This is a genomic window from Paenibacillus sp. FSL E2-0201, assembly GCF_037963325.1.
GTDB lineage: Bacteria > Bacillota > Bacilli > Paenibacillales > Paenibacillaceae > Paenibacillus_AQ.
Genome location: NZ_CP150154.1, coordinates 4,728,667 through 5,651,412 on the forward strand (window position 1 = coordinate 4,728,667; position 922,746 = coordinate 5,651,412).

Genomic DNA, 922,746 nt, shown 5'->3' on the forward strand with positions numbered 1-922,746 from the left:
AATCATAATCAGAAATAGCAAGATGAGCTGCTGCTTGACGTTCAGCTTTCGAATCAATCTAATCAGCCTAGACAACACTATAGTCACACCTCCGGGTTAAATAACTATATCAAAGGGATAAACGCTTACATATGTTCATTTTAAAGTTTTTTATGGTCATTTGTATGTAGTTTTTTTCTGTTATGCGGATTATAAGAGCATGGTGATATAGACGTCACTGCGTGGAGCGTTTGGGCTTACGATCGCTGTTATCCTCAGATTCCCTGATTTTATACCGCTTTGCGGTAGAAATCCGAGGATAAAGGCGACCACTTCGTTTCTCCAGCTCCAAACCTCCACTCCGCAACTTCATCACCGAGATTCTTAAAAACCGAAAACAGAAAAAGTGAGGGCGCGCAGGGACCACTGCGTGGGGCTTTGGGACCCGATACTCCCCTGAGCTTCTACCGAAATTCTGAGCTTCTTGAGTCTTTTGAGTATAATAGCTTTCCAAGCTGCATCATCACGTTGAGCCATCGGATGCACGTTAGTTTTTTCGAGCAGCTGATCTTGTCAACTGAATTCAGAGTGTGAGCGCAGGAATTCAGAATAAAGAAGAAAAAAAAGACCGACCCCACAGTAGCGTCAACTACTTGGGAGTCGGTCCCCTGTTCAATTATCCTTAGTCTGTCAACAACTCATACAATCCTTTTACAACCATATCAGCTTCCTTCAACACTTCCGGCTTACCTATGCCCACTACCTTCATCCCTGCTGCCTTACCAGCTTGAACGCCTGCTTCCGCATCCTCAAACACGACACATTCATCCGGCTGAAAGCCTAGCTCCTGACCAGCGATCAAGAACACCTCCGGGTCCGGCTTGGCAAGTGACACTTTGTTACCGTCAACTACGGCATCGAACAGATCCGTAATATTCAGCTTATTCAAAATAAACTCTGCATTCTTACTAGCTGAACCTAACGCAATTCCAATCCCGCGCGTTCTCAGTCCAGTTAAGTATTCTTTGACCCCAGGTAGCAGTTCCGACTCCTCAAGCTTAGAGATGTACTCTACATATAGGCGGTTCTTCTTCTCCGCCATCGCAAGCTTCTCCGCTTCTTCAAATTGTAGGCTCCCAACCTCCAGAAGAATATCGAGCGATCTCATCCGGCTCACGCCCTTAAGACGTTCGTTATCCTCTTCTGTAAATGTAAAGCCTAGCTCGTCAGCAAGACTCGCCCAAGCTAAATAATGATATTTAGCTGTGTCTACGATTACGCCATCCAGATCAAAGATGGCGCCTTTCATATTTTGCAACATGGATTTACTTCCTCTCCGTTGTTAGTTAATGTCTATACTGTTGTTTCGGCCAACGTTAGCCGCAAGCTCTCACCTGCACCACAGGACTTTCCTTCTCGCCCTTGTACCGAGAACACCAGAGTCCCGCTGTAGTCGGCTGCTGTGGTAACTGTAACTTCATCCTTGCTGATCCGCAGTTTAAAGGTATCTCCCCGAAGCGTAACCGGAAGCTCAACAGACTGCCAATGTTTAGGCAGTGAAGGTTTGATATGGACAGTTCCGCCATCGTAATCCAACCCTGCAAAACCAAGTACTGCAGCCATCCAAGCACCGCCGTTAGCGGCTGGGTGGGTACCACCGATATAGAGATCCCCTACATACTGCTTAGATTCTCCCGTAAGATCTACAGTAGCCGTGCGCATAAAATATGGATATCCCCAATCCGGCGAACCAATATCGGCAGCTACCAACGCGTAGATACAAGGACTAAGACTTGACCCATGCTCGGTGCGCGGTTCGTAGAATTCCCAATTCGCTTGTTTCACTTCCTTGGTGAAGGAATGTTTGAATAGATTTAACATCAATACGACATCCGCTTGCTTCAGTATGGTTGTAGTTGTGGCTAATCCATTACCGCCACCCAAATACTCATTTTTGTTAAGTACACGGGATTTCAATTCTGGCAGCTCGATATCCTCTAAGGTGAAGTAACGGTCGAATTGTTCGATGACAAGGCTGGCTGGGTCTGGCTGCGGAACATAGAAGCTATCCAGCATAGCTTTGAACTCTGTCAGAAACGGACCTTCACTAAACTCTGTAGACAGTTGGCTGTATACTTCCGGATACTTATCTTGCAGCAATTCTGCTGTACGCAAGGCAATCTCCAGTGTCTCCTTAACCAGAGCATTCGTAAAAGCATTATTGTTCACACGCTCATGATATTCGTCTGGACCTGTTACATCTAGAATCTCAAAGCGTTCTTTTACTGAATTATAGTAAGCATAAGAGTAGAAGAACCGGGCACATTCCCAGATCACTTCCGCCCCTCCGCTAGTCAGCAGACTCTCGTCACCTGTAAATTGAATGTATTTCCAGATCCCGTGTACAACATCCCCACTGATATGAACCTGCTTATCGCGGAAATAAGTGCGCATTGGTCGACCGGTAAACACATCATTCACATTAAACAAAGTACAAGCATCGTCTCCTGTATCCTGACTTTCCCAAGCATAGAATGCTCCCAAAAAACCATATTCCGCGGCCTTCCGGCGAGCTCCGTCCAAGGTATGAATCCGGTACATCATCAGGTTGCGAGCAACCTTTGGATCCGTATGCAGGAAGAACGGCAACATAAACATCTCTGTATCCCAGAATACGGCCCCTTTATAGACCTGACCCGATAAACCACGAGCCGGGATAGAAACCTTTTCCGAAACCGTAGGTGCAATAATTAACAGCTGATAAATACTGTATCTTAGAGCAAACTGGGCATCCTCATCGCCTTCGATAATGACATCGCTAAGTGACCATCTTTCTTCCCATTGCTGGCGATGAGCCTCTAATAACTCGTCATAACCGAGCGTTTCAGCAGCTTGGACAGACTTTACTGCTTCTGACTCCGGTGCACTAACATCAAGACCAGTATATACCGCAACGTACTTAAACCATTCATAGGTCTCACCCGCACGCGCTTCAAAAGAAATCCGGCGAATACTAGCGCCCTCATCCAGTTGCTGATCTCCAAAATTAAATACGGCTCTCTCCGCTACAACTACCGGAATGTTCAATTCTCCACTCGTGGAGGAATAGACGAGTACCTCGTCCTGTGACTGTACCTTTTGACCAAAGAGGTGAGGACCATTGATATCCCATACATCTACGTCAATCCCGGTCTCAATCACAATTTGGCAATCTTGTGTACTATGGATAGAGTATTTACTAACGAGCAGATGAAGATTGTCCTGGCTTACAAAACGATCTGCTGTGAACGTCAACGTTCCTCCGTCAGATATATCATACTCAGTATTCCGATGATGAATCGCACTGCGGATATTCAGCTCCTGCATATGAGAGCTCGGTTCAAGCTCTAGCACACTTAAAGGCTGACCGTTACAGACAACCTTGGTCCATAATCCATTCGGAGCATTGACAGGTTCTCTCCACTTATTTCCCGCTTTGTCATATAGACCGGCTAAAGTTACGGCAACTAACTCAGTTTTACCGAATTCCTCCAGTGTGCCGCGATATCCCATATAGCCATTACCTATCATATATTTGTTCCCGTTCGTCGTCACCAGTTGCTTGTCGAAATGACTATCCCTAACCGCCCAGCTCATCGGGCCAACATCCCTTCACCTAGCGGAAGCGTCGTCCCGGAAGCATCCACCGTAATGGACTGGCCGTACACGATAATATCCGTGCTACCCCCATGAATTGCTGTGAGCGTTACTGAAGTTTTGTTTACCAAAATACGTAGTAATACCCCTTCGTACATCACTTGGAAACTATACTCGTTCCAGCGTTCAGGTAATGAAGGTTGGAAGGACAACCGCTCTCCATCTGAACGCATACCGCCAAAGCCATATACAATATTCATCCAAGCGGCTGCAATCGAAGTCGTGTGAAGCCCTTCACGTGTATTACGGTTGTAATTATCTAAATCCAGTCTTGTCGCAAATTCAAAGAACGAATAGGCTTCTTCCGGCTTACCAATTTCGCTTGCCAGTATGGAATGGATCGAAGGTGAAAGTGAAGATTCATGAATACATCTAGACTCGTAATATTCATAGTTGGCCAGCTTCGCTTCTTTAGAGAATTGTCCATTATATAAGAACATAAACATAAGGACATCCGGTTGCTTAATCATGTCATAACGGTACAGACGATCATATGACCAGTTCGAATAGAGCGGAAACTCCGTTACAGGGATGGAATGAATATCAATATGCGGCATATCGAAGAATCCATCATGTTCTTCAAATACTCCTGTTACTTCGTCAACCGGAATTTTCATATGGTCTGCTTTATTTTTCCAATCGGTAAGCTCTTCGTCACGAAGCCCTGTCTTTTCTACAACCGTCGCAAAAGCCGTTGGTGCCTGTTCTTTCATCTCTCGCAGGGTATCCAGGGTGTATTCAAATGATTTTTGGGCCATCAGATTAATATAGCAGTTATTATTCACCATCAATTGGAACTCATCAGGACCCATTACGCCAAAATATCCATATTTCCCGCTTTGTTGACCCCATTGACCGCGTGTAGCGTAGAATCTACTAATCTGAACCAGCATCTCAGCGCCTTTACTGTGCAGGAATTCTTTATCGCCAGTATTTTTGACATAATGCCAGATACCATAGGAAATAGCAGTCCCTACATGAAGCTGAAGATTCGAATGCTGCCAAAGATCACAGCTCTCTGTTCCATCTATAGTAGCAATAGGGTAACATGCTCCCTCGCAATCAACATCTTTAGCACGTTGCATAGCCTGAGGTAACGTCTTATATCTAAAGTCCAGCAAGCTCCGGGCGGCCTTAGGATTATTGAACATATAGAAAGGCAAGCAATACGATTCTGTATCCCAGAAAGCCAACCCACGATATACTTCTCCCGTCAGCCCTTTAGCGCCGATGTTGAACCCAGGATGATCACCATGATAAGTCTGATAAAGTTGGAAAATGCAAAAGCGAATGCCCTGCTGATTCTCAGGATCGCCTTCGATCCGAATATCACTTGTCTCCCAGATACCATTCCAATAGGCTGTCTGATCCGCGAAAATTTGAGTATCTTTCAGTTGACTCGCACTTTCAGCAAGAGCTAGCCCTTTGCTCCACAGCTCTTCAGCTGTATGTGCAGATTCACTATCTGAATAGTTGATAACCAGCTTTGTAAAATGAGTCGATTCTCCTTGAGCAAGCTCCAAAGTAAAGCTTTGCCCTATAAATTTATCATGTTCAGTTCGGGTAAGCTGAAGCGGCTGCGAAGATTGTAAAGTAAAGCTGGAGAATAGCTTGTTAGCTGTGTTCACTGTTCTCGCCATAATAGCAGTGGTAGCTCCTTGTTCTCCGCTGCGGAGACTACTCCACATACATTCGCCGCGTTCCTCATGAATAATGCTGAAATCAAGACCCGCACAAATGTCTACGCTGCCCGAGAAATTAAGTGGCTCAAATTCCACCCGTTGTAGTCCCAGATGAGACATCGTCATGCTGACTAAGCGTGTAAAGACAACTTTTAAGCTTTTTCCATCATTTAGGTGCCAGATCAGCTCCCGCCGGTAGGTTCCACTACGAAGATCAAGTTTACGTACATAATCCGATATTTTACTTTTTGCCAGATCCAGCTGTTCACCATTCACAGTGATCCGCGTATACAGCCAGTCCACCGCATTCACCATGTATCTCAGCGAGCGAATGATTCCTTTATAATGATTACCAATGTCCAATTGTTCATTTAGCCCGTTGAAATAACTACCTTGCAGGGAATCTCCGGAGTAGCCTTCCTCAGCATACCCCCGCACACCCATATACTCATTTCCTAGTGAAAAAATAGATTCCGAGGTCCGATTTCGTTCTGGATCAAAGCCCTCTTCAATAATTGCCCAAGGATCTACCTTAAGATATTTGTCAGCCACTTTAGCCATGTATGATTTCCCCTTCTCCTGGTTTTTGCTCCATTCTCAGGATATCGTTCCATACCCGTTGCGCCAATGTCTGACCTTAATGAAGATGTGTGCGTTTATACGGAGTTGAAATCGAACGGATTTCTATATCATGAATTTTTGCAGTATAATATGTAGAATCTAATAAGAACCCCAAAAAAACAGCGACAGACCCATTATTTGAGAATAATGGATTGCCACTGCTGATATATAAAGAACATATACTTCTTACTCCTTTTTAGTTAAAAATCATATTACATCTAGCACTTTTGAAGTGAAAATAATCACAATGTTGAAAATTCGACACTTTTAAATGGTTTTTCTTACCCAAATTGAAGATTAAAGAGGTATAATTAATTTAAAATTTACTGAAAAACTGAGGGAATAAAGGGGATGTCGATTATGCTAAAAGAACATTACAATGTCATCGAAGCCCACGGAAATACAAACTGTTTCTCCGAACAGAATTTCAACAGACTTCTTGTTACTATGAAAGAGCGCGTTGTTCCAGAGGGTTCACATCTTTTCTGGGAAGGCGACTACTCGGATAAATTGTTTTATATCAAACGTGGACGTGTGAAATTAACTAAATCAACGGATGAGGGTAAAGAACTTATTCTTTATATGTACCAAGCCGGCGATATGGTAGGTCAAGCGGATCCATTCTTCAGCACCAAGCACAGCTTTACTGCAGAAGTGATTGAAGAAAGTGAAGTAGGCGTCATCGAGCAAAAGGATTTAGAAATTCTCATTTGCCAACATTGTGATTTTGCCATCGACTTTATGAAATGGATGGGCATTCATCACCGTCTAACTCAAACGAAATTCCGTGATTTGATGATGTATGGCAAACCAGGCGCATTGTGCTCCACACTCATTAGACTTGGCAACACCTATGGTGAGAAGAGCAGCGATGGTGAGAACATCCTCATCAACAAAAAAATTACGCATACAGATCTATCCAACATGATCGGCGCCACTCGTGAGAGTGTAAACCGGATGCTGAGTGACTTGCGTAAAAAGGATGCGGTTGAGTACGAAAACGGCATGATTGTCATCAAGGATCTTGGTATGCTGCAGGAAATTTGCCACTGCGAAATGTGTCCAAACGAGATCTGCCGAATTTAATTCCATTATCATATACCCTCTATTCACCTCAATGAAACTTATATGACCCAATTATTCTGCACATTATAAAATAGAGTGGTCCAAGGCGCCTAACATAGGCGTCTTTTTTTATACCACAAGACAAGCAAAAACGCCTTCGGCGTCCCTAATGGACGGTAAGCGTTTATGCGAGAAATATAAGGATAATTTATAGCGTGAAACTTATACTTTCTTATATTTAGAAAAAGAGCTGGACCCGAAATTGGGTCAGCCCTATAACCATAAATATTCTCTTAACGTTTAGTCTGAGTACTTCGCACGGGAGAGATCATCCAATAGGCCATACCAACAAATACGCCACCGCCAATTATATTTCCTAGTGTAACGGGTATCATATTGTGTATCCATCCGGCAATCGTAACGGTGTCTGGGTGATTCGGGAGCAACACAGCAACGCTCAGTAGGGTCATATTAGCCACGCTGTGTTCATAACCACTCGCAATAAAGGCGAACAAGCACCACCAGATCAGAACCAGTTTGGCTGTTTCACTTTTAGCGCGTGAAGCCATCCATAGCGCTAGACAGACCAACCAGTTACAGAGAATCCCACGGAAAAAGAGCTCCGAAAACGGAAGGCTCATTTTCTTAGCTGCAGCTGCGAAGATCAGATGCTCTGGGGGCGCCGCACTGAATAGTCCAGTTCCTCGAATTAATAGTGCTAAAATCACTGCCCCTGCCACATTCCCTACAAACACAAGCACCCAGTTCTTGACGGTATCCCAAATACTTGTTCTGCCAGCTAGTGTGCTAACCGTAAAGAACATATTATTTCCGGTAAACAGCTCTGATCCAGCAAACACAACAAGAGTCAAGGCAATACCGAAGGATGCACCCATAATGAGAGGTTGGAAAGGTGATTTGGCAGCCGCTAGAGGCGCCCCCAGCGAGAAAATAAGAATAATCCCAATGCCCACATATGCCCCGGCCAAGAGGGCTGCTAGAAAATATCTTGGTAAACTTTCATTCATTTGGTCTCGCTTGCTGACTGCCGCCTCGACAATGTTCTCCACACTTTGTGTAAACATAATACTCCACCCCACCGTTTTCTATTTAATCCTTTACTACAACCTTCGGTGTCTACAAGCTCACTGTCACAATGTCTCCACTAAGGGAGACAGGATAAGTCACAACACTACCTTGATCCGGTGCTTGTACTTCACCCGTGCGAAGATCTATTTTCCAATCATACAGTGGATCATAAAGAAAGTGTCCCGAAACGATCCCTTCAGCAAGCGGACCCCCTTTGGGATGAGGGCTCCGATTCTCCAGCGCATAGATCACTCCGTCAGAGGTACGAAATACAGCCAGCTCCATATTTCCAGCCACAACTACCCGGCCGATCTGTAACAGGAAATCCTGTACAGTTCCTATCGTATATGTCTGTGTTGCCATTTTCATTGTTTTTCTCCCTTCTGTTTGTGTAATCTATCCGTTAAAGTCTTGTTTCTTCAAAAAGTGCAGCACGTGTGCTGTTATCATTCAGTATTTTTTTCCAAGGATCTGTGACCTGAGTTAAGGCAAAATCAATCCGCGCCGCAAGCTCTTTACGATTCTCTTCATTGTTGAGAATGACCGTTTGAATCTGTTCTAGCCCCATACGCTCAACCCACTCGGAGGTTCTCTCCAAATAATTTCCGGTTTCACGGTAGTATTGCATCACAGCCGAGCACACTTCAATTAACTCTTCATCGGTCTTCACCTTGCAGAAGGCGTCCGCTATTCGCGGTTTAATACCGCCGTTACCACCGATAAATACTTCCCAACCGCCATCATTACCGACGATACCGATATCCTTCGTGCAGGATTCTGCACAATTACGAGGACAACCGTTAACAGCCATTTTAAACTTCGCCGGAAAATCAAGACGCTCATACTTACGCTCCATAAGAGCGCCCATTCCCATCGAATCTTGTGTGCCAAAACGGCAGAACTGCGAGCCCACACAAGTCTTAACCGTACGAAGAGATTTGGCATAACCGTAACCTGAAGGCATATCCAGCTCTTCCCATACCTTAGGTAAATCCTCTTTTTTCACACCGATCAGATCCAGGCGTTGCCCGCCAGTCACCTTCACAACTTTCACATCATATTTAAGCGAGACATCGGCGATTTTCTTCAGATCCTCTGGTGTTGTTACCCCGCCGTACATGCGTGGTATTACAGTGTAGGTTCCATCCTTTTGAATATTGGCACCCATTCTTTCATTTACAAATCGGGATTCTTTCTCATCTTGATGAGTATCAGGGTTGATCATCCCTAGATAATAGTTAATCGCCGGACGACACTTGGAGCAGCCTTCCTCTTGTTTCCAACCGAGTACATTCATGACCTCTTTTGTTGTTTTAAGACCTTTAGCTGTGATTTCAGCAACAATCTCATCACGGCTAAGCGTTGTACAGCCACAAATACCTTGCTTGGCAGCTTGCTGGAAACTGTCACCCAAGACAAATTGCAGGATTTGTTCTACTACGGGTTTGCAACCCCCACAAGAGCGAGTAGCGCCAGTGCAAGCTTTAATCTCATCCACAGTAGTAAAACCATGTTCGGTGACGGCATCTACGATCGCTTTTTTAGTTACACCGTTACAACCGCAGACAATTTCTTCGTCCGCCATCGTCTCTACGGAAGCACCCTTCTTAGCTCCCCCACCGCAGCATCCCGTTCCCATGACCTCTGTATAAATTTCATCGGTCATTACCGCGCCTTGTTTTACTAACTTTTGCAGATTCGCGGACTCCGTCACATCACCGAACAAGACCGCACCGACAATTACATTATTTTTGAGCAAAATTTTCTTATAGGTTCTCTTCCATTCATCTTTGCTTGAGATCACCGTGTGTTCAGGAGAATCCAAAAACTCACCTGCAGAAAATACATCCACCCCAGATATTTTAAGCTTCGTGGAAACAATGGAACCTTCATAAGGCTTCGTTTCACTACCACATAAATGTTTAGCTAGAACCATGCCTTGCTCAAATAGCGGGGCCACCAGTCCGTAACACACTCCACGATGCTCGGCACATTCGCCGATGGAATATACGTTCTGCATGGAGGTTTGCAGATAATCATCCACTACGATCCCACGATTTACGGAGATTCCGCTTTCTTTTGCCAACGTTACATTCGGTTTAATTCCGACGGCCATTACCACAAAATCTGCAGCAAGCGTACTGTCATCACTGAACCGCAATCCACTTACTCTCTGTTCCCCGGTCAATTCTACCGTTTGTTTGCCCATAGCAAATTTCACACCTTGACGCTCTAGCTCAGCTTGCAGCATCGAGGAGGCATTCCGATCAAGCTGGCGCTCCATCAGGTCTTCCATTAAATGAACTACAGTAACGTCCATACCTAGGTTCACAAGACCTTTTGCTGCTTCCAGCCCAAGCAATCCCCCGCCGATTACAGCCGCTTTACTATATTGTTTGGCCGCTGCCAGCATCGCATCACAGTCGGAAATATCTCGAAACCCAACCACGCCCTCTTTATCACTGCCAGGCACAGGTAAAATAAAAGAATTCGAGCCTGTCGCAATAATTACTTTGTCGTATGGCACTGACAACCCGTTATCTGCAACAACTTGTTTGGACTCTTCATCAATTCGTGTCACTGTAGTACCCGTGTGCAGGGTAATATTATTGTCTTCATACCAATTCCAGTCGTTTAGGATGATATCATTAAGGGTTTTGCTACCTTCAAGAACATAAGACAACATGATCCGATTGTAATTGGGATGAGGTTCACTTCCAAAGACCGTGATGTCATAAGCTCCACCCAGCTTCAAAATCTGCTCTATCGTACCTATGCCCGCCATACCGTTGCCTACTAACACTAAATTTTCTCTCTTCGCTGTCATGGTTAGGTGCCTCCTCAAGCTTATGAGTACATGCTCAATTTCTCTTCTACATATTGGAATTATACGGTTCAAATTCAAGTCGTCATTGTGATTGCGGTCACTTTAATTGTGAATGTTTTCACACTTTAGTTCGCTAATGATTGTTAGGTATTTTCAAACATAAAAAGCCAGACCAACGATTCTGAAGAACCGTTAATCTGGCTTTGATGTACTATTTTTAGCGTAAAGTTAATAGAATCTCTAAGACATCATGAGGCATAAGCTTCATATCCATCCCATTATCGAGCAGTAGCTTTCCGTTCACCTTCAGCTTCCAGACTTCATTACTTAGCGGGGTATAATCATTAACAGAAAGCACGCTTCTACTACCATCATCCATCTGCACCATACCGCAGCTCTTTAGCAATTCTCTTACAGTTAAATCCTCTTTAAATAACATAATATATGAATGCTGCAAATCTACTTCTACACTTCCGCCGTTCAAAGTCAGCATTACAGTTTGAAGTGGTTCTTGATGGTCCTTAGATTTCGCTGTGAAGACTAGCTGTGAATCATATCCTACAACATTATTCCAATCCGCTTTCCCAATGATTTGACCGTCCATCTGAAGCTCCCAAACCATTCCCGACTCTAGTGAAAAATCCTTTACCGAAAGAATACTTGAGTTATCCTCAGCAAATGTGGCAATATTACTACCTTTCAGTAACTCCATTATTGATATTCCATTTCTGTAGCTCCCACTGAGTGACCTGTCCGATGGTTTGGTAAGCAGTTCTTGATCACCAATCTTAATCGATATCATCGGCCCCTCAGATCCTGCTGCACCATTATTATCATTACTATTAGCATCAGTCTGAGTGGAGCATCCATTTATTATGAATACGATGATTAAGCCTAGCATCAACTTCCACAAATTTCGCGTGGGCATCCTGGCACCGCCTTATCCCGCCTAATGACCCTATAGCGTCTCAGGCTTGTAAAGTTATGTATACTATCTATTTAAGAATAACTTAAACAAGCCTTGTTCTCAAATAAGTAAAAATTCTAGATTCCCTAGAATAGAGTTCTTCTCGAAAATTATATAAACATAGAATTCCTCTATATAGATTATTTTTCTACGCAATACATAATTTTTACATCCCTAGAACAAAAACCGCACACTTGCAGGCTTCCCTTCTTTTGCTCATTCGGCGACATTTCGTTCTCCGCGTTTAAGCATCCTTCCACAACTGGCCAACCTGCCTTCAATTAATCTTAACCATATTTTTCAGGATCATTTCATCTACCTTTTTCAACGGAGGTATCCTCATTGCTTTGCATTGTATAATTTCCCAATAAAAAAAGCCCCCTAAGGGACTCTTTAGAGCTCTATTCGTCTTCACTGGTATCTAGGGAACAATATATTATTCTCCAGATGTACATGTTCAAAAGTCATACTCTCCAGCTCTTCCAGCCGAGCATATGTTAATCGATAGGTCGTACAAGCATGCGCCGGTGGAGTGAAATCATCTGTAACACTACGTATTTTTCTCAAAATATCGCCCGCACCATCATGCTCATTCTCCAGCTCAGACAATGACTCGCGGATTGCTGTCAAGCCTTCTTCAGTAGGATTAGCATCGTACGTCAACAGCTTAGGAAACTCATCTTCTTCTTCTTTAGCCGTATGCGTAAGTAGTTCTTCCTTTAGTGTGTTAAACAAGTCATATAACTCAGCCAGATGAGGAGAATCGCCACCATGCACTCGATACACCTTAGTTACATTTTGGCTAATGAGGGGTAGCTCTTCACGGAGATAACGGTGATGTTTGTTTATGATATGGTCAATTAACTCTTCAGAAGGTGCAGTATTCCAAGCGATTTCCTCTCCGGGTACTGGATACTCTTCGAACAGCTTGTTAAGATCACTGATGATTAGCTCTTGATCCAGACCACGTTCAGCCGCCGCTTCAGCAAGAGGTTTAGCTCCACCGCAACAGAAATCAATCCGTTTTGCCTTGAAATAATCTGCTGCTTTAGGGAACTGCAATACAATATCTCTAACTAGCGCATCTGGGGTAAACCCAGCTTGTACCGATTGTGCTTGCTTCGAATCCGAAATACTATCATTAAGTTGTTTAGTTTCCATTATAGCTCCTCCTTGGGTTATGGGATTAGGTTTTGAATAAATCTTATCCACTTCTTCACCTTAACCCTGAAAGGAACTTTGACTTGTGATTGTACGCACGGAAATTGTATCTTATTTTTGAACGAAATTGGAGATTAATGCACATGCAAAATAAACGCAAAAAAAGCACCTTTACCTACAAAGGTGCTTGTTCAACTCTCTTTATTGCACATAAGCCTGCATATACGTCCGCTGTCCCTTTGAATCCTTCAAATAAGGTCCCAACCCGGCAAAACGCGAGTGATCCATATAGACACCGGTCATCCATCTTCCTTCCGTCAAGCCCCCATTCCATTTAAGGACAAGATCAGGCGCGGAAATCCATTCCTGAAAGACTCGGATATTCTGATCTTTGTATTCTTTACATGGCTTAGACCGCTCAATAAGGTGAAACTCATTAAGATATGTTGGAACGAAATAAGAGGATATCGTATGCAAATCATCATCGTCAAAAAAAGGCTCATCGCCTAAAAAGGGCTTGAATAATACGGTGTTCTCGTACATGGACCAAATTACTGCTTGCAGCACCATGCTCTGGCGAATGCCGTTATGAAACTTATATTGTCGCTCTTGATTCACCGCATTTTCCTCTTCGAGAGGTTCCGTCGACTCCAGACAGTGCCGTTCACAGCCAATACATTTCCAGCCGGTCGGACTCTGAATCCATTTTTGAAAAATAGTTCCGCTATCATTGTTCCCTTTGTAGAGTGAAGAGATAATGCTGTAAGGCACGCCAATCCACGCATCCCATAAGGAATCAGGAAGATGGCTATGCAGCATGAACAACGTCTTGTCATAGATGAGCTGTACTTTGATAGAAGCATTCTCTAGCTCAGCAACATCCTTTTTTCCATACGTTATTTCCCGGGAAAACAGGGTCGTCTTCGTCTTCATCTCCCTCGCCTCCTAATAGTTTTGCTATGCCTGTACTCCAGCTGAGTAGTTTTGAGCAAAAACCAAATACGCGAGCGCTTCCATTCAAGGATCATACAATGTTTTTCTATTATATTACAATTATTTTTAAACTGTGCAAGTTTTTTTCAAGCATAAAGGATTGGAACAAAACTGTCACTGTCTAATATTTAGAAATTGAAAAGCCCTTTTTCCACCATTTCGGAAAAAGGGCCACAACATTACTGTGAATTTTAGTCTACCCAGCTCTCAGCCCAAGACTGAATTTGCTGCATAACAGGCTGCAATGCACGGCCTTTATCTGTTAATTCATACTCAATACGTACGGGTGTCTCTGGGTATACATGCCTAACCAGGATACCCTCACCTTCCAAATCCTTCATCCGCTCGGACAGCATCTTATCGCTCATTGAAGGAATGAGGCCGGAGATATCTTTAAACCGCTTCGGTCCACTCATCAATGTCTGAATAATAAGTCCATTCCAACGTTTGCCTAAGAAAGAGAAGGCTGTTTCAAATCTGGGACACATCGCAAATTGATGTTCTTCCATTGTTCTCACCTCTCACTAGCGAAACTTACTATTAGTTAGTATATATAATATTAACACATTTTAACCTTGATGAACATCGTTTACCAAAAAAAGTTCATCTGACTCTATTATTATATCCCCAATGTCAATCCCCCACAGGTCCTTTAGATCCCCGCCCGGCAATCGCTTCGGTTACGATTTGTGCCAAGTCGTCATTTCCAAATAACGAAAGCACACCCAGGACTGTATCATCAGAAATGTCCCCTGCTTCCTCCGCAGAAACCGTGAGGGAAAGCGCATGACGCAAAGCTTCATTCCCTTCTTGCTGCGGATAGGCCTGCAAATAAAGCGCATGCGGATCGAGGCCTTGATTGACGCACCACTGAGCAAAGACAAGGATCATCATCTCTTCTTCGCGCTTATAGCTTTCGATGATCTGTTCCTCCACTAATTTACGGTTATCCTCCATATATTCTTCTCCTTTCTCGAAGACCTCATTCAGCAAGCTGTGCCGCCAGCATATGACTAGGCAGTACCGCTGAAGCAGCAATGCTGCATTGCTCCGGTGTATTTATATTGCTAAGAAAATCGTTCACCACTCCACTAAAACCTCTTCTATCCAGCACAGTATCCCAGCTTCCAAAGCTTTGAATTTGCGGCTTGGCATCCTTTTTATAAAGAACAGCCTTGTCCAGATCCACCACTTCCACTGATCTGCCATATCCATGTAGCTCAAGCTTCTCCACATCCACGCCAGCTTCACGAATCATACTGTACATCCCTACTGCGCCATGTTTCCAGCTGAGCATTCCAGATGCCTGTAGAAGACGACCTGCTTCATTAGATTGAAGATGATTACGAAGCCGTTCATAATGATCTCCACACAACCACAACAGCAAATCAAGCATATGGATCAAATCATCATGCACAGTTTCGCGGCTGGTACCCGTCTGTAGCTTCGTTCGATGTTTTATCGCACTACAATGGCTAATCCCACCGACTTCCTCAAGCCATTGCTTAGCGGTAACATACATAGGGGCAAAACGGCGATTAAAGCCCACTCCTAGCAAAAGCCCTTTATCTTGTGCTAACTCCGCCATCCTTCTGGACTCTTCAAAATCATAAGACAGCGGCTTATCTACATATACCGAAATCCCATGTTCGAGACATTTTGTTACTATATCATAATGTGTAGTCGTTGGGCTATGTACAAATACTGCATCCAGATCCCAAGAAAACAGCTCATCCAGATTCGTCGTACCTTTAGGAAAACGGTAAGTTTGAACGGCCTGCTCCACCGTTGTCGGTGAATGACTAAGAACACCAACTACCTCCGCATGTTCATGCTGAGAGAGCAATGGCAAATATACTTTGCGGGCGATATTGCCGATTCCTATTATGGCGACTCTTTTACGTTCAGATGCAATCATTGATCTTCCCCCTCTCAATACTTCAATAACTCGTTCATTCTCTCTTTGTTCTCTACAAATGCTATTATACCTGCTTCTCATTCTCTGACAATTGATCTTTACTTCAATATTCACTTCTTTTCCCTTATGATGAGATGAATGAGTGGAAGAAGGGGCATATTATCTATGAAGAAATGGTTCTCGATTATTCTTTATGTTTCGGCCACAATCCTTGCGTTTATCTACAGATATGACATCCTGAGCTGGATGAAAGAGGATCATAATCTTTTCAGTTCCATAGGGATTGCAACTTTACTGGCTTTGTTTCCAGTTGTACCTTACAAAGCTGTCATCGGGTTCTTCGGTTATGCTTACGGGAGTTTAGCGGGTGCTATAATCTGCTGGCTGGCTACAAATCTTGCTGCGGCAATCCTTTTTGGCGTTGTAAAATACTTATTTCAAAGCCAGGCAAGAGCTTACTTAGCCTCCATACCCGCGCTCGAAAAGTTCACAGCCGGCATAGAACGACGGCCTTTCGCTTCAATTGTCCTTGCTCGTCTCGTGCCGATCATTCCCCAAACAGCGGTCAACATCTACGCCGGAGCCGCTGGTCTGCCTTTTTGGAGCTATATTGCAGCTTCTGGCATAGGAAAAATACCGGGGATTGCCTTATACGCCTTTCTCGGAGATCATCTGCTGCAGAATCCCGGAAGTGCAATTACAGCCATCATTGTGTATGCCGCAGTACTGATTATTGCTGGACTGAGTTTGCGTCCCCGCTCTCAAGAAGTGAAGAATCATCGTTAGTGAAGAACTATTTGCTCGCAAACTGGCAGGCAGTTAGTATTTGCTTTATAATTAAATTGTGATCTATTTAATTGCATTATGTGAAATGGAGGGATATCAATGAGTGAACATCAGACTAACCATATAAATACCAAGACAGAAAAAGCAACCTTTGCAGGCGGATGCTTCTGGTGCATGGTCTCGCCGTTCGAAGAATTGCCAGGTATCATTAGTGTCGTCTCTGGCTATACCGGCGGTCATACTGTAAACCCGACCTATGAAGAGGTTTGTTCGGAAACGACAGGACATGTTGAAGCTGTACAAATTACGTTCAACCCAGATATTTTCCCTTATAGCAAGTTACTTGAGCTGTTCTGGCAGCAAATTGACCCTACCGACGCAGGTGGACAATTCCATGATCGCGGGACTTCTTACGGAACAGCGATCTTTACCTATTCGGAGGAACAAAAACAACAAGCAGAAGCTTCCAAGGCAGCTCTGCAAGCAAGCGGTCGATTCTCTAGTCCGATTGTAACTCCGATTCTCCCGGCAACCACCTTCTATCCCGCCGAAGAATATCATCAGGGCTACCATCGTAAGAATCCCGGCCACTACAAACGTTACCGTAAAGGTTCCGGCCGAGAAGATTTTATCGAAACTCACTGGACACATAAAGAGGACAAACAAAGCTTGAAAGAACGTCTAACACCACTTCAATATGAAGTCACTCAGAATAGTGCAACAGAATCACCTTTTCGAAATGATTTCTGGGATCACCATGGTGATGGCATTTATGTAGATATCGTATCTGGTGAGCCGTTATTCAGCTCGCAGGATAAATACGATTCCGGTTGCGGCTGGCCAAGTTTTACCCGTCCGATCAGGGACTACGCTGTGAAGGAAAAGACAGACCTCAGTCATTTGATGGTTCGCACAGAAGTACGCAGCAAAGTAGCAGACTCTCACCTAGGTCATGTCTTCGACGATGGTCCCGGAGAAAACGGGCTACGCTACTGTATAAATTCAGCAGCATTGCGATTTGTACCTAAAGAGGATCTAGAGAAAGAAGGTTATGGAGAGTATCGCGTGCTCTTCCAGTCTGCCTAATTTTCAATCTTCTGCACAAAAGAAAAAATATCGTCCTTTTATTAGAAAAGCCCTCAATCCATGTAATACCTTTGAAGTGCACCCCTTAGAATAGACATTGGAAAAAACCCCTGGTTTATCCGATGAAATTCTAGGGGGTGCATTTTTATGGCGATTAAAGGACAGAAGTTTAAAAATTACTCAGATGAGATTAAAAAAGAGGCCATTCGTTTACATGTGGAGGAAAGATGGACTTATCGGAAAATTACGGAGCATTTTGAGATACAAGATCAAGGACGGGTAAAGAGATGGATGAAGAAATACCGAGAGCTAGGGGAATTTGGGCTACTAGATCAACGGGGGCGTCGTATTGAATATATCGATCAAGATAGGTATGTTCAAAAGCTCAAACGGGAAAATGAAATGCTAAAAAAGTGTTTGGAAATCTGGATGCAGGAGGTGAAACGCACAAATATAGAGTCATTGAGAACGCTGCAAAAGAGTATGCCGTTAGCAACCTGTGTAAACTCTTTAGGGTCTCTAGAAGTGGATACTACGCTTTCATGAAGCGCAAAGGAACAGATCGGGATCAGGAAGCAAAGGCGCTCATTCAGAAGGTCTATGAAAGGTATGAAGGAGTCTACGGTTATCGCCAAATTCAATTGTTCTTGCTACAAGACCACGGGGTTTGGATGAATCATAAGAAGGTACTCAGAATTATGCAGGATTTAGGCATTCGTTCGAGGATCCGCCGAAAACATCGTTGTAATTATGCTACTTCTGAAGGAGACCGTGTGGCGAAAAATATTTTGAAACGGGATTTCAAAGCGGATGCTCCCAACCAAAAATGGGTGACAGACATTACGCAATATCGTGTAGGCGAAAAGTGGCTCTATCTTTCTGCGATTAAAGATTTATTCAATAACGAAATTATCGCTTATCAAATGAGCGCTAGGAACGACAACGAACTGGTTCTCCGGACCTTTGAGCAGGCGTGGAGTCAGCAAAAAGACGTGACTGGACTGATCGTTCACAGCGATCAGGGATTCCAATACACGTCTCATGCATACCACGACATGCTGCCAAAGGTTGGGGCCCGAATCAGCATGTCTCGCCGAGGCAATTGTTATGACAACGCCTCTATGGAGAGCTTCTTCTCGCATCTCAAAACGGAAGGACTCTATCCTTATGATATCCGAAATATGGATGAGGCACAAAGGAAAATTGAAGATTACATTCGATTTTATAACCAACATCGGCCACAACGAAGGTTAAATAAGCTGCCTCCGGTAGAGTACCGGAAACAGCTTATTGCCTAGGGTCTTTTTTCAGTGTCTATAAAATGGGGGCTTGACCACTTGGATTGAGGGCTTTTTAATTTCATAGCGCCTACTCTTTCTCTGAGTCCTTATTAGCCTTCAGATCATCTTCTGAAGCTGCCTCCTTGATCTCTTTTGCCGCAGGAATGATTTGCTCTCTGTTCAGCTCCTTATTTCGTTGACGCATCCTCTCGGTCTGCTGCTCCCGACGCTCGCGAATATTTTTGCGGGAAACTAGAACGACAGCTAGGATAATGGCTACTCCAATTAGTATCGGTAACGCTCCTGCAAGGATAACGACAATCCACTGAAACATAACAGATAGTGCATTCAAGCTTCCTTTTAGAGCATCTGAAGCACGTTCCAGTAACGGTCCTTGCTCTTCCTTCTCTTTGACAGCAATGCTTTCATCCGTCTGATACACTCTCAGTTCTACTGTAGAGAAGGATACATTCTGATTAATATATCGCATTCTACCTTTAATCTGCTCAATGGTTTCCTGAATCGAGCCAAGCTCGTTCGCGAAGGCGACCAGATCCGTGGATTTCGTTGCTTTTTTCATAAACTCTGTATATTGTGCTTCCATTAACTGCTTGGCCTTCAAACGCGACTCCAGATCAACATACTCTTCAGAGACATCTTGTCCTTGAATGCTGCGCTGTAGAGATACGTGTTTTACTTGTTCTAATTTATTCAGAAAAGGGGAGAATCCGGAGGCAGGCACCTTAAGGATAAACGTCCCACCTTGCTCGTACTGCGACATATTTTCATTAAACTCAATAATATATCCATTTGCCATGGTTACTAAATTACGTATTTCAGTCTGTGCTTTTCCATAGTCTTCTACTTCCATGTTAAGATTCGCTTTATAGATCAGCTTCTTGTTCAAGCCCGCTACTACATCACTACCAGTAAATCCTGCACTTGCTTGAACTGTATTGTCTGGTGTGGATCCCTTTACAGCCAAGTTCTCGCCGCCACCTGTTTCTGTCTCAGGAGCTGCCGCGGTACTCTGGTCCGCAGATGAGGCCATCGAGCTTTGCGTTTGTACCTCTGCTGCTGCATTGTTACTCATACTACCATTTTCTTTTGCCGAACTATCTGCCGCTGAATTCCTATCCGCTGAGCCACATCCCGCCAAGACCACCGCAAGAATTAATAAACATAAGTAATGCAGACCCCATTTGCGCATTCTCATTCCTCCAAAAATGTAATAGATACCGCTTGCACGGATCATAATATCGTTACGGAATGTCTTGTTCTAAGCAGATCTCTTCCGTCCCTCTATACTATGACGTTCCAAAACTTGGAAGGTTGCACTTAAAAATGGAACGAAAAACAGTTTCTTTTGAGTTATGCTCTCTAAACAGAACAAAAGCCGCATTTCTGCGACTCTTTTAGTTTAAAGCTATTAACCTGGGTTAGAAGCACTTTGTTTAATGACATACACGCCATCTGGTAGCGATCCGCTTAATAATCTCGCCGTGTAAATATCAACATCATAACTATTAGTACTTACAAGAACTGAAGAACCCTGAACATTAACATAATTCTTCTCTGTGATTACACCAAAAGAGTTATTCATAATAGGTGTGTATTCCATCCAAGCATAGTTGTACGGATTCACTGATGCAGTTGTCGTGTTACTGCCACCATAAGTAATGGACCATGATGAACCACCTGTAATACCAGCACTTACAGCTGTTTGTTTTGCGGTTACACCAAAGCTTGTATTCGCAATATAGCCTTGAGATACTGAATAGCTAATGTTTAACAATGAATTTACAGAAGCACTGTTATATACAGGCTGAGAGATTCTTCTAGTCAACCCACTTCTAGTAACATAGGAGACATAACCATTTTGTTGATAGGAGTAGATCGTAGTTTGGTAAGCATCTCTAGGTGCAATAGCAGGGGCACTTGCAAAGGAAGAATCCGTTTTGAACAGAGGTACACTTGCCAACAGCCCCTCGTTAGCAGCCTCTACAGCTTGTCCTTGCGCAAGAATGTCATTGTACTCTTCTACTGAAATTTCTGACAATCCCATATCTGAGGCTTTATAGACTTTTATGATATCTGATTCACTATTTTGAGGAGCTTCGTCATTATGTAAACCTTCTGCACCTGCATAAAACGGTAAGCACAAAATGAACATTAGGGCAAAAGGGAATAATAAGAACTTTTTCAATATCTTTATCCTCCAATATTTCAGATTAGGATCGGCCGTTCTCCACTGAAAATATTAACAGAATATTTTTGTAATAATATAGATATTTAGGATTATTTTCTATTTTTAGACTTGTAAGCAATAGATGTCTTTTGTGTTTTTTTATATTTATTTGTATAAGTTTGTCGTACTTCCGTTATTGATTAACCCATTTGCTTACATACGTTTTATTTGATACAATTACCACGTCTAATCAAACAGAAAATACCAAATACCCTCTATTCATAATGAATGAGGGCGCGGCATGGTTCTGTTCGGACAAGCTCCACCTTGCTGAACAGAGCAGTTCATTTCATGATGCTGTCTATCACACCAAGGGGAGGTGAACCCTCATGGCAAAAGACGTAATTTGCGAAGTTAACTCCTGCACCCACTGGGCAGAAGAGAACAAATGCAGTGCTGATTCTATCTTTGTAGCTTTCCACAGCTCCCAAGAACCTACACGTGCAGAAGAAACAGATTGTAAGACTTTCGAAAGCAAATAAGGTGATGATTTGAAGGGACCCTCCACGGTTCCTTCTTTTCTTTTCTCATTCTATCAAGAATGAGAATTATTATCAAGTGGCTGAAATAAAAAGCCAGGGAGAAGTTCCCCGGCTTAAATTTATTGTTTTACTCTTTCGCTATTAGGAGGCGGTAACTCCTGCCTTTTCTCTTGCAATAGCAGCTGCTCTTACCATGTTACGCAGTGCATCCTCTGTCTCCTGCCAGCCGCGTGTCTTAAGACCGCAATCCGGATTAATCCAGAACTGTTCTGGGTCCAGCACCCGCAAAGCACGATCAATATTAGCTGTCATTTCTTCTACAGCAGGAACACGTGGACTATGGATGTCATACACACCAAGACCGATTCCTTTATCATATTCCTGCTCCTCAAAGCTGATGATCAGTTCCCCATGGCTACGGGAAGTCTCAATAGAGATGACGTCCGCATCCATCGCTGAAATGGAGTCAATCATGTCATTAAATTCGCTATAGCACATGTGGGTATGAATTTGTGTCGTAGCCTTCACATGATTCGTAGCGATACGGAACGACTTCACCGACCAATTCAAGTATGCCTCATGATCTTCAGCTTTCAAAGGAAGTCCTTCACGGATAGCAGGTTCATCTACTTGAATCATCTCTATGCCTGCATCCTCCAAAGCTTTCACTTCATGGCGGAGTGCTAAGGCAATTTGATTGGCTACTTCTTCCCGACTAAGATCATCACGTACGAAAGACCAATTGAGAATCGTAACCGGACCTGTCAACATGCCTTTAACAGGAAGGGAAGTTAAAGACTGAGCATAGACACTTTCTTTAACAGTCATTGGCTCAATAAAAGCTATATCCGCATAAATAACCGGCGGCTTAACGCAGCGGGATCCGTAGGATTGAACCCAGCCATTACTGGTAAATAAGTACCCGTCCAGCTTCTCCCCGAAAAATTCCACCATATCGGTTCTTTCGAACTCACCGTGCACGAGTACATCCAGACCCAGCTTTTCTTGGAAGGTGATTGCATCTGCAATCTGCTCACGAACGAACCCGTCATACCGCTCCTGATTCCATACACCTTTACGCCATTTCAACCTTGCCTGACGTACTTCTACGGTCTGTGGAAAGCTTCCGATCGTTGTCGTTGGCAGAAGTGGTAGCTGCCATTTCTCCCGCTGCACCTTGAGGCGCTCTGCAAAAGGCAGACTGCGTTGGTCTGGTAAATCTGCAAGTCCGAGAACTTGCTCTGCTACATCCTTACGGCCGCGCTCGGGAAGTGCACGGAAGGCTGCAAGAGCTTCGCGGCTGACTGTCAGCGCAGCAGTAGCTTCTCCAGTACCCTCTAAGGCTGCAGCAAGCAGGCTAAGCTCTTTAAGCTTCTCATCAGCAAAAGCTAATGCAGCCTTGACGGTTGCCTTCAGCTTCACCTCACCCTGAACAGTAACCGGAACATGCAGCAAACTGCAAGAAGGCTGTAGAATAAGACGATCAAGTGGTACATGTACACTCAGCTTCTCGATTAGCTGCAGCTTAGCATCCAGATCCGAGCGCCAGATGTTGCGTCCGTCAATAATACCCGCTCCCAGCCACTTATCCTCAGGCCAGCCAAGGCGCTCAATCGATGCCAGATTCGTTCCGCCATCATGGACAAAATCAAGACCTAAACCTTGTACCGGAAGCTTTAACAATGCCTCCAATGGTTCAGCAGCTTCAAAGTAAGTCTGCAGAATAATATTTAATCCAGGCACGGATTCAGCAATTTCTGTGTAAATCGAGTTAAGTAATGATAGTTCTGACTCATTTATTCCTGTAACAATCGCTGGTTCATCGATTTGTACCCAGCTTACTCCTTCTTGCTTCAGTTCCTGCAATAGCTGAACGTAAACCGGAAGAAACCGAGCGGCAATCTTCGCAATATCCGCAGATGCAAAACCTTTTGACAGCTTAAGGAAGGTATAAAGGCCTAAAACCACAGGTTTCCCCTCAATTCCCGCTTGGGACTTGGCGAAACGGTATGCTTCCAGTGGTTTATTCTCCGTCAGGCGCGGCGTTTGTGCACCGATCTCTGGAACGATATAGTGATAGTTCGTGTTGAACCATTTCGTCATCTCGCAGGCGGTAGCCTCAGCGTTCCCTCTAGCCATCGCAAAATAAAGATCAAGCCCAATGTCGCCACCATCATACGCATAACGCGGAGGTACGATCCCGAACATTACAGCCGTATCCAACACATGATCGTAGAATGTAAAATCATTTACCGGAATTAACTCAATGCCTGCCTCCTGCTGAGTCTTCAAATGCTGAAGTTGAATGCCTGCCATTTCAGTACGGAACTCTTCCTCATTTATTTTACCTGCCCAGAAGGCTTCCAACGTTTTCTTCCACTCGCGGTTTTTTCCGATTCTTGGATAGCCAAGATTACTTACTTTTACTTTGTTCGTCACTTTGCAGCTCCCCTTCTCCATCTTCTTATTTTGGCTTGAAACCATAACATCCCTATAAAAAAGAGCGCCCTTCCCTAAAAAAGTCAAAGGGAAAGACGCCCATAATATACCTATGGTTCACGTCTAACACCTTCCTATCCTCCGTAGGTGAAGCAGTGCTGTTGAAACAGGCAGGTCTCCTGGCTAGCGGTGTCAGCATCCTTAGCAGTCTTCCCAGCAGTAGTAAATTGCCAGTGACGTATATTGCTATGGACTCTTCCGTTACAGTGGCGGGACCGCATCGGCCTCGAACCGAATTTCCCTATTAAGCCTACCGAATTACTAATTCCCGGCAAGCACCTGTCTCCGATATTATCAAGCTAAAACGCCTTCGGCGTCCTTTTATGGACGGTAAGCGTTTATGCGAGAGATATAAGGGTAAAGTGAACTTTTACTTTATCCTTATAATTAATAAACTGAGTGTCTTAATCTGATGTCATCATACGTGAAAGCCCCCGTCATCTGCAATAGATGACGGGGGCTTCTGTTATATCGATTCCTTATAACGGATTTAGAAAAACACGAAATATACTACAGCGGCAAGTATTATCCGGTATATAGCAAATGGTAAAAGCTTAATCCGGTTGATCAATTTCAGGAAGAATCGCATCGATAACAGCGCAAATACAAAAGCACTGATAAAGCCTGCAATGAAGAACGGCAGGGCATCGATGGTGAAATATTGCCAATTCTTCATCAGTGAGAGGAGACTGGCCCCTGCCATGATTGGAACAGCCATAATAAATGTGAAATCAGCAGCAGCACGATGACTCATACCAAGAAGGACACCACCGGAAATCGTCGACCCGGAACGTGAAAATCCTGGCCATAACGAGAAGCATTGGACAAGACCAACACCTAGTGCCTGCTTATATGTAATCTGATCGACACTCTCTGTTTGGATCTTCTTGGGTCCAAATAGATCCGCAATAATCATTAACACCGCACCAACTACTAGACCGATTAACACGGTGGATGTAGAGAATAAATGCTCATCAATATAATCATTAAACAGAACGCCCAGCACACCTGCCGGAACTAAACCTACAAGCACCTGTGTAAGTTTAAGATGTCCACCCTTTTCGAGCGGTGGTTGTTCTTCAGTTACAGGGTCCAACTGTTTACGACTGAAACGCTTTAAGCCCAACAGTTCAATGAACCTATTTCTAAAAATAACAACAACTGCTAAGATTGACCCCAGTTGTATAACCACTTTGAAAGTATTGGCCGTATATTGCCCAAATAACTCTGTCGATTTTAACCACATATCATCAACAATAATCATATGACCTGTGGAGGATACCGGAGCAAACTCGGTCAATCCTTCAACAATCCCCAAAATAATAGCTTTAATAATCGATAATAGCTCCATTTGTTCTCCTCCTTTTTAATCATAACTTTTATCTATAAGTCCTTCTTCGCTCAACCTTCGGTGTTCATTCTCCGGCTACGCTTGCGGAAGTACAAATACCCCAAAACCGCTAATCCCCCAGCAATAAGTACGTACACTACGTTGGAGTACATATCCATATACATGGCAATGTCTTCCCAGTTTTCACCCAATGCTGCGCCAATAAGCACTAGCAGTAGATTCCAGCCCAGTGTACCAATCGTTGTGAAGATCATAAATACGCCAAATTTCATACCGGACATCCCTGCCGGAATCGAAATCAAACTACGCACTAGTGGAACCATCCGACAAAATAATACGGTCCAATAGCCATATTTATCAAACCAAGCGTCAGCCTTGTGAATGTCTTTTTTGCTGATTCGGAGTAGACCGCCCCAGCGTTCAACGATCTTTTCCAACCGATTTACATCCAGCAAACGACCGATATAATATAGAATCACTGCACCCAGCAAAGAACCAAGCGTAGCAGCAATGATTACACCAGGGATGGTTAAATTCGTTGTGGTTGTCATGAATCCGCCAAAAGGAAGGATCACTTCGGAAGGAATCGGCGGAAAAATATTTTCAAAAGCGAGCATCAGGAAAATACCGAAATAACCAAACTGCTCCATAAACTCTGTAATCCATGCTTGCATTTCGTAACCCCCATTATTCAAATCAAGTTCTTCTTCAAGTTGCGTAAATAACGGCTGCGAATAAAAAAGAAGTAAAGTCCCTGGACAGCCAAATAGCCCATCAATACAGCCCCTGTCTCCACAGCAATTGATAAGTAGAACAACCGCTGAAGCGCAATAAAGGCAAACACACTATGCAAAATAGCAACCCCAACTGGCACAAAAAACAACAACGACAATTGAATCGTTACAATTCGGTTTAGCTCTTGATCTGTAAGTCCCATTTTGGACAATGTAGAATATTGATGACGATCATGATCTAGATCTGTATATAGCCGGAAGTAAAGGAAACTGCCTGCTGCAATGAAAAAGACAGTACCCACCAGTAAAGAAGCGAATAGCATCGTGTTATACAGTGTTCTCTGTATTTCAAACAGCGTGCCGCTAACCACAATCGCGTATGGAGAGTTACTTTCATAGGATCGTTTGCCTTTATGGGCAAGATCCGCCGCTATACCAACCGTTCGCGGGAAGTCATCCATATAAAATCCTGTATACAAATCAGTCTGTACGGGATCAATAGCCTTGTATAGCTCATCGCTGATCACAACTCCGCTGAAGTCTCCTCCATCCCTTCCATCAAGCTCCGGCAAGAGATATTCGGCTATCGGAACATGCTGGGTATACCCCGTTTCACGAATGGAAAGACCTTGCTTCAGGGTGTAGACCTGCTTCGCTCTACCCGCTGTCAGACTCCGATCTCGTTGCGAACCGATCATCACCAGTCCTTCATCTCCACTAAGAGGGCGCTCATCCGTCGTAAACCCTGCACGAAGCAGAGCAAGCTTATAATCACTGTAAGCAATCAAGGGAAGCCTTAACGTGCGATCTGGCCCAGTCTGAGATTCCACCTCTGCGTATTTGATAGGAATACTAAGTGTCTCATAAGGTAAGGCGAGCGTTGTAAGCTCATCTTTAATTTCTTCCAAATGCTGCTCAAAAAGTACCGGTGTCTGATCGCCTTTGGCTACATAACCAACAGCTGCCGGATAATCCAATTTCAGCTCTCTGGAAAGCGTATGGATCGATGCGAATACCCCCACTGAAGTAAAAGATACTGCGGACACAATCGTCACCATAAAAAACATTCGGGCATTCTCTTTCCAGCGGTAGGACAAACCCGATAATGTAATCATATTGGTATGGTTCCAATACAAGCGCCGAATCGTCTTAAGCAATTTAACAACATAAATACTAAGCTGCGTATAAAAGAGATAAGTTCCTGCCACCGTAATCACAACAACGGGAAACATCACCTTTTCAACCGAAGCCGCTTTTGCAGTAGCAGCCAAATAATAACCCAGTAGCAGTAATACAGCAGAGATCATAGATAACACGAGGGATACCTTTGGTTCCTCATCTGCTTTTCGCTCTCCCTGAAACAGCCGCATTAGCGATTCATTCCCTATAAAGGCGAAGGTGCTCAGCGAGATTAACATAAATAACAGTGCAAAGCTGCATATCGTAAGTACTAGTGCCTGCCAAGGAAGATGAAACGTTAAAAGAGGTATCCCTAGAAAAGTAGATCCGATCATCAAAAACAACTTACCCAGAATCAACCCTAGTAAAGTACCTGTTAGGATGGCTGAGGTGCCGATCATCATATTTTCCAAAAATACCATCGTGTTGAGCTGTTTCTTCGTCATTCCATGCATCAATAAAATCCCAAATTCCATCTTCCGTGACTGCAGAAACGATCCGACCGATACGAGAACAAACAAGGAGCAAAACACATAAATAATGGCTTCCGCCGCCATCATTGTATGAGCCGCCGTACTATAAACCAAACTCTTAGAAATATCCGGATGATAGATAAACAAAGCGCACACAAAAAAGATCATCACTGAAAAAGCGCTGACGACAAAATAAGCCGCATATTTACGCTTGTTACGTGTAACATTTCTATAAGCGAATTGCCGAAAGGTCATGGCTAGTTCCCCCAAGCAAAGACAACATATCAATAATACTTTGGAAGAAAGCGCCTCTACTGCTTCCCCTGTACATTTCACTATAGAAACGTCCGTCTTTAATAAAGATGACTCGGTTACAAAAGCTCGCGGCCACTGCGTCATGTGTGACCATCAGCACGGTTGCCCCTTCTTCCTTATTCACCTCTGTCAGCATATTCATGACTTCGCCTGAAGCTTTGGAATCCAAATTCCCTGTAGGCTCATCTGCTAAAATCAGTGCAGGACGATGAATCATCGCCCGGGCGATGGCGGTCCGCTGCATTTGTCCACCTGAAATCTCGTAGGTTCTTTTTTGCAGCAAATGCTCAATGTCCAGCATGCTTGCTACTTCTTTCAACCTGCTCTCCATTTCCGTTACACGGACACCAGCAAGCGTGAGAGGCAGCACAATATTCTCCTCTACAGTGAGCGTATCCAGCAGATTGAAATGCTGAAAGACGAAACCAAGCTCATGGCGGCGAAAGAGTGCCTTTTCTTGTCTGCTAAGCAGATTGGGATCTCGGCCGTTGATCAGAATCTGACCGGAGGTCGGCTGGTCGATGGTGGCGATCGTGTTGAGCAGTGTTGTTTTCCCACTCCCCGAAGGTCCCATTACGCCAACGAACTCCCCTTTTTCAACAGAAAAGCGGATATGATTCAATGCCTGAGTGGACACTTTACCCTCATATATTTTTGATAAATTATGAACATCTAGAATGGGCAAGTGTTACCTCTCCTTCTTTCGACTGGATTGCCTTCATTATACAAAGTGTATACACAGGCTGCCATTTATCAAACTTACAATGACCTTACATATTTGTAAGGTAGGACTCCCTAAACACTATCCGCACGGTCGTACCCTTACCTTCTTCTGAGCAAATGCTCACCTCGTGACCAAGCTTTCCGCAGATCTGTTTCACAAGATATAGACCCATCCCCGTGGATTCTTGAAAGGTTCGTCCATTTACACCTGTAAAATAAGGATCAAACACACGCGGCAGATCACCTGCCGGTATGCCAACTCCTTCATCTCGTATCTCCAGAACTGCTCTCTTTTCCTCTTGTATGTACCCATAGAAATAAACATGTTTGCCGATTTCCGTCGTATAACGTATCGCATTTGTAATGATCTGTGTCAGCACAAAACTTAACCATTTCTCATCTGAGGTTACGGTGATTCGCTCATCTATTTTAATAGTAGGAAATATACGGTTACGTATAAACAGACGTTTCTGCTCTGAGGTTACACCACGTACTAAGGTTTCCAAATCCAAACGTTCCACATAAAAGTCATGCTCAAAAGTATCTAGCCGAGCCGTATAAAGTACGGTATCCAGTCCTTTTTTCAGACGATCCAGTTCATCACCTATCGCTGTAAAAGGCGGTCCGTCCTTATCTTGGATCATCAAATGGATGACAGACAAGGGTGTCTTCATCCCATGCACCCACTGATTAATAAAATGAATATGTTCTTCCAGCTTGTGGCGGTAGCTGTGTAAATCATTTTTGTAGAGGCGGAATTGTGACCCTAGTAGTCCTCGTAAACTCACGGCAAGCGGAGAATCCTGAGTAGGGCCACCGGCTTCATCTAGAGAGGAGGGAACTGTCTCCAGCCGTTCATAGAATGTACGATTGCTGATATACCGATAAGCGAGGTAGCCAAGCAGCAGACAAGTGCTGAGAAGAGCTGCGTACAGACTTACGCTCACACCACTGCCTCCATCCAGCCGATAGACTAGTGTGATCAAGATGAGCTGCGCTAGGTAGACTATAATTAAAGGGATCTGCTCCCGTAAAAATAGCTTCATTCCTCATCCCCCCAGTTCGGAATCAAGCGGTAGCCTTGGCCTCGAACGGTTTGTAGGCCGTCCGTAATCTCTAGAGCGGCGAGCTTTTTACGTACACGAGTGACATAGACATTAAGTGTATTCTCATCTACGAAAGCTTGATCATCCCAGATTTTCTCGAGCAGTCTGTCGCGGGTAACGATGGTTCCCGACTTTTGCATTAGCTCATCTAGTATTTTGGCTTCGGTGTGGCTTAAGTCCACCTTGACTTCTCCTCGAGTAAGAATTAGTCGCTCCACATCCAGTGTCATTCCGGCAACGGTTAGGGCACGATCATTGTTGCTTCCCGCATAAGTGCCGTAGGCGCGTCGTAGCTGGCTTTTGATTTTGGCCATCGCAATTTCATAATCAAAAGGCTTTGTGATATAATCGTCCGCTCCGTTCTCCAGCGCCATCACCTGATCCATTTTGCCGTCTCGGGCAGATATAAAAAGGATAGGGCAAGTGGAAATCCCGCGAATCTGACGGCACCAGTAATACCCATCGTATTTTGGCAAATTAACATCTAATAGAACCAAGTGCGGAGCGAACGCTTCAAACTGAGTGCGAACCCTCTCGAAATCATTCACCGCCTGTGTCTCATATCCAAATTTATGTAAATAATCCTGTAGCAGAGCCACCAGTCCACGGTCATCTTCTATGATAAATATTTTGAACATATCATGCCTCCGGTCACAGCCTTAACAATATAGGGGTTTGCCAAATAATATATACATCATGGAGAGAGTTAGTCAAATCGTTAGGGGATTGTGCGACAAATCGTCATGCGTAAAGCGAGGCTGATCGTCATGCGTAAAGCAAGGCTGGTATTTAATGGTTATGACTTAAACTATCCCAAGTCCAATCTCTAAAAAAAGACCCGTGAATGAACATAATCATTCAAGGGTCTCACTATATAGTTAGTTGCAGATACAGTAGCAGTGGACATCGCAGAGTCGATAATAAAAACGTCAAACGGCGATATCACATCGAACATAAGTAACCAATGGTTTGTTGAAGGAAACTGAACCGGAACGTTAAGGGTGCTAGGATCGCTCGATTTGGTGGCTGGATTTGCTCATATCCTACAAATCTGGGGGATTTATACTCCTCTTTTGCCCCATTTGGGCTAATTCGCACAAAACTAGGGGATTTATACTCCTCTTTCGCCCCATTTGGGCCAAGACAGACGAATCTAGGGGATTTATGCACCTCTTTCTCCCCATTTGGGTCAAGTCGCACTAATCTGGGGGATTTATGCACCTCTTTCTCCCCATTTGGGCCAATTCGCACTAATCTAAGGGATTTATGCACCTCTTTCTCCCCATTTGGGCCAATTCAGACGAATCTAGGGGATTTATACTCCTCTTTCGCCCCATTTGGGCCAAGTCGCACTAATCTAGGGGATCACTCTACCCATCACCCTCGCCCAAACCTATCTGCCATCCAGCAGATTACCAAGTCCCCCAAGCACGCTGCCTTCTTCTTTGCGTCCGTTGTTACCGGCTGCGGACAGAATGCGATCAGCCATTCGGCTGAATGGTAACGACTGCACCCAGACCTTACCGGGACCGCGCAGCGTAGCGAAGAATAGACCCTCGCCGCCGAATAGCGCGGTTTTGACCCCTTTTACAAACTCAATATTATAATCCACCGAAGACGTCATAGCGACTAGACAACCCGTGTCCAGCTTAAGCGTCTCTCCCGGTTGAAGTGTGCGTTCCATAACATAACCACCAGAGTGTACGAATGCAAGGCCGTCACCCTCCAGTTTTTGCATAATAAAACCTTCTCCGCCAAAAAAGCCCGTACCCAGCTTACGCTGAAATTCAATACCGATCGAGACGCCCTTCGCCGCACAAAGGAATGAATCCTTTTGACAGATCACTTTTCCAGCGTATTGCTGAAGATCAAGCGGGATGATTTTGCCTGGATATGGAGCAGCAAAGGTGACACTTTTTCTTCCATAAGAACCGCTGTGTGTGAATACGGTCATGAACAAGCTTTCCCCTGTCAACAGACGTTTGCCCGCGCCCATCAGCTTGCCCATTAATCCGCTACCGCGCGTTCCCCCACTACCATCACCAAAAATCGTCTCCATCGTAATTTCCTGATCCATCATCATGAAGCTTCCAGCTTCGGCAACTACACTCTCTCCGGGGTCAAGTTGTACCTCCACACACTGAATTTCCTCGCCCATAATGACATAATCAATCTCGTGAGCACTCATCCCGCAGTTCCTCCTTATTATTAAAGTCACGATGTGACTCTTCGAATGAAAATTAATACGTGCGTTGTGATTCACGGTTTCGCCAATCATGACTACCCATGTTATTCGCCTATACCCAGCAAAAAAGTCAACCAAAATTCTGGCTGACCTAAATCGTAGTATCCCCGAAAAATGCAGTTTATACCAGTCGCCATCATGTATAAATTGTTTCTTTAACAGGCATATAAATGAGTGATCACGCCAAAAAAACTACATCCAACATGATGAATACAGTACCTACTTTGACTCCCACATCCACTGATCAGCAGCGACAAAATATCAGCTCATCCACTCGCGCCGCCACTTCGCAGATTAATCCCCCATATGCATGATGATTCAGACATATTCATTACGCTGTTTTTCTTATTAATATCCAAGTTTTAACCATTACCAATTCAAGAGTATCTTTTTCAAGTCTTGATAATATGTTACAATACTTTTTATACTTAAACGTTTATTTAGTAGTCTAATTCTAATGATAAAGGTGAAAAGAATGAAACCACAATCGGAATATGCAATTCTGCTATACTATAAATTTGTAAAAGTGCCGGATGCAGAACAATTCGCTCAGGAGCATTTGGCTTACTGCAAAGAGCTTGACGTAAAAGGACGAATTCTCATCTCAGATGAGGGCATCAACGGGACACTGTCCGGAACGATTGCCCAAACCGAGCAATACATGAAGGATTTGCGCGCAAATCCGCTGTTTAGCGATATCGTCTTCAAGATCGATGAGGCTGATGGTCATGCCTTCAAAAAGATCTTCGTTCGTTATAAAAAGGAACTCGTGACGTTCCGGGTCGAGGATGAACTGGACCCTAACGTGATCACTGGAGAGCATCTGGCGCCTAAAGATTTCTATGAAATGATGAAGCGCGATGATGTGGTAATTCTGGATGGTCGTACCGGCTACGAATTCGATCTTGGTCATTTCCGCGGTTCGATCCGCCCTGAAGTAGACAGCTTCAAAGAATTCCCGGACTGGATTCGCGAGAATATGAGCGAGCTAAAAGATAAACCAATCCTGACCTACTGTACAGGCGGAATCCGCTGCGAGAAATTAAGCGGGTTTATGATGAAGGAAGGCTTCCAGCAGGTGTACCAGCTGGATGGCGGCATAGTAACTTATGGTAAAGACCCTGAGGTACAGGGCCAACTGTTTGATGGAAAATGTTATGTCTTCGATGAGCGGATCTCCGTACAGATTAACCATACCGACGATGATATCATTGTTGGTCGTTGCCATCACTGCGGTCAGCCAGCTGACCAATTCATCAACTGCGCCAACGATGCTTGCCATCTACAGCATATTTGCTGTGAGGACTGTGAAACACAGCACAGTGGTCATTGCTCGGACGAATGCGAAGCTATCACGAATGCCGTGGGCTAAATAAAAGGGACAAGCTGGTCGCAAATGTCTCTACACGATTCAAAGGCGAGCACAAAAGAGTCTTAAATTAACTAAAAGGTGGCGTACAGGATTTTCACTGTACGCCACCTTTTGTTATGAGCGAAACGTCCGAGCAAACCCTGAAAGCTGCTGCAACCCCTTTAAATTACGTCACTTATCCAACAAAAAAAAGTCAACCAGAAATTCTGGCTGACCTTAAGCGTAGTATATCCCCGAAAAAAGCTGTTTATACCAACCTTCTTCACATTACTGTTCCATCATGCGGCTTGCGCATCGTAGACTGAATCTTTGGCGCCTTTACTAACTTTGGTTTGCCTAAAGAGGTTGTAAAAGTGATCACATAGCCAGCTACGACTACCGCCATCACGGTATACATTGTTTCCTTAACAGGCATATAAAAGAGTGATAATGCCAGAACGATGACATCCAACATGATGAATACTGTACCTACTTTAATTCCCTTCCATTCACTGATCAGCAGCGACAAAATATCGTCTCCACCACTTGCGCCGCCGCTTCGCAGAATAATTCCCGCGCCTAAACCTGTCAGTACGCCAGACAAAAGGGCTGCTAATGCCAAATTGCCCTGCAAGTTAATGACCAAATCGGAATAACGTTCCATGAGTCCGTAAAAGATTGTAAAAGCTCCTACAGAAACAAAGGTGTTGCACACGAACGCTTTCCCTTTGAACATCCATGCAATCAAGAGTACTGGAACGTCTAGAAGCAGAGTTGAAATTGAAGGTGATATTCCTAATACGTATTTGCCGAGCAGCGATAATCCTACGAATCCGCCCTCAGACAAATGGTTCTGAAAATTGATGTGATAATAAGCAAATGCAAGCAAAAATGTTCCAAACAAAATGACTGTCAACCGGAGCAGTACATTCACTCCGTGATTGTGGTTCCTCATACAGGTCTCCCCTTATCGTATATGGCGGCTAAACGTCCCACCAACCTCTACGACGGGTAAAACCGGAGGTGTTGCTCCTTCGCATATATATACTCCTTCCCCTCGCAGAGGCGGTTCGTCGAGTAACAACGGTTCACGCACATTCTACAGGGAAGCTAAGTATAAGACAGATCATAACGTTTCCAAATCGTCCTTTGGGGAATCGTCCTTCGGGGACACATGGTATCCTGATCCTTTCTCTAATTTAATAAGTTCTGAATACATTATACCACGGAGATCCCCCACTCTAAACACTTTGCTATAAAAAAGCAGGAGTCACTCTACACTCCGTAGCAATCGATTGATTGTTTCTCGCCTCACACCGATCAATTGTCCTATTTCTTCCTGTGTCAATAACTCTGTTAGCATTGCGCCATGTGAGTAGTCATTGAACCATCGGGTAAGCAATTCCAGGCGCTCTGCAGGGGTACCTACGGTAAGGTGATCCAGGCGTGTCTGCATAAAACGTACCTTCTCTTGGAGCAGCCTGGCGATTTCCATCGCTTGACCCGGATCTTCACTCAACTGTTGATACCATGCCGCTGAAGGGACTGCCTCCACCTCGCTCTTCATCATCGCAACTGCTGTTCCATGCGCCTCCTTTGGCGAAATGAGTGAATGATGGGGAACCATCTCTCCGGGATACAAGATGTTGAACAGCACCATGTTCCCATTTTCATGAAGTCTTGTTACCTTGAACAGCCCACTTTTCACCTTGTATAAGAATTCGCAGCTGTCCCCTTGACGGAACAAGACTTCCCCCTTATGCAGTATCATCTCGCTCGCTCCTTTGCCCTCTTGTTATATATATTTTCAATTATACAAAAATAAACCCCATGTAAGGAGATTATTCTTGCATGGGTTAAGGGAAATACGTGGTCAAGTTAAGAAACGCCTTCAGCGTCCTCTCAGGGAAGATAATCGTTTCTGCGAAAAATAGAGGGGTAGTTTTTAGAGTAAACATACAAATTCTTATATTCAAAAAAACTGCCGAGCACCAGAAGAAGCGTCCGGCACCCAGCAGTTCAAATTACTTATTTTATTATTTTGCCTCAAGAGGTTTCTTCCATAATCCGAGCATTAATCCGGAAATAACAGATCCGATCAGAACAGCCAACAGGAACAATAATGCGTGGCTCGAAAGTGCTGCTACAAAGATCCCGCCATGCGGTGCTGGAACGTTGATATTCCAAAACTGAGTGAGACCACCAGCTACGGCTGAACCCAGGATACAAGAGGTCAGAACACGCAATGGATCGGCAGCGGCGAATGGAATCGCCCCTTCTGTAATGAACGATAATCCCAATACATAGTTTGTTAACCCTGATTTACGTTCTGATTCTGTAAATTTATTCTTGAAGAAGGTAGTAGCAAGCGCTATTGCAAGTGGAGGCACCATACCGCCTGCCATTACAGCTGCCATCATGAATCCGTTAGTATTTCCACTGGTAGTGAATACCCCGATGGCAAAAGTGTAGGCCGCTTTATTGAAAGGACCTCCCATATCAATAGCCATCATTCCACCAAGAACGAGACCCAGAATTACTGCATTAACGGTTCCAAGATCGTTAAGCCAATTAATGAGCCCTACGTTCATCCAGCTAAAGATCGGATCGAACAGGTAATACATCAATCCACCGGTAATCAATAGACCAAATACCGGATATAACAGAATCGGCTTTAATCCGTCGAGCGTTTTTGGCAGACCTGCAAACACTTTGCGCAGACCGATAACAACATAACCAGCCAAGAAACCTGCAGCCAAACCGCCGAGGAATCCAGCATTGGAATTCAAGGCCATATAACCGCCGACCATACCCGGCATCAGGGCTGGACGATCACCAATACTAATCGCAATAAATCCTGCAAGGACAGGAATTAGGAAATGGAAGGCACCATCGCCGCCACCAATTGTCTGCAGTAACTGGAATAGTGGATGATCCTCTCCGCCGACTTGTTCAATCAGGAAGGAGATCGCCAGCAGAATACCACCGCCGACTACAAACGGCAACATGTGGGAGATACCGTTCATCAAGTCCTTATATATTTTACTGCCGATACTACCTGATTTCTCTTTTGATTCTCCATCATCGCCACTGCGGCCTTCATTATGGTAGATCGGTGCATCGCCGTTCATTGCTTTGCGAATGAGTTCTTCCGATTTACGAATACCATCACTAACCGGTCTCTGAAGCACATGCTTACCATCGAAGCGAGCCATTTCCACCTGTTTATCCGCTGCGACAATTACACCACTTGCACGCCGAATCTCATCGGGTGTTAAGACGTTCTTGGCTCCCTCAGAACCATTCGTTTCTACACGGATATTAACTCCCATTTCCAGAGCCTTCTTCTTGAGCGCATCTTCAGCCATAAAGGTATGCGCAATTCCGGTAGGACAAGCTGTAACAGCTACGACGAATGCTTGGGAATCCGGGTTGCCGACGATTAGCTTTTCAGGTTCTGACTTCTTGGCAGCTTCAGCAGCTTCGCTCTCTTTCTCCTTGGCTTCTCCTTCCGCCTGCTTCGCATCGAACAAGGCGGATACCTCATCTGGCGTTCGGGTATTCATCAGCTGTTCAATGAATTCACTATCAATCAACAGTCTGGACAGCGAGGCCAATGTACGAAGATGCATGTTGCCCGCTCCTTCTGGGGCAGCAATCATAAAGAAGATCCGAGCCGGCTCATCATCAAGCGATTCGAATTCGACGCCCGTCGCACTCTTGGCAAACACAACTGTCGCTTCATTCACCGCTTTAGTCTTAGCATGTGGCATTGCGATACCGCCACCAATTCCAGTACTGGATTGCTCTTCACGCTTCAGAATCATCTCTTTAAATAGAACAGGATCATTGATACGACCACTTGCGGCAAGACTGGCAATCAATTCATCAATTGCCCCTTCTTTAGTGGTTGCTTTTAAATCCATAATCATTGTGTCTTTTATCATTAAATCCGTAATTTTCATGTCTTCCAACTCCCTTGAGTACTTTGAATGCTGTTTGCTTACACTTCTGAGATGTCGATCAGCGGTCTAAGTTTCTCTATAAATTCTCTATTTGCCAGGTCATCTGAGAACGCCGTTGCACTTCCTGAGGCAACACCTGCTCGGAACGCCTCCATCAAATCTCCAGTCAAGGATAATGTACCTACGAATCCAGCAATCATGGAATCCCCTGCGCCTACAGAATTCTTTACTGTTCCTTTTGGAGCATTGGCGTGGTATACCCCCTGATCCGTTATGAATAAGGCACCTTCACCTGCCATTGAAACCAGCACATGCTTCGCGCCTGCTTCCAGCAGCTTACGCCCATAAGTAATGATTTCTTCCTTAGTCTGTATCGTAACGCCGAATAGCTCTGCAAGCTCATGATGATTGGGCTTAACGAGCAACGGCTGATGAGGAAGTGCCATTTTCAGCGCTGACCCTGTAGTATCAATTACAAATTCGGCCCCTCTCTGCTTGCATACAGATATCAACTTGTCATAGAAGTCTGCGCCAAGCGATGGGGGAACACTTCCCGACAAGATCACAACATCAGCCTCGTTCAAAGCGGACAGCTTCTGCAACAGCGCATCAGCCTCCGTATCATTGATGACAGGCCCTGCACCGTTAATCTCTGTCTCTTCTCCATGCTTAAGCTTGATATTAATTCGGGTATCATCAGAAACAAATACGAAATCACTAGAAATTGATTCTTTCCGTAACCATTCCTCAATATATCGCCCGGTGAATCCACCAAGGAAGCCTATAGCCTTATTCTGAACCTCAAGCTGATTTAACACGCGGGATACGTTAATCCCTTTTCCACCGGGAAGCTTCAAATCACGTTTCATCCGGTTCAAATCACCTAGTCTCAAATCTTCAACTTCCACGATGTAATCAATGGAAGGATTTAGCGTTACTGTATAGATCATTGTTATCCCTCAATTATTTTGGTTTTCTAAGCCATTAGATTACCGCTTGAACATGCGGCAAATGTAATTTCTCCAAACGATCTTACGATGATTCCTTACCACTCAAATTAAGGCAGTTTCTATCCATAAAAATATCATCTGTCTAGGGTCATACCAGAGAGACGTCAACGCCCATTTGCGTGAGCTCACGGATGAACTTGTCAGATGCACCAGAATCAATAATGCAGTGGTCCATTTCCATCACATCGGCAACCTTGCAGAAGGATACCTGACCCAGTTTGCTATGATCAGCGAGCAGAATCACTTGCTTCGCAACCGAGATCATTTTGCGCTTAGTCGCAGCCTCAAGCATATTTGGAGTCGTGATGCCTTCTCGTAGGTCCAATCCGTTAGTTGCAAGAAAGGTTTTATCCACTCGCACCATTTCTAAAGAACGTTCTGTCATCGGTCCTACAAAAGCCAGTGTATCGGGCCGCAGCATACCACCTGTAATCGAAACTTCTATATTCCGGCAATCCCTCAACTCATTGAGCGCCATGATTGAATTCGTAATCACCTTGATATTAGAAAAAGTCTTTAATTCTTTGGCAATCTGCAGCGTTGTTGTTCCAGCATCCAGCAGAATAGCATCGCCTTCCTCAATCATCTCTACAGCCTTGCGTGCAATCCTCTGCTTCTCATCCAACAAGCGATCTTCCTTATCTGGATAGGACGCCTCAAAGTTGACACTCTGCAGGGAAACTGCCCCGCCATGTGTTCGTTTCAACAACTTGGCTTCTTCAAGCTCTTTCAGGTCACGGCGTACAGTGGACTCAGATACACCCAGCTCCTGACTTAGCTCTTGGACCGAAGCTCTTGAATTCTTTTCCACAAAAAGCACGATTCTTTGTTTTCTCTCTTCCTCAAACAACATCGTGGTTCGCCCCTTTAAGTTACAGCGCCATCCCATCTATGCATTGCGCTTATCTTTGGAAATTCATGATCATTAATTGATTATTTATGACTGTTATTGATCGTTTGTGCTCGTTTATGATTTTAACAGCGTTTTCATCATCTGTAAAGCGCTTTAACATTAAAAATAACACTCTAACAAAATGTAATAAATGGAATGATCTCAGCTTATCTTCAAGGTTGGACAGCCCCCTCAGAAAATTAGATACCAGTCGCCTATCTCCTTAACGGTCTTTAAATCATATTAATATTACATATAGGGAAAAGCGGGTGATCAGAAATGGCCAACGGAAGAAATAACAAAAAAACGGGCAGTAGCAGCAATGCTAAAAGCAATGGAAATAACAATGGGAACGTAAATCAGGAAGAAACTGCAGAATTAAGCGCTGAAGATTATGAAATCATCGCTGCCGCTCTGGCCACTTTAGGGGAATTTTTTGCTTTTTTATCTCTCGTCAAGGCAAGACAGGTTACAAAGGAAAGCGGAGGAGAGGTTATAGTGCCAGAAATATTCACCCTATCCACGAGAAAATCCTCTAGACGGAAATCAAGATGATCTACGAAGCCCCTAAGTGATTGAAATGATGATGTTATGGTTATAAATTGTGAACCTCTTACTTGGCGTAGCCTTAGTCTAATGGTCATCCTCCACGGATATGCCAAGAACTACCGACCGGAGAGTATCCACTCTTTTGAATCAAGACATGTGAATTAGGGTTATTAAACTACATAGATTATTATTTTGAAACTGGGGGATGTTTCTATTGCAACAACAGAAGTATTTTCGGACAAGTCTTGCTATTATCGCTTTTTTACTTATTTTGTACTTAGGCTCTAAAGTAATGTTTCTATTCGCACCACTGGCTGCCATTTTCAGATTATTACTCGTTCCCATGGTACTATCAGGTTTCATGTACTACCTGTTACGGCCGTTAGTAAGGCTTCTTGAAAAAAGAAAATTAAACCGCACACTCTCCATCCTGCTCATTTATTTCCTATTTGCGGGATTGTTCATTCTCTTCTGGGTTCTAGTCTGGCCGACGCTGCAAGAACAAATTCAGAACTTTATTGATAACACCCCTTATCTCGTTCAGGGATTACAAGATCAGTTCAATGCATTAAGGGACAATCCGTCATTGTCACGTTTTTTCCAAGGAGACTCTGACATAGCTGCCCGTATATCAGAATATCTAAGCGATGCTATTACTTGGGTGACCAATTCGATGTCCAATTTGATCGGCGTAGTTTCCAGTATTGTTATTCTAATCGCTACCTTGCCCATCATTCTGTACTACATGCTGAAAGATGACTATAAGCTATCCCCTAAATTACAGAGTCTGATCCCGAAAAAATACCGTAAGGAAGGCAAAGAGATGTTCGGGGATATCGACAGCGCACTGAGCAGCTTCATTGTCACACGTGTGGTGCTAAACGTCGTACTCGGTATTATGTTATATATCGGATTCCTTATCATCGGACTGCCTTACTCACTGCTGCTCGCAGTAATTTCTGTACCGCTCAATTTCATTCCTTATGTGGGTTCTTTCCTTGCGGGAATACCAGTAGTTATTGTTGGATTCATTGAGTCACCTACGATGGCAATATGGTCTTTGGTCGTCATATTCATTGCTCAGCAAATCCAAGATAACGTACTCTCACCGATCATTTACGGAAAATCATTAGATGTTCATCCACTAACTACTGTTCTTCTTGTTCTTATAGGCGGTGATTTCTACGGTATTATTGGCGTGCTAATTGCACTGCCCGTCTATATGATTGCCAAAATTATTTTCCTGCGAGTGTATGAGATAATTGTTGCAGATCGAGAGGAAGAGGCTGAGCCTCTGAAGAATGAACAGCTATAACGTTTTGCTAAGACGTTATGCGAACTGTCTGAGTTACATAAATAAAAAGGTACGCCTCCAATTGGAGACGCACCTTTTTATTTTTCTTAATAGAGGAACTAAAATAATTACCCCCGTAAAGAACGAACTACAAAGACGTGATTGCCCTTCATAAGGTTCTGTCCATCCTGTAGTGTAACTGAACCCTTTGTATGCGAAACGATGGTCGTGTTCAGAGCAATCAGCCGATCCTCTTTCCACACGCTCACTGCCGATTTAAAATATACTGCGTTATCAAATTGCTGCCGTTCCCTCATCACATAACCCACAGAATGCAAGACTGGAGGCAGCGCTCTTTCTCTAGGAGCCAAAGCCTTGATGACCACAATATCCTGGAACGGCACGGCAATTTCCTGATGACCGATAACCGCTACAGAAGCAGAAAGATCCCATTTGCGCAGAATGCCCTTCATGATTGTGTAAGGTTCTTCACCGCAATACATGATAACCGGTTTACCTACCCAATGCTTCATAGCCCCTCCTCCTTCCCAACATCCCACTAGCTATAAGTCCGAAATGAACCAATCGATCCCTTTCATTCCCTTCGACTCCAAAAACTGATTGACCTTCGAAAAAGGACGACTACCAAAGAATCCACGATAGGAAGAGAGCGGACTCGGGTGTGGAGACTGAATAACCTCATGTCGACTTTGGTCTATAAAGGCGCCTTTTTTTTGTGAGTGACTTCCCCATAAAATAAAAACTATCGGTGTAGTTCTTTCATTTAACTTCTTCATTATAGCGTCTGTGAATGTCTCCCAGCCTAAACCTTTATGAGAATTCGGTTCTCCCTCTCGTACCGTTAGTACTGAGTTGAGCATAAGCACTCCCTGTTCTGCCCATCTCAGTAAGGACCCATGGTTAGGAATCGGTACTCCGACATCCTCCGTTAGCTCCGTATAAATATTACGCAGTGACGGCGGTACACGCACGCCCGGATTTACAGAGAAGCTTAAGCCGTGAGCTTGTCCCGCACCATGGTAGGGATCCTGACCCAGAATAACAACCCGTGTCTCACTATATGGCGTAAGCCTTAACGCCGTGAATAGCAATTCTTTTGGCGGATAGACCGTATGATCCTTATATTCACTTTCCAGATTAGCCATAAGCTCCAGAAAATAAGATTTTTGCATTTCTTCCTGTAATATCTCATCCCAATCGTTGCCGAACATCCTGTTTCTCCTCCTCAAGCCGAAACCCAGAACCTTACTGCACCTATTTCCGACCGTAATCTGCCTTGATTTCGCCCCACTCTTTGGTCTGCCATTTCAGCACTTTATTGTCATACGTATTGGTTTGTAACCAACGTTCTGCCCGGTCAATAAGCACCCAAATTTCCTCTGTTGAAGCATCGCGCGGCAAAGTTGTCGCAACCTTTTTCTGCTTTACCCATTTCATTGCATTCACAGAGTCACTGTAGACCGTCTTCTTACTTCCCTCTTTCTTCAGCAGCGCCAAGGCATGCACAATCGCTAAAAATTCACCTAGATTATTAGTTCCTTTTTTAATCGGCCCACAAGAGAAAATGATATCTCCGGTTTGTGTATCCACGCCTTTGTATTCAACTGGACCCGGATTGCCACGAGTTCCTACATCTACTGATATGCTGTCGTAATCAATTTCTGCTGAGGTCTCTACTGATGCGCTACGTTTAAAAGAACTTGTCCCCTTAGACTTAGCCGCGCCAGATGCAGATGCCCCTGTTCCCCAATTGCCTTTCCAACCTGCTGTGTAAGCCGCATCAGCCGCTGCTTTAGTTTCATAAGATTTATATTTGGCTCCGGTATAGTGATCGGTCTGTGCCTGACATTCTGCCCAAGTGCTGTAGACTCCCGGTTGCTTGCCTTCCCATACTACATAATACTTCTGTTTAGCCATTGGTATAGCTCCTTTTTCACCTTAACTTATTGTAATCCAAAATGCTTCTTCATCGAAAGTAGATTGTTATTTTTCGCAAATTTCTCCGTATAAATTACACTTTTCAGTTCATACTATACGCCAGAGATGTCCAGGCCTATATTACCATTTGTAGAATGATCGGTAAATATTATTGTGTCCACAAGCAAAGCACCACATTAATATTAACTAATCAGTCTATAGTAAGCTCGAAGGATATCAGTACTATTACTCAGGGAGGTTATACAGATGAGAAAGATAGCAAGCGTAGCCGCAGTATTTGCAATTGTGCTATTGGTCGGATGCGGAAACTCAACCAATAACAATGCCAACGTCACCCCCACCGCCACCACTACACCTGGCAACGCCAATAACGAAGGTACCGCTAATACCCCAAATAACACCACAGATGCTGTAACCTCAGCTTCAGTAGTGGACAATGAAGAGGCCTTTAAAAAAGCTATCAGTGCAGACGGTACTTGGATAGCTGCTACACTGAAAGACTTAACCTTCACCGAGGATCTCGTACTGGACGGACAATTCACGAATAAAGATGAACCCGCCCGTAAAATTGCTCTCTACACACAAGATGCAGAGCACAATATCACTAACTCCTATAAACTGACTGCACCAAAACTTACGATCAAGAGTAAAAACGCTCGTATTCAAGGCGGCACATTTATTGGTGATGTATACGTAGAAGCGGATGGCTTCAGCTTAGTAAATGCAACGGTTGAAGGGAATGTTTACTTCGCAGATGCTAAGTATCAATCCACCTTCGATACCTCCGATCAAGGAAAAGTAACTGGTGTTACTGAAGTGAAAAAATAAACAAAAGGTGCTCTCAAGTCTATATTGAACTGCACCCCGTCAAGTAGACAGTACAAAAAATAAAAGTAGTTTAAGCGGCCTTAGTCCTAAATTCAATGGGACTGAGGCCGTTTAATTTTGCCTGCAACCGTTCGTTATTGTAAAAGTGAATGTAGGTATCAATATCTGTTTGGAGTTCTTCAAAGGTCTGGTAGGTATGTAAGTGGTACTTCTCACATTTCAATGTTCCCCAGAAGGATTCCATCGGCCCATTGTCAATGCAACAGCCTACTCGGGACATGCTTTGCTTCAGTTGTGAATCGTCCAGCATCTTCTTAAAATGCAGAGAGGTATACTGGAAACCGCGGTCGCTATGGAGTAAGGTTCGGCTCTCCGGCGCTGCCTGTAATGCTAATTCCAGCGTGTTAAAAACTAGCGAATTATTATTGGAATGGCCCAGAACGTAAGCAACAATGGAATTGTCATACAGATCTTTTATTGCACTTAAATACGCCTTCTTACCCTTGCCGTATTTGAATTCAGTTACATCCGTTACCCATTTTTGGTTTGGAGCTTCCGCCTCAAAATTACGGTTTAGCACATTCTCCGCGACCTGCTGAGGCGTGGAGCCTACATACTTCTTTCTCTTTCTGCGGATGACAGACTGGATACCTTGGCGTCTCATGAGTCGGTATACTCGTTTTGCGTTAATAGATTTGTTCATTTGTCTGCGCAAATGCAGGGTCAATTGACGATACCCAAAGGTTCGTTCCACCTTCTCATACAAGAGAAGCATAGCCTCTGTCAGTTTCTCGTTTTCGGTCTCTCGGGAACTAGGTTTGCGATTCAACCATTTATAGTAACTTGACCGTGAAATCCCTACGATGTCACACATAAGTCGAATGGAGCAAGACTGTTCCTGTTGAACGGCTTGAATGGCCAGGTAGATGTTCTCCTGGCGAATGGTTCTTAACGTCTCCTCCTTTCGAGTTCCTCTAACTTTTTTAGAAAAGCATTCTCCGCACGCAGGCGTGCATTCTCGTACTCCAGCTTTTGCATCGCGAGTTTGTGGCGAGCTGCTTCCGTAAGTTCTTCGGGCGCTTTAGTACGTCCTCTGCCGTCACGTAACGCCTCTTCACCGCCTGCTTCGTACTTCTTTACCCAGCTATATATTTGTTGGTAAGACACGTGGAAATGGCTTGCCGCCTTCGTGTAGTCTTCTCCGTTCGAAAGGCAGTACAGCACGATATCTATCCGTTCCTGCCAAGTGGTTACGCGTCCTTTGGTCATAGCTTTAGATCCTCCTGAATGAGCTGTTAAGCTGTTGCTATGACCATTATACTTCCTAATCCAGTTAGCGAGTTGGGTTGAACTTGCAATCTTATACTTGCAGATGATTTGGTTTTGTGACAATCCTCCCTCGAGATAATCCTTAACGGCATGGAGTTTAAGTTCTGCGGAATACGTACGGTTGTGGCTTCGAACTTCCAGCCCTTCGTACCCATACAATTGATAACGTTGCCGCCACTTCACTATAGAGTTTTTGGATAATCCATACTTTCGGGCCGCAGCTTTCAAACCAATGTCGCCCCGTTCAATTTCTTGGAGAACCGTTAATTTTTCGAGTGCCGTATACTTCTTTTGTTCCATAAAAATACTCCCCATACAGCAGCAGGTTTTTATTATTTCGCCTGTCTACTATATGGGGAGCATATCAATATGACCTGAGAACACCTTTTTTTCATGCCTTCATTATTCCTGATAAAATCCATTTTTGAAAAAAGTATACCATCCATCGACTTTTTCTACCGGCATAACCTTTAACTTCTTCAAGATTTCCCTTGTAAATTCCAATGCAGCCGTGCCATTAGCAGTAATGATATCATCACTCGAAACGGTCTGTTTTTCTATAAAATTCGCATGTCCTTTATAATTTGGAGCGTACTCTTTTAAGTAATCCAATGAATTTCCAGTATGAGGAATGTGATCTAAATAACCATGTTCTGCTAAAAAAGTGGTTGCGTCACATATAGCAGCTAAAGGTGTCCTATCTTGTATACATTGTTCTACAACTGGAATAATCGCAGAATTATCTTGCCAGCCTGTCCCCCCAATTAAAATTAACATTTCAAACTGGGCGGGTAAACTATCAATAGTATAGTCAGGTACAACAGTAAATCCGCCCATAGAGTGTACATTCTCGCCATTTAAAGAAACTGTCCTAACTTTGTATTCACTTTCTGGCTTGTTTAGTTCGGCACTTATATAGCCAGCTTCCCAATCGGCATATCCATCAGAAATAAAAATCAATACTTCTTTTTTCATTTACTCATCCCCCTCAAGTTTCAGCACCGTATTTGCTACTTCCCGCCCGTTAACCAACAACACTATCTGATGTTCCCCGGGATAATGACGGCGAGTGGTTAAATCCGCCCAGCGATGCGTCCGTTTGCCAGACAGAATTGTACCCCCAGGTACTGTTTTATCTGATAGTAAGAAAGATTTACGAGAGGTTCGACCTGTAGCCTTCACGAAATAGATGCCATATTCTATTCGAACACGGGAAGGAGTTCCTTCACAAACTTGAAGCTCGTATTGTAATTCGGAGCTTTCTCCAATCCGCAGGATGGAAGGATCAATCGTGATAGAAGCACTCGTTATGAGTGGTGTTGCTTCGTCTGCTTGCTCCGCATATCCAAATAAAGCCATGATCTCCGGATTAGCTTTACGGATTAAAGAACGACAACCATGCCGCACAATCCAGTCTGTGAGGGGATCTGTACCTATCCAGCGGCGTGCGGTCTCAAGTACCACTTCTGGGTGATCCTTCGCAATATCGTTCAAATTGTTGGCCACGCTCTTGCGCACATATAGGGAGGAGTCTGTCTTCAGTTGCTCAAGTACAGGCAGCACAGGGGCTGGATCAAGCTTAAACATCGGGAGCGCCTGTCCCCATGGTAGACGAGGGCGACAACCCTCACTTGCTAACCGGCGAACATGCTCATCAGGATGCTTCGACCATACTAGCATTTGCGCCATCATCCGCTCCGGTTCACGAATGAGAAACGGTCTAACCGCAAATTCTGCCGACGATTTCGATGTGAACCTTTCCAGCGCCTGCATGGACAACTCCCAATGTTCAGCTCCTTGCCCGAATACCTCTACAAAATCCGGAAAGATCAAGTATGGAAATCCTACACAATCCTCAGTAATGGCGAACAATATCGCCAGTGCTTCCTCATAGGGAAGCTGTAAATGACTTCCCAGTGTCTCCGTAATCCGTCGCATCCTTGCCTTCAGTTCGAGCGCATCCCAGGGTTCCGACATAGCCGAAATTACAAATGCATCCGTGTCGAAAACACTATATACACTGCGAATCTTTTCGCCGAAATTATGCAGAAATTGTTCATTGTACATCGCTTTTAAAGGTTCAGCCATTGAATATCCCTCATTTTCTTCTATAGATCTTCAGAGTCAATCTGTTATGAAATCGTAGCACACCCAATTTGACAACAGTATGTCAACTTCAGCCGCTCCTTAATCTAGAACATCAACCTGCTTTGTCTCGAGATTAAGAATGCGACTTCTCGTATCATTGCTCGAAATATAAATAGGTTCTCCAGTAGAATTGATCCAATAAGAGATGGGAATCGAAATTCCGCAATTTCGGTAAGATCCGTCAGCATGGCTTGTCCCAATGATCATCGTGTTATATTTAATGGCAATCCTAGTGGCTTCCTCGATCCATAATGTAAACTGTTCTTCGCTAAACATGCCCACCCCAATCGGATGCGCGATGAAATCTAACGACTCTGCTTGTCCTTCCAAACCTATGTATCCCTGCAGCAGCTCAACACACAGCAAATAACCAATACGGAGACTATCCGCTTCCGCAACTGAAGGGCGATACAGCTGTTCATCCATCGGTGATTTCGCTCGTTCCAAAATGATATCCCCCGAAGGATGAATCATCAGCGCTCTATCCTTGTTATTGCTGTTCCTATATCCTGTAATGATCAGCTTCTTATATGTTTTGGCGAGTTCACATAAAGTCTTCACACTGACCTCATCTGCTACATAACCTTCCGGATACAACACCGCGTCAAAAGAATCCTGCCTGCTCATTTCTTTGAGCAAATGCTCCAAATGGGGTTCGTGATTGGGTTGCGCTACGAGTAATCTCATATTTCCCCTCCAACGGTTAATTAATCAGTACCTTCACCTGTTCCATACTTTGCTCTGCACGACTGTTCAAAGCTCTTTTATCTTTAAGACCAAGCGCCTTAAGATCATGTCCAGGGTCAATGACCAGCGGCTGAGAAATTACATTTTCGAGGATTTGCACGGCAGCCTTACAGGCCTCAAATAACAGTTCTTTTGAGATCACTTGTTTATGAGAGCCAATGATTTCAACCAGTTTCTCTGCGTAGATTAATCTAACCAAACTGTCCGCACTCATCATATTCCGCAAGGCAAAGGAAGATACCTTCTCCACAATCCAGCTGTCTTGATAGTTTCTCGATAAAGCGTCTAGTGCAGTAATCGCATCCCAATCCCGGATCGACAACTGCTCGGCGTACTCCAAGGCTAATTCATTCAGCCATTCTAATTCTTGTTCTCTAGGAATTTCAAAACTCTTATACTCTTTAAGCAAACCTGCCTTATGCATATTTAAAAAATGACCCAGAAATCGTGTGTATAACTCCTTGGCTCTTTGAATCTGTTCTGTCATTTGGCGATCATCCTTTCATTACACAAATCATATCCGTCCGCAGGATTCTTTTCAAACCAGAATGTAAAAAAAAGGGTAGACAGCGAAACAACTTCGCTACCTGCCCACGGATGATCTTCGGATAATATATATAATTACAACCAAATTTCGCATATTTTTGACCAAAACCAAGTAATTCCTCCTCAAAATCATCAGCAAAACGTGGTAAAATAGTTCCTTAGGATTATATATTCATACATGTTGAAGATATCACCGGAGGGAATACCATGCCACATACACTTAATAAAAATATTGATTTTTTTATAGCCGCTTTATCCCAAACTTATATTTCTGCTCTACAGCTTGACCCTGATGGAATGTATTCAGAGGTAGCCTCAGGAATTGTGGAACAGTTCTCCGATGAACAGGTACGTTTAAGAAGATATGACGGCTCCGTATCGCACTATGCTAGGGACAATACAAAATTCCAGCGCAAATAAGGATAGACGAAAATACAGGCCAAAAAGACGTGCCTGGAGGAATCATCTACAATGATCTATCCTCCAGGCACGCCTATCCATGTTCTATATCCTGTTAGTTAAGTGCAATCCATTCCCCTTCGGCATTCGCTGACTGTACTTCCGCCTCTATGATCTCCACAGATTCTGCTGCACTCTCCGGCGTACATATAACAATAGGCTTCTCTTGAATAATCGCATCCAGGAAGTAAACCAACTCTCTGTAGTAACCCGCATCCGGGGAAAGCTCTACCGTAAAGCCTGCTCCATCATTGGGATTCAGCTTGACTCCACTACCATCAAATACAACATTTCCTCGTTCGAAGTTAACCCTGTACCCCATGTAGAAACCAAAGTCGCCCTCCAGCGTCCAGTCCACCTGAGCATTGATCACCTTTGCATCCTTATAAAAATAGTGTGTAGAAACAATATCGTATCCACTTTCTGGGAGAACATTCCTTCCTAAAGTCGATACTTTATCCGGTCTGCCGAATAGATAATTAATCATATCCGTATCGTGAATATGCATATCCAGGATAGCTCCGCCGCTTAGCTTCTCATCCAGAAACCAATCTTTAGGAGCTCCTGAACCACGGTAGAAATACCCTTCCGTTACTTTACCAAATTGCTCAGTTTCCACAACTTCTTTCAAATATTCATACCCTGGCCAAAAACGAAGGCACTGTCCGATCATCAGCTTCTTTCCACTGCGCTCCGCGATTTCTACCATTTTCTGCGCTTCTACTGAAGTTCTAGCCATCGGCTTCTCACAGAAGACATGATATCCACGTTCTAGCAGCGAACAAGCCATTTCAGCATGCAGGTAAGTAGGAACTGCAATATCGATCATATCCAGTTCCTCACCCGCAATCATTTTCTCCAGATCATCATAGAGATTGTAAGCTGTTAGATCATACACTTCTTGAGCGGTACTCATATTGCCGTCCGCTTTACCGTCTTTTAGTTCCTCAATTCGCAAATCACAAATGGCTTTAAGGGCGATGGGATGCCCCTCTTCCATTAAGCGAACATAATTATCAAAATGCATCCGTCCCATAAATCCAAAGCCAATCAAACCTATTCTTAACATAGTGAATCCTCCCCCGCTAAATGAAAAATAATCAATCAAGTGCTATCCAAGCACCTTCCAGTGTCCAATCTGCCTGTGCATTGACCGCGCCGCCTCTACCATTTTCCAAGCCTCGGCAGAGTGTCTGGCCATCGGTTTCTCACAAAATATATGGTACCCTTGCTCTAATTATCAAAGTTCATTCGGCCCAAGAAACCAAGCCTACCAGTCCGACTCTAAATATTACTTTTCCTTCCCTACTCTAAGCTTTGAATGCGGTGCGTCCAAGGATGGCATCCATAGCTGCGGAAGTATTAAAAATAATTTGCTCTGTATAATGTGTGTACGACGGTATCATTTCACCTGTAACATAATTGTTGTATCCAATTTCATCAAGCGCTTTCATGACTGCCGGATAATCCACATCCCCAGCGAGCAAATCAACGAATCCGTGAAGCCCGCCAGCCGTACGACGGTAATCTTTGAAGTGCACCTTTTTAATTCTGTGACCTAGAATCCGTATCCACTGCTCTGGATAACCGGAATGGACGATATTCCCAACATCAAGATAGGAACCTACATAACTGGAACCCACCGTATCAATAAAAGTACGTAATTCAAGCGGAGACAGCAAGAATTTATTCCATACATTCTCAAGTCCAATGGAAACGCCTGCTTGCTCAGCATCCTTGGCTAAATGACTAATCGCTTCCAGTGCTCTATCATAAGCTTTTTCATAATCAACAACCTCACAGCCCTCGATAAAATCCACACCAACAGCGCCAGGGATGACAAGAATCGTATCTACACCAAGCGCAGCCGCGAGCTCCAGTTGCTTTTTACATACGTCGATTGCCTTAGTTCGATTAGCTTCAGATTCACTTGTCATCGCATAAGACCAATACAGCCCAGTTGCCAGTCCCGCAATCTCTAGACCCGTTTCATTAATAGAATCACGAAGGATACGTGCTTCCTTCTCAGTGGTTTGCAAGCCAAGTTCACCTGTCTCATTTAATGACAGTTCGATACCCTCAAATCCAGCCGCTTTGGCCAGACGTACGCATTCTTTAATTTCTGTTCCCTCTCGAAACGACCAGATGTTGATTCCCTTTTTCATTTGGACCCTCCTCATATTTGTTCTTTTCCGTTTTCGACGTTATAGACTTTTATAGACTTAGATACACTTTGTATCCTTTATTTAATTATATTATAATAGATTATAAGTTCGATTTATTTAGGCGAAGAAGAGACTTTTTGCATTATTCCGGTCTAATCTATTAAACATTCAGGAGGCAGTGCCATGTCTGACAAAGATCCGTCTTATCCATTGAGAAAGCAGGTACCCTCTCGTGATTGGTCACCCGGAATTCACTATGCACAATTGCAGACACTTCCCACTTGTACCTTTCCAAGAAGAAGACTATATGACTTCGAGCTACTATATGTTCGCCAGGGCAAATTATTAACAAAGATGGATACGGAGGAATATATACTGCACGCTGGGCAGCTAATATTCCTCTCATCCGGGGTATATCATCAGAATGCTATTCTGTCAGATTCAGATACCAAGCTTATTGGAATCCATTTTGATTTCTTTGGGGAATCCATTATTACACATGAAGAAGATATGGTAGTGAAAGAGGATGAAGTAATGGACGATAAATTCGCTTTTGAAGCCGTAACCGCTCCTTTCATGCCATTGTCACAAGAACCGATCTACTCCCCACCTCCCGAATGTGTTCATGCCATGGAACAACTCGTTCATGAATTCACCATGCGGCCTGCCGGTTATGAGTGGGTCTGTCGAGGGCTGCTGCTTGGAATTCTGACTTCGCTGCTCCGATCGCAAAACTCCCGAGATGCAGCTAAATCTTCTGTTCACACCGAACGGATCAGAGCATTAATAGAGGAGATAGAAGAGCGGTTAGCAGAACGCTGGACCAACAAATCTATGGCTGCGGCCATGAATATGCATGAAGACCATTTTGCCAAGCTCTTTCGTGAGGTCGCCGGTATGCCCCCCGGAGAATACCTCCGTTCGATCCGGCATAGGGAAGCTCGTAAACTGTTGCGAGAAACAGATTGGCCGATTGAAAGGGTAGGCGAGCAGGTCGGTTATCCCGATATTCATTATTTCAGTAGAGTATTTTCGGCGAATGAGGGGATATCTCCACGTGCGTATCGTAAGTTGTCTCGGATTCTCTAAATCTATAGATGCGATAATCTCAGGGACTGATCGTTCTATGCGGACGCTACGCGAACGGACCGTCTCTTTCAGCATGATCTGGCTCAATCTCTTCAAGCGCAAAAAAACTTCTCAGGTAAAAATGGAAGTACACACAACCATTTAAACGAAGAAGTTTCTTTACCTGGATCTATAGTTTTTTAGTGGCACTTCCTACTAACCGGCGGAGTGAACAGACTGATTGTAGAGACCCATATCAAGAATGTCCTGTGATAGACTCGTGCCATCACTGACATGTCGAATAGCCAATGGATAAGAAGATCGGCTTGTTCTCAGCCTGCGCCTTGGCAAAAGCCTCCTCTCCCCATGGATACCAGTCCGCGGGGTTGTAGGCGTGCTGCAGCAAATATGGGGACTTTTTTATAAATTAGTCGAATAGGCTGTTGGCCTTCTTCAATCTCATTTCTGTAACCTCCTTATGCGGAATGTGCCATTGTTAGTATTACCCAATGATATGCCAAAAAACACTAGCGAGGGGTTTGTCCTGTTTGAGAGTAATTATTATTCACTTAATAGAGCAGCCCTAAGAATAATGTTCGGACGACTTACTTAAGCGAGGAAATTCTATTTATTAATGAACAAGATTTAACGATTATAAAAATATAAAAGATATCCCATAAGGTAAATGATAAAATCGGAATAGCTGTGGCATACAATAGAGGCTAGAATACTTTTTGTTTTCAAATAAGTGACCGTATAATAAATTCCTAGAATAAAGGCAGTTATCAGCTGAATCACATCGTATTTCAAATAAAAGGGAGACCAATTTATAAAGATGTGTCCTAGCATAAAATAAAAAGAAGACAAAAAGACCATCATGTTTATACCATTTGGACTCAGAGAGTTAAAACGTTTGAACCAAAACAACAGAAAAAATTGAATAACGAAAATCCGAAAGAATGGTTCCTCACTTAATCCAGGTAATGTACCAAATATCATAATATCTTTTACAGCATATATTACATTTCTACCTTCATATTGTTCAATTAAAGGTTGAAGACCAAGAGTTGAATAAATTAGTGCACAGCATATAACGACAACGAAAGGAAATATCAATATAAAATACTTGATGTACTTCATGCTAAGCTGCAGATTTAATGTACTAAAACCGACTTCCTTTATTCCCTTCCGTAAGAAATAATGAATGAGCAAGCAGGTAATCAAAAATTGAACAAGATACCAAGAAAATGCACTTATAAAATCTGTATTGTTAGCTAATCTCTCTGAATGGCTCATCATCCATGTCATTGGCCCGTTTATATCATAAGTAAGAAAGTTAAATACATACTGCAGAGAATAAATAATGACGATTAAAATACAATTAAGAATCAAAAATTTGAGTGCTTTAGATAAGGTCATATAGTTACCTCCAAAAACTCTCTTCGGAGCGCCTTTATTACTCATTGCTTCTCCTCAACAAATCTTCTAAATTATACCATAAATTGTATCCAGAAGTACTTTAAGCTATTGGGGCCGCTACAAAATATAGGACATACAGATTAGTAGCTTTGTTATTGGAGATGAAAGCGGACAATTAAGTAAGAGGGGCAATAAATTAATCTAAGATAATGGAAGGTTGAGGAATTAAAATAAAATATTAGGAACTAAGGTTGTGGATTCTACTCTAGTGGAATTCGCCGACATCCCACCACTGTCACGTACAGCAGCTACGCCCCTTCCTATCGCATAAGGAACCATGATATAAGAAGCTTGAAGAAAGATACAGGCCATATAAATATTAAGAATCATTTTTGAACCCCAAAACTTAAATCTCGTTAATACATAAGCTATAGGGACCACAAAAATAACTAGAATCGAAGTGGAAAGCACCACTAGAAAGACCTTTGCTGTAGATCAGCAAAGGTATCTTTTTGGGTATTACATCACTTTCCCAAACAATTCTTTGTTTAATCGCTCCAGCTGCAGAAGATGATGACGATAGTGCATCTCAATAAGCAGGAACCATTCCTCCGCTCATAGTCCACCGAATCGCGGGTGAGATACGGTATTAAGCTTGAACGATTTTTCAAGAGACGGTTCAATCTCTCTCATTCTTTGAATGACTGTGTGCAACCCTTGAATTAATTGTTCTTTGCTCTCCTGCTGCTCCGGCGTATATTGGGCAGAAGGCGGGACCTGAATACGAATGGGCGGAAAGCTGCCTTGTGCAAATATAGCCGCACCATCCTCGGTTTTCCCTACATGAGATACTAAGGGATCTTGGCTTAGCACCAGACATTGATCAATATTGCGAAGCTGCATATACAGTGCCGAGTTTATGAGATGTTGAACCATCTGTCCGATGGACCACTCGTTTTCACTTGGCTTTTGCTTCAGCTGCTCCAGATTGAATCGCTCTAATTCCTGAATATAGTATGTCGCAGTTTCTTCAAAACGTTGTAAGGCTTCTTTTGTTGTAGTCATTATATATCAGCTCCTGTGTCATTGATTATCCAAGTATATAAAAACGCTACTGACAGCGTTATGTCAGTAGCGTTTTAACATTATTTCTATTTCATTTCTAACTTGATGGCGAAAAGATTCCGGCTCTAGCACAACGATGCCGCCTCCCCAGCCCAGCACCCATTGCAGCAATTCCGCCGGCTCTCGAACTCGAAAAGTAACCAGTAAGCCTTCCGCATGCTCCTCTATAGTTTCCATATAGAAATTGTTCGATTCCCTTACCTTATCAGCTATATCAGAATGGACTAAGATACGCACATGAACGTTGCGATCATCAGGAGGTTGGTATACCTCCAATTGAAAATCCGCTGGCAGTATAAATTTATCTTCCAGATCAATAAGCTCCCTCATTCGGGATAACCGGAAATGACGGATGTCTTGACGCAATTCACACCAAGCGACGAGTACCCATGATCCTTGATGAAGCACAAGTCCGTAAGGAGCAACCGTACGAATACTTTGACGGTTCCCATCAGCTTCGGCGATTCTTTTAGAATAACGAAATCTTATTTTCCTTTCCTCCAATATCGCTCGACGAATGGCTTCCAAACATGCCTTTTCTTGTATTGGTGCTATTTCTGCTGCGGATGCAAATAAACGAAAACTTTTGCGGATCTGTGATGCTTCACTGCGGATGGCTTCTGGCAGGATAGCTTCTATCTTTGCTTTAGAACTTCTAGCCTTATTGCCGTAGTGGGCATCAAACCACTGCTCGATAAAGTCAGTCCCGATAAGTAATGCCACTGCTTCGTCCAGCGTGAAACTAACGGGCGGCAGGAAATACCCCTCGATTAAGGAGTAACCCTGCCCTGGCGCTCCTATTATGGATACGCCCGCTTCACTCAGTGCCTGAATATCCCGATAAATAGTTCTCACACTCGTTTCAAACGTAGCCGCCAAATCCTCCGCTCGCAACACTTTATTACGCTGCAGTTCAAGCACTATAGCTAACAAACGGTCCATTTTGTTCATACGACTCTCCCTCCCCGAAAAATTATTTTTCTATCTCAAACGGCAATGTTTAATATCATCCAATATCTCATCCACAGCTCGTCGATACCCACCCGAATCCCGATTTACCGTTAGGTCTAAAGCAGGATTACAAAACACTTCGTAAGTGGATTAAAGCTCCACATCGCATTTTCCTCCACCTGAGATAAAAGCTTGTACAAATTTTTGTTTAGTCTTTTTTATCTATAAACTGTTTTTATATTAGATATTATAAACATTAATTTTACTTATATCGCTCTAAAAGGGTATAGTAATATAGGCTTTACAACCATTTTAATTATATAGAGTATACCCTTACAAGAGGAGAGATCATATTGGAAAGAGTAGTTGGAACAGTGGTACGTGGACTCCGCGGGCCCATCATTAACAATGGGGATAACATTGAAGAAATCGTAGTTCAAACCGTATTGAATGCTGCAAAAGTCGAAGGTTTCTCGATCGAGGATCGTGACATTGTAACCGTAACCGAATCCATTGTGGCTCGGGCACAAGGTAACTATGCGACGATTGACCATATTGCTGCTGATATTAAAGGGAAATTCGGCGAGGAAACCGTGGGTGTTATTTTCCCAATCCTTAGCCGTAACCGATTCTCTAACTGCTTACGCGGTATTGCCAAAGGGGCAAAAAAAGTAGTCTTAATGCTAAGCTATCCAGCTGATGAAGTGGGCAACCATCTTGTAGACATCGACGAATTAGATGCTAAGGGTGTTAATCCATGGACGGATGTGTTAACAGAGGCTCAATTCCGTGAGTTTTTCGGCTATATTAAGCACCCATTCACAGGTGTTGACTATATCGAATATTATAAAGGTTTGATTGAAGCTGAAGGTGTGGCTTGCGAAGTCATCTTCTCTAATAATCCAAAAACTATTCTAAACTACACAAAACATGTATTAACTTGTGATATTCACACACGGTTCAGAACAAAACGTATTCTCATGAGCAATGGTGCTGAAAAAGTGTTTGGTCTGGATGATATTCTTACACAAGCCATTGATGGCAGCGGCTTTAACGAAGCTTATGGTCTGCTGGGATCCAATAAAGCAACAGAAGAAAGCGTGAAGCTATTTCCAAATAACTGCCAACCTATCGTGGATGGTATCCAAGCAAAAATCAAAGAAATTACAGGTAAAACTGTAGAAGTTATGGTTTATGGCGATGGTGCATTCAAAGATCCGGTCGGTAAAATATGGGAACTGGCAGATCCAGTTGTATCCCCTGCTTACACTGCAGGACTTGATGGAACACCAAATGAAGTGAAATTGAAATATTTGGCAGATAACAACTTCTCTCATCTTCGTGGTGAAGAGCTGAAACAAGCCATTTCTAAATACATCCAGAATAAAAACGATGATCTGGTTGGTGCAATGGAAGCACAAGGGACTACTCCTCGTAGATTAACAGACCTTATTGGATCACTGTCTGATTTGACTTCTGGCAGTGGAGATAAAGGAACACCAATGATTTATATTCAAGGTTATTTCGATAACTATACAAAATAAGATTAGTACAGCATAGGGATAGGAAGTCTCTAAACGAGGCTCTCTTTTTTACTTGCTGGGTTATAATAAAGCAAACAGCGGTAAGCGGAGGATCCTATGAACATAAGAAGGATTAAATATTTTATTGATCTCGTTGAATGCAGAAATTTTACCGAAACAGCTAAAAAGAACTATGTATCGCAGACCACCATTAGTCAACAAATCGCCGCGCTTGAAGAGGAATTCAACATTCAATTGATTGACAGAAAGCAGATCCCTATCGAGCCAACCAAAGCCGGATGGCTTTTCTATGGCGAAGCTCTCATCCTCTGGAAGCAATATAACCATATGAAGATGAGCATGGAAAACTTTCAAAAGTATAATACGCAATCCCTGAGTATCGAATATGCGGCGATGACGGATATCCAAAGCTTGTTGAAATTGATTCCCTCGTTTCAGGATCATCATCCGAATATTAAGCTGGAACTGAATAAAGTATTGCTAAAAGATATTGCAGAATACTTGCTAAAAGGGATTTACGACGTAGCTATTGCCTTTGACTCCGAGTTTCATGGAAAAGAGGATATTGTAACCTATCCCTTATATAAGGGACGTTATTGTGCGGCTGTGAGTCATCGCCATCCTCTTTTTCATCATGAATCTATCGCCAAAGAGGAGTTATATGAACATCCACTAGTCATGCTGAATCCAACAGCTATTGGAAACTCTTATCATCTAATGATCCAGCATGCCATTGAAGACGGCTATCAGCCGAATATCCTTCGAACCGCAGATGATGTGGAGACAGAATTGTTTTATATCATCACGGAGAATTTGATTGGCTTTTTTCCGGATAACTATCAGCTCGCCTATCTTCAAGATAAAGTCCGGTTAATCCCATTAGACGATTCACACCATACCTTTGCTATCGAAGCAGGATATCTTAAAAACAATACAAACCCTGCCCTGCCCTCCTTCCTTCAGCAGATCCAAATTGGTTTTAGCAATCGACCATAAGTTTTATGTGTTAGACTATGTTCTTTTTTTCACATACCATAAGGATATAATTCATATCCACAAGGAGTGACGATGATCATGGGTAAATTATTGTTGACGGGTGTCGATGGAAATCTAGGGAAACAAGCTGCAGAATATTTGTTGAAACTGGTAGATAAAGATCAAATCATTTTTTGCGCCTACGATCCAGCCTGTTTGAAAGAATATGCGGAACAAGGGATTGAAACACATGTGACCAACTTTAATAACAAGGAAGGCCTTACCGAAGCTTTTGCTCATGCTGATAAACTTGCTCTGATCTCCATGCCTTTTGTTGGGGAGAAACGCCAAAATGCACACAGAAATGTGGTTGATGCAGCCAAAGAAGCCGGTGTCAAACAGATCATTTATACTTCTCTAGTAAACGCGGCTGATGAAACCAATCCAAGCGTTGAGAAAATTGATCATATTTATACCGAACATTATGTTCAAAGCGTAGGGCTCGATTATATCTTCCTTCGGAATTCCCAATACGCGGAAGCGATGATTACCAATTACTTCACGTATGTGAAGGGTGACGGGGTATTAACGAACAATCAAGGTGACGGTAAAATGGCTTATATCTCGCGGAAGGATTGCGCAAAAGCCGTTGCGTATGCCTTAGCCTCCAATAATTATCAGGAAGCGATTCTAAATATCAACGGGCTTGAATTGATGACAATTACCGACTTCATTAAGATTGGTAATGAAGTAACGGGTAATCATATCACCTACAAAGAAAACACGGATGAAGAGAATTATGCCGTATTCGAAGCAATGGGCGTGCCTAGAACCACCGATGGGGCATTTAAAGATGGATCGGAAGCGCCGTATTCTTCTGAAGGTATGGTTACTTTTGGACAGGCAATCCGTGAAGGAAAAATGGATATTTTTACAGACGACTTTAAAAATTTGACGGGGCAAGATCCACTGACCGTGAAATACATGTTTGAACATGCCGATGAATTTCAGGTTGGCGAAAGACATGCTAAAGACAATTAATAAGTGGCACCTTATACCTCTTAGACTAAATCACCCCCGTTTAATAAACGGGGGTGATTCCTTTTATACTGAGGATGGCACAAAAACAACCCGTTTTCCAAGGTCAGAAGGAGCATTCCAAGCTTTCTCTACTTACTGAACACACACAATTTTCTGCCATTGCAACCACAATCGTGGGTAACTCAGCAAGTGCCGCTATTTCCAAATTAATTCTCTGTCTCTCTGCTCCGTAAAGCTCAATCATATGCTCGTCTGGAGATAATTAGGGAATTCCTCCCTTATTATCAGAGGATTCTGGTCATCAGACTAATAATTAGGGAATTCCTCCCTGAAATTCGACTGATTTGACGGTAAATCTTGATTCCACTCTGTTTTTTAGGGAGAAATTCCCTAATTTCATTCACTTAGAGTAATTATCGGCTTTTATTAGGGAGGTTTTCCCTAATTACTCTCAATTCACTGGTATAGTGTAAACTAGCCAAGAAAATTCACGTATTCACTCTATATCAAAAAACACCTTAAACCGAGCGGATGAACATCCGTACGGCTTAAGGTGTTTTTTCAACTGTTAACTTATATTAATTCCAGATCTCTTCAGCAATCTCTTTGATATAAGCAAGCTTGCGCCATTGCTGCTCTTCTGTCAGGTGGTTGCCTTCTTCCGTGGATGCGAAGCCGCATTGTGGGCTCAGGCAAATCCGGTTTAGATCGACATATTGCTTCGCTTCCTCAATACGCTTCAAAATATCTTCTTTGCTCTCCAACTCACCAAATTTAGAAGAGAACAAACCAAGCACGACTTGCTGATTCTCTTTTAGGAAGCGTAATGGTTTGAAATCGCCTGCCCGTTCTGTATCAAACTCCAGATAGTAACCTGAATAGTTATTGATGTTCAGAAGCGTTTGTGCGATAGGTTCATAACCTCCACCAACGCCAGCATAAGTTGAAACATAATTTCCTCGGCATACATGTGTTGTTACAACGAGATCTTCCGGCAGACCAGATACAACTTCCTCGTTCAATTGCGCAAGCTCGTTCGCATATTCAGCTACATTCACACCAATCTGATTCATAAAAGCTATAAACTGTTCGTCGCATAGCGCTCCCCACGTGCAATCGTCGATTTGAATGCTGCGGCAGCCCGCTGCATAAAAGGCAAGAATCGACGCTTTATATGCTTTAGCAATATCTGAAATTAACTCTTCACGATTTGGGTATATTTCATTTGTGCTTTCCTTATTTTCTGCCCGGTCTAGCTCGAACAGGAATTGCGCAGCTGCAGGAATCGATTGACGAGCTACAACGTCCTCACCAGCAGCGCCTTTTAAAAATTCATAATGCGATACAAAAGGATGGCTGCTATAGCTTATTTTTCCGGTCAATCGGGCTGTTTCTGGTCTCGACTTCGCACCGTTAAATTGGTAGCCTTGATCAATAATCGTCCGCTCTACACCGTCAAAGCCCCAAAAGAAGTCAAGATGCCACCAAGAGCGGCGGAATTCTCCGTCGGTTACAGCTTGAAGACCTACTTCTTTTTGTTTCTGAACCAGCTTAACAATTTCGTTGTTTTCCACTTCCTTAAGCTGCTCAGCGGTAATTTCCCCGTTCTTGTATTTTAATCTAGCTTCTTTCAATGCCTGAGGGCGCAGGAAGCTTCCTACAATATCATATCGAAATGGGGTAACGGTTCGCTTTTTAGGTTCGGTTTGAATGCTCATATATTAATCTCCTCGTAAAAAATTATTAGAATTAATATAGCATATCCGATGGCTTATACCGTTACACCAATGAGCTATGGCAGGCTATAAGTATTAGCTATACCTAAAGAATAAACGAATGCGTGTGCTAATATTGTCCCAGAAGGCCTTTCTTCATGGCTATTTTCTCACAGCGATCAAACACAACGAGTCCTAGAATCAAATAAACCAGCGAATTTAATATTAATACGCCATAATCTGATAAAGGTATATCCGTTAACGTTAGATTCTCCAGCATCACCGTTCTGACCATATTCACTCCTTTAACGAACGGGGCAAAGGCTAAAAACGGAGCAACAGTTATCGGAACAAATACAAGTCCCATCAAAACGAATTGAAAAATCTGCAGAAATGCTTGAATTTGTTTCACAATAATAGCTAATCCAGCAATCATAAAGCTAACGCCTACCATACTTATCATAGTAACAATAATGATTGGGATCGTTGTCATGGGGTTAAGACTCAACCACTGTCCGGAGGTTAGCATCGCACCAAACAGCAACAGGATCATAATAACAGACTGTAAGCCTAACTGACTGACGATCCGCGTGAGCATAATTTTCCATACCCCCATGGGAGACATATATAACTGCTCTAACGTTCCACGCGTCGCTTCCGTGATTACCGAATAACCAATAAAGTTCATCGTCATCATCGTTAAGCTCCAAAAGACTACACTTATAATGGAGTATTGAACATTCATATCAAAGCTGGCTGGATCCCCAATGAACATAATGCCAAAAAATGCACCTAGAAATATAATATAAAACGTGGCTACTAAGGCAATCGTGTTCGGCAGATAACGTTTCATCTCAATATATTCCTTACGAAAATTCGCATTAAATAAATGGAGCCATTTCATGCGTTTTACCTCCCTTCACAATCTGGATAAATACTTGTTCAAAATCAATAGTTATACGATCAATACTTTCTACCATTGTTTCTTCCTCTTTTAGAAGATCAAACAGCTCGTAGATGTCCTGACCATGCTCTAAATTCACTTCCACGATGTTTTCATGGGAGCCTGCTTTATAAGTACTTAAAGGGAATCTACTTAAAGGTTTATTCTCCTGCTTTAGGCTTAATTGCTCACCCAGCTTAATGGAATATGCCCTTGTATCAAATAACTTAAGTAAGTTCTCTACCCTGTCGTCAATCACGACTTCACCCTTGTTAATGATAATGGCACGGTCACACAGCTCCTGAACGACGGGCATATCATGTGAGCTGATAATGATCGTACGTTTTTCTTCCCTTACTATTGTTTTTAGAATATTTCGTAATTCATAACTAACCTCAACATCCAAACCGAGCGTTGGCTCATCCAGTAAAATGACATCCGTGTTAGCCAATAATGCCACAGCGATAGCTAGCTTTTGTTGCATCCCCCGAGATAATCCATTGACCAGCTCATTTTCCTTTTCTTTAAGGTTGAATTGCTCTAATAATTTATCCGCTCGATCGGCAACTTGCTTTCGTGAGTACCCCCGATTACCTGCAAAATATTCTAGGTTTTCACGAACGGTAAGACGCCAATATAAATTTCGGTTTCCCTCTAATACAGCACTAATATGCTCAAGCGCTTTAAGTCTCTTCTTACAAATATCTAGGCCATTAATGGATATAGAACCCCCATCCGATTCCAACAAACCACAGAGCATCTTTATCGTTGATGTTTTCCCAGCACCATTTGGCCCTAGTAAACCTAGAACCTCTCCACGATTCACATGAAAAGAAACATCACGAACGGCATGGATCTTCTCTTTCGTCTTTCTTTTCTCGTACACCTTGCTAATCCCGCGTACCTCTATAATTTTCTCCACCTAATAACCATCCTCTCCCGTACGATTTATATAAGTAATTCCATTGATAAATTTAATTTTATTTTAGTATCTAGATTTAAATAACTGGCTTCAGATGGAAACTTCCTCCGTCTGAGGAATGAGATTTGGGTATGGGGTATGTTTTTTACAAATACGACGAAAAGACACATCTCTTGAGATGTGTCTGGAATTTTATTTTCTTCACGAAAAAGAACTTCTACTGTCATGCAGTTATTATCCAAAAATGCGCTTAATTCCTTTAGCGATTTCATTCATACAATCCTCCGCTTGTGGATAAATACCGATTTTATCCATGAACGCGTGGTCCACTCCATTATAGCGGATATACTGTGTATTAACGCCTGCACGTTGTAGCTTTCTAGCGTAGGCTTCGCACTCAAGTGTCAAATAATCATACTGTGCAGTAATAATTAACGTGTCAGGCATACCGCTTAAATCTTCTACTAATAAGGGAGAAGTATAAGCGCTTGTTGCAGGAACCTTACCTTGTAAATAAATATTGTCCAGCATAGATGTCATATCACCCATACCCATCAATAGCCCCTTGATCAGCTCATGGTGATTGTTAATCGTGTACTCTTCGATATTCCATTCGAAATCATCTGTCGCTGCCCCAGCCATGTTCACCGTCGGATAAAGCAATGCTTGGAATTTAATCATACCTGTTCCTAAATCTCTATCCTTCATCGCGCATACCGTTGATAAGTTCCCGCCTGCACTATCGCCACATACTACGATTTGATTCGGATTTACATTTAGTTCTGCTGCATGCTCATATACCCAGCGAACAGCATCGAAGCAATCGTTAAATCCTGCAGGGAACGGATGCTCAGGTGCAAGGCGGTAATCCACCGAAACAACAACTGCATTTGCTTTCTCAGCAATTGCTTTACAAGGATTCTCCACTACATCCAAAGTACCTCCTAGGAAACCGCCACCATGGAAGAAGACTACCGCTGGGACATTCGAGCCTTCAGCTGGAGAATAGATCCGAACTGGGATAGAGCCCTCTGAACCTTCTATATCTCTCGATTCTGTACGAATATCCGTTGATGTTACATCTGTATTCGGCCAGCCCATCATTGCGCGCATCCCCTGAACCATTGCCATTAAATCGAACTCTCCCTCAGGTGGCTTGCCCATCGCAGCCATCTTTTCAGCACTTTCTATTGTTGTCTGCAACACGCGAGCGTCCATTTCTCCCTCAGCATCTGAATCCGGAAGCTTTTTAATCATCATATCTAGACCTTTCACGTTCTTAACCTCTGTCCGTCTTTCTAGTTCCGCCAATAGATTTTCATATATATTTTTTTCCATGATATGCTTCATCTCCCTAGTTAAATTCTTTGGTTTTATCAATTATTTGGAATAGATCATCATGTGTTTGCAATGTAAAATGTGATCTCCCTCATTCATTCGCTTCTAAAACCATTACAATTTAGTCTCCCAATAGGTACAGAATGGATCTACAGGATTTACCCCTTTGAACGGCGAGCGTCCTAACAACTTCTCCACCAATGCTTCATATACATACTCACTTGAAGAGTACGTATTAATAAATGTTTTCACCTGTGGTACATCTTGTAAATGGTAAGGACTTGCTGTGGAAATGAACAAGGTAGGTAACTCTTGTAAGAACCACGGCATATCAGCACCCATAGGCGGTGCCCAGTTAATTCGCACGACCGTTTGATTACTCATCGTTACGATATTGGCACAATAAATAGCTAGATCATATTTATCTGTTAAACTTTTAATGGAAGTCATCATCCAACTAAAGTCCAAATTTTCTCTATTAAAGATATCAACTACAAATCCCTCACGCTCTAGCTGCTCCACCAAAGTACGATAGGAAACTTCACTGCTATAATGCCCTACCTCATCGCCAAGTGAGAAGAATAATATGCGCTTATGACGTTCTGGACTAATGGGTAGTAGAGACTGTGTATCTTTCACTAGTGTAATAGCTTGGTCTGCACACTCCTGTGCCCACTTCTCATGCTCTTCACATTTCATCACTGAAAGTGCGTCCAGACCTAGAACAAGCTTATCTTCTTGTTGCTTACGATGTAAACCAAGAGAAGCTTTAAGTGCTAGAATACGTGTAACTGCTTCATCGACTCGCTTCATCGTCAAAATTCCATTCTCGATTCCTTCCTTCATATACTTATAATCTTCAGGCATGTTGCGGTTAAAAAGAAACATATCACAACCTGCAGCAATCGATTTAGGAACTGCGATTTCACGTTTCATCGCCATCGTGAACCCTGCCATTGTAGCAGCATCCGTCACGATCATCCCATTAAAGCCAAGCTTGTCACGCAGTAATCCGTTTAACAATTCAGGTGACAATGTCGCAGGCATTAACTCTTCATCACGAATGTCAGGCGAGAGTGCTCGTGAATAAGCTGGCAACATAATGTGACCAATCATCACCGTCATTGCGCCTTCATCAATCAATCCCTTATATACCATGCCGTATGTTTGATCCCAATCCTCTACTGAAAGCGAATTGATTGAAATGTGTAAATGTTGATCCCTATCATCCACACCATCCCCAGGGAAATGCTTAATGGATGCAGCAACGCCGTTCTCTTGTACCCCTTTAACATAAGCCTTACCCATACGTAAGACCCTCTCAGGATCAGAGCCGTAGGTACGTATATTTGTAATCGGATTTCTAAAATTCATATCGATGTCTACAACGGGCGCGAATGCCCAGTTGCAACCTACTGCTTTCCCTTCCCGCCCTGCAATCTGCCCAAGGCGGTACCCCATCTCTTCGTTGTCAGTTGCTGCAACCTGCATTTGCTTACCAAAGTAGGTACCTTCAGAAGCGATCCCATTACCTCCAGCTTCCAAATTCGCCGATACAAGCAAAGGTATTCGAGAATTTTCTTGCAGATAACGATGAGTGGATTGAACGCCTACACCCTCCCCAGGCCGATACATAATACCACCTGGCTGATAGTTCTCAAGCATATCTTGTAATTCAGTTTGATCATCATTCATCCCTAGGGGGCAGAATAGCTGCCCAACCTTAGCATCCAAATCCATTGACTCCAGCGTGTTCTTAACCCACTGAATATCCTCATTTTGTAAATAAAATGGCTTTCCCTTCAAGTCCATTATGATATACCCTCCACTTTAATTAATTATAATTCTTATTTAGGCTTCAATTCCCGTGTTGCCTCTACGAGCTGTCAAGTCACTAATCATTTGGGGCTCATCTTTATCTAGCTTATAGAACAGGAATAATAGAATAACAACGATATTCGCAATTAAGGGTAACCATACAAAATTGAATTCAATTGCTAGCAAAGCCGATGGCGCTTGCACTTGATTCGGTGCATATTTCCCTAAGGCTAGAACCCAAGCTGCAATCGCACCCCCGAGCCCCATTCCGAACTTAGCACCAAAACTGCTTGCGGCAGATAGTAAGCCTGGTGCCCTTACTCCTGATTTCCATTCTCCATAATCAATCGTGTCAGCAATCATCGCGAACAGTAGACCAAATGCAAAGCCCCCACCAAAATTACTGATTATGACACCCGTTAATGCAACAGGAACAGACATCATCTGTGCACCTAGATAGATAATGACTTGCCCCACGATACCAATGCTCATACCTATAAAGACCGCATTACGTTTACCTAATTTCTTACTTAAGAAAGGAACTAGTACAATCGCAAGCAACATTAGAACATTAAGGCCATTAACAAGCGGAATTAAGTCTTCTCTACCTAGGTTATATTTAAAGTAATAAATCGTAGCAGGACCCTTTGCTGTAACTCCGATAAATACGAACAGCCCAGTAGCCAAAAGGATCCACCAAGGTGTGTTCCCTTTAATTGCTTTTATTCCTTCTTTAAAAGGGACTGGACGATTGCCGTCAATTTGAACACGTTCCTTTACATTTTTAAATGTAATCAGAAAAAATACGACCGCTACACCAGCATAGATCATCATCGTTAACATAAAACCCTGTTTTTGATTGCCTTTTCCTAACGCATCAACAAGAGGCAGAGTCGCAATACTGACAAATATAGCGCCTACTTGCGCCAGAATCATACGAACCGATGACACTACCGTTCTTTCCTGTGAATCACTTGACATGCTTGGCAAAATCGAAGTGAGTGGCAAGTTAATACCTGCGTATAAAACATTCAGTAGAATATAGGTAACATACGCATAAGCCAATTTTCCTGTATCCCCGAAATCCGGCGACAGAAATGCAAGAATTGCAATTGCCGCGAACGGAAACGATAACCAAAGGAACCAGGGTCTGGATTTCCCATATTTTGAAGTCGTACGGTCAATCAACACTCCAAATATCGGTCCGTCGAACGCATCAATAATTCTCGCTAAAAGGAATAAGGTTCCTACAGCTGCGACATTCAACCCATATACATCTGTGTAGTAAAACATTAAATATAAGGTAACCGTTTGGAAAATAAGATTAGAAGCCGTATCTCCTAGACCATAGCTAATTCTTTCTTTCCATGAAACTTGTTTATTCATACACATACCCCCTGTAAATATCATAGTAAGGAAGCTTCGAGAACCGTAAATGTAATCCCTTACATTTGTGATTATAGACAATTTTTATCCATTCAACTTTCCGTTTCTTAATCAAAAATAGACCAAATTTCATGATTTTTTTATCAGTAAATTAAACGCTTTCAATAAAATCATAAAAAAGGGCTGACCCAAATCCATGAAATGGATTGCTTGGGTCAGCCCTTTCTGAGTGTAATGATTAAAAGTACTATGCATCATACACAGGCCATAGTTCATATAATCGAACCTCATGAGGGTTCAATTCACATTTAATATCAAGCGAGCCTTGGATATCAATCGTCTTCCTCACTTGATTGGGTACAGCCTTACGATTCAAATAGGCCACTTCATCTGCATCTAGTGAACTTGGAGCACCCATCTCAAGCCATGTATCATAGGCGCTGCCGTGATCCCGATTTATAGTAGTTTGACGAAGCTTGTATATACCACTTGGTATTCCTTGGATTGCAAAACTCATCTCTAAATTATTCGTGTCTCTGAAGACGTGATATCGATTCAAGGCGTCAATTCCTAGTGAATCAGACGTACCATACAATCGATCAAAATGACAATAATGGTAGACCATCAATTGATAGCCTTGCGACGATTTAGTGAGACAATATCCAGCGCCAAGCTCCATTAGGCGATCACCAAGCTTACCTAACAACTCATAAGCATAATAACCTGGCTTTTGGATTCCATTGCTCGTTATTAAGCCTAATCCACCATGAAACGTTTCCTCTGCTGGTGGCAGCTCCTCCAGTAAGTCCGTCAAGGACCAGTAAGCTAAGCTCTGCAGTTCATCTAGATTCTCAAGTACATTCTTCACAATATAAGCTGCTTTATAACAGGTATCATTCGTCAAATCGCGATGAAATGGTGTTGAATTCCATTCCGTTACATGAATATCAGGCAGGTGCGAGAGCTTTGCTTTCAGTTTATTTTTTAACAAATGAATCGTTTCATTCAAATAATTATCATTACTTAAGTGTATCCAAGATATTGGTTTATCTATTAATCGCTGCTCTCGTACTGGATAACTGTGAAACGAAATAACGTCGGGAATACAATGATTTGTGATACAGAAATCTAAATAATGATCTAACCAAGACTCTTGATATACCGTTTCTGAAAAAAGATCTGGCCCCCCCATTTGGAATTTAGGGCAGCTCACTTTAACAGCTTGATAAGTCTGAATATACATTTCTCCATAATCCTCAAATGTATCCGGCCAAAAAATTTGCAGATCAGGTTCATTCCAGCATGCAAAATACCAATGCTTCATCTCTTCTTCGCCATACCGGTTTTTACAGAACAAGAGTAATTGTTCCACGAGCTTTCTCCACTTTCCTATATCCTTGGGTTTACTTAGATTACTCTTCTTATAGAAGAAAGAAGACTCACTACTCGCTAAATCTTTAGGCATGAAGCCAAATTCAATATAAGGGCGTAGTCCAATGCTTCGTATGAAATCTATTAATTGTCCGACATAGAAGAAATTAAATATCGGATTGCCTTGTGTATCCTCACGATAGACCATCATCTCATCATCAAATATCCCATGAAACCTAATATGACTAAACTGGACCTTTCCCTGAATCAACTTTAAATGGGATTGCACTTCACTCATTAAAATTTCCTTCGCCTTGCTTATCGTACATATTTTTCGCCAATAAGGTTTAAACACCTTACTCTTACCGGAGAGCTGCACCCTAATTTCTTTTGTGACTACACCTTTTTCAAGCGTCTTATCGGCGATTTGCTGACCAGATGAAGGTAAATACTTGAACAACGCCTCATACGCATTCTCACGATCAAAATCCAAGTAAGTTGCATAATCATTTGAAGTCAGACTCTCATGCGCTTCATGCCTTTGCAAATCCTTACGGTATTGGATCGGTGTTATTTTATAAACTTCCTTAAACACCTTGTGAAATGACTTCAAACTCGGAAATCCATGGTCCATAGCAATTTGAGTAATGGAATGATCCGTGTAAGTAATATCTCTGACAGCATGCCTCAATCGAAGCTGATTGACATACTGACTAAAGGACTTCCCCATACTTTTTTGAAAAAAACTAGATAAATACGGAACCGATAAGTGTTCCTGCTCCGCAATATCGAACAAGCTAAGTGATTTCATATAGTTGCCTTGGATATAGTTCACAATACTTAACATACGCTCTGTATACTTGGAACCAATTCGACTACTACTATCTTCGCGACTCTCTCTGAATTTCCAAAGCAGTATGTATATTAGCTGCAATAATAACGACTTAATTTTGATCTCATAGCTATAATTTTCTTTGTTATATACCCACATCATTTCGGCTAATAAAGTGCGAATTTCATTAAATTTCTCTTGTTCTTCCTCTCCATATAGAAAGGATTTGCATAGGAACCTAACTTGATCGATTTCTGCAAATTCAGTTTTAATGAATGAAATGGGAATTTGCAAGGCAAGTACCAAATTATTCTCATGGGATTGGATGGAATGAACTTCATTGCTGTTGATGATCAAGACATCTTCTTCTTGTAGGGTAAATCTTTTCTTTTCAATATAGACATCGACTTTCCCTTTCAGAACGAACAGTAACTCAATGCTGTCATGCCAGTGGTCCTCCACAAATTGCGCATTATGAAGAAATATATTAATTGGCAAATCATTGTTCATTTGAATGCTTTCATAAACGTAATCCAAAGCCACCGTTCACCTCTCTTCATCCGATGCTCGTAAATTCATTTTTATATAATAGCTTTTTTTAATTTGGATATATAAGTACATCTCACATTCATACGAAACACGAGAAAATACGCCTTAATTTTGCTTAAAAAATGGATATTTTGAATTTGATCCCCTCGATATAATTACAATGTTAACGCTTTCAAAATAGATAGTAAAGGGGATATATGTATGAACAAGCGTTTATCTAAGTTATTTACTGTCATGATGGCTTTCTTCGTTTTAAGTTCATTTAGTGTAGGCAATGTAGGTGCAAATGCAGATAATACCGCTAAAAAAGAAGACCAAGAGATTACTTTCTATCTGGTACGGCATGGAGAAACGATATTTAATGTACAAGAACGTATGCAAGGGTTCTCCGACTCTCCTCTAACAGAGAAAGGAATTGAAGTAGCCGAGAATCTAACCAGAGGCTTGAAGAACATTCCGTTCGTTGCCGCGTACAGCAGTACGAGCGAACGGGCAAGCGACACGGCCGATATCGTTCTTGATGGCCGCAATCTCAAGCTGATCAAAGACAAGCGGTTGAGAGAAATCAATTTCGGTGACTTAGAAGGCGCTTATCAAGCAGATGTTATGAAGCATACAAACGTTGCTTCGTTCAAGAAGTTCGATTATACCTCGGTGAACGGCGAGAATATGCAAGGCGTGTTCGAGCGGGCTAAAGCATCGCTGGATCAAATGGTTGAAGCAAACAAAACAAAAGGCGGGAATGTGCTTGTCGTTTCGCATGGCATCACCATTCTCGATTTGGTCATGGGTCTCGACCCGAAAGCCTGGGATATGAGCAAGGGCGGCTTGCCGAATTCCAGCGTAACGAAGATTCAGTGGAAAGACGGCAAATATGCGGTGCAAAAAGTCGGCGATCAGAGCTATGCGGAAAACGGTCAAAACAAGCTCACGTTCTACTTCGTTCGTCACGGCGAAACGCTGTTTAACGTGCAAAAAAGGATGCAGGGCCTCTCGGATGCTCCGCTCACGGAAGAAGGCATCAAGGTAGCCGAGGACCTGGCACGAGGCTTGCACGACATTCCGTTCAGCGCAGCTTACAGCAGCTCTAGCGGACGTGCGATAGATACGGCCGATTCCATTTTGGAAGGCCGAAACATGATTCTGAAAACGGATAAACGCTTGAGAGAAATGAACTTCGGTGACTTGGAAGGCGCTTATCAAGCAGATATTATGAAGCATACAAACGTTGCTTCGTTCCAGAAACTCGATTACACCTCGGTGAACGGAGAAAACATGGCTCAGGTTTTTGTCCGGACAAAAGCGGCAGTAGACCAAATCATTGCCGATAACCAAGGGTCAAAAAAGAATATCATTGTCGTTTCCCACGGCATCACCATTTTGGATTTGGTCATGGGTCTTGATCCTAACGCTTGGGATATGAGCAAAGGTGGTTTGCCGAATTCCAGCGTGACGATCGTGGAATGGGAGAACGGCAAGTTTACGGTAGGAAAAGTCGGTGACACCAGCTATTTGGAAAAGGGCAAGGCACTTTCACATTAAGAAGTAGAACTGGTGCACACCTGTCTGCACAAGACAGGTGTGCACCAAATTAAAGGGAGGGGGCAGTTAGACTGCCCCCTCCCTTTACCCTTCCCACTGAATTGACTTCCTGTTCATTTGAATAAAGATCTCAAGGAAATGAATTGGGGAACATGGAAATTACGGTAGCTTCAGGTGGTATATTCGGAGCTATCCTTCAACCTATGGCAGGTAACTTAATCGCTAGCGAAGGCTGGAGATATACCTACATCTTTTTGGGCATATTAGTAATGGCAGTTGTTATTCCAACAGTTATCTTTTAATTCGTTAGGAGAATATAAAATGAGAAGATTAGATAATAAAGTGGCTATTATTACAGGTGGGGCTTCCGGTATTGGTGAAAGCATGGCAGATCTGTTTGCTCAAGAAGGTGCTATCGTTATTGCCGCAGATATCAATGAGGCAGCGCTAGAGAAAGTAAGCCAGAAACAGAATGTTTATGGAATGAAATTGAATGTTGCCTCAGATGAGGATTGGAAAGTGCTGGCAAAGGAAGTACATGATCGTTTTGGTAAGATTGATATTCTTGTCAATAACGCAGGCATCTCTTCTGAAAAACCATTTGATCAAATCGATATTGAGGATTGGCAGAAAATCAATTCCATCAATGGTTATGGCCCGTTCGCTGGGATTAAACATGTCACGCCTTATATGGCAGCTCAAAAGAAAGGTTCGATCATCAATATTTCTTCTTATACAGCTCTGATCGGTCAAGGCTTTAATCACTACTCGGCATCCAAAGGCGCAGTTCGCGCATTATCTAAAGCGGCTGCTACAACCTTCGGCCGTCAAGGTGTACGGGTAAACACTCTATTCCCTGGAATTATTGAAACGCCAATGACTCAAGCTTTAAGTACTTCAAAGGATTTGCTAGACCAATTGATTCAGTCAACACCTTTGCAGCGTTTGGGTCAAGCCATCGATATTGCCCAAGCGGCGTTATTTCTGGCAACAGATGAATCTTCATACATTACAGGTTCGGAAATAGTCATCGACGGAGGATACTCAGCTCAATAACGATAATGACAGCCCTCAAGATAAATGAGGGCTGTCATTTTTTCATTACAAGACCATTAGAAGATCCATATGAGTAAGAAAATAACTGCAATTATTGCCACCACGATGAACAGATTGATTACCTCGCTCCAAAATCCCGGAACACCTTGTGTATGATATTTTTGCGCATTGACATCATGGTTTGCTTTATGACCGCCAGGGTCCGTCACATTCGGATTAGGTCCTGGATCAAAAAAGTCAGACATAGAAATCAACACCTTTCTCGATTATAAACCATATTATACCAGTTAATTCCCTTTTTAAAAATAATCTCCATTGCTCAAATCATTTGAGAATAAAAATAAGGTAAGTGTTTCATTGATAGAGCTTTTTCGATTAGTTCTTGATCGTAGCCATATTTTTGCAATGCAGTAATAATCGCTTGTGTCCTGTCTGATCGTTGTCTTCTTAAATTTGATTCTAGCTGTATTTCTAGAGGAACTGTAGGAATAGTATACCGTCCGATTGTCACATTCCTAAAATGATTCCAAATGAATTGTCCACCTTCCCATATTCCATCGCCATCCATAGAATCAGGAATGCCCGCTGAATTGGAGATATGAACGACTTCCACTTTAAACCCATCGATGATCCAACTCCCCTTTGTCCATGAGAAGCCCGAAGAAAAGGTCTGAGTGTATGCAGGTTCTTCTAAAGAGGATAACCAGTTCTCCCCATGAGGGAATTCACATTTATCCAGCAAGGAATATTCCTTCAGAAGTTCTGCAAATTGTGCAATCCCTTCTTTATTTTTTGTATAAATATCAACGTCTCCCGGAGTCATTTCACAGCCCTGTAATACCGAACCCACTGAGCCCACCAAGATCCATTCTAATTTTGAATTTACCTCCGGTGAAAAATAAAGCTCACATACCTTTGACAATGCTGTTTCCCAGCTATTCATAATTCCACCCCAAATTGACTAGTAAGTTCGAGTACATGAAACCTCAATAACCTCAGGTGCGTTAAAGAACTATACAAATTCACAGGAGGTTTTTAAAATGAGATACAGTGCTGCAGGCGCGCGAATAACCTGTCCTTGTTGTCAAAACGATACCTTTGATCTGGATTATAAACTGCTTAACACAAGCGGAGCATCCTTTCTAGGATTTGACTGGGCGAATAAAAACGCTGCTATACTTATTTGTAAGAGATGCACCCATATCTCATGGTTTATGGAAGAACCAACATCAGATAAATAAACACTACCAGATTTTTCTACATCTTCATTATAAAATATTTCTATAGACTATACCTCCTTGAGCTGGATGCAATTGTTCTTTTGCATCCAGTTAAATACCTCTCGATACCCATTCCCAATTGTCTTAAACCTCTTTGGATAACGATCCGAAATATTCTACAACAACCTCACGAAATTCCAAAGCAGCCCGAGAAATGTACCGACTCTTGTGCCATATTAAAGCAATTTCCCTTACTAATTCATGATTCTCTATTTGGAGATATTTGATGTCTTCCCGTGAATTTCTTGCTGTGCTTGGTATGAAGGCAAGACCAATCTCAGCTTCCACAAGCGTGATCAACCTTGCAGGTTCATCCCCCTCATACACATATTTAGGCGTAAATCCAACCGATTGGCACACAGAGTCTATTAAATCCCGAGTTCCGTAACCACTCTTAACCCCGACGAACCATTCATCTCTGAGCTCTATCAAAGATACACTGCTTCGATCTGCCAAACGATGTCCCTTAGGAACCGCTACAAGGATAGGGTCGATAAACACGACTTGGCATTCAATGTCGTCCCCTTCTATAGGGGGTGAGGACAAGCAGAAATCCACCTCTCCTCGATCCAAAAGTGTAACCATTTCCTTGGTAGTCAGCATCTGCACGTGAAATTGAATATCAGGTCGCTTTTTCCGAAACTCGCGAAGGATATTGGGTAATGTACTGGCGGTGGTCACCGCTAATTCGAGCATGTTATGTTCCGGGTGAGATAAATCGCTAAGCTCCTGCTTCCCCTGTTCCAATTCAAACAAGGCTCTTTCTGCACGGCGAAGGAATCTGCTTCCGAACTCATTCAGACGCAGGTTCCGCCCTACTCGATCGAATAAAGGGACCCCTAGATCCTCCTCCAAACGCTGGATTGTTTTGCTGAGTGATGATTGAGTAACGTGCAGATTCCGGGCAGCTTCTGTCACATGTTCCAGTCGAGCTACCGCGAGAAAATATTGCAGCTGTAGAAGTTCCATTTCGCACCCCATTCATTCCTTTAAGTCAATGAGAATATAACATAAAATGCGTTGGAATGAATAATTAAAATCAAGTAGGATGACATTAATACGCTTTAGGGGGACCCAAAATGAGTGTTCGGAATTGGTGGTTAATGATTTCAGTGGGTCTAGGGATACTATTGAACCCATTAAATTCTTCAATGGTTTCTGTGGCTATTCCAAGATTGCAAAATGTATTCCAACTTGACTATACAGGTGTTTCCTGGATTATTTTTTCTTTCTACATTGCTAGTAGCATCGCTCAACCTGTCATGGGAAAGGCCAGCGATTTATTTGGTAGGAGAAAAATATTTCTTTCCGGGCTTATAGTAGCCTTCATTGCCTCATTATTAGCTCCATTCGCACCAAGCTTCGCGTGGCTCATCGTGTTCCGCATTGTGCAAGCCATCGGAACTAGCATGATGGTTGCCGTTGGGATGGCCATAGTGCGAATTCATGTAACGGAAAAACAAGCGACAGCGCTGTCTGTTTTGTCCATCTTCCTATCCGGTGCGGCAGCCATCGGCCCCTTTATTGGCGGGGTTATCATACACTGGTGGGGCTGGCCTGCTATCTTTTTCGTCAATATTCCATTTGTGGTAGTGAGCTTTCTATTGTCTTGGAGAAATATTCCTAAGGAACACTCGTCATTAACCGTTTCATCGGGCATGTCCCTTCGCAAATGGTTCAATTGGATAGATGGATCAGGGATCCTGTTCTTCACAGTGGGACTGGTTGCCCTGCTCATTGGATTACTCTCAGCAAAATCATCCGGGCACATCGCTGTAGGAAATGTCGTTGTTTCACTGATAGGACTTGCTCTGCTAGGGGTATTCGTACGACATGAGTTAAAAGCGGCTTCGCCTTTTATCCCTTTACGCACATTCGCCAAATATCCTGCGATGACTTGGGTTAATTTGGAGTTCATGCTCGTTAACGTACTTTATTACTCACTCTTTTTCGGAGTTCCGTCCTACTTGCAAGTGGTTCGCCATGTCAGCGAATATCAAACAGGGATACTTATGCTAACCTTAGGCCTATGCTCTCTAGTTACTTCTCCAATAGCAGGACGATGGATCGATAAATCCGGACCAAGACCGGCATTGCTAGTGTCTGCAATATTGATGACTGCGGGATCGGTATGGCTTGTGACATTAAATCAATCTTCACCGGTTATTAGCGTGTGCCTGGCGTTGGCTGCATTCGGGATTAGCAATGGGTTGAATAATGTAGGCATGCAAGCAGCTTTGTTCCAAAGTTCACCCAAAGAAATCATCGGAGTAGCATCCGGATTATTTAATACATCAAGATATCTGGGAACCATTCTCTCTTCCTTATTGATAGGAATCATAATGAGAGGTAAGTTCAGCTTTGAGGGATTTCAAGTCCTTGGGATTATTCTCACGATCATTGCATTGGCTTTGGTATTCATGAGTCGGCGGCGCCGGAAGTCTGGGGATATGCGGGAGCAATTCAATTGATTAACTTTAACTATTAATAAGTTTGCGAATTTCTTTATAATCTTCCTCCGTTATCAGTCCATCATAACTTGAGAAATCTAAAGTGAATCGCTGACCATCTGTGTATTCATATTGAATAATATACAATCCAGAGCCTATGTCCTTGCTGGCGCCTAAAATACTAATCACTTCTTCATAAGTCATTTTAGCTGTCACTTTGCTTAATTGCTCTTTTGTAGCTGTTTTTATTTCAGTGGGTTCTGATGAATTTTGCTGTACCGGATTCTTTGAATTTTGACAGCCAACCGTGAACACCGCGAGCATTAGTAATACCATTGTTGCAGTTAATAAAACTCTCATTCAAACACCTCCGGATTGTGGGGCTTCCATAGGACTAATATATGCGAAAATAGCTTTTTAATAAAGAAAGTCCCTATGACCAATCTGAACTGTGACCCGTAAGATGGAAACTTTGAAAAAAGTGACCCTCTTACGGGTCATTTTGTGTTTTAATCGAAATATCGAAATAACGGAGGAAGCCTTCATGAATAACAAAACAAGAGGAAGCTCAAGGATATTCAACGAAAATGAGATCAAACAACTAGAGAACAATCCAAATGTAGAGAACGTGACGGAAAAGAGTATTACCTATTCACCAACGTTTAAGTTGGCTGCGGTTAAGGCCTATAAGGAAGGCCAAGCCCCAATGGAGATCTTCCTTAGCGCGGGATTTAACCTAGATATTATCGGTCGCAAGAAGCCTAAGCATTGCCTAACCCGTTGGCGTAATACGTATAATGCTCTGGGAGAGGCTGGACTACTAGAGGAACAACGAGGAAAAGGATCCCCGGGCAGACGACCGGCAGGGGAACTTTCTACCGAGGAAAAGTTAAAACGTGCAGAAGCACGAATCAAGCTTCTGGAGATGGAGAACGACTTCTTAAAAAAGCTGGAGGCGCTCGAAAAGCAGAAGATGCAGAGGAAACGTTGACCCCCTCCGAGCGCTACGAAATTATTAACCAAACGATACGTAAGCACGGTCTGCAGCGAATGACGCGTTATTTGTGTAAGCTAGCTTGTGTGAGCTTAAGCGGATATTACCGTTGGCAAGTCGCTGAGGAAGCAAGACAGTTGCGAGAGAAGGCAGACGAACGAGACGCTTTCCTTATCAAGAAACACTATGACGCTTTGAATGGTAAAGCTGGAGCATTGGTCGTGAAGATGTGGCTGGAACGGGAGAATGGTATCATCATGAATCATAAAAAGATTCGAAGATTAATGCGAAAATATAAGCTTGTTGCTACGATCCGGCAAGCAAATCCCTATCGCAAGATGGCAAAAGCCACACAAGAGCACCAAACGTGTCCCAACCTACTCAAGCGCCAGTTTGACCAAGGAGAGCCTGAGAAAGTTCTGCTGACGGATATTACCTATATGCATTATGGTAATGGACAATGTGCTTATTTATCCGTGGTGAAAGACGGGGCTACGAGACAAATTTTAGCTCACTACCTCTCTTCTTCATTGGCTATGCCAATTGTAGAACGAACACTGGAGAAACTACTTGAACGACTGGATGGCAATATTCATCCAGAAGCCCTTTTACATTCGGATCAAGGAATGCACTATACTCACCCTAGATTCCGCCTTCTCGTACGCGAAGCTGGGTTTACACAGTCCATGTCACGGAAAGGGAACTGCTGGGATAACGCCGCCATGGAGAGCTTTTTTGGCCATATGAAGGATGATTTGGAGTACAAGACATGTATGACTCTCTTGGAATTACGAACAAAGGTTGATGACTATATCGCCTACTATAACTCCGAGCGATATCAATGGACATTAAAAAAGATGACTCCCGATGAATTCAGGAGTCACCTATTAATTGCTTCTTAAAGGTCTTCTTTTTTCAACTTTCCACAAATACGGTCACAGTTCAATCACATCATAGGGACTTTCTAATTGCATTCTTTTTAGTTGTTCCACACTTACATATTCAACGCAACGGGATCTTTAATCACGATGTCCGTATTCATCGCCCTCTTTCACCTGCTGCACTTGTTTACCTGAGAGGTCAATAGACTCTGGTGTAGTCGCATTGAATGCGGAGAGCTGAACATCCACACTAGCAGCCAAAGTATGGGAGGCTCCTTGCGCATCCTGACCCACAAACGTTAGATCTAACTGTTGGTGCTGAAGCTCATTAGCCGGAGTGATATCAGCATTCAAACGGATGCTTTGAATCTGTACACCGTTCGTCAGAGCAATTGCTTGGAAATCAAACAGGTTATGCTGAATTAAATCCTCTGGATCATTTGAATCGACAATCGTTTCTTTACTGGACTCATGATCTTTCTCTTCCCAAAGATCTTGAACAGAACTGGGGCTAACGCTGCACCACTGCCGGGATTTGTGCATTGTCAAGATGCATCGAGATATGCTTGGACCGTCTTTATCGGTAGTAGAGGTGATCTCATTCTTCAAATTGCCGATCAAAGCATCCATGATCGTCTCTTCTTGGCTGCTAAGCCAAACTGCTTCCTTCGGTTCTGCTCCTGTTTCCTGATCCTTCTTATCCTTAATATCCTGCTTTACGTAATAAATATCGGAAGCATCGCTCTTCCAGACCTGTCCGTCAGGCTGACTATAGAGGTTAAGTTCATGGGAACCTTGTGACCCACTAATCTTCACAGCGCCTCTTACGGCTTCATTCGGCAAGCTTACTTTTATACTTCCTTGTGCCTGACTCAGAATACTCCCGTTATCTTTAAGCATCGCATCAGCTTGTACGGTAACAGTTTGCATATTCTCTGCAGTATTCTTAAATGCGGCTTTGTAATCGTCATACCCAGAGGTTCCCGCAAACGCCGTCATTCCGGTAATCAGCATGATCGCCCCGCTAATCCCTGCTGCACCTCCGGTAAGTAGCCATTTCTTCTTCATTTTTGTTCTTCCCTTCATTACTTATTTAGTCTTGTATATTAAGCTTAGGTGCAATTCCTAAATTCGTTGTGAAGAGTCTATTAAATAAATCTTAACTACGATACATTTGGAAGCTTCTCCATCCCTCTGTTTCTGTGAATAAATAATCGGGCGGGGGATAGCAAGTAGACAACACTAATCAATCCAAACAAACAGGCACTGACTTGAAAAGGCAGCAATTGATTCCCTGTGCTTCCCAGCCACCCTCCAATTAGAGGACCAATAACCACCCCTAAACCTTCTATGGAAAACAATAATCCCCAGCTGATCCCCACGGAATCTTCGGGAATGTAACTGGCCATTAACGCATTCCATGAAGGAAGCAAAGCAGCATAAGCACACCCCAGCAGAAGCGCGAGCCCAATGGCAGCGGAGAAGGAGTTAATAGAAGTTAGACCGAACAAGGCAAGCGCAAACACGCCGAATCCAACGACAAGGAACCATTTGCCTCCAACTTGATCAAACCATTTTCCCATAGGGACAAGAAATAGAACTACACCTGCTCCTCCCATAAATAGCACGATAGACAGCTGTGAATGAGACAAACCCAGATGTGAGATCGCAAAGCTTGTTAAAAAAGGGACCAATATCCCGCCCGCTGTAGTCTGCAGCAGCATGCCGGGGACCAAAAATCCCCCCTTCTTCACTTTGTTCCATAGAGATACAAACTGCCCGCCTACAGATATATTCACACTCTGCACCGAGACATTTTTCATCTTTACAAGACCTACCATAATCCAGCCCGCTACAAAAAATAATCCAATGACAGCAAGGGACAGCGACAACCCGCCGCCAATTAATAAATTCATCATTACAGGACCCAGACCTAAACCAGCCATCCAGTATACGTACAGGGTTCCCATCTGCTGTGCTCGTTTTTCTTCTGATACCTGGCTCATACATAAGATCCAGATCGGTGAGAATCCGGCACCCAAGCAAGCAGAGGCTACAATAAGCATCCAAGAACTATGCGTTGTCACCATCACTAACAGTCCAACGAATCCAAGAAAAAACCCTCCATGAAGCACGGTGCGCCCAGGATATCTATCCAAGAGATAGCCGATGAAGCTTTTGATCAAGCTGTCCGTTAAATAGTGCGCGGAGACCGCAACGCCGACTACTGACGTTGTAAGCCCCCAGCTCGTCAATATATAAGTGGGTAAGAACGTGATTAGGACAGCCCCTCTTATCCACTCTATAAAAAAGAGAATCATTGCGAGGCGGGTAAACGTCTGCTGTTGTCTTTCTTTCTTCCTAATAATATCCATGAATCGTCTTCGCCTGCCCTTCAACAAGCATGGATTTTGCTGCGGGAACAGAGGGCTGACGCAATTTAATAGCCTCTAAAGCTTCGGTAACGATAGCATCCGAGGCTGATTTCCGCGAAAAGACCTTCATATGCTGTTCCCTTTCATCTCTGTACGCCGTATGCTCCAATCGCTGAAGCTGCTCTACTAACTGCTCCTCATTTCGTGCAATCTCTATCAAATGCTGCCCAGATAACCATTCTGCATTACCTGCCTCCTGACCCGGGAGTGGTCGATAGACGATAACTGGAAGTGTTTGAGCCATCGCCTCAGTCAAGGTAATCCCGCCAGCCTTGGTCAATAAACAGGAAGCTATGCACATCAGCTCCTGCATTTCTTCGGTATATCCCAAAATGTGAACTCGAGGGTTCTCTTGAAAAAGCTCCCCCGTAGCTGCTCGAAGCTTATGATTATTCCCGCACAATACGATGACATCGAAGCTCGATTGAAGCAGTACTCGTTTTATTAAACTGCTAATGTCACTTAATACGCCGTAAGCTCCTGCCGCCAGTAGTAGATATTGACGATCTCCGCTTAACCCATGTTTGCGTAAAAGCGCTTCACGATCCTGAGTCTGCTCAAATGCCTCACGAATTGGAATCCCACTGACCACAAGCTTCTCTTCAGCGACCCCTGCCGACATCAGCGTTGTCTTCATGTCTTCTGAAGCGATAAAATATTTTGTCGTTTGTGGATGAAGCCACCTGCCATGAACTACATAATCCGTCATAACTGTGAACAAAGGCATTCTACTACCTGTTGTGGATGCTAGCTCAGCAGCAGCCAAATAAGGAAAGGTATGAATAATAATATCCGGCTGTATCTCGTTGATGATCCTTTGCACTTTTCGTTTGCCCATAGAATGTATGAGTCTGCCCATGAACTGTTCTGGTCTCATCTTGCTCGTCATTGTGTACAATAATCCATAAAATTCTTGCGTATACCCCGTGTTGTTTAAATAGAACCTTCGGGATAGCTCATTCAAGGCAGGGTGAACTACAGCGAATAGATCTAAGGTGGTAATCCGACTGATCCCTCTACGTCTAAATGAATTTTCGATGGCTTCAGCGACTTTCATATGCCCGTCTCCAAATGCCGACGTAACAATAAGTACTTTAGGATCTGTGTTCATGACAAAGCTCCTTTTTCTCATGGCCTCCTTTAACTCTAACTCTGAATCGTAAACGGATAGTGAAGGGATTCTTAACTGAATATTAATTTCAATATTTTCTAAAAAGAGACCTCGTCACAGCCAGTTTTTGCCCACAAAAAAAACGATGACCTTTGGCAAAATAGCCAATAGTCATCGCTTGATATACGCTACTATGATTTAACACTACCTCTCGTGCACAATAACCCCTTTAGAAACACGCAGATTCGTATACTCCTCCATGATTTCTGGAACATCTTTCAACGAAAACCGGTGGCTAATCAATGACTCAATCTGAACGATCCCCTTCTCAATTAACGCAATCGATTCCTCATGTGTATAAGGATTAATAAAAGATCCCATGATGACCAGCTCTTTCGTGAAAATTTCGAATGGGGAGACTTGAATACATGTGTCAGGGGAAGCAACACCAAACATTAATACTTGTCCACCCTTACGTGATGCCTTAACCGCCAGCTCCATGGAATCCGCCCGGCCTACACATTCAATCACAATATCAAATTGATGATGAAGAGCTTCCATCACACCTGCTGCTGCAGGAGAAACCGCTTCATCCGCACCTAATTCGACTAATCGGTCATGTTTGAACATTTCCGGCTCACTGACAATGATCCCTTTAACACCCGCAGCTTTTACGAGCTGCAAGAACAATTGACCAATAAAACCACCACCGATAATCAGGACTTGGTGAGCTCTACGAATGTCGAGCTTCTTATAGCCATGAAGAACACAACCTAGAGGTTCAATCATCGCCCCTTCGATCCAGCTCATTTCATCAGGTAACAAGTAACAGTTCGCGGCAGGAACTACGCAATATTCGCCCATGCCTCCATCACGAGTTACTCCAACAGCCTGCAAGTTATCGCACAGATGCACTTTTCCATTCCGGCAAAAATAACAGTTCCCACAATAGATGTTAGGATCCACGGATACACGGTCCCCAACCTGAAGAGCCGTAACCTCGTCACCCACAGCAACCACTTCCCCTGCGAGCTCATGCCCTAACACAACCGGAGCGTTCACCTCCGCAGACCCAGGATATCCATGATAAATATGCTGATCTGTACCACAGATCCCGCAGCATTTCACACGAAGTTTAACTTCTTTGAGGTCTACAGCTGGAGCTTCCCATTCCATAAAATCAATGCGCTTATTTCCCTGAAATACGGCCGCCTTCATATTAGTACATCTCCTTCAGTTCTAAGCTTCTGTATAGATGCATCATTCATCGCCGTCACACGTAGGGTTTCCCAAGGAAGTTCCCCTGCAGCAGCATGATGTACATGAACCGTCTTCTCCTCACCTGGGATCAGATCAAAGAAATTATCATCCATGATCACCCAAGGAGCATCCAGTTCAATCATCACCATCCGGGCAACACGATCCGAGATCAAACGGATATGTCCTTTTACTTCATCCACAGAGATCTGAATATGTGCTTCTTGATAATCCATATCTTTATAATCTCTTTAATAGAGAACATACTCTTCTGTCACCTGTTTCTTCGAACGAAGCACGGCCACAACCTCGCGCGGACTATGCTGTTGCAGTACCTCAGCCTCAGGTAAATTGGCAAAATTCATTTTACCGTTTGCTTCAACAGTCACATCGAATGCACGCTGATATACAATCGTACCATCCATCCGATAGATTGTTAATTCCGCCTCATCCTCATAAATCTCACGCCGATCATTAACAGCCCATAACTGCAGCTGCCCATTCGGATCATGATCTACACATAAGAGTACCGGTGCAAAGAATTTACGCGCATAGTGATAGCTTGCTTTTGGCAAGCCATAGTAATCGATGACAGACCAGCTTGTTCCCGGCCAGCAATCATTAAACTGCCAGAACAAAGCCCCGCTCGTATCCGGCTTATTACGGCGATAATGCTCAATACCATATCTTAACCCTTCTGCCTGGGTAAGCATCGAGAATTGAATATATTCATAGATATCCTTCGGAATTCCAGTATAACCTTCCATGAGCATAATACCCTTTGGATAATGGACATCTTTATTACGGTATTTCATTTCATCGCTATCCCAGTAGAACTGATTGTCCGGCATGTTCTTCGCTAAAGTATAACGATTGGAAGCGGCATGCAGTCCGAATTCACTGGCGAATTTCGTAAAATCTGACTTGAATCGTTTGAACGATATCCCTTCAACACTATAATCCTGTGTCTGTGGTTCACCAAATTGACGAGGCTCATTATTCCCATGCCAGACTTGCCAGTTATGTGTATCGCCCACATCACGCGAATTATGATCATTTCCACCAAAAGGGGAACTAGGCCAAAACGTTCGCGTTGGATCGAGCTGCTCCAACACCGCAGGCATGAGCTCATGATATATTTTCTCACCATAAAAAGGATGTGTAATCTCGCCGCTAGAGGAGAGTGCCTCATACAACCAATCATTCTCGTTATTCCCGCACCATAAGGCAAGACTCGTACGACTGCGAAGACGTTTTACGACCTGCTCAATTTCTCGGTGAACATTATTCATGAAATTACGATTATAATCAGGATACAACGCACAAGCGAACATGAAGTCCTGCCAGATTAAGATTCCTAACCGGTCACATTCATCAAAGAAAATATCCCGCTCATAAATGCCTCCGCCCCAAGCGCGAATCATATTCATATTGGCAGCCTTGGCCATTTGAAGGAGATGCGTATATCGGCTATCCGGTACGGTCGCAATAAAGCTATCAATAGGGATCCAATTTGCACCTTTGGCAAAAACCTTTACACCGTTCAATACAAACGTAAAAGCATGGCGCCCCTCTTCATCAAGCTGCATTAACTCGATCTTACGAATCCCAAATCGCTGCTCATAAGTATCGATTGGCTCCCCATCTGCAAATAACGTAACACGTAATTGATATAAGAAAGGCGTTCCTAGATCATGCGTCCACCATAGCTTCGGATCTATCACCCGCAAAGTAACTGAATGATGAAGCGTGCGTGCTGTAATCGCCCCGTCAACCGTAATCCCTGAAGCTCTGTCTAAAGAGACATACGCTTTCGCAACGCGCTCTGTACCTTCTAAGAGTTCCACACACGCCGTATATGAACACTCGCGATCAAAGGCATGTGCGCATAAATCCACATCAACGATACCTACTTGATCCTGGATCGAAGTTGTTCGAGCAAACACATGATCTAAATGTGCATGACGGCGTTTAATTAAATGCACCTCTTTCCAAATCCCTGCACAGACCAGACGTGGACCCCAGTCCCAGCCAAAATGACTCTGCGCTTTACGTGTCCAGATCCGCTTCTTGCTATAGCCCGACCAATAATATTGGACCTTATCGCCTGCGTGTACATGAATAGGATCAAATTTTACGGCAAGCGTATTCTTCCCTTGATTTAATTCACGGGTTACATCAAAAGAATGGCTGATGAACATATTATCCGTTGATCCAAGCTCCACACCGTTAAGATATACGGTCGCATAGGTATCTAACCCTTCGAACAAAAGCTCCATCTTCTCACCAGGTTGAGGATCAGAATCGTATGAAAAGATCGTTCGATACCACCATACCTTTTCTTCAACCCAACGGCATTTCTGATCTTGGTGGCCAAAGAAAGGATCCTCAATGATGCCTTTCTCCCGAAGCGTCGTATGGATGTCATCGGGCACTGTGGTGGTCATCCAGAAATAATCAATGAACTCTGGGGATGCAACTTCAAGATCCCGGACTTCCCCGACATTAAAATCACGAAGTTTCCAGTTTTCAGTTAATTTGATATTCATTATCTACGTCATCTCTCCCAAATTAAAACGCCAAAACCACTACGGTTTTGACGTTTTATTGTTATACGTATACCAAGCTGTCTAGAATTTCTTGTACACTAAGTTCTGCGCAAGCCATTGATGTATCCGCAACTCCGTAATACATTTTGACGACATCGCCTTCCACAAGTGCACCGCAAGAGAATACAACATCTCCGAAGAATCCATTCTTCTCATAATCCGCTTCCGGCTCCATAATCGGAGCATTGGAACGCGCAATCACTTTCGAGGGATCATTTAGATCTAACAAGACTGCCCCCATGCAATAGCGATGTTCCAGTGTTGCCCCGTGATACAACTCCAGCCAACCTATATCGGTCTTGAATGGAACCGCACCGCCGCCAATCCGGCCACTATCCCACATCCCGTCACGCAAACCGATCAGATGCTTATGATTGCCCCAATATAATAAATTGTCCGATTCTGCAATCCATATTTCAGGATTTCCCGTGCTTTTCGTCGTTGGACGGTGCAATGCATAATATTTGCCGTTAATTTTCTCTGGGAAAATCAATACGTCTTTATTATCCGGCCCAAAGATCATGCCGTGATGAGTTACATTCACGAAATCTTTAGTTGATACCAGCGATTCTCCAACGCCCACAGGGGAGACTGCCGAGAAATATATATAGTAGGTATCCCCAATTTGGGTTACGCGGGGATCTTCTACCCCGAAGGTTTCCAGTGAATTGCTAGGGTACACAAATGGCTTCTCATCCACCGTAAAATGATGTCCATCCTTACTTCGAGCAATTCGGATATAAGATAATGAAGTCAAGTACTGGAATGTAGCACTGGCGGATCTATTCTTGATCACACGCGGATCAGAGAAATCGAAACGCTCGTCATCCGTATTCAGATCCAAAATATCTAATTCATTGGTCTCCGGATTATAAATCGGAGCTTTCACAATTTTAGGGTCCTTACTGATTGGACGTTCTGCTACTCGAAGAAACATTAATATTTCACCATTATAGCTAGCGATACCGGCATTAAATGCACCGATCACTTCAAAGTCCTCGTGATACGGCTTGACGTCCGCCGGTGTAATCAGCGGATTTTGTTCATAACGATAGATTTTCATGTTGTAATAACTCCCTTAACCAAATGGATTTCATGCTATAAAATTTCAAATTGAGCAAATGGATCAGGGATTGTCGCACGTTGTGCTTCAGCATCGCTGATTCCTGCATATATGTGAGCTGTGCCGTCTTGATGACGTACGAGCCCGCCGCTGAATACGACATCCTCTAAATCAGGACGTTTGGAAACGCCTGGCAAGAACTGATTGCGTACAGCGATTAATTGAATATCCGAATATTCACCTGTTTCCGGATCGATAGCGAACACCATGGGGTAGTAGTGACGATCACCCGCCTCATCAAAAGATGCGATATGCCCAAGGACACCGAGAAGCCCGTTCTTCAGCAAGTGTGCTTCATTCGCGCCGCCCCACTCTTCATCAACGAACTGCTCTTCCAACAACAGTGTTTCTTCGATCAACGGAATGGATAACGCCTCCAACGAGGCAATGCGGGTAAAACCGATTTTCCCGCGTCCTCCTTTATCTCCTTGAGGGCGGGTCAGCACTCCAATGCTATCTTTCAGGTCAACCAGCCGCAAATCTTTCATACCATCCGGACCAATAAAGAATAACTCTAAGCTAGCGATGTTCTTCCCGCGGTAGAATACTGTACGCCACATTAAGGCATCAGCTTTTACCGGATGCGGGTAAATTTGAACACCTCCAACAATTAATTCGCCATTGATTTTCGTAAAAAACGGATCTTGAAGTTTAAGAATAGGCGCTCCTTCACGAGGAGCCCACTGTCCATCACGCTCGACGAAAAAAACGACATTGGAATGCTCGCTGTCACGGGCTTCAACCCGACCTGCTATCACCCATTCACCTTCATCTTGGAAAGGTGCTGTAATGTTATAGACATCTTTGTGATCTACACCGGTGAAATTTAATTTCTGCGTATCTGTTACGATCACGTCTTTCATCGCGTATTCCATGAGCAATTGTTCACATGTTTTCACAGCAGTTTTGTGCAGCTTCATAATAATAACGTTCCTCTCTAATCAAATAATAGCGGCTCGCACATCCATATTGCGGCTTCATTCGGCAATAGAGTGACCAAGTCTGTGCCACTCACTGTCTCTCGGCGGCTTGATAATATACAGGCTGCTTGCCCATCCAGCAACATACTAGGATCAATCTGTACGCTTTGCTTGTCAAAATTCAAAGCTACGAGTGCTCTAGTATTGAGTGTTTTCAACGTTCTTACATATAAAATAAGATTGCCTCTGCGTTCCAGCACGTCATACTCTCCAAACTGAAACACGTCCTGTGTATTGCGCAAGCGGAGAAGCTTTTTATAATAATGAAGTAATGAATTCGGTTGACTTGATTCGGACTGCACGTTTAATTGCTCATAATTTGGGCCCATGTCAATCCATGGTTTCCCTGAAGTAAACCCGCCCTGGGGACCTGCGTTCCATTGCATCGGAGAACGGGATGCATCTCTTCCCTTCGCATTCGCAATTTCCAAGGCTTCTGCCCGGGTAGCCCCCCGCTGTAGTGCAATTTCATATGCGTTTAATCCTTGGATATCCCGCATATCCTCCAGCTTATGGGCTACGAAATTCCGCATCCCAATCTCTTCACCGAAATATAGGAAAGGTACCCCTTTTGCGGTCAAGGCCAGCGTTGCCATCAGACGAGCCCGTTCCTCCTCAATCTCCGCATCTCCTTCGCCAAAACGCGAAATCACGCGATCCATATCATGACTGCCGAAGAATAACGTTGGAATCTGATCCTCACGGTGTACCTGCTCCATCGTCTTAAGCTCAGCGAATAAATTTTCCGGACTAAATTCCTTCTGGCTTCCCAAATTGAAATTAAAGACTACATCCATCTTACCCGCTCCGCTGTAATGCCTCAGCATGTCCATGTCTTCAGATCCGACCTCACCTACCATGAACATCCCGCTATGCGCATGAACAAACTCACTAATTTCCTCGATGGCCTCTATAATTCCATTTTGATTCTGGTCATGCACATGCTTTTGTTCACCCGTTAATTCATCCATCGGATTATCCGGGAATTGATCGGACACCGACAAGAAGTTGATCACATCTAGCCGGAAACCGCAAACGCCTTTGCCTAGCCAATAAGCCATGACATCCTTCATCGCTTCTTTTACTTCCGGATTCGCCCAGTTCAAATCGACCTGTTCTTTCGCAAACCCATGATAGTAATACTGTTCCGTAGCAGCATCCCATTCCCACGCTGTTCCGCCAAAAAAAGACTCCCAGTTATTTGGAACCCCGCCGTTCACAGCGTCCTTCCAAATGTACCAATCCCGCTTCGGATTTGTTCTTGAGGATCGGGATTCCTTGAACCACGCATGCTCTGAAGACGTATGATTCAAGACAAGATCGGCAATCACTCTGATTCCGCGAGTCTTTGCTTCCTGAATAAAGCGTTCAAAGTCTTCCATCGTTCCATAATCCGGGTCAATCTGGTAATAATCCGCAATATATAAATAGGGGAATACCATAATCACGAGCAGTACGATCGCAATCAGATAGCGGATCGACAGCCGGAGCTTGATGTTTGAATTAGACCCAACCATTGCGCTTACCCCACATTTCCAGAATTTTTCGGATTACGAATATAGATATAAATGTCGCAACCGCAGCCATAATCGCTATAGCTGATGCGTAACCTGCCTGCAGGTTCTTAAATGCTTGACTGTATATTTCCATTTGCCATGTATTCGTTGCATAATTTGGTCCGCCGCCTGTTAATTGGTAGACCTCAGTAAAGATACCGAATGTTGCACCAAAGGATAAAATTAAGGTTGTATAAATCGCAGGGTACAGCAAAGGCAACGTAATTTTCCAGAACCTTTGGCTGTCCTTCACGCCATCAATTGCCGCTGCTTCATATACTTCCTGATCAATACTTTCTAAACCTGAAGTAAGAATTAACGCATAGTAACCTGTAAATTTCCAAGCCATAATCATCGCAACGACGAACAATGCCGAAAAAGATCCGCCGAGCCAGTCAATATCAAGACCTAACCGTTCCCTTAGAAACGTCTGAACAGGACTTGTATGTGACAAAAAACCTTTAACAATAAGGGATGCAACAACCCCTGATGAAAGATATGGCAAAAAGAATCCAATAAGAAATACGGTTTTTAATTTAGGTAAGCCCTTTACAATTACCGCTACAAAAAGCGACATTGCTGTGACAATCGGTACAAATATGATCATAAATTTGTACGTTACCCAAAATGCCGATTTTACCCCTGGTGTGCCTAATGCTTTGGTAAAGTTCTTGAATCCTACAAAATCATAAGTTGGTGAAATCAAGTCCCAGTTAGTAAAAGACAAGTATAGAGACCAAATAAGCGGGCCCAAGAAAAACACAGTCGAAAAAATAAGGTAAGGGCTGGCAAAAAGCCAGCCTAACCGATTATTATTTTTTTCAATCATTATTGAAGTTCCCCTTCAATCGCCTTCTTCATATTGTCCCAACCCGTTTTTGGATCAATCTCACCACGAACGATTTTATTAAAGGCCTCTTGACCAATAAAGGTTTGCAATTCGTTGAATTTTGGATTGTCCATGGATGGAACAGCATTCGGGATTGCTTTTGCATACTCTTGCAATACAGGCGTTTTTTCAAATACAGGTTTAAATGCTTCATTCGTACCTACATCATCACGTGCTGGAGGCAAGTTCGTTTCTTGGAAAAAGGCAACATCGTTTTGAACATCCGAGTATACCCACTTGATGAATTCTATTGCAGCAGCCTGTTGCTCTGGGCTTGCCGATGCATAGATAACAATTCCTTTAGCATCCGCAAAAGTTTTCGCATTTGCTGGATCCATACCGTCCGGAACAGGAGGCAATGTGACTTCAAAGTTCTTTTTGTACTCAAGTTCCGGATATTTCTCAGCCCACATGTTAAATGTCCAAGGACCGATATCCGTAAATACACCCACGCCATTTTCGAAAGGTTCCGTTACGTTCTGAGTCAAGAGCCCTTTCTCCTTACGAAGATTGTCCACGTAAGAAAGTACGTCTATACCAGCTTTTTCATCGCCAACAAATTGGCTACCCTCAATGAATTTGTTACCATCAGATGCTGCATTGTACAGCATAAAGAAGTCGAACCATCTTTTCCATGATGTAGGATCTGCTAAGTCTGGTTTCGCCCAAAGATATTTATCCGGGTATTTTGCTTTTAATTTTTTCGTTGCCTCAATCACTTCACTGTATGTTCTCGGAATTTCGTTCACACCAGCTTCTTTCAAGATATATGGAAGAATATTCATTACACTTCTTATTAGAAAGGACGTATCTTCGCATGAAGGTGAAGGTAACTATGCAAGATATCGCCGATCGATTAAATATATCTAAGAACTCTGTTTCTCAGGCTCTGTCTGGTAAAGACGGTGTCAGTGAAGAAACGAGGCAATTAATTATCGATACAGCGAATGAGATGGGTTACATCTATTCGCGAGGGCGTAAAAGCACTGAAGAAGAAGTAGGAACCTTTGCCATCTTGGCATCGGAATTTGCATTTTCCAAACGCAACTTTTTTGGAGAAATTTATTTAAGCATTGAGAAGGAAGCAGCGAAGCGAAACAAGCGTATGGTTATTCAATCTATTGATAAGCATTCTTCTGAGAATTTAATCCTGCCTCCTATTTTATTGGATCAATCCGTTGAAGGGATCTTGATTCTGTCCCATATTACGAACCCTTATATTCAGGCAGTGACCAATACAGGTATTCCCACCGTGTTAATTGATCATCATCATCCTGATCTTATGGCCGACAGTATTCTCACTAATAATCGCTATGCCGCTTATACAGCCGTGCAGCATTTAATTGAATTGGGACATACTCATATTGGTTTTATCGGCAATATACAATTCTCTCCCAGCTATTACGAGCGCCTGGAGGGTTATCGCCTGGCCTTATACCAGGCTGGAATTGAATACAACCCGATGTGGGTAATTGATCGTGTAACAGAAGAAATGGATGATGTATTCAACGCTGTACAAGCGCTCGATAAGCAGCCTACGGCATGGTTCTGTGTCAATGACGGATTTGGATTCTTGATCAATTCCGTTGTTTACAAGCTTGGGTATCGTATTCCCCAAGATGTATCCATTGTCAGCTTCGATAATGGACAATTGTCACGAATAACCACACCGTTGACTACAACGATGAATGTAGATTTGTCTTACTTTGGACGTAAAGCTGTTGAACAGCTCTTCTGGCGTATTGACCATCCTGATGAACCTTTTGTTGAAATTCTCCTTCCGTCTAATCTGATCGTTCGGGAATCCACACAACATCCAATTGGATAGAGATAATACATCAATCTAGTAAAAACGTATAATATAAATAACCTCACCCAATCCAATTCGAATGGGTGAGGTTTTTCAGATGCTTTGGAAGCGTGAGTGATAGAATATCTTAAACAAGCAGAGAGTACAGCCATCACACAATAAAGCAGGACCCCTTCCTCGATTTTATTGAGGAAGGGGTCCTGCTAATAGGTTATGCAGGAATCATTAATCGCTAAAAGCGAAACAATCAGAAAATCCGGAGACAAAAGCGGCTGGAAATTTGATTGCCTTCGGCTAATCTTTATAGCTGGAGATCAGCAATCCCAAACAGTTCACTTAAAGTCACGAATCGATAACCCTCGGCATCAAGCTCTTCCACCAATACCCGGACAGCTTCAATGGTTTGAGCTCGTTCGCCATACCCGTCATGAAACAAGAAAATGCTTCCGTTTTCGATGGTTGGTCTCGTATGGTCCAGAATAAAATCGACACCGGGCTGTTCCCAATCCTTGGCCTCACCGTTTACAGCGCCAATTGAATGGTATCCAAATTCTGCAGCAAGCATAAGAATATCATCGTTAACACCAAAAAAAGGTGGTCTAAAGTTCAATACATGCTTTCCCGTCACTTTACGAATCGTATCATCCGCCCGCTGTAATTCAGCTCTTGCTTCGTCTAAAGTCAGTGTTGTCAAATCAGGATGGGAGTAAGTATGATTGCCAATCTCATGTCCGGCCATATGAACCTGTGCTGCGATAGCCTCGTACATATTGAGCTCTTCACCGATCATAAAAAAAGTCGCTTTACCATTATGTTTATGGAAGATATCCAACAACTCTTTCGTATATAATGGATGCGGCCCATCGTCGAACGTAAAAGCGACTACCTTTTCCTGAGTTGGGACCTTATGAACTAATGATAATTTAGCCATTATATTACTCCTTCCGGTTCACATCCTATAAATGCTCATGTACATCCATTATTGCTGCGGTATAATGCCATGTCAACGCGCATCTAAGCGCACAATCCTTAATTGAGTGTCAACACGACCACGGACATCGGCGGCAGCGTTGCCAGTAAACCGTCGTCACTTACACTCGTAACGCCGTTAAATGACTGTGGCTTCACCCTCTCCGGTTGCCCAAATGTGTTGTGAGCATTCATATCTGTATGCGTCAGTACCCGGCCGCTAACATTCAACATTCCTCCCAACCCACGTAACCCTAGAGATATATCTACTTGGTGATGGGGGTCGATGTTACAAAGGCTGATGTCGATCGTTCCATTAGGTCGCTTCGAAGCCGATGCACTGACTTGCGGAAGAGATTCATCGCCCACACGGTATTCGCCAATCTCCAGGTGAATCGCGAGCGCCTCTGCATCCTGGTGCACCTTGAACATTTCGAACACGTGATAGGTCGGCGTCAGCAACATCTTATCACCTTCCGTTAGAATCATCGCCTGTAGCACGTTGACTGTCTGGGCAATGTTCGCCATGTGGACACGGTCGCAATGACGGTGGAATACGTGGAAATGCAGTCCCGCAACAAGCGCATCACGCAGCGTGTTCTGCTGATACAAGAACCCAGGATTTGTACCCGGTTCTACTTGGAACCAGGTACCCCACTCGTCGACAATTAAGCCCACACGTTTCTTCGGATCGTGTTGATCCATGATCGCCGTGTGTCGGGTAATGAGCTCGTCCATGTGGAGCGCGAGCTGCATGGTCTCGAACCATTCCGCTTCATCAAAGCCAGTCGCCGGCCGCTTGATCTCAAATCCTCCAGGCACCGTGTAGTTGTGCAGACTGAGACCATCCATAAGTCCACCGGCTTCACGTATTAACGTCTCCGTCCAGTGGTAATCATCAACGTTAGCACCGCCAGCGATCTTATAGACTTGATTATGTCCGTAATTACGGACATACGTTTGGAAACGGCGGTATTCGTCGGCATAGTACTCCGCCCGCATGTTGCCGCCACAACCCCAATTCTCATTTCCGACGCCAAAATATTTGAGCTTCCAAGGCTTCTCCCGGCCATTAGCCTTCCGCCATTTAGCCATAGGTGATTCGCCGTCAAAGGTCATATACTCCACCCACTCCTGCATCTCCTGAACGGTGCCACTGCCAACATTTCCGCAGATATAAGGCTCCGTGTCCAGCAGTTCACAAAGGTCGAAGAATTCATGGGTACCGAAGTGATTGTTCTCCACAACACCTCCCCAGTTCGTATTAACCATATGCTTGCGCGCCTCACGTGGACCAACGCCATCCTTCCAGTGATACTCATCAGCATAGCACCCGCCCGGCCATCTGAGCACCGGTATGCTAAGACCTCGCAGCGCCTCTAGAACATCATTCCGAATACCACGGGTATTAGGAATCGGCGAATCCTCGCCTACCCAGATTCCTTCGTAGATACAACGTCCAAGATGCTCGGCGAAATGCCCATAAATATGACGACTGATCGTACCGCACGACTGATCAGTGTTGACAGTAATAGTAGCATTCATTAAAAGATCCCCCTTCTATTTTTCAACCCTTATCCCTTGATTGCGCCTGCGATCATACTCTTCTGTACCTGTTTGTTGAGCAACAAGTAGATTACAATCGTTGGAATCGTAGCAATCATGAGCCCCGCCCCAATAATCCCCCACTGTGTGATGTAGGTCCCCACCATGGACATCATACCCACTGTTAAAGTCTGATAGAGTGAGTCATTGATAAACGTAGTCGCAAACATCAGCTCGTTCCAACAAGATAGGAATGTAAATATCGCAACCGTTGCAATAGCAGGACTTATAAGCGGCAACATAATGGAAAAGAACGTTCTGTAAATGCCGCATCCATCAATGACCGCTGATTCTTCCAATTCACGGGGAAGTCCCTTAAAGAAGCTACTGACGATGAACACGGCCAAAGGGATACCGAAAGCAACATAAGGAATAATCAAGGACCAATAAGTATTCAGCAAATGTAAGTTCTTCAGGACCATAAACAGCGGCAGCAGGGCCGCATGAATCGGCACCATCATCCCTAGGAGGATCAGGGTCATCGTTAATTCACTGAATTTCCAGTTCATCCTCGCGACGGCATAACCAGTCATAGAAGCAAGAATCAGTACCAGAATAATGGATACAGACGTTACCAACACGCTGTTAAAAAAATAAGTTAATACATTACCGTCTGATAAGGCTTTAACATAGTTGCTCCAGAGAAATTCCTTAGGAAGGCCTACGACATCACCACTGAATATTTCACTATTATCTTTAAGCGAGAAAAATGCCAGCCAGATAAGGGGGTAAATTTGTACGATAGCCACAATGATTAGAAACACTTGCAGTAGTATTTTCCCAAAAAAATTCGACCTTTTTCGCAACACCACTTTTGCAGTACTCACTTTCCTCACCTCTATTCAGTCTTAAAAAATTTATTAATAACTACTGTAAACACTAAACATTCCAGAATTATGAAAACAGATACCGCACTACCATATCCATATCTGTAAGTGTCAAAAATAGTTGTATACATCAACGTGCTCGGTACTTCAGTGGAGAATAAAGGACCTCCGCCCGTCAATACATAAATTAGATCGAATACCTTAAAGGCACCAATGACTGAAAAGACAAGACATACTTTCAGAATAGGCCTCATTAGTGGAATGGTAATGGAGAATGCAGTTCTTATACGGGAAGCTCCGTCAATTTTCGCTGCTTCGAGAATATCTTGTGAAACGGACTTTGCCCCAGCATACATCAGTAACATATGATAGCCGACATACTGCCAAAGCGTTGGAATAAAGGACGCCACAAGGGCGGTATCTTTTTTACCAAGCCAATCTTGTGCCAGATTTGAAAGACCCACGCTTTCCAGTAACCAATTCAAAAGTCCGTAATCCGCATTATAAATTTTAGACCACAGTTGCGCGATTACAACGGTTGAGATAAGCACTGGAATGAAGTATATTGCACGATAAAATCCTTCACCCTTGACCGAAGAGGCCAATATAAGAGCAAGTAAAAGCGATATAGGCAACTGAATGAAAATTGATGCTGCCGCGAACAGCATAGAATTTTTTATGGAATTTAATGCTCGTGAGTCTGTGAACATTTCCACATAATTGTCTAGTCCGATAAACGTACCTTTACCGATGCCATTCCAATCTAATAAACTATAGTAACTGGAGATAAAGATCGGAACTAATACAATGGAACAAAATATGAGGAGGGTAGGCAGGACAAATATAGCAATGGCCCTCTTGTTCGAAAATACAGAGTTCATCAGGGTTCTCCTCTCAAAAATGTGGCCAGAGACAGTCTCTGACCACATCTCGCTTCATTTTTTTCACAGATCAGAGGCTTAATTCCGTTGGTTTAAGCTGTGCCATCTGTTTACAGAATTCATCAGGAGTGATGTCTCCTGCCAAGAGTTGCGCGATTAAGTTCTTGTGAGCTTCCGCAGAATCAGCCGGGAGAATATTGTCCCACCATGCAATAAAAGAAGTTGCTGTTTTCATAATATCTGCTGCTGATTTATCAAGTGTGGACAGACCAGAAGTATCAAGAGCGTCAATGTTCCAGCTAGGAAGCCCTGCTCCGGCAAGGAAGCCCTGTGTACCGAGCTGCTCGCTTAGATACATAAGAAACTCAACGGCTTCTTTGGGTTGCTTCGTGGTATTGCTGACATAAAAGCCATCCACCGCTCCTCCGAAAATTTCAGTACTCTTTCCCTTACCGTCTTCAAATACCGGGAATGGAATCACCTTGACCTTGCCTTTGACGGCCGAGGATGGATCTTCGATACCTGCATTTACCCAGTTGGCTTGAAACATCATAGCCCCTTGTCCTGCATTAAACGCTCCAAGCATTTCATCATAGCTCATGCTGAACATACTGCTATTGAAGAAGCCTGTTTTTCCAAGTTCCTGCATTTTAGTAGCTGCAGCAACGAAATCTGGTGAATTCCATTTGGAAGGATCCTTAAATGCCTCAATAACAGCATCATTTCCTGCCTGGCGCATCGCAATCATATCGTACCAATACATACCGGGCCAGCGGTCCTTCTCTCCAATGAGAGCCGGGGTGATCCCCGCTGCCTTTAGTTTCTCTCCCGCATCGAGCAGCTCTGAATAGGTTGTCGGAATTTTGGCTCCTGCTTTATCGAACAACTCCGTATTTACAAAAAGATTAGCGATATGGGTATAGACAGGCAGTGTATAGATTTTTCCATCAACCTCGATAGCTTCAGACATACCTGGAGCCATCTTCGATTTAATTTCGTCCGTTAAATAGCTGCTAATTTCAAGCACATTGCCGGATTCGATATAAGGCTGCATGAAGCTGCCTCCGCCCATTCCATAAAAAATGTCAGGTGCTTCACCTGCGGCAAGTGAAGTCTTAATTTTGGTTTTATACTGCTCGCCAGTCGTTCCTGATCGTACAACTTGAATTTCTGGATGCTCTTTGTTCCACTTCTCAACGATTTCCGGCAATAATTTTGCAGATGGATCAGTATTACCTACGGATTGGTCCCATAATGTCAACTTAACACTTCCACTTTTAGACTGAGTTCCTCCAGATGATTCGGATGAACATGCAGTTACACTACCTACGATTCCTATAGCCAACGTTATGCTCATCGTCTTTCTTAATAACGCTTTCATCAATAAACCCCCCAAATGAAATTTGTTCTTTCTAGTATTAGTTTAGGGAAGATACCATGATAACTCCATTCAAAATACCAACATGTACCTTTCATTATTCGAACATATCCTCTTAATCATTTACCGTTTCTGTACTGATTCATCGACATCCCCGTAAATCTCTTAAACAAGATGCTAAAATAGTGCGCATCCTTGATTCCAACCTGCTCACCAACCTCGTATCCTTTTAAATCCGTATTCTTCAGCAGGCTTTCCGCCTTTTTCATACGTATGTTCGTAAGATACTCCACAAAGGTCTGCCCTGTTTCTTTCTTCATAAGTCGTCCCAAATGACCTGGACTGACGAAGAAAGTCCCAGCTGTACTAGCTAATCCTAGTTTGGGATCATCCAAATTCTTCTCGAGATACTCTTTCACCTGACTGATGAGGTCCCCTTCTTTTGTTTGGTTTTTTGAATATATAATTCTTGATACGTGTAGGACATAACTCTCCAATAGGTTCATTAATTCCGGTAAATTGTCTGCTGTGAGAATAGAGACCCATGTTTCTTTATTGGACACTTCTTCATCCTCGACCTGTTGCTCTATCGCGGCACGTTGGCATTCATTGATCACATCCATCGCTGCTAGACGAAACTGAGCTATACTGGAGAAAGCAACATCAAAGATCTGCGTTAGACTTTGAATTGCCTGCTCGCCCGAACCGACGCTGATGTAGAACTGCAGCTGCTGAAGACGATCTGGATTCGACTGGTAATGCGCCTCCCTGTTTCCTACAATATCCTCGAAGCAAACAACCTGATTATTCCCAACAAAGACCTTGTATTGCACCGCACGACATGCTTCCTGATATCCAAGGTGCGCTTCTTCTATATGTATACGTTTGCGCCCGATCCCGATGTTAACATAGCATTTGTAGGATTCGCACAGATTGGTTATAAGTGATTCACAATCGCTGACAAGATTCGTAGCTTGGTTAAATGAAATGACTACAATTTGGTTTCGGGTATCTGTTAAAATAATCACTTGATTGTCGTTCTGGAAGAACGATTCCACTTTGTATCTGCATTCCATTCCCAAGAGAATCAACTGTTCTTCTGATTGCTTTACGGATGCTGAGGTAATTTCTAGAATAGCGATTTGAAAGGCCTCTTTGCTTAGGAACACCGGCAGTTTAAAATAGTCCGCTTTTTCATGAATCTCTTCTTTGGAAAGATCGCCCTTTAACCACTGATATAAATATTTTTCTCTGAGATATGGAAAATTCCGCTCTAAATCTTCTTTCAATCTCTCTAATTCCTTATCTCGCGTACGCTCCTCGTATATTTTATTTTTCAGCTTATCAATCACATTGAGCAGATCTGAAGCACGAATCGGTTTTAGAATGAAATCAGATATTCCCATTTTGATGCTCTGATGTGCATATTCAAATTCATCATGACCTGTAACGATAACAATTTTTATATCCGGATACTTTGCTAAAACTTCCCTGCTAAACTCAATTCCGTTGATAGAGGGCATATAAATATCTGTAAAAATGATGTCCGGTCTCTGTTCATCCACCATATCCAAAGCTTCGTGTGCATTGGAAGCTTCTCCTATAATGGTTAGGCCTTGCTTTTCCCAGTCAACACGCATCCTAAGCAGGTTCCTTATCAAATATTCATCATCAACAATCAAAACCTTTAATTTTTCCATTGCGTATCTATCCCTTCGGTATAATTATCGTTATCGTCATCCCTTTTCCTAATTCGCTTTCGATTTTAATACAGTTTTTATTTCCATAAAAAATACGCAAGCGCTCCATAGTTCCCCACAATCCAAAGCTCTTTAATTGATCCTTTCTTTCAAGAATTTGCATAATCTCTTCTTCCAACATCCCAACACCATCATCAGATATGGATATTCTCACTTCATCCTTCATACTTCGCGCGCTGATTGTAATCGTTCCTTTCGTTCCTTTAGGCCGGATACCATGATAAAGCGCATTTTCAACCAATGGTTGTATAACCAGCTTGGGTATAGGATATTGAAGGCAGTCTTCATCCACGTCGAACTGAGCCTCAAAGACATCCTGATAACGTATATTTTGGATTTTCAAATAATTACGAACCATTTCAATCTCTTCACCGACCGTGATAACGTCTAAGCCCTTGCTGACACTCATACGATAATAGTTTCCCAATGCCTCAATCATTTCACATAGCTGATCGTTTAATCCAGACAACGCCAACGAAGTAATGGAGTCCAGCGTGTTATATAAAAAATGCGGTTTGATCTGGGATTGCAGTGTATTCAATTCAGCTTTACGAATCATCTTCTGCTCTTCAACGATTCGGGTCAGAAGCTGATCCATTTCCTCAATCATGTGATTATAACCGTTAAACAACTGTTCGAATTCATAAATATTGCGTTCTACTTTTACTTTCATAAAATTACCCCTAGGAGCTTTGTTCATGGATCGGAGGAGCTTATGTATCGGATTAATAATACTGCGCGAAATGATGAAGGAACTAAAAAAGAAAATACTTCCGTTGATAATCAATAGAAGCAATGCCAAGAGTACAAGCGATTTATTCCGCGAATCAATCGTATTGTAGGGTGTAATACTTACAAATTTCCAATTAAATTCTCCACCTGAGAGATAAGAGATTCTATACTTCTGTGAACCAGAATTCAATGTAAGAGATCCTGAGTTGCTTTTCTGAAATTGTTGTTCCAGGCTCTCTCTGTTTGTCATAAGGATCTCTTTATAGACTGCATTATGTTGATCTTGGGTGGAATCGGATACGATGATATGATTATTTTCATCTAAAATAGCAATTTCAAAGGAACTCTGATTCAGCAGATTGGAATACGCCTGTACAAAGGCGTCGTCTTTGATATTAATGACCAACACCCCTAGGGGAGAAGTGTTATCAATATCCCGAATTAATCGTATAAAAGATACGAAATTTTCATCGGCTCCCATTCTTGAAAAAGCTCCGCTGCCATTTAATCTTAGAATATATTTCCCTTTATTACTTACAACTTGCTCATACCATGAGGCATCCTTTATGTCCGCTTCCATAAAAGTTGGTAATTCCTGTGTTCCGACGGAAAAACGATGCCCCGTATTGTCGAAAATATTAACAGAATCAATTATAGGAACCGCTTGCATAAGATTATACAAATAGGCGCTAACTTTAGATTGTGTATCCAGATTGGAATACACCCCTCCCTGCCTTAACAAGTTTTGCAGATTACGATCGGAAAATATCATTTTAGAGTAGTTGTTTACGTTTTCAATCATTAAATCGACGTTTGTCTGTATAGAAGTAATCGTTTGCAAAGAAGCCTCGTTAATTTTCTTTTGGGCTGAATTAGTAGATATTTGATTCAACACCCCATAACTGAAACCCACCGTAAGCAAAATGACCAAAAAATAAGCGAATGGTATTTTAAATGCTAATTTTTTTGAGTTAGTGTAAATTAGAGACTTTATACTTCTTATAATCCGTACCATCAACGTTTGATCCTCCATTTGTATATCGTAATCTATCATTACTATTCTCCTTGCACCGATAAGCAATAATATAACATATATTTATCCGGAGCTAGCACTAACTCATTTCGTGTAATCTTATATAGAGTAAGCTCTAGCGGTTCGAATGGGAGGTCCTGCATTGCGGACAATATCCAGGCAATCGTTGTTCTGTAATTCTTCATGAACAAAGGAAATTTACGATATCATTTATTTGTCCTAGCATATTGCTTAGAAAGCTTCCGAATCGCCGCTTGAAATTAGTACACCCATCGTACAACAAAGAAGCCCCTTCCTCGGATTATCGAGAAAGGGGCACTGCTAATAGGAAATGACGGGCTCCATTGACCGCATTTCTAATATAACTTTTCTTAAAAATAACATAGAAGTAGAGTTGCAAAGAGACCACTTGGAACAGCAGGAGCATAGCGACCGCCTAGTTAGCTTTCCGTAAGAAGGAAAGCTTGCTTCGAAAGCTTCCATCGAATAGGTGAAATTTTGTGGATGCTTTGGAAACGTGCGTGTTAGAAGCTCATACTACCAATAGCCTCGGATGCCGGTCTGCATGCGGATCAATGCTTCTAAATAATAATAATCTCCCCAAATCATATGACCATCAGGCACGCGTCCGCCTCTGACATGATAGGACCCATGCTTTAGAAGTCCCTCCGCCTCTGGATCTTCAGATGTCGCATAATGTTCCACCAGAGATTTCATGCTGCGGAGTAATGCCTCTTCATAAATAGCGCGGTCCGGGTCATCTGCGTCCAGAATGTCCAGCAGTTCCAAGAGGCCGGATGCCGCGATCGCAGAAGCTGAGCTGTCACGAGGGGTCCCCGCTTCCACAGGCACATCGAAATCCCAATAAGCCACACTATCCTCCGGAAGATGGCTTATAAAATAATGAGCCAGGCTTTTGGAAGTAATAAGAAAATCCTCATTCTGCGTATAGCGATACGCCAGCGCAAAACCGTATATTCCCCAGGCTTGACCACGAGTCCAGGTCGATCCATCCTCATACCCTTGATGAGTTCCTCCACGAATCGCACTCCCCGTAGCCGGATCAAAGTAAAAAGTATGATAAGAGGAATCATCCCCGCGCACAAGAAATTTTCGGCTCTTTAACGCATGCTGAAGGGCTATATCATAGTAGCGATTGTCCCCCGTTTCCTCCGCAGCCCAGAACAGCAGAGGCAAATTCATCAAACAGTCAATAATGATACGCCCCCCGTTCTCAGGATCACTCTCTAGACCCCAAGCCTGGAGGATTCCAGCTGTTTCACGCCAGCGTTTACACAACGTATCTGCAGCCTGCAGACCGACAGCCCGCGCCGCTTCACTGCCTGTTATTTTCCACTCCGCTACTGCAGTTAGTGAATACAAAAAGCCAATATCATGATGATCTAAGGCGATGTGCTGATCCAAACGATGCTTGAAGTCCCCTAGCCATGAGGCTGCCGCCTCCTTAAAGAATGAATCTTTACCATATTCGTAGGCAAGCCACATCATGCCCACATAGAACCCCTCTATCCAATCATCATTGTCTCCCCATTCGTACTGTTGCCCCTCGGCGATATGGGGCAGTTTGCCCGGATGGTTAGTAATGTTACTCCCAATTTTGTGAATCGCATCCTCAATGGCCTTAGTCCACATCTTTGTTGCTCCTTTCCAATAAATCAACAGTATGTAAAAGTGCATCGTTACTAGGATCGTATACAGCAACCCTTCCGTCTGACTGCCACTGAATAAGCGGCGGCGAAGCCAGACTGGCCTGATTCTCCGGAGTATTCGTTGCTCCAAAGACAGCAGATATCAGTACTTGATCTCCCGGATCCAGTCTGGAGCATAAGCTTGGAAGAAACGTCCGCGGCTTCAGCAGATTGGTATTCGGCTCGGGCTCTACACATTCCCCCCGGTCAAAACCGCTTAGCATATGTATGGCACTGATTCCCCAGGGCAATTGCACCGAGACAGCAGTGTTAGATACATGAATGGTTTCCCGTTCACTACGGGTGAAGCCGGCAGACTGGCCAATGGCAAATCCACCCTCCGCTACGTCGAGACACCGGGCGCTGTGAATGCTGTGAATACGGACATGCCACAGACCTGCTGGAATAATCCACGTCTCCACATGTACATCGCTCCAGGGATGCCAGCGTGAATATACATAATTCTCTCCAATTTCCCACGTCTCGCAGAATCTGCGTACCCGGTAATATTCATCGCATTCACACAGCGCTAGTGTGGAGTCATAAGCACCTTGAACTAAGCCATAGCCCGCCTTCGGCACACTGAAGCCGAACAGCGTGGAGTAAGCAAACTTGGAATATTTAGCCCCACTATGGGCCATATCAAAGTTAGCCATCTGACCAGAGGTATAGGCAATAACATGCTTATTCCCTTCCGGACGGCTCACCAGCATACGTGCCTCTTCGAGTGGCAATAGCTCTTTCAATACAGGCAGTGGTTCTTCTTCCGCTTGCCAAAAAGGATGATCATCTGGCAAGGCAAGAATAAGCATAGCTTTAAAGGCCCAATACGGTGATCCGGGGGCGTTGTAGTTCTCTGTCATTACTAGGTTCGGATACGCATATCCGATACTTAGAAGTCCGTCTATTCCCACAATAGGTTTATCAAACCACCAACGAAAATGACGCATTATAATTCCTTTGAGGACGCCATATGAAAAAGGAAGTACATCGGCATATACCAGCGCACTCCAGAAAGAGACCTGTGCAAAACGATAGGTCAGACTACGTCCGAAAGGAATTGCACTTCCGTCCTCAGCAAACCAATAAATAAACTCTTTGGCAAATTGCGCGGCTCTTTCCCGGTAGACTGCAGCCCTCTGAGGATCTTCATCCGCCATCAATTTAGCATAAATCAACGTGTAATAGTGCATAGCAAATGCAATATAATAGTCCCTCTGATCGGTCAGCCCATCGGAATACCAGCCATCACTCAAGTAGTAGGTATCAATCTTGTCCAAATAATCATCCATTATCTCTTGATCGTAGGGCAACCCAAGCTTCTTAAAGCCCACATTCACAAGTACCGTGAACATTAGCCAGTTATTCGGGTTAGATCGATCGACATGGTTGATCTGATTCAACCAGTTATACACATTTCGTTTCTGTACATCACTCAGTGGCTCCCACAGCTTATGCGGTGCAAGAGCAAGCCCCAGTCCCAGTACGGCTTGCTCTACCATTCGCTGATCTTTAGTCGAGAATTCACCCCAATATTCATCATGCTCTGGGTCTGTCCCGTTAATGATCCCTTCGAGGAACATCGGCCAAAGTACACTTTCACCGCCGCCGCTAGCATGGGGGACAAGCCCCCATAAAGGACGGGCAAAGGCTTCCATAAGTGCGGTAGCTTCATTGTAAATAGATCCTGTAGCCCCCATCTCAATTCCTGCACATCCAGCAGTAAATCGACTCTCTAGCGGAGCATATAGATCATTTAGGAACATCTGTAATTCTTTTTTAGTACCCTTCATTTCCACAGCTGGGTCCCTCCTATCCACACTCAATGCCAAGCTGCATATTCACTCGGCCTCATGCCCATTTCCCGTTTAAACAACTTAATGAAATAACTTTTATTCGCATATCCCAGATACTCGGAGATTTCTTCGACAGTCTTTCCTGACTGATTAAGCAGCTCTTTTGCCTTCTGAAGCTTTAGCATATTTACATATTCAATGAAATTCTGGTTTGTTTCCCTTTTGAAGAGGCGGCTGAAATAGCTGGCATTCAAGTTCAGGCGTCCGGCCATGTCTTCTAGTGTTATTTTCTCCGTTACATGACTAATCACGAACTGCTGGGCTTTGATAACCTCACTCCGTTTGGACTTAATGGAGAATATACTAATTTTCCGAGCTAATTCCTCCAAGTACTGAACTAACCAATCTTCCAAATGCTCAAGAGTTTCAATGTCACCCACCACGTTAAACAGCTTCTCTTCAGCCATAGGCAGTGGTGATTGCAGCAGTTGTTTCGTCTTCATCTGCAAATCCATCAGCAAGCGGAGTACACATTCCTTGACTTCATTTGGATGGAATTTTTGCGAGGCCACCCATTCTCTCCATTCCTTGATATGAACGCGAAGCTCCGTGTCCCTGTTCAGAGCAATATCATCATTGATAACAGCGTACACACTTCCATACTCGGCATAAATATCTTCCTTTGAAAAGCAAATCTCTTCAAAACGGTGGATTCCTGCCGTAGGAAGATAAAAGCGTTGAATCTTCTCCCTTAGCATCCGCTGCAGCGTTCCTCGAATCTCTTCAGGACTGCGCGCCTCAGCGCCAAAGATGCAAGAGACGGACAGCTTGAGATATTTCTGCACGGCAGAAGCTGCATTTTGAATAGAATGATAGATTGCTTGGTGGTCTTTAGATGGCTTGTCACTGCAAAAGAGAATGACAATTTCCTTATTACTGTATCTCGAAATAAATAGACTGTGATCAGCCTCAAGCACTTCCTGCATGATATTCTCAACTGCAAAAGAAATCGTATATTCACTCATCCGGCGTACCCTTGAAACTTCCTCCGGACGGTCAATCACAATAACCAGCGGAATATAATTTTTGGCATGGATCATAATTCCGTTTGACCGGGCCTGTTCGATCCAAGCCTCCTTGTCCCAGAATTGATACAGTGTATCTTTTAGAAACTTTTCCTTAAGTGCGGCACGGTTTTGAGACTGCTTTTGCTTATAAACGAGCATCTCTGTATGCTGCTGCCTATTCAGACCCACTTCCGTCACAAGCGTTCTGAGTGCTTGCACCAACTGATCGATATCCAGTGATTCCTTTAAAATATATTCTCCTACGTTTAATTTCAGCGCCTGCTGAGCGTATTTGAATTCGTTGTGGCAGGACAAAATAATCGCTCGGATTCCAGGATTCACTGCTCTGAATTTCTCAAGCATCTCCAGTCCGTTCATCTTGGGCATACCAATATCGGTAATAATCAAATCCGGTGGATTCTGCTGTGCTTTTTCCCAAGCCTCAAGACCGCTATAATAACTTCCTATGAGTTCAATACCGATCTCACTCCAAGGTACGGCCTGCGACAAATAACGGATAACCGGATAGTCATCATCCACCAAGATTGCCGTCAGCATTCTCCACACCTGCCTTTCCATCATCCAGAGGAAACTCCAAACAAATCTCCGTACCCACATCAGGTTCGCTTTGGATATTCAGCTTGAAAGAAGCGCCATAAATCATACTGAGACGTTGAGCCACATTGCGTAAGCCTATACCGGAGAAACCTTTTCTGTCTTCTTCTGCTATTTGCTCGCTGCTGTATGCGGTTTCACGAAGTCTTTTTAAATTTTCCGGTGACATGCCGATGCCATTATCCTTAATCGTGATCACCAGCGTTCCTGTAGTTGCAATTATATGAGCACCAATGTAAATCTCACCACCAAACTGCTCGAAACCATGAATAATAGCATTCTCGATCATAGGCTGAATCATAAACCGGGGTACCAGCGCTTCAGCACTTCCATCCGCTAAATTCATCTCGAGCCTGACCTGATTCGCGTGGCGAAAATTCATCAACGTCACATAATGAGATATCGTGTCTGTCTCCTCGCGAAGCGGGATAAATTCATTGTCCCTGTTAAAGGTCATACGGAGTAAAGACGACAGCGAACCAATCAGCTCAGCGTTCTCCTTGTCTCCTTGCATCAAAATATTTAACCGGATCGAATTCAGTAAATTAAACATAAAGTGCGGATTGATCTGTGCCTGCAGCATTTCTAGCTCGGCTTTTCTTTTTCCCATTTGCTCATAAGTGATTTGTTCAATCATAGACTCGATACGGTCTAGCATTTGGTCGATGGTGCGGGCAAGCTGCGCTGCCTCATTCTTCCCTCGAATGAAGGAACGTTCGTCCAATTGACCACGACCTATTCCCTTTACAAAAGCACTTAATTTTACGATAGGCTGAGTTAGTTTAGAGATAAGGACGGTTAAGAGCACGGAAAACAAAGTAAAGAAAAGAATCTGCACAGCCAAGCTGATAAATAAAATCTGCTTATTCTTCGACAAAGCAGCCTTCATTGGAATAATGCTTACCATCCGCCATTTGTTGCTGCTCAGTTCCTGGTCAACATATAAGAATTTCTCCCCATCGATTTCGACAGTGTCAAGCCCGCCATCCTTCTTCCACCATGTCGTCAATTCACCAATTCGGGCCTTGTCAGCATGTGACACGACAGTACCTTTATCATCTAAAAGCATCATTTCTTTACCGTTATCATTATTTAGATAAGGGCGGAGTTTACGCTCATTGATGTTAATAATCATATATCCGATCGTACTGCTGGAAGTTGATTGAATGGGTCTCGCAATGGTTACCCAATTAGTTGAGCCCTTATCCGAGTAATTATAGTAAGTATCGTGTTCTGCTTTCCAATAGGTCGAGATAGGTTGAATTTGTTTCATCAGCGACATCCAATGCTCGTTATAAAAGGTTGTCGGATTAAAGTCACTATAAGGATAGCTGGTATAAATAAATCCATTTTTTCCGATTAGCGTCACTTTCAAATATTCGGTTAATACGAACATATCATCCAGCATCCGCGACATACGGTTATACTGGATGATCTCCTTCGCTGAACGTAGCGTCTCTGGATCGGCGGACATCATCTGCCTAATTTCATTGTTCTGGAGCACGAAATTGGACTGCTCTAGCGTCTGTTCAAAAATGGCATTCATATTGGCACTGGACGCATTGAGGGATTCCCTAGCGCTGCCAACGGCCTTCTCCAGAATCAGATCCCGAGTTAAATAATCTGTAACCATGTAAATACAGACCAGTGGAATCAATACGCAGATCAGTGAAGACCAGACAAGTTTCATTCGAAGTGATTGATGCTTTCTAAACACGGATGACAGGCCCCATATCTGTTTGAATTTGGAGCAGGAGGCAGAAATGCTTTCCTGCCCCCACATTATAAGCCCCCTTGGGGAAGCGTACAATCAGTCTCCGCCTACTTTCCGCTGTTGTTCTGAACGACTTCCGAGATTTTTTTATCAATATTGTTAACTGTCACATCCAGATCCTGTTGGCCAAGGAGATACATCTCTGCTTCTGGAATAACGTTGTTCTTAGCTTCATCCGCATATTTAGCGGGAACTTGCGTCGCACCAGGTGTCGAGTTCTCCATCGTAAATTTCAGGGAATCGACATCAATCTTAGATGGATCCTTGGAACCATTCACAATCGTATCCACCAATTTATTCGTATCTGATTTCGCCCAGCCAGAGAAGACACGCCCTCCAATTTCCAGTCCTTCTGAGGTATACCAGCGCACAAAGGTATAAGCAGCTTCCTTATTCTTCGATTTAGCAGCTATCCCCATATAAGTCGGCTGCACAGGTGAGTAATGTTTGCTTTCACTATCCAATCGAGGGATTGGAGCAAACGCTGTAACGAAAGTTGCCGGAATAGCCTCCGTTCCTCCCGATTCCGCAACCATCCAGTCTCCCATCGGAAGCATCGCTGCTAAACCATTGAAATACTGATTCCTGTAGGCAAGCTTCTGCGAAATAATATCTTCATAAGGAGTGGCACTCTTATCTTCGTACATCATTTTCTTCATCATCTGCAGATTTGCCTTAAACTGCGGGTCTAGCGCATTCGAGGTTCCGTCAGCTTTTAGAAATGTATTATCCTCAGGCTTACTCATCAGCTGGAGCTGGAAATAATCCGGCCAATTATGCAAATATGCGCCAAAACGCTTCGTTGCACCCTCACCCTTGGTCAATTTCTTCGCATACTCTTCGAAATCAGCCCAAGTCCAGTCCGTCGGAACCGGCAGACCAGCCTCATCTAGCATTTCTTTGTTAAGGAGCACGAACCAGCGCTGCATAGAAGACGGCAACGCATAGATTTTGCCGTTGACCGAAGTGTCCACCAGATATTCATCGGAGAGCTTATACCCTTCTTTCTGAATATATTCGTCCATCGGCGCTAACAAACCGATATCTGCACGCTGCGAATAGTTGGTATAAGGCAGTTCGACAATATCCAGCGGGTCACTTGCAGCAGCCATCAAGTCCAGCTTTTGCATGGAGGCTACAGAATCACCTTTTTCATTCAGTAGATCTACTTCTACATGTATGTCGGGATGCGCCTTCTCAAACTCTGCGATAATCGTGCTCCATTTCGCTTTCGCTTCCGTCTGCCAGGTACTCAGCTTCAGCGTAACCTTCTCTGCTGCAGGCTCTTTATTCCCACCAGCTTCAGGCGCATTTGTTGCCCCTGCATTATTGGTTTTCGCATTTCCACCGCATGCGGCCAATGACAACGCCATCGATGAGATAACAAGCACGGATAATAATTTCTTTTTCATATAGACCCTCCTATAAATGTGTTGGGTATACCTCGCTTTACAGCTAGTGCTATGTAACTGCTTACAAGAACATCCTAACATGCGGGATAGACGAGGAAAGTTCTCATATTCTACCGAAGAGAAACTATTTTGACTTTTATTATCCCTTCACGCCTCCGAGGGCAATTCCCTCAATAACTTGCTTCTGTCCGAGAGCAAAAATAATTAACAGAGGCAAAATTGCAGATACCGCACCAGCCATCATGAGTGAATAGACATCGCCGTATTGATCCCCAAACAACCGAATACCTAACTGAATCGTAAACAGCTCTTTAGATTTCAAAAAAATGAGTGGATACTGATAGTCGTTCCAGGTCCAGATAAACCGCAAAATAGCATAAGTGGCTACAGCCGGACGGATTAACGGGAATGCAATTTGTAGAAAAGAGCGAAAATGACCTGCTCCATCCATCCGCGCCGATTCAAGATACTCGTTGTTTACCCCCATAAAAAACTGCTTGAGCATAAACGCACCGATAATACTAAAGCTGTTAATTAAGATCAATCCTATATGCGTATCAATCAGATTCAGCCAGTTAAACAGTAGAAACTGTGGAACTAACGAAGCCTGCGGAGGTACCATATAAAGGGCTAATACTACTACAAACATCGCATCTCTACCCGGAAAACGCAGCTTGGAGAATCCATAAGCAGCAAGTGCGCATATCAGCACATTAATTATAGTCGTCGCCAGGGTAATATAAATGGAATTTCCGTAATAACGAGCGAAATCACCTGACCACACCTGTTTGTAATTCTCAATAAGATTCCACTGCTGCGGCAGCCATTGTATTGGAAAATTAAACACATCTTTCTCCAGTTTAAAGGAAGTAGATAACATCCATAGAAACGGTAAAAGAAATGCAATACCTAGCAGTCCCATTGCGATTGTCCAGAAGGTTCTGGATAGAAGCTCTTTTCTCACTGTAAATTCTCCTTTCTGCCTTTAATAATTGACCCATTTTTTTTGCGCTAACATCTGCAGGGCTGTAATGATCAGGCAGATGAGGAACAGGACAAGTGCCATACTAGAGGCATAACCCGTCTTCAACTGGTTGAAGGCAGTGTCATATAGCTCATATACGATAACTGTCGTAGAGTTAGCAGGTCCACCTTGTGTCAGTACTTGTATTAGATCAAAGATCTTAAAGGAGCCAATGACTCCAGTAACCAGCAAGAAAAAGGTGGTCGGCGAAATGCAAGGCACTGTGATATTGCGAAATTTCCGCCAGACATTGGCGCCATCAATATCAGCCGCTTCATAAAGATCCCTTGGAATACTCTGTAAACCCGCGATAAAAATAATAATGTTATACCCGAGCTGAATCCAAATTTGGATCAGCATAAGTGACGGCAGAGCATAATGAATATCAGCCAGCCATTTCGGCGGATTATCCCATCCCAGCGACATCAGAAATTGATTAACAGGTCCCAGCGAGGGATGAAACATAACCTGCCAGACCATAGCAATAGCAACTACACTGGAGATGTATGGAAGGAAATATATTACTTTAAACAAATCCTTCAGGAACACCTGTTTATCAATCAGGATAGCCAGCAATAGCGCAACGATGATCGTAACCGGAACTGTGATAATAAAGAGCAGATTGTTCATCAAGCTTTTCATAAAAGCATCATCATGAAACAGCCTTATGAAATTATCCACGCCCGCGAACTTAATCCCCCCTAACCCAGCCACAAAGTTCCAGTTCGTGAAGCTTAACAACAGTGAGCCCAGCACCGGGATCAATGTCAAGATGATCAGCCCCAACATCAGTGGAGCGACGAATAAATACCCGGCGATCGCTTCGCGCGTATCCATTTTAAGATGAAATTTTCGTATCATAGTTCTCCTCCTTTACTTATCCATAATTGTAGAAAAAGTAAGCCTTAATCATAAGAACTATAATTGTTCATTTTGGAACTAATTTTACCGATCCTTTAGTTGCAAAACCTTTTAGACAACCAAGTAAAAACACCTTTGGCGTCCTTATAAGGACGCCAAAGGTGTTTATGCGAGAAATATAAGACATAAAGTATATTGTAAAACTTATACTTTCTTATAATTGCAAAAAAAGCGCGAGCCAAGCTCCCGCCATCCACTACATTTCTATTTTTCCACGCACAGTAAGATCGTTTTACACGGACGCAACCTCTACAACACCTTTTCCATCCCCACCCGTACTTTTCAGCTTTTTACTAAAAATAATAAACAAGATAACGCCCATCAAGCTCGTTATAACTTCTGTTATGGTCATAGACCAGATCACGCCGTGAAGTCCAAAGACAGAATGTAATACGATAATCATAGGGATAAACAGTACGCCTTGTGTGATGGCCATAATGTTAGTTGGAATCCCCTGTCCGGTCGCTTGAAAAATACTCATGAACAAACCCGTAAATCCATTAAATAAAGCAGAAATCAGCATGGCTACCAAAATATAAGTTCCCATACTTAACACCGAAGGATCATTAGAGAAGAAATGTAGAATCGTTCCTCTGAACAAAAATACTAGACCTACAAATACAACAGCAATACCTCCGATATAGGCAAAAGCATGTTTAATCGTTGATTTAAGTCTCGCCATATTTTGACTAGCAAAGTTAAACGCAAACAGTGGAATCAATCCTAAGAATAAACCCATTGATAAAAATTCCGGAACCTGCACAATTCTTAAGGCCACACCAAACCCAGCAACCACATTCTCTCCATATTGAATCGCAAAGTTATTTAACAAAAGCGTGCTCACAATCACAAAACTAAATTGCAATAACTCCGATACACCTATTTTGTACACTTCTAATTGATCTCGAACAGATATCTTGAAATGCTTCAAAAATCCTCTTAAGTGCTCACTTTTCGTTTCTAAAAAATAGACATAATAAATCGCGGAACCCACATTCGCTAAAACCATTGCCAACGCAGCACCTGCCACATGCCAGTTCAACACCAGAATAAAGAGCGGATCAAAAATTAAACTTAAAGCCGTACTGATGAAGATGCCATACATCGATTCCTTCGAGGCACCTTCCGAACGGACTAGCTGCTCCAAGGCAAAATTAAGCACAATGGCGAATCCACCGGCAAAAAGAGTCAAAGCATAAGCCTTAGTAAAGTCTAGAGTAGCAGCATCTGCCCCCAGCAATCGTGTAATTGGATCAATCGCTAACATCGCCATTAGAGCAATAAGAATACCCACTATAATGCTTCCATAAAAAGTGTATCCGGCAACCTTCTTTCCCTTCTCCGTATCTTTTTGCCCTGCCAGCCTTGTAATAAATGTTCCTCCGCCTACGCCAAGCATATTCCCAAAGGCCATTAAGACTGTGAAAATGGGCAGACCCAGCGTAATGGCCGTCAGCATACTAGTATTGTGGAGTAAGCCAATGAAATAAGCATTGATTACATTATAGATGGTACCTACAGACATCCCGATCATCATAGGAATAGATAAATGAGCAATTGCCTTCTTGATCGGCGCCGATTCTAAATAATATTGATTTGAACCTTCTGTTTCCATGATTCTTCCTCCAAACTTTTATAGACTTGAATTAACTTTTTGCAGTAAAGACTTTAAGGTTGCAGTTTCTTCCGGACGGAGTGCTTTTGTAATGCTTGCTTCTACCTCAGAAAAAATCTCATTGAACTCCTCGACCAAAAGAGCACCCTTTTCCAAAACAAAAATACTCTTCTGTCGTTCATCATTCTCAGGTGTGACACGCTTGATATAGCCTTTCTTTTCTAAACCTTGGAGCATGCTGGTGATACTTGCCCCTTTTCTATTAAAGACCTCCGCCAAATCCTTTTGAATAACACCTTTTTCTTGATGCTCAAAAATATAGCCGATCATACGCCCTTGCTGTGAATTCAGACCTAACTCATTTAGTCTGGCATCAGCTGTACTTTTTAGTTTCATCCCGATCTCTCGAATCAAATTAGAAAAGGGTGTGTTTTCAACGTGTTTGTTCATAATTATTTCCTCCTCAACCGAATTAGTTAGAACTCTAAGTAACATCATTATCATAATAGTTAGAACTCTAACTGTCAATATTCTAACTAAATAAGCTGATTTAATTCTTCTTTTAAGGTAAGTACGTGATTGCAGTGAATATTTGGACTTCCGGCCATTTTTCCTTTGAAGAATGTTTTTTAGTTCACCTTATTAAAAAACGCCCCTCTCCAGCACATGCCCGTAGACATGTACTGAAAAGGAGCGATTAGAGAAACTCACTTCACAAGTTCTTCCAGCTTTCCGAATAAAGCGGTTTTCGATTTCAGCTTGGACGCGTTGCCGACCACAGCGAAATAATTCTGTTCCGTCACAGCCTTAAGTAAGTCGGTGTACTGTCTGATGTCTTCCGGTGTTGTCGACAAGATTTCATCCCGTTCTTGCTGGAGTTCAGCCTCCGTCACCTGTTCGAAATAATGCCGGTCCGCCCGCCGTCCCTGAGCACTCGGACTTAGCGGCTGGTCCAGCATGGACAAGGTGCCGATAATTGCTTTGGTCATCTCGTCGGCATCTGCTTCATACCCTTCAGCAAAACGGTACGCCTGATCATACACCTCCAGCGTCTCCTGCAAATTCGGATCACGGTAGGAAGTAAACATCATTATCCCGTCTCTGCGCAGAATCAGATTTCCGCCGTAAGCACCACCCTTCACACGCACCGCATTCCATAGATAGGTGAGGCTCAAGATTTTTTTGAGCACCTGCATTTTGCCTGAATATGTGAATCCTAGCTTAGTGAAGTTGTATCCCTTGACCACATACTGCACCTGACTGGAAGACATGAATCCTTCATTGTCCGCATGACCTTGCGCCGTAATCTTAGGCATATCCACTACCGGTTGGTCCTGGATATCTAGCTTCGCAACATTATTGGCGAATTCCTCATACAAATCAGTTGTTCCGGTCACGCTGATGATCAAATTCTTTTTATTAAATAAAACCGCACAGATATTCTTCAGTGTGTCTGCTAGCTGAGCTCCCTGCTGATCAAACGTCTCGGCAAGCTCGCGGATAAAGCGGTAATAAGTTACGCCGCCCTGTTGTTCCTGATACGCTCCCATATCCGAGAAATAGGACATCAGGCGGCTGGCCGCAATATCATTCCCTCTTTGGTTCAGAATCGATTCCATCTGCGAGGCTTCCCGGCGGACGATTTCCTGCAGCTTAGTCAGATTATCGAGCGCACTAGTATAAAGCATCTCTCTCAGCAGATCCAGCGACTCACCAATATGCCCTGCCATTACTTTCACCAGCGCACTGAATTTGGGCTGATAGCTTGCCCCGTTGGTTTTTGCTGCGCCAAAGATCTCATTCCTGAAGTAAATGCCCCCAGTTTTGATCCCGATCTCACTGGTGAGCTCCTCGATGCTGTAGGACGCAGTCTCCATTTGACCTAATACCTCTGCCAGAAGTACTAAATAAGGGATTCGCTCTGGAGCGACAACACTCGTATCCCAATAAAACTTGCAGTAGGCAATCTTCTGGGTAGCTACCTCATGATGAATCACCGTTATGTCCTGATGGGAATGTTCATAGGTAGGTACTTGCGGTTCTATACTTCGGTTAATATCCTGTAGGGACAAGCTTGGCAGCTTCTGCAAATCCTCGGCGACATCTGGACGGCTCTGCCGTGCCAAGAGGTTCTGTGTACGCTGAACCAGCTGCGCCAACTGATCTGGTTGCAGTGACGCTTTGTATTCACTCAATTGATGCTGAGCGGATGCTTCCTTTTCAGCGGCGATCGTCTTGGACGGGTTCAGCACCACCACACTGCAATGATCACTATTCAACAAATAGACTTCAATCAACTTCTCAAAATAACGATCCGCCAGCTTTTCCCGTATAGCAGTGAACGCCTCTTCATATCGCATATGATTGGTAGGCTGACCGTCATAGAGCCAGGACTTCATCACTTCGATATTGTAAGTAAGACCTTTCGGATACTGATTAAAGTCCGCTTCCCGCAGTTCAAATTCCTTGCTATTGACTGCTGCCAGCACGAGCTTCTCATCTAGTCCGTCCTGAGCCAAACGCTTTAATGTAGTCTTCACCAGCTCAACGAAGGCATCTTTGGAGGAGGCATTGGAATGCGTCAGCGTAATGCCAAGCAGCGGCTGAACCATACTGTCGGAATAAAAAGCAAACGCATCCTTACCCAGTCCGCTTTCGAGCAGGGCTTGCTTGAGCGGAGCTGCGTTGCTGTCCATCAGCATGCTTTTTAAAATATCAAAAGCCAGGTTCAATTCCCGATCTGTAGAGGTTCCAATCACATAATTCAGACTCAGGTAAGTCTTATCTGTGGCAGATTCTCCTTCCAGGATCGGATAATCCGCTACCAGCTCCGTCATTCCAATCGGCTTTTGCAGGGGGATGGATGTATCAAAGCTGTTTCGTTCATAAGACCCAAGATATTCCTGATCTATAAATTGCAGCTTCTCTTCAATATTAACGTCTCCGTAGAGATAAAAATAACTGTTCGACGGATGATAATAATTGCTGTGCGCCTTAAGAAACTGCTCATAGGTTAGTGCTGGAATCTCCTGTGGATCTCCGCCTGAAGAATGACGGTAGATCGTGTCCGGATACAATGACTTTTTGATTCTATCCATCAATACCGTTGTCGGTGAGGAATAAGAACCCTTCATCTCGTTGTAAACCACGCCTTTATAGATAAGCTCATCTTCGGGATGCTGAAGCTCGTAATGCCAGCCCTCTTGCTCAAAGATTTCTTGCTGCTTATAAATATTCGGCTGAAAGACACTATCCAGATATACCTCCACCAAGTTGGAGAAGTCTTGATCGTTCCGGCTCGCCACTGGATACATCGTCTTATCCCCAAACGTAAATGCGTTCAGGAACGTCTGCATCGAGCCTTTCAGTAATTCTACAAAAGGTTCCTTGACCGGATATTTCTCCGACCCACATAATACGGAATGCTCTAAAATATGAAAAACACCCGTGCTATCCTCAGGCGGAGTTCTGAAGCTTACGCTAAAGACCTTGTTGTCATCCTGATTCTGCACGAACAGCAGCCTGGCGCCACTCTTCAAATGTTCCATCGTGAATACGGCGGAATCGATCTCCTTAATAAATTCCTCATTAATGACCTGAAATCCATAATAAATGTTCCCTGTGATCAAACGACTCATAGATTTCCCTCCTCTGTTTAGGGATATGTAACTCTACATGAGCTTATCATATCCCTGGACATTAATTCCATCAGTAGAAGGGTTCCGGGATTAATTTCTGTAATCTGATTAAAATTGCCGCCGCTTGCTCACGCACCAGAATCTGCTTTGGATCAAAGCGACCTCCGCTGCCGGTCATCACTTCATGTTCATTCACAGCCTGAATCGCATGGCGGCTTGCCTCTGGTAAGCCAGCCGTATCAGTAAACTTCACACGGTCTGGGCTACCGTAGGTAGCTAGCCGTACGGCTTTAGTAACCATAACTGCCGCTTCTTCCCGTGTAATACCACGGTCCGGTTCGAACTTGCCAGATGAAGGGCTAACGACGCCCAGTTCCACAGCCTTGGCGATAGTACCGCTGTACCATTTGCCTGCCTGGACGTCCTTAAAGCTGGAGACGGCCTTGGCATCGGGAAACTCATGCAATAGCCGCAATAGCAAGGTTAGGAATTCAGCTCGGGTCAGCTTCTGCTTAGGAGCAAGTACATTCCCACTGGCACTCACGCCCTGAATATATCCGCTGCTAAGCGCCATCGCGATATCCACGCGTGCCCATTCCGCGACTTTCCCCGCATCAGTAAAGCTAGCTAGTTCAGGGGAAGAGACATGCAGCGCAAACGTTCGTTTGGATAGCGCTGGTGCGTCATCTTTGCGATATTTGGTGACTAGCACAGGATAGACACCGGGCTTCATTCCGGCAAAAGACACCATCCCCGTGCTGTCAGCCACTACGCTTTTTCCTTGAAGGGTCACGGTAACACCAAAGGCTGGAAGACCGCCTAGTTGGTTGTTTGACTTGGTGATACGGAGGGAAAAAGGCATATTGGCACTTGCGTATCCCCCCATTTCCTGACCATTCTTGTCTTTCCATTTCACTTCCATCCGATCAAGCAGCTCTGTATCATTCGCGTAATAGACGAGCAGCTTGTCTCCATCACCAATCGTCAGCCTAAAAGGACTATTCTCGGGATATAACCACGCACTGCCCCCGCTGAATACAGCAATTTTCCATTCTCCGCGCCCATTGTACCGCCCGTTCTGAATCCCCTCTATAGCGGTGAAGGCTGGTTTAGCTGCATCCCCATTTAGCTTATAAGCAAGACCTTTCATCTGTAAAAAAGCTGCGGCTACCTTCACTGCATCACCACCGGCAACACGCCCCTCAGCAAGGGTGCCGCCACCAGGACCTTCAACTTGAATCGTTGCCCGGTCAAGGCCGGTATGATGCAATCCGCTGTACAGCAATCCAGCCTGCTTGGATAATAGCTTATACGAGGTCAGGGCTAGATAGGCTTGCGCAGTCGCAGGACCCTCTTTCCCCCCACCTTCTATCTGTGCAAAACCGCCACCTGAAAGATTCCGCTTCATTAAATGCTCCAGCAGCGAGACCCCTTTTTCCTTGGCGAAACCCGATGCATCAACTCCCAGCGACGATAAAGCAACAATCACCTGCGCCGTCGTTACAGTCTTACCGTCGAATCCACCGTCTAGCTGCTGCTTATCTTTCAGCCACTGCAAAGCCTTCTGAACAGGCTGCGCCGTTTGTTCCGAACCCATTTCCGAAGCGAGTGCCGTTAACGCTAAGGCAGTTGCTACCGGATCGCCTTGCTTCTGCCCAGCCAGCGGCCAGCTGCCATCCGCCAATTGCATAGCGAGCAACTGAGAAAAGAGCATATCGGGATAACGGTTCGTCCACTCCATTGAATTGGAAATAGAGTTTTTCGAGGTAATATAGACGGCTGCCAATGCGGCTGCCCCTTCCGAATCGATTCCCGCATGGTTCATCAGGAATGGATATAAATCAATACCAGCGATATTGTTCATGTTGCCACCCGCAGCACTATAAGCTAACGCTGTCCGGGCTAAATCGGCCACTTTGGCGAACTTCCCCCGCTGCTCCAAAATCTTGTCAGCCGTCTGCCCCAAATACCCATCAGGCAGACTATGCCCATTCTTAAAGAAGCCTACGGCTGCTTCGTCCGGGAATGGCTGTATCGTCAACAGCACATTTTGAGCCCCTTCCAAGGCTCTCTGCATCTCCGCAGTGAACAAAGCAGTTGTCTTCTGAACCGTAGACGGCTCTGCCATTACCCTGCCATTCAGCAGTATAAGTGATAGACACAATGCGATAAGCGTAAACTTCCTTATCGTCCGGTTTAGTTGTGTTGCTCCCATATCCATTCTCCTCCAGTGCAGCTTGTTAGAACCCATAAAGATTAGACGCAGCTAAATGGAATTTTGTTACTATTACTATCTTGTTGATGAGATTCACCAAAGCGTTTACACTTAAGTATAACGTGATTTCTCTTTAGTAAATTATTGATCTATACTCAAAAGTCTTTCTGGAAAGGAAAGCTGCTAATGTTACGTTCCTCCTACACCTTTCGCTCAGAAGAAGAAGCATCCATGCTTCTGTTTGATTCTATCGGCTGGGAACAAGTTGATTCATCTGCCTATTCATTCAACGGCCAGAATCGGACGGAGAGAAGCTGTGTAATTTTTCAGTACACCTTATCGGGAGAGGGTAGAATTGAAATAGATGGGGTTGTTCATCGATTAACGAAGGGCAAAGCTTTTCTAGTGACTGTCCCCAGTATACACAGGTACTATTATCCGGAAGATGGCACCGAGCCTTGGGAATTTTTATGGCTCAATCTGCGGGGTCCTTTAGCGATTTCACTGTGGAGCCAACTTGCCGCTCATTGCGGTCCAATTATTGAACTCCCCCAGGAATCAGTTTCGATAGATTTATTGTGGAGCATTTTCAAGGACATACAGGTTCATGAAGAAAGGGATTTGCATCTTTTAACGGGAAAAGTCTTTCAATGGATCTTGTCCGTGGAGAAATATCTCAAGAAACCTAACATGTTAACCACCTATATAAAAAATGACAAGCTTCACGCCGCTATTCAATTTATGAAAGAGGATCTGCATAATAATAATCTAAGCTTAGATGATGTCGCCGCGCATGTTGGCGTTTCTAAACATCACCTTTGCAGACTGTTTCAAAAAAATATCAATCTTTCACCCTTTGAGTATTTAAAAAGAAGGCGGATTGAGTTGGCAGCATCTAAACTTAAAACAACAGATTTGAGCATCAACCAGATCGCCACGGAAACAGGATTTGACAATGCCAGCTATTTCGGAAAAGTTTTCCGTTCCTATTTCGGGGTCAATCCCTCGACGTATCGAGAACAGGATCTAGAGTTCCTAACCAAACATGTGTTTTTTGAAAATTAATCCATATAAAAAAGGAGCAAGCCAGTGGCTTACTCCCTTTTTTTATTAAACCTCTTTGAGTACGAATAGTAAGCTTTTGAAATCGCCCTCAAGCTGTGGAAGTGAGATTCCGAAGTGCATCAGCTCATCCCCTCTGTATACTTCACCGTTAAGCTCAAGTTTGTAGTTTTTAGCAGGGTCGAGTCCTTTCAACCGCAATCTGCGGAGAGGTGCATTAGGCTCAGCCAGCACTCTGAAGTACGTGGCGAAGGCTTCTTTTTTATCATCCGAAACAAACATCCACGCCGTCTGATTACCCTCAAACGGACTAAGCAGTCGATAGAAATCACCGAATTGAATCAGCATTCTCAGTTCCTTGTACTCAGAAACCTGCTTGCGGATATCTTCGCGTTCAGCTTCAGTGAGTTTGGTCATATCTAGTTCATAGCCGAAGCTACCCGACATCGCGACATGACCACGGGTTTCCAAAGGTGTGATACGGTGCACCTGATGGTTAGGGACAGCCGATACGTGAGCGCACATAGAACTTGAAGGATACACAATACTTGTTCCATATTGGATCTTCAATCTTTCAACCGCATCTGTATCATCGCTAGTCCAGGTCTGTGGCATATAGTACAGCATGCCTGGATCAAATCGTCCACCACCGCCGGAGCAGCTTTCGAACAAAATGTGTGGGAAACGGGTGACGATTCGTTCTAGCACATCATAAAGTCCAAGAATGTAACGGTGAGCCGTTTCGCGTTGACGTTCCGCTGGCAGAAGAGCAGATCCAATCTCCGTCATATTCCGGTTCATATCCCATTTCACATAAGTAATCGGAGCCGATGACAGCACGGAGCTAACCGAATCCACAATATAATCACATACATCCTTACGGGATAAATCCAGAACAAGCTGCTGGCGAGCTAACGTTCTTTTGTGCTCCGGTACATGAAGACACCAATCCGGATGCTCACGATAAAGATCACTTTCCGGCGATACCATTTCCGGTTCGAACCATAGTCCGAATTCCATGCCCATTGCCGTAATATCTTCTCCGAGTTTTCCTAGACCTTCTGGAAGCTTGCGGCGATCCTCTACCCAATCTCCGAGAGAGCTATCATCATTGTCTCGCTTCCCAAACCAGCCGTCATCTAAGACAAACAGTTCAAGGCCGAGATCTTTGCCTGCTTGAGCAATTTCTTTGATTTTATCTGCATTGAAATTAAAATAGGTTGCTTCCCAGTTGTTGATGAGAATAGGACGCTTACGATCACGGAACTCGCCTCTACATAACCGGGTCCGATACAGACGGTGGTAAGTTCTTGATAATCCACCAAGTCCTTCACTGGATCTTACCAGCACAGCTTCAGGAGCTTGGAAGGATTCTCCCGGTTCAAGCAACCATTGAAAATTAAACGGTTGAATACCGATGCCCACTCTGGAAATTCCATATTGATCCACTTCCGCTTGCGCAAGAAAGCTTCCGCTGTACACAAGACTGAACCCGTATACTTCACCGTGATCCTCTGTTGCATCTTTTGCAAGCAAGGCCATAAAAGGATTCTGTTGGGAGCTACTAGCGCCGCGCTTACTGTCAATTCGTTGGATACCAGGTACGAGAGCTCTTTTGTGGATATGACGTTCTCTTGTCCAAGTACCAGATAATTGCAGCATGTCATAATCAGAATCATGGAAGTCAACATTTGCGCTTAACACACGCTTCAGCACCACATTGTCTTTCCCTTGATTCTCAATTCGCACAGAACGTGTGATCACATCCTGATTATTAAATACAGTGTAGCTCAATACAGCGATCAGTCCGGTTTTGTCATCCTGAAGAAAGAGTTCCAGTGTATCTGCTTCTTCTTCACTTTCAACATAGGTGGATGGCAGCCCCTTTAATGCAGGCTTTCCTTTATTGATCTTATAGCTCTGATAAAGGAAGTCCGTAACGGTCGTACCGTCTACCAAATGAACCTCAAGCGCCGGTTCCCGGAAATCACCATTCCCATAAGACGGAAACTCACTTGGAATCGTGTCGAGGGAGATCTTTTTGTCCTCCATTGTGTAGGTCGGGCTAAAGGAACAACGCTCCACCAAATGCAACGGCTGCTTGATTCCTTCTAATTTAGGTCCCCAATAGACATGCGCTGGAAGCTCACCTCTAACAATTTCAATCACGTAGCTGGATTGCTGGGACTGTAAATGAAATACCTTGCGGCTGTCATCATAATAAATACTCATAATATCCTCCTACTCTTCTTATCAGATCTTGTTGTAATGTAATCGGCTTAATTTATCTCGTTGTTTGAAGTCTATTTTAAAGATAATTGGAAGGGGATACAATCTGAATATCTATACCTTTAATAGTAAAATATTGACCTATTATATTTATCACATGTGAGATTAAGTTCTAGCAAAACATAAAATGATTATTAACGGCTATAGTAAAAAAAATACATACAAAAAAGAGCCCCACTAGGGAGACTGGGGACTGACCCCCGTTTGTGAGACAGGGATCAAAACACCTTACAAGTTTAAGTAGCCAGTCGCCGGAAATCCATCGGTGACTGGTTATTTAGTTTCGCTTGAATTCGAAATGAGTTATAGTAAATGATGTAGTCTCGAATGGTCTCTACAACGATTGCAGTCGTTGTAGATGTGAGATCTTCGAGGTAGAACGTTTCAGACTTTAGGGTGGAATGAAACGATTCAATGGGGGCATTATCAGCGGGCGTTCCTTTACGGGACATGCTCATGGTAATGCCTTTTCCTTTTACAGCTTCCTGGTACGCAAAGGACGTATACACGCTGCCCTGGTCGCTATGCAGCAACATCTTTTCCTGCTTTGGAAGTTGATTTAACGTATCCAACACCAAAGAGGTATCTTGTTTATCTGCTATACTGTAAGCCACAATCTCACCATTGTACAAGTCTAGAATGCTGGAGAAGTACAACATCTTCCCGCCAAATGGCAAATAGGTAATGTCCGTGACGAGTTTTTGCAGAGGTGCTTCTGCATGAAACTGTCGCTTGAGCAGATTTTCAAAGGAGTGTACAGATTGCCCAGTCACCTTTCGTTTTTTCATCCTCACGCGGCACTGAAGCCCCTCACACTGCATGATCCGCTGGACTCGCTTGTGATTTATACTCTGCTCTATCCGAAGGAGCGCCGTGATTTTCCGGTACCCGTAGCGGAATTTATGACGGATGCAAAGCTCCCGGATTTTCTCCACCACTTTGTCTGTATGCTTTGTCCCCACAGCTGCTTTCCAGCGGTAGTAAGTCGTTCTTGCGATTCCGAGCCATCTACAAGCCTCAGACACCGTCACTTCGTTTCGAATGGATTCGATCCAGGCAATAACGGCCTCTGGTTCCACCTCCTCTCCAACTCCTCGTACTTTTTTAGCAGTTCTAATTGTTGTTTTAAGAATCGGTTCTCTGCCTTTACTCTTTCGAGCTCCGAAGAGTCCTCCGGACCTTTTCCATAGCTGTACTGTTTACCCACCGGCTGCTGCAAACGATGCCGTTCACCATTTCGATTCCATCTCATCCATGTCTTTAGCTGTGTCTTATTCCGTATTCCGAGCTGCTCCATAACCTCTTTCACAGGTACGCCTGCTAATCTCATTTCTATAGCTTTCATCTTTATTTCCACGGGATAACTTACTCTGGTTGCCAATGCAAAAACACCTCCAAGATGATCTCCTTATCTTACGACAAGGTTCCATTCTTTTGAAGGTGTTTTGATTTGTCTCACGTTATGGGGTCAGTCCCACTCTTCCTCAATACTTCCTGCTTAAATGTCAAAAACGGAGCGTATAGTAAGCTGTGCACGCAGTTCCTCGGCCGTGGCTGGCTTATCGAGGTCTTTTTTAGCGATTGTAACGGATCTTGTTGTATCTCCCGACATATCGAAATAGTTGTCACTGAAGATGGCATCTCTTTCCCTGAAGTCTAAGCCGACGAAACGAGCATAGGCCTTCGCCTTCACAGTAATTACAAATTGCTCTTCTTCCTCAATGAGTACGGCTTCAAGCTCAGGGTCAATAAAACTAAAATGCTTCGGCTTAACAAATAGGACCGTTCCACCACTCTTCGCCTTGCCGTCTACCTTAAAAGCGTATTCCAGATAAGTCTCACGTTTCTTCCTTTTCGTATCCAGCATGTGGGTGAAATCAAGCTGTTCAAACTCAGCAGTACTTAACGCGGCAATTTCCACCGGCTTTGTGCCTTCCAGCAAGACCTCCGATGCCCGATTGAGCAGTCTCCAACTCAGTTCACCAATAACCTGTTCTCTACTTTCATTGGACACATGAAGGGAGACCCTCGTTCCTTCATCATGGGCAGAAACAAGAATCGGCGCGAAGAAATGTTTAGCCGCATAATGCATAGCCTTCCACCGGCCATAATAGTCAATACTGGACCAAGAAGCTACCGGCCAGCAGTCGTTCAACTGCCAATACAATGCCCCCATACAGCGACCTCTATGTCTACGCCAGTGCTCAACGCCGCAGCGCATCCCTTCTGCTTGGATCAATTGCGAGGCATATAGCACAGACTCAAAATCTTTCGGATATTTGTAAGTCTCCCCGATATAGTAGAGAATTTTCTCATTCCCGGTATTGTTCTTCTGATGGGACTCCATGACATAAGAGAAGATATTCCGATCCTCCGGCAGCGTAAACGACTCGATAGTCTTCAAGCTCGGAAAAGACTGCAATCCGAATTCAGACATATAACGCGGATATAGCTTCCGGTAATCGGTAAACGGTTCTTTCCCATGCCAGACCCCCCAGTAATGCATATCTCCGTAATTCTCGTCATTTGGCTTGTCAAAGCTACCCTTGGAGGAGGGTGAAGCACGCCAATAGAAGGTATTCGGATCAATTTCTTTAGCGATTGCTGGTAGAAGCACCTCATATTGCTTAATATAATCTGCCTTAAGCTGCAGGGAGTAATACTTCTCCCAGTCCCATTCATCCCAAGCCAGCTCCTGCTCGTTGTTACCGCACCACAAGCCTAGCGAAGCATGATGGCGAAGACGCTTCATGTTATCGATAGTCTCGTGCGTGATGTTCTCCTCGAAAGCTTCTGTAAGAGCATAGATGCCGCAGGCATACAGATGATCCTGCCAGACGATAAGACCATATTCATCGCAAAGGTCGTAGAAATAATCATCTGGGTAATAACCACCACCCCATACGCGAATTGTATTGAAATTGGCAGCCACACAGCTTTGGAGCAAGCGATCTGTACGTTCTCTAGTCACGCGAGGCAGAAGATTATCTTCCAGAATATAGTCGGCACCTGTAGAGAAAATAAGCACACCGTTGACTTCGAAAGCAAAAGATTCTCCCCATTGGTCTTCTTCCTGCTTCACAGTAATGGTTCTTAGTCCAATCCGCAGTTCTCTACGATCTATCTCCTCCGCCTTTTCCTCAAGTACAACCTCTACATTGTACAGTGGCTGAGCACCGAGATTATTCGGCCACCACAGCTCTGGCTCATTAATTTCAAGTGTAATATGATGATCCGTTCCAATTGTCTCAGACACACGATGCTCAAGACTTTGCCCTGCTGGGGTATGAATTTTGACCACGATTTCCCGATCAGCTTTCTGCCAGCTCTCCGTTCTTACTCGAACATCCAGCTTGACCTTATCCTTCTCATGGAATTGTGTAATATAAACATCGTCAAGACGAGCAGAGTGATAGCCCTGAATGGAGAGACTACGCCAGATTCCCAGATCGGGCAGCTTCGGACCCCAATCCCACCCGAACATGGAGTGCGCTTTGCGCAGATGAGAGATCCCCTCTACTGCATCAGCACATCCGCTAAGCGGCAATTCCGCTTGCTTCCTTAATGTAAATTCTACCGGGGAGCGAAAAATCGCGTGAATGATATTCTCACCAAGTGTCAATGCAGACTTGATATCTACTTCATATGTCCGATGCATATTGTCACTGTTCAGAATATTCGTTCCATTCAAGTAAAGCTCACAAAGCGTATCGAGCCCTTCACATAACAGAAATACGCGGTCATGCTCTAGCACTCCATCCTCCAGCTGAAAGCTACGCTGATATTCGTAATCATATTTGGACAGTTCCAGAACCTCATACTCCTGCTCCCGGTAGAACGGATCTGGCATTTCTCCGGCATTCAACAAATCATGGTAGACAGAGCCTGGCACGCTGGCCTCCAGCCATTTCGGATGATCAAGCCGTTTCATTTGCCATTTCCCGTTAAGATTGACAAGTTGCATTCTTCCGCCTCCACACATGTTCTATTTTGGCTTCTTGTATTAAAATCTTAACAATAATATGTATATTTTTCTTCTATTGTGTTCACGAAAATAGTGTGCTATTTTAACATCATCAAATGCTGGAGGAAGAGCATGATCAAATACACCGAGGCAAGCCACATTAATCCCGAATTGTTAGCTGATCCCTTCTGGGTCGAGTCCCTAAGTCAGGTATCCCCAGAACATACACATGACTTTTATGAATTTTTTATACTCACTGAAGGCCGATGCCGGCATATCGTTAACGGGGCTACCCAACTTCTCCAATCTGGCTGTCTTGTCTTCATCCGCCCCGATGATACTCATCGATATGAAGCTGATGGGGATAGCGATTGCCGCTTTCTCAACATTCCCTGCCGAAAAAGCCTCATTAATGACGCCTTTAGTTACCTGAATGAAGAAGAGTTCCTGCATAGGCTATTAAATACTCCGATTCCTAGCATCGCTATGCTGTCTCAACTGGAGATGGATGATTTCATTCGTTCTTTCGAACGCATCCGAATGCTCTCTGCCTTAGACAAAGTAAAGTCCAGGATATATCTGAAAGGAATACTCGTAGATACGCTTACCCAGCATTTTTTCTCTCCTGAAACCATCGAGCAGCCAGAATTCCCGCTGTGGCTCGAGCATGCCGTTTCCAAGATGCATCTAAAAGAAAACTTAAACAAAGGCCTTCATGCCTTGTACGAGTTGTCGAGCAGAAGTGTCGGTCATATCAACCGGGCCTTCCGCCAATATTTAAACCAGACACCGACAGAATTTATCAACCAGCTAAGGCTCAACGTGGCGCGTAATCTGCTACTTACTACTGAACTGCGTGTGGTCGAAATCGCCCTGGAATCCGGCTTTGAGAATGTCAGCCATTTCTATCATCAATTCAAAAAATACTATCACCAAGCCCCGCTAGATTTTCGCAAAAATACGCATGCCAATAGACTAGTTTAACTGTTCATAAACATAGCAAAAGGGCTCCCTCTCTGCCTAATACAGAGAGGAAGCCCTTACATATCAAGATATTGAACTTATTATCCAGCAGTGCTTATTTTGAATTCCACAGCTCCATACGTTCTGCGTGCTTCTGGTTAATGATTTCTTCTACTTTTTCATCCCCAGCCTTTTTCATATCCGCAAGCATCTTATCGAATGTAGCGTTGGCTTCGGCTTCAGAAGGAGCAATGATTACTCTAGTAATGCTTTGATCCATAATATCTTTTACCTTCTGTGCAGTCAGTGCTTCAGGTGTTCCGCCGTCAGGGCTCAAGTTGTCATATTCCGCAGTATCCCATACAGAATCTCCAAGGCTCTTAATTGCCATCTGATCTACTTCACTGCGTTGATATTTAACTGCCATATCGTAAGGCTGTTCATTTGCATCTAGACCATTCTTAATAAACCACAACCATTTACGAACACCGCTCTTCTTCACTGTGTCGTCCCAGTTTTCCTTGAAGCTATCCAAGAATGCAGGATCCGGTTGTCTCTTACCATCTACCATAGTGTATTGAACGCCTTCTTGGCCCCACAGCAATAAATGCTGTCCTTCATCGCTTGCCAAGAAATTGAATAGCTTCATTGTTTCTTCAGGGTGCTTGTTGTTCTTAGTAATAGCGATGGCATCCCATCCAAGTGAGCTTCTTGGTCCAAATGTCGTTTGGGCAGGGTCTACTCCAGGGGCAACAACCTTGTATGGGAAGAGCTGATTATCTTCTCCGCCATCCTTCTTCAAAGTTCCGTTCCCGTTACCTGGATCCCAGTAAGCGCCTGGTGTGGAGAATACTGCACCGGTAGCCAGCTTTTGAATCCAAGTTTGCGTTTTGCTAATCGCAAATTCCTTCTCAATCAGACCTTCTCTGTATAATTTATTTACGTAGAGCAACATTTCACGATACTTTGGATCCTTAACATCATATTGCAATGAACCATTGTTATCGTAATAAGTTTTCAGACCCCACATGCCTTTGAACGTTCCCAGGTTGGCGCCCATATTCTCACCGTTCATGGTCATTGGAATGGATTCTTTTCCATCAATCGTCTTATTTTTTGCTTTAAAATCCTTCAGAATGGCTTCTAATTCATCCGTTGTGAGCGGTGTTGTGCCATCTGCTTTGTCTGGAGCCAGATCTGCAAGCAGATTTTTTCTCATCAGCATCCCGAAGACTGGATCACTATCTAGTCCGTACCAGTTAGCCAAATAATAGTTCTTTCCGTCTTTATAACGAGTCTTGGTCAGTGTATCGCCATACATTTCCTTGATATCTGGACCATTCTTCTCAACCAACTCATCGAGTGGAATGAACGCGCCGCTTGTAATGTACTTATCGAGGGAAGCATCCCCACGGCTCATCACGACCACATCCGGATAGTCACCGCTGGCAAGCATCAAGCTTAGCTTCTCTGTCGGATTTCCTGTTGGCTGCTGTATGGAGATCTCAATGCCAGTCTTTTTAGTGATTTCTTGAGCGACAGCATCAGTAAAAGGCTCTCCCTTTGTATTTGAATCAAACCATGTAAGTGTAATCGGCTCTTTTTTTGTATTGTCTCCAGCCGCAGTATTTGTATTGTCTTTTCCATCATTAGAGGAGCATCCCGCTAATACACCAACGGCCAATGCAGTAGTAATACTTACGCTCAATACTTTGTTTTTCTTTATCATAGACACCCTAATTCCTCCCATTAAGTTAGTTACTTTATAAATTCACCAAGCAACCAAAAACCAAGCAAGTCTATCCGCTCACCCCCCTTCAGGGCCGCCTGCCGGACAAGTCATCTCCAGCAGGCGTTCGGGTATTTAATCATATTAACTCTTAACAGCGCCCAAAGTCATACCTTTAACAAAATACTTTTGCAGGAACGGATATACAAGAACGATAGGCAATGTTGCTACCATCGTCGCCGCCATCCGGATCGTATCACTTGAAACGGCATTCCGTTTGGCGGAGTTTGCCAGCATTTGCGATTGCGATACCATACCTCCGGTCTGGAATTGGCTCAGTATTTTGACGAGTACAGCTTGTAAGGTTTTCAAGTCTGAACTATAAGTGAACGCATAGGAGTCAAACCACGCATTCCAATGCGATATGGCTTGAAAGAGTCCCACTGTCGCGAGTACTGGTGTTGTTAACGGCAGCACAATCCGGAAGAAAATCATTAAGTCGTTCGCTCCGTCTACCTTTGCTGACTCCTCAATCTCACCAGGTAATCCCTCCATAAAGGTACGGACGATAATCATATAGAAGACATTCATCAAGCCTGGCAAAATAAATACGGAAAATGTGTCAATCATGTTTAACGCTTTAAGCACCATGTAATAAGGGATCAGCCCGCCTCCGAAATACATCGTAAAGACGAAGTAAAGGTTCCAGCCCTTGCGCCCCACCAGATTCTGGCGGCTTAGTGGATAAGCTAGCATCGTAATCACAAAAACCGACAGTGGCGCACCAATTACGGTTCGTTTTACAGTGACCCATATCCCATTCATAATTTCGGTATCTTTCAAAATTTGGTTGTAGCTATCAAAGGTGATATCTCTGGGCCAAAAGTAGACGCCACCTCGAACCGTATCCTCCGCAGCATTTAATGAAAGTACGAGAATATTCCAAAAAGGTAAGAAGGTAACTAGCAACACAAGAATAAGAATCAAATATACAAAAGACTTAAAGATATGATCTCCGTATCTGTTCAAAAACATCTCAAGCGCTCCTCTCCATTTTGTTATTTAGAACAACGCTTGGTCGTTCACTTTTCTAGAAATTCGATTCACAATCACAACAAGAATGAAGGCAATAACGGATTTGAATACCCCCACGGCAGCCCCGTATGAGAACATGCTGTTTTGTAACCCGTATTTGTATGCATAAATATCGATAACTTCCGAGTACTCAAGTACAGTGTTATTTTGCAACAGATATTGTTGTTCAAAGCCGGCATTCAAAATCCCTCCGACTGCAAGAATGGCCAATATCACAATAGTTGGACGTAAAGCAGGGAGCGTAATATTCCACATTTGCTTGAATCGGCTAGCTCCATCTACTCTTGCGGCTTCGTAAAGCTCCGGATTAATAGCGGATATTGCAGCTAGGTACATAATGGCGCTAAAACCCATTTCTTTCCACATATTAGATAAGGCGATAATCCACCAGAATAAAGGTCCGTTTTGTAGAAAAGCTACCGGTTCGTCAACAATCCCGAGCGTTACTAGAAGATTGTTGAACATCCCATCGGAAGCTAGCAGCGTAATTACAATGTTAGCGGCGATAACCCATGAGATAAAATGCGGCAGATAAGAAACCGTCTGTGTAAAGCGTTTGAAAAATCCCTGTTTTGCTTCATTCAGCACAAGCGCGAGTATGATCGGCGCAGGAAACCCGAATAACAAGGTCAAGAGGCTTGTCGCAAGCGTATTACGCATTACACGGTAGAAGTCTCCTGTGGTAAAGAAATATTCAAACCACTTAAAGCCAACAAAGTCAGCATGGAAAAATTGTTGAAAAAACGTTCCTCCACCCGGTTGATAGTTTGTAAATGCCATATACATACCAAACATAGGTCCATAGGAAAATAGCAATGTCGCAATTATGGCAGGCAGCATCAGCAAAAATAACCATTTCTGCTCTTTTAATCTGTACCAAAGATTATTGCCCCTGACTGTTTTGATAGCGCTTGCTTTATGCATCAAATACCCTCCCTTTTTATTTAGTGCAGCATGCCCTGCTACATCTCGACTCAACTTCTCTCCTATTCATCTTAAGTCCGCATAGGGCTCCTTTCTATACTTCAATCCTCCGAATGATAGCGCTTTTTAAAGGAGTTTCGGAACATTCGAGCATTGGATTTTGATATTTAGTCTGATATGATAAACTTGGCTTTCCGTGAATTCACAGTAAAGAAGGGACTTCTACGATGCGTCATTTTTACAAAAAGTATATTTATATGCCTTTTATTGACCTTAGCTTTCGCTCCAAGCTGTTCCTCGTGTTCGTTCTGGTCACCATTATTCCAATGATGCTATTTGTCTATTTTTCATTTGAACTTACAAAATCAAAATTAACCGATCAAATTTACATCAATATGATGAATTCGACGGCTCAGATCAACAAGAACCTGGAGAACAAACTGGACAGCTATGAGCATATTTCTGCTTCTATTTACTTGGATAATAGACTGGCCACTTATCTCACAAGCGAATACCAGGATGATCCATCCTATCTGGACGTCTATCAATATATTGGCAATCGAATAGATACGGTAATGGCTGCTTATCCCGATTTTGGTAGCGTTTTCATTTATTCCGACAATCTATCACTGCCCAAAGATAATTACTATATCAAGCCGGTTACACCCGAAGTGAAGGAGACAGAGCTGTACAAGCAGCTGATGCAGTCTCACGGAAATATTATTCATCTGTCTTCACCACAGTCACAAGATAATCCCGCAATGTTTACACTGGCTAGGTTACTGAACAATAATCGCAACCAATATCCTTACGGTATTCTGGTCTTCGAAATATCCGAATCGGTGATCTATTCTTTAATGGAGAAAGAAGCAGGCGGCAAAGATATTTTTATCGTTAATGACAAGGGCCTTATTTTATCAGCCGCCGACAAACAATTATTAAATACAAGTCTGCCGGAAATGCTTGATCAGAACTTTGATGAATTGCCTTCTGGCAGATTTGATACTACATATAAAGGGGAAAAGGCTTTCGCCGTCTATAACACGCTCACCAATGGATGGAAAACCGTCTCTATATTCCCTTATGACAGTATCATTCAGGACGCGAAATCACTGTCAGAGCTCATCACTAAAATTTCTTTAGCTTTTATAGTTGTCGCATTATTGCTGATTTACATTACTGCGTCGCTGTTCAGTAAGCGTATTCGAACATTAATCCGAATGATCCGGCGGCTAGAACGTGGTGACTTCAATCCTACGAATGATGAATATTTAGGCAATGATGAGATTGGTCAGCTTCATTTTGCCTTCAAGCAAATGACTACACGCTTAAAGAGTCTAATCACCGAAGTGTATCAGAAGGAGCTACAGAATAAGGAGGCGGAGCTTGACCTGCTTCAGGCCCAGATCAACCCCCATTTTCTGTACAATACACTGGGCTCCATTTCGTCTCTTGCCCTGAAACATCAAGATACTCGCATTCAGGATTTGGTGCTTCATCTCGCCAAGTTTTATCGCATCTCCCTGAATAAAGGGAAGAGCATTTTGACTATTAATGAAGAATTGAAGCTGACGCAAAGCTACAATGCCATTCAGCTGATCCGATTCAAAGGACAACTGAACATCACCTACAATGTAGATGAAGCAATCTTACCTTACTCTACAGTCAAGCTAGCCTTGCAGCCTTTTGTAGAAAATGCGGTGCTTCATGCGGTGTGGAATCAGGAAAGCCCGCTAAATATTCATATCAAAGGCATAGTCGAAAATAGCGATATTATTCTATCTGTAATTGATGATGGCATGGGGATGAGTCGTGAGACACTTCACACTTTACTTGACGATAAACCTGGACGAGGTTATGGGATTTCAAACGTAGATCGACGGATAAAACTGAGATTTGGTGAGCATTATGGCGTTACAGTGTTTAGTAGGCTCGGAATAGGAACCACTGTGCAAATTCGTTTGCCGCAAAAGGAAATGTAAGGAACGACGCATCTGAATAACTGCAAAGCTTATTGAGAAATCAGAAATATTGATTAACAATTAGGGAAATCCTCCCTAAAATTAGGCGATTTTTGCTCATTATACTGATAATCAGGGAAATCCTCCCTGATTATCTGCTGATTTGGAGGTAAATTCAGAATTCTCCCGATTATTAGGGATGATTTCCCTAATTACATTGCATCCAGGAATTTCCCGGCTATTTTCAGGGAGATTTTCCCTAATCGCTCTCATCTAGCCTAGTTGCCACGAGCTTGCCACGAGCCCCTCGATATAACCATTATCATTAGGACGCTAGCTACTTAATAAAGCTTCAGTGAACACCAAAAACGAAGGAGCTAAGCATCTAGAGATCGCTTAACTCCTTCGTTCATTTGTATATTTGCAATGTTTTACTTCATAATCAAGTTATAGATCACTTGGGTCGCTTCTGCTCGGGAAGCGATCCCTTTTGGTGCAAATAGACCTTCACTTTGACCTTGAACCAGTCCTAGGCTGGCTGCTCCCTTTACAGAAGCGGCTGCCCAAGAGGAGACCTGCTTCATATCTTTGAATGTCACATCAGTTGAAGCAACAGTTACTTTGCCATTCTTCAGCTCATAGGCTTTCATTAACATGACCGTGATTTCTTCACGGGTAATCTGTGCAGCCGGCTCGAACTTGGTCGCACTTCTGCCGCTCACGATGCCCGCCTTGTAAGCGATAGAAATGGACTCCGCGTACCAAGCAGACGGAGCCACATCAGCAAAGCTAACATCTCCCCTTGTGGTCAACCCAAGGGAATGTACGAGCATAGAGGTGAACTCGGCACGTGTAATCGCACGGTTAGGTTCAAACTTGTCTTTGCTAATCCCTTGTACATACAGCTTCGCCGCCAGCTCTTGGATTGCAGGACTAGCCCAGTGATTGGCTGGCACATCTACAAAAGTCCGTTTGAGCTCCAGAACAGCATATTTGCTGAAGTGATTAACTTCTGCTGTCAATACACCGCCAGCATAATTCGCAGGGATATATTCCAGCTTACCGTTATCCGCAATATAGTAAATGCCTCCACGTCTCAAATCAAAACCTTCTCCCACTGTCAGACTTAGCGTAATGGGTTGATCAAACGTAGAGAGCGTTTCTATTGTGCCAGTTTTCGTGGTCACTGACAGACTGAACTCATAGACATCCCCCATGAGTCTAACCTGTGCATGAGTAGTTCCCGCCGCTGCTGCAATGATCTCATTAGCCTTATTGCTAAGTGGTACTAATTTCAGGGTAATTGTGCTATCATCTCGCTGAGCTTCCGGTAGCTTGTTCTGCAACTGACGGAGCAAATCCGCAGGCACCTTTATGGAGAACTTACCGGACTTCAAAACCAGCGTATGATTCGCCAACTGACGAACTACATCAGAAGATAATTGTATTTGCTGTATGTCTCCCTTAATCTCCACGTTTACTTCACCAGACACACTATCCACTTTCAGCATCTCTGACGTAAGAAGCAAGGTTCCTGTAGCATTATAATGACCTGCATTGCTACCAGGAGTACCGTTGTTGTTACCCGGATTACCTGGTACTTCTGGATTTCCCGGTTCTACAGTGGGGGCTGCTTTGACTGTAACTTCTGCCGTAGCTGTGAAGCCGCCGTCTACTGTTTCCACAGTAATTGTGGTTTTCCCAGCATTTACAGCCGTTACCGTTCCATACACTACGGTAGCTACAGACGTATCGCTCGAAGTCCAGTGTACTGCTTTATTCGCCGCCTCTTCCGGAGATATCGTAGCCGTCAACTTTCCGGTTTCACAAGCGGTTAATGTTAGCTCTGTCTTATCTAGCGATACACCTGTTACTTTCTTAGGTGCAGCTGTTAATTTTACCAATTTTGATTCAGTCGGCTGCAAGGACAATGCGAGTGTTCCTGAAATCGTCGAAACCTCTCCTGTCCAAAGGTCTTGCATCGTGTACGTTTCTGCTGCATCCAGTCCAGCGCGACCGAGATTCACTGCTTTGTCTGCCGCGGCATTGGCACTGTAGTTGAATACGGCCATATAATAATCGTTGCCGTCTTTCATAACAAAAGTATCCGCTGCATTCGCATTCGTATTTCCTTCTAGCGGCTTGAACACTTTACCTTTTAACGCTAATTCGAGAACCTCCTTGTTGTTAAACAAAGCAGTCATATATTCTTGTGCCTTTGGATCGTTAACATCATCAGAGCCGAGAAGTACAGTACCGGCGATAACGCCAGAGTTCATGCGGCTACGAGCTTCAGTTAAGCTGGAAGCACGGGCCAATGCCAAATGATCGGGATCCGTATAGGTGTAGATCGTGCCATTTTGCCAGAAGCCATAAGTTAACGAATTCAGCATGTACTCCGTTTCATTGATCTTACCGTAGGTGTCGCAGGAAATACGTCTGCTGTGTGCATATTGGCTTGGAAAGATTGGCGCAATAGATGCGCTAATGAACATTGTTCCGTCCAGACGTTCTTTCACATAACGCATTCCTTCATTATAAGCTTGGATTCCTGTCGTTACGGTTGGATCGAAATGTTGCCCCTCAAGCGAACCATGCGTCAAGAAATCTAATTTGATGAAGGTAAAGCCCAGATCCTTAAATTTATCCAAAAAATAATTCATGCGTAGCTTAGCACCTGGATGTGTCACATCCAAAGGAAAAGCTCCATCCAGCGTAGGCAGAGGTTTACCCTCGGCATCCTTGAGGACAATGTCACCATACGTATACTTATTGTCGGTTCCCTCTACAAACTGGCTCATATTGTTGCCCCAATAGACAAATGGAGCCCAATAGATACCTGCATGCTGTCCATTGCCCTTAATTACTGATACAGCGTCAGCAAGCTGCTTATCATTCAAATTATCCCAATAGGAATCCATATTAATAAATACATTACCATTATTGTTGAAATCTTTTAGGTGCTCCTTATAGTAATTGGAGACATCCACAACGTCTTGGTATGAAAGTGTACCTTCGTAAGCTCCCCAGCTGTTAAAGCCAACCGGTACGCCTTGCGGCAACTCAGGATTCAGCTCCAGCGGAGGTGTGATGATCGCATTAGCTTTTCCGTATTCCTCAAGCCCTGTACGGTAATCGCTGAATGCCCCTACCATAATCATCGGCGAAGACAATTCCGCGCCTGTAAGAATGCCATGAGGCTGGGTATCCCGTGTAACGTCGCTGGCTGCTCCGCCATAAACCGCTAGCTCATTCAGCCGATTAGAAGAGCCCTTCCAGTCAATTCCGGTCTTCCAGGTATCATGAGTGACCGACCCGAGCACAAGACCGTTTCGTGTCGAGTTATTAAAGATAGTCGTCATTTCATAGCTGGTATCCGCACGGTTCATAGATTGTGATTTATAACGAATCCAAGCATCATTGTCAAAAGGAACGGTCAGTACTCGGTTATCTGCACTGGCACCGATATCCACACCACCAGAACGTTTTAAAGTAATAGGTGACATATAATTCGTCTGCAGCGCCGTATCGCTAACGGCATCCAGACGAGTTAAGAAATACTTCTGATCGTCATAAAACTTGTAAACCTGCTTGAGGGTCGGCTGTCCAACAGAAGTGTGGACAAATGTAAGCTCCACGCCTTTGCCGAAGCCATCCTGAATTTCTACCGGAGCACCAGCATTTGCATGATTCTCATAGCTTTTAGTCTCGATAAGAGTATCACCGAGTTTGATACTGCTATAAATGCCATGCAGCTTCTGACCATCCGTCCACTTGTAGCTTGCGTATCCAGACTTGGTATTAAAGGACACTTCATAGGGTCCATTAGATACGAGTGTTCCATAAGTATATTCGGTAACAGTGATGGCCCCGTAGTTATTTGAAGTCCCCGGTGTCCCCAGATCACCATCCTCTTCAACGGGAGGATTAGGATCTGTACCCATTGCCGGTTCTACAATGATGCGATCCAGATCTGGCGCATACCAATTGCCGTCTGAGAATTTGATTGTATTCTCACCTTCGTTCAGGGGCAGTGTAAGCTCATATGTGAGAGCCGTATCCCAGTCTGGTGTCTTGGGCAGTTCATAATACTGCTCTGCCCCACCATTAGCGCTGACGTATAAGCTGCGCGGGTCACCTGAGAAATAAGCTACCGTGATTCGATAATCCCCTGTCATAGGAGCCATAATCTTATTGAAAGTTAAGGAACTGCCACCATTCAGATACCCTACCTTCTGACCACCGGAAGCATTCGGGCTATCGCCAACTCGTGCTTCTCCAGTTAAATCATTGACCGGAGACTCCGCTTCATAACTGATCGTATACGGAATGACTTCAATCCGGTCGAAATCTGGAGAGTACCAGTCATGATCTGAGAAAGTGATCTTATTCAACCCTTCTTGCAAGGAGACTTCCACATCATAAGTTCCTACCGTATCCCAGCTTGCCGTCTTTGGCAGATCAATCAATTCATCCAGTCCATCATTCACCTGCATATAGACAGGACGCTGGTCACCGGAAATATAGGAAATACGGATCAAATACGTTCCCGCTGCCGGCACAGTGACATTTGTGAACTGTAAAGTACTGTTTTTATTCATATCCTTTACAATTTTCCCGCCGGAAGCAACACTGCTGTCCGCTATCTTGGCGTTGCCTGTAATTATATTTTCAAGCGCTTCAGCTTCGATGACTGTTCCATGAAGCTGCTCTTTCCAGTCGCCTCCAGATCCTTCACCTGGGTCGCTGTCGTCCAGTCCACGAATTACAATCTTGTCGATGTCTGGAGAATACCAGTTGTTGTCATCAATCAGGATGCTGTTCTCTCCAGCATTCAGCGGAAGAGTCACATCATAAGTTCCCACCGTATCCCAGTCCACTGTCTTGGGTGGTTCTTCAAACTGCTTATCGCCGCCATTGGCGCTGATATTGAATGGCCGCGAGTCGCCAGAAATATAATACACTGTAATTTTATAATTCCCACTCTCACTTACAGTCACATGATTGAACTGCAAAGTGCTTCCTTGATACATGCCTCCGACTTTCTGCCCCCCGGAAGCCGTTGGGTGTTCAGAAATAGAAGCATTGCCAGTCATAGTATTTCCATCAGCTTCAGCTTCATAGATAGTTGCCGTATCATCGGCATAGACGCTTCTGGCGAACTGGCCACCGCTGCCCATTACCAAGCAGATCATGACAAAGAACAAGAATCCTCTTTTCATTGCTTTCCCAAACATTTAATCCCTCCGTTTGTAGGTCTCCTTGCACATTGGTGATATTCGGGCTGTAGCTGTCCATCAAGTCATCAAAGGGGTGAAGCAACATCTTGAAAGCGCTACCGATTTTCGATGAACTAAAGCTCCTTTGATTGCCTTGATGGATGAAGCCCCTCACATGTGCTGAGTTATATTACATGCCTAATTGTAAAAAGCAGAGGGGCGAATATCCATATCGCAAGTTTATTATTCGTAAGGGAAAGTGACTTTTATTTCATATTACCGTACTGAAGTGCTGGCGCACTCACAGACTCTTCCTATACTCGTTAGGGGTAACGCCTTGGTTCTTTAGAAATAGGGAAATAAAATAAGACGTGCTTTCGTAGCCGACTCTTTGGGCGATATCGTATCGATGGCCGGATGCAGCTTATAGCCAACCACTTGACTTTGTTGCCAAACGTATCGAGTTTAACTCCCCAGTTGGCATTGCCGGTGAGTTCGCTTTTTCGCATAGGTTTTTTTCTCGTAGGCGTGAATGGCTGCGCTTTCGATTGCGACATGAATTCCGACCACGATTCCTGCTTCTTGTCACTGAGAGACAAGATCCTCAAACAACTGCATGACAAGTTTTTTGCGAGTCGCTCGGCAAATACTGCTTAACGTAGAAATCGAAGGAGCGGGCATGTCCAGCCGAAGTTCACATTGGTAATGTAAGCGAAGGTCAAACTCTAGTCTGCGCGGTGAAGGATTACTCAATTGTCTCGCATACGACCGTAAGTCCAGTCCGCTGAACAAGAGGGCAATCGCTCTTTCGATCCTTTTATTTGAAGCTCATCAAAGGAAAAGAGACTTTCTTGGAGAATATACAAAGGGGACTTCCTCCTCTGAGTGTTTTGGTGTCGTTACCAAAAAACTTCTCCAAGTTGGGGTGAAATCCTTTTTTTATGCTCGAAAAACCGTTGTGTAACAAGGACTTAGTGCAAAATACTCAGCTTAAAAATTATTATAACGTTAGATATCAATTTCTTTATTTTCTTCTCAACTACACTCGTTAACCCTTTGGAACTAAATAATTCATCATGTGAAATATAACCTTTAGCAAACTCATAACTCTTCTCCAAATGTTAACTATTTTCATACATTAATTCGACCTGAAATGCGCAACTAGTTCCTCATACTCCAGATTAATATATTTTTGATTACTTTCTTTATCCTTGACAAATTTCAATGATCTATCTTTTGATCCATTAACCGCCATTACCCTTCCTTTAATCCCTTAAATTGACCACATATCCTCTAACTGCTGTTCAAATAATATTTAAGATATTTTCTATTTTCACCCATTCTGATTGATCCCTAATATTTCTAAATTCAATTTGTTGCAGTTGATAATCAGCAGTCATTACAATACCGTGTAGCACTCTATCATAATTTGTATAAAATACTTTTAACCATAAGGGGCTATGATCTTCAATAGATTTATTTATAGCGCAAATAATTACTTGTAATTCAACCACAGAAAGTTGTGGTTTTGATCGTACTACAATACTTTTATTACCAACTTGACATTTTACTTTCTTTAATAAATTTTTATCTACTTTTCTTATCATTTATTGTCCTCCTGATAATTTATACAGAAGTCCAGCAAAACATATCTATGAACAAGAATATGTAGAGGACTATCATTAATTATTATGAACTCACTAAAGAATATTTGTTTGTATTATATATAAGTGAACATCTCTTAGCAATAATCAACTTAATAGTATGAGAGATAATTAAATTAATCTTTAATAAGACAAAACAAAGACTGCAAACTCAACAAAGAGTGTACAGTCTTTACTTTACCCGATCTACAATCTTTAAACATTGTACTTCCTTCTTAAGACTGACAGCTTAGATTTCGGGATGATTCAATCCACATCTAACAAAATAGTGTTAATTCAAATTTATAGTTTATGCTTACCCTCTCATTTATCTACCTAATTTGTTAATGAATTTGTGTACGAGTTGTTCCATTCTATCTGATTTTTGCCTACAGTACTAAATTGTCAAGTGAGTCATTAATTCATTCTCCGTCTTTAATTCGTAATATTTACTACCATAATTAACGATTAAATACTAATCATAAGGTTTAAACTATAGATACTTAATAAGTCTAATATACCAATTAGTACGGACAACTTTAGAATGGAGGAAATAGATGAACCAGAATGTATCCTTAAAATTTCTTTTTCCAGTCCCTAAAGTCTTCTATTCTTTTCCTATCCATTTTTTGCGAATCGCTTCCTCAAATACGTCCAATAAAGGCATTTCCAGAATTCTTAATTCACTCTTGGAAAACGAATATATGACAATTGATGATGTAGTTAACAGTACCATGAAGGAACTAACTCAAAATCGGAATTTCGGAAAAAAAGGGCTGCTTATATTATTAAATTTACTAGAAACTATTTCTCATAAACCTGAGTTGATTCTGGAAACGAAGACTCTTGAACAAGGATTACGAGATGAAATAGAACTGATAATACAGGAGCCTCTCATTAAAGAGCAGCTCCTTGAGTTAGGTATTAATATTTAAAAAAATTAACCCGTAAAACTTAGGGTCGGTGGTAACATTACTGGTCTAAGTATCAAAAACGATGAGCATCGGTCATTACACCACTTTGAAATGAGCAAAAAGAGGGGAAGCGGCACAACTCCATAGACCTGTGTTTGGCCACATTGCGAGTTTCCATGCATCATGAATATAGCAGTCGCAGGGATAGTCATTCCCATTCTGCTCCAGCGCCAGCATAGTGCTACATCTGGAGCGTTATACACAGTTAGTGTATTCTTATCAAAGAAGCGGACAAGGTCCGCGACTGGCTGTTACCTCTCCGCTTATAGAATTGACTAGTTCCCTGGCCTTGATAAAGTCCCCCCAGTGAAGCACTATAAGGATGTTGAACTCAACCCTGTACCACCGTATGCGGTTTTTGCCCTTATTCACTTGGACTCCCAGACCGCGTGAATCCACCTGTGCGCATCATGGAAGTCGCGGGGACCATCGATGCTAACGCCGTTAATAAACCGGTATTTCCGAAAAAAGCCTCCCTTTCGTGTACAAAGCGTTGCGGATCGCCGTATGCGGAGGAGCGTAGGCTACCGAAGGGCCAACACCTCCTCAAAGAAATCCAGTCCGGCCAACAACGGTTCCCTGCTCATCTCCAAATATTCACGGATAAATTTCTCCAGCACGGCGGAAGAAATTACGCTCGTTGTCCTGAACTGGATTAAACGCATTGCAGAAACCGAAAACTGACTGCTTTACGTCAATTTCTGGGGCCAAAATACGGCTTATCGCGCTCTGTATACTTTCGGTAAGCAGTTCCCTTTCACCGATAAGCCACTGCCATCCTAGCTGTTTGAAAAGGTGCTGAAAGCCCATAATGGAGATAGGCTCGCACAGCGCGAGCGAAATCGATATATATATCAACTAGCCCAGTACACTTGCACCAAACCTGACATGAGTAGATATGGAAAAATAACCCTTCAAAAAAAATCGGTTCCCCCTAAAGTTGTAGTTACCACAGCCACAACATGAAATAGGAGGAACCTTGAATCAAATTATAAATTTCAAGACCGTGGCTGGTCAACTTTTAAATTGGATTCCGGTGGACAAAAGGCATCCGGTGCACGACCATCGTGTCCCCAAATTAACAACGTACCGAACCATTTTCTTGTTTCTTTTCGCCTTGCTCCAAAATCAACCGTCTTTGTCTGAGTTTTCTGCCTACTTTCGTAAAGCAAAATGGTTACAGCAGATCGTGGGCTTCTCTTCCATTAGTGACTCGGCGCTCAACCGACGGCTTCAGCGCATCCCTCTTTTTCTCCTTCAAGAGTTCTATACCGACCTGATGGAGGCGCTGATTCAGTGTCAGCTTAAGCAAGATCGTTTTCCGGACATCGGGGCGTTACGCGTCATCGACCCCACTCAACTTTCGCTTACGGCTCACGGGGAGCACTGGGCGTTTACCCAAAAGGGGCAGGTTAAGGTCAAGCTTCATCTTGGGTTGCATGTCTACAATGAGCAGAATGTGCACCCTGGACGAGCGGTGTTCTCGACGGCCGGCGTCGCGGATCACGATCCGGAAGTGCTCGATCGGCTGCTTCAACCCGATCGGGAGAACTCTACGTATGTCATGGATCGCGGCTATCCCGGATACCACCAGTTTTGTGAATGGGACCAGGCGGGCCTTCGGTTTGCCGTTCGGATAAAACAGAACAACCGACTGACGGTGACGCGCCTGCGGCCACTCCCTCCAGAGTGTGGGATTGTGGAAGACGCTGAGGTGCTGGTCCCAAGCTCGAAGGGGGAACCCCATCGAATGCGGCGAGTAACCTATCCGTATGTGAACCGGAAGGGAAAGGAGTGTCTCAGCGTTGTACTCACGAACCGGTGGGATGTGGAGGCACCAGTAATTGCACAGATTTATAAGCTTCGCTGGCAAATCGAGACGTTTTTCAAGACCTTTAAGCACCGAATGAATGGGGCGCATTTGTACACCAATCAAGCAGAAGGCGTGACGCGTCAAGTCCTGCTTAGCCTGATTGCTTATGCGTTTATGGAATGGATACGAGTGATTGGGGCTCCCGAACAAACAATTCAGCGGGTCTTACAGCTATTCCGTTTGTACGCCGATGCCGAACCTTGTGACTTTCGGGAAGCCTTAGAAGGGAAAAAGACCCGCACGAGTAAGGGCAGGCGAAAAAAGCCAAAGATCGGTCGCCCCCGGAAACACCCACTCGTGCCAAAGCCAAGCGAATAGTCGTTGTTTTTTAAGTGAATAAGCTATTCCAAATCCATTTAAAAAAATGTGCTGTGGCTGGTGTAGATTTCGTGCGGCCTTTTTTAGATAAAATCGAGTCTGTTCACCCTCCGATATCTTCCGTTGATCTAATGTTAGGTTTCTTGCAAGTGTACTGCAACTAGCCACAAGAGAATCCCCCATTCCCGAAAAAACCACAGATATTAACGGCCTCAGCAGATGTTCGACTACTTTGACAAGGGGATTCGCTACATGGACGGCCATAGCGGCCGGATTTTGAAATATTGAAAGTGCAAGAGGTGATGTACGAGACCGTTATCAACCAGAAATGTATAGAATTAAAAGAATTCCTCTTTGAGTATCAAAATAAAAACGGATTGCCACCCGAGCCAGCCTCAACCCTTTTTTTGTACTGGTCTATGAACTCACTATAATTGAATTGTTAATCAAGGTTAATAGAATTGACCTTTTAACCGACGCTTATGCCGATATTGTAAAAATATTATTATGATGGTGACCATACATATATTTTAGATGAGATACCTGTAAGGTATGTAGCGTATATTTTAGCAGCAAATGTAGGATCTTCTATCGGGGTTTTAGTCCAGTGGATCAAAAATAATATGTATGAATCTCCGGAGGATCTAGTTACTAATGGATTTTTTCACCTGAGAACTCATTCCTTGCAGATCGTCTTTGAAACGCAAAAGAAACCCAGTGTCTTAAATAATCTGGGTTTCTCGACAATCTGAATGACTTTTTCTTACCAGAAAAGTCATTGTTTTTTATTAAATTAAGTACACCATACAGGTTTGACTTTTCGTATTATCGGTGTAAGTGCCTTAATCGATTTGAATGATCATAATTGCAATCCTTTGACCGTTTCTTCAAACCAAACACAGAAAGGTTCATTTATTGCTGCATGGAGAAGAAATAGCAATATCTTTAAGTATAGTTTTATCTACTGCGGTGCACTTGTTGATTGGCGAACGATCAGTTTTGTATCCTGTATTAGTTTTGGCACAGCAAAATTCCCGTTCTCTTTTTTCGAAATCATCTCTAAAACTAATTGGGCAGCGGAAGCCCCCATCTCATAAAAGTTCTGCTGTATAGTTGTAAGTGGAATGTCGAAGACCTCCCCGGCTTGCAAATTATCGAAGCCCGCAATCGACAGCTTCCCGGGAACCCCGACTCCGGCCAAATTCGCGGCTTTCATAAGCTGAATCGCCGTTTTGTCATTAACGGCAACAATGGCTGTTGGCTGATTATCAAGACGGAGTAGAGCTGAATGGGCTCACGGCGTATCTCCGCCCCTGAACCCCCTTGCGCCAGAGTCAGCGATATGTTCAACTCATAACCCTTGCGGTAGACGGCGGCCGGCACAGAATCTCCGGCATGCGGATACAACGCGTACGTAAACCGGTGGACAGCACGGTCCGCGACCGGATCGGGAGAAGCGGGACTTCTCAGCAAATTCAGATCCATTACATGTCCTCGAACGCTATGCCCGTATTTGGAGTCGTTCAGCAGCGCCACTCCATAATCCGGCTGGGACAAATCGATATAGTGATGTGCCGCCACTTCATCCTTCGCGAACTCGATCATGCTGTTGCGCGTCGCGGGCTGCTCGATCCGGCCGAACTGAATGTCGGAGGTGAAGTGTTCACTGGCAATGTTTACGGGAAAGGACACCCGCAGCATTTTGTCTGATTCATTCCAGTCCGCAACGGTTTGAAACTCGATCCGGTCCGAATCCTCGGATAGGATAATCTTCTGAACGAGGGTAGACTCACCGTATTGATAATGCTGTTCCATAATGGCCTGCGGACCATTGATACGGAAGATGCTGCTCATCAGCTTCAGAGTTCCGGCAACCGTTTCGCGGTAGTCATGCGGGAAATCCCAGACATCCCCGTTGTCTTCATAGACTGTGAATACATTTGCTGTCGCGTTCGGATAAATGGCTTCTCTCTTCTTCTCCGCCAAAGCGTCCTACAACGACTTCCTTCTCCCGTTCATCCAGAATATCTAGGTTACGGTATATCTTGCTCTTCTCAATCTTAAGATCGACTTCCTTAATTACGTCATCGGCTTCAGAGCCGAGAATATCAATCAGCGTGATCTCGTTACCTTCCTTGTATGTTCCAATCGGATCGTGAAGGGATACGTCCTTTCGAGTCTTTTTCAGACCGAAGGTGCATTAGGATTTCATTTTCAATGCATCGTGCTGCAAAAGTAGCCAACGTCGTCCCTATGTGCCGAATCTGCCTCCCCCAAATACTAAAGAACACAGATTTATAAACACTTTTATAGCTTATGGCTTACAGAATTCATCCTAACATAGAGCAGATTTTTTAGTATTTCCGGCGAAAATACATTTTTTGAGCCTTTTTTTCTAATCATCACAACAATTTGAGGCTAATGCAATCGCTCCTGCCAGCCCCGCATTATCACCTAAATTGGGAGGAACAACATAATTGTGAATTTCATTGTTTAATAAAGGGTGCGCTATATAGCCGTTAAGCAACTCATGCAGTTTATTGCGAATAAGAGGGAAGAGCTGGCCTTGCTTCATAACCCCGCCACCCATTATGATTTTATGGGGAGCTAAAATCAGCACATAATTCATTAAAGCGTGGGCTAAATAATGAGCCTCCATAGCCCATGCGGGATGGTCTTTGCCAAGCTCTACAGCGGATTTTCGCCATCGTGCGCCGATCGCTGGTCCAGACGCCATACCTTCGAGACAGTCTCCATGGTATGGACAACAACCTTTGAACGTATCATCTGACAACCGCCGAACATAAATATGTCCCATTTCAGGATGAGAAAGTCCATGAACGATTTCTCCCCCCACCACCGCGCCAGCACCAATCCCTGTCCCTATCGTTATATATAGGCAACTGTCTAATCCTTTCGCAGCACCCCATTTGTATTCCGCCAGCGCTGCTCCATTAACATCAGTATCAAAAGCAATCGGTAGAGCCAAACGTTCCTGAATGGCTCCCACTATATTGTACTGGCCCCAATGCGGCTTGGGCGTCGTTGTAATAAAGCCATATCCGGAACTGGAGGCAATGGGATCAATCGGTCCGAAAGAACCGATTCCAATAGCCTCAATTGACTTTCCTTCAAAATATTGAAAAACTTGAGTCATGGTTTCTTCGGGTGTAGTAGTCGGGAAACTGGTTCGATCAATAATTTTCCCATCCTCATAACCGATCCCGCATACGAATTTAGTTCCTCCTGCTTCGATTCCACCTAATAGTTTCATTAGTCCTGCCCCTTCTCGATTCCCATGTTATGTTGCAGGCTACTGAATAGCAAAATCAACAATAAAAGTTTTAATCTCATAGGGATTTAACCGGAATGCAATGGTAGACGAGTTCTGCTTGCCTCCCTGTCCGCGTTCCAGCAGGTCACATTCTTCCCAGCCCTTGATCAGATAATCGCTGGATACCTCGACCTGGCTGCGGGAGCCGGCATATTCATGTAGGCGGATGATCACACCTTTTCCATCTTCCGCCTTTTTGACCGTATCGACAGCAACCCCCTTGGCCTGGGTATGGAAAAGTGATTTGCCCGTATTTGCAGCACTGCCAAAATAGGAAAATAACGGATTATTCAGCATCCAAGCTTCTTCCGCAGTCCGCGCTTCCACCCAGTCTCCGTTATGGGGCAGCAGCGAGTACGTAAAATGATGCTCTCCTTGATCTGCGTTCGGATCTGGATGGATTGCCGATTTGAGCAGAGACAGCCGGATTACGTTGTCCTTAATGTCATGGCCGTACTTGCAGTCATTCAGCAGACTGACCCCGTAGGATCGCTCTGACAAATCGACCCATTGATGACCTACCGATTCAAATCTGGCCATATCCCAGCCAGTATTCCAGTGCGTCGGCCGTTTCACATTGCCGAACTGGATATCATAGGTTGCTTCCGTTGCGCGCACAGCGACAGGGAAGGCCGTCTTCAGCAATTGCTGGCGCTCCTGCCAGTCAATAAATGTCGCGAAATCGATGCGGCGATTAGTGTCATAGACAGTCATGTCCTGCACGATGACAGAATTCATGTAGTTCCATTTAAAGCGGACCGTAGAGAGAAGCGGGCCGTTAACCAGCATTTCCACAGATTGCAAATCCCTGATCTCACGGACTTTCTCCTGATAATAAATATCTATATCCCAGGCATCATGCGCCATTGGCTTATCCTCAAACACCTGCAGAATATTGCCGCATTTCCCTTCAGCCAGAACCTCCCGCTCCGCATCACGATCATAAATAGACGTAAGCTGCCCAGCTTCGTTCCATTCGAGGACATAATAAGGTGTAACCAGACAGGAATCTCTCAGGTTAAATGGGCCCGCCCCTTCCTCACGCTGCTTCACACTTTGCGGCGTAAACCAAATAGTCTGCTTGCCAAGTGCAGGGAGCTTCTCTACGCGCACTTTCCATGCTTCGTCCTCGCGCTGGGCCTGCAGTAATTTTCCCGCCGCATCCTGCCATACTCCTTCTTCCATACCTGGCTCAAGCGAAATAGTAACTGTATCTGTGCGCACGAATGACGCGCTGTTAAATATCTCTACAGCGGCCTTTGCCGAAGAAGCTGAAGCATCGAGCGTTTGGCTCTCAGCCGCCGAAGTTCTCGCCTCCTCCCCGATAAGCTCTGCCTCTGCATACTCCACGCGTGAGTCCTCATAGACCTCGCCTATGGATGAACCTGGAATAATATCATGGAATTGATTGCGCAAAATCGTCTGCCAGCCCTCAAGCAGTTTGGCTTGTGGATAAGCCTCCCAGCTTCCACGCTCGACAGCATTCAGCGTCTGAAGCCATTCCGCTTCCCGGTACAACAGCTCCAGCTTGCGATTCATCCGTTTATTATAGGCCTGGCTCGTGTAGGTTCCCCGATGATATTCCAGGTAGAGCTCACCATCCCAGGTATGAATGTACTCATCCGTTGTTTTTACCGTTTGCTGCAAGCGTTCAAAATATTCATCCGCCCTGCCGGTTACGACATTCGGCAGACCGGGCATATTCTCCATCCGCCGCCGCATCTCCAGCATCTCCCGGTTCACTCCGCCGCCTCCATCGCCGTAGCCGTAGGACAACAGCAATTGCTGATTGAGTGACTTGTCGCGATACTGCTCCCAGATACCTTTTACTGAAAAAGGCTCTATCACACCATTGTATGTATAGAACCATCCCTTAGGCTCGGCAGTCTCCGGTGCTGTGACAAAATGCGTCAGCACTTCAGAACCGTCAATTCCGCGCCATTTAAAGGTGTCATGCGGCATCCGGTTATATTGATTCCAGCTGATCTTGGTAGTCATAAAGGTATCAATGCCCGATTTTTTGAGAATCTGTGGCAAGGCCCAGCTGTACCCGAATACATCGGGCAGCCATAAGTACCGGCAATCCGCACCAAACTCCTCGCGGAAAAACTTTGTCCCATAAAGAATCTGCCGGACAAGCGACTCTCCGCTGGTCAGGTTGCAATCAGCCTCCAGCCACATCGCGCCGCCGGCCTCCCAGCGGCCTTCCTTCACCCGCGCCTTGATCTTCTCATAGATTTCCGGATAATCCGCTTTGATATAAGCATACAGCTGCGGCTGAGTTTGCAGAAATACATACTCGGGAAACTGCTCCATCAGTTGTAAGACAGTAGAGAAGGAGCGGGCTGCCTTCTCTCTCGTATGCGTCAGGCGCCACAGCCAGGCTACATCTATGTGGGTATGCCCGATGGCTGTCACAGTAATTTCTGATACTTGCCTCATACCCGCCAGACGATCCGCAAGCTCCTGTGCTGCTTCTCCAACAGAGGTGTAGAAGCTCTCCGAACCCGGCCGGGACCAATCGATTCGCAGATAGGCAGAATCCAGCGTTTTCAGGAGTTGGTGCTTCTCTGGCCGGTCCTCCGGCAACAACTTGACAGTGTCAAGTATAGCGCGTCCATTATAGTACAAATCATCTGCTGCCCCATCAAGCCAAGCCAGTTCAGCACGCTTTAACTGATGCTCCTGTTCGGCTGGTTTCCCGCCTCCCTCCAGCCCGGACCATAACCGGAAATCAAGGGCTACCTCTCTTCCCGTATATTCGGCTGGTAGAAACACCTCCTGATGGTTGGAGTCAACCCCCTGAAACGGTTCTCCCTCCAGATACAATAAAGACTCGAATCCGGAATTGTTGCCGCCGCCCGTCTTCCCAAAGTCGAAGATACCGACAATCCGGCGCTCTTTCCACTCTGCAGGAATGGATATTTTTTGGGAGAGCCAGACATACACATCTCGTCCCTTCCAGCGGTCTCCCGTGTTTACCTTGGTATTCCCTTGCAAATCAGGGACGCAGCGGACTCCGCCCGCTTTCTCCTCATCCACTTGAAATAACCATTCCTCCAAGCGGATAGCCTCACGATAACGGTAAGCTGAAAGCTCATTAATCCTTAATTGAAGCTTTTCCAATGTGTAAAACATAAAGACTGACACCCTTTCATTAGCACGTGTTATTTACCCCTTAATTCCTGCATCCGCAAATCCTTCTACAATATATCGTTGCAGGAATAGGAAAATAAGAACAGGCGACAGCACTGACATTGTGGAAAGCGCAAAGATCAGAGGATAATTGCGGTCTCTCACCTGCTGCAGGGAAGCTACCAGAGTGCCAACATATCATTTATTTAGTAATACCCGAATGCTTTTTATCTCAAAAGGAGTGAATTCCAGCTCGACCTCTGCGCTATGCTCCTGCAGCAGACGAATCGGACGCTCCATCAGATCGCATTCCTCGATGGACAGGCAATCCAGTCCAAGGCTGATCGCTGTCCGTGCCCGGGTTCCGCATGTTTCATACAGGCGGAAAATGAGATAATCACTGTCTTCCGCTTTTTTGACGGATTCCAGCATGACAGCAGGATGCCCGATCTGAATGAGCTGAATGGGCTCACGGCGTATCTCCGCCCCTGAATCCCCTTGCGCCAGAGTCAGCGGTATGTTCAGCTCGTATCCTTTGCGGTAGACGGCGGCTGGCACAGAATCTCCGGCATGCGGATACAGCGCGTACGTAAACTGGTGGACAGCACGGTCCGCGACCGGATCGGGAGAAGCGGGACTTCTCAGCAGATTCAGATCCATTACATGCCCACGAACGCTATGCCCGTACTTGGAGTCGTTCAGCAGCGCTACTCCATAATCCGGCTGGGACAAATCGATATAGTGATGTGCCGCCACTTCATCCTTAGCGAACTCGATCATGGTGTTGCGCGTCGTAGGCCGCTTAATCCGGCCGAACTGAATGTCTGAGGTGAAGTGTTCACTGGCAATATTCACGGGAAAGGACACCCGCAGCATTTTATCTGATTCTTTCCAGTCTGCAACGGTTTGAAATACGATCCGGTCCGAATCCTCGGCCAGAATAATCTTCTGAACGAGAGTAGACTCACCGTATTGATAATGCTGTTCCATAATAGCCTGCGGGCCATCGATGCGGGAGATGCTGTTCGTCAGCTTCAGGGTTCCGGCGACCGTCTCGCGGTAGTCATGCGGGAAATCCCAGGCATCCCCGTTGTCTTCATAGACCGTGAATACATTCGCTGCCGCGTTCGGATAAACGGCCTCTCTCTTCTGTTCTGTATCGTATACGGAGAGAATATGTCCCGCTTCGCTGAAGCGGACCGTCAACCGTGAATTTGCAAGCAGTCCGTCCGCCGCCGCCAATCCTTCGATCACCTTGTCTCCGGTGGCATCTGCAAGTCTCAGATAGCTCATACCAGGGACAGTTACCCAGAGCCATTCATCTTCCACACGAACCCATTCTTTCCGCTCCCAAGGCAGTGAATTGAATACGGCCGTCTCTCCGCTCCAGCCGGACAGTCCGGCGATCTCCGCATAAGCCTTGCTAATCATGGCATACACTTCGTCATACAGCTTGGCGTAACGCTCCAGCGATTCGTCATAGACTCTCGTTATGGATGATCCCGGCAAAATGTCATGGAACTGATACAGCAGCACTTCTTTCCAAATCTCCTCGAGCTTTGTCACCGGATAGGAAGAGCCTCCCAGGCCATGCAGCAGAGAGGAAGCATATTCAAGCTCCCGCAGCGCCTTTTCCAGCTTGCGGTTATACCATTTATTGCGTGCCTGCGTCGTCAAGGTCCCCTGGTGCTTCTCCAGATACAGCTCGCCTTTATAGGTCTCGAAGCGGGCGGCTTCCTGCTCCAGTCGCTGGAAGAAGAGCAGTGAAGACTCCTGGATCACCGGCGGCAGACCGGAAAGATTATGCTCCCGGGCCAGCCGCTCCAGATGCTCCACTCCGGGCCCGCCGCCACCGTCGCCGATGCCGAACAGCATCAGTGCATGGCTGGACACATTCCGCTCCAGATAATCATGCTCAATCTTGACAAGCGACCGCGGCGCCGCAGGACTGTTGTAGGTATCCTCCGGCGGCAGATGCGTCAGCACCCGTGTTCCGTCGATTCCCTCCCAATAGAAGCTGTGATGCGGGTGGTCATTGTATTCACTCCAGGACAGCTTCTGGGTCATCATATAATCGACGCCGGACTTCACCAGAATTTGCGGCAGGCTGCCCGTATAGCCGAAGACGTCCGGCAGCCACAGCACCTTCATTTCCTGGCCGAATTCCTGTTCAAAGAAACGTTTGCCGTACAAAATCTGCCGGACCAACGCTTCGCCGCCGGAAATATTGGTATCCGGCTCCACCCACATCGCGCCCTGCGGCTCCCAGCGCCCTTCCTCAATCCGCTCCTTAATCTCCTGATACAACTTAGGATAGCTGTCCTTCATCCACTGATAGAGCTGCGGCTGGCTGGCTCCAAAGATATATTCCGGATATTTTTCCATGTTGCGCAGCACCGTCGAGAATGTGCGGGCGCCTTTGCGGATGGTCTCCCGGATCGGCCACAGCCAGGCCAGGTCCATATGTGCATGTCCGATGGCGCTGACAGTCAGATCGGGATCGCCGCCTTGCTTGACAAGCTCCCGTGCAACAATGCCCGCAGCCTGGCTTACCCGCTGGCCATCGATCGTGGATAAATGATTGGAGGCATCGTACAAGGCCTGAACAATCCGGGCTTTGCGGGCGCTGTCCTCCGCCAGCCGTTCTGCCAGCTCCAGCAGCACTTCGAAGTCGTAATACAGGCTGCGGATATCGTCATGACAGACGGCAATCACCGCTTCCTTCAACGTCCCGCTCCGGTAATGGCCGAACAGGTCGTTGCAGCCCGCATCTCCCCACAGCTCAATCCGCTCCCCGCCTGCCGCCTCAGGCAGCAGGTCCACCACACGCTTGCCTGGCAGGCCAAGCGCATACTCGAATTCGGAATTGATATTGGTCAATCCCTGGCGCGGTGATCCCGACTCGTCTACCAGACACAGCTCGCCGTTCACGTCGATGAGCAGCACAATCCTGGCTCCGGCCGCCTCAGCCGGTACAACGCCCGCGAAGTGGAACCACGCGCAATCCCAAAGCTCACCCCAGCGCTCACCCGCGCTGAGCTTGACATAGCTTCCTGTCGTTTTTTCGGTGTAGGCCACAGGCTCCTTGGTCACCCATGCCTCAACCTCCAGCAGGCCAACCGTATGATACATCGCCTCGTTCAACTTTTCCTTCACTCTCTTTATCTTCTTAAGCTTAACTTGATCTGCTTCGAATGGCATTCTCTCACTCCTAACTAATTCTTACCGTGCAGTTGATAAATGAATGCGGCAAACAGACTGTTCGACCATGCGAACCAGGGCCGTGTATATTCAGCCGGAGCATCCGGATTAAACCCTTCGTGCATGTAGCCCGTATTCCCGTCAGTGTTGGTCATCATGACCAGAATCCCGGCAATCTCCTCAGGATCCAGTGAGGTCAGCCCCTGCATGGCCAGCCCAATATGCCAGATATATCCCGGCGGAGTATGAGGGCTTCCGACACCACGGGCATATTCCCCTTCAAAGTAATACGGATTGGAGCGGCTTAGCACAAAGTTTCTCGTATTCATATACAGAGGATCATCTGCAGCGGCATAGCCTAAATAAGGAATCGACAGCAAGCTGGGTACATTGGCGTCATCTATAAGATGATGGTTACCAAATCCATCGGTCTCATAAGCATATATTTCGCCGAATTCAGGATGAATCACCGTGCCGTAGGTCCTGATACCATAATCGATTTCTTCTCTCAATTTGGCAGCGCGGCACGCCGTCTCTGCATCGTTGTAAACCGTGTGGAGAATTACCTCTGCGTATCCCAGTACGACAGAGGCAAACATATTGGCTGGAATCAAATAACCGAATACGCAGGCATCGTCACTTGGGCGGAAGCCGCTCCAGGTCATCCCCGTATAATTAACCGGCATCGAGGCGCCGTTGTTTCTAAGCGTATCGCCCGGAGGACAGTTCAATCGCTCAAAACGGTATGGAGACTGCTCGTGATGTCTTTGCTCCACCGTCCACAAATCGATAATGCGCTGTACCGCCTCCTTGAAGGCATCATCAAAAATATCGATGCTCCCCGTCTCCCGCCAGTACATGTAGGCCAACTCAACGGGATAGCAGAGCGAATCAATCTCGTACTTGCGTTCCCACACCCAGGGGCCGGATTCGGTTAAATCCCCCTCCCAATGCCCATGGTCATTCGGTTCCTTATTGAAGGCATTCGCATAAGGATCTTCGTTTATACAGAAAATTTGCTTGCGGATCAGCCCTTCTATCACTGCCTGCAGTTCGGGCAATTCGCTGACAAAGGGAATATAATGCTTCACTTGAGCACTAGAATCCCTCAGCCACATCGCTGGAATATCGCCTGTGATTACAAACACAGAACAGTCTTCCAGATATTCAACCGTTGTCTCAAGAGTACTCATGAAGCAATTGTTAAAAAGAGTGCCCAGCTTCTTTCTATCCACAGCCAGCTTGGAAAAATAGCCCTGTCCCTGTTCTATAGCGTCTGTAAGTTCTTTCCATTTGACTGAATCCTGGAAATTGATGATTGGTTTATTCAAATGCGTCGCCTCTTTTATTATGCTATTGCCGAATCTGAATCCATGTATCTTCCTGCTGATGAACATACCGGACAAGCAGCGTGCGGGATTCCCCATCCCATTCCCAGTGAAGCGCCTCTACACGGCTATCCGTATCCAGGATTACCTCTGCCGGCTTGGCCGCACAGCGGATTCTTGCCGCCGCAAGTACCCCGATCGGCCCCCGAACCGTAAAGCGGACGCCGCCGGGTTGCTTGATCACATTTTCGATTCTGGACGAACTGGCGATAACCTCGATTCCTGCTGAAAGTTCTGTGCCTCCACCCGGAGCAGAGTAATCCAAATCGTATAAGAATGCCTGCTTGTCAGGCTCAATGCTGACCCTATTCCGGATGGACAGCTGCGGATCAAGAAGATCCACGTAATGGCCCGTCAGCTTCAGCGGATCGGAATGAATGGATTCCCGCATGACGGATGCAATCACGTACGGTCCCCGGCGGAGCATGAAATAATTCCGCGGGCTCCAGCGCAAAAGCGGATCGTTTAGACCCTCGATAGCCTGCTGGACCACATTACGTAGCATTTCAGCCCCTTCAGGACTCTCCGCCAGCCGCTCGGGATGAACCGGCAAATACATAAGCAAGCCACGTCCAATCTCCGCTGCGCCTTCGGGCATTCCGGCATCCACTCCCAGAGTCTCAAACAGGTGTTCGCGCGGAGATTGATACCTGCGTTTCCCCTGATTCCACCATTCTCTGACCTGGTGATACGTATCACTGTCATCGCCGACATAAATGAGCGCTCCCCCGTCCCTGACCCATTGCGCAAGTGCATAATGGATGTCAGGGTTCTCCGGCTTCATGAACTCGTAGCTGACAATGAGCACCCGGTAATCGTCCAGATAATTCGCGGAGCGTCTGATGTTGTCCAGTTGAACCGGCCGCACGGGAATGCCATGCTTGACCAGAGGGAGCGTCAAGCCGTAAAAGGAAGAGAAATTTAGCAGCTGTACCGCATGCTCGTCGGTCAGTTCTACCTCGTTCGTTCCGTCATACTTCATCATAAACCCGGCTGTTGCAGCCCCGGGCGTCTTCCGCTGATACATTGCCGAGTCGGAGAGCAGAACACCAAGCGGGATACCGCCTCCCGGCTCGGCAATAACCGGCTGGTCCATATGCTCCAGCGTATGCATCACATTAAGCAGCATCGTGGCATAATCGGCTGGAATCCGCTCCTTGCCGTGACCGTCTTCCGCCGGATATTCCTCTTCAAAAATACGGCGCGGCCATGGGGCAACCTCATAGCGGCTCACTTCCGGATGAAGCAGCGACGCAGTCAGTGTCTTGATATAATTAAACCGGTAATCCTCCCAGGTATGCTTGGGATCATCCTCAATCGGATCATGCAGGAACCACATCTGGCGGTCTGTCCCGCGAACAAGCTCCTGCATAATGCCGTATTCAAGAAAAGCAGTCTCAAATGTGCGTTCGGAACGCACACCCTCATAGACATTCGGCGTACGAGAGGTTCCGGTCCAGATTTGAGCGATATAGCCGTTGATGGAGGGCACATCAAGCAGTCTTGATTCAGGACTTACAATCCGCCACTGTGCGTAATTGATCAGACTGTGCGTCGGTACGTAGAAACGCAGCGGTCGGCCGTAGCGGACCAGCGAATATTCTTTGAGTGCCGAGCACAGGTGGTCCAGACAGCGGGTATACAGGTAGGCCTTCAGCTTGGAAGCCCGGTACTGCGCATCCGCCGTTTGCCCCGGATCACTCCAAGGTTCGTTATAATAGTTCTGCCACTCCCGCTTGAACGCGTCGGAGTAGCCCCCTTCCACCCAGAATTCCGGCTCCTCCAAATGGATGGCTTCCACTCCCGCATCCACTGCCGGACGGATCTGCTCCAGCAGATATTTTGAATATGCGATGGTCGGCACCATATAGGGGATATCTGCCGAAGTTCCGTGGATGATATGCTCGCCCGTGCTATACTTTTGTGCTTCATCCCAATGGGAACGTCCATCGAATTGCCCGTCTAAATAGTCCCCATATCTCCCCCAGGATACACCGGTCATAAGATGCACACGATACCCTTTATCCTTCCATTCCCTGATCCGCTCCGGCAGCGACGCATTGACACCGTACACCATGACGAAATCCGTCTGCAAATCATAGGATTCCCTGAATTCGCTGCCTTCCTGAAAACCGGTTCTCTCATTTTCTCTGGCATTCATGCTTCCACTCAGCTCCTTTGTCCTAGCAATCCGTCCCAGCACCTGATGTGAATAGAAAAAGGGGGCAGCATTGGACTGCCCCTTTTTCAGCTATGCCTGTTCCAGTTATTTCGTAAGTTTCTCGGCTTTAGCTTGGGCATCATCAAGAATGCCTTTGATATCTCCGTCGGTCATCAACGCTTTGGTTACAGCATCTCCGAAGAATTGCCATACCTGCGCGTCGCTTTTCGCAAATGTCGGAAGCCCTTGAACATCACCGGACATCGCCAGATAATGCTGATACATTTCCGGGTGGTCCTGCTTGTAGGTATCGGTTTCTGCAACCGATTTCAACACTGGGGACCGGGTGCCGGTGTCGGCAATCAAATTCTGGATTTCTTCACTGTACATTTGACGAATGTATTCAAAAGCCGCCTCTTTGTTCTTTGACCCTGTTGGTACCGAGTTGAAGGCCGCGCCGATCGTAATGTTACTTGCCTTGCCGTCAGCAGAAAGCGGAATAGTAGCCATGCCGTAATCGATGCCGAGCGTCGCACTTTCTCCTGCGCGCCATGGTCCATCAATCAGATAGGCGATTTGCCCTTTCTTGAATGCATCGAAGTATGCGCCTTCACTTTGATTGGCCATCAGCCCTGCTGGATGGACAGCGTTAAGTTCTTTAAGAAATTCTACTGTCTTCACATTAGCTTCGCTGTTGAATACCGGCTGACCCTGGTCATCGGCGAAGCCGCCATTGTTGATCAGCAGCAGTGGTCCATACCGCAGATAACCGCCGGCATTTGGCCCTGCATAGACGCCACCGCCGTAAAATTTACCTTTTCCTGCTTCATTAACCTTCTTCAGATCAGCCAGCCATTCATCCCAGGTTGCCGGTGCCTTGTCGGGGTCAATACCCGCCTCTTTTACAAGCGCCTTGTTCCAGAACAGACTGCTTACACCTGGCTGTGCTGCCAGACCGTAGATCTTCCCATCATATTCCATTGGCTTCCATGCCGCCGGAGCCAGCTTTTCTCTAATTTCGGCAGCCATATCATCCGGGAAAGGCTCAAGTTGCCCCTGCTGGGCAAAGCCCGGCATTTGCGTCTCTCCGACGATAATATCCGGAACGTTGCCGGCGAGGAAGGCTGCCGTTTCTTTCTGGGTCAGAGTATCTCCCCATCCCCAGTCCTCCACGGACACCGTAATATTTTCGGCCTTCAAATTTTCATTGATAATGTCCTGATAAAAGTAACCGAATACATTGGGGTTGCTGACCGCTTGGCCCTGGGTGTAAGTGAAATCCGCTTCCGTTACCCGTGGCGCGAGTGTTTCATCCGCTATAAGGGCTTCTTTTTTCTTGGGCAGCAAATCACTGACAACGCCTTCACCAATACCAATTGAGCCATCCGTCAGCACACGCAATTCCACATTTGCCGGAGCACTGGTGCTGGTGGCAGGTTCTGTCGTTGCTGCCGCCCCCGATTCTGCCGGTCCACTGTTGTTGTTTGAGCTGCATGCCGCCAAGCCAGTCGCCATAGCGAGAATCATTGCCGTGCTAGCCATTTTTTTAAAACGCATTTTTTAGCCCCCTATTAAGAATGTAACTTCAGCTTACGAAATCATTATATCACATATATTAATTATATCAATTATATTTTTCAAAAAAATATTATCAGCCTTTTATCCCCGTGTTTGCCAAGCCCTGCACAATATATTTCTGTAAGAAAAAGAAGATCAGGAGCGCCGGCACAGTAAGCCCCAGACTCAGGGTAATGATTAATGGATAATTGACCAGGCCAACGGTTACGGACACAGAGGATAATCGGGTTATCGCGGAAGTAAGCATCTGCAGATTATCACTGGTCGTATAGAAGTAAGGCGTCAGAAAATCATTCCAGACTGTCAAAAATGTCGTAATTGCTATATATGCCATAATAGGAAGCTGCAAAGGAAATAAAATCTGGAAAATTAAACGGATCGTGCCGCAGCCATCAATTTTGGCCGCTTCATCCAATTCCACCGGCACCTTCTCCAAAGACTGCTTCACCAGGAAGGTACCCATGATGTTGATGGCCGGCCCGCCGATCAAATAGACCCACCAGGTATTCAGAATTCCGGTCCCTCCCGTAAAAATGTCATTGCCACCGGCAAATGGAAACCGGGCATATTCCAGATAGGTTGGAATAATAGCCATTGTCGCCGGAATCATCTGAGTAGCCAACAGGAGCAGGAACAGACCTTCCTTCCATTTGAAATGCAGCCGGGCGAACACATAACCGGCTAAGAATGAGGTCATAATTGCACAGAACGTCATATAAACCGCACGAAGTGCTGAGTTTCGGATGTAGAGCAGAATTTTAGCATCATTACTGCCCACGAACAGTGATTTATAATTTTGAAGCGTCGGGTTTTTCGGAACAGGAAATAGATCCAGTAGCGTGGAGGCAAACTCCACTTTATTAAAAAATGCGACCATAATCATAAAAATAAGCGGATACAGCAGAACAAGCCCTACTGCCAGCAGAATGATATGACCCAGTAAATGGCTCGGCTTAAACTGGCGCTTCAACCTTTGCGTGTATATATCGGACATTTCTTATTTCTCCTTTCTGTGCTTCTTGATAGGGATTGTGTTTTGTTTGTCCGAATTGGTGGACCAGCGGTAATAGAACACAGTAACCAAGATGACAACGGCCGCCATAATCACAGAGGAAGCGCCTGCCATTCCCATGTTGAAATCCCAAAATCCGTCCCTGTAAATCCGGAACACCAGAACCTCCGTTTGGCTGTATGGTCCACCATTGGTGATGAACAGCACCTGTTCATAAATCTGTATTGCCGCAATCACGCTTGTAATCACAATATAGGTTGCAATCGGTTTCAACGACGGCAGCGTAACAGCCTTCAGCTTCTGCCATCTTCCGGCTCCATCAATACCCGCTACTTCATACAGAACCGGGTCTACAGATTGAAGACCGGCCAGCCAGAGCAGAGCGGCAGCCCCTACACCCTTCCAGACGGAGTAGACCACAATCCAAAATATACCCCATCCTACCGAATACTGCCAAATGATCGGATCTTTACCCACGGCCTTCAGAATATTATTGATGACGCCATTGTTCGTATCCAGCAGCATGTTAAACACCTGAGTGGTGGCTACGGTTGAGGTCACTGCAGGAACATACCAAAGTGAGCGATATATCCCCTTGCCCATAAGCGGCATGTTCATTAGCATCGCCCCGCCGAACCCCGAGAGCAGGGTAACAGCCGTTACCAACACCCCAAGCCAGATAGAACGCCATAAAGCACCTGTATAGAGCGGATCTTTAAAGAAGGCGATGAAGTTATCAAACCACACAAATGTAGGTGTGTCATTTAGGCCCACCCAATGAAAAAATCCAAGAAAAAAACCAAAAACCGTCGGAAATCCAGAAACCAATAACCAAAAAGCAAACATTGGAATTAGAATGACAGCGGCGATTATCGCATCCTGATTTCTCTTTTTGCGCCGCTTTACTTTGGTTGAAGCTCCCAGCACCTGAGCAGTTCTCCCCATATCCGCTACCTCCATGTAACTATAAGATTAGACATAACACATCTGCAGACATTTCATGCCTCTAATATAATATATAATCAATATATTATATATGTCAATATAATTAAGATAATTATCCTACCACCAGTACATTGGACTTATTACGCGTAGATGTAATAAATAATAAAAAAACGCTCTACGAATTCCTTCGAAATTGAGCGTTAATGATTATTTGTTTTGTACTATAAAGAGCAGATTAGTTACGAAGGTATTTTGCAGTGGACTGGCGTTCAACAAGCTTTGGCTGCAACAGAATCTTATGATACTTATGATCCTGCTCGGCAGCCTTATCTGCAAGCAGTGTGGTCAGAATGCGCGCCGCTTCCTCACCCATAAGATCTTCTGACTGCGAGATATAAGATACAAAGCCGCTTTCATCCGTTCCCGGAGAGGGGTCGTCGAACGTCAGGATCGAGATATCCTCCGGCACTCTGAGCCCCAATTCCCGGCAAATAGCCATGAGATGAAGCCCCAGCCTGCTGTTCAAGGTAATGAAGGCAGTAGCCATGCGGTTCTTGATGAAGCGGTACAGCGGATGCTCAGGATCGACACCCTTGTACTCCACCAAAAAATCAGTAAGAATAAGCGAGGGATTGATCAGCGCTCCCTTCTGCTTCAGTCCTTCCATGTAGCCGCTGATCCGGTCCTCCACTGTAATCGTTGGAAATGGCGAATCGGAACAGATCGCGATGTCACGGTGCCCAAGATTCCACAGATAATCCACTGCCATTTCGCCGCCAACCAGACCGTCACAACGAACACTATTGGTCTCCACACCATGAAAATAACGGTCGATCAGAACGAATGGATATTTATTCTGCTTCAACGTCAGGACTTCCTCGTTGTAGGTTTCCGTATCGCAGGGGAAAATGATCAATCCTTCCACACCATCCCGAACAAGCTCTAGAATCGTAGCTTCCTCACGCTCAATCCTATTATAGGTCTGTACAATGCAGAGACTGTATTCACTCTTCTCCAGCACTCTATTAATTCCCTGAATGAGACGAAGCGAGAAGTAATCGATTAAATAGGGGACGATCAATCCAAGTCTTTTCGTCTTGTTCTCTGAAGCATTCCTCTCCATCTTATTTCCTAAATAACGACTCTTCGTATTAATCATAACCTCCGGAGCAGCCGGAGGCTTGCTGTCCTCTTCCGTCAAACTTTCTTCGGCTTCCTCCTGATTCCCTTGAACAAAACTCCCTCTACCGGGTACCCGGTAGATCCACCCATCCTTCGCCAATTGCATGAGCGCGTTGGCTACGGTAATACGGCTGACATCGAATTGCTCCATAAGTTCCTTCTCGGACGGAATTTTCTCACCCACCTTCAATTCCGAATTCGAGATCCGGTGGCGAAAATATTCTTGAATTTGTATATAAAGCGGCTGCCTTTCATTCTGCATAAATCATTTCTCCTCATAAACATTATATAAGGATATTATATCATTTATAGCATTTAGTCAAACACAGCCGCTTAAATTATTGGATAGGGACAAAAAAAAATGACCAATCCTGCTCTGAATCTAGGGCAGGATCGGCCGTCCAGGTTCATGGCAGCCGGTACGTAATGATCAGGCCCGGCCGGTTGGCCGTGTTGCCGTTGTTCGCGGATGCGAAATCCTTGGTTCCGGATGCGCTGTTCACAATATTCTCAAGCAGAACGAAGCCGTTGTTCGTCTTGGTGCCGTTTACCCAGCTTTGCACCAGATCCGTTACGTTAAACGTATACCATGCATTTTTGGTGCTGCTGACTGTTGTTTGATCAATCGTGGCAGTCCCATACCCCGGCTTGTTGTTCCAGTTAACGCCTGCCACGGACTGTCCGTCAATCCCCGTTCCCGTCCCTTCGCTCCAAGCAGCGGTTACTTCCTTTACACCCACAGTCTTTTTGACAGTTCCGTTACGCGTTCCGGTTAATTTTACACGCAGTTGCGCGCTGGTAATGATCGCACCAGACGGGATCGAGGACGGGATCGAGAAGCGGATTAACGCTTGTTTCTCGTCCGTGTCAGCACCTGAGTAGGAGGCAATCTCCAGCTCCCCGTTTGCTCCCGTGTTGCGGTCGGGATAATTCTCCAGCACATGCGCATCCCTCGTGTCGGTGTAGCCGGAAACACCTTGCTGTAGAGACACCGTCGTAAACGTATACGGACTCGCCGGCGCAACTGCCACATTGTCGAAAGTCGCGCTGCCGACCTTGCTGTTATCATGCGAGGTTACGGCCAATCCGACATAGATGGTGCCGGTCATTGATACCGTCACGGCGCTTCCGATCTGTGTCCATGAGCTGCCGCTTGCCGAAGCGAACGCCGTGAATGTATTGCCGCTCCGCACAAGTTTCACATAGTAGCCCGTTCCGCCGGATGCCTCGTCCGTATACCCTGTCGTATTGGATAAATTCTGGCCCGTCGCAGGGCGCCGCTGGAAGTTGATTCCGTGAGCAGGCGTGACGACGACATCGGCGAATTTGCTGCCTGGGTCGAGCGATTCGCGAATCATTATTCCTGCTTTTGCCCATTCACTCGTGTTGTCTTGGCTCTTGACCCGGGCTGTAATCGTCACGTCCCCCGCAACCGGCTTATACACGAAGCGGAACTGGTCGGCCGCCGTCCAGATGTCGAATCCGGATGCGCTCAGCGTGAACTGTCCGTTGCGGCTCCCCGCGCTGCCGCTCGCACCCACCGCGCCGATATCCTTGGATGCCCAGCCGGACTCCAGCGGCTCGCGCGAATTCAGATACGCGGCAAGCTGTGCCGGGCGATCTGTCTGAATGAAACCAGCCCCCCTGTTGATGACCCATCCCCAGCCACTGTCCGGATTGCTGACGGACATATCATCGGTGTGTCCGGCGTTAAGGGATGCCCATAAGGTATTAACGAAGACTCTTCTGCCTGCGTTAGCGATTTTATTCACTGTAGTACTGGAGATGACGGCGCTGGATTCGGATTCAAACACCAACTCGTACAGATCCGGGTTCGCACCGGCGATAAGTGCATCCAGATCGGAGAGGTTGTTGTCGGAATCCGTAATGACCGCCTGATACAGAGGACGCGGAGACTTCGAGTCGAGCCAGGAATCCACGACTGTATTAGAGGCCGTACTCTTGAACACCCCCTGGGCGGTCGTCCCGGTGCTGACCAGCACATTCCAGACATCGTCTCGAATATCCCAGCATTTGTCGAGGTTGACCAGCACCTTGCCCTTCGCAAGATTCATCGTTTCCTCAAGTGTCGGCACCGTCTCATTAGTCAGCGCTGCGCCCGATCCCCCCTGCCCTTCACGAAGCTTGAGTGCCTTGATCTGCGCGAGTGTCAGATTCATGACGTCGCCTGTACCGTTTGTTGTCCGATTCACGTCGGGATCGTGCATCAGCACGATCTTGCCGTCCGATGTCTTGCGAACATCGATTTCCACCATCTCGACGCCCATGTCAATGGCGGATTGAATGCCGGACAGCGAATTTTCCGGATGCCCGCGCCAATCGCCCTTGTGAGCGGCAATCATAACCGAACCATCCGGACTCAGCATCTGGGTCAGCAATGCAGGGGCGCTGAGCGCATCTGCTTTCGGTGCGCCAGTCCCCCCCCAGGCGGATGCAGCAATCAGCATGCTGCAAGCATAAAGGAACAGCTTGCGGGAAAACGAATTCTTTTTACGCGTCTTCATGAAAATTCCTCCTTTTGCTACACAAAATAGATACATTACAAAGCAACATTTACGCTTTTCCGGTCGCCGGACCGGCTTAGTCCAGCCTCTCCTGTCTTCTTGGCCGTCTCTGCCTCGCCTCCCTTCCGTTGTTCAACTCCCCAATACGCGTCCCGCCTCAACTCACAGCTGTCAGACTCTATGCCCACGCAAGATCAGGACTGAAAGGTACGGTTCACTTCGACATTCAGGAATCCCGGCTTGCCAGCAACCATCGAAGCAAGCTTCTCTTTGACTTCCCGTTTGCCATTCTTCACGACAAAGTCGATCTGGATGACCGATTCCGCTCTGCTGCGTTCCACCTTCATGGAATGGATTGCGATATGCTCGTCGGATAAAAACCGAAAAAAGGCTTCAATATCCCCATCCTCATCAAGCAGAATTGAATACTCCTCCTTGCGCCCCGCTCTCAACCATTTCTTCTCTATGATGTTCAGGATGAACAGACTGACAAATACGATAACGGTTGTCAGCGCCGACGCATAATAGAAGCCCGCGCCAGTTCCGATGCCGATAGCTGCGACCACCCACAGGGATGCGGCCGTTGTTAGACCCGAAACGTTGCCGCCATGCCGCATGATCGTACCTGCACCGAGGAATCCGATGCCGCTCACCACCTGCGCGGCCAGCCGTGCAGGGTCCATGCGGACATTGGTTTCGTAGGCAAATTGCGCGAAGCCGTAGATCGATGTCAGTGTGATGAGTGTCGAACCCACACAGACGAGAATATGCGTGCGGAAGCCAGCCGGATGTTGACCGCGCTCCCGCTCCCATCCGATAATGCCGCCCAGCAGGATAGAGATAAGAATCCGGAGGCTCAGCTCGTAGATGCTGATATGCCATAACTCCGGATGGTTCGTCAGCACCGTCATGCCCCTCCGCCGCCAGGCTCATGCTCGGGCAGCGAATCCCCCCGGGCAGCCCGGTGCGGTGCCCGCCAAGCTTCCAGCGGATTGAGCGATGCGGCAGCCGCCGCTTCATTGCCCGTCTCAAGCACCCAAATGAGCCGCTCTCCGTCCTCTCCTAGCTCAGCGGCAAGCTCGCGGTACGGAACTGTACCGCTGCCGACGGCCAGATGCTCATCCCGCTCGCCGTGGTTGTCGCCGATATGCATGCCGATCAGCAGAGGTTTGCACTTGCGCAGCTCGGCTATTGCCCGGCCCGGCCCGGCCCGCACAAATGCGCATGCCCGGCATCAAGCAGAATGCGCACTCGCGAGGTGCCTGCTGCGGCAATTGCTTCCAGCAGAAATCCGCAGTCCGAGCCGAAGCGGTCGGGGCGCGGCGGTACGTTCTCCAGCGCGAGCGGTATGCCTGCCTCGCCGCCCGTCTCATTAATCAGCCTTCTTAAGAACAATGCGCAAAGGGAAAGACAATCCGCACGCGCCGCCGCATAGCCGTCCGGATCGGTGGCGACATCCGGGATAGCACGTTTATACTCGCCTGGATGCAGCACTACGTAGGCGGCATCCAGCCTATGCGCGATGCCGATCGCCTGCTTCAGCGTTGCCAGACCCGCTTCGATCGTCTCAGGGTCGGACGCGCAGGCGTTTACCCCATGGATAGGAGCGTGCACCGACCAGGAGATGCCCTCTTCCCTGCTCCAGCGTTCAAGCTCTGTCCGCTGCGTCTCGCTCCAGTCAAGCAGCTCTCGGTGGCCGTCCTCGACCATAATCTCGATATGGCGCCAGCCCGAAGCGGTCAGCCGGTTCAACGCCTCCGTGAGCGGCAGGCCGATCCAGGTCAAAGTCGAAATGCTGTAATCCTTCTGTAGCCATTCAGCCATATTCGTTTCCTCCCACTTATACATTAATGTTTGTCTTCAATTTCCTCACTTGATGCCCGAACTGACGAAGCTGTTAATGAACTTCCGCTGGAAGAACAGGAAGCCGAGCAGCAGCGGTACGATAACGAGCAGCGTCGCCGCACTTGTGACCGACCACTGTGCGCCCGTCTCCGCAGCCTTGGCGAACAAGGCAAGCCCGACGGTGAGCGGACGGTTCTCCACCGAGTTCGTCACGATTAGCGGCCAGACGAAGTTATTCCAGTGATAGCTGACCGATACAAGACCAAACGAGAGGAGCACCGGACGCGCGAGCGGAAAATAGATCGTCCACAGAATACGCCACTTGGAGGCCCCTTCCATCTCTGCGGCCTCCTCGAGATCCGCAGGGATGGTCATAAAATACTGGCGCAGCAGGAAGATACCGAACGCGGAGCCGAAATAGGGAATCATGATTCCAAGCTTCGTATCGAGCAGCGACAGATCCTTCAGCACGGTATACAGCGGGAAGATAAGCACATCTACGGGAATCATGATTTGCACAAGAAAAATCAGAAAGACGACATTCTTACACGTGAAGTGCAGCCGGGCGAAAGCATAGGCGGCCATTGTCACCGTAATCAATTGAACGCCGAAAATGCCGACGACAATAATTAATGTATTGGTGAAATAGGTCGTAAAGGGAGCGGCTCCCCATACATACTTCAGATTTTCGAGCGTGAAGCGGAACGTGAAGCCCGCTGACAACGACAAGTCCTCCGGCCGGAAAGCCATGTATATAACCCATAGCAATGGGATTGCCCAGATGACCGCGATGATATAAATCAAGGCGGAGTAAGATATTTTGCCCAGTGTGGCCATATGTTCTGCCTCCTATCTGTAATGGATCTTTTTGTCCAGCCTGAACTGGAGGACGGTGATGAGCAGCATGAGTATGATCATGACGATCGTGGATGCCGCGGCGACGCCAAAGTCCCAGTAGGAAAACGCCTGCTGGTAGATATAGTAGAGCAGCAGATTGCTCGCATTGTTCGGCCCGCCCTGCGTCATGATAAACAATTGATCGATTGTCTTGAAGGCATTCGTCAAAGCAACGATCAGCACAAACAGCGTCGTCGGCATGAGCAGTGGAAAGGTGATTCGCCAAAAGGCCCGCCATTTGCTGACACCGTCTACCTGTGCCGCTTCATACAGATCATTAGGGATGTTCTGCAGACCTGCCAGATAGAAGATCATAAAGTAGCCGGCCTCCTTCCACACCATCATCACGATGAGCGCCAGCATTACCCATGTCTCTGAGCCAAGCCATGCGGTATAACCCGCATTAAGCGCATCCGACAGCCTGCTGAGCAGACCATATTCAGGCGTATAAATGAACAGCCACACATTGGCCAGAGCGATCATCGGAACGACATTGGGATAAAAAAAGGATACTCGCACAAACCCGCGGAATTTCAGCGCCCTGTTCGCGAACAGCGCGAAGATCAGCCCGAGCGCCAGCGCTCCGGGCACCGTACCGAGCATGTACCAGAAGTTATTGATCATCACTTTGTGGAACAGGGAATCCGAGAAAAGCTGCGAATAGTTATCCCAGCCCGCAAAAACAGGCTCGCGCACTGCCAGATTCTTCGTAAAAAAGCTCTGTACAACGGTGATTCCAATCGGGTAAAACGTAAACACAGCCAAAAACAGCAGGGATGGGGCCAGCAGTCCCCAAGCGAACGCCTCCGATCTCCATCTCTTGCTCAGCAAGCTAAACATGATGATTCCTCCATTCTTATCCTGTGAACCGTTCTATCAGTTTACCGGAATGACTCCAGTGCCTTATCAGCTTCCGCCTGCGCGTTCTTCAGCGCCTGGGACGGTGTTATCTTGCCGTGCAGCGCCGCCTGAATAGCGTCATTCAGCGCCGCTGTCACCTTGCCGCTGTTATGCGTCGACAGTTCGCCTTTTGCGTATTGGAGCTGGTCACGCGCCACAAGCGCAGCAGGGAACTCTTCCGTATATTTCTTCATGGTATCCGTCTCATAGGAAGACTTGCGGACGCCCACATAACCTGTGTCGATGCTCCACTGCGCCGCACGCTCCGGATCAGTCATGAATTTAATGAATTTCCAGGCTGCCTCCTGCCGTGCCTGGCTGATCCCTTTGAAAATATAAAGGTTGCCCCCGCCGGTCGGACTGCCGAACTGCTTATTCTGCGGAAGCATCGCCACCCCGAAATCAAACTTCGCATTCTGACGGACATTGGACAGATTGCCGGTCGTATGGAACATCATGGCCGTCGTCTGCTCCAGAAAGTCGGAAGGCGTCGTCGCCCATTCGATGACATTTTCCGGCATGGCCTTGTCTTTTTTGGACAAATCTACCCAATACTGAAGCGCCGCCACGTTCTCCGGCGTATCAAAGTACACTTCCTTGCCGTCCTGGCTCATCAAGTTTTTGCCGCTCTGAATCGCGAAGGCGGAGAACATCCATGTGGAGGAAGTCGGCGCGGACGATGGAATCTCAATCCCCCAGCGTCCGTCTTTGGTTAGCTGCTTAGCCATCTGCGCAAGCTCGTCCCAGGTGGTTGGCGGCTTTTCCGGATCGAGCCCGGCATCCTTGAAAGCATCCTTGTTGTAATAGAGCAAGACGTTGCTGCGCTGGAAGGGCAGGCTGTAAGTCTTTCCGTCAAGCTGCGAGTTTTCCATGAACGCCGGATAGAAGTCATCCAAGAAATCGTTTCCGCCGTCTTTGGCAATGAAGTCATTCAGCGGCATAATCGAGTCCATATCCATGAAGCTGAACAAATCGGCTGCGAGCAGCACCGCAACATCCGGCGGATTGCCGCCGGCTACGGCTGCCTGCGTCTTCAGTGTTGTGTCGCCGTAGGAACCGGTATAGACGGGCTTGACGATAATACCGGGATTCTCCTCCGTAAACTGCTCGGCCATGCTTTCGATCGTTGCGGTGAGCGCTCCACCGACCTGGATCGGATAATAGAAAGTAAGCTCGACCGGCTTGCCGGAGGCCTGCTCCGGAGCCGTGCTGGACGAAAGCGTTCCGCTTCCCGCTTCATTGTTGCCTCCGCAGCCGCCCACAATGGTAACGAGCGCCGCTAGCATAACAAACCTTTCGATTGATTTTTTCATTTTCATTCTTCTCCCCCTCGCTTTGGATATGTCTTCAGTATATTTGAATCCGCTTTCACAATATAATAGCACTGGTTTAAGATTTGGTACGGTTTTTTAACGGCATTTACAATTCTATTGTCTTTATTAGCGGAAATGGTAAGATCAAAATCAAAGTCTATGCATTGGGGGAATTCATATGCAAACGCTTTATAAGCTTTTTAGGTATAGACATTTTACACTATCCTCCAAAATCCTCCTTATTTTCATCCTCCTTATCTCTGTACCGCTCGGTGTGCAGGGAGTTGTGACGTTTCTTGATTTCTCCAAAACGATTGAGCGGAGAACAGCTGACTATGCCGTACAGATCGTCGTTCAAATCAACACAAGCCTGGATAAAGTATTCACTGAGGAAAAACAGCAGCTGTCCATGCTGCCGCTCTACAATCCGGAGATTGTCAGGCTGCTCAAAAAGTACGGAAATTCTGAATACGCAAACATTCATCCGACAGCGCAGGAACGGTCGCAAATCTTCCACTATCTGGCCGGCTCGTCCTTTTTCAGGCCGGAAATACGCGGAATTCACTTTATTACAAATAACGGCGATGTCTTCACGAATATGGACCCCTATCTGATCAAGCCTCATTATACCGGGGGGAAGCAGGCTTGGTTCCAAGAAGTGATTCACGCAAACGGAGCATGGTTGGCGCTGCCTCAGCACTATCCTGACTATCTGATCGAGACGAAGCCCAAACCCTATGTTTCGCTGGCGCGCGTTATTATCGAACCCGGCAGCATGGAGTCGCTCGGCATCGTCAAGGTTGACTTCAGGCTGGATGTTTTCGAACAGCTTGCCGTCAACTTCAAGTACGACGAGATCGGCAGCCTGCTTGTACTGAATGGAAACAAAGAGCTGTTTTATCAGCAGAATATTGACGGGCTGGCTATAGACGTGTCTGAGCTGCTGAAAGACTCCTCCTTTACCGCCGAAAGCGGGGTATCGAAGACGATGATTGGAGGCAAGACCTTTCTGATTGTGACCCATACCTCGAACCAGACTGGGCTCAAGGTGGTCAGTCTGATCCCGCGCCATAATCTGATCAAGGAGACACTGCCCTTGCGCAGGCTGTCCCTGTGGATCGGCGGCGTCTGCCTGCTTGCTGCGGTCTTAATGGCCTTTTACTTCTCCAACCGGATAAGCCGCCCCCTTACCGAGCTGCGCAACAAAATGAAGCTTGTGCAGCAAGGCGACTTCGAGCAAAGTCTACCCGCAACAAGCCGGGACGAGATCGGTCAGCTCGCCAGGGGCTTTAATCGCATGTCTTCGGAGATTGAGCGCCTGATGAGCGAGGTGTACGAGCTTGGAGTGAAGGAACGGGATACCGAGATCGCGGCGCTGCTGAGCCAGATGAATCCGCACTTTATGTATAACACGCTCGAGTCGATTAATATGAAGGCCATCCAGCTGCAGCAGTACGATATTTCAGATATGGTCTCTGCCTTGGGCAGCCTGCTGCGCTACACCATTGATACTCGTTCAAAGCTCGTTCCGCTGCATATGGAGCTTTCCTTTATCGAGTCCTATGTCTACATTCAGCAGCTCCGCTTTGGTACTCGCCTGCACGTCGTCATTGATGCCGATCCGGCGCTCGGGGGGGGCTATTCATTCCAAAGCTGCTGCTGCAGCCGCTCGTCGAGAACGCAATCTGTCACGGTATTGAGAACCAGCCCGAAGGCGGAAACGTGTGGATTTCGGCGTGCGGGGAGGGCGAGCAGCTTCTATTGACAGTCCGGGACGACGGTCCGGGATTGACGGCACAGGCACTTGCCCGGCTGCTAGACTCGCTAGGCGAGACGATTCAGAAGCCCCTGTCCTCCGCGCAGGAAGGACGGCGAAACGGAGTGGCACTCCGCAATCTCGATCAGCGGATCAAGCTGCTCTATGGTCAACCCTATGGCTTGCGGATAGAAATGACGCACAGTAAAGGAGCCTGCTTCACCATTGTGCTCCCAATCGGAAAGGAAGGGGATTCAATTGCGTAAAGTATTGGTCGTTGAAGATGAGGAGATCATTCGCAAAGGCATTGTTCAACTCGTGCATACCCTGCCGGGTGAATACGCGGTGACAGAAAAGGAGCATGGCAAAGCGGCACTAGAGCATCTGCATGCGAATGTGCCTGATCTGATCATCTCCGATATTCGGATGCGGGAAATGGATGGGTTGACTTTCTTGCGCAGAGCCAAGGCCCTTTACCCTTCCGTTCCTTTAATGATCATTAGCGGCTACGGGGATTTCGAGTATGCTCAGCAGGCTATCCGTATCGGTGTCGGCGAGTTCATGCTGAAGCCGGTAAACCGCAAAGCGTTCCTTCTGGCACTTGAGCGTCTGCTTGACCGGAGCACACCTGTGCCACAGATCCAGAGCGAAACGTCCGGACAAGCCATTATGTTTGAGGAGGGTGCATCGCAGCATGGCGACAAGCATGTCATCACTGCAATTAAATCCTATATCGCAGACAATCTGGACGGTGATCTTACGCTGCAGAGTCTGGCGGAGCTAGTCCATCTGCATCCGGCCTACATCAGTCGTCTGTTCAAACAGTGTACGGAAACAATGGTTTCCGAGTATATTACACAAGCGAGAATAGAGCGGGCCAAGTATCTGCTGTCACAGACGCCGCTCAAAATCTACGATGTCGCTAGCATATGCGGCTACCAGAGTCCGAAGCACTTCATGCTCGTCTTCAAGCAGCAGACAGGACAAACGCCGGGTGCGTTCCGCAACAATTACGACAACAGCCTCAGCCTGACAATAGGCAAGCAGGAGAATCACTAGCCTGGTTAGTGTTGCAAATGATATGGTTAATCATAAATGATATAAAAGTATTATTGACTAATATGTTATTTATATTTATTATTAATACCGTGAGCATGAGTGTGCATGTTCCGACTTCCTGGAGAGGAGTGTTTACACTTTCAATTCAGCATCATGTAAACGGATTCAAAAAATTGAAGGGAGTTTGATTATGCCAAAAAAGGGATTTAGAAATAGGCTTCTCTCAGTCTTCACCATCATACTTGCGGGTACGGGAATATTCGCCAGCGCTTCCCCCGTTTCCGCCGCCGTCACCTGGCCTTCATCACAAATACTGCCGACCTTATCCGCACCGGCATCTACGCTGGATGCTATAGGTCTTAAGACTGATTACTCCTACGGTGCAACAGGATCGCAAATCCAGCATGAGACGGGCCTAGCAGCAACGAAGGATCATCAGGATTACTGGGCAGCCCGCACCTCTATGGACACACCCAACAAGCTGATCGCTTACGGGCCCTATGCTACGGACATTCCGACCGGCATCAATACAGCCTTTTACAATTTGCTCGTGGACAACAATACGGCCAACAACGATAATGTCGTCACGATCGACGTATACGATTATACAGCCAATCAGATTCTCGCAACCCGCACGCTCACCCGCCAGGAATGGACTTCTGCAGGGTCCTTCCAGCGCTTCGAGTTAACCTACACCAACGCCACGGCCGGGCATGCGCTTGAGTTCAGGGTCCGCTGGCTGGGCACCTCCTATGTCGGTCTGTCCAGCGTTGGATCTTCACCGCGCAGTCTGGTAGATGCGTCCAACCTATTCACCTCCCTGAAGGGGCTGCTGGCTAAATCCCAGCCGCGTATTTACACACTCGGCGAGGAAGAGGGGAGCCACACCTGGGCGAACTCGCTGGGACTCGGGTATACAGATGTCGCAGACAAATGGTCGCTTCTAACCAAATATCGCAATGAGATCAGCGGCATTGTTGTCTACGATTACAATGTGCCGGACACGCTTAATCTCGCAGCCACAATTGCCTCTGTACAAAATGGTATCGTAGCGGGTCCTGAGCTGGTCCAGAAGCTGACGTCCGCCCCCTACAACCTGCCGATTCTCGAAGATCTGAGGAATGACTTCACGACCAAGATCCAGGTCTACGAATACTTGAAAGCTAATTACTGGCCGCAAACAACGCATCGGGTGCTGGTCGGCCTCGATCCGAAGCTGCCGGGACATTTGAGAGACTATGCCGCCGCCATGGGAGCCTCCGTCGTTTGGCTCGACCCGAGAATACCCGCAGAGGATGCCCTGCTGCGCCAATTCTTAGCCGATATGCCTGCCGGCACCGTATACATGGGCTGGTGGCCGGATGAAGCCTCCGGTGTGCAGCGTGTATCGGAATACGGCATATCAACGGTTGCCGCCGATTATTCCAACAATTTAACGGTGTTTGCCGGCACATCGCGTACCGTCACCGTCAAGCCCACGCCGAACAAAATACCGCTGGAAAATAAAATCTACGTTTCCTTGATCATGAGCGACGGCGACAACCTGCAATACATGGAACGCCGCTTCCGCAATCTCTGGGACAGTGCCAGCCGTGGTACCGTGCCGTTGGGCTGGACTATCTCACCTGCGATGCTCGATGCAATGCCCGGCGTGCTTGACTATTATTACAACACAGCCACAGAGAATGACGCTTTCATCTCAGGGCCGAGTGGCATCGGATATACCTATCCGAATTTCTGGAGCAACCAGGCCTACCTTGACCAGTTCATAGCCCAATCCGATGATTACATGAAGCGCAGCGGCCTGAAGGTGGCCACAATCTGGAATTTCATCAACGGTGGCATAAATGGCAACGTCGGCAACAGTTTTGCCAACAATGCTCCTTCCCTGCTTGGGCTTACCACGCAGCAAAGCGGAGGTGGCATTGACATTTACAATAGTTTGCTGCCTGCACAAGGTCTCAACGTAAACTATGGCGACTCTGCAAACGCATTAATCCACGAGATCAATCAGGGAATCGCTAGCTGGAACGGCCAGTCGCCGCGTTTCCTTTCCATTCAGGCGAATCCATGGCAGACCAACTACGAGGATCTTGTCACCACAGTAAATAGCTTTTCATCCAATCCAAATGTCGTCTTTGTCCGTACCGATACTTATTTCCAATTAATGAGGGAACAGAATGGTTTGCCGGTTGATCCGGACACACTCGTCGCGCGCCTGGAAGCCGAGAATACGAGCTATGCCGTTTCCCCGTTCAGCCATAGTGTCGGTCGCGCGGAAGACAATGGCTGGACAGCAAACGTTGCTCAGGACAGTCCCGGCTTTATGCTCTGGGGACCGTATGCTTCTACTTATCCTGCAGGCAAGCTGACGGCAACTTACCGGATCAAAATAGATTCACTGGCCGGCAACAACGACAAAGTCCTCACCCTTGATGTGCGGGACAACACAACTGGCGCAGTGCTCACATCGTACGATGTGTATCGCAGCCAGTTCAAGGCAAGCGGCCTACACCAGGATTTCAGTCTGGCATTCAATAATACCACCGGTCACGAGCTTGAGCTCAGAGCCTACTATCACGACAACTCCGCTGTGAATATCGACAAGGTAACGATTACGAAGAACATCGGCAAATACGAAGCTGAAGGCTCCGTAATCAGCCATACCATCGGACGCGCAGTTGAAGGTGGCTGGCAGGCGGACCCAGCACAGGACAACAGCGGCTTTATGCTGTATGGCCCTTATGATGCCAACGTTCCTGCAGGTGCACACAAGATCACCTTCCGCATGAAGGTGAACAACAACAGCACCGACAATGATGTAGTCGCCACAATCGACGTCCGGGATGCGACTACCGGCGAGACCATCATTCAGAGACAGCTTACCCGCCAACAGTTCTCAGCCGCCAATCAATATCAGGATTTCACCCTGGATTTCAACCATACCCAGCCCGGACATAAGCTTGAGTACCGCGTGCGCTTCGAGGACAAGGCGACCTTGACGATCGACAGCGTGATCAATAATTAATATCCGTAAACGGGCAAAACCATAACAGACGGGATGAGGCGGCTTCAACCGCTTCACCCCGTCTGTTTTTGCCGATATGCAACTGTTCCCTGTGAGTCAGTACCTGTCCGGCTTGCAAACACCAATATGCCTTGATTCCCGCCTGCAGGCGAATCAAAGCCTCCAGATCGTAATAATCTCCCCAGTTCATATGTCCATCCGGCACTCGGCACGAATAGCCCAAAAAGGATATCGTTCTGAAAATGGCCCGGGATCAGGAATATCCAATAAAGCCAGCCCCCATAATCTTTCCGGCAGTAGTGACGCCATTTCAAATGATATTAGAAACAAACCCGTTGAGAAAGCGGCTATGCTGTGTGCCCTTTCCATCTTGATTATAGACCTAATGTACTATCTTTTAAGACGGATAGCATAACCCGTAATATACCTTAATATAAATCTATATTTGCATTTACCTCTCTATTCTGACTAAGGAGGTGCCCCTGACTAACCCGTTCATCCTCTCAATTTCCGAAACAAATCAGCAAGACGATTCCATGCTGGGAATGAGGAATTAAGGAGACTAATTAAATGGAGGGTAATCAAGCATGCACAAGCAAAGAGCGGCAAGGAAGAAGTTAAAGGTATTCTTTAGTCTGGTTATGCTGAGCAGTCTGCTGTTTTCCGCAATCGGTTTCGGAGTTGAATCCACGGCAAATGCTGCAGCAGGCTTGGGAAGCGCGGACTTTCTAAAAACGAACGGAACCACTATCCGCAAAGCAAACGGCAGCGGGGAGACCGTTCATTTAAGAGGGACCAATGCGGGAGGCTGGCTAGTCCAAGAAGACTGGATGAATCCAACCAATGCACCTGACCAGAAGACCATGATGGATACATTGAAGTCCCGGTTTGGCGCCGCAGTGAGAGATCAGCTGGTGGCTATCTATGAAGACAACTATTGGACTACGCAAGACTTCGATAATCTCGCAGGCATGGGGATGAATGTAGTCCGGCTGCCCTTTTCTTATATGAATCTGACCGATGATAACGGAAATTTGAAAGCGGATGCATGGAAAAGACTGGACTGGTTCGTAAGCAACTGCAGCCAGCGGGGAATCTATGTCATCCTTGATATGCACGGCGCTTTCGGCTCGCAGAACGGCATGGACCATTCAGGCGAAATTAATGACGGCAATCAGCTGTACGGCAGCCCGTCCAACCGGGAGAAGACGCTCGCGTTATGGGAGAAGATTGCCGAACATTTCAACGGCAATCCCGCCGTTGCCGGTTATGACATTTTGAACGAGCCGGGAATCAAAGCCGCAGCCACCACCAGTCTGCAATGGGATTTCTATAATGAAATCTACAAACGGATCCGGGCCAAAGATTCCAATCACATTGTTATTATGGAATCCTGCTGGGATGCAGGCAATTTGCCTAACCCGAGCCAATACGGCTGGACGAATGTAGTCTATGAATACCACTACTATCCATGGGATGCGGTTTCCAGCACCTCCGGCCAGGCTTCTTATATTGCGAGCAAGGTCGCTGACATCACAAGCCACAACTATGGCGTTCCGACCTATATAGGGGAATTCACCTCTTTTGACCAAGAGGATGCCTGGAAGAATACCATGTCATCCTTCAATCAGCAGGGATGGAGCTGGACGACCTGGACCTACAAAGTAACCGGAACCAACTCCTCATGGGGAATTTACACCCATAATCCGCAAAAGGTGGATATTTATAACGACTCCCAGGATACCATCCGTCAGAAATGGTCAGGCGTCGGCACCTCAAACGCAACCGTGAACGCTAAGATCCACAATGTTATCAAAGCCTATCTGCCTGGAACGGTCAGCCCCGGAACCGGCGACGGCGGTGTTACCTTCTACGAAAACGATAATTATGGCGGGCTTGCCGTTATGCTCGGAGCAGGCTCCTACGATTTGAATCAAATGGTGGCGGCCGGAATTCCTAACGACAAAATCTCTTCAGTCAAGGTGCCTTCCGGGCTGAAGGTTACCCTGTACGAGAATCTGAACTTTGGCGGGGCCCAGCGGGTTCTGACCTCGGATGTATCCCAGCTCAGCGATTTCAATGATAAGACCTCTTCCATTAAGATTGAAAAAGCCGGTGCGACTCCATTCAGTGACGGCGAATATTATCTGACCTCGGTGGCCAATGGAGGCGTGGTTACGGCTGATAATGCTGGGGCGGAACCGCTAGCGGCCATCCGGCCTGCCATTGGTGGCGCATGGGAAACACTCTCGTTGAAAAACAACAGTGATGGAAGTGTCTCCTTCCTGTCGCAAGCCAATCAGAAATATATATGTGCGGTGATTGATGAATCCAACCAGCTACTGGCCCGCAGCACCTCCATCGGCACCTGGGAGAAATTCCAGCTGGTCAGCCTGGGTGACGGCACTTATGGAATCAAAGCCAGCGCGAACGGCACATTTGTGCAGGCCAATATGGATAATGGCGGCAGACTGGAAGCGACCAAGGATCAAGTGAACGGTGCCTGGGAAGCCTTCAAAATCACCAAGGTCGGTGACAGCTCGGGCTTGGTCTATGACGACAGTGTGGCCTCGAAAAAAGCGGAGTTTTTTGTGGATGCGGGCTATCAGGGGAAAGCCGTCCAGCTTGGAGTCGGCACGTATAACTATAACAGCCTGGTCAGCAAGGGGTTGTCCAACGACGCCATTTCATCTGTCAAAGTGCCCAAAGGCTACAAGGTAACTCTATATAATGATGATAACTATAGCGGGGGAACCAAGGTTTTATTTGAGGATGCATCATCCTTAGGGAGTTATAATGATAAAGCCTCTTCATTGAAAATTGAGAAGGCCAGTCTCGCCAACCTTGCTGCCGGTAATTACTGCTTCACCTCGATCGCGAACAACAAAGTCGTCACGGCCGACAACAGCGGCAAAAATCCGCTGGTCGCAAACCGCGATTCCTATAGCGGTGCCTGGGAGACCTTTACGCTCGTGAACAACAGTGACGGCACGGTTTCCTTCCGCTCTGCGGCCAACAACCAATATCTGACCGCTGTCGTTGATGAAGACAGCCAGCTATTGGCGAGAAGCACCACCATCGGAAGCTGGGAACGATTCTATATTGAGAGTATTTCAGGCGGACAATACGGTATCTATGCCGCCGCCAACGGCAAATACATCAATTCAGACCAAAATAAAGGCGGCAAGCTGCTGGCCAACAGCGAAACGATAGCCGGTGCCTGGGAAGCCTTCTGGATTACCCTAGTCAACTAAGAGCAGGAGAATTTGACGGTGAGTTAATATAAGGGCAGCAGCCACTCTGCTATTGCAAAATGGCTGCTGCTCTTTAGGTTTGCTATGAGAAAGTTTGAAGAACTGCTGCAAGCATTGTCTCAAAACACTGCCTTGATGATATTCGATCATTAACTATAAAAGCTGATTTTCTTCACTTTTCACCATATGCTCATCTCTATACTGGCCGGGACTGACGCCTACATGCTTCTTGAACACTTGGCAGAAATACCGCTGGTTATCATATCCTAAATTGGAAGATATTTTTGAAATCTTGAAGCTGCTTTCCCGCAGCATCTTTTTCGCCTGCCGGATGCGCAGCCAAGTGATATATTCCAGAATCGTCTGCCCGGTTGATTTGGAGTATACGCTGCCTACATAGGAAGAATTGAGATCGAACCGCTCTGCCAATTGATCAAGCTGGATATTCTCATGGTAATGGGAGTCCAGATAAGCTTTGATCTCATCAACCACCTTTTCTTTCAGGGAGGTCTTCGTTACATTCAAATAGAATTGCACGCTTAGCGCCAAATCCTGGCACTGCTTCTGCAATGACATCCAATCCGGTGCTTCCAGCATTCTGTCCGTCAGCCGCGTGCGGTCTCCGCTCACCTTCTCAAGCTTGATTCCATAGTCCTCCTCGATCAGATCATGAAACCAGTTAGCCCATTGGATCCCCGCCTTCTTCAGGGCAGCAGGAGCGATCAATCGCCCCGTTCCCCATTCCACCAAGCGTCCCAGCAGCTCTTCGAAATCTTCATGGGCGTAGCGGACGCAGGAATCCACCTGTTCAGACCAGTCGGAGAGCCATCTGCCGGAAACATGACAGATCTTCGTCCACCGGTTCACCTCCATGACCGGCATGCCGAAGAACACAGCAATTTGGCAGGCTTGGTCGGCTAACAAGAAAGAGAGATGCGCCTGCATGATTTCAGTTACAACCTCACCGATTCCGAGGGACAAAGAAATGCCATCCGGTGAGCTTCCGCTCGAAAATGCCCCGGCTGCAGCTACCAGGATGTCCGTTAATACAGCGCAATCCTCCAGACTTGCCATACATAACAAGATGATTTTCTGCTGCTCGTAGAGCAGCTCCACGACAATTCCGCGATCTGCCAGGAAGCTCAGAAGAGCATCTGTAACGTTATTGTTCTTCATACGTTCTACCCAGACCGCTGACGGGCTTCCGATCAGGATGGCCGCAAACTGGTTGTATCGTTCTTATGGCGTTTGGTCAAACGATGGGCTGTCCCCATGAACGATGAGATCGGTAAATACCGCTTGATTGAGTGCTCTGGCGAATCGAAGATCCGGGCGATTTCCCGCTTGCTCTGATTTGCGCTCCAGACGCTAGATCGCCCTTGAGACGGTCTTCGCTACTTCATAACATCCCTCTGACTGAGGAGAGTATAAAACCTGATGCTTACAGTATACCTTCAGTCCAAGGTATATGGGAGATTAACCTTTGGTTGCCCCTGCAGTCATACCGGAAATAACGCTCTTGTTGAAGCTGAAGTACACCAGCATGGTCGGAATCGTCGTGATGCTGATAGCGGCAAAGGTTGCTCCCCAGTCGGTTAAGCCATACTGGCCGATGTAGTCCATCAAGCCAACCGGAATGGTACGCGATTTCAGGTCGTGAATGAACGTATTTGCGAAGATAAACTCATTCCAGACGAAAATCAGATTCATGACGACAACCGTCACATTCGTATTTCGGGACAGAGGGAAGATCATCCGCCAGAACACCTGATAAACGCCGCAGCCGTCCATCACAGCCGCCTCCATAATTTCGTTCGAGATATATTTGTAGAAGCTCACGAAAAGATAGATTGAGATGGGCAGCGCAACCCTACCTGGGGCAGAATCAGCGAGGTGAGCGTGTTAATAATACCCATTTTGTTATAAAGAATGAACAGCGGGATGAGCACCACCTGAATCGGAATCATAATGCCACACAGAAACAGGAAGAGTACGCTTTGGCTCCATTTAAAAGTCATCTTCTCAATCACAAAAGCGGCCATCGCGCTGAACAGGATCACCAGCACAATAGTTGTTACGGCAACGATCAGACTGTTGGAGAAATACGTTCCCAAATTCCCTTTATTCCACACGCTCAGATAATTCTCAAAGGTGAAGTGGCTGGATAGACTAAGCGGATTATCACCGGAAAAATCGGTAGGTGCCTTAAAGCTGGAGATAAACACCCAGACAATCGGATACACTTGAATGACAAGTAGAACAAAGGAAATAGTAACAATCAACGCCTTGGTATAGCCGGTAAATTCATCTTCAGGTCTCCTTACTGTCCATCATCCGTCTGATAAAGGCAACTGCAATGAGGCTTTCTATGACGATACAGACGGCCATCGCGCTGCCATAGCCGAAGTCCAGACTGGAGAATGCGGTTTTGTATATATACGTCGGCAACAATTCCGTAACACGGCCGGGTCCCCCGTTCGTCATGAGATACGGGATGTCGAACCCTTTCAGCGCGCCTGTAGTAGCCATAATGATAGACACCATGAGTACTGGCTTAATCAGTGGCATCTTAATCGAACGAAACAGATGCCAGGAAGAAGCTCCGGGCTCCCGGCTGGCCGTTGGTGCAATTCGGCTATTTGAAATATTTCGGCGCGTTTTCTTTAATGGCCTGATCCATGAGCTCCGCGAATTCCTCCGGGGAATGAACGCCCAGCGCCAGAGCATTCAGCTCGTTACCAAGCAGCTCATTCGTGGCCGGATCAAGGCGGGTATCCCACGGTACCGCGAAGACGCTTCCCGATTTCGCGATTTCCTCTTGAATCTTATAGAAAATTTCCGGCATTCCTTGCGTCTGATCCAGCGAATACATGAAAGGTGAGAACTCGCCTTTCTTCGTATTGGCTTCCGGGTACTTCTCCAGAAGGAATTGGACAAATTCCTTCATCGTATCATCGAAGGTCTCCTGGTTGAAGGCAACACCTATGCCGGAGTTGATGAAATAGTCATTGTCTGCCGTCTTGGCGCCGTCCATCATGGGAAGACGGAAGAATCCAATGTTATCCTTCATGTCCGCGCTCAGTTTATCATTTGCGAAATTCATGGTTTCCCACGAACCCATGTAATAGATACCGGCTTTGCCGCCCAGGAACAGGTCGCGCGCCGCTGTGTAATTCGTTGCCGTGAATCCTTGCTGGAAGTATCCCTTAATGCCCAAATCGCGAACGAAATTAATACCTGCCATGCCGGCCGGGTCCTTGAAGGAGGCTTTGCCCTGCTTCACATTTTCGATGAAATCATTGCCGGTCATGCGGAAAGGCTTGTACGCCAGATACCGGAGTACCGGCCATTTGTCCTTGCCGTCGACAGCAATCGGTGTAATCTCGCCCTGCTTCAGCTTCTCTGCCACCTTCATGAACTCATCGAACGTCTTAGGCGGCTCCAGGCCGAGATCCTTGAACATCTTGATGTTGTACCAGAATACCTCTATCCCGTATTCGAGGGGGAAGGTGTACATGCTGCCATCTGCGAACTGTTGATATTGCAAGGCTACCGGACAGAATTCATCGTATTTCCCAAGCTCCTGCAGCAGTTTTTTCATATCCACAAGCTTGCCCTGCTCAACCAGCTTGGAGGCATAGGCATCCGGATCGGTATCGAACATAGCGGGCATCTCGTTGCTCGCAATCAGGGTCCGCAGCTTCTGCAGATAGGACGGACGATCCCCGGTGCCTTCCAGCACCAGCTCGAATTCCGGATGTGTTTGGGAGAACTCGTCGGCAATATCTTTTACAGTAACCGCCGGAGGGCTGTCCACGCCGCGGGCTACGAACCATTTGTAGGTTTTCTTCTCTGCCTTCGCCGGAGTTGTCGAACCGTTTCCTGCGGCACCGTTATTGTTTTTGCCGCCTCCGCATGCGCTCATCAATGCCACAAGAATAACAAGCGATAACGCCAAGGCCAATCTTTTGATATAACATTTCATCTACATGACCTCCTGTTAGTTGGGAACCGAAATAGATGCCTGCTCGAAATTGGCCCGGCCTTCCTGCACAAAGCAGCCCCAGCTGCCTGCTTTCAAATTATTCAAACGTGTGGTCATAGCAACCTGGCCGCCCAAGTATACGACGCAAACCGAATTCTCCACAACGATCTCCAGATCATACACCGTGCCGGCCCGCAGCTCAGCCGGCACTTCCAACTCTACGGCATGGGGACGGTCTCTGTCGATGTGCCACTGCGCCTCACCCTTTATCTTGCGTGGCCACATGTCGAACACCAGACGGTTATAGAGGGGTTCCAGGCGAATATAATAGGCCTCGTCCATATCCCCGCTTGCGCGAAGCATGATGCCGCAGCTTCGGGTTCCTTTGGTGAAAGACAGCCGGGCCATAATCTTGCAGGTATCCGGCATGGCGCCAGCGGACAGGCAGGCGAAGGTCTCATCTGCCTCCACAGTGACACCGCCCTCAATGTTTCCGTCCATTCCCCAATCCGCAAGTCCCACTTGGCCGCCTGCCGGCTTACGAAATGGCCGGAGACCGTCTCCGGCATATGGACCGTTAACGTCCCATCCTGCTGCTGAACGATTTCGTGCACAACCAGATTTCCCGCCCATTGCCAATCGCCGTAATCATCTTCATTTTCCTTGCTCGGATCCCACCCAAAGGCATATCGCTTGTTTTCGTCGCTCCAGGTTTTGGCGGCGTAGAACGCTCTGGCATCAAACGCGTCGTTTCTTGGCGCAGTCCAAGGTCCGCTCAGTGACTTGCTCATGCGGTAATGAGTGACAAACCGCTCCGAGAACGTCGAGTAAACGAGATACCACCAGTCCCCGATGCGGAATAAGTCCGGGCATTCGTGCGTAACGTACATTTGCGGGTCCCAGAATGGCTTGCGGATCTCCCATTTCTTAAGATCACTGGAAGCGCAGAGTCCGATGCTTCCGCGGCGCCGGGAAGGACCTTGCTTGTTCCTTGCAGCAAGAAGCATCCAGTACTCTCCCGCCTCATCGTTCCAGAACACGAAAGGGTCACGCCAGTCATGTCTCTCGTATTGACTCCCGTCCGAATAGACGGTATCTTCACAAATTTTTCGCCACGATTCCATATCCGTGCTCACAGCGTGCATGACACATTGGAGCGGCACTCCGTCCTCGACGAATTCCGGATTCGGATTGAGACCGGTATAGAACAGATGATATTCGTCTTCCGCTTCGATGATCGAGCCGGTATAGCAGTTCAGGTCCTGCTCACTCGCACCTCCGTGCTTCAGCATTTCGCCTTTTTCTTCGTAGTTCACGAAATCGCTTGTACGGATCTCAAACCAAGAGGTTCCTTATCCATGAATCGCTTTGTTCTCCCTCCAGTCATGAAGATAGAACAAACGGAAGCTGCCGTCTTTGTAAAAAAGAATAAGGTTTCCTACCCAAGCCCCGTTCGGCTTATAAAACAAGTTAGTCAATATTTGTAACCCCTTTTCTTTTATCTTAACTTTATTATATAAGCATCTGAAAACGCTTTAAATTCCAACTTATTTGTCATATGTTCAATATTTTTTGATTTGAATTCAGCTCTCAGCTGTACAGTGGATTCAGGTAATATTAAGGTATTGGAAATATAAGGAGAGGGTTATATAATGAGTTACTTAAGTAATGTTTATATCGAAACAGAAAGTTTGATTGTCAGATCCTTCACCGACAGAGATTTTGATCAATTTAGTAAACTGCTAGTATGAAGGATGGCAACAACAAAAATTCAGGGCATAAGAATTTTTTGACTGACAACTTTCAAATTATGAAAAAATGGATATTGTAACTGGAACCGTATGCTTAGACTCTTTGAGAAGAAAACAAGTGATATTGTAGGACAGATCGCTGCACAAATACATGATGAACTACATGAGCCTGAATTGGCTATGGGTTGCTTCCATTCGCAAGAGGGAATGGTTATGCTAAGGAGGCCGCGAAAGCAACTCTTGGATGGATAGAGAAGCATTATGATATTCCATATTTAATAGGAACCGCAGGGATTGATAACATTCCATCTCAGAAAGTTTTGGAATATTGCGGTTTCCAGCTTATAGCTGAGCATACTTTGCCTGTTCATATTATTAACGAGCAACATGTTTTCAAATACTACAGGTATCATTTAGATAAGTCCTATAGTGTCTGATCAAAAGGCGATGAAATAATTTACGGGCATATTATTATAATGCTAGAGTAAAGGCCTGAGTAAATTCAGCCCCTCCTCATCAAACCGTACGTCAGACTGTCTAACAATTATTTAAAAATCTTCGTTTTCGGCATGAAAATAGAAGACTGTCTTTCGCCGTAGAAAACCTACTTTTGGACAGTCCCTTGCCGCTCGGATTGGCATTGCTTAAGCTCCTACGAACATTTCCGGAAAATCACTTCATTTTCCCCATCCGATAAGACCCACAACCTTGTTTATCACCCGGGAAATGATGATTTCATATCTGCAGTTGTCCTCAGAATGCTCTGCATAATTTCCTATATTCTCAAAAGCATCACAGTTTCAAAAACCATCGATTAACTTCATTAAAAGCATCGGTGTGATACAATAATAAAGCAATATAATCCATTCATAGAGACACAGACGGGAGCAGAGCATGCACAAATTCAAACGATCCCGGTTACTTTTTAAACAGCGTCCTACTTTTATGAAAATCATTATTTATTTCGTCAGCGCCAATGTATTGGTACTAGCTGTTTCCTTTATTGCGCTCTATTCCCTTTCCTCCAAAACGCTGCTTGAGGAAATCGGCGACCACTCCAAATCCTTGCTGATCAACGGCGCCAAGAATACTGCCCAGCTTATGGAATGGTCCATCAATTATGCCTACTCCTCCAGCTCTGACGTGCAAATCGAATCATATGCGCTTTCAGAGAAACATAGCGATCTGGATACCTATGCAGTATGGAGCCGGCTGATGAATGTCAAGAACGGCAATCCGTCCCTGGACTCCGTCTATCTTATTAATGATTATACGCAGCAAATTCTTGACTCCCGGCTGGGCTTAACCGATTTTAACAGCTTTTATGATCAGGAGGTGCTGCAGCGGCTGCGGACCCGCAAGCTGACGGACGGAGCCTTTTTGATCCCTCGCTCCATCCCGCTGCCTTTGGAGTCCGGCAAAGTGAAAAAGGTCATTACGGCAATCATTCCCTATGAGACCGGAAAATCCATTTCTGCTTTTGTCCTGAATGTCGATGCCGACAGCATCATGACCCTGCTTCAGAATAACAGCAATTATCTGGAAACTAGCATCTTTGTACTCAATGATAAGAACGAGCTTGTCTTCAGTACCGTAAAGCTGGATCAGGAACAGATCAGCGAATTCAGCCTGGCCGGCGGGAAGAGCCCGAACGGCTGGCAGATTTTTAAGCCGCAGGGTCAGGAGGACCAGATGCTGGTCTACGCCAACACCTCGATCAACGGTATCCAGAACTGGAAATTTCTTGAGACTATCCCTAAATCTATTATTTTAAGCAAAATAACGTTTCTGCGAAATCTGACGTTGCTGTTGTTTGCCGGCTTATTTGCCACATCGTTATGGGTGATTATTCTGTTATCTAAGCGGGTATATTCGCCCATTCAGGAGCTCGTCCACAACGTTATGGAACAGCATCAGGCGCAGCAACGGGACGGTAAACAGGAGGCTAACGAGCTTGTGTATCTATCACGGGTATTTGTCGCGCAGAATGAAAGAATCCATGAACTGGCCGAACATGGACGGCATAATAAGGTACTGGCACGGGAACGGTTCATACGGGAATTATTGGGGGAACCCTCGCAAACTATTTCAGAGATCCGAAATAGCTGCAATGACCTCGGTATTGAACTCCCGGAGGATAATATAACGATTTCCATCTTCCGTATTGATCATTTCGCAGACTTTAGCCTGCGCTATTCGGATAAAGACCAGCGGCTCCTGCGCTTCGCCATGGCCAATATCATTCAGGAAGCCCTGCAGAACGATGGCGTGTACGGAATTCAGACCGTGGATATGGGCAAAGACCATATTGCGGTACTTCTTCCGGTAGACAGGGGGCAGTCCGCAGCCATCTTTACCGAGAAACTTCGGCAGGCACAGAGGCTCGTAGAGCAGTTTTTATCCATTGGAACCACGGTCGCCTGCGGTAAGTATTTGGAAGGTTTAGCAGAACTGCATGAGGGTTATATGGAAAGCTATGAAATGACCCAGGAACGGTTCAGAATGGGCCATGGGTCATTCATTATTGAGGGGAATTCCGATACAGGGGCTGCAGAGCTGTATCACATGCCGCTTGAGCTTGAGCGCCAGATGGAACAGGCCATCAATAAAACGGATACCCCCTCCTTCCTGGAAAGTCTGTATACCGCGGTCTCTTCGCTGCGGGAACGACCTTATTTTGAATCTAAAATGTCATTGATTACTTTATTTATGGATATCCGCAGGTCGATGCAGGAGGTGTCTCACCAGTCTGTGCTGCCCAGCTCCTGGAGTATGACAACACTGGAGAATCAGATTATCAAGCTGGAAACATTGGAGGCCGTTACACATTGGATGTCAGGCATGGCCGCCCAATTCCTGGATGAGCTTGCCGAAGCGCGCAGCGTTTCGAGGAACGCCGGCCTGGTTGAACAGGTAGACAGCATCATCGAGGGACATCTGACAGATGCCAATCTGTCAGTCAAGATGTTATCAGATGAGCTTGGCCTCTCTGTAAACTACATCAGAAATCTATACAAGAATGAAACCAACCGCTCTATCACGGAGACGATATCCGAGAAGCGGCTGAGTATGATTTGCGGGGAACTGGTAAGCAGCGATGCACCGATTGAGCCAATTGTACTGAAATATGGTTTTTCCTCTTTGAACACTTTTTATATTGCCTTCAAAAGAAGATACGGAGTGACTCCGGCTGTATACCGCAAATCCAACAAATAGATTAGGTTCCGGGAGCGGTAGCCGCTGCGGAGCTTCAGAGATTCGAGTGTATGCTGCTGGACAGTAACAAATATTGCTGCCCTATTGACCATAAAAGGTCTTTAGGGCAGCTTTTTTGCATTTCCTAAAATATGAAAAAGAGACAGATCAAGAAAAATGCTCTTGACCTGCCTCTCGCCCCTGCTCTTAAAACTTCCGCTTAGCTACTCTTTATGCTCAAGCATTCTAAGCAGCATCGTCACAGCCTCGGCTCGTGTCGCTTGTTCGGAAGGGGCGAACCGGCCTGCGCCGCGGCCCTCTAGGATGCCCAGCGCATGGATGCCCTTGACTGCGGCCTTTGCCCATGCCGGAATCTTCGCGTCGTCGGTGAAGCTTGTGCCCGCTGCCGGTTCCAGCGGCAGCCCCAGCGCCTTCGCGATCATAACCGCCATCTCCGCCCGCGTAATTACCGCGTTAGGGCGGAAGCTGCCGTCCTCATATCCGCTGACGATTCCCGCGCTGGCCGCTTGAGCCACTGCTTCAGCTGCCCAGGCGCCAATCTTCTCCTGGTCCTTGAAGGTTGAGGCTGAGCCTGCCGCTCCGCTCTTCAGCGCATTCATCAGCATGACCGTGAATTCCGCGCGTGTCACGGACTTGTTCGGCTGGAAGCTGCCGTCCGGATAGCCCCCGGCCAGCTTCAGGCCGGCCGCACTGCGGATCAGGGTCTCCGCCCAGTGTCCGGCGATGTCCGTGAAGTTCGGCAGCGGCTGCGGTTGCTCGCTGCCCTCCTCTGTCTTCACATCCACGGCCAGTACCGCGAACTTGGTGAAGTGATCCACCTCGGCGGTGATCCGGCTGCCTTCCACCTTACCGCCCACTTCTACCCACACCTTCTGGGCTTCGTCATAATAGAAGATCGCGACCCGCTGGCCTGCCTTCACCGCTGCAGGATCGAACTTCAGCGACAGTGTAACTGGATGCTTGAAGGTTCCGCTCAGATTCTTCAGCACCTCGAACACCTCGCTGACGAGTGTGCCCTGATCCTTGCTCAGCTGGGCAATATCGGCCACCTTCGCGATGGTGATCCGCAGCTCCTGCTCTGCCGCTCCTGCCGGTACCGAGATCGTTACCTGGTCGCCCAGGCTGACTTCGCCCGCCCGGCCCGCCGGAAGGGTAATTGTTCCGGTTGCCGACTTGATGACCGAGTTATCTGTCACCGGCGGCGTGCCTTGGCCCGGACTCGGGTTCGGATTGTCCTCTACCGGAGGCTCCGGCTGCGGCAACACAGGTACCGCAGTCGCTGCCCCGGAGAGTTCACTTGCTCCTTCCGGATTAGCCGCCTTTACCGCGAACGCATAGCTGGTGCCGTTCGTCAGACCGGTGACCGTGTATGAGGTTCCGGTAATCCCTTCCTTCACCAGTACCCAGGCTCCCGGAATCTCCGGAGCTGAAGTGCCCTCATGCTTGTACACCGCGTAACTGACCGTTCCGGCCACAGCGTTCCAGTTCAATGTCACTTGTCCATTGCCTGCCGTAGCGCTGAGGTGGTCCGGCGCTTGTGGCAGCTGTGGCAGGGCTGCCACCGGCGATGCCGCTGCGATGCCCGAGAAGCCGCTTACGCCTCCCGGATTGGCGGCCTTCACCGCAAACACATAACTCAACCCGTTCGTTAGGCCCGTCACCGTGTACGATGTGCCCTGCACAGCCTGGTCGACCTCGATCCACTGAGCCGGATCCAGCGGCGCCTCGGTGCCTTCGAAACGGTACACGGTATAGGTTACACTGCGTGGCATGGCGTTCCAGTTCAGTATCACTTGGCCGTCACCCGCTACTGCGTTCAGGCGGTCCGGCGCGTCCGGCGCGTCCGGCAATACCGCTGTCGGCACCGCAATTACCGCCTGCGAGAATGGACTCTCGCCTGCCGCATTCACTGCTTTCACGGCGAATGCATAACTTGTACCATTCGTCAATCCTTCGATCTTATACGAGGAGCCGGTAATGCCGGAACCGACAGTTTCCCAAACGTTCGGATTATTCGGATCTGTCGGGACTTCATATTGGTAAACCTTGTAGCTCTCCGCATGATCCGCAGGAGACCATCTCAAAGAAACTTCTTGATCGTACGCCATGCCCGTCAGATCAGCCGGGGCTGCAGGAATGGGCGGATACAGAATACAACTGCTTCCGTCCCATTGAATCGTCTGACCCACCTGTGAACGGATAGAAGTGCATGCACCCGGAAGTTTCGTCGCTTCTCCAGACAGCCGGATCACCTCGCCGTCGATGTTTACCTCGAACAGCTTGCCCATCCAGGTCAGTCCGCTGATCCCTCCATTGGCACCGGGCATTCGTACAAATGCCGGAACTCCAAGATCCATACGGTATCCGTTGCTTATCCACAAATTATCGATCAGATGGATATTACCGAAGAGGGAAGGATAGACGCTCCGCGCAATCGGCATGGCGGTAATGTCGTCTGAAGACTTCTGATACACCTCGGCGAATGTCTTGGTTCGTACAATGTCGCGTGTGAAAGCGTTGATCAATACGGAAGCTTCATTAGCCTTCCCCTGATCGAGCAACCCGTAGGTCATGAACTGGGCGTCCGGCGCCTTAAGCGCTTCATTGCCCAGACCTGCAAGTTGAACGGCTGGGTTATATTCTGATTGAAAGCGCTTGATCAGTTCGCCGACATAGTAATCGGGCAGATCGGGCACGTGCAAACCGGTCGATACATACATCGTCAGCCCTGTATCGTCAGAATGACTGCCGTCAAGCCAATGTTTGTACAGCGTTGTCCCTTCTTGCGGAAAGAACCAATCTTTGTAATTCTGGGTCAAACCAGCGGCTGCATTCGTCCATTCAGATACATCTGCTGGCTTATTCAGAACCTCAGCAATCTGCCGCGCATACCCATCATCAATAATCAGCGATACGACGAATTCCGCATCCCGTTCTTGCTCCCCGCCGTCTCCAAAGTTCCAGCGCAGATTATCCGCAGACCAGCGCAAGTGACGGGCAAGGCTATCATAGAGCCCTTCAAGACGAACCTTGTCGCCTGTCACTTGGTAGAGAATCCAAGCCGTCTGTGCCTTGCGTGCGGGAAGTGACTCGCCTCCGAGCGCACCGTTCGCTTCGACTGCCGACATCATACCCTCGAAAGACTCCCATGCGAGTTCCGGATCAATGTAAGCCATGTACTGCATGCCGAACAATGAGTCCCAACTCGCCGAAGCTTCCGCCCCGTGCGGTCCGGATGTGTACATCGACGGCTTGCCTGTCGCGATCTGTCGATGCGAACCGCCACGTTCCGGCGTGGCAGGCAATACGTTCTGATCAAGATCGATCCAAGCCATATAGTACATCTTCTTAACATCTTCAGATGTCACACCAACAGTATCTACATTGCGGATCGCGAAGTCCTCGACCGCTGGAATCTTGGCCAGAAATTCATCCCAGTAATCTTTCCAATCCGCTCTGCTTAACGCTGCATTCTCTAGCGACGCTGCCGACTTTCCTCTTATAACGGCTTCTGCAGCTGCACTCGCGTCTCCCCCGACCGCAAAGCCGACGCCGATAGCATTTGATCCCTGTCCAGGCATGACAGCAGCCCAGTACCCCGACGGAGAGGGAGGCGCCGTTATACTATTCCGCCCTAATCGCATGTCGCTCTCCGAGTTGAAAAACAGCGGAATTGTACCCTGTGGCAAAGCGATAGCACGGGTATACTCTTTATCGTTATCGACGATGATTAATACATTCTTAGCTGTGTCATACGATACCGATCCGGCGTACTCTCCTGCCACTGCGACAGCTCCTTGAGTTAGATTGGAGATGACCGTGCGCGTGATCGAATCTCTGTCGAAGAAAAGATCGGAACCTGTAATTGTCCCGTCAGCGTATTCTCCGTAAAAATCCATTGCTTCAGGACGCCAGGTTGAAGTCGATAATACTGCCGAATTCAACCAGCGGTCGTCGGCGTGAATCGATAGCCGGTCGATTTTTGTCGATGTACCCTTTGCTCCAATCTGATAAAGCTTGATCTTAAAGGTTCGTGAACCCTCCCAGCCTGTAATTCCAGCGAGGTCATACGTAAACACACCAGTTGCAGACGTGTCGGTCTGTAAAACGTAGGCATCCCCATCTTGTCCAGTATTGAGCTTAATCGCCCACTTGCCGGTCGTTGCCGGAATTTTGACGGACAATGAAGGTGTCTCGCTGACATTAACTGTAACTTGGCGCTCCACCGCTCCGTAGCCTGCATCCGATCCCATAATCACGCTGCCCAAGTTGCCGTCAGAGGTTATTGTTACCCCATTGCCGTAACTTGAGGCGGTTGACCACTCTTGGGAGACAAGCCCATCAAAATTGTCCTCGAATCGGATCATTTTGCCATCTGCGGGAAACTCTGCCCCTGCCGGCAAGCTATAAAACTGCAGGGAGTCAAAAAACGCAGTCTTACCGGTTCCCCCGCTGGCAAAGAGCATCACCTTAAAAGACTGCGTACCCGTCAACTCTCTGGTGTCCGCCAAATTCCTGAGGTCATACGTAAATGTTCCTGTAGCCGAAGTGTCATTCTGCACGACACGCTGCCAGTTCTTGTCAATCTTGAGCGCCCACTTGCCTGTCGAACTGGGCACAGTCACAGAAAGATAAGGTGAATCTGTAAGATTTACAGTGATTGTCTTGGAAGAGATGCTTCCCCATCCATCCGGCGTAGTGACTGTGGTTATCGCTTTTCCTTCCTCGGATACGGCGCTTACTCCCGAGGTAATCCAATGATTCGCAGTTAGATTGTCGAACGGCTCATCAAAAGCCACAACTTTATGTTCAGATGAGCTCAATGGAGCCATCCCGCTTGCATGGAATATCTCCAGCAGGCGATCCTGTCCTTTGGCCTTGCCCTCGACATAGTAACCGCTGCCAAGCGGGAAATGCGGCCCGCTGTCCGGATGATTGCCGGGATTCATCACAATGCGTGATTCGGGCACTGAAAGCCATCGTTGTTGAGTCGCGGTATTGTCCGCCAAATCTGATGAAGTAATCGTACTGTCAGCAACAGTGAAGCTGCCAGAAGCTGCGAAAGCGCTACCAAAAATACTCGATAAAAATATTACTGAAAGAATACTAATCGAAAGCACTCTAATCAGCCTTTTTTTCATTACAATATTCCCCCTCCTGATAGTTTAATCCGGTGCCCTATGTCAATGACTCGAGGCACCGGATTTGGTCTTTCATTGCGTAATAGAACTAAATCAGCGGCTCTTCGTAAGACAGGGTATCAAAAATATCCTGGAGCGGAATATCGGCAACAGCCATCACTTCATCCGCTGCCCCGTAATACATCCGGACGGTTTCGCCCAGCAGCAGGGCGCCGCAGGAGAAAACTACGCCTCCGAAGAATCCGTTCAGCTCGTAATCGGCCTCCGGCTGCATGAACGGACGCACCGAGCGCGCAAGCACCTTACCGGGGTCCTTCAGATCGAGCAGAACGGCTCCCATACAATAACGGTGCTTCGTGTCCGCTCCGTGATACAGGGCCAGCCAGCCGCGCTCCGTCCGAAACGGAACGGCGCCTCCGCCCATCCTTCCTCCGTCCCACTCCCCGGGACGCAGCCCCATCAGAAAGCGGTGCTTGCCCCAATGGATCAGATCCTCGGATTCGGCAATCCACATTTCCGGAGCGCCGAAGGAATGGGGAACCGGCCGGTGAAGCGTATAATATTTCCCGCCGATCTGCTCCGGAAAGAGCATCACATCCTTGTTCTCGGGGGCCAGCATAATGCCATGGCGTTTAAACACCTTGAAATCTTCCGTTTCAGCCAGCCCTGCACCCACTCCACGGATGGAGGCCGCGCTGTACGTGATATAGAATTTGCTGCCGATGGCGGTAATGCGGGGATCTTCAATCCCCCAGGACTCCAGCACCCCCTGCGGAAACAGGGCCGGCCGGTCTTCGATCGTAAAATGGATACCGTCGCGGCTGCGCGCAACCCGAAGATGGGACATGGAAGTCAGCATAATCATCTTCCCGTTCTCAGCGACGAAGCGCGAATCGGAGAAATCATACCGTTCATCGTCAAGCGCCAGACGTTCCACCCTGACCTTCCCGTCCGTTTCGTTCAGTATCGGGATGAGCAGCTCGCCGGGTTCAGTGGAGATCGGCGCCTCAGCCACTCTAAGCAGCAGGATGGTCTCATCTCCGCAGCTGGCAACCCCGGCATTGAAAGCGCCGAGCACTTTGAAATCAGGACGGGAAGGCTTGACGTCACTTGTTGTAATAATCGGATTATGCAAACTGCGTACTTCTATCACACGATCTCCTCTTTCAATTCATAAGATTTAAATTTCAGAATTATTGCGCGCTTGTTACAGCATCGATCTGCTTTTGAATTTCATCAATAACCTTTTGTCCGCCGACACCGAGAATTTTATCCTTCAGCATCGTTTTTCCTTTGTCCACAGACACTACGCCTTGGGACAACGGCAGATAAATGGAATCAAAGAATGGGGTAACCTTGGCATATTCCGTCTTCACGGCTTCGGCATTGAAGCTGAATCCGGAAACCGGGCTGAGTGTAAAGGTCTCAGCATCTCTCGACTTCTCGAACCATTCCTGATCGCCGGGCAGCATGTTGTCCGGAGTGCGCACAAGCGTTGGACGCCAAGTCATTACAAAGCCCGGGAACGAATATTCGGACAGCTGCTTGAACCCCAAATCTCCGGAAGCTTCCCAATCCTTGCCTTCCACACCATACTCCAGCAGGTCATGATTTTCCTTGATGGACAGCCAGTTGGCTACATCCATAACGAGTTCGGCGTTCTTGGATGCTTTTGGGATACAGAAGAAATTCCATTGCTGGAAGGTCGAATACGGTTTGGAAGCTTCATCATAAGGAACGACTACTTCAAGCTCGGCCCCGGCATTTTTCAGAACGTCCATATATTTCAGGCCTTCTACACCGTCGCTGGCATACAGGGTAGCGGCGTATTTACCTTGGTTGAACAACGTTACAGCATTTTGCTCCTGGGCAATGTTTTTGGACAGAATGCCGTCTTTGTAATATTTGGTGGAACGGTCAAACGCCTGATCAAACGTTGCGGCATCCCAAGCGCCGACAACCTTCTTGTCGCTATTAGAGTAGTAGAACATCGGAACGGAAGTTTCGATATCGTTCTGTGCTGTATTTGCGGTATCCGAGAAGACGATAGACAGCTTATCCGCTCTGCGTCCGTCGATAATAAACGGCTTAATATCGCTTTCCTTCTCTTTGACGGTGTACAGGAATTTCTCCACATCTGCCACCGTTTTCAGTTCAGGCATGCCATATTTCTCACGCAGGTCCTTGCGGATTACGAACCCGTAAAGTGTTCCTTGCGTGGTTCCAAGTGGAATTCCCATGATTTTGCCGCCAAATCTGTTCGCTTCCCACATTTGATCGGGAATGGATTCCTTCAATTCCTTTCGCGCCGCTACCATATCATCCAGTGGAATAATCGACCCGCTGGCGATCATTTGGGACATGGACAGCCACGGAGCATCCAGATACATATCGAATTCTTCACCGGCGGACATTTTCACGGATACCGAATTTCCGTAGTCGGACCAGGGCAGGAAATTAATATTCAGCGAAGCCCCGACATTGTCGGCTTTCAGCTTCTCATTGACGGCCTTGAGTACATCGTCGAATCCGGTTGGTTTATCGCCAGGGAAAAAGGCTTTGAGCGCCACAACTTCTTTGGGCGTCTCTGCCGCAGTGGTTGGTTCGGCAGTCTGCGGAGCGTTTGTTGCATCGGACGCAGCCCCGTTGTTTCCGTTATTGCCGCCACAGCCGGCAAGCAGCATGGAAAGTGACAGGGTCGCAGCCAGGGTGGTACTTAGAAATTTTCTTTTCATTTTTATAACCCTCCCTAAATGTGTAATGCTTATATGCGATAACCGGAAATTCCGGTTAATGCCGTGATCAGGTCAGCCTTTGACAGCACCGACGGTAAGGCCTTTGACGAAATACTTTTGCAAAAACGGATACAGCAGGACGATCGGCCCGATCGTCAGGACAGTTGTAGCCATACGCACTCCGTAGGTCGGAGCCTGGGTGGCAATCGCTGCGGAAGCCGGAATCAGATTCTTCGCCGCTTCCATGTTGGAGACCATCCGGCGCAGGATCAATTGCAGCGGGAACAGCTTTTCGTTGTCCACGAACATCAGGCCCATAAACCAGTCGTTCCAATAATACAGGGCATAGAACAATCCTACGGAAGCCAGAATCGGCTTGGAGATCGGCAGAATAATCTGGAAGAACACTCTCATCTCATTGGCACCGTCAATCCGGGCCGCTTCCTCCAGCTCCTCCGGCACGGTCCGGAAGAAGCTGACCAGCAGAAATACCAGGAAAGGCTGGCAGAGCAGCGGAAGAATAAGCGCCCAGATGGTATTCTGCAGATGCAGCCATTGGCTGACCACAATATAGAAAGGAATAATCCCTCCTGAGAAAAGCATCGGCAGGTAGCAAAAGAGCAAAAACGGCGTCTGCAGCACATTCCGTTTATTGGCCAGTGAATAGGCGAGCATGGCTGATATGCAAAGTGCGGTCAGTGTGCCGAGGGCCGTAACGATTAGTGTAACACCATAACCCTGGTACAGGGCATCGGAATGCAGCAGCGCCTGATAAGCGGCAACCGAGAATTTTTTGGGAAAGAGCGAATAACCGTTTACAATCAGTTCACCCTCATCGGTGAAGGATCCGATTACCATCAGTAGAAAGGGAAAGATACAGAACAGGGTGAAGAGAACTAGAATAATATAGGCAGCAGCAGTAAAAAAGCGGTCAGACAACGGCTGTTTCATCATTTCCTCCTAGAACAAAGCAGATTCTTTGGACATTTTGCGGGTAACCGCATTGGCGATAATTACAAAGATCAGACCCATAACGGACTGGAACAAGCCTACCGCAGAGGACATTCCGAAATCATGGAGCTGCCTCATCGAGCGGAATACGAAGGTATCGATAACATCGGTGGTAGGGTACAGCAGAGAATTATCCCCGATAATAGCATAAATCATGGCAAAGTCTCCGTTGAATATTTTGCCGACTGCAAGCAGGGTCATGATGGAGATCGTCGGTATCAGCAGAGGCAGCGTAATTTTCATCATAATCTGCAGCTTCGAGGCGCCGTCAATCCGGGCTGCTTCATACAGATCCTCGGAAATTCCGGTGATCGCCGCCAAAAAGATAATGGAAAGGTAGCCTGCTCCCTGCCAGACCCGGATAACCGTCAGAATCCATGGCCACAGCACCGACTCAAACATCCAGTTGACCGGCTCAAAGCCCAGATTCTGCAGCCAGGCGTTTACCGGAGGCGATTCACCGCCGAGAAACGACTGGACAAGCATGCCAATCACAATCCAGGACATGAAATAAGGAAGAAAGATCAGTGATTGCGATATTCTTTTGAAATACTTGTTGCGGATCTCATTGAACATCAGGGCTATCAGAACAGCTGCAAGCGTTGTAAACAGAATAAACAGCACATTAAGCAGCACCGTGTTGCGCAGGATCACCCAAAAATCATCTGATGTGAAAAAATAATTAAAGTTACGGAAGCCTGCCCAGTTACTCCCTGTGATTCCCTTGGAGAAGTCGTAATCCTTAAAAGCAATCATAATTCCGTAAATTGGAAAATAACTGAATACAAGAAAGAACAGTAACCCTGGCACCGCCATCCAGTATAAAAAAGGATTTCGCGCTATCTGCCGCAGCTTGTAGCTCATCCCCCGACCTCGTACATGTTGCATTCCCAAAAGACCTCCTAATTTCGTTGTAATGAGTCATGTCTACTTCTTCTTGTCTGAGCTAACCTTAACAAGACCTTATAAACCCCGCAATTGCGGGATTTAACAGGAATTACTATTTGCATGAATCTCCCGTTTCCCGAAAGCATCAGAACTTCAGAAAGCATCAAAGATTGACGTAATCGCCCTGAAGGCATGCAGAACAGACGGTTTGGCACAGCCGTTTCAAGATCGTTCTCCACTAAGGGGTCACACCATGATTAGCGGTTGCCGCTCCAGCAAAACACCCTAACGGCCGAATTAAGCACTAGCTTATGCGGCCTGTGCAGCGAATGCAGGTTCCTAAGCCACCTCATTATTCAATTCACACTATATCGGGGGGTAGCCCCCGGCGAAATCAAGCGCATTTATGTCCTTCATTTTCTCCTTTGGCCGGCTTCTGGCGAAATCAAGTACATTTATGCCCTTCATTTCCTCCTGTGGCCCGCTTCTGGCGAAATCAAGTACATTTATGCCCTTCATTTTCTCCTTTGGGCCGCTTCTGGCGAAATGAAGCGCATTTATGTCCTTCATTTTCTCCTTTGGCCCGCTTCTGGCGAAATCAGTGGATTTAACCTTTTAATGACTGAGCTTCCGACTTCCGGGGGATTCTGCAGGACACAATGGACGAAAATCATAATTTCCTAAACAACAAAAAAAGGGATCTCAGCAGTCCTGAAACGGCTGTTGAGATCCCCTGCGAGAGCTATATTAGATTAGGCGAATGTAATATGGACCGTGTGAATTTCATAAGGCTTAAAATCGAGGCGGAAGGCCGGACCGGCCACCGCTTCCGCCTCCAGCGGACGCTCCATCAGATCGCAGGCCTGCCATGAGGCGACGGAGTAATCACTGCTGAGCTCCACGGAGCAGCGTGTTCCCGTATATTCATGGAAACGGACGATCCAGCCGCTGCCATCCTCGGCCTGCTTGACGGCATCAATGGCGATGTTTGGAGCATCGGTGGTGATCAGGGATTTGCCGCTTCCGGCAGTATAAGCCCCTTCAGCAGCAAGCAGTGGATTGTTCAGCGCCCATGCCTCCTGCACCGTGCGCGCTGTGGACCAGTCCCCTGTATGCGGAAGCAAAGCATAAGTGAAGCGGTGTTCCCCCTGATCAGCCAGCGGGTCCGGATTGGTTGCCGATTTGATCAGCGACAGTCTCATGGTGTGATCCTTGATATCATAACCGTATTTGCAGTCGTTCAGCAGGCTTACGCCGTATCCCCGTTCCGACAGATCGGCCCACTGATGGCCGACACTCTCGAACCGCGCATAATCCCAGCTTGTATTCCAGTGGGTCGGCCGCTTCACATTCCCGAACTGAATATCATAGGTAGCTTCTGTAGACCGCACAGCCACAGGGAATGCCGCCTTCAGCAGCTGGTGCTGCTCATGCCAGTCGACCAGCGTCTCGAAGTCGATTCGCGCACTTCCGGTATATACCTTCACCTTCTGGGTAATGGAGGAATCCATGTACTTCCAGACAAATTTCAGCACTGCCTGTAGCGGACCGCATTCTACGAGTTCTACGGAGCTCAGATCGCTGACCACCCGCATTTTCTCCTGATAATACAAATCGATATCCCAGGCATCGAACATCTTCGGCTTATCCTCGAATACCTGCAGCTGATTACCGCATTCGCCTGGTGCCAGCACCTCGCGTTCTTCCCTGCGGTCAAAGATCCGGCTCAGCTGTCCGGCCGCGTTCCATTCCAGAATATACAATGGAGTCGTGAGCCGTGAATCCTCCCAGGTAAACGGAACATCTGGTGCAGGATTGCCCTTAGAGGCAGCGGCAGCAGCTCTGATCACCAGGCTGCCCATCGCCGGAACATCCGCCACCTCAACCAGCCACTGTCCGCCGGAGCGCTGGGCTGAAAGCGGGTTGCCTCCGGCATCCGTCCAGACGGCGTTCTCCCCGCTGTAAGGCACGGCTGCCAGCCGGACGCCGTCAAAGAACGCGCTGTTGAACAGCGTATATTCCTGCTGAAGCGCCGAATCCGCCGGTGCAGCCGTACCTGCTGTCTCAGGCAGCTTCACAAGCCCGGCAGCGGCAGCGTCAAGCACAGCCCGGCCAAGGTTCTCCGCCTCCGCATATTCCAGCCGTGAATCCTGATAGACCTCATGGATCGAAGAACCAGGTATAATATCATGGAACTGGTTGCGCAGAATAGTCTGCCAGCCCTCCAGCAGCTGGTCCGCAGGATATTGTGCGAATCCGCCTGTCTCGGCGGCCAGCAGCACCTGCAGCCATTCCGCTTCCCGGTACAGCAGCTCCAGCTTGCGGTTCATCCGCTTGTTATGTGCCTGGCTGGTGTAAGTCCCCCGGTGATACTCCAGATACAGTTCCCCATCCCATGTATGAACATATCGATCCGTGCCTTCAATCGTTTCATGGAGACGCTCGAAGTATTCATCCGCCCGGCCCGGCTTCACCTGGGGAATGCCAGGCATCGTATCGAGCCGCCGCCGCAGCTCCAGCATCTCACGGTTGACGCCGCCGCCGCCGTCACCGTAACCGTAAGCGAGCAGCAGCTCGCGGTTCAGGTTCTTATCCCGGTAATTGTCCCAGATTCCCTGCACGGAATAAGGCTCAAGAACGCCGTTATACGTATAGTACCACTCGCTGGAATTCGGGTTCACCGGTGTGGTAATGAAATGGGTCAGCACCTCGCTGCCGTCGATTCCTCTCCATTGGAAGGTGTCATGCGGCATGCGGTTGTACTGGCTCCAGCTGATCTTCGTGGTCATAAAGGTGTCGATTCCCGACTTGCGCAGAATCTGCGGCAGTGCCCAACTGTAGCCGAACACATCCGGCAGCCATAAATACTTGCAGTCTACCCCGAATTCCTCACGGAAAAATTTCGTGCCGTAGAGAATCTGGCGGACCAGCGATTCCCCGCTGGTCAGATTGCAGTCAGCCTCCAGCCACATTGCGCCTCCGGCCTCCCAGCGGCCTTCTTCCACCCGCTGCTTAATCTCGGCGTAGATCTCCGGGTAGTCCTGCTTGAGATAGGCATAGAGCTGCGGCTGGGTCTGCAGAAAGACGTATTCCGGAAACTGCTCCATTAACCGGAGCACGGTGGAGAATGAACGGGCCGCCTTTTCCCGGGTATGGGTAAGCCGCCACAGCCAGGCAACGTCAATATGCGTGTGGCCGATGGCCGTTACAGTAACCGGATGCTTCTGCTCCAGCCGGGTTATAGCTTCCAGCAGGCACTGCTCGGCCGCCTGGACTGAAGCATAGAATTCCCCGCTGCCGGGTTTGGACCAGTCAAGTTTATTGAACGAACGGTTCAGCGCCATCAGCAGTTCATGCTTCTCTGCCTGGTTGTCCGCGAGCTGCTTGTAGGTATCCAGCGCCGCCCGGCCCGTATAATACAGGTTGTCGGCCGCTTCATCCAGATAGGCAAGCTCCAACCGCTTGATCCGGTGCTCCTGGGGAGTCTGCTGGCCGTCGCCGTTCAGGCCTGACCATAATCTGAAGGTGAAGTCCAGCTCTCTGCCGGCGGCGTCCGCCTCCAGGAATACCTCCTGATGGTTGGAATCCACCCCTTGATAAGGCTTGCCGTCCAGAAACAGCAGTGACTCGAAGCCGCTGGCGTTGCCTCCGCCAGTCCGTCCGAAGTCAAACAAGCCTACTACCCGTTTGCCCTGCCATGCCGCAGGCACCAGCACTTTTCGCTGCAGCCACAGGTATACGTCGCTGCCCGTCCAGTCATCTCCTTGATGCAGCATCTTGTCATCCGCAATCGCGGCCGGATAAACCCCATTGTTCCCGTCCTTATCGTCAGCCACCGACCATTCATTGAGCGGCAGAATCTCGCGGTACCGGTAAGTCTCCAGCTCCTCCAATCTTAAGGCAAGCTTCTCTTCCGTCCAGAACATCTTCATTCTCAATCTCCTCCTCATATATAACACGTGTTATTAGGCGAGGGCAACGGCCCCGTCCCATTAAGAACGGTGCCGCGGCCCCGCAACTACAAGCTGAGCGAAAGCAAGGTTTCATTTGAAACCTTGCCCTTATGCGCTCTCCCCTGCCCTTAGCACAGCCGGCAGCCAAATCTTGTCTGCCTGTACCTCTTCCTTCTGCCCGTTCATCTGCTTCAGGACGCAGCGGACGGCTTCTTCCCCCATGCTGACATAGGGGATTTCTACACAGCTAAGGGAAGGCAGGCTGAGACGATGGCCTTGAATCGTATTGTCTGCAGCCATAATCCGCAGATCTTCGCCGATACGCAGGCCAAGCCTGTGAGCCGCCCGGTACAGATCCGGGACGGCGCTTGACCAGTTGACCAGCAGCGGCGGCAGAGACTGTCCGGTTTGCGTCAGTCTCTGCAGGCAATCCGTCCATTCTTCCCCCCGCTCATCCACCCGCACCACCGATGGCTTCATTCCATGTGCGCTGCACCAGCCGGTATAGGCATCGCGGCGGTTTCGCTCCGCCCAGTTATCCGCGCTGCCTCTGTGGTACACCTCGGCATAGACCGGACCCTGCTGCGGAGTCCCTTCACGCAGCAGATAATTCAGTGCCGTCTCCACACTGCCGGAATAATCGGCCAGCACGGAATATACGCCGGGTACCTCCGCATACCCCTCCACGGAAACATAGGGGATTCCGGCTGCGCCTATCTTCGCAGCCCATTCCTCATCACCATAGCTGGTGTGATCAAGCGTCACAATCCCGTCGATCTTCCGCTGGTGATAGAGCTCCAGAAGCTCCGCGCGGCCCTCGCTGTTCCCTCTGTGGCGCGGGGAGCACAGCAGGATGTGATATCCGCTGCTCTCGCATTCCCGCTGCATTCCCTCCAGCAGACGGGTAAACAACGGATGGCGGGTGTCTCCGAAAGCCGCCAGACTCATGCTTCTCCCGGTCTTCATGCTGCGTGCTCCGGCATCCACATGGTAATTCAGCTCACGGATGGCCTCCAGTACAGCCTCGCGTGTCTCCGGCCCAACCCCGATTCCGGGAGTATCATTCAGCACAGCGGAAACCACACTACGGGATACCCCCGCCCGCTTGGCTACGTCAAAGCTGGTCACTCTTTTTTTTCCCATGTCAGCACCTCAACGACAGTATAACACGTGTTATGAATACGTGCACAGCATTTTTTCGGAAATTTCGCTGCACCCAGGCAGAGACGGCTGCGCCGTCCATAGAAGGATGACGCAGCCGTCTCTGTGTTAAAGATATGGATAATTTATTGTGTGAAGCACAGAAATTTTTGGCTTTTGATAAATACATTGCCGTCAGCGCTTTACCAATACGGCCGCCAGTCCTTGAGCAACCGGACAAGCGCCTCCAGATAGAAATAATCGCCCCACAGATTGCATTCATCGATACCCCAGCCCCGCGGCTTGTTGTATACGGCATGCTTCAGAATTCCGTTCGATTCCGGGTGGTCTTCCGTCGTGTAGTTCAGAGACAGGGATTCCAGCATGGCCAATGCCGCAGCCTCATAACGCTCTCTGTCCGGATCTTCCGGAGACAGCTGCTTGACCAGTTCCAGCAGACCGCAGACCGCGATGGCCGAAGCCGAACTGTCCTTCTCCTGACCGGATTCTTCAGTGAAGATCAGATCCCAGTATACGATGCCGTCCCCGGGAAGCCGTGACAGGAAATAATCGCTCAATACTGTGGACACTTCAATGAACGAAGCCTCCTTGGTATAAAGGTAGCTTAGCAAAAATCCGTACATCCCCCAGGCCTGTCCTCTGGCCCAGCAGGAATCGTCGGAGTATCCCTGATGGGTATTTCCGTATTTTGGTCCTCCGGTCAGCACATCCATATAATAGGTATGATAGCTGGTGTGATCCGGCCGGACCAGATAAGCGGCCGACTGCTTGGCGTGGCTGCGGGCCATATCCGCATACCGGGCATCGCCCGTCACCTCGGTCGCCCAGTAGAGCAGCGGCAAATTCATCAGGCAATCCATAATCATCCGTCCGCATTCCTCCGGATCATTCAAATCTCCCCAGGCCTGGATAATGCCCGCTTTGGGGAAATAACGCTCAGTCAGCAGGTCGGCAGCCTGAAGCGCCATCGCTTTTGCTTCTTCACTGCCTGTGAGCCGGTAAGCAGCTACAGCCGACAGGCTGTACAGAAACCCAAGATCATGGGTGTTCGTTTCAATCTGTTCCTCCACCCGCCGCTTGAAGCTTGCAAGCTGCGCCTCGGCAGCATTCCGGTACTTCTCATCTTCTGTCAGCTCATAGGCCAGCCAGAGCATACCGGTCCAGAATCCCGGAGTCCAGTCTACATTGCCGGTACCTTCATAGATCAGACCTCTGCTGGCCGCCGCCGGAAACTGGCCGTCCAGCATAATCAAGCTGCGGTCCATCCGCTCCAGCACGAACTCAGCCGCCCGTTTGAAGTGTTCCTGATTCATCTTGTAACCTCCATTCATGCTTTAATCCAGGATCAGAGACGGATAGATCCAGGCATAGGATAAATAATAGCCGCTGCCGGAGTTGCGGTTTCCCACGACCGGGCGGTACGGTGCGGCGAAGCGTTCATATTCCGCATCCTGATAGATGACCGCCATCGCATCATACAGTTCTACCGGCCAAGTATCTGCAGCGAGCTCAGGGAAATTCTGATCAGGTGTGAAAGGCCATTCCTCCACACGGCCATCTACATAGCGGAACAGGGTGTCCAGCGCCAGCTTGATGCTCTTGCCATCAGACGAAGTATAGTGGAACAGATCCTCACCGGTTGCTTCCTGCACCAGATAAGCGGCAGCCGTCAGAGGGGCGAGGGCAAAATAGTGATACCACATTCCGTTCTGCCCTCTTTCCGCTTCTTCCGGAATAAATCCCTCTGCGGAGATAGAATGGCCGATATGTGTCTTCAGCTCCGCTGTGATCCGCTTAAGGTTTGCGTTGTCGTCTGCAAAATGATAAAACGCCGCCTGCGCATACAGACTCCAGTTCCACCAGTTGTTCCGGCCCGGAATGCCCGCCCAGGCCGGCAGGCAGATGTCTGTTATCCAGCGGGTAAACCGCTCTCTCGCTTTCTGCTCCCACCCCGGGTAATCCTTGATCCATATCGCTGCCCGGATCAGGCCAACCCCCAGATAAGCGGACACCAGCGGACCGTCATTCTCGGTAAATTCCTGATTGATTGCGGCCCAGCCGTCGATCATTTCCACCGCCTTCTCGGCATAAGCCGTTTTGCCGGTATAGCGATAGGCCAGGGCGGCGGCATACGCCGCCTGCGCATCCGGTTCCATTAACCGCTTGGCCTCCAGATGGCCTTCGGCATCCATATAGAACCCGGGAATTCTCCAGGTTGCAACCGCATGGCAGGATACCGTCAAGCCATGCCCGGCATCCTGCAGAAGAAGCTCCAGTGCTTCTGTCATATGTTTCATCTTCCTTTTCTGTGATTTGGCTGATCTGTCCCCGCAGCGGCAGAGTCTATTTTACGGTCCTTGCGGTAAGCCATGGGACTGATATTGAACGTCTTTTTGAATGCCTTTGAGAAGTAGGACAGATTACTGTATCCCGCTACCTGGGCAATCTCGCTGATAGGCTTGCTGCTGCCCCGCAGAAGCTGCTTGCTCAGCTCCATCTTCCGGGACAATATATATTCGGTAAGCGGCTCGCCTGTCTCTTTTTTGAACAATCTTGACAAATAAGCCGGGTTTAGGTGAACCAATTCCGCCAGTTCCATGCGCTCAATCCGCTCATCCAGATGATAATTGATATATTCCTTCACCTGATGGACAATAGAATCTTCATCCGTCTTCACGGAACGGCCGACCGCTCCAGTCACCTTGATCGCCCATTCCTCCATTTGGCGGATGGTTTTGGGGAACGATGCCGGTTCCAGCACTCCAGCTTCGGCAAAGACCTCCTGCACGGATTTCCCCCGTTTATGAAGCACCAGATAGATGGACTGGAGCACACTGTGATAATACATCAGCAGCGCTTCCGCGTTGCCTCCTTCGAATTTCAAGGCGGCTAGCGATTGATGAATCCGCTCATGCAGCACTTTCTCATCGCCTTGCTCTATCAAAGCGGGCCAGGCGGATAAATCAACGGCGTGCAGCTGGTGCGTTTCTTCATTTTTCGGTTTGTACAGATGGACAGCATGGGATTTGGTAATGTTGTCATATTCCATTTTGAGCAGCGCTTCATAACTTGCTTTCATCCGTTCAATCGCTGTTTGTTCTCCTATATAACAGGAAATTCTGCAGTAGAAATGCCGCCGGCAATATTGAATGAAGGCTTCACACCGCCCCGCAAGCTCATTCAGGTCTGCCACCTTCGCGGCGTCGCAATATAGAATGACAAGATTTGCGCCGATGCGGTCCTGAACCGTACAGCCCGGATCTCCCGCCAGAATGATCTCTTCTGCAACCTTGCGGATCGCGTATTCCATCAGTTCCTCATCGCGTTCCGTGAAGACCTGGGTCCACTGCTCCACGCTGATCAGAACGGGCAGCACTTCCATCCGGTCCGGATTGAACGGAACCATAAATTCCTGCAGCGCCTTGCGCAGCTGATCTGCCGATGCCGGCAGACGGGAACCCAGCACATCCTGCCAGAAACGTTCGAACAGCAGCGGTTTTTTGGTCTCCCAGAAAGCCTGGGCCACCTCTTGGGCCGCCTTCAAATCCCGGTCCTCCGAAACCATGGCGATCAGTCTTTGGACAACTTCTTTCAATTCGGAGAAATTCACCGGCTTAAGCAGATAATCCTGCGTCCCCAGTTGGATCGCACGCTGCGCATACTGAAAATCCGCATGGCAGGTCAGGAAAAGGCTGGCGATATCGGGATCATGGCCACGGATCCATTCCAGCAGCTCGAAGCCGTTGCCCTCCGGCATTTCAATATCGCAGATGACGATGTCAATCGGAACCTGCCGGATGATCTCTTGCGCATCCTTGACATTGTAGGCTTCATAGACACCGGTAAAGCCCAGAGATGACCATGCCACTCCCGTCTTAAGACCTTCAACAGCATAAATTTCGTCATCCACAATCAGCAGATTAAGCATTGCGGAATTCACCTCCCTCATGTTCTCGGCTGCGGATCGGAATCCGGATGGTCACGCAGGCTCCATGCGGTTCCAGGTTAGACAGCATCAATTGTGCTTCTTCCTGGTACACCATTTTTAGACGGTTGAAGACATTCCAGATGCCGATGTGCTCATTTGTAAAAGAACGGTCCTCCATCACTGCGGAAAAATGTTCGACGAGCTCTGCAGGGAATGCCTTACCGTTGTCTGCAATTCTAATTTCACAATAATCCTGTTCTTGTTCTCTCCGTCCATACACTTGAACGTGAACCCGGAAAACATCCTTCCCGGTCGCAAATCCGTGATTCAGGGCATTCTCAACGAATGGCTGAATGGTAAGAGGCGGAATCTGAAATTCTCCCAGCGTTTCTTCGTAGGCGTATTCATATTCCAGATGTTTGGGGAAGCGCAGCTTCTGAATTCCCATATAGTGTCCGATGTTGTCCATCTCATCCCGGATCGAAATCAGCGGTTCTCTCAGCCGGGCAAAAAAGCGCAAATAATCAACCAAATGGGAAGACATCTTCTGAATAAGCTGAAATCTTTTGGTTTCGGCTAAATTGTAAATAATATTAAGCGAATTAAACAAAAAATGCGGATTGATCTGCAGCTGCAGCTGCTTCAGTTCGGCTTTGTGCGAACGGATTTCTTCTTCGTACACATGTATCTTCAAATCCTGAATCTGCGAAGCCATATTGTTGAACGTGCCGCTGATCAAAGAAAATTCATGGGAAAGATCAGTCGACAGCCGGGTATCCAAATTCCCTTTGCTGATCAGCCGCATGCCCTTGATCAAATGATGGATGGGCTTGATCACCAGCTTCTGGAAGTAGATCAGAAGAATGAGCAGAATGGCTCCGGCGGCAAAAGGAATCGCAAAGCTGATCCGCTGAAACAGCGGAACCTGCTGAAGCATTACCTTCTCCGGGATCATCGCGGCGAGACCGAGATCCGAAAGACGCATCTGATGATGAACGAGCAGATACTTGTCTTTCCCCACCACGGTTTGATACAGTCCTGTCTTCTTTTGAATCGCTGCCGTCACTTCTTCCCATGCATCAGGCGGCGTAGAGGTAAGCCAGCCTCCCTTGCTGTCCAGCATAAAAGTTTTCATATGGCGCTCTTCCGATATCAGCTGAAGGGGGACCATCAGATCGTCGCTTTTAATCAAGGCTCCGACATAGGTATTGGTATCCGTCTCCACAATGCGCAGCAGAAACTGTTCATCCCCGATCCGGCAATGCCTCCAGCTGTTTTCGAATAAGCTTAGGCTTGAATCCTTCGCTCTGAAGGAGAACAGATTGCTCAAATAATTCTGTATTTGAACAGATTCTTCATAGGACTTTTGGGTGATCTGAGCTGCAATCAAATCCTCATTGAACGGAATGTAGACAAAATTCAAATAAAAGCTGCTATTATAAGAAAAATCCGCGTACATCTTGTTAATTACGGCTACACGTGTGAGTGTATATTCATCCTCATTATCCAAATTGTACACGAGGGAGCGGATATCCGGCTCCTGGTTGGCCAGCCTGTAGAGATAGCTGTTGTCATTATCCAGCGTCTGATCAATTTGATCACCGTATAGGGTCAGCAATGCGGAATTGTAATTTGCAACCTGTTCCCTGACGACCTGACTGGAGTAATAGTTGGTATACAGCAAAAAACAAACAAGCGGGAGGGTTATTATGCAAAATGCAAGAATCATTTTTATCCGTAAGGTCATAACCTGTCCCCCTCTTTTGCCGCAATTCCGGATTATTCCTGTATCCATTATAAACTAAACAGGGAAGAGCATGAGCCAATTCAGGCTCACGCTCCCAGGCGGATTTATAAGCTTAGTTTACTGATTCGTCTTGGCCCATTCATCCAGTTGTTTTTGCTTCTCGGCAATAATCTTATCCAGGCCGGCATCCTTCAGCTTCTGGATGTACTGTGACATGTATTTATCCGGGTCGATTGCCCCTGTAAACAATGAAGCGTTGAACTCTGCCTTCACATTGGCACAAGCTGCGACTTCGTTCTTGACATTGGTTGGATCCCATACAAAGCCGAGTGCAGGTGATTTGGTCGAGCTGTCGTTAAAGGCTTTGAATTTCTCCCATTTCTGCGGATCTTCATTGTCCCACAGGTAAGTGTTCATTTGATTACCGAACATCCAGGCAGTACCAGGATTATATCCGCTGGTCTGGGCAGTCACGCCTTCAGGATAGCTGAGGATATTATCCGCACTCTTCACATAATGTGTTCCTTCAATACCGAAGTCGAGCAAATTGATCAGCTCTTTATCTGTATACAGCAGGTTCAGGAACATCATGGCCCGCTCTGGGTTAGCCGAGGTTCTGGAGATCGCCAGCATAGCGCCGGTTGCTTCGCCTGTAGTGGTCTGTGGCTTCAGGAAATCCTTTTGAACCAGCTCCATACCAAGAGTTGTACTCATTTCGGCATCTTTACCAGGTTTCGTCGGTGCTGCAAAGGCAAAGCCTTTACCCGCTTTCATCAGATTATACAGCTGGTCATCCTTGATGGTTGCGGCATCCTTGTTGACATAACCGGCAAGGTTCCATTTCCGCATCAGATTGATCGTATTCTTCACCTTATCGGTTTCCAGCAGGCTGACTACCTTCATGTCGCCTTTATCCGGGTCCAGTACGCCTAAAGTGTCGCTGAGGTTATCCAGGGAATATCCGCCAACCATACCGGTCAGATTCAGGGATCCGGCAGCAACAAGCGGAGTCACACCAGGCTCGCCCTCTTTGATTTTTTGGAAGACAGGAGTCAATTCATCCAGAGTGTTAATGGAGTCCAGATCAATTTGGTATTTATCAACCAGATCTTTTCTGAAGAGTATACCGGCGGATCCGGCAAATTCCTTCAGTGTGGGGACTGCAAAGCTGTGACCGTCAATCTGGCTGCCCTTCAGCCAGTCAGGGCCGAGAGTATCCTTGATTCCCTGACCGTATTGGTCCAGGAGATCATCCAGCTGCAGATACTGTCCTTTGGTTGAATTGGAGTTATAGGCCAGGTAAGAAGCGGTGAAGATTACATCGAATTTCTCATTGGAGGTGAACATGAGATTGGTTTTATCATTCCATGCACCCCAATCAATCGGTTTCAATTCGATCGTTGCATTAATCTTTTCTGTCAGATATTTATTCAGTTCATCCTGGACAAGACCCAGGTCCTTGGCTGTAGAGGCTGGATAGTACATCACCAGTTTATAAGGATCCAATTGGGGAGCTTCAGTAGCTTGTGCAGTCTCCGTTGTAGGGGAAGCGCTTTCGGCAGGCTCCGCAGAGGTTCCCTCCTTATTATTATTCCCTGAACTGCCGCATGCGGTCAAGACAGTCGCCGTGATCATAATCAAGCTTAATAGCGTACCAAACTTCTTTTTCATAAAACTAACCTCCAGCTATAATTTTCATTAATTGTTGCTGACAGACCCCAATTTAATCGTTTACCGCTTCATGCCAATGACTCCCGAATCACCCCCTTTCATACTCCTCTGTTAATGAACGCCTCTTAACCCTTCACAGCACCGACTGTCAAGCCCTGTACCAGATAACGCTGGAAGAAAGGGTAGGCTAGTATAATCGGACCGATACCAATGATCGCCATCGCCATTCTCACTGTTTCAGTAGGAATGGTAGCGAGCAGGCTTGAGGTGTTTCCTGCATTCGATTGCATGGAGATAAACTGGATGTCCATCAGTGTCTTCTGCATCACATACTGCAGACTGTACAGTCTGGAATCCGAGATATAGATCAGGGAATTGAACCAGTCATTCCAGTAAGCAAGTGTGCTGAACAACCCGATGGTGGCCAGAACAGGCAGGGACAGCGGCATAATAATCTGCCACCAGATCCGGAATTCACCCGCGCCGTCGATGGTAGCCGATTCATTCAAGGCCGACGGGATGTTCTGGAAAAAGGTCCGCATAATCAGTACATTGAAGCCGTTCATCAGCAGCCCCGGCAGAATCAGCCCCAGAATGCTGTCTTTGACATCGAGGATGTTCGTGTAAACCATGTACCACGGCACAAGCCCGCCCCCGAAGAGGATGGTGAAAAAGACAAAGAATGAAAACCCGTTCCGCAGCGGGAAATCCCGGCGGGAAATCGGATAGGCATACAAAGAGGTTATCAGCAGCCCTACCACGGCTCCAATGAGCGTCACCGAAAGTGTTATGCCGTAGGCATGGAGAATATTGGCTTTGTCATGCCACAAAAAGGTATAAGCCGCAAAGCTGAATTTCTCAGGTAAGAAGGAGTATCCGGAAATAAAGATGGAATTCTCATCCGATAACGATACCGTCAGCACCAGAACGAGCGGCACTAGGATCAGAATAACCGCAATGATGAACATAATATGAAGCATTACCTGAGTCATCGAATTTCTTTTTTTGAAATGAGCAACCTGACTCCTTGCCGGAGTCAAATTTGTATCCTGCATAACGTTTCTCTCTCCCATCAGAACAAAGCATTTTCCTTGCTTATTTTCCGCACAATCAGATTCACTGTCAAAACAAGGATGAATCCAACCACAGATTGGAACAATCCGGCGGCCGACGACATTCCGATATCGCCCAGGTTCATAAGCGCGCGGTATACGTAGGTATCAATGACATTCGTTGTCTGCAGTATCGAGCCCGAGTTCATGGTCACCTGATAGAACAACCCAAAGTCGGAAGAGAAAATCCGGCCGATCTGCATCAGCGTCATGACAATGATGACCGGTGCGATCAAAGGGAGGGTGATTTTGCTGAACTGATGCCACTTATTCGCGCCGTCAATGACGGCCGCTTCATAATATTCTTTGTCCAGGCCAATAATCGCTGCCAGATAGATGATGCTTAAGTACCCGACACTCTTCCATGTGTTGACAATAATCAGAATATACGGCCACACTTTAGGTTCGTTATACCAGCTCAGCGGCTCAATTCCAAGCCAGGGCAGGACCTTGTTATTCAGATAGCCGTAATCCGCACTGAGAAAGGCGAACACGAGATAGCCGATAATAACGGCGGAGAACAAATGCGGCAGCAGGATCACGCTTTGATAGAAACGGGCAGCCAGCTTGTTCTTAAGCTCGTTCATCAAGGCAGCCAGGCCCACCGCACCGATCAGGTTGATGACGATAAATGAAAAATTATACAAAATCGTATTTCTCGTGATTATGTAAGCATCGCTGGTACTGAACAAAAACTCAAAGTTTTTGAAGCCGATCCAATCGCTGCCCCATATCCCTTTGGCGTAGTTGATATTCTTGAAAGCAATCATTACCCCAAACATCGGCAGATAATTGTTCAAGAGCAGGTAGAGAATTCCCGGTACCATCATTAACAGCAGCACTTTGTATTTTTTGAAAAACTTTCGGACAGGCGTATGCGTCATCGTGGTTGATCACACCCTCTTTTTCTTATTGGTTATGTACTAATGATAGTCCATTGAAAGATGCGCCACACACCGCATCGGTGACCTGAATTTGTACTTTGGTGACATATAACAAAAAGCGGAAGAGGAAGACAAAGTCCTCCTCTTCCCCTTTACACGCGACCAGCGGGTATTACTTCGCGAGCCAGTCGTCAAGAATCAGGCGGGCTACCGCCGCCAGCGCACGGATAGTAATTTCATGCTCGTCGTACATATCTGCCTTGCTGACCTCGCTCCAGTGCGCATCCTGCGGGGTGATGCCGAAGTACCGCGCAATAATGGAGAGATCCAGAAGGGTTACCTGGGTTGTTGCGCCGTCCACCATGGTAATAATCGCCTTGGAGAACTGCTGCAGCCCGCTGCTTAGTGCCGTCTTCGCCTGTGCCACCTGCGCTTCCGTTGCACTAGGCTGATTCACCACAGCCTGCGCTGCCGTAATCGCCGTCTGCAGCGCCGCCTTGGAGCCAGGCGTATATTGTCCCACCTTGCTGCCTTCCACGCTTCGGGCCAGCTGACCGTTTGCAGTGCCGATCAGCGAGGTCAGCTCCGTTTTGTCGGCACCCGGACCTTGCGGTATCACTTGGCCTCTGAAGGTGTTCATTGCGCTCTGCAGGCTGCCGACAGCCCCGCCGACCGCGGCTGCATTTGCATTCGTGTCATCTGCTACTGCCTGGGCTGCATCAATCGCAGTCTGCAGCGCATCTGCTGCCGCTTGCGGATATTGCCCCGGCTGCGTGCCGACGGTGCTTGCTGAGAGCAGCGCATTCGCTTCCGCAATCAGATTGTTCAGCGCCGTCTTGTCGGCAAGCACAATCTGGCTGGTCACTGCCGCTGCGCCCGTGTCCAGTACCGTTGTCTGTCCTTCGGACACGATACTGAATTCGCTCAGGTTGACGGTTGTGCTGCTGGCCGAGGCGTCCGCCTTGACCTTGCCCGACAATTGAAGCAGGCTGCCGTTTTCTGCCGCCGGAGCTTCCCCTGTGCGGACCAGCATAATCCGGATCTGTCCGGCCTCCGGCTTCACCGCTGTGCCCACCACCTGGAAGCCGCTGCGTGTAATCTGCAGTGCCCCCTCCTTGAGCAGGAGATGGCCGTTCGCATCCGTATCCGTCTCAAATTCCAGCACGGCCGGATCATAATTCACGACCAGATCGGCCGTATTGAATCCGGCTTCCGCGCTGCCCAGTCCGGCCAATCCAACCGTCCACTCCGCGTTCTGACCGGCATGGAGGCTGCCCGGTCCCGACAGCAATACCGCCGGTACGTCCGGACCAGACGCCGTACCCACAGTCAGCGTGATGCTCTTCGAATCGGCAGCTCCGCTGTCCGTCCACGCCGTGCCATTCCAAATCTCCTTCCGGAAACTCGCTGTTACCGTGTGGCTGCCCGCTTCCGCCGGTGTGTACACCGATTCCGATACATGGCTGCTTTCGTTAAATGTGAATATTCCTGTTATTCCGCCGTTTTCACCCGCAGACCAGCCTGCCGGCAGAAAACGCTCATCCCCAACGACTTCTCCCGCCGCCTGCTGGCGGTCGCCCAGTGCCTTGAGAGTCACGGCTGCCCCCGGCATTGTCTGCACATCGGACGCGCTCAGGCTGTTGTTCGCAGCCACTGCGGGAATTTTCGCCGCATAACTGAACCAGTCGATATCCCCCACTGCACCGGTGGTTCTGCGGAATACGACATAAATATTCTTGATCCCGCCCACTTCCATGCGGTTGCCGCTGCTGTCTCTGAATACAATATCCATCGTTTTAAAGGTCAGCCAATCCCCTGTTTTTGCAAGTGTCGCGGTGCCAAGCAGCGGACCGGTCGCGCTGCCGTCATGCACTTCAATATTGCTGTCAGTGTATGGCGTCGCATAGCGGACCTTCAAGGAGGAGACACCTGCACCAAAATCCAGGTCCTTGTAAAATAAATAATCATTATTGTCCGTGGAACCGACTTTACGGATAATTTCCGTATTATTTATAGTGACATTGGCCGTAGCAGTCCCGGATTGTCCGGCATAATCCTCCGCTTCGATCCGGATGCTTCTGGAGTCCGATGCTTCCGCAGCGCTGAACCAAATGCTGTACAGCTTGGTTGTAGTCCCGTTCTCTGCTGTAATTCTCACCCTGGCTACCCCGGGAAGAGACGCTGCCTGCTCAATTGAGAATGCCGCTTTGCTGTCAGCGACTGCAGCCGAAATCACCGGAACCGCAGCATCTGCCGGAATCTTCATGGTATAGGTCGTATTAGTGCGGTCAAATTGCTCAAGCTGCACCCCGTTTACTGCCAGCCATGCCAGATTCGCGTTGCTGCTCAGGAGAGGAGGTTCGTTGTCATCCGTTTTATAACTGAACCAGTTGATGTAGGCGACCGTGCCTGAAGATTGTTTGGTAAAGACCAGATAGATGTTCTTAATTCCGCTCGCTCCCGTCAGCGGCACCCGGATCGTCTCGAACTGGGTCCATGATCCTGTGGCCGGCAAATCCACATAACCTAATTCGGGACCCGTTTGGCTACCGTAGCGTATCGAGATTGAGCCGTCTGTTTCGGGGGTTGCGTAGCGGAAATCAAAATAATTAACACCTTTCCCCAGATTCAGATAATTATAAAAAACATAATCCCCGTTATCCGTGGAATTGATCGCCTGCCCGCCGCCTTCATCCGCTGTGGCCACAACGCCGATTTTCTCCCTGCCCGTGTAATCCTCTGCTTCGACCTTGACGTATCCGGGGTCCGGCAGCTCGATAACCGAGGTGCGGAGCAGCGTTGGATACACCCAGGCATGATTATGATAGAACCCCGTATCCCCGTTAATATTGCCGCGAATCGGGCGGTACGGCGATACATAGATTTCGTATTGCGGATCCTGATAAATATCCGCCAGCGCTTCGTACATATTGAGCGGAAATGAATTATTATTTAAAAATGTACTGTATACCTGCTTGCCGCCATATTCATTGGGCCACTCCGAGACATGCCCGTTCGCATAATAGAGCAGATTATCGGTTGCCTTCTTCAGGCTTTTGCCGGATGGAGATTCCCAGTGAAACAGATCCTCCCCGGTCGCATGAAGAACGATTTCCGCCGAAGCCGTCATTGGAGAGAGTGCAAAATAATGGTACCACATTGAATTGGAACCACGCGTTCCCTCGGCAGGCAGAAAGCTTCTGTCGTCAATCGCTTCGTCGATTTTATTTTTCAGCTTGACTACCTCATCGTTGAAGGCAGTTTCATTATCTGTGTAATGATAGAATGCGAGCTTGGCATAACGCATCCAGTCTCCCCAGTTGTTCTCATCCTTGTGCGCGATCCATTTCGGCAGCCAAACCGCACGGATCCAGCTCTGGAATTGCGCCTGTTCCGCTGCGCTCCAGCCGGAATAGTCCTTCAGCAGGTCAGCCGCATTAATCATGCCTCCCCCTACATATGCCGAAGCGAGTGGCGCATCCGTCATCCCCATTGCTTTATTGGTAACGGCCCATGCATTCATCAGCTCCACCGCTTTATCGGCATACTTGGCATCGCCCGTAAACCGGTAGGCCAGCGCTCCGGCATAGGCTGCTTGCGTATCCTGTTCCAGACCGCCCTTGGCGGCAATGTGGCCCGCGGGATCGGCATAAAAACCGGGGACATTCCACGTTGCTACCGCATGGTTCTGCACAAGCAATCCGTTGTCCGCATCCCTCATCATGACATTGTAAGCCTCTTTCCACGGTGAAAGATTGGCGTTGACCTTCGCCTTGATCACAGCAAATTCATCGGCTGTGACTATGCCTCCGGGATGAGAGTACGCCAATGCGCTAACAGCAAACGAAAATACCAGAATAACCGAACATATAGTACAGAACCAAACACGAACCTGTTTCAAATGATCCACTCCTCGTCTTGTCATTTTTTTAAGACGGCTTGCGTTTTATTGAAGTTGTCCGGTGCAAGTAACGTACAGTTCTCTAGTTGGGCTATTTCATTACAGACCGGATTTTTGCAGCAGTCTCTGCACGATTACCGCAGCTTCAGCCCGGGTCAGATTCTCTTGTGGAGCAAGTAGGGTACCGCTTCTTCCCGATACGATCCCGGCCTGCAGGCAATCCGTAATGCCGCTCTCTGCCCATGAAGAGACCTTGCTCTTATCCGTATACGGAAGAAGGGCAGCGGCCGGCGATTGGACAGGAAGCTGGCCCTTTAATCCCGTCTTCTCCATGGCCCTTGCAATCATCACCATTGCCTGTTCCCGTGTAATCAGCAGATCCGCCCGGAAGGAGCGGTCTTCATATCCCGTCAGCAGGCCCGCCGCCTCAGCCGATGCAGCATAGGGACGTGCCCAGGCCGGGATCTTCTCCAGATCCGAGAAGCCCGGATGGACAGCTGCAGGGAGCGATAGCGCCCGGACAAGCATCGACGCGAACTCAGCCCGGCTTACCTGCCGGTCCGGCTTAAACGTTCCATCCCCGTAACCGTTAATAAAGCCCCTGGCTGCGGCTCCGAGAATGTTCATTTCCGCCCAATGATTTTTGATATCGGTAAACATGCTGGTCATTTGCCCCACTTGAATACTCTCCCGGATATCCACCGGATAAGCGGTCATTTCCAGTTTGGAATTGACCAGCTTTACCTCTGCCAGTGACAGCTCTGCAGCTCCGGCCCCAATCCGCTGAAAAAGAAGTGTGGCCAGATCGGCATCTCCGTTCGTACCGGCAACACTGCCGATTTTTGTATGTGCAAGACGAATCCTGCCCCCGTCCACGATAGGCTCGACGCTAAACCCGGACCCTTCGCTCCGGGAATCAATCAGCTTAAGACGGGCAGAATCATAAGTAAACTGAAGATCATACGCGAAGACATCTACTAAATTAACCCCTTTAACAATGACCTGGATATTGCCTTGGCTCTCCTTGACGCTGAGTGTAAAAGTATTGGCGGGGCTGGCGCTTCCGTCTGATTGTGCATAAGACGGACTGCCAAGTCCCAGCAGCAGTATCATCAACGCAAGCACGGATACAGCGTATTTCATTTTGAATTCATCCTCTTCTGAATAGAATGGGAAGAGGATGACAAGATCGTCCTCCTCTTCCCCTTTAAGCACAATCAGCCGAAATTACTTCGCGAGCCAGTCGTCAAGAATCAGGCGGGCTACCGCCGCCAGCGCACGGATAGTAATTTCATGCTCGTCGTACATATCTGCCTTGCTGACCTCGCTCCAGTGCGCATCCTGCGAGGTGATGCCGAAGTAACGCGCAATAATGGAGAGATCCAGAAGGGTTACCTGGGTTGCGCCGTCCACCATGGTAATAATCGCCTTGGAGAACTGCTGCAGCCCGCTGCTTAGTGCCGTCTTCGCCTGTGCTACCTGCGCTTCCGTTGCACTAGGCTGATTCACCACAGCCTGCGCTGCCGTAATCGCCGTCTGCAGCGCCGCCTTGGAGCCAGGCGTATATTGTCCCACCTTGCTGCCTTCCACGCTTCGGGCCAGCTGGCCGTTTGCAGTGCCGATCAGCGCGATCAGCTCCGTTTTGTCGGCACCCGGACCTTGCGGTATCACTTGGCCTCTGAAGGTGTTCATTGCGCTCTGCAGGCTGCCGACAGCCCCGCCGACCGCGGCTGCATTTGCATTCGCGTCATCTGCTACTGCCTGGGCTGCATCAATCGCGGTCTGCAGTGCATCCGCTGCCGCTTGCGGATATTGCCCCGGCTGCGTGCCGACGGTGCTTGCTGAGAGCAGTGCTTTCGCTTCCGCAATCAGATTGTTCAGCGCCGTCTTGTCGGCAAGCACAATCTGGCTGGTCACTGCCGCTGCGCCCGTGTCCAGTACCGTTGTCTGTCCTTCGGACACGATACTGAATTCGCTCAGGCTGACAGTTGTGCTGCTGGCCGAGGCGTCCGCCTTGACCTTGCCCGACAATTGAAGCAGGCTGCCGTTGTCTGCCGCCGGAGCTTCCCCTGTGCGGACCAGCATAATCCGGATCTGTCCGGCCTCCGGCTTCACCGCTGTGCCCACCACCTGGAAGCCGCTGCGTGTAATCTGCAGTGCCCCCTCCTTGAGCAGGAGATGGCCGTTCGCATCCGTATCCGTCTCAAATTCCAGCACGGCCGGATCATAATTCACGACCAGATCGGCCGTATTGAATCCGGCTTCCGCACTGCCCAGTCCGGTCAATCCAACCGTCCACTCCGCGTTCTGTCCGGCGTGGAGGGTGGCCGGCCCCGACAGCAGGGCCGCCAGCTCGCCGGACTGCGGCGCCTCTTGAAGATTATCCACTGCCTGCTGCAGCGCTGCTATAGCATCATTCAGCTGCTGCTCCGTGGTAATTGTGGCAAGTGCCGCTTCTGCTGCTGCAATGGCTTGCTGCAGCGAGGCAAAGGATTCGGCTGTATAATGGCCGTTCGCGTTGTCATACGCCCGGGCGCTTGTGATAAGTGCTTGCAATTCGCTTACATTAATGATACTTCCCTGGGAAACCTTCAAGTTGATCGTCATAGGCGTTGCATCCGTATGCCCGTCATTGGCAGCGAAGGTAACGCTGTAGGTACCCGCCTTGGGATTATTCCAGGTGAATTGACCATTCTCCAGGGAATATTGGGCTCCTGCCGGCAGATCCTTATTGGAAATCGTAATATTCACTTCATCCCGGATCGGGCTGACCACTTTGACCGGGAAAGATACCGGTGCATCTGTCGTTACCGGCAGGGTATAGGTGGAAATGGAGAAATTGTCAAATTCGGCGGACCAGTTATTTCCTCTGACCTTGTCACCCGATACGGCCACACCGGCATATACCGGCGCGTCAGCAGCCAGACCGCTGAAGGTTACCGTACGAAGCGCAGCCGTTCCTCCTTTGCCATTTCCCCAACTGCCGTTGCTGTTTTGGATATAGCTGCTGATTTGAGTGCCCGTACGGACCATTTTCACCCAAAACGGGGTTGTCCTGTTCTTGTACGGTTCATCTTGAGTGGACTCATGACGGTTTTTAAGCACAGCCGTCCCTTCCGTTCTGGCGAAGGAATGAATTTTGAGTGGTCCAAAAATAGGACTGTAACCGTCCGTTGTAAGACCGGTCATCAGTAAACGCGGAATATCATCGGTTATTCTGTCCGTAATCATCACACCCGCGTAGTTTGCCTGCGCTGCATCCGTCAGCCGGGCAATGACCTCTCCGTCCCCGTATAAAGGCACATAGTAGAATATCGGATGCTGCTCATGCGCTTTGGAAGCGCGTGCAAAATCCAGCGTCAATCTGATTTTACCTGTCGCCTCATCCATGCTTGCACTTGATGCTATTGTTCCTTCAGCGGTCGATGCCGATACCGTGTACTGGACCTGGCTGAAATCCACGACTGGCAGGAAGGACAGCGGCATGCTGTCTGTCACAGCTGTAACCGAATTGCTGGCAGGCGACAGATTGCCGGCTTTGTCAAATGCCTTTACATAATAAGTATAAGTGGTTGAAGGACTCAGACCGGTGTCGCTGAAAGAAGGCGTTGCCGAAGTGCCCACTTCCGCCTCTCCGCGATAAATCTTGTAGCCTTCAACACCTACATTATCTGTCGAATTTGTCCATTTCAGATTCAATTGACTGCTTGACACAGGGGTTACAGTGACATTGGAAGGGGCGCTTGGCGCTACCGTATCCGGCGCTGCAACCTGCAGCACAACCGACATCGGCTCTGCCTGATCCAGCCCGTCACTTGCTGCGAAGGTTACTTTATAGGTGCCGGCCTTAGGGCTGTTCCAGGTGAACTGCCCGTTTGTAAAGCTGTAGTCCGCATCACCTGGCAAATTACTTTCAATGATGCTGACAGCCACCGTTTGCCCATCCGGGTCGGCAGTTTTGACCGGGAAGGAGATTGCCTCGCCCTCCGTCGCAGGCACCGGATAGTTCGGAAGCGAGAAGCAGTCAAATTCAGCGGACCATTTACCGCCTCTGGCCTTGTCTCCTGTCATGCCCACACCGGCATAGACCGGGGCACTATTGGCCAGACCGCTGAAGGCAACTGTCCGGAGCGGTGTGCTTGCACCCTTGCCGTTTCCCCAGCTGCCATCGCTGTTTTTAATATAGCTGGATATATTCTCTCCAGTGCGTACCAGCTTCGCCCAGAACGGGGTGTTGACCTGTTTGAACACTGCGTCGGTAGCGGCATCATGCCTGTTCTTGTCAGTTGCCGCATAGGCTTCTGTTCTGGCAAGGGACTGAACTTTGAAAGTTCCCCACTCTGCACTGTAGGCATCGGTGGTCAGCCCTGTCATTAACAATCTCGGAGCATCGTCTGTTACTTTCTCCGCGACCATAACACCCGCAAAGGAAGCCAGCTCTGCACTGGTCAGCCGTGCAATGACTTCACCGCCGTCATGCAGCGGTACATAGTAGAACAGCGGGTGCTGTTCATGCGCGATCCAGGCCGGGGATAAATCCATGGTCAGCGTAATTTTGCCCGTCTTTTCATCCAGAGCCGCTTTGGATACGATATTCCCGCCGACATTCGCTTTGGATACCGTATATTGAATCTGGTTAAAATCTTCGATCGGTAAAAATACCGGAACCGTATTCACCGTCTTAATGGTTGCAGTTTCGCTGGCCGCAGAGAGATTCTGCCTGTCATACGCTTTAACCGTGAAGTCATGCGAGACTGAAGGGGTAACACCGTTATCGGTGAAATCGGTTGTTGTGGTTCTGCCGATCTCCGTGCCGTCACGGTAAATGATATAACCGACCACGCCCACATTATCTGTGGATTTATTCCATTTCACATTGACCTGACTAAGAGAAAGCGCCTTTAAGGTTACACCGGCTGGTGCAGACGGCGCCTGGGTATCCGGTGTCGGTACCGGTGCGGGACTAGGCACAGTACCGCTGAACGGGGATAGCTGAATATAATCAAGCGGAAGCTTGTATCCCGTTGCCGTTACGTTTTTGCCTGTGCTGGTAAACCGGATGAGCTTATCGCCCCCGCCGGCAAACTCAACGTAGCCCAGGTCATAAATCTTGTCATCATCCACGGTGAAATAATAAGCGTCAAATGCATTCCCCTGATTGACCCCGTCTATCGACAGCTGATAGATCCCGTTGCTCAAGGATTTCGGCACTTTGGCCGTCACATGATAGGTTCCGGCCGCAGGCACATTGACTTTATACTCAATATAGTCACCCGCCTTGGTCGCATTGAACAAATCGTATTTGCCTCCGCTGGCCGTTCGCAGACTCCGGGCCTCATGCGTCGAGGTGGAGCTTATCGATTGCACGTTCAAGGCCTCCGCTTCATGAATCCCTGCCGGCAGCGGCGGCATTGAAGCAAGAGTTCCGGATAAATGATCGGTCAGCACGCGCATCTGGATCGCATCCGTCCCGTTCACGGGGTTGAGATTCAGGTTATAGGAATCACCAAATGCCCCTCCCGACCAATAGGTTGCGTCCATGCCGTAGTCATCCAATACTTGGAGGAAATTCTCCAGCACCGGATTCCAGCGCAGATCGTCTTTAGGTGTGCCGAATTCTCCGAAATAACCTCTGACATTATTCTTGTTGCACCAGACGAGAAAATCCATGGTCCGCTGGATGCCGATCATATTCAGATCCGGATTGATGGCGATCTCCTCATCATAGGTTTTTTGATAGGTGCCAGTACGGTCATAATCAAAGTAAATATGGGCCGAATACATAAAGTTGTCGGCCGGATCGGTAATCCAGCTCGTCGGCGAATTGTTGTTGGCCTCCCATTGATAGGAGCTGGACCAGGCCGTGCCTTCAACCATGATCAGTGAGTTGTCACCATTGGCCCGGATGGCTGTAACCGCCGCCTGGGAGATATCCTTCCAGTCCGTGGTTCCCATATCATGGGGTTCATTCATCAAATCGTAGGCATAAACGGCCGGATTGGATTTGAATTCACTCGAAATTTTGGTCCATATATCTGTAAAATGCTCTGTGGTCACCCCTGAGTTTGCATCTCCGATGATTTTGTCATTGTATCTGCCGTAGTTGTGAAGATCGATAATCACTTTCATGCCGGCATTACTGATTCGTCCGACTTCCGCCTTCACATTATTTAAGTAAGTGGCATCAAGCGGACCTCCAAGCACGGGCTGAAGGCGCTCCCATTTAATTGAGGTGCGGACTGTTTCAAATCCCTTGGCACCATAATAGTCAATCATTTCTTGTGAGTTCCAATAGGAAGCATTACCGAATCCCGGTCCTGCCAAATTCACTCCGCGGGAATAGTTTATCGGCGCTGCTTCCGCTGCTGCCGGTTTCGCCGGTACTATTACCATATTCAATCCATTAAGCAGCAAAACAAAGACTAAAGAAAGCACAAGACTTTTTTTCACTTTCAAAAATTAACACCTCCATTGATTTAGATACAGCAAGCTAATCCAGGGGGACAGGTGCCATTTGTTTGTTGGCCTCACCTCCTCATAAGAATACGCTTTCAAGTTTGCTTATTTTTGAAAGGATTTGCCTTAATCCTAAAGCACTGAAAAGTTCGTGACACCCCTCTCCGGTGACCCGATTTTGTACTTTGGTGACCTTTTGGCTTCTAAGCTGATTTTTGCTGACCGTATACAGGGCATCGTCTGGTCAACATTTACAAAAGAGGGCAGAAGCACTCGTAGGTGCTTCTGCCCTCTTTTGTAAATAGTAATCTCTAGCTGGTATGAACGCTTCGCCTTTTAAAATTCATGGTTCAGCTCTAACACTACCTAGACAGCAGGAACTTGGACTGTACGCGGTTGTGTCTTATCTTCATTCGGTAACTGATTGCGGTTACTGCGAATGCGGACAATGCGATACAGGCTGCTATCCAAGGTAAACCTGACAATCCCGCGCTTCCTACAACTAACCCGCCAAGCGCTGATCCGCCTGCTATGCCGATATTGGCCGCCACAGGGTTCAGGGAGGCAGCAAAATCTCTTGAAGCCGGTGATTGTTGAACAGACAGTTCAATTAAATACAATTGGGCGGTCACGTTCAGAATATTCGATACACATGCGCTGAGGATCAAAAAGACCAGCCCTAAGACAGGAACAGGTGCTGCAAAAAAGAAGAGGATATAAATGGCTGTCTGAATCAGAAATACAATCCGCAATCTGCCCAGAGCATTACCGGACGCAACTCGTCCGCCAATCCAGGTGCTGAAGATCGTCGCCAATCCATAGGCCAGAAGAACCCAGCTAACCGAGTTGGCCGGTATCGCCATAACTTTATCCATAAGGGGTCTGATATAGGTATAGATGCTGAACACTGCCGCAGTTCCAAGCACTGGGATCATGAAGGCCAGCACAATACGCCCATTAGTCAGCAGGACGAGTTGTTCTTTAAGTGATCCTTTGGTGTTCGAAAGATGAGCTGGAATAAAGATGGCGTTGAGCACCAAAGCGGCAACTCCCATTAGCGCTGTCAAGATAAAGGAGGCTTGCCACTCCATGTGCTGCCCCACAAAAGTGCCGATTGGCACACCCAGCACGTTAGCAATGCCAAATCCCCCCAGAATGTACGAAACGGAGCTTCCTTGATTGGCCGGTGCCACAACCTCACTTACGGCTGAGAGTGAAAGGGAAATGGCTAATCCGCACAAGACGGCCGTTGCAATCCTGGTAAACATTAGTAAGCCAAAGGTGTCCGAGCCCGCACTGAATAAGTTAAACAAGATAATCAGGACGATGGTCCCCTGAATGGTTTTCTTTTTCGGAAGCCGGCTCGCTATGGTCATTAATATAGGCGTTCCTACGGCATAGGCGATTGCAAAACCGGAGACCAGACTGCCGGCAACAGCCAGCGTAATTTGCAGCGATTCAGCAATTTCTGATAACAAACCCACTATGATATATTCGGTGGTTCCAAGTAAAAAAGCCATAAATGTAAAAGAAAAGACCAAACCGCGTTCATTGACTGTTGTCATAGTTACATCTCCAAAAAATCATTATATATATTGCACAAATAACAGACTATGAGTGTTTTTTGTCTGGGGGTTGTTGTGTAAAACCCACATTTTAACGCCTCCATTCTCTCTCCCCCATCTCAGTTCACCTCTGATAGTATCCAAGCAATTGGTGGCCAAGTTCAGTAATCGCTCAATTTCTCTCCTTTTGCTCCTCTCAATTTTACAAATGAACCGATCGGGGAACAATAAAGGTTATTGTTGTCTTTTAAAAAAATGTGATATATCTTGTCATTAAGAAGTTCACCCAAAAAATCATGTTGGAAAGTAGGGGCCCCATGCCTGAGCGCAACGATTTATTATTAACCCATGCTTCTTCGGCCTTCAACAGCCAGCTGATTTATGCCGGCAAACTAAGTGATAACCCGGAGTGGAAATTTGCGCTTCATAAACATGAAGATTTGCATGAAGTTATTTTCATTGAAGACGGGGTGGGTTCATTTGTGATTGACGGCAAGGCCTATACTGCAACAAAAGGGGATGTGCTGATATATAACCGGGGAATATTGCACCAGGAACAGTCCGATCCTGACAAACCGTTATTTACCTATTACTGCGGATTTCGGTTCAACTCTCCTATTGCCGAGCAACGTGATTGGGTCATTCACCCTGACAAGGAACCGGTCATCCGTTCGAATCCATATTCTAACGAGCTGTCGCTATTGATGCGAACATTATTTGGCGAGTTTTCGCTGCGCAATAGTGGTTACGAACAGATCTCTCAGCATTTATTCGAAGTTATCCTGCTCCTGCTTGAGCGTATGATTCTCTCACAGCATCGCACTGCAAAGGAACAGAAGACTCCTCTTGCCAATCAAATCAAAGGATATTTAGATACAAACTACAGACGTAAGCTAAGCCTTATGGATCTGGCACAACTCTTCCATATCGATACCTATTATCTGGTTCACATATACAAGAATAACTTCGGAATATCACCCATTAATTATTTGATTCAGCGTCGTATGGGAGAAGCCATGAGACTGCTGGCTAGCACGAATAAGAAGGTCTGGGAGATCGCTAAAATGGTCGGATACGATAATCCCAATTATTTCTCCATTCTGTTTACCCGTGTGATCGGTGAATCCCCCCGTAGATTCCGTGAGAATAATCAAAAGGATTTGTATGAGAATACCTGAATGCAAAAGAGGACAGGAGGCGCTGTAAAGTGCCTTTGTCCTCTTTATTTTGATGATATGAAGCTTCTGTGACCTCAGTTTATTTAAATTCCGGCATAAAGCTCCTTAGCGGTTTTAATGAAATATTTGACTGCACTCGTTGATTCATCTAGAGACAAAACGGCAATATTAATTTCGCGGTAGACTTCAGGCTCCAGGTTACGGATAATAACATTCTCCGGTAAAGAGATAATGGACCGTTCTGTCATAAATGTTATTCCCAAGCCTTCCTGAACCATTCTCAGGGCCGTATCCAAATGACTGACTCTATACTTCACGCGTGTGTCCGGTTCAATTCCTGCATCTTTTAGGAGGGTGGAAATTTGGGTTTCATACCCCCCTTTGACAAGCAGCAGCTCCTGCCTCCGGATATCCTCCACACGAATCTGTTCCCTATGGCTCAAAGGATGGTCTGAGCTCACGGCCGCAATCATTTTATCCCTGGCAAGGGGTATGCAATGGAAGTTTTCATTAGGCGGTATAATGATTCCCACATCAACCACACGGTTGTGCAGCCAGTTTTTCACTTCATCAACGCTTCCCTCAGATAAACTGATCTGAAGATTGGGATGCTCTTCCTCCATCCTGCGAATAATTTTCGGCAGAAAGTAAGTGCAGGCCGTAGGATAAGCGCCGATTCGGATTTGGCCGGTCTCCAGTCCTCTTTCTGCGGCTACGAACTCTTCGATTTTAGTAAATTCACTCAGTATATTTCGAAAAGAAATCAAAATGAGTTCACCCAGTTCTGTGAAAACCAATTTGTTTTTACGGTTGCGCAGAATGAGGACCGTATTTAATTCCGTTTCAATAGCTGCTACTGCCCGGCTTACAGCCGGCTGTGTCATATTTAATTTTCCCCCTGCTTTAGAAAAGCTGCCTTCCTCAGATATTCTCACAACCAGTTCAATCTGCGCCTTATTCATACCAAATCTGATATCCCCCATATAACAATAATTCATTTTATTTATACTTAAATAGAATGTATCATAACTAAGAATTTAATTTCAATGTATACAAGGAGGTACACGGATGAATTTCCGCAGGCTTTTATTAATTCTAGCCGTAATACTGGCATCATTAAATCTTAGACCCGCTATAACGTCTGTCAGTCCCATACTGCAATTGCTTACAGACCAGCTGCATTTGAATTCCGCTGCCGCCAGTCTCCTCACCTCCATTCCGCTGCTGTGCATCGGAATTTGCTCACTTTTCGCCGGACGCGTAAGCGGAAGGTTCGGATTGGAGCGGACAATCGCCTTTTTCCTGCTCCTGATTGGCCTGGCAACCTTCCTGCGTTTTTTCATGAACAATTATACGAATCTGCTGCTGACGGCTTTAATAGCCGGCTCCGGTGTCGGTATAGTCAGTCCTTTGATTTCGGGCTTTATCAAACAGCATTTTCCGAACTCCGTTTCACTGATGATCGGCATATATTCTACTTCCATGGTCATTGGTGCTTCCCTGGCCATCGGCCTAACGGTTCCGCTGCAGACCCGGTTTGCCGGCTTCTGGCAAGGGGCCTTGGGATTCTGGAGCCTATTCGCAATGCTGGCGGTTCCGGTCTGGTTGCTGCTAATACGGCGGCCAATGAATCCTCCCCATACCTCTGTACAGAATCAGAACTTTTCCCTTCCGCTGAAAAATAAGCAGGCATGGCTTTTGACGGCTTTTGTCGGTCTGATTACATTTTTATTCTACTGCTTCACCGCATGGATGCCGGCTATTGTGGAGGAAAAAGGCGGGTCAGCTGCCTTTGCCGGCCTTACCGGAACCGTGTTTATGCTTGCCCAGCTGCCGGCTACCCTATTATTACCCGTTTTGTTGAGGGTATTTCCCAGCAGACGGGTCTGGATTACGTTCTTCACGCTGAGCGAGATCGCAGGTTTGTCTATACTTTGTTCCTCCAGCATAACTCCAATCGCTGCTGCTGCATGTCTTGGACTTGGGGGCGGAGGCCTTGTATCTCTTGCACTGCTGCTGCCTATCGACAAAACAGCTACTCCCGCTGAAGCAAGCACCTGGTCAGCGATGACTCAGGCTATCGGTTATACCATTGGAGCCGTCGGCCCCCTCATGGCAGGATTGCTCCACGACCTGTCGCACAGCTTTACACCAACCCTATACTTGCTTATTGCGGTCGCTTGCATTGTGATTGTATTAGGCTGGAGACTCACACAAATGCCGGCTGACGCTTCCGCAGTTAAGCCCAATGCATTGTTGCAGGACTCCTCTATACACGGATGATGCTTCATGGCCTTCCTCCGCAGCATACGGCAAGACGCCCTCCCGCAAGCGGAGAATCCGCTTGCGGGAGGGCGTCATAAATTCCGCATGGCTATTTAATTATGCCGCTGCCGGAAGCTTCACGTTTCCGCTTACTTCGCAGTATAGCTGAACCAGTCGATATCTGCCACAGCCGAGCCGCCTGCACGTTTGAATACAAGATAAATATTCTTGCTGCCTTTGACTTCAAGCGTTCCGCCGCTCGCATTCTGAAAGTTGATATCTGCGGTAGAATAGGTTTCCCAGCCCCCTGTCCTCGGCAGGCTGGCCGAGCCAAGCAGGGTTCCGGTTGCACTTCCGTCGCGCACTTCAATTCTGCTGTCGGTATATGGAGTCGTATAACGCAGCTTGAGAGAGGAGACACCAAGACCAAAGTTGAGCCCATTGTAGTACACATAGTCATTATTGTCCGTAGAACCCACCCTGCGGATAACCTCAGTACCTATTGTAATGTCTCCAACAGTGACTCCGGATTGTCCGGTATAATTCTCCGCTTCCATCCGCACCGTATTGGGATTCGTTGTATAGCTGAACCAGTTAATGTTGGCAACGGAACCCGCAGTTGGTTTGCTGAACACCAAATAAATATTTTTGATGCCGCTTGCACCCGTAAGTGGAACGCGGATCGTCTCATATTTATCCCACCCGCCGGTAGACGGAAGCTGCGTGGAACCAAGCACAGGTCCCGTTGGACTGCCATAGCGTATGGACATCGCCCCATCCGTGGCTGGAGTGGAGTAGCGGAAATCAAAGTACTGGACACCCTTGCCCAGGTTCAAATAATTGTAATACACATAGTCTCCGTTATCCGTAGAGTTGATCATCATACCGCCGCCGGTATCGGTAGTAGCGGCAGTGCCAACCTTCTCTCTGCCAGTGAAGTTCTCCGCTTCAACCTGCACAAAGCCGGGGTCCGGAATCTCAATAATGGAGGAACGGAGCAGGGTCGGATACACCCAGGCCTGATTATGGTAGAACCCCGTATCTTCGTTGATATTACCGCCGACCGGACGGTATGGCGATACATAAATCTCGAACTGCGGATTCTGGTAAACTTCCGCCATCGCTTCATACATATTCAGCGGGAAGTAGTTGCTGTTAATAAAAGTATTGTACACCTGCTTGCCCCCATACTCATTGGGCCACTCTGTATAGCGGCCATTAGCATAATAGAACAGGTTGTCTACCGCTTTCTTAAGGCTCTTGCCGCTTGGAGAAACCCAGGTATACAAATTTTCTCCTGTCGCATGCAGAACGATTTCTGCCGAAGCCGTCATCGGAGACAGCGCAAAGAAGTGGTACCACATTGAATTGGAGCCCCGTGTTGCCTCCGCCGGCAGGAAGCCGAGACTGTCAATAGACTGGTCAATTTTCTGCTTCAGCTTAGTGACCAGGCCATTGAAAGCAGTCTCATTATTGGCGTAATGATAATAAGCCAGCTCGGCATACATCATCCAGTCTCCCCAGTTATTGGCATCGTTGAGACGGGCATTCCATTTGGGCATCAATACGGTTTCTACCCAGTTCTTGAATACGGTCTGATCCGCTGCGCTCCAGCCGGAATAATCTGCGAGCAGATCAGCTGCATTGAGCATGCCTACACCGATATAAGCCGAGGCAAGCGGAGCGTCCGTTCCGCCGTTTGACTTGTTGACCGTGGCCCACGAGTTCATTAACGCAACCGCTTTCTGCGCATACTTGGCGTCACCTGTGAAGCGGTAGGCCAGCGCAGCCGCATAAGCAGCCTGCGTATCCTGCTCGAAACCGCCTTTGGCTGCGATATGCCCTGCCGGATCCGCATAATATCCCGGCACATTCCAATTCGCTACCGCATGGCTGTTCACAAGCAAGCCTTGATTGGCATCGTTCATCATTACAGCATAGGCTTCCTTCCAGGGCGACAAGCCGGCCGTCACCTTCGCCTTGATCACCGTGAATTCACTTGCCGTCACCGTTCCTCCCGGATGGGAGTAGGCCATAACTTCCACTGTCGACGAGAATACCATGACCACCGCAAACAAAGCACAAAACCAGCTACGAATTTGCTTCAATACAATTCACTCCTTTTGGAATAATATAAAGCGCTTACATAAAACTGGAAAAATAACTGCCCGGCAACCTTTTCTCCGGTGAACTATGAAATGATAACCGACTCCTCAATTAAGCGGCTAGACACCTCCCTTCTTGGTTAAATTTGAATTATCCGCTTAGTGCCGGATTCCTACACCAGGTACCGCCGAATAAAATAACTCGGTGTGCAGCTCCAGGCGTGACAATAGCTGTTAATCAGATGGCTTCCGTAAGGCGACAGCTTGTCATCCTCCGGATTGAACACTTCCCAGAAGGTGTCCGCACCTTGCTCCACCATCTTCCCCCAATAAGCATGCATTTGCTGCACGGCCAGTTCCTTGCAGCCCGCAACAAACAGGGCTTCTATTAAATGATGGAACATGTAGGGTGTATTGGGCCGGATCGCCGGTGATTCCGCGAGGAGTCTTTCCAGCAGTCTGTGGTTACCCTTCTGGCCGAGTATTTCCGCGAGTACCATCCATACCTGCGAAGCCCAGGAAATTTGGCGCTGCTCCCCGCTGGCAAACAAGCCTGTCTGTTCATCATACAGCTCCGTGATCGCCGCCTGCGACAGCCGTTCTATCCGCTCCGCGAGCAGATCTGCGGCCTCCTGAAGATCCAGATCCAGTGCCAGCCGGTGCCCTCTTTTCAGGCAATAAATGAATACTCCCTGCGCCGCCGCCTGCTTATCCAGTTCCCCATGCCAATCGATAAAGCTTCTTGCCGCTGCAGCCTCTTCAATGATCCCTGTACTCCCCACCTTCTTATAGGCAAGTTCAAGCTGCTCCCAGGCTAAAGGCCACAGTTCCTGCAGCGTCTCCATATCGCCGGTCGCCTTATAATAATCATGCAGCGTTGCAGTGAAGAACAAGGAATAGTCGAAGAAATACGTATCATCGACATGCGGCCTCGGCTGTTCAAAGATGCAGGCTCCGGCTTCGCCTCCGGCCAATGTCATGCCTCCGAACAGATACAGGCAGCGTTTAACCAGTTCATTATTCCGAAATGTTTCATAATTCACCAGCGCCTGGAGCCGCAAATCCCCAATCCATAATCTCCGGTCCCGTTTGGGTCCATCCTCGAATACCGTCTGCATGCAGTTCTCCAAGGTCCTCAGCGCAATCCTGTCCATCCGGCGCAGCTCCTCCGGCACACTGCCCGGCAGCGGTTCAAGTACGGAAGCATCCGCAGAGGTAACCGCTTCACAGTGAATATCCGGGAACGCCACTTTATATTTGATCGAGGTTTCCAGAACGGTAACCTTCAGGTAGCGGAAGGTATATCTGCGGGGAAGCTTGATTTCACAGGGAAGCACATCAACATTGATGATCTCCTCCTGCAGCCAGGAACGGCTGAGCCAGCCCTCATAATCCTCGAAGCTCTCCCCGATCTCGCAGGGCATTTCCCCGAATACCAGCTTGAGCCGGAGCGGCGCATCCGGGGGGCTGCCGGTCGGTTTGACCGACAGCTGCAGATATCCCACCTGATGACCGCCGAAATCAAGCACAAAGCGGTCATTTTTGCCAAATGACTGTTCTTTCAGACCTTCAATGCTTCCCGTAGCTTGCGTGCTCCAGCCTTGAAAAGCATCCTTGTCTTCCACCACTTCAATAACCCGCTCCGGGTATACAATTTGTCTATGCAGTGCTGGAATCCCTTGCTCTGCCTTTTCCACATATTTGGCTGTAACGCCCATCTTGTTCCCTCCCTGGCTTCTTGCCAAACCGGTTATCCTTTTACCGAACCTGCTGTCATTCCCGACACAATCTGCTTGTTGAACAGGATGAACAACAACAGCATCGGAACAGTAATCAGCAGAATGTTGGTGAACAGCAGGTTCCACTGTGTGACAAATTGACTTTTGAAGTTATACAGTGTAAGCTGCACAGTCACATTCTTTGCGCCCGGGAAGAAATATAACGGGTTCGTAAAATCATTAAAGATAAATACAGACTGCGTAATAATGATCGTTGAGGTTACAGGCTTCAGCAAAGGCATAATGATCGAGAAGAACAGCCGGTACTTCCCGCAGCCGTCGATGATCGCCGCCTCGTCAATTTCCCGCGGAATGGCTGCGATGAAGCTTCTGTACAGCATTACGCAGAACGGAAATCCAAGAGCCACTTCGATCAGCACAATGCCGGTCATCGTCTTGAACAAGCCAAGCCCCTGCAGCAGCCAGATCGTCGGCACGATGGAAGGCGGAATAATCAGTCCGGCCAGGACGAAGAAATTAATCCATGGCGTAGCCTTGCCTACTCTTCGCTGCATTACGAAACCGGCCATCGCACAAATGACTATCAGCAGGACAATGGACAGGATCGTCATCACTGCACTGTTGTAGAACGCCCGCAGCAGGATATAATCGCGGAAGGAGATTACTTCTTTGATATTGCTCCATAAATGATTGACAGATGGCCACTTCATATTGAGCAGTGCTGACTCTTTCTTATCCTTCATCGCATTGACAATAATGAAATAGAACGGAACCCAAAACATCACAATCGATAGCAACACCGCTATTGTCTCTACAGCAAATCCCCTGATTCTGCCGGTCATAGGTCAACCTCTTTTCTGCTCAAATACGTGGACAGAGGATACACCAGCGCAGTTACAAAAATGAACAAAATCACATTCCCTGCAGTAGCCAGTCCATAAAATCCGCCTTGATATTGTTTATATATAATAGAAGCGATCACATCGGTGGTGAAGCCGGGACCTCCTCCGGTCATGGACCAGATCAGATCAAAGGAGCGCAGACCGCCAACAAGTGACAGGATAATTACCGTATTCATGGATGGACGGCTAAGCGGAACAATAATGCTCCAGAACTTGTTGTAGCCGTTACCGCCGTCAATCTGCAGCGCTTCGTAATATTCCTCAGGAATAGACATGATACCCGCGATAAAGATCACGGTGGAGAAGCCGACACCCTTCCAGACATCAACCATTGCCACCGAAAGCAGCGCAATCCGTGTATCTCCGAGCCAGTCCGGGCCGGAAATCCCAATCATCGACAAGGCTTGGTTAATGATCCCGGTGGTCGGATGCATCATCATGCTGAAGGCAATGCCGACCGCGATGGTGCTGACCAGTGTAGGGAAAAAGAGCACGGATCTGAGATAATTCCGGGTCTTGATTTTGGATGTCAGGAATACCCCCAGCAAAAGTCCAAGCACGAGCTTGAGTACACAGGATACCACCGCATAGATCAGTGTATTTCTGAAACCGATATTCAGCGAAGACTCATTGAAAAAAGTAATATAGTTGTCAAACCCGATGAATTCATAGTCGAAAAGTGTCCATCTCGTCATACTGAAAAAGAAAGACAAAAGCGTCGGCAATATGAAGATTACCAGATAAATAATGGCTGCCGGCAGTAGAAAAGAATAGGAATAAATCCGCTTTTGCACCTTGGTCATCTCGAACACTCCTTGCTATCTCTCTAAATTATGCGGCCCTGCCGTTCTCGCACAGGGCCGCATCGTTACGTAATAAGTTTTACCAGCCTTCAAGACCCAGTTGCTGAGCTTGTTTCTTCACGTCTTTGTCATATTCTTCCGCACCCTGCTGGGCGTTTTTGATGCCGGAACCGACTTCAGTCGCGATTTGCGGCAAGTTCGGTCCTTTTACCGGACTGAGGAATTCCAGAGCCGGTGCTGTTATATTTGCATCGAAGTAAGGAAGCATGTCTCTCACAACCGGTGCCACATTATCCGGCAATGCTGCGCCTTTAATCCCCCAAGGGCCGGTTGGCTTGGACTGGCTTCCCCATGCGGCAAGCCCTTCAGGCGTGGTCATGAATTCCAGGAACAGCTTGGCCTGCTCGGTATGCTCACTGTTTTTGTAAATAAATGCACCGCCCGGCATCCATACCGTCAGACCATTTTTGCTCGCATCGTCGCCTGGTTGAGCGAAGAAGCCAATGTCCTGCAGCTGATCCGGGAAGTTCTGTTCAAACACCGGGACTGCAAAGGTCAGCATCGGATAATGAGCGCCCTTGCCTTCCGCCAGCATCGCAATCCCCGCGTCATAGGTTGTGGCCAGAGAGTCGGAATTCATATAGCCCTTGTCATATACCTCCTGCAGCTTTTCAAATCCGCGCAAAGCAGCCGGTGTTGTGGCAAACTTCGCTTTGTTCGCTGTATAATCCTCGGCGAAGGCCGGATTGTCGAGCTGGAGGTTATAGTAATCCGCAAGCACGATCATTTGTGCGGTCCAGTTGTCTTTGTAAGTCCCGATGACCGGAACAATTCCGGCAGCCTTGATCTTTTCATTATTGGCCATCAGATCAGCCCAGGTTTTGGGTACAGACAGTCCCAGATCGGAATACACTTTCTTGTTGTAGAACCATCCGCCGCTGTAGGTAGAGCCGTTAGGCACACCATATACCTTTCCTTCAAAAGAAACGGTTGTCTTGAACGAATCGATTACATTATCCATAAACGGCTCACTGGTAATATCCAGAAAGTTCTGACTCGGATTCAGCGTCTGCATCTGCGAGCCGGAGTTGTAGAAGAATACGTCATTCATGTCTCCGGTTGCGAGCCGAGTTTTGACAAAATTGTCTCCTTCAGCACCGCCCGGGCGAGTTTCACTCTCGACGGTAATATTGGGATATTTGGCTTCGAAGGCTTCAATAAGCGCTTTGCTGGCATTGACCGCTTCCTGGGAATTGTCCGTAAGCAGCGAGATAGTCACTTTTTCATCGGCTGCATTGGAAACGGTTTCGTTAGAAGTGCCGGCTTTATTCCCAGTATTCGTTGAAGCGCTTTCGTTGTTATTTGAATTTCCACAACCGGCAAGCATTCCACTCAGCAGCAGGGCGCCAGCGAGCATTGATGAAACTTTTCTTACGTTTGACATTTAATATCCCCCTTGATCATTCGAAGTGCAAATTAGTGCAGCTTGGATATCTTACAGAGCCCGGTTTCTCTATAGGTTTATTATATAGCCGGCGCCCGTCCGCCGATATTGCCTCATTTTATAGTTTACTGTCCGTTTTTTTTGGATCGCGGATCAAGAATTTCCTGACGTCTCCTTATATTGTCCGGGCGTTTGTCCTGTGAATTTCTTGAATACCTCCGAGAAATGCCTGTAGGTATGGTATCCTACCATTTCACTGACTTCATTTACCTTGAGTCCCTTGCCCAGCAGCTTCTTGGCCAGCTCCATCCGGCAGCGGGTCAGAAATTTGATATAGCTTTCGCCTATCACTTCTTTAAACAGCACACTTAAATAAGCAGGATTCATATTGACATGCTCCGCCACTTCGACAAGCGTCAAGTCGCGGGTAATGTTGCTTTCAATATAGGCCCGCGCCTCCTCGATCGAAACATGCTTGACCCGTTCCCTTGATTCTGCCAATTCATTGGCAAAACGCTTCATCTGCTCACGGAACCAGTCGAGCATCCTGCCTTCCGCGCTCATCTCACGAATCTGGATATGCGGCAGGTAGTGCTTCTCTAGCTCCGCAATCCGGTCCGCTGCCCCATTCTCTTTGTAGGCCCGCAGAGCGAGATATATCAGCTTCAGGATTTGGCTTTCGGCAATTTCCGGGTCCAGCTTCTCGGACTTAAGCCAATCAATAAACTGATCGACCTGTTCCAGCAGCTCCGCTTTGTTGCCGGCGCGGATATTCAGAATAATCGCCTCTTCCCGCTCCGACAGCCCTTCCGGCACAACAAGGAAATCCCCTATTTCCTCAACATGCAGACTGCCCTTGATCTTCAGGAAGCGGGCAGACCGGAGCGCTTTTTGCGCTTCCTTGTAGCTTTGTGAAGCAAGCAGCACCGCAGGATAGGTCCTGCCTATACCGGCCATCGATTCCTCAGACGGGTGTTCGATCATATCCCAGAACCCGCCGGCGGGAAGCTCAAAATGATACACAACCAAAATCCGTTCCTGACCATAGCGGAGCGGAACCGGCAAAAAATCGCCATTTGCAGGCAAAACAAGCTCTTCTGTACAGACAAGGACTGTAATCCCCTGCAGTCTGTTTGCATCAGCGCCAAAGCTGTCCTTCCATTTGGGCAGGGCTTCCTCCGCCGCCAGCAGCAGATCCAGTGTCGCCTGCTCCAGCCGTTCATGCTTGCTGGCATTCCATTTTTGCTGCAGGGTTTTGATTTCCTGCTGTGAATGAAGATGATTCTTCATCTTCCCGATGGCCTTCTCGATACTCTGAATGGTAATCGGCTTCTCGAGATAGTCCTTTACTCCGAGCTGAATCGCCCGCTTCACATAATCAAATTCGTTGAACCCGCTGAAGACAATACAATAAGTATCCGGTGCTTCCCTAAGCACGATTTCAACCAGTTGCAGCCCGTCCAGCCCCGGCATCCGGATATCGGTAAAAATAATGTCAGGCTTCAAGGCCTGAAACAAAGCAAGTGCCGAATGTCCGTCAGTCGCAGTCCCGCACAGTTCAATCCCGTGGCCCGACCAGTCGATCATCGTTTGCAGGCCTTGCAGGACGATATATTCATCATCAAATACAGCAGCTTTAAGCATGATCATTCACCTCTTTCGGCTGGAAATAAAACCGGAATTCAACCCGCGTTCCGCCGCCAACCTCGCTTGTAATCCTAAATGTGCTGGATTCCCCGTAATACATCTTCAGCCGCTCCTTTACATTGCGCAGTCCGAACCCTTGTTCAATGGCCGCCATATCCGCAATGCCTACTCCGTCATCCTCCACCACGAAGGTGATCCAGCCATCCTTCACCTTACCGTGAAGCATAATCTTTCCGGCGCCAACCTTTGGCTCCAGACCATGATAGATCGCATTCTCCACCAGCGGCTGAATGATCAGCTTCAGCATTTCCATCCCCATTATAGCGCTGTCTACATCCTGAATGTATTCGAAACGATTGTTATACCTGATGTTCTGGATCGTCAAATAGTGCTCGATATGCTTCAATTCTTTGTAGACAGGAATCATTTCATTGCCTTTATTCAAACTGAGCTTGAAGCTCTCCGATAAAGAAATGGCCATCTGGGCGACTTCGTGATTATTCTTCAGGGTTGCCATCCAGTAAATCGAATCCAGGGTATTGTATAAAAAATGCGGCTTGATCTGAGCCTGCAGCGCCCTAAGTTCCGCCTCCCGCTCCTTCAGCTCGGTATGAATGAGCCGTTCATTCAGCTCTTCGTTCTCGGAAGCCATCCGTTTAAAGGTCTCACCGATCACACCCACCTCATCCTGGCCAAAGGGCTCGGCGAAATCTCTCCGCCCTTTGGTCCAGTCGATCATCATTTTTTTGAGCTTCAGGAGAGGCTGTGTAATGCTGCCCGAGATAAAGAAAGAAAAGATGATGGCAATGGCGGCAATGAATGACGCAATCACAGCGGTGGCGGTGCCGATTTTGGTGGACTCCTTCAGCAGTTCTTTGGCCTGAATAACATTCAGGAACATCCAACCGGTGGTTTCATTCTTGTAATTCACGATCAGGAAGCCCTGGTCTTCCAGGCGCTTATAAATATCCGGCAGCTTGCCGGTCAGGCTCTTGGCCACCTCTGCGGAGCCGGGGGGATGGATCACCCGAATGTCGCCCTCCGAAGCATCAAGCGCAATAAACTCCCCGCCTCCGGCTCTGTTATCCGCGAATATGGCGCTGAATATGGCCCGGGATACATTCACTACCAGAATACCGGTGGGTGCTCCATTAAGGTCATCGGAATTTCTGAATAATTTGAGCGTCGAGAACGTTTTGGCTGAATCGCCAAAAACATTGTCCGGCAGAAATCTGACCTTGCCCTGAGCCTTCACCACATCCTTATACCATTTGGTTTGCTCTATAATTGCCCGCTTGTCCTTCTGCTCATAAATCCCCAGATTGTCGGAGCGTCCCAGACAATAAGGTTCAAATTCCAGGTCAATCAGACATACTGAGTCCACGTACCTGGAGCTTATAAAATTGCTGTTCATCATTCGCTGCAGCTGCCTTACAATCTCGTCCCGGATTGTATATCTATCAGAGGACGCGACATCCCGAGCATTGCGCAGACTGTCGCGGATCCCGTTGTTCAGGACAATCGATTCATTCATATTCAGGATATTGCGGTACAGCAAGTCTGCGACTTCGCTGGATGTCCGGAGCTGATCCTGATTGTTCTGCGTGTTCGTGGCCATTAGCGTTTCTTTGGAAATATCAAACGAGATATAGCCCAAAATGAACAGTGGAGGGACCGCGAGCAGGATCATCGCGGCTAGAAAGCGATTTCTGATCTTTTGAAATGGTGTTTGCAAGGCAAGTTTGATTTTTATCCAGCTGTTCTTCACAATAGCCCCCTGTGGTCTGAAATGTTGTCAGCACCATGATACTCCATCCTTTGTCCGGATTGCCAGAGGAAGCGTAAAATAACCTCACAAAGTGAGGCTGCGCTTCGATGATTATTCAGGTGATTTGCGGGGACCTCAAAACATATAAATTCTTATGTTAAAAAAGCCGTTCACGGATAAACGCCTCCATAAACGGCTCTATTGGACCCGGATGAACAAATTAACGGATATTCACAGCATCAAGCCAGGCCTTGGTGATCAGCGCATGCCCGGCAGGAGTGGCATGGACCCCGTCATGAGACCAGTAAGCCGCCTCTGCCCTGACGCATGCCTGGGCAAACAAGCCGTCCATCGGGACGAATGCCGTTTTGAATTCGCGGGACAGCTCCCGGACGATGCCGATCTTGGGGTCCAGGTCTTCCCTCCACAGCTTGTACTCAGGATGATTGGGAAATAAGAACGGTTCAATCAGCACAATTTCAGCTCCCATAGCCTTCACTTCAGTCAAGAGGCTGTGGTACAGCGCGTGAAACTCCCCGGCGCTTGTCGGATCATTCTCCGTATAACGCCGCCAGGTGTCATTGACACCGATCAGGACAGATACCAGATTCGGTTGCAACTCTATACAATCTTCCTGCCAGCGTTCCCGGAGATTCCTCGCTCTATCTCCACTCTTGCCGCGGTTGAGGAAGGTGAATTGCCGCTCGGGATACTTCGCCAGCAAGGCAGCCGAGGTCATCAGCGCATAGCCTCTCCCCAGATCGGACAGCTCCTCCCTGCTGCGGCCGGCATCGGTAAGACTGTCGCCCTGGAACAGGACCAAGGCATTTTGTTTAAGACTAATAGACATGTTTAACTCTCTCCTTGTTCAAAAATAGATTTAATAACACGTGTTATAACGCGTGTTTATCCAATTTTGTCATACCTTAATACCTTAAGCCTGCCGGCCGGATCACAGAGGCCAAATATTCACCGGAAGACTCTTCCGCGTTAAGATAACACGTGTAATTCACTTTGTAAAGGGCAAATTCGCTCCGGCATTAGGCTGCACTGTGAGGTGAAAGACACAAATGTACGGAGCGCAGCGTTGCCGCAATAGTTTGTTTTCGGAGGCTTGGGCGGTCTGCGGCTGCAGACGGCGCAGCGCATTTCCTGCGCCCGGCTGCAGCCGGGCTGCTCCAACCGCAGCCAGCGTTGCCATGACTGCGAGCAGAAAAAAAGCGATGGAATAAGCCCCCGCCTTGCTCACCGAGCCGAAGAAAAACCGGGATAACGGCTCTCCGGCGCGCAGGGCGATGGTTGCGGCAGCGATGCCGAAGGCGGCGGCCAGATTCTGCGAGGTGGACGCAAAGGCATTGGCATGCCGCACCTGTTCCGGCGGAACATCGCTGTATGCGATCGTACTGAAGCCGGTGAGCGCGGTGGAACGCGCAATGCCGCTCACCAGGGCAAGCAGCGCAATCAGCGCAATAGGCGTCGCCGCAGTAATAATTCCGCTGAGCAGCATCGTGATGGCCCCGAGCAGTGTCGAAGCGATCAGAACATTGCGAAATCCGAAGCGGTTGAGCAGAGGAGTGGTCGCAGGCTTGATCGCGATGTTCCCTACGAAGATGAACAATACAATTCCGCCCGCAAGCGTAGGGCTCCAGCCAAAGATGTTCTGGAACAAAAGTGTCATCAAAAACGGCGCAGAGCCGACCATAATCCAATACAATGAGCTGCTTAGCTGAGCGGTCCGGAAGGTCCGGATCTTCAGCACCCTTAAATTCACAATGGGATGGGCAGCGCGGCAGAGATGCAGGATGGCGGCTGCCGTAAAGAGTAAAGACACCGCCGACATCATCAGCCCCGAGCTCCATGAGGCCGAAGAATCAGCAAGCATATGCGCCGCATACGTCAGTCCGCCGACGCCGACCCCCATCAGCACCACTCCCGTTCCATCCAGTTTTGGTGCAGAGGAATCCGGGGGGATTCTTATCAGCTTCCAGGCAGCGGCAAATCCGGCTGCCCCGAGCGGAAGATTGATAAGAAACAGCCATTTCCACGAGCCATGGGTCACAATCAGCCCTCCGAGCAGCGGCGCAATGGCAGGTGAGATCAGCCCGGGCCATACCAGATAGGACATGATCTTCATAAGGTCCTTCTTCTCCGTATGCTGAAGGACCACCACCCGTCCGACCGGAACCATCATTGCCCCGCCTGCACCCTGTAATACACGCATCGCGACGAGCCCGGGCAAGCTTGTGGACAGCGCGCATCCCAGGGAAGCGAGGGTAAAAACGGCAATTGCCGCAAGAAATACCCGGCGCGTGCCGAAGTATTCGGCAAGCCAGCCGCTCAGCGGGATTAGAACGGCCAGCGTAACCATGTATGAAGTAATAACCAGACCTATTGCCGAGGAAGAAACTGCAAATGCCCGGCTCATTGCTGGAACCGCTGTAGTAACAATCGTACTGTCCAAATTTTCCATAAAGTAGCATCCGGCCACAAGCAAGGCCATATTGCGAAGCTTGGGATTGATCATTTCATTCTGCTCCTCTGCGGGCCGTTCATTTTTTCCAGCCCATGCTTTTCAGTTTATCGAGATCAAGGGATTCCTGAATATGCTGAATATGATCCCTCATAGCCTGGTACGCAGCCGCTCCATCCTGATTCTGAATGGCAGCAAAAATATTCCGGTGATAAGCTACAGATTCTTCAAAGTGACGGGGATTCGTCGTATATTCGCTGCTGAAGATCCCTCTGCTCTGGCTTACATGGCGGATCGTATCAATAATTTGCAGGAAAAAGTTATTGTGGGCGGCGGCGGCAATTCCCAGATGCACATCGTTGTCATGCTTCAAAACCGTTTCTATAGCCGCCTCATTCCGGATATAGAGCTTTATGCATTCCTCATGCCTCCGGATCGCCTCGCCTATCTTCTCAAGATCGGCGGCCGTCCGGTTCGCTGCCGCTAACTGGGCAGCATCCGCTTCAAGAACTGTTCTGGCCTCGAAAATCTCCTCAATTAACGAGCGGTCGAACAGGCTGTAGGTTCGGATCACCTTGCCGATAGCGCCGGGATTATATCCGCTGACGAAGGTTCCGTCCCCTTGCCTTGCTTCAAGGATGCCCAGCGTGGACAATGCACAAATCGCTTCGCGCAGCGGCACCCGGCTGATCCCCAGCTTCTCGGACAGACTCCGTTCATTCATTAGCTTGTCCCCGGCTTTCAGCTCTCCGCGCTCAATCTCGGAGAGGATATATTCAATGACTTGCTCCCGTACATTAGGTCTGGCCGAAGGGCACATGGAATTCTCCTTAAAAAAATAGATTGGTAATACCAATATTGGTATTACCAATCTATTTTAGATTCGGTGATTTGTCAAGGGATTGTTCCAGCGGTCATTGTACCACCTGCAGGCTACACTGCTGAAAACTAAGAAGCCTTCCTGCAGCAGGAAAAACACAGCAAGATACTATTGTCTGCCGCTTGTGCATATTCTGTCTTGATCGAAATACACGATAGGTGGTGGATAACCCATGAACACTGCGGCAGCCGGTTGCCCTGATTTCAGAGATCCGTCTTTTTTGAAACAGCATATTCTTCATACGGTTAATTTCTATGCTCCCCGGTGCATTGACCATAAGCACGGGGGATATATCAACTGCTTTCTGGATGATGGAACGGTGTGTGATCCTCTGACCAGGCAGCTGGTGGGAATGGCAAGATTTATCTACATTTTCAGTGCTGCCAGCCTGATCGGCGGAACGGAGGCAGAGGGATACCGCGCCGCCGCCGAGCATGGCCTGCGCTTCCTTCAGGAGCATCAGCAGGATCGGGAGCACGGGGGATACAATTGGACTCTATGCGGACAGCAGGTCGTGGACTCCACCAAATTTGCATACGGACACGCTTTTGCCCTGCTGGCTGCAGCCACTGCCTTCAAAGCGGGAATTGCCTGGGCGCAGCCGGTCATCGGGGAAATCTATACAGTGCTTGAAGAACATTTCTGGAGAGAAAATGACGGGCTCTATGTAGACGAAATATCTGCCGATTGGGCTGTCGTATCCCCTTACCGTGGACAGAACGCAAATATGCATATATGCGAAGCGATGATGGCGGCTTACGAGGCCACCGGCGAACGCCATTACCTGGACCGCGCCAGGCGCCTGGCGCACTCCGTCATGTTCAAGCTGCTGCCGCAGTCGGGCGAATTAATCTGGGAACATTATAATGAGCATTGGCAGATTGACTGGAACTACAACAAGGACAATACGAAAAGCGAGTACCGCCCGTACGGCTTTATCTTCGGCCACGATATTGAGTGGAGCAAGCTGCTTCAGCTGCTCTGTCGGCATGCTCCAGAGGCCTGGCTGCTGCCGCAAGCGGAAGCTTTATTCCATGCAGCGCTTGCCAAGGGCACTGACCGCAGGCACGGCGGCATCTTCTATGCGCTGGCCGCCGACGGCTCAGCCATTATCGATTCGGATAAGCTGTATTGGGTTATGGCCGAGGCCATCGGAGCCTCTGCTTTATTCAGCGCCCGGACCGGCCGGCCGGAGTACGGCAATGGGTACGAAGAGATCTTTGCGTATTGCTGGAATGTGTTCATCGATCATCAGTACGGCGGCTGGTATCATCTGCTGGATTGCAAGAACCGGCGATACAGCAATATCAAAAGCCCGCCGCCCAAGACCGACTATCATCCGGTAACGAATTGCATGACTGCCCTATTGGCTTTTGGCGGACCGGATACGGCAGCCACTCTTAAGCTGTAAGTCTATTGTCGCCTGCTGTCTACGTAGTGACCATTTGTCCGCCGTTCACGTGAATGGTCTGGCCCGTAATGTACGATCCGTCGCCGGAGGCGAGCAGAACATAGACGGGAGCCAGCTCATAAGGCTGCCCCGCACGCTTCATCGGCACATCCGAACCCAGGGTTCTTATGGCCTCCGGCGGCTGGGTTGCCGCATTAAGCGGAGTCCAGATCGGCCCCGGAGCAACCGCATTGACACGAATGCCCTGTGTGGCCAGATTGCTCGCCATCGCCCTGGTGAAGCTGACGATCGCCCCCTTCGTGGAGGAATAGTCGATCAGATCTTCCCGTCCGATATAGGTATTCACCGATGTTGTATTCACGATACTGCTGCCCCGGCGCAGATACGGGAGAACCGCCTTGGTAAGGTTGAACATTGCAATGATGTTCACCTCGAAGGTGGTACGCAGCTGCTGCAGACTGATCTCCAGCAGCGAAGGGCGGACGAACTGCACCCCGGCGTTATTGATCAGAATGTCAATGCGGCCGAAGGCTTGCAGGGTGGAATTCACAATGTGCGCAGGGGCATCTTCACATCTTAGATCAACCGGCAGCAGCAGGGCGCGTCTGCCCAGCCGGTTCACCGCTTCGCGGGTTTCCACGGCATCCTGGTGTTCGTTCAGATACACAATCACGATGTCCGCACCCTCCTTGGCAAAGGCGACAGCCACAGCTCGGCCGATCCCGCTGTCGCCTCCGGTGATGATAGCCACCTTGTCCTTAAGCTTGCCGGTGCCTATATATTCAGGATTGTCGAACACGGGGCGCGGCACCATTAAGTATTCCAGGCCAGGTTGTCTGAATTGATGCTGGGGAGGAAAGCTGATAGGGATTTCCTGGCATTTTACTTCTGTTCCAAGGCACGGCTCATTTACATTCATAGGGGTCTTCCTTTCACTTTGGCATTCTAATGAAAGTATATTCCCTCTGGGCGGTTTGGTGCCTAAGCCGGAGCCAGCTGCTTCTTTCAGTTCAAACTCAAACAGCGCGTACCGGTTGGAATACCGGTACGCGCTGTTCGTTTAGTTATGTCAGAAACGGAACCAGTTCACATCCGCGACACTTCCGCTTGCAGGTTTCTTGAAGACCAGATAAACATTCTTAACTCCCGATGCTCCTGTAACCGGAATACTGACGGTATTGAAGACGGACCAGCTCCCTGTGGAAGGCAGAAGGATCGAGCCCAGCAGCGTGCCGGTCGGACTGCCGGAGCGGATCTCAAGCGTTCCGTTTGTATTGACGGTAGCGTATCTGACCTCTATCGCGGACACACCCCCGGAACCGAAATTCACATTATTGTAGCCGGCATAATCATTGTTGTCCGTGGAGCCGATTTTGCTGCCGCCGCCCGCATCCGCTGTAGCCGATACGCTGAGGCCGGATTGCACGGAATAGTTCTCAGCTTCGATGAGGGTCTGTGTGGTATAGCTGAACCAGTTGATATCGGCCACGCTGCCGCTTGTCGCTTTTTTGAATACCATAAAGACATTCTTGATTCCACTTGCCCCCGTGACCGGGATGTTTACCGTATTATAGACAGACCAGCTTCCCGTTGACGGCAGCAGCAGTGATCCAAGCAGCGGACCGGTGGAACTGCCCGTACGGAATTCTACGGTTCCATCCGTATTGGGAGTGGCATAGCGGAGCTGGAATCCGCTTGTTCCGTTACCCAGATTGAGATTATTAAAGTAGATATAGTCGTTGTTATCCGTGGAACGTACCATGCTGCCGCCACCGGTATCGCTTGTGGCCGCTATGCTTATTTTATAGCTGCCCGAATAGCTCTCTGCTTCCACCTTGGCGTAGCCGGGCCCAGGAATTACAGGGATTAAAGCTCGGAGCAGCGTAGGATAGACCCAGGCAAAATGGTGAATCCGCTCTCCGTTCAAGACAGCGCCTACAGGGCGGTACTGGGTAACGAAAATATCATAATCCGTATTCTGATAGATTTCCCCCATCGCCTCATACATATTCAAGGGATACAGATGGGAGTCGTACGTATTGGGGTACCCGGTATTGCTGCTGTACGGCCATTCCGAGATATGCCCGTTGACATAGTAGAAGAGCTTGTCGAGGGCAAGCTTGATGCTCTTGCCGCTCGGGGACACCCAATTGAACAGATCCTCGCCCGTTGCATTCCGGACTACCTCAGCGGCGGCTGTCATCGGCGACAGGGCGAAATAGTGATACCATAGAGAGTTGCTTCCTCGTGTGGTCTCCTCGGTTATGAAACCGTTCGAGTCGATTGAGGTGTCAATTTGGGTCTTCAGATTGGCCACCTCCGCGGCAAAGGCAGCAGAATTATCGGTATAATGGTAGAAGGAGAGCTGTGCGAACAAGCTCCAATCCCACCAGTTGTTACGGCCGTTGATGCTGTCCCATTTGGGCAGCCATACGGCGGTGATCCAGTTCTTAAACTGGGTTTGGTCTGCGCTGCTCCATCCGGGATAATCCTTGATCAGATCTGCGGCCTGAATGAGTCCTACCCCGAGATATGCGGAGGCCAGAGGTCCATCGGTTCCGGTCACAGCCGTATTGGTGTACGACCAGCCGTTAATCAGTTCCTTGGCCTTGTTGGCATATGCGGTGTTGCCGGTGAAGCGGTAGGCCAGCGCTCCTGAATAAGCGGCGGCGGCATCTTTGTCAAGAAGCGCCTTCGCTGCATCATGACCGGCGGCGTCGGCATAGTAACCGGGGATGTTCCAGACAGCGACAGCATGGCTCGTCACCGACAGTCCATTGTTTGCATCCACCATCATGGCGTCATAAGCTTCTTTCCACGGCGAGACCCCCGCCGCCACCTTGGCCTTGATCGTATCCAGTTCACTTGCTGTAACCGTAGAACCCGGATGCGGATAGGCCAAGGCGGTTAAAGAAAAGGTCAACAACAGTACAAGGGAGACCGCGGAGCATAACCAAAGTCGAAAACATTTCATTTGAACAATCCTCCTCCTCTTTGCAATTGAAATACCGACAGCGGGGAAGCGCTTGCATATTACCTTGCTGATCATGATCGATTTGATTATACCGGGAACCCATGGCCGCGCAAATTGAACAATGCATAGAAGCATAATAATTCATTATTGTTCTTATCGTTCAACCTCCTCTCCGCCTTAAATCCGCATCTCTTCCCTTCTGTCTGCCAACAATGCTGGCTTTGTGCACTATTATTGGATTTCTTCACTGTTCCTCCATCCCCCAGCTGTTTATTTAGTGAGAACAGCGTGGAAATCAAGGCGCTTTATCCGCTGATCTTTCGCCTAAAGGTGCCGCTGATCGAAACCGAAGGCCTCATTTTGGTGCTTGATCTGGATGAAGACAAGCTTGCCAAGAAAGGAATCCCTTACAGCGACATCCCGATCTTCCGTTTTATCCTGAATCAGATGGTGGATGAGCTGTCCCAGGAGAATGAATCGGAATTTGTATTCCTGGATACAGACCAAAACACCTGCGTTCTGGTTACAGGCGAAAACAAAAACGATATTGAGGTTAAATCCCGTTCACTCTATGACAAAGTTTCAGCGGCCATGCTTTCGAGCACAGGGATTACCGTCTCCGGGGGTCTGGGAACCTTTGAATCCGAGCTGTTTCATCTGCAGGGCTCTCATGCCACAGCAGTCCGGAATCTAAACCATCGCCTATTCTCGGAGGAGCCCGCCCTCTTCCGGTACTGGAATGAGGAGCTACAGCTTCAGCGCCTTGCCCTGCTCGATCAGACATTCACCTCCATCCAATTTGCGATTATGGATCAGAATGAGGTTGCCTTTTTGATGGCGGTTAAGCACTACTATGAACATATTAAGGATCTCAGCGCCCTTCATATCATGAAGCTCGGCTTCTATCTGGTCCGTAATCTTCCGAGTGGATCGCTTGAACGCAAGAGTGAATTTCTGGACAATGCCTATTATCATCTCCAGCTAGCCTACCGGAATCCACCCGAGTCCACCGAGGCCATAATAGCCCTGTTTCGGGAAATGTTCAATTGCTTGACCAAAGGCGGCCGTGAGGAGCCTGTCCCTGAAAATGAGCAGGACATCGTCAGCAGAGTGAAGGCTTATATCTATTCCCATTACGCGGAGCCGTTAAGCTTAGCCCTGCTCGCCGAGAAGATGGGAATAACTCCAGGCTATTTGAGCAATATTTTTCACAGAACTATGCAGGAATCGTACATTAAGTTTTTGACCCGCGTCCGTATGGAGCAGGCCGCCAAACTGCTGAAGATGCATCCCCCCTTAAAAGTATACGATGTCTCTGAAAGAGTGGGCTATGTCAGCGTAAAGCATTTTTCACATGTGTTTAAGCAATTTTACAATACTCCACCAGGCGAGTATCAGGAAAAGCACATTCCATCCTGACCTGATAACAGCATATCAGTCAGATTCACGTCACTCAGTTGCAGCTTCATCAATCGCTTGCTGAATATCAGCCTTGGCCTCCGCGTCCATCCGTAGTGCGGTGGATGCCGGTTGGATTAAGGGCTCCCTTTAGTTGGAATTAAGTGGATAAACGTCTTTTAATTTTATATATTTCAATTACTCTGATCTATTTTCCCAAAAATAAGTGCTCTTTGCCAGGTTGTCTTCGTAGGTGCCCTCATTGCTGGAAACCGACCTTCTGTCAAACATCTAAGCGCTTACAGCATTGGGTGTGCTGTTTGCTGCCTTCGTACCTGAGCTGGCCGGTTCTGAGCTGGAGTTTTCCTTCGAACCTGCGTTATTGTCCGCGCACCCACTCAGCAGCGTGGCCGCCGCTGTCCCCAGTATACGCCATGCCGTTGGTCAATTCCGTGACGACGATTGGACTGGTGGTGCCTTCCGTTGTTTTGACCTCACCCCGTCTGTCCAAGCAGTGACGGTATACTTAAGGATATCACTGCCGCCGTATCCATTGGCGCAGTAAAGCTCACTTCGGCCGACTTGTCGCTGCCTACAGCATGCACCTCTTCAAGAGCTGCCGGAATGATCGGAGGGGCCGAATACACCTTGAACTCCCACAAGGAAACTCCCCATTGTACCCCTCTTGTTAAAACATACATCCGTACATATCTTGTATTCACCGGTTCAAAACAATATCTTCGATACTTCCTTTGCCGGTTGTGGTTGTGTAAACATTCTCCCATTGATTCCCGTCACTGGATACTTGAGTCTGGTACCCGCTGGCGTACGCTACTTCCCAATTCAAGACCACTCTGTTGGTCTTGTAGGTTTTGCAAGATCGACGTAAATCCATAGATAGTCTTCTCTGAGGTTGTACGTACTCATCTTCATTTGATTTCTCCTCAAGCTGGTAAAGGATATTATCAAGCATATCAATTAATGTCTCTCTTTTTGGACCTTCTCTATTTCTCACAAATTCCAATATTTCTATAATCGCATCCTTTAGTTTATTCCACCTTGCAACAGTGGCCACTATCATTATAGAAAAAATGAATATTACTACGAACAGAGAAATGTTAAGGTTAATAGAGTAATTTCCTGTTTGCTTCATGAAATCCGTTATATTTTCTTCTTAATTATAGTAAGCATAAACGCCAAAAGAACGCCAAAGAGACGTATAATTTACTCCACCCGGTCAGCTGGTAAAGGGAATCTGGCCAATATAGTGTTCTGATATTTAATTAGATTCCAAATAGTTTTGCAGTTGCTTCCGCAGTTCCGCTTTAATCTTCCTTATATCCTGCTGTAATGCTTCATCCACTTCACGGCTCTTCCGCAACTCCGCGTAGCTTGAGGCCGGGTGGTCCACCATTGCCAGTTCATAGGCGAGATCCTCGGCTCGGATTCTGCTGAATTTCGGATTGGCCAGTTCAGCTTGGACAGGTGCCTGGTTGAATACGAAATTGGCAAATGGCGACTCATAATAGGACTTTTCATCGGCCTGGTACAGGTAATATTCAATCAAATCATCCGGCACACTTGCCGACAGGCGGATATAATTCGGGTTCCAGGTCATTAGATAACCGGGAAATGTATAGTTCTGGCTGATATCGGTATTTTCAGGCAGCGTATATTGGTCCTTGCCGACAGGATTCCAGTGTTTCCCCGGAATGCCCAACTCAAACAGGTCATGATGATCCTGGCAGGCAAACAGCCAGTCGAGGAACAAGATGGAACTCTCTTTATTAACCGAAGCCTCTGGGAGGCATAGATAATTCCACGCACGTGAATTGACGGGCAGAAGATCGTTGGGCTGCAGCTTGTCCCTCATCTGGCGTTGCACAAAAAAAATGCCCAACTCAGCATCCGGCACACTGGCCTTCAGTTGAACATTGATCGCTTCGAAATTGGACACTCCTTCGATCATCGCCGCAGCCTTCCCGGACGTGAACCAGTCGCGAGCATATTTGCGAACAATCGGCTCCTCTTCAATGTAACCCTTGTCATGCCATTCCCGAACTGTGACAAGCCAGGAGTCGTCATAGTGGTTATACGGCTCCGGAAAATTCGCAAGCGCCTCATCCTTTTCCCCGCTTAACCCAATCCCCTTGATTTGATGATCCTTCAGAAATACCGATGCAGAGACAGAAGGCCCAAGATTAAGATCCCATATGCCGACCCCCAGTCTGCTAGGGCTATCCTGATTGCCCCAAATCAAATCGTTCGCCCCATAGCTTCCGTCATTCTTCATCACTAGAGGGGTGAGTGTCTTATCATTTGCAAGTACGCAGTCGAAAAAAGCAAGTAAATCCGCATAGGTCTCAATAGACGGTAAACCGTATGCAGCAGCCAAATCTTTGCGGTAATAAAGTGTACTCAGTTCACCCAGATACCGGCTTAGTGGCAGACCGTAGGAGTGATGCTGATTGTCTGGTCCGGTGATTTTGTTATTATCCATGTACATGCTGCTGAACGCCTGCTTCAGCCCCGGGTACTTATCGTTGCCGAAATATTGATCTAGATTTGCATAGCTGCCCTCCGCGATAAAGGTGTTCATGTTCATCCAAGGCGCATCAAACACAATATCGACCTGTTCGCCTGCAGCAAGCTTTAGCTTCAGTTTGTTCACATAATCCGCCTGCGGCGTGAATGTAATGTTCAGCCTCAGATGGAGCGTATCCATCGTCTGCCGCTCGAATTCGGCCACCACCTCGTCGAACTGCTTGGGCTTGTCTCCCCACAGCATAATGTTTAAGGTTACTGGCTCCACCGCTGCAGGCTTCTGTTTGCCACCTTCCTTCCTTTCTGAACTATAACAAGCAGTGAGCAAGCCGCCACTCAGGATAATTAATAATGAAACCAGGAATACGCGTGCTGTGAACTTCTCCATAGACAGCCCTCCAGTTCTTCTTATACACTTTTATTCCCCACCAGTATAGCATGAACGGCTTAGCGGAATCATGATGGATAGGGTTCTTGTATCGCTGCCCAGCGTAAATCCTCATTCCTATCCTCTCAATGACAAATAAAGAGCCGCCGCCGAATATACCGGCGAGCACGCTGTTTTTATGTTACTGGAATTATAGAAACGGATCTAGAAAATGGAATGGGTCTTTATTGCCGATGGGTTAAACATGTACCATTCGGAAAGACTGATTCGAGTGATTGCAGCCATTTCCGACTTAGATGAATCTCTGGGCAAGAAGTGAAAATACGGACTCCTAACGGCCCAAGCTAGTCAGGCTTGCATTCGGTTTGTGGCACTCAACCAAATTGATATCTAGCTTAGCATTTTGGTACGACAGTGTAGCCGACCGTTGGTGAGTGCGCGCACCTTGGCGCCACCATTCTGGCGCGGTGGAGTAGTTGATCACGTCAATTGCGCCGGCGGGTATACGCAGGAACGTACAAGTGCGCAAAACAGTCTAAAGAGAAGTTGTTCCCAGTAACATTCGAGATGAAGCTGACCAAGTGATGAGGTGCTTTTTTAAAAGATGAAAATCTTCGAACTTCTTTTACTGGGGCTATGAATTCGCTTTTTTCGCTGTAAAAACTAGTTTTCAGATATCGTAAAAGAGAAACATGAACTGGGTGAAATCACCTGATTACAACTCAGTTTGATACTAGGAGCCTATATATACATCAACTATAATATGTAAGATCTATCTTTTCAAAAACAAACTTCTTTAGTGAACTACATTAACGCGGGGGCTACCATATAAAGAAGAAACGATATGCTGAACACAATCCCCTTGATCGTAATCGATGCTACGCTGATCCTGACGGAGCGCTGGTCAAAGCTCGGGGGACGGCGCTAACGCTACCGGCACACGAAAAGCTTATGGAGTTCTACCACCTATGCAAGACAGAAAGCTCAAAATGTTAGCAACGGGCGGATCTGCTGCAGTGCTTGAAGATCAATCAACGCTATTGCTGGGATAACCTGACACTTCAGCAACTCTTGTACGAAGCAGTAGCCACTCAGGTCAAAGAATGGTAGAATGTGCTGTAATTCCCGGAAGAATCCCTGAAGATTATTATCGCTATATTATCTGTGCATAATAGAACTCACCCTACAGCAGTAAGGGTTTTATGGTGTGCATAAATAAGAAGTGGGCATAATCAATGAGAATAATGATATGAAAAGATTAAGTTTATTTCTATTTCAAGAGTACTTATTCCACATGTTATATTTTTGCTATAATTCACTATAAGTCGCAGTACTCAATCATCTTCTTATTTAGATTAGATTTGAAGGGTGGTTTTTATTATCAAATTCCCTATAAAGCGCGGAATACATCATGCTCTTATTGCATTTAAGCTTGAAGATTTAAGGAACTACACAGAACGTATGGAGACGGTGTTACAGAATCAAGTGGATGAATTTAATGAATGGTATGAGTTACAAGTTAAAGAGGTTCCAGTAGATGTGTAAACTCCTCTTATTTATCGCTCCAAGATTTTCCGAATAGCTCACCACCATTTGGAGAAAGCTCTAAAACCTTTGTTTCATTTAGTATCTTTTGACTTTCCTTCGTATACGCTGCTTTCTTATCGAATGAGATAAATATTTGTTTATTAATGGTTTTATACTTTTCTAATATTTTTTCTATAGCTTCATCAGCAATTTGTTTTAAGACCACAGAATCATGAATCAACACTGGTAAAGTCGTTAATTCTAAAATACTTAGGTCGTATACTATCATGTTTTTATAAGAGGTGCCTGTACCCGTATCATCAATTGTTTCAAAGTTATATTTGTTTTTATCAAATGAAAGGATAGGTGGCTTTTTCTTTCCAGAGTATATGTAATCGTTTATTTCTTGCATCTTCGTATTTATGACTAATTGCAAATGTAATAATTGCTCTTTTCTCATTTGGTCTCTTCTGACTTTAGTATCATCTCTTGAAGTTTTAAGGCTGCCCAACTTCAAATACGCAGCATTTTCACTTTCCAATACTTCACTCTTTTTTTGTAGCTCTGAGTATTTTTTTAAAATCACCTTTGATAAATTTGGAGTTTGTATTAATTGTTTGATATTTAACTCAATACTATCAATTTCATTTTGCGAAATAGAGAGTATTTGGCTTAATTCTGCTTTCTTTTCCCTCAATTCTTCCCTTAAGACACTTCGTATTTCGTGATGGAATCTTTCAACTTCTTCAATACTCCGCAGACTAACATTGGGAAAGAACCTTAATAAATCTTCATATCGATCAGAACTCAAAGGTGAATTACCTTTTATATTTTCATCCAAAAGTATGAATTGAGAATAATACCTACTTTTTTTCCTTTTTGCAACAGAAAGTCGCTCTTTCAATTTTATTAATTCTTCAGCTTTTACAGAATCTAAATCTAATAATTGACTATCCAAATCTTTTGAAATCCCCTCTTTTTCTGTATCAAGCCCTGATAGTTCTTTAATATTTGCACTGTACTTTCGTTTTCCAATAGATGCTACAAGGTTGAATTTTTGAGCATTCTTAAATGCACTTAGTTCTGCTTCTCTTTGCTTAAGAGAAGCCTCTAATTCTGCGATAACATCATACAGTCCAAATAATTTCAACAGTGCATTAATCGGAGCACCTGCACGTTCATTATGAACAATATCTAAAGGACGCTTTTCATTCAAATTTTCTTTCCCATAAATTCGCGCAAATCTACCTACAATATCACGAAAACTTATATCAGGCAGATTTATTTTATACTGCTCTTTTAAAAATTCACAGTATTGAGTAAGCGTTAAATTTGAGACAAAATTATATTCATTATCACATTCAACCACAGTTTCCAAATCATCAGTATTTCTCAAGAAACAGTATTTGTCTTGATTAAATTTAAAACAAAATTTAATAGTATGACTTCCCACGTTTCTTTGAAGTTCTGAAGATTTCATAACGTAATCCTTACCACCAAAAGCGAAATCAACAATCATTAGGAAGGTTGATTTACCAATAGAGTTAGTCCCTACATCATCCCCTAGAACCGTGTTTAAATTAGGAAAGAACTCGACTCTCTGCTGCTTAAATTCCTCACATATGATTTCATATAGCATAATTGACTCTCCTCGACACAAGACTGTAATCAATTTTCCTTAATGCATACAAACATTCAAGAACTTCTAAAAATTCGGTTATATCCTCTATTTTGTCAATTACCTCTATGTATAACTCAGAAATAGACGTTGCATTACCTTTATCAATAGCATCTAAAATCACAGGGAATTTACTTATTGTACTCTCTTTATAGCTATACAACTTATTAGGCAATTTCATGGAACACCTCGCAACTTTGAACGAAATACGATATTACCGCTTCGCACGCTTCATTTGTGGAATTAACTGATTTTGACTTCATCCATTTTACAAGAGCTTCAAATATCTCACTTTTATTCTCCATTTCCTGTTCACATCTCAAAAAGCTTATTCTGATTTCAGAGGCCACCAGTTCAAAGTTAATTTGCTTTGACTGGTCCAAATTTTGGAATGTTTCCTTTATGAAATTATAATACATGCAAACATTTGTTTCTATCTTCATTTTGAGCATAAAATATGTATCCTCAATCTTGCTGGATATTCTTAAAGCTTGGTACTCTAATTTCATTCTTTGTAGTGTTGAAAAATCAATGTCTGATAAGGAATTAATCACTAAAACTATTTCCTCTTCTAAATCCTGATGTGAGATTGAAATTTTTACTTTTGCAGCCTTTAACAATTTCTTTTTAATACTAATTAGTTTCAAATACTCTTCCTTTGTTTTATGGTCGTCATAGTATCCATGACAATCTTTACATAAAGCAATTTTGTTTTCAAAATCCTCACAGTTATTGCCGAGTCTTTCAAGACCATGGAGTTCTTTTATTTCAGCTGGTAGTGGACTGTTTGGATAAATATGTGCTATTTGATACTTTTTATTCATACGCTTCCCCTTTTGCATTAGCAAATAACTATTACATAAGGGACAGCTTCCTTCTACTTCTAATAAATGTGCATTATCGACATTTTCTGTGATAGCAGTTCTACTTATCAAATAAGGTTCGCTTTGTTCTTCAGACATTCCCAAGACATATCACTCCTTGCAATTTGGCTTAAAATGATTCTTTAAAAAAGTAATCTGTATTAAAAACCATCAAAAACTTACTATTTTACACCAATATACATATTTCGAGCTTTTAATATCTACATCCTTCCAAACAAACGTTCTAATAGACCTTTAAATCTATGAATCATAGAAAAATCCGGTCAATTGAGAGAACCGGATCTGTTCTTTGGATATTTTTTAGTATTAATAAAGAAAATTGAGTAGCATACTACTGTCTGAATTAATTATATTTAGACAAAATTTACAAAGCTTCAGGAAAAGAGTGCCTACACACAATATGAATTATGTTTATTCAGCAACGTTAATAGGTTTTTTATTTCTGAATTAAAGAACAGTCTAAAAGTAGCAACTTTTCCAACTTTCATTTCTTTGACAAAAGCATTAAATATTAAGGTTTCTGAATTTATGAAAATTATGAAAAGAAATATTGTGAGTATATCAAAATGCACACTACATTATAGAGTGCATTTCTTATATTCCCACTTAATAAATATTCATTTCTCTAATGTACATTTTGGAATCTTTTTATATTTATGGATTTATGTTAAAATAATCTATACAAAATTCATAAGGTGGCGAGTGAAAATTAAACCCAAATACTTCACAATTTTAATGATTGCACTCTTAGTACTTTTAACTGGTTGTACAAGTGACGGCTTTGTATTAAAAGGAGAGAGTGATAGTTGGAAGGGTGATTACAGAGTTACCCTAGAAAGCCAAAGAGAAACAAGTAAATTAACTCTTTATTATAAGCACGACAATTGGAAAGATGTGGGTAGATATACTGTGAACGTGAACGACGGAAGTATAATATTAAAAGAAGAAGGCTTATTAAATCGTACAATTACTATTCCAATAAATAAAATGAATAGTACAGTGTCTAAAGATAGTAGCATAAAAATTGATATAAGTTGGGATGATAATTCAGAAACTTTAACATTAAAACAATAAAAAAAAGAGAAAGGATACACCGAACAAGCGGGTATCCCTTCTCTTTTTTACTTAAAATTGAATGTTATTCGGATGACGTAATAACCATTGTTGGGAACCACGAGTTATTGTAACTTCTGTAGTTACCCCCATAATCATGCTTGATGACTCAACTGAACTCCAAGTAGTTGGAGCAGCATAACCAAATGCATTAACTGTTTCCGCAATATCGCCTGACGAATGACTTGCAAAACCACCACCATTTTTGTTCCCTGAGATAGCATATCTTACAATTCTATTTGATAATGATAATGTGCTATCATGTCGGTTCCATCCCCCTGTAACAGAGATAAGTTTATAAACGTAAAGCCCCCCATTGGGTGTTCGGTCAAAATTAACTGTCGAATAAGCAACCACTCCACCATCAAGGATATCTGTTGTCCCATATAGGCTGCCAGCAGACAAAATCCCAATTGAAGTAGTGCTATAAGTTTCTGTAACATCTTCCCCTTTTTGAACTACTTTTAATAGTTGAGTAGTAGAATAAAGCTCAACCTCTTCTTCTAATTTTTGATTAACTATACTTTTTTCTATTAGCGAGTTGTTATTTTCCGATTTCAAAGTCATTTTTTGGTTTTCTGTAGATGTAGACTCCAAATCGGATATACCATTTTTCGCACGTTCTAAAAGCAAATCAATATCAGTGATTTGCTCAGCTTCGTATAAAACTACTTCGGTGTCTTTTGAAACTTCTACTGGTGTAGCAAAGGATACGTTTCCAAATAATATTAAAACAAGTGTAAGAGACAGAAAAGAACCGAAAACTTTTTTCATTTTAAATCTCCTTTTGTTGTTTATTTTTGGTAACCTCCACCCTCCTTCGCAGGGAATCCCCTTCCTTTTTATTCTATAATTTGTATCCTATTGATCCTAGTGACTTATTTACCATTTTTATTACAATTTAAAACATTTAATCGTATTATTCGACATGAAAATTCGAATCAATAAAGTAGTCCAATTCAAAAAACGACATTCCCTAAGATAATTCTTTGGAATGTCGCTTTTATAGTCATATAAAATTCAACTAACCTACTCGTTTAAAATTTACATATATAAATGATGTTTGTCCGCCTCTTCAATATGTGCATTAGTATATAATTCCCCTTACAAATAAATCTTCTTTAGTTTGGGGTTCACTGAACATATTAATACCCTAATATTTATCAATGCGTTACTCATCTTTAAAAAGCTCAGAATACTTTTTACCAAAGCCTAACGAAATCATCATCATATGTAATTATGCACACTCATTTGCATTCAGTATGTTCCACCTATTGCTCGTCCCTTGCTACGTCTATATTTTTTCTATTCTATATTATGCCCATTATTTTCATGCACACTTTTATATAGATAAAGACTAGATTCCCGGTCTTCGCAAATAATATCGCACTTGTAATAGCCAATAACCAAGACGTTGTCCTACTCAGATTAGAACTCCAAACATTCACATAATCTATCCCCTTATATTAATATAATGTATAGTGTCCCGTTTTTCTTATATACTATCCAAAGCCCCGCCAACCATATGTGGTTAACAGGGCCTGATTTTGTATGAGTTGGAGTCTGTATTTAGTATGACCCAAGGATAACTAACTTATTCCATGAAAAGAGCGTCCGCTTTCGACCTACAGCTTGCCACTATCTCATATTTAATCTACTTCAAGTCGAACTGATCCATGTTACCACCTTTTTATGATTTGAAATTGAAATGAACTTTTCTTCACTGACTCTTGAAAGCCAACGAAGACGCCAATCAGTAAAGCTAGAATAATTGCAACGACAACAGTAATTATTCTTTCTTAATTGTAATAATCGCTTTACTACCCTTTAATTATTAATGAATGCACGTTTTTTACATATATATCCTATTATTATGACTTATACTCACGAATATTATCTGACTCGGTTTGCACTTCTCTCCAATCCATCCCGGGACCTGACCCAAGCGGGGTAAGGTTATTTGTGGGTCGATTTCCAGGCTTTATCCCATGCTTTTTATAAGCCTTGGTAAAATCTAAGGTGGTGGAATATTGACCTTCCTGCAGCTCCTGCACCATCCGGCCGGCATCGTCCCCGGAGAAACCCGACGGCGTATCGGTCAACGGAATATTGACGCCAGTTTGCAGCGCCCGATTCGACTGGTCTTTCAGCGGACTCCAGTATGCGGTCACATCTGTAAACGCAGGAGGCGATTCCAGAAATTCGCTGTAGGTCTTAAGGTTCTCCGGCTGCAGCAGAAAGGCAAGGAATTTCTTGGCTCCTTCGGGTGCTTTGATTCGGAAGTAATCGCATATCTGGAATCATCGGCCGACAGCACCACCGGCTTCGTGCCGTTATGGATCAAAGGGTATGGGCTGAATCCGATATCATTCTGCAGATCCGGATTGATCTTGAACAGGTCCCCGAGCGCCAACATGCCTTGGCTGATGATTACGACTGGGCTTGTGGCAAATACTTCCTTCTAGTTATCATATGTTACCGTCAGCGCATCCTTGTTAATCAGGCCGCCGCTCTGAAGCTCCAGCAGCCGCTCCGCAAATACATCCATCGGGCCGTTCTCCTGATCAAAGTTCAGCTTGGCGGAATCATTGTTAATAAAAGCTTCACGGGAGCCATTCATCCCAAGGTTCTGCCTGATGTTGCCATGCGGTAGGAATTCGATTAAATGCCCAGCGTCCAGATTCTATTCCGGCGATAAACATGGGAGTGATCTCCGGTTTTTTCTCCTTGACCATCTCTAGGATGCTTTTGAATGCATCCCAGGTCAGCGCTTCCTTTAATCCCAGCTCACTGAATTTTTTTTGTTGTAAAAGATTCCGGCCATCATTACACTCGTTGCTACCCGGTACTGCTTGCCTTTCTTCACATCCGTCGATAACTCTTGATACTGGGCAGCACGCTGCGAATATACACGACCTCCTGCTTTTACTACGTAAGGAAGAAAATCAAAGTAGACTTTCCACTCTGGAAGCAATCGAGGAATAACATTCTTCAACCAAAATAAAGCTGGTGTACCGTTTAGTAAAAGGATCACCAGCTTGTTTTCTTTATTTTGCTTTATTGATTTGATGTCTCGAAAGACTCTGCCGCAGCCTGTAGTCCCACAGCAGATATCCGGTGGGACTTCAGAATAAAGCAGCTGAGAGAATTAACCCTCTAGTGTGGACAGAATCTCCCCATATCCTTCAAAAGGATAATCGATCACAATTCTTCCGGCCTCGGCATCGCTGATTCCGCTGTACAGATCCGCTTTGCCGTCCTCGCGCATCACAATGCCGGCAGTAAAGGCACAATCGATCAGGCTAGATCTTTTGGCCGGTCCGGCCGGATAGCAAGGACGGGTACCGATGATTTTCTGCTCCTTTGCCTCATGCGTTTCAGGATCAAACACAAAACTGATATTCAGATACACCAGAATTTCCTCGCCGTCTTCGGCCTTGTCCAGATAGCTTTTATGCCCGATGACTCCAACTTTTCCGCTGCTCAACAAGTAAGCCTGGTTGCAGCCGCCCCATTCATCCTTCCCGAACAGGCCGTCAATCACCGGAGCGTTCTCGATCACCTCCGCCGTGAGTTCGTCCAGACTGTTAATGATCGCAAACCCGACGATGGATTCACTGCCGTAAAGCTTGCGGATTTCTTCGCTCCGCGGTCTGGAGAACACCCCGATTCGCTTGTCTTTCAATTGAATGAGGCGGATATCCTTCATATAATCCGGGCCGGTCGTGAAATAGTAGAGATCATTCAGATCCGTGCCTCTGTAAAAATAGCCGTAGTAGGTCTCTCCCTTGCCCTGCTTGTAGCGGACATGGGTGCCTCCCAGAATCATCGTTCCGTCCATGATGCTGATATACGGGTCCTCCAGCTGGTAAATCATGCTGTCTTGAACCAGCGTCCACTCGTCTTCCCCGGTCTGCTCGAACAGTCTCACCCAGGAACGCGCCCACTCCTCGCGTTTTTCCACACGGCCGTAGATATAGGTTTCGCCTTCCCATTGGAAAGGGAGGGAGGGATTGTAGACATCGAACCCCTCGACTCCATGAAATTGCAGCTTCTTGCTGTCATAAATCATTTTGGTCTCTTCGAATTGCTTTCTTTGTTCCTGAAGGTTCATCATTGTTGCCTCGTTTCTTGTAGGATTTATCGCCGGGCGGACAGGGAATAGGGAAGTTCCTTATTCGCTGACGCCAACTCATCCGGTTCTGCGGACAGCTTGAACTCAATCGCTGCTCCCTGCACGAGCTGTTCATGGGAGAAGTACAAGTCTTGGTGCCGCTGCCCGTTCAGCTTGACCTCCTGCACGTAGCAATGGCCTTCCGCCTGGTTCTCCGCCTCAATGCGGATTTCCTTCCCGTTCTCCAGATGCAGGGTGATTCGTTCGAAGACGGGACTGCCGATTACATATTCGGGAACGCCGGGACAGAACGGATACATCCCCAGGCTGGCAAAAATATACCATGCGCTCAGGCTGCCGTTGTCTTCATCTCCGGGCAGTCCATCGACCTCGGCGCTGAACAGCTCCTCTGCCGTTTTTCTCACCCAAAACTGGGTTTCGGCCGGCGAGCCGATCACTGCGAATATATAGGGCAGATGAAAGCTTGGCTGGTTGCTGATGGCAAATTGCCCGAAATCGACAGCAGCCATCTCCGACATCTCGTGAATCTCGATCTCATAGCCGCCGGTCTTGAATTCTGGGGCAGCGGTCATCAGCTCCTTCATCCGTGCCAGAAGCACCTCTCTTCCGCCCATGTGTTCGGCCAGCCCCAGCATGTCATGCTGAACGGCCCAGCTGCTCTGCCAAGGACCTCCTTCACAGTAGGCTCCACCCCACTTCAGAAGATCGAACGCCTCCAGCCAGCTTCCATCCGCTTTCCTGGCCCGCATGAAGCCAAGCTCAGGGTCAAGCAGGGAGGTGTAATTGCCCGCACGGCCGATCAAAAGCTCGTAGTCTTCCTCTCGCCCCAGACCCTTTGCGACCTGGGCAACACAGAAGTCCCCGTACGCATAATCCAGGGTGCTGCTGACGCTTTCATGATAGACCTCTCCCGGCAGGTATCCGTATTTCTCATAGGCCTCGAAGCCCTTTCTTCCGAAACGGGGGTCCTTGGAGGCTTGCAGGGCATGCTTGCGCAAGCCTTCATAGGCAAGTTCCGCATCAAAGCCTTCGATGCCTTTGGCGTACGCGTCGGCGAACACCGCATCAATCAGTGTCCCCGGCATGGAGCTGCGTTCACCGGGTGAGCACCACTTGGGCAGCCAGCCGCCCTCTTGATAGGCATTGACATAGGACTCCAGAATCTCGCCCAACCGGCTTGGAAAGAGCAGGCTGAACAAGGGATACGAGGTCCGGAACGTATCCCAGAATCCGTTGTCGCAGTACATCGGCCCTTTCTCAATCTGTCCGTTATATGGACTGTAATGGACCTGTTGCCCATCCTCCGTAAATTCATGCCACATCCGGGGAAACAGACAGGTCCGGTACAGGCAGGTATAGAAGGTGCGGAGCTTGCGTTCGCTCCGGTCCTCGACCTGAACCCGGCTCAGCGTATCTTCCCAGGCCTGCGCCGCCTCCGCCCGGACAGCCTCGAAGGATTTGCCGCCGATCTCCTGATTGAGGTTGGTGATGGCCTGCTCAATGCTGATGAATGAAGTGCCTACCGTAAGCCCCGCCTCGCCAGACTCCGGCAAGCAAAGGCCGATAAAGGCTCCGACACGTTCACCGGTTCCGCTCAATTGAATAACAGTCGCCCCGTCCCCTGTGAAGGTGCCGCAGGCCTCTACATCAAAGTCGCAGTCGAAATCCATCACGAAATACATAGCGAAGTTCTCGGGAACGCCCTCCGAATTGGCCCGGGTGTACCCGCTCAGTCTTCGGGCTGCAGGGTCGATCGTAACCGAGGATTCGCCTGCAAACGGCACGGCGAGCATTCTCGCCTCCTCACGCTGCGTGAACTTCATGCGAATGCTCGCACAGCGCTCTGTCGGGCTTAGCTCCAGAGAAGCACGATAGCGCCGCAATGAAATACGGAAATAGTCGGGCTTAACCGTCATGTCCTCCGGGCGAAAGGAGGAAGAACGTTGCCTGGCCGGCAGGGCCAGAACTCCGCTCTGCGGCATCAGAACGAGATGTCCATAATCCCTGATCCACGGACTGGGCTGATGGGTCAGGCGAATACCTTCGAAGTGACGGTGATCGGGATGGAAGAACCATCCATGGCCCGCTTCGTCCGTTTGTGGACTCCATGCCGCCATGCCGAATGGCCGGGCAATGAGCGGAAGCGTATTTCCGTTGGAGAAACGGAAGGTGGAGGCTGTCCCCTGCAGAGGATTGACATGCTGTAATAAATTCAAGATCAAACACCAACCTTTTCTTTATGTTCTATTCCTAAAAAAAAGAGAGCCATCTCTTTCATTCCGCATTAGTTGCTATACACTTCAAAATCATAGATCGAATAGGCATATTGTGTTCCTCTCGCCGTTCCATACATTCTTACATACCGTGCATTGACGGGATTAAAGGTTATATTCTGCACCCCGCCTGTTCCCGATGCAGTCGTATACACATCCGTCCAGCTCGATGCATCATTCGAGATCTGAAGCTTGAAGATGCTTGCATAAGCCCCTTCCCAGCGGATCACCGCCCTGCCCACAGACTGTGCCGCTCCCAAGTCCACATAGATCCATTGGGGGTCTCCGGACCCCGACTCCCATCTCGTGGCTGCCGCTGCATCCGTAACGCCGCCTGCCAGATTGCCGTTTGTGTTCGAGCTCGCCGCCGCCTGCTTGCCCGCAGCCAGATCAGCCGGAGCATACACTTCAAATTCATAGATGGAATACGCATACTGCGTGCCTCTTTCCGTTCCATACATTCTGACGTATCTGGCATTCACGGGACTGAATGCTAGATTCTGCACTCCGCCGGTGCCGGACGCCGTGGTATAGACGTCGGTCCAATTCACCGCGTCCGTCGAGACCTGAAGCTTGAACGCTTTGGCATAGGCCGCTTCCCAGTTCAAGGTGACGCTACCGACCGTCTTGGCCGCTCCAAGGTCCACGTAAATCCACTGTGGGTCCCCGGAACCCGATTCCCATCTTGCTGCTGTCGTCCCGTCCGTAACGCCATTTGCCGCATTGCCGTTCGTGATGGAGCTTGACGTTGCGGTTTTGCCGAAGGCCAGATTATTGGATGGGCGGTATCCGACAAACACGTTGTTGACCAGAATCTTGTTTCCGCTGTACGTTTTCGTTCCGTTTGCCGGAGTGAGTACGATGACTGAAGCCGAATCGGCGGCGATGGAGAAAGACTGCGTTCCGCTTACGTTTGCTTTCAGGACCTTGTCGCTTACGGCATCATAGATATCCACAGGGGACGCGCCTACATTGATATTTACCGTTTGACCGCTGGTGTAGGGATTGTAGTACAAATATGAAGGATAGGCCGAATCATGGAAAAAGTCCGTTTTCAACAAATCAAGCTGCAGAATCTGGCTTACATTGGTCGTCTTCACGATTCCCCCGAAAACGCCGGACAACGCTCCGGAGTAGATGCCAAGGTTCGTATTGTAAGGCCAGTTGTAGGTCAGCGGATCTCCCGTTGCGAATGGCGACTTGCTGCTGTCGCCGATCTTCTGATACCGGAGACCTTCATAAGGAATTGCATGATTTGGGTCGCCCGCCCAGGCACTGTCCTGCTGGTCCGCCCCAATCTGATCCCCGTAGAACAGTCTTGCATTGCTTGCGGCATTCAGCATCCATTTGCCGATGCCTCTAGCGTACCGCTGGTCATATCTCGCCACAGGAACAATGCCCATCGCTGCAGCGAACGTATTCATGGTGAAGGCGTAATTCCCACCATTATCGCCTACCGAGCCCATAAGCCCATCCATGGCATGGCTGCCGAAGCTTCCGCTAACTCCGCCCCAGAGCGGACGGTGGGACGAATTCGTATCGAATGCCCAGTTCATCATTTTGGTGACGTCGTAATTGCCGCCTTGCTCTGCGTTTAAGCGGGAGGCGAGCAGCGGACCCCAGTATTCGAGCACCTCATAAGATGGATTGCTGGATAGATTCTGCAGGAAATCCATGCTCCATTTGGCAGCGTTCAGATAGTCGGTCCCACCGAATTTTTTGTAAGCCCAGTATTGCAGCAGGCCCGCACCGATTGCAGCGTCAGGTTCTGTACGGTTTCCGGTAATGGGAGCATCCGCTCCGAAGTCATAACCCAGATAGTTGAAATTCACGCTGCTTCCGCCCATATCGACAATCGCATCATACCAGCTGTTCGCCGTGTTCTGCAAAACGGCATCCATGGCGGCTGATGGGTACAAATAATCAAGCCCGGCGAACATCAGCGTGGGATAAAGTGCGTACCAGAACTCCGTGCCGGCCGAATTCGAACCTGGATTGTTGTTGATGATGCCTTCGGCGGTATAGTAGGTTCTGGTCATATCCGCGAAGTTGACACCAGCGTAGCCATTGCCGGTCTGATTGCCTTTGTCGATGCCGGTCAGCGCTCCCCCCAGCACAGCCGCCATGCCGGCAACCGCTTCCTGGCCACCGTTCGAAATCGGGTTCTTGGGTCCGACATAGGCCGGAAGCTTAAAGGTGGTCGTGGACATATTCAGATGGGTGTCATCCCACAGGGCGATTGGCTTGTATGTTCCGGTGGAGGCAAAGTCGAACACAGCAGCATCAAAATTGCGGGCTCGCTGGTTCCAGTCAATCATGCTGTAATTAACAGGCTGATTAGGGAGTGTATTCACATAAGTAATGCCTGTCTGGGTGACCGGAGCTGCGGCGGCTGCACCCGGAAAGGCCGTAAATACGGCAGAGATCCCTACGCCTGCAGCGAGCAGTCCTGTCAATATTCGCTGATGATTCATTATCCGAAATCCCCCTTATTTTCTTTTTTAATGGTAACGTTTTCAAACTAAAGCGGATAACCAATCTTCATCCAGCCTTCAAGAGCCGGGTTGGATGAAGATTGGCTTACCCTACAATTAAGTTCCCACGGCCTTCAGCCAGGCTTCGGCGATCCAGCCGTTACCCGCCGCCGTAGGATGAACTCCATCCGGCGACCAATATTAAGGGCCGGTTCCGCTGGCCGCTGCCGTGAATAACCCGTTAAGCGGAACATAGGGCAGGCGAAATTCTCCTGCTAGCTGGCGTATAACCTGGATCTTCGGGTCCAAATCCTCCGCCACGTTCTCTGTGCTTCCCGTACGGGAAGCAGGAAAGGTTCAACGAGAACTATGATTACATTTAATTGGTCCTTGGTGACGGTCAGAAGGTCCCGGTATAACGTGTAGAACTGTTCGGTTCTCAGCGGATTGTTCTCATCGTAGCGTCTCCAGGTATCGTTGATTCCCACAAAGATGGACACGAGCGTAGCCTTCAGATCAAGGCAATCCTTCTGCCATCTACGCGTCAGTTCGATGACTCGATCTCCTCCCACATCCCGATTGAGAAAGATGGCTTTATTGTCCGGATGCTTATAGCCGAACTGGGCGGCGATCACCTGGGCGTACCCGATTCCGAGGTCTAATCCGTCCTCCTGGCGGCGCCAGTTCTCGGTGATGCTGTTTCCCTGGAATAAGACAATGCCGTTTGCCGGTAAGGACCATCGTTGATTCACTCCTTGACCTGTGTGGGGATAAGGGTAGCTGTGATGGACGCCACGGACAACTCCGCATAGCCGATGCTTGTGTCACTTGCCCCATAATACATTTTGAGGAGGCCCTCCTCATAGAGTGCTCCGCACGGAAAGATAACGTTACCGAAGAACCCTTCTGTCTCGTACTCTGCTTCCGGGGACATGAGCGGCAAAGCGCTGCGCGCGAGAACCCTCCACGGCTCGTTCTTGTCCAGCAATAAAGCCCCTATCGAGTACTTGTTGTCGCGGTCCGCCCCGTGGTAAATTTCCAGCCAGCCCTCGTCGATCTCCAGCGGCACCAGGCTGGCGCCGATCCGCCCACCGTCCCACTGCCGTTCGCGTACGCCGATCAGCTGTCGGTGATTGCCCCATTGCATCAGATCGGTGGATTCGGCGATCCAGATTTCCGGCTGACCGTAATGGGAGCAAGAAGGCCGGTGAAGGGCATAATATTGGCCCTGTATGCGCTGCGGGAACAGGACGACATCTTTATTATCCGGATGGAACAGATTACCGTGCCGCTTAAAGCCGATAAAATCCGTGGTAGAAATCATTGAGGCACAAATCCCGTACTCCGATATCGCGGAATAGGTGATATAGTACGTATCGCCGATTTGCGTAATCCGCGGGTCTTCGATTCCATAGCTCTCGTATTTCGTCTCCGGCGTAATCGCCGGCCTGTCGTCTATGCGGAAATGAAGACCGTCACTGCTTCGCGCCACCCTAAAGTGAGAAATCGAGGTCAAATAATTCCGCTCTGACGTCTTGACCACCCGGGGGTCGGAGAAATCGTATTCCGGCTTGCGCGGAATGGCATGCAGGATAACTTCGCCCAATTCCACATCATACAGCGGGGTTAAGTATACCGAAGGGTCCCGGTTAACCGCTGTCTCGGCTACGCGAAGCATAAGGATGACCTCATCGCCAAGACGCGCTACCCCGGCATTGAATACGCCGATAACTTCCATCGCAGAACTGGAAGGACGGATATCCGCCGGCTTTATAATCGGGTTAAGTTTTGATCTGTGCACTTCCATGGTCTGAACACTCCTATTCTTTCGTTACGCATAGAAACAAAGCATCATCAGATGCGAATCCAGGTCGAAAGGAACTCATCAGCAGGCCTCCCTACCGCTGCTCGTATTCTAGAAAAGGATCGGAAATCTCTATTCTGTAGGCTTCGGCATCACTGGCCCCGACATACAACTCGGCCAATCCTCCGGTCTTCCGAACCAGGCCGCCGCTGAAAATAACATCCACCAGATCGGCCCGCTTGCTGTCTCCCTCCGGGAAGTCGGAACGCCGCGCAATGATCTTCAGTGGCGTCCGCTCCAAGGTATCCGGGTTGAAGGCGAAGGTGACCGCATAATAATGCCTATGGCCGCTGCCGTCGAAAGAAGCGATATGCCCCAGTACGCCGATCCGGCCGTCTGCCAGCAAATGTGGTTCATTGGCTCCTCCCCATTCCTCCAGTGCAAACTGGTTCTCAAACAGCGGAGCCGCTTCGATGTCTTCCCGTGTAATATCCGCGAGCGAACGCGCTTTATAGAAGCCGATGCTTCCCCGGCCACCCTTGAGCCCCTGTGGTCTTGTCAGCACGCCAATCTCACCGTCTGCCAGTTCAATGAGACGCAGATCCTTCATGTGATAAGGCCCTTTGAGGAAGGCCCGCAGACTGGCGATGTCCTTGCCACGGTAGAATTGGGTTACCCAAGATACGATATGCTCCGGGTATAGCGGATCGGGAATGACCCGCACACCTCCGAAGATAAGCTCCCCGTTGATCAGGGTGAAGAAAGGGTCCTGCAGCTCATAGGAAGGATAATCGGGATGCGGCACCCAGACATCTTGCTCCTGCCGAAAAAAAACAACCTCGGAATATTCCGTCTCCCGGCCCTCCAGGCGTCCGGCAATAATCTGTTCACCCCGGTCGATGAAAGGTGCGGTAATGTTGTATACGTCCTTTCCTCCCGTTCCTTCAAAACGAAGCTTAGTCCCTTTGAGGGCGTTTCCTTTGCCGTATTGCTCCAGTAACGATAAGGTAGTTTGGATATCGTTTTGTTCGAATTGCATAAAGTGCCTCCACCAGGTTTGCAAGCAAACCCTTTCTATATATAAAAATGATGTTCCGGTGATATAATCATACGCTGGGCATCCTCCGGAACGGGATAGAGGCATTTGCCGCAATCACAGGATTTTTTTATCTGCCTGAGGCGGTCAGCACAAAAAAAAGACCCATCCGGCAAAATTTTCTCCTGCCGGATGGGTCCATAGCGGATATTCAGCTTTTTCGGCTCAGCACACGGTACTCAGACGGTGCTACCCCGTTTTTCATGCGGAAGATTTTGCCGAAGTACTTCTCATCCTGGAAACCCGACTGCTCGGCAATCTGGTAGACGGGATAATTTGTGGTATGCAGCAAGTGCTGGGCCAGCCGGATATTGCGGTCCTGCATATAGTTCACGAATGATACGCCCACAATCTCCTTGAAGCATTTGCTGAAATAGCTGATGCTCATATTAATGGCCTTGCAGATATCACTCTGGCTTAATTTATTGCCTTCATGTCGGCTTATGATATCGAGGGAACGGATGATCGAATCAATCACATCCTCCGAATGCATCGTGCCTCGCAGCAGCTTCATCGCCTCCCAGCGGTAGGAAGACAGCCAGCTCTTGAGATCGGCGAACGAGTTCATTTCCGCAAGCTCCGGTTCCCCTGACTGCAGCTTCTCAAGCACCGGACAGATCAGGCTCCAGTTCCGATGAGCAGTAGCAGCGTGATCCCTCCATTCGGAGAGGCTCAGGCACTCCTCGGAACGGCGCATCAATTCCTCAAATTCCGATTCCTTCACCAGCCAGGACAACCCCTTCCATCGCTTGAACAGCTTTTCCTTCTGGCTGGAATCCTGACTTTCCTGAAGCTTCTCACGTTCCTCGGCTGCAAAGGACTGGTGAATCTGCGTCGATACCCTGCCGAGCAACGCATCAACGGATTGATCGTCAAACTGTGTTTTCACCATATAATCCATGGCCCCGAGTCTGAGCGCCTGCTGCAAATAATCAAAATCCTGATGGCAGGTCAAGACGACGGTGCGGACCTTCGGGTGCTTATCCCTCAACACTCGGATGAATTCAAGTCCGTTCATGCCCGGCATGGAGATATCCGTGAATACAAGATCGACATCTTGGCTTCCTATCACAGGGAGCGCTTCTTCTGCGGAGGAGGCATCACCTACCAACTGCATCCCGTACCGCTCGAACGGGAGTATGCTGATGATGCCTCTGCGAACCAGCGGCTCATCTTCCACCAGATACACCTTAATCATTAGAATCCCTCTCTTTCTAAAGTTGCCGGTATGCGGATGGTAATCACCGTACCTTCGCCAATTTTGCTGTTAATGGTCATTTCCGCCCCGTTGCCGTAGTACACCTCCAGCATTTTCCGCACGTATCCCAGTCCGATGCCCATTCCAGATTTCTCGCTCTTGTCTGTATTCAACAACTCGTTCATCCGCTCCTCCGGAATCCCGTTCCCCTCGTCGGCCACCGTTAGCAATATCACCTCCGCTGTCCGACGCACGGTTACACTGATGGAGCCTTGATCGCTCTGCAGTCCGTGGTACAGCGCATTCTCCACGAGTGGCTGAAGCACAAAGCGGGGAATGGGAACCGCTTCGATCTCCGGGTCCAGCTCCACAGGAATATTGAACCGGTGATCATAGCGGATATTTTGCAGCTCGATATAATCCTGAAGCGCATCAATCTCTTCCCGGATGGTCACGATCATATTATTCTTTTTCAGATTATAGTGCAGCACTCGCGTAAAGACTTTAACCAGCTCGAAGATATCCATCTGGCCCTTCTCCAGCGCAAGGAACTGGATCGTGTTAAGCGTGTTGTGCAAAAAATGCGGATTGATCTGGGACATCAACTTCTCTACTTCAAGCTCCGCTTTGCGGCGCTCCTTGTCCTCCACCTCGGCGAGAAGTCCGGTGACTTTCTGTCGCATCTCTTGAAAGCTGTTGAAGAGGGAATTGAATTCCTTCAGGCGGGTGTGCAGCTGGGGCAGTTCCTTCTGATTGTAGCTGAACAGCTTGATCTCCTTGTTTATATGGCTCAAGGGGCGATAGACCATCCGCCAGATAAACAAGACGGTCATGACTGTGAGCGTCAGCGACAGCAGTGCCGTAAGCAGAAACTGAATCTGCCATTGATTCAATTCTTTCGTATACACGCTCTGCGGAATCAGAAACAGCTCCTTCCAACCGTTCACCCCTTCGGCCGAGAAAGACTTATAGGACTGGAGCCGACTGTCTCCCGTCTTAAGCAGGGTTCCCGCCGAAATCTCCTCCACTTGCGAGAACAGCACCTTACCTGCGGGATTGACTATCAATTGGTTAATGGAAGCGCCGATATCCTTCGAGGACAGCTTGATATCCGGGGCAAACCGAGTTTCCAGGTAAATGTAGAACACATTCCCAAGACTGTACTCTATTTTGCGGGTGAGCGAGAAGACCGCTTCGGGATGGCCCACAAACACGGAAGGATGTGGCCCTTGGTAGGAGAGTTGATTGGCCACGTACAGTGTGGGAAATAAGTTTCCCATGAAATGCTCCTTCGAGATCTCGGCCTGCATCGGCGCGGATTCGAATTGGAACGGCGCTTCGCTGTCCGGGAAATAGAAGAGCAGTCCGTTGACAGTGGGGCTGGAAAAAATAATATTGGTCATCGACTTATCGATGGCGAGATACTGCTCCGTCTTCTGCACTGGATCATTATTATGCAGATACTCGATGACGTCATCCCCCATTCCCCCATCGACTACCAACAGCTGCGAGACACTACTCAAATTGGCGAAAACCTTCTCTAGGGAATCCTTACGTGCATTCACCATTGACTGATAATTGGAACTGATTTTCTCCTCCTGTGCCTTGTACATCCAATAATACGAAGTGAACCCGATCAGGATAATGGGCGTGATTGTAACGATCACGAGCAGAATCCACAATCGTCCCTTCAGTGTATCCGGCCAAAAGAGCTTACGCCAAAGCCGCTTCTCCACCATTCTCATTCCCATCGCCAATCCCCCCGGAACCTAAATTATACAATCGCGGGCGGAGAGGCGTTACCTGCTCATTTGTTCTTATACGCGTGTTTTTTTGTCCGCGCTGCCTCTGAAATCCCCATCCCCGCGTATAATCAGTATAACACGGAAGCGCTACACACATAGAAAAGAGGGCATTCCAGCTATTCTCTGAAATGTCCTCTGAAGGGTTTACAGCCTCCTAAGCTCCAGTCTGATAATCAATGACAATCCCGTTGCAGCGCCTAATGCTGCCTTCGTCCGTTAAGGTTCCATCTTGCGGAATGATAACCGCCAGCACCGCCGAAGACGGGGGCAGCTTGAGCTGGCGTGAATCACCGGGAAGCAGCCTGTGCGCCGCCGCGTCGTACACCCGGAGGTCCGCCGCGCCTTGTATGACGTTCACCGTGACAGGAACGTTAAAAGGATTGAAGTACAGATAAGTCGGAAAGGCTTCCTCCCGGTAATAATCCGTGCGTAGGCAATCCAGCTGCAAAATGCCCTCCACTTCGGTCTTTTCAATGATCCCGCCGAAGAGGCCGACATGCGAGGAACCGTACAGGCCAAGATCAATCCCGCCCCAACTGTAACGGATCGGATCTCCCGTGGCGTAGGGGCTCTGGTAATCCCACCACTTGCGCAGCCCCTCATAGGCAATCACGTCATCCTCGTCAGGAATGTAGAACGAGCAGGACTGCTGCTTGCCGGGCAGGAAAGTCGGGTAGAACAATCTTGCCGCGTTCGCCGCATTCAGCATCCATTTCCCGATATCGTGAGCGAATCGGCTGTCGTAGCGCACCAGCGGCACAAGCGCTGCTGCCAAGGAAAACGTATTGGCAGCAAATGCGTAGCCGCTGCGCTCCGGATCATAATCGGCTCCAGCATTTTCCTTCACCGCATCCCAGCGCTGCCCCCAGTCTGTAAGGCTGCCGCATAAGCCGTGGCAATCATAATCGCCCCACCGCTCAGCCACGATACCCCACCCTGGACGGCAGGCACTATCCCCATCGAAGCACCAATTGACCAGCATTTTCATATCGAAGCTTCTGCCGTGCTGCGCATTCATTCTAGCGGCTGCATAAGCGCCGTAAGGCAGCAGGATTTCATAGAACGGATTCTCGCCTCGCTGTTCCAGCGATAGCAGGCATTCTTCTGCTGCCTCAAGCCTCTCCTGCCCGCCCCAGCGGATATAAGCCATCAGCTGAAGCCAGGCGACACCGGCCGCACCCTCCGGTTCCTTCCACCTTCCGTTGTCCACCGGTTGCATTGTCTCGAAGCTAAAGGCGAGATGATTGAAGTCCGGCAGGCCAGACTCATCCTTCAGCGCCCGGCAGGCCGACAGCCATTGATCAGCAGTCTCCAGCATAATATCATCAAGTTTGCCAGCACCGGGATAATAATAGGCCAATGAATAGAGCAGGATATGCGGATAGATCTCGTACCAGAACGTCCGGCCGGATCTTAAATCCGTGCGGTTAAGAAATAAGTGCTCCCCGTTATCCGTATTGAAGTAAGCCTCAAGCATGACCACCCGGTCTGCCCCACCCGTTCTTTTGTCCAGTCCGGTCAGTGTTGCCCCGAGTACCGCCGCGGCCGTATTAACAGCCTCGTGCCGGTCTCCTCCCCGCTTCATTCCGAGATAAGAAGGTAGACCGAAGGTCTCTGGCACGCCGTTGTGCCCGGTTAAGTCCCTCCAGATCAGGGGAAAGAAGTCCCCTTGGCGGTGTTCATCAAATACCAGTCCGTCATATCGTATGCTCACTTGCTTCCAGTCCCGCATGAGATAAGGGCTGGGCATATCCGGCATGTTCTCAACTTTGGTAATCATCGCTACCGCTTATCCTCCTTTGAGAAGCAGCCTGTGAATTATTGAATAGGATTAGCGTCGAGATAAGTCTGAACCTGTTGCTTGACTTCGGCTTTGATTGTTTCGATATCCGCCTGCAGCTTCTTGTTGCTCTCCCATTTCTGCTCCAGCTTCTGCAGCCCTGCTTTAGGATTCTCTACCATCCCCAGGGTATAACTCAGCTTCTCGGTTGCGATATTGGCGAAATCCGGGTTGGCCAGCTGGTTTTTGACCGGTTCCTGGTTGAAGGCGAAGCCCGTTAACGCCGATTTCACGAAGCTCTTCTCGTCCGCCACATAACGGTAGTAGTCAACCAGCTCATCCGGCACATCCGCCGGCAGGCGGATATAATTCGGGTTGTTCGTCAGAAGATAGCCGGAGAAGTTATAGTTCTGCCCGAGGTCAATCCCTTCCGGATACGTGAATTTATCATCGCCTACGGCTTTCCAGTTGGTTCCTTCGATACCCAGCTCGAACAGATCATGATTAGCCTGGCTTTCGAACAGCCAGTTGATGAAGGACATCGCCCGGTCCGCGTTGGCCGACGACTGCGGAATGCAGAGGAAATTCCAGTAGCGGAAATCGCTGATCCAGGCCGGATTAGGCTGTACTTTATCACGGACGGACTTCTGGTACACGTAGACACCTAACTGCGCATTCGGATTGCCGGCCATAAGTTCGGAGTTCAGGGTCGAGAAGTTCGACAAGCCTTCTGTCATAGCTGCAGCCTTGCCTGCGGTGAAGGTTCCTCTCGCATCCTTGCGGACGATCGGTTCCTTCTCAATATATCCTTTGTCATGCCATTCACGAATGCTCTCGAATGTTGAATAATCCTTCACATTCAGTGGCGCCGGGAAATTGGCTTTACTGGCAAACTTGTCACCCGTCATGCTGATATCCGTCACCTTATTGTCTTTGATGATCATGGTAGCTACCATATCCGGCCCGAGGTTCAGATCCCATACCCCAAGTTTCGGCTTATCGGGCTGTTCCTTCTGATCATCGATGATTCCGTTCGCTCCGTAGTTGCCATCATTCTTAATGACAAACGGGATTACATTCTTGTCGTTCTTGAGTACGTTGTCGAAATAAGCCAGCAGATCTTCATAACTCTTAATGTCGGACATACCGTATTTGGCGGCAAAATCCTTCCGGTAATAAATAGCGTTGACATCTCCGAGGTATTGTCCCAGCGGCACGCCGTAGGTATGCAACTGACCGTCAGCGCCGGTGAATTTGTTGTTATTCAGAATTTTGTCGCCGAAGGACTTCTTCAGTCCCGGATAGTTATCATTATTGAAATAGGAATCCAGATTGGTATAGTTGTCCTGTGCAATGAACGTATTCATATTCATCCACGGCGCATCGAAGGCGATATCGACCTGCTCTCCTGCAGCCAGCTTCAGCTTCAGCTTGTTAACATAGTCAGCTTGCGGCGTGAACGTCACATTCAGCTTCAAATTCAGCGTATCTTGGGTCTGCTTCTCAAATTCCGCTACAATGCTATCGAACTGCTTGGGCTTGTCGCCCCACAGCATCACGTTCAGTGTCATTTCTTTCGGCTTCGTATCTGCCGGGGTAGCACTGCTCCCCGCTGCCGTCGGTTCGGCCGTGTTGCCTCCGTTATTTTTGCCCCCGCCACAGCCACTCATCACGGTCATCAGCATGACGACGGCAAGTGCCGTAACTATTTTCTGCTTTTTTTTCATTCTTAACCCTCCCATGAATGTATGCCTCACTCTATGTCAATCGGTCCTATGTCAATAAGAACACTGGCCGAGATTGACCTTTACATTTGACCCCTACATCTAGTTGCCTGCCTTCACCCTTTAACGGCCCCTACCTTCAGACCGCCCACGAAGTAGCGCTGGAGGAACGGATATAAGAAGATGATCGGCCCCACTGTCGCAATCGCCGTCGCCAGGCGCACGGTATACGCCGGTGCGACCTGGCTGGTGGATTGCGCGCCGGCTACGGCGATGTTCTGTGCCATGTCCACATTACGGATAATCTGCATGATGATGTATTGCAGCGAGAACAAATCCGGGTTGTCGATATACAGCATCGCCGGTGTCCAGGACGACCAGTAACCAAGGGCATAGAACAGGCCGATCGTAGCCAATGCGGGCAGCGACAACGGAAGCACAATGGACCTGAGAATGCGGCTCTCTCCCGCTCCCTCCAGCTTGGCCGACTCGAACAGCTCCTTCGGAATTTCATTGAAGAAATTACGCATCAGGAACAGGTTCCAGGGCGACAGCAGCGCCGGCAAAATATACACCCAGATGGAATTCTGCAGATGCAGATATTTGGTCGTCAGGATATAGCTGGAGACCATTCCGCCGCTGAACAGCATGGTAAAGTAGAAGAACATCGCAATGTGGGACGCATAGTACAGTCTCCGCCCGGAGAGCGCATAGGCCGCCATGCTGGTAATGACCAGACTGAGGAACGTCCCGACAACGGTGATGAAGATGGTAACCGTATACGCACGGGGAATTGTACTCGTCGTGAAGATGGCTTTATAAGCCGATACGGACATTACACTGGGAAACAGCTTGTATCCGTCCCGGAGCAGCGTTGATTCATCCGTAAGCGAGCTTGCCAGAACAAGCAGGAAGGGATAGAGACACGCTAATGCGAATACAGCGATGAATACGTAGAAGAACACGGTCATCCATTTGTCGTAGATTGAATTTTTCATGTATATACCCTCTCCTTAGAATAAAGCCGAATCTTTATCGAGCTTCCCGGCAAGCTTATTGGCAACCATCACAATGATGAATCCGACAACCGACTGATAGAGAGCAATCGCCTGGGTCATGCCAAGAGATCCTACCGTGCGGAGAGAGCGGAATACGTAAGTGTCAATGGTGTCAGTTGTCGAGAACAGCAGGGAATTATCGCCGATCAGGGAAAAGATCATTTCGAGATTGCCGCCGAAAATATTGCCGAGACTCAGCAGGAAAAGCATCGAAATGGTGCTCTTCAGCAGCGGCAAAGTGATGAGGAAGATACTCTGGAATCTGGAGGCACCGTCGATTCTGGCTGCCTCATACAGCTCCTTGTCGATTCCGACAATGGCAGCCATATAGACAATTGCGCCGAATCCAGTCGTTTTCCACAAATTCATAATAACGAAGATCGGAGGCCAGACTCCTGCATCAGTGTAGAAGCTGATCGGCTGCATGCCCAGAAAGTCCATCAGCTTGTTGATAACTCCTGTATCCGCGCTGAAGAAGGTAACAGCGAACAGCCCGATAATCGGCCAAGAGATGAAATTGGGCAGAATCATCACGGACTGCATCGTTTTGACCGCAGCGTTCTTGCCAAGCTCAGTCAGCATAATGGCCAGGGTGAGCGACATGACCGTGCCCGTTATGATGAACAGGATGTTAAAGACCACCGTATGCCCGGTGATGACAATCCAGTTCTGTCCCCTGAAGAAGAATTCAAAATTACTGAGTCCGACCCATTTGCTATGAAAGATTCCTTTAAGGGGGTTGAAGTCCTGAAAGGCGATAGCAATGCCGATGAGCGGCAAGTAAGCGAATACAATACTGAACAATACCGCTGGTATGGTCAGCATATAGAGATATTTGTTGCGCAGCAGATCCCGGGGGCCCTGGAACCGGTTGGCCGGTTTCATATTCTGTCACTCCTTCCATAGTTCTTCCCGGCTAATGTCCGGGGAGTACTTCTATTATAATTTCCGAAAGCGCTCTCCCGTTACCTGACGGGTTATCGGGATACGGGGGTTATTTTCGTCCAAAGCTGTCTGCACACAAAAAAAACAGCCAAACTGACGAAGAATTCACTCCGTCCGTCTGGCCGGCAAACCGGCTTGGCCACCCCATGCCTTAGGGTTCCAGGTCATATGATTTTTTCAGTTTACCTAGATACTAGTTTAGAGGCAGACCTTAGGGATGAAGCTGTCCGTCCGGTCCGGTAATTGTATTATTGTCTAGATACATGCCGCTGAAGGCGCGCTTCAGTCCCGGATAGTCGCCGCTCCCGAAATACAGATCAAGATTCGCATAGCTCCCCTCCGCGATAGAAGTCGTTCATGTTCATCCACGGTGCATCAAACACTAAATCTACCTGTTCACCTGCGGCGAGTTTCAAATGGAGCATATCTATCGTCTGCTGCTCGAATTTGGCCATCACCACGTCGAACTGCTTGGCTTGTCTCTCCAAAGCGTAATATTTAATGTGGCAGGATCCGCACTGTCAGCTGTCGATTGCCGTTGTTGTTCCCGTCAGCATTGAAACAAGACTCAGCAGACCTCCGTTTTGTATAATTAAGAACGAGAGCATAAATGAGCGTGCTGTGAACCTTTTCATAGGCAACTCTTCAATTCTTCCAGCATACGTTTTCATCCCTACCAATATAATCTGAAACTGCCTGACGGAAATTTTCCCGGTATGGATACATCCCACGTAAGCACAAGTGGGAACGGCTCTGCCGTCCTTTTTAAGACCGGTACTGTTTCAGTGAGAAATCGAAGGATAATTAATAGCGTTAAGCCTATAAATTCGTATATTTTCAAAAAATCCGCCAGTTGTATTGGCGGATCAAAAATGGATGCAGAGAGAATAACCAGCAGAATGAAAAGAACTACTTACGGATAATTCCTCCACGAAATAAATATCAATACTATTTGACTTTCCTACAAATAGGTTTTCCATAATAACAACTCTATAAAAGGAAGAGGACATCACAAATATATTCATAGGGTATATTTTTCTGACATTATCCCTGTCCGCGCAACTTGACCCATTCAATGCGGCGCAATAGGTCAAGGGGCTGTGAGGAGGGGTTCATGCCTGCCTGGTTGGTTGGCTGGGGCGATAGCTGCCGATATATTTACCTTTATTCTGCTCTCCTTAGGTAGGCTGCTTAAGGCAGGCAAACTAAGCGGCATCAAACGCACCTAAGCCTGAAGTCCCACTGCAGGTATCCGGTGGGACTTCAGAATAGAGCAACTGAGAGAAAATAATTACCCCTTGAGGGTGGACAGAATTTCCCCATATCCTTCAAAAGGATAATCGATCACAATTCTTCCGGCCTCGGCATCGCTGATTCCGCTGTACAGATCCGCTTTGCCGTCCTCGCGCATCACAATGCCGGCAGTAAAGGCACAATCGATCAGGCTAGGTCTTTTGGCCGGTCCAGCCGGATAGCAAGGACGGGTACCGATGATTTTGAGCTCCTGTGCCTGATGCGTTTCGGTATCGAATACAAAGCTGATGTTCAGATACACTAGGATATCCTGGCCGTCTTCGCCTTTGTCCAGATAGCTTTTATGCCCGATGACGCCAACTTTTCCGCTGCTCAGCAAGTAAGCCTGGTTGCAGCCGCCCCATTCATCCTTCCCGAACAGGCCGTCAATCACCGGAGCGGTCTCGATCACCTCCGCCGTGAGTTCGTCCAGACTGTTAATGATCGCAAACCCGACGATGGATTCACTGCCGTAACGCTTGCGGATTTCTTCGCTCCGTGGTCTGGAGAACACTCCAATCCGCTTGTCCTTCAATTGAACAAGGCGAATATCCTTCATGTAATCCGGGCCGGTCGTGAAATAATAGAGATCATTCAGATCCGTGCCTCTGTAAAAATAGCCGTAGTAGGTCTCTCCCTTGCCCTGCTTGTAGCGGACATGGGTGCCTCCCAGAATCATCGTTCCGTCCATGATGCTGATATACGGGTCCTCCAGCTGGTAAATCATGCTGTCTTGAACCAGCGTCCACTCGTCTTCCCCGGTCTGCTCGAACAGTCTCACCCAGGAACGCGCCCACTCCTCGCGTTTTTCCACACGGCCGTAGATATAGGTTTTATCTTCCCACGGAAAGGGGAGGGAGGGATTGTAGACATCGAACCCCTCGACTCCGTGAAATTGCAGCTTTTTGCTGTCATAAATCATTTTGGTCTCTTCGAATTGCTTTCTTTGTTCCTGAAGGTTCATCATCGTTGCCTCGTTTCTTGTAGGATTTATCGCCGGGCGGACAAAGAGTAGGGAAGTTCCTTATTCGCTGACGCCCGCTCATCCGGTTCAGCGGACAGCTTGAATTGAATGGTAGCTCCTTGCGTCAGCTGTTCATGGGAGAAGTACAAGGCTTGATGTTGCTGCCCGTTCAGCTTGACATCCTGCACGTAGCAATGGCCTTCCGCCTGGTTCTCCGCCTCCATGCGGATTTCCTTCCCGTTCTCCAGATGCAGGGTGATTCGTTCGAAGACGGGACTGCCGATTACATATTCGGGAACGCCGGGACAGAACGGATACATCCCCAGGCTAGCAAAAATATACCACGCGCTCAGGCTGCCGTTATCTTCATCGCCGGGCAGTCCATCCGTCTCGGCGCTGAACAACTCCTCCGCCGTTTTTCTCACCCAGAACTGGGTTTCGGCTGGCGAGCCGATCACTGCGAAAATATAGGGAAAATGAAAGCTCGGCTGGTTGCTGATGGCAAATTGCCCGAAATTGACAGCAGCCATCTCCGACATCTCATGAATCTCGATGTCATAGCCGCCAGTTTTGAATTCCGGAGGAGCGGTCATCAGCTCCTTCATCCGTGCCAGAAGCACCTCTCTTCCGCCCATCTGTTCGGCCAGCCCCAGCATGTCATGCTGAACGGCCCAGCTGCTCTGCCAAGGCCCCCCTTCACAGTAGGCTCCGCCCCACTTCAGGAGATCGAACGCCTCCAGCCAGCTTCCATCCGCTTTCCTGGCCCGCATGAAGCCAATCTCAGGGTCAAGCAGGCGGGTGTAATTGCCCGCACGGCCGATCAGCAGCTCGTAATCTTCCCTTCTCCCCAGATCCTTTGCGACCTGGGCAACACAGAAGTCCCCGTAGGCATAATCCAGGGTGCTGCTGACACTTTCATGATAAACATCCGCCGGCAGGTATCCGTATTTCTCATAGGCCTCGAAGCCCTTTCTTCCGAAACGGGGGTCCTTGGAAGCCTTCAAGGCATGCTTGCGCAAGCCTTCATAGGCGAGGTCAGTATCAAAGCCTTCGATTCCTTTGGCATACGCATCAGCGAACACAGCATCAATCAGCGTCCCCGGCATGGCGCTACGTTCACCCGGCGAGCACCACTTGGGCAGCCAGCCGCCCTCTTGATAGGCATTGACATAGGATTGCAGAATCTCGCCCAACCGGCTTGGAAAGAGCAGGCTGAACAAGGGATACGAGGTCCGGAACGTATCCCAGAACCCGTTGTCGCAGTACATCGGCCCTTTCTCAATCTGTCCGTTATATGGACTGTAATGGATCTGCTGCCCGTCCTCCGTGAATTCATGCCACATCCGGGGAAACAGACAGGTCCGGTACAGGCAGGTATAGAAGGTGCGGAGCTTGCGTTCGCTCCGGTCCTCGACCTGAACCCGGCTCAGCGTATCTTCCCAGGCCTGCGTCGCCTCCGCCCGGACAGCATCGAAGGATTTGCCGCCGATCTCCTGATTGAGGTTGGTGATGGCCTGCTCAATGCTGATGAATGAAGTGCCTACCGTAAGCCCCGCCTCGCCAGACTCCGGCAGGCACAGGCCGATAAAGGCTCCGACACGTTCACCGGTTCCGCTCAATTGAATAACAGTCGCCCCGTCCCCTGTGAAGGTGCCGCAGGCCTCTACATCAAAGTCGCAGTCGAAATCCATCACGAAATACATAGCGAAGTTCTCGGGAACACCCTCCGAATTGGCCCGGGTGTACCCGCTCAGTCTTCGGGCTGCAGGGTCGATCGTAACCGAGGATTCGCCTGCAAACGGCACGGCGAGCATTCTCGCCTCCTCACGCTGCGTGAACTTCATGCGAATGCTCGCACAGCGCTCTGTCGGGCTTAGCTCCAGAGAAGCACGATAGTGCCGCAATGAAATACGGAAATAGTCGGGCTTAACCGTCATGTCCTCCGGGCGAAAGGAGGACGAACGCTGACTGGCCGGCAGGGCCAGTACCCCGCTCTGCGGCATCAGAACGAGATGTCCATAATCCCTGATCCATGGACTGGGCTGATGGGTCAGGCGAATCCCTTCGAAATGACGGTGATCGGGATGGAAGAACCAGCCATGGCCGGCTTCGTCCGTTTGCGGACTCCACGCCGCCATGCCGAATGGCCGGGCAATGAGCGGAAGCGTATTTCCGTTAGAGAATCGAAATGTAGAGGCTGTCCCCTGCAGAGGATTGACATGCTGTAATAAATTCAAGATAAAACACCAACCTTTTCTTCATGTTCTATTTCTAAAAAACAGATGAGGCTGAGATTAGATAAACAAAACCTAGAACAGCGATTGGCTGCTAGGTTTTGCTTCATTACTCTTTATCGATTGCTTTGATAATCCTGTATCCGCAGCAGCATCGCTACTGCTTCCGCTCGGCTTGCTGTAGCATTCGGCACGAACTTGCCCTCGCCGCGACCGTTTACGATCCCGAGTTGGTGCATGGCTTCAGCCGCAGCCTTCGCCCACTTCGGAATGGCTGCGCCATCCGCGAAGCTGGTTGCGTCTTGCGCATTCAGCGGCAGCTCCAGCGCTCTCGCGATCATCGCCACCATCTCCGCACGCGTGATACGCTCGTTCGGCTGGAAGTTGCCATCCGGGTAGCCGCTGACGATTCCAGCTGCCACTGCCTCCGTCACCGCTTCCCTTGCCCAAGCGCCGATCTTCGCTTTATCCTCGAAGGCGAGAGTTGAGCCTTCCCCTTTCCAGCCAAGCGCTTTAGCCAGCATCACCGTGAATTCAGCCCGGGTAATCGCAGCGTTCGGTTTAAACGTGCCATCCGGGTAGCCGGTGATCAACTGCTTGCTCACCGCGTTGCGGATAGCATTCTCGCCCCAATGTCCGGCGATGTCCGTGAACGTAACAGCAGGCTGCCCCGGATTCGGTTCGACCGCCTTCTTCCCGACCGACATTACTGCAAATTTCGTAAAGTGGTTCACTACAGCCGTCATCCACTCTCCATTCACGACTCCGCCTACTTCTATCCATTCCCTCTTCTCTTCATTATAGTAGAAAATGGCAGCTCTCTGATTCGCACCTACCTTAGCCGGATCAAACTTCATCGTGAGGATGACCGATTTGCGGAATGGCCCCGGCACATTCTTCGTCATCTCATAAACAGAGCTGATGAAAGCTCCTTGATCGGCTTGCGGTATAGCCGCCGTCGCGAGCTTTTCAATGATCACTCGCAGTTCACTGTTCGCCGCACCTACCGGAAGCGAAACCATCACGTCTCCGTTCAGGCTCACTTCGCCGGATTTTCCGCTCGGGATAACAATGCTGCCATTCGTGGAGATGACCGTAGACAAAGCGCTAGTCCCTGTGCTACCAGAATCACCTCCGTTATCTGGCGTTACCGGAGCAAGCGGAGTCACAACAGCCATGTTCGAGAACGCGCTCTCCCCGGCCGCATTCGCGGCCTTCACCGCGAATGCATAGCTCATGCCGTTCGTCAATCCAGGTACCGTATAAGCGGTGGCCGTAATACCCGCCTCGACGAGTTCCCGTGATCCGGGATCGGCTGAGGCCTTCCCTCCCTTATAGCGGTAGACGGAATAGCTATTCGCCCCAGTGGCGGCACTCCAACTCAGAACCGTGCTTCCATTCCCTGTCGCAGCGCTCAGGTTTCGTGGCGCTGCCGGAACTTCCGGCAATGTCGCACTCGGCACTCCGATGATCACGTTGGAGAAGTCACTCTCCCCGGCCACATTAACAGCCTTCACCGCGAACGCATAGCTCGTTCCGTTGGTCAATCCGATTACCGTGTAAGTGGCCTCCGTTACGCTGGTAGTCAGCTTCCACTCGGCCGGATTGACCGGGGCCGATACACCTTCATACCGGTACACCGCGTAAGTAACCGCATCCGCTGATGCGTCCCAGCGAAGCCGCACTTCTGCGTCCCCTGCCACTCCGGTCAAGTTCACCGGGGCGAACGGAACCGTATGTGCTTCACCGGTGGGAGTCGCAACCACAGCGGGGGAGAAGTCGCCTACCCCGGTTAGATTAACCGCTTTGACTGCAAAGGTATAATTCGTTCCATTGGTCAGTCCCACAACCGTATAGGTCGTCGGTTTAAGGTCCGCTTCTACAAGCTGCCAAGCGCTTGGATCGGCAGGCGCCGCGTCGCCTTCGAAGCGATATACCTGGTAGCTGTCCGCATTCGGAACGGCATCCCAACGAAGCGTGACCTTCCCATCACCCACCAGCGCAGTCAGATTTGCCGACGCTTCCGGAACTTCCGGATTCACATAATCGGTTCCCCATTGAACGGTCGCACCGGTTTGCACTGTGATCGGGGAAAATGCGCCAGGTAGTTTCAGCGCTTCTCCGGATAATTGAATGGTCGCACCGTTAATATCCGTGTCGAAGATCTTCCCCATCCATGTCAGTCCCGCGACTCCACCGGTCGCTCCGGGTAACCGAACAAAGGCGGGAGCTCCAAGGTCCATACGATATCCATTGGCCATCCATACGTTATCGATGAGGTTAACGATTCCAAAGAGAGAAGGATAAATACTCGTCGCAATTGGAATGGCGTTGATATCGTCCGAAGACTTCTCGTATACCTCAGCGAAGGTCTTCGTTCGCACGATATCGCGGGTGACGGAATGAATGAATGAGGAGGCTTCCTCACTTAACCCGTGATCCAAGAGACCGTAAGTCATATATTGAGCGTTAGGTGCTTTAAGCCCTTTGAAACCTGCTAACTGCATCTCCGGGTTATACTCCGAGTGGAAGCGGTCCACCAGCTCATTGACATAATATTCGGGAAGTCCGAGCACATGGAGACCGGTGGCCACAGAACTGGTCTGTCCGGTGAGGTCGGGTCTACTTCCGTCCAGCCAATGCTTATAGAGGGTTGTCCCTTTCTTCGGGAAAAACCAGCTCTTGTAATCCTCGGTCAGTTTCAACCCCGAGTTTGCCCACTCTTCTGCATCGGCCGTTTTGTTGAGGCTCTCGGAGATTTGCCGCGCATATTCATAATCGATAATGAGCGAGATGACAAATTCCCCGTCCCTTTCATTCGGACCGCCGTCGCCGAAACTCCAGCGCAGATTGTTGGCAGCCCAGCGCAGATGCTTGACCAGATTGTCATAGATTCCTGCCAATCGTTCCTTGTCCCCGGTGATCTGATAGAGTATCCAGGCGGTCTGGGCCTTCCGGGCCGGAAGAGATTCTCCTCCCAGCTTACCGTCCGACTCGACACCTGCCATCATCCCTTCGAAGGTCTCCCAGGCAATATCCGGCTCCACATAAGCCAAGAACTGCATACCGAACAGAGAATCCCAGCTTGCCGAAGCTTCTGCTCCTTGCGGTCCGGACGTGTACATCGAAGGCTTCCCGGTGGCAATCTGCCGATGTGATCCCCCACACTCAGGTGTTGGCGGCAGTATATTTTGGGAAAGCCCGATCCATGCCATATAATACATTTGCTTCACATCTTCGGAAGTAACGCCGACTTTATTGACATGGAGAATATCGAAATCCTCAACCACCGGCACCTTAGCAAGAAATTCGTCCCAGTATGTTGCATACTTGGCTCGGCTGGTTGCAGCTCCTTCAAGCGTCGCCGCCGCTGTTGCTCTCTGCGCGGCCGTATCGACGGCGCTCGCGTCTCCACCAACGGCATAGCCGACGCCGACGGCATAATCTCCCTTCCCAAGCAAGGTCACAACCCAATAACCGGAGCCCGAAGAAGGTGTCTTCATCGCGTTGCGTCCCAAGCGCACATCATTTGCCGATGTGAAGAAAAACGGAACCGCATCTTGAGGTAAAGCGATGGCGTACGTGAAATCCCGATCCTTGTCAACGACCGTCAACACGTTCCCCTCGGCTGCAAAGGTTGCGGAGCCGGAGTACTCGCCAGCGACCGCGATAGCTCCGGCAGACAAGTCGGAGTGAATTGTCCGTGTCACCGATTCCGTGTCAAAGAAAAGATCAGAACCTGTAACCGCACCTGCAGAATAGGTTCCGTTATAATCGATCGCCTCGGGGCGCCATATCGTCTGCGACGTAGTTGCCGTATTTAGCCAGCGGTCATCGGAGTGAATAGCTAAATGATCGATTTTCGTCCATGAGCCCTGTCCGCCAACCTGGAAAATCTTGATCTTGAATTTTTTGACTCCCGACCAGCCTGTGATTCCGGCCAGATCGTAGGTAAATACTCCGGTATCCGAAGTGTCGCCTTGGAGGGTATAAGGCTCATACTGCCCGCCGGTATTGAGCTTGATGGCCCACTTTCCAGTGGTCTCCGGAATTTTCACACTGAGCGATGGCGTCTCGCTGAGATTGACAGTCACTTCACGCTCAATCGCACCGTAGCCATCATTCGATCTGATCGTGATTTTGCCCAGCCCGTCTTCATAATTCATAACGGTTTGATTGCCGGCGCTTTCAGCGGTTTTCCACAGTGTGGAAGTAACGGAATCGAAGACATCTTCGAACCCGATCTGCTTGCCCTCATAGGGATCCTTAGTATTTGTTGGCGGAACACCTTGAAATTGTAGGGAATCAAATTCGGCCGTATTCCCGTTTCCGCCGCTAACAAAGAGCATCACCTTGAAGGTCTGGTTGCCCGTCAATTCCTTTGTCTGAGGCAATGTCCTCAAATCGAACAGGAAGGAACCGGTTTGGGTCGTGTCCTGCTGAACATCCCGCTGATAGCCTTTATCGATTTTGAGTGCCCATTTACCGGTTGCTTTCGGCACGGTCACTGACAAGTAGGGCGAGTCTGTAAGGTTCAGGGTGATTTCCTTGGACGTGACGCTTCCCCAATCGCCGGTTGTCGTTACCACTGCGCGTCCATCTGTCGCAGAGGCGGTTACACCGGAAGTCTGCCAATCATTGGCGGAGAGATTGTCAAACGGCTCATTAAAGACGACCGGTTTTTGTTCGACACTGGGAGGCAGCATTCCGCTTGCTTGGAAGGTCTCCAGCAGCCGATCCTGTACCTTGGCTTTTCCTTGTACGTAATAGCCGCTACCGAGCGGAAAATGCGCGCCGCCGTCCGGATGGTTGCCCGGGTTGAGAACAATGCGAGAATCCGGGATGGACAGCCATCGTTGCTGCGTTGCCGAGCTGTCCGCAAGCTGGGCCGAGGTCATTGAAAGTGTCGAAGTCATCCCGCTTTCTTGCACCGGTGATGCGTAAATACGATCAACAAGATTCACAGAAAATAATGAAACGGTCAAAGACAAGGCTAAACAAGCACTTATCATTTTTTTCATGTGATTTTCAACCTCCTGAGTTCAAACTGAAGCCCGCCCCTCTTCTCTGCGGAGCTTCAGGTTGAGATATTTTTAAATCAAGGGTCCTTCGTATGACACTGTATCGAATATATCTTCCAGCGGAATGTCCGCCACAGCCATCACTTCATCGAGCGCTCCGTGATACAGAGTCAGCCAGCTGCGTTCGATGCGGATCGGCACTGTGCCATTGCCCATCCAGCTGCCTTTCCATGCGCCCGGGCGCAGCCCCATCAGGAAGCGGTGGCTACACCTGTGTTTAACTCACAAAGAGGGAAGGGAACGAATTCTCCGCAAAGCGGTAAGCTACATCCTCTTCCCCACAGGTTATCTTTGTTTTTGTTTACTTGGCCGGCATTGCGTCGACTTGCTTCTGAATCTCGTCGACGACCTTCTGACCGCCAACCCCGAGAATCTTGTCCTTCATCATCTTTAATCCTTTATCGGTAGGCAATACACCTTGAGCCATCGGCAAGTACAGGGAATCATAGAAAGGAGAAACCTTAGCATACTCCGTCTTGACCTGATCCGCGTTGAAGGTGAACCCGGAAAGCGGACTCAAGAGAAAGGTTTCGGCCAATTTCGACTTCTCAAACCATTCCTTATCGCTCGGCAGCATACTGTCCGGGGTACGAACTAGGGTAGGACGCCATGTCATGACATATCCCGGGAAGGAGTAATCGGACAGCTGTTTGAAGGACGTATCTCCCGATGCTTCCCAATCCTTGCCTTCAATTCCGTATTCCAAAAGGTCATGATTTTCTTTAATAGAAAGCCAGTTGGCTACGTCCATCACCAGATCGGCATGCTTAGAGGCTTTAGGAATGCACATAAAGTTCCATTGCTGGAATGTTGAATACGGCTTAGCCGATTGGTCGTAAGGTACTACCACTTCAAGCTCGACACCTGGAATCTTGAGCGCTTCTAGGTATTTCAGACCTTCCACTCCGTCAGACGCATACAGCGTTGCCGCGTACTTACCTTGCGTGAACAAGGTTTGCGCGTTTTGCTCCTGAGCAATATTCTTGGACAGGATACCGTCATTGTAAAGCTTCGTGATCCTGTCGAAATTCTGCTGGAGGGACGGATTCTCCCAGGCCCCTACTATCTTCTTGTCTTTCTGGGAGTAATAGAACATCTTAACCGTAGTTTCCACATAGTTATCTTTGCTGGTATTATTGGAATAATCGGTGAAGAGATTCGGCATAGTGTCGGCTCTGCGACCATCGACAATGAACGGTTTGATCGTCGTTTCCTTTTCCTTCACGGTATAAAGGAAATCTTCAACATCTGCAACCGTTTTCAACTCTGGCATGCCGTATTTCTCACGAAGATCCTTCCGGATCAAGAAACCGTTCATCGCTCCTTGAGTTGTGCCCAGCGGAATTCCCATAATCTTGCCTTCGAATTTGTTCGACGCCCACATTTGCTCAGGGATCGAATCCTTCAGTTCCTTGCGGGCCGCCACCATGTCGTCAAGCGGAATAATGGAACCGCTTGAAATCATTTGTGCCATCGATAGCCAAGGAGCGTCCAGGTACATATCAAAATCCTCTCCTGCCGACATCTTGACCGATACGGAGTTGCCATAATCCGACCATGGCAAGAAATTGATATTCAGAGAAGCGCCTACATTGTCGGCTTTCAGCTTGTCGTTCACGGCCCTCATTACCTCCTCGAATTCGTTAGGCTTATCGCCGGGAAAATACGCTTTCAATTCAACGATTTCCTTTGGGGCCTCCGTAGCTGGAGCCGTGCTGGCCGTGGACACCTCTCCATTAGTGGAATTACTCGGGGAAGCATTCTTGTTTCCCCCGCCTCCACAGCCAGCCAGCAGTAGAGAAAGCGATAAGCCGCTGACGAGAATGGTACTGATTGCTTTGTTTTTTTTCATAATTTGACCCTCCTCGAAAAGTAATCATCTATGCGTTAATCCGGTCGCCCGGTTAATGCCGAAATCCATTCATTCAACCCTTTACCGCTCCAACAGTCAGGCCTTTGACGAAATACTTTTGCAGCATCGGATACAGCAGAATGATCGGTCCGATAGTGAGTACCGTCGTAGCCATTCGTACGCCATAGGTGGGGGCTTCTGTCGAGATCGCTGCGGCAGCAGGAATCAAATTTTTAGCCGCTTCCATATTAGAGACCATCCGCCGTAGGATTAGCTGCAGTGGAAACAGTTTTTCATTGTCGATGAACATTAAGCCCATAAACCAGTCGTTCCAGTAATATAGTGCATAGAACAAGCCAACGGATGCTAGAATTGGCTTTGAGATCGGTAGGATAATCTGGAAGAATACCCGCATTTCGTTAGCGCCGTCGATCCGGGCTGCTTCTTCCAGTTCATCCGGCACGGTGCGAAAAAAGCTGACCAGTAGGAAGACGAGAAACGGCTGACAGAGCAACGGCAGAATCAGTGCGCCGATGCTATTCTGCAGATACAGCCACTGGCTGACAACAATATAGAAGGGAATGATTCCTCCCGAGAAAAGCATAGGCAAGTAACAGAACAGGAGTAGCGGTGTCTGCAGCACATTGCGCTTGTTGGACAACGAGTAGGCGAGCATCGCCGAGATGCACAGTGCCGAGAGTGTCCCGATCACCGTAATCAGGATAGTGACTTTGTATCCCTGGGCCAGTGCATCGGAATGCAGCAGCGCCTTATAAGCCGCTGTAGAAAAATGCTTAGGAAACAGGGTATACCCGTTCACGATCAGTTCGCTTTCCTTCGTGAAGGAGCCGATGATCATCAGTAGAAACGGGAAGACACAGAAGATCGTAAACAAAATGAGAATGATGTAGGCCATGGCTGTAAAAGTACGGTCGGATGCCGTCTGTTTCATGATTTCCCTCCTAGAACAATGCGGATTCCTTAGATGCCTTACGGGTGATGGCGTTGGCGGACACGACGAAGATGAGCCCCATGACCGATTGGAACAGGCCCACAGCTGAGGACATCCCGAAGTCGTGTAGCTGTCTCATCGAGCGGAAGACGAAGGTATCAATGACATCTGTGGTTGAATAGAGCAGTGAATTGTCACCGATGATAGCATAGATCATGGCGAAATCACCATTAAAGATACGGCCGACCGACAAAAGCGTCATGATCGAAATCGTTGGGACCAGCAGTGGCACCGTGATCTTCATCATGATTTGGCGTTTAGATGCACCATCAATGCGGGCGGCTTCATAGAGTTCCTCGGAGATTCCGGTGATCGCGGCCAGAAAGATGATCGACAGGTAGCCGGCACCTTGCCAAACCCGGATCACCGTGAGGATGGCCGGCCATAGCTTCGACTCGAACATCCAGTTGATCGGCTCTAACCCGAGATTCTGCAGCCAGGTATTAACCGGTGGCTGTTCGCCTCCCAAAAACGATTGGACGAGCATACCGATTACAATCCAGGACATGAAATAAGGTAAGAAAATTAGCGATTGAGATATTCTCTTGAAATACTTGTTGCTTACTTCATTGAACATTAGTGCGATCAGCACCGCAAAAAAGGTTGTGAACATGATAAACAACACATTCAACCCGACCGTATTGCGGAGAATCACCCAAAAGTCATTCGAAGTAAAGAAATAGTCAAAGTTCTTAAATCCAACCCACTTGCTCCCGGTAATCCCGCGGGAGAAATCATACTCCTTGAAGGCGATCATGATTCCGTATATAGGGAAATAACTGAATATTAGAAAAAACAGCAAACCGGGAATCGCCATTAGGTATAAAAAAGGACTGTGTGCGATCTGCTTCAGCTTCCAGCGTATGCCCCGTCTTTGAGCATGCTCCATGCTCCTACCCCCTTAGTTGTCATTGGTCCGTGCACGGCCGAATGTCTGAAATCACCATATCAGGCCGTGGAGCAGAGAACAATTACAACATGCAACGGTACTTCTTCCTTGCATCCATTCACCGGTTCTTGAATCCATCACTCACCGCAAAATCCATTGATTTGGTTCAGTGAAGATGCTTCTATGGTACAATAAACCCTGCATTCCTAAACAAAAGGAACCGTCCGGGGGAGCTCAATGGAAAATATATTTAATTGGAAACGAATTAAACGACGAACGACTTTTCTAAAAATCCTCATCTATTTTATTAGCGCAACGACATTCCTGCTCGCTGTTTCTTTTGTTGCCCTTTACGGGCTGTCTGCCAAAACCCTCTTAAACGAAATCGGCGATCATACTGAGTCAGCTCTTGTCAATGGCGGCAAGAATACGGCTCAATTGATGGAATGGTCCATCAACTACGCTTACTCCTCCAGCTCTGACAGCCAGCTAGAGTCATATGCACTGGCCGAAGTAAACAGCACTTTTGAGACCTATACGGTCTGGAGTCGGCTAATGAATGTGAAGAATGGCAATCCATCCATTGATTCGGTCTATCTGATCAATGATTACACTGACAGTATCATCGATTCCCGGCTGGGGCTTACTGACATCGACGAGTTCTATGACCAAGAGGTACTGGAGCGGCTGCGTACACGCAAGATTACGGACGGGGCATTTCTGATTCCGCGCACCCCCCATATGCCTCTGAATTCTAGCAAATATCGGAGGGTGATTACGGCCATTATCCCCTATGAAACCGGCAAGTCCATCTCGGCGTTTGTATTGAACGTGGACGCGGACAGTATTATGACACTGCTGCAAGCCAACAGCTTCCTAGAGACCAACCTATTTGTCCTTAACGATAAGAATGAGATGATCTTCAGCACCGATCGACTAAGTCAGGATCAAATACAGGATTTCACCGCAGCCAGCTCGGATAAGATAAATGGCTGGAAGCTCTACAAGCCTGAAAACGAAAGGGAACAGATGCTGGTTTACGCCCAGACCTCGATTAAGGGTATTCAGAACTGGCGCTTCTACGAGACCATTCCCAAGTCTGTCATTCTGAGCAGGATCGATTTCCTGCGTAATATCACCCTGCTGTTGTTCGGCGGACTGCTCCTAGTTTCGCTCGGAGTAGTCGCTCTGCTGTCCCGAAAAGTCTATTCGCCGATTCAGGAGCTGGTGCAGAATGTCATGAAACAGCACCAGTCCGAAAAGCAAGACGGTCTGCTGGCAGCCAATGAGCTTGATTATTTGTCCCAGGTCTTCGTCTTTCAATCGGAGAAGATCCACGAACTGACAGAGGTGGGCCGGCAGCACAAATTCTTCGCTCGGGAACGCTTCATGCGTGAACTGCTCAGCGGTCCGGCGCCTTCTCTTGAGGAGATTCGCCAATCTATCCGCCGGCTGGAGATTGAGCTTCCGGAGGAGAACCTGTCGGTTGCCATCTTCCGGATCGACTACTTTCCGTCGTTTGTCCAGAACTATTCAGATAAAGACCAGCGGCTGCTAAGGTTTGCTATGACCAATATTGTCGGAGAGTCACTGCAGCCCTTCTTCGCCGCCCGAATTCAAACCGTGGATATGGGAGCGGATCATATCGCCGTCATCCTGCCGGTGGACAAAAGGCAGCCTAATGCTATTGCCGACAAGCTGCGGGAGTCGCAGCGGCTGGTGAAGCAGTATCTCTCCATTAGCACAACCGTGGCTTCCGGCAAATGTATGGAAGGATTAGCCGAGCTGCATGAAGGATACATGACTGTATACGAAATGACCCAGGAGCGCTTTCGGCTGGGGCATGGCGCGCTCGTGTCGGAAGAGCAGGCTGATAGTAGTCCGAACGAGCTGTACCATCTTCCGCTTGAACTGGAGAGGCAGATGGTACATGCAATTCAGAAGGCCGACGGCGACACTCTGCTCCCTACGATGGACGCTGCTCTCTCCGCGCTTAGAGAGCGGCCTTATTTTGAGTGCAAAATGTCGCTTATCACCTTTTTCATGCATGTTCGCCGTTCTCTTCAGGAAGCTGCTCCACATTTCATACTGTCCAGCTCCTGGGGACTCACTTCCGTCGAGAATCAGATTATGAAGCTTGAGACCCTCCAGGCATTCGGAGAATGGATGGAGGACTTGTCCAGCCAGACGCTGGCGGAGATCGCCGCTACCCGCAATGTATCCAAGAAGGCGGGACTTGTCCAAGAGGTAGATCAACTAATCGCAGCACATCTGACCAATCCTAATCTGGCTACCAAGCTGCTTGCCGATGAGCTCGGATTGTCGATTAATTACCTGCGCAACCTCTACAAGCTGGAAACCACCCGTTCGATTACCGAAACAATATCCGAACGCAGGCTCGACATCATTTGCGAGGAGCTGCTGGCGAGCGACGAGCCGATTGAGCCACTTAGTCAAAAGTATGGATTCACAACACTGAACACATTTTACGCGGCGTTCAAGAAAAGGTACGGAGTAACACCAGCCATGTACCGGAAAATGAATAAATAGCGGTATGAGACCCGCTTTACCTATCCGGAAGTCTCTAGCTTACAGGTCCCCTCTTCAAGTAGTTATATACTGAAGCCTGTACAAAATCAGACCATAAACAAGATATCAGATTGACTCACCATCCATATGATCACCAGCCAAGTTCAAGCAACGAACCGGTTGGAAAATACTCTTATGGGTATATGCAAGGGAACGTCGCAATTAAGGTGAACGGATACCCTATGATCTATCTGGCCAGCTTGAAAATGGGACATGTATTATCCCCTCCATTGCTGCTGCTCTCCAATAAGACGCTAATTTAATTGATGTTGCAGGCCTTATTCTTACCCATTATTAATAAGAGGAGTTATAACATTTATGAATCTACCTATTTTTTTGCAACCTGTTTTTCAAGAACGCATTTGGGGTGGAACTAAACTCAAGGACTTGTTCAATTATCCCATTCCAAATAACTCGACTGGCGAATGCTGGGCGATATCGGCACATCCTAATGGACAGAGCATTGTAAAAGGAGGAGTCTTTCAAGGTATGTCACTAGGGGAGCTATGGAACTCGAAACCCGAACTATTCGGATCAAGTTCACCAGTGTTTCCTTTACTCACTAAAATTTTGGATGCCTCAGATAATTTGTCTGTTCAGGTGCATCCAGATGATGGCTATGCTGATAAGAATGAGAATGGAGAGCTTGGTAAAACGGAATGTTGGTACATTCTCGATGCTGAGCCTGATGCCACTATTATTTACGGGCACGAAGCATCCTCTAAACAGGAATTAGAATATATGATTCAAAGCGGGGAATGGGAGAAACTGCTCAGAAAGATTCCAGTAAAGCAAGGAGATTTTTTCTATGTACCCAGCGGCACATTACATGCTTTGGGGAAAGGAATTGTCGTACTGGAGACCCAACAAAGTTCAGACACGACTTATCGAGTATATGATTATGGTCGCCGAGATAATAATGGGAATTTACGTGAACTTCATTTAGGGAAAGCCATCGAAGTTACAACTACACCACAGATACATATACCATCTTCATATGTAACTCAAAAATATGACGGACTCTATATAACCCAATTTGTTTCGAATTCGTACTTTACAGTAGAAAAATGGGAAATCACTAATAAAACAAAATTGCCAGCTCATCCGAAATATTCTCTCATTAGTGTGATTGAGGGTAACGGTTATATCTTTATCCAAGACGGCAAGTATAGACTAAATAAAGGTGATCACCTTATTCTACCTGTTGATTGCGGACCTTATGAAATTGATGGAATGATTCAGCTTATTATTTCACATGAATAATTTGCGCCCTTTCGCTTTATTATGCCGATTATAGTAAAAATGTCGAAAATTTATTTTTACATTTCTTATATATTAAATCCAAAGGTTGCCTTTCCCTCTCATCATTCCCATTTAATTAATGAGAGGAGATGGAAATATGCATAATGTTAACAAAGATCAAAAAGCAATTAAAAATGCTTTTAGTAGTTATGTACAGTCGTGTTTACGTCATGCGAGCCGGGATTATTATAAAAAAGCTCTTCGCCATACTTCTCATACTATTCTATTGGATGAAAAAGAATTAAATAACATCAAACCCAACTTTAGTATTTGTTTGTCGTCCTCTACCCGAGTCGAAAATTGTACTACATTGATACAAATTATCGATGAATTGAAATTTAGTACTGTAGAAAAGAGGGTATTGGCCCTAAAGTACTGTAAGGATTTAACTGATAAAGAAATTGCATATAATCTTGGTATCTCAAGGCAAGCAGTCAGTAAAATGAAAGCAAATTTATTACGGAAATTAAAAGAGCACCTCTCTTTATATTGTTAAACTAATAATTCTCTTAACCTTACATTAAATTAAAAAGGGATGGAATCAGTATGCAAGAAATAGGTACACTGATTGAATTGGCTCAGAGTGGCAATCGTGATGCCGAAGCTAGACTAATTTTTCTTTATCAACCACTGATAAATAAATTTGCAAAACAAAACGGGCATATAGATGAGGATTGCAGACAACACCTTACATTAGAGTTCATATTAGCAGTACGTCGTTTTAATCTTAATCGTTATCATTAGAATATGAAGATTGCGTTTTTAAACTATGCATAATAAAAAAGTAATTTTTCATTTCAATGATCTTTAATTGATAGATATTTTTATATTAACTTGTGTGATTAATTTGTAACCCCCTGTTTTTATGGCAGGGGGTATCTTATATTACTTGAGTGTTGCGATTTAACTCAGCAATAAGCTAAGTGGACAGACCTGTAGTGCTATCAGTAAAAACAACGTTTAGGCAGACAGTTTGAAATGTTTCAGGATGTCGAAAAGCGGCTTTTTCTCCAAGGCTTGCTGGTAAACATAGACGATAATCTGCCCGAAGTACTCTTCTCAAATGCGATACACCACATCGCCTAGTGTCATGGATGATTTGTCTCTCATCCATTCCTGCCGCTGGAATTCAAGATAGTTTTGCGTCAGGAATTGAATGGCCCAAAAACGTTGAATGCCGATAAAAGAAAGCAGTTGATATTGGTCAAAGCCGAGCAATTCCTTGAAATAACGATTACCCGTTTCGATGTTCCAACGTACGTGATAATATCGCTGGATGGTAACGAGATCCAGGGACTGATCCGTACAAAGAAGACAAACCTGAGGTTTGCTCAAATCGGTGTAATCATCTTTCCAAGACAGCAACAGCTTGACGTTTTCGATCTCGCTCACGGATCCTTCGTAGGGATAGACCCAGTACATTCCCTGACCTTCCACGGTAACAGAGTGGAGATCAGTTTTGTGAATGTGCTGTGTAGCGAAATCACTAATTTGAATCGGAATGCCGGCTGGACAGATCAGCCGATTTGTTTTTACGGCTGCAATGACATGAAATCCCTTGCGGTTACAGGCGTTGATGACCTTCTCGCTCGTATACCAGCTATCCATAAGGACGTAGACGAGTGCATCATCCTCAGCAGGGAAGGCTTCGATCATTTCCAGAGCCAAATCGTTCTTGCTGCTAAACCTCATTCGCTGCGCCTCACAATACTCTTTCTGGTAATACGGGCGAAAATCCCAAGCGTAGGAGCAACCTTCACTCACCACATGGGAAGTGACAATGCTGTGGCACCAGACAGACTTGCCGTCTTCATGTGAATTCTGAAAGCTGAGCGCCTCCATCTTCTTGGTCGACTTGTCTTTCTTACAACAAGTGTCATCCACAATAAGAAACATAAGAGATCTGGAATCACCGCTTTTCACACGTTTCGCCCGGATCTTTTCCAATGCAAATTGCATGCGTCTACGCTGCATGCGGTTGACGCACCAGGGAGAGTGATTCAAGAAATTGGTCATGCTACTGAGATGACGATCTTGTCTGGTAACGTTACGAATCTGAGTGATATTCTTACGTCCGGCGCAGAGAATGATGCCGTGAACGAGTGTGAACACGTGATTCAGTTGTGGTTTAGATAACTCCAACTTCAGCACTAAAATAAACTTGACGATTATGGACATGTAGAGGGATACCATAAGAGTGGACATCTCCTTTATATGGAAATTGTGGCGTCGTAACCGTCAATTTCTACACAAAGGTTTGATGTCCTTTTTATTTTAAAATCTTCGACGAAAGTTCTAACAAACTTGCTTTAACCGGGTCAAATCGACAGCGTAGTTTTTGCAACACTCAAGTTATATTAGTGAAATCGTTCTATCCCAACAAGTAGAGGAGCAAAAAATAAGTTTAGAATTTTAATTGCTTATTCCTTATCTCATCCCCATTTAAATTATAGGGGCTAAGCTATAAAAAGCCTGCTTCTAAATTCCTTACTTGTTCTTTGATATCTACATATCTTCTGTTCAAGTACTTTCCCATTGCCTCTGCAACAGCAGAAGCGACATAGCGGAAGCGCCAAGAAGGATCGCATGTGCCCTGAGCGACTATCTTTCCGACTTAAATCATCCCATGGTAGGATGAATCGCAATGACCGGTATTGGGGATTATGATACTTCTGCCTGGCCAGCGTCACTGCATTGGGGGCAGCCCGCTCGGATGAGAGGGAGCTTTAAAAAGCTATGATGTCGAGTAACCGTCGGCAGCTTGAACAGATCTCTATGAATTTGTCGAGAATATATTGATTCATAAATAACACCTCCAGCCTCCATATATCTACAAATATTTTCTTCGTTAGGAAGTGCTATAGATGCAAACTGATATAGGACAGCCAGAACTTCAATCTTTACTTCTGCTTATGTATCGTAATTTTCCCGATGTAGTTAACATAGATCAATTGTGTGTTATGTTAGGTAATATAAGCACAAAAACTGCTTACAAACTATTGCAAGCTGAACGTATACAGCACTTTAAGATTGGTAGGATATACAAAATCCCTAAAATCTATATAATCGAGTATTTAGCCACAGTTATAAATGGCACTTCACCCTCTAGCTTTCACACTTTACCGCATTGAACCGTTCTGCTCATACGTGTTATAATTAATGCGTCAATGGTAGGACCAATGCGGGCTGCTATGAAGGAGGTTTTTTCATGGTAGCAGGCCACCTACAAGAAAAAAAGGGTCTTTTTTATATGGTCTTGAATTGCAAGGATGAAGAAGGTAAGAGAAAACCAAAATGGATTCCTACTGGCCTTACGGTAAAAGGAAACAAAAAAAGAGCAGAAGCATTGCTATTAGAGACAAGGAGGGAATTTACTCTTCTTTTAAATGCTACTGAGGAAGAACCAGTTGAAGAAGTTATCGAAGAAATGTCAGCTGAAGAGCCAGTCGATCAAGGACCCCTATTTTCTGTCTTCATGCTTCAGTGGCTAGCAATGATGAAACACCAGGTTGAATTTATCACTTACGCTTCGTATCACAACGTCATTACTAATCATGTTGTACCTTACTTTGAAGAAAAAGGGCTTTTTCTCAAAGAGCTATTACCATGTCATATTCAAGAATACTATCAGTATGAGCTTGAAGAAAATGGAGTGACAACCAACACGGTTCTCCATTATCATGCTAATATTCGCAAAGCGCTAAAACATGCTCTCAAAAATGATTTAATTAACACTAACCCGGCAGATAAGATTGAAAGGCCAAAGAAAAATGATTTTGTAGGCAGTTTTTACAACAAGCAGGAGACAAATATTCTGTTTGAAAAAGTTAAGGGCGAATTGATAGAGCTAGCAGTCATTCTTGCCGCTTTTTATGGATTGCGGCGAAGTGAAGTAGTCGGATTGAAATGGACAGCTATAAATTTTGAAAACAAAACGATTAGTATCAGGCACACGGTAACTCCGGTTTATTTTGAAGGTCAGGAACACATCATTGAAAAGGACCGTGCTAAAAACAAACCGAGCCGCCGCACCTTACCTCTTGTGCCAGCTTTTAAGGATTTACTGCTGCGCATTCGTGAGCTTCAAGCTCTCAATAAAGCCATATGTGGTAAATCCTACTGCACAGATTACGAGGAGTATATCTATCTGGATAAGTTGGGACAACGAATTAAACCGGGCTATATCACACAGAACTTCACTAGAACTCTTAAAAAAAATGGTCTTCGTCATATTCGTTATCACGACCTGCGTCATAGTTGTGCAAGCCTCCTACTCTCCAATGGAGTCAGTATGAAAGAAATTCAAGAATGGCTGGGACACAGCAACTATTCTACAACAGCCAACATTTATTCTCATCTAGAGTACAGCTCCAAAGTATCTTCGGCATCAACAATGAGCGGTGTTTTGGTCTTTTAATAAAAAAAGATCGCACTACCCTCAATATTTCATGAGAGTCATGCGATCTTCTCCTCGTTCTCTCCTTCGGAAAAAGGAGAGAACTGCAGGAGAGAACTCGATAAAAAGTTCTCTCCTAAGCTGTTTCAAAAACCAAGGTTTTTCGGAAAAAACCCTTATAAATCAAGGATGCCGAGGACGGGGGTCGAACCCGTACGGTACTCACGTACCGCAGGATTTTAAGTCTTGAAGTAGTCTTCGTAGACCCTTTTCCATACTATCGAAAAATCGAGCATAAAGCCTTTAGCCATGCGGGTTTAAGACACTTTTTGTGTTCAATACTCTCTATGTTCGAGGATTTGGATATGGAGCCATGTTAGCAAATATGTTAGCAAAATGAAGGGCAGGAGCTTTGCGTTAATACCCTTTTGTTAGAAATCGGACACTTCTCCTATAAAAGCATTCTATCGTTTATCCTAGCCCTACTGAGCCTTTTCTTTCTACTGGCAGAGACTTTTTTGAGTCCTATTACTCTGCGTTCGGTTACATCGAATACTCAGCAGGAAAATGTAGCTACCACTTAGAAGAGCATGTTTCTATATTTTTCTTTTAGAAAAGGAGTCTGAATGGATTGAAACTTTCTTAAGTATTCAATTAAAGTTTCTTTTTGAACAGGATCGTTTAGCTTCACATATACTCCCAAACAAATAGCCTGATAAATTGCGATACAAATGTCACTCTCGATCCCTATGTTAATATCATCCCTTGAGACATTTGGTACAATATCATCCATAACAATATTAATTTTAAATTCCTCAAATCTTAAATAATAAAGCATTTTATTTAGCGTAAGTGCTAGGGATTTTACGTACACCCCTTTAATGTAAAGTTTAAGATCAAAAGATGTCCTTCTGTTTAGCGAATAATATTGTTTTGGTGAATTATCAATCAACTCCAAAAACACATTATTACCAGAAAGATAAAATATATTAAATGAGTCAAAATCAATTAACGTGTGGTTACACATTCTGTCCTGCCCATAATCATATAAAGCACTAAAATTTAATTCATCCATAATAGATTCATGATAAGATAATGTTCCTTCTTTTGCTGTGGCTATCTTTTCATCAGAAGCTAAAATTGTAATATATTCTGTATTATTTTTTTCAATATAATGCTTTAATGCCTCATCTAGATCATCAAAAACCTCAATTATTTTATCTAAACTTTTACCGTCATCAATAATCGGAATATTGATTACCTTAAGTTCTCCATTACTAACTAAATCCAAAATGTTAACCCTGGATTCTGCGAAGTCAATCATTTCATTGTCAAAATAGTAGGCGGTGCCTTTTAAATTAATGTCATCAATATTAGTATTGAATAAGTAATTTAGTGGATTCTTAACTAGAAGTTCTCCTGTTATACCCTCAAGAAAATCTGAAAGATTGATGCCTATATCGTTTATATTAGTGTTTTGTTCAGAAGAGAATAAGTTATTGATAATCTCTATTTTTTCCTCTGAGTTTTTATCTATCAATTCAATTCGGACTCCATCAGATAGAAAGTATAAATTTAGAAACTCTTCTATCTCCGTTATGCCTTTAGGCCAAACTTTCATAAATTGATCATATTTAAGAATTATATCTGTGCCGAAATGTTTAACATCTTCACTTTCTTTTATTGAAACATATTCATCTTCTTTTGATAATTCAACTTCATACCTTGTGGGATTCTCAAAATGCCTTGTTTTTACAGTAACTATGTCAGATAGCATAAAACCAGCCAAAAAACCAATCCCATAATTGCCTATCGGTTTATGTTTTAGACCTTTTAAAAGATAATCATCAGAAGTGTAGTAAGAAGATCCCACATTAAGAAAATATTTTTTTAGTATTTCAATAGTCATACCACTACCATTATCACTAATAGTAACTTGATTTTTATAACTATCTAATATTACTTTAACTACTGGTTCATATACTTCATCACCAAATTCTCTAACTCTATCTTCAATTTCTTTTCTCGTTTTACATGCATCTATAGAATTCTGTATCAATTCTCGTAATCCATTTTTTCTATGCCCATATATTTGTTCACCCATTAATAGATTTGTAATTTGTCGAAAATCAATAATAAATCTTAGATCCGCAAATGTGTACCCTTCAGATTTAATTTCATTGCGTACATGAGATTTAAAATTCACTACATATTGATTTTCCATTTTACTTGTTATTTTATTTATATTTTCAATTTCAGAATTAATCCAATCTATATATTTTAGTATCTTCCTGTGTATAACTGAATCGTTACATTTACCAAATAACTCAATTATCTTGTAACCTCTTGAAGTATCAACAGTTATCTTGTTAGAATTATCCACACTAAAATGCTGCTTCCATTCTTCCTGACTTACACCCGTTGGTTCTAATGTTTTAAACAAACTTGGAGGGGTTCGTTCACTGTCAAAATCTAATAAATCAGCTAATCTTAAAACCATTGCACAGAACTGTGTATTAATTGTATATATTCCCTTTAAAGAATATGTGATTAGATTTTTTTCTATCCAACTTACATCCTCCGTATGCGCTTGGCATATTTTCGAAATTTCCTCAGTAAAATTAGTATTTGGCATTGTCGGAATAATAAGAATTTCCTCAAGCTCATTTTTTATGTATTCTGCGGACCGCAATGCATGAACTCTTCGTATATAATCTTGGATGGCTTTTATGTGATCATTGTGAAATTTTTTCAAAAAAGCTTCATAGCTATAACTATTATAATTAAGTGCCCCTGTCTTAATATTTTCAACCTCACTAGTTGTAGCTCCCATACCTATATCATGAAGCAACGCTGAACAAATTAAGAAAGTAATCTCAAGATCGGAAAGCAACTCTATACTTGGTATAATATCCCCCATATAATGTATTATTCTAAGTGAATGATTCATATTATGCAGTGTATAATCAGGAAAAACTTGTGCAACTCGTGTATCTAATATATCTTTTATTTTGCGATATACTTTGACCACAACTGAATACAAATCATCACTACGTTCCTTTAAAGCTATTAATAAGGCCGGGGGATTAGTTTCAAATTGCAGTTGACTTAGTTCCTTCAATTAAGCACCTCTATTCAATGATAGTCATTATAAATAATATACAAGCTAAACATAAGAATGAGTGTCAGATGATTGATTGATCAAACACTGTTAAAACACCAATGTAACAAGTAAGTTTTTAAGTCTACTCAATATAATCAATTTTCTTTATTTGGATTGCACTTGAAAGTCCATTCACTTAAATCAAAGCATTACCATCTCTCCAATTACCTCGAGTATGCTTTTTAAATTCTTCTTTAATTTCTAATTCTTCTCCATCAACATGATCAACAATTATTACCTGGGGTCTTATACCTGTTAGCTTTTTTATATCATCTACCTCATCAAAAATCGTTTTATACATGGCATTTACGGCGTCAATATCTCTTTGTTTTTTTGGTTCGTCTTCATCAGTAGCCATCACTTTTGTTCCTTGCGGAAAGTAAACTTGACTTGGTTGATCGAAAAACAATAGTAATGGCATTGGTGACTTTTCACTTTGCTTAGCAAAGAATCTTAAAAGGCTTAAGAACAATACGATATGACAAGAAACCCAGTTTGCTCCACTCCCCATTTCACTTAAATAGATCTTATCATAGCCATTAACGTGATACAGATCAAATGTTGACAAATCAAAATTCAAATTAATTGGTTTAAATTCTTCTTCAAAATCAAGTTTCTTTGCCAATCTATTCATCGTTGCCTCTATTTCCAACTTCGCATTTTTTTTCTTTTCTTCGATTTGGAAAGTTTTAATTTTGGCCTCAAGTAAACTTATAGTGTTTTTTAATTTTTCTATCTCTTCATTAGTATCTTCAAATAATCCCTCATTAATAGTTTCTACATAAAATTGAATTTTCGCCTTAGCAAATCCAATCTTTTCTTGTAGTTTATTTAATGTATCTGATTTCAAATATGACCGTTCGATATTTTTAATTTGACCATACACCCGTTTAATTTGAGAAATAATATTAGTCTTTTCAATTTCAATTTTCCTTACATCCTCTAAGAAATTGCTATTATATAATTTTGTGAATTCAATCTCCTTATCAAGCCAGTTTATAGACTCAAGTATTTTGTCATTAAAATGATTTAAAGATTTACACTCTTCTCCACAAAGAGGACAACTATATTCCTTTTTTTTAGGTTGAGAAATATTTGTTTTTTCTTTCAACTCTTCTAGCGTTTCAATGTATTGATAACCCACACTATTTGTGTCTACCAATTCTTTTATTTTAATAGTTAGCTTAGTTTCTTTTTCTCGTAATACTTCAATGTCTTTATTAAGTTTACTGTAACGCTCCACTATGTTTTGTGAAGTGTATTGTGAAATGTCCAGATCAGGTAAATCTTCAGAAAGTTTTTTTAGTTGTACAATAGACTTATCATCTTCAAAATACTTTCCAACAAGAGCATAATAATCTTTAAAAAGAGAACCTAATTCTTTTCTAATCTTTTTATCAATGTTTTCATTTTGCCTTTCGCTTTTTTGTAGCTTTTTCAACTCTTTATTTAAGTTACCTAATTTAATTAAATCCGTATAATATTCTTGACCTATGTATCCAGCAAAAATGGGAAATTGATCAATAGTATCTTGTCTTTTATAAAAATCAGAAAATCTATAAAATAAGGCAAACTTACTTGCCATCAAATTCTGATGTTGGAACATATACGATACCATATTTCTAAGAGATGCCTTTTTAGGCTTTTGGCCTTCATCAATTTCCAAATTGCTAACTTGTAAGCCTAATTCTTGTTCTAAACGATATTGTACATCTTTTACGGAATGTTTCTGTTTATCAGAGAAATAAGTAATCTGCAAATCTTCTATGAGAATTGAATTCTCAACAATAAAATACATTTTTCCGCCGAGTTGCCAACGTTCTCTACCAATAATAAGTGTTTTATTATTAACAACAAATATTAAACAAAAAAGATCACCGAAATCTGTTATTCGTCCTTTTGGGATTGTACAACGAGAACTACAAAGACAATAGTCAATTATTTCAACAAGTGCACTCTTTCCTGTTTTTGAATCACCAGTGATTATATTAACACCTTCGGTAAAATCTACATTTCGTTTTTCTCCGTTTTGGTTGAAGATTACAATAGAGCTAATATAACTTTTCAACTGCTCTTCACTCCTAAATAGTTATCAAGATGTTCTATGGAACTTTTTTTGAAAATAACCCCTAAGTAAAAGCTTGCTCTAAGAGTTTCTTTTATATTTTTATTTGAATAATTTGAATAATTGTCTTTTTCTATCAATATAACAGAATTGTTTATTATAATTTTATTTTCATTCACCAAAATAATAATAGATTCTTTAGTTAAAATTTTTAATTCAATATACCTATCTATGAACCCAGCTAAATTAGCTTTGCCAGATAACTTTAAACCTTCATGAACATCATAGTTTTCTTTTTTCCCAAACAAAGAATCAATTTTACTTGTACTTCTCGCATCTAACAACCTATCTCTTGAATCTTTATTTAGAACTATAGGTAGAACATAAAACAAGAGTTTTATATCAACAGGCGCATTGTATCCTTCTAGAAAACTCTGGATAATTTTACTCATCATATAAGGATTCAAAGATAATCTTTTTATATGCTCAAAGCCCATTTTCATCACCTATATCCCATAAAAAATCTTTATTTTCAATAATGTCATGAATGATCCCTTTTTGAAAAAAAGGCTGATTAGGATTTATTGAACCAAATGGATATGCATTCCATGACATCACTGCACTATATAATTTTTTAGATTCCTTTATTTGAAGATTACGGTCACTTTGTCCATGTTCAATAACATATCCTTCTCTTGTGTAATTTAATTTTTCGGTAAGGTTTGTTTTATAAACTGTGATGTCTTTGTTAAAAACTAAATTGTCTTGATAATACTTTGTTATAGTCATATTACATTTCCAAACATCGCTTATAGCTTTGGGTATTTCCTTATCATATTGAATTTTTCTAATTGCTTTAACAAATTCTTTATCTTGATTTTCCTTTTCAATCTCTAAAGGAAGGGTTAGTTGAATATACTCAGTAGGGAGTGGAAGAAAATGCTCCTGAACATATAAAGGGGTAGTGTCTTGGAGTAGCTTTACAAATGCTTTATATGTTATTTTCCATATGTGAGGCTTCTTTTTGACGTTAGATACAACAATGCCAAGCAAGGTGGCAATAAAATGCTTTCTATTTTTTTGAGGAATATATGGGATATATTTTTCAAATTCGATATCAATTTTATCAATTTTTTCTTGCCTATTTACTATTTCCATTCTGCTTAGAATGGACTTTAAGTTACCTTCGTTATAATTTCCTTGTAAAAAAATATCGTTAAAAAGAGGGCGGAACGTAGTCTCTCTTTTTTTAAGTTCACTACCAATGTTTTTGAGAATATTTAATTTCCGCTCTATGCTTTCCTCATTCCAATTGTACAAAGCAGATTTAGGATCTATCTCCGCTGTTGTAAATAATATTAGCTTTTTATGATCTTTGATTCTGTTAAATTCTTTATACCAGTTTCTAATGGTGTTCCAAAAGTCTACATTTCTATCAATTATGGGAGTCTTTTTTAAATGGTGTTTAATTTCCATTTGAAATGAATCCTTTTTAGATAATTTTGTTACATCTCCGGCAACTTCAAATAATATCGTCTCTCCTTCTTGCATCTTAAAACACTCTAATAACCCGATATATTGTTGATATAAATCACCTAATTTAGAAAGAGTAGCATCGTTACTAGCCCTCTTCATAGAAACACCCCACCCACAAACTTTTTGGTTGTATATATAAAATAAAGCTCTTATAGCTCTGATGATAATGATACCTCTAAAAAACAAAGATAGACTTTAGAACTAAGTCAAAATACATAATTCGTCAATAATCTACCATCTCCTTCCAAACACGCGTTCTATTTAAGGGAATTATGTAAATTTATCGTAAATTTGAAAATTTGAAATTTATATTATATATACAATAATCAGAAAATTAGGAGGTTATACATTATGCAACAAAATAAAGATAATGATTTGAGAAAATTGGTATCTGACTCGTTAAGAGAAAGCAGCGACAGCTACACAATCCAAGAGCTTTTCCAGCGCTTTCCTACAGCCACAGAACTATTGGATGTATCAGAGCAACAGTTAGTATCTATAAAGGGAATTGGCAAAGGAAAAGCCCGGCAAATCACCGCCATGTTAAAACTTGCAAAGGTACTGACCTTACCTAATCAAGATCAACATATCATTCGTAGTCCCAAAGACATTTTCACCCTGCTTGAATCAGACTTGCGTTACGAACAGAAAGAACACTTCATCTGCCTTTTCCTCAATACCAAGAACCGCCTCATCTTCAAAGAGGTAATCTCCATAGGCTCTCTAAACGCCGCTATCGTTCATACTAGAGAAGTATTCCATGCAGCGATAAGACGTTGTAGTGCCTCGCTCATTTGCGCTCACAACCACCCGAGCGGTGACCCAGAGCCATCGATTGAGGACGTGAATTTAACAAAACGACTCATAGCCGCTGGGGAAATCATTGGAATAGAAGTCCTTGATCATATAATTATTGGTGGCAATCGCTTCTACAGTTTAAAGGAGCACGGCTTGATATAATCCAACTTCCAACTGGTTAATGTATGTTCCCCTTACTAAAAACCTCTCCATAAATACCTCTGGCATCTGAATTGCCACACCCTGTATTAATTCATGGTTATAACCACTTAAATCCTCACTATATCCTGTTGAGCATCCTTCCAAAAAATTCTATCGTTTTGTTAGGGGTGAAGGGAATTGAACAACATCGAATTTATCGAAGAAAGCATCCGAATTCTGCGGACTCGTAAAGGACAGGGCCAGGAACAGCTGGCTTTGAATGTAGGAGTAAACACCTCCTATATCGGCCAGATCGAACGCGGAGAGAAGAATTCAACGATAAAAACTTTGGAGAAAATAGCGCTAGCTCTCGAAGTAACCTTACTTGATTTACTTTTACACTCAAATCCGAAGAAAGGAGTAAGTATCCAATCCTTGCAAATTCTTTCCCCGCTAGAATCAAGCAATGCCTGTTGGAAGTACGGTTAATAATCCGCCTCCATTCAAGCCAAATAATAAAGATTCCGCACCGCAAAAAGGCGCATTTCCTGAAAATCTGCTGCACAAAATACAGCAGAATTCGTTTTCAAGCTAATTTAGGAGAAATCTACTGCAGGAAGTGCAATGGATTGAATGAGAAGAACACGGCAAGAGAAACAAAACCAAATTACCTTGGCGGGTGAATAAGGTTCTGGAGGGAACGAAGGCCGTATTTGTTGTACAACATGCAGGATTAGCGCCCATTTGGTGAAGTCACGCCCACATTGTTGTACTTTTCGCAAGATTTTTGTCCATTTAGCGTGCTTAGGTCACATATTGTTGTACAACCTGCAACGTGCAAGATGTTCATCCATCCGGCCTGCTTAAGACATACTATGTTGTATTCCGTACAGGATTTCGAGGATTTCCTTAGAGCGAGAATACTATTATTAAATAAATGGCGGATTAATAAAAAAAGAAGCTCTCTTTCCTCGGAAAGAGAGCCTGGCGTGATTTTTGATTTTTGCGAATTTATTGAGCTCTTCTCGCTTCCAATTCCGCAACAATCTCATGATGGGGTTTGTCCCATCGGTATAGAAAAACCAAAATGAGAATCGCCAATATACATAACAGGATCGGCAGCCAAATAAAACTGATTTCTATCATTCGAAGTGCGGATGGCGTCTGGGTTTGATTGGCAACGTACCCCCCTGCCGCAAGCAACCAAGCCGGAATCGCTCCCCCGAGGCCGGACCCTAATTTAATGGCGATCCCGGAAGCGGTGGAAGCAAGCAAGCCTTGCGCGCGAACGCCCGATTTCCATTCACCATAATCCACCGTATCGGCAATAAGTGCAAACAATAACCCGACAGGTAATCCTAGACCAACGGCACCAACGACTATACCCGTAAGCACCATAGCCGTACTGTCGCCACCGAGATAAATAATCAGCTGACCGATCAGGCTGATGGCCATTCCGGTGATCATCAACGTTTTTTTACTAAACTTCTTGGTTAAGAACGGCACACAGATAATTCCCACCAGGGTCAAAGAGCCGAGCGTATTGGCCGTAGTAACAAGGTCAGGCTGATTCAGATTGTAGGTAATGTAATAAATGCCCGACGACAATTTCACCACGTACAAGATAAAAAATACGACGCCTATTAAAACCCCGGCAATCCATGGCATATTGCCTTTAATCGCTTTGACGCTCTCCCTGACAGGCAATGATTTGCCCCCAGATCTATCTTGAACACGTTCTCTTGTATTGAAAAATGTGATCAGGAACATCACCAGCCCCACTGCGCCAAAAAGAATCATCGTATGGAAGAAGCCTTTTTGCTGATCCCCATTCCCGAAAAATGCGACAAGCGGCAATAACGTCAGATTGACCAGCAATCCGCCCAGTTGCCCGCCAAACATCCGAAAAGAGTTGGCTACCGTTCGTTCTTGAATTTCGCTGGACAAGCTGGGAAGCAAGGTAGTTAACGGATTGTTAACGGCTGTATACAGAATGTTGGAAGCAATATAGAAAATGTAGGCATACACCAGTTTACCGGACGCGCTTAACTCAGGTCCCATAAACAACAGGATCGTCACGATGGTAAACGGAAAGCAGGACCATAAAATCCACGGTCTTGATTTCCCCCATTTGGTATGCGTCTTGTCAATAAGGATGCCGAAAATAGGACTGTCCACCATATCCACAAGTCTTGCAACCAACAATAGTGTACCTACTGCGGCAGCGCCAATGCCATAGACATCCGTAAAATAGAAAGTTAAATAAGTGGTAACCACCGCATAAATCAAGTTTGAAGCCGTATCTCCCAAACCGTAGCTTACTTTTTCCAATAAGGATAACTTTTGATTGGACTCTTCTCTTATCGCCATTGTGCACCCTCCTGTTGGGAACGTTTTCAAGGGAGAAACTAGTGTAAGCTAATGCTTCCCTTGATTAAATCCTTTTCTGCGTTGCAGGTTCCGATGTACACCTCATAGGCCATCTCTTCAAGCTCCCACCGGTTTGCGGCAGGATTAAACCACTTGATTTTTTCAACCGGACAGGCGATCTCAACCTTCTCTTTTTGCCCCGGCTTCAGCGTGATCCGCTTAAACCCGCGCAGCACTTTAACGGGCCGGTCCAACCCGGAGTTGCCGAAACCGACATACAGCTGAACGACTTCGTCGCCCGTTACGTCTCCTGTATTTTCAACCTCGCAAGCTGCGATGATATGATCATCCGCTGCTTTGAAAGAGGCATTGGACAGTGCAAAGCTGGTGTAGGATAAACCAAATCCGTAAGGCAGGGAAGGCTCAATTCCTTCCTTCTCCAATTTGGCATACCCATGATAATAGTCATATTTGATCTCGGTTGCATCCCAATCCACTTGGGGAAGATGACTTTCGCTCGCCGGTACCACAAAAGGCAATTTGCCGCCCGGGTTAACGTCCCCGAACAATGTTTTGGCTATGGCGGTGCCGCCTTCCATCCCCGGATAATAGGCCATCAGGATAGAGGACACTGACTGCTTCCATTCTTCAATCATGATCATATTGCCGCCGATCAGTACAGCAGCAGAGTTGGGGTTAACGGGGCCAACCGCATTAATAAGTTCAATATCCTTCGTATGCAAACCAAGACTGTTTTTACGATCCCCCCCCGCCTTCAAATCGGCATCTTCGTTCGTGACGGATTCCCCCTCATCATCATGGTCATATCCTGCGACAAAAACAACGGCATCAACGGATTTCGCCAATTGCTTCGCTTGCTCCAGATCTTCCCCGCTGTCGAAGACCACCTCGGCATTTGGAAGCAGGCGTTTAATTCCCTCCAGCGGTGTAACAATGTAAGGCGGAAACACCCGGCTTGAGCCATGATCGCCAATGTTTCCTTTGCTGCCGAGTCCACCAATAACCGCGATACGCTTGGTCTCTGTTTTGGAGAACGGCAGGACATGGTGATCGTTTTTCATCAAGGTCATGGACTTCTCGGCAGCTTCCAGCGCCAATGCGATATGCTCTTTGCTTGCGATCAGTTCCTTGCCGTACGTATCCTTGTCCGCTTCTGTAAATGCCAGTAAGGTACGCACAATTCTTACTGCCGACTCATCGATTTTTTCTTCGCTGACTTGACCGTTTCTTACAGCTTCAACCAGCTTGCCGCCAAAAAATTTCGTATGGCACATTTCAACATCCATGCCGCCATTTGCAGCTTCAACCGTATCTTTGATGCCCCAGGCAAAATCACTGATCACAAAACCGTCAAAATCCCACTCATCCTTCAAAACCTGATTCAACAAATAATCATGATGCCCGCAATGAACTCCGTGGTACAAGTTATAGGCACTCATTACACTGCCTGCACCCGCATCTACACAATCCTTAAAGTGCGGCAAAAAAACCTCGCGTTCCGTTCGTTTATCAGCGATGACGCTCACCTTAAACCGGGCCCACTCCATGCTATTGAAAGCAAAATGCTTCACGCAAGCGATTACATTTTCTTCCTGAACCCCTTTTACCAACGAGGAACCCATGACGCCCAGGTGGAACGATTCCTCGCCGTATACTTCCTGGCTTCTGCCCCAACCCGGGTTATACGGGAGGTTAATGCAAACGCCGCCAAAAAAATTGCCGCCTTGCGCGCGGACCTCTTGGCCTATAGCATGTCCAATGCGCTCTTCAAGCTCAGGGTCAAAGGCAGCACCTCTTGCCATGGCTACCGGAAAGCAGGTGCTGTTGCCGGATACGACTCCACGAGGGCCGTCGACAAATTTCAGTTCCGGCACCCCCAAGCGGTCATTTCCGCCGGCGGGATAAGGTCTCCAGTTGTAATGTCTCTCCTTAAAATCTTCCAGCATCTCCTCCATGGAGACTCTTCCGCTCATGAGATATACTTTTTCCTCCAAGCTCATTTGGCTTACAATTTCCTTCGCCTTCGCAGTATATGATAAGCGAACCAGTTTATTGGCCTTCATCCAAAATCTCCTCCAGTCTGTTTTTCAAATCTCCATAAAACCGCTTTCATTAAAATTGTAGTTCAGATCAGTCCATGTTTCCTTCCTATTTCTTGGGCAAGTGATAAGAAGATAAGGGCAAGTGTCCCGGATATCCGCAAAGAAAAAGAAAAAAACCAAAGAATTACCCCCAAATGATATGGGGAATTCTTTGGCTTACTTATAGAACTTATTTAAGATGATGCATTCGACCCCGTGGACCGGAACATGCAAAGTAAGATGAAAATCGCCTGTTAAGGTAAGCTGTTTTAATTGCAGGGAAGGTCTGGATATATTTTTCAAGTAATCCGTCTCTTCATGATTCAGATCAGCATATTCACCCATACGAATCCATTCGTCATAAGCAGATCCATGGTTCCGGTTAAGACTGTATTGTTTGCATTTATAGGTTCCGTAGATATTTTGCAGGTGAATATTTAACAGTAAATCATTGGATTCCTCAAAAATATCATACGAATGCTGATCCGGTTGGTCTCCCTTCATGAACAATTGGTCAGGGTAGGTGTGATTGTAAGCTAATATTTGGATGTTTTCTCCACGTTTGGTCATGATATAATTTTTGCCTTTGGCAAACACCGTGCTTCCCAGCTTAGATAAAAATACGAAGGCATAATACGCGGATTTCTTTATCCCTTCCGTATTCACCAGCCCTGTCCCCCCAAAAAAGGGATTGCTTTTAATATCCCATTCATAGAGAATATCGGAAGCCGATAAAAAACCGATGGCCTTGGCATGGGCCGCTGAGTGATCAAGCATATGATCAATAATAAAGGTGGCCATAAAAGCCGTATCATGAAGAAAATTCGTAACATCCCAGCTAAAGTTCCAGCGCGTTACGATGAATTCAATATCTTCCTTATAGTGAGTTTCCAGCAAGCGATGCATCTTTTCCAACAAATTCCTGGTATGATTTTTGGCTTCATATTGAAACGGAATTAGCTTAATATCGACAGGACTAGTTTGGGACCGCTCCAGCCAATCTTTAAATTTGACGCGGTTATGGTAAATATTGCAGCTGTAAAAATCAAGGGGCACCGCATTTTCCCGGCAAAATCCGAGCAGTTTCTCGGAAAGTTGCTCATCCGTATGGAAATTTTCTGCTGCAGGTCCCACCTTGAGCGATGGAGATATTCCCTTAATGAGCAGCGCCGTTTGCTTATATAATTCGAAGTATTGTACAAGCGTACCGCTCCAATGAATCCCATATGCCGGAAGCTCGGTCCATATTTGAAAATACCATTCGGAAACCGTATCAAGGCCGTAACGGTTTATGCAATTCATCATAAAGGATTGAACCAGGGACAGCCACTGGCTCATTTCTTTCGGGGGCGAGGTATTTCCCTGATAATTAAAAAAACTGGTGCTTTTGCTGGCAAATAAAAGCGGCATATAACTCAGGCAAATAAATGGTTTGAGTTCAAGCTCCCGGGTATAATCCAGAATATTGTTAATAAATTTCCAATTGAATTTTAACCCGTCCCGATCTTTCTGAATCACGTCCAATTCCTGATTAAAAACGCCTTCAAAACGTAAATATTCAATTGGGATTTCTTCCCGCATCTCTTTGATTTGATCGCGTATATTCTGATTCAGCAACGTATTGGCAGATCCAATGTTCATGATTTTGTTCCACACCTGCTTTAATTCGTAACCATCCGCTTGAATATCCTTGACAATGGTGGATTGGATCGTATTTTCCTCTATTGCTTTTAGTTCGAGCGGAAGCGAGGCATAGTGATGAATCAATTGCTCCTTGGAAGAGCCGGTCAAAGCCAGGCCGTCGTGATTCTCCTCCAGATGTTTTTTGCGCAGCTGCAGAGGGGTTAACGAAAACTTATTTTTGATGGCTTTATAGTAACTTTTTTCATCACTGAAGCCTGAGGATAAGGCTATGTTCGTAATTGACGTTTCCTGGTTTTGGAGCAAAAACAATGAATACCTGATCCGGACTTCTTCCAAATAAGCTTTAAACGTAACCCCGACGTTTTTCCGGAAAATGTCAGACAGATAAGATGAATTATAATGCTGTTCCTGTGCAATTTGATTTAACGTAACCTTCCCTTTGAAATCCAGTTCAACCCTGTTCAAGATTTGCTGGACAATATTAAACTCTTTATTCGAAGCACGATTGTCCGGTTCCGGCGAGGATAGCTTTTTACTGAAACGGGACGTTATGTAGCCCAACAGCCGGAGAACATCTTTATTTTCTTCCCCCTTCCCAACCAATCGGCTGAATAAAATACGAACAACATCATACGGATGTTGATTGTCTTCACTATTTTTGATGGATTTCAGATCATAGTTCAAGTTGTAAAAATCGTGATTGTGCTTAAATATAAAAAGGCTGTCCACGTGCAACTGAATAAAGCGGGTATTTAAGGCTTGCGGAACGACGCGATGGGATTCGAAATGGTTAATTAAAAGCAGATTGTTTTCATGTAGATGATAATCATTTTGGCCGATGGTCACCTTCAGTTTTCCAGTAAAGAGCCAGATGATCTCCAGCCCCGAGTGTCGATGCAGCTCTTCGGAATTAGTATCATTGACCTTGACATGGATCGGACACCCCGGCAGATACGGAATCTGAATAACGGAATACTTCAAACCAACACCCCCTTTAATAATTAATTATAACCAACCGGTTTGTTGCCGAGTCAAATAATATACAAGTGGTCGTTATAGAGACACCTAATTATAAACAAAAAGGGTTTCAGCGCAAATGAGCTGAAACCCTTGTTTTAGTGCCGAGGACGGGGGTCGAACCCGTACGGTACTCACGTACCGCAGGATTTTAAGTCCTGTGCGTCTGCCTGTTCCGCCACCCCGGCATATTATGTGTTGAAGCTTCATACGATGTTTACGTATAACGCGACAAGAAATATAATATCATGAATTTCGATAACACGCAATCCCTTTTTGAAAAATAATTTATCACATTAAAAATAACCCGTTCCAGCGTGTGCCGACACGGGTTATTAGGCATGGCGATTATCTGCGTTCGTCACTTCTGCTTCTCATTCCAACTAGGCCCAAAAGTCCAAACAATCCGAGCCAGCCCCAGTTAGACCCTCTGCTGGTAGTCCCAGTATTCGTAGTTGTGCTGGTTGCCCGATATCTACCGTCCGTTGTAGTGTTGGATAGTGGAGTTACCGTATTTCTGTTGTAGTTATCCCGGGTGTAATTTTCTGTATTGTAATTATTGTTGTGATAGTTGTTACGATTGTAATTTTCCCCTGTTCGGATCTTATCTCTCATAATGCTCTCATGCTGATTCATCGTTCCCGTGGTGCCGTTCATTAGATTGCCTTCCGTATTCATCATCCGAGTATTATTCACGGTACCATCCATGCCAGTATTCGCATTTGGGATACCGCCTAAAGCCGCCGACCCGATTGGATTAGCGTAACTAGCTCCCATTACACTCAGTGACAGTACAGTGCAGCATGCAAGGCTTGTTATCAGCTTGTTCACAACGTATGCCTCCCTTTATAGTTAGTGATCACTGATAATTTCCCCTTGGATGGCACTGTCTATACATGAATAGCTTTACTCTTTTACTACATTCACTGTCTTGCTCGCTGCGTCATACGTAACCTTTGCTCCAAGCGCCTCAGCCAGAACCCGCACGGGTACATATGTTATACCTGTATCAAGAACGCCATCCGTAAGCTTGCTGCCATTCAAGGTTATCGATACTTTAACATCCTTATTCACTGCGTCATCCTCCCCGATTATCCTTTTTAAAGCTTCATTGACCTGATCCGTTGTAGGACGTTTACCTGCGCGAAGTTGACTTGTGGTTAAACCGAAGGTCATCTGCAAGTGGGAATAATCTTTAAAAGACGTCCAGTCTCCTCCCCATTCAAGCCCCAGCTGTTTACCCACCTGTACCACCTCTTGCCAGTCCGCTATTTTATCTTTATCCCCATCACGATTCATATCCCAGGAAAGACTATTTCCGTCCGGCAGCAAAAGCGCAAAATCAAACGCAAGGCCATAATTGTGATAGCTGGTTCCACCCTTGGCGTTGGTAACTATTGGCCCCGGCTTACTTCTCCCCTGTGCATACAAGGCATTTTGCTCTGCGATTGAGCGTAATCCCTGGGTAATCACAATCGGCACTCCTTTGGCATAGCTTTGCTGAATCAAAGCCTTCGCTCCTGCTGCCAAAACAGGATGAAGCCCAACAAGACGCGCCGTCGATTTATCCCTTACTTGTTCCAAAGTCAGCATAGAATCACCCCTTGCTATAATCAATGATCCCGACTCCCCATTCGCTTGTACTAATACCCCTGCTTGCCTTAGCATACAAGCATAAACGTCTTCAGCGTCGATATAAGGAAGGACGATAAGCGTTTAAGCGAGAAATATAAGACATAAAGGATAGGTGCATAACTTTCTTATATTAAAAAAAGACCCCGGTATCCCCGAGATCTAACCTGAAAGGTAGCTATTCACGGCTTCTCCACCTTGGATCAATTCCACAAAAAAGGGCAAAATATTAGCGAAAGGTGGGAACACATATGGACATTCATAGCGATAGCTATAGAGTTGCTGCACTCAGCGAACAGGATGAAGCACTCGAAATTATTCGGAATGCCGAAGCTTCTATTGCACATCTAACCGGCAACCCAACCGTGACCCTAATTGCTTATGAAAAAAGTGAAGGCAGCAATTCTTAGCATTAGACGATGTAAACCTCAACAAGGTCATCCACATTGATCCACTTCCATTCCTCCGCCCACTGCAGCTTAAACTCACGCGAGTGGGTGTGAATGGAAGTCACAAAGCCACTTATTGTCGTATTCTCAAAGGGATCAAACAACACAACAGTCACACGCACATGACTCCGTAACGATAAGGCCAGTGTACATTCGATTTCCTCCAGTTTCTGCTCATCCAGAATAGGCTTAATGCGGCGCAGCGTCTCCCGTTCATCCCTAATAATTCTTACCTTGTGCTCCGGCAGCATCATCCGACTGCTTTCCCACAGTCCGTTTTTCTCCAGCTTTTTGCCCATGGTAACCCCTCCCTATCTATACTATCCTATATATACGAACGTATGTTTGTATTATATCCATACCTTCGCTGAATAATCAATAATCAGGAAAAAGATACCACTTTTTATCTTCCTCTTTATCTAAAAGTTGTATAATAATACATATCTGATCGAGAGGAGCTTTCCACTTGAAAAAAAATACTGCACTTCTCATCCTAATCCCTGCATTATTCCTGTGCATATACCCCCTCGTATATCAAAGTAATACACTCTCAGACCTTACAAAAGGAATTGTAGCTGGCTTATTTATAGGATTGGCAGTGTTACCTCTACTTAAGCTCAAAATCGCAGCAAAAAGACGCTGACAGTTAAACTGTACAGCGTCTACATTCCGATCTATTCTTTAACGTTCTCTGTCTCAGTGGTGGACTGACCATCGGCATCGATGAGCCCTGTTGCTTCTCTTGCTTCATTAAGCTTGGATATGCCGTACAGCATCGCTACATCAGCGTTCTGATTCAATTCCTGGAACTGTTCAGCAGTGACCTCTGCGGAATCAGCACCTTGAGAGGCCTGTTCTTTTAGGGCATAGGCACTTTTGAAAGCAATTTTGGACTCCTCAAGCAGCTTACGGATATCTTCAGGCAAGCTAGAGGCGATCTTCACCTTCTCAGCCTGATTGGATAGGTCAGTTGCGGTTTTCTGGAATTCGTTAATCTTCTTCTCCAGCTGTTTGTCCGAAAGCTCTCCTGCTGAATAAGCAGCAATGGCTTCGTTGAACTCCGTTAAAGATGATTTTCCCAATTCATCGAGTTTAGAAATTTCATTGTAGAAGTTTTGCACGGTCTCCTGCACTTCTTCTTCTGAGGCAGGTGCCGATGAAGTTGAATGATTATTGCTGCAGGCGCTAAGGATGACAGTCAACATTAGCGTTCCTATTAGTAACACTTTTTTCATTTATTTATCCCTCCACTTAACAGAATAATGTCGGTTTGTGTAAAGCGCAAATGAAATTTATGTAAAATGACTATTATATTATAATTATTGTAATTGTAATCAAGAAAGGAGAGTATTTATGCCTTATTGCACAGCCTGCGGATCAGAATATAAGCAGGGCGCTAAATTTTGCGGAGAATGTGGAACCGGCATTGACGGCACCGCCCCAGTGACCGCCCGTCATCCATCAGCAAGCTCCAACACTACTCAAGAAGTCGTGCTCTGGAAAGGTAAGCCCGCCAGCATCTCAGACCGCCTCAAAGGCGTCGTACGCCTGAACACTACTACGTACACCATTACAAGCCAGCGTATTATGGTAAAGACCGGACTTATCGGTAAAAATGTCGAAGAGATTGAATTACTGCGTGTACGCGATTTATCCGTAGCACAATCTATCACGGACCGGATGCTCGGCATCGGTACATTAACTGTATTTTCTGATGACGCCTCAGCGCCTCAGCTTCTTTTCCGAAAAATTCGTGATGCCCAAACCGTTAAAGATGTCCTGCGCAAAGCCGTACGTGACGAGAAGATCGCCAACAACATTAGCTATCGCGAACAAATCTAAGACCGTTCGGACGTTAAAAAAGCCCCGGATCCGGGGCTTGCTCCAAACAGATGTTCTTTTATGGCAGATAGAACGCTCCTGCTGGGATAACTCCCTTTGGCTGGCTAGGACTTTCCCACTGTAATACAATCCGCGCGTCACCTTCATTCTCATAATACTCCACTTTTATTTCATGCAGCTTGCCCGCAATCAGATTCACACTGCCTTTACGCTCCTGTCCACTCTGATTCACCCAACTGTCAATGATCAGCATTCCATCAATCCACACCCGCACCCCGTCATCAGAGGAGGAGTAAATGGTATAAGTCTCACTATAAGCTGCCGTGAGCTTCCCGCTCCAACGTATAGAGAATGCATCGACACGAATGGCTGGATCGGGTGAACCCTGTTTCCATGAAAATTGGATGTTCGCATCCGTTCGCGTCAACGCAGGAGTCCCGCTAAGGGTCATATTATTGTAATATTGCCCCCATAGCCCGCTTTGCAGCACACTATCTCCCTTAGCAGCCACAATCGCTGCCTCAGCAGCATATTCATCTCGTGTGAATACATAGCTGTCGTTCATAAAGGCTCTAATCACCGCATCGGTGTTTTTCTCATAAAGAAGCTTGCCCCAGGTCATCTGATAAGACCATTTGGGCTGTGATTTAGATAGTAGCGCAGGGGACGGTAGCTCTCCGTTCTCTCCAATCGCGATCAGCTTTCCCCGGCCAAGATCCCATAGACTATCATAGTGACTTCCCTTGAAATCGCCGTCATAGATGTCTAGCGCTAGCACATCTACTTTGTCACCGCCCGGGTAGTATTCCGCAGGGTCATCACACCATTGATTTTTGGCGTTTGTACTCCATACCCACAATAAATTATGCAGCTTATGATAGCCGGTAAAGCGGTCAAACATAAGATTCCACAGCTTCACGTAGTTGCTCTTCTTTCCCCACCAAAACCATCCGCCATTCATTTCATGATAGGGCCGCCAGAGCACAGGAACACCTGCGTCATTCAGTTTTTTTAAAGAGAGGGCTATCTTATCCAGATCAGCGATCAGTGCGTTGTACTGAGCAGTACCCGGTGTTATATATTTGTCAAAATCAGCGTTGCTTATGCTCGTAGATACGTTAGCCCAAGCCGGCGCTGTTCCTGGCAGCTGAGCGTGATAGCTAATCGTTATGATTCCACCAGCTTTATACCAGCGAATAGCGCTGCTAACAACCCAATCCCGCTGATTGTCTATTAGCGCCGCCGTCTGATTATTGATTGCCCCCAGCTCGTAGCCGTGAAGGGCAGCGTATTGCCCGCTGGTATTTTTCAGCTTCCCATTGAACTCATCCGCGCTCTCCAAATAATCATGTTGTCCACTAATCCATCCTTTTCCTTGCAAAAAATAAAGGGTATTCAACAATTTCTGAGCAGAGGTTACCGTTTCCGAATCTGCCGGAGTCATTTGCAATTTACGATATGCTATTTGCCACTGAACATCGTTCACAAACCTCGATGCCGAATCAACCATATTTCGAAGGTTGCGCTGTTCCATCCACTCTCACATCCTTTTAACTTTTTTAAGTTATAGTATGGGGACAATAGTGACATGAACTCAGCGAATGGACATGAAGCTGTAAATTAATTTAGGACAGTGTAAGGAACTGCTGAATAAATTCACGGCTCAACAAAAAAAGGAGCCTAGGGCTCCTTTATTCCAAACTACCTCGTATATCTCAGCGGTAGTAATTCGGTAATATCATATTTGGCTAACCGGCCTTCCTCAGATACAATAACTTTGCAATCCTTCCCGTAATCAGCAATTAACTCACGGCACATCCCGCAGGGAGAGACTACTTTAATCTCTCTTTCCCCGCTATCCGGATCAGAATGCCTTACGGCAACAATCGTATCAAATTCCTTGTAGCCTTCAGATATCGCTTTTCCAATCACCATCGCCTCCGCACAAACTGTAATCCGCCCCATGCTAGCTTCTACATGTACCGCTGTAAAGATCTCCCCCGTCTTCGTACGGAGCGCCGCTCCAACATGGTGTCTTTCCCATTCATAACGTCTAGTAATAATATCTTCAGCAGAGGCTATAAGCGTCTGATCCTCAATCGTAATTAAATACTCCATATCCAATTCCGTCCTCCTCTTATTTTTCCTAAGTATATTAAATCGCACTGCATTATGATATAAGATATACTATTTTAAGTTCCAAAAAAGGAGGAGCAGATTTGAAAATACAGAAATTACTCACCAGTCTCATCATTGTTGTGTTACTCGCTTTGGGCGGTTACTGGTATGAACAGAACGAAGACCCGGCATCCCCCACATCCGATTCAGAAGTTGTTCAGCTCATCTTCCCATCAGATCGTTATCCTGAGACCGCCAAGCATATTCAGGATGCGATTGCCAAAGGGGAGTCTGCCACATGTACCATTAACCGTGAGCAGGCTGAAGAGAACCGCAAAGAATCCTTAAGAGGGATCCCTACCAAAAAAGGCTACGACCGCGACGAATGGCCCATGGCCATGTGTGATGAAGGCGGCGAAGGGGCCGACATTGAATACATAACGCCAAAAGATAATCGCGGTGCAGGAAGCTGGGTTGGTAATCAGCTAGAAGATTATGCGGATGGAACCCGCGTAGAATTTATGTTCAAATAACGAGCTTCGTAAACAATGTTCCAAAAGAATAGCCCCATCCGGTATACACCGGATGGGGCTACAATGTGCATCAGCTAGCTTAGAATAAGCAAGCTTTAGTGATGATAACCAGCAAGATGAAGAGTACCAGAATAGCTCCCGTTGAAGTAAAAGGACTACACACCGGACCTACGTTTGCTGGGCTTACTACAGGACCTACGTTACAACCACAATGTTCCATTCCCATTTTTAATTCCTCCTAATGATTAATGACTACAGCACAAGATATGTAAAAAGGAGATAAGCCGTTTGGGCGAATTGGCAAACAAAATGCCGAACACCTAATGAATTAAATGGACAGAGTCGATATACAGGATATACACGAAGGAGGTGCAATATGGATATAGCTGCATTATCAATGGCAATGAGTCAAGCATCCTTAGCTCAGAATGTGGGGATACAGGTCATGAATATAGCCAAAAATCAGGCTGAAACCCAGAGTCAAACGATGGTGGAAATGCTGGGGAAAAGCGTTGCTCCGAATTTAGGAAAAACACTTGATATTAGTGTTTAATTGCATTATGCTAAGGACACACAAGAACACTAGTTCTTATGTGTCCTTATATTTTTTTACTTTACATAGCCTTCGGGCTTTTCTTTTGTTCATTTATGCGAACATACGATCCTATAATTGATTTTGAATGAGGTGAATGATGTGGATAACATGAAATCCTATTATCAAATGACTGCACTGGAGAAGTGGACGGAAGATTTATACAAACGTCTAAACCTTACTCAGCCTTCGCAAATTTCGATTGCCTATATTGCAGAACGGCTTAATATTTGGGTTCATTATTTGGATGTAAGAAGCAAGAGTATCGAAGCATCAGCGGGGATGTACACCATGTTTATCGATAACCGGCTTCCAGCTAGCCTGCAGCGGCTAGAGTTTCTCCACGAGCTCTGTCACCTGCTCCGCCATGGTACCAATCATATATTGATGCCAGAACATTTTACGCGGGCACAGGAGGATGAATCCGAGCGTTTTATTCTTTATGCAGCTATGCCCTACTCCATGATCTCCCGTTTGAAATTGCCAGAACAACGAGAGGAAGCCATTAGCTATCTTGCAGCAGAATTTCAAGTGCCAAGCGAGCTGGCTTTACAGCGGATTGATCAGATCCAAAGACGTGTTTTTCAGGGGCAATTATTGGCCGTGATGGGAAGAAACGAAGAACGATTAACACATATTCAATAATGACTGCGGAGATAATAAGGGTAGTCGCAATGAAGTACCATTAATAATTATGATGGAATTTCTCGCAAGGGGGAACGATATGGAAGCCATTAAAGTAATTGAATTATTGATGACTCATCCAGATTATAACGTAGATGCAGTACACCCCGAAATTCCGGATTTTGTTGGGATCGAGTCGATTGAAGTGGATCATGAAACAGGGACCTTCTCCATTTTATTGCAAGAACCCAAAGACGACTGAAGATGATTTGTGTAAGCTCATAATAAAAAGGCAGCAAGTATAGTATACCCAGGCAATTCTTTACCTACACGGGTTTAACTATCGGCGGGAAATTTGCTGCCTTATTTGTAATTATAAGCTCTGTTATGCGACAAATTGAATCAAACCAATAAGAGTTAGAATGAGGAATATACCCACAACACCCCAAATAATAAACCATAAGACTCTTAGCCCTGGCAGTTTTGGACTTGAATGATTCTCTAGTACCTTAATACGTCGCTCCAACTCCTGTATTTTTTCCTCTTGCTGCGTCATCCTCTTTCCTCCCTTCTAATGTGTAAACTAATATATTATCTTATAATATATACATTTTATCTAAATGGAGGAAATTAATGAAGAAAAGAACAAAAATAATTCTTGTTACTCTCATTATTGTATATGGAGTTGCTTCCTTAGCGCTTCACTCCTTCCGAAATCAGATGAACAATGAGATCATTCATTATCTGGTAGATGCTAGAGATTATAAGAATGAAGATCTTTATAAAGTCTATACCCAGATTGGTAAGGCTCCCGTAGTAAGCACAACGGTTATCTTTGCAGATGAACCTAACGCAAGATACTTTTATAGAAAAGAGAAGGATCTGATTTATCAATACAGCATGGCTCCTGTAAAAGGTTCTGATCCAAAATATACATATAAACATATTGAGGAACGTCTCCCGTAAAGGGGGAACTTCTATTATAAAAACGCGATTGTCTCAGCAGTCAGGATTATGGCTACTAAGACAACCGCGTTTTTTTAGATCCTAACCCTTGATCTATATGGCTAACAAAATTTTCTCAGGAACATAATGTGACCAAATGTCGTCCTAAATGGTGTTATAGGTAAAGGGGGCATAGAATCATGCAGCGATCCATGACCCGGCCGGGAAATCATGTGATAAAGAGTTACGAAATCTACGCAGATATGCTGTTCCGTATCGCCTTGGTCCATCTAGGCAGCCGCCAAGATGCCGAAGAAGCTACTCAGGAGACCTTCATCAAACTGATAGAAAAGGCGCCAAAGTTCAAAGATGCTGAACATCAGAAAGCATGGCTGATCCGCGTAATCACCAATCATTGCAAAACATTACTGGGTAGAGGCTGGCGAAAGCGTGAGGTTAAGCTGGAAAGCGCTGAGCCGATTGCGATAGACAACCCCGAAGAATTGGCTCTATTGCAATTAGTTATGGCGATGCCCATGAAGTATAAAACTGTAATCCATCTTTACTATTACGAGGATTATCCCATCCAGGAAATCAGCAAGATTCTGCAGATTAGTCAGTCTGCCGTGAAGATGAGACTTCAGCGGGGACGGCAACTGCTAAAACTAGAGCTGGAAGGAGCGGAATCACAATGAAGGAAGATCAGTTTCGAACATTATATACGAAAGCGGTGGATTCTATGAAACCAGGTGAAGAGATGAAAAAAGAATTGATCGACAAACTGGTGCACCAGCAGGAGCGGAAACGTCCACGCAAAACGGTTTATATCGCGGCAAGTATCGTGCTTGCTGCCGGAATCGGCTTGGCTGCACCGAATATATGGCAGCAGTTGAACGGTCAGAGCACCCAAGGACAGATTGCTCAAGTAACTCCGGGCCCAGGTGATGCAGGCAATCCTAGCACAGATACGTCCAGAAGCATTATCATCCCCGAGCTGGAACTGCCGGATACCAAGTCTGGCGTTAAGACAGATATGATCGCTCTAGTCGTGTATAAAGATAATATTTATACACAGTCTGCAACTCGCATCGACGCCGCCGACGCTGCCGCTCTGCGCGATGACAAGCTGGGACGGACTACAGGCGGCATCGATGAATGGAGCGGTAAAGACAAATATATTGAGCTAGCTTCTAACATCGGAGAGACGGATATCTATTCTGTGAAGGGATATGATTCCAATTTCTTGATTATGTCCTATTCGGAAATCAACGGCGAGGTATTCGCCGAACTGTATGAACATACGAACGGCATTACCGTAAACAGCGGTGCTGATCTGTTCGGCAAGCTAAATCTTGAGGGCAGAATTAATTCAGCTCAGTGGGAAAGCTTCGACAGCTGGAACAATGGACTACAGAAGTACACACCGCTTGCTGTCGACGAGGCGTTTAGCGGCTTCCTGACGGCACTCAACGCGGCTAAACCACTGGCAGCAGAGCCACTTATCGAGCAAGGCATCTACGACAGCGAAGAGCGCAAGATCATCTATCTACAGTTGGAAGACAACGCCCGGGTAGAGCTGACGCTGTTCGGTCAAGGACTTGTACGTTACGGTCAGGCACCGGTATTCTTCGAAGTCGAATCTGGGGCATTCCAGAAGCTCTGGGATAGTATGAAACTATAGGATGTTGGTCGGAAACCCAGCATACAGCGATTGGGACAACGATTACGACAACGTTACGGGCGCTATCCCCATTAGAGAAGTCTAGCTGGATACGCAAAAAGGGCACTGCTTCCAAAGCATTTCATGGCTTTGCGACAGCGTCCCTTTTGTGTTGGCTGTATGGTTTGCATTGCACCATGCCAGAATATCAGATTCTAAATAAAAATCCATATATCGCCAAAAGTTTTTGTGTAGTAGAATGATTTTGTCGATTAATATATGTGTTTAAGAAGGAGTGATTAGATGGGTGCAAAAAATAAAGTTATAGCTGGTGACTATGAAGGTAAAGTAATAATGTCTACTCTCGGAATTGTAAATTTGCAAACTGGTTTTTTAAAAACAATCACACTAGACAAAAACACTGTAGAGGATTATGAGATAATGGACGAAACTCATTCCAAAAGTGCTGTGAGTGCTGTAGGAAGAGGATTAGTGGGAGGATTTCTACTCGGACCGGTTGGTTTGCTTGCTGGCCTTTCAGCTAAGAGCAAAGGGGTTCATATCATTGCAGTTCAGTTCAAGGATGGAAAGAAGAGTTTAATAGAAATAGACGAAAAAATTTACAAAGCTTTTTTGAAGAATTGTTTTTAGAGAAAGTACATAGCGTAAAAGAGCCATTGTAGGTTAATCCTATGATGGCTCTTTTACTTGTTCAATGTTGCTATAACATAGGGAATCAAAAAAGGAACGCCCACCATGGGTGCTCCTTGAATTTGTTATTCGTCTACTCTACAACATTCTAGCTAGTTACGCATTTACACTTTCCGTTTTACGATCCTGTCTAGCATGTAATGTTTTCATCGCAAATCTTGCGATCGGCTGCGCCACCAATAGTTCAATCCAAAATGCTATACCAAAGTTTCTTGGCCAGATGTGAAGGAAGTTTTTAAGTGGTTCTAGGCTAATTTGCTTCGTCCCCACCCACGTGCCGATAATCGATAATAAAATAGATAACACTGTAACATTCAAAAAAGTATTCAACAGCACCCTAGCATTAAATCCATCGGTTTGTCCCATGAATTTCGGCATCACTTTCCCAACAATCGGCCCTGCAACTAATCTTACGGATAAAACTACGATCATCCACATAAACGGAATAACCTTTAGTGTATCTATATACACTTCCTTACTGAAGCCACGTTCCAATCCCACAATAATAGGGGCAATAGTGTTTACTGAAATGATTGAAATAATGAGTAAAAATAATATACCTTCTTTTCCGTTTCTGGGCAGTCTTGTGTCTCCATGCATGTTTGTCATCTCCGTGAATCATATTTCAGATGGCAGACGTATCATGAGACATATATTTTTGGCCCAATAAAAAGACCAATATCTCTACACACTGATTTAATAATTATAGCACTTTCATCAAATGAATGTCAGATTTCTATTTAAGATTTAATAAATCCCTCTGCTCTTTAGTACATTCAAAAGATTTAAACTATCCCTGCGGTAGCGCATGACGATAAATCTTGCATCAGTAAATCTGTTAGCAAACTCGAATTTCGGGCCTTCCTAGTTCTCTTCCCTTTGAATCTATGTGCCTATAGACAGCAAAAAAAACTTACAAAGTAAGGGTTTTTGATAAGTGGGCCCCGAGGGACTCGAACCCCCGACCAATCGGTTATGAGCCGACCGCTCTAAAAAACTGATATAGAGGAAAGGGGTAAATACCTTAAACTCTATTCAGGAATTCTTGTTATTATTGGGATTATCTAATATTGATTAAACTTAATTAAAATGAGTTTGTGACCAAATTCGTGACCAATGTGACCATTGAGTTTGTCCTGGTTTCTTTATGGGCTTTAAGCACAACTACAATCTCAACATGATCACTTCTAAAAAGATAAGTTACAAAGCGCTAATCCTAATACAATAACTCCTACGATCATCACAACAACACCTTTTCTGTTTTTCAAATAGTTATATCCACCAATAGATATGAGGGCTCCACACATCATTACAACCAACAAAGATTGTTGTTCCTCAACATCATAATCATTGAACAATAATGAAATGCCTAGAAGAATTGTTGCCGCACAAAAATGGACACCAAATTCTTTGAAGATTTTCTTCATTACAGCACTCCTATGTATTAGAATACCTGGCCTCATTTTCTCTGCTTTATGTATTTCTTAATCAAATAAAACAATACAAATCCTAACAACACAAAGCCAAGTATGGTGATCCATAGAATCGTTTGATTCCCTACGAAAAAGTATGTATTTCTGTATTGAAAATCTTCATTGTTCATCAGTATAAAAGCTCCTTGTTCTACGAACTATCTATTTCTTCGCAACCCATCGTTTTTCAACTTTGAAGTCCTTCTTAATTACTTTATTATCCCATGAATCCAGTATAATCCTGGGCTCTGACTCAAGGATATCCTTTGCTTTATCAATCTGCCCTGACTTGAAAAAGTTTATAATTTCTATAAGGTCACTTCTACTATGTAATCTTACGGCGTTATAACTAGCAAGTTCTTCACACGCTGAGGTATATTGATTTGAGGATATTACCATGGACTTTTTTGCCCTGTAATATCTCATGGAACTATAGATCTCTTGAACAGCTCCTAACCCTACTGGATAGGAATAACGCTTTGCCTGAACGACATTTCGAACCCCCTCCCCGTCTGTAAACACTAAGTCAGATCCAAAATTTCTGCCTCCTTTCGTTTTATATGCATCACTATAACCCATGGCCAAAAATAAACGATACAGATATTCTACAAAGCCAGTTCCGTCTTCCATTCGGTCTATGTCCTGGATCGTAATCTTAAGTGGATCAATTACAATACTTTGGGTAGGGTAACTCTTCTTTCTTGATAAAACTTTGAATACAAAAACAGCAGTAACGATAACAAGAATAACCAACAAAATTATCATTTTTATCAACCAGCAACCCCCATTAATATAAGAACCTCGCCAATGTCGGCGAGGTTCTTCCAAATTGCAATGCCATTACTCCCAAACTCTATAACCTTAATATAAATTATTTGGAACATTATGTATATGTTACTGGTAAGAAAAAGTCCTAAACTACTGTTGGTTTTTGGACTCACGTTTCCCGTTAGCGTAAGCCCTTGCTAGTCCTGAATATCATTAACTAATGAATACTTGTGTTCTTCTTCCTACTTCAATTCGTTCAGTAAATTTACCTCCTGTATACTCTTCTATTGCCTTTTTCCAAAAGAGTTGAGCGGGCTTGTTGTTATCTATTTGGTAAACTTCCCATTTTCCCTGGTGCATATCAAATATATCTTTAGCAACCAATCTCCCTAATCCCAGCCTACGATACTTCTTCGCAATAAAAAATTCAGCAATAGAAAAATATGCGTCATCTTCTTCCCGATTTTTTAATTTGACTAAGACAAATCCAATAATTTCCCCATTGAGACTGATTAAATATGGATAATTGGGGTCTTTAGACCAATATTCATCAATTGGATAATTACCATATTTACCGTTTGCCTCAAACTGCAACTCCATAAATTCTGAGAAATCATAAATATAGAATTGTAACAGGTTGCTGAGTATTTCTTTATGTTCCAAGGTTGCTATTTTGATTTCATAGTCCATGTTTGATACCATCCCTCTGTAGATTCAACTATCGTTTCCCGTTAGTAAAGTCCCAAACAAACCATGTTGCGATAAATTACTTTATAGTGTCGTGCTCATAGATTTTGGTGGGTCTTCCCCATTCGAAATTATCCAAACCGATTTCTCTGAATCCGTATTTCTCATAGTAACGAATATGGTCAGTCGTTATATAAACCTTCGTATATCCCAATTGCCCCACCATTTTTCTGGCATGCTCCAACAATACTGAACCTAAACCTTGCCCTCGCTCATTCTCGTCAATGAACAAAGGAGCAATCCATGGCGATAAATCTTTTCGAATTATATATTCCTGTTCAATCAATTGATAAAATCCAATTATTTTGTCGTTTTTTAATAGCAGAAATGTTAATGGCAAACCATCTTCAGCCGATAAACTCTCGTCAATTTTAGGGAGTACCACCTTCTGTACGTTTGGCCATTTTTCTTTAACATATTCAACAAACTCTATATGACGCTCTGGACAATCTATTATAGATTTAATAGCTTGCATTAAGTCACTCCTTCATAAATACGGTTCTTGATGAGTATCACCTTCAAAAAAGGTGCTTTCAGATTACACCTTATGTTAACTGCGGGAAACGGAAAGTTTAGTTTAAGTTAAACTATACTGCCTGTTAGCTTGATGAGGCGCCGCCAGTCTATTGTGTTTTCATTGGCAATTTATACTGGAATGAGACGTGGTGAAATCCTTGGACTTCGCTGGGGTGATATGGACTTCGAAAAGAAGGTGTTCCAGACAGCCAACTGGACACGTGATGGTTTAGTCATTCAACGTCCGAAAACGAATGATTCCATACGACGGGTAAAACTTTTTCAGAATATTATTGATGACCTTAAGGAACGCTACCAGCAAATCGAGGCTTATAAAAAAGAATATGGAGACTCATATGAGGATAATGAATTAGTATGTTGCTAGCTGGCGGAGGTTATATAAAGCCAAAACGAATTACTGAAGGTATGTTCATACTTGTTCGTAAAGCAGGTGTCAAAAACATTAGATTCCACGACCAGCGACATACACATGCATCATTCTTATTGGCGATCGGAATAAATCCAAAGGTAGCTGCTGAACGACTGGGTATGACTCCAGCGATGTTCAACGAACGATACTCACACCTACTCCCAATCATGCAGGAAGAGGCCATTGACAAAATTGAAGCAGAACTGAATAATACGCTGAAAAACAGCTCGAAACTGCAGAAAAATAATTCACGTTAGCAAATCCGTTAGCAAACTTAAAATCCCGGCCTTTCCCCATCCTATTTTCGTTATCACTAATCCTATAGACAGCAAAAAACCCTTACAAAGTAAGGGTTTTCTCTAAGTGGGCCCTGAGGGACTCGAACCCCCGACCAATCGGTTATGAGCCGACCGCTCTAACCAACTGAGCTAAGGGCCCGGATCTAAAAATATCCGAATGTACAATTGCTGTTGTAAATAAATTGGTTGCGGGGGCAGGATTTGAACCTGCGGCCTTCGGGTTATGAGCCCGACGAGCTACCGGGCTGCTCCACCCCGCGTCAGAAAAAATATTCAAACAGCGACAATAAATAATATACATTACAAATTGGGTCTACGTCAAGGAAGAATTTATAAAAGTTCTTAAGGCAGAAATCTAACTCCGTACCTTCCCTTACGGGATCGATAAATTTCTACAAAACGCGGGTCATGATAACCGTAAATCCAGCCATCTTGCTCCAATCTTTTAGCCAAACAACCTGCTTGAAATCTGGTCCTGAACAGTTTCGCGAAGTATATCCAATTCATGATGCCCTCTTCTCCTTTTCGCAAATTTATGATACACCGCTCTGAACTTATCATGCCCAAGTTCCACAAAATAAGCCACCAGAAAACTGGTGGCTTAGGGCATATTTCAGAGTCATTCAGCGATCGATTCGAAATAGACCGCGGGATCTTTTTCAAGTGTATCCAGCATGGTATTTCCTTGCTTCTCCCAAGCTTTGAGCGCACTCTCGACCGTTTTCTTCCCCTGATAGACATCAATGAATAATTGCCGCCCAACATCGCTAATTCGGCTAATCCCAGGCTTCTGCATCTGTAGATTGATCAATAAAGGATCCGTTGCAGGTAATGGTCGAAGCGTATAAAAAGCTTCCAAATTTACAGAAGGGGTCTGAGCGGTAATATAATCCTTGCGGGAAGTCAGTTCACTCTTGTTATGGGCTTTAATTTTGGCAACCTCATTACTGTTGACGAACTTAATCAAATCCCAAGCATCTTCTTTATTAGTAGCCGTAGAACTAATAGCCATCATATTCCCAAGCCATGTTCCAATAGCAACACCAGGCTTTTCTTGATAAGTGGGTACATTAACAACCCCCCATTTGAAAGGATGGTAATTCTTGATCTTAGCAGCATTACGCTCCACTACCGCCAGATCATTGAGATAGCCGTATTCCCCAACGACCATTGCCGCTTTTCCTGCGAGGAATAAATCCCCTTGGATTGGACTATAGCTATCCCCTTCTGTTCCTGCAAAATCCAACCCATTTAACCCAGGTACAATTTTCTTTTTAACCAACTGACTGTAAGTAGTCCAAGCCTGATGCCATTGTGTAGTATTTACAGTCATATGCTGACCTTTATTATCGTACATTGTAAGTTCTAGCGGTGCGACGTAGCTCTGCATATCCCAGAATGGATCACTTAAGTAACGGTTCATCGAGAACCCATATATCTGTGTTTCTTTATTTGTTGATCTCTTCGTCACCTTATCTGCCAGCGCAAACAGTTCATACCAAGTCATCTTGTCCGTTGGGTAGCCGACACCAGCAGCATCAAAGATTCCCTTATTATAAAATAGCGCACTAGATGAGAAGGTCGGCGCCAACGCAAAAAGACTTCCTCTTCCTAGCTCACGAACTCCATTCAGCGTTGTAGGCGCTATATTGCTTAAATCATACTGATCACGCGCTATAAGCGGCTCCAGCGATTGGACAAGATTATGATCTACCAAACTCTTCACTAATGCGCTATCACCGACAATCACATCAACAGGCTTATCCCCGCCCATAATCGCACGGATATTCTCTAAATTATCAGAGCTTGTGTCTGTGGAGGTGTTAATGTACCGAAGCTCATTCGTATCTATGGCCGGAATAATCTCCAACTTGATCTCTGGATGCTGCAATTCATACATATCCGTAAACTGCTGACGAAAAAAAGAATCGTCCTCCCCAGACCATAGACTCCCAATACGCAATACACGCTGCTCCGTTGAAGCCTTAGAAGGCTCAGCCCAAGCTGTATTCCACCCATCTGATATTAGTGGTAGTAACAGCGCAGCACATACTCCAAAGCTTAACCAGCGGCGCCACAGTCGCTTATTGTTGTTTATATGATTCATTATTGTATCCTCCTATAAAATACTTGATCCTTCTACAACTTATGGATAAATAATCCATAATGCTAGTAACAGTATAAAGCTTTAATCCGGAGGGGAAGTTACAGGTCGTTTAAAGTTATACTACGATTTCTTCATATTATTCCTATAAAAATGTTACTAGGAGGTTTCAAAAGGTGCCGTTACCTGCACAATTCCACCCTCTGCGACTGGATAGTTGCACTTTCTGCATCTATTAGTGGTGATTAAGTTCTGTTTCTACTTTTAAGTGCACTCTATGCAGTTAAAACACGTTACTAAGAGCTTCCGGCGAATAACTAGCTGATTATAATTGCATAAAGTGCAACTATAGTGCCCGTTCCACTAAGGGAAGTTAGTTTAAGTGCACGAAGTACAACTATTGGTGTCTGAGATGAAGGAGCGATATAAGTGTCAAGACATAGAACAACTGTGCATTGAGCTACTGTGACATAGATCAACGGTATGCAGAGCATCTGTGCAGTTAAAAAAAGCCCCCCACTATAAAGTGAGAGGCTCGCCAAAACAAAACTATACTCAATTTATTTAAAAATTAAACACCAAATGATGACGGATCTTTTCTCCAAGACTTCAGTACTTCTACGTCTGTCGATTCAATTTTGCCTTGTGCAAGAGCCACATCAATCAATGTGCTGTAATTGGACAAGCTTTGTAATGGCATTTCAGCTGCAGCAAAAGCATCCACTGCACGATCCAGCTCATAGCTGAAGATTGCAAGTACTGCTAATACTTCTGCGCCTGCTTCTTGCACGGCCTGAGCGGCTTTAATGGAGCTTCCGCCAGTGGAGATCAAATCTTCAATAACAACTACCTTTTGTCCCGGCTTAATCAGTCCTTCGATCTGATTCTGCTTACCGTGGCCTTTAGCTTTATCACGGATATAAGCCATTGGCAGATTAAGTTTATCTGCTACCCAAGCCGCGTGTGGAATACCTGCGGTTGCTGTACCTGCGATCACTTCAGCGTCCGGATACTCGCTCTTAATAAGCTGTGCGAAGGCATCTGCAATATAGTTACGAACTTCTGGGTAAGCCATAGTCAGACGATTGTCGCAATAGATCGGCGATTTGATACCAGAGGTCCATGTAAAAGGCTCCTGTGGACGCAGTGCTACTGCTCCAATCTCCAACAGATAACTTGCTACTTGTTCGCTTCTATTTAATGTGCTCATGCTAGGGTCATCTCCTCAATAATGTTTAGTGCTGCTTGACGTGGATCTGGTGAAGCTGTAATCGGCCGTCCTACAACAAGGTAATGGCTACCCTGACGAATGGCTTTTCCAGGTGTCATAACCCGGGACTGATCGTCCAGAGAAGCACCTGCAGGTCGAATACCTGGTGTAACCGTGCAAAATGCTGGGCCGCAAGCTTCTGCGATAGCTGCAGATTCTTGTGGTGAAGCCACTACGCCGTCTAGACCTGCATCGGCTGCCAGCTTAGCGTATCTTACCACAGTATCCGCTACCTCACCTGCGATCCCAATTTCATTATTCATCACTTCTTGACTCGTACTGGTTAGCTGGGTAACTGCAATAATCAAAGGCATCTTAAGTGCAGCATTAGCACTGATTGCTGAAACCGCTCCTTCACGTGCTGCCGCCATCATAGCTGTGCCCCCTGCCGCATGTACGTTAAACATATCAGCGCCAAGAGTAGTAAGACTTTGAGCGCCACCTTTGACCGTGTTAGGGATATCATGCATTTTCACATCGACGAACACAGAATAGCCACGAGATTTCAGCTCTTGAATAAATTCAGGTCCTGCCGCATAGAACAACTGCATGCCTACCTTCATATAGCAAGGAATGCCTTCAAGCTTATCGATCAAGGCTCTTGCTCCAGTCACATCAGGATAATCCAAGGCGATCATCAGTCGATTCGCCATTGCTTTCCACTCTACATCTCCAACTCCCATAACCATGCTCCTATCCAGTGCAGACTACATCCACACCCTTTATTTATTAGACCCTAGGCATAGCGGAACGGTCTGCGTAAACGCAAACCGCCCTATGCATCTTTATGAGATTAGTTCAATTGTCCGACAAAAGCAGGCATGGACTGTGACGAGAAGTTAATCGTCTGCAGCATTCTGAGAAGTGCAGTTACTGTATCCAGTGAAGTCATACATACGACGCCATTCTCAACCGCTTCACGGCGGATACGGAATCCGTCACGTTCTGGTGTTTTGCCTTTAGTCAGTGTATTAAAGACGAAGTTGGCTTGCCCGCCACGAATCAAGTCGAGAATGTTTGGCGCACCTTCATCCAGTTTATTCACATTCATTACGTTGAGGCCTGCTTCTTCAAGCGCTTGTGCCGTGCCTCCAGTAGCAATGATTTTGTAACCCATGGAGTGGAAGCCTTTCATAAGTTCTACAGCTTCTGCTTTATCCTTATCCGCCACCGTAACGATGATAGCGCCTGTAGCTGGAATTTTCATCCCTGCTCCGATCAGACCTTTGTATAAAGCTTTGGCGTACAATTTATCACGGCCCATAACTTCACCGGTTGATTTCATTTCAGGTCCGAGTGTAGGTTCTACTCTGCGCAGTTTAGCAAAAGAGAACACCGGCACTTTAACCGATACATAATCGCTTTCCGGCCACAAACCTTCTGTATAACCGTCATCCTTCAGCTTGCTGCCCAGAATGATCTTGGTTGCCAAATGCGCCATTGGGATTCCTGTCACCTTGCTCAGGAAAGGAACCGTACGCGAGGAGCGCGGATTTACTTCGATTACGTACACTTCGTTCTGATAGATAACAAACTGGATGTTAACCAGTCCAATCGTCTTCAGTTCCTTAGCGATCTTGATAGTGATTTCGGCAATTTTCGCTTTCAGACCTTCATCCAGATATTGCGGAGGATATACAGCGATGGAGTCACCGGAGTGAACACCTGCACGCTCGACATGTTCCATGATACCTGGAATAACTACTGTCTCACCGTCACAAATCGCGTCTACCTCAACCTCTTTACCTAACATGTAACGGTCAATCAATACCGGATGCTCTGGATTCACTTTCACCGCTTCTACCATGTAGCTGAGCAGTTCAGTATCGTTATATACAATTTCCATTGCACGTCCGCCTAGTACGTAGGAAGGACGAACCAGCACCGGATATCCAAGGGATTGTGCAGTTTCTACGGCTTGATCCACGTCTGTAACTGTCTTACCCTTCGGTTGAGCGATATCAAGACGAGCCAGCAATGCTTCGAATTTCTTACGGTTCTCAGCTTCATCAATGCTGTCAAGACTAGTTCCGAGAATCTTCACACCAGCAGCACTTAGAGGTGCCGCAAGGTTAATCGCAGTCTGACCACCGAATTGAACGATAACCCCAATCGGATTTTCTTGTGCAATTACGTTCATAACATCTTCGAAGAATAGTGGTTCAAAATACAACCGGTCCGAAGTATTGAAGTCTGTAGATACCGTCTCAGGGTTATTATTGATGATAACCGCTTCATATCCAGCCTTCTGAATAGCCCATACTGCATGCACTGTAGAGTAATCGAACTCAATCCCCTGACCGATCCGGATTGGACCAGATCCCAGCACAATAACCTTTTGCTTGTCAGAATGAATGACTTCGTTCTCAGTCTCATAAGTCGAGTAGTAGTAAGGTGTAGTAGCTTCGAACTCAGCCGCACAAGTATCTACCATTTTGAACACAGGTGTTAAACCTTGCTCCAAACGTAGCGCGCGCACATCCGCTTCTTTAGTAAACTTGCCGTCCGCTTGTCCTTCTGCACGAATCTCAGCAATTGCACGGTCTGTAAAGCCCTTGCGTTTCGCTTGGTATAGAGTTTCCGCAGACAACGTTTCTTCACCGCGAATCACATCTTCAAAGTTAATCAAACCTTCAATTTTGGAGAGGAACCACCAGTCTACGTTCGTAATATCCTGGATCTCTTGCAACCCGTAACCACGACGGAAAGCTTCAGCAATCAGGAACAGACGCTCATCGTCAGGCTTCGCAAGACGTTCACGCAGTACGCTCTCTTCCAATGTCTCTGCACCTGGCAGACGGAAACGGTGTACACCAATTTCCAAGGAACGAATCGCTTTATGAATCGACTCTTCAAAAGTACGGCCGATCGCCATTACTTCGCCTGTCGCTTTCATTTGCGTACCCAGCTTACGGTTCGCGTGAATGAACTTGTCGAACGGCCAGCGTGGAATTTTACTTACGATATAGTCAAGTGTAGGCTCGAAGCATGCATAGGTCTGTCCGGTAACCGGATTGATGATTTCATCCAGCGTGTAACCCATTGCGATTTTGGCAGCCATTTTGGCAATTGGATATCCAGTTGCTTTGGAAGCCAAAGCCGAGGAACGGCTGACACGCGGGTTTACTTCGATTACATAATATTGATAGCTTTGTGGATCAAGTGCGAACTGTACGTTACATCCACCCTCAATATTCAGGGCACGGATGATTTTGAGCGAAGCTGTACGCAGCATTTGATATTCACGATCTGACAACGTCTGGCTAGGTGCCACAACAATACTGTCACCTGTATGTACGCCTACAGGATCAAAGTTTTCCATGTTGCAGACAACGATACAGTTGTCATTAGCATCACGCATAACCTCATATTCAACTTCCTTCATGCCGGCAATACTCTTCTCAACCAGACATTGTCCGATCGGGCTATAACGAATACCTGCTTTGACGGTTTCACGCAGTTCTTCTTCGTTATCGCAGATCCCGCCGCCTGTGCCGCCAAGTGTATAGGCTGGACGTACAATCAGAGGGAAACCAATTTCCTCAGCGAATTTCATTGCTTCATCTACAGTAGTAATAATCGTGCTATCTGGTACAGGCTGTTCCAATTCACGCATTAGATCACGGAACAAATCGCGATCTTCTGCTTTCTCGATGGAATCAAGCTGTGTACCAAGAAGCTTAACATTCTCTTGCTCAAGTACACCTGCACGAGCCAATTCTACAGCCATGTTCAGGCCGGTTTGACCGCCCAGCGTTGGAAGCAAGCCATCCGGACGCTCCTGGCGAATAATCGCAGTTACGAATTCAAGCGTAATAGGCTCGATGTACACTTTATCTGCGATATTTGTATCTGTCATAATCGTTGCTGGATTGCTGTTAATCAGTACGACTTCCACGCCTTCTTCTTTAAGGGCTTGGCAAGCCTGAGTTCCTGCGTAGTCAAACTCCGCGGCTTGACCGATGACGATCGGTCCGGAACCGATCACTAGAATTTTTTTAAGCTTATCGTTCTTTGGCATGTTATAGAGCTCCTTTCACGGCTTCAAGCTGTAAGTTAGTTTTTGGCGCCGTGATTCTGGCGTTTGCCGCAAGTTGTGCTTGACGTGAAACAACAGGTGTCTTAGCTTTATGATCTGCAATCATTTGCAGGAAACGATCAAATAAGTAGCTGCTGTCATGTGGTCCTGGCGCTGCTTCCGGATGATATTGCACCGAAAATGCAGGGTAACGGGTATGTTTAATTCCTTCAACAGTCTTATCATTATTATTAATGTGAGTAACTTCTAGTTCAGTGTTCTTCACAGATTCCTCATTGACGGTATAACCATGGTTCTGGGAAGTGATGAAGCAGCGTCCGCTTTCCAGTTCCTTCACAGGGTGGTTCCCACCGCGGTGACCGAATTTCAGCTTCTCTGTATCTGCTCCGCAAGCCAGCGCAAACAACTGATGACCTAGGCAGATACCGAAGATCGGATATTCGCCAAGCAATTCGGAAATCGTCTTGACAGCATGAGGCACATCTTTCGGGTCCCCAGGGCCGTTAGACAGTAGGATACCATCTGGGTTCAGACGGCGAACTTCTTCCGCTTTTACATCATGTGGTACAACAACAACATCACAACCACGGTCGTTAAGTTCACGTAGGATACCAGCTTTTGCACCATAATCCACAAGCACAATTCTTTCTTTGTTGCCTGGGCTGCTGTACGAACTTGCAGTTGATGTACGAGCTACCTGATTGCGCAATTCCTCAATCGTAGTATTTCCCATCATTTCCATCAGTTCCTCTACACGTTTGTTAGAGGTAGTCAAGATTGCTTTCATTGTTCCGTAGTGGCGAATAATCCGAGTCAACATCCGAGTATCAATCTCGCTGATCCCAGGAATATCGTATTCTTTCAGCAAGTCGTCCACACTATATTCAGCACGCCAGTTACTAGGAACTTCTTCATGACGACGCACTACAAAACCGTGTACGAAAGGTCGAACCGATTCAAAGTCATCCCGTGTAATCCCGTAGTTCCCGATCAATGGGTAAGTCATTGTAACGATTTGTCCGCAATATGAAGGGTCAGACAGCACCTCTTGATATCCTGTAATTCCTGTATTAAAAACAACCTCGCCTGTCTTTTCGCCCTCAGCGCCAAATGCGGTACCTGTAAATAAAGTTCCGTCTTGCAGCAGCAATCTCGCCTGCATTCCATTCCACTCCTTCATGTTTCTGTAGTCTAATGCTTATGCCTTACAAGCCTTCCGGAGTGTACGTATATTCAATCGCTGCATCCATTAAGATCAGCAACTCCGCCCCACCGGTCCGCTAGTTTTTCTCAGTCCATACGGCTTTGCCGTCTACCCATGTCATTACTGGCCAGCCCTTAAGCTTCCAGCCACCAAAAGGAGTATTCCGTCCTTTACTTGCGAAAGATCCTGGGTCTACTTCTTTCTCTTGCTCCAGGTCAATCAGTGTCAAATCTGCAGGAGCTCCGATATCCATCACACCGGTGTTCAGTCTGAATACCCGTGCAGGGTCAGCGGTCATTCTTTGTACTAGTAAGGATAAATCCCATTTTCCGGTTGCTACAAATGCTGTGTACAGTAGTGGGAAAGCTGTTTCGAATCCTACGATACCAAAAGGTGCAAGTTGCATGCCTTTAGCCTTCTCTTCCTCACTATGCGGAGCATGGTCCGTAACGATCATATCTAGTGTGCCGTCAAGCAAACCTTCGATACATGCCTCAACATCGCGGCGGGAGCGTAGCGGCGGGTTCATTTTCCAATTCGCATCTAGGCCGGGAATATCTTCTTCAGAGAGCAGCAAGTGATGCGGACACACCTCAGCAGTAACTTTAATGCCGATTTCTTTCGCTTGGCGAATCAATCGCACCGATTGTTCAGTACTTACATGGCATACATGGTAATGAACGCCTGTCGCTTCAGCCAGCAAAATATCGCGTCCAACATGGATGGCTTCCGACTCATTTGGAATTCCTTTGAGGCCATGCTTTCTTGCGAACTCACCTTCGGCTACACAGCAGCCTTCAACCAGTGAGTTATCCTCGCAGTGAGCAATGACTGGCATATCGAGCGATGCTGCGATGTTCATTGCATCTTTCATCATTTGAGCACTTTGGACGCCCACGCCGTCGTCGGTGTAACCGATAGCTCCAGCTTCTTTAAGCGCCGCAAAATCAGTCAGCTCACGTCCGAGCTCGTTTTTCGTAATGGCTGCATAAGGAAGCACTTTAACAAGTCCTGCTTCACGCGCTTTGTCTTTCACAAATTGTACGATTTCCGGCGTATCTGTTACCGGACGGGTATTAGGCATACAAGCGATGGTAGTAAATCCGCCTTTGGCAGCCGAGCGACTTCCGGTTTCTACGGTTTCCTTGTGTTCAAATCCCGGTTCGCGTAAGTGCACATGCATATCAATGAGCCCTGGAATGAGCAGCTTGCCTTCTGCATCAATGATCTCTCCCGCTTCTGGAGCAGCTTCATTTCCGTCGATTATGGTCGAGATAACACCTTCTTCAAGTACAATATGTTTCCGCTCTAACAAGCCTTCCTCATTCAATACACTGGCGTTTCTAATAATCACTGTCATGATTCTACCTTTACCCTCAGATCCCAGCTGCGGGCCCTCTCATCATTATATAATAAAAATTCATGTTTGTGTATATTTATTAGTCCTTATACATCATCATTCTTAGAAATTTATAGTAAAGCTCTTTCGAGAACTGCCATCCGAACCGGCACCCCATTAGACATTTGCGGGAAAATCCTTGATTGACTGCACTCTACAACTGCATCATCAATCTCGACATTCCGGTTAACCGGTGCTGGATGCATAATGATTGTATCTTTTGCAAGCTTAGCCGCGCGTTCTTCCGTTAAACCATAATGTCTGCGGTAATCCTCTGCGGAAAGTACGATTCCGGAAGAATGGCGTTCCAGCTGCACACGAAGCATCATGACTACATCTGCTTTAAGGGCTTCCTCTATAGTTACATAAGGCGCGTATTCCATAAGCTCAGGAGCCTTCATATTCTCCGGTGCACAGAATTGCACTTTAGCTCCCAGCTTTGTGAGTCCCCATAGATTGGAGCGCGCTACCCGGCTATGCATGATGTCCCCGATAATAGAAACCGTGAGACCCTTTAAATCTCCAAACGTTTTAGTCATGGTGTAAAGATCAAGCAGCGCTTGTGTTGGATGTTCATTGTTGCCGTCGCCCGCATTAATAAGCGGTATGGACACCTTCTCAGCTAACTGCTGCAGCACACCTGCAGGCTTCAAACGCACAACTCCGGCATCGATCCCCATCGATTCCAGTGTGCGTACTGTATCGTAGATCGACTCCCCTTTTTCTACACTAGAAGCTGCAGCCGTAAAATTAAGTACTTGTGCACCCAGTCGTTTCTCTGCCATTTCGAAAGAGAAGCGTGTGCGTGTGCTGTTCTCAAAAAACATGTTAGAAATAAAATGCGAGTTCAAAATGGGAGTTAGCTTCTCACTTTGATTGTCCCAGTACGCTGTTCTATCCAGCAATTGGGTGATTTCCGACCGATCAAGCTCTTTTATACCCAGCAGACTACGTTCCTTTACCTTGGTAAGTGTCATGATGTTATCGTTCCTCCCGGTTTGAAATAATGTAGACCTCGTCTTTGCCGTCGTATTCCTTCAGCGCCACTTCAATCTGCTCATGCTTTGAGGTAGGTACATTCTTACCGATGTAGTCCGGCCGGATTGGCAGCTCGCGGTGTCCACGGTCAGCCAGTACTGCCAGTTGAATCATTCGTGGGCGTCCGCAATCCATCAAAGCATCCATCGCCGCGCGGATCGTGCGTCCGGTGTAAAGCACATCGTCGAACAAAATGACCTTCTTATCATGGATGCCATCACTGCCAGAAGTAATAATGACGTTACTCTTCACTACCGCTTCACTGCCTCCTACTTCACGGTCATCCCGATAATGTGTGATGTCGAGTTCGCCGTAAGGAATCTCGACGCCTTCAATTTCCTTGATACGCTCAGCGATGCGCTGTGCCAGATATACGCCTCTTGTCCGGATACCCACCAGTAGACAATTCTCAATTCCTTTGTTTTTCTCCAAAATCTCATGAGCAATACGGGATAATGCCCGGCGGATCGCCGTTTCGTCCATAATTACATTTTTCTCAGTAACCATAATCTTGTCACCCTCCACTTGTTTCGCCTATTCAAGTTCCCGGAAATCAAAAAACTCCTTGCCTATAACAGGCAAGGAGTGAAATCCGCAGATGAAGAAGATGATGGCCGCGCGCATAAAAAGACAGTCCGGTGTATACACACGGATACCTTTCTAAGAGTCGCGAACCTCGATTCACGTTACCTTGCCAGCCTCACAGGACTGAATTAAAGGCGCTATTCATTTAATGAGAATTATGACAGAACAAACCCTGCATGTCAACTTTATCTGCCTAAACTACAACACTTTCCAAACTTGCTTCTATTAACAACAAGAGGAAGCCATAACGATGGATATTGCTTTTATTTCCGTATTTTCTTCCTGGATTAACTTCTAACATAAAGAAAAGCCGCCCAAGGTTAACCCAGGCAGCTTCAATTTCTAACAATTAATTAAAATTCAAATTCCACATCGCTTAGGCGTCTTTGGATTTCAGAAATGACACGTCTTTCTTCCTCTTTCCCTTTAGCAATAAAGGTAACGGAGAAACGTACAAACGGACCTGCATCATCCCAAGGCACAGTGGAGATTAGCTTCTCACGGATCAGGAATTGCGAGAAATCTTCACCAGATTCAAAACGGCGGCCGCCTTTGACACCTTTTGGCGCAGCAACATAAAGGAAGAAAGAACCCTTTGGTTTCTCAGCTTGGAAGCCGAGGCTGTTCAGTGCATCAACCAACAGGTTATGACGACGAGAATACTTGGCCGCAATCGCTTCAGTAATCTCTGGATGAGCAAGACCGTAAGCCGCAGCTTTTTGAATCGCAATAAATTGACCGGAATCATTATTATCCTTCACATCACTGAAGGCTTTAACAACTAAAGGATTCCCGGCAACAAAGCCAATTCTCCAGCCTGTCATATTGTAGGATTTGGACAAGGAATGCAGTTCCACGCCAACATCCTTCGCACCCGGCACAGAGAGGAAGCTAAGTGGCTTCAAACCATCATAGGTTAAAGCCGCATATGGCGCATCGTGGATAACGACTACATCATATTTTTTAGCCCATGCAACGACTTCAGCAAAAAATTCAGGAGTCGCGCTAGCGCCCGTTGGATTGTTTGGATAGTTCAAGTAAAGAAGCTTAGCTTTATGAGCAACTTCTTCTGGAATTTCGTTGAGATCTGGAAGGAATTTATTCTCCTTCTTCAGTTCTACTGTAAACACTTGTCCACCCAAGTATTTAGTATGTGTACCCAGCACTGGATAACCTGGCACCGTCATGATCGTAATATCTCCCGGATTGATAAAGCAAGAAGGCAACATCGCCAGCGCAGGTTTAGATCCGATAGAGTGAACTACCTCTGTAACAGGATCAATACCTTCCACACGAAATACTTCCCGCAAATATTCGGCAGCGGCTGTCTTAAACTCAGCAATTCCATTGTCCGCATAACCACGGTTTTCTTCCTTAGCTGCTTCTTCAGCAAGCTTAGCCACGATACCGGCATCAGCCATCTCATCCGGCTCGCCTACGCCCATGTCGATCAATTCAATATCAGGAAAATCCTGTTTAGCGGATGCTTTGGCACGTTTGATTTTCTCGAATTTATAAATCGAGGTATCTTTGCCATAGTTCGCACCACCGATGCGGTCTGCAAAATTAGTCTGAATGAAGCTGTCTTGGTATTGTTCAATACTCATACTTTCATCTCATCTCCTGGCTATCTATTCTAATTTCAGAAGAAACGGCTTCGCCGTCCCTTGGATGGCTTATGTTTCTAGAGATCCGTTTCTGTGATAAAAAATAAGGATAAAGAATAAGGCATAACCTTCTCTTTATCCTTATGTTATTAAATATGATGGAAAGCAGAGTTCAATACCATAGACTATTTATCACTTCATTTGTACTTATCTGCTGCGCAATGCGAGTAGAACTTCTTCCATGTCTTCCGGAATAGGTCTGCTGAATTCTTTATATTCACCTGTCGTAGGATGAATAAATCCAAGCACCGCCGCATGTAATGCCTGTCCATTCATAGTTGTTCCCTTGCTGCGACCGTAAACCGGATCGCCCACAAGCGGATGACCTATGAATTTCATGTGCACTCTGATCTGATGCGTGCGACCAGTCTCTAGCTGCAACTCCAGCAGTGTACATTCGCCGAAACGCTCCATCACCGTAAAATGGGTCACAGATTTCTTGCTGTTCTTTTCCGTTACAGTGTATAGCTTGCGATCATGTGGATCTCTACCGATCGGAGCGTCAACCGTTCCTTTGTCATGCGACAAGTTGCCGTGCACAACAGCTATATAGCGGCGTGTTACACTGTGCTCTTTAAGCTGTGCTGCGAGCGATGCGTGACTGGCATCATTCTTAGCCACCATAATAAGACCAGAGGTATCTTTATCAATACGGTGGACAATACCCGGACGAATCTCACCGTTAATACCGGACAGATCCTTGCAATGATACATCAGTGCATTCACCAAAGTGCCTGACGGATGACCAGCTGCTGGGTGCACAACCATTCCACGTGGCTTATTAATCACAATGACATCGCTGTCTTCGTATACAACTTCAAGAGGAATATTCTCTGGGATCAAGTCCGTCACTTCTGCTTCTGGTACGACAATGGAAACTTTATCGCCTTCTGAGAGCTTATAGTTAGCTTTAACCGGTGCCCCATTAACCGTAACATGCCCGCCACTGATCCACAGCTGTACCTGAGAACGAGAAATATCCTCTTCCCAAGATTCCGTAATATATTTATCAATTCGCTCCCGCGCGTTCTCCGCCGAAACGGTCCACTCCGTGACGTCCCTCTCTTCTTCGCTCGTAGATGCCGCTTGGTGATTGACGTCTTTACTCAAATCATTCATTCCCTTCTTTTACTTCCTTTGCTTCTTTTACTTCTTTGATTTCCGTGATTTCTTCACCATTCTTAAGATCGCGGAAGGAGTCCAAAAGTATCAACCCAACCCCAATGACGATACATGAATCCGCAACGTTAAAAATCGGGAAGCTATAGCTTCCAAAATTAAACAGAAGGAAATCGACAACCTCACCACTGATCATCCGGTCTAGGAAGTTACCAATCGCCCCACCCAGAACAAGCCCAAGGGCAACCGATAGCATCTTCCGCGAATGTCTAGTTTTGTTCAAGTACCAAACGATACCTGCAACCACTACAACCGTAACTAAAAAGAAGAACCATTGCTGACCTTGTAGAATCCCAAAAGCAGCCCCGCGATTACGATGTGAGGTAATTAGGAAGAAATTCCCGATCACCGAAATCTGTTCCCCAAGCTCCAGACGTGTGGCAATGAGATACTTCGTTCCCTGATCCACCAAAAATACAATAAGAGCAATCAAATAGTACACCACAGAAGTTGTCACTCCGTTCTTATTTTTCCCGCCAAATGCGGTACGAATACTGTTATAAGACTTGTATATTGTAGCACAGCCCTTAGAAGATCGTCTATTGCGTGACACCTCTCGGGCGCTTAATCTTGGGGACTATTTTCCATCGCTAAAATAACGCCTCTCAGGTCAACCTAACAAAGAACCATCCGGTGCAAATCGGTAAGTCGGAAGGATTCTTAAAAAAGTACAGAAAGGAGCTTACTCATCATGACGCACCTGACAGTACAGCAGCTCTCAGAGCTACGCGCCCGATTAGAAAAAGATCGTGATACTATTCAGCAAAGGCTTCAGAATAATGAAAATTACGGCTTACAGGAATCCATGCGGGATGGCACCGGAGAACTTTCCGAGAATGACAACCATCCGGGGGACGCAGCCACCGATTTGTATAATCGCTCCATGGATATTTCACTGCTTGAGCGGGACGAGCATGAGCTGGATGATATTGAAGCTGCTCTCTCCGCAATGGATGAAGGCACCTACGGGATATGTAAGGCTAGCGGTAAACCGATCCCTTTTGAGCGTTTATCTGCCATTCCTTCTACACTTTACTGTAAGGAGCACGCCCCACGTCAAAATGCACCTTTTACTCGGCCAATTGAAGAAGAATTTTTGTCTCCTCCATTTGGGCGTACCAGTCTCGATGAGCGAGAGGATCAAAACGGCTTTGACGGTGAAGATGCCTGGCAGATAGTAGAAAGCTATGGCAACTCCGATTCCCCCGCTATGGCGGAGGGCAGCAATATTGACTCTTATAACGATATGGAGATTGAAGCGGATGAGCTGGAAGGCTGTGTAGAGCCTTGGGAGAACTTTATCGCCACCGATATTACAGGGAACCATTTAATTGTAGTTCCGGGACGCAGCTACGAACGCTATAAGGATAGCGGCGAGGGAAGTTACATGCTTGATCCGCTCGAAGGCGAAGAGTAAAAGCATTATCCCTACTAGAAAAATGAACAGCGTGCGGTTCCAATTTTATTGTGGAATGCCCGCTGTTTTTTTGTTTTTTTATGCTCTATGTCATTTTGTTAAGAAAATGTTCAGATTCAGATGTTAAACTGATCTAACGCATGATGAAATCGACATACAAGGAGTGTACCGTAGTGAATCACGATTATTTCAAAAATGTACAACAACTCAGTCATGAAGATGACCGACGATATTTATTATTAATGAGAGGCTTACGCATCATACACGAGGAAAATAAGCAGCGCAGCCCTCTCCAAAGATTAAAGAAGGAAAGGTCAGGACTGGGGAAAAACATAGAAGCTCAAGGTTGGGTAAATCCACCTAAGAAAATGGACCGGACTCTAATCTCTCCTACAACCCAAATAAAGACGGCTTCGCCTTAACAAGCTATTTAAATTCCAGCTGACGCTGTACAATCCGTACAATATCCGCAATATAATCTCCGATGATCGGTAGATTCAAGGCTCCAAGCCCCTGAAGGACATAAATGATCGTTGCCGCAAAAAAAGTAAAGCCTAGCGCGATCCCAACTCCACGAGCCGTTCCATATAAGATGTTTCGCCAAATGAGACTCCAAGGTGAATATAGCAGCTCTGTATACTTATAAATTCGTGATTTTTCTAAAATATGGGCCCATTCAAAGGTTAATCGATACATTGTATTCATTTTTTCTTCCAGTGGAATGTCTTCCGGATTACGATGATCTGCTGTTAAACGCTCAGGGTTTGCCTCAGGAATAACCTTTTTCTCCGCTCCCATGTCTGGGCTGTTCTTGTTGCCGGATGTCTTGACGGAGATTCTGTTCTTCTGATCCTCCACAGCCACAGCTCCTCTCATACGTCTATACTCGCCCACAAAGTAAACGAGCCCGGTCAAAGAGAATGAATCTCCTTGAGCACGAGGCTCGTTATTTTTTGCGGGCGAAATATAAAGACTATATTTCCCGCATAAACAGAAGTTCTCCGTTTACACTTGTGCCGCTAGTATATGCTGTTTTGGGACAGGTAATGCAGATTTACGCTCCAATATGGATGCCGATAGATTTACCACCAACATCTACCGTTTCAAAAGCATGTTCTCCGCCAAAATCAACCGTAGTCACAAGTACATTGTCTCGCAATACATTCTCAAAGGCTGTAACTGCTGCTTTAAGCTCATCGTCTACATTCAGCGTGAGTGCGATCCGTTTCTCGATCGGCAGATCCAGACGTTTACGGTAGTCTTGAACCGCACGAATGATCTCACGAACCCAGCCTTCTTGTTCAAGCTCAGGCGTGATTTCGGTATTGAGCGCAACCGTAATTCCATATCCAGAAGCTGCGGCGAAACCTGCTTTGGCTTGTTTTTCAACGAGTAGCTCTTCGGAAGTGATTACGAGCTCTTCTCCCTCTGGCGTCGCAATCGTGATTGAGCCATCTTGTACCGCTTTGCGGGTAGAGTCACTATCCAGAGCTTTCAGGAAGCCTTGCAGGAAGCCAACATTTTTACCATATTTTTTACCGGCAACCTTAAGATTCAGCTTAAGTGTGAAATCCACAAATCCGCTATCGCTAGTCTCCAGCACGATGTTCTTGATGTTGATCTCTTCTTTAATGATCTCTTCATACTCAGACAAATGGAAGTCACGGTTCATCGAAACGATCAGCTCAGACAGCGGTTGACGATTCTTAATGCCTGTTTCGTTACGCACGTTACGCGCCAGCTCAACGATCTGTCTTGCACTTTCCATATCCTCTTCCAGCTCTTTATCGATCAAGCTCTCATCAGCAACCGGATAATCGGCTAAATGCACGCTTTCTCCGCCGCCAAGGTTCGTGAAGATATCTTCAGACAACATCGGCGTAAATGGAGCCATTAAAGAGGCTGTCGTCAAAAGCACATGGGTCAGTGTACGATAAGCATCCAGCTTATCTTCACCTAGACCACTCCCCCAAAAACGGTCACGGGAACGACGGATATACCAGTTACTCAGCTCATCCACAAAGTTCTCAATCGCTTTGGACGTGTTTACGAAGTCATTTACCGCAAGTCCTTTATCTACCAAAAGAATCAAGCTGTTCAGACGGGATAGAATCCAGCGGTCCAGCTTATGTTCGGATACTTTAAAAGGATGATCGGCTGGATCGTAACCATCGATGCCTGCATAAAGCGTCAAGAACGCATGTGTATTCACCAGTGTATCTACAACTTTAGATTTGGTTTCCCCTACAAGACCACGGGAGAACCGTTTGTTGTTCCACGGTGCACTGTCAGACAGAATCGCCCAACGGAAAGCATCCGTTCCGTATTCATTCATGATTTCCCAAGGATCAATAACATTGCCTTTGGATTTGGACATTTTTTGACCGTTCTCATCGAGGATATGGCCTGTAGCGATTACCGCTTTATATGGAGCTTTACCTTTAAACAAGGTAGATACAGCTAGCAAGCTGTAGAACCATCCACGGGTCTGGTCGATCCCTTCACAGATCATATCCGCTGGATACTGATCATTCAGCTTATCTTCGTTCTCAAATGGATAGTGGCTTTGGGCAAAAGGCATTGAACCACTGTCAAACCAAACGTCGATAACTTCCGGTGTGCGAACCATCTCTGCACCTTCACTGAAAGGACTACGTAGCTTGATCTTATCTACAAAAGGCTTATGCAGCTCGATATCCTCAGGCACATCGCCGATTGCCATGGCTCTCAGTTCTTCAATGCTGTGTGGAGCGAACTCTTTGCCCGTTTCTTGACATACCCAAACATTAAGCGGTGTACCCCAGTAACGATTACGGCTGATATTCCAGTCCACCAGTTCATCCAAGAACTTACCAAAACGGCCTTCGCGTACATGCTCAGGGTACCAACTTACGCTGTTGTTGTTAGCAATGAGCTGATCCTTGATCGCTGTAGTGTTGATGAACCAGCTGTCTGTTGCGTAATACAAGAGCGGTGTATCACAACGCCAGCAGAACGGATAGCTGTGCTCGTATTTTTCTTTACCGTAAAGTAATCCTTTTTCAGACAAAGCTTTAACGATATCCAAATCGCAATCTTTTACGAAGCGTCCGGCAAAATCAGACACTACATCGGTATACTTACCGGAATTATCAACCACGTTTACGAAGCTGATACCGTTCTCGCGGCAAGTCTTGTAGTCATCTTCACCATGCGCTGGTGCCATGTGTACGATCCCTGTACCGCTGGAATCTGTAACGAAGGAAGCACCTACGATGACATTGCTTTTCTCTGCTTTGATGTATCCGAAAGGAGGAGCGTAAGTTTTGCCGATGAACTCGGAACCTTTATGTGTCGAAAGGACGGTGTGCTCGCCTTTCATTACTTCTTCCACCAAATTCTTAGCAACGATGTACACACCATCTTCTTGTTGTACACGTACATAATCCATGTCAGGGTTCATGGCTAAAGCCATGTGCGCTGGCAATGTCCAAGGTGTAGTCGTCCAAGCTAGTACGTAGTCTCCACTGTCATCCAGTTTGAACTTTGCAGTCGCACTAAGATCCTTGACGGTTTTGTAGCCTTGAGCTACTTCGTGGGAGCTTAGGGTAGTCTGGCAGCTTGGGCAGTAAGGGCTAACGCGGTGTCCGCGATAGAGCAACCCTTTGTCATGAACCGTAGCCAAGATGTTCCACACGCTTTCGATATATGTGTTATCCAAGGTTACGTAAGGATTATCTAAATCCGTCCAGTATCCGATACCCTCTGTAAACTCGCGCCATTGCTTCTCGTAGCCGAAGACGCTGTCTTTACATTCCTGAATGAATTTCTCTACACCATATTCTTCGATCTCTTGTTTACCGGAGATCCCAAGCTTCTTCTGCACGCCTAGCTCTACTGGAAGACCATGTGTATCCCAGCCCGCTTTACGTACCACACGATAGCCTTTCATCGTTTGGTAACGACCGATGAAATCCTTGATTACACGGCCCAGCACGTGCCCGATATGCGGTGCACCGTTCGCTGTAGGAGGACCTTCGTAAAATACATAGTTCGGACGTCCTTCACGGTTCTCCATGGATTTGCGGAACGTATTTTCGTCGCTCCATTTCTTCAGTATGCGGACATCTCTTGCCCGCGCTTTTTCTCTGACATCTACTTTTTGCATGTGATGGTCAATCCTTTCATGATTTAGTCTCTGAGCGACCTTGCACAGCTGGTCGCACGTGCTTTTGTTCTTGGCACCCGAGCCGCGATCCCGCAGGGCAGCAGGGGCTCGGGGGGCCAATTCGCGATCTTGCGCAGCTGGTCGCTCACCGCTTTTGCCGTGAAGGCCCCGCAGGCGAACCCGCAGGGGAGCCTAAGAAGGGCCGCTCCTTCAGCCACATGAGTCCGTTCGCTTCCACCACCGTACCCATTTGCACGAGGCTTTACTTTGCGGGTGTCCAGAGGGCAGCAGCCCTTGGGGTCCCCCTTAGCAAGGGGGATTTAGGGGGATGGCCCGCCCCGGAACAACAAAATAAGCGTCATCCCACCCCCAAAGGGGCGAGACGACGCTCGCGATACCACCCTAATTCTGCGCATGAGCACATCCTTAAGGGGAGTGTATTCAGCACAATCTCAGTCCCGCGCGTAAATCTCATGCACAGGTCCGGTGTAACGTCCGGCAGACGGCTAAGCTTACGCACGATCAACGCTTCAGCTTAACTTCTAGGGGAAGATTTTCCGGCAGGGTTCGAACAATCGGCTCTCAGCAATCGCCGACTCTCTGGAGAACGTTACCTTGTCGTACTTGTCCCGTCATCGAATACATATAAACATTATACAGATATGTTCTATTTATAGACTTTTTGAGTCTAAATGTCAACAACCGCTTGCCAAATCCGCAAATAGGAGCATACCAACGATGGCGGAAGATCCTTTATTAGGATCGATTTTAACGGAAAATAAAAATAGAGGGAATAGCTCCCTCTATTTAGCCAATTCTGGTTTGAAATTATAAAAGTCCAAAATCCTTCCTACTCACAAACCAAATCAGCATTCATCACAATGATTAGATACGATGTAGAACATCATCCTTAAAAGTTACGTTCTCGCTCGCCTCACGACTCTCCAAGGCATTCCAGTCATCCTGTGACAACAGCTCCAGCTGAGCTTCCACCAATGTCCGGAAACGAGTACGATAGATTGAAGCTTGCTTGCGCAACTCTTCAGTCTCAATAGCAACTTTACGGGATTTGGATAACGCTTCGTTAATAATCCGATCTGCGTTCTTTTCCGCTTCCTTGATAATAAGCTGCGATTCCTTCTTGGAGTTGTTCTTCACATCATCTGCCGCTTCCTGAGCGACTAAGATCGTCTTCGATAAACTCTCTTCAATGTTTACAAAATGATCCAAACGCTCTTGAATGGACAAAAGCTGATTCTGCAGCTCTTTGTTCTCACGGATAACACTTTCGTAATCTTTAATTACTTGATCCAGAAATTCGTTGACCTCGTCCTCATCATAACCGCGAAGTCTCCGAGAGAACTCCTTGTTATGTATATCGAGCGGTGTTAATGGCATGCTGTGCACCTCCTAGAAATTTCGGACCTTCTAAGTCTCTGAACCATACCTGTGCAGCAGACAAAGAAGAAAGACTGTACTTCAAGTAAAGGCAGAGGATATATATCGACGATCCAACTGCCATTCATGGTTCGCCTCTTCTATAAAATATCGGCGTCCTGCTTTAAAAATGTTTGATTCCCTCGAAATAATCAATTTCGACAAGTAAAGCCGGATTCCTGCAAGGGATTCACACAAATTTACCAATCTGAACACGGTATCGGCCCTTTTTCGTCAAACTACCGACTTCTAAAACCTTGAAACGACCGAATCCTTGAATAGATACCATGTCACCATCTTTAAGTCCGCAGGAAGGGTCTTCCTCCACTTTCCAATTTACCCGAACGCGTCCAGCCTTGATGGGAGCAAGAATTTTGCTGCGGCTAAGCCGTGTTACATCTGCGGCAATGCCATCCAATCGTAGGGACGCTACAGTCAAACCCATCATTTCCAGCTTCACCTCACTATTACGCAAGGAAGAAAGTGGCAATACCTCCGTACTCACCTGTATCCGGTGTACTCCGGTTAAATTCATAGCTAAATAATCCGCAATATCTGCAGCTACCACCACATGACAGCCATCATCCAGAACATGAATGTCCCCGATTTTACCGCGTTTTACTCCGAGTCCTAGAATAGCACCCATGTAGTCCCCATGCTCAAGCGCCAGAAACTTCTGTTCACCAGAGGTTATCGCAAGAACCTTCAGCTCCATATCCTCTTGATCCAAATCACGATAATCGGGAGCAACGAGCGCTCGCTTTCGTTCTGCCTCTGCATGCCCCCCCTCCCATCTGACAATTACATCAGGATGGCGGTTGACGAGACTTTGCAGAATAAAGCCTTGGCGCGGGTCTAGAAATTCGGTCAGTTTCGTCTCATGATATTCTCCGGCATGGGTAACCCATTCCCAAGCCTTGTCCACAAATTGTCTTTCATCGGGATGAAAATGCCCGTAAACTTCCGTCTTCATCACTTCTGCCTAAAAAATTAAGTGCAAAATGGATTTGAGTCCACCTGCCGCAAATTCCAAGACGAGTAGTGCAATGATCGGGGAAATATCAAGCGTACCGAAGAGTGGCGGAATAAACCGACGAAATGGTGTTAAATACGGTTCAACAAGCTTGCTTAGCAGTTCTCCAATAAAATTGTCACGAACGTTTGGCAACCACGACATCAGTACATAGAAAATAATCATGTAAAAATAAATATTGAAAAGCATATCAATAATCGAATCAATTTGGAGCAAAGCTCATTCACCTCATTCTGTTATATTCTGGATCGTCACCGAGGATTTCCGTGATAGCACCTTGAATTTCAACGGTATCTGGCGTGCACATAAATATATTGCCCCCAATTTTAGAGATTCCTCCCCCAAGGGCATAAACAGTTCCGCTTAAAAAGTCAATAATTCTCATCGCTTGATCATTGCGGACACGCTGAAGATTGATCACTACCGTCCGGTGAGAACGGAGATGGTCCGCAATTTCCTGAGCCTCATCGTACGAACGTGGCTCATAAAGTACAACTTTTACATTCTTCTGCGAATGGATACTGACAACGTTGCCCCTTTGATTTTTGCGGGTTTCGACAGGGGCTGGCTCATACTCATCCTCTTCGTGGATTTGCTCCCGCTCCACAACTTCTTCTTCCTCCTGCAAGCCCAAAAAACTCATAAATCGGTTCATAACGCTCATCACGATCCCTCCTAATGGCCTACTAACACCGTACCTAGGCGTACCCAGGTAGCTCCTTCCTGTATCGCTACCTCAAAATCATTCGACATTCCCATCGATAGCTCCGTAATCGGCTCAGGTGTCAAAGCAAGTTGATTGAGCTCATCGCGCAGCTCACGAAGTCCGCGAAATACAGGACGGGTAAGCTCCGGATCACCTTCTAAAGGCGCCATTGTCATTAGTCCAATTACTTTTACACGGTCGAGACTAGCAATTTCACGTAAAAATCCAGGTACTGCCTCAGGCGACAGACCAAATTTCGTATCTTCTCCAGAGATGTTCACTTGAAGAAAGACATTCACTTCTTGATCTGCGGCAATCGCCTTTTTGTGTAATTCTTGTGCCAGGGATATCCGGTCCAAAGAGTGTATATATTGAAACTTGCCAATAACGTCTTTAACCTTATTGGTTTGCAAATGCCCGATAAAATGCCATGTCCCTTGGTCCCCTAAAACCTTCCATTTGTGCTCAGCATCCTGCCAGCGACTCTCGGCAATATGCTCTAGGCCTGCCGTAAGTACGGAGGACACCATTTCCAGAGAAACATATTTCGTCACTGCGATTACCTTGACGTCATTTCGATCCCGGCCGCTTGCCGCGCAGGCACGTGCTACACGTTCCTCTACCTCAGCAATTCTCTCCTGCAGTGTTAAAGCCAACTTTCAACTCTCCTTTATTCCGATCCAGCTCGTCATCCTACCTGTAACCCCATTTTCTTTACGATAAGAAAAGAACAAATCCTGATTACAGCTTGTACACCAAGATGTACATTCGATATGAGTCGGCAAGATTCCTGCTTTAATCATAATGCGTCGATTCATTTCTTTCAAGTTTAGCATGTATTTGTTCTTATCTGTGTCAGATGTTCTGTATAGCCCCACAGTGTCAGTTGTTTCTGTCAGCTTGCTCAGCTCATCCTCCAATTGACGAACATGCTCCATCACATAATCATCCACCTCATAACAGCAGTCGCCAATGGACGGTCCGATCGCTGCAATAATGTCCTGCGGATGGCTTCCGTAAATGTTCTCCATTTTACTCACCATGGCGGCTGCAATCTGGGCCACAGTTCCCTTCCAACCGGCATGCGCAAGACCGACGACTTGATGCACTGGATCATAAAAGTAAAGAGGCACGCAGTCCGCATAAAAAGAAGTCAGCAAAACTCCCGGTACATCCGTAAGTAAACCATCCGTTGCCTGAAATGCCGAGGCTCTATCCTTTTGCCCACGACCACGATCAGCTTCCCTTACCACTGCTATTTCTGCTCCATGGGTTTGTTCTCCACAGGTCCAAGCTTCTGGCTTGAAATCAAGCGCTTCAGCAAGTGCCCTACGATTCTTTAAAACATCTTCTGGAGCATCCCCAACATGAAATGCACAATTCAGGCTGTCATAAGGCTCTTTGCTAGCCCCTCCCTGTCTACCGGTAAAACCTGCTGTAATTTCTTTATGCTTCACACGCCAAGGCTCCAGATGGAGCAGCATAAGTGTTTCCTTTCCCTGCACAAACGGTTCCATTTCCTCACCTCCGCCTTAGTGTACCACATGTAAATACCCCCACAAAATGCCGATTAAGCTAGAAAGCTCAATTTATTAACTTTTTAAGCTATGCCATCTCGATCTTTTTATAAAAAAACAAAAAACGCACCTAATTAATAAGTGCGCCGTTCGCTTCGGTCCCCTCGTTCCAGATACATCGTCTCCCGCTCGTCCTGCCCTTGAGGCATTCTTAATTCCTCAATTTTCACAAGCACTACATCAGACCCGATTTTAACAATATTTCGCCATGGAATAATCAGATCTGTTCCACCTCCGAACAATCCCATAAACCGAGTGTATCCGGGAATTACGATGGCATCAATAACACCTCGGCGTAAATCAAGCTCCAAGTCGCTGATTTGGCCCAGCCGCTTACCGTCCACAATGTTAATAACGTCCTTAGTCTGAAAATCAGAGATTTTCATTTTTTTAGCTGATCCTACATAATCCTCGTTCATTTCACCACCCCTGTACAATCAGACCTACAGTCCAATATATGTTATGAAAGCTTGGCCACATGCATGAAAAATCCCCACAAGTATATACTTCCTGAAACCATAAAAAGAGGAGATCACCTAGAATCCTTAAACGGATTCTAGATATCTCCTCATTTCAGACGATTTAAGACTTCACATGCTTTTGCATTTGCTGAATCGCAGATTTCTCTAGGCGTGAGACCTGTGCCTGTGAGATACCAATCTCATCTGCGACCTCCATTTGAGTCTTTCCTTCGAAAAACCGCATGGATAAAATTCGTTTCTCCCGCTGACCTAGCTTTCGCATCGCTTCACGTAAGGCGATTTCTTCGATCCACGACACATCCTTATTCTTATCATCGCTAATCTGGTCCATTACATAAATAGGATCGCCACCGTCATGATAGATCGGTTCGAATAAGGACACTGGATCCTGAATAGCATCAAGGGCAAACACTACATCTTCCTTCGGTACACCAAGCGCTTCAGAAATTTCGAATATCGTCGGTTCCCGCGAATTCTGATTGGTCAGACTATCGCGTACCTGCAGCGCCTTGTAAGCAATGTCTCTGAGTGAACGCGATACTCGTATTGGGTTGTTATCACGCAAGTAGCGGCGGATCTCACCAATAATCATCGGAACCGCATATGTGGAGAACTTAACGTTTTGTGATAAATCGAAATTATCGATGGCTTTCATCAGACCGATGCAGCCCACCTGAAACAAATCGTCAACAAATTCTCCCCTGTTATTAAACCTCTGGATAACACTTAGAACGAGCCTAAGATTACCATTTACCAATTTCTCTCTGGCGGATCGCTCGCCCTGCTGCTGCAGCGAAGTGAACAGTTGCCGCATTTCCACGTTCGTTAGAACAGGCAGCTTAGCAGTATCCACACCGCAAATCTCGACTTTATTTCGGGTCATGATGATTTACCTCCCAAGGAGAAACATTACTGTACATTATCTCCCGGGCTGGCCATTTTATTCCTTGCTAATTTCACCCTACACCATCTTGTTAAACTCCTTACGTAGCCGCTTAATAATTCGTTTCTCCAGACGAGAAATGTAAGATTGGGAAATACCAAGCAGATCCGCCACATCTTTTTGTGTCTTTTCTTCGCCTCCACGCAGTCCGAATCGCAGCTCCATAATGAGTCTTTCTCGTTCGCTCAGCTTTTCCAGCGCCTTCTGCAGCAGCTTGCGATCGACCTGTTCTTCAATGTTTCGGTAAATGGTATCATTTTCAGTTCCTAATACGTCTGAGAGCAGCAGCTCATTACCATCCCAATCAATATTAAGAGGTTCATCAAAAGAAACCTCACTCCGTGTCTTACTATTACGCCGCAAATACATCAAAATTTCATTCTCTATGCAGCGAGATGCATACGTAGCTAGTTTTATTTTTTTCTCGGGATCAAATGTGTTCACCGCCTTGATTAATCCGATAGCCCCTATCGAAACCAGGTCTTCAATATTGATTCCGGTATTCTCAAATTTGCGAGCGATATATACTACGAGGCGCAGGTTACGCTCAATCAGCATCGCACGAACAGCTGCATCACCGCTGGATAGCCGCTGAAGCAGATACTCTTCTTCTTCCCGTGTCAGCGGTGGAGGAAGAGCCTCGCTCCCGCCAATATAATAGATTTCCTGACTCTTCAGCCCCAGTAGAAACAGCATGCGGTAATATTGCAGCTGCAGAGCAATTTTCCATTTGATCATTATTGTTCCTCCTCCAAGAAGTACACGGTTCGCATATGAAGCTTTCAATTCCCGCTTTCAGCCCTCAAAAGTTTAGCTCAGCTAGATTTTAAGATTAGGAAGGTAGTGCTGCATCAGTAGTGCTCTCTCTTTGAGTTAAATCCGGATGAATGATCGCCCGATAGGCCCCATCTCCAGACAGTGTCCCGCCATCCAGCCCAATTAAGACTCTTTTACTATAAAAGGTATCTTCACCAAGCTTTATTGTCACAAGGTCCGGCTTCAGTGCGAGCATAAATGATGACCCTCGGTTAATCCCCCTATAAGGTACTAGCCGCATCCTATCCTGCCAAGCGAACGACTGCCCGTCCGTTTCTAGCAAAAGTCTGTCCGCACCATCCTGAGTGAGTCTCCCTTTCCATGCAGCAGGCAGATGCCCCTCCCATAGCGTCGATTCCATCACCATCACCGGAATGCGAGTCAAAGGATCACAGAGCCGGTTACCTGTGTCTAACAGGCCAGGACAGGAAACACTTACCCCATCAATTTCAACAACCACCTCACCGATATAGGTTTCAAGCTGCTCCCTTCTGATTCGTGAAGATTGCACTGCCTTGAAGCAGATTAACACCAGGGGAAATACCGCAATGACAAACCAAAAGCCGATCTTTAAGCCGTAAGCATGCCCTCCTGAAGCGGTGAACATAATACCATTCCAAATCTCGCTGGAGCTCTGCAGCAAATAGTGAATACCAACGATCCCACCCGCAGCTGCAAAATTGATAATATAGAAAGCTCCCATAGTGCGAAGGTAGCTTTGCAGACTCCCAAAACCAAAGGCAATCCATAACATAACCACCGACAATCCAAACTTAATAAGGAAGGTATACATGAAAGACAGTTCCGGTACAAACATCATCACCACATACAGTGCTCCAACAAGTGCTGAGAGGATTAAACGCCACCATGAGATTCTCAGCTTAACCATCCAGCCTGTCAGCCACAAAAGAATTCCGTCGATCACTAGATTGGCGGCGAATATCAAGTCAATATAAACAACCAGTTCATTCACCTGCTTAATGGCGGAATCTATCCTGTAGCCAAAATGGATCAGGCTCTGTTTTTTGGACGATATGATTAGTATAGAAAGTCTCGCATTCAAAGTCTGTCTAAACTTGGGGGGCATTCTTGCGGTTTTTTTGTCGAGTTATAGCGCGTGAGGATTTATTCCTTCTTTATGGAATTTCTTTAAAACTGCAAATATATAGCTTTATCCTTACTTTTGGCTAGAAATCATTCTCTGGTGCAAGAAAAGCTGCAGATTGGCAGGATTCGCCACCGGACGGCGCTTGGCGGTTTCCAGTTATCGTTAACGTTTAGCCAACCATGGACATCTGTGAGCCACACCATGCTGTTGACTCTCTTGATCGATCCTTACTTACATGTATACAAAAAAACACCGTACCGCCATAGCTAATCAGCTAAGCGATACGGTGTTCTCGTATAATCTTAGTTCTCTTTAATTAATCGTTGTTGCCCCGAGTCCGATTACGCAGGAACGTCGGAATATCGAGCTGGTCAGAAGAACTCTGATTGCCGAAAGGACGTAAATTAGCTGAACTCTTATCCGGTGCTGCCGCAGGCTCGTTATTCGTCGAGACTGGACGACGTCCTGGAGTTTCAGGCGATGGTTTATGTTCAAAGCCAGTAGCAATTACTGTTACTTTGATATCATCCTTCAGGCCTTCGTCAATAATCGCACCAAAGATCATATTCACTTCAGGATCAGAGGCGGATGTAACGATCTCAGCCGCTTCATTAACTTCATATAGAGAGAGGTTGGATCCTCCCGTAATGTTCATGATTACGCCGCGGGCGCCTTCAATAGACGTTTCCAAGAGTGGACTCATGATGGCTTTACGTGCTGCTTCAGACGCACGGTTCTCACCATTTGCAATACCAATACCCATAAGCGCTGAACCGCGCTCTGTCATAATCGTCTTTACATCCGCAAAGTCAAGGTTAATCAGACCAGGAACCTTAATTAGGTCAGAGATACCTTGAACAGCCTGCCGGAGAACATTATCTGCTTCACGGAAAGCTTCCAACATCGGTGTTTTCTTATCAACGATCTCAAGCAAACGGTCATTTGGAATGACGATTAGCGTGTCGACTTTTTCTTTCAAAGCTTCGATTCCAAGCATTGCCTGGTTATATCGTTTTCTTCCTTCAAAAGTGAACGGGCGAGTAACTACACCCACAGTCAACGCTCCACACTCTCTAGCAATTTCAGCTATAACTGGTGCTGCACCTGTTCCAGTACCGCCACCCATCCCTGCAGTAACAAACACCATATCTGCGCCCTTAAGGGTATTAGAGATCAAGTCACGGGATTCTTCCGCTGCCTTCTTACCAACTTCAGGATTAGCTCCTGCACCCAACCCGCGGGTCAGCTTGTCCCCGATTTGCAGCTTGTGCTCCGATTTGGCCATATGCAACGCTTGGGCGTCTGTATTAACCGTAATAAATTCTACACCCTGAACGCCATTTTCAATCATCCGGTTGACAGCATTACTACCTCCGCCGCCTACGCCAATGACTTTTATTTGCGCCAAGCTCTCCATTTCAAAATCAAATTCTAACATATTGTTCCATCTCCCCCTCAATGTGCTTGGATGGCCAGTCCAAGTATATCTGGACTTACACTTATATAAACTCGCTGAACATGTTCTTTAGACGCTCGACAAACCCGGTCTTCTGAACCGTTTCCTGATTTGGAGCAGCGTTCTGCTTACTCCGGTTGACCGTCTTTTTGTTGCTGCTTCCGCCACTACTTCTTCCACGGAAGCTACGGACAACATTATGCAGGATACCGACACCTCCGGTAAACCCAGGGTCCCGCACACCGATATAATCCGGTACAGCGATGCGTACAGATGCGGCCAGCTCAGTCTGAGCCGCTTTTAATACGCCAGGCATCGAGACAGTTCCACCCGTTAGTATATAACCTCCAGGCAGTTCACTGTAACCAAGCCGTTTCACTTCCTGTTTAATCAGATGGAAGATTTCTTGCACCCGTGGCTCGATAATTGCCGCTAAATCCTCTTGGTTAAATTCCTTCTCCACGTTACTGCCAATGCGCAGCACTTTGAAGACAACGTCAGAAGCTGCATCGTCAATCCATGCGCAACCATACTTCAGCTTTACTTTCTCCGCTTGATCAGTAAGTGTACGTAGTCCGTATGCAATGTCATTAGTTACAAATTCTCCTCCGATCGGAATCGTGGAGGTTGCACAAAGGGAACTTTCTTCGTATATGGCGATCGTTGTCGACCCGGCACCGATATCAACCAGAACAGATCCCATCGATTTCTCGTCCTTGGATAGCGCCAATCCACCAGCTCCAAGAGACATCAGCACAAGATCCTTCACTTTTAGCCCTGATTTCTCAACACAGCGTAGTAGATTATGTATTGGCGTCTTAGCACCCGTAATGATGGTTGCGTCAACTTCAAGACGAACGCCAATCATCCCGCGCGGGTCCTGAATACCTTCGAGACCATCGACGATAAATTGTTTAGGAACAACATCAATCACTTCTCGCTCCGGAGGCATTGCGATGACTTCCGCAGCTTTAATAACGCGATCGATATCATCCTCACCGATTTCACGATCCTCATTCTGAACGGCCACGACACCGTGGCTGGATTGCAGGCCAATATGATTACCGGAAATGCCTACATAAACCTCTGATATTTGAATACCCACCATTTGCTCTGCATGATCTATAGCACTTTTGATCGATTGCACAGTTTGGTCGATATCTACAATCGCGCCTTTACGTATTCCTTCCGAATCAGCAGATCCAACGCCAATAATATTAAAGGTTCCATTGGTAACTTCCCCAATTATTGCCCGAACTTTGGATGTACCGATGTCCAAACTAACAATGATGTCATTGTTGCTCAAGTCCTATGGCACCTCCTGTTATAATCGAAATAATTTGCATAACCTTATCCCTGTCCCGGGAAACTTCTCTGTACATATTCAACATACCTAACCCTTTCCCTCTTTTTTCTACAAATTTTTTGAACGGAATAATATTCCAACATCCCTTAATGTGAATAGTTAATCATAAATTTTTATAAGAATGACAAATATCACAAGAAATATAAGCCTTTTTTTTGGTTATTTGAACATTTACAACCACATAAAGCATTATATTTCAAAAAAATCGAAGAAAAAAGAGGGATATAGCTTCTTGCCCGTAAATCCGATTGTAGCATTTTTTCAACTCTATTAGTAGGGACTATTGACCTCTACTCTACTCTTGCACATCTTTTTGTTCATCGCCCTTTTGCTCCTCACTTTCGACCTGAAAAGGAACATACGAGTCGGCTTCAAGCATCGTGATAAGTCCAGGCTCCTTGGTCTCTATTACCTGATTCAAATAGGACACTTTGCTCTTCAATAAAGAGATAGAGGTAATCACCTCGAAACGGGATCTTGTATAGAGCTTGATACGGTCTGGAAATGATAAAGTTGGTGAGGGAACAATCTCAGAAATATCACTTGTCAACTCATTAGCAATACTTCCTAGTGTTTGACATAGGATAGCCTTATTAGGATCGGCTGGATCCCAGTTAGTTAATATAGGCTTCTCTACGGCAATACCAGTCTCATTAATAGACACCGCTGCCCCACTCGACAGAATCGCCTTTAAGACGCCCCCCTGTTCCAGTTCATAGGCCACCGCAGGGAATTCTTCAATCTTCACTGTGATTACCCCGGGGAAATCCTTCTTTACGGTCACATTCTTAACCGTCTTAAGCTCTAACAGAGATTGTTCCACATCCTTCGTAGAAACAGCAAAGAATTGTCCACCTATATGAATTCCACTTTGCGAGAGTAATTCTTCACTAGTAGAATACTTGCTTCCCTGAAAATCTATCACTGTAATGTGACTAATAGACGATCTAAAAAAAATCACAGCAAGAAGTGCAGTGAACAATAGCAGCAGGATCGCCGTAATTTTACGGCTCATTTTTTTCTTAGGCTTGTCCTCTTTAAGAAGAGGTAATCGGGTTGTTGTCATTCTCATATCTCCGTAATAAGGCCCTGTCTCCTTCCTAGCTAGAACTGAAGGAGACAGGGAGCTTTAATTGGCCAAATCAAGTGGATCCGGTATGGGTACCTTGCGGCTTATACGCGCGCCAAGCTTCTGAAACAGCATCTCTATTCCATCATATCCACGGTCAATGTGGTGTGCTTGCTCAACGACTGTAGTCCCTTGTGCAGCGAGACCAGCAATGACCAGAGCAGCACCAGCACGCAAATCAGTAGCTTCCACAGTAGCACCATACAATCTCTGAACACCGCGTATAAACGCACGATTCAAATCGATAGAAATATCAGCGCCCATCCGAGCCATTTCTTCAACATGCTTGAATCGTCCCTCAAACACCGTCTCTTTGATTACACTGAAGCCATCGGCAAGAGACAACAGCACCATGACCTGAGATTGCAGATCTGTTGGGAAAGAAGGATAAGGAGAAGTCACAATTCTCTCAACAGCACGCGGGCGCCCCATACAACTGACATTAATTATATCATTGCACACTGTGATTTGAACACCAGCCCGCTTGAGCACATGAATAAGCGAAGTCAGATGCCCCGCGTTGGCATGTGTCAAAGTCACATTCCCCCGTGTAGCCGCCGCCGCAATCATTACGGTTCCAGCCACAATCCGGTCAGGTATCACCTCGTACGTACAGGGATACAGGTTCTTAACACCTTGAATCGTAATGGTGTCCGTACCTGCACCTATAATCTGAGCACCCATACTATTCAAAAATTGCTGCAAGTCCTGTATCTCCGGCTCTCTCGCTGCCCCCGATATCGTTGTTGTACCCTCTGCCTTTGCGGCAGCCATCATAATATTCTCCGTTGCCCCTACACTTGGATAGTCGAGATGAATATCACTCCCTATAAGCTTAGAGCCTCGACAGAATATTCGTCCATTGCTCTCTTCGATCTCCGCACCAAGCGCCTTAAGCCCTTGTAGATGAAGATCGATTTTACGCTCTCCGATTGCACAGCCCCCTGGCTGATAGATCGTTACCTCTCCAAATCTGGATAACAGCGGTCCCATTAGAAAAATAGAAGATCTCATCTGCCGCATTAAATCCTCAGGGATATGAGATGTCCCGACGGCAGACGTATCTATCGTCACCGTATCCTCTTGATGCACGCACCTGCAGCCCAGCCGATCTAGGATGTCTAGCATAGTCTCGATGTCCAGCAGCTTCGGCACATTATGCAGTGAGTGAACTCCTTCGGCCAGCAGGCTTGCCGCTAGAATCGGCAGCGCCGCATTTTTTGCTCCATGGATACGAATGGTGCCTGACAGGGGATTTCCACCCTCAATCACCAATTTGTCCAATGTATCACCTCCGAGATTACCGCTCACCCACCACAAACACTTCCGTTACAAGCTCATATGAAATGTACAAGTATAAACGTCTTCGGCGTCCTTTATAAGGACGATAGGCGTTTAAGCGAGAAATATAAGGATAATGTATAACGTGAAACTTATACTTTCTTATATTTCAAGAATATCCTGCACTACATCTCAGGTTTGGAAGTGTCCTGGGTGATTGTCACGATTATAGGATTATCCTATGTTCGTTCCTCCAAGTGTGTGACAGAGAGCTGCCAATAAGGAAAACCCATATAGAAAAAGAGGATTTCTTAAGACTTCTTACCTGTAAGTCTTCTGAGCTCGCTTGTGATCACTGCTGCAGAATCTCTTTTGCCGAGTCGCTTGGAAGCCGCGGACATCTGCTCACGCACTGCTTCTCCTCCGATGATTTTTTGAACCACCTCATAAAGAGCCGTGCCGTTTAAATCTTTCTCAAGCAGCACCACAGCAGCACCCTCACGTTCCAGCTGTCTTGCATTCGCTTCCTGATGGTTGTTAGTCACGTTAGGAGAAGGAATGAGTACAGAGGGAATACCCAGCGCTGTAATCTCAGCGAGAAAAGATGCTCCAGCCCGATTAACGATCAAAGAGGTACAAGCCAACACCTCTGGCATATTATGAACATAAGGAAGGACATGCAACCAGTTTGGTAAGCTACCCAGCTTTTGACGCAATTCCACCCGGGTCTCTTCAAAATAGGGTTCACCAGTAACATACACATAATGAACACCATTACCCTTACCCACTAATGGGGCCATTTCAATCATGGCTCTATTAATAGCCTTAGCTCCCTGGCTGCCTCCAACCACCAAAACTACAGTACTGCCATCCGAAATACCCAGCGATGCGAATCCTCGTTGCGGACTTGCTGTAGTAACTGTTGTAGCACGTGGGTTACCAGTATAAATCACATGCTTGCTCCCCGGAAAAGAGGACTCTGTGCCTTCAAAACTTACGGCAACCGTACTCGCATACCGACTCAAAAAGCGATTGGTTAAACCTGGTATAGCATTTTGTTCATGGATCAAAGTAGGAATACCTAACCGGGATGCAGCATAAACAACCGGACCACATACATAACCGCCTGTTCCAATCACAACATCTGGCTTGAATTCTCTTAACATTTCTTTGGAAGCCTTAACACCCTTCAAGAAACGCATCACGGTCTTGACGTTGTCTATGGACAGCTTGCGCCGAAAACCGGTGATGTCAATAGATTTGAAAGGGATATTTTCTTGTGGAACAAGCTTACTCTCTAAGCCACGCGATCCACCTATATACAGGAAGGTAGATTTGCTATCTTCCAACTCCATTTGCCTAGCAACAGCGAGCGCAGGATAGATATGTCCACCCGTGCCTCCGCCGCTTAATACGATACGCATCTCTTTCACCTCGCAAAACGGGATAAGTTCAATAGAATGCCAAGGGAGGTCAGCATCAGTGTAAGCGAAGATCCGCCATAGCTAATCAGAGGAAGCGTGATGCCTGTTACAGGCATTAGACCGATAACAACACCAATATTAATAATGACTTGCACAGCCACCATACAGACGATGCCAACGGCCAGATAGCTTCCAAAACGGTCAGGCAGACTCATCGCCACCTTCATCCCGCGCCAGATTAGAATAAGAAATAGGATCAACACAGCCAAACCACCGATAAACCCCAGCTCCTCGGCCAATATAGAAAAAATAAAATCAGTTTGTGGCTCAGGAACATAACTGTACTTCTGCCGACTCATTCCTAATCCGAGACCACCGAGCCCCCCAGGACCGATCGCATATAGCGACTGAATAATCTGGTAGCCTGCACCAAGGGGGTCGGACCAAGGATCAAGAAAAGCGGTAATCCGCTGCAGTCGGTAAGGCGCTGCTGCAATCAAAGCAACAAACCCTGCCGCTCCAGCTACGCCAAGTGAAAGTAAATGCTTCATTCTAGCCCCAGCTGTGAAGACCATCATCAAGGCTGCACCAAACATAACAGTGCCTGTACCCAGATCCGGCTGCAGCATGATCAGCGCGAAGGCTGACCCAATGAGCGCAAGCGGTGGGAGCAAGCCGCGTGTGAAGGAGGTGATGTCGTATTCCTCTTTTCCTAGCCAGTTGGCTAAGAATAGAATCATCCCCATCTTCATGAACTCGGAAGGCTGAATCCCGAAAGAGCTAATTCCTAGCCAACTGCGCGCACCCCCACGTACTACACCAATACCGGGGATAAGCACAATAACAAGTAAGAAAAAGCAGATCAGAAGTGCCGGCTTAGCCAGCTTTTTCAGCACCCTGTAATCGGTATTCGCCGTAACGAACATCGCGACTAGTCCCAGTCCTGCAAACAAAAGCTGTCTTTTTACAAAGTAAAACGAATCTCCATAATTGCGGAAGCCCAGAACGGACCCGGCGCTGTATACCATCACCATGCCGATCACCAGCAAAGATAGAATAGGAATCAGCAACCAAATATCGGGAGCATGACGAGTTTTGTTCATCAGGAGCACACCTCTTGCATCCGTAGTAGGGATGGGGCTTATCCACCCCCCTACTTAAAGGTTATGCACCGCCTCTTTAAAAATACGCCCGCGCTCTTCATAGGATGTAAACATATCCCAACTTGCACATGCAGGAGACAAAAGAACGATATCTCCTTCTTCCGCCAGAGCGGAGGCTTCCTGCACAGCTTGCTCAAGCACGGCGGCGGCACTCTCCCCATTATCGACGGAGATAATCTGCTTTAATCCTGCCAGCTGCGCTACATTCGTTAGCTTGTCCTTAGTTTCCCCTAACGCTACTAGCGCTTTAACACGACCGCTCAGGACAGGCAGCAGCTCCAAATAATCGGAACCACGGTCTAATCCGCCAGCGATCAGCACTACGGGGCGTTTGAAGGACGTTAATGCCATAATCGTCGCTTTGGAGTTCGTTGCTTTGGAATTATTATAATAAGTGGCCCCAGCCTTATCAGCTACATACTCCAGCCGGTGCTCCACACCGCGAAACGAAGCAAGCACTTCGCCCAATAAAGAAGGGTCAGCTCCAGCAGCAATGGCAATGCCACATGCAGCCAGTGCATTTCCCACGTTGAAACGCCCCGGAAGGCCAATGGAATCTACATCAGCAATGATTGTTTCTTGTTCTGCAGATTCGCGGTAGATGATCCGGCGCTTCAGATCGTCGTCTTGATCCGTAATATAGGACGGGCTAACAAACACACCATGAGTGAGCTCCTCGGACATAGAGAACGGAAGAATAGTAGCCTTCATATATGGCACAAGTTCCCGGCAAAAGGGATCGTCCCAGTTCAGCACAGCCGTATCCGTAGCTACTTGATTAGCGAACAGCTTTGCTTTGGAATCGACATAATCCTTCATGCTCCCATGATAATCCAGGTGGGTCTCCGCAATATTCAACAAACAACCTATTTTGGGGCGGAAAGTTTCCGTACCTTTGAGCTGGAAGCTGCTGAGTTCGACCACCATCCAGTTATCCTCTGTAGCTTCTTGCGCAGCCTCACAGAGAGGCGTGCCAATGTTACCTGCAACAATCGGATTCATACCTGCAGCTTCCAGCATTTGACCTACCCAGGTCGTCGTTGTCGTCTTGCCATTGGATCCCGTGATGCCAATCATCGGCGCTGCACAAAGACGGTAAGCAACCTCTACCTCTGTAACTACTTCAATGCCAAGCTCAAGAGCCTTTTGCACAGGAGGCGCAGAATAAGGAATGCCTGGATTCTTAATGACCAGACTTACACCTTCATGAATCAGTCCATCCGGATGCCCACCGCTTATAACACAAATTCCCAAAGATTCCAATTCGGAAGCTTCGGGACTTATGTTTCTTTCCTTTTTATCGTTCACCGTAACTACAGCGCCTCGATCATGCAGCACTTTAGCAACCTGGACACCGCTTTTTGCGAGCCCAAGAACTACAACTTCTTCACCACGATACATATCTGGATGTTTCATTCGCTACAACCCCTTGCTAATAAATAGTCCAACAGCGGCTAATACCAAACTTACCGCCCAGAACGAAATTACCACACGCCATTCCGACCAGCCACCAAGTTCAAAATGATGGTGAATCGGGCTCATTCTAAATACACGTTTGCCACGGGTTTTGAAAGAGACCACCTGTATCACGACAGATAACATTTCCACCACAAACACACCGCCAATGATAAGAAACAGCAGTTCGCTCTTCGTGACAATAGCAATTGCACCTATCGCGCCGCCAATACCAAATGATCCGGTATCTCCCATGAACACCTTAGCTGGATGGGCGTTAAAGACCAGAAACCCGAGAACTGCCCCAATCATTGCCGCTGCGCACACTCCAGCTGCAATCGAGGTCGCCTGCATAGCTACAACAGCATAAGCCGCCAAAGCAATAGCACTTACTCCTGACAGCAAACCATCTACTCCATCAGTAAAGTTAACAGCATTCGTTACGGCCATCATCATAATGATAATGAATGGATAGTAGAAAAAGCCGCCCCAGTCAAAGCTGAAGTCAGTTCCAGGAACACTGATACTTGTGCTATGTCCAGCAGAAATTAGCAGACCGCACATTACAGCACCTACCAACAGCTGTCCGAACAATTTTTGACGCGCAGTAAGGCCCAACGAACGCTTGAATACGATTTTGATATAATCATCCAAAAATCCGATCAGTCCAAAACCAAGCGTAGCCACTAGTAGTACGTAAAAATCGTTATTTACCACAGAAAATTTCAGATAAGCCAATGTAAAAGCCACGATGATTACGATACCGCCCATCGTTGGCGTTCCCGCTTTCTTTAAATGGGATTGCGGTCCGTCATCTCGCACCTGCTGTCCGAATTTCATCCTGCGCAGAAGCGGAATGAAGAGCGGAGCGGCAATGACCGCAAGGATAAAGGAAACAGCAATAGTCAATAACAATAGTTGATAATCCATGGGTGCACCCCCTCCATTTATTTAGGTCTGTTTATTCTCTTGATTAAGGCTCTGAAGTACTTCCTCAAGCCTCATCCCTCTAGATCCTTTGAACAGAACAATATCCTTAGAACTGCATTTCTCGATAAGAGCAGCTGTTAATTCTGACTTATCTGTAAAAGCCAGCACACGCTCGTTACCGAATCTTTCCTTCGCAGCTTCTGCAATATGGACTGACAATGGGCCATAGGTATATACAAAATCAGTCACTGCGGGGTCAAGGTAGTAGCCAATTTCTTTATGAAACTGTATTTCATCCGGCCCTAGTTCCAGCATGTCCCCCAGTACTGCGATTTTTTTGCCACTGCATTTCATAGTTTGGAGCACGTCAATGGCCGCCTTCATAGAAGTCGGACTGGCATTATAAGCATCATTCAAAAGTGTAAGCCCGGAAGAAGCTCGAATCACTTCAATCCGCATGCCCGTCAACTTGAGCTTACTTAACCCATTCTCTACATTTTGATCCGTTACCTCAAAATGGCGAGCGACCGCTAGTGCAGCCAACGCGTTAACAACGTTATGCTGACCTGGCAGCGGTAATGTAAAAGCATGTTCCTTATGAAGGTTTGACGTAAACGTCATACCACCATTATGGGACATCATCCCTGTCGGATAATCATCATTATCCCCGTTCAGGCCAAAACGAAAGGATACCATCCCCTCCGGAGCCTCAAAAGTGGACTCTTGCATTACCTCAGTCAGCAGCGGTTCATCACCGTTATAAATTAGCAATCCACCGGGCTTTAATCCTTCGACTATCTCCAGCTTGGCACGGGCAATTTCTTTGCGTGATCCTAGTTGCAGCAGATGCGACTCGCCTATATTAGTAATGACTGCAACATCAGGTCTAGCCAAAGAAGCCAGCAGAGCAATTTCTCCCCGCGAGCTCATACCCATTTCAAGAACAGCAATCTCTGTATCCTCAGCCATAGATAGAATCGTAAGCGGAAGACCAATATGATTATTGAAGTTCCCCTCTGTCTTATGCACCTTGTACTGCATTTCGAGCAAGGCCATGATGATGTCTTTTGTCGTAGTTTTTCCGTTGCTGCCCGTGACAGCGACAACCTTTGGAGCGACCTCATTCAAGTACGCAGCGGACAGCTTCTGAAGCGCCTCTAACGTATCTTCAACAATAATGACTCCGCCGCCCTCAGGTGCAGGACCTTTATCACGCTGCCACAAGGTCCCTGCAGCACCAGCAGCAAGAGCTGAAGCAGCATAATGATGACCATCAAATTTGTCACCCGATAGAGGGACAAATAGACAGCCTGTTGTTATCTTACGGGAGTCAGTAACGACGCCCGTAAGAGGTATATTCATAGCTTCGGCAGCAGGAAGTTCACCTGCGCACATCACAGCAATTTGTCCCAGTGTTCTTGTAATCAATAGCTTCGACCCCTTATAACTTCTTTAGCGACGATGCGGTCATCGAAATCGTGAACCACTCCACCAATTAGTTGATAGGTCTCATGACCTTTCCCCGCAATCAATACTACATCGCCAGAGCTTGCCATTTCAATAGCCTTCCCAATCGCTTCACGGCGATCAACAATCATATGATATCGATCAGAGGTAACTCCATCCTCCACTAATCCTGCTTCTATATCCTTCAGAATTAGCCCAGGGTCCTCCGTCCGAGGGTTGTCAGAGGTTACGAACACCATATCGCTATATTTTGCGGCTATCTTACCCATTAAAGGGCGTTTCGTGCGATCTCTGTCTCCTCCACAGCCAAACACAGTAAGCACTTTTCCTGTAGCAAATTCGCAGACCGTTCTTAATACATTTTCCAGCCCGTCTGGTGTATGTGCATAGTCAACGATAACGGCATATTCTTGCCCCTCATCCACTGACTCCACCCGTCCAGCTACCCCATCAATCGCCTCAAGACTAGTCTTGATATCTGACAATGACACATCTTCCAACAGTGCAGCCGTAATTGCTGCAAGTGCATTATAGACATTGAACTTGCCAACCATACGAAGTGAAATGTCCGTCTCACCCTTAAACGTTTCTACATGAAAAAAAGTTCCTTTTGAGGTAATCGATATTTGTGAAGCCCTGACATTAGCGTTGTTATCAATGCCATATGTAATCACTTCCGCCGCAGTTTGGGCTGCAAAATAATGGCTGGCTTCATCATCAGCATTAAGTACTGCATATTTACGTTCTTCTTTCCAAGGGGAGATCACATTTCCTAGTCTAGAGAAGAAGAGACCTTTAACCGCCCGATACTCCTCCATTGTATGATGATAATCCAGATGATCCTGGGTTAAGTTCGTAAATATTGCCGTACGGAAGTCCGCACCCTTCACACGTCCTTGCTGAAGCGCGTGAGAGGAAACCTCCATTACACAACACTCCACACCTTTGGATGCCATATCATGAAGCGAGCGCTGCAGATCTAGCGATTCTGGAGTAGTGCCTGACATCGGATAGCTTTGGCCGTCATAGCGCATTTGAATGGTCCCAATCAGACCCGTCTTCATATTCTGGTCTTGCATAATTCGCTCAATAAGATAAGTCGTTGTTGTCTTCCCATTTGTACCCGTAACCCCGATCATTCTCATTCGGCTGCTAGGTGAGCCAAAGAATGCATTCGACATGACAGACATCGCAAAACGGCAGTCATCCACAACGATCTGTGGAATATCAAGCTCTAGCTTATGCTCACATACGATAGCAGATGCTCCAGAGGCTACGGCTTGCGGCGCAAATTTATGTCCGTCTACGGTGTGACCCGGTAAACAGATAAACAGATCACCCGGACTTACACGGCGGGAATCCGTCTGAAGATCAGTAATCTCCACCTCCCCGTCCCCATATAGACGAGAAGTGGCAAGACAAGCAGATAATTCATTAACTTTCATAGTAATCCCTCACTCTACATTTTCGGATACAAACTGAACCCTTATACCTTTATCATTATTCACTAGAAGCTCCCATATAAATCCTGATGGTTGAGCCCTGTTCTACTCTTGCCCCAGCTTTCGGAGCCTGATTGATGACCGTATTGCCGGAGCCTGAACGCGCCAGATTAAAATTCATATTTAAATCCTCATAGATATCTTGTACGGTTGCACCTGTAAGGTCAGGCACGGTCACAATCGGAGTTTCACCATACTTATAAGTTTTTGGAAGCTGATCACTGCGTTCAGGAACCTTCATATAGTGCAGTGAGTCTTCCAAAATATTTTGCACGATTGGAGCTGCAACTACACCCCCAAATTGAATCCCTTTCGGATTATCCACTGCAGTGTAGACAACGATCTGTGGATCATCTGCCGGCGCAAAACCAATAAAAGAAACAATATGCTCTGTCGGAGAATAACGTCCGTTTACAACCTTCTGTGCAGTACCCGTCTTGCCACCTACACGATAGCCGTCGATAAAAGCCGGCCGTCCCGTGCCTTTGGCAACCACGCTCTCAAGTGCTGCCCGCACCTTCTTGGATGTCTCCTCCGAAATGACCTGCCGCACAAGCTCAGGCTTCACCTCTGATACAGTCTCTCCCGTTTCAGGATTAACCCATGATTTTGTTACATGTGGTTTATAGAGATTGCCACCATTGATAGCCGCGGATACCGCAGCAATCTGCTGGATAGGTGTAACCGAGACCCCTTGGCCGAAGGCCGTAGTCGAAAGCTCCACCGGACCAACTTGACTAAGCTTGAACAGAATCCCATTAGATTCTCCGTTTAGATCAATTCCCGTTTTGCTGCCGAAACCAAAATCACGAATATATTTGAAGAGGGTTTCTTTGCCCAGCCGTTGCCCAAGAGCAACAAAACCAGGGTTACAGGAGTTCTCAACCACCTGAAGAAAGGTTTGGCTGCCATGGCCGCCTTTTTTCCAACAGCGCAGCTTCGCACCCGCCACTTCGATAAACCCAGGATCATAGAAATGATCATTTTGCAGGTCTACCTTACCTTCTTGCAGTGCTGCAGCAAGTGTGATGATTTTGAACGTCGAACCAGGCTCGTAAGTCATCCAAATGGGCAAATTCCGATTATAGATCTGCGGATCATATTCCTTATATAAACCCGGTTCATAACCCGGTCTACTAGCCATGGCCAGAATTTCACCATTTTTCGGATTCATCGCTATAGCCCAAGCACCCTGCGCCTGATATTTTACCATAGCTTGATCCAGCTCACGTTCCATAATGGATTGAATCTGTTTATCAATCGTCAATTGCAGATTAAGTCCATCCTGAGGGGCAGAATACTTCTCCGATGATCCAGGCATGAGTCTTCCACCTGCGTCAGACAAATACGAAATATTGCCTGCTATTCCTTTAAGTAAATTATCGTATATGTTCTCGACCCCGGTAATTCCTTGGTTATCAATACCTGTAAAGCCTAGGATGTGTGCGGCAAGATCGCCGTAAGGATAATACCTTTTGCTATCCTCAGCGACAACGATGCCCGGCAACTGCAAATCACGGATGCTCGCGGCAAGTTCCATCGTAATTTTGCGGCCGCCGGGCTGAAGTTTCACCGACATTGATTTTTTAGTCAGCAAGCTCATCAGCTTCTCCTCGGTCATCCCAAGCAGAGGCGCCAATTGCTGCGCTGTCTTTTCCTTCTCTTTTACCTGCACAGGCACCGCATAAACTGTAGGTGTGCTGATATTATAGGCCAGCGGTATTCCTTCACGATCCAAAATTTCACCACGCTTGGCGGTAAAAGGAATATTGCGGCGCAAGGAATCTTCTACCTTGTCACTTAATTTCTCGCCTTGGGATAATTGCACGTAAGCAAGACGCACGACCAGCGAACCGAATAACACTGCCAGTCCCAGCAGCGTCCACAGCATTCTCCGCCGTGTTACAACTTTCGAAACCTTCATTCCGTTCTCCCCCGCTTTCACCTATAGACATGAGCTCTTATCTTCATGACTATTCGGGACAAACAGGGGTTAGAACAAGCCTATGGCCCGCTCTCCGATTCTGTACCCTCATCAGCAGATGAGGATGCAGGAACATCTTCACTATTATCGTTTAATGGCTTCATCTTCAAGGTTACCAATGTCTTGCCGTTCTTTGTTCCTTCAATCTGTTCCGAGACATATCCTTCGCCTTCTACCGCAATCTCCACTTTTAGTAGGGTTAGAACCTCAAGTGCATCACGCAGAGACTCTCCTTGTAACTTAGGAATAGTAGGTTTGTCCCCTTGCTTGCTTAATAGATATATACGCTGTCCTTGAACAAGTTTGGTTCCAGCCTCTGGATATTGGGTTTCAACAGAAGCTCCTTCACCGACCACTTCAAAATCAAAGCCTTGATCCAGAAGCGTTTCTCTTGCTTCCTTCATCGTTTTCCCCGTCAGATCAGGTGTGGTCCGGAGCGCAGGGGCATCTGTTTTAACTGTTTTTTTACTATCCTTATCGCTAGTTTCAGTTGCCAACTTTGGAACTCCCATGTATTGGAGAGACTGAGATACGATTTCTTTAAATACAGGAGCTGCAGCTTTACCACCGCCAACCTCAACGTTCGGTTCATCAATAATAACAATAACAGCGATTTTTGGATCATTCACAGGCGCATAACCAATAAAGGAAACCAGTACTTTGGACTTCACGTAATCCTTACCTTCAACCTTGATAGCCGTTCCTGTCTTCCCTGCCACACGGTAACCTTCAATATGAGCGTTGCGTCCGGTTCCTTTGACTTGGTCGGCAACAACCTGCTCCAAATATTCACCGGTTTTCTTGGCGCTTGCCTCATCAATCACCTGACGCACTACACTAGGCTGAGTAACCTTAGTGTCTCCGGTGTTTGGGTCCGTAACCTCTTTCACCACATACGGAGTCATCAGTTTCCCTCCATTAGCGATGGCAGATACAGCAACCAACTGTTGAAGCGGCGTGACACCTATTACTCCGTGCCCATAAGCAAGTGTAGCAATTTCAATAGGTCGATTAAGATTCGGATTTACGAACCCCTTTGCTTCTCCTGGCAGGTCAATGCCAGTCTTCTCATTGAAGCCAAAATCATCAATATACTGTAAAAGTCTATCTTGTCCTAGCATTTCATAAAGTTTTACAAAAAGGACGTTACTAGACCGCTTCACACCTTCGAGGAAACTGATTTGTCCCCAACCGGAACGATTAATATCATGTAATGCCTTACTGTATCCCTTAATTCTGATAGATCCTGACAAAAATGTAGCTACAGGATCAAAAAGCTTCTCTTCTACAGCTGCAGCAAGTGTAACAATTTTGAAGGTCGAACCAGGCTCGTAAGTTGATTTAATAGCATGATTATAGAAACCTGCGCCTTCAGCCCCTGTTTTCCAAAATTCATTTGGATTAAAGGTAGGCATATTCGCCATCCCCAAAATCTCCATTGTATTCGGATCAGCGGCAATGACACTCATACTTTTCGGCTTATATTGCGCATATGCCTTTTCCATAGCCTCTTGTATATATTTCTGGATCGTACTGTCGATTGTAAGCTTGAAATTACTTCCATTTACTACGGGTTTATAGGTATCTTTCGAATCCGGCAGCTTAACCCCTTGACCGTCACTTTGATAAAGCAGTTTGCCATCGGAACCCTTAAGCTGTTCATCTAAGGATTTTTCCAGACCCATAATCGCCTTGCCATCCCGATCTGTATACCCTAAAATATGCGCAGCAAGCGAACCCTTAGGGTAATATCGTTTCTGCTCTCTAACCAGACCAATCCCAGTCTCTTGAATTTTATGCTCTTTACCTAGGGCTACATAAAATTCTTTCACCTTATCAGCAAGTTCCTGATCGATCTTCCAGCCTTCGTTACGAACTTCACGGTTCTTGAGGTATTTGCCGTTCTCGTCTTTAGCTTCTATCAGCTTCCGTAGCTCATCTTCCGGCTTGCCGAGTAGCTCATGCAATCCCTTGACGACCTCATCACCGATTCCCTTTTCAGCAATGACTGCCGGATTCACAACCACAGTATAAGCGGGGACATCACTAGCGAGCACACTCCCATTACGGTCAGAAATCGTCCCTCGCTCTGCTTTGATAGTCGAGGTATGCGCCCAAAGTGTAGCAGCCTTTTCTTGCCAATCCGAACCCTCCACAACTTGAATCCAGAACACTCTAGCTATCAAAACAAGAAAAAAGAGGGTAATACACCCTCCTATAAACAGCGTGCGAAGTTTTATTCTCTTTACCATAAGCGAACCTCACAACTTTTTTTATTGCGATCTTGCCAATCGCTCACTAATTATCGCCTTCAGTCGATAGCGGACTCGCCGGAATAAATATGGTAGCATTTTCATCCGGTGCTACGTAGCCAAGATCCTTTGCCTTTTGGGCAACCTTCTGCTCCAAATTTTGCTTCTCCATTTCAAACGTGGAAATCTGCTTCTTAGCACTTGCTATCTCCTTATCTAATTTCTGGGCCTGCAAGTTCAAATCATAAATATGAACGTAACGTGAAATCAGGGTGATAGCCACCAAAACGCATACTCCTAGCGTCAGCATATACAAAAGTTTCTCTTGCAGCGGAAGTACTCTTCGTTTGGTAACTACTTTTGTCTTCTCGCGGTAAAGGGGGTTTACCTCTTCTTTTCTTTTGGGCTGAACTGCTAAATTGCCGCGGGTATAGGCCATCTCTGACTCTCCTTTATCGTCAATTACAATTTTTCTGCAATGCGCAGCTTAGCTGAACGGGCTCGAGTATTAAGCTCAAGCTCTTCCTCAGAGGGCACAAGCGGTTTGCGGTTGATTAACTTAAGCGTGCCTTTCGCGCCGCATACACAAAACGGAAAGTCAGGCGGGCATGTACATCTGCTTAAATAGCTGCTTAGTATTTGCTTGCAAATTCGGTCCTCGAGTGAATGAAAAGTGATAACGGAGACTCTACCTTCTGGTGCAAGGCAACGTACTGCGCTATGTAATCCTTCTTCAAAAGCACCCAACTCGTCATTAACAGCAATCCGTAAACCTTGAAAGCTCCGTTTAGCGGGATGCCCTCCCGTTCTTCGTGCAGCAGCCGGAATACCTTCCTTGATAAGCTCTGCTAATTCTCCGGTGGTCTCCACAGGACTTTCTTCTCTTCTGTCTACAATTTTCTTAGCGATTCTTCGCGAGAACTTCTCTTCTCCATATTGAAAAAGCACACGGGCGATCTCTTGCTCAGACCACGTATTCACAATATCAGCAGCCGTTAAAAGGGCTGTCTGATCCATACGCATGTCCAGCGGAGCATCATGATTGTAACTAAATCCGCGCTCTCCCTCATCAAACTGCGGAGATGATACGCCAAGATCAAAGAGCACTCCATCCACTTGGGGAATGCCATCTTTTTGTGGTACAAAGGGCACATCCTTTAGTACACTCTCCAGATCACGGAAATTGGTCTTAATAAGTACAACCTTGTCTCCGTATTCGGCCAGTCTCTCTTTAGCGTTCTCCAGCGCCCAATCATCTTGGTCCAAACAGATTAATCGGCCTTCGCCGCTAAGCTTGGAAGCAATTAGTGAGCTGTGACCCGCTCCACCGAGAGTGCAATCTACATAGATTCCGTCTTTTTTGATGTGCAGCCCTTCTGTCGCTTCTTCTTTAAGCACCGTGATGTGGTGAAACAAGCTGCATCCCTCCAGGACAGTATTCGATATTGTGTTTTATAGATCAAAATTGAAATCCACCAATTTTTCGGCAATTTCGTTGAACGATTCCTCGGACTGTTCGAAGTACTGCTCCCATAGCTCTTTGTTCCAGATTTCCACCCGGTTCGAAACGCCCAGAATAACACAGTCTTTGTCCAGTTTGGCATACTGCCTTAAATTGGCCGGCAGGTTTACCCTTCCCTGCTTATCCCATACACATTCTGTTGCGCCTGAGAAAAAAAAGCGGCTGAATGCGCGGGCATCTGATTTCATCAGTGAAAGGCTTTTTAGCTTTTGTTCCATGATTGCCCATTCTTCCATGGGATAAACAAATAGACAGGAGTCTAGGCCGCGGGTCGCCACAAAGGAGGTTCCAAGCAATTCACGAAGTTTAGCCGGAATAATGATTCGGCCTTTGTCGTCAATGCTGTGTTGATACTCTCCCATGAACATCCTTTTCCCACCCCTAATCCCCGAATCCCCACTTTGCCCCACTTTTCACCACTTAAGCATAATAGATTCGCCATTAAAAATCAAAAACCTTTTTCTGGCGCAAGGAAATTTTTTCTAAATCAGATAGATCATTACCCGAAAAACATTTCTCCACCTAGCATAAACGCCTGGAGCATCCTAATACGGACGTTTAGCGTCTAAATGTGTAATATAAAAAAAGCCATACAATCGGAATCTTGTCCGTTGCATGGCTTTTCAAGCATAAACGTCCTCGGCGTCCTTTTAAGGACGCGAAACGTTTAAGCGAGAAATATAAGGATAATGTATATCGTGAAACTTATACTCTCTTATATTTTTAAAAAGTTGCTTCAGTTCAAGGTAGACTTGGTTAATACTCTTTATCGTTGTGCGTACCGCAATTAATCGTTTAAATTCCAGCTGTCCAAATAATCCACTTGTGCTGGAGTCAGGCTATCGATGTTAATACCTAGACTTTCCAGCTTATAGCGTGCTACCTGCTCATCCAGCTCATAAGGAACATTCTCAACTTTTACGCCAATGCTCTTATAATTATCATTTACATATTTCAGCGACAGCGCCTGAAGCGCAAAGGTCGTATCCATAATTTCGGCAGGGTGTCCATCCGCAGCACCCAGATTTACAAGTCTGCCTTCTGCAAGCAGATATAGTTTACGGCCGTCGCGAAGCTGGTATTCTTCGATATTTTTGCGAACAGTTCGCTGGGATACGGATCTTTCAGACAATTCAGGCTTATTCACTTCAACGTCGAAATGGCCTGCGTTGCACATGATTGCTCCGTCCTTCATAACATCATAATGCTCCCCGCGAATGACATAACGGTTACCTGTAACTGTAACGAAGAAATCACCGACCTTAGCAGCTTCCAGCATAGGCATCACTTCGAAACCGTCCATATGTGCTTCAACGGCTTTAATGGCATCGACTTCAGTGACAACCACTTTGGCACCTAAACCTTTGGCACGCATCGCAACACCTTTACCACACCAGCCGTATCCGACAACAACTACGGTTTTGCCCGCAACGATCAGGTTAGTTGTCCGAATAATGCCATCCCATGCAGATTGGCCTGTGCCATAACGGTTATCAAACAAATATTTGCAATAAGCATCATTTACTGCGACCATTGGGAACTTCAAAACACCCTGTTTTTGAAGAGCTTTTAGACGAATGATGCCGGTTGTTGTTTCTTCAGCACCCCCGCGAATATTCTCCATCAGATCAGGACGCTCCGAATGTAGCAATGTAGCAAAATCCCCGCCATCATCAATGATCAAATCCGGTTTGCTTTCGAGTGCCTTGATATTCAGAGCTTTGAACTCTTCGGGAGACGGGTTGTATTTAGCAAATACTGTGATGCCGTCCTCAACAAGTGCCGCACATACATCATCCTGGGTGGAAAGCGGATTCGATCCGGTAATAGTTACTTCTGCACCGCCTGCTTTGACAACCTTCGCAAGATATGCGGTTTTAGCTTCCAGATGAAGCGTAATTGAGACTTTTAGACCTTTAAATGGCTGTTCAGCTTCGAACTGCTCACGAATACGGTTCAATACCGGCATATGTTGACGGACCCAGTCGATTTTCAAATGTCCTTCGGGTGCGAGTGACATATCAGCCACGATACTATTTTGATTAGTTGAACTCATAATGAAACCTCCTAAAAGTTTTATGGAGCAATACTTCCATGTTTTACTTCGCAATAAAACTTGCATCGTAAGCATACGCTTTGTTTTATGGAGCAATACTTCTATGTTTTACTTCGCAATAAAACTCGCTTCGTAAGCATAATCCATGTTTTGTGAGCGTTACTACATTGAATATACTTCGTACAAAACTCGCATCGTAAGCATCTGCTTTGTTTTGTGAAGCATTACTTCCCTACATATAAATGATGCGATGTGTCCCACTATAATCCGGTTCTATCGCCATCAGCTCATCCAACCATGGAAGTCCGTAGCGGTTCAAGTAATACATGATATTGTATACTCTTTCTTGCAGTTTACCCAGTGGCATTAACGACAGCTCGATTCGCTCCCATTGTCGGATTGCAGCTTCATTCTGTTTCGCCATTGCATCTTGGGCCTTTGCTTGTAAGAAAGTAATCTGATCCAAAATCTTATCTTTATTGTTATTTCCTAGTTTAAGTAGACCTGCCTGTATGGATCCAAGCTGTTCGATGAGCGGTTCGTACATAGCTGAGAAAGATGCTTTAGTTTCCTCAAATCGACGTTCGATTCCCAGCTCATCCTGTGCAGCCAGCCATTCATGTCTTTTACGATCTAGTCCCTGTCTTACATCCTCAAAGCTTAGTTGATATTTATCCATATGCTTATGAAGCGTACCTTCTACCACAGTGAAAGACATTCTTGGGATGATTAAAGGCATTTGTCCCCCGACCACCTCAAACGCACGATGCGGAATGGCCCAATAAGCAATCTCTCCTTGACCTAGCACCGTTGCTAGAACCGGCAACACATAATCCTGCATAAGCGGGCGTGTCAATACGTTGTTGCTGAAGCGTTCCGGATGTGCTTTTACTTCCTCTAGTAATTCCTCACGGGTAAATGATACCTGGCCCTTGCGATCGGCAAAGACTCCATCCTTCTTGTGAAGCAATAACCGTACACCTTCATGAATATAAAAGAGGTTGGCATTGCCTGCCGTAACGTCGGCTTGAAGTTCATACCCAGCGTTCACGATATCAGAAGCAGAATTCATATACGCTGTTTCCAGTGCATCGTTCTGCATAATTAGCGATGTAAAGAATGGCTCTTCTAACTTGCGTAGATTAGGATCAGCAGAATCAAGCAGGATCAGACCAAATTTACCAAATAAAGAACCCATTAGCTTGGCAAAAGCATCCGTCATACTATCTGCTCTAAACGAAGAAGATCGAATGAATTCCATAATTTGCGGTTTAAAGTCACTATCTTGAAGCATCCCATCCAGCTGTTCCACCACTTGCTGCCAGCTTTCCTCTTCTACACGAATATTACTCACTGAGGAACGTTTCTCCTCTGATTTCTCTATCTTAATCTTTGTGATCTCCTGCGTACGATTCAATACATACGTATGATTCACTTCATCCCAGTCATGATCCTCACCTGCGATCCAGAATAATGGCACTACAGGTCGATCGAGCTGCTCAGCAGCTTCTTTTGCAGCCATAATGGTTGTCATTGCTTTATACACTACAAGTAGTGGTCCTGTAAATAATCCGCTTTGTTGCCCACCAGTAACTACTAACGTTCCCGGCTGTTCCAAAAGCGCCAACGAAGCCTTCACCGCATCATGTGAATTATGCTTCTCATTATATTGACGGAGACATTCAGCAATTTGTGTTCGGTCGGCACGGAGATTCTCACTGCGATCCAGCCACTCTGCCCGAGTGCTTCTACGCTCTTTACTTCGGAAATCCCCACCATACAAATGACTAACCTTTTCAAAATTTTCTATATAGTCGCGCGCGAGTGCAGATCCACCCGGGAGCGGTTCCTTTACAATATTCATTTGCTAGTGCCTCCAGTTCTACTGAGCAGTTATATGTAAACCCAAGTTCGTAAACTCTTTATGATTGTATCCAAAGTCAGAGGCCACGTCAAAAGAAATGCATCCTGCAAAAAAAGCAATGCATTAGCAGCCGTATTATTTTTTCGTACTATAAACTAATTTTTAAATATCCCCACTACATACAAGAGGCGAGAGCATAACGCTCCCGCCTGTCTAATATTCGCTATGGATTTAAGCAAATTTTTTGCTTACCCAGTGTCCTTTTGATACTTCTACTAATTCAAAGTCGCTATCATTGCTCTTTTCGTTAGCGGAATAAATAGGACTACCAAGCTCATCATGTAAGTGAATGCGTTTCTTGTTCACTTCAATTTCCGGATCCGGAATTGGAATAGCTGACAAGAGAGATTTGGTATAAGGGTGGATAGGATTCGCATAAAGCTCTTCACTTTCCGCCAATTCTACCATTTTACCCAAGTACATAACAGCTACGCGATCACTGATATGTTTAACCATGGATAGATCATGCGCGATGAAAAGATAAGTCAATCCCAGACGATCTTGCAATTCTTTAAGCAAGTTAACGACCTGAGCCTGAATGGATACGTCAAGCGCGGAAATCGGCTCATCACAAACGATGAACTTAGGATTTACCGCTAACGAACGGGCAATCCCAATACGTTGGCGTTGTCCACCAGAGAATTCATGCGGATAACGAGTTGCGTGATCGTGGTTAAGACCAACCATATCGAGCAGCTCTTCGATCCGCTTTTTACGTTCTGCACGGCTACCAGCCATTCCGTGAATGTCCAGTGCCTCGCCGATGATATCAGAAACCGTAAAACGCGGGTTAAGCGATGCGTACGGATCTTGGAAAATCATCTGCATGTCACGACGCATAGCTTTCATTTTGTTAGAAGGCAATTTATAAATGTCTGTACCATTATATTTCACACTTCCGGCAGTTGGCTCATACAAACGAAGAATTGTACGTCCAGCAGTAGTCTTACCACAACCGGATTCTCCTACCATTCCAAGCGTCTCGCCCTCACGGATGGAGAAGTTAATATTATCAACAGCCTTAAGAACCTTGCCTTTACCTACATTAAAGTATTTCTTAAGACCTTCTACCTCTATTAGGTTCTTACTCAAGAGTACTGCACCTCCTTGGCCATCGAATGCAGATTCCAGCAACGCGCCATATGCGTTTCGCTGAATTCTGTGGCGCCGGGATCGATTTGTTCGCAAACATGCATTGCTTCGTTGCAACGCGCGGTGAACGGACATCCGATCGGCGGCTTGATCAGATCTGGCGGTGTGCCGATGATCGGAATAAGCGGCTCGCCTTTCTTTTGGTCCAGACGCGGCATTGAGCGCAGCAGACCTTTGGTATATGGATGTTGTGGATTCTTAAAGATTTCCCATCTTGTTCCAGTCTCCACAACTTCACCTGCATACATTACGATAACCCGATCACACATACCGGCAACGACGCCTAGATCATGGGTAATCAAAATAATGGAGGTACCTAGTTTTTGCTGCATCTCTCTCATAACTTCCATGATCTGCGCCTGAATGGTTACGTCAAGAGCCGTTGTAGGCTCGTCCGCTATGAGCAAAGCCGGACGACAGGCCAACGCGATTGCAATCATTACACGCTGGCGCATGCCGCCTGAGAATTCGTGGGGATATTGGTTAAAGCGAGCCTCAGCATTTTTGATACCAACTAAATTAAGCATCTCAATACCTTGCTTTTTCGCTTCGGCCGCTGACATTTTCTGATGTTTAATCAAAACTTCAGTGATCTGTTTGCCCACTTTGATGGTTGGGTTCAAAGATGTCATCGGGTCTTGAAAAATCATGCCAATATCTTTACCGCGAATGGATTCCATTTCTTTCATGCTTTTGTCTAGCAGATTTTGTCCTTGGAAAATAATTTCTCCCTTTTTCACTTTAGAGGGTGGGGAAGGGATCAAACGCATAATCGATTGTGCAGTTACACTCTTACCGCTGCCGGACTCGCCGACGATGGCAACCGTTTCACCTTTGCCAATTTCAAAATTCATACCACGGACAGCTTGTACCTCTCCGCCTTTAACAAAAAATGAAACATGCAAATCTTTGACTTGTAAAATAGGTTCCATCCTTAATCCCTCCTATTTCTTCAGCTTAGGATCAAGCGCGTCACGAAGACCGTCACCGAAAATATTGAAAGAAAGCATGGTTAAACTGATCAGAATGGCAGGGAACAGGAAGCGCCATGGATAGTACAACCAACCGGTGAGTGAATCGTTAATCATAGATCCAAGTGAAGCGATAGGAGCTTGTACACCAAGACCCAAGAAGCTTAGGAAGGCCTCAGCAAAAATTGCATTTGGTACAGAAAGTGTAATGGTTACGATAATCGGACCAACTGCGTTCGGCAGAAGATGCTTGAACAACAGTCTTGCAGAACCAGCACCCATGGAACGGGAAGCCAATACGAACTCGCGATTCTTGAGTTGCATAATTTCTCCACGTACAATCCAAGACATCGTAATCCAGCCTGTTATGGTTAAAGCTAGGATGATTGTACCAAGACTTGGTTCAAGCACGACCAAGAGCAAAATTACAACCAGCAAATAAGGAATAGAGTACAAAATTTCAGAGAATTTGTTCATGATATTATCTACACGGCCACCGAAGTAACCCATAATTCCACCATAGATAACACCAATAAACAAGTCGATGGCTGCAGCAGCTAAACCTACGATCAAGGAGATCCGTGCACCGTACCAAGTACGAACGAAAATATCACGTCCAAGATCATCCGTTCCAAACCAGTGTTCAGAGGAAGGGGGCTTATTGGTGCTCATCAAGTCATTGGAATAATAGTTGTATTTCGAGAAAAAAGGAGCGAAGATCGCTGCAAGCACGATCAAACCTAGAATACCAAGCGCAGTCATTGCCATTTTGTTCTGACGCAACCGTTGCCAAGAATCTTTCCAGGCAGAGAGACTCTCCCGCTGAATTACCTCGGCTTCTTTTTCATCTATACCGACTTTTTGAAAGTCTTCCGGTTTTAGATTCATGTTCTTTAGCAAGTTATTATCACTAGCCACTAATTAGCCCTCCTTTCCTCCACTTAGTTTCATACGTGGGTCAATCAATACATAAGCAATATCAGTAATGAAACGGGCTACCATGAGTAGTACACCATAGAAAATGGTAATCCCCATAATAACGGTATAGTCACGGACACCAATCGCTTCCACGAACTGTTTACCAATGCCCCCAACACCAAAGATCTGCTCGATTACAACCGAACCAGTTACGATGTTAGCTGTCATAGGTCCCATGTAAGTAACTACAGGCAGGATACCATTGCGAAGTACATGGCGGCTCAGAATAGCCATCCAGCTTAACCCTTTAGCCTTAGCCGTTTTGATATAATCCGCATTCAGAACCTCAAGCATACTTGAACGGGTCAAGCGAGCTATAAAGGCTATCGGCTGTGCCGAGAGTGCTGCTACAGGTAAGAAATAATAGATTGGCCCTTTAAATCCTGAAACCGGTACCCAACCCAATTTGAAAGCGAACACATACTGTAATAATGACGCGACTACAAAGCTCGGAACCGCAATCCCCAGAACTGCCAACACCATCGCGGCGCTGTCAAGAAACTTTCTGTGATAGAGTGCCGCTAACATGCCGAGAAGAACCCCAACAATAACCGCCACAACAATTGCGACGAGTCCCAGCTTCAGCGACGCTGAAAAGGTTTGACTGATCAAATGAGATACATCTTGATTCAGGCGTTTCATGGATACACCCAAATCACCTTGGACAATATCACCTAAATACTTAAAATACTGATGAGAGAGCGGCTTGTCCAGACCATATTGCTCCATCAAACGTGCTTTAATTTCTGGCGGTACTTTTTTCTCAGAAGTAAACGGATCCCCTGGAATAGCTTTCATCAAGAAAAAAGTTGCTGAAATCAGTACAAATAATGAAACCAACATATAGAAGAATTTATTTGCGACATAACGAACCATCCCCATCACACCTCCTCCGACAAATTTTTTGAGAGCATTATATTGATTTTATGAAAAAAACGGATTTTTGTCCATTTTCTAAATATGTTATAAATAACAATAAATAACAAATAGACTGGAATACAAAAAAAAGGGATATATATGGAGTTCCACATATATATCCCGAAGTATTGTGTTACTTCAGTCAACTAACTATTCTGTTTAAATTACTAGAGCAAAATCTTAGTGCTCAAGCAAGTATCCACGAGTCAAGTCAATTGCACCACTGAAGTCAAGAGTAACACCTTTAAGGTACTCTTTAGTCAGGGAGTTGTTAGTGTAGTAGTACAATGGAATCAAAACTTGATCTTGCTCGATGAGCAATTTCTCTGCTGCTGCAAACTTGTCTTGACGTACTTTCAAGTCAGTGCTTGCTTTAGCTTCGCTGATCAATTTGTCATATTCAGGATTAGCGTAACCAGTATCATTGTTACCGCCGCCTGTTACCCACATATCAAGGAAAGTCATTGGATCATTGTAATCCGCAGTCCAACCAGCACGTGCAACTTGGTAGTTCAGGTTTTGACGGTTTTCGATAAATACAGCCCACTCTTGGTTAACGGTTTGTACGTCAACACCAAGATTGTTTTTCCACATATCAGCAATTGCCAAAGCAATTTTCTTGTGACCTTCACTTGTGTTGTAAGTCAATGAGAATGTAGGCAATTTGTCAAGGCCTTCTTCTTTCAGACCTTCAGCAAGCAATGTTTTAGCTTGTTCTAGATCTTCAGTGAAGTAGCTATCTTTAACTGCTGTACGGAATTCACCATCAGCACCAGCAATACCTGGAGGTACAAAACCGAATGCTGGGAATTGTCCACCTTGTACTACATTGTCAATCAAAGCTTGACGGTTAATGGACATTGCAAGAGCTTTACGGATTTTTGCGTTAGTGAAAGGTTTTTCAGTGATATTGAATTCGTAGTAGTATACGGAAGCAATACCTTTACGGCTAAATTCTTTTGGAAGTTCTTTTTGTACGATTGGAATTTGTTCTGATGGAATTTCACCAGTTGGTCCACCTGCACGATCGTATTCACCGTTCTTGTAGCTGAGCAACTCAGTTGCACCGCTGTTTACAAGGGAGAAATCGATTTTGCTAAGTTTAATGGAATCTTTATCCCAGTATTTATCGTTTTTAGTTACAACAAGTGTTTGACCTGTAGTCCACTCAGTAAGAGTGAAAGCACCGTTAACGATCATAGTGTCTTTGCTTGTTGCCCATTTTGGATTACTCTCAATGGATTTGTGTACAGGGTAATAAGTGTAGAAGGAAAGCAATCCAAGGAAGTAAGGAGTTGGGGCTTCAAGAGTAACTTCTAGAGTTTTCTCATCAACCGCTTTGATACCTACTTGACTGAAATCAGTAATTTCCTTGTTATAGAACTTTTCAGCATTTTTGATGTAATACAATTGATAAGCGTAAGGTGCAGCGGATGCAGCAGCAGGATCGAGCACGCGTTTCCAAGCGCGAACGAAGTCTTCTGTTGTTACAGGATCGCCGTTACTCCATTGTGAATCACGGAGTTTGAAAGTATATACCAGACCGTCAGCGGAAATGTCCCAGCTTTCAGCAACACCTGGTTCAGCTTGACCAGATTCAGCATTCATGCGAGTCAGACCTTCGTACATTGTTGTCAGGACAGTGTGAGCTTGGCTATCTTGAGCCAATCCTGGATCAAATGTTGGAGGCTCAGAGCTTAGGTTGATTCTCAATGTTTGGTCCGCAGCCAATTTCTCTTCTGTAGCCGCATTACCAGTTGCCGTGTTACCAGTGTTACCAGCGTTACCTTTGTTGCCGCTGTTTGCATTGTTTCCGCCGCAGCCAGCAAGCACTGTGCCGATAACAAGTACTAATGCAAGCATTAGCAATAGACTTTTACTCTTCTTCATCTAGCAGTTCCCCCTAAATAGAATGTGGTATATGGTTTATGATTATACAACCAGTGGTCAAAAAAATCTAGTGGAATGTTTTCAGAAAATTCTTTTTTTATTAAAACTTTAAACTTTTGTGACGTTGCCGCTTCACCGAAGCAGTGGAACATTACATCGCTTGTGATATGTACTTAATTAGCCCTACAAACATAAATAATAAATATCCTACACTCATAAAAAAGAAAGAAAGTCTCCAAACTGCCCGAAATAACCGCTTTCCATCTACCTTTCCTTTCAGTCGATTCTGAGCGCCGCCAATCAATCCAGTGGATATTAATACAATAAGTAGTATAAGATAAAACCCAAAACCGTTATTAAATAAGTTGTTAAATAATGCGGAGACCGATAATAATAAAAAAAATGTAGTTACGTCCATAGCGAGCATAAAAGTTTTCTTTTTATCTTTTTTTAAGCCTCTTCCAATGAAATAAACAATTAAAAACGGTACTATTGGAATCAAGCTCAAAGTAATGACCGAATTCATCAGCAATCCCATAGCTTCACCTCTCCTCCGAGATCATACCTTTATTCCTTCTACTAGTTGACAGATCAAGCGATGTAAAGGAACCAACGTTCCCGTTCTTTCTGCCATATTTACAAGACTTCCATTGATCCATTGAATTTCTGTGGTTCTCGAAGCGAGAACATCTGCCAGCATGGACGCAGTATTGCCAGCCGTATTCCTGCAGACTTTAAGGATGTTATCCCACGCATCGTGATCATAAGCAACTCCGCAGGCATCATATACCATAGTAGCTTCTCTAAAAAGTTCTTTCATTAACTGCAGGCGCCCTTCTGATGCAAGCAGCTCACCATTTGGAACACGCCAAATCGCCGTGAGTGGATTAATTACGGCATTGATTAGGAGCTTCCGGTAAATCATGGTACCCACTTCATTCGACAAAAAGGCGGAGAATCCTGCCAAAATGAGGACTTCTATTAAATATTTCGCTTGTAAATCAGTATGTATGATATGAGCTTGTCCATTCTTTAAGCCCCATCTCCCTATCCACACCTCCCCGGCACCTGCATGAATGACCTCAGTCAAAGATTTGCGCTTCGCAGCTTCTGTTGTAACGGCAGCATATAAATTAGCTTTCGGTAACAAGTCTCTGAGCATCTCCATATGTCCTATGCCATTTTGAAAACAAATGATGTGTGCCTGTTCTTCCCTAAGGGGGGATAGAAATTCAGGTAAAACATTATGTAATATATCCTGTTTAACCGTCACTATGATCCAATCACTTGGCTCACGAAAATACGCATCTGTAAACTCCTCTATGGGTGCGAACGCAAATCGAGCCCCCGAAATCGAAATCGAATCGCGGCCATCTTCATAACTCACAGTTAAGCCCTCGTTCTCTAATTGCCGGCACTGCTCTATCCCTCGACACCACAATCTCACTTTATTCCCGGATGCAATCAGCCTTCCTGCCAAAAGCAGACCAAGTGAACCCGCACCGATTATATCGATTCTCATCTGATCCTCCTGTTGATCTCAAGCGCAATTTTTCTAAGTATAGCCTTAATATACCAAGAAGAAACGTCGTTGTCCTCTTTTATAAGGGGCAATACCCAATCAAAACACCCGCAAATGGCGCTAATAAAGCGAACCACTTACGGGTGTTTTAGTTTGCAAACCGTTTATTCAATACGTTCTAAATTTCCATTCCCATCCATTTTAAAACGAGTCTTCATTTCTTCTTCTTCTTCGTTTAAGAAAGCGAGCCTACGAGCACGATCCATAATCTGAATTAAAGCTTTGTAATCATCGTTGACTACCCGGTAGTCACTTTGAGCAAGATTAACCTCTTTGGACAACCGCTCATTCTCAGATCTTAATTCTGTTAATTCATCTTCCTTCTCGCGCAAATCTCTCTCCAGCATTTTCAGCTGACGTCCTGCTTCCTGGATTGTACCTTTCCATTGTCTCAGGAAACGTATAACCGCATCAATGGATAATGTGTTCTCGCTTAATCCTTCGCCTCGTCCGAATTCCTCGTCGGTATCCCCGAGAATCAGACCCGCTACCTGTGCTCCTCTAACTGACGGTTGCTTTTTCAGGTAACTTCGTTTCTGACGTTGACCTTTTGCGATTCCGATTGCGCCTTCATAGCTTTTTCGAACACAGCTGTTCCAGCGGAATCCGCACGCAGCCGACGTTCTGCCGATTTTCTCGCCCACTTCTTCAAAAGCAGCAAGTTGTGTACTGCCCTCCCGAATGTGACGCAAGGTTACTTCTGCCAGTATTAGATCATCTTCTGCACTCCAAGCATCCTGTCTAACGGCTGTCATCCAACCAAACCTCCTAACAACATCTTGAAATAACCATCTCCATAACCGGCAGCTCTGCCGGGTAGTGAATAGGGATAAAAGCTGCTTACTCCATTTCTATGCTTCTCATAGAGTTCATAGAATCTATTTGATACTAAATTGTATTTCCATTATCTGCTCACATCATACGCTTTAAGTTATAAATTCTCTTTTTTCAATCATTAATCACCTCAGTCAATTATAAAAATCGCATTTTATGAAGATTAGTACATTTTTTTCAATGAATTCGTTTACACATTTTTACTGAACGGGTATAATAAGTCGAAGGAATATTCGTGAGATACATACTGGAAGGGGGACTCTCTCTTGGACCGCATGTTTCGGGTATTAGGTTTTTTTACACTGGCTATTGGATTGATGGCTTTTGCCGGAGGTCTGACAGAAATGGCCTTGCTTTTCTTTTTACAAACCGCTTTTTTTGTAATTCTCGGTTATTTGAAGTTTACTGAAAAAACTTATGTCCTACTTTTTTGGGCATACATGATTTTGACTTTCACCGGTTTCAGCTATTGGACGATCTTTCAAATGGGTCTTCCACTATAAATTGCAGTACTCTCTTGAAGCGGATGAGGTCCTTATCTAATAAGGATCACTTCCGTTTTTTTGTTTATAAGCTAGTATATATATGAGGCCCTCACAAAATACCCGAGTACGCATCGAAGCAATAACGCCTTCGGTGTCCCTAAAGGACGGTAAGCGTTTATGCGCGAGATATAAGGATAATGTATAACGTGAAGCTTATACTTTCTTATATTTGAAGGATAGCCTCACTTTGTGGGGATATTTTTGTATGTATGCTATTTTAGAAGGGTTAAACATATTATTAGTACATACATATATCAATTCAAGAAGAATCGGCTTTGCCGACCCTTTTGGGGACGGTTTCCGTTTCTACGAGAAATAGAAGGATGATTTATGGAGTGAAACAGAAATTTCTTATATTTCAAAAAAAAGGTGGTGGTGTGGTGCGCTCCCGCAATTCCCTAAGCCGCATGATGGCAACCATACTAATTCTCTTCTGTTGTACATTGTTCCCGTTACAATCTACGATGTACCTGTCTGCCGATCCAAGCGGTTCTTTTTTCAATTCCTCTATACCAGATAATGAAGAAACCCGTAAACTTCTGGAGCAGACTTTGTCTTCCGCAGAAATCGAGCGGGAAATCATCAAGATTACAGCCGAACAAAAAGCGCTTGAAGAAAAGGTAGAATCCCTCGAAGAGCAAGCCAGCCAGAAAAAATCTGCCATCGCAAAGCAACAAGAGCGTGCAGGCGCAGTCCTGCGTTCTTATTATATGGGGGATAGAGACGGTCTCATGGCTGCGTTTTTATCCGCGAAAAGTATTAGCAGATTCCTGGCTCTATTCGATTATTATGAAATAATTATTGGAAATGACCGCGACATTCTCACACAATACGAGGATCAGTATAGGGATCTAAAAAAGACCCTCCAAGCTGCACAACGCAGCTCGAAGGATCTTGCGGAGCTACGAACTGCTCTTGAGGAACAGAAAATTCGGGTAGCTGCGCTCAATAAAGAAATTGAAGGCGGGATTAAAGACAGTAGTGACCCTGATAATATGAGCGCTCTTCTTCAAGAATTCACATTATATTGGGAGAATATTGGTTTACGCGAGGTAAAGACCTACTTCAAAGCATTATCATCTGCTATGAATAAGTTACCGCAGTTTGTCCAGAATCGAGAGGGAGTCCTTACTCGTAAGGGGATGACTTATGTTCTAAATCTGAAAGAAGAGGATCTGAACGAATTTCTTCAATCCCAGAATAAGCTATTTAACGATTTCGCTTTTCATTTCAATGACGGATCGATTACTGCCACTGGAAAAAGCGGAGCGTTAGCCCTTTCATTAACCGGTCACTACATCATTCAGGAAGAACCCATCAACGGACTTATATTCCAAGTAGATCATGTTGTATTTAATGGTCTCGAATTACCTGACACCACAAGAAGGACACTGGAAGGGGAATTTGATTTAGGTTTTTACCCTGGGAAAATCGTTTCTTTTCTACGTGCCACAAAAGTAGACAGTAAAGAGGGCGTCCTGCAAGTTAAACTTTCGATCTCATTCTAGACCTTCCTTAATGAAGTCTTTGTACCCTGCCGCATCAATTTTTCCTGTAAGCAGTAAGGATACTGCTTCAGCAATCTTACTCCAGCCGCCTTGGGATTCGACCTCCGGGGCGGTTTCTTCTGTCAGTAATAGTTCGACTCCGAAAGGAAGCTTATATTTAAAAGCATGCTCCGAACGATAAAGGACATCCAGCGCAGGCAAGCTCCCCGTGTTCTCCAGCCAATCCATCTGAGAATCCTCCGAGGTAATAAATGTCAACCAATTCACGGCTTCCTTTGGACTTTGAGATTGCGCCGGAAGCGCAAAGGAACGGCTGTAATAGGATTCAAGTCCTTTCCCGTCACTTGCGGTCAGTGGTGCTTCAGCAACTAAGGATGAATTGCCATGTTTTTGCCACTCTGATAGTGGTAGAGCAGCAACAGCAACGCTTCCGCTCTGAATCATATCCCAAACATCTTTGTTATAGCGACTGGTAAGGTAAAAATAACTGCGAGCATTCTGAGTCCAATTCATCACTTCTTGGTTATCCGATAGCAAGCTGCTGTTCATACTCTCCATGACCGCCGACAATCCATATGGATTACGTGTATCCATTGCGAGCAAATATTTCCCTTGCTCTTTAAGCACATTCTGAAGCAATGTATTCCACTGTTCCAGACTTCTTGGTAAGGTGGTGAATCCCAGTTCCGCAAGACGCTGTGGTGAATAAACAAGGATATAAGGGTCTATATCCAGCGGCACTCCCCAATTATATCCGTTCCATTGCATCCATGGGATCAACTGAGTTAACGGTGCAGTTCCTGGAATGCTCTGATAAACATCCACCGGTAATAAATATCCACGTGTAGCCCAGTCGAGAATACTTCGTCCATCCGCCATGACGATATCCGGACTGTCTCCGATGGTTAGATCATGCTTCAAAACTTCGTCTGCATCCTCGCTATCAATATTTCTTAATATCACCTTTACTCCACTTTCTAAAGTATAACGATTGCTTAGAAGCTCCAGCTCACTGAATTCCTCACTATTTAGCGATACTGTTATACGCAGACTATCTATAGAACCCTCTTCCCCTGAAGAAGGATTTGTAGACTGACTTTGAGGCTTTTTCATAGGATGTGGGTCGTTATTGGTACTCAATTCCATACTGGGCGACAAGCTTGTCAGCGATAGTAGTAAAATTGCAAAAAGCAGCCAATAATTTTTGCGTTTAAGCACGATTTCCCACCTTCCCCATGATTCGTCTCCACTATTTTACCAAACCCGTCGCTGCTTGTCTTTAGAATGTGAAAACGTTCTCTTTCTATTATATAGGTGAAACGACGGAGACAATTAAAAGACTGGGTGATCTTAGCGCTAAAGGCGCTCCGTGTGCGGATTATTCTACCGATCGCTGTTGTCTCCAGATTTATGGATTATATTCCTAAACGGTTCCTAAACGGTATAAATCCGGAGACAAAGGCGAGCGCTAACGCTTCTACAGAACAATTCCTCCCCCTCCGCTGACCGCGCTCATTCTAAAGCACCACAACCGTTAATTCCCTCCTCCGTTTCTGGGCGGGCAGGAAAAAGCCGGGAGTTATGTTTCTCCCGGCTGAAAAGAGGATTGAAGGTTAGAGAAGATCCGCGGCCAATTGGGCCAGACGGGAACGCTCCCCTTTTTCCAAAGTAATATGTCCGCTAATCCCTTGCTGCTTAAACTTCTCAACGATATAACTAAGCCCGTTGCTCGCAGCATCCAGATACGGATGATCGATTTGCTCCGGATCACCCATAAGAATGACCTTACTTCCTTCACCCGCTCTGGAAACAATCGTCTTCACTTCATGACGGGAAAGGTTCTGAGCTTCATCAATAATGATGAACTGTGAAGGGATAGAACGTCCACGGATATAGGTTAAGGCTTCTACCTGTATGCTGCCTAAGCCCATTAATATTTTATCAATATCTCCAGCTTTTTTGGTATCGAACAGGAACTCTAGATTATCATAAATAGGCTGCATCCACGGTCTTAGCTTCTCATCCTTCTCCCCGGGTAAATAACCAATGTCTTTCCCCATGGGAACTACTGGCCGGGCAATGAGCAGTTTTTTGTATTTATGCTCATCCTCAACTTTGAATAGTCCGGCAGCAAGCGCCAATAACGTCTTCCCTGTACCAGCCTTACCTGTAATGGTTACAAGTGGGATTTCATCATTTAGAAGCAGTTCCAAAGCCATTCGTTGTTGAGCATTTCGGGCGCTGATCCCCCAAACCGAATCATTGCCTAGATAGAGCGGCTCTAGACGGGTCGCATCACTATTCACTTTGAGAAGTGCTGATTTGCCCGTGCCGATCTCATCCTTGAGGATCACAAATTCATGAGGGTACAAGGGATACGACAACGCGAGCTGTTTAACCGTTAAAGAACGGTGACTGTAATATTCATCAATCAATGCCGGATGAACCTGCAGAGATTGGTAACCAGTATAAAGTTCATTTAAATCTCCAGTACGATCTGACAAATAATCCTCTGGTGTAATCCCTAGCACATCCGCTTTAATACGGACCAGCACATCCTTACTCACAAGCACTACGGGACGCGGATCTGGCTTCTCCTTCTCTTCGATTAAATAATTGAGAGCTACAGCCAAAATCCGATTGTCGTTAGATACCTCACCAAACATTTCCTGTACCTTCACAAAACTGCGATGGTTAAGTTCTACCTTCAGCTTACCTCCATGCTCCAGTTCCACACCACTATGCAAATGCCCTAGTTCACGAAGTCCATCAAGCAATCGGGAAACTGTGCGGGCATTCCGACCGATTTCGTCAGCGTTGCGCTTTTTGGAGTCGATTTCTTCCAGCACAACCGCCGGAATAACCACCTCATGCTCCTTGAAAGAGAAAATCGAATTGGGGTCGTGCAAAAGCACGTTGGTATCTAGCACAAATATCTTGTTCATATTATCCCCTCCACAGCGCCTGGTTTGATTGATCATACATAACTCTTTCCGCCAAGGGAAAAGATAAGGTACAGAAACGATCTTGGCTGAAAGGAGTAAGCACATATGAGAAAATCAATGTGTCTGTTGCTGGTACTGCTGCTACTGACAAGCTGCGGTATCGCTAATAAAAAGACATCACCCTCTCCTCAGAATAAACAATCAGCGAATGCTGTAAAGGGTCCGGGGAACCATGAGGTTCGACAATTGTCCAATGATGGTGTGACTAATCCTAAGGCCACCTCAAAAGCTGGTCAAGCCGTTAGTGTTAAGGGCGAAAGTGAAATTGCACTTAAGGACCATTTTGAACAGTTAGCAAAAAGAGTCCCTGGTGTGAATGGTGCACACTGTGTAGTCATGAACAAGGTGGCCATCGTTGGTCTTGACGTAGAAGGTTCTCTAGAACGGTCACGGGTAGGAAGCATTAAATATTCTGTAGCGGAAGCTATTCGCAAAGACCCAAGAAGTGTACGTGCGCTTGTCACAGCCGATATGGATCTCTCCAGCAGATTAGCAGACATGAGTCGCCATATCTCCGAGGGACATCCGATTTCCGGATTTTCATCCGAATTGGCTGATATCATCGGTCGAATCATGCCGCAGCTGCCAGAAGATACAAAACCGCGAAAAAATGCACAGTAGAGGACAAAAAAAGCCCAGTGATATTCTCACTAGGCTTTTTTCATGGCAGCAAATACTTGTCCGTCCAGCTTCTCAGCGGCACGTCCATCATAAACCTTCGCATATCTTGGGGCGGATTCAAGCTGCGCTCCATAAAAAAGCGCATTACGCACCGCCATAATTTCAACATCAAAGCAGCACATTTTGAAAGGGACATCCTGAAGCGGATCCTGTCTTACAACGGCAGTGCCGTTAATAGCATGAACAGTTCCCTCACCAAACACAGTAATAGTTACTAAAGGGTTGATCTTCATGTTGTTCACGAGTCTGGAACGATGATCTACAGCCAGACGCACAGTACTAGGACTAACTGCATAAATCCACGATATGGCCGTGGACGTTGGACCTCCTGATTCCGCATCAACTGTGTTGAGAAGAACAAAGGTTTCCGATTGCAGCATCGATAACAAGGTTTCGTTCAGCTGAGCAACGGCTTCGGACATAAGTACTGGCCCCCTATGCGGCGTAAATTCATTCAATTTATTATATTATAGCACAGGCTGAAACTTGCATTCAATTTTAGAGCGAAGTGTTATTAAGGTCTTTAAGGCGCCTCAGTGGATTCCGAAGTGGAGCTAGCAGAAACTCCTGCTAACCGATCCTGCAGGCTTTTCTTGGCAGCCTCAAGCTCCTCATCATTAATATATACATACGGACTTCGCCATGTTCCAGTCACAGGCTTGAATTCGATATCCTCTTTGGAAATCTTCCAATAAGTCGCAATCATATCTTTAATCTGCGAATTTTCGATATCAGTCTGCATGTTGCTGTCCACTGCGTCAAGAACCTTGCCTATTTTTAATACTCCGCCAAGCGATTGCATCTGATCCACCAATGAATGAAGGACCTCATTCTGACGTTTGTTCCGATCAAAATCATCTGAAGCCTTAGTCTTAGGCTTACAATTAGATTTACGATATCGCACATAATCTAGCGCTTTATCTCCATTAAGCTCTGCCGGACCTTTTTTCAGATTGATATTCGTACCGTCTACACTGTCTGTATAACACATATTATCGCTAATGTTGACTTTGACTCCGCCAAGCTCGTCCACCACATCACGGAAGCCTTGGAAATCCAGAATCGTTGTATAATCCACATCAATATCTAGATATTTCCCCATCATGGTCTTCATCTCATCTTCTGCCAAAATACCAGAGGACTTCTCCTTACCTTTGAAGCGAGCATAGAATTCGTTAATCTTCGTTTGCTTGTATCCACTGAGCTCAACTAAGGTATCGCGTGGAAGAGAGACAATGGTTGCTGATTTTGTCTTAGGATTAAGCGCTGCAACCATAATAACATCTGTCAATCTAGATTCATGCTTCGGTCTATTATCCGTACCTAGTATAAGCATCGTCAATGGTTTTTCTGTAGCTGAATGTCCTGGGGCAACCGTTCCTTTGTTCCCTGCGTTAAAGACCCCATTCTCAAGCTTCCAATACAGATAGCCGCCGTAGCCCAATACGCCAAGAATCGCAATAATCAGCAGGGTTAACAAGATTCTAACTAATCTGCCAAAAAAACCTCTTTTCTGCGGTTTCTTACGCTTTTTTTTCTTAGGAGCACCCTTTACAGGCTGTTTTCTATTATTGGGTTGTTGCCCACTTGCTCTTGGAGGTAAACTGCTGTTTCGTGTACTCATAGTAGAATAAAGTCCTCTTCATTTCATTTGGAATTAAAATTGCCACACTTAAATAGACGTTACATAAGCAGTAAAAGTTTCGTTTACTGTCTTTTTGCTGCAGTTGCAGCCTTTCTCTTCTGCCGAGCTTCCATGATATAACGTACTCGTACGAGCAACATCAATCCGACAGCAACCAGCAGACACTGGATGATCGGTAGCTTATCATGTTGAAAAATGAGGAGCATGCCGGAGCCGATCGCCATCATTATGTAGAGCATAATCTCTTTGCCAATCGATAACTTCTGATTCACACGAAATACCTGATTATACACAAATGTAAGCAATATAAAAATAACAATATAAGCGACGATTGGATGCTCAGCAAACCAGACCTGCATAGATACCGCACTCCTCCCAAATTTAAGATACGTTTACATTATATCATCAGTAGGGGAAGTTTTTGTTATAAAAAAAACCGCCGAAAGTTAAACCTCCGACGGCTCTTTACTATGATAAGTTGATCTTACGCGTTTGCTTGTGCCATTTTACGTTGCTTCTCTACACGTTCGCGTTCGCCTTTGTTCAAAATCTTTTTGCGCAAACGAATGGATTTAGGTGTGATTTCACAATATTCATCATCATTCAAATATTCAAGCGCGCCTTCCAAAGAGAAGGTACGTGGTGTCTTCATTTTTACAGTATCATCTTTGCCTGAGGTACGCATGTTTGTAAGTGCTTTTTCTTTACAGATGTTAACGATAATATCGTTATCACGGGTATGCTCGCCTACGATCATACCTTCATAAATTTCTGTACCTGCATCCAAGAAGAGAATTCCACGATCCTCAACACCCACGATTCCATATTGAGTTGTTGATCCAGTCTCACTTGATACAAGAACACCTTGATGACGTCCGCCAACTTGACCAGCAACCAGTGGAGCGTAGCTGTCAAAAGCATGGTTCATAACGCCGTAACCGCGTGTCAAAGTCAAGAAGTAAGTGTTGTAACCAATCAAACCACGTGCAGGAATCAGGAACTCCAGACGTACTTGACCCGTACCGTTGTTAATCATGTTGACCATTTCGGCTTTACGGGTACCCAGACTCTCCATAACAGAGCCCATGCTTTCTTCTGGAATATCAATCATTAGACGCTCAAGCGGCTCCATTTTGACACCGTCGATTTCTTTAATGATTACTTGTGGTTTAGAAACTTGCATTTCATAACCTTCACGACGCATATTCTCGATCAGAATACCAAGGTGAAGCTCACCGCGTCCAGAAACGATAAATGCATCAGGACTATCAGTTTCTTCCACACGCAAACTCACATCTGTTTCAAGCTCTTTAAAGAGACGCTCACGTAGTTTACGGGAAGTTACCCATTTACCTTCTTTACCAGCAAAAGGACTGTTATTCACAAGGAATGTCATTTGCATGGTTGGCTCGTCAATCTTCAGAACTGGAAGTGCTTCAGGGTGTTGTGGGTCAGCAATGGTCTCACCAATGTTGATATCCTTGATCCCTGCGATAGCAACGATATCCCCTGCGCCCGCTTCTTCTGTTTCAATACGTTTCAAACCTTGGAAGCCGAACAATTTCTCAATACGCGCGGTCTTACTCTTACCGTCACGCATAATAACTGTTACAGATTGACCTTGTTTGATTACACCACGGTTTACACGGCCAATAGCAATACGTCCCAGGTATTCATTGTAGTCCATCAAAGTAACAAGGAATTGAAGAGGCTCTTCAACACTTTCGGTTGGAGCTGGAATGTGCTCTACAATTGTTTCATATAGGGAAAGCATGGTATCATCTTGTTTTTCAGGAACCAAGCTTGAAGTACCATTAAGGGCAGATGCATAAACAACAGGGAATTCCAATTGTTCGTCATTTGCTTCAAGTTCGATGAACAAATCGAGTACTTCATCAATAACTTCCTTAGGACGAGCAGCTGGACGGTCAATCTTGTTCACGACAACGATCGGTGTAAGTTTTTGTTCCAATGCTTTACGCAGAACGAATTTCGTTTGCGGCATGCAGCCTTCATAAGCATCAACAACCAGCAATACACCATCAACCATTTTCATGATCCGTTCTACTTCGCCACCGAAGTCAGCGTGTCCAGGTGTATCCACAATGTTGATCAAAAACTCTTTATAAGTAATTGCTGTATTTTTAGCTAGGATTGTAATTCCGCGTTCCCGCTCGATATCGTTAGAGTCCATGGCACGTTCTTGAAGGTGCTCGTGTGCGCTGAAGATCCCCGATTGCTGAAGAAGCTGATCGACGAGTGTTGTTTTGCCATGGTCAACGTGGGCAATGATCGCAATGTTGCGAATATCTTTTCTTGAATGCATGATTTGTATCCAAATCCTCTCATTTATCAAATTAAAACTGTTAAAATTCGTAGCATGTCACGGCAGTCTCACAAAAGAAGCGCCAGGCAGAAAGCCGACGCTTCAACATAACATTAATATTATAGTGAAAGCACTATGAAAAGCAAGTCTTTTTATGAAAAAAACAGTTTCCAATTTTCGTTTTTTTTTAGGATAGAACATCGGCTAGCTTCAATTCCATCTATTCCAGCTGCGTGTTCTGCCCCGTCCAGTAATCAGCCAAATCCCTGCAGCGATAAATACAATACCAATTAGATAGATCACACCAGTTCCCATAAGACTGAAAATACAAAGCGCTATGCTTAGAACGCCTAATATAACAGCAATTGCAGAAATTCCCCCAGTCCGTCTTGGAGAATTGATGGAATATTCATACAGGCCTACGGCAATGCCAAGCAGAAGCACAGGCCATAAATATTTCATAAGCCCCCATCCCCATATATTGCAAAGACCAAACAATAAACCATACACCGTTAATATCCCCGCGGGAATCAATACTGTTGCCGAAGCGCGGCGGCTAAAAAATAACATATGTAGAACCAATCCAGGAAGTAAAATCACTAGCGGCCAAAGGGCACGTCCCAAAAATCCGAAGACCCCCAGCTTACCGAATAAAATCACGATGCCAGCAGCTACAATGAATACTCCTAGTCTAATGTCATTCTTGGAAGACATCTTTCACCCATCCCTTCAAATTCACGTCTACCTCACTACCATGTCATCTCATGCCCTTAAAACGACAGGATTCTTATTCATATCTTATCTGAAATACACTCAAAATGCCATCACTGACCACGCAAATTATCCCCGCAAAGTGACTTTCTGATACGTCAAAAAAAGGACAATTCCAATTTATGGAGATGTCCTTTTAGTATTGCCTTTTATTGCACATTATTAACCTGCAAATGTTGTTCTCCGCTTAATGGCTCCGGTTACAACCACTAATATTCCTAAAGCAATCGGCAGGATGGAATGCGTGGATGGGAGTAAAAAGGATAGCATTGTCCCTAATTTTGCATCCTGAAGCATCATGTCACCTGCTGTAAAGGCTAAAATATACGCGCCGATAAATACGAGTACCGGAAATCTATGCAACCAGCCTACAATGAGGCCACTTCCCCATACTACAATCGGAATGCTGAGTGCAATCCCAATGACAATTAAAGCCAAATCACCTTTGGCTAGACCGGCAATCGCCAAGACATTATCGAGACTCATAATAAAATCAGCCACGAGAATCGTTCGGATTGACTTCCATACGGAGGATACTTCCGCTACCCTGAGATCCTCCTCTTCTTCGAGCAGCAGCTTGAACGCAATCCATAGCAGCAGAATTCCTCCTCCAGCTTGGATATAAGGGATTTTCAACAGTAATACCGCGACAAATGTAAGCACGCAGCGCAAAATAACAGCTCCCGCAGCTCCCCACCATACCGCAATTTTCCGGTGTTTCTCCGGAAGGTCTTTACTGGCCATCGCGATGACCATTGCATTATCTCCACTCAGCACAAGATTGATCATCAATATTTCACCAAGGAGCAATAATGATTCCATTCTCTCTTACCTCCCCGAATCACATGTAACTACATGTATGTTCGGAAGTGACAAGCTATGCTTCCTGTCCAACTTTTTTTTGAGGATGAAAGCATGTATGCCCTTTTTTTTGCGTATACAAAACTAAGCATATCTTCGTGCTGATCTTAACTAACTTTAGGGGTGACTACGCCTTGAATACATCCATATGGGAGTTTGTATTATCACTGCTCAATATTATCTTTCTAGATCTCATTCTGGCGGGAGACAACGCTATAGTCATCGGGCTTGCTGCGCGTAATTTGCCGAACAGTACTCAAAAAAAGGCAATCATGCTCGGGACAGCAGGTGCCGTCGTATTACGGATTTTCGCAACAATTCTGGTCGTGTGGCTATTAAAGATCCCCTGGTTACTACTAGCTGGCGGGATTTTACTTATTCTGATTGCCTATAAGCTGTTAACAGATGAGAACAATTCAGCAAATATCAAGGCTGGCCAAAGCCTATGGTCTGCTGTGGGTACAATCATTCTAGCCGATGCTGCGATGGGACTGGATAATGTCATCGCCATTGCTGGCGTTGCTAAGCACAATATCTCTCTAGTTGTCATAGGACTGTTAATCAGCGTGCCAATCGTCGTCTGGGGAAGTACTCTCTTTATTAAATTAATCAACAAATATCCATGGATTATTTATATTGGCTCAGCTGTCTTAGGGTTTACAGCGTCAAGCATGATTACAGATGAGCAGCAGCTATCCCCATTCTTTGACCAGCATCCGCTATTGAAAGCTCTGTTTATATTCGTGATCATCATTGGCATTTTAATTGGAGGACACTGGAGACGTCAATCCAGTCATAAACAATCAAAAAAGCTGCCTCAGCCGTAAATATTGCTACGAATGAGACAGCCTTTTTTTATAATATTAAAACCATTCTTCCTGTAATCCAGCCTGGGCACTTACTACATCTTTAGGCTTCTCATCTCCATAGGGAGTGATCAGCACGGTCTCCGTGGCTTCAATCGCTGCATCCAGCATTGCAGAATATCCAGGGAGCGTAGCTTCAATTTTATCTACAATCCGTAAATTCGGGTTCGTTGTAGGTGATTTTGGAACGAATAAAGTGCAGCAATCCTCATAAGGAAGGATAGATAAATCATAGGTGCCTATATTCTTAGACAGCTCCACAATATCACTTTTGTCCATCATTACCAGCGGACGTAGGAGAGGAAGATCTGTAGCACGGCCGATCACGTTCATGCTTGGTAACGTCTGACTAGCAACCTGACCCAGACTTTCACCGGTTACGATTGCGAGTGCCCCCTCACGTTCAGCAAGCTGTGTAGTAATCCTCAACATAGCTCGACGCATCAACGTAATAATCAGGTTATCCTGACCTATTCCAGTAAAAGATGTCTGTACCTCTGTAAAGGGCACCAAATGCAGTTTGATGACTCCCGCATATCGTGACAAAACCCTCGTAAGATCAACCACCTTTTGCCGAGCAAGCTCACTCGTATAAGGATAACTATAGAAATGTACGCATTCCACCTCAAGTCCACGACGCATGGATGACCAACCCGCTACAGGACTATCAATGCCTCCGGACAGCAATAACATTGCTTTTCCATTCGTACCAAGCGGAAATCCACCAACACCAGCAATATTTTCACAAAATATATAGGTATGACCTTGGCGAATTTCGACCTTCAGCTCCAGTTGAGGTGATTTTACATCCACAGTAAGTCCGGAGTATCCTTGCAGCAGTGGGGTTGAGACTAGCTTATTCATCTCCATAGAGCCATACGGGAACTCCTTCCATACTCGTCGCGCATTAACCTTAAATGTGGTTCCCGGTGCAGGAGCGATGATCTCTAAAAAATGGCGGCTGACAGCCACAATATCCTCGAGTTCCGACTTAGCCACCTTTACTGGACTGATAGAGGCAATACCAAATACGTTCTTTAGCGCTTCTACCAATTCAGTAGCAGGTTCTCCGTTCAGCTCTACATAAATTCTTCCAAACTCCTTGGTTAGAACTACCTTTGGATAAGGCTTAATCATTTCCTTCACATGACGCAGTACAGTTTTCTCAAATCTGGCACGGTTCTTGCCCTTTAATGTAAACTCCCCGAAACGCAAAAGCAGCATATCGGCATAATCTATACTATTGGCACTGCCTTTAGCAGATTCCTGATTCATCACACTCATTAGTTACTTCATACCTCCTTCAGCAATCTTTAAAGCTCGTACCGCAGTAATTAGTGCTTTCTCAAGTGCCGCGACATCTTCTTCAGTGTGACTATCACCGAAACTGATACGGATGCCTCCTGAAGCAACAGAAACATCTTTGCCCATAGACAATAGAACACGACTAGGTTCTGCCAGTCTGGAAGAGCAGGCCGATCGGGTAGAAACAGCCATCCCTAATTCCTCCAGCTTGCGGGCAAATACCTCACCTTTCATACCTGGGTATGAGAAATGCACAATATGAGGGGCTCCATCCTCTCTGCTGTTTATAACAAATTCAGGAACGCTGTGCAAGAAGCGTAGCAGCCGATCTCGAAGTGGAAGCACTCGAGCATAGAAGGTTTCGCGTTGCTCACCACTCATCCGCACTGCTTTGGACGATGCAACAATCGCAGGTACATTCTCTGTTCCAGCACGTTGCCCCTCTTCATGTGAACCACCTGAAAGTAAAGGGAACAGTTGAATTCCTTCTTTAATATAGAGAAGCCCCGCTCCGCGTGGGCCTCTAATTTTGTGAGGAGACAAGCTGTAAAGATCCGCTTTCCATCCTTTAAGATCAACAGCAAGCTTGCCAAATCCCTGAACGCCATCTACATGAAATAAGGTTCGTGAATTGGCGGATTTAATCAAACTGCCAATCTCCTTTAGCGGCTGCACTGTTCCAATCTCATTATTTACATGCATCACACTTACGAGCACAGTATCACGCCGTACTGCAGCAGCTACTCGCTCTGGATCAATCATTCCAGTACTGTCCGGCGCTACAAAAGTAATCTCCCAGCCATTTCTCTGCAGTTGCAAACAGCTTTCATACACAGAGGGATGCTCTATTTCCGTAGTTATCAGATGACGTCCTCTTGACTGATACTGCAAAGCAGCACCTTTAATAGCTAAATTGTTACTCTCCGTAGCTCCAGATGTAAATAGGATCTCCTTCGGTTGGACAGCTAGCGCAGCCGCGCATACTTCTCGCGAACGCCTGATCAGCTTAGCTGCTTCACTTCCAGCACGATGTAAGGATGACGGGTTAGCATAGTGCAGCTTCATAATTTGTTCCATCGTCTTCACTACATCTTCATAGGGGGGTGTAGCGGCGGCATAATCCCAGTAAAGCATATATCGATTATCTCCTTTACTTCCTTAAAGTACAAAAATCATTCTTTCTTAAATTTCGAAAAAGGATCAAACGGTAATCCCAAATACCAGCCATGTGGTTTAAGGGAACTGCCCGTTTGATCCTTTATATTATACAGCGTATTGCGCGCGAGCGCGTTCTATTTTAGTGATATAGGACTGCGTCTCTTTTGGAAGCAGTGTAAGCTTCTCCAATAATTCCTGATCATTGCTTACCCCAAGGTTAATGACCCTGCCTGGTCCAGCATTGTAAGCCGCTAATGCCATCTTTTCCTGTCCGTCAAAGCGTTTCAATTGATAAGACAGATAGCGTACGCCGCCATCAATGTTTTGAGCGGGGTCAAATGAATCTGAAACCCCTAAACCGCGTGCTGTTCCATCCATTAACTGCATTAATCCTTTTGCACCAGCCGATGAGACAACGTTTGGATTAAAGGATGATTCTGTATCAATTACAGCTTTTATCAAATCAACTGGCACCCCATATTTAGCACTCGCCGTTTGAATTAGATCATCATAGCTCGTTGGTTTAGTATCCGTTATTTCCCCGGAAATTACACTCTCGATGCTTTCCGCTGTCCCACCTATCTGTTGCCACAACAGGCTGCTAACAGATGACGCGTCCGGGAGTGACGTTAAGAAGCTTGTATCCCCGCTGTTAGAGGTGTCAGAAGACAAAGCTTGCAGCATTGCTGCAAATTGAGAAGCAGACGCACCTGACCTTTCAGTTTCATTCGCTGAACTACTCTTGGCGGTTGCACTCTTTAAGCTTATCCATTTAAGCTGCCCTAACCCATTGGTTACAGCGGGATTAATCTCCATACCGGCGCACTCCTTTTATCCTGTTGTATCATATATATTGATCTAACCTTAGATTTCGATGAATTACGGCTTAATATTACATTTTATCCGAGATTATTGCTATATGCTGGAATGAAAAAACAGACTTCAGACCCTGATATTTAGGTCTAAAAGCCTGTTATAATTCAAACTTTACGCTTCTTGTTTAGCGGGCAAAGGGGATCATCACAAAGTAACTAAGTGTGGATACAATCCCTAAACCCATCGCCCATGCCCCAAGCGTTTTTTGTTCTTTGGCATATGCATAATATCCAATTACAACCGATATAGGTCCAAGAATGATGGACCAGAGAAATAAGGAGGCAATACCCATAGCCAGCCCAGTATAACCCATCACTTGGCTGCCACTGTATTCCACTTCTTCCTCCTTAGTTTCACTCGCCACACGCGGTGTTGTATCCCGAACCGGCATCGAAACCGGATTCACCTCTGCGGCATATTCCTCTTGATGTTCTCTGTCCCGGCGAGGATAGTCTACTCTGCGCGGACGCAATATGACTTTTCTCGGACCGGATGGTCCATTGGATGAACTTGATTCATGATCCTTTTCTCTGTCCATTAGGGCGGCCTCCTAGGAGTTCGGCTTAAAAGTTAAACAGCATGTTGCAGACGATGTTGCGACATGATCGTGGTGACCCTCATTCGTCATTTCCTCAGCATATTCTTCTTTAAATCCACTACCCGCATGCTTGTCGATCTCAATAATAATTTCTTCAGCCCGGCATAAATTATGCTCGCCCCAATAATGACAATTGCTCACACTACATTTGACTAATGGCTTTACACTCGACATATTTATCACCTCGGCTTCATTATGTCCGCTCGATTTCCCGCCTATTCGACAGGCAGGTTTCCAGTTGATGTAACGATGCCCACGCAAAATATCCCCACAAAGTGGGGGGATTGCTTCGATGCGTACTCAGGTACTTTGTGGGGGCCCCGAATTTATAAATTCTAATACGTCAAAAAAGGACCAGCCTTCGCCATTATAAATGGACGAAGTGCTGATCCTTTACACGAACAATTTAACTGTTAAACCTGATTTTGCATACGTTTCTCAGTCAAATAGTCGTTCTCATAATAAGTAAGGTCATCGCGTAACTCTTCATAAGTCTTGGTAATTTCAAGAATGATATCACGTGCCGGACGAACTGGCTTTTTACGGAAACGAATGGCATCCTGTCCAGTATAAGCATAACGTCCATCTTCAGAATAGCTTTCATTCTTTGGATAGAAGAAGTTATTCACGCCATAGTGATACACATTATAAAGCGCTTTCTGCGCAAAAGATTCATCGAATGTAGCACGACGAAGCGCAACTCCCAGCTTCTCATAAGACATTTCCGAGAACACTAACAGATGACGAACATCGGACAGAAATCCTTGATAAAAGTGTACAGTTTCCTCATCACTTTCAGTTACAAGTTGAGGCAACGCATGCTCGTTTAGAAAAATTTCCATCTTATCAATTACATCTTTAAGTTTGTCTCTCGTCGATTCACATAATTTCTGCACATTGGCTGCTGACATGGCGGTTGCTCCCCCTTATTATTCCCTGCTCTTGTAGTCAATAAAGTTAATCCTATGAAGAAATAGTCTCTAGACGTATCTCTTTATTCTTGCAATATCAGGATGTAAACACAGAGAAGTCTAACCTTCTGAAAATTAAAAGAACATCTATCGACATATCTCCTGCAATATCAGGATGCGAACTCCAGATGCTTATTCTCTCTGATATTATCATAAAAAACGTAAGGAAGGTATCCTTTTCTAAGATGCATAAAACATAGGCTCTCTTCTAAACCTATAGACATTACAATGTGTAGAGGAGCGGAAATCATGTCACGAAAAAATCTAACGGTTGCAGGTCTGATAACAGCTGCGTTCACAGTTGTTTTACTCACCTTTGCGCTGCGCCCTGCTGCTAATGGGACAACCAGAGAAGTCGCTAATGTCGCTGTACCGAATCCTGCTCCAACTTCAGCCCTTCATTCAGCACCAAATCCTTCACAGGAAAAGTCGTTGAAGAAAACCTCCTTATCTCAAGATGTTGATGCGACGGATCACCTGAATAGAGTCGATGTCAGCAGACATTTGACCAAGCTCCTCTCTGAAACAGATGGAATGACTTCGCTCCATGATAAATCAGTGTATGCGAAACGTTTGCAGCAGAACCACGGATTTATCACCATGCTAATGTGGATCGATTTTCGCAAGCATAAAACGGAAACCTTTAAGTCCTCCTCATTTCCTCAAGGGACCGAACAGGAGAAAGAACAGCTGCAGAAATATCTAAAGACGGCGAAATCAGCGATCCATGGTCATCAATCCTATGAATCTCCAACATTTACAATCGGTAAAGAGAAATATTACTTTATCGCTCAGCGGAACAAAGAAAAAAATGTAGGCATCATCGCACTTATTAACCAAAAGGTGCTTGGGCGTGTGGCAGATCATGAGCTGAAGAACCTGCGTCTTATTCCTTATCCGAAGGAAGGCAAATACCGTGTAGAGTCTGTCCATACCGACAATTTAAAGGATATCACCGTCAAAACTGGTCATGATAACGAAAACGCCAGCCATTTTTATGAGAATGAAATTGTCGTCCGTTTCCGCAACAACTCACCTACACCGGGGCAGCTTCAAACGATAACCGCTGACATCAACGGTAAGAAGCCGCGTAAGCTTGGGTATGCCTATATTTTTCGTTCGGAGAAGATGACTTATTATGAGCTCAAAGATTATTTCACCAATAAATGGCATCCTGAATATACAGAGCCCCACTATATGTATTTAACCAATGATACGATAACTAAAAACGCAGAGGGAACCGTTACTCCAAATGACATGTTATTCTCCACTTATCAATGGAATTTGCCGGCGATAGAAACCGAACTAGGGTGGAACCTTTCTAAGGGTAGTAAAGAGGTTGTCGTGGCTGTGGTGGATACCGGAGTCCAGATCAATCATCCAGATCTAAAGGGTAAGCTTTTGACCGGGTATAATGCGATCACCAACGGTTCCACCCCAGAAGATGATGTAGGACATGGCACACATGTATCTGGAATTATAGGCGCACTGGTTAATAACGGAGAAGGTGTGGCGGGAATTAGCTGGTATAACAAGATCCTTCCGGTAAAAGCACTTGATAATTCAGGAGCAGGTACCACATATTCCGTAGCAGAAGGAATCATTTGGGCAGCTGACAACGGTGCAAAAGTCATAAATTTAAGCCTAGGCAACTACGCCGATTCCCAATTTCTTCATGACGCAATCAAATATGCCTATGACCGAGATATCGTCTTGGTATCTGCTGCAGGCAATGATAATACAGAACGCCCAGGATACCCTGCTGCCTATCCTGAAGTGATTGCAGTAGCTGCAACCAATGCTTCGGGGGAAAAAGCTTCCTTCTCCAACTACGGCGACTATATTGATGTCGCTGCACCCGGAGAAAGCATAGCAAGTACTTACCCTGATAGTCAGTATGCTGCTTTATCCGGAACATCGATGGCCAGTCCTCACGTCGCTGCACTGGCAGGTCTGGTTCGTTCACTGAATCCGAATCTAACGAATACCGAAGTTATGGATCTTATGACCAAAAATGCCGTTGATTTAGGCACTCCCGGTCATGACAAATATTTCGGCTGGGGTCAGGTCGATATCTATAAGACACTGCAAGCCGCTAGCGGCAATCAGGTTCCGCTACAGCTATGGCCACAGCATGTACAACAGCAAATGAATCAATTGAAACAAAGATTAAGTAACTCTAAGTAACACCCCTTAACCGCTCACCCGCAAAAACCGACCAAGCAGACGGAGAAATAACCGTAAACCTTCCTCCATATCCGTTTCATTCATTTGTGAATAACACAAACGGATATGCCGAGAAGGAGTTTCTTCGGAATAACAGACATCACCAGGTAAAAAAGAAATGCTCTCTTGTTCGGCGAGCTCATGTAATCTTGCGATATCGGGAGAAGCTGGTAGCTCCAGCCATAGATTAAGTCCTCCCTCAGGAAGAATATAGTTCACTCCAGGCGGCGCGTAGAGCTTAAGCAGCTTTGCCGCCTTTTCCATGCGACCGCGAAGTGTAATTCGTAATTGAGCAGCATAGGATTCATACTTACCCGCAATAAACGGCAATACTGCCCGTTGCGTGAGGAGAGGACTCCCTAGATCACTTGCAGACTTAGCGGCGATAAGCCGAGACAGAATATTCCTCTCAGCGGCAACACAAGCAATTCTACAGCCGGGTGCTATAACTTTACTGAAGCTCTTCATATAAACTACATGCCCTTGGGAATCCATCGATTTGATTGCCCCAGGCGGAGGCGCATGAAAATATAAATCACTAAATGGATCATCCTCTACAATAAGGCAACGATAACTGCGGGCTAATTCCAGCAGCCGTTGTCTTCTTGCCATGCTCATGGTTACTCCGCTCGGATTCTGAAAAGTAGGGATGGTATAAATCAGTTTAGGCGGTCTCTGATCACACATTCTTGTCAGAAGGTCCACCCTCATCCCTTCACTGTCCGTTGGTACAAAGATCATCTCTGCACCCCGTCCTGCAAAAACATCAATAGCCCCAGTATAACTAGGCGCCTCAAGATACACAGTATCTCCAGGTCCGACAAAGGTACGAGCTACCAGATCAATGCCTTGCTGAGTTCCGCTTGTGATCATCAAATCCGAGGAGGTGAGCGAAATTCCACGTGTTTTCAAATGATCTCTCATGATTCCTCGCAGCTCCAGATCACCTTGGAAGTTCCCATAGGTTGCCATAAGCTCCGGCTGCTGAGTGACTAATGCTGCATAGGAGTCACCGATATTTTTTAGAGGGAGTAGCTCACTATGAATTGCAGCTATATGAAAGGGATACTTTACTTCAGAGTAATCAAAATTGCGCCAAAGCTGAGCTCGCGGCAAATAATCATCATATACATCCTGCCAGCGCCCCTCTTCCTGACGTTTAATATGCCCAGGATTGGCTACAAAGCAGCCTTTACCCTGTCTGCAATAAATAAGCCCTCGCTTCTCAAGCACATCGTAAGCCTTGCTTACAGTAACCTGACTTACTCTCAGAGTTGTAGCCAAACTTCTTACGGAGGGCAGCCGGACACCTTGCTGGAGCAGTCCTGATGAGATCCGCTGATTTAGGGTTTCACTGATCTGATGGGGCAGAGACTTACTGCCGCCTCGAATCAAATCGATATGCATGAACCCTTCACCTCCACTGTTATATTCAACGCTTTACTGTTATACAGTACTCCTATTATGATAGCACCAAATCGAAAGGTGGAGAACTCATTTATGGATATCAAATACTCGGCCGCAGCCAATCATCTAGGATCATCAGCCGTTCGCGAGATTCTAAAAGTTACACAGGGCAATGACATCATTTCACTTGCAGGCGGGCTGCCTGGGGAGGATTTGTTTCCCTTAGAGGCCGTACGGGATGCTTATAACCGTGTACTCTCCAGCGATACCTCAGCACTTCAATACGGACTAACCGAGGGCTTCACTCCACTACGTGACAAAATCGCTGAAAGACTTACTCGGCAAGGAATCCCTGTTTCAGCGTCTGAAATGATTCTGACTACTGGTTCCCAACAGGCCATAGATCTACTATGTAAAATACTACTTGACCCCGGTGATGCTGTCCTTGTTGAAGCCCCCACTTATCTAGCAGCCTTACAGGTGCTTGGCTCCTATCGAGCTGATATTCATACGATCAATAACGACGAGCAAGGCATTCTGCCAGATCACCTGGAGAATCAAATTCAAAAACTACGTCCCAAACTCCTATATGCAGTTCCGACCTTCAACAATCCTTCAGGCGCAACCTGGAGTAAAGAACGTCGTGAGAAAGTGGTTGAAATCTGCCGCCGTTACAATGTTCTGATCTTGGAGGACAATCCCTACGGTGAAATAACCTTTGAGGAAAATAAAGATCTATATCCACCCTCACTAGCGTCCATAGACAGAAGCTATGGCGGCGATTATTGTGTTGCTTACACTGGATCCTTTTCCAAAATCGTAGCCCCTGCCCTGCGTACCGGCTGGATTATCGGTGATTCTAATCTCATCAAGACCATCGCCAAAGCAAAACAAGCAGCTGATCTGCATTCTAGCACTATTGACCAGCGCGCTTTAGATGAACTGCTGCTTCATTTCGATATTGAGCAGCATATCCGTGTCATCTCAAGAGAATATTATTCTCGAATGAAACTTTTATCCGCTGAACTCAGATCACAGAACTGGGAAGGTGCTCATTTTCTAGAGCCACGAGGCGGTATGTTCTTATGGCTTACGCTTTCCCAAGAGATCAACACGAAGGAATTACTTCCGCTAGCAGTAGAGAACGGTGTTGCTTTTGTTCCAGGTGAGGTGTTCTATTCATCACAGCCCCTGAAGAACAAGATGCGTCTGAATTTCACACATACGCCACCTGAACTTATCCCCGTCGCTGTTCAGCGTCTGGAGAAAGCGTTGGTACAATGGCGGGAGAATCAATCCACGGTTCGATCGTAATCATGATCATGATCTAATAACCCGGCTTCTTCATCCTTTATAGGATGGGGAAGCCGGGTTATTTAATTCCCTGCATGCTTAGAGTAATTTACTTCTTAGACACTTCTATGCTATCTTTATTGATCCTAAAATATCCATTTTCAACAAAAGACATGATTCTACTGACACTTACCCCTGTCTGAAGGGATATATTTAATACCATCGTGTCGGGTGAAGTCTCTACGATTTGCCTGATTCTCTGATACATCTCATCACAACTATTGCACATTCTCTTATTGTTTCGTTCATATAAATGTCCGCAGAACCCGCAAATCTGATAATTACCCATGCTACACGTTTCCCACTTTCTACATATCTTCTTGCCACGAGCATAAACACCTTTAGCGTTATAAGGACGGTAAGCATTTATGAGAGAAATATAAGGATAATGTATAACGTGAAGCTTATACTTTCTTATATTTATAAAAAAGCGACGTGATCCGGTTTCCCGAGATACGCCGCTTGTATGGTGTTATTAAAAATGACGTTGCAGTTAGGAAAGTTTGCCGTAAGCCGGGTTCTGTGCTCGTCGTGGTTCGATCGGGAACTACCCTCCCACCATAAGCGACAATCATCTATCTAGGCCGTACATTACTGCACAGCTCCAGCGACCAACCTAGACGCGCCTCAGGCTAAGGCTGCCTATTCCAATAAAGGAATCTGCTGCGTCTCATTAGGTCTTGCTCCAGATGGGGTTTACCAGGAACGAAGTCACCAGCGTTCCTCGGGGTCTCTTACACCTCGGTTCCATCCTTGCCTGTGCCGCCCTAAGGCGGCCATCGGCGGTCCATTTCTGTGGCACTATCCTTCGGCTCGCGCCGACTGGACGTTATCCAGCATCCTGCCTTATGGAGCCCGGACTTTCCTCCCGTGACGTCTTCACGTCACCGGCGATTGTCTGTCAAACTTTCCGAACAACATTATATATTATACAGACATCACATGTCTGGCACAAGCATTATTAACTGGCAGTTTTATAAAAACTTAAATGGCTCTGTATTCACCTGCGAAGCATGTACAGCTGTATCGTACTTATGCTCCACTAGTTTCCCCATCATCCACTCTGCTACTTTCTCTTTCATGATCTTCTCCGCGTTATGTCCCGGATCAATCAGAGTGATACCAGCAAGCACGGCATCCTGTGCTGTATGGTAATCAAGGTCACCCGTAACCAGTACATCCGCACCACGGAAAATAGCACTACTATAATACTTTCCACCGGAACCGCCGAGAACAGCAGCCTTACGAATCGGACGCTCCAAATCACCCACAACACGAACATGGTCTACCTTCAGACCTTTTTTTACCGTCTCAACGAATTGCCCAAGTGTTGTAGGCTCTTTGAGCTTACCTACTCGCCCAAGCCCTAAACTGCGACCTTTAAGATCCATCGTGTACAAATCGTAGGCAACTTCTTCATACGGATGAGCCTTGAGCATAGCCTGTACCACTTTATTGCGGATAGTGTGTGGCACGATCGTCTCAATACTAATCTCTTCGGCACGCTCCAGCTTACCTTTTTCCCCGATATAAGGGTCTGTGCCTTCTCCCGGAATAAAAGTTCCGTATCCCTCGATATTGAAGCTGCAATGACTATAGTTCCCAATTGCCCCTGCTCCTGCATTCAGGATAGCATCCAACACTTTCTGATGGTGGTCTTTTGGCACAAATACCACCAACTTCGACAATTGCTCTGAATGAATGTCTTTGATAGGCACTCCGTTCTCTATGCCCAGAGCTTCCGCCATCCAATCGTTCATTCCACCTTCAGTAACATCCAGATTCGTATGACTGATATATACCGCGATGTCATTTTTGATCAGTTTTTCATACATTCTACCCATCGGTGTATCGGTCTGAATCCCTTGAAGCGGACGGAAAATAATCGCATGGTGGGCTATGATTAGATTACAGCCGAGTCTAATCGCTTCTTCGACGACTTCATCATTAACATCCAGTGCAACCAGCACATTGGTAATTTCTTTCTGTAAGGAACCTAGTTGCAGACCGACTTTGTCCCACTCTTCGGCTAAATGCTTCGGAGCCAGTTGCTCCATATATTGAATTACTGTTTGTCCTTTGGCAAGCATTGCAGCACCTCCGTAATCTCCTTGATCTGATCTCGAATTAATTTCCGTTTATTCTCCGCAGATTCGAGTTCTGAACGTGATAATGATGTTAGAATGCCTTCCAATTTCTGAATCTCTCCCTGCCACTTAGCAAAAAACACTTCATTCGGTGCTTGAATCAGAAAAGGTCCCATCTGTAGCAAGGTATCCCGACCACGAACCATAGCGGAATCGCCTAACGTAACCTCACGATATACATTGGCATTTGTAATTCCCGCACTTGAATCCTCTGGTACAGCGGTCAATACTTCATACAGTTTTCCGTCTTCTTCCAGAATGCTTTCAGCTACAAGAACCCAATCATTATTTAGCAGCCATCGACGCAAAATATCCTCGCCCACATTCGGCTGGAGTACAAGTGTTGTAACATCCTTTAGCTTGCCTTGACTTTGACCACGGTCTAAAATCGAGGCAATTAAAGCCCCTCCCATGCCTGCGATCGTGATACAATTAACTTCACCAGGTTCCAGTACCTCAAGGCCATCTCCTCGCCGCACTGAGATCACCTTCCCTAGTCCGGCCTCTGCAACGCCTTTACAAGCAGCATCAAAGGGACCCGGGTTTACCTCACCTGCTACTGCGAATACAGCCTTACCGCTTTTTACAGCAGCTACAGGAAGCAGAGCATGATCAGAGCCGATGTCTGCCAACCTGCTTCCTTGCGGAATTTGCTCCAGCAATTGCTGAAGACGATCTGATAATTTCACATTGTTCATGTTGCCACCCACGTTATCCATTTTTTTCGAAACAAGAACAGCAGGACCAAGCCTACCGCAATTTTAAAAATCAGCATAAACGAAATCCACTGTGGATAATCCTGTCTGAATAAAAGCGCATCGAGCTCAGGCATGATCCATAGCGATACTCCCACTGCAAAAAAAACACTAGCGACGCCTCTCACTCTGTGATGTAAAAGCCAGCTAAGCCATACCATCATTACACACAATGGTAGCCATAAGAGCTCAAGCTCTAACATCGAAGCCTCAGGGCGTTTACCCCCAAAGAATCCCGCATATAGTAATGCCCAAAAAGCATAACCGCAGTACTGCAGCAAGCCGATCCGGAGTAGAAATCCCAAAATACACCATAACAAGCCACAGGCCCCAATCAGAATCGGTCTCCAGAGCTGGGGATCAAGATCATGCAAAGCAATCAACCATAGTCCAAAACCAAGCGTTAACACACTGCCTAGCCCTGCTAGGATAAGACTAATCACATGATTTCGATCCCTGTAAACCGCTGAGTATCCATAACAAACAATTAATACGGATAGTGCTGTTGCAAGTTGCAAAGGCCAGGGAAAAACGCTAAAATAAAGACTAATCAAGAAAATCAAGGAAATAATTCCAAAACCAAACAGCCAAATTTTGATGTTTCCCTGCTGTAGATTCTTCAGCGAAATTGGATTGTTGTCCTTAGCCGCAGCTTCATCGTCATACAGGTTGGTTAAGAAGTCGCAATATTGCTCTGGAAGCAATCTGTTATTTCTCCAATACTGAATCTCTTTTATAATAATTTCGCGTTTTTCCAAATTCACTGGCTCATCCTTCTTTCCAGATACACAAGGTCAGCACTTTTTAGGGTCGTAATTCAAATAAAAGAACCTCCTGCTACTGAGCAGCAGAAGGTCCAGTTCATGAAATACTATTCAAGGAAATCCTTAAGTCGTTTGCTACGGCTAGGATGACGAAGCTTACGTAATGCTTTAGCTTCAATTTGGCGAATCCGTTCACGGGTAACACCGAACACTTTGCCCACTTCTTCAAGCGTTCTCGTCCGGCCATCATCTAAGCCAAAACGTAGACGAAGTACATTCTCTTCACGCTCTGTGAGCGTGTCCAGTACATCCTCCAGCTGTTCCTTCAGCAGTTCATAGGCTGCTGCATCCGCGGGAGCCAAGGCTTCCTGATCCTCAATGAAATCTCCCAGATGAGAATCGTCTTCTTCACCGATCGGTGTTTCGAGCGATACTGGTTCTTGGGCAATCTTCATGATTTCTCTAACTTTCTCAACCGTCAGCTCCATCTCAGCCGCAATTTCCTCTGGCGAAGGTTCACGTCCCAGTTCTTGCAGCAATTGACGAGAGACACGAATCAGCTTGTTGATCGTCTCCACCATGTGTACAGGGATACGAATCGTACGTGCCTGATCCGCAATCGCGCGGGTAATGGCCTGACGAATCCACCAAGTTGCATACGTACTAAATTTGAACCCTTTGTTATGGTCAAATTTCTCTACCGCTTTGATCAGACCCATGTTACCTTCCTGAATCAGATCGAGGAACAGCATACCGCGTCCAACATAACGTTTAGCGATACTTACTACGAGACGTAAATTCGCTTCCGCGAGACGACGTTTGGCTTCCTCGTCACCATTCTTAATCCGCATAGCAAGCTCCACTTCATCGTCAGCCGACAACAGCGGAACGCGTCCAATTTCTTTCAGATACATACGAACAGGGTCATTAATCTTAATCCCTGGCGGCAGTGACAAATCATCATCAAAGCTGAACTCATCGCCCTCTTTGTCTTCATTGTCCTCATTTGGCCGGAGGCTGTTAACCTCTTCATCGTTCTCGTTTACAACTTCAATCCCCAAATCACTGAGTTGTTCATAGAACTCCTCCATTTGCTCGGGGTCTTGATCAAACGGCGATAATTTCTCCATAATATCTTTGTATAGCAATGATGATCTTTTCTTGCCTTGCTCAATAAGCTGGTCCTTAACCTGATCCAAAGTAAATTCTGCTTCCAATTCAGTATGCTGATCGTTCGCCATAATTCGACTCCCTCCTCCCTAGGTACATCCTGTCAACATTTCATTGTCTCTCTAGGGCTATAATCTCACTTGCTATTTGTGCCGCACGCAAAAAGTCACCTGACTTTTCCGCCTGAATCATCTCTTCACGCTTCTGATCCATCTTGCGCTGCAGTGGGTATTTCCGTACTTCGCGGATACAATCATCCAGCACCTGCATATTCCAGTCTGGAGGTGTATCCATCATGGAAATTGATGTAGCAGTTTTCTCTAGACGATCATCCTGAAGCGATGATAGAAACCGACTAATGCCGGGTGGTTTGCCTTGCGCGTAATAGGCATATAGATAAGCGGCAATTGCCGCATGATCATCGATGTTAAAATCTTCTCCGAGGCGTTCGCCCACATACGTGGCGGCTTCCGGGTCCTGAATCATAAAGGACAGTAGACGCCGTTCCGCGACATGATAAGCGGGCAGCAAAGTTGGTGTCTGCACTTGCCCTTTTTTATGCCTACCATTATTCCACCTTTTGTCGTTATTATCCCCTTCCGGGATGTTTTTTTGCATCGATGCCCTAAGTAAATTACAATCCTGCTTCAAACTATCATATGAAAGTTCCAGCTCAGAAGCGATTTCCCTTAGGTAAACCTCTCTCTCGGTCGAGGAATGTAACGAAGCAATGACCTCCAAAGCTTCTTTAACGTAGGCAATTTTGCCATCTTCCTCTAGGAGTATATGGTTTTTTTTCAGATATATAAGCTTAAATTTTATGGATGAGACCGCTGAATCAATAACCTGATCCATAAACCTTTCTCCACCATGCTTGGAGATGAACTCATCTGGATCGAGCCCGCTTGGCAGTAAGGCGATCTTTACACGCAGACCACTGCCTTCAAGCATAGGAATGGACTTCATAGCAGCTGCTTGTCCTGCCCGGTCACCGTCATAAGACAGTACAATTTCATCGGCCAGACTCTTCATCAGTGCTACATGACTTTCAGTTAAAGATGTTCCCATTGTTGCTACACCGTTATGCACACCTGCTTCCCAGGCCGAAATGACATCTCCGTATCCTTCAAAGAGGACGATTTGCCGCGTTTTGCGGATGGATGCTTTGGACTGGTGCAAATTGTATAAAATCCGGCTTTTGTTAAATAATCTGCTCTCTGGAGAATTCAAATACTTGGGTTGTCCTTCTCCAAGAATTCTTCCGGCGAATGCAATCACCTTGCCTGTGCGGTTCGCAATCGGAAAAATAATCCGACCACGGAAACGGTCTATATATCCTTTGCCCTCGCCTCGAGCAGACAGGAGTCCACCTTTCTCCATCTCAGCAAGATCAAAATTCCGTTTCTCCAAAAATTGTAGCAAAGTATCCCAGCGGTCCGGAGCATATCCGATCTGAAACTGGTCAATCATTTTATCGCTGAAATTCCGGGCTCTTAAATACTCCATTGCGGCTTTGCCGTGTTCCGTATTCTTCAGCAAGTAATGATAAAACTTTGCGGACCATTCATAAGCTTGAATCAACCGATCGCGTTCCGGATCAGGAGGAGACATCAGGCCTCCCTTACCTTCAGGTACGGGAATATCACTTTCTTCAGCCATTATTTTGACGGCTTCGGGGAAGGTTAATCCTTCGATTTCCATCCTAAATTTGATGGCATTTCCACCCATGCCGCAGCCAAAGCAATGAAATACTCCCCGGTCGGGGGTAACTGTAAAGGAAGGGGTTTTCTCCGAATGAAACGGGCAGAGGCCCCATAAATATTTCCCCTGCTTGGACAAATGGACAACCTTACCGACTGTATCGACAATATCATGACGTGCAAGCACGCTTTCGATAACTTCTTCCGGAATATTCCCGTGTCCGCTAGCCACTTCAACCACCTTCAATTCTTAACAAATAAATATAATTCGCTATTGCTCCACATTCTCCTGCAAAAGTATTAAAAGTTTTGTCATTTTATGTTGAAAATATAATTTTTCTTCTGCCGTTATAGGTTTCGGACCCTTAGAATAATGTCCCCGTCTTCGTTCCACGGCCCTGGCATGCCTACCTTCCAACATAAAATCCATTTTGGAATCATCATATTCCTGGCCACGAAAAGAAAGCACACTGCATCGTTTGCCGAGCGCAAGTGCTGCGAGACCATAATCTTGCGTCAATACCACATCTCCTGCATTAATATGATTGGCAATATATAGATCGGCGCTCTGATCTCCCCGGTCCACCTGCACAACCGTTACACCCTCTTCAGCTTTCAGTGCATGGTCATAAGAAGATACCATCAGTACTGGCACACCAAAAGCGCGCCCTACTTCGGCAATTTCTTTTTTGACCGGACAAGCATCCCCATCCACGACTATAGTTCTAGATTGGGACTTCTTCTCCATGATCATCACCAATTTCCCGTGTAATATATATACGCCCTCACCGCAAGAAATCCTTCTTTCTATGCATAAATACGGAACGGATGTCAAATGACGCATTGGCACCGTTCCGTATATTTATACCCCAAACCAACATTCTATACCATAAGACACAAACTTTTCTTATAGATGTTGTTCAAAAAGCTGTTCTTTGATCAAACGTCGAATCTTGAATTCAGCCAGTAACTCCGGTGCTCAGTCGTCTACCAGACGAGCTTGCCAAAATCAGCAAACGCCTTGGAGTCAGCATCAATCCCAGCAAGCAGAGCTAAACGGTTAGCACGTACCTGCTCATCCTCCGCCATAACCATAACCGAATCGAAAAATACTGTAACAGCATCTTTTAGACCCGAAAGAATACGAAGTGCTTCTTCGGCATTATTCGCAGACATCGCTTCAAGATACGGTGTGTGTAACTCCTGCCATGTTTTGTACAGCTGCAGCTCAGCATCTTCCTTAAGCAAAGAAGGTTCAATCACTTCGCTGGTTGCTTTCGCTGCCAGATTACTGACACGAGTGAGTGAATCTACGGTAATTTTGAAGTCTGCCTGCTCTAACACAGCACTCATAAGTGCACGGCTTCTGCCTACAACATCAACCACATCATCAAAGCCCGCCGCTGTAACAGCGTCCACAACATCATAGCGTACATTGTCGGATAAAAGGCGTTTAACACGCAGACCGAAGAACTCGTACAGGTTTATACGTAGTTCATCGTCAGAATGTTTCGAATTCCCTGAATTTTTATGAATTTCTATTGCCGCTTCAAAAATTTCACGCAGCGTAATCGGCAATTTATGCTCAAGCACGATTTGAACGATCCCTGCAGCCTGACGACGCAGTGCGTAAGGATCCTGGGAACCTGTAGGAATTATACCGATGGAGAAGCATCCTACAATCGTATCGATCTTATCCGCAATGCTGACAACCGAGCCGGCATCTGTCGAAGGTACTGCATCTCCAGCGAATCGTGGCTGATAATGCTCGAAGATCGCTTTTGCCACAGTTTCAGGCTCTCCTGCTTTGCGTGCATAATCTTCGCCCATAGTGCCTTGAAGTTCCGGGAATTCATAAACCATTTGAGTCACAAGGTCGAATTTGCAAATATCAGCAGTCCGACTTACTTCAGTGAGGGACCTATCAGACAATCCCAACTTTACAGCAAGACGATCGGAGATTTGGCGAATACGACGAACTTTATCTCCAACACTGCCAAGTTCTTCATGGTAGACGATATTCTCTAATTTGGCTAGTGCATCGTCAATCTTCATCTTTTGATCTTCTTGATAGAAGAATTTGGCATCTGATAGACGAGCACGGAGCACCTTCTCATTACCCTTAGCAATAACATCCAAAGATACTGCATTCCCGTTACGTACCGTTACGAAGAAAGGTAGAAGTTTGCCCGCTGCATCAAATACTGGGAAATACCGCTGATGCTCACGCATCGAAGTAATCAGCACATCCTGTGGAATGTTCAAGAACGATGGGTCAAAGGTTCCAAACAGTACGGTAGGTGTTTCCACTAGGAACAGTACTTCCTCCAAAAGATCCTCTTTGATCGCAATCGTCCAGTTTTTTTCTTCAGCCAATTGGTTGATTTGTTTCAGGATCAGTTCTTCCCGTTCCTTCACATCTACAAGGACATGCTGCGCACGTAAGCTCTCCACATATTGTACAGGCTCCGAAATTACGGTCTCTGTTCCCAGAAAACGATGTCCACGGCTCACATTACCTGCTTTTACATCCGTGATTTCCAAATCAATAATATCTTTCCCAAAAAGAGCAACTAACCAGCGGATCGGACGCACGAATTTAAAATCGTAAGCTCCCCAACGCATGTTTTTCGGAAAAGTCATTGCATTTACGATCCCTAAAAGACCTTCAGAGAGCAATGAAGCTGTCTCTACCCCTGCACTATTTCTAGTAGCATAAATATACTCAACTCCAGCAAGCTCTTTGAATGTAAATTGCTCTGGAGATACACCCTGACTACGGGCAAATCCTAAGGCAGCTTTACTCCAGTCCCCGTTGGCATCCAGTGCGATTTTGCGTGATGGTCCTTTAACCTCTTCGCTAATATCTTCTTGCTTCTCAGCCGCATCCTTAACTAAAACAGCGAGACGACGTGGTGTTGCATAGGCAGTAACTCCAGCATGGGTAATCCGTGCAGAATCCAACCACTTGGATGTTCTATCTTGTAGCTGTTCCATCGCAGCGCGGATAAAACGTGCTGGAATTTCCTCCAGACCGATCTCAAACAGGATATCTTTAGACACGGTCAGCACCTTCTTTCTTCAGCAGCGGGAAGCCAAGCTTCTCGCGTTCCTCAAGATATGTTGCCGCTACAGAGCGGGCAAGATTACGCACTCGGGTAATAAATCCAGTCCGTTCAGTAACACTGATGGCTCCACGCGCATCCAACAGATTAAAGCTATGTGAACATTTCAACACGTAATCGTAGGCTGGGAATACAAGATGTTGCTCCATCGCTCTACGCGCTTCTTCTTCGTACATGTTGAATAGTGAGAATAGCATTTTTACATCAGATACTTCAAAGGTGTAAGTAGAATGCTCAAACTCCGGCTGATGAAAAACATCACCGTAAGTCATGCCGCTAACCCATTCAAGATCGAATACATTTTCTTTATCTTGAATGTAGGATGCTAACCGCTCCATACCGTAAGTGATTTCTACGGCTACTGGATTGGCTTCAATTCCACCCACCTGTTGGAAGTACGTAAACTGAGTAATTTCCATACCATCCAGCCATACTTCCCATCCTAGACCTGCACAACCGAGTGAAGGGTTCTCCCAGTTATCCTCAACAAAACGGATATCATGCAAGAGCGGATCAATGCCGAGTGCTTTCAAACTATCCAAGTAAATCTCTTGAATGTTATCTGGCGATGGTTTGATAATAACTTGAAATTGATGATGCTGATACAGACGGTTCGGGTTTTCTCCATAGCGTCCATCGGATGGGCGACGTGAAGGCTCTACATACGCAACTCTCCATGGTTCAGGACCTAGTGAGCGTAAAAATGTCATAGGGTTCATTGTACCGGCGCCTTTTTCAGTGTCATAAGGCTGTACGATAATACAGTTCTGTTCAGCCCAGAACTGCTGCAGCGTCAAAATCATCTGCTGAAAGTTCATAATACCGTCTCCTTCGCTTTACAAGTTTTTAAAATATAAGAAGTATAAGCATCACACAATACTTATTTCTTATATTTCTCGCATAAACGCTCACCGTTCTTACAAGGACGTCGAAGGCGTTTATGCTTGCCTCTGCTTACTTAAAACTTCTTACCATGGAGGCGGCATTTTTCGCTCCGGACAGCAACAAAAAACCCCCGCCCCCATGCCTGATTAACAGACATAGGGACGAGAGCTTAACTTATTCTCCCGCGGTTCCACCCTACTTGATTCCAACCTTGATTCAGCAAAATTACTGCTAAAGACAAGAACGAAATCCACTTTCATTCGCCATATCCGTACTCCCGGGTGCCATGTTCATGAACATTGTCCCGCCAGGCTCTCACTACCCCCGGCTCGCTGAATCGCGACAAAATCGCTCACTACTTTCCCGATCAATGCACGTTCTCCCAAAATGGAGCGAAACGGCGATAAATCTTATAATTAAACTGATCCTATAGTAACGGAAAAATCAGATTTCGTCAAATCTTGTACTTGTCGAGCTGATCTAGGAAATTCTGTGATTTCAGCTTTAATCCAAGCTGCACATCCATAAAGGCTCGCATAATTTTCTTCAGTTCATCACGGCTGCTTTCTTTAACATCCACATTCCCTAATCTAGTTAGATCAAGTCTGGCGAATAAACGCAACAATTTCAATGCGCGGGCAGAGACCTCCATTGCTGGAGGATCATTATGTTTACAGCTGCGGCATAGTGCCCCGCCCAGGCGAGGGCTTATCAGCAGTTGTTCATCAGGCTTTTCAGCTCCACATATCACACAGGTGTCGAACTCTGGACCATAACCAGCCGCTTGCAAAATCTTCATTTCAAAAACATTAATAATAACTCCAGGTTCCTTATCTTCTTCAAGTGCATTCAAGCAAGCCGTAAGCTGGCGAAACCAGAAGCTCCCCGTTTCCTCATCATGCAGAACTTTATCAAGCAGTTCACAAGCGTAAGACGCATATGCAGCTTTGATCAAATCCTCACGCAAAGGGTGGTGAGACTTCGTGATTTCGCCGGAATTCAGCGTCCCAAGACCTCCGTTATTTCTAAAAAAAACAAATTCCCCGACGGTGAACAGCTGGATCAGGGCAGCATGGCGGCTTTTGACCTTCTTAGCGCCTCGTACCAGAACCCCTACTTTCCCGGCGTTCTCGGTGCAAAGCGTAATGATTGCGTTCCCCTCGCCGTAGTCCATGCTGCGGATGACGATCCCTTCCACCCTGTGTAGCATGCCTCTTCCCCCAACCATTCGGCAAGCAACCAGTCCTTATTGCGCTTCTTCATCACAGACCTTCTCTTCTTCCACTAGCTGTAATCCACTGTCTTCAAGTGGATAGCCAGCTTCCTTGTATAGCAGGTAAGCATCGACGTCTCCTGTCATTGCAAAATACTTCCACGAAAAGTTTCGCATTCGTATTCATCCTTTCTTGGGAAAGACGATGTCTCTTCAAGAATTAGGATGTGCGATGAGCCAGGTTCTATCCTTGCAATTCCTGCCAAACGAGAAATGACGGAAATAGATCTTAAAGGTCTTTATGGAAGCCCAAATCCCGCAGAACGCGGTCCTGATTGCGCCAGTCTTTTTTCACTTTTACCCAAAGCTCCAGAAAAATCTTCGAACCCAAAAGGTTCTCAATGTCTGTCCGAGCCCGTCTGCCAACCTCTTTCAGCAGCGCACCTTGCTTACCGATAATAATCCCCTTTTGCGAATCACGTTCGACAAAAATAACGGCAGACACATGTACCACACCATTCGGCTCAACCCTCATATCTTCGATAGCCACAGCAATGGAATGCGGTACTTCTTCGCGCGTCAAATGCAGAATCTTCTCACGGATTAGTTCTGCGCACACAAATTGTTCAGGGTGATCCGTAATTTGATCTTCTGGATAGTATTGTGGACCTTCTGGCAAATACTTAGCGACTTGCTCTAACAGCGTGTTAACATTGCTGCCCATCTTAGCGGAAATCGGAATGATTTCAGCAAAACTATGCAGCTTGTTATACTCAGCCATAAGCGGGAGCAATGCTTCCGGCTCTATTTTATCGATCTTGTTGAGCACAAGAATAACCGGCGTCTTAAGTCCGTTTAATTGCTCAGCAATGTATCGGTCTCCACCGCCCAAACCATCTGCAGCGTCCACAAGGAACAGCACAGCCTCAACTTCACCCAGCGTGCTCATTGCTGTCTGGTTCATGTAGTCGCCTAGCTTGGACTGTCTTTTATGAATACCTGGTGTGTCCAGGAACACGATTTGCGAATTATTCGTTGTATAGACCCCATGGATTTTGTTTCTAGTGGTCTGTGGCTTATCCGACATGATTGCAATCTTCTGTCCAATAACCTGGTTCATGAGTGTCGATTTGCCTACGTTCGGTCTGCCGATAATTGCGACAAAGCCTGATTTGAATTTCATATTATCTTCCTTCCATACTTTCCTTCTAGTTCAACCTTTTTCAAACATTTATTCTTTTTTATAAAGCTTTTTCGATCCCTCTAAATCCCCCTTCGTCGGGGGATTTAGAGAGCCCCGTCCCGCTGGATACCCGGAAATTGGCGTATCTGCAACGTTTGGCGGGATTAGAGGGACAATGCGCAGGAGCGCTTTCGTCCCCTATCGTGACACGCTTCATTGCTTCTTATCCCCACGGCTCGCACACTTCTGAGTTCACGATGATAAAGAAAGCAGAGATGTAGCTACAGGCAGGTTTATAAGTAACAATGTGCTAGAATTCGCTGGCTCCGTTTACGTATACTAGGAATCGCTAGCGGCTTTGCCGTGGTGCTTACCTCGTAATGTTACTCTAACAACACATAATTTGCATCATTCTAACCTAACTTGATGATGAACGCACACTTTTAATTGTATTTTGTACAGTTAATTCGACTTAGAGCTATGTCTTTGGTGTGTTAGTTGTATTCTGTGCAATTAAATTCTGTCTTACGAACCAACTATGGATTTAAACAAGAAATTAATTGTATTTTCTACAACTAAACATAGATTAATGTGAACTCGGGGCGATTTAACTGTACATTGTGCAATTAAAACAGCAGCCTTCGTTAGTTTAAACTTGATCTGCCTTTACTGGCATAATTCAGACTCTCGTTTTACTCAGGAGCTTGTCCTTGCTTCAGATCTACGGGACCAAATGCGCCTGGGAGTAATTCTCCCACAGTGGTCTCAACGATATCACCCTTCATGTTTCCAAGGATAACCTTCATGTCTGGTGAACACAACTCAATCATAACTTGCCGGCATACACCGCAGGGTGATACAGGACCATCTGAATCGGCAACAACGGCGATCGCCTTAAATGAACCGATAGCATGACCGTCAGCGATAGCACGGAATAAAGCTGTCCGCTCTGCGCAATTGGTTGGGCCAAAAGCAGCGTTTTCTACATTACATCCGTGATGAATATGACCATCCTGATCAAGGAGGGCGGCTCCGACTCCGAATCGGGAGTAGGGAATATATGCCTTAGCACGTGCTTTAATCGCTTCTTGCATAAGAAGAGCGGAATCCATATTGGTTCCTCCTAAAGTTTTGTTAGCGTTACTTCATAGAAATACTTCGTACAAAACTACTTCGAAAGCATTCACTTCGTTTTGTTAGCGTCACTTCATAGAATTATCTTCGTACAAAACTACTTCGGAAGCATTCACTTCGTTTTGCAGAGCGTTACACCGTAGAATTACTTCGTACAAAACTCGCTTCCTAAACATCCAGTAACCAAAGAGGCGGAATCGCAAAACGCGGGTCCGCCTCTCCCCTGAATTGAATTGTAACCTGATTATGACATAAGTCCGCTAATCCAGTCCATCACCGGGTGGTAAAAAACATAGACCCCAACTAAGACAGCAAACACCGCCGTAAGAAGCACAGCTCCTGCGGCGGTATCTTTAGCTCTCTTAGCCAGTGGATGAATCTCCGGCGAGATCAGGTCTACCGTCGCTTCAATTGCCGTATTGAGTAGCTCGGCGGTTAAGACAAGCGTGATTGAAAAGAGCAACAGCATCCAACTGGCCAGTGGAAGTCTGAACACGGCAGCGGCAACAAGTACAACCACAGCCAAACAGCAATGCACCTTCATGTTAAGCTCGGATTTGAATGCCGACACGATACCTTGCGATGCAAACCGAAAAGAGTGCCAGAACTTCTTGTGTCCTACCGCCGTGTTCTTCACCATTAGCGAGTCAACCCAACCTGAGCCAGTACCTTCTCTTGCTTAGACATCATCTCAGCCTCTGAAGCTTCATCCTGATGATCGTATCCTAACAAGTGCAGAAATCCGTGCACGAAGAGGAAACCAAGCTCACGCTCCAGCGAATGACCATATTCCTGCGCTTGCTCCTGAGCACGAGTTACGGAAATGATGATATCTCCCAGTACGTCCGGAACATCTTCCAGCGCTTCGCCTTCTTCTACTTCGTATATAATGTCCAGCTCGTCCTCTCCGCTTTCATTCATCGCAAAAGAAAGTACGTCTGTCGGACGGTCAATTCCCCGGTATTCCAAATTCAGCTCATGAATACGAGTGTTATCGACAAAAGTAAGCGCAACCTCTCCCTGATCGATCCCTTCCGCTTCACCTGCTTTTTGCAAAATGCTCTCCAGCAGCGCTATGAGATCGTCCTTTATCTCGTATTCTTCTTGCTCGTTATCCCAAACGATCTCCAAACTCATGTGTTAGCTGCCCCTTCCTCTTTTTTCGGCTTACGCACATCTTCTGGGTATTCGATCCGTGAATGGAAAATTCCCATGACCGTTTCTTTCAGCGTCCGTGCAATAATGTCCAATTCTTTAATCGTTAAATCACATTCGTCAAACTGATGATCATCCAGTCGACTCTTAATAATTTTTTCAATCATCGTCTCCACCTGTAGGACAGTTGGTTTACGCAATGATCTCACCGCAGCTTCAACACTGTCGGCGATTCCGACAACGGCCGATTCCTTCGATTGAGCCTTCGGACCAGGATAACGGAAATCTTCTTCTGTAAAATCAGGCTCTACACCTTTTTCTTCCGCCAGCTTCAGTGCCTTATGATAAAAATAATGCAGGAACGTAGTTCCATGATGCTGCTCCGCAATATCACGAATCGGCTTAGGCAGCTTATATTCTCGTTGCATTTCCACCCCATCGCGGGCATGGGCCACTATGATAGATTTACTAAGCTTCGGTTCAATAGAGTCATGCGGATTTTCCATGTTATTCTGATTCTCAATAAAATAAAACGGACGTTTTGTTTTGCCGATATCATGATAATACGATCCTACACGGCACAGTAGACCGTCTGCTCCAATCGCTTCCGCGGCAGCCTCCGACAGGTTACCTACCATTACACTATGGTGATAGGTTCCCGGTGTTTCGGTAAGAAGCTTGCGCAGCAACGGATGGTTTGGATTAGACAATTCTACCAGCTTCAGTGCTGATAGAATCCCAAAGGTTGCTTCGAAGAAGGGCATCAGACCAATCACAAGCACCGCAGTCAAAAGTCCACTCGCAAAAGCAAAACCAACGGCATACAGCGTGCTTACATCTTTCCATTCTCCACCAGCTAACAGCATCAGCATAAAGACAGTCACACAACCAAAAAGGGATACCATAATCCCACCCTTTAATAATGTGGAACGCTGACCTGCACGATGAGTGGCAAAAATAGCCACATAACAAACAACTATTGAAAAGAAGCCAAAAGTGAAGTCAAACACCGAATTCTGCTGAACATTCAAAATGATACTGGCGAGTATACTGATCAGAATAGAACAGAAGTACGCTAATGTCATATCCAGAAGCATGGTAATCAGCATAGCACCAATGGCTACTGGAGCCAGATACCCAAGATAGGAATGGACATCCGTCTGCAAAATTGCGGTCAACCGCATAGTGATAATCGTAATAACAAAAACAAGCACCAGCATTAATAACTGGGAATTATTATACTTGAAGCCCGCGGTTCCGCCTGAGTATCGGATAAATACCATCAAACCCGCAGATAGCATGGTAGCAAGTAATAGCAATCCAACCTGAGGCCAATAGTTGACCTCATTACTTAGCAGACCATTCTCATCCAAAAGAGCGTACAGCTCAGGAGTGATTTTTTGTCCTTTAGCCACGAGGACGTCCCCTTGCTCAATGAACACATCAGGTGTGTTCTCACGAGCCTGTACCTTCGCTTCCTTCGTTGCATCTTCGTCATAGAACTTATTGCTTGTAATAACGAGCCTTACTAACTCTTGCACAACCTCACGCGCCGTACGCTGACTCAGTGAGCTGATACTGACCTGCTCCGCCACTTTGGCGCGTGCAGTCTGGGCGTCCGTGATTTGATCATTCATCAGCCTAGTCACAATATCACGGGCGACTGGCTTCATTTCGATAATGTCCTGAGAGGTCAGTCGTGGAATCTTAATGTAAGTTTCATCAGGAATGACATAGGTCTGCTCTTTTATGACAGATTGCATTTCCTCCAAAAGATGATCAGAATAAGTGCCTCCGCCCCGATTTGAGGCTATGAAATTTAAAATAAAATCATTGGCTCTCTGCGGGATCTCATCACGATAAATCTCAGTCTTATCGCTTTGCGAAATCAAATCATCCTGATTGAGGCGATCAATCCGGTCCAGCAGTGAGGTCACAAGATTATCAGCCCTCATCGGGATAATTTTGTACTTAGGTGATACACCTTCGGCAGCTTCTTCCGCCGCTTTTAGCGTTGCCTTCTTGTCCAGAATTTGCTTAGGCGCTGTAATCTCCTTCGCACTGAGCGTATTCTCTTTAATATCATACCGCTTGGGCAGCAGATCGGGCGACAGACTGAAGTAGAACACAAGTCCGAGTAACAGGAAAAGAGCATAGCGTGTCGCCGCGCTATACTTCCACCCATTGTTCGTATATACAAATCCGCTTAATTTAGATGGTTGCTTTGAAGCCATGAAGACAATCCCCTTTATTGGAGGTTTTCGGCAGAGCGGTCATAGGCAACGATTATTTTCTGCACCAGGGAATGCCGTACTACATCCTGTTCCGCGAAGTAGACAAAGCCAAGTTCTTCTATGCCGGATAAAATTGCTTTGGCTTCAATCAAACCGGATTTCTTGCCGCGGGGCAGGTCAATCTGGGTAACGTCACCTGTAATCACCATTTTGGACCCGAAGCCGAGTCGAGTCAAAAACATTTTCATTTGCTCAGGCGTTGTATTCTGCGCTTCATCCAGGATGATAAACGAATCATCCAGCGTACGTCCGCGCATATAAGCCAGCGGGGCAATTTCAATTAATCCCCGTTCAAGCGCCTTAGCCACCTGATCGGGCCCCATAACGTCGTATAAGGCATCATATAACGGACGGAGGTATGGATCTACCTTTTCTTGCAAATCCCCTGGGAGGAACCCTAGACTCTCTCCTGCTTCTACTGCGGGACGCGTAAGAATGATACGCTTAACAGAGCCCTCTTTTAGTGCCGTAACTGCAAGCACCACTGCCAAGTAGGTCTTCCCTGTTCCTGCAGGACCGATTCCGAATACAATATCACGCTTCTTGATCGTTGTCACATAATGCTTCTGGCCAATCGTTTTGACACGGATAGGCTTTCCACGAAAAGTTGTTGTAATTTCCCCTTTGAACAAATCGAGCAATTGATCGACTCGAAAGTCTTTCGCCAGCTCCACAGCGTACTGCACGTCACGTTCAGTAAGTATGTATCCGCCCCGAATGAGGGACAGCAGCACATTAAACAATTGCTCCAGCATGTCTACTTCCCGCTCCGCACCACGTATCGTTAACTCTGCTTCACGGGAATCAATAATAGCGGGAATTTCACTCTCGATGATTTTTAGGAATCCATCCTGCGGGCCGAACAGCGATTGCGCTTCTCCCGCATTTTGCAAAGTTATACGAATGCTTGCAGTCTGTTCTGACAAGTAGCCTCATTCTCCTCAATTGTTTACTATTGGCAGTTCTTCGGAAATTTTCTCTTCTACTTCAAAGATCACTTTCATATAAACTTTACCATTCTCTTTCTTCTCATGCAAAACTTTTTGACTTTTGATTACGCTATCAACGCCATAACGCGCCAAAATATCATTCTTCGCCCGCTCGATTCCCTTTTCAAATCCAGCCTCGGGAGTCAACGTCTCACTCGTTTCACTAATCTCCAATTCTTTCTCAGTCATTAGGCCCAGCGGCAGCTTAATGGACCGCCAGGACAGCGGATCATGCTCAGTAAGCGTCCGTGATTTCTCGAAAAGAGATTCGCCATAACCCCATAGCTGTATAGCCCATTTGCCAAGCACCAGATAGGTTCGATCCTTACGTTCCCCTGTATATGAGCTGTTCGTTGTTGTAAGAGGCACCTCTATATTGTATTCATGCCATACTAGACCTTTAACCTCACCTTTAGCTACCACGTACTGTACATTTTCTTCGTCGCCTAGAGCACCAGAGATCAGGATATCGCCTTTTTTAACCCGAGAGTTTCGAGCCACAACCGGTCTGCCTTGCTCCGCATATATTTCAGTTACCACCGCATCAGTTCTGCTAATCAAATGCCGCTGACTAAGTAGAGGTTTGATATCCGGTTGTTTAGATTCTACCACTTGAATTTTAATGCTCGTCCCCGTCCGCTGCACCCCTATCCATGAAACGCCAGGTAATTGGGCTAGGAGCCCCTTAGAGAGCTTGTCCGGCTCATCCAGACGCCATATCCACTGAAAAGGATACACGCCCTCCTGACGAGCAGCAGCCAATATATCCTCAGAGGCGATCTTTTCATTCCCCTCGACTCTGATGCTCCACACCATCGTAGATAACATAAAGAGCGTAATCCCGAATACCAATATCCCTATGCCAAAAAATTTCCGTTTCCACAGACGCGCCATCAGAAATGGTAGTCCGCTTCTTCCTGTAACGTGCATCCGACAGCCTGTCTTTTTTAAAATCGGACGGAGGACATAAAAATCATCCAGAAGCAGCTTAAGGGAAGCGCCGCCCTCAGCGGGCCTCACATCCCAAATCACTATCCCTGCTTCAGAAATGACATTAATAAATCTCTCCACCTGAGGCCCCGTCACAAGCAGTGTAACGGATCCCCGCAGTGCTGAAAGAGGTGGTTCCTTCATGATTTCCCCTCGCTTTCGTTATATCTGATCTCTCCGATAATGCCTTCTACCGCCAGTTCCTGGCCAAGAATATTGCGGATGACAAGATTCTCTCCCGTGATTTCAAGCGATCCTTTAGCTAACGCGAGCTTAAGCTGGCCTGATGAAAAATGCAGCACGCCGCGATGGTTCTCGATATACAGTTCTTTGTTGCCGATCAGGGTGATCCGGGGCATTTCCTGTAATAAATCCTGTGGTAGATCTAGCACCCCGTTTGTCCATCCCCGCAGCCTGCGGCCAATACGGGTCATAAGTAGACGTTCCCCCTTCCTGCCTTCTGTACACCTTATGCGGCAACGCTTTTGTTTATGAGAAGAAGTAATAAAGGAGCACCTTCCAGGTAAAAAAAATGCAAAAAAAAGCCTTGGCCTCCTATCGCAAAAATAGGAAAACCAAGGCTTAATTGTTACTATGCTCGAAATTACGATCGTCGGGTGGAATGCGGCTGGCGAGCACGCGGAGGTCCTAGAATCTCCGCCCAGACTACACCATTGCGCAGTTCATCCCTATTCCCTGTTCTATTTGACTGAACAGCTGTGTCAGAGGACGAATTCTTCGTCTTCTTCGACTTGGGATCCGCTCCTGCTATTCCATCAAAAGCAGATTGAAGACGCCGCACCTCTTCCTGCATTCTTTGTGTGCGCAGTTCAACTCCGTCATCAGCGTACTCCAAAGACATACCTTCTCCAGTAGAATAATCTGGCGTTGGGATGTAGGCAGGCTCTGGAAAGGCAGGTGATGCGTCATACTCACGGGAGGATGTAGTAACAGGGTTTGGAAAACCACTGCCAGACTGTTCCGGTCGGTCTCCGTTCCCGTCTACATCCTTATTACGGCGGAGAGGATTCCCTTCTCCTCCACCAAAAGTAGGCATTCCTCCGCGTGTAGCACCTTTGGGCTTGTTCTTTGTAGCCTTGTTCACATTGGATACAATCGCGAAGATAATTACCGCAACAATATAGATCCAGCTCATGGAGATTCACATCCCCTTTTATTTGTTATTGTTAGGACGATTATTGTCGTCCTGATCATTCATTTTGCCGAGGGAGCCGCGCATTTGCGTATCCGCCTCAATATTTTTGATGTTCATGTAGTCCATCACACCGATTTGACCATTTCTGAGCGCCTCAGCCATCGCCATAGGTACCTGAGATTCAGCTTCAACAACAAGCGCCTTCATCTCAACTACACGCGCCTTCATCTCTTGCTCATGAGCAACAGCCATTGCTCTGCGCTCTTCTGCCTTGGCTTGCGCAATACGTTTATCCGCTTCTGCTTGCTCGGTTTGAAGATAAGCACCGATGTTCTTACCCACATCGATATCCGCAATATCAATGGATAGGATCTCAAAAGCAGTTCCTGAATCCAGACCTTTGGACAATACTGTACGGGAAATCAAATCCGGATTCTCCAGGACATCTTTGTGTGAATCACTCGAACCCACTGTTGTTACAATCCCTTCACCAACACGGGCAATGATTGTTTCTTCACCTGCACCACCCACGAGACGGTCGATATTGGCACGTACAGTAACACGTGCTTTTACCTTCACTTCAATCCCGTTTTTAGCGACAGCCGCAACAACTGGTGTTTCAATTACACGAGGGTTAACACTCATTTGCACAGCCTGAAGTACATCGCGACCTGCAAGATCAATAGCCGCTGCACGAGTGAATTCTAGAGGAATATCTGCACGTTGTGCTGCAATAAGCGCATTAACAACCCGGTCTACGTTACCACCAGCGAGATAGTGACTCTCCAGTTGATTAATATTCAATCCAAGACCTGCCTTAGTCGCTTTAATCATTGGATTAACGATGCGACTTGGTGTTACTCGACGCAGTCTCATCGCCACTAGTGTAATAATGCTGATTCTTACCCCTGACGCCAATGCTGAAATCCAGAGCATGACCGGGAAGAAGCTTAAAAATACGCTCAACAAAATGATCACGACTACCGCGATGAACAAAAAAGTAATTAAAGATGCTTCCATAACCTTATAACCTCCAGTAAATTATTGTGGAGCTTCAATTCTTCATACCCTTTATCTTTTACCTTATTCCTTAATTTCCTTCACCACAATCCGTCCGCCCTCAACTTTTACAACTGAGACCGGAGCATTAACGCTTATAAAGCTGCCTTCTGTAACGACATCTACCCGCTCGCCGCCAATCATAGCTGTTCCGGATGGACGAAGTGGCGTAATACTATTTCCTATAGCTCCAACTAGGCTTAACTTCTCTTCAACAGGAACAAATCCCTGATCTTTAGAAAGCGTATCCTTCAAAATAAACCTATTCCAAATTCCACGTTCTTTAAATGCGACAGCCACAATCACAATGACTACAATAGCAGCCGCGAATGCGATACCCAGACTAAACAATGCATGTGTAAAGCTGTATGCTGCGCGTACGACACCTGCCACAAGACTCACGGAACCGAGTAACCCCAATATCCCAAAGCTCGGCACGAACAGCTCCAGCACAAGCATGACAAGTCCGATTATGAATAAAAGCCAAGTCTCAGATCCGGCAAACCCTGCTACAGAATTTCCGAAAAAATATAAAACAAAGGCTAATGTTCCAATTATCCCAGGTGCACCAAAGCCCGGTACGATCAACTCAATCACAATACCTGTGATCCCGATGAATAACAGAATCGTCATAATAATCGGATTCGTCAGAAATTGCGACATTTTCTCGGCACCCGTATGCTCCACACGAAAAATGTCATCTGTAGTATAACCTAACCAAGTAATCGCCTCTTCAGGAGTGGTTGTAATTTGATCAGCATAGCCAGCTTTTAAAGCTTCTTCACTAGACAAGGCAATAATTTCGCCCTGCGCTTTAGATACCCCTAGATCCGGCTTATCCACAACTAAATTACTATCGACCATTCCCGCAGCAATATCAGGATCACGCTCATTTAGAGCAGCGGCTCCAATCATTTTCGATTTCCAGTAGGACACCATCTTCGCGTCATCTACTTTCTGGCCGCTACTATCCACGAGAGATGCTGAACCGATCATGCTGCCCGGCTTCATGATGATTGCACCTGCGTTTAGTGCTATGTAACTGCCTGCAGAAGCGGCATCACCTTTAATAAATGCAGCTGTTGGTATGTCACTATCTCTTACCATGGTCCCAATCTGTTCTGCTGAATTCACCAATCCACCCGGTGTATCCACCTCAAGTACAATTAGAACTGCGCCATAATTAGCAGCTTCTGCAAACCCTCTTTCCAAAAAGCTTTGCAGACCTCTTTCAATTTTTTGATCAACCGGAATAATAAACACAGGGCCTTTCTTCATCTCGCCACTTGCAGCTTCCGGCGCTTTTGGAGCTGTTACATCAGCGCTTACATTCGGGATAAACGGTGTTAATAGCAGTAACAGCAAAACAACGGGAATGCTGGCTAACATTATTTTCCGTAATCTTTTCAATGTTTTTACCTCCCTTCTTCAACTTGACCCGGGACACATAAACGTTATTACGCTGAAAACGGATTTACGTTTCAAAACAAGCTAAAACGCCTACAGCGTCCAAATAAGGACGGTAAGCGTTTATGCGAGAATTATAAGGATAAAGTATGGTGTGAAACTAATAATTTCTTATAATTCAAAGAAAAGCACCCCTTTTACAAGGGGTGCTGGCGCTATATTATTGCAGAAATTGTTGAACCGCTTGGTTCACGAGTTTACCATCGGCGCGACCTTTGACCTTAGGCATCAGTGCGCTCATGACCTTACCCATTTCACTTTTCGAAGAAGCACCGGTTTCCTGGATGGTCTGCTGTACAATTGCTTTAATTTCTTCTTCGGAAAGTTGCTCGGGAAGATACTTAATAATAATCTCGATTTCTGCCTTCGTACTCGCGGCAAGCTCATCGCGACCCGCTGATTCAAATTCTTGGAGGGCATCTTTGCGCTGTTTGATTTCACGACTAAGGATATCAAGCACTTCGTTGTCGTCCAATGTTCTCTTCAAATCTATTTCAAGATACTTTATTGTAGAACGAACCATTCGAATCGTGGAGAGCGTGAACTTGTCCTTACTCTTCATCGCTTGCTTCATATCTTCGTTCAATCTCTCGCTAAGATTCATGCGTGGGTAATCCTCCTAAAACTTTCTCTTACGAGCAGCCTCAGACTTCAGCTTTTTCTTAACGCTTGGCTTTTCGTAATGTTTGCGTTTCTTCACCTCAGCCAAGACACCATCTTTTGCGATGGAACGTTTAAAGCGACGAAGTGCAGCATCAATTGTCTCGTTTTTGCGAACTTTCGTTTCAGACACAGTTTCCCCTCCCTCCGACCATACCGTCCAAGAGCATAACACGGTTTATCAAATTCCATTATAGGTCAAACGGAAATAGGGTGTCAACCTTCGTGTTATTCTTTTTTTCTGGCAAGTTCTTCAACATTTAATGATTGTACTTATGCGTGAGAAGCTGAGTTTCCTGTAAGAGCTCCCAGCTTGGCCCCACCGAGCAAGTGATAATGAAGATGAGGCACAGCTTGTCCACTATCCGGACCACAATTATTGATCAAACGATAACCAGACTCAGCAATCCCAAGGTCGATAGCGATCTGTTGCGCTACACTGTGAATTTCTGCAATCAGCGGAAGATCCTCAGGTGTGACATCATTCATGGAAGCAATGAACTTCTTTGGAATGATCAACACATGTACCGGTGCAGCCGGCTCGATGTCGTAGAATGCAAGAATACGTTCGTTTTCAAATACTTTTTTGGAAGGAATAGTACCCTCAATAATTTTGCTGAACACGGTCTCCATAGAGTGCTTGCCTCCTAAAAATTGGTGAAATTTTGCTTCATCATAAGATAATCATACAGGATAATCACCAATTACGAAAGACGCTAGGAGATTCAACATCCACTCTCTAAAACTGTATCTATTACAGAATGAAATTCCTTAACAAATTAAGTCGTTCTATAAAAACACCCGTAGGTCTAAAAAAGGCAAAAAAAAGAGAAACACCCTTCACAGCTTATAAAGCTGATTCGGCGGCGGACGTATGAAAAGGAGTACTTTCCCTGTCATACGTCCGCCGAGGTGTTTCTAAAGTAATGTCGGCTTAGCTGTATTATAACAGCGCGATGATACTGTATCTGTGATATCAATCACACAGTTTAAAATCCTTCACATTTTTTCCAAAAGGATACGAGATCCTCCGCCGCCCTGTTCAGCAGGAACTACTACCAGCTTACGCGGTAATCTTGCACGAAGCTCTGGGACATGGCTGATAATGCCAACCGACAGCTGATCGTTATGCAATCTTTCAAGTGAAGTAATCACTGTATCCAGCAGCTCTGGATCGAGCGTACCAAACCCTTCATCCAGAAAGAAAAACTGCAACGGATATTGTCCGCGGAGCTGGATCTGAGCTGAAAGAGCAAGTGCCAGGGAAAGGGATGTGAGGAAGGTCTCTCCACCAGACAGAGTTGAGACAGGTCTTCTTACCCCGCCGTTCCCGTCATCTCGGATTACAAAGCCGCCACCCAAATCAACCTCCAGCGCATAACGCTGTTTGCTCAGGAAACGAAGCCGCTGAGAAGCGGACTGACACACCTGCATCAACTGCTCCTCCGCAATGTACTCAACAAAGGCATTCCCACGTAAGACGGTCTGCAGTTTGGATAGCTGATCTTGCAAAGAAGCGTGCTCAATCCGCTGACCTTCAAGCTCCATCCAGCGAATATGCCGATGCCGCAAATCCTCCAGATCACGCTCTGCACGTGCTCTAGCTTGTAGAGATATTTCGTCCTCAGTCTTGCTTTCTCTTAAGGTGATCTGGCTTACTTGCCATTCCTCTTCACTTAAGCTGGCCCCATCAAGCTTCTCTTCAATGTTACGTAGCTGCAAGGAGACCTCAGCTTCCTCGGCACGATGAGCACGTACCCTGGAAGAAGCCATTTCCCGTTCTTCGGGTGTGAGCGCTGCCCCTTCAACCTCAGCAGCTGAACTAAACGGTGAAGATGCCAAGCTTTGTTCCCAATGACTGGTAGCTGCTACGTAATGTTCACGCGCAGATTCTGCAGCCTGGCGAGAAATTGCAGCTTCCTTAACCTCATGCTGAGCCTTCTCCGCCGCCGTGAGATGCGATTGCTTACTTGCCTCCAGAGCCGTTAACAATTCCTGCAGACGTCCTTCACACGCCGCTAGAAGAGGAGCTGCCGCGCGACCATTCGTCCACTCCAGTAGACGCTGATCTTTTTCGCGTTGCAATTCTTCCTTCCCTTCGATCTGTGTGATCCACTGGGCCAGCTCTTTGTCCAACCCTGTTATGGTCTCTTGAAGGCTCTGCACTGAAGCACTCTTCTCTTCCAGAAACTTGACGCTGATATCAAGACGCGATCTAATTTCTTCAGCTTGTGCATCCTTCGCAACCAGCTCACGATAGGCTTGTTCTACTTCACCTGGTGCCAAATCCGGGAATTGCTGTGCCCAGTTCTGCCGCATCGTCGTTAGCTGCGCGCTGAGTTCCTCAGCTTTGGCGGTAATTCCTTCCACCCAGCTACGTTCACCATCGACACCTGCTGCTTCTTTGAGGCACAGCTGCTGAACCTCCTGCATTGATTGCTGCCATTGTACCGCAGTTCGGCGCAGTTCACCGGACTGACCCTTTAATGCCAAAAGTGCAGCTTCAAGTTCTGACAATTCTTTTTCCCCGGGAATAGACACATCGGTTGAAGGAACTTCAGCAGTACTGACTTCTGAACCTGCAGCTGCAGGGTGATTTGCCGCTTCAATAACTTCATTTCCAAATACCTGCTCCAGCCATACTTGATCCTGTTCACGAAGACCGCGGAACAGATGACGAGCTTCTAATGCCCGTCTGGATAACGCCCTAACTTGCTGAAGCTTCATTTCCAGTTCCTGTTGCTCTAAGCTATCCTGCAACAATGCAGGTGCAGGATGATGCTCACTGCCGCATACAGGACAAGGTTGCCCTTCTTCCAGCTCCTTAGCTAGTGCAAGGGACAATCTGTGAAGCTCTTGATCCTTCATAGCTGCTTCCAATGCACCAATATGTTGCTCTAGGCGCTCCGCTGCGGTGCGCGCAGCTTCTTCTGCTGCCAGCAGCTTCTCTTGATGCAGCGCCGCCTCGCGGATCAGTTGCCCGCGAGCAGCTTCCTGCGACTCGCGACGGCCCTCGGCCTCCGCGAGTCGCGCCTGCGCAGCCGCCAGGGCAGCGGCACGCTCGAGGCGCTCCTTCTCAGCCTTATCCCACTGGGATTCGGCGGAGTGCAGCCCTTGCAGTCTCTGCATCGCTTCTTGCAGAGACTGCCGCTCCTGGGAGCGGACACCGAGCGGCTGCAAGCTCTGCTGCAGCTCTTGCTGGCGCTTTTGGCCCTTGGCCAAAAGCTCACGCTCCCGAGCCATGCCCTCCCGCAGCTCCGCTAGCTTGCGGGAGGCCTCTTCGCGGCGCTCACGCAGAGCCGCGAGTTCGCGCCGTAGCGCCCCGAGCTCGGACTCGAGCTCGAGCGCGCGGCGGTAGGTGCCGGCCCCCTCCCGGAGGGCCGGCTCTTCCGCCGCAAGCGCGGCCTGCGCAGCAGCCGCGGCGGCAGCGGCACGCGCCGCCTCCTGCTCGGCGGCGGCGGCCAGCACCTCTTGGCCCTCCGCGCGGGCCAATCGGCTCTTAAAGGCTTCTTCCGCGCTGCGCCATGCTTTCAGCGCGGGAAGCCTTGCCTCGGCCTCGTCAGCTTGGCCGAGCTTCTGTTCAAGGAGGAAAATCTCCTCCTCCTTGGCGAGCAGCCCCTGCCGCTGCAATTCGCGGCGGGTGCGTTCCTCTTGGAGCTCGCGAATACGCGCGAAACGCTCCGAGACCTGCAATGCCGCCTCAAGCTTTCGGCGGCATTCCGCAGCATAAAGGGTGGCCTGCTCGAGGCGCTCCGCCGCTGCCTCTACATCCTCTTTGCCTGCGCTGCCAAGCCCCTGCTGCTCAGCGATGAGCGCGCGGAGCGCCGCCTCATTCTCCTTCACCCGTCGGCTAAGCTTGATTGCAAGCTGATCGCCATACTGTTCCAGATGGAACAGGCGCTGCAGCATTTGCCGACGATCTACGCCACGAAGCGATAAGAATTCGGCAAATTTCCCCTGCGGCAATACAACCGCTCGCGTGAAATCATCCATTTTTAGACCGATATGCTCCTCCACGCAGCGCGTAACATCTGCGAGCTTATCCGCCATGACGTTATCCCCGTCAGGTGTAATCTCAATGAAACGGCTAATCGTGTTACTGACGGTTTGCTCACCTGTCCGTTTGAACTTCCGTTCAACACGATAACGATGTGCCCCAGCGGAAGAAGTGAGCTCAAAGGTAAACGCCACGCTGAGTGAATCCTCAGAGTGATTCATAATCCCCTGTGTTCCATTAACAGCGCGCTCCACTTTCCCGTACATCGCCAAAGTAATAGCATCCAGCAAACTGGATTTACCGCTACCTGTTGGTCCAAAGATCCCGAACAGCCCCGTCTCACACAGACTTTCAAAATCTATTTCTTGCATTTCTCTATAACTCTGTAATCCTGCTACTTTTAATAGAATAGGCTTCACCTTAGTTCTCCCCTCCTTCCTCTGGCTGACGCCGTTCTTCTTCGGTTAGCTGTAAGAACAGCTCTATCAAGCTGTCTTCCGGCTCCGCTCCACCTGTCTGACGCTGATAGAATTTACGGAATAACTCTTGCACAGGCATACGCGAACGGGAAATTTGTTCGAGCTCCATCTCCATTTGCGGGTAGATCGGACGAATATGAATGATCCCCTCGCGTGACTTGCGCAAGCGTTGAATATCGTTCATCGACATAGCCTCACTAAGCCGAATTTCCAAATCTATAAAAGCAGAGGCATCTCTGCCTTCATCCAGCCAGGTATATACCTCCTGTAATCCGCCAGTGGAGCTCCATCGTACAAGTGGACGCCCACAACGAAGATAAATTTCTTCGAAGGTCGGTTCACCACCCGGCGCAACATCAATCAGCGTCACCGACTTGGCTTGCCCTGCTTCAGAAAAGCTGTATGCCAGCGGGGATCCGCTGTAACGGATCATTCCTTCCCCCTTAACTCGCTGTGCGCGATGGAGATGACCCAGTGCCGTATATTGCGCTCCACAGGCCAAAGCAGAAGGATCAACAGTATAAGCTCCGCCCACTTGAATTGGACGTTCCGAATCACTTTCCACTCCACCAAGCACATAAATATGGCTCATCGCCAAATTCACGGTCTTTGGTGTGAATTCCCGTCCCAACAGCTGCATGAGCTTGCCTACCCGCGCGCTGTAAGCCAGTCGAAGCTCCTCTTCCCCGCTGTCTCCAGCAAGAAGTTCACCGAGACGTGCCTCCGAGGGATAGGGAAGGGCTGCGATTTTAGCAATCTCACCCGTACGCGCAGCATGAATAGTCACTGGCTCAGAAGTAGGAAGACCCACCAATGTAATCCCCTGTCTTAATACAAGCGGTGAAACAGAAGATACGCGCTCCGGTTGGTCATGATTTCCGGCGATCACAACAAGTGGTCTTCCCCCTGAAGTCAGCCTAGCAGCAGCTTCATAGAATAGCTGTTCTGAAGCCGCTGGTGGATTAACGGAGTCATATACATCTCCCGCCATCAGAATCAAATCCACTTTATGAAAATCGGCGATCTCCACCAATTCATCTATGAACTGCTCTTGCTCCTTCTGCCGGCTTCTTCCTTCCAGCGTTCGGCCGAGGTGCCAATCTCCCGTATGCAATATCCGCATCTTCGTCCTCTTTCCCCGCTCTATGCGGCAATGAATAGATTTATAATTTCACAGCATGTCCGCCGTCAAAAAAGTACAGCCAAATTTCGCTGATCGGTTCTCCCAAAATATCATGTAATGCCTTGCTGTATAACTCTAGCTGAAAACGATATTTTTCCTTAAGCGCTTCTATCCCACCCTGATGTTCTAAAACAGAGTCCGTCTTATAGTCTAGCAGAATGATCCGGTCCTCTTCACGGAACAGACAGTCAATCACCCCTTGGATCAGCACAGCTTCACTAAAGCTTTCATTATGATTCTCTGGGTTTAGCTCTGATACGGCTTTATTCATATAATCGAGCCCTCGATAAGCCTCGTCTGCGGGAACCATATAACTGAAAGGCATTTCTCTAAGCTTCCAAGAAGAATCTATTAATCTACGACCAAGTTCATTCGTATAAAAGGCCTCTATCTGAGCCGGTTCCACCGCCTCCACCTGCTCAGCAGTTAGAATAGCCACTCTCTCTAGTCGTGCTAATGTTTCTTCCACAACCTTAGGGTCAACTGAACCCTCAAGCGGAATATGCTGCATAACTGTATGGTAGGCTGTCCCGCGCTCCGCTGGGGTTAGACTGCGTTTCTCCATAAATTTCGGACGGCGTAAATGAAGACTGTCTGCTCCTGCCACATTTGTACGTTTATTGTTTTCTGTTGAGGTAGCAGGGCGGCCGCCTTCCTCTAGGAGATCATAAGAAGGCTGGTCCTGCATCGACAACAAAGCTTTTAACTCTGTAACAGAGGTTTTGGCAGGAATGCCAGAGGCAGCCGTATACGGATAAGGCCATTCTAGTCTTCTGGCAATCTCTTCGCTATTCTCTGATCTATAAACATTTACAGATGCACCTTTTTGAAGCGCCTTGAGTACAGTTAGACGTTCTTCTGCTTTGTCTTCAGCGTTATCCGCTGGAAGGAATGCCCCTGAATTCAGGTCCGAAGCATTCTGTACAGTGATGCTCCAGTTCGAGATATCGCTGTGCAGCACTGTCGAGACAGTACCTTCTGAACCACCTAGCTTACGAAGAATAGCCGCTGCCGGATGCCGGATCAATGCCGGTCCAACCCAGTCCAAATAGCTACGTCCCCGGGCTAATAAATGATCAGCAAGCAACAATTCTTCCCGATTCTGCACACTGCTCCAGCTAGCGATTTTCCTTGGTAAATCTCTTACGGTACCGACTAGAATCATCTTATCTCTCGGGCGAGTTAAAGCTACATATAATACCCGCATTTCCTCAGCCAATAATTCAAGTCGTGTACGACGATTAATAGCCAAATAAGGAAGCGTTGGGTAGCTGACACGTGTTTCCCGCTCCACAAAACGTGGTCCGAAGCCGAGTTCTTTGTGCATCAGGAATGGAGAGTGCAGATCCTGCCGATTAAACTGCTTCGCCATACCCGCTATAAAAACAACAGGGAACTCCAAGCCTTTGGATTTATGGATGGTCATTATTCTGACCCCATTGCCCTCTTCACCACCACCACCTGCTACACCAAGATCTCCGCCATTCTCACGAAGCCGTGAAATGAACACCAGAAAACGGAACAACCCACGCGCCGCAGTATCATTCTCAAATTGAACCGCCCGATCATATAAAGCCTTAAGATTGTTCTGGCGCTGCGAGCCTCCAGGCAGTCCTCCAACCCACTCCAGATAGCCGCTCTCACCATAAATACGCCAGATCAGCTCACTGAGACTGCCTTGTCTAGCTGCATCTCTCCAGCTATCAAGCTGTCTCAGGAAATTCTCAAGCTTACGCTTCAACTCTGGGTTGATCTGCGGTACAGCTTCACTTTCTGCTCCTACATCATGAACGCCATTGTCAAAAGAGGCCTCATTAGAGAACGTATTTATATCAGCTGTGCTTGCGGATTCCATTTCATGGGCTGAGAAAAGATCGTACTCTTCCTCAGTTGCTTTTACATCTTGCATGTTCACTGCCACTTTTACAGCACGATAGAAAGAACCATGGCTGCACATCCGAACTGTAGCCAGCTCCTCTTCAGATAAACCAACAACAGGTGACCGAAGCACACCAGCGAGTGGAATATCCTGCTGAGGATTATCAACTATTTTTAAGAGTGAAAGTGCAATTTCTACTTCTGTGGCTTCAAAATATCCTTTATTCAGATCTCCATAAGCAGGGATTCCCTCCATCCGCAGCTCTTCGATGATTAAAGGGGTCCATATTCTCGCCGAACGAAGCAAAATCACGATATCACCATAAATCACTGGGCGCATAATCTTAAGCCCTTTATCATAAATCAGCAGCGGGGATCCGCCATTCAGGCCAGTCATCTGTGAAATACGCCGAGCAATCGCCCGTGCTTCCAGTTGCGCAGTCTCACTCTCAATGGCTTCACTCTCCTGAAGTGGAGTCTCACTGTCCTCAGAAGTCTCTTCTACTTTACCTGCTGCCGCTCCGCGATCGATCAATAATAGCTCCGGTGCAAAAAAAGTATCTGGCCCCTTCTCTGCTGCACCCGGGAAATTCGCACCATACACAAGCTCAGCACGTTCGTCATAAGTAATCTCCGCCACAGTCTCGTTCATAATCTGCCGAAAAATCATATTTACGGCATTTACAACCTCCATACGACTACGGAAATTACGTGCTAGATCGATAACCGAACCTCCGGACGATTCATTAGGCTTATCAGATAACTCGCTTAACTCGGATTCGCCTACTGTATTGCTGCCACCTCCGGCATTATTAGAGCCAAAGCTGCGGTATTTATCCAGGAACAGCCCCGGCTCTGCCAGACGGAACCGATAAATACTTTGCTTCATATCTCCGACCATAAATCGGTTACCAGGTATTTCGCGGGAGATAAGCCGCACAATCTCTTCTTGCACACTATTCGTATCTTGATATTCATCTAACAGAACCTCATCGAATTGGGCACGGTACTCCATCGCTGCATCAGAAGGCAGGGAATGGCCCGGTAGAGAATCTGGATGACGTAAAATTTGCAGACAATAATGCTCCAAATCACTGAAGTCGACGAGACCCCGTCCTGCTTTTTCGACTCGGTAACGTTCACCGAACGCTATCACCGTCTCAGCAAGCTCTGCCATAAGAGGAGCCGCCTCATTCAGTTCTCGCAAAAAAACATCCGCAGGACGGCCAAACAATGCCTTCTGAAGATCTAAAATACTCTTCTTCACACTATCGCGCAGTTCTTTAACCATTTCCTGCAGTCCAGGATCTGTCGAATCCTTCTTACAAGCTTTCAATTTCCCAAAGTATACTTCCATGAAAATATCATATAATTCTGCCCATGGCCGTTCATTCACAGCCTCCTGCAATGCATTTACCATCTCAAGATCGGCCGTCAGATTCTCGGCATAAGGCGCCGGACCACCTGGCTGTAGCGCGATCTCTCGGCCTTGGATAAGCTGACTGGCTGCACCCGCAAGGGTCAGCTTCGCTTCTTCAAGAATACTTAGCACCCAAGGAGTCCGACCTAAGCTATCTGTGTCTGGTAATGAGAAATCAGCTGCGGTATCACGAAGCCACTGCTCTGGCCAAGGATGGCTGCGGGCATAATCATGCAGTCGCTGTATGAGCGCATGTACCGCATCATCGCTGCGTTCACCACTGAACCAGTCAGCAAGCTGTACAAATACACTATCCGCGCCATCTTCACCTACTTCACCGTATTTTTCCTCCAGTAGCTCTTGAAGCAGCTCCTGCCGCATCATCTCTGCTTCATGTTCGTTCAGTATACGGAAACCGGGATCTATAGGAATAATCTGATAGTAACGCCGAATCACTTCCAGACAGAAGGAGTGTAGTGTTGTAATCGAGGCTTTCCCGAGCAACGACAGCTGACGGCGTAAATGGTCATTATCTCCATTCTCCTCAAGCTCCCGATCGAGTGCTTCCCTAATCCGCTGGCGCATCTCGGCAGCAGCAGCTTTGGTAAACGTAGCTACTAGCAATCTATCTACGCTAAAGCCATTCTCTTCCTTGCTGATTTTGCGAATAATCCGTTCTACAAGTACCGCTGTCTTACCGGAACCTGCCGCCGCGGCAACGAGGATATCATCACCGCTCTCAGCAATGGCGCGCCACTGGTCATCACTCCATATGCTTCCTTCCGGTTTCGCTTCTATTTCAGACTTAATACTCACGGTGTAGTTCCTCCTTTGCGGGACAGCAGATCCCAAATAACGTCCTTCCCTGGCTTACCCAGATTGTTGTAGCCATTACCTTCCACGGCTTCATCGAACTGGCAGACGGGTCTAAAGGAACAGAATGTGCAGGCTGTCTCCTGCCCAATCCGGTATGGCTCAATCGCCACATCACCTTCCGTAATGCGTGTCCCGATATCCGAGATCGTTCCCCGAACGGATGATAATAAGTGCCCCCATTGCTCTGGTGTAGCTACAGAAGCACTACTATAAAAACTGCCATCAGCTTTTACTGCTACAGGCACGATAGAAGAATACCCTTTGTCTAAAGTCGTATCCATCAAGGATACGACCTCGCGGTCTGCTGTAAGCAGTCCTTTCATCTTGAAGCGTTTCAGCAATTCTTGTTCTGCCTGTTCCTTGTTCATCCCGTTAGATGAGGTTAACAGTGGGTCATGTACGTGAAAATACAGTGTCCCTGCTGGAAGCGCCGGTTGCCCGAGCCATTGCTCCGAGTACGTAAGCAGCACATCCAGATAGGTCAGCATCTGTAGCGATAATCCATAGTACACTTCATGCAGTTTGAGATCTTTTTGAGACGATTTATAATCAATTACTCGCAGAAGAATTCCATTCTCTCCACGGGCCATGTCTACACGGTCAATCCGTCCAACAACCTCCATCACACAGCCATTCGGCAGCGTAATTCTTAAAGGAGGCAACTCCTTATCCGGTCCAAAATCCAGCTCCAGCCCTACCGGCTCAAAGCTACCTCGGCGGGCATGCTCGCCCAGAATCACAGAAGCACGTCCAACAATGTTTTTTAGCTTGCGGGAAATGTATCCGTAACGTTTAGAGCTCATCAGAATTTCACCCTGTAGCATCGGCGATAAACGTTCTACCGTTTCACTTGCCTCACGCCGACATTCCTCTGGAGACAAGCTTCCCCAGCCGCGGCCCTCTTCTTTCAGTCTTACCGCCATGTCACTTAACGCAGCATGGAACAGTTGTCCAATATCAGGTGCTTGCAGCTTATATAGCTGGCGTTCCTTCAATCTAAGTCCATAGGATGCAAAATGGGAGAAGGAGCAAGCAACAAACTTCTCCATCCGGGACACACTGCCACGCAGTGTCGATCCCCCATACAATCGCAGGCTAGTACCTCGCTTTAGCTTCGTTCCCTCATTACGATAAAACAATGAACTGAGCAGACGTTTCAGTTCGAGGCTTCGTTTCTCATCAGACGCAAACCAATTATAAACATCCCACCACAATACAGGTATCTCGGTCCCTTGACGCCACTGGCGTAGCTGCATAATCAATGCACGAAGACTCTGTTCTGGATGACCAATGTAACCCAGGTGAATGGAATCTCTGACTTCATCTGGTAGTCCCGCAGAGGGAAGTGTGGATAGGATGTGCTCTTGAACCCTTGGGAACATTCTATGCAAATGACGGATTACCTCAGACGGAAGAAGAGCCTTGCCCTCATCATCAGCTGTAGCGTAGCTAATCCAGAGCTTTCGACTTCCTGTCGTTAGGGCATTATAGATCAAAAACCGCTCGTCCAGCAGTTTACGAGAAGCACCAGGAGCAAGCTCCATACCGGCGTTCTCAAGCACAGAGCGTTCGCCTTCCGAGAGAATTCCATCTTCCTTAAACTGCGCAGGCACAACACCTTCATTAAATCCAAGCAAAAAAGCGTATTTAACTCCCGTTGGTCGAGTACGATCCATGTTACCAACCAGTACTTGATCGAGCGCGGGAGGAACAAGTCCCATCTTAAGCTCAGCAAGTCCTGTCTCTAGGACTCCGGTGAACACATCAAATTCAAATCTCTCGTTGCCCATCATCTCAACGATCTGATCTAACAGATCAAGCACTGCACCCCACAGCTGACTATGTTCTCTAGCCTTCTCGGGTTGCCCCTTTTCCATAGAATCAACACTAAGTTTCTCCAGCTTACGAGCAACATCCGTCTCATCCAGCAGCTTGTACACGGCGGTACAAAGTTCAAGACCGCTTCTACTCTTCTGTATCCGTTTCTCAAAAGCAAATAAAGGACCCGTTATACTGGCACGGCATCGTTCCATCGTAGCAAGCAGTTCTTCATCCATCTGTCTGCCGCCTTCCAGCGACAAGCTAGGGATCCCTTTCCAAGAACGGCCATCGGTCCAGCGATACCCTTGAATTCCACAAGCCAGCACATAATTCTCTAAATCATCCATATCCTCACGCGTAATACTACCGTCCAGCGGAAGCAAAAGCTCTGTCTTTACGCAGCGGAAAACATCCTCGAAGCGCCAGCGTCGACGCACTATATCCAATGCGGAACGTACAAACTCTACCAATGGATGATGCAGCTCATTTACCTTCTGGTCCAGAAAAAATGGCACTCCATAATCTTGGAACAACGGTTTAATCAGCTGTTCGTAATCTCCAATATTACGCATTAATACGGCCATTTCACCATATTTTGCACCTTCATCTCGTGCCAGCCTGATCATTTCACGCAGCGCTCCCTCAACCTCTGCTCTGTGAGAAACTGCTGCACCTATAGATATTGCTTCATTTGCCAGTTCATCTGCACCAAACCAGACCTTTCGACGGTCATATCCCCTTTCGAGATGAGCAAGAGCAGGACTTTCTTCAAAACGCGGAAGAACCGCTGGCTCCAAAAGCTCGTCCCACACATCCATGCCCAGCTCTTCAGCTATTCCACGCAGTTTAATGTAAGTAACCGCAGTTGGGTGAAATAATTCAAGCTCATTCAACTGATCTCCATAGGGATAAGAGCGATCAAGTGTAAGTGAGACGGTCAACTTCGATGCTTGCTGCATTAATTCTCTAAGCACTACGAATTCCTGCGGGGTAAAGCCATGGAACCCATCTACCCAAATCTCCGCTCCACGAATGTAGGCGGAATCAGGAATATGCTCAGCTAGTTCCGCTAAACGATCCTCTTCATCGATGTAGAGACGCGACATCTCCTTCTCTAAATCGCTGAATACCACCTGTAAATCATCTAGCTTTCCTTCAAGAATAGGGCTTCTTGCAATAGCGCCTCGCATTGCAGACAACTGTTCCTCTAAATCAGTGGAAGCCAAGCAACAACGCTTCATCTCCGTATGCAGTTGATTCAGCCGTTCCACAAAACCCGGTCTGTCTGCTGAGGCACCGAACAATTTTAGTTCCTCTTTGCGACGGCGGATAATTTTATAAATTAACATCTTTTTGCCTTCTTCACTGATAGGCAGGCTAGCGCTACCCCCAGTTTCCTGTTTCACCCGATAGGCAAGCCGAGAAAAGCTTAGTGTCTGCGCCCGAATGCTCCCCTTCACATTCCCTACGGTGAGAAGCCCCCGTTCTGCTCCAAAAGAACCTTGCTCCGGTACTAGAATAATGATCGGTGCGCCAAGAGGTTCCTGCTCTAATGAAGAAGAGATAGACTCCCATATTTTTGTTGTCTTGCCACTGCCTGAGCGGCCTAGTAAAAAGGTTACCGACATAAATGATAGACTCCTTCCGTAGCGGAGAAAATGTATATGATACAAGGTGAAATACTCACCGTGTGATGATGTTCAAATGAAAAAGTTCAGTCGTTCCTCGTCCCATCAGTATAGCATAACTGCACAAATCAGAACATGCGTTTGCTAGTATTTTCTAATGATTTACAATAAAAAAGCTACGAAATAAACAGCAACTAACGTATTTTGTTGACTTGCTGTTTAGTATTTCTAGTTTGTTAATACCCGGTGCGCAACATTCGATACTTTCTGTTTGGAGCGTAGAGTTAAGGTTCGGGTTTCAACACTCAACATTTTCGCTTCTGCTAGCTACATTAATTACTTGTGGGCTCAGGAGTCGTTATTCATGAAATTTCGTGCTGTTTTTGCAACTTTTCGGACTCCAGTGAAGCTATTCGTCGCGAAAGTCCCCCATCTCGGCTAGTTTGAGGTCAATAGCGCCTTTGGAGTCCGCAACGGTCAAAATCTAGGCTTTCTTCGCTGTTTAGTTTCGTTTGAGTCCTATAGCAACTTCTTCCCTATGAACACTCTAAAGACTGGAGTCGTTGATTTAACGCCGTTTTTGAATTGAAAAATCGTTAGCTTTTGAAAAATAAGTCTTAGACTGCCGCTGTTATCGTTGAACTAACGCATACTAATCCTAAGAGGCTTATAGAGTTAATCTGCCAGTTAGGTTAATAGATAACATTGAACTATAGTTAAATATTTATCTAATCGGCGAAGTATAACGTTCTTGTCCTCAGTCAGGGGCAAGAAACGTGATTCCTTAATCAAAAAAAGCCGCTAAATTAGCGACTTTCAATCTAACATGTGCGTTTCTTAATGAACAGTTGTATCTGATAATCCCACTGCAATATTCCAGTCACAATAATGTTATGAAGAACAAAATCTGGACACACATCGTATTCCGTCTTCGCCCTTTCAAGTAACTTTTGTAATACAGCATCCTTATTCTCTTCGGTACAAATTGCACACAGATAGTCCCCTTCTGGTAGTACAGTCAGCCCCTCTAAAGACGGATATTTCAAGCAAACAGCAAATAATCGTGTTATTCCTTCAGTCGTGAACATTCCTGCCATATCTTCAAACAGAAATTCTGAATGTAGAGACGTTTCAATTTGTTGATAGAAATGTCTGTGATAGTCCCATAAATTCTTAAGTGTGGGGCTTTCCATTTTATTCGAAAGCATAATTACCCTTTCCTCTATATGTCTGACAAAGTAATTTTCACTTTGACTATAACCGTCGTGGAACTTATTTTCATAATGTAGATAGGCACGTTTAATTTTCGATTTTGCATACTGTAGACGAGCAATTTTATCGTCTGCTCTTTTTTCTGCTTGTTTTAGAAATGCAATTACTTTAGAGAGATCATTCTGCTGCAAAATATCTTTAATATCCATTAAAGTAAGATCCATTGCTTTAAGCAGTTCAATGGTTTGCAGCTTTACGAGCTCCTGCTCGGAATAGTATCGATATCCCGATAATTCATCTTTATGGCATGGCTTGACTAATCCAATACGATCATAGTGCCGCAAGGTCTCAGTGGTCATCTCTACGATCTCTGCTGCTTGCTTAATTGTAAAATAGTTCTTCATATCTACCCTCTTGACCTTTTTGTAACACAAAAGTTTATGATGATTAAAACATATGCGACTGATAAACGCAACGAAATACAAAATGAATTTATTACCAGAAAGGAAGGCAAACATGAAGAACTAAACCATGTATCAAAGGATTATCAAACATTTATTGCTGTCTATGCAGTCATATTGGTATGGTTGGCTGACAGATCCTACTTTAGTGACTATCATTTTGTGTATTTATTCCAATCTAACCCTTGCAACATATTTGGTAGACTTTTTCAAGATCATTTGTTCAACTCTACTGCTTTGTTGCATATCGGAACTTGTCTGCATAGCAGCTTAAGATTGGCATTGGTAGGACAGGCTATATTTAAAAGAAAAATGATTTAACGAAGGAGCGTTTTATAATGAAAAGTACTGCAAAAAAATCACTAACTACTATAGGCATATTGCTGACACTATTGATATCATTAGCAGGATGTTCCTCCGACTCCACTTCCATGGAGGAAAAAAATTACACCATACCTGCCCAAAAGATTGATACCTTAACAATTGATGTAAAAGATAAAAAAATAAATATCCTCCAATCTAAAGATGAACAAATTCATATTGTTTACTATGAAAGTGAGAAAGATTTTTACAAGATTGATCTATCTGACGATAAAGAACTGTCAATGGTAAGTGACAGTAATAAGGAATGGAACGACTATATCGGAGGAAAAGGCTCGCAAGTAACCAGAACTATTCAGGTATGGATACCTGATGCAACTTTAAAAAATTTGAGTTTAAAAACATCAAATGAAAGTATCGTATTACCAACAATCATGTTTTTAGGGACAGTGGAAGTAAACATAAATAACGGAAATATCCAACTGGACAAATTGAATGTAGGGACGGCTATAACCCTTGAAACAAAAAACGGAAATATTAGCGGTTCAATTTCAGGGTCATATGATGATTTCGCGATCTTAAGCAAGGTAAAGAAAGGTGATAGCAATTTGCCTGCCAATAAAGAGAATGGTTCGAAAAAATTATCTGCTTATACAAATAACGGCGATATTACCTTACAATTTTCTGAGTAGTGATGTACCCGAGGGCCAAAATTAAGCTTGATCGTGACTTCCTTCAAAATAAAGTATAAGCCGCATTACAGCGGCTTATACTTTCTGGATTACATTCGGACTCAGGAGTCGCTATTCATGAATTTCGTGCTGTTTTGGCAACTTTTCGGACTAAGCGGACAAATCTTGTTAATCCCGAATTCAACTTTTTCAGAACATAACAAAAAATCCGTAAAAGGAGACCTCAAATGAGGACTCCTTTTACGGATTAAAATCCATTACCTATATGTGAACAGCCAGCTTATTTCTTACTCCGCACTTCAAAAATTGCAAACTTCAGATAATGCCCTTCGTTAACGCCTAGAATCTGCGGATGGTCTTTCCCTGCGGCACGCCATTCCACAAGTCTCAATACTTTACCAGCATCTTTTGCTGCGTCTGCAATCGTTTCGAGGAATAGGTCCGGCTGCATGTGGTAAGAACAACTTGCGGTAACCAAATATCCACCTTCATTTACCAGCTTCATGCCATGCAGATTAATGTCCTTATAACCGCGGCATGCACCTGCTACTGCACTTTTAGTTTTGGCAAACGCTGGAGGGTCTAGGATAACTACATCCCAAGTTCTGCCTCCACCTGCTGTCATCGGTTTGGAGGTATCGGTTTTGGTTGCTTTGCCCCCAGATTTAGCATTTGTAGTCGCTGCTGTTGATTCTGTTCCGCTTGCAACCGTCGCCCGCTCTGAACGTTCCTCCAGCCCCTTAACCTGATTGCGCAGATAGGCAAAAGCATCATCCACTACAAATTCCACTCGATCACTAAAGCCATTCAGCTCCACATTGACCTTCGCACTCTCTATAGCATGAGCGGAAACATCTAGGCAGGTTACTTTTTTCGCGCCATATTTGCATGCATGCAGAGTGAAGCTGCCTGTGTGTGAGAAGCATTCCAGCACTGTAGCACCGTCCCAATAAGGGAAGGTTACGTGTTTACCACTCTTATTTACCGGCAAATTCTGTAGCGAGCCATCTTCTGCTTCGATTTCTTGCAGTGTTATGCCGCTTCGTCCACCCCAGCCCTTCATGAGTGGCGCAATGGATGCTCTATTCTCACGCTGATCAAAGAAATAACCTGTCTTCTGGCCTTCTTCGATATCTACTACCAGCTTCAAGCCATTCTCACTTACAGTAACATGCCGTGGACATTCCCCGTATAGCACCCCTGTAGTCTGCTCCATCCCTTCCAGCTCGCGCACGCTAACATCACTGCGTTCATAAATACCACGCGGTGCCATAACCTGTACAAGTGCTTCAACAATCTCTGTACGGCGCTTGTCCATTCCGAGTGTAAGCAGCTGCACAACTAGAATATCCCCGAACCGATCCACAATAAGCCCTGGTAAAAAGTCCGCTTCACCATATACCAAACGGTAAGCATCTGCTCCCGGCAGGAACCGATTTCTATGCTGCAGACAATTTTCGAACCGCTCAGCGAAAAAAGCGGTGTCCATGATAGCCAAAGGTCCCTGTGATACAATTCTCACCCGAATTTGTGATGCTGGATTGTAATATCCTACAGCCAGAAACCGACCTTGATGATTAAGGACATCAACCAATCCCCCTGCTTCCGGGTTTCCTTCTACTGATGCCACTTCACCTGCGTAGACCCATGGATGGCCCTGTTCTAGTCTCTTTTTGCGATTGCGTTCTAAAATAACCGATGCCAATGACTTCAACTCCCTGTTTTTCTAAAAATGATTTTATACATGTCCTACACGTTACTTTCATATATTGGTGTACAACCCTCGTCCAAAGGAGTATGCCCTATGTTCCGTGATCTGCTTTTCCCTATCATATATGGTCTTGTCATTTTTCTGGCTGGCATGAAGCTAATGGAAACCGCGTTGTCCAAGCTTGCAGGCCCTCTGTTAACTACAAGCCTGAATAGGGCTACCTCTACACCTATTAAAGGCTTGATCGCAAGCAGTGTATTGTCAGCCCTGCTTCAGAGCAGCACGGCTGTAACTGTGCTCACGATCGGCATGGTGAATGCCGGCCTGCTCACCTATGCCCGTACACTTGGCATTATCTTAGGCAGCAACATCGGCACCACTTTGACCACAGAATTGATCGGACTTCACATCAACTCCATGGCCTCCCCACTGCTGGCTGCCTCGCTGAGTCTGTGGGCAGCAGCCGTTATAGCTGGGGAATTACCGCATACGTCACGAGCGGCAGTACTGTGCCGGAAAATATCAGAACCGCTGCAATTCATCAGCCTGGCTGTATCAGGATTCGCTCTAGTCCTATGGGGAATCGCAGTCATGCAGTCCATCGGCGGGACACTTCAGGAGAGTGGCCTATTCCTCTGGTTCCTGGATCATGCTGCCACAAGTGTCCTGTGGGGACTAGCCGCTGGCGCCTGTCTAACAGCCCTGCTACATAGCAGTGCAGCGGTTATTGCCATGGCAATGAGCATTGCTGCCTCGGGTGCCATGCCCCCAGAGCTCGGCATAGCCATCGTGCTCGGTGCTAACGTCGGCACCTGCGTCACAGCTGTCATTGCTTCCATCGGCGGCTCATCATCTGGTGTCTTCGTCGCTTGGTCGCATGTAGCCCTTAACATTGGCGGAGCGTTGTTATTCCTGCCACTTATCGGGCCCCTACAAGCAACTGCTGCATGGATTGGCGGAGGGGTCGCCTCACAAATCGCCCATGCACAGACTATTTTTAATGTAGTATGCTCGCTAATCGCACTCCCATTATGTTACCTGCCTGTATGGTCAAGACTGGAGAAACGTCTTCAATCGTAACGATATACTGTAACGCCTAAAACCCAAACTTTCCACAACTGTACTATTATACTTCAATCGAAAATATTATAAAACCGCGATCCATCGTAAAATGTAATTACTGTCGAGGATATTGCGATCAGAGCGAATAAGATCAAGGCAATATAATCGTTTTTGGAGAACGGACGACTGCTGTACCAAGTCCGTTTGCTCTTAGTTCCAAAGCCACGTAATTCCATAGCCGTACTAATATTCTCAATTCGCTCAATGCTAGTCAGAATCAAGGGCATAAGAATCGAAATGATATTTTTAAGCCGCTTAGGCAGCTTTTCTTTTCGAGAGATGTCTATTCCTCGTGCCTGAGCAGAGAACGATATATTCTCATAATCTCTTTGGATATCCGGAATGTACCGCAGCGCGAGCGATACAGAATATGCGATTTTATAGTTCACACCAATCCGGTTTAAGGATGCTGCGAATTCACTGGGATTTGTGGTTAAAAGAAACAATAACGCCATAGGAATTACTACTGCATATTTAAGTGCAATATTTAATTGATAGAATAGTTGCTCCCATGTAACGGTATACCGACCTACAAGATGAACAATATCATGACGTGAACCGTAAACCTTCACACCTTCCAAAGGAGAGAAAATAAAGATAGCTATATGATTAAGAATAAAGAATATCAAGATAAAATATAGTACAAAGGCGTAATCCTGAAATTGAACTTTAGAGATTCTAAAGGCAATTAAACTAAATAGCAGCATCACTATCAGACATCTTGTATCATATGTAATCATCCCTGTCACAGACCATACTATAAATAAAATCAGCTTAGTGGCGCCTGTAAGACGGTGAATAGGTGAATCCTGCTTCGTAAAAGTTAACATTGTGGCCTTCATCCGCCCCGGCTCCTCCTATCATATGCAATAAATCTTCTTACAAACTCTTCTGGCTGATCCAATTGGGCCTTCATAGCCAATGTAAATAGTGAGGTTTCCTTTAAGTTAGCATTCCTTACTACTTCTATATTGGTTAATACTCGCTCTGGTCTGTCATCCGCAAGCTTCACTCCATCAGATAACACTACAGCTCTATCAGCATACTCCAGCATAAGATGCATATCATGCGTAATCATAATGACCGTCATTCCCTGCGCCCGCAGCGTGAGAAGGAATTCCATCATTTCGTTATAGTGCCTATAATCCTGAGCTGCAGTCGGCTCATCCAAAATGATGAGTTCCGGCTCTAGAATCATAATAGACGCAATAGTTACACGTTTTTTCTGACCATAGCTGAGCGCCGAGATCGGCCAGCTACGAAAAGCATATAGACCGCATATTTTCAAAACATGATGCACTCGCTCACGAATAAGCTCCTCTGACACGCCTCGTAACTTAAGGCCTAGCGCAACCTCATCATATAAGAGCGTCTTAGAAATCATATGATTTGGATTCTGCATCACGAAACCGATCCGCGCTGCCCGCTCCTTAATCGTATCCTTGGCAATGTCTCTTCCGTTCATCAGTATCGATCCGGAGGTGGGCTTATAAAATCCACAGATTAGCTTAGATACCGTGGATTTTCCTGCCCCATTTCGACCAGCAATACAAAGCATTTCTCCTTTATTGATGAAAAGGTTAAGCTTATGCAGCACAGGCTGATTTCTCACGTATCCAAAAGAAATATCTCGCAGCTCAAGTATAGGTGGACTATCCACCTTATCCTGTCGCGCATTATTGTTGTCATACCAGGTTTTAAGTTTACTTGAACAAGCCTCCAACTGAATATCGTTTATATGCTGTGGATTCATATCTGATGTAATCGTACAACCTGCATACTTTAAAGCCGCCAAATAAAGAGGTTCCCGAATACCTACCTCTGAAAGTAGCTCAGTGCTTAACAGCTCAGCGGAAGGCATATCCGCCGCTACGCGTCCGTCATGGATCACAATAATGCGGTCCACCACACGGTGCAGTACTTCCTCTAGTCGGTGCTCGATAATAATAACTGTCTTGCCGGTCTCTTTTTGCACTCGGTCAATGAGCTCTATCGCTTTTGTGCCGGTATATGGATCTAAGTTTGCCAAAGGCTCATCAAACAGCAGGATGTCCACATCACCAACCAGAACACCGGCTAAGGTTGTTTTCTGCTTCTGTCCGCCGGACAGTTCCTGAGGTGAAGATCCCAAATAATCTTGGATATCCACCGCTGTTGCCGCAACTACTACTCTTTCTTTCATCTCAGCCTGCTGAACCGCTTGATTCTCCAGACTGAAGGCGATGTCCTCTCCAACCGTTAATCCCACAAACTGTCCGTCCGGGTCTTGCAATACTGTCCCTATCTGATCCGACAATGCTGCGATACTTAGTTCTTTCTGCTCCTGACCCATAATTTGCAATGATCCAGACATTTCACCTTTATAGGCAAAAGGGATGAGTCCGTTTATACAATGAGCCAGCGTACTTTTTCCAGAGCCTGAGGGTCCTACGATAAGCACCTTTTCCCCTTCGGCAATCGTTAAGTTGATACCTGTGAGTGTAGGTTCTTGCTGTGCTCGATATTGAAAACTGAAATCCTTAAATTCAATCACTGCTTTTCTCATCCTTGACCTTCCTCTTAGCTTCGTTTGAAGATATTCACAACCATTAGATGTTCAATAGCCATAAAAAAGCCGGTGATCTCCACCGGCTTTTGGTTTGGATTATATGCTACTCAGGCTTCTCTGGTCAAGCTGCCTTGCTTCGTTCTTGTCTTAGCATATGCAATTGCAAGTAGTGAGCCAATCACTGCCACAGTGACTATATTGGATGCTCCGGCGATAAGTCCTTGAGTGAATACTTTATTCGCTGGTTCCGCATAGATTAGAATATCTAGTACAGGTGCTACTAAGAACCAGGCGATTGCATTCGCTACAATCTGAGCCAGATTAAAACGAATCAGTTCCTTTCGTCCGAACTCCCCATCATGAATCCCAATTCTAGCCACCAGCAGACCAATGACGAGACCAACAATTCCAGAAGCGATCACCCAACTGAACCAAGGGGAACCGTAAAAAATTGCATCCTTCAATGTATGGCCGATCAGGCCAATAAGTAATCCGGCAAACGGACCGTACAACAGTGCGAACAATGCTAGTAAAGCGTATGTAGTTTCAATGTTAGTGTTTGGAATTCCGGATGGAATCGAACCGAACCTGCCCAATATAACGAATAAAGCAGAACCGATACCAATCGCTACAATGGTCTTGATCGATAACACCTTTTGTTTTGCCATCTTTTTCATCTCCCCCAACGCGTCTTCTTTATTTTATGTGATTATACATCGGAATAGTCGGAATTACTATAGACTAAAATAAAAAAATCTGCAAAGCAACATGATGTTGGCTTTGCAGACCCCAAGATCTTTAATACAAATAGCTTGCTCTATCTATTTCACCGTAACGGTTACCGTCACTGTCTTGGTGCCAATCTTACCTTTAATAGATGCCGTCCCTTTGCTCACAGCTACAATTTGCCCGCTAGCAGATACTCTTGCTACAGAAGGCTTAGAGCTGGTCCACGCTGCACTTCCAGTAACAATGGCCGTCTTCCCCGTATCATACTGCGCAGTCACAACTGCATTCTGCACAGCTCCCGGAGCCATCTTCAGTCTATTTTCGTTAACAGTCAACTTCATTAGTTTAGGAACTACATTAATTTTGACACTAGTCGCAATCCCTTGATAAGAACCTGATAACGTTGCTGTTCCTTCAGCTATAGCTTTAACGGATGTACTTTTAACCGTTGCAACTGCCTCATTCGAGGACTCCCAGTTCATGCTACTAGAAATATTCCCCGTCTTGCCGTTTGAGTAGTAAGCCGTTACCTTTATAGATTTAGAGCCTTTAATGTTCAGTTCGATCGCATTTGGTTCTACAACAAGCTTAGTAACCTTTTGTTCAATGGTCACCGGGATGCTGATCGTCTTATTAGCGTAGGTTCCCTTTAAAGTTGCAGAGCCCTTTACCAATCCTTTAATTACCTTACCGGAAGCTGTTGTCTTGATAATTGCATTCGTACCAGTAATTTCCCATTCCATAGTGCCAGTAGCATCAAGTTCATTCCCATTTTCCATCACAGCTTTTACTTCAGGAACGGCCTTCTCTTCGCCAGTAACAACCACAAAGTTCTCCTCTGGTCCTAGCAAGATATGTACCTTATCCTTAACTGTAACACTCACTACAACACTTTTATCTCGGATTGCCGCCTTGGAAGAGGTAGGGTTCTCGGATTTTATTTTGCCGACAATATTAACAGTACCAGCTGCTTCAGCAACAAGCTTGCCGTCCTTGATGGTGGCGATCTCATCGTTGGCAGAAGTCCATTCGATTTCTTGACTGAGATCTAGCTTCGTTTCGTCCAGCTTGGTTCCGTTTACCTTTGGCAAACTTACGGAATCCTCTGTGAAAATATCCAGCTCCATCTTATCAGCTTCCAGGTTTGTAATCGTTGGATATACAGTTACTTTAAAGCTCTTACTAACGCCCATATGTTCTGCTTTAACAGTCGAAGTTCCCACTGCTTTTGCAGTGACTGCTGCAGTATCACTTCCCGCAGTAACCGTTACCGCGAGCTGATTGTCTGAAGTCCATACTGCACTACCCGATACATTCGGAGTGGAATTCGCAGCATCCCGAACCTCTGCTTTAACGTTCAAACTCTCACCCATGAACAAGAATTGATCGCCTGATGGGGTTAACATTAATGCCTCAAAAGGAGCACGTACATATACATCCACTGTTTGTGTAATTCCCAGATAAGCTACTGTAATTACAGCTTTTCCTGCAGATAGGACTTTAATTTCTCCCTTATCTACCGTAGCAACACTTGTATTAGAAGAAGACCATTCCGCTTTCGCGGTAATATCATTTGCGATCGATTTTGTAGTCTCTTTGGTATACGCAGCTACTTTCACCGGATTATCGCCAACGAGCATTTCAATTTCCTTAACAAGGATATCATCATCATTCTTAATCTCAATCCCGGAATAAGGCAATTTAACTACTGCTTTGAAGGTTGCTGTTAAGTCCTTGTATTTAGCAGTAATGGTTGAAGTACCTTCACCTGCCAGGGTAATCTTACCTTCTGCAATCGTTAATACGCTTGTATTGGAGCTGCTCCAAGTGGTATCAGCCGTTACATCCTTTGCAGAAGTTGCTGTATCTCCACCAATTGCATTGGCTTTAACCAGCAATTTATCCTCTTCATCACCCAACTTATAGTTCCCCTCGGAGCTATATTCGAGCTTCAATTCTTTGATCGGATGTGAAACCTCTACTTCAATAGTAGCTAACGCATGATTATAAGTAGCTGTAATAATAGCTTTTCCGCTATCTATTGGAGTCAAAAGACCATTTACTACTTTTACAGCGTTAGTGTTAGAAGAATTCCATACCACTGCGCCAGTCACATCTCTTTTGGAGGAGGATCCTTCCACATTCGCATATACCTTCAGTTGCTTTGGCGTTTGTCCAACCGTAAGCTGCACTTTGGCTGAGCTTTCGAATTCGATCGAGTTGATGTCGCCGGTAGCTGCAAAGACACTTACCGGAAAAACCGCAGTAGCTAACAATATCATGATGAGGAGCATTTTCGTCATTTTCCTGTACACAGTCATTTGTTCTCTCCCTTAGGCTATAATGTCGTTTGGTGGTTTAAACCCACACTCTTTTACTTATATCGACAATTGTACACCAAGTGTTTACCCTATAACTCCATAAAGCCAAATTCAGGACTTTCAGACTAGATGAAAAGGTAAGGGTTGATCAATATATAAGGAAGTAATATGCTAGCTACTACATTCTTTATTGAACCAAGGGGGTTACGATGAGTACAGAGAACGTTCAACTAGAGGCAATCCCTTCTCCCAAACAGGAAGATAGCTTCCTTAAAGGGGTAAAAGATTGCATTCCCACACTACTCGGTTATTTAAGCATCGGACTTGCCGCAGGGGTTGTTCAAAAGACTGCCGGGCTCAGCATTGCTGAGATTGCCTTAATCAGTCTGATTCTTTACGCGGGATCAGCTCAGTTTATAGCTGCTGGAATGATAGCCGTAAGCAGCTCGCCTGCGGCCATTATCATTACGATTTTTATCGTTAATCTTCGTCATATTTTGCTTAGCGCAGCTCTTTCACCTTATTTCCGACATCTTACTCCACTGCGAAATATGCTGGTTGGTTCTTTATTAACCGATGAGACCTTCGGTGTAGCCATCAATCAAACCTTGAATAAAGAGCGAATCAGTGAACAATGGATGCACGGACTTAACATCACCGCTTATTTAAACTGGTTTCTTGCAAATATAGCCGGTGCTTTTTTGGCCCAGTGGATTTCAGATCCGGATCAATTCGGTTTGCAGTTTGCGTTACCCGCCATGTTTATCGGCATCCTTGTGATTTCCATGATGGACCGCAAAAAAATAAGACTTGATTTAGTTGTCGCAATCCTTGCAGTGATCATAGCTATAGGAAGCTCCTTCTTGTTCTCCAGTAGTGTTGGAGTGATTATCGCAACAGTTATTGCATCTACAATAGGGATGGTGTTTGAAAAATGGAAGTAAGATGGGATGTTCTGCTGATCATTCTGGGGGCAGCTTTGGTGACCTTCATTCCAAGGGTGGTTCCATTAATGATTCTAAGCCGTTTTGAATTACCTGAATGGGGAATGCGCTGGTTAAATTATGTCCCTATCTCTGTCATGGCGGCATTAATAGGTCAGGAGATCTTCTTGAATGATGGAAAATTCTCACCTATAGCTAATAATATTGAGCTTTTTGCAGCAATTCCTACTTTTTGGATCGCGATAAAAACCCGTAGTTTACTCGGCACTGTACTGGCAGGTGTAATTTCAGTTATGATTCTGCGGATGTTTTTTTGACCATGCAGGGGACCCCAAAAGCCATGAATTGCAGTGGCTGCTGATGCACCCATCTCTTATCTGACTACTTCTTGGCGCTACGCTTAAGAATTCGTTATCAGAAGTAGCTCATTATTTGGTGTTTTATTTGGTGTTTTATTTGGTGTTTTTTGGGTGCGTTTTATGCACTCCATTTGGGTCACTATCGAACCTCCCTTAGTCGCTGTTGGCATAAAAACATCAAATACATCAGAAGTTTCGTAAAAAACAATTTTTCTGCGTAATGATTATGATTCATCATGCCAGTTTCGTCCATAAAAGTGTTAAAAAGATGACGTAGTACAAGTCATTTGTAGTGATAGTAAGCGAGAGCTTCTCTTTTAGCCGTTTCACACCTTTTGGGCGTTATCTGGGGGATTTATACACCTCTTTCAGTCGTTTCGCGCCATTCGGGCCTTATCTGGGGGATTTATACACCTCTTTCAACTGTTTCACACCTTTTGGGCGTTATCTGGGGGATTTATACACCTCTTTCAGTCGTTTCGCACCATTCGAGCATTATCTGGGGAATTTATACACCTCTTTCAGCCGTTTCTCGCCTTCTGGGCCTTATCTGGGGGATTTATACACCTCTTTCAGCCGTTTCGCGCCATTCGAGCGTTATCTGGGGGATTTATACACCTCTTTCAGTCGTTCCGCGCCTTCTGGGCCTTATCTGGGGGATTTATACACCTCTTTCAGCCATTCCGCGCCATTCGGGCTTTATCTGGGGGATTTATACACCTCTTTCTCACATTTCCCACCTTTCGGGTGTTATCTGGGGGATTTATACACCTCTTTTGGTCGTTTCGCGCCTTCCGTGCGTTATCTGTGGGATTTATACACCTCTTTCAGTCGTTTCGCGCCTTCCGAGCGTTATCTGGGGGATTTATACACCTCTTTCTCACATTTCCCACCTATCGGGCGATACGGGCGCAGTTTTGGCTTTTTTTGCAAAATCACTGCTAATATATGTACCACTTTTCCAAGGAAAATTTTCCTTGGGGTCCGAAAGTATGCTCAAACTGATAAAAAGCATGCTAGTAATCCCATAGAGAGCCGCAAGATTAGGAGAGAGCTATGCCTCTCTCATATAGCAGCTATTCCTCGGCTATGCGGTTTCATTCCTCAGCTTACGCCAAAACACAAAGGAGCAATTCTCCATTAACGGGAGAATTGCTCCTTTGCTTTCTTTTAACTAACGTCTATTCCTTAACGAACAGCCTGCTTAAGACCGCTCTGACTTACCCCGATCAATTCTCCTCGGCATTCATTCACACCGGCTTCGGTGATCTTCACATCACAAAGTTCGCCTTGGAGTGAATCCTCACCCTCAAAGAATACTTGTAAATAGTTATCACTGAAACCATGTTGCGTACTGCGACCCGGCGCACCCTTGGCTGATCTTTCTGGAATTACGCTAAGCGTCTGTCCAACAAACTTACGGGCATAAGCTAATTGCATCTCTTCAGATAGATCAATCAGTTCCTGAACGCGTACATTTTTGATCTCCTCGTCGATCTGATTCTCCATCCGTGCTGCAGGCGTACCTGTCCGCTTGGAATAAGGGAATACATGCATCTCGGAGTAATTTATAGCTTTCATGAAATCGTAACCTGCACGGAACATCTCATCGGTCTCACCCGGAAATCCAACGATAACGTCAGTGGTAATTCCCACATCTGGCATCGCCTGGTGGATCAATTGCATTTTGGCGTAATACTCTTCGGTCGTATATTTACGGCGCATCGCCTTCAGCACATCATTATGTCCGGCTTGTAGCGGGATATGCAGATGACGGCACATTTTGGAGGAACGGTTCAGCACCTCAAGCAGCTTCTCATCAATCTGACTAGCTTCGATAGAACTGATACGTACGCGTTCCAGTCCATCCACCTTATCTAGATCCCACAGCAAATCGGAGAGACGGTAATTATCCAGATCATCGCCGTAACCTCCGGTATGAATACCCGTAAGTACAAACTCCTTATATCCTGCTTCTACCAATTGATGCGCTTGAGCGACAATGCTCTTGGGATCACGACTGCGGGACAGCCCACGCGACCATGGAATGATACAGAAGGTACAGAAGTTGTTGCAACCATCCTGAATCTTCATAAACGCACGCGTCCGATCCGCAAAGCCTGGTACATCCATCTCTTCGAACTCACGTGTCTTCATAATATTACGCACAGCGTTAACCGGCTGGCGTGAGGCTTCAATGTTCTTCACATGCGTCATAATCTGATCTCGGTCCTGGTTACCAATAACAAGATCGACTCCAGGAATATCTAGAATCTCCCCAGGCGAAGTTTGCGCGTAACAGCCTGTTACGGCTACGATAGCCTCTGGATTACGGCGCACGGCACGGCGGATCATTTGACGGCTTTTTTTATCACCTGTGTTAGTTACAGTACAAGTATTAATCAGATATACATCGGCGGGACCCTCGAAATCAACCTGCTCGTAACCTTCATTTTTAAATAGCTGCCAAATGGCTTCGGTATCATAGAAATTCACTTTACAACCTAAAGTATAAAACGCTACGGATGGCATCTCTTAAGCTCCTCCCATTTCTCCAGATTCATATAAAATACAAGCAGCAGCAACCATGCCCGCTGTCTCACAGCGCAGAATACGCCGACCAAGTCCTACGGATACTGCCCCGGCTTCCTCTGCCTTTTGGCATTCCTCCGGCGTAAAGCCTCCCTCAGGACCTACTACTACCATTACCTTCCCACCAGTCTCTGGCGAGAGCGATGCTAACCAAGGCGCAACACTGCTACGAAGCTGCAAGCCTTCCTCTTTTTCATAGCAGAAATAAACGGCATCATACTCGCTAAAAGTCTGCAAGAGCTGTTTCCAAGAAAGAGGTGAAGCTACAGCCGGAACGATATTCCGGTGAGCCTGTTCGGCAGCTTCCTTGCAAATTTTACGCCAGCGATCCAGTCGTTTGCTTTCCTTACGCTCGTCGTATTGCACTATTGTGCGTTCTGACAGAAAAGGAACAAAGCTCACAGCACCAATCTCTGTGCACTTCTGAATGACCGTTTCCATCTTATCAGCCTTAGGCAAGCTCTGAGCTACTGTAATTTTAATTCGAGGTTCATGCGTCATCTCCAGAGACTCCAAGATGTTCACAGTGACCTCCCCAATTTCAATCTGCGCAATCTCTACTAATGCCTCACGGGAAACACCATCGCTCACAATAAGCTTGTCCCCTGCCTTACCACGCATCACTTTAGCAATATGACGGGCATCTTCCCCATCAATTCTCACGGTATCCGCACCAAACTGCTCCGGTGTAACGAAATATCGCTGCATCTCATCATCATCCTGTTCATGAATTCAGTAACAAATATAAACGCCTTCGGCATCCTTATAAGGACGGTAAGCGTTTAATCAAAAAATATAAGAAATAAAGTATAACGTGAAACTTATCCCTTATTATATTTGAAGAAACGGCTTAGTCGCCCTTATAAGGACGTCACCCGTTTCTTCAAGAAATATAAATATGGCTCAGGCGAAAATCAACTATCAAATTTTGATCAAATTACATAATACAATGTTTGACAAAGGTTGAACAGACTTCATTCCTTGCCTTAGCTGCCAAAAATTCTTAGTGACAGCTGTACAAATGTTCTCGACATTTCACTAGCCCAGATTGCTAGCGGATCAATCGTATAAGTCCGTAGCCCAGGAATAAACAGAATCAATAAAAAGAGGAATACAGCCCATTGTTCAAACTGCTGTAATTTGCCGCGGATCGAACGTGGCGCGATATCTTCCACAATCCGATAGCCATCCAGTGGCGGCAGCGGAATAAGATTGAACAGAAACAGAAAGAAGTTCCATTGAATGAAGGTGCCAAAGAATAAGTATACAGCCTCGAGCATGCGATCATTCGAGATATTATCTAGAACTCCAGTTGCCGCAAGTGCACCGTATATTATAGCACCAATAATTCCTAAGAGCAGGTTACTGATTGGTCCCGCAGCCGACACGATGACTCCCATGAGACGAGGACGACTAAAGTTATCGCGGTTTACCGGAACCGGACGTGCCCAACCGAAGCCGGCAACTAGCAGGAGCAAAATACCAAAGAAATCGAAATGAACAGCAGGATTAAGCGTCATACGGCCAAGTAATCTTGCTGTTGGGTCACCAAACTTATTTGCGAAATAAGCATGACTGAATTCATGTACTGTAAAAGCAATTAAAATCGTAATCAGCAGGAAAGGAAGCTGATCTAAATCTACTCGAATTATATTTTGTAATATATCCATCTTTACCTCTTTCCGGCTGTAAACGCCACCCAATCTTCCTCACGGGATATTTCAATAATCTCAAAGCCAGACGCTTTCAGCGCGTTCGCCACAAGTCCTTCTTTATCCTTGTAAATACCAGAGGTAATGTACAGCCCCCCAGGTTGAAGCGCGCGGTATACATCATCCGTAAACAATACGATGATTTCCGCCAAAATATTCGCAACTACAATTTGTACAGGCAATGTCACGCCAAGGCTGCCTTCTTGCTCTTGCTTAGCAGGAACGGTTCCTTCTAGTGAGTGACCAGGTCTAGCGGATGGCCACATCTCTCCAGCCGCTGTATCAGCTACGCCTTCCCCGCCCAGCAGCGATAGAAGATCGCTCTCTTTTACTGTTATGGATGATTCAAGCTTGTTAAGGGCTACGTTCTCCCGTGCACTTTCCACAGCCACCGGATCTAAATCTAAGGCCAATACGGATTTTGCACCTAGTAGCATCGCGCCTACAGCCAGAATTCCTGAACCGGTGCCGACATCGATAACTTCTTCACCGCCGCTAATATTCTTCTCAAGTGCACGGAGGCACAGAGCTGTTGTAGGGTGAGTCCCGGTTCCAAATGCCATGCCAGGGTCGATCTCAATGATGGCTTCATCTGGGTTCTCAGGCGTATACTCCTCCCAGGTTGGTTTAATCGTGAGACGCTCCGATACCCGCAGTGGTTTGAAGTATTGCTTCCAAGCATGCGCCCATTCGTCTTCATCCACAGTCTTCCAAGAAATCAACGCTTTGCCTGGATCAATCCCGTACTCATGCAATTCGGCTACCCGTGGAGTCAATTCTTCTATAACAGCATCCATATCTGTGGAATCGGCATAATACCCTTTTATGACCGCTTCCCCTTCAGGAATATCATTCAAAGGTTGGTCGTACAATTCACCATAACGTGTATCCCGTTCTTTATTCAGTGTGCCGGATTCCTCGATAGAAACCCCACCCGCACCAGCTTCATATAAAAAATTCGAAATCATTTCCTGTGCTTCTTCTGTTGTATGTATCGTCACTTCATGCCATAACATCTTTATGTAATCCTCCTAAAGTTTTGTGAGCATACGCTTCACTGATTTACTTCGTGCAAAACTCGCTTCGAAAGCATAGGCTTAGTTTTGTGAGCATACGCTTCACTGATTTACTTCGTGCAAAACTGACTTCGAAAGCATAGGCTTTGTTTTGTGAGCATTTGCTTCATTGATTTACTTCGTGCAAAACTCGCTTCGAAAGCATTCGCTTCATAGTATAACATTTCTTATTGGTGTAACGCCAAACTACAGCTCAACGACCTGCGACGTCCTCTTTGCGCCTGCAAAAGCAGTTGAGCGAATGATCATCCACCATCCCTGATGCTTGCATAAAAGCATAGCATATTGTAGTACCCACAAACTTCATGCCTTTCTTCTTTAATGCCTTACTCATCTCATCAGACTGAACCGTCGAAGCAGGTACATCTGCACGAGTCTTCCAATGATTAATAGTTGGCACACCTCCGACAAAGCTCCAGAGATACTCTGCAAAGCTGCCATATTCCTCGCAAATTTGCAAATACACACCCGCATTACGGATGATAGCATCAATTTTCAATCGATTTCTAATAATCCCTGGATCACTCATTAGCTCTGCAATTTTGGCTTCATCATAATGAACAATCTTATTCGGATCAAATCCGTCAAATACTTTTCTGAAACGCGCCCGTTTTTTTAGTACAGTATACCAGCTCAGCCCTGCCTGCATCCCTTCCAGCATAAGCAATTCAAACAGCATTTGGTCACCATACAGAGGCTTTCCCCACTCTTCATCATGATAGGCAATATATAGAGGATCATCATTGACCCAAGCACAGCGAGTGACTTCCATCATTTTCCCCCTTTAATTATTCATAGCTAAACCTTTACAACGTCTACTCACTGTATACGAAAAAAAGGGAAGAACACAAGGTTCATCCCCTAAAAAAGTTATTCTATTTTCTATACGCTTACGTATTGCCTGCCTCTTAAGGCTGGATCTGCACTCTCGATTCTTTATCCGGATCATCAGTTGTATAGTAGAACATATATATAGTAGCTTCTGTACCTTTGAAATCCTTATACACATCAATGGCCTTATTGTTTCCATCCCCCGCGAAATTGACGGTTATCGGTTTACCTAGAATGCGCTCTTTACCCAGCCCGATATGTGTCTGGTTAATTCCACCGAAGCGTGCATCTTCACTCCCAGTTTCTACGTAAAGATCGGATCCCTGCATATAGTATGTCCACTTCACCGGATACCCGCTGAGTTGCTGGATAATCGTCTGTTTCTTTTGAGAGATATTCGTTAAAAGCAGCGGTATTTTGTCAGCATTATTATTGGTGATTTTATAGCTGCCATGCTGAGTCACCTTATATTTAGCTACAAAGGTAATCGGAGTCTCTTGCGTAATTTCAAGGTCAACTGGCCGTTCGAAACGAAGCACTGTCAGCTCTGGCTCACCTTCTGGAGATCTCCATAAATTTCCCTCAAGCGTCTTGCCTGCTACTTCAAGAGTATACTTTTTATAAGGGAAGCTATTGTCTATATCTTTACTTCTAACAGTGACTCGAATTTGAGTAGGCGACACAATCATATTCTCAAGTGTATAATCAGTTTCACCTACTTCAAGCGGCAGATTAAGACTCGTTTTTATCGTCCCGCTTTCCATCTGCTTTTTGCTTAATTGAAGATCGAATGAAAGTGGTCCATTAACATCCTTTTCTTTCTTCATATATTGCAGCTTATAAGTCATTTGACCGCCGGAAACATCCTCCGCTTTAAAGTATTGCTGCGCTGTATACTCCCCTTTTTCTCCTGGTGTACCGAAAGTACCTCCAGGCAGTGAGTTTATGAGCGTTCCGTTTTTGTAACCGACAATATTTGGATAAGCCCAGCCTTTGGCTTCCGGCTGATCAAAAATGATCGCTGAAGAGAATAACATTTTCTCTTGACCTTGGGTAAACGGCTTCACCTCTATGCTGCGCATCCCCTCCTGTTCAATAGGGAAGCTCTGTGTCTCCTGCGAATGGAGATCCAGCGGTAAATCTAACTCCTGCGTGCTAAAGGCATTCAGATTATCCGCAACCAGCTCCACATTCACGGTGTCCCGTTTGGGTGTCCATTCACTTTCGAAATAACCGTTATAAATTTGGTTTTTCTCGTCCCAGTTCAGATAGTTGTACGCTTCAGAGCTGTTCGCCCCCTCAGTTCCTTTTAGCGTCATCTCATTCACACGCCAAATTTCATTGTCCTGTCGTTGTCCAACATCCAATGTGAATAAGATGACCGTCCGATTCTCATCCACGATGGCTGTATGTAGCTTTAATGTTACTCCACCCTTCGTTATCGATTGATCCAGCTTTTGGCCGAGATTTTGTGCCAGAACGGCTTGAATTCCACCTCTTCCATGGAGCATTGTATCCCAATTATAATGAACTGCCGCATACACCGGCGCCGCCGCTAGAACTACTGAGAACGATGAGACAAGTGCTATTTTACTCCAGTTTCTCCCCCGTTTCTGGTTACTGCTACTCATCCTGGCGTGAAATGAGGTTGTAGTGTTATGTTCAATTCTCTCCCACATGCTTTCAAAATCAGGATATGTTACACTTTGACCCTCATTTAACTGATGCTCCAGCATATTCTCCAACTTTTTCATAAGATTCGCCCTCTTTCCGTTCAATTTGAACCCCAGCCTCCAGTAAAATTCTCCGCAATACCTTTAACCCTTTATGCAGCCTTGATTTGGTCGTCCCGAGCGGGATGGATAGCAGGTCTGATACTTCAGCCAAGCTGAAATCATGCATATACCTAAGTGTAATCACCATCCGAAGTTTGACAGGGAGCTGACTCAAATATTTCGCCCATTCCATGGTCGTCTCCCGTTGTTCAATCAACCGATCTACAGCAATTTCAGGAGATTTTTTAAATAAATAAAGATTGTCTGAGACCTTTTGCTGTAAAGTTCGCTTCCGTTTCAAATGATTCAGGCAATGGTTGACCGTTATTTTCATAATCCAAGCCTTCATATGCTCTACGTTCTCACGATTCGTACGAAATACAGTAATGAACACATCCTGAGTCAAGTCCTCCGCATCAGCCGCGTCATGCACCATATAGTAGCAGGTCCGATATACATCCTTGTTGTAGGCTTCGAATAACTCTCGGTTAGTCTCCAAATCTTGCGCCCTCCTTTCTTTACTGTGATATCTATATGACAACCAGTCTTTGGAAAAGGTTCGTTTTTCTGAGCATAAACTATAGAGGCTGGTAATAACAGATGAAAGATAGCAATTATACTCGCAACACAAAAAGCCACTCCCCATAAATCTGAGAACTGGCTTTCCTTTATATTTTCCACTAACAGCCTACAAAAATTAAATAATATTCATAACCTCTCGTGCTTGTGTATCTAAATCCTGGGCTGAGGAAGAAATATTCTTAAAATCATCTAATGCTATTTGAATCTGCTGTTGACTATCTTCTATATTTTCTTGTACCTGGTTTGTTCCTTTGGAGATTTTATCGATTTCCAGCGTGATGGCATCCACACTATCTTTTACTTGAATGATCGAATCCTGCACCATGGAGGATAGCTTTCGAACTTCTTTAGCAACCACGTCAAAACCTCGCCCAAACTCCCCGGCATGTGCCGCTTCAATAGCTGCATTAAGCGCTAATAGTTGCGTTTGCGAAGCAATATTACGAATAGTTTGTACAATCCCCTGAATCGATACCGCTTGTTTCTCCAGATTAGCTAGAGTCTGTGTATTTTCGATTGATACTTCAGCAATTTTGTCGACGCTCTGCAACAGTTCCTGACTACGTTCAATGCCTTTCTCGGCTCTTTGATTTAAGCTGTCCGACATCTCTTGCATCCGCTGTACTACGACACTCATGTTATTTTGTCGATCCGTGATATTAGTCGCAATCTTAGATACGCCAATGACTTGTTCATTATTTTCATCAAAGACAGGCATATAGGTAGCTTCCAGCCAAACCACATTTCCTTTTGCATCCATACGTTCAATTTTATCCTGATAACTTTTTCCTGAAAAAAGATCCTGCCAGAACAATTCATAGCCTGGACTATTTACAAAGTGAGAAAAGCAAAATTGTTTATGATGCATCCCATACATCTCTTCTTTGTTATACCCCATAGAACTAGCAAAAACGTCATTTACATAAGCCACTCGTCGATCAAGATCGAACCTTATTATAGCTAAATTTCTTTCTAAAGACCGGACGACAAGCTCATCGGTAACTCCTTGAGAATATACCATTCCCATATAATAATTCCTCCTGGATATCTATATGTTATTCGCGTCATCTTGAAGTATATTTCAACAATTATACGCTCTTATTGCGCAGAGAGAAATACATGATTGTTATTAAAATAAATTGAATCCGTGACTAAAAAAGACTCCAGGAGAGTGATCTCTTATATGTACATTTCTTTATTTCTTGGACCCGTAATCCCCCATCTTGATTCCCCACACTGAATCCTTTTGATGAGCTGCGTCTTCTTTTAAACTAGGGAGTCTTGCATCCAGTGGACTATGTCGTTCCAGATACATCACAAAGGCCTGACGAAGCCCAATCTCGGCATCCAGTTTATTAAGTTCGCTCGGGTGTTTCTCCATCTCTGCTAATTCTACTTCCCAACGGTATAAATCGCTTGCCTCAGATCGCTCCAACCGAACTTTTTCAGTCAGCTCCCGCAGCTCACGGTAAGCTTGTTTAACTTTTGAAGAATAGAGTTGCTTCTGATTCATAATAGTTAAGCATGCGATAAGCAGCGCTAATCCGGTCCACAAAATAACGTTATCCATATTTTCCCTCCAGCTTGGGCTATTCTCCTAATTATACACACCAGAACGCAAAAATACCCCACAATGTGAGGTATCTTTCTTAACTTAGTTCCTATTCTTTTTTCATAATTTCATGCAGCTGACGTTTGTCTGCTTCCAGCGCTCGAGCCTGTGCTTCGATATCCTCTAAATCAGCCTCTGCTGCTGAGAATTCCACGTCTTCTGCCTTCGCCTCGTACAGCATTTTCATCTTCTCGGTCTTTGAGAATATTTGTGAGTTCTCTCTATCCATAGTATCGTTATTCTCCCTTCGTCTTATTAATGAAGTAATTATTCAAATCATCCCGCCCGCTTCTTCAATTAAGCGTAATGCCTGATCATGGGACTCTGAATGCAAGATCACCGTAAGTAAAATATCTCTACCCGTCGGTCCTCCATCTCCGCCATGACTCATCCCGCTCGCGCTGGTATCCGCAGCAGCTAGTATCCCTGTGTGTGCACGCTCAGCAGTCAGGGAGTCCATTCTGGCAACATTGCCTGTCACTGGGTTTACCCCTGAGCTAAAGCTCGTGCCTCCATATCTACTGAAGCGATCAATGGAGATTTCAATGGCCCGAAGTGCACGGAGTTTACGAGCAACACCCTCTGCTTCCTCAGGACTTTTAAAATAAGCCAAAATAGATCTTTCCGACATCTTATCCCCGCTCTCGCTTGAAATTCAGATATCTGTTGCATTCCTTTATATTGTCTTCCTTTCGCTCGTTTTATGCCTTTTTTTTCTCATATTCCACTAATCTACTAGGAATTCGACATTTTCTTCAATTCTTCCCTGCAATATAGTACTAAAGTTGTATATTCGATTTGAAGTTATAGCTGTAGAATAAATTTAATTTTCATAATTTTTTACATTTTACGTTGAGGAGGAGAATTACAGATACACACTGCAATATAAAAATTCATTTTGGGAGGATGAACTTATTTGAAACATACCTTAAAACACTCTATTCAAAGATTTGGTATTGGGGCGGCGAGCTTCGGACTGGCTGTTTCTGTCCTTTTTCCATCCGCTGCATTTGCGAACTCATCCCTTGAATCATCAACTAACCTAGTTAATAATGTACAATCTCAAAGTGTGACCCCTCATAACTACGCGGGTGTGCTCAAAGGTTCAGCACCAGTATCCGTAATTGTGGAATTAACTAATAAACCAGTCAGTGTGTATGAAAATGAGGCTAAAACTTCTTCTTTGCGATCCTCAGTCTCCTTACAACGCAGTAAAATTATCTCCGAGCATAAAAGCTTTATTTCCTCAGCGCAGAAAATAGATGCCGACATCGGTTTTGAATACAGTGAAATTTTTAACGGATATTCCATTACTCTGCCAGCCAATCAAGTTAACAAGCTGTTAGAGCTTCCGGGCGTTGCAGCTGTTTATCCAAATGATGAAGTCCATGCGTTAGCAGACAGTGTTGAGGTAGCAACTTTGCCTGTTACACGTTCTTACTCGGACAGCGGCAATCTTATAGGTGCAGATAAACTACATGCATTAGGTTACACAGGAGAAGGGGTACAGGTAGCGGTTGTCGATACTGGCATCGATAAAAATCACCCTTTATTAAAGGATAATTATAAGGGGGGGTACGATGCCTATGATCAGGATAATGATCCGTCAGAAACACCTCCTGACGCTAACTTCCCTCCAAAAAATGGTAGCCCATATGAAACCTCGCATGGCACTCATGTAGCCGGTACAATATTGGATGTTGCACCTGAGGTGGATTTGTACGCGTATCGCGTACTTGGCCCTTACGGTTCCGGTCCAACAGCGGTTGTAATCGCGGGTATTGAGAAAGCGGTCGCTGATGGAGCCGATATCATTAACCTTTCCCTGGGCTCTGATGTCAACCAAAGTTATTCCGCAAGTTCAATCGCGATAGACAACGCCATAAAATCGGGCGTAAATGTTGTTGTTGCCGCCGGTAACGCTGGACCGGATGTAGGAACATTAGGCGAACCTGCTGGATCTCAACTTGCACTTAGTGTAGGTGCTTCTACTACCCCAGTGAATACCCCATTCTTTGATATTGGCGATGTTAAAAAAATTCCAGGGACATTAGCCAGCTACTCCCCGGAATTAATTGAAAACATTGCCGGCAGTAAAATTGCTTACGCTAAGCTTGGGAGTGCTGCCGATTACAAAAATCTGGATGTTAAAGATAAGGTAGTGCTTGTCGATCGAGGCTCACTGAGCTTTTTAGACAAATCTCTTCATGCCAAAGCGGCTGGTGCTAAGCTACTATTGATTGCTAATAATGAACCCGGTGTAATTACCCCTACCCTTGGCGCGCCTGGAGATTACATTCCTACCTATGGAATTAGTCAAGCGGATGGAGATAATATAAAAGCTCAATTGGCTGCTGCTAAAGATATAATCAGTTACTATATAGCGCTTGAAGTAAATCAGTTAGCTAATTTTAGCTCTGTGGGTCCTGGGATGCCGGATTATCTAATCAAACCTGATGTTGTTGCGCCAGGGGTCAATATCAACTCGACGATTCCTAGCTGGACTGGGGATTACGAACATGCTTATGGCTTAAAAAGCGGAACCAGTATGGCAACCCCACATGTTGTAGGAGCTGTCGCTTTGCTACTGAGTGAAAACTCTAACCTTAAGCCAAATGAGATTAAAGCATTGCTGATGAACAATGCGGATCCTATCTTTAAACGTAATGGAGATGCTTACTCTTTGTATCAACAAGGTGCCGGATTAATTAATTTGGAGAAATCAGCAAAAGCTGAATCTATTGCTAAAGTCGGGGAGAGCTTAATTAGTGGTCTTCCAGGTACTGTAGAAATCCCTTATTACACAGGTTCCTTGTCCTTTGGCCTGCTCCCAAAAGGGGCTAGCGTAACGAAATCAGTTTACGTAGAGGACTTTAAAGGGATTGGATCAACCTACACGCTATCCACCGAATGGCTTACAGAAGCGCCTGGTGACATTAGTATTGAAATTGCACCAAAGAGTGTTACCTCCGGTGTAGACCAATATGCACAATTTAAACTGAAGGTATCTGCTACGGCAAAAGACGGTGCATATGAAGGCATCCTGTTCCTAACCTCTGATACAGAAACTCTTCGTCTTCCCTTTAATGCACTTGTTGGCGATAAATTCAATTTAGCGCCTGTTAATCAACTTTCTTTTGAAGATCCACAGATTTCTCCTAATGGGGATGGACGCTTAGACGATACCACCTTTACCTTCTCTGTCAATGAAGAACTGGATGGCATAAGTTTTGTAGCCTCTTCAATAGATGCTCCTGCGACAGTTTTAGGTGCAGTTTATTCTGATGATGAAAAAGTCTATCGTGGCGTGTACGAAATTACAAATTGGGATGGAACGTTAACAGACCTGGAGACCTCCGCCAAGTCCACTTTACCAGACGGTCACTACTACATCACTCCTGTGCTTCCCAATGGGCAGTTGCTCGAGAAACAAAAGATCATGTTCACAATTGATACCGAGAAGCCTTTAGTTTCCGGCATCACACTTGAGGAGTACGAACGTGAGGCGCCAACCGATCCTGGTGCGGCAGAAATTAGTGGGTTCATTGATGATGACCTAATGGCCTATTATATTTCTAATACAAAACCTATTGGAAACTGGTTTACCGTGTACGCCGAAGGTAAACATTATGATGGAAATACTTATAAATTCGGTGGAGTAATTGCAGGTAATGGTGCTTTTTCCATTGACGTTCCGGTTAACGAAGGGCTTAATGAGTACAAAATCTATGTGGTTGATAAAGTAGGTAATGGCGCGGACGACGATGATTATGCTCAGCGACTTCTTTATAGCACAGGGGATGGTATTTTCAATGTAAATCCGTCTCTATCTGCAGCCACTATTGATTTGGGACAGCCGGTAACCGTTGATCTAGGGTATTCCGTGACTGATGAGGTTTATGGCGTCTATGGGGCTTCATTCGCTGTCATCTACGATGGTTCTCTCGAAACACCAGCGATCCAGCCAAGCGTACAACTGGCAACGTATCAAGAGGAGAATTTCTATGGTGTTCCACTTACAGAATTCTCAGAAACCTATAAGCTAGGAGACGGCCGAAAACTGACACAGTATAGCGTCAATCTGTCAGGTGGTGCTTATCACGGCTCCGGCTCACTAGGCAAAATAACCTTCAAACCAACAGTAGAAGGAGCCTATTCCTTCGAGCTGTATGATGTGCAGATCTGGAATGATGCTACAACATCAACAATCCCATCAGGTGTGAGAACGGTAAGCGTAACTGTTAACACACCTGAAACACCGAAACCAACACCAACACCTTATTCGAATGTACCTACGGCAACCAGTGCTCCCGCTTCTGGAATCGCATTGAAATCTGGGAAGCTAGTAGAGACTGCAGATCCAGCAGGTGGCAAGTCTTCAGCGGTGTTCAACATCTTAGACACTGCATTAGCAAATTCGATCCAGAATGCAAAAGATAAAACTTCTGTACTTGATCTTAGCGATGTAAGCTTCAATAAATATAGTCAAGTTGTTGTTACTCTTACCCCGGCCCAAGCCGAGCAGTTAAAGAAATCGGAGAATGCACTCCGCCTAAATGGTAGTGGGTTCAATGTACTCATTCCAGCGGCGACACTTCCGGATTTCATCAACAGCAACGGCTTAACCCTTACGATTAGTCTGACCGATGCGGGCAACACAGCAGTTTTAGCAGGTAGCTCAGCAGCATTAAATATCGGTTCTTCCATTCTCACCATCAGAAATGGTTGGACAACTGGAAAGCCGATCATCCTTCAGCTTAATCTAAAAGCCGCCAGTCTTCATGATGCTCGAAAGACTGCCGCTTATGTAGAATCAAAAGATCGTAAATGGTCCTACCTGCAACCTGGTTTTATCACTAAAGATGGTATTCTTCAGTTTAGCGTTACTGGTGATGGTTCTTACAGCGCAGCATCCAGAAATATAAGCTTTAAGGATATTGGCACACATTGGGCTCAAACCGATATCGAGGTCCTTGCTGCCCATGGTATCATTGCTGGCAAAGGAGCCGATGGCAGCTTTAAGCCTGCCGACACCTTAAATCAGGCAGAGCTTCTAACGCTCTTCGACCGTCTACTTGGAAAAGGTGACACTTGGAGTACTCGCATCAAAGAAAGTGGATCTCGTGATGTGCTAACTCGCGAGGAAGCAGCTCTTGTCATCGCTAAGGCCCTTGGTGCTGATCTTACAGTAGCCAAGATACCTTTAAGCTTTAAGGATGCCGACAGCATCGCTGCGGAAGCACGTAACGCCGTAGCCTATGCTGTAAGCAAAGGTTATCTAAAAGGTGTTACTGCGGACAACTTCAATCCACAAGGTACTCTGACTCGTGCACAAGCAGCAACGATTCTAAGCCGAGTGCTTGAGGATCTGCGTTCTTCGAACAACATCTAGTTGCACTTTAAAAGAAAGCCCCAGCAGCCAATTGAACTGACCCCAAAAACTTGGATATTTAGTGTATTAAGCTGCCTCCAAGGACTGTAGCCGGTATTCTACCGGAGACAGTCCTTGGAGCTTTTCTTTGGTTCTTCGGTGGTTGTAATAATGCATGTATTCATGAAGTTGCTCGATGAAGTCTTCCATAGACTCGAAAGTTTGAATATATAAAAGCTCTGTTTTTAGGATTCCGAAGAAGTTTTCTATGACGGAATTATCCAGACAGTTCCCCTTTCGGGACATGCTTTGAGCGATCCCGTTTTTCGCAAGGCGGTGCTGGTACTGCTTCTGTTGGTATTGCCATCCTTGATCAGAATGAAGGATGAGCTCATGTACCTCTGGGAGCGTCTTGCACGCCTCTCCGAGCATATCCATAACCATGGAAAAGGTTGGCCTAGGGGAGAGAGTGTAGCTGATGATTTCCCGGTTATACAGGTCCATGATGGGCGAAAGGTATAGTTTCCTGCCGAAGAGATGGAACTCAGTTACATCCGTTACCCACTTCTGATTTGGAGCATCTGCCTTAAAATTTCTTTTCAAGAGATTTGGTGCAATCTTTCCGGGTTCCCCTTTATACGAACGATACTTTTTCCTACGAACCATACAATGAAGTCCAAGTTCCTTCATTAACCGCTGGACGGTTTTATGATTGACACGGATTGTTTTACGGACTTCTCGGGTCAACGTGCGATAACCGGCTCGGCGTTTTAGTTCACCATTAAATAGACGTTCCATCTCCGCCTTAACTTCACTGTATTTGTCTGGCTTCTCCCACGTCTTAACATGATAGTAATAGGTACTGCGGGGAATCCCTGCGATTTTGACAAGCTCTTTCACGTTGTATTCCTGCCTTAGCTCGTATATTACATGAGCTTTGTCGTCGTTCGTGATGCGTTTTTCTCCTGAACTAAGGCATTCAATTTTTTTAGGTAAGCGAGCTCCATTCGCAGGGTTTGATTCTCCTTGATTAACGCTTCTATGGACCCTGTAGGGGGTTCTATTTCTATCTGAACCTCTTTATTGGCAACACGACCTCGACGCTCCACATAGAGCCCAGGAGCCCCCTCTTTCAGATATATCTGTTCCCACTTACGGACGGATCTGTCTGGTACGTCATGCTTCTTAGCGGCTGCCTTATAACTCAAACGGTTATTGCGCATGTCTTCGACGATGCTTTGCTTCTGCTCTCCAGAGTAGGTCCTCTTGGTATTTTTTACAGCTATCCCCTCAGCACCATGCTTGGAGTATGCAGCAACCCATTCATTTACTGTGGTGTGACTCATTCCATGTTTACGCGCTGCCTCATTCTCTGATAGCCCATTTTCCAGCACATCCTTGACCACTTTCAACCTTGTATTTCCATTAAATTTCACCATATAAAAAGAACTGCCCCCGTTTCAACTGGACTATTATAACATGTGTCCAAGTTTTGGGGAGCAGTTCAAATGGCTGCTGGGGCTTTTTCGTCTTTAGGTCACATCTGCGTTTCCGAGGCAGCCAGCAAATGACCCTAAACGCAGTCGTGATCTCACGGTTATGGGTTACGTTCTGCATTAGCAAGCAGCCATGACCAAAAAAGCAGAGCAGCGATCCCCAAATAACGGGAGGATCGCTGCTCTGCTATATTATTTATTCAATTAATGAAGTTAGAAATATCAGTCCCCGCGGAACGCACGCTTCACACGATCAAAGAAGGATTGCTCATGCTCATGTGTGTTTTCTCCATTAAGAGAGGCGAACTGTCGCAACAAATCTTTTTGCTCATCATTCAGCTTGCTAGGTGTCACAACAATGACTCTAACATGCTGGTCCCCTTGGCCAGATCCACGTAGACGTGGAACACCCTTGCCTTTAAGGCGGAAGAAAGTACCCGTCTGAGTTCCCGCAGGAATCTTCAGCTTCACTTTTTCCGTTAAGGTAGGGATCTCAATCTCATCGCCAAGTGCTGCCTGTGCAAACGTAAGTGGAACCTCGCACATAATATCGTCGTTCTCACGTACGAAGAAATCATGGGATTTGACACGGATGACAATATACAAGTCTCCAGCAGGACCACCGCGTAAGCCGCCCTCGCCTTCGCCAGTCATGCGAAGCTGTGCACCGTCATCAACTCCGGCAGGGATGCGCACATGGATCTTACGTTGCTTCTTAACTTTACCCTGTCCGCTACAAGTCGTACATTTTTCCTTAATAATCTTACCTGTACCACTGCAATGCGAACATGGACGACGATTACGCATCTGTCCAAGTGGCGTATTCTGTACGAATTCCTGTTGCCCACTACCATGACAAGTGGAACAAGTCTCTGGTTTAGTACCCGGTTTAGACCCGGAGCCGTAGCAGGTATCGCAAGTTTCCGTACGTGGAATAGTAATATCGGTTTCCTTACCGAATACCGCTTCCTTGAATTCAATGGTCATCGTATACTGCAAATCCCCACCGCGCTGTGGTGCGTTAGGATCACGGCGTCCTCCGCCACCAAAGAACATATCAAAGATATCGCCTAGTCCTCCGAAGTCGCCACCGCCGCCTCCGAAGCCGCCCATACCTTGGTTAGGATCAATATGGCCATATTGGTCATATCTAGCTCGTTGTTGACCGTCGCTAAGAACATCGTAAGCTTCTTTTACTTCTTTAAACTTAGCTTCAGCATCATCTGCTTTATTCACGTCAGGGTGATATTGGCGCGCCAATTTCCGGTACGCTTTCTTCACCTCATCGTCTGAAGCATCTCTACTGAGGCCAAGCACTTCATAATAATCGCGTTTATCTGCCACTGCTTTCACCTCCGTACGTTACATACTCAAATTCCTAATTACCTGTCAAAGAAACCATTATACGATAAAACCCTAGGATCTGACCATCCAGTTCCAGCAGATGTTTATTCTTACAATATCAGAAGGCGCATTCGCGAAGAGTGTGCAAACTGATATTACAAAAGGAAAGTCAAAACACGGGATGACCCGGTTTTGACCTTCCCTTCTTAACTATATAAGAATTTATCAGTTACGTCCTATACACTTATCGTTTAAGGTTACCCTTGATTCTTATCTTCGTCAACAACCTCATAGTCAGCGTCAACTACATTGTCTTTCTTAGGAGCGCCTTCAGCGGCTCCAGCGCCACCTTCAGCACCTTGCTCTGCTTGAGCAGCTTGTTCGTACAGCTTCATGGACAACTGTTGTACAATCTCAGTCAATGCTTCTGTAGCTGCATTGATTTCTTCAAGATTGTCAGTTTCAAGTGCTGCTTTCACTTTATCTTTAGCTTCGTTTGCTTTTTCAACTTCGGAAGCATCAGCTTTATCACCAAGATCTTTGATCACTTTCTCAGTAGAATACACGAGTTGGTCAGCACTGTTCTTCGCTTCTACCAATTCTTTACGCTTACGGTCTTCCTCAGCGTGAAGCTCGGCATCCTTCATCATTTGTTCTACTTCTGCGTCGCTCAGACCGCTAGAAGAAGTGATAGTGATCTTTTGGCTCTTGTTTGTACCTTTGTCTGTTGCAGATACATTCACGATACCGTTGGCATCAATATCGAAAGAAACTTCGATTTGTGGTACGCCGCGTGGTGCTGGTGGAATCTCGTTCAGCATGAAGCGTCCCAGTGTTTTGTTGCCGTTCGCCATTTGACGCTCACCTTGTAGCACGTGAATCTCTACGCTAGGTTGGTTGTCAGCAAAGGTCGAGAATACTTGGGATTTACTTGTAGGAATTGTAGTGTTACGCTCGATCATCTTCGTGAACACGCCACCTGCAGTTTCGATACCGAGGGAAAGCGGAGTTACGTCGAGCAATACAACGTCCTTAACATCACCAGTCAATACACCCGCTTGAACAGCAGCACCAAGAGCTACAACTTCATCCGGATTCACACCTTTGTGTGGATCTTTACCTGTAAGCTTCTTAATTGCATCTTGCACAGCAGGGATACGAGTAGAACCACCAACCAGAACGATTCTGGTAAGGTCTGCAGGTGTCATACCAGCATCAGACAAAGCTTGACGAGTTGGTCCCAAAGTACGTTCTACCAGACCAGCAGTAAGCTCATCAAACTTCGCACGAGTTAAGTTGATCTCTAAGTGTTGAGGTACTCCGTCTACTACAGTGATGAACGGAAGAGAAATAGTAGTTGTCAGTACGCCCGACAATTCTTTTTTCGCTTTTTCAGCTGCATCTTTCAAACGTTGTACAGCAGATTTATCTTTGCTCAGATCAATGCCTTGTTCTTTCTTAAATTCAGATACCAGGTAATCCATAACCACTTGGTCAAAGTCATCGCCACCAAGTTTGTTGTCACCGCTTGTAGCTTTTACTTCAAAGAAGCCGTCGCCCAATTCCAGGATGGATACGTCAAACGTACCGCCACCAAGGTCATAAACAAGGATAGTTTGATCTTCGGATTTCTCCAGACCATATGCCAAAGCTGCAGCTGTTGGCTCATTCACAATACGCAAAACTTCCAAGCCTGCAATTTTACCTGCATCTTTAGTAGCTTGACGTTGGCTGTCATTGAAATAAGCAGGAACTGTGATAACTGCTTGAGTAACAGTTTGGCCAAGATATGCTTCTGCATCGGATTTCAGCTTTTGAAGAATCATTGCTGAAATTTCTTGTGGAGAGTAGTCTTTACCATCAATGCTTTCTTTGTGGTTCGTACCCATATGACGTTTTACCGAACTGATCGTACGATCAGGATTAGTAATCGCCTGGCGTTTAGCTGTTTCACCGACGATACGCTCGCCGTCTTTCTTAAACCCTACAACCGAAGGGGTTGTACGTGCGCCCTCTGGGTTTGGAATTACAACGGCTTCGCCGCCTTCCATTACGGCAACGCAAGAGTTCGTGGTTCCTAAGTCAATACCGATAACTTTACTCACAATAATTTGCCTCCTCTTAAGGTATATGGAGCATACGCTCATTTTAATTTTAAAAATACAAGCATAAATGCCTTCGGCGTCCTTATTTAGGACGATTAGCGTTTAAGCGAGAAATATAAGGATAATATATAGCGTGAAACTTATACTTTCTTATATTTTCAAAAAAAAATCCGATTGGTACCACTGGTGGACAGAAACTGCCCGTCCTATATTGACAGACTACATGCTGACTTTGACCATAGCAGGACGAAGAACTTTATCTTTCAGGAGATATCCTTTTTGGACTTCTTCTGTTACGATACCCTCTTCGTACTCCTCGCTCTCCACCTGCATGATAGCCTGATGGTATTCAGGATTAAAAGGCTGTCCTACTGTTTCCATAGCCGTAAGCCCCTCGGACTTCAATACCCCATCCAGCTGACGGAAAATCATATTAACACCCTTCACAAAAGCTTCGGACTCAGGGCCACTAGGAGTAGTGACTAAAGCACGCTCGAAATTGTCCAGTACTGATAGCAGTTCAGTCACGAGCTTGGAGGTGGCATATTGAGCCAACTCTTCTTTCTCCTTCTGAGTACGACGACGGAAGTTATCGAAATCAGCCTGCGCACGCAGCGCACGTCCTTGATATTCATCAGCGAGATCCTGCAGACGTTTTACCTCCGCACCTGTGTCTGAAGCACCTTCACTAACTTCCTCTGCCGTAAATGAGTCGGCTTTCGAAGCTGCATCAGCCTCAGGTTCCTCATTTATCAAATCATCTTTGAATTCATTAGCATCTTGAACTTGTTCCTTTTTCAAGTTGTCTTCACCTCCTTAAAATCATTCACGTAATCAATGTTGACTCTGTTCACTTATACCAGTGTGCCAGCATCGCTGTCAAATCTCGGGATAAAATGCCCAAGATCCCCATCACTCTTGCATATTCCATTCGTGTCGGTCCAAGGATGCCAATGCTTCCCAAGGCCTGCCCATCCAGTGAATAAGTGGCGGTGATCAGACTGCAGTTAGCGAACGCTTCATGATTGTTCTCCGTCCCTATTCGGACCTGAATACCTGTGCCGCCTGTTGTAGGGGCCAGCATTTTGAGCAATGTAGGCGTCTCTTCCAGCAGATCAAGAATGCTCTTCACCTTGTCAACATCCTTGAACTCAGGCTGTGTAAGCATATTCGTGGCTCCACTGAGATAGATACGCTGCTCTTGATCACTTTCCAGCGCAATGTCCAGCACTTGCATTAATTCTTCATAATGTGAGATGTGACGCTGCATTTCCTCGCCAAGCTCGGAATACAGCCGAGTCTTCAGCTTATAGAGTGGTACATTGACCAGCTTACTATTCAGTAGGTTAACCACTTTCTCCATCTCGGAAACGGAAATCTCCGGTGGAATGTTCACCGTACGGTTCTCAACTTGCCCCGTACTTGTAACGATAATCGCTACAGCGGTTGTATCATCTAGCGGTAACAACTGAAAATGACGCAATGATGTATGAAAAACCTCCGGTCCCAGAAGGATGGAAGTGTAATTCGTCATATTGGAAAGAATCATCGCCGCATGTTGGATGACCTGCTCCATCGCATTCAGCTTCTCGGCAAAAAAAGCGCGGATCGTGCCCATCTCTGCCGTTTCGGCGGAATTCCACGGTACCAGATGATCCACATAGTATCGGTATCCTTTATGGGAAGGTATTCTCCCTGCCGATGTATGAGGCTGCTCGAGATAACCCAAATCCTCAAGGTCAGCCATTTCATTTCGAATGGTCGCAGGGCTGTACCCTACATCCCCCCGTTTAGAAATGCTGCGAGACCCTACTGGTTCTGCCGATGAAATATAATCATCTACAATTGCATTTAGTATCATTCTCTGGCGATCAGTTAACATGTTATCCCCTCCTACCCGGCTATTGGCTCCGATTCGTTAGCACTCGACTCAGATGAGTGCTAACCACTAATACAAAAATACCAAACTGACATTGACATTGTCAAGTCAGTTCAGCATCTTAAGTACTGCTATTTCATCGCAGGCATGCTGCTTTTTACAATTCACGCAATCTGTCCATACCTTTTCGGGGAAAATCTCTTTCTCGACAACTTCGAATCCGTTTCTAAGAAAGAAATCTACGGCGTAGGTTAGTGCCATGACCTTAGGGATTTTTTGGTTTCTGGCTTCCTCCACCAGCTTTGCCAAAATCATAGAACCTATTCCTTTTCCTTTCCCCTCGTCATTCAGGCCGATCGAGCGAATCTCTACGAGATCACTCCCGAGCTTGAAGAGCGAACCGCAGCCTACGAATCTACCCTCGATTTCCGCAATTACAAATTGATCGATCTGGCGAGTCAGCGCCTGCCTGGAACGGGGCAACATGATACCGCGCTGTGCGTATTCTTCTATCATCAGATACAACGGCTCAACATCTTCTACCACTGCATTTCTACAAATCACCTGTGCATCTCCTGCTGGAGACGAATGGCGGATCATTTCCGTCTTGGCAAGCACTTTAATTCACCCCTCTGTTGATAATATGAATAAATATACAACAGAGTGAATTACAATTCAAGGGGTATTTTAAAATTAAACTTCTGTCAGCGCGCCTACAAATTCTGCGAAAACATCGTTACCAAAAAGGATCCCTTGCTTGCTGAGCCGGTACGTCCCCTCTTCGTGTTCAAGCAGACCCGCATGCAGCATCTTATGCAGGGATTTCGCAAATACATCCTCTATCGAACGCCCAAATTGCGCCTGAAATGCCGCATTAGAGACACCTTCATGCATACGCAAGCCAACCATCATAAAATCCTCCATCGCTTCTGCTTCAGTGATTGGGTATGCGTCCAATCGTGGCAGGCCTTTACGTGTAGCTTCAACATAAGGATTTACACCCTTAACATTAATATGTCGCTGACGACCCACATATCCATGTGCACCTGCGCCGAGACCATAATAATCTTCATTACGCCAGTAAGTGATATTGTGACGACTCTCCATGCCTGGTTTTGCAAAGTTACTGATTTCGTATTGGTTGTAGCCCGCTTCCTTCATAGAAGACATCAACAAGAGGTACATTTGCAGTTCATCTTCTTCATTAGGTAGAGGAAGTTTGTTCTTATTAAATAGGGTGTGAAAAAGAGTGTTCTCCTCCACCTTCAAGCTGTAAATAGAATAATGGGGTAAATCTAGCTCAAGCGCTTTGCGAATACTTTCAGCCAGCATCTCCACCGTTTGGTTCGGCAAACCAAACATAAGGTCAACCGACAGGTTGTTAAGTCCTACTGCACGAGCATTCTCCAAGCTGCGGTATACATCATCAACATTATGAATCCGGCCAATGCCCGTCAGGAGTTCGTTCTGAAACGCCTGAACACCAAAGCTCACCCGATTCACGCCGCCTTCTTTCATAACCGTCAACTTATCTTTATCCGTAGTTCCCGGATTTGCTTCCATAGAGAACTCGATATCTTTATCCCAATTCGGGAAATGTGTGCGAACAGATTTTAGAAAATAAGCCATCTCATCGGGTTTCAGTACAGTTGGAGTACCTCCGCCGACAAAGATCGTTTTGATGACACCCGGTGGGGTGTTCTTAACGGTCTGCTCCATTTCTCGATCCAAGGCTTCGAGATAATCCATAACCGGCTGATCCTTGAGAACGTAGGAATTAAAATCACAATAAAAGCACTTATTGGTACAAAAAGGTATATGAATGTACACGGCCTCAGGGGGACGGCCATTAGTTTTCGTAGTCATTAGCTGTCTCCTTTATATAAAAATATCGTTTGACTAGTGTAATCTAAAAAACAAGAAAAGGGAAGCCTGACGGCTTCCCTTCGAGGGGCGATCATTTATAAATGATCTCTATTTTAAAATACAAAAAAGTATATATATTTTGTATTTCTCGCAGAAACGGATACCGTCTATGTAAAGACGGCTAAGCCGCTTCTTCTTAATATATCCGCATTTCCACGAGTTCTGCACGTTCTCCTCCGTTAGTTTCATGAATAACGATCCGAACAGTGTCCGTAAGGACAGGCTTATCTAAACGATGTACGTTCTTCCGGCGATGATTGTCTTTGACGCGGAACATGACTTGCCACACGCCATCAATGAGCAACTCTACATCGTAAGCCTTTACTAGTTCAGGAATCACTAGAAATGGCGTTTCATGGTGATGTAGGTTGATAAGATCCTCATTAACATCATCGTTAAAAGTAAAATGAATTTCAGAGACTGAAGCAGCATCCGGGAGACGCGCCTCTACCCACTCCGTTCTACCAGCAGTCATCGGCTCAGAAACCCAGCTATGTGGCCCTGCAAAAGGTCGAACATACCCGTCAGTGACTTTGGATGCAGCATATGCGGATGTTTCTACCGCAAAGCAGAAATGCCTGCGTACAAGCTGTTTCATGCTCCACTCCATCACCGGCTGATCTGGCTGATGATCCTCCAGCGCTGAATCGACTACTGGTTTAACGCCTCGCTCAAATGTAATAACACCTGTGATTGAGGTTTCTGAGATATGCAATTGAATATGCTCATTAGCTCGAATAATAGCGAAGATATTACATTCGCCGATTGAACTCCACTGCTCCTCTTGTACCGGAACATCAATCCATTGCTGCTCTCCAGCTTGTACTAATACAACATCAACCTGTCTACACTCTGCTGGAACGTAATTTTCCGCACGCCCAGTCGTCCATAGCTCAACCGTCAGCTCTGACTGAGTACTTGCTGACACAAGCAGCTTCAACCCAAGGATATTTCCTTCAACCGGAAACAATATTCCTACGTCATGAGAAAGCTCATAAACTTCAGCTGGACGATCCAGTAATATGCCTTTCATCGTACTGGACGCATGAATCTCACTATTTCTCGCGAGGTCTAGCGGATCTTCGTTGCGCAATCCAATAATCGAAGCATCTTGCTTTAACATCACCTGTTGCAATTCATGCATATGCTGATTGCGAATTTCACGAGGGGTTACACCTTTGATGACGGATAATGCTGCACCTGCTCCAGCCGCTTCACCCATGATCGCACAGGTCGCCATGACGCGTGTTGTTCCAAAAGCCACATGAGATGCGCTGATATTCCGACCCGCGAAGAGTAGATTTCGCACATTTTTCGAATAGAGCGAACTAAATGGAATATGATAAATCCCATCCGCATGCAGATGTTTCGAGCCACTCTCTTCTGCGTACATCCCTTGCGGTGGATGCAGATCAATCGACCATCCTCCGAATCCAATCCGGTCTTTAAATTCACGCTGCGCAAGAATATCATTTTGCGTTAAGATCGTATCGCCAATAAACCGTCTGTATTCACGTTTACCCGGAATTGAGCCAACCCACTCCAGCGTCATATTTTCGGCATCAAAATGACCTGAGTTTTTAATGTAATCCCAAATCCCATAAATAACAGAGGATAGCTCATCACGTATACGTTCATTCTCATCCACTGTATCAAGCTCACCACCCCACTCAATCCACCAGTAGTGACACCCTGAATCTCCACTCCGAATGACCCGCCGGATCGGGATCGACGTTGTTGTAATATCCTTCGCGAACGATGGAGCAACATAACGTACCGATTTTCCTGTATCCTGTGTATAAAACAATAATGTACTGCCTAATGTAATGTTATCAGGCACTTCTGGTGCCCATTCCTCATTAAATTCATGGCGGGCTTCACGTCCTAAACGGAAGTCAGCTCCTGCTAGGAAGCCAACCAAACCATCGCCCGTGCAATCGATGAAAGCCTCACTCTTGAACGTAATCAACCGCTCAGATCCCATCATCCAACCAATCACACTGCGAATCGTCCGATCCTCTGCCTCACCTTCCGCTTCCACTTCGCGTACATCGGTATTTAGGAACAGGCTGATATTCGACTCTGCCTTCACGGCTTCGAGTAAGGTTAGATCCCATAAGTATGGATTTCCCTCCGGGTTCCGGTATTGATTCTCGATGAATAACTCACCCATAATGCCTGTCTCACGTGCATATCGATTTACACCATGTCCTGTTGCACCACATACCCATACCCGAACCTCTGAACTCGAGTTACCACCAAGTACAGGACGGTTCTGCACTAGTGCTACCTTTAACCCTAGGCGCGCTGCAGCGATCGCCGCGTTCATTCCTGCAAGTCCACCACCGACCACTGTTACATCGGATTTAACCGTTTCTGTTCTCATGTTAGTACCCCTCCTATAGTTAGCCTTTCACAGCCGAGCTGGAAATCCCTTGAATAATGTATTTCTGACCCACAAAGAAGATAATAATCATTGGAATAATCGCAGCCGATGAAGCAGCCATCATCCCGTTGTAGTCCACATTGTTCTCAAGAATAAAATTCTGCAATCCAAGCGGAATGGTATATAGTTTAGGGCTTTGCAAGAATACAAGCGCATTCTCATAATCATTCCATTGCCAGGAGAAATCGAGAATAGCAAACGTTGCTATTGCTGGCTTCGCTAATGGCAGAATTAAGCGGAAAAATATCTTATAATGCCCCGCCCCATCCAAAAAAGCAGATTCCGTAATTTCCTTAGGAATGCTCATAAAGAACTGCCGAAGCATAAATACACCGAAGATTGAGAACATGGCGGGTAGGATCAGCGCCCAATGCGTATTGTAAATCCCAACCCAGTTAAACATGATAAACTTTGGAACAAAAAGCACCTGAGGTGGAACCATCATCATGGATAAATATATGACAAATAGTCCATCTCGACCTTTGAACGAAGTACGTGAAAATCCGTAAGCGGCAAGGGCAGATAGAAACACAGCCCCCACAGTTCCAATAATTGAAATCTTAAGTGAATTTAAATAATACGGAACAAAATCATGACTTCCTGTCCACACCCGAATATGATTGCTCCAGTTGAGAGATGAAGGCAGCCATTTGTTAAACACCTCGGCAGGTGTCTGAAAGGATGTGCTGAGCATCCATAGGAAAGGCACAATCATAAATAGTCCTAGAACAAACATGATGATCGTTACTGGCAGTTTCACCTTCATGTTTCCTGCTTTTTCATTCATACCGCCTGCTCCTTTAAATTATGGTTTCGGGGCCCCCTGCAAAGCTTTACTTTGTGGGATCATTTAGTAATGAACCCAGCGCTTTTGGCCGATCCACTGAATGACTGTAATGACGAGAATGACGGCGAACAAGAACCATGAAATGGCTGAAGCGTATCCCATATCGTAATAACTGAATGCTGTTTTATAAACGAATAGTGATAAGACCGTCGTACTTCCGCTAGGACCTCCAGCCGTAATGGCTTGAATAATCGAGAACGATTTCATCGTCATAATTAATCCGGTAATCATTAATAAAAAAGTTGTGGGACTAACAAGAGGCCATACAATTTTCCATGTTGTTTTGAATGTGCTTGCGCCATCGATCCGGGCAGCTTCCAGCTGTTCTGTCGAAATTTCCTGTAATGCAGCTAAATATATGATCATATTGTAGCCAAGCATCAGCCAGATTTGTACGATATCAATGGCATACATTGCGGTTTCCGTATCCGCAAACCATCCTGGCGGCGATGTTATGCCAATCCAGCGAAGCATTTCGTTGATGGGTCCCTGTGAAGGCTGAAATAGCAGCATCCAGACAAATGCAACGGCTACTCCACTGGAGATATACGGTAGGAAGAACATTCCACGTAATACGCCTTTAAGATACACACTGCGGTTTAGAAATAGCGCTACAATAAATGCGAGCACCATCGATACTGGAACCGATATCAGGAATATCACCGTATATTTGATCGAGGCATAGAAATTATCGTCATGGAACAATCGTTTGAGATTATCCAGCCCAGTAAATTGCCAATTCGGATTTGAAAATTGATAATTCGTAAACATGAGGACAAAGGAATAGATTGCAGGAATAATAAAGAATAAGAGAATACCAATCATATTCGGAAGAATAAAGGTCATGCCGATCCAGCCTTGTCTGTCCATCCAGCTTCTCCGCTTCACGGTATCGCCGCCTTTCGTATGCTGAAAAATGGGTACACGAAAGAGAAGAACGAAGAAATCTTCCTCCTTCTCTTTTTGTGCTAACTATTTCATTATTTCAATAACTCTTGCGAACGGGTTTGCATATTCTTCATCGTGGTTTCAATATCTTGCTTATTTAAGAAGTATTTTTCATACTCTTCTTTACGTGCATCAATGGCTTGTTGAGTTACATTTAGCTGGAAGGACGGGAATTTGCCGAATACAATTTTATTCATTGAATCTGTATCATATTTGTCTTCCACACCCTTCATGAGAAGGCTCATTGCTTCCTTACTATCTACACTCTTAGAGGCTGGAATACGACCACCGCTTGCCATTGGTAGCATACCGCCATCCGCATACCATTTTGCGAACTCCCAAGCTGCGTCCAGGTTCTTGGATTTCGCATTAAGAGAAAGCATGTCACCCACACCGCCCGAATATTTATAATCCTTTTGATCTTTATTCACTTTTGGAATAGCGGCGAACGCGGTTTTGAAATCATGCGGATAGTCTTTCAAGTTGTTCGCATTTCGGAAAATAAACTCACCTGCTGCCAGCATTGCCGCTTTGCCTTGCAAGAACATGGTGTCAACCGGCATTTTACTTGTCAGTTGCTCGCCATATTCCGGTGTGGATTTGTCCACGAACATCATGTTATGCAATATTTCCAGGTGTTCTTTCCATAGATCATTCCCAAAGTTTGAAGTACCATCCGCCTGTTTCACACCCATTCCAGCAAGCGTACCGTCCATCGTTGTTGAGAAGGAGGAATCTGCCTGCAATAATCCGTACACACCAGGCTTCGTTAGCTTCTTCGCATACTCCTGAAGATCTGACCAGGTCCAGTCCACCGCAGGAATCGGTAATCCTGCTGCATCCAGCATATCTTTGTTCAACCACACAAACGCCATGTTTTTCTTTGTAGGAATCCCATAGTACTTATCATTGATTTTCCACATTGCTGCGTCCTCGCCGATCTGGCTGTCGATATCATAATCTGTCTTCGTGCTTAGATCCAAGGCAACGCCTGCATCCATACGTTTCTGTAAATGAGCAAGATCGTAGTTCATGAAAAGGTCTATGTTTTGATTGGTCATCAAGGCAGTATCCAGCTTTAAGTTTCCAGCATCATCATTTACATTACGGATATACTCGACTTGAATGTCTGGATGATCTTTATTCCAGTTATCAATTACAGCTTGAGGCCCGGCTTCTGCCGGAACTGCCCCCCACATCGTAAGCTTTATTTTCTCCTTTGCTGTTTGTCCATTTGCACTGCCCTGCGCATCATTACTTCCACTAGTACCACAACCAGCCAGCATCGTACCTGCTAATAAGACAGAAAGCACTGCAGGATACCACTTTTTCTTCATCGATATCTTCCCCCTTGGAAGGATTATGTGTTGTGCTCTACGTCTATAACTTTATCATCAGAGCCGATTCTGGGGGATGAACTACATTTGGGAAACTATAGAACGTTTTTTGGTTCTTTGCGAAATTCATTTGGCGTGACGCCACACCACTTTTTGAAAATTTTAATAAAATAATTATCGTTCTCAAAGCCCACCTGTTGCCCAATCTCACTAATTGTTAGCTTCGTCTCTGCAAGCAGCATTTTTCCAGCCTGAATACGCCGCTCTTGAATATAATTCGTCAACGTTTTCCCTGTCTTTTTCTTGAATAAGTCACTTATATAGCTGGCATCCATTCGGATCAACTCTGACATGGATTTGAGCGAGATGTCCTCAGAATAATGCTCTTCAATATAAGCAATTATTTTGTTCATCTCCACATGATCTGTCGGTCCCGTTTGTTGCTTCTCAGGAAACCATTTATCGGCCTTTTTCAACTTCACCATTTGCTCCAGCTCGGCATGAACCTTACCCATGGTCTGCTTCAAACCTTGTAGATCTAAAGATAGCTTCAGAATGTAGTCCGAAGCTCCAAATACGAGCGCTTGCCGAGCGTATTCAAATTCACTCAATGCGGTCAACATTACAAATCGACAGTCGAAGCCTTCCTCTCGCGCAACTTGAAGGAGCTTCACCCCATCCATCACTGGCATATTGATATCCGTCACTACCACATCAGGTCGAAGCTCACGAATCATTTGCAAGCCTACTTCTCCATTCTCCGCCTCACCTATAATTTCAAACGGGATTCCAGCCTTTAAGAATAACTTCCGTATACTTTTAACCGCGGGTTGTTCATCATCCACAATTAACGTTCTCCACATGTGAGCTTACCTCCATCGTAAGGTTTTGAAATAAGAAGTGGAAAATGGATAATCACTTCAGTTCCTGTGTCTGATGATACAATGTCCATGCCTGTCCGTTGATTCTTGAACAACAGCTCTAAGCTCTCCCTAATATTCTGAACACCGATTCCTTTTCGTTTCCGTGCAGCCTTATTCAGCTGTGCTCTATCTATCCCCATTCCGTTATCTTTAACCTGTAGATATAGTTGCTGTCCAGTCACCTTAGCGGAAATATCAATTCTCCCTTGTTTCACAGACTGACCGAAGCCGTGAATCAAGCTATTTTCAATTAAGGGTTGAAGACAGAATTTAGGAATTAATGCGTATTGTAGTTCCTCGTTGATATCATATTGAATCTCAATCCCATGTCCGAAGCGTTGCCGCTGAATTTCCATGTAAGATTCAATTAGTACAATCTCATCCTTTAACAGAATCAAATCCACTTCCGTATTTAAGGTTGTTTCCAATATTTTGCCTAGTGCAACACAAATTCCATAAATTTCATCATCATCTTTATCTAAGGCGATGCTCTTTATCGTATTCAATGTATTTAGTAGGAAATGTGGATTCATCTGCGAAAGTAACACCTGAAATCGAACGAATTGCTTCTGCTTTTCTTCAAGCTGAAGACGCTGCAACAGCTCATTTAAATCATGGATCATTATATTGAAACTCTGAGTCAGCGCCAGAATCTCTCCCCGCCCTTGCTCGGGTAATTTCATTTTGAGATTCGTTTTAGCGGTCATCTCCATCTTCTTCTGCAGCTTCTTTAGCGGCACTGTAATCGTCGATGATATAAAATAAGTTAATAGAACAAATAGCAGTAGTATGACTCCAAATACAGCAAAAAATCGTTGCTTCTGCTTATACACCTCAAGAAATAGCTGTTCTAGCTGCACCTTTTTAACGACATAACCATTCAACTCTTCGATGTAGCTGTATGTGTATAAGCTTTTCTCATTCGGATCGATGATGGATGCAGCACGCTCTGTCTGCCGCTGGTGGTCACTCTTCACAATACTCTGCGCAATATCTGGAGAAAAGGTCTCATCCTTATCCGGATTAAGCATCATTCTCCCTGAGGCATCGAGCAGAAAAAAAGAACCTTCCTGTTTACTCCCTAACGTTGATTTAATAAACCACTCCTCATAATCGATACTTAGTCTTGCATAAGCATAAATGTTAAAACCATTATCACGCATAACCTCATAGAGGCTAAGCATTTTCTTACTTGTCGTACTTTCCCGGACCACATTATTCTTGTCATTCGGATTCCATATATATCGATTCGCTCCTTCTCGCTTCAACGCTTGAACCCAATCTTCCGATTGGATTTCGTCGTAGCTCAAGGTTTCCCTCGGCATAAAGGAAGTGTATGCGTTTCCATGAAGGTCGATTAAAGTATAATACACCGTCGCTCCACTCATGAAGAATGTATTTTCAATCGCTCCAAACTTGTTTTCAACGAGCTTTTTTCTCGTGATTTCATCAGATTGCTCGGGATTCTTCATTATCGATAAAATCGTTGTATCTTGTTCAAGTAATGATCCTGTTTTCATAACGAGACTCATGAGATCAACAAAACCATTCTTAATCCCAATAAGCTGCTCTATGTTCTTCGTTTCCGCATTATCCTGAAGCATTTGTTCTGTCTCTTTGAAGTTATACAGAACGAGCATGGCAATGGGTGTTAGTACCAACAGTAAGAAAGCTAACAGAATCCGATTCTTAAAGGTACTTGGCGTAAGTTTTAAATATAATCGTTTCAAAAGAGGACTCCCCTTACAGTGTATGTGCTTACAATCCTTCCACCCTATTGTAATCTTCTCCTGCTCAAAAAAATAGAGCCGGGATATTCTCCCGGCTCTACCTAATTTCTACTCGTCAATCTTCAGAACGGCCATAAATGCTTCTTGCGGTACCTCGACACTGCCGACTTGCTTCATGCGTTTCTTACCTTCTTTTTGTTTCTCGAGCAGCTTACGCTTACGCGAAATATCACCGCCGTAACATTTAGCAAGTACGTTTTTGCGCATCGCCTTAACGGTTTCACGCGCAACCACCTTCGTACCCACAGAGGCTTGAATCGGCACTTCGAACATTTGACGAGGGATAATCCCACGCAGTTTCTCACAAATGATACGTCCGCGGTTGTACGCACGATCACGGTGAACGATAAAGGACAAGGCATCAACCTGCTCATTGTTAAGCAAGATATCCATCTTGACCAGATTCGAACGACGGTATCCTGAAATTTCATAGTCGTAGGATGCGTAACCTTTGGTACCAGATTTCAGCTGATCAAAGAAATCATAAACGATTTCTGACAGTGGAATCTCGTAAGTAATCGTTACACGATTAGTATCTAGATACTCCATATTTACGAACTCGCCACGTTTATTCTGGCACAACTCCATTACGGTACCCACAAAGTCGTTAGGCACGATGATCGCTGCTTTAACATACGGCTCTTCAATGTAGTCAATCGTTCCGATTTCCGGATAATGTGACGGGTTGTCGATTTGAATCATTTCGCCATTGGTCAGCATAATTCGGTAGATAACGCTCGGTGCGGTAGTAATTAGCGGCAAATTGAACTCACGTTCAATCCGTTCCTGGATAATTTCCATATGCAAGAGACCAAGGAATCCGCAACGGAAGCCAAATCCAAGTGCGCTAGAACTTTCCGGCTCAAAGCTTAGCGAAGCATCGTTAAGCTGAAGCTTCTCAAGGGCCTCACGAAGATCGTTATAATCGGAGGTTTCAATCGGATACAAACCACAGTATACCATCGGGTTAATCTTACGATAACCTGGAAGCGGCTCAGCAGTAGGATTCTTGGCATCGGTAACCGTATCACCGACACGAGTATCCCCAACATGCTTGATACCAGCTACGATAAACCCAACATCACCGATGTTCAATTCATCAACAATGGTCATACGCGGCATAAATGCACCAACCTCAATAACCTCAAAGGTCTTTTCGGTTGCCATCATCTTAATCTTCGAACCTGCGCGGATCTTCCCGTCCATTACGCGCACATAGACGATAACGCCTTTGTAAGGATCATAATGAGAGTCAAAGATCAATGCTTTAAGCGGTTCTTCCGAATTACCGGATGGAGCAGGAACCTGCTTCACCACTTGCTCAAGGATTTCCTTGATACCGATACCGGCTTTGGCAGATGCCATAACCGCTTCACTGGTATCCAGCCCGATAACATCCTCAATTTCCTGCTTTACCCGGTCTGGGTCAGCGTTTGGTAGATCAATTTTGTTGAGGACAGGCAGAATTTCCAGGTTGTTATCCAGCGCTAGATACACATTGGCAAGCGTCTGTGCTTCAATCCCTTGTGCCGCATCTACTACGAGCAACGCGCCTTCACATGCCGCAAGACTGCGGGAAACTTCATAGGTGAAATCGACGTGTCCCGGTGTATCAATCAAATTGAGATAATACTCTACACCATCGTCTGCACGATAGGTTAAACGCACGGCTTGCAACTTTATTGTGATACCGCGTTCGCGCTCCAGATCCATCTGATCGAGTACCTGTTCCTGCATTTCACGCGTGGTTAGTGCCCCCGTGTATTCCAAAATGCGGTCAGCTAGTGTCGATTTACCATGGTCTATATGTGCAATAATCGAGAAATTGCGAATTTGTTGTTGTCTTTTCTGAACGTCAGTCATTCCTTACCCCCACAGACAGCCTGATATTAATCCACTTATTATAACAGTACAAGCTTACTCCATCAATCCCGCCCTTACGTAAAACAGAAGAAACAGCTATTCACGTATCCGTGAAATAACTGTTTCTCCTGAAATCATTGTGATTCTTCCGCCGAATCGAACAATGAAACTACCCAGCGTATGCCCTTCTGAGAAGCCTGCTGGAGAAGGCCCGCCGTTTTATCTGCTATCACATCGACCGTCGGCTTTTGTTCCTCAGGAATCAGAATCTGTTCCGGAGTTTTCGTACTATACCCGTTTACCACCTGCTGAGGAAGATCTGCATTTGGGGCAGGATTGCTATTCTGTGGCAACGGGGAAACAGGCGTATATGCACCTGTGATAGGGTCGATCACCATCGGAACATACACATAAGTCTGCCCACCTTGTGTAACCCCATTCTTTATCGGTTGTGATTGCATGCCCGTCACTTGGCTGGTTGGCGTAGTCGATAGATCAGTCCAGCCTGGCAACAGCTTAGAGACAGTTGCTCCTCCGCTGCCACTAAACTGCATACCTAACAGTATACCGACCCCTGCCCAAATACCGACCATAACCAGTTTTTTACCGAAACGAGACATGTAAGCCACTCCTTTTTAAATACTTGTGTAATAAAGCTGTTTATTCTAAATTAAATGTCTATAGCTTAAGAAGCTCCGTTCGACTTTTGGGGTGCTGTAGCATTGGTTTGTCCCTTGCTCTCTTGTGTTGTGGGACTTGTCACCTTTCCAGCTGCGTTTACCTTCTCCGAGTCATGACTGCTCCAGTACACATCCGCAATAGCATCTGCCAAAATATCAGCCGTTCGCTTTAATTCCTCTGCCGTATTATCAACACCGCCCACCTCAATCAAGACACTATTAGGTGAGAGGGTCTGGTTGTACTCCCCGTTGTTTCCTTTACCCGCAGCTTTTCCCCATATTCCGCGAGATATTCCTGGGTAACTCTTTTCAATCGTTTGATGAATCTTGTTCGCAAACTCTTCGTTCTTCTTCCAATCTTTATTCGCATGTCCAATAATAAAATACACCTGAGCGTAACTTTTCCCATCAATCACTGCAGTTGTTTTGCCATGACGCTGCGAGTCGCGGTGAATGTCGATAAGTTCACTCATTTCTTGGTTTGAGCTCATTGCAGATTTAACCAACATTCGAGAGTATTTGTAGGAAAAATTCCAGTTATAGTCGGCAATTTTAGTTAGAAAATCTTCTTTGGCATGAACTGTACCAATCCCGCGTTGTTCCAATCTTTTCGTAATATATGATCCTACCAGCATTACATTTTTAGAAGAAACCGCCGAGCTTGGATTTTCGTTCGTCACTCCTAGTAGAGGGTTATAGGCCTCTCGAGGATGTGAATGATAGATAAGAACCCGTTTGACCGAGGTATCCTTATCTGTCTCGCCTTGAGGATCACTCTTATCCGTGCCTCCCGTAGCTCCTGATGGCTCAGGAGACGGAGTTATCGTCGCTTCAGGTTGCTGTGATGGGGTATCTTCAGGCTTGTCCACTTCGTCTGGAACAGATGGATCATCCGCTTCCCCTCCACCCTCAGCCAGTTCATCCGTTCCCGGATGATAATCAACAGGCGCTCCTGTAGAACCACCCGAGCCTTTTCGCAATAGAAACGGATCATCCGCTGCCAAACCTGGCACTTCACGAGAGACTAGACTCTTCGGATCACTCGGATTCACACTGGTCAGCAATTGAAATACAAAGGAAGTTACTTTTTCACCTGAAAAAGCGGAAGGCTCTTCCCCCTTCGGTAAATGCGGTACCTCCATCCCCAACAGCTCCATGAAAAATCCACTAGATAGTGAGGCCGCAAGCCCCTTCATAGATGGAATGGGTGAAGAGTTCAACTTCTGTCCGGCCAAACCACCAGCTCCAAGCAGCATAAAAAATACTAGCGAACCTCCGGCCAACAGCAGCATCGTTCTTCCCAGCGATAAAGCATCCAGCACTCTTCCACGTAAGCGGCCGATGTTCCAAAGCTGAAACCATTTTTTATTCATTATATTTATGTCCTCCTCCAGCCCTCTGTAATCTCTTATACTCCAAATCTATGAGTGAACGAGAAATAGTAGAACCGAAAATGAGAGAATAGACATAGAGCCCGTACAGGATACTGTAGATCAGCATCCCGCCGGACTGTGCTAGCTATGATTCAATTAGTGGGTATAAGCACCGACATTCTCAGGATCGACCGCATCATGCAAGGCCGCATTCAAACCACTGGCTACAATATTGGCGATACCTTCAATAAATTCATCGATTTCTTTAGGTGTAACGATCAGATCATGTCCAAGTGGCTCAAGAACTTCCTTCACCAGTGACAATCGCTCCTGCTCGGAAATATCGTCCAACATCCCCATGATTTCTTTAGTGTGACCAGCTCCTTGCCCGAAATGATTCTTCATCATCTCCAGCACATTATTTACAATAGTTGAAGCATAGCAAACTGTAGGAACACCGATGGCAATACAAGGAACACCCAGAATTTCCTGCGTCAATCCGCGTCGTTTATTTCCAATCCCTGAACCGGGATGGATGCCGATATCAGCAATCTGAATTGTCGTATTGATCCGTTCAAGCGAACGGGATGCCAGTGCGTCAATGGCAATGATGAGATCCGGCTTTGTACGATCCACAATCCCCTGTACAACCTCACTTGATTCGATACCGGTCAATCCCAATACCCCGGGAGCAATAGCACTTACCTTGCGATAACCTGGAGAGACCTGATCCGGCACCAGCTCATAAAACTGCCGAGTAATGAGCGCATTCTCCACGACCAGCGGCCCCAATGAATCTGGAGTCACATTCCAGTTACCAAGTCCGACGATCAGCACAGATGCATCCTTACCAATGCCAATCCTAATCAGGAAGTCCTCGAATTCGCGAGCAAAGACTTCAGCTACTTTTTGCTGCAAGCCAGTATCTCCATTGCGCAATGCTGGTACCTCAAGCGTGACATAATTCCCAATCGCGCGACCTATCGCCTGTGATCCGGCAGCGTTAGCCACACCAAGCCGGGTAACTTTTATCCCATCAGACTCTTCCACTTCTTCGTTCACACCAGGGATTGGCGTCCTTTGTGGCCCTTGGGCCATTTCCTTTGCTTCTAACGCCAAGTCCGTGCGTACCGAATATAGCTGCAGATCCGGTTCCATCGTTATACCAGCCTCCTTAAAGGTTTTGTAAGCATACACTTCATTGAGTAACCTTCGACAAAACTTGCTTCGTAAGCGATACTTAGTTTTGTAAGCTTTCGCTTCGTCCTTGAGTTACTTTGAACAAAAACTCAAATTACAAGCTTCTGCCTATGCTCTTTTGTCGATAGTGTGCGAGAGAAAGCCCTTGTTTATGCAGGTTAAAATGGTTTATTTTGAAAGCTTTAAGTATTGCTTTTTACTACCGGTCATGCTAAACTATTTTAAGTTGTGAATCATTTGATAATGATTTCGAATGTCTTACAGGAGGTGAATGCAATGCCAAATATTAAATCCGCGGTTAAACGCGTAAACACGAACGAAAAACGCCGTGCACTGAACGCTTCCCAAAAATCCGCGCTTCGTACAGCTGTGAAAACTGCTGATGTAGCACTGACAGGTACGGAAGTTGAAACTGCTCAAGCTGCTTTCCAAGCTGCTTCCAAAAAGCTGGACAAGGCCGTAACTAAAGGTCTGGTTCATAAAAATGCGGCTGCCCGCAAAAAATCCCGCTTGGCGAAGAAATTGAACGCTCTTAAGGCTCAAGCCTAGGACGACATTCATAATGAGCAATTGAAGAACCTGACCGCTATGTTTCATACGGTTGGGTTTTTTTGTACCAGCAACTCCTTCTGAATCGCATAATCGTGAATAAAAAAAGAGCAAACCCAGCATGATTAGCTGAATTCACTCTTCTTCGCTTGTATTCTATTCTTTCAAGTTCCTTCACAATCTACTAAAGTAACCATCGAACTAGGCTGCAAGCCGCAGCATAAACAGCTCCAGACCAAGCACTTTATCTACAGCCCCTGTCTTCATCTTATAATCTAGATCAGCCAGTGCACTTAAGATTTGCCGCAGACGTTCACTTGAGAACTTGTGAGCCTGCTCCCCTGCAAGCTTAACTGCATAGGGATGAAGTCCGATCTGCGAAGCAATCTGACCTTGCGAATAACTATGTGCTGATAAATCCTTCACCTGCAAAATAATTCGGAACTGCCGCGCAATTAACGCAGCAATCTTAATAGGTTCTTCCCGCTGCTTCAACAGCTCATACAGCGTATCAAGCGCCTTATCCAAACGGAGGTTAGCGATATCTTCCACAAGCGTGAACACATTTTGTTCTGTTCCGCGGTGCACTAGACTCTCTACCGCTTCTGCGTCCACGATTCCGCCCTTCCCAGCGAATAAACAAAGCTTGTCCATTTCCGCAGATAAGCCTTGCAAACCTGTTCCTGCATTGGTTATGAGAATTTCCGCAGTCCCGGGCGCCATCACACAACCTCGTTCACGAATCCCTTTCTCCACCCAGCGCAGCAGTTCTTCTGCTCCGAGCGGGTTAAAGGCTAATACCGTGCCCGCTGATTTAACAGTCTTCACAATTTTCTTACGCTCATCCAGCTTGTCATTATTCACCATAAAGACGATTACACTGAAATCTACAGGATGCTGCAAATAATCACTTAAAATATCTATACGATGCTCAAGTTTGGCATTTTCTTTTCCTGCAGTAAATAACGATGCGTCCCGCACCAGCAATAATTTACGTTCTACCATAAAGGGTACAGTCTCAGCTTCTTCTACCACAGCCTGCACCGGCGTCTCAGAGAGATCAAAGGGAATAACCGCGAAATCACGATCCTCTTTGGCAATCAGCTGGTCTTCCAGCAATGCCGCAAATTCATTCATTCGAAATTTTTCACTGCCGTACAAAAGGTACAGCGGTGAGATTTTCCCTTGTTTGATTTCTTTTATCGCCGTTTTGGCATCCATTCCGCCACTTCCTTTTCCATTCATCTAGCCCAATTTGCCCAGAGTCCTATTGTAGCAAAAAAAACGACAAAAATGCACAAGTATAACCACCTTCGGCATCTTATATGGACGGTAAGCGTTTAATTGAGAAAAATAAGACATAAAGTATAAGTTCCACGCAATACTTTATGTCTTATTTTTCATGCAAAAACGGAGAAACTCTGGCAGCCATGGCCAAAGCTCCTCCGTTTCAGCGGCGCATCTATATAAACGCCGGAGTGAAAAGCCCTAGAAACTTCCCATCCGACGGTCATACCGATGTTCTGCAAATCCAATACTCTCTAGTTCCTGTCCGGTTGCTATAGTATATTCCGAAACTTCGAAAAATGTTCCGGCCTCATATTAATTTGTTGACGAAGCAGCCGGTGTTGCTGATGGCGACGCGGCCGGAGTAGAAGAGGTAATTCCCGCTTTTTGCACAGTGTACACCTTGGTAGTATTAACTCCATCTTTCTCCGTCACATACGTGAACTGCGAGCTATCCGCCGACCATTCTCCGGAAATCCAATTTCCTTCTAATGGATAAGAAGTTACTGCCGTCCTATCTTCCACTGAGCCTTCAGGTGAATTCTTATATATTACAAGCTGTAACCCAGCGAACTCAACCGCATAATGCCCATCAGGTGAAGTCCAAGTCTGAACATTAGAATCCGTAGAATCCGAAGAAATGTTAAAGCCCATAACTTCTCTTCTATAGTCACTAGCAATATCTAATGCTTCCTGCGTAGGTGGCGCTAAATCAGCTGCGCCCCCCTTATCTATAGAAGCGGGTTGATCCTTCTTATCCGCTTTGGGCTGATTATTACTAGTGTCGCTAACATCCGGGGGTTGAACTTTCGTTACTGCATCCGGCTTCGGCGTCATAATCTTCTCAGTAGGATTAGGCTTCACATCTTTAGTTGGTTCCGGTATCGATCGTCCACCCGATCCAGCATTAGTTTCAGTTGGGGAAGGCGGCATCGACGCAGGATCAACCGGTCCCATTGCTCTATCTAATGGGGCGTTACCCTCATCCACACCAGGCGCAGCCGGTAGAGCCCCGGAATCTGTTCCGCTATTAGCAGGCGCAGCCTCATCTAAACTAGCAGATGTAGAAGCTTGAGCTTGCGATTCAATAGCCATATCAGCAGAATCATTGCTGGCTGTATTAGCATTATATTGTAAGCTTTGTTCTACCTCTGCCCCAGGCATTTTATCCGGCATATTAAAAATAGCGATCCCTAATATTACAGCAGCTGCAATAGCTCCAATGCCTGTCCGTGTTGCTATAGAGGTTCCCTTGGAAGCTTTACCGCGGGAGCTTTCACGTGAAAATGGAACTACAACTGGCTCCTCGGTTCTCACAGCGCTTTGTTCACGACTGCTTCGATCCAATTCTGCAAGCTGAGGTAAAATAGAGTCAACCAGACTAAACGGGGGTTTCACGTCTGGCAATTGCTCCAATTCATTGGAGAGAAGTGTCAGCCGCTCAAAGACTTCCGCGCAGGAAGGACAATTATCGATATGACGGAACATTTCAACAATCTCATCTTGGCTCAAATCTTTGTCTAAATAGCGGTGCATCCATTCCATCACCTCCGCGCATTTCATCCCGATACACCACCTTTCTGGTACTCCTGAAGTCTATTCTGCAGCTGCTGTCTGGCCCTAAACAGGTATGATTTCACTGTATTCAAAGGCAAATCCAGGCAGTCTGCAATCTCGTTGTAAGAAAAATCTTGTAAATAGCGTAGGACAATGACTGTCCGATGATGTTCGGGCAATTGATCAATCGCTTCACGTATATCCTCAGCTAAATAAGAGGATAGAACTTCGCGTTCCACATTGTGTTTATCCTGAAACACCATTTCATGTTCATCAATAGAAACTGTAGGTTTAGTTCTTCTGAATTTATCAATGCAAATATTGGTAACGATTCGCTGAACCCACGTTTTGAACTGGGCCTTTTCCTCATATGAACCGATTTTGGTATAAACCCGGATCAAGGCCTCCTGTGATGCATCCAGTGCATCTTGTTCATTATGCAAAATGTAGAAGGCCGTTTTATATACATGCCCTTCAATTTCTCGCAATAGGGTGATTAGAGCGTCGCGATCGCCCGCTTGAGCGGCTCTGATGAGTCCCTGCTCCACCACGAAGGTTCCCCCTCTCTATGCAATCTTACTGACGCGCAAGACTGCGAATTTGTTGCAACCCTGTAATTAATATTTTTAGAATACCAAACTTTTCTTAGAACGTCATGTTAAGCCATCTTTTATAAAGCGCTAACGCACAATTCGCAGCCAATAATTCCTACTAAGCATACAGGGGAAACTTCAATCATTCAAATACTCTTTTGAATAACTTTATAACAAAAATGACACAAGTATAAACGCCTTCAACATCCCTATAAGGACGGCAGGCGTTTAGGCATGAACTATCTCCCATTCCCAAAAGAAAAGGGCTTATCCTCCTGCCGGAAAAGAAGCCGTCAGCAAACAAGAAATGGCTCTAAAATTAAGCACATAACTCTATTTATATAACACAATCTTGCAGAGTAAGAATACTGCGTAGTTGTCCCTAGTTTCGTCATCCACAACATACGCCTCTCCATTCTCAAAAATATGCGGGTTATTGTAATTTCGCTCTAATCTATAGATCTGGCCTTCCGTCACCTTACAACCATGGAATGCCGATGCAATTTCTACGTATTCAGCATCCTCTTCATCAGCTGCTTGATACAACTTTTTATCATGATAAGCAGGCATATACTCACTCCCGGTCCGATAATAAACCATTCCAATTTGTTGACGTCAGTCAAACATCATAACTCTCCTACTTTATAGTTTATTGCCTTTGTCCTCATTCTATACTTTATGAAAAACATATATTGCAAGAAATTGTGATTAGCAAAAAATAAGCATAAAAAAAGCTGTATAACTGACATCCGTCAGCATACAGCTTTCAATAATCGATCCATTTGAATTTATGAGACAAACAAAGTTAAATTCCTTTTACTTCTTTAAACTTCGCCACATACTGAGCCGCAAGATCAGTAATCTGATCATATCGGCCATCCTTCGCTGGTGCAGTCAAATTGCCCCCGATACCTACTGCTATACAGCCGTTGGCAATCCACTTCTCCATATTATTCAGATCCACGCCACCTGTTGGCATAATGTTCACATGCGGCATAGGACCTTTAACCGCTTTCACATAATCCGGACCAAAAGCACTGCCAGGGAATAGCTTAAGCACATCCACTCCAAACTTCAACGCTTCCTTCATTTCATTTAATGTCATGCAGCCAGGCATGTATGGAATACCATAAAGGTTACACATCTTAGCTGTCTCTGCTTCAAAAGAGGGACTAACCACAAATTCCGAGCCTGCAAGAATGGCTATTCTGGCCGTTAATGGATCAAGTACAGTACCTGCTCCAATCACTGCGCGATCTCCGTACTCTGCAACCAATCGTTTTATCGCCACATCCGCATCCGGAGTCGTGAAGGTGACTTCAATATTATTCAAACCGCCTTCAATACAGGCAACGGACATTTTAAAAGCTTCCTCAGCACTATCAGCACGAATAACAGCTACAACTCCAACGGACGCCACATTCTGCAATACTTTCATTTTCTTCATCAGTAGACTCCCTTTCTCTTGGTACGATCGTAGATGAATATGAAATACTAATTTAGATAAACTTTTTTATTAAATTTACTAATTATTGCGACATAATCTATAATGAGATAGTAATAATAATACGGGTAACAGTCAATACAATTTTATATAGATCATGATATATTTTCATCAAATTCACCAATTAACCCTTATAAAATAAGGACTTAAACCTAATTATTTTACTTTTATTAAAAATATGTTTTTGATCAATATTCATTCTTTTATTGTACAAAACCGATTTATGTGATAATTTCAAGTTACACATCATTATACTGGGATAAATTCATTACCCTAGGAGGAACTCAAATGAGTAAACAGCTGGATGCCGTCACTTTCGGGGAGCCGATGGCGATGTTTTATGCGAATGAAACAGGCCCCCTGCATGAAGTCTTTTCATTCTCCAAAGCGTTGGCAGGTGCTGAGAGCAATGTAGCTACGGGCTTATCACGCTTAAATCATCCTACAGGTTATGTTACGAAGCTTGGTGAAGATAACTTTGGTCATTTTATTGCTCAAGCTATGAAGAAAGAGAACATTGATACCGACAACATTACTTTTACTAAAGAAAATTCTACGGGTATGTTAATCAAATCAAAGGTCGTTACCGGCGATCCTAAAGTCGAATACTTCCGCAAAAATTCCGCGGCCTCCAAGCTTAGTCTGGTTGATTTTGACGAGGCATACTTTAATGCTGCAGGACATTTACACGTGACAAGCATCTCCGCCGCCTTATCCAAGAGCTGCCATGAATTCGCTGTTCACGCTATGGAATTTATGAAAAGACAAGGCAAGACTGTCTCCCTAGATCCAAACCTGCGCCCTAGCTTATGGCCGGATACGGAAACGATGGTAAACACGATCAATGATCTGGCTACACGCTGTGATTGGTTCCTTCCGGGACTCGGAGAAGGCAAGATTCTTACAGGCCTAAGCACGCCGGAAGAGATTGCAGACTATTATCTGGCGCGTGGGGTCAGCTTAGTCGTCATTAAGCTCGGACCTGAAGGCGCTTTCTATAAATCCGCTGAAGGAGAAGGCTACGTAGATGGATTTAAGGTAGAAGAGGTCGTTGATACCGTTGGTGCAGGTGATGGATTTGCAGTTGGCGTAATCAGTGCAATGCTGGAAAAGTTTCCGATTGCCGAGGCTGTCAAACGTGGCAATGCGATCGGCGCGTTAGCCGTCATGTCGCCTGGCGATATGGATGGGCTTCCGACTCGTGAAGAGCTTGCGAAGTTTATGCAGCAGGAGGATTAAGCACATAGATTTGAGTCAGCTTTCGCAACATAATCTCAGTAAACTTCTGTAATTCTCATAAATAGCTGAATGCAACCAAATCTACACAACATAGCTGTACTCTATACAACTATATCGAGTCAAAATCGTTTCTTCTCGGCTTTAATTGCACTTTATACATTTAACAACCAGGTGAACATCGCTGTCAGCAATTTCCCGCAGAAATAACTGCACAAAATACTATTAAACTCTTAATCCAGGAAGCACAAACTAAAATAGTTGCAGAAAGTACAATTAACCACAAGATGAAACAACAACGTTGCAGCCTTATAGTCTAGCAGCTTGGGAGTTTTATTATTAAAAAAAGCCGTCTCACAGTTGATCTGTGGAATGGCTTTTTTTGTACTTCTATAGCTTGTAGTCAGTTATATGACTTCACAGATTGCCCTTGTTGTAAGGACGGCGGGAATCGATAGGTGATTGGAACGGAAGCGCCCTTGTCCTCAATACAAGAGAGTATAATTTTAGCGGCTTGCATACCCATTTCGTATGCAGGCTGACGAATCGTTGTAATGACCGGATTATAAATTTGCGCGAACTCCGCATCATCTATCCCGATGACAGACAATTGTTCTGGAATAGCGATGGCATTTCGATTCGCATATTTCAAAATCTCTGCTAGCGTGATATCGTTCGTAGCCAATAGCGCTGTCGGAGGGTCCGGCAATGCTAAAAGGCGCTTCAGTCCTGTAGCTAATTCTTCTTTTGGCACACTACAGATATACTCCTCACGCAGAGGTATGCCGGCTTCTTCCATCGCTTTTTTATAACCACTGATCCGCTCTTTACGAGGGGTAATGGCATGTTCACCTAATGGAAGGGAGACTAGAGCAATTCGCTCATGCCCTTGTTGTGTCAGCTGTCCCACACCTATCTTGGCCGCCATTTCATTGTCGAGCAGCAAACTCTGCGTGGTGATTCCATCTACCAGACGATCCATAAACACTAACGGAAAATCCGCCTCGATCAGTCGGCTGTATGCAGATGGATTGTTCCCCGTCGGAAAAATAATCAAACCGTCCACCTGGCGGGCGATTAAAGTTTCTACGTACTTGCTTTCTTTTTCCGCATTCTCATCGGCATTGCAAATGATTACTTGGATTCCGTGTTGTTGCAGCTCGTTCTCGATCGCCCGAATACACTGGATAGACAGCGAATAATCGATATTAGCAACAATGATTCCGACCATATGCGTCCGATTCTGCTTCAGACTGCGTGCAAGTCCATTTGGTTGATAATTGAGCTCCTCGATCACAGCCTCGATCCGATTCTTCGTCGCTTCACTCATATATTTAAAACGTTTATTCAAAAATTGAGAGACCGTACTCTTCGACACTCCCGCTTTTTGAGCCACATCATCAATCGTCAACTTCTTCATCTCTTCGGCTCCACTCTTCTCAAAAGAAAATACTTTATCAAAAAGTATAGCTTTTATTTAGTGAATTATCTACTAGGGAGTCTGACTCATAAATTCCTGATACAGCTCATTTCGTTGCTCTTCTGATAAAAAGGCCCAATCTTCATCTATCCATCCTAGCCCACCTTTCACAATAATATCCGCTTTGCGTAGTACCCCATCCACTTCATAATCCATGGTTAATGTTTCTCCCTTTATCTCTTTAAACCCTTTGGTTGTTGCAGTTGATCGAATGCTTAAGGTCTCTAGATCATAAAGCACTGTTTTGTCTTGGTATGTCTTATCTACCGGGTATTCTAGGTAACTTATTACGAGATATTCATTCTCCTTATCCACAGCGAATAAATACTTGTAGCTTAACAGTGTTTCATCAAAGTTCGTAAGCTCCATCGGTACCACAGTTTCCCCTGCCGCTGCTTTTTTAACATTTAGCGTAGAAATTCTACCATTCTCCGGTTTGTCTGAACCTAAAGTTCGCGTGGAGGAACTCAGCAGGATATAATCTCCCGCTCCATAGAATCCATTCATATATTGATAAGTACTTGCCCCTCCCGCATAAAGAGGAAATGTATAAATCCTAGTAGCCGAAGAAGCCGATAACTCCGTCTGGTCCTTCGAGCTCAGGTAAAGGGTGAACGGTTCTGTAGGATGTGTATACTTTGGCTTCTTGTAGTCAACCATCGGGGGTGGCGGCGACCAGAGAATTCCCGCTGTTGTCTCAACGGCATATGCTTTAGTCTTATCTCTGCTCATTGGCAAAGGCATATAATATTTCTTACCGCTAATCTCAAACTCTGCCGGACTTGTCGGAGGCTCTAACGCTTTGTCATTAGTAGCAGGAGTAGAAGAAGGTAATATCCCTGCAGCTTGTGACTGCACCGATGAAGATTGGACTGGACCATGACTCTTCCATGCTCCTATAGGCAAGTTAAGTGCACCTATCAACAAAATCATAGCCACACTGGTCAGTAGCACACTTTTGTTAATCCGATAACGTCCATGGCTTTTATTTTTTAGCACAGCAGCCTGCTCAATCCGCATCATCAGCTCAGGTGTAAAGCCATCCTCAATAAAAGGTCTTTTGCCTGCTTGCGCATACCAATCATTCTGTCCGATCATCACTGAGTTACTGTCATCAGCTTTGCCTTTCATTCTCTCTCCTCCTTCTGGATGGCTTGCTTAACCTTCTCCCTCGCTCGCGCGAGACGAGATTTCACAGTCCCCTGTGGTACATTCAGTAAATCGGACATTTCACCGATCGATAGTCCATGCTGAATATCCAGTACAAGCACCTCTCTGTTCTTATCTGGTAGGGTCATAATAATTTCCCAGATTCGGTTCGCATACTGTTTGCCGAGCGCTTCTTTTTCTGCAGACAGAGCAGTTATAGTGACAGGTTGATCCCCAAATGGTATAAATCTGCGCCAAAAGCTATTTTTGCTCCAACTAAAGGCTGTATTTCTAGTAATCGTGAGTAGCCAAGTTTTCATCGACGATTGTCCCCGGTACTTCCCCACATTTTTATATGCCTTCAAAAACACTTCTTGGCTAATATCATTCGCTTGCTCACGGCTTCTACTTAAGAAAAAAGCATAGTTCCACACATCTGATCCATACTCCTCCATCATTTCCCGCAAGGTCATTTCGGACGCATACGCTTCTGCATATGGCATATCTTCGCTTAGCATGTTTCGTCTCACCCCTTGCCTAATAAGACTTTTCAAACTTGAAAAAGTTCCCTTTAAAATAAATAATTAGGTTATATATTACTTAACAGCATAATCTCTATATCTGTCTATTAAAAAACACCACCGATGAACGCGTGAACGTCCATCGGTGGTGCTCGTGTGTCGGATTAGAAAGAATCTACACATTAGGGTTTATCCTCTGGAATCGGGATGTATTGCAGGTGTAATGCACATTCGCATATATCTTATATCTTCAGATAAACTTACTTTCCATGTGGTTTAAATTACTGGCATAATGACCAATCCATCTGCTATGTCTCGGATACATCCGTAAATAGCTTTCTATTGTATTTCGTGCAATAGAAGTAGATTTTTCTACTGTAAAAAGAGATTCTGTTGCACTTCATACAACAGATGCTGCTAAATTTCAGAGAAATAGGCGTTTTTCCTCATTTTGAGTGTACGAAGTGCAATAGAATGAAGATTCAGCTACTTCGACGTGCGTTCTATTGCATAAAGTGCAATGAGAGGCGCTTGGTTCGAATCATTCTATTGGACTTTCTTCGATGAGAGAAGCCTTATGTGTTCTCTTGGACTTTCTTCGATAAGGAAGCTTTATGTGTTCTCTTGGACTTTCTTCGATATGGAAGCTTTATGTGTTCTCTTGGACTTCGTTCGATAAGAGAAGCTTTATGTGTTCTCTTGGACTTTCTTCGATAAGGAAGCTTTATGTGTTCTCTTGGACTTTCTTCGATGAGAGAAGCTTTATGTGTTCTCTTGGACTTCGTTCGATATGAGAAGCTTTATGTGTTCTCTTGTAGCATATTCGATGAGAGGTGACTAGTATGTTGTTTTGTACTTTGGCAATAAGAGGAACTTGGGGCGTTCTGTTGCAGTTTGTGCAATCTTGTGCAACGTAATGTGCTTATGTGTTCTGTTGCAGTTATGTAACGGGAGGAGCTAGGCACCCCGACCTCCCCTTCAATACTCTGTCAGTCCAATACTCCATCCCACTTTCCTTCCTATTTCCCTATTTACCTACTCCCCAATATTCTCCTTTACTTTCACACCTTCTCCTACTTTTCCTATCTCTACCTACCTTCTCTATATCCTATCTTTACTTATCTATTCCCACCCCTTCCTCCCCCAACTTATATCGCACAGCAATCCCCTCCGCCCGCACCCGCATCTGTATCTCCCCCTGCTGATCCGTCCGGAATATAGCTGCATGATGATCTTCCAACCGCTCCAATACCTCAGCTTTCGGGTGACCATACAAATTATTAACACCCGCAGAAATTACCGCTGCTTCAGGATTCCAGAACTCCAGCCAAGCTTCAGCGGTGGATGTTTTACTCCCGTGATGAGCTACCTTTAGCACATCAATGACAGGTCCAGTGCTGATGCCCTTTTGCCGGGCTAGCTCTACAATCTCCTCCTCAGCTTCCAGATCCATATCACCGGTGAAGAGAAAGTTCCTTCCATTCATCTCTAAGCGAAAAGCCACTGAATCGTGATTCTGCTCTTCCAGTAGTGGGACTTCATTCAACGGCGGAGTACCCGACGCCTCTCCACTCCTTCCCTCCGGCCATAAAAAAGACAGCTCTGTCGCATCATCCGGGGTAAGGATCATTCCTTGATGCACAGCATACAGCTGAACATTCCGCTCCAGCGCAGTCCTCATCAATTCCATATAAGACTCGCGATCCGTAATCGTCCCATTAAAAAGCAACGCCGAGACCGGAATATCTTCCACAACAGCTTGGAGTCCTCCGGCATGATCCTGATCTCCATGTGTCAAAATAATCGCATCTAAACGGTGGATGCCGCGTTTTTTAAGCAAGGGCACCAGTACTTTAGCTCCTACCTCGAACGGACTTCGGCGAACGCGCCACTCTTCTTTTTGACCAAAGTTTAAAGTTCCTCCACCGTCCACTAAAATATGGGCTCCGCTCGGTGTAGTTATGAGTATACTGTCGCCTTGTCCGATATCCAGATAACTAATCGTACCTTTCCCTGCCTGACTCTCCGACTGATAACCTTTGTACAGCAAGATCCCCAGTCCAAGTACCGACACCAGAACAATCACTCCGCTCCAATGTACGAGCAAAGGCGCTGCAATATTAAGATACTGCGAATTCCCCATTCCCCCGTGTCCACTACGACCACCATAACCACTGCGCCCAGGGCTGTTCAAACCAACCTCCGCTAATGGTCTCGTCTCATCCTCCATATACTGCGGTGCAGCACGAGCTTCCTTTCTTAGCTTGGCAACATACAACAGACAATACAACAAAACATAGTACACCCCGACCCACAGCAATGATGGCGAGCCCCAAATCAGAACTCCACCAGCGAATCCATTGATCCACTCCACAGCGTAAAAAGTAGCGTTATTAAAAAGCTCAGTTATATGTGCCAACATCCCCGCAGCATCTTCCCACAACCGTCCAAGCAATAGCGCAAGCGTCCCTAGTGGCAAAACTACAAAAGTAATAAAAGGCACAAAGACCAAATTGGCGGCAAAGGACAACAGCGAAAACTGATTAAAGTAATAAATCGTAAGCGGAAATGAGACCAGCTGGGCTACAAGAGTCACAGAGACGGCACCTTTAAGCCAGCGTGGCAGTGCACTCAGAAGAGGATTCATAAGCGGAACGTAGACCATCAAGCCTAAGGTTACTAGAAAAGACAGCTGAAAGCTTACACTGAGCAGCATATAAGGATTCCAGATCAACATAACTAATGCCGATGCCGCCAAAATATTCAGACCATCCTTCAGCATCCCAACCCGTGCAGCAAGCAAGGCAATCATACTCATCAACCCCGCTCGCACAATGGACGGACCCGCACCTGACAAGAGGACATAAACAGGAACGAGTATAAAAGTTAGCGTTAGCGCGGTCTCTTTTGTCAGGCGTAAGCGCCTGAACAGAAATAAAAGAACACCTACATACACAGCCACATGCATACCTGAAATGGCGAGAATATGTGTCAACCCGATCTGAGAAAACTGCTTAAAGGTATCCGGATCGAGATCATCCTGCATACCAATGATTAAACCCTTCATATATCCAGAGTGACGCTGCCCAAAAAGTTGATCCAGTTCTGCCCCAAGGACCGTCCGCGCACTATCATTTAAGCGAAAAATCGTTAACGGACTCCATGAATCTGGAACGGTTACCCTCACATTTTCCACTCCCTGACCCTTCAAAAGCCAGTGAATCTTCTTCGTATGTAAATAGGCACGATAATCGAAGCCTCCAAAATTACGCGCTTCTGCCGGCTCTTCCAGCACACCATTAAGCAGCACTTCATCCCCTCTCCGCCATTCCGCAGTGACAGTAATTTCTTGCTCGGTCAGAAGTTTGATCTGCACTGCGATTAACTCCCCCTGTACTCTTTTCTCCTGTTCATCCGCAGGATCAGATGCTTTCTCTTCATCCTCTGCAAGTAGATCCATATGTGAGAGCTTCATCGTAAAATCAACCCGATCCCCGTCCCGTTCCACGACAGAAACGATCGTACCTCTAGCTTCCACAGGACTCCCACTCAGCTCTGCAGTCGACCTATCCAGTAATTCAGGAATTCCGCTAATGTTGCGAGCTTCGTTCCACTCCCAATATCCAGCACCTAATGAAATGGACAAACACAACACGGCTATGTATTGCCAGCTCATTGTTTCCCACATCATCAGGCTCACCAGTAAAAATATTAATCCAGCCCACGAGAGCAGTAGTCCGCTCCCTGTGCATAAGCAAGCCGCTGCGCTTCCAGCCACCCAGCACACTGTAAAGCCTAATAAGGGTCTTTCCTTCATGTCCCTATCCCTCCTTTCTCAAGCAAAAAAAAGAACCTCTGCATACGCCATAAAAGCGCACGAGAGGTTCTTCCTCAAGTCATCTTATTGAATTAATGTTGGACATTACAGCTACTCCGACACTTTGATCATCGTTTCACTAGGCGGTTCATAATTCTCCAATTGGCGGAAGACGATACCCTTGGCAGCCATCATTGCTTCAACCTTTTCCATATCCTTGCGATAAGGACGATAATACACGATTTCCACTATACCACTGTTCGCCAGCATATTAGCGCATGTCCAGCAAGGCTCATCTGTCACATAGACGGTACTGCCTTCCCGATCGATCCTGTCTGTAAATAGCAAAAGATTCTGTTCTGCATGAATCGTGCGAATACAGCGCTGTTTCTTCACCATAGTCTCTACGCCATCCACGATCTCCATCTCATATTGTTCCGAGAGCATACAGCCTGCCTCCGAGCAATCTGGTACGCCCATTGGCGCCCCGTTATAGGCGGTACCAAGCAGCTTTTTTCCTTGTACCAGCACAGCACCTACATGTCTACGATTGCAGCGTGAACGAGTTGAAACCATGCAAGCAATGTCCATGAAATAAGTATCCCAGTCTTTACGATAGGTAGCAGTCATAATCAATCTCCATATCCTTCTAAATAGTTGTTAACTATTGTAACACATCCCCGCAAGTTTTCACTAGGACAACGGTTTTAGTACATTCAACAGCAATTTCAATACCATCTTATCTTCAAAAAACTACTAACGGCTTTAACTTTTCCAGCATTTTGGGTCCGATGCCCTTGACCTTCCCCAAATCAGACAGATTACGAAAAGCCCCTTCACGGTTGCGGTAATCGATCATAGCCTGAGCCTTCTTCTCTCCGATGCCCGGGAGATCCATCAGCTCCCTAGCTCCTGCAGTGTTCACATTTACTTTACCTTCCTGAGAAGCAGCTGGCGTGGGTACATCCAGCGCTCCCGCTGACGCAGCTGCGTTACCCCCTGCTGGTGTTTGGTCTCCTCCCCCTGTTTGCGTTTGGCCCCCAGACTCCATCCTATCCCCCGCGGCATTCTGCCCAGCAGTTGTCGTCCCCTTTTCATCTGCTGGAGTTGAGGCAGCGTGATCCGCTTGTTCACCATCCTTAACCTTCTCAGCGACATCAGACCTATCACTAGCTTCAGCCTTCCCGGCATTTTTCTTTTGATCCTTCGTCTCTTGACTTCCCTCTTTGCCCACTATCGCCGAAGCTTCATCAGGGTCAGCGATTCCAATCGTTTGTTCCATACTCGCATTCAAGGTTTCCCATCCGGCAATGCCGGAATTTCCCTTACTCCCACCAACCCATAGCAATCCACTGCCCACAAGAGCTACAGCCACTCCGAGCACTATTCTTCCTTTGTTCAAAATGCGCTCCTCCTCACGGAAAATCGTCCTATACTTTTTTCTGAATCTTCATACATTCCTTTAATTGGAATTCCCTTTAATAATTCATACAAAACCTGTCATTTGTCCAAGGCTATCTTGCATACATATAACGAAGAGAATTCATGTCAGTTAGTTAAAAAGCAACGCTAGAAAGGAGGAACCACAGGTGAATGTAGGATTTATCGGAACAGGCAGCATGGGCAGCCTGCTGATCGACGCCTTTCTTTCTTCCGGAGCGCTAGAGCCGTGTGATGTGCTTGCCAGCAACCGCAGCCTGAACAAGCTGCTGGAGCTTGAGAAGCGTCACCCCGGCATTTCCATTTGCGGAAGCAATAGGGAGACAGCGTTAGGAAGTGATATCGTTTTTTTATGCGTAAAGCCACTTGAATTTAAAACATTAACAGATGAGATCGGCTCTTGTCTCCGGAGTGAGCAAATCGTCGTATCCATTACAAGTCCAGTTCAATTGCATCATCTGGAATCCGCTTTGCCGTCCAAAATTGCCAAGATCATCCCAAGCATTACGCATTGCGTCAAGAGTGGGACTTCATTGTGCATATTTGGCAGCAGGCTTAATAAAGAAGACAGGCTTGTACTGCTACAGCTATTGTCTTTCATAGGTGTTCCCTTAGAAATCCAAGAAGCACATACCCGAATCGCTTCTGATTTCTCCAGCTGTGGGCCTGCGTTCTTAAGCTATTTCATTGAGCGCTGGATTGAAGCAGCCGTTGAGGCCACCGGAATTGAAGAGACATTAATCAGCCGACTTGCTGGTGAAATGCTGCTTGGAACAGGCAAATTGCTGACAGAAGGAGAGTTCACCCCTCAAGAGCTTCAAGACCGGGTTGCAGTTCGCGGCGGCATTACCGCTGAAGCACTAAATCACTTGCGTACCAGTCTAGAAGGTGTATTTGAACGCCTCATCACGACTACACATGATAAATATGATGAGGATGTCATTAAGCTTGATGAACTATTCGGACATGAAACTATTAATAAAGGTCCTAAAGAGCGTTAGAACAACAAAGCCCGCAGCACGGATTTCTCCGATGCTGCGGGCAAAATTGCGTTCTTCGCTTAACCCACTACAATATTCACAAGCTTGCCAGGAACCGCAATTATCTTGCGTACGGTTTTACCTTCTACAGCAGCACTCACATTCGGGAGTGACAGTGCATGAGCTTGCATTTCTTCCTGACCCATATCCAGCGGGATCAGTGCGCGTTGTACGATTTTACCATTCACCTGAATAACGATTTCAACCTCAGCATCGACTGTCCATGCTTCATCATAAGTTGGCCAAGTTACGTAGCTGATGCTTCCTTCATGTCCAAGCAGTTGCCACAGTTCTTCAGCAATATGCGGCGCCAGTGGCGACAACATTTGTACAAAGTGTTCCGCAGCTTCGTGGGACAACGTTTCTTGCTTGTAGGCATCGTTAATGAAAATCATCAACTGGCTAATCGCCGTATTGAAACGCAGATGCTCGAAATCCTCAGTCACTTTCTTAATCGTTTTGTGCCAAGTACGTTTGAACTCATCCGTACCGCCATCTGCTGTGATTTTGGAATTGAGCTTCCCTTCCTCATTCACGAACAGGCGCCATACACGGGATAAGAACCGGTGAACCCCTTCCACACCTTTTTCATTCCAAGGCTTGGTTGCTTCCAGAGGGCCCATAAACATTTCATAGACACGCAGTGTATCTGCACCGAAAGCTTCAACAATTTCATCAGGGTTGATGACATTTCCGCGTGATTTACTCATTTTTTCATTGTTATTTCCAAGAATCATGCCTTGGTTAACCAGCTTATGGAAAGGCTCTTTCGTTTCCACTACGCCGATATCATAAAGCACCTTGTGCCAGAAACGTGCATAGAGCAAGTGAAGTACGGCATGCTCCGCTCCGCCAATGTACAGATCCACTGGAAGCCATGCTTTTTGCTTCTCAGGGGAGCATAGCTCTTGATCGTTTTTCGGATCAATATAACGCAGGTAATACCAGCAGCTGCCCGCCCATTGCGGCATGGTGTTGGTCTCACGGCGAGCCTTCATACCAGTCTCAGGATCGATCGTTTCCACCCACTCTGTTACATTGGCAAGTGGAGACTCCCCAGTACCCGATGGTTTGATTGCATCTACATCCGGCAGTACCAGCGGCAGTTGATCAACTGGAACAGTCTTCATTGTTCCATCTTCCAGATGCAGAATTGGAATCGGCTCTCCCCAGTAGCGTTGACGACTGAACAGCCAATCACGCAGACGATAGGTTACTTTACCTTTACCTACGCCCTTCTCTTCCAGCCAAGCAATCATCTTCGCAATCGCTTCTTCATTCTTAAGTCCGTTCAAGAATTCAGAATTGACATGCGGTCCATCTCCGGAATAAGCCTCTTCTTCAATATTACCGCCTCGCACGACTTCCACGATATTCAGACCAAATTGTTTAGCAAACTCCCAGTCACGTGTATCATGACCTGGAACCGCCATGATTGCTCCTGTTCCGTATCCGGCAAGTACATAATCTGCAATCCAGATCGGTGCCTTAGCGCCATTCACAGGATTGATTGCATACGCTCCCGTGAATACACCGCTCTTCTCTTTGGCCAAATCTGTACGTTCCAGATCGCTCTTATGAGAAGCTTTCACACGATATTCTGCAATCGCTGTACGTTGTGCTTCTGTTGTAATGGCATCAACCAGTTCATGCTCTGGTGCCAAAACGCAGTAGCTTGCTCCGAACAATGTATCTGGACGTGTTGTAAACACAGTCAGGCTGGCATCGTGACCTTCAATTTCAAAGTTTACTTCTGCGCCTGTGGATTTACCGATCCAGTTGCGCTGCATATCCTTGATACTTTCAGACCAATCCAGCTCTTCCAGATCTTCCAGTAGACGCTCAGCGTATTCAGTAATTCTCAGAATCCATTGACGCATCGGTTTGCGGACAACCGGATGTCCTCCGCGCTCACTTTTCCCATCAATAACTTCTTCGTTTGCAAGTACTGTACCCAGTGCTTCACACCAGTTAACAGGTACTTCTGCTACATAAGCCAAGCCTTTGTTGTACAACTGGATGAAAATCCACTGCGTCCATTTATAGTAGTCTGGATCTGTAGTACTGATCTCGCGATCCCAGTCGTAGGAGAATCCCAGCGATTTGATCTGACGACGGAAATTATCGATGTTCTTATCCGTAAAGTCACGCGGATGCTGACCCGTATCCATCGCATACTGCTCTGCCGGAAGTCCAAAAGCATCCCAGCCCATAGGGTGCAGCACGTTATAACCACGCATCCGTTTATAACGGGATACGATATCCGTTGCTGTGTAGCCTTCTGGATGACCTACGTGCAGCCCTGCACCTGAAGGGTACGGGAACATATCCAGTGCATAGAAATTCGGTTTGGTTGGATCTTCACCTGTCTTGAAACTTTTGTTCTCATCCCAGAACTTTTGCCACTTGGGCTCAATAGCCTGCGCCCGGTAACCGCCGGCAGGTACACTGTTTGTTTGATTGTCGCTCATTGTCTGCTCCTCCTTGGAGTATTACTATAGATTTCTTAACCAAGCATACCCGCCATCGACATCCTTATAAGGACGGTAAGCGTTTATGCGAGAAATATAAGACATGAAGTATTTCGTGAAACCTATACCCTCTTATATTTACAAAAAAACCTCCCATCCCTAGCGTATTATCGCTAGGGACGAGAGGTTATAATTCCCGTGGTACCACCCTAGTTAGCGGCTGAATATACTTTATTCTGCCACTCACTTTGCACCCTTTATCGGGGGTGAGGCGACGGCGGTTCACCTAGGACTTCCGTTAAGTTTAACGAATATCCTGAAACTTGCGCCGTTACTCCGAGGTGAGTTCACTCCGTTCCGTTAACCGGCTCGCACCTTAGTGCCGGCTCTCTGCAATAACGGTATAGAATTAATACTCCTCATCATCGATCAACTATATGTACTGATTGTTCATCAGTAATATTCCCCAACATTATATACAAAACAGTTGACTATAGTCAATGTTTTAACCCTTTTAAACAGGCTTTCGTTTGATTAAATACGTCATAAAGTGTTGAATAACGACTTTTCCAGCCGCGAAGAACGGTACAGCAAGGATAAGTCCGATCATTCCCGCCAATTCACCGCCAACCAGAAGCGCAAAAATAATGAGCAACGGATGCAAGTGCAGCTTCTTCCCCACCACCTGAGGTGAAATAATGTTACTCTCCACAATTTGGCACACTGTGTTAACCACTGCAACCAACAGCACCAAACGAAAAGAAACGGTTGAAGCCATTACAATGGCTGGCGCAGCCCCCAAAAAGGGACCCATATACGGAACAATATTGAACACTGCCACCACACTGGCGAACAGTAAGGCATATGGCATTCCGATGATGGCATAACCAATATAGGCAAGCACACCTATAATAATGCAGACCAGAAACTGTCCACGAATGTAGTTGCCAAGTGCATCATCGATATCTTTTAACAAGGTTACAATAGACTTACGACGTGCGCGAGGCAGACAAGAGACCACCGTCCGTTCAAACACGTCAAAATCCTTCAGAATATAGAACACTAGAAACGGTACGATAAAAGCATTGAACAGCACATTAATCGTTGTCCCTATATTATCGAGAAAATTAGAAATTCCTTCTGCGAGACGACTCTCCAGTTGAAAAAACCAGTTGTTCATCCCCATCTCGACCCCGGGCGGGATTAGTCTAGAATTCATATGTCGCATTAGCCCTTGGGCTTGCAGGGTCATCTCTGGCAAATGTTCATTTAACTCTTCAAGCTGCTCGATAAACATCGGGATAAGGTTAATTGCAATTACCGCGATCGCCGTTAGGAACACTGCATATATAAGTAGAACAGCCACACTACGCGGCATCTTCCGTCCGGCCAGCATACTAACGACGGGATTCAGCACGTAGGAAATAATCATAGCTGCCAGAAATGGAGCGAGGATTGCCTTCAAAAACACAAATATCCCCTGCAGCATTGGACGAAGTAACCAAACAAAATACAAAATGATCAGGGAGAGCAGCACTCCGATCATCCAGCGGAACCACTTACTTTGGGACCATTGCTCCATGAGTGTACCCTCCTGCGGCTATAGCCTGGACTAGCTTCGTAAATAAGTATATGTATGGCCGCAGCAAAATAACCATCAAGCACACAAAATAACCCCACAAAGTGAGGTGCTTGTCCCAAAAAAAGCGCCAATAACCCTGCAGCTGATTTCAGCTGAAAGGAAATTGACGCTTAAGTACATAGATCATTCTCGCTTACAAAGCAAGATTCATCGTTATGACGACGCATGAATTTGTGGGAAATCCTGAGTCATATCATCCCCGGAGAACAGATCGTCCAGCGAGCTGAGTGTACCGTCTTCTTCAACCTGATACACCGACATTTTCTCACCGTTTACCGTTAATTCAATGAAACAGCCCCAGCAATAGAACTGGTGGGAACCAATTTTTCCGATATCTTTAGAGTTGCAGTTTGGACACTTCATATAATACATTCCACCTATCCGTTAACAATATTAATGGCTTTTTGTAGCCGTTCTTCGCTCATCGCAGGAACCATTAAAGCATTCTCACCAATGGACATCTCATCAGAACAAGGCAGCCATTTGCGGCCTTCGATCAAATCAGTCACAAGCCCGTCACTGATTTCCAGCGCTCCTATTGTGTTTCCCAACTTTTGGTCAAAATAAACATCCGATATTCGTCCAAGTATAGTTCCCGTTGTAGTCAGTACTTTTAAATCCTTAAGTTTGTTCTTTCCAAGTAGAAATGTACAAGGTATATGATCGGCATCTGTCTTATCAATCGACTCTTTACTACGAATCATGACAGCATCCTCGCCGTAGGCCACAATATCTTTCCATGCCACAAATTTCACATGGCCGCCAAAAAAAGATTTGCTTTCCAGTTCAATACCCGTAATATTCCAGTTTGAATCGAGCAGAATATCGACAATCTTGCCGATTTCATTACCCTCTTCAACTTCATATACAGCCAAGCCGATCAGATCTTGAAGTCTCATGGCTGCCTCGTTCCCCTCACTTTGAGTGTACTTACGAGTTCTCAGAAAGCCAAAAGCCCGAATCGCCCCGATACAGATCGAAACCTAAAAGTAACTAGTCTCATTTACGTAGGCGTTTCAAAATGGTTTCAACTTTTTGAGCAACGTACTCGATTTCTTCAGTAGTATTACCCAAACCGATACTAAATCGAATCGCGGACTCTAAAATATTTTGGGGAAGTCCCATTGCTTTCAGAACATGAGATATTTCCAGTGATCCTGACGTGCAAGCCGAACCGCTCGCTGCTGCAATCCCCTCCATATCCAGGTTCATCAGCATAACATCTGTCCCAGCCCCTGGGAAGCTCAAGTTCAGTATACTAGGTAAAAAATGCTCAGAATTACCGTTAAGCGAGTAACTCTCCCGTCCAATCAGAGTATCCAGTGTCTCAAGTAGTGTATTGCGCAGGCGCTTCATATTTTGTTGACGTTCTGAGAGACCCGTAACCGCTATTTCAACGGCTTTGGCGAATCCAGCGGCTCCTGCTAGATTTTCCGTTCCGGCGCGTCTGCCACGCTCCTGAAGGCCTCCATGAAGTCTAGGATGTAGTGGTGCTCCGCTTCGAACGTAAAGACCCCCTATCCCTTGTGGCCCATTGATTTTGTGAGCTGTGAAGCTCATGTAATCTACGGGAAGTTCTCGGAGTTTAATTGGCAGTGCACCTAGAGCTTGTACAGCATCAACATGGAACAGAATGCCTCGTTCTCTAGCGAGCTGACCAATCTCTTGAATCGGTTGAACGGTGCCTACTTCATTATTGGCATACATTACGCTGATCAGCACCGTGTCTTCCTGCAATGCTGCCTCTATGTCTGCTACGGATACCCTGCCCGACGAATCCACAGGAAGATAGGTTACTTTGAAACCTTCCTTCTCTAGCTCTTCGCAGGTATGTAACACTGCATGATGTTCGATCTGGGTGGTGATAATATGTTTTCCTTTATGGGAAACTGCCGCTGCTGCTCCATAGAGCGCTAAATTGTCACTCTCTGTGCCGCCTCCAGTGAACACCCACTCTTCAGATGAACAGCCCAAAAAGGCGGCGATCGAATCGCGCGCCCCATTCAATATTCTTTTAGCTGAACGTCCGAACTGATGTACACTAGACGCATTTCCGTATTGTTCTGTCATTATATTCAACATGACCTTAGCCACCTCGGGATGAACCGGGGTTGATGCGGCGTGGTCCAAATAGATGGATTTCATAATCATTTCTCCGCTTCTAGAGTATAGGAAACTAGTTAATCTAAAATATAGGAAGGTATATATTTCTCGCTTAAACGCTAACCGTCCTAAGAAGGACGCCGAAGGCGTTTATACTTGGAACTATTAAATTATACCGCGCGAGAAGTGAGTTTTCCACAAGCGAAAGAACACAATATTGTAATCATTTCCCTATGAAAGCTAGGATTATAATAACCAGTTCTCTTCAGAGGTTACCTCAATGCCATTTTTCCTAAGTAAAGCTGTAGTAACGCCATTTCCTGCAATTTTCTTCCCCTTGAATTCCCCGTTATAAATCATGGCGCTGCCGCAAGAAGGACTGTTTTCTTTGAGCACTACCATCGTAGCTGAGACCTCTTGAGCTTTTGCAAGCGTAATATAAGCACCCTTTAAATACATATCTGTAACATCTGTTCCTGAACGATCCACTACTTTAGCCGTCCCTGCCAGCACATCCTCGCCATTTCCACCAATGATTTCGGATGGCTCCCTAGGCGTAGAGAATCCTCCTAGTAACTCCGGACACACCGCAATGGCTTTATCCTCATTCAAAAGTTTCTGGATCATCTCGTCCAAACAATCCGTTCCATTATATCTTACCTTCATACCAGCTAGACAAGAGCTTACCAGAATCACCAATGAGCACATCTTTCTTCATTCATTCCGCATCGTTTATAATAAGAAATATTTCGAGCATAACATGCTGAATTTGAGCTGTAAACTGAGCGAACTTCTAATCTACTGAAAGGGGAGTGTAAATCATGTGCGGACGTTACACAATAACCGTTACCATGGAAGAACTGATGGTCAGATATTTTGCGAATGATTCAACCATTATCCACTATGCCCCTAAATATAACGCTGCGCCAATGCAGCAAATTCCGGCAGTCATTAATACAGGCTCCAGCAATAAGTTAGGGGAGCTACGCTGGGGCCTGGTTCCTTCATGGGCCAAGGATGACAAAATCGGCAGTAAAATGATCAATGCCCGGGCAGAATCACTGCTCGAGAAGCCTTCTTTCAAGCGCTTAGTAAGCTCACGCCGCTGCATCATCCCGTCTGACGGCTTCTACGAATGGAAGGTGCAAGGCAGCAGTAAACAACCCATGCGGATCGTGATGCGTGATGGGGGTATTTTCTCCATGGCCGGATTGTATGATATTTGGATGGACCCGGAAGGGAATAAACTAAGTACCTGTACGATTATAACGACTACACCGAACGATCTAATGGCTGAAATCCACAACCGCATGCCGGTTATTTTGAAGCCTGAGGATGAGACAGAATGGCTGGATCGGGGCAATCAGGACACAACCTCTCTAATAAAGCTCCTGAAGCCTTATGATCAAAACCAAATGAGAGCCTACCCAGTTTCCACAGCTGTGGGAAATGTTCGGAATGATACAAAAGAATTAATTAAAGAGGCATAGAAAGGAGGGAGGCTTATCTATAAAGCACACTTAAAAAAGTGGATCGTAGCGATATTAGTGTTTCTGAGTTTATTCAAAAATATATTTTTTATATTAAAGGATGTCATCTTCTCTTATGTCACTCTACCTGATCCTTATAACAATATTATTCAGATGATAGGTATGGCTCTGACCCTCTTATTAGCACTGGTTCTGACCTCACTTTTAATCCATGAAAAACCGTCTTAACTCTGCGGGTTAACCGCAAAGTTAAGACCATCGACGCTCGATCTTTGACCGGCGTCTCATCAATTGATGAGACATCTTTAGAAATCTATCGGCGTACAGCTCGGAAGAAAGGTTTTTTCGGATATGCCATTCTCCATTCATCCTAATGCTGGTCCGAAGCGCTGGATCATGCATTAAGGATAGCGCCGCATTCACAGCTTCATCCAGTTGCCCTCTCGTATATATTTTTCCAGTGTGATTATTAATAACAAGTCTCCGAATGCCATCTGAATCCGTAGTAAGGACAGGACAACGACACAACATTGCCTCAGCCACCGCATACCCAAATCCCTCAAGAATAGAGGTGGAGCAGAGCAGACCTCCCGAATCACCAATAATGCTCATATAATCTGCCATTAGCTCATGAGGGACATTGGAATGCGAGATCAAACGTGAAGAAATTCCGGTTTCCGCTACAAATTGTTCAAAGCTCTCTTTTTGCTCCGGATCAAACAACGTATCGTCCTGAAAAATCCATAAATAAAGCTCGGGATGGATCGCCAGCAGCCTCTGTCCAATTTGAAGAAATTCTCTCCAGTTCTTGTTCGTTTGAATTCGTCCCACCCAGCCGAGGATGGGAAAGCTTTTCGCTGGATAATTGGTATATCCAAATTCTTCGCAATCGATCGGATTATCAAAGCAATACTGCGGAATAGAGGGAAATCCACTTTTGAAAATCGTCTGCAAATGGGAGGTCTCTGGATAGAGCAGTGCATCGGTTAGCTTGTGAATCCGTTCATTAAAATTACTAATAACCTGCTCCGCTTCATCTAAAGTTCCTAACCCTTGCACCTCAAAAACAAGCGGTCCCTTGTAACCAAACCCTCTAAACCTCTCTGCTAAGTAAATATCCGTACACACTACAATCAAATCAAAAGCTTCCCGAGTGAGCAATTCCCTGATCTCGTCATCACTATTCATAATATTGGTTTGAATGTTCGGGATATTTTGCTGTCCTTTTCCAGGGTGCGTGTACAGCAAATGGCACTCTACACCGCGATCACGCAACGCTTGGCAGCGCACTCGATTCAGGGTTTGCATACCTCCACTCGGGTTGTAAAAGGTGAACAAAACTTTCATTACGATCACTCATTCGCATATTATTTTTAGGAAAAGTAAATCTTCAACAAATCATACAAATCTGCGCTTTGAAACAGCTCGTTATAGTAGTGAGTTTTGGTCGATAGGTCATGTCTGTTCCGAAATCCAATCAGGCTGTGATCATCCGTATAATAATTGGAGATCGTGTCCCCACCGGTAGTAATCAAAGCCTCCAGCATGTATTCAATATCAAGTGCTCCTATGAAAATTTTAGGACCTAAAACTATCGTGTAGGGAGTGGACATGTGCTCTAGTGCTCCACAAATCGCGTGCGACTCCACAACTTCTGGCATCCAAACGAACTCGGTTGCAGGATGAGGGATTGAACCCAGAAGAACAGATGGTTGACGCGTAGGCGATAAATCCAGCACCCGACACTCATAATTGCTGTACGTCTGTTCATACAGATTCTCTATCCTCGCTATTTCCTCCGCACCAGCATTTACCACAGGAAATAACACGGTAATCATAGGAGGAATCCCTCTGCGGAAACGCGCCTGATGGCGAGTTAAATGATACGTATATCTCCATCTGCGATGATTTTCAATGGAATGTAACTGTGCGGATACACTAAAGGTTGAATCCACACGATAATTTACAAGCTCTACGGGTATAAAGCGAATATCACAATGTTCAGCCAGTCTCAGCCAGTAATCATAATCCTCCACAGGCTCCATTCCGTACCCTCCAACAAGCTTCGCAACCTGCGATTTGTACATGAAAGAAACGCCAATTAGCGAATAATCCAGCAATCTCTCTTTGGGCTGTGACTGATAATTTCGCTGAGTAGCCAGTTGGTGTTCGTTATGAAGTTGGTTTCCCTCGTTATCTATACTTTGAAAAGAACTGTACACGATCCCTAGCGCCTGCGGCCCCTTCACTAGTGCACCTCGTAGGATCTCGAGGAAGCGGGGTTCATAAACATTATCGCTGGAGACCCAGCTCAGATACTGAATATTGGGTTCGTTAAACAAAAGATCAAAGCCCGTATTCAGCGCATGTGCGATCCCCCTATTCGGCACATAAGAGATAATAGCTACCCTTGGATCCTCCGCTATGATGGACTGCACAAGCGGTTCCATTTCCGGCGCTCCATCAATCACAATGATCAGTCGGAATTCGGTGAAGGTTTGGCGCAGAACAGACTCCAGAGCTTGCCGGAGAAATTCCGGCTTTTGGGTATACAAAGGCATAACTACCCCTACATCCACCATGATTTTTACCTCTCTCTACATTGGAGTATAAGATTAGTATATTTAAATTCCACATTAGTGCCTGTGTGAATGCCTTTATGAGATTTATTACGCCTAAAAAAAAAAGCAACCACCCTGTTTGTATCGGTGATTGCTTCTTGATCTCCCCCCAAAAAAACTTGTTATACAGGTATAGAAAGTGCCGAAATCTCCGTTAATTCAGATTGAAGCACTCTCTGATCGGTAACAAGATTTCCAAACTCGTCCAATCCGTACGTGGAACATACTACATTTGCTAATGGAAAAGAGGTACTTATCTGAACCTCGTAAGCGACATTCCCAGCAATGAAGAACTCTCGGATATCAGAACTCATCGCTGGAACATAATAACCTGTGACATAAAGCGGAGTAAGTGCAAGCGTTGAATACGGAACGCCGAAGATTTCGACGATCACCATTGCGTTTGCATTACTAGTATTACGAACACTAACAGCTACATTACTCGCCGCTGTTCCAGTTGCTCTTGTGTTGGTAATAAGACCGGTAGTAAAAGGCATTTCCATCACTCCTTCCCTCATTTTCTATCAATTTATTCAGGAATAGTTTGTAAGTTGCGAGACAAGAGGAAGGGGAGATTCATGGAATAATAGTATACCTCTCATATTTCCAATTTCCGCAATTTTTCTGATGCCCTTGTCCAAGCACAATGCACCTCAATTCATATATATATAGCAAACTAATATAAGAGGGTGAAGCTCATGGCAAGCACAACAGGTATAATTACGAACGCAGGTACTATCCCAGCAACCAACGTGATCATCAACATCGACAATGACAACCTTAGTTTTTCTTCTAACGTGGTCTATCACATTTACGTATGGAATACTCTTGTTAGTAAGGCTTTAGTCTACTCCAGCTCATTGAATATTAATGCTAACACCAGCCAGTTTCTCGGTTTTAATATCGCAGGCAATTCAGCATATGAAGTACAATTTCTCGTAACTGGAAACGCACCGGCAGACACGATTATTACAGTATTCGGAACGGATTCGTCAGGAAACGTCATCCCTCATCAAAGAGTGCTGCAATCCGAACTTACTTTCATAGCTCAGCTGAACCCGTAAGTGCCGAAAACTCTATGACGAAAGGAGCTTTGTATGGTTAATATTCAACTTTCGCCGAGCACAAGCACTCAATTCGAGCCCACCATCGCGGTAAATTGGCTTAATCCTTCGGTTATGGTCGCCGTGGCTGTAGATCTTCGAACAGGCCCTCCCAATATAGGTTTGTACAAATCTATTGACGCAGGTGCCACTTGGACAACAACGTTATTACCGTTACCCACAGGGTTTGCAGGCATCGAAGCACCACATATTGATTATATTTTTCCGACCACGTTCGTAGTATTGGCTCATGCCTTCGATTCTGACGGTCTCAGCGGCTCGATCGTTTCCTATACATCTGTCGACAACGCATCTTCATTCGGACCGCCAGTCATCGTAAATCAAGGGTTTGGACAGTTTGTGAATGATGACCAGGTGGTCGTTGTCACCGACAAGGCTGGATCAAGTCCCTTTTTTGGCAATGTATATACTGGTTATACGCATGATTACAACACGCAATTCATACCAGGAAATACGATATTCTTCAATCGTTCCCTAGATAGCGGTAATACCTATTCCAGTCCCAGCCTGCTGTCTTCGATCGAAGAATTTGAAGAATTCCCCGGTATAGCCATTACATTAAATGGGATTGTTGTTGTGGGATGGATCAATCAGCCTCCTGGTAATACCGATCTTAAAATTACCACATCTCCAGACGGCGGGGTCACCTTCACCCCTGAAACCAGGGTCGCCAGCGTTGTAGTCCCACCAGATCCATTGCCGGGATATACATTTAGATGCTTGACATACCCTTCCCTCGCAGCAGATATTTCTAATGCACCGACGACGCGAGGGAATGTCTATGCTGTGTGGCAAGATTTTCGAGAAGGCTATTCCGATATATTTATTGCTACTTCCACTAATTTCGGTGTGGATTGGGGTGCACCCATATCCATTACGGGTAGTCCAGTAGGCTCCCAAAACTTTTTCCCAGCCATCACAGTGTCCCCAGCGGATGGTGCAATATTCGTTAACTATTACACGAATCGAGTTAATCCTCTCAACCTTGATGTTTATCTAGCTACATCTAGAGATGGCGGTATGACGTTTATAAACACCCGTATAACGACAACTTCCTTTGACGTCACCGGCATTCCCCTAATTGGGGACTACATCGGCAATGCCATCGTCCCCCAAACAGGCCGTCTAGTGAGTGTATGGACGGACACGCGGACTGGTACAGAGAACATCTGGTTCGGTGATAATCAATAAGCTATGAATAAACCTGTGATGATTAATTAGAAGAGTGTTAAATTAGTACATCCACCTACAATAAAGGATGCCCAACCAATATGGGGCATCCTTTATTTGTGATTTTTCATGTAATTTTTTCATTTAAAAAGCCCCCAAAAGGGGGCTTAGACTTTGATAAACCAAGATTTTAAGTTTTTGTTCTACATACAGTAACTAGATATAGAACATATAATTGTCTGCTAAGCTCTCTTCTTTAAAATTAATCAAGTCATGAAGCGTTGTGGAATCCAGTACGTCTGCAATGCTGTCGCGAATACGCAACCATAAATCACGTTTTGCCGCATCATCTTCTTCAGTGAAATCTACCGGAGAAATTGGACCCTCCAACACACGAATGATGTCTCCTGCTGTAATAGCACTGGCCTCACGTGATAAAATGTATCCACCGTATGCACCACGAATGCTTTTTACAAGTCCTGCGTTACGCAGAGGAGCGATTAGTTGCTCCAGATAATGCTCAGAAAGTCCATTTTTCTCAGCGATACTCTTAAGTGAGGTCGGTCCTTCACCAAATTTCAGTGCAAGCTCCATCATAATTGTTAGTCCGTAACGTCCTTTGGTTGATATTTTCAAAGGGGCACCTCTTTCGGTTTAGTTTCTAGTTATTGTATACTATTGATTTGGTAAGTCATGCGATTGTCATATCAAGGTATTCCGATGATTACTCTTAGTTTATGTTATCATATTCGAAGTCACAAATGAAATGGCAAACGAAACATTTTGCAAAAATGTTCACCCCTGGTGGACATTTTTCTATTTTCAGCCTCTTATTTTAGGGTTTACAGTAGACAGGTATGTTATAATACTTTTTGAGCCGGGTGTTCCATGAATAACCGGTATTTTGGGTACAGAAATGGTGATTACGATGACAAAAGCAAAACAAGACACCCGTGTCGTCGTCGGCATGTCCGGAGGGGTCGATTCCTCCGTCACGGCGCTTCTGCTCAAGCAGCAGGGCTATGACGTCATCGGCATCTTCATGAAGAATTGGGACGATACCGACGAATTCGGAGTATGTACAGCCGAAAGCGATGCAGAGGATGTTCGCCGCGTATGCGAGCAGATTGATATTCCTTACTATACCGTTAATTTCGAGAAGGAATACTTCGACAAAGTATTTTCATATTTTCTCGATGAATATAAGGCCGGCCGGACGCCTAATCCAGACGTCATGTGCAACCGAGAGATCAAATTCGGGGAGTTCCTGAACAAAGCCCTTCAGCTTGGCGCCGATTATGTAGCGACTGGACATTATGCACGCGTTATAGAAGAAGATGGTGTGTACAAGCTGCTCCGCGGTGTAGACAACAATAAAGACCAGACCTATTTCTTGAACGCGCTGGGCCAATATCAGCTCTCTAAAGCAATGTTCCCGATTGGTCATCTTCCGAAACCGGAAGTTCGGAGAATTGCCGAAGAAGCCGGACTCTATACTGCCAAGAAAAAAGACAGTACAGGCGTCTGCTTTATCGGTGAGCGTAACTTCCGTGAATTCCTCAGCCAGTATCTGCCTGCACAATCTGGTGACATGGTAGATATAGCCACTGGGGAAATCAAAGGCCGCCATGATGGTCTTATGTACTATACATTGGGTCAGCGTCAAGGCCTTGGCATTGGCGGATCCGGTAACGGCGAACCTTGGTTTGTAGCCGAAAAAGACCTTAGCCGCAACATTCTTTATGTAGTTCAAGGAGACAAGCACCACAGCCTGTACTCCACTAGTCTAATTGCCTCCGGTGTAAACTGGATTAACGGGCATGAGCTAGGTCCTGAGCCGCTAAAATGCACTGCTAAATTCCGGTATCGCCAGCCTGATCAAGGTGTAACGCTCACCGCACGGAAAGACGGAACGATAAACGTAGACTTTGATGTTCCGCAAAAAGCGATTACGCCAGGCCAAGCCGTTGTCTTCTATCTCGGTGAGCAATGTCTCGGCGGCGGCACGATCGAATATGCAGAAAAGGTCGTTCCTTCAGCGCAAGCTTAAGTGAAGTCTATAACTTACAACATAAACCCTAGAATAAACCTATGAAATAGCTGTATTTAATACAGCTATTTCTTGTTTTTAGAATTTCTTTTTGACTTAGTTGTATGATGTACATCTAAATTCTCCCAATCTCCCTTTTCTGTCTTCACATTCCAAAAATAGATGTATGAACTGCAGTTATACTACATCATCAGCGCTAAAATGAGGTTTTAGTTGTATGAAATACAACTAAATGACTATGGAGCCAGCGATTCAAATAGAAACAAAAAGAACAGCAGTTCAGATATCGCTATCTGAACTGCTGTTCTTTTATTACTAATAGTATTAATTTAATTCCTGCTATTCCTACTTACTGAGCTACTACAGCTTTATCCGCAGAAACTGCAATGTCATTATAGTAAAGTCCAGTTCCATCACCAATTCCATAATTCAGTATACGGTTGTTGACCGGAACTAGGGCCGCACGATAAAGCGTAGGGAATACAGGAATCTCGTTAACCATAAACTGTTGCCATTCTTTATAGATCTCTTTACGTTTATTTACGTCGAATGCATCCTCGGAGACTCCTTCAGCGAGCAACCGATCATTCTCTGCACTCGAGTAACGCGGGAAGTTGTAAATTGCATCTTGCCCGTAAAGACCTGATGGGTCAACGTCATTAGCAACACTCCATGCACCTTGATAAACATCAACGGTAGGGTCGTCGTCACCATTCTGTCCTACACGGTCATAGAAAGTATTAAATTCTACCATTTCCAACGTTACATTCAGACCAATTGCTTTCCAGGATTGTACATAATATTGAGCCAGCGGCTCAGCAATATCTCCACCAGTCATAGAGATGAAATTAATCTTCAGCTCACTACCATCTGGATTCGTTCTAAATTCGCCATTTAGTTTGTAACCTGCATCATCCAAGATTTTGTTAGCTGCTGCTTGATCAAAAGGAACACCTGGATTGGAGGTATCTTGGAATTCTGGATGAGATGGTGGGATTAAAGTTGTCGCACTCCAGCGTAGGCCATTATAGAACTTCTTACCAACCGCATTATTATCAACTGCGGCCCACATGGCTTTACGCAAATTCACATCCGCCATTTTAGCTTTAGGATCGGGAGCAACTATTTTTTTCTCCTTATCCCATTTACCTAGTTTAAAACCAATATACGTATATGCCTTGTCGGTAATACCGAGGAACTGAACATTCGACATCTTTGCATTATCTGGGAATTGATCGACTGGGAAAGAATCCACCAAGTCAACTCCACCAGATTTCAGTTCCTGAACAACTGTAGATGGGTTAATTACCTTTAGGATTACTTTATCCAGTTTAGGTGCTCCGCGCCAGTAGTCTGGATTCTTCACGTAAACTACGGATTCACCTGGAACGATGCTTTCCACTTTAAAAGCTCCAAAACCAATCGGTTTTTGGCGTACTTCTGGGGATGAGGAAATCTTGGCAACATCCATATCACCAAAGATATGTTTAGCCAAAGGGTAAATCCAAATACTTCCTGTTAACAGCGAAGGTGTGGATTGTTTATAAGTGATTTGTAGTTTCTTCTCACTTAATACCTTAATACCGGAGATCGTTTTGGCTGTACCTGCATGGAATTCATCCATACCTTCGATTTGTGTGAAGTCAGAGCCGTAACGAGGGCCATCATAGGCAGGGTTAGCGATCACTTCATGCGCGAATAACCAATCTTCAGCCGTTACTGGCTTTCCATCATGCCAATTAACATTGTCACGAATCGTGAAAGTGAAAGTACGTCCGTCTTCTGCCACTTCATAAGTTGCTGCACCATCATTGGTATATACAAAGTTCGCGTCCCAATCTAGTAGGCCATCATCAAACCACTCTATAACTCGAGCATCCGGAATTCCAGAAGAAAAGTTATTGTTAAGTGTACCTTCAAATGGACTGTCGGAAACTAGTCCAAAAGTAAGTGTACCACCTTCAATAGCTTCACCTTGATTGGTCTTAATGTTAGTGAAATCTTTGATGTTAAACAGTCCGTCTTCTGCTTCAGGCACTGCAGTCGGTGCTGCAGTTGCTTCAGCAGTCGCATTAGCACTAGGAGCTGTTGTTGGTGCTGCTCCTTCGTTGTTGTTCTTTGAGTTACAAGCTGCAAGAACAAACAACATTACAAACATTAAGGATACGAGTAATGCTTTAGTACGAATGGGTTTTCTCATTTAATCATTTCCTCCCTTATTATCCTTTTCTTTGTCTTGCGTCGGTCGCACGTTTGAGCGCTTGACCCACATTATTTATACTCAACATCAATACCAAGATCAGCAATGATGCGGGTAACCAGATCCACCATCTGAACTCAAGCGTTTGCGGATTTCTCGCATAGCTTACTAGAGTACCGAGACTGGGTGTACTTTCCGGAAAACCAAAACCTAGAAAGGATAGGCCTGATTCCAATCCAATATTAGCTGCCAAATTCAAGGTCATCGTTACGATAATGATGGAGCTTAAGTTCGGAAGCACTTGCGTGAACATAATTTTTAGATTGGAGGAGCCTAAGGTCTTAGAAGCCTGAACATAATCCAATTCCTTCTCTTGCAATGTCTTGGAACGAATTAGCCTGGCAATCCCCATCCAAAGAAACGCAGTCATGATAAAGGAGAAGGTTAACGTATTGTATTTAGGTACAGCGCTGACAAAGGCTATAACAATCATTAGAAATGGTAGGATCATGAAGAAATCCACAACACGCATCGCTACATTATCTACCGTTCCACCAAAATAACCTGAGACTAAACCGACTAGAATCCCAATAACGCCAGTAAAAAATGTAACCATAAAAGCAATAGACATAGAGTTTCTTGTTCCTATAATTAATTGACCGAATACATCCCGTCCTCCATAATCAGTCCCCAGCCAGTGCACAGCCGAAGGCTTCTCATATAGGGCGAACAAGTCAACCGTAACAATTTCTTTTTGATCCAAAAATAACGAAATTCCATACACAGCAGCGATAATCGCAAATAGGAAAATCAGTGAGATCAGTGCCAACTTATCACGCACCAATTCCCGCCAAACAATTTTGAAGCCCGATGGACTTTTATCTGAATCCTGCAGCAGAGCTATCTCTGCGCTTGTCTTTGCCATTTCATTCACCCCAAAATGTTTCATCTTCTTATTTAATCCGGATACGAGGATCTACGATACTTAAGATAATATCTGATAACAATGCACCGACGATGGAAGCAACCCCATACAGCAGAACGATGGCTGTTACCACGCTGAAATCCCGGATCGTTATCGAACTGAGGAACAGCAAACCCATCCCTGGATAGCTGAAGATCGTTTCAACGAACACCGTACCACCGATTAGCCCAGTGATCTCGTACCCGAAGAATGCAGCAATCGGCAATAAGGAATTTCGCAAAATATGGCGATTGTATACGCGTGACTCCGAAGCCCCTTTAGCTCTTGCCGTGAGAATGAAATCTTTTTGCTTCGTATCAATGATCTCATTACGCAGATATTGTACGGTCCCAACCGTTGCAATCAGGGCCATGGATAGAGCAGGGAGCAGCAAATGGTATAACTTACTCCAGAAGTGGCTTAGCGTACCCGGAACTTCCCCGGGACTGACACTGCCGCTAGTGGGAAACCAATGAAAATGAAACCCGAAAACCCATACCATTAAAAGAGCAAAAATAAACAACGGTGCAGCAAATCCAATATAGGTATAGCCGGTAATTAAGCGATCCAGCCACGAATCGTTATAACGTCCGCTGGTAATACCAAGCGGGATAGCAATAAGGTATGTAAGAATCAGCGTAACAATGGCTAGCCAAAGTGTATTCATCAGGCGTTGCCCGATCAGCTCTGAGACCGGCATTTTGAAACGGAAGGACTGGCCAAAGTCCCCTTGTATTGCTTTAGTGATCCAATCCCAGTACTGGATGTACCATGGATCATTTAGGCCAAGCTTCTCTCGCATTGCATCAATGGCCGCAGGATCAATATTCGGATCGAGCATCCCTGAGAGTGCGTCGCCAGGCATTGCCTTCGCCATAAGAAAAACAAGAATACTTAATAGAAATACTTGAGGGATCATTATAAGAATTCTACGAACGATAATCTTCCACATATTCTCAACCTTTCTCAGGCAAGGCTACCAGATGAGTCTCGGAAATTGATTTTAATGGATAAGCCATGCCTTCTTCATCAAAATAATTCCGGTGCGCTTGTTCATATTCCTTACTTACTGATTTTCTAAACTCCGTCTGCTTTTCTCTCTGCTTCGGATCAATATCAGGAATGGCAGCAATGAGACGTTTGGTATAAATATGCTGAGGATTGTCAAAAATATCTTTAGCGGTCCCTTGCTCCACATGTCGTCCTTTATACATAATCCCAATGTGATCGCACATATGTCTGATGATCCCGAGATCATGACTGATAAATAGAAAAGTAAGATTCAGTTCTTTTTGAATGTCCTGCATGAAATTCAGCACTTGTGCCTGTACGGAGACATCTAACGCAGATACCGGCTCGTCAGCAATAATAAGTTTGGGCTTAAGGGCAATCGCTCTGGCAATTCCGATCCGCTGCCGCTGACCGCCTGAGAATTCATGCGGATATTTCAGGATGTTCTCAGGGCTCAAGCCTACCTGTAAAAGCAATTCCTGTACTCGACGCTTTTCTTCCCCCGGAGACATTTTTTCGAAATTACGCAACGGTTCAGCAATAATATCCAGCACGCGTTTCTTAGGATTTAAGGAAGAGTACGGATCCTGAAAGATCATCTGAATGTCTTTGCGGACATTTCTTTGCTTACGCACACCCTTCAAGGCCAAATCTTGCCCTTCAAAAATCACGCTACCGCTAGTAATAGAATTAAGTCCAATGATTGCACGACCAGTAGTTGTCTTACCTGATCCGGATTCACCGACGAGACCATAGGTTTGCCCTGCCTCAACGGTAAAATTAACATTATCGACAGCCTTGACTACGCCAACTTCCCTTCGAAAAACACCGCCGTGGATCGGAAAATGAACCGCTAAATTTTTAACCTCAAGAAGTCCCATTGTGGCTTGCCTCCTCGTTAGTATCAGGGAAATGAAAGTTATTATGGCAGGTGCAGCGAACAAAATGCCCGGGGGCTACTTCATGCAGCTGCGGATTCTCCTCGTGCTCCCATTCCGGAATCCAAGGTGTCCGGGCCGAGAAACGGCATCCTTTACGCGGAAGATTCTGTAATGGCGGGACAATCCCCTGAATCACATGAAGTCTAGATTTCTCTTCTTTAACGGTCGGAATGGAGTTCAACAAGGATCTTGTATACGGATGCTTCGGATTAGAGGTCAACGTATAAATATCTGCGATCTCTACGATTTGTCCGGCGTACATCACCGCAACTCGATCAGCCATTTCACTCACAACCCCTAGATCATGAGTAATTAAGATAATGCCTGCTTGCATATCAGTTTTTAATTTTTTTATAAGTTCAAGGATTTGCAATTGGATGGTTACATCTAGTGCCGTAGTCGGCTCATCGGCGATCAAAAGCTTGGGACCATTGGCAATCGCTATAGCAATCACAACCCGCTGCCTCATTCCACCAGATAATTCGTGGGGGTATTGCTGATATGTATGCTCGGGACGGGAGATTCCAACCTTAGTCAGGAGATCAATGACCTTCTCTTTTCTTTGCTTTTTCGAAAGCTTGGAATCATGTAGGATGAGTACTTCTTCAATCTGTGAACCGATAATCATAAGCGGATTTAAAGCGGATAATGGGTCTTGAAAAATCATAGACATTTCTTGGCCACGCAGCTTGTTGAGTGCAGCAGGAGTCATAGTAACGATGTCCTGACCCTTGTATTTAATTTGTCCGTCTATTTTGGCCCTTGTGTGCAATCCCATTATCGAAAAGGCAAGTGCACTTTTTCCCGAACCGGACTCTCCAACAATAGCAAGAATCTCATTTTTGCGAACAGATAGGGTAACATCATCTACTGCGGCATAATAATCATCTACGATCCTGAACGATGTCGATAAATTTTTGATTTCTAATAATTCTTCGCTCAAATTAATCCCCCTAACGGCAAGAGTTTCAAAATCCATACAATGAAATATTATGTAAATTTTGATATAAACAGTATTTATTTTCATGAAACATAACAAAACACATACTGTCATCATTATTAACACCATTAACGATACTATAAGTAATTCAATCGGATTTGAAAAATGATTTCCCGTAACTTTGTAGTTCATTTTAATTAACTTATGGTAAATTATCAATCTTTTCCTATAAAAAATTTTATTTCATGTGATTAAATGTAACGTAGAAAACAAAAAAACGGCTCTAGGCCGCCTTTTTTTGGAATAAATAATATTGTGAATAAAATTTTTTTTTGTTCAATAGGGGAGATTTGGAGGTTGTTGCAGTCACTAGTGGACTATTGTTCGCGTCGGAGTCGTTGATTATGACGAATCTTTATTTCATTCCCTTGCTCTGTAGCTTGATAAAAAACACGTTGAGAAATCTCTTTAGGCAAATACTCCTGTTTCACATAATGCCCCGGAAAATTGTGCGGATATTGATACCCTTCATGCCCTAACGCAGTAGCCCCTTTGTAATGGGTGTCTCGTAAGTGTAGGGGTACCTCGGCAGATTTAATCTCATCCATACTCGCCATTGCATTTGAAATTGCAGTAACAACAGCATTAGACTTTGGACTCTCCACGGCAAAAAGAATTGCTTGTGCAATGTTTAGCCTCGCTTCTGGCCAACCGTTATTCCTATACGCTTCGAGCGCGCTCACGGCTTGGACCATGGCTTGAGGATTCGCCAGTCCAATATCCTCACTGCTAGCCGCAATCAGACGCCGAATAAATGTCATCGGGTCCATCCCAAGCTTTTCTACCGCATATAGAAACCAGAACAACGCAGCATCACTAGAACCACGTATGCTTTTGTGAAAAGCGGAAAGCACATCATACTGCGTCGATTCATCTGCTTTCACAATAGGGCGCCGAATTGACTCTTCCGCCACCTCCAGTGTGATATGCACACTCCCATCTGCCTCCGGAGCGGTAGTTAACGCCGCTAATTCCAGAGCATTTAGTGCCCGCCGAATATCTCCGTTAGCCATCGTAGCGATATGCATTAATGCTTCTTCATCAACTTGAAGCTCCATGAATCCAAGCCCTCTATCCTTGTCCTCTAAAGCCCTGCGCATCGCGATCAGACTATGTTCACTCGTTAATGCCTCCAGCTGAAACAAGGTAGAACGGCTCATAAGCGCCCCGTTAACATAATGGAACGGGTTCTCTGTAGTTGCACCAATAAATGTTATGGTTCCTTTTTCTACCGCCGGCAACAGCGCATCCTGACGTGAACTATTGAACCGATGTACCTCATCCAGAAAAAGTATCGTCTTAGAACCGTATAGTGTTTTATTATTTTGAGCTCGTTCAATGACCTCTCGCACATCCTTTACGGAAGCCTCCACCGCATTCAGGCGTACAAACTCCCCTTGCGTATGATGAGAAATGATATGAGCCAATGTTGTTTTGCCACAACCAGGAGGTCCATAGAGCAAAATTGAAGAGACCTGATCAGCCTCAATCGCTCTTCGCAGTAGCTTTCCCCGGCCTATGATATGTTCTTGACCAATATATTCATCCAGATTCTCCGGTCTCATTCGGTCCGCAAGCAGCCGTCCGCCCCCAGTGTCCTCTCCCATAGAAAATAAATCCATAACTCCACTTCCTTGCTATATTCTTGTAAAAGCACAATGTTGATTCTTCCTTTATCATACCATAGACTATTTTTCGTAAAAAATAAAAAGAGCATGATCTCGTCTTAGAAAGGCGGGAGCCATGCTCTTTTTTCAAAATATAAGAAAGTATAGGTTTCACGCTATACTTTATCCTTATGATTTCTCGCATAACGCTTACCGTCCTTATAGGGACGCCAAAGGCGTTTATGCTTGAATTGTATGCTAGCAGTTTATCGCCAGCCTCATTTTTGATATGATTTTACGAATGCTTTCTTCCGACAGATGATACTTCTTTTGAAGCTCAGCTACGGAATCGCCTTCACGATGACAACTGAAAATTTCCTTATTGCGATTCGCTATCTCTTTCCTCGAACCGCTGTTCTCGCCCCATCTAACCCGCTCTTCCGTTTTCTTCGGGATGTAGAGCAGTTCACCTTGGATGTATCCCTGAAGCTCTTCGAGCAAGCCAGGGGGGAGCACATCCTTCCCATTTACATAACTCAACTTGCATTTCCTCCTTCAACAGGTGTGTCCCTATGCGTCGGTCAACTAAGTTTTTAGTTATAATCACGTCACCTGCCTCCTTTCTTCTCCTCATATTTGGAAAAATCCGTAATTTCATTATATAAAAACCTCTTGGTAGCGTCTACATTCTAATTCATAAATTTCATTTTTATGGATAAGTGTGGTACTTCCTATGTTAGTAATAAGGAGGCCATACGGCCTCCTCGCTTTAAGCGGGTTTCCGTCTTAGACGGAAACCACCTCGTATACTGAAATCATCTCAATCAGCCTCCTTCCAGAAGTGTTCTTGCCCGGCCGGACACTTATTATTAAGCCATACCTATAGGGGAGTTACAAGTTCAAAAACAGTTATAACTGTTCTCCACCAGTCTTAATTCCCCTCAGAATCGCTTTCAGCCGTCATTTGCACATAGGAAGGCATTTCCCCATTATGAAGCAACCAAAGCTCGTGGAGCGCTCGTGTACAGCCTACATACATCAGCTTTGCATCCCATGCTGTCGCCCCGTAATGATCTCGATCGGCATCCGCTAAGATTACCGCATCAAATTCCAAACCTTTAGATAAATACACAGGCAGCACCGATAGTCCACCCTGATATTGCGTCATGCTGCCGTCTATCAGATGTATATCTTCAAAATGCTGCTCCAGCTCAGCGTACAGCTCTGTGGCTTCACGCAAACTACGTGTTAGCACAGCCACAGTACGGTATCCCCTTCCAGACAAGGACTTCAGTGAATTGCTTATTGTCCGCAGACGAGCTTGCTCATCAGCCACCAGTTCCCCCGTATCCTCCCCGTAGGCGATCATTCGCACGGGATCTCCACTACGAAAAACCGGAACAGCAAGCAGTGAGCTTTCCACACCGGAAGATAGAATGCCATTAGCAAAATCTATAATTTCCATAGTAGAACGATAGCTCCGTGTCAGTGCGTGATAAGCCGTGTTCTCAGGGGCAAACAAGGTCTGCATCTCTTCCCAAGCGTGTACGCCTTTATAGGCGTGTATGCCCTGCGACAGATCACCCAGGATCGTAAAGGAATGACCCCGCACATATAAATCCAGCACCGCAATTTGGAAAGGAGAAAAATCCTGAGCCTCGTCAATCACCACATGATCAAAGCGAGTTACACCCTCGTCTCCATTCAAAAGATAATGGATATACAACAGAGGCGGTAAATCCTCTTCGCGTATAATTCCTTTTTTCAGATCTTTTGCCGTTTCCTTCAGCACAGCTACCGGAATATTCTCTGGCGGATTCACAGGCCAATCTTCCGGGACTTTAGCCGCACGGAAGATTTGCTTGTAGATCGTCAACGGATCGTACTTAGGCCATTTTGCACTGTATGCTTTTTCTCGTGCAGCACCTTTTTTCTTGCGATCCTTCATAGCTGCAGCCGATGGACTCTTCTTCAGCTCCATCTCGATCCAGCGATGTATCCGTGCCATTACACGTTCCTTCCGCTTCGCTGGCGGATAAGGAGCGTACTCTTCATTATGCCAACGTAAGATCATCGATCGGCGCAGCACAGCGCCTTCCCACGGGATAAAATCTCCCTCAGGAACAGAACTTGTCTCCAGCAGCTTAATACTTGATTCAATAATACTCATCAGAACCGTAGAGCCCTTGAAACGTCCCGGCGTTTCTTCTGTAATCACAGGCATACCGCCAGAGGTTTCAAACCAGCGGTTCATCGTCTCCGTCGCATCCTGTTCTGGAAGCTCCAGACCTAGTACATTTGCCGCCCAATCCGGAAAGGTGCTCTGAGCAATATTACCTACTCCTAGTTCAGGCAGTACATCTGAGATGTAATCCAGAAACATCCGGTTCGGTGCAAAAATAATCATTTTTTCCGCAGAAACCTGATCCTTGTATTGATACAGCAGAAAGGCTAATCGGTGCAGTGCAACTGTTGTTTTACCACTTCCCGCTACGCCCTGAATGATCAGCGCTGTATTTTTGGCCGCACGGATAATCTTGTCCTGCTCCTCCTGGATGGTAGATACGATATCACGGAGACGATTGTCTTTGTTCTCTCCCAAACGATAGACGAGAAACTCGTCTGATACTACAGGCGCGTCACTCTCCCGATTGTACGTATCTGCGACCCGCTCCAGAATCTGCTTACGAATCACCACGTTGCGTTTGAGGTATACCAGTCCTTCTATCAGTCCCTCAGGAGCTTCATAGGAGGCTGGCTCCGTACCACCGGTAAACGAATAGAACAGGCTTGCTACCGGTGCGCGCCAGTCAATGACTAGCGGACGGTCGCTTACCTGCTCGCGGTCTACGCCGATTTTTCCTATATAGAGTGCCTTCCGCTGCTTCTCATCATTGCCCTGAAAATCAAGCCGTCCGAAATAAGGCTCCTGCCGAAGCTTGGCAAGATCTTTGCGCTTCTGTTCACGGTTCGCTTCTAACACTTGTTCCGTATAATCGTGTCCCGTGTACACCGGAGTCTGGTTAAGCTTCTCCAATAAGGTGTCAATCTCAGTAAGCGCTTGATTCAGCCTGTCTTCTTCCTCTTGATAGGCACTTTGAAAGTTGTCTTCCAATTTCAGTTACCTCCTAAAAGTTTATCGAGCTTAAATTTTCATTCTCCTCATTCCCTCTTCTCACACAAAAAGGATACCCATTGTAGCACAATCAGCACTAAAATACCAAATCTTTCAAGAGAGCCCCCACTATAGCACAGCTTGTAAAATAAAGTTAGCTACAAACAAGCCCGCAATCCCATAGAGTGCAGGAGGCACTTCTTTCCCCTTGCCCACAGCAAGCTTCACGATCGGATAAGTGATGAAGCCAAAAGCCATCCCGTCCACAATACTATAAGTGAATGGAATCATAACCATGATCAAAAAAGAAGGGAAAAGCTCTGTCAAATCGCTCAAGTCCATCTCACGCACATTTTGTACCATAAGGCCACCGATTACAATCAAGATCGGTGCGATAGCACTGTCTGGAATGTAGGAGAGCAAAGGGAGGAACAAGAATGTTGCCCCGAACAAAAGACCTGTCACAAGCGAGGTCAGACCCGAACGTCCACCTGCAGCAATCCCTGCATTGGATTCTGCAGCGGCGACTACAGGACTGCTTCCAAAGAGACCTGCGGCGATATTGGCAATAGAGAGTGCTCGTAAGCTGCTCTTGAAGCGCTCAGGACGTCCAGCCATCATCGTCTGAGAGGCGACTAGCCCAATATTTTCAAATACAACGATTAACAGCAATAGGAATACCGCAATCCAGAATACGAGGCTTACAATACCACCCCAGTCCATTCCAAAAAACAGGCTTCCATAACCCGTAAATACATGGCCTGATGCCTGCTTCTCAGGCGCGTGAGCCGCTCCCAGCAAGTAGGCTAGACCTGTACCAACCAGCATACTGATAAGCAAACCACCGTTGGTCCCGCGGATAAACAGTACTAAAGCGAGTAGCAAGGTTACGCAGGAAGTGATAACTGCAGGATCACTAAAATGTCCTATAGCAACAAAAGTGGTCTGATGTGCGATCACAATTCCGCTTTTTTGCAGCCCTATAAAGGTCAGAAATAGCCCTATCCCGACAGTTATCGCATGCTGCAGGTTTTGCGGAATCGCTTCACTAAGAATACGATAAAGCGAGGTGAAGGCCACGATAGCGAATAATACCCCCGTTATAACGACTACCGTAAGCGCCTCTCTCCAGCCCAAATTCATGGAATGAACAAGTGTGTATGTGAAAAAGGCGTTAATCCCCATACCTGGTACTACGATGATCGGCGTCTTCCCGCCGAAGGCCATTAATAGACAGCCTGTAATGGCAGTCAATAACGTAGCCACCATGGCCGGTCTAAGCGGCATACCAGCGTCATGAAGAATCGTCGCATTCACCATCACAATATATACCGAAGCAAAATACGAGAGGATCCCTGCAGCCCATTCCCGTTTCCATTCATTCTCAGGCGCAAGCCCTACACTATTTCGCCAAAAATTCGATTTCATGTACAAAAACCTCCACTGATATTAAGTTCCGCAGGCGGATATTACCCGGATTATAAGCTTAATAACCAGCGGTTCATCCCGGTTTAGCTATTATGCCTATATGTCGTCTGCATCTTGCAGACTCACCTGCTAACCACAACAAAAGGGCGTACGCAACTGGATTCCAGCTGCTCGCCCTTTTGTCCATTTTATTTACTAATTTCGCTATAATTGAAACAGCTTCAGCTCAGCGGTTCACTTACAAGCTGACGCCTCCAGCCTCAAGCAAATCACGCACGGCAACGCTGACCATGATCAGACCGGCTACCGGTGGAACGAATGCATTGCTGGCTGGTGGTTGTTTCGCTTTACGTCGATCCGGCGCATTCTCCGGAACGATCTTATCTGTAACATCCTGACGCGGCTTCATTGGCGGCTCTGTAGAGAATACCACCTTCACGCCCTTTTTAATCCCTTCCTTACGCAGCTTCTGACGAATGACACGAGCAATAGGGTCATAGGTTGTCTTGGAAATGTCTGCTACCTGGAATCGTGTAGGATCCATTTTGTTGGCAGCACCCATGCTTGAGATCATTGGAATTCCACGGGACAGACATTCTTTGATCAAATGAACCTTATAAATAATCGTATCCGAAGCATCGAGTACATAGTCAGGTTTTAATTTGAACAATTCCTCATAGGTTTCTTCTGTATAGAACATGTTGAGCGCAATCGCTTCGCATTCTGGATTGATCAGCTTCACACGGTCTACCATCAATTCAGCCTTCTTCTGCCCAACCGTTGTGGTGAGTGCATGAATTTGCCGATTCACATTAGTAATATCTACAGAATCCTTATCAATCAGAATCAGCCTGCCGATACCGGTGCGCGCCAAAGCCTCAACAGCCATACCGCCAACACCGCCGATGCCTAGCACCGCTACCGTGCTGTTCTTCATTATCTCCAGACCTTCCGGTCCGATCGCCAGTTCCGTACGTGAGAACTGATGTAGCATGAGGTACAGCCTCCTTCAAAAGCTATAGCGAAGCAGAAATCTGCCTAGCCCGCTTCGATTAGTTAATTATTCTTTTTCTTTCTTCGGTTTAAGAGCCAGCTTAATGTGCAGTTGCTCCAATTGTGAACCATCTACTGGCGAAGGTGCATCCATGAGCAGGTCTGTTGCACTTGCTGTTTTCGGGAATGCGATGGTTTCACGCAGATTCGTACGACCGGACAATAGCATTACTAGACGATCTAAACCGAACGCGATACCGCCGTGTGGAGGTGTACCGTATTCGAACGCATCCATCAGGTAACCAAACTTCTCGTAAGCAACCTCTTGCGTGAAGCCAAGGGCTTCGAACATTTTCTCCTGTACGTCACGTTTGTAAATCCGCATGGAGCCCCCGCCTACTTCATAACCGTTCAGAACGATATCATAAGCTTGCGCACGGATTGCACCTGGATCTGTGTCAAACAGATGCAGATCCTCTTCACGTGGACGAGTGAACGGATGGTGTTCCGCCACATAACGTTTCTGATCTTCATCATAACCAAGGAGTGGGAAGTCAGTAACCCAAGCGAACTTGAATACGTTGTCGTCGATCAGACCGAGTTGACGTCCGATTTTGACACGAAGAGCGCCTAGAACGTCTGCTACAACCTTTTTATTATCAGCAGAGAAGAGGAGAAGGTCGCCTTCTTCAGCGCCTGTACGCTCCTTCACAGCCGCAATTTCTTCTTCGGAGAAGAATTTCACAATCGGCCCTTTGAATTCACCGTCTTTCACTTGAATCCATGCCAACCCCTTCGCGCCATAACGAGCGGCATAAGGTCCGAGGTCATCGATTTCTTTACGAGTCCAAGTGCCACAGCCTTTAGCATTTAGACATTTCACTTCGCCGCCTTTTTCGATTACAGAAGCGAACACCTTCACACCGCTAGTTGCAACAATATCATTCATTTCTACAAGTTCTAATCCAAAACGAAGATCTGGTTTATCAGATCCATATTTGCCCATAGCCTCAGCATAAGTCAAACGTTGGAATGGAAGCTCGATATCTGTTCCTACAGTTTCCTTGAACAGACGCTGCATCAGCTTCTCCATCATACCAAGCAGTTCATCTTGTGATAGGAATGAAGTTTCGATGTCTACTTGAGTGAATTCTGGCTGACGGTCAGCACGCAAATCTTCATCACGGAAACAACGAGCGATTTGGTAATAGCGCTCCACGCCGCCCACCATCAACAATTGCTTGTAGATTTGTGGAGATTGCGGCAATGCGAAGAATTCACCTTCATGCACACGGCTTGGCACCAAATAATCACGCGCGCCTTCCGGAGAGCTCTTAGTCAGGATCGGTGTTTCTACGTCGATGAATCCTTCACTATCAAGGAAATCGCGGAAAATCTTAGAAGCTTTCGAACGAAGCAGCAAGGTTCTTTGCATTTCCGGACGACGAAGGTCCAAATAGCGATATTTGAGACGCAGAGACTCGTCTACTTCCACACCATCTTCGATGAAGAACGGAGGTGTCTTAGCTGCGTTCAGCACTTCAATGTCCGTAATTTGCACTTCAATTTCACCTGTTGGCAGGTTGCGGTTAATGGTTTCAGCATCACGTTTAACAACTTTACCTTTAACAGCCAGGACGTATTCACTACGAACCTTATCAGCAATTTGTAAGGCTTCGCCAGAGTAGTCTGGGTTAAATACAACTTGTACAATACCGCTTCTGTCACGCAGATCAATAAATAGTACGCCCCCAAGGTCGCGGCGAGTCTGCACCCATCCGTTCAAGGTTACCGTCTGTCCAATATGTTCTGGCGTTAATTGTCCACAATGATGACTTCTTTGCATAATTTATCATTCCCCTTCATGGTTAAAAATACATTTTTAATCTTTCTCTATACAGTCACCATAAGACGATGTAGTCAGATGGTCTAAACTAGTGCCTGACCCAGCTCTTCCAGCTTCACGGTGCGCTGCTCCCCGGTATTCATCGACTTCACTGTAATGACCCCATTCTTCAGCTCATCTTCGCCAAGAATGGCAGTATAACGTGCCGACATACGGTCTGCCGATTTCATCTGCGCCTTCATCTTCCGGCCTAAATAATCGCGTTCTGCCGAGAACCCTTGGCTGCGCAGTATATATAGCTGTTTAGAGATTTCGATATCAGCTTCTTCACCGAGAGCTACGAAGTACACATCCAGTGGCTTCGCCGTCTCCAGCTCTACCTTCTGATCCTCAAGAATGAGGAGAATTCGTTCCAGCCCAATCCCAAAACCAATCCCAGGTTGGTCCGGTCCACCAATTTCTTCAACCAAACCGTTGTATCGGCCACCGCCGCCCACGGTATCAATCGAGCCAATACCTGCTGCTTTATATTCAAACGCTGTATGCGTGTAATAATCCAGTCCTCTGACAAGACGAGGGTTTATGGTGAATTCCACTCCCATGATGTTAAGGTGCATCTTCACCTTCTCAAAATGAATTGTGCACTCTTCATCCAGACTATCCAAAATGGATGGCGCATCTGTAAATTTATCCTGATCTACCTTGCAATCCAGCACGCGAAGCGGATTACGCTCAATCCGACGCTGACAGTCACTGCAAAGGGTATCCTTCATGGGTCTTAAGAAACCTAATAGTTTCTCCCGATAAGCTGCACGGCTAGGTGCGTTACCGACAGAATTGATTTCAACTCTTACATCCTTAAGGCCAAGATCCTTATAGAATTGATAGCCTAAAGAAACTACTTCCGCATCAATAGCCGGATCCACGGCTCCAAAAGCCTCAATACCAAACTGATGGAATTGACGATATCTCCCTGCCTGTGGACGCTCATAACGGAACATGGGTCCGATATAATACAGCTTGCTTACATCCGGTTCACCATATAGCTTGTTCTGAACATAAGCTCGGACTACACCTGCCGTTCCTTCAGGACGCAGCGCCAAATCGCGATCGCCTTTATCCTTGAACGTGTACATCTCGCCTTCCACAATATCCGTTGTTTCGCCTACCCCACGCTCGAATAACCCCGTGTTCTCGAACATTGGTGTACGGATTTCACGATAATTGAAACGACGGCACAAATCTCTAGCCTTCCCTTCAATGTACTGCCATTTCTCCACAGTCCCCGGAAGCACATCCTGTGTTCCTGTAGGTTTCTCGAATCTTTCTTTAGCCACAGTCTATCCCTCCTAAAAAATACCCCTCTAAATCTGCTCTCTTCATCACTTCATCATGCTAAACAAAACAAAAAATCCCCCGTCCTGTTTATAAAAAACAGGGACGAGGGATTATCATAACCAATAATACACCCGTGGTACCACCCACATTCCGGATCAGAACCATTCTGAATCCGCTCAAAGCGGTTAACGCCCGCCTACGCGTAACGGCTACTGATCGCGGCAACATCCATTGCCCACTTTCGCCGTACGTTCTCGGGGAGGTCATTCATTCGCTCATCAACAGAATCCTTGCAGCCAAGCGGAAACGATAAATCATCCGTTGTACTGGATGTCATCTGAATCTACAGGGGATTCCTCTCTGGGGTTGTGGGTCCTCGAATTACTTGTTCCCGTCATCAAAACCATATGATAAAATCGTATATTTTTAAATTCTACTGAACTACTGTGCTAAAGTCAAGGCAGTAAATACGAAGCTGAATAAAAATTCGACAACTTTCAACTTCTAACCTTTCATTTGAACCGTTACAAAAAAAATGACCTGCAGCCAAATGCTGCAGGTCCATCATCATATATTATTAAAAAGGGGGTCATGCCTTTATTATAAACACGCTATATTAAGGAAACATGTATGTAATATTACGATTATATTACATTCATGAAAGCGGTTTATTTTAATAGATTATTGTTAATCGAATTGCTCAACAAATGCCCCTTTACCCCGAAGGATTTCTACAACCTCATTATAATTCTCTTCTGCGACACTTAAATCCATCACATAACGCAGTTCACTTAAATCCCCATCTGTAAGCTCGTCATCGGCTACATCCGCACTTACCTGGTCTTCATCTACACTATAATGAGTCTCAGGTTCATCCCGAGTTTCGGAGGCGGCAACATCAGGAGCCAGCATAGCTCCAGCTGCCGGAGTGCTACCCGTTCCAAGCGTCCCTATTGTGCCTGCAGCTAATGTTGTATTACTAAATGGCGCGATGGGAAACAGGATTCTACGATCTTCCCCAATAGGGTCCGTGAGCGGCCAAACTTCCAAGCCATCCACCTTGTAACTAATCAATGCAATTTTAGCACCTTCTGCTTCATTTTCCGTTCTAAAATATGCTTGGATTTTTCTGGTCATTACCATTACCTCCTTTAGATTATAAGACTCAGTGTTATAAATTGCTATTTCAGGACCTTCAATATTTCACGAACGAAGGCAGGCTCATCTTTCGGTGTACGCGAAGTAATGTAATTACGATCAACTACCACTTCTTCATCTTTAAACTCCGCACCGGCGTTCACAACATCATCTTTCAGCGGAGGATAACAGGTGATGGTACGTCCCTTAAGCAAGTCTGCACTAATCAGAATTTGAGGTCCGTGGCAAATAGATGCGATTGGTTTACCAGCTTCATTTGCTTCTTTCACAAACTTCAGAATATCCGCATTTTGCCGCAAGTTTTCGGGGGAAGAACCCCCTGGAATTACAATCGCGTCATAGCTGCCTGCTTTAACATCGGCTATAGCTTTATCAGCTGCGTAAGAGACTTCTTTCTTTTTGCCTAGTAAGGTCTCCCCCTTCTTTAAACCAATAATGTCAGCTTGATGTCCTGCCTTTATAACTTCATCATAAGGAACCTTCATCTCAGAATCTTCAAAATCATTAGCTAGTAAAAACGCAACATTACTCATGTGATAAGTTCTCCTCTCTGCTTGTTCATATGAAAAGGTAGTTATTGTTCTTTCTTGTCGTCTATTACCCTTATCACAATGATTTCTAAACTCTAATCAGAAAATACACCCCGTTAACTGCATCAAAAAGCCGCCTCTACCACCATTTCAGGTACGCGGTAAGAGATTGCGGCTTCTTCCTTTGATCACTTGAGATTCAATTTCTTCTTCTGTCTTTTTGGCTAATGCATAGGCTTCTACAGGACTCCCAGCCGCTAGTGCCGGGATGCTTCTCCATACCCATGCCTTCTGTGATTGTCTCATTACCTAAGCTCCTTGCCTTGTGCGGGATCACTGTCTACCTTTAGTTTATCCAGCTCCAAGTGGCTCTATCCGCGCAAGATTTTTGCCCAAAGCTTAAACACACAAAAAAAAAGATGTCGAAAGTTAGCTCCGATAGAAGCGATTTTCGACATCCTTTTCATTAACTGCGGCTATCTAAAATGAGAGTAACCGGGCCCCAATTGGTCAGCGACACATCCATCATCGCTCCAAATACGCCCGTCTCCACCTGAAGACCTCCGGCTCTAAGCTCTTGGTTAAAGTAATCATAAAGTCGCTCGGCCTCCGCAGGAGCTGCTGCTCCCATGAAATTTGGCCGTCTCCCCTTACGACAATCCCCGTATAAAGTAAACTGGGATACCGAAAGAATTGCTCCCTCAGTCTCCGTGACACTGTAGTTCATTTTACCGGCTTCATCTTCAAAAATACGCAGTCCTGCTATTTTGTCCGCCAAATATTTGGCATCCTTTTCTGTATCCTCATGCGTAACGCCGACTAGCAGCATCAAGCCTTTGCCAATCTCTCCGGTCACTGCACTATCCACGGTTACTTTGGCATCCTTACAACGCTGTACTACAATTCTCATCGTACTACTCCGCTCCTTGCCCTATTGCATAATCCGATTCACTGTATATACATCCTTGACTCGTTTTACTTTATCTACAACGGATTGCAGATGCTCTGTGTTACGGATGAGAATGGTCATATGAATCATTGCCATCTTATTCTTGTCAGAGCGCCCAGTGACCGCAGAAATGTTCGTTTTACTCTCGGAAACCGCCTGCAGCACTTCATTGAGCAGTCCATTACGATCATGACCAGTAATCTCAATATCCACACTGTAGTTCGCTTCCATCGTGCCTTCCCATTCCACTTCAATCACTCTAGCTGCTTCTTCTCCGTCACCTTCACCCGGAATGTTAGGACAATCCTGGCGGTGTACAGATACGCCCCGACCCCGTGTAACATAACCTACAATATCGTCACCCGGTACCGGATTACAACATCGTGCAAAACGGACAAGTAAATTTTCAATTCCCTTTACACTAACACCATTGGTCGGTTGATTACGTTTTTCGCCGGAAGACTTGATCTCCTTCATCTCTGAGGTAAGCTCTAAGTGATTAGCGGCTTCTTCCTGCTCTCTGCGCAGCTTCTCCGTCAAACGGGAAGCAATCTGAGAAGCGGTAATTCCCCCAAAGCCAACAGCAGATAACATATCCTCAACATCGTTAAAAGCGAATTTCTTCGCAGCTTCTAATAATTTCTCATCGGAAATCCACTCAGAAACCTCGACATTCAGACGCTTCAGCTCACGTTCAATCGCTTCGCGACCTTTTTCGACATTTTCCTCACGCTTTTCTTTTTTGAACCATTGCTTAATTTTGCTTCGCGCATGAGAGGATTGGGCAATCTTGAGCCAGTCGCGGCTCGGTCCGTAAGAATGCTTAGACGTCAGTATTTCAACAATATCGCCTGTCTTCAGCTTGTGATCCAGCGGTACGATTCGTCCGTTTACCTTAGAACCGATCGTGCGATTCCCCACTTCCGTATGAATACGGAATGCGAAATCAAGCGGTACAGAACCCGCAGGAAGCTCAATAACCTCGCCTTTAGGCGTAAATACGAACACGAGATCCGAGAAAAAATCCATTTTGAGTGATTTTACGAACTCTTCGGCATCCTTGGCCTCATGCTGAAGCTCCAATATTTCGCGAAAAAAAGGCATCCGGTTCTCCGGATTCACATTATTGCTGGTACCTTCTTTGTATGCCCAGTGTGCTGCGATCCCGTATTCGGCCGTGCGATGCATTTCCCAAGTACGAATTTGCACTTCGGTCGGCTCTCCGCCAGGACCTACCACTGTAGTATGCAAAGATTGATACATATTCGCTTTGGGCATAGCTATATAATCTTTGAATCGACCTGGCATCGGCTTCCAAAGCGTATGAATAATTCCGAGGGTTGCATAACAATCCTTGATATTATCCACAATGATACGGATGGCCAAGAGGTCATAGATCTCGTTAAACTGTTTGTTTTTTGTGCTCATTTTGTTATAAACACTGTAGATATGCTTCGGGCGACCTGAAAGATCACCTTCAATGCCCATTTCATCCAGCTTGGCACGAATACGGCCAATTACGCTGTCGATAAATTGCTCACGTTCTGCCCGCTTCTTATGCACCAGATTAGCAATGCGATAGTACTGCTGCGGATTCAAGTAACGAAGTGCAATATCCTCCATCTCCCACTTAATCGCGGAAATCCCCAAACGATCAGCCACAGGACAGAAAATCTCCAACGTTTCGTAAGAAATACGCCGCTGGCTCTCTTCAGATTGATACTTTAACGTACGCATATTATGCAGGCGATCCGCTAGTTTGATAACGATAACCCGGATATCCTGCGCCATCGCAATAAACATCTTACGGTAATTCTCGTTCTGCTGCTCTTCCTTTGAGCGAAAACGGATGCGTTCCAGCTTAGTTAAGCCATCGACAAGCATCGCACAGGTATCGCCAAATTTCGCGCGGATTTGTTCCAATGAGACCGTCGTATCTTCCACAACATCATGCAAAAGCGCCGCAACAATAGATATAACATCCATTTGCATATTGACGACAATATCTGCCACCGCCAGCGGATGCAGAATGTATGGCTCCCCCGACTTGCGGATCTGCCCGTGATGAGCCTGATCGGCAAATTCATAAGCTTCCCGGATGCGGAGAAGATCTTTATCTTTTATATAGGCGCCAGCCTTATCAATTAATCGCTCTATGCCCATTCTCGTCGTATCCGTTTCCTTTCTATAATAAAATGAACCCGCAATCATTCTAAAATCTGCAGGTTCCAATCATTTCGCAAGCAACTTACGCTCTTGTTCAAAGTTGTCTATAATTATGACGCTTACGAAGGATTACGTCAACACTTGCCATCTCATGGTATTCAAGAAGTAAAAGTTATGAAAATCGGACAAATTAATAACACTTGTGAAAATGTTGTTGTAAAAATGCCCAGTTCTATTTAATCTAGTAAAGGCGGATTTTCGCTGGACAATATCATAGCCAATAAGAAAGAGGAGTGAACTCCATTGCAACGCGAAATTCAAGTTAATGAAAAACTTCCATGGGGCCCCGGTTTTCTATTAAGCCTACAGCATTTGTTCGCCATGTTTGGCAGTACAGTGCTAGTGCCTAACTTGTTCGGGGTTGACCCTGGGATGATTTTGCTGATGAACGGTATCGGCACACTGTTATACATCTGGATTTGCCGTGGTAAAATACCTGCCTACCTAGGCTCCAGCTTTGCATTTATCGCACCAGTCTTATCTGTGCTTGCCGATCATCAAGATGATCATATGAAAGGGTATTCGCTTGCTTTAGGCGCTTTCATCATCACTGGTGTTATCTTTGTACTCGTTGCTTTAATCATCCGTTATGCAGGAACAAAATGGATTGATGTCGTCTTCCCACCAGCTGTAATGGGTGCTATCGTAGCAACGATCGGACTTGAGCTTGTGCCTGTTGCCGCGCGTATGGCAGGACTTATTGCTCCTGAAGGTGTTGCAGTTGCAGACTGGACTCCTGATGGCAAAGCAATCACACTTTCTATGGTAACACTGGGCGTAACGGTAATCGGAGCTGTGCTTTTCCGCGGTTTCCCTAAAATCATTCATATCCTCATCGGTATCGTAACTGGTTATGGTTTAGCTTATATTATGAAAATGGTGGATACTGCTGCCATATCTAATGCAAATTTTTTAGCACACCCTACCATTGTTACTCCATCCTTCGATTGGAATGTAATCCTAACCATTATTCCAGTATCGCTTGTTGTAATTGTTGAGCATATTGGACATTTGCTTGTAACCAGTAATATCGTCGGTAAAGATTTGGCTAAAGATCCTGGACTTGACCGTTCCCTGATGGGTAACGGGATATCAACCATTCTTTCCGGTTTTATCGGTTCTACTCCAAATACAACCTACGGTGAGAATATCGGGGTTATGGCTTTAACTAAAGTTTATTCGGTATATGTTATTGGCGGTGCAGCGGTGATCGCCATTGTGCTTTCGTTCTCAGGGACTTTCTCCTCCGTTATTGCTAACATCCCGACACCTGTAATGGGTGGTGTATCCCTGCTGTTATTCGGCGTAATTGCCGCATCAGGTTTACGGATCTTTGTTGAGCAAAAAGTTGATTTTTCCAAGGCTACTAACATGATCATGGCTACCCTGGTACTTGTTGTCGGAATTAGTGGTACAACCCTTACTATGGGCAACGTAAAACTCAGTGGTATGGCTCTAGCTACAATTGTTGGTATCGTTCTAGCCATATTCTTCAAACTCATTGAAGTTCTTGGACTGTCCAATGATGGTGGGGAAAGCGATAAAGCTGCTCACTAATTTATTTATGAATTAATAATTCAAAAAGACTGCTCTAGATCCATTTTATGGATTAAGCAGTCTTTTTTTTGACTCAAAACTGAAATTTCCGGTTGATCGTTTAAGAAGCATTTTGATCAAAAAATGCAAAACAGCAATTCTCCGCAAGTGGTGACAGAGAATTGCTGTTGTTTGCACTTTTCAACATCATTCGATACATAAATGCCCATTTATTTCCCGGGAAAAGACAAGTTTATCGGATTAATCTTCGTAATCAACTAAAGTAATAACTTCAATTCCAGAAAGCTTATTACGTCCAGCAAGCTCAACCAATTCAATCAAAAATGCTGCGCCTACCACCTTACCACCAAGCTGCTCCACAAGGCTTACCGAAGTAGCTATAGTGCCTCCTGTTGCTAATAAATCATCAGCAATTAATACATTTTGTCCAGGCTTAATCGCATCTGTATGAACAGCAAGTGTGTCTTTACCATATTCAAGATCATACCCAACCTCGATAGTCTCATAAGGCAGTTTCCCACTCTTACGAATTGGCACAAAACCTACACCCAATGCATAAGCAAGCGGTGCACCAACTACAAAACCACGTGCTTCCGGTCCAGCTATTACGTCTATTTCTAAGTGAGCTACAAGAGCTTTCAGTGCATCAATCGCCTGGCGGTAAGCGTCACCGTCTTTTAGCAAAGTGGTGATATCTTTAAAACTAATACCTTCTTTTGGAAAGTCAGGAATCACGCGAATACTATCTTTAAAATCCAAATTTTTCATCTCCTAAAAGTTTTGTTAGCATATGCTACTTTGAGTTCAGTTCGGCAAAACTTGCTTCGTAAGCGTCCGCTTTGTTTTGTTAGCATATGCTTCATTGAGTTCAATTCGGCAAAACTTGCTTCGTAAGCGTCCGCTTTGTTTTGTTAGCATATGCTTCATTGAGTTCAGTTCGGCAAAACTTACTTCGTAAGCGTCTGCTTTGTTTTGTTAGCATATGCTACTTTGAGTTCAGTTCGGCAAAACTTGCTTCGTAATTACGATACGCCTAAACGACGTGATAACATCCAATCCTGTAGCTCAGACAGGCTACCTTCCATGAAGTATTGCTCCATTTCCGCCATCTGCCCCAGTCTAACGAAATGACTTGATGCTGTAAGACTCTTAGCTGCGGGCTGCGTAATAAAGGTCACACTTCCCTGACTTCTTTCAATAAAATCAAGCTCCTCGAATACATCTAACATTTTATTAAGCATTCGAATACTTAATGACGATTGTCGGCTTAGCCGTAGCAGCACTTCATTCTCAGGTTTTGCAACAGCAGTGATTGACGCCAGCAGTTTATAAAGTATTTTAAAATGATCCCGTGTCGGAATGATAAGTCGTTCACGACCATCCTTTATAGAATGCAACAGTGCGATATTATCAGCATTAGGAAAAGCCTTTAGTAACGCGTCAAGTTGTTCAGGCGTCTCCGGCATATCCAGTAGACATAACAATGAGACATGCCCTGATTCCTGAATTGAGTCATCCTTATTAGCGGCGCTAATGCCATCTTCTTTATCATATACCCAGAAGGACATTCCTATCAATTCAGTCTGTGGGGTCATACGTCCGCTCTGAAACACTGCTGCGGCTCGATATGGACCAGCACCGCTATAAGGCAGCAGCAGCTCTCTAATATGCGCAGCTTGCCGTACAGCGTCTGCAGCGCCACGGAGATCGAATAACTGAGCATCTTGAACAGATAAATCCTGGAGCATCAATTGTGGTTTCCTCGAGCCATTCCACTCGTTGATCGACAGTTCTGCCAGCACATTGATTGTGGTGCCCGCAGGAAGGAGTTTAGCCAAATCTCCTTTACCAAAAGCTAAGGCTTCAATTGTACTCTTCCCCTGCTGCAATACAATCTTCAAGTGTTTTCCTTCTTGTCCCATTGTTCGTGTCTCTTTCACGGTAGCCCCGCGAATGATAAACTTTGGCAAAGGATTTGACATCCCGAAAGGTGCAAGCCTTTCTAATTCAAGCGCGGTCTGAAGGGACAAATCAGATATCGACACTTCTGCATCGGCAGAAGTAACAGGAACGAAATGCTCCGGTGTCAACACAGTAGCCGCGTATTCATTTAATGCCGCAGCGAAGGCTTCTAAGCCGTCCTGATGCAGACTCATTCCTGCGGCTGCTGGATGACCACCGAAATGCTCCATTAAGTTAGAACAAGAGGATAACGCCGCATATATATCAAAGCCAGGAATGGAGCGGGCAGATCCTTTGCACATACCGGTCTCTGGATGAATATCCAGAATAATCACAGGCCGATAGTAACGCTCCAGCAGTTTGGAAGCCACTATACCTACCACACCCACATTCCAACCTTGTTCAGCAAGAACAATGATATCTGGTATTTCTCCGCCCTGAGTCATCTGCTCCAGTTTTGCAGTGGCCTCCACTACAATTCTTTCTACAACCAATTGGCGTTCTTTATTGAGCAGATCAAGTTCCCCAGCCAGTTGCTCTGCCTCATCAGCATGCTCGGTTGTAAGTAAAGCCACTGCCCGTCCAGCATGATCCAGACGACCGCTCGCATTGATACGAGGCGCCATTCCAAAAGCGATATTAACCGCACTCACCGTACTCATGGTCACCCCGCTGACACCTAATAAAGCACGAATACCAGGGAATCGAGAGTTTCGCATACTGACTAACCCGTTTCGAACAATCTCGCGATTCTCGTCTAGAAGCGGCATTAAATCCGCTACAGTACCGATAGCGGCTATTTCCTGCCATTCTTCGGGAGTTTCCTCACCTAACATAGCCTGAGCCAGCTTATAAGCTACCCCCACACCCGCCAATCCTTTGAAGGGATATGGGCAGTCGGGCAGCTTCGGATTAATCAGCGTGTAAGCCTCAGGGAGAAGCTCTGGTGGCTCATGATGATCCGTGACGATCACATCGATCCCGAGTTCATTAGCGTAAGCAATCTGATGATAGGCGCTAATGCCAGTATCTACAGTAATAATTAAGGATACACCCTGCTGTAGAGCCCAATCCAAAGCATGATTATGCAGCCCGTAGCCCTCATTCGAACGGTGCGGGATATAAATATCAAAGGAAGCACCCAAGTAACGTAGCAAATGAATCATTAATGCGGTACTGGACACACCATCGGCGTCATAGTCACCGTAAATAAGAATATGTTCTTCTTCTTTTAAAGCCTTTCTAATTCTGGGAACCGCTTCGGCCATTCCTTTTAGGAGGAACGGATCATGCGAAGCTTCCACACCGCCATCCATGAACGATAGAGCCTCATGCGGCGTATTCATTCCTCTAGTCACTAATAGTGAGGATAAGAGCGGAGAAATAGAAAGGCTCCGGGCCATATCCCTTACGATGTCGGGATCGGCTGCCGGAGATTGCCATCTTGTTTTTGAATAAAGCAATAGCGCTCACCTTTCTCTCACCTTGCGAACTACTGAAGCAACGTCGGAATATCATTATCCGCCAATTCATAGTTACTTTTGTATGGATATCCGGGGTCATAAGGAACTACGTCCATGTGTACCTCACCAACATGAACAAACCGGTGTTGTAATAACTTTCTTGCACATTCCGATATATCCTGTGCTTCCATCACCGTTATTCGCGGATTTACACTGATCTTCACATGCAGATTCACATAATTCCCTTGCTCAAGCGCCTTCAAATGTTCCACACGGATAACGCCGTGAACACGTTGTACAGTTTCAATAAAATTAGCTGCCTCCTCAGAAGGTAGCTCCTGCACATTCTTACCATTTACCGTACTAACAATGAGTATATAGCCTTTACGAAGTATTAAGCATCCAGTTAAAAGTGCGGCAATAGGGTCCATATAGAGTAGAGGATGCCAATAGGTCCCTCCCATTGATAATGATATCCCAACTAATACTGTGATAGAAGTATATAAACTGAAACGATGACTATTGGTATAAGCAGCATGACTGCCATCACCTATTTTTTTAAAGTACCGATATTGATATTGAAATACAGCTTCTTTAAATACAATAGATAGCAAGACAGTTACAAGTGCAAGTTCACCGCGAGTAGATGACTGTCCTTCGGTTAAGTCACGGATTGCAGAGAATACGATCTGCAGCCCTCCCATTAGGATTAATACCGAAAAAAGTATAGCTAAAAGCGGTTCCTTACTCCCCCGCCGATCTTCTATCCGTTGCTTGCTCTTTCTGTTCTCTTCAGAGCGCCACGGAAGAATATCCGCCAATTTAGCTGCAGCATCTGCTCCGGAGTATAAAGCATCGCCCATTAATGCCTTGCTACCTGAAATATAGCCAAAACTACCCTTAGCTACTGCCAAAGTAACATCGCTGATGATCCCTGTCCAAGCAACCGTCTTGCTTTGCGGTGATCGTTCTTTATTCATACGAGGCCCCCCTTACCACTAGCAAGTAATCTCATGATGATACAATACACATGACATACTACCCCAAAGATTTCGAAAGCCGCGTCGCATTTGACGCGGCTTTCTTAAATTATAAAGTTGATGTTTTTTTCATTCAAGTGTAGCCATGTTATTTCTCTTGAGACATTAACCTTTAGCTGGGCTACTCTTTACCTTTGTCTTCTCACGCTTCTTAAGCAGTAGCCACACCGGACTTGCAATAAAGATGGAAGAGTACGCTCCGAATAGCAATCCGATAACCATCGCAAGCGAGAACATCTTGATGGACTCTCCTCCGAGAATTAACAGGAAGAACGCCGCAATAAACACGGTAAATGCTGTGTAGAGAGAGCGCATAAGGGTCTGAGCCACACTCTTATTCACAAGTTCTTTCAAGTCTTCATAGGTCTTCTGTTTACCAAAACGTAAATTCTCACGGATACGGTCAAAGATAACGATCGTATCATTGATGGAATAACCGATAATCGTAAGCACCGCTATAATAAACGTCAAATCCACTTCCAAACGGAAGATAGAGAAGATGGCAACGACCATAAAGGCATCATGGATCAGTGAAACGATAGCTGCCAATGCAAACCGCCATTCAAAACGGATGCTTACATAAATGATAATCCCTAGACAAGAAATGAGAACCGCATAGATCGCATTACGTGCAAGTTCTTTAGACATTTCAGTATCCACGGTGTTAATCTCAAACGATGCCTTATCGTCCAGCTTCAAGATCTCTGCTTTAAGCGCTTCATCTTGTTGCTCATCAAGTACTTGATCGTAACGAACGTTGACCCGTTCACTTCCTAACGTAATGCTTGGCTCACTTGAAATCCCAACTTTTTCAACCGCTGAATTAACTTCTTCCAATGTCAAATTCTTTGACAGAGAGATATCAACATTAGATCCTGCTTTGAAATCAACGCTGTAATTCAATCCAAAGGTTGCTAGGAAAATCAAACCTGCCACTGTAAGAGCAATGGAAAAAACATAGAAAAATTTACTCAAATGTACGAAATCAAGCTCTTTCTTAAAGCGCACGAATATCACTCTCCTTAACACCGAAACTCTTCGGTTTGTTCAGCTTACCCGCTTTAACAAGCTGGCTAAGCAACCAGTGGGAGAAATAAAGATTCGTAGCGATACTCAGTACGATTTCCACAATCAGTACCAATGCGAAACCTTTGACTGCACCTGTACCGAAGGCGAACATGACAGCCGCCACAATAACAGTTGTGACATTGGAGTCCATTACTGTCCGGAAAGAGGATTTATTACCTGCTTTAACAGAGGAAAGTACACTTTTACCACTGCGCATTTCTTCCCTTATCCGTTCATTTGTAATGATATTGGCATCGACGGCCATCCCTATACCCAGAATAAACGCGGCTATACCAGGCAATGTCAATGTAAAGTCCGCAAAGACAAAGACCACAATTAGCAACCATGTATGCAAGATCAGTGCAAAACTAGCCAAGAGACCTGGCAAGCGATACATACCGATCATGAAGATAAGGATAATCAAAGAACCTATTAAGCCAGCTTTGATCGTTTGTTCAAGCGACTGTTTACCAAGTGTTGCACCCACACTTTGGGAGTATTTCTCAGTAAGTTTCAGTGGCAACGCACCAAGATTAATAGTGTCAGCCAGTTCACGTGCTTCTTTAATTGTATACTGACCGGAAATAGACGCACTACCATCGGTAAGTACTGCTTGTACCGTAGGGTCCGATAGTTTGTTCTCATCCAAATAAATTGCGAGATTCTTTCCTAAGAGGCGTTTAGTAATCTCTGCGAATTTATCCTTGTCTTTTATTTTGATACTGATGATTGGCTGATTCAGGTTATCCCGTCCAACCTCTGCTGCACCTTCAACAAAATCACTACCTACCAGTTCGATCTTGCTGTAAGTACCTTCAGCGTCACCTTCAGCAGCACTACGGAAAGTCAGAACTGCAGGCTCCTTCATCTTCTTACGAACCTCTGCTTCATCAGTAACGCCCGCAATTTTCAAACGAATACGATCAGTACCTTCAGTTGTAACCTCTGGTTCACTGGTTCCGAGCGCATTAGCCCGTTTTTCCAAACTTTCTGCTGTTTTCAACAGTGAAGCTCGGGACAATGCAGCTCCCGCTTCCATAGGCTCTGCATGGTACAGAATCTCAAATCCGCCTTTCAGGTCAAGACCAAGTCTAACCTTGTCCAGCAGTCCAGGAGTAGTAAATACCATGACGCCTGTCAAAACGAGCACGGTAATAATAAAGCCCATTAGTCTCTTCATGCTCTAGCTAGTTCCCCTTTCATTAACTCAATATTCCTATTATAGCTACACGCGAAATGACCGTCAATTCACAGCATGGACATAGCTATACTCACACAAAGAAACGGCCGCCCCTGCTCATAACAGCAAGACATCCGTTTATATAGGAAATGTGAAGTTATTATTCTCTCACTTTACAGCTTTATGTACCTATTCGCAAAAAGAAACGGAGTGTTTGTTATTCAGTTCAACCCCCGGTAGGCCGCTATAGTCAAATAAGTCATGTAACTATTGGCTTTTAAGGAATAAATATCATTTACCAGCTTATGCAAGGGAGGCATCCCGTCCTTATCATAATTACGACTGATACAATCCCAAATATCCTTGCTGGTTACATACTCATAGCCGAGGAGCCGGAATTCTTCAGCTTTGCTGCGGCACATGGCTTCGATTTCTTCACTATGTTGATCATGATTCCACTGTTCCGATTCCACGTGATGACACCTCCAAAGATCGCTCGTGTGCGTATGCTTACCATAAGTATTCGACCCAAGTTCTCTGCTTTCCTCCTTCCGTCACAAAAAGTTACAACTACTAAAACAAGGCATGCAGGGATAGGGGTACAGCATATCCATAAGAATAGACAAGTTGGCCAGCGTTTCATTTCATTTGGGGAAGAAGGCGTGACCTTTGAGGAAACAGAGCTTTATTCAAGGAACTTTAATCTTGCTTGCCGCCGGCATCATTAATCGAATGCTTGGATTTATACCCCGAATTGCTTTGCCGCGCATCATTGGAGCAGAGGGCGTGGGTCTATATCAGCTCGTGTATCCTTTTTTTCTCGTGCTGGTTACTGTCATTACAGGTGGTATTCCTCTGGCTATTGCTAAAATGGTGGCGGAAGCTGAGGGAGAGAACCGCCCTGAGAAATCGCGGCAAATTTTACGGACTGGCCTTACCCTTAGTGTCGGACTAGGGATCTTCTTTACCATTGTTGCGCTGGTCAGTGCTTCATGGGTCTCCAATGTGCTCTTAACAGACCGCCGAGTTTATTATACTTTTATTGCCATGATCCCAATGATTGGAATTGTTGCTGTATCTGCGATCTACCGTGGTTATTTCCAAGGCAGGCAGAACATGATTCCTTCCGCACTTTCTTCGGTTTTTGAGTCTATCGTGCGAATATTTTTTATGCTGTGGTTCTCTTGGCTTCTGCTACCTAAAGGTATCGCTTTAGCTGCTGCAGGGGCGATGCTCGGTGTAACTGTGGGAGAGATTGGTGGAATGTTAGCCATTCTGTGGCAATATTATGTCATCACGAAAAAAGATAAAAAAACAACCCCCTTCCTAGAGCAGCAGCCGGTCGAACAGGACAGTATACCCTCTAATCCAGAAGCTGTAAAATCAACCTCCCCCATACTGCGGCGTTTACTAGGTGTATCTATTCCTGTAACGGCAAGCCGACTTGTGGGCTCTTTTTCCTATCTACTGGAATCTATAATTACCGTACGTAGTCTTGCATTGGCAGGAATCGCAACAGCCGCAGCGACTGCGCAGTATGGGTCTTTACAGGGAATGGTGATTCCATTACTGTTACTTCCCGGAGCTTTGACCTCCTCCCTTGCGGTGTCTTTGGTCCCATCCTTATCCGAGGCTGCCGCGAGAAAGGACTTGCCTACCATTCACAAACGAATGCATCAAGCCCTTCGACTCGCTCTGGTAACTGGCGCTCCCTTTGCTGTTCTTATGTATGTCTTGGCGGTCCCACTATGTAATTTGTTATACGGCAATGCGGACACCGCTCCAATGCTAAAACTGATGGCCCCTTTCGCTTTGTTCCTCTATGTTCAAGCCCCCTTACAAGCTGCGCTTCAAGCTATGGACAAACCGGGCAGGGCACTCATCAATACCCTTATTGGGGCAGTAGTCAAAATCATTTTGATTGTTATATTAGCTTCACAGCCTGATTACGGAATCTACGGTGCAATCATTGCCATAATTGTGAACAGTGTTCTTGTTACTCTACTGCACGGGTACAGCGTGGTCAGCCTAATTTCATTATCCTTACGAATAACTGATACCATTAAGACCTTATGTGCGATGATCATTATGGGAGCGGGCGTGCGTTATGTATACATCTCCATTCCCATTGCAGATGCACAATGGATTCAATTTTTATTTGCCTCTGCGATAGGAATGGCCCTGTATTTCGGTATCAGTCTATTAGCTGGCCTTATCTCACTTCGTGATTTGGATCGACTGCCGTTCATTAAGCGCTGGCTTTAGAATGGTTATCTGTTATCCAAACGGTCAACATACACTCGGCCTTTATGATCAATGGAGCAAAGAAATACATCCCGGAAATCTGATACTCCCTTTTGGCGAATCTGGGTTCTCAGCCAGAACCTTGTTTTCCCTATCATCTCTAAATTATGATCCTGGACCTTTCCATCCATAATCAGTGGAATAGGAAGCCCTTCATATCTGATTTTGTTCTTTGGCAGCTTTACTTTCTGACTGCTTACATCTGCATCCTCATCGTTCTTATTGTTCTCAGCAACTGAACTGCTATTGCCTGTTTGATTGGAAGATGAAAGTCCTTTGTCTTTTTCAAAAACGGTAAGCTGACCACTGGGCTCCAGAATCGCAAATTCCACATCTGCAGGACTAGCTATGTTCTGACCTCGCAATTGCTGCAGCAGATCATCAATATTGTACCTTTGTTTACGCATCTCTCCCCGGTGCAGCTTGCCTCCAGAAATAAGTATGCTTGGTTTACCGTCCATTAACAGCCGAATCTTTCTGCTCTTAAGACTGAGCTGAGCAACCACAACCTGAATGATAACCAATGTGGCCATCGGAACCAGACCTTCGTAAATCGGGCGATTAATATCCTCGATCACAAAAACAGCAATCTCAGCAATCATAATTGAGATCGTTAGATCAAATACAGATAACTTACCGATTTCCCTCTTCCCCATGATACGCATGCACAGGAATATGAAGAAATACATCAGCACGGTCAAGAAAATATGGGTAGTGATATGCTGGGACATATAGCTTCGCTCCCCTCCACTCTCACCCGCAGACTTGTTTTCTCGGGCGGATTAATGTAACCCTATTCTGACCGCTCAGCACAGGGAACATTCGGAAGCGAACATATTAATTAATGGTAAAAAGGCTGCAATGCCCATTCTTGTACTATTGGGGCAAGCCTCCCCATACAATGAATAATAACTTATGTAGATTATTTTTCTAAAAAAACTTTAGGAGGTTGTACCATGTATTTAATCCGGCGCCTGTTCTCATGGAGAATAGCCAATCCTGTGTTATCTGGTCTATGTCGATCCTTCCTTTGGATGCTGTTTGGCGCGTTTGTCCTCTCTCTTTTATTATGGGGCAGCGGTCTCAAGGAGCAAGATCTCTCAATGTACACTTATATAGTACACGGCATAGCCGCAGCATTCGGAGGACTAACCGCCGGTCGCAGAGCCACGAACAAAGGCTGGTATCAGGGAAGTCTTACAGGAGTCTTTTACGGGATTATCGTTCTGCTAATTGGATTTCTGGCTCTGGATAGCTCACCTTCTGGTGTTGATCTTCTTTGGGTGCTGGCTGCTGCAGCAATTGGAGCGCTTGGCGGAATGTTTGGGGTTAATTTACAGAAAAGCTAAAATTATTATTTCATTAAATTCGAAACATTCCTTGAAAATATGTTAAACTGTGATCATCTGACTTCATAAAGAGAATCAAGGAGGCTTCGAATGCTTTGTTTTACCAATCAATGAACCATATTGTTTTGTACACAGTTGCATTAGTAGTGATATTAGTATGGATTGGCGCTCGTCGTAATCCCATCATGGCATTAGTTGAAATTGGGAGAGAGATGCTGCGATCCTATAAGTTTTTGCTACTGATGGCAGGAATGTTTGGTGTACTGGTCTTGAATAAATATGAACTGCAAATTGAAGAAAAAATGCATCTTGCCTCAGATTATACATCCTTTGTATTTGGATTAGAGGGGCATTTTGTCCAAGCTGTTCAGGATATATTCTATAGTCCATGGCTAACGCCTATCATAGTTTTCTTCTACATTTTCATGCTTCAATCTGTACTAGCAGCTTCTCTAGGTGTTTATCTGTTAGATAAGAACCGTGTGATGCTGTACGCAACCTGCTATGCTATAATCATTAACTATGCCGTAGCGATTCCATTCTACCTATATTTCCCTGTAAATGAGGTATGGTCCTATGTACCTGCAGGTGTTAGGTTTACTATGCTGGATGTATTTCCGAAGTTTGAGCAAGAGTACCGCCCTCTATCCGGTCTCAACAACTGCTTCCCGAGTCTACATACGTCCATTTCCGTTACAATGGCACTACTGGCATTCCGTTCAGGAAACCGCCGCTGGATGGTCATTACGAGTATTTCCGCAGTCGTAATCGTCTTTGGTATTTTCTATCTAGGCATTCATTGGCTTACAGATATGATAGGCGGCACTCTGCTAGCAGTCTTGGCTTCTACAGTTGGTGTTCAGCTTGCCAAATTGACTTTACGGGGACGTGAAGAATCACTCACAGTTCGCAGCCGAATAACGGATATGCGTTAAACGAATAGATCACTTTGAAAAATGAAAGTCAAAAAAGCGGTGTCCCTCATAAAGAGAGACACCGCTTTTTATGTAGTTAATACTGATAAAACTATACTTTCTCCTCCACATCCGTCGCAACGGAGTGACTAATGGAACCGCGATCAAAGGTCAGTTTAGTTACATCATTAACCCGTAGAACCACGATATCATCGGAGATTTCCATGATCGTACCGTGAAGACCACCAATTGTGACGATCTTGTCACCCTTTTTCAAAGCCTTTAACATCGCATTACGAGTTTTGGTCTTCTTTTGTTGCGGACGAATCAGCAAGAAGTAGAATACTACAAACATAAGTACAAATGGACCTACAAGACCTAGTATACTACCTCCACCTGTTGCTGCTGCATATTGAAACATATTTCTCCCCCCTTTCAAAGTACATTAAGGCATTAAATTCAACCTAGAAGCCTTTAAGATTATCATATAATCCGTATTTTGCGAAAAACTCATCGCGAAAATCAAGCAGCCGATCTTCCTTAATGGCTTCACGCACTTTACGCATCAAATCCAACAGGAAGTGCAAGTTATGGTATGTCGTCAATCTTAGTCCGAAGGTTTCATCGGCTTTGATTAGATGGCGCAAATAAGCGCGGGAATAATTCCGGCATGTGTAGCAATTGCACTCCGGATCAAGCGGCCCAAAATCGCGGGCATACTTTGCGTTGCGTACAACGAGTCTTCCCTGACTGGTCATCGTTGTTCCATTTCGAGCAATACGAGTAGGCAGAACACAGTCAAACATGTCCACTCCCCGGATTGATCCTTCCAGCAGTGCATCCGGTGAACCAACGCCCATTAAATAGCGAGGTTTTCCTTGTGGCAGCAGGGGAACTGTATAATCCAGCACTTCATACATTAGCTGCTTGGACTCTCCGACGCTGAGCCCCCCAATAGCATACCCCGGGAAATCCATGGAAGTCAAATCAGCCGCACTCTGACGGCGAAGATCCTCATACATACCACCTTGCACGATAGCGAATAGACCTTGATCATTCGGACGAGCATGACTTTTCAGGCAACGTTCCGCCCAGCGTGTTGTACGCTCCAATGATTTTTTCACGTAATCATATTCAGCTGGGAATGGTGGACACTCATCGAATGCCATCATGATATCAGAGCCAAGTGCGTTTTGAACCTCCATAGCTACTTCAGGAGACAAGAACTTCTTGTCCCCATTTAGATGAGAACGGAAATGAACGCCTTCTTCTGTGATCTTGCGCATGTCACTGAGCGAGAATACTTGAAACCCGCCGCTATCCGTCAGAATAGGACGGTCCCAGTTCATGAACTTGTGCAGTCCGCCTGCTTCACGAACGATATCATGTCCCGGTCTCAGGAATAGATGGTACGTATTACTCAAAATAATATGAGCATCCATTTCTTTCAGTTCTTCAGGACTCATTGTCTTGACTGTGGCTTGTGTGCCGACAGGCATAAATGCAGGTGTCTCAATCACACCGTGTGGAGTGTGGACTCTTCCAAGTCTTGCTCCTGATTGTTTGCACGTTTTGATGTGCTCATAAGTAATTGCTGCCATAAGTTAACCCATCCTCTTACCTTAGTAAATAAACATTGCATCTCCAAAGCTAAAAAACCGGTACTTCTGTTTTATCGCTTCTTCATAAGCAGCTAAAATATGTTCCCGACCTGCCAAAGCACTAACCAACATTACCAAAGTTGACTTCGGCAAATGAAAATTAGTAATTAACGCATTGACTACACTAAACTTATATCCCGGATAGATGAAAATATCCGTCCAACCACTACATTCAACAAGCGGACCGCCTTCACATTGTCTTCCGACCGTCTCAAGTGTCCGACAAGAAGTCGTTCCAACCGCAATAATGCGGCCACCTTGTTCCTTGGTAGCATTTATAGTGTCTGCTGTTTCTTGAGACATTACAAAATACTCTGAATGCATAACATGCTCTTCAACCTTCTCAACAGACATCGGACGGAACGTACCGAGACCCACATGAAGTGTGATATAAGCGATATTTACACCCTTTGCCTCAATCTGTTCCAACAGTTCTTTGGTAAAATGAAGCCCTGCTGTAGGAGCAGCTGCCGATCCCTCATGCTTAGCATAAACGGTCTGATATCGTTCACGATCATCCAGTGTTTCCTTAATATAAGGAGGCAGTGGCATCGTTCCCAGCCTGTCCAAAATCTCTTGGAAAATACCCTGATAAATGAAGCGAAGCGTTCGGCCGCCCATATCAGCCTCGTCCTCGATAACAGCACGAAGCTCATCACTAAAGATGATAACCGCTCCTGTCTTAAGCTTCTTGCCCGGCTTAACAAGCGCTTCCCATCGATCGTCTCCCAAATTCTTTAGAAGAAGCACTTCAGCCTTAGCTCCCGTATCTTCTTTAACCCCAAACAATCTGGCAGGAATGACTCTCGTATCATTCAGAACGAGCGTATCTCCCGGTTGAAAATAATTAATAATATCGGTAAAATGCCGGTGAGCCAGCGCCCCATCCTCCTTATTTACTAGGAGTAGTCTAGAAGAGCTACGGTCAGAGAGTGGTGTCTGGGCAATTAATTCTTCCGGCAAATGAAAATCATATGCGTCTACATTCATGGTCTGTCTTCATTCCTTAACTATAGTAACGTTCTGATAATAGTGTTGCAATATCTGCTTGTAATCATACCCGCTGTCAGCCATGCCTTTTACGCCCCATTGTGACATGCCTAGACCATGACCGTATCCTTGGCCAATGAATAGAAAGCCCGAACTGTTAGTAATCGCTCTGGCTGATGAATCCCCGCCCATCACTACAGTTCCACTGCCGTTTACATTAACCTTACCTGATGCAGAGAGTACACCTGCGCTCTGTGAACTTCCAATCGTGCTAGTAGTACCGTCAGCGCCTAATACAGTATAACTTCCGGCTGGTACAATATCAAACAATGTACTTGGCAATCCATTAAACGCAGAACGGAACATATCAGGATATTTCACATCCAGAGACTGACCATTTGCTTTCACCTGAATCGCTCTTCCAGAAGGACCGCGCTGAGTAACCTGCAAATTAAGAATGCTGGAAGGGAGCGTGCTGGTTGTTTTACCCTGCAAGCTTTTTAGAAGGTCGGCAGAGGTATATGGCCCTTTGATCCAGCTATAGCTGCCGGACTCATAAACTTTATCCAGAACAACTGCATTCTCGCCTGGATTCAACTTACCTACCGCACTTACACTACTTTCAACAGCAGGAAGGGGTCGTACATTGACATCTTTAGTGGTAGCTGTCGCGATGTCCAGTCCCGCTGCAGTTTTATTCCCTGTCAATTTAATGTTATCCTCACGTGCGTATCCTGAGGTGCCATTAGCGAGCAGTAAATAATACCACTTCTTAGCGGTCGCGGTAGCTGCGACATCCTCTTTGCTGGGAACACTGGCGAATGCATCTCCACCATTTCCCCATACCTCCGATGGATCAGCTGTTACACCGCCACTGTTCGAGGAGAACACAGCCTCCACAACTTTGCCGCCACTCATCAACACTTCACCAGCAGTAGCATCCACAGCCTTAATAATGACAGGAGCCTCTGATCCAATTCCGTTATATACCTGACTCAATGTAGAATCTACTACATTCGCTACATCAAAACGGTTGCCTTGCGCCATTGCATAGCTTCGGGCGGCGACAGCCTGAGCCTTTAGAGCTTCATCCGGCCAGCTGGAGGAAACCTCTCCTCCAACCACTGCGTACAAATATTGTTCCAGTGGCACTTCATTGATAACCGCTAGAGAGCCTCTCAAATTACTTAGCTCCATATTTCCACGGTAGGTACGCTTGGATCTTTCTTCGAGCTGAATTCCAGCCTCATTGCCAACTGCCAAAAACTTAGCATCATTTCCGGAAACCATATAATGATTAGCCTGTATTTCATTGCTAAAATCAAGCCCAGCATCTACACGCAACATTAACCCGGGTGAAGTCGCAGCAGATCCAGCCAGCTGCGGCAATGCTGCAGACACTGCAGTCTGAACAGCAGCCAAATCTTTATCGTTCGCAGCTTCGCCAACCCATACTTCATACTGAGCGCTGCCATCACTTCCCGACAATAACACCTTCCATGCATCAAAACCAGCAGCTGTAATACTACTCAGAGCACTATCAGCTTCTTGTTCCGAAGAATAGCGACCCGCCGATAAATGCTTATCGCCTTTCACTGCAGGGGTTTGATCAGCAGGAATACCGAGCCCTGCCTTTGCAACACGGGCAAGCCCATCCTTGGCAGCAGCTTCACTGGCATAGACCCCTGTATACAACTGGTACACATTGGTTCCATTTCTAGAAATCATAAAAATCTGAGGCTTATCAGAAGTAGACTGAAGCTTTTTAGCCGCATCAGCAGCTGTTTTCCAGCTTGAAGTCTCCATTACCTTCACTCTATAACCATCCACACTAACACGAATTCTGCTCTGCGCAGGCACCGATAACAAAGGAGCGCTCCCTGGTTGGTTTGACATCAAAGTAAAGCTTTGTGTTGATTGCATAGTTACTACTGGCACGGTAGATTTATATTTACTACCAATATCGGCATAAAGGGCAACTCGTATCGTACTATTAGAATCGGCATGACTGGCACCCGCAGGGATCAAGAGACTTCCCACAGCAATTGCAGCTGCTAGCAATCCTTTGCTTAGTGGAGCTATACCTCTCCATTTCATCTTCGTATGCTTCATCCAGCATCCTCCTTTTGAATGTAGTTACTGACTCAGTGCTGCTCCGGAGGGAGCGGAAGGCCTAAGTGATGATAAGCGGCCGGGGTTACAATTCTTCCACGAGGACTCCGCTGCAAGAATCCGATCTGCAGCAGATAGGGCTCATAAACGTCCTCAATCGTCTGACTTTCCTCACCAATTGTGGCAGCAATCGTATCCAGCCCTACAGGACCGCCACGAAAGCTTGAAATCATTGCTCTTAACATCTTGTGATCGATGCTATCCAACCCGCGTGGGTCTACTTGTAGCATCCTCAGGGCTTCCCCAGAAATCTCAGGGGTTATAATCCCGTCTCCGCGCACTTGAGCAAAATCACGAACCCGTTTCAATAGTCGGTTCGCAATCCGCGGCGTTCCCCGGGAACGAAGCGCTATCTCTTCCGCCGCATCACCGATAATCTCAATCCCTAAAAGATCTGCATTTCGAGCCACAATGTAGCTCAGCTCATCTATCGTATAGTACTCCAAGCGGCTGACCACTCCGAAGCGATCACGCAGTGGCGCTGACAACAGCCCAGCACGGGTGGTAGCACCTATAAGTGTGAAAGGCGGCAGATCCAATCGTACCGAACGGGCACTTGGTCCTTTGCCGATCATGATGTCCAGCGCGAAGTCCTCCATCGCCGGATACATAACCTCCTCCACCGTCCGGTGCAAGCGGTGAATTTCATCGATGAACAGCACATCGCCTTCCTGCAGGTTCGTCAGCAGGGCGGCTAGATCTCCCGGCCGCTCTATAGCAGGACCGGACGTGGTTCGTAAATTCACACCCAGCTCATTGGCGATAATGTTCGCAAGTGTTGTTTTACCGAGACCTGGAGGCCCGTAAAGCAGCACATGATCCAGCGCTTCACTTCTCATTTTGGCCGCTTCGATATATATTTTCAGGTTTTCTTTTACCTGATTCTGTCCGATATATTCTCCCAGATAACGAGGGCGTAAGCTTAATTCTACGGCCTGCTCGTCCATCATCAAATTTGCGGATATGATCCGGTCATCCATTCCTATCGCTCCCTTTCTTCAGGATGTGTTCGGCTTTATTTAGCAATGTATAACAGCCCCAGTGCTTTCTTCATTAACACATCTACAGTCCCTGTCTCTGCTCCCTCTTTCTTCATAGCGAGCCACACGCGATCCAATTCACTTTCGGTATAACCCAATCCTTTAAGAGCATCTCTAGCTTCTTGCCAAGCTAACCCATCCGCCCTTTCTTCCATCGGCACTGCAAATAATCCCGTTTGCATCGAGGCCATACTGAGTCCGTCCAGCTTATCCTTCAAATCTAGAATCATCCGCTGCGCCGTTTTTTTGCCAATGCCCGGCAGTTTCGTTAGGAAGGTGATATTCTCTTGGTAAATTGCCGAAATCAACTGATCTGGAGTTCCACCTGTCAGTATTCCGAGTGCAACCTTCGGACCGATCCCAGATACCTCTATCAACTTGCGGAACAATCTTTGCTCCTCCCGTGTCGGGAACCCGAACAGCAGCGTAGCATCCTCACGTGTTTGATAGTGAATATAGATCGTTACAGGCCCTTCTACTTTAGCAAAAGTATAAGGGTTCGGGCAGAACACCCGATAGCCTACTCCTTGTACATCCAGCACCACATATTCTGACTCCAAATGAACGACGGGTCCTCTTAAGAAATCTATCATTTTCGCAATACCTCATTTAATTTAGAATTAAGACTGCTCGAATGGGCATGACATACCGCTACCGCAAGTGCATCCGCTACATCATCCGGTTTAGGGATCGCCGATAATTTCAACAACAGCTTCACCATTTCCTGTACCTGCCGCTTCTCTGCCTTACCATAACCAACAACAGCCTGCTTCACCATCATCGGTGTATATTCCGAGACGGGTAGGCCGCGCTGTACAGCAGCTAATATCGTTACTCCGCGGGCCTGCGCTACTGGCAATGCGGTTGTAACATTACGTGCGAAGAACAACTTCTCTATCGCTACAGCATCAGGTTTATATTTATCAATGAGCTGACCCATGCCTTCATAGACATGCAGCAAACGTTCTTCCTCAGGCGTATGAGCCTCAGTCTGGATACAACCATATTGGACCGGAGTCAACTTATGACCTTCCTTATCTACAAAGCCAAAACCGACAATCGCCAGCCCTGGATCAATTCCCAAAATGCGCAAGCACGATCTCTCCTCTATAACAGGCAGTTTATTCCACCGTTTTCATCCATTACTCCGCAATGAAGCGAACATATGTATTCCTTCAAACCATTATAGCAAAAATACCCCTTCCGGGAGAAAAAAAGTTTACCCTTTGATGCGAAATGACAACTTTAGGCCTACAATGGGAACTTTACACTTTCTTATATTTGCAAAAAAAAGCTGCCCTATAGCCATTAATAATGACTTTAGGACAGCTCGTATGCTTTTAATGCTATTGCTTGTTCTGCATTACATGTTCGGCAGCCTCACGCGCATAGTCACTGAAGGTGGACAACACGCTGTTGTACTCCTCTATATCCTGCACACGAATGCCTTCATGAAGCTCTTTCCACATATTTTCCGGTAAAGAGGACTTTAAGGAACCCATATCCATTTGAAAAAAAGTCTTCAAAACCTTTTCCTGCACCGGGGGTCCTTTAAATAATTTCAAATTTCCAAAAGCATCGACACCGATGTAGGCTTCTTTTTTCGTAAGGGTCGAGAGATCATTCACTTTTTGTTCCAGCCACAAATCTCCCTCGCTGCTGATCCAACCGTTCCAAGCAGGGTGTTCGTTAATAATTTTCTTAAGCTGAAGCGGGTTCTTTACACCCGGCAATGTCTGAATTTCTTCCCCGGATACATACGATATTTTTAAATGAACGGTTCTACTGAGTCCGCTTTGAGTGATTGTCTGCAACAGTTGTTCGTTATTTAAAGCAGCCTTCTCTTTCTCCTCACCGCTGTCCACGCCTACTTTAAACACAGCTGCGGCCAATTCACTTTCAGTACTATCCGCCAAGCTAGAATTCGTCAGCAGCCCACTGATTTCCTCAGGCACCTGCATACTGCGCCAAGCTAGTAAAGTAAAAGCCACACAAGCTGCTCCTACCCAAAGCGCTTTTTTCCAACGTCTCCATCGCTGCCAAAGTTGTTTTTTTATGCGCGACACGTTAATCCCTTCATTCTGGTTTTTCCCTATTGTGACCTGAGAAGGGATCATTTATGCGCTTTTCTGTGAATAATCGATATTTTATTACAATTACAAGGTTGACCTTACAGTATAGTTCAGGCGTTAGGAATAACCGGCAGCTTCACATGGCTTGGATATTCACTATTATGGTAAACCGTCTGCAGCACTGTAATCGCCTCTGTATCTTCATACGGGTTACCGCCAGTATTCGTATTAGGGAAAGCAACGAATTTACTGGACGAGGTAATCGAGAAACGAATTCGGTGTCCTACCGCAAATCTGTGAGCAATATTCGGCATGAAAATATCGTATTCCTCCACTTGGCCAGGAGTGAGCAGTTCTGGTGCATCAAACCCGAGACGATATTTTGCTCTGACAATATAGTTAGATAACCTGATAGAGTCTCCTTGTTCATTTACATCACTAAGCGTAACTACCCAATCCGTATCCTTACCTGTGCTGGCAGCGTAGATGATAGCAGACAATTCGCCAGCTATAGTTAATTCTTCTGTCAACACCTCACTAGTGTACACAAGAATATCATTTCGCAGCTCATATTTCCTCAAGTTTTCAGGCTCTCGTTCCCCGCTATCATCCATAGGATCATTTGGGTTATAGACATAAGTATCTTCTGGTGAATGCTCCTCTGGCGCTGTAAGCAGCTTCCCATCTCCTTGTCCTGAATTAGCCCGGCCACCACTGGAAAGGTAAAACGGCGTAGTTGTTGCTTCAACCGGTGTCCAATCCTCCGATGTTCTCCACTGATTCTCACCAACGACATAATAAGAGGCTCTAGGCTCCTGATCTATTCCGTTCGGAATGCCTTTGAGGAAGCGGTCAAACCAGCGCAATACAGAAACATCATAATCATAAACCACTGCATCATTGCCGAAGCTTACACCCTCATAGTCTCTGGCCCGGTTTGGACCATGCTCCCAAGCTCCTAAACGGATTTTGCGATTCGGCACATCGTGTTCAGTCAGCATTCTCCAAGTCTCCGATACACCAGGGCTGTCACCGTCATACCAGCCTGAGATTACATACATAGGGACCTGCACCTGATCCCCACGCTCTGTAAAGGTACAGTTTCTCCAGAAATCATCATACTCCGGATGCTGGCTCCATAGATCCCATGGTCCGGATGCTTTACCGATCATTTGTTGAGGAATCTCCTTAATCGGTCTTGCATCGACGGCCGCTTCTGGGTTCACCGTAATGCCCCCAAAAATATCAAAATCCGTTCGGGTGCCTACAGATTGTGCAAGCGTCCAAGACAAGAGTGGCCAAGAGCAAAGCGTTCCACCCTTACGCGCCGTATCTACAAACGGTGAGCCGACATTCACTTCATCCACAACAGCCTTTAAATTGGGGTGCCCGCTGGTCGCCGCTGAGACAACCACAAAGCCCAGATAGGACGCGCCCCACATGCCAACATTTCCGTCCGACCATTCCTGCGCGATAATCCAATCGATCGTATCATAGCCATCATCCCGTTCATTATAAAAAGGGATCAATTCCCCTTCCGAATCCGCACGGCCTCTAACGTCCTGCGACACCACGGCATAACCTTTGTTGGCCCATCTCATAAAAATCTCTTTTTTCCCGTTACGGTCATAACAGGTTCTTACCAGAATCGTCGGAAGCTTGGTTCCCGGCTGAATGCCTTCAGGTAGAAATACATCCGTCGCTAATCTCACACCGTCGCGCATCGGAATCAGATCCGTACCCAAATCATTCACACCATACTCTGGTTTGGACAAAAGGGGATCATCATAAACAACCAAAGGCGTCAGCTTCTCATATCCTGCTTTAACAATCAGCTCGATGCCATACCGATTCGGCGTAAGAAAAGCAATAATCTCACCGTCCAAGGTCACGATATCCAGTGCCGTCTCATTTCGCAGCGCCCATACTTGTGAAGTAAGCTCACGGCCATCCATTACAGCCTGATACTGAATATGCTTTTGATAAAGATCACCGTTACTTAGAACTACCTCATCATTGACCCATTTTGCTTTAGCATAAGCGTCTATATGTTCATGGATTTTCTGAAATGGAAGAACGGTCTTGAACTGGCTATCCAACACGTTGTACTGCATTTGTGTTCGTCTACGTGGATCAACCTTGGCGAGCATGATCTGTTGTTCCGTAAAATGTATTTTCCCTGAATAAATGCCCGAACAGTAGAAGTTAAATGTAGTTGTGTTCAAATATGTTGTCATCTATTTATCCCCTATCCCCAAATTTCTTCAAATACGCGCAACCAGTTGCTACCCATGATTTTTGCAATATCCTCATCCTTATAACCGCGAGCCACTAGACCTCTAGTAAAGTTGATAAAATAACTATATTTTTCAAGCCCAGCAACGGTTTCAGTAGAAGGTCCGTCTCCTTTGGCGAAACCTAGTTTAGGTGCGATATGTTCTTTAAAATAGATCAAAGACCAGAGCACATCGCTCATCGGCCAATCCGTTCCAATTCCGACATGATCTACGCCTACAAGCTGGATTACATATTCGATATGATCCAGCACATGATCAATAGTTGTATGATTAGGGTCTTCATGAACAAACCATGGCATAGCAAAAATACCGATCACTCCACCCGTCTTAGCGATCGCAATAATTTCCTCGTCACTTTTGCAGCGCATATGCGGATAGATGGCCTCTACACCTGTGTGTGAAGCAATAACCGGAGTCTTAGAATACTGGCAAGCATCGAGCGTGGTCTGTTTTCCGCAATGTCCCGTATCTACAATGATCCCCAGCTTGTTCAGACGCTCAATGAACCTTTTTCCATAATTCGTAATCCCAGCGTTCGACTGTTCTGCACAGCCTGCACCGACCTGATTCTGATTGTTATACGTTAATTGTAGAATTCTCAAGCCAAAATTATGTAACACATCTAATAGATCCAGATTCGTACCTAGACCATCCGTTTCTTGCGCCGTGATAATACCCGCCTTATGGCCATTACGCTTGGCTGCACGTATGTCTCCTGCGGTTAAAGCTTTAACTAACCAATCTGCGGAGTCGAACTGAAGCTGAACTTCAGCCATGCTAGTGATCATGCTTTCAAAGGATTCTAAATGAAGTTCCCGGTTCCCCGCGGTAATTCCTGATTTATACCATTCACTTTTATACTCTGGGATCTCACCGCTGGCCGACAGCTTAGTGATCATTTTAGCTGGCATACTGCTGTATACCATCGGCTCATCTTTATAGGGCTCACACAGCTCTTTAATTTTTTCGGACACAGATTCTGGAATTGCGCTTGGAGATAAGGGACCTTGAAATAGCAAATCAATATTAATGTTCTGCTCATGTAAACGTATGGCCCGCTCTTCTTCTAGCTCCGTCAACTTGAAATCATACAAACCTTCATATGTGCTCATCATGTGGTCGCTCCTTAAAATGCAATTTCAATCCCTTTTTGTAATCTAATTGCTTCATTATAAATGAAGTTAGCTGCTGCTAAATCCTCTATGGCAAGTCCTAGTCCTTTAAAAAGAGTGATCTCATCAGCTGTAGCTCTGCCCTCGATACTCCCGCTGATCAGTTCACCCATTTCACCGATGATATGGCCTGAAGTGATCACGCCTTCGTTCAGCGGAATTAAATAATCCCCCGATTCATTATGCGTGGATTCCAATCGGTCTACATACAACTTAGCTAACCGGACGGCCTCCGAATCCAGCTCACGATCCGCTGGTCTGCACGCTCCAACCGCATTGATGTGAACACCGTACTTCAGCCATTCTCCTTTAAGTACAGGCTCTGTGGATGCTGTTACGGTACAGATGATATCTGCTGGGCTGACTGCCTCTTGTACAGACTCAGCGACAACGATCTCCATACCATATTTACGGCTCATCTCTGCTTGGAAATCTCTTGCTTTTGCAAGTGTCCTACTCCAAACTCTGACCTCACGTATGGATCGAACCAGCAGCATCGCTTCCAGATGGCTTTTGGCTTGTTCGCCCGTACCAAGAATGGCAAGCACTTCAGCATCTTCTCTGGCCAGATAACGAGTGGCTACTGCGCTAACAGCCGCTGTGCGAATTGCCGTAATCTTTAGTCCATCTACTACGGCTTTCAGAACACCGGTAGAAGAATCGAATAGCGTAACAAGTCCTTGATGGGAAGGTAGACCTGAGCCATGATTGCTTGGGAATACACTGATGATTTTGGCTCCTGCTACTTCTTCACCCTGCAAATAGCCCGGCATTAAGCCAATCAGGTTGCCTTGGTGCAGCGGGAGTACTTGTCTTAAGCTCTGTACAGCTTGTCCAGCGGACAAGTCCTTCAAAACAGATTCCATCACTGTGATGCAAGACTCCATTGCTAATAGCTCAGTCACTTCATTTTGATTAATGACTAGCATAAGACAACCCTCCTTTACTTCATTGTGAGAACAAATGTGGGAATGCAAAATTATTCTTTATATCATAACTTATACGCTTTATTTATTCATGTATAAAGCTGGAAGCCATGAATTTGTTTTACCACGAGCCATTAGCTATACTTAATATAGTTGATATTCTATTTTAAGGAGCTGACGATTGATTATGTCTAGTAAAATAACTTTAGGTAGAACAAATTTGCAGGTACTCCCTCTCGGACTGGGTGCCAATGCTGTTGGTGGGCATAATTTATTTCCCGGCTTAAATGATGAGACTGGTAAAAACATCGTTCGCAACGCTCTTGATCATGGGATCAATTTCATTGATACCGCATATATTTATGGTCCAGGTAGATCTGAGGAACTGATTGGAGAAGTACTGAAAGAAAGAGGCGGCCGTGACAATGTGGTCATCGCTACTAAAGGTGCTCACAAGATTACTGGTGATAAGGTTACCATCGACAACTCTCCAGCTTTTCTAAGACAATCTGTAGAAGACAGCCTGAAACGCCTCCAGACCGATTATATCGATCTTTACTATATTCATTTCCCGGATGAAAGCACACCTAAAGATGAAGCTGTTGGCGAGCTTAAGAAGCTGAAAGATGAAGGAAAGATCAGAGCAATTGGGGTCTCCAACTTCTCCATTGAACAGCTGAGAGAAGCCAACAAAGACGGGCATGTAGATGTTCTTCAATCCCACTACAATTTATTGCATCGTGATGCGGAAAAAGATTTGCTCCCTTATACACAGGAGCATGGTATTTCCTTCGTGCCTTATTTCCCTCTTGCATCCGGCCTGCTTGGCGGTAAATATAAGCAAGGTGATACATTCAGCGACATTAGAAAGAACGACCCACTGTTCCAAGGGGAGACTTTTGCTAAAAACTTGGAGAAAGTGGATAAGGTTCGCCAAATTGCCGATGCCAAAGGTGTTGAAGTCGCTCATGTGGTGCTCGCATGGTATTTGACTGTACCTTCTATCGACGCACTTATTCCCGGTGCTAAACGTCCAGAGCAGATCGTATCGAACCTGGAAACGCTAAAGGTTCAACTGTCATCTGAAGAGATCAGAGCGATTGATTCAATCTTTAAGGCGTAATAGCGCCTTATAACTAAAGTAAGGGGTTGTCCCAGAAGTCATGAAATGGCTGCAGGGACAACCCCTTTTCTAAGGAATAGCGTCACTGGAGTCCAAAAGCCTTAATAAATGATCAAGACTCGATTGTGCAGCTAGCCAACAAACAATAATTCAGAGCAGCCAATTCTTATCGAATATCCTAAATTCTTTGTATTAGTAAATATTGTTTGCTATACTTTCTCTGTGTATCAGTAGACTTAAATTTTTATACAAAGGGGAATTCCTTGATGATTATTCAACCTAAAACACGCGGATTCATATGCACAACAGCCCATCCAGAGGGATGTGCCAAACAAATAGAACAACAAATCGAATATGTAAAAGCACAAAAGAAAATTGAGGGACCTGCGAATGTACTTGTCATCGGTGCCTCTACCGGATACGGACTAGCTTCTAGAATATCAGCTGCTTTTGGTGCTGGCGCCAATACCATTGGTGTGTTCTTCGATAAAGCTGCGGAAGGTCAGCGTACCGCTTCTGCAGGCTGGTATAACTCCGCTGCCTTTGAACAACAAGCAGCAGAGCGTGGGCTTAAATCACACAGCATAGTTGGCGATGCCTTCTCTGATGCTATTAAAGAAAAGACCATTGAATTGATTAAAGCTGAATATGGCACTGTCGATTTAGTTATTTATAGTGTCGCTTCACCTCGTCGTACCCATCCTGTAACAGGAGAAACCTTCTCTTCCGTTATTAAACCAGTGGGTACAGCTTATTCGAATAAAACCTTGAACTTCCACACAGGTGAAGTATCCATGACCACCATTGAGCCTGCTAGTGAAGAGGAAGTACGTCAAACAATCGCTGTAATGGGCGGCGAAGACTGGAGAATGTGGATCGATCAGCTTCAAGCAGCTAATGTACTTGCAGATGGTGCTACTACCGTTGCTTACTCCTACATCGGGCCTGAAATCACTCACCCTATCTATCGGGACGGAACGATTGGCCAAGCCAAGCACGATCTGGAACAGACTGCGATCCAAATGAATGACCTTCTTTCAGCAAAAGGTGGACGTGCCTTTGTATCCGTTAATAAGGCGCTCGTAACTCAGTCCAGCTCAGCGATTCCTGTAGTACCTCTTTATATCTCTGCACTTTATGAAGTGATGAAGGAAAAAGGCCTGCACGAGAACTGCATTGAACAAATGTATCGCTTGTTCTCTGAGCACCTATACGGTGAAGGCAAGGCTACTCCTGACGGAAGCTGCTTGATCCGCATTGACGACTGGGAAATGCGTGAGGATGTCCAAACAGAGGTTATGAAACGTTGGGACGAGCTGACAACCGATAATGCAGGGGAGCTAGCCGATCTGGAAGGCTATCGCCAAGATTTCTTCAATCTGTTTGGCTTTAGAACAGATGGCGTAGACTACGAAGCTGATATTGATCCGAATGTCGACATTCCGAATATGTACTAAAAAGATACTGTATACTTCCATATATTAATTATGGTCGTATATATATAAAAGAGGTTGTCTGCAAAAGTAGTGAATTCTACTGATGTGGCAGCCTCTTTTTTTGTGCTTTGCATACTGCCTATCTATACATCGTAGGGCATATTGGCTTAGCCTCCCACTTTGTGATATGGTTTGATAGAATACTGCAAGTTCTACTTACATTCGAAGGAGTGAATCACTCATGGTTAAGAAAATTAGTGTAGCGAATGGTGTACTTGACGTATCCCAAATTTCGCTTGGCTGTATGCGGATTGCGGATTTGTCTGCAAAAGAGGCTGATATACATGTACATAGTGCGTTGGAGCTCGGAATAGACTTTTTTGACCACGCCGACATTTACGCAGCTGGCAAAGCGGAAGAAGTATTCGCAGGGGTACTCGAGAACAATCCTGGTATGCGCGATAAAATGATGATCCAAACCAAATGCGGAATCCGCAACGGTTATTTTGATTTCTCCAAAGAGCATATCCTTCAATCCGTGGAAGGTAGCCTTAAACGCTTGAAGACCGATTATATCGATGTGCTCCTGCTTCACCGTCCTGACACGCTGTTCGAGCCGGAAGAAGTGGCTGAGGCTTTTGACATTCTGGAGAGTAAGGGATTGGTCAAGCATTTTGGTGTAAGCAATCAGAACCCGTTACAAATCGAGCTACTGAAGAAAAATGTAAAGCAACCTCTGCTGTTCAACCAGCTGCAATTGAGCATTATGTTCACTGGTATGATTGATACCGGCTTCAATGTGAATATGACTAATTCCGGTTCAGTTGTCCATGATGGCGGAATTTTGGAGTATAGCCGTCTACATGACATGACCATTCAACCATGGTCACCTTTCCAATATGGGTTTTTTGAAGGTGTATTCTTGGACAACGACAAGTTCCCTGAATTGAATGAGGTCATTAACCGCTTGGCAGCTGAAAAAGAGGTTACCAATACTGCTATTGCCATTGCCTGGGTTCTCAGACATCCGGCAAATATGCAGCCTGTTGTAGGTACAACCAATACACAGCGCTTGCGTGATATTGCCAAAGCATCTGATATTACACTCACCAGACCAGAATGGTATGAAATTTACCGCGCTGCCGGTAATATCCTTCCATAAATATCAAAAGCCACGAAGTACGCTAATATCGTACCTCGTGGCTTTTCTTTATGACTATGATTGAAATTGTTCAGCTCTTATAAAAAAAAGAAACGGCAGAGATGCCGTTTCCTTTAAGGATGGACTCTCAGGGGCTCGAACCCTGGACAAATAGATTAAGAGTCTACTGCTCTACCAACTGAGCTAAGAGTCCACAATATAATAATTTATCTTATAGAACTTGAAAAGCAAAAGCTCTTAGCATAACGCATAAGAGCTTCGCTTGCTAATTGATACCGGTGAGAGGACTCGAACCTCCACGGTTTCCCTCTCGATTTTGAGTCGAGCGCGTCTGCCATTCCGCCACACCGGCAAATTATTGAGTTAAAAGATGGCGCGCCCTGAGAGATTCGAACTCCCGGCCTTTTGATTCGTAGTCAAACGCTCTATCCAGCTGAGCTAAGGGCGCAAAATTTATATGGAGCGGACGACGGGAATCGAACCCGCGACCCTCGCCTTGGCAAGGCGATGCTCTACCGCTGAGCCACGTCCGCATACGGTATGTATTGATGTCCGACTCACTAAAGAAGTGAGCCATGAAGGACTCGAACCTTCGACACCCTGATTAAAAGTCAGGTGCTCTACCAACTGAGCTAATGGCTCATAAAGCAAGAAAAATGGCGGAACCGACGAGATTCGAACTCGCGATCTCCTGCGTGACAGGCAGGCATGTTAGGCCAACTACACCACGGTTCCAAAAGATATAATTGCTTGATGAAAATTGGTTGCGGGGGCAGGATTTGAACCTGCGGCCTTCGGGTTATGAGCCCGACGAGCTACCGGGCTGCTCCACCCCGCGTCATTAAAAAATATTCAACTATCCATTACAATAAGAAAGCTTCATGGTGGAGGCTGAGGGGATCGAACCCCCGACCCTCTGCTTGTAAGGCAGATGCTCTCCCAGCTGAGCTAAGCCTCCATGTAAAGAAGCAACTCAATTATCATAACACAATCTAATCAGTAATGCAACATTTTATTTCAGAAGAACAATAACGTTTTAAAGAAATTGGTGACCCGTATGGGATTCGAACCCATGTTACCTCCGTGAAAGGGAGGTGTCTTAACCCCTTGACCAACGGGCCTTATTGAAAACAAAATGTTTTGACAACAAAAAAGATTATATCATGTATTTCGAAGTATAGCAATACATAAATTAAAATACTTTCACTTCTATTCTAAGCAGGCATTAAAGTAATGCCTAGCTTGAGTGATATAAGCTCCACGACTTCAAGAACAGTCCGGTTATTCGTGTCTAAATGCTCTCGGAATACGTCCTGGTTCAGTCCTGTGATGCATCTGTCGATCTGTTGAACGGCCCATGAGTCCTTCTCCTCACCTCTACTAGTCAATCGCTTAAGCAGCGTCTCTCGTGAGGCACATAAAGTGAAATGATGAACCTCTATTCCTTCATTCATTAGCTTCCCCACAATCTCTATCCAATAATCTGGGTTGACTATAGTCATAGGTACGATAATCGTCCCACTATATTCGCTAACTATGTATTTTAACATGGAATGATTAATTTCACGCCAAAGGTGATAGTCCTGAAAGTCACTTATTGTCATCACATCGGGAATGTTTGCTCTTATGTAATACCCAACATTCTCTGGATCGTATACAAAGGAATTAGGAAGCCTGCGATGTAATTGATATGCAGTTTCTGTCTTCCCCGCACCAAAAGCTCCATTGATCCATATAATCAAGATGATTCTCCCCCATAAATAATCTATATTTTGAGTGGCCAAGACTAGTCTCATTAAGACTCTATTAATCACAATATCATAAGAATCCTTTCATGTAATAATGTATTTAATAGATTTAGTTCTTTTTGTTTTCTTTAAACCCTTACATGCAGGTTCTCTGTATAACAAAAAGACCACTGTCGATTACTCAACAGTGGTCTCGCGTGCTTGGCAACGTCCTACTCTCCCAGGACCCTTCGGTCCAAGTACCATCGGCGCTGGAGGGCTTAACGGTCGTGTTCGGGATGGGTACGCGTGGAACCCCTCCGCTATCGCCACCAAACGGGCATTTGCGGTACAAATGCATTATTCAGGTCTCAGCATCGCCAAATGCTGAAAACAAATTCATCATCATACGGTCACTAGTACCATATGGGTTAGAACTTGATTCCTGAAAACTGAATCCGAATTGAATTTGCGTTCGCCCTTCTTACGGGGCCCCCGGAAAGTACTAGGAATTAGCTTCGCAGCTTCTTCTTCACTTTTTGGGGTATTTTTAGGATAAGCCCTCGACCGATTAGTATTGGTCAGCTCCATGCATTACTGCACTTCCACCTCCAACCTATCTACCTCGTCGTCTTCAAGGGGTCTTACTAATTGGGAAATCTCATCTTGAGGGGGGCTTCACGCTTAGATGCTTTCAGCGCTTATCCCGTCCGTACGTAGCTACCCAGCCATGCTTCTGGCGAAACAACTGGTGCACCAGCGGTACGTCCATCCCGGTCCTCTCGTACTAAGGACAGCTCCTCTCAAATTTCCTGCGCCCACGACAGATAGGGACCGAACTGTCTCACGACGTTCTGAACCCAGCTCGCGTACCGCTTTAATGGGCGAACAGCCCAACCCTTGGGACCTACTTCAGCCCCAGGATGCGATGAGCCGACATCGAGGTGCCAAACCTCCCCGTCGATGTGGACTCTTGGGGGAGATAAGCCTGTTATCCCCAGGGTAGCTTTTATCCGTTGAGCGATGGCCCTTCCATGCGGTACCACCGGATCACTAAGTCCGACTTTCGTCCCTGCTCGACTTGTAGGTCTCGCAGTCAAGCTCCCTTATGCCTTTGCACTCTTCGAATGATTTCCAACCATTCTGAGGGAACCTTGGAACGCCTCCGTTACTCTTTAGGAGGCGACCGCCCCAGTCAAACTGCCCGCCTGACACGGTCCCCGTACCCGATTAGGGCACTAGGTTAGAACCTAGATACGATCAGGGTGGTATCCCAACGGCGCCTCCACCGAAGCTTGCGCTCCGATTTCTACGGCTCCCACCTATCCTGTACAGATCGTACCCAAATTCAATATCAAGCTGCAGTAAAGCTCCATGGGGTCTTTCCGTCTTGTCGCGGGTAACCTGCATCTTCACAGGTATTAAAATTTCACCGGATCTCTCGTTGAGACAGCGCCCAAGTCGTTACGCCATTCGTGCGGGTCAGAATTTACCTGACAAGGAATTTCGCTACCTTAGGACCGTTATAGTTACGGCCGCCGTTTACTGGGGCTTCGGTTCATAGCTTCGGGTTACCCCTAACCACTCCCCTTAACCTTCCAGCACCGGGCAGGCGTCAGCCCGTATACTTCGCCTTGCGGCTTCGCACAGACCTGTGTTTTTGCTAAACAGTCGCTTGGGCCTTTTCACTGCGGCCCCCTCGTGCTATTCACACTACCGGGGCACCCCTTCTCCCGAAGTTACGGGGTCATTTTGCCGAGTTCCTTAACGAGAGTTCTTCCGCGCGCCTTAGAATTCTCTTCTCGCCTACCTGTGTCGGTTTGCGGTACGGGCACCTTCTCCTGGCTAGAGGCTTTTCTTGGCAGTGTGAGATCATGACCTTCGCTACTACAATTTTCGCTCCCCATCACAGCCCAGCCTTAACGATGTGCGGATTTGCCTACACATCAGCCTCACTGCTTAGACGGACATATCCATCAGTCCGCGTCACTACCCTCCTGCGTCACCCCATCGCTCATAGCGGATTACGGTGGTACAGTAATTTCAAACTGTTGTCCTTCGACTACGCCTTTCGGCCTCGCCTTAGGTCCCGACTTACCCTGAGCGGACGAGCCTTCCTCAGGAAACCTTGGGCTTTCGGCGGATCAGATTCTCACTGATCTTTTCGTTACTCATACCGGCATTCTCACTTGTATGCTGTCCAGCGCTCCTTACGGTACACCTTCAACCCACATACAACGCTCCCCTACCCCAGATACATAGTATCTAGCCATAGCTTCGGTGGTGTGTTTAGCCCCGTTACATTTTCGGCGCAGAGTCACTCGACCAGTGAGCTATTACGCACTCTTTCAATGGTGGCTGCTTCTAAGCCAACATCCTGGTTGTCTGTGCAACTCCACATCCTTTCCCACTTAACACACACTTGGGGACCTTAGCTGATGGTCTGGGCTGTTTCCCTTTTGACAATGGATCTTAGCACTCACTGTCTGACTCCCGGCAATAAGTATATGGCATTCGGAGTTTGACTGAGCTTGGTAATCCTTGCGGACCCCGCACCCAATCAGTGCTCTACCTCCACTACTCTTATACCGAGGCTAGCCCTAAAGCTATTTCGGGGAGAACCAGCTATCTCCGAGTTCGATTGGAATTTCTCCGCTACCCCCACCTCATCCCCGCACTTTTCAACGTGCGTGGGTTCGGGCCTCCAGTGCGTGTTACCGCACCTTCACCCTGGACAGGGGTAGATCACACGGTTTCGGGTCTACGTCCACATACTGAGTCGCCCTATTCAGACTCGCTTTCGCTGCGGCTCCGTCTTCTCGACTTAACCTTGCATGTTAAACGTAACTCGCCGGTTCATTCTACAAAAGGCACGCCATCACCCATTAATAGGGCTCTGACTTTTTGTAAGCACACGGTTTCAGGTTCTATTTCACTCCCCTTCCGGGGTGCTTTTCACCTTTCCCTCACGGTACTGTTTCACTATCGGTCGCCAGGTAGTATTTAGCCTTAGCAGATGGTCCTGCTGGATTCATACGGGGTTTCACGTGCCCCGCACTACTCGGGATCCGTCTCGGAGAGAACACAGTTTAGGCTACAGGGCTTTTACCTCTATCGCGGGCCTTTCCAGACCTCTTCGCCTACCATATTCCTTTGTAACTCCATGTGAGACGTCCCACAACCCCTAAGAGCAAGCTCTTAGGTTTAGGCTGTTCCGCGTTCGCTCGCCGCTACTGACGGAATCACTATTGTTTTCTCTTCCTCAGGGTACTTAGATGTTTCAGTTCCCCTGGTCTGCCTCTACACACCCTATGTATTCAGATGTGAGTAACTGCGAATTACCACAGCTGGGTTTCCCCATTCGGACACCCCCGGATCAAAGCTTGCTTACAGCTCCCCGAGGCAGTTTCGTTGTTCGCCACGTCCTTCGTCGGCTCCTGGCGCCTAGGCATCCTCCGTGTGCTCTTATTAGCTTAACCTTGATTTTTCCGCAGGAAAATATCATACGATATCTCTCTTGGAATCATCTCACTAATAACATTTACTTGTTTGCACAAGTTGCTAAAAGATGTTCTAAAACGCAAATTCGTTTCGGTATCCAGTTTTCAAGGATCAAGTCTTACTTGAGAGCTTAAACTCTCAAAACTGAGCAACGAGTGAGTAACAGGCCTAAACCTGAGATTGTGGAAGTTTAACTTCCGATTTGAATGTCTTCATTGCAGAAGACGATTCTCCATAGAAAGGAGGTGATCCAGCCGCACCTTCCGATACGGCTACCTTGTTACGACTTCACCCCAATCATCTACCCCACCTTCGGCGGCTGGCTCCCTTGCGGGTTACCCCACCGACTTCGGGTGTTGTAAACTCTCGTGGTGTGACGGGCGGTGTGTACAAGACCCGGGAACGTATTCACCGCGGCATGCTGATCCGCGATTACTAGCAATTCCGACTTCATGCAGGCGAGTTGCAGCCTGCAATCCGAACTGAGACCGGCTTTGATGGGATTGGCTCCACCTCGCGGCTTCGCTTCCCGTTGTACCGGCCATTGTAGTACGTGTGTAGCCCAGGTCATAAGGGGCATGATGATTTGACGTCATCCCCACCTTCCTCCGGTTTGTCACCGGCAGTCACTCTAGAGTGCCCAACATTACTTGCTGGCAACTAAAGTTAAGGGTTGCGCTCGTTGCGGGACTTAACCCAACATCTCACGACACGAGCTGACGACAACCATGCACCACCTGTCTCCTCTGTCCCGAAGGCCGCTGCTATCTCTAGCAGATTCAGAGGGATGTCAAGACCTGGTAAGGTTCTTCGCGTTGCTTCGAATTAAACCACATACTCCACTGCTTGTGCGGGTCCCCGTCAATTCCTTTGAGTTTCAGTCTTGCGACCGTACTCCCCAGGCGGAGTGCTTACTGTGTTAACTTCGGCACCAAGGGTATCGAAACCCCTAACACCTAGCACTCATCGTTTACGGCGTGGACTACCAGGGTATCTAATCCTGTTTGCTCCCCACGCTTTCGCGCCTCAGCGTCAGTTACAGCCCAGAAAGTCGCCTTCGCCACTGGTGTTCCTCCACATATCTACGCATTTCACCGCTACACGTGGAATTCCACTTTCCTCTTCTGTACTCAAGTCACCCAGTTTCCAGTGCGACCTTAGGTTGAGCCCAAGGTTTAAACACCAGACTTAAATGACCGCCTGCGCGCGCTTTACGCCCAATAATTCCGGACAACGCTTGCCCCCTACGTATTACCGCGGCTGCTGGCACGTAGTTAGCCGGGGCTTTCTTCTCAGGTACCGTCACTCCGATAGCAGTTACTCTACCGGACGTTCTTCCCTGGCAACAGAGCTTTACGATCCGAAAACCTTCATCACTCACGCGGCGTTGCTCCGTCAGACTTTCGTCCATTGCGGAAGATTCCCTACTGCTGCCTCCCGTAGGAGTCTGGGCCGTGTCTCAGTCCCAGTGTGGCCGTTCACCCTCTCAGGTCGGCTACGCATCGTCGCCTTGGTGGGCCGTTACCCCACCAACTAGCTAATGCGCCGCAGGCCCATCCCTCAGTGACAGATTGCTCCGTCTTTCATTCTTTCTTCAGGAGAAAAAAGAAATTATCCGGTATTAGCTACCGTTTCCGGTAGTTATCCCAGTCTAAGGGGCAGGTTGCCTACGTGTTACTCACCCGTCCGCCGCTAAGTCATTTTGAAAGCAAGCTTTCAAAATGACTCCGCTCGACTTGCATGTATTAGGCACGCCGCCAGCGTTCGTCCTGAGCCAGGATCAAACTCTCCAATTAGTATTGAAAAGAGCGATATGCTCATTTTGAAACATCTGACGAGAAAATTAATTCTCACGATGAAATTTCAAAAGCGTAAAGTACGCTGTGAAACTCATCAGTTTTGGATTTCACTTTCGTGATTTCCTACTCACTCGTTGTTCAGTTTTCAAAGATCAAGTTCTCGTTGGCGCCGTTTAATGTCTCAGCAGCAACTCTTATAATATATCATGCTTTCCGATGAATTGCAATACTTTTTTTCAAAGTCTTGTGTAATCTCATCTGGATTAACATTCACCAATCGAAAGTTTATATCTCCTCTTTGCGACTGGATTTATAATGTAACATATAACCCACTCTAAAAACAACCCCTAAATTTTAAAAATTCAAAAAAATACTTTCGCCTCATTCTTACATCTGCTTCATTTCTTCTCATAAAAAACGTGCAAACTCTGATAATCAGAATCTGCACGTTAAAGAGAGATTGGCTTTTAGTTTAAAACTGTATTAATTAGAAATCCACGGATTTCTGCGTTTCTTAGAACTCTCTGTACGACCACCTGCACTTGAACGCTGAGATTTCACAACCGTTTTGGTCTTCTTGCTGCTATTTTGACTTGAGGTCTTTGCTTTTGCTGCCGTTTCCTTCGTTGCATTCCCCTTACTCTTGAGCGAACTACCAGAGCTAGATTCCTCACTCACTGTTCTAGCAACTTCGGGAGTGTCCTGTACAAACGTTTCAGGATCTTGGATTTCCGGAACCCGATTATGCTGCGAATAATTACCTATACCAGGATACTGCGGATTAGACGGAATACTCGACATTATCGGCCCGCCAAAAGCTCCAAGAGGAGAATCTGGGACTATTCCCTGATTAGGTGTTCCTGCTCCATAAGCAGAGAATGCATTGGGGTTTCCATATGCAGGATAGGTATTATATGAGGGCATTTCATATGAATAGGGTTGAACATGCATTCCCCCGCACCCACAAGTAGTTGGCCAAGGAAGGTTCGATGACATCCCATACATCGGGTTCATCCCCGAAGCATTAGCCTCCATATTGTTAGGTGCAGCATTTGGATTCCATTGTTCCGGACTCATATTAGGCCAAGCATTTGGATTCCATTGCTCCGGACTCATATTAGGCCAAGCATTTGGATTCCATTGCTCCGGACTCACATTAGACCAAGCATTCGGATTCCATTGTTCCGGACTCACATTAGACGCAGCATTCGGATTCCATTGTTCCGGATTCACGTTAGGAGCAGCATTCGGATTCCATTGTTCCGGACTCACGTTAGGCGCAGCGTTCGGATTCCATTGTTCTGGACTCATATTAGGTGAATACATGTTTTCTGAAAAGTAGTATGGAGACATGCACTCTGGTCCAAATGCCGCTGGCTGAACATAACTTGGTGCCCAGTTCATATTCATATTAGGGTTATTTTGATAAGAATCATAGAGATAAGGATTTCCACCTAGACCTGGATATCCCATACTGTCACAAGAATTCGCCTTTTCCTCTTTGCAAGCCACTGGCTTCATCTCAGCTTTTGACGCCTCATGTTGTGCTACTGGCTCTTGATTTGGTACTGTAATCTGAACAAACAAGCTCTGCATTTCAATTTCTTGCACAGGAGCAACTTCCATTTGCATATTTGGCGCAGGGTTCGGTGCATTAATTGGAGCTATATTTACCGATGGATGTGGTGCTGAATTGGATTCAGGTGCGATTTTTGGCATTGGTTTAGGTGCAGGTTTAGTTTCTGCTTTTGCCTCAGGTTTAGTTTCTGCTTTTGCTTCCGGTTTAGTTTCTGGTTTAACCTCTGGTTTAGTTTCCGGTTTTGGTGCAGGAACCACCTCAGCAACTGGCTGTTCTTTTGGACCCGTATATTCCTTCCCGCCAACTTGTGTTTTCTCAGAAGCATTAGAAGGCATGTAGCCTGGCTGTACGGGGGAAGCGTTTGATGTCTTTTTAGGAATGTTAACTACTTCCCCTAACATCAATACATTCGGATTCTTTAGCTGGGGGTTTGCTTCAACCATATCCTTTAAGGGGATTCCCCACGCCTTAGATAATTTCCATAAGGTATCTCCTTGTTTAACTGTATGCTTGTAGTAAACTTCACTGTTATCCGGTACGGATACAGGAGCCGTAGGTATTTTTACTTTTTCACCAAGTGCCAGCACATTCGGATTACTGATCTGTGGATTAGCTTCAATAATTTTTTGTAACGGCACTCCGTACTTTTGCGATAATGCATACAGACTATCGCCTTGTTTGACAATGTGTATTTTCACGTAGCATTAACCTCCTAAAAGTTTTGTGGAGTATTGCTTTCTTACAGCTACACAGCAAAACTGGCTTTGAAAGCAAACACCCTTTGGATAGAACATTGCTCTCTTACAAAGTTATATGCGGTACAGCCGCCTCCTTCGTTACTACATCTTATGCAGCCCATGGGCGAATGACATCCCTGAAATAAAAAAAATCCTTTCATGTATCATGAAAAGATCTACCGTAGACTTCCGGACATCTTCTTCATGTATCATGAAAGGATTATTAATGCCTATTTAACACTTTTTACACGACAAGCATGTAAAAGAGCATATTGTACGAGTAACTGTTATTCCCAAACCTTGTAGCCATCTTTGTCAACAACATTGCGGAATTCTTCAAGAAGCTTCAACGTTATTGGACCTGCATGTCCTTCTCCGATGATGCGTCCGTCAATTTCACGCGCTGCAATAACCTCTGCTGCCGTTCCAGTGAAGAATACCTCGTCGGCGATGTAAACATCATGCATGCTGAATGGTTCTTCTTTCAGTTTAATACCCAATTTCTCGCATAGCTCGATGATAGCCTGACGTGTGATTCCTTCGAGCGCACCCAGATAGCAAGGTGGAGTGGTGACCACGCCATTTTTGATGATGAAAATATTATCGCCAGATCCTTCAGTAACATATCCTTGAGCGTTCATCATAATCGCTTCATCGGCTTCTGCCAGATTGGACTGAATTTTCACTAGGATATTATTGAGATAGTTAAGCGATTTAATCTTCGGATTCAGTGCATCCGGAATATTACGGCGTTGGGATACAGAAACAGCACGAAGCCCATTAATGTACGCTTGCTCTGGGTAAATAGCTAATTGTTCAACGATAATGATTACGCTGGCTTTAGGGCAACGGCGTGGATCAAGACCCAAGTTACCAGGACCACGGGATACGATCAGTCGAATATAACCGTTACGCATGTCGTTGAGGCGAATCGTTTCAGCCATAGCTTCCAGCATCTCGTCATAAGTGAGCGGAATGTCCAGCATGATCGACTTCGCCGAATCATAAAGTCTGTCCAAATGCTCTTTACATTTAAAAATATTACCGTTGTAGATACGAATACCTTCAAATATGCCGTCTCCATACAAAAAACCGTGATCAAAAACGGATACCTTTGCATTTTCCTTAGTTACGTGTTGTCCATCCAGATAGATCCATTGTTCAGCCATGAATTTACTGCACCTCCGCTTTCTCTTCCTCATAGGTGTATGTGGGATACGAGCCCAGAATCCGTACCTGGCAGCCTAAAGCATTAATCTCTTCAATAGCCCCTGGCAGCAGGACCGATTCTATCGGTTCCAGCACATCAATATAAAAATAATAAGTACCCAGCTTTTTTTTCGTTGGTCGTGATTCAATACGCGATAAATTCAGCTTTCGCCAAGAAAAGGCAGCGAGAACCTGATGCAAAGCACCTGGAAAATCCTCAGGCAGCGTTACTAGGACACTCGTCTTTACACCATTGCTGCTCCGTGGAAGATCTACCTTCTGCGGACCGACAAGGACAAATCTTGTGTAGTTGTTGTTGTGATCTGTAACTTTCCGATCAACAATCTCCAGTCCATGAGTAGCTGCACCAAGCGCAGTACCGATCGCAGCCCAACCCTTTCCAGGATTGTTCTTAACGATTTCAACAGCTTCAGAGGTACTTCCGACCGACTCCAGTTCAGCCCAAGGTGCATGCTTCCGAACAAATTGCATACACTGTGCCATTGCAACAGGATGCGAAAGGATTTTTTTCACTTTAGTGAAATCCTTATTACCGTTCGTATCTCTGAATTCCAGCGGGTGACCGATGAGATTCTGTATCGATGGAAAGATCCATTCCGCCTGCATAGGTAGATCAACTTCATTAATAAGCCAATCAATATGGAGACTAACCGAACCTTCAATAGTATTCTCAATCGGGATAACGCTGTAATCAGTGGCTCCACCATCCGTAGAGAGAAAGACATCGGAAATTAACTTGTGATGCACAATTTTTACAGGCTCACCGTTAAACAAATGCAGCAGCGCTTCGTGAGATACTGAGCCCTGCGGCAATACCGCTATTGATTTCATGACCGTACTTCTCCTTTTATCATATCCAAAAATGATACGTTTTGCATCTCGTTTCTTTTAAGCAGCTCTGATGTAACACCTGAAGTACAAGGCATCAGCCAGCAAGTCTTAGCAGAGATGCCGTGTTCTTGCATCGTATTCTTCAGAAAAGCCTCAAGCTCACTCTTACGAGTCTCACGGCGATCAACTAAACACAGTAGCGTAGGGCCGGCACCGCTAAGTGCGATCCCTAAAGCACCATGTTTAGGTGCTTCCGCGAGCAGCTTCTCCATGCCTGGAATAAGCGCTGCCCGATAAGGTTGATGCAAACGATCCTGCATCGCTCTACTGATCAGGTCAAGCCGACCTGATGCAAACGATGCCGTCATTAAAGAGGTTCTACTGATGTTGTACACAGCATCACTAACTGAGATTTCTGTTGGAAGCACTCCCCGTGCTTTTGTGGTTTCCAGCTCGAATTCAGGAATAACCACGAGAACCTCAAGGTCTTGAGGTGGATCAAGGCGAACGTAATCCGCATGATCACCGTCCCACACTGCGGTAATGATGCCACCAAATAAGGAAGCTCCTACATTGTCAGGATGCTTCTCAAGCTGGGTAGCCATATCAAACAGCTTCGCATCATCGAGCGGAGAGCCGATCATCGTATTAGCTGCGACCATGCCCCCAATGATGGCCGAGGCACTGCTGCCGAGTCCACGCGTAAGCGGAATCTCAGAGTACATCGAAATAGATATTTCAGGCACCTTAACGCCAGCCTCTGCAAATACCATTTGAGCGACCTTATAGAGTAAATTACTCTTATCCCGAGCCACTCCCTTCATCTCGTCACCATATAGATGAAAAACTGTCTCCTCTGCTTCCTCCATCTCAATCCAGGCATACAGCGGCAATGCCATGCCAAGAGTATCGAAGCCCGGACCAAGATTGGCAGTACTAGCAGGTACTTTAACCCTTGCTACTCCATAAGTACTCATAACAGGTGCAATCTCCTTACTCATTGTTTAAATATAGAAAGTATAGTCCATCTACAGTGCTAACCTTCCACACGATAATGACTCTTGATCCGGTGGATGACTTTCAGTTCCTTAAAGTGGCGCAGCACTTTATTCATACTTGCTTTGCTGGCGTTATGGGTAACAATAATAATCTCCGCATCAGGATTATTTGGATTGGCTTGTTGAACTACCGAATCAAGACTCACATCATACTCGGCAAACACCTGAGTAATCTTGGCCAATACACCTGCTTTATCATCAACGTGTAAAAGTAGGAAGTTTTTATAAAAGATATCCTCATCACTCTTAAGCTTCTTCTGCTTATAAGGTACTTTTTGCTTCAATCCATTAACACCCAGCTTGAGGTTCTTAATAATGGCTACCAAGTCAGCTACTATCGAAGTTGCTGTTGGCATTGCACCCGCGCCCGCACCATAGAACATCGTTTCTCCTACCGCTTCACCATAAACATAAACTGCATTGAAGACACCATTTACGGATGCAAGCGGATGACTTGTTCGAATCAAGGTCGGTTGAACACTGATACTAAATTCCTCATCCTGACGTTCAGCGATACCCAGAAGCTTGATTTCATATCCGAGACGCTTCGCAAAAGCAATATCGGCTTTACTCACTTTTGAAATCCCGCTCACACTTACATCATGTAGCTCCACGTTAGTGCGGAAGCCTAAGGTTCCGAGAATCGCCATTTTGCGGGCAGCATCCAGACCTTCAACATCGGAAGTTGGATCGGCCTCTGCATATCCTAGATCCTGCGCTTCTTTTAACACATCATTGTAGGATGCGCCTTCTTGACTCATTTTGGTTAGTATGTAATTAGTTGTTCCATTTACAATTCCAATAATCTTCATGATCTTATCTGAAGAAAAGCCTTCGATAAGCGTCCGAATAATCGGAATGCCACCCGCAACGCTAGCCTCATAAAAGACATCACATTGCTTCTCTTGCGCCTTAGCCAGAATCTCCGAACCGTGCAGCGCCATCAAATCCTTGTTCGCAGTTACGACATGCTTACCGCGGTCCAAAGCTTCAAGAATATATTCCTTTGTTCCATCGACACCACCCATCACTTCAACGATTACATCAATTTCAGGATCACGAATAACATCCCATGGATCTGTTGTTATTTTGGCAGGGTCAACCTCAATATCACGTGGCTTATTGGAATTATTCACCGCTATGCGCTCAATGAGTATTGGAGAGCCTACTTGACTGCTCAAATCCTCTTGATTTCCTTCCACGATACGAACTACACCTGTACCAACTGTTCCCAGACCCAGCAACCCTACTTTAACCGGCTTCATCTGTATCCTCCTAAAAGTTTTACGTATATAACTTCTCTATCCCTGTCCAACGATTAGGGCGCGCTTCACTCCCGGAATATTCTTCAGACTATCAAGCATCTCTCCGAGCTCCTCATTCAAATGTGAGATTTCCACGGAAATCACCACATTCGCTCGTCCTTGTAGCGGAATACTCTGGTGAATCGTCAGCACGTTAGCCCCATGTCCCGCCACAGATCCTAGAACCTTGGAGAGCATCCCAGATTCATGTTCCAAATCCATGGAGATCGTAACAATTCGCTCACGTTCGAGCTGATGGATCAGGTGAATGCCATCCTTGTATTTATAAAAAGCACTTCGGCTTAATCCTACCTGTTCTACACCCTCATGTACGGTCTTCGCATCCCCGGCCTCAAGCAATTGTTTGACCTGCATTGTCTTAAGTACGGCATCAGGTAATATGTCCTCACGGACCAAATAATAGCGTTCTTTCACGAACGTCCTCACCTCAAAGACTTTTGTGTTTTCTTAGTGGACATTATATCGGAAAAGACTTATAAAATGCAATTACTTTATATGTATACTCTGAGGTCGGGGAGTTCGGTGCAGCAAAACCCCCGGATTCCCGGGGGCAGCAGACAATCGTATGTACACTAACTGTATGGAATCGTCGTCCCGCAATAGTCACAGATTTTATCCTGCCCAGGAAGTACTCTACTCTTAGCACCGCAACTCGAACAAACGATGGATTTCGGCAGTTGGACAGGTGGCTTAGGCCTATTCTCCGGTAATGACTGCCGCCCAGATGATGGCTGGTTCTCTGATGCCGCGGAGGGCTGTGCCCGGTCAGGATGCACAAGATTGGGCGGTTGTTTATCTAAGAGCTTAACACGTCCTTCATAATAGACAAGATCAGAAGCAAGTAACCCCCATCTCACCAAATACCGTAGGTCTCTACGTACATCATCTTCACTTTGTTTCGTGATATCAGCTAAATTACCAATATGTCTAACATCATCCACTATGATCAGCATGAGATACTTCTTGCACAGAAAATCAAAGTTTTCTGTTGCGAAGGTAGCCCTCCCTGCAAAGCTGTCCGCCGGAATTATAAAGATCAAGTAGAGGACCACCAGAATGATCAATAAAGTGAACCACTTAAAATCCCCTTTGTAGGTCCCCACGGCGAAGAGGACGGCAAGTTCCATAAAAGCTCCCATACATACATGATAGAGCAATTTGTAGTTAAATGATTTCCGCTCATTCTTATAATGAGTGCTTACAAAACGAAGCATCGCAAGTACAAACCCAAGCGGAGCAAACAAATAGGCAATCGCCATGATGATTCGATCAAACACTGTCCGGTCTCGCTTGTTACGGTAGCGAAGGTTATTCTCAGGAGCACGCACCAGTGCTTGTGCCCGTTTGGAATAAATAAGCTTCGGCGGCAATTTTACAAATGGATTGTCTACACGTCCTTCATAATAAACAATATCTGGAGAAAGTACTCCCTGATCTTTTAAATATTCCAAAACCTCGCGGACGTTCTCTTCACTGAATCCGCGAATATCGGATAGGCTGCCGATATGCCTTATGCCGTCCACAAGAACCAATGCGATATAGTCATTGCAAAGATAGGTGAATCCCTCTCTCCATCCTACGGCCCTAACCGACAATTTGATGGCAGGAATCCTAAACAATGCGTAGATAATCACCAGCCTGATCAAGAGTGCGACATAATCGATTTGACCGAGTAGCTTACTAATAATGAAATAGATCGCCAATTCTACAAAGGCACCCATACACGCATGATAAAACAGGTTAATATTGCTTGCTTTGCGCTGTCTCTTGGAATGTGTAGATAATAACCGAATGGCAGCCAATATAAAGCCAACCGGAGCAAATATATACGCAAACACAATAGTCGTATAATCAAACGCCGTCCGCTCATATTCATGCTTATACACGGGCTTTCCCGATGTCGGCGGCTGTCTGCGTATATCCAATCCACTCATTTTGTCTTTAATCCCCTTATTTATGTAATCCTATATGCGATGCAGCTAATCTGTTGGTTGACGGCATTAACTATACGATATCATTGTTCCACAATAATCACAGCTCTTGGACTGACTAGGCTGAACCGTGTTCTGTGCTCCGCAGCCCGGACAACGAATGGACTTAGGCAGTTGCGGCGAGGACTGAGGTTGAGTATGAACCTGCTGTCCCGAGGCTTGGGCTCCGAAGCCTGATGGCCTTCCAGGATGAACAAGATTAGGTGCTGTCATGGATGGATCTGGCGTCTGGCGCCCCTCCGAAAGGACAATATCAATATCTAGTAATCCTTTATTCTTTAGATACTGGACATCCCTCCGTACATCACTTTCGCTTATACCTATCCGTTCTGCTATACTGCCGACATATCGGATATTTTTATTTTGAATCAGCTCTATATAAGAAGTGTTAAGTTTAGAAAGTGTATATTTAGCTTTTGCTGTCACACTCGCAAGAATAAAAGCCGGAATCAAAAATATGACTGCAAGGAAAATCTGGATCGTTAATAATTCGGAAGTTCCAGTGTTTCCACTCATGGTATCCACAAACATTGCAATAGAGAGCTCAACAAATCCTCCGATAAATACATGCATGAGCAGATTTAGATTGGTGGGCCTCCGGTAATTTTTATAATGGGTCAGCATCAACCGTAACAATGCAAGGACGAGTCCAATGGGCATGAATAAATAAGCTGCCGCTAGAATGACATAATCAAACCCAGTCCGATCTAATTTAATCAGAGGAACCGCTGCACTCCCCGCTGGGTTCGGTGACGGCTCTTGTATGTTCAATCTGTTCATGTAGTTATTTTCCTCCTATTTAAGTGCCGCTAATTCCCGATTTCGCCGCTCTAGAGTAGCTTTAATACTGTCGGCCATTTCGTTGATTTCAGCTTGCCAGTTCTCATGTGGCTCATTTGTCATGAGCAGCAGCTTCACATGATCATGCAACAGGGAGATCTGCTGATGCATGATATCCTCAGTAGCATATAAAGATGAATCTGAAACAGGATCGCTGAACTTAAATTGATCTTGCAACTTATTGAGCATCTTCACAAGCGTTTCAGATTCGGGATCCTTCCAGCTGCTTGCCAGCGCTCTGATCTCGTTTATTTCACTCTGATGCTGCCGAAATGCTTGTAAGGATCTCCGCAGTTGCTGTTCTTCTGTTCCGGCATTCCATCCATAGATCCCGATCACAGCCAGTGTGATTCCACCAATCAAAAGAATCAGCAGTTGCACGGCAGCATACCACAAAGGAGACATCTCCAGCAGCCAATCAAAAACAATAGCTGATACGAATACGACAGCCGCATAGATTCCCGTGATGAATGCACCACTGAGAAGAACGGGTGAGGTTCTCTGAACACTACCTGCACTACGGAGCCAAAAAATACAATAGCCATACACCACACTCTCCGCCAGCAGAACAGCAACTAGCGAAGTCACGAATCGAAACAGGGATTCAGAGAAGCCTAATCCTATAAAGGAGAACACCGTTAGTATTATAGCAGCAACATAAATAATGGTGATGATACGAATATAGCTTTTACCCTTGTTCATTACGTCCTCCTTCAGCCTGCCTTAGTTCCACACTCAGCACAGAATTTCTGTCCAGGCTTCAGCTCATGCCCACAGCCTCCGCATTTAATAACCAAGCTGTCTCCACAATGAGGACAGAATTTTACCCCTGGCGATACCATTTCTCCACATTTGCCACAGGCCTTAGGCATTTCTTTTCCACAAGAGACACAGGAAGAAGCACCCTCAGGATTATCCGCTCCACAGGTTGGACAAGCTCGATAAGGATTACCACAGCCAGGACAGAACTTGGCTCCAGGTTTCAGTTCATGTCCACACTCCAAACAATTGATCTTATTTCCGGACGGCGTACTTTGCTGAATGCTCTCCAGAGCATGCCCACAGCCGCTGCAGAACCTTCCCTCTACAGGATTCATAACCCCACACTTCGAACAGGAGCGTTCTTGACGTACAACTGTTGTCCCTGAATCAAAACTCATCCCTCGGGTCATACGGTTTACCATATCCATAGCCGGACCAGCGAATCCCATTCCAAGCCCAAGTCCCATCCCAGTGTTCATCATACCTACACCAAGATTGCCAGGATTGCCGGCTGCTTTCTCCATCGTGTTAAAGCCCCGCTCTTGCTGGTAATTGAAACCGATAATATCCATTTCTGCTTTTTTAGCTAAAGCTTCCTTTAATCGAATCGTTGCCGGATCATCATCAGGAATATTGATCGAATCAATATAGAAGTTATTCAGCTCAAGACCATTATCCAGAAAAGTCGATGCTAACCGCCCCTGGATATGCTTTGAGATCTCTGCAACATAAGCATTAATCTCCAGAATACTGATTTGCTTATGTACAAGGTAGGATGAGATCAGTTCATTAATATTCGACATAAGCAAGCCGCGGAAATAATTAACCAGTGTATCGTGATCAAACTGAGGAAGCGTTCCAACGAGCTGCAATAAAAATTTACGTGGATTATCGACCTTTACACCAAACTGTCCGAAGGAACGAACAGAAATCATAATTTTATATTTAGGATCTTGGAGTTGTAAAGGTGCGCTTGTTCCCCATTTAACATTCATCGAGTTAGTCTTGTTCACATACCATACTTCTGCTGTAAATGGTGACTTCCCGCCGAAAGGGAGATTAACGATATTAGATAAAATAGGTATATTGGCGGTGCTTAGGGTATGTCTTCCTGCCGAAAAGGAATCAAGCGCCTGTCCTCCTTTGAACAGGATCGCTTCCTGAGATTCATTAACGATTAGCTGAGTCCATGTTCCTAGCTCTTGGTTAGGATATTTCCATGCGAAAATCCCTGGAGGACCGTCGTACTTCACCACTTCTATAATTGCCATCTGCTATTCCTTCTTTCATCATCTATGATATACGAATAACGTATGTGTTCCCGGTTGGGAATAAGTGTATTTCGATATTTATTGTATACGATATATATCGTGTTTTGGGTTCTTTTCTTGAAAAAAAAATGCTCTGTACGGAAATAAAAAAAACGCCACTTGTGTCTTCCTTTACAGGAGAACACAAGTCGCGCTTTGTAATCAGCTAAATATTAATAGTAACTACTACTCTCTACGAACTCGAATTCGAACTCACCAATACGGACAATAGTCCCCTCTACAGCTCCACGTTTACGAAGCTCTGCATCTACACCCATATGCCGCAAAGTCCGGGCGAGCTTTAGAATCGCATCATGTGTGCTAAGCTGCATACGTTTCAACATTTTCTCGATACGAGGGCTGTTGACCACATATGTTTCATTATCACGTGTAATCGTGAATGAGTTATCATCTTCCGCTTCTAGCTTATAAACCTTACGTTCAGTTGTACCTGATACGTCTTCAACTACCGGTGCCACCGGAATACTATCAAGAATATCCGTTGCACGATATAACAGTTCCTGAACACCCTGACGAGTAAGCGAGGAGATTGGCATAATCTCAAGATCCGGACGCACCTCAGCTACGCGTTCTCGGAAAGCGATGAGATTCTCCTCTGACGCTGGCATATCCATTTTATTTGCAGCCACGATCTGAGGACGATCAATTAGAGCCGCATTATATTGCTTCAGCTCGTCATTAATGAGAACCCAATCCTCGAAGGGATCACGCCCCTCTGAACCAGACATATCCACTACGTGAATAATGATCCGTGTACGTTCAACGTGACGTAGGAATTCATGACCAAGCCCTATGCCTTCACTAGCTCCCTCAATTAATCCTGGCAGATCCGCCATTACAAAGCTTCGTCCATCCCCAACATCTACTACTCCTAAGTTCGGTGTAATCGTAGTGAAATGGTATGCACCAATCTTTGGTTGAGCTGCGGATACGACCGACAGTAGCGTAGATTTGCCTACACTCGGGAAGCCTACAAGTCCCACATCAGCCATAACCTTAAGTTCCATAACAATATACCGCTCTTGACCCTCTTCGCCGTTCTCTGCTAGCTCTGGAGCCTTATTAGCTGCTGTGGCAAAACGAGAATTCCCACGACCCCCACGACCCCCACGGGCAACAACAACTTGCTGACCATGACGAGTCAAATCGGCGATGATCTCTTGTGTATCATCGTCAATTAATATGGTTCCAGGTGGAATCCGCACGATCATATGATCAGCGTTCGCCCCATGCTGACTTCTGTTACGTCCTTTAATCCCTTTGTCCGCTTTAAAATGGCGCTGATAACGGAAATCCATCAGCGTACGCAAGCCCTCATCTACGCGGAAGATAACGTCGCCACCACGGCCACCGTCACCACCTGCTGGACCACCATCCGGTACATACTTTTCCCGACGAAACGCAACGATACCATCCCCGCCGTCTCCGCCCTTAACATAAATCTTAGCTTTATCTACGAACATTAATGTTCACCTTCCTCACATTTCAAGCGGCAACCGCAGTTCTACATAAGCCTTACTAGGCTTAAACTGCTCCGCTTTCATGATTTTTCCTTGTACTATATTATAAATTTGCCCTTTGAGCTGCTCGGGATTGCCATGCTCTCCCTCACCTTCGAAGGAGATAAGAATGTCTCCTCCATCCTGAATAAAGCCAAGACGCAGCTTGCGCGTTTCTCCCTGGGGAGCCAGTCCGTTATATTGATAAGCCCGTACGGTCTGCATAATCACTGAAGTCAGCTCATCACCTGCTTCCCGGTTTAGCTTGTCCTCCAGCTGCAATCCTTCCTCCACTTGAACTTCCAGTTCCAGACTAGTCCGGTAAGTTCGGAAAGATTGGATAAAAAAGACCAATGAAGGAATGCCCAACTTAGCGATACGACTATCAAGCGCTATGCGTTCCTTTATTCTTTCCACACACTCCACGGATTTATCAGGTTTTCCAAGCTGAATATATCCGTAAAGAATCTGCAAATCGTTCATCCAATCATGACGATGATGATTCAGTGTCCGAATCGCCGCCTGTTGCAGTGTGTTCTCTTGTATGCGCAGTTCCCGTTCCCAATGACGCTGATTCCAAATGAAACTAAAGGCAACTATTACCGCTACCCAAATTCCAAGCAACAGACACGTCAAAAGGGAGGTATGCCAATACACGAGTCCTAAAGGAAGCAATACGGATAACATGACTGCCCAGATTGCACTTTTCCAGGATTTCATTCTTTCTCCCCGTCCCTCAGTTCGCAAAATTCATGACTTTGTTTAGAATATTACCTCATCAATTACCATTTCCTAGTATAACACAGCAGTTCCCTGTAGTTCACCAGTGATAACCATGAGTATTTTACATATGTTTAAGGATGTTCATGCTTTCTTAAAACTCTGAAGGTATGTTTCTAAAGTGCTCAAAGAGGTTTCACAAACGATTCTGAATATTCTACAAAAAAGCCTCCGGCACTCATGCCGGAGGCTTCTACATGCAAATATGGTTCCGTAAGCTTACGCTTCCAGTGCCGCTGCTACCGGAGCGACATCAACTGGGTATACGCTCACTTTTTTGCGATCGCGGCCCCAACGTTCGAACTTCACTACGCCATCCACCAATGCGAACAACGTATCATCTTTACCGATGCCTACGTTAGTGCCTGGGTGAATTTTTGTTCCGCGTTGACGAACCAAGATGTTACCGCCGGTTACTGCTTGACCGTCAGCACGTTTCACGCCAAGACGTTTGGAATGGGAATCCCGTCCGTTTTTTGTGGAACCTACACCTTTTTTCGATGCGAACAATTGAAGATTCAATTTCAACATGTTGTCAACCTCCTTCTTTAAATATTTACTTGCTCTATTTGAAGATACTTTCCGTATGATTCTGCGATATCATTTAGCATCACGACCATGGATTCAAGCAACAATTGCACCTTCGCGGAAGTATCGAAATCATCAATGGAACTTAATGTTCCACTTAGGAATCCGTTCTTCATGGATGTATCCATGGAGATTCCGGTCAATGTCTCAATCGAATTGACGGTTCCAACCGTTACGGCCGAAACTCCGGCACATACGATATCTTCGCCACGCTTTGCATAACCCGCGTGCCCTTTTACCTCAAAGCCAACGATAGTCCCTAGATCCGAAGATCGTGTAATCCGTACGTTAATCATTCACGCACCTTCTTACGCTTGAATCTTCTCGATAGTTACTTTCGTGTACGGTTGACGATGGCCTTGTTTCTTGTGGTAGTTCTTCTTAGGTTTGTATTTGTAAACTACAACCTTAGCGCCTTTACCATGTTTCTCGACTTTAGCTGTTACAGACGCGCCGCTTACGAGCGGAGTTCCTGCAGTCAGACCACCTTCGTTAGAAACAGCCAATACACGGTCAAAAGTTACACTTGCGCCGTCTTCAGCTTCCAACTTCTCAATGAACAAAACATCGCCCTCTTGGACTTTGTATTGTTTACCGCCAGTTTCGATAATTGCATACATTTTACTTGCACCTCCTCATGTCTCAGACTCGCCTAGTCTAGGTGGCAGATTCCCGTGGGAACTGCACTTATGTACCCGATCGGAGCGGTTACAGCATGTGCAGGACCGAATGAATCAAACACATACTTGAAGATATTATCATACTTATCGCCTATCGTCAACTCATTCCATCCATTCTCCAACTTTCCCAGTCCCTCCGCAGCACTGACAAAGGATAGGTGCGAAGCTGGCTGAATCATGTCTTGCCTTCTTCCGGGTCATCTCGAGGAGTCCAAGTCTTGTCCAACCGAGAATATGTGTTTTGGTTCGATCCCTGCAGATCACCTTCTCCAGCCGTTCAGTAACCATTTTACGATGTATTTCTTCCTCCATGTCAATAAAATCGACAATAATGATTCCGCCCGTATCTCGCAAACGGATCAGACGACCAATTTCCTCAGCCGCAAGCATATTAGTATTCGTCACCGTCTCTTCAAGCGATGCTCCTCCAATGTATTGGGCAGTGTTAACGTCAATAACGGTGAGCGCCTCCGTTTCATCCCAGATCATTGTTGCTCCGCCCTCCAGTGTGATCTTGCGACTGAAGCTTTTGTGCAGCTGTTCCTGAATTCCATACGCTGTAAAAATGGACTCCGATCCATTATATAAACTTACAGGCTTGTACCCATCAGGTGCCATGTCATCCAGAAATGCCGTGGCTTCTTTAACTGCGGCAGGAGAATCTATAATCAACTGATCTCGCTGCGGATTAAATGCATCTCTAATGAAGCGCTGAACAATACTAAGATCACGATGCAACAGTGCCGGAGCTTCTGCAGTTTGCGCCCGACGTGTAATGTTATCCCATTGTGCACGTAAAAATGAAAGATCACCTTCCACCGCTTCATGCGGCTCGTCTTGAGAGACAGTCCGCATAATAAGCCCTTCTTCTTTCATGCGCAGACGTTCGCCGATTCCTTTGAGCCGGCTACGTTCTGCATCGCGACTTATTTTTTTGGATACCCCGACATAATCAGCAAAAGGCATATACACCATCCAGCGACCCGGCAATGTATAATGTGTGGTTACACGGGCCCCCTTACCGCCACTTGGCTCTTTTCTTACTTGTACAACAATATCCTGACCAGGCTGTAAAAGCGTCTCAATAGAAGGCTTCACATCCGGCTGTTTATCCAAATGAGGGTGCAATACATCATCAACATATAAAAAAGCATTCTTCTTCTGTCCGATGTCAACAAAAGCAGCCTGCATACCTGGAAGTACGTTAATCACACGGCCTTTGTAGTAACTTCCGACCAGCCCTTGCTGCTGATCGCGCTCAGCCGCGTACTCCACAAGCCTTCCGTTCTCCAGAAGAGCCATTCGGGTAATGTGCTGCGTGCAGTGAACGATCATCTGTTTCATGGCTTCACCTCTGGTTTCGTTCATTCATTGATTACTTGCTCATTCTCTGCATAAATACACTACATTCCGAAGTAAGTAGATATTAAGCGCTGTTCCGGCACAACAGCAACAACATTTCCTTTGCCGTTTAATACATAGATAAAATGATATTGATTACGTTTAAATAGACGCAATATAGCATCTAAAGGTTTCGCCGATAAGGCAACAATTGGACGAGCCACACTACCTGTCCGCAAATGATACTCGTAGACAGCCTCCCTATTCATTAAAAATGCAACGAATCGGTACGGTAAATTTCGATGATCCGTAAGATTTGAATACAGCAGAAAGGCACCGATCATGACCATATTCAGCCTGAGTCCTCCACCCGCTCCAAGGGGCAGTAGCGCATAAACAATCACAAGAACACTTGCAGCAACACTAATTCGTCCGCTCCACAGCAAAGTATAGTAATAAGGAAGGAATAGACTCACTGTCGCTTGAAGTACTTTGCCTCCGTCAAGTGGGAGAACAGGCACTAGATTAAAGAGTGCAATAATTGCATTGGCATTTATGAAATAGGTTAAAAATTCCTGATTGCCGTAACCTGCCTGCTGAAGCCCAAGAGCCATAACAATCATGATTCCATTTTGCAGCGGACCGGCAAGTGCAATGCCAATCTCACGACTAGCTGTAAGCCGCCCATGATCTTCAATAACCGCAACGCCACCAAACGGAAGAAGCTGAACCGACTTGACGGTAACACCAACCAGAAGGGCAGCCACCACATGTCCTAATTCATGTATGAGGACGATCGTAAATAAAGTCAGCAGCTCCAGAAATTGTCCTGTGAGTACAGAGAACAACATGATGATTACGAACAATGGATGTAGTGACAAATCGATCCCTAAGATCCTAATCAAACGATACCACTTCTGTAGGATCAATATAAGTCTTGTCTTTCATCACGGCAAAAAACAGCGTTGGTGCTGAGGAGCCCTCTTTCTCCAGCATCCAGCCAAGTGAATCTCCGCTTTGAATCCAGTCATCTATCTCCAGTTTGGTGCCACTTAAATGTCCGTATTCTGCTGTAATTCCTCCAGAATGCTGGACCGCAATTCGAATTCCTCCGTCCAATTCTTTGGATATGGAAAGAACGCGTCCCATGTCTATACTCTTCACCGTCACATTTAAGGTTGAATCGAGTTGAGGCATAATTTCAACACCTTTTAACGTGGATGCAAAAGGCTCCACAATGCTCCCGGCTACCGGAGCGCTAAGCTCATGATGAGCCGCTGCCTTTTGAGCAGGTTCATCTTTATCCCCAAATATCGGTATGAACGCTGGTGCACCGTTAAAATTCTCCTCATACCAGACCCGCACTGCTGTGAAATCCATGTCATTGCTCAAGGCATCACTCACAAAAGCTTGAACTTTATAGGACCATGGCTGGTGAATTGTAAACACTCCCCACACCGCTCCAAACACTAGCACGCTGGCTACGACCCTTCGAATAAAGCCGGAAAAAAAATTAGAACCCCCACCACCAGGTTCCTCCCAGCCCCCACGTCTCTCTTTCCACATTACCTCTGGATCAGGCTCTATAGAGGATTGCTCATCATTCCCCTTAAATCCCGCTCCCCATTCTCTGAAGCTCGTACTCTTTTCGGGCATAACGAATAACGGAGCTGCCTCCGCTGTTTCTATATCTGGGATTTCTTCCAACAAACTGCGAATACGCTCCTTGCGGCGATTCTTGATATCTGATTTCAGATCCATATTTATCCCTCCGGACGGGCTTGTTTTACTTCCATTTTATGAAGCACGGAAGTCTCTTTAGAACAAGCCCGCCCAAGGCGGAGCACTTAAATCCCTGAAACGGTCAAATATTCTTATTTTCCCCAAAATAAATCCCACCCCTTAGATTTCTCAAGTGGTGGGACCGTTAATGCTTCTATAGTAAGATTGCTTGGCAAGCAAAAACGCATTCGGCGTCCTTATAAGGACGGTAAGCGTTTTAGCGAGAAATATAAGACATAAAGTATTGTGTGAAACTTATCTTTCTTATATTTTGCAAAATTAAGCCATACCGAAAAACTTCTTAAATTTCTTAAATGCGCCCGGTTTCCGATCAAGCTGCATCAATGGTACAGCATCGCCTAAAATTCGACGTGCAATATTGCGATAGGCAATAGCTGCTGACGAATCAGGATTCATAACTGTAGGCTCTCCACTATTTGCGGCTTTAATGACCAGTTCATCATCCGGAACAATTCCGATAAGGTCAATATTCAGCACCTGTAAAATATCCTCAATATCAAGCATATCCCCAGACTTTACAAGACCTGGACGAATACGATTTACCACCAATTTTGGGGATTCCACATGCGACTGTTCAAGCAGTCCGATAATCCGATCCGCATCCCGCACAGCAGCATGCTCTGGTGTGGTAACTACGATCGCTTTATCCGCACCGGCAATCGCATTGCGGAAGCCATGCTCAATCCCTGCTGGACAATCAATCAGAATATATTCATATTCCTTCTTCAGTTCGAGAATGATATCTTTTACTTGTTCAGGAGTGACAGACGTTTTATCCTTTGTTTGTGCTGCGGGCAGCATATACAGCTCATCAAAGCGTTTGTCTTTAACGAGTGCTTGATTTAAACGACAACGTCCCTCCGCTACATCCACAAGATCATAAATAATGCGATTCTCAAGCCCCATAACTACATCCAGATTACGCAGTCCAATGTCGGTATCGACGAGACATACTTTTTTACCCTGCAGTGCAAGTGCGGTTCCAATATTGGCTGTTGTGGTTGTTTTGCCAACTCCGCCTTTGCCCGAGGTTACGACTATCGCTTCTCCCATGGAGGCTACACCCCTTTAAACACATTTAAATCCTGACGTACTTTGACTAAATTATGAATTTTATCGATTTGCATAGCTCCGTTCGTTAAATATGCAAATTCCATACTGCTTTCACGGGTTTCCCACTCATCGGGAGGACGACTGATAATATCAGCAATTCTCAGTTGTGTCGGAGACATTAATGAAGCAGCGATAATTGCCTCTTCATTGCCATCTACTCCAGCATGCGCCATACCTCTAAGTGATCCTAGAATATAGATATCGCCTGAACAGGTTATGGTCCCTCCTGGGTTCACATCTCCCAGATATAAAAGATTTCCATCATGGTGCAGCACCTGACCGGAACGAAGAATCCCGCTCATTAGAAACAACGCGTCATTATCCTCACTGCCGGGTACTGGTAGCGCCTCTATGGAACGAATCAGTAGGTTTCCCTGTCCCTTCAGAATCTCCAGCACAGCTTCCTTATCTTCCTCAGTTACGAGACGATTGCCTAGCTTAATGTCCACATGTACAATCGGTCCAGTTAAAATATTTTGATGGCTGTGCTCCAGCTTATAGCGAAGCTCACTCAGAAGATCTTCGAAGGGACATTTGTCGTCTAGCAGGAATATCAGGCCATCCTTGATGCCCTTAATCCTTACATGCTTGGATTTTACTGTCATATGCCTGGCCCCCTATCCTCATTCATTCGTGCCGGGCCTCTTAAATTCCTGCTTTATCAAGAAAGAAATTAGAAGCTCTTTATGCTGCTTCTTCCGTACTCTTCTCTTTCTTGATCAGCTCAAGCTGGCGTCGTAACGGTATGTAGAGGATCAGAGCAATAGCAAAATGAAAGAGCATCGTTGGCAGCATATGATTCAAAATCGCCCAGCTATAAGGCTCCTGATTGAGATTAAATACACTATAAATACCAAATAACACGCTATCCTCTAGCAAGCTTCCGAGCAGAATCACAGTCATCATAAGAGGCAATGGAGCACGCGGGATCTGAAACAGAAGGCCGATTAAGTAAGCCGACAGACCCATCGCAAAGGAATGTGCTCCTAGAATTCTGCCATAAAAAACGACATCATGTATCATTCCGAAGGATAGACCTAATATAAGGGCCGTATGACGATGATGGTATACAGCCACAAACAATAGTACAACGAACACTAGATTCGGAATAATTCGCATCTGCCAAGCATCTGGAATCAGCCAAGGCAGAATGGTTCCCTCCAGAATAAACAAGAGGAACAGTAACAGAACAAGAACAGATCTGCGCATATTCACTATTCAGCACGCTCCTCCGTAAACACAACGATCAGCTGCTTCCAGTCCTGGAATTCTGCTGAAGGCTTAATCACTGCTGTGGAAGTTAATCCAAATTCACCAACCTCAACACTTTCAACCGTACCGATGGTCAAGCCTCGCGGATACAATCCGCCAATACCGGAGGAAACTATAACATCCTTCGGTGCAATCGGATCGCCTGGCGGGATCTTGTTCATCAATAACCTATTTGTCTTAGGATCATAGCTTTCAATCATACCAAAGGTCTTGCCCTCTTTGGAAATAGCAGTTGCCGCAATTGGCGGCTGAGAATTAGGGTCATTCGTATCCATCATAGTCATCAGCTTCACAGTAGAAGTGAAATTGCTGACTTGACTAATAACCCCCACCAAACCATCAACAGAAATCACGGACATATTTGGTCTAACGCCATCTTTGGCGCCTAAATCGATTACAATCGTGCTATTGCTGGGTTCTGTAGTCTGACTAACCACCTGCGCAATATGATATTGATATTTATACAATTCCTCTTGAGCTTTTGTGAACTTCAACTGTTCCTTCAATTGCTCATTTTCTACCTGAATGAAATTGTATTGAGCTTTATCACGCGCATATTGGGCAGCAAGTATCTTCAGCTGCTCATTTTCCTTAGAAAGATCTTTCAGATTTCCGATATCTTCAAACAAGCCCGCTACATATCCAGCGGGCTTGTAGAACATTTTTTGCACGAAACCAGTCGTATCTCTAAGAAAATTCTCCGGCCAGGACAAGGAGCTCCTTGATGCCAAGCTGAAGCCCATCACCACAATGAACAGCACCAGTGTAATCAACAGAATAAACAAACGTTTATTGCTTAAGAGTTTAAACAGTTTCAACACCCTCTAACAACAATATTTCTCCCATAACAGGGGTTGACTTACACAAGTGGCAATACATAGGCTTATCTCTTAGAGCGAAGACTGGAACTGCTGCGGCTCTTGAACAAATGGATATTTTCAAGCGCCTTTCCTGTTCCAATAGCTACACAATCCAGAGGGTTCTCAGCGACAATAACTGGCATTCCAGTCTCACGAGCAAGGAGCTTGTCCAAGTTACGAAGCAAGGCGCCTCCACCTGTCAAAACAATTCCGCGATCCATAATATCTGCCGCGAGCTCCGGTGGACATTTTTCCAAAGTTACTTTAACAGCTTCAATAATAGAATTCACAGTGTCGGACAAAGCTTCACAGATTTCATCGGAAGTGATTGTAAGCGTCTTTGGCAGACCTGTTACGAGATCGCGTCCGCGAATTTCCATAGTCTCAGCCTTCTCAAGCGGAAGAGCAGAACCCACATCCATTTTAAGCTGTTCCGAAGTACGTTCACCAATCATTAGATTGTATTGACGTTTGATATATTGAATGATCGACTCATCCGCTTCATCACCCGCAACACGTACGGAACGACTAGTAACAATACCGCCAAGTGAAATTACAGCAACTTCTGTTGTACCTCCACCGATATCAACAACCATACTTCCTGTTGGCTCCCAAACCGGTAGATCTGCACCGATCGCAGCAGCAAAAGGTTCCTCGATAATGTAAGCTTCACGAGCACCAGCTTGTCTAGTAGCATCTTCTACGGCACGTTGCTCTACAGCAGTAATGCCGGAGGGTACGCAGACCATTACATTAGGGTGACGTTGGAACATGGAACGCTGTTTCTGTGCTTGACGGATAAAATATTTAATCATCGTAGCCGTTGTGTCAAAATCAGCGATAACGCCATCCTTCATCGGACGGATCGCACGAATGTTACCCGGTGTACGACCAATCATCTTTTTAGCGGATTCACCCACGGCTTCAATCGTCTTAGTGTCAGTGTTAATGGCTACAACGGAAGGCTCTCTTACAACGATCCCCTTACCGCGTACATAGACAAGCGTATTCGCTGTCCCCAAGTCAATTCCTAAATCTTTCGTAAAACTACCCAACATGCTAATTCTCCTTTTCCTAAGTAAATCTTCACATTTATATTACATGTGTCCTTTTTCTTTCAAGCTTACAAAGCTGCTATCACCGATAATTAGATGATCTAACACGTCTATTCCGACAATCTCACCTGCTTGAAGCAGTCTCTGAGTCAAGGAGATATCCTCCGGACTAGGCGTTGGATCACCACTAGGATGATTATGTGCGCATATGATAGAGGCACTGCTACATTTTATAGCTGCTCGGAATACCTCGCGAGGATGAACAATCGAAGCGTTAAGACTGCCCATAGACAACGTTTCTTGTCCAATCACGTGATTCTTCGTATTCAGAAACAGGCAGACAAAATGCTCCTTCTGCAAATAACGCAACTGCTCGGTCAGAATCTCTGCAGCGTCCTGAGGACAACGGATAATGACCGGCATGTTAAACCTGGAGTTCGCAAGGCGCCTTCCAAGCTCGATGCCTGCTTTTAGTTGTACGGCCTTGGCAGGGCCAATACCTTTGATTTCGGTCAGTTCTTCGATGCTAAGGTCAACCAGCCCACGCAGGCCACCGATCTTCCCTAGCATCTGCTGAGCAATATGAATAGCCGATTCACGGCGTGTTCCCGTACGCAGCAGAATGGCTAACAACTCCGCTTGACTTAATGATTCCGCCCCATAATGCATCATGCGCTCTCTTGGTCGTTCTTCATGGGGGAGGTCCCGCAGCATTACTGATTGCGACTCCATCCCTATCCCTCTTTCCCAAGCTTCCTACCGGTTCAATACAGCTATACCGAACTCGGACAGCATTTCGCCAAGAAGCGACAGCGGCAATCCGACAACATTGAAATAACAGCCTTCAATTCGTTCCACCAAGGTCGAGCCAAGCCCCTGTATCGCATAAGAGCCAGCCTTATCAGCGGGCTCTCCCGTAGCTATATAAGCAACAATTTCATCTTCAGTCATTGCTCTCATCGTTACGGAAGTAACACGGTGCTCCACTATAGTCTTTCCATGCGGAAGTCCGATACAGGCTACACCCGTGTATACCTTATGATTCCGGCCCTGAAGTCTGGTAAGCATCGATTTGCTGTCCAGCTCGTCCACCGGTTTGCCTAGCACAGTGTTATCTAGCACAACAATCGTATCACTACCAACGATTACTGCGTTACGCTCTCCTGCTGCAGCTACAACGGCCTTTGCTTTACGCAAAGCCAGACTGCGCACGATTTGCTCCGGCGTAAAGTCAGGTGGTGTGCTTTCGTCAGCTTCGCTGGTAATAACCTCAAAAGGCAAGCCCAGTAAAGACAAAAGCTCTCGTCGACGCGGTGAACCTGAGGCTAAAATAATGAGTTGTGAGTTGTCCACGTTGTAAACGTCCCTTCTTGATCAGTAACGAGAGTTACACTCTTCGGTACAGCCATACCGCTGTAATAATACCGATGAGACTTAGCATGCACAATTTCAAATGAATAGTGATGTCATAGGTTATGATGTCCAAATCGGCTCGCGGAGACCACTTAAGCACAGTCGATGTTGTTAGAAAAGAAAGAGCCTTTACCGGCTGCAGTAGCTTGGCGATCCAGGCTCCAGCCAGCCAACCTAGAATTAGAAATAACAGCAGTGTTCCTACATTTTTCTTCTTCATCTCAGTCTTCCCTCGCCATTTTTTGACACCCTAATTATTATACGGTGAAATTGTGATCAATACAAACGTAAAATCCCTTACGGTAATGTTTACCACCATTTGCCCTAAAAGTTGCGGAGGGATACCACCCTCTGTATCCATTTCAGTTTATGTTATATATCGGAATATAGCGAAGTTCCCATCCTATCGCGCCAAAACAGCAAGCCCCAACATCCAGAGGCTTGCTGTTTTTAAAGTCACCCGTTTATTCGTTAATTCATTGCAGACAGTAACTGTTTCTGACTAGTCAAAAAGCTTAGCATCGATTCTTGTACTTCCCAAAGTAGCCCCTGCGCCTTGTTCTTGTTATATTCACTTAATGCTGATATCCCTTGGCTCATTGATTTTTCTAGCGCCGCGCAGATGCTTTTCGCTTCGGGAGACACGCTTTGCTCCAGCACTTTGACGGCTTCACTCCACTGCAGATGCAGATCACTCACAACGGAGGTATTTGCTGCCGTAATCATTTGACCAGCGCTTAATAAAGAAGCAGATTGACTGCTTAGTTCACTGAGCAGCTGCCCGCTTACAGAGAAATAGTTCTTCACTTCTTCTGCTTTACCGGAATAGACAAGCTGTTCTGCCCCGGGAATTGCCACCTCTCTCACATATAGCTCAATCCCCTGATTCTGCAGACCGCTGCTTAGCAGCTTGGCCTGTTCACGGTCCGATGACATTCCGGCATAAACACGATTGCCGTCAGCAGGGTCCATACCCGCAGCCAATCCTGCGGTTAACAACTCCTGGCGAGCCTCTTCAGCGCCTGCTGGTGTACTGAATACTCCGTACTGCAACAGATAATAGCTTTGCGCAGCTACTTGAACTGGGATGGTGTTCTTCCCTGCATTCTCTGTTCCTGTAACCGGCAATCCTGATGTGCCTACACCTGCCGGTTCTTTAGCTCCACTGGACTGCACTGAAGTAGCCGCCATGTCTGCTGTCCCATTTCCAGAGGTGCTGTCCATATTTCCTCCATAGAAAAAAGAAAGCGCAGCATATCCAAGCAGCACCCCTGTGCCGATGGCTCCCGTAACAGAAAGAGCTAGCTTCCACCAATACGAGGGACGCCGGGTATGGTAAGATCCTCCGTAGTTGCCAGTGGATACATGCTCTAATTCATCTCTGCTATCCGAAACCATATCTGAAAGAAGATACGATGGTTGTGTATATCTAAAATCTTTATCCTGTTCGTCCCATTCTTCCTGACGCGGATCTACAGTGCCCGAGTAATAGTCGTAGGAATCTTCCGGCGGTGCCTCACGCGTAGAACGAAAATCAGGCTCATAAATCCATGTCTGCTGCGCTGGGCCAACCTCTTGACGCAGCCCCTCAGCATACTCTTCAGCTGTGCCCAGTCCGCCATTTGACCAGCGCTCCACCACCTTAGGCTTTGGTTTAGGCTCGTCCTTGTTCACGTCAAATCGGAATGTCATTCTTCCGTTATTCAACAGTTACACCTCACCTCATCTAATCTATAAATAATATATGATAGACAATAGAGAGATATGCTATTTTTAAGCGCTAGGAATTATGAAAGATTATGCAGATTCAGTTTACATTACATGTAACTTTTATATACTATATAAAAAGAGCTGAAATTGTACACTATACTAGGTAAACTAGAAATAGTGCTTTAGTTCACTACTGATTAGGAGGGCTTCTTCTGAAACAAAAAATTCAAGCAGCTATTGTAGGCTACGGAAATTTAGGAAAAGGTGTACGTAAGGCTATCAACCAAAGTGAAGATATCGAGCTAGTTGCGATCTTTACGCGCAGAGAACCTGGACAACTGGAAGCCGGAGAAACCGGTGTGAAGTTCGAGCACATCTCTGCCGTCGAACAATATAAGGGAAAAGTGGATGTTATGATTCTATGCGGAGGATCGGCTACAGATCTGCCAGAACAAACACCAGCCATTGCCCGGATGTTTAATACCGTGGACAGCTTTGATACTCATGCCAAAATCCCCGAGTTCTACGAGACCGTTGATGCCGCAGCTAAACAAGGTGGAACACTCAGCGTAATTTCTACCGGCTGGGATCCAGGCTTATTCTCAATGAATCGCCTGCTTGCTGAAGCCATTCTTCCGCAAGGTAAAGAATATACCTTCTGGGGCAAAGGCGTTAGCCAAGGTCACTCCGATGCGATCCGCAGAGTGGATGGAGTGAAAGCCGGTGTACAATATACTGTTCCAGTACAAGAGGTTATTGATGCCATTCGCGCTGGCGAAACACCAGAGCTTACCACTCGCCAGAAGCACCTCAGAGAGTGTTTTGTTGTTGCTGAGGCAGGTGCAGATCAAGAACGCATTCGCGAGGAAATCGTGAATATGCCGAACTATTTTGCAGATTATGATACTACGGTTACTTTCATCACTGAAGAAGAATTGGCAGCTCAGCATAGCGGAATTCCGCACGGCGGGTTTGTTATTCGCAGCGGTGTAACAGGGGAAGGCACAAAGCAGATTATTGAATTTGGCCTGAAGCTGGAGAGCAATCCAGAATTTACAGCTAGTGTTCTCGTGGCCTATGCCAGAGCCGCTCAACGCATGAGTCAAGAAGGACAAAGCGGAGCGCGTACAGTATTCGATATTCCACTTGGAATGCTGTCTCCTAAATCTCCGGAAGAATTGCGCCGCAACCTGCTGTAAAATCATACAAGAATATAAAAAACCGCGTTGGACCCTAAAACGTCCGCGCGGTTTTTTTATATACTGCAGGCACACCCTTCTCGGGCAAACCTTCTATACAAGACTAAGAATCTTATTCTTCACATAATTCACTTCGTAATCCTTCAACAATGTGCGATGCGCCCGATCAGCAATAATCGTTGCCATCTCGGGATTCTTTAACAACGTTATTACACTAGCTACAACATCAACTGAGCTGTTAGCAAGCAAAATATTACGGTTATGCTCACAGTTCAATCGTTCACATACCATAGAGCTAGTAACAACTGGCGTTTTGAGTGCCCATGATTCCAGAATGTTTCTGGAGACCTCACAGCCTTCAAGGATAGGCACTAGAACCGCTTTAGCTCGACGAATATAATCCGCTGACGGTTTCAAAGGTCCAGTGATAACTACTGATACATCTTCTTTTATAAGCGTCAACACTTCCGAATGAACCTCATGACTAGTTATGTAACACTTGATATCAGGCACTTGTTCCTTAATCAATGGGTAGCTTTTCTTAAAGAAGTTTTGAGCGGCTTTAATTCCCTGTCTGGTGTTCATATTCCAGTGCAGAACTATTGAATTTTCTTTTGCAACAGGCTCAGTAAAAGCGTCGTACTCGTTCATTTTTATGAAATGAGGAACAACATGAACCTTACGAGCATCCGCAAAGGATAAGGATTTGAATTTAAGGGCATCCCATTCCGAGGTTGCCAGGAGTACCCCTGTTTTATTCATTAGTCTCCGTTTATGCCGCCGAATCAAAGCTTCATTTAGTTTATGGTAAGGATTACCGCTGTTCGGCCTTCCGATTTCTTTTCCAACGGCAACGCCGCTCTCAAAACGATACGTATCTGTAATAACACTTGCCTCAGGTAGCAGATTCCGAACCATATCTATACAATTCCCAAGCAAGCTATGCGATATAAATACATGTCTATAATTATTCGATCTGCAAAGCTCCATGATGGTGCTCTTCATGTCTTTATCTGCATGACTCCGATTAGTGAAATTCCGTAATATATGTAAGGGACGCAGCATGGATTTCCATGAGGTAATGCACCCGTTAATGTAATGAACCTTTAGTGAAGTTCCATCATTTGTAGACATTTCCTTGTGCGTACTGGAATACGTCAGCAAATCGATATCAAATTTCCCAAGCAAAATCTCGAGAATACTCCCTGTTCTCATTTCTCCTTCTAGATCCTCTGCGCTTTGATTCTGAGCTGATAGGAACAGCATTTTTTCTCGCATGACTCTGGCTCCTTGTATTTTTGTATTAAACCCTCTCCACTTTCCACTGCAACTTTAGATGCAGTTCAATAGTAACTCATTTCATATAAAATATTTGTCGATTTATAGGGGAAGCTTTAAATTTATTATATATTTTCATCCTTTATTCGAAATCCATTGCGATAAACCTTTATAAATCGCCATTTTTTTGATAATCTAACCCAAAAATCTCCTTTTTCCAGAGATTCATGAACATGAATTCTCTAAACATAATTCTTATAGTCGTTAGGTATAATGAACCATTCCATATGCAACAAAAAAAGTGTCTTCCTCGTCTAATGACGAAAGAAAGACACTTTTATATTTCGTAGCTTCTAACGACGCAGTTTCTGCCCTTTTTCTTAGCCTGATATAATGCATTATCACAAAGTTTGTAGAGATTGTTCAGAGAAAAACGCTCGCCTGATTCTATCGTAATGACCCCAATACTTATCGTGTAATGCAGCGGAACACCATGAATCACTGAGCCTAAAACAGCTGTGCGCATTCCTTCAGCAATAACATCACTATTTTTCTCATCAGCTCTATGCAGAAGTACTGCGAACTCTTCTCCCCCAAATCTACCGATCAAATCACCATTGCCAAGCTGTTGCTCGATTTTAGACGCCAGATCAGTCAGTACTTGGTCTCCCATATTATGACCGTAAGTATCATTTATGCTCTTAAAGTGATCCACATCCAGCAGTAAAAAAGAATAGGGCAGCTTCTTCATTGCTGAAGCAGCTATTAAAGGCCGAGCACGCAGAACGAACGACCTGCGGTTCAAAATACCTGTCAACTCATCATAAGTTGCAACCCGCTCCATTTCTGCAAAGGAATCCTCTCTATAAAGCAGCATAATCCCAGCGGTTCCTAAAAACATATACAAATAAATACCGAGATAAAAAATCAAATAAAGGAATTGTGTCACTTGCGTATTGAATCCTAACACAGAATACAGCGGTTCCAAAGCTCTCCCTGCCAACGATAAGATAACAATAAAATATAGCTGTCCCATTATCATTTGTAGTGAGGTCTCCATAACCTTCAAGCATAAAACATAAGCAGGGTAGGCGATAATCAGAACTCCCGCAAGGCAAGCAACGGCAATAACGAGGGAATCCTCTTGCTTAAACAAATACATCAGCACCACAACGATAATCGATACTCCGAATAATATAGAATAATATTTTTCAACCTTATTCCCGAATACTCTTAGAAGCATCAGAAGCGCTAAGCTTTCGAGCGTACCGCCAGCCAAAGCAAGAAGTACTATGATCGGTAGACTAAGTGACGAATCTATATAATCCTTCAGCAATAAAAGGATCAAGACTGCTAATTGCAAATATTTTGCTGTGATAAACAATGAATACGTCTGTTCCTGTGCGTAGCGTAAACGATATACCACGATAAGCAGCACCGTGAACGATTGCCATAGAAAGAGACATACCAGCAGTGTCTGGAGATCCAGATGCATATGAGTGAAGTTCACCTCCCCAACTATTCCTGACTCTTAGTATACATATCGGTATCTGATGATTCTATTTCTTCCCTCTTGTTTGGCCTGATATAACGCCTTGTCGCTTAGCTTGTACAACTTATTTATCGAGATCTCCTGATCTGGCATGATCGTAATTACACCTATACTAACAGTGTACCCCTGGGGAATCTTATGAGTGGAAGCATTCATTACCGCCTCGCGAAGTGTCTCGGCTTTCTGGTCACAGCCTTGTTCATCTATTCCACAGAGTATGACTGCGAATTCCTCGCCCCCTAGTCTGCCAAACAAATCACCATTTCCGAGATGATCTTTAATCGTCGATGCGAATTCTTCCAGAACTATATCACCCGTATCATGACCGTAAGTATCGTTGACCTCTTTAAAATGATCCAAATCCAATAGCAAAAATGAGAAGTACTCCTGCTCTCGAAATGCTTTTTCAAGCTTTATCTCCGCTTCCTGAAGAAATGCTCCACGGTTTAGAATCCCCGTCAAATCATCGTAACTGGCTATTCTTTTTAGTTTGACATAAGAATGTTCATTAGAGAGTAGAATAAAACCGGCCGCCCCCACAATAAATAATAAATACATTCCCAGATAATACAAATACTGCGTAAGATTTGTTGAAAACACATTCATCTCAGGCTCCCAAATCAGTGCAACAAATGCCCGCATGAGCATAATCACTGCAATTACATAAAATAACACACCCAATATTTTTTGAAGAGGGGTAGCCTTTTTATTTACAGTTAGATGATAAGCCGGATAGATTACAAACAATATAGACCAAAGTGATGTACAGGCGATGCGCAGGTTGGAATGATTAAAAAATAAGGCGATGATACTAAAACTGATTGCACTCCATACCGAAAGGATGATGTAATATCGCTTTATTCTTGGTCCCAGTACTCCCATCATCAGCAGTAAGGCTGTAATTTCTAGACAGCACCCGCCGAGAATCAGAGCATTGCTAAGTGGAATGGACAACGTATGAGGGAGGTAATCCCACAGTAATATCGAACACCAAAAGAGCAGCTGTACCCCTTTTGATCGGATGAACATTGTCGAGGCGGTATCTTTAACAGCGGTACTTCGATAATTGGTTATTAGCAGCAACATAAATAAGTTACCAAAAATAAACAAATAAATTAGTGTTCTAATTTCAATCAGGGAGCTCATACGTCACCACCTATGTGAAAATATCCCCACAACTTGAGTCTTTGCTTCTATGCGTACTCAGGTACTTTGTGGGAGCCCCAAATATACGTTAAAAAATCGATCCTCTTCTGACAGCACTATAGCACTTTATAACTATATCAGTAAATACGCTAACAATACCAAAAAAACACTTCCCCCTAAGCTCCCTTCAGATAAACAAATAGATGATCTGAAGGAAATTTGGGGGAAGTGCTATTAAAGAGAGAATTTGAATATCCTCGTATTAGCTACGATCTGTAATATTAATGCTTCTTCAAACCGTCTGCCAGTGCGTATCCGACCTTCCAGATATCGCCTGCACCCATCGTAATCACCAGATCACCTGGAGCAATACGAGGTGTCAGATCAGCAAGAACATCTTCTTTGGTTGGTAGATGTCTTGCGCCTGCATTACTGTTCTTAACGATAAGCTCAACCAGCTTCGCAGAAGTAACACCCTCGATCTGTTTCTCTCCAGCCGGAGAGTAAATATCGGTGATGATGACTTCGTCAGCTTCACTAAAGGCACGGCTGAAAGCATCTAACAGAAAGAAAGTACGTGTATAACGTTGAGGCTGGAATACCGCAATAATCCGTTTTCCTGTAGCCTTGGCAGCACTGATTGTTGCTTGAATTTCGGTAGGGTGATGCGCATAATCATCAATGACCAGAATGTCATCGACTTCTCCGAGCACTTGAAAACGGCGCTTCGCACCATGGAATTTCACAATCGCTTCAGCGATTTTCTCAAAGGAGATTCCTGATTTCAAACAAGCGATTACCGCTGCCATTGAATTATAAAGATTGTACTGTCCGGGAACTGAGAGTTCAATCCGTCCAAGCACTTCCCCATTATGATTCATCGTGTAAGACACCTGACGATCGCCTAGAACGATATCAGTGGCGATATAATCCGCAGTATTCGACTTGATGCCATAAGTAATCACCTTACCTGTTGCTTCAGGTAAAAGAGAAATCACATTCTCGTCATCAGCGCATACTATCGCCGTTCCATCTTCGCGCGTTTGATTCATAAACTGCACGTATGCAGCCTTAAGACGGTTAAAGTCCCCATCGTAATTTTCCAAGTGATCCGCTTCCACATTCGTAACAATCCCAAGCCAAGGGTGATAGTGCAGGAAAGAACCATCACTCTCATCTGCTTCCGCTACTACAAACTCACCTTGTCCTGCCTTTGCATTCGTACCCACGTTCATAATCTCTCCGCCAATAATGTACGTTGGATCAACGTCACATTCTTCCATCACGAGTGCGATCATGGAGGAGGTGGTAGTTTTTCCGTGTGCTCCAGCAACGGCTACCCCTTTACGTTCATTCAATAAACGGGCTAACATTTGTGAACGATGCAGAATTGGAATCTTAAGACGTTCAGCTTCCACCCATTCCACATTATCACTAGACAAAGCCGTAGAGTATACGACTAGATCCGCACCTTTTACTTGTTCCGCAGTATGCCCGATATAAATCTTGGCACCTTTGGCAATCAATTTATCCGTTAATTCTTGGGCAGCCACATCGGAGCCCGTAACTGTATATCCCATTTCCAGCATTACCCGGGCAATCGCGCTCATTCCGTAGCCGCCGATCCCTATAAAATGCACACGTTCAGTAGTATCCAACAGTCGTCACCAGCCTTTTTCAGTATCGGGTTGCTGCAAAAGTGTACCGCGTACGTCAGAGATTAAATACAGCGTACCAGATACGACGGCAAGGTCATCCTCCGCTGTAATCGACTTCAGTAGCTGCAGCGCTTTTCCCCAATTATGTTCTACTATGATTGCCAAGTTTTCCTTGGCATATTTCTCCCGCAGACTTTCTGCGATAACTTGCAGATTCTCCGCGTCCATTTTGTTCTGGAAATCCGGTTCGGTCAGGATGAGCGTATCCACTATAGGCAGTATATGCTTAAAGTAGGATTCATGATGCTTATTTGACAGCATTCCCATAAGTAAATTTAATTTACCGTATTGATAGAGCTGAGGCAGACTTTTTGCAAGACTCTCCGCACCTTCCGGATTATGCGCTCCGTCCAGTACAATCCTAGGAGACTTGCTTACCTCTTCCAGCCTTCCAGCCCAGAATGCGTGGCGCAAACCTTCAAGAACATCTTCATCCTCAAGCATAAAAGCCATATACTGGCGCAGAACTTCAAGTACCATCATGGCAGCCGCCGCATTGCTAATCTGGTGCTCGCCTTTCATCTCAATCCCAAGCTCAAGCGAACGGAAGGGACCCTTAAAATGAAAAGTCTGGGCACCCTCACGGATTCCACTAGCTTCATAACTAAAATCTTCTCCTGCAAGATAAAGAGTTGAGCGGCAAGCCGCTGCTTTCTCTTTCAGAACCGCCACAACCTCCGGCTGAGTTACGCAGCTAACAGCAGGTACGCCTGTCTTGATAATTCCGGCTTTCTCCATCGCTATCTTCTCTAGCGTATCTCCCAAAATATCCATGTGATCATGACCAACATTAGTAATCACAGAAACAATCGGAGTCACGATATTCGTTACATCCAGCCTTCCCCCAAGCCCGGTCTCCCATACGACAACATCAGGACAAGAGACGCCCGCAAAAAATAGAATGGCTACAGCTGTAGTTACCTCGAACATCGTAGGTGAGCCAAACTCCGTTTCCGAAATTTCTTGGACTAGCGGACGTAATTGGTTAACCAGCTCGACAAGCGTTTCTTCAGCAATGTCCGTATTATTGTATTGGAACCTGTTCGTGAACTTAGTAATATACGGAGACGTAAAGGTTCCTACAGAATAGCCGCTTTGTATAAGTGCACTAGTTAAGAAAGCACAAGTTGAGCCTTTGCCGTTCGTTCCCGCAACATGAATAAATTTCAGCCGACGATGCGGATTTCCCAGCTTGTCCATCAACATCTCAATTCTATCTAAACCTGGCCGGATTCCAAAAGGAATTAGGCTCTTGATCCAATCAACCGCTTCGGTGTATGTCGCAAGAGGGGCGGTATTTCCGCCCCGATTTAGGTCATCCATGTCTCTTATCCTCTCAGCTCTGCGATGCGGGCAAGTACTTTCTCACGTTTAGCAGAATAATCTGCCTGCTTCGCCCGTTCCTCTTCGATAACTTTAGCAGGAGCTTTAGCTACGAAGCCTTGATTGCTCAATTTTTTCTCTACGCGTTCTACTTCGCTGTTTAGCGTCTGTACTTCTTTTTCCAGACGAGCGATTTCTTGTTCAATGTCAATGAGGCCCGACAATGGCAGAAGCAGTTCTGCTCCTGTAACTACAGCGGACATTACCTTATCCGGCGTTTGCGGATTCAGGCCAGCTTCGAAAGAAGACGTATTACAGAAGCGTCCAATGTAGTTGTCGTTACGGGTAATAATACTCAGCGTTTCTTCATTACCCGCTTTGATGATCAATTCAACCTTTTTGCTCATCGGTACATTCACTTCCGCACGGATATTACGAACCGCCCGGATTACATCCATCAACAGGTTCATTTCTGCTACCGCTTGTGGGTTCTCCAGAGCAGCATCATACTCCGGCCATGCAGCAAGGGTAATCGTCTCTCCTTCATGCGGCAAGTGCTGCCAGATTTCCTCCGAAATAAACGGCATGAACGGATGAATCAGGCGCATTGTGCGGTCTAATACATAAGCAAGTACAGACTGTGTCTTAGCTTTGGCAGCGGCATCTGATCCGTAAAGCGACAGCTTCGCGAACTCAATATACCAGTCACAGAGATCGTCCCAAATGAAGTTGTACAGCTGGCGACCGGTCTCACCGAACTCGTACGAGTCAATTAGACGCGTAATTTCGCGAGAAGTTTCGTTCAGACGGTGCAGAATCCAACGATCAGCAGTACTTAGCTCACCAGAAATATCAATATTCTCAAAGCTTACGCCTTCCAAATTCATGAGCGCGAAGCGTGATGCATTCCAGATCTTATTGGCGAAATTACGCGCCTGTTCAACCTTTTCCCAGCGGAAACGCAGATCCTGTCCGGCGGTACTGCCGGTAGAAATCATGTAGCGCATTGCATCAGCGCCATACTTCTCGATAACTTCAAGCGGATCTACGCCGTTTCCGAGAGATTTGGACATTTTTTGGCCTTCGGAATCCCGTACCAAACCGTGCATCAATACATCAGAGAACGGTTTTTCTCCGGTAAATTCGAGGGCTGAGAAGATCATCCGCGCTACCCAGAAATAAATAATATCGTAACCTGTTACGAGCACATCGTTCGGATAGTAGCGTTTGAAATCTGCGCTGTTCTCATCCGGCCATCCTAGTGTCGCAAAAGGCCACAGATTAGAGCTGAACCAAGTATCCAATACATCCTCGTCCTGTTTCAGATCGGTTAGACCGCTGATCCGGCGCGCTTCTTCCTCGTCATTTGCCACAACCAGTTCACCAGTAGACTCGGAATACCATGCTGGAATTCGATGTCCCCACCATAGCTGACGGGAAATACACCAATCGCGAACGTTCTCGATCCAATTCAGGTAAGTTCTCTCGAAACGGTCCGGTACAAAGTTAACCCCGTTCCCATCCTTCTGTGCGTTGATGGCAGCTTCAGCCAGTGGCTGCATCTTCACGAACCATTGTGTGGACAAGTAGGGTTCAACAACGGCTCCAGAGCGTTCACTGTGTCCTACTTGATGCACATGATCTTCGATATTGATCAGCACACCTTGCTCCTTCAGGTCAGCAGTAATGGCCTTACGACATACACTCCGGTCTTGACCTTGATAAGGTCCTGCTTCTTCATTCATCGTACCGCTCTCATCCATTACGTTAATCTGCGGTAAGTTGTGACGTTGACCCATCTCGAAGTCATTCGGGTCATGAGCTGGTGTAATCTTAACCGCACCACTACCAAACTCTTTGTCTACATAATCATCAGCGATAATCGGAATCTCACGGCCAATAATCGGCAGGATCAACGTTTTGCCGATCAGATCTTTATAACGATCGTCTTCCGGATGAACAGCAACCGCCGTATCGCCCAGCATCGTCTCCGGACGTGTGGTTGCTACTGTAATAAATCCACTACCGTCTTTGAGCGGGTAACGCAGGTGATACAAGTGACCGTTAACTTCTTTATATTCAACCTCGATATCCGACAATGCTGTGCGAGCCGCCGGGTCCCAGTTGATAATACGTTTCCCACGGTAGATCAAACCTTTATTGTAAAGCTTAACGAATACCTCACGTACAGCCTTCGACAACCCTTCATCCAAGGTAAACCGTTCACGGGAATAGTCAAGGGAAAGCCCCATCTTAGCCCACTGCTCATGAATGGTATTCGCATATTTATCTTTCCAATCCCATACCTGCTCCAGGAACTTCTCGCGTCCGAGATCATGTCTTGAGATTCCTTGTTCACGCAGCTTTTGCTCTACCTTTGTTTGCGTTGCGATACCGGCATGGTCCGTACCTGGTAGCCAAAGCGTGTCGAAGCCCTGCATCCGTTTCGTACGAATCAAGATGTCCTGAAGCGTAAAATCAAGCGCATGGCCAATGTGCAGCATTCCCGTTACGTTTGGTGGCGGGATTACAATGCTATATGCTTTTGCATCTGGACGTCCGCCTGCACGGAAATATCCACCCTCTGTCCAGTAGGAATACCACTTGGTTTCTGCCGATTTCGGATCATACGTTGTTGGCATTTCATTCTTAGTGTCGTTTGCAGCGGCAGCATCTGCCGCTGTATCTTGCAGGTCCGGCAACTCTGCCGCTGTTAGATTGTTTTGGTCAGCCATTCTCTGATACCTCCACTTGGTTACTTGTAGTTTCTTGTAAAAATATAAGAACGATATACAGAGTGAAACTTATACATTCTTATATTTAAAAAACAAAAAGACCCCTCGTCTCAAAGGACGAAAGGCCATTCTTTCGCGGTACCACCTTTGTTTCGCGCCAATGAAAAATAAACCTACACTTCTCTCACCTTACGGTTCAGAAGCTTAGCGCGACACTCGTACAGATAACGGCTGCTACCGGCCACATCCTAACTTATCTCTCATGCCTATGAAGACAAGCTCAGAAGGGCGACTCCGGGGCGACTTCGGTGGCTGTATCCTACGGAATGTCACAGCACTTGCATTCCGCTCTCTGAAGGGCTGACCGCCTACTCTTCCCGTTCCCAGTCTTTACTTAGATATTGCTTACTCCATAATACATTTTGAGTCATCCCTAGTCAACCTGAATAGGCTTCTACAGCGGGACTTTAAGCGGAATTTCGACTTATAGCGTGCATATGTCGAATTTTCATTCGATTCATCACTCTGCGTTGGTTAGATACCCCACTTTCTAACGTTCTCCGGTCACACAAGAATAAACGCCTTCGACGTCCTTTTACGGACGGTAAGCGTTTATTCGAGAAATATAAGGATAATGTATAACGTGAAACTTATATATTCTTATATTTAGACAAAAATCCCGATCTACTATCAGATCGGGATTCACCAATTCATGTGAGTACGCATTGTAACTCGTCTACGGAATGTACAATACTTGCCCTTCTTCTACACTCTGCCCTGACAATCGATTATACATTCCCAGCTCCCGCGCACTTAGCTGATACTTCTCTGCGATCGTATCTAGCGTTTCTTCACGCTGCACGATGCAAAGGCGAACCTTCCGGAACAAGTTAGCGCCATCTGCTCCGGTAATGAATCTGCTCTTCCACTCTGTATTATTTCCCGCTTCTGGAATGATCGCTGCAGCCGATGCAGTTCCTTCAGACTGAAGAGCTTCCTGTTCTTTACGGGAACGACTAGAGCTAAGTAATGAAGAGAAGGTGAGATGTTCTTTCGCTGGAACCTCTGCTTCTTTCTTACTACCTAACGCAATCTTAAGGTCTTGCTTCTCCTCTGGCTGTGGCACCGTCTCTTGAGAAACAAAGGCTTCGTTTGCATTCTCACTGATCGGCTGAGCATTCTCTTCTTGTGCGTGAAGCTCATGGTTTGCCTCGTTTTCTGAAGCGAATACAGCAATGTCCTGCTCTGCCTCAACAGTGGCTGCTGGGACAGCTTTTTCTCTGGAAGCAAAGGTATATTCCGCTTCTTGCTCCTGATCCGCTTCACTCACTTGGCTAACTTGATTCAGCTGTGTAACCTCAGCTTCCTCATTTTGTGACTCAGCTTTAAACCAGTAATCCGCTATACCTGCTTTGGAATTCTCAGTTTGCGAATCCAGACTATGCGTCCGGGCTTTCGCGCCCTTGTCCTTCTCATGAGCGGATGAGAAATTAACTATAGGGGACGATTGACCCGCTCCGCTTGAGACCAGCGGGGCCTCTGTTGCTTCTGCATTCGCTTCTGCATGCTCATGTTCTTCTACAGCAACCTCCGATGCATCCTCACCAAAGGTCCACTGTGAATTTTCATAAAGTGCATCAGTTTCGTGTTCTTGGTTCTCTGCAGATGCTTCGATTACCCTGTCATCACTGAGAGGGGAATAAGCCACTGTGTACTCTTCCTGCTGCCAGGTCGGTTGTGGTTGAGGCTCCGCACCACCGATTCCCCGCAGGGATAATACGCCTGTTATATTCACAGTACGCATCGTGAGCAGATCAATATCAAAATTCTCGATCTCCACCCCAATATCTTCAATCGAGCTGACGCGTGTAAGCGGAACAGTGATTTCAACGGGAATGGCGTGCTCCAGACGCTGCGTTCGGTCATCTTCGCTCCGGTAGAGTCCGGTAAGCAACAGCTGACCATATAACTCGGCACGATCCTCCCGCTGAATCACCTGGATTTCCGGAAGTAGTTCAACCTCCTCCAGCTCAGCTATTCCCGGAAGCTCTTCCGATAGGTGAATGCGTTCATAAATATCAAACCGCAAGCCGTGGGACTGATCAAACACGGGATATGTCCTCCTTCTTGGCATAATCTAACCCTGAGACAGGCCCAGAGCATAAGCCCAAAATGTTACTCCCCACATGTATATGCTTCAAACAGGAAGGCATGACAACTTTGGCAGCACTAACCGGACAGGATGCTAATTAATTTCATAAATTCAGAGGCTAATCGAACTCTCCTTGTACAGACATACCCTGCTCCGCATGAACAAAGTATTATATGCTTCGTTTGCTAATAGGACATAGATAGATGTTTCTTTCTGAAAAAAATTAGAAATTTATTTACTCTGCGAAAAATAAATTAATAAAGCCGTAAAACCAGCTTTTGCTGATTTTACGGCTCTTAGGTATACGTATCGTTAAGGTGCTTCAGCCAGCAGCTCCCGCAGCTGTAGCATATCCTCTGGCCACGGATCACTCACCTCAAGCTGTTCTCCGCTCCAAGGGTGACGAAAGGTCAACGATTCACCATGAAGCGCATGACGGCCGACTGCGCTTGAAGCCCAGACCGGGCCGCCATATAGCGCATCCCCATACAAGGGATGACCCATATGGCTGAGATGGACGCGAATCTGATGCGTTCGTCCGTTCTCCAGCTGCACATGCACCAGGCTCCCGCCATGCAGTGCCTCGCGTCCAATGATTCGAGTCACGGCGGATTGTCCGCCGGGTGAGACTCTTCTCCGCGCCGCATGATGGCGATCGCGCCCAATCGGCGCGTCGATCACTTTAAGCGCAGGCGGAACTGTGCCTTCGACGATCGCGGCGTAAAGCCGCGAGATGCTTTTGTCGCGCATATTCTCGTCTAAGACAAGCTGTGCAAACTCATTCTTCGCATACATCACCGGGCCTGTTGTATCCTTGTCCAGCCGGTGAATATGGCGCACAGCCACACCTTCTCCAGAAGCTATATAATGCGCAGCTACAAGGTGATCCAGCGTTACACCTAAGCCACTGCCGTCTGGATGAACCGCCATCCCTGCCGGCTTGTGGGCGACCAAGCAAAAATCATCCTCATACAGCACCTCAAGCTCTTCCCATACAGGCTCAATACCCGCTTCACGATGAGGGAAAAGAGCCAACCGAAGTCGGTCTCCCTTCCACTGAATGCCTCCCTCTCGGCGCAGACGCAGATGAAGCTTCTCAGGCATCCCTACAGTTTCCAGCAGCCACTTGTCAATTGCAGCTTCAGAATCCTCGGCTCCAGTAATGATTTTGCCGGGTGTGACTTCCAGCCACTCTCCACGTCTAGTCCAAGCTCCACCACCGGTTCGATCTCCGGCTCCGTTACTCAAAGGGCTTTCAGGGCGTTATAATGGCCCTCAATGGTATCATCAATATCCTGCTCACTATGCGCAGCCGATACGAACATGCCTTCAAACTGTGAAGGTGGCACGCTAATGCCTTGGCTCAACATATGACCAAAATAACGACGGAATAGGTCCGTGTCGCTAGTCTTGGCCGTCTCAAAATTGGTAACAGGTCCTTCCGTGAAGAACGGGCAGACCATCGAGCCCACGCGGTTAATGGTCAGCGGAATGCCAGTCTCAATGGAATTCTTTTTCAAGCCTGCTTCCAATCGTGCCCCTAATTGCTCCAACCGATCATAAACTTCAGGTGTTAACAGCTTCAACGTAGTATATCCTGCTGCCATCGCTAATGGATTACCACTAAGTGTGCCCGCCTGATAAATCGGTCCCGTAGGAGCGATTTGCTCCATAATCTCTCTTTTACCGCCATAAGCGCCTACTGGAAGACCTCCGCCGATGACTTTGCCGAAGCAAGTGATATCCGGAGTAATGTTGAACAATCCTTGAGCACAGCCACGGTTGACACGGAAGCCTGTCATTACTTCATCAAAAATAAGCAAAGATCCATGGTCTGAGGTTAACTTGCGAAGTCCTTCCAGGAATCCTGGAAGTGGTGGTACAACACCCATGTTCCCGGCAATCGGCTCCACAATTACTGCGGCAATCTCACTGCCAAAGCGTTCAAAAACAACCTGAGTGGACTCCAAATCATTGTATGGAACTGTGATGGTATTTACTGCTACACCTTCAGGAACACCCGGGCTATCCGGCAAACCTAATGTGGCTACACCGGAACCTGCTTTAATAAGTAAGCTATCCGCGTGGCCGTGATAGGAGCCTTCGAACTTCAAGATTTTGCTGCGTCCGGTATAACCACGTGCCAAACGAATCGCGCTCATCGTTGCTTCCGTTCCGGAGTTAACCATACGTACGATATCTACAGAGGCCACACGTTCAACAACGGTTTTTGCCATCTCTGTTTCGAGTAAAGTTGGTGCTCCAAAGCTTGTCCCTTTTACTGCTGTCTCCTGCAATGCCTTTACAACCTCAGGATGCGCATGACCCATAATCAGCGGTCCCCATGAGCATACATAGTCGATAAAGCTGTTGCCGTCGATATCATAAATACGCGAGCCGACCCCATGATCCACATAAATTGGAGTCAAACCTACGGATTTGAACGCCCGTACAGGGCTGTTCACCCCACCGGGAATATATTGTTTTGCTTCATCAAAAGCCTTACGGGACGCTTCCTCTTTACGCGCCATTGGCACATTACTCATCTATCTTCACTCCTGTTCTGTTCTGTTCTGGGTCTCACAAGTATATAGCAGCTGCTTAGGCAGCGATATCAGTGTGATCGAGATTAACCACGCAGCCAGCGGGCTGCATCTTTTGCAAAATAAGTAATAATAATGTCCGCTCCGGCGCGCTTCATTCCAGTTAGCATTTCCAGCACAACGGCTTGCTCATCGATCCAGCCTTGCTGCGCTGCTGCTTTTACCATGGAATATTCGCCACTCACATTATAAGCCACAAGAGGCAAATCAAATTGATCGCGGATCGTACGAATCACGTCCAAGTAAGCCAGAGCTGGCTTCACCATTAACATATCTGCGCCTTCCAGCACATCGGATTCTGCTTCACGGAGCGCTTCGCGCAGATTAGCAGGGTCCATTTGATACGTTTTGCGATTCCCGAACTGAGGTGCCGAATCCGCAGCTTCGCGGAAAGGGCCATAAAATGCCGAAGCATATTTGACCGAATACGACACAATCGGCACATGCTCAAAGCCATTCTCATCCAGTCCCGCACGAATCGCGTGTACGAATCCATCCATCATATTCGAAGGGGCAATAATATCTGCTCCAGCTTTAGCTTGGGACACCGCCGTACGAGTCAACAGCTCTAACGAAGCATCGTTGATGACATCCCCGTGTACAACACCGTTCACCGTATGCGTATGCACCATCCCGCAATGTCCGTGATCCGTAAATTCACAAAGGCAGGTATCTGCAACGACCAACAGCTCAGGGTACCACTGCTTGATCAAGCGAGTAGCCTCTTGCACAATTCCATCCTCTGCGAAACCGGAAGAACCGATAGCATCCTTCGTTTCAGGAATCCCGAATAACAGCACAGCCGGAATGCCCAGTGCGGCAATCTCGTCCACTTCTGCTTTTAAAGTATCCAGTGAAAAATGGTACACGCCCGGCATCGAGCTAATCTCATTCTTCACACCTGTTCCATAAGTCACAAATATAGGCTGTACAAAATCCAGCACATTCAGTACGGTCTCCCGCACCATACCGCGAATTCCAGCAGATCCGCGTAGACGGCGGTGACGTGTTATTGGAAAGCTCATTTGTTCATCCTCCTGAAAATAAAATATATAACTAAACCCTCGATCGTTGACTAGCTGCGGCATAGTTGTAGTTTGTGCAGTTATTTTGAAGTTTTATCGTAACTGTAAGTTTTAGTTGCACTCTCTACAGTTATTTATTACAAAAGAGCGAAAACCCCTGTTTTAGCGCATATTTAATTGCACATATTACAACTAAAATGGATTTTCGCTAAAATTCAGGGAATTTAAGTGTATAAAGTGCAACTAAACCTCAATCTGACCTAATCCAAGTACCCAATATCTAACATATCAATTAGAGCTACGTGAACTTTATACGTACATAGACTTACTCACCCATACACACCAGTTAGTTTACAACTCAGCCGTCCATCATACTCTGAGCTTTAACAGTAACTACGTTCGGAGGCCAAGCTCATGCTACTTAAGTTACTTACAATAGCGGTGTGAGACTTCCTAGATAGATACAACTTCAGGCGATGTTATAAAGCCGATGTTCGATTGGCGTCCATTCAAGCTTTTTGAAGTTGAGTCTCTGCATTCCAGCGACAGAGCTCCTGCACCAGAGCATTAATAGTAGCTTCTTCAGGAAGTAGTCCCGGAGTAAGCCCCGCCTCCACGGCAGTCTGCTCGGTTAATGGCCCAATGCAGGCTATTTTCACGTTAGCTAGCAGTGGGAGTGGATCTTCCAGCCCCATTCGCTTCAGAATGTGGATGAAATTGCGCACCGTCGAAGAGCTGGTAAAGGTTACTGCGTGAACACGCCCCTCCTCCAGCAGCTTCAACAGCTCGTCATCATCCTCACCAGTCACAACCGTCTCATAGGTATCGACGTCTGTCACTTGAAGGCCAAGCTCTCTCAGCTTGTCCGGCAGCCATTCGCGCGCCAGATCACCGCGCGGCAACAGCACGTTCTGCCCCGGCAGCAGCCGAGGGCCGAACGTCTCAATCAGACCTTCCGCCTGAAACTTCGCCGGAAGTTCTTCAGCAATCACCCCGCGCTGCGCCAGCGCGGCAGCAGTGCCCGGCCCCACCGCTGCAATCCTTGCGCGGTGAAGCCCCCGAATGTCCGCCCCCTGCTCCGCCAAGTGGCGCCAAAAAAACTCCACACCGTTCGGGCTAGTGAAGAATACCCAGTCGTACGATTCCAGCGCGCCAAACGCCGCTGCAATCTTCTCCTTCTTCTCTGCGCCTTCCGGCATAATCGTCTCGATCACCGGGAACTCGTAGGGTTCTCCGCCGAGTTCCTCAATCATATCCACGAGCTCGCTTGCTTGGCTGCGAGCCCGTGTCACTACGATGCGTTTGCCGAATAACGGCATCGCCTCAACCCACTTGAGCTGCTCGCGTTGCAGCACCACGTCGCCGACAACGATCACGGCTGGCGGCTGAAAATCCGCCGCCTTCACCTTCGCCTCAATATCGGCGAGGGTTCCCGTCAGTGTCTCCTGATCTGCGCGTGTGCCCCAGCGTACCAGCGCCACGGGTGTTTCTGGCGGACGCCCATGCTTGATTAGCTGGGCGCTGATATATCCTATTTTAGCTACGCCCATCAAGAATACTAACGTCCCTGTGGCGTTCGTTACTTTATCCCAATGAATGGAATGATCCAGTTTATCTGGACTCTCATGTCCGGTGATAATCGACAGGGAAGAAGCATGATCGCGGTGCGTGACAGGTATACCCGCATAAGCAGGTACGCTGATCGCCGACGTGATGCCCGGTACGATTTCGTAATAGATCCCATTTTTGCGCAGCAGCTCCGCTTCTTCACCTACGCGGCCAAAAATCGTAGGGTCCCCACCCTTAAGCCGCACCACTGTTTTCCCCTGCAAAGCCAAATCAACTAACAATTGATTAATCTCTTCCTGCTTCATCGTGTGGCGATCCGGCAGCTTGCCTACATAAATCTTCTCGCCGCCAGGCTTCATGCATTTCAGCAATCTAGGACTTGCCAGCCGATCGTACACCAGTACGTCGCTTTTTCGAATACACTCGAGGCCTTTTACAGTAATCAGTTTTGCGTCCCCGGGACCTGCACCTACCAAATAAACCTTCCCCGTCAATCCCCTCATCCCCTAACGTCTGACAGTATCTTCTCCGCTCCTCTTGCGATCAGCTTCTTAGCAACTTCTTCGCCGAGCTGTACCGGGTCTACCCCAGTGCAAGTTTCTTTCAAAATCGTTGAACCGTCAGGCGTTCCCACCATTCCGGTTAAGGAGATCACTTTGCGCTCCGCTGCAACAGCTTCGGAAGCTGTGTCAAGCACTGCATGAGCGCCAATCGGCACTTGGCAGCCTCCATTCAGCGCGCCAAGGAACGTGCGCTCCGCTGCCACCGTCAACGCTGTATCGGCGTCGTTGTATAACGCCAACAGCTTCCGCAGATCGGCGTCATCTTCGCGGCACTCTATGCCGAGTGCGCCCTGCCCTACAGCGGGCAGGCAAACTTCCGGCGGCAGGTAGGCGCTCACGCGGTCCTGCCAGCCCATACGCGACAGCCCCGCTACTGCCAGCAGGATCGCGTCGTACTCGCCGCTCTCCAGCTTGCGCAGCCGCGAGTCAATGTTGCCGCGCACGGGCTCAATGACCAGATCAGGCCGCAGCGCAGCTAGCTGGCTGGAGCGGCGTAGGCTGCTTGTGCCTACGCGTGCGCCCGGAGGCAGCTCGTCCAGCGAGACGCCTCCGTTAGAGATCAGTGCATCGCGCGGATCGACACGCTTCGGCACAGCGCCGTTGATCAGCCCCTCCGGTAGCTCGGAGGGCATGTCCTTCATGCTGTGCACTGCCATGTCGATTTCCTTTTCAAGCATTGCTTGCTCGATTTCCTTCACGAACAGCCCTTTGCCGCCGACCTTGGACAAGGTGACATCAAGGATGCGGTCCCCTTTGGTAATAATCTTTTTCACCTCAAAAGTAAAACCAAACCCATGCTCCTCACTAAGTCGCTCCAGATCGGCAATTACATGCCCTGTTTGCGTCAACGCAAGCGCACTCTGTCTACTCCCCACAATAATCTTACGCATTGTCCATTCCTCCTGATAGCGTCTGCCTCTTACTCTTCACCGTAAAACATATATAGTACTTCCGAGGTTGTAGCTCAATTAAGGGGTATTTTTGTCCCTCTTTTCACTGATATGGTCGTTTTCTGCTAATTCAAGGGTATTTATACACCTCATTTAGCTTCTTCGGCGACTATAGCTCAATTCTGGGGTATTTTTGTCCCTCTTTTCGCTGATATGACCGTTTTCAGCTAATTCAGGGGCATTTATACACCTCATTTAGCATCTTCGACGACTATAGCTCAATTGAGAGGTATTTTTGTCCCTCTTTTCGCTGTTTTGCTCATCTCTAATTAGTTCATCAGTACTTTTACCGCTATCTCACCTATCCCGACAGTAGCCTATTTTTCTCATATCATTAATCTAACCTAATTTTGTAATCTTCACAGTGTTCACGCGCACTTTTACTCCGCCCGATGACTAGCAATCCAAGCATCCATATCCTCCGCGCTCCACGCGATAAAGCTACCGTTTCTCATCTCGTTCAACACATCGATCGCCCCGAGCTTCCGCAAAAGCCTTCCGCGAACTTCAGCAGAAGATTCCCTTTCCTTAATCCGGGTTCGCATGGTATGTACAAAATCCAAATAAGGCTCATACGCCGCATCCAGTGCCTCTTCAAGCACAGTTTTAATCCTCGCAACCGCAAGCGGCCCAGCTCCTGAAGTAGATACAGCTACCGTCAAACGACCCCTTCGTATAACTCCGGGCGTGATAAAATTACCCGCTTCCGCATGGCTAGCCACATTCACAGGAATGCCAATTCGCCTAGACTCCTGCGCAACCTCTTCATTAACCGTTCTATCATTAGTGGCTGCATATACGAGAAAGGCCCCACGGAGATCTCCGGGAGCATAAGCGCGGTCATGCCAGGTCATGAGACCCTTTTTTGTTAGAGCGACAAGTGTATCTGTCAAAGAGGGACTAATCACCTTAACCACCGCTCCAGCCTCTAGCAGCCCACTCACCTTCCGTTCAGCCACAGCACCACCGCCAATAACCACAACCAGTTGCCCTTCACAATCCAGCATTATAGGTAAATACCGAGTCATGTCCTTCACTCCCCGCTCCAACCGTGAAAACCAGACAAAGAATTCAACAAAAAATTCAAGATAGTAAAAGCATATCCTAAAATCGCCCAGCGAGCCATACTTACTCCACTTTTCCGCCCGGATTTCTTAAAGATAATATAAAATATGTAAATCCCGAGGCCGATAAGCGTTGTTAATACTTTTAAATCCTTCAATAATAGTGTCCGGCCCTCAGATACAATAGATAAGCTAGCCATCACCAGAGAGATTGCCAGCAAAGGAGTCCCCACCAGAATAGCTGTGTAAGAGTATTTATCTGTAGTCTCTAAGTTCGGCAAACGACGAATTCGGTCACTCCATTGCTTGCTTTTGAGTCTGGTGTGCAGGAATAAATACAAAATTGCAAATACGGTCCCTAGTGTCAGTGCAGCAAAACTTAAGTTGGCCAAAATCACATGCATCGTCAGCCAGCCATACACCGCGCTCCAAGTCTCAAGCGTATGTCCCCCAGCCGTCAGCCACACCCGATTTAGGAGAAAAACACAGAATCCAGCCACACTAAGCAGCAGAATCGTAAACTCCCCACCACGCGTGAAAGCCACCGCAAGCGAAGTCAGAACAATACTAAATGCAAACCAGAACAAGAAATCATAAGGTGTAAAAATGGGCAGTCCCTTCTCCTGAGAGAAACGAATCCCGAGCCCCGCAGCTTGTAAAAGACCCACAACAACAAGAAGCCCCGTGCCTAACCGCTTCCCACTCGGGTTGCGATAAAGGCAATCCGAGAAAACAAACAGCAGGCTCAGGGCATATAGCAGCAGAGCGGCATCATATATTCCGTTCAGCAGTTGCATATCACTCACCTACCCAACAGGCCTGCCGGAGCAAGCACCGTCTTAGGCACAGAAAAATCGCCGCTACCGGCAGTTCGTTCTGCGGAACTAGACTGCTTAACCGGGGCGGAATCTCCGCCATCTGAATTGGATTCGAGCTGTTCCTGCAAGGCAAAGATTTTGGAGAAATAATCAAGCGCTTCATTCCCCTGCTTGCCGCCGGACATCTCTTTAATTACATTGATTGGATCATGCATCATTTGGTTCACAATGCTTTTGGTCAAACGACGAATCACCTTGCGCTGATGCTCGTCCAGCTCAGGCAGCTTATTGAACAGACTCTCCATCGTTTCCTCATGAATTGCATTCGACTTATCCTGAAGCGCCCGGATTACCGGTCTCACGCCAAGCGTCTTCAGCCACAGTTGGAATTCATCCATTTCCTCGCTGATCATCACTTCAATCTTCGCAGCTTCACTCCGGCGCATTTCCAGGTTACTCTCCACAATGCCCTCCAGATCGTCAATATCATACAAAAAAACATCTGGCACATTAGCCGCTGCAGGATCAATATCACGAGGTACAGCTATATCAATCATGAAAAGCGGCCGCGAAGGGCGACGCTTCATAGCATTCGCTACCTGATCTCCCGAGAGTACATACCCATCCGCTCCCGTTGAGCTGATCACGATATCTACCTCATTAAGTGTTTTTAGTGCATCTTCAATCGTGCTCGGCTTACCCGAGAACTTCTCTGCCAGCTCAATCGCACGCGATAGCGTACGGTTAGCGACAATCACTTCCGCCGCACCGCTACTATATAGATGCTTTACAGTCAGCTCGCTCATTTTGCCGGCACCGAGAATCAGCACCCTTTTACCAGTGAACATGCCAAAAATCCGCTTGCCCAGCTCCACTGCCGCATAACTGACAGATACTGCGCTTTCGCCGATTGACGTTTCACTATGTGCTCTTTTGCCCAGCGTCACCGCTTGTTTAAATAACCGATTGAACCAAGTTCCAGTTACACCCTCAGCCTGAGCCGTGAGAAAAGAACTCCGTACCTGTCCCAGGATCTGCGTCTCGCCAATCACCATGGAATCCAGGCCGCAGGTCACGCGGAATAAATGCGCAATCGCCTGCTCGTCTTCATATATATACATATGCTGTGCAAATTGCTCGTTCTTCACTCCAAACCACTGCTCCATAAAGCCGCGGAGGAAATAACCTCCCATATGGAGACGGTCCATGACCACATAAATTTCCGTACGGTTGCAGGTGGCTACTACGACCCCTTCCAGCACCCCCTTCGTCTTCATCAATTGATGAAGCGCTGCCGGAAGATCACTCTCCGCAAAAGCAAACTGTTCCCTAACCTCCACGGGAGCCGTACGATAATTCAGGCCAACGACGACGATGTGCATCGATAGTTCACCATCCTAGTCTCTATTCATTACTGTGTACAGTTATATTAAAGAATATTTTTACATAATATTCACTTTCACAACATCTCAAAACACTGTGTTAAGTATATCACACGAAAATACGACTTTTTACAGATTTTTTGAACGCTTTATGAAATCCAGATAATAATTATTATAAATAAAAAACCGCAGGTTCGCTACCGGTTAGGATGGGTTATTTTGTGATTAATTATTAGTTCACAGTAGATCTAACAACAAAACTGTTCCATATAGAAGTCTTCAACAACTTTTTTTGGGGACAGATCTCGATTTATTTGCAGTCATCTAAACCATATTCATGTGAATATGATAGAAGAAGGGGGGATTAAATTTGTGGTTTGAAAAACTGGCTGATGACAATCAATTATCATTAAAAACAGGTGATTATGCCTCCATTTCAGGAAAAGCTGTATTCAATGCAAACAGATCACGCCGTTATTTTTTAGAAAAACGTTGGGCGCCAGGAGGAAATGTACTAACTGCCGTTATGATGAATCCAAGTAATGCAGCCCACAATCAAACAGATAAGACTGTTGAGCATTTAATAGAAGTTGCAAAAAATCATGGTTGCCATGCCTTATATATTGTGAATGTTTCTAGTTTTATTGGAGGTACGAGTAGCAAGTTAAACAATGCTCAATTTGATTTTGAATTAGCTAATTGGACTTTTATATCTAATGCGACGGCAGCGGCAGAATCAAGTATCGTTTTTCTTGGCTGGGGGTTGAAGGGGCAACAAGGCATACTCAGACATCAAAAAAGAGATGCTACTTTATTCAAAAATACTTTTAAAAATGTATCAAGTAAACTATTTTGCTATGATGTATTGAAATCATTAGATAAAAAAAATATTAATAAATCTATGTACTATTTACCTCATCCAAGACCTCAGCTTGATTCAGAAAAGTATCGTTTCATGCCAATACGACATATTACAGACCTTGAGTTTGAACAACTATTTAACTGCTGACTATATTAATTCAACGTGATTTGGTCAAGCATCCGTTCGTAGATATGGAATACACCTCGCCTGTTACTGAAGTACACCCCTTAGAATAAACATTAAATCTGGGGTGTATTTTTTCTTGCATTCAAATTACATTTTTTGAAAAATTAAGAATATACGAACTCATTTTTATGGAATATACCAATAAAAATTCTAAATTATCCTAGGGGTGATTATAATGTTGGCCATTGTTGCTGGTGTTATGAGTATTCTAGTAATACTTGGATCACAAGTTTCGTATTTAATAAGAGCACGGCAGTAGACATAGCCTTTCTTTCAAGACATCACACAAATATTATTAAAGGAACTGCAATCATCATGATCATGATCTCACATATTGGCGACAATAGCGAGGTTAGAATATTTTCTTCCTTGGGTCCATTGGTGTTGCGATATTCTTAATTTGTTCAGGTTATGGATTACATAAATCATATGAAAAGAAGGGGCTGGATGGATTTTTTAAAAGAAGGCTATCAAGATTCTCATGCCTTATTGGATCGCAGTGGTGTTTTTCTATCTCATTTACCCATAAGAATTTGGTATACAGAATTTCATAAGTAACCTTGTTCTACTACATACATATAACTTCTGGTTGTTCATTCAATTTCTTGTTATGCTATACGTTATGTTTTATTTCGTGTACAAGTTTGTTCCTGAAAGTAAAAGGATTGTTTGGAGCGGTATATTATCCGTAATTTTTTTACTATTTGTCAAAAATAATCTGTGGTCTGGGCAGGCATTTTCATTTCTCATCGGTATTGTATTTGCTAAATATAGTGATCAGAGGATTAAACTTAGTAAAACGTTGTTTATAACGGGAATAGGTCTGCTCATAGGATTACTAAGTCTAGCAATCAAGCAAACAGACTTTATTAGAAATAGTAATTATATAATATTTAACACAAACCAAGTTATTCTTAATTTAGCCACTGCAATTGGAATGATATACCTATTCTACTCCTCACTAAAGCTGAAGATATTACAACTATTCGCCATTGCGGGAGCAGCCTCTTACGAAATCTATCTTATTCATACCCTGCTTATTTTTATAATAAAAAAATAAATTCACAGTTACAAATGTAATCATATACGAAGTAGTGTGTGGTTTAGTGGTTTAGTTATTTTACTTCATGAATAAAAGGATAAGATAAGATCCAAAAAGATTATCCAGTAAATATTTCCCACGGGCATAAAAAAACCGACGAAATTAATCGTCGGTATAATAGCTTATAGTATAACTAGGAGCCAAACCAATTTTTGATTTGTTGAAGAGTACTCTTTGCCTCCGGTCCATTGTATCCAAAGGTGTTTCCGATCATTTTCACATACTCATTGAACGTTGTTTCCCTGCTCTTTCGGTCACTCCACCAGCGCTTAGCATTATATCCTGAGGCAGATCCTATATACGTAAGCTCAATATCTGATTTTTTGAAAACACCAGCAAAAAGAACCTTAATCCGCCGCATGTGAAAATCCGAGGAAACGACAATCGCAGATTTAAAATCGCGTTCCTTCATTATAGGGAGAGTAAATTCTGCGTTCTGGTAAGTGCTTTCCGCTGCGTTCTCGGTATAGATAACATCCTGTGGTATACCGAGATTAAGGGCGGTTTGGAGCATGTCACCCGATTTACTCGTTGACTCTTTGGCATTGGAAAGAATTATATAAGGAGCGTAGCCGGCTTTATATAACTCAACTGCCTGTTCTACACGCCCTTGGCCTCCGCTAAGTACGATGATGGCGTCTGCTTGTTTGGGAGGTTCTGTTAGGGTTAGGAAGCGACCAGCCATGAAGAACAATAAGAAAATCAATAGAAAAAGTATGTAAGTCAAATAACGTCTTTTTCTTCTCTTTTTCAATTTATCTGTATTGTTTTCCATATAATATTCCTATCTCAAATCTTATTTTTAACTATAACAATATCTTTTCATGTGCTCCTTTTGTACAATACGTTATCTGTCACCATAGTACTCTACATACCAATCAGCGAATTTCTGTAACCCTTCCTCTATGGATGTTCTTGGCTTAAACCCTACAGCTTGTTGCAATAAATCTGTAGATGCATACGTTGCTGGTACATCCCCTGGTTTTATAGGCTCAAATATTTTATTAAATATCACTTCTCTACCAGCAGCCTTGCTTAAACATTTTTCTAATGTTTCAATAAACACCATTAATTTCTCAGGGCTATTGTTACCTATATTGAAAACCTTATGAGGAACTGCTTCTTTAGGTGCTTTACTTAGAAGTCTCTCGATCCCTTCTACAATGTCATCTATGTATGTAAAGTCTCGATAAAGATCGTTTTGAAAATCACCGTTATTGAATATCTTAATAGATTCACCAGCAAAATATTTCTGAGTAAATCCGAAATATGCCATGTCTGGACGGCCCATTGGCCCGTAAACAGTAAAGAAGCGGAGCCCAGTAGCCGGTATCTTATAAAGATGACTATAGGTATGCGCCATTAATTCATTCGACTTTTTCGTAGCTGCATAGAGCGATTCCGGATGATCTACAACATCTGATTCTTCAAATGGAACCTTTTTATTAGATCCATAAACAGAACTGGAAGAAGCATACACAAGGTGATCAACTGGATAGTTTCTACAAGCTTCAAGGATGTTGAAAAAACCTATAATATTACTTTGAATATAAACATCTGGATTCTCTATGGAGTATCGCACTCCAGCTTGTGCTGCAAGATTCACTACTATGTTTGGCCTGTATTCTTCAAAGACCTTTGTAATCATATTTTTATCTGAAATATCAGCTTTAATAAATTCAAATTGGCTAAATAAATGAAGTTGTTCTAAGCGAACGTGCTTAAGATTAATATCATAATAATCATTAATATTATCAACACCGATCACCCGATTACCTTGCTCCAATAATCTTTTGGATAAATAAAATCCAATAAAACCTGCTGCTCCGGTAATTAAATATGTTTTAATGTTATCATCTACTGGTATATCGTTCACTAAGCTCGCCCCTTAATGTTATCTTCCGATAGAATAATACTCCACGCCAGCCGCTTGCATATCTTTAACCCCATATAAATTCCTACCGTCATACACCAACGGCGTCCTCATTAAATCTTTATAAACTTCCGGCTCTATTGCTTTAATTTCTCCCCACTCAGTAAATACAAAACAGACATTGGCACCTTCAAGAGCTTCTTTTATGCTCTCAACATATTTGATACTTCCCTTACCGTTCCTACCTTCTGGGTAGTCCTTAGAAAAATTCGCTTTTCCTACAGGATCAAAAGCATAGATTTCTGCTCCCTGATTTAATAACAAAGGTATATTTTCAAGCGAAGCGGCTTCTCTTAAATCATCAGTACCAGGCTTGAATGTCAATCCCAGCACTGCTACTTTTAGACCATTGAAGGTGATAAGTCTTTTAGATGCTTTTTTAAATAGAATTGTCTTTTGACTAGTATTTACATCGATAGCAGCTTTAACTGTTTTTAGCTCATAGCCGTTTTGTCTTGCTAAATACTCTAGTGCTTTTGTATCCTTTGGGAAACAGCTACCTCCATATCCAATACCTGCGTTTAAGAACTTGCTGCCGATTCGTTCATCGAAGGACATTCCTCTTGATACATCCTGAATATCTGCTCCTACCAATTCGCAAAGATTAGCTATATCGTTCATATAAGATATTTTTAGAGCAAGAAAATCATTAGATGCATATTTAATCATCTCTGCCGATCTTCTTTTAACTGATACAACTGGAATATTGAATGGCTCATAAATCTTCATAAGAATATCTTCTGCCCATTTGCTCTCAGTTCCAATTATAATTCTTGCTGCTTGCAGAGTGTCTCTTACAGCCGTTCCTTGCGCCAAGAATTCTGGATTAGACGCTACTTCTACTCTGATGTTTCTACCTACTCCATCACCGTTACCAGTAAGTATCTCGCCTTCACGAGGTAAAAAATCATGTATAAACTGCTGCACCTTATCATTAGTGCCTACCGGGACAGTGGATTTCACCACAACCAGGCAGTCTTTTTCTATTGTTTCTGCTATTTGTCTTGCAACTGTAGCTATGTATGAGAGATTGGCTGATCCATCGGGCTGCTCAGGAGTTCCAACACCTATAAATATCGCATCTGCTTCTTTATAAGCTGACTCATAATCAGTAGTATAGTCAAGTCTACCAGCTGCATAATTCTTTTGCATGAGTTCTTCTAAATCAGCTTCATAGATTGGTGAAACACCCGATTTCATTAGTTCGACTTTGTTTTCATCGATATCCACACAGGTTACATGATGGCCTACCTCTGCAAAACATACGCCTGCTACGAGACCTACGTAACCTGTGCCAGCTACTGCGATTTTCATATTAATTCTCCTTAACATAGAAATACGTCCAACTACCAGTATTCCCCTAGTAGTATTAATAATTAATATTATATATTTCTTTATACCTAATATCCTGTTTCTACCATTACAAAATGTAATCTGTTAATAGTAAAACCTTAAATCTGGGTATTTCCCACTTTAGTTTCATTAAATGATTCGTAAAAGTCTTTCCAAAATAAAGTTCTTCTTTTATCTAGATTAATCCTGGCATAATCCCTTGCAATACTAAAATTACGTTCAGATTGTTTTTTCATCATATTTTTATCTGATAATAGTTTCGAGATATTTTTTGCAAGAGTTATATAATCACCAGGAGCATGCAGACATCCTATTTCTAATAACTCAGGTATACCTCCTGCAGTCGATCCGATTGAGGGACACCCTCTACTCATAGCTTCAATTAATGCACGCGGTAATCCTTCTTGATAGCTAGGTTGTATATATAAATCAATATTGTCTAGCCATTCATAGACAGCAGCACCTGATTGCAACTTACCATCGAAATATACTAGATCATTAACACCCTCATCTTCTGCTAGTTTTCTCCATTTTTCTGTGTCTCCTCCACCTAATACCCTCAATTCAATTGAACAATTGATTAAAGAGAGGGATTTAATTGCCGTATCAATTCCTTTAATATTATTTTTTAACGAACCGATCAAACCGATTATAATTTTTTTTTCTAAATTATAAATATTTTTCATCTTTTTTTCTAATATCTCATTTTCTACGTATGGTATTTCAACATTGGAACAACTTACCTGCCTTCCATAGGAAGGATATTTTCTTTGCAAAGTGTGATTAGTAACATAAAGAGAAAACATACTTTTTGATACTATTTTTTCCATATTTTTTTTTGCAATAGGAGCATATATTTTCCCTTTTAAATTCCCATAATTCCACAAACTATCCCAAGCGCATCCAACAACCTCTACAGCCCACGGTATTTTGTGCTTAACTGCTAATCGCACGGCTAAATTTCCAATCTCACTGGGCAATCTAACTATCAATGCATCACATGTTAATAATTGTCTCGTTAAAATATCTACCGCTTTTTTACGACTAACTATTTTCGAGACTGGACTGCTTAAGTTCGGTACTTCACAAAAAGAAACATTTTCACCACTCGATATATCAAGCCCCTCTGATTCGTTCGAATATCTCATTCTAGATGCTATAACTATTTCATCAAATACTTTTAAATACCGTTGCCAAACATTGTAGTTCAGACTACCTGTAGTGAATATATTTTCGTTATTATTAATAAAGATACTATCATGAGCAAACATTACTTTCATTTATTTTTCTCCAATTCTATTCGTTAAATATATTACTTATGACTTTTTTGAGATTTTCTCTCTCTTTATTAGCTTTAAGAAGATACATATTAATTTTACTCTTTATCTCATTATTATTAGTTTTTAAGCTTTCAAACTTCTCTATTAAAGATTTTGAATTTAAACCTTCTATATTTAATACATATTCATTTAAATTCATATCTCTCATTATTCCTTCTCCTTTGTTTCCTCCGTAAGCAATTGCAATAGATGGTACTCCTGACGACAACGCAAATATAACCGAATGAAACCTAGTACCTATCAAATAATCCATTTCAGCGTATATAGCCTTAATGTCTCTACAATTCAAATCCTCATCATTAATAAAGGTAATTGACTCATTACTTGATTTATTTAAAACATCTCTAATAGCTATTCTGTCATCTTCGTGGTTACTTGGTCCTAATGTTTGTGCAATGAAAACTATATGATAATTATGCATCTTCAAATAAGATACAAATTCAACAACATTATTTATATAATTATCATATTCTTTTATCGGTTCCTCACTTTTCGGAAATCTATATGGTCTCAAAGTAATTCCAACGCATATTTTATCCTTTAGTGGCACTCCCCTTTCCAATAGATATTTTTTCGCAATATTTGGATCGTTCCCTTCTAGAAAAAAACCCAAATCCGGATAAACAGGAACCTCTTTTTTAAGTAGATCTGATAATGCATTAGCTGATATAGTCTCTCTTGCAGTTATTAATTCACAGTTTGAGAGTGAATTTCTTAATATTCCCTTTACAAGATGCCCTTCAAATGGACCAAATGAATTAGGCATTACTAAAACTTTTTTACCCATTTTCTTAGCTAGAAGAATGTGATAGATTGAATAGAAGGTATGATAGATCGAAGTAATACCCCCATAACTATGTATAAATCCTCCTCCTTTTACTATGACCCCCTTACAGTTTTTAATATTTTCCAATGCATCTCTTCTGTCACTTTCGAGAAAGTATCTACCTAGAAACCTTAATTTATCATTTAATAACAAACTTCTAGAACTGCCATCAATTACTGCTCGTGTTCCCCAATTCAATATTTGTTTATATGAATAATAATGTCCATTCTCTTCATTTTTCCCTCTACTTGGATGTGGCAATATGGGTGAAAGGAAACTGTAGCCTTCTTCAATTGTTTGTCTTGATTGCATATAAATTTCTTTTTCTGTTTCACCATTTTTTAATAGAATGAATTCTCCTTCGATTCCTGCATCTTTCACTATTCTAATTGACTCCCATATTAGAGCCTGATCCCCTCTATTTAAATCAGTATTTCCGGGTACGACAATGAAGTTTTTGGACATGCTAATACTCCTTTACATGACTATTTTTTCTATTTATTAACTTTTTTGGTTTTCACAAAATAACAAATCAAAAAGATAAATGTAATCATAATTAAATGTCCTGGAACAAATATAAACGAGTTTCTTAAATTATTTATTAATGTCGACATTACAGCCCCCATTATGCTAAGTCCCCAATATCCAGATGCTCGATCTCCAAAAAAAGTAAGAACCATTCCAATTACTGCAGGAATTAGTATTAAACCAAGTTTTCCAAAGTTAAAATATGCTTCTGCCAACACTGAATATCCCAGACCAGGAACTCTATCTTTAATATAGTATCTATTAGAGATATCTAAAGGTGGTCTTTCATAAAAAGGTAGCTTTCCAATTATTCTTTCTAAAGGTAACAAATAAGTTTTTCCCTTTGCAAATTCTTCACCAGTTCGTACCCATTCAGCAGTAACAACAAAAGGTCGCTGAGTGAGTCCAAATTCAACAAATGGATCGGTAATTCTATATGTGAAATCATTTTTATAGTTAAAGTTAGATAAACCTACACTTCTCATTTGAAATATCATAGGTATAACCAATAGAACCACTATAATTCCAACAACAAAAAACCTAACATTTAATTTATATCCTCTTACAAATAAAACCGAAAATGCTGCTGCTAATGGATACATTACTTCTCCACGATTTCCTGTAATAAGGAATATGAATGTAGGAATCATAAATAAAATAAACCCATATTTAATGTTTTTTTTATTTCCCGTCGCTACAATTAATGTAATACCTACTGCTACAGAAAATATTAACCACGCATATCCAGGAAGTTCGCCCATTGTTTCTCTGTAATCCATATAGTTACCTTTAATATTTAGAGATCCACTTATTAGGGCAATGATTAGGTAAACTGAACCCAAACTTAATAAAACAAATCCCATATACAAAATTTCTCTTGGTCCTTGATTGAATGTTTTTTGTTCGTTTTTCTTCTTTAATGAAGAAATTGACGAAGCAACAATTGCTGAAACAATATAAACAAACATAGCAATACCAGTTAAGGCTATTACATAATTAGTTGAACTCGAAAAGAACCACGATACTCCACCGCGATAATTTCGGAATTTCAAAAGAGCTTCCGAATCTATAATCTGTGAAATTGCTACTCCTAAATGTGCTATGCCTAAATATAACAAGTAAATAAATGTAAATCCAAATCCGATATTCATAAAGATTAAAACTAATCCGGAAATATATATAATAGTTGAGATACTTGTAATAATGCTCTGTTCCCAATTCGGCGTTTTAATCAGATAGTAGGATAAAAGAACTGTACTAACAATTAAAAGTGTGTATAAGGAAATATTTATTAATACCTTTATTAATTCATTTTTAGCTAATGATTTCGATAAGGCTCCACTTCTTACTTCCAAAGAATGATACATGTTCATTCATTCCTCTCAAATCTAGTTATCAATAATCCTCATTATTCCACAGTTTCTTTAGTATACTTACATTATTATTAATTGAGAAAATTGTATCATCAATATTTACATTTACTATTTCTTTTTCAAGGGTTCTGTTTAAAACTTTTGCCCATTCAATATCACTTTGATTAATATCCATTACAGTAGTATTAGGCAATAAAGAAGATATTTCATTGATTCCAGGCAAATCACTTGCTAACACAGGAGTATTTACAGATAATGCTTCCAACACAACACCTGGTAACCCTTCCCACATTGAAGGGAATATTAACAGGTTTGACACACTTAATAACCTAATAACGTCATCTCTTTCACCAGTAATAATAATTTTATTTTCAATTCCATTCATTCTAGCAAAATTCATTATTTCATTTTCGATCGTCTCTTCTCTACGACCAACCATTAAAAGTACAGAATTATTATTATACTTTAAATATTCATTAAAAATCCTTACTACTTTAATGTGATTTTTCTGTTTAACCATTCTTCCAACATGAATTAATACTTTTGTATCCTCACTAATATTAAGTTCATTATAAGTTAACTCTCTGGTTTCTTTCCCTAGTATTTGTTGATTTATACCATTATAAATAACCTTACATCTATTATCGTTTTTCCAATTAGAATGCCATGCAGTCTCCATTGCACCTTCACTTACGGCAAGAATATTCGTTGAGTATTTGTTAATCCATCTCTTCATAATTCTTATCTTCAAATTCCTTATAAGACTCTTCTTCTGACCATCGCTTGTATTTCTAAAATGTGAAATTCTCATATTTATCCCTGCTAACCCAGCAATAAATACCACTAAACCCGACGAATAATGAACATGCGAATGAACAACATCATATTTTTGTTTTTTTAGAAATTTATAAAATTTATAAGGAAATAGATAATTTATTTTACAATAATATGTAGATCCACCCATTTCTTTTATTTTATTATCAAGAACACCTGATTCACCTGAAAGCGCACAAAAATCAAATCCAATTTCTCCACCTAATTTTTCCATCACTTCAATTGTTCTCAACTCAGCTCCACCACGTTGCATTTTACCAAAAACATGAAGTACACGCGTTTTTTTCTTCATATTTGTTATTTATATTCCTCTCTGCATCTTAATGAAGGTCTTTTTTATTATTGAGAAATTGTTTATTATACGAAAATTTTAAAACTATTGACTGACATAAGAGTTTTGTTATTGATGATATGATAAGAGAATATGCCGCACCTTTAAGTCCATAAGTAGGAATAAGTGCGAAAGAAGTAATCAAACCGACTATCATCCAAATAACACCGATTATTGGTTGCAACTTGAAAATCCTTGCTGCAGTCAAACCATATCCTTGAAAAGAACTCATATAAGTGAAAAGACCAGCAAGCATTATTAATACAAACTCATATGAATAATTCGCATAATCAGGAGTATATATTAGAGCCAATAACTCTTTTCCGAAAAAAAATGAAACAACAACTCCAATTAGTCCAATTAGTAAGCCTATTAAACTTAATTTTTTCAATAAATCCTTGAAAGCACCTATATCATGCTTAGCATAATATTTTGCTAATCGGGGAGTAGCAGATTGGCCTAACGCTGTTACTATAGTGTTTCCAGCAGTAATAATATATGCCATAGATACATAATAGCCCAAATATTTAATTCCATAATCCTCCAAAAAATATCGTGGAATATTAGTATTGAATGAATTAATCATCATTACTATTCCAAGTGGAAATGAAATTTTAATGATACTGATCATTAAATTAAATTTTGTTTTTTTAGTGTATTGATAGCTTCTTAAATGTTTAAAATCATATAAAATCAATACTAATAGCCAAGATAACGCCATTCCCGCAGAAGCAATAATAATACTTTTTGTGAAGAATAATAGTCCACCTAAAACAAATAAAGAGAATACCCCCTTCAATATCCTAGATATGGATATCAAGTCCATTCTCTCATTTCTTTGAAACACTCCGAAAATCACATCACTTATTGACTCGATGCCTTTAGATAAACCAATAATTAGAATTAAATAACCTTGTTCTTTGGTATAACCAAACATAAAAGTTATAGTAAAGATAATAATTAGAGCCATTAAAGTTGTAATTATCCTTAAGCAAAAATAGCTATAAAAATCACTACTATCCTTTTGATCAGTTGCTTGAACACTCCTTAAATTTAAATTAAACAGCATCATAATAGGTGCTGTGACTGCTAAAGCAAGAGAAAAGACACCTACCATTTCGGGTGATCCTAATTTGGCTATAAATATCAGCATACCCCATTGTGAAACAGCATAAATAATATTGCTTAAGAAGGTCCAAGAAAAATTTTTTTTTAAAGACAATATATTATTCTCCATCCATCTAATCACCTTTGTATTAAATTGCTTTGTTGCAATTGAAGTATCGCTTAGCGCCTTAGCAAGACATGAAAATAAACATCAACTAAATTACTACTCTAATTCATTGCTATCATGGAGATTATTAAAGATTATTCGAATGATTTGAGGTTGATATTAACTTTTTGTAATTTATCTTCATTTGTTCCATTATAGTTTCTAGTGAATAATTTTTAATTTTTTCTTTATTATTTATTCCATATGTAATTCTTAATTTTTTTGAATGATATAGAGTTTCTATTCCTCCAATAAACTCATTCATTTCATTAAGATTAATTACGATACCATTTCGATTATTTTCAATTAAATCCCTATTACCTCTACAGTCAGATACTACCAAGGGAAGACCTAACGCCATGGCTTCCATTACATTAACAGGCATTCCTTCTTGTTTTGAAGCGGAAACCCCGATATCTGATAAAACCATAAGATTACGAATATCTTTACGATATCCCAATAAAGAAATATGATGTTCTAATTTCAATCTCTTTATTTCCTTCTCATATAGTGAACCTAACTCACCGTCACCTACAAGTAATAGCTTAATATTTGGTATTTTCTTTTTTAATTCAACGATAGATTTAATCAAAAAAAGTTGATTTTTTCTAGGACTTAATTCTGCAACATAGATTAGTAGGAATTCATCTTCTGTAAATCCATATTTAAACCGAAGCTCCTTCTTTTCATCTACACTAGCAATACAGAATTTTTCTAAATCTAATCCAACTCCATTTATATTTATTATCTGTCCAGCTCTAAAATTTCTTTTTGTTGATAAAAAGTAGTCTTCAGTATTCATTGTAAACAGACAATCAGTATATTGGGATAACCACTTTTCTATGGGATAATACAAAAACCAATTAATTAAAGGAGCTCCATTAAAAAAATGGAATCCATGAGCAGTATAAAGAACTTTTGTACCTCTCCTTCTCGCATTCAATGAGGCTAAACGAGTTATTACCCCTCCCATTGGTGTATGACAATGAATCAGCTCAAAATTATTAGAGTTAATAATAGACTTTAACTGATTAAAAGCTATAATATTATTTAATTTGAAAGGTGAGCGTTCAAAGGGGATATTATGTTTTACATGAGTAAATGGTATGTTTTTTTCACCGTTACTAGCTACATGTACTTCATAACCCATTTCATTAAACCACTTAAGAAATGGCAAGTGGAAGTTACATATATGACTATCAACAGTAGCTGTAAATAATACTCTCTTCATATGTGAAATCCTTTTGGTTTATTTTCAGTTATTTTAATAGAATCACTTAAATTATAAATACAATAATCGAAATCTTTGTAAGATGACAACTTCGTTTCATATTTAAGATCGCCAATCACCTTATTTATAGTTCGCGATCTCCTTGCCAACAATATTAAAATTTTACCTAAAAATTCCGAAAAATATATTCGTTTCCCATTATTTATCGCAATTAATTCAACGAGTTTAGAAGTGATTACAAATTCTTTGTTTTGGGGAAACAAAACACCGCTTTCCCTGTTATCAATAACCAGCTTTATAAACTCTGATAAATTATCAATGTAGATCATACTACGTTCGCTAGTGACTTGAGGGAAAATCGGAGTAACTAAAGCAACTTTTCTCAATCGTTGATAATTGCCTGGACAGTCAGCTCCGTAAATCATTGGAGGTCTAATTATAGAAATTGTAAATTCATTATCTTCTAATTTACCCAATAGAATTTCTGCTTCCAATTTACTCTTTCCGTAATATGTATTTGGATGATACGAAGTATCATTTTTTATAATCACTTCTTTACTTGTATTACCATCTAGTCCATAAACAGACATGCTGCTTAGAAATATGAATTGACTAACCTTTTCTCTTTTAGCCTTTAAAGCTACTTCTATCGTCAAGTCTCTATTAATTTTATTATATTCTTCTTTCATTTTAGGAGACTCTTTTTGATGTACCAAAGCTACTAAATGTACAATAACATCAAAAACTGAAAAATCTATGTTCCTCCATTCATCACCACGCAAAGAGAGGAATGTTATCTCATATTTATCAGGCCATTTTAACAACCATTCCCTTAATTTTTCACCTACATAACTACTTTTTCCAGTAATTAATATTTTCATTACTTAAAACTCCCTTATTTCAGTAAAAAATCAAAACTGAGAATCTACTGTGTTAACCCCTTCTTTTAGTCCTTCACTTCGTATTACGGATAAGATTGTTTTCATAAATACAAGTAAATCAAATACAAAACCAATATTTTTAACATACTCCCCATCCAACTTAGCCTTAATATCAATCTCCAACTCATCCCGACCATTAATCTGTGCCCACCCAGTCAATCCGGGCTTAATATCATTAGCCCCGTACTTATCACGCTCAGCAATCAAATCATACTGATTCCATAACGCAGGGCGAGGTCCAACGATACTCATTTCACCTTTGAGAATATTGATAATCTGAGGTAGCTCGTCCAAGCTTGTTTTTCTTAGGAACTTACCAACTTTTGTGATAAAGAAATCCGGATCCTTTAATAAATGAGTTGGCATATCATTAGGCGTATCCGTTCGCATGGTTCTAAATTTAAGAATGTAGAATTCCGATTTATTTTTGCCTAATCGTTTTTGTTTAAATAATACAGGGCCTTTAGAGCTTGTCTTAATCGCGATCGCGATGATCAGGAAGACCGGCCATAACACGATCATCCCGATTAAAGCCAACAGAAAATCAATGGTTTGTTTCACGTAAACATAAGGTCTCATAAGTTCACCTGATCCTTTAAGTTACTATTTTCTATTTATGTACATCATCTCTATGTCGAAGAGACAAAGAGATGATGGTCTTATCATGTTTAATTCGCCATTCCTTCAGCAATTATTTTCCCCTTCTCAAGGGTTGATGCAAATTCGCTTCTATACTGGCTAATAATCTCAGTACCATATCCGTTGCTGTTTAGTTTTTGTTTAGTGTCAGCGATTATACTTTCAAAGTCAGCAGTAAATGAGGCAAGCTGTTGTACACCTTTAGCTTTAATGCTATTCTTACTAGCTTCATCTGAAGCACTAACATATTCAAACGCTGTGCTCATTAATGTGGATGTACTCAGATTTTGAAGTGCAGTTAGTTTAGATTCTGCTTCACTAGTGATAGATTCATAGGACACTTTTGCAGATCCTACACCGCCACCGCCACCACCACCTGCTGCACCTGAGGTGCCCGTTGGTGTTGATGTTGGTGTCGCTGCTGGTGTTGCTGTTGAACCATTGTCGCCAGTGGAATTATTTGTACCTCCTTGCTCTTGATAAGCTTTAGAAGCAGCAGTAATGGTTTTCGTCTTCTGATCCCAGCTAATGTTATGACCTACAGATTCCGATAAAAAACGTAGAGGTACATATAAAGAGCCATTCAGGATAAAGCTGGATTGCCCATTAGGTAATGCCTTAGTTGCACCGTTAAATACATAACTTGCCTTAACTTGATTGAGTACAAGATTCTTAGATACTGCTGAAGCACTATTCCCGTTGGTTGCATTCATTAGGTACTCTTTAATCATAACTAGCTCAGAGCTACTAGGCTCTGCTACAGTAACCTTAATGTTTTTAGCATCCCAAGCTACACTCTTCTGCAATGCGTACGACATAAACCGTAATGGAACATAGGTTGTATTGTTATACATAAACACGTACTGCCCTACTGGTGGTTGAATGCTAACACCGTCAAAAATCATCTTCACATTCATGCTTTGTACTTTGACTGTAGCTGTTGCCGCCTTACTCGTTGTACTAGATACTGCTGCAGCTGATGCAGATATAGGAGCTGATGCCGTTAATGGTGCCAATCCGATGGATGCTACTAGAAGCAATGCTACTGCTGGTAGAGTTGCTTTAGACATACTTATTCACTTCCCTTTTCTTTCGCTTTTGATTGTTCTTCTTCTTTAAGGACTTGATCACGTGTCTTCCCTTGACTCACGCCATACTTCTTAGCAACCTGTGAAAGCTCATTGTATTGTTCTTCGGAAACCTTACCGAGGATGATACTGCGTGCTTCCCGCTTCTCATCAAGCGTTAGGCCACCCTTGGCTAGATCTTTTAGACGGTTGATATCAGATACACTTAGTTGACCGAGCACAATAGCAGCTACATCTGCTTTATCCTTCATCGTTACGTTATCTTGAATTTCTTTAGCTTTATCTGTTGAAACCTGTGCCGTATATCCATCTGAAGAGCTATCTTTCGAATCTGTTGATGGAGCTTTCGTAGGTTCACTAGTAGTAGAAGCTGTTGTATCTTTTCCAGTTTCCCCAGTATCTTTGCTTCCATCATCAGTTGTTGATGGAGCAGGTGTTGCAGAAGCTACAGGTTCGACCTTACCATCTGCTACTGTATCTTCAGGTGCAGTTCCTTGATATTGAACACCATTAACTTGATCCTCAGACTCCAGATCAAAGCCATCTGCCATTGAATTCATCAGCTTATCCACAGCATAATTAGCAGCGAACAGACCCCCAACACCCAGAACTACAATGATTGACAGCGTCCATAAAAGGATCTTTTTCCATCGTTTGTTGAACACTTATGTATCCCCCTTTATGAATAAATTAGCTGATAGCAACTTGAGCAACGGGCTGCATCGGTACAATCTGATTAATCACTTCACGTATAACTTCAGGTTCTTCAGCGAGAACACGTTCCAAGCGTTTAAATTCCAGTTCTAGCTGATTCAGACTTATCACATTAGGTCTACCTATAAAGATTCTTCCGTGATCTGTAGAGCCTAGATTTTCTTCATCCGTCAGTAACTCTTCATATAACTTCTCGCCCTCACGAATGCCGGAGAACTGAATATCAATATCCCTATAAGGCTCATAACCAGAGAGAGTAATTAAATCTTCCGCTAATGTTAGAATCTTAACCGGTTCTCCCATATCCAGAATGAACACTTCTCCGCCTTTGGCAAAAGAACCAGACTGGATTACAAGCTGAACAGCTTCTGGAATCGTCATAAAATAACGGACCATTTCTGGATGAGTAACCGTAACTGGACCACCAGCAGCAATCTGCTGTTTAAAGGCTGGTATTACACTTCCGCGACTTCCAAGCACGTTCCCAAAACGTACAGCAGAGAACTTCGTTTGACTTGTGGTATGCAGACTCTGCACATACATTTCAGCGATTCGCTTAGTTGCACCCATCACACTGGTTGGGTTAACTGCTTTATCCGAAGAAATCATTACAAATCTCTCCGCACCATACTTATCTGCGCAATCCGCAACATTCCTTGTACCGAAGACATTGTTCTTAATGGCTTCCGAAGGGTTGCGCTCCATCAATGGAACGTGTTTATGTGCTGCCGCATGAAAGACAACATGTGGGTGATTGCTACTGAATACGTCCATCATCCGACTGCGATCCTGCACATCTGCGATTACGGTAACAATATTCAGATCTGGATATTTCTTGCGCAGCTCCATCTCAATCGTATAAATGCTGTTCTCACCGTGTCCAAGCAGCATTAACTTGTCCGGACCAAAAGGAGCTATTTGCCGACAAAGTTCTGAACCAATGGACCCACCAGCCCCTGTAACTAACACAGTCTTGTGGTGTACATAACCTAGAATACTGTTCAGATCCGCTATAATCGGCTCACGACCTAGTAAATCCTCAACGCTAACATCTCGCAATTTCTTCACTGATATTTTTCCAGCGATCAGATCGTTAAGCGCCGGTATAATCTTTAGCTTGGCCCCTGTCTTCTTCGCCAAATTAATAATTTCAGAGATTTCAGTACGTGAAACGGAAGGCATGGCGATAATAATTTCATGAATTTCCCGTTCTTTCACAATAGCGGGTATCGCGTAACGATTCCCTAACACGGGCACACCCAATATAGACATATGGTATTTATTGATACTATCATCGATAAAACCTACCAGCTTCGTATGAGCAAAAGACGGACCCATCATTTCCCGAGCAATTAGTATTCCACAATCGCCTGCACCAACAATAAGTGTATGGGTCTGAGTATCTTTATAATTGATTCGATCATTATGGAGCACTCTCCACAAGAATCGAATCCCACCTACTAACACAAGAACAGTCTCCATAGTCCGAACTTCTATTGCTAAAGGTACCCGTTCTGGCAATATAAAATATGCTGCTGCAAATGAGAGTATTGACCCTACTACAATCGCTTTTGAAACGGATATGATCTCTCCAATGCTGGCATATTGCCACATTCTTCGGTATAAACCGAAATAGATCAGACTTCCACCGAATGCAACCGTTGCAATCACACCAAATTGCAGCATCTGTACAACATAATCCTCGATAGGATGATTAGGATACCGAAACAAATAGGATGTTATAATGCTGAACCAGATGATTGCAAGGTCAATAAAGAATAAAAGAACTACTCTAGATTTCGCTGTCATTTTCAGTGCCTCCAAAAACAACATTATTGTTAAAGAACAAATCAATTTCCATAGTAGTAGTAATAGTAACCTTCGCTGGCTTTACGTTTTACATTATTGAGAACCACGCCAAGCATTTTTGCACCTACACGATCGAGGTTAGCTTTTGCTTTTACAGCAATATCCCGTTTTACCTTGCCATAGCTGACGACCATAATGACACCATCACTCTTGGAAGCCATAATCTGCGCATCCGTAACCGCCAATAACGGTGGAGTATCAATAAGAATGATATCGTAACGCTGACGCAAGTCCTGCAAGAGCGTACTCATCCGATTAGAAGCCATCATTTCCGCAGGATTGGGTGGAATCGGCCCAGAGGTCATGATGGAAAGATTAGGAACACCAGAATCTTGGACAGTGTCCTCAAGAACCGCCTGCTGAGACAGTAGCGATGATAACCCAAAACGGTTACTAAGCGAAAAAGTCTTATGTGCTGTCGGTTTCCGCAAATCCGCGTCAATCAACAATACCTTCTTGTCTGCCTGTGCATAAGCCGCAGCTAAATTAGCAGAAACTGTTGATTTACCTTCTTCCGGTCCGGATGAAGTTACCATGATTACTTGAATAGTCTCATCCACAGAGGAAAAATCAATATTCGTGCGCAGCGCGCGAAATGCTTCAGATACAGGGGAGCGAGGGTTCGTAACGGTAATCAGATGACGTTGTTTATTTGGCAGCTGTGACATGTTCGAGTTCGCCCGCCTTTCTGGATGTTTGCGTCTGTGCCTGAGTTGCGCCTTGTTTACTTTCTTCTGTACCCAATCTAGTAATCATAGCTATCGTTGGCAGACCAAGATATTTCTCAATATCTGCTTCAGTCTTCAGCGTATCGTCCATGTATTCCAACAGGAAGGCAATCCCTAAACCAATCATCAAGGAAACGATGAAAGCTATAGCCATATTCATTAAGACATTCGGTTCTACAGGTCTTGGCTCATTAAGTGGATTCACTTTGGCCTCATTCAGAATCGATACGTTCTCCACGTTAAATAGGTTAGGAATCTCGTCCTTGAATACAAGTGAAATGGCATTCACGATTTCAGCGGCTCGCTGATACGAATTATCTCGAACGACAAGTGTCATCACCTGCGTATTATTGACAGAGCTCACATTAACCTTCTTCAACAGTTCTTCTGCAGTAATATTGAACTGCGGATAATCCCTAGTAACAATATCAAGGATCGCTGGAGTCTTAATAATTTCCTTATACGTATTAATCAATTGAATATTAGTATTAATCTGATTCAAATCAAGCTGCGCTGCTGCTGACTGAGTCGGAGTCTGGTTAACAATAATCTTAGTGGATGCTTCATACACCGGATTCTTAATATACAGACTGTACACACCAGCAACACCGCACACCAAAACAACTATGCTAACAATCAGCCATAGTCTCTTCCTGACGATCTGAAAATAATCGCGAAGATCCAATTCTTGTGATGACAAGTGTAATTACCTCCAAGCTATTTCTGAAATATTTCGTTACAATATTCGAACACTTCTCGATTGGCAAAAAAGCGCCTCCTCTCACCTACATGAGAGGAGGCTGTATTCTATACTTTTAAATTTATTTACTTAAAGTTAATGGTACGGTAGATAATTACTGCTGCTTCAGCACGAGTAGCTGTATCGTTCGGGTTGAATTTACCAGCATTTCCGATAACCAAGTTATGATCTGCTGCGAATGCTACGCCATCTCTCAAAGATGCGCTGATCTTAGCAGCATCGGAGAATTGGCTAATTGCCGTTACATTTGTTGTTGCAGCTGGATTCATAGATTTCACTGCGCGGGAAATCATTGTTGCCATCTCTGCACGTGTGATAGTTGCATTAGGATCGAACTTGTCCGCACTGCGGCCAGTAATGATTCCTTTTTCTGCTGCAACAGCTACATATGGTGCATACCAAGCGGCCCCACTTACATCGCTAAAGCTTTGTACAGCTGTTTTATTCTCAAGGTCAAGTGCACGAATCAGCATCTTAGCGAACTCTGCACGAGTTACATTGCTCTTCGGTGCGAATTTGTCTTCGCCCACGCCTTCAATCGCGCCTTTTGCAGCTACGACTTGAATTTGTCTGCCAGCCCATGCTTGTACACTAGCAATATCCGTAAATGTTACTCTGTTCTCAAGTACGGCATAAGAAGAGAACGTATCGCGTGATTCTGCTAAGGTCTTACCATTGTACCGCCCGCCATAGAATTCAAGCTTGCCGTTTATAATCTTCGCTAAGGACAGCAATTCTGTATCAATGCCATCGGTATTATTAACTGGAATTTCAATAGGAATTGGTTTGCTGAATGTACTAGTCGCTACACCATCCACACTGAGTCCGAATTCATATACATCCGAAGCTAATTTCAGTTTGGTAACAGAAGTTACAACTTCTTGATTAGCCATTGTTACGGTCAATGCAATCGCTGTGCTGAACTGACTTACAGGAATCGTTACGGTTACGCCATTAAAGGTTACTGCGATATTTGCAATACCATTCGTCTTAGCTGCTTCAACAATAGCTTTGGACAATGGAACTTCAACAGTAGCAGCCTTCACAGTACCAAGGTCAAGAGTTAACGTAAGGGCTTCTGTTTTACCAGCTGATTTGGCAGCAGCTACCAAGGTATCAAATGCTTTGATGATGTCGGCATCAACCAGCTTCACAGTAGCTTTATCACCTGTAGTCACAACGAGCTTGGAAGCGTCATATTTAGATGCAGCAGCAAATGCTTGATCAGGTGTCAAGGTTACTGTTGTAGAGCCAGAACTCGAATCAGATCCTGAAGTTGGGCTAGGCGTTGGTGTTGGTGTTGGTGTTGGTGTTGGTGTACCACCCAATCCAAAAGCACCAATGTATGCGATAGCCAATATTTGCAATGCAGCTTTATCATTCGTTAGTTTGGCACGTGAATTGTTAAAAACTGTCTTCACATCCGCGGAGCTGACACCCAAATTATTAAGTACAGTACTAATCTTAAGTGCATCTGGACCCGCTGTTTGACTTAGCACTGCATCAATTGCGGAATTAATTAGTTCATCTTGTACAGTGCTGCTAGTAACAAGCTCAAGTAATTGTTCTTTGGTCTTTCCACTAACCAAAGCAACCAATTTCTTCTCCAGGCCACTATCACCAAACACAGCTGCATAAATATCATCAACAGTGAGGCTAGATACGCCGCCCTTCTCAGCAATCACTTTAAGTACATCGATGTACTCTTGATTATTAAGAATGTCCTTCGCATCTGTATATTCAGGATCATAATATAAACTGCTTACATCCTGGAACAAAGCAAACACGGTATCCTCTTGAGTGGTGCTGAGATCAAGTTTGCCGCGAAGTGGTGTGAAGATCTCTTTCAATTCTGCTGATGTAAGCGCTGATACTTCATCGCGCAATGCACGGAGTGTCGCCTTATCGGATTCTTTAGTAATTTGTGCATACAATTTTTCTGCGCGTGCTTTCAAATCTGCGCTTGAATTACTAGTAGCTGCCGATGCTACATTGCCCAATCCTAATTGATCAGCCAGTCCTTTGCTGCTGAGCGGAAGACCCGCTACAGATGCTGCTACCATACTTGCTGCTAATGTCGATACTACTAGTTTCTTTTTCAAAGTCACTAAATATCCACCTCTTTATATGTATTTAAATTCCTTTTGTTACTATAGTCCTAGACTATTTCACCTTATGTCTACACTATTACGTATATCAACGATTCACCCAATAAAACCCATTCTACCACTATTAGGTAGATTAGTCAGCCCTTTCGGGAAAAAATGCCAAACAATTTGTGTCTGTTCCTCCTTTTTTGTACGTGATTACCATGATTAACCTCACCATTTGCCACAATTTGCTGAGAGTTTTCACGCATATAGTCGCGCATCTCAGGACCTAATTCTTTCTCTAAAACCACATAAGCAGCATTTAATCCAAAAGGACGGTGAACACTGTCATGTGCATCAGAGGCCAACACATGTACTGCATTTCTACGACATAACTCCAGGGATAGCTTCTGCAGTTTATTCCCGAAGACGCCTGCAAGACTTTGTGCGGTTACCTGACCTAGTGATCCTAGCTCTATCAATCTTTCTAACTTAGAAGGATCGGCAGCTATTTCAGCATTACGCTCCGGATGAGCAATGACCGGAACGAAACCTTGAATGATCAACTCGTGACAGATTTCTTCCATGTTGCGTGGGACTCGTGAAGAAGGCATTTCTAGCAAAATATACCGCGAGTCTGCAAGACTTAGCAGTTGCCCCCGCTCCAGATCATCCAGTAAATCCCCGTACACTCTAATTTCCTGACCTGGAAGAACAAGCAGTGGATTTCCATGCTGATGAAGTTTCTCATTCATCAATTCCACTGCTTCTCTTATACTGGAGGCATTATTCATATATTGACCGTTGGCGTGATGTGGTGTGGCAATGACGGAAGTAATCCCGTCTCTGTAGGCGTCATGCGCCATGGCGAGAGCGGATTGCCAATCAGCGGCTCCGTCATCCATAAAGGGTAAGATGTGGCAATGGATATCTTTCATATGTTATCTATCGGTCCCTTCTCACAGAAAATTTAGTTTTAACGGCAAAAAAATACAACCATTCCCAAAAGGAACGGTTGCTTGATTGTAAATGAGTTCTGTCTTAAGCTTCAGTAGATTCTTCTTGCTGAGGTTCAATTGCATCTATTTCAGCATCCTCAATATCTGGAGTTTCATCCTTCGAGGAGAGAACATACCCGTCGATTAACCCCCAAAGTTCTTCTTTACCAAGGCCAATCTCTGAAGAGAATGGAATGAAATTATCCCCTGGCAGCACGCCAAGCTCCTGCTTCATGATCTTAATATGCTTTTGCCAGCGAGTCTTCGGAATCTTATCCGCCTTTGTCGCTACTACACACATAGGAAGATCATAATGCTTCAACCAATCGAACATCATCTTATCATTACTGGTCGGCGGATGACGTAGATCCACGATGAGCAGAACAAGCTTCAACGTATCGCGCTCAGAGAGATATTTCTCCACCATCTTGCCCCATGTTGCACGTTGCGTCTTCGACACTTTAGCATATCCGTAACCTGGAAAGTCAACAAAATACATGCTGTCTTCATTGATACGGTAATAGTTCATATGCTGGGTCTTACCCGGGGTGGAGCTTGTCCGAGCCAGATTCTTGCGGTTAATCATTCGGTTAATGAGGGAGGACTTCCCTACATTGGAGCGCCCTGCCAGAGCAACCTCTGGCAAAGCATCATCAGGGTATTGATCAGGGCCAACGGCACTGATTATAAATTCGGCAATATTAACTTTCATAGGACTTCCTTTCTAATGCACACTACTCGGTGGCTCACTGCTAATTTCATTATGATGCTCTACTAATGCATGATGCAAGACCTGATCCATAGTAGATACTGGTATGAACTCCACATCATTACGCACGCTCTCTGGAATTTCTTTTAGATCACGTTCATTGTCTTTTGGAAGAAGGATCTTTTTATATCCGGCGCGGTGTGCAGCGAGAGATTTTTCTTTCAGTCCACCGATCGGCAATACGCGTCCACGCAGGGTAATCTCACCGGTCATCGCTACATCCTTCGAAACATAACGCTTCGTGAGTGCGGAGATCAACGCGGTAGCAATCGTAATCCCTGCAGATGGGCCATCCTTCGGAATCGCACCTTCAGGAATGTGGATATGAATATCAATCTTCTCATAAAAATCGGGCTGGAGCCCCAGCTCCTCCGCCTTCGAACGTGTATAACTGAAAGCAGCCTGCGCCGACTCCTTCATTACATCGCCCAGTTGTCCAGTAAGTGTCAGCTTGCCCGTTCCCTGCACAACCGTCACTTCGATCAGCAGCGTATCGCCACCAACCTCAGTCCAGGCCAGCCCAGTTACTGTACCAATCTGGTCTTCGAGCTCTGCCATACCGTAACGGTATTTCGATGCACCTAGGTAATCCTTGATGTCATCCGGCAGAATGACCACACTTTCTTTTTCCTTAGACACAATCTGTTTCGCGGCTTTGCGGCATAACGCTGCAATCTGCTGCTCCAAATTACGCACTCCGGATTCACGGGTATATTCACGCACGATACGCAATAAACTGTCGTCCTCGATGATCAGTTGATCTTCTGCAAGACCGTGATTCTTCTTCTGCTTCGGCAAAAGATAACGGCTACCAATCTGCAATTTCTCCAGTTCTGTATAACCCGGAATGAACAGCATTTCCATCCGATCGAGTAGCGGACGCGGAATGTTATGCACCACATTTGCGGTAGTCACAAACATAACGTTCGACAAATCAAACGGCAGCTCTACAAAATGATCACTGAACGAGTTGTTTTGTTCTGGGTCCAGCACCTCAAGCAATGCCGAAGATGGATCTCCCCTGAAATCTGCAGCCATCTTATCAATTTCATCTAACAGAATAACCGGATTAATCGTACCTGCCGTCTTCATCCCTTGGATAATTCGGCCTGGCATTGCACCGACATAAGTCCGGCGATGACCACGGATTTCCGCTTCATCACGCACACCGCCAAGCGAAATGCGAACGAACTTACGATTGAGTGAACGGGCGATGGAACGAGCCAGTGAGGTTTTGCCCACACCTGGAGGCCCTACAAGACATAATATCGGACCTTTTAGCTTCTTCACCAGCTGTTGAACAGCTAAATATTCCAATACCCGCTCCTTTGGTTTTTCCAAACCGTAGTGGTCCTCATCGAGTACCTGCTCTGCCTTCTTGATGTCGAGATCATCTTCTGTCTGTTCATTCCAAGGAAGACCCAGCAGCCAATCCACATAATTGCGAATTACGCCGCCTTCCGCTGAGCTTACTGGCATTTTTTCCAGACGATCGATTTCCTTCTCCATCTTCTCTTTTACACGTTCAGGCAAATTCTTTTCTTCCATTAGAGTCCGCAGCTCTTCCGCTTCTCCCACTCGACCTTCCTTCTCACCGAGTTCTTTCTGGATCGCTTTCATTTGCTCGCGCAAATAATATTCCTTCTGCGTCTTCTCCATCTGCTTCTTCACACGTTGATTGATCTTGCGTTCAAGCTCCAGCACTTCACGCTCATTATTAAGAATATCAAGAAGCTTCTCCAGCCGTTTACTAACATCAATCGTCTCTAGAATTTCTTGCTTATCCTTAATTTTTAGCGATAAATGACTCGTAATGACATCCGCAAGGCGACCGGGCTCTTCAATATCGGATACAGCAGCCAGTGTCTCTGGTGTCACTTTTTTGGATAACGTTATATAGTGTTCGAACTGATTAAGTACTGTACGCATCAGCGCATCACACTCTTGATCGCTATCTTCTTCTTCTGGTAGCTCGCGCGCCATGACCTCATAATACTCATCATTATCGATATAATTAATAATTTCGGCTCGTTCTACACCCTCAACCAGTACACGAATCGTACCGTTTGGCAGCTTCAGCATTTGTCGCACATTCGCAACAGTACCGACCCGAAAAATATCGTCCTGACCAGGCTCTTCAATATTCACTTCCGACTGTGAACAAAGAAGAATCAAATTATCTTCAACCATAGCTTTTTCTAGTGCCCGAACTGACTTCTCACGGCCCACATCCAAGTGAAGAACCATGCTTGGGTACACAAGAAGACCTCTTAGCGGTAATAAAGGAAAACGACGACCTTTTGTTTTATTTGTCATCATCGCTTTCGCACCTCCCATGGCTCTCAATTAATCTCATATGAATTCATTCTAACAAAAGCAGCCCCAAAACACCAACAAAGTACTTGCAATTTAAGAATAAACAACCTTATTATCCTTAAAAAACGGCAACGTTTCGCAAAGAAATGTAAGGATTATGGAAAGTGTGAATCTATATTTTAAAAAAGGAAGCAGCAGACACACCTGCAGCTCCCTTTATTTAACAGCGTTAAGTCTCGATTTACTCATTCAAAACTCAATACACCCTAGCTCACATTTGAAGTTATAATTTAAGCTTAGCCCTTTGCAGATTCCCCAGCGGCATCAGCCTTCAGCAGTGAAGGTGCTGCAGAGAATAGCTCGCCAGCTACTGCAGGAAGCCTTACATCTGCTGTATCGGCACCAAACAGATGACGGAACACTTCTTCCACCGTTTCCATAGGTATGACTCGTAGAGGGGCGAGATCAGCGAATAGGGACTGCCAGTTTTCTTTTGGAATAAGCACCGTAGTAGCTCCCGCCTGAAAAGCAGCCTCCACCTTTGCAATTACACCACCAACAGGCTTCACGCGGCCATGTATGCCTATCTCACCAGTGATCGCTACGGTATTGTCCACGGGTAGACCACGAATGGCGGAGACGATAGCAACTGCCATCGCAACCCCAGCAGAAGGTCCGTCAATCGGTGTACCCCCAGGGAAGTTGACATGCAGATCATAACGGTCCGGCTCCAGATTCATGGTGCGTAGTACGGTCAATACATTCTCAACCGAGCCTTTGGCCATGCTCTTTCTCCGAATCGTGCGAGAACCTCCACCGATCTCTTCCTCATCTACTACTCCGGTTACGTTCAGTCTACCTTGACCATTCTGCGCAGGCGCTGCGGATACCTCGATTTCGAGCAAGGTGCCCATTCCTGGCCCATACACTGCAAGTCCATTAACTAATCCAATCTGAGGCGCGGAAGGAATTTTGCGTTCTGTACGAAGTGGAAGCTGGCTACTGCCTGCTACCCATTCTACATCAGCAGCGCTTAGCGTATCTCTTTGCTCAGTTAGCGCTAATCCAGCTGCGAGCTGAATCATATTAACCGCCTCCCGGCCATTTGTTGCATATTGCTGCACTACAGTGACTGCATCCGGGCTTGGCTTCAGTCCGATCTTCTGTATCGCATCACGCGCGATGACTGCAATCTCATCCGGCAATAGCGGACGGAAATAAATCTCCATGCAGCGCGAGCGCAGCGCGGGAGAGATCTCATCCGGGGAACGCGTAGTAGCGCCAACTAACCGGAAATCAGCGGGTAAGCCATTTTGAAAAATATCATGAATATAAGCCGGAGTATTATTATCCTCCGAATTATAATATGCGCTCTCTAATAGCACCTTCCGGTCCTCCAGCACCTTTAGCAGCTTATTCATCTGAATGGGGTGAAGCTCACCGATCTCATCCAGAAAAAGAATCCCGCCATGCGCCTTCGTCACCGCTCCCGGCTTCGGTTGCGGCACACCTGCCACGCCCATAGCTCCGGCGCCTTGATAAATAGGATCATGCACCGATCCGATTAACGGGTCGGCAATACCACGCTCATCAAAACGAGCGGTTGTGGCATCGATCTCTGTGAATTTGGCGTCACTTTTAAAAGGGGAAAGGACATTTTTTTTCGCCTCTTCCATGACTACACGCGCTGCGGCAGTCTTGCCGACTCCTGGCGGACCATAGATAATTACATGCTGCGGGTTAGCGCTGCATAGTGCGGCCTTCAGGGCGCGCAGCCCGTCTTTTTGCCCGACAATATCTCCAATAGAAGCCGGCCTAGTTTTCTCCGACAATGGTTTGGTCAGTGAAATCATTCGCATTTTTCGAAGTTTATCCAATTCCTTGCGCGACTCTCGTTCTACCGCTGTCTTATTTGTCTTTTGACCCCGCAGCAGATTCCAAAAGTATACGCCGATAACCAGCGCGAAAAAGAGCTGCACGATCATCACAACTATACTTAATTCCATAGGTCATCCTCCTGTTTCGTTCAGTCTACCTTTCCACCTTTGGCTACTATTAGGTAGTATAGCCGTTTCGGTAATTAGTAAACGCACAATTGAGGATTTGTTGAATTGAGTATCTCCATGCGCCGAATTCGCTTAGTAGGCAGAGTATCCTTTGGCTTGGAATGGGGATGCCATTGCTTGCTTACCGACAATTGCGGAAATCCTCCCTGATTATTCGTCGCATTTGCTCCCTACGTTGACAATTGCGGAATTTCTCCCTCATTATTCGCTCAGAAGGGCTCAAAATGTGGAAATCGCCCATTAATTAGGGAGTTTTTCCGCAATCTAGCCCATTTCGAGCAATATCAAGCATAGATCAGGGAGAATTTCCCTAATTAGTTGGCGTCCCTCGGTATCCAAACTTTGCTCCATTCTCCATACTCGCTAAGCACGCAAAGTAACCTTCAGATGGGTAAGTACCTTGATTACTCTACAGCCCTCGGTATCCAAACTTTGCTCCATTCATCACACTCACTAAGCACGCAAAGTAACCTTTTGTTGGGTAATTACCTTCATTACTCTACAGCCCTCGGTAACCAAACTTTGCTCCATTCTCCACACTCGCTAAGCACGCAAAGTAACCTTTAGATGGGTAAGTACCTTGATCACTCTACAGCCCTCGGTAACCAAACTTTGCTCCATTCATCACACTTGCTAAGCACGCAAAGTAATCTTCAGATGGTTAAGTACCTTGATTACTCTACAGCCCTCGGTATCCAAACTTCGCTCCATTCATCACACTCACTAAGCACGCAAAGTAACCTTTTGTTGGGTAAGTACCTTGATTACTCTACAGCCCTCGGTATCCGAACTTTGCTCCATTCTCAACACTTACTAAGAACGCAAAGCAACCTTCAGATGGGTTAGCACCTTAATTACTCTACAGCCCTCTGTAACCAAACTTTGCTCCATTCATCACACTTACTAAGAACGCAAAGAAACCTTCAGAATAGTATGCCGATTGCCGATAATTGCGGAAATCCTCCCTGATTATTCGTTATATATGCCCTCTACGCTGACAATTGCGGAATTTCTCCCTGATTATTCGCTCAGAAAGCTCAAAACGTGGAAATCGCCCATTAATTAGGGAGTTTTTCCGCAATCTAGCCCATTTCGAGCAATATCATGCATAGATCAGGGAGAATTTCCCTAATTACTTGTCACTACTTCACACTTTGCTACATTCTGCTCAATCCCAATAATAAAGAACATCACGTGCCAGTTTATACTCAATATTTTTAACACCAACTCCCCTTCTTACTGGAGCCAGCCAGCCTTTTTCGCATAAATTAACTAACATCGTTCGTACAGTCTTGGGATCTAACCCAAAGTAATCTGACACATCTTTTGGACGCACTGTCCCAGCTTTACGGACAACTAAACGGATAATTTCCTTCTCAGCGAGTAGAAGTCTACCGCCCGGTGCACTAACAACCTGATGTCGACTTAGCGCCATAGTCAGCAATGTGATGCATAAATCAGGCCGCTCGTTCACATCATCATAGGCAAATGAAATTACTTGGTACCCCATCCCGTACAGGAAAGTTTCACGATTCAGCTCATTGCTATACTTTTGTCGGTCCATGTCTCGTACATGTGCTGTATAACCCTTGATCTCGAACAACAGCTTCACTGGTCCTGGCAAATACGCAAAGTCAGCAAAGTATGATCGTCCGCGCCAATCCAGCACCTCATACTCCGGATGGAGATCATTGAAATCCCCACGAAGTGGCCACCATACATTCTGTAAAAACATTTCTTCGGCATGTCGATGCCCTCTCTCCAACCTCCTCCGCCTTTCACCTGTCCTGCTTGTTAGATGTCGCTCTATAAATGCTTCATGGGCTTGTTCATAATTCATTCGATGTTCCCCCTATAAAAGTAAGCGTCAAACAGCCCACACCTTGACACCAAGATGAGGGCTCGATTTTAGAATGAGGTTAGGATTTCAATACCCGACAGATCGGTGGCAAAGCGGCTGACCAAGGCAAGAACGGGTCCAGCGCTTCTGGATCTTTCAGATCAGGGAGTTGTGGAAGCTGTTCAAATAGAAACTTCAAGTACTGGAACGGATTCAGTCCGTTTTCTTTTGCCGTTTCCATCACGCTATAGATGACTGCACTAGCCTTGGCTCCGCGTGGGGTGTTGGCAAAAAGCCAGTTTTTGCGTCCAATCACAAACGGTTTAATCGCCCGTTCGCTGCGGTTATTGTCGATCTCCAGGCGTCCGTCCTTCAGGAAAGCGGACAACTTCTCCCATTGATTCAGGCAATAAGTGATCGCTTGGCCCAGGGCACTCTTGGGCAGGACGCGAGACTTTTGCTGACGCAGCCATACTGAAAAAGCATCCAGAATCGGGCGGCTGCGCTCCATTCGGACGTTCTCTCGTTCTTCCGGCGTCGCATCCTTCAGTTCTCGCTCCACCGCGAACAACTGATTGCAGAAGGTGAGTCCCTGCTGCGCAGCCGTTCCAATCCTGGCTTCGGAGGCGGGCAAGGCCTTCAGCGCTTCGTCAAACTTGCGGCGCGCATGGGCCCAGCACCCGACCAGAGTCACCCCGGCTACCTTATGGTAGCCAGGGTATCCATCCACGTGCAGGTATCCCCTGAATCCGGCCAGGAAATTTCGGGGATGCTCCCCGCCACGCGCCTTGCAGTATTCGTACAACACGATGGGCGGTCCACTGCGTCCGGTCCGATACAACCACAGGTACGACTGCGACTCGGCGGACTTTCCAGGCTCCCGCAGCACCTGCAGCGTCGTTTCGTCCGCATGCAAAATCTCCTGCCCTAGCAAATGTTCTTTCATTCGCTCAAACAGCGGCGTCAGCCATTGATCTGCCCCATACATCATCCAATTTGCCAGGGTCTGCCGCGAGAGCGTCAGCCCGAGCCGGGCAAACTGTTGCTCCTGGCGGTAGAGAGGCTGACTCTCCACATATTTCTGGTTCATGACATGCGCCAGAATGGACGGTGAAGCCAGACTGCCGGGATAGACCGATTTCGGCATAGGAGCTGTGACAATTGGAGTCTGAATCGCTTCGCGTTCACACCGGCGGCAGGCATACACCTGCCGAATGTGACGCAAGACTCTGACTTCTGCTGGAATCACGGTGATTTCGTTGCGGGTCTCCGTGCTCATAGGATGAAGGTCTCCGCCACAGCACGCACAAACCTGCTCCTCTTCAGGCAGTTCATAGTGAAGGGTATCGATAGGTAATTTCTCCAGTTTGGCCTCGCGAGTGTCCGTCCATTTCTTGCGGCTGTAGGTAAGGGTCTCGGTTTGCGGCTCTTCGGAAGCCGGGGTCGCTAACACCTCGGCTTCATTGAACAGGTTCATCTCGAGCTGATCCGGATGGGTCTTCTCGCTGGAGGTGCCGAAGCGCTTATGCTGGGCCAGACGGAACTGTTCCTCGTACCACTGAAGTTTAGCGGTCAATTCGGCATTTTGCTGTTCCAGCTTGGCCTTTTGTTGTTGGAGTTCTTCTATTGTAGATGAGGGGTTCGCTTGATTTTCCATACCCTAAAATTTCGACAACACGGATGATTTCCCTGCTACCAGGCCTGCAAAAATGAAAAATCCGTTAAACGACGGTCTGAGCCTTGACCTGTTTATGGGCCTGCCGCTGGTGAAGGGAAAGCCCATCCAAGAGCCAGCGAAGTTCGCGAAAGGAAAGGGCAACCGGCGAGTCGCCAGGGCCCGGCCACTGGAAGGTTCCTCGTTCCAGGCGGCGGTACAGCAGCCAGAAGCCATTATGTTCCCAGTAGAGCATTTTGAGTTTGTCGCGCTGACGGTTACAAAAGACAAACAGACAAGGCGCGAACGGATCGAGCTGAAATCGCTCCTGAACCAGGGCGGCCAAGCCGTCGATGGACTTGCGTAAATCTGTGCTGCCGCCGGCTAAATAGACCTTTTCCGGCAGCGTCAGCATAAGGCCTCCAGCGCTTGAACCACTTGACGAAGCAGTTCAGGAGAAAAACCTGTCTGTACGTCAAGAGAGGCCGGACCGATACGAAGCGTCAAGGAGGAAGACGAGGAACGCGGAGAAACGGTCACCGGAATAAAGGAAGGGGAGGAAGAGCAAGGCTGGCTGGAATCGATTTTGCGGAGCCAATATTTCAATTGATGTAAGGTCAAGCCCTGTGCTTCGCACCAGGCAGACATGGAAAGGCCACTGGTCCGATAGTCCCTGATGCGTTCTGTCCACTCATACTGGCGTTGTTCGGCATTGGTCATCTGGCAGATCTCCTTGATTTAAGATATGCCTATGATCTCATGGCTGGCGTTGGGTTTACAGGTGGGCTAGGTTTGACGCTTACCTATAAAATTAATTTCACGTAAAAAAAAGAACGCCCCGTTCCCACCACCAGATAAACCGGGGTGTAACAGGGCGTTCTTCGCCACCTATTATTAACGAATCATAAATTCGTAAAAGACCAGATTACTTCGATTGCACAGGAGGTGCAAGATTAGCGTGTGCACGGCCTGGAATTTCACCAGTTTCCTCATACGCCACAACAATCGCATCAATTTCCTTCTTCAGCTCGTTCACTAGTTCCGCTTCAGGGACTTTACGAATCATTTGTCCGTAACGGAACAACAAACCTTCCCCACGGGCACCAGCAATACCGATATCTGCTTCACGTGCCTCACCAGGACCATTAACGGCGCAGCCAAGCACGGAAACTTTAATAGGCACCTTAAGCTTCGAAATGTATTCTTCCACCTCATTAGCGATGGAGAAAAGATCGATATCCAGTCGGCCGCAAGTTGGACAAGAGATCAGCGTTGCCGCGTTAGAGATCAGACCAAAGGTCTTCAGCAGCTCGCGTGCCACCTTAACTTCTTCCACTGGATCAGCGCTAAGCGAGATACGCAGGGTGCTGCCGATGCCCATAGAGAGCAGTGCACCGATACCCGCGGAGCTTTTTACTGTACCGGCAAACAAGGTGCCGGATTCTGTAATCCCAAGGTGCAGCGGATAAGGAATGACTTCCGCAGCCTGACGGTAAGCTTCGATGGCCATAGGCACATCGGATGCTTTTAGCGAAACGATAATGTCGTGGAAATCCAGCTCTTCCAGAATGCCAATATGGTATAACGCACTTTCTACCATAGCTTCTGGAGTCGGGTATCCGTATTTCTCCAAGAGATGATTCTCCAAAGAACCGGCGTTTACACCAATCCGAATCGGAATTCCTTTTTCTTTACACGCTTTAACTACCGCTTCTACCTTCTCCCGACGACCGATATTCCCCGGATTAATCCGTACTTTATCGATGCCGTTCTCAATAGCCATCAGCGCGAGCTTATAGTTAAAATGAATATCCGCTACGAGTGGGATATGAATCTGCTTCTTGATCTCCTTAATCGCGGCGGCTGCCTCTTCATTGTTGACAGTAACGCGTACCAGTTGGCAGCCTGCTTCCTCAAGCCGTAAAATTTCGGCTACAGTAGCCTCCACATCAGCTGTTTTGGTTGTACACATGCTTTGAATCGCAACCTCGTTGTTTCCCCCAATAATGAGCCCGCCAACATTGACAGGACGGGTTTGGTGTCTCAAGAACATGATTTTTCTCCCCCATAACGCCAAAGCTCCACCCCTTCGCAACCGCTAGTGAAGCGGGATAAGCGGAAGAAAGGTGGAGACAGTGACATGTATTGTTAAGGTAAGCGACTTACGCGCTTTCCTCTTTCTTCTTATCTTTCTTAAGGTTCAATTCAGGCAAAGCCTTCTCTTGAACGACCTGCTCCGTGATCACACAATCCTTGATATCATCGCGTGAAGGAACTTCATACATCACATCAAGCATGATGCTCTCAATAATCGCGCGCAATCCACGGGCTCCCGTATTGCGTTTGATCGCTTCCTTGGCAATTGCTTCAAGTGCCAACGGTTCGAACTTCAGCGCTACGTTATCCATTTCCAGCAGCTTGATGTATTGTTTCGTGAGTGCATTCTTAGGCTCGGAAAGGATACGCACCAGCGTATTCTCATCAAGCGGCTCCAAAGTCGAGATAACCGGTAGACGGCCTACAAATTCAGGAATTAATCCGAATTTGAGCAAGTCTTCAGGCAATACCATCGACAAATATTCGCCAGGCTTGAGATCCTTTTGTCCTTCAACCGCTGCGTTGAAGCCAATGACTTTTTTACCGATACGGCGTTTAATCATTTGCTCCAGACCGTCAAAGGCACCGCCAACGATGAACAAAATGTTCGTCGTATCAATTTGAATAAACTCTTGATGAGGATGCTTACGACCACCTTGTGGAGGTACAGAAGCAACTGTTCCTTCCAGAATCTTCAGAAGCGCTTGCTGAACACCTTCACCGGATACGTCACGAGTAATGGACGGGTTCTCGGATTTACGTGCCACTTTATCAATCTCATCAATATAGATAATGCCGCGTTCGGCTTTCTCCACATCATAATCTGCTGCTTGAATCAGCTTAAGCAGAATGTTCTCAACATCCTCGCCGACATACCCAGCTTCCGTTAGGGAAGTAGCGTCTGCAATAGCAAAAGGAACGTTGATAATCTTCGCCATCGTCTGTGCAAGCAAGGTTTTACCCGAACCTGTTGGACCAAGCAAGAGAATATTACTCTTTGTCAATTCAACATCTTCGATCTTGCTTTGGCTGTTCACACGTTTATAGTGATTGTAAACCGCAACAGACAGCGATTTCTTCGCTTGTTCTTGACCGATTACATATTGATCCAAAATGTCGCGGATTTCCTTTGGTTTTGGGATATCCTTCAGATCAAGCTCTTCCTCATGACCGAGCTCTTCTTCCACGATTTCCGTGCAAAGCTCGATACATTCGTCACATATATAAACGCCCGGTCCTGCTACAAGCTTACGAACCTGCTCTTGTGATTTGCCGCAAAAAGAACATTTCAATTGCCCTTTTTCATCATTAAATTTAAACATCTAACCACCCCTTTAAGATTTCATCGGTGAAGAAAGAACCTGGTCAATAAGCCCATATTCCTTGGCTTCTTCCGCGCTCATGAAGTTATCGCGGTCTGTGTCCCGTTCGATTTTTTCAAGGGGCTGACCTGTGCGATCTACATAAATTTGATTCAACTTCTGTTTCGTCTTGAGGATCCAATCGGTATGAATCCAAATGTCGGACGCTTGACCTTGAACACCACCGAGCGGTTGATGAATCATAACTTCGCTGTTAGTCAGCGCATATCTTTTGCCCGGAGCCCCAGCTGTTAGAAGGAGCGATCCCATGCTTGCCGCCATTCCTACACAAATGGTTGAAACATCCGGTTTGATATATTGCATCGTATCGTATATACCCATGCCGGCTGTTACTGAACCACCGGGTGAGTTGAGGTACAAGTGAATGTCCTTCTCGGGATCATCTGCTGCAAGGAACAGCAGTTGAGCAATAACCAGATTGGCGACATCATCGTCAATCGCACTGCTTAAGAAAATAATGCGATCCTTGAGCAATCTGGAATAGATATCGTATGAACGTTCCCCACGACTTGTTGATTCCACAACCATTGGTACCAGACTCATGCCACCAACCTCTTTTCTCTATACAGATTAGTCTTATCGTTTCAAAAATATTTTAACACGTTCACGGCTCGATGTCATTTTTTCACTACAGCAGACCTGTCCACTGCTTGTCAATAATGATTGTCACGCCATTTTTTCAATACCATACGCTCATACGAATACCTATGTACTCACATATATCTGTGGCCGAGGATAAAAATAAGGCACGTAACGAAACTTACGTGCCTTATCATATCTGTATGGAGGCCGACTTACTTGGCCGTTCTAGGTAGTGTTAAAAAAATCTTACTCAGCTTTAGTGTCTTCAGCAGCTGGTGCTTCTTCTACTGCTTCAACTTCTACACTGTTGCTAACAAGGAAATCAATGGTTTTGCGCAAAGAAAGTTCTTCGCTCAAGCTGCCCAGGGAACCGTTAGCTGCCAAGATGCTGCGAATTTCTTCAGGAGTACGTTTGTAAGCTTCAGCCATAGTAGCCAACTCTTCGTTAACTTCTTCTTCAGAAACTTCAATGTTCTCTTCTTTAGCGATAACTTCCAGTACCAGGTTGTTGCGAACGCGTTTTTCAGCATCGCCTTTCATTTGGTTCTGCAAGTCTTCACGTGTTTGACCGGAGAAGCTAAGGAACATATCCATGTTCATACCTTGTTGACGAAGACGAGTGTCGAAATCACGAACCATGTTCTCAACTTCACTGTTGATCATTGCTTCTGGGATCTCAACTTCAGCGTTTGCTGCTGCTTTATCAACAACTGCGTTCTCACGAAGACCTTTCAGTTCATCCTGTTTACGGGATTCGAGCTGAGCTTTCAGATCCGCTTTGTACTCTTCCAAAGTTTCGAATTCACTTACATCTTTAGCGAACTCATCATCGAGTGCAGGAAGTTGTTTGCGTTTGATTTCGTGCAGTTTCACTTTGAATACTGCTTTCTTACCCGCAAGGTTCTCTGCATGATATTCTTCTGGGAAAGTAACTTCGATATCTTTGAAATCTCCAGTGGCCATTCCCACTACTTGCTCTTCAAATCCAGGAATGAAGGAGTTGCTACCAAGCTCAAGAGAATGACGCTCAGCTTTTCCGCCTTCGAACGCTACGTCATCAACGTATCCGTCAAAATCGATCACAGCGATGTCGCCGTTAGCTGCTGCTTCTTCTTCAATTACAACGAGTTCAGCATGACGCTCTTGCAGACGAGCAAGCTCAGCGCTCAGCTCTTCTTCAGTCACTTCAGCTTTTTGTACTGGAACTTCCAGACCTTTGTAATCGCCAAGCTTCACTTCAGGTTTAACCGTGATCTTCGCTTTGAAGATAAAGGATTGACCTTTAGCAAATTGCTCAATATCAACTTCAGGACGGTCTACAGGGAAGATATCAGTTTGTTCAACTGCTTCACCGTAAGCTTCAGGAAGAAGAATGTCGATTGCATCTTGGTACAAGCTTTCTACACCAAAACGGGATTCAAAGATCGGGCGTGGCACTTTACCTTTACGGAAGCCTGGTACGTTAGCTTTCTTAACGACTTTGTTAAAAGCTTTATCGAGTGCTGCTGCAACGCGTTCTGCGTCAACTTCTACTTCAAGAACTCCAAGGTTCTTCTCTATTTTTTCCCATGTTGCTTTCATATTATACTTTTCCCTCCAAAATATAGGTTCACAAGTTTACTTCAAAAAATGATACAATCCACGCACAGAATAACCATTATATTATATACAACATTACTTTATTTATCAAGTAGAGAAGTCTTTACAAAACCCTTGATCGCACGATAAGCTCCCTCAAATTGAAAGCGCATGCCGTCTGTAATGCCGTACATTCCACGAGTCTCCTCCTCTTGCCGTGTACCGTTTAAGCTCTCAGATACAAACTGGTGTAACGCCCCTGCCCAAATATCCAGCAGCGCATCTTCTCCATCCAGTAATTTCCGATACTCTTCCGATCCATAAATCGACATGACGAACTGACCCCAGAGCTCCTGTGCAAAATAATACAGCGTAGGCTCGTGTACCTCCGCCTGTTCGGCTACCCGCTCCAGCACCTGACTCACCTGCGGTGGAAAATCCTCGGTCTGCAGCGGCACACTTTCAATCTCTACGATTGCTGTTTCGTGACCACGAATCAGATTGACAGTACCCTGCATCCCACGCCGCCGAAGGGTCTGCAGGGTCCGAAATTGCAGCAGTGGGTGAACATTATCCCCCTGCAGCCAAGCCGTCAGCGCCTCATCGACTCCGCCGCCTTCCAGATAAGAAAGCTGCTCTAGTGCTAGGATTGTCGCCTCTGACAGCGGCTCATTCATTACCCGCTGCAGCAGCTTTTGAGGGTACCCCGCATCCTCGGTCATTTTTGATTTGGCCAAAAGACGGGCCATATCTTCTTCTCTTAAATCTTCGTCTTCGGGGTGAACGGCTCCTTCTGCATCTCCATTCTGGGACGCATAGGGGAACGCCGTTTCCAGCCATTCCAGCAGAGACCGCCATTCCTCGTAATTCCGCTCTTCCTGTCCTTGACACTGCAGCAAAAAACGAAGCAGTTCCATCGCTTCCCCGTACCGTTCACTCTCCAGCATCACCGTAAGCTGGATTTGATAATAGTCCAGTGTTTTGGGAAACAGGACGATATTTTCTTTTGTGGCGGGGGAATCTGAATCTTTAATGAGGGCACCTCCTTATAGCTAATTATGTGAATTGAATTCTAAAACGTCATAAATGTTATTAAGACCTTAAGCTTCATCCGAAACTTAATAATTGTAGATTATAGCATACCCCGTACTCTTTTTAAAAAACAGCTTGAAAAACTTTAACGCATATGATAAGATAAATCCTGCTTGCTTTTCAGCCATCATTCATGTCCCGGTAGCTCAGCTGGATAGAGCATGCGCCTTCTAAGCGCACGGTCAGGGGTTCGAATCCCTTCCGGGACGTCAGTGAAACAGCCTTCCTTCGGGAAGGCTGTTTCTGCGTTCAGGGGATGTGAAGCACCGGGGTCTTCGGAGTGAACATCGAAAACGTCCGCTTCGCGTCAGCCCATTAGGGCTGCATCCCGTACGCGACATCAGCATAACAGCCTTCCTTCGGGGAGGCTGTTATTGCGTTCTGCGGTAAAAACACTCGACGTATATGCTTAAAGAATACTCGGTTCTTCAGACGTAAAATGTAATGCTAATTATCCGACAGGTTGTTGAATAATATGTGGCTGGGATGATAGCGATTGTTGTTATTAGAGGCTTATTAGAAGCATTCTAAGATGCTGTGACGACTAGGTACGCACGATTAACTATATTGGTTGAAGGAACTTGGAACTGGAGTGAGTATGGCCGGCGTTCTTCGGTACATCCTAGGGTACTGTGACGGCGGTACGCTCGATTAACTAGATTAATTGAAGGAACTTGGAACTGGAGCGAGTATGGTTGACGTTCCTCAGAGTATCCTAAGGTGCTGTGACGACAGGTACGCTAGATTAACTAGATTGCTTAAAGGAACTTGGAACTGAGGGCGAGTATGGTTAGCGTTCTTCAAAGTTCTTAAGGTGCTGTGACAGCTAGGTACGCTCGATTAACTAGATTGGTTTAAAGAACTTGGAACTGGAGCGAGCGTGGTTAGTGTTCCTCGGAGTATCCTAAGGTGCTGTGACGACAGCTACGCTCGATAAACTAGAATGATTGAAGGAACTTAGAACTGGGCCGAGTATGGTTGGCGTTCTTCAAAGTATCCTTGAATGTATATATAGATGTGTTACGTTCAACTCATTAGGTTTGTTAAGAAACTCGTGGCTGAAGCTAGTACGGTTGGCGTTCCTCAGAGTATCCTAAGGTGCTGTGACAGCTAGGTACGCTCGATTAACTAGATTGGTTTAAAGAACTTGGAACAGGAGCGAGTATGGTTGGTGTTCTTCAAAGTATCCTAAGGTGCTGTGACGGCTAGGTACGCTCGATTAACTAGATTGGTTGAGGGAACTAGAGGCTCGACGGTGGCGGGTTATGAGCTACTTATTTCGGATTCGCGGCAGTTTAACTGGATGAGGAACTTTCAGTTTTTGGAGCTTACTTAGGGTGGATTTTCCGCAAACAGATCGGATGGGTTATATCCTGCCGATATTATAACATTAGGGAATTTCTCCCTGAAATTCGCCTGTAATCGCTAAAAAACAAACTTTTTAGGGAAATCCTCCCTAAATATTACCTAAAACCCTCTATTTAGGTGTAAATCAAGGATATTAGAGGGAGGATTTCCCTAATTATGCTTCCAAAGACGATAAAGCACTGAATTATAGGGAGATATTCCCTAATTACGAATAAACAACTTCATTCCATTAATGCCCCACCAATAACCCATCAATCCGTCGACAATCTATCAGCAATCCATTAATCATCCATCCTTCAGCAACCCATCAAACCTTACAAACAAATAAAGGCCTACAGGTTCCCCCGTAGACCCTACTTCATTACTTCCGGCGATTTCCCAACCACAGCGGGAATCGAAATACAAAATTGATAAACAAAACTACAAATACAAGTACCGCTGCCGACTTATCAGCAATTTGACGTGCATCTTCTACAATCGCCTCGGATTGTACATACCAGAGGTGTACGGCCAGGGTTTCACCCGGTGAGAACAGATTGAAGTCCCACATTTCACCTGAGGTACTGAGACCGGCGGTAAGGATAATAACCGCAGACTCCCCGAAGGCGCGTCCAGCAACAAGACAAATCCCAGTAACGATGGCAGACATTGCAACAGGTAGGACTACCGTGCGGATCACGTGGAATTTAGTCATCCCAAGCGCATAACCAGCCTCGCGTATATCCCCAGGAACGGCACGTATCGCTTCCTCTGTCACTCGCGCAAGCATAGGTAGATTCAGTAGCGCCAAGCTGACGCCCCCGCCAAGAATCGTAAGACCGATATCGAAATATTCCGCAAAAATCGCGAGTCCGAGCATACCGAACACAATCGAAGGAACCGATGACAGTGATTCTACGCAAATACGTAGTGCCCCTGTAAACTTATTATCTGGCGCATACTCAGCCATATAGATTCCCGCACCCAAACCAATTGGAACAGAAATAATCAGCGAGATAAACAAAATGTAAAAGGAGTTGAACAACACCGGGCCAATCCCACCACCTGCATCAATCTCTTCAGGTTGTTTAATCAGGAAATCGGGCCGAAGTGCCGGTAGACCTTTACTAAGAATCGTGAAGAGCAGCCAGAAGATCAGCAGCATGACTAAAGCCCCTAACGTATAAAACCCGATGGTCGCGATTTTATTGTTTCTTTGGGCACGCGCGGTATGCTTTGTACTTGCGAATCCGTTCACGCTGCATCCCTCCTTTTTCTACCCAACACGCGGATAATCAGAATTAATACAAATGATATTACTAGCAAGAGAAATGCCATCATATGTAGCGCATAGTTCCAAGTAGAGTCAAACTCTACATTAGAAATTTGCATAACGATGTTACTAGTCAGCACCGATGCTGGCGTGAATAACGTCTTCGCCAATTGCGGTGTATTCCCGATAACCATAACTACAGCCATCGTCTCACCCACAGCACGAGTCATACCCAGAATAACCGCAGAGATAATTCCCCGGCTAGCCGCAGGCAGTATTACACGCATGATTACCTGTAAACGGGTAGATCCAAGAGCATATGCTGCATCCCGATATTTGCGCGGCACAGAGACAATGGCATCATCACTGATTCGGCAAATCGTTGGCAGCACCATTAATGCGAGCACAAGTGCAGCTGCTAACAAGCCGTCACCTAAGCTCTCCCCGCTAATCCTGCGCAAGAAAGGAAGTAATACCGTTAAGCCTATATATCCGTAAACAATTGAAGGAATACCTACTAACAAATCTAGCACTGGACGGATGAAAGTCTTCATCCATTTTGGAGCAATCTCTGCACAAAGTACCGCCATCCCCACCGAGATAGGAACTGCGATCAGCAGTGTCAATGCAGTTAGAGAAAGTGTATTTACAATAAAGGCAGCCGCTCCAAAAGAATCCTCTTCCGGCGTCCAATTAAAGGAAAAGAAAAAGTCCGCAGGCGAGAGATGGCCGAACAGAAGCATAGCCGTTTTGCCGATAAATAGAATTACAAGTCCAAGCACGAAACAAAGCGCGAGAATGCTGAATAGAAAATAAAACTTGAACAATTTGTTGCTAAACAAATGTCTACCATGACGTTTGGAGTTAGCGGTAACCTGCGTTACGCTCTCTTTTCCCCTAGTTGCCAAGCCGTGGACTGGTGCCCCCATACTTTCCCTCCTGTAAGCGGCCACCCCCGTATCAAGATCGGAGCTGGCCGCTGTTACCGTTCAATATGATCTTTAGATGATATTAGCCCTTCATTGCTGCGATCGGAATGAATTTAAGCTTTTTCAGGGAACCTTGTTGGAACTTCTTGCTTTGTACGTATTCGATAAATTCTTTTGTTGCGCCAGTAGGTTGGCCCTTAGTCATGTAGTAACCGTAAGCCCAGATCTTATAAGATCCATTGATTACGTTGTCTGTAGTAGCAGCTACACCGTTGTGTTTAACTGCTTTTACGTCGCCACTTACATATACAAGGTCGATATAACCGATAGAGTTAGGAGTTGTGCCTACTGCTGTTTTCATGTCACCGGAAGAACCAGTTTCTTTGTAGTTCTTAGCTTTTTTAACGATTTCTCCGCCATCCAAAGCTTTAGCTTGATAGTTAACGCGTGTACCGGAACCGAAAGAGCGAGTGATAACTACGATATCAGCATCAGAACCGCCTACTTCTTTCCAGTTCGTGATTTTGCCTGCGAAAATGCCTTTAAGTTGTTCAGTTGTAAGGTTATCTACGCCAACATTTTTATTCACGATTGTAGCAAAAGGAATAACAGCTACTTTGTTCGCAACTTGGCCGTCAAAAGCTTTGAAGCCTGGTACGTCGATGCTAGCATCCCAGTCGCAAGCGCCGATATCGGCGATGCCTTTTTTAACAGCTTGAGGTCCAGTTACTGAACCTTTACCTGATGCTGCGATTTTCACTTTAGGGTGCAGCTTTTGGAATTCTTTTGCCGCTTGAAGCGTCAATGGAAGAAGTGCGGTCGAACCGTTAACTGTGATTTTACCTTTTAGTGAATCAGCTGCTGCTGCAACCCCTGCGAAAGATGCGGTTACCGCAATTACAGCCGTTAGAGCCGTTACTGTTAGCTTTTTGAAAATCTTCATTTGTATTATTTCTCCTCTCGGCTCTACGCCGTTAAAATATGATTAGGGATATTTATTATTTCGACAGTTGCAAGGCTTTACCGCCTTGAACTACCCATACACCGCCGTCACTTACGATAGCAAGCTTGCTTCCATCATTCGAAACAGCTACTTCAGATACATCTTCAGTGGAGCGGAACAGCTCAGTCTTAGCACCATTGTTATCAATGGAATAAACTACTGTGCTTCCATCTGCCGCTGAACCTGCCACAACCAAGCCGTTCTTAACGCCAGTAGACCAAGTTACTTCTACATCAAGTGCAATTTTGCTGCTTGTTCCGTCTGCTTTTACAACCTTCAATGTGTTAGCTGCGTTACCTTCAGCATCTGCGCTCAGATAAACCACGCTGCCATCAGCAGAAATTTCAGGGTACAGCTTGTTATCCGGTGTAGTTGTCAGTGCAGCTGGTTTAGCATCTTTTGTAGCCAGGTCTAGCTTGTAAAGCTGCTCTCCAGCAGAGCTGAAGTCTACAGTAAGAGAATCTTCTGTGCTGTCCGCATCGTTCTTAGCAACACCCGTCAAGTTAACGATATAAACGGCACTCTTTTCGTCAGTGGAAATGCGCAGTTCGGATTTATTTTCAACTTTGTCCGCCAATACGGATTTTACATCACCAGTTTCTACTGAGACTTTTGCAATTTTTTCTTGCTTGTCTCCTTGGATGAAGTAAATGCTTTTACCATCGTTAGACCATACCAGATCTGTTTTTACGCTATTATCAGTACCCAGTATCTTAGTAGCTCCGCTCGACAGGTTAATCAGATTCAACAAACCAGTCTCATCGTTGAAAGCTCCCCACTGACCATCCGGCGATACCGAGAAATCCACTGCACTGTCATTTGATGAAAATACTTCGTAGTTACCTGGTTCAGTGCTGAATTTGATAAGTTGAGCAGTTTCAGCATCACTTTTGTTCGCAATCAGATTTCCAGCTGCTGTCCAGTGTAAAGTATCAAACAATCCTTCAGGACGAGCAAAGCTTAGAATCGTGCTAGCATCAGCATCCAGCTCTCCGCCTAATGCATAAACTAACTTAGTAAGCTCCACATAGGTTTTACCGTTATAAAATACTGGAGCAACGGTGAACGTATCGGTATTACCATCTACTTGATAGCTCTTTGAGCCTGTTTTGAGTTGGACATTATGTAATCCTTTGCTGTCATTAAGTTCAAACCCGCCAGCTCCAAGTACTAACTTAGCTCCAATTTCACCAGCTACCTGATTCAGAGCGTACAGCTTGTAACCACTGCTATTAATGGTGTTAAACACAATCGGCGTACCGTTTACATTCCAAGTAGCTGTACCTTCTTTAACTGCTGTTTTTGCAGCGGCTTGATTGGTAGCTACAGATTTTACATTACTGCCGATGCTAGCTGCAGATACACTTCCAACGCCTACTGTTGCAAGAAGTGCTGAAGCCAACGTTGCGCTAATCCATTTACTGTTTTTCAATTAGATTCACCCTTTTCGTATAGGTAACTGCTAATGTCATTTTCGTCTACAATTGTCAACTCTGTTGCAGAGGAATGTTATGGAAATATTAACTATAATTATTTTTTTGAAAAAGTAGGTATATTAGCGTAATAGACTGCACTATCTAGATAAACCAAATGGACTAGACACCAAAAAACCTCATAGAGTATTGCTCTGCGGGGTGCAGTAGCTTTACTCCATGAGGTTTTTTGTAAATGTGATCTACACTAACTCTTCATTTAAATGCTTTTCCAACGTTCTCCGTACAGCTCCTGGGCCTTTGAGCATCTCATAGAAGTAACTTTCAATCTTGCTACCCAGACCGATTTCATATAAAGGTACACCAAAGATCTTCTGATTATCTAAAATCTCGTGCACATTAGAGTTCGAATCTCCCAAAGTCACTCCCTGCAGATGTGCTTGAAGTGACTCCATTAGAGGATCGGGACTTAGCTTAAATGAATTCCCTTCATCATCCACTCCGATCAAATAGCGGCACCATGCAGCAAGGGCTAATGGAATCGCCGTCAAGTCAGCTGGATTAAGATCTTCTCGTAGTACATAGGATTTGATCGTTTCCCCATAACGAATGCCCACCTTCTGCGACGTATCTGTCGCAATTCGCTGCGGGGTGTCCGGAATATATGGATTCGTGAGTCGCTCTTGCAGCACTTCATCCAAGAATTGCTGTGGTCCTAAAATGATAGGATCTACAACTACAGGCAATCCTTCCTTGTACCCAATCCTCTCGACTAATGAACGTAGGGTCTGATCCTGCATCTCATCCGAAATCTGCGTGTAGCCTAGTAGACAGCCAGTAACCGCTAAGGCAGTATGTAAGGGATTCAGACAGGTCGTAACCTTCATCGTTTCAACTCGGTTCACGGTCTCACGATCAGTGAATATAATGCCCGCTTCTTCTAATAAAGGTCGCCCATTCGTAAACTTATCCTCAATAACCAGATATTCACTAACTTCTGCGTTAACGAAAGGTGCGGTATGAGCGTTTCTCGAGGTAATAAGTATGTCCATACCGCCAATCCCTTGCTCCTGTAAGGCATTACGTACAGCCTCGGACGGACGAGGTGTGATTTTATCAATCATCGACAAAGGGAATGTTATCCGACTCTCGTCTTCGAGATACACTACGAATTCATCCTCCACAAGTCCTTTTACAGCCCATGCCTTGGCGATTGTAATCACGCTATTCTTCAGCATATCCCCGTTGTGTGAACAGTTATCCATACTAACAAAAGTCATCGGATACTGCCCTTTAAGATAACGACCGTAAGCAAGTGAAGCGATCACACTCATGCTGTGGGAAGGCTGCTCCGGCCCTTGCTCCATATCTTTTTTCACAATATCAAGGTACTTTCCATTAGCATCTGTTAAAGTGTAGCCTTTCTCTGTAATGGTGAAGCTGGCCATCTGCAGGCTCGGATTCTCAAAAATTTCAACCAGACGGCAGTAATCCTCCGCTCGATTTGTGTTCGCCATTACAGCCTCGGTAATGCTGCTGATGACCTTTTTCGTAAACTCGCCATTCGCATTCATTAATACGAGAAGTGTTAAATGATCATACGGTTTATAAATCTTGTCAATCAGCTCGTAGTCTGAGGAGGTAGCGGCGATAATACCTGTATCTGCTTTTCCAAGCTCCAACAGCTTCTGGTGAGCATTTGCAACAAATCCACGAAAAATATTACCCGCTCCAAAATGAACCCATTCCGGCCTAACGCGCGTATTCTCCGCCACCTGCTTATAATCAAACTGAGGAAGCTCCACGTCAGCGTCCTTCCATGCCTCTGCACATGATTGAATACTCTCTCTTGTCAGAAGCAGCATTCACTTCACCCCCATCGTATTGTCGAGACTGTCCCATACACCAAGTAAATACATGATCCCCATTGCTCTATCGTACAGCCCGTACCCCGGGCGGCAAGTCTTCTCTTCACCCCACAAATGACGACCATGATCTGGACGCACATACCCCGTATATCCATTCTCATGATACGCTTTAACAACCTCTGCCACATCCACACTGCCATCCCGTCCACGATGAGACACCTCAATAAAATCTCCGTTCTCAAAAACCTTAACATTTCGAATATGAGCAAAATGAATGCGATTACAGAATTCCCGAATCATAGCCGGCAGATCGTTCTTCGGATTCGTACCGAGCGACCCAGTGCAGAAGGTTAATCCATTATACGGACTATCTACTGCGTCAAGTAAACGACGGATCGTATCACGGCTGCGGACAATGCGGGGCAAGCCAAAGATCGGCCAAGCAGGATCATCGGGATGAATAGCCATTTTGATATCGACTTCTTCACAGACAGGAATAATGCGCTTCAGAAAATAGACCAAGTTCTCGAACAGCTTCTCTTCCGTTACATCTGCATAAGCGGCGAATAGCTCATCAAGCTTCGCCAGACGCTCCGGCTCCCAGCCAGGCATCGTAAATTCGCCAGCCCCCTCCAGAATACGATTCACCATGTCGCGAGGGTTATCATTAACGGCTGCATTTTCATAAAAAAGAGCATTTGAGCCATCCGGCAATTCCTTGTACAGCTCCGTCCGAGTCCAGTCAAAGATCGGCATAAAGTTGTAACAGATCACTTTAGTACCGACCTTGGCTAACTTCCGGATGGTATCTATGTAAATATCGATATATTTATCACGCGTCGGGAGTCCAATTTTGATATCATCATGGACATTCACACTCTCTACTACGGCAGTGCTAAACCCTTTGCCCGTAATTTGATCCGCAACCTTTTGGATTTCATCCATTTCCCATACTTCGCCCGCTACCTTATGATGCAGTGACCAGACAATGCCCATTACCCCCGGAATTTGCCGGATATGATCAAGCGTAATGTTGTCATTGCCTTCTCCATACCATCTCCATGTCATGTTCATCTGGATAAAAACCTCCTATAATTTCATGTGTCGAAATCTTGTATACAAGATACTATACTCAAATATTAGAGTTAAACATTGGATTTTGTCAATGACTTTAATACATCTAATAAAAACTTGTATACAAGTTAAAATGAATATATAATGAATCTTAATTACAAATTCAATGGCAATGGAGACGTAACTCATGTCCACCAAAAATGATATTTTGAACCTATTGAAGCGCGAAATCCTTAATCTAACGCTAAAGCCTGGAACCATTCTGAGTGAGACCGTGTTGTCCGAACGGTTTCAGATATCCAGAACACCATTGCGCGATGTACTTAAGCAGCTATCCCTCGAGTCCTATATTGATGTGTATCCGAAGAAAGGGAATCTTGTTTCGTACATTGATTTGGAATCGGTTGAGCAGATGATCTATTTAAGAAGTGTTTTGGAAAAAGATATTATAAAAGGTCTATCCGGCAGCCTTACTCTTAAAGGTATTATGGAACTTAAGAAGAATCTGGAAGAGCAAAAAAATGCCATCCATCAAGAACATGCATTTGAGCACTTTCTTGCCTTGGATGACGCCTTTCATAAGACGCTATTCTCTTTAGCAGGACATGAATTTTTGTGGGAACAAATTAAGTTCTCCCATGTGCATTATGAAAGATACCGCCGTCTGCATACTCTAAAGCAAGAAAAGCTGGAGAAAATTTTAAGGGAGCATCACATGATCCTGGATTGTATGACAAACCATGAAACGGATAAAGTGGATGCATTAGTCCAGCATCATTTGCGTGAAGATATGAACTCCTTATACTTGCTGGAGAATTTTGCGGATTATATCAAAACGTAATACACGCGTATTAACAGAGCCTACTTAAAAACAAAAGGACCGCCTCATGCAGCCACGGTCCTTTTTTCATTTATCATTGTAGTTAAAATGACAAACTATCTTTCAAATCGGAACCACCCGAAATCGAACTGACTTCCAGGCAAGAAGATAAACGTTACTTTCTGCTCTCCTGTCACTTTCTCCAACTCAAATACTCGCTCTACATATCCATCTGATTGTGTAAATTCGATCAGTTGATGGTTAGACTCTTCACCCTCTTCGAAGCGAATATGAATGGTATTCTTATCGATCGGTGATCTTCCGCAAATAACAAGCCTTGAAGCACCTTCCATGATAAAGTCCATCTGCTCGAACACAAGGGATACGTTATTCCCGATTCCTTCAACGCCCTGTTCAGCGATGGTAAATGTGTCACCGTAAATACGATCGCAATCTACAGCATGGTTCTGCTCGAACGCTCGATTCTTTTTCACAAATGAAAAGCCTTTAATATGCACCTTCTTCTGCAATACGAAACAAATAGAGCTGATGCCAGTGAGTCTCTTGGATAATCGATAGGTTGCCTCCTGATAAACATTCCATTGTGATTCCTTCTGATAAATAACGTCTGCCAAAAGTTCACTGTTCTCTTCGTCCGGCATGCCTTCCCAAATCTGGAGCTCGTAGGCTTCGTTAGACAATGCGAATAGGGGAATCGTTATCAAATCCGAGCCGTAAGGTCCAAAGTCAATCTCACGATAGGCAACCTGCGTCTCACCATCTCGACTCGTAGCTACGCCTCGTTCATTTCCGTTTCCGACTTCACCTTTAAACTCGTCATATAATCCACCAGAAATGAATCCATACGGATCCTTAAAAGCCGTTCCCAGACCGCTCGCCGTAAATTCCAACTGTGAAATCAGCCTTGTTTTCTCCGTACCGTTCTTACTCATACAGCGAACGCGGAAATTCCCATCTCCTAATGCCGTGATTTTGGCTTCTTTTCCAAACGATTCGATCCGTGCTAAATTAGACTCGATCCCAGCGTCATTTACAATGCTCCATGCTACTTCAGAATAGGAAGTATCTACAGGGTAGAGGTTTGCGCTAACGATCATTTCTCTTCTAGATTCATTGAACTGTTGCCCAGAATGACTTACAATCTCTATTTTCCGTAAAGGAATTTCTTCTTCATTCCCCAGCACACATGGCATATCTAAATTTCTTGTGTTTGCCGAAATACCTACTCTACGATCTGGCACAGGGAGTGATTGAAGCTGTAGCTTACTGCCTTCTACACCTCCCGAAGTAACCTCAACTGTAATCGTTCCAGCCTCTAAGCTGGCAGCCACAATCGCCATTAACTTGCCGCTAAACAAGCGTCTACTCGTTCCTTTGTAAGGATCATAGTCCGTGCTATCTCCATTATCTAAACCGATTAACCGCCCTGCTCCGTTCACTTGAACTTGTACACGATTGTTGGCATTCTCAACGGTATGACCCATCTCATCCTCCATCGTAATTTCGACGAAGATTAAATCTGTACCGTCCGCAAGAAGTGTATCCTTATCCGCCTTTAAGCAGATTCGACTCGCATCACCAAACGATTCTCTGATGTCTACTGCAATGATTTGGCCAGCTTCATTATAAGCGATGGCTTTAAGCTCGCCTGGTTCATAAGGAATCTTCCACCAGCCAGCTAACTGCGTCCCATGTTCATGGTCGATATCATAGGTCCCTACAGTCTCACCATTGAACTGCAATTCTATCTTCGGCGCATTTGAGCAGACTCGGACATCGATCATCTGGCCTGGATTAAAATCCCAATAGGTGAGAATATGCACCATCGGATTGCTCTTGTAATTCGTCCAAGCCGATTGATAGATATAATAAGAATCCTTCTTAAAGGTCGCTGTATCCATCTGCCCGAAGTACGAGTTCTTCGTATGATACGGTGTAGGTTCACCAATATAGTCAAAGCCGGTCCATATGAATTGACCTAATGAGAACGCCGCATCTCGCTCCGCAATAATACACGCTTCTGCTGACTTCGCTCCCCAGCTTGTAGAGCTATTGCCTAGCGCAGAGCATTGCTCATCGTCGTCAGCCAAGATGGATCGCTCGAATGGGAAATGATATATTCCCCTACTCTGCACAATAGAGGCGGTCTCACTGCCATAGATGATCCAGTCAGGATGCTCCGCGTGATGCTGATGGTAATATTTTTCCGCATAATTGTAGCCTGCCACCTTTACGATGTCCGCACATTTCTGAGCATTCTCCCATGGCATATAGTTCGATCCAATGGTCACTTTCCCGTTGCCTCTTGGATCATATTGAACAACGGCTTCCATCAGCATACTCGTTATTTCTTGGCCTCGTTCATCTGCATGTGTATCATAAATTTCATTGCCAATACTCCACATCAGCAAGCTTGGATGGTTACGATCTCGCATGACCCAGCTACACACATCTCTTAAGGCCCAGTCCTTGAAAAATCTTGCATAATCATATGAAGTCTTCGATCGTTCCCACATATCAAAGGCTTCCGAAACCACAAGCAGCCCCATTTCATCCGCTAAGTCCATAAGCTCTGCAGCAGGCATATTATGAGCGGTACGTACCGCATTCACACCCATGTCCTTTAAGATCTTAAGTCTTCTTCGCAAGGCTGCTGTATTAAACGCCGAACCCAATGCTCCAAGATCATGATGCTCGCAAACTCCGTTAAGCTTAATTTTCAATCCATTAAGGAGCATTCCCTCTTGCGGATCCAGTACAATCGTTCGAAAGCCTATACGCTGTGTTACTACCTCAATGGTTCTCCACACTTCTTCCGAACCCTGATCAGATGCCATATATTGCAATTCCGTTTTTAGCTGATATAAATGCGGCTCATCCATGCTCCATAATAAAGGCGTATCTACAGATAGCACCTGACTTACACGAGAGGGAGCTTGTGTTTGTTCTCCTGCTGAGAGCTTCTCTACACAGGTCTTTATCACTCGGTCCTGATGTAGAATGGTTTGCGAAAGCCGCATCTCTTCCGTGATGTTCACATCGGTATCGACCTCCACTCGCCACTCGCTATCCTCTTGCACCGTATGAATATAAATCCCATCTGTCACGATGTGACTGGAATCTCTTGTCTTGAGCCATACATTCCGATAGATCCCCGCTCCTGAATACCATCTACTATTCGGACTCTGGTGCACGACCTTCACTAGAATTTCATTTTCCCCATCTATGAGCATATCTGTAATCTCGTATTCAAAGGAAGAATACCCGTATTTCCACTCTCCTACCCATTGATGATTAACATAAATCTCCGAGTCCATATAAATACCATCAAAGCATAACAATCTCTGCTTATCGTCCTTCTCCTTTATAAAACGCTTTCGATACCAGCCAATGCTATCCTCATACAAGTCTAAAGTATTATAAATCAACCAATCATGAGGGAGATCTACGGTATGAAAATCCAAGAATTCTCCATCCGTCACTTCTAAGGTGCTCTTAGCAAATTCCCAGCCTTCATTAAACAATCTTTTATGATTCAATATGTATCTTCCTTTCTTCTCGTAGGAGTATGAAACAAAGAGAGGGAACATTAGAAGGAGCGGCCCTACTGGACACACTCCTCCTAATGTTAATATTTAGTATATTTTGCGTTGAAGCCGGTCTGGGATACCGCTTTTTCGATAAAAATACGTATTGATGATATCTCTCCACTCGCGAGCATGCAGTGCCTGTTCATGCAGACGGTCTGCTACCTGCCCGTGTCTGCTATCGTCTATTTTCCCCTCAAGAGATTGCCACATCTCTTTCAGTTGATCTGCCTGTTCCACACCTTCAAAATGCGAATCATAAATATGCTCTATGACGGTTTTACCAGAATGAAGCGTATGCGTATACGGGACATGATGGAAGAACAGCAATAGCTCATCTGGACATGTAGTTACCGATTCATACAGATCTACATTCGCACCTTGATACTGTCCGACATATCCTGTACCTGTCTTCATAGTCCGGTCTACGCCAATGCCTTGTAGGTCTGCAAAATGATACGTTCCCCATTTCGAATACTCATATCCATCCACATTTGGACCGTAATGATGATCCGGATTGACCATCCAACCTACCCCAAGCGGCGAAGTATAAGATTCATAGATATGCCAAGAGGCTAGCAATATCTCACGAATAGTATCGATTAACTGCTCATCCTCTGCACCGAATGTGAGCATAATCCATTCCTTCGCAATTTGCTCTGCACTTAATTCTGGATTCCAAGCGAGTCGACCGTAACCATACAGATTGGCCTGTGCTAACAAATGCCCTGTCCAGTTATGGTCATTGCCAATGTTCGAAACAGCCGCGAAGCCGCTATATCTATTACCATACATGGATCCATCAACAACCCGCTTTACCGATGACTCCGAATCTGTTGCGTACGTATTAAAATCAAGAACTTCCTTCCATTGAGGGACGAGGTAGCAGACATGACGCTGTTGGCCTGTATATTCCTGCGTAATCTGGAATTCAATCATCATATTCGTGTGCTTCATGGCACCGAACAACGGAGATACGCCTTCTCGCACTTGGAAATCCATTGGACCATTCTTCACCTGTAAAATAACATTCTCCATGAATCGGCCATCCAGCGGTTTAAAATGATCATATGCCGCACGTGCGCGATCGGTAGAACGATCCCGCCAATCCTGCTTGCAATTGTAGACAAAGCAGCGCCAGATGACGATTCCCCCGAAAGGCAATAAAGCTTCAGCTAGCATATTTGAACCCTCTGCATGATCACGATCATAAGTAAACGGACCTGGACGATTCTCTGAATCTGCTTTTACGAGGAAACCACCGAAGTCTGGAATCTCTTTATAGATTTCTATAGCCTTAGCCTTCCACCATTGGCGAACCTCAGGATCTAATGGGTCCGCTGTATTCAATCCCCCGAGTTCGATCGGACTAGCATAGTTAATACTTAGGAACAGCTTCACACCGTAGTTACGGAAGATATCTGCAACCCTCGCGATGTCTGGAAGATAGCGGTCCGTAATAAACATCGTCTCAAACCGATGTACATTGACATTGTTTATAGCAATCGCATTGATCCCTATCGAAGCGAGCATTCTCGCATAATCTTGCAAACGATCAAAGTCCTTAGTGATTTCGTTGCCCGCGTAGAATATCGACTTCCCTGCGTAACCACGTTCGATGCTTCCATCGATATTATCCCATTGATTCATCATGCGGAGCGTATTTACCGGATGATCCAACACGTCCAACGCTTCAATAGATTGACCCGTTCCAAGTAAGCGTAAGAATGCAAATACGCCGTACAGTAATCCAACAGGTGTTGCGGCACCGATTGCAATGCAATTCTTCTTCACATTTGTTCGAATGACATATCCTTCAAGCCCAACCTCTGTCCTCTCAGCTTCGCTAAAGGTATGCGAAAGAAGTGGATGATGACTGTCAAACGTACCGATTGCAATACAAGCTTGCTCAGCTATATCCTGAGACTGAGTAATGATAGCATCGATATTAAGCATTCCTTGTATGCCGCGTGTTAGTTCTTGCACAGCACTTTTGATCACTGGGTGTTCCTGATTGGAGGTCAAGATGTTATAACACCATGAAGCATAGCGCTCTCTTATGGCGCTCGATTGGATATTAGGATATTCGAGCCAAGCTTTATACCCTGCGTTATGTAATTCTGTTTTTTTCTTTTCCATAATTCGGTGTCCTCCATTAGTGTAAGACTTTTATGCCTAAATGTTGCTAGCTATGCAATGGTTCTCTTATACTTTTGTAAACGATAGATTAACCGCATCCCTACTATATAGGAGGAACACGAATGTGACGTACCATGCGCAGCAGGACTTACAACCGTTCCATCTCTATTTTGTATATAAAAGAACTAGTACAAATACAGATGACTATCAAGGAACATTCCATGCCCATCAAGGTGTTGAAATTCTTATTGTTCATGAAGGTAAAGGTACGCTGATTATTGATCAGAATAGTTATGAAATAAAACCAGGGATGATCTGTATTTTCCAACCTTACCAACTGCATCATATTCAAATTGAAATTAATGAGGCGATTCCTTTCGTGCGTTCGATCGTGCATTATGAGCCTAGCCTATTTAAAGCTTATTTTGAGAAGTGGCCTATCTTGCAAAAGTTTTTTAATCATATTCATAGTGGCGATTTGGCCTCACCTCGATGGTATGAACAGCAGGACCTTCAATCCCTGACAGCTCTTCTGAAAGATCTGGATGAAGCGCTTCCAACTTTGCACAAAAATGATTTCCTTGAGGAGGTTTCGTTGTTTCTCATCACGTTCCTACATACTTTAAAGCCGTTATGGGATACACAGCATCAGACGGTCTCCAGGGAACAACTGCTCCGCAAACCACATCAGGCAGAAAGTATCATGGAATGGCTGCAGTTGCATTACAAGGAACCTTTGCGGCTGGATCAAATGAGCAAGGATCTGCATCTTTCACCCCATCATTTATCCCACTTATTCAAAGAATGTACAGGCAGCAGTATTTCCAATTATTTAACGGTAAAAAGAATGCAAGAAGCGGTTCATCTTCTGACTTCAAGCGAATACACAGTCGCGCACATCGCCGAGGAAGTCGGAATCACGAATTGCTCTCATTTCTGCAAATTGTTCAAAACTCATTTCGGCACAACGCCTAATCGATTTCGGAAGCAATGGTATATCCATCATTAGGTTGTTGAATATTCCATCTGCCTCATTCCTAGTTAACATCATATCAAGCCGGTTCGTGAACAAGTATTCACATCTTGTGTAAAAATGCCGCTACTTTGCGATTTATACCTGATTTTAAGCAGCTTTCAGCCAAAAATTGAATACTTTACATTTTCTGGATTCCGGAGCACAATAATGAGCGAGCGCTCACTCATTATCGTGATGGAGAGCACTCTGTAACACCATTCAGTATCCCAGACTATTCAGAATCGAGGAGATGAATATGGGTCCAGAATTTCCAGTCATTTCAGTGAGCCGTGTCAGAAAAGCTTTTGGAGACAAACAGGTTCTCGAGGATATTTCGCTTCAAGTCGAACGTGCAGAAACCTTCGGTATACTAGGCCCATCTGGCTCCGGAAAAACAACGCTAGTGAAGCTGTTAACAGGTATCGATGTGGTGACCTCAGGCGAGGTAAAGGTGCTTGGTGTCACCATGCCTAAGCTATCCATCCTGCAGCAAATTGGATACATGGCTCAATCCGATGCCCTATATACAGAACTCAGCGCAAAAGAAAATCTGGAGTTCTTCGCTGCGCTATATGGACTTAAAGGTGCGGAGCGCGGCAAACGTATCAAAGCTGTTATGGAACTGGTGGATCTGCAAGAGCATCTGCGCAAAAGAGTAGATCAATACTCTGGCGGAATGAAGCGCCGCTTATCCCTGGCGATTGCGCTGCTCCATGAGCCTCCGCTACTTATTCTTGATGAACCTACCGTTGGCATTGATCCTGTACTGCGTTTATCTATATGGAAAGAATTAAAAGCCCTGAACCAGAAAGGCACCACGATTGTATTAACTACGCATGTCTATCTGAAATAAATAGCACATAATAATATTGCACATCATTACATAAAAAAAGTGATCACAAGCCTTTGTACTCAAAGGTTTTTTTGTTTTGTTTAGTTTTTTCACTGCACATCACAAAATTTTGTGTTAACATTTAATTCCAGCGGTATCTTAATATATTTCAGAACATATTTTTGCACATATTGATAGTGTTATGGAGGGGGGATTTAGTTGAACGAATCTCACAAAGCGGAAATCATAGAATTTAACAATGATAATATACGATTTACGCTAGTTCCTGTGTGGTTAGACTGGGGGCGTAAGCGTGATGGCAGTATTATCGAAAAGCAAGTTGCTGCAATTGGCTTAAAAGATATTTTGAAAGATGTACATATTATACATGGGCTAACCTCTTTTGTATTAGGGGAAGACAGCAGGTGGAGAACAAAAAAATATAACACACAACGAAAACATGTACACAATATCATTCAGTTTTTAAATTACCTAATAAAGAACAGAAGGAAATTAAAGATCAATAAACTATCTGATATCACCATACAAATAGGTACTGACTTTCTATCCCATTTAAGTTTTAGAAATCATGGAGTAGCGATAGAGGATACCATTATTGAGAAGGATATAACCATTGATAGAGCGACGGTATTAAGCATCAGTAAAACCCTTACTTATTTCTATATCTGGTTGAAGAAGTAAGCGTCAAACAGCCCACACCTTGACACCAAGATGAGGGCTCGATTTTAGAATGAGGTTAGGATTTCAATACCCGACAGATCGGTGGCAAAGCGGCTGACCAAGGCAAGAACGGGTCCAGCGCTTCTGGATCTTTCAGATCAGGGAGTTGTGGAAGCTGTTCAAATAGAAACTTCAAGTACTGGAACGGATTCAGTCCGTTTTCTTTTGCCGTTTCCATCACGCTATAGATGACTGCACTAGCCTTGGCTCCGCGTGGGGTGTTGGCAAAAAGCCAGTTTTTGCGTCCAATCACAAACGGTTTAATCGCCCGTTCGCTGCGGTTATTGTCGATCTCCAGGCGTCCGTCCTTCAGGAAAGCGGACAACTTCTCCCATTGATTCAGGCAATAAGTGATCGCTTGGCCCAGGGCACTCTTGGGCAGGACGCGAGACTTTTGCTGACGCAGCCATACTGAAAAAGCATCCAGAATCGGGCGGCTGCGCTCCATTCGGACGTTCTCTCGTTCTTCCGGCGTCGCATCCTTCAGTTCTCGCTCCACCGCGAACAACTGATTGCAGAAGGTGAGTCCCTGCTGCGCAGCCGTTCCAATCCTGGCTTCGGAGGCGGGCAAGGCCTTCAGCGCTTCGTCAAACTTGCGGCGCGCATGGGCCCAGCACCCGACCAGAGTCACCCCGGCTACCTTATGGTAGCCAGGGTATCCATCCACGTGCAGGTATCCCCTGAATCCGGCCAGGAAATTTCGGGGATGCTCCCCGCCACGCGCCTTGCAGTATTCGTACAACACGATGGGCGGTCCACTGCGTCCGGTCCGATACAACCACAGGTACGACTGCGACTCGGCGGACTTTCCAGGCTCCCGCAGCACCTGCAGCGTCGTTTCGTCCGCATGCAAAATCTCCTGCCCTAGCAAATGTTCTTTCATTCGCTCAAACAGCGGCGTCAGCCATTGATCTGCCCCATACATCATCCAATTTGCCAGGGTCTGCCGCGAGAGCGTCAGCCCGAGCCGGGCAAACTGTTGCTCCTGGCGGTAGAGAGGCTGACTCTCCACATATTTCTGGTTCATGACATGCGCCAGAATGGACGGTGAAGCCAGACTGCCGGGATAGACCGATTTCGGCATAGGAGCTGTGACAATTGGAGTCTGAATCGCTTCGCGTTCACACCGGCGGCAGGCATACACCTGCCGAATGTGACGCAAGACTCTGACTTCTGCTGGAATCACGGTGATTTCGTTGCGGGTCTCCGTGCTCATAGGATGAAGGTCTCCGCCACAGCACGCACAAACCTGCTCCTCTTCAGGCAGTTCATAGTGAAGGGTATCGATAGGTAATTTCTCCAGTTTGGCCTCGCGAGTGTCCGTCCATTTCTTGCGGCTGTAGGTAAGGGTCTCGGTTTGCGGCTCTTCGGAAGCCGGGGTCGCTAACACCTCGGCTTCATTGAACAGGTTCATCTCGAGCTGATCCGGATGGGTCTTCTCGCTGGAGGTGCCGAAGCGCTTATGCTGGGCCAGACGGAACTGTTCCTCGTACCACTGAAGTTTAGCGGTCAATTCGGCATTTTGCTGTTCCAGCTTGGCCTTTTGTTGTTGGAGTTCTTCTATTGTAGATGAGGGGTTCGCTTGATTTTCCATACCCTAAAATTTCGACAACACGGATGATTTCCCTGCTACCAGGCCTGCAAAAATGAAAAATCCGTTAAACGACGGTCTGAGCCTTGACCTGTTTATGGGCCTGCCGCTGGTGAAGGGAAAGCCCATCCAAGAGCCAGCGAAGTTCGCGAAAGGAAAGGGCAACCGGCGAGTCGCCAGGGCCCGGCCACTGGAAGGTTCCTCGTTCCAGGCGGCGGTACAGCAGCCAGAAGCCATTATGTTCCCAGTAGAGCATTTTGAGTTTGTCGCGCTGACGGTTACAAAAGACAAACAGACAAGGCGCGAACGGATCGAGCTGAAATCGCTCCTGAACCAGGGCGGCCAAGCCGTCGATGGACTTGCGTAAATCTGTGCTGCCGCCGGCTAAATAGACCTTTTCCGGCAGCGTCAGCATAAGGCCTCCAGCGCTTGAACCACTTGACGAAGCAGTTCAGGAGAAAAACCTGTCTGTACGTCAAGAGAGGCCGGACCGATACGAAGCGTCAAGGAGGAAGACGAGGAACGCGGAGAAACGGTCACCGGAATAAAGGAAGGGGAGGAAGAGCAAGGCTGGCTGGAATCGATTTTGCGGAGCCAATATTTCAATTGATGTAAGGTCAAGCCCTGTGCTTCGCACCAGGCAGACATGGAAAGGCCACTGGTCCGATAGTCCCTGATGCGTTCTGTCCACTCATACTGGCGTTGTTCGGCATTGGTCATCTGGCAGATCTCCTTGATTTAAGATATGCCTATGATCTCATGGCTGGCGTTGGGTTTACAGGTGGGCTAGGTTTGACGCTTACTTGAAGAATAACGAAATGCTTCCTTATGTTGATGAAGAACTACTACAGGAGTTTAAACGTAAAAACCACCATAATGGTGAACATTACTATGAATCGATCTTTGATCCGATTTTGCCTTCTAAAAAAATTAAAAAGTTAGAACACTTCTTCCCTATCAAATACCTACCATTGCTTTTGGAGATCTCTATATTAAAAACAAATCCTATCACTTTAGGATTGTACCTTCAGATGTTTGGAGGATTACGCGTTTCCGAAGTGGTCAATATTAAACGCACTCAATTTTCCCGAACTGTTAACAAGGGGGATTTCTTATTAAACATCGAATCCAGGAATATGAGAACAGATTTAAAAGGAAGTACTGGAGGAGGATATGTTAAGAAACAAAGAAGACAACTTGTAATTCAAATCAAAGACTGGGGAGACATCCTCTATAGACAGCATTTAGAGCTATATAAAGAGTCAAATAACCTGTTGAATTACTCCCCGAAGGGTGCCCTGTTTGTAAATTCTCACGGAAGAGCATTATCAGAGCCTAGCTACCGTTATTATTTCAAGAAATTAAAACAGGAATTTTGTGATTTCCTAATTCAATATGGAGATTCTGAAGATAAAATAGTAGCTAATCATCTTCGAATAATAGATTGGAGTACTCATATTGGAAGGGGAACATTTACAAACATGATCACTGAACAAACTGACAACATTGCAGAAGTTGCATTTTTAAGAGGTGATTCTAATCTGATGTCTTGTTTACCCTACTTAGCTAAAACAACAAGAGCTAGAGATCGAATTGAAAAACGTATTTCAGAAACCCACGAGGATTTTGTACCTAACTTAATTAATAAACATGCTCTCCAAAGGAGAAAATAATGCATTATACGGTAAGTCAATTATGTACCTTTTTCAAAGAAAAAGGATATATCGTGGGAGAAAAAGCGGCATATGGCATGTTGAATAATCACCCCCATGTCATCAAAGATCCTAAAATCATGATCCCAAAAGAACATGCACAAGAACTTGTAGAACAATACCTGTTAGTCCCCGAGGGCTATATACTCGCTACTGAGGCACTTAAACAATATAATATTGCACAGAATAAGATAGATTCATTAACGGAAGCAGGTACACTAAACAAATGTTTTCGTCTTCTTAATGGTTTTTGGAGAGTTTATATAGATTCCACCAAATTGGACGAACTACAAAAAGACTTTATCACTTACCAGCAACTACACGAACACATTCAAGCTCTCGGAATTACGATTGGTGCTGAGTATATTAGAAAAGTGATGAACACTCATCCTAATGCGATAAAAAGCGAGAATAACAAACAAAACTTACTACACAAGGACGAGGCAAAAGACATTATCAATGGGATAATACCACCTGTTGGTTACCTAACTGTAGATGAAGCTTGTAAACACACAGGACTAAATAAAAACTTAATTCAAGCACTAATAAAAGACAAAATAATCAATACATTTATCCCGAAATACGGAAGACAGAGAACTTTTGTTAATCTACAACAACTGCAAGAAGTATCGGATAGAGAAGCGAATTATTATTCAGTGCCTGATGCAGCATTACTATTGGGTACTTCTCGTACCCACGTATATAAAATAATTCAAGACGGCACTCTCAAGAATTTTAAACTCGACAAAGTAAAACAAACAAAAAAATATTTTTTAGATAAGAAAGAAATCCATCAATTGCAAGCGGATTATTTAAACAAAAAGAATGAAATTCAAAAACCTTTTAACAAAGCCTATTTCATCAAACAATTTAGCGATGAAATATCACATAAATCGCTTACAGCCGAACTTCGTTTGAACAAGGAATTATTCTCTAAATTCATCATCCACATTCTAAACGATTTAAACGATCGAGAAACGAGTCTACAGAACAGAAAATGGGAGTTAAGTAATACATTTGATAAAGCCATTACCCACCTACCAAGTTTAATTCATACACTGAGCAAAGAGTTCCTTGTTGCTTTGATTGACAATGAACAGATTCCTTATTACGTAAAACAAGATTTCATGAGATTCTATAAGTATGCGTGTAGAACACAGCGCACATCCCCACACAAGGTCTACATAACAAGAAACCGAACAAAAAGCACAATAAGCGAATCCAATGAAGACGAAATATATCCTCCTGCGATTTATGGCCAATTTTATATTCATGCAAAAAAGGTAGATCTCCATATTCCACAAGCCATTCAAAAGAGAACGTATGCTAATATGTGGCTGTTCTCGACTTTACTATTAACAGATATGTGGAGAGCAACGGATCTATTTTACGAATTTCCACGCATCGACATAGACATACTAAATATTTCTGATTGTGCATGGTTCCAAACAAAAAAAATGAATCAGAACCAGGTCCATCTAGTAATAGAACAATTACGCTTATCTTTGAATTTTGCGAATGTAGGAAAAACAGGTGCTGAATTGCTTTTTTTAATGATACCTGAATTAGAAGAAGCCATCGCAACTGCTGCCGTCATATGCGAATTACACAGCAGGGACCTCCCAACTAGCAACGTGGTTCAGAAAGGATTTCTGCTAGGCACATTCTTTGAGGGAATCACGCCCGAGAAATTAAAAACTAGTTCTTCAGGAAGAGCAGTTCACATGAAATACTTCGCTACAGATGAATTATTAAAGCGAACAAAATTCAGCTCTCATAAACTATGTAAGAGCACCATGACTTATGTTTATTTTTACGTAAGTGAAAAAGGTGAAACTGGAGATATTGATACCCGTAATCAAGCGGATAAGATTTTAACAAAAGGACGATCTCATCAGCAAGAAAATTCCGTGATCCCTTATGTAGCCTTTTCAAACAAAGACGGGTCCATGGATAACGTATCTATCAACTTATTCAGACGTGGTCACTTTGGATGGTTGTATAACTCAATGGTCTCGCACGTTGAAAGTAGTTTATCCATTCCGCAAAGCATGGAAAAAAGAACCGAGTCGATCGAAGAATTAAGAGATGAATTCTCTTTGCGAGAATTAGAAGATTGGGCGGAAGGCTTACTTCAAAATAAAAAAAACAAAGAATTTGTAGTACGTCGACTCATGAAGATGTCCCGAGAAGAATTAACACAAGAGGTCGTAAAAATCTACAAATGCGAAAAACCAAGCCGCGATGGTCTAGGTCAATGTTTCGTGTTTCCTGATTGCCATTTTCCCGAAAGATCCTCATGTATTGGTTGCCCTGAGTTCATCCCTCAATATCAATTACTAAAGGAAGCACAATCTGAATTTTTACGCCTAACGGATAGTATTAGAAACAACATTTCTGAATCTCTTCGCCTTAGGGACTCTATGTTTTTGTATCGACTGTATATCGTTATCGGAGAAGCTGTAAAGGAATTCGGTAGCGAGAAGGTCAATGCATACATCTCCTTAGAAACAATATCGAACGAATGGCAAGAAGCGAAACAATATCTCGAAATACCAAAGAAGGTGTAATTATGGAGTTAAAGCAAGTGATCAATTCTAGCGGAACATTAAAAACCATTTTGATCGAGGATGTGGTGTTCCATTCCGATGAAATCTCTAAGTATAAAGATATTTTTGATAGTTTAAAAACACTAGGAATCATTGAACAGGGTGAATTTAGTGATCGACATTGGTACACCTTTGACGAGATAAAAAACGTGATTGTCCCCTTGCGCTTTGAATTAGATGTCTACGCTGAATTACAAATATCACTCAAATGTTTCATTGCAAGCCAACTGGCCATGTCAAAAGCAGCGAGCACTGTAAAGCAGACTCTAGAAAATTTAAAAACAATCATTTTTGAAACAAACGGCATTAAATTCGATAATTTCAACTCTTTTTCATCTCAATTGGAGGTTACATCACCTGGCCAAGCATACCGATATAGTCGCCACTTGATAAACTTTTTGAATTTTCACCCTATAAAAAATCGAGACAAATTCCTGGAACGCTGCTACACTATTTCTCGAATAAACACAAAAAATAGAGATCTACCTGAATTAGATGATATTATCGAATTCGACAGGATCGTGAATGATTATTTTCGAAGAACGCCCGTAGAAGATCATTTAACGTTTAAACCCATCCAAATTTTTTGGATTATCACAAATATCGTTCCTCTACGTCCTTCTGAATTCACCTTAATAAAAACGAATTGTTTAGAGAACAAGAACGGAAACTATTATATTGAGGTCCCAAGAATTAAGAACGGCGAAGGTGAAGGTATTCATTACCAAAGCATTCAGATCACCGATGATATCTATTTCTTTATTAAAGAGTTTATTCTACGCCAAAAGCAACTGGGCATTGAATCATACTATCTTTGTTCCTTGGAATTTCATGAGCGTTCATATGAATCCAGTTGGCCGCGCAAAGCTACCGATGGCTCGAAATCATTCCAAGATAGAGTCACATCTACCCAACTTCATGGGTTACTCAAACGATTCTATAAACAAGTCGTTGAAGGTATGTACAATGAGCATACATCCATGCAAATAATACCTGCTCACACTAGACATTTTGCGATTATCAACATGTTCCTTCAAGGCTATAACATGCTTTCCATTGCAAGAATGGCTGGCCATTTAGATTTAAAAACACAAGATAATTATTACAGCCATGCAAAAACATTTGCACAATCGCATGTATATAATTTATTGCGTACCAGCATGGGAGAGAAAATGGGACAAAGCATCCCCAATGGGATATTCGGATGGAGACAGACACTTCGAGAAAAGTCGGCACGATTCATTAGGTACTCTCACGATGAACTCAACGATAATTACCGAAAAGTAACGCATGGATACTGCAAGAGTGAAAATTTCCCTTACGATTGCGCCGAAGATTGCCGTGTCTGTCTCCCCCATTTCATCTTCAAACCTAGACTCGATGAAGAACGCCAAGCTGGAACGTGGTTGGAGAGTTACTCCAAGGAATTAGAACAAAAAATCGACTCAACACTCGATTTGATGATTAGCACAAGCAAGAGTCTAAGTAAGCTATCCAATCCACTTACCGAAGCCTCTTTCTCAAACGCTTCAAGGCAACTACAGCAATACATGGACCACAAATTATTAGTAGATTTTAAGATTAGCGAAGGTGAATACAATGGCGGGGAAATCTAATTTTACAGATGATCAACTTATGGATTTAGCTGACGAAATCAAAGCAAAATACAAAGGCAAAGAATTAACCCCTTCTTTATTAGAACGAGAAACAGGGATCGGTCGCATGACCTGGAAGAGACGTATTGACGATTACCTTAACGAATTGAACAACCCCCTGGTTCGAGATATGGGAACAAATTCAGACGATATGATTTTATTCCCCAGTATTGAGACCATTTTCACTAGGCACGGATATAACGTGGATAGCCATGTCAAGTTGGTTAATGCTCTTCATGAACTAGAGTTGTTAGTCCAAGATCTTTATAAAGAAAAACAACAACACAAAGAGCAATCGAAGAAGTACGAGAAAATAAAAGATTCTTTTGAAGAGCAAAACAAAAAAATTCAAGCCTTAAAAAGCCAGAAACAATATTACGAAACAAAGTATAACCAACTTGTAGTCTCTAGTTTAGAACCTCATTTACGCAAAGAGCACGGCATTACTGTGGATATCATTGATTTCAACAAAAATAAAAAGTTATATGAAAAACTTGATTCTTTAGAAATAAACTTTCCAGAACCAGAGGAAACCTTATCACAGAAAAAGATTGAGGAATTGGAAGACGAGTATGGTTTTTAGCACGTTATTTCCACTTCACATCGCGTGTTATTATTGAAATACAAATAGATAAAAAAGGAGCTGTGGCTTATTTGCCTAGCTCCTTCCTACTACTTCAATAATTTCAAAATCAGCATGCGCGCGATCGCATTCAGAAATAGGGCAGGGATGCTTTTCAATGCCCATAATCTCCTGTAAAAAGCAGGATTAATGCGTTCAGTTTATTGACCAATCAGATGTTCTAGTTGGCCTATTCGAGCGACTGTGATGCCAGAAGAAAATCGCGAGGACTCATCTTTTTCCATTAAACTAACTGGGAGGATAGTTTAGTATTGATAAGTATCGCATAAAATTGTTTGACACTGTTTATATGAGGTTGGATAGTATGGAGTGATTTGGTAATAATACACCTAATCAACCTTTAGGTGGGATAACATGAGAAGGATTTTTTATGTGTTGTTTGTTGCGGTAATGTTTTTAACAAGTTCTGTGGTTCTTGCAAAGGAAAGCCCTTCCCACACATCAAAATATCACAAATTGGATAGCACTATACTAAACAAAGTCAAGCAGAAAGCGACTTTCACATTACTCGTTCCTGAAAATATGCCTAACAAGTGGACAGTAGAACTTAAATATCCTTATCCGTTAGACACTAACAAGCCAATTCCAAGCGTTAGGTTACACTATTTTGATAAAGATGAAAACTATATTTTAGGAATTGAACAGCACAAGGCTGTCGGGTATAAAATCAAAAAAGAAACAATAGATCTTGATGTCCGTAATAACAAAAGTACAAGGATAATTGTTGAAGAAGATTTCAAATTTAATTCGAGCGGTGAAATTATTAGATTTAGCGGAGTGGAAGCACGGTTTACCCCTTGGGCAAGTAACACGCTTGGTGGATTTTTACGATGGGTAAATGATGGTACTTATATTGAGATGGATAGTAGCCGATTGTCCAAGAAGGATATGATTGAGGTAGCCAAATCAGTAAAATGAATTATTGAACTCCCATGGAAGAACGGAATTACTTTCATAATCTGTGGTGTCGTGTGAGCGACATGGATGGCTAACGGATAACTTTAGTTCAATAAACCAACAGTAGTCTAGGACTTTTTTTTAGTTTAAGGTAACTGTTAGATCTTTATATCGGAACCTTCAGAACGAGTTCTTTTAGAATTCGCTAGTGAGCAGTATGCGTCTACTGCACAGTGTCTTCGTACTGCGCAATAGAATATTTTTTCTTCTTAAAGAGATACTAATCAAAATTTGATTATTTCACAGGGGGCAACAATTCTGAAAAAACTAATAATTTTCTTTGCTTTTTGTTTTTTAGCATTTGGAATTTCTCCATATGCTGCCGTAGCATCAAATGATCTCTTCAAAACACCTGCATCAAAACAATCTGATCAGTGGAAAGTTGAAATCAAGAAAGTTGAGAAATATGACTCTAAGATGTCAAAACCTCGTAAAAATGAAAGTGAAATGTACAACATTATCATCACCAATATCGGGGTTGGCTTAGAAAATGTAGTGTTTAACTCCTATAGAGATGAACCAAATACCCAAACAAAGTTCGGATTAAGCATTTCAGACGATCATCACAAAATTTTTAAACATGGCGAGATAGTCGACTTTTCTAATTTCCCTATTTCTGTTGATTCAAAGGAACTTCAAATCGAGATTAGTTGGTACGGAAAACCTTCAAATAACGAATCCCATGATAGAAAATACAAAGAAACCTTTACTTTCACACCAGCAAAATAATAGATGCATATTGGGCACTTCGGTGCCCTTTTAGTTTACAGTTTACGTCTACTGCGATGTATCTACGCACTATGAAAATGGGCTTTCGTCCTAGATCAACCCTTATGTCACGAAAATGCTGTGAGTAACGGCTATAAATGATACTGAAAAGCAGCCAAAAGGCTGCTTTTTTCAATTTATGCTTGAGACAAATAACAACTATAGATTAGATAAATCGTATTTTTTAGTGATATAAATGACACAAGTCGAAAAATGCTAAAACGAGGAATGAAGATATTTAAGTAGGTACTAAAAAATAATCAGAATACATTTTTTTCTACTAACGTCTGCAAAGCTCTCTCAGGTGTTAATGGTGTTTTTACTGCTTCATACACTTGCGAAGATTCCTCTAAGAACAATATCTTTAATTCTTCAGTATCTATACAAACACGCTTTTCCTTCAAAAGAACAATACGCTTTATGATACCTGAGGCTATAAACGCATTGGGTTCCTGCGGATTGAACGCTCTCTCATTAAGATTCGGCTTTCCATTAAAAAAGAGACATTATTCGGTCCATTTATATCGAGATATAGGACATTTAAATATTTTCTAAGAGATTGATCAAACTCCTTTAGCTTATAAAGATGTTCCGCCATTCGGAGTATAGTATTGCTGTATAGCCCCCACTGATTATTTTTAGCATGTTCGATTAGTTCGTCTAATAGCAAATGCCACTCAATATCACTTTCACTTGGTTCAATTCCCTGTTGTACCAAACAAAGTGGGAATGTTCAATTGTTGTTTAATCCAACGAAAGAATACTTCAATCTGCCAACGTGCCTTGTACATCTGAGCAATCTGTTCTGTAGTAACCTGCATCAGATCTGTGGCAACTCGGATTTCCCGGCCTTCAAAGTCACGGAAGATCACAATGCGGTGACGGTTTTTAGATCGACACTGAGATGTTCCAAGTTGACAGGTCATATCACGAATAACTGGTGAATCCTCAACCTTTTGGCGACGCAAAGCACGTGGTTTTTCAAGGTGAACGTTATCTCTTAAACGAACAATGAACGACTGTCCATCTTCTTTAAAGCGATCTAGCCGTTCGAGTTTTCCATAAGCTCGGTCCATCACCATAATGTAGTCTACGTGGACCAAAGTCTCACTCATCGGTCCGACATGTTTTGATCCAACGCTTTCGCTTACCTTCAGCGGTTGTAGACTTTCAGCCTGTAAAGCGACATGCAATTTGATACCTGCTCGTTCACCGTGATACGGTGCCCAAGGTAAACGGGTTTTACCGACGGTCATCGTTGTAGAGTCAATAAGAAGTAGTTCTTTAGGAAAGGCTAATTTCCGACGTGTTTTTCGATTACATTTGCTAATAAGTAGGTGAAATAACGCTTTAAACACAGCAAAAGGTACCTTAGCAGCTTTGCCTGAGAAACACGAATAATGTACTTGTGGCAAGTCACTTTCACGGGCATGATCGACGCCAGCACGATAGCTGTTCCATTGGTTAGAAGCAGCCAAACACCAATATTGCAGCAAATGATATACGGTAAATTTGTGGCTTTATCTTTGTATCCTACAAGGTTTATAACGGACTCGACGTCTTCTGGAGTCAAAAGAGATTGAAGGATAAACGGGATCGTGGTAGACTTTTTCATGGAGTCGTCACCTTTCGGTTTGTTTTGTAGGAGCACAAACATTCTACCGAATTGACGACTCTTTTTCTACCATTTAGTGGTTAATCATCAGGCCTAATTTTGATATAATCTAGTGTAATAAAAATTTGACACTAACTTCCCTACTAAACATAAAAAAACCATAGTCTGCGGCGCTTAAAAACGGATTTTATCGATTTTAATTTTGTTCATGACTTTGATCCCCGCAAACCGGTTGAGGAAATACTGCGAGCCTTGGATGACTTGCAGCGTCATCGCTAGGAATTTAAATGGTGTGGTTCAGGGCAATAGCTTCAGGGATATTCTATATCACCTTATAATTTTTGTAATGGAGCTCTTTATGAGTTAATTCGTATACGTGTTGACAATGACTTGAGACGGAATCATCATGAGTAACAATAATTAGAGTCATTCCTTGTTTATGTAATGTATCAAATATATTTAGTATTGATTCCTCCGTTTGCTCATCTAAAGACCCTGTAGGTTCATCTGCAAGTAGTATTGCAGGTTTCTTTATAATGGCCCTTGCAATGGCAACTCTTTGACGTTCACCTCCCGACAATGAAGAAATATGTCGCTTCATGATGTGTTCAATTTTCAAATCATATAGAACTTCTTCTATTTTGTTTACAATTTGCTTTTTTGGTATTTTTAAATACTGCAATGGAAGCGCAATGTTTTCATACACATTTCTGTCATCCAGAAGATGAAAGTTTTGCGTTACATACCCTATGTTATCTCTGCGGTATTCTGCTTGCTTTTCTGCAGAAAGCTTAGATATATCCGTACCATCAAAATTCATTACTCCTTCTTCAAAAGGAAGTAGACCACCTATAATATTAAGCAGTGTAGATTTTCCACAACCACTTTTTCCTTTGATTGCAGTTGATTCACCTTCATTTATCACAAGATTTAAATTATCCAAAATGTATTCATAATGCCTTCCATTTTTAAAACGCTTCCTAATTCCAGAGAGTTCAAGTAACATAATTTATTTATCTCCTTCATTTTCATTATCAATACGATCTAAAAATGAATTACTCAATATTTGATATCCAGGAAAAGCACAGACTATTATACTAATTGTAAAACTCAACAATAATAAAATTACATATGTTATGGGGTCGCCAATTTTTAATATTTGGCTGAGTATTAAGAAGGCAGTTAAATATGCTGATAGCATAATGCTGCTTATCTCCATCCATTGACTTTTGACAAGGTTTTTTTTTGTTGCACCATTTATATAGTGAACCCATAAATAGGAATTCCTTCTCTTTTGCTGCAATATCATAATTATAACAAAAACCAATAAATTTAATGATGTTGTAATAATAAATATTGATTCAACCAGCAATTTATCTTCCTGTAACACAGTCATTAGGCCTCTATACTTTTGAAAATGAGGATTTAAACCAATAAAAGAATAATTGTCCATTCCAGATTTTTGTGCAATTGCTTCTATTCTTTGCATAGCTGTTTGTATTTTTTTTGGATCATTATCGGTCACCACATATCCGTTAATCATAGCAAAATAGCTTATTTGTTGAAATAATTCATCGTTTTCTAAGACTGGGTTACCAAGATCCTGATAGGGAAGAATAAAATATTTATCAAGATAAAACTCAGTATTGTTATTGAAGTAAACCTTACTGTTTTCTTTCATAAAACCAATTACTTTTACGTTAAATGGTTTATTGTAATAATTAATAGAGGTTACATCTCCAATTTTGTATAATTTCTTATAGGAAGATCCTAATATGACGGGCATCGTTCCATCTATATCTTCGGCGGCTTTTTCGTTCCAAAGCGAACCTTCACTCACAGATAAATTAAAAAAATCGATGACTTGCTTATTCATCTGAAAAGATTTAATCGGCGTAAAAAAATTATTATTAACTTCCACTTGAGGTTTGGAATTTCCTTGCTCGTAACCCTCAATGAATTCCCCTGATATTCTCTCATCTTTTAACAGAATATGATGATTAAACATTGCAAGATACTGAAAATCTTTAGCTTCATTTAATTGGTTATAATATTTCTTTAATTTACTCAAATAATCGGGCTTACTTACAAAGTCTTTATATTTATCACCGTCATAATAACCATCAAGTAACTGATAGATTGCCTTTCCTTCATAGACTTGCTGAAGACTTTTACTTTCATATCCTAGTTCATTCACAAATGCCACAAATGTACCAGAGATGATCAAAAAGAGGGAAACCTGAAAATAGAGCATAGCAGTTATAAATTTATATTTTCTAAAATAAAATTTAAGTTCATTTAATATCACCTTCCAGATGCACCTCTTTTAGAATATAAGTAATCTGAGACTAATATTATACTTATTAGTATCCACGAAATTGAAATGAAAGTTAAAATCACAAATATCATTTCTTTTAGTAGAAATAAACTTTGGGGATCATAGGCGAGGAGTAATATAATACTAATAACTCCCGAAATTAAAAAATTAATAAGTAGTCTGGTGAAGATCAGTTTATTTATACGTCGTTTGGATATACCCAATATAAATAACACTGATGTAACTCTTTTTTCTTTCTCATACCAATATCTCACCAATGAAATTACACTAATAAACAAAAGGAAGTAAAACTGATAAATAAGCAAACGATAAATAAAGGGAATATTTGTCGTTCTTGCTACCCCTTTTTGTGAACTTTCAATAACCATAACTGAGCTATCTGACTTAGTAATGTTACTAACAATACTAAGTACGGTGGATTTATTATTACTGTCCACAATGATTTTTGAACCTGGCAATATAGGGAGGGGATGGGGTTTATGTAGTAATACAAGATAGTCTGTAGGACTTGCAAATGAAGCCCCCATTACACCTTTAACTTGATAATTTTCTCCTTGGAAATCTATATATTTATTCCCCTTATTATCTTCTTTTATATAAGATATCATTTCTTTTCCAATTACCGCCCCATTTTCTTTATCTTTATCTAAAAAAAATTGACCAGATATCATTGGAGGTGACCACTTCCCATTGTTAATCAAAAGTAATCGGAATGTATCATTGTATTCGACAAAAACCCTGTAATTTAGTTTAGTAGAAGGGTTTTCCAACCATTTATTATCACCATTACTAAACAATGCTGCATAATGATTGGTATATAGTTCATTGGATAACTCATGAAATTTCTCTTGTTTCATCAAGTATGTTTGAAAAACATAAAATACTAAATACAGTATAATTAAAACAATTAGAATAGATATATCTCTTCGTCTTATTGTCCACATTGAATTTCCTCGATTCAATAAAATAAAGACTGCTCTATCTCAAATGAAACAGACGAAGCAATCTTTATTCTAATCTTATTTCTTTTTTACAAAAAAACTATATTTTTATTTTCCCCAGTATGTTCTAGCTTCTGAATTTTCAAAAATCCCAGGTCTATACCATGGGGATTGTGCAGTGGTACCACCTGTACCCCATTGTCTACCACTAGTTGTTCTAACGGTACCCTTGTTATCTTCCATTTGAGCAGTAGTGTAATGAAGTACATTTTTCCATACAGTATAACCATACGCAGCGCTCTCAATGTCACCCGAATTATCAAGGGCATCTCGAGTTTTGCGCTCCCCATGATGTTCATCTGGAGAAGATGATGCCATAACGCTAAGGCGCAACTCACTTGTTGATGAATTGGTATAGTAACCTTCAGATTCACTCCATCCTCCCGAAGTCTTACCCACGGAATCGGCAAAACCAGGGACAGCCGTAGCTAATAATGCAATACTTAATAGAGAACTACTCAACATCAATTTCATACTTTTTTTCACTATTATTCCTCCTTGTTTTTTAATTACCATCAATACCCATTAATAGTATCATTTTGATTTTTTTTCCTATAGTCATTTTCGCCTATTTTATTACAAAATAAAAGAGAAAATTGTCGATTTTATTTATATTTCGCCTTTGCTCGGAAGTATCTTTAAAGCATATAGGGGCAGGAATTTCTGCTACTTTCAAAATAAAATAGAGTAATAGCACGTCTATTGATTAACCAAAATAAGAATTAATAAATTGAAAAAAGATCGCCCTTTCTGTAAAATCGTATGCACCATACATCACGATTTGAAAGAGGCGACCTCATGAAAAAGTCTACCACGTTTACAAACCTACTTCAAACTCTTCTTCAAGAAGAAGATGTGACGTAAATCCTAGAAGAAATAGGTTATAAATATACAGCAAGTAAATTTACAGCTCACCAGTTGTTATTATTCTTCACTCATTCTGCTCTTGGTGAATGGGAAAGCTATCGTTCTGTTGTTGGCAAGGCTGTTACTTGTGGCCTTCGTCTTGTTAATCATTCAACTTTTTCTGCAAAGGCTAGCGATGTGCCTTATGAGTTTTTCAAGCAGACTGTTTCATCTACTATTGTCCAGATGCAACCGAGTTGTCAGACGCAGACTACGTACTCCGAAAGACTTGTTATTAGTAGATTCCACCACCATTTCGGTAGGCAAAAGCCGTCTCCCCTGGGCACTCTTTCACGGACAACGAGCAGGCATTAAACTTCATGTTGCACTTGACGCTACCACCGAACAACCTGTTCAAGTCATTGAAACCATCGGTACCGTTCACGATGAACCTATTGGCGAAAAGCTGCAGACAAGAATTATATCCTTGTGAATGACCGTGCTTACGGAAAAATCAAACGATTTGATCAATACGCTAGAGAGAAGCAGTATTTTGTAACTCGGATCAAGGAAAATGTCATGATTGTAAAATCCCATTCGTTAAAACGGCAGTCTGTTGAATCGTCGAATGTAACGAAAGATATCACCTGCTACTTAGGAACACCGCAGTCTCAGTCAGAGCTTCGTCATCGTATGGTCATATTCGAGGACAACAATGGAAATGAAATTCGCGTAGTCACCAATCTTATGCAGGTATCAGCCGAACACATTGCTTAAATGTATAAGGCACGCTGGGGAATCTAGATGGATCAAGCAGAACTTAAATGTCCCTGTTCTTTTTGATACAACGCCGAGGAATGCCGTATTTAATCAAATGTTCGCTACACTCATGACATATGTGCTCTTAAAATGGCTCTATGACCATTCGAAGTCATTTGTAATCCGATGTAAATCAATACCGCTTATTCGATTTAAGGAACAAATTAAAGAATCAAATACAAATTGAATGGATTTTGGCTATTGCTAGAGTACTTAAAAAGTACGTCTATTTGTCGAATCCACTAAATCCAGTATCCGGTTAATCAACAGGCGTGCTATTTAACCTTTCTTCGCCTTAAATATCCTGTCAGTCATACTAATCAACACTTTCACAAAAAGGATGTTTTTAATTTTCAGTTGTATTACTTTACAAAGAAGACCATCAGCCCGGCAAAGATATAGCATTATGTAATAGTCCTGTCGGAAGTATACTTGCACTAATCCACATGCTTATCTTCGCCCATTGAACTTTCTTTGATCATACTAGAGAGCCGTCTCATTATTAGTTATTCAACTGGACAACAGCTCTCTAACTTCTCAAAACCAATAAAATTTAAAAGCAGCGACAAAAAAAAAAAAAAAAAAAACCAGTAATAGCAAGGGTTTTGCTGCTACTGGTTTTAATATTAGTCTCAACCATATACCAAAAAAATCTCAATTATCGACCAAATCGATCTCAAGTATATCCGTTTCTCACAAATGCCACTGTTCGTGACATAAATACAAAGAAAAATCCCGATTTTCAATGAAGGAACAACGGGGTTAGGTCAAAGAAAATAAAGTTTTAGACTCGATAATAAAGAGATAGGCTGACTAATCATTATTGGAATATACTAGTTAGAAAATGACAATGAAAAGTGATTAAACTATGGCAGAATAATTCAATCATTTATGCGGAAAATAACCCAAACATTCATGGGGGGGATTCTGTTCAATGTTACGTAAAGGCGTTTTGATTTTCTTAATCTTGTTAAGCGGCATTAATGTAATGAGTAAAGCCACAGCATCCACCAGTTCAGGGATCACATTAGTAGACGCTTTCCAGATCGGTCTTACAGAAGCAAGAAAATGGGATGCTCAGGCGAATCTAATCTCGATCACGAGTGTTGGTGACACAGGCTCAACACCACCATCTACACTTGGTAATGATGGTAAAAGAGAAGTTTGGAATCTGCTCTTTGGAAATGGTCAAAGAAATGAAATTTTATTCATTAACATAAAAAAAGGTAAGATTGCGATTATGCGAACTGTACAAGAAGATATTCAAGACTTTGAAATTATTCCACAAAGTGATCTCATACTTGACTCACCTAATATGGTACAGATTGCGATTAAAAACGATGTTAAACCAGGGGAAGGATGGGCTAAAGGATATCATTTCAACGTTATAAAAGACCATCAAGCCTTGTTTTATGGAGTAATAGGGCAGAACAAATACGGTATGATGACAAAATTGTACATGGACAAGACAGGGAAGGTTCTGGGTTCCGAAACGAAAAATGAAGGACTGAAATAACTTTTCCTCCATGAACTCATTGAACTCCCATGGAAGAACGCACTTACTTCCATAATCTGTGGTGTCGCGTGAGCGACATGGATGGCTAACGGAGAACGTTAGCAATAATGGAATATATATTTTAAAAACCAATTTACGATTTCTGAAGCCAAAAAGGAGGTTAAATTAATGAGAATCCCTCTGAAGTGGGTAAAAGCCCTACTAAACCTTAGGGATAATCCGTTTAATATCTTATATTGGCTACTGCTGATAGCTTTTGTATATCTTTTGGTAGGTGTTTTAGGAATGAACTTGTCATAAATTCTTCCTTTAATTGAACGTATGAAGCCAATGGGAAACGTTAATTCAATGAAACAGCGACAGTTTAGGACATTTATTTCTCGTGCTTGGCTGTCGCTTTTCAATTTCTCTACGTATGTAAGCCAATCATGTCAAAAAGATAGATCATTTTTGGGATTCGTCAACACACTTTACATAGCATATAAAACCCCTTATCGTTAAAGGGACTACTTTCGAATGTTGTGCAATTTTATTAAGTGCAGCCCTTACGTTTGTGCAGATTTCCATTGTGTGCAATAAGCGCGTATTAGTTACGCCCATACACCATAAGGATTTGTAAAACAAACCAATCATCTTGTGCATCATTTTTTTATGATACTCACGTCATGGACGAAGCAGAGAAATGTGATCGCCTCGGAATGATCCGTGACGGCAAGCTGCTTGCCGCCGACACACCTGCCGGACTGCTTCAAGCCACTGGCTCAACTTCTATTGAAGAAGCCTTTCTATATTATGGAGGTGTCCGTTCATGAGAATCCGAGCGATCACCTTACGGATTTTGCGACAATTTATTCATGATAAAAGAACGATGGCCTTAATGTTCATCGCACCGCTCCTCGTTCTAAGCTTAATGAGCTTGGTATTTAACGGTGATGCCTATGAGCCAACAATCGGAATATCCGAAGTGCCATTAAGTATCTCAGCTGCGTTAAAAGAACAACAGGTCACAATCCAAGATTATGCCAGCGCAGAGTTAGGAAAAGACGCTCTAGTAGAAGGAAAGATTGACGCTTTGATCACTTTGGACGGAAAGGCCGGAGAATCACCAGGCATGCCCCAAGTGTTGTTAGAAGGCAGCAATCCAACGGCCAACAAGGCGGTAATTATGACGCTTCAACAGCTATCTCAGAAGCTTCTTCCTAGTACAGAGACACCATTACAATTACAGCCCCAGATCAGCTACCTATACGGTTCTGAGAATATGAAGACGATCGACCGCTTCGGTCCAATTATGATTGGTGTATTTGTTTTCTTTTTCGTATTCCTGATTGCCGGTGTTTCTTTCCTGCGAGAGCGGACTACAGGCACCCTTGAACGTTTGCTTTCCACTCCTTTAAAAAGATGGGAGATTGTACTCGGGTATGTATGTGGTTTCGGCATTTTCACCGTATTCCAAGCGCTGTTGATCTCATGGTTCTCCATTCAGATTCTTGGCATTATGATGACAGGAAGCTTTGGTTACGTAATGCTGATCACCTTACTCCTGTCGATGACAGCTTTGACGCTGGGCACGTTACTATCTGCTTTTGCAGCTAACGAGCTACAGATGATTCAATTCATTCCACTCATTATCGTGCCACAAGTTTTCCTCAGCGGACTGTTCCCACTCGACACCCTACCACTGTGGCTACAGCGCATCGGCTACGCGACCCCGATTTATTATGGATCAGAAGCGCTTATGAACATCATGATCCGTGGCAAAGGATGGAACTCCATCGCTTTGGATGTCTATGTGCTGATCGGATTCTCACTACTGTTCATGATTCTGAATGTATTGGCACTGCGCAAACACCGGAAAATGTAGCCTCACTAAGAACTTTCATCGGTTGAACGGAATGAACCAAGTTTGGAGGATAAATGTAATGAAAGAACATGATTCTGCGGATCAAAATATAGAAGAGCAGTGGATTGAAGAGCTGCTGGCCAGAAGTGAAGACGATAAATTGACACCGAAGCAGATTTCCATTTTGCATGCGGCGATTGAGGTGTTCTCCGAAAAAGGATACGCTGCTACAGCGACTAGTGTGATTGCTCAAAAGGCAGGCGTAGCAGAGGGAACGATTTTCCGATATTACAAGACCAAAAAAGATTTACTGCTGTCCATCGTAGCTCCCACCATGAGTCGTATGCTCGCCCCTTTTGTGCTACGGAATTTCAACGGGGTACTTGACGTACCCTTTGACAGTTTTGAAGAATTCCTGCGGTCATTCATCAGTAATCGGTTGGAGTTTGCCCGCAAGAATTATAAAATTCTAAAGATCCTAATTCAGGAGATCCCTTTCCAGCCAAAGCTCAAAGAGCAATTCACGGAGAATATTCTGAGTAAAGTGCTGGAACGTTTCATCGAAATTGTTGAACATTTCAAGGCAAAAGGCGAAGTCATTGAATTGCCTGCACCCGCTATTCTACGCTTCACTATTTCATCCGTTGTAGGGTATGTGATTAATCGCCTGCTGCTACAGCCAGAGAAGGACTGGAACGACGACGAAGAGATTAACCTGACGATCCATTTTATTATGCATGGGATTGGTGGAGCCGCGGCCCCTATTTGATGCGCACGCCCGTTCTGTTATCATAAGAACTATATAATAATCGGACTTTTCGAAGAACAAGTTACGAGGAAGGAATTATGTTATGGGCTTTAGTGTAACAGAACGGGTAATTAAGCTGCTGTGCGGCAAGTCTATTTTTGAAAAAGGATTGGCTTATCACCAGTCTGGAAGCGTCGATATCCTTGATATTGAAGAACGAAATGAATCCATCCCAGATCTGCCCAGATCTCGTTATGAAGCGCTCGTTCAAGGGGGCATTGGCTACGAAGTCATGGTTGTCATTGATATCGATGGTGATGTATCGGCAGAGTGTACTTGTCCCGCTTACTCACATGGGGGGCCTTTCTGCAAACATATTGCTGCCGTATTGATCAGCATTGATGCCCTTGAGTCTACCGGAGAACAAGAGGAGCCTTCCGGGGCTTCCCGTCTTTCTTCTATAGAAGATACTGGGGTCTTAACCCCACGTATTGTTACGGATTCTACGCGAGACATAGGAGGAAATTCCAGAGATCAGCATCTGGTGAGCAGCCTGTTAGGCATGTTCAGCAACCATAAACCGCGTCCGAGTGGTACTGGAGCTTTTGTGGACAATAGAATCCCATTAAATGTAGAGTTCATCTGCAAGCCATTCACTTACAGCTACACCGCTACCATGCTGGGGATAGAAATAAAAGTCGGCTTGAAACGTCTATATGTCGTTCATAAAATAAGAGGTTTTCTGGAACGCATTCACCGTGGAGAAACCTTCGAGTTCTCTAAGCATTTCATCTATGATCCTGCCATTCACAGCTTTCGGAAGGAAGATAACATCGTTCTTCAGAAGCTGATTGAAATTGTCTTAAATGAAAAAATGTATCGTGACAACGTCACTAACTACTCTCCATATGGTGGTAACCTGGGAGGAGATCGCCTGCTGGCTGTCCCTCCTTTTTTCTGGGAGACGCTTCAGCCTGCGCTTTCAGAGGTTTCATCGGTTTATCTGCAACAAGGAGAGATACTACACGAAGGCATTCATATGTCTAATGAAGCACCGCCTCTTAGCTTTGCATTCGAGCAAGCCGAAGGCGAAGGATACCATCTGGATATTCAAGGACTGGAGCAGATCTCAGTTCTGGAAGACTATGGACTCGTGCTGTCTGAAGGGAAGCTGTTGAAGCTATCCCCTCAGGAATGCATGCGCCTATCTGAGATGAAGAAAATGCTGGAATCTTCACGGCGAGATGGCATCGATATCGCACCTGAGCAAATGGAGCCTTTTATGGACAAGGTTATTCCTGGACTGAAAAAACTGGGCAACGTGCATATCGCCGACTCCATTGCTGATCGAATTGTACAACACAAGCTTACAGCGAGGCTTTATCTGGACCGTGTGAGAGATAGACTACTCGCAGGGTTAGAGTTTCAGTATGGTGACATCATCATCAATCCTTTAGATGAAAATGCCCATGTTCGCGGTACGAACTTGATTCTTATTCGCGACGGCGAAGGTGAGGCCCAAATTCTGGAGCTAATGGGGCATGAATCCTTCGCCAAAACCGAAGGCGGGTATATTATGACGGATGAGGAAGGTGAGTACGATTTTTTGTACCATACGATTCCGTTGCTTGAGCCACTGCTAACGGTCTATGCGACCACCGCTGTCAAAGATAGATTGTTCACGGGGACCACGCCACCAAAGGTGAGCATTAGTTGGAATGAGAAAACCGACTGGCTTGATTTTAAATTCGACATGGGTGGTATTCCCGAATCTGAGATTGTGATGGTCTTGAAATCACTTCAGGATAAACGTAAATACTACCGCTTGCCCGAAGGGGCGTTGCTGCCGCTGGAAAGTGAGGAGCTTCAAGAAATCATCACCTTTATGAACGAAATGGGTATTCGGGAAGGTGAGATCAAAGGTGCCGCATTTTCTCTGCCGATTGTACGTGGTTTACATTTGACCTCCGCAGACGAGAAAAGTGACTCCGTTAAGCTTGGCAGATCTTTTAGGCGGCTACTGGCGAATATGCACAACCCTGAGAACCTTGATTTTCCTATACCAGAAAGTCTAGTTCCTGTGCTTCGGGATTATCAGCAGTATGGATTTCAGTGGCTGAAAACATTGGCCCATTACCGTTTTGGCGGTATTTTGGCGGATGATATGGGTCTTGGAAAAACGTTGCAAAGTATCGCCTTTCTGCTCTCTGAGCTTCCAAATATTCGTCAGAGTGGTCTGCCGGCTCTTATTGTCGCTCCGGCGTCTCTTACCTACAACTGGCTTAATGAGCTCAAAAAATTCACGCCTGAAATTAAGGCTGTTATTGCAGATGGAAGTTTAACGGAACGCGGTCGAATTTTAAAAAATGCAGCAAAGGCTGATGTAATCATCACCTCTTACCCGCTGCTTCGCAGAGATGTACAGTTGTATGCTAAGAAATCTTTTCATACCCTAATTCTCGATGAAGCACAAACTATAAAGAACCATACAACGCAAACCGCTCAAGCTGTGATGGCTCTTCAGGCCCGGCATCGTTTTGCACTTACTGGGACTCCTGTGGAGAATGCGCTGGAAGATCTTTGGTCCATCTTCGGCACTGTTTTCCCTGGGCTGTTTCCAGGCAAGAAGGCTTTCCACGATCTACCGCGAGATGTTATTGCTAAGCGGGCACGTCCCTTTTTGCTGCGGCGCTTAAAGAGTGATGTGTTAAAGGAGCTTCCTGAGAAAATCGAGTCCCTTCAAGCCTGTGAGCTGCTGCCTGAGCAGAAGAAGTTATATGTCGCTTATCTCGCCCGTTTGAAAAAAGAGGCGCTTAAGCATCTTACACAAGATAGCTTTGGCAATAATAATCGGATTAAAATCCTTGCGGGACTCACCCGTCTGCGCCAGCTGTGCTGCCACCCGGCTCTTTTTGTGGATGGGTATGAAGGAGGCTCCGCCAAGTTCGAGCAGCTCCTTGAAATCATCGAGGAATGCCGCAGCTCAGGTAAACGAATGCTAGTATTCTCCCAGTTCACAGAAATGCTTGGCCTAATTGGACGGGAGCTTGGATATCAAGGCATTCCATATTTTTATCTAGACGGTCAAACGCCTGTGTCACAGCGGATAGATTTATGTAATAAATTTAATGAAGGAGAGCGGGATATTTTCCTGATCTCTTTAAAGGCTGGCGGAACCGGACTCAACTTAACAGGGGCTGACACTGTAATCTTATACGATCTGTGGTGGAACCCTGCCGTCGAACAGCAAGCAGCGGATCGTGCACACCGAATCGGGCAGAAAAAAGTAGTGCAAGTCATTCGACTCGTCACCCAAGGCACTGTGGAGGACAAGATGTATGAGCTACAACAGAAGAAAAAGAACTTGATCGATGAGGTAATTAAGCCAGGTCAGGAAGGGTTATCTACCCTGACAGAACAAGACATCCGGGAAATTCTGATGATCTAGGTGTAATGATGTTTGGAGAAAAAAAGGGATATCCTTCAGCCAAATGGCTTTTGGGATATCCCTTTTTCTGTAGTAAATACGTCATATCACCATCAGATTATGCGATTGTAACTCCTGCACTAGCGTAGCCTGCAACGGTTGCTGCAACATCAAGGCCAGCCGTTACCGTTGAAGTAAAGACCAACAACAAGCGCTCTCCCACAGTTACAGGAATGCTCAAACCTGTGGTATTACCACTGCTAATAGATCCAAGAGAAATTAATCCTGCAAGTGCAGGACTTAATGTAACTAAAGCCCCAGGTACTGCTGTGAAGGTATTGTTAGGTGTAGTAGATCTGTATAATTGAGCCGTGATTGTTACTGTAGAACCAACCAAACTAACGGAAGCTGTCGTACTGAAATAGGCTGCCATAGAAGTAAGCGTTCCAGTTCGAGGAACTGAGAACGCAAAGTTCAGCAAGGTTCCAGCTGCTCCTGTAAGATCTATAGTGCCACCTGTAATAGCGATATTTGTTGCAGTGCTACCAAAACCAATCGCACTTGAAGTATTCAAAAGACCTCCCAATACTGTGGTCATAACAGCTGGCAGACCAGAAGCATATGGAATAATGGCTCCTGAACCCGTAGCTCCTGTTGCTCCAGTTACGCCTGCAATTCCGGTCGCTCCTGTTACGCCTGCGACTCCGGTTGCTCCTGTTACACCTGCGACTCCGGTTGCTCCTGTTACACCTGCGACTCCGGTTGCTCCTGTTACGCCTGCAATTCCGGTTGCTCCTGTTACGCCTGCAATTCCGGTCGCTCCTGTTACGCCTGCGACTCCGGTTGCTCCTGTTACACCTGCAATTCCGGTTGCTCCTGTTACGCCTGCAATTCCGGTCGCTCCTGTTACACCTGCGACTCCGGTCGCTCCTGTTACGCCTGCGACTCCAGTTGCTCCTGTTACGCCTGCGACTCCGGTCGCTCCTGTTACGCCTGCGACTCCGGTCGCTCCTGTTACGCCTGCGACTCCGGTTGCTCCTGTTACGCCTGCGACTCCGGTTGCTCCTGTTACGCCTGCGACTCCGGTTGCTCCTGTTGCTCCTGCACTTCCGGTTGCTCCTGTTGCGCCTGCATTTCCTGTCGCTCCCGTTGCACCTGTACTTCCCGTCGCCCCCGTATCTCCTGTGGCACCGGTTTCTCCGGTAGCTCCTGTATAACCTATATATTCACTATACAATTCAGAGTATACAAGCCGATGGGCAGTCACTAATTGGCCTGTGCTGCTTTTCCCCCAAACTGAGACTTGAATTGGATCGTCTATCTGAGCTGATGTTGTGAATAAAAATTCGAATGAATCAAAATCTGCATAATAATCTTTCGTTAGCACTTGATTAGGACCCACAGTATGAAGTTCACTAACATATAGTGTTCTTGTACCGTTCATATAGTAGCCTTCGATTTGAATCATAGCCGCAGAAACATCGCTCTGATTAACAAGCTTAATAGTAACTAGCTGGGTGGGTCTTTCTCCGCCTACCAGATTGTTTTCTATAGGTCCAGTAGATAAATAACTCAAGTTATCAACTCCTTTTATTTTTAAATAGATTGCCTACAAAAAGATTGTCCTGCAAAAACTCTAAATAGTTGCGTTACTATAACATTCCTCCGATCTACTCTAAATTCGCTAGCAATGAGCCTATTATATTTTTCAGTTAGAAATTTCCGGCTCTTAATAGTAATATTCTTATCTTGATTTAAGGTGTGGACATCCATCAAAAGCTACTACTATACATATTAAATACTTATAAAAACTCTGAACATCTATCGTCATTCAATAGGCTGTAGATCTTAAGAGCATTAATCTGTTCTTCCCATAACATGTCTCATTAACAAAACAGAGGATAGCTCAGGAACCTTATTTACGCTCCAGAGTATCCCCTCTTTTTACCATCAAACTACGTGAATAAATTAAGTCAATTCATGAACAGACCAAACGATACCCGCTGTGTTAGCGCCGCCCAAATCCAAAGGAACCGTCAAGCCATTTGACACATAGAACAAACCAATAACATCACCTGCTGTCAGTGCAAATTCACCAGCCAACGTTACAGTCCCGCTTCCCAAAATAGCTCTCAAAGTTAGAATAAGCGCAACATTCACATCCAACACTGGAAATAATCCACTAACCAGATTTGTTGTTGTTGGAGAAGTTCTCTGAACTACGAAAGCTGGATTGATCGCACTGCCGAGACTAATTGAGATTGAGGCAGTTGTGGAATAGTTGATAGTAGCTTCAATTGAATATCTGCCGGTTGTCGGAATGGTATAATTGCCCCCAACTTCGTCGAAAGTCGGGCTATCATAAAATGGTGTTGTTACAGTCCAACCTGTTATTTGTGAGGAAGTGGAGACCGACAATGAAGATTTAAATGCCGAAAATCCCTCTTGTTGAATATTCGGACCCGTGACTCCTGTAGCTCCGGTAATACCTGTTACTCCAGTTACTCCTGTTGCTCCTGTTGCTCCTGTTGCTCCTGTTGCTCCTGTTGCTCCTGTTGCTCCTGTTGCTCCTGTTGCTCCTGTTGCTCCAGTCGCTCCGTCTGCTCCAGTCGCTCCTGTTACTCCATCTGCTCCTGTTGCTCCGGTAACTCCAGTTGCTCCTGTTGCTCCGGTAACTCCAGTTGCTCCGGTAACTCCAGTTGCTCCTGTTGCTCCATCTACTCCGGTTGCTCCAGTCGCTCCTGTTACTCCATCTGCTCCTGTTGCTCCTGTTGCACCAGTCACTCCGTTTGCTCCCGTTGCTCCTGTTGCTCCTGTTATTCCAGTTGCTCCTGTTGCACCAGTCACTCCGTCTGCTCCCGTTGCTCCTGTTGCTCCTGTTACTCCAGTCACTCCGTCTGCTCCCGTTGCTCCAGTTGCTCCTGTTACTCCAGTCACTCCGTCTGCTCCCGTTGCTCCAGTTGCTCCTGTTACTCCAGTCACTCCGTCTGCTCCCGTTGCTCCAGTCACTCCGTTTGCTCCCGTTGCTCCAGTCACCCCGTCTGCTCCTGTTGCTCCAGTCACTCCGGCTGCTCCCGTTGCTCCAGTTGCTCCGTCTGCTCCCGTTGCTCCAGTCACTCCGTCCGCTCCTGTTGCACCAGTCACTCCGTTTGCTCCCGTTGCTCCTGTTGCTCCTGTTGCACCAGTCACTCCAGTCGCTCCGTCTGCTCCTGTTGCTCCAGTCACCCCATCTGCTCCAGTCGCACCTGTCACTCCGTCTGCTCCCGTTGCACCTGTCACTCCGTCTGCTCCAGTCACTCCTGTCACTCCGTCCGCACCTGTCACACCTGTCGCTCCTGTTGCACCAGTCACTCCGTCCGCTCCTGTCACTCCGTCTGCTCCCGTTGCTCCAGTCACTCCGTTTGCTCCCGTTGCTCCAGTCACCCCGTCTGCTCCCGTTGCTCCAGTCGCTCCGTTTGCTCCCGTTGCTCCAGTCACTCCGTTTGCTCCCGTTGCTCCCGATGCACCTGTCACTCCGTCTGCTCCAGTCGCTCCTGTCACTCCGTCTGCTCCCGTTGCTCCAGTTACTCCGTCTGCTCCTGTTGCACCAGTCACCCCGTCTGCTCCAGTCGCTCCTGTCACTCCGTCTGCTCCCGTTGCTCCAGTTACTCCGTCTGCTCCTGTTGCTCCAGTCACTCCCTCCGCACCTGTCACTCCGTTTGCTCCCGTTGTTCCAGTCACTCCGTCTGCTCCAGTTGCACCTGTCACTCCGTCTGCTCCCGTTGCTCCAGTCACTCCGTCTGCTCCAGTCGCACCTGTTGCTCCGTCCGCTCCCGTTGCTCCTGTTGCTCCAGTGACCCCGTCTGCTCCATCAGCTCCTGTTGCACCTGTCACTCCGTCTGCTCCCGTCGCTCCAGTCACTCCGTCTGCTCCTGTTGCTCCAGTCACTCCGTCTACTCCTGTTGCTCCAGTCACCTCGTCTGCTCCATCAGCTCCAGTCGCACCTGTTGCTCCAGTCACTCCGTCTGCTCCCGTTGCTCCAGTCACTCCATCTGCTCCTGTTGCACCTGTCACTCCGTCTGCTCCCGTTGCTCCAGTTGCTCCGTCTGCTCCCGTTGCTCCAGTCACCCCGTCTGCTCCATCAGCTCCAGTCGCACCTGTTGCTCCAGTCACTCCGTCTGCTCCCGTTGCTCCAATCGCTCCGTCTGCTCCTGTTGCTCCAGTCACTCCGTCTGCTCCTGTTGCTCCAGTCGCTCCGTCCGCCCCTGTCGCTCCAGTTACTCCAACTGTTGCACCGAGTAATTCAGAATGAACAAGTCGGTGAGCAGTCACGATTTGACCTATACTATTTTTTCCCCATACTGAAATTTGAATAGGATCATCTACCAGGCTTAAAGTCGTAAATATAAATTCAAATCCATCAAAATCTGCATAATAATCTGATGATATTACTTGTTCAGGCATAACGTTAAAAAGTTCACTAACATATAAAGTTCTTGTCCCATCTATATAATATCCTTGGACGAGAACCGTAGAAGAAACAACATCGCTTTGGTTATCGATTTTGATCGTAACATGTTGAGTAGGTCGTATACCTCCCACCATGGTATTATCAATCGGCCCGGTAGATAAATAGCTCAATTTCTCAACACTCCTTTAGATTATTGCTGAATATTTTTCCCACGCTGCTATTCGATGAGGATCTACTAATTGCCCCGAAGCCTGTTTTCCCCAGACCGAAATCCCTACCTCTGCTTCAACCTCGTCTACTGTTGCAAACACAAATTCAAATACATCTAAATCAGCAAAATAGTTCCTAGTAAGAACTTGGTTAGGTGCGAGATTTAGCATTTCATTCACGTACATCGTTCTTGATCCATTTAATAAAAAGCCTTGAATGACAAAATTATATGGATTAAGAGAATCACGGTTAACTACTTTTACTGTTACGATTTGAGTCTGTCTGACCCCCAGAATTGAAGTATTATCTATAGGTCCAGTTGAATATAAAGCCATCTTTATTCACTCCTCTCTCCCACTGCAGTTTGAAAGATTACAAACTATAACACTAGTAACATGGTTCATAATTAATAGCTCTATATAGTAATATTCTGTATTTAAAATTAATGTGTGGACATTTATGCAAAGGAATTGCCATTCGAGTAATGACTACCTTCTATACTTTGAATTCGCAATCTACTAATCGAACAATCTAATACTCAAACATCTTCTAGATTTCACTGAGTAACACACCCTATTGCTTTTTTCGAAATATTCGTTATACTGATAAAAATTATTCAAGCATCGATGAGCGGGAGAGTAGTTAACGTGTTCTAGTCCTCAGCGAGCCGGGTAAGTGTAAGCCGGCACAGATCACCTAATGAAGCGCACCCGTGAGATGGACTTCTGAACCCAAGTAGGAAGCCCCGGCTAAAGACCGTTATCCTGTAAGGTGGCTAAACGTCTGTTTAGCAACGAGAGTGGTACCGCGAGCGCTTAAGCCCTCGTCTCTTTTGAGACGAGGGCTTTTTTGTATTTTCTAAGGAGGGTATAACATGTTAAAGCAAATCATCAAAAACAGCATTGAACAAAGTGTAAAAAAAGTGTTCCACAGCTTAGATATTTCCTACCCTAAGGATGTTGCTATTCTAATCGAACAGCCAGCGAATCTGGAGCATGGTGATTATTCCTGCAATATTGCTATGCAGCTAGCTAAAACCCTGCGCAAATCTCCTCTCGTCATAGCCGAATTAGTAAAAACAGAAATTAAACTACAAGAGAGTTACACAGGTCTTTTACAAAAAGTCGAAATAGCTGCTCCTGGTTTCATTAATTTGTATATCGATTGGCAGGTGTGGGCTAAACATTCCTTTGATCTACCTGACAGCACAGGGGAAAAGGTCATCATCGAGCACACTTCCATCAATCCCAATAAAGCTGCTCATGTAGGTCACCTGAGAAATGCTTGCATCGGCGATACACTAGTCAGAATAATGAAAAGAACCGGATATAATGTTGAGGTCCATAACTACGTTGATGATCTGGGCAACCAGCTGGCTGATACAGTTGTAGGTTTATTAAATGTACCTTTGGAAGGAGATCATCAACGCTTCGGTGATTATTGCTGGGATCTTTATGCCAAAGTGAACAAAGAATATGCACGGAATCCAGAGATGACACACAAGCGCACGGATATGCTGCATGCTCTTGAACAGGGTGACGGCAATGAGGCGTGGCTGGGCAACCTAGTCGCTGAACGTATCGTGAGAGAACATGTAGCGGAAATGAAGCGTTTTGGTATTCATTATGACCTGCTGGTATGGGAGAGTAATATTTTAAAAGAGGGATTCTGGACAGCCGCATCTGAGCGATTGAAGCAAACGGCAGTTTTTGTACAGGAGACTGAAGGTAAGCTTGCGGGATGCTGGGTGCTAAAGCAAGGGACAGACGTAAACAATGAAACGGATTCCGAGGATCATCAGATGGATAAGGTGCTTGTGCGTTCGAATGGTATTTTGACGTATACAGCCAAAGACATTGCTTATCATCTCTGGAAATTCGGTCTACTAACCAAGGATTTCACCTATAGTGAATTCTCATCCGGCTTATGGACCACAGGATTAACTGGAACCCAAGAGCCTTATGGACATGCAGACCGTGTCATTAACGTGATTGATTATAGACAGGAATATCCGCAACAAATGGTTAAGCAGGCTTTAAGCGCACTAGGTTATAACGATCAGGCAGAAAAGCTCCATCATGTAAGTTACGGTGTTGTTTCTCTTAGTCCGGCCTCAGCTGCTGAGCTGGGAATAAATATTTCAGAAGGAAAATCTTCTTATGCCATGTCCGGACGCCAAGGAATTGGCGTAAAGGTGAGCGATTTAGTGAAGCTTATGGAACAGAACATAGAACATTCGCGCTCCGATAAAGAGGGGCTTTCCAGCCACATCATTGCAGCTGCTGCCATTCGTTATTATCTGCTGCGGTTCAATCTGGGAACGGAAATCGTGTTTGATTTCAAACAAGCTACAGAAATATCCGGGAATACCGGGGTTTATCTGATGTACACCTATGCTCGTGCTAGCAGTGTTTTGAGCAAATCTACAATCCCATTCAGCACAGACGCCTCAGTACTTCAATTCCCTATCGAAATGGAAAAAGCAGAACTTGCTCTCCTGAGACAGCTTAGCCTCTGGCAGGAAACATTGTATTCTGCCAGTGTAGAATTGACGCCGAATATACTCTGTACCTACGCGCATACCTTAGCCACACTCTTCAATAACTTCTATTCTTTATGTCCGATTTTAAAAGGTGAGGCAGGAACCATTGCCTTTCGTCTCTGGCTCACTTCGAGATTTAAGGACACTTTAGGGGATGTACTTGAAGTGCTTGGGTTACCGACACCGAGCCGTATGTAGCACAAAAAAAGGGCAATCTCCACGCTTATCACGGAGATTGCCCTTCAAATAATATGATCTTACTTATAAATGTCTATCACATTTCCAGCTTCCACGCAGAGACGATCAAAGTCTTCGCGCTTGATCCGGATACCGCCACTACGGTAACGATTAAGCGTATCTTCCGCTTGCACTTCCGTACCGTTAACAGTAATCCGACTGTTGTCAGAGCCCGTAAGGTGATAAATAAATTCTACCTTAGTACCGGCATACTCAAAGCTAAAGTGCATTCCATCCAGTGACTCCGGCAGAATTGGGTCGATGATTAAATCCCCGCCTTCCGTACGGATCCCCAGTGCATTGGAGATTAACTGGTTCATGTAGATCCCAGGACCGCTGGAATAGATTCTCCATCCACCTTTGACCGCTACATCACCATTACGCAGCTTATCGAAATTCTCCTGTGCCTCATAACGGGTGTTAAATTTACCATCCGAGCTGCTGAAATAAGAGTTAGCCTGACGTAGTTCAGCGTTTGGCACCACGTCACGGATTCCGATCGGATTGATCGCCGCTAGGCCATTCCAGACCTGATCGGTTTTCCCTAGCTTAGCCATAGCTTCTACATAACGGATGTGGGCATGTACATATTGAAGTCCAATTTCCCGACCGAAGTTAGAAGCTTGCTCCGCACGTTTGAAATGAGTGCTAACGCCGCCAACGTATTGTGCTGGACGGTTCATCAGACGAACGCCGTCTGGGCAGAACAATTTATCCTGGATCACTTCATAGTGCGCTTCGGCTTGTTCTGGTGTAAGCAGCTCACTGATCATACTGCGCGTCATTGGCAGCAGACGGTATTGAATTCCGGTTTCTGTATCGCTTGGATGTACCATAAGCTTCACCTGCTCAGGGTCCTCCATATACAGGAATCCAGGAATTACCTCAGATTGGAGCATATGAGTGTTGAAATCCTCACGGATTCCCTCTACCATCGCTTTCAGCTCTTCAGAACCTGCTGGATCAACTTTATGAAGCACTTCAGAGAACTGATTCAATGTCTGATACGTAAGCGCCACTGTCCAGCTACTCACCATGTACTGCTTCAGCTGTGGATTTGCCGGCTGGAGTGTATCATCCCAGTCTCCATCACCGTAAGAAGACAAATGCGTGTCATGCAGGAAGTGATTCTTAATATAAGCAACTTCCTTCCGTGCATGATCCAGCAGCGTCGCTTTTTCCTCTGTAAAATCAAAGCTATGCTTACGAGTGTACGGCACAGTCGCTTGCAAAATGCTGTAGTCTTGCGTTACTGCCAAATAGTCACCAAGCACTTTGAGTGGCCATACAATAATATCTCCATGGCTCTCCTCTTGCTGAATCTTCGTATATTTATCAAACATGAACCACTGCGGCCAGTTACCGTCATCTTCATATTGATGAGCATACAGGGTAAGCAATATTTCACGAACTTGATCGTATTTTTGCGTAGCCATGAAGTATTCTACTGGTCCTTGACACACGTCACGGGTTCCCCAAGCAGCACCGCCATATTGTTCCAATCCGTGAGGGACTGAATAATGGACGAGCATATTATGGGTATACCACCAAGCCAGAGCATTTACCTTAAACAGCTCGCCTTCCGACCCATCACCTAACGTCAAACGGAAGCCATTCATAACCCCGCTATAGAACTCTCGGTATGCGGAAATCTCTTCTTCAGCTGTATGACTGCTCGATTGAATCTCCTTACCATCCAGAAGACCTTGAATGTTCAATGTCCACTCACTGCTCTCCGACAGTTCCAGAACTGCTAGCGGTGCATCGGTCTGCTCAGCATGAGAGACAAGTCTACCTTCATTTTGAAGAGTAAAATCTGCTCCCTGTACCTGGAATTTATATTGCAGATCAGGATATTCTCCTGCACTTAGTGCGCTTCTGTCAGCCGAGAAAGTTACGGTTCCCTCTTCTTGCTTGAATTGATATGGAAGCTCGTATTCGTTAACGTTCATTGTGATTTGGTTAGTGACTAGATAGCGATAAGCTTTTCCGCTTTCGGTACGCACATTCAGGAATATCTCCGGAGAATCTACAGTAGTGTAGTTCGTAATAATGAAGCATTCGCCATCAGTTCTGTAATACCAACGGGCATAGTTGAAACCAACCTCGAATAGAGAAGGCATGGTCAACAGACGGTATTCACCATTCCACTGCACATAGATACGTTGTCCTGAAGCTTTCGGAATGTTAAGTGCATTTCTTGCATTGGTCATGAGTTTGTTGAAGTTAGTATTACCAATAACGATTTGAGAGTTAAATATTCCGTACATATAGGAAGTCGTAGTGATGACCTTATCGTTAAGTCGGGCATTATCCCCACTCATTAGAATATGTCCATGAGGGCGCTCTACCTTAAGTTCCTTTTCTTTCAATACAACATGCTCATAATTTTCCGTGAAGAAAGACAGAAGCTGGTCTCCCTCTTTCTCTTCTTGAAAACGAACCGGGAACAAGGCATCGATCTCTTCGTCCGTCAGAGAGTTTGCAGCCAGAGGCGCGCCCAGCTCTTTCGTTAGGAAAGAACGCTCGAGCGTTGCTTCAACTTCTAAAGGCAACTCTTTTACAGTTTCCCAAGCCGCAGTAACATCCTTCGCGAATTCTAACGAGGTGATCGCTTCTGGATGATCTTGCTTGAACAATCCATAAAATACAAATCGGGCTTCCCCGCTCAGCTTCACCCGCTCCGATTGCAGCGCAGTATAAGCGAATTCATATTGATAGATTTCATTACTTAATTGCTCACGACTCAGGCTTTCCGGTTGATTGGTCTCTTTATAAGACAATCCAAAGAATTGGAAACCATCCGTTGAGAAGCTTGCTGCTTTAGTGATTGCACCCTGTTGTAGATATGGAAATTTGCCACCTTGTGGTTGATTCTGTCTGGAGCATACTACATATCCCTTTGACTGATCCTCGAATACGGCATGATCAATATACTGTGACAGGTAGGCTTCATTACTGCGAACAGCACCGATATCGGCAATACCCACATCTTGTCCGTACACGAGATCCACATCTGCGTCTTGCCCTGAAAGCTTCACATCCCAGAACCATGCGCCTTGAGCCGTCGGAGTAAAAATAACCTGATACTCAATTTTTTCCGCAGTACCTTCCCAAACTAAGCGGTTCCCAGCCTTACGTACAGTGCTTGAAGAATGAATGCCAAGCAAAGGAACAGCTTGAATGCTTCCATTACTATGAATACGTAAATATAGATTGGACAAGGAGCCATCCACAATATTAGGCAGCAATTGATTGATCATTGTCCGTTCATGGAGAACTTGGAACAAGTCCCCACTGTTTGTAAAAGTGAATGATAAGTCTCCAGCGTTTAAATGGATGTTAGAATTCATATTAGTAGTCATATTCTTGCACTCCTCTAGTACGACAGCCTGTGTCGTGTATATTCTACTTAAGCTAATGTTAAGCGAAAATCGCGTTCTTTAACCTCTTGGCTATTGGGACCCACAAACAATTTGAATTGTCCCGGATCACTGCTAAAGCTTAAGTCGCTATGATAGTAACGAAGCTGTTCTTCCGTAAGCGTAAAGCTCACTTCCTTGCTTTCTCCCGGGGAGAGGCTGATCTTGGCAAAGTCTTTCAGTTCCTTCATCGGTCTGACAACTTCCCCTGAAATGTCGCGGATATAGAGCTGCACTACCTCTTCTCCTTGTACATTGCCTGTATTCGTCACCGTAACAGTTACTTTAATAGGCTGATCCTTCGTCATTATTTCACCGGAAATAATCAGTTCACTGTAGCTAAATGTCGTATAACTAAGACCAAAGCCAAATGGCAGGAACGGCTCGTTAGGAATATCCAGATATTGTGAGACATAACGTTTGTCCGCACCCGGTACATGTAGAGGACGTCCAGTGTTGAAATGATTGTAATAGACCGGAATTTGCCCAACAGATACAGGGAAAGACATCGTTAATCTTCCTGACGGATTCTCGTCACCATACAGTAGACTGGTAATCGCCGCGCCGCCCTCGCTTCCTGGGAACCAGGCTTCGAGAATAGCATCCGCGTTCTCGATCACACCGCTAAGATCCAGTGGGCGTCCGTTAAACAACACCACCACAACAGGCTTACCCAGCGTCTTCATACGTTGCAAAAGTTCACGCTGCGCTTCCGGCAAGCGGATATCTGAACGACTTCCAGCTTCTCCGCTCATATCTGAATGTTCTCCAAGTGCCAGCACAATCACATCGGCTTCCAGCGCTGCCGCTTTCGCCTCCAGCCATTGCTCTTCTGTAAAGCTCTCAATCCCGGAGCCTTCTGCAACGGTAACCTTACCTGCGGCTGCACGAGCTTCAAGAGCTGGAACAAGACGGCTAGCTTCTTCTGTTGAACCCAACCAGGACCATGGTCCAAGAATATCTCCGTTATTAGCAAACGGTCCGATTAGCGCAATCCGCTGCTCTGCCGCAAGCGGCAGAACCTGATCATTCTTTAGTAGAACGCAGGATTTAACCGCTAATTCCCTCGCTGCTGTCCGGTGAGCCTCACAGAAAATTACCTCGCGCTCTTTCTCTATATCTGCCCCACGTAACGGATTCTCAAACAAGCCCAGTCTTTGCTTCAATTTCAAAATACGAAGTACGGCTTCATCAATGATACTTTCATCCACTTGCCCATCAGCTACAAGAGATGGCAATTGGTGAACATAACACTCTGTCATCATCTCGATATCCACGCTAGCCTTGATAGCTTTAAGCGCTGCTTCAGCCTCATCCTCGGCGACACCATGCGGGATCAGTTCCTTCACCGCGCCCCAATCCGAGATCAATACACCGTCAAAGCCCCATTCCTCACGCAGCAGTTGACGAAGTAACTTAACATTCCCACTTATTGGAATACCGTCAATTGTGTTGAACGAAGTCATAACCATTTCTGCGCCCTCATCTAGTGCTGCACGATAGGCTGGCAGATAATATTCCCGTAGCTGACGTTCTGATAAATCGACCGTATTATAATCCCGTCCGCCTTCGGATAGACCATAGGCCGCAAAGTGCTTAACGCAAGCCGCCAGACGATTTACATCATCCGTCAAGTCATTCCCCTGGAATCCGCGTACAAATGCACGGGCAAACCTACCATTCAAATAAGGATCTTCACCAGTAGACTCCATCACTCGTCCCCAGCGCGGGTCTCGAACAAGGTCCGCCATAGGTGCAAAAGTGACGTGTACACCGGAGACTGCCGCTTCTTTAGCCGCAATCTCGGCGCTTAGCTCTGCTCGCTCCATATCCCAAGAGCAGCCAATCGCCAATGGCACCGGAAAAATCGTCTTAAAGCCGTGCACGATATCCGCCATCATCAACAATGGAATACCCAATCTATTTTTACGTAAATGAGCTTCTTGAACGGCTATGACTTGCTCTGCGCCCGAAAGTCCAAGTACTGAACCACTGTTCTCAATCATGTGATCTGTAATCCCCATGGATGCCATAGGACCAGTAATTTGGCCTCCTTCTTCCGCTCCTTCATAAAAATTTGCCGCAAGCTGCTGCAATTGTGCTATTTTCTCCTCAAGCGTCATCTGGTTTAGCAGCGACGTCAGTTGCTGGTCTTTCATCTCAAATCCTCCATAATATCTCTTTCTGTAATTGCTCATTATTCTTTGTTGTACAAGAAATCAAAAGTTGTCTTCAGATGTTCCTCCCAGAATCCCCATTCATGCGTTCCCGGGGTCTCAACATATTGAAAGGTATACGGACTCGCTTGCATATGAGAAGCAAATTCCCGGTTCATCTCTACAAATGGATCTTCCGAACCACAGCAAGTCAGAATCGAAGGCAACTTACGGTTATCGTCGACCAATTTAGCCGCTATAGCATATAGGTCTTGATTCGGCTTAACTTGTAAGCGTTTTCCGAAAGTGCCTGCCATCTCCCTCGCCATATCCGGAGACATCTGCGGGTCTTTCAATCTTTTCTGAATATCTGTAACACCCGATAAAGAAACTACTTTGCTGTATCGTTCGGGATAGGTAAGCGCACATTTTAGGGCCCCATATCCGCCCATCGACAGACCGGCAACATATGTCTTTTTCGGATCATCATCCAGTCTCATCATTCGGCCACAAAGCTCAGGAAGCTCATGCGTAACATAGTGGAAGTAATCGAGTCCGTACTCCATATCTGTATAATAACTTCTGCCTACCTGAGGCATTATGACTGTGCAGCCATACTTGTTAGCATACTGCTCAATGGTAGTCAGCCGGTACCAAGTGCTAGCATTATCACCAGCACCATGCAACAGATAGAGCGTTCCTCCGGTGGTGTTGCCCGAATCGACAGGGGAGATTATACTGATGGACGTTGTCATTCTTAAGGTAGGAGAACCGGTCTCAACGGTTAAAAGGGCCATATGTCATCTCCTTACGGAACCTTCTTTTAAAAATATAAATAAGTATATGCTTACGCTATAAATTATCCTTCTATTTCTCGCTCAAACGATTACCGTCCTTATAAGGACGCCAAAGGCGTTTATGCTTATATATTAATCTTCTTACAAGATCCTCGCTTAACCAAAACAGACTCGAATACCACATGTTTGTTCTCCGATTGTCCCGAGATCAGATCAAACAGAATTTCAACACTGGCTTTCGCCATATCCACCCCAGGTTGGCTGATCGTATCCAGCGATGGGTGATAGTATTCTGCCATCTCTATACCGTCAAATCCGATGATCGAAATATCATTTGGAATCGATAGACCCAAAGATAATAAAGCTTTGGCAGCTCCGATAGCAATAGTATCTGATGCGGCAAATACAGCGGTAATGTCTTTTTTCTTATTGAGCAGTCTTTTCGTAGCCGTAAAACCAGAACTTGGACTGTATTCACAATCCTCTACCAAGGAAGCATCATACTCAATCCCATGATCCTCAAGCGCCTTGATATAACCCATAAGACGTCGGTTACCGGTAGTATGCTGAACCAAAGGAAATCTGGCCAAAAAGCAAATGTTCCGGTGTCCAAGTGAGATCAGATAGCTCACAGCTTTATAAGACTCTTGCATATCATCAATGATCACACTGGAGAATACGGCAGGATCAACATCCTTCGTAGTCGTGATAGTAGTCAAAACAAATGGGATTGGCAATTGTTTGAATTTTTCTTCAGAATGGTCATATGTACCACCCATAAAGATTACCCCGTACAAATTCTTTTCCTTTACGAGCTGAAGAGCAGCATTGATCTCATCCACACCATCTTCAACATGCTGGATCAGAAGCGGACAGCCGCGGAGATTCACTTGACGCTCTACTTCTTTGATCATGTCTGCAAAAAACGGGTTTGCAATTCCCTTAACCATAAGCGCTATCGTATTAGAACGCGTTTTTTTCAGATTGCTCGCATTTCCATTTGGAATATAATTATGTTCTCTTACAACAGCCATTACTTTAGCTCTGGTTGCATCACTTACGACACCGGAGTTATTAATTACCCTGGAAACCGTGGCGATACCAACTCCTGATAGCCTTGCAATATCCTTGATATTCATAATTTCTCCTGTTTCACCCCTATAATGAGCTCCCCCTTCATCTGATAAAATCAGCTTAGTGGAAACCCCTGAAATGATGGGAAACGTTTCCCATGACATCATTTTGACTGTTTTCGTATTCAAATCGCTTAATACGTTCATTATGGACAGATATTTTTTAGAAGTCAACCTATGTTTTTTGACAAAAACCAACTCGCGTTTCGAATTTATTTTATATTTTTAAGGGGTTTGGTACTAATTACTAGTTTTTCCGCTTTAATTGACTTTAAAATAAGAATAGAATACCATCGAATTAGCTATTTAATATCTGCTTAGAGGAAACGTTTCCACCTTGTTTTCAATCATATTGACTACTAAATCATCTAATCTCAGCTTGGAATCTTAGAGAGAGAGGGCTACATTTTATGTTAAACATGACTCGCTTCGAAGCTCAGATCCGTGAACGTGGATTGAATGTGTTCAATGTTTGCGTGCTTCAAAATGGAACTCTAGTGGGCAAACTGGATCTCGCAGAGGATATTCGGCGCTTGCAGCATTCGGTCAGCAAATCTTTTACATGCATGGCGGTGGGCCTGGCCATCGAAGAAGGAAAGCTAACACTAGATACAACATTAAAAGATGTGTTTCCGGATTACGCATTCACTCATAAGCAAGCCCTTCCCTCGATGCAGCCTGGTGAATTGACTTTGTTCGATTTACTGCGAATGAGCACAGGTCATGATTCCCCTCCATTTTGGGCTGAAGAGAGATTAGCATTGAAGGACGTAAACTGGATACAACATTATCTATCTCTGCCATTGGACAGAAGTCCCGGGGAACAGTTTACCTACAGCAGCGGGGATACCATTATGATCTCTGCAATGGTACAGGCCAGTGTCGGACAAACCGTAAAAGATTACCTCGTTCCCCGTCTCTTTGCCCCACTAGGCATTGAAAATGTCGATTGGGAAATGACCCCTCAAGGAATCACCCTAGGTTGTGCCGGTCTTCAGATTAACACGGAAGAATTAAGCCGATTTGGACAGCTTCTTTTGCAAAAAGGAGTATGGCAAGGGCAGCAGCTTATTCCTGCAGCTTGGATCGATTTTGTCACGCAAAAGCAGATTGAGAATAATGGTGATGGCGATTGGGGCCAAGGGTACGGCTGTCAATTCTGGCTGTGCACACACGATGCTTATCGTGCTGATGGCGCTTACGGACAATTCTGTATTGTTGCACCGGATGCTCAAGTAGTAATCGCTATTAACAGTATGGAAGATAATTTGCAAGCTATACTAGACACTGTCTGGGAGGAAATCTGGCCGCTTCTTTAGGTGGGTATATGCAAGATAGGCTTCTCGGCAGCTTTTTTTCGTATAATTAGGCCAACCAGGATTATTGGGTTGGCCTTTTTGAGAGGAATTAGGGAAAAACTCCCTGTATTTAGCCGATAATTTCTAAAAATGAATAGAATGAAGGAAATCCTCCCTAAAAATCGAGGGAATTTCTATATTCGCCAATGAATTAGCTAAATTACAGGGAGAATTTCCCTAATTATTAGTTTATTGAGCAGAAATCTCTGAATTATAGGGAGATATTCCCTAATTATCTATTAGAGCTTCGTTATCTTTGATGCAGGGTGCTCTGCACGCAAAAACAGCCTCCCCGAAGGAAGGCTGTTACTTGCCCCAGGCGGGATGCAGCCCTTTCGGGCTGACTGCGAAGCTGATCCTATCGATGCTTTTGCTCCGACGAACCACCCGGGCTTCTCTTTCCCTGCACGCAAAAACAGCCTCCCCGAAGGAAGGCTGTTACTCGCCCCGAGCGGGATGCAGCCCTTTCGGGCTGACTGCGAAGCTGATCCTATCGATGCTTATGCTCCGACGAACCACCCGGGCTTCTCTTTCCCTGCACGCAAAAACAGCCTTCCCGAAGGAAGGCTGTTACTCGCCCCGAGCAGGATGCAGCCCTTTCGGGCTGACTGCGAAGCTGATCCTATTGATGCTTTTGCTCCGACGAACCACCCGTGCTTCTCTTTCCCTGCACGCAAAAACAGCCTCCCCGAAGGAAGGCTGTTACTTGCCCCGAGCGGGATGCAGCCCTTTCGGGCTGACTGCGAAGCTATTTCTATCGATGCTTATGCTCCGACGAACCACCCGGGCTTCTCTTTCCCTGCACGCAAAAACAGCCTTCCCGATGGAAGGCTGTTACTTGACGTCCCGGAAGGGATTCGAACCCCTGACCGTGCGCTTAGAAGGCGCATGCTCTATCCAGCTGAGCTACCGGGACATATAAGAAATAATGATATGTATTGACGCAACGATATTTATTATACCGTATTCAGCAGATTTTTCAAGATCAAACATTTTGGAAAATAAGTCATCTTCATCCTGTTTTATTAATTACGAGGGTACCAAGCTATTTTCATAGCTCAAGGATACCCTCGTTTCTACTCTACTCCAAATTCCGAAAATGCTGCTCCAGCTGCTTTTTTAAATCTCCGTATGTCATTAATTCTCTCTGAAATTTGGAACGTTCATCTTCTGGCGACATAATCATACTGCCTGTAAACGCGCTCGAAGTCACATCTTTAAAAGCGTCATGCATATTGTTATCAAACCAATCGGTAGAAGTATCCGCATCGTTAGTGAGAATACGGACAATCTCGTATCCTTCCTCGCGCTGATCTTCTACGATATACACCAAAAGCGCAGGATCACTAACAGCACCTGGCAGCACCCCTACTTCTGCACAAGGTGCACCGTCATACTCCATCATTCTGCGAATCTTGGCATCTTTAATATAATACACCTGTCATCCTTCCCTCCTGGCAAATTCCTCTCTCCCCTAGTGTTCGGATAAGGACATACATTTTATGCCTTCCTTCGGCATATATCTGTATTACTTGGCAAAAAAGTAAGGACAACAATCGCACAATAAGAGAGGATGAACCATCATGTGCGGAATAACCGGATTTATCCAGTGGCGCGGAGATCTCACGCAGCACTCGCAGTTGCTGGTCAAAATGACTGAAACTTTAGCAAACCGCGGACCCGATGCAGCTGGAACTTGGATTTCAGGCCCCTGCGCATTCGGTCACCGCAGACTTAGCGTTATCGATCCAGAGAACGGCGCGCAGCCTATGATCACCCGCCATGAGGAACAGGTATATGCGATTGTGTACAACGGCGAATTATATAACGCACCCGAGCTCAAACAAGAGCTTAAGCAGCGTGGGCATCAATTCCGTACCCAATGTGACACCGAGGTTCTGCTGCATGCCTATATCGAATGGGGGCCGGATTGTGCAGAGAAGCTCAATGGAATCTTTGCCTTTGCGGTGTGGGACGGTCTTCGAGATCAGGTCTTTTTTGCACGTGACCGCTTAGGTGTTAAGCCCCTGTTCTATAGTAAGGTGGATGATGTCTTAGTTTTTGGCTCAGAGCCTAAGGCGCTCCTGCAGCACCCCAAGGTACAGCCTGTCGTAGGTCCCGAAGGACTAGCAGAAATCTTTATTGTCGGCCCAGCCCGCACTCCCGGACACGGTGTATATAAGGATATGCAGGAACTTCGTCCGGGGCATGCCATGATCTATAGTCGCGAAGGTCTGCGCAGTTATGCTTATTGGAAGCTGGAAAGTGCAAAACACACTGACAATGAAACAGAGACAGCCGCTAAGGTGCGTGAACTGCTGCAGGATACGCTCGAACGTCAGCTGGTTTCAGATGTTCCTGTTTGCTCCCTCTTGTCGGGAGGGCTGGATTCCAGTGCGCTAACAGCACTTGCAGTCGATTACTACAACCGAAACGGTCAGGGACGAGTGGATACGTATTCCGTCGATTATGTCGATAACGACAAGCACTTTAAGAGTCATACTTTTCAGCCCGGAGCAGATGGACCGTGGATTAAGCGAATGGTCGATGAATTAAATACAAACCATCACTATATCTCATTTGATACGCCGGAGCTTGTAGAAGCACTTGATAATGCCCTGTACACACGCGATTTACCGGGGATGACCGATGTGGACTCTTCTTTATATTTATTTTGCCGCGAGATTAAAAAGAATGCTACTGTAGCCATTTCCGGTGAAGCCGCTGATGAGATTTTTGGCGGATATCCTTGGTTCCATCGGGAGGAGATGCTCTCCTCAGGTACTTTCCCTTGGTCAGTTGCCCCTAAAATGCGCGCAAGTCTATTATCCCCTGAAGTAAATGAATGGATTCGGCCGCTGGAATATTTGGGTGACAGATACAGTGATGCAGTAGCAGAAGTCCCAAAATTGGATGGGGAGACAGGTAAACAAGCACAAATGCGCGTAATGTCCTATTTAAACATCACCCGCTTCATGCCTACTTTGCTCGACCGTAAGGACCGAATGAGTATGGGCGCCGGACTAGAGGTACGTGTTCCTTATTGTGATCATCGCCTCGTTCAATATGTCTTTAATATTCCTTGGGAAATCAAGAACCTGAACGGTCGTGAAAAAGGGATTTTACGTAAAGCGCTTGAGGGAATTCTTCCAGATGATGTGCTATATCGTAAAAAAAGTCCATACCCAAAAACCCACAATCCAGCCTATTTAAATGCAGTACGAACACAAGTATTGAACATTCTAGATGACTCTACTTCGCCAATACTCCCTTTAATTGATGCTGCCAAAATCCGTGAGATCGCCGCTTCCCCAGAATCCTCTACCAATCTCCCTTGGTTCGGTCAGCTCATGTCCGGTCCTCAGCTGTTTGCGTATCTGGCGCAAGTAGATCTCTGGCTGCGAAAATATAACGTCTCCATCCAATAGGCACTTAGAAAAATAAGAGGTAAACGACAAACCAAACAGCAAGTCTCCTTATCCGGTGACTTGCTGTTTGGTTTATTTTCGCATTTTTTAAAAATTAAAATTATCAGGATCCGGACCAAACCGGTGATCTTGGTTCAGATCTTCGATGGCCTTGACGTCCTCATCGCTTAGCGTGAAGTCAAAGAATCCTGCATTCTCCTTGATTCGATGGGCATTCACCGATTTTGGAATCGTAATGACGCCTTGCTGTAAATCCCAACGAAGCACAATTTGTGCGGGGGTTTTACCATACTTTTCAGCCAGCTCGTTGAGGAGGGGGAGATCAAGATTCCCTTGCATTAGCGGACTCCAAGCCTCAAGCTGAATGCCCTGCTCATTGGCATACTTCAGCAGCTCGCGCTGAGTTAACAGCGGATGGAATTCCACTTGATTCACCACTGGCACTACTCCCGTATCCTCGATAATCTCCTTCAGATGATGAATCTGAAAATTACTCACACCGATGGACTTGATGAGGCCCTCTTTTTGCAAATGAATCAGAGCCTTCCATGTCTCCCGATACTTCCCTGCCACCGGCCAGTGTATGAGATACAAATCTATATAGTCCAGCCCCAGCTTACGCCGGCTAACCTCGAATGCTTTCAGTGTTGATTCATAGCCTTGATCAGGGTTGCGTACTTTCGTCGTAATAAACAGTTCATCACGGGCCACTCCACATTCACGAATAGCTTGTCCAACGCCATCTTCGTTATTATAACCGGCAGCCGTATCAATACTGCGATATCCTAATTCTATTGCGGTTTTGACCGCATGAATAACCTCTTCGCCATCCTTAGTCTTATACACGCCAAGACCCAGCCACGGCATGGTCACTCCATCATTTAAAGTGGGTCCACCCGAGAACGGTGCGTTCAATTCACTCATCGCTTAACCCTCCAAGCTTATTGTTATTTCATTAATCTTACTTAACCTAAATTCACGCTTCAGAAGCAAGCGCTACCACAAGAGTATAGCAGACTGCTTCATCATTCCCAAAATCCTCATAAAAAACAGTTGCTGTGTAAAATCAAAAGAGGCTTGCATCTTATCCGCAAGCCTCTAACTTTTTTATTCAACTAAATTATTCTATCTTATTTAGACATTCTCAAAAGCAGGGTCACCACTTCCGCTCTCGTCACCGGTTCATTTGGAGCAAATCGGTCATTTCCTTTACCTTGGATCAGACCTGCCTCATATGCCGCTGCTGCATAATCTTTTCCCCAGGCAGGAATTTGATCAGCATCAGCAAAAGGCAAGCTAGTCTTCGTACCACTCTTCAAATCGAGTGCACGTGCAACCATCGCTACAAATTCGATCCTGGTCACCTTACCATCAGGACGGAAAGAATTATCCTCGTATCCCTTAATAATTCCAGATTTGACTGCACTAGAGATGTAAGGTTTCGCCCATGACGGAATGCTAGTTGCATCTTCAAACGGAAGAGTTGTAGTGTCCGTATCCGAGAGTTTCAACGCACGGCCAAGCATAACCATCAGCTCACTGCGTTTCACCACAGCATTCGGACGGAATGTTCCGTCTTCATAACCATTGATAATTCCACGTTCTATTGCGGTAACAATAGAATCGAATGCCCAGTGATTCGAAATGTCCGGAAATTTCGGTAGATTAACCGAACCTCCGTTGTTTCCGTTGTTTCCGTTATTACCATTATTGCTGGTGTTTCCGATGTTGCTATTATTACTATTGTTACCGTTGTTGCTATTGTTTCCGTTATTGCCCGAATCTTCATTTGCCTTGATAACCGTTAAGACAAACGTCTTCTCAACCTGAACGCCGTCTTTTTCCAAAATTGCTTTCAACGTCACTGGAGTAGAAACAGTCGGGCGCTTAACCTTACCCGTATTCGAAATTATATTCGGCTCGCTTGAAGACCAAGTGATTGAGCTACCGCGCTTTCCTTCCGCTCTCAACACCACGTTTTGGGTTACCGAGTCACTGGAGTCGCCGGTAGCAAATCCAATGGTAAGCTCCTCTCTATCAAGCTCTACATCGGTAGGCTTAGGTAGATCACTCAAAGTGATTGCTAATCTTTTTGTACTGAGCGGAACGGTCACGATACCTTTGGCGTTATCAACAACACCCTCAGAAGACTCCAGAATGTTGTTAACCATACTAGGCAATTGAATGCTGATTTGTGCATTGCTCGTATCAGCCTTGGCTTGCTCCAGACTGGTCGTAAATGTAACCACAAGCTGGTTTGCTTTTCTAACCACATTGTATCCTACTCTTCCACCTTGGAAAGCAGGATAGTTCTGAACATCCGCTACCACATTGTTGTTCTTATCGGCATCCATAACCCAATCTTTAGGAATACCACGTCCCACAATAATTTCGTATTTTGTGTTCTGATCGTAGATACGCTCAGTGATCAGCGAGTCCACCAATACCTTTGAATTGACGGCCTGCCCCCACATATGCTGGGCCGATCCGCCACCGCCAGGCGTACTACGCACACCAAGTTCATCATTGGTTGCCGTCCAAGGGCTAGATTCTGCGGTAGGGTAAGCTACGCCTTCCCACCAACTAAACGGTCCACTCATGGAGTTTTCAATCATAAACTCGTAAGCTTTAATCCCCATGTCTCTGTATTTCTCACCGCGAAGCGCGGCGCTGCCGTAACCGGCGTTATACGCACTGGAGTAGAAGCCATGCGGATAACCGCCAAAGTTATAAATAGAATCGGTTGTCCCTTCCTTGACGCGTCGCTCCATACCATAGGTATAAGTATCATCTAGCATCGTCAGGTTGATATTGTCCTCTGGCTGGTTCGCACCATACAAATATCCATCCCACAGCCATCTTCCGAACAGGAACATGGAAGCCCAGTTGGCATCACGGGAGTCTTTCATCCGGTTCTCGTCATTACTTTGCACAACAGATGCAGGAATATAGTTTAGTGCTTTGTCGGTAATTGTTTTTTGCAATTTGGCTGTGAAAGCCGCGAGCAGATCCTCGTATTGAGCGTTAGCCCACTCTGCCTCTGCCAGATAACTTGCTTGACCTTTCACCTTATACAGCTCACGCGCGATGTATTCATAAGATGCCAATCCTGTCAGAGCGGAGTAATTGTCAATCGTCCAATACCCCAATGAATCTATGGCTTTCGTTTCTTTCATAATTCGACCATCTCCAGCGCGGTCGCTTTCAATGCTTCTTGCTCCGAATTTTACCCGCTTATCGAAAACGGTACCCTCTGATCCGTCATCGGCTTTCATCTTTTCATCAAATAAGGATGTATCGCCGGTTTTGCTCAAATATACAGCATACGTCCACGGAAGCTTCCAGTTGGCATCCCAGAACAGGTTTGGGTCCACTTGACCGGTCTCGATGTTAATTCCGCCGGTAAGAGGTATGCTTTCCAGATACTCTCTTGCGTGTGCAAAGTCACCGCTCTGGATCAATTGAACAACAATCCCGATGGTATCGTGAGAGTAAAGTCTGGCATAACCATTCTCACCCACATGCAGATAATTGCCGTCTTTAATAATCATATTGTAAATGTAGCCTGCTTTAAAAGCATTAACCAGCTCTTTATTCGGCAGATCGATATCAACTATTGTGGACAGTCTGTTATTCCAGTAGGATTTCATCTCACTGTAGTTGCTGTCAAACGTACCTAGTTTCGACACTTGCTCTCTCGTTAAGGATGTAAAGCTCGTTTTCCCCGCATCGAAATATTCATACTTATCCCCTTCAATAGCAAACTCTCTGACAACAGTCTCACCAGGTTTGATCGTATAAACTTCGTTTGCAGCCTGATTCATCGGAACCAGATTGGCAGATACAACCGGCAGCAGGCGCGTCTCATCCGAATGATTGGTAACCGTCATTCTGGAATAGTTAATCACGTAGTCTTTGCTCTCTACCGTATGTTTGTTACCAAACGATTCAATTTTATAGTCCATATTGTCTTTAGCAAACTCATTTATAAAGACTGGCAGATAGCCTTCGGCATTATACCATTTGATGCCTGATGTATTTGTCGCACCGAACGTAACGATTTGTTTCGTTGCCACAAACCCATTTTGCATAGGGCGGGTTCCGCCGATCTGATAGGATCCGTCAAGGAAAGCCAGCGTGGCGTTCTTGTCACCTTCAAAACCAAAACCAGCGGTCATTTTAGGGTTCAATTCGTACTGATATTTCATTTCCAGTTGCAATCCATCCATTGCATTCAGTACTTTTGAATACACCTTGATCCGTTCTTGCTCGGATGCACCGATATTCAAAGCTTGTGCTTCCTGGATTGCTTGATGCAAAGCATCTGCCGACTGGCTGGTGTAGCCAATTAGGGCCGCTTGGCTGATCGTCTTCATCTGTTTAGCCATTACATCCAGGTTCGTACTTAGCGCTAGGTTATTAAAGGCTGTTTGCACCTGATTTAATGCCGTATCAAGCTCTGCCTGTTTAACATCTACATCGTTCAAGCGCTCATGAGCGCTGCTCAATGCTATCTCCAAGGAAGACCAGCTCTGGAGCGTGTAAAGTTGTCTGTTATATTGCTTAAGCTCTTCAATCAAGCCCTGCAGTGGGGCTCGATCCACGTTACCTTCTTTCACAATTCTCATGATGCCCGTGCCCAGACTCGCTTCAGATTTAAAGACACCTGATGTCGATTTGCCAAAGTACTCCTTTTGAGATTCAAAGTTCTTAGACATAATGACCCAGCGGTATTCTCCGGAACCCCGATCTTGCTGAGTCAGAACGAGCGCATACCGCGTATCCTGAAGGAGACTGTAGCTCAACTCCGCAGTAGTGAGACCTCCGTCCACAATCCTGTTTTTGTCCACTGTCGTTTGGACCAGCGGTTCTCCAGTCGGCAGCCCTTCACTGTTTACTGCATGTAGTTTGATGATCAAGTCGCTCACAGGCTCTTTATATCTTTTGACATTCACCTGAACATACTTCATATCAACAGCTTCCTTCACTATGAAGGTTTGATATCTATCCTGTTGATCGGTTTTAGCACCGAAAGTATACTCCTTGAACGCTTTATCCGTAAAATCAATTACAATGTTCGATTCTCTCTTCACCAGACCAAGCTGCGCTGCTACCAAAGCATTGATAGCGCTGTCAACTTCCGTCTGCGTTGCCTCTGTTCGATCAAGGATAAGCTTGGCAGCTACCAGCGTATTCACCAGAACTTGCCACGTCTCATTTGTATAAAGACCTTGTGTCATATTGCTAACTCGGTTGTATTCATTTTGCAGCGCCAATTTATCCGCAAGTGCCATACTGCTTAAAGCGAGTCCAGAGAATGATATATTTCCGTTCTTCGCGACAACCTTTGTCAAACGCCCTTCAATTTTCAGCTTCACATTCGCAGGCACGTTAACTTGATATTTATAGTTCTTGGAAACAGAATCGCCGTATACGCTTCGGGTTACCGAGAGTACATCGTCAGTATAGATATTGAGATCTACATCCGCTTGCCACAACCCAAGACTAAATACTAGGGTGGAATCCTGTGGCTGCGCTGCTACTTCAATGTCCCAGCCAACATTGTTATAGCTTCCTTTGTCACGACTGGATTTTGGATAAAATAAACCCGTCCCAGTGTCATTTAATCCATATTCAAATCCTGGCATACCATTACTCCAGGTATAGGACATGTAATCGGCATCGGTGCCTCTGTTCAACTTACCCTCAGTTGCTGTATCTCCATATACACTGAAGGTAACTGAATTGGGGCCTGCCTTCTGAATTCGTTGAAGCTGATTCAAATTATCCGCTTTAAAATGTAGCCAGTCGATATCTCCCGTATGTGTTAAATTCAGTGGAAACTCGCCATTGACCACGCCTTCATTAATCTTAGGAGCAGGTGCTGCGGGTGCGGCCTGCATAGAGTACACAGGACCGATAGATGTGATGAACAAGCACATGAGTACAAACTTTGAAATGACACTGTTAAACGACTTTTTCATTTTCCCCTTAGACCTCCTTAAATGATTGTGAAAAAAATGGTTGGACTTTGGTTATGGCAAAGTCCAACCGCTTGATAACTAGTTTTCACCGTATTTACTTTGAAGATCATTCAGCAGCTTTTCAACCGTCAAGCCGTCTTGCTTAAAGATGATTTCCTCTACGCCTTTAAGCAGATCGGCATGAAACGCTTTGGTTTGTTCAGGGTAAGCAAAGGGCATGCCGACTTTTTCCATATTGTCGAATACCGCTTTCAATTCAGGATTTTTCTCCAAATATTTAGGAAGCAGAGAAGATACTGCCGGTGAATATCCAACTGCCTCAATTGCATTCAATTGTGCTTCATCACGTAGCGCATACTTGATCACTTGCATAGCTTCTTCCTTATGCTTGCTGCCGTCCAGTATCGACAAGCCGTGAGAGTACGCGCTTTGTGCTTCTACCGTACCTTTTGGCATCGGCAGAGCAATCAATCCCATATCTGGGTTAGCTTCTTTCAAATGACCTACATACCATGGACCAGCCGTGGACATAGCCCCTTTTTCTTGACTGAATACTTCGCCGTCCCATGGAGCCCCTACTTCAATTGGAGCAATAGCAACTTTATTTTTGAGGAAAAGGTCCACGAAGAACTGCACACCAGCTACGTTTTCTTTGGAATCGATCGTTTTTCCGAAGCCCCAGTCTCCACCGAAAGCGTGAACATATTGAGTGATGTGGAATGGATCGATACTGCCGATAATACCTTTCATACCATCTTTAGTCATGGCTTTTGCCAACTCAACAACCTCATCCATTGTTTCTGGATATTTAGTGATTCCTGATTTTTCAAACATCTCTTTGTTGATCGCCAGCATAGAAGTAGAAGAATCATAAGGAATTCCGTAAAGTTTATTATCATCTGTCCAGCCTTTGTACAGCGATCCAGTAATACGTTCTTTATCAAACCCCACTTTATCGATCATATCATCGAGTGGAGCGAGTACGCCTTTCTTGATATACTCATAGTTTCCTTCATCCGACATAGCTATGATATCAGGTCCTACCCCGGCAGCAATCGCCGTTGGAACCGCTTTCCAAAATTCATCACTGGTTGGGTACATTTGCATCTTAACTTTAATGTTCGGATATTCCTTATCAATACCGTCTACCATAAATTCGAAGTTCTTTTGCTCGGACGCATTAGCCCAGTATGCCATCGTGACTTCGACGGTTTCTTGCTTCTCCGGCTTTGCCGCTCCGGCGTTGTCTGAAGCTCCATTACCAGAGTTACCGGTATTGGATTTGTTGCCACACGCTGCCGTAGACAGCATCAACATCAGCGAGCACAATAACAGGACTGACTTCTTTCTCATTTGTCACTACCCCTTTTATTTAAGAAGATTCACCGTAAGTGGTGTTATCTTCATCTTAGCTACACAGCAATCGAGAGCAAACAGAGGATCTTTACATATCTTTGTGATTTTTTACTTTACCATGTTAGTCTTTCGGTATTCGTTCGGTGGGAGCCCATAAATCTTCTTAAAGCTGATATAGTAGTTGTCAATACTGTTAAACCCTACTCTCTCCGCGATCTCATACGTTTTCAGCTTTCCTTCTTTAAGTAGCTCTAGAGACTTTTTCACACGATAGCCGTTGATATATGGAATCAGCATGGAACCCGTTTGTTCCTTAAAAATACGGCTCAGATAACTGTTGTTCAGACCAACGTAATCGGCTAGCTCATTCAGTGTCAAATCTTGATTGTAATTGTGGTGAATATAATCAATGACCCTTTTGATCTTGTAGTTCGTAGATGTCACCGCATCCGTATAACTCTCCTGTAGACTCTCCAACTCCTGGATTAGCAGCAGATGAAGATGCTCCAAACGCTCGGCTGACATGATTTCCTGCATTCCTGTATAGTCTTCCTCCCCGCTGTCCTCCTTCATATGGGACTGAATCTGGCAGTGGAGATTCACGCATATTTCCAAGGTGGCATGCCTGCTTAAAGATCTCTTCTCCTTGATCGTGGCAAACATCTCATGAACTATAGCAATAGCAGAAGATACGTGCTTTTCATCCATTTCCTTACGGATACGCTGTTCAAACAGGGTACACAGTGCCTTATCACTCATTTCCTTGATGCTGCCTGGTTCGTAGACAACAACGTTGCTGCGATCCTCATAAAATAGCATTTCAGCAGATTCCTGAGCTTCATGATAGGCTTTGGGAATATCAAGCAGACGGGCATGCAGCCCGCTGATAAGAAAACTAACTTGTATGTTCAAAAACTGTTTTAATGTCTTTTCAATTTTACGGATGAGTCCCCAGCGTTCTTCAAGAATTTCATTCATACTTCTGATGCCGGAATACGTTTTTATAATAACCAGCTCGTTCGGACTCATCAGAAACAGCTCTAGCTCGCTGTACCGATGCAGCACCTCTTGCAAAATGTTGAGGATCGAAAAGCCCAGTAAATGCTCCATTCCCTTATTGTAACGTTCCTTCACCTTGTCATATTGATCAATCAACATGACGATGCAAAGCACATTAGGCTGCTTCAGATTCAAATCGTACAGCTTTGTCTTTTGCTCAATTTCCCACTCATGGCGAACAACACCGACCGCTAAATCCCGTAAAAAAAGCGTTTTCAACTCATTGCGGTTCTTCTCCATATTTTGCTGCAGAGAAACAAAATGATCTCCCACAGGCTGGTGATTCAACTGTGTCCGGACGCGGCTCAACGCTTCAAATACAGCGGACTGTGTCAGATTCGGTTTATGAATATAATCGCATGCACCTAGCCTAAGCGCCTCTTGGGCATATTCAAACTCATTATGGCTGCTCAGAATAATAACTTTGCAGGCATGATTGGTATGCCGGAGCTGACGGAGAACCTCCAGCCCATCCATCAAAGGCATTCGGATATCCAGAAAAACTACATCCGGATGAAGCTCATCCACTTTCTCCAAAGCCTCTTTGCCGTTAGCGGCTTCGCCTACTAGGTAATAGCCATGATGCTTCCAGTCCACAAATGTCTTAAAATTCATTCGGATAAAGGACTCATCGTCCACAATCATGATTTTCATGCGTATCCTTCTCTCCTTGTTCCATCGTGGTTCTGAGAATCCTCCAAGCTAGGGATCAGAATAAGAACCGTAGTTCCTTCCCCTTTTACGCTATTGATAGTCACCCCATACTTTTCTCCAAAATGAAGCTTCAATCTTCTGGAGACATTGCCCACACCAATGGAATTCATCGTTTGACCGTCTGACATTTCCTGTTGCAAGAGCCTACTTAGCTGTTCCTCTGAGATCCCCATCCCGTTATCCGAGATCGTAAACTGAATATCGCTGCCTTTCCTCTGCACACGTACACTCAAGTTATATTGACGGGAATCTTCTGCAAAGCCGTGAAACACCGCATTCTCTACAAAAGGCTGCACCATAAATTTTAACGTTCTGCATTCCAGAACATCCGGCGCAACATCGATTTCATAATCAAACACATTGAAATACCTGAGCTGCAGCAGTTCCAGGTAACTGTGTATAAAGGCCGCTTCTTCCTGAATAGAAACAAACTCCTGAGTATTACGTGTGGAAAAGGATAGAACTTTGATTATGTCATCTACTGTTTCCGTAATGTTGTTCGCCATTTGAGCTTGCGCCATCCACTTAATCACGGAGAGCGTATTATAAATGAAATGCGGATTAATTTGATTTTGCAGCGCATTAAGTTCTGCACTCCGCTTCTTCTTCTCTTCAATCTTGGTTTGCTCAATCAAATCTTTGATTTCGACAGTCATTCGGTTAAAGGTACGCGACAGATGCCCTACTTCATCCAGACTATCCTGCTGAGCGGTAACATCAAAATCCCCCTTCTCTACCTTTCGCATCAGTCGATTGAGTCTTCGGATCGGATTGGAGATGCTACCAGATACATAGAAAGCTGTTACAAAACCCAGCACAATCAACAAAAGAAGAAGCAGAGTAGAAAAATTGCGTATTTGGTTAATTTCAGCGAGCAGTTTGTCACGGAGAACGATGCTGTAGAAGTGCCATCCAGACACATTGGATTCATCGTGAACAACATAGTAGTTCTCATCGTCCGGCTTCATTTTTTCCATAACCTGACTATATTTCATCCCAATCATGGCCGGATCTGAACTGAACACAACCGTCCCTTTTTCATCCACGATGAACTGGTTTACATCCTGTTTGTCGCCTAGTCCGCTGAATAGCTTCTCAAGCTTATCCATACGGAAATTAACGAGCAGCACACCAAGCTTCTGATAGGTACCCACATCGACCAATACACGACCTACAGATAGCACAGAGCGGGGCTTGGCATACATCTGTTTTTCCTCATGCATGCCTACTAGAATGGGTCTCTCTGCATTATTCACAATCGTTCGGTACCACGGTTCAGTCACCGGACTGTAATTATAATTGAATGTCGTATCATAACCCCTACGATAGATTAATGAATTGTTTACAGGGTAGATGAGAATGGAATCAATATCGGGATTAAATGTCATCAACTCTTTAAAAACGTTATCGCTTATGTAACGGAAATCCATACTTTTTTCAAAAGTCTCGTAGGTTACAGCAGAATAATCTTTCGACAAAATTTGCATAAGCCTTTCATCATAAAAAGGCTGCTCCGAGGATTTGAACATACTGCTAACAAACGAGTCCGCAGTGGATACCATCTGCTGATTGGTCTCTTGAAACGATTTCACAATACGAGATTCAAAAACGGACATGGCGTAAATGTAAAAGTAAATACTAATCACCACGAGAGGGACAATCATCAACAGCGTGTAGGTCAATAACAGCTTTTCTCGTATGTTGCGATCCCGAAACCGACTCCATTTCCGCATGAAGATATCCCTTCCCACTGTAGAAAATTGTTGTATTATGACGAATCAATCTTATTCCATATCCTAGTTTGCTTCAATAGCAAACTATGTAAGCTGAACTATTCATACGAATTCGTTCAACTTACATAGTATTTTGTGATTTAACTTTTAAATTAGCGTCCGGCCATATGCTGCTGAATCTCGGACAGAGATAACTTCGATGTTTCCGAGACAATATAGTCCGCTTTTGACAGAATCTTAGCATCACCAACCCCTACAGCAAACATCCCCGCACTTTTTATCGCCTGAACTCCAGCCTCTGCATCCTCTACTCCAACACAATAACGGGGGTCAACCCCCAGCTCCTCCGCTGCCTTCAGAAAAATATCCGGAGCCGGTTTTCCATGAGCCACACTCTCCGGAGCCGCAATCACATGAAAATATGAATCTACCTTCAACTGCCGTAGCAGTGTGCCGGCATTACGGCTGGCCGAAGCCAACCCGATCGGTATTCCGGCATACTCGAGATCATGGAACAAATCCAGGATGCCTGGCAATATTTCAGATTTATCCACAGTCTGAATCAATTGCTTATAATTGTTGTTCTTCCGATCAGCCCATTCCTTTTTTTGTTCCAAAGTGAAGGTTGCACCGCCATCCGGTAGTTGACTCAGTATTTTTTCCAAGGAAGCCATGCGGTCGATCCCCTTGAGCTGCTCATTAACTTCCAGGTCAAAGGGAATACCCAGCTCATCTGCCAGCTGTTTCCACGCTTCATAATGATATTTCGCCGTATCGGTTATTACTCCGTCCAGATCAAAAATAAAGGCTTGAATCTCCTGATGTTCTTTATTCACTTCGCTCAGCCTCCTTCATGTCTGTAACGATACGATCCTTCAACACGTATTCCCGGCCATGAATGAGCAAGGTAAGCTCACCAAATCCTGAAGTTAGGCGCTCCACTTCCAGCTTGCTACGGGTAACCGTCACCTGCAGACGCTCACCCTGCCAGGCAAGTGGGAAAGACAAGCGCTCCCAGGCCTGTGGAAGTTTTGAGTTCAGGCGAAGAGAGCCCTCCCAGGAACGAACCCCGCCAAAACCCATGATCGCTGTCTTCCAAATGCCGCCAATCGAAGCAGAATGAATACCTTCATCGCAGCTATGCATGTTCGTACCTAAATCAATGCGGGCTGCCTTGGCAAACATATCGTAAGCCAATTCCAGTTCATTGACATCGCTAGCCAGCATACTGTGCGTGGATAAGCTGAGCGAAGAGTCATGCAACGTTTTCGGCTCATAATAATGCCAATTCGCCGCTTTAGTCTCTTTAGAGAACCAGTCCTCCAGTAAGTAAAACAAAACGAGAATGTCCGCCTGCTTCGAAACCTGTATTTCACTGAGCTGGGTCATGCTGTAGTCGGCAAGAATGGAAGCCACCTGCTCCTGATCACGGTACTTCTTCAGATCAATAATTTGCTTGTTCAAATAAGTATCGTCCTGCGGAATGATGAACGAATGCATATCCGGCTGCGGCAGATAGATCTGCTTGGATTTATCCTCCCATTCCTTCAATCGCTCGGTTAGAGCCAACTTACTTTCCAAAGTCAAATAAACATCGCTTTGCGCTTGCATAAGCTTGCGGGAGCATTCAATTGCTTTTGTCATATTCCAGTAGGCCATATAGTTGGTGAATGCATTGTTAGAGACATGTTCCTTATATTCGTCCGGACCAATCACATCACAGATATGATACTTCTGTTCCTTATCGCTCCACTCTAGCCGGCTTGCCCAGAAGGTCGCTGTTTCGAATATAATCTCATATCCGTACCGGTCCATATATTCCTGATCACCGGTAGCCTGATAATAATGCCACACGCCATATGCCACGTCCGCTGTAATATGCTGTTCGATTTTGCCTGTCCAAATAAAGGTTGGCTTTCCGGTAACGATATCTACAGGGCCCCACTCTGGCGTCTCTTCCTCGCCGGTTGCTGCGGATTCCCAAGGGTACATCGCGCCGCGATAACCATTGTCACGCGCTTTTGTTCTCGCACCGTTCAAGGTGTGGTAACGATATTCCACCAGCTTGCGGGCTGTTTGCGGGTTCATATACAAAAAGTATGGCAGAATAAAAATTTCTGTGTCCCAGAATACATGTCCCTTGTATCCCTCTCCTGTCAGTCCCTTGGCTCCTACAGAGAAACGACTGTCATGGGCAGGTGTCATCAGAAGCAAATGATACTGTGCAAACCGGATAGCCAACTGATCAAAGGAGTCGCTGCTCTTGATCTCAATGTTCGTTTTAGCCCATACACTTTTCCAAGCCTGCTCGTTTTCATTGAATAGTACATCAAAGCCTTTTTCTGCCTTCTTGCTGAGATATTCCCGGGCGGTATCCTGCAAAGCTTGATGCGCGGCCCCCCGATCTCTCCACTCCTTATCATAACTCGTATGCACCGAAGCCACTTTATCCAGCGTAATGCACTTGCCTACTTCCGCTTTAAGCTTGTAAGTCAGTGAAACTCTTCTGCGATCCATGCTCGGAGCTGGCGCAGTTGTAAGACGTACGCCCCCCTCATACATCTGATGGACACACGTATGTACAAATTCAATATTCGACTCCGATGTCGTTGCGGTAAGCTGGAGCACCTCTTTATCAAACACCCTCCGCTCACCTTCTATAAAATGCTGTGCGCCCGAATTTGTCATCTGCCCGTTGATACCGGAACGAATTGTAATTTCCGCGGATTTCGTCAGCGGGGTGATTTCCACCCGCATACCCATTAGATGCCGGTCCTGTAGCGATACGAACCGCAAGAAAGTCATCTTAAACTGATCGCCGTTCTCGTCCTCCCAGAGGATGTCACGCCGGAGCTCTCCTTGCCGTAAATCCAGCTCCCGACGGTAGCTGTGAATTTTCCCTTTTTCTAAATGAAATGGTTTACCGTTCAGACGGATATCGAGCTGCACCATATCTGCGGCATTCGGAAGCTCAGTAACCTCCTGATTGGCAAAGCGGTTAAACGCTCCTGCAACAAACAAGTTGCGGCGTTCACCCGGATAGGACTCCTCTGTAGCAGCTCTTAGACCAAGATATCCGTTACCCTGACAAAAAATTGTTTCAAACTTCCCTAAAAATCTAGCATCAAACTCTGTTTCCGCAATCACCCATCCGTCATCGAGCGCATTCAATCCTGTATATTCAATCACTTTACATCCTCCTGTCTGAACGTATTCTGTATTAACCTTTCAGTCCTGTAGTCGCAATGCCTTGCACCATATGGCGCTGGAACATCAAAAAGACGATAATGATTGGCAGGGTCAAGAGTACAACACCAGTCATCGTGAGGTTTGGCCATTCAAAATAACGATTCTTAAGTGTGTTTAGACCAACAGTCATTACATACCAACGACTGTCATTCACCAAGGTCACCGGCCATACGAAAGAGTTCCACGTGCCAGTAAAACTGAATATAATCTGTGTACCAATTGCACCTTTAGATAGCGGAAGCATGATTCGGTAGAAAATCCCGATCTTGCTCAATCCGTCAACCTCTGCCGCTTCCTCAAGCTCCTTCGGCACGGTCAAAAAGAATTGACGCATCAGAAAGACAAGGAAGCCCTGAAATAGAAATGGAATAATGAGACCCTGATAGCTGTTAAGCCATTTCAAATCAACGATCATGGAGAAAATCGGAATAATCATCACTTGGTAAGGCACCATCATCATCCCGATCACCAGGAAAAACACTACGCCTCTGCCCCGATAATTAATACGAGCCAAGGAATAGGCAGCCGTCGTGTTGACAAATAAGTTACCAATCAAAATTCCGAACGTTACAATGATCGAGTTCTTATACCAAATCAAAATATCGGACGTTTCGAAAATGTCCCTGTAGTTTTCAAATGTCCACTGGCTTGGCAGCACAAGATGGCCGATGTCTGCTTTAGACAAAAGCGAAGTATAGATGGCGTAACCAAACGGTACGATGAAGAAAATAGAAAATGCGAACAGTAGAAAATAGCGTAATATTTGAGTTCTCCGGCTATGCATCATCTATATCTCCTCCTTAAGAAAGCGTTTTTGAAGCATGGAGAGTGCAATAATAAGGGCAAAAATAATAAATGCAGCTGCGCTACCGTAACCGGAACGGTTGAAGCTGAATGCCTGGCTGTAGAAATAAGTAACGATCGTGCTCGTTGCGCCGGCCGGACTTCCGAGCGAACCGTTTCTCGCCAAGGCATAAGGCTGGTCGAACAGCTGCATAACGTTAATAATTCCGGACATTATGACAAGGAAGGTCACTGGTTTCAACATAGGAACCGTAAGCTTCCAGAACTGCTGCCATCCGTTCGCTCCATCCACCCGACCCGCTTCATAAATATCGTTTGGAATGGTTTGTAATCCCCCCAAATACACTACCATGTAGAATCCCACATACGTCCAAACGGTTAGAATCATCAAAAATGGGAGTGCATACTTGACGTTGGCGTACCAGGAAACGTCCGGGAAACCAAACCATGTCAGCAACTGGGTTGCAATCCCGTCATTCTGCATGAACAAATACATAAATACAGTTGTCACTGCAATGGTTGAGGTGATATATGGCATGTAATACAGTGTGCGGAACACACCTTTAAGGCGCATCACCTTGTTCAAGTTAACTGCAATCACCAAGGCGATAATCGCTTGCAGCGGTACCGCTACTACTGTCAACAATAAGGAATGGCTCAAGGCCGTCCAGAATTCCTTATCCTGGACAATCTCCACATAGTTTCCGAATCCGATAAATTTCGCTGCATCCGGATTTAAGAAGCTGATGTCCTGGAAGCTGTAGATTAAAGATTGCAGCAGTGGGTAATAGAACCAGATCCCCATCAGAATCAAGATGGGGGCGACAAACAAGTAGCCTACGAACGTTGATGAACTTCCCAGTCCGGTCAGTCTTGCCCCGAATCCGCGCTTTGGATTGGGCGATATGCGCTTAGTTTCTAAATTTGGCGTCATGGTGTTACTCCTTCCACTTACGAACCCCTTGTTCGTATGTTTTTAGTAACTCCATCATATAAATTGCCCGATTCTACTGGAATAGAGGATATTTACAAGACTCCGAGGATTTTTACATTGTGCATTTATGACATAAGGCAGGCTGCCAACGACCGGACGCAAAAAAAGCGAGCCCCATGAACGGAGACTCGCTACTTTTTTGCTTCTTTAACGTTTAGACAGGAGGACGCTTTATTTCTCAATCAGTTTAAAATCATCGAAATGGAATTCTGGAGAAACAATACAGGATACTAGCGTCGGCTCTTTGCCTAACGTGCGAGCTGCCTGCCATACGCCTGCTGGAACGACAACCTGTGGCTGTTGACCTGCAGCAATATCGAGACCCAGAATAACCTCCTGCACATCCTCAGGCTTATCTCCACTACCTCCGAGACTAAGCACTATAGGACTACCGGAATGCCATAACCAGACTTCATCGGACAATACAGTATGCCAGTCAGATTGTTCGCCCTCGTGAAGCAGAAAATAAATTGAAGAGGCCGAATGACGCGATCCGGAGTAGCTATCGCCGAGCACTTCTTGCGATATTTCAAATTCGGAGTTCCAAAGTCTTTTGTACCAACCGCCCTCAACGTGAGGCTGTAGTCCGAGCAGTTCAACTAGCGGTGAGATTTCTTTTTGTGTCACGGTAGCTTCTCTCCTTCAAAGTTTGCATAAGCAACAATAGCTTCGTATGCATAAGGTTGTTTTTGCTTTTTACTTTAACGGAAGAAGCCCGAATTGTAAAATCTATTTACTGTCCTTACTCGCTTTGAATACTTCAGCAATCGCGCCAAGACTTCCCAGCGTTTCAACAGCACTTGTTGGCAAGAACACTTTATTCGCAGGACCTTTGGCGATTTCAGCCAGAGCCTCGAAGGAGCGATAAGCGAGCACCTGCTCATCCAGACCTGCTGAGCGAATCAGCTCAATGCGTGATTTTTCCGCTTCAGCCACCGCTTGAATCGCTTTCGCTTCACCATGAGCTTCCAGCTCCTGAGCTTGCCGTGAACCCTCTGCTTGACGGATTCGTGCTTCCTTGTCGCCTTCCGCTTTCAGAATCTTGCTCTGCTTATCCCCTTCAGCACGCAGGATCATATCCTGCTTGGCAGCTTCCGCTTCCAAAACAATCGCCCGTTTGCTCCGCTCTGCTTTCATTTGCTTATCCATCGCTTCTTGAATATCCAGCGGTGGCTTAATATCGATAACTTCCACACGCTCGATCCGTACGCCCCACTTCTCAGTAGCCTCATCAAGCGCCAAGCGAATATCAGTCGAGATTTTTTCACGCCCTGACAGCGTTTCATCCAATTCAAGCTTACCGATAATTTGCCGCATCGTTGCCGTCGAGATGTTTCTTACCCCATATACATAATCGGAAATTCCATAAGTTGCTTCCTCTGGTCCGACGACCTGATAGAAAATAATCGTGTCGATCTGCACCTGCACGTTATCCTTTGTGATTACCGTTTGCGGAGGTACGTTCGCTTGTTGAATCCGCAGGTCATGGTACGTACGCACCTGATCAATTACGGGAATCAGAATGTTCAGACCCGGTGTCAGCAGTCGATTGAATTTACCCAGACGTTCCACTACGCCTACCCGCTGTTGTGGTACGATTTTGACCGTTAATGCCACAAACACTACGACTACCACCAGAATAATTGTAATTATTGCCCATTCCATTAGTTCATGTCCCCCCATCGTTCTACCTCAATAATCGTCGTGCCTCTCTTCACTACTCTTACCACTTCATCCTTACCCAGTGACTCGTCAGAGCTCGCGCTCCACGTATCTCCGCCTACCTTCACTTGCCCGTAGCGCCCCTGCTCAATCGGCTCAATGACGACACCTTGCCTGCCGACGATTTCCGTACCTGTATCCTTGAATCCACGAGAACTACGAAATTTAGAAACCAGTGGTTTCGAGAATAAGGTCAAACCAAGCGCGACCAGTGAGCCGACCACCACCTGAAGCAAAATAGAATCGGGAACGAATAACGACACCACGCCTCCAGCCAACGCACCAATACTAAGCCATAGCAGATAAAAAGTAAGCGTCATCATCTCTACAACAAACAGGACACCGGCTGCGATCAACCAAAACACAACCATCGGTGAACCCACCACCTTCCGTATGATACTACTATAACGAAAAGAAACAGCGATGCGTTGCGTAATTCCGTAAAATAATTGCAGGCATGTATATAATTTATATTCATTACATCTGAGGTTATGTGTTCTGCATGAGTTTCCTGAAAAAGAGGACAGGCACCTTTTCTATCAAAGTTCCCCTCATTAAGCACCCAATAATTATAAAAATGTCCCCCTACATTACCGAATTTTATCCCTAGCTTAATCGCTCTCTATGCTTGAAAATAAGAAATGCCTCCACCCATATATATGAAATTAATCCTAATAATTCAACTCCCAACCAACTCTTCTACCCATCTTACCCTCTACCAGCATTGTTATATCTACAAGTTTATCAGAAAAGGAATTCTTAGAACAGCAATTTAGAAAGCGCTTACTTGTTGTGTGATGCTTCATGAGGACGCTATTTTTTTGCTGCTAAATCTATGAATTGGATGTCGGTAGAATGAGAGATACGCACAGGTGAAGGTACAGGTCCATTTTAAACTGCGGGAGGTGAACATCGGGATTTCTTGCCGAAAAGATTTCGAACTACACATTAAACCTCGGAGGTAGAAAATCAATGATATTCATGAAAAAAAGTTCACGCAAAACCTTTGCGATCGCGATGATCGCCGCGCTTGTTCTGACCCTTTTTTCAGCCCTAGGTAGTAGTGCTAAAACGGCCAACGCTGCAGAGGATTATAAACTGGTTGGTTATTACGCTTCTTGGGCCGCTTATGGGCGGGCTTACAATGTATCCGATATTGATCCTACCAAAATGAATGTCATTAACTACGCCTTCGCAGATATTTGTTGGAATGGCATTCACGGCAACCCCGACCCAACTGGCCCAAATCCAGTAACCTGGAGCTGTCAAAATGAACAAGCACAGCCCATTAACGTTCCGAACGGTACAATTGTGCTCGGTGACCCGTGGATTGATACCGGTAAGAGCTTTGGGGATGACAAATGGGATGACCCCATCAAAGGTAACCTGAAGCAGCTGTGGAAGCTAAAAGAAAAGAACCCGAACCTGAAGACGTTGATCTCCGTCGGAGGCTGGACCTGGTCGAACAGATTCTCTGATGTGGCGGCTACGGCTGCAACCCGTGAGGTTTTTGCCAACTCAGCGGTAGACTTCATTCGTAAATATAAAATGGACGGTGTCGATCTCGACTGGGAGTACCCAGTTAGCGGTGGGCTCGCAGGCAACAGCTACCGTCCCGAAGACAAGGAGAACTATGTCCTTCTTCTGCAAAAAATCCGCGAGAAGCTAAATGCTGCCGGTCAGACCGACGGCAAAACCTACCTACTGACCATTGCTTCCGGTGCAGGCCCGACATACGTGAATAACAATAATCTTGCAGGTATTGCTTCCATTGTCGATTGGATCAATATTATGACCTATGACTTCAACGGAAGCTGGAATAAGACTACAGGTCACAATGCTCCATTGTACTATGATCCTGCCGCTTCTGCGTCAGGCCTAACCGAACCGCAAAACTTCAACATCGACAAAGCGGTAACCAGCTATTTAGCTAATGGCGTACCCGCGAACAAGTTAGTGCTTGGCATGGGATTCTATGGCCGTGGTTGGGGCGGCGCTCCTGCAGCAGGAAATGGCCAATATCAATTGTCTGCAGGCATTTCGTCCACGGGTACATGGGAGAAAGGCAGTTATGATTTCTACGACCTCGAAGCTAATTATATTAACAAAAACGGCTATACCCGTTATTGGAATGATGTTTCTAAAGTGCCCTATCTCTATAATCCAACGAACCAAACCTATATCAGTTATGACGACGTAGAATCCTTTGGCCATAAAATCAGTTATCTCAAATCAAAAGGCCTAGCAGGCGCCATGTTCTGGGAGACAAGCGGTGACAGGAACAAAACACTGACCAACAAACTAAACGCCGATCTTGGCGGCGGAGTAGTGCAACCGACTCCGACTCCATCGGCTACTCCAACCACTACACCAACGCCAACACCTACGGCTACTCCAACCACCACATCGACACCGACGGTAACCCCAACGCCGACGGCTACTCCGGGTCAATGTGCAGCGGCATGGAACCAGACAGCTGTATATACTGGCGGTCAGCAAGTTTCTTACAATGGTTCAGTCTATGAAGCTAAATGGTGGACTCAAGGCGATCGTCCCGACCTTAGCGGTGCTACCGGAGTCTGGAAATTCATCAACGTATGCGGGACAGCAACTCCGGCTCCGACGGCAACAGTGGCACCAACCGCAACTCCCACACCAACGACCACTGTAACACCGACAGCAGCTCCAACACCAACTGCCACTGTAACACCGACAGCAACTCCGGCACCAACCGCAACTGTAGCACCGACCCCTGGGAGTTCTAGCTGGATTGCAGGAATCGCTTACAAAACGGGTGATATCGTTAGCTACAACGCCAAAACGTATACTTGCCTCCAGCCCCATACTTCACTTCAAGGCTGGGAACCGGCGACCACACCCGCACTCTGGAAGCTGAATTAAGACTCATTATTAACGCGAAAGGATCACCGTTTCTATCTACTCTCGCAGTCATATTATCCCTTTTGGAGGAATGTTAAATGAATATAAGTACACGTAATAGGCGAAGTAAATCTGCACGCTACATTGCGGCCTTAATGAGCGCCATCATTCTGCTTCCGCTATATACAAGTGCGGGTGGATCGTCGCAAGTAGCCTTAGCAGCAGGGACAACGCCTACTGCTCCCGCTCCCGCTGCAGATCATCCGCGTAAAATTGTTGCTTACTTCCCGGAGTGGGGAGATCAGGAGAATAAAGGATTTTATACTGTCGACAAAATACCCTGGGACAAAATCACTCACATTAACTATGCGTTCGCCAAGGTAAACGCTCAAACGAACAAGATTGATCTGATGGACCGTACAGCAGCTATCGAAAAAGATTATCCCGGCCAACTAACGAATTTACCGTATAAAGGACATTTTAATCAACTCGTAAAGTATAAGCAGTTATATCCCGATGTCCGCACCCTGATTTCGGTTGGTGGTTGGTCGGGTTCTGGTGGTTTTTATAACATGGCCAATTCGGAAGCTGGCCGCGAGACGTTTGCAAATAGTGTCGTAGATTTTCTACGAACCTACCAGTTCAACGGTGTAGACATTGATTGGGAGTACCCATCCGGTACCGGCCAATCAGGTAACCCGAATGACTTCGGTGTGGCTGAGCCACTGCGCACAGTGAATTACAACAACTATGTTCTCCTCATGAAAAAGCTTCGTGAAAAGCTGGATCAGGCAGGCGCACAGGACAATCAAAAATATGACCTAACTGTCGCCGCAACCGCCTCCTCCTGGATTCTAGGCGGGATGAAGCTCGGGGAAGCTAACCAGTATTTGGACTGGGCGAATCTTATGACCTATGATTTCCACGGAGCGTGGAATGGATATGTAGGGCCGCATTCCGCCTTGTATCCAGATTCTCGCGATACCGAAACAGCTGCACTAGGCACTCCGGTTCTGAATACCGACTGGGCCGTTCGATACTATTTGGGTACGCTTCCTCCGGAAAAAATCGTCATCGGAGTTCCTTACTACTCACGTGGTTGGAAGAATGTGAATGGAGGCATCAACAACACCGGTCTTTACGGTACAGCTCCTACAACCGGAGGCGGAGCAGACGGCATTTACGGAATCTGGAACGATCCTGCACCAGAGCAGCCTGCTGGCGCAAATCCTATCTGGCATGTGCTGAACCTGCTCAAAGATCCAGCGAACAAACGTTATTTCGATCCCGTTACCAAAACTCCATACTTGTTCAACGCAGATAAGAAGGTCTTTCTTACTTATGAAGATAAGGAGTCACTCGGCTACAAACTGGATTATATCAAGCAAAAAGGATTGGGAGGGATGATGTTCTGGGAGTTGACAGGCGATTACTCTGAAAAGAGTGATGGCACTTATACGTATGGCAACTCGTTGACCGATTTTGCCTATGACCAGCTTAAGACAGCCTCTCTGCCAGGTGGAACTCCGAAGCCACAACTACCTGCACCTACGAACTTCAGTCTTAGCTTTAGTGGCGCTTACGATCATCCGAATTATACCTACTCCCTGAAAATAACGAATAACACAGGTACAGATATCGCTGGTGGTTGGAAGCTTGAATTCGATCTACCGACAACCACCACCCTGACTTCTGCATGGGGAGCTGGTACTGTAGAGCAAATCTCTACGGCTTGGGACTTTAACCGTTACCGGATTACCGGGACGGCTTCCCAAACGATTGCAAACGGAGCCACGCTGGAAGTTCCGGGTATGATGAAGCTGAACTTCTCGGGCGGGCCGCAACGCATTACGCTGAACGGAAGCTCGTCCCAGCAGGAGTACGAGAAGTTGTATGGAGGCATCACGCCAACTCCTACACCGACAGCAACACCAACAGCTACCCCAACCGCGACACCGACTGCAACAGCAACACCAACACCGCTGCCTACTGCAACGCCAACGCCGACAGCTACCGTGACTCCTACTCCAACACCGACTGCAACCGTGACTCCAACACCTACACCGGGACAATGTTCGGCAGCGACGTGGAGTGCGACAACCGTGTACACTGGCGGACAGCGCGTTTCCTACAACGGTTCACTTTATGAAGCCAAGTGGTGGACGCAAGGAGATCGTCCAGATCTGAGCGGCGCTAATGGTGTCTGGAAATTCATCAGCGCATGCGAAACCGCAACATCTACACCTGCGGTAACTGTAGCTCCAACAGTGACGCCGACTTTGGCACCTACGGTGGCACCAACATCAACTGTTGTACCAACATCTACAGCTACCGTTGTACCGACGTCAACTCCGTTGCCTACCATTACACCTACTTCGGGAGGCTCTATTTGGGTAACTGGGGTAGCCTACAAAGTAGGCGACGTCGTCACCTATAACGGAAAAACATATTCATGCTTGCAGCCTCACACTTCCCTTCAAGGGTGGGAACCAGGTTCCACGCCTGCTCTTTGGAAGCTGTTATAATCCAGCCAATAAAAGGCTCTACATTAATATTCCCGAGTAATTTTACAACCTCTGAGTCTAGTGCTAATAGCGACTTTGGAGTCCGTTAAATTCTGAAATCATAAATGAAGCCACCTTTAAGATCAGCTGTGTCCGGTAATGGTCACGAACACGCAAAAAAACAGGGTGTCCAGCAGCCAATGGCTTTTGGACACCCTATTTTGTATAAAAATACTCTATTACTCAGCTAGTTCGCCTTCAGCTGCCAGCTTCTTCTCCAGCTTCGCTGTCAGCATTCGCAATGCAGCACCTCGATGGCTGATCTGCTGCTTCTCTTCCAGCGTAAGCTCGGCCATAGTTTTTTCATGCTCCGAGAGATAGAAGAGTGGGTCATAACCAAATCCGCCAGCACCGGAAGGTTCTGAGGTAATCCAGCCCTCCACCGCGCCTTCTGCGGTTAGCTCCTGTTTAGAAACCGGATCATACAGTGACAAAGTGCAGACAAACCTTGCTGTGCTCAGCAAAGGCTGGTCGGTGTCTTCCCCCTGCTTCAATCGCTCCAGCTCGCTAAGCAACTTCAGATTATTATCTCCATCCGTAGCATTTTCCCCTGCATAACGCGCAGAGTACACACCCGGTTGGCCATCCAAAGCGTCTACACAAAGACCCGAATCATCAGCGAGGACCGGGATTCCAAGGGCATCACCTACAGCTTTGGATTTTTTAAAGGCGTTCTCGGCAAAAGTGGCTCCGTCTTCTACCACATCAGGCAGATCCGGATAATCGTACATACTTTTCACTGTCAGCCCCAGCGGAGCAAAAGCATGCTCGAATTCGCGCACTTTCCCCTTATTCTTCGTCGCAACAATGAGAATGCCGCCGTCAGACCTCATGTTACACCTCTTGGCCCGGCTGGCCGGAAGGGATTTTGAGAGCAATTGCTCCCAGCGCTTCTTTCTGCGCAGCAATCAGTTCATAAATTCCCTTCTCACCTAGACCTAGCAAAAGATCAAGCTCTTGACGCGTGAACGGTCTTTCTTCGCCAGTGCCCTGAAGTTCAACAAAAGCACCGCCGCCAGTCATAACTACATTCATATCTACTTTAGCTTTGGAATCTTCTTCATAATTCAAATCGAGCAGCGTTTTATCCCCTACAACACCGACACTGATCGCCCCTAAGAAATCTGTTATAGGAAACACAGGCAGCTTGTGCTGAAGTGCAATTTTGTTAATAGCAAACGCCATAGCAACAAAAGCACCTGTAATCGAAGCGGTCCGCGTACCACCATCCGCCTGAATTACATCACAGTCCAGCGTAATACTACGCTCGCCTAACGCTTGCAAATTCACTACGGAACGAAGCGCTCGTCCGATCAGCCGTTGGATCTCCATAGTCCGTCCGGTAAGCTTACCGCGCGCAGCTTCACGCTGATTACGGGATTGAGTTGCCCGAGGAAGCATCGAATATTCAGCGGTTACCCAACCTTTTCCTTGCCCTTTAAGAAATGGAGGCACTTTTTCCTCCACAGTAGCCGTACAAATGACCTTGGTATCTCCCATTTCAATGATCACGGAGCCCTCAGCATATTTATTCGTTTGGGTCGTTATTGTCAGCGGCCGTAATTGGTCGTCGTTTCGCCCGTTTGATCTCATCTTTTCTGCCTCCTACATCGTATAGCTAAAAGTTTAGCGTGAGTCCCATTTCCCCCGTCATAAATACTGAGTAGCACAATGCTTGGGACGTAACGTCTTTTTGAGCAACTTTTATTCTACCAAAGAGGAGGCACAAAAGCATCTTTTAAACCTTAAAGGGTCATTCTATAACGGGATCTCATTCAAATATTCTGGTGCGGAAACAGGTTTACTGTAGTCCACATTATCCGTGTCAGTAATCGATTCCTTGCCATTCAAGCGAATTTGCACCAGAGAATCATCTGAATTTTGCGCAACCGTCAACACAACCGATTCCAGCATCTCAGCGGGTACTCCTTTACCGTCTGTGAACATATCGTCAGTCAAGGACACGGTAACTACGCCGTTCTGCCCAGCATCAACGGAATCAAGGATCGTTCCCTGTGTCATGACCATTTCCAGCCCATTACCGGATTCAGGACCCGCAATCAATTCGTTCAAAGCAGCAGTCAGCTGTTCTTGTCCGGCGGGTACAAAGCGGGTTACAGGAACATAATATTGGATACCGTCAGGGGATGTTGTGGAAAAATAAACAGTAACCGCACTAGAGTTCATCAGAAGTGGACCTTGCTTCGGCAAGTTAATGCCCATTGTACGGGATAATGGACGATCCAGCGGAGTTCCTTGTAGCGGCATCTCTGTGAGCTTTTTACCATCTACCCAGAGTTGTACGCCTTTAATCTCATCTTGACCGGTCAGCGTCCAAGTGATAGCTTCGAGGATTTTACGCTCATCCGCAGGATCATAGTTATTGAACTCTGAATTAAATTCCACAACCGCAAGATTAGATTTGTCTACCGTAACACTTACTTCTGTTCCTGCTGGAAGAACGCCTTGGAATCCTTTAGGCACTGATGAGGCATATTCTCCTTTGCTCACTAGAGCCATTAACGAGTTTTTGAGAGCGGAGGAAGCATCTTTGCTCTTTGGCAAGCTTAGGGATACGGGAGCGAGTAATCCATTACCATCTTCCAAAAATACAGTTGTCCGATCTCCGGAAGCAGTACCTTGAGCGCTTTTGGTGCTGCCTTTAGTTGCTGTCTGTGTATCCTCCTGTGTCACCGGACCAAATACACCTGAATCCAAAGTAGTACCTCCACTAGTCTGCAACATTTGCGCTTCAACCTCTGGTGGCGGAGCATCAATCGATGCCGATTCTGAACCAAACAGCCCACAGCCGGACAGTGCCAGTGGAACTGCGAGTAAGCAGACTGCGGAGATTCCGCGGATTTGTTGCATAGGTTTCATCATTTATTACCCCTTTCAAGGTTAGATATCATTTGTACTGCTATGTATACGAGACCTTTGTCCAAAAAATAACAACAGCTTATCCTAAATTGTTGGAAAAGCCTGTGAACTACTTCTTCATCTCAAGTAGGACCTGGATTTCAGGTCACTGAAACTTCCCTCTCTGGACAAATACTTCCGGTAAACGTACAATCTGAGGTAACAACAGTCCTTAACATCATACTAACGTTTGCTGTAATGAAATGACTTACTAAACAACGAGGTGACTGAACATGGCTGATGAAAAAATCGCAAAAATACCGTACAGTCTGAACAGCAAGGCCGTCGCAGATGCGACCAAATTCTGGCTGAACAAGCGTGGAGTAACTCTGGAGGAAATTGCGGAGCTCGTAATGTTTCTGCAACAGAAATACTATCCGAATTTAACGATGGATGAATGTATCCATAATGTAGAGATGGTGCTTAGCAAGCGAGAAGTGCAGAATGCTGTGCTAACAGGTATTCAATTAGATGTACTGGCAGAAGAGGGCAAGCTGTTCTCCCCCCTTCAGGATATGATCGAGAATGATGAGGGATTGTACGGCGTAGATGAGATTCTTGCCTTCTCTATCGTGAACGTATACGGCAGTATCGGATTTACGAACTATGGCTATGTAGACAAGCTGAAGCCTGGCGTTCTTAAACGGTTAAATGATAAAAGCACGGGACAGATCCACACCTATCTCGACGACATCGTCGGAGCCGTGGCGGCAGCAGCCAGTAGCCGAATCGCACACCGCAAGCAAGCGGAGCGAGAAATTGAGCTTGAACTGCCTCATACACCGGAGGATCGTGAAGAAGCCGCTAGAAAACTTGCAGAATATGATGAAACTCCGGAGTGAGGAGTTTCAGATGCACCAGAAGGTGAGTTTCTAATACATCAAATGTAACTCTGAGGAAAAAGCGATTGTTTCACAAGCCCTGCGGGCTGCTGGGACAATCGCTTTTTTTTTTGATGGGTTCTATGAATTCCTATAATTATTCACTACCAACATTTAGTTACTCAAATACAAAAAGAGCAGTCCTCACAAAGGAAGACTGCTCTTTAACAGCGTTATACATCATCTATTCCACGTCGATCTTGCAACATACTCTAACTGATATGCTCTTCAACACTTTAAGCTCCGGCGAACAAGAAACCGCCGTCTACCTCCAGCATCACCGCCCGCTCCCGGCGCACTAACTCCGCCAAATGCGCTAGGGTCTCACTCATCGCAAAGCGCATCTGGTGAACGGTGGTTACCCGGCTTCGAAACAGAACTTCGCACACCGCAAACGCGCTTAGCGGACCGTTTGCAAGCAGGGCACCCGCTGTATCCAGCCGCTCCTCATGATGAGCGAGCAGGCTGTTCACCCGGTGCGCGAAGCCAGCGAAGGGCTCGCGATGCCCCGGGAATGCCATGCTGACCGGGTAGCTGCCCAGTTCCCGCAGCCCCTGAAGGAACGTCTGCAGCGGCTGGGGATCGCTGCCTGGCAGCAGGCTGACATTGGGCGAGATCTGCGGCAGCACAGCGTCCCCGCAGATCATAAGTCCGCTGTCAGCATGATACAGGCTCACATGCCCCGGTGCATGTCCGCCGGTAATAATGAGCTGCCATTTACGGCCGCCCATCTTGAAGGGCTCCGCCACATTGAAATAAGAAACGACAGGCTGCGGCTCCACCTGGGAATTAAAGCTTTCCAAGTGGGCCTTAATCCCGTTCGACCACTCATCTGTCATCCCATGCCGGATGAAATAAACCGGTAATATCTCATTGATGTCTTTGCTATTGTCTTTCCCAGCATTTTCCTCAGCGCCATTGCCTCGATCATCACCAAAGCCATCGCCCCACATCAATCTAGCCTCCGCATGGGCGCGCTCCGTCATCCACACCTTACAGCCACTCTGCGACTGCAGCCAGCCGGATAATCCATAATGATCGGGATGGTGATGCGTAATGACGATATCCCGTATATCCATCCACGACAAGTCCAGCTCCTGCAAAATCCCGAGCCAGCAATTCTCTGTATCCGGGCTGCGCGGACCCGGATCGATAATAGTCACTCTTCCATCATCGTCCGAAAGAATATAGCTGTTCACTTGACGAAGAGGCGAGTCCATGGGTACCGAGACTTGGAGAATGTTCTTGTCCCATGAAGTAAGCTCTGCCTTAGACATGGAGCGTTCACCACCTTTAAATCTTTTTCCGGAAACCATTTAGGGACGTGTTCCACCAAATATCATCCGCGTGGACCTTTCTGCATCATAAACTTCATCTTCATAGCTGCCATGTACAGCTTCGAGCTGCAAGCCCGCTTTCTCAATCATTTCCTTGAACTCCTCCAGTGAATAAAGCTTCACACGCTCATGATATTGACGAGGCGTAGGGTCATTCTTAGTGGTTAGAATGATGTCCTTCTTCACATAACCATCCTCAATCCGGCGTGACTCATCTATCAAATTCTCTCCGTCCTCACGCGTAGAATGCGGCACCAGATGACGAATCACATGCGCAGGATTCAAAAAATCAATAACGAACTTGCCACCTGGCTTCAGCAGACGATAGATTTCACGCAGAACCTTTACTTGCTCCTCATCTTTTTCAAAATAACCAAAAGAAGTGAACAGATTAACTACGGCATCGAATCCTCCATCTAGTGGTAAATCACGCATGTCGGAACGGATCCAGGTTACTTTCTCCGCCCCGACTTGAGATCGAGCTTCACGCAGCAAGACCTCCGACAAATCCACTCCGGTAACCTCGTACCCTTCCTTCGCAAGTGCCAGAGAATGACGTCCCATCCCACAACATAAATCCAGCACTTTCGATCCTGGAGGCAGTCTCAGCCAGGCGATCATCTGATCTACTTCTTTACGTGCTCCACCGAAATCTCGGTGTTTATACACGATCAGATAATCCTCTCCGAAGCTCTTTTCATACCATTCAGTCATGTTGTCTCTCCTCCTACAGGCGTCATTCTGCAACTCCTCTTATGTATGCTAATGTAACGCCATTGTACAGTCTTTTGCTGACAAACTCAAAGAAGAGTCATCATCGTGACCTCTCGGCCTTTAATGACAACTCTTTTTGTAACTTCTTTACACAAGCTGCTGTAAATAGACCCTTGCTTCATAAGGACGAAGCTTGAAAGAACGAATATCCTGATCTTTTGACTGCGTGTAATTACTGATTAATAGCTCCAGATGATCTGGATTTGAATCGAACCCCGCTGGCCATTCAAATTCAGGCTCTCCATCAAAAAAGTTCAAAATGACCAACAGTCGCTGATTCTCTAAAGTTCGGGTATACGCATAAATCTCAGTGTGCTCTGCTAGCAGTAGATCATACGATCCGTATACGATCACCTTGTATTTTTTTCTTAACGCTATCAGTTGTTTATAGTAGTTGTAGATAGAATCCGGATCTTTTACCGCATTGCCAGCATTGATCTCCATATGGTTGGAATTTACTTCAATCCAGGGCGTCCCTGTTGTAAAACCGCCTGCATGTCCATCGTCCCATTGCATAGGGGTACGGGCATTGTCACGGCTTTTATGATGAATCGCAGACATAATCTGCTCTTCTGGAACACCATTTTTTCGCTTCTCTTCATAATAATTAAGGGTCTCCACATCCCGGTATTCATCAATGGAATCGAAACAGACATTCGTCATGCCGATTTCCTCTCCTTGATAAATATAAGGTGTGCCCTCCAACATATGAATAAAGGTCGCCAGCATTTTGGCCGAAGGAATCCGGTAAAAGAGATCGTTCCCAAACCGGGATACCGAGCGCGGCTGATCATGGTTACATAAATAATTCGCATTCCAGCCTCTGTCATGCAGAACCGTCTGCCAGTTGCTCATGATCTTTTTCAGCTCTAGTAGATTCCAAGGGACCACATCCCATTTTCCACTACCCGGCGAAGCGGCATCCAGAAACATATGCTCAAACTGAAAAGTCATATTCAGCTCCCTACGTCCGTCACCTACATAATCCAGCGCCTGCTCTGGTCCGAGTCCTGAAGTCTCTCCTACCGTCATAATATCGTAGAAATATAGCACCTTATCGTATAGATTTTGCAGCAAGGTGTGTACATCCTCCAGATTGGAGAACATACCATAAGCCCTTACAGTAGGTGTCCCGTTCGGGTTGTCTGCATCTGGATAGCCTTTCGTCTTCACGATATGTGCAATCGCATCAAAGCGAAATCCATCCACGCCCTTCTTCAGCCACCACTCCACCATCTCATGCAGCTTATCAATGACCACCGGATTCTCCCAGTTCAGATCGGGCTGGTATTTAGAGTAGAGGTGAAGATAATATTCATCCGTATGCGGATCAAGCTCCCAGACCGAGCCGCTGAAATAAGACTCCCAGTTGTTCGGAGGACCGCCATTTTTACCTTTTCGCCATATATAATAATCCCGTTTAGGATTGTCCTTCGACGACCTGGATTCTACAAACCAAGGATGCTCATGTGACGTGTGGTTCAGCACCAAATCCATCATCAGCTTCATTCCACGTGCGTGCAGTTCCCTGAGAAGCCGGTCAAAATCATCCATCGTGCCGAATTCCTTCATAATGTCACAATAATCACTGATATCATACCCGTTATCATGGTTAGGTGATTTATAAATAGGGCAGACCCAAATCACATCTACACCTAGGTCCTGTAAATAATCCAGTCTGGATATAATCCCTTGTAAGTCTCCGATTCCATCTCCGTTACTGTCCATGAAGCTGATCGGATAAATCTGATACACGACGCTTTCTTTCCACCATTTGGGGTTCATAACTCGGTTACCTCCTATTTAGCTATATGTAGAGTTTAACCACACAGAGCCTAGTAGATAACAAATTCCCCCTACTTGGTTAGTCCTTTTTGATATTGCGAGGGCGTAAGTCCAGTCCATTTTTTAAAAGTAGCACTGAAGTGGCGCTCTTCACCGTACCCCACCAATTTGGCAACTGCGTACATCTTAAGATTTTGGCGGAGCAGCTTTTTCGCTTCTTCTACCCGGTATTGATGCAAGTAATCGAGAAAATTCACACCAAGCTCCTGGCGGAATAGTGAACTTAAATAAGTATTAGAAACATAGGCTTCCTTCGCGACATACTCTAGTGTCAGATTGGTATTATATTTATTACGAATGATCTCCATTGCAGTGACTACTGTGCGATGCAGCGGTCGATGGTTGGAAAAAGCCTCTACCACATTCTGCATAACCTTATTCAGAATCGTAGACAACTCTTCGAGTGTTTCTATCTGTGGTGCCTGCTCCATCCAATTGACCAAATGCTGCTTCCATTCGAAGCCAGCGACTTGTTTCTCTTGCGCGAGTCTCTTTAATCGAACTACAAAAGCCGTGGCTCGAATATTCACCTCTTGCTTAAGACATCCCGGATTGCTGCGAAAACGATCGAGCCATTTCTCCAGCAGATCAAGTGCGAGCTCATTGCTCCCAGCACCCACCGCCACAAGCATTTCATCCTCCAGCACATTTAATTCAGAATCATCTAAAATCCCGATTTCCTGCGGAGTGCCACCTATTACTCCCGTTCCTTCTGTATAGTAATAGACACCGCCTTTTCCGTTCAAAAATCGCGATTCCATCGCCTGAAGTGCTTCTTTATACGACAGATGAGCTTCAGAAATATCCGAACGACAGGAGCCAACGGCAATACTGATTGATAATTTGAGGTATTTCTCCAGATTACACTGCAGCTTCTCAATTTGCTCTTTCAACTGGAGGGGCGCTCGGTAAAGCTTGCGAGAATCCGTTCCGGCTAAGCCGCTGCCGATCCAGAGCAAATTATTGCCGTCATGAAAAGTTTCTATCTTTCCTCGATAGATGGGTGACAATGTCTCACTGATAATGTTTAATGCTGCGTAACGCAAAAGTACAAAATCCTGCCCTGTGCCTGTAGCGGAAGGCGGGTCAAAATCAAAGCTGACGAGACCAATCTGCGGCCCTTCAAAGCCAATCGCCATCGATAACTCTCCGATCAGCTCCTGTCGCCGTTCTAGCGGAACCGGTGGATGATAAATCCATTGGGAAAGGACCTGGCTTTTGACAAGCGGTGCATTTTTATGCCAGGAACGGTCTCGTTTAAGCTGCTCATCCTCTTGATTGCGTTGTCTTTCAATGAGTTCCTTGGCCTTCAGTACCGTCTTCAAAATTTCCTCAGGGCGGCAGGGCTTCAGCACATAATCAACAACGCCTAGGGAGATCGCTTGCTTCGCATAAGAAAACTCATTATAGCCGGATAAAATAATCGACCGGAAGCCGTACCCTCTGCGCCGCGCGACTTCAATCAGCTCCAGACCATCCATTTGCGGCATACGGATATCCGTTAACAAAAGATCGGGCTGTTCTTTCTCCATCAAAGCCAGCGCTTCACTTCCGTTCCCCGCCTCACCCATTACCTCAATCTGATGAGACTTCCAATCAATCATATTTACGATGCCCTCACGAATCGTATCTTCGTCTTCGGCAATCAGCAGCTTCATCATTTATGGACCCTCCACCGTGATATGAATAATAATACGTGTGCCAGCCCCTTCTACACTCTCCAGTTGCAAAGAGGCTCCCGCAAAAAATAAGGACAGTCGTTCCTGCACATTCATGAGCGCAAATCCTGTACGTCCAACATTCTCTTCTTCAGCTAAAGAGTTTCCCCTCGCTAAACGTTGATGTAGCTCTAAAAGTCTATCTGCTGTGATCCCCACACCATTATCCTGCACTTCAAGCACAATAGTTTTCTCTATACGATAAGCACGAACCGATATCAGTCCACTGCCAGACAACGGCTCAATCCCGTGAATCACTGCGTTCTCGGCTAGTGGCTGCAGCAGCAGCTTTGGTACAGTAAAATCCTTGATACTCTCATCCAGAGAAATTTCGAATTCAAAACGCTCCTTAAAGCGATTTTTCTGCAGGAACAAGTAATTGGTCACCAGCTCCACTTCCTGCTCCAAGGTAAACGTATCGCGTCCATCATTTAAGCTCAGCCGAAACACTTGAGAGAGAGAATACACCATATCGGCAATTTCTTTATCTCCCTTTTTCTCGGCTTCCCAACAAATTGTATTTAACGTGTTATATAAAAAGTGCGGCCTAATTTGAGCTTGAAGCGTTTTCAATTCTGCTTCCTGTTGCTTCATTCTTGAGGCGTATACATCATTGATGAGCGATTTGATCCGCTGCACCATTAGATTATAACCATGCCCGAGTAAGCCGATCTCGTCATTTCCTTCAAAAAATACCCGCTGCGTAAAATCACCTGTCTGCAGTCTGCGCATCGAACGGGAAAGCTTCTTCAGCGGTTTCGTAATAGCGGCAGCTGCCAGCCAAGTAACCATTAGGCTAACTACTAAACACAGAACAGCGATCGTCATTGTGACCTGTAAAATCTGACCAAGCTCTTTAACAAGCTGCCGCTTGGAATGAGCCACCACCACATACCAGCCCGTCGTCTCCGACTGAAGATGCGACACAATCCACTGCTTATGATCCGCTGTAGATTCCAGCCTTTTCTTCACAGTCAGATTAGGATCGCTGTCTGCAAAATACGGAAGTTCCAGATCTCTTTTGCCAATCCAGCTCGGGTTCGAAGCCGTAATAATCAGCCCGTTCCGATCAATCACGAACATATCCACATCATCTTCAGCATTGTCGAGATATTGACTCCCAATCTTCCCTGCATCTACACCGATCACAGCGAGTCCTGCCGGCTTTAAGGTGTAAATATTCTTGATGATTCTGGAAAGGACAATCTTATGATAATGATCGCCTACAAAAATACCGTCCGTGGGTCTGGAGAGACCAAAGGTTGGGCTCCCTGCTGCTTTAATAGCTTCCTGATAATACGAGGTTTTGATAAAATCCGAGTACTTCATACCTGTCGTCAATCCTGCCTGATTCGCAGCAAAAGGCTCTGCTCCATTGTTATCTTCTAAAGAGTATAGAATCAGAGATTGAATAGAATTGCCTGCAACCATAAGATTGGTAACGGTCTTAAATACAGAATTACGTTCCTTTTGCGCTTCAGACGATGCTAAAAGCCGCTGCACACTTTCATCCAGAAAGAGTGTATTCGAAAAAGATATCATGCCTCGCACCATTTCATCGATCTGCTCTGCTGTTTTTTTGGTAAGATGATCCTGTGACTGCTTCATTTTCTCCACAACCTGCTGCGAAGAGATCTGATAAGAGTTCCAACCCATAGCAAATATGGTCACCAGAAGCAGAGGAACGAACCATAACAACAGCTTAAATTGGAGCGGAAGATGGCGATAACGGCTGAGTAAGCGAAAATTCCGATTCATGAGAACCACCTTCATTTATATTAGAAAGATGTGTAAACCAAGTATAACTGAAATCATTCAGCCCTGAACCGGCTTTTTACATTCGCTAAAAAATGCCTACATTATTCTTAAATATGGACCATGTTTCTATTAGCTAGAAACTCTTAAGATGAGGATGCAAGCAAAAACGCCTTCGACGTCTCTTATAGACGGTCAGCGTTTATGCGAGAAATATAAGGATAATGTATAGCGTGAAACTTATACATTCTTATATTTCAAGAAGAAACGACGTTGTCGGCTTCCTCGATAGATAACAATCGTTTCTTCAAAATACATCATTCTAAAAAGGTGGGTTTTTGATGAGAAATAAAGGAATCAAGCTAATGCTTATGAGTCTAATGCTTCCAGCTCTGCTTGCAGGCTGCGGTGGCGGAAATAACAATGCGAAAGCTACAAACGCTCCTGCGAATGACAAAGCCGAAGCTACTGCCGAGGCAACAGCGAACGTAGCGGAAAACGCACCAGCCGAAAAAATTACACTGAAGTTCTTTACCGCACTTGCGGATCGGGCAAACGGTTCAGGCAAGGTGGAGCAAGACATTATCGACGCTTATATGAAAGAGCACCCTAACGTCAAGATAGAAGTGGAAGCGCTTCAAGATGAGCCTTATAAATCAAAAATTAAAGTATATGCTTCCAGCAATCAGATGCCTGATATCATTCAAGCTTGGGGTCAGCCTTCTTTCCTGAGTCCACTACTCGATAATGACTTGCTGCTTGAGCTGAACAGCGCTGACTTCGAAGGCGATCAATTTGTTTCCGGTTCCATGGACGGCTTCAGCAAAGATGGCAAGCTGTATGGATTGCCACGCAGTGCCGACTATATGGTCATGTTCTATAACAAAAAAATCTTTGCTGACAACGGCATCGAGGTTCCAAAGACTACTGCTGACCTGCTGGCAGCTGTCAAAACATTGCGTGCCAACAAAATTAACCCGATTGCTATGAATGGTATGGATGCATGGACGCTGCCAATCTGGTATGAGTTCGTTGCTCAACGTCAAAATGGTGATTTCAATAAGATGGATGAAGCTGTTGCACGTAAAATATCCTTTAATGATCCTAGCCTTGTTGCAGCTGCAACGGAAATGCAAGATTTCGCAAATGCTAAAGGCTTTGCCGATGGCTGGTTAACCGCTGATTATGGCGCAGCACGTAACTTGTTCGGACAAGGACAAGCCGCTATGTTCTTTATGGGCGCTTGGGATTCCGGCCTAGCTACAGATATGAACTTCTCTGAAGAATTCCGTAATAATGTAGGCGCATTCGCTTTCCCTGGTTCAGATAAAGGTAAATCAACGGATGATGCTGCTTGGTACGGTGGTGGGTATGCAGTAAGTAAGAACTCCAAGCATCCTGATGCTGCTGTTGATTTCTTGAAATATTTCTTCGCGCCTGAGAACTGGTCCAAGATGTTATGGCAAGCTGGCGCGGGTACACCTGCGCAAAAATTCGATGAATTCTTAACGGGTAATGAAACTCAACTCCAAAAAGAACTAGTAGATGTCTTCAGCTCAATGACCTCTTCCAGCGGAACTCCGCTGCAGGATATTGGTAACGACGAGTTCAAGCAAAAGGTAATGGAGGCTCACCAAAGCCTGCTCTCCGGCGCTATGAATACAGCGGAATTCGCCAAAGCGCTTGACGCTGCGTCCGATAAATTGGCTGGTAAATAAACACTAATACTACTAGGTATATGAATGACGGCGCTTCTGATTTAACATCATAAATAGTGGCGTACAACCCCCGACTTCCCCCAGAGGTCGGGGGTTTGTTGTTCGGGCATAAGCGCCTTCGACGTCAGAGAAAATTATCATTCCATAATTTAAAAAATGTGTACAATCATCTGAAATATACGGCATGTTCCAGGGTCTGGCTTCCCGTTACGATGGTAGTAGATAGATTACTCTTTCAAAGGACGGAGATTTCCATGCACAGAGTGTTAAGCGACAAAAAAGCGATATTCCTACTCATCGCACCCGGGCTATTCCTGTTTGCTTTTATGATTTGCATCCCTATCTTCATGAGCGCTTATTACGGCTCTACAGACTGGGGCGGAATCGGGAAGTACAATTTTATCGGCTTTGATAACTATCGTGAAATCCTATTTCATGACAAAGTATTCTGGACTTCGCTGGGCAATGCCCTGTTACTGACTGCTGCCACTGTATTCTTACAGCATCCCTTTGCTATTCTCATAGGGATTTTCCTGACCAATTCCGGCAAATACGAAAAAATATTCCGGACGATCTTCTTTATCCCAGCCGTAATTTCTGTTGTGGTTACAGCCAAGCTGTGGAGCGGGATTTTTCATCCCAATTACGGATTGCTCAACAAGTTGCTAAGCGGCGTTGGACTGGATTCACTCACACATGATTGGCTTGGAGATCCGAAGACAGCGATCTGGTGCATCATCATTGTTGTTATGTGGCAAGGCTTTGGATACGCACTGCTGCTTTATTATTCAGGTCTGCAAGGCATTCCAAGTGACTTAAGCGAGGCCGCAAAGATCGATGGTGCGAACAACTACACCCTCTACACGCGCATCATCATTCCGCTTCTGTCGCCTATGATGCGAGTTGCCATTATCATCGCGGTTACAACCTGTCTTAAGCAAATGGAAACCGTGTTCTTAATGACTAACGGCGGCCCGGCGAACAGCACGCAATTCTTAGGGAACTACCTTTACAAAACCGCCTTCTCATCGTCGCTATACGGCTACGGTAATGCCATATCCATCCTATTCATTGTGTTCTGCCTTGTACTGACCGTAATACTCAACAAGGTTCTGAAGAAAGATATCGGAGAGTTTTAGAATCCCTGTAACCGGAGGAAATCATATGAATAATTCATTAGCACCTGCCGCTTCGCCCCCCAATCTGAAGCTTCATAAACAGAAGCGCAGTAAACCTACAACTGGCAAAATCCTAATGATGGTGTTTCTTTGTCTCATCGCTTTGATTCAGTTATTTCCGCTCATCTGGCTGATCGATTACTCCCTGCTAAAGAGTGGTGATTTCTTCGGAAGCTCTTTTCTGAAATGGCCATCGCCACCGCAATGGGAGAATTATAGAAACGCTTTTACCTATGGGCGTGTACCACGCTATTTTGCCAACAGTCTTATCATTACAGTAATTACCGTTGCGCTGTCCGCACTAGTGTCACTGATGATGGGATATGCGTTCACACGCATGAAATGGAAGCTGAGTGGTATTGTGTTGTCACTCATCATGATGGGCATGATCATTCCTATTCATGCGACATTGCTGCCGAACTTTATCCTGTTTAACAAGCTCGGAATGCTGAACAATATGTACACGCTGATTCTGCCTTATTCGGCTATTGTCATTCCAATGAGCGTGCTCATTATGACCGGTTTTCTTGAGACCATCCCTCGCGCGATTGAAGAATCGGCGGTTATCGATGGCTGTGGCATTTACGGTGTGATCTTCCGCATCATCCTGCCAATTACGAAACCCGCACTCGCTACCATCTGTGTACTCAATTTCATCAGCACCTGGAATGAATTCATTATGGCGAACACCTTCCTCACCTCAGAGGATCTCAAAACCATTCCGTTCTCCATTATGAAATTCGCCGGAGAATATTCGTCCAACTATGGTGCTCAGTTCGCGGTTATGACGATCATTGCGATCCCGACCATCCTGATCTATCTGCTCTTCACAGAACAGATGACCAAGGGAATTACCGCCGGAGCGGTTAAGGGATAACACAAAAAACACGGAGAACTCTAGCTTCTCTTCTTTCTCCAACATTTTATTGACATTAACTTTCAACTCGTATATGATCTCCTTAGGCAAAATCACAACGAATTAAATCAAAAATTTAATATATCCCGTAAAGGGGAGTAGCTGTTAAATAAAGTCGTCAATACGAGAATATGAGGATATTCTCCGGCTTTATTGGCAATTCAACATTGTTAGCGAGACCTTTACCAATCAGGTTAGACCTTTATTCCAAAGGCTAATCTGTTTGGTAAAGGTCTTTTTTATATAAAATTGGTTAAAATGGTAAGGTAAGTATCTTTTAGTAGATATTTGCATAAGAAAAGGGAGGACAACAGTAATGGATTGGGGATTATTATTAGAGTACGGCTGGGTATTACTAGTTCTTGTAGCACTTGAAGGACTACTAGCCGCAGATAACGCACTGGTATTGGCAATTATGGTTAAACACCTTCCTGATGAGGAAAGAAAAAAAGCACTATTCTACGGATTAGCCGGAGCCTTCGTGTTCCGCTTCGGTTCACTATTTGTCATCTCTTACCTGGTTGATATTTGGCAAGTACAAGCCATCGGCGCACTTTATTTACTGTTTATCGCGGGGAACCATATCTTCCGAAAACTATTAATCAAGAAACCAGTTACGGATGAGGCAGCTGAAAGCGGTACGGACGGCGCAGTCAACAAAAAGAAATCCAGCTTTTGGTTTACTGTCTTTAAAGTAGAAGTTGCTGACATCGCCTTCGCGGTGGATTCCATCCTAGCCGCAGTTGCACTTGCGGTTGCACTTCCTGCAAGTGGTCTTCCAAAAATCGGAGGCCTTGACGGCGGACAATTCCTCGTCATCTTTGCCGGCGGATTTATCGGATTGGTTATTATGCGTTTTGCAGCTTCCTTCTTCGTTAAGCTGCTTCACACCCGTCCAGGTCTTGAAATTGCAGCCTTCTTCATCGTAGGCTGGGTCGGCGTTAAGCTCGCAGTCATTACCTTGGCACACCCTTCACTTGGTGTTCTTTCCGAGGATTTCGCGCATAGTACCATTTGGAAGGTTACCTTCTATGTTGTACTCGTGCTCATCGCTGCAATCGGTTGGTTTATGAGCAGCAAGGTAGAAGAGAATGTTGGAGAGAGTCCAGTTAAAGAAGTAGATAAACAGCTCCATTAATTGTATTTGTATTGTAAAAAAAAATATAACCCGAAAGACATACCCTGAACTGTAAAGGTGTTTGTCTTTCGGGTTATTTTCTTTTTTTCTTATTGACCTATAATCTGATCGGTCTTTCCTTGCAGCTCCACCAGCTTCATAATCACCGTAGCCGCCAGCGCTTTCGATACCGTCTGTTGCGGATTAAACTTGCCGTTGTCATCCTTTAAGATTCCCAATTTCACAACAAGAGCCACTGCACCCTTTTTGTTAATAGATGAACTATCGCTAAATTGACTTACAGTCACATCTTTATCAAGATAGGTTGTGAGTTTGTTGTATTTCAAAAAATTAGCCAGCAGAACAGCAAGCTGTTCCCGGGTTAATTTACTATCAATTTGGAGGCTTTCATCCTTATTGATCCACTTACGATCTGCCGCATAAGTAACAGCATCATAATATGAATTTTCAGGCTTCACGCCAGCCACAGTTTTTCGTTCATTATTATTATAATAATTGCTGAAATTCGGATTAGAAGCCTTAACAAGATAGGTTATCCAATCACCAACAGTTATTTCTTGATCCGGGTTCACTTTACCATCGGCATCCGGAGTAAGCACATGATACTTTACTAATTCTGACAATGGCTGTTCTGCTGCGTGGCCTTTGATATCCGTCGCAGATATTTGAGTATCTTGCTGACCGAGATAATCATAAACCGCAGTCCATTTTCCAGTGGCTGCATCTAAAACCTGATACAATCCGTTAGATTCATCAAAGGTTGTATCATATACCAGCTTCACCTTTGGCGCGACATAACTGCTATAAGTATTGTATCCGCCAACCTGAGTGTATCTTAGCTTAGTCTGATATTTGGGTTTATAACTTTCGAGTGCTTCCTTCTTGGATATTTTAGCATCTGGCGATAATGTGATCTCATCGATACCGCTTATCCGATTCCCCATGTAAGAAATCAGTCTGCCGTAAAGATCCAAGCTTACCGTAATATTGCTGTCACTCACAGGAATCCCTTGATGATATCTAATAAACTGGTATCTGAATGCAGATCCGTCTGAAGTCACGCTTGAATTAGCTCCATATTCAACAAGCTTTAGCTTCTCGCTCGCCTGAGGATATAGGCTATTAATTATACTAAGCGCTTTAGACTTAGCTTCAGCCTCACTAAGCTTCTTCCCTCCAACAGGAGCCGGCTCTTCTTTTTTATCCTGAGTAACACCATAGGTTTGAACTTGGTACTGCAATATTTCACCGGTCTTTGCATCTATTTCAGCAGAGGATTGTTCTGGAAAACCAGCACCAATGAAACGTTCATTTCCATTACCACCCCAGTATAACTGCCAGATCTTCCGATTCGTATCCTGATAGTCATTTCTCAAGCTTTGAGAAATCAATTTACGATCTGCTGGAATGTAAGCTACCTTCTTTACAAGCTGTTCCGCTTCTTTTGCAGAAAGCTCTGTAGTAGAGCTTCTTGCTTGAAAGACATCCTTACTCTTGGCTATATCTGAATACACGACTGGAGTGGATACGGATTCTTTTCCTTCATAATCTATTCTCTTGCCGGTCAATGCATCGATAGGATATAGAGATTGATCCACCGGACGCCAGCCTAGAATCCAGTTGTTGGGTTTTCCGTTCTTATAAATAGGAATGTAAAAAAGACCTACATCAAGCTGATCCGCAAATTGCTTCTGTGCTTGCTCCAAGGTAATCTTAGGCTGTGCAGACGGATACTCAAGCCCTTGAGAAGACTTAGAGAATTGAATTACATCTCCGTTCCCATCCACAGCTATGTTAATGCTATCCGATCCAGAGGGAAGACCATTCTTCATGATATTGAAGAAATAGCCATATTGAACAGGACCGAATAAAGCGCTCGAAAAATAATTATAACCAACATTCTCATTTAATTGCAGATCACTGCTCTTAACCGATGAAGCTGCCTTAGCCACAAAAGCCTTGGCGATCTCCAGTGCCTGCGTCTGCGATATTTTCGGTGGATAATAGGATTCGTTATTCTCACGTGGATATGAAATATACGTACTGATGATATCTCCATTAATCGCATCTATCTCGCTGCTAAAGCCATATCCCATATTCCCTTCTTGCATTTGCCACTGAATATTCCAGATCATTTGATTTGCTGGAGCGGGGTAGCTTTGGTTAGATCCCAGTTGAACATTGTTTACCGTTGCATTTTTTAGGGATGGGAATAATTCTCTTAGCTTTGCAATCGCTTGCTCCTGCGTGAATTTCACTTTTGTAATATCTGCCTCGGACGTCGTTGTAGTAGTCGGGGCTTGTGCGCTAACCTGGGTTACCACAGTGTTGCTGCTAACAGATGTAGAATCGGCAGCAGCCAAGCTTGGTGGTAACAATAATGCGATTGCCACTGAAGTAATCAATACCGTTTTAGCTGTCTGATGAACAAAGTGCGTGTTATTGCTTTTCAAAAGAATTCATCCTCCTCTAACACGTGATTCATAACATTATACAGATAATTTCTTATATTTTCCATATTTAATTAACGACAGGAAATTACAACATTTATGTAATGTATGCTATATAAGCTATAATGGTAGGCAGCTACAGCTTCAACTCATCTATGAAAGGGGGCCACCCACATCACTGACTGGAACCTTCAGCCGCTTATAGACGGTATTACTGGCCTAGATATTCGCAGTTGTCTAATCGTTCAACATGGAAAACCCATACTGGAGCATTATCGCGAGCCTAAAATTGCAGTAGAGCTTGGCAAAATTAACTCATGCACCAAAAGTGTGCTCGCCGCTCTAGTCAGCATAGCCATAGATAAACAAATCGTTCCACCACCGGATACCCCTATTTCACTCTTTTTCCCTTTATTAAAAGAGGATCAGGACCCCCGAAAAAGAGAGATCACGATCGGTCACTTATTAACAATGACAGCTGGCTTTAACTGGACGGAGTTTGGGGGGCAGAATTCTTTTCCGACCATGACCAAAACCGCAGACTGGATAAAGTTTGTGCTCGCGCAGCCGCTTGCGCATACGCCTGGAACCGTGATGACTTATAACTCCGGATGCTCTCAGCTCTTATCCTCGATTCTGCGGGATTGTTCTGGACAAGACGTGGCTGCCTTTGCCGAAGATCAGCTGTTTCAGCCGCTTGGCATCGAAAGCTATCGCTGGGATAGTGATCCGCAAGGCATACATACTGGTGGTTTTGGCCTTTATCTGAAGCCAGAGGATATGCAGAAATTCGGTCTCCTTTATTTGCAAGAGGGGCGCTGGAAGGCTCAGCAGCTTATTCTTTCAGACACGGTTCAGAAGTCCACTCACCCATATGTTGAAGCCACACTTCCACAGAAGGGCTTCTACGGCTGGCACTGGTGGGTATCCTCATTCAATGCAGGCACAGAGCAGCAGCCGAATGAGATCCCTTATTATTTTGCGCTTGGTTTCATGGGTCAGCACATTATTGTGGTTCCAGCCTACGAGCTGGTTGCAGTCATCACTGCGGATAAATATAAGAAACGCTCACCTGCAAATGTCTTCGGCCGATTTATTGTACCTGCTCTTCTTGGGCGATAGGGACAGGGGATTATATGCAGCTTTATGTGTGGATACCACCTATAGAGCTGCAGCAGCCCTAGACGGATAAAGTCTTAGGCTGTCTCTGTTTTCTTTGAACTAATTTCGTTCTTAACTAAATAGATTATATTTCATGGATATAAAACAAAAAGGAAGCCGATCACATGGACCGGCTTCCTTCTTCTTATGATTCAGCTGCGATGTAAAGCTGCTCAAGTCGTTACTTTGGCATATACACCAAAGAACAACATCATCTCTCCGATGATCAGGTAATTAGGTATAAGGAAGAGCAAATCTACTGCGAAAAACACTCCAAGTAAACCTAATAATAACACTAAATGGAACATCCCTAATCTTTGCTGTGAACGTCTATATTTATGGAAGACCAACGAAGTAGAGAAGAAGTAGAGCAACACCGACCCAAAAATAAAAAACACCATAAATATATAATCCAGTTGTTCCAGAAATAACAGTTGGATCGAAGCAGCAATCATACTCAAGGAGATATAAATAAACAAATGTCCATAAATTATGGTCTGCCCGGCAGTCTCTATACTCTTGTCCACTTTCTTCTCAACATTATCAAAATATTGCCACCACATCGCAATAATTAATAAGAAAGTTAATAATGCAAATAAAATAGATTGCCAGGTCCAGTGGCTGGACTGCAGCACTGCAAGTATACTGACCACTGATTCACCAAGCAGAATGAGCGTGAACAATGAGAAGCGCTCTAATAAATGATGAGTGTTTATAGGGCTTTTCACCAAGTATTTCCGCCCGATTAAGGGGAGCAAGATGTCTACAGTAATTCCTGCATACAGCACTGCATAACGAACCCAAGAATCGAAGAAAAGTGATAAAGAAGAGATTACTATACCAATCCAAAATCGACTTCCCAAATACCAGGCAGTGCTCTTTCTATCGTCCTCTTCATTTTTATGTACCGTAAGATATTGAATGGCTGTCATGGCTCTTAAACCAACATAACCTACTAAGAATGGTACATAATGTTGATCAAAATCAACCGATAAGCTAGCTGTCATGATTAATACAAAGAATAATTGTAGAATCAGAAATATTCGGTGTGAAAAAATGTCTTGTCCAAACCTGTTAACAAAAACCGATTGCCCCACCCAAGCCCACCAGATCGGAACAAAGATTAAGATAAACTTGGATAAGTATTCAAGTGGAATTGTACCCGTCTCTACATGCAATAAGACATGACTCGCTTTTGAAACTGCAGCTACAAACAGTAGATCATAAAACAGTTCCAGCCAGGTCACTTTCTTCTCAGCCATTGATGTTGATCTGTGTTCAGTTCCCGATGTGCTATTATTCATCGTTTTGCTCCCTTGGTTTGGATGTGTTGGATCCCTGACACAGCTAATTCCGCCACTTCATAAACTTGTAATCCAGAAAATCAACAAGCAAGAAGAGGACAAACCCCACCAAGCTGAACAGCATAATTCCCGCATACATTTCCGGATAATCCAGTCTTAACCAAGCATCCATGATGAAAAAGCCCATACCATGCTCGGTACCATAAATCTCCGTGAAAAAGAGGACAGATATCGCCGTTCCAAGCGAAATACGAATCGTACTCAGAATGACTGACAGTGCACCCGGCAGTGTCACATGCCAGAATTTCTGCACTGTACTTGCCCCTATACTCGTTAAGACATCATAGGTATTCTCAGGAATAGCCTTCACACCATCCCTAACCGAAATGATAATCTGGAACAAGAGAATCAGCATAATCATTAAAATTTTAGATGTTTCACCAAGCCCGAAGAATAACATCACAACCGGAAGCAGAGCAATTTTTGGAACAGGATAGGTTAAGTAGACCACAGGGTCCAGCAGCTTATTCCAAGTCAGCGAACGTCCCATCAGAAGACCAATGAGCAGCCCAATGATTAACGCAAGCACTACACCTGCAAAAATTCTGAACAAGCTATACCCCACATTCAAAGCAATATCCTGTGCACCCAATTGAAACATAGCGTTATACACTGCGAATGGACTAGGCAAAATCGAATGATTCATAAGCAAATAGGCAATATACCAAACCACATTCATACAAAAGAACACAAACACCAGTCTTATTATGTGATGAATCCGACTTTTTCTCACCATATCTCCTGCATTACCTTTCTGATTCGCTTAGTCTGCTCAAAGAAATCTACACTGTCCCGCTTATCCTCATGCTTCATATGAAACACCAATTGATTATCGATAATTTCCGGCATTTCTTCTTTGTTAGATGGCATGACAATAATTTTCTGTCCCAGCAGAATAGCTTCTTCCACATCATGGGTAACAAATAGGGTAGTCGCCGGATGCGTCAACCAGTTATCCAAAAAGAGAAGCTGCAGCGTTTCCCGCGTAATCGCATCCAGTGCGGAGAATGGCTCGTCCAGCAGCAAAATGGTGGGCAAAATAGCGAATGCTCTAGCGATTGCCACTCTTTGCTGCTGTCCCCCACTGAGAGATAGAGGATAACGATCAGCTAAATCAGAGATTCCCATTGATGAAAGCCACTGATTAATCTGGTTCTCCCGTTCTTGCTTGGTTGTGCTCGCAGTATGCGAGATTTTCATTGCGATTTGAATATTATCATGTACAGTCTTCCATGGGAGAAGCCCATAGTTTTGTGGTACCAGACCGATCAGAGTTTCTTTATCATGCACGGATTTTTCATTAAAAAGTATTTGCCCCATATAGCTCGGCAGCAAACCTGCGATCGCCCGTAGTAACGTGGATTTGCCACTGCCAGAGGGTCCGATGATCGTGTAAATCCCATGCTCTGGCAAAGATAAATCCATCTGTCCTAAGGCCAGTTGACCCGTCTTGTATTCTACTTTAAGACCCTTAATGACGAGTCCCTTATTTTTTGAATTGGACATCAGAAATCACATCTTCGGCCGAGATATTTTTGCTAAGCAAACCTTTTTCCCGTGCCCATGCAAATGCAGCTTCTACTTCTTTCACATCCACTTGATTGGCAGGAACATAATCAGGCACCTTAATCTCATCTTTCAACGTTTCTGGATAGCCAACTTCTTTGATCACAAGATCGATATATTCGGATTGATCATGAGATTTCATATACGCTACAGCCTCGTCATAAGCAGCATACATATTCCGAATCGCATCTGCCTTAGCATCAATAGCAGTTTGTGGGAAAGCCAATACAAATGGATTCACTCCCGCGGTATGCGTGGAGCTAAGCACGCGCAAGCCTGAGGTTTTACCCATAGTTACAAATGGTTCAGGCAAAATAGCTGCATCCGCCTTATTGTTCTTAAGCAATTCTAAACGGGTAGGGATTTGTGGAACCTCAGTTACCGTAATATCATCCTCCGTCAAACCCGCTTGTTTCAGCATCATCGCCACCGTATATTGTGTGGAAGTATTTTTGGACAAAATCACGGTTTTGCCTTTCAGATCCTTCACATCTTGGATGGCGTCATTCCCAGTCAATAAATCGAATTCACCAAAAGTTGTACTAGTGATCTTCACATCCAGCCCAGCTTCATTGTAGATAGAAATCGCAACTAGATCAGCGCTGATCCCCTCCAGCTTACCAGCTTGAAAAGCGACATCACGATCTTTTGCACTCTTGAACGTTTGAATGTCTAGGTTCACTCCATGTTTCTTATCAAAGCCTTGCTCATGAGCAATCACAAAAGGAATAGCATCAATAGAAGGCAGTAAGCCAAGCGACAAAGTAACAGGTTCTTTTGAAGCCTCTGCTGCGTTTCCCTCTGTCGATGTTGTATTCGTGTTATTCTTTGAACCACAACCTACTGCAAGTACAGCAATGACAACGACCATCATCGACAACATCAACATCTTTTTTAAAGATTTTTTCTTCATAAAACTCTCCTACCTCCATTAATCTTTCTATAGTAGACATGCCTCTATTCTTTGCAATCTGCAAAAGAGCATGCAAAAAGCCCTTAAGCTGTTCCAGAACGCTTCAGGTATTGTAATTTTACATCAGTCATCATAGCTTGTATATTCATAAATTAAAATAGTTAGATTTATCACATACTAAGATGCAAAAAATCCGAACCATCCTGCAAGGAATCTCCCCTGCAAATTGCTCCGGATTTTCGCTACCTACACCTCATAGTTCACTACATAATTCTGTAGCTCTGTATTGTAGAAGCCGATACTATACTCAGTTACCTTACCCAGCTCATCATAAGAATAGCGTGTTCGTTTCAGCAAAGGACACTTCTTTTCCAATAGTAGGATCTCCTCTACCTCAGGCGGAGGGACAGCGACAGAAAATTCATCACGTAGCCTCTCAAGGGAAACACTCCGCTCTTCAAGCAGCTCATACAAGGACTGGGCATTCAAATCAAGTAGATCCAAATCATCCATACCATTTACTAAATAATGCGTGTAATGAACGTATGGATTATCATTGAGAGTGTATATGCGTTCCAAGCGCAAACAATGTTCGCCGAATAAACGGTACGGTTCACTTCCGACCTCATTAAATACTCGCTCCGCCTTCAGCCATTGCTTCCGAATTTGGTGCCCTTCATCCACCAGAATTTCCGTGAACTTTTTCCATTTGGACAGCTTGGAGGATGAGGTATTACGGATCACCTTCGTCCCCTTGCCGCTACCTTTCTCCAGAAATCCTTCTTGGACAAGCTCCTGAATGGCACCGCGTACTGTGATCTTGCTGACATTGAATTCCTGCTCTAGCTGAGGTTCGGAAGGAATATTTAATCCTATAGGATAGACTCCGTGTAGAATCCGATCCTTTATAATATTTGCGATTTGCAAATATAAAGGCTTATCTTTTCGGGACAAACTCAAGAGGTTCACTACCTTTCTACATCGCCTACGGATAGAGTCATAGCTCGAAGGACATCCGCTTCTGAAGCCATGGGAGTGTCGCCCTCGACAGTATGAGCTAGCATACTAGCGGTAGCGGCAAACTGTACGGTCTGCTCAGGTGTAAATCCTGTTAGCTCGCCATGCACAATTCCGCTCGTATAGGCATCTCCAGCCCCTATTCTATCATAGACGAGAAATCTCAGCGTATCCGAAAAGAAGAAGCTCTGATTCTTATAAAGAAAACCACGCAGTGAATGTGAGTTGTCGCCATGAATACTGCGATGGGTGCCAGCGATCACCGAGATATCGTACTGCTTCGCAACTACCGGAATAAGTTCGAGCAATTGCTCTTCACGTTCAGCTTGTGCAGTACTCATCCCTAAGATATGGATCGCGTCCTTCTCATTCATCATTACGATATCGGCCAGCTGCAGCATCTCCTCGTAATGCGGCTTCGCTAGTGAATATCCTTCCGCTCCCCACAAGGACGGACGATAGTTGCAATCAAAGATCACTGTTCCACCCTGCTGCTTGACCGCTCTAGCTAAAGATTTCATGTGATGACGCACACTTTCGTTCATAGCCAGCGTAATGCCGCAGAAATGGATCACATCGAGACTTCGAGCAATCTCTTCATAATGATATGTTTCCTCAGGAGCCGTGTTGAAGCTGCTCTCCAGACGATTGCTGTAAGTCACCTTGCTTGGACGTGCACCAAATCCATTCTCCAAGAAATACAAGCCTAGATATTCTCCTCCTCGCATAACGAAGTTTGAAGAAATCCCCAGCTTACGCAAATGCGCCGCAGCGGCTTCCCCCAAAGAAGTATTCGGCAAACGGGAAACCAAAGCACCTTCATGCCCGAAGCGTGCCAGTGCAGAGCTGACATTAACCCCGGTGCCAGAGAATGAATAGTTTAAGCTGTTTCCTTGTGATAGCAGCTGAACTCCCGGCACCTGCAGACGCATCATCACTTCTCCGAATGCCCCGATTCGTTTAGGCATATTTATCTGTCAGCCTTTTCATAATTCCAAGCAAATCACGCACATCCTGGATCCGGGTCTGGCCCGATTCTTTATCGATAATGGATGAGTAGACATGCGGAATCACTTGTGGCACCCCTGCTTCAAGCGCAATTTCCAATATTGCCTCGAAATTGTCCATATCAATCCCACCGGTAGGTTCGAGTGCAAACCCTGCCTCAGCACAGGCCTTAGCGACAGAGCGGTATTCCTCTTCACGGCTTAAACCCTCCATCGGGAAATACTTCAGTGCATTACCACCCATATCCCGAACTAGCGCAATTGCTGATGCTATAGGTACAATCGCCGCTTCACTCTGCGCAGCGCTGAAAGGTCCTGTAGAAATATTCACATAACCAGCGTGACCGGAAGGGGCGATCATGCTGTTGATCCAGCTGTCTTTCCCGCCAAGATTAGCGCGCGTAGCTCCAACCACCGGGAACACCTGGTTAATATGACTCCCCGGATAATGCTTAGCAATCTCGGCAACAATTGCCGCTTGGCGATTATCTCCTGCACCTAAGCCAATCGATACCGCATCTTCAATTTCTTGACCATACTGCTTCATGGCTGTTACGGCTTCTTCTGCCGTCTTATAATCCTTAGAGAGCACACCGACCAGCACATATCCTTCCGCCGCTTCATAAATCGCTTTAGCATTAGCGATATCTTTTGCGAGTACATTTAATGCGGTGCGACCCTTATAAAAACGTTGTGAAATCGTCGTCATCTTATTGTCCCCCTATTAATTTACGAATACTGTCTACAATCACGAGCAGATCATCCCCCAGAAGCGGCCGTGGGTCAATATCGAAATATCCCTGCTTCACTCCATAGTCGCGGGTATAGATCGCAATCTCGCCTTGCTGCAACCCCTCTACCAATTCCTTCGCCGTAATACCGGCCTGCTGTGGATCCACCTGAACTCGGCCGCGATAGATGGCACGTCCCGCCTCATCCTGCACAATGGTTACACGAATACCAGGAAGATCATTCAGCACCATCAGTGCCTGCAAAGACGCTTGCTCGATGTCACTTCTGTCTTCCTTCACCATGTATTCCTCCAAAGCTTGCAGCAGACCAAAGGTTGTTTCTTTACCCACTTTCATACTGCGTCCTATTCCATACAATTGGACCTTAACCCATTTCACATAACTACGTTTACCGGCAATGATTCCGGAAGTAGGCCCTTCAATGGCCTTGGACCCACTATAAATCGCCAGGTCAGAGCATTTCACATATTTACAGAGGTCTTCTTCCGCTGCAGCATCAACGATTAGCGGCACCCCTTTACGCTTGGCGATCTCCCATGCTTCTTCAACAGACAACATATTTTTCTGCACCGCATGGTGGGACTTCACATACAGAATAGCAGCAGTCTGCTCACCAATAGCGTCCTCTATATGTTCAGCCCGGCCTTCATTCGCATAGCCTACCTCAATTAGTTTACCTCCACCTAGATAGACCATCGTTTCCACCGGAGCTCCGTACTGTACATTATGACCCTTCAGAATGATGATTTCGTTGCGCGGAATGACCTCTTGGTGCAGACGTTCACTGCGGCGGCGGTTACCTTGGGTCACTAGCGCCGCAACGGACAACGCAATACCACTGGAGGCTGAGTTGACGATAATCGCTGCTTCAGCACCGAGAATACGCGCCGTGTAATCTCCGGCTTTATCCACCAAATCCGCTATTTCTACGTAATTCTGTCCACCTTGCTTCATCGCATTCATCACAGTATCAGTAGGAGCCGACACCCCCAGAATGCTCATTCGACCGCTAGCATTAATTACGCGTTTAAGCCCGTATTTCGCATTTAATGAATTCCCCACCTATAACCACTCCTTTTGCGTGAATTACTTTATCCGCCACTCTTTCTTCCCCTTCAGAATCAATAAGCACAGTAGGTTCATGCTGCAAGGTGAACAGGGTCAGGTTAGCAGGATCACCTACCTGTATTCGGCCTAGCTCCGGTCTGCCCAGCCATTCTGCCGCATTTGAAGTAACCGCTGCCATAATCTCATCCAGAGCATAGCCCAAACATAGAAACTTGGAAAGTACATTAGACATGCTAAAGACAGGTCCCTTCATCCGGTTCACTCGATAGATATCCGTGCTAATCGTATTCAGTCCTATGCCGTTACGTTTAGCAGCCTCAGCTACCTTAAAAGAGAAACTTGCTGTTCCATGCCCCACATCTAGATGAACTCCTCGTTCGATAGCCTCAGTCAGTACCTGAAGCGGCTGACCGTCTGCAGCAAACAAATTATTCTCTTTTCCGTTGAGATAATGGGTAACAATATCCTTTTGCTGCAAAAGAGGCATAACCTCTCTGATATCTGGCGGTGCTGAACCGATATGTACCATTAACGGCAGCCCTGTCTCCAATGATAGGCTTCGTGCAATATGCAGCGGCTCAATTCCGCTAGGCCCGACAACGCTCTTGCTGATCCTAGCCTTTAATCCTACGATCATCTTCCCGTAAGTTCGGACAGACTCCAAAACCTTCTCCTTATCAATCCATTCCAAGTTGGATAACTCATCAATTCTTAGTAGTCCAATCCTCGAGATATTCAAGAACGCCAGCACATTCGTCTTAGCTAGAGATGCGTCCTGAACCAGATCACCTATCCGATCCGCCCCACAGCTACCGGCATCTACTAGAGTTGTCACCCCTTGCCGGACACCGATCTCATCAATCTCATCGCCATACGGATCAAATTCGCGAAAAGCATGCACATGCATATCAATCCAACCACTGGATACGTATGCACCTGAGCCTTCCCACACCTGCCCCCCACGGCCCTCACCTGCCGGAGTGATCTCAGCGATTCTTCCATTCTCGATTACAATGTCGATCTCTTCTCCGCTTACTCGTTTCACCTGACGGAGCACGTATCTTTCATCCATTGTTCTCACCTTTTTCCATATAACATTATAATGTTTAAAATACCACGAATAGCACAGGAAGTAAATATAACGTTATAATGTTTATGAATAAAAATAGACGAGACTGTCACAAAATTAGAGCAACCTACTTATGTGAAGAATTCTTTTTGAGAGTAATTAGGGAAAATCTCCCTGATTATAGCCGATGATTGCTTTAAATGAAAAGAATTAGGGAATTCCTCCCTAAAAATCGGGGTAATATCTATATTCACCACCGAATCAGATAAATTAGAGGGAGATTTTCCCTAATTATTAGTCATATAAGCAAAAATCGCAGAATTTCAGGGAGATTTCCCCTAATTATCTATCAGTTTGGCCATCTCTTGCCCACAATCTACTGAGGTAAGCTGCAAATGACCGAAAACGCAGAGCAGCGATCCTCCAATACAAAGGAGAATCGCTGCTTTCTTAATCTATGAAATTAATAACCCTACATGTATCTTAATAACAGCCTTCTTAATCTTCATACCCGACTGACCCATCCCAGGTCTGTGTACATCATGCGGGAAAAAGACAGCGAACATACCCGGCTTCAAAGTTAACAAAATCTCTTCAGTTGAGGGAGGATAAAGCGCATAATCTGCATCGGCATCGTAAGGCTTAGTAGCCTCGATCTCTTCTTGCAGCGGTGACCAGCCGATCGTTTCTTCACCCTCGATCAGATAATGCACATCAATGTAAGACTCATGCTTTTCAGCAACCTGTTCCTCTAGCGACTTCGCCTCTAGCGCCATAATCGAAACATAGATCTCGTTCCCGCGGATCTCGATTCGCCCGAGATCCGGTTCGTGTTGTAAGATGACTTTCAATTCCTCAATAGCCTCTACAATGACTGAATTCTCATATCTGCTATGCTCTTCCCAAGATGACAATGAACCTAAGATCATAATGTCTCATTCTCCCCACATCTCAATTATCTTACAGAGGTTGTTCAAAAAGTCCGCTTTTGACCACGAAGTAGCCTAAGAAGCTTACTCGACATCGAATATTGAATTCAGGCGAATCTTCCGGTGCTCACGTAGCTTTCACTCCGCTCCTCAGTTTCTACCTTCATCCAATCTTCTCGGTGCTGAAAACCATACTTTTTGAGCTCGCACTTATAGGAGCTTTTCACTAACTGCCGCAGCAGTTGTTTCTTTATTGATAATGGACTGCTCGCTAGTTTTTTTGAAATATTCCACATATAAAATATCCAGCAGATAGAGCTGTGAGATCTTAGCAGATAATGAACCGCCCTGCAGAGGGCCCTCATTAGCACCACATAGTAAGGTTAGATCCGAATACGATGTTAAAGGTGACTTTTCAAATCTCGTAATGGACACCACTTTAGCGCCTCGTTCCTTCGCCTTTCTTGCGACCTCAATACTATCCTTCGTTGAGCCGGAATAAGAAATGATTACAGCGACGTCTCGCTCAGACATTAGCGCTGCTGACATCATCTGAAGATGTGAGTCCATCAAACATTCTGTTTTGTTTGTAATGCGCATAAATTTAATTTTGGCTTCCATTGCCGTGATTAGAGAAGAGCCAACGCCGAAGAATAATACACGTTCCGCGTTAATCATATAATCAATGGCTTCATTGATCTTCTTTATATCAATTAAATTATAGGTCTCGTTCAGTGCACTTACATTTGTGGTCAGCACTTTGGAAGCCACTGCTTCAGTCGTGTCGTCCATTAGAATTTGATCCGTAAGCTGCGGGATCTCATTCTCCACAGTGATACTATGAGCTAGTGCAATCTTGAACTCTTGGTACCCTTTATAACTTAAAGATTTGCAAAATCGAAAGATACTTGATTCCCCTACATCGCACGCATCTGCAAGATCAGTAATGGACATATAGACAACACTTCTCGTGTTCTCCAGGACGTAGTCCGCTACCTTCTTCTCCGTATTCGTCAAATTATTGTACTTGGAATGAATTGAAGTAAAAATACTGATTGTTCGCAAATAAGCCCCTCCTTTACAATGGTTTAATATGCGAATAAAGAGGAAGCTCCTAGCAAGCCTGCCTTATTCCCAAGTGAGGCCTTAACAATTCTTACACCTGCAAAACTCTCCATAATTAAAGACTTTGTCCGTTCTTCTACCCTTTGAACTAAATCTTCTTGCTCCATAACACCACCCCCAATGATTATAGCGGATGGATTAAAAATATGAATAATAGAGGCTAAGCCCGCAGACACCTCAGTTATCCAAGAATCCAAGATCTGTTTCAGAGCTTCGTCCCCGTTGTGTATTTTATCAAAAAGAACCTTCCCGTCTACACATTCGGGATCTGCCTGCTGAGCCATCTTGACTAAAGCGGTGGTTGAAGCATACTTTTCATAAAAAGGCAGTCCCTCCACCGCATCTGACAATGGATGTGTAAGGATATGGCCAAATTCGGCCGCCACTCCATCTGCTCCTTTATAGATTTGGCGGTTCATTACAATTGCACCGCCGATGCCCGTGCCAAACGTCAAGCATAAGAAATTGTTAAAGTTCTGGGCAGCACCATAATGAGCTTCACCTAATGCTGCTGAATTCACATCGTTCTCTACCATAACAGGTTTATGAAAATGATTTGTTACAATTTCCTTAATCTTCATCCCTGTATATCTAGGTATATTTTCGTTAGCATAGACAATAAATCCTTCTTCAGCATTGACTTGACCAGCCGTGCTTATAGCGATGGCATCAAAATCATCATATTCTGCAATTTTCACAAGCAATCTTGCGACTACATGCGGACCGCCCAAATCACTTTCTGTTGCATACTCTTTAAAATTATCAACATTCCCATACTCATCGCAAATACACATTTTGGTGTTGGTACCGCCAATATCTACGGCTACAATTCTCATTCCCATCTACCCTCTCTGGCATTCTACTGAATAGCGCTCACAAACCTTTTTGTAATCTCCATTGGTCTTGTAATCGCTGAGCCAACTACCGCTGAATAGACCCCTAAATCAAACATCGTCTTCAGTTCTTCGGGCGTAGAAACGCCACCTTCAGCTATCACAGGCACAGAGAAGTTGCTTACGATTTGTTTGACTAGCTCGAAGTCTGGGAGTGAACGGTCTTTAGTGTATGCTGTATATCCGCTTAAGGTCGTTCCCACAAGATCAAATCCCAGCTCGACAGCTTTAGCCGCTTCTTCAAATGTAGAGCAGTCTGCCATAAACAGCTGATCTTTGTAGGTCTCTCTTATGTTAGGAAATAGTTCTGAAATGGTAGATCCATCTGGTCTAATTCGGTCCGTCGCATCCATAGCAATGATATCTACGCCTTCGCGGTAAAGCTCATCTACTTCCTTCAGGGTTGGTGTTATAAATACTTCTGAACCTTCATATACCCTCTTGATGATCCCGATGATGGGTAGATTCACTGTTTTCTTGATTTCTTGAATATCAGCTACGCTATTAGCCCGAATGCCGGAGGCACCGCCCAAGTATGCTGCATATGCCATTCTCCCCATAATAAACGGACTATGCAGCGGTTCTTCGGGTAAGGCTTGACTAGAGACGACTAGTTTATGTTTTATCTTTTTAAGTACATTATTTTCAGTATTCATCAGTAACCCACTCCACTTTTTTATTTATTCTTTAACTGCTCCTGCAGTAATCCCATTGGTGAAGAACCGTTGGAATAACATGAACACTAGCAACATCGGAATTGCAGCAATGGTGGCTCCGGCCATTTTATATGCGAAATTAGGATTCAAATCCTGCATTAAGGTCGCAGTACCAACCATTAATGTTTTCATTTTGTTCTCTTGGCCTATAACCAGCTGCCACAAGTAATCATTCCAGACTTGCACGAAATTCAGAATAAATAAGGCTCCAATACCAGGTTTAATAATTGGCACCATGATGCGAGTAAAGATTCTCCATTCATTTGCACCATCTATTCTCCCAGCTTCTCTTAAAGCGTTAGGCGTTAAATCGAAGAATCCTTTTAACAGGAACACTCCAAATGCACCCGCGACGTTCGGCCAAATCATACCGTTATAGGAATTCACCATTCCAAATTGCTGTGTAATCCGGAATAAAGGCACAATCATAATTTCTTTAGGGATCATCAAGCTCGATATGAAGATAATGAAGATGATATCTTTACCTTTAAAATTGATCTTTGAGAAAGCATAAGCTGCCATAGCGCCTACAATAATAACGATAATCGTAGATACACCTGAGACATAAATACTATTAAACGTCCATCTCAAAGCCGGTTGGTTCTGAAACACATCTACATAGTTGGAGAATGTAATCGATTTAGGCCACCAGTCTGGAGGCATCTTCACAACATCTGAACTGTTCTTGAGCGAGCTTGTGAATAACCAATACAATGGAAAAAGATTAAGGAGCGCGAAGAGGACAATGATAACATTCGATATCACATCAAACTTCTCTCTCTTCTTCTTGTTTCTAATTTTCGACATGTTGTATTCCCCCTCACTTCACCTTAATCATGCTTCGCAGCTGAGGCACAGATAATAATAATGTAATCACGAACATGATAACGCCTACCGCAGAAGCTACACCGAGTTGATTGTACTTAAATGCATTATTGTAAAGGTAGTACATCAAGGTTACCGATGAGTTGTTCGGTCCGCCGCCGGTTAATAGCTGGATGACTACAAATATTTTTAGAACAGCAATAATATTGATAATCGTAATATAGGTCGTTGTAGGTCCTACAGAAGGAATGAGGATCTTCGAAATCACTTGCCATCTGCTTGCACCGTCGATTTCTGCTGCTTCAAAAAGCTCTTTAGATACACCAATCATCGAAGCTATATACAGAATAATGGCTTGGCCTACGTTCGTTGCGAAGGTCACAAAGATAACCACCGGCAAAACCGTCTTTGGATTTCCTAGAAGATTGATCGTCCCAAAACCCATATCTTTATAGATAAAAGAAATAAGTCCGTTAGCGGGATTCAACAGGAAGCTCCACACCATACTCATAACAACCATGGATACCATGACCGGAATATAATAGCTTCCTCTTATAAAGGAGACGTACTTAGCGTTCTTATCAAATACAGCCGAGGCAACGAATAGTGCAAAGCCCACGGTAAGTAGAACGATAAAGACTACGAATATAATCGTATTAAAGGTAGCTTTAAAGAATACCGGATCATTAAACAATGTGGTGTAGTTAGCCAGACCCACAAACTTCTCACTATCATAATTAATTTGGTATAAACTCAGGCGCATCCCTTCTAAGATCGGATAGACAAGAAAGGCTAAGAATACTATCATCTGAGGTAAAATAAACAGATAACCTGTAATATTCTCTTTTAGGTAATTACTACGTAGTTTCATATCGTTTACCTTTCTAATTAACAGCCCTTGGAGCCTCTTCAGACTCTAAAGGCTGTTAATCGTTTATTGTTTACCTGTTCTTAGATTATTGGAAAATGACAGAGCTAGCTTTATTCGTATCAATCACTTTATTACCATTGGTCTGATAATCTTGTACAAACTGTTCTGGTGTCTTTGCTCCCATGTAAAGCGCCTGCAGATCAGGGTACAAAACTTCTCTTAATTGGCTATATCCTGGAACGTTACCCGTGAAGTTGAACAAATATTTTGAATTGGCGTCATAAGCAGCAAAGAGTGGATTCTCTGACTTCAGTTCTTCGGCCACCGAGCTTCTCACAGGGATACCATTCTTAGAGGATTTAACTAATTCAGGATCACTTGAAAAGAACTTCACGAAATCTTTAGCGACTTCAGTCTTCTTCGCATCTTTGGACTTAAATACACTAGCACCCACTACATAAGTAAAGGATAGAGGATCTCCGCTTTCAGACGGAATATTAGCAAGACGCATATCAAATTTAGGAGAAGTGCCGGATTCCATATTTGCTTTTGAGCCATTGAACAAGATTGGATTGGTGAAACTGATCGCTAGCTGCTGATTCTGGAACATGGCATTGGCGTCATTGGAGGATACAGATTCTGCACCTGGATTTGTATATCCACCGTCATATAGTTTTTTCAACCATGTAGCAGCTTTAACACCATTCGCATCATTCAGAATAATGTTTCCTTGATCGTCAAAGAACTTATTGCCGAACATTCTTAAGTATGCAAGGTTCCAAGTATCTCCTTGGTTATTCACAGCGTACAGTGCCATTGGATAAGCATTAGAATATTTATCCTTCGGAAGATCATTTTTCAGACCGTCCAAGATTTGTTGATATTCATCCAAGTTCCAAGTCTTAATTTCGGACTCTCCACCGATGAACTTTTCTAAACCAGCCGCTTTAAACATGTCTGCGTTATAGACCAAAGTACCTGGATTATGTTGGAATGGATAGAAGTACACATCTTTTCCGAACGTTACTGCATCCCAGTAATTTTGTGCGATATCACTTTTTGCGTTATCATCGATGATGTCTGTCAAAGGCTCCAACGCACCACGGTGAACATAATCGCCCATAGGGAATACGCTTTCAAAGAAGACATTCGGCGGCGTACCTCCGCTCAAGTTAACATTGAGGAGTTGGTCGCGCTGATCCCCGGCAATGACTTCGACTTGAATGTCAGCATCATATTTGTCGTATTGCGCTTTGAACTTCTCAGCAGCGGCTTTAAGGAAACTATCATAGTCAGCACCGCTTTCGGTTGCATCCACAACACCCTTCCACTGAGGGGTCAGCCATACTTTAATTGCCACTTTTTCCTTGCCTGATGTAGAAGCATTATCGGATTTATTAGAGCTTGCTGCATTGTTACCAGAACATCCTGAAATTAGTGAAATAATTACCATTAATGCAACCATTGTCGAGAGTAAACGTTTCTTCTTCATTAATAATCCTCCCTAAAAGTTTTGTTAGTATTATTTTTTCTGAATCGCTTCGTGTTTTATAAGCCAGTCCAGAAACAAATCCTAATCTAAAATCCGTTTGACATGATTTTGCACCAGATCAGCCATGTTTCGATGTCCTTGTATATCAAGATGCATGTAGTCAATTTCATTCATCGATACATATTCTCTGGAATCCATAAAGTGGATATCTGTGCCCTTAAGCAACGCTGCAAGATGCTGCGATAGCTCCATAGATTTCTCGCTACAATTACTTCCCATCGGCTTACCAATGGGAGTATGGATATACTCTGCTCCAATAGGGGGAGGAGCGATCACAAGCACTTCTGGAGCTTTTCCCGCGTGTCCTGCCCCGCTCCCTTTAGCTTTAAGAGCAAGTCTAACGATACCTTGAGCGATGTTATATGAAGTGAGTGCAAATCTTTCTTTCGTATCATTCGTTCCAAGCATGATCACAACCAAGTCAAGCGGTGCATGTGACATGAGGCATGGATAGAGGTAAGAAATTCCGGCTAACCCTTCAAATAACGGATCCTCACTGACACTGGTTCTACCGGGAAGCCCTTCTTCTATGACACGATAAGAGTTGCCCAGTTCTGTATCCAGAAGTCCTGTCCAACGGATTTCATCCTTAAACCTTTGGTCAGTCTCTGCGTCGTAGCCCCAAGTATTGGAATCGCCAAAGCATACGATCGTTCTCTTCATTGCATTAACCACAATATTTTTCGATCGCTTGATCAATCAATTTCATAATGTCTGCGATTGGACCAGCATCTTCAGCGGCTATCCCTTCAAGTGGTGCTCTTACACTACCAACGTTTACACCTCTTAATCTCAGAACCTCTTTAATTTCCGCATACATAGAACCCTTGAGGGAACAAAGCGCGATGATGATATCGTTGATATCACTTTGAAGTTGTCCTGCTTCCTCAAACTTGCCGGCAAGAACAAATTTATTAGCTTGCAAGAACAGCTCCGGCATAACAGCATAAGTGCCACCAATACCTGCATCAGCTCCCATAATTCTTCCCGCAACATATTGTTCATCCGGTCCATTAAATACCACTACATCTTTTCCGCCCACTCTTTTGAAGCGTTCAATATCCATAGGTGGCATAGAAGAATTCTTAACACCGATAACCTTTTTATTAGCAAGCAGTTTCTCGAATAAAGCTGGGGTTAGTGTATATCCCGTAGTCTGAGGGATGTTGTAAATGATGAACGGTAGAGGAGTTGCCTCCATAATATCGCTCCAATATTTAGTTACTGCGCTATCTGGTAATTTAAAATATATAGGGGGGATTGCAGATAGTGCATCATATCCTAAGCTCGCCGCATGTTTTGCTAATTCGATACTATCTCTTGTAGAAGGCGCACCTACATGAGCGATCAGCGTCATTTTACCTTTCAAGTTGTTAGCTACGTAGCTAAGTACCGCTTTGCGTTCGTCCAGACTCTGGTAGATACATTCTCCAGAACTGCCTCCCACATAAACACCTTGAACACCTTTTTCAAATAAATAATCACATAAGGCATGCGTACGGGATTCAGAAATATTCCCTTGATCGTCATAGCAAGCATAGAAGGCAGGTATAATTCCGTGGAACTTGGTTAGTGTCATTGTTTATTAATCCCCCTTAAGATGTGAGCGGTTTCTGTTCTACATATTCAAGATATCACTTAAATTTAATTCTGTAAATTATTTTCTCTATTTTTTATAAAATAAAATTTATTTCCACCAGGAAAGGTTCATTAATAGAAAAACATTTTCTTTTAAGTGAACTTTCTCAAAAATAAGATCTTATTCCCTATATATAAATAGATTATCGTACTATATATGCGGCCCTAGTTATTATCAGAGTATCACTATCTACAGCTTAAAAGTCAGTTCTCCCATTTGGTACTTATTGGATTTTTAGTATAGCTTTTATGGATAATGTTCTATTTATTTGATCCCGTCAAAAATGTCCTTATCCGGGAGACACTTCTCTTTCAACGGCATACAAAACCTAATTAACACACAATGTTCACTAATAAAACTGTGTTTTTACGGTGGACATATCTTTAAAAAACTAATATCTATGTTATAATGAAAGCGTAATCAAAACAATATAAAATATATTGTTTCTTCGCCAAAGGAGGCTGGAGGAAATGCTAGCAGGTCTTAAGGAACTTAAAAATTGGGTAACGGAAAATTGGAATCCAACGATGCATTCAGGTAATGAGGATTATCAAAAAATGGAATATTCCGTGCAACGTCATTTGCACACTCCAAGATCCCCAAAACCACTTACCTATGAAGAAGAAGCTCGTATCAAGACAGTTAAATTCCATTAATCTCACTACATTTAGATACAGATTGACCCTATAATAGAATCTTGTCCTAAGGCCGCCAGATCCGGAAGTCATTCCAGTAGAGCGGTCTTTTATTATGTCTTGAGATTATGTAACGAATAACCTTTTCCATATTGACTCAATTACTTGAATCAAATCCATACCAAAAAACCTCCCTCTCCATGACAGCATCCCATCACTTCGAAAGAGGCTTCCTAGTATCATTTTATCTTATACGACATTTCTTCTTTTTTCTGCAAGTCCGAAAGCTTGACCGTCTGACCTGCGTTCAATCTCGAATGTTCCGACGCGAATGCGATCAAATGGCTCTGCAGGGATGCCGTCGCCGAGGTCAAGCCTTGCGATGGATTGCTGTCAAATTGACGCACAATCCGCAGGAATGAGCTCACCATACGGTCATCGCCGCCTCCATGACCATCGCCTTCCACATTGCAGCCAATCTCAACCTTCTCACCCGATACATAGCGGTACAGCGTGAAGGATCCTTTGTCCATATCCCCGATGATCTCGCCTTGTGTTCCCATAATTTGAACCCGACGTGTGCCGCTCTGTGTCAGCCCTGACATGATGAACGATGCATTCGCTCCGTTCTCGAACTCCATGTTGACTACCTGGTGATCCACGACATTATTATCGCAGTGATACACGCAGCGACCCCACGGTCCTTCCTTAAGCGCCTTCAAGATCCCCTCTTGCGACAAATCATTCGTCATATAGCGTGCCCAAGGGTGTTCCGGAGGCTGAATATATATTTTCATCGCCGAGAAGGCGCATTCCTTCTCAACCTCACAGCCGTTGATACAGCGATCCGCGGAGCCTTCCGGAGCGTTCTCCGCCCTGAAATGCAGTAATGATCCGTACGAGCTCACGCTTGTACACGGTTGATTCATAAGCCATGAGATGAGATCCAGATCATGACATGATTTGGCCAGGATCATGGGACTCGTCTCCTCCGAATTGCGCCAATTCCCGCGGACATAACTGTGTGTCATATGCAGGTAGCCCACATTTTCGGTTAATTGAATCGTACCTATCGTTCCGAGTTCACCGTCTTCGATGCATTTTTTGATCCCAGACCAGAACGGGGAATATCGCAGGACATGGGTTACTACGAGCAGTCGCTTATACCGAAGCGAAGCTTGCTCCAATTCGATGCATTCTTCCATGGAAGGAGACATCGGCTTCTCTAGCATGACATGATAGCCTAGCTCCATCGCTTTCATCGCTGGAATATAATGCATCCGATCGAGCGTAGCAATTATCATCACGTCCGCAATTTGTCCCTGATCGAATACTTTCTCCCAAGAATTGTAGACATGCTCTGGGGCAATTCTATGAATTTCTGCAAATCGATTTCTACGTTCATCATCCGGCTCAGCTACGGCAACAATCTTTAATTCATTCGGGAACTTCTCCGCGTAGGGCCCATAAATATATCTCCCTCGACTGCCAGCGCCAAGTAATACAGCTGTTAATGTTCTCAAGACTACTCCTCCTCTTGCGCACCTAATGTACTTCCATTGTAAGGCGGTAGGAACGGAGGCAAAAGAGATCGTTACTGACATTTCATATACATTTATTGACCTTGATTCGGTATATGGGTCCTTGTCATACGGAAATCTTGCGGCGTTGTTTCGTTCTGCTTCTTGAAGAAGCGAATAAATGCAAGCGCTGAGTTGTACCCCAGGGCAGCAGCAATTTCATTCACTTTCATCGATGTGTTGAGCAGCATATTTTTTGCGATCAGGTTACGATAGTCGTTCACATATTTAGATAACCCAATTCCAGTGATTTGCTTATAAAGCCGGGACAAATACGATGGATTCAAGCTCACGTAATCAGCCAGCGCATTTAAGGAAATATCAGTGGAAATATGTTCTTCAATATATCGATGTACCTTATTCACGACCTCTGTCGGCAATTGCGTACCCCGCAGCGCATTCCATTCGAAGAAGCACTCCGCCATTTGCGAGAAGTATTGAATCAGCTCCGACCATGATGCGGAATCTCCATAGCGATATAACTTATCCAGATCCATCAGCGTATTGATGTAATCCCGAATTTCCCGATTCTTATGGATATAGAACAGAAAAATAGCTGAAAGCGAATGATACAGTTCGATCTTCCGCTCATTCGGCGACTCCTTATCATTCCAAATGAACGTTAGTTCAGCATACAGCTTGTTGAATTGCTCCCGATGATTATTCTCGAGACAAGACATCAGCAATTGAACACGGGCGTGATAGAAGGCATCGTGGTAGTTCCCACTCAGATCACCGTTCACTTCTCTTTGAATGTCTTTATCGGTCAATATGACCTCATTAAATAATCCATGTCCTTGTACCAGGCCGTATTTGATCGAGTGAAACCGATCAGATATGTTATCCCATGTCGTTGCTTCACTTCCAAGAAGGAAAGAAACCGATAAACTCAGCAACCTCTTGCAATTTCCCTGCACGGTCTCCAGAATACCGCTCGTATACCGATGAGCTCTGATCCAATCCTGATCCCCATATTCGGTAGACGATCCATCCGGGATTTTCGGTTGAATCATCCAGACGATTTTGGATAACTCGAATACAACGGAATAACATCTGACCTGCATGGACAAATACTCATCGCAAATGTTCTGTACGGCGTAAGTCAACAACGCTTTATCCGGCGTCGTGAACATTTCTTTCCATGCGTCTACCCTGCCTATGAGCAAGTAAACCGGCAATGTCGCATCAAGCCGGATATCGATTTCTTTGAACGCCTGCTTTAATTGGCTATCCGATACATGCTTGCCTTGAAAGAGCTCCCACACATACTCTTTTTGCAGGGAGGGCAATGCCAGTCTCATTTTGGATTGCGCTCTAGCGATCATCTGTTCTTGGTTATTTTCTTCTTCAATTTTCTCAATCGCCCGTTCTACGGACTGAATAATTTTCTCATCACTTTCGACCTTCAGAATATAATCGAACCCACCGTACGTAATTGCGCTCTTTGCATAATGAAAATCATTGTATCCTGTTAAGAAAATAACTTTGCAGGCCGGCCACTGGGATTTGATTTCCCGAAGCAGTTCAATCCCTTCCAGTCCAGGCATCTTAATGTCGGAAATCACGATATCGATACGATGATGAGACAGTACCTCCAGTGCTTCTTCACCTGAATATGCCTTCATAACCTCGAGTTGCAAATGATCGGTCTCATTGAATAGCTCCAGAAGACCATCGACAATAATGGGAAGATCATCGACGATTAGCAGTCGGTACATGCTGATTCCTCCTCTAGTTCGTGCTCAGATTGATTCTTACTTGAAGTCCACCAAGAGCAGAACGTGACACGGTAATGCCATATTCCTCACCGTACCGCAGTTGTATTCTGCGATGCACATTTATGATTCCGGTTGTTTCCTCCATCTGAATCGTGGATTGACGCAGTCGCTTCTGAAGCTGTTCGATCTCCGCATCGGAGATGCTTCGGCCATTATCTTCGACATAGATGGAGAATGCATCGCCCACCCGCTCACAATGAACCCATAGCTCACCCTGCTGAATCATATTGCCCAAGGCATGCTTATAAGCATTTTCGATGATCGGCTGCAGAATCAGCCTCGGCACGAAGAGATCGGGAACATCACCTTCGAACTTGACTTGAATACGGTCTCCGTAACATATGGTTTGCATGTCTACATACGTGCGAGAATGATTGACCTCCAGCCCCAGCGGAATATCATCTTCGTCATCGCGAGTAATGAACTGAAAATATTGTCCGATGTACAGGCAGAATTGATAAGCCTTTTCCTTCTGATTCTCAGATTTAATTAACCGGCACAATACAAAAAAACAATTATATAAAAAATGAGGATTAATTTGCGATTGCAATCGTTTCAGTTCGGAACGCTGGTTCCTGATTTGCTGCTCGTAATTTTCCTCGATTAGTGTTTTCAAGGATCGGATCGTATTATTAAAAGCTTGGTACAAATATCCGAACTCATCGGCTCCACGATCGATCACGATCGGCTCCAGCCTATTCTGCTGAACGCGCCGAAAGGAATGCACAAGTTTCATTAATGGCCGATAGATAAATCGTAATAGAAAGTAAGAGAAGAAAACGACAATACCCACAGCTAGCGCGCAAGCCCACCAGAACAATGTTCGATAGATCTCAAGAGAACCCAAAATCGTCTCTTCGGGAATGCACATAATCGAATAGGAATTCCAGAGACTGGAGTATTTATATACCGTAAGAAACCGCTTACTATTATACATAATCGTCTCGTATCCTTCGTTTTTTTGCAATTCCCGCTTATCTGCAGCGAAGGATTTCATTTGTTCCAGCAGTTCCGGATCCATGTTACTCTCGATCTCCCAACCACGTTCCAGATTGAGCAATACGCTCTGTCCACCACGCGAGCTGCCGATTTGAGATAACGTTTCTCTGATTTTGGTAGTCGATAATTCAACCGCTACGATATAAATCGGATTTTTAACGGTATTAATGGGATATTGCATGGAAATAAATAATCGATCGTTCCAGTAAATGAAAGGTTCTTCGTATAATCTCTTGTTTTGCTGCATAGAAGCATATTCCTGCTTATTCATCGAGGTTTCAAATTTATTGCTAAGAATCGTTCGGTCGATAAGAGGGATATACGCCCTTGCTTCTTGAATAAATGGACTTGAGTTCTTCATCAATTCAAGCCGTCTTTGGATATCTAATATTTTTTGCGCACGATCGTAATAACTCATGTAATTGCCTGTAGTTGCAATTTCCATCAAGTCTTTGTCCATCACATAGTTCGGCAAATAGCGGCTGATCCGGTCTGCTTCCTTGTCGAGTGAATCCAGATAGAAGCGAGTCGTATTTAGAATAGACTCGGAAATTTCACTCCTAATATTGTCCGAACCCTTCTCATTAATCAACCAGGTAATCGCCATGAGCGGAAACAAGGCTGCCAGAAAGGCAGCCATTATTTTCTGGAATATAGAGGAATCTTTAATCAAGAATCGGATTTTCATCGTTTGTTCTCCTGCAATGCAATGTCTTAGTTTGAGTGCCCTATTTTATTCTTTGACACTCCCCATCACAATTCCTTTAATGAAGAACCGCTGCAAGAACGGATACACGATTAGAATCGGAAATGCTGCTACGAAAATTTGAGCGGCTCTGCTTGTACGATCGGACAATTTGAGCATTAATTCTGCCCTCTCAGGTTTAATAAAGCGGAAATCCATTTTGATAATGATCGTCTGCAGAAAGGTCTGCAGCGGATAATTCTCGGGATGATTCATGTAAATCATACCGTCAAACCAGCTATTCCAATGCCCCACCATGGTGAAAAGACCTGTCGTTGCCAATGCCGGCAACGATAGCGGCACATATATTTTCCATAAGGTAGTAAATTGACCCGCCCCATCGAGCAGCGAAGATTCCTCAAGTTCTTTGGGCAGACTGCGATAGAAATTCAGCAGCAGAATAACGTTGAACACCGTGACCGCTCCTGGCAGCACCAAAGCCCAGATTGTATCGAGCATTCCAAGGTTCTTCACGGTTAAATAGTTTGGAATAAGCCCGCCACTGAATAAAATCGTGAATACGAAGAACCATGAATAGAAGGTCCGCAGCCGAAATTGGCGAGAATCTTTGGATAATGGATAGGCCGTGATAATCGTCAGGAACATGCTGATTGTCGTTCCCATAAGGACCCGCTGAATCGATACCCAGAATGCACGTAAATATTCAGGTTTTCCAAATACGTTAGCATAAGCAGCCGTTGTGAATTCAACTGGCCACAGGATGACTTTTCCGGCGGATGCTGCCTGCCCGGAGCTAAACGAGAGCGCCAAAATATGAATAATAGGCATGAGGCATAACAAAGATACGGATGCCAGAGAAATGAAATTACATATCAAAAACAATTTCCTTCCGAATGATCTGTTAGTACGCACGATGTATCTCCCTTCTAAATTACCGACGATTGCATTAGAAAATGCGGTAATTCGCTACACGATAGGCTAAGATATAGGACATAGATACGAATACGAAAGAGATGACTGATTTCAGTAGTCCTACGGCCGTAGCGAAACCGAACTGTGCTTGCTCAATCCCCATACGATATACGAAGGTATCGATAATATCCGCGCTCTCATAGACCGGAGGACTGTATAGATTGAAGATTTGATCAAATCCGGCATTCAGTACATTCCCGATACTAAGCGTAAACATGAGAACGATAATAGGAAGCATCCCCGGCAGCGTCACATGTAACGTCTGCTTAAAGCGTCCTGCGCCGTCGATCTCCGCTGCCTCGTACAGTGACGGATTAATACCGGTAAGCGCAGCCAGATAGACAATCGTACCAAATCCGAACTCTTTCCATACATCCGATATGACCATGACATAAGGAAACCATTTATTGTCTCCCAGGAAAAAAACAGGGTCGATACCAAACAAGCCAAGCACTTGATTGAGAATACCGGAAGATGGAGACAAAACATCGATTAGAATACCGCTTAACAAGACCCATGATAGAAAATGCGGCAAGTACACGAGCGTCTGGAAGGTCCGTTTGACCCATTCTTTCCGCAGCTCATTCAGCAGTATCGCTATGGTGACCGGAACGACCATGCCTGCTACAATTTTCATCACCGCAATGTATACTGTATTGAAGAATATCCGGCCGATATCGGGGTAATCCATCAGTAACTGAAAGTTTTTAAGACCAATAAATGGTGAGCCGAACAACCCTTTATTCGGTACGTATTTCTGAAAGGCCATCGTAATGCCGGCCATCGGGATATAACTGAAGATGAGGACCAATACGATCCCAGGAACCAACATCAAGTGAAGCGGCCACTCCCTTTTCCACATACGCGTTAATACATTCATGCCATCCACCTCGCTATAGGACTAAAAAATAAGAACTAGATTAAAGAAAAGAGAGGTCGTTTGTGTCCAACCCCTCGATTCTCCTGCTATCATTGTTTGTTAGTCGCGTACCATTCATTGACTTCTTTGGTCATTTCGTCGCCGCCAAGCTTTTTCCACTCTTCCACGAATTTATCGAATTCATCCACGGATACTTGATTCATCATAATCTTGAAGTATACTTCATCCCGCTTCTTCTTCAGGATTTCTTGTCGATCTGCCATGGTTGGAGTCGGTGCGCCGTAGAATTTGTTCTGTAAGTATTGTTTATTGTTCTGAATTTCAGGAACAAGTGAATATGCGCCTTTTGGACCTGAAATCAGATATTCCCACCACATGTTAATATCGGTACCGTCAACATACTTCATGGCACGCTCGTAACGAGTTTTTTGATCTTTCGTCTCCAAAATGCTCTCGTCTTTGTTCTCGATCGCTTTTGGCAATATTTCACCGTTATTATCCTTTTGTTTACCAACACGAAGCGGGCTTAGAAGCCAGTAGTTGTTGCCTTTCTCCTTCAGGTCTTTACCATACTCATACACTTTCTGTTCTGGCGTCGGATGATTATCCACGACAATCCAATGGTTCAGCAATTTAATAACGCCTTCCGGATGCTTCGCTTGCTTGGAGATAACATAATATTCGTCAACACCCAAACCTATCTGCGATAGTGCAGGTTCGCTATCCACCGATGGAATCGGGAATACGCCCCACTCTTGTACGACTTTACCATCCTTTACTGCGCCTTTAGCGAGCTGAGCCGGTACCCAAGACTGGCCGTATACGATACCTGCGTTGTTGTTATAGAGGAGCTCTGCTGCTTTCTCCACATCTTTAACGACGAACTCAGGATCAATTAATCCTTTCTTGAACATTTCCTGCAGCGCCTTAAGTGCGTCTTTCACTTGAGGCTGAATGTCACTGTTGACCAAATTGCCATTTCCGTCTTCCATCCAAAGATTTTCATAAGCATGGTAACTATTCAAGAATGCTATTAGTCCTGTAACAGCTGTGGACTGGTTGTTAAATGGATCTTTGCTAATTACAATTCCATACGGTTTCCCAGTGCCGCCTGGATCTTTTGTTTTGAACGCTTCGGCGATCGTCAAGAGATCAGCCATCGTCTTCGGTTCCGGCAGGTTCAATTTCTTCAGCCAGTCCGTGCGTACATAGAGGAACTGATACTGGTACGGATTATAAGAACTTGGAATCCCCATGAGTTTACCGTCGAAAGTGGCGGTCTTCAGTTGCATTCCGCCATCCATCGACAAGAATTTCTTCGTCTCATCCGTCGCATTCTTGTCATATACGTCCGTGATATCCATAATCATATCCGCTTCGGTCAGCTCTTTCAGCTGTGTAGCATTAACCTTCATGAAGTCCGGAAGATCATTGGAGGCGATGGACATCTTCACTTTTTCCTTGAATTGAACGTCATCGGCGGACACCCATTTATTCGTGAGCTTCACACCGATATCTTTCTCATACGCATCATAGACCGAGTTCTTCTCGAAGCTTTCGCCCTCATCGAATTTGAGATACTGATCGCTTGCCGAAACTGTTGAAACTTCAATCACTTCATTTTTTTGTTCCACAGGTGTCTCAGGCTGCTTCTCAGGCTGCTTCTCCCCTTCATTTGTGGTTTTGCCGCATGCCGTGATAGTTAAACTTAGGATCAATGCGACGATCAGAAGTATTTTACTTTTTTTCTTCATATTACCCCTCCACATTGTCTCAAAATAGGTCGTGCATCTACTTCATGCAGCTTCTCTTCCTAGTTCTAGTATAGGAAAGGGAGTGATCCCCATCTATATACTAGTCTTTACTTTCGTATACACCTCTTGACTACCGTCAGGCTTGCCCCTAGAACGCACAAGAGAGGGGGAGTCTCCCCTAGGTTAGGTTGACTCCCCCTTCGCTTCGTTGAAACGTTACCGTGTAACAACTCAAATATTCAGCTCCCACGATATTTGACAAGAGCTGATGCGCCGCTTCTTGCTTCATTTTCAATTCTTCATCATTTTTCGATAAACCTAAGCGCACGTTCAGATTGATATTCAGCTAGACCTTTTGCGAATTGTTGATCGGGAAATCCTCTATGCTGTAGCTTTAAACCCGCTGAAGTTAATGATATATGGTGATGCAATTGATAAAATAACAGCCTATCCGGATCAAGCTTATCGTTCTTAAGATACCGATAGAAATCTCCAAATCGCATCTCCAAAAAACTATGCTCATGCTCAATATCAAAAAACATGGCCCCTTCGATATCGATCAAAAAGGGTTCCAGCTTATCATTAACCAATACATGGTCAGGACCCATTTCCCCGTGAATAAATCCGTACTGCTGTCTGGGCTTAATTCTTGATTCTAACTCATGCAACTTGTCGAGCAGTTTACTTTGATTAGACCCGATCTTTTCTATATATTGAGAGGCATAAGCTAGCTGTACTTTCGTATTTTCCATTTGTAAGAAATGACATTGTTCTGAGATGATCTCGTTAGCATTCACTTTCCCAAAGATACGCCTTTCGTTGGTATGCATAGTAGTAAGCATGTCCCCTAGCCGCTGAAACACTTTATCTTGAACACGTAAATCAGCATGATGAAAATAGTCTTCTGCCTTACGTCCATCTATATATTCAACGAGCGCATAATCAAATGGGTAACGATCTTTTTCCTTATTTAGATCATAAAGTGCAGGGGTCTGAATTCCATGTTGTATTAAGAACTTATTGTTTAATTCAAATAAGTCACTTCCATAGGATCGTTCATTTATATCTTCATTGGCTTTTTCTTCTTCAAAATAATTCATGGAAAGATCCCACACATACAAAACGCAGGAAAATCCATTACTGCACTCCATCTTGTAGACCACCTTTTGTGCGCCACCATGCATTCGCGAAACAGAAGTAACTAAATAACTGCTGCCAAAAACCCGTCCAATATAATCCTGCAAATCAGCCTGATCGAGATGACAAGTAACGTTCATTTACAACACTCCATTTATTAGGTTTTGCCGGCTTCACAATAGTAAATAAAATCCAGCCAAAAGTATAGACTTTTTCTTTATGATCAATTATCATATTGAATTAGGTCTTGAAAAAAATAAGCATACAAAAAGCCTTTGGATTTGATTCCAAAAGGCTTTTTTTTGATGAAATTTCTAACGAAACCAGCATATCTTGTGGTTAAACTTGACGTTCATTATCCATGCACTTTTTATACATTTTTTCCGCTTCAATAGGACTCTCTTTTGCCGTCATATGGCTCGGAATGACCCGATAAACTTGAACCGGACCGCCGAATACAGCTGATCTATACTTCTCCACATGCTGCTTGGACAAGGGGCGATTATAGTAACCCGGTACATATTTATTCATCATTTCCTGAAGTACATGAGTGGCTTCATCCAAATCTGTGATCGGTTCTGCTTGTCCGAATATCATTACGCTCATATAAGCTGTATCCGTTTTCGCAGGTACCGGATCCGTAATGGTTCCGTATTCCTCACATACCGTAAAACACACCTCTGAATTATCACTCATCACCTGATTACGCCTTCCATCTCCAGCCCCGTGAAAATAGAGTTTCCCTTCAGTCCATACATAATTTAGTGGTACAACATAGGGGAGATTGCCATCAACCAACCCAAGATAACCCAATCTCGCTTGCTTAAGGAACCTTTCAATCTTCTCTTGATCCAGGCATTCCCTGCTCTTGTAACGAACCGAATTCATATTGATATCTCTCCTTTAACTCTAGCGTGCGGCAACGACCAAATTGCGAATACCAGCGTTGTTACGGTAGTATATCAATGTATGGATTGCATTAAAATATCCAAAAATCACCGTTTAGAGCAATCCATAATTAATATTATTATGATAGGCTTCTATTTGGAGGTGTGTACGATGATGAAAGTAATTCGTAATGATAAGAGACCGATCTGGCAGCAATTGCTTGATCAAGCGATTCATAATATTACTAGCGGAGTCTGGGCGCCAGGAGAATTACTAATACCTACCCGCGAACTAGCTCACATCGTAGGTGTCTCACGCTCAACTATACAGATCGTCTATGAGGAATTGTTAAGTCGAGGTTATACAGTTACCTCTCGCCGAGGAGGAACGCGAGTTAGTAAATGGAAGCAATTCAATGTTTCAACGAAGGAAATAGAAACAGGGGGTCCCACACCTCCTTCACTCTCCTTGTTAGACTCAGCTGTTGATCATTTACATGACTGGTTCAGAGGTAAAGAACAGCTAGAAGTGGATATTGATTTCAGTCCTCATGAACCCTATTTGGATGAACAATTTCAAAAAAGCTGGCGGCAATCGCTGCTACACGCATCTGCTGAAATGGATTTATCAAGCTGGGCTTACGGTAATTGCTACGGTTACACACCATTACGTGAGCAAATACAGCGTTATTTATCCCTTGAACGGGGCATACATATCCAAACCAATCAGATTCTGTTGACCTCAGGAGCTCAACATAGTATCGACTTAATCGCACAGTCGCTTTTAGCTGATGGGGACAGAGTTTCAGTAGAAGATCCCGGTTTCCCAGCTGCTTGGATGGCGATGAAATATCGAAGAATGAATGTGGTACCTGTTCCCGTTGATGAGTATGGTCTAGTGGTGGAGCATATTCATCCTCAATCCAAACTGGTCTTTGCCACCCCTTCACACCAGTGCGCAGTAGGGGTTGTTATGTCGGAGCCCCGCCGGCAGCAATTGCTGCATAAAGCGGTTCAAGAACGATTTTGGATCATTGAAGACGATTACGACAGTGAATTCCGGTATCGTGGGGAGCCGCTGCCAACGTTGTTTAGTCAGGCATCCAATAATACTTTGTATCTCATGAGTTTCTCTAAAATGATTGCTCCTGGCATTCGTATTTCAGCTATTATAGGTTCAGTCGAGGCAATCGCTCAACTAGCGAAGGTACAGGAGCTGACTTACCGTCATCTTCCGATTATGGATCAGCTAACACTAACCCATTTCATTAAAAATGGTCATTTTATGCGGCATATGAGAAGAGTCAGAAATGTATATCGAAGAAGACACGAAGTCATGACAAAAGCTATTATGGCTAGTGGTTTAGGGGAGCGTTTTACACTCAGTGGAGTAGAAACAGGATTGCATATGTTACTTGAGGCTGAGGAATCATACGACGAAGAAACTGTGACAAATTTAGCCCTACAACATGGAATACGTGTTTACCCTCTTGGACCCTATTGTCTGGATAGCAAAAGAAAGGGATGGGTATTGGGGTTTGCAAAAGTAGATGAAGCATCCATTGAGCGGGGGATACATTGCCTTGCGGAGATAATCCTATAAAATCATTTCCGTGAATCCCTTGGTTACGCCTTCATTTTAAGATACTTGGCTTATGCAGATAGCAAATAAATAAAGCCTCTATCCCGCCACTCGGAATAGAGGCTTATATTATTCTCATGCCTTAATACTCACCTTTGATTACAAAATACGAGCCCCGAATTGTACCGGCTAGTTTAGACTTCTGCCTAGCAAACTTAAACTTCTCTTCTAACTCTTTTGGGATCTCCATCCCCTCAGAGAGCTTAAAACCAACGGCCCGCTTCTTAGGATCATCAACCGTATACATGACATTAACCTCAAGACCATCTTCATAAAAGACATAGGTGAATTTGATGTTTTCTACTTGAAAACGCGAAGTTTCTAAAGGTTTGGCCGCAAACTCAATCTTTCGTTCTTCTTTCAAAATCCGGTTCACATAATCAAGATTATCCTGACTTTCGCTAGCTGGGACAACTGTGAATTCATGCTTGTACTTGTTCATAAAATAACGGGCTTCATTCGCACGTAAACCAGCAAGCGCTTCTGCTACAGGTGAAGACTCTAATCCAACCGTAGATACATTATTAAAATCAACGATATACGACATTTCCATCTCTCCTTTTCTCTCATTATTCCCTATCAACAGGATACAATAACTAAAATTTTAACTATATTATATCAAAAACATTCTACTTCATATATTCAAATCTATCCTCGCAACAGGTTATAGTATGCATTACTCGGTGTATCTTCTTGTGATTACATTGCCTTTCATCATTCTAAAAAAGAGTACCTGCTACAAGGAGGTCGAGACTCATAGCCTTTGTCCTTGGAGCAGGTGCATTTGTGATTAATCTAGCTTCAAGCTATGATTACGCGAAGCTTGTTCGATATGGCCGAAAGCCCAATGGGAGGACGGAACATCTGTCCATGTCGGAACGCTTGAAGCCGGTAATGGCTCCCTACCTAGCACGCGGTTGAATACATCCACAGCTTCTGCGCGTGTTAAAGCTCGATCTGGTTTAAAAGAACCGTCCGGTGTATCGGACATCATACCGGATTGGATAACCAATCGGATAGAGCGCTCTGCCCAATGACCTTGAATGTCGCTAGCCACTCCATCGCCTTCGTTCGTTAGCTTCAGCCAGCGGCTGATAATAACAGCCATTTCGGCACGGGTCAGCTCAGCATTAGGCTTGAACGTACCATCTGCAAGTCCCTTCATCAATCCAGTACTTTGAATAAGCGCGGCGGCTTGGTATACCCAGTGATCGGCAGGCATATCCGAGAAAGAAACAGTTGCAACGGTGCCTTGCTCGCCAGCACCGATTCGCGACAGCATCGCGGCAATCTCGGCGCGGCTAACGCTCTTCTCCGGTTTGAAGGAGCCGTCAGCATATCCGTTAATATAAGAGCTCTGCTGCTGTTGCTGATATAGCGACCAGTTGCTTATATGAAGAATTGAAAAGGTACTAAATTTTGTAACTGTAAATTTCAGACTTAACTGTCCGGTAGCATCGATTGCGATTTCCGGCTTAATTACGACCCGTTCCCCATCGCTATGTTCGATGAATATGGCAAGGTTGTCCAGCCATTGCTGGCGCTCCTTCGCATTATCAGGAATCAGTGCCGCAGGCAGTGGCAGTGACAGACTAACAGACCGGGATGGCAAATTGGTCTCGATTGTCATCGGACGGCCGATGAGTTGGAGGCCTCCACTTCCCAGCACAGCTTTGATCGCTCCTTCTTTAAGCGAGCGTTCTTTGACTTGATCCTGTTCCGCTTGATTCTTAATCGGAATGATGCGGAAGTAAATATCGCCGGTTATACCTGTCAAAGAGGCATAAGGAATGAGCAAACCTACGTTGGCCGTACGAATCTCCAGGTTAATATGTTCCTCAGCCAGCTGTCGGGTGGCTCCCGCAGGAAGGTTTACGTTTACTTGGACAACATCGTCCTTTGTATCAGGGATGACAATGCGGGCAGTATCAATCCCCGCTGCTGAAAGCTTCTCTACGATTTCATGGACATTATCGACAGACAATGTAATCTCATCTCTTCTCTTGCCGTCAGATCCAGTGGTACGAATGATAATCGCAAATAAGATATGGTTGTTATCACCGTCATCCACCGGAATCAAAATCTGTTCCGTTTGATTCGGTGGGCTGGAGCCTCCGACTGTTACTTCAGGTTCCAGAGTAGGCTTTAGAGTTGGAGTTGGAGTTGGAGTTGGAGTTGGAGTTGGAGTTGGTGTCGCTGTTGGCGTTGGCGTCGCTGTTGGCATTGGCGTCGCTGTTGGCGTTGGCGTCGCTGTTGGCATTGGCGTCGCTGTTGGCGTTGGCGTCGCTGTTGGCGTTGGCGTCGCTGTTGGCGTTGGCGTCGCTGTTGGCGTTGGCATTATCGGTTGATTAAACACTTTAATTTCTTGAAGATCAGGACCCGTGCTGCCATCTTCTCCAACTGCATGGATCACAATCTGAATGTAGCGCTTGGAGATCTCTTTAGGAAAAGAGACCGAATCTGTCGTATAGCCATTATATTGTCCATCCGTATGGACAAGGCTAGCGTAAGTCGTGCCTGTGACTGTTTCAAACGGACCGGTCACGCTGTCGCTGACCTTCACTTCGTAGGATTGCAGATAGACGGTATCGACAACAAAGATTTCATTATAAACCGCGCCTGCACTCATATCGAGTGTGATTGTCCAAGGCGCATCGGATTGACTGCCAATCCAGCCAGTCTCCAATAAATCGTCAGTCAAATGGCCGGTCTGACCGCTGGCGATTCCTTTGTCGACTGTAACCGGTACGCCATATGCCAGGTTAGTGCTGTCTTCATTAACGATGATGGTTCTCTTTACCGCGACAGCTTCGTTGCCTGTGGTATCAGTGGCATCATAGCGAATGGTATACCGGCCCGCAACAGTCGTATCGATAGCCGGGAGCTGGACATTGTTCAAGCTGTAAGTGACTTTGGCTGTCAGATCCATGTCGACATTATCAGTTACCATTACACCAGGATCATGGAAGGACGTACCATTCCTAACCAGCACGGTTGAAGCACCGTTAAGCGTGATGACCGGTTTTTCCGTATCGGTAGTAGGGCTGGCATGTTCGTCAAGTTCAGGACTTTGGAAAACTTGTGACCCGTAGGATATGTACGCTTTGCCGCTCGGCAAATAAGCGATACCATTGGGATTATATTGCATATTCAGCAATAGCTCGAATTCGGACGCAGCTACAGTACCGTTCGATAAATGATCACTGTTAATGCGATAGACATTATTATCAGAGTGTCCAAGGGCATATAGATGGCCGGCAGGACTTATCGTTATACCTAGCACAGGTGTTGGAAGTCCTTGAATGACCGATGTCGCAGCCGTTGCTCCTGGCACGAGCTTGTAAATGCCTTTACTTGTGTAGTCCGTGAAATAAAGGTTGTCTGTGGCATCAAAAGCCATGCCGTATACAAAATTAAAGCCCGTATAGTAATATGCGGTGCCGCTATTTGCGGGAAGGGGAAAATTGACGAGTGCGCTTTTATTGATTTTATAAATATTTCTATCATATCCGTCAGTCGTGAAGAACAGATCTCCGGCTTGGTTCAAGGCGACGGTCATAACAATACCTCTGTCCAGCACTTTCGTGACCTCTCCCGTCTCGACCGAAATGCGATAGATGCCGCCCGGCTCTCGCTGAGCTACATAAATATAGCCGTCATGGTAAGCGAGTGCTCTTGCGTTTTGAACCGAAGCACTTATAAATTCGCTTGGAGATAGGGAATAAGGAGCCTCCGAAGCCTTGGCTGCGGGAAGGCTTGCAAATAGAATTATCAATGACATTAATAAAGATAAAGAACGTTTCATAAAGGGGCTCCCTCCTCTTTCAAGTTGTAAAATAGATTAATGCTACTCTAGCAAACTGTGCTGAGCTGCCCTCATACAACTACAGCTTGGCTTGCAGAAAATCATAATCCCCATAGTTTCTAGCGACAGAGCATGGGGATTATATGGTCTCCCCTGTATACTTTTCTAGCGCTTCATATAGCCCCCTTTTATGTGCGCGTTTAACGATTAGACCAAAGATACTACGCTGTATCCAGAGTGGAATGCCAGCGATGAGCGTATTTTGTAGTAATAACACTAAAGCGGTGTGTGCGAGCAATTTAGGATTACCTTTTGAATCAGTTAAACCATCCTCCATTAGCCCGTAATGAATACGAACAGACTGCTCGAACTGACTTGGTGGTGTTAATCGTACACGGAATACAACCGGATCATCGTCATTATTCGTAAAAGTATGTGGTGTCTTCATCGGGGCAATACGACGTTCTCCCGCTACTAGAATGTGGTTTGTTTTGCCTAATGTTACCGTGAGATTGCCAGAAATCACTTCAAATTCTTCTTCAAAACGATCATGAATATGTAGTGGAGGACCTTTGCCATGTGGGGGGAGTGCAACTTCAATTAATAAGTATTCACCCTTCGTATCCTTTGCTGTTTCTATAAAAGTAATTTGTTCACCCGTAACTCGATTAGTTACCGTTTGTTCCACACACGCTCACTCCTTGGGGTAATCAATTATAAAGTGAACTAAAAGGGCAAGCTGCCACTTTAAGCCTCAATTCTTTCAATAATAGAGAATAAATAAATTGTCGAATAGTGAGTGCTGTCATCACTTTGTCATATGACAATATGGATTTTTATGTAATAAACAAGAATAACCACTCAAAGTAAGCGACATAGTACACGCTTCACACAGAACCGTGGGCATACAGCAATGAATTGCAATTTAATAGGGCACCCCTTGGATGCCCTGTTATCTATTAATCGTAGATAAAACTTTAAAGAACTTTTTTTCTCTTCAATGTCTTCCATTGAGATTGAAGTAATATTGTTGCTTTAATAACTCTTTTGAGCGATCATCTTCATTAGAATCGTTACCGCCTCTGCTCTTGTTGCCTTATCATTAGGAGCGAATTCGTTATTGCCTTTACCGGATACAAGGCTAAGATTCTTCAATGCCGCTACCTGCCCCTTCGCCCAATTTGGAATTTGAGCGTCATCCACAAAACTGGTTACAGCACTGTCTTCCACCTTCAATGCTAATGCTTTGACGATCATCACAGCCATCTCTGTGCGTGTAATTTCTGCGTCTGGACGGAAACTGCCATCCGAATAGCCTTTAACAATGCCTAATTGTACAGCTTGCTCTACCGCTTGCTGCGCCCATATGCCAATCTTCACCGAATCGGTAAACTTTAACTTCTCAGCATCTATTTGCGGCTTCAACGCCTTCATTAACATAACTACAAATTCCTCACGGGTTACGACGCCATTAGGTTTGAACATGCCATTCACATAACCGTTCACGATTCCGCTCTGTGCTGCTTTAAACGACTACCGGAATAGGGGGTGAGCCATATATTAGTTCCGTCAAAAGTGCCTCCAATATATAGCTCGCTACCTCTCGATCCGTCTGGCCAATTGCTTTACCCTGTCATTTCTCCAGTGGACGGATTGACCTTCATCAATCGGTCGGCATTATAGGGTATCATCCAAATACTTGTACCGTCATAAACGCCGCCGACAAAGGCAGATAATCCCTTTGAAAACCCACTTGGCCAGGCTTGGTATCCCGTAAAAGCGGTCCCCAGCACTTCGTTTTCAGGAATGGAGCCACTATATCCGAACCCGTCCTGATTAGAGATATTTGCAGCCGCTGCAACGGCCGATATGCCGCCAATACCTGCCCCATACTTCCCCGGAAGTACACCTATTAAAAAAAGAATAATCAAAACCATAATTGCCAATTTGCTGCGTAGCCTTATCACTGTTCTTCCGTCCTTTCGCTTAGAGAATCGGTTGTTTTTTGGAAACCTTAACGTAATGCCACCAACCTATCCATGCTTAATCAAGCCGTTATCCTATCTCGATGTTATCTTGTACTATTGTTACATCCGATATGGTGATCAGTCTGTAACCCCGACTACAATTCACAAACGAATGGAGTCAAGTATATTTTTCTAGCGAAATTTCCATAATGGATTCTTACCTCCACGCAAATAAAAACTGGAACCCGTTATCGGAATCCCAGTTTTTTGGTAGAGAATACTTATTAGAGGACGTTCTAGCATCAAATATTAATTGACATATAATTCTTTCCTTCAACAAAACCTAGACTTTCATACATCGGTTTAGCCATATCAGACGAATGTAGCAGGATTTTTCTAATTCCTTGTGCCTTCAAATCGTCTATTGCTTCACTAACAAGTTTGGATACAATACCCTGGCGACGATAATTAGGGATTGTGAAAACATTAGTCATATATGCAACCCATACAACGAGTGACTTATCCGATAATGAGGAATCAAAGTAGTTTCTAAAAGTTTCATCCATGCTACTATTGTCCTCATGAGATAGCAGTATCTTGCGAAATTCAATTAACTGCGGTATATCCGTTGCAATAGCTTTTCGAAACAGCACGATTGACTTCCTTCCTATTCAAAACATAGATTTTAAATATTGTGCTGCAACGTAGCGAATGATGTTGCCCTTGCAATAGCGAACAGCTCGCAAGCAATGTTGGACTGAACGTTTATTTCATTCAGTATTCGCGCGCTGCATCGAACCACTGTTGAGCCATCTCCTCTGCTATTGGCTGACCAATCAGGTGATCAGACTGACTGAGTTGCCACACCGCTTCACCAAGGTCTTCACGTTCAGTGGTTTCAATGCCTTTGAGGTTGTTGAAGCGCACGGTGAAAGCGGTAATAGCTGCCTCGGCTTCGGCAAAACTACGAGCCTCGGACAAAGTTGCCTGTGCAACGTTGTAAGCTTCATTAGCCAGCTTGGCCTGACGTTTAGGCCACGACGAAAACGGGCGGCCGAACTCAGTCGTCCACCACTCAGCCTTTCGTAATTGGCTCACTGAAGCATGGTCGGTCCAAGGGCGGGTTACAGCGCGAGTTTTCATTTGCTGTTTTAGACGCTTGCCAGCAATCTCTTCCACATTATAGGCGATAAATCTAGTAAGCAACGGCCACGCGTTCAAGGTCGGCAAGCCACCCAGATCAGGCATGAAGCGCAGCTCCAAATTCGTTAACTGGGTATGATGAGCCATTAAGTCCAGGTCGCAAAAGTCTCCCCACAAACTCAGTGAGGTTAGGTTTGGGAACCGGTTTAGACACTCCAGCGAAATCGGCTGACCTAACGGCGTATTCTGTAGCGTCAGGCTCGTTACCTTGTGCAGCTCACCCATGTCAGGCAGCAAGAAAGGAGTATCATTCTTGCGTCGGCCGGTGCGCGGCGCTAGTGTCAGAGAAGATGGCATATCTCCTGTGGCCGAGAAGCGTGATAGGTCGCCGGATACACTCAGGCGGAAATGCCGCTTCGGAAGTCTCAAGCTCAGAGAGCTCCCGGACTGATCCAACTCGATATGCAAGCCATACAAATTAGACTGAGTGGCATCCGCCACCGTGTCTGCAGAGAGGATCGGAGTCCACGTCATCTCTTCAATGGGACGTTTCTGTGCCCAGTCAAAGAAGCCTTGGTCACTGCCTGTATAATGCAGAAATCGCGGCCAAGGAGAGCCCGCCGGGGTGGCAAAGACATCAAATACGGTCCAATCAATATGCGTATCAGGTGAGACATGAAGGTCTGCCTTCTTCCCCAATTGCGACGGTCCAATGGATAGACTGCCCACACCGGGCTTAATGACAAGAGTGTGACTAAGTGGACCTGTCAGGTCGATAGGATAACCACCAACTTCTCTAACTGAACCAGCTGAAGGACTAGCTTGGCTATCATTTGGCATTTCTATCATCCTTTCTTCAGAAGCATATCCAGACCTAACTATTCACGCCTGACTCTATCTTCTGAGCAATAAATTGTTTGAATCTTGTAAAATACCGCTCTGATGCTTCCCAGCGCCTAAGATCCAAATAGGGCATGTCCTGCTTGCCATATTGATCGGGCGGCTGATAATACCGGGAAACATAAGTTCCATTATCCAGTGTATAAAAATAATATGCTCCATCCGGTGTCTTGATTTCAATCCGACCATGCAGGAGGTCTCCGTCCTCGTCCGTATGCGCTTGACGGAAGCTGTAGCATTTGGAGCCGTCCCAGAACCCGTCATCCACCTCTTCTTCCTCTTCCGAATATAATTCCTGAATTACGGGGTGTTGCAAAATATCTTCCACATACTGTACCTCAATGTTTCGTAAATAAAGCTCAGCCATATTCGCGCAGGTCAGCAACATCGTCCAGCAATCGCTAATCTCTGCTAGTTGTTCCTGAGACTCTTCTGAAATGTCCTCCCACTCAGAGCCTTCATCTATGGTTCTCCTCAACAAACCGACAGAATGATCTTGCTCCAGCCAAATATAATAGTGATGCCGGTTATCATTCATATACACGCTAAGATCCCGCTCTTCTCCGTCAGCATCTATATGCTCCAGTTGAACTTTGAAAAAAACGTCTTGCTCCCAAAATCTAAAAGACGGCTTGTCACTCGGCATTAAAATACACTGCGTCAACTTCAATATATTTTCCTCATTGATCGTGTTGTGGGTGAAATATAAATGAACAGCTTTCTTGTTAGTCGGGGATTCATTTATTTTTTTCAGTACGGAACGCCCTTCTTTAATTATGTTCACTAGTGTGCCAAAGGAAAAGTCGGCTTCATCTTCCTCCTCTTCTACATCCAGAAAAACTTCATCGATTAACACCTCATGAATATCCACCGGAAGCTCCTGAAATACGCCGTCCCCTTCCCACACATTTACTAAGCAGGGAATCGATTTCTGTCCGTCAACTTTGATGCTGTACTCATCATCCTGAACTAAAACTGCAGCGCTGAGATCACCTTTCACAATCGTTTCCCCATGATTGTAAGAGCCGCACAATATTTCCTCAATCATCAGATTGCCCGAAACATAAATTTCCTGACCGCCTACAGCTATATTTTTCGCACTCATATTACCGGTCACCATAAGTCCAATAGCACCGTCTGTTTCTTTGTTATAGAGATTGTCTACAGTAAAATTCCCATCTATAAAAATGATAATTACCTCTTTTTGTTGCGGAAATGCCTGCTCCCAATCCAGATTAAGAGAAGGCAGTGTTAAATCCCCTTCATAATAAGCGGCAAGCTGCTCGTCACTGAAATCCTGGTAAAACTTCGCCCACCAAGATCCTTCCGGAAATTTATCTGCTAGTTGACTAATAGGAATGAATCGGAAAAGATTGCTCATAACATTATTTTCCCTTCATCTTTAAAATTTCCATTATTTTCTCATATGTAAAAATTAGGGTCAATCTTAACTTTAGGCTTGATTCATCAAATAATCTACGGAGCGACATCAAAGGCACTACCAAATATATCAAAAAGAGCAACCCTTACATGAAGTATGGGTTGCTCTTACTTTTATGAAAAGAGATATCTTACCTGTATGTGCTACGGTCCAGCTTATGATTATTTTTGGATCAATCAAGCTCCGCGTCTGCGCATTCCGCCTCGAGCCTTGCAATGACCTCGAAGTGGGCTTGATCCGTGAAGCGAAGCACCTCATTTTCCTGTACGATTATCCCTTCACGAATCCGCCCATCCAGCCAGTCGCTGATCCATCCGGGAGCATACCCGCCTTGACCGAACTCGCCGCCAAAAGCGATTATTGTCTCATATACATCCAGATATTGTTGACGGCCCGTATTCGGATAAGCCCTTGTGTACAGCCAGAACTGCACATCGTACATCAGAATAGAAAGCTCATCCGCATGAAAGGAAAAGTGTCCTTTCTCTTCAACGATTCGGGTACAGACTTTACGGATCTTCTGCTCAAGCTGGTCCACCTCAGGCACACGACTACACAGCTCCGCGAGCAAAGGTGAGAACTTGCCTACGGCTACTTTTCGCAGATCCTCTTCTTTATCTTCTTGAGAGGTATCATATTCCTCCTCACTCACCAGACCGCGGATAAATGTCTCGAAGTCTTGCGCGAGGAACGTAATCTCATAATCGTCTTCCTGATCCACATGAATCACCTCCGGTTCACCGTCCCTCCCGCAGTTCCGGTAATCCAGCATCACAACATCATGGCCTGCCGAAGGGCAGTCACAAATCACCACCCCGATGTCAGGATACCCCCACTCCTCAATCATGAACGGGCTGCCGAGATCGCCGCAGATTGAATAGCTTTTCTCGCGCCCAATGCCCATAATGCCTGTTATCGCAATATGATCCTCAGCCCATGAGGTCGCGTCCTCCGTCGGGTAACAAGTATTGTAAGGAACTCCCCCATTATGCTGCTTCATCAGACGGATATAGGAGGCAGGAAGCTTGTAACCAAGCTCTTCTTCTACGGAAGCAATCAGTTCATCCGTAGGCGGATCAGAGACATATTCTCTTATTGCATAATCGCTATCGTCCCAAAACTCGGAGAAATTCATCCCTTCAAAAGGAATTGCAGCCGTCCTCGAATCATTATGCGAATTTTTAATCACCCGTCTAGCTGCGGCGAGTTGTTCTTTGCGTAGCTTGCGCTGGCTAAAGTTCAGTAACATGGCCGTATTCTCGTTGTCAGGATCGAGGTCATGGGCGATACCCAGCACTCTCACTGCTTCCTCATATCGGTTCAGATAATAGTAGGAATACCCTACTCGAAAATGCCACAACGGGTCATCCTGCCCCTGTTCTGCAATCATCGCAAACTGTTCAAGCGCTTCTTCATAATGACCCAGATTGTTATACGCTCTTGCCAGACTGCTGATCGCCTCGTAATCTCTGTCCTCTGGTGAAATCTCCATCAAGGTATCAACTATCTTCTGATGTTCATCATCTTCATGCCACTGTACCAGCTGTGCAATTCGCTCTTTATCCATGTCTACCTCCCCAAGCAAATAATCAAGTTGCTAGAATATAGAAATATAGTTTTCCCTATTCTACCAGATAGGAAGTAGGTATTGAAAATTGAAATAAGGCCTAATTATTGGTACAGCCATATCCCTGAAACCGTCATGATTGCTGGCAGTGCAGACTCGTCCACCGCCACATTGTCGTACCAGCCACCCACCGCAAGGTTAAGCACTAGATAAAAGGGTTCATCAAAGGGCATCACGCCCGGCTCCTGGCGACGCTCAGCAAAGCAATGGCCATCTACCAGCCATCGAATTGAATTTGCATCCCATTCCAGTGCATAATCACGGAATTCATTAATCGTCCCGTTTTCAAACTGGTACGAAAACTCCTCGACGATTTGATGTTCCCAATCCTTTCCGTAGTGCAGCGTTCCGGATATTTGCTGGGGCAAGCGGCCTTTGGCTTCCATGATATCAATCTCGCCGGAAGCTGGCCAATGCCCATAAACTTGTTCCTGCGGAAGCAGCCAAATGGCAGGCCATATCCCTTGCCCTAACGGCAGCCTTGCACGCACGACTAACTTACCATAGCAAAAGGAAAAACGGTCCTTTGTATCCAAACGGGCCGAGGTATACCCAAAATGCCGCCCATCCTTTTCAATGGATTCGCTGCGCGCACACAAGTTTAAGCCAAATTCATCGATATATAGGTTGCTGGAATGATCCGTGTAATACTGCTGCTCACCGTTGCCCCAACCTGGGTCTATAGGATTACCATTGTTATCTAGCAAGTCGTTGCCATGGCGAATATTCCATAACTTCAGATCAGTATTACTAGCTAAGAAATTTTGTTCCCATACAAGCTTGTTCATCCTTTGCACACTCCCCTCATTTAATCACAGCATACTTAAATTTTGCGGCTGGTCAAACAAATCTAAAAAATTGGGATAGGGTCAATAATCCTGGGCTTTTTTTCCTATACGCTTTTTCATACGATGAAATAGAAAGGGGGCACGGAACATGTTCCAATACAGAACGGAACAAATGAAAGCGCTTGTTAAACAGTGGCAATTGCAAAGCATGGTTATCCCGGGAATCCTCTGGATGTTTATCTTTTGTTATATCCCCATGTTTTGGCTCATTATTGCATTTATGGACTACAGCATCGCCAAACCTTTACTAGAATCACCGTTTATAGGGCTGAAGCATTTTCACGATTTTATGACAGATGAGCGTTTTTGGCGTTCGATCCGCAATACCCTGGGGATGAGCAGCATTAAGCTGATCTTGGGTTTCCCCATTCCTATCTTGTTTGCCTTAATGCTTAATGAAATACGGAGTCTTCGATTTAAGCGTACGGTACAAACCATTTCGTACCTGCCGCACTTTATTGCCTGGACGATTTTTGGTGGCATTGCACTCAATTGGCTCGGTGAAGGAGGTGTGATCAATCAGCTGATGATGGCAATCGGGTTTCAGGAACGTGAAATCCTGTTTAACAGCGACCCTAAGTACTTTTGGTGGATTACCTATTTCACCGATATTTTGAAGGAGACGGGTTGGAGCGCCATTATCTACATAGCGGCAATATCCGGTATTGATCCTGGACTGTACGAAGCAGCCGAACTGGATGGCGCAAATCGGCGGCAGCGAATGTGGCATATCACCATTCAGAGCATACGCCCCACCATCGCTATTTTGTTCATCCTCGCTGTCAGCGGGATACTCGGCAGTAACTTTGAGCAGATCTTTATGTTGAAGAACAACATGAACATGAAGATGGCGGAAAGCCTGGACTTGTATATCTATAATATGGGGTTGGTCTCCGGGCGCCATTCTTTCTCAACAGCCGTCCTGTTTGCCCGCTCTATTGTGGCGCTAGGTTTGTTGTTTTTGGCCAATCACACATCCAAAAAACTAACCGGTGACAGCATTTTTTAAAAGGGAGAGGACAGAGGTATGGAAAGACGCAAGAGGTTTCGGCAAATCGGAGTATTTGAGGTCTGCAATACCCTGCTGATGCTGGCGGTTTGTTTTTTAACACTGTACCCGATGTGGTTTGTATTTATTAACTCACTTAATGCGCCGCAGCAAGCATCACTGGGCACCGTCAATTGGTTTCCCAAAGAATTATCGCTGGCCAGCTATAGTGTTGTGTTCAATGATAAGACGATGATGAACGGTTTTTACATCACCACCCTGCGCACGGTACTTGGGACAGCGATCCATGTATTCTTTACCGCCGTTATAGCTTATGGAATGAGCAAGTCTAATCTAATCGGCCGCAAAGTGTATCTCAAAATTGCATTGATTACAATGCTGTTCTCAGGCGGTCTAATCCCTACGTTTATTCTGATGACAAAGCTGGGCTTATATGATAATTTTTGGGTATTTATTATTCCTTCCATGTACACTTTTTTTAATATGGTCATTTTTATGAGCTTCTTCCGCACCATTCCTGACAGCCTGGAGGAATCTGCGAAGGTAGACGGCGCTTCAGACTATGGCGTCTTGTTCAGAATTGTATTGCCCAACAGTATGGCTGTCATTGCAACCATATCGCTTTTTTCAGCCGTTTATCATTGGAATGATTATTACCAGGGCGTTATCTACATCCGCTCGCAGGAATTACTGCCACTGCAGACCATGTTGTACAAAATTATTGCAGAGAACTCCATGTCTTTCATGCAGCAGCAAGCTATGGCACAATTCGGCGCTAGGTTGCCTGGCAACTCTATCAAATTTGCATCCATGATGGTAGCCACACTGCCAATTCTAGTAGTCTACCCCTTTATCCAGCGCTATCTGGTCAAAGGTGTGATGATTGGCGCCATTAAGGGATAAGTGTATGCGTATAGAAACGGGTATCCAAAAATTCAGAAGCAGCAGAGAAAGGATGATTATGTCATGAAACGCAATCTCATTAAGCCAGGTTTGACCCTCGTTCTGGCTATAATTCTGACGCTAGGCATGGCCGCATGTAGCAACAATTCAGCCAATAACAAACCAACACCACAACCGACGGACAGTACATCACCGCCGCCGAATGAAGCAACACTCAATCCCGATGAACCAGCATGGAAACTCGACACCAGCCCTGTGGATCTGACCTGGTTCGTTGGTGCTAACTGGTATGCCCACACCTGGGGAGAAAGCTTGACCTCCAAGTATGTAACGGAAAAAACAGGTGTTAACATCAAGCTAGAAGTACCCTCCGGCGAAGCGAACGAGCATATTACTTTGATGATGACCTCCGGAAAGCTGCCCGACTTGATCTCGATGGGTTCGTGGGAAACGGCTGTTAAAAAGCTATGGGAAGGCGATCATGTCTATGCCTTGAATGAATTGGCAGATAAGTATGATCCCTACTTCTTCAAGGTGGCTGGAGACGGCACACTGAAATGGTATCGCCAAGAAAATGGTAATACCTATGGTGTTCCGAATGATTCATATAGCCCTAACCTGATGCATGAAACCGGCATGACGGCCGCCAACCAGACTTTTCTGGTGCGGAAGGATCTGTATGAGGAGATGGGCAGCCCAGACCTGAGCACACCAGAGGGCTTTCTGAATGCATTGCAATTGTTGAAGGATAAATATTCGCAGTATAAAGGTCAGCCGATCAGCCCCTTCTTTGCACAAGGGAATGTCCCTTACGGGATGACCGAATATTTGCAGAACCTGCTGGCCGTTCCGCATGAAAAAGACGGTAAAGTATACGACCGCATTACCGATCCCGATTATATCGCCTGGCTGAAAACCTTCCGTACGGCTTACGAGCGCGGGCTGATTAATGTAGATTTCCTGGTGGATTCCGATACTCAGGTAGAGGAAAAAACGAACAACGCACGTTATTTCATGATGGTCCGGGAGTGGACTGGTATGTCGGCTGTCAATCCTATGCTGGCTGCAAGTGGAAACCCCGATTCTTATTACATCGCAGTCGATGGGCCAAAGAACAGCAAGGGCGACAGTCCTAAGCTATTCCCCGGCAACATGGACGGCTGGATGGTGACGATGATTAGCAAATCCACCGAAAATCCTGAACGGGCCATCCGCTTTTTGAGCTATCTGGCCAGCGAAGAAGGCCAACGGGATATATTCCTTGGCAAAGAAGGCGAAACATGGGAAATGGTAGACGGCAAGCCGCAGCTGAAGCCTGAAATGGTAAATTTGCTCGAAACTGATATTGAGAAAATGGAGAAGGAATATGGCATCATGGATACCTATTGGATGATGCGAAACCCTGTAATCATCAACCAGTGGAGACCAGAGAAAGCTCCTGTCATTAAGCAAATGGAAGACTTCGCTAATAAACGGGCTGATATTGATAGCGGTATCTACAAGGGCTTAGATCCACAGGGTGATTCTGATGTATCGGTAGCCTGGTCGCGTATTTCTCAAAATTGGGAGGAAGTTCTCCCTGAGCTGATTACGGCCAAGAATGAGGCTGACTTTGATAAGGTCTTTGAAAACTTCCTTGACCGCCGCGAGAATTACAGCTTCGGCAAGGTGATGGAATACCGCCAGGCTGAACTGGATGTGCGAAAATCCAAAATGGCAGAGTAATAATCCCCGTATAAAGATTGCTGCCGGTCACCGAAATGGTGGCCGGTATTCCCTTTTTCACTAGTTATAACCATTTGGAAAAACAGCCTAGTTACCTACCAGGCGGTTTGTAATATATGGTATATTACAAGGGTAGGAGGCTGCTTAAATGAAGTATCTGCTGACTAAAATGAAGAGGCTTTACCGAAATTCACGCATTTCGAAAAAATTGTTTCTGGCCTTTAGCATGATGATTGCCGTTCCTGCGATTGTAGTATCTTTTTTATTTATTCGCATGCAGGAAAGCCAGCTATACAAGGACGCTATGGCCACCGGCAGCAGCCATGTCTCACGGCTTAACGAACAGCTGCGTAGCAGAATGGGCGTTATTGAGAACGCTTCCTCTACTGCGCTGAATCAAAAGGCATTTGTAGATTTTATTCACTCCAATATGCGCGGAGATGGCCTGCGTCTCGTAAAATTTAGACAAAATCAATTTGAGCAAATGCATAATATTATTCAGAGCCACGAGATGATCAGTGAGCTCAGTTTCTATGTCGATAATCCAAATCTATTTGAGATTTGGCCTGAAATCTACCATTATGACAAGTTTTGGCCGCAGGACTACTGGGTGACCCTTCGGGAGGAAGGTGGTGCGGCATTCCGCCTATTTGCTTTTAAGGATGGCGAGCATACGCTATCTTATTACCGACTGGTACGCCTACAAGGGCAGCAGCAGAAACTCCCTACCATTATGGAAATTCGCGCCCAGCATAGCGTCTTTTTCAGTGACCTGCTTGAGGATAGCGGGGGAGATTTCTTTTCTGTAGTGATGGACGGAAGCAACCCTTCCCGCTCTGTTTACAATCCTGATCATCTCTTTTCTCAAAATGCCAGGGAGGATTTGGATAAAATTCTGGGCAGCATTCATCAACAGCTGGATGTGCTTCAGCAAAGTAGCCCCAGCCCCATTAAGGTTGAGGTCGGCAACCATACTTACTACGCATTGTACCGGTACATCGCCCCCTTGAACGCCTATGTCGTAGATATTGCCTCTCATCAGGCACTGATGAAGGGTCCGCGGAGCTGGTATCTACTCGTTGTAGCGATCACATTATGTGTACTGCTCCTGATGCTGCTGCTCGTTTCACATACTACCCGGCGTATATTCAGGCGGCTGGACAGGGTTCTGGCTTCTATGCGTAAGGTGCGGCAAGGACAATTGGATGCAAAAATCGAAACCGGTCTCGGTGCGAACGAAACCGGTGATGAAATTGATGAGGTGGCCGTCAGCTACAATAACATGTTAGACGAGATCAAGCATCTGATGACTCAGGTGGTAGATAAGCAACTGGTTGCCAAAAATGCTCAACTGCACTCGCTGCATTCGCAGATCAATTCGCATTTTTTATATAACGCACTGGAATCTATTCGTATGCTCGCGGAGGTTCAGCGACAGCCTGCGATCGCCGACGCGTTGGTGTCTCTAGGTTCCCAACTGCGTTACAGCATGCAGTGGCGCAGCGATACGGTTGCCCTTAGCGAAGAACTTGCCAACATACACAGCTATATCCGCTTCATAAATTTTATGGAAGGCGGCAACATTGTATTGATGGCTGATCTCCCTCAGGAGGTGCTGCGTTATACAATTCCTAAAATGTGCATGCAGCCCATCGTCGAAAATGCCGTTCATCACGCGGCGCCTTCAGGCGGCAGTGTAAATATCCAAATTACCGTATCTGTAGAGAATGAAAGCCTTCTGCTAATAAAAATACGAGATGATGGTGCAGGTGTTAACCCAGAGATGCTGTACAATTTACAAGCTGTGCTACTAGGCGATATGGATTCGCCGATTGTCACCAGCAAGAACGGACTGGGCCTAGAGAACGTGCATAAACGCATACAACTTCATTATGGCAAGGGCTGCGGTCTTTGGATTGACAGTGTGCAGGGTGCCTATACCTGTGTGACCATACGCTTGCCTTGGGAAAATGTGAATCTTGGAGGATGGTAGAGTATGATCAATATTCTGATTGTCGATGATCAAAAGCATATTCGCGATGGACTTCAGGCCATGCTGCCCCAATTTCCCCTGCAGCTGGACAACATTTACTGTGCCGTAAACGGCATCGAGGCCTTGGGAATATTACGTCAGCACAACATTCAACTGGTAATTACCGATATCCGAATGCCTGATATGGATGGGCTAACACTGATGGCCCGGAGCAAAGCGGAACGCATCGAGGTGGAATACCTGATTATTAGCGGCTTCAGTGATTTTGCTTATGCTCAAAAAGCCATCGAACTCGGGGCAAAGGGCTACCTGCTTAAGCCTGTGAAACGTGAAGATTTACAAACCGCGGTAGAACATGTAGCGCATGAAATAAAAACCCGGCAGGCGCTCTCGCGCAATATGGAGCATATCTCCCGTCGTGCTCAAGAGACCGACCGCAAAGAACTGAGTATGTATATGCAGGGCGCGGTGAGCGATGAGTCGTGGGTCCTCCAGACCCAGCAGCAGAATCTAAAGTTATGGAGTAATTACCGCCTATGCCTGCTGCGGGAGGAACTATGGATTAACCAACCGGGGGCTAATAGTAGCCACAGCATGGAATCTATTGCCTATCGTGTATATGGCAGACAAGGTTGCATATGCCTGCAGCACCGCCCGTATCTGATCCTCGCGGTGGATGCGTCCGTAGATACGGGCGCCTTTCCGTCCGCTCTTAAGACAGGACAGATCGATGCCATCACTGCCATGACCAGCCCGCAGCAAGGATTGAAGGCACTGCCCCTCAGCTATACACAAGCGCTTGAGCTCTACCGCCACAGTTACCTTTTTCCTGAAAAGAGCTGCATTCTACCTACGCATATTGTAAGGCTGGAACAGCAGTGGGAGCTTCCCTATGAGGAGCTGTATGCCCTGTTCCAATTAGTCGGTAGCAAGAATAGCGGTGCAATTACCCAAGGTATTTCTATGATATTTCACAAAGATACGCTGCAACGCTATCACATCCAATACACCCAGCAGCTATGCCGTGCCATCGTGCAAATGCTGGAGGAATACGTACGTGTCATCCGCCCATACATGGGAGAAGAAGCGCTGGACATCGAATGTTTGCGTAATCTATTCGACTATCCGGGTATTCGCGATTATATTCAGGCGTTGCAACAACAGCTGCTTCGGCTGAACCAATTCTATTACGAATATAAGTGCAGCTACCGAAACTCGCAGGATTTGAATGAAGCCATTCGTTTTATACACGAAAGTTATCATAAACCACTGGACCTCGCGATGGTATCCAACCACGTGTCGCTTAATTATGCCTATTTTTCTAATCTGTTCAAGAAGAATATCGGCAAAGGCTTTGCAGAATACCTGCGCGACGTGCGCCTGGATAAAGCTCGGCGGCTGCTGGCTGAGACCGATCATAAAATCGTAGAGGTAGCCACCATGGTAGGGTATGAAAGCTATAAAAGCTTTACACGTGCCTTCCGGGATGTCATGGACATGCAACCCACAGAGTACCGCCAAATGATTCGCCGGAAGCATGACAGAGAAGACAATTACCAGGACACAGCGCTATAAATAGTCAAAAGCCAAAAAATTGGGTTATAACAAAAATAATTGTACCTTTTAGCTGATTATTATATTCGATAGAATAGAGTTGTTCCTAAATGAAAGCGGTTTCGTTTTCTATTATTTTATTAAAGGAGGGCAAGTATGAAGCGAATTCACAATACGGAGAGTGGTTTTAAGCAGAAGGTATTCAGTTTGTTCTTAGCGGTAGTGCTGTTGGCTGGTGTTGGTCTAATGCCGACTTCGAAGGTGCAAGCAGCAGTAACCACAGTTACCTCTATGTCTTACTTTTCAGCGGCAGACGGACCTGTCATCTCAAAATCAGGGGTTGGACACGCTAGCTATGGATTCGTCATGCCTACATTCAATGGAGGCTCTGCTACCTGGAATGATGTTTCCGATGATGTCGGTGTAAAAGTGAAAGTTGCTGGCAGTTGGGTTGATATAGACAGTGCCGGCGGCTATACCTACAACCAAAACTGGGGACACTGGAGTGACGGCGGCTTGAATGGCTATTGGTTCACGCTCTCCGCAACCACTGAAATTCAGCTGTACTCCAAAGCTAACGGGGTAACACTGGATTACACCCTAGTATTTCAGAACATAAACAAGACAACTATCACCGCTATGGCGCCTACACAAGGGCCACAGATTACGGCAGGTTTCACCGGTAGTGCCGGCTTTACTTATCCTACCTTCAACAACGATTCGGCGGTAACGTATGAAGCAGTGGCTGACGATTTGAAGGTATATGTAAAACCTGTAAACAGCAGTACCTGGATTGATATTGACAATAACGCAGCCAGCGGCTGGATCTATGATAACAACTTCGGACAATTCACTGAAGGGGGCGGCGGCTACTGGTTTACCGTAACGGAGTCTATCCATGTAAAATTAGAATCGAAGACCTCTTCAGCTAACGTCATTTACACTCTCACCTTTAATAAACCTGTAAGAAATTCATACGTCCTCACTCCCTATGAGGGAACGACCTTTACCGCAGATGCGAAAGGCGTCATAGGTGTACCGCTGCCCAAGATTGATGGGGGAGCACCTATTGGCACCGAGCTCGGAAATTACGTTTACCAGATTAACATCAACGGACAATGGGTGGCTATGAGTGATTCCAGTCAGAGCGGATTTGTATACGCCGGTAACGGCTATAACAACATGTCCGATGCCAACCAATGGGGATATTGGGCTGACTATATCTATGGGCTTTGGTTCCAGCCCGTACAAGAGGATGTGCAGATTCGTATCGGCTATCCATTGAATGGACAGACGGGCGGAAATGTGGGCAACAATTACGTCAACTACACCTTTATTGGCAATCCCGATGCCCCGCGTCCGGATGTATCCGATCATGATGACATTACTATCGGAACACCAAACGACCCAGCCATTGAAGGCATGAATCTCATCTGGCAGGATGAATTTAACGGAACCACGCTCGATACGAATAAATGGAGCTATGAGCAGGGTTATTATATCACTGACGATCCCAATAGTTGGGGTTGGGGCAACGCGGAACTTCAGCACTATACAGACAGTGCACAAAATATATTTGTACAGGACGGAAAGCTAAACATCCGAGCATTGCACGATTCCAAATCCTTTCCGCAGGACCCAAACCGGTATGCACAATATTCCTCCGGTAAAATTAACACCAAAGATCAGTTGTCCTTCCAGTACGGAAGAGTAGACATTCGTGCCAAGCTGCCTACAGGTAATGGCGTCTGGCCAGCACTCTGGATGCTTCCGAAAGATTCCGCCTATGGTGCATGGGCCGCATCCGGCGAAATTGATATTATGGAAGCCAAAGGACGCTTGCCTGGCACGACCAGCGGCGCCATACACTTTGGTGGTCAATGGCCGGTGAACAGATATATTGCGGGTGAGTATCACTTCTCTGAAGGCCAGACCTTCGCCAATGATTATCATGTGTACTCCATGGTCTGGGAAGAAGATAATATGAAATGGTATGTAGATGGAAAGTTCTTCTTTAAAGTGAGCAGAGATCAATGGTATTCCGTAGCTGCACCGAACAATCCGAATGCCCCATTCGATCAGCCCTTCTACATCATTATGAATTTGGCGATCGGCGGATATTTTGACAACGGTCATACCCCGGACCCATCCGATATCCCTGCAACAATGCAGGTCGATTATGTACGTGTCTATAAAGAAGGCAACAGCCAGAATCCGGGTAACGACGTACCGGTTACCGGTGTAACCCTGAATCAGACCACTGCACAGGTGGAAGTCGGACAGACTGTACAGTTGAACGCCAATGTAGCCCCGTCTAATGCAACGAATAAGCAGGTCACTTGGGCCGTGTCGAACGCCAACGTCGCTTCCGTGAATCCGAACGGTCTCGTGACGGGAATCGTTCCGGGCACGACAACCGTAACGGCTACAACAGCCAACGGCAATAAAACAGCCACTTCCACCATCACTGTTGTACCGGCATCATCATCCGGTGTTATCATTGTTGGCGATGAGGTGCGTGGCTTGAAGAAAATAGGCGACGACCTGCTGTTCTATGTGAACGGCGCAACCTTTGCCGACTTACACTATAAGCTAAATAACGGTGGGCAGCTGAACGTAGCCATGACCCCGGCAGGGAACGGTAACTATACCTACCCTGTAAATAACCTGCAACAAGGGGATACTATCGAGTACTCCTTCACCTATAATCCGGGGCAAGGGGCCGTCGATTCTCCGACACTCACCTATATCCATGGGGTAACCCAAGGAACACCGGAGTAATCTAGATGAACCCTAGGCAAAATGCATAAACACGAATAGGCGAAGAGGAAGTGTTGGAACTTCCCTCTCGCCTATTTTGTTGTTTCTGTCATGCTGTTCTCCTCGGTGGAAGATCGGCTAGCTAGCCTCATGATTATGAGCCGCCTATTAAAAAAAGAAAGTGCGAAAAAGCCGGTTCATCACCGGAAGCTTTTCTCACCTTCGCTCTCTTGTCTAAATTAACGCGTCGAAATGTCCCTCCGAGTTCACCGTCGCCGTCCGGGGATCGGTCAAACCGATGCCCTTGAGGCCTCCCTTCCACTCATTCCGCCAGAGGAAGGGGTGATCTTGTAGCGGAGAAGCCGGTACAAAATTTACGGGGCTGCTACTCCCGCTTTTCTGTACGAGTTGGGACTCCAGCAGCCGGATTTGCCGCTGCAGCTGCTCCCGGCGATAAGGAGTCTGCATCTCGCTTCCTTGTGCTGCATTCACTTTATCCAGTTCCATCATCAGCCGGTTCCGCTGTTTTTCCAGGGAACTGACCTCACTCTGTGTACCGCCGTAGGCCGCAATGGCCTGTAACGGACGGATGCCTGCTACTGTCAGTGCTGCCATGATCCTTCACTCCGTTTCCTTGGCTTCCACTCCAAATTCAACCAAATTTGAAAGTTCTAATCATCTTTATTACCCGCCAATCCTCTTCATGACAACATCACAGCCTCAATTGGAAAATAATCGTCGTATAGTCACATTTGGCCGCTTGTTTCGACCATACCAAAGACCCACCGAAGGCTGGCTAAAGTCCCTTTATTGCCCCCTTACTCGTCCTTCAACCCCCACTGATACAAAAATGACAGACACTACTGTTAGGACAAACGTCCATACCAAGATAATGAGGTCCAGCTCGAAATATATAATAATGAGAATGGTCCACTAATTGACTCATCAATAGCTGTTTCCGCTTCAAGTCCGTTATAATGACAATCGATTGGTTCAACGTCATATTTAATTCAATCTTCGGTAGAAATAATTCCCCCTCATAATACATTGATTAAAATTGCATTCCGTCCTCCCGATCAGTGCCTCTTTGGATATATAAAACAATAATAAATTTTAGATACTTTCTTGTTAGTTTCTATTGATGTAATATAACGTGTTCATGATCAGTAGATTCCTTTCAATTAACAAGTATAAGAGATGGAAATAAGGGCTAATTTAAGACCATCTGTTATGCAAGGGGCTCAGCATATGACATATGGAGAAATTCTATTTCGTACGGCAACGTCTTTCGTTGCTCTACTCTTATTGACACGTCTGCTCGGTAAAAAACAAGTCGGGCATCTAACGTTCTTCAATTATGTAACAGGAATCACCTTCGGCTCCACCACTGCGGAGATTATCGTCAACAGACAAATCACGCTGCTGCAAGGAATATCTAGCTTGATCTTATGGTCGCTCTTGGCGTTCATCGTTGCTTGGATCGGATTGCGCTCCGTCAGAGCACGTGAGATTCTCGATGGCCAACCTACGATTCTCGTCAAACAAGGCAAAATTCTGGAAAAGGCATTGGCTAAGCAGCACCTCAACATCGACGATTTAAGCATGCTGCTTCGGAACAAGGATGTCTTCTCCCCCACAGATGTCGAAGTTGCTATTTTGGAACCTGACGGTCAACTCAGCGTGTTAAAAAAAGAAGAAATGCTGCCTGCAACAAAAAAGGATGTAAAAGCAACCGTTATGCCTATTCACAATATCCCGACTGAGCTTATCGTTGATGGTAAAATCGTAGAAAAAAACCTTACTAAAATAGATGTTTCCAAAGTCTGGCTCAACCAGCAACTAAAGAAAGCCAACATTCATTCTTTTGATCAAGTATTTTACGCAGAGCTCCAATTGGACGGATCGTTATATATCGACAAATACCAGGATTCGATTCCATAAAAAGACCCGATAGCGACAACTTGAGTTCGTCCGACCTTCAACAACTTTAGAAATGCCCCTCTACAACCAAAAAAAAGAAGGGCTTTTACTTCTGCAAGTAAAAGTTCCTTCTTTAGGTACCATATCATGCCTCGCCGCAAAACGTCCCCTTATTTAGGGTCCCCTTCTCGATGCTGTCTGCCTTAGAAGCAGGTGAACGAGCGAATCCGATTCAAATCAATACCGAAGTACCCCCAGAAGAGACCGAACCATCTGAACCCTGCAACAGAATTACGCCCCACGAATACCGGGAAGAACCAGAATTGCTCGCCGTTGTTCAGCCAAATGTATGTGTTGCGGAACAGACAGCCTCTGATCGCACCAGGGTCGATGGCAAATGCAGTGGCCGACATTTGCGGTACGAATTGCGGTGGAGGTGCCGTCGGCGCTTGAACGCCTCCCGGTGCAGCTCCTGGAGGTCCCGGAGTCCCAGGAAATCCACCTGGTCCACCCGGTCCTCCTGGTCCTCCTGGTCCTCCTGGTCCACCCGGAAACCCTGGGAATTGGCCGCTTCCCGGCGTTGGAAAAAATCCCATATGTGATCGCTCCTTTCAATGAGTAGGCACAATCATCATATGCATTCGCGGAAAGAGTGTTTGGGCGAATGCCAATAAATAATCCACGCCCAGCCGAAGCTGAACAGTAATGAAATTTAGCCACCTAAAAGCCTTTTTCACCTGCTTCGGCTCATAAATATGGACGAATATCCACTTATACTGATTCCTAATTTGACTTAGAATTACCGTAGAAGATTGAAAAAGGCTGTGATTCTAATGTTAATCAAAAGAGACAAATGGTTGCAATATCGCATCCTTCGCAAAGGTTCCTCTCTCGCCGGACGGCTGCCAGAGACACAGTTGCTTAAGAAGAACGCATTAACGAATATGCTGCTTCACTATCAAAGCGTCGTATTGAAACCCCACAACGGGAATTACGGAAGGGATATCCTGTTCACTAAAAGAAACGGTGCAAACGCCTATCGTATTCATAACGAAAAGAAAGCACGACTGGGAGAGCGTTACCCAAAGCTTAGACAAGTCGGGTTCGATATAGGCATCGACAGGAACTGCCGGATTTGGATCATTGAAGGCAATTATCAACCGGACTTACGCCCATTCCGGCTCCTGAAAGATTCTTCAATGCACCGCAGAATATTATGGTATAAGAAACATTAAAACGAAAAAAAGACGACCAGCCTCTTATCTTTGGCCTGTCGTTTTTTCATGTTTGGTGCCTATCCTTGATAATACCCCGCTTGCAATTTTACTTGCGTCTTTTGTTACTTACAACACGCGTCACTTGGAACTTATTTACCCCTACCTGTATAATGGCAAACTGGCTGTAAGAAGTGCCGGAAGACGTATAAGGTTCCGCTTGAATATTTCCACTAGGCGTTCTAACCGTTGCAGTGATTCTAGTCACCAAACAGACTCCACGGCTAGAAGCTTTCCAAGTCTCGTCACGCTGAACCATCACTACATAAGATGGATGCATATTCAACTTTTCCAAATGCATTAAACGATGTGGAGTTAAAGATCTGTACGGGGTCATAACCGCCAGCTTTTCTATTTCCCATCCCCAAAACCTCCCTTATTATCGATATTATTCATTAAATGCAATTGCATCGTTTTATTAAGGTATAAAGGTGGACAAGAAAAAAAATACATTTATCCGATGGTCACAAGGATACGACAGCTATACAAGGAAAAAAGTAGCCGTAAAAGCGAATGTCGGACTGTCAAATTTCTGCTACTTGCGGTGTGTCTCACCATATGGGTTAAATGCTCTTGGTTAGCCATTCATAGAAAAGGATTTCATGAACCCTTAATCAGGTTGGTTGCCCATGGTGATCTCGAATACGGCTCTCAATGCCGAGTGCAACCTGGCATGAAAATGCAAGCAGGAGTATTTATTTTTTCTTCCGGGCTCGGTATTGCTGCGGCGTTACGCCGACTACCCGTTTAAACAGGTTGGAGAAGCTGCCCAGACTGGTGTATCCCACCTGCTCTGCAATATCGGTAATCTTAAGCTCGGTTTCCTCCAGTAATTGCTTGGCCTTCTGCAGACGTTCCTGAATAATGACATCCGATATCGACAGTCCAGTCTCTTTCTTGAACAGCCGGGACAGATAAGCGGGGTTCAGATAAACATAGGCGGCCAATTCATCACGAGTAATCTCTTCACTCAGCCGGGAGCGGATATATTGTCTGATCTTGGTGACCACGGCCGAGGACATATTATGGCTTTTCTGCAATAACTGCATTGCGGCTTTCAGGCAATCTATTGCCCAGTTCTGCAAAGTGGAGGAATGCTTCGGGTAATTCTCCTTGTCCATCAGCGATTTCAACTCGGAAGAGGCGTGGGCGGATAAGCCTTTTTTGGCCAGTACAGTATGCAGAATGAAAAGAATGCCGTGGACAAGCTGCCGGTGCAGCTCACGGGTCCAGCGGTCTGCACCGATACTCACGAACCACAGCTTCACCCGGCGCTCCAGCTCCTCCAACTCGCCCAGTTCCAGGATGGTCGCCCACTCCCCGAAGATATGCATTGGAGCGGCCAGAGGCATGGTGCCAAGCGGTTGATCATAAGCCGGATCATTCGGGCCGAACACCTGACGGGAATGCTTCAGATTCCGCTGTTCCCGTTCAGTGACGTATGTGTAGGCGCTCATCATCTCGTGCAGCAATACGCCCGGGCTGATATAGACAGACAAGGAGCAATGCAGGAGCTGCTCGCAGGTGTTCAAGAAGGTCTGGCAGTTCTGCTCCAGTGTGTGTCGAACCGCATTCATGTCGCCCCTCACGTAGACAATTGCCAGGTTATGGCCTACCTGATCCTGCAGCACAGCCCCTCCCAGCCCGCTCAGCAGCAGTTCTTCCGCCAGATTTCGTAGCGCATATTCCATGATGGTCTCATCCCGTGCGCTCAGATTCTCCTTCCATTGCTCCAGGCCGAGCAGAGCGAGAAAGTAGCGGTCTCCTGGCTGCAGATCCAGATTGTAGGTATTCGCCGAAATAGTGAGCGATTCCAGGACGGGCGCGGCCCGCTGGCTGAGAATATCCTGCCAGAACCTTTCTACCAGCAGGGGAAGCTGATGCTCCCACTTTTGTCGGTACTCGCGGATGAGCGCCTCGAATTGCTGCTGCTCCCTCTGCTTGCTGATTTCTGAGAGCGCCTCATGAGATATCTTCATTAATTCTTCATAGTCCACCGGCTTGAGCAAATAATGGAATGCACCATGGTAAAGAGCGCGCTGTGCATACTCGAAATCGGCATGGCAAGTCAGCATAATTGTCAGCGTGCCGGGAGAATACTGCTTCACCCAGGCGAGCAGCTCCAGCCCACTTCTTCCGGGCATCTCAATATCGCAGATAAGCAAATCTATGGCTTGCTGCTCCAGGCAGGCAACCGCCTGATCCACATTCTCCGCCAGCCGGACCTCCTCCACCTGCAGCGCGCTCCAATTCACGCCCTGCTTCAGACCTAGCAAGGCGAAATATTGGTCATCAACGATTAGAACTCTGTACATATGAACTTCACAGCTCCCTTTGAGCGGGCAGTCTTATCTCCACCACCGCCCCCCCGTCAGGGATATTATGGAAGGTAAGCCTTGCCCGGTTGTTGTAAAACATCAGCATGCGTCTGTATACATTCCATATTCCCAGATGGTGGTCTGTAGGCTTCTGCTCATACAAACCCAGATTGAGCATCTCCAATTGAAGTGCGGAGAAGCCCGGCCCGGAATCCCGGACCTGAATGGCAATGCAGGCATCGCTGTTCTCCCCGGCTTCTTCCCGGACCGTGATCACGACCTCGAATGGCTTGGCGTTGTTGACGAATCCATGCTTGATCGCGTTCTCGACGAATGGCTGAATCAGCAGCGGCGGAATGAGGTTGGATTCAAGCTCCTTCGGCAGATGGACTTGATAGGACAGCTTGTCCGGATACATGACCATCTGAATCTCAATGTAGTTTTGAATATGTTTTAGCTCGCTGAGGAGGGGAATCCAGGTACTATTGGTATTCATAATGAATCTGAAATGGGAGACCAGATGGCTTATCATTTTTTTGATCAGCGAATACTTCTGCAGCTCCACCAGATGAAAGACGATATTCAAGGAATTCATAAAAAAATGCGGGTTGATCTGCGCCTGAAGATGCTTGAGCTCCGCTTGCTGCACCTTCATTTGCTCTTCATACACATCAATCTTGAGATTGCCGATATGCTCGGCCATCTGGTTGAATTGCCGGGTGATGATCTGGAACTCCCTGCTGTTGCCTTCCTTCAGCCGGTGCTCCAGATGCCCCTTCCCCAGAATACGCATCCCGCTGGTCAAATGCTGGATCGGCTTGAACACAAGCCGACTCAGCAGAGCCAGAAGGATAGCCATAATGATAATAATGGCTATGGGAATGGTCTTGATGATCCTCTGGAAGATCGGCAGCTCATCCAGAATAGATTTCTCGTCCAATAGAATAAAGACATTCAGATTGGAGTATTGCGAAGGCTTGTCAATCAGCAGATAATTATTGCCGTTACTGAGACGAATCGATGCATCCACGGGATGGGCAGGATTATTGAGCTGTCTACGGATACGTGTAAGATCCTCCCCGGCGAATTGGCCCCATAACAGCTTACCGTCATTGCTAATCATGCCGATCTGCTCACTACCTCCTGTAGACTCCAGTTGGGTCAGGGGCTGTGCCAAAGCGTCAATGCTGATCAGAACACCCATCAGGAGCCGCCCGCTCTTGTCCGGCAGCACCTTGAATAGCAGCGGCTCTCCTCCGATGGTGACGGTCTCCCACTTCAGGGAAGCTGGAAGACTGGAAGCATTCAAGCGCGTGGACAATCCGGTAGAAATCATCTCTTTCTCCTGATAATATTCTTTCTGGCTACTGAGGAATAACTCATCCCGGTCCTGATGGTATACGAACACACTACGGATAATCGTGTAATAGCTGACATCGCTGTACCACTGGTCCATTAGCTTACGGATGGACAGATAGTAATTGACACTATCCGGACCGCTGTCCGAATAGAGCTCCAGTAGCATGTTCTCATTAGCGGTACGCAGTAGATAATGGCTGGTCTGCTCCAGCAACTCGTCGAGCGTACCTAAGTGAAGGGTCAGTGTATCGGAAGCAGATTTTGCGACTTTCTCCCGAACGATGTTGGTCGCATAGATGTTGGTGTAATAGAGAAAGAAAAACAGCGGAGTGACCAGCAGCAAGACCAGGGCACTCACTTTGAATCGCAAGGATAATTTCACATTCCCACCCCTTAGGTACATTTGCGCCTCGGCTGCAGGAAAGGGAAGGACGGTAGCCGTCCTTCCCCTCAGCCTGTTTATTTAGGATTGTTTTGCCTTCCAGGCATCGTATTGCTTCTGAACCTCGGCGCGGATGTCCTCGATTCCGTTGGCTTTCAACTTTTTATTGTATTCTGTCAGTACTTTGTCTACACTCAGGCTGCCCGTTTCAAGCAGCGGACGGAATTCCTTGATGATGTTGCTGACGACAGATACCTGCGTTTTGACAGGGTCCGTATTGAAGTTGAAGCCGAAAGACTTCACCTTATGGGCCTTATCGTTGTAAGCCTTGAACTTCTCCCACTTGTCAGCGCTTTCGCCTTCCCAAAGGTAAGTTAAGGTCTGGTTGCCGAACATCCATTCAATCCCCGGCGCCCAGCCGGTATCGGCCCGGGTCGCCACGCCGTCGGGAAGCTTGATGAAGTTCTCCTTGCCGTCCACCTTGACGTATTGCCGGTCTTCCACACCGAAATCAATCAGATTGACCAGATGCGGGTCTGTATGCAGCAGGTTCAGCAGCATCATCGTCCGCTCCGGATCAACGGAGGTGCGTCCAATGGCCATCATGGAGTTGCTGACGCTGGCTGTGCTGATCTCGGGATCATTGCCCTTCAGCTTCACCAGCTCAATTCCGGTGGCGATGGAATCTTCCTTGTCGGAGTCCGGTTTATCCGAGCCGAATTTCATCCAGGTCTTGCCCGCTTTGAAAGCATCTTCAGTACTGGTCTTGGTCGTTGCGGCATCCTTATTGATAAAGCCTTTGCTGAACCAATCGCTGTAGAGCTTCATCCGGTAGATCGCAGTGTCGGATTCCATTGAGCTGATAATCATCTTATCGGTCTTGGTATCCAGGACGATGCCGGCGGGAGCGCCTGCAACCAGCTCGTAACGGAAGTTTTCTTTGATGCTCTCCCTGGTTTTGTCGAAGTAGCCAAGTGTGTCTGAACCGCTGCCGGAGAGCCAGATCGGCGCAATAGCGGGCTCCTTCTCCTTGATCGTCTGAAGCCATGGCTCCAGATCCTCCAGAGTCTGAATTGAGTCTACATCGAATCCGTATTTGTCCACAAGGTCTTTGCGGAACATAATGGTGTGGCTCTCGCCGATTTCCTTATTGGTTGGAATGGCATAGATTTTGCCGTCCACCGTTCCGCCGTCAAGAAAACGGGGATCCAACGTCTCCTTGATCCCTTGTCCATATTTGTCCAACAAATCGTCAAGAGGTAGGAACGCACCCTTGGCAACGTTGTTGGCGAAATCGGCCCAGTTGGGGGCAAACGTTAAATCGACCTGTTCCCCGGATTGATACGCCAGAGCCATCTTTTCGGCCCAAGAGGACCAAGGAAGCCCCTGGAAGTCAACTTCGGCGTTGATCTTTTGCTTAAGATATTTATTGATCTCCTCCACAACCGCCTTGGTATCATTCTGCGGGAAATTTCCGACCGTGTAAACGGTTAGCTTCCGGTAAGTTGAAATATCGAGATTGCCGCTCTCCGTGCCCCCGGTAGCTGTAGCTGCGGCACTGGACTCTGCCTCGGACGGATCGGAAGCGTTAGAATTTCCTCCGCTACACCCGGTAATGCCCAGTATAACGGCGGTTAGAGCAGCAAGCACCGCGCCTGAGCCTCTTTTTGTTCTCATTTGTTTAAACCTCCTCAATGATAATTCGGATCATATATTCTAACCGGCATTTTAGCCAGAGTTAGACAGCTTAACCTTTGATAGCTCCTATTGTAAGGCCTTTGGTGAAGTACTTCTGGAAAAACGGATAGATGAACAGAATGGGACCTATCGATACAACGACCATGGCCATCCGCAGGCTTTCGGTCGGAACCGACTCGTGTACAAGCAGGGCCACACCGCTTCCCGCCAACTGGTTCTTGAAGAACTCCGCCTGACGGATCATTTGAATCATGACGTACTGCAGAGAGTACTTGTCAGTGTCATTAATAAAGAGCATCGAATTGAACCAGTCATTCCAATACATCAGCGTGGTGAACAAACCGATGGTAGCGAGCACGGGCAGCGAGATCGGAAGCACAAGCTGGAAGAAAATCCGCCATTCTGATGCCCCATCCAATTTACCAGATTCTATCATCTCTTCCGGCACCGTTTGTTGGAAGAAGGTTCGCGTAATAAAAATATAGAATGCGTTAGACAGTCCGGGAAGAATGAGCGCGATCAGCGAGTCCTTCAGATTCAGATAGTTAACGTATAGCAGGTAGAACGGAACAAGCCCTCCCGAGAACAGCATCGTAATTAGAAGATAGAAGTTAAACACCTTTTTAAAGGGAAAGTCCTTCCGGTAAAGGGGGTATGCATATAGTGCAATCAGCAGTACGGCCAGAAGGGTTCCGATCAGCGTAACGGTCAGACTGATTCCATAAGCTTTGATCAGGGTCTCCGAATGGTTGAACAAATACTGGTAAGCGGATAAATCAACCTTGTCGGGAAAGAATTTATACCCCTCTAGAGTTAACGTTTTCTCATTGGTTAAGGAAATGGCCACAATCAGCACAATGGGCAGGATGCAGGCCATGCTGAAAGCAATGAAGAACAGGTGAAGAATAATCTGGGCGGTCTTTGGCCCCTTGGAGTAAGAACTGATATGGGATGCAGTATTCATTATGATCCTCCGTTCTAGAAAAGTGCCGTATCGCGGTTCAGCTTACGGGCCAGACTGTTCGCTCCAATGACAAGAAAGAAGCCGATGACAGATTGATAGAAGTTCGCCGCCGAGGACATGCCTAGGTCATTGAGCTGGATCAAGCCCCGGTACACATAGGTGTCGATGACATCCGTTGTCGAACGCAGCGCACCGGAGTCGAGTGTAACGTGGTAGAACAGCCCGAAGTCCGAGCGAAAAATGCCGCCCAGGTTGAGAATAGTAAGAATGACCATGATCGGCGTGAGCAACGGCAGGGTAATCCGGGTGATCTGTTGCCACTTGCTGGCGCCGTCCATGACGGCGGCCTCGTACAGTTCCTCGCTGATACCCGTGATGGCGGCGAGATAGATGACGCTCCCTATACCGATGGAATGCCACATCTTGGTAGCCCATAGAATGTAGGGCCATGCATTAGGATGCATGTAAGCATTGACTGAGGAATAGCCGAACATCGGCAGAATATGCTTGACCAGGAAGCCATACTCCGGGTGCAGGAAGGCATAGACGATGAAGCTGACGACCACCATGGACAAGAAATTCGGCATAATCATAACGGTCTGGAAGAAACGGGAGGAAAGCTTGCTGCGGACCTCATTGATCGCAATCGCCAGGGAGACGGAGAGAATGAGGCCTGAGATAATAAAGACCACGTTGTAGGCAACGGTGTTGATGGTCACCCGCAGGGCATCGGAGGTAGCGAACAGGAAACGGAAGTTGTCTAGCCCCGCCCATGGACTGCCCATAATACCATCCACGTAGTTGATGTTCTTGAACGCAATGAATAATCCGAACATTGGGATGTAGCAATTGATGAAGAAGATAATGGAGGTGGGCAGCAGCATAAGCAGCAGCACCCGGTACTTCACGATATTGCGCAGCAGCCGGTCAATGCGGCCCATTGACTGCGTATAGGACGGCTTGGTTACAGCTTTCGTTGCAGGGTTTGTCATAGGTTCGAACCTCACTCTACTTAATCTGGATGGATTCATTATAGTAGAAGAACAGAAACGAATTCTCTCTTGCAAATGACCTTGTTTATTCAAAAGTGACTTCATGCTCCATATGGATATTTGGAGTTCTTTTCATAATTAATCACTCTTATTTCAAGAAATTCCAGCGCAAAAATACCCCTCCTTATGATACAGTAAACCGTATCATAAGGGGGGCGAAAACTATAACAGGAGCCGCCGAAACATACTCTCATCTAGAATTAAGCTCTTTTACTTCTATGATCTTTTTACTAAACTGATACTTTACAGTAACATTCTCAATAATCTCAGTATTCTGGTAGGCAAGAGACCCCTCAAATGCTAAAGTATCATTGTCTTTCCACACTATCTTATCTGCATAGCTATAATTTTCATGATCTGTGCGAATCCATGTATCTAATTTTTTTTGCACACCATATTTAACTCTTGCAGATTCTATTAATTCTGGACTTACCCTTCCCTCTTCAATATCATTAATTTGGACGAAATTACTTTTATTAGAGCATGTTAGTATTGCAACTAACTTATGATTTGGTGAAGGAATAATTTTTTTAACATACATTGATGGTGTTGAAAAACTTAGATACTCTTCAAGCACATTGTCTTTTATTCTCCAAATGACATTTTGACTTCCATAATCCGAATAATTATTAAACAACGTAAATATCATACTTCCGTCTGCTAATTTAACAATATAAGGGCTCTTATAACTTTTTGACAAAATATCGACGGCAAAAGCAGCCGCATCGGCGATTTTTTGATTCTCATTTTTTATAAATGGTTGAAGTTCTTTTAAAGCTTTTACTCTCAACTTTTGATCATTAAAGCTTTCTACCAGCCTATTAATAGCAATATATACATATTCATTATTATCACTTTTCAAAGCATGTAGAAATTTTTCGGCATCATATTTAGTAGCAGGCTCTAACTCCATATCTTCAGCTTTTAGGTAACGTATGTAAGGCTCAGAATTTTGATTTTTATAATATTCTGTTGCTAATAAAGCTGAAGCAGTTGAACTATACAGGATAAGACAGGCGACCAAAACAACCCACTTTTTAGAGATACCTTTTCTTCTTTTCTCTATTCCATTGTGCTTAGCCGCTTCAATTAAGTTCTCATCAATGAATCCGATCTCCTTAAATAAATCTTCTTTTTTCATAGGTTAACCCCCTCTTGATTTAGGTAAGCTCTAAGTTTTTTTCTTGTCCTAAATAATATAGATTTCACTTTGCTACTACTCATATTAAATCTCATGGAAAGCTCCTCTATCGAATACGAATACCAGTACCTTCCAATAAATATGTTTCTGGCTTGCTCATCTATGCCATATAAAAATTGATTTATTAAGCTCGCTATCTCACCTTCTTCATACTCTGTTTCTACCGTATCAGGGGAAGCTAAACATTCTTCTAGTTCAGTTAGAATGACTTCAAACTCACGATTACGCTTTTGCGCTTTATTATAACCATATTTATCAAGCGCAATATTACGGGTGATCCTCCCCAGAAATACCGGAAAATTTCTAGGCAGATTAGGCGGTATTGCATTCCATGCTGCTAAATATGTATCGTTCTCACACTCTTCAACATCAGACAAATTTGAAATAATGTTTCTTGCAATCACTCTGCAGTAAGCCCCATATTTTTTCTTAGTCTCTAAAATAGCTTGCTGTGAACGCTGTAGATATAAGTGAACTATTCCTTGGTCTTCCATCCGCTGTTCTCCTTTTCAACACTCTTATCTATATAGTAGAAAGTTCGTAGAAATGGTTGCACTTATACTAAATTTTTTTTCCAGCTCATAAACTGCAGGTAGTTTGATCATACAAAATATATAAGACAAAACCACTCCCGACAAAGGAGTGGTTTCTTTAAATAGATTTACTTTGTTCAGCTATCATCTTCGCTTACGCATCCCTGCATTTCACTGAGTAAATGTTATTTTTTCTTTACGGGTATCCATATTTCCCCTGTAACATTCACTGCCATACCATAATACATTTCGAAACTAGGACCATCAACCTGTTCGTATTCAGAGGTTGGAAACCATTCGGAGTATATGCGTTCCCACAGTTTTTGCAAATCACATTGCGGCTCCGGGAAAATAGCCCATGTTAATGCCTGGACAGAGAGCTTTGTAAATCTCTCTGGAATTTCAAGCCCCTTTGGTAAATTGTAACAAATCATATACTTGAAAGATTCTCCCGTGTGATCATATAAGGCAGCGTGCAATACAGTATCACCAAAACGTCCTAGTAATTCATTCATAAGATCAACACTACCATCATCATCACATTTTCCACGGAATTGAGGAACTTCAGAGAACGCTGTTTTCATGTCCAAATTTATTAGACCATATACTCCGAACATCTCAAAAGGCCCTCTTTGTTCAATTCGATAATTCATCTCGACATCTCCTTTTATAGAAATATGAAAGGACATCCGAGGATAGGCTTTTAGAGAAACGCCTTTATCGCGTGCAGATATCGGTATTATCCCATGAAGATTCTTAAACGCTCGCGCAAACGCTTCCGGCGAATCATACCCATATTTCATAGCTATATCAATAACCTTTGCATTTGTTGTCTGCAGCTCAAAAGCCGCCAATGTCAACCGTCGACGTCGAATGTACTCAGATAACGTTATTCCAGTAATAAACGGAAACATTCGTTGAAAATGATAAGTAGAACAACAGGCGATCTGCGCTATGTCATCATATGAGATTTTATCCGTTAGATTTGTTTCTATATATTCCATCGCGCTGTTCATCCTCTGCAACCAATCCATCGTATTCCCTCCCTTCGAGATAAATTTTAGTGTAGTTAACAAATGAAAGCCGTGCATTTACTGCACGAAAAAGTCAGTACAAAACTTACCTTTAGGTCATCTCTACAATCCAAAATGTTCTTTAACTAACTTAAATTGTTCCTCCACGCTCATACTTGGTATTCTTTCAACGGTTTTAATCCCTATAGCAGTACAGGCGTGCTTAATCTCATTAGAAAACTTAACCATAGATTTGTTTCCGTGCTTAATCGTTTCCTCTGGGTTTATCGTATAGGCGTTGATGCAGTCCAAAATCATCTTATGATCTTCTCTAAAGTAATATAATCGTTCTATCTCTTCGTCAGACGTATACAAACAAATCATTCTCTCTTCTGGTATAAAAGGTAATATACGTTCAGGCATTATGCCTAAATCAATAATTATTGGTTTGTCATTAGGCATTGTTAACAAGTCAATGATAAAGAAGTCCATCATCTCTTCGACGATTTGAAATAGCCATTGGCAGTGCTCATCTACGGGTTTATTGAACCACTTATTCCAATCCAAATCAGGATTAGGAAATTGAAGAGCAGGGTAATCAACAGGACTAGTGAAAGGTCTATATTTTAAGACATCATCACCTAATGTTTGAAAGCCTAGTTCCTCTACGAATTTTTTGGTCATAGTAGTCTTTCCGGCACAAGGTCCACCATTAAGCCAATAAACATGTTTTAATTGTTCCTTCAAATAATTATCATTTATCTTCATCCGATACACCCCATATGATTTGTGTAGTATCTTACTTTAACACGTCGGTTTCGGAGAGGTGGCGGATTCTTATCTTCCTATAACAGTGAAAACACATAGAAATGCTCCTTTCTTGGTACAAGTAGTTATATTCTATGAGTTGGGTTAAATTCCCTATCACTTTATCTTTAATATGATTTTTCCTTTTGCCCTTCCCGATTCGGAATACTCCATTGCTTTTTGAGCTTCTTCAAAAGAAAATATTTGATCAATTACAGGCTTTATTTTCCCTGCCTCTATAAACTCTGAAATGATCTCTAATTGTCTCCCGCTTGGTTTCATGAACAGGAAGTTGTATTTAACATGGTATTGCTTCTCTAATTTTGTTAGCTTACGGGTAACCAATCGAAAAAGACTCGTTTTTATAAAGCCAGACCCATATTCTTCTCCGAAGCGCGCATTGGGCAGCCCAGAAACCGATACAATTTGCCCGCCTGGTTTGACTATTTTAAAAGCCTTTTCTAATGTTTCTCCGCCAATCGTATCGAATACTCCATCATAATTTTGTAAAACCTCATCAAATTGTTCTGTTTTATAATTAATTATTTGATCGGCTCCAAGAGATTTGACCAGTTTAGCTCCGGCATCACTAGTAGTTGTAGCCACATAAAGCCCCATTGCTTTGGCAAGCTGGATAGCAAAGGTTCCAACGCCGCCCGAGCCAGCTTGAATCAATACTTTTTGCCCTGCCGACAGCTGTAATATATCATGTAATGTTTGATAGGATGTAAGCCCGACTAGTGGGATTGACGCCGCTTCCTCAAAGGAAAGGTTGTGAGGCTTTAAGGCTATATCGTCCTCATGTACGGATATATATTCAGCGAAGGTTCCAATTCTATTCTTTCTTGGCCGTCCGTATATTGCATCACCTATTTTGAATTTTGTTACTTTGTTTCCTACTTTGGTGACTATACCTGAAAAATCATTTCCTAAAACAAGCGGCATATCGTATTTCAACAGCATACGAGTTTTGCCATCGCGCACCTTGAAATCGATAGGATTAATACTCGCCGCATGGATTTCCGCCAATACATCATAATCACCCACTGAAGGCGTTGGAGTGTCTGCCAATAGAAGAGGACTTTTTCCGTATTTTTCAATGATCATCGCTTTCACAAGAATCCTCCTTTTCATTATCGAGATGCGAAGCATGTAATTGTTAGTCTACTTCGTCTGTATTTTCTAGTAATATTGTTCCATGAATTCATCCAGATGGTTTATAAGATTTTTTAACACTCCTAATTTTGTTCTAACATCCATAAAATAATAATTTTTAGCGCCTTCTTCCCGCACCATAATGATTCCAGCTTCTCTTAAGATCCTCAGATGATGTGAGACAGCAGGTCGTGAGAGATGAGTTTGTTCAGTAATCTCACCTACGCGTAGTCCGTTCGTACAAGTAGTCTCCATAAGTACAGTAATAATAGATTGCCGTGTCTCATTACCAATGGCCGAAAAGACCTTCTGGCATAATTTGAAATCTTCTTTGATGACTTCAACTTGTTGCTGTTTATTTATGATTCTCACCGCTTTCATCTCGTTCAATCGTTTAACTTAGCGAACCATTTGCTGACGAGTATGTCATAACAAGATATCCTCTGCAACCTTGGGAAAGAAAATCGAGATTACAAGGGAATTTTTTACATTATTCTCATCTTCCAATGGGCTTAGACAACTTGGAGGTTATCCAAATAGGAAAACACGACAGTAAAAGCAATCATAATGTTTTGCGGGATGCGGAGAATGGAATCATTTTTGATTGAAACTTTTCAAATCACCATAAACTCATTGAGTAGTATAAGAATTTCGTGCCGAATCACTAGAAAGGGACTGGAAAGTCACAGAGGGTAAGACCGTTGATTTTTATAAGAGAGAAATAGAAAATTTAAAGATAATCTTGAATAAATAAACCTAACATTATTAAAATACCAAATAGCAAGTACGACTGGCCCTTTCCGCCAAAACGGCAGAAAGGGCTTTTGCTTTCAGTAAGCAAAACTACCCCACCAGATACTACATTATTTTGTGAACCCAGAATGCTTACAAAAACCCGTGTGTGCTGATTTTACCCAAGCGGTGCAGTCCCCGGATATCTTAGGTTTTCTTTCGTTGTAACCTTCCAGCTACCTACCCGATCTAATATTTAAGTAACGTTACGAACATCCTAAGACTTTTAGTCAAGAAAGCAGGTAAATCTTTGCATATTAATCCTATTGTCGTCAAAGCCAAAGCTGGGGACCCAGAAGCATTCGTGCAGTTGATGCAGGAGATAGAGTTACCTTTATATAGAACTGCAAGGGCCATCGTCAACAAAGACGAAGATTGTGCAGATGCCCTGCAAGAGACGATGCTTAAAGCCTTTAAGTCCATCCATACACTCAGAGAGCCCGCTTTTTTCAAAACGTGGATCTTCCGGATTCTGATTAATGAATGCAACAAAATGATCAAAAACAACTCAAGAGCCCTCCCTTATGGAGAGCTTCCCGAAGTCCCTTCCATTTCCAAGGATTATGAGAAAATCGAATTATGGGATGCCGTTCAACATCTTGAGGAGAATCTACGGATTGTCATTCTCCTTCATTACCTACAGGACATGCCGATCAGTCAAATTTCCGACATTCTCGAAATTTCTAAGGTAGCCGTGAAGACCCGGCTGCATCGCGCCCGCAAAAAGCTAAAGCATTCATCTCAATTCAATCAAGAAATGGAGTTGCGACATGGTAAACACTAAGTTAGAAGAACAATTAAAGAACTGCCAAAGCCTACTTCCCGATGAGTTATCGGATATTGCCCGCTCCAAGCTGAATGAGACTTACCAAATCATCAGGGAAACCGATAATTCCATTTCCCCCGTTCAGAAAAAGAAAAATGTACCAGAAACTTTTAATAAATGGTGGATTTCCACTGCAGCCGCTGCAATTCTTGGAGTTACAGTCCTTGCTTCCGGCTTTGTATCGCCCGCAATGGCTGATGCACTCAAGCAAATTCCGGTTCTGGGACAAATCTATTCATTATGGGGCGAAAACAACGGAGATCCCGGTGTTCAACAAGCCGAGGATTTCATCACAAACGTAAACCTAAGCGTGACCCATGGCGATGTGACCATAAATATCCCAACGTTGTTATTTGACGGAACCCGAATTCTTATGAACATAACCACTCCTGGAAACCGTCTGGCTTCGGAGCCCAATTCGCCGCCTTCCGATGCCAATAAAGGGGCGGTGGATACGTTAGAGGTTCTCTATAAAGGCCAATCTCTGAACGCAGGTTACGAATTCATGGACGGTGAGACTGCTTCCAGCCTAATGGTTCAGGTTTTGAACACTTATTATGAGCCAAGCACAACAACACAGACTGTCCAGTTCCCTGATCAGTTTGACTTGACTGTAAATGTAACGTTAAAGGGTTACGATGTCCCGTTCGAATTCGTTCTGCCTGTTACAAAATCAACGCCCGTTACCGCACTAACTTCAGATGAGACCAAGCATCACGATAACATTAACTTGCAGATCAGTAAGGTAGAAATCACCCCAATCACAACGCAGGTATCCGTTGAGTACAAAACCAAACCGGGCCAGAGCATAGAAGAAATGCTCGCTTCTATCCCTTCGAAATACAAGGGTGCTAACGGAGGCATCATCGCTCTTCAGTTTGACATTGTGGATGAACATGGCGTTCAACTGAAGCCCATCGGTGCTCACCCCTTAAGCGAATCTTATAATGTTCGTTTTGAACCCTTCAAGACTATACCGAGTACCGTAACCATCAAACCGTACTTAGTCGTTTCCGAAGGTCAAGCCCCAGCTGGGACTAAAGGACGGTGGGAAGACAACAATATGGTCAAGGAATATATCCCTGAGCTGGAGACTGTACTTTCGGTGCAATAGTTCATTTGTAAAAAGGACACTACTCTCTAGGATGAAAAGGGGATGCAAACCTACAAAAGACGAAGCCAAATCTGGCTTCGTCTTTTGTAGGTTATTTAGCTGAAGCCAGCTTCGATATTTTCTCCGCACAGCTCATTTCCTTATCACTCTCAGACTTAGGCTTATAATCGGCCAGTTAGATTCATCCTTTGTGATAGTCATACGTTTGCCCACCTAAAAATGTGAATGACGTTCCCTATGATGTGATACGGAATCCGACGGATTGCTGCTGCAGCTTCCAGAGACGGCCGTACAATCCGCCTCGTAGTAGTAAAGCTTCATGCCGTCCCTGCTCCACCAGTCGGCCATCTTCCAGCACGATAATGTTGTCTGCACCACGTATGGTCTTCAGGCGATGGGCGATAACAATAACGGTTCTTCCCGTAATCAGTGCATCAATTCCCTTCTGGATTTCGGCTTCATTTTGCGGGTCAAGCGATGCAGTAGCTTCATCCAGCAATACGATTGGAGCGTTCTTGAGAATTGCGCGTGCAATGGAAATCCGCTGCTTTTCCCCTCCGGAAAGCGTACTGCCACCCTCTCCTACTGGCGTGTCATAACCAAGCGGCAATTTCATAATGAAATCATGGCAACGGGCCATTTCTGCTGCTTGTTGAATATCCTGCTGTGACGCGCCCGGCCGTCCAAAGGCAATGTTGTTTCCGATGGTATCTTGGAACAGGTACACATCCTGAAACACAACCGACACAGACCCTAACAAATGTTCTGGATCAATCTCTTTAATATTGCGTCCGCCTAGCAGAACACTTCCTTCGTCAGGATCATAGAAACGTGAGATCAAACGCAGCACTGTACTCTTTCCGCTGCCGGAGGGACCCACGATTGCAGTTAATGAGCCTTGCGGCATTTCTATGCTTAATTGTTTGAGAACTGGGTCACCTCCATAACTGAAGGTAACATTGTCAAAGCGGATGGTACTGCACTCGGGAAGCGAGGCTGTAGTACCCGTCATTACCGGCTGGCGAAGCAGGTCTACGATGCGTTCACCCGCTTGTTCGTTGTACCGGAATTCAGCATAGTTGGCGAGCGCCGTCGTCAGTGGATCATAGATGCGTGTGCCGACAATAAGGAATACCGCCAGCTGCAAAACACCGAGCTCCCCGCCTAACAATAGATGCACACCTACGTATACCATTAAGGTCAGACCCGCACGAAGAAGAGCCATAGCCGTTAGAATGACCGGTCCGAATATCCCTTCAAGCTTCACACTTTCCTTCATCAAAGTTCTAAAAGAGTTATCCAGACGAACAAATCGCTCTCCCGTCAGATTGTAGGCTTTCATCACCCGTATACCGTTTAAATATTCCTGCAGCCGGTTCGCAGCGTTCAATTTAGCCTTCATATGATCTGCTCCGAGTCTTCGCCGCAGTCTGCCCGATAAATACATGATCAAGAGGGCAATCGGCAGCGCTACGAACATGGAGATTGCCATCTGCCAGTCTAGGAACAGCAACCCCGCAAGTGCGAATATCGGCAGCACAAAAGCCCCTGCAAGCTGTGGCAGCAGATGAGAAATCCCTGTCTCCACCAATGTGAAATCGCCCATCATCATATTGGCCAGATCACCAGGGTCCCGGCGAGTCAGGTAACCTAGCGGAAGCTTTCGCAGATGCTCTGCTAATTCCGCCCGTCCCTGCGCCGCAACATTGTAAGCCCCGCGGTATGCCGAGCGGTATGCCGGAATTTCGCTCAGGAACATCAGTATCATGACAGCAGCTAGTCCCGCACAAATCCACCAAAGCCGTTCTATCTGAAGCTCTGCCCCCACCGTAATATAAGGAGCAAAAATTAACCGCACCGCCTCAATGACAAGCGCGAACGGAAGCACACTGACTAGATTGGCTAGCAAAGAAAAAAGCACAGGCTTTAGCAGCTGTTGAGGTTTACCTGCGGTAATATTATGCAATACCTTCATAGCTGATCCCCTCCCTTTTCCATATGCCAATCTCCAGTGTCACTGTAGGCATGCCACATTTGAGTGTAAAGTCCATTGAGATCAATCAAACGATCATGATCTCCGCGCTCCACGATTTCCCCGTCTCTCAGTACCAAAATTTGTGCAGCTTCACGAATAGAAGACAGGCGGTGGGCAATGACAATAACCGTCTTCCCGCGCATAAGCTCCGTTAGTGCCAGCTGCATATGATGCTCATTCTCCGGGTCGGCAAAAGCAGTCGCTTCATCGAGCACAAGTACCGGCGCATTTTTGAGGATGGCCCGGGCTACCGCAATACGCTGCTCTTCACCGCCGGAGAGATAGACACCACCTTCACCGATTAAAGTTTCGTACCCCTGCGGAAGCCGAGAGATGAACTCGTCGCATTGCGCAGCTCTGGCTGCAGCCTGAACTTCATCCAGCGTCGCTCCCGGTTTGCCAACGGCAATATTCTCATACAAAGTGTCATAGAACAGGAAGGTCTCCTGAAATACAAAGGCAACTGTATTCATCAGTTCATGAATCGCCATATGACGGATATCCACGCCACCGATACGAATCGCGCCCTCTTGCGGGTCCCAGAACCGCGGCACCAGGCTGGCCACCGTCGATTTCCCTGAACCTGACGGCCCAACCAGCGCTGTAACCTTCCCTTGTTCTGCCCGGAAGGAAACCTTACTGAGCGCAGCCGCAGCCCCCTCTTCTTCACTGTAGGAAAAGGTTACGTCCGTGAATTCAACGTCGAAAGCATACGGTGACAGCGGCATTGTTATCTCTGGTACAGGCTGCTGTGCCAAAAGACGATCCATCCGCTCTACACCTTCTCCGATATCCCGTGTGCTTGAAGCCAGCATAAGCAGCTTATAGAGCGGAGAGGATACGCCAGGTGCCATAATTAGAAAGAACAGCAGCACAAGCGCAAAGGACATGGAGTCCGGCTGGCCGCTTAGCATAAAGACACCCACCGGTAAAATAAAGGTAAACGAGGAAGCCAGCAATGTTTTGAACAGGATATACCCTGATTGATAACGGTCCGTAAACTCTAGACAATAATCACGGTATCTGGTCATATCACTGTAGAACTTACGGAAGGAATGCACCGTCTGCCCGAACACCTTCACCGCCGGCATCCCCCGTACATACTGCACCGCCGAAGCATTAATCTGCTCCAAAGAATCATGATACTGCTTCACGCTGGTTTTTCCCTTGCCGCTCATCATAAGTGCCGACTGTACAACCATTCCTATGAGGATCGGTAGAAGACAGGCAACAGCTAACGGCGGACTCAGCCAGAACATTGCCACAATCATCAGCACCGTAGACGCCAGCGCACTGACCAGATCAGGGAGCTGATGCGCTACGAAATTTTCCACCTTGTCGACCTTCTGTTCCAGCGTCTTCTTCACTGCGCCGGTTGAAGTTCCGTTCAGGAAACCAAGCGGCAGTCTGCCCAAATGTTCGGTCATTCGCACACGCAGATTATACTGAATACGAAAAGCCGCAATATGCGAGCACATAATACCGCAATACGAGGTCACCAGACCTCCAATCAATCCGCCGAGTGCAATCCATCCCCAGCGAATCATGGCATCACCATCGACCTGTCCAGGAGACGCGGCATGCCGCAGTAGCTCAGCCAATATGAAATAAACAGATAAAAACGGTACCAGCATTAGTACGGCGCTGACAGATGACAATACGCCAGACAGGATCAGCAGGCCCCGCTTCTCTCCGGCAATCTCTAGCAGTCTCGACATGCCAGTTTTGGTTTTACTCACAGCTGTTCCCCCACTCTTGATAATTACGCACAAAAAAAGTGCACTGAGAATGATTCTCTGTGCACTAGTGTATAAGAATGCTGTTCACGGTTGCTACCGCTTCTGGGATTATAACTAATCAAATCAGGAGCATCTGTTTTCGATACGCGCTTACATCCAAGTTCCTACAGAACGCTGTCTGCTGCTAATCAAATATTCTCCGGGACGCACACCGAACTTTTTGCGAAAGGCTGCTGAGAAATGGCTGACATTCCCGTATCCAACCCTGGAAGCTGCTTCACTTACAGTCATATTCCCTTGTTCCAGCAGCTGCTGCGCCCTTTGCATCCGTTGTTCGATAACATAGGCATGGACGGTATAACCGAACATTTCCTTAAAACCCTTTTTCAATTTGAACTCATTGAGGCAAATGATGCGAGAGAGGCCAGCCAGCGTCGGTGGATGTAAATAATCACGCTGGAGAATTTCTTTGGCTAGTCGCAGGCTCTCCATATCATCTTTAGACAGCTTAACCGAACCTGGAATCCGCTCCGCTTCATATAAAGATTCATTGAGATAGACCGCCATCAGCTCCAGCATTTTTCCCTCCAGATAGAGTTCCCGCATACCCTGACCATAGGAACAATCCGCAATTTGCGACAGAATGAGCCGGATAGATGGCGTGATACCACTTTTACCAAAAAACAAACCCGTTCCTCCTCCGGCTCGGAGCCGTGTATCCTCAGTCAATCCACTGGTCATCCGCTCAAATTGTGCCGGACTCATATCTATACTTAGGAATCGGTAGCCTGCTCCGCTAAGGTACGTGCAATTCTCACTTCTTACTCCCCCGTGAAGCAGCGCACTTTCTCCTGTATCTATGGCAAAATAGTCCTGCTTCAGCGAGGTTCCCCATTCAATTCCATGGCCCATGCAGAATACAAGCTCCGTACGTGGTGTTCTAAACTCGCCCTTCGCTTCAATATCACGGTTAAATCGGAGATCAAAATCCGTCATCTGAAGATACCCATGCGTAAGCAGGCTCCGGCAGCTGCCTTCCCCTAGTTCGACCGGTGGTTTTATCTCAAAGTGGCTCCCATCCAGCTGGTAAGTAAAATTAAACCCTTCGCATATAAGCGTCTTATGGGCATCAATTGTTTCTGCTGCATTCAGACCATCGCTACGCTCCATGCTCATCCCTGCTTCCCCGTACTTTGGATTCATTATATATGTATTGAGAATGATTATCAATTGAATGTTCTTTTAGCAAATACGCATACACAACAAAAAACTTCCCCCCTAAAAGTGAAGAAGTCTTAAACGCATCACTTCTGAAGACATGGCCAGCTATATTTTCAGCTCCCCAAGCTTGATTAGCTCGACAACCGCTTGTGAACGGTCTTTAACGCTTTATTGTTCACCAATTTAATTTGCTAATTCCTCCAATCGTTCAATTAGCATTGGAATCGCTACTTCAACCCAAAACTCCAGAGAAACATACCCACTGGACATACCACCGTGACTATATTTCTCACAATAGATTTGTTTGTCTAAATCATCTAAGTTACCTCCTGTTAATTCCTCAAACGCGTATTTGAATCTCTGTGCAAACGCCTCACCTGTACATGGATAAGTCACTTCTTGAAAGTAATTCTCTAGCTCATCCCAAAGATATGGATCCCCTCTTAATCCCCAACTATTTGGCCGCTCATTAAAAATAACTGATACTGTCTTTAGCATTACCAGCACCCGCTTTCGAAGTGGTCAACTATAACTGAACTACTGTATCATTTTTAACCGCCAATTGTTCCAAATCTAATTATAATATCCCTGACTACAATTAGGTGATTTCACAGCTGGCCAAGACTTAAACTATTTATAAATTCAATGAATATAGGGAGAAGATATATATGATTATTTTTTCGGAAAATTCAAAAATACCAGATAAATATGCAGACTTTTTAAAAAAGATTGCAACTTTCTATGGAGAAGAAGAAAATTTCAAGGATATTGTAAACGACACTATGGAAATCTTAAGACTATCGTTTAAAGATGATATTTCTGATTCAGAATTGTTAAAGCGCGCAAGCCTTAACGGTATCATTAATGATCTGGATGTTTTTATGGAAATGGTAAGTGACAATCCTGATAAAACTAAAATAAAAACAGTTTATATGGATGAACTTAATGCTTTGTATTACACGATAAATGACATTTTCAGAACACTATGAGGAAATTACACCTCTAATTCAATTCAATACAATACAGGAGTTTCCGCGCCCAACCGGAGAATAACCAGTTAATCCCTTTTCATGTTGACTGGCCGAGCTTTCCTTGACGTGACAGAAGACCGCAGAACAGCTCATAACCATGCAAGAAAGGGATTTGGCAAAGTCCGTAAATACACATCATCAACAAAAAGCCTTCCCTCACCCCTAGAGGTGGAGAAGGCTTAAGCGCGTCACTTCCGAAGACATGGCCAGCTATATTTTCAGCTCCCCAAGCTATTGCATTGGGCTTAATCCGTAATCTTCACATTTCCAAACACGGCCTTATTCCTCGAATCATCCCCCGGATTGCTAAGCGCTATGCCAATATACACCTTTCGATTCATCGGGATCTGAGCAGTTCCGACCGTTTGCCAGCTATTCCCGTTCGTCGAAATAGCCCCTTTGAAGGTATTTCCGCTTCTGGTCAGCTTTAGCCATCTTGGAGCCGAGGCAGCCGCAGTATGGTCGACCATATTGCCCGCTGTCTCTGCACGATACTGGAAGGTTGCCCCATTCTCAGGGGTAAGCATCATATCCGCGTGCTTCGAATTATGCCCCAGCGACTCGCGAATCATAATACCGGCCTTAGCCCAACCGTCCAATCGGCTAGTGGACTGTACTTTTACAATAATCTCCGCATTGCCACTCACGGATTTGTATATATAATTCAGTTGATCACCACTTCCCCAAATATCCGTAGAGGTGCTGCTGAGTGTAAATTGCTTATTGGATGAATTGTAGGTAACGTTCCCCGGCATGGAACCGATATTCCGAGCCTTCCATCCTACTGGTAATTGAGCCGGATAGTCTTGTTCTACCGGAGGCGTCCAGCCCGGCGTCGGCCAGGTTTCACGTTCCTTAATATTGGCCAACTCATCTTCTGGCCAGGCCCCGTAGGCAAAGAACGACAGGCGCTTCACATCCGGATAATTCTCGCGGATTCCCTTGTAAATCTCCTGATATTGATCATCAGTCCAGTCATTATCCAGTGTGGCTACAATCTCCACGTCACTGCCACTGATCCGGTCGCTCGTATCCTTCAGAATGCCGTAGGAAGTGCTGTATACCCAATCACTATTGAACTCCCAGTCATCAAAGTACGCCATCGGTGCGACAAAGTCGATATCATCCTTGAATTTGGCTACATTCTGTCCAACCTCTGTAAATTCCGGCGGCAAAATATACACACCGAGCTGCACATCCGGATTTGAGGATGCAGAAATATCCTCACGGATATCGCCTACATACTGTCCAATTTGTTCAGTTCTCCATTCATTCCACTGCTCACGCTGAGGGGAATCTGTATCGAAGTTAATGCTGAGCGGGGAATAGCCGAACTGCGCCTGATACTTCGCAACCGTATAATCACTGACGTCCATGTTGTAATTGTCGAAACGAATCCAGTCTAGCACAACACCGTCAACAGCATAATTCTCGATCACTTCCTGAATGATGGAACGCTCATACTGCTGCACTTCGTGGTGAATCGGATTGACGAAGTATTCATTGCCGTTAGAACCTGTGAAAGGAGTCTGAACCCCGTTAACCAGCGCTTGCATCTGCCATTCATCGTGAGCAAGGAAGGCTTGCTGATCATGGAACTGAGGAATCCAGGCATGAACCTTGATTCCTGCAGCATGGGCTGCTGTAATGACAGCCTGCAGGGCATCGAAATTCTCGTAGCCTTGCGCGATCGGAGCGATATCGCTCTGATAAAATACACTTCCAGACGGAACCTCATCATCTTCATCCTGCTTCACGTTCATGCTGATGACATCGACACCGTAGCTTGTGGACAGCTGGATGAAATTATGGACATCCGCCGTATTCTTAAACTGGTTTACGGTCCGTACAATCACTTCCGTTTCAAAAGGGGGATTACTCTCCACATCGGCCTTAGCCGGCACGGAACCACCTGCTATCGAAGAAACCAATACGAAGCTTAACATTGCTATGAATTTCGACCTCAGCGCAAATGCCATAATATCGCCTCCACAAGTATAAGATTTTATAAAAGTCTTATTTCGTCGCGTTGATTTTCTTGACATTCTCCTGCCATTTTTCGGTTCTGAACTCAAGCAGCTTATTCAGGCCCGCTTTTTGGGTGTTCTTTTTGGCTGTCTCCAGTGCCGACAATACCTCTTCATCCGACTTCGCCTGAACCATTTGTGCGTAAGCAAGGGTATAAATATCCCCTACATTCTGTGCGATGATGCCGATCTCCGTATCTGGAAGCGGATCGGTATTCACAAATTCCGTAATGTCCAGCGCGGTTTTCCAGGTGACCGTGGACTGCGCCACTGTCTCCCATGATTTCTGGTTCGCAGAAAGCAGCGCCTCGAGGCTCATTTTTGCCGTATCAATAAAGGTCGTATTTCCTGCCCAGTTAAAGTCCTCGAATTTTCTCATCGTTTCCGTACGCTCGTTAGCAGGAGTCGTCTTGTATTTCTCGTTCGGAATTGGTGCTCCGTCTGCGCCCTCCTCATCCCAGTACAAGCCTTTAGGACCGAAGAAAAGCACCTTCTGTCCCTCTGGACCCGTAATCCAGTCAAAGTAAGCGAAGATGGCCTCCGGATCCTTGGCCTTTTTCGTAATGACATTGACGTTCCAACCCAGTGTCTCGAAACCGCTTACAAACACTTGTGTTTTGTCTAGTCCGGCTTTATGAATCGGCCATATAATTTCATAACCGCTGTCCGGATTGTTCGCAGTCAGTGCACGGTGTCCCTCGGCTCCATACGTAGTGATATTGGATTCGACCATGACCGCTACCCGGCTGGTATTGACCTTTTCTTTGACCGCATCTTGGGTTTGTTGCAGTGCATCCTGCGTAATCAGCCGTTCACGATACAGCTTATTGATATACAGCACCATCTCCTCGTAGGCAGGATCGTCCAAGATAGATGACAGCTTGTCGCCTTCCGGATATCCCATGAGTGAAATGAACTTACTGGTGGAGTTCTCCTTAAAACCGCCATACATAATTTCCAGACCTGCCCCCTTCTCGCCAACCTCCAGAGGTACAACATCCGGATACTTCTCTTGCACCAAGCGTAAATATTGATACAAATCATCAAAGGTCTCCAGCGTCGGTCTGCCGAGCTCATTATAAATATCTTTATTTACCATCCATCCGCCGTTGCCGAATTGCCCGGATGTATACCAGTTGGGGATTTGATAGATTTTTCCGTCATCTGAACGGAGCAAATTCAGGGTGGATTCCTTCACATATTTCTTGAAGTTCGGATACTTGTCATAGTAATCATCCAGCGCAACAAGTTGCCCTGCCTGCACCAGCCGTTCCACTGAGGATCCCCGGTCAGTAAAAATGACATCCGGTAAATCACCACCGACGATCATCGTGTTGAGTTTTTCTCCGGCCGCACCTCCCGATTGAATCGGTTCAACAGTAACCTTACGGTTCTCCTGAATCCATTTTGTCGCCTCATTATCCCCCCAGGGTGATGTCGTAAGCCAGTCGTAATTTCCATAGAAGCTGAAGGTGACGGGCTTAATCCCGCTGCCGTCATCAGTGGCGACCTCGGTATTCAGATTTTTCTCGCTTGTGTTTGGTGAAGTGTTAGAATTCCCCCCTCCGCTACAGGCAGCGAGAAGAAGCACCAGCGAAGTCAGCAGAAGCGATACCCATTTCATACGATTGCCCATTCTTTTCCCTTCTTTCTACATAATATGGAGACTGCTGCTATTCTTTCAATGAACCGATCATTACGCCCTTAACAAAGTACTTTTGGAGAAAAGGGTACGTCAGGATAATCGGAATAGTAGCGATCATCATCGTAGCCATGGTCAGTGACTTCGTAGTAATCGTCCGATTTCGGTTCATATGATCCAGCGCGATGGCATTCGATGAACCAATTTGGGTCATAATGTTGGAGTTCATAACCTGCCGCAGCAGAGTCTGTATGGGAAGCAGTTCGTCCTTCGTAATATAGATCGCTCCCGTAAACCAGTCGTTCCAGTAACCAACCGCAGTAAATAAAGCAATCGTGGCCAGCACCGGGCCGGAGACGGGAATAACGATTCGGAAGAAAATGCCGTAGTTACTGCAACCGTCGATTTTGGCCGATTCCTCAAGCCCCTCAGGCAAAGCGTTGAAGAAGGTGCGGATGACAATCATGTTCCAGACGCTGATGATGCCGGGGATAATCAGAACCCAAAAGGTGTCCAGCATACCCAAAGAGCGAACTAGTAAATAACTAGGGATGAGCCCTCCACTGAAGAACATCGTAATCATGAAGAACACCATATATTGTTTTCGAAAAAGCAATGTTTTCTTGGACATTCCGTAAGCTAACAGGGCCGTGAAGAAGACGGACAATGCCGTGCCGCTCAATGTTCTAAGAATGGTGATCAGAAAAGAATTCAGCAGGCGATGATCCTGAAACACAATATAATAATTTTCCAGGGTAAATGCTCTCGGCAACAAGGTTACACCGCCGAGCGCCGTATCGCTCCCTAGATTAAAGGAAATGACCAGCGCGTTCCAAAATGGGTACAGCATAAGTAGCGCCAGCAGCGTCAAAAGGATATAAATAGTCCGCTGCATGATTTTGTCGCCCAGGCTTAGTCTCATTGTTCACCTCTCCTAAAAGGTTTATGGAGCATTACTTACAGTCGATACATCCCAATAAAACTTGCATCGGAAGCATTCGCTATGAGTAGTAGTACCTACCAGAGACTAACATCTGCCCGGCGCGCGATTTTGTTGGCCATCACCAGCAGAATGACACTGATGACTGCTTTAAATAGTCCTACCGCTGTCGCATAAGAGAATCTGGCATTCAAAATCCCAACACGGTACACATAGGTGTCGATAACATCGGAGTAGGGTCGCAGAATTGGATTGGTTGCCAGCAGCAAAATATCCTCGAAGCCCGCACTGAGCAGACTGCCGATAGCAAGAATCATAAAGATGATGATAATGGGGGTAATGCTGGGGAGTGTAATTAAGTGAATTTGCTTAAAACGGCTTGCTCCGTCTATAGAAGCGGCCTCATATAGGGTCGGATCAATGCCTGCAATTGCAGCCAGATAAACAATGCTCCCAAATCCGACCTCCTTCCATACATTTACACCTACTAGAATGGACCAGAAGTATTTGGGTAACGCCAGGAAGTTAACCGGCTCCCCGACTAGATTGAATCGCTCCAGCACATAGTTCACCGTTCCGTTGTCAACGGATAACAGCGAAAATACAAAACCAGATACAATAACCCAGGACAAAAAATAAGGTAAATAGCTGACGGTCTGGATAACGCGTTTAAAGCCCATATTCCCGATCTCATTCAGCATCAGTGCAAGAAGAATCGGGGCAGGAAAAGAGATAATCAATTTAAGCAAGCTGATCACAATGGTATTTCGCATCACATTCCAGAACTCCGGTGCCTCGAAGAACATTCTGAAATGCATAAATCCAACCCAGGGACTCTTCATAATGCCGCCAAAAATATCGTATTGCTGGAATGCCATAACCACACCATACATCGGAATGTAGCTAAAAATGAATACAAAGATAATTCCCGGCCAAACCATGGACTGCAAATCCAATTGACTGGTGAATTTCTTCCATCTACTTGGTTTCTCGGCCGTGTTCATCCGTTTTTCCTCCTCTGGACGATTCTAGTGAAACAACGGCAAAAACGCTTTGTTCTTCTCTAGCATTTCATCCAGCAGTTGTTCTGCTACGGTGACCGAAGGCACGAGCGGATGATGTACCATAGCCTGCAGGGCCATATCCCTGTCTCCGTGCACAGCCGCCTCGATGGTGAGGCTCTCGTATTGCTTGACCGCGGCTAGCAGGCCTTTGATGGACTGAGGAATTTTGCGCATCGGAATCGGCAGCGGACCTTGTCTAGTTACCAAACAGTTCACCTCAATGGAGGCATCGTCCGGCAAGAAGTCAATCATTCCGTTATTCCTTACATTCAACGTCTGTATATCGCGGGAATCATTATAAATGGAGCGCATTAGCAGCACTGCTGCTTCCGAGTAATAGGCTCCGCCGCGCTGCTCCAGCTGCTTTGGCTTCTCCTTCAGCTCTACGTTCCGGTACAGCTCAAACAGCTCCTCCTCCACCTTCTTCACTACCTCAGCGCGCGACCCGGTCGTTACTGCTGCTTCCTTCTGTTCCGCAAGCATCGTGTCCGTCAGATAGTAATAGCTCAGGTAATAAGAGGGGATGGCTTTCAAAGCATTCAGAAACCGGTGGTTCCAGGAATCAAACGGCACATTGCTAGCCTTGTAGCTCTGAGGGTAATCAATGAGCTCCTGCAGCTTGCTCTCACCGTCAATCACGACATCGGATACCCAATGCAGATGGTTTATGCCGACAAACTCCGCGTAGATCTTCTCCATAGGAAGTCCGAAGAACTCGGAGAGCCACTTTTGAAAACCGATAGGCGAGTTGCAGAGGCCTACGCTTTTTACGGATGAATGTTTGTGAACAGCTTCAGTCACCATACCGGCCGGATTCGTAAAATTCAGCAACCAGGCATCCGGAGCCAGCTCCTCAATGTCCTTGCAAATATCCAGAATGACCGGAATAGTCCGTAGTCCTTTCATCATCCCTCCGGGACCCGTCGTCTCCTGACCGATGACATTGTATTGAAGCGGAATTAATTCGTCCCATTTTCGCGCTTCCAGCATGCCCACCCGGATTTGGGTACAGATAAAGTCTGCTCCGGCGATGGCCTCCCTGCGCTCAAGCGTCTGGGCCACGGTAATCGGCAACCCGGACTCAGCAATCATGCGCTTGCTCAGTTCCGCAATCGTATGTAGCTTCTCACTTCCCGCCTCAATATCCACCAGCCATATTTCGCGGACCGGAAGCTCTTTGTAATGCAAGATGATGCCTTCAATAAGCTCAGGCGTATATGATGAACCCGCTCCGATAACAACGAGCTTCAAAGAATCCTTCATAATAATAGCCCCTCCTTACCCAGTGATAGACGACCAAGAACCTCCTGATTTACACGCATACCGCTGCTTTCCATCGCCAGAACGACCGAGCCTACAACCGGCTCCCGGGTTAGAATCCTTAGAGTGCCGTTTGGAGCCAAATGCTTCACTCTCTGTTCAATGGCCCGCCGGATGATGCCTGAGCGATCTCCCTTGGTCAATAGGCTGCCTGCAAGTACGATGTCAAAGGAATCTTCCTCCATAGCCAAATGGCGGATTGTCGATGCCGCTGCCAAACCCAGCTCATCCCCTTGCTTGGTCAGCAGTCCGATGGCAACCTGGTCTCCTTCATCTGCCGCTTGAAACAGCAGCTCAGCAATATGGGGAGGCAAGTCTCTGGAATGATCCAGGTGATCCTCTCTTAACTCCGAAACACTGGAATAGCCCAACAAATGAATTAAACGTTCGCTTAAGACAGTCTCTTTCTCTCTTCCTTCATCCGCCCGAAGAACGCTACGGAATACCTCAATACTTAGATCATAGCCTCCGCCGTAATCACCGAACCGGTAACCAAATCCACCACATTGGTACGTAACACCTCGCTGATTTTTACCGGCGCAGTTCACTCCCGAGCCGCAGATCAGCACGACCCCATAATTACTCTCTGTACCTGATCGCAAGGCAATCCAGGTATCGCAGGAAATCTCAGTTCGGGGAAGGCCAAGTCTGCTGATGATTGGTCGTAAAATTTGAAAATCGGATTCTCTGTCCGCTCCAGCCAGACCGAACCAGGAATACTCCAACTGATCCTTTGTCAGCCCTGACGCCATAATCGCTCCCGATACGGCCTGTTGCAAACTATTCTCCGCCTGTTCACGATTATTTTGATGATTTCCGTTCTCTCCCCTGCCTACACCGATGACCGCTCCCAGTTCATTTGCAATCATTGCGTAGGTTTTGCTGCCCCCTGCATCGACTCCCAAAAAGTACTTCACAATTCGTTTCACTCCTAATATTTAGGATAACCTTACAGATGCGGTAGATTCACGCACGAGAAGCTGAGGAGCGAGCTTCGTTACAATAGCTGGCATCACCTCCCCATTAATTAATTTCATCAGCAAATCAACACCAATGCTGCCCATTTGCGCCTCAGGCTGTCTGACTGTCGTCAATCGGGGATAAAATTCACCTACGAACTGCTGATCATCAAAACCAACCACTGAGATATCCTGAGGTACCAGAATTCCCTCCTCACGCAGGGCTTGAACAACACCTAGAGCAATAAAATCGTCTCCAGAAAAAATGGCTGTGGGCAGCTTATCTTCACGAATCCATCTCTTAGCTACCTCATAACCGCTACTTACCGTAAATCCGCAATATTCCGTACCAAAAGGCGTTAGCCCCGCTTCACCCAGCGCCTGTACATAACCCCGCTTACGCTCCGCTACACTCAGGAACACCGAAGGGCCACCGATGTAGGCAATCTGGGTGTGTCCAAGATCAATCAAGTGTTTGGTAGCTTCATACCCCCCTTGATAGTTATCGACGACAACACTGGGAACATCCTCATGCTGGAGCTGGTTATCCAGCAAGACAAACGGAATGTTTTTTCTTTTCAGCTCATCCACATATTCTTTTTCCTCAATCGGAGACAACAGGATAATCCCGTCAACGCGGTCCTTCTGAAACAGGAAGTTAACACCTTCATCCTCATTCTCGGCTATGGACAAGGCCAAGAAGTAACCCTGTTCTGCCAGCTTCCGGTTCACCACGCGAATCACGCGGTCATAGAAAGAATCGTTAAAGTTGGTAATCGACATACCAATGACTCCCGTTTTGCCCCTCACAAGACTTCGCGCTGCTGAATTAGGCTGATAATTCAATTCCTCCATTGCTTCGAGCACTTTCTGTCTATTAGCTTCACGTACAGATGGTAAATTGTTAAGCACCCTGGATACGGTCACTACAGAAAGTCCCGACTTTTTGGCTACATCATGTATATTCATCTAAGCTTCTATGCCTCCAAGTTCAATAGTTTAAACGTTATAACTTTTAGGGAAAATAAAAAAGATTAACTCAACTCGTCACAACTACGTCCTGACTGAGAATCGAACATTGAATGTCAGTTCCCCCTTTATAGAAAGTATTAGAACTTTTCCAAAAGTATAAAGGTTTTAACTTTAACATGATTTTACAACCATTCCCAATATCCGTCAATCCATAAACTGCAGCCAAAATTAATATTCCGGACACTACAAAAAACCTTCCCTCACCCCTAGAGGTGGAGAAGGCTTAAACGCGTCACTTCCGAAGACATGGCCAGCTATATTTTCAGCTCCCCAAGCTTGATCAGCTCGACAACCGCTTGTGAACGGCCTTTAACGTTTAGTTTTTGCATTACATTGGAGATGTGGTTCCGAACTGTTTTTTCGCTGATAAATAATAAACCAGCGATATCACGAGTCGTTTTGTCCTGCACGAGAAGCTCGAAAACTTCGCGCTCACGATGAGTCAACAGAAATTTGCTGTGGTGTTCGTTCCCCTTCAATGGTGTCACCCCTCCTTGCCCTGGGTTTGTTTGGTATAACAAGGTAAAGGGATACAGTCAAAACATATTATGTATTGATGAAGTTAATGGTGCTGTCATAACTACAAAATGGGCTTAACCATCCGGGGCTTATTACATGGCTTTAGTGAGGGCTTTCACCTGCAAAACGTTGAAATTTCCTTGGATAAAATCATCTCCTTACAGGGCAAACTACAACTTGTTGTTTCTTATTAAAGGAGGTGTAAATATGAGTAACTCGAAAAATAATCAACCTACTAAAGCAGAGGTACAAACTACGAAATTAAACAAATTGCCACTAGTGGGTAAGTTTGAACCGGAATTCTCTGCTGAGGAAGCCGCAGAAGTATTCAAAAATCACCCCTCTGCGGAACATGAATCCCATAATGAACAATAAATTAAAGACGACACAGAATGGGGCTGTCGATAAGTAGCTTTTTTCTATAAGTGAGACGGTCCGGTTAATTATAAAAATCGTAAACAACACAGAGCAGCGATTCTGCCATTATTGGAGGAATCGCTGTTTTGTGTTGTTGGTCGTTAACTGCCCGCTTCAACAGTGTATTCATCTTCTCCTTCTGAGGGTTACAGAAAGGACCCCGATGGCGTTATTAGTAAATTCATTGCCTTTTTAGCAGAGTTTCGGACCCCAGTGCAGCTATTCCTACTAAGGAAGCGGTCAATGTTGGGTGACTTTTAAGCCAATGGCGAGTATGAGGTCCGTTAGCGATCCAAACTCAAAATATGCTGCATTTAAGAGCAGATGTGTCCAATAGCAGTTGCTTACGCGCAAATAAATGATCAAATCAAAGGAAGTGTTAACTTGCTAATACCCGGATGTAATTAGATATATTTCTACAAACTCAACTCCCAGTCCCGGGAGTTTTTTTGTCTTGCAAAATATAACTATGAAATACATCACAATTTTATATTGACAGTAAATGTATACGGACTTATGATAAATCCAGCATAAATGATAACGATTATCATTCACATATAAAAAAGGGGTGCTTCATTCAATGAAATTCACATATGCCGTGCCTGCAGGTCTAATTGCAGCCTCCATACTATTTACCGGGTGTACCAGCAACAACGATAACAGTAATAGCAACACAAGCAACAATAACTCTACAAATGCCGCTGCTAACAGTACCGTAGCAACGAATACATCTGATACTTCTGCAGCAACCACTGCCGACTTTACATCAGCGGTTGAGCAATATCGTACATACGTCATCGAGCAATGTGATGAATTTGTAAAGCAAACAGAAAATTTCACAAACGCAGTTAAAGAAGCAAAGATTGAGGATGCGAAGGCACTTTATGCGCCGGCCCGCATGTATTACGAGCGAATTGAGCCGATTGCAGAAGCACTTGGTGATTTGGATCCGAATATTGATGCCCGCGAGAATGACGTAGATGCTGCTGAATGGCGCGGCTTCCACAAGCTTGAGAAAGCGCTCTGGCAGGACAATACAACTAAAGATATGACCGAGGTTGCTGACCAATTATTGAAAGATGCCCAGCTTCTGCGTGCAAAAGTAGAGACCGTAGAGATCGATGCTAATCTGCTCGTTACTGGTGCTGTAGAACTGCTTAATGAGGTTTCTTCTTCCAAAGTAACAGGTGAGGAAGAACGTTACTCCCACACAGATCTTTATGATTTCGTAGCTAATGTTGAAGGCGCCCAAAAGATATACGAGCTGTTAAAGCCAGAACTGGCGAAAAAAGACGCTGAGCTGGAAAAAACGATTGGTGAACGGTTTGCAGCTTTGCAAGCTGAGCTTGCTCCTTTCAAATCTGGAGATGGATATGTTTCCTATGAAGAGCTGAAAGAAGAAGATGTGCGTAAATTGAGTCAAAATTTGGATGCCTTGGCTGAGCCATTGTCCAACATGGGAACTATTCTAGGAGTGTGACCATCATGAATAAGCAAAACAGATTTACCGATTTACCAGCTAGTGCAGAGGGTGCCCCTCTCAATGAAGAATCCAAGAGCAATCCTATATTAGATAAAAAACTAAGCCGCCGCGATATGCTGCGGCTTACTGGCGCCACTAGTCTCGGTCTACTATTAGGTGGTGGAGGTGTTGGCGGAATTATGGCTGCGCATAATGCCGTAGCTGAGCCAACAGTTGCCTCTGATGGTGATTCCATTCCTTTTTACGGGAGTCATCAGGCCGGCATTCTAACCCCTTCACAGAACTTTATTTACTTCGCAGCCTTTGATCTCACCACAACAAAGCTATCCGATGTTAAAAAGCTAATGCAGGCATGGACAACTGCCGCAGCTTCTCTTACTACCGGCAGCCTCATAGGCGATGTCAATGATAATCCTAATCTCCCACCCTCCGATACAGGTGAAGTAGATGGTTTAAACCCTTCACGCTGTACGCTTACCTTTGGTGTCGGACCTTCTTTTTTTGACAGCAGATTCGGCTTATCTTCCAAGCGTCCAACCCTATTAGCCGATCTTCCGGCATTTACGGGAGACAACCTGGATCCAAAGTGGTGTGGTGGAGATATTTGTGTCCAAGCATGCGCTGATGATCTGCAGGTAGCCTTCCATGCCATCCGAAATCTGGCACGTATCGCTCGCGGCACAGCTGTACTCCGCTGGACTCAGGAAGGCTTCCAGCGCACAGGCACAGCCGACCCTAAAGGAACGACGCCGCGTAATCTTCTGGGATTCAAAGACGGTACGGGAAATCCAGATACTAAGAATGAAGCAGAAATGAACGAAGTGGTCTGGAACAGCAGCAGTGACGGTCCTTCATGGATGAGCGGCGGCACTTATATGGCAGTTCGCCGTGTACGTTTCCGAATTGAGGTCTGGGATCGTTCTTCTTTAAGCGATCAAGAAGCCACCTTTGGCCGTTATCGCCATAACGGAGCACCTATCGGTGCAAAGGATGAATTCGATGATTTGAATCTTAAAGCGGCGGATGCATCCGGGAAACCTGTCATCCCGCCGGATTCACATTCTGCTTTAGCGCATGGTGACGGTACAGTCAAGATGCTGCGCCGCTCCTACTCCATTTCCAGCGGATTAGATGCCGCAACAGGTCAGCTCGATGCAGGATTATTATTCATTAGTTTTCAACGGGATTTAATGAAGCAATTTGTTGCGATCCAGCAGCGTCTCTCCAAGAGTGATCGGCTAAATGAATATATGACGCACACCGGCAGCGCAGTGTTTGCCTGCTTCCCAGGTATCCGCAAAGGCGGCTACATCGGGGAAGCACTTCTAGGCTAAGCCAGCCCCTAAGTTTCTCAATCGAATGTTCCTGTCCATTATTGAAAGGGGATTATCCCGATGTACTCTCTTAATAAACGGCTGCTATCGAAGGCAGCCGTACTGATTCTGTTTAGCATCGTATGTATACTGATGCTATCTAACCCGGCGGCGGGGGCGGAGGGTGATGGCTCGGTCGACGAGCTGCTGCCGCCAGTCGGCAGCGCGCTCGTCGAAGCCGGCCAGAGCCGCTGGGACGCGGCCGCCGCCGATGTAGAAGCGTTCGCTGCGCTGTGGCGCACCGCGAACGCAAACACGCCGGACCCGGCACTCGCCGGTCCGGCTGCCGCCGTTGACGCCGCGCTTGCAGACGCGGCGGCGGCCCTTGCGGCGGGCGATGGTGCGCCCACCAAAACCGCACTGTCCACGCTTGCAAGAAGCGTGGACGCGTATGTCACCGCCGCCTCCGGCACGGACGGCGGTGACACTGGAGCCGCCGGTCGGGAGACGGCGGCGAAGCTGTTGCCCGCGGCAGAGCGCACGCGGGATGCGGTGCGCAGCGCCGACTGGAGCGCGGCAGCGGCAGCGTACCGCGACATCGTCAGCGGATGGAAGCCGGCAGAGCGCAACATCCGGGCCGACAATTCCGCCGTCTACAGCTTGCTGGAGACGAAGATAAGCCTGCTGCGCATCGCGCTGCAGGCAGAGCCGCTCCGCGAGGAGTCGGCGAAATCAGAAGCCGAGGCCTTGTATCAGCTCCTTGCCGATTACAGTGAAGGCAAAGCAATAGATGCTGGGGATACTTCCAGCAAACCAGCATCTATTGAAGGACTGATCAGCCACCTCAATAAAGCTTCTTCCACCGCAAAAGCAGGCAATAGCGCAGAAGCGGCTAATATCATGGAGCAATTCATCGTAGATTGGCCCTCTGCTGAAGGACAAGTGCAGATCGCTTCTCCAGCGGTCTATACCAATATCGAGAACGAAAGCGCAGCGGTCACCGGCTATCTGCTTTCTAATCCGCCTAAACTAGATCAGGCTTTGAAGATCATGGATAATATGGTCTCTGAGTTGACTCCCTTGGCAGGTGAAACAACCTATAATGCTTGGGATGCTGCACTTATTCTTCTTCGTGAAGGACTAGAGGCAATCCTCGTATTATCTGCCCTTCTTGCTTACCTGAAGCGCAATGGAAATGCCAAAGCACAAAAATGGATTTGGTCTGGCGCAGCTGTAGGACTTGTAGCGAGTATCGGATTAGCGGTTCTACTCACCTATACCATTTCCCGCGCTGCATCCGGTGGAGCACGTGAGATGATTGAGGGCATCACGGGTCTTGTTGCCGTCATTATGATGCTTACCATTGGACGCTGGTTGCATAGTAAATCAAATACTGCGAATTGGAACAACTATGTTGGTCGACAGGTGGATGGAGCGTTAGCCAAGGGTAATCTATGGTCATTGTCCTCCGTAGCAGCGCTCGCGATTTTACGTGAAGGTGCAGAAACCACTATTTTTTATGTAGGGATGGCGCCTTCCATTAAACTGTCTCAGTTGCTGCTAGGAATCGGAAGTGCTCTAGTGATTCTAGGGATTGTAGGATACGCGATTATTGCCTTAAGTGCAAAATTGCCAATTGCCGCCTTCTTCCGTACAGCTACACTTCTTATTTACTATTTAGTGTTCCGCTTTCTTGGAGAAAGCATTCACTCCCTTCAAGTCGCTGGGAAACTTCCCGCACATGTACAGGATGGGTTGCCTTCTATAAGCTGGCTCGGGATGTATCCGACTTGGGAAACTTTAGTGCCTCAACTGCTTGTCCTTGCGTTTATTGTGTGGGATATGTTGCGCAATAGAGCACCAAGAGCTTCACGAACGGCATAGCATAGCCATAAGAAAAACGGTTGTCATCCTTTAACGATGACAACCGTTTTTCTTAGCATTTAAAAGAAGCTGATCCGATGGCCATTACATTTAGAAATGAGGCTAGATTTACCGGTCCGTCACGCCCGTTAGGTTACGCCGGTTTAGTCCGGTAATCCCTTGCAAATACAGTCTAATTTATGAAATGGATTCCATAGCAAGCTTTTTTATTTGGGAGGTAATTTACGGACGATATGATAGAATAAAAAGACTATACACTATACACAAGCACCAAAAGGAGGCTGTTGTTCTCGAATGGCTAATATTAAAGAAATCGCCCGTATGGCTGGTGTTTCCGTGACAACGGTCTCGCGAGTACTTAATAATCATCCTTATGTAAGTGAAGCCAAAAGAACCGCAGTCCTAAATACGATTGAAAAGTTAAATTACTCACGTAATATGAACGCCGTTCATCTGATTACCGGTCGTACGCAAGCCATTGCAGTTATTATTCCTTACATAAACTTATTTTATTTCTCTGTGATCATCGAAGGACTAGCCCAAGAGGCACTTTTAGCACAATACCGACTAATTTTATGCCAGACCGATTACCAACCTGATGAAGAAATAAAAGTACTGGAGATGCTACGCAATAAAGAAATTGACGGCGTGGTTATTGTCTCTACAAGCATGAGCTCAGAAGTTATTGAAGAATATACAGCATATGGTCCCATCGTGGTCTGCCAAGATAGAGGGAATTGCCAGTTCTCTTCCGTTTATATTGAGCACTATTCCGCTTTTCGAAGCGGTCTTCAATACTTGAATGATAAAGGATACCGCAGGATCGGTTACTGTGAAGGCAGACAACATGGCAGCAGCAGCTCTATCCGGCAAATCGCCTTCCGGGACTTTCTAGACACAACTGGTCAGCCTTATCCTGAAGAGTGGATGATATACGACTGTGTAACGGAAGAGGATGGGGTTCGTGTGCTTCACCATCTGCTCCAAATGAAGGAACGGCCTGACGCGCTAATTATATCTGGCGATCATGTTGCGGCTGGTCTAATCATCGAAGCCTGGAAGAATGGTATTCGAATTCCTGAGGATTTGGCCGTCATTGGATTTGACAACCAGCCTATCGGCCGAACGCTGGGTCTGACCACCATAGATAACCAATTGTCCGAAATGGGTACGACAGCTTTTCGGATCATTTATGATCAGATTCAGAATAATGATAGGCTTCCGGTCCACTATAAGCTTGAATATCGCATTATTGAACGTTCAACGGTATAGCTCAATTCAGGCGCTGTTCAAAAACGGTCCACTTCGCAGTCATCTGCAAGTGGGCCGTTTTGATTTAAATCTATGAGTTTATGCGTGATTGCATAATATCCTTTTTGTATTCATTTTTACCCCTTGCATCCGGATAGATTTTGTTTTATTCTGAATATGAAAATAATTTTCTTATTTTTATAAATAATTTTAAAAATAATTTCAATGGGCTACATTAGAAGTCGAGGTGAATGGATGTCCCCAATTTTATATGCACTTGAGCATGAAAAGTCCAAGCTCTCTCAAATGGAGCGGAAGCTGGCGGAACGGATCCTGTCATCACCAGGTGAAATTGTTCATATGGGCATCACAGAACTCGCAGAACAATGCGGTATTAGTCCTGCTACGATTACACGTTTTTGTAAGGTTCTGCATTTCAAGGGTTTTCCAGATTTCAAAGTAAAGCTGGCTGCTGAGATTGCTCATAGCGATGCAGCTCCTCAGGATGGCGGTTCTTCTTATCAAGATATTGTTGCAGGTAATCCACTCTCCGTTATTGTGGAAGCAATGCAAATGAACCATCTGACATCCATTCGAGATACAACTTCACTTCTGGATCTGGAACGACTACAGGAAGCCGTTAATTTATTATGCCAAGCACGGCGAGTGGATCTATATGGAATGGCTACCTCCTCCATTGTCGCTCAGGATTTCTATCAAAAGTTGATCCGTATTGGCGTGAATTGTACTGCTTTCGCCGATTCCCATATGCAGATCACCTCTGCCTCATCGCTATCTGAAGGTGATGTCGTGTTCGCAGTATCGTATTCCGGAGAAACCCCAGAGACCATTGATGCTTTAACATGTGCCAAAGCCAGTGGAGCAAGCACTATTGCTCTAACCTCTTACGGCAGCAGTACCTTGGCCACTCTAGCTGATATCCCACTGTTCTCCTCCTCCTTGGAAAAAGGAATGCGACGAGGCGATATGGCTTCACGTATTGCCCAGTTACACATCATTGATATTTTGTTTACTGGAATGGTCAGCACCCGTTTTGGGGATTTTATTCCTAGACTGGAGCAATCTTATTTGAATGTCCAACATTACCGAAACAAACGAGGAGGTCAATCTTAATGAATATTCTTAAGTTCAATAGTGATGAGGATTTCGTACAAACTGGTGCGAATCTTATCGCCAGTCTGCTTCAAAGCAATCCTAAAGCGGTGCTCGGTCTTGCGACTGGAAGTTCCCCAGTGGGTGTTTATGCTAAATTGGTTGAAATGAACCAAAAAGGGCTTGTAAGCTTCTCGAAAGCCACTTCTTTCAATCTTGATGAGTATATCGGATTGCCTGTCGATCACCCGCAGAGCTATCGCAGCTTCATGAATGAGCAATTATTCAATCATATTGATATTGATCCCGCACAGACACATATCCCTAACGGCAACGCAGCAGATATGGAAGCGGAATGCCTCGCTTACGACAAAATGCTGGAAGAATACGGACCGGTTGACTTGCAGATTCTCGGGATTGGAAGCAACGGCCATATCGGATTCAATGAACCAGATGCTAATCTGAGCAGCAAAACCCATGTCGTTGATTTGCTTGAAGACACACGGGAAGCTAATGCTAGATTCTTCGACTCTTTGGACGATGTACCACGGCAAGCGATAACTATGGGCATCGGCGGCATTCTGAAAGCACGCCAAATTCTTCTGCTAGTACGCGGTGCTGGCAAAGCTGAAGCTATCCGTAATGCCGTTGAAGGTCCGATAACTACCCAATGCCCTGCATCTCTACTGCAGAGCCATCCGAATGTTATCGTCCTTGTAGATGAAGGAGCAGGAAAATGGCTGAAATAAATAAAGAACAAGGTAAATTACTGTTTGGTAAGGTGCTGACTCCCCAAGGATTAATTGAGCGTGGCGTAATTGCCGTATCGAGTGAGCAAATTCATTACGCCGGTGAGGCAACATGGCTTCCAGAAGTTTACGCGCACTGGCCAGCTGATGGTCAAACATCAGAAGACCTGCTCATCCCTGGATTCGTAGATGTTCATGTACATGGTGGGGCTGGCCACGACTTTATGTATAGTGATGCTGAATCTTTAAATGCCATCACTAAATTTCACAGCTCCCAAGGAACTACTACCATGCTAGCTACGACTATGACGGCTTCCAAGCCAGCTATTGACCAAGTATTTACTGAAATAAATGCATATCGCGCCACTGAGATGCCATACACACAAATCGCAGGTATGCATTTGGAAGGGCCGTTCATCAGCCCGAAATGGTCCGGTGCTCAGAATCCTGAGCATATTGTTCTGGCTAATATTGAGTGGCTGGAACAATGGGAGAACGACTATCCGGGCATGATCCGGCAAGTCACATTGGCTCCGGAACGCGAAGGTGCATTAGAGGCTATCCTATGGCTGCGTAAGCATGGGATTACCGCCGCGCTCGGTCATACGGATGCATCCTTTGAAGAGGTCATTGCTGCGGCAGATGCCGGATTAAATCAAGCCGTGCATATGTTTAATGCGATGACACCGCTACATCACCGCAAGCCTGGTGCTGCTGGTGCTGTAATGTTCGATAAACGCATACGTGCAGAGATCATCGCCGATGGCATACATGTTCATCCTGCAGCCATTTCTCTAGTGGCTAATCTAAAAAAAGATAACAATTTGTTATTAATTACAGATGCTATGTCTGCTACTGGACTTAGCGATGGTGAATATACGATCGGTGATTTACCTGTACTGGTTCAAGATGGCATTGCCACACTTAAAGATAACCCTGCTGCTTTGGCGGGCAGTACACTTACCATGATCCGCGGCTTCCGTTATCTCATACAAGAAGTAGGGCTCAGCCTAGAAGAAGCCTCCCGCGCTGCAAGCCTTACTCCGGCAATATCCATTGGAATGGAACGCTCCATCGGTACCTTAGAACCCGGAAAACGCGGTGATATTCTGCGACTTGATGCTGAATTCAATCTGCAAAGTGTATGGATTGGCGGGCGCCAAATTACCGTCCAATAAGAATGATGTATAATAAAAAAGCAACAATTCTCGCCATAAAGGTGAGGACTGTTGCTTTTTTATTTAAAAATCAAACTATTTATTAATAATTACGAGTCGGGAAAATTCGCTCAACCATCGTTCTGAATTCATCCACAAAACCTTTGATCGGATGACCCGCACGAGCCTCTTCTGCGTAGACATTGACACGATCTACAAAGTCTGGATTTGCTGATACGTATACATCCTTAATGGTTGCATCATGTTTTTTAATTTCAGCAGCGATTTTCGCTTTAATTTCTTTTGTAACTGTATCTGCTGCTTTTGTATGAATAGTGTTATTTGTGTTGTTCGTGTGAGTCGAATGAGTACTGTTCATGTGGGTAGAATTACTTCTGTAATTCGTACCATGGGTACTATTAGTGTAGTTTGGAGTGGTGCTGCGAATGCCCATTCCAGTTCCCAAGCCATCCGTCATCCCGGTGCTGTTTCTAGTTCCCATACCCATTCCGTTACCAATGCCCATCCCCATATTGACATTATGTTTCGAACCGTTGCTGTTCAGCAGAGGCCCATTATTATAAGTATGGGTTCTAGTTCCGGTCGTCCCTGTTCCTGTCCCCAAACTTCCCATTCCGGTTGTTCCATTTCTGTGAGTGCCCACACCTGTCGTCCCCGTACCCAGAGTCCCCATGCCAAGTGTTCCGTTTCTGGTTGCAGGTCCAGTACTTGTTGTACCAGGAACTGTATTCACAGTACCTCTTAGGGTTCCGTTCGTCCCATTCGTTACCGCCCCTGTATCATTCATTCCATCGCGTCCTATTTTCACTCTTCCAGTACCCGACATGACCCCTGTCGGTCCATAATTGTGAGGTACTGTAGACGATTTTGCTCGATAGGATGTAGTTCCTTTAGCCCGCAGACCAGTAGTTGTATCATGTAACGTTACGGCGACATACGCATTCTTACCTGCAAGCATTACGTTCGCTGTGCGAACTTCAGGCATAGCAGCAATACGATCAGCGAGCTCCTGACTGACCTCCATTTTAGTAATATTATGCGTCCCCATCGTTCCTCCGCGTACGGAGTTTACACCGATACGTCCGTCATTTACCCCCCGGACACTATTAGTTTGCACATTAGTCTTCTCTGCCGTATTCGTCCCACACCCTGTAATACTCACCAAGCCTAGAAGTAATGCGGCTGAGACTGACATGCTGATCTTGGATCGCATCATGAATTCATCCTCCATCTCTATTGTTGTATGTGTGCAGCATAACAGTCGTTAGGATGACCTTCCGGCGAACAAGCTATCCTGAAAGGATTTGGAACTGTGCCCGTTTGACCGTCACCTGCCAATGCATATCGGCGTATCTTATAAACAGTAAGCCGTATTTCAACGAGTCGGTAGTGCTCCGCAAAAGTTAGGAGGCGCGTGCATGAAAGTTTTATTCACGTTTTATGTACCGAGTGGCGGGGTGGAGACTTTAAATAAGCTGCGGTGTGAAAGTCTCCAGCGTGATGGGATCGAATGTCATGTTTTATATCTAATGCCTGGTTCAGGAAGCCAGAATAAGGCTAACTTTCCGGTGTTTATTTCCTCTATAGATGAGGAGATTAAAGAAGTACTTGAGACCCATAACTATGATGCCATTATTGTTACATCGGATTATTTATTGCTGAAGCGTCTGCGTGAGCTTGGTTACAGCGGTATTTTGATATACGAATCCCAAGGACTTGGAAAACGTAGTCATGCAAAAGAACTAATCAAAGACGCTGTCCCATATTTCCGCTCCTATTGTAATGCTGTCCTAATTCCACCAACGGATCATTTACTGGAGCTGTTTATTGAAATCTGTCCATGGCTACATCGATATGTCATTCCCAATATTGTTGATGTCCAGTCCTTTCAGCACATCCCTGCCGAGCCTCCGGCTGATCCGGTCATCGCTTGGGTCGGGCGTCTGGAAAGCAATAAAAATTGGCGCGAATATTTGAGAATTGCCCATCAACTTCGCCTTCACAAACCAAACCTTCATTTATGGATGTTTCATGACCCTGAATTAGCCACAGAGGATCAAAAGCAGCCCTTCCAAGAAGAATTGCAAAACTTAGGTCTGAACGACCGTCTAAGTACCTTCACCAATATTCCTAACCATGTAATGCCGATTTATTATTCCTCCATAGCTAATTCTGGAGGGTTTCTGTTATCCACTTCTATTACAGAGGGTTTTGGATATGCTGTTGCAGAAGCCATTTGCTGCACTTGTCCTGTACTTAGTACGGATTCTGACGGTGTTAGATCTTTTATTGTGCATAATATCTCAGGCAAATTTTATCCTCTTGGCAACATCGAAACGGCGGTCAAGGAAGGGTTAGAGCTAATGAACAATATGCCACTGCGAAATGCACTCCGCCAGCAAGGAAGGAATTATATGGTTACACGTTACGGTACGGAAAAATATGCGCAGTCATTTCGTGAAATGATGAACTCCTTTGCCATCTTCTAACTTCTAACTGCAAAAGAACCTTCAAACCACTTTATTTGTGGATTTGAAGGTTCTTTTATAATTGTGGGACATACTAAGATGGATTTCTTGATACAATCTCAAACAACACATTTTGAAATATTTGTGTGCTTTTTTCCCAAGTGAAATTCTGTGAAACCTGTTCACCCTTACGAGCTAATCGTTGGCGTAAAGCCGGATCTCTGATTAAGGTTATAATATCATCTGCGAGCCTATTCTGAAATCGGTAGGACATTAAGCAGTTATGGCCATGCGTGCAATATTCCATATTCCCACCTGAGTAAACCGTAACGAGCGCTGCACCACAACGCATAGCCTCAATCCCTGGCAACGAACCTGTATCATACGTACTCGAACTCACAAAAATGTCGCTCTCACTATAATGGAAACAGAGTTCTGTATCATCCGCTGGAGTCCTTATTTGGTAACGTTCATCGTTCACCAGAGTTTGCAGCGTTGCAGATTCCGCTTGTTCTCCGGGAGGAGAAATCAAATACAGTTCAACCTCCGGGTGGTAGGCTTTAACCTTGTTTAATTGCTGAAGTAAATAATCCTGCTCACGGTGAGCTGAGAATCCACCCTCTGGCTTGCGCATAATCGCAGAAACTACCAGCCTTTTTTTAGGATCACGGACTTGCATATTTTTAAAAACGGGACCTACTCCGATCGGTACAATTCTCCCTTTAATGCCATGATTCATTTGGACAATTCCTTGTTGCCAGCGTGATAGAACGAGTAGGTTAGTCGCAATATTATATGATGAAAAAGAACGGCTATTGTCAGGTAAAAAGGCCGGCTCATAACAAAGCGCCAATCGAACATGAACACCTTTACCCTCTTCACTTGCCCGCTGCGATACTTCAACTGTGGTATAGAAGTTGGAAATAATCACATCTCCTACAGGAAAATCGCTTGCTGCCAGTTCACCTTCTTTTGCATAGAGCAGTTCACATTCCGTCTCGTATTCTACAACACCATCGCTGGGTAAAAGAATCGTTACTTCATGACCAATCTCTGTCAAACGATTGGCCAATTCCGCTAGCATACGCTGGGCCCCGCCCCTGGTAAGAGTTAGAACAGGAAATATTAACTTCATCTCCCTCTCTCCTTTTGCAACAACCGCGATAGAACCCTGTGATGTTTTGCTTGTACTTGTTCAATCTCCTTTTTCTGCTCCTCTTTGTGAATGACTGAGCCCATCTCATTATGAACTCGGTAATCAAGCAGCGGTTCCTCTATTTAAGACCATGTATAATACGGTAAAATACGCAGCCAAAGATCATAATCTTGTGTATATAATAATCTCTCATTAAATTTCCCAACTGCGCGGAAGATACCCATATGAAGAAGGACCGTACTTCCATTCACCGGGCAGCCTAACATCATGGTCTCAATAAACTTTGCCCTGCTGTCAAAAATCATACTTATCGTCTCGGAAATCCGCTCACCCTGCTCGTTTATATAATAATAGGCTGTATAATTAAACGAAGTACCTGTCCTCTTGAGCATTTGCATCTGGTGTTTGATTTTATTCGGATGAAATAAATCATCAGCGCTCAGCCAGGCAAAATAAGTTCCGGTAGCCGCATCTATTCCTTTATTTAACGCGGAGGCGGTTCCTCCATTGTTTTTTCGTATATAAACAATCTTATCCCTGAAAGGTTCAAGCTTCTCCATCCAAAGCGTAGACCCATCATCAATTACAATGATCTCTATGTTCGAATAGCTTTGTTCCAAAACGCTTTGGATGGCGAGATCCACATATGGACAGTTATAAAAAGGAATGACCACCGACACTTTAGGTTCTTCACTCATGCGCTCACCTCCTTCACCTGAAGCTCGGCCTTTATACTGTTTTGCAAGCCAATAAGGCATCTACCGGAGCATGACCTTCACCAAACGCCTCACGAAACGATGGGTTTTGAGCATGATGAAAACCTTTAAGTACTGTTACAGCATACCCCAGCTCTATAAAGTCCTCTGGCTCCCATCCGCTCCGGTGCTTTTGATAATATTCTCCTTGCAAGTGATAATGATCCATTCCCTCCTGCGGAAAAAAACCCCGAGGTGTAAATACGACTACACGATTATAGGCGATTCTCTCTGCCATCCCGAGTAATCTTTGTCCTTCCTTCCTTTCAAAGTGTTCAATTGAATCGATAAAAGTGACCGCTGAGAACGTCTTTGGAAGGAATAATTTATCCATATGACAAGCATCCCCGTGCACAGGAATAATATGAGGTGCTTTATATTCACGATGCAGCAGGTAAGGTCTGTGAATTTCTAGTCCAAGGACTACTGCGGCTTCATACCGTTCAAGCAGGGTACCGGTGCCACTGCCGATATCCAGTATACTTTCACAGAATTTTAACTGCTCCAATAAGATTGGTAGAAAGTCATTCACTTCAATTTCCCGGTACATAACTTTCTTACCCCCCCATAGAAGAGATCAAGTGCTGGAGCGGAGCCTTGTAGCGAGCGTTAGTTGCAGCAGCCTCTGCCATAATGACATCGTAATATTTAAGCGTCCCCATCCCTTCATGATTACGGTAAGCAGTGAGTGACTGATTCAGCATCGCGGGTGCATAACCATTCAGAATCGCACGGTACCATAAATCATAGTCATGTGTATAGGGAAGTGATTCATTAAAAAGCCCAATCGCTCCAAACACCTCTCTTTTGAACATCACCGTACAGCCATTAATAGGGTTACCGTGCAGAAAGCAACGTAAATACTCCAACTGATTCGGAAACAGAAGTGAGGCGTTCATCTGAAGTAACTGAGATTGACCGTTAATATAATTGAAGTTGGTATAAGAGATGAACAGGTGGTTCTGCTCCATGAACAGCACCTGATTATTGATTTTGTCACGGTAGAATAAGTCATCTGAGCTGAGCCATGCCACATAATCTCCAGTTGCATGCAAGATGCCGTGATTCAGTGCGGAGGCGGTTCCTCCGTTGCTTTTTCCCAAATAATGAATTCGCGGAAAATACGGTCTTATCAGTTCTGAATGAACGGTCGAGCCGTCATCAACGACAATGATCTCGTAAGGCTCCCAAGACTGTGATAGCACACTTTGTAAAGCATGCTCTATATAAGGGCAGTTATAAAAAGGAATCACTACCGATACTTTCGGTCTCATAACATCCGTCCTTCCCAGTTCGCACGGCAATAGTCCAAAATATCTGTTAAGGACTGACTAAACTCAATTTCTGGCTTCCAGCCCAGGGAAGATACATCTTCCTCCGGTGTTGCAGAAGCATCTGAAAGGATTAGTCTATCCCCCGCCATTCCGTTTTCTAGAATAGAGGGTGCAGCTAGTTCTGGTCCCCAGTCCATTGGAACCGAAGTTGTGGAAAGGCTTATCAGCTGTTCCGAGATATCTCCAAGTGGCCGCTGTATTCCTGAATCAATTCGATAGATGGTTCCATTAGTACCTTCGCGCAATATAAGGTCATAAGCTCTTACAGCATCGCGTACATCCAAAAAATCACGTAAGGCATAGCGAGAGGAAAGTTTAAAGGGAGGGATTTCTTCGCCTGCATACACTTCACTACGAACAATATGCTGTGCCAATAATGAGCAGAAGCCGGTAGAAGGACCGGGACCGATCAGGTTGCAGGGCTCAGCCAGTAGAACGGGCTGTTTAAACAAGGTGCCCCAAGCTAGGGACACCAGCTCTTCTATTGTTTTGCTAAGGCTATATGGATGTGGTGGTCCTGCCACCACACCCGGTTTGAATTTAAGCCGTGAGCCTGCTACAAGAATCCGACTGGCAGGTAAACTTCGCATCGCTTCTAGCAAATATAACGTAGCCATCACATTCGTCTCCATAAAGAGCAAAGGGTTGCGCCAAGACTCAGGCACCGAATTGTTTCCTGCCAAATGAAGGACAGCCTCCGGTGAAGTTTCCTTGATCATCTCAGCTACGGCCTTCCGATTGCTTAAATCACAGTGATAAACCTTAACTCCTTCTGGAAACACAGCGGAAGCCAGGACACCCGCTGTTGATGACGGACGTACCACAGCGGTAACCTCAGCGCCTCCTGCCGAGAACAAATGAACAGCATGTCGACCGGTGAATCCGGCCGCCCCGGTGATTAGTAGTTTTTGCCCTTTCATGGGGACATCTCTGACTGTTTCATCCAGTCAGCCAGTTCTTGCAGCATCAGGGGGTACGAAGGCAACGGAAAGTTAACATCCGTTCTTGTATTCACTAATGTACGATCTTGGACATGTTCATCCTCAGGAATGATTTCCACATCCTCTTTATGAAAAGCAGCCTGAATATACTGAAGCAGCTCATACTTGCTCACCGGCTTCGGATGCGCTAAATGGATCAGCCCCGATACCGTGGAATCCAGCAGTGTATCCACTGCTTTGGCTAATTGAAGTGTAGTGACCCCATTCCACATCACCCGGCGGTATCCTGACACTTGACCACTCTGTGACAGGAACCAATCCATCAGACCAATACCGCCTGAACGGATTTCCGGACCAATAATCGAAGTGCGGATTGTAAGATGTCCAGGTTGCCGCACCTCGCCAAGACTTTTTGAAATCGCATAAGATGACGTGCCATCAGGTACATCCTCTTCTGTGTACCCCCCGCGTGTTCCTTCAAACACGCAGTCGGTACTGATATGAATAAGTCTTGCGTGAACAGCTTCCGCCATTCGCCACAAGTGGTGAGGAAGAAATCCATTCACGTGGTAAGCTCCAATTCTGTCACGTTCTGCGAATTGATTGAGTACCCCCATCGCATTAATGATGCAATGAGGGGAGACGATATCGACCAGCTTCTCTACTCCGGCTATATCGTTCGCATCTACATACAGCCCGCCAAGATCGCTCTTATCCCGGGTTGTATGGAAGACGTGATGCTTGCCCTGGCGGCGAAAATAATCCGCCAGCATATGCCCCGCCATACCGTTTCCACCAAGGATAAGCAGCTTCATTGCAGAAACCCTCCCCGAATCAGGATGCTTTTGATCTCTTCCTGATCCATTAGATTTGTCTCTGAACTGAAGCTATTAAAGGAGACATGAGGATAAGCGCTATAATGTGCCTTTAATTCCGGCATGTTCAGCGTAGGGAGAATTACTAGATACTGTTCATCGTACACGACAGTGGTTAAGCTTTCGAAATCACTCATTAGAATCTCGTGTATTTTCTCCCCAGGACGAATTCCGGTCTCAACAATACTTACATTGGACTCTCCAGAGGCTTCGATTAACACCTCTGCCAAATCGATAATCCGGCAGGTCGGCATCGTCATGACAAAGATTTCTCCACCTAAGCTAACCTCAGAGGCTTTAAATAACAAGGTTATCGCATCGCGTAATGTGAAAAAGAAACGGGTCATTTTCATATCAGTAATGCGTACCTGTCCCTTGTCCTTGATCTGCTTCATGAACAAGTGCACTACGCTGCCGTTCGTTCCGAGCACATTACCTCCACGCACGGTTACAAAACGGGTGTTTGAGCCAATTAGGTTCGCGTAGACGAACAATTTTTCCCCAATCGCTTTGGTCATCCCATAGAAGTTCGACGGGTTCGCAGCCTTATCAGTAGAGATGTAAATGGCTTTCTCAACACCATTCACAATGGCAGCTTCAATCACATTCTGAGTACCGACTACATTGGTTTTCAGTGCTTCATAGGGCTGATCTTCACAGACCGGAACATGCTTAAGTGCCGCCAAATGGAAGATGTAATCCACGCCGCGGCAGGCGGCGATCAGCGCATCCTTGTCACGGATATCGCCAATGATAAAACTGAGACGGTGATCCTCGAACTCCCGGCTCATTGCCACTTGTGCAGATTCGCTGCGGGAGAATACAATGATTTCCTTAGGATTTTGAGGCAGAAGTTGCCTAATCAGTTCATGCCCCCAGGAACCGGTGCCGCCTGTGACCACAATCCGTTTATTATTGAACATGCAGGTTCCCTCCAAGCAAAAATTTAACTACCTTTACCGAAACATCCGGAGTCAAGTAACCTTCCGGAGCCACCCAATCCCGGCGAAGCGCCGTCATCAGCTTGACGCTGCGCAGAATACTGTTCTGATCTACACCTGACACCACATTACTTCCGCAATCCACCGTTTCTGGACGCTCCGTTGTTCTGCGAATCGTCACGGTTGGCACTTTCATCAAGCAGCATTCCTCCTGTACGGTCCCGCTGTCGGTGATGGCACACAAGGCATGCTGTTCCAAATAAACAAAATCAAAAAATCCGAAGGGCTCATGAAATTCAACGAGAGGGTTCATTGGAAGAGAGAATTGCTCGGTTAGTTTGGAGCGAGTGCGAGGATGAATGCTGCATATTAAACGAATTCCAAAATGCTCAGCCACAGCGTTAAGACCTGACATAATTTGTACAAGGGACTCTGGATCATCTACATTCTCTGCACGGTGTGCTGTTACAAGGAAATACTGCCCTGAGGTAAGCTTCAGCTGCTCCAGAATGCTGCTAGACTGGATCCTTGCTTCAAAATGAGTCATGACCTCATGAATCGGATTTCCAGTTAACACAATACGTCTGCTAGGGAAGCCTTCGCTAATTAGATGTCTTTTACTCTGCTGTGTATATGGCATATTAATGGTTGAAACGGCATCTATGACACGGCGGTTTTTCTCTTCGGGCACTTTTAGGTCATAGCAGCGGTTCCCCGCTTCCATATGCACCACCGGAATACCCATTCGTTCCGCCAAAATCGCGCATAGCGCGCTATTCGTATCCCCCAGAAGCAAGACACGGTCTGGCTGTTCTTTCTGTAAAATGCTTTCTAGCCCTCCGAACATAGCGGCAAGCTGGCCGCCGAGTCCTGCTTGCTTATCCTGCAGCACATAATCCGGCGCTCGCAGTCCCAGCTCCGCAAAGAAAATGCCACTGAGACTGGCGGTGAAGTTCTGACCGGTATGCACCAGAATGTGCCGCTCAGCATGTTCGTCGAGAAGCGGAATGATAACACTGAGGCGGATGATTTCAGGCCTCGTGCCCAAAATCGTCATGATCTTCATGAGTTCACTCCCCTGCCTGTTTGATGATGGTCTGTCTTGGCTCAGTCGGGTGGACTGAGTGTGAAAAGAATAGGGCTCTTATCTGGACTCGGATAATCTACGAGAGTTATACTGTTTATTGCGCGTTTCCGGCCGGATTCGCGGGCAACCGGGGGATTTTTACCCTTCTTTCCGCCCATTTGACTGGATTCGCGGCAATCTGGGGGATTTATACACCTCTTTTTGCTCATTTGGCCGGATTCGCGGCAATCTGGGGGATTTTTACCCCTCTTTTCGCTCATTTGGCCGGATTCGCGGCAACCTGGGGGATTTTTACCCCTCTTTTCGCTCATTTGGCCGGATTCGCGGCAATCTGGGGGATTTTTACCCCTCTTTTTGCTCATTTGGCCGGATTCGCGGCAATCTGGGAGATAAGTACCCCTTTTTCCGCTCCGCTAGCCACCTTCGCGGCAAGCGGAGCATTTACGCCGTGCGCCGCCGCCCACTCCGGCGGGCCCGGCGGCGCTTGCCCCCGGCGGTGCTCCGCCGCCGGGCAGAGCCCTTACGCCGCTTGCGAGCAGCGCGGCGCAAAACCAACGGGCGACCGCTTCGCCGGCGCGCCCGGGCTTTGCCGCGCCGCTTGCGGGCGACGCGGCTCGGCAGGCCCTTGCTTCGCGGCGGCAAAGCCGGCGATGCTGCGGGCAATTCAGGCAGGACAGCGGGTGATTCCACCACGCTGTCTGCCTCGCGCACCGGCGGTGCGCTGCAATAGCGGAGGCTCCACATCTCCGCAAGACCCTGCAGGCGGCTCCGATAAGCCGCCGGGCCATAAACGGCGTCGACGCGCTCCCGCGCTTGGGCGCCTATGGTTATCGCCAGTCCCGGCTGCGCCAGCATGACGTTGACTCTTTCGGCCAGCGCGGAAATGTCCGACGCTGGGACGAGATTTTCGCTGCAGCCTGCTGCGTGCAGAATCTCCCGCAAGCCCCCGGAGTCGTAAGCGACAACGGGCTTTCCAAAAGCCATTCCTTCCAAAGCGGTCATTCCAAAGCCTTCACGGATCAGACTGGGAACAACCAGTACATCCATCGCGCAATAAGCAGATGGAAGACATTCAGCATAACCAACAAATTTAAAGCGGGTATACAGTCCCTCAAGCTTTACCTTGCGGACACAGCGATCATAGTAGCTTTTGTCACCGGCTGAGCCTATGACAACAAATTTCGTATTGGGATGGACTGCGTACACAAGCACAGCCATTTTCACAAAATGTTCCAATCCTTTTTCCTTATTAATAAAGGAAGAAATATAACCGACCAGCTGCTCCTGCGGTTTAATCCTTAGCTCTCGCCGGTGTTCGCCCCGAAGCTTGCTCCAAGCCTCAATCATCATCTCTTTGTCATTCCAAGAAGGGGGTAGCTGGATTACTTTCTCCGCTCTCACTTCCTCTGGAAAGCAAGCTGCTGCCGTCTGTGAAATAGACAGAATCTCATCACTATTCCGATGAATCAGCCCTACACTAATGGGTGTATACTCATTGTCAGTTATCGTCTCTGATATTTTCCATACCACCGGAATGCCCAGTGACTTGGCAGCCATTGCCGGCAAAGCATGCACACAGGTACTTGTAATAATAAACGACGGGCGCAGAGAGGCTAGCCAGTCTGTTAATTCGTGATACTCCCTGCCTTCCTGAAATTTACGAGCATCTGCCTCGAGCCCTGCATAAGGAGTGTACATTCCGTATAAAAGAGGAATCGAGAGCAACTGTACACTTATTCCGCAGCTTCGAGCCTGAGCAGTCAGCTTGCCGTCCTGAGGTGCAACGAGAATACAATTAAAGTACGGAGAAAGCTCCTGAGCGAAAAACAACAACAGCTTTTCCGCTCCGGTAATACTGCGTGTATTGGATACATGTGAAAAGAGGACGATTGTAGCTTTATCAGCCATGGCGTTTCGGCGCTCCCTAACGAGGGCCTGGAGCAGCCATTCACCTCCCTAAAAGTTTTACGAAGCGTTACTCAAGTCTCTTACTTCGCAGTAAAACTCGCTTCGAAAGCATCCGCTTAGTTTTACGAAGCGTTACTAAGTCTTTTACTTCGCAGTAAAACTCGCCTCGAAAGCATCCACTTAGTTTTAAGAAGCGTTGCTCAGTTTCTTACTTCGCAGTAAAAATCGCGTAGAAAGCAGTCGCTTTTCCCGAGCCCCCGCCACTCAGCTATTCAAGCCGCTCCAGCTGCAATTTCTTTTCATAGGTTACAGGCATACGCTGAGGTCGGTTCTACAGTATATCGAGGAAAAACAGATGCCGGCACGACACCTGTCCCCTGCTAAACGCACATTTCCATATCCAGTTCAGAAACAAGCCTAGCCGTAAATTACCGCTAACATCTGGTAAATACGTTTTGCGTAGGTGTGATCCTTAAGCGTCCGTTCAAAAGCGCGCAGTGCGATCGCCCGGCGTTCCTCCTCATGAGTTAGGTAATAACGGATTTTATCCATCATTTCCTGAGGGCTTGCAAAGGTCTCAATTTCTTCACCCGGTTTGTAGAAAGATCCCATATCATCTCTGGCATCCACTAATTGCAATGTGCCTGTTGCTGCAATTTCAAAGGTACGCGGATTAGGAGAAACAGCTGGAATCGAGAGCGTATTGTTGTTAACTACTTCATCAATGTGCGAGCGGTGGAGGTTAATGACGATTTTAGAGCCACTGTAAGCTACCGCTGTTTCTTGTGGCGACATCCACTTACCAATTTCAATACGGTCACCGTACAGCGGGGCCTCAGGCAGACGATCCCACCAGATTCCGTTAATCACCGTGTTATAGTTCATCAGGTCAGGAAGAATCTCACGGAAGAAGTTGACCCGGTTCCAATAGGCGGAGCCAATAAAGCTAACTTCCCGATTCAATGACGAACGTGTTGTAGTAGGACGGTAATGCTCTAGATGAGCAGCAAAGGGGAGATAATGGACCTCAGGGCAACCGAGTCCCCGGTAGAAATCAATACAATTACGTTCAAGTGTGAATACAAAATCGTAGTGTGCCACAATCTTGATCGTAAAGTCAGTGTAATAAGGATCATCTGTAAGCCAAATCGCTGTCCGGACGCCACTAGTGCGAATCGCATCGATCTGCTCAAGCGGTAAATCCATACCGTCCAATACCAGTACTAGATCCGGTCTTTGCGCTGCAGCCAGCTCTACTAGATTTTGACGCACGTCCGTTATCGTAACTTGAGCTGTTAATTTTTGCAGAGCGCAAAGAACCGCATCATCTAAAGGGGAGTAAGGGTATCCTTTGCCAGAAGCGACATACATGACATGAATATTCCGTACCGGAAATACTTCTTCAGGACGACCATTCAGAATCGCAAGACGCCCCCGTAAATAGCCCTCATCATAACCGCCTTTGAAACCACTCAGGCGACCACGCAGCTTTTCTTCCTCTGGAGGTGTCAGAGGTAATGGTGGTGTAGGCATAATAAATTCATTATTATTCATAATCCTCGCTCCTTTATCCCGTTATAGATTTCATACACGTGAAGCAATCACATTCAACAAATGAGGCAAACGCGCAGTGAATGTATGGTTGCGCATTGTAGTCCGTAATCCCCGTAAGGCGTAGATTCGACGCTCTTTTTCATGCTTCAGATAGTACTCAATCTTCTGCTGCAATTCCTTTGCGGATCCAAAAGTATCCAGATCATAACCAGGCCGATAATAATTGCCCAGGTCCTCACGTACATCCGTAAGCTGCATAGTACCGCAGGCGCTGATCTCATAGGTCCGCGGATTAATGGAACGTGAAGGAAGGCGGTAGCTATTCCGGTTATCCTGTCCTTCTTCCCACGGGCGGTGAATATTAATGACTATTTTCGCACCACTGTAGTAGTTCGCTGTTTCCTCAGGCGGAATAAAGCCGTTGCTAATAAAAGGCGTAAGCTGATCATAGGTGGCGAGGCGTTCCCAAAATCCCCCGGCGATAAGCACCTTCTTCCCCTTTAGATAAGGTGCCAGTTCATCGAACAGCTCTGTCCGGTTACGAAATGCATTACCAATAAATACAATGTCATACTGATATTGCGGGCCGGTACGGCGTGGGTAGAACATCTTTGGATTGACACATAGTGGCAAATAATGAACCGATGACACTCCAAGGGATTGATAGAACTCCACACAACCCAGCTCATGTGTAAATACGTGATCATAGTGCCTACAAATGACTGAAGTGTCCTCTGTAAAATAAGGATCATCCACAAACCAGATGGCGGTGGGGATGCCTAGCTTTCTTATCTCTGAAATCTGCTCTAAATGATTTTCCGGGAATACGTGAAGTCCATTCATTACTAATACTGCCCCAGGCATTTCCCGTGCCGCGGTTTCCAGCATCGTTTCAGGAGTGCTTATTACAAGCTCACTTACAAGCTGCTGCAGTGCCTCCGTTACGCCAGTGTCGATCGCCTGAAATCCTTGAGGAACATACATTAACTTAAATGGTCGGCAGGCTTCGACCCCTGGAGTATTCAGACGCTGCACAGCTTCACACATGCCAAGACGATATCCTTCGTGATAACCGTCGCGATATTCTCGCGGACGCTTGTGTTTTTTTCTTTTTCTCGCTTTCACGGCCTTCACCCTGCCCCGTCGTATTCTCAAGACAGTATAACTATATGCGGAGTCAGCACTCGCCTCATGGACATCTGTCTTTACTAAAACTAAATTGGCAGATGCCCCCTGTCTTTTGCCCGGCTTGCCCGAACCTTAGATGATTTCATCCACTCACAGGATGCTGGTATACTATAAGAGGTAGTTCAAAAAGTCCGCTTTTGATCACGAAGTACCCCAAGAAGATTCCTCGACATCGAATATTGAATTCAGGCGAAACTTCCGGTGCTCACGTAGCTTCCACTACGCTCCGCTCCGCTCCTCAGTTTCTACCTTCTTTCAATCTTCTCGGTGCTGAAAACCGTACTTTTTGAACACGCACTATAATGGTCTAGCTCGAAGCTCTAATCTCGTCATATCTGTCCGGAATAGATTTTTTTCTGGCATTCACAGGGGGGCACTATGAATAACACCACGCTTTACTTGCGTCATGCAGAACTGCTTCGTGATCAGGTTCCATCATTCCAAACCTATCCATTTCATCTGCCAGCCGTAAGAACACTGGATCGGCTTATTTTTCAAAAGCCAGTAACCTTTCTTGTCGGGGAGAATGGCACAGGGAAATCTACCTTGTTAGAGGGAATTGCTGCTGCGTGGGGCTTTAACCCTGAAGGTGGCACACTTAACTTCTCTTTTAACACTCGTTCCTCGCATTCGAGTCTCTATGAGTATTTTAGAATTGCTAGAGGGGTTAGACGTCCGAAGGACGGCTTTTTTCTACGCGCGGAGAGCTATTATAATGTGGCTTCCTACATTGATGAATTAGATGAACAGCCTGGTTTCACCCCACCGATCAAGAACTCCTACGGAGGGAAATCCCTGCACGAGCAATCACATGGAGAGTCTTTTTTCGCAGCGTTCGTTCATCGTTTCGCTGGCCGTGGACTTTATATCCTTGATGAACCTGAAGCGGCTCTATCTCCGCTGCGGCAAATGTCTCTGCTGGTGCGTATGCATGAGCTTGTTCAGCAGGACTCACAGTTTATTATCGCAACCCATTCACCTATTCTGATGTCCTATCCGGAAGCTGAAATTTTTCTTCTAGAGGGTGAGGGCATCCGTTCTGTCGCCTTGGAGGAGACGGAGCACTATACCGTGACCAAAGCATTTATGAATGACCGTCAGGGCATGCTGCGTGAGCTTTTAGAGGATGAATGAATAGATAAACAAATAAAAACAGCAAGTCTCCATAATCGGAAACTTGCTGTTTGATTTGTTCCTTAACTTAACGTCTTACAATCCCTACGAGCTTGTGTACAACCCATCCGAACATGACTACAACCATCATATCGAAGCACACATTAAACAGGAATAAATGCTTACCGATATCAGCCCTTCCGTCCCCAAGAATCGGAACCAAGAAGGAGAAAATCCCTATCAGCCCTAATAACATCAGCAGTTCACCGGCAACTCTACCACGAACATCCCTACTGCGGAAGTATTGGAACAATGCCCCGGCAAAATACAGCAGATAAAATAGGGAGAGGAATCCAAGCGTATGCGGAATATGCTTGTTCTTGAATTCGCTCCATCCGCTATAAGTATACGATAATGCGCCTGCTGGCTTATTTTCACTCTTCTCATAGTTCCCTAAATAATAAGGGCGAATCGCCATACTGTTACTCGCAGCATATTCCATATTATCTATTAACCGTCCTGGATGTTTTAAGTAGAAGAACAATACATCCTTATGGGATACCCGGTCGTAGAAATCCGGTACCAGCGAAGGATCATCCTGTTTGATCACTGTATCGGTCTGAAAATAATTCGTGCCCGCAAGTACCTCCAACCGCTCCGGCAATCCGAGATCCTGCAAATCTCCCTTCACATCCGGTGATTCGTTTAATATCCCAAAAAACACAGTCTGATACAGGTTAATATGCTTCAGCTCTTTTGGCGCCGTCACGTACATAACGATGGATACCAGAAATATCGCAATCGAAAAGCGTAAGGCCAGCTTTCTCCATTTTCGTTCACCATCAAGCGTCATAAACCGCAGGAAGATCAATGCAAAGGCAATCCCAATCGGCGCATTCTGGATTTTAGAGGTGACCAGAAACAGAATCGCGATAAAGAACAAGGTTAGCCCTTTTGTCGTAGGCTTTTCTTGGCTAGTTAATCTTAACCCCAGCGCAAAGGTCAGCAGCATGAACACCATCGATACCGGTTCTCCAAACAAGGAGTTAAAGTATGCCAAATACCCAATATCGTAAAATACAAATAATATAGCTGCACCTAGCAGCAGCCCCATAACATAAGAGCCGCGAGCATTGTACTTCACCAGCAGCCAGGTAGCCACCAGTAAAAGAAGACCATAGACTGCACCAAGCAATCTAACATCAAAAAAGCTTCCATGGATAAGCCCACCGATCAATCTCGGTACAAGTACGAGCAAAATCTGTGAGGAAGGATAAAAGCCTCTGAACAAATTCTCATACGCAAAACGGGAATGACTGTAATTAAAAAACTGGTCGGTATACGATGCTGCAGTATCATAGTAGTTCAGACCGATGGTATTCATCATACGCAGAAAGTCTCCATTATCGGCAACACCAATAAATGGTCCTACGAAAAGCAGATAAATAATGAGACCGCAGCCAGCAAGGCTTACGAGATACTCCGGTTTCCAGAACTTTTTCATGATTCCCCCTATCTCTGTGGTAACAGCTTCACATATTCGTCGGACAAATTCATTAGCTTCAATACATACTCATAATCGCTCTGATATTTCGAGAAGTCCGTTACCGGCTTGAGCGTATCCAGCGACACCGCTTCACCATCTGCAAATCCTTTTCCAGGGACATAGAGAATGTCATCATTAAAGAAGGAGCCGGAAGGCAAATAATACCTCATCCCTAACACATTACGATCAATGTTGAGCAGGTCATGACCAAAGGCTGTATAACCTTCTTGTTGTAGTGAAACACCCATTAAATTAGCGATCGTAGGAAGGATATCTAGTTGTCCTCCGGTACGCTCTACTACTTGCCCTTGCTCCATTCCCGGCACACGTACAATGAATGGAATATTAAAGCGGCTAATCCGTGAATCGTATGGAATACCAAGTGCGCTTTCCACTTGCTCTGGTGGAACGTCTTGAGGCTGCAGGCCAAAGTGATCGCCATACATGACCAGAACAGTGTTATCCCACAATCCATTTTTTTTCAAACCTTCTATTAAAGTACCTATGGCATAATCAGTATAGTTTATAGCCGTCAAATAATCACCAAGCATCGTATCCTTCAAGTTATCAGGGACAGTGATTTTCTTAAAAGAATCTGGAATTTTAAACGGATGATGACTGGATGCTGTCACCATCTGTGCGTAGAAAGGAGTACCTTTCTTCTTCAGCTCTGCCAATTTTTCGACACCCGTGATATACAGCTGTTCATCGGAAGCACCAAACGCATTAAAATGATCATTTGTAAAATAATCTTTGTCGTAATAGCCGTTAAACCCAAGCGCCGGATACAGCTCATTTCGATTCCAAAACCCTACTTTATTCACATGAAAGGTGTACGCCTCATACCCTTTATCCCTTAGCAGTCGTGGTAAGCTTGGCAGCTCTCTATCCCCGAATCCGGTAGACATAGCCAAAGTACCAATCGGATAAATAGACGTATTACTCATGAATTCAGCGTCAGACGTATTCCCTGGACCAATCTGCTGGTAGACATGAGGAAAATAAAAGCCCTCATCCGCTAGCTTATTCATGACTGGCGTCAGTTCCTGACCATTCAGGGATTGATGCAACGGGAAATTCTGAAAAGCTTCTAATTGCAGCACAATTACATTTTTACCCTTTTGTGAGCCAAAATAATCAGGAGTCGTACCCGCTGCCTTGTCACTATATGGATAGGAAGATTGCAGCGCGTCAACCTTCGCAATTGTATCTTTAATATCACCCGTTCCAATGAGATTGTTATCTTCATTAATCTTAATCGCAGCAACGACTTCATAATTTAGAAATCCGGCAGTTTCTGCCTGTACAAGCTCATTTGTAATCCCCCGTGCAGAGTGGACAGAATATGCCGATAAAGAAAAACCTCCAATAATGGATACCAGAATCACCACCACATGCACGAATCCTGTCTTCCGGGAACTAAGGCGTTCACGCGGGTAGGTCTTTCCTTGTTTCCATCTGCGAATCAAACCATAGATTGCGAAGATGACAAAATCCACGAAGAATAAGTAATCAATACTCTTTATGGTAGATTCTACGCTTGCCTTCACTTGAAATACCTGATTGATTTCAGATAAGGCCAGGTAGGTTGGAACAGAACCAAAGTGATTAAAATATACAGCGGCTGCGAATATCAACAGCGATAAAAAGCCGTTAATTATCCAATAGACGGTTGTTCTCACCCTAGATGGCGTAATCACCGTTAAAATCCCCATAATAAAAAGGACTGGCGCTACATCCGCTGCAATCCATTCCCAAGCAATTCTATCAAAGAACAACACTCTCAGAAGCAACAGCTTTAACCATAACAATATAACAACGATAAAAAAATGGGCGCGATCCGGCCCTTGCTTTTTCACTTATAATCCCCTCTTACATGTTCATTTGTTCGAAATATCAAATCTATTCTAGTAAATTGTAAAATATCAGGTTGTTCTAGTATAACAATACTTACTTTTTTTATCAAAATGGTAGAATTATCTTCTACAAAAAAGAGATGCCCCGCTACCCTTCCGGCATTGGAACATCCCTGTTAACTATGAGTTGATCAATCTTTAGACGATCGAAGTATGCTTAAGCAATCTTTTAATAGAACGGTTAGCTTCATTTAGAACAATTTCTTTATCTACAGTCTTCAACAGGCCTCTATCCATCACGATCTCCCCATCGATAATCGTAGTTTCCACATCCGCCCGGGTAGCGGAATATACAATTCTAGAGATGGGATCTACGTCGTAGGAGGGGAAGGTGTGGAAATTGAAGAGATTCAGAAGCACTAGGTCTGCCTTTTTACCTACCTCAATACTGCCGATCTTCTCTTCCATTCCTACCGCCTTTGCCCCGCCTATAGTTGCCATACGAAATACACTTCTCGCATCCATCGTCGTAGGTCCATGTTGAGGCTTCTGAATAATTGCCGCAAGGCGCATTTCATTAAACATATCTAGATTATTATTGCACGGTGCACCGTCAGCACCTAGACTTAGTGACACATGATCATGGAGCATCCCCGGTGTATCTGCAATTCCAGAGGCTAGTTTCAGATTTGAACCGGGGCAATGACTTACATGGACTCCGCGATCTCGCAATATGCGCTGCTCCTCAGCATCCAGCCAAACACAGTGCGCCAGTATTAAGCGCTCATTAGCTAATCCTAGATGGTCCAGGTAGACGATGTTACGCATTCCGGTCATCGCCTGCACAATCTCAATTTCCCCTAAGTTCTCAGAAGCATGGGTATGGACCTTCACATCATACCTTGCGGAGAGAACTCGTACCTCGGTTAATAAGGGCTCGGTACAGGATATTACAAAACGCGGAGAGAACGCATATTGAATTCGGCCATTGCCATAGCCATTCCATTTTTCAAGCAAATCCACACTTTCCTGCAAAGAAGAAGCAGTGTCTTCTTGCAGTGCTTCAGGCACATCTCCTCCTTTTTGATCCATCATCACCTTGCCGGACAATGCCCGAATTCCACTTTTAGCAATAGCCTGAAAAGCATAGTCCGTATGATGGACAGTCTCCATATCAACAATCGTAGTGGTTCCGCTGGAGATCAGTTCCCCAATACCAAGCATCGCCGAATAATAAAGGGATTCTTCATCATGCGCAGCTTCTAACGGCCAAATCCGTTTACGCAGCCAATCCATAAGCTCCAGATCATCTCCCTTCCCACGGAATAACGTCTGGCATAAATGAATATGTGTCTGAACAAAACCGGGGATTAAGGTCCGGTTTGTGGCATTGATTACCTTTTCGTCTCCCTTCGGGATCAGGTCAGTGCCGATCTCTACGATGATATCGTCCTTAATTCGAACATCCCCGACAAGCATATCCTCCTGCTTATTCATGGTAATGATTTCAGCATTTTTAATTAGGATGTTCCCCATTGTGCTTCTCCCCCTCATTATTCATTCGTTTGCCGCTCCACGATGTAACAGAAAAAGGCCACAAAAATATGCCTTAGCATATTTTCGTAGCCAGAAATTTACGGTTCCCGGTAGAGACCCTTAAACCAATTATTAAGGATATACGAAAAGAAACTATTCTATTCCAAATTTGAATAAAGCAATCATAAAACAAAGACAGGTTTAGTGTCAACATAAGTTATTTAAAATAACACAAAACTTAAATTTAGATGTTTTTACGTAAATATCAATAATACGTTCCTTATTAATGTCATAAAACCTTACTCAAAATTTAATTTCCCGCACTATTATTCTAATAACTCATAAATTCCGCTTTTTATACTCGTCCTATTACCCGAACCGATAGCCGCACTTTTAATAAAGTAATAGCGAGGAGGAGATCAAATGCCAACAATTTCTCAAACCCCAAGTGAGTTGCAAGCATTCATTGCCGCTGCTGAAAAAGCATGGTTCGAGGTCTACGATTCTGCCGATTCCCGTAGAGTGATCCGCATTGACGGTGCTGATTATTATCGTCTGCCGGTTAGATTCAGCACCAGAGCGAAGGTCATTTCATATTTTAGAAAATACTGGGGTATTACAATGAGCAACACCATGTTCTGTAATTTACAAACCGTTTCTAGAAACAACAGACTCTACGTAATATCGGGAGATACAGGCACCATTACTTTTATCCCAAGAAGACTCACCGTTACGGGTCGCACATCAACAAGAATACGCCTTACAGCAGTTCTGTCGATAGATGATATGAGCGATGAAGATATCGTTAACGTTCGTTATCTAATCGGCGTATCAGGAAATAGACTGCTCATCCTTAACCGAGATCAAAAAAATACGGACCCACGATACCAGACCTGCCGTTAATGAAAATCTCCATAATCTTATAAACACAAAAACGCTCCTAAGTAGAAATGGAGGGATCACCCAACCATCTCCATAGGAGCATTTTCTTTGTGCATCTATTTACCGCCAGCTATACCTAGACGCAGTCATCGTTCTAGTACACAACCAGCTTGTTTATGTTGAAGAATCCGGACGATGTTCCGGTTTCAGCACCTTCTCGAATACTGGAAAGTTCGCCGTGCGGTTTGGAAAACCCACTTCACCTCTATGGTCATAACCAAGGCGAGGATAAATTTCTAGTGCTCTAGTATTCTTCGCATAAGTATCTAACCGAATACTTGTGTAACCATTACGTGCTGCGTAATCCTCTGCAAAAGCAATTAACCTAGTCGCAATCCCTTTACCCTGAATCTGTGGATGGACTGCTAAACGATGCATAATCAGATGTGGCCCTTGATTTTGCTTCCACTCGATCTTCTTATATTCCTCAGAAGCATTCTCATCCAATACAAGAATACCTGCGATAGCCTGATCCTCTTCACATACATATAAGGTACCCTGCGCGATATCCAGTTCGATAATCTCTCTATTCGGATAGCGCTCATCCCACTGGTCGCTTCCAGCGGCCTGCATAACTTGTACACATTTTGAGATCAATTCCATGATCTCTTCTATCTCTTCCTGTCTAGCTTTTCTGATCCCATTTCCTACTTGCATCCTGCTATCCCCTCTTTCTTATCGACATCTGAAAACCGTTTAAATAGATTCTCGTTTTAGAAGTCTATCATATTCGGAGACAAATTCCGATAGTAGGATGATTCCAGAGAGGAAGCAGTCCCTCTAAGTTGAGGGACACGAAAGATCAGTATAACGCGTCATAGATTAGATCTCCGGGTCCCTTCCTCTTAATTCACCTGCTGCTTAATTAAACTCCAGTTTATGCCCGTCCTCGAAGCCCTTGGCGAAACCGGCGTCGAACCCCACGTTGTATGCTTCGGTGTAACCCTGCTGATAGGCGTCTGCCGGTGGCGTCTCCGGCGAAACGCCCAGATCCGGGGGGAGCGGAATAACCTGTGGAGCAGGTGGAGCCCCGACAGCCGGCACTACATGTATCGGTGCGTGAATAACTCTTACCTTTCGAACAAGCTTTCGGCGGAGCCTTCTTTTCTTACGTACCAAAAGGCCTTTCTTCGTCTTACCGTAACGAACGATTTTCCGAGTATGCCCTCTGCGAGGTTTGCGGGCTAGACCTCTACGCACTTTCGTTTTACGCGAGAGCAGCAATGTACGTCTGCGGGTTCTGCCCGAACGTAATGTTCTAAGGCTTTTTTTCTTCATGCTTCTATTCCTCCTGTGCTCCATGATCTCTGGAGGTTCCTACGGCGTATGCCTTGCTCAGCCAGGGCGCAGCAGGAATTCCCCGTTTCGGTTGATGCAGTGAAATCCCGGACATCATCCGGCACATCGCGCTCTGATACCCACTTAGGATTCTAATATTGTCGCTCAATTTACGGGCCGTCAGCTCAGATTGCCCCGTCAATTCGGCGATGCTCTCCAAGATGGCCGCCAATGCAGCCTGACTGCGCGAAATGGAGCGGATCATCTCCAGCTTGACGGCATGTTCAGAGAGACGGTCCCCGCTCATTTGCTGTCTTCCCCAAAACTAAACCCATCACCTGACATGTCACCAAAACCTTCTCCGCCGCCATCATCTTCACCACTGCCCAGCACTGCTTTTAAATTGCTGTAGAGTCCATTCTCCAGTTTGGTCAGCCCTTCAACCATCTCCACGATGACTTCGTGAATAGAGAGGGATTCCTTTAGCTGCTCACCATGGGATTCGAAAGCTCTAGCGTGGATATGATGCTGTGCCCACTGCTTTACCTTTTCAGCTTCAACCGCCTTAGCTTCCAGAATCATTGCAATGTTCCACTGGATAGTGGCGGTCGACTCCAGCATTTGCAGATATGCTTGTTCTCTGCTCATCATCCGCCTCCTGCTCCTATAGCGTTACTCTTCGTCTTGACCGTTCAATTCCTTAATTACTCTGCCTACCCCTTCAGCCATGGCTTCTTCCAGATCTGCAAGTGCGTTCAAGTAAGCAATAATATTCTTGTTTACCTGAGTTGAGCTTTCGATCATCCCGCTGATACCGTCAAAATCGGGATCTGCATCTGGCAGATCGTGGACAATTTGCGACATACGGACAGCCACGTGGCGCTCTGCGTCTAGAATCCGCGCCATCTGTTCGTGCGTATGGGCCATGTGCTGCAGGACTTTAGTTATTTTATTCTGCACCTTCATGTCTCCTTTGCTCAAACGCCCTGCTACAGCATATGCGGCAGAAGCCGGGACGGTGCCGGGGATATAAGAGGCCGCCAAGCATTTCAGCGAGAAATATAAGGCATAAAGTATGGTGTGAAACTTAAACTTTCTTATAATTGAATAGAAAATGTTAATAATTGCTGCCTGCCTATAAATGGATTAAAATGTGAAATGCACATTCTATCATTCACAAAGATTGGAGGGGGAACTATGAAGCTTGGAAGCCAACGGATCGATTTGGCGCCTTTAAATGCTGCAGAGCTTTCACTAGCCACAGAAAACTACGCGGAACTTCAGCAACATTTGGGTTTAAACGCCATTAGTGCCGAGCTTGACGATGACATGCAATATGCGATGAAGATACGGCTCAAAAAAGTGCGGCAGGAACCAGAGCATTACCTATGGTTGACCAATTGGGCGATCATTCATCAGAAAGATCAATGCATTATCGGGTTCATTATTCTTAAAGGGTATCCGAATGAAAAAGGCGAGGTTACTATAGGTTACGTGATTGATGAGAAATATAGAAGAAGAGGATACGCTACTGAGGCATTGCGGACGATCAATACGTGGATTCTCAGCCATCCCCAAGCCATCTATGTAATCGCTGATACTGAAAAAGATAACATTGCCTCACATAAAGTATTGGAGCGCTTAGGTTCAGAAAGGTACCTAGAGACTGAGGATTTGATCTGGTGGAGAATCGCAAAAGAACTTTCATGAGCTCCCGACTCCCTTCCTACTTTCCAATATTACAAAAAAAGCACTGCCACTTATGGCAGTGCATCCTTTAGCTTCTCTCCCGCCTCCCGCAGAGACTGGAACGTGCCCGCATCACTCCACCACTCCTTGAGGACATCATAGCTAAGCCTGCGGTTGGCAGCATATATATTATTTACATCGGTAATCTCCAGTTCCCCTCTCTTGGAAGGGGATACTTGGCGAATGATATCAAACACAGCTTCATCGTACATATAAATACCTGTTACACAAAATTTAGTCTTTGGATGCTCCGGCTTCTCTTCGATATATGCAATCCAAGCAGAATCTTGACTGTCGAATACGGGAACACCGTATCTACGAGCGTCATCCACCGGCTTCAACAATACCTTCGCTGTTCCTTCAGGCTGTCGAAGATAGCTCTCCACATAAGGCGTCAGATCATCCATAAATAGATTATCCCCAAGCAATACGACAAACCGTTCTCCAGGGAAAATGAATCCTTCTGCTAAATCAAGAGCCTCTGCAATGCCTCCAGCAGCCTCCTGAATTTTGTAGGTCAGAGATACACCAAAGGCTGCACCGCTGCCTAAAAAATCCGTATACAGACCAGCAGACTGCTTGCTGATGACCAGAAGAATGTCGGTAATTCCTCCTCGGCGAAGCCGATCTATGCCGTAACACACCATAGGATATTTGCCGACCGGAAGCAAATGTTTGTTCATAAGCCGGGTCAGCGGTTGAAGTCTGGATCCTGTTCCGCCCGCCAGTATGACTCCTTTCACTTACTTTCCTCCTCTTTATCTAAGTCCTTTGCCTTCGGATCTGCACTTTATATGAAAAGTATTGGATCCACATTCCATTTGTTCATAAAAAGCTTACGATTTCGTTCCACCAGCTCCTGCAGCCCGGTGTGGTATACCTGCTTAAAGCTCGCACTTCCTTCATGGTGTATAAGGCAATCCCCTGCAATGAGCAATCGGTATCCCTTTAGCCTGGCGCGATAGCAATAGTCATCGTCCTCGTAATGTCCAGGTGAGTATCTCTCATCCAGCAGACCTACGGAAGTAAGTAACTCTCTTTTGAATAAAAAACATAATCCTACCAACCGTTTAGTCTCCAGCCATTTTTGAGGATTGGAACGGTTAGTTCTCTCTGCAGCCTTATGAAAATCCAACAGACTGTCATAATCAGTCTTCACCTGTTGACGTCCACTCGCATAGTTAGTCACAGGTCCAACAATACCTACTTCAGGAGCACTATATAATGATCTCTTCAGATTGGTTAACCATCCGTGGGAAACCACCACATCATTGTTCAGCAGCAATAATTCATCACCCGATGCTAACAATAAGCCCATATTGCATGCGGATGGAAAACCTCGATTCTCAGGCAAAGAAATAAACGTTATACGATTCGCGCGGCAATAGGCATCCGTTCCATCCGTTGAAGCATTGTCTACAACGATGATCTCGTAAGGCAGCGGAGTATAGGCACGAATCGATTCCATACAGGACCGCAGCAGAGGCAATGCGTTGTAGGTCGGAATAATAATACTGGTCATCGTCATATCCGGTTCCTCCAAGCGGCTACTTGTCTGCGGTATTCGCGCTGCGTTTCATTATTTCGTAGGCCCCCATCATCACGACGGGAAAGCACCTCAAGGAGAGCCTCTGCGTGATCCCCTATGATCAGTTTCTCCACTGCATTTCCAGCGCCTATGTTCGCCTGACGCAGCCGATTATGCTTAATCACATTTACTGTTCCCACTTTCTCCACCCTTAGCTTTTTCAATACAGAAAGAGCTTGGGCTTTAGGAGGAACTATTAATTCACGGTAGCCTATGGTCTCAAGCGCTCGCCGAGAAAGCGCGTGCGGGACAGCCGTCATAGAGCTAACTCCGAGATCGTACCGTCCTAGAGCATAATTCAGAAACAGCTTGCTGCGAGTGACATCGTCGCATAATCCAAAAGAAGGCATCAGTGGATCCAAATCATTAAGAGCCACATCAATTCCTCCATCTACCGCAGCTGTGAATAATTCGAGCTGAGATGCAGGAATGACCATGTCTCCGTCCAGAAAGAGCAGAATATCTCCTCGACTCAGCTTCGCGCCAATAGCCCGCCCTACGTCATGTCCGACAGACTCCGGACAATGTACAATTACAGCTTGACGATGTTGTCTGGAAATGGGAAAGCTGCTATCGCTGCAACCGTTCAGCACGACGATTATTTCAGCAGGCTCCAACCGGGATGCCTGTTGTAGCAGACGTCCCAAGGTCTGCTCCTCGTTACGCGCGGAGATAATAACCGACAAGGTCCCACGTAAGCTCGGTAGTTTCATTGCCTCACGACCTACCTTTGATTGCCGAGACAAAATAGGCGATCGAACGGCAGCGGCTTCTCTTTTTACAGAACGATTCGCTGCCCTTTGACGGGGTGCCCGTGTCGTTTTGGACGGACGAGCTGCTGAACGTTTCTTTACCGTACGAGTTGCTGTTCCTCGTCGAACGGTGGAGCTGCTAGATACTTGTAACAGAGCAACCATCATCTCACCATCTCTCTGCGCCGGGTTCCGTCGCTAAACCCTGCCCTGTTTCCCCGGTGTTCAAGCAAGAGGGATACAGCCTCCATATGATCTGTTGTAATCAACTGCTGCAAAGGATCTGTGCCATCTTCCTTACGTCTGACTGCATTCAGTTTCCCTACATGTACTTTGTGAGCAGCCACCACACGTAAACCACTCAGAACTGCCTGAGCATGTGCCAAAGGGGGACGAGATAATGATTCACTCCCTAAGATTTCAAGCGCTCTCCGGCTGATTGCGTGCGGAACTGCCGTCATCGAACATCCTTTTAGATCCGGACGGCCAAGCAAAATATTGAGTGCATGTTTGGACAGTACTACCGGATGTGGTGAAAGTTTTCGTACCGGTCCGGAATAATCATTAAGCGCTATGTCTGCCCCACCGCTAATAGCGGTGACGAAAGGACGTAGCCCCGTAGCAGGAATCACTAAATCTCCATCTGTAAACAAGAGAACCTCTCCCTTGGCTGCCTCTGCTCCCACACTGCGACCAGCGTCATGACCAAGCGGCAACTCATAGGAAATAACATGTGCACCAAGCGAAAGAGCAATTTCTGCCGTTTGATCGGCTGATCCGTTGACGACTACAATAACCTCGCAGCGCGGATGGACCCCTCTAGCTCCGGATATCACTCCCGCAATGGTTTTAGCTTCGTTCATAGCCGGAATAATTACGGAAACATAGGGATTTGGATGGTTAACGATAGGGACTGCAGCGACTTGCCGCACTGGGCGTGAAGTCCGCCGCTTGATCCGAGAGACCCGCCGTCCTGTGCGGCGGGCAGAAGTACGTTTGGGCTTCATGCTCATCCACCTTCCTTACAGAGCCTATTCGTCAGGCTGAGGGTTACATCACAGTTTATGTACTGCGCCGAACAGGGTAACGGCCTTTGTCTCCTGTCGAGTGGAAAACAGGACAAATGTACTCACCGCCAAACTTTGGCTGAGACATTTGCTTGTACCTAGTATGCTATGGGACACCGCTAACCCTAAACGCTGCATTATCCCTTATTTGAATTGCTAATGGACTCCATAGACGCTATTGTCCGGAAAAACACCAAAGAATGCCCTATTCCTAAATTACGTTATCTGGATCCGGAAGCCGTAGCGGGTGACTAGGACTCGGCGGTACATGTAGCTAACGACCCAAAAAACAACAGAGCAGCGATCTCCATAAGAAGAATCGCTGCTCTGTTATTTTAAGAGAGACGATTTGAAATTTAATCAAACACTCGATCATCCACTGCCGGTTTGGCTAAAGGAGCGCCGATAGCAATCCAAGAGATGACCCCATAGAAATGAGGAGTTTCGCGCAAGCGCACCACTTGTATCACTGCATCTCCATTAGCTCTGCTCTTTAAGGAAGCATAGAAGTAAGGTTGATTCGTCATGGCGACGAGCACATAACCCGTATGACCGAAGTTCTCATCGAATGATACGGTCACCTCCACACTCTCAGCATCTCCATTGAACATAAATGCTGTCATACCGAACTGCTGAAGCGCCTCTCGCTTTCCTGCAGTCTGAATCGGACTGAAGGATAGATGTTCAGCATTGACAGAATTCACTGCCAAATGGGCTCCGTTTACTGCACCGGGCGCAATATGATAATCCTGAACGCTTTCTTCCTCCAGATGACGGGCTTGAATGGCAAATGAAGAGATTTTGGAAGCTACAACCGCTTCATCCTGAAGCTCCGTCGTCCCTACTGCACCATCGGCCAGATGAGTGGACTCGATGCTGCCTGCCTTAAGCTTCACTCCGTCGATGCTAGCATCCTGAAGCAGCGCTGCGCTACGTGTTTCATCCGCAAGATGCTCCAATTTGATGATACCGGGCTGCAAATGTCGATCTGCCACGATCTGGTCAGCAAGATGCTCTCCATACACACTCCATGGCTGCAAATGTAAAGAATTCACTGAACCTTCGGCCAGCTTTTCTTCGGTAATACTTCCTTCCGGCAACAGATCGGCGCTACGCACCTCTTCTGACAGATGCCCTAAGGTGATGCTGTCGGATCGAATGTGACGACTATCCACCGCATCCGCTGCCAAATGACCACCATAGACGCTACCAGGAGCCAGATGGAAAGAATGGATGGATCCACCCTCCAATTTTTCTCCTGTGATACTGCCATCCGGCAACAAATCGGCGCTAAATACTTCTTCTGCTAAATGATTCAGGGCGATGCTTCCAGACCGGAGATGACGGCTATCTATCGTATCACTCGCTAAATGTCCCCCATACACGCTGCCCGGAGACAAATGGAAGGCATTAATAGATCCACCCTCCAATTTCTTTCCGGTAATACTGCCGTCTGGCAGCAGATCAGAGCTACGAACCTCTTCTGACAGATGAGCCAGACTAATCTCTCCGTGTCGGATATGACGGCCTTTTATTGTACTTGGACTCAGATGACTTCCATTTACACTTTCAGGCGCTAGATGAATAGAGTCTACGGATGCTTCCGCCAACTTCTCGCCGGTAAGGCTACCATCTGGCAGCAGGTCAGCACTACGAGCCTCTTCTGACAGATGAGCTAAAGTGATCTCACCATGCAGGATGTGACGCCCTTCTACTGTCCCCGAACTCAGATGACTACCATCCACACTTCCAGGCACCAGATGAATAGAATCTACGGATTGATTTGCCAGCTTCTCACCAGTAAGGCTACCGTCTGGCAGCAGATCAGCACTACAAGCTTCTTCCGACAGATGAGCCAGCGTGATTTCACCGTACCCAATATGTCGGCCTTCTACTGCACCCGGACTTAGATGACTGCTCCCTACACTTCCAAGTGCAAGATGGATAGAACTTACCGATTCTTCTGCCAACTTCTCGCCAGTAATACTGCCATCCAGTAACAAGTCCGCACTACGCGTTTCTGCTGCCAGATGAGCCAGTGTGATTTCGCTATTTCCGATATGGCGACCTTCTACGGCACCCGAACTCAGATGACTGCTCCCTACACTTTCAGGTGCAAGATGAGTAGAATCTACGGATTCTTTTGCCAGCTTATCCCCGGTAATACAGCCTTCCGGTAACAACTCCGAACTACGTACTTCTTTAGCTAGATGAGATAGGGTAATCTCACCGTATCCGATATGCCGGCCTTCTATTGTATCCGGACCCAGATGATCGCCATTTATACTTCCAGGTATTAGATGACTTGAATTCACAGATTCTTCTGCCAGTTTTTCTCTGGTAATACTGCCGTCTGGAAGCAAGTCTGCACTACGTGCATCGTTAGCTAGATGAGCCAGTGTGATCTCACCGTACCCGATATGACGTCCTTCTATTGTATCTGGGCTCAGATGACTGCCATTTACGCTTCCAGGTATTAAATGAATTGAATTCACAGATTCTTCTGCTAGCTTTTCTCTGGTAATACTGCCGTCTGGAAGCAACTCTGCACTACGTGCGTCGTTAGCCAGATGGGCCAATGTGATCTCACCGTACCCGATATGACGTCCTTCTATTGTATCTGGGCTCAGATGACTGCCATTTACACTTCCAGGTATTAAATGAATTGAATTCACAGATTCTTCCGCCAGCTTTTCTCGTGTAATACTGCCGTCTGGAAGTAAATCTGCGCTGCGTGCATCTTTGGCCAGATGAGCTAAGGTAATTTCACCATGCCCAATATGACGACCTTTCACTGTATCTGAGCTCAGATGACTGCCATTTACACTTCCATCCACTAAATGAACAGAACCTACAGATCCCTTTGCGAGCTTCTCGCCGGTAATACTACCGTTAGGCAGCAGCTCAGAACTAAAAGTCTCTTCTGCCAAATGAGCGAGTGTGATCTCTCCATGCCGGATGTGACGGCCTTCTACTGCACCAAGACTCAGATGATTTCCGTTCACACTTTCAGGTACAAGATGAATAGAATCAACGGATTCTTCTGCTAGCTTCTCCCCAGTAATACTACCCTCTGGCAGCAAGTCGGAGCTGCGTGCATCTTCTGCTAGATGAGCCAGCTTGATCTCACCATATCCGATATGCCGTCCTTCAATCGTATCCGCACATAGATGGCTGCCGTCTACACTGCTCGGTGAAAGATGCTGGGAATCCACAGCCTCTTTGGCCAGCTTAGAGCCGCTTATACTGCCCTCTTGTATTTGAACCGTAGAGATGGAATTAGGAATAATATGGCCATTTCCAATGGACAACGGCCGGATATGCGCTCCGCCGATGCTTCCCGGATTCAAATGTCTGCTCTGAACCGCACTGTCACTAATGGATTTTGATTGAACTACATTCACAGATAAATGCTCTGCCTGAACTGCCGACGCTGCTAATTTACTAGAATCTACACTTCCGTCGGCAAGCTTAGCCGAAGTGACCGATAAATCACTAATCTTATCTGTCGATACACTTTCCGGGGACAGCTTTAACGACGTCACTACATGATCTGCCAGATGATGCGGCTGCACTGCTCCAGCAGCCAAATGAATCTCCCTCACCGCAGCAGAAGCCAGCTTATCGCCTGAAACCGAACCGGACTGAATCGCAGCTGCAGTCACACTATTTTCTCCGAGATGTCTCCGTTCCACAGCTCCAGTGGCAAGATGATCTTTATCTACCACAGCATCCTGCAACGCACGGCCGCTCACGCTGGCATCGGCTAGATGTTTCTCCTCCACTGCACAAAAAGCAATATGCTCCCCACTCACCACTTCACGGGCAATCGTGCTTCCAATGACCGATCCTGCTGCTAGTTTCGCCGAGCTCACCACTCCGTCGGCTAACTTGGCGGAAGTTACGCTCTGTGGACGAAGTTGCTCCGCACCTACAGACTCTGAGGCCAGCTTTTCTCCAGTGACAGCGCCAGAGGACAGATGATGAGTATAAATAGCTTCATCCATAAGCTGCTCCGAGCCTACCGACTCCGGAGCTAAATGAGAGTGGTTCACAGCCTCACGTTCCAGATGATTGGAGGAAACAGCCTGCATAGCGATTTGCGGTCCGCGTATGGCGGATTTAGCAATATGTCTTGTGGTTACAGCTTCATCTGCTAGCTTATGTGCGAGTATGCTTTGATCAGCGATTTTCGATGAGGTGACCGCTTGCTCAACCAGCTGTGCAGTGCCTACCGCACCTTCCGTTAGCTTTAAAAAGGAGATACTTCGGTCAGCCAGATGTCGACTCGTTATTTCCCCGTCGCTGATATGGGAACCGTGCACGCTTTCTGCACTTAAGTGGATACTTCTCACCACTTCTGCACCTAGCTGCTTGGAACCGATAGCGCCATCAGCTACATGTGCGCCTTCGATTACACCCGACTGAAGCTGCTCCTTGCCGATCAGCTTGCTGGCAAGCTGCCCTGGGCCGATCGCTCCCGGAGCCAGATGTCTGGCGGTTATCAAAGCATCGCTTAGATGGCGACCTTCAATCACAGCATCAGCCAGCTTGGAGCCGCTGATTTCACCATCGGCTATTTTATCGCCTGATACCGCTGCATCAGCTAGCTTGGAACGGTCAACACTCCCATTTGCGATGTGGCGGCCCGAGATGCTGCTGCTTCCTATTTTGTCACCAGTTACCGCCCCATCCTCCAGTAGCTCTGCCGTAATAATCAGATCACTCAAATGACGGCTCTCAATGGATTTATCTGCAATTTGACCGCCGCCAATAATCCGATCCGCCAGCTTCTCCGGACTAATACTGCCGTTCTTCAGCTTCTCTCCACTGATGGAATGATCCAGCAGTTTACCGCCACTTACGCTTCCTTCGGCTAAATGCTCACCTACAATGGATTCAGGCGCAATTTTCGAAGAAGTAACTGCCTTGTCCGCGATATTGATACTCTGTACAGCGTAATCTTGCAGCCAAGGTGTACCAATAATGCCGAACTTCAGCTTTGAGCCGTCAATGGTGCGTGGAGCGATTTTAGCCCCGGTCACTGCTGCATCCGATAGATCATCTGTATAAACAGGCTGGAACCGCTCTTTTTCAGGAGCGAACCATATCGTCTCAGGAAGATTATCCGCCTGTTTCTGAAGCTGTGTTTCCACTATAGGCTCTGGCTCTGGTTGCAGAACGGGTACGAAAATCGCTTCCTCTTGAACGACTTCAGCTATTGCTCCTCCACTTACCTGAACATCCGCGAGCTCTGCTTTACTGACTCCGTCACTGCCGCTCCCCGAATCCTTTGAACTGCTTTTGCTTTCCAGCATAGTCAGTTCCTTTATATTGGGATTATCTACATAGTAGAGTCGTTTTTGTGGACTGCGCGGCTGCTTTTTTTTGGAACCCCTCACAAGCAGTCTCCTCCTTCCATCTAATGTTTCTCCTAGGCATCATATGCAGCGGTATGGGCTGATGACACCCTTTTGCAATAAGCCCTTTATTAGATTCTGATGAAATTTATACTTTCTTATATTTATAAAAAAAGGCTTCTGCCGCCGCGCATTCGTCCACCCTGACACGCGGGTACAAACATACAATGACAAGAGTAGTAAAGGCGGGAATCACGTGACCGAAGAAACAGGAGGTACAGACATGGGGCATAAGCTCGTTGGAATACTACTAAATGCCGATATGCACCGAGGCGTTCCCCGGCTAAAAACAGGACAGGAGTCTCTATCCAACTATGAAGAGGCGGCCGCTGCATACGGCTTAGTCCCTTGCTTCCTGAAGCTCGCGGACATCGATACAGACTCAGGCTTCAGTGCCGCCTATATAAAAGGTTCTCTTGGATATAAAAGCGTTGTAGTACCTACGCCCACTGTCATCCATAACCGGGCGATATACAGCCAAAATAGTCCAGGGATGCAACGTCTGCTGCGGCACCATCCTTTGGTGTACAATACATGCAATCGATACGGCAAAGATGAGATCCATGAACTGCTTGAGCAGCATGAAGAGCTTCGTGAGGTATTGCCTGCAACAACAGGAGTATCTGGACTCAAACAAATGATGAATCATTACCCAGATCTTATTCTTAAACCATGCCGTGGAAGCATTGGGCATGGTGTCATGCGGCTGGTTCGCAAAGGAACACAGCGCTGGAGCCTAAATTATCTCTCTCCCTCAATGCGGCGCTGGATAAGCACTCCCGTCTATCAGGGGGCACTGCCAAAAGCGCTCCGAACACGTCTTGCCTCCGTCCCTTATCTCGTGCAGGAGCGTATTCCCCTTGCGGAGATTGGAGGACGTCCATTTGATCTACGGGTCACTGTTCAACGCGGCTGGGGAGGGGATTGGCAAGTCACGGGGCTCTTTGCCAAACTGGCACCCCCTGGGGGTTTTGTCTCCAATATAGCCCGTGGAGGCGAAGCGTTAAGCTCTTCCTTTGCACTTGAAAAAGCTTTCACTAGATCAACAGCAGCCCATATCCGTATGTCTGTCGAAGCACTTAGTCTTGTGATCGCACGTTGTCTCGAACAAGACCTTCCAGGTCTAGCTGATATCGGACTGGATATTGGCATTACTAAGGACGGCCAACTCTTCTTCATAGAATGCAATGGCCGCGACCAACGCTATGGATTTCACAAAGCCGGCCTAACAGAGATTTGGAAGGAGAGTTACCGAAGACCTATGGGATACGCACGTTTTTTACTAGAAAAGAACAGTCTCATATATAACGGTTATTGATTTGTCTCCTATTCTATGTCAATATAATGCAGAGCAGAGACGGCCGCATACAGCCGTACTGCTGTATTATGGAAGGGAGATGGGCATGGTAAAACAATTGCTGCGGCTGATGACCGAGCTATCCTCGCACCGATGGATTTCACGGATAATGGGGTCTTTTTCTCATAGTAGACTCAGCCGTTTTCTAATCCCGGTATTTATTAAGACTTATCAAATCCCCTCCGCGCAGGCGGAGAAGAATCCTGGAGAATATCTCACTCTTAATGAGTTTTTCAGCCGCCGGCTGAAGCCTGGCATGCGGCCTATTGCAACCGATGCTGACGCTTTAGTTAGTCCCGTAGATGCAATGATTACTGCTATGGGCGATATTAATTCTGGTACGATTATGAATGTAAAAGGGCAGGATTATAAGATCGAGGATCTACTAAATCATTCTCCACATCTGGAGCTGTACAAAAAGGGCTTTTTCTTCGTCCTTTATCTGAGTCCTACAGATTATCACCGGATTCACTCTCCCCTTACTGGACATAAGGTGGAGAGCGATTATATTCGTGGACGAGCCTACCCTGTCAATGATTTCGGTATGCGACATATGAAGGGTGTATTGAATCGTAACGAACGTCTCATTACGTATATCGCTGGAAGCTATGGTGAAACCGCAGTAGTGAAGGTAGGCGCGATGAACGTCAGCAGCATCCGGTATACGGATGCTAATGCTACCGAGTGGCAAATCGGCGATGATCTAGCCTATTTCGAGTTCGGCTCCACTGTAGTGCTGCTTATGGAAAGCGGTACTTTTACCCCAAGACCTAACCTTGAGGTCAACTCGAAGGTAAAAATGGGAGAGTTGCTGGGGACGCTGCATCAGCCTTAGTAAAGTTACGATATAACAAAATAAGGGTATCCCTGACCGATTAAAATCGGCGCCGGGATACCCTTATTTTGTTTATTTCACTTTAGGGCTTGTTACACTAGCATAATAATCGAGCACATTTTTGATGATCACAGCTGCTTCAGCTCTTGTGGCCGAAGCTGTCGGATGCATTTCTCCACCACTGCCTCCATTAACAATACCAAGATCTTTGAAGGCATAGACCGCTTCTTTAGCATAACCTGCGATAGAAGCATCATCTGGGAAGTCATGGTTTATCGCTTGCGGCAATTCAACATTCAGTTTCTTCAATGCATTGAATAGAATTACACACAAGTCCTGACGGCTAATGCTGCTATTTGGAGCAAACATTCCATTACCGATACCGTTGATCAGCTGATTAGAAGTACCAATCTCAACATAGTTTTTATACCAAGCATCTTTCAGAACGTCAGTAAATTGCTTTTGATTCTCACCCATGCTGAAGTTGAAACTTTTTACTACCATGGCAACAAACTCGGCACGGTTTACCTTCCCGCTTGGATCAAAGCTTCCGTCTGTGCGTCCGCCGATAATATTTCTCTCCATCAGCGCTGCAATTGCGGATTCTGCCCAAGTAGGAATTAGAGCAGCATCTTTGAATTTATTCTTGAGCTCTTGTCTGATTAGTTCCGGTGTCTTAGTTTTTTCATCTGTTTTTGGAGTCTGCTGTTCTCCAGGTTTTATGACTTCTCCAGGAATCGACGGTACTGAAGGTACCGCTGGGGTAGTCGGTGTTGGTGTGTTTGGTTGACCGCTATCTCCACCTGATCCGCCGCTGTAAGGTTTAACGATCACAGAAATCTGCACCTTCAGACCAAGCGGATTACCTACACCCTCCGGCAAGATCAGATCCCCCTTGATAGTGTATGTTCCTTCCGCATTACCGTTATAGCCTTCCTTGTTCCACTGAACAGAAATGACCCTATTCACCTCGGTATTTAGAGTTACAGATACTGACGCTGGCAGCTCCAGCGCGTCAAATCCGGTACCGTAAGCAACGCTCTTACTTGCTAGTGCTTGCACTGCCGTAATCTCCGGAGTCGTAACGATCTCTGGCAGTACATCGATCTTAATGGTTGCCTTCAGGTTCTTTGGATTGCTGATCCCTTCCACAGGTACTAGCGCACCATTCAGGATATAAGTCCCCTGTTTATCGCCATTGTAACCTTCATCGTTCCATTCAATGGATATCTCCTTGGTCTCCCCGTTATTCAATGTAGCTTTAATTGAAGATGGCAGCTTCAATCCATGAAATGGAGTCCCGAATGGAACGCTCTTACTTTCCAAATCCTGCACGGCGGTAATCTCAGCAATACGAATCACCTCCGGCATTACCTGAATGGTGATGGAAGCTTTCAGATCATTCGGATTAATCATTCCTTCTTCCAGAACCATAGTACCGTTCAGTACGTATGATCCTTCTGCATTACCGTTATAACCAGTAGGGCTCCATTGAACAACAAGTTCCTTCATCTCGTACGTATCCAGTGTTACTGTAACTGAAGATGGCAATTCCAACTTATCAAAGGCGGTGCCAAACTCAACATTCTTACCCTCCAGCTTCTCAACTTTAGTAATCTGGATAGGTTTAGTGCCCTCTGGCAGTACAACCACTGTTATAGAAACAGTTTGATGGGTACTGTTCAACACACCCTCTGGTAGCTCAAAGCTGCCTGCAAGCGTATAATTCCCAGCTTTGCCGCCGTTATAATCTTTACCGTCCCATTGTACAGGCAAGTGAATTACCTTTTTGTTGCCCAATGTCGCTTCCACTGTAGCAGGTAGATTCAATTCTCCTTCAGCAGTCCCGAACGGTACACTTAGTAGTTGCGGCTGAACAATCGATACAATGTCTCTGGCATGGGTATCCTCTGTCCATTTGGCATAATACACCGTGCTTCTATTCAATACTGTCTCTGCGGTTAATGCATTACCGGTCCCTTCTTTATTATCAAACCAGCCATCAAAAATGTAACCTTCACGTTCCGGTGCCATAGGTAAGCTACTTAATGCTTCACCTTTAAGTGCGGTTACCTTAGTAGGCGACGGTGCGTCCAGATAATTCTGATCGAAGGTTACTTCAATCGGCTCAGCATAAATGAGTTCAACATATTGCAAATTAGCATTTAATCCGTTAAAAATCATATACACATTTTGTTTTCCAGTCACTTTGCTTCTGTCTAGGAAGGTTTCCGCTGTCAAATAATGATCAATATAAGAATTTCCGGGCGTTTGCTTGGTGCTTGCCATGCCATAATTTCCCCAAGCAGCGCCTGCTTTCTGAGCAAAACTAATGCTTGCAAATTCATTACCAAGTTCAAAAGAACCTCCGCCGCTGTAAGCATCAGCGTATGCTCTTCCTGTTGTGGTAGCTCGTTTAACTGGTTTACCCGTATTGTCCGCCTCTGTATAGAACTTAAAGGATGGAGAGGTTCCGCCTTCACGGGCATACTGCACTCTGACTTCCACAAGATTGGTCAAGTCAACCTGACCGAAATAAACAAGGTCATTAGAATTGACATAGCTCATGGCCTCCGTGCCACTTTCAAATCTGAACTGGGTATTGGTTGCATAAATCCATGGTGCATTATAAGGATAAATTCTAATACCGTTCTCTACCTTCAACGTTTCTCTCGGAGCAATATTGATCGGCATGGACGATAGGCTCAGATCTGTTATAGCCGTTTTCAAAGAAGCTATGGCCTCTGCAACAACCTCATCGTTGATCGGCTCGGCAAGAACAGCCTTGACCTCTTCCAGCACAGCGTTGAATTTGAGCTTTTTGTAAGCTGTGTATGCACTCATATCGATGTTTTGAGCAGCCTTGATATCCGCATCTAACGCAGATGTGTCTACATTGTCCTGCTTTAACTGAAAGGTTAGCCAGTTCAAGTCAATGCCAGCACTCTCAAATACAATTCTAAGGGTATGCTCGCCCTCCGACAGATGAATATCAGGGATTCTGAAGGTTTTCCATACCCCTTTAGTCGTGGTAAGGTCAAAGGTTCCCAGTAGCTTATCGCCATCATAGACGCCAAAGGACATTTGGGCGACATCCGATTGACTGGAACGAATTCGTGATGTGACTTTGTACATGCCTTCTTTCTCCACATTTACCTTATAGGAAATGGCTTCACCTTTGCTTGTGTTGGTGTAGCATAATCCGCCGTCTACATCATTGCTGCTTACCGGCGTGATTATTGGAGTAATGGAGGCAAATTCCGTTTCAGCTACTTTCAATTTAGTATTTTTCCCAATCTTCTTTACTGCCAAAGCTACATCACTATTGATTCTGACATAATCAAAATCAACAATAAATGGATCTGTGAGAGTCTGACTTCCGTTGGACGCAAGTAACCCAAACTTCGGATTGGCATAATTCGCAGTTGTACTGCCTAGTGAAATATATTCCTTGCCGTCAGCGCTGACATAACCGGAGTAGCTGTTACCTATTTTTTTCAGCCGTAAATATAGCTCTTTCTTTTCTCCGAAAATACTAGTGAGCTGACTGGCAGACAGTTGTCCGATGGTAACAGGCTCCGTGCCTCCGGTTTCTTTGGTCATGCCAATGATCTTGCCGCTACTGTATTCATACTTCACCCAGATATAGTTATTGTTATCCTGTGAAGCTGTGATGCCAACGCCGTTATAATTTTGATTTGGCGCTTTGCTCATATTAATTTTTACGGTTGCTTCCCAGTTGCCGAAGGCTTCCTGCTGGAAATAGTTCTTCAAATCTGCATGATCACTCCAGAAGTCCCCTCTTTCAGCGATGATTCTCAAATTGCCGGGAGCAGTGCTCAAAGACCAATTTTTGTTGTTTTCTGTATTGGTAGCAGTCTCTTTATTAATCGTCCAGAAGTTGCTTAAACTCGTAGTGTCGAACTCATCGCTCTGTGGTGTCGTACCAAACTGTATCACATAGGAATTCGCCTGATCGGAGCTGATACATTTGATCGTCACTCTTTTATTGATGAGATCTACATTGGCTGTCGCTTTTACACCATCATTCGATTCAAACGTAACTTTAGGTAAAGCAGCCCCGTTACTGAGACCTACATCATAACTGAACCTGGTCTGCGCAAAGCCCTCAAGCGGCTTACCATCAATCGAGATACTCTTTAAATAAGCATAGGTCGGATTCTCAAAAATCGGTTCCAAGCCTTCCTCCGAAGTGAAGATAACCTTGTAGATCCGTTTCTCTCCTCCGGCCGAAGCAGTAATTACAGCAGCCGGTCTATCTTTATCGGCTTGTCGTACACTTACGTCTACACCGGCTGTCGCCGTAGCTTTGACTTCAGGGTAGCTGCTTATTTCAGTCGTTTCACCAAACGCCTTATAGTCGAGTTTCAATGGATTAAATATCTTGATCTTTTTGCCGCCTACCGTAATCTCGGAGAGCTGCGGATCACCCGATTTGTCCGTATTCACCCGGAACCAATCTTTTCCCGGCGTGTAATTGACCACGTAATCAATCTTTGCCGTTCTTGCAAAGGCTGGAGATTGCATCAAGAAGCTCGTGATATTCTTAGCAGAACGCTGCAATTCTCCTAAAGTCAGACTGCCGTTAGCAAGCGATGTCATCGTATTAAAGGTACTGTTATTCCGGTTCTTATGCGTTTCTGCATAATCGTTCGGAATTACCATGTAAAGATCGTTTTGGGCACGAACCATAGCTTTGCCATTGGTTTCATCATAACGATTGGTAGTGGCATAGAAGCCCTGGTCCTCACTCATCTTCGCCCACCAGTCTGTCATGACAATACCGTCAAAGCCCCATTCTCCGCGAAGGATGGTGGTATTCAGATCATAGTTACTGGAAGCCCAAGTACCGTTTACCGGACCATAGGACGTCATCACTGAACGCGCCTTTCCACTCTTCACAGCCATTTCATAACCTTTCAAATAAATCTCGCGCAGCGCTCTTTCAGAGACAAGTGCATTCACAAGATGTCTATCCGTTTCCTGATTGTTCGCAGCGAAATGCTTAATCGTTGGTGCCGTACCGTTCTTCTGAAGACCCCTTGTCTGTGCAGCAGCCATGATGCCTGTCAGTAACGGATCCTCCGAAAAATACTCGAAGTTTCTCCCGTTCAGGGGACTTCTGTGGATATTGATTCCCGGTCCTAGCAGCGTATCAATATTGTTAATCAACATTTCTTTGCCAAGAAGATCGAATAATCTTTCATTGAGCTCCGTGTTCCACGTACAAGCAAGCATCGTCCCGTTCGGGATACTGGTTGCCTTCTCTGCATTGGTCTCCATCCGGATGCCTGAAGGGCCGTCTGCCGCACTGTCGATAGGGAGTCCGAATTTCAGCAGATTTTTAGTGACACCACCAAAGGCGGCAGCGGTGCCAGCAGTAACTTTAGGGCTGGACATCCCTTCCCCTAAAATAATGGCCCCTAGATCGTTGTTGGACAATTGTGCGATGAACTGGTCCATAGTCACTTTTTGATTGTATACATCCAATAGGGTATAACCCTTGTCCCCAGTTTGTGGAATGGACGCAGGGAGATTCTGTTTAATTCTCTCATCCAAGTTGGTAGTTCTTATCGGTACCTTTTCAGTAACAGTGGTAAAAGTACCATTTCCATTCGGCTGACCTGGTTTGATGCGATCAAATTCCTTAGTAGGCGCGAGCGCTTCCTGCAAGGTTTCTACAACCTTCAAAGTATTTAGACTGTATACTCCTTGCTTTACGCTGTCACTTACACTGTTGCCTACATAAATATTATAGTCACCAGCTTCTAGGACATAAGATGAATCATGACCTGTAATTCCGCTGTCATCATATGAAGCCATATCTTTGGTGTCATATGTGATGGTGATTGACTGTGCTTCCCCAGGCTGTAGCAGCCGGGTCTTAGCAAAAGCAGCAAGCTCCTTGACCGGTTTACCAAGTTTACCTTGTGGTGCACCGTAATAAATCTGTACAACTTCTTTGCCTTCCACCTTACCTGTATTCTGAACAGTTACAGTCACCGCAACCTCATTCTCACCAGCAGTGACATTGTCAGTAGTGATCTTGAAATTGGTATAGGACAACCCGTAACCAAATGGATAGAGCACCTTATCTGGAGCAAAGGTCTCAAAATACCGATAACCAACATAAATATCCTCACTATAAGAATTCTCAGTTTTGCTGCCAAAATGTGCAGTAGAAGGATAGTCAGCAAGTGTAGCTGCAATCGTATCGCTCAATTTACCGCTTGGCGTAACGTCTCCGGTCAGCACATCAGCTACTGCGCTCCCCCCTTCCATCCCCCCTTGCCATGTATACAAAATAGCAGCTTTGGGATAGTTTTTAGCCCATGACATATCGATAACGTTGGCTACGTTCAATACGATGGCCACTCGGTCGAATTTGGCATAGACCCGGTCAAGCATATCAACTTCAAGGTCTGTCAGCTTATAGGCACCCTTGACGTCCGTATTATCCTTATCTTCACCGGCTGTTCTGCCGATGATGACCACAGCAGCATCCGTTTTTGCTTTTGCTGCATCCACAATTTCATCGGTTAAAGGCATTTCCGCCTGGGACCATGGCTCTGCTGCCCAGCCACCACCGCCGTTGTTGAAAGGATTCTTTTTGATCCAGTCGGCGTAGACCTTCGCCAGCTCTTCATTTAACTTGAGACTGGGATTGTTCCGAAGCCCCTCCAGAATCCCGTTCACATAATCTACCCTTACAGCACCCCCAGATCCTGTGCCTGACTTGTAATAATGCGCTTGTATGCGGCCAAATACAGATACATTTTCACTCTTCTTGATAGGGAGCACTTGTTCATTCTCATTTACTTCTGACCCTGCTAGTTTATACTCCGGATTTTGCAGCAGCACGATACCTTCAGCGGCCACTTCCCGGGATACATCCGCTAAACCCGGGAGAACCTTGGCCATAACGGTAGAACTGGTACCAGGCGTTATGATTGAGGTTATCAGAATGCAGCAGAATAATATTTTAAGTAAGCGATTACAATTATTCCTCATACTTATCACCATTCCTTTCGATTAAGGTACAGCTTAGGATAATGGGTCATCGTAAAATATTCACTTCATAAATCAATAGGATGAATTTTCTTTCAGGAAGGAGTTATTCTCTAAAAATAATTTGCGCCAGCCGCTGTGGAGTAAGGCTTATTCAAAGATCAAGTAAGTTACAGAACAGAACAAATCAGAATAAATCTAAACCGGTTTAGATTTTGTGCATAATTCCCCTCTATTTCCCTGTTTTTTTGAGGAAGAACAGTACCAACTAACCCATCTTACAAATTAAAACGTGCGAAAATGTTCATTGATTCCCCCTTTACTTTTGAACTCACATTGAATACTATCATCAGAATTATCATCCTAACATAGAAAATCCTCATAGATTTATTGAATATACTCATATATCACAAAGACAACAAGATCCAAGCAAACCGTCGCAAAAGGAAAAACAAAAGGACAGCCCCGCGGCTGTCCCTTAATCCCTATTTACACATGTCCCTGCTTAGCAACATCCCGTGCCTTGGCTGCCACCTGTTCCGGATCACCTAAATAAAAGCGGCTGATTGGATTAATGTCCTCATCCAGTTTGTACACGAGGGGCACACCGGTAGGAATATTGAGCTCCAGCAGTGCTGCCTCATCAATATCCTCCATAAATTTGATCAACGCTCGCAGCGTATTTCCGTGAGCTGAAATAAGCACTCTTTCCTTTTTACGCACAAGGGGGACAATGCGGTTTCTCCAGAAATCGCCCACACGATGAACAGTATCCTCCAGACTCTCGCCACGCGGGATATCTTCCGGGCGAGCACTGCTGTAGCGAATATCGTTTCTGGCATACCGGGGATCATCCAGCTCCAGCAGAGGGGGCCGAACCGATAAACTGCGTCTCCAGAGATGCAATTGTTCTTCACCGTATTTTATCGCCGTTTCACTTTTACTGAGTCCCTGAAGTGCGCCGTAATGCCGTTCGTTTAGCTTCCAGGACTTTTGCACAGGAATCCACAGCAGATCCATTTCATCAAGAACATAGTTAAGTGTTTTGATCGATCGTTTGAGTACCGAGGCAAAAGCAAGATCAAACGTATACCCTTCATCCTTCAATAGCTTGCCAGCAGCCTTGGCCTCTTGAATACCCTTCTCGGTTAAATCGGGGTCACTCCAGCCCGTAAACAAATTCTGCACATTGTACTGGCTTTCACCATGACGTATAAGCACGATTTCGTACATTTTCTCTCTCCTCCCACCTATAGCTCTAGAACTCTGTCACGTGTGATTTTTACGATGCATTACAAGAATAATACTCTCCTTAGTAATAACCCATTCACTCAAATAAATATCGACTACTAGCCAACATTGGACTTTTGAAACATCATCTGATGCGAGGTGTTGATTTAATTGCAGAATGCGCAACAGATCATCCTTATTTTAACTCGTAAAAAGATTTCGTTGTACTTCGTGCAATAGATCACCGTGATAATCTTTAGAATCGGTGTTTCCCCTGCATTTGATTGTAAGATGTGCAACAGAATGCAAAATTACCCTCAAAGGAGTTCATTCTATTGTATAAAATACAACGTTAAGGATGATTAACCCTTCAGTTTGCCAAAAAAACCGGCAGCCTGTTGGCCCCGGTTATTTAAAGTCTTTGGTCATATCCAGCGTTGATATACCTGCTTGCTTAGTTTAGAACCAGCTATCTATGGCAAAAGCACTCGACTGTTTTAATCGTTTTAAACGGTTTCTAAAAATCCTTGCGCCTCCACTTTTACAATCAGTGTTGCAGATTCGGCGTCTGATCACCATCCTATGTGTCTCCCCTTCCAAGATGTTATGTAAATTCTCTGTAAACTAAACTGCAAAGTATTTACCCTTGGATGACATATCTGAAACAAAGCATGGAAATCAGCGGATCTCGGATGGACTTTTTCCGGTGTATTGCTTGAACTGGCGGCTAAAAAAGAAAATATCACGATATCCAAGAGCATCCGCTACCTCAGTCACATTCATTCCTGCGTAAAGCAGCAAATGCTGAGCACGCTCAATCCGGGCACGGATGACATAAGATTGAACGGATGAGCCGGTAAGCTCCTTGAACTTAATTGAAAAATACCGCGGTGACAGCCCTGCACGTGCAGCAAGATCCTCTACGCGATGCGGAATTCCGGGATGCTGGCTCACATAGTTCGCTATTTCGTGAATAATCTCTGTTAAATGGTTGCTAGCATAACGTTCTACAGGCTTCACTCGGTCCTCCCTAAGCAGATGAATCATTAGTTGTTTTAGAACAAGCTGCCCTTCTTCCTCAGCCGCGTACGTATCCACTAAGAATAGTCGAACGTAACGAGCAAGCAGATGCTCAAATTCAACCGTTTCTGCAAGTACGCGATAGGGCAGCGGAATCTCCGTCACCTCTCCCGTGACATCAAAATGAATATATGTAAGGACAAGCGGTCGTTGCGGATTATGAGTAGCGCTTGTATGGTCACCCGGACGGAACAAGAAGCAGCTACCCTTGCCCACTTGGAAGGGTTCCCCGTTACGTATAACCGTCCCTTCCCCGCTCCATACATAGAATAAATCATAATTTTGCAGCGACTTCTCTCTTTTTTGCCATTTCCAGCTTGGTTCGCACACAATCTTCGCCAAGGCAGGTAATATAACAAAAGAGGACGGCGATGCGTGCAGCATAACGTTCCCTCCTAAAAGTTTTGTTAGCATAATCTTCTTGAGTTACTTCGCAAAACTCTCTTCGTAAGCATCCACTAAGTTTTGTTAGCATAATCTACTTTGAGTTACTTCGCAAAACTTGCTTCGCAAGCGTTCACTTCGTTTTGTTAGCATAATCTACTTGAGTTCCTTCGCAAAACTAACTTCGTTTTGCTTTCCATCCCCACCATCATACCTTGTCATGTTGCACTTTGTACATCTTCCCATGCCAAAAGCAGGCGCTTTACTCCTTCTTCCAGCTCCACTGCACTCAGATGGGCAAAAGCAAAACATGCGGCTGGTTCCCCCTGCGAAACTTGATATAACGCCGCATCTCTGAAATCTGTACCGCGCCTGCGCGCCGCCGAACGGAATGCTACGAATTCTTCGCGACTGCGTAGCCACCGTGCATATACTTGCAGCCCCGCATCTCCGGGTAGCAGCTCAAACAGCTCTTTAAGCTGTTCTGTCAGCAGAGCCCTAAGAATACGGCCGCGCTCGCCGTAAATACGGGTCATCCGACGTAGATGACGACCATAACCGCCAGTATTCATAAACCGCGCTAACGCACGCTGTTCTAGGAGTCCTACTGGTGAGGGCTCATACAGCGCCTTTGCGGCGATCGTCGGTTTCACCAGAGAGGGAGGAAGCACGGCAAAGCCAAGCCGAAGGCCAGAGAACATCGTATTTGAGAAGGAGCCAATATACACAACCCGATCTCCGCGATCTAGCGCTTTTAAAGGCTCAATTGGACGCCCTGACCACCGAAACTCACTGTCATAATCATCTTCAATAATAAGCGCATCATGCTGCTGCGCCCATTCCAGTAAGGTCCGCCGTCTTTCCAAGGGTAGTACGACGCCTGTAGGAAATTGACGACTCGGTGTAACAAACAACAAGCGTGCATCCCAATCCTCCGGGATAAGCCCGCTTCCATCCAGCTTGCCACTCAGCAATTGACCTCCAGTGATCTCTACCGCTCGGCGAATCCCATGAAAACCCGGGTCCTCTACGACAGCCGAACCTCCCGCATCTAGCAGCAGCTGGGTCAATATAACGATGCCTTGCATCGAACCGCTAAACAATACGATATGCTCAGCATCCGCACGAATTCCGCGGGTAATCCGCAAATGCGCAGCAATAGCTTTCCGAAGTCCTGCATCACCTTGAGGCGGACAAGTGCTCTGCAACAATCCGCCTTCTTTGCCTCCGGCATAAGACAACGCACTGCGCCATTCGGAATACGGAAAATGCTCCATCCGCATACCACTGCTCAGGAAGCTCACAACATGCTTGCTACTTTGCTCATATAAGGGTGTCGGACGCGCGAGCAGTCTCCTGCCCCATGCTGATAGGGGGATTGTTGTCTTAGTTAATCCGCTTACTCCAGCCGCTGATTCCGAAGCCTTATTTTCACCCTTATTATTACCAGAAGCTGAAGAGAAGCTATCCTCCGATACGAATGTCCCCCGCCCAGTCACCGTCCTTACATAACCATCAGCGAGCAACATGTCATACACCTGCGAGACCGACCCGCGCGACATGTCATAGTGCATTGCCAGACTTCGTGTAGAAGGAAGCTGAGTGCTGCCTGGGAGAGTTCCCTCCAATATTGCAGCGCGGAGCGCGTGATATAGCGCTAGATATTTGTAACGGTATATCGCTAGATATTGATCGTATGCCAGCGTGATATTCATTGTTCCCTCCTTGGCCCGCAAGTGGCCCATTAAAAACAATCTTAATTGGTACTTTTTAATTGTCAACCACTCTACTATTCTTGAAAGAACATCTACATCGGAGCAAACGCTCTACACTATTAAGAAAAGGACGTGATCCCTATGCGCAGAAAAGAATTTCAAGTAGATCAGGAGGAAGAATTGGTCTCTTTTCTAAACGGAATGAGCTTCGGTTTTCTCGGGACAAGCGATGAACAGGGGCTGCCGAGGGTGACTCCGCTGAATTTTGTATATACAGGTGGGTGTTTCTATTTTCACGGCAGTCATGCTGGTGGCAAAATGAAGGCGATCCGCAATCAACAGAAGGTCTGCTTTACTGTAGCGGATGAGTATGCACTGATTCCGTCTTATTTTAGCGATCCAGAGATGGCCTGCCCAGCAACCGCGTATTTTAAAAGTGTTACAGCCTACGGCACAGCCGAGCCTGTCGAAGACATTAGCGAAAAAGCCACCGTGCTCTCCTTATTTATGAATAAGCTTCAGCCCGAGGGTGGTTATGATCCCATTGATGCGGAAGACCCTAGGTACCGTTCCCGTCTAAAGGGAGTTGCCGTTGTACGTATTACCCCCGATGAGATCACTGCGAAGTTTAAGTTTGGGCAAAATTTAAAAGAAGAAGGACGTTCTGGAGTCATCTCCGGTCTGTCTGAAAGAAATCATCCACGGGATGCAGAAACCATTGAAATGATGAAAAAATACTGCCCCTACCACTCCGAATAATATATAGGATAGACCTGATTCTCATACAAAAATGGGCATTATGTATAGTGTAAAACTTATACTTCTTTAAATTTTAAAAAAACGTATCTTTCCAAGTGACGGTTGCAAGCCGCGGTGATATAATGTTAGGCAATGTTAACAGTATGTTATCCCCAAAGAACCCTGGAAGGATGAAACTGATGAATCCACTAGCTGGACAATTGAACGAAAGCATCAAAGCAGGAAATGAACATGTGTATGATATGCTCTCTACGCTTGGCAAAGAAATTTACTTCCCTAAGGAGGGCATTCTGAGCCAATCCGCTGAAGCAGGTGCTCACGCCAAGAAATACAATGCAACCATCGGGATTGCCACCGAAGGCGGCGTGCCTATGCACCTCGGCATCATTCAGGATAAGCTCTCTGCTTACAATCCTAAGGATCTGTATAGCTATGCTCCACCGGCAGGTAAACCTGAGCTACGTACTGTATGGCGTGAAAAAATGCAACGTGAAAACCCATCACTTGAAGGGAAATCCTTCAGTAATCCTGTTGTGACCAATGCCCTGACTCATGGGCTTAGCATTGTGGCTGACCTCTTCGCAGAGCCAGGCGACGCGATTATCTATCCAGATAAGAACTGGGAAAACTATGAACTAACCTTCGGAATCCGCCGTCATGGGGAGACTGTTAACTATCCACTTTTCACAGAAGAAATGACCTTTAACAGTGCGGGTCTTGAAGAAGCGCTGCTGGCTCAAAAAGAACGCGGAAAAGCGATCGTTCTGCTGAACTTCCCTAACAATCCTACTGGATATACTCCAGGGATGAAGGAAGGCGATGAAATCGTCGCTGCAATCCTTCGTGCGGCTGAAGAAGGTATTAACGTGGTTGTCGTAAGCGATGACGCCTACTTCGGACTGTTCTTTGAAGATTCACTAAAGGAATCATTGTTCGGTAAATTAGCTAATCTTCACCCACGTGTGCTTCCAATTAAGATTGACGGAGCGACTAAAGAGGAGTACGTATGGGGCTTCCGTGTTGGCTTCATCACTTATGCCTCGGAAGATAAGGATCTGCTGGCTGCCTTGGAGCAAAAAACATTAGGCATCATTCGCGCCACCATTTCCAGCGGTGCACATCCTTCGCAGACCTTTGTACTGGATGCACTGAAATCACCGCAATTCGAAGAACAGAAGGATGAAAAGTTCCAAATCATGAAAGGTCGTGCGAATAAAGTAAAAGCGCTGCTAGATAGCGGCAAATACGGCGATGATGTATGGACATATTATCCTTTTAACTCCGGATACTTTATGTGTCTGAAGCTTCATACCGTTTCGGCTGAAGCCCTTCGGCTTCACCTAATTCATAATTACGGACTGGGCACTATCGCTCTCGGAGAAACTGATCTGCGTATTGCCTTCTCTTGTATCGAAGAAGATCAGCTCGAAGATCTATTCGATCTTGTATACGCAGGCGTACGTGATCTGGAAAAAGCTTAACCCATCTTTCATATTCCCTACAATCAGCTCCGCTTTTGCGGGGCTGATTTTTTTCTGGACTCCTCCGGCATTGGCCTATACATGCTTCTCTCTCCGCACATACAATACGATGTACACAAGTACAACACACACCGAAAGGGGAATGAACATGAGCGAAGAAGTAAGAGGCGGATTTAACGGTTGTTGTGGCGGTGGATTCACAAGCACTGGCGCCATTCTGGTTCTCTTTATCCTGCTGGTAATCATCAGCCGTTCACTCTTTGTCTAACTAGAGATGACATTCTGGGGAGAGAGCCTCGAGCTCTTTCCCATTTCCCGTGGTACGTCTCATTCCCCATCAATCATATCCCCACTAAGTTGGGCTTTGCTTCGATGCGTACTCAGGTATGCGGGAGCCCCAATATATACTTTCTGATACGTGAAAAAAAGGCTCTCTCATCCGTAGAATACTCTACTTTTGAGAAAGCCTTTTTATTTTGAAAGAATACCTTACAAATCTTCATCAGCTATCCGTGCCGCTTTGCGGGACAAGTATGCCTTAAACAAAAAGGATACCAGAATACCTGCTGCGAATGTACCGATCACTGGCAGTAGTCGGTCACCAATAGAAGCTAAGAAAGGCAATCCAAGAATCAGTGCCACTACCAAGTGCGCGCGGAATACGAATTGTGTTGTGTTATCCGCCTTACTGCCTTCAGGAAAGGGATACACTGTCAGCCAAAAAGATTCACTATGCAATTTGCGAAGTGCCGACAACTGCACCCCAATAATGAACAGGAAGAACAAATAGATCGCGGTGCCAAAATAACTGTCACGGTTCAACCAATTCAGCAGCAAGGCCAGCACCGAAATCCGCATGATGATTCCGAAGATATCTCCCCGGGCGAAGCTTTTGGTCAGCAAATAGCGGTAAGCCGTATCCTTGCGCCAAGGCAGCCGAGCCCCCCATTTGGAAAGATATCGTCGAGGATACACCCGCTGCTCACGGCCTGGTACATCCACGAACCACCCCAGAACCATCAGCGCGCGTCCACCTTGATTCTTTTCCATGGTGATTAGTCTTTCCCAAGGCACGGCGTGACGTGCAGGCACAGACAATGCAACCAGATAGGCTACTGCTAAGAGTGCCATAAATATCAGGCTTCTACCAGCAGGCTGCCACAACCAAGCAGCTATAATTAATCCTCCTACTGCCCAGCGTAAGAACGTGAATATGCCAGCCATCGGACGCGACAGCATAGCTATCTCTTTCCATAAGCCGTAACTCGCGATTAGCTTCACAGCGATCAGAATCAATATTGTAAATAACAGTCGCTTAGGAGAGTCATCTGTACGTATGTACAACGGCCAAAGCGTAATGAGTACAAATAACAATCGAATAATCTTCCATACGTTTCCACTCACCCACGAAGGTGCGAAATATTCCTTCATTCGGTGTCCTTGAGGCAATAGAAAGATTGTATCCGGGGTCTGCAAATAAGTTCGGAAGCTACTATGTACTGCCGCAGGCAGTAGTATTGCAAGCATAATCCAACGGATGGGAATACCTTCTGGTACATTCTGTAACAACGATGTATACCAAGCTGAGAAGACAATCAACACAAAGAGGAAGACCATCGCTACGCCGCTTTGAATGATATATCCCACATAAGGAAGCATACTTCCCATGAATCGACCTCGCCGCGTGCGCCGCAGCTCTTTCAAATCCATATTATTTCCCTCCCTGAACCAGCTCGTAGAACAGCTGCTCCAAAGTCAGCCCCTGTAGTCCAGTGGTTGCCGCTATTTCTGCCAGCGTTCCCTGAGCAATCACCTTACCTTTATGCAGCACTATAAAGCGGTCGCAATAATTCTCAATGGTAGAAAGAATATGAGAGCTTAGCAGAATAGAGGAGCCCGATTTTTTCAGATCCATCATGAAATCAAGCAGAGAGCGTATCCCAAGCGGGTCCAGCCCTAAAAAAGGCTCGTCGATCACATATAACGCAGGACGTGCCACGAAAGCACACATGATCATGACCTTCTGCTTCATCCCTTTAGATAGATGAGTCGACAACGTGTCCATCTTATCTTCCATATGGAACAGCTTGGCTAAATGTAAGGTGCGGGTTTCGTAATCACTTTGTTCTACCCCATACGCTCTTGCTGTAAATTCAACATGCTCGCGTACCGTCATTTCATCATATAGAAGAGGCGATTCAGGTACAAAAGTTAACGCATTGTGATATCCGATGGGATCTTCAGCACGGGTCTTACCCTTTACTGTAATATCGCCCTTGTGGGGCGACATCAATCCTAAAATATGCTTCATGGTCGTACTTTTCCCTGCTCCATTTAAACCAATCAAGCCAACCATTTCGCCAGGCTGCACCTGAAGAGCAATATCATGCAGCACCGGCTTATTCAGGCTGTATCCACCACTGAGGCCCGTAATTTGCAATACGGGAGAGTTATTCATTGACCGTCACCTCTCGGAGTTTTGTCTTTCAACCACTTTGGCGCTCCCTTATTCTTACGGTTCTTCTCACGTTCCGCATTGCTGCTGCGTTTACTCCGGGCAGGAGTTGCACCTCCACGCGCACCTGCGGAAGGATTCACACTACGCTGAGAATCGCGCTGAGGTTCTCCGCTTGCCTCGTTTGTATGAATCGTAGCCAGTCTTTTGGCAGGTTGCTGGCTTGTTCCGGCTGCTGGCGACTGCACGACTGCATTCCCAGATGTTCGTGCCTGTGGTCTGCTGCTCTGCGGAGAAGCTCCATCGCGGCGTTGTCCACTGCTCTCATTGCGTCCCCGCCCACTACTCAAAGCGTTGCGCGCTTCATCTGCTGCTAGCACCTTGCCACCGACCATTTCCCGCTCTTCAAGGGCAATATCCAGCTCACGGGCAAATTTACGCATGATAAAGGTCTGCTGCTCTGTCACAATCGTTACGGATAGTCCGCGTTTTCCCATCCGACCCGTACGACCCGCACGGTGTACATAATGCTCGGAATCAAACGCAGGATCGAAACTGACTACCAGTGACAAATTCTCAATATCCAGTCCTCTGGCTGCTACATCACTGGCAACGAGTACACGGAATTTCCCCTCGCGGAAACGTGACAATACATTACTACGTGTTACCTTATCAGCATCACCGTAAAGGGCCGCTGCGGTTAGTCCAAGATGGTTCAGCTTAGCTTCAACCTCTGCAATATCATCTGTAGCATTCACGAACA

Annotated in this window: 742 protein-coding genes, 14 tRNA genes, 3 rRNA genes, 1 other RNA gene, 8 pseudogenes, 2 riboswitches and 4 other annotated features (2 of these 774 cut by a window edge); of the genes and pseudogenes, 150 read left to right on the forward strand and 618 right to left on the reverse strand. The window is 45.4% G+C overall.

Annotation, left to right across the window (positions count from 1 at the left end; translation table 11 throughout):
- From NSU15_RS21565 to NSU15_RS21580, 4 genes are all read right to left on the reverse strand, one after another.
- Nucleotides 1-6, reverse strand: the start of a protein-coding gene (locus NSU15_RS21565) for a histidine kinase (protein ID WP_339291412.1). 1,716 nt of this gene lie to the left of the window's left edge; the window shows 6 of its 1,722 coding nt (coding positions 1-6); its start codon is at nt 4-6; its stop codon lies off the left edge, out of view.
- 655 nt (nt 7-661) lie between these two features.
- Nucleotides 662-1,300: a beta-phosphoglucomutase gene (gene pgmB, locus NSU15_RS21570; protein WP_339287483.1), complete on the reverse strand. Its 639-nt coding sequence runs from the start codon at nt 1,298-1,300 to the stop codon at nt 662-664.
- Nucleotides 1,301-1,332: 32 nt separating this feature from the next.
- Nucleotides 1,333-3,615, reverse strand: a complete 2,283-nt coding sequence (locus NSU15_RS21575; RefSeq protein ID WP_339287484.1) for a glycosyl hydrolase family 65 protein — start codon at nt 3,613-3,615, stop codon at nt 1,333-1,335.
- Nucleotides 3,612-5,918: a glycosyl hydrolase family 65 protein gene (locus NSU15_RS21580; protein ID WP_339287485.1), complete on the reverse strand. Its 2,307-nt coding sequence runs from the start codon at nt 5,916-5,918 to the stop codon at nt 3,612-3,614. Before NSU15_RS21580 ends, NSU15_RS21575 begins: the two co-directional genes overlap by 4 nt.
- A 420-nt stretch (nt 5,919-6,338) precedes the next feature.
- On the opposite strand from NSU15_RS21580, the gene NSU15_RS21585 reads away from it, so the two are divergent.
- Nucleotides 6,339-7,064, forward strand: coding sequence for a Crp/Fnr family transcriptional regulator (locus NSU15_RS21585; protein ID WP_042129903.1), 726 nt, complete (start codon nt 6,339-6,341; stop codon nt 7,062-7,064).
- A 272-nt stretch (nt 7,065-7,336) separates the two neighbouring features.
- Here the strand turns inward: NSU15_RS21585 and NSU15_RS21590 are convergent, their stop codons facing one another.
- From NSU15_RS21590 to NSU15_RS21630, 9 genes are all read right to left on the reverse strand, one after another.
- The gene (locus tag NSU15_RS21590) at nt 7,337-8,128 is read right to left on the reverse strand and encodes a formate/nitrite transporter family protein (protein ID WP_042129905.1); all 792 of its coding nucleotides are present in this window, start codon (nt 8,126-8,128) and stop codon (nt 7,337-7,339) included.
- 52 nt (nt 8,129-8,180) lie between these two features.
- Nucleotides 8,181-8,501: a nitrite reductase (NAD(P)H) small subunit gene (locus NSU15_RS21595; protein WP_339287486.1), complete on the reverse strand. Its 321-nt coding sequence runs from the start codon at nt 8,499-8,501 to the stop codon at nt 8,181-8,183.
- A gap of 34 nt (nt 8,502-8,535) precedes the next feature.
- Nucleotides 8,536-10,959 (reverse strand): nitrite reductase large subunit NirB, encoded by a 2,424-nt coding sequence (gene nirB, locus NSU15_RS21600; protein WP_339287487.1) that lies wholly within the window; start codon nt 10,957-10,959, stop codon nt 8,536-8,538.
- 217 nt (nt 10,960-11,176) lie between these two features.
- Nucleotides 11,177-11,887 carry a hypothetical protein gene (locus tag NSU15_RS21605; RefSeq protein ID WP_042129909.1) on the reverse strand — a complete coding sequence of 237 codons (711 nt, stop codon included), beginning with the start codon at nt 11,885-11,887 and terminating at the stop codon, nt 11,177-11,179.
- Between the two features lie 450 nt (nt 11,888-12,337).
- Nucleotides 12,338-13,087, reverse strand: coding sequence for an iron-sulfur cluster repair di-iron protein (ric, locus tag NSU15_RS21610; protein ID WP_042129912.1), 750 nt, complete (start codon nt 13,085-13,087; stop codon nt 12,338-12,340).
- 201 nt (nt 13,088-13,288) lie between these two features.
- A complete protein-coding gene (locus NSU15_RS21615; RefSeq protein WP_042129914.1) occupies nt 13,289-14,020 on the reverse strand; it encodes a hypothetical protein in 732 nt (243 codons plus the stop codon).
- Between the two features lie 251 nt (nt 14,021-14,271).
- Complete coding sequence (locus NSU15_RS21620) at nt 14,272-14,589, reverse strand: helix-turn-helix domain-containing protein (RefSeq protein WP_042129916.1); 318 nt, start codon at nt 14,587-14,589, stop codon at nt 14,272-14,274.
- 124 nt (nt 14,590-14,713) lie between these two features.
- Nucleotides 14,714-15,037, reverse strand: coding sequence for a hypothetical protein (locus NSU15_RS21625; protein WP_042129919.1), 324 nt, complete (start codon nt 15,035-15,037; stop codon nt 14,714-14,716).
- Between the two features lie 25 nt (nt 15,038-15,062).
- On the reverse strand, nt 15,063-15,998 hold the full coding sequence (locus NSU15_RS21630; RefSeq protein WP_042129921.1) for a Gfo/Idh/MocA family oxidoreductase: 936 nt from the start codon (nt 15,996-15,998) through the stop codon (nt 15,063-15,065).
- Between the two features lie 165 nt (nt 15,999-16,163).
- Between NSU15_RS21630 and NSU15_RS21635 the strand changes: the two genes are divergently transcribed.
- The 4 genes from NSU15_RS21635 to NSU15_RS21650 all read left to right on the forward strand — a co-directional run bounded on the left by NSU15_RS21635 (nt 16,164) and on the right by NSU15_RS21650 (nt 19,168).
- Complete coding sequence (locus NSU15_RS21635) at nt 16,164-16,784, forward strand: VTT domain-containing protein (RefSeq protein ID WP_042129922.1); 621 nt, start codon at nt 16,164-16,166, stop codon at nt 16,782-16,784.
- A gap of 99 nt (nt 16,785-16,883) precedes the next feature.
- Nucleotides 16,884-17,870 (forward strand): peptide-methionine (S)-S-oxide reductase MsrA, encoded by a 987-nt coding sequence (msrA, locus tag NSU15_RS21640; protein ID WP_042129923.1) that lies wholly within the window; start codon nt 16,884-16,886, stop codon nt 17,868-17,870.
- Between the two features lie 147 nt (nt 17,871-18,017).
- Nucleotides 18,018-18,416 carry a helix-turn-helix domain-containing protein gene (locus NSU15_RS21645; protein WP_042123336.1) on the forward strand — a complete coding sequence of 133 codons (399 nt, stop codon included), beginning with the start codon at nt 18,018-18,020 and terminating at the stop codon, nt 18,414-18,416.
- On the forward strand, nt 18,368-19,168 hold the full coding sequence (locus NSU15_RS21650; protein ID WP_339291250.1) for an IS3 family transposase: 801 nt from the start codon (nt 18,368-18,370) through the stop codon (nt 19,166-19,168). The genes NSU15_RS21645 and NSU15_RS21650 overlap by 49 nt, the downstream gene beginning before the upstream one ends.
- A 70-nt stretch (nt 19,169-19,238) precedes the next feature.
- On the opposite strand, the gene NSU15_RS21655 is transcribed toward NSU15_RS21650, so the two are convergent.
- On the reverse strand, nt 19,239-20,360 hold the full coding sequence (locus NSU15_RS21655; RefSeq protein ID WP_339287488.1) for a DUF4349 domain-containing protein: 1,122 nt from the start codon (nt 20,358-20,360) through the stop codon (nt 19,239-19,241).
- 219 nt (nt 20,361-20,579) lie between these two features.
- A complete protein-coding gene (locus NSU15_RS21660) occupies nt 20,580-21,356 on the reverse strand; it encodes a hypothetical protein (protein WP_339287489.1) in 777 nt (258 codons plus the stop codon).
- 371 nt (nt 21,357-21,727) lie between these two features.
- Between NSU15_RS21660 and NSU15_RS21665 the strand changes: the two genes are divergently transcribed.
- On the forward strand, nt 21,728-21,880 hold the full coding sequence (locus NSU15_RS21665) for a DUF1540 domain-containing protein (protein WP_076120659.1): 153 nt from the start codon (nt 21,728-21,730) through the stop codon (nt 21,878-21,880).
- Between the two features lie 141 nt (nt 21,881-22,021).
- On the opposite strand, the gene metE is transcribed toward NSU15_RS21665, so the two are convergent.
- From metE to NSU15_RS21705, 8 genes are all read right to left on the reverse strand, one after another.
- On the reverse strand, nt 22,022-24,319 hold the full coding sequence (metE, locus tag NSU15_RS21670) for a 5-methyltetrahydropteroyltriglutamate--homocysteine S-methyltransferase (RefSeq protein WP_339287490.1): 2,298 nt from the start codon (nt 24,317-24,319) through the stop codon (nt 22,022-22,024).
- Nucleotides 24,320-24,470: 151 nt separating this feature from the next.
- Nucleotides 24,471-24,677, reverse strand: a riboswitch (cobalamin riboswitch).
- Between the two features lie 192 nt (nt 24,678-24,869).
- Nucleotides 24,870-25,730, reverse strand: a complete 861-nt coding sequence (locus tag NSU15_RS21675; RefSeq protein WP_076120660.1) for an undecaprenyl-diphosphate phosphatase — start codon at nt 25,728-25,730, stop codon at nt 24,870-24,872.
- Between the two features lie 50 nt (nt 25,731-25,780).
- The gene (locus NSU15_RS21680) at nt 25,781-26,404 is read right to left on the reverse strand and encodes a DedA family protein (RefSeq protein ID WP_076120661.1); all 624 of its coding nucleotides are present in this window, start codon (nt 26,402-26,404) and stop codon (nt 25,781-25,783) included.
- Nucleotides 26,405-26,421: 17 nt separating this feature from the next.
- Nucleotides 26,422-28,371 (reverse strand): FtsX-like permease family protein, encoded by a 1,950-nt coding sequence (locus NSU15_RS21685; RefSeq protein WP_339287491.1) that lies wholly within the window; start codon nt 28,369-28,371, stop codon nt 26,422-26,424.
- On the reverse strand, nt 28,346-29,116 hold the full coding sequence (locus tag NSU15_RS21690) for an ABC transporter ATP-binding protein (protein ID WP_042129933.1): 771 nt from the start codon (nt 29,114-29,116) through the stop codon (nt 28,346-28,348). Before NSU15_RS21690 ends, NSU15_RS21685 begins: the two co-directional genes overlap by 26 nt.
- A gap of 85 nt (nt 29,117-29,201) precedes the next feature.
- The gene (locus NSU15_RS21695) at nt 29,202-30,200 is read right to left on the reverse strand and encodes a sensor histidine kinase (protein ID WP_339287492.1); all 999 of its coding nucleotides are present in this window, start codon (nt 30,198-30,200) and stop codon (nt 29,202-29,204) included.
- Nucleotides 30,197-30,898 (reverse strand): response regulator transcription factor, encoded by a 702-nt coding sequence (locus tag NSU15_RS21700; RefSeq protein WP_339287493.1) that lies wholly within the window; start codon nt 30,896-30,898, stop codon nt 30,197-30,199. The genes NSU15_RS21695 and NSU15_RS21700 overlap by 4 nt, the downstream gene beginning before the upstream one ends.
- Before the next feature lie 755 nt (nt 30,899-31,653).
- A complete protein-coding gene (locus NSU15_RS21705; protein WP_042129938.1) occupies nt 31,654-32,448 on the reverse strand; it encodes a TIGR00266 family protein in 795 nt (264 codons plus the stop codon).
- 532 nt (nt 32,449-32,980) lie between these two features.
- Between NSU15_RS21705 and NSU15_RS21710 the strand changes: the two genes are divergently transcribed.
- The gene (locus NSU15_RS21710) at nt 32,981-33,877 is read left to right on the forward strand and encodes a rhodanese-related sulfurtransferase (protein ID WP_339287494.1); all 897 of its coding nucleotides are present in this window, start codon (nt 32,981-32,983) and stop codon (nt 33,875-33,877) included.
- Nucleotides 33,878-34,139: 262 nt separating this feature from the next.
- Here the strand turns inward: NSU15_RS21710 and NSU15_RS21715 are convergent, their stop codons facing one another.
- The 5 genes from NSU15_RS21715 to NSU15_RS21735 all read right to left on the reverse strand — a co-directional run bounded on the left by NSU15_RS21715 (nt 34,140) and on the right by NSU15_RS21735 (nt 39,684).
- Nucleotides 34,140-34,811 carry a YitT family protein gene (locus NSU15_RS21715; RefSeq protein ID WP_339287495.1) on the reverse strand — a complete coding sequence of 224 codons (672 nt, stop codon included), beginning with the start codon at nt 34,809-34,811 and terminating at the stop codon, nt 34,140-34,142.
- 315 nt (nt 34,812-35,126) lie between these two features.
- Nucleotides 35,127-35,627: a Crp/Fnr family transcriptional regulator gene (locus NSU15_RS21720; protein WP_042129942.1), complete on the reverse strand. Its 501-nt coding sequence runs from the start codon at nt 35,625-35,627 to the stop codon at nt 35,127-35,129.
- A gap of 265 nt (nt 35,628-35,892) precedes the next feature.
- Nucleotides 35,893-37,821: a fructose-specific PTS transporter subunit EIIC gene (locus NSU15_RS21725; RefSeq protein ID WP_339287496.1), complete on the reverse strand. Its 1,929-nt coding sequence runs from the start codon at nt 37,819-37,821 to the stop codon at nt 35,893-35,895.
- A gap of 38 nt (nt 37,822-37,859) precedes the next feature.
- Nucleotides 37,860-38,771: a 1-phosphofructokinase gene (gene pfkB, locus NSU15_RS21730; protein ID WP_076120670.1), complete on the reverse strand. Its 912-nt coding sequence runs from the start codon at nt 38,769-38,771 to the stop codon at nt 37,860-37,862.
- Between the two features lie 148 nt (nt 38,772-38,919).
- Nucleotides 38,920-39,684, reverse strand: coding sequence for a DeoR/GlpR family DNA-binding transcription regulator (locus NSU15_RS21735; RefSeq protein WP_042129948.1), 765 nt, complete (start codon nt 39,682-39,684; stop codon nt 38,920-38,922).
- Nucleotides 39,685-40,002: 318 nt separating this feature from the next.
- Here NSU15_RS21735 and NSU15_RS21740 point away from each other — a divergent pair, with 318 nt between their 5' ends.
- Complete coding sequence (locus NSU15_RS21740) at nt 40,003-40,278, forward strand: hypothetical protein (RefSeq protein WP_042129950.1); 276 nt, start codon at nt 40,003-40,005, stop codon at nt 40,276-40,278.
- Between the two features lie 199 nt (nt 40,279-40,477).
- The gene (locus NSU15_RS21745) at nt 40,478-41,587 is read left to right on the forward strand and encodes an AI-2E family transporter (protein WP_339287497.1); all 1,110 of its coding nucleotides are present in this window, start codon (nt 40,478-40,480) and stop codon (nt 41,585-41,587) included.
- Between the two features lie 107 nt (nt 41,588-41,694).
- Here the strand turns inward: NSU15_RS21745 and NSU15_RS21750 are convergent, their stop codons facing one another.
- Genes NSU15_RS21750 through NSU15_RS21760 form a run of 3 tightly spaced genes read right to left on the reverse strand, consistent with a single transcriptional unit; the run spans nt 41,695 to nt 43,504 of the window.
- On the reverse strand, nt 41,695-42,099 hold the full coding sequence (locus tag NSU15_RS21750; RefSeq protein ID WP_076120672.1) for a hypothetical protein: 405 nt from the start codon (nt 42,097-42,099) through the stop codon (nt 41,695-41,697).
- Nucleotides 42,100-42,129: 30 nt separating this feature from the next.
- A complete protein-coding gene (locus NSU15_RS21755) occupies nt 42,130-42,798 on the reverse strand; it encodes a uracil-DNA glycosylase (RefSeq protein WP_076120673.1) in 669 nt (222 codons plus the stop codon).
- A gap of 43 nt (nt 42,799-42,841) precedes the next feature.
- Nucleotides 42,842-43,504 carry a ribonuclease H family protein gene (locus tag NSU15_RS21760; protein WP_076120674.1) on the reverse strand — a complete coding sequence of 221 codons (663 nt, stop codon included), beginning with the start codon at nt 43,502-43,504 and terminating at the stop codon, nt 42,842-42,844.
- Nucleotides 43,505-43,771: 267 nt separating this feature from the next.
- On the opposite strand from NSU15_RS21760, the gene NSU15_RS21765 reads away from it, so the two are divergent.
- Nucleotides 43,772-44,353, forward strand: a complete 582-nt coding sequence (locus NSU15_RS21765) for a hypothetical protein (RefSeq protein WP_076120675.1) — start codon at nt 43,772-43,774, stop codon at nt 44,351-44,353.
- A gap of 70 nt (nt 44,354-44,423) precedes the next feature.
- Here the strand turns inward: NSU15_RS21765 and NSU15_RS21770 are convergent.
- From NSU15_RS21770 to NSU15_RS21790, 5 genes are all read right to left on the reverse strand, one after another.
- A protein-coding gene (locus NSU15_RS21770; RefSeq protein ID WP_339287498.1) for an IS3 family transposase occupies nt 44,424-45,982 on the reverse strand; the annotation gives its coding sequence in 2 pieces (ribosomal slippage) (nt 44,424-45,349 and nt 45,349-45,982; 1,560 coding nt in all).
- Between the two features lie 102 nt (nt 45,983-46,084).
- A complete protein-coding gene (locus NSU15_RS21775; protein WP_339287499.1) occupies nt 46,085-46,657 on the reverse strand; it encodes a type 1 glutamine amidotransferase family protein in 573 nt (190 codons plus the stop codon).
- A complete protein-coding gene (locus tag NSU15_RS21780) occupies nt 46,658-47,770 on the reverse strand; it encodes a hypothetical protein (protein WP_339287500.1) in 1,113 nt (370 codons plus the stop codon).
- Between the two features lie 99 nt (nt 47,771-47,869).
- Complete coding sequence (locus tag NSU15_RS21785; RefSeq protein ID WP_076120678.1) at nt 47,870-48,517, reverse strand: hypothetical protein; 648 nt, start codon at nt 48,515-48,517, stop codon at nt 47,870-47,872.
- A 16-nt stretch (nt 48,518-48,533) separates the two neighbouring features.
- Entirely contained in the window at nt 48,534-49,064 is a 531-nt protein-coding gene (locus tag NSU15_RS21790; protein WP_076120679.1) for a hypothetical protein, read from the reverse strand.
- A 266-nt stretch (nt 49,065-49,330) separates the two neighbouring features.
- On the opposite strand from NSU15_RS21790, the gene NSU15_RS21795 reads away from it, so the two are divergent.
- Nucleotides 49,331-49,543 (forward strand): hypothetical protein, encoded by a 213-nt coding sequence (locus NSU15_RS21795; RefSeq protein WP_042129966.1) that lies wholly within the window; start codon nt 49,331-49,333, stop codon nt 49,541-49,543.
- A gap of 94 nt (nt 49,544-49,637) precedes the next feature.
- On the opposite strand, the gene NSU15_RS21800 is transcribed toward NSU15_RS21795, so the two are convergent.
- From NSU15_RS21800 to NSU15_RS21810, 3 genes and pseudogenes are all read right to left on the reverse strand, one after another.
- Complete coding sequence (locus NSU15_RS21800; RefSeq protein ID WP_339287501.1) at nt 49,638-50,651, reverse strand: Gfo/Idh/MocA family oxidoreductase; 1,014 nt, start codon at nt 50,649-50,651, stop codon at nt 49,638-49,640.
- Nucleotides 50,652-50,693: 42 nt separating this feature from the next.
- Nucleotides 50,694-50,807 (reverse strand): annotated as a pseudogene (locus NSU15_RS21805) (Gfo/Idh/MocA family oxidoreductase); the annotation flags it as partial.
- 85 nt (nt 50,808-50,892) lie between these two features.
- Complete coding sequence (locus tag NSU15_RS21810) at nt 50,893-51,747, reverse strand: sugar phosphate isomerase/epimerase family protein (protein WP_042129970.1); 855 nt, start codon at nt 51,745-51,747, stop codon at nt 50,893-50,895.
- A gap of 183 nt (nt 51,748-51,930) precedes the next feature.
- Between NSU15_RS21810 and NSU15_RS21815 the strand changes: the two genes are divergently transcribed.
- Nucleotides 51,931-52,836 carry an AraC family transcriptional regulator gene (locus NSU15_RS21815; RefSeq protein WP_042129972.1) on the forward strand — a complete coding sequence of 302 codons (906 nt, stop codon included), beginning with the start codon at nt 51,931-51,933 and terminating at the stop codon, nt 52,834-52,836.
- A gap of 271 nt (nt 52,837-53,107) precedes the next feature.
- On the opposite strand, the pseudogene NSU15_RS21820 reads toward NSU15_RS21815, so the two are convergent.
- The 5 genes and pseudogenes from NSU15_RS21820 to NSU15_RS21840 form a co-directional block, all read right to left on the reverse strand.
- Nucleotides 53,108-53,239: pseudogene (locus NSU15_RS21820) on the reverse strand (DUF255 domain-containing protein); the annotation flags it as partial.
- Between the two features lie 221 nt (nt 53,240-53,460).
- The gene (locus tag NSU15_RS21825) at nt 53,461-54,279 is read right to left on the reverse strand and encodes a CPBP family intramembrane glutamic endopeptidase (protein ID WP_339287502.1); all 819 of its coding nucleotides are present in this window, start codon (nt 54,277-54,279) and stop codon (nt 53,461-53,463) included.
- Between the two features lie 180 nt (nt 54,280-54,459).
- Nucleotides 54,460-54,624, reverse strand: a complete 165-nt coding sequence (locus tag NSU15_RS21830) for a hypothetical protein (protein ID WP_339287503.1) — start codon at nt 54,622-54,624, stop codon at nt 54,460-54,462.
- A 129-nt stretch (nt 54,625-54,753) separates the two neighbouring features.
- Nucleotides 54,754-55,299, reverse strand: a pseudogene (locus tag NSU15_RS21835) (DinB family protein).
- A 63-nt stretch (nt 55,300-55,362) separates the two neighbouring features.
- Entirely contained in the window at nt 55,363-56,310 is a 948-nt protein-coding gene (locus NSU15_RS21840) for a YafY family protein (protein WP_339287504.1), read from the reverse strand.
- Between the two features lie 353 nt (nt 56,311-56,663).
- Here NSU15_RS21840 and NSU15_RS21845 point away from each other — a divergent pair, with 353 nt between their 5' ends.
- The 3 genes from NSU15_RS21845 to NSU15_RS21855 all read left to right on the forward strand — a co-directional run bounded on the left by NSU15_RS21845 (nt 56,664) and on the right by NSU15_RS21855 (nt 59,870).
- A complete protein-coding gene (locus NSU15_RS21845; protein WP_339287505.1) occupies nt 56,664-57,854 on the forward strand; it encodes a coenzyme F420-0:L-glutamate ligase in 1,191 nt (396 codons plus the stop codon).
- A 96-nt stretch (nt 57,855-57,950) separates the two neighbouring features.
- Entirely contained in the window at nt 57,951-58,850 is a 900-nt protein-coding gene (locus NSU15_RS21850; RefSeq protein WP_339287506.1) for a LysR family transcriptional regulator, read from the forward strand.
- 78 nt (nt 58,851-58,928) lie between these two features.
- Entirely contained in the window at nt 58,929-59,870 is a 942-nt protein-coding gene (locus NSU15_RS21855) for an NAD(P)H-binding protein (RefSeq protein WP_339287507.1), read from the forward strand.
- Nucleotides 59,871-60,448: 578 nt separating this feature from the next.
- Here the strand turns inward: NSU15_RS21855 and NSU15_RS21860 are convergent.
- The 7 genes from NSU15_RS21860 to NSU15_RS21890 form a co-directional block, all read right to left on the reverse strand.
- Nucleotides 60,449-61,588 (reverse strand): 5-methyltetrahydropteroyltriglutamate--homocysteine S-methyltransferase, encoded by a 1,140-nt coding sequence (locus NSU15_RS21860; RefSeq protein ID WP_339287508.1) that lies wholly within the window; start codon nt 61,586-61,588, stop codon nt 60,449-60,451.
- A 127-nt stretch (nt 61,589-61,715) separates the two neighbouring features.
- Nucleotides 61,716-62,489 carry an ABC transporter permease gene (locus tag NSU15_RS21865; RefSeq protein ID WP_339287509.1) on the reverse strand — a complete coding sequence of 258 codons (774 nt, stop codon included), beginning with the start codon at nt 62,487-62,489 and terminating at the stop codon, nt 61,716-61,718.
- Complete coding sequence (locus tag NSU15_RS21870; protein WP_339287510.1) at nt 62,467-63,450, reverse strand: ABC transporter ATP-binding protein; 984 nt, start codon at nt 63,448-63,450, stop codon at nt 62,467-62,469. Before NSU15_RS21870 ends, NSU15_RS21865 begins: the two co-directional genes overlap by 23 nt.
- Nucleotides 63,451-63,684: 234 nt before the next feature.
- Nucleotides 63,685-64,788 (reverse strand): alpha/beta hydrolase, encoded by a 1,104-nt coding sequence (locus tag NSU15_RS21875; RefSeq protein ID WP_339287511.1) that lies wholly within the window; start codon nt 64,786-64,788, stop codon nt 63,685-63,687.
- A gap of 114 nt (nt 64,789-64,902) precedes the next feature.
- Entirely contained in the window at nt 64,903-66,600 is a 1,698-nt protein-coding gene (locus tag NSU15_RS21880) for a glycoside hydrolase family 3 N-terminal domain-containing protein (protein WP_339287512.1), read from the reverse strand.
- Nucleotides 66,601-66,639: 39 nt separating this feature from the next.
- A complete protein-coding gene (locus NSU15_RS21885; RefSeq protein ID WP_042129991.1) occupies nt 66,640-67,992 on the reverse strand; it encodes an MFS transporter in 1,353 nt (450 codons plus the stop codon).
- Between the two features lie 247 nt (nt 67,993-68,239).
- Nucleotides 68,240-70,738, reverse strand: a complete 2,499-nt coding sequence (locus NSU15_RS21890) for a helix-turn-helix domain-containing protein (protein WP_339287513.1) — start codon at nt 70,736-70,738, stop codon at nt 68,240-68,242.
- A 207-nt stretch (nt 70,739-70,945) separates the two neighbouring features.
- Here NSU15_RS21890 and NSU15_RS21895 point away from each other — a divergent pair, with 207 nt between their 5' ends.
- From NSU15_RS21895 to NSU15_RS21905, 3 genes are all read left to right on the forward strand, one after another.
- Nucleotides 70,946-72,286, forward strand: a complete 1,341-nt coding sequence (locus tag NSU15_RS21895) for a histidine phosphatase family protein (RefSeq protein WP_339287514.1) — start codon at nt 70,946-70,948, stop codon at nt 72,284-72,286.
- Nucleotides 72,287-72,438: 152 nt separating this feature from the next.
- Nucleotides 72,439-72,588, forward strand: a complete 150-nt coding sequence (locus NSU15_RS21900; protein ID WP_339287515.1) for a hypothetical protein — start codon at nt 72,439-72,441, stop codon at nt 72,586-72,588.
- A 19-nt stretch (nt 72,589-72,607) separates the two neighbouring features.
- The gene (locus NSU15_RS21905) at nt 72,608-73,342 is read left to right on the forward strand and encodes an SDR family oxidoreductase (RefSeq protein WP_339287516.1); all 735 of its coding nucleotides are present in this window, start codon (nt 72,608-72,610) and stop codon (nt 73,340-73,342) included.
- 56 nt (nt 73,343-73,398) lie between these two features.
- On the opposite strand, the gene NSU15_RS21910 is transcribed toward NSU15_RS21905, so the two are convergent.
- Both NSU15_RS21910 and NSU15_RS21915 read right to left on the reverse strand, forming a co-directional pair.
- Nucleotides 73,399-73,587 (reverse strand): hypothetical protein, encoded by a 189-nt coding sequence (locus tag NSU15_RS21910; protein WP_042129995.1) that lies wholly within the window; start codon nt 73,585-73,587, stop codon nt 73,399-73,401.
- 74 nt (nt 73,588-73,661) lie between these two features.
- On the reverse strand, nt 73,662-74,285 hold the full coding sequence (locus NSU15_RS21915; RefSeq protein ID WP_339287517.1) for a hypothetical protein: 624 nt from the start codon (nt 74,283-74,285) through the stop codon (nt 73,662-73,664).
- 97 nt (nt 74,286-74,382) lie between these two features.
- On the opposite strand from NSU15_RS21915, the gene NSU15_RS21920 reads away from it, so the two are divergent.
- The gene (locus tag NSU15_RS21920; RefSeq protein ID WP_339287518.1) at nt 74,383-74,583 is read left to right on the forward strand and encodes a hypothetical protein; all 201 of its coding nucleotides are present in this window, start codon (nt 74,383-74,385) and stop codon (nt 74,581-74,583) included.
- A gap of 123 nt (nt 74,584-74,706) precedes the next feature.
- Here NSU15_RS21920 and NSU15_RS21925 read toward each other — a convergent pair whose 3' ends face one another.
- Nucleotides 74,707-75,591 carry a LysR substrate-binding domain-containing protein gene (locus tag NSU15_RS21925; RefSeq protein ID WP_042130001.1) on the reverse strand — a complete coding sequence of 295 codons (885 nt, stop codon included), beginning with the start codon at nt 75,589-75,591 and terminating at the stop codon, nt 74,707-74,709.
- A 110-nt stretch (nt 75,592-75,701) separates the two neighbouring features.
- Here NSU15_RS21925 and NSU15_RS21930 point away from each other — a divergent pair, with 110 nt between their 5' ends.
- Nucleotides 75,702-77,093 carry an MFS transporter gene (locus tag NSU15_RS21930; protein WP_339287519.1) on the forward strand — a complete coding sequence of 464 codons (1,392 nt, stop codon included), beginning with the start codon at nt 75,702-75,704 and terminating at the stop codon, nt 77,091-77,093.
- A 6-nt stretch (nt 77,094-77,099) separates the two neighbouring features.
- Here the strand turns inward: NSU15_RS21930 and NSU15_RS21935 are convergent, their stop codons facing one another.
- Nucleotides 77,100-77,432 (reverse strand): hypothetical protein, encoded by a 333-nt coding sequence (locus tag NSU15_RS21935; protein ID WP_042130003.1) that lies wholly within the window; start codon nt 77,430-77,432, stop codon nt 77,100-77,102.
- A gap of 184 nt (nt 77,433-77,616) precedes the next feature.
- On the opposite strand from NSU15_RS21935, the gene NSU15_RS21940 reads away from it, so the two are divergent.
- Nucleotides 77,617-78,968 (forward strand): IS3 family transposase gene (locus NSU15_RS21940; RefSeq protein WP_139328450.1). Its coding sequence is split into 2 segments (ribosomal slippage): nt 77,617-78,004 and nt 78,004-78,968, totalling 1,353 coding nucleotides; the frame shifts between segments, so codons are not numbered across the junction.
- 117 nt (nt 78,969-79,085) lie between these two features.
- On the opposite strand, the gene NSU15_RS21945 is transcribed toward NSU15_RS21940, so the two are convergent.
- The 11 genes from NSU15_RS21945 to NSU15_RS21995 form a co-directional block, all read right to left on the reverse strand.
- Nucleotides 79,086-80,015 carry a hypothetical protein gene (locus tag NSU15_RS21945; protein WP_042130005.1) on the reverse strand — a complete coding sequence of 310 codons (930 nt, stop codon included), beginning with the start codon at nt 80,013-80,015 and terminating at the stop codon, nt 79,086-79,088.
- Between the two features lie 95 nt (nt 80,016-80,110).
- Nucleotides 80,111-81,322 carry an MFS transporter gene (locus NSU15_RS21950; protein WP_076117108.1) on the reverse strand — a complete coding sequence of 404 codons (1,212 nt, stop codon included), beginning with the start codon at nt 81,320-81,322 and terminating at the stop codon, nt 80,111-80,113.
- Nucleotides 81,309-82,493 carry a glycosyltransferase gene (locus NSU15_RS21955; RefSeq protein ID WP_339287520.1) on the reverse strand — a complete coding sequence of 395 codons (1,185 nt, stop codon included), beginning with the start codon at nt 82,491-82,493 and terminating at the stop codon, nt 81,309-81,311. The genes NSU15_RS21950 and NSU15_RS21955 overlap by 14 nt, the downstream gene beginning before the upstream one ends.
- 204 nt (nt 82,494-82,697) lie before the next feature.
- Complete coding sequence (locus NSU15_RS21960; protein ID WP_076117111.1) at nt 82,698-83,711, reverse strand: zinc-dependent alcohol dehydrogenase family protein; 1,014 nt, start codon at nt 83,709-83,711, stop codon at nt 82,698-82,700.
- A complete protein-coding gene (locus NSU15_RS21965) occupies nt 83,708-83,986 on the reverse strand; it encodes a glycoside hydrolase family 2 protein (protein ID WP_339287521.1) in 279 nt (92 codons plus the stop codon). The genes NSU15_RS21960 and NSU15_RS21965 overlap by 4 nt, the downstream gene beginning before the upstream one ends.
- A 15-nt stretch (nt 83,987-84,001) precedes the next feature.
- Nucleotides 84,002-86,299 (reverse strand): sugar-binding domain-containing protein, encoded by a 2,298-nt coding sequence (locus NSU15_RS21970; RefSeq protein WP_339287522.1) that lies wholly within the window; start codon nt 86,297-86,299, stop codon nt 84,002-84,004.
- Between the two features lie 61 nt (nt 86,300-86,360).
- A complete protein-coding gene (locus NSU15_RS21975) occupies nt 86,361-87,422 on the reverse strand; it encodes a glycoside hydrolase family 130 protein (RefSeq protein ID WP_076117113.1) in 1,062 nt (353 codons plus the stop codon).
- Between the two features lie 35 nt (nt 87,423-87,457).
- Entirely contained in the window at nt 87,458-88,402 is a 945-nt protein-coding gene (locus NSU15_RS21980; protein ID WP_339287523.1) for a DUF1861 family protein, read from the reverse strand.
- 17 nt (nt 88,403-88,419) lie between these two features.
- Nucleotides 88,420-89,979: an alpha-amylase family glycosyl hydrolase gene (locus NSU15_RS21985; protein WP_339287524.1), complete on the reverse strand. Its 1,560-nt coding sequence runs from the start codon at nt 89,977-89,979 to the stop codon at nt 88,420-88,422.
- Nucleotides 89,966-90,844: a sugar ABC transporter permease gene (locus NSU15_RS21990; RefSeq protein WP_339291414.1), complete on the reverse strand. Its 879-nt coding sequence runs from the start codon at nt 90,842-90,844 to the stop codon at nt 89,966-89,968. Before NSU15_RS21990 ends, NSU15_RS21985 begins: the two co-directional genes overlap by 14 nt.
- A gap of 2 nt (nt 90,845-90,846) precedes the next feature.
- The gene (locus NSU15_RS21995) at nt 90,847-91,692 is read right to left on the reverse strand and encodes an ABC transporter substrate-binding protein (protein WP_339287525.1); all 846 of its coding nucleotides are present in this window, start codon (nt 91,690-91,692) and stop codon (nt 90,847-90,849) included.
- A 32-nt stretch (nt 91,693-91,724) separates the two neighbouring features.
- Here NSU15_RS21995 and NSU15_RS22000 point away from each other — a divergent pair, with 32 nt between their 5' ends.
- Entirely contained in the window at nt 91,725-92,735 is a 1,011-nt protein-coding gene (locus tag NSU15_RS22000) for a LacI family DNA-binding transcriptional regulator (RefSeq protein WP_042132358.1), read from the forward strand.
- Between the two features lie 283 nt (nt 92,736-93,018).
- Here NSU15_RS22000 and NSU15_RS22005 read toward each other — a convergent pair whose 3' ends face one another.
- From NSU15_RS22005 to NSU15_RS22090, 18 genes are all read right to left on the reverse strand, one after another.
- Nucleotides 93,019-93,648 (reverse strand): polysaccharide deacetylase family protein, encoded by a 630-nt coding sequence (locus NSU15_RS22005; protein WP_042130021.1) that lies wholly within the window; start codon nt 93,646-93,648, stop codon nt 93,019-93,021.
- Between the two features lie 98 nt (nt 93,649-93,746).
- Nucleotides 93,747-95,231, reverse strand: a complete 1,485-nt coding sequence (locus tag NSU15_RS22010; protein ID WP_339287526.1) for an alpha-N-arabinofuranosidase — start codon at nt 95,229-95,231, stop codon at nt 93,747-93,749.
- A 29-nt stretch (nt 95,232-95,260) separates the two neighbouring features.
- Nucleotides 95,261-96,118, reverse strand: coding sequence for a carbohydrate ABC transporter permease (locus NSU15_RS22015; RefSeq protein WP_339287527.1), 858 nt, complete (start codon nt 96,116-96,118; stop codon nt 95,261-95,263).
- Nucleotides 96,119-96,129: 11 nt separating this feature from the next.
- Entirely contained in the window at nt 96,130-96,999 is an 870-nt protein-coding gene (locus tag NSU15_RS22020) for a sugar ABC transporter permease (protein WP_042130024.1), read from the reverse strand.
- Nucleotides 97,000-97,069: 70 nt separating this feature from the next.
- Nucleotides 97,070-98,380, reverse strand: coding sequence for an extracellular solute-binding protein (locus NSU15_RS22025; RefSeq protein ID WP_042130025.1), 1,311 nt, complete (start codon nt 98,378-98,380; stop codon nt 97,070-97,072).
- Between the two features lie 116 nt (nt 98,381-98,496).
- Nucleotides 98,497-100,077 carry a response regulator gene (locus NSU15_RS22030; RefSeq protein ID WP_339287528.1) on the reverse strand — a complete coding sequence of 527 codons (1,581 nt, stop codon included), beginning with the start codon at nt 100,075-100,077 and terminating at the stop codon, nt 98,497-98,499.
- A gap of 7 nt (nt 100,078-100,084) precedes the next feature.
- On the reverse strand, nt 100,085-101,923 hold the full coding sequence (locus NSU15_RS22035) for a sensor histidine kinase (protein ID WP_339287529.1): 1,839 nt from the start codon (nt 101,921-101,923) through the stop codon (nt 100,085-100,087).
- A gap of 516 nt (nt 101,924-102,439) precedes the next feature.
- Nucleotides 102,440-103,555, reverse strand: coding sequence for a glycoside hydrolase family 88 protein (locus NSU15_RS22040; protein WP_339287530.1), 1,116 nt, complete (start codon nt 103,553-103,555; stop codon nt 102,440-102,442).
- A complete protein-coding gene (locus tag NSU15_RS22045) occupies nt 103,545-105,404 on the reverse strand; it encodes a DUF2264 domain-containing protein (protein WP_339291415.1) in 1,860 nt (619 codons plus the stop codon). The genes NSU15_RS22040 and NSU15_RS22045 overlap by 11 nt, the downstream gene beginning before the upstream one ends.
- Before the next feature lie 29 nt (nt 105,405-105,433).
- Nucleotides 105,434-107,056 carry a helix-turn-helix domain-containing protein gene (locus NSU15_RS22050; protein WP_339287531.1) on the reverse strand — a complete coding sequence of 541 codons (1,623 nt, stop codon included), beginning with the start codon at nt 107,054-107,056 and terminating at the stop codon, nt 105,434-105,436.
- Complete coding sequence (locus tag NSU15_RS22055) at nt 107,007-108,779, reverse strand: sensor histidine kinase (protein WP_339287532.1); 1,773 nt, start codon at nt 108,777-108,779, stop codon at nt 107,007-107,009. Before NSU15_RS22055 ends, NSU15_RS22050 begins: the two co-directional genes overlap by 50 nt.
- A 131-nt stretch (nt 108,780-108,910) precedes the next feature.
- Nucleotides 108,911-110,275, reverse strand: coding sequence for an extracellular solute-binding protein (locus NSU15_RS22060; protein WP_339287533.1), 1,365 nt, complete (start codon nt 110,273-110,275; stop codon nt 108,911-108,913).
- Between the two features lie 139 nt (nt 110,276-110,414).
- The gene (locus tag NSU15_RS22065; RefSeq protein ID WP_060626659.1) at nt 110,415-111,197 is read right to left on the reverse strand and encodes a carbohydrate ABC transporter permease; all 783 of its coding nucleotides are present in this window, start codon (nt 111,195-111,197) and stop codon (nt 110,415-110,417) included.
- Between the two features lie 63 nt (nt 111,198-111,260).
- Nucleotides 111,261-112,160, reverse strand: a complete 900-nt coding sequence (locus NSU15_RS22070; protein ID WP_339287534.1) for a sugar ABC transporter permease — start codon at nt 112,158-112,160, stop codon at nt 111,261-111,263.
- A gap of 292 nt (nt 112,161-112,452) precedes the next feature.
- Nucleotides 112,453-113,835, reverse strand: coding sequence for an MATE family efflux transporter (locus tag NSU15_RS22075; RefSeq protein WP_076117140.1), 1,383 nt, complete (start codon nt 113,833-113,835; stop codon nt 112,453-112,455).
- A gap of 18 nt (nt 113,836-113,853) precedes the next feature.
- Complete coding sequence (locus NSU15_RS22080; RefSeq protein WP_042130040.1) at nt 113,854-114,285, reverse strand: MarR family transcriptional regulator; 432 nt, start codon at nt 114,283-114,285, stop codon at nt 113,854-113,856.
- A 257-nt stretch (nt 114,286-114,542) separates the two neighbouring features.
- Complete coding sequence (locus tag NSU15_RS22085; RefSeq protein ID WP_339287535.1) at nt 114,543-117,473, reverse strand: insulinase family protein; 2,931 nt, start codon at nt 117,471-117,473, stop codon at nt 114,543-114,545.
- A 70-nt stretch (nt 117,474-117,543) separates the two neighbouring features.
- Nucleotides 117,544-119,688, reverse strand: coding sequence for an S-layer homology domain-containing protein (locus NSU15_RS22090; RefSeq protein WP_339287536.1), 2,145 nt, complete (start codon nt 119,686-119,688; stop codon nt 117,544-117,546).
- Between the two features lie 186 nt (nt 119,689-119,874).
- Between NSU15_RS22090 and NSU15_RS22095 the strand changes: the two genes are divergently transcribed.
- Nucleotides 119,875-120,753 (forward strand): AraC family transcriptional regulator, encoded by an 879-nt coding sequence (locus tag NSU15_RS22095; RefSeq protein WP_076117148.1) that lies wholly within the window; start codon nt 119,875-119,877, stop codon nt 120,751-120,753.
- A 45-nt stretch (nt 120,754-120,798) separates the two neighbouring features.
- Here NSU15_RS22095 and NSU15_RS22100 read toward each other — a convergent pair whose 3' ends face one another.
- The 3 genes from NSU15_RS22100 to NSU15_RS22110 all read right to left on the reverse strand — a co-directional run bounded on the left by NSU15_RS22100 (nt 120,799) and on the right by NSU15_RS22110 (nt 127,003).
- Nucleotides 120,799-122,982 (reverse strand): alpha-galactosidase, encoded by a 2,184-nt coding sequence (locus NSU15_RS22100; RefSeq protein ID WP_339287537.1) that lies wholly within the window; start codon nt 122,980-122,982, stop codon nt 120,799-120,801.
- A gap of 293 nt (nt 122,983-123,275) precedes the next feature.
- A protein-coding gene (locus NSU15_RS22105) for an IS3 family transposase (RefSeq protein WP_339287325.1) occupies nt 123,276-124,420 on the reverse strand; the annotation gives its coding sequence in 2 pieces (ribosomal slippage) (nt 123,276-124,132 and nt 124,132-124,420; 1,146 coding nt in all).
- A gap of 117 nt (nt 124,421-124,537) precedes the next feature.
- On the reverse strand, nt 124,538-127,003 hold the full coding sequence (locus tag NSU15_RS22110; protein WP_339287538.1) for a glycoside hydrolase family 2 protein: 2,466 nt from the start codon (nt 127,001-127,003) through the stop codon (nt 124,538-124,540).
- A gap of 132 nt (nt 127,004-127,135) precedes the next feature.
- Between NSU15_RS22110 and NSU15_RS22115 the strand changes: the two genes are divergently transcribed.
- A complete protein-coding gene (locus NSU15_RS22115; protein WP_339287539.1) occupies nt 127,136-127,987 on the forward strand; it encodes a helix-turn-helix domain-containing protein in 852 nt (283 codons plus the stop codon).
- A 94-nt stretch (nt 127,988-128,081) separates the two neighbouring features.
- On the opposite strand, the gene NSU15_RS22120 is transcribed toward NSU15_RS22115, so the two are convergent.
- From NSU15_RS22120 to NSU15_RS22130, 3 genes are all read right to left on the reverse strand, one after another.
- The gene (locus NSU15_RS22120; RefSeq protein WP_339291417.1) at nt 128,082-129,695 is read right to left on the reverse strand and encodes an extracellular solute-binding protein; all 1,614 of its coding nucleotides are present in this window, start codon (nt 129,693-129,695) and stop codon (nt 128,082-128,084) included.
- 144 nt (nt 129,696-129,839) lie between these two features.
- A complete protein-coding gene (locus NSU15_RS22125; RefSeq protein ID WP_339287540.1) occupies nt 129,840-130,730 on the reverse strand; it encodes a carbohydrate ABC transporter permease in 891 nt (296 codons plus the stop codon).
- Between the two features lie 27 nt (nt 130,731-130,757).
- Nucleotides 130,758-131,714 (reverse strand): ABC transporter permease subunit, encoded by a 957-nt coding sequence (locus tag NSU15_RS22130; protein WP_042130066.1) that lies wholly within the window; start codon nt 131,712-131,714, stop codon nt 130,758-130,760.
- 227 nt (nt 131,715-131,941) lie between these two features.
- Here NSU15_RS22130 and NSU15_RS22135 point away from each other — a divergent pair, with 227 nt between their 5' ends.
- The gene (locus tag NSU15_RS22135; protein WP_339287541.1) at nt 131,942-133,696 is read left to right on the forward strand and encodes a sensor histidine kinase; all 1,755 of its coding nucleotides are present in this window, start codon (nt 131,942-131,944) and stop codon (nt 133,694-133,696) included.
- A 410-nt stretch (nt 133,697-134,106) separates the two neighbouring features.
- Here NSU15_RS22135 and NSU15_RS22140 read toward each other — a convergent pair whose 3' ends face one another.
- The 3 genes from NSU15_RS22140 to NSU15_RS22150 all read right to left on the reverse strand — a co-directional run bounded on the left by NSU15_RS22140 (nt 134,107) and on the right by NSU15_RS22150 (nt 140,501).
- Nucleotides 134,107-138,897 (reverse strand): S-layer homology domain-containing protein, encoded by a 4,791-nt coding sequence (locus tag NSU15_RS22140; protein ID WP_339287542.1) that lies wholly within the window; start codon nt 138,895-138,897, stop codon nt 134,107-134,109.
- Between the two features lie 298 nt (nt 138,898-139,195).
- A complete protein-coding gene (locus NSU15_RS22145) occupies nt 139,196-139,294 on the reverse strand; it encodes an AraC family transcriptional regulator (RefSeq protein WP_331281376.1) in 99 nt (32 codons plus the stop codon).
- 904 nt (nt 139,295-140,198) lie between these two features.
- Nucleotides 140,199-140,501 (reverse strand): YolD-like family protein, encoded by a 303-nt coding sequence (locus tag NSU15_RS22150; RefSeq protein ID WP_042130069.1) that lies wholly within the window; start codon nt 140,499-140,501, stop codon nt 140,199-140,201.
- Between the two features lie 593 nt (nt 140,502-141,094).
- Here NSU15_RS22150 and NSU15_RS22155 point away from each other — a divergent pair.
- Nucleotides 141,095-141,472 (forward strand): DNA-directed RNA polymerase subunit alpha C-terminal domain-containing protein, encoded by a 378-nt coding sequence (locus tag NSU15_RS22155; protein ID WP_042130071.1) that lies wholly within the window; start codon nt 141,095-141,097, stop codon nt 141,470-141,472.
- 1,018 nt (nt 141,473-142,490) lie between these two features.
- Nucleotides 142,491-143,702: an IS4 family transposase gene (locus NSU15_RS22160; protein WP_042130076.1), complete on the forward strand. Its 1,212-nt coding sequence runs from the start codon at nt 142,491-142,493 to the stop codon at nt 143,700-143,702.
- A 961-nt stretch (nt 143,703-144,663) separates the two neighbouring features.
- Here the strand turns inward: NSU15_RS22160 and NSU15_RS22165 are convergent.
- The 18 genes and pseudogenes from NSU15_RS22165 to NSU15_RS22250 form a co-directional block, all read right to left on the reverse strand.
- Nucleotides 144,664-144,954 carry a substrate-binding domain-containing protein gene (locus NSU15_RS22165; RefSeq protein WP_081389714.1) on the reverse strand — a complete coding sequence of 97 codons (291 nt, stop codon included), beginning with the start codon at nt 144,952-144,954 and terminating at the stop codon, nt 144,664-144,666.
- Complete coding sequence (locus NSU15_RS22170) at nt 144,915-145,688, reverse strand: glycoside hydrolase family 38 C-terminal domain-containing protein (RefSeq protein WP_042130080.1); 774 nt, start codon at nt 145,686-145,688, stop codon at nt 144,915-144,917. The genes NSU15_RS22165 and NSU15_RS22170 overlap by 40 nt, the downstream gene beginning before the upstream one ends.
- A pseudogene (locus tag NSU15_RS22175) lies at nt 145,675-145,954 on the reverse strand (RNA polymerase subunit sigma-70); the annotation flags it as partial. The gene NSU15_RS22170 and the pseudogene NSU15_RS22175, both read right to left, overlap by 14 nt.
- A 143-nt stretch (nt 145,955-146,097) precedes the next feature.
- Complete coding sequence (locus NSU15_RS22180; RefSeq protein ID WP_042130081.1) at nt 146,098-146,976, reverse strand: ROK family protein; 879 nt, start codon at nt 146,974-146,976, stop codon at nt 146,098-146,100.
- Between the two features lie 39 nt (nt 146,977-147,015).
- Entirely contained in the window at nt 147,016-150,174 is a 3,159-nt protein-coding gene (locus NSU15_RS22185) for an alpha-mannosidase (RefSeq protein WP_042130083.1), read from the reverse strand.
- Nucleotides 150,175-150,369: 195 nt separating this feature from the next.
- Nucleotides 150,370-153,372: a glycoside hydrolase family 38 C-terminal domain-containing protein gene (locus NSU15_RS22190; RefSeq protein ID WP_042130086.1), complete on the reverse strand. Its 3,003-nt coding sequence runs from the start codon at nt 153,370-153,372 to the stop codon at nt 150,370-150,372.
- Nucleotides 153,373-153,386: 14 nt separating this feature from the next.
- Nucleotides 153,387-154,703 (reverse strand): glycoside hydrolase family 125 protein, encoded by a 1,317-nt coding sequence (locus tag NSU15_RS22195; RefSeq protein ID WP_052414684.1) that lies wholly within the window; start codon nt 154,701-154,703, stop codon nt 153,387-153,389.
- Nucleotides 154,704-154,725: 22 nt separating this feature from the next.
- Nucleotides 154,726-156,963, reverse strand: coding sequence for a hypothetical protein (locus NSU15_RS22200; RefSeq protein ID WP_339287543.1), 2,238 nt, complete (start codon nt 156,961-156,963; stop codon nt 154,726-154,728).
- 63 nt (nt 156,964-157,026) lie between these two features.
- Nucleotides 157,027-158,478, reverse strand: a complete 1,452-nt coding sequence (locus NSU15_RS22205; protein WP_081389716.1) for an extracellular solute-binding protein — start codon at nt 158,476-158,478, stop codon at nt 157,027-157,029.
- A 94-nt stretch (nt 158,479-158,572) separates the two neighbouring features.
- On the reverse strand, nt 158,573-159,493 hold the full coding sequence (locus NSU15_RS22210) for a carbohydrate ABC transporter permease (protein ID WP_042130089.1): 921 nt from the start codon (nt 159,491-159,493) through the stop codon (nt 158,573-158,575).
- A 3-nt stretch (nt 159,494-159,496) separates the two neighbouring features.
- Nucleotides 159,497-160,456 (reverse strand): sugar ABC transporter permease, encoded by a 960-nt coding sequence (locus tag NSU15_RS22215; RefSeq protein ID WP_042130092.1) that lies wholly within the window; start codon nt 160,454-160,456, stop codon nt 159,497-159,499.
- 235 nt (nt 160,457-160,691) lie between these two features.
- A complete protein-coding gene (locus NSU15_RS22220) occupies nt 160,692-161,900 on the reverse strand; it encodes a GntR family transcriptional regulator (RefSeq protein WP_042130094.1) in 1,209 nt (402 codons plus the stop codon).
- Nucleotides 161,901-162,045: 145 nt separating this feature from the next.
- Nucleotides 162,046-164,163, reverse strand: coding sequence for a DNRLRE domain-containing protein (locus tag NSU15_RS22225; RefSeq protein WP_052414685.1), 2,118 nt, complete (start codon nt 164,161-164,163; stop codon nt 162,046-162,048).
- 194 nt (nt 164,164-164,357) lie between these two features.
- Nucleotides 164,358-165,074 carry an MgtC/SapB family protein gene (locus NSU15_RS22230; RefSeq protein WP_081389062.1) on the reverse strand — a complete coding sequence of 239 codons (717 nt, stop codon included), beginning with the start codon at nt 165,072-165,074 and terminating at the stop codon, nt 164,358-164,360.
- A gap of 277 nt (nt 165,075-165,351) precedes the next feature.
- The gene (locus NSU15_RS22235; protein WP_052414688.1) at nt 165,352-165,987 is read right to left on the reverse strand and encodes a TIM barrel protein; all 636 of its coding nucleotides are present in this window, start codon (nt 165,985-165,987) and stop codon (nt 165,352-165,354) included.
- 45 nt (nt 165,988-166,032) lie between these two features.
- The gene (locus tag NSU15_RS22240) at nt 166,033-166,845 is read right to left on the reverse strand and encodes a carbohydrate ABC transporter permease (RefSeq protein WP_042130096.1); all 813 of its coding nucleotides are present in this window, start codon (nt 166,843-166,845) and stop codon (nt 166,033-166,035) included.
- Nucleotides 166,846-166,857: 12 nt separating this feature from the next.
- The gene (locus NSU15_RS22245) at nt 166,858-167,745 is read right to left on the reverse strand and encodes a sugar ABC transporter permease (protein ID WP_042130098.1); all 888 of its coding nucleotides are present in this window, start codon (nt 167,743-167,745) and stop codon (nt 166,858-166,860) included.
- Between the two features lie 41 nt (nt 167,746-167,786).
- On the reverse strand, nt 167,787-169,118 hold the full coding sequence (locus NSU15_RS22250; protein WP_042132371.1) for an ABC transporter substrate-binding protein: 1,332 nt from the start codon (nt 169,116-169,118) through the stop codon (nt 167,787-167,789).
- Nucleotides 169,119-169,296: 178 nt separating this feature from the next.
- Between NSU15_RS22250 and NSU15_RS22255 the strand changes: the two genes are divergently transcribed.
- The 4 genes from NSU15_RS22255 to NSU15_RS22270 all read left to right on the forward strand — a co-directional run bounded on the left by NSU15_RS22255 (nt 169,297) and on the right by NSU15_RS22270 (nt 174,961).
- Nucleotides 169,297-170,883, forward strand: a complete 1,587-nt coding sequence (locus tag NSU15_RS22255) for a sensor histidine kinase (protein WP_081389717.1) — start codon at nt 169,297-169,299, stop codon at nt 170,881-170,883.
- Nucleotides 170,814-171,140, forward strand: a complete 327-nt coding sequence (locus NSU15_RS22260) for an ATP-binding protein (RefSeq protein ID WP_249923480.1) — start codon at nt 170,814-170,816, stop codon at nt 171,138-171,140. The genes NSU15_RS22255 and NSU15_RS22260 overlap by 70 nt, the downstream gene beginning before the upstream one ends.
- On the forward strand, nt 171,133-171,933 hold the full coding sequence (locus tag NSU15_RS22265; RefSeq protein WP_042130102.1) for a response regulator: 801 nt from the start codon (nt 171,133-171,135) through the stop codon (nt 171,931-171,933). Before NSU15_RS22260 ends, NSU15_RS22265 begins: the two co-directional genes overlap by 8 nt.
- A gap of 190 nt (nt 171,934-172,123) precedes the next feature.
- Complete coding sequence (locus NSU15_RS22270) at nt 172,124-174,961, forward strand: GxGYxYP domain-containing protein (protein ID WP_052414689.1); 2,838 nt, start codon at nt 172,124-172,126, stop codon at nt 174,959-174,961.
- On the opposite strand, the gene NSU15_RS22275 is transcribed toward NSU15_RS22270, so the two are convergent.
- Nucleotides 174,951-175,166, reverse strand: a complete 216-nt coding sequence (locus NSU15_RS22275; protein WP_231573871.1) for a hypothetical protein — start codon at nt 175,164-175,166, stop codon at nt 174,951-174,953. The two genes, NSU15_RS22270 and NSU15_RS22275, sit on opposite strands and share 11 nt — an antisense overlap.
- A 382-nt stretch (nt 175,167-175,548) precedes the next feature.
- On the opposite strand from NSU15_RS22275, the gene NSU15_RS22280 reads away from it, so the two are divergent.
- Complete coding sequence (locus NSU15_RS22280) at nt 175,549-178,215, forward strand: cellulase family glycosylhydrolase (protein ID WP_052414690.1); 2,667 nt, start codon at nt 175,549-175,551, stop codon at nt 178,213-178,215.
- Nucleotides 178,216-178,368: 153 nt separating this feature from the next.
- Here NSU15_RS22280 and NSU15_RS22285 read toward each other — a convergent pair whose 3' ends face one another.
- The 7 genes from NSU15_RS22285 to NSU15_RS22315 form a co-directional block, all read right to left on the reverse strand.
- On the reverse strand, nt 178,369-179,391 hold the full coding sequence (locus NSU15_RS22285) for an AraC family transcriptional regulator (protein WP_339287545.1): 1,023 nt from the start codon (nt 179,389-179,391) through the stop codon (nt 178,369-178,371).
- A gap of 300 nt (nt 179,392-179,691) precedes the next feature.
- Entirely contained in the window at nt 179,692-180,021 is a 330-nt protein-coding gene (locus tag NSU15_RS22290; RefSeq protein ID WP_256715174.1) for an ABC transporter permease subunit, read from the reverse strand.
- Between the two features lie 29 nt (nt 180,022-180,050).
- Nucleotides 180,051-180,497 (reverse strand): carbohydrate ABC transporter permease, encoded by a 447-nt coding sequence (locus NSU15_RS22295; protein WP_081389059.1) that lies wholly within the window; start codon nt 180,495-180,497, stop codon nt 180,051-180,053.
- Nucleotides 180,498-180,525: 28 nt separating this feature from the next.
- Nucleotides 180,526-180,942: a sugar ABC transporter permease gene (locus NSU15_RS22300; RefSeq protein ID WP_076136760.1), complete on the reverse strand. Its 417-nt coding sequence runs from the start codon at nt 180,940-180,942 to the stop codon at nt 180,526-180,528.
- Nucleotides 180,851-182,200, reverse strand: coding sequence for an extracellular solute-binding protein (locus NSU15_RS22305; protein ID WP_339287546.1), 1,350 nt, complete (start codon nt 182,198-182,200; stop codon nt 180,851-180,853). The genes NSU15_RS22300 and NSU15_RS22305 overlap by 92 nt, the downstream gene beginning before the upstream one ends.
- 15 nt (nt 182,201-182,215) lie before the next feature.
- Nucleotides 182,216-182,701 carry a GH32 C-terminal domain-containing protein gene (locus NSU15_RS22310; protein WP_339287548.1) on the reverse strand — a complete coding sequence of 162 codons (486 nt, stop codon included), beginning with the start codon at nt 182,699-182,701 and terminating at the stop codon, nt 182,216-182,218.
- 76 nt (nt 182,702-182,777) lie between these two features.
- Nucleotides 182,778-182,939: a hypothetical protein gene (locus tag NSU15_RS22315; RefSeq protein ID WP_339287549.1), complete on the reverse strand. Its 162-nt coding sequence runs from the start codon at nt 182,937-182,939 to the stop codon at nt 182,778-182,780.
- 136 nt (nt 182,940-183,075) lie between these two features.
- Between NSU15_RS22315 and NSU15_RS22320 the strand changes: the two genes are divergently transcribed.
- Both NSU15_RS22320 and NSU15_RS22325 read left to right on the forward strand, forming a co-directional pair.
- The gene (locus tag NSU15_RS22320) at nt 183,076-183,687 is read left to right on the forward strand and encodes a hypothetical protein (RefSeq protein WP_339287550.1); all 612 of its coding nucleotides are present in this window, start codon (nt 183,076-183,078) and stop codon (nt 183,685-183,687) included.
- A gap of 1,158 nt (nt 183,688-184,845) precedes the next feature.
- The gene (locus NSU15_RS22325) at nt 184,846-187,167 is read left to right on the forward strand and encodes a helix-turn-helix domain-containing protein (protein ID WP_339287551.1); all 2,322 of its coding nucleotides are present in this window, start codon (nt 184,846-184,848) and stop codon (nt 187,165-187,167) included.
- Between the two features lie 203 nt (nt 187,168-187,370).
- Here NSU15_RS22325 and NSU15_RS22330 read toward each other — a convergent pair whose 3' ends face one another.
- The 19 genes from NSU15_RS22330 to NSU15_RS22420 all read right to left on the reverse strand — a co-directional run bounded on the left by NSU15_RS22330 (nt 187,371) and on the right by NSU15_RS22420 (nt 223,320).
- A complete protein-coding gene (locus tag NSU15_RS22330) occupies nt 187,371-192,308 on the reverse strand; it encodes an S-layer homology domain-containing protein (protein WP_339287552.1) in 4,938 nt (1,645 codons plus the stop codon).
- An 88-nt stretch (nt 192,309-192,396) separates the two neighbouring features.
- Nucleotides 192,397-193,461 (reverse strand): glycoside hydrolase family 130 protein, encoded by a 1,065-nt coding sequence (locus NSU15_RS22335; RefSeq protein ID WP_339287553.1) that lies wholly within the window; start codon nt 193,459-193,461, stop codon nt 192,397-192,399.
- Between the two features lie 40 nt (nt 193,462-193,501).
- Nucleotides 193,502-195,043 carry a DUF3502 domain-containing protein gene (locus NSU15_RS22340; protein WP_339287554.1) on the reverse strand — a complete coding sequence of 514 codons (1,542 nt, stop codon included), beginning with the start codon at nt 195,041-195,043 and terminating at the stop codon, nt 193,502-193,504.
- Between the two features lie 72 nt (nt 195,044-195,115).
- Nucleotides 195,116-195,997 (reverse strand): carbohydrate ABC transporter permease, encoded by an 882-nt coding sequence (locus NSU15_RS22345; RefSeq protein WP_076207838.1) that lies wholly within the window; start codon nt 195,995-195,997, stop codon nt 195,116-195,118.
- Between the two features lie 6 nt (nt 195,998-196,003).
- Nucleotides 196,004-196,942, reverse strand: coding sequence for an ABC transporter permease subunit (locus tag NSU15_RS22350; RefSeq protein WP_339287555.1), 939 nt, complete (start codon nt 196,940-196,942; stop codon nt 196,004-196,006).
- Between the two features lie 366 nt (nt 196,943-197,308).
- Nucleotides 197,309-197,512: a hypothetical protein gene (locus tag NSU15_RS22355; protein ID WP_339287556.1), complete on the reverse strand. Its 204-nt coding sequence runs from the start codon at nt 197,510-197,512 to the stop codon at nt 197,309-197,311.
- Between the two features lie 182 nt (nt 197,513-197,694).
- Nucleotides 197,695-200,868, reverse strand: a complete 3,174-nt coding sequence (locus tag NSU15_RS22360; RefSeq protein WP_339291421.1) for an alpha-mannosidase — start codon at nt 200,866-200,868, stop codon at nt 197,695-197,697.
- A gap of 135 nt (nt 200,869-201,003) precedes the next feature.
- The gene (locus tag NSU15_RS22365; RefSeq protein ID WP_339287558.1) at nt 201,004-202,038 is read right to left on the reverse strand and encodes a LacI family DNA-binding transcriptional regulator; all 1,035 of its coding nucleotides are present in this window, start codon (nt 202,036-202,038) and stop codon (nt 201,004-201,006) included.
- A gap of 200 nt (nt 202,039-202,238) precedes the next feature.
- On the reverse strand, nt 202,239-203,369 hold the full coding sequence (locus NSU15_RS22370) for a glycoside hydrolase family 88 protein (protein ID WP_339287560.1): 1,131 nt from the start codon (nt 203,367-203,369) through the stop codon (nt 202,239-202,241).
- Nucleotides 203,370-203,390: 21 nt separating this feature from the next.
- Nucleotides 203,391-204,353: an alginate lyase family protein gene (locus NSU15_RS22375; protein WP_339287561.1), complete on the reverse strand. Its 963-nt coding sequence runs from the start codon at nt 204,351-204,353 to the stop codon at nt 203,391-203,393.
- A complete protein-coding gene (locus NSU15_RS22380; RefSeq protein WP_339287562.1) occupies nt 204,350-205,984 on the reverse strand; it encodes a helix-turn-helix domain-containing protein in 1,635 nt (544 codons plus the stop codon). The genes NSU15_RS22375 and NSU15_RS22380 overlap by 4 nt, the downstream gene beginning before the upstream one ends.
- The gene (locus tag NSU15_RS22385) at nt 205,977-207,731 is read right to left on the reverse strand and encodes a histidine kinase (protein ID WP_339287563.1); all 1,755 of its coding nucleotides are present in this window, start codon (nt 207,729-207,731) and stop codon (nt 205,977-205,979) included. Before NSU15_RS22385 ends, NSU15_RS22380 begins: the two co-directional genes overlap by 8 nt.
- 117 nt (nt 207,732-207,848) lie before the next feature.
- Nucleotides 207,849-209,402: an ABC transporter substrate-binding protein gene (locus NSU15_RS22390; RefSeq protein ID WP_339287565.1), complete on the reverse strand. Its 1,554-nt coding sequence runs from the start codon at nt 209,400-209,402 to the stop codon at nt 207,849-207,851.
- Nucleotides 209,403-209,527: 125 nt separating this feature from the next.
- A complete protein-coding gene (locus tag NSU15_RS22395) occupies nt 209,528-210,457 on the reverse strand; it encodes a carbohydrate ABC transporter permease (RefSeq protein WP_081394398.1) in 930 nt (309 codons plus the stop codon).
- 17 nt (nt 210,458-210,474) lie between these two features.
- Nucleotides 210,475-211,398 carry an ABC transporter permease subunit gene (locus NSU15_RS22400; protein WP_076207853.1) on the reverse strand — a complete coding sequence of 308 codons (924 nt, stop codon included), beginning with the start codon at nt 211,396-211,398 and terminating at the stop codon, nt 210,475-210,477.
- A 172-nt stretch (nt 211,399-211,570) separates the two neighbouring features.
- A complete protein-coding gene (locus tag NSU15_RS22405) occupies nt 211,571-215,299 on the reverse strand; it encodes an alginate lyase family protein (protein WP_339287567.1) in 3,729 nt (1,242 codons plus the stop codon).
- 99 nt (nt 215,300-215,398) lie between these two features.
- Complete coding sequence (locus tag NSU15_RS22410) at nt 215,399-216,442, reverse strand: S-layer homology domain-containing protein (protein WP_339287568.1); 1,044 nt, start codon at nt 216,440-216,442, stop codon at nt 215,399-215,401.
- 84 nt (nt 216,443-216,526) lie between these two features.
- The gene (locus tag NSU15_RS22415; protein WP_339291423.1) at nt 216,527-221,749 is read right to left on the reverse strand and encodes a cellulase family glycosylhydrolase; all 5,223 of its coding nucleotides are present in this window, start codon (nt 221,747-221,749) and stop codon (nt 216,527-216,529) included.
- Between the two features lie 368 nt (nt 221,750-222,117).
- On the reverse strand, nt 222,118-223,320 hold the full coding sequence (locus tag NSU15_RS22420) for an MFS transporter (RefSeq protein WP_339287569.1): 1,203 nt from the start codon (nt 223,318-223,320) through the stop codon (nt 222,118-222,120).
- 317 nt (nt 223,321-223,637) lie between these two features.
- Here NSU15_RS22420 and NSU15_RS22425 point away from each other — a divergent pair, with 317 nt between their 5' ends.
- Entirely contained in the window at nt 223,638-224,498 is an 861-nt protein-coding gene (locus NSU15_RS22425; protein WP_339287570.1) for an AraC family transcriptional regulator, read from the forward strand.
- An 83-nt stretch (nt 224,499-224,581) separates the two neighbouring features.
- Here the strand turns inward: NSU15_RS22425 and NSU15_RS22430 are convergent, their stop codons facing one another.
- Nucleotides 224,582-225,460, reverse strand: a complete 879-nt coding sequence (locus NSU15_RS22430) for a LysR substrate-binding domain-containing protein (protein WP_339287571.1) — start codon at nt 225,458-225,460, stop codon at nt 224,582-224,584.
- Nucleotides 225,461-225,566: 106 nt separating this feature from the next.
- Between NSU15_RS22430 and NSU15_RS22435 the strand changes: the two genes are divergently transcribed.
- Nucleotides 225,567-226,781 (forward strand): MFS transporter, encoded by a 1,215-nt coding sequence (locus NSU15_RS22435; RefSeq protein ID WP_339287573.1) that lies wholly within the window; start codon nt 225,567-225,569, stop codon nt 226,779-226,781.
- Between the two features lie 131 nt (nt 226,782-226,912).
- Here the strand turns inward: NSU15_RS22435 and NSU15_RS22440 are convergent, their stop codons facing one another.
- The 10 genes from NSU15_RS22440 to NSU15_RS22485 all read right to left on the reverse strand — a co-directional run bounded on the left by NSU15_RS22440 (nt 226,913) and on the right by NSU15_RS22485 (nt 240,461).
- A complete protein-coding gene (locus NSU15_RS22440) occupies nt 226,913-228,871 on the reverse strand; it encodes a carbohydrate-binding protein (RefSeq protein ID WP_339287574.1) in 1,959 nt (652 codons plus the stop codon).
- Nucleotides 228,872-229,041: 170 nt separating this feature from the next.
- Complete coding sequence (locus NSU15_RS22445; protein ID WP_339287575.1) at nt 229,042-230,586, reverse strand: sugar hydrolase; 1,545 nt, start codon at nt 230,584-230,586, stop codon at nt 229,042-229,044.
- 32 nt (nt 230,587-230,618) lie between these two features.
- Entirely contained in the window at nt 230,619-231,449 is an 831-nt protein-coding gene (locus tag NSU15_RS22450; RefSeq protein ID WP_339287576.1) for a carbohydrate ABC transporter permease, read from the reverse strand.
- The gene (locus NSU15_RS22455; RefSeq protein ID WP_339287577.1) at nt 231,446-232,312 is read right to left on the reverse strand and encodes a sugar ABC transporter permease; all 867 of its coding nucleotides are present in this window, start codon (nt 232,310-232,312) and stop codon (nt 231,446-231,448) included. The genes NSU15_RS22450 and NSU15_RS22455 overlap by 4 nt, the downstream gene beginning before the upstream one ends.
- A 79-nt stretch (nt 232,313-232,391) precedes the next feature.
- On the reverse strand, nt 232,392-233,756 hold the full coding sequence (locus NSU15_RS22460; RefSeq protein ID WP_339287578.1) for an extracellular solute-binding protein: 1,365 nt from the start codon (nt 233,754-233,756) through the stop codon (nt 232,392-232,394).
- A gap of 153 nt (nt 233,757-233,909) precedes the next feature.
- Nucleotides 233,910-235,400 carry a response regulator gene (locus tag NSU15_RS22465; RefSeq protein WP_339287579.1) on the reverse strand — a complete coding sequence of 497 codons (1,491 nt, stop codon included), beginning with the start codon at nt 235,398-235,400 and terminating at the stop codon, nt 233,910-233,912.
- The gene (locus tag NSU15_RS22470; RefSeq protein ID WP_339287580.1) at nt 235,393-237,171 is read right to left on the reverse strand and encodes a histidine kinase; all 1,779 of its coding nucleotides are present in this window, start codon (nt 237,169-237,171) and stop codon (nt 235,393-235,395) included. The genes NSU15_RS22465 and NSU15_RS22470 overlap by 8 nt, the downstream gene beginning before the upstream one ends.
- Before the next feature lie 220 nt (nt 237,172-237,391).
- Nucleotides 237,392-238,021: an SGNH/GDSL hydrolase family protein gene (locus NSU15_RS22475; protein WP_339287581.1), complete on the reverse strand. Its 630-nt coding sequence runs from the start codon at nt 238,019-238,021 to the stop codon at nt 237,392-237,394.
- A 159-nt stretch (nt 238,022-238,180) separates the two neighbouring features.
- The gene (locus tag NSU15_RS22480; protein ID WP_339287582.1) at nt 238,181-239,695 is read right to left on the reverse strand and encodes an MFS transporter; all 1,515 of its coding nucleotides are present in this window, start codon (nt 239,693-239,695) and stop codon (nt 238,181-238,183) included.
- Between the two features lie 25 nt (nt 239,696-239,720).
- Nucleotides 239,721-240,461, reverse strand: a complete 741-nt coding sequence (locus NSU15_RS22485; RefSeq protein ID WP_339287583.1) for a FadR/GntR family transcriptional regulator — start codon at nt 240,459-240,461, stop codon at nt 239,721-239,723.
- 232 nt (nt 240,462-240,693) lie between these two features.
- Here NSU15_RS22485 and NSU15_RS22490 point away from each other — a divergent pair, with 232 nt between their 5' ends.
- Entirely contained in the window at nt 240,694-241,932 is a 1,239-nt protein-coding gene (locus NSU15_RS22490; RefSeq protein ID WP_339287584.1) for an AGE family epimerase/isomerase, read from the forward strand.
- A 19-nt stretch (nt 241,933-241,951) separates the two neighbouring features.
- Here NSU15_RS22490 and NSU15_RS22495 read toward each other — a convergent pair whose 3' ends face one another.
- A complete protein-coding gene (locus NSU15_RS22495) occupies nt 241,952-242,851 on the reverse strand; it encodes an SDR family oxidoreductase (RefSeq protein WP_339287585.1) in 900 nt (299 codons plus the stop codon).
- A gap of 150 nt (nt 242,852-243,001) precedes the next feature.
- Nucleotides 243,002-245,041: a carbohydrate-binding protein gene (locus NSU15_RS22500; RefSeq protein WP_339287586.1), complete on the reverse strand. Its 2,040-nt coding sequence runs from the start codon at nt 245,039-245,041 to the stop codon at nt 243,002-243,004.
- A 153-nt stretch (nt 245,042-245,194) separates the two neighbouring features.
- On the opposite strand from NSU15_RS22500, the gene NSU15_RS22505 reads away from it, so the two are divergent.
- Nucleotides 245,195-246,325, forward strand: coding sequence for an AraC family transcriptional regulator (locus tag NSU15_RS22505; protein ID WP_339287587.1), 1,131 nt, complete (start codon nt 245,195-245,197; stop codon nt 246,323-246,325).
- Between the two features lie 473 nt (nt 246,326-246,798).
- On the opposite strand, the gene NSU15_RS22510 is transcribed toward NSU15_RS22505, so the two are convergent.
- The 5 genes from NSU15_RS22510 to NSU15_RS22530 form a co-directional block, all read right to left on the reverse strand.
- The gene (locus tag NSU15_RS22510) at nt 246,799-247,026 is read right to left on the reverse strand and encodes a hypothetical protein (protein WP_339287588.1); all 228 of its coding nucleotides are present in this window, start codon (nt 247,024-247,026) and stop codon (nt 246,799-246,801) included.
- On the reverse strand, nt 247,023-247,319 hold the full coding sequence (locus tag NSU15_RS22515) for a hypothetical protein (protein ID WP_179089615.1): 297 nt from the start codon (nt 247,317-247,319) through the stop codon (nt 247,023-247,025). Before NSU15_RS22515 ends, NSU15_RS22510 begins: the two co-directional genes overlap by 4 nt.
- A gap of 264 nt (nt 247,320-247,583) precedes the next feature.
- Nucleotides 247,584-249,236, reverse strand: a complete 1,653-nt coding sequence (locus tag NSU15_RS22520; RefSeq protein WP_339287589.1) for an extracellular solute-binding protein — start codon at nt 249,234-249,236, stop codon at nt 247,584-247,586.
- A gap of 1,552 nt (nt 249,237-250,788) precedes the next feature.
- Nucleotides 250,789-252,402 carry a DUF2326 domain-containing protein gene (locus NSU15_RS22525; protein ID WP_339287590.1) on the reverse strand — a complete coding sequence of 538 codons (1,614 nt, stop codon included), beginning with the start codon at nt 252,400-252,402 and terminating at the stop codon, nt 250,789-250,791.
- Nucleotides 252,403-252,608: 206 nt separating this feature from the next.
- Nucleotides 252,609-253,403, reverse strand: a complete 795-nt coding sequence (locus NSU15_RS22530) for an ABC-three component system protein (protein ID WP_339291425.1) — start codon at nt 253,401-253,403, stop codon at nt 252,609-252,611.
- A 657-nt stretch (nt 253,404-254,060) separates the two neighbouring features.
- On the opposite strand from NSU15_RS22530, the gene NSU15_RS22535 reads away from it, so the two are divergent.
- The gene (locus NSU15_RS22535; RefSeq protein ID WP_339287591.1) at nt 254,061-254,399 is read left to right on the forward strand and encodes a hypothetical protein; all 339 of its coding nucleotides are present in this window, start codon (nt 254,061-254,063) and stop codon (nt 254,397-254,399) included.
- A gap of 51 nt (nt 254,400-254,450) precedes the next feature.
- On the opposite strand, the gene NSU15_RS22540 is transcribed toward NSU15_RS22535, so the two are convergent.
- The 26 genes from NSU15_RS22540 to NSU15_RS22665 all read right to left on the reverse strand — a co-directional run bounded on the left by NSU15_RS22540 (nt 254,451) and on the right by NSU15_RS22665 (nt 288,055).
- Entirely contained in the window at nt 254,451-255,212 is a 762-nt protein-coding gene (locus NSU15_RS22540; protein WP_339287593.1) for a hypothetical protein, read from the reverse strand.
- A gap of 1,097 nt (nt 255,213-256,309) precedes the next feature.
- On the reverse strand, nt 256,310-256,540 hold the full coding sequence (locus NSU15_RS22545; RefSeq protein WP_339287594.1) for a hypothetical protein: 231 nt from the start codon (nt 256,538-256,540) through the stop codon (nt 256,310-256,312).
- Nucleotides 256,541-256,605: 65 nt separating this feature from the next.
- The gene (locus NSU15_RS22550) at nt 256,606-256,854 is read right to left on the reverse strand and encodes a hypothetical protein (protein WP_076136754.1); all 249 of its coding nucleotides are present in this window, start codon (nt 256,852-256,854) and stop codon (nt 256,606-256,608) included.
- A gap of 45 nt (nt 256,855-256,899) precedes the next feature.
- Complete coding sequence (locus NSU15_RS22555) at nt 256,900-257,058, reverse strand: hypothetical protein (protein WP_339287595.1); 159 nt, start codon at nt 257,056-257,058, stop codon at nt 256,900-256,902.
- The gene (locus NSU15_RS22560) at nt 257,042-257,173 is read right to left on the reverse strand and encodes a hypothetical protein (RefSeq protein ID WP_339287597.1); all 132 of its coding nucleotides are present in this window, start codon (nt 257,171-257,173) and stop codon (nt 257,042-257,044) included. The genes NSU15_RS22555 and NSU15_RS22560 overlap by 17 nt, the downstream gene beginning before the upstream one ends.
- A 41-nt stretch (nt 257,174-257,214) precedes the next feature.
- Complete coding sequence (locus tag NSU15_RS22565; RefSeq protein WP_339287598.1) at nt 257,215-257,472, reverse strand: hypothetical protein; 258 nt, start codon at nt 257,470-257,472, stop codon at nt 257,215-257,217.
- Nucleotides 257,473-257,586: 114 nt separating this feature from the next.
- Nucleotides 257,587-258,555 carry a DUF1861 family protein gene (locus NSU15_RS22570; protein ID WP_339287599.1) on the reverse strand — a complete coding sequence of 323 codons (969 nt, stop codon included), beginning with the start codon at nt 258,553-258,555 and terminating at the stop codon, nt 257,587-257,589.
- A gap of 23 nt (nt 258,556-258,578) precedes the next feature.
- The gene (locus tag NSU15_RS22575) at nt 258,579-260,789 is read right to left on the reverse strand and encodes a GH92 family glycosyl hydrolase (RefSeq protein WP_339287600.1); all 2,211 of its coding nucleotides are present in this window, start codon (nt 260,787-260,789) and stop codon (nt 258,579-258,581) included.
- A gap of 68 nt (nt 260,790-260,857) precedes the next feature.
- Nucleotides 260,858-262,786: a discoidin domain-containing protein gene (locus tag NSU15_RS22580; protein WP_339287601.1), complete on the reverse strand. Its 1,929-nt coding sequence runs from the start codon at nt 262,784-262,786 to the stop codon at nt 260,858-260,860.
- 809 nt (nt 262,787-263,595) lie between these two features.
- Nucleotides 263,596-264,072: a GDSL-type esterase/lipase family protein gene (locus NSU15_RS22585; protein ID WP_339287602.1), complete on the reverse strand. Its 477-nt coding sequence runs from the start codon at nt 264,070-264,072 to the stop codon at nt 263,596-263,598.
- Nucleotides 264,069-265,127, reverse strand: a complete 1,059-nt coding sequence (locus tag NSU15_RS22590) for a glycoside hydrolase family 130 protein (RefSeq protein WP_076148381.1) — start codon at nt 265,125-265,127, stop codon at nt 264,069-264,071. Before NSU15_RS22590 ends, NSU15_RS22585 begins: the two co-directional genes overlap by 4 nt.
- 91 nt (nt 265,128-265,218) lie before the next feature.
- Nucleotides 265,219-266,163, reverse strand: a complete 945-nt coding sequence (locus NSU15_RS22595) for a DUF1861 family protein (RefSeq protein ID WP_339287603.1) — start codon at nt 266,161-266,163, stop codon at nt 265,219-265,221.
- A gap of 208 nt (nt 266,164-266,371) precedes the next feature.
- On the reverse strand, nt 266,372-267,418 hold the full coding sequence (locus NSU15_RS22600) for a response regulator (protein ID WP_339287604.1): 1,047 nt from the start codon (nt 267,416-267,418) through the stop codon (nt 266,372-266,374).
- Nucleotides 267,418-269,169 carry a histidine kinase gene (locus NSU15_RS22605; protein ID WP_339287605.1) on the reverse strand — a complete coding sequence of 584 codons (1,752 nt, stop codon included), beginning with the start codon at nt 269,167-269,169 and terminating at the stop codon, nt 267,418-267,420. The genes NSU15_RS22600 and NSU15_RS22605 overlap by 1 nt, the downstream gene beginning before the upstream one ends.
- Before the next feature lie 208 nt (nt 269,170-269,377).
- Nucleotides 269,378-271,003 carry a hypothetical protein gene (locus NSU15_RS22610; protein WP_339287606.1) on the reverse strand — a complete coding sequence of 542 codons (1,626 nt, stop codon included), beginning with the start codon at nt 271,001-271,003 and terminating at the stop codon, nt 269,378-269,380.
- Nucleotides 271,004-271,041: 38 nt separating this feature from the next.
- The gene (locus NSU15_RS22615; RefSeq protein WP_339287608.1) at nt 271,042-272,730 is read right to left on the reverse strand and encodes an extracellular solute-binding protein; all 1,689 of its coding nucleotides are present in this window, start codon (nt 272,728-272,730) and stop codon (nt 271,042-271,044) included.
- A gap of 113 nt (nt 272,731-272,843) precedes the next feature.
- On the reverse strand, nt 272,844-273,725 hold the full coding sequence (locus NSU15_RS22620) for a carbohydrate ABC transporter permease (protein WP_339287609.1): 882 nt from the start codon (nt 273,723-273,725) through the stop codon (nt 272,844-272,846).
- 15 nt (nt 273,726-273,740) lie between these two features.
- On the reverse strand, nt 273,741-274,670 hold the full coding sequence (locus NSU15_RS22625) for an ABC transporter permease subunit (RefSeq protein ID WP_339287610.1): 930 nt from the start codon (nt 274,668-274,670) through the stop codon (nt 273,741-273,743).
- 377 nt (nt 274,671-275,047) lie between these two features.
- A complete protein-coding gene (locus NSU15_RS22630) occupies nt 275,048-275,185 on the reverse strand; it encodes a hypothetical protein (protein ID WP_179089147.1) in 138 nt (45 codons plus the stop codon).
- 836 nt (nt 275,186-276,021) lie between these two features.
- On the reverse strand, nt 276,022-276,990 hold the full coding sequence (locus NSU15_RS22635; RefSeq protein WP_339287611.1) for a DUF1861 family protein: 969 nt from the start codon (nt 276,988-276,990) through the stop codon (nt 276,022-276,024).
- A gap of 23 nt (nt 276,991-277,013) precedes the next feature.
- Nucleotides 277,014-279,224: a GH92 family glycosyl hydrolase gene (locus NSU15_RS22640; protein ID WP_339287612.1), complete on the reverse strand. Its 2,211-nt coding sequence runs from the start codon at nt 279,222-279,224 to the stop codon at nt 277,014-277,016.
- Between the two features lie 113 nt (nt 279,225-279,337).
- Nucleotides 279,338-284,242 (reverse strand): S-layer homology domain-containing protein, encoded by a 4,905-nt coding sequence (locus tag NSU15_RS22645; RefSeq protein WP_052414693.1) that lies wholly within the window; start codon nt 284,240-284,242, stop codon nt 279,338-279,340.
- Between the two features lie 72 nt (nt 284,243-284,314).
- On the reverse strand, nt 284,315-284,443 hold the full coding sequence (locus NSU15_RS22650) for a hypothetical protein (RefSeq protein WP_256719208.1): 129 nt from the start codon (nt 284,441-284,443) through the stop codon (nt 284,315-284,317).
- Between the two features lie 160 nt (nt 284,444-284,603).
- The gene (locus tag NSU15_RS22655) at nt 284,604-286,154 is read right to left on the reverse strand and encodes an extracellular solute-binding protein (protein WP_042130108.1); all 1,551 of its coding nucleotides are present in this window, start codon (nt 286,152-286,154) and stop codon (nt 284,604-284,606) included.
- A gap of 73 nt (nt 286,155-286,227) precedes the next feature.
- The gene (locus tag NSU15_RS22660; protein WP_042130109.1) at nt 286,228-287,106 is read right to left on the reverse strand and encodes a carbohydrate ABC transporter permease; all 879 of its coding nucleotides are present in this window, start codon (nt 287,104-287,106) and stop codon (nt 286,228-286,230) included.
- A 10-nt stretch (nt 287,107-287,116) separates the two neighbouring features.
- Nucleotides 287,117-288,055, reverse strand: coding sequence for an ABC transporter permease subunit (locus tag NSU15_RS22665; RefSeq protein ID WP_042130110.1), 939 nt, complete (start codon nt 288,053-288,055; stop codon nt 287,117-287,119).
- 237 nt (nt 288,056-288,292) lie between these two features.
- Between NSU15_RS22665 and NSU15_RS22670 the strand changes: the two genes are divergently transcribed.
- The 4 genes from NSU15_RS22670 to NSU15_RS22685 all read left to right on the forward strand — a co-directional run bounded on the left by NSU15_RS22670 (nt 288,293) and on the right by NSU15_RS22685 (nt 292,690).
- Nucleotides 288,293-290,605: an AraC family transcriptional regulator gene (locus NSU15_RS22670; RefSeq protein WP_339287613.1), complete on the forward strand. Its 2,313-nt coding sequence runs from the start codon at nt 288,293-288,295 to the stop codon at nt 290,603-290,605.
- A gap of 357 nt (nt 290,606-290,962) precedes the next feature.
- Nucleotides 290,963-291,907 (forward strand): mannose-6-phosphate isomerase, class I, encoded by a 945-nt coding sequence (manA, locus tag NSU15_RS22675; protein ID WP_042130116.1) that lies wholly within the window; start codon nt 290,963-290,965, stop codon nt 291,905-291,907.
- Between the two features lie 136 nt (nt 291,908-292,043).
- A complete protein-coding gene (locus tag NSU15_RS22680) occupies nt 292,044-292,442 on the forward strand; it encodes a sigma-70 family RNA polymerase sigma factor (protein WP_042130118.1) in 399 nt (132 codons plus the stop codon).
- A 50-nt stretch (nt 292,443-292,492) separates the two neighbouring features.
- Nucleotides 292,493-292,690, forward strand: a complete 198-nt coding sequence (locus NSU15_RS22685) for a helix-turn-helix domain-containing protein (RefSeq protein ID WP_042130121.1) — start codon at nt 292,493-292,495, stop codon at nt 292,688-292,690.
- A gap of 315 nt (nt 292,691-293,005) precedes the next feature.
- On the opposite strand, the gene NSU15_RS22690 is transcribed toward NSU15_RS22685, so the two are convergent.
- Complete coding sequence (locus NSU15_RS22690) at nt 293,006-294,124, reverse strand: IS701 family transposase (RefSeq protein ID WP_339287614.1); 1,119 nt, start codon at nt 294,122-294,124, stop codon at nt 293,006-293,008.
- Nucleotides 294,125-294,858: 734 nt separating this feature from the next.
- Between NSU15_RS22690 and NSU15_RS22695 the strand changes: the two genes are divergently transcribed.
- Both NSU15_RS22695 and NSU15_RS22700 read left to right on the forward strand, forming a co-directional pair.
- On the forward strand, nt 294,859-295,077 hold the full coding sequence (locus NSU15_RS22695; RefSeq protein WP_256715173.1) for a helix-turn-helix domain-containing protein: 219 nt from the start codon (nt 294,859-294,861) through the stop codon (nt 295,075-295,077).
- Between the two features lie 77 nt (nt 295,078-295,154).
- The gene (locus NSU15_RS22700; protein WP_052414694.1) at nt 295,155-296,363 is read left to right on the forward strand and encodes a site-specific integrase; all 1,209 of its coding nucleotides are present in this window, start codon (nt 295,155-295,157) and stop codon (nt 296,361-296,363) included.
- A 559-nt stretch (nt 296,364-296,922) separates the two neighbouring features.
- Here NSU15_RS22700 and NSU15_RS22705 read toward each other — a convergent pair.
- From NSU15_RS22705 to NSU15_RS22720, 4 genes are all read right to left on the reverse strand, one after another.
- Nucleotides 296,923-299,463, reverse strand: coding sequence for an ATP-binding protein (locus tag NSU15_RS22705; RefSeq protein WP_339287616.1), 2,541 nt, complete (start codon nt 299,461-299,463; stop codon nt 296,923-296,925).
- A 178-nt stretch (nt 299,464-299,641) separates the two neighbouring features.
- Entirely contained in the window at nt 299,642-301,573 is a 1,932-nt protein-coding gene (locus NSU15_RS22710; RefSeq protein ID WP_339287618.1) for a DUF3732 domain-containing protein, read from the reverse strand.
- A complete protein-coding gene (locus NSU15_RS22715) occupies nt 301,570-302,073 on the reverse strand; it encodes a three component ABC system middle component (protein ID WP_339287620.1) in 504 nt (167 codons plus the stop codon). Before NSU15_RS22715 ends, NSU15_RS22710 begins: the two co-directional genes overlap by 4 nt.
- On the reverse strand, nt 302,057-303,205 hold the full coding sequence (locus NSU15_RS22720; RefSeq protein ID WP_339287622.1) for an ABC-three component system protein: 1,149 nt from the start codon (nt 303,203-303,205) through the stop codon (nt 302,057-302,059). The genes NSU15_RS22715 and NSU15_RS22720 overlap by 17 nt, the downstream gene beginning before the upstream one ends.
- A 252-nt stretch (nt 303,206-303,457) precedes the next feature.
- On the opposite strand from NSU15_RS22720, the gene radC (NSU15_RS22725) reads away from it, so the two are divergent.
- Both radC (NSU15_RS22725) and NSU15_RS22730 read left to right on the forward strand, forming a co-directional pair.
- Nucleotides 303,458-304,066, forward strand: coding sequence for a DNA repair protein RadC (radC, locus tag NSU15_RS22725; protein ID WP_339287624.1), 609 nt, complete (start codon nt 303,458-303,460; stop codon nt 304,064-304,066).
- 177 nt (nt 304,067-304,243) lie between these two features.
- Nucleotides 304,244-304,534: a helix-turn-helix transcriptional regulator gene (locus tag NSU15_RS22730; protein ID WP_339287625.1), complete on the forward strand. Its 291-nt coding sequence runs from the start codon at nt 304,244-304,246 to the stop codon at nt 304,532-304,534.
- A 522-nt stretch (nt 304,535-305,056) separates the two neighbouring features.
- On the opposite strand, the gene NSU15_RS22735 is transcribed toward NSU15_RS22730, so the two are convergent.
- The 6 genes from NSU15_RS22735 to NSU15_RS22760 form a co-directional block, all read right to left on the reverse strand.
- A complete protein-coding gene (locus NSU15_RS22735) occupies nt 305,057-306,415 on the reverse strand; it encodes a glycoside-pentoside-hexuronide (GPH):cation symporter (protein WP_339287626.1) in 1,359 nt (452 codons plus the stop codon).
- Between the two features lie 38 nt (nt 306,416-306,453).
- Nucleotides 306,454-308,499 (reverse strand): glycoside hydrolase family 3 C-terminal domain-containing protein, encoded by a 2,046-nt coding sequence (locus tag NSU15_RS22740; protein WP_339287627.1) that lies wholly within the window; start codon nt 308,497-308,499, stop codon nt 306,454-306,456.
- A gap of 195 nt (nt 308,500-308,694) precedes the next feature.
- Complete coding sequence (locus tag NSU15_RS22745; protein WP_339287628.1) at nt 308,695-311,142, reverse strand: helix-turn-helix domain-containing protein; 2,448 nt, start codon at nt 311,140-311,142, stop codon at nt 308,695-308,697.
- Between the two features lie 138 nt (nt 311,143-311,280).
- A tRNA-Leu gene (locus NSU15_RS22750) sits at nt 311,281-311,366 on the reverse strand.
- Nucleotides 311,367-311,526: 160 nt separating this feature from the next.
- The gene (locus NSU15_RS22755; RefSeq protein ID WP_076117207.1) at nt 311,527-312,009 is read right to left on the reverse strand and encodes a hypothetical protein; all 483 of its coding nucleotides are present in this window, start codon (nt 312,007-312,009) and stop codon (nt 311,527-311,529) included.
- 75 nt (nt 312,010-312,084) lie between these two features.
- A complete protein-coding gene (locus NSU15_RS22760; RefSeq protein WP_339287629.1) occupies nt 312,085-312,771 on the reverse strand; it encodes a M15 family metallopeptidase in 687 nt (228 codons plus the stop codon).
- A gap of 290 nt (nt 312,772-313,061) precedes the next feature.
- Between NSU15_RS22760 and NSU15_RS22765 the strand changes: the two genes are divergently transcribed.
- The gene (locus NSU15_RS22765) at nt 313,062-313,220 is read left to right on the forward strand and encodes a hypothetical protein (RefSeq protein WP_339287630.1); all 159 of its coding nucleotides are present in this window, start codon (nt 313,062-313,064) and stop codon (nt 313,218-313,220) included.
- A 2-nt stretch (nt 313,221-313,222) separates the two neighbouring features.
- Here NSU15_RS22765 and NSU15_RS22770 read toward each other — a convergent pair whose 3' ends face one another.
- Both NSU15_RS22770 and NSU15_RS22775 read right to left on the reverse strand, forming a co-directional pair.
- The gene (locus NSU15_RS22770; RefSeq protein WP_042130171.1) at nt 313,223-313,558 is read right to left on the reverse strand and encodes a YolD-like family protein; all 336 of its coding nucleotides are present in this window, start codon (nt 313,556-313,558) and stop codon (nt 313,223-313,225) included.
- Between the two features lie 375 nt (nt 313,559-313,933).
- Nucleotides 313,934-314,494, reverse strand: coding sequence for a hypothetical protein (locus NSU15_RS22775; RefSeq protein ID WP_339287631.1), 561 nt, complete (start codon nt 314,492-314,494; stop codon nt 313,934-313,936).
- 118 nt (nt 314,495-314,612) lie between these two features.
- Between NSU15_RS22775 and NSU15_RS22780 the strand changes: the two genes are divergently transcribed.
- Nucleotides 314,613-315,101, forward strand: a complete 489-nt coding sequence (locus NSU15_RS22780) for a PH domain-containing protein (protein ID WP_076117213.1) — start codon at nt 314,613-314,615, stop codon at nt 315,099-315,101.
- A gap of 58 nt (nt 315,102-315,159) precedes the next feature.
- Here the strand turns inward: NSU15_RS22780 and NSU15_RS22785 are convergent, their stop codons facing one another.
- Together NSU15_RS22785 and NSU15_RS22790 are read right to left on the reverse strand one after the other, a co-directional pair.
- Nucleotides 315,160-316,635 (reverse strand): glycosyl hydrolase, encoded by a 1,476-nt coding sequence (locus NSU15_RS22785; protein WP_339287632.1) that lies wholly within the window; start codon nt 316,633-316,635, stop codon nt 315,160-315,162.
- A gap of 167 nt (nt 316,636-316,802) precedes the next feature.
- On the reverse strand, nt 316,803-317,219 hold the full coding sequence (locus tag NSU15_RS22790) for a cytidine deaminase (RefSeq protein WP_076117456.1): 417 nt from the start codon (nt 317,217-317,219) through the stop codon (nt 316,803-316,805).
- Between the two features lie 107 nt (nt 317,220-317,326).
- On the opposite strand from NSU15_RS22790, the gene NSU15_RS22795 reads away from it, so the two are divergent.
- Entirely contained in the window at nt 317,327-317,752 is a 426-nt protein-coding gene (locus tag NSU15_RS22795) for a NucA/NucB deoxyribonuclease domain-containing protein (RefSeq protein WP_339291428.1), read from the forward strand.
- Between the two features lie 79 nt (nt 317,753-317,831).
- Here the strand turns inward: NSU15_RS22795 and NSU15_RS22800 are convergent, their stop codons facing one another.
- Entirely contained in the window at nt 317,832-317,978 is a 147-nt protein-coding gene (locus tag NSU15_RS22800; RefSeq protein ID WP_156114850.1) for a hypothetical protein, read from the reverse strand.
- A gap of 150 nt (nt 317,979-318,128) precedes the next feature.
- Here NSU15_RS22800 and NSU15_RS22805 point away from each other — a divergent pair, with 150 nt between their 5' ends.
- From NSU15_RS22805 to NSU15_RS22815, 3 genes are all read left to right on the forward strand, one after another.
- The gene (locus NSU15_RS22805) at nt 318,129-318,305 is read left to right on the forward strand and encodes a YjfB family protein (protein WP_076098563.1); all 177 of its coding nucleotides are present in this window, start codon (nt 318,129-318,131) and stop codon (nt 318,303-318,305) included.
- Between the two features lie 150 nt (nt 318,306-318,455).
- Complete coding sequence (locus NSU15_RS22810) at nt 318,456-318,989, forward strand: ImmA/IrrE family metallo-endopeptidase (RefSeq protein WP_339291430.1); 534 nt, start codon at nt 318,456-318,458, stop codon at nt 318,987-318,989.
- 49 nt (nt 318,990-319,038) lie between these two features.
- Nucleotides 319,039-319,230 (forward strand): hypothetical protein, encoded by a 192-nt coding sequence (locus NSU15_RS22815; RefSeq protein ID WP_339287634.1) that lies wholly within the window; start codon nt 319,039-319,041, stop codon nt 319,228-319,230.
- Between the two features lie 123 nt (nt 319,231-319,353).
- Here NSU15_RS22815 and NSU15_RS22820 read toward each other — a convergent pair whose 3' ends face one another.
- Nucleotides 319,354-319,524 (reverse strand): hypothetical protein, encoded by a 171-nt coding sequence (locus NSU15_RS22820; RefSeq protein ID WP_339287635.1) that lies wholly within the window; start codon nt 319,522-319,524, stop codon nt 319,354-319,356.
- A 77-nt stretch (nt 319,525-319,601) separates the two neighbouring features.
- Between NSU15_RS22820 and NSU15_RS22825 the strand changes: the two genes are divergently transcribed.
- The 4 genes from NSU15_RS22825 to NSU15_RS22840 all read left to right on the forward strand — a co-directional run bounded on the left by NSU15_RS22825 (nt 319,602) and on the right by NSU15_RS22840 (nt 322,224).
- Nucleotides 319,602-319,934 carry a DUF3139 domain-containing protein gene (locus tag NSU15_RS22825; protein WP_339287636.1) on the forward strand — a complete coding sequence of 111 codons (333 nt, stop codon included), beginning with the start codon at nt 319,602-319,604 and terminating at the stop codon, nt 319,932-319,934.
- Nucleotides 319,935-320,113: 179 nt separating this feature from the next.
- On the forward strand, nt 320,114-320,608 hold the full coding sequence (locus tag NSU15_RS22830) for a sigma-70 family RNA polymerase sigma factor (protein WP_339287637.1): 495 nt from the start codon (nt 320,114-320,116) through the stop codon (nt 320,606-320,608).
- On the forward strand, nt 320,605-321,594 hold the full coding sequence (locus NSU15_RS22835) for a hypothetical protein (protein WP_339287638.1): 990 nt from the start codon (nt 320,605-320,607) through the stop codon (nt 321,592-321,594). Before NSU15_RS22830 ends, NSU15_RS22835 begins: the two co-directional genes overlap by 4 nt.
- A 282-nt stretch (nt 321,595-321,876) precedes the next feature.
- Nucleotides 321,877-322,224, forward strand: coding sequence for a hypothetical protein (locus NSU15_RS22840; RefSeq protein WP_042130183.1), 348 nt, complete (start codon nt 321,877-321,879; stop codon nt 322,222-322,224).
- A 156-nt stretch (nt 322,225-322,380) separates the two neighbouring features.
- On the opposite strand, the gene NSU15_RS22845 is transcribed toward NSU15_RS22840, so the two are convergent.
- From NSU15_RS22845 to NSU15_RS22865, 5 genes are all read right to left on the reverse strand, one after another.
- Nucleotides 322,381-322,884, reverse strand: a complete 504-nt coding sequence (locus NSU15_RS22845; RefSeq protein ID WP_042130185.1) for a hypothetical protein — start codon at nt 322,882-322,884, stop codon at nt 322,381-322,383.
- Between the two features lie 587 nt (nt 322,885-323,471).
- Nucleotides 323,472-323,711 carry a hypothetical protein gene (locus NSU15_RS22850; RefSeq protein WP_042130186.1) on the reverse strand — a complete coding sequence of 80 codons (240 nt, stop codon included), beginning with the start codon at nt 323,709-323,711 and terminating at the stop codon, nt 323,472-323,474.
- 207 nt (nt 323,712-323,918) lie between these two features.
- A complete protein-coding gene (locus NSU15_RS22855) occupies nt 323,919-324,521 on the reverse strand; it encodes a restriction endonuclease (RefSeq protein ID WP_339291432.1) in 603 nt (200 codons plus the stop codon).
- A 216-nt stretch (nt 324,522-324,737) separates the two neighbouring features.
- Nucleotides 324,738-325,214: a GNAT family N-acetyltransferase gene (locus tag NSU15_RS22860; RefSeq protein ID WP_339287641.1), complete on the reverse strand. Its 477-nt coding sequence runs from the start codon at nt 325,212-325,214 to the stop codon at nt 324,738-324,740.
- Between the two features lie 76 nt (nt 325,215-325,290).
- Nucleotides 325,291-325,746 (reverse strand): GNAT family N-acetyltransferase, encoded by a 456-nt coding sequence (locus NSU15_RS22865; protein ID WP_339287643.1) that lies wholly within the window; start codon nt 325,744-325,746, stop codon nt 325,291-325,293.
- 132 nt (nt 325,747-325,878) lie between these two features.
- On the opposite strand from NSU15_RS22865, the gene NSU15_RS22870 reads away from it, so the two are divergent.
- Together NSU15_RS22870 and NSU15_RS22875 are read left to right on the forward strand one after the other, a co-directional pair.
- Entirely contained in the window at nt 325,879-326,172 is a 294-nt protein-coding gene (locus NSU15_RS22870; RefSeq protein WP_339291434.1) for a tyrosine-type recombinase/integrase, read from the forward strand.
- Nucleotides 326,163-326,474, forward strand: a complete 312-nt coding sequence (locus NSU15_RS22875; protein ID WP_339287644.1) for a hypothetical protein — start codon at nt 326,163-326,165, stop codon at nt 326,472-326,474. Before NSU15_RS22870 ends, NSU15_RS22875 begins: the two co-directional genes overlap by 10 nt.
- Nucleotides 326,475-326,581: 107 nt before the next feature.
- Here the strand turns inward: NSU15_RS22875 and NSU15_RS22880 are convergent.
- The 15 genes from NSU15_RS22880 to lspA all read right to left on the reverse strand — a co-directional run bounded on the left by NSU15_RS22880 (nt 326,582) and on the right by lspA (nt 341,446).
- Nucleotides 326,582-326,655 (reverse strand) — tRNA-Ile (locus NSU15_RS22880).
- Nucleotides 326,656-326,699: 44 nt separating this feature from the next.
- Nucleotides 326,700-326,776 (reverse strand) — tRNA-Met (locus NSU15_RS22885).
- Nucleotides 326,777-326,858: 82 nt separating this feature from the next.
- Nucleotides 326,859-327,023, reverse strand: coding sequence for a hypothetical protein (locus NSU15_RS22890; RefSeq protein WP_019909365.1), 165 nt, complete (start codon nt 327,021-327,023; stop codon nt 326,859-326,861).
- Between the two features lie 112 nt (nt 327,024-327,135).
- On the reverse strand, nt 327,136-328,623 hold the full coding sequence (locus NSU15_RS22895) for an extracellular solute-binding protein (protein WP_042130191.1): 1,488 nt from the start codon (nt 328,621-328,623) through the stop codon (nt 327,136-327,138).
- A gap of 568 nt (nt 328,624-329,191) precedes the next feature.
- Nucleotides 329,192-329,830 (reverse strand): orotate phosphoribosyltransferase, encoded by a 639-nt coding sequence (pyrE, locus tag NSU15_RS22900; RefSeq protein WP_042130193.1) that lies wholly within the window; start codon nt 329,828-329,830, stop codon nt 329,192-329,194.
- The gene (gene pyrF, locus NSU15_RS22905) at nt 329,827-330,573 is read right to left on the reverse strand and encodes an orotidine-5'-phosphate decarboxylase (protein ID WP_339287645.1); all 747 of its coding nucleotides are present in this window, start codon (nt 330,571-330,573) and stop codon (nt 329,827-329,829) included. The genes pyrE and pyrF overlap by 4 nt, the downstream gene beginning before the upstream one ends.
- Before the next feature lie 110 nt (nt 330,574-330,683).
- Nucleotides 330,684-333,911, reverse strand: coding sequence for a carbamoyl-phosphate synthase large subunit (gene carB, locus NSU15_RS22910; RefSeq protein WP_042130197.1), 3,228 nt, complete (start codon nt 333,909-333,911; stop codon nt 330,684-330,686).
- Nucleotide 333,912: 1 nt separating this feature from the next.
- Nucleotides 333,913-335,091, reverse strand: coding sequence for a glutamine-hydrolyzing carbamoyl-phosphate synthase small subunit (gene carA / locus NSU15_RS22915; RefSeq protein WP_042130198.1), 1,179 nt, complete (start codon nt 335,089-335,091; stop codon nt 333,913-333,915).
- 118 nt (nt 335,092-335,209) lie between these two features.
- Nucleotides 335,210-336,493, reverse strand: a complete 1,284-nt coding sequence (locus NSU15_RS22920; RefSeq protein ID WP_042130200.1) for a dihydroorotase — start codon at nt 336,491-336,493, stop codon at nt 335,210-335,212.
- Nucleotides 336,494-336,603: 110 nt separating this feature from the next.
- Nucleotides 336,604-337,509 carry an aspartate carbamoyltransferase catalytic subunit gene (locus NSU15_RS22925; protein WP_339287648.1) on the reverse strand — a complete coding sequence of 302 codons (906 nt, stop codon included), beginning with the start codon at nt 337,507-337,509 and terminating at the stop codon, nt 336,604-336,606.
- Nucleotides 337,510-337,513: 4 nt separating this feature from the next.
- Nucleotides 337,514-338,077, reverse strand: coding sequence for a bifunctional pyr operon transcriptional regulator/uracil phosphoribosyltransferase PyrR (gene pyrR, locus NSU15_RS22930; RefSeq protein WP_042130202.1), 564 nt, complete (start codon nt 338,075-338,077; stop codon nt 337,514-337,516).
- Between the two features lie 271 nt (nt 338,078-338,348).
- Nucleotides 338,349-338,504: a hypothetical protein gene (locus NSU15_RS22935; RefSeq protein WP_339287650.1), complete on the reverse strand. Its 156-nt coding sequence runs from the start codon at nt 338,502-338,504 to the stop codon at nt 338,349-338,351.
- A 4-nt stretch (nt 338,505-338,508) separates the two neighbouring features.
- The gene (locus tag NSU15_RS22940; protein ID WP_339287652.1) at nt 338,509-339,762 is read right to left on the reverse strand and encodes an LL-diaminopimelate aminotransferase; all 1,254 of its coding nucleotides are present in this window, start codon (nt 339,760-339,762) and stop codon (nt 338,509-338,511) included.
- Between the two features lie 207 nt (nt 339,763-339,969).
- On the reverse strand, nt 339,970-340,941 hold the full coding sequence (locus NSU15_RS22945) for an RluA family pseudouridine synthase (protein WP_339287654.1): 972 nt from the start codon (nt 340,939-340,941) through the stop codon (nt 339,970-339,972).
- Complete coding sequence (gene lspA, locus NSU15_RS22950) at nt 340,934-341,446, reverse strand: signal peptidase II (RefSeq protein ID WP_339291435.1); 513 nt, start codon at nt 341,444-341,446, stop codon at nt 340,934-340,936. Before lspA ends, NSU15_RS22945 begins: the two co-directional genes overlap by 8 nt.
- 246 nt (nt 341,447-341,692) lie before the next feature.
- Here lspA and NSU15_RS22955 point away from each other — a divergent pair, with 246 nt between their 5' ends.
- Nucleotides 341,693-342,418 carry a TraR/DksA C4-type zinc finger protein gene (locus tag NSU15_RS22955; RefSeq protein ID WP_042130209.1) on the forward strand — a complete coding sequence of 242 codons (726 nt, stop codon included), beginning with the start codon at nt 341,693-341,695 and terminating at the stop codon, nt 342,416-342,418.
- A gap of 426 nt (nt 342,419-342,844) precedes the next feature.
- On the opposite strand, the gene NSU15_RS22960 is transcribed toward NSU15_RS22955, so the two are convergent.
- From NSU15_RS22960 to spoIIGA, 12 genes are all read right to left on the reverse strand, one after another.
- Nucleotides 342,845-343,141, reverse strand: a complete 297-nt coding sequence (locus NSU15_RS22960; RefSeq protein ID WP_042132386.1) for a DUF5665 domain-containing protein — start codon at nt 343,139-343,141, stop codon at nt 342,845-342,847.
- Between the two features lie 331 nt (nt 343,142-343,472).
- Entirely contained in the window at nt 343,473-346,565 is a 3,093-nt protein-coding gene (ileS, locus tag NSU15_RS22965; RefSeq protein WP_042130213.1) for an isoleucine--tRNA ligase, read from the reverse strand.
- A gap of 370 nt (nt 346,566-346,935) precedes the next feature.
- Nucleotides 346,936-347,210, reverse strand: a binding site (T-box leader).
- A 240-nt stretch (nt 347,211-347,450) separates the two neighbouring features.
- Nucleotides 347,451-347,963: a DivIVA domain-containing protein gene (locus tag NSU15_RS22970; RefSeq protein ID WP_042130215.1), complete on the reverse strand. Its 513-nt coding sequence runs from the start codon at nt 347,961-347,963 to the stop codon at nt 347,451-347,453.
- A 229-nt stretch (nt 347,964-348,192) separates the two neighbouring features.
- Nucleotides 348,193-348,975, reverse strand: a complete 783-nt coding sequence (locus NSU15_RS22975) for a YlmH/Sll1252 family protein (RefSeq protein WP_076117258.1) — start codon at nt 348,973-348,975, stop codon at nt 348,193-348,195.
- Nucleotides 348,976-348,984: 9 nt separating this feature from the next.
- Complete coding sequence (locus tag NSU15_RS22980; RefSeq protein ID WP_042132388.1) at nt 348,985-349,224, reverse strand: YggT family protein; 240 nt, start codon at nt 349,222-349,224, stop codon at nt 348,985-348,987.
- Between the two features lie 34 nt (nt 349,225-349,258).
- Nucleotides 349,259-349,699 carry a cell division protein SepF gene (sepF, locus tag NSU15_RS22985; protein WP_042130218.1) on the reverse strand — a complete coding sequence of 147 codons (441 nt, stop codon included), beginning with the start codon at nt 349,697-349,699 and terminating at the stop codon, nt 349,259-349,261.
- 11 nt (nt 349,700-349,710) lie between these two features.
- Nucleotides 349,711-350,397: a YggS family pyridoxal phosphate-dependent enzyme gene (locus NSU15_RS22990; RefSeq protein WP_339287656.1), complete on the reverse strand. Its 687-nt coding sequence runs from the start codon at nt 350,395-350,397 to the stop codon at nt 349,711-349,713.
- A gap of 3 nt (nt 350,398-350,400) precedes the next feature.
- Nucleotides 350,401-351,258 carry a peptidoglycan editing factor PgeF gene (pgeF, locus tag NSU15_RS22995; protein WP_076117260.1) on the reverse strand — a complete coding sequence of 286 codons (858 nt, stop codon included), beginning with the start codon at nt 351,256-351,258 and terminating at the stop codon, nt 350,401-350,403.
- Between the two features lie 134 nt (nt 351,259-351,392).
- Nucleotides 351,393-351,737 carry a YlmC/YmxH family sporulation protein gene (locus tag NSU15_RS23000; RefSeq protein ID WP_339287658.1) on the reverse strand — a complete coding sequence of 115 codons (345 nt, stop codon included), beginning with the start codon at nt 351,735-351,737 and terminating at the stop codon, nt 351,393-351,395.
- Nucleotides 351,738-351,900: 163 nt separating this feature from the next.
- On the reverse strand, nt 351,901-352,683 hold the full coding sequence (gene sigG, locus NSU15_RS23005) for an RNA polymerase sporulation sigma factor SigG (RefSeq protein ID WP_036683631.1): 783 nt from the start codon (nt 352,681-352,683) through the stop codon (nt 351,901-351,903).
- A gap of 78 nt (nt 352,684-352,761) precedes the next feature.
- Entirely contained in the window at nt 352,762-353,484 is a 723-nt protein-coding gene (gene sigE, locus NSU15_RS23010) for an RNA polymerase sporulation sigma factor SigE (protein ID WP_042132390.1), read from the reverse strand.
- A 91-nt stretch (nt 353,485-353,575) separates the two neighbouring features.
- Nucleotides 353,576-354,523, reverse strand: coding sequence for a sigma-E processing peptidase SpoIIGA (gene spoIIGA / locus NSU15_RS23015; RefSeq protein WP_081389730.1), 948 nt, complete (start codon nt 354,521-354,523; stop codon nt 353,576-353,578).
- Nucleotides 354,524-354,742: 219 nt separating this feature from the next.
- Between spoIIGA and NSU15_RS23020 the strand changes: the two genes are divergently transcribed.
- Nucleotides 354,743-354,937: a hypothetical protein gene (locus tag NSU15_RS23020; RefSeq protein ID WP_339287659.1), complete on the forward strand. Its 195-nt coding sequence runs from the start codon at nt 354,743-354,745 to the stop codon at nt 354,935-354,937.
- Nucleotides 354,938-354,983: 46 nt separating this feature from the next.
- Here NSU15_RS23020 and ftsZ read toward each other — a convergent pair whose 3' ends face one another.
- From ftsZ to NSU15_RS23145, 25 genes are all read right to left on the reverse strand, one after another.
- Nucleotides 354,984-356,105, reverse strand: a complete 1,122-nt coding sequence (ftsZ, locus tag NSU15_RS23025) for a cell division protein FtsZ (RefSeq protein ID WP_042130228.1) — start codon at nt 356,103-356,105, stop codon at nt 354,984-354,986.
- 61 nt (nt 356,106-356,166) lie between these two features.
- Nucleotides 356,167-357,429: a cell division protein FtsA gene (gene ftsA, locus NSU15_RS23030; protein WP_076117264.1), complete on the reverse strand. Its 1,263-nt coding sequence runs from the start codon at nt 357,427-357,429 to the stop codon at nt 356,167-356,169.
- A gap of 355 nt (nt 357,430-357,784) precedes the next feature.
- On the reverse strand, nt 357,785-358,555 hold the full coding sequence (locus tag NSU15_RS23035) for an FtsQ-type POTRA domain-containing protein (RefSeq protein ID WP_042130232.1): 771 nt from the start codon (nt 358,553-358,555) through the stop codon (nt 357,785-357,787).
- Between the two features lie 63 nt (nt 358,556-358,618).
- Nucleotides 358,619-359,902, reverse strand: a complete 1,284-nt coding sequence (gene murA / locus NSU15_RS23040) for a UDP-N-acetylglucosamine 1-carboxyvinyltransferase (RefSeq protein ID WP_042130234.1) — start codon at nt 359,900-359,902, stop codon at nt 358,619-358,621.
- A gap of 308 nt (nt 359,903-360,210) precedes the next feature.
- The gene (gene murG / locus NSU15_RS23045; protein ID WP_339287660.1) at nt 360,211-361,323 is read right to left on the reverse strand and encodes an undecaprenyldiphospho-muramoylpentapeptide beta-N-acetylglucosaminyltransferase; all 1,113 of its coding nucleotides are present in this window, start codon (nt 361,321-361,323) and stop codon (nt 360,211-360,213) included.
- A gap of 5 nt (nt 361,324-361,328) precedes the next feature.
- Nucleotides 361,329-362,426 carry a stage V sporulation protein E gene (gene spoVE / locus NSU15_RS23050; RefSeq protein WP_042130238.1) on the reverse strand — a complete coding sequence of 366 codons (1,098 nt, stop codon included), beginning with the start codon at nt 362,424-362,426 and terminating at the stop codon, nt 361,329-361,331.
- 54 nt (nt 362,427-362,480) lie between these two features.
- Nucleotides 362,481-363,902: a UDP-N-acetylmuramoyl-L-alanine--D-glutamate ligase gene (gene murD / locus NSU15_RS23055; RefSeq protein ID WP_339287661.1), complete on the reverse strand. Its 1,422-nt coding sequence runs from the start codon at nt 363,900-363,902 to the stop codon at nt 362,481-362,483.
- A gap of 3 nt (nt 363,903-363,905) precedes the next feature.
- Entirely contained in the window at nt 363,906-364,871 is a 966-nt protein-coding gene (gene mraY / locus NSU15_RS23060; RefSeq protein ID WP_042130241.1) for a phospho-N-acetylmuramoyl-pentapeptide-transferase, read from the reverse strand.
- 21 nt (nt 364,872-364,892) lie between these two features.
- A complete protein-coding gene (gene murF / locus NSU15_RS23065) occupies nt 364,893-366,296 on the reverse strand; it encodes a UDP-N-acetylmuramoyl-tripeptide--D-alanyl-D-alanine ligase (protein WP_339291440.1) in 1,404 nt (467 codons plus the stop codon).
- Nucleotides 366,296-367,783 carry a UDP-N-acetylmuramoyl-L-alanyl-D-glutamate--2,6-diaminopimelate ligase gene (locus NSU15_RS23070; protein ID WP_076117273.1) on the reverse strand — a complete coding sequence of 496 codons (1,488 nt, stop codon included), beginning with the start codon at nt 367,781-367,783 and terminating at the stop codon, nt 366,296-366,298. The genes murF and NSU15_RS23070 overlap by 1 nt, the downstream gene beginning before the upstream one ends.
- 55 nt (nt 367,784-367,838) lie before the next feature.
- Entirely contained in the window at nt 367,839-369,764 is a 1,926-nt protein-coding gene (locus tag NSU15_RS23075) for a stage V sporulation protein D (protein WP_076117275.1), read from the reverse strand.
- 80 nt (nt 369,765-369,844) lie between these two features.
- On the reverse strand, nt 369,845-372,010 hold the full coding sequence (locus NSU15_RS23080; protein ID WP_249923473.1) for a penicillin-binding transpeptidase domain-containing protein: 2,166 nt from the start codon (nt 372,008-372,010) through the stop codon (nt 369,845-369,847).
- A 112-nt stretch (nt 372,011-372,122) separates the two neighbouring features.
- On the reverse strand, nt 372,123-372,515 hold the full coding sequence (locus tag NSU15_RS23085; protein ID WP_076117279.1) for a septum formation initiator family protein: 393 nt from the start codon (nt 372,513-372,515) through the stop codon (nt 372,123-372,125).
- A 23-nt stretch (nt 372,516-372,538) separates the two neighbouring features.
- Entirely contained in the window at nt 372,539-373,492 is a 954-nt protein-coding gene (rsmH, locus tag NSU15_RS23090) for a 16S rRNA (cytosine(1402)-N(4))-methyltransferase RsmH (RefSeq protein WP_042130253.1), read from the reverse strand.
- A 36-nt stretch (nt 373,493-373,528) separates the two neighbouring features.
- The gene (gene mraZ / locus NSU15_RS23095) at nt 373,529-373,966 is read right to left on the reverse strand and encodes a division/cell wall cluster transcriptional repressor MraZ (protein WP_042130255.1); all 438 of its coding nucleotides are present in this window, start codon (nt 373,964-373,966) and stop codon (nt 373,529-373,531) included.
- 419 nt (nt 373,967-374,385) lie between these two features.
- Nucleotides 374,386-375,657, reverse strand: coding sequence for an adenosylhomocysteinase (locus NSU15_RS23100; protein ID WP_170880228.1), 1,272 nt, complete (start codon nt 375,655-375,657; stop codon nt 374,386-374,388).
- Between the two features lie 229 nt (nt 375,658-375,886).
- Nucleotides 375,887-377,518 (reverse strand): bacillithiol biosynthesis cysteine-adding enzyme BshC, encoded by a 1,632-nt coding sequence (gene bshC, locus NSU15_RS23105; RefSeq protein WP_076117280.1) that lies wholly within the window; start codon nt 377,516-377,518, stop codon nt 375,887-375,889.
- A gap of 231 nt (nt 377,519-377,749) precedes the next feature.
- Complete coding sequence (locus NSU15_RS23110; RefSeq protein ID WP_042130261.1) at nt 377,750-378,670, reverse strand: ATP-binding cassette domain-containing protein; 921 nt, start codon at nt 378,668-378,670, stop codon at nt 377,750-377,752.
- Nucleotides 378,667-379,662, reverse strand: a complete 996-nt coding sequence (locus NSU15_RS23115; protein WP_042130263.1) for an ABC transporter ATP-binding protein — start codon at nt 379,660-379,662, stop codon at nt 378,667-378,669. The genes NSU15_RS23110 and NSU15_RS23115 overlap by 4 nt, the downstream gene beginning before the upstream one ends.
- Before the next feature lie 12 nt (nt 379,663-379,674).
- On the reverse strand, nt 379,675-380,589 hold the full coding sequence (locus NSU15_RS23120; protein ID WP_042132392.1) for an ABC transporter permease: 915 nt from the start codon (nt 380,587-380,589) through the stop codon (nt 379,675-379,677).
- 33 nt (nt 380,590-380,622) lie between these two features.
- Nucleotides 380,623-381,555 carry an ABC transporter permease gene (locus NSU15_RS23125; RefSeq protein WP_042130265.1) on the reverse strand — a complete coding sequence of 311 codons (933 nt, stop codon included), beginning with the start codon at nt 381,553-381,555 and terminating at the stop codon, nt 380,623-380,625.
- A 222-nt stretch (nt 381,556-381,777) separates the two neighbouring features.
- Entirely contained in the window at nt 381,778-383,487 is a 1,710-nt protein-coding gene (locus NSU15_RS23130; protein ID WP_076117282.1) for a peptide ABC transporter substrate-binding protein, read from the reverse strand.
- Nucleotides 383,488-383,638: 151 nt separating this feature from the next.
- Nucleotides 383,639-384,025, reverse strand: coding sequence for a DUF3397 domain-containing protein (locus NSU15_RS23135; protein ID WP_042130267.1), 387 nt, complete (start codon nt 384,023-384,025; stop codon nt 383,639-383,641).
- A gap of 21 nt (nt 384,026-384,046) precedes the next feature.
- Entirely contained in the window at nt 384,047-385,009 is a 963-nt protein-coding gene (locus NSU15_RS23140; RefSeq protein WP_339287666.1) for a 2-dehydropantoate 2-reductase, read from the reverse strand.
- A 164-nt stretch (nt 385,010-385,173) separates the two neighbouring features.
- A complete protein-coding gene (locus tag NSU15_RS23145; RefSeq protein WP_042130271.1) occupies nt 385,174-385,824 on the reverse strand; it encodes an RsfA family transcriptional regulator in 651 nt (216 codons plus the stop codon).
- A gap of 345 nt (nt 385,825-386,169) precedes the next feature.
- On the opposite strand from NSU15_RS23145, the gene NSU15_RS23150 reads away from it, so the two are divergent.
- Complete coding sequence (locus NSU15_RS23150; RefSeq protein WP_042130273.1) at nt 386,170-386,406, forward strand: DUF2626 family protein; 237 nt, start codon at nt 386,170-386,172, stop codon at nt 386,404-386,406.
- A 377-nt stretch (nt 386,407-386,783) separates the two neighbouring features.
- A complete protein-coding gene (locus NSU15_RS23155; RefSeq protein ID WP_339287667.1) occupies nt 386,784-387,956 on the forward strand; it encodes a hypothetical protein in 1,173 nt (390 codons plus the stop codon).
- Here the strand turns inward: NSU15_RS23155 and NSU15_RS23160 are convergent.
- Nucleotides 387,948-389,174, reverse strand: coding sequence for an extracellular solute-binding protein (locus NSU15_RS23160; protein ID WP_339287668.1), 1,227 nt, complete (start codon nt 389,172-389,174; stop codon nt 387,948-387,950). The two genes, NSU15_RS23155 and NSU15_RS23160, sit on opposite strands and share 9 nt — an antisense overlap.
- A gap of 96 nt (nt 389,175-389,270) precedes the next feature.
- On the opposite strand from NSU15_RS23160, the gene NSU15_RS23165 reads away from it, so the two are divergent.
- A complete protein-coding gene (locus NSU15_RS23165) occupies nt 389,271-389,462 on the forward strand; it encodes a hypothetical protein (RefSeq protein ID WP_339287670.1) in 192 nt (63 codons plus the stop codon).
- 107 nt (nt 389,463-389,569) lie between these two features.
- Here NSU15_RS23165 and NSU15_RS23170 read toward each other — a convergent pair whose 3' ends face one another.
- Nucleotides 389,570-390,901 carry a PhoH family protein gene (locus tag NSU15_RS23170; RefSeq protein ID WP_076117287.1) on the reverse strand — a complete coding sequence of 444 codons (1,332 nt, stop codon included), beginning with the start codon at nt 390,899-390,901 and terminating at the stop codon, nt 389,570-389,572.
- A 105-nt stretch (nt 390,902-391,006) separates the two neighbouring features.
- Here NSU15_RS23170 and NSU15_RS23175 point away from each other — a divergent pair, with 105 nt between their 5' ends.
- Complete coding sequence (locus tag NSU15_RS23175) at nt 391,007-391,582, forward strand: YhcN/YlaJ family sporulation lipoprotein (protein WP_042130279.1); 576 nt, start codon at nt 391,007-391,009, stop codon at nt 391,580-391,582.
- 29 nt (nt 391,583-391,611) lie between these two features.
- Here the strand turns inward: NSU15_RS23175 and NSU15_RS23180 are convergent, their stop codons facing one another.
- The 6 genes from NSU15_RS23180 to NSU15_RS23205 form a co-directional block, all read right to left on the reverse strand.
- Nucleotides 391,612-392,064, reverse strand: a complete 453-nt coding sequence (locus NSU15_RS23180; RefSeq protein WP_042130280.1) for a pyridoxamine 5'-phosphate oxidase family protein — start codon at nt 392,062-392,064, stop codon at nt 391,612-391,614.
- A 101-nt stretch (nt 392,065-392,165) separates the two neighbouring features.
- Entirely contained in the window at nt 392,166-393,266 is a 1,101-nt protein-coding gene (locus NSU15_RS23185) for an LCP family protein (protein ID WP_042130282.1), read from the reverse strand.
- An 83-nt stretch (nt 393,267-393,349) separates the two neighbouring features.
- Nucleotides 393,350-393,646 carry a YlaH-like family protein gene (locus NSU15_RS23190; protein ID WP_042130285.1) on the reverse strand — a complete coding sequence of 99 codons (297 nt, stop codon included), beginning with the start codon at nt 393,644-393,646 and terminating at the stop codon, nt 393,350-393,352.
- 125 nt (nt 393,647-393,771) lie between these two features.
- Nucleotides 393,772-395,613: a translational GTPase TypA gene (gene typA, locus NSU15_RS23195; RefSeq protein WP_042130287.1), complete on the reverse strand. Its 1,842-nt coding sequence runs from the start codon at nt 395,611-395,613 to the stop codon at nt 393,772-393,774.
- A 210-nt stretch (nt 395,614-395,823) separates the two neighbouring features.
- A complete protein-coding gene (locus NSU15_RS23200) occupies nt 395,824-396,327 on the reverse strand; it encodes a hypothetical protein (RefSeq protein ID WP_042130289.1) in 504 nt (167 codons plus the stop codon).
- 219 nt (nt 396,328-396,546) lie between these two features.
- Nucleotides 396,547-397,206, reverse strand: coding sequence for a TerC family protein (locus NSU15_RS23205; protein ID WP_042130290.1), 660 nt, complete (start codon nt 397,204-397,206; stop codon nt 396,547-396,549).
- Nucleotides 397,207-397,379: 173 nt separating this feature from the next.
- On the opposite strand from NSU15_RS23205, the gene NSU15_RS23210 reads away from it, so the two are divergent.
- Nucleotides 397,380-398,072, forward strand: a complete 693-nt coding sequence (locus tag NSU15_RS23210; protein WP_339287675.1) for a TerC family protein — start codon at nt 397,380-397,382, stop codon at nt 398,070-398,072.
- Between the two features lie 36 nt (nt 398,073-398,108).
- Here the strand turns inward: NSU15_RS23210 and thiI are convergent, their stop codons facing one another.
- The 6 genes from thiI to NSU15_RS23240 form a co-directional block, all read right to left on the reverse strand.
- Nucleotides 398,109-399,395 carry a tRNA uracil 4-sulfurtransferase ThiI gene (thiI, locus tag NSU15_RS23215; protein WP_339287676.1) on the reverse strand — a complete coding sequence of 429 codons (1,287 nt, stop codon included), beginning with the start codon at nt 399,393-399,395 and terminating at the stop codon, nt 398,109-398,111.
- A 3-nt stretch (nt 399,396-399,398) separates the two neighbouring features.
- The gene (locus NSU15_RS23220) at nt 399,399-400,550 is read right to left on the reverse strand and encodes a cysteine desulfurase family protein (RefSeq protein ID WP_339287677.1); all 1,152 of its coding nucleotides are present in this window, start codon (nt 400,548-400,550) and stop codon (nt 399,399-399,401) included.
- A gap of 129 nt (nt 400,551-400,679) precedes the next feature.
- Nucleotides 400,680-401,390 (reverse strand): lytic transglycosylase domain-containing protein, encoded by a 711-nt coding sequence (locus NSU15_RS23225; RefSeq protein WP_339287678.1) that lies wholly within the window; start codon nt 401,388-401,390, stop codon nt 400,680-400,682.
- A 184-nt stretch (nt 401,391-401,574) separates the two neighbouring features.
- A complete protein-coding gene (locus NSU15_RS23230; protein ID WP_339287679.1) occupies nt 401,575-401,988 on the reverse strand; it encodes a hypothetical protein in 414 nt (137 codons plus the stop codon).
- 12 nt (nt 401,989-402,000) lie between these two features.
- Nucleotides 402,001-402,222 carry a DUF1540 domain-containing protein gene (locus NSU15_RS23235; RefSeq protein WP_076117472.1) on the reverse strand — a complete coding sequence of 74 codons (222 nt, stop codon included), beginning with the start codon at nt 402,220-402,222 and terminating at the stop codon, nt 402,001-402,003.
- Nucleotides 402,223-402,461: 239 nt separating this feature from the next.
- Entirely contained in the window at nt 402,462-402,959 is a 498-nt protein-coding gene (locus NSU15_RS23240) for a YpuI family protein (protein ID WP_042130298.1), read from the reverse strand.
- Between the two features lie 309 nt (nt 402,960-403,268).
- On the opposite strand from NSU15_RS23240, the gene NSU15_RS23245 reads away from it, so the two are divergent.
- Nucleotides 403,269-405,206, forward strand: coding sequence for a S8 family peptidase (locus tag NSU15_RS23245; protein WP_339287682.1), 1,938 nt, complete (start codon nt 403,269-403,271; stop codon nt 405,204-405,206).
- Between the two features lie 6 nt (nt 405,207-405,212).
- Here NSU15_RS23245 and NSU15_RS23250 read toward each other — a convergent pair whose 3' ends face one another.
- Complete coding sequence (locus tag NSU15_RS23250; protein WP_339287685.1) at nt 405,213-406,652, reverse strand: PLP-dependent aminotransferase family protein; 1,440 nt, start codon at nt 406,650-406,652, stop codon at nt 405,213-405,215.
- Nucleotides 406,653-406,745: 93 nt separating this feature from the next.
- Between NSU15_RS23250 and NSU15_RS23255 the strand changes: the two genes are divergently transcribed.
- Nucleotides 406,746-407,966: a PLP-dependent aminotransferase family protein gene (locus tag NSU15_RS23255; RefSeq protein WP_339287687.1), complete on the forward strand. Its 1,221-nt coding sequence runs from the start codon at nt 406,746-406,748 to the stop codon at nt 407,964-407,966.
- Nucleotides 407,967-408,499: 533 nt separating this feature from the next.
- Here NSU15_RS23255 and rnpB read toward each other — a convergent pair.
- From rnpB to NSU15_RS23405, 30 genes are all read right to left on the reverse strand, one after another.
- Nucleotides 408,500-408,915: RNase P RNA component class A (rnpB, locus tag NSU15_RS23260), an RNA gene on the reverse strand.
- Nucleotides 408,916-408,979: 64 nt separating this feature from the next.
- Entirely contained in the window at nt 408,980-410,095 is a 1,116-nt protein-coding gene (locus NSU15_RS23265) for a Nif3-like dinuclear metal center hexameric protein (RefSeq protein WP_339287688.1), read from the reverse strand.
- Nucleotides 410,071-410,841: a tRNA (adenine(22)-N(1))-methyltransferase TrmK gene (locus tag NSU15_RS23270; protein WP_076117474.1), complete on the reverse strand. Its 771-nt coding sequence runs from the start codon at nt 410,839-410,841 to the stop codon at nt 410,071-410,073. The genes NSU15_RS23265 and NSU15_RS23270 overlap by 25 nt, the downstream gene beginning before the upstream one ends.
- Before the next feature lie 5 nt (nt 410,842-410,846).
- Nucleotides 410,847-411,671: a hypothetical protein gene (locus NSU15_RS23275; RefSeq protein ID WP_339287690.1), complete on the reverse strand. Its 825-nt coding sequence runs from the start codon at nt 411,669-411,671 to the stop codon at nt 410,847-410,849.
- 107 nt (nt 411,672-411,778) lie between these two features.
- Nucleotides 411,779-412,912, reverse strand: coding sequence for an RNA polymerase sigma factor RpoD (gene rpoD / locus NSU15_RS23280; RefSeq protein ID WP_042130309.1), 1,134 nt, complete (start codon nt 412,910-412,912; stop codon nt 411,779-411,781).
- A gap of 40 nt (nt 412,913-412,952) precedes the next feature.
- Complete coding sequence (gene dnaG / locus NSU15_RS23285) at nt 412,953-414,773, reverse strand: DNA primase (RefSeq protein ID WP_339291442.1); 1,821 nt, start codon at nt 414,771-414,773, stop codon at nt 412,953-412,955.
- 39 nt (nt 414,774-414,812) lie between these two features.
- Nucleotides 414,813-415,289, reverse strand: coding sequence for a DUF188 domain-containing protein (locus NSU15_RS23290; RefSeq protein ID WP_042132397.1), 477 nt, complete (start codon nt 415,287-415,289; stop codon nt 414,813-414,815).
- 239 nt (nt 415,290-415,528) lie between these two features.
- On the reverse strand, nt 415,529-417,604 hold the full coding sequence (gene glyS / locus NSU15_RS23295; protein ID WP_339287692.1) for a glycine--tRNA ligase subunit beta: 2,076 nt from the start codon (nt 417,602-417,604) through the stop codon (nt 415,529-415,531).
- Nucleotides 417,597-418,484 carry a glycine--tRNA ligase subunit alpha gene (gene glyQ, locus NSU15_RS23300; RefSeq protein WP_042130314.1) on the reverse strand — a complete coding sequence of 296 codons (888 nt, stop codon included), beginning with the start codon at nt 418,482-418,484 and terminating at the stop codon, nt 417,597-417,599. The genes glyS and glyQ overlap by 8 nt, the downstream gene beginning before the upstream one ends.
- A gap of 521 nt (nt 418,485-419,005) precedes the next feature.
- Nucleotides 419,006-419,761, reverse strand: a complete 756-nt coding sequence (gene recO, locus NSU15_RS23305) for a DNA repair protein RecO (RefSeq protein ID WP_042130315.1) — start codon at nt 419,759-419,761, stop codon at nt 419,006-419,008.
- 36 nt (nt 419,762-419,797) lie between these two features.
- Nucleotides 419,798-419,941, reverse strand: a complete 144-nt coding sequence (locus NSU15_RS23310) for a YqzL family protein (protein ID WP_076117313.1) — start codon at nt 419,939-419,941, stop codon at nt 419,798-419,800.
- A 112-nt stretch (nt 419,942-420,053) separates the two neighbouring features.
- Nucleotides 420,054-420,947, reverse strand: a complete 894-nt coding sequence (era, locus tag NSU15_RS23315; protein ID WP_042130317.1) for a GTPase Era — start codon at nt 420,945-420,947, stop codon at nt 420,054-420,056.
- A gap of 692 nt (nt 420,948-421,639) precedes the next feature.
- Nucleotides 421,640-422,059, reverse strand: coding sequence for a cytidine deaminase (locus tag NSU15_RS23320; RefSeq protein ID WP_042130321.1), 420 nt, complete (start codon nt 422,057-422,059; stop codon nt 421,640-421,642).
- A 266-nt stretch (nt 422,060-422,325) separates the two neighbouring features.
- The gene (locus NSU15_RS23325; RefSeq protein WP_042130323.1) at nt 422,326-422,721 is read right to left on the reverse strand and encodes a diacylglycerol kinase family protein; all 396 of its coding nucleotides are present in this window, start codon (nt 422,719-422,721) and stop codon (nt 422,326-422,328) included.
- Nucleotides 422,721-423,218 (reverse strand): rRNA maturation RNase YbeY, encoded by a 498-nt coding sequence (ybeY, locus tag NSU15_RS23330; protein ID WP_076117315.1) that lies wholly within the window; start codon nt 423,216-423,218, stop codon nt 422,721-422,723. Before ybeY ends, NSU15_RS23325 begins: the two co-directional genes overlap by 1 nt.
- A complete protein-coding gene (locus tag NSU15_RS23335) occupies nt 423,215-425,470 on the reverse strand; it encodes an HDIG domain-containing metalloprotein (protein WP_339287695.1) in 2,256 nt (751 codons plus the stop codon). The genes ybeY and NSU15_RS23335 overlap by 4 nt, the downstream gene beginning before the upstream one ends.
- Nucleotides 425,471-425,484: 14 nt before the next feature.
- Entirely contained in the window at nt 425,485-426,456 is a 972-nt protein-coding gene (locus NSU15_RS23340) for a PhoH family protein (RefSeq protein ID WP_042130328.1), read from the reverse strand.
- Nucleotides 426,457-426,471: 15 nt separating this feature from the next.
- Entirely contained in the window at nt 426,472-427,653 is a 1,182-nt protein-coding gene (gene yqfD, locus NSU15_RS23345; RefSeq protein ID WP_042130330.1) for a sporulation protein YqfD, read from the reverse strand.
- Entirely contained in the window at nt 427,650-427,943 is a 294-nt protein-coding gene (gene yqfC, locus NSU15_RS23350) for a sporulation protein YqfC (RefSeq protein ID WP_042130332.1), read from the reverse strand. The genes yqfD and yqfC overlap by 4 nt, the downstream gene beginning before the upstream one ends.
- A 170-nt stretch (nt 427,944-428,113) precedes the next feature.
- Nucleotides 428,114-428,665, reverse strand: a complete 552-nt coding sequence (locus tag NSU15_RS23355; RefSeq protein WP_339287696.1) for a hypothetical protein — start codon at nt 428,663-428,665, stop codon at nt 428,114-428,116.
- Between the two features lie 18 nt (nt 428,666-428,683).
- The gene (gene floA, locus NSU15_RS23360) at nt 428,684-429,685 is read right to left on the reverse strand and encodes a flotillin-like protein FloA (protein ID WP_042130335.1); all 1,002 of its coding nucleotides are present in this window, start codon (nt 429,683-429,685) and stop codon (nt 428,684-428,686) included.
- A 63-nt stretch (nt 429,686-429,748) separates the two neighbouring features.
- A complete protein-coding gene (locus NSU15_RS23365) occupies nt 429,749-431,134 on the reverse strand; it encodes an NfeD family protein (RefSeq protein WP_339287697.1) in 1,386 nt (461 codons plus the stop codon).
- A 217-nt stretch (nt 431,135-431,351) separates the two neighbouring features.
- Nucleotides 431,352-431,795, reverse strand: coding sequence for a GatB/YqeY domain-containing protein (locus NSU15_RS23370; RefSeq protein WP_042190953.1), 444 nt, complete (start codon nt 431,793-431,795; stop codon nt 431,352-431,354).
- Between the two features lie 15 nt (nt 431,796-431,810).
- Nucleotides 431,811-431,984 carry a 30S ribosomal protein S21 gene (rpsU, locus tag NSU15_RS23375; protein ID WP_036657994.1) on the reverse strand — a complete coding sequence of 58 codons (174 nt, stop codon included), beginning with the start codon at nt 431,982-431,984 and terminating at the stop codon, nt 431,811-431,813.
- Nucleotides 431,985-432,124: 140 nt separating this feature from the next.
- Entirely contained in the window at nt 432,125-432,484 is a 360-nt protein-coding gene (locus NSU15_RS23380; RefSeq protein ID WP_042130338.1) for a histidine triad nucleotide-binding protein, read from the reverse strand.
- Between the two features lie 366 nt (nt 432,485-432,850).
- Nucleotides 432,851-436,267, reverse strand: a complete 3,417-nt coding sequence (locus NSU15_RS23385) for an SMC family ATPase (protein WP_339287698.1) — start codon at nt 436,265-436,267, stop codon at nt 432,851-432,853.
- A gap of 1 nt (nt 436,268) precedes the next feature.
- Nucleotides 436,269-437,450: an exonuclease SbcCD subunit D gene (locus tag NSU15_RS23390; RefSeq protein ID WP_339287699.1), complete on the reverse strand. Its 1,182-nt coding sequence runs from the start codon at nt 437,448-437,450 to the stop codon at nt 436,269-436,271.
- Between the two features lie 40 nt (nt 437,451-437,490).
- Entirely contained in the window at nt 437,491-441,624 is a 4,134-nt protein-coding gene (gene addA, locus NSU15_RS23395; RefSeq protein WP_339287701.1) for a helicase-exonuclease AddAB subunit AddA, read from the reverse strand.
- Nucleotides 441,621-445,133 carry a helicase-exonuclease AddAB subunit AddB gene (gene addB, locus NSU15_RS23400; RefSeq protein WP_339287702.1) on the reverse strand — a complete coding sequence of 1,171 codons (3,513 nt, stop codon included), beginning with the start codon at nt 445,131-445,133 and terminating at the stop codon, nt 441,621-441,623. The genes addA and addB overlap by 4 nt, the downstream gene beginning before the upstream one ends.
- An 821-nt stretch (nt 445,134-445,954) precedes the next feature.
- Nucleotides 445,955-446,749: a MerR family transcriptional regulator gene (locus NSU15_RS23405; RefSeq protein WP_339287703.1), complete on the reverse strand. Its 795-nt coding sequence runs from the start codon at nt 446,747-446,749 to the stop codon at nt 445,955-445,957.
- A gap of 395 nt (nt 446,750-447,144) precedes the next feature.
- Between NSU15_RS23405 and NSU15_RS23410 the strand changes: the two genes are divergently transcribed.
- Nucleotides 447,145-447,819, forward strand: a complete 675-nt coding sequence (locus NSU15_RS23410) for a DUF4097 family beta strand repeat-containing protein (RefSeq protein ID WP_339287704.1) — start codon at nt 447,145-447,147, stop codon at nt 447,817-447,819.
- A gap of 280 nt (nt 447,820-448,099) precedes the next feature.
- Here NSU15_RS23410 and NSU15_RS23415 read toward each other — a convergent pair whose 3' ends face one another.
- The gene (locus NSU15_RS23415; RefSeq protein ID WP_339287705.1) at nt 448,100-449,524 is read right to left on the reverse strand and encodes a class I SAM-dependent rRNA methyltransferase; all 1,425 of its coding nucleotides are present in this window, start codon (nt 449,522-449,524) and stop codon (nt 448,100-448,102) included.
- Nucleotides 449,525-449,623: 99 nt separating this feature from the next.
- On the opposite strand from NSU15_RS23415, the gene NSU15_RS23420 reads away from it, so the two are divergent.
- Nucleotides 449,624-450,610 (forward strand): Na/Pi symporter, encoded by a 987-nt coding sequence (locus tag NSU15_RS23420; protein ID WP_339287707.1) that lies wholly within the window; start codon nt 449,624-449,626, stop codon nt 450,608-450,610.
- Between the two features lie 53 nt (nt 450,611-450,663).
- Here the strand turns inward: NSU15_RS23420 and NSU15_RS23425 are convergent, their stop codons facing one another.
- From NSU15_RS23425 to NSU15_RS23440, 4 genes are all read right to left on the reverse strand, one after another.
- Nucleotides 450,664-451,494, reverse strand: a complete 831-nt coding sequence (locus NSU15_RS23425; protein WP_339287708.1) for an energy-coupling factor transporter transmembrane component T — start codon at nt 451,492-451,494, stop codon at nt 450,664-450,666.
- Nucleotides 451,491-453,197 (reverse strand): ABC transporter ATP-binding protein, encoded by a 1,707-nt coding sequence (locus NSU15_RS23430; RefSeq protein ID WP_339287709.1) that lies wholly within the window; start codon nt 453,195-453,197, stop codon nt 451,491-451,493. The genes NSU15_RS23425 and NSU15_RS23430 overlap by 4 nt, the downstream gene beginning before the upstream one ends.
- 110 nt (nt 453,198-453,307) lie before the next feature.
- Nucleotides 453,308-453,868 (reverse strand): ECF-type riboflavin transporter substrate-binding protein, encoded by a 561-nt coding sequence (locus tag NSU15_RS23435; RefSeq protein ID WP_042130357.1) that lies wholly within the window; start codon nt 453,866-453,868, stop codon nt 453,308-453,310.
- 153 nt (nt 453,869-454,021) lie between these two features.
- Nucleotides 454,022-456,232: a hypothetical protein gene (locus NSU15_RS23440; RefSeq protein ID WP_339287711.1), complete on the reverse strand. Its 2,211-nt coding sequence runs from the start codon at nt 456,230-456,232 to the stop codon at nt 454,022-454,024.
- 227 nt (nt 456,233-456,459) lie between these two features.
- Here NSU15_RS23440 and NSU15_RS23445 point away from each other — a divergent pair, with 227 nt between their 5' ends.
- The 3 genes from NSU15_RS23445 (at nt 456,460) to NSU15_RS23455 (ending at nt 458,584) form a co-directional block, all read left to right on the forward strand.
- Complete coding sequence (locus NSU15_RS23445) at nt 456,460-457,194, forward strand: AzlC family ABC transporter permease (RefSeq protein WP_339287712.1); 735 nt, start codon at nt 456,460-456,462, stop codon at nt 457,192-457,194.
- On the forward strand, nt 457,185-457,511 hold the full coding sequence (locus NSU15_RS23450; RefSeq protein ID WP_076117335.1) for an AzlD domain-containing protein: 327 nt from the start codon (nt 457,185-457,187) through the stop codon (nt 457,509-457,511). Before NSU15_RS23445 ends, NSU15_RS23450 begins: the two co-directional genes overlap by 10 nt.
- Nucleotides 457,512-457,888: 377 nt before the next feature.
- The gene (locus NSU15_RS23455; RefSeq protein ID WP_339287714.1) at nt 457,889-458,584 is read left to right on the forward strand and encodes a hypothetical protein; all 696 of its coding nucleotides are present in this window, start codon (nt 457,889-457,891) and stop codon (nt 458,582-458,584) included.
- A gap of 157 nt (nt 458,585-458,741) precedes the next feature.
- Here the strand turns inward: NSU15_RS23455 and mtaB are convergent, their stop codons facing one another.
- The 11 genes from mtaB to NSU15_RS23510 form a co-directional block, all read right to left on the reverse strand.
- On the reverse strand, nt 458,742-460,085 hold the full coding sequence (gene mtaB, locus NSU15_RS23460; protein ID WP_339287716.1) for a tRNA (N(6)-L-threonylcarbamoyladenosine(37)-C(2))-methylthiotransferase MtaB: 1,344 nt from the start codon (nt 460,083-460,085) through the stop codon (nt 458,742-458,744).
- 3 nt (nt 460,086-460,088) lie between these two features.
- Nucleotides 460,089-460,853: an RsmE family RNA methyltransferase gene (locus tag NSU15_RS23465; protein WP_042130366.1), complete on the reverse strand. Its 765-nt coding sequence runs from the start codon at nt 460,851-460,853 to the stop codon at nt 460,089-460,091.
- A gap of 278 nt (nt 460,854-461,131) precedes the next feature.
- On the reverse strand, nt 461,132-461,815 hold the full coding sequence (locus tag NSU15_RS23470; protein ID WP_042130368.1) for a site-2 protease family protein: 684 nt from the start codon (nt 461,813-461,815) through the stop codon (nt 461,132-461,134).
- A 2-nt stretch (nt 461,816-461,817) separates the two neighbouring features.
- Nucleotides 461,818-462,873, reverse strand: coding sequence for a 50S ribosomal protein L11 methyltransferase (gene prmA / locus NSU15_RS23475; protein ID WP_339287717.1), 1,056 nt, complete (start codon nt 462,871-462,873; stop codon nt 461,818-461,820).
- Nucleotides 462,874-463,126: 253 nt separating this feature from the next.
- On the reverse strand, nt 463,127-463,705 hold the full coding sequence (locus tag NSU15_RS23480) for a DNA-3-methyladenine glycosylase I (RefSeq protein WP_339291443.1): 579 nt from the start codon (nt 463,703-463,705) through the stop codon (nt 463,127-463,129).
- 136 nt (nt 463,706-463,841) lie between these two features.
- Complete coding sequence (locus NSU15_RS23485) at nt 463,842-465,518, reverse strand: DUF4179 domain-containing protein (RefSeq protein WP_339287719.1); 1,677 nt, start codon at nt 465,516-465,518, stop codon at nt 463,842-463,844.
- Nucleotides 465,478-466,038 carry an RNA polymerase sigma factor gene (locus NSU15_RS23490; protein WP_076117343.1) on the reverse strand — a complete coding sequence of 187 codons (561 nt, stop codon included), beginning with the start codon at nt 466,036-466,038 and terminating at the stop codon, nt 465,478-465,480. Before NSU15_RS23490 ends, NSU15_RS23485 begins: the two co-directional genes overlap by 41 nt.
- Nucleotides 466,039-466,236: 198 nt before the next feature.
- A complete protein-coding gene (locus tag NSU15_RS23495) occupies nt 466,237-467,148 on the reverse strand; it encodes a methyl-accepting chemotaxis protein (RefSeq protein ID WP_339287721.1) in 912 nt (303 codons plus the stop codon).
- A 168-nt stretch (nt 467,149-467,316) separates the two neighbouring features.
- The gene (locus NSU15_RS23500) at nt 467,317-467,691 is read right to left on the reverse strand and encodes a hypothetical protein (RefSeq protein WP_339287723.1); all 375 of its coding nucleotides are present in this window, start codon (nt 467,689-467,691) and stop codon (nt 467,317-467,319) included.
- A 91-nt stretch (nt 467,692-467,782) separates the two neighbouring features.
- Nucleotides 467,783-467,962, reverse strand: coding sequence for a YfhD family protein (locus NSU15_RS23505; RefSeq protein WP_042130382.1), 180 nt, complete (start codon nt 467,960-467,962; stop codon nt 467,783-467,785).
- Nucleotides 467,963-468,004: 42 nt separating this feature from the next.
- A complete protein-coding gene (locus tag NSU15_RS23510; protein ID WP_339287725.1) occupies nt 468,005-468,364 on the reverse strand; it encodes a hypothetical protein in 360 nt (119 codons plus the stop codon).
- Between the two features lie 285 nt (nt 468,365-468,649).
- On the opposite strand from NSU15_RS23510, the gene NSU15_RS23515 reads away from it, so the two are divergent.
- Complete coding sequence (locus NSU15_RS23515) at nt 468,650-473,125, forward strand: S8 family serine peptidase (RefSeq protein ID WP_339287726.1); 4,476 nt, start codon at nt 468,650-468,652, stop codon at nt 473,123-473,125.
- A gap of 66 nt (nt 473,126-473,191) precedes the next feature.
- Here the strand turns inward: NSU15_RS23515 and NSU15_RS23520 are convergent.
- The 17 genes from NSU15_RS23520 to gpr form a co-directional block, all read right to left on the reverse strand.
- Nucleotides 473,192-474,543 (reverse strand): IS3 family transposase gene (locus NSU15_RS23520; RefSeq protein ID WP_339287280.1). Its coding sequence is split into 2 segments (ribosomal slippage): nt 473,192-474,087 and nt 474,087-474,543, totalling 1,353 coding nucleotides; the frame shifts between segments, so codons are not numbered across the junction.
- Between the two features lie 279 nt (nt 474,544-474,822).
- Entirely contained in the window at nt 474,823-475,944 is a 1,122-nt protein-coding gene (dnaJ, locus tag NSU15_RS23525; protein ID WP_339287728.1) for a molecular chaperone DnaJ, read from the reverse strand.
- A gap of 257 nt (nt 475,945-476,201) precedes the next feature.
- A complete protein-coding gene (dnaK, locus tag NSU15_RS23530; protein WP_042130388.1) occupies nt 476,202-478,049 on the reverse strand; it encodes a molecular chaperone DnaK in 1,848 nt (615 codons plus the stop codon).
- A 219-nt stretch (nt 478,050-478,268) separates the two neighbouring features.
- Nucleotides 478,269-478,850 carry a nucleotide exchange factor GrpE gene (gene grpE, locus NSU15_RS23535; RefSeq protein ID WP_339287730.1) on the reverse strand — a complete coding sequence of 194 codons (582 nt, stop codon included), beginning with the start codon at nt 478,848-478,850 and terminating at the stop codon, nt 478,269-478,271.
- Nucleotides 478,851-478,899: 49 nt separating this feature from the next.
- Complete coding sequence (gene hrcA / locus NSU15_RS23540) at nt 478,900-479,931, reverse strand: heat-inducible transcriptional repressor HrcA (RefSeq protein ID WP_042130390.1); 1,032 nt, start codon at nt 479,929-479,931, stop codon at nt 478,900-478,902.
- Between the two features lie 105 nt (nt 479,932-480,036).
- A complete protein-coding gene (locus NSU15_RS23545) occupies nt 480,037-480,528 on the reverse strand; it encodes an N-acetyltransferase (protein ID WP_339291445.1) in 492 nt (163 codons plus the stop codon).
- A gap of 93 nt (nt 480,529-480,621) precedes the next feature.
- Nucleotides 480,622-481,794, reverse strand: coding sequence for a radical SAM family heme chaperone HemW (hemW, locus tag NSU15_RS23550; protein ID WP_339287731.1), 1,173 nt, complete (start codon nt 481,792-481,794; stop codon nt 480,622-480,624).
- A gap of 196 nt (nt 481,795-481,990) precedes the next feature.
- Nucleotides 481,991-484,240 (reverse strand): FAD-dependent oxidoreductase, encoded by a 2,250-nt coding sequence (locus NSU15_RS23555; protein ID WP_339287732.1) that lies wholly within the window; start codon nt 484,238-484,240, stop codon nt 481,991-481,993.
- Between the two features lie 19 nt (nt 484,241-484,259).
- Nucleotides 484,260-485,087 carry a carbohydrate ABC transporter permease gene (locus NSU15_RS23560; protein ID WP_076284811.1) on the reverse strand — a complete coding sequence of 276 codons (828 nt, stop codon included), beginning with the start codon at nt 485,085-485,087 and terminating at the stop codon, nt 484,260-484,262.
- A gap of 63 nt (nt 485,088-485,150) precedes the next feature.
- Nucleotides 485,151-486,035 (reverse strand): sugar ABC transporter permease, encoded by an 885-nt coding sequence (locus tag NSU15_RS23565; RefSeq protein WP_231573337.1) that lies wholly within the window; start codon nt 486,033-486,035, stop codon nt 485,151-485,153.
- 92 nt (nt 486,036-486,127) lie between these two features.
- Nucleotides 486,128-487,432 carry an extracellular solute-binding protein gene (locus NSU15_RS23570; RefSeq protein WP_339287733.1) on the reverse strand — a complete coding sequence of 435 codons (1,305 nt, stop codon included), beginning with the start codon at nt 487,430-487,432 and terminating at the stop codon, nt 486,128-486,130.
- Between the two features lie 95 nt (nt 487,433-487,527).
- Nucleotides 487,528-488,295 (reverse strand): response regulator, encoded by a 768-nt coding sequence (locus NSU15_RS23575; RefSeq protein ID WP_339287735.1) that lies wholly within the window; start codon nt 488,293-488,295, stop codon nt 487,528-487,530.
- Nucleotides 488,280-490,085: a histidine kinase gene (locus tag NSU15_RS23580; RefSeq protein WP_339287736.1), complete on the reverse strand. Its 1,806-nt coding sequence runs from the start codon at nt 490,083-490,085 to the stop codon at nt 488,280-488,282. The genes NSU15_RS23575 and NSU15_RS23580 overlap by 16 nt, the downstream gene beginning before the upstream one ends.
- Nucleotides 490,086-490,193: 108 nt before the next feature.
- The gene (gene lepA, locus NSU15_RS23585) at nt 490,194-492,008 is read right to left on the reverse strand and encodes a translation elongation factor 4 (protein ID WP_042130404.1); all 1,815 of its coding nucleotides are present in this window, start codon (nt 492,006-492,008) and stop codon (nt 490,194-490,196) included.
- Between the two features lie 134 nt (nt 492,009-492,142).
- Entirely contained in the window at nt 492,143-492,628 is a 486-nt protein-coding gene (locus tag NSU15_RS23590) for a hypothetical protein (RefSeq protein WP_339287738.1), read from the reverse strand.
- A gap of 65 nt (nt 492,629-492,693) precedes the next feature.
- Nucleotides 492,694-494,061, reverse strand: a complete 1,368-nt coding sequence (locus NSU15_RS23595) for a stage II sporulation protein P (RefSeq protein ID WP_076117355.1) — start codon at nt 494,059-494,061, stop codon at nt 492,694-492,696.
- Between the two features lie 156 nt (nt 494,062-494,217).
- Nucleotides 494,218-495,219 (reverse strand): GPR endopeptidase, encoded by a 1,002-nt coding sequence (gpr, locus tag NSU15_RS23600; protein ID WP_076117358.1) that lies wholly within the window; start codon nt 495,217-495,219, stop codon nt 494,218-494,220.
- 318 nt (nt 495,220-495,537) lie between these two features.
- Between gpr and rpsT the strand changes: the two genes are divergently transcribed.
- A complete protein-coding gene (rpsT, locus tag NSU15_RS23605) occupies nt 495,538-495,810 on the forward strand; it encodes a 30S ribosomal protein S20 (RefSeq protein WP_042130412.1) in 273 nt (90 codons plus the stop codon).
- Nucleotides 495,811-496,011: 201 nt separating this feature from the next.
- On the opposite strand, the gene holA is transcribed toward rpsT, so the two are convergent.
- The 5 genes from holA to NSU15_RS23630 all read right to left on the reverse strand — a co-directional run bounded on the left by holA (nt 496,012) and on the right by NSU15_RS23630 (nt 500,694).
- Nucleotides 496,012-497,031 carry a DNA polymerase III subunit delta gene (holA, locus tag NSU15_RS23610; RefSeq protein WP_339291446.1) on the reverse strand — a complete coding sequence of 340 codons (1,020 nt, stop codon included), beginning with the start codon at nt 497,029-497,031 and terminating at the stop codon, nt 496,012-496,014.
- A 381-nt stretch (nt 497,032-497,412) separates the two neighbouring features.
- Nucleotides 497,413-498,660 carry a zf-HC2 domain-containing protein gene (locus tag NSU15_RS23615; RefSeq protein ID WP_339287739.1) on the reverse strand — a complete coding sequence of 416 codons (1,248 nt, stop codon included), beginning with the start codon at nt 498,658-498,660 and terminating at the stop codon, nt 497,413-497,415.
- Nucleotides 498,657-499,205 (reverse strand): sigma-70 family RNA polymerase sigma factor, encoded by a 549-nt coding sequence (locus tag NSU15_RS23620; RefSeq protein WP_036677530.1) that lies wholly within the window; start codon nt 499,203-499,205, stop codon nt 498,657-498,659. Before NSU15_RS23620 ends, NSU15_RS23615 begins: the two co-directional genes overlap by 4 nt.
- A 375-nt stretch (nt 499,206-499,580) precedes the next feature.
- Nucleotides 499,581-499,817 carry a hypothetical protein gene (locus tag NSU15_RS23625; RefSeq protein ID WP_139328458.1) on the reverse strand — a complete coding sequence of 79 codons (237 nt, stop codon included), beginning with the start codon at nt 499,815-499,817 and terminating at the stop codon, nt 499,581-499,583.
- 235 nt (nt 499,818-500,052) lie between these two features.
- Entirely contained in the window at nt 500,053-500,694 is a 642-nt protein-coding gene (locus tag NSU15_RS23630; RefSeq protein WP_042130419.1) for a bifunctional 2-keto-4-hydroxyglutarate aldolase/2-keto-3-deoxy-6-phosphogluconate aldolase, read from the reverse strand.
- Nucleotides 500,695-501,039: 345 nt separating this feature from the next.
- Between NSU15_RS23630 and NSU15_RS23635 the strand changes: the two genes are divergently transcribed.
- Nucleotides 501,040-501,990 carry a sugar kinase gene (locus tag NSU15_RS23635; RefSeq protein ID WP_339287740.1) on the forward strand — a complete coding sequence of 317 codons (951 nt, stop codon included), beginning with the start codon at nt 501,040-501,042 and terminating at the stop codon, nt 501,988-501,990.
- A 400-nt stretch (nt 501,991-502,390) separates the two neighbouring features.
- Here the strand turns inward: NSU15_RS23635 and NSU15_RS23640 are convergent, their stop codons facing one another.
- The 6 genes from NSU15_RS23640 to NSU15_RS23665 form a co-directional block, all read right to left on the reverse strand.
- The gene (locus NSU15_RS23640; RefSeq protein WP_339287741.1) at nt 502,391-503,407 is read right to left on the reverse strand and encodes a LacI family DNA-binding transcriptional regulator; all 1,017 of its coding nucleotides are present in this window, start codon (nt 503,405-503,407) and stop codon (nt 502,391-502,393) included.
- A 72-nt stretch (nt 503,408-503,479) separates the two neighbouring features.
- Complete coding sequence (locus NSU15_RS23645; RefSeq protein WP_339287742.1) at nt 503,480-504,598, reverse strand: hypothetical protein; 1,119 nt, start codon at nt 504,596-504,598, stop codon at nt 503,480-503,482.
- Nucleotides 504,595-505,134: an RNA polymerase sigma factor gene (locus NSU15_RS23650; protein WP_052414701.1), complete on the reverse strand. Its 540-nt coding sequence runs from the start codon at nt 505,132-505,134 to the stop codon at nt 504,595-504,597. The genes NSU15_RS23645 and NSU15_RS23650 overlap by 4 nt, the downstream gene beginning before the upstream one ends.
- A 1,117-nt stretch (nt 505,135-506,251) precedes the next feature.
- Nucleotides 506,252-508,954, reverse strand: coding sequence for a ComEC/Rec2 family competence protein (locus NSU15_RS23655; RefSeq protein WP_339287743.1), 2,703 nt, complete (start codon nt 508,952-508,954; stop codon nt 506,252-506,254).
- 111 nt (nt 508,955-509,065) lie between these two features.
- Nucleotides 509,066-509,584: a dCMP deaminase family protein gene (locus NSU15_RS23660; protein ID WP_339287744.1), complete on the reverse strand. Its 519-nt coding sequence runs from the start codon at nt 509,582-509,584 to the stop codon at nt 509,066-509,068.
- Nucleotides 509,585-509,699: 115 nt separating this feature from the next.
- The gene (locus NSU15_RS23665; RefSeq protein WP_076117377.1) at nt 509,700-510,356 is read right to left on the reverse strand and encodes a ComEA family DNA-binding protein; all 657 of its coding nucleotides are present in this window, start codon (nt 510,354-510,356) and stop codon (nt 509,700-509,702) included.
- Nucleotides 510,357-510,543: 187 nt separating this feature from the next.
- On the opposite strand from NSU15_RS23665, the gene comER reads away from it, so the two are divergent.
- Complete coding sequence (gene comER / locus NSU15_RS23670; RefSeq protein WP_339287745.1) at nt 510,544-511,395, forward strand: late competence protein ComER; 852 nt, start codon at nt 510,544-510,546, stop codon at nt 511,393-511,395.
- A gap of 59 nt (nt 511,396-511,454) precedes the next feature.
- On the opposite strand, the gene leuS is transcribed toward comER, so the two are convergent.
- The 6 genes from leuS to NSU15_RS23700 form a co-directional block, all read right to left on the reverse strand.
- Entirely contained in the window at nt 511,455-513,905 is a 2,451-nt protein-coding gene (leuS, locus tag NSU15_RS23675; protein ID WP_339287747.1) for a leucine--tRNA ligase, read from the reverse strand.
- Between the two features lie 514 nt (nt 513,906-514,419).
- Entirely contained in the window at nt 514,420-515,487 is a 1,068-nt protein-coding gene (locus tag NSU15_RS23680) for an AI-2E family transporter (RefSeq protein ID WP_042130433.1), read from the reverse strand.
- A 213-nt stretch (nt 515,488-515,700) separates the two neighbouring features.
- Nucleotides 515,701-515,910, reverse strand: coding sequence for a hypothetical protein (locus tag NSU15_RS23685; protein ID WP_036677557.1), 210 nt, complete (start codon nt 515,908-515,910; stop codon nt 515,701-515,703).
- 14 nt (nt 515,911-515,924) lie between these two features.
- Nucleotides 515,925-516,446, reverse strand: coding sequence for a PRC-barrel domain-containing protein (locus tag NSU15_RS23690; RefSeq protein ID WP_042130435.1), 522 nt, complete (start codon nt 516,444-516,446; stop codon nt 515,925-515,927).
- A 100-nt stretch (nt 516,447-516,546) separates the two neighbouring features.
- Entirely contained in the window at nt 516,547-517,692 is a 1,146-nt protein-coding gene (locus NSU15_RS23695; RefSeq protein ID WP_076117382.1) for a cysteine desulfurase family protein, read from the reverse strand.
- A 204-nt stretch (nt 517,693-517,896) separates the two neighbouring features.
- A complete protein-coding gene (locus NSU15_RS23700; RefSeq protein ID WP_339287749.1) occupies nt 517,897-518,346 on the reverse strand; it encodes a DUF523 domain-containing protein in 450 nt (149 codons plus the stop codon).
- 125 nt (nt 518,347-518,471) lie between these two features.
- Between NSU15_RS23700 and NSU15_RS23705 the strand changes: the two genes are divergently transcribed.
- Nucleotides 518,472-519,140, forward strand: coding sequence for an SOS response-associated peptidase (locus tag NSU15_RS23705; RefSeq protein ID WP_339287750.1), 669 nt, complete (start codon nt 518,472-518,474; stop codon nt 519,138-519,140).
- 249 nt (nt 519,141-519,389) lie between these two features.
- On the opposite strand, the gene NSU15_RS23710 is transcribed toward NSU15_RS23705, so the two are convergent.
- The 3 genes from NSU15_RS23710 to NSU15_RS23720 form a co-directional block, all read right to left on the reverse strand.
- The gene (locus NSU15_RS23710; protein ID WP_339287752.1) at nt 519,390-520,487 is read right to left on the reverse strand and encodes a glycosyltransferase family 4 protein; all 1,098 of its coding nucleotides are present in this window, start codon (nt 520,485-520,487) and stop codon (nt 519,390-519,392) included.
- Nucleotides 520,488-520,513: 26 nt separating this feature from the next.
- Complete coding sequence (locus tag NSU15_RS23715) at nt 520,514-521,722, reverse strand: glycosyltransferase (RefSeq protein WP_339287754.1); 1,209 nt, start codon at nt 521,720-521,722, stop codon at nt 520,514-520,516.
- Between the two features lie 161 nt (nt 521,723-521,883).
- The gene (locus tag NSU15_RS23720) at nt 521,884-522,258 is read right to left on the reverse strand and encodes a hypothetical protein (RefSeq protein WP_042130445.1); all 375 of its coding nucleotides are present in this window, start codon (nt 522,256-522,258) and stop codon (nt 521,884-521,886) included.
- A gap of 201 nt (nt 522,259-522,459) precedes the next feature.
- Between NSU15_RS23720 and NSU15_RS23725 the strand changes: the two genes are divergently transcribed.
- Nucleotides 522,460-522,825, forward strand: coding sequence for a hypothetical protein (locus NSU15_RS23725; RefSeq protein WP_339287755.1), 366 nt, complete (start codon nt 522,460-522,462; stop codon nt 522,823-522,825).
- Between the two features lie 33 nt (nt 522,826-522,858).
- Complete coding sequence (locus NSU15_RS23730) at nt 522,859-524,076, forward strand: sialidase family protein (protein ID WP_042130449.1); 1,218 nt, start codon at nt 522,859-522,861, stop codon at nt 524,074-524,076.
- A 195-nt stretch (nt 524,077-524,271) separates the two neighbouring features.
- Here NSU15_RS23730 and NSU15_RS23735 read toward each other — a convergent pair whose 3' ends face one another.
- Nucleotides 524,272-524,691, reverse strand: coding sequence for an Rrf2 family transcriptional regulator (locus NSU15_RS23735; RefSeq protein WP_042130450.1), 420 nt, complete (start codon nt 524,689-524,691; stop codon nt 524,272-524,274).
- A 292-nt stretch (nt 524,692-524,983) separates the two neighbouring features.
- On the opposite strand from NSU15_RS23735, the gene mnmA reads away from it, so the two are divergent.
- Complete coding sequence (gene mnmA / locus NSU15_RS23740; protein WP_042130452.1) at nt 524,984-526,105, forward strand: tRNA 2-thiouridine(34) synthase MnmA; 1,122 nt, start codon at nt 524,984-524,986, stop codon at nt 526,103-526,105.
- 349 nt (nt 526,106-526,454) lie between these two features.
- Here mnmA and NSU15_RS23745 read toward each other — a convergent pair whose 3' ends face one another.
- From NSU15_RS23745 to NSU15_RS23830, 18 genes are all read right to left on the reverse strand, one after another.
- The gene (locus tag NSU15_RS23745; protein ID WP_339287757.1) at nt 526,455-528,305 is read right to left on the reverse strand and encodes an oligopeptide ABC transporter substrate-binding protein; all 1,851 of its coding nucleotides are present in this window, start codon (nt 528,303-528,305) and stop codon (nt 526,455-526,457) included.
- A gap of 19 nt (nt 528,306-528,324) precedes the next feature.
- Nucleotides 528,325-529,230 carry an ABC transporter permease gene (locus tag NSU15_RS23750; RefSeq protein ID WP_339287758.1) on the reverse strand — a complete coding sequence of 302 codons (906 nt, stop codon included), beginning with the start codon at nt 529,228-529,230 and terminating at the stop codon, nt 528,325-528,327.
- Nucleotides 529,231-529,258: 28 nt separating this feature from the next.
- A complete protein-coding gene (opp4B, locus tag NSU15_RS23755; RefSeq protein WP_339287759.1) occupies nt 529,259-530,221 on the reverse strand; it encodes an oligopeptide ABC transporter permease in 963 nt (320 codons plus the stop codon).
- A 4-nt stretch (nt 530,222-530,225) separates the two neighbouring features.
- Nucleotides 530,226-531,161 (reverse strand): ATP-binding cassette domain-containing protein, encoded by a 936-nt coding sequence (locus NSU15_RS23760; protein ID WP_339287761.1) that lies wholly within the window; start codon nt 531,159-531,161, stop codon nt 530,226-530,228.
- The gene (locus NSU15_RS23765) at nt 531,148-532,164 is read right to left on the reverse strand and encodes an ABC transporter ATP-binding protein (protein WP_076117398.1); all 1,017 of its coding nucleotides are present in this window, start codon (nt 532,162-532,164) and stop codon (nt 531,148-531,150) included. The genes NSU15_RS23760 and NSU15_RS23765 overlap by 14 nt, the downstream gene beginning before the upstream one ends.
- A 374-nt stretch (nt 532,165-532,538) precedes the next feature.
- Nucleotides 532,539-533,843 (reverse strand): replication-associated recombination protein A, encoded by a 1,305-nt coding sequence (locus NSU15_RS23770; RefSeq protein ID WP_042130461.1) that lies wholly within the window; start codon nt 533,841-533,843, stop codon nt 532,539-532,541.
- Nucleotides 533,844-534,086: 243 nt separating this feature from the next.
- The gene (locus NSU15_RS23775; RefSeq protein WP_042130463.1) at nt 534,087-534,368 is read right to left on the reverse strand and encodes a CD3324 family protein; all 282 of its coding nucleotides are present in this window, start codon (nt 534,366-534,368) and stop codon (nt 534,087-534,089) included.
- Nucleotides 534,369-534,759: 391 nt separating this feature from the next.
- Nucleotides 534,760-536,943, reverse strand: coding sequence for a UvrD-helicase domain-containing protein (locus NSU15_RS23780; protein ID WP_339287762.1), 2,184 nt, complete (start codon nt 536,941-536,943; stop codon nt 534,760-534,762).
- Nucleotides 536,944-537,072: 129 nt separating this feature from the next.
- A complete protein-coding gene (locus NSU15_RS23785; RefSeq protein WP_042130466.1) occupies nt 537,073-538,371 on the reverse strand; it encodes an NCS2 family permease in 1,299 nt (432 codons plus the stop codon).
- Nucleotides 538,372-538,609: 238 nt separating this feature from the next.
- Nucleotides 538,610-539,365: a tRNA threonylcarbamoyladenosine dehydratase gene (locus tag NSU15_RS23790; RefSeq protein WP_042130468.1), complete on the reverse strand. Its 756-nt coding sequence runs from the start codon at nt 539,363-539,365 to the stop codon at nt 538,610-538,612.
- A 66-nt stretch (nt 539,366-539,431) separates the two neighbouring features.
- Entirely contained in the window at nt 539,432-541,210 is a 1,779-nt protein-coding gene (gene aspS / locus NSU15_RS23795) for an aspartate--tRNA ligase (RefSeq protein ID WP_339287764.1), read from the reverse strand.
- Nucleotides 541,211-541,293: 83 nt separating this feature from the next.
- The gene (hisS, locus tag NSU15_RS23800; RefSeq protein ID WP_042130470.1) at nt 541,294-542,547 is read right to left on the reverse strand and encodes a histidine--tRNA ligase; all 1,254 of its coding nucleotides are present in this window, start codon (nt 542,545-542,547) and stop codon (nt 541,294-541,296) included.
- Between the two features lie 197 nt (nt 542,548-542,744).
- Entirely contained in the window at nt 542,745-542,885 is a 141-nt protein-coding gene (locus NSU15_RS23805) for a hypothetical protein (RefSeq protein ID WP_156114854.1), read from the reverse strand.
- A gap of 350 nt (nt 542,886-543,235) precedes the next feature.
- Nucleotides 543,236-543,685, reverse strand: a complete 450-nt coding sequence (locus tag NSU15_RS23810; protein ID WP_339287766.1) for a hypothetical protein — start codon at nt 543,683-543,685, stop codon at nt 543,236-543,238.
- Between the two features lie 44 nt (nt 543,686-543,729).
- Complete coding sequence (locus NSU15_RS23815; RefSeq protein WP_042130474.1) at nt 543,730-544,239, reverse strand: type 1 glutamine amidotransferase domain-containing protein; 510 nt, start codon at nt 544,237-544,239, stop codon at nt 543,730-543,732.
- Nucleotides 544,240-544,386: 147 nt separating this feature from the next.
- Nucleotides 544,387-544,542: a hypothetical protein gene (locus NSU15_RS23820; RefSeq protein WP_156114855.1), complete on the reverse strand. Its 156-nt coding sequence runs from the start codon at nt 544,540-544,542 to the stop codon at nt 544,387-544,389.
- 160 nt (nt 544,543-544,702) lie between these two features.
- On the reverse strand, nt 544,703-545,146 hold the full coding sequence (gene dtd, locus NSU15_RS23825; protein WP_339287767.1) for a D-aminoacyl-tRNA deacylase: 444 nt from the start codon (nt 545,144-545,146) through the stop codon (nt 544,703-544,705).
- 21 nt (nt 545,147-545,167) lie between these two features.
- On the reverse strand, nt 545,168-547,348 hold the full coding sequence (locus NSU15_RS23830; RefSeq protein ID WP_042132407.1) for a bifunctional (p)ppGpp synthetase/guanosine-3',5'-bis(diphosphate) 3'-pyrophosphohydrolase: 2,181 nt from the start codon (nt 547,346-547,348) through the stop codon (nt 545,168-545,170).
- A 306-nt stretch (nt 547,349-547,654) separates the two neighbouring features.
- On the opposite strand from NSU15_RS23830, the gene uraA reads away from it, so the two are divergent.
- The gene (uraA, locus tag NSU15_RS23835) at nt 547,655-548,968 is read left to right on the forward strand and encodes a uracil permease (RefSeq protein WP_042130482.1); all 1,314 of its coding nucleotides are present in this window, start codon (nt 547,655-547,657) and stop codon (nt 548,966-548,968) included.
- 240 nt (nt 548,969-549,208) lie between these two features.
- Here uraA and NSU15_RS23840 read toward each other — a convergent pair whose 3' ends face one another.
- The 6 genes from NSU15_RS23840 to NSU15_RS23865 all read right to left on the reverse strand — a co-directional run bounded on the left by NSU15_RS23840 (nt 549,209) and on the right by NSU15_RS23865 (nt 556,154).
- A complete protein-coding gene (locus tag NSU15_RS23840; RefSeq protein ID WP_042130484.1) occupies nt 549,209-549,727 on the reverse strand; it encodes an adenine phosphoribosyltransferase in 519 nt (172 codons plus the stop codon).
- 263 nt (nt 549,728-549,990) lie between these two features.
- Nucleotides 549,991-552,393 carry a single-stranded-DNA-specific exonuclease RecJ gene (gene recJ, locus NSU15_RS23845; protein WP_339287768.1) on the reverse strand — a complete coding sequence of 801 codons (2,403 nt, stop codon included), beginning with the start codon at nt 552,391-552,393 and terminating at the stop codon, nt 549,991-549,993.
- Between the two features lie 29 nt (nt 552,394-552,422).
- Nucleotides 552,423-553,373: a cation diffusion facilitator family transporter gene (locus NSU15_RS23850; protein ID WP_076117411.1), complete on the reverse strand. Its 951-nt coding sequence runs from the start codon at nt 553,371-553,373 to the stop codon at nt 552,423-552,425.
- Nucleotides 553,374-553,538: 165 nt separating this feature from the next.
- Nucleotides 553,539-554,441, reverse strand: coding sequence for a protein translocase subunit SecF (gene secF, locus NSU15_RS23855; RefSeq protein WP_042130490.1), 903 nt, complete (start codon nt 554,439-554,441; stop codon nt 553,539-553,541).
- Nucleotides 554,431-555,681 carry a protein translocase subunit SecD gene (gene secD / locus NSU15_RS23860; RefSeq protein ID WP_042130491.1) on the reverse strand — a complete coding sequence of 417 codons (1,251 nt, stop codon included), beginning with the start codon at nt 555,679-555,681 and terminating at the stop codon, nt 554,431-554,433. Before secD ends, secF begins: the two co-directional genes overlap by 11 nt.
- 221 nt (nt 555,682-555,902) lie before the next feature.
- On the reverse strand, nt 555,903-556,154 hold the full coding sequence (locus tag NSU15_RS23865; RefSeq protein WP_042130493.1) for a post-transcriptional regulator: 252 nt from the start codon (nt 556,152-556,154) through the stop codon (nt 555,903-555,905).
- Between the two features lie 196 nt (nt 556,155-556,350).
- Between NSU15_RS23865 and spoVB the strand changes: the two genes are divergently transcribed.
- Nucleotides 556,351-557,946, forward strand: a complete 1,596-nt coding sequence (gene spoVB / locus NSU15_RS23870) for a stage V sporulation protein B (RefSeq protein WP_042130495.1) — start codon at nt 556,351-556,353, stop codon at nt 557,944-557,946.
- Between the two features lie 5 nt (nt 557,947-557,951).
- On the opposite strand, the gene NSU15_RS23875 is transcribed toward spoVB, so the two are convergent.
- Nucleotides 557,952-558,716, reverse strand: a complete 765-nt coding sequence (locus tag NSU15_RS23875; RefSeq protein WP_042130496.1) for a DUF421 domain-containing protein — start codon at nt 558,714-558,716, stop codon at nt 557,952-557,954.
- A 225-nt stretch (nt 558,717-558,941) separates the two neighbouring features.
- Between NSU15_RS23875 and NSU15_RS23880 the strand changes: the two genes are divergently transcribed.
- Both NSU15_RS23880 and NSU15_RS23885 read left to right on the forward strand, forming a co-directional pair.
- Complete coding sequence (locus NSU15_RS23880; RefSeq protein ID WP_042130498.1) at nt 558,942-559,334, forward strand: TIGR04086 family membrane protein; 393 nt, start codon at nt 558,942-558,944, stop codon at nt 559,332-559,334.
- Between the two features lie 110 nt (nt 559,335-559,444).
- Nucleotides 559,445-560,269 (forward strand): phosphatase PAP2 family protein, encoded by an 825-nt coding sequence (locus NSU15_RS23885; RefSeq protein ID WP_042130500.1) that lies wholly within the window; start codon nt 559,445-559,447, stop codon nt 560,267-560,269.
- Between the two features lie 91 nt (nt 560,270-560,360).
- On the opposite strand, the gene yajC is transcribed toward NSU15_RS23885, so the two are convergent.
- The 11 genes from yajC to NSU15_RS23940 form a co-directional block, all read right to left on the reverse strand.
- The gene (gene yajC, locus NSU15_RS23890; protein ID WP_042130502.1) at nt 560,361-560,669 is read right to left on the reverse strand and encodes a preprotein translocase subunit YajC; all 309 of its coding nucleotides are present in this window, start codon (nt 560,667-560,669) and stop codon (nt 560,361-560,363) included.
- 43 nt (nt 560,670-560,712) lie between these two features.
- Nucleotides 560,713-561,849, reverse strand: a complete 1,137-nt coding sequence (gene tgt, locus NSU15_RS23895) for a tRNA guanosine(34) transglycosylase Tgt (RefSeq protein ID WP_042130504.1) — start codon at nt 561,847-561,849, stop codon at nt 560,713-560,715.
- A 21-nt stretch (nt 561,850-561,870) separates the two neighbouring features.
- On the reverse strand, nt 561,871-562,899 hold the full coding sequence (queA, locus tag NSU15_RS23900) for a tRNA preQ1(34) S-adenosylmethionine ribosyltransferase-isomerase QueA (protein WP_339287772.1): 1,029 nt from the start codon (nt 562,897-562,899) through the stop codon (nt 561,871-561,873).
- A 9-nt stretch (nt 562,900-562,908) separates the two neighbouring features.
- Entirely contained in the window at nt 562,909-565,011 is a 2,103-nt protein-coding gene (locus tag NSU15_RS23905) for a SpoIID/LytB domain-containing protein (protein ID WP_339287774.1), read from the reverse strand.
- A 32-nt stretch (nt 565,012-565,043) separates the two neighbouring features.
- Nucleotides 565,044-566,051, reverse strand: a complete 1,008-nt coding sequence (gene ruvB / locus NSU15_RS23910) for a Holliday junction branch migration DNA helicase RuvB (protein WP_042130508.1) — start codon at nt 566,049-566,051, stop codon at nt 565,044-565,046.
- A 35-nt stretch (nt 566,052-566,086) separates the two neighbouring features.
- Complete coding sequence (gene ruvA, locus NSU15_RS23915) at nt 566,087-566,704, reverse strand: Holliday junction branch migration protein RuvA (protein ID WP_042130510.1); 618 nt, start codon at nt 566,702-566,704, stop codon at nt 566,087-566,089.
- A complete protein-coding gene (gene ruvC / locus NSU15_RS23920) occupies nt 566,701-567,204 on the reverse strand; it encodes a crossover junction endodeoxyribonuclease RuvC (RefSeq protein WP_036677679.1) in 504 nt (167 codons plus the stop codon). The genes ruvA and ruvC overlap by 4 nt, the downstream gene beginning before the upstream one ends.
- A 253-nt stretch (nt 567,205-567,457) precedes the next feature.
- A complete protein-coding gene (locus NSU15_RS23925) occupies nt 567,458-568,102 on the reverse strand; it encodes a BofC C-terminal domain-containing protein (protein WP_052414704.1) in 645 nt (214 codons plus the stop codon).
- Between the two features lie 191 nt (nt 568,103-568,293).
- Complete coding sequence (locus tag NSU15_RS23930; RefSeq protein ID WP_339287776.1) at nt 568,294-570,420, reverse strand: CocE/NonD family hydrolase; 2,127 nt, start codon at nt 570,418-570,420, stop codon at nt 568,294-568,296.
- An 11-nt stretch (nt 570,421-570,431) separates the two neighbouring features.
- Entirely contained in the window at nt 570,432-571,595 is a 1,164-nt protein-coding gene (locus NSU15_RS23935) for a membrane dipeptidase (protein ID WP_339287778.1), read from the reverse strand.
- 11 nt (nt 571,596-571,606) lie between these two features.
- On the reverse strand, nt 571,607-572,581 hold the full coding sequence (locus tag NSU15_RS23940; RefSeq protein ID WP_339287780.1) for an ornithine cyclodeaminase family protein: 975 nt from the start codon (nt 572,579-572,581) through the stop codon (nt 571,607-571,609).
- A 184-nt stretch (nt 572,582-572,765) separates the two neighbouring features.
- On the opposite strand from NSU15_RS23940, the gene NSU15_RS23945 reads away from it, so the two are divergent.
- From NSU15_RS23945 to NSU15_RS23955, 3 genes are all read left to right on the forward strand, one after another.
- Nucleotides 572,766-573,701: an aldo/keto reductase gene (locus NSU15_RS23945; RefSeq protein ID WP_339287781.1), complete on the forward strand. Its 936-nt coding sequence runs from the start codon at nt 572,766-572,768 to the stop codon at nt 573,699-573,701.
- A gap of 266 nt (nt 573,702-573,967) precedes the next feature.
- Entirely contained in the window at nt 573,968-575,158 is a 1,191-nt protein-coding gene (gene fabV, locus NSU15_RS23950; protein ID WP_076121945.1) for an enoyl-ACP reductase FabV, read from the forward strand.
- 220 nt (nt 575,159-575,378) lie between these two features.
- On the forward strand, nt 575,379-576,299 hold the full coding sequence (locus tag NSU15_RS23955; RefSeq protein ID WP_076121947.1) for an aldo/keto reductase: 921 nt from the start codon (nt 575,379-575,381) through the stop codon (nt 576,297-576,299).
- A 120-nt stretch (nt 576,300-576,419) separates the two neighbouring features.
- Here the strand turns inward: NSU15_RS23955 and NSU15_RS23960 are convergent.
- From NSU15_RS23960 to NSU15_RS24155, 40 genes are all read right to left on the reverse strand, one after another.
- Nucleotides 576,420-576,492 (reverse strand) — tRNA-Lys (locus NSU15_RS23960).
- A gap of 80 nt (nt 576,493-576,572) precedes the next feature.
- A tRNA-Leu gene (locus tag NSU15_RS23965) sits at nt 576,573-576,651 on the reverse strand.
- A 19-nt stretch (nt 576,652-576,670) separates the two neighbouring features.
- Nucleotides 576,671-576,747 (reverse strand) — tRNA-Arg (locus NSU15_RS23970).
- A 10-nt stretch (nt 576,748-576,757) separates the two neighbouring features.
- Nucleotides 576,758-576,832: transfer RNA gene (locus NSU15_RS23975), tRNA-Gly, on the reverse strand.
- A gap of 36 nt (nt 576,833-576,868) precedes the next feature.
- Nucleotides 576,869-576,941, reverse strand: a tRNA-Lys gene (locus tag NSU15_RS23980).
- Nucleotides 576,942-576,956: 15 nt separating this feature from the next.
- Nucleotides 576,957-577,034 (reverse strand) — tRNA-Asp (locus NSU15_RS23985).
- A 26-nt stretch (nt 577,035-577,060) separates the two neighbouring features.
- Nucleotides 577,061-577,137, reverse strand: a tRNA-Met gene (locus NSU15_RS23990).
- A gap of 44 nt (nt 577,138-577,181) precedes the next feature.
- A tRNA-Val gene (locus tag NSU15_RS23995) sits at nt 577,182-577,257 on the reverse strand.
- Nucleotides 577,258-577,345: 88 nt separating this feature from the next.
- Nucleotides 577,346-577,420, reverse strand: a tRNA-Glu gene (locus NSU15_RS24000).
- Nucleotides 577,421-577,513: 93 nt separating this feature from the next.
- Nucleotides 577,514-578,041: an AAA family ATPase gene (locus tag NSU15_RS24005; protein WP_042130542.1), complete on the reverse strand. Its 528-nt coding sequence runs from the start codon at nt 578,039-578,041 to the stop codon at nt 577,514-577,516.
- A 205-nt stretch (nt 578,042-578,246) separates the two neighbouring features.
- Nucleotides 578,247-578,363, reverse strand: a 5S ribosomal RNA gene (gene rrf / locus NSU15_RS24010).
- A gap of 214 nt (nt 578,364-578,577) precedes the next feature.
- Nucleotides 578,578-581,505 (reverse strand): 23S ribosomal RNA (locus tag NSU15_RS24015).
- 260 nt (nt 581,506-581,765) lie between these two features.
- Nucleotides 581,766-583,323: ribosomal RNA gene (locus tag NSU15_RS24020) — 16S ribosomal RNA — on the reverse strand.
- Together the 16S, 23S and 5S rRNA genes form the textbook arrangement of a ribosomal RNA operon.
- Before the next feature lie 486 nt (nt 583,324-583,809).
- Complete coding sequence (locus tag NSU15_RS24025) at nt 583,810-585,603, reverse strand: LysM peptidoglycan-binding domain-containing protein (protein ID WP_339287783.1); 1,794 nt, start codon at nt 585,601-585,603, stop codon at nt 583,810-583,812.
- A gap of 326 nt (nt 585,604-585,929) precedes the next feature.
- Nucleotides 585,930-586,811, reverse strand: coding sequence for a branched-chain-amino-acid transaminase (gene ilvE / locus NSU15_RS24030; protein ID WP_042130546.1), 882 nt, complete (start codon nt 586,809-586,811; stop codon nt 585,930-585,932).
- A 4-nt stretch (nt 586,812-586,815) separates the two neighbouring features.
- On the reverse strand, nt 586,816-587,703 hold the full coding sequence (gene pheA / locus NSU15_RS24035; protein ID WP_042130547.1) for a prephenate dehydratase: 888 nt from the start codon (nt 587,701-587,703) through the stop codon (nt 586,816-586,818).
- On the reverse strand, nt 587,700-588,680 hold the full coding sequence (gene thrB / locus NSU15_RS24040; protein WP_339287785.1) for a homoserine kinase: 981 nt from the start codon (nt 588,678-588,680) through the stop codon (nt 587,700-587,702). The genes pheA and thrB overlap by 4 nt, the downstream gene beginning before the upstream one ends.
- Before the next feature lie 59 nt (nt 588,681-588,739).
- Nucleotides 588,740-590,026, reverse strand: coding sequence for a homoserine dehydrogenase (locus NSU15_RS24045; protein ID WP_042130551.1), 1,287 nt, complete (start codon nt 590,024-590,026; stop codon nt 588,740-588,742).
- Between the two features lie 36 nt (nt 590,027-590,062).
- Nucleotides 590,063-590,500, reverse strand: coding sequence for an ACT domain-containing protein (locus NSU15_RS24050; protein ID WP_042130552.1), 438 nt, complete (start codon nt 590,498-590,500; stop codon nt 590,063-590,065).
- 158 nt (nt 590,501-590,658) lie between these two features.
- Entirely contained in the window at nt 590,659-592,020 is a 1,362-nt protein-coding gene (locus NSU15_RS24055) for a hypothetical protein (protein ID WP_339287786.1), read from the reverse strand.
- A 66-nt stretch (nt 592,021-592,086) separates the two neighbouring features.
- A complete protein-coding gene (locus NSU15_RS24060; protein WP_042130556.1) occupies nt 592,087-592,857 on the reverse strand; it encodes a DeoR family transcriptional regulator in 771 nt (256 codons plus the stop codon).
- 15 nt (nt 592,858-592,872) lie between these two features.
- Complete coding sequence (locus NSU15_RS24065) at nt 592,873-593,619, reverse strand: hypothetical protein (protein ID WP_042130557.1); 747 nt, start codon at nt 593,617-593,619, stop codon at nt 592,873-592,875.
- A gap of 11 nt (nt 593,620-593,630) precedes the next feature.
- On the reverse strand, nt 593,631-594,950 hold the full coding sequence (locus NSU15_RS24070) for an SPFH domain-containing protein (protein ID WP_076120420.1): 1,320 nt from the start codon (nt 594,948-594,950) through the stop codon (nt 593,631-593,633).
- 212 nt (nt 594,951-595,162) lie between these two features.
- On the reverse strand, nt 595,163-596,473 hold the full coding sequence (gene obgE, locus NSU15_RS24075) for a GTPase ObgE (protein WP_042130561.1): 1,311 nt from the start codon (nt 596,471-596,473) through the stop codon (nt 595,163-595,165).
- Nucleotides 596,474-596,488: 15 nt separating this feature from the next.
- Nucleotides 596,489-597,229 carry a Spo0B domain-containing protein gene (locus tag NSU15_RS24080; RefSeq protein WP_076120422.1) on the reverse strand — a complete coding sequence of 247 codons (741 nt, stop codon included), beginning with the start codon at nt 597,227-597,229 and terminating at the stop codon, nt 596,489-596,491.
- Nucleotides 597,230-597,508: 279 nt separating this feature from the next.
- Entirely contained in the window at nt 597,509-597,820 is a 312-nt protein-coding gene (gene rpmA / locus NSU15_RS24085; RefSeq protein WP_042130564.1) for a 50S ribosomal protein L27, read from the reverse strand.
- Nucleotides 597,821-597,837: 17 nt separating this feature from the next.
- Entirely contained in the window at nt 597,838-598,173 is a 336-nt protein-coding gene (locus NSU15_RS24090; protein WP_042130565.1) for a ribosomal-processing cysteine protease Prp, read from the reverse strand.
- Nucleotides 598,174-598,185: 12 nt separating this feature from the next.
- Nucleotides 598,186-598,497 (reverse strand): 50S ribosomal protein L21, encoded by a 312-nt coding sequence (gene rplU, locus NSU15_RS24095; RefSeq protein WP_042130566.1) that lies wholly within the window; start codon nt 598,495-598,497, stop codon nt 598,186-598,188.
- A gap of 14 nt (nt 598,498-598,511) precedes the next feature.
- Nucleotides 598,512-598,597 (reverse strand) — a sequence feature (ribosomal protein L21 leader region).
- 62 nt (nt 598,598-598,659) lie between these two features.
- On the reverse strand, nt 598,660-599,901 hold the full coding sequence (locus tag NSU15_RS24100) for an Rne/Rng family ribonuclease (RefSeq protein ID WP_042130568.1): 1,242 nt from the start codon (nt 599,899-599,901) through the stop codon (nt 598,660-598,662).
- 59 nt (nt 599,902-599,960) lie between these two features.
- Nucleotides 599,961-600,803: a M50 family metallopeptidase gene (locus NSU15_RS24105; protein WP_042130570.1), complete on the reverse strand. Its 843-nt coding sequence runs from the start codon at nt 600,801-600,803 to the stop codon at nt 599,961-599,963.
- Nucleotides 600,796-601,659: a M23 family metallopeptidase gene (locus NSU15_RS24110; protein ID WP_042130571.1), complete on the reverse strand. Its 864-nt coding sequence runs from the start codon at nt 601,657-601,659 to the stop codon at nt 600,796-600,798. The genes NSU15_RS24105 and NSU15_RS24110 overlap by 8 nt, the downstream gene beginning before the upstream one ends.
- Before the next feature lie 300 nt (nt 601,660-601,959).
- Nucleotides 601,960-602,754: a septum site-determining protein MinD gene (gene minD, locus NSU15_RS24115; protein ID WP_042130573.1), complete on the reverse strand. Its 795-nt coding sequence runs from the start codon at nt 602,752-602,754 to the stop codon at nt 601,960-601,962.
- A gap of 5 nt (nt 602,755-602,759) precedes the next feature.
- Nucleotides 602,760-603,419: a septum site-determining protein MinC gene (gene minC / locus NSU15_RS24120; protein WP_042130575.1), complete on the reverse strand. Its 660-nt coding sequence runs from the start codon at nt 603,417-603,419 to the stop codon at nt 602,760-602,762.
- A 79-nt stretch (nt 603,420-603,498) separates the two neighbouring features.
- The gene (mreD, locus tag NSU15_RS24125; RefSeq protein WP_081389959.1) at nt 603,499-604,029 is read right to left on the reverse strand and encodes a rod shape-determining protein MreD; all 531 of its coding nucleotides are present in this window, start codon (nt 604,027-604,029) and stop codon (nt 603,499-603,501) included.
- A complete protein-coding gene (gene mreC / locus NSU15_RS24130) occupies nt 604,029-604,907 on the reverse strand; it encodes a rod shape-determining protein MreC (protein WP_042130577.1) in 879 nt (292 codons plus the stop codon). Before mreC ends, mreD begins: the two co-directional genes overlap by 1 nt.
- A gap of 62 nt (nt 604,908-604,969) precedes the next feature.
- On the reverse strand, nt 604,970-606,004 hold the full coding sequence (locus NSU15_RS24135; RefSeq protein WP_042130579.1) for a rod shape-determining protein: 1,035 nt from the start codon (nt 606,002-606,004) through the stop codon (nt 604,970-604,972).
- Between the two features lie 39 nt (nt 606,005-606,043).
- Complete coding sequence (gene radC, locus NSU15_RS24140) at nt 606,044-606,733, reverse strand: DNA repair protein RadC (protein ID WP_042130581.1); 690 nt, start codon at nt 606,731-606,733, stop codon at nt 606,044-606,046.
- A 24-nt stretch (nt 606,734-606,757) separates the two neighbouring features.
- A complete protein-coding gene (locus NSU15_RS24145; protein ID WP_339287791.1) occupies nt 606,758-607,354 on the reverse strand; it encodes a Maf family protein in 597 nt (198 codons plus the stop codon).
- A 34-nt stretch (nt 607,355-607,388) separates the two neighbouring features.
- Nucleotides 607,389-607,634: a DUF4321 domain-containing protein gene (locus NSU15_RS24150; RefSeq protein WP_042130585.1), complete on the reverse strand. Its 246-nt coding sequence runs from the start codon at nt 607,632-607,634 to the stop codon at nt 607,389-607,391.
- Between the two features lie 251 nt (nt 607,635-607,885).
- Nucleotides 607,886-609,121, reverse strand: a complete 1,236-nt coding sequence (locus tag NSU15_RS24155; RefSeq protein WP_339287792.1) for an SPOR domain-containing protein — start codon at nt 609,119-609,121, stop codon at nt 607,886-607,888.
- A 215-nt stretch (nt 609,122-609,336) separates the two neighbouring features.
- Here NSU15_RS24155 and NSU15_RS24160 point away from each other — a divergent pair, with 215 nt between their 5' ends.
- Nucleotides 609,337-610,323 carry a diaminopimelate dehydrogenase gene (locus NSU15_RS24160; protein ID WP_076120426.1) on the forward strand — a complete coding sequence of 329 codons (987 nt, stop codon included), beginning with the start codon at nt 609,337-609,339 and terminating at the stop codon, nt 610,321-610,323.
- A gap of 93 nt (nt 610,324-610,416) precedes the next feature.
- On the opposite strand, the gene NSU15_RS24165 is transcribed toward NSU15_RS24160, so the two are convergent.
- The 15 genes from NSU15_RS24165 to hemA all read right to left on the reverse strand — a co-directional run bounded on the left by NSU15_RS24165 (nt 610,417) and on the right by hemA (nt 632,201).
- A complete protein-coding gene (locus NSU15_RS24165; protein WP_042130587.1) occupies nt 610,417-611,601 on the reverse strand; it encodes a glycosyltransferase in 1,185 nt (394 codons plus the stop codon).
- Nucleotides 611,602-611,938: 337 nt separating this feature from the next.
- Entirely contained in the window at nt 611,939-613,096 is a 1,158-nt protein-coding gene (locus NSU15_RS24170; protein WP_339287794.1) for a GGDEF domain-containing protein, read from the reverse strand.
- Nucleotides 613,097-613,132: 36 nt separating this feature from the next.
- Entirely contained in the window at nt 613,133-614,299 is a 1,167-nt protein-coding gene (locus NSU15_RS24175; protein ID WP_339287796.1) for a GGDEF domain-containing protein, read from the reverse strand.
- A gap of 281 nt (nt 614,300-614,580) precedes the next feature.
- A complete protein-coding gene (gene murC, locus NSU15_RS24180) occupies nt 614,581-615,957 on the reverse strand; it encodes a UDP-N-acetylmuramate--L-alanine ligase (protein WP_339287798.1) in 1,377 nt (458 codons plus the stop codon).
- A 6-nt stretch (nt 615,958-615,963) separates the two neighbouring features.
- Nucleotides 615,964-617,340, reverse strand: coding sequence for a folylpolyglutamate synthase/dihydrofolate synthase family protein (locus NSU15_RS24185; RefSeq protein ID WP_076120431.1), 1,377 nt, complete (start codon nt 617,338-617,340; stop codon nt 615,964-615,966).
- A 5-nt stretch (nt 617,341-617,345) separates the two neighbouring features.
- Nucleotides 617,346-619,982, reverse strand: coding sequence for a valine--tRNA ligase (locus NSU15_RS24190; RefSeq protein WP_042132415.1), 2,637 nt, complete (start codon nt 619,980-619,982; stop codon nt 617,346-617,348).
- Nucleotides 619,983-620,185: 203 nt separating this feature from the next.
- Nucleotides 620,186-620,469 (reverse strand) — a binding site (T-box leader).
- A gap of 342 nt (nt 620,470-620,811) precedes the next feature.
- Nucleotides 620,812-622,185 (reverse strand): LysM peptidoglycan-binding domain-containing protein, encoded by a 1,374-nt coding sequence (locus NSU15_RS24195; protein ID WP_339287800.1) that lies wholly within the window; start codon nt 622,183-622,185, stop codon nt 620,812-620,814.
- Nucleotides 622,186-622,539: 354 nt separating this feature from the next.
- On the reverse strand, nt 622,540-623,475 hold the full coding sequence (locus tag NSU15_RS24200) for an RluA family pseudouridine synthase (RefSeq protein WP_339287802.1): 936 nt from the start codon (nt 623,473-623,475) through the stop codon (nt 622,540-622,542).
- Nucleotides 623,472-624,758 (reverse strand): glutamate-1-semialdehyde 2,1-aminomutase, encoded by a 1,287-nt coding sequence (gene hemL, locus NSU15_RS24205; RefSeq protein ID WP_339291449.1) that lies wholly within the window; start codon nt 624,756-624,758, stop codon nt 623,472-623,474. The genes NSU15_RS24200 and hemL overlap by 4 nt, the downstream gene beginning before the upstream one ends.
- Before the next feature lie 98 nt (nt 624,759-624,856).
- On the reverse strand, nt 624,857-625,855 hold the full coding sequence (gene hemB, locus NSU15_RS24210) for a porphobilinogen synthase (protein ID WP_339287803.1): 999 nt from the start codon (nt 625,853-625,855) through the stop codon (nt 624,857-624,859).
- A 509-nt stretch (nt 625,856-626,364) separates the two neighbouring features.
- Complete coding sequence (cobA, locus tag NSU15_RS24215; RefSeq protein WP_042130602.1) at nt 626,365-627,918, reverse strand: uroporphyrinogen-III C-methyltransferase; 1,554 nt, start codon at nt 627,916-627,918, stop codon at nt 626,365-626,367.
- A gap of 5 nt (nt 627,919-627,923) precedes the next feature.
- The gene (gene hemC / locus NSU15_RS24220) at nt 627,924-628,877 is read right to left on the reverse strand and encodes a hydroxymethylbilane synthase (protein WP_339287804.1); all 954 of its coding nucleotides are present in this window, start codon (nt 628,875-628,877) and stop codon (nt 627,924-627,926) included.
- A gap of 440 nt (nt 628,878-629,317) precedes the next feature.
- Entirely contained in the window at nt 629,318-629,965 is a 648-nt protein-coding gene (locus NSU15_RS24225) for an NAD(P)-dependent oxidoreductase (RefSeq protein ID WP_339287806.1), read from the reverse strand.
- 5 nt (nt 629,966-629,970) lie between these two features.
- Nucleotides 629,971-630,798, reverse strand: coding sequence for a cytochrome c biogenesis protein CcsA (gene ccsA / locus NSU15_RS24230; protein ID WP_339291451.1), 828 nt, complete (start codon nt 630,796-630,798; stop codon nt 629,971-629,973).
- A 5-nt stretch (nt 630,799-630,803) separates the two neighbouring features.
- Entirely contained in the window at nt 630,804-632,201 is a 1,398-nt protein-coding gene (gene hemA / locus NSU15_RS24235; RefSeq protein WP_339287808.1) for a glutamyl-tRNA reductase, read from the reverse strand.
- A gap of 370 nt (nt 632,202-632,571) precedes the next feature.
- Between hemA and NSU15_RS24240 the strand changes: the two genes are divergently transcribed.
- Nucleotides 632,572-633,210, forward strand: coding sequence for a DUF1643 domain-containing protein (locus NSU15_RS24240; protein ID WP_339287810.1), 639 nt, complete (start codon nt 632,572-632,574; stop codon nt 633,208-633,210).
- 1,274 nt (nt 633,211-634,484) lie between these two features.
- Here NSU15_RS24240 and NSU15_RS24245 read toward each other — a convergent pair.
- The 30 genes from NSU15_RS24245 to NSU15_RS24390 form a co-directional block, all read right to left on the reverse strand.
- A complete protein-coding gene (locus tag NSU15_RS24245) occupies nt 634,485-635,126 on the reverse strand; it encodes a YdcF family protein (RefSeq protein ID WP_339287812.1) in 642 nt (213 codons plus the stop codon).
- 72 nt (nt 635,127-635,198) lie between these two features.
- Complete coding sequence (locus NSU15_RS24250; protein ID WP_339287814.1) at nt 635,199-636,227, reverse strand: SDR family NAD(P)-dependent oxidoreductase; 1,029 nt, start codon at nt 636,225-636,227, stop codon at nt 635,199-635,201.
- Between the two features lie 18 nt (nt 636,228-636,245).
- Nucleotides 636,246-637,598, reverse strand: a complete 1,353-nt coding sequence (locus NSU15_RS24255; RefSeq protein ID WP_339287816.1) for a UDP-glucose/GDP-mannose dehydrogenase family protein — start codon at nt 637,596-637,598, stop codon at nt 636,246-636,248.
- Nucleotides 637,599-637,735: 137 nt separating this feature from the next.
- A complete protein-coding gene (locus NSU15_RS24260) occupies nt 637,736-638,917 on the reverse strand; it encodes a glycosyltransferase (RefSeq protein WP_339287818.1) in 1,182 nt (393 codons plus the stop codon).
- A 16-nt stretch (nt 638,918-638,933) separates the two neighbouring features.
- Nucleotides 638,934-640,268, reverse strand: a complete 1,335-nt coding sequence (locus tag NSU15_RS24265; protein ID WP_339287820.1) for a polysaccharide pyruvyl transferase family protein — start codon at nt 640,266-640,268, stop codon at nt 638,934-638,936.
- A gap of 29 nt (nt 640,269-640,297) precedes the next feature.
- The gene (gene wzy, locus NSU15_RS24270) at nt 640,298-641,704 is read right to left on the reverse strand and encodes an O-antigen polysaccharide polymerase Wzy (protein ID WP_339287822.1); all 1,407 of its coding nucleotides are present in this window, start codon (nt 641,702-641,704) and stop codon (nt 640,298-640,300) included.
- A 22-nt stretch (nt 641,705-641,726) separates the two neighbouring features.
- The gene (locus NSU15_RS24275; RefSeq protein ID WP_339287824.1) at nt 641,727-642,830 is read right to left on the reverse strand and encodes a glycosyltransferase; all 1,104 of its coding nucleotides are present in this window, start codon (nt 642,828-642,830) and stop codon (nt 641,727-641,729) included.
- A 28-nt stretch (nt 642,831-642,858) separates the two neighbouring features.
- Nucleotides 642,859-644,106 carry an oligosaccharide flippase family protein gene (locus tag NSU15_RS24280; protein ID WP_339287825.1) on the reverse strand — a complete coding sequence of 416 codons (1,248 nt, stop codon included), beginning with the start codon at nt 644,104-644,106 and terminating at the stop codon, nt 642,859-642,861.
- A gap of 124 nt (nt 644,107-644,230) precedes the next feature.
- A complete protein-coding gene (locus tag NSU15_RS24285) occupies nt 644,231-645,373 on the reverse strand; it encodes a glycosyltransferase family 4 protein (protein ID WP_339287826.1) in 1,143 nt (380 codons plus the stop codon).
- Nucleotides 645,370-646,254 (reverse strand): NAD-dependent epimerase/dehydratase family protein, encoded by an 885-nt coding sequence (locus NSU15_RS24290; protein ID WP_339287827.1) that lies wholly within the window; start codon nt 646,252-646,254, stop codon nt 645,370-645,372. Before NSU15_RS24290 ends, NSU15_RS24285 begins: the two co-directional genes overlap by 4 nt.
- Before the next feature lie 30 nt (nt 646,255-646,284).
- Nucleotides 646,285-646,893 carry a sugar transferase gene (locus tag NSU15_RS24295; RefSeq protein WP_339287828.1) on the reverse strand — a complete coding sequence of 203 codons (609 nt, stop codon included), beginning with the start codon at nt 646,891-646,893 and terminating at the stop codon, nt 646,285-646,287.
- Nucleotides 646,894-646,982: 89 nt separating this feature from the next.
- Entirely contained in the window at nt 646,983-648,023 is a 1,041-nt protein-coding gene (locus NSU15_RS24300; RefSeq protein WP_339287829.1) for a copper amine oxidase N-terminal domain-containing protein, read from the reverse strand.
- Between the two features lie 2 nt (nt 648,024-648,025).
- Nucleotides 648,026-648,706, reverse strand: coding sequence for a hypothetical protein (locus NSU15_RS24305; RefSeq protein ID WP_339287830.1), 681 nt, complete (start codon nt 648,704-648,706; stop codon nt 648,026-648,028).
- Nucleotides 648,707-648,731: 25 nt separating this feature from the next.
- Entirely contained in the window at nt 648,732-650,564 is a 1,833-nt protein-coding gene (locus NSU15_RS24310; RefSeq protein ID WP_339287831.1) for a nucleoside-diphosphate sugar epimerase/dehydratase, read from the reverse strand.
- 41 nt (nt 650,565-650,605) lie between these two features.
- Nucleotides 650,606-651,292, reverse strand: a complete 687-nt coding sequence (locus NSU15_RS24315; protein ID WP_339287833.1) for a CpsD/CapB family tyrosine-protein kinase — start codon at nt 651,290-651,292, stop codon at nt 650,606-650,608.
- Nucleotides 651,273-652,052, reverse strand: a complete 780-nt coding sequence (locus tag NSU15_RS24320; RefSeq protein ID WP_339287834.1) for a Wzz/FepE/Etk N-terminal domain-containing protein — start codon at nt 652,050-652,052, stop codon at nt 651,273-651,275. Before NSU15_RS24320 ends, NSU15_RS24315 begins: the two co-directional genes overlap by 20 nt.
- A 125-nt stretch (nt 652,053-652,177) precedes the next feature.
- Entirely contained in the window at nt 652,178-654,220 is a 2,043-nt protein-coding gene (locus tag NSU15_RS24325) for an S-layer homology domain-containing protein (protein ID WP_339287835.1), read from the reverse strand.
- A gap of 137 nt (nt 654,221-654,357) precedes the next feature.
- The gene (locus NSU15_RS24330) at nt 654,358-655,140 is read right to left on the reverse strand and encodes a CpsB/CapC family capsule biosynthesis tyrosine phosphatase (RefSeq protein WP_339287836.1); all 783 of its coding nucleotides are present in this window, start codon (nt 655,138-655,140) and stop codon (nt 654,358-654,360) included.
- 103 nt (nt 655,141-655,243) lie between these two features.
- Nucleotides 655,244-655,912 carry a ribosome biogenesis GTP-binding protein YihA/YsxC gene (gene yihA, locus NSU15_RS24335; protein WP_339287837.1) on the reverse strand — a complete coding sequence of 223 codons (669 nt, stop codon included), beginning with the start codon at nt 655,910-655,912 and terminating at the stop codon, nt 655,244-655,246.
- Between the two features lie 12 nt (nt 655,913-655,924).
- Entirely contained in the window at nt 655,925-658,288 is a 2,364-nt protein-coding gene (lon, locus tag NSU15_RS24340; RefSeq protein WP_042130641.1) for an endopeptidase La, read from the reverse strand.
- Between the two features lie 293 nt (nt 658,289-658,581).
- Nucleotides 658,582-660,291 (reverse strand): ATP-dependent protease LonB, encoded by a 1,710-nt coding sequence (lonB, locus tag NSU15_RS24345; protein ID WP_076120457.1) that lies wholly within the window; start codon nt 660,289-660,291, stop codon nt 658,582-658,584.
- Between the two features lie 1,228 nt (nt 660,292-661,519).
- Nucleotides 661,520-662,191, reverse strand: a complete 672-nt coding sequence (locus NSU15_RS24350) for a type IV toxin-antitoxin system AbiEi family antitoxin domain-containing protein (RefSeq protein WP_076120458.1) — start codon at nt 662,189-662,191, stop codon at nt 661,520-661,522.
- A gap of 79 nt (nt 662,192-662,270) precedes the next feature.
- Nucleotides 662,271-663,848, reverse strand: a complete 1,578-nt coding sequence (locus NSU15_RS24355; protein WP_076147732.1) for an IS66 family transposase — start codon at nt 663,846-663,848, stop codon at nt 662,271-662,273.
- A gap of 64 nt (nt 663,849-663,912) precedes the next feature.
- Nucleotides 663,913-664,260 (reverse strand): IS66 family insertion sequence element accessory protein TnpB, encoded by a 348-nt coding sequence (gene tnpB, locus NSU15_RS24360; protein WP_076147734.1) that lies wholly within the window; start codon nt 664,258-664,260, stop codon nt 663,913-663,915.
- On the reverse strand, nt 664,254-664,565 hold the full coding sequence (locus tag NSU15_RS24365; RefSeq protein WP_076147737.1) for a hypothetical protein: 312 nt from the start codon (nt 664,563-664,565) through the stop codon (nt 664,254-664,256). Before NSU15_RS24365 ends, tnpB (NSU15_RS24360) begins: the two co-directional genes overlap by 7 nt.
- 205 nt (nt 664,566-664,770) lie before the next feature.
- Nucleotides 664,771-665,898 carry a flavodoxin-dependent (E)-4-hydroxy-3-methylbut-2-enyl-diphosphate synthase gene (gene ispG / locus NSU15_RS24370; RefSeq protein WP_060621818.1) on the reverse strand — a complete coding sequence of 376 codons (1,128 nt, stop codon included), beginning with the start codon at nt 665,896-665,898 and terminating at the stop codon, nt 664,771-664,773.
- Between the two features lie 109 nt (nt 665,899-666,007).
- Nucleotides 666,008-667,264: an ATP-dependent protease ATP-binding subunit ClpX gene (gene clpX / locus NSU15_RS24375; protein WP_042130648.1), complete on the reverse strand. Its 1,257-nt coding sequence runs from the start codon at nt 667,262-667,264 to the stop codon at nt 666,008-666,010.
- 12 nt (nt 667,265-667,276) lie between these two features.
- Entirely contained in the window at nt 667,277-667,867 is a 591-nt protein-coding gene (gene clpP, locus NSU15_RS24380) for an ATP-dependent Clp endopeptidase proteolytic subunit ClpP (RefSeq protein ID WP_036685049.1), read from the reverse strand.
- Nucleotides 667,868-668,152: 285 nt separating this feature from the next.
- Nucleotides 668,153-669,487 carry a trigger factor gene (tig, locus tag NSU15_RS24385; protein ID WP_042130649.1) on the reverse strand — a complete coding sequence of 445 codons (1,335 nt, stop codon included), beginning with the start codon at nt 669,485-669,487 and terminating at the stop codon, nt 668,153-668,155.
- A 98-nt stretch (nt 669,488-669,585) separates the two neighbouring features.
- The gene (locus NSU15_RS24390; RefSeq protein WP_339287839.1) at nt 669,586-670,431 is read right to left on the reverse strand and encodes a hypothetical protein; all 846 of its coding nucleotides are present in this window, start codon (nt 670,429-670,431) and stop codon (nt 669,586-669,588) included.
- 280 nt (nt 670,432-670,711) lie between these two features.
- On the opposite strand from NSU15_RS24390, the gene NSU15_RS24395 reads away from it, so the two are divergent.
- A tRNA-Arg gene (locus NSU15_RS24395) sits at nt 670,712-670,785 on the forward strand.
- Nucleotides 670,786-672,305: 1,520 nt separating this feature from the next.
- Here NSU15_RS24395 and pstA read toward each other — a convergent pair.
- From pstA to uxuA, 6 genes are all read right to left on the reverse strand, one after another.
- A complete protein-coding gene (gene pstA / locus NSU15_RS24400; protein ID WP_042130653.1) occupies nt 672,306-673,181 on the reverse strand; it encodes a phosphate ABC transporter permease PstA in 876 nt (291 codons plus the stop codon).
- Nucleotides 673,178-674,125, reverse strand: a complete 948-nt coding sequence (gene pstC, locus NSU15_RS24405; RefSeq protein WP_042130655.1) for a phosphate ABC transporter permease subunit PstC — start codon at nt 674,123-674,125, stop codon at nt 673,178-673,180. The genes pstA and pstC overlap by 4 nt, the downstream gene beginning before the upstream one ends.
- Nucleotides 674,126-674,207: 82 nt before the next feature.
- Nucleotides 674,208-675,068 (reverse strand): phosphate ABC transporter substrate-binding protein, encoded by an 861-nt coding sequence (locus NSU15_RS24410; RefSeq protein ID WP_042130657.1) that lies wholly within the window; start codon nt 675,066-675,068, stop codon nt 674,208-674,210.
- A gap of 55 nt (nt 675,069-675,123) precedes the next feature.
- Nucleotides 675,124-676,560, reverse strand: coding sequence for a stalk domain-containing protein (locus tag NSU15_RS24415; protein WP_042130660.1), 1,437 nt, complete (start codon nt 676,558-676,560; stop codon nt 675,124-675,126).
- Nucleotides 676,561-676,803: 243 nt separating this feature from the next.
- Nucleotides 676,804-678,426, reverse strand: a complete 1,623-nt coding sequence (locus NSU15_RS24420; protein ID WP_042130661.1) for a mannitol dehydrogenase family protein — start codon at nt 678,424-678,426, stop codon at nt 676,804-676,806.
- Nucleotides 678,427-679,503 carry a mannonate dehydratase gene (uxuA, locus tag NSU15_RS24425; RefSeq protein WP_339287843.1) on the reverse strand — a complete coding sequence of 359 codons (1,077 nt, stop codon included), beginning with the start codon at nt 679,501-679,503 and terminating at the stop codon, nt 678,427-678,429.
- A 187-nt stretch (nt 679,504-679,690) separates the two neighbouring features.
- On the opposite strand from uxuA, the gene NSU15_RS24430 reads away from it, so the two are divergent.
- The gene (locus NSU15_RS24430) at nt 679,691-680,344 is read left to right on the forward strand and encodes a GntR family transcriptional regulator (protein WP_042130664.1); all 654 of its coding nucleotides are present in this window, start codon (nt 679,691-679,693) and stop codon (nt 680,342-680,344) included.
- Nucleotides 680,345-680,439: 95 nt separating this feature from the next.
- On the opposite strand, the gene NSU15_RS24435 is transcribed toward NSU15_RS24430, so the two are convergent.
- On the reverse strand, nt 680,440-683,883 hold the full coding sequence (locus tag NSU15_RS24435) for a glycoside hydrolase family 2 TIM barrel-domain containing protein (RefSeq protein WP_339287846.1): 3,444 nt from the start codon (nt 683,881-683,883) through the stop codon (nt 680,440-680,442).
- Nucleotides 683,884-683,979: 96 nt separating this feature from the next.
- Nucleotides 683,980-686,070: an alpha-glucuronidase family glycosyl hydrolase gene (locus tag NSU15_RS24440; RefSeq protein ID WP_339287847.1), complete on the reverse strand. Its 2,091-nt coding sequence runs from the start codon at nt 686,068-686,070 to the stop codon at nt 683,980-683,982.
- Between the two features lie 124 nt (nt 686,071-686,194).
- Between NSU15_RS24440 and NSU15_RS24445 the strand changes: the two genes are divergently transcribed.
- From NSU15_RS24445 to NSU15_RS24455, 3 genes and pseudogenes are all read left to right on the forward strand, one after another.
- Nucleotides 686,195-687,079, forward strand: coding sequence for an AraC family transcriptional regulator (locus NSU15_RS24445; RefSeq protein ID WP_339287849.1), 885 nt, complete (start codon nt 686,195-686,197; stop codon nt 687,077-687,079).
- Between the two features lie 262 nt (nt 687,080-687,341).
- Nucleotides 687,342-687,926, forward strand: a pseudogene (locus NSU15_RS24450) (ABC transporter ATP-binding protein); the annotation flags it as partial.
- 210 nt (nt 687,927-688,136) lie between these two features.
- Nucleotides 688,137-688,619, forward strand: coding sequence for a hypothetical protein (locus NSU15_RS24455; protein WP_339287851.1), 483 nt, complete (start codon nt 688,137-688,139; stop codon nt 688,617-688,619).
- Between the two features lie 55 nt (nt 688,620-688,674).
- Here the strand turns inward: NSU15_RS24455 and NSU15_RS24460 are convergent, their stop codons facing one another.
- The 3 genes from NSU15_RS24460 to NSU15_RS24470 form a co-directional block, all read right to left on the reverse strand.
- Nucleotides 688,675-690,252 carry an IS66 family transposase gene (locus NSU15_RS24460; protein ID WP_076147732.1) on the reverse strand — a complete coding sequence of 526 codons (1,578 nt, stop codon included), beginning with the start codon at nt 690,250-690,252 and terminating at the stop codon, nt 688,675-688,677.
- 64 nt (nt 690,253-690,316) lie between these two features.
- Complete coding sequence (tnpB, locus tag NSU15_RS24465) at nt 690,317-690,664, reverse strand: IS66 family insertion sequence element accessory protein TnpB (protein WP_076147734.1); 348 nt, start codon at nt 690,662-690,664, stop codon at nt 690,317-690,319.
- Entirely contained in the window at nt 690,658-690,969 is a 312-nt protein-coding gene (locus tag NSU15_RS24470) for a hypothetical protein (RefSeq protein WP_076147737.1), read from the reverse strand. The genes tnpB (NSU15_RS24465) and NSU15_RS24470 overlap by 7 nt, the downstream gene beginning before the upstream one ends.
- A gap of 83 nt (nt 690,970-691,052) precedes the next feature.
- Between NSU15_RS24470 and NSU15_RS24475 the strand changes: the two genes are divergently transcribed.
- From NSU15_RS24475 to NSU15_RS24500, 6 genes are all read left to right on the forward strand, one after another.
- On the forward strand, nt 691,053-691,922 hold the full coding sequence (locus NSU15_RS24475) for a hypothetical protein (protein ID WP_339287853.1): 870 nt from the start codon (nt 691,053-691,055) through the stop codon (nt 691,920-691,922).
- The gene (locus NSU15_RS24480; protein ID WP_076120466.1) at nt 691,922-694,531 is read left to right on the forward strand and encodes a helix-turn-helix domain-containing protein; all 2,610 of its coding nucleotides are present in this window, start codon (nt 691,922-691,924) and stop codon (nt 694,529-694,531) included. Before NSU15_RS24475 ends, NSU15_RS24480 begins: the two co-directional genes overlap by 1 nt.
- Nucleotides 694,532-694,533: 2 nt before the next feature.
- Nucleotides 694,534-696,186, forward strand: a complete 1,653-nt coding sequence (locus NSU15_RS24485) for a site-specific integrase (RefSeq protein ID WP_076120467.1) — start codon at nt 694,534-694,536, stop codon at nt 696,184-696,186.
- Nucleotides 696,170-696,808 carry a hypothetical protein gene (locus NSU15_RS24490; RefSeq protein ID WP_339287856.1) on the forward strand — a complete coding sequence of 213 codons (639 nt, stop codon included), beginning with the start codon at nt 696,170-696,172 and terminating at the stop codon, nt 696,806-696,808. The genes NSU15_RS24485 and NSU15_RS24490 overlap by 17 nt, the downstream gene beginning before the upstream one ends.
- Before the next feature lie 414 nt (nt 696,809-697,222).
- A complete protein-coding gene (locus tag NSU15_RS24495; protein ID WP_339287858.1) occupies nt 697,223-697,786 on the forward strand; it encodes a hypothetical protein in 564 nt (187 codons plus the stop codon).
- 270 nt (nt 697,787-698,056) lie between these two features.
- Nucleotides 698,057-698,554, forward strand: coding sequence for a hypothetical protein (locus tag NSU15_RS24500; protein ID WP_076098449.1), 498 nt, complete (start codon nt 698,057-698,059; stop codon nt 698,552-698,554).
- A gap of 737 nt (nt 698,555-699,291) precedes the next feature.
- On the opposite strand, the gene NSU15_RS24505 is transcribed toward NSU15_RS24500, so the two are convergent.
- Nucleotides 699,292-700,089, reverse strand: a complete 798-nt coding sequence (locus NSU15_RS24505; protein ID WP_076120471.1) for an IS4 family transposase — start codon at nt 700,087-700,089, stop codon at nt 699,292-699,294.
- Between the two features lie 281 nt (nt 700,090-700,370).
- Between NSU15_RS24505 and NSU15_RS24510 the strand changes: the two are divergent.
- Nucleotides 700,371-700,475, forward strand: a pseudogene (locus tag NSU15_RS24510) (aldo/keto reductase); the annotation flags it as partial.
- Nucleotides 700,476-700,530: 55 nt separating this feature from the next.
- On the opposite strand, the gene NSU15_RS24515 reads toward NSU15_RS24510, so the two are convergent.
- The 4 genes from NSU15_RS24515 to NSU15_RS24530 all read right to left on the reverse strand — a co-directional run bounded on the left by NSU15_RS24515 (nt 700,531) and on the right by NSU15_RS24530 (nt 704,033).
- Complete coding sequence (locus NSU15_RS24515) at nt 700,531-701,214, reverse strand: ABC transporter ATP-binding protein (protein WP_076120472.1); 684 nt, start codon at nt 701,212-701,214, stop codon at nt 700,531-700,533.
- Between the two features lie 3 nt (nt 701,215-701,217).
- A complete protein-coding gene (locus NSU15_RS24520) occupies nt 701,218-702,516 on the reverse strand; it encodes an ABC transporter permease (protein ID WP_076120473.1) in 1,299 nt (432 codons plus the stop codon).
- Nucleotides 702,513-703,403 carry an ABC transporter permease gene (locus NSU15_RS24525; RefSeq protein WP_139328587.1) on the reverse strand — a complete coding sequence of 297 codons (891 nt, stop codon included), beginning with the start codon at nt 703,401-703,403 and terminating at the stop codon, nt 702,513-702,515. The genes NSU15_RS24520 and NSU15_RS24525 overlap by 4 nt, the downstream gene beginning before the upstream one ends.
- 192 nt (nt 703,404-703,595) lie before the next feature.
- The gene (locus NSU15_RS24530; RefSeq protein WP_076120475.1) at nt 703,596-704,033 is read right to left on the reverse strand and encodes a hypothetical protein; all 438 of its coding nucleotides are present in this window, start codon (nt 704,031-704,033) and stop codon (nt 703,596-703,598) included.
- Between the two features lie 565 nt (nt 704,034-704,598).
- Here NSU15_RS24530 and NSU15_RS24535 point away from each other — a divergent pair.
- The 7 genes and pseudogenes from NSU15_RS24535 to NSU15_RS24565 all read left to right on the forward strand — a co-directional run bounded on the left by NSU15_RS24535 (nt 704,599) and on the right by NSU15_RS24565 (nt 712,767).
- Nucleotides 704,599-704,886: a transposase gene (locus tag NSU15_RS24535; RefSeq protein WP_339287863.1), complete on the forward strand. Its 288-nt coding sequence runs from the start codon at nt 704,599-704,601 to the stop codon at nt 704,884-704,886.
- Nucleotides 704,883-705,170 carry a hypothetical protein gene (locus NSU15_RS24540; RefSeq protein WP_139328589.1) on the forward strand — a complete coding sequence of 96 codons (288 nt, stop codon included), beginning with the start codon at nt 704,883-704,885 and terminating at the stop codon, nt 705,168-705,170. Before NSU15_RS24535 ends, NSU15_RS24540 begins: the two co-directional genes overlap by 4 nt.
- Before the next feature lie 976 nt (nt 705,171-706,146).
- Complete coding sequence (locus NSU15_RS24545; RefSeq protein WP_076120476.1) at nt 706,147-706,728, forward strand: hypothetical protein; 582 nt, start codon at nt 706,147-706,149, stop codon at nt 706,726-706,728.
- Between the two features lie 656 nt (nt 706,729-707,384).
- Nucleotides 707,385-707,540, forward strand: a pseudogene (locus NSU15_RS24550) (ABC transporter ATP-binding protein); the annotation flags it as partial.
- The gene (locus NSU15_RS24555) at nt 707,537-708,592 is read left to right on the forward strand and encodes an ABC transporter permease (RefSeq protein WP_076120477.1); all 1,056 of its coding nucleotides are present in this window, start codon (nt 707,537-707,539) and stop codon (nt 708,590-708,592) included. The pseudogene NSU15_RS24550 and the gene NSU15_RS24555, both read left to right, overlap by 4 nt.
- Before the next feature lie 58 nt (nt 708,593-708,650).
- Nucleotides 708,651-709,340: a TetR/AcrR family transcriptional regulator gene (locus tag NSU15_RS24560; RefSeq protein ID WP_081389966.1), complete on the forward strand. Its 690-nt coding sequence runs from the start codon at nt 708,651-708,653 to the stop codon at nt 709,338-709,340.
- Between the two features lie 82 nt (nt 709,341-709,422).
- Nucleotides 709,423-712,767, forward strand: a complete 3,345-nt coding sequence (locus NSU15_RS24565; RefSeq protein WP_339287865.1) for a DEAD/DEAH box helicase — start codon at nt 709,423-709,425, stop codon at nt 712,765-712,767.
- 97 nt (nt 712,768-712,864) lie between these two features.
- On the opposite strand, the gene NSU15_RS24570 is transcribed toward NSU15_RS24565, so the two are convergent.
- From NSU15_RS24570 to NSU15_RS24580, 3 genes are all read right to left on the reverse strand, one after another.
- A complete protein-coding gene (locus tag NSU15_RS24570; protein WP_339287867.1) occupies nt 712,865-714,322 on the reverse strand; it encodes an exosporium glycoprotein BclB-related protein in 1,458 nt (485 codons plus the stop codon).
- 392 nt (nt 714,323-714,714) lie between these two features.
- On the reverse strand, nt 714,715-717,366 hold the full coding sequence (locus NSU15_RS24575) for a calcium-binding protein (RefSeq protein WP_339287868.1): 2,652 nt from the start codon (nt 717,364-717,366) through the stop codon (nt 714,715-714,717).
- Nucleotides 717,367-717,381: 15 nt separating this feature from the next.
- Nucleotides 717,382-717,741: a hypothetical protein gene (locus NSU15_RS24580; protein ID WP_076120765.1), complete on the reverse strand. Its 360-nt coding sequence runs from the start codon at nt 717,739-717,741 to the stop codon at nt 717,382-717,384.
- A 282-nt stretch (nt 717,742-718,023) separates the two neighbouring features.
- Nucleotides 718,024-718,240, forward strand: a binding site (T-box leader).
- A gap of 40 nt (nt 718,241-718,280) precedes the next feature.
- Here NSU15_RS24580 and argS point away from each other — a divergent pair.
- Nucleotides 718,281-720,146, forward strand: a complete 1,866-nt coding sequence (gene argS / locus NSU15_RS24585; RefSeq protein ID WP_339287870.1) for an arginine--tRNA ligase — start codon at nt 718,281-718,283, stop codon at nt 720,144-720,146.
- A gap of 59 nt (nt 720,147-720,205) precedes the next feature.
- Here the strand turns inward: argS and NSU15_RS24590 are convergent, their stop codons facing one another.
- The 4 genes from NSU15_RS24590 to NSU15_RS24605 form a co-directional block, all read right to left on the reverse strand.
- Nucleotides 720,206-723,550, reverse strand: coding sequence for a cellobiose phosphorylase (locus tag NSU15_RS24590; protein WP_339287872.1), 3,345 nt, complete (start codon nt 723,548-723,550; stop codon nt 720,206-720,208).
- 47 nt (nt 723,551-723,597) lie between these two features.
- Nucleotides 723,598-725,766 (reverse strand): beta-glucosidase BglX, encoded by a 2,169-nt coding sequence (gene bglX, locus NSU15_RS24595; protein WP_339287874.1) that lies wholly within the window; start codon nt 725,764-725,766, stop codon nt 723,598-723,600.
- Between the two features lie 38 nt (nt 725,767-725,804).
- Nucleotides 725,805-726,560 carry an alpha/beta hydrolase family protein gene (locus NSU15_RS24600; protein WP_339287876.1) on the reverse strand — a complete coding sequence of 252 codons (756 nt, stop codon included), beginning with the start codon at nt 726,558-726,560 and terminating at the stop codon, nt 725,805-725,807.
- A 125-nt stretch (nt 726,561-726,685) separates the two neighbouring features.
- The gene (locus tag NSU15_RS24605) at nt 726,686-727,840 is read right to left on the reverse strand and encodes a LacI family DNA-binding transcriptional regulator (protein WP_231573908.1); all 1,155 of its coding nucleotides are present in this window, start codon (nt 727,838-727,840) and stop codon (nt 726,686-726,688) included.
- 263 nt (nt 727,841-728,103) lie between these two features.
- Here NSU15_RS24605 and NSU15_RS24610 point away from each other — a divergent pair, with 263 nt between their 5' ends.
- Nucleotides 728,104-729,012 carry a serine hydrolase gene (locus tag NSU15_RS24610; RefSeq protein ID WP_076120770.1) on the forward strand — a complete coding sequence of 303 codons (909 nt, stop codon included), beginning with the start codon at nt 728,104-728,106 and terminating at the stop codon, nt 729,010-729,012.
- 539 nt (nt 729,013-729,551) lie between these two features.
- Here NSU15_RS24610 and NSU15_RS24615 read toward each other — a convergent pair.
- The 3 genes from NSU15_RS24615 to NSU15_RS24625 form a co-directional block, all read right to left on the reverse strand.
- Nucleotides 729,552-729,728, reverse strand: coding sequence for a hypothetical protein (locus NSU15_RS24615; protein WP_339287877.1), 177 nt, complete (start codon nt 729,726-729,728; stop codon nt 729,552-729,554).
- 165 nt (nt 729,729-729,893) lie between these two features.
- Nucleotides 729,894-729,967 (reverse strand) — tRNA-Arg (locus NSU15_RS24620).
- 165 nt (nt 729,968-730,132) lie between these two features.
- Complete coding sequence (locus tag NSU15_RS24625) at nt 730,133-730,489, reverse strand: hypothetical protein (RefSeq protein WP_042130688.1); 357 nt, start codon at nt 730,487-730,489, stop codon at nt 730,133-730,135.
- A 145-nt stretch (nt 730,490-730,634) separates the two neighbouring features.
- On the opposite strand from NSU15_RS24625, the gene asnB reads away from it, so the two are divergent.
- Entirely contained in the window at nt 730,635-732,479 is a 1,845-nt protein-coding gene (asnB, locus tag NSU15_RS24630) for an asparagine synthase (glutamine-hydrolyzing) (protein ID WP_076120771.1), read from the forward strand.
- A gap of 87 nt (nt 732,480-732,566) precedes the next feature.
- Here the strand turns inward: asnB and NSU15_RS24635 are convergent, their stop codons facing one another.
- From NSU15_RS24635 to NSU15_RS24690, 12 genes are all read right to left on the reverse strand, one after another.
- Nucleotides 732,567-733,403 (reverse strand): aldo/keto reductase, encoded by an 837-nt coding sequence (locus NSU15_RS24635; protein WP_042130692.1) that lies wholly within the window; start codon nt 733,401-733,403, stop codon nt 732,567-732,569.
- A 206-nt stretch (nt 733,404-733,609) separates the two neighbouring features.
- On the reverse strand, nt 733,610-738,463 hold the full coding sequence (locus NSU15_RS24640) for an S-layer homology domain-containing protein (RefSeq protein ID WP_339287879.1): 4,854 nt from the start codon (nt 738,461-738,463) through the stop codon (nt 733,610-733,612).
- A gap of 78 nt (nt 738,464-738,541) precedes the next feature.
- Nucleotides 738,542-739,816 carry an extracellular solute-binding protein gene (locus NSU15_RS24645; RefSeq protein ID WP_042130694.1) on the reverse strand — a complete coding sequence of 425 codons (1,275 nt, stop codon included), beginning with the start codon at nt 739,814-739,816 and terminating at the stop codon, nt 738,542-738,544.
- A 111-nt stretch (nt 739,817-739,927) separates the two neighbouring features.
- Nucleotides 739,928-741,532 (reverse strand): response regulator, encoded by a 1,605-nt coding sequence (locus NSU15_RS24650; protein WP_042130696.1) that lies wholly within the window; start codon nt 741,530-741,532, stop codon nt 739,928-739,930.
- Complete coding sequence (locus NSU15_RS24655; RefSeq protein ID WP_339287881.1) at nt 741,529-743,325, reverse strand: sensor histidine kinase; 1,797 nt, start codon at nt 743,323-743,325, stop codon at nt 741,529-741,531. The genes NSU15_RS24650 and NSU15_RS24655 overlap by 4 nt, the downstream gene beginning before the upstream one ends.
- Nucleotides 743,326-743,477: 152 nt before the next feature.
- The gene (gene pgmB / locus NSU15_RS24660) at nt 743,478-744,161 is read right to left on the reverse strand and encodes a beta-phosphoglucomutase (protein WP_339287883.1); all 684 of its coding nucleotides are present in this window, start codon (nt 744,159-744,161) and stop codon (nt 743,478-743,480) included.
- Nucleotides 744,154-746,514, reverse strand: a complete 2,361-nt coding sequence (locus tag NSU15_RS24665) for a glycosyl hydrolase family 65 protein (RefSeq protein WP_339287884.1) — start codon at nt 746,512-746,514, stop codon at nt 744,154-744,156. Before NSU15_RS24665 ends, pgmB (NSU15_RS24660) begins: the two co-directional genes overlap by 8 nt.
- Before the next feature lie 31 nt (nt 746,515-746,545).
- Nucleotides 746,546-747,361, reverse strand: coding sequence for a carbohydrate ABC transporter permease (locus tag NSU15_RS24670; protein ID WP_042130701.1), 816 nt, complete (start codon nt 747,359-747,361; stop codon nt 746,546-746,548).
- The gene (locus tag NSU15_RS24675; protein WP_339287885.1) at nt 747,362-748,312 is read right to left on the reverse strand and encodes a sugar ABC transporter permease; all 951 of its coding nucleotides are present in this window, start codon (nt 748,310-748,312) and stop codon (nt 747,362-747,364) included.
- Nucleotides 748,313-748,543: 231 nt separating this feature from the next.
- On the reverse strand, nt 748,544-748,999 hold the full coding sequence (locus NSU15_RS24680; protein ID WP_042130702.1) for a cupin domain-containing protein: 456 nt from the start codon (nt 748,997-748,999) through the stop codon (nt 748,544-748,546).
- A gap of 102 nt (nt 749,000-749,101) precedes the next feature.
- Nucleotides 749,102-750,037 (reverse strand): SPFH domain-containing protein, encoded by a 936-nt coding sequence (locus NSU15_RS24685; RefSeq protein WP_042130704.1) that lies wholly within the window; start codon nt 750,035-750,037, stop codon nt 749,102-749,104.
- Nucleotides 750,037-750,465, reverse strand: coding sequence for an NfeD family protein (locus NSU15_RS24690; RefSeq protein WP_042130705.1), 429 nt, complete (start codon nt 750,463-750,465; stop codon nt 750,037-750,039). The genes NSU15_RS24685 and NSU15_RS24690 overlap by 1 nt, the downstream gene beginning before the upstream one ends.
- A gap of 610 nt (nt 750,466-751,075) precedes the next feature.
- Here NSU15_RS24690 and NSU15_RS24695 point away from each other — a divergent pair.
- Together NSU15_RS24695 and NSU15_RS24700 are read left to right on the forward strand one after the other, a co-directional pair.
- Nucleotides 751,076-752,995, forward strand: coding sequence for a glycosyl hydrolase family 18 protein (locus NSU15_RS24695; protein ID WP_339287887.1), 1,920 nt, complete (start codon nt 751,076-751,078; stop codon nt 752,993-752,995).
- 77 nt (nt 752,996-753,072) lie between these two features.
- On the forward strand, nt 753,073-755,499 hold the full coding sequence (locus NSU15_RS24700; RefSeq protein WP_052414715.1) for a glycosyl hydrolase family 18 protein: 2,427 nt from the start codon (nt 753,073-753,075) through the stop codon (nt 755,497-755,499).
- A gap of 218 nt (nt 755,500-755,717) precedes the next feature.
- Here the strand turns inward: NSU15_RS24700 and NSU15_RS24705 are convergent, their stop codons facing one another.
- The 3 genes from NSU15_RS24705 to NSU15_RS24715 form a co-directional block, all read right to left on the reverse strand.
- Nucleotides 755,718-756,371 (reverse strand): XTP/dITP diphosphatase, encoded by a 654-nt coding sequence (locus NSU15_RS24705; RefSeq protein ID WP_339287889.1) that lies wholly within the window; start codon nt 756,369-756,371, stop codon nt 755,718-755,720.
- A gap of 1 nt (nt 756,372) precedes the next feature.
- Nucleotides 756,373-757,131 (reverse strand): ribonuclease PH, encoded by a 759-nt coding sequence (gene rph / locus NSU15_RS24710; RefSeq protein ID WP_042130710.1) that lies wholly within the window; start codon nt 757,129-757,131, stop codon nt 756,373-756,375.
- A gap of 165 nt (nt 757,132-757,296) precedes the next feature.
- On the reverse strand, nt 757,297-758,418 hold the full coding sequence (locus tag NSU15_RS24715; protein WP_339291453.1) for a GerMN domain-containing protein: 1,122 nt from the start codon (nt 758,416-758,418) through the stop codon (nt 757,297-757,299).
- 272 nt (nt 758,419-758,690) lie between these two features.
- Between NSU15_RS24715 and NSU15_RS24720 the strand changes: the two genes are divergently transcribed.
- The gene (locus tag NSU15_RS24720) at nt 758,691-759,299 is read left to right on the forward strand and encodes a phosphatidylglycerophosphatase A (protein ID WP_042130715.1); all 609 of its coding nucleotides are present in this window, start codon (nt 758,691-758,693) and stop codon (nt 759,297-759,299) included.
- A 275-nt stretch (nt 759,300-759,574) separates the two neighbouring features.
- Here the strand turns inward: NSU15_RS24720 and NSU15_RS24725 are convergent, their stop codons facing one another.
- From NSU15_RS24725 to NSU15_RS24745, 5 genes are all read right to left on the reverse strand, one after another.
- Nucleotides 759,575-760,615 (reverse strand): MBL fold metallo-hydrolase, encoded by a 1,041-nt coding sequence (locus tag NSU15_RS24725; RefSeq protein ID WP_339287890.1) that lies wholly within the window; start codon nt 760,613-760,615, stop codon nt 759,575-759,577.
- A 39-nt stretch (nt 760,616-760,654) separates the two neighbouring features.
- Nucleotides 760,655-761,389 (reverse strand): class I SAM-dependent methyltransferase, encoded by a 735-nt coding sequence (locus tag NSU15_RS24730; protein ID WP_076286049.1) that lies wholly within the window; start codon nt 761,387-761,389, stop codon nt 760,655-760,657.
- 147 nt (nt 761,390-761,536) lie between these two features.
- Nucleotides 761,537-763,234 (reverse strand): alpha-glucosidase, encoded by a 1,698-nt coding sequence (locus NSU15_RS24735; RefSeq protein WP_042130716.1) that lies wholly within the window; start codon nt 763,232-763,234, stop codon nt 761,537-761,539.
- A gap of 71 nt (nt 763,235-763,305) precedes the next feature.
- Nucleotides 763,306-764,955: a response regulator gene (locus tag NSU15_RS24740; protein WP_339287891.1), complete on the reverse strand. Its 1,650-nt coding sequence runs from the start codon at nt 764,953-764,955 to the stop codon at nt 763,306-763,308.
- A complete protein-coding gene (locus NSU15_RS24745; RefSeq protein ID WP_076120788.1) occupies nt 764,956-766,770 on the reverse strand; it encodes a sensor histidine kinase in 1,815 nt (604 codons plus the stop codon).
- Nucleotides 766,771-767,108: 338 nt separating this feature from the next.
- On the opposite strand from NSU15_RS24745, the gene NSU15_RS24750 reads away from it, so the two are divergent.
- The 4 genes from NSU15_RS24750 (at nt 767,109) to NSU15_RS24765 (ending at nt 771,717) form a co-directional block, all read left to right on the forward strand.
- Nucleotides 767,109-768,485 carry an extracellular solute-binding protein gene (locus tag NSU15_RS24750; protein WP_339287893.1) on the forward strand — a complete coding sequence of 459 codons (1,377 nt, stop codon included), beginning with the start codon at nt 767,109-767,111 and terminating at the stop codon, nt 768,483-768,485.
- Nucleotides 768,486-768,739: 254 nt separating this feature from the next.
- A complete protein-coding gene (locus NSU15_RS24755; RefSeq protein ID WP_042130723.1) occupies nt 768,740-769,624 on the forward strand; it encodes a sugar ABC transporter permease in 885 nt (294 codons plus the stop codon).
- Between the two features lie 25 nt (nt 769,625-769,649).
- Nucleotides 769,650-770,540, forward strand: coding sequence for a carbohydrate ABC transporter permease (locus NSU15_RS24760; RefSeq protein WP_081954172.1), 891 nt, complete (start codon nt 769,650-769,652; stop codon nt 770,538-770,540).
- 355 nt (nt 770,541-770,895) lie between these two features.
- Complete coding sequence (locus NSU15_RS24765; RefSeq protein WP_339287894.1) at nt 770,896-771,717, forward strand: TerC family protein; 822 nt, start codon at nt 770,896-770,898, stop codon at nt 771,715-771,717.
- Nucleotides 771,718-771,806: 89 nt separating this feature from the next.
- On the opposite strand, the gene NSU15_RS24770 is transcribed toward NSU15_RS24765, so the two are convergent.
- Entirely contained in the window at nt 771,807-774,170 is a 2,364-nt protein-coding gene (locus NSU15_RS24770) for a YcdB/YcdC domain-containing protein (protein WP_339287895.1), read from the reverse strand.
- Nucleotides 774,171-774,407: 237 nt separating this feature from the next.
- Between NSU15_RS24770 and NSU15_RS24775 the strand changes: the two genes are divergently transcribed.
- Complete coding sequence (locus tag NSU15_RS24775) at nt 774,408-775,289, forward strand: serine hydrolase (protein WP_339291455.1); 882 nt, start codon at nt 774,408-774,410, stop codon at nt 775,287-775,289.
- 212 nt (nt 775,290-775,501) lie between these two features.
- On the opposite strand, the gene NSU15_RS24780 is transcribed toward NSU15_RS24775, so the two are convergent.
- From NSU15_RS24780 to NSU15_RS24865, 18 genes are all read right to left on the reverse strand, one after another.
- On the reverse strand, nt 775,502-776,590 hold the full coding sequence (locus tag NSU15_RS24780; protein WP_042132430.1) for a low temperature requirement protein A: 1,089 nt from the start codon (nt 776,588-776,590) through the stop codon (nt 775,502-775,504).
- Nucleotides 776,591-776,675: 85 nt separating this feature from the next.
- A complete protein-coding gene (locus NSU15_RS24785) occupies nt 776,676-777,371 on the reverse strand; it encodes an ABC transporter permease (RefSeq protein ID WP_339287896.1) in 696 nt (231 codons plus the stop codon).
- A 50-nt stretch (nt 777,372-777,421) separates the two neighbouring features.
- Nucleotides 777,422-778,198: an ABC transporter ATP-binding protein gene (locus NSU15_RS24790; protein ID WP_339287897.1), complete on the reverse strand. Its 777-nt coding sequence runs from the start codon at nt 778,196-778,198 to the stop codon at nt 777,422-777,424.
- Nucleotides 778,179-779,171, reverse strand: coding sequence for an ABC transporter substrate-binding protein (locus tag NSU15_RS24795; RefSeq protein ID WP_076120796.1), 993 nt, complete (start codon nt 779,169-779,171; stop codon nt 778,179-778,181). Before NSU15_RS24795 ends, NSU15_RS24790 begins: the two co-directional genes overlap by 20 nt.
- Nucleotides 779,172-779,417: 246 nt before the next feature.
- The gene (locus NSU15_RS24800; protein WP_042130734.1) at nt 779,418-780,131 is read right to left on the reverse strand and encodes a GntR family transcriptional regulator; all 714 of its coding nucleotides are present in this window, start codon (nt 780,129-780,131) and stop codon (nt 779,418-779,420) included.
- Nucleotides 780,132-780,139: 8 nt separating this feature from the next.
- Complete coding sequence (locus tag NSU15_RS24805; protein ID WP_042130735.1) at nt 780,140-781,156, reverse strand: sugar kinase; 1,017 nt, start codon at nt 781,154-781,156, stop codon at nt 780,140-780,142.
- On the reverse strand, nt 781,149-781,904 hold the full coding sequence (locus NSU15_RS24810) for a KDGP aldolase family protein (protein ID WP_042130737.1): 756 nt from the start codon (nt 781,902-781,904) through the stop codon (nt 781,149-781,151). The genes NSU15_RS24805 and NSU15_RS24810 overlap by 8 nt, the downstream gene beginning before the upstream one ends.
- A gap of 1 nt (nt 781,905) precedes the next feature.
- The gene (locus NSU15_RS24815) at nt 781,906-783,009 is read right to left on the reverse strand and encodes a DgaE family pyridoxal phosphate-dependent ammonia lyase (RefSeq protein WP_339287898.1); all 1,104 of its coding nucleotides are present in this window, start codon (nt 783,007-783,009) and stop codon (nt 781,906-781,908) included.
- A complete protein-coding gene (locus tag NSU15_RS24820; protein ID WP_076120800.1) occupies nt 782,975-784,087 on the reverse strand; it encodes an amidohydrolase/deacetylase family metallohydrolase in 1,113 nt (370 codons plus the stop codon). Before NSU15_RS24820 ends, NSU15_RS24815 begins: the two co-directional genes overlap by 35 nt.
- A 452-nt stretch (nt 784,088-784,539) precedes the next feature.
- Nucleotides 784,540-785,013, reverse strand: a complete 474-nt coding sequence (locus NSU15_RS24825; protein WP_042130741.1) for a YhcH/YjgK/YiaL family protein — start codon at nt 785,011-785,013, stop codon at nt 784,540-784,542.
- Nucleotides 785,014-785,223: 210 nt separating this feature from the next.
- The gene (locus NSU15_RS24830) at nt 785,224-786,078 is read right to left on the reverse strand and encodes a MurR/RpiR family transcriptional regulator (RefSeq protein WP_042130742.1); all 855 of its coding nucleotides are present in this window, start codon (nt 786,076-786,078) and stop codon (nt 785,224-785,226) included.
- Nucleotides 786,079-786,101: 23 nt separating this feature from the next.
- A complete protein-coding gene (locus NSU15_RS24835; protein ID WP_042130744.1) occupies nt 786,102-786,974 on the reverse strand; it encodes an ROK family protein in 873 nt (290 codons plus the stop codon).
- A 23-nt stretch (nt 786,975-786,997) separates the two neighbouring features.
- Complete coding sequence (locus tag NSU15_RS24840; protein WP_042130746.1) at nt 786,998-787,687, reverse strand: N-acetylmannosamine-6-phosphate 2-epimerase; 690 nt, start codon at nt 787,685-787,687, stop codon at nt 786,998-787,000.
- A 24-nt stretch (nt 787,688-787,711) separates the two neighbouring features.
- Nucleotides 787,712-788,554: a carbohydrate ABC transporter permease gene (locus tag NSU15_RS24845; RefSeq protein WP_081390001.1), complete on the reverse strand. Its 843-nt coding sequence runs from the start codon at nt 788,552-788,554 to the stop codon at nt 787,712-787,714.
- Between the two features lie 13 nt (nt 788,555-788,567).
- Nucleotides 788,568-789,443, reverse strand: coding sequence for a sugar ABC transporter permease (locus NSU15_RS24850; RefSeq protein ID WP_042130747.1), 876 nt, complete (start codon nt 789,441-789,443; stop codon nt 788,568-788,570).
- 85 nt (nt 789,444-789,528) lie between these two features.
- Nucleotides 789,529-790,935, reverse strand: coding sequence for an extracellular solute-binding protein (locus tag NSU15_RS24855; protein ID WP_042130748.1), 1,407 nt, complete (start codon nt 790,933-790,935; stop codon nt 789,529-789,531).
- Nucleotides 790,936-791,016: 81 nt separating this feature from the next.
- Nucleotides 791,017-791,658 (reverse strand): SGNH/GDSL hydrolase family protein, encoded by a 642-nt coding sequence (locus NSU15_RS24860; RefSeq protein WP_339287901.1) that lies wholly within the window; start codon nt 791,656-791,658, stop codon nt 791,017-791,019.
- 4 nt (nt 791,659-791,662) lie between these two features.
- On the reverse strand, nt 791,663-792,574 hold the full coding sequence (locus tag NSU15_RS24865) for a dihydrodipicolinate synthase family protein (protein ID WP_339287902.1): 912 nt from the start codon (nt 792,572-792,574) through the stop codon (nt 791,663-791,665).
- A 530-nt stretch (nt 792,575-793,104) separates the two neighbouring features.
- Here NSU15_RS24865 and NSU15_RS24870 point away from each other — a divergent pair.
- Nucleotides 793,105-793,290 (forward strand): hypothetical protein, encoded by a 186-nt coding sequence (locus NSU15_RS24870; protein ID WP_339287903.1) that lies wholly within the window; start codon nt 793,105-793,107, stop codon nt 793,288-793,290.
- Between the two features lie 218 nt (nt 793,291-793,508).
- Here NSU15_RS24870 and NSU15_RS24875 read toward each other — a convergent pair whose 3' ends face one another.
- The 8 genes from NSU15_RS24875 to NSU15_RS24910 all read right to left on the reverse strand — a co-directional run bounded on the left by NSU15_RS24875 (nt 793,509) and on the right by NSU15_RS24910 (nt 803,963).
- Nucleotides 793,509-794,792, reverse strand: a complete 1,284-nt coding sequence (locus NSU15_RS24875; protein ID WP_339287904.1) for a Gfo/Idh/MocA family oxidoreductase — start codon at nt 794,790-794,792, stop codon at nt 793,509-793,511.
- Nucleotides 794,793-794,884: 92 nt separating this feature from the next.
- On the reverse strand, nt 794,885-796,567 hold the full coding sequence (locus NSU15_RS24880; protein ID WP_339287905.1) for a response regulator: 1,683 nt from the start codon (nt 796,565-796,567) through the stop codon (nt 794,885-794,887).
- A gap of 13 nt (nt 796,568-796,580) precedes the next feature.
- On the reverse strand, nt 796,581-798,314 hold the full coding sequence (locus NSU15_RS24885; protein ID WP_339287906.1) for a histidine kinase: 1,734 nt from the start codon (nt 798,312-798,314) through the stop codon (nt 796,581-796,583).
- Nucleotides 798,315-798,359: 45 nt separating this feature from the next.
- The gene (locus tag NSU15_RS24890) at nt 798,360-799,244 is read right to left on the reverse strand and encodes a carbohydrate ABC transporter permease (protein ID WP_042130759.1); all 885 of its coding nucleotides are present in this window, start codon (nt 799,242-799,244) and stop codon (nt 798,360-798,362) included.
- A gap of 34 nt (nt 799,245-799,278) precedes the next feature.
- Nucleotides 799,279-800,184, reverse strand: coding sequence for an ABC transporter permease subunit (locus NSU15_RS24895; RefSeq protein ID WP_197069713.1), 906 nt, complete (start codon nt 800,182-800,184; stop codon nt 799,279-799,281).
- Between the two features lie 89 nt (nt 800,185-800,273).
- On the reverse strand, nt 800,274-801,938 hold the full coding sequence (locus NSU15_RS24900; RefSeq protein WP_339287907.1) for an extracellular solute-binding protein: 1,665 nt from the start codon (nt 801,936-801,938) through the stop codon (nt 800,274-800,276).
- Nucleotides 801,939-802,240: 302 nt separating this feature from the next.
- A complete protein-coding gene (locus NSU15_RS24905) occupies nt 802,241-803,170 on the reverse strand; it encodes a phosphotransferase (RefSeq protein WP_339291457.1) in 930 nt (309 codons plus the stop codon).
- A gap of 244 nt (nt 803,171-803,414) precedes the next feature.
- Entirely contained in the window at nt 803,415-803,963 is a 549-nt protein-coding gene (locus NSU15_RS24910; RefSeq protein ID WP_339287909.1) for a pyridoxamine 5'-phosphate oxidase family protein, read from the reverse strand.
- 171 nt (nt 803,964-804,134) lie between these two features.
- On the opposite strand from NSU15_RS24910, the gene NSU15_RS24915 reads away from it, so the two are divergent.
- Nucleotides 804,135-805,565, forward strand: a complete 1,431-nt coding sequence (locus NSU15_RS24915) for a PLP-dependent aminotransferase family protein (protein WP_339287911.1) — start codon at nt 804,135-804,137, stop codon at nt 805,563-805,565.
- A gap of 121 nt (nt 805,566-805,686) precedes the next feature.
- Here the strand turns inward: NSU15_RS24915 and NSU15_RS24920 are convergent, their stop codons facing one another.
- From NSU15_RS24920 to NSU15_RS24970, 11 genes and pseudogenes are all read right to left on the reverse strand, one after another.
- A complete protein-coding gene (locus tag NSU15_RS24920) occupies nt 805,687-806,151 on the reverse strand; it encodes a phage tail protein (RefSeq protein ID WP_339287912.1) in 465 nt (154 codons plus the stop codon).
- 243 nt (nt 806,152-806,394) lie between these two features.
- Nucleotides 806,395-809,409: an S-layer homology domain-containing protein gene (locus NSU15_RS24925; RefSeq protein ID WP_339287913.1), complete on the reverse strand. Its 3,015-nt coding sequence runs from the start codon at nt 809,407-809,409 to the stop codon at nt 806,395-806,397.
- A 139-nt stretch (nt 809,410-809,548) separates the two neighbouring features.
- Nucleotides 809,549-810,097 carry a cupin domain-containing protein gene (locus tag NSU15_RS24930; RefSeq protein ID WP_339287914.1) on the reverse strand — a complete coding sequence of 183 codons (549 nt, stop codon included), beginning with the start codon at nt 810,095-810,097 and terminating at the stop codon, nt 809,549-809,551.
- A 347-nt stretch (nt 810,098-810,444) separates the two neighbouring features.
- Nucleotides 810,445-810,894, reverse strand: a complete 450-nt coding sequence (locus NSU15_RS24935; RefSeq protein WP_339287915.1) for an S-layer homology domain-containing protein — start codon at nt 810,892-810,894, stop codon at nt 810,445-810,447.
- Nucleotides 810,868-810,924 (reverse strand): annotated as a pseudogene (locus NSU15_RS24940) (S-layer homology domain-containing protein); the annotation flags it as partial. The gene NSU15_RS24935 and the pseudogene NSU15_RS24940, both read right to left, overlap by 27 nt.
- A gap of 110 nt (nt 810,925-811,034) precedes the next feature.
- Nucleotides 811,035-811,355 carry a hypothetical protein gene (locus tag NSU15_RS24945; RefSeq protein ID WP_339287916.1) on the reverse strand — a complete coding sequence of 107 codons (321 nt, stop codon included), beginning with the start codon at nt 811,353-811,355 and terminating at the stop codon, nt 811,035-811,037.
- 323 nt (nt 811,356-811,678) lie between these two features.
- Complete coding sequence (locus tag NSU15_RS24950) at nt 811,679-812,029, reverse strand: GNAT family N-acetyltransferase (protein WP_052414718.1); 351 nt, start codon at nt 812,027-812,029, stop codon at nt 811,679-811,681.
- Nucleotides 812,030-812,150: 121 nt separating this feature from the next.
- Nucleotides 812,151-813,359 (reverse strand): hypothetical protein, encoded by a 1,209-nt coding sequence (locus tag NSU15_RS24955; RefSeq protein ID WP_339291458.1) that lies wholly within the window; start codon nt 813,357-813,359, stop codon nt 812,151-812,153.
- A gap of 34 nt (nt 813,360-813,393) precedes the next feature.
- On the reverse strand, nt 813,394-814,800 hold the full coding sequence (locus tag NSU15_RS24960) for a hypothetical protein (RefSeq protein ID WP_339287917.1): 1,407 nt from the start codon (nt 814,798-814,800) through the stop codon (nt 813,394-813,396).
- Between the two features lie 232 nt (nt 814,801-815,032).
- On the reverse strand, nt 815,033-816,427 hold the full coding sequence (locus tag NSU15_RS24965) for an SMI1/KNR4 family protein (RefSeq protein WP_339287918.1): 1,395 nt from the start codon (nt 816,425-816,427) through the stop codon (nt 815,033-815,035).
- A 104-nt stretch (nt 816,428-816,531) separates the two neighbouring features.
- Complete coding sequence (locus tag NSU15_RS24970; RefSeq protein ID WP_339287919.1) at nt 816,532-817,275, reverse strand: glycoside hydrolase family 16 protein; 744 nt, start codon at nt 817,273-817,275, stop codon at nt 816,532-816,534.
- Between the two features lie 148 nt (nt 817,276-817,423).
- On the opposite strand from NSU15_RS24970, the gene NSU15_RS24975 reads away from it, so the two are divergent.
- The 6 genes from NSU15_RS24975 to NSU15_RS25000 all read left to right on the forward strand — a co-directional run bounded on the left by NSU15_RS24975 (nt 817,424) and on the right by NSU15_RS25000 (nt 827,300).
- The gene (locus NSU15_RS24975; RefSeq protein WP_042130771.1) at nt 817,424-818,344 is read left to right on the forward strand and encodes an ABC transporter permease subunit; all 921 of its coding nucleotides are present in this window, start codon (nt 817,424-817,426) and stop codon (nt 818,342-818,344) included.
- A gap of 18 nt (nt 818,345-818,362) precedes the next feature.
- Complete coding sequence (locus NSU15_RS24980; RefSeq protein ID WP_042130773.1) at nt 818,363-819,247, forward strand: carbohydrate ABC transporter permease; 885 nt, start codon at nt 818,363-818,365, stop codon at nt 819,245-819,247.
- Nucleotides 819,248-820,972, forward strand: a complete 1,725-nt coding sequence (locus tag NSU15_RS24985; RefSeq protein ID WP_339287921.1) for an extracellular solute-binding protein — start codon at nt 819,248-819,250, stop codon at nt 820,970-820,972.
- 148 nt (nt 820,973-821,120) lie between these two features.
- Entirely contained in the window at nt 821,121-822,965 is a 1,845-nt protein-coding gene (locus tag NSU15_RS24990) for a histidine kinase (protein WP_339287922.1), read from the forward strand.
- A gap of 3 nt (nt 822,966-822,968) precedes the next feature.
- Nucleotides 822,969-824,540, forward strand: coding sequence for a response regulator (locus NSU15_RS24995; RefSeq protein ID WP_339287923.1), 1,572 nt, complete (start codon nt 822,969-822,971; stop codon nt 824,538-824,540).
- Between the two features lie 135 nt (nt 824,541-824,675).
- Complete coding sequence (locus NSU15_RS25000) at nt 824,676-827,300, forward strand: family 16 glycosylhydrolase (protein WP_339287924.1); 2,625 nt, start codon at nt 824,676-824,678, stop codon at nt 827,298-827,300.
- A gap of 213 nt (nt 827,301-827,513) precedes the next feature.
- Here the strand turns inward: NSU15_RS25000 and NSU15_RS25005 are convergent, their stop codons facing one another.
- A complete protein-coding gene (locus NSU15_RS25005) occupies nt 827,514-827,894 on the reverse strand; it encodes a hypothetical protein (RefSeq protein WP_339287925.1) in 381 nt (126 codons plus the stop codon).
- Nucleotides 827,895-828,527: 633 nt separating this feature from the next.
- Here NSU15_RS25005 and NSU15_RS25010 point away from each other — a divergent pair.
- Nucleotides 828,528-829,220, forward strand: a complete 693-nt coding sequence (locus tag NSU15_RS25010; protein ID WP_042130781.1) for a DUF421 domain-containing protein — start codon at nt 828,528-828,530, stop codon at nt 829,218-829,220.
- A gap of 182 nt (nt 829,221-829,402) precedes the next feature.
- On the opposite strand, the gene NSU15_RS25015 is transcribed toward NSU15_RS25010, so the two are convergent.
- Entirely contained in the window at nt 829,403-829,795 is a 393-nt protein-coding gene (locus NSU15_RS25015) for a hypothetical protein (RefSeq protein WP_042130783.1), read from the reverse strand.
- Between the two features lie 237 nt (nt 829,796-830,032).
- Between NSU15_RS25015 and NSU15_RS25020 the strand changes: the two genes are divergently transcribed.
- Nucleotides 830,033-830,434: a YheC/YheD family protein gene (locus tag NSU15_RS25020; RefSeq protein WP_156114863.1), complete on the forward strand. Its 402-nt coding sequence runs from the start codon at nt 830,033-830,035 to the stop codon at nt 830,432-830,434.
- Between the two features lie 88 nt (nt 830,435-830,522).
- On the opposite strand, the gene NSU15_RS25025 is transcribed toward NSU15_RS25020, so the two are convergent.
- From NSU15_RS25025 to NSU15_RS25080, 12 genes are all read right to left on the reverse strand, one after another.
- Nucleotides 830,523-830,735 (reverse strand): hypothetical protein, encoded by a 213-nt coding sequence (locus NSU15_RS25025; RefSeq protein ID WP_339287927.1) that lies wholly within the window; start codon nt 830,733-830,735, stop codon nt 830,523-830,525.
- Between the two features lie 433 nt (nt 830,736-831,168).
- Nucleotides 831,169-832,788 carry a helix-turn-helix domain-containing protein gene (locus NSU15_RS25030; protein ID WP_339287928.1) on the reverse strand — a complete coding sequence of 540 codons (1,620 nt, stop codon included), beginning with the start codon at nt 832,786-832,788 and terminating at the stop codon, nt 831,169-831,171.
- Nucleotides 832,789-832,795: 7 nt separating this feature from the next.
- Entirely contained in the window at nt 832,796-834,532 is a 1,737-nt protein-coding gene (locus NSU15_RS25035) for a histidine kinase (protein ID WP_042130789.1), read from the reverse strand.
- An 81-nt stretch (nt 834,533-834,613) separates the two neighbouring features.
- Nucleotides 834,614-836,209 (reverse strand): ABC transporter substrate-binding protein, encoded by a 1,596-nt coding sequence (locus NSU15_RS25040; protein WP_339287930.1) that lies wholly within the window; start codon nt 836,207-836,209, stop codon nt 834,614-834,616.
- 70 nt (nt 836,210-836,279) lie between these two features.
- Nucleotides 836,280-837,194 carry a carbohydrate ABC transporter permease gene (locus NSU15_RS25045; protein ID WP_042130793.1) on the reverse strand — a complete coding sequence of 305 codons (915 nt, stop codon included), beginning with the start codon at nt 837,192-837,194 and terminating at the stop codon, nt 836,280-836,282.
- Nucleotides 837,195-837,208: 14 nt separating this feature from the next.
- Entirely contained in the window at nt 837,209-838,186 is a 978-nt protein-coding gene (locus NSU15_RS25050; protein WP_231573912.1) for an ABC transporter permease subunit, read from the reverse strand.
- A gap of 250 nt (nt 838,187-838,436) precedes the next feature.
- Nucleotides 838,437-839,387, reverse strand: coding sequence for a hypothetical protein (locus NSU15_RS25055; protein WP_339287931.1), 951 nt, complete (start codon nt 839,385-839,387; stop codon nt 838,437-838,439).
- Nucleotides 839,384-839,941: a sigma-70 family RNA polymerase sigma factor gene (locus NSU15_RS25060; RefSeq protein WP_339287932.1), complete on the reverse strand. Its 558-nt coding sequence runs from the start codon at nt 839,939-839,941 to the stop codon at nt 839,384-839,386. The genes NSU15_RS25055 and NSU15_RS25060 overlap by 4 nt, the downstream gene beginning before the upstream one ends.
- A gap of 224 nt (nt 839,942-840,165) precedes the next feature.
- Nucleotides 840,166-841,014: a helix-turn-helix domain-containing protein gene (locus NSU15_RS25065; protein ID WP_339287933.1), complete on the reverse strand. Its 849-nt coding sequence runs from the start codon at nt 841,012-841,014 to the stop codon at nt 840,166-840,168.
- A gap of 102 nt (nt 841,015-841,116) precedes the next feature.
- Nucleotides 841,117-841,761, reverse strand: coding sequence for a hypothetical protein (locus NSU15_RS25070; RefSeq protein WP_339287934.1), 645 nt, complete (start codon nt 841,759-841,761; stop codon nt 841,117-841,119).
- A gap of 156 nt (nt 841,762-841,917) precedes the next feature.
- The gene (locus NSU15_RS25075; RefSeq protein WP_339287935.1) at nt 841,918-842,916 is read right to left on the reverse strand and encodes an NADP-dependent oxidoreductase; all 999 of its coding nucleotides are present in this window, start codon (nt 842,914-842,916) and stop codon (nt 841,918-841,920) included.
- A 66-nt stretch (nt 842,917-842,982) separates the two neighbouring features.
- On the reverse strand, nt 842,983-843,327 hold the full coding sequence (locus tag NSU15_RS25080) for a metalloregulator ArsR/SmtB family transcription factor (protein WP_339287936.1): 345 nt from the start codon (nt 843,325-843,327) through the stop codon (nt 842,983-842,985).
- Between the two features lie 670 nt (nt 843,328-843,997).
- On the opposite strand from NSU15_RS25080, the gene NSU15_RS25085 reads away from it, so the two are divergent.
- On the forward strand, nt 843,998-844,531 hold the full coding sequence (locus tag NSU15_RS25085) for a sigma-70 family RNA polymerase sigma factor (RefSeq protein ID WP_339287937.1): 534 nt from the start codon (nt 843,998-844,000) through the stop codon (nt 844,529-844,531).
- A complete protein-coding gene (locus NSU15_RS25090; protein ID WP_339287938.1) occupies nt 844,518-845,687 on the forward strand; it encodes a DUF4179 domain-containing protein in 1,170 nt (389 codons plus the stop codon). Before NSU15_RS25085 ends, NSU15_RS25090 begins: the two co-directional genes overlap by 14 nt.
- 235 nt (nt 845,688-845,922) lie before the next feature.
- Here the strand turns inward: NSU15_RS25090 and NSU15_RS25095 are convergent, their stop codons facing one another.
- From NSU15_RS25095 to NSU15_RS25110, 4 genes are all read right to left on the reverse strand, one after another.
- Entirely contained in the window at nt 845,923-847,662 is a 1,740-nt protein-coding gene (locus NSU15_RS25095; RefSeq protein ID WP_339287940.1) for an ABC transporter ATP-binding protein, read from the reverse strand.
- Entirely contained in the window at nt 847,659-849,440 is a 1,782-nt protein-coding gene (locus NSU15_RS25100) for an ABC transporter ATP-binding protein (protein WP_339291460.1), read from the reverse strand. Before NSU15_RS25100 ends, NSU15_RS25095 begins: the two co-directional genes overlap by 4 nt.
- A gap of 171 nt (nt 849,441-849,611) precedes the next feature.
- On the reverse strand, nt 849,612-850,664 hold the full coding sequence (locus NSU15_RS25105; protein ID WP_339287941.1) for an AraC family transcriptional regulator: 1,053 nt from the start codon (nt 850,662-850,664) through the stop codon (nt 849,612-849,614).
- Nucleotides 850,665-850,865: 201 nt separating this feature from the next.
- Nucleotides 850,866-851,180, reverse strand: coding sequence for a hypothetical protein (locus NSU15_RS25110; RefSeq protein ID WP_339287942.1), 315 nt, complete (start codon nt 851,178-851,180; stop codon nt 850,866-850,868).
- A gap of 170 nt (nt 851,181-851,350) precedes the next feature.
- On the opposite strand from NSU15_RS25110, the gene NSU15_RS25115 reads away from it, so the two are divergent.
- Complete coding sequence (locus tag NSU15_RS25115) at nt 851,351-851,671, forward strand: hypothetical protein (protein ID WP_339287944.1); 321 nt, start codon at nt 851,351-851,353, stop codon at nt 851,669-851,671.
- Between the two features lie 287 nt (nt 851,672-851,958).
- On the opposite strand, the gene NSU15_RS25120 is transcribed toward NSU15_RS25115, so the two are convergent.
- From NSU15_RS25120 to NSU15_RS25155, 8 genes are all read right to left on the reverse strand, one after another.
- Nucleotides 851,959-853,692, reverse strand: a complete 1,734-nt coding sequence (locus NSU15_RS25120) for a family 10 glycosylhydrolase (protein WP_339287946.1) — start codon at nt 853,690-853,692, stop codon at nt 851,959-851,961.
- Between the two features lie 37 nt (nt 853,693-853,729).
- Nucleotides 853,730-855,376 carry an extracellular solute-binding protein gene (locus NSU15_RS25125; protein ID WP_339287947.1) on the reverse strand — a complete coding sequence of 549 codons (1,647 nt, stop codon included), beginning with the start codon at nt 855,374-855,376 and terminating at the stop codon, nt 853,730-853,732.
- Between the two features lie 37 nt (nt 855,377-855,413).
- Nucleotides 855,414-856,304, reverse strand: coding sequence for a carbohydrate ABC transporter permease (locus NSU15_RS25130; protein WP_042130810.1), 891 nt, complete (start codon nt 856,302-856,304; stop codon nt 855,414-855,416).
- Nucleotides 856,305-856,399: 95 nt separating this feature from the next.
- Nucleotides 856,400-857,326 carry an ABC transporter permease subunit gene (locus NSU15_RS25135; protein WP_339287949.1) on the reverse strand — a complete coding sequence of 309 codons (927 nt, stop codon included), beginning with the start codon at nt 857,324-857,326 and terminating at the stop codon, nt 856,400-856,402.
- Between the two features lie 24 nt (nt 857,327-857,350).
- Entirely contained in the window at nt 857,351-858,649 is a 1,299-nt protein-coding gene (locus tag NSU15_RS25140) for a 6-phospho-beta-glucosidase (RefSeq protein ID WP_339287950.1), read from the reverse strand.
- Nucleotides 858,646-859,623, reverse strand: a complete 978-nt coding sequence (locus NSU15_RS25145) for a BadF/BadG/BcrA/BcrD ATPase family protein (protein WP_339287951.1) — start codon at nt 859,621-859,623, stop codon at nt 858,646-858,648. The genes NSU15_RS25140 and NSU15_RS25145 overlap by 4 nt, the downstream gene beginning before the upstream one ends.
- 21 nt (nt 859,624-859,644) lie before the next feature.
- Nucleotides 859,645-860,634 carry a LacI family DNA-binding transcriptional regulator gene (locus tag NSU15_RS25150; RefSeq protein WP_339287952.1) on the reverse strand — a complete coding sequence of 330 codons (990 nt, stop codon included), beginning with the start codon at nt 860,632-860,634 and terminating at the stop codon, nt 859,645-859,647.
- Nucleotides 860,635-860,951: 317 nt separating this feature from the next.
- Nucleotides 860,952-861,176 carry a LuxR C-terminal-related transcriptional regulator gene (locus NSU15_RS25155; RefSeq protein ID WP_019908812.1) on the reverse strand — a complete coding sequence of 75 codons (225 nt, stop codon included), beginning with the start codon at nt 861,174-861,176 and terminating at the stop codon, nt 860,952-860,954.
- Between the two features lie 247 nt (nt 861,177-861,423).
- On the opposite strand from NSU15_RS25155, the gene NSU15_RS25160 reads away from it, so the two are divergent.
- The 8 genes from NSU15_RS25160 (at nt 861,424) to nagA (ending at nt 870,604) form a co-directional block, all read left to right on the forward strand.
- The gene (locus NSU15_RS25160; RefSeq protein ID WP_167348515.1) at nt 861,424-861,591 is read left to right on the forward strand and encodes a hypothetical protein; all 168 of its coding nucleotides are present in this window, start codon (nt 861,424-861,426) and stop codon (nt 861,589-861,591) included.
- Between the two features lie 622 nt (nt 861,592-862,213).
- A complete protein-coding gene (efeO, locus tag NSU15_RS25165) occupies nt 862,214-863,113 on the forward strand; it encodes an iron uptake system protein EfeO (RefSeq protein ID WP_339287954.1) in 900 nt (299 codons plus the stop codon).
- A gap of 5 nt (nt 863,114-863,118) precedes the next feature.
- Nucleotides 863,119-864,450, forward strand: a complete 1,332-nt coding sequence (gene efeB, locus NSU15_RS25170) for an iron uptake transporter deferrochelatase/peroxidase subunit (protein WP_339287955.1) — start codon at nt 863,119-863,121, stop codon at nt 864,448-864,450.
- A 60-nt stretch (nt 864,451-864,510) separates the two neighbouring features.
- A complete protein-coding gene (locus tag NSU15_RS25175; RefSeq protein WP_339287956.1) occupies nt 864,511-866,313 on the forward strand; it encodes an FTR1 family protein in 1,803 nt (600 codons plus the stop codon).
- 294 nt (nt 866,314-866,607) lie between these two features.
- Nucleotides 866,608-867,585: a LacI family DNA-binding transcriptional regulator gene (locus tag NSU15_RS25180; protein ID WP_042130831.1), complete on the forward strand. Its 978-nt coding sequence runs from the start codon at nt 866,608-866,610 to the stop codon at nt 867,583-867,585.
- A 234-nt stretch (nt 867,586-867,819) separates the two neighbouring features.
- Nucleotides 867,820-868,698 carry a MurR/RpiR family transcriptional regulator gene (locus tag NSU15_RS25185; RefSeq protein ID WP_042130832.1) on the forward strand — a complete coding sequence of 293 codons (879 nt, stop codon included), beginning with the start codon at nt 867,820-867,822 and terminating at the stop codon, nt 868,696-868,698.
- A complete protein-coding gene (gene nagB / locus NSU15_RS25190) occupies nt 868,698-869,426 on the forward strand; it encodes a glucosamine-6-phosphate deaminase (RefSeq protein WP_042130833.1) in 729 nt (242 codons plus the stop codon). The genes NSU15_RS25185 and nagB overlap by 1 nt, the downstream gene beginning before the upstream one ends.
- A complete protein-coding gene (nagA, locus tag NSU15_RS25195; RefSeq protein WP_339287959.1) occupies nt 869,414-870,604 on the forward strand; it encodes an N-acetylglucosamine-6-phosphate deacetylase in 1,191 nt (396 codons plus the stop codon). Before nagB ends, nagA begins: the two co-directional genes overlap by 13 nt.
- A gap of 82 nt (nt 870,605-870,686) precedes the next feature.
- On the opposite strand, the gene NSU15_RS25200 is transcribed toward nagA, so the two are convergent.
- Nucleotides 870,687-871,820, reverse strand: a complete 1,134-nt coding sequence (locus NSU15_RS25200; RefSeq protein ID WP_339287961.1) for a YhcN/YlaJ family sporulation lipoprotein — start codon at nt 871,818-871,820, stop codon at nt 870,687-870,689.
- A 202-nt stretch (nt 871,821-872,022) separates the two neighbouring features.
- On the opposite strand from NSU15_RS25200, the gene NSU15_RS25205 reads away from it, so the two are divergent.
- On the forward strand, nt 872,023-873,093 hold the full coding sequence (locus tag NSU15_RS25205) for a glycosyltransferase family 4 protein (RefSeq protein WP_339287962.1): 1,071 nt from the start codon (nt 872,023-872,025) through the stop codon (nt 873,091-873,093).
- Nucleotides 873,094-873,166: 73 nt separating this feature from the next.
- Here NSU15_RS25205 and NSU15_RS25210 read toward each other — a convergent pair whose 3' ends face one another.
- The 11 genes from NSU15_RS25210 to NSU15_RS25260 form a co-directional block, all read right to left on the reverse strand.
- Nucleotides 873,167-874,207 (reverse strand): glycosyltransferase family 4 protein, encoded by a 1,041-nt coding sequence (locus NSU15_RS25210; RefSeq protein WP_339287964.1) that lies wholly within the window; start codon nt 874,205-874,207, stop codon nt 873,167-873,169.
- Nucleotides 874,208-874,350: 143 nt separating this feature from the next.
- Nucleotides 874,351-874,926 (reverse strand): glycosyltransferase, encoded by a 576-nt coding sequence (locus NSU15_RS25215; protein ID WP_339287965.1) that lies wholly within the window; start codon nt 874,924-874,926, stop codon nt 874,351-874,353.
- A 31-nt stretch (nt 874,927-874,957) separates the two neighbouring features.
- On the reverse strand, nt 874,958-875,533 hold the full coding sequence (locus NSU15_RS25220) for a class I SAM-dependent methyltransferase (RefSeq protein ID WP_076119472.1): 576 nt from the start codon (nt 875,531-875,533) through the stop codon (nt 874,958-874,960).
- 7 nt (nt 875,534-875,540) lie between these two features.
- Nucleotides 875,541-876,257 carry a glycosyltransferase gene (locus NSU15_RS25225; RefSeq protein WP_076119473.1) on the reverse strand — a complete coding sequence of 239 codons (717 nt, stop codon included), beginning with the start codon at nt 876,255-876,257 and terminating at the stop codon, nt 875,541-875,543.
- Nucleotides 876,254-877,237 (reverse strand): NAD-dependent epimerase/dehydratase family protein, encoded by a 984-nt coding sequence (locus NSU15_RS25230; RefSeq protein ID WP_339287966.1) that lies wholly within the window; start codon nt 877,235-877,237, stop codon nt 876,254-876,256. Before NSU15_RS25230 ends, NSU15_RS25225 begins: the two co-directional genes overlap by 4 nt.
- Nucleotides 877,234-878,073, reverse strand: coding sequence for an SDR family oxidoreductase (locus NSU15_RS25235; protein ID WP_042130841.1), 840 nt, complete (start codon nt 878,071-878,073; stop codon nt 877,234-877,236). The genes NSU15_RS25230 and NSU15_RS25235 overlap by 4 nt, the downstream gene beginning before the upstream one ends.
- Complete coding sequence (locus NSU15_RS25240) at nt 878,070-879,056, reverse strand: polysaccharide biosynthesis protein (RefSeq protein ID WP_042130842.1); 987 nt, start codon at nt 879,054-879,056, stop codon at nt 878,070-878,072. The genes NSU15_RS25235 and NSU15_RS25240 overlap by 4 nt, the downstream gene beginning before the upstream one ends.
- A complete protein-coding gene (gene wecB, locus NSU15_RS25245; RefSeq protein WP_339287967.1) occupies nt 879,046-880,140 on the reverse strand; it encodes a UDP-N-acetylglucosamine 2-epimerase (non-hydrolyzing) in 1,095 nt (364 codons plus the stop codon). The genes NSU15_RS25240 and wecB overlap by 11 nt, the downstream gene beginning before the upstream one ends.
- Nucleotides 880,141-880,602: 462 nt before the next feature.
- Nucleotides 880,603-882,069: a glycosyltransferase family 4 protein gene (locus NSU15_RS25250; RefSeq protein ID WP_339287968.1), complete on the reverse strand. Its 1,467-nt coding sequence runs from the start codon at nt 882,067-882,069 to the stop codon at nt 880,603-880,605.
- Between the two features lie 417 nt (nt 882,070-882,486).
- Complete coding sequence (locus tag NSU15_RS25255) at nt 882,487-883,602, reverse strand: glycosyltransferase (RefSeq protein WP_042132451.1); 1,116 nt, start codon at nt 883,600-883,602, stop codon at nt 882,487-882,489.
- Between the two features lie 51 nt (nt 883,603-883,653).
- Nucleotides 883,654-884,748, reverse strand: coding sequence for a DUF3880 domain-containing protein (locus NSU15_RS25260; RefSeq protein WP_339287969.1), 1,095 nt, complete (start codon nt 884,746-884,748; stop codon nt 883,654-883,656).
- Nucleotides 884,749-885,189: 441 nt separating this feature from the next.
- Here NSU15_RS25260 and NSU15_RS25265 point away from each other — a divergent pair, with 441 nt between their 5' ends.
- Complete coding sequence (locus NSU15_RS25265; RefSeq protein WP_076119478.1) at nt 885,190-885,945, forward strand: AAA family ATPase; 756 nt, start codon at nt 885,190-885,192, stop codon at nt 885,943-885,945.
- Between the two features lie 67 nt (nt 885,946-886,012).
- Here NSU15_RS25265 and NSU15_RS25270 read toward each other — a convergent pair whose 3' ends face one another.
- The 3 genes from NSU15_RS25270 to NSU15_RS25280 all read right to left on the reverse strand — a co-directional run bounded on the left by NSU15_RS25270 (nt 886,013) and on the right by NSU15_RS25280 (nt 890,862).
- The gene (locus NSU15_RS25270) at nt 886,013-887,428 is read right to left on the reverse strand and encodes a hypothetical protein (protein ID WP_339287971.1); all 1,416 of its coding nucleotides are present in this window, start codon (nt 887,426-887,428) and stop codon (nt 886,013-886,015) included.
- An 8-nt stretch (nt 887,429-887,436) separates the two neighbouring features.
- Nucleotides 887,437-889,329 (reverse strand): LTA synthase family protein, encoded by a 1,893-nt coding sequence (locus NSU15_RS25275; RefSeq protein WP_339287972.1) that lies wholly within the window; start codon nt 889,327-889,329, stop codon nt 887,437-887,439.
- A 195-nt stretch (nt 889,330-889,524) separates the two neighbouring features.
- Nucleotides 889,525-890,862 (reverse strand): 5'-deoxyadenosine deaminase, encoded by a 1,338-nt coding sequence (locus NSU15_RS25280; RefSeq protein WP_339287973.1) that lies wholly within the window; start codon nt 890,860-890,862, stop codon nt 889,525-889,527.
- A 67-nt stretch (nt 890,863-890,929) separates the two neighbouring features.
- Nucleotides 890,930-891,028, reverse strand: a riboswitch (purine riboswitch).
- A 257-nt stretch (nt 891,029-891,285) separates the two neighbouring features.
- Here NSU15_RS25280 and NSU15_RS25285 point away from each other — a divergent pair.
- A complete protein-coding gene (locus tag NSU15_RS25285) occupies nt 891,286-891,765 on the forward strand; it encodes a DL-endopeptidase inhibitor IseA family protein (protein WP_339287974.1) in 480 nt (159 codons plus the stop codon).
- Nucleotides 891,766-891,918: 153 nt separating this feature from the next.
- On the opposite strand, the gene NSU15_RS25290 is transcribed toward NSU15_RS25285, so the two are convergent.
- The 5 genes from NSU15_RS25290 to NSU15_RS25310 all read right to left on the reverse strand — a co-directional run bounded on the left by NSU15_RS25290 (nt 891,919) and on the right by NSU15_RS25310 (nt 894,042).
- Nucleotides 891,919-892,461, reverse strand: a complete 543-nt coding sequence (locus tag NSU15_RS25290) for a GNAT family N-acetyltransferase (RefSeq protein ID WP_339287976.1) — start codon at nt 892,459-892,461, stop codon at nt 891,919-891,921.
- A 204-nt stretch (nt 892,462-892,665) separates the two neighbouring features.
- A complete protein-coding gene (locus tag NSU15_RS25295; protein WP_339287977.1) occupies nt 892,666-893,082 on the reverse strand; it encodes a hypothetical protein in 417 nt (138 codons plus the stop codon).
- Nucleotides 893,083-893,086: 4 nt separating this feature from the next.
- Entirely contained in the window at nt 893,087-893,389 is a 303-nt protein-coding gene (locus NSU15_RS25300) for a hypothetical protein (RefSeq protein ID WP_042130853.1), read from the reverse strand.
- Nucleotides 893,386-893,733 (reverse strand): restriction endonuclease subunit S, encoded by a 348-nt coding sequence (locus NSU15_RS25305; RefSeq protein ID WP_313641147.1) that lies wholly within the window; start codon nt 893,731-893,733, stop codon nt 893,386-893,388. Before NSU15_RS25305 ends, NSU15_RS25300 begins: the two co-directional genes overlap by 4 nt.
- Before the next feature lie 21 nt (nt 893,734-893,754).
- On the reverse strand, nt 893,755-894,042 hold the full coding sequence (locus NSU15_RS25310) for a hypothetical protein (protein ID WP_042130855.1): 288 nt from the start codon (nt 894,040-894,042) through the stop codon (nt 893,755-893,757).
- A gap of 237 nt (nt 894,043-894,279) precedes the next feature.
- Between NSU15_RS25310 and NSU15_RS25315 the strand changes: the two genes are divergently transcribed.
- Nucleotides 894,280-894,792: a GNAT family N-acetyltransferase gene (locus NSU15_RS25315; RefSeq protein WP_339287980.1), complete on the forward strand. Its 513-nt coding sequence runs from the start codon at nt 894,280-894,282 to the stop codon at nt 894,790-894,792.
- Between the two features lie 50 nt (nt 894,793-894,842).
- Here NSU15_RS25315 and NSU15_RS25320 read toward each other — a convergent pair whose 3' ends face one another.
- The 5 genes from NSU15_RS25320 to NSU15_RS25340 form a co-directional block, all read right to left on the reverse strand.
- Entirely contained in the window at nt 894,843-895,574 is a 732-nt protein-coding gene (locus NSU15_RS25320) for a sugar phosphate nucleotidyltransferase (protein ID WP_042130857.1), read from the reverse strand.
- A gap of 47 nt (nt 895,575-895,621) precedes the next feature.
- On the reverse strand, nt 895,622-896,359 hold the full coding sequence (locus tag NSU15_RS25325) for a glycosyltransferase family 2 protein (protein ID WP_339287981.1): 738 nt from the start codon (nt 896,357-896,359) through the stop codon (nt 895,622-895,624).
- Complete coding sequence (locus tag NSU15_RS25330; protein ID WP_339287982.1) at nt 896,356-897,339, reverse strand: glycosyltransferase; 984 nt, start codon at nt 897,337-897,339, stop codon at nt 896,356-896,358. The genes NSU15_RS25325 and NSU15_RS25330 overlap by 4 nt, the downstream gene beginning before the upstream one ends.
- Nucleotides 897,336-898,178: a glycosyltransferase gene (locus NSU15_RS25335; RefSeq protein WP_331281341.1), complete on the reverse strand. Its 843-nt coding sequence runs from the start codon at nt 898,176-898,178 to the stop codon at nt 897,336-897,338. The genes NSU15_RS25330 and NSU15_RS25335 overlap by 4 nt, the downstream gene beginning before the upstream one ends.
- 416 nt (nt 898,179-898,594) lie before the next feature.
- A complete protein-coding gene (locus NSU15_RS25340; protein WP_339287984.1) occupies nt 898,595-903,640 on the reverse strand; it encodes a WIAG-tail domain in 5,046 nt (1,681 codons plus the stop codon).
- A gap of 214 nt (nt 903,641-903,854) precedes the next feature.
- Between NSU15_RS25340 and NSU15_RS25345 the strand changes: the two genes are divergently transcribed.
- Both NSU15_RS25345 and asd read left to right on the forward strand, forming a co-directional pair.
- Nucleotides 903,855-904,976, forward strand: coding sequence for a YheC/YheD family protein (locus tag NSU15_RS25345; protein WP_249923538.1), 1,122 nt, complete (start codon nt 903,855-903,857; stop codon nt 904,974-904,976).
- An 85-nt stretch (nt 904,977-905,061) separates the two neighbouring features.
- The gene (gene asd / locus NSU15_RS25350; protein WP_042130862.1) at nt 905,062-905,850 is read left to right on the forward strand and encodes an archaetidylserine decarboxylase; all 789 of its coding nucleotides are present in this window, start codon (nt 905,062-905,064) and stop codon (nt 905,848-905,850) included.
- 72 nt (nt 905,851-905,922) lie between these two features.
- On the opposite strand, the gene NSU15_RS25355 is transcribed toward asd, so the two are convergent.
- From NSU15_RS25355 to NSU15_RS25370, 4 genes are all read right to left on the reverse strand, one after another.
- Complete coding sequence (locus tag NSU15_RS25355) at nt 905,923-912,792, reverse strand: glycoside hydrolase family 3 N-terminal domain-containing protein (protein WP_339287986.1); 6,870 nt, start codon at nt 912,790-912,792, stop codon at nt 905,923-905,925.
- Nucleotides 912,793-913,368: 576 nt separating this feature from the next.
- Nucleotides 913,369-914,112 (reverse strand): 2,3-diphosphoglycerate-dependent phosphoglycerate mutase, encoded by a 744-nt coding sequence (gene gpmA, locus NSU15_RS25360; RefSeq protein WP_042130863.1) that lies wholly within the window; start codon nt 914,110-914,112, stop codon nt 913,369-913,371.
- Between the two features lie 675 nt (nt 914,113-914,787).
- Entirely contained in the window at nt 914,788-915,573 is a 786-nt protein-coding gene (locus NSU15_RS25365) for an AraC family transcriptional regulator (protein ID WP_042130864.1), read from the reverse strand.
- Nucleotides 915,574-915,791: 218 nt separating this feature from the next.
- Nucleotides 915,792-917,288, reverse strand: a complete 1,497-nt coding sequence (locus NSU15_RS25370) for a PLP-dependent aminotransferase family protein (RefSeq protein WP_339287987.1) — start codon at nt 917,286-917,288, stop codon at nt 915,792-915,794.
- A 141-nt stretch (nt 917,289-917,429) separates the two neighbouring features.
- Between NSU15_RS25370 and NSU15_RS25375 the strand changes: the two genes are divergently transcribed.
- The 3 genes from NSU15_RS25375 to NSU15_RS25385 all read left to right on the forward strand — a co-directional run bounded on the left by NSU15_RS25375 (nt 917,430) and on the right by NSU15_RS25385 (nt 919,796).
- Entirely contained in the window at nt 917,430-918,047 is a 618-nt protein-coding gene (locus tag NSU15_RS25375) for a pyridoxamine 5'-phosphate oxidase family protein (protein WP_042130866.1), read from the forward strand.
- A 179-nt stretch (nt 918,048-918,226) separates the two neighbouring features.
- Nucleotides 918,227-919,528, forward strand: a complete 1,302-nt coding sequence (locus tag NSU15_RS25380) for an aminotransferase class I/II-fold pyridoxal phosphate-dependent enzyme (RefSeq protein WP_076119492.1) — start codon at nt 918,227-918,229, stop codon at nt 919,526-919,528.
- 148 nt (nt 919,529-919,676) lie between these two features.
- The gene (locus tag NSU15_RS25385) at nt 919,677-919,796 is read left to right on the forward strand and encodes a YjcZ family sporulation protein (RefSeq protein WP_212567871.1); all 120 of its coding nucleotides are present in this window, start codon (nt 919,677-919,679) and stop codon (nt 919,794-919,796) included.
- Between the two features lie 221 nt (nt 919,797-920,017).
- Here the strand turns inward: NSU15_RS25385 and NSU15_RS25390 are convergent, their stop codons facing one another.
- The 3 genes in view from NSU15_RS25390 to NSU15_RS25400 are tightly spaced (at most 1 nt apart) and all read right to left on the reverse strand, a layout consistent with a single transcriptional unit that may run on beyond the window.
- Nucleotides 920,018-921,238, reverse strand: a complete 1,221-nt coding sequence (locus NSU15_RS25390; protein WP_339287989.1) for an ABC transporter permease — start codon at nt 921,236-921,238, stop codon at nt 920,018-920,020.
- 1 nt (nt 921,239) lies between these two features.
- Entirely contained in the window at nt 921,240-921,986 is a 747-nt protein-coding gene (locus NSU15_RS25395) for an ABC transporter ATP-binding protein (protein WP_042130869.1), read from the reverse strand.
- Nucleotides 921,983-922,746, reverse strand: the 3' portion of a protein-coding gene (locus NSU15_RS25400; protein ID WP_339287990.1) for a DEAD/DEAH box helicase. It continues 739 nt past the right edge of the window; 764 of the gene's 1,503 nt are visible here — the last part of the coding sequence; the start codon falls outside the window, past its right edge; the stop codon is at nt 921,983-921,985. Before NSU15_RS25400 ends, NSU15_RS25395 begins: the two co-directional genes overlap by 4 nt.

What these genes read in the sequence shown, in the direction of transcription:
- pgmB (WP_339287483.1), bottom strand. Translation starts at nt 1,300, where the DNA reads ATGTTGCAAAATATGAAAGGCGCCATCTTTGATCTGGATGGCGTAATC.
- NSU15_RS21575 (WP_339287484.1), bottom strand. Translation starts at nt 3,615, where the DNA reads ATGAGCTGGGCGGTTAGGGATAGTCATTTCGACAAGCAACTGGTGACG.
- NSU15_RS21580 (WP_339287485.1), bottom strand. Translation starts at nt 5,918, where the DNA reads ATGGCTAAAGTGGCTGACAAATATCTTAAGGTAGATCCTTGGGCAATT.
- NSU15_RS21585 (WP_042129903.1), top strand. Translation starts at nt 6,339, where the DNA reads ATGCTAAAAGAACATTACAATGTCATCGAAGCCCACGGAAATACAAAC.
- NSU15_RS21590 (WP_042129905.1), bottom strand. Translation starts at nt 8,128, where the DNA reads ATGTTTACACAAAGTGTGGAGAACATTGTCGAGGCGGCAGTCAGCAAG.
- NSU15_RS21595 (WP_339287486.1), bottom strand. Translation starts at nt 8,501, where the DNA reads ATGAAAATGGCAACACAGACATATACGATAGGAACTGTACAGGATTTC.
- nirB (WP_339287487.1), bottom strand. Translation starts at nt 10,959, where the DNA reads ATGACAGCGAAGAGAGAAAATTTAGTGTTAGTAGGCAACGGTATGGCG.
- NSU15_RS21605 (WP_042129909.1), bottom strand. Translation starts at nt 11,887, where the DNA reads ATGCCCACGCGAAATTTGTGGAAGTTGATGCTAGGCTTAATCATCGTA.
- ric (WP_042129912.1), bottom strand. Translation starts at nt 13,087, where the DNA reads ATGGAAACTAAACAACTTAATGATAGTATTTCGGATTCGAAGCAAGCA.
- NSU15_RS21615 (WP_042129914.1), bottom strand. Translation starts at nt 14,020, where the DNA reads ATGAAGACGAAGACGACCCTGTTTTCCCGGGAAATAACGTATGGAAAA.
- NSU15_RS21620 (WP_042129916.1), bottom strand. Translation starts at nt 14,589, where the DNA reads ATGGAAGAACATCAATTTGCGATGTGTCCCAGATTTGAAACAGCCTTC.
- NSU15_RS21625 (WP_042129919.1), bottom strand. Translation starts at nt 15,037, where the DNA reads ATGGAGGATAACCGTAAATTAGTGGAGGAACAGATCATCGAAAGCTAT.
- NSU15_RS21630 (WP_042129921.1), bottom strand. Translation starts at nt 15,998, where the DNA reads ATGATTGCATCTGAACGTAAAAGAGTCGCCATAATAGGAATCGGCAAT.
- NSU15_RS21635 (WP_042129922.1), top strand. Translation starts at nt 16,164, where the DNA reads ATGAAGAAATGGTTCTCGATTATTCTTTATGTTTCGGCCACAATCCTT.
- msrA (WP_042129923.1), top strand. Translation starts at nt 16,884, where the DNA reads ATGAGTGAACATCAGACTAACCATATAAATACCAAGACAGAAAAAGCA.
- NSU15_RS21645 (WP_042123336.1), top strand. Translation starts at nt 18,018, where the DNA reads ATGGCGATTAAAGGACAGAAGTTTAAAAATTACTCAGATGAGATTAAA.
- NSU15_RS21655 (WP_339287488.1), bottom strand. Translation starts at nt 20,360, where the DNA reads ATGCGCAAATGGGGTCTGCATTACTTATGTTTATTAATTCTTGCGGTG.
- NSU15_RS21665 (WP_076120659.1), top strand. Translation starts at nt 21,728, where the DNA reads ATGGCAAAAGACGTAATTTGCGAAGTTAACTCCTGCACCCACTGGGCA.
- NSU15_RS21675 (WP_076120660.1), bottom strand. Translation starts at nt 25,730, where the DNA reads ATGGAGCTATTATCGATTATTAAAGCTATTATTTTGGGGATTGTTGAA.
- NSU15_RS21680 (WP_076120661.1), bottom strand. Translation starts at nt 26,404, where the DNA reads ATGCAAGCATGGATTACAGAGTTTATGGAGCAGTTTGGTTATTTCGGT.
- NSU15_RS21685 (WP_339287491.1), bottom strand. Translation starts at nt 28,371, where the DNA reads ATGACCTTTCGGCAATTCGCTTATAGAAATGTTACACGTAACAAGCGT.
- NSU15_RS21695 (WP_339287492.1), bottom strand. Translation starts at nt 30,200, where the DNA reads ATGAAGCTATTTTTACGGGAGCAGATCCCTTTAATTATAGTCTACCTA.
- NSU15_RS21700 (WP_339287493.1), bottom strand. Translation starts at nt 30,898, where the DNA reads ATGTTCAAAATATTTATCATAGAAGATGACCGTGGACTGGTGGCTCTG.
- NSU15_RS21705 (WP_042129938.1), bottom strand. Translation starts at nt 32,448, where the DNA reads ATGAGTGCTCACGAGATTGATTATGTCATTATGGGCGAGGAAATTCAG.
- NSU15_RS21710 (WP_339287494.1), top strand. Translation starts at nt 32,981, where the DNA reads ATGAAACCACAATCGGAATATGCAATTCTGCTATACTATAAATTTGTA.
- NSU15_RS21715 (WP_339287495.1), bottom strand. Translation starts at nt 34,811, where the DNA reads ATGAGGAACCACAATCACGGAGTGAATGTACTGCTCCGGTTGACAGTC.
- NSU15_RS21720 (WP_042129942.1), bottom strand. Translation starts at nt 35,627, where the DNA reads ATGATACTGCATAAGGGGGAAGTCTTGTTCCGTCAAGGGGACAGCTGC.
- NSU15_RS21725 (WP_339287496.1), bottom strand. Translation starts at nt 37,821, where the DNA reads ATGAAAATTACGGATTTAATGATAAAAGACACAATGATTATGGATTTA.
- pfkB (WP_076120670.1), bottom strand. Translation starts at nt 38,771, where the DNA reads ATGATCTATACAGTAACGCTAAATCCTTCCATTGATTACATCGTGGAA.
- NSU15_RS21735 (WP_042129948.1), bottom strand. Translation starts at nt 39,684, where the DNA reads ATGTTGTTTGAGGAAGAGAGAAAACAAAGAATCGTGCTTTTTGTGGAA.
- NSU15_RS21740 (WP_042129950.1), top strand. Translation starts at nt 40,003, where the DNA reads ATGGCCAACGGAAGAAATAACAAAAAAACGGGCAGTAGCAGCAATGCT.
- NSU15_RS21745 (WP_339287497.1), top strand. Translation starts at nt 40,478, where the DNA reads ATGTTTCTATTGCAACAACAGAAGTATTTTCGGACAAGTCTTGCTATT.
- NSU15_RS21750 (WP_076120672.1), bottom strand. Translation starts at nt 42,099, where the DNA reads ATGAAGCATTGGGTAGGTAAACCGGTTATCATGTATTGCGGTGAAGAA.
- NSU15_RS21755 (WP_076120673.1), bottom strand. Translation starts at nt 42,798, where the DNA reads ATGTTCGGCAACGATTGGGATGAGATATTACAGGAAGAAATGCAAAAA.
- NSU15_RS21760 (WP_076120674.1), bottom strand. Translation starts at nt 43,504, where the DNA reads ATGGCTAAACAGAAGTATTATGTAGTATGGGAAGGCAAGCAACCGGGA.
- NSU15_RS21765 (WP_076120675.1), top strand. Translation starts at nt 43,772, where the DNA reads ATGAGAAAGATAGCAAGCGTAGCCGCAGTATTTGCAATTGTGCTATTG.
- NSU15_RS21775 (WP_339287499.1), bottom strand. Translation starts at nt 46,657, where the DNA reads ATGAAAAAAGAAGTATTGATTTTTATTTCTGATGGATATGCCGATTGG.
- NSU15_RS21780 (WP_339287500.1), bottom strand. Translation starts at nt 47,770, where the DNA reads ATGGCTGAACCTTTAAAAGCGATGTACAATGAACAATTTCTGCATAAT.
- NSU15_RS21785 (WP_076120678.1), bottom strand. Translation starts at nt 48,517, where the DNA reads ATGAGATTACTCGTAGCGCAACCCAATCACGAACCCCATTTGGAGCAT.
- NSU15_RS21790 (WP_076120679.1), bottom strand. Translation starts at nt 49,064, where the DNA reads ATGACAGAACAGATTCAAAGAGCCAAGGAGTTATACACACGATTTCTG.
- NSU15_RS21795 (WP_042129966.1), top strand. Translation starts at nt 49,331, where the DNA reads ATGCCACATACACTTAATAAAAATATTGATTTTTTTATAGCCGCTTTA.
- NSU15_RS21800 (WP_339287501.1), bottom strand. Translation starts at nt 50,651, where the DNA reads ATGTTAAGAATAGGTTTGATTGGCTTTGGATTTATGGGACGGATGCAT.
- NSU15_RS21810 (WP_042129970.1), bottom strand. Translation starts at nt 51,747, where the DNA reads ATGAAAAAGGGAATCAACATCTGGTCGTTTCGAGAGGGAACAGAAATT.
- NSU15_RS21815 (WP_042129972.1), top strand. Translation starts at nt 51,931, where the DNA reads ATGTCTGACAAAGATCCGTCTTATCCATTGAGAAAGCAGGTACCCTCT.
- NSU15_RS21825 (WP_339287502.1), bottom strand. Translation starts at nt 54,279, where the DNA reads ATGAGTAATAAAGGCGCTCCGAAGAGAGTTTTTGGAGGTAACTATATG.
- NSU15_RS21830 (WP_339287503.1), bottom strand. Translation starts at nt 54,624, where the DNA reads ATGATTCTTAATATTTATATGGCCTGTATCTTTCTTCAAGCTTCTTAT.
- NSU15_RS21840 (WP_339287504.1), bottom strand. Translation starts at nt 56,310, where the DNA reads ATGAACAAAATGGACCGTTTGTTAGCTATAGTGCTTGAACTGCAGCGT.
- NSU15_RS21850 (WP_339287506.1), top strand. Translation starts at nt 57,951, where the DNA reads ATGAACATAAGAAGGATTAAATATTTTATTGATCTCGTTGAATGCAGA.
- NSU15_RS21855 (WP_339287507.1), top strand. Translation starts at nt 58,929, where the DNA reads ATGGGTAAATTATTGTTGACGGGTGTCGATGGAAATCTAGGGAAACAA.
- NSU15_RS21860 (WP_339287508.1), bottom strand. Translation starts at nt 61,588, where the DNA reads ATGAGCATTCAAACCGAACCTAAAAAGCGAACCGTTACCCCATTTCGA.
- NSU15_RS21865 (WP_339287509.1), bottom strand. Translation starts at nt 62,489, where the DNA reads ATGAAATGGCTCCATTTATTTAATGCGAATTTTCGTAAGGAATATATT.
- NSU15_RS21875 (WP_339287511.1), bottom strand. Translation starts at nt 64,788, where the DNA reads ATGGAAAAAAATATATATGAAAATCTATTGGCGGAACTAGAAAGACGG.
- NSU15_RS21880 (WP_339287512.1), bottom strand. Translation starts at nt 66,600, where the DNA reads ATGGACTTGAAGGGAAAGCCATTTTATTTACAAAATGAGGATATTCAG.
- NSU15_RS21885 (WP_042129991.1), bottom strand. Translation starts at nt 67,992, where the DNA reads ATGAATAAACAAGTTTCATGGAAAGAAAGAATTAGCTATGGTCTAGGA.
- NSU15_RS21895 (WP_339287514.1), top strand. Translation starts at nt 70,946, where the DNA reads ATGAACAAGCGTTTATCTAAGTTATTTACTGTCATGATGGCTTTCTTC.
- NSU15_RS21900 (WP_339287515.1), top strand. Translation starts at nt 72,439, where the DNA reads ATGGAAATTACGGTAGCTTCAGGTGGTATATTCGGAGCTATCCTTCAA.
- NSU15_RS21905 (WP_339287516.1), top strand. Translation starts at nt 72,608, where the DNA reads ATGAGAAGATTAGATAATAAAGTGGCTATTATTACAGGTGGGGCTTCC.
- NSU15_RS21910 (WP_042129995.1), bottom strand. Translation starts at nt 73,587, where the DNA reads ATGTCTGACTTTTTTGATCCAGGACCTAATCCGAATGTGACGGACCCT.
- NSU15_RS21915 (WP_339287517.1), bottom strand. Translation starts at nt 74,285, where the DNA reads ATGAATAGCTGGGAAACAGCATTGTCAAAGGTATGTGAGCTTTATTTT.
- NSU15_RS21920 (WP_339287518.1), top strand. Translation starts at nt 74,383, where the DNA reads ATGAGATACAGTGCTGCAGGCGCGCGAATAACCTGTCCTTGTTGTCAA.
- NSU15_RS21925 (WP_042130001.1), bottom strand. Translation starts at nt 75,591, where the DNA reads ATGGAACTTCTACAGCTGCAATATTTTCTCGCGGTAGCTCGACTGGAA.
- NSU15_RS21930 (WP_339287519.1), top strand. Translation starts at nt 75,702, where the DNA reads ATGAGTGTTCGGAATTGGTGGTTAATGATTTCAGTGGGTCTAGGGATA.
- NSU15_RS21935 (WP_042130003.1), bottom strand. Translation starts at nt 77,432, where the DNA reads ATGAGAGTTTTATTAACTGCAACAATGGTATTACTAATGCTCGCGGTG.
- NSU15_RS21945 (WP_042130005.1), bottom strand. Translation starts at nt 80,015, where the DNA reads ATGAAGAAGAAATGGCTACTTACCGGAGGTGCAGCAGGGATTAGCGGG.
- NSU15_RS21950 (WP_076117108.1), bottom strand. Translation starts at nt 81,322, where the DNA reads ATGGATATTATTAGGAAGAAAGAAAGACAACAGCAGACGTTTACCCGC.
- NSU15_RS21955 (WP_339287520.1), bottom strand. Translation starts at nt 82,493, where the DNA reads ATGAACACAGATCCTAAAGTACTTATTGTTACGTCGGCATTTGGAGAC.
- NSU15_RS21960 (WP_076117111.1), bottom strand. Translation starts at nt 83,711, where the DNA reads ATGAAGGCGGCCGTATTTCAGGGAAATAAGCGCATTGATTTTATGGAA.
- NSU15_RS21965 (WP_339287521.1), bottom strand. Translation starts at nt 83,986, where the DNA reads ATGGATTATCAAGAAGCACATATTCAGATCTCTGTGGATGAAGTAAAA.
- NSU15_RS21970 (WP_339287522.1), bottom strand. Translation starts at nt 86,299, where the DNA reads ATGAATATCAAATTAACTGAAAACTGGAAACTTCGTGATTTTAATGTC.
- NSU15_RS21975 (WP_076117113.1), bottom strand. Translation starts at nt 87,422, where the DNA reads ATGAAAATCTATCGTTATGAACAAAATCCGCTGATTACACCGGCGGAC.
- NSU15_RS21980 (WP_339287523.1), bottom strand. Translation starts at nt 88,402, where the DNA reads ATGAAGCTGCACAAAACTGCTGTGAAAACATGTGAACAATTGCTCATG.
- NSU15_RS21985 (WP_339287524.1), bottom strand. Translation starts at nt 89,979, where the DNA reads ATGGTTGGGTCTAATTCAAACATCAAGCTCCGGCTGTCGATCCGCTAT.
- NSU15_RS21995 (WP_339287525.1), bottom strand. Translation starts at nt 91,692, where the DNA reads ATGAATATTCTTCCATATATCTTGAAAGAAGCTGGTGTGAACGAAATT.
- NSU15_RS22000 (WP_042132358.1), top strand. Translation starts at nt 91,725, where the DNA reads ATGAAGGTGAAGGTAACTATGCAAGATATCGCCGATCGATTAAATATA.
- NSU15_RS22005 (WP_042130021.1), bottom strand. Translation starts at nt 93,648, where the DNA reads ATGGCTAAATTATCATTAGTTCATAAGGTCCCAACTCAGGAAAAGGTA.
- NSU15_RS22010 (WP_339287526.1), bottom strand. Translation starts at nt 95,231, where the DNA reads ATGAATGCTACTATTACTGTCAACACTGATCAGTCGTGCGGTACGATC.
- NSU15_RS22020 (WP_042130024.1), bottom strand. Translation starts at nt 96,999, where the DNA reads ATGAACTCTGTATTTTCGAACAAGAGGGCCATTGCTATATTTGTCCTG.
- NSU15_RS22025 (WP_042130025.1), bottom strand. Translation starts at nt 98,380, where the DNA reads ATGAAAGCGTTATTAAGAAAGACGATGAGCATAACGTTGGCTATAGGA.
- NSU15_RS22030 (WP_339287528.1), bottom strand. Translation starts at nt 100,077, where the DNA reads ATGGAAAAATTAAAGGTTTTGATTGTTGATGATGAATATTTGATAAGG.
- NSU15_RS22035 (WP_339287529.1), bottom strand. Translation starts at nt 101,923, where the DNA reads ATGATAGATTACGATATACAAATGGAGGATCAAACGTTGATGGTACGG.
- NSU15_RS22040 (WP_339287530.1), bottom strand. Translation starts at nt 103,555, where the DNA reads ATGTGGACTAAGGCCATTGAGGATGCGATTCACAAAATTGGGAGTAAC.
- NSU15_RS22045 (WP_339291415.1), bottom strand. Translation starts at nt 105,404, where the DNA reads ATGAAGGGTACTAAAAAAGAATTACAGATGTTCCTAAATGATCTATAT.
- NSU15_RS22050 (WP_339287531.1), bottom strand. Translation starts at nt 107,056, where the DNA reads ATGATGGAAAGGCAGGTGTGGAGAATGCTGACGGCAATCTTGGTGGAT.
- NSU15_RS22055 (WP_339287532.1), bottom strand. Translation starts at nt 108,779, where the DNA reads ATGAAACTTGTCTGGTCTTCACTGATCTGCGTATTGATTCCACTGGTC.
- NSU15_RS22060 (WP_339287533.1), bottom strand. Translation starts at nt 110,275, where the DNA reads ATGAAAAAGAAATTATTATCCGTGCTTGTTATCTCATCGATGGCGTTG.
- NSU15_RS22065 (WP_060626659.1), bottom strand. Translation starts at nt 111,197, where the DNA reads ATGGGACTGCTAGGTATTGCATTTCTTTTACCGTTTCTATGGATGTTA.
- NSU15_RS22070 (WP_339287534.1), bottom strand. Translation starts at nt 112,160, where the DNA reads ATGATACGAAAATTTCATCTTAAAATGGATACGCGCGAAGCGATCGCC.
- NSU15_RS22075 (WP_076117140.1), bottom strand. Translation starts at nt 113,835, where the DNA reads ATGGAAACAGAAGGTTCAAATCAATATTATTTAGAATCGGCGCCGATC.
- NSU15_RS22080 (WP_042130040.1), bottom strand. Translation starts at nt 114,285, where the DNA reads ATGAACAAACACGTTGAAAACACACCCTTTTCTAATTTGATTCGAGAG.
- NSU15_RS22085 (WP_339287535.1), bottom strand. Translation starts at nt 117,473, where the DNA reads ATGAGTCGTTTGATCACAGGGAACATTTATTATGGATTTCAGGTCATT.
- NSU15_RS22090 (WP_339287536.1), bottom strand. Translation starts at nt 119,688, where the DNA reads ATGGGAGCAACACAACTAAACCGGACGATAAGGAAGTTTACGCTTATC.
- NSU15_RS22095 (WP_076117148.1), top strand. Translation starts at nt 119,875, where the DNA reads ATGTTACGTTCCTCCTACACCTTTCGCTCAGAAGAAGAAGCATCCATG.
- NSU15_RS22100 (WP_339287537.1), bottom strand. Translation starts at nt 122,982, where the DNA reads ATGAGTATTTATTATGATGACAGCCGCAAGGTATTTCATTTACAGTCC.
- NSU15_RS22110 (WP_339287538.1), bottom strand. Translation starts at nt 127,003, where the DNA reads ATGCAACTTGTCAATCTTAACGGGAAATGGCAAATGAAACGGCTTGAT.
- NSU15_RS22115 (WP_339287539.1), top strand. Translation starts at nt 127,136, where the DNA reads ATGATCAAATACACCGAGGCAAGCCACATTAATCCCGAATTGTTAGCT.
- NSU15_RS22120 (WP_339291417.1), bottom strand. Translation starts at nt 129,695, where the DNA reads ATGATAAAGAAAAACAAAGTATTGAGCGTAAGTATTACTACTGCATTG.
- NSU15_RS22125 (WP_339287540.1), bottom strand. Translation starts at nt 130,730, where the DNA reads ATGTTTTTGAACAGATACGGAGATCATATCTTTAAGTCTTTTGTATAT.
- NSU15_RS22130 (WP_042130066.1), bottom strand. Translation starts at nt 131,714, where the DNA reads ATGCATAAAGCAAGCGCTATCAAAACAGTCAGGGGCAATAATCTTTGG.
- NSU15_RS22135 (WP_339287541.1), top strand. Translation starts at nt 131,942, where the DNA reads ATGCGTCATTTTTACAAAAAGTATATTTATATGCCTTTTATTGACCTT.
- NSU15_RS22140 (WP_339287542.1), bottom strand. Translation starts at nt 138,897, where the DNA reads ATGAAAAGAGGATTCTTGTTCTTTGTCATGATCTGCTTGGTAATGGGC.
- NSU15_RS22150 (WP_042130069.1), bottom strand. Translation starts at nt 140,501, where the DNA reads ATGATAAGAAAAGTAGATAAAAATTTATTAAAGAAAGTAAAATGTCAA.
- NSU15_RS22155 (WP_042130071.1), top strand. Translation starts at nt 141,095, where the DNA reads ATGAACCAGAATGTATCCTTAAAATTTCTTTTTCCAGTCCCTAAAGTC.
- NSU15_RS22180 (WP_042130081.1), bottom strand. Translation starts at nt 146,976, where the DNA reads ATGAAACTATTAGGTGGAATCGAAGCAGGAGGAACTAAATTCGTATGC.
- NSU15_RS22185 (WP_042130083.1), bottom strand. Translation starts at nt 150,174, where the DNA reads ATGTTTTACACATTGGAAAAGCTTCAATTAAGGATTAATGAGCTTTCA.
- NSU15_RS22190 (WP_042130086.1), bottom strand. Translation starts at nt 153,372, where the DNA reads ATGCCATTCGAAGCAGATCAAGTTAAGCTTAAGAAGATAAAGAGAGTG.
- NSU15_RS22205 (WP_081389716.1), bottom strand. Translation starts at nt 158,478, where the DNA reads ATGCGTTTTAAAAAAATGGCTAGCACGGCAATGATTCTCGCTATGGCG.
- NSU15_RS22210 (WP_042130089.1), bottom strand. Translation starts at nt 159,493, where the DNA reads ATGTCCGATATATACACGCAAAGGTTGAAGCGCCAGTTTAAGCCGAGC.
- NSU15_RS22215 (WP_042130092.1), bottom strand. Translation starts at nt 160,456, where the DNA reads ATGGGGAGAACTGCTCAGGTGCTGGGAGCTTCAACCAAAGTAAAGCGG.
- NSU15_RS22220 (WP_042130094.1), bottom strand. Translation starts at nt 161,900, where the DNA reads ATGCAGAATGAAAGGCAGCCGCTTTATATACAAATTCAAGAATATTTT.
- NSU15_RS22225 (WP_052414685.1), bottom strand. Translation starts at nt 164,163, where the DNA reads ATGAAGACGCGTAAAAAGAATTCGTTTTCCCGCAAGCTGTTCCTTTAT.
- NSU15_RS22230 (WP_081389062.1), bottom strand. Translation starts at nt 165,074, where the DNA reads ATGACGGTGCTGACGAACCATCCGGAGTTATGGCATATCAGCATCTAC.
- NSU15_RS22235 (WP_052414688.1), bottom strand. Translation starts at nt 165,987, where the DNA reads ATGGCTGAATGGCTACAGAAGGATTACAGCATTTCGACTTTGACCTGG.
- NSU15_RS22240 (WP_042130096.1), bottom strand. Translation starts at nt 166,845, where the DNA reads ATGGCCACACTGGGCAAAATATCTTACTCCGCCTTGATTTATATCATC.
- NSU15_RS22245 (WP_042130098.1), bottom strand. Translation starts at nt 167,745, where the DNA reads ATGTTTAGCTTGCTGAGCAAGAGATGGAGATCGGAGGCGTTCGCTTGG.
- NSU15_RS22250 (WP_042132371.1), bottom strand. Translation starts at nt 169,118, where the DNA reads ATGAAAAAATCAATCGAAAGGTTTGTTATGCTAGCGGCGCTCGTTACC.
- NSU15_RS22255 (WP_081389717.1), top strand. Translation starts at nt 169,297, where the DNA reads ATGCAAACGCTTTATAAGCTTTTTAGGTATAGACATTTTACACTATCC.
- NSU15_RS22270 (WP_052414689.1), top strand. Translation starts at nt 172,124, where the DNA reads ATGCCAAAAAAGGGATTTAGAAATAGGCTTCTCTCAGTCTTCACCATC.
- NSU15_RS22280 (WP_052414690.1), top strand. Translation starts at nt 175,549, where the DNA reads ATGCACAAGCAAAGAGCGGCAAGGAAGAAGTTAAAGGTATTCTTTAGT.
- NSU15_RS22285 (WP_339287545.1), bottom strand. Translation starts at nt 179,391, where the DNA reads ATGAAGAACAATAACGTTACAGATGCTCTTCTGAGCTTCCTGGCAGAT.
- NSU15_RS22290 (WP_256715174.1), bottom strand. Translation starts at nt 180,021, where the DNA reads ATGGAGGCGGCTGTGATGGACGGCTGCGGCGTTTATCAGGTGTTCTGG.
- NSU15_RS22300 (WP_076136760.1), bottom strand. Translation starts at nt 180,942, where the DNA reads ATGCTCTGGCGCTGGGCGTTCATTCCCCGGAGGAATTCGCGGAGCTCA.
- NSU15_RS22305 (WP_339287546.1), bottom strand. Translation starts at nt 182,200, where the DNA reads ATGAAATGTTATATCAAAAGATTGGCCTTGGCGTTATCGCTTGTTATT.
- NSU15_RS22310 (WP_339287548.1), bottom strand. Translation starts at nt 182,701, where the DNA reads ATGGACGGAAACATTGAGGGCGGTGTCACTGTGGAGGCAGATGAGACC.
- NSU15_RS22315 (WP_339287549.1), bottom strand. Translation starts at nt 182,939, where the DNA reads ATGCCAGAGCGTTCTACGCCGCCAAAACCTGGAGCGACGAAAACAAGC.
- NSU15_RS22325 (WP_339287551.1), top strand. Translation starts at nt 184,846, where the DNA reads ATGCACAAATTCAAACGATCCCGGTTACTTTTTAAACAGCGTCCTACT.
- NSU15_RS22330 (WP_339287552.1), bottom strand. Translation starts at nt 192,308, where the DNA reads ATGAAAAAAAGGCTGATTAGAGTGCTTTCGATTAGTATTCTTTCAGTA.
- NSU15_RS22340 (WP_339287554.1), bottom strand. Translation starts at nt 195,043, where the DNA reads ATGAAAAGAAAATTTCTAAGTACCACCCTGGCTGCGACCCTGTCACTT.
- NSU15_RS22345 (WP_076207838.1), bottom strand. Translation starts at nt 195,997, where the DNA reads ATGATGAAACAGCCGTTGTCTGACCGCTTTTTTACTGCTGCTGCCTAT.
- NSU15_RS22350 (WP_339287555.1), bottom strand. Translation starts at nt 196,942, where the DNA reads ATGCAACATGTACGAGGTCGGGGGATGAGCTACAAGCTGCGGCAGATA.
- NSU15_RS22355 (WP_339287556.1), bottom strand. Translation starts at nt 197,512, where the DNA reads ATGAAGGACATAAATGCGCTTCATTTCGCCAGAAGCGGCCCAAAGGAG.
- NSU15_RS22360 (WP_339291421.1), bottom strand. Translation starts at nt 200,868, where the DNA reads ATGTTCTGGACGGAAGAGAAGCTTGCCTTAAGATTGGAGGAGCTGGAG.
- NSU15_RS22365 (WP_339287558.1), bottom strand. Translation starts at nt 202,038, where the DNA reads ATGGGAAAAAAAAGAGTGACCAGCTTTGACGTAGCCAAGCGGGCGGGG.
- NSU15_RS22370 (WP_339287560.1), bottom strand. Translation starts at nt 203,369, where the DNA reads ATGAATCAGGAACACTTCAAACGGGCGGCTGAGTTCGTGCTGGAGCGG.
- NSU15_RS22375 (WP_339287561.1), bottom strand. Translation starts at nt 204,353, where the DNA reads ATGAAACATATGACAGAAGCACTGGAGCTTCTTCTGCAGGATGCCGGG.
- NSU15_RS22380 (WP_339287562.1), bottom strand. Translation starts at nt 205,984, where the DNA reads ATGCTTAATCTGCTGATTGTGGATGACGAAATTTATGCTGTTGAAGGT.
- NSU15_RS22385 (WP_339287563.1), bottom strand. Translation starts at nt 207,731, where the DNA reads ATGACCTTACGGATAAAAATGATTCTTGCATTTTGCATAATAACCCTC.
- NSU15_RS22390 (WP_339287565.1), bottom strand. Translation starts at nt 209,402, where the DNA reads ATGAAAAAGAAGTTTGGTACGCTATTAAGCTTGATTATGATCACGGCG.
- NSU15_RS22395 (WP_081394398.1), bottom strand. Translation starts at nt 210,457, where the DNA reads ATGCAGGATACAAATTTGACTCCGGCAAGGAGTCAGGTTGCTCATTTC.
- NSU15_RS22400 (WP_076207853.1), bottom strand. Translation starts at nt 211,398, where the DNA reads ATGACGCATACGCCTGTCCGAAAGTTTTTCAAAAAATACAAAGTGCTG.
- NSU15_RS22410 (WP_339287568.1), bottom strand. Translation starts at nt 216,442, where the DNA reads ATGAAATACGCTGTATCCGTGCTTGCGTTGATGATACTGCTGCTGGGA.
- NSU15_RS22420 (WP_339287569.1), bottom strand. Translation starts at nt 223,320, where the DNA reads ATGACAACAGTCAATGAACGCGGTTTGGTCTTTTCTTTTACATTTATG.
- NSU15_RS22425 (WP_339287570.1), top strand. Translation starts at nt 223,638, where the DNA reads ATGCCTGAGCGCAACGATTTATTATTAACCCATGCTTCTTCGGCCTTC.
- NSU15_RS22430 (WP_339287571.1), bottom strand. Translation starts at nt 225,460, where the DNA reads ATGAATAAGGCGCAGATTGAACTGGTTGTGAGAATATCTGAGGAAGGC.
- NSU15_RS22435 (WP_339287573.1), top strand. Translation starts at nt 225,567, where the DNA reads ATGAATTTCCGCAGGCTTTTATTAATTCTAGCCGTAATACTGGCATCA.
- NSU15_RS22445 (WP_339287575.1), bottom strand. Translation starts at nt 230,586, where the DNA reads ATGGGCGTTACAGCCAAATATGTGGAAAAGGCAGAGCAAGGGATTCCA.
- NSU15_RS22450 (WP_339287576.1), bottom strand. Translation starts at nt 231,449, where the DNA reads ATGACCGGCAGAATCAGGGGATTTGCTGTAGAGACAATAGCGGTGTTG.
- NSU15_RS22455 (WP_339287577.1), bottom strand. Translation starts at nt 232,312, where the DNA reads ATGACCAAGGTGCAAAAGCGGATTTATTCCTATTCTTTTCTACTGCCG.
- NSU15_RS22460 (WP_339287578.1), bottom strand. Translation starts at nt 233,756, where the DNA reads ATGTCAAACGTAAGAAAAGTTTCATCAATGCTCGCTGGCGCCCTGCTG.
- NSU15_RS22465 (WP_339287579.1), bottom strand. Translation starts at nt 235,400, where the DNA reads ATGCTTAAAGCTGCTGTATTTGATGATGAATATATCGTCCTGCAAGGC.
- NSU15_RS22475 (WP_339287581.1), bottom strand. Translation starts at nt 238,021, where the DNA reads ATGTCTATTAGTCTTAAACAAAATGCCTTGGTCCTGTTCCAGGGCGAC.
- NSU15_RS22480 (WP_339287582.1), bottom strand. Translation starts at nt 239,695, where the DNA reads ATGATCAATCCCAAGCTTCGCAATATGGCCTTGCTTGTGGCCGGATGC.
- NSU15_RS22485 (WP_339287583.1), bottom strand. Translation starts at nt 240,461, where the DNA reads ATGTGCCCTTCGGCCAGACCTAATGTACGGGAGCAAGTCATTGAATAT.
- NSU15_RS22490 (WP_339287584.1), top strand. Translation starts at nt 240,694, where the DNA reads ATGAACACTGCGGCAGCCGGTTGCCCTGATTTCAGAGATCCGTCTTTT.
- NSU15_RS22495 (WP_339287585.1), bottom strand. Translation starts at nt 242,851, where the DNA reads ATGAATGTAAATGAGCCGTGCCTTGGAACAGAAGTAAAATGCCAGGAA.
- NSU15_RS22500 (WP_339287586.1), bottom strand. Translation starts at nt 245,041, where the DNA reads ATGCTTCTATGCATTGTTCAATTTGCGCGGCCATGGGTTCCCGGTATA.
- NSU15_RS22520 (WP_339287589.1), bottom strand. Translation starts at nt 249,236, where the DNA reads ATGGAGAAGTTCACAGCACGCGTATTCCTGGTTTCATTATTAATTATC.
- NSU15_RS22525 (WP_339287590.1), bottom strand. Translation starts at nt 252,402, where the DNA reads ATGCTATATGAAATCATATGTGAGGAATTTAAGCAGCAGAGAGTCGAG.
- NSU15_RS22530 (WP_339291425.1), bottom strand. Translation starts at nt 253,403, where the DNA reads ATGTCTGAAGAACAAAGCGAACCTTATTTGATAAGTAGAACTGCTATC.
- NSU15_RS22535 (WP_339287591.1), top strand. Translation starts at nt 254,061, where the DNA reads ATGATTGCACTCTTAGTACTTTTAACTGGTTGTACAAGTGACGGCTTT.
- NSU15_RS22540 (WP_339287593.1), bottom strand. Translation starts at nt 255,212, where the DNA reads ATGAAAAAAGTTTTCGGTTCTTTTCTGTCTCTTACACTTGTTTTAATA.
- NSU15_RS22550 (WP_076136754.1), bottom strand. Translation starts at nt 256,854, where the DNA reads ATGTTGGCGCTCGGGGACCTGTTCAAGATCAATCCGGATCTGCAGAAT.
- NSU15_RS22555 (WP_339287595.1), bottom strand. Translation starts at nt 257,058, where the DNA reads ATGAATGGCTCCCGTGAAGCTTTTATTAACAATGATTCCGCCAAGCTG.
- NSU15_RS22560 (WP_339287597.1), bottom strand. Translation starts at nt 257,173, where the DNA reads ATGGTCAAGGAGAAAAAACCGGAGATCACTCCCATGTTTATCGCCGGA.
- NSU15_RS22570 (WP_339287599.1), bottom strand. Translation starts at nt 258,555, where the DNA reads ATGATGAACCTTCAGGAACAAAGAAAGCAATTCGAAGAGACCAAAATG.
- NSU15_RS22580 (WP_339287601.1), bottom strand. Translation starts at nt 262,786, where the DNA reads ATGTTCGCCGGGCTTGATTATTTGTACCCATCAGCCGCCATGGATGCC.
- NSU15_RS22590 (WP_076148381.1), bottom strand. Translation starts at nt 265,127, where the DNA reads ATGGAAGTGCACAGATCAAAACTTAACCCGATTATAAAGCCGGCGGAT.
- NSU15_RS22595 (WP_339287603.1), bottom strand. Translation starts at nt 266,163, where the DNA reads ATGCAATTCGAACAAAACGATATCCAAACTACCTTATCGTTACTGGAG.
- NSU15_RS22600 (WP_339287604.1), bottom strand. Translation starts at nt 267,418, where the DNA reads ATGATTAAGGTGTATCTGGTGGAAGATGAGCCGCTGGTTCGCAGAGGC.
- NSU15_RS22605 (WP_339287605.1), bottom strand. Translation starts at nt 269,169, where the DNA reads ATGGGAATGAGAATGGTGGAGAAGCGGCTTTGGCGTAAGCTCTTTTGG.
- NSU15_RS22610 (WP_339287606.1), bottom strand. Translation starts at nt 271,003, where the DNA reads ATGATTACCAAAGTTGAGAACATGCCGGATATGCCCAGCCCTTATCTC.
- NSU15_RS22615 (WP_339287608.1), bottom strand. Translation starts at nt 272,730, where the DNA reads ATGAAAAAAAAGCAGAAAATAGTTACGGCACTTGCCGTCGTCATGCTG.
- NSU15_RS22620 (WP_339287609.1), bottom strand. Translation starts at nt 273,725, where the DNA reads ATGAAAAATTCAATCTACGACAAATGGATGACCGTGTTCTTCTACGTA.
- NSU15_RS22625 (WP_339287610.1), bottom strand. Translation starts at nt 274,670, where the DNA reads ATGAAACCGGCCAACCGGTTCCAGGGCCCCCGGGATCTGCTGCGCAAC.
- NSU15_RS22630 (WP_179089147.1), bottom strand. Translation starts at nt 275,185, where the DNA reads ATGGCCAAATTCGAGCAGCAGACGATAGATATGCTCCATTTGAAACTC.
- NSU15_RS22635 (WP_339287611.1), bottom strand. Translation starts at nt 276,990, where the DNA reads ATGATGAACCTTCAGGAACAAAGAAAGCAATTCGAAGAGACCAAAATG.
- NSU15_RS22645 (WP_052414693.1), bottom strand. Translation starts at nt 284,242, where the DNA reads ATGAAAAAAATGATAAGTGCTTGTTTAGCCTTGTCTTTGACCGTTTCA.
- NSU15_RS22655 (WP_042130108.1), bottom strand. Translation starts at nt 286,154, where the DNA reads ATGAAAAAAAACAAAGCAATCAGTACCATTCTCGTCAGCGGCTTATCG.
- NSU15_RS22660 (WP_042130109.1), bottom strand. Translation starts at nt 287,106, where the DNA reads ATGAAACAGACGGCATCCGACCGTACTTTTACAGCCATGGCCTACATC.
- NSU15_RS22665 (WP_042130110.1), bottom strand. Translation starts at nt 288,055, where the DNA reads ATGGAGCATGCTCAAAGACGGGGCATACGCTGGAAGCTGAAGCAGATC.
- NSU15_RS22670 (WP_339287613.1), top strand. Translation starts at nt 288,293, where the DNA reads ATGGAAAATATATTTAATTGGAAACGAATTAAACGACGAACGACTTTT.
- manA (WP_042130116.1), top strand. Translation starts at nt 290,963, where the DNA reads ATGAATCTACCTATTTTTTTGCAACCTGTTTTTCAAGAACGCATTTGG.
- NSU15_RS22680 (WP_042130118.1), top strand. Translation starts at nt 292,044, where the DNA reads ATGCATAATGTTAACAAAGATCAAAAAGCAATTAAAAATGCTTTTAGT.
- NSU15_RS22685 (WP_042130121.1), top strand. Translation starts at nt 292,493, where the DNA reads ATGCAAGAAATAGGTACACTGATTGAATTGGCTCAGAGTGGCAATCGT.
- NSU15_RS22690 (WP_339287614.1), bottom strand. Translation starts at nt 294,124, where the DNA reads ATGTCCATAATCGTCAAGTTTATTTTAGTGCTGAAGTTGGAGTTATCT.
- NSU15_RS22695 (WP_256715173.1), top strand. Translation starts at nt 294,859, where the DNA reads ATGTATCGTAATTTTCCCGATGTAGTTAACATAGATCAATTGTGTGTT.
- NSU15_RS22700 (WP_052414694.1), top strand. Translation starts at nt 295,155, where the DNA reads ATGGTAGCAGGCCACCTACAAGAAAAAAAGGGTCTTTTTTATATGGTC.
- NSU15_RS22715 (WP_339287620.1), bottom strand. Translation starts at nt 302,073, where the DNA reads ATGAAAATGGGCTTTGAGCATATAAAAAGATTATCTTTGAATCCTTAT.
- NSU15_RS22720 (WP_339287622.1), bottom strand. Translation starts at nt 303,205, where the DNA reads ATGAAGAGGGCTAGTAACGATGCTACTCTTTCTAAATTAGGTGATTTA.
- radC (WP_339287624.1), top strand. Translation starts at nt 303,458, where the DNA reads ATGCAACAAAATAAAGATAATGATTTGAGAAAATTGGTATCTGACTCG.
- NSU15_RS22735 (WP_339287626.1), bottom strand. Translation starts at nt 306,415, where the DNA reads ATGGCGATAAGAGAAGAGTCCAATCAAAAGTTATCCTTATTGGAAAAA.
- NSU15_RS22740 (WP_339287627.1), bottom strand. Translation starts at nt 308,499, where the DNA reads ATGAAGGCCAATAAACTGGTTCGCTTATCATATACTGCGAAGGCGAAG.
- NSU15_RS22760 (WP_339287629.1), bottom strand. Translation starts at nt 312,771, where the DNA reads ATGCTGACTTTGGAACAAGTAAGGGATAAATCGACGGCGCGTCTTGTT.
- NSU15_RS22765 (WP_339287630.1), top strand. Translation starts at nt 313,062, where the DNA reads ATGGACATTCATAGCGATAGCTATAGAGTTGCTGCACTCAGCGAACAG.
- NSU15_RS22770 (WP_042130171.1), bottom strand. Translation starts at nt 313,558, where the DNA reads ATGGGCAAAAAGCTGGAGAAAAACGGACTGTGGGAAAGCAGTCGGATG.
- NSU15_RS22775 (WP_339287631.1), bottom strand. Translation starts at nt 314,494, where the DNA reads ATGAAAAAAGTGTTACTAATAGGAACGCTAATGTTGACTGTCATCCTT.
- NSU15_RS22780 (WP_076117213.1), top strand. Translation starts at nt 314,613, where the DNA reads ATGCCTTATTGCACAGCCTGCGGATCAGAATATAAGCAGGGCGCTAAA.
- NSU15_RS22785 (WP_339287632.1), bottom strand. Translation starts at nt 316,635, where the DNA reads ATGGAACAGCGCAACCTTCGAAATATGGTTGATTCGGCATCGAGGTTT.
- NSU15_RS22790 (WP_076117456.1), bottom strand. Translation starts at nt 317,219, where the DNA reads ATGGAGTATTTAATTACGATTGAGGATCAGACGCTTATAGCCTCTGCT.
- NSU15_RS22800 (WP_156114850.1), bottom strand. Translation starts at nt 317,978, where the DNA reads ATGGGAATGGAACATTGTGGTTGTAACGTAGGTCCTGTAGTAAGCCCA.
- NSU15_RS22805 (WP_076098563.1), top strand. Translation starts at nt 318,129, where the DNA reads ATGGATATAGCTGCATTATCAATGGCAATGAGTCAAGCATCCTTAGCT.
- NSU15_RS22810 (WP_339291430.1), top strand. Translation starts at nt 318,456, where the DNA reads ATGAAATCCTATTATCAAATGACTGCACTGGAGAAGTGGACGGAAGAT.
- NSU15_RS22815 (WP_339287634.1), top strand. Translation starts at nt 319,039, where the DNA reads ATGATGGAATTTCTCGCAAGGGGGAACGATATGGAAGCCATTAAAGTA.
- NSU15_RS22820 (WP_339287635.1), bottom strand. Translation starts at nt 319,524, where the DNA reads ATGACGCAGCAAGAGGAAAAAATACAGGAGTTGGAGCGACGTATTAAG.
- NSU15_RS22825 (WP_339287636.1), top strand. Translation starts at nt 319,602, where the DNA reads ATGAAGAAAAGAACAAAAATAATTCTTGTTACTCTCATTATTGTATAT.
- NSU15_RS22830 (WP_339287637.1), top strand. Translation starts at nt 320,114, where the DNA reads ATGCAGCGATCCATGACCCGGCCGGGAAATCATGTGATAAAGAGTTAC.
- NSU15_RS22835 (WP_339287638.1), top strand. Translation starts at nt 320,605, where the DNA reads ATGAAGGAAGATCAGTTTCGAACATTATATACGAAAGCGGTGGATTCT.
- NSU15_RS22840 (WP_042130183.1), top strand. Translation starts at nt 321,877, where the DNA reads ATGGGTGCAAAAAATAAAGTTATAGCTGGTGACTATGAAGGTAAAGTA.
- NSU15_RS22845 (WP_042130185.1), bottom strand. Translation starts at nt 322,884, where the DNA reads ATGCATGGAGACACAAGACTGCCCAGAAACGGAAAAGAAGGTATATTA.
- NSU15_RS22850 (WP_042130186.1), bottom strand. Translation starts at nt 323,711, where the DNA reads ATGAAGAAAATCTTCAAAGAATTTGGTGTCCATTTTTGTGCGGCAACA.
- NSU15_RS22855 (WP_339291432.1), bottom strand. Translation starts at nt 324,521, where the DNA reads ATGATAATTTTGTTGGTTATTCTTGTTATCGTTACTGCTGTTTTTGTA.
- NSU15_RS22860 (WP_339287641.1), bottom strand. Translation starts at nt 325,214, where the DNA reads ATGGACTATGAAATCAAAATAGCAACCTTGGAACATAAAGAAATACTC.
- NSU15_RS22865 (WP_339287643.1), bottom strand. Translation starts at nt 325,746, where the DNA reads ATGCAAGCTATTAAATCTATAATAGATTGTCCAGAGCGTCATATAGAG.
- NSU15_RS22870 (WP_339291434.1), top strand. Translation starts at nt 325,879, where the DNA reads ATGAGGCGCCGCCAGTCTATTGTGTTTTCATTGGCAATTTATACTGGA.
- NSU15_RS22875 (WP_339287644.1), top strand. Translation starts at nt 326,163, where the DNA reads ATGTTGCTAGCTGGCGGAGGTTATATAAAGCCAAAACGAATTACTGAA.
- NSU15_RS22890 (WP_019909365.1), bottom strand. Translation starts at nt 327,023, where the DNA reads ATGAATTGGATATACTTCGCGAAACTGTTCAGGACCAGATTTCAAGCA.
- NSU15_RS22895 (WP_042130191.1), bottom strand. Translation starts at nt 328,623, where the DNA reads ATGAATCATATAAACAACAATAAGCGACTGTGGCGCCGCTGGTTAAGC.
- pyrE (WP_042130193.1), bottom strand. Translation starts at nt 329,830, where the DNA reads ATGAGCACATTAAATAGAAGCGAACAAGTAGCAAGTTATCTGTTGGAG.
- pyrF (WP_339287645.1), bottom strand. Translation starts at nt 330,573, where the DNA reads ATGGGAGTTGGAGATGTAGAGTGGAAAGCAATGGCGAATCGACTGATG.
- carB (WP_042130197.1), bottom strand. Translation starts at nt 333,911, where the DNA reads ATGCCAAAGAACGATAAGCTTAAAAAAATTCTAGTGATCGGTTCCGGA.
- carA (WP_042130198.1), bottom strand. Translation starts at nt 335,091, where the DNA reads ATGCAGGCGAGATTGCTGCTGCAAGACGGAACTTTATTTACAGGTACC.
- NSU15_RS22920 (WP_042130200.1), bottom strand. Translation starts at nt 336,493, where the DNA reads ATGACAGTGATTATTAGAAACGCCAGTGTATTGAATGAGGAAGGCTTG.
- NSU15_RS22925 (WP_339287648.1), bottom strand. Translation starts at nt 337,509, where the DNA reads ATGACACTTACCAAGGTAAAGGAACGTAGTCTGCTGGGTATAAAAGAG.
- pyrR (WP_042130202.1), bottom strand. Translation starts at nt 338,077, where the DNA reads ATGGTTACTGAGAAAAATGTAATTATGGACGAAACGGCGATCCGCCGG.
- NSU15_RS22940 (WP_339287652.1), bottom strand. Translation starts at nt 339,762, where the DNA reads ATGAGTATTGAACAATACCAAGACAGCTTCATTCAGACTAATTTTGCA.
- NSU15_RS22945 (WP_339287654.1), bottom strand. Translation starts at nt 340,941, where the DNA reads ATGAATGATTTGAGTAAAGACGTCAATCACCAAGCGGCATCTACGAGC.
- NSU15_RS22955 (WP_042130209.1), top strand. Translation starts at nt 341,693, where the DNA reads ATGACGCACCTGACAGTACAGCAGCTCTCAGAGCTACGCGCCCGATTA.
- ileS (WP_042130213.1), bottom strand. Translation starts at nt 346,565, where the DNA reads ATGCAAAAAGTAGATGTCAGAGAAAAAGCGCGGGCAAGAGATGTCCGC.
- NSU15_RS22970 (WP_042130215.1), bottom strand. Translation starts at nt 347,963, where the DNA reads ATGCCATTAACACCGCTCGATATACATAACAAGGAGTTCTCTCGGAGA.
- NSU15_RS22975 (WP_076117258.1), bottom strand. Translation starts at nt 348,975, where the DNA reads ATGAAGACGGAAGTTTACGGGCATTTTCATCCCGATGAAAGACAATTT.
- NSU15_RS22980 (WP_042132388.1), bottom strand. Translation starts at nt 349,224, where the DNA reads ATGCTTTTCAATATTTATTTTTACATGATTATTTTCTATGTACTGATG.
- sepF (WP_042130218.1), bottom strand. Translation starts at nt 349,699, where the DNA reads ATGAGCGTTATGAACCGATTTATGAGTTTTTTGGGCTTGCAGGAGGAA.
- pgeF (WP_076117260.1), bottom strand. Translation starts at nt 351,258, where the DNA reads ATGGAACCGTTTGTGCAGGGAAAGGAAACACTTATGCTGCTCCATCTG.
- NSU15_RS23000 (WP_339287658.1), bottom strand. Translation starts at nt 351,737, where the DNA reads ATGAACGAGGATTATGTAGGATCAGCTAAAAAAATGAAAATCTCTGAT.
- sigG (WP_036683631.1), bottom strand. Translation starts at nt 352,683, where the DNA reads ATGACCCGAAATAAAGTCGAGATTTGCGGTGTGGATACTGCTAAGCTG.
- ftsZ (WP_042130228.1), bottom strand. Translation starts at nt 356,105, where the DNA reads ATGTTAGAATTTGATTTTGAAATGGAGAGCTTGGCGCAAATAAAAGTC.
- NSU15_RS23035 (WP_042130232.1), bottom strand. Translation starts at nt 358,555, where the DNA reads ATGACAACAACCCGATTACCTCTTCTTAAAGAGGACAAGCCTAAGAAA.
- murG (WP_339287660.1), bottom strand. Translation starts at nt 361,323, where the DNA reads ATGCGTATCGTATTAAGCGGCGGAGGCACGGGTGGACATATCTATCCT.
- spoVE (WP_042130238.1), bottom strand. Translation starts at nt 362,426, where the DNA reads ATGAACAAAACTCGTCATGCTCCCGATATTTGGTTGCTGATTCCTATT.
- murD (WP_339287661.1), bottom strand. Translation starts at nt 363,902, where the DNA reads ATGAAACATCCAGATATGTATCGTGGTGAAGAAGTTGTAGTTCTTGGG.
- mraY (WP_042130241.1), bottom strand. Translation starts at nt 364,871, where the DNA reads ATGGATTATCAACTATTGTTATTGACTATTGCTGTTTCCTTTATCCTT.
- NSU15_RS23070 (WP_076117273.1), bottom strand. Translation starts at nt 367,783, where the DNA reads ATGAAAGTTAATGAATTATCTGCTTGTCTTGCCACTTCTCGTCTATAT.
- NSU15_RS23075 (WP_076117275.1), bottom strand. Translation starts at nt 369,764, where the DNA reads ATGAAGGTTTCGAAAGTTGTAACACGGCGGAGAATGCTGTGGACGCTG.
- NSU15_RS23085 (WP_076117279.1), bottom strand. Translation starts at nt 372,515, where the DNA reads ATGGCCTATACCCGCGGCAATTTAGCAGTTCAGCCCAAAAGAAAAGAA.
- mraZ (WP_042130255.1), bottom strand. Translation starts at nt 373,966, where the DNA reads ATGTTCATGGGAGAGTATCAACACAGCATTGACGACAAAGGCCGAATC.
- bshC (WP_076117280.1), bottom strand. Translation starts at nt 377,518, where the DNA reads ATGAATATTGTAAAGGAACCGCTCCCGGGTGGATCTGCACTCGCGCGC.
- NSU15_RS23115 (WP_042130263.1), bottom strand. Translation starts at nt 379,662, where the DNA reads ATGGAACCTATTTTACAAGTCAAAGATTTGCATGTTTCATTTTTTGTT.
- NSU15_RS23120 (WP_042132392.1), bottom strand. Translation starts at nt 380,589, where the DNA reads ATGAATCTAAAACCGGAAGACTTTCAAAAAGTCGGTATAGATGAAAAA.
- NSU15_RS23125 (WP_042130265.1), bottom strand. Translation starts at nt 381,555, where the DNA reads ATGGTTCGTTATGTCGCAAATAAATTCTTCTATATGTTGGTTTCATTA.
- NSU15_RS23130 (WP_076117282.1), bottom strand. Translation starts at nt 383,487, where the DNA reads ATGAAGAAGAGTAAAAGTCTATTGCTAATGCTTGCATTAGTACTTGTT.
- NSU15_RS23135 (WP_042130267.1), bottom strand. Translation starts at nt 384,025, where the DNA reads ATGGGATTGCTGATGAATTCGGTCATTACTTTGAGCTTGATTCCAATA.
- NSU15_RS23140 (WP_339287666.1), bottom strand. Translation starts at nt 385,009, where the DNA reads ATGAGAATCGATATAATCGGTGCGGGTTCACTTGGTCTGCTTTTGGCA.
- NSU15_RS23145 (WP_042130271.1), bottom strand. Translation starts at nt 385,824, where the DNA reads ATGACAGCCGTTAGACAGGATGCTTGGAGTGCAGAAGATGATCTAATA.
- NSU15_RS23170 (WP_076117287.1), bottom strand. Translation starts at nt 390,901, where the DNA reads ATGAACAAGATATTTGTGCTAGATACCAACGTGCTTTTGCACGACCCC.
- NSU15_RS23175 (WP_042130279.1), top strand. Translation starts at nt 391,007, where the DNA reads ATGAGAAAATCAATGTGTCTGTTGCTGGTACTGCTGCTACTGACAAGC.
- NSU15_RS23180 (WP_042130280.1), bottom strand. Translation starts at nt 392,064, where the DNA reads ATGTCCGAAGCCGTTGCTCAGCTGAACGAAACCTTGTTATCGATGCTG.
- NSU15_RS23185 (WP_042130282.1), bottom strand. Translation starts at nt 393,266, where the DNA reads ATGAGTACACGAAACAGCAGTTTACCTCCAAGAGCAAGTGGGCAACAA.
- NSU15_RS23190 (WP_042130285.1), bottom strand. Translation starts at nt 393,646, where the DNA reads ATGCAGGTCTGGTTTGCTGAGCATCCAATCGTCGCTTATATTGTTATT.
- typA (WP_042130287.1), bottom strand. Translation starts at nt 395,613, where the DNA reads ATGCATTCAAGAAAAGATATTCGCAACATTGCGATCATTGCCCACGTT.
- NSU15_RS23200 (WP_042130289.1), bottom strand. Translation starts at nt 396,327, where the DNA reads ATGTCTTCCAAGAATGACATTAGACTAGGAGTATTCATTGTAGCTGCT.
- NSU15_RS23205 (WP_042130290.1), bottom strand. Translation starts at nt 397,206, where the DNA reads ATGGAATCATTATTGCTCCTTGGTGAAATATTGATGATCAATCTTGTG.
- thiI (WP_339287676.1), bottom strand. Translation starts at nt 399,395, where the DNA reads ATGAGTGTGATGAATCAGGAATCTGCTAAAGGCAGTGCCAATAGTATA.
- NSU15_RS23220 (WP_339287677.1), bottom strand. Translation starts at nt 400,550, where the DNA reads ATGCTTTACTGGGATTATGCCGCCGCTACACCCCCCTATGAAGATGTA.
- NSU15_RS23225 (WP_339287678.1), bottom strand. Translation starts at nt 401,390, where the DNA reads ATGGAGATTAATCCCGCTGTAACCAATGGGTTAGGGCAGCTTAAATGG.
- NSU15_RS23230 (WP_339287679.1), bottom strand. Translation starts at nt 401,988, where the DNA reads ATGGACAGAGAAAAGGATCATGAATCAAGTTCATCCAATGGACCATCC.
- NSU15_RS23235 (WP_076117472.1), bottom strand. Translation starts at nt 402,222, where the DNA reads ATGTCGAGTGTAAAGCCATTAGTCAAATGTAGTGTGAGCAATTGTCAT.
- NSU15_RS23240 (WP_042130298.1), bottom strand. Translation starts at nt 402,959, where the DNA reads ATGTCAGCAGCCAATGTGCAGAAATTATGTGAATCGACGAGAGACAAA.
- NSU15_RS23245 (WP_339287682.1), top strand. Translation starts at nt 403,269, where the DNA reads ATGTCACGAAAAAATCTAACGGTTGCAGGTCTGATAACAGCTGCGTTC.
- NSU15_RS23250 (WP_339287685.1), bottom strand. Translation starts at nt 406,652, where the DNA reads ATGCATATCGATTTGATTCGAGGCGGCAGTAAGTCTCTGCCCCATCAG.
- NSU15_RS23255 (WP_339287687.1), top strand. Translation starts at nt 406,746, where the DNA reads ATGGATATCAAATACTCGGCCGCAGCCAATCATCTAGGATCATCAGCC.
- NSU15_RS23265 (WP_339287688.1), bottom strand. Translation starts at nt 410,095, where the DNA reads ATGCTTGCCAAAGGACAAACAGTAATTCAATATATGGAGCAACTGGCT.
- rpoD (WP_042130309.1), bottom strand. Translation starts at nt 412,912, where the DNA reads ATGGCGAACGATCAGCATACTGAATTGGAAGCAGAATTTACTTTGGAT.
- NSU15_RS23290 (WP_042132397.1), bottom strand. Translation starts at nt 415,289, where the DNA reads ATGGAGAAGAAGTCCCAATCTAGAACTATAGTCGTGGATGGGGATGCT.
- glyQ (WP_042130314.1), bottom strand. Translation starts at nt 418,484, where the DNA reads ATGAACTTTCAGCAGATGATTTTGACGCTGCAGCAGTTCTGGGCTGAA.
- recO (WP_042130315.1), bottom strand. Translation starts at nt 419,761, where the DNA reads ATGCTACACAGGGTGGAAGGGATCGTCATCCGCAGCATGGACTACGGC.
- NSU15_RS23310 (WP_076117313.1), bottom strand. Translation starts at nt 419,941, where the DNA reads ATGCGAAACTTTTCGTGGAAGTATTTTGCAATGACAGGAGACGTCGAT.
- era (WP_042130317.1), bottom strand. Translation starts at nt 420,947, where the DNA reads ATGAAATTCAAATCAGGCTTTGTCGCAATTATCGGCAGACCGAACGTA.
- NSU15_RS23320 (WP_042130321.1), bottom strand. Translation starts at nt 422,059, where the DNA reads ATGGATTCCGCTCTTCTTATGCAAGAAGCGATTAAAGCACGTGCTAAG.
- NSU15_RS23325 (WP_042130323.1), bottom strand. Translation starts at nt 422,721, where the DNA reads ATGGTGAAGAACACGGCGGTAGGACACAAGAAGTTCTGGCACTCTTTT.
- ybeY (WP_076117315.1), bottom strand. Translation starts at nt 423,218, where the DNA reads ATGAGTTTGGAGATCGTTTGGGATAACGAGCAAGAAGAATACGAGATA.
- NSU15_RS23335 (WP_339287695.1), bottom strand. Translation starts at nt 425,470, where the DNA reads ATGGCTTCAAAGCAACCATCTAAATTAAGCGGATTTGTATATACGAAC.
- yqfD (WP_042130330.1), bottom strand. Translation starts at nt 427,653, where the DNA reads ATGAAGGAACCACCTCTTTCAGCACTGCGGGGATCCGTTACACTGCTT.
- yqfC (WP_042130332.1), bottom strand. Translation starts at nt 427,943, where the DNA reads ATGACCCGTATTGGCCGCAGGCTGCGGGGATGGACAAACGGGGTGCTA.
- NSU15_RS23355 (WP_339287696.1), bottom strand. Translation starts at nt 428,665, where the DNA reads ATGAGCTGGATCTATATTGTTGCGGTAATTATCTTCGCGATTGTATCC.
- floA (WP_042130335.1), bottom strand. Translation starts at nt 429,685, where the DNA reads ATGGAAGCATCTTTAATTACTTTTTTGTTCATCGCGGTAGTCGTGATC.
- NSU15_RS23370 (WP_042190953.1), bottom strand. Translation starts at nt 431,795, where the DNA reads ATGAATCTTAGCGAGAGATTGAACGAAGATATGAAGCAAGCGATGAAG.
- NSU15_RS23380 (WP_042130338.1), bottom strand. Translation starts at nt 432,484, where the DNA reads ATGGAGACCGTGTTCAGCAAAATTATTGAGGGTACTATTCCTTCCAAA.
- NSU15_RS23390 (WP_339287699.1), bottom strand. Translation starts at nt 437,450, where the DNA reads ATGCGGATATTGCATACGGGAGATTGGCACCTCGGCCGAACGCTGGAA.
- addB (WP_339287702.1), bottom strand. Translation starts at nt 445,133, where the DNA reads ATGTCGGTAACCTTTTTACTAGGCCGCTCAGGCAGTGGCAAGACAACA.
- NSU15_RS23405 (WP_339287703.1), bottom strand. Translation starts at nt 446,749, where the DNA reads ATGAAGAACTATTTTACAATTAAGCAAGCAGCAGAGATCGTAGAGATG.
- NSU15_RS23410 (WP_339287704.1), top strand. Translation starts at nt 447,145, where the DNA reads ATGAAAAGTACTGCAAAAAAATCACTAACTACTATAGGCATATTGCTG.
- NSU15_RS23420 (WP_339287707.1), top strand. Translation starts at nt 449,624, where the DNA reads ATGTTCCGTGATCTGCTTTTCCCTATCATATATGGTCTTGTCATTTTT.
- NSU15_RS23425 (WP_339287708.1), bottom strand. Translation starts at nt 451,494, where the DNA reads ATGAAGGCCACAATGTTAACTTTTACGAAGCAGGATTCACCTATTCAC.
- NSU15_RS23430 (WP_339287709.1), bottom strand. Translation starts at nt 453,197, where the DNA reads ATGAGAAAAGCAGTGATTGAATTTAAGGATTTCAGTTTTCAATATCGA.
- NSU15_RS23435 (WP_042130357.1), bottom strand. Translation starts at nt 453,868, where the DNA reads ATGGCAAAACAAAAGGTGTTATCGATCAAGACCATTGTAGCGATTGGT.
- NSU15_RS23440 (WP_339287711.1), bottom strand. Translation starts at nt 456,232, where the DNA reads ATGACGAAAATGCTCCTCATCATGATATTGTTAGCTACTGCGGTTTTT.
- NSU15_RS23445 (WP_339287712.1), top strand. Translation starts at nt 456,460, where the DNA reads ATGAGTACAGAGAACGTTCAACTAGAGGCAATCCCTTCTCCCAAACAG.
- NSU15_RS23450 (WP_076117335.1), top strand. Translation starts at nt 457,185, where the DNA reads ATGGAAGTAAGATGGGATGTTCTGCTGATCATTCTGGGGGCAGCTTTG.
- mtaB (WP_339287716.1), bottom strand. Translation starts at nt 460,085, where the DNA reads ATGCCATCCGTAGCGTTTTATACTTTAGGTTGTAAAGTGAATTTCTAT.
- NSU15_RS23465 (WP_042130366.1), bottom strand. Translation starts at nt 460,853, where the DNA reads ATGCAGCGATATTTCGTTACACCGGAGCAGTTTGGTGCGGATACCGTG.
- NSU15_RS23470 (WP_042130368.1), bottom strand. Translation starts at nt 461,815, where the DNA reads ATGGATATATTACAAAATATAATTCGAGTAGATTTAGATCAGCTTCCT.
- prmA (WP_339287717.1), bottom strand. Translation starts at nt 462,873, where the DNA reads ATGTTATGGCATGAAGTGACGATACATACAACAGAAGAAGCACAGGAA.
- NSU15_RS23480 (WP_339291443.1), bottom strand. Translation starts at nt 463,705, where the DNA reads ATGGAAGTCACTCGCTGTGCTTGGGTCAATGATGATCCTCTATATATT.
- NSU15_RS23485 (WP_339287719.1), bottom strand. Translation starts at nt 465,518, where the DNA reads ATGAAAAAGTTGGAGAATATGCTGGAGCATCAGTTAAATGAGGGTCAA.
- NSU15_RS23495 (WP_339287721.1), bottom strand. Translation starts at nt 467,148, where the DNA reads ATGGGAATGGTATATTCTCAAGGAGTTACCGATGAGCTTGTCGTCCGG.
- NSU15_RS23500 (WP_339287723.1), bottom strand. Translation starts at nt 467,691, where the DNA reads ATGGATAACGTTATTTTGTGGACCGGATTAGCGCTGCTTATCGCATGC.
- NSU15_RS23505 (WP_042130382.1), bottom strand. Translation starts at nt 467,962, where the DNA reads ATGGATAGAGAGAACTCACAAATATTCTCAAAGACCGAGAAGATGAAA.
- NSU15_RS23510 (WP_339287725.1), bottom strand. Translation starts at nt 468,364, where the DNA reads ATGTCGGAAAGATCTATTTTGGCTTATTTTAAAAGTCCTGAGGAAGCA.
- hrcA (WP_042130390.1), bottom strand. Translation starts at nt 479,931, where the DNA reads ATGTTAACTGATCGCCAGAGAATGATACTAAATGCAATTGTAGATGAT.
- NSU15_RS23545 (WP_339291445.1), bottom strand. Translation starts at nt 480,528, where the DNA reads ATGATCCGCCATTCGTCTCCAGCAGGAGATGCACAGGTGATTTGTAGA.
- hemW (WP_339287731.1), bottom strand. Translation starts at nt 481,794, where the DNA reads ATGACTACGAAAACTAATGGCCGTCCCCCTGAGGCCGTGTACATTCAT.
- NSU15_RS23555 (WP_339287732.1), bottom strand. Translation starts at nt 484,240, where the DNA reads ATGAGAACAGAAACGGTTAAATCCGATGTAACAGTGGTCGGTGGTGGA.
- NSU15_RS23560 (WP_076284811.1), bottom strand. Translation starts at nt 485,087, where the DNA reads ATGAATGAAAAAGCAGGAAACATGAAGGTGAAACTGCCAGTAACGATC.
- NSU15_RS23570 (WP_339287733.1), bottom strand. Translation starts at nt 487,432, where the DNA reads ATGAAGAAAAAGTGGTATCCTGCAGTGCTTTCTGTCTTATTAGCAGGT.
- NSU15_RS23575 (WP_339287735.1), bottom strand. Translation starts at nt 488,295, where the DNA reads ATGTGGAGAACGTTAATTGTGGATGATGAACAACCCGCGGTTAAAAGT.
- lepA (WP_042130404.1), bottom strand. Translation starts at nt 492,008, where the DNA reads ATGACTGACGTTCAGAAAAGACAACAACAAATTCGCAATTTCTCGATT.
- NSU15_RS23590 (WP_339287738.1), bottom strand. Translation starts at nt 492,628, where the DNA reads ATGTCTCGTTTCGGTAAAAAACTGGTTATGGTCGGTATTTGGGCAGGG.
- NSU15_RS23595 (WP_076117355.1), bottom strand. Translation starts at nt 494,061, where the DNA reads ATGAATAAAAAATGGTTTCAGCTTTGGAACATCGGCCGCTTACGTGGA.
- gpr (WP_076117358.1), bottom strand. Translation starts at nt 495,219, where the DNA reads ATGGAACCGGATCTGCAGCTATATTCGGTACGCACGGACTTGGCGTTA.
- rpsT (WP_042130412.1), top strand. Translation starts at nt 495,538, where the DNA reads ATGCCAAATATTAAATCCGCGGTTAAACGCGTAAACACGAACGAAAAA.
- holA (WP_339291446.1), bottom strand. Translation starts at nt 497,031, where the DNA reads ATGGATGCCAAAACGGCGATAAAAGAAATCAAACAAGGGAAAATCTCA.
- NSU15_RS23615 (WP_339287739.1), bottom strand. Translation starts at nt 498,660, where the DNA reads ATGAAATGCGCGGAGGTGATGGAATGGATGCACCGCTATTTAGACAAA.
- NSU15_RS23625 (WP_139328458.1), bottom strand. Translation starts at nt 499,817, where the DNA reads ATGCCTGCTTATCATGATAAAAAGTTGTATCAAGCAGCTGATGAAGAG.
- NSU15_RS23630 (WP_042130419.1), bottom strand. Translation starts at nt 500,694, where the DNA reads ATGAAGAAAATGAAAGTATTGCAGAATGTGGCGTCCGTTGGAGTTGTA.
- NSU15_RS23635 (WP_339287740.1), top strand. Translation starts at nt 501,040, where the DNA reads ATGAGTAAACAGCTGGATGCCGTCACTTTCGGGGAGCCGATGGCGATG.
- NSU15_RS23640 (WP_339287741.1), bottom strand. Translation starts at nt 503,407, where the DNA reads ATGAAGAAGTTGACGATTGATGATGTGGCTCAAAAAGCGGGAGTGTCG.
- NSU15_RS23645 (WP_339287742.1), bottom strand. Translation starts at nt 504,598, where the DNA reads ATGAAAGGCAAAGCTGATGACAGTAACTCAGTGATGATCGGACAGAAT.
- NSU15_RS23650 (WP_052414701.1), bottom strand. Translation starts at nt 505,134, where the DNA reads ATGCTAAGCGAAGATATGCCATATGCAGAAGCGTATGCGTCCGAAATG.
- NSU15_RS23655 (WP_339287743.1), bottom strand. Translation starts at nt 508,954, where the DNA reads ATGAAGGAAAGACCCTTATTAGGCTTTACAGTGTGCTGGGTGGCTGGA.
- NSU15_RS23660 (WP_339287744.1), bottom strand. Translation starts at nt 509,584, where the DNA reads ATGACTGCTACCTATCGTAAAGACTGGGATACTTATTTCATGGACATT.
- leuS (WP_339287747.1), bottom strand. Translation starts at nt 513,905, where the DNA reads ATGAGCGACAATCAAACAAACAGTGTACCTGCCGGCGGTTACCGGGCG.
- NSU15_RS23680 (WP_042130433.1), bottom strand. Translation starts at nt 515,487, where the DNA reads ATGGAGCAATGGTCCCAAAGTAAGTGGTTCCGCTGGATGATCGGAGTG.
- NSU15_RS23685 (WP_036677557.1), bottom strand. Translation starts at nt 515,910, where the DNA reads ATGAAGTGTCCAAACTGCAACTCTAAAGATATCGGAAAAATTGGTTCC.
- NSU15_RS23690 (WP_042130435.1), bottom strand. Translation starts at nt 516,446, where the DNA reads ATGAGACTTCAAGATCTGATCGGCTTGGCTGTATATGAAGTTGAAGAG.
- NSU15_RS23695 (WP_076117382.1), bottom strand. Translation starts at nt 517,692, where the DNA reads ATGAAATCCATCTATTTGGACCACGCCGCATCAACCCCGGTTCATCCC.
- NSU15_RS23705 (WP_339287750.1), top strand. Translation starts at nt 518,472, where the DNA reads ATGTGCGGACGTTACACAATAACCGTTACCATGGAAGAACTGATGGTC.
- NSU15_RS23710 (WP_339287752.1), bottom strand. Translation starts at nt 520,487, where the DNA reads ATGAAAGTTTTGTTCACCTTTTACAACCCGAGTGGAGGTATGCAAACC.
- NSU15_RS23715 (WP_339287754.1), bottom strand. Translation starts at nt 521,722, where the DNA reads ATGGTGGATGTAGGGGTAGTTATGCCTTTGTATACCCAAAAGCCGGAA.
- NSU15_RS23720 (WP_042130445.1), bottom strand. Translation starts at nt 522,258, where the DNA reads ATGCCTTTTACTACCGGTCTTATTACCAACACAAGAGCAACTGGAACA.
- NSU15_RS23725 (WP_339287755.1), top strand. Translation starts at nt 522,460, where the DNA reads ATGGCAAGCACAACAGGTATAATTACGAACGCAGGTACTATCCCAGCA.
- NSU15_RS23730 (WP_042130449.1), top strand. Translation starts at nt 522,859, where the DNA reads ATGGTTAATATTCAACTTTCGCCGAGCACAAGCACTCAATTCGAGCCC.
- mnmA (WP_042130452.1), top strand. Translation starts at nt 524,984, where the DNA reads ATGACAAAAGCAAAACAAGACACCCGTGTCGTCGTCGGCATGTCCGGA.
- NSU15_RS23745 (WP_339287757.1), bottom strand. Translation starts at nt 528,305, where the DNA reads ATGAGAAAACCCATTCGTACTAAAGCATTACTCGTATCCTTAATGTTT.
- NSU15_RS23750 (WP_339287758.1), bottom strand. Translation starts at nt 529,230, where the DNA reads ATGGCAAAGACAAGCGCAGAGATAGCTCTGCTGCAGGATTCAGATAAA.
- opp4B (WP_339287759.1), bottom strand. Translation starts at nt 530,221, where the DNA reads ATGTGGAAGATTATCGTTCGTAGAATTCTTATAATGATCCCTCAAGTA.
- NSU15_RS23760 (WP_339287761.1), bottom strand. Translation starts at nt 531,161, where the DNA reads ATGGGACTTCTTGAGGTTAAAAATTTAGCGGTTCATTTTCCGATCCAC.
- NSU15_RS23770 (WP_042130461.1), bottom strand. Translation starts at nt 533,843, where the DNA reads ATGGATTTATTTTCTATGGGAGAGGACACTGGGGGCGGACGGCTGCTT.
- NSU15_RS23785 (WP_042130466.1), bottom strand. Translation starts at nt 538,371, where the DNA reads ATGAAATCGAATTTTTGGCGAAATAGTGTAGGGCTTGCGCCTGAGAAT.
- NSU15_RS23790 (WP_042130468.1), bottom strand. Translation starts at nt 539,365, where the DNA reads ATGCTACATCAGTTCTCACGTACGGAACTGGCGATCGGACCGGAAGGT.
- aspS (WP_339287764.1), bottom strand. Translation starts at nt 541,210, where the DNA reads ATGCAAAGAAGTCATCATTGTGGACAATTAACGCCAGAACATATTGGA.
- NSU15_RS23805 (WP_156114854.1), bottom strand. Translation starts at nt 542,885, where the DNA reads ATGACATCCAGTACAACGGATGATTTATCGTTTCCGCTTGGCTGCAAG.
- NSU15_RS23810 (WP_339287766.1), bottom strand. Translation starts at nt 543,685, where the DNA reads ATGACCAGAAAAATCCAAGCATATTTTAGAACGGAAAATGAAGCAGAA.
- NSU15_RS23815 (WP_042130474.1), bottom strand. Translation starts at nt 544,239, where the DNA reads ATGAGTAATGTTGCGTTTTTACTAGCTAATGATTTTGAAGATTCTGAG.
- NSU15_RS23820 (WP_156114855.1), bottom strand. Translation starts at nt 544,542, where the DNA reads ATGAGACAATCACAGAAGGCATGGGTATGGAGAAGCATCCCGGCACTA.
- dtd (WP_339287767.1), bottom strand. Translation starts at nt 545,146, where the DNA reads ATGAGAATTGTAGTACAGCGTTGTAAGGATGCCAAAGTAACCGTGGAT.
- NSU15_RS23830 (WP_042132407.1), bottom strand. Translation starts at nt 547,348, where the DNA reads ATGGGCATAGAGCGATTAATTGATAAGGCTGGCGCCTATATAAAAGAT.
- NSU15_RS23850 (WP_076117411.1), bottom strand. Translation starts at nt 553,373, where the DNA reads ATGAATAAAGAACGATCACCGCAAAGCAAGACGGTTGCTTGGACAGGG.
- secD (WP_042130491.1), bottom strand. Translation starts at nt 555,681, where the DNA reads ATGAAGAGACTAATGGGCTTTATTATTACCGTGCTCGTTTTGACAGGC.
- NSU15_RS23875 (WP_042130496.1), bottom strand. Translation starts at nt 558,716, where the DNA reads ATGTCCCAGCATATCACTACCCATATTTTCTTGACCGTGCTGATGTAT.
- NSU15_RS23880 (WP_042130498.1), top strand. Translation starts at nt 558,942, where the DNA reads ATGTATTTAATCCGGCGCCTGTTCTCATGGAGAATAGCCAATCCTGTG.
- NSU15_RS23885 (WP_042130500.1), top strand. Translation starts at nt 559,445, where the DNA reads ATGAACCATATTGTTTTGTACACAGTTGCATTAGTAGTGATATTAGTA.
- yajC (WP_042130502.1), bottom strand. Translation starts at nt 560,669, where the DNA reads ATGTTTCAATATGCAGCAGCAACAGGTGGAGGTAGTATACTAGGTCTT.
- tgt (WP_042130504.1), bottom strand. Translation starts at nt 561,849, where the DNA reads ATGGCAGCAATTACTTATGAGCACATCAAAACGTGCAAACAATCAGGA.
- queA (WP_339287772.1), bottom strand. Translation starts at nt 562,899, where the DNA reads ATGAATGTAGACGCATATGATTTTCATTTGCCGGAAGAATTAATTGCC.
- NSU15_RS23905 (WP_339287774.1), bottom strand. Translation starts at nt 565,011, where the DNA reads ATGAAGCATACGAAGATGAAATGGAGAGGTATAGCTCCACTAAGCAAA.
- ruvB (WP_042130508.1), bottom strand. Translation starts at nt 566,051, where the DNA reads ATGGATGACCGGATCATATCCGCAAATTTGATGATGGACGAGCAGGCC.
- ruvA (WP_042130510.1), bottom strand. Translation starts at nt 566,704, where the DNA reads ATGATAGATTTCTTAAGAGGACCCGTCGTTCATTTGGAGTCAGAATAT.
- NSU15_RS23930 (WP_339287776.1), bottom strand. Translation starts at nt 570,420, where the DNA reads ATGACAACATATTTGAACACAACTACATTTAACTTCTACTGTTCGGGC.
- NSU15_RS23935 (WP_339287778.1), bottom strand. Translation starts at nt 571,595, where the DNA reads ATGATGAGCACATATGAAGGTTTGTATGATTTCAAGTTGACGGAGCTA.
- NSU15_RS23940 (WP_339287780.1), bottom strand. Translation starts at nt 572,581, where the DNA reads ATGCTAGTCATTAATCAAAATGAAGTGACTGAGCTATTAGCAATGGAG.
- NSU15_RS23945 (WP_339287781.1), top strand. Translation starts at nt 572,766, where the DNA reads ATGTCTAGTAAAATAACTTTAGGTAGAACAAATTTGCAGGTACTCCCT.
- fabV (WP_076121945.1), top strand. Translation starts at nt 573,968, where the DNA reads ATGATTATTCAACCTAAAACACGCGGATTCATATGCACAACAGCCCAT.
- NSU15_RS23955 (WP_076121947.1), top strand. Translation starts at nt 575,379, where the DNA reads ATGGTTAAGAAAATTAGTGTAGCGAATGGTGTACTTGACGTATCCCAA.
- ilvE (WP_042130546.1), bottom strand. Translation starts at nt 586,811, where the DNA reads ATGGCTGAACAATGGATCTATCTGGATGGACAACACGTAACTAAGGAA.
- pheA (WP_042130547.1), bottom strand. Translation starts at nt 587,703, where the DNA reads ATGAAATCAATAGCGGTATTGCCGCAGGGCTCAGTATCTCACGAAGCG.
- thrB (WP_339287785.1), bottom strand. Translation starts at nt 588,680, where the DNA reads ATGAGTACTTATGGAGTAGCAAGGGTTAAAGTACCTGCTAGTACTGCC.
- NSU15_RS24045 (WP_042130551.1), bottom strand. Translation starts at nt 590,026, where the DNA reads ATGAAGCCGGTTAAAGTAGGGTTGCTGGGTCTGGGAACAGTTGGTACA.
- NSU15_RS24055 (WP_339287786.1), bottom strand. Translation starts at nt 592,020, where the DNA reads ATGAGTGGATTGGATATACGCAGACAGCCGCCGACATCGGGAAAGCCC.
- NSU15_RS24060 (WP_042130556.1), bottom strand. Translation starts at nt 592,857, where the DNA reads ATGAACAGATTGAACATACAAGAGCCGTCACCGAACCCAGCGGGGAGT.
- NSU15_RS24065 (WP_042130557.1), bottom strand. Translation starts at nt 593,619, where the DNA reads ATGAACAAGGGTAAAAGCTATATTCGTATCATCACCATTATTTATGTT.
- NSU15_RS24070 (WP_076120420.1), bottom strand. Translation starts at nt 594,950, where the DNA reads ATGGCAATTATAGAAGTGGTGAAGTACGACGGTCCTCCAGGGATTTTC.
- obgE (WP_042130561.1), bottom strand. Translation starts at nt 596,473, where the DNA reads ATGTTCGTAGATAAAGCTAAGATTTATGTTAAGGGCGGAGACGGCGGG.
- NSU15_RS24080 (WP_076120422.1), bottom strand. Translation starts at nt 597,229, where the DNA reads ATGAAATCCTGGAAAAGTGCAATCTGGGCAGTCATGTTATCCGTATTG.
- rpmA (WP_042130564.1), bottom strand. Translation starts at nt 597,820, where the DNA reads ATGTTGAAATTGAATCTTCAATTGTTCGCATCGAAAAAAGGTGTAGGT.
- NSU15_RS24090 (WP_042130565.1), bottom strand. Translation starts at nt 598,173, where the DNA reads ATGATTAACGTACGGATTACACGATCTTCGGATCTAGGGACTATCGTT.
- rplU (WP_042130566.1), bottom strand. Translation starts at nt 598,497, where the DNA reads ATGTATGCAATTATCGAAACTGGCGGTAAACAATACAAAGTCCAAGAG.
- NSU15_RS24100 (WP_042130568.1), bottom strand. Translation starts at nt 599,901, where the DNA reads ATGAAACAGATGATCGTTCACTGCACGCAGCACATTACCCGAATGGCT.
- NSU15_RS24110 (WP_042130571.1), bottom strand. Translation starts at nt 601,659, where the DNA reads ATGGATCTGAAATCAGATATCAAGAATCGCCGCAAGGAGCGTATTCGC.
- minD (WP_042130573.1), bottom strand. Translation starts at nt 602,754, where the DNA reads ATGGGAGAAGCGATAGTCGTAACCTCGGGCAAAGGCGGAGTTGGCAAA.
- minC (WP_042130575.1), bottom strand. Translation starts at nt 603,419, where the DNA reads ATGACAGTAAAATCCAAGCATGTAAGGATTAAGGGCATCAAGGATGGC.
- NSU15_RS24135 (WP_042130579.1), bottom strand. Translation starts at nt 606,004, where the DNA reads ATGTTGGGTAGTTTTACGAAAGATTTAGGAATTGACTTGGGGACAGCG.
- radC (WP_042130581.1), bottom strand. Translation starts at nt 606,733, where the DNA reads ATGGAGTCGCAATCAGTAATGCTGCGGGACCTCCCCCATGAAGAACGA.
- NSU15_RS24150 (WP_042130585.1), bottom strand. Translation starts at nt 607,634, where the DNA reads ATGAAGAAGAAAAATGTAGGAACACTGCTGTTATTTCTAATTCTAGGT.
- NSU15_RS24165 (WP_042130587.1), bottom strand. Translation starts at nt 611,601, where the DNA reads ATGCGAGAAAAAATGCTGTTCCTATCAGCTCAGAATCAAAGCGCAGAG.
- NSU15_RS24170 (WP_339287794.1), bottom strand. Translation starts at nt 613,096, where the DNA reads ATGCATCTGGATCTCCAGACACTGCTGGTATGTCTCTTTCTATGGCAA.
- NSU15_RS24175 (WP_339287796.1), bottom strand. Translation starts at nt 614,299, where the DNA reads ATGAGCTCCCTGATTGAAATTAGAACACTAATTTATTTGTTTATTTTT.
- NSU15_RS24185 (WP_076120431.1), bottom strand. Translation starts at nt 617,340, where the DNA reads ATGGATGACCTAAATCGGGGCGGAAATACCGCCCCTCTTGCGACATAC.
- NSU15_RS24190 (WP_042132415.1), bottom strand. Translation starts at nt 619,982, where the DNA reads ATGCCAACAACGTATGATCCGAAATCGGCAGAAACCAAGTGGTATTCC.
- hemL (WP_339291449.1), bottom strand. Translation starts at nt 624,758, where the DNA reads ATGGCGCGTAAAGAGGAAGCGTCCCGTAAGGCTTTTGATGAAGCAAAA.
- hemB (WP_339287803.1), bottom strand. Translation starts at nt 625,855, where the DNA reads ATGAGCTTTCCAATAACACGTCACCGCCGTCTACGCGGATCTGCTGGA.
- hemC (WP_339287804.1), bottom strand. Translation starts at nt 628,877, where the DNA reads ATGCGTAAGATTATTGTGGGGAGTAGACAGAGTGCGCTTGCGTTGACG.
- NSU15_RS24225 (WP_339287806.1), bottom strand. Translation starts at nt 629,965, where the DNA reads ATGACTCGGTATTTACCTATAATGCTGGATTGTGAAGGGCAACTGGTT.
- ccsA (WP_339291451.1), bottom strand. Translation starts at nt 630,798, where the DNA reads ATGCAACTGCTGAACGGAATATATGATGCCGCTCTGCTGCTATATGCC.
- hemA (WP_339287808.1), bottom strand. Translation starts at nt 632,201, where the DNA reads ATGCACATCGTCGTCGTTGGCCTGAATTATCGTACGGCTCCCGTGGAG.
- NSU15_RS24245 (WP_339287812.1), bottom strand. Translation starts at nt 635,126, where the DNA reads ATGGAAAACAATACAGATAAATTGAAAAAGAGAAGAAAAAGACGTTAT.
- NSU15_RS24255 (WP_339287816.1), bottom strand. Translation starts at nt 637,598, where the DNA reads ATGAAAATCGCAGTAGCTGGCACAGGTTACGTAGGTCTCGTAGCAGGC.
- NSU15_RS24260 (WP_339287818.1), bottom strand. Translation starts at nt 638,917, where the DNA reads ATGAAAGTAATGTTTGCTCATGATAGTATCTTTATTAATAATAACGAA.
- NSU15_RS24265 (WP_339287820.1), bottom strand. Translation starts at nt 640,268, where the DNA reads ATGTCCAAAAACTTCATTGTCGTACCCGGAAATACTGATTTAAATAGA.
- wzy (WP_339287822.1), bottom strand. Translation starts at nt 641,704, where the DNA reads ATGAACATGTATCATTCTTTGGAAGTAAGAAGTGGAGCCTTATCGAAA.
- NSU15_RS24275 (WP_339287824.1), bottom strand. Translation starts at nt 642,830, where the DNA reads ATGAAGAAAAAAACGCGTGTACTTCATGTTTTTGGTAAAATGCAACGT.
- NSU15_RS24280 (WP_339287825.1), bottom strand. Translation starts at nt 644,106, where the DNA reads ATGGAGAATAATATATTGTCTTTAAAAAAAAATTTTTCTTGGACCTTC.
- NSU15_RS24285 (WP_339287826.1), bottom strand. Translation starts at nt 645,373, where the DNA reads ATGAAGAGAGTATTATTTACAGCTACTGTTGATAGTCATATATGTAAC.
- NSU15_RS24290 (WP_339287827.1), bottom strand. Translation starts at nt 646,254, where the DNA reads ATGAAAATATTAATTACTGGAAAAAGTAGTTATGTAGGTGAAAAATTA.
- NSU15_RS24295 (WP_339287828.1), bottom strand. Translation starts at nt 646,893, where the DNA reads ATGAGACCTTATGTTTACGTGAAACAAACCATTGATTTTCTGTTGGCT.
- NSU15_RS24300 (WP_339287829.1), bottom strand. Translation starts at nt 648,023, where the DNA reads ATGTCTAAAGCAACTCTACCAGCAGTAGCATTGCTTCTAGTAGCATCC.
- NSU15_RS24310 (WP_339287831.1), bottom strand. Translation starts at nt 650,564, where the DNA reads ATGACAGCGAAATCTAGAGTAGTTCTTTTATTCTTTATTGACCTTGCA.
- NSU15_RS24315 (WP_339287833.1), bottom strand. Translation starts at nt 651,292, where the DNA reads ATGTCACAGCTGCCAAATAAACAACGTCATCTGATTACCGTTACGAAC.
- NSU15_RS24330 (WP_339287836.1), bottom strand. Translation starts at nt 655,140, where the DNA reads ATGAAAGATATCCATTGCCACATCTTACCCTTTATGGATGACGGAGCC.
- yihA (WP_339287837.1), bottom strand. Translation starts at nt 655,912, where the DNA reads ATGAAAGTTAATATTGCCGAATTTATAATCAGTGCCGTTGGCCCTGAT.
- lon (WP_042130641.1), bottom strand. Translation starts at nt 658,288, where the DNA reads ATGATGACAAATAAAACAAAAGGTCGTCGTTTTCCTTTATTACCGCTA.
- lonB (WP_076120457.1), bottom strand. Translation starts at nt 660,291, where the DNA reads ATGGAATTAAGTATAGTTGTGATGATCGTGCAGCTCTTTTTCGCGCTG.
- NSU15_RS24350 (WP_076120458.1), bottom strand. Translation starts at nt 662,191, where the DNA reads ATGAATTATGAACAAGCCCATGAAGCATTTATAGAGCGACATCTAACA.
- NSU15_RS24355 (WP_076147732.1), bottom strand. Translation starts at nt 663,848, where the DNA reads ATGGAAAATCAAGCGAACCCCTCATCTACAATAGAAGAACTCCAACAA.
- tnpB (WP_076147734.1), bottom strand. Translation starts at nt 664,260, where the DNA reads ATGCTGACGCTGCCGGAAAAGGTCTATTTAGCCGGCGGCAGCACAGAT.
- NSU15_RS24365 (WP_076147737.1), bottom strand. Translation starts at nt 664,565, where the DNA reads ATGACCAATGCCGAACAACGCCAGTATGAGTGGACAGAACGCATCAGG.
- ispG (WP_060621818.1), bottom strand. Translation starts at nt 665,898, where the DNA reads ATGTTCTTGAGACACCAAACCCGTCCTGTCAATGTTGGCGGGCTCATT.
- clpX (WP_042130648.1), bottom strand. Translation starts at nt 667,264, where the DNA reads ATGTTTAAATTTAATGATGAAAAAGGGCAATTGAAATGTTCTTTTTGC.
- clpP (WP_036685049.1), bottom strand. Translation starts at nt 667,867, where the DNA reads ATGAGTCTGGTACCAATGGTTGTGGAATCAACAAGTCGTGGGGAACGT.
- tig (WP_042130649.1), bottom strand. Translation starts at nt 669,487, where the DNA reads ATGAAAGCAACATGGGAAAAAATAGAGAAGAACCTTGGAGTTCTTGAA.
- NSU15_RS24390 (WP_339287839.1), bottom strand. Translation starts at nt 670,431, where the DNA reads ATGCTGGAGAGTGAACGGTACGGGGAAGCGATGGAACTGCTTCGTTTT.
- pstC (WP_042130655.1), bottom strand. Translation starts at nt 674,125, where the DNA reads ATGGGGGCACCAGTCCACGGCTTGGCAACTAGGGGAAAAGAGAGCGTA.
- NSU15_RS24410 (WP_042130657.1), bottom strand. Translation starts at nt 675,068, where the DNA reads ATGAAGATTTTCAAAAAGCTAACAGTAACGGCTCTAACGGCTGTAATT.
- NSU15_RS24420 (WP_042130661.1), bottom strand. Translation starts at nt 678,426, where the DNA reads ATGCTGCTTCTGACAAGAGAGAGTATTCAATCATGTGCAGAGGCATGG.
- uxuA (WP_339287843.1), bottom strand. Translation starts at nt 679,503, where the DNA reads ATGAACATGACATGGAGATGGTATGGAGAAGGCAATGACAACATTACG.
- NSU15_RS24430 (WP_042130664.1), top strand. Translation starts at nt 679,691, where the DNA reads ATGTCCACCAAAAATGATATTTTGAACCTATTGAAGCGCGAAATCCTT.
- NSU15_RS24440 (WP_339287847.1), bottom strand. Translation starts at nt 686,070, where the DNA reads ATGGAAAAGAAAAAAACAGAATTACATAACGCAGGGTATAAAGCTTGG.
- NSU15_RS24460 (WP_076147732.1), bottom strand. Translation starts at nt 690,252, where the DNA reads ATGGAAAATCAAGCGAACCCCTCATCTACAATAGAAGAACTCCAACAA.
- tnpB (WP_076147734.1), bottom strand. Translation starts at nt 690,664, where the DNA reads ATGCTGACGCTGCCGGAAAAGGTCTATTTAGCCGGCGGCAGCACAGAT.
- NSU15_RS24470 (WP_076147737.1), bottom strand. Translation starts at nt 690,969, where the DNA reads ATGACCAATGCCGAACAACGCCAGTATGAGTGGACAGAACGCATCAGG.
- NSU15_RS24480 (WP_076120466.1), top strand. Translation starts at nt 691,922, where the DNA reads ATGCATTATACGGTAAGTCAATTATGTACCTTTTTCAAAGAAAAAGGA.
- NSU15_RS24485 (WP_076120467.1), top strand. Translation starts at nt 694,534, where the DNA reads ATGGAGTTAAAGCAAGTGATCAATTCTAGCGGAACATTAAAAACCATT.
- NSU15_RS24490 (WP_339287856.1), top strand. Translation starts at nt 696,170, where the DNA reads ATGGCGGGGAAATCTAATTTTACAGATGATCAACTTATGGATTTAGCT.
- NSU15_RS24495 (WP_339287858.1), top strand. Translation starts at nt 697,223, where the DNA reads ATGAGAAGGATTTTTTATGTGTTGTTTGTTGCGGTAATGTTTTTAACA.
- NSU15_RS24515 (WP_076120472.1), bottom strand. Translation starts at nt 701,214, where the DNA reads ATGTTACTTGAACTCTCTGGAATTAGGAAGCGTTTTAAAAATGGAAGG.
- NSU15_RS24525 (WP_139328587.1), bottom strand. Translation starts at nt 703,403, where the DNA reads ATGAAACAAGAGAAATTTCATGAGTTATCCAATGAACTATATACCAAT.
- NSU15_RS24535 (WP_339287863.1), top strand. Translation starts at nt 704,599, where the DNA reads ATGAGTTTTTCAAGCAGACTGTTTCATCTACTATTGTCCAGATGCAAC.
- NSU15_RS24545 (WP_076120476.1), top strand. Translation starts at nt 706,147, where the DNA reads ATGTTACGTAAAGGCGTTTTGATTTTCTTAATCTTGTTAAGCGGCATT.
- NSU15_RS24555 (WP_076120477.1), top strand. Translation starts at nt 707,537, where the DNA reads ATGAGAATCCGAGCGATCACCTTACGGATTTTGCGACAATTTATTCAT.
- NSU15_RS24560 (WP_081389966.1), top strand. Translation starts at nt 708,651, where the DNA reads ATGAAAGAACATGATTCTGCGGATCAAAATATAGAAGAGCAGTGGATT.
- NSU15_RS24565 (WP_339287865.1), top strand. Translation starts at nt 709,423, where the DNA reads ATGGGCTTTAGTGTAACAGAACGGGTAATTAAGCTGCTGTGCGGCAAG.
- NSU15_RS24580 (WP_076120765.1), bottom strand. Translation starts at nt 717,741, where the DNA reads ATGGCTTTATATTCAACTGGACCTATAGATAATACTTCAATTCTGGGG.
- argS (WP_339287870.1), top strand. Translation starts at nt 718,281, where the DNA reads ATGTTAAAGCAAATCATCAAAAACAGCATTGAACAAAGTGTAAAAAAA.
- NSU15_RS24590 (WP_339287872.1), bottom strand. Translation starts at nt 723,550, where the DNA reads ATGACTACTAATATGAATTCTAACATCCATTTAAACGCTGGAGACTTA.
- bglX (WP_339287874.1), bottom strand. Translation starts at nt 725,766, where the DNA reads ATGAAAGACCAGCAACTGACGTCGCTGCTAAACCAGATGACGCTTGAG.
- NSU15_RS24600 (WP_339287876.1), bottom strand. Translation starts at nt 726,560, where the DNA reads ATGGCCCTTTTAACCGTTGAGACCGGTTCTCCTACCTTAAGAATGACA.
- NSU15_RS24605 (WP_231573908.1), bottom strand. Translation starts at nt 727,840, where the DNA reads ATGAACGTATTAAGCGATTTGAATACGAAAACAGTCAAAATGATGTCA.
- NSU15_RS24610 (WP_076120770.1), top strand. Translation starts at nt 728,104, where the DNA reads ATGTTAAACATGACTCGCTTCGAAGCTCAGATCCGTGAACGTGGATTG.
- asnB (WP_076120771.1), top strand. Translation starts at nt 730,635, where the DNA reads ATGTGCGGAATAACCGGATTTATCCAGTGGCGCGGAGATCTCACGCAG.
- NSU15_RS24635 (WP_042130692.1), bottom strand. Translation starts at nt 733,403, where the DNA reads ATGAGTGAATTGAACGCACCGTTCTCGGGTGGACCCACTTTAAATGAT.
- NSU15_RS24640 (WP_339287879.1), bottom strand. Translation starts at nt 738,463, where the DNA reads ATGAAAAAGTCGTTTAACAGTGTCATTTCAAAGTTTGTACTCATGTGC.
- NSU15_RS24645 (WP_042130694.1), bottom strand. Translation starts at nt 739,816, where the DNA reads ATGAGAAAGAAGTCAGTCCTGTTATTGTGCTCGCTGATGTTGATGCTG.
- NSU15_RS24650 (WP_042130696.1), bottom strand. Translation starts at nt 741,532, where the DNA reads ATGAAAATCATGATTGTGGACGATGAGTCCTTTATCCGAATGAATTTT.
- NSU15_RS24655 (WP_339287881.1), bottom strand. Translation starts at nt 743,325, where the DNA reads ATGCGGAAATGGAGTCGGTTTCGGGATCGCAACATACGAGAAAAGCTG.
- NSU15_RS24670 (WP_042130701.1), bottom strand. Translation starts at nt 747,361, where the DNA reads ATGATGCATAGCCGGAGAACTCAAATATTACGCTATTTTCTACTGTTC.
- NSU15_RS24675 (WP_339287885.1), bottom strand. Translation starts at nt 748,312, where the DNA reads ATGACGCCAAATTTAGAAACTAAGCGCATATCGCCCAATCCAAAGCGC.
- NSU15_RS24685 (WP_042130704.1), bottom strand. Translation starts at nt 750,037, where the DNA reads ATGGAATGGGCAATAATTACAATTATTCTGGTGGTAGTCGTAGTGTTT.
- NSU15_RS24690 (WP_042130705.1), bottom strand. Translation starts at nt 750,465, where the DNA reads ATGGTTGTGTTTTGGTTGATCGCAGCCGGTGTCCTGTTTGTTGTAGAG.
- NSU15_RS24695 (WP_339287887.1), top strand. Translation starts at nt 751,076, where the DNA reads ATGAAAAAAAGTTCACGCAAAACCTTTGCGATCGCGATGATCGCCGCG.
- NSU15_RS24700 (WP_052414715.1), top strand. Translation starts at nt 753,073, where the DNA reads ATGAATATAAGTACACGTAATAGGCGAAGTAAATCTGCACGCTACATT.
- NSU15_RS24705 (WP_339287889.1), bottom strand. Translation starts at nt 756,371, where the DNA reads ATGAGGTCTGACGGCGGCATTCTCATTGTTGCGACGAAGAATAAGGGG.
- rph (WP_042130710.1), bottom strand. Translation starts at nt 757,131, where the DNA reads ATGAGATCAAACGGGCGAAACGACGACCAATTACGGCCGCTGACAATA.
- NSU15_RS24715 (WP_339291453.1), bottom strand. Translation starts at nt 758,418, where the DNA reads ATGAAACCTATGCAACAAATCCGCGGAATCTCCGCAGTCTGCTTACTC.
- NSU15_RS24720 (WP_042130715.1), top strand. Translation starts at nt 758,691, where the DNA reads ATGGCTGATGAAAAAATCGCAAAAATACCGTACAGTCTGAACAGCAAG.
- NSU15_RS24725 (WP_339287890.1), bottom strand. Translation starts at nt 760,615, where the DNA reads ATGTCTAAGGCAGAGCTTACTTCATGGGACAAGAACATTCTCCAAGTC.
- NSU15_RS24730 (WP_076286049.1), bottom strand. Translation starts at nt 761,389, where the DNA reads ATGACTGAATGGTATGAAAAGAGCTTCGGAGAGGATTATCTGATCGTG.
- NSU15_RS24735 (WP_042130716.1), bottom strand. Translation starts at nt 763,234, where the DNA reads ATGAACCCCAAATGGTGGAAAGAAAGCGTCGTGTATCAGATTTATCCG.
- NSU15_RS24740 (WP_339287891.1), bottom strand. Translation starts at nt 764,955, where the DNA reads ATGATGAAGCTGCTGATTGCCGAAGACGAAGATACGATTCGTGAGGGC.
- NSU15_RS24745 (WP_076120788.1), bottom strand. Translation starts at nt 766,770, where the DNA reads ATGAATCGGAATTTTCGCTTACTCAGCCGTTATCGCCATCTTCCGCTC.
- NSU15_RS24750 (WP_339287893.1), top strand. Translation starts at nt 767,109, where the DNA reads ATGAGAAATAAAGGAATCAAGCTAATGCTTATGAGTCTAATGCTTCCA.
- NSU15_RS24755 (WP_042130723.1), top strand. Translation starts at nt 768,740, where the DNA reads ATGCACAGAGTGTTAAGCGACAAAAAAGCGATATTCCTACTCATCGCA.
- NSU15_RS24760 (WP_081954172.1), top strand. Translation starts at nt 769,650, where the DNA reads ATGAATAATTCATTAGCACCTGCCGCTTCGCCCCCCAATCTGAAGCTT.
- NSU15_RS24765 (WP_339287894.1), top strand. Translation starts at nt 770,896, where the DNA reads ATGGATTGGGGATTATTATTAGAGTACGGCTGGGTATTACTAGTTCTT.
- NSU15_RS24780 (WP_042132430.1), bottom strand. Translation starts at nt 776,590, where the DNA reads ATGGCTGAGAAGAAAGTGACCTGGCTGGAACTGTTTTATGATCTACTG.
- NSU15_RS24785 (WP_339287896.1), bottom strand. Translation starts at nt 777,371, where the DNA reads ATGAATGTGGTTTGGTATATTGCCTATTTGCTTATGAATCATTCGATT.
- NSU15_RS24790 (WP_339287897.1), bottom strand. Translation starts at nt 778,198, where the DNA reads ATGTCCAATTCAAAAAATAAGGGACTCGTCATTAAGGGTCTTAAAGTA.
- NSU15_RS24795 (WP_076120796.1), bottom strand. Translation starts at nt 779,171, where the DNA reads ATGAAGAAAAAATCTTTAAAAAAGATGTTGATGTTGTCGATGATGGTC.
- NSU15_RS24805 (WP_042130735.1), bottom strand. Translation starts at nt 781,156, where the DNA reads ATGCCTAAACGAATCGGGGCATTCGGAGAAGTGATGATGCGTCTGCAG.
- NSU15_RS24810 (WP_042130737.1), bottom strand. Translation starts at nt 781,904, where the DNA reads ATGACGACGATTTCACAACGTTTTTATAAGGGTCGCACCGCATTAAAT.
- NSU15_RS24820 (WP_076120800.1), bottom strand. Translation starts at nt 784,087, where the DNA reads ATGGATGAAAGATACGTGCTCCGTCAGGTGAAACGAGTAAGCGGAGAA.
- NSU15_RS24825 (WP_042130741.1), bottom strand. Translation starts at nt 785,013, where the DNA reads ATGATCTTAGGTTCATTGTCATCTTGGGAAGAGCATAGCAGATATGAG.
- NSU15_RS24835 (WP_042130744.1), bottom strand. Translation starts at nt 786,974, where the DNA reads ATGAGAATTGTAGCCGTAGATATTGGCGGTACCAACACCAAAATGTGT.
- NSU15_RS24840 (WP_042130746.1), bottom strand. Translation starts at nt 787,687, where the DNA reads ATGAATACTGAAAATAATGTACTTAAAAAGATAAAACATAAACTAGTC.
- NSU15_RS24845 (WP_081390001.1), bottom strand. Translation starts at nt 788,554, where the DNA reads ATGTCGAAAATTAGAAACAAGAAGAAGAGAGAGAAGTTTGATGTGATA.
- NSU15_RS24850 (WP_042130747.1), bottom strand. Translation starts at nt 789,443, where the DNA reads ATGAAACTACGTAGTAATTACCTAAAAGAGAATATTACAGGTTATCTG.
- NSU15_RS24855 (WP_042130748.1), bottom strand. Translation starts at nt 790,935, where the DNA reads ATGAAGAAGAAACGTTTACTCTCGACAATGGTTGCATTAATGGTAATT.
- NSU15_RS24860 (WP_339287901.1), bottom strand. Translation starts at nt 791,658, where the DNA reads ATGAAGAGAACGATCGTATGCTTTGGCGATTCCAATACTTGGGGCTAC.
- NSU15_RS24865 (WP_339287902.1), bottom strand. Translation starts at nt 792,574, where the DNA reads ATGACACTAACCAAGTTCCACGGAATTATACCTGCCTTCTATGCTTGC.
- NSU15_RS24870 (WP_339287903.1), top strand. Translation starts at nt 793,105, where the DNA reads ATGCTAGCAGGTCTTAAGGAACTTAAAAATTGGGTAACGGAAAATTGG.
- NSU15_RS24880 (WP_339287905.1), bottom strand. Translation starts at nt 796,567, where the DNA reads ATGTACCGACTGCTAATCGTCGATGATCTTCCCATTATTGTCGATGGT.
- NSU15_RS24885 (WP_339287906.1), bottom strand. Translation starts at nt 798,314, where the DNA reads ATGAAAATCCGATTCTTGATTAAAGATTCCTCTATATTCCAGAAAATA.
- NSU15_RS24895 (WP_197069713.1), bottom strand. Translation starts at nt 800,184, where the DNA reads ATGAATGTATTAACGCGTATGTGGAAAAGGGAGTGGCCGCTTCACTTG.
- NSU15_RS24900 (WP_339287907.1), bottom strand. Translation starts at nt 801,938, where the DNA reads ATGAAGAAAAAAAGTAAAATACTTCTGATCGTCGCATTGATCCTAAGT.
- NSU15_RS24910 (WP_339287909.1), bottom strand. Translation starts at nt 803,963, where the DNA reads ATGAATTCGGTTCGTTACAAGAGCAGGGAATGCCTGGATCAAGAGAAG.
- NSU15_RS24915 (WP_339287911.1), top strand. Translation starts at nt 804,135, where the DNA reads ATGATGAAAGTAATTCGTAATGATAAGAGACCGATCTGGCAGCAATTG.
- NSU15_RS24920 (WP_339287912.1), bottom strand. Translation starts at nt 806,151, where the DNA reads ATGTCGTATATCGTTGATTTTAATAATGTATCTACGGTTGGATTAGAG.
- NSU15_RS24925 (WP_339287913.1), bottom strand. Translation starts at nt 809,409, where the DNA reads ATGAAACGTTCTTTATCTTTATTAATGTCATTGATAATTCTATTTGCA.
- NSU15_RS24935 (WP_339287915.1), bottom strand. Translation starts at nt 810,894, where the DNA reads ATGTTCAAACCTAATGGCGTCGTAACCCGTGAGGAATTTGTAGTTATG.
- NSU15_RS24955 (WP_339291458.1), bottom strand. Translation starts at nt 813,359, where the DNA reads ATGCCAAATGATAGCCAAGCTAGTCCTTCAGCTGGTTCAGTTAGAGAA.
- NSU15_RS24960 (WP_339287917.1), bottom strand. Translation starts at nt 814,800, where the DNA reads ATGAGCAATCTTTTCCGATTCATTCCTATTAGTCAACTAGCAGATAAA.
- NSU15_RS24965 (WP_339287918.1), bottom strand. Translation starts at nt 816,427, where the DNA reads ATGGATAAAGAGCGAATTGCACAGCTGGTACAGTGGCATGAAGATGAT.
- NSU15_RS24970 (WP_339287919.1), bottom strand. Translation starts at nt 817,275, where the DNA reads ATGAACAAGCTTGTATGGGAACAAAATTTCTTAGCTAGTAATACTGAT.
- NSU15_RS24975 (WP_042130771.1), top strand. Translation starts at nt 817,424, where the DNA reads ATGTTCCAATACAGAACGGAACAAATGAAAGCGCTTGTTAAACAGTGG.
- NSU15_RS24980 (WP_042130773.1), top strand. Translation starts at nt 818,363, where the DNA reads ATGGAAAGACGCAAGAGGTTTCGGCAAATCGGAGTATTTGAGGTCTGC.
- NSU15_RS24990 (WP_339287922.1), top strand. Translation starts at nt 821,121, where the DNA reads ATGAAGTATCTGCTGACTAAAATGAAGAGGCTTTACCGAAATTCACGC.
- NSU15_RS24995 (WP_339287923.1), top strand. Translation starts at nt 822,969, where the DNA reads ATGATCAATATTCTGATTGTCGATGATCAAAAGCATATTCGCGATGGA.
- NSU15_RS25000 (WP_339287924.1), top strand. Translation starts at nt 824,676, where the DNA reads ATGAAGCGAATTCACAATACGGAGAGTGGTTTTAAGCAGAAGGTATTC.
- NSU15_RS25005 (WP_339287925.1), bottom strand. Translation starts at nt 827,894, where the DNA reads ATGGCAGCACTGACAGTAGCAGGCATCCGTCCGTTACAGGCCATTGCG.
- NSU15_RS25010 (WP_042130781.1), top strand. Translation starts at nt 828,528, where the DNA reads ATGACATATGGAGAAATTCTATTTCGTACGGCAACGTCTTTCGTTGCT.
- NSU15_RS25015 (WP_042130783.1), bottom strand. Translation starts at nt 829,795, where the DNA reads ATGGGATTTTTTCCAACGCCGGGAAGCGGCCAATTCCCAGGGTTTCCG.
- NSU15_RS25020 (WP_156114863.1), top strand. Translation starts at nt 830,033, where the DNA reads ATGTTAATCAAAAGAGACAAATGGTTGCAATATCGCATCCTTCGCAAA.
- NSU15_RS25030 (WP_339287928.1), bottom strand. Translation starts at nt 832,788, where the DNA reads ATGTACAGAGTTCTAATCGTTGATGACCAATATTTCGCCTTGCTAGGT.
- NSU15_RS25040 (WP_339287930.1), bottom strand. Translation starts at nt 836,209, where the DNA reads ATGAGAACAAAAAGAGGCTCAGGCGCGGTGCTTGCTGCTCTAACCGCC.
- NSU15_RS25045 (WP_042130793.1), bottom strand. Translation starts at nt 837,194, where the DNA reads ATGAATACTGCATCCCATATCAGTTCTTACTCCAAGGGGCCAAAGACC.
- NSU15_RS25050 (WP_231573912.1), bottom strand. Translation starts at nt 838,186, where the DNA reads ATGACAAACCCTGCAACGAAAGCTGTAACCAAGCCGTCCTATACGCAG.
- NSU15_RS25055 (WP_339287931.1), bottom strand. Translation starts at nt 839,387, where the DNA reads ATGAAAAAAGAAGATTTATTTAAGGAGATCGGATTCATTGATGAGAAC.
- NSU15_RS25060 (WP_339287932.1), bottom strand. Translation starts at nt 839,941, where the DNA reads ATGGAAGACCAAGGAATAGTTCACTTATATCTACAGCGTTCACAGCAA.
- NSU15_RS25065 (WP_339287933.1), bottom strand. Translation starts at nt 841,014, where the DNA reads ATGGATTGGTTGCAGAGGATGAACAGCGCGATGGAATATATAGAAACA.
- NSU15_RS25070 (WP_339287934.1), bottom strand. Translation starts at nt 841,761, where the DNA reads ATGAAGATAAATGATAATTATTTGAAGGAACAATTAAAACATGTTTAT.
- NSU15_RS25090 (WP_339287938.1), top strand. Translation starts at nt 844,518, where the DNA reads ATGGTAAACACTAAGTTAGAAGAACAATTAAAGAACTGCCAAAGCCTA.
- NSU15_RS25095 (WP_339287940.1), bottom strand. Translation starts at nt 847,662, where the DNA reads ATGAAGGTATTGCATAATATTACCGCAGGTAAACCTCAACAGCTGCTA.
- NSU15_RS25100 (WP_339291460.1), bottom strand. Translation starts at nt 849,440, where the DNA reads ATGTCGAGACTGCTAGAGATTGCCGGAGAGAAGCGGGGCCTGCTGATC.
- NSU15_RS25105 (WP_339287941.1), bottom strand. Translation starts at nt 850,664, where the DNA reads ATGAATCCAAAGTACGGGGAAGCAGGGATGAGCATGGAGCGTAGCGAT.
- NSU15_RS25110 (WP_339287942.1), bottom strand. Translation starts at nt 851,180, where the DNA reads ATGCTAAAGACAGTATCAGTTATTTTTAATGAGCGGCCAAATAGTTGG.
- NSU15_RS25115 (WP_339287944.1), top strand. Translation starts at nt 851,351, where the DNA reads ATGATTATTTTTTCGGAAAATTCAAAAATACCAGATAAATATGCAGAC.
- NSU15_RS25120 (WP_339287946.1), bottom strand. Translation starts at nt 853,692, where the DNA reads ATGGCATTTGCGCTGAGGTCGAAATTCATAGCAATGTTAAGCTTCGTA.
- NSU15_RS25125 (WP_339287947.1), bottom strand. Translation starts at nt 855,376, where the DNA reads ATGGGCAATCGTATGAAATGGGTATCGCTTCTGCTGACTTCGCTGGTG.
- NSU15_RS25130 (WP_042130810.1), bottom strand. Translation starts at nt 856,304, where the DNA reads ATGAGACTAAGCCTGGGCGACAAAATCATGCAGCGGACTATTTATATC.
- NSU15_RS25135 (WP_339287949.1), bottom strand. Translation starts at nt 857,326, where the DNA reads ATGAACACGGCCGAGAAACCAAGTAGATGGAAGAAATTCACCAGTCAA.
- NSU15_RS25140 (WP_339287950.1), bottom strand. Translation starts at nt 858,649, where the DNA reads ATGAAGGATTCTTTGAAGCTCGTTGTTATCGGAGCGGGTTCATCATAT.
- NSU15_RS25150 (WP_339287952.1), bottom strand. Translation starts at nt 860,634, where the DNA reads ATGAATATACATGATGTAGCCAAAAAGTCGGGACTTTCTGTAGTGACC.
- NSU15_RS25160 (WP_167348515.1), top strand. Translation starts at nt 861,424, where the DNA reads ATGAGTAACTCGAAAAATAATCAACCTACTAAAGCAGAGGTACAAACT.
- efeO (WP_339287954.1), top strand. Translation starts at nt 862,214, where the DNA reads ATGAAATTCACATATGCCGTGCCTGCAGGTCTAATTGCAGCCTCCATA.
- efeB (WP_339287955.1), top strand. Translation starts at nt 863,119, where the DNA reads ATGAATAAGCAAAACAGATTTACCGATTTACCAGCTAGTGCAGAGGGT.
- NSU15_RS25175 (WP_339287956.1), top strand. Translation starts at nt 864,511, where the DNA reads ATGTACTCTCTTAATAAACGGCTGCTATCGAAGGCAGCCGTACTGATT.
- NSU15_RS25180 (WP_042130831.1), top strand. Translation starts at nt 866,608, where the DNA reads ATGGCTAATATTAAAGAAATCGCCCGTATGGCTGGTGTTTCCGTGACA.
- NSU15_RS25185 (WP_042130832.1), top strand. Translation starts at nt 867,820, where the DNA reads ATGTCCCCAATTTTATATGCACTTGAGCATGAAAAGTCCAAGCTCTCT.
- nagB (WP_042130833.1), top strand. Translation starts at nt 868,698, where the DNA reads ATGAATATTCTTAAGTTCAATAGTGATGAGGATTTCGTACAAACTGGT.
- nagA (WP_339287959.1), top strand. Translation starts at nt 869,414, where the DNA reads ATGGCTGAAATAAATAAAGAACAAGGTAAATTACTGTTTGGTAAGGTG.
- NSU15_RS25200 (WP_339287961.1), bottom strand. Translation starts at nt 871,820, where the DNA reads ATGATGCGATCCAAGATCAGCATGTCAGTCTCAGCCGCATTACTTCTA.
- NSU15_RS25205 (WP_339287962.1), top strand. Translation starts at nt 872,023, where the DNA reads ATGAAAGTTTTATTCACGTTTTATGTACCGAGTGGCGGGGTGGAGACT.
- NSU15_RS25210 (WP_339287964.1), bottom strand. Translation starts at nt 874,207, where the DNA reads ATGAAGTTAATATTTCCTGTTCTAACTCTTACCAGGGGCGGGGCCCAG.
- NSU15_RS25215 (WP_339287965.1), bottom strand. Translation starts at nt 874,926, where the DNA reads ATGAGTGAAGAACCTAAAGTGTCGGTGGTCATTCCTTTTTATAACTGT.
- NSU15_RS25220 (WP_076119472.1), bottom strand. Translation starts at nt 875,533, where the DNA reads ATGTACCGGGAAATTGAAGTGAATGACTTTCTACCAATCTTATTGGAG.
- NSU15_RS25225 (WP_076119473.1), bottom strand. Translation starts at nt 876,257, where the DNA reads ATGAGACCGAAAGTATCGGTAGTGATTCCTTTTTATAACTGCCCTTAT.
- NSU15_RS25230 (WP_339287966.1), bottom strand. Translation starts at nt 877,237, where the DNA reads ATGAAAGGGCAAAAACTACTAATCACCGGGGCGGCCGGATTCACCGGT.
- NSU15_RS25235 (WP_042130841.1), bottom strand. Translation starts at nt 878,073, where the DNA reads ATGAAGCTGCTTATCCTTGGTGGAAACGGTATGGCGGGGCATATGCTG.
- NSU15_RS25240 (WP_042130842.1), bottom strand. Translation starts at nt 879,056, where the DNA reads ATGTTCAATAATAAACGGATTGTGGTCACAGGCGGCACCGGTTCCTGG.
- wecB (WP_339287967.1), bottom strand. Translation starts at nt 880,140, where the DNA reads ATGAAGATCATGACGATTTTGGGCACGAGGCCTGAAATCATCCGCCTC.
- NSU15_RS25250 (WP_339287968.1), bottom strand. Translation starts at nt 882,069, where the DNA reads ATGGCTGATAAAGCTACAATCGTCCTCTTTTCACATGTATCCAATACA.
- NSU15_RS25255 (WP_042132451.1), bottom strand. Translation starts at nt 883,602, where the DNA reads ATGCCTACACCACCATTACCTCTGACACCTCCAGAGGAAGAAAAGCTG.
- NSU15_RS25265 (WP_076119478.1), top strand. Translation starts at nt 885,190, where the DNA reads ATGAATAACACCACGCTTTACTTGCGTCATGCAGAACTGCTTCGTGAT.
- NSU15_RS25270 (WP_339287971.1), bottom strand. Translation starts at nt 887,428, where the DNA reads ATGAAAAAGTTCTGGAAACCGGAGTATCTCGTAAGCCTTGCTGGCTGC.
- NSU15_RS25280 (WP_339287973.1), bottom strand. Translation starts at nt 890,862, where the DNA reads ATGGGGAACATCCTAATTAAAAATGCTGAAATCATTACCATGAATAAG.
- NSU15_RS25285 (WP_339287974.1), top strand. Translation starts at nt 891,286, where the DNA reads ATGCCAACAATTTCTCAAACCCCAAGTGAGTTGCAAGCATTCATTGCC.
- NSU15_RS25290 (WP_339287976.1), bottom strand. Translation starts at nt 892,461, where the DNA reads ATGCAAGTAGGAAATGGGATCAGAAAAGCTAGACAGGAAGAGATAGAA.
- NSU15_RS25295 (WP_339287977.1), bottom strand. Translation starts at nt 893,082, where the DNA reads ATGAAGAAAAAAAGCCTTAGAACATTACGTTCGGGCAGAACCCGCAGA.
- NSU15_RS25300 (WP_042130853.1), bottom strand. Translation starts at nt 893,389, where the DNA reads ATGAGCGGGGACCGTCTCTCTGAACATGCCGTCAAGCTGGAGATGATC.
- NSU15_RS25305 (WP_313641147.1), bottom strand. Translation starts at nt 893,733, where the DNA reads ATGATGAGCAGAGAACAAGCATATCTGCAAATGCTGGAGTCGACCGCC.
- NSU15_RS25315 (WP_339287980.1), top strand. Translation starts at nt 894,280, where the DNA reads ATGAAGCTTGGAAGCCAACGGATCGATTTGGCGCCTTTAAATGCTGCA.
- NSU15_RS25325 (WP_339287981.1), bottom strand. Translation starts at nt 896,359, where the DNA reads ATGACGATGACCAGTATTATTATTCCGACCTACAACGCATTGCCTCTG.
- NSU15_RS25330 (WP_339287982.1), bottom strand. Translation starts at nt 897,339, where the DNA reads ATGATGGTTGCTCTGTTACAAGTATCTAGCAGCTCCACCGTTCGACGA.
- NSU15_RS25335 (WP_331281341.1), bottom strand. Translation starts at nt 898,178, where the DNA reads ATGAAGCCCAAACGTACTTCTGCCCGCCGCACAGGACGGCGGGTCTCT.
- asd (WP_042130862.1), top strand. Translation starts at nt 905,062, where the DNA reads ATGGTAAAACAATTGCTGCGGCTGATGACCGAGCTATCCTCGCACCGA.
- NSU15_RS25355 (WP_339287986.1), bottom strand. Translation starts at nt 912,792, where the DNA reads ATGGCCAAGGTTCTCCCGGGTTTAGCGGATGTATCCCGGGAAGTGGCC.
- gpmA (WP_042130863.1), bottom strand. Translation starts at nt 914,112, where the DNA reads ATGTACGAAATCGTGCTTATACGTCATGGTGAAAGCCAGTACAATGTG.
- NSU15_RS25365 (WP_042130864.1), bottom strand. Translation starts at nt 915,573, where the DNA reads ATGCTGCACGCATCGCCGTCCTCTTTTGTTATATTACCTGCCTTGGCG.
- NSU15_RS25370 (WP_339287987.1), bottom strand. Translation starts at nt 917,288, where the DNA reads ATGAATATCACGCTGGCATACGATCAATATCTAGCGATATACCGTTAC.
- NSU15_RS25375 (WP_042130866.1), top strand. Translation starts at nt 917,430, where the DNA reads ATGCGCAGAAAAGAATTTCAAGTAGATCAGGAGGAAGAATTGGTCTCT.
- NSU15_RS25380 (WP_076119492.1), top strand. Translation starts at nt 918,227, where the DNA reads ATGAATCCACTAGCTGGACAATTGAACGAAAGCATCAAAGCAGGAAAT.
- NSU15_RS25385 (WP_212567871.1), top strand. Translation starts at nt 919,677, where the DNA reads ATGAGCGAAGAAGTAAGAGGCGGATTTAACGGTTGTTGTGGCGGTGGA.
- NSU15_RS25390 (WP_339287989.1), bottom strand. Translation starts at nt 921,238, where the DNA reads ATGGATTTGAAAGAGCTGCGGCGCACGCGGCGAGGTCGATTCATGGGA.
- NSU15_RS25395 (WP_042130869.1), bottom strand. Translation starts at nt 921,986, where the DNA reads ATGAATAACTCTCCCGTATTGCAAATTACGGGCCTCAGTGGTGGATAC.